The 890,912-nt window shown below is 68.2% G+C and carries 872 protein-coding genes, 16 tRNA genes, 3 other RNA genes, 5 pseudogenes and 1 riboswitch (2 of these 897 only partly in view); of the genes and pseudogenes, 438 read left to right on the forward strand and 458 right to left on the reverse strand.

Translation table 11 applies throughout. From position 1 onward, the window contains the following. On the reverse strand, window positions 1-249 hold the 5' portion of the coding sequence (locus BS69_RS0100560; protein ID WP_051676380.1) for a hypothetical protein. 27 nt of this gene lie to the left of the window's left edge; 249 of the gene's 276 nt are visible here — the first part of the coding sequence; it begins with the start codon at window positions 247-249; its stop codon lies beyond the left edge, outside the window. A 202-nt stretch (window positions 250-451) separates the two neighbouring features. On the opposite strand from BS69_RS0100560, the gene BS69_RS0100565 reads away from it, so the two are divergent. From BS69_RS0100565 to BS69_RS0100585, 5 genes are all read left to right on the forward strand, one after another. Then, window positions 452-1,420 carry an ArsR/SmtB family transcription factor gene (locus BS69_RS0100565; RefSeq protein WP_029940044.1) on the forward strand — a complete coding sequence of 323 codons (969 nt, stop codon included), beginning with the start codon at window positions 452-454 and terminating at the stop codon, window positions 1,418-1,420. Beyond that, the gene (gene metF / locus BS69_RS0100570; protein WP_051676382.1) at window positions 1,417-2,361 is read left to right on the forward strand and encodes a methylenetetrahydrofolate reductase [NAD(P)H]; all 945 of its coding nucleotides are present in this window, start codon (window positions 1,417-1,419) and stop codon (window positions 2,359-2,361) included. Before BS69_RS0100565 ends, metF begins: the two co-directional genes overlap by 4 nt. Then, a complete protein-coding gene (locus BS69_RS14450; RefSeq protein ID WP_029940046.1) occupies window positions 2,358-3,386 on the forward strand; it encodes a homocysteine S-methyltransferase family protein in 1,029 nt (342 codons plus the stop codon). Before metF ends, BS69_RS14450 begins: the two co-directional genes overlap by 4 nt. Next, window positions 3,383-5,983 (forward strand): methionine synthase, encoded by a 2,601-nt coding sequence (gene metH, locus BS69_RS0100580; RefSeq protein ID WP_029940047.1) that lies wholly within the window; start codon window positions 3,383-3,385, stop codon window positions 5,981-5,983. Before BS69_RS14450 ends, metH begins: the two co-directional genes overlap by 4 nt. 64 nt (window positions 5,984-6,047) lie before the next feature. Continuing rightward, window positions 6,048-8,054: a protein-disulfide reductase DsbD family protein gene (locus tag BS69_RS0100585; RefSeq protein ID WP_037504275.1), complete on the forward strand. Its 2,007-nt coding sequence runs from the start codon at window positions 6,048-6,050 to the stop codon at window positions 8,052-8,054. On the opposite strand, the gene BS69_RS0100590 is transcribed toward BS69_RS0100585, so the two are convergent. Next, a complete protein-coding gene (locus tag BS69_RS0100590; RefSeq protein ID WP_029940049.1) occupies window positions 8,032-9,672 on the reverse strand; it encodes an amidohydrolase in 1,641 nt (546 codons plus the stop codon). The two genes, BS69_RS0100585 and BS69_RS0100590, sit on opposite strands and share 23 nt — an antisense overlap. A gap of 53 nt (window positions 9,673-9,725) precedes the next feature. On the opposite strand from BS69_RS0100590, the gene BS69_RS0100595 reads away from it, so the two are divergent. Further along, window positions 9,726-10,940, forward strand: coding sequence for a threonine ammonia-lyase (locus BS69_RS0100595; RefSeq protein ID WP_037504277.1), 1,215 nt, complete (start codon window positions 9,726-9,728; stop codon window positions 10,938-10,940). On the opposite strand, the gene BS69_RS0100600 is transcribed toward BS69_RS0100595, so the two are convergent. Next, a complete protein-coding gene (locus BS69_RS0100600; protein WP_156956778.1) occupies window positions 10,937-11,470 on the reverse strand; it encodes a hypothetical protein in 534 nt (177 codons plus the stop codon). The two genes, BS69_RS0100595 and BS69_RS0100600, sit on opposite strands and share 4 nt — an antisense overlap. A gap of 201 nt (window positions 11,471-11,671) precedes the next feature. Here BS69_RS0100600 and katG point away from each other — a divergent pair, with 201 nt between their 5' ends. Further along, complete coding sequence (gene katG / locus BS69_RS0100605; RefSeq protein WP_051676384.1) at window positions 11,672-13,909, forward strand: catalase/peroxidase HPI; 2,238 nt, start codon at window positions 11,672-11,674, stop codon at window positions 13,907-13,909. Between the two features lie 51 nt (window positions 13,910-13,960). Here katG and BS69_RS0100610 read toward each other — a convergent pair whose 3' ends face one another. Then, window positions 13,961-14,860, reverse strand: coding sequence for a hydrogen peroxide-inducible genes activator (locus tag BS69_RS0100610; RefSeq protein ID WP_029940053.1), 900 nt, complete (start codon window positions 14,858-14,860; stop codon window positions 13,961-13,963). Window positions 14,861-15,090: 230 nt separating this feature from the next. On the opposite strand from BS69_RS0100610, the gene BS69_RS0100615 reads away from it, so the two are divergent. Continuing rightward, complete coding sequence (locus BS69_RS0100615; protein ID WP_029940054.1) at window positions 15,091-16,725, forward strand: serine hydrolase domain-containing protein; 1,635 nt, start codon at window positions 15,091-15,093, stop codon at window positions 16,723-16,725. Between the two features lie 3 nt (window positions 16,726-16,728). Here BS69_RS0100615 and BS69_RS0100620 read toward each other — a convergent pair whose 3' ends face one another. Continuing rightward, on the reverse strand, window positions 16,729-17,322 hold the full coding sequence (locus BS69_RS0100620; RefSeq protein WP_029940055.1) for a TetR/AcrR family transcriptional regulator: 594 nt from the start codon (window positions 17,320-17,322) through the stop codon (window positions 16,729-16,731). A gap of 51 nt (window positions 17,323-17,373) precedes the next feature. Here BS69_RS0100620 and BS69_RS0100625 point away from each other — a divergent pair, with 51 nt between their 5' ends. Then, the gene (locus BS69_RS0100625; protein ID WP_029940056.1) at window positions 17,374-18,261 is read left to right on the forward strand and encodes a metal-dependent hydrolase; all 888 of its coding nucleotides are present in this window, start codon (window positions 17,374-17,376) and stop codon (window positions 18,259-18,261) included. Here the strand turns inward: BS69_RS0100625 and BS69_RS0100630 are convergent. The 4 genes and pseudogenes from BS69_RS0100630 to BS69_RS0100645 form a co-directional block, all read right to left on the reverse strand. Continuing rightward, complete coding sequence (locus BS69_RS0100630) at window positions 18,258-18,794, reverse strand: GNAT family N-acetyltransferase (RefSeq protein ID WP_051676385.1); 537 nt, start codon at window positions 18,792-18,794, stop codon at window positions 18,258-18,260. The two genes, BS69_RS0100625 and BS69_RS0100630, sit on opposite strands and share 4 nt — an antisense overlap. 167 nt (window positions 18,795-18,961) lie before the next feature. Further along, window positions 18,962-19,243, reverse strand: a complete 282-nt coding sequence (gene rpmA / locus BS69_RS0100635; protein WP_029940058.1) for a 50S ribosomal protein L27 — start codon at window positions 19,241-19,243, stop codon at window positions 18,962-18,964. 149 nt (window positions 19,244-19,392) lie between these two features. After that, window positions 19,393-19,755 (reverse strand): annotated as a pseudogene (gene rplU / locus BS69_RS0100640) (50S ribosomal protein L21); the annotation flags it as partial. 110 nt (window positions 19,756-19,865) lie between these two features. After that, window positions 19,866-20,318: an Lrp/AsnC family transcriptional regulator gene (locus BS69_RS0100645; protein WP_029940060.1), complete on the reverse strand. Its 453-nt coding sequence runs from the start codon at window positions 20,316-20,318 to the stop codon at window positions 19,866-19,868. A gap of 439 nt (window positions 20,319-20,757) precedes the next feature. Between BS69_RS0100645 and BS69_RS0100650 the strand changes: the two genes are divergently transcribed. After that, window positions 20,758-23,562, forward strand: a complete 2,805-nt coding sequence (locus BS69_RS0100650; RefSeq protein WP_051676387.1) for a TonB-dependent receptor plug domain-containing protein — start codon at window positions 20,758-20,760, stop codon at window positions 23,560-23,562. A 49-nt stretch (window positions 23,563-23,611) separates the two neighbouring features. Here BS69_RS0100650 and hspQ read toward each other — a convergent pair whose 3' ends face one another. Then, a complete protein-coding gene (hspQ, locus tag BS69_RS0100655) occupies window positions 23,612-23,986 on the reverse strand; it encodes a heat shock protein HspQ (protein ID WP_029940062.1) in 375 nt (124 codons plus the stop codon). Window positions 23,987-24,025: 39 nt separating this feature from the next. Next, the gene (locus BS69_RS0100660; RefSeq protein WP_156956779.1) at window positions 24,026-24,724 is read right to left on the reverse strand and encodes an SDR family NAD(P)-dependent oxidoreductase; all 699 of its coding nucleotides are present in this window, start codon (window positions 24,722-24,724) and stop codon (window positions 24,026-24,028) included. A gap of 110 nt (window positions 24,725-24,834) precedes the next feature. On the opposite strand from BS69_RS0100660, the gene BS69_RS0100665 reads away from it, so the two are divergent. Then, a tRNA-Ser gene (locus BS69_RS0100665) sits at window positions 24,835-24,924 on the forward strand. 19 nt (window positions 24,925-24,943) lie between these two features. Here the strand turns inward: BS69_RS0100665 and eda are convergent. The 11 genes from eda to BS69_RS0100720 form a co-directional block, all read right to left on the reverse strand. After that, on the reverse strand, window positions 24,944-25,555 hold the full coding sequence (gene eda / locus BS69_RS0100670) for a bifunctional 4-hydroxy-2-oxoglutarate aldolase/2-dehydro-3-deoxy-phosphogluconate aldolase (RefSeq protein WP_029940064.1): 612 nt from the start codon (window positions 25,553-25,555) through the stop codon (window positions 24,944-24,946). Beyond that, a complete protein-coding gene (locus BS69_RS0100675; RefSeq protein ID WP_029940065.1) occupies window positions 25,549-26,523 on the reverse strand; it encodes a glucokinase in 975 nt (324 codons plus the stop codon). Before BS69_RS0100675 ends, eda begins: the two co-directional genes overlap by 7 nt. Next, window positions 26,520-28,337 carry a phosphogluconate dehydratase gene (gene edd, locus BS69_RS0100680; protein ID WP_029940066.1) on the reverse strand — a complete coding sequence of 606 codons (1,818 nt, stop codon included), beginning with the start codon at window positions 28,335-28,337 and terminating at the stop codon, window positions 26,520-26,522. Before edd ends, BS69_RS0100675 begins: the two co-directional genes overlap by 4 nt. After that, a complete protein-coding gene (zwf, locus tag BS69_RS0100685; RefSeq protein WP_029940067.1) occupies window positions 28,330-29,772 on the reverse strand; it encodes a glucose-6-phosphate dehydrogenase in 1,443 nt (480 codons plus the stop codon). The genes edd and zwf overlap by 8 nt, the downstream gene beginning before the upstream one ends. Window positions 29,773-29,780: 8 nt before the next feature. After that, on the reverse strand, window positions 29,781-31,274 hold the full coding sequence (locus tag BS69_RS0100690) for a tryptophan halogenase family protein (protein WP_029940068.1): 1,494 nt from the start codon (window positions 31,272-31,274) through the stop codon (window positions 29,781-29,783). Then, window positions 31,271-32,179, reverse strand: coding sequence for an alpha/beta hydrolase (locus BS69_RS0100695; RefSeq protein WP_029940069.1), 909 nt, complete (start codon window positions 32,177-32,179; stop codon window positions 31,271-31,273). Before BS69_RS0100695 ends, BS69_RS0100690 begins: the two co-directional genes overlap by 4 nt. Further along, complete coding sequence (locus BS69_RS0100700) at window positions 32,179-34,212, reverse strand: glycoside hydrolase family 97 protein (protein WP_029940070.1); 2,034 nt, start codon at window positions 34,210-34,212, stop codon at window positions 32,179-32,181. The genes BS69_RS0100695 and BS69_RS0100700 overlap by 1 nt, the downstream gene beginning before the upstream one ends. A 5-nt stretch (window positions 34,213-34,217) precedes the next feature. Continuing rightward, a complete protein-coding gene (locus tag BS69_RS0100705) occupies window positions 34,218-35,798 on the reverse strand; it encodes an alpha-amylase family glycosyl hydrolase (protein ID WP_084184197.1) in 1,581 nt (526 codons plus the stop codon). Between the two features lie 10 nt (window positions 35,799-35,808). Continuing rightward, window positions 35,809-37,623, reverse strand: a complete 1,815-nt coding sequence (locus BS69_RS0100710) for an alpha-amylase family glycosyl hydrolase (RefSeq protein ID WP_037504279.1) — start codon at window positions 37,621-37,623, stop codon at window positions 35,809-35,811. Continuing rightward, entirely contained in the window at window positions 37,593-39,092 is a 1,500-nt protein-coding gene (locus tag BS69_RS0100715; RefSeq protein ID WP_029940073.1) for a tryptophan halogenase family protein, read from the reverse strand. Before BS69_RS0100715 ends, BS69_RS0100710 begins: the two co-directional genes overlap by 31 nt. Window positions 39,093-39,158: 66 nt before the next feature. Next, window positions 39,159-41,942 (reverse strand): TonB-dependent receptor, encoded by a 2,784-nt coding sequence (locus BS69_RS0100720; RefSeq protein ID WP_029940074.1) that lies wholly within the window; start codon window positions 41,940-41,942, stop codon window positions 39,159-39,161. A gap of 147 nt (window positions 41,943-42,089) precedes the next feature. Here BS69_RS0100720 and BS69_RS0100725 point away from each other — a divergent pair, with 147 nt between their 5' ends. Next, entirely contained in the window at window positions 42,090-43,115 is a 1,026-nt protein-coding gene (locus BS69_RS0100725) for a LacI family DNA-binding transcriptional regulator (protein WP_029940075.1), read from the forward strand. On the opposite strand, the gene BS69_RS0100730 is transcribed toward BS69_RS0100725, so the two are convergent. After that, on the reverse strand, window positions 43,101-44,390 hold the full coding sequence (locus BS69_RS0100730; protein ID WP_029940076.1) for a sugar MFS transporter: 1,290 nt from the start codon (window positions 44,388-44,390) through the stop codon (window positions 43,101-43,103). The genes BS69_RS0100725 and BS69_RS0100730 overlap by 15 nt on opposite strands. A 140-nt stretch (window positions 44,391-44,530) precedes the next feature. Between BS69_RS0100730 and BS69_RS0100735 the strand changes: the two genes are divergently transcribed. Further along, a complete protein-coding gene (locus BS69_RS0100735; protein ID WP_029940077.1) occupies window positions 44,531-46,039 on the forward strand; it encodes an MFS transporter in 1,509 nt (502 codons plus the stop codon). Between the two features lie 6 nt (window positions 46,040-46,045). Here BS69_RS0100735 and BS69_RS0100740 read toward each other — a convergent pair whose 3' ends face one another. Beyond that, window positions 46,046-47,080 (reverse strand): UDP-glucuronic acid decarboxylase family protein, encoded by a 1,035-nt coding sequence (locus tag BS69_RS0100740; protein ID WP_425423510.1) that lies wholly within the window; start codon window positions 47,078-47,080, stop codon window positions 46,046-46,048. Window positions 47,081-47,226: 146 nt separating this feature from the next. Here BS69_RS0100740 and BS69_RS0100745 point away from each other — a divergent pair, with 146 nt between their 5' ends. Then, a complete protein-coding gene (locus BS69_RS0100745; RefSeq protein ID WP_029940079.1) occupies window positions 47,227-47,985 on the forward strand; it encodes an inositol monophosphatase family protein in 759 nt (252 codons plus the stop codon). On the opposite strand, the gene BS69_RS0100750 is transcribed toward BS69_RS0100745, so the two are convergent. The 4 genes from BS69_RS0100750 to BS69_RS0100765 are packed head-to-tail and all read right to left on the reverse strand — an operon-like array spanning window position 47,982 to window position 51,779. Further along, window positions 47,982-49,334 carry a glycoside hydrolase family 43 protein gene (locus BS69_RS0100750; protein WP_051676393.1) on the reverse strand — a complete coding sequence of 451 codons (1,353 nt, stop codon included), beginning with the start codon at window positions 49,332-49,334 and terminating at the stop codon, window positions 47,982-47,984. The two genes, BS69_RS0100745 and BS69_RS0100750, sit on opposite strands and share 4 nt — an antisense overlap. Before the next feature lie 11 nt (window positions 49,335-49,345). After that, window positions 49,346-50,275, reverse strand: coding sequence for a Gfo/Idh/MocA family protein (locus BS69_RS0100755; RefSeq protein WP_029940081.1), 930 nt, complete (start codon window positions 50,273-50,275; stop codon window positions 49,346-49,348). Further along, complete coding sequence (locus BS69_RS0100760; protein WP_029940082.1) at window positions 50,272-50,901, reverse strand: 2-dehydro-3-deoxy-6-phosphogalactonate aldolase; 630 nt, start codon at window positions 50,899-50,901, stop codon at window positions 50,272-50,274. The genes BS69_RS0100755 and BS69_RS0100760 overlap by 4 nt, the downstream gene beginning before the upstream one ends. Beyond that, a complete protein-coding gene (locus tag BS69_RS0100765; RefSeq protein WP_051676710.1) occupies window positions 50,898-51,779 on the reverse strand; it encodes a 2-dehydro-3-deoxygalactonokinase in 882 nt (293 codons plus the stop codon). The genes BS69_RS0100760 and BS69_RS0100765 overlap by 4 nt, the downstream gene beginning before the upstream one ends. A gap of 85 nt (window positions 51,780-51,864) precedes the next feature. Here BS69_RS0100765 and BS69_RS0100770 point away from each other — a divergent pair, with 85 nt between their 5' ends. The 3 genes from BS69_RS0100770 to dgoD are packed head-to-tail and all read left to right on the forward strand — an operon-like array spanning window position 51,865 to window position 55,241. Beyond that, window positions 51,865-52,728 (forward strand): SMP-30/gluconolactonase/LRE family protein, encoded by an 864-nt coding sequence (locus tag BS69_RS0100770; protein ID WP_029940084.1) that lies wholly within the window; start codon window positions 51,865-51,867, stop codon window positions 52,726-52,728. A 51-nt stretch (window positions 52,729-52,779) separates the two neighbouring features. Continuing rightward, window positions 52,780-54,087 carry a family 1 glycosylhydrolase gene (locus BS69_RS0100775; RefSeq protein ID WP_084184199.1) on the forward strand — a complete coding sequence of 436 codons (1,308 nt, stop codon included), beginning with the start codon at window positions 52,780-52,782 and terminating at the stop codon, window positions 54,085-54,087. Then, window positions 54,084-55,241 carry a galactonate dehydratase gene (gene dgoD, locus BS69_RS0100780; protein ID WP_029940086.1) on the forward strand — a complete coding sequence of 386 codons (1,158 nt, stop codon included), beginning with the start codon at window positions 54,084-54,086 and terminating at the stop codon, window positions 55,239-55,241. The genes BS69_RS0100775 and dgoD overlap by 4 nt, the downstream gene beginning before the upstream one ends. Before the next feature lie 43 nt (window positions 55,242-55,284). Here dgoD and BS69_RS0100785 read toward each other — a convergent pair whose 3' ends face one another. Then, window positions 55,285-55,596, reverse strand: a complete 312-nt coding sequence (locus BS69_RS0100785; RefSeq protein WP_156956780.1) for a hypothetical protein — start codon at window positions 55,594-55,596, stop codon at window positions 55,285-55,287. A 123-nt stretch (window positions 55,597-55,719) separates the two neighbouring features. Here BS69_RS0100785 and BS69_RS0100790 point away from each other — a divergent pair, with 123 nt between their 5' ends. Genes BS69_RS0100790 through BS69_RS12975 form a run of 3 tightly spaced genes read left to right on the forward strand, consistent with a single transcriptional unit; the run spans window position 55,720 to window position 58,170 of the window. Continuing rightward, window positions 55,720-56,607 carry an aldose 1-epimerase gene (locus tag BS69_RS0100790; protein WP_051676395.1) on the forward strand — a complete coding sequence of 296 codons (888 nt, stop codon included), beginning with the start codon at window positions 55,720-55,722 and terminating at the stop codon, window positions 56,605-56,607. After that, window positions 56,604-57,389 (forward strand): ZIP family metal transporter, encoded by a 786-nt coding sequence (locus tag BS69_RS0100795; RefSeq protein ID WP_029940089.1) that lies wholly within the window; start codon window positions 56,604-56,606, stop codon window positions 57,387-57,389. Before BS69_RS0100790 ends, BS69_RS0100795 begins: the two co-directional genes overlap by 4 nt. Window positions 57,390-57,423: 34 nt before the next feature. Further along, window positions 57,424-58,170 carry an energy transducer TonB gene (locus BS69_RS12975; protein WP_084184200.1) on the forward strand — a complete coding sequence of 249 codons (747 nt, stop codon included), beginning with the start codon at window positions 57,424-57,426 and terminating at the stop codon, window positions 58,168-58,170. Here the strand turns inward: BS69_RS12975 and BS69_RS0100805 are convergent. Together BS69_RS0100805 and BS69_RS0100810 are read right to left on the reverse strand one after the other, a co-directional pair. Next, complete coding sequence (locus tag BS69_RS0100805; RefSeq protein WP_051676399.1) at window positions 58,167-58,967, reverse strand: energy transducer TonB; 801 nt, start codon at window positions 58,965-58,967, stop codon at window positions 58,167-58,169. The two genes, BS69_RS12975 and BS69_RS0100805, sit on opposite strands and share 4 nt — an antisense overlap. Window positions 58,968-58,977: 10 nt before the next feature. Then, window positions 58,978-60,261: an MFS transporter gene (locus BS69_RS0100810; protein ID WP_037504282.1), complete on the reverse strand. Its 1,284-nt coding sequence runs from the start codon at window positions 60,259-60,261 to the stop codon at window positions 58,978-58,980. Window positions 60,262-60,376: 115 nt separating this feature from the next. On the opposite strand from BS69_RS0100810, the gene BS69_RS0100815 reads away from it, so the two are divergent. Continuing rightward, the gene (locus BS69_RS0100815; protein WP_029940093.1) at window positions 60,377-61,516 is read left to right on the forward strand and encodes an alpha/beta fold hydrolase; all 1,140 of its coding nucleotides are present in this window, start codon (window positions 60,377-60,379) and stop codon (window positions 61,514-61,516) included. Window positions 61,517-61,542: 26 nt separating this feature from the next. Beyond that, window positions 61,543-61,854 (forward strand): hypothetical protein, encoded by a 312-nt coding sequence (locus tag BS69_RS13445; RefSeq protein WP_051676402.1) that lies wholly within the window; start codon window positions 61,543-61,545, stop codon window positions 61,852-61,854. Here the strand turns inward: BS69_RS13445 and BS69_RS0100825 are convergent. Next, window positions 61,841-62,107 carry a hypothetical protein gene (locus BS69_RS0100825; protein ID WP_029940094.1) on the reverse strand — a complete coding sequence of 89 codons (267 nt, stop codon included), beginning with the start codon at window positions 62,105-62,107 and terminating at the stop codon, window positions 61,841-61,843. The genes BS69_RS13445 and BS69_RS0100825 overlap by 14 nt on opposite strands. A 62-nt stretch (window positions 62,108-62,169) precedes the next feature. Then, on the reverse strand, window positions 62,170-64,149 hold the full coding sequence (gene parE / locus BS69_RS0100830; protein ID WP_029940095.1) for a DNA topoisomerase IV subunit B: 1,980 nt from the start codon (window positions 64,147-64,149) through the stop codon (window positions 62,170-62,172). Between the two features lie 186 nt (window positions 64,150-64,335). Here parE and BS69_RS0100835 point away from each other — a divergent pair, with 186 nt between their 5' ends. Continuing rightward, entirely contained in the window at window positions 64,336-64,821 is a 486-nt protein-coding gene (locus BS69_RS0100835; protein ID WP_029940096.1) for an Hsp20 family protein, read from the forward strand. 52 nt (window positions 64,822-64,873) lie between these two features. On the opposite strand, the gene BS69_RS0100840 is transcribed toward BS69_RS0100835, so the two are convergent. Continuing rightward, window positions 64,874-65,566: a GcrA family cell cycle regulator gene (locus tag BS69_RS0100840; protein WP_029940097.1), complete on the reverse strand. Its 693-nt coding sequence runs from the start codon at window positions 65,564-65,566 to the stop codon at window positions 64,874-64,876. Window positions 65,567-65,629: 63 nt separating this feature from the next. Here BS69_RS0100840 and BS69_RS0100845 point away from each other — a divergent pair, with 63 nt between their 5' ends. The 7 genes from BS69_RS0100845 to queE all read left to right on the forward strand — a co-directional run bounded on the left by BS69_RS0100845 (window position 65,630) and on the right by queE (window position 71,288). After that, window positions 65,630-66,463 (forward strand): ABC transporter permease, encoded by an 834-nt coding sequence (locus tag BS69_RS0100845; protein ID WP_425423511.1) that lies wholly within the window; start codon window positions 65,630-65,632, stop codon window positions 66,461-66,463. A 120-nt stretch (window positions 66,464-66,583) separates the two neighbouring features. Then, window positions 66,584-67,120 carry a hypothetical protein gene (locus tag BS69_RS13450; protein WP_051676405.1) on the forward strand — a complete coding sequence of 179 codons (537 nt, stop codon included), beginning with the start codon at window positions 66,584-66,586 and terminating at the stop codon, window positions 67,118-67,120. A 117-nt stretch (window positions 67,121-67,237) separates the two neighbouring features. Then, on the forward strand, window positions 67,238-68,428 hold the full coding sequence (locus BS69_RS0100855) for an aspartate aminotransferase family protein (protein ID WP_029940100.1): 1,191 nt from the start codon (window positions 67,238-67,240) through the stop codon (window positions 68,426-68,428). A gap of 59 nt (window positions 68,429-68,487) precedes the next feature. Further along, on the forward strand, window positions 68,488-69,384 hold the full coding sequence (gene hslO, locus BS69_RS0100860) for an Hsp33 family molecular chaperone HslO (RefSeq protein ID WP_029940101.1): 897 nt from the start codon (window positions 68,488-68,490) through the stop codon (window positions 69,382-69,384). Window positions 69,385-69,409: 25 nt separating this feature from the next. Next, a complete protein-coding gene (locus tag BS69_RS0100865; RefSeq protein WP_029940102.1) occupies window positions 69,410-69,823 on the forward strand; it encodes a DUF3617 domain-containing protein in 414 nt (137 codons plus the stop codon). Window positions 69,824-69,978: 155 nt separating this feature from the next. Continuing rightward, the gene (queC, locus tag BS69_RS0100870) at window positions 69,979-70,662 is read left to right on the forward strand and encodes a 7-cyano-7-deazaguanine synthase QueC (RefSeq protein ID WP_029940103.1); all 684 of its coding nucleotides are present in this window, start codon (window positions 69,979-69,981) and stop codon (window positions 70,660-70,662) included. Further along, the gene (queE, locus tag BS69_RS0100875) at window positions 70,662-71,288 is read left to right on the forward strand and encodes a 7-carboxy-7-deazaguanine synthase (protein ID WP_029940104.1); all 627 of its coding nucleotides are present in this window, start codon (window positions 70,662-70,664) and stop codon (window positions 71,286-71,288) included. The genes queC and queE overlap by 1 nt, the downstream gene beginning before the upstream one ends. Before the next feature lie 4 nt (window positions 71,289-71,292). On the opposite strand, the gene BS69_RS0100880 is transcribed toward queE, so the two are convergent. The 3 genes from BS69_RS0100880 to lipB form a co-directional block, all read right to left on the reverse strand. Beyond that, window positions 71,293-71,631: a hypothetical protein gene (locus BS69_RS0100880; protein WP_029940105.1), complete on the reverse strand. Its 339-nt coding sequence runs from the start codon at window positions 71,629-71,631 to the stop codon at window positions 71,293-71,295. Between the two features lie 105 nt (window positions 71,632-71,736). Next, window positions 71,737-71,988 (reverse strand): hypothetical protein, encoded by a 252-nt coding sequence (locus BS69_RS0100885; RefSeq protein ID WP_029940106.1) that lies wholly within the window; start codon window positions 71,986-71,988, stop codon window positions 71,737-71,739. Between the two features lie 46 nt (window positions 71,989-72,034). Next, on the reverse strand, window positions 72,035-72,736 hold the full coding sequence (gene lipB / locus BS69_RS0100890; RefSeq protein ID WP_051676408.1) for a lipoyl(octanoyl) transferase LipB: 702 nt from the start codon (window positions 72,734-72,736) through the stop codon (window positions 72,035-72,037). An 81-nt stretch (window positions 72,737-72,817) separates the two neighbouring features. Here lipB and BS69_RS0100895 point away from each other — a divergent pair, with 81 nt between their 5' ends. After that, window positions 72,818-73,621, forward strand: coding sequence for a hypothetical protein (locus BS69_RS0100895; RefSeq protein WP_029940108.1), 804 nt, complete (start codon window positions 72,818-72,820; stop codon window positions 73,619-73,621). A 97-nt stretch (window positions 73,622-73,718) separates the two neighbouring features. Here the strand turns inward: BS69_RS0100895 and hemF are convergent, their stop codons facing one another. After that, window positions 73,719-74,564 carry an oxygen-dependent coproporphyrinogen oxidase gene (gene hemF, locus BS69_RS0100900; RefSeq protein ID WP_029940109.1) on the reverse strand — a complete coding sequence of 282 codons (846 nt, stop codon included), beginning with the start codon at window positions 74,562-74,564 and terminating at the stop codon, window positions 73,719-73,721. 234 nt (window positions 74,565-74,798) lie between these two features. Here hemF and petA point away from each other — a divergent pair, with 234 nt between their 5' ends. From petA to BS69_RS0100945, 9 genes are all read left to right on the forward strand, one after another. Continuing rightward, the gene (gene petA / locus BS69_RS0100905; protein WP_029940110.1) at window positions 74,799-75,368 is read left to right on the forward strand and encodes a ubiquinol-cytochrome c reductase iron-sulfur subunit; all 570 of its coding nucleotides are present in this window, start codon (window positions 74,799-74,801) and stop codon (window positions 75,366-75,368) included. Window positions 75,369-75,379: 11 nt separating this feature from the next. Further along, window positions 75,380-76,696 carry a cytochrome b gene (locus tag BS69_RS0100910; RefSeq protein WP_029940111.1) on the forward strand — a complete coding sequence of 439 codons (1,317 nt, stop codon included), beginning with the start codon at window positions 75,380-75,382 and terminating at the stop codon, window positions 76,694-76,696. 18 nt (window positions 76,697-76,714) lie between these two features. Next, entirely contained in the window at window positions 76,715-77,659 is a 945-nt protein-coding gene (locus tag BS69_RS0100915) for a cytochrome c1 (protein WP_084184202.1), read from the forward strand. A 164-nt stretch (window positions 77,660-77,823) separates the two neighbouring features. Continuing rightward, on the forward strand, window positions 77,824-78,357 hold the full coding sequence (locus BS69_RS0100920; protein ID WP_029940113.1) for an adenine phosphoribosyltransferase: 534 nt from the start codon (window positions 77,824-77,826) through the stop codon (window positions 78,355-78,357). Window positions 78,358-78,431: 74 nt separating this feature from the next. Further along, window positions 78,432-78,812 (forward strand): surface-adhesin E family protein, encoded by a 381-nt coding sequence (locus BS69_RS0100925; protein WP_029940114.1) that lies wholly within the window; start codon window positions 78,432-78,434, stop codon window positions 78,810-78,812. A gap of 136 nt (window positions 78,813-78,948) precedes the next feature. After that, window positions 78,949-79,254, forward strand: a complete 306-nt coding sequence (locus BS69_RS0100930) for a hypothetical protein (protein WP_156956781.1) — start codon at window positions 78,949-78,951, stop codon at window positions 79,252-79,254. Between the two features lie 75 nt (window positions 79,255-79,329). Further along, the gene (locus BS69_RS14080; RefSeq protein WP_156956782.1) at window positions 79,330-79,494 is read left to right on the forward strand and encodes a hypothetical protein; all 165 of its coding nucleotides are present in this window, start codon (window positions 79,330-79,332) and stop codon (window positions 79,492-79,494) included. 69 nt (window positions 79,495-79,563) lie between these two features. Next, entirely contained in the window at window positions 79,564-79,884 is a 321-nt protein-coding gene (locus BS69_RS0100940) for a hypothetical protein (protein ID WP_029940116.1), read from the forward strand. A gap of 276 nt (window positions 79,885-80,160) precedes the next feature. Then, window positions 80,161-81,909, forward strand: coding sequence for a polysaccharide deacetylase family protein (locus BS69_RS0100945; protein WP_156956783.1), 1,749 nt, complete (start codon window positions 80,161-80,163; stop codon window positions 81,907-81,909). Between the two features lie 181 nt (window positions 81,910-82,090). On the opposite strand, the gene ychF is transcribed toward BS69_RS0100945, so the two are convergent. Next, on the reverse strand, window positions 82,091-83,191 hold the full coding sequence (gene ychF / locus BS69_RS0100950; protein WP_029940118.1) for a redox-regulated ATPase YchF: 1,101 nt from the start codon (window positions 83,189-83,191) through the stop codon (window positions 82,091-82,093). A gap of 123 nt (window positions 83,192-83,314) precedes the next feature. Between ychF and BS69_RS0100955 the strand changes: the two genes are divergently transcribed. Next, window positions 83,315-84,091: a hypothetical protein gene (locus BS69_RS0100955; protein ID WP_029940119.1), complete on the forward strand. Its 777-nt coding sequence runs from the start codon at window positions 83,315-83,317 to the stop codon at window positions 84,089-84,091. Here the strand turns inward: BS69_RS0100955 and BS69_RS0100960 are convergent. Further along, on the reverse strand, window positions 84,088-84,678 hold the full coding sequence (locus BS69_RS0100960; RefSeq protein ID WP_029940120.1) for a TIGR02466 family protein: 591 nt from the start codon (window positions 84,676-84,678) through the stop codon (window positions 84,088-84,090). The genes BS69_RS0100955 and BS69_RS0100960 overlap by 4 nt on opposite strands. Before the next feature lie 107 nt (window positions 84,679-84,785). On the opposite strand from BS69_RS0100960, the gene BS69_RS0100965 reads away from it, so the two are divergent. Beyond that, on the forward strand, window positions 84,786-85,403 hold the full coding sequence (locus BS69_RS0100965) for a TIGR02466 family protein (protein WP_169738038.1): 618 nt from the start codon (window positions 84,786-84,788) through the stop codon (window positions 85,401-85,403). Between the two features lie 3 nt (window positions 85,404-85,406). Here BS69_RS0100965 and pth read toward each other — a convergent pair whose 3' ends face one another. The 3 genes from pth to BS69_RS0100980 form a co-directional block, all read right to left on the reverse strand. Then, window positions 85,407-85,979 (reverse strand): aminoacyl-tRNA hydrolase, encoded by a 573-nt coding sequence (gene pth / locus BS69_RS0100970; RefSeq protein ID WP_029940122.1) that lies wholly within the window; start codon window positions 85,977-85,979, stop codon window positions 85,407-85,409. Between the two features lie 136 nt (window positions 85,980-86,115). Then, complete coding sequence (locus BS69_RS0100975) at window positions 86,116-86,745, reverse strand: 50S ribosomal protein L25/general stress protein Ctc (RefSeq protein ID WP_029940123.1); 630 nt, start codon at window positions 86,743-86,745, stop codon at window positions 86,116-86,118. Between the two features lie 185 nt (window positions 86,746-86,930). After that, window positions 86,931-87,782: a pseudouridine synthase gene (locus BS69_RS0100980; RefSeq protein ID WP_425423512.1), complete on the reverse strand. Its 852-nt coding sequence runs from the start codon at window positions 87,780-87,782 to the stop codon at window positions 86,931-86,933. 24 nt (window positions 87,783-87,806) lie between these two features. On the opposite strand from BS69_RS0100980, the gene BS69_RS0100985 reads away from it, so the two are divergent. Next, window positions 87,807-88,268: a response regulator gene (locus BS69_RS0100985; protein ID WP_029940125.1), complete on the forward strand. Its 462-nt coding sequence runs from the start codon at window positions 87,807-87,809 to the stop codon at window positions 88,266-88,268. 3 nt (window positions 88,269-88,271) lie between these two features. Here the strand turns inward: BS69_RS0100985 and BS69_RS0100990 are convergent, their stop codons facing one another. After that, window positions 88,272-89,417: an aromatic ring-hydroxylating oxygenase subunit alpha gene (locus BS69_RS0100990; protein WP_029940126.1), complete on the reverse strand. Its 1,146-nt coding sequence runs from the start codon at window positions 89,415-89,417 to the stop codon at window positions 88,272-88,274. A 143-nt stretch (window positions 89,418-89,560) separates the two neighbouring features. Here BS69_RS0100990 and BS69_RS0100995 point away from each other — a divergent pair, with 143 nt between their 5' ends. Continuing rightward, window positions 89,561-91,279: an AmpG family muropeptide MFS transporter gene (locus tag BS69_RS0100995; RefSeq protein WP_029940127.1), complete on the forward strand. Its 1,719-nt coding sequence runs from the start codon at window positions 89,561-89,563 to the stop codon at window positions 91,277-91,279. Here BS69_RS0100995 and BS69_RS0101000 read toward each other — a convergent pair. The 4 genes from BS69_RS0101000 to BS69_RS0101015 are packed head-to-tail and all read right to left on the reverse strand — an operon-like array spanning window position 91,276 to window position 94,430. Next, on the reverse strand, window positions 91,276-92,571 hold the full coding sequence (locus BS69_RS0101000; protein ID WP_029940128.1) for a bifunctional folylpolyglutamate synthase/dihydrofolate synthase: 1,296 nt from the start codon (window positions 92,569-92,571) through the stop codon (window positions 91,276-91,278). The two genes, BS69_RS0100995 and BS69_RS0101000, sit on opposite strands and share 4 nt — an antisense overlap. Continuing rightward, window positions 92,571-93,428, reverse strand: a complete 858-nt coding sequence (gene accD, locus BS69_RS0101005; protein ID WP_029940129.1) for an acetyl-CoA carboxylase, carboxyltransferase subunit beta — start codon at window positions 93,426-93,428, stop codon at window positions 92,571-92,573. The genes BS69_RS0101000 and accD overlap by 1 nt, the downstream gene beginning before the upstream one ends. A 19-nt stretch (window positions 93,429-93,447) precedes the next feature. After that, window positions 93,448-94,152: an orotidine-5'-phosphate decarboxylase gene (gene pyrF, locus BS69_RS0101010; RefSeq protein ID WP_029940130.1), complete on the reverse strand. Its 705-nt coding sequence runs from the start codon at window positions 94,150-94,152 to the stop codon at window positions 93,448-93,450. Further along, window positions 94,149-94,430 (reverse strand): hypothetical protein, encoded by a 282-nt coding sequence (locus BS69_RS0101015; RefSeq protein WP_029940131.1) that lies wholly within the window; start codon window positions 94,428-94,430, stop codon window positions 94,149-94,151. The genes pyrF and BS69_RS0101015 overlap by 4 nt, the downstream gene beginning before the upstream one ends. Window positions 94,431-94,619: 189 nt before the next feature. Between BS69_RS0101015 and BS69_RS0101020 the strand changes: the two genes are divergently transcribed. Next, a complete protein-coding gene (locus tag BS69_RS0101020; protein WP_051676411.1) occupies window positions 94,620-95,882 on the forward strand; it encodes a serine hydrolase domain-containing protein in 1,263 nt (420 codons plus the stop codon). Here BS69_RS0101020 and BS69_RS0101025 read toward each other — a convergent pair. Then, window positions 95,879-96,094: a hypothetical protein gene (locus BS69_RS0101025; protein WP_156956785.1), complete on the reverse strand. Its 216-nt coding sequence runs from the start codon at window positions 96,092-96,094 to the stop codon at window positions 95,879-95,881. The two genes, BS69_RS0101020 and BS69_RS0101025, sit on opposite strands and share 4 nt — an antisense overlap. Before the next feature lie 99 nt (window positions 96,095-96,193). On the opposite strand from BS69_RS0101025, the gene BS69_RS0101030 reads away from it, so the two are divergent. Then, window positions 96,194-96,709, forward strand: a complete 516-nt coding sequence (locus BS69_RS0101030; protein ID WP_051676413.1) for a hemerythrin domain-containing protein — start codon at window positions 96,194-96,196, stop codon at window positions 96,707-96,709. A 45-nt stretch (window positions 96,710-96,754) separates the two neighbouring features. Here the strand turns inward: BS69_RS0101030 and BS69_RS0101035 are convergent, their stop codons facing one another. Then, the gene (locus BS69_RS0101035) at window positions 96,755-96,997 is read right to left on the reverse strand and encodes a glutaredoxin domain-containing protein (protein ID WP_029940135.1); all 243 of its coding nucleotides are present in this window, start codon (window positions 96,995-96,997) and stop codon (window positions 96,755-96,757) included. Between the two features lie 95 nt (window positions 96,998-97,092). Here BS69_RS0101035 and BS69_RS0101040 point away from each other — a divergent pair, with 95 nt between their 5' ends. Continuing rightward, on the forward strand, window positions 97,093-98,760 hold the full coding sequence (locus tag BS69_RS0101040; protein ID WP_037504287.1) for a DEAD/DEAH box helicase: 1,668 nt from the start codon (window positions 97,093-97,095) through the stop codon (window positions 98,758-98,760). Here the strand turns inward: BS69_RS0101040 and BS69_RS0101045 are convergent. Then, entirely contained in the window at window positions 98,757-101,081 is a 2,325-nt protein-coding gene (locus tag BS69_RS0101045; protein WP_029940137.1) for an ATP-dependent helicase, read from the reverse strand. The genes BS69_RS0101040 and BS69_RS0101045 overlap by 4 nt on opposite strands. Window positions 101,082-101,993: 912 nt before the next feature. Between BS69_RS0101045 and BS69_RS0101050 the strand changes: the two genes are divergently transcribed. After that, window positions 101,994-102,407 (forward strand): PaaI family thioesterase, encoded by a 414-nt coding sequence (locus tag BS69_RS0101050; protein ID WP_029940138.1) that lies wholly within the window; start codon window positions 101,994-101,996, stop codon window positions 102,405-102,407. Window positions 102,408-102,472: 65 nt separating this feature from the next. Further along, complete coding sequence (locus tag BS69_RS0101055; RefSeq protein ID WP_029940139.1) at window positions 102,473-102,829, forward strand: DUF3140 domain-containing protein; 357 nt, start codon at window positions 102,473-102,475, stop codon at window positions 102,827-102,829. Window positions 102,830-102,910: 81 nt separating this feature from the next. On the opposite strand, the gene BS69_RS0101060 is transcribed toward BS69_RS0101055, so the two are convergent. Next, entirely contained in the window at window positions 102,911-103,342 is a 432-nt protein-coding gene (locus tag BS69_RS0101060; RefSeq protein ID WP_029940140.1) for a DUF3597 domain-containing protein, read from the reverse strand. 3 nt (window positions 103,343-103,345) lie between these two features. Then, on the reverse strand, window positions 103,346-103,804 hold the full coding sequence (locus BS69_RS0101065) for a ferritin-like domain-containing protein (protein WP_029940141.1): 459 nt from the start codon (window positions 103,802-103,804) through the stop codon (window positions 103,346-103,348). A 207-nt stretch (window positions 103,805-104,011) separates the two neighbouring features. Here BS69_RS0101065 and BS69_RS0101070 point away from each other — a divergent pair, with 207 nt between their 5' ends. After that, window positions 104,012-105,298: a dicarboxylate/amino acid:cation symporter gene (locus tag BS69_RS0101070; protein WP_029940142.1), complete on the forward strand. Its 1,287-nt coding sequence runs from the start codon at window positions 104,012-104,014 to the stop codon at window positions 105,296-105,298. Window positions 105,299-105,484: 186 nt separating this feature from the next. Here BS69_RS0101070 and BS69_RS0101075 read toward each other — a convergent pair whose 3' ends face one another. Together BS69_RS0101075 and BS69_RS0101080 are read right to left on the reverse strand one after the other, a co-directional pair. After that, on the reverse strand, window positions 105,485-106,216 hold the full coding sequence (locus BS69_RS0101075; RefSeq protein WP_342665803.1) for a LytR/AlgR family response regulator transcription factor: 732 nt from the start codon (window positions 106,214-106,216) through the stop codon (window positions 105,485-105,487). Window positions 106,217-106,223: 7 nt separating this feature from the next. Next, entirely contained in the window at window positions 106,224-107,465 is a 1,242-nt protein-coding gene (locus BS69_RS0101080; RefSeq protein WP_051676415.1) for a sensor histidine kinase, read from the reverse strand. Window positions 107,466-107,595: 130 nt separating this feature from the next. Between BS69_RS0101080 and BS69_RS0101085 the strand changes: the two genes are divergently transcribed. Together BS69_RS0101085 and BS69_RS0101090 are read left to right on the forward strand one after the other, a co-directional pair. Then, on the forward strand, window positions 107,596-107,808 hold the full coding sequence (locus BS69_RS0101085; protein ID WP_037504289.1) for a hypothetical protein: 213 nt from the start codon (window positions 107,596-107,598) through the stop codon (window positions 107,806-107,808). 200 nt (window positions 107,809-108,008) lie between these two features. Then, window positions 108,009-108,560 (forward strand): hypothetical protein, encoded by a 552-nt coding sequence (locus BS69_RS0101090; RefSeq protein ID WP_029940146.1) that lies wholly within the window; start codon window positions 108,009-108,011, stop codon window positions 108,558-108,560. Between the two features lie 3 nt (window positions 108,561-108,563). Here BS69_RS0101090 and BS69_RS0101095 read toward each other — a convergent pair whose 3' ends face one another. From BS69_RS0101095 to BS69_RS0101105, 3 genes are read right to left on the reverse strand one after another with little or no spacing between them, the layout of a single operon-like run. Beyond that, on the reverse strand, window positions 108,564-109,052 hold the full coding sequence (locus tag BS69_RS0101095) for a 5' nucleotidase, NT5C type (RefSeq protein WP_245605078.1): 489 nt from the start codon (window positions 109,050-109,052) through the stop codon (window positions 108,564-108,566). After that, window positions 109,049-109,405: a hypothetical protein gene (locus BS69_RS0101100; protein WP_037504291.1), complete on the reverse strand. Its 357-nt coding sequence runs from the start codon at window positions 109,403-109,405 to the stop codon at window positions 109,049-109,051. Before BS69_RS0101100 ends, BS69_RS0101095 begins: the two co-directional genes overlap by 4 nt. Window positions 109,406-109,416: 11 nt before the next feature. Continuing rightward, window positions 109,417-110,808, reverse strand: a complete 1,392-nt coding sequence (locus BS69_RS0101105) for a Mur ligase family protein (protein WP_029940148.1) — start codon at window positions 110,806-110,808, stop codon at window positions 109,417-109,419. 47 nt (window positions 110,809-110,855) lie between these two features. Between BS69_RS0101105 and BS69_RS0101110 the strand changes: the two genes are divergently transcribed. Both BS69_RS0101110 and BS69_RS0101115 read left to right on the forward strand, forming a co-directional pair. Next, on the forward strand, window positions 110,856-111,662 hold the full coding sequence (locus tag BS69_RS0101110) for an LD-carboxypeptidase (RefSeq protein WP_029940149.1): 807 nt from the start codon (window positions 110,856-110,858) through the stop codon (window positions 111,660-111,662). 78 nt (window positions 111,663-111,740) lie between these two features. Beyond that, entirely contained in the window at window positions 111,741-112,016 is a 276-nt protein-coding gene (locus BS69_RS0101115; RefSeq protein WP_029940150.1) for an SWIB/MDM2 domain-containing protein, read from the forward strand. 88 nt (window positions 112,017-112,104) lie between these two features. Here BS69_RS0101115 and BS69_RS0101120 read toward each other — a convergent pair whose 3' ends face one another. The 3 genes from BS69_RS0101120 to BS69_RS0101130 form a co-directional block, all read right to left on the reverse strand. Beyond that, window positions 112,105-112,812, reverse strand: coding sequence for an extensin-like domain-containing protein (locus BS69_RS0101120; RefSeq protein WP_029940151.1), 708 nt, complete (start codon window positions 112,810-112,812; stop codon window positions 112,105-112,107). Window positions 112,813-112,838: 26 nt separating this feature from the next. Beyond that, window positions 112,839-113,474 carry an NUDIX hydrolase gene (locus BS69_RS0101125; RefSeq protein WP_029940152.1) on the reverse strand — a complete coding sequence of 212 codons (636 nt, stop codon included), beginning with the start codon at window positions 113,472-113,474 and terminating at the stop codon, window positions 112,839-112,841. A 90-nt stretch (window positions 113,475-113,564) separates the two neighbouring features. After that, window positions 113,565-113,855, reverse strand: a complete 291-nt coding sequence (locus tag BS69_RS0101130; RefSeq protein ID WP_029940153.1) for a hypothetical protein — start codon at window positions 113,853-113,855, stop codon at window positions 113,565-113,567. A gap of 91 nt (window positions 113,856-113,946) precedes the next feature. On the opposite strand from BS69_RS0101130, the gene ssrA reads away from it, so the two are divergent. The 8 genes from ssrA to BS69_RS0101165 all read left to right on the forward strand — a co-directional run bounded on the left by ssrA (window position 113,947) and on the right by BS69_RS0101165 (window position 122,014). Continuing rightward, window positions 113,947-114,314, forward strand: a transfer-messenger RNA (tmRNA) gene (gene ssrA, locus BS69_RS13865). Window positions 114,315-114,409: 95 nt separating this feature from the next. Beyond that, window positions 114,410-116,524 carry an amidohydrolase family protein gene (locus BS69_RS0101135; protein WP_245605079.1) on the forward strand — a complete coding sequence of 705 codons (2,115 nt, stop codon included), beginning with the start codon at window positions 114,410-114,412 and terminating at the stop codon, window positions 116,522-116,524. A 66-nt stretch (window positions 116,525-116,590) separates the two neighbouring features. Further along, window positions 116,591-117,187 (forward strand): LemA family protein, encoded by a 597-nt coding sequence (locus tag BS69_RS0101140; RefSeq protein WP_029940155.1) that lies wholly within the window; start codon window positions 116,591-116,593, stop codon window positions 117,185-117,187. A gap of 4 nt (window positions 117,188-117,191) precedes the next feature. Then, a complete protein-coding gene (locus tag BS69_RS12980) occupies window positions 117,192-117,668 on the forward strand; it encodes a TPM domain-containing protein (protein ID WP_037504295.1) in 477 nt (158 codons plus the stop codon). After that, on the forward strand, window positions 117,665-118,501 hold the full coding sequence (locus tag BS69_RS0101150) for a TPM domain-containing protein (protein ID WP_029940156.1): 837 nt from the start codon (window positions 117,665-117,667) through the stop codon (window positions 118,499-118,501). The genes BS69_RS12980 and BS69_RS0101150 overlap by 4 nt, the downstream gene beginning before the upstream one ends. Continuing rightward, complete coding sequence (locus BS69_RS0101155) at window positions 118,495-119,178, forward strand: TPM domain-containing protein (RefSeq protein WP_029940157.1); 684 nt, start codon at window positions 118,495-118,497, stop codon at window positions 119,176-119,178. Before BS69_RS0101150 ends, BS69_RS0101155 begins: the two co-directional genes overlap by 7 nt. A 14-nt stretch (window positions 119,179-119,192) precedes the next feature. Next, window positions 119,193-119,723 (forward strand): NUDIX hydrolase, encoded by a 531-nt coding sequence (locus BS69_RS0101160; protein WP_029940158.1) that lies wholly within the window; start codon window positions 119,193-119,195, stop codon window positions 119,721-119,723. Window positions 119,724-119,851: 128 nt separating this feature from the next. Next, on the forward strand, window positions 119,852-122,014 hold the full coding sequence (locus BS69_RS0101165) for a M3 family metallopeptidase (protein ID WP_029940159.1): 2,163 nt from the start codon (window positions 119,852-119,854) through the stop codon (window positions 122,012-122,014). A gap of 88 nt (window positions 122,015-122,102) precedes the next feature. Here BS69_RS0101165 and BS69_RS0101170 read toward each other — a convergent pair whose 3' ends face one another. Then, complete coding sequence (locus BS69_RS0101170) at window positions 122,103-123,170, reverse strand: phosphotransferase family protein (protein WP_029940160.1); 1,068 nt, start codon at window positions 123,168-123,170, stop codon at window positions 122,103-122,105. 75 nt (window positions 123,171-123,245) lie between these two features. On the opposite strand from BS69_RS0101170, the gene BS69_RS0101175 reads away from it, so the two are divergent. The 7 genes from BS69_RS0101175 to BS69_RS0101205 all read left to right on the forward strand — a co-directional run bounded on the left by BS69_RS0101175 (window position 123,246) and on the right by BS69_RS0101205 (window position 128,342). Beyond that, window positions 123,246-124,091: a metallophosphoesterase family protein gene (locus tag BS69_RS0101175; protein ID WP_051676417.1), complete on the forward strand. Its 846-nt coding sequence runs from the start codon at window positions 123,246-123,248 to the stop codon at window positions 124,089-124,091. A 32-nt stretch (window positions 124,092-124,123) separates the two neighbouring features. Further along, a complete protein-coding gene (gene nadC, locus BS69_RS0101180; RefSeq protein WP_245605080.1) occupies window positions 124,124-124,963 on the forward strand; it encodes a carboxylating nicotinate-nucleotide diphosphorylase in 840 nt (279 codons plus the stop codon). An 81-nt stretch (window positions 124,964-125,044) separates the two neighbouring features. Continuing rightward, on the forward strand, window positions 125,045-125,431 hold the full coding sequence (locus BS69_RS13455; RefSeq protein ID WP_051676419.1) for a glycine zipper 2TM domain-containing protein: 387 nt from the start codon (window positions 125,045-125,047) through the stop codon (window positions 125,429-125,431). Between the two features lie 118 nt (window positions 125,432-125,549). Continuing rightward, a complete protein-coding gene (locus tag BS69_RS0101190; protein WP_029940164.1) occupies window positions 125,550-126,956 on the forward strand; it encodes an NAD(P)H-dependent flavin oxidoreductase in 1,407 nt (468 codons plus the stop codon). Then, entirely contained in the window at window positions 126,956-127,429 is a 474-nt protein-coding gene (locus BS69_RS0101195) for an SH3 domain-containing protein (protein WP_029940165.1), read from the forward strand. Before BS69_RS0101190 ends, BS69_RS0101195 begins: the two co-directional genes overlap by 1 nt. 50 nt (window positions 127,430-127,479) lie before the next feature. Further along, window positions 127,480-127,686 carry a helix-turn-helix transcriptional regulator gene (locus tag BS69_RS0101200; RefSeq protein WP_029940166.1) on the forward strand — a complete coding sequence of 69 codons (207 nt, stop codon included), beginning with the start codon at window positions 127,480-127,482 and terminating at the stop codon, window positions 127,684-127,686. Then, on the forward strand, window positions 127,683-128,342 hold the full coding sequence (locus BS69_RS0101205; RefSeq protein WP_029940167.1) for a hypothetical protein: 660 nt from the start codon (window positions 127,683-127,685) through the stop codon (window positions 128,340-128,342). The genes BS69_RS0101200 and BS69_RS0101205 overlap by 4 nt, the downstream gene beginning before the upstream one ends. Here the strand turns inward: BS69_RS0101205 and BS69_RS0101210 are convergent. Further along, window positions 128,339-129,532: an acetyl-CoA C-acyltransferase gene (locus BS69_RS0101210; RefSeq protein WP_029940168.1), complete on the reverse strand. Its 1,194-nt coding sequence runs from the start codon at window positions 129,530-129,532 to the stop codon at window positions 128,339-128,341. The two genes, BS69_RS0101205 and BS69_RS0101210, sit on opposite strands and share 4 nt — an antisense overlap. An 88-nt stretch (window positions 129,533-129,620) precedes the next feature. Here BS69_RS0101210 and BS69_RS0101215 point away from each other — a divergent pair, with 88 nt between their 5' ends. After that, complete coding sequence (locus BS69_RS0101215) at window positions 129,621-130,778, forward strand: isovaleryl-CoA dehydrogenase (RefSeq protein WP_211248093.1); 1,158 nt, start codon at window positions 129,621-129,623, stop codon at window positions 130,776-130,778. Window positions 130,779-130,794: 16 nt separating this feature from the next. Here the strand turns inward: BS69_RS0101215 and BS69_RS0101220 are convergent, their stop codons facing one another. Next, a complete protein-coding gene (locus BS69_RS0101220) occupies window positions 130,795-131,130 on the reverse strand; it encodes a DMT family protein (protein ID WP_029940170.1) in 336 nt (111 codons plus the stop codon). A 41-nt stretch (window positions 131,131-131,171) separates the two neighbouring features. Continuing rightward, a complete protein-coding gene (locus BS69_RS0101225) occupies window positions 131,172-133,256 on the reverse strand; it encodes a M13 family metallopeptidase (protein ID WP_211248094.1) in 2,085 nt (694 codons plus the stop codon). A 130-nt stretch (window positions 133,257-133,386) separates the two neighbouring features. Between BS69_RS0101225 and BS69_RS0101230 the strand changes: the two genes are divergently transcribed. The 6 genes from BS69_RS0101230 (at window position 133,387) to cysQ (ending at window position 139,993) form a co-directional block, all read left to right on the forward strand. Beyond that, entirely contained in the window at window positions 133,387-134,985 is a 1,599-nt protein-coding gene (locus BS69_RS0101230) for a carboxyl transferase domain-containing protein (protein ID WP_029940172.1), read from the forward strand. Between the two features lie 8 nt (window positions 134,986-134,993). Continuing rightward, window positions 134,994-135,980, forward strand: coding sequence for a biotin synthase BioB (gene bioB / locus BS69_RS0101235; protein WP_029940173.1), 987 nt, complete (start codon window positions 134,994-134,996; stop codon window positions 135,978-135,980). After that, a complete protein-coding gene (locus BS69_RS0101240) occupies window positions 135,977-136,453 on the forward strand; it encodes a nuclear transport factor 2 family protein (RefSeq protein ID WP_029940174.1) in 477 nt (158 codons plus the stop codon). Before bioB ends, BS69_RS0101240 begins: the two co-directional genes overlap by 4 nt. Next, a complete protein-coding gene (locus BS69_RS0101245; protein WP_029940175.1) occupies window positions 136,450-138,312 on the forward strand; it encodes an acetyl/propionyl/methylcrotonyl-CoA carboxylase subunit alpha in 1,863 nt (620 codons plus the stop codon). Before BS69_RS0101240 ends, BS69_RS0101245 begins: the two co-directional genes overlap by 4 nt. Before the next feature lie 111 nt (window positions 138,313-138,423). Next, on the forward strand, window positions 138,424-139,203 hold the full coding sequence (locus tag BS69_RS0101250; RefSeq protein ID WP_029940176.1) for an SDR family oxidoreductase: 780 nt from the start codon (window positions 138,424-138,426) through the stop codon (window positions 139,201-139,203). 1 nt (window position 139,204) lies between these two features. Beyond that, on the forward strand, window positions 139,205-139,993 hold the full coding sequence (cysQ, locus tag BS69_RS0101255) for a 3'(2'),5'-bisphosphate nucleotidase CysQ (RefSeq protein ID WP_037504299.1): 789 nt from the start codon (window positions 139,205-139,207) through the stop codon (window positions 139,991-139,993). Here the strand turns inward: cysQ and BS69_RS14085 are convergent, their stop codons facing one another. Further along, entirely contained in the window at window positions 139,994-140,140 is a 147-nt protein-coding gene (locus BS69_RS14085; RefSeq protein ID WP_156956790.1) for a hypothetical protein, read from the reverse strand. A gap of 272 nt (window positions 140,141-140,412) precedes the next feature. Here BS69_RS14085 and BS69_RS13460 point away from each other — a divergent pair, with 272 nt between their 5' ends. Together BS69_RS13460 and BS69_RS0101270 are read left to right on the forward strand one after the other, a co-directional pair. Beyond that, window positions 140,413-141,330 carry a winged helix DNA-binding protein gene (locus BS69_RS13460; RefSeq protein WP_051676424.1) on the forward strand — a complete coding sequence of 306 codons (918 nt, stop codon included), beginning with the start codon at window positions 140,413-140,415 and terminating at the stop codon, window positions 141,328-141,330. Window positions 141,331-141,373: 43 nt separating this feature from the next. Further along, window positions 141,374-141,449: transfer RNA gene (locus BS69_RS0101270), tRNA-Val, on the forward strand. A 37-nt stretch (window positions 141,450-141,486) separates the two neighbouring features. On the opposite strand, the gene BS69_RS0101275 is transcribed toward BS69_RS0101270, so the two are convergent. Beyond that, window positions 141,487-142,053 (reverse strand): helix-turn-helix domain-containing protein, encoded by a 567-nt coding sequence (locus BS69_RS0101275; protein ID WP_029940180.1) that lies wholly within the window; start codon window positions 142,051-142,053, stop codon window positions 141,487-141,489. A gap of 93 nt (window positions 142,054-142,146) precedes the next feature. Between BS69_RS0101275 and BS69_RS14495 the strand changes: the two genes are divergently transcribed. Then, complete coding sequence (locus BS69_RS14495; protein ID WP_037504301.1) at window positions 142,147-142,623, forward strand: DUF6456 domain-containing protein; 477 nt, start codon at window positions 142,147-142,149, stop codon at window positions 142,621-142,623. Between the two features lie 35 nt (window positions 142,624-142,658). Here BS69_RS14495 and BS69_RS0101285 read toward each other — a convergent pair whose 3' ends face one another. From BS69_RS0101285 to rpsF, 4 genes are all read right to left on the reverse strand, one after another. Further along, a complete protein-coding gene (locus BS69_RS0101285) occupies window positions 142,659-143,084 on the reverse strand; it encodes a hypothetical protein (RefSeq protein WP_029940182.1) in 426 nt (141 codons plus the stop codon). A 153-nt stretch (window positions 143,085-143,237) separates the two neighbouring features. Beyond that, entirely contained in the window at window positions 143,238-143,843 is a 606-nt protein-coding gene (gene rplI, locus BS69_RS0101290) for a 50S ribosomal protein L9 (protein ID WP_029940183.1), read from the reverse strand. Between the two features lie 12 nt (window positions 143,844-143,855). Further along, entirely contained in the window at window positions 143,856-144,080 is a 225-nt protein-coding gene (rpsR, locus tag BS69_RS0101295) for a 30S ribosomal protein S18 (RefSeq protein ID WP_029940184.1), read from the reverse strand. A gap of 3 nt (window positions 144,081-144,083) precedes the next feature. Next, on the reverse strand, window positions 144,084-144,470 hold the full coding sequence (gene rpsF / locus BS69_RS0101300) for a 30S ribosomal protein S6 (protein ID WP_029940185.1): 387 nt from the start codon (window positions 144,468-144,470) through the stop codon (window positions 144,084-144,086). A 279-nt stretch (window positions 144,471-144,749) separates the two neighbouring features. Here rpsF and BS69_RS0101305 point away from each other — a divergent pair, with 279 nt between their 5' ends. The 6 genes from BS69_RS0101305 to alr all read left to right on the forward strand — a co-directional run bounded on the left by BS69_RS0101305 (window position 144,750) and on the right by alr (window position 150,183). Continuing rightward, complete coding sequence (locus BS69_RS0101305; protein WP_029940186.1) at window positions 144,750-145,862, forward strand: phage portal protein; 1,113 nt, start codon at window positions 144,750-144,752, stop codon at window positions 145,860-145,862. Then, window positions 145,859-146,179 carry a DUF6127 family protein gene (locus BS69_RS0101310; protein ID WP_029940187.1) on the forward strand — a complete coding sequence of 107 codons (321 nt, stop codon included), beginning with the start codon at window positions 145,859-145,861 and terminating at the stop codon, window positions 146,177-146,179. The genes BS69_RS0101305 and BS69_RS0101310 overlap by 4 nt, the downstream gene beginning before the upstream one ends. A gap of 4 nt (window positions 146,180-146,183) precedes the next feature. Then, window positions 146,184-146,606 (forward strand): HK97 family phage prohead protease, encoded by a 423-nt coding sequence (locus BS69_RS0101315; RefSeq protein ID WP_029940188.1) that lies wholly within the window; start codon window positions 146,184-146,186, stop codon window positions 146,604-146,606. 39 nt (window positions 146,607-146,645) lie between these two features. Next, window positions 146,646-148,118, forward strand: a complete 1,473-nt coding sequence (locus BS69_RS0101320; RefSeq protein ID WP_051676428.1) for a phage major capsid protein — start codon at window positions 146,646-146,648, stop codon at window positions 148,116-148,118. 108 nt (window positions 148,119-148,226) lie between these two features. Further along, window positions 148,227-149,084 (forward strand): outer membrane protein, encoded by an 858-nt coding sequence (locus BS69_RS14600; protein WP_051676430.1) that lies wholly within the window; start codon window positions 148,227-148,229, stop codon window positions 149,082-149,084. A 79-nt stretch (window positions 149,085-149,163) separates the two neighbouring features. After that, the gene (gene alr / locus BS69_RS0101330; protein WP_029940191.1) at window positions 149,164-150,183 is read left to right on the forward strand and encodes an alanine racemase; all 1,020 of its coding nucleotides are present in this window, start codon (window positions 149,164-149,166) and stop codon (window positions 150,181-150,183) included. Here alr and nth read toward each other — a convergent pair. The 3 genes from nth to BS69_RS0101345 are packed head-to-tail and all read right to left on the reverse strand — an operon-like array spanning window position 150,143 to window position 151,952. Further along, window positions 150,143-150,820, reverse strand: a complete 678-nt coding sequence (gene nth, locus BS69_RS0101335; RefSeq protein ID WP_029940192.1) for an endonuclease III — start codon at window positions 150,818-150,820, stop codon at window positions 150,143-150,145. The genes alr and nth overlap by 41 nt on opposite strands. Beyond that, on the reverse strand, window positions 150,817-151,527 hold the full coding sequence (gene dapB / locus BS69_RS0101340; protein ID WP_029940193.1) for a 4-hydroxy-tetrahydrodipicolinate reductase: 711 nt from the start codon (window positions 151,525-151,527) through the stop codon (window positions 150,817-150,819). The genes nth and dapB overlap by 4 nt, the downstream gene beginning before the upstream one ends. 41 nt (window positions 151,528-151,568) lie before the next feature. Then, a complete protein-coding gene (locus tag BS69_RS0101345) occupies window positions 151,569-151,952 on the reverse strand; it encodes an acyl-CoA thioesterase (RefSeq protein ID WP_029940194.1) in 384 nt (127 codons plus the stop codon). Window positions 151,953-152,011: 59 nt separating this feature from the next. On the opposite strand from BS69_RS0101345, the gene BS69_RS0101350 reads away from it, so the two are divergent. Next, window positions 152,012-152,728: an NAD-dependent deacylase gene (locus BS69_RS0101350; protein WP_029940195.1), complete on the forward strand. Its 717-nt coding sequence runs from the start codon at window positions 152,012-152,014 to the stop codon at window positions 152,726-152,728. Here BS69_RS0101350 and BS69_RS14095 read toward each other — a convergent pair. The 4 genes from BS69_RS14095 to lepB are packed head-to-tail and all read right to left on the reverse strand — an operon-like array spanning window position 152,644 to window position 155,526. Further along, the gene (locus BS69_RS14095) at window positions 152,644-153,180 is read right to left on the reverse strand and encodes a DUF7684 family protein (RefSeq protein ID WP_156956795.1); all 537 of its coding nucleotides are present in this window, start codon (window positions 153,178-153,180) and stop codon (window positions 152,644-152,646) included. The genes BS69_RS0101350 and BS69_RS14095 overlap by 85 nt on opposite strands. Continuing rightward, a complete protein-coding gene (gene era / locus BS69_RS0101355; protein ID WP_029940196.1) occupies window positions 153,177-154,070 on the reverse strand; it encodes a GTPase Era in 894 nt (297 codons plus the stop codon). Before era ends, BS69_RS14095 begins: the two co-directional genes overlap by 4 nt. Beyond that, a complete protein-coding gene (gene rnc / locus BS69_RS0101360) occupies window positions 154,067-154,732 on the reverse strand; it encodes a ribonuclease III (RefSeq protein WP_029940197.1) in 666 nt (221 codons plus the stop codon). Before rnc ends, era begins: the two co-directional genes overlap by 4 nt. Further along, entirely contained in the window at window positions 154,729-155,526 is a 798-nt protein-coding gene (lepB, locus tag BS69_RS0101365) for a signal peptidase I (RefSeq protein WP_084184206.1), read from the reverse strand. The genes rnc and lepB overlap by 4 nt, the downstream gene beginning before the upstream one ends. An 84-nt stretch (window positions 155,527-155,610) precedes the next feature. Between lepB and pgi the strand changes: the two genes are divergently transcribed. The 5 genes from pgi (at window position 155,611) to BS69_RS0101390 (ending at window position 162,235) form a co-directional block, all read left to right on the forward strand. After that, window positions 155,611-157,092, forward strand: coding sequence for a glucose-6-phosphate isomerase (gene pgi / locus BS69_RS0101370; protein ID WP_029940199.1), 1,482 nt, complete (start codon window positions 155,611-155,613; stop codon window positions 157,090-157,092). Beyond that, window positions 157,089-158,435: a glutathione-disulfide reductase gene (gorA, locus tag BS69_RS0101375; RefSeq protein ID WP_029940200.1), complete on the forward strand. Its 1,347-nt coding sequence runs from the start codon at window positions 157,089-157,091 to the stop codon at window positions 158,433-158,435. The genes pgi and gorA overlap by 4 nt, the downstream gene beginning before the upstream one ends. A 68-nt stretch (window positions 158,436-158,503) precedes the next feature. Continuing rightward, complete coding sequence (locus BS69_RS0101380) at window positions 158,504-160,096, forward strand: phytoene desaturase family protein (protein WP_211248095.1); 1,593 nt, start codon at window positions 158,504-158,506, stop codon at window positions 160,094-160,096. After that, window positions 160,093-161,247 carry a CaiB/BaiF CoA transferase family protein gene (locus BS69_RS0101385; protein WP_037504525.1) on the forward strand — a complete coding sequence of 385 codons (1,155 nt, stop codon included), beginning with the start codon at window positions 160,093-160,095 and terminating at the stop codon, window positions 161,245-161,247. Before BS69_RS0101380 ends, BS69_RS0101385 begins: the two co-directional genes overlap by 4 nt. 43 nt (window positions 161,248-161,290) lie before the next feature. After that, window positions 161,291-162,235 carry an aldo/keto reductase family protein gene (locus BS69_RS0101390; RefSeq protein ID WP_029940203.1) on the forward strand — a complete coding sequence of 315 codons (945 nt, stop codon included), beginning with the start codon at window positions 161,291-161,293 and terminating at the stop codon, window positions 162,233-162,235. Here BS69_RS0101390 and BS69_RS0101395 read toward each other — a convergent pair. Genes BS69_RS0101395 through BS69_RS0101405 form a run of 3 tightly spaced genes read right to left on the reverse strand, consistent with a single transcriptional unit; the run spans window position 162,213 to window position 165,064 of the window. Continuing rightward, window positions 162,213-163,052, reverse strand: a complete 840-nt coding sequence (locus BS69_RS0101395; protein ID WP_051676432.1) for a sterol desaturase family protein — start codon at window positions 163,050-163,052, stop codon at window positions 162,213-162,215. The two genes, BS69_RS0101390 and BS69_RS0101395, sit on opposite strands and share 23 nt — an antisense overlap. A gap of 51 nt (window positions 163,053-163,103) precedes the next feature. Beyond that, window positions 163,104-163,853: a hypothetical protein gene (locus tag BS69_RS0101400; protein ID WP_029940205.1), complete on the reverse strand. Its 750-nt coding sequence runs from the start codon at window positions 163,851-163,853 to the stop codon at window positions 163,104-163,106. Continuing rightward, complete coding sequence (locus tag BS69_RS0101405) at window positions 163,850-165,064, reverse strand: toxic anion resistance protein (RefSeq protein WP_029940206.1); 1,215 nt, start codon at window positions 165,062-165,064, stop codon at window positions 163,850-163,852. The genes BS69_RS0101400 and BS69_RS0101405 overlap by 4 nt, the downstream gene beginning before the upstream one ends. 193 nt (window positions 165,065-165,257) lie before the next feature. Between BS69_RS0101405 and BS69_RS0101410 the strand changes: the two genes are divergently transcribed. The 3 genes from BS69_RS0101410 to BS69_RS13465 are packed head-to-tail and all read left to right on the forward strand — an operon-like array spanning window position 165,258 to window position 167,550. Further along, entirely contained in the window at window positions 165,258-166,607 is a 1,350-nt protein-coding gene (locus BS69_RS0101410; RefSeq protein ID WP_169738039.1) for a pilus assembly protein TadG-related protein, read from the forward strand. Then, a complete protein-coding gene (locus BS69_RS12990; protein WP_037504305.1) occupies window positions 166,604-167,080 on the forward strand; it encodes a TadE/TadG family type IV pilus assembly protein in 477 nt (158 codons plus the stop codon). Before BS69_RS0101410 ends, BS69_RS12990 begins: the two co-directional genes overlap by 4 nt. Beyond that, a complete protein-coding gene (locus BS69_RS13465) occupies window positions 167,077-167,550 on the forward strand; it encodes a TadE/TadG family type IV pilus assembly protein (RefSeq protein ID WP_029940208.1) in 474 nt (157 codons plus the stop codon). The genes BS69_RS12990 and BS69_RS13465 overlap by 4 nt, the downstream gene beginning before the upstream one ends. Here the strand turns inward: BS69_RS13465 and BS69_RS0101425 are convergent. Beyond that, on the reverse strand, window positions 167,547-168,311 hold the full coding sequence (locus BS69_RS0101425; RefSeq protein WP_029940209.1) for an enoyl-CoA hydratase-related protein: 765 nt from the start codon (window positions 168,309-168,311) through the stop codon (window positions 167,547-167,549). The two genes, BS69_RS13465 and BS69_RS0101425, sit on opposite strands and share 4 nt — an antisense overlap. Before the next feature lie 64 nt (window positions 168,312-168,375). Between BS69_RS0101425 and fsa the strand changes: the two genes are divergently transcribed. From fsa to BS69_RS0101440, 3 genes are read left to right on the forward strand one after another with little or no spacing between them, the layout of a single operon-like run. Then, the gene (gene fsa / locus BS69_RS0101430) at window positions 168,376-169,029 is read left to right on the forward strand and encodes a fructose-6-phosphate aldolase (RefSeq protein WP_029940210.1); all 654 of its coding nucleotides are present in this window, start codon (window positions 168,376-168,378) and stop codon (window positions 169,027-169,029) included. Window positions 169,030-169,076: 47 nt separating this feature from the next. After that, the gene (locus BS69_RS14455; protein ID WP_029940211.1) at window positions 169,077-169,634 is read left to right on the forward strand and encodes a DUF484 family protein; all 558 of its coding nucleotides are present in this window, start codon (window positions 169,077-169,079) and stop codon (window positions 169,632-169,634) included. After that, on the forward strand, window positions 169,616-170,536 hold the full coding sequence (locus BS69_RS0101440) for a tyrosine recombinase XerC (protein ID WP_245605081.1): 921 nt from the start codon (window positions 169,616-169,618) through the stop codon (window positions 170,534-170,536). The genes BS69_RS14455 and BS69_RS0101440 overlap by 19 nt, the downstream gene beginning before the upstream one ends. A gap of 6 nt (window positions 170,537-170,542) precedes the next feature. Here the strand turns inward: BS69_RS0101440 and BS69_RS0101445 are convergent, their stop codons facing one another. Genes BS69_RS0101445 through rsmI form a run of 5 tightly spaced genes read right to left on the reverse strand, consistent with a single transcriptional unit; the run spans window position 170,543 to window position 173,766 of the window. Continuing rightward, window positions 170,543-171,142: a DedA family protein gene (locus BS69_RS0101445; protein WP_029940213.1), complete on the reverse strand. Its 600-nt coding sequence runs from the start codon at window positions 171,140-171,142 to the stop codon at window positions 170,543-170,545. Beyond that, window positions 171,135-172,088 (reverse strand): glutathione synthase, encoded by a 954-nt coding sequence (gene gshB, locus BS69_RS0101450; RefSeq protein WP_029940214.1) that lies wholly within the window; start codon window positions 172,086-172,088, stop codon window positions 171,135-171,137. Before gshB ends, BS69_RS0101445 begins: the two co-directional genes overlap by 8 nt. A 52-nt stretch (window positions 172,089-172,140) precedes the next feature. After that, window positions 172,141-172,569 (reverse strand): YraN family protein, encoded by a 429-nt coding sequence (locus BS69_RS0101455; protein WP_084184491.1) that lies wholly within the window; start codon window positions 172,567-172,569, stop codon window positions 172,141-172,143. Next, window positions 172,487-172,933 carry a hypothetical protein gene (locus BS69_RS0101460; protein ID WP_029940216.1) on the reverse strand — a complete coding sequence of 149 codons (447 nt, stop codon included), beginning with the start codon at window positions 172,931-172,933 and terminating at the stop codon, window positions 172,487-172,489. The genes BS69_RS0101455 and BS69_RS0101460 overlap by 83 nt, the downstream gene beginning before the upstream one ends. Beyond that, window positions 172,930-173,766, reverse strand: coding sequence for a 16S rRNA (cytidine(1402)-2'-O)-methyltransferase (gene rsmI, locus BS69_RS0101465; RefSeq protein WP_029940217.1), 837 nt, complete (start codon window positions 173,764-173,766; stop codon window positions 172,930-172,932). Before rsmI ends, BS69_RS0101460 begins: the two co-directional genes overlap by 4 nt. 16 nt (window positions 173,767-173,782) lie before the next feature. On the opposite strand from rsmI, the gene BS69_RS0101470 reads away from it, so the two are divergent. Together BS69_RS0101470 and BS69_RS13000 are read left to right on the forward strand one after the other, a co-directional pair. Then, window positions 173,783-174,886, forward strand: a complete 1,104-nt coding sequence (locus BS69_RS0101470) for a penicillin-binding protein activator (protein WP_084184493.1) — start codon at window positions 173,783-173,785, stop codon at window positions 174,884-174,886. A gap of 87 nt (window positions 174,887-174,973) precedes the next feature. Next, entirely contained in the window at window positions 174,974-175,282 is a 309-nt protein-coding gene (locus tag BS69_RS13000; protein ID WP_037504313.1) for a hypothetical protein, read from the forward strand. Here BS69_RS13000 and hemW read toward each other — a convergent pair. The 3 genes from hemW to rph are packed head-to-tail and all read right to left on the reverse strand — an operon-like array spanning window position 175,252 to window position 177,715. Further along, window positions 175,252-176,415 carry a radical SAM family heme chaperone HemW gene (hemW, locus tag BS69_RS0101480; protein WP_029940219.1) on the reverse strand — a complete coding sequence of 388 codons (1,164 nt, stop codon included), beginning with the start codon at window positions 176,413-176,415 and terminating at the stop codon, window positions 175,252-175,254. The two genes, BS69_RS13000 and hemW, sit on opposite strands and share 31 nt — an antisense overlap. Further along, a complete protein-coding gene (gene rdgB / locus BS69_RS0101485) occupies window positions 176,400-177,008 on the reverse strand; it encodes an RdgB/HAM1 family non-canonical purine NTP pyrophosphatase (protein ID WP_029940220.1) in 609 nt (202 codons plus the stop codon). The genes hemW and rdgB overlap by 16 nt, the downstream gene beginning before the upstream one ends. Next, entirely contained in the window at window positions 177,005-177,715 is a 711-nt protein-coding gene (gene rph, locus BS69_RS0101490) for a ribonuclease PH (RefSeq protein ID WP_029940221.1), read from the reverse strand. Before rph ends, rdgB begins: the two co-directional genes overlap by 4 nt. A gap of 77 nt (window positions 177,716-177,792) precedes the next feature. Here rph and hrcA point away from each other — a divergent pair, with 77 nt between their 5' ends. Beyond that, window positions 177,793-178,824 carry a heat-inducible transcriptional repressor HrcA gene (gene hrcA, locus BS69_RS0101495; protein WP_029940222.1) on the forward strand — a complete coding sequence of 344 codons (1,032 nt, stop codon included), beginning with the start codon at window positions 177,793-177,795 and terminating at the stop codon, window positions 178,822-178,824. Between the two features lie 2 nt (window positions 178,825-178,826). Then, entirely contained in the window at window positions 178,827-179,363 is a 537-nt protein-coding gene (locus BS69_RS0101500) for a nucleotide exchange factor GrpE (protein WP_029940223.1), read from the forward strand. Between the two features lie 44 nt (window positions 179,364-179,407). Here BS69_RS0101500 and BS69_RS0101505 read toward each other — a convergent pair whose 3' ends face one another. The 3 genes from BS69_RS0101505 to BS69_RS0101515 all read right to left on the reverse strand — a co-directional run bounded on the left by BS69_RS0101505 (window position 179,408) and on the right by BS69_RS0101515 (window position 183,887). Beyond that, window positions 179,408-180,625, reverse strand: coding sequence for an FAD-dependent oxidoreductase (locus BS69_RS0101505; RefSeq protein WP_084184207.1), 1,218 nt, complete (start codon window positions 180,623-180,625; stop codon window positions 179,408-179,410). After that, window positions 180,622-183,294: a TonB-dependent receptor gene (locus BS69_RS0101510; RefSeq protein WP_084184208.1), complete on the reverse strand. Its 2,673-nt coding sequence runs from the start codon at window positions 183,292-183,294 to the stop codon at window positions 180,622-180,624. Before BS69_RS0101510 ends, BS69_RS0101505 begins: the two co-directional genes overlap by 4 nt. A 122-nt stretch (window positions 183,295-183,416) precedes the next feature. Beyond that, window positions 183,417-183,887 (reverse strand): hypothetical protein, encoded by a 471-nt coding sequence (locus BS69_RS0101515; protein WP_029940226.1) that lies wholly within the window; start codon window positions 183,885-183,887, stop codon window positions 183,417-183,419. Between the two features lie 84 nt (window positions 183,888-183,971). Between BS69_RS0101515 and BS69_RS0101520 the strand changes: the two genes are divergently transcribed. After that, window positions 183,972-184,208, forward strand: coding sequence for an acyl carrier protein (locus BS69_RS0101520; RefSeq protein ID WP_029940227.1), 237 nt, complete (start codon window positions 183,972-183,974; stop codon window positions 184,206-184,208). Between the two features lie 76 nt (window positions 184,209-184,284). Beyond that, window positions 184,285-185,544 (forward strand): beta-ketoacyl-ACP synthase II, encoded by a 1,260-nt coding sequence (gene fabF, locus BS69_RS0101525; RefSeq protein WP_029940228.1) that lies wholly within the window; start codon window positions 184,285-184,287, stop codon window positions 185,542-185,544. Between the two features lie 78 nt (window positions 185,545-185,622). Here the strand turns inward: fabF and mltG are convergent, their stop codons facing one another. From mltG to BS69_RS0101585, 12 genes are all read right to left on the reverse strand, one after another. Beyond that, entirely contained in the window at window positions 185,623-186,585 is a 963-nt protein-coding gene (gene mltG / locus BS69_RS0101530) for an endolytic transglycosylase MltG (protein WP_029940229.1), read from the reverse strand. Beyond that, the gene (locus tag BS69_RS14100) at window positions 186,582-186,962 is read right to left on the reverse strand and encodes an SH3 domain-containing protein (RefSeq protein WP_156956797.1); all 381 of its coding nucleotides are present in this window, start codon (window positions 186,960-186,962) and stop codon (window positions 186,582-186,584) included. Before BS69_RS14100 ends, mltG begins: the two co-directional genes overlap by 4 nt. Then, the gene (locus BS69_RS13010; protein ID WP_051676714.1) at window positions 186,892-187,251 is read right to left on the reverse strand and encodes a MarR family transcriptional regulator; all 360 of its coding nucleotides are present in this window, start codon (window positions 187,249-187,251) and stop codon (window positions 186,892-186,894) included. Before BS69_RS13010 ends, BS69_RS14100 begins: the two co-directional genes overlap by 71 nt. Window positions 187,252-187,374: 123 nt before the next feature. Then, complete coding sequence (locus tag BS69_RS0101545) at window positions 187,375-188,778, reverse strand: leucyl aminopeptidase family protein (protein WP_029940232.1); 1,404 nt, start codon at window positions 188,776-188,778, stop codon at window positions 187,375-187,377. 1 nt (window position 188,779) lies between these two features. After that, the gene (rimO, locus tag BS69_RS0101550; protein ID WP_029940233.1) at window positions 188,780-190,144 is read right to left on the reverse strand and encodes a 30S ribosomal protein S12 methylthiotransferase RimO; all 1,365 of its coding nucleotides are present in this window, start codon (window positions 190,142-190,144) and stop codon (window positions 188,780-188,782) included. A 218-nt stretch (window positions 190,145-190,362) separates the two neighbouring features. Next, window positions 190,363-190,929, reverse strand: a complete 567-nt coding sequence (locus BS69_RS0101555; RefSeq protein ID WP_051676435.1) for a DUF3833 family protein — start codon at window positions 190,927-190,929, stop codon at window positions 190,363-190,365. Further along, window positions 190,919-192,799 carry an acetate--CoA ligase gene (acs, locus tag BS69_RS0101560; RefSeq protein ID WP_051676437.1) on the reverse strand — a complete coding sequence of 627 codons (1,881 nt, stop codon included), beginning with the start codon at window positions 192,797-192,799 and terminating at the stop codon, window positions 190,919-190,921. Before acs ends, BS69_RS0101555 begins: the two co-directional genes overlap by 11 nt. Next, window positions 192,799-193,863 carry an NAD(P)-dependent alcohol dehydrogenase gene (locus BS69_RS0101565; protein WP_037504316.1) on the reverse strand — a complete coding sequence of 355 codons (1,065 nt, stop codon included), beginning with the start codon at window positions 193,861-193,863 and terminating at the stop codon, window positions 192,799-192,801. Before BS69_RS0101565 ends, acs begins: the two co-directional genes overlap by 1 nt. A 2-nt stretch (window positions 193,864-193,865) precedes the next feature. Further along, on the reverse strand, window positions 193,866-194,705 hold the full coding sequence (locus BS69_RS0101570; RefSeq protein WP_029940237.1) for an HpcH/HpaI aldolase/citrate lyase family protein: 840 nt from the start codon (window positions 194,703-194,705) through the stop codon (window positions 193,866-193,868). Then, window positions 194,702-195,157, reverse strand: coding sequence for a MaoC family dehydratase (locus BS69_RS0101575; RefSeq protein WP_029940238.1), 456 nt, complete (start codon window positions 195,155-195,157; stop codon window positions 194,702-194,704). The genes BS69_RS0101570 and BS69_RS0101575 overlap by 4 nt, the downstream gene beginning before the upstream one ends. Before the next feature lie 22 nt (window positions 195,158-195,179). Beyond that, window positions 195,180-197,474 carry a transketolase-like TK C-terminal-containing protein gene (locus tag BS69_RS0101580; RefSeq protein ID WP_245605082.1) on the reverse strand — a complete coding sequence of 765 codons (2,295 nt, stop codon included), beginning with the start codon at window positions 197,472-197,474 and terminating at the stop codon, window positions 195,180-195,182. Window positions 197,475-197,581: 107 nt separating this feature from the next. Further along, the gene (locus BS69_RS0101585; protein WP_029940240.1) at window positions 197,582-197,956 is read right to left on the reverse strand and encodes a winged helix-turn-helix transcriptional regulator; all 375 of its coding nucleotides are present in this window, start codon (window positions 197,954-197,956) and stop codon (window positions 197,582-197,584) included. 142 nt (window positions 197,957-198,098) lie between these two features. Between BS69_RS0101585 and BS69_RS0101590 the strand changes: the two genes are divergently transcribed. Further along, window positions 198,099-198,650: an FMN-dependent NADH-azoreductase gene (locus BS69_RS0101590; RefSeq protein WP_029940241.1), complete on the forward strand. Its 552-nt coding sequence runs from the start codon at window positions 198,099-198,101 to the stop codon at window positions 198,648-198,650. Between the two features lie 4 nt (window positions 198,651-198,654). Then, on the forward strand, window positions 198,655-199,086 hold the full coding sequence (locus tag BS69_RS0101595) for a DoxX family protein (protein ID WP_245605083.1): 432 nt from the start codon (window positions 198,655-198,657) through the stop codon (window positions 199,084-199,086). 1 nt (window position 199,087) lies between these two features. Here BS69_RS0101595 and BS69_RS0101600 read toward each other — a convergent pair whose 3' ends face one another. From BS69_RS0101600 to BS69_RS0101615, 4 genes are all read right to left on the reverse strand, one after another. Further along, window positions 199,088-199,582, reverse strand: coding sequence for a nuclear transport factor 2 family protein (locus tag BS69_RS0101600; protein ID WP_029940243.1), 495 nt, complete (start codon window positions 199,580-199,582; stop codon window positions 199,088-199,090). A 192-nt stretch (window positions 199,583-199,774) separates the two neighbouring features. Beyond that, window positions 199,775-201,094 (reverse strand): dihydrolipoamide acetyltransferase family protein, encoded by a 1,320-nt coding sequence (locus BS69_RS0101605; protein ID WP_029940244.1) that lies wholly within the window; start codon window positions 201,092-201,094, stop codon window positions 199,775-199,777. Then, window positions 201,094-202,107, reverse strand: coding sequence for an alpha-ketoacid dehydrogenase subunit beta (locus tag BS69_RS0101610; RefSeq protein ID WP_029940245.1), 1,014 nt, complete (start codon window positions 202,105-202,107; stop codon window positions 201,094-201,096). The genes BS69_RS0101605 and BS69_RS0101610 overlap by 1 nt, the downstream gene beginning before the upstream one ends. 1 nt (window position 202,108) lies before the next feature. Beyond that, the gene (locus BS69_RS0101615; protein WP_029940246.1) at window positions 202,109-203,398 is read right to left on the reverse strand and encodes a thiamine pyrophosphate-dependent enzyme; all 1,290 of its coding nucleotides are present in this window, start codon (window positions 203,396-203,398) and stop codon (window positions 202,109-202,111) included. A 117-nt stretch (window positions 203,399-203,515) separates the two neighbouring features. Between BS69_RS0101615 and BS69_RS0101620 the strand changes: the two genes are divergently transcribed. Together BS69_RS0101620 and BS69_RS0101625 are read left to right on the forward strand one after the other, a co-directional pair. Beyond that, complete coding sequence (locus tag BS69_RS0101620; RefSeq protein ID WP_156956801.1) at window positions 203,516-204,784, forward strand: hypothetical protein; 1,269 nt, start codon at window positions 203,516-203,518, stop codon at window positions 204,782-204,784. A 50-nt stretch (window positions 204,785-204,834) separates the two neighbouring features. Next, on the forward strand, window positions 204,835-205,116 hold the full coding sequence (locus BS69_RS0101625; RefSeq protein ID WP_029940248.1) for a DUF3297 family protein: 282 nt from the start codon (window positions 204,835-204,837) through the stop codon (window positions 205,114-205,116). A gap of 105 nt (window positions 205,117-205,221) precedes the next feature. Here BS69_RS0101625 and BS69_RS0101630 read toward each other — a convergent pair whose 3' ends face one another. After that, on the reverse strand, window positions 205,222-205,473 hold the full coding sequence (locus BS69_RS0101630; RefSeq protein ID WP_029940249.1) for a hypothetical protein: 252 nt from the start codon (window positions 205,471-205,473) through the stop codon (window positions 205,222-205,224). 242 nt (window positions 205,474-205,715) lie between these two features. Between BS69_RS0101630 and BS69_RS14605 the strand changes: the two genes are divergently transcribed. The 4 genes from BS69_RS14605 to BS69_RS0101650 are packed head-to-tail and all read left to right on the forward strand — an operon-like array spanning window position 205,716 to window position 206,658. Beyond that, complete coding sequence (locus BS69_RS14605; RefSeq protein WP_281169688.1) at window positions 205,716-205,844, forward strand: hypothetical protein; 129 nt, start codon at window positions 205,716-205,718, stop codon at window positions 205,842-205,844. Then, window positions 205,837-205,998, forward strand: a complete 162-nt coding sequence (locus BS69_RS14105) for a hypothetical protein (RefSeq protein WP_156956802.1) — start codon at window positions 205,837-205,839, stop codon at window positions 205,996-205,998. Before BS69_RS14605 ends, BS69_RS14105 begins: the two co-directional genes overlap by 8 nt. 37 nt (window positions 205,999-206,035) lie before the next feature. Then, window positions 206,036-206,419 (forward strand): PspC domain-containing protein, encoded by a 384-nt coding sequence (locus BS69_RS0101645; RefSeq protein WP_029940251.1) that lies wholly within the window; start codon window positions 206,036-206,038, stop codon window positions 206,417-206,419. Then, window positions 206,419-206,658 carry a hypothetical protein gene (locus tag BS69_RS0101650; RefSeq protein WP_342665804.1) on the forward strand — a complete coding sequence of 80 codons (240 nt, stop codon included), beginning with the start codon at window positions 206,419-206,421 and terminating at the stop codon, window positions 206,656-206,658. Before BS69_RS0101645 ends, BS69_RS0101650 begins: the two co-directional genes overlap by 1 nt. A gap of 63 nt (window positions 206,659-206,721) precedes the next feature. Here the strand turns inward: BS69_RS0101650 and BS69_RS0101655 are convergent, their stop codons facing one another. Continuing rightward, on the reverse strand, window positions 206,722-208,797 hold the full coding sequence (locus tag BS69_RS0101655; RefSeq protein WP_029940253.1) for a TonB-dependent receptor: 2,076 nt from the start codon (window positions 208,795-208,797) through the stop codon (window positions 206,722-206,724). 133 nt (window positions 208,798-208,930) lie between these two features. Between BS69_RS0101655 and BS69_RS0101660 the strand changes: the two genes are divergently transcribed. Beyond that, entirely contained in the window at window positions 208,931-210,151 is a 1,221-nt protein-coding gene (locus BS69_RS0101660) for a threonine synthase (protein ID WP_245605084.1), read from the forward strand. 247 nt (window positions 210,152-210,398) lie between these two features. Next, on the forward strand, window positions 210,399-210,704 hold the full coding sequence (locus BS69_RS0101665) for a hypothetical protein (RefSeq protein ID WP_029940255.1): 306 nt from the start codon (window positions 210,399-210,401) through the stop codon (window positions 210,702-210,704). A gap of 57 nt (window positions 210,705-210,761) precedes the next feature. Here the strand turns inward: BS69_RS0101665 and BS69_RS0101670 are convergent, their stop codons facing one another. The 3 genes from BS69_RS0101670 to BS69_RS0101680 are packed head-to-tail and all read right to left on the reverse strand — an operon-like array spanning window position 210,762 to window position 213,284. Next, the gene (locus BS69_RS0101670) at window positions 210,762-212,159 is read right to left on the reverse strand and encodes an ammonium transporter (RefSeq protein ID WP_029940256.1); all 1,398 of its coding nucleotides are present in this window, start codon (window positions 212,157-212,159) and stop codon (window positions 210,762-210,764) included. 13 nt (window positions 212,160-212,172) lie between these two features. Continuing rightward, on the reverse strand, window positions 212,173-212,511 hold the full coding sequence (locus BS69_RS0101675) for a P-II family nitrogen regulator (RefSeq protein ID WP_029940257.1): 339 nt from the start codon (window positions 212,509-212,511) through the stop codon (window positions 212,173-212,175). 26 nt (window positions 212,512-212,537) lie between these two features. Continuing rightward, window positions 212,538-213,284 carry a TorF family putative porin gene (locus BS69_RS0101680; RefSeq protein ID WP_029940258.1) on the reverse strand — a complete coding sequence of 249 codons (747 nt, stop codon included), beginning with the start codon at window positions 213,282-213,284 and terminating at the stop codon, window positions 212,538-212,540. A 341-nt stretch (window positions 213,285-213,625) separates the two neighbouring features. Here BS69_RS0101680 and gltB point away from each other — a divergent pair, with 341 nt between their 5' ends. The 7 genes from gltB to BS69_RS0101715 all read left to right on the forward strand — a co-directional run bounded on the left by gltB (window position 213,626) and on the right by BS69_RS0101715 (window position 226,766). After that, window positions 213,626-218,107, forward strand: a complete 4,482-nt coding sequence (gene gltB / locus BS69_RS0101685; protein WP_029940259.1) for a glutamate synthase large subunit — start codon at window positions 213,626-213,628, stop codon at window positions 218,105-218,107. Window positions 218,108-218,110: 3 nt separating this feature from the next. Then, complete coding sequence (locus tag BS69_RS0101690) at window positions 218,111-219,508, forward strand: glutamate synthase subunit beta (protein ID WP_029940260.1); 1,398 nt, start codon at window positions 218,111-218,113, stop codon at window positions 219,506-219,508. A 48-nt stretch (window positions 219,509-219,556) separates the two neighbouring features. Next, window positions 219,557-220,171, forward strand: a complete 615-nt coding sequence (locus BS69_RS0101695; protein ID WP_029940261.1) for a TetR/AcrR family transcriptional regulator — start codon at window positions 219,557-219,559, stop codon at window positions 220,169-220,171. Window positions 220,172-220,445: 274 nt separating this feature from the next. Then, on the forward strand, window positions 220,446-220,859 hold the full coding sequence (locus BS69_RS0101700; protein WP_029940262.1) for a hypothetical protein: 414 nt from the start codon (window positions 220,446-220,448) through the stop codon (window positions 220,857-220,859). Continuing rightward, on the forward strand, window positions 220,856-222,124 hold the full coding sequence (locus BS69_RS0101705; RefSeq protein ID WP_029940263.1) for an efflux RND transporter periplasmic adaptor subunit: 1,269 nt from the start codon (window positions 220,856-220,858) through the stop codon (window positions 222,122-222,124). The genes BS69_RS0101700 and BS69_RS0101705 overlap by 4 nt, the downstream gene beginning before the upstream one ends. A 56-nt stretch (window positions 222,125-222,180) precedes the next feature. Continuing rightward, the gene (locus BS69_RS0101710) at window positions 222,181-225,357 is read left to right on the forward strand and encodes an efflux RND transporter permease subunit (RefSeq protein WP_029940264.1); all 3,177 of its coding nucleotides are present in this window, start codon (window positions 222,181-222,183) and stop codon (window positions 225,355-225,357) included. 11 nt (window positions 225,358-225,368) lie between these two features. Then, window positions 225,369-226,766 carry an efflux transporter outer membrane subunit gene (locus tag BS69_RS0101715; RefSeq protein WP_029940265.1) on the forward strand — a complete coding sequence of 466 codons (1,398 nt, stop codon included), beginning with the start codon at window positions 225,369-225,371 and terminating at the stop codon, window positions 226,764-226,766. Here the strand turns inward: BS69_RS0101715 and speD are convergent. The 14 genes from speD to BS69_RS0101785 form a co-directional block, all read right to left on the reverse strand. Beyond that, window positions 226,763-227,122, reverse strand: coding sequence for an adenosylmethionine decarboxylase (gene speD, locus BS69_RS0101720; protein ID WP_037504324.1), 360 nt, complete (start codon window positions 227,120-227,122; stop codon window positions 226,763-226,765). The genes BS69_RS0101715 and speD overlap by 4 nt on opposite strands. After that, window positions 227,119-228,738, reverse strand: a complete 1,620-nt coding sequence (locus BS69_RS0101725) for an FAD-dependent oxidoreductase (RefSeq protein ID WP_029940267.1) — start codon at window positions 228,736-228,738, stop codon at window positions 227,119-227,121. The genes speD and BS69_RS0101725 overlap by 4 nt, the downstream gene beginning before the upstream one ends. Then, entirely contained in the window at window positions 228,728-230,266 is a 1,539-nt protein-coding gene (locus BS69_RS0101730; RefSeq protein ID WP_029940268.1) for a polyamine aminopropyltransferase, read from the reverse strand. The genes BS69_RS0101725 and BS69_RS0101730 overlap by 11 nt, the downstream gene beginning before the upstream one ends. Continuing rightward, window positions 230,259-230,468 (reverse strand): DUF350 domain-containing protein, encoded by a 210-nt coding sequence (locus BS69_RS0101735; RefSeq protein WP_029940269.1) that lies wholly within the window; start codon window positions 230,466-230,468, stop codon window positions 230,259-230,261. The genes BS69_RS0101730 and BS69_RS0101735 overlap by 8 nt, the downstream gene beginning before the upstream one ends. A 13-nt stretch (window positions 230,469-230,481) precedes the next feature. Then, window positions 230,482-230,625: a hypothetical protein gene (locus BS69_RS14360; RefSeq protein ID WP_169738041.1), complete on the reverse strand. Its 144-nt coding sequence runs from the start codon at window positions 230,623-230,625 to the stop codon at window positions 230,482-230,484. Continuing rightward, window positions 230,625-232,016 carry a DUF4178 domain-containing protein gene (locus BS69_RS0101745; RefSeq protein ID WP_051676443.1) on the reverse strand — a complete coding sequence of 464 codons (1,392 nt, stop codon included), beginning with the start codon at window positions 232,014-232,016 and terminating at the stop codon, window positions 230,625-230,627. Before BS69_RS0101745 ends, BS69_RS14360 begins: the two co-directional genes overlap by 1 nt. After that, window positions 232,013-232,669 carry a DUF4178 domain-containing protein gene (locus tag BS69_RS0101750; protein WP_029940271.1) on the reverse strand — a complete coding sequence of 219 codons (657 nt, stop codon included), beginning with the start codon at window positions 232,667-232,669 and terminating at the stop codon, window positions 232,013-232,015. Before BS69_RS0101750 ends, BS69_RS0101745 begins: the two co-directional genes overlap by 4 nt. 4 nt (window positions 232,670-232,673) lie before the next feature. Continuing rightward, on the reverse strand, window positions 232,674-233,672 hold the full coding sequence (locus tag BS69_RS0101755) for an SPFH domain-containing protein (RefSeq protein WP_029940272.1): 999 nt from the start codon (window positions 233,670-233,672) through the stop codon (window positions 232,674-232,676). Window positions 233,673-233,807: 135 nt separating this feature from the next. After that, window positions 233,808-233,957, reverse strand: coding sequence for a hypothetical protein (locus tag BS69_RS14110; protein ID WP_156956804.1), 150 nt, complete (start codon window positions 233,955-233,957; stop codon window positions 233,808-233,810). A gap of 83 nt (window positions 233,958-234,040) precedes the next feature. Beyond that, window positions 234,041-237,244 (reverse strand): autotransporter outer membrane beta-barrel domain-containing protein, encoded by a 3,204-nt coding sequence (locus tag BS69_RS0101765; RefSeq protein ID WP_029940273.1) that lies wholly within the window; start codon window positions 237,242-237,244, stop codon window positions 234,041-234,043. 90 nt (window positions 237,245-237,334) lie between these two features. Beyond that, window positions 237,335-239,692 carry a TonB-dependent receptor gene (locus BS69_RS0101770; RefSeq protein ID WP_051676445.1) on the reverse strand — a complete coding sequence of 786 codons (2,358 nt, stop codon included), beginning with the start codon at window positions 239,690-239,692 and terminating at the stop codon, window positions 237,335-237,337. A 43-nt stretch (window positions 239,693-239,735) separates the two neighbouring features. After that, on the reverse strand, window positions 239,736-240,680 hold the full coding sequence (locus BS69_RS0101775) for a FecR family protein (protein WP_084184210.1): 945 nt from the start codon (window positions 240,678-240,680) through the stop codon (window positions 239,736-239,738). Beyond that, window positions 240,677-241,213: an RNA polymerase sigma factor gene (locus tag BS69_RS0101780; protein WP_029940276.1), complete on the reverse strand. Its 537-nt coding sequence runs from the start codon at window positions 241,211-241,213 to the stop codon at window positions 240,677-240,679. Before BS69_RS0101780 ends, BS69_RS0101775 begins: the two co-directional genes overlap by 4 nt. A gap of 55 nt (window positions 241,214-241,268) precedes the next feature. Continuing rightward, a tRNA-Thr gene (locus tag BS69_RS0101785) sits at window positions 241,269-241,344 on the reverse strand. Between the two features lie 301 nt (window positions 241,345-241,645). On the opposite strand from BS69_RS0101785, the gene BS69_RS13870 reads away from it, so the two are divergent. Beyond that, a complete protein-coding gene (locus tag BS69_RS13870) occupies window positions 241,646-242,776 on the forward strand; it encodes a TIR domain-containing protein (RefSeq protein ID WP_084184211.1) in 1,131 nt (376 codons plus the stop codon). A gap of 18 nt (window positions 242,777-242,794) precedes the next feature. Next, window positions 242,795-243,418, forward strand: coding sequence for an HNH endonuclease (locus tag BS69_RS0101790; protein ID WP_156956806.1), 624 nt, complete (start codon window positions 242,795-242,797; stop codon window positions 243,416-243,418). A 224-nt stretch (window positions 243,419-243,642) separates the two neighbouring features. On the opposite strand, the gene BS69_RS0101795 is transcribed toward BS69_RS0101790, so the two are convergent. Genes BS69_RS0101795 through BS69_RS0101805 form a run of 3 tightly spaced genes read right to left on the reverse strand, consistent with a single transcriptional unit; the run spans window position 243,643 to window position 247,117 of the window. Then, window positions 243,643-244,488: a hypothetical protein gene (locus BS69_RS0101795; protein WP_029940278.1), complete on the reverse strand. Its 846-nt coding sequence runs from the start codon at window positions 244,486-244,488 to the stop codon at window positions 243,643-243,645. Beyond that, the gene (locus BS69_RS0101800; RefSeq protein ID WP_051676449.1) at window positions 244,485-245,804 is read right to left on the reverse strand and encodes a mechanosensitive ion channel; all 1,320 of its coding nucleotides are present in this window, start codon (window positions 245,802-245,804) and stop codon (window positions 244,485-244,487) included. The genes BS69_RS0101795 and BS69_RS0101800 overlap by 4 nt, the downstream gene beginning before the upstream one ends. Then, window positions 245,804-247,117: a replication-associated recombination protein A gene (locus BS69_RS0101805; protein WP_029940280.1), complete on the reverse strand. Its 1,314-nt coding sequence runs from the start codon at window positions 247,115-247,117 to the stop codon at window positions 245,804-245,806. Before BS69_RS0101805 ends, BS69_RS0101800 begins: the two co-directional genes overlap by 1 nt. A gap of 94 nt (window positions 247,118-247,211) precedes the next feature. Between BS69_RS0101805 and BS69_RS0101810 the strand changes: the two genes are divergently transcribed. Continuing rightward, on the forward strand, window positions 247,212-247,850 hold the full coding sequence (locus tag BS69_RS0101810; protein WP_029940281.1) for a PadR family transcriptional regulator: 639 nt from the start codon (window positions 247,212-247,214) through the stop codon (window positions 247,848-247,850). An 84-nt stretch (window positions 247,851-247,934) separates the two neighbouring features. On the opposite strand, the gene BS69_RS0101815 is transcribed toward BS69_RS0101810, so the two are convergent. Further along, window positions 247,935-249,101, reverse strand: a complete 1,167-nt coding sequence (locus tag BS69_RS0101815; protein ID WP_029940282.1) for a glycosyltransferase family 4 protein — start codon at window positions 249,099-249,101, stop codon at window positions 247,935-247,937. 125 nt (window positions 249,102-249,226) lie between these two features. Between BS69_RS0101815 and BS69_RS0101820 the strand changes: the two genes are divergently transcribed. From BS69_RS0101820 to BS69_RS0101830, 3 genes are read left to right on the forward strand one after another with little or no spacing between them, the layout of a single operon-like run. Next, window positions 249,227-249,721 carry a DNA-deoxyinosine glycosylase gene (locus tag BS69_RS0101820; RefSeq protein WP_051676450.1) on the forward strand — a complete coding sequence of 165 codons (495 nt, stop codon included), beginning with the start codon at window positions 249,227-249,229 and terminating at the stop codon, window positions 249,719-249,721. A 31-nt stretch (window positions 249,722-249,752) separates the two neighbouring features. Continuing rightward, window positions 249,753-250,037 carry a hypothetical protein gene (locus tag BS69_RS0101825; protein ID WP_029940284.1) on the forward strand — a complete coding sequence of 95 codons (285 nt, stop codon included), beginning with the start codon at window positions 249,753-249,755 and terminating at the stop codon, window positions 250,035-250,037. 48 nt (window positions 250,038-250,085) lie between these two features. Then, window positions 250,086-250,616 (forward strand): sterol desaturase family protein, encoded by a 531-nt coding sequence (locus tag BS69_RS0101830; protein WP_029940285.1) that lies wholly within the window; start codon window positions 250,086-250,088, stop codon window positions 250,614-250,616. Here BS69_RS0101830 and BS69_RS0101835 read toward each other — a convergent pair. The 3 genes from BS69_RS0101835 to crtY are packed head-to-tail and all read right to left on the reverse strand — an operon-like array spanning window position 250,567 to window position 254,104. Further along, window positions 250,567-251,505, reverse strand: coding sequence for a phytoene/squalene synthase family protein (locus BS69_RS0101835; protein WP_029940286.1), 939 nt, complete (start codon window positions 251,503-251,505; stop codon window positions 250,567-250,569). The two genes, BS69_RS0101830 and BS69_RS0101835, sit on opposite strands and share 50 nt — an antisense overlap. Next, window positions 251,502-252,965, reverse strand: a complete 1,464-nt coding sequence (locus BS69_RS0101840; RefSeq protein WP_029940287.1) for a phytoene desaturase — start codon at window positions 252,963-252,965, stop codon at window positions 251,502-251,504. The genes BS69_RS0101835 and BS69_RS0101840 overlap by 4 nt, the downstream gene beginning before the upstream one ends. Then, on the reverse strand, window positions 252,962-254,104 hold the full coding sequence (crtY, locus tag BS69_RS0101845; protein ID WP_029940288.1) for a lycopene beta-cyclase CrtY: 1,143 nt from the start codon (window positions 254,102-254,104) through the stop codon (window positions 252,962-252,964). The genes BS69_RS0101840 and crtY overlap by 4 nt, the downstream gene beginning before the upstream one ends. A gap of 89 nt (window positions 254,105-254,193) precedes the next feature. On the opposite strand from crtY, the gene BS69_RS0101850 reads away from it, so the two are divergent. Further along, on the forward strand, window positions 254,194-254,649 hold the full coding sequence (locus BS69_RS0101850) for a DUF2141 domain-containing protein (protein WP_051676451.1): 456 nt from the start codon (window positions 254,194-254,196) through the stop codon (window positions 254,647-254,649). On the opposite strand, the gene BS69_RS0101855 is transcribed toward BS69_RS0101850, so the two are convergent. The 3 genes from BS69_RS0101855 to BS69_RS0101865 form a co-directional block, all read right to left on the reverse strand. Beyond that, window positions 254,646-255,590, reverse strand: a complete 945-nt coding sequence (locus tag BS69_RS0101855) for a hypothetical protein (RefSeq protein WP_029940290.1) — start codon at window positions 255,588-255,590, stop codon at window positions 254,646-254,648. The two genes, BS69_RS0101850 and BS69_RS0101855, sit on opposite strands and share 4 nt — an antisense overlap. A 92-nt stretch (window positions 255,591-255,682) precedes the next feature. After that, complete coding sequence (locus tag BS69_RS0101860; protein ID WP_029940291.1) at window positions 255,683-257,482, reverse strand: M56 family metallopeptidase; 1,800 nt, start codon at window positions 257,480-257,482, stop codon at window positions 255,683-255,685. 1 nt (window position 257,483) lies between these two features. Then, window positions 257,484-257,861: a BlaI/MecI/CopY family transcriptional regulator gene (locus BS69_RS0101865; protein WP_029940292.1), complete on the reverse strand. Its 378-nt coding sequence runs from the start codon at window positions 257,859-257,861 to the stop codon at window positions 257,484-257,486. Between the two features lie 354 nt (window positions 257,862-258,215). On the opposite strand from BS69_RS0101865, the gene BS69_RS0101870 reads away from it, so the two are divergent. Genes BS69_RS0101870 through BS69_RS0101885 form a run of 4 tightly spaced genes read left to right on the forward strand, consistent with a single transcriptional unit; the run spans window position 258,216 to window position 262,034 of the window. Next, complete coding sequence (locus BS69_RS0101870) at window positions 258,216-258,584, forward strand: response regulator transcription factor (protein ID WP_245605085.1); 369 nt, start codon at window positions 258,216-258,218, stop codon at window positions 258,582-258,584. Beyond that, a complete protein-coding gene (locus BS69_RS0101875) occupies window positions 258,584-259,570 on the forward strand; it encodes a YaiO family outer membrane beta-barrel protein (protein ID WP_029940294.1) in 987 nt (328 codons plus the stop codon). The genes BS69_RS0101870 and BS69_RS0101875 overlap by 1 nt, the downstream gene beginning before the upstream one ends. Next, window positions 259,567-260,607, forward strand: a complete 1,041-nt coding sequence (locus tag BS69_RS0101880) for a HEAT repeat domain-containing protein (protein WP_029940295.1) — start codon at window positions 259,567-259,569, stop codon at window positions 260,605-260,607. Before BS69_RS0101875 ends, BS69_RS0101880 begins: the two co-directional genes overlap by 4 nt. Continuing rightward, window positions 260,604-262,034, forward strand: a complete 1,431-nt coding sequence (locus BS69_RS0101885; RefSeq protein ID WP_029940296.1) for a glycosyltransferase family 2 protein — start codon at window positions 260,604-260,606, stop codon at window positions 262,032-262,034. The genes BS69_RS0101880 and BS69_RS0101885 overlap by 4 nt, the downstream gene beginning before the upstream one ends. Here BS69_RS0101885 and BS69_RS13475 read toward each other — a convergent pair. Both BS69_RS13475 and BS69_RS0101895 read right to left on the reverse strand, forming a co-directional pair. Next, on the reverse strand, window positions 262,019-262,297 hold the full coding sequence (locus BS69_RS13475; RefSeq protein ID WP_051676452.1) for an Hpt domain-containing protein: 279 nt from the start codon (window positions 262,295-262,297) through the stop codon (window positions 262,019-262,021). The genes BS69_RS0101885 and BS69_RS13475 overlap by 16 nt on opposite strands. After that, window positions 262,297-262,665: a response regulator gene (locus BS69_RS0101895; protein ID WP_029940298.1), complete on the reverse strand. Its 369-nt coding sequence runs from the start codon at window positions 262,663-262,665 to the stop codon at window positions 262,297-262,299. The genes BS69_RS13475 and BS69_RS0101895 overlap by 1 nt, the downstream gene beginning before the upstream one ends. 110 nt (window positions 262,666-262,775) lie before the next feature. On the opposite strand from BS69_RS0101895, the gene BS69_RS0101900 reads away from it, so the two are divergent. The 8 genes from BS69_RS0101900 (at window position 262,776) to BS69_RS13485 (ending at window position 271,329) form a co-directional block, all read left to right on the forward strand. After that, window positions 262,776-264,335: a GAF domain-containing sensor histidine kinase gene (locus BS69_RS0101900; RefSeq protein ID WP_029940299.1), complete on the forward strand. Its 1,560-nt coding sequence runs from the start codon at window positions 262,776-262,778 to the stop codon at window positions 264,333-264,335. Then, window positions 264,332-264,727: a response regulator gene (locus BS69_RS0101905; protein ID WP_029940300.1), complete on the forward strand. Its 396-nt coding sequence runs from the start codon at window positions 264,332-264,334 to the stop codon at window positions 264,725-264,727. Before BS69_RS0101900 ends, BS69_RS0101905 begins: the two co-directional genes overlap by 4 nt. Before the next feature lie 364 nt (window positions 264,728-265,091). Further along, window positions 265,092-265,631 carry a hypothetical protein gene (locus BS69_RS0101910; protein WP_156956811.1) on the forward strand — a complete coding sequence of 180 codons (540 nt, stop codon included), beginning with the start codon at window positions 265,092-265,094 and terminating at the stop codon, window positions 265,629-265,631. Window positions 265,632-265,676: 45 nt separating this feature from the next. Continuing rightward, window positions 265,677-266,366, forward strand: coding sequence for a hypothetical protein (locus tag BS69_RS13480; RefSeq protein WP_051676454.1), 690 nt, complete (start codon window positions 265,677-265,679; stop codon window positions 266,364-266,366). 279 nt (window positions 266,367-266,645) lie between these two features. Beyond that, window positions 266,646-267,371 carry a fimbria/pilus periplasmic chaperone gene (locus BS69_RS0101920; RefSeq protein ID WP_051676455.1) on the forward strand — a complete coding sequence of 242 codons (726 nt, stop codon included), beginning with the start codon at window positions 266,646-266,648 and terminating at the stop codon, window positions 267,369-267,371. A gap of 68 nt (window positions 267,372-267,439) precedes the next feature. Next, window positions 267,440-269,899, forward strand: a complete 2,460-nt coding sequence (locus BS69_RS0101925) for a fimbria/pilus outer membrane usher protein (RefSeq protein WP_169738042.1) — start codon at window positions 267,440-267,442, stop codon at window positions 269,897-269,899. Between the two features lie 2 nt (window positions 269,900-269,901). Further along, window positions 269,902-270,822 (forward strand): hypothetical protein, encoded by a 921-nt coding sequence (locus BS69_RS0101930; RefSeq protein WP_029940305.1) that lies wholly within the window; start codon window positions 269,902-269,904, stop codon window positions 270,820-270,822. A gap of 45 nt (window positions 270,823-270,867) precedes the next feature. Next, window positions 270,868-271,329 (forward strand): hypothetical protein, encoded by a 462-nt coding sequence (locus tag BS69_RS13485; protein WP_156956812.1) that lies wholly within the window; start codon window positions 270,868-270,870, stop codon window positions 271,327-271,329. A gap of 359 nt (window positions 271,330-271,688) precedes the next feature. Here the strand turns inward: BS69_RS13485 and BS69_RS0101940 are convergent. The 4 genes from BS69_RS0101940 to hrpB all read right to left on the reverse strand — a co-directional run bounded on the left by BS69_RS0101940 (window position 271,689) and on the right by hrpB (window position 275,779). After that, window positions 271,689-271,764, reverse strand: a tRNA-Glu gene (locus BS69_RS0101940). A 55-nt stretch (window positions 271,765-271,819) separates the two neighbouring features. Continuing rightward, complete coding sequence (gene wecB, locus BS69_RS0101945) at window positions 271,820-272,941, reverse strand: non-hydrolyzing UDP-N-acetylglucosamine 2-epimerase (RefSeq protein WP_029940307.1); 1,122 nt, start codon at window positions 272,939-272,941, stop codon at window positions 271,820-271,822. Between the two features lie 73 nt (window positions 272,942-273,014). After that, complete coding sequence (locus BS69_RS0101950; RefSeq protein WP_029940308.1) at window positions 273,015-273,296, reverse strand: ETC complex I subunit; 282 nt, start codon at window positions 273,294-273,296, stop codon at window positions 273,015-273,017. A gap of 32 nt (window positions 273,297-273,328) precedes the next feature. Beyond that, window positions 273,329-275,779 (reverse strand): ATP-dependent helicase HrpB, encoded by a 2,451-nt coding sequence (hrpB, locus tag BS69_RS0101955; RefSeq protein WP_029940309.1) that lies wholly within the window; start codon window positions 275,777-275,779, stop codon window positions 273,329-273,331. Window positions 275,780-275,862: 83 nt separating this feature from the next. On the opposite strand from hrpB, the gene BS69_RS0101960 reads away from it, so the two are divergent. Continuing rightward, entirely contained in the window at window positions 275,863-276,363 is a 501-nt protein-coding gene (locus BS69_RS0101960; protein WP_051676458.1) for a GAF domain-containing protein, read from the forward strand. A gap of 15 nt (window positions 276,364-276,378) precedes the next feature. Here BS69_RS0101960 and BS69_RS0101965 read toward each other — a convergent pair whose 3' ends face one another. Next, entirely contained in the window at window positions 276,379-277,098 is a 720-nt protein-coding gene (locus tag BS69_RS0101965; RefSeq protein ID WP_029940311.1) for a Crp/Fnr family transcriptional regulator, read from the reverse strand. A gap of 200 nt (window positions 277,099-277,298) precedes the next feature. On the opposite strand from BS69_RS0101965, the gene BS69_RS0101970 reads away from it, so the two are divergent. Further along, window positions 277,299-277,535 carry a hypothetical protein gene (locus tag BS69_RS0101970; RefSeq protein WP_156956814.1) on the forward strand — a complete coding sequence of 79 codons (237 nt, stop codon included), beginning with the start codon at window positions 277,299-277,301 and terminating at the stop codon, window positions 277,533-277,535. A 55-nt stretch (window positions 277,536-277,590) separates the two neighbouring features. On the opposite strand, the gene BS69_RS0101975 is transcribed toward BS69_RS0101970, so the two are convergent. The 4 genes from BS69_RS0101975 to BS69_RS0101990 all read right to left on the reverse strand — a co-directional run bounded on the left by BS69_RS0101975 (window position 277,591) and on the right by BS69_RS0101990 (window position 282,403). Continuing rightward, entirely contained in the window at window positions 277,591-278,706 is a 1,116-nt protein-coding gene (locus BS69_RS0101975) for an NAD(P)-dependent alcohol dehydrogenase (protein WP_029940313.1), read from the reverse strand. An 80-nt stretch (window positions 278,707-278,786) separates the two neighbouring features. After that, window positions 278,787-279,293 carry an ATP-binding protein gene (locus tag BS69_RS0101980; RefSeq protein WP_051676459.1) on the reverse strand — a complete coding sequence of 169 codons (507 nt, stop codon included), beginning with the start codon at window positions 279,291-279,293 and terminating at the stop codon, window positions 278,787-278,789. A 10-nt stretch (window positions 279,294-279,303) separates the two neighbouring features. Beyond that, window positions 279,304-280,311, reverse strand: coding sequence for a polyprenyl synthetase family protein (locus BS69_RS0101985; protein ID WP_029940315.1), 1,008 nt, complete (start codon window positions 280,309-280,311; stop codon window positions 279,304-279,306). Between the two features lie 67 nt (window positions 280,312-280,378). Then, complete coding sequence (locus BS69_RS0101990; RefSeq protein ID WP_029940316.1) at window positions 280,379-282,403, reverse strand: M13 family metallopeptidase; 2,025 nt, start codon at window positions 282,401-282,403, stop codon at window positions 280,379-280,381. Window positions 282,404-282,581: 178 nt separating this feature from the next. Between BS69_RS0101990 and BS69_RS0101995 the strand changes: the two genes are divergently transcribed. Then, a complete protein-coding gene (locus BS69_RS0101995) occupies window positions 282,582-283,457 on the forward strand; it encodes a hypothetical protein (protein ID WP_156956816.1) in 876 nt (291 codons plus the stop codon). Here the strand turns inward: BS69_RS0101995 and BS69_RS0102000 are convergent, their stop codons facing one another. The 3 genes from BS69_RS0102000 to BS69_RS0102010 all read right to left on the reverse strand — a co-directional run bounded on the left by BS69_RS0102000 (window position 283,458) and on the right by BS69_RS0102010 (window position 285,946). Continuing rightward, window positions 283,458-284,789, reverse strand: coding sequence for a sensor histidine kinase (locus BS69_RS0102000; protein WP_029940318.1), 1,332 nt, complete (start codon window positions 284,787-284,789; stop codon window positions 283,458-283,460). Window positions 284,790-284,911: 122 nt separating this feature from the next. Beyond that, entirely contained in the window at window positions 284,912-285,574 is a 663-nt protein-coding gene (locus tag BS69_RS0102005) for a response regulator transcription factor (RefSeq protein WP_029940319.1), read from the reverse strand. Window positions 285,575-285,655: 81 nt separating this feature from the next. Further along, window positions 285,656-285,946, reverse strand: a complete 291-nt coding sequence (locus BS69_RS0102010) for a hypothetical protein (RefSeq protein ID WP_029940320.1) — start codon at window positions 285,944-285,946, stop codon at window positions 285,656-285,658. A 112-nt stretch (window positions 285,947-286,058) separates the two neighbouring features. Between BS69_RS0102010 and BS69_RS0102015 the strand changes: the two genes are divergently transcribed. Beyond that, window positions 286,059-287,849, forward strand: coding sequence for an ABC-F family ATP-binding cassette domain-containing protein (locus BS69_RS0102015; protein ID WP_029940321.1), 1,791 nt, complete (start codon window positions 286,059-286,061; stop codon window positions 287,847-287,849). Window positions 287,850-287,944: 95 nt separating this feature from the next. Then, window positions 287,945-288,883 carry a phosphatase PAP2 family protein gene (locus tag BS69_RS0102020; RefSeq protein ID WP_156956818.1) on the forward strand — a complete coding sequence of 313 codons (939 nt, stop codon included), beginning with the start codon at window positions 287,945-287,947 and terminating at the stop codon, window positions 288,881-288,883. Here BS69_RS0102020 and BS69_RS0102025 read toward each other — a convergent pair. The 8 genes from BS69_RS0102025 to BS69_RS0102060 form a co-directional block, all read right to left on the reverse strand. Beyond that, on the reverse strand, window positions 288,852-290,678 hold the full coding sequence (locus tag BS69_RS0102025; RefSeq protein WP_029940323.1) for a DUF885 domain-containing protein: 1,827 nt from the start codon (window positions 290,676-290,678) through the stop codon (window positions 288,852-288,854). The genes BS69_RS0102020 and BS69_RS0102025 overlap by 32 nt on opposite strands. 91 nt (window positions 290,679-290,769) lie before the next feature. Beyond that, window positions 290,770-291,783, reverse strand: coding sequence for an inorganic phosphate transporter (locus tag BS69_RS0102030; RefSeq protein ID WP_029940324.1), 1,014 nt, complete (start codon window positions 291,781-291,783; stop codon window positions 290,770-290,772). Continuing rightward, entirely contained in the window at window positions 291,783-292,895 is a 1,113-nt protein-coding gene (locus tag BS69_RS0102035; protein WP_245605086.1) for a DUF47 family protein, read from the reverse strand. Before BS69_RS0102035 ends, BS69_RS0102030 begins: the two co-directional genes overlap by 1 nt. A gap of 126 nt (window positions 292,896-293,021) precedes the next feature. Beyond that, a complete protein-coding gene (gene prsR / locus BS69_RS0102040) occupies window positions 293,022-294,392 on the reverse strand; it encodes a PEP-CTERM-box response regulator transcription factor (protein ID WP_029940326.1) in 1,371 nt (456 codons plus the stop codon). Beyond that, the gene (gene prsK, locus BS69_RS0102045; RefSeq protein WP_029940327.1) at window positions 294,389-296,470 is read right to left on the reverse strand and encodes an XrtA/PEP-CTERM system histidine kinase PrsK; all 2,082 of its coding nucleotides are present in this window, start codon (window positions 296,468-296,470) and stop codon (window positions 294,389-294,391) included. The genes prsR and prsK overlap by 4 nt, the downstream gene beginning before the upstream one ends. A gap of 56 nt (window positions 296,471-296,526) precedes the next feature. Continuing rightward, window positions 296,527-297,810: an amidohydrolase gene (locus BS69_RS0102050; protein WP_029940328.1), complete on the reverse strand. Its 1,284-nt coding sequence runs from the start codon at window positions 297,808-297,810 to the stop codon at window positions 296,527-296,529. A gap of 46 nt (window positions 297,811-297,856) precedes the next feature. Continuing rightward, window positions 297,857-298,477, reverse strand: coding sequence for a DUF4893 domain-containing protein (locus BS69_RS0102055; protein WP_029940329.1), 621 nt, complete (start codon window positions 298,475-298,477; stop codon window positions 297,857-297,859). After that, entirely contained in the window at window positions 298,474-299,259 is a 786-nt protein-coding gene (locus tag BS69_RS0102060) for a 3-hydroxybutyrate dehydrogenase (protein ID WP_029940330.1), read from the reverse strand. The genes BS69_RS0102055 and BS69_RS0102060 overlap by 4 nt, the downstream gene beginning before the upstream one ends. Window positions 299,260-299,393: 134 nt before the next feature. On the opposite strand from BS69_RS0102060, the gene ypfJ reads away from it, so the two are divergent. Then, on the forward strand, window positions 299,394-300,290 hold the full coding sequence (gene ypfJ, locus BS69_RS0102065; RefSeq protein WP_029940331.1) for a KPN_02809 family neutral zinc metallopeptidase: 897 nt from the start codon (window positions 299,394-299,396) through the stop codon (window positions 300,288-300,290). A gap of 45 nt (window positions 300,291-300,335) precedes the next feature. Here ypfJ and BS69_RS0102070 read toward each other — a convergent pair whose 3' ends face one another. Continuing rightward, window positions 300,336-301,328, reverse strand: a complete 993-nt coding sequence (locus BS69_RS0102070) for an NADP-dependent oxidoreductase (RefSeq protein WP_029940332.1) — start codon at window positions 301,326-301,328, stop codon at window positions 300,336-300,338. A 166-nt stretch (window positions 301,329-301,494) separates the two neighbouring features. Beyond that, window positions 301,495-302,823, reverse strand: coding sequence for a DUF2171 domain-containing protein (locus BS69_RS13490; RefSeq protein WP_169738043.1), 1,329 nt, complete (start codon window positions 302,821-302,823; stop codon window positions 301,495-301,497). Between the two features lie 197 nt (window positions 302,824-303,020). Here BS69_RS13490 and BS69_RS0102080 point away from each other — a divergent pair. After that, window positions 303,021-303,096, forward strand: a tRNA-Ala gene (locus BS69_RS0102080). A 133-nt stretch (window positions 303,097-303,229) separates the two neighbouring features. Here the strand turns inward: BS69_RS0102080 and BS69_RS0102085 are convergent. The 6 genes from BS69_RS0102085 to BS69_RS0102105 form a co-directional block, all read right to left on the reverse strand. After that, window positions 303,230-304,603 carry an MATE family efflux transporter gene (locus BS69_RS0102085; protein WP_051676462.1) on the reverse strand — a complete coding sequence of 458 codons (1,374 nt, stop codon included), beginning with the start codon at window positions 304,601-304,603 and terminating at the stop codon, window positions 303,230-303,232. Then, complete coding sequence (locus BS69_RS13875) at window positions 304,600-304,902, reverse strand: winged helix-turn-helix transcriptional regulator (protein WP_156956822.1); 303 nt, start codon at window positions 304,900-304,902, stop codon at window positions 304,600-304,602. Before BS69_RS13875 ends, BS69_RS0102085 begins: the two co-directional genes overlap by 4 nt. A 20-nt stretch (window positions 304,903-304,922) precedes the next feature. Beyond that, window positions 304,923-305,120 carry a hypothetical protein gene (locus tag BS69_RS0102090; protein WP_029940335.1) on the reverse strand — a complete coding sequence of 66 codons (198 nt, stop codon included), beginning with the start codon at window positions 305,118-305,120 and terminating at the stop codon, window positions 304,923-304,925. A 63-nt stretch (window positions 305,121-305,183) separates the two neighbouring features. Continuing rightward, window positions 305,184-308,312, reverse strand: a complete 3,129-nt coding sequence (locus BS69_RS0102095; protein ID WP_029940336.1) for an efflux RND transporter permease subunit — start codon at window positions 308,310-308,312, stop codon at window positions 305,184-305,186. Beyond that, on the reverse strand, window positions 308,309-309,379 hold the full coding sequence (locus tag BS69_RS0102100; RefSeq protein WP_211248098.1) for an efflux RND transporter periplasmic adaptor subunit: 1,071 nt from the start codon (window positions 309,377-309,379) through the stop codon (window positions 308,309-308,311). The genes BS69_RS0102095 and BS69_RS0102100 overlap by 4 nt, the downstream gene beginning before the upstream one ends. A 72-nt stretch (window positions 309,380-309,451) precedes the next feature. Continuing rightward, window positions 309,452-310,069 (reverse strand): TetR/AcrR family transcriptional regulator, encoded by a 618-nt coding sequence (locus tag BS69_RS0102105; RefSeq protein ID WP_029940338.1) that lies wholly within the window; start codon window positions 310,067-310,069, stop codon window positions 309,452-309,454. A 117-nt stretch (window positions 310,070-310,186) separates the two neighbouring features. Here BS69_RS0102105 and BS69_RS0102110 point away from each other — a divergent pair, with 117 nt between their 5' ends. The 7 genes from BS69_RS0102110 to BS69_RS14115 all read left to right on the forward strand — a co-directional run bounded on the left by BS69_RS0102110 (window position 310,187) and on the right by BS69_RS14115 (window position 315,624). Beyond that, window positions 310,187-311,620: an efflux transporter outer membrane subunit gene (locus BS69_RS0102110; protein WP_245605087.1), complete on the forward strand. Its 1,434-nt coding sequence runs from the start codon at window positions 310,187-310,189 to the stop codon at window positions 311,618-311,620. Then, window positions 311,592-312,068 carry a PaaI family thioesterase gene (locus tag BS69_RS0102115; protein WP_245605088.1) on the forward strand — a complete coding sequence of 159 codons (477 nt, stop codon included), beginning with the start codon at window positions 311,592-311,594 and terminating at the stop codon, window positions 312,066-312,068. The genes BS69_RS0102110 and BS69_RS0102115 overlap by 29 nt, the downstream gene beginning before the upstream one ends. Before the next feature lie 50 nt (window positions 312,069-312,118). Continuing rightward, on the forward strand, window positions 312,119-312,940 hold the full coding sequence (locus BS69_RS0102120) for an oxidoreductase (RefSeq protein ID WP_029940341.1): 822 nt from the start codon (window positions 312,119-312,121) through the stop codon (window positions 312,938-312,940). Between the two features lie 266 nt (window positions 312,941-313,206). Further along, window positions 313,207-313,752: a hypothetical protein gene (locus tag BS69_RS0102125; protein WP_029940342.1), complete on the forward strand. Its 546-nt coding sequence runs from the start codon at window positions 313,207-313,209 to the stop codon at window positions 313,750-313,752. Between the two features lie 75 nt (window positions 313,753-313,827). Continuing rightward, window positions 313,828-314,553: a ribonuclease H-like domain-containing protein gene (locus BS69_RS0102130; RefSeq protein ID WP_029940343.1), complete on the forward strand. Its 726-nt coding sequence runs from the start codon at window positions 313,828-313,830 to the stop codon at window positions 314,551-314,553. A gap of 96 nt (window positions 314,554-314,649) precedes the next feature. Then, the gene (locus BS69_RS0102135; RefSeq protein WP_029940344.1) at window positions 314,650-315,048 is read left to right on the forward strand and encodes a hypothetical protein; all 399 of its coding nucleotides are present in this window, start codon (window positions 314,650-314,652) and stop codon (window positions 315,046-315,048) included. Between the two features lie 396 nt (window positions 315,049-315,444). Beyond that, a complete protein-coding gene (locus tag BS69_RS14115; RefSeq protein ID WP_156956826.1) occupies window positions 315,445-315,624 on the forward strand; it encodes a hypothetical protein in 180 nt (59 codons plus the stop codon). A 51-nt stretch (window positions 315,625-315,675) separates the two neighbouring features. Here the strand turns inward: BS69_RS14115 and BS69_RS14365 are convergent, their stop codons facing one another. Further along, window positions 315,676-315,867 (reverse strand): hypothetical protein, encoded by a 192-nt coding sequence (locus BS69_RS14365; protein ID WP_029940345.1) that lies wholly within the window; start codon window positions 315,865-315,867, stop codon window positions 315,676-315,678. 56 nt (window positions 315,868-315,923) lie between these two features. Between BS69_RS14365 and BS69_RS13880 the strand changes: the two genes are divergently transcribed. Continuing rightward, entirely contained in the window at window positions 315,924-316,916 is a 993-nt protein-coding gene (locus tag BS69_RS13880; protein ID WP_169738044.1) for a phosphatase PAP2 family protein, read from the forward strand. On the opposite strand, the gene BS69_RS14120 is transcribed toward BS69_RS13880, so the two are convergent. Further along, window positions 316,894-317,223 carry a hypothetical protein gene (locus BS69_RS14120; protein WP_156956828.1) on the reverse strand — a complete coding sequence of 110 codons (330 nt, stop codon included), beginning with the start codon at window positions 317,221-317,223 and terminating at the stop codon, window positions 316,894-316,896. The two genes, BS69_RS13880 and BS69_RS14120, sit on opposite strands and share 23 nt — an antisense overlap. A gap of 145 nt (window positions 317,224-317,368) precedes the next feature. Here BS69_RS14120 and BS69_RS0102155 point away from each other — a divergent pair, with 145 nt between their 5' ends. Both BS69_RS0102155 and BS69_RS0102160 read left to right on the forward strand, forming a co-directional pair. Further along, complete coding sequence (locus BS69_RS0102155) at window positions 317,369-318,271, forward strand: iron-containing redox enzyme family protein (RefSeq protein ID WP_029940346.1); 903 nt, start codon at window positions 317,369-317,371, stop codon at window positions 318,269-318,271. A gap of 38 nt (window positions 318,272-318,309) precedes the next feature. Next, a complete protein-coding gene (locus BS69_RS0102160; RefSeq protein ID WP_029940347.1) occupies window positions 318,310-319,236 on the forward strand; it encodes a methyltransferase in 927 nt (308 codons plus the stop codon). A gap of 1 nt (window position 319,237) precedes the next feature. Here BS69_RS0102160 and BS69_RS0102165 read toward each other — a convergent pair whose 3' ends face one another. The 4 genes from BS69_RS0102165 to truB all read right to left on the reverse strand — a co-directional run bounded on the left by BS69_RS0102165 (window position 319,238) and on the right by truB (window position 324,113). Beyond that, window positions 319,238-320,254 carry a sensor histidine kinase gene (locus BS69_RS0102165; protein ID WP_051676463.1) on the reverse strand — a complete coding sequence of 339 codons (1,017 nt, stop codon included), beginning with the start codon at window positions 320,252-320,254 and terminating at the stop codon, window positions 319,238-319,240. Window positions 320,255-320,398: 144 nt separating this feature from the next. Further along, window positions 320,399-322,771 (reverse strand): polyribonucleotide nucleotidyltransferase, encoded by a 2,373-nt coding sequence (pnp, locus tag BS69_RS0102170; RefSeq protein ID WP_029940349.1) that lies wholly within the window; start codon window positions 322,769-322,771, stop codon window positions 320,399-320,401. Between the two features lie 159 nt (window positions 322,772-322,930). Then, entirely contained in the window at window positions 322,931-323,200 is a 270-nt protein-coding gene (rpsO, locus tag BS69_RS0102175; protein ID WP_029940350.1) for a 30S ribosomal protein S15, read from the reverse strand. 16 nt (window positions 323,201-323,216) lie between these two features. Next, complete coding sequence (gene truB / locus BS69_RS0102180; protein ID WP_029940351.1) at window positions 323,217-324,113, reverse strand: tRNA pseudouridine(55) synthase TruB; 897 nt, start codon at window positions 324,111-324,113, stop codon at window positions 323,217-323,219. A 39-nt stretch (window positions 324,114-324,152) separates the two neighbouring features. Here truB and BS69_RS0102185 point away from each other — a divergent pair, with 39 nt between their 5' ends. Continuing rightward, window positions 324,153-325,115, forward strand: coding sequence for a hypothetical protein (locus BS69_RS0102185; protein ID WP_029940352.1), 963 nt, complete (start codon window positions 324,153-324,155; stop codon window positions 325,113-325,115). Here BS69_RS0102185 and BS69_RS0102190 read toward each other — a convergent pair. The 10 genes from BS69_RS0102190 to BS69_RS0102235 form a co-directional block, all read right to left on the reverse strand. Further along, window positions 325,070-325,702: a thymidine kinase gene (locus tag BS69_RS0102190; RefSeq protein ID WP_051676464.1), complete on the reverse strand. Its 633-nt coding sequence runs from the start codon at window positions 325,700-325,702 to the stop codon at window positions 325,070-325,072. The two genes, BS69_RS0102185 and BS69_RS0102190, sit on opposite strands and share 46 nt — an antisense overlap. A 104-nt stretch (window positions 325,703-325,806) precedes the next feature. Further along, a complete protein-coding gene (locus BS69_RS14370; protein WP_169738045.1) occupies window positions 325,807-325,953 on the reverse strand; it encodes a hypothetical protein in 147 nt (48 codons plus the stop codon). 65 nt (window positions 325,954-326,018) lie between these two features. Further along, window positions 326,019-326,612, reverse strand: a complete 594-nt coding sequence (locus BS69_RS0102200) for a GNAT family N-acetyltransferase (RefSeq protein WP_245605089.1) — start codon at window positions 326,610-326,612, stop codon at window positions 326,019-326,021. After that, entirely contained in the window at window positions 326,609-327,004 is a 396-nt protein-coding gene (gene rbfA / locus BS69_RS0102205) for a 30S ribosome-binding factor RbfA (protein WP_029940355.1), read from the reverse strand. Before rbfA ends, BS69_RS0102200 begins: the two co-directional genes overlap by 4 nt. A 124-nt stretch (window positions 327,005-327,128) precedes the next feature. Continuing rightward, the gene (gene infB / locus BS69_RS0102210; RefSeq protein WP_029940356.1) at window positions 327,129-329,777 is read right to left on the reverse strand and encodes a translation initiation factor IF-2; all 2,649 of its coding nucleotides are present in this window, start codon (window positions 329,775-329,777) and stop codon (window positions 327,129-327,131) included. Window positions 329,778-329,789: 12 nt separating this feature from the next. Then, window positions 329,790-330,554 carry a DUF448 domain-containing protein gene (locus tag BS69_RS0102215; RefSeq protein WP_084184218.1) on the reverse strand — a complete coding sequence of 255 codons (765 nt, stop codon included), beginning with the start codon at window positions 330,552-330,554 and terminating at the stop codon, window positions 329,790-329,792. Continuing rightward, window positions 330,535-332,175: a transcription termination factor NusA gene (gene nusA / locus BS69_RS0102220; protein WP_029940358.1), complete on the reverse strand. Its 1,641-nt coding sequence runs from the start codon at window positions 332,173-332,175 to the stop codon at window positions 330,535-330,537. Before nusA ends, BS69_RS0102215 begins: the two co-directional genes overlap by 20 nt. Window positions 332,176-332,180: 5 nt before the next feature. Next, on the reverse strand, window positions 332,181-332,717 hold the full coding sequence (rimP, locus tag BS69_RS0102225; protein WP_029940359.1) for a ribosome maturation protein RimP: 537 nt from the start codon (window positions 332,715-332,717) through the stop codon (window positions 332,181-332,183). Window positions 332,718-332,851: 134 nt separating this feature from the next. After that, entirely contained in the window at window positions 332,852-333,289 is a 438-nt protein-coding gene (locus tag BS69_RS0102230; protein ID WP_051676466.1) for a GtrA family protein, read from the reverse strand. Next, the gene (locus tag BS69_RS0102235; RefSeq protein WP_029940361.1) at window positions 333,289-334,104 is read right to left on the reverse strand and encodes a glycosyltransferase family 2 protein; all 816 of its coding nucleotides are present in this window, start codon (window positions 334,102-334,104) and stop codon (window positions 333,289-333,291) included. The genes BS69_RS0102230 and BS69_RS0102235 overlap by 1 nt, the downstream gene beginning before the upstream one ends. 132 nt (window positions 334,105-334,236) lie before the next feature. Here BS69_RS0102235 and BS69_RS0102240 point away from each other — a divergent pair, with 132 nt between their 5' ends. Then, the gene (locus BS69_RS0102240; protein WP_029940362.1) at window positions 334,237-335,787 is read left to right on the forward strand and encodes a hypothetical protein; all 1,551 of its coding nucleotides are present in this window, start codon (window positions 334,237-334,239) and stop codon (window positions 335,785-335,787) included. 66 nt (window positions 335,788-335,853) lie between these two features. After that, on the forward strand, window positions 335,854-337,416 hold the full coding sequence (locus BS69_RS0102245) for a hypothetical protein (RefSeq protein WP_029940363.1): 1,563 nt from the start codon (window positions 335,854-335,856) through the stop codon (window positions 337,414-337,416). Here BS69_RS0102245 and BS69_RS0102250 read toward each other — a convergent pair. Together BS69_RS0102250 and BS69_RS0102255 are read right to left on the reverse strand one after the other, a co-directional pair. Next, a complete protein-coding gene (locus BS69_RS0102250; RefSeq protein ID WP_029940364.1) occupies window positions 337,413-337,910 on the reverse strand; it encodes an isoprenylcysteine carboxyl methyltransferase family protein in 498 nt (165 codons plus the stop codon). The genes BS69_RS0102245 and BS69_RS0102250 overlap by 4 nt on opposite strands. Then, window positions 337,907-338,878: a type III polyketide synthase gene (locus BS69_RS0102255; RefSeq protein ID WP_245605090.1), complete on the reverse strand. Its 972-nt coding sequence runs from the start codon at window positions 338,876-338,878 to the stop codon at window positions 337,907-337,909. Before BS69_RS0102255 ends, BS69_RS0102250 begins: the two co-directional genes overlap by 4 nt. A 173-nt stretch (window positions 338,879-339,051) precedes the next feature. Between BS69_RS0102255 and BS69_RS0102260 the strand changes: the two genes are divergently transcribed. Beyond that, on the forward strand, window positions 339,052-340,143 hold the full coding sequence (locus BS69_RS0102260; protein WP_245605091.1) for a PQQ-dependent sugar dehydrogenase: 1,092 nt from the start codon (window positions 339,052-339,054) through the stop codon (window positions 340,141-340,143). Between the two features lie 12 nt (window positions 340,144-340,155). Here BS69_RS0102260 and BS69_RS0102265 read toward each other — a convergent pair whose 3' ends face one another. Together BS69_RS0102265 and trmB are read right to left on the reverse strand one after the other, a co-directional pair. Next, entirely contained in the window at window positions 340,156-340,404 is a 249-nt protein-coding gene (locus BS69_RS0102265; protein ID WP_029940367.1) for a CsbD family protein, read from the reverse strand. 52 nt (window positions 340,405-340,456) lie between these two features. Then, window positions 340,457-341,155 carry a tRNA (guanine(46)-N(7))-methyltransferase TrmB gene (gene trmB / locus BS69_RS0102270; RefSeq protein ID WP_029940368.1) on the reverse strand — a complete coding sequence of 233 codons (699 nt, stop codon included), beginning with the start codon at window positions 341,153-341,155 and terminating at the stop codon, window positions 340,457-340,459. Window positions 341,156-341,205: 50 nt separating this feature from the next. On the opposite strand from trmB, the gene BS69_RS0102275 reads away from it, so the two are divergent. Both BS69_RS0102275 and BS69_RS0102280 read left to right on the forward strand, forming a co-directional pair. Further along, window positions 341,206-341,718, forward strand: coding sequence for a DUF2231 domain-containing protein (locus BS69_RS0102275; RefSeq protein WP_211248100.1), 513 nt, complete (start codon window positions 341,206-341,208; stop codon window positions 341,716-341,718). 50 nt (window positions 341,719-341,768) lie between these two features. Continuing rightward, window positions 341,769-342,014, forward strand: a complete 246-nt coding sequence (locus BS69_RS0102280) for a hypothetical protein (RefSeq protein ID WP_051676467.1) — start codon at window positions 341,769-341,771, stop codon at window positions 342,012-342,014. Here the strand turns inward: BS69_RS0102280 and metK are convergent. The 13 genes from metK to BS69_RS0102345 all read right to left on the reverse strand — a co-directional run bounded on the left by metK (window position 342,011) and on the right by BS69_RS0102345 (window position 353,539). Then, window positions 342,011-343,225, reverse strand: coding sequence for a methionine adenosyltransferase (gene metK, locus BS69_RS0102285; RefSeq protein WP_029940371.1), 1,215 nt, complete (start codon window positions 343,223-343,225; stop codon window positions 342,011-342,013). The two genes, BS69_RS0102280 and metK, sit on opposite strands and share 4 nt — an antisense overlap. A 47-nt stretch (window positions 343,226-343,272) precedes the next feature. Then, complete coding sequence (gene lnt / locus BS69_RS0102290) at window positions 343,273-344,823, reverse strand: apolipoprotein N-acyltransferase (protein WP_245605092.1); 1,551 nt, start codon at window positions 344,821-344,823, stop codon at window positions 343,273-343,275. Between the two features lie 5 nt (window positions 344,824-344,828). Continuing rightward, a complete protein-coding gene (locus BS69_RS0102295; RefSeq protein ID WP_029940373.1) occupies window positions 344,829-345,707 on the reverse strand; it encodes a hemolysin family protein in 879 nt (292 codons plus the stop codon). Beyond that, window positions 345,707-346,213, reverse strand: a complete 507-nt coding sequence (gene ybeY, locus BS69_RS0102300) for an rRNA maturation RNase YbeY (protein ID WP_037504334.1) — start codon at window positions 346,211-346,213, stop codon at window positions 345,707-345,709. Before ybeY ends, BS69_RS0102295 begins: the two co-directional genes overlap by 1 nt. Beyond that, complete coding sequence (locus BS69_RS0102305) at window positions 346,210-347,220, reverse strand: PhoH family protein (protein ID WP_029940375.1); 1,011 nt, start codon at window positions 347,218-347,220, stop codon at window positions 346,210-346,212. Before BS69_RS0102305 ends, ybeY begins: the two co-directional genes overlap by 4 nt. 62 nt (window positions 347,221-347,282) lie before the next feature. Continuing rightward, window positions 347,283-348,596: a tRNA (N6-isopentenyl adenosine(37)-C2)-methylthiotransferase MiaB gene (miaB, locus tag BS69_RS0102310; protein WP_029940376.1), complete on the reverse strand. Its 1,314-nt coding sequence runs from the start codon at window positions 348,594-348,596 to the stop codon at window positions 347,283-347,285. Between the two features lie 11 nt (window positions 348,597-348,607). After that, entirely contained in the window at window positions 348,608-349,309 is a 702-nt protein-coding gene (locus BS69_RS0102315) for a lysophospholipid acyltransferase family protein (protein WP_051676468.1), read from the reverse strand. Window positions 349,310-349,349: 40 nt separating this feature from the next. Further along, complete coding sequence (locus tag BS69_RS0102320) at window positions 349,350-349,772, reverse strand: Fur family transcriptional regulator (protein ID WP_029940378.1); 423 nt, start codon at window positions 349,770-349,772, stop codon at window positions 349,350-349,352. A gap of 115 nt (window positions 349,773-349,887) precedes the next feature. Next, window positions 349,888-350,316 carry a Ros/MucR family transcriptional regulator gene (locus BS69_RS0102325; protein ID WP_029940379.1) on the reverse strand — a complete coding sequence of 143 codons (429 nt, stop codon included), beginning with the start codon at window positions 350,314-350,316 and terminating at the stop codon, window positions 349,888-349,890. A 124-nt stretch (window positions 350,317-350,440) separates the two neighbouring features. Next, window positions 350,441-350,917 carry a ribosomal protein S18-alanine N-acetyltransferase gene (rimI, locus tag BS69_RS0102330; protein ID WP_029940380.1) on the reverse strand — a complete coding sequence of 159 codons (477 nt, stop codon included), beginning with the start codon at window positions 350,915-350,917 and terminating at the stop codon, window positions 350,441-350,443. After that, window positions 350,914-351,522 (reverse strand): tRNA (adenosine(37)-N6)-threonylcarbamoyltransferase complex dimerization subunit type 1 TsaB, encoded by a 609-nt coding sequence (tsaB, locus tag BS69_RS0102335; protein WP_029940381.1) that lies wholly within the window; start codon window positions 351,520-351,522, stop codon window positions 350,914-350,916. The genes rimI and tsaB overlap by 4 nt, the downstream gene beginning before the upstream one ends. A gap of 60 nt (window positions 351,523-351,582) precedes the next feature. Further along, window positions 351,583-352,557, reverse strand: a complete 975-nt coding sequence (locus tag BS69_RS0102340) for a quinone oxidoreductase family protein (RefSeq protein ID WP_029940382.1) — start codon at window positions 352,555-352,557, stop codon at window positions 351,583-351,585. A gap of 40 nt (window positions 352,558-352,597) precedes the next feature. Beyond that, on the reverse strand, window positions 352,598-353,539 hold the full coding sequence (locus BS69_RS0102345) for a LysR family transcriptional regulator (RefSeq protein ID WP_084184499.1): 942 nt from the start codon (window positions 353,537-353,539) through the stop codon (window positions 352,598-352,600). A 185-nt stretch (window positions 353,540-353,724) separates the two neighbouring features. On the opposite strand from BS69_RS0102345, the gene BS69_RS0102350 reads away from it, so the two are divergent. Next, on the forward strand, window positions 353,725-353,958 hold the full coding sequence (locus BS69_RS0102350; RefSeq protein WP_029940384.1) for a hypothetical protein: 234 nt from the start codon (window positions 353,725-353,727) through the stop codon (window positions 353,956-353,958). Window positions 353,959-354,257: 299 nt separating this feature from the next. Here BS69_RS0102350 and BS69_RS0102355 read toward each other — a convergent pair whose 3' ends face one another. The 10 genes from BS69_RS0102355 to BS69_RS0102405 form a co-directional block, all read right to left on the reverse strand. Continuing rightward, a complete protein-coding gene (locus BS69_RS0102355) occupies window positions 354,258-354,539 on the reverse strand; it encodes a hypothetical protein (RefSeq protein ID WP_029940385.1) in 282 nt (93 codons plus the stop codon). A gap of 131 nt (window positions 354,540-354,670) precedes the next feature. Continuing rightward, window positions 354,671-354,958 (reverse strand): antitoxin Xre/MbcA/ParS toxin-binding domain-containing protein, encoded by a 288-nt coding sequence (locus BS69_RS0102360; RefSeq protein WP_051676469.1) that lies wholly within the window; start codon window positions 354,956-354,958, stop codon window positions 354,671-354,673. 60 nt (window positions 354,959-355,018) lie between these two features. Next, window positions 355,019-358,261, reverse strand: coding sequence for a type I restriction endonuclease subunit R (locus BS69_RS0102365; protein WP_029940387.1), 3,243 nt, complete (start codon window positions 358,259-358,261; stop codon window positions 355,019-355,021). Further along, the gene (locus BS69_RS14460; RefSeq protein ID WP_029940388.1) at window positions 358,258-359,460 is read right to left on the reverse strand and encodes a restriction endonuclease subunit S domain-containing protein; all 1,203 of its coding nucleotides are present in this window, start codon (window positions 359,458-359,460) and stop codon (window positions 358,258-358,260) included. Before BS69_RS14460 ends, BS69_RS0102365 begins: the two co-directional genes overlap by 4 nt. Further along, window positions 359,457-361,475 (reverse strand): type I restriction-modification system subunit M, encoded by a 2,019-nt coding sequence (locus BS69_RS0102375; RefSeq protein WP_029940389.1) that lies wholly within the window; start codon window positions 361,473-361,475, stop codon window positions 359,457-359,459. The genes BS69_RS14460 and BS69_RS0102375 overlap by 4 nt, the downstream gene beginning before the upstream one ends. 339 nt (window positions 361,476-361,814) lie before the next feature. Next, complete coding sequence (locus tag BS69_RS13885) at window positions 361,815-363,599, reverse strand: TniQ family protein (RefSeq protein ID WP_084184220.1); 1,785 nt, start codon at window positions 363,597-363,599, stop codon at window positions 361,815-361,817. Continuing rightward, window positions 363,599-364,483 (reverse strand): TniB family NTP-binding protein, encoded by an 885-nt coding sequence (locus tag BS69_RS0102390; protein ID WP_029940390.1) that lies wholly within the window; start codon window positions 364,481-364,483, stop codon window positions 363,599-363,601. Before BS69_RS0102390 ends, BS69_RS13885 begins: the two co-directional genes overlap by 1 nt. 48 nt (window positions 364,484-364,531) lie before the next feature. Next, on the reverse strand, window positions 364,532-365,269 hold the full coding sequence (locus tag BS69_RS0102395) for a Mu transposase C-terminal domain-containing protein (protein ID WP_029940391.1): 738 nt from the start codon (window positions 365,267-365,269) through the stop codon (window positions 364,532-364,534). A 45-nt stretch (window positions 365,270-365,314) separates the two neighbouring features. Further along, window positions 365,315-366,571: a DDE-type integrase/transposase/recombinase gene (locus BS69_RS0102400; RefSeq protein WP_156956832.1), complete on the reverse strand. Its 1,257-nt coding sequence runs from the start codon at window positions 366,569-366,571 to the stop codon at window positions 365,315-365,317. After that, window positions 366,568-367,293, reverse strand: coding sequence for a PDDEXK family nuclease (locus tag BS69_RS0102405; protein WP_029940393.1), 726 nt, complete (start codon window positions 367,291-367,293; stop codon window positions 366,568-366,570). Before BS69_RS0102405 ends, BS69_RS0102400 begins: the two co-directional genes overlap by 4 nt. A 492-nt stretch (window positions 367,294-367,785) precedes the next feature. On the opposite strand from BS69_RS0102405, the gene BS69_RS13890 reads away from it, so the two are divergent. Beyond that, window positions 367,786-368,064, forward strand: coding sequence for a helix-turn-helix domain-containing protein (locus tag BS69_RS13890; RefSeq protein WP_084184221.1), 279 nt, complete (start codon window positions 367,786-367,788; stop codon window positions 368,062-368,064). Window positions 368,065-368,925: 861 nt separating this feature from the next. Here BS69_RS13890 and BS69_RS14125 read toward each other — a convergent pair. From BS69_RS14125 to BS69_RS0102450, 8 genes are all read right to left on the reverse strand, one after another. Beyond that, a complete protein-coding gene (locus BS69_RS14125) occupies window positions 368,926-369,147 on the reverse strand; it encodes a hypothetical protein (protein WP_169738046.1) in 222 nt (73 codons plus the stop codon). Window positions 369,148-369,227: 80 nt separating this feature from the next. Then, complete coding sequence (locus tag BS69_RS0102420) at window positions 369,228-370,142, reverse strand: cation diffusion facilitator family transporter (protein WP_029940394.1); 915 nt, start codon at window positions 370,140-370,142, stop codon at window positions 369,228-369,230. Between the two features lie 24 nt (window positions 370,143-370,166). Next, on the reverse strand, window positions 370,167-370,508 hold the full coding sequence (gene copM / locus BS69_RS0102425) for a CopM family metallochaperone (protein WP_051676470.1): 342 nt from the start codon (window positions 370,506-370,508) through the stop codon (window positions 370,167-370,169). A gap of 14 nt (window positions 370,509-370,522) precedes the next feature. Beyond that, window positions 370,523-373,783 carry an efflux RND transporter permease subunit gene (locus tag BS69_RS0102430; protein WP_029940396.1) on the reverse strand — a complete coding sequence of 1,087 codons (3,261 nt, stop codon included), beginning with the start codon at window positions 373,781-373,783 and terminating at the stop codon, window positions 370,523-370,525. A 46-nt stretch (window positions 373,784-373,829) separates the two neighbouring features. Then, complete coding sequence (locus BS69_RS0102435) at window positions 373,830-375,041, reverse strand: efflux RND transporter periplasmic adaptor subunit (protein WP_037504336.1); 1,212 nt, start codon at window positions 375,039-375,041, stop codon at window positions 373,830-373,832. After that, the gene (locus tag BS69_RS0102440) at window positions 375,038-376,234 is read right to left on the reverse strand and encodes a TolC family protein (RefSeq protein ID WP_245605093.1); all 1,197 of its coding nucleotides are present in this window, start codon (window positions 376,232-376,234) and stop codon (window positions 375,038-375,040) included. The genes BS69_RS0102435 and BS69_RS0102440 overlap by 4 nt, the downstream gene beginning before the upstream one ends. Before the next feature lie 206 nt (window positions 376,235-376,440). Further along, a complete protein-coding gene (locus BS69_RS14130) occupies window positions 376,441-376,773 on the reverse strand; it encodes a hypothetical protein (RefSeq protein WP_156956836.1) in 333 nt (110 codons plus the stop codon). Window positions 376,774-376,823: 50 nt separating this feature from the next. Then, window positions 376,824-377,462, reverse strand: a complete 639-nt coding sequence (locus BS69_RS0102450) for a cation efflux transmembrane domain-containing protein (RefSeq protein ID WP_029940400.1) — start codon at window positions 377,460-377,462, stop codon at window positions 376,824-376,826. 87 nt (window positions 377,463-377,549) lie between these two features. Between BS69_RS0102450 and BS69_RS0102455 the strand changes: the two genes are divergently transcribed. Next, window positions 377,550-377,948, forward strand: a complete 399-nt coding sequence (locus BS69_RS0102455) for a MerR family transcriptional regulator (protein ID WP_425423515.1) — start codon at window positions 377,550-377,552, stop codon at window positions 377,946-377,948. Window positions 377,949-378,133: 185 nt separating this feature from the next. On the opposite strand, the gene BS69_RS0102460 is transcribed toward BS69_RS0102455, so the two are convergent. After that, window positions 378,134-379,027, reverse strand: a complete 894-nt coding sequence (locus BS69_RS0102460) for a LysR family transcriptional regulator (protein WP_029940402.1) — start codon at window positions 379,025-379,027, stop codon at window positions 378,134-378,136. A gap of 75 nt (window positions 379,028-379,102) precedes the next feature. On the opposite strand from BS69_RS0102460, the gene BS69_RS0102465 reads away from it, so the two are divergent. The 8 genes from BS69_RS0102465 to BS69_RS0102500 all read left to right on the forward strand — a co-directional run bounded on the left by BS69_RS0102465 (window position 379,103) and on the right by BS69_RS0102500 (window position 388,066). Beyond that, window positions 379,103-380,350 (forward strand): MFS transporter, encoded by a 1,248-nt coding sequence (locus BS69_RS0102465; protein ID WP_084184223.1) that lies wholly within the window; start codon window positions 379,103-379,105, stop codon window positions 380,348-380,350. A 13-nt stretch (window positions 380,351-380,363) separates the two neighbouring features. Further along, a complete protein-coding gene (locus BS69_RS0102470) occupies window positions 380,364-381,461 on the forward strand; it encodes an alpha/beta hydrolase (RefSeq protein WP_084184224.1) in 1,098 nt (365 codons plus the stop codon). 113 nt (window positions 381,462-381,574) lie between these two features. After that, a complete protein-coding gene (locus tag BS69_RS0102475; protein ID WP_029940405.1) occupies window positions 381,575-381,979 on the forward strand; it encodes a (R)-mandelonitrile lyase in 405 nt (134 codons plus the stop codon). Between the two features lie 158 nt (window positions 381,980-382,137). After that, entirely contained in the window at window positions 382,138-382,488 is a 351-nt protein-coding gene (locus BS69_RS0102480; RefSeq protein ID WP_037504338.1) for a cyclophilin-like fold protein, read from the forward strand. A gap of 47 nt (window positions 382,489-382,535) precedes the next feature. After that, window positions 382,536-383,279: an SDR family oxidoreductase gene (locus tag BS69_RS0102485; protein WP_029940407.1), complete on the forward strand. Its 744-nt coding sequence runs from the start codon at window positions 382,536-382,538 to the stop codon at window positions 383,277-383,279. Between the two features lie 345 nt (window positions 383,280-383,624). Further along, the gene (locus BS69_RS0102490) at window positions 383,625-385,043 is read left to right on the forward strand and encodes a deoxyguanosinetriphosphate triphosphohydrolase family protein (protein WP_051676471.1); all 1,419 of its coding nucleotides are present in this window, start codon (window positions 383,625-383,627) and stop codon (window positions 385,041-385,043) included. Further along, on the forward strand, window positions 385,044-385,823 hold the full coding sequence (locus BS69_RS13025; protein WP_156956838.1) for a hypothetical protein: 780 nt from the start codon (window positions 385,044-385,046) through the stop codon (window positions 385,821-385,823). 116 nt (window positions 385,824-385,939) lie between these two features. Continuing rightward, window positions 385,940-388,066, forward strand: coding sequence for a hypothetical protein (locus tag BS69_RS0102500; protein ID WP_029940410.1), 2,127 nt, complete (start codon window positions 385,940-385,942; stop codon window positions 388,064-388,066). Between the two features lie 330 nt (window positions 388,067-388,396). Here the strand turns inward: BS69_RS0102500 and BS69_RS0102505 are convergent. Beyond that, a tRNA-Cys gene (locus BS69_RS0102505) sits at window positions 388,397-388,470 on the reverse strand. A gap of 44 nt (window positions 388,471-388,514) precedes the next feature. Then, a complete protein-coding gene (locus tag BS69_RS0102510; protein ID WP_156956840.1) occupies window positions 388,515-391,418 on the reverse strand; it encodes a M16 family metallopeptidase in 2,904 nt (967 codons plus the stop codon). A 228-nt stretch (window positions 391,419-391,646) separates the two neighbouring features. Between BS69_RS0102510 and BS69_RS0102515 the strand changes: the two genes are divergently transcribed. From BS69_RS0102515 to BS69_RS0102540, 6 genes are all read left to right on the forward strand, one after another. Further along, on the forward strand, window positions 391,647-392,279 hold the full coding sequence (locus BS69_RS0102515; protein ID WP_029940412.1) for a protein-L-isoaspartate O-methyltransferase family protein: 633 nt from the start codon (window positions 391,647-391,649) through the stop codon (window positions 392,277-392,279). Between the two features lie 19 nt (window positions 392,280-392,298). Next, the gene (locus BS69_RS0102520; RefSeq protein ID WP_051676473.1) at window positions 392,299-393,750 is read left to right on the forward strand and encodes a TolC family outer membrane protein; all 1,452 of its coding nucleotides are present in this window, start codon (window positions 392,299-392,301) and stop codon (window positions 393,748-393,750) included. A 15-nt stretch (window positions 393,751-393,765) separates the two neighbouring features. Further along, the gene (locus BS69_RS0102525) at window positions 393,766-394,209 is read left to right on the forward strand and encodes a DUF2497 domain-containing protein (protein WP_029940414.1); all 444 of its coding nucleotides are present in this window, start codon (window positions 393,766-393,768) and stop codon (window positions 394,207-394,209) included. 141 nt (window positions 394,210-394,350) lie between these two features. Then, window positions 394,351-396,402, forward strand: a complete 2,052-nt coding sequence (locus BS69_RS0102530) for a S9 family peptidase (protein WP_037504340.1) — start codon at window positions 394,351-394,353, stop codon at window positions 396,400-396,402. 101 nt (window positions 396,403-396,503) lie between these two features. Further along, a complete protein-coding gene (locus BS69_RS0102535; RefSeq protein ID WP_029940416.1) occupies window positions 396,504-399,128 on the forward strand; it encodes a valine--tRNA ligase in 2,625 nt (874 codons plus the stop codon). A gap of 17 nt (window positions 399,129-399,145) precedes the next feature. Continuing rightward, window positions 399,146-400,570, forward strand: coding sequence for an MATE family efflux transporter (locus BS69_RS0102540; RefSeq protein ID WP_051676474.1), 1,425 nt, complete (start codon window positions 399,146-399,148; stop codon window positions 400,568-400,570). Here the strand turns inward: BS69_RS0102540 and BS69_RS0102545 are convergent. After that, window positions 400,552-401,463, reverse strand: coding sequence for a diacylglycerol/lipid kinase family protein (locus BS69_RS0102545; protein ID WP_029940418.1), 912 nt, complete (start codon window positions 401,461-401,463; stop codon window positions 400,552-400,554). The genes BS69_RS0102540 and BS69_RS0102545 overlap by 19 nt on opposite strands. Before the next feature lie 52 nt (window positions 401,464-401,515). Between BS69_RS0102545 and hemB the strand changes: the two genes are divergently transcribed. Together hemB and BS69_RS0102555 are read left to right on the forward strand one after the other, a co-directional pair. Further along, window positions 401,516-402,508 (forward strand): porphobilinogen synthase, encoded by a 993-nt coding sequence (gene hemB / locus BS69_RS0102550; RefSeq protein WP_029940419.1) that lies wholly within the window; start codon window positions 401,516-401,518, stop codon window positions 402,506-402,508. Then, complete coding sequence (locus tag BS69_RS0102555) at window positions 402,501-403,070, forward strand: GNAT family N-acetyltransferase (protein WP_029940420.1); 570 nt, start codon at window positions 402,501-402,503, stop codon at window positions 403,068-403,070. Before hemB ends, BS69_RS0102555 begins: the two co-directional genes overlap by 8 nt. Here the strand turns inward: BS69_RS0102555 and BS69_RS13030 are convergent. Beyond that, entirely contained in the window at window positions 403,067-403,567 is a 501-nt protein-coding gene (locus BS69_RS13030; protein WP_051676475.1) for a hypothetical protein, read from the reverse strand. The two genes, BS69_RS0102555 and BS69_RS13030, sit on opposite strands and share 4 nt — an antisense overlap. Window positions 403,568-403,648: 81 nt before the next feature. On the opposite strand from BS69_RS13030, the gene BS69_RS0102565 reads away from it, so the two are divergent. The 10 genes from BS69_RS0102565 (at window position 403,649) to BS69_RS0102610 (ending at window position 411,798) form a co-directional block, all read left to right on the forward strand. Beyond that, window positions 403,649-403,725 (forward strand) — tRNA-Arg (locus tag BS69_RS0102565). A gap of 311 nt (window positions 403,726-404,036) precedes the next feature. After that, window positions 404,037-404,555, forward strand: coding sequence for a hypothetical protein (locus BS69_RS0102570; RefSeq protein ID WP_029940422.1), 519 nt, complete (start codon window positions 404,037-404,039; stop codon window positions 404,553-404,555). A gap of 15 nt (window positions 404,556-404,570) precedes the next feature. Beyond that, entirely contained in the window at window positions 404,571-404,777 is a 207-nt protein-coding gene (locus BS69_RS14380; protein ID WP_029940423.1) for a hypothetical protein, read from the forward strand. Between the two features lie 156 nt (window positions 404,778-404,933). Then, complete coding sequence (locus BS69_RS0102580; RefSeq protein WP_029940424.1) at window positions 404,934-406,367, forward strand: coniferyl aldehyde dehydrogenase; 1,434 nt, start codon at window positions 404,934-404,936, stop codon at window positions 406,365-406,367. 37 nt (window positions 406,368-406,404) lie between these two features. Beyond that, a complete protein-coding gene (locus BS69_RS0102585) occupies window positions 406,405-407,340 on the forward strand; it encodes a DMT family transporter (protein WP_245605094.1) in 936 nt (311 codons plus the stop codon). Between the two features lie 9 nt (window positions 407,341-407,349). Then, window positions 407,350-409,569: a ribonuclease R gene (rnr, locus tag BS69_RS0102590; RefSeq protein ID WP_029940426.1), complete on the forward strand. Its 2,220-nt coding sequence runs from the start codon at window positions 407,350-407,352 to the stop codon at window positions 409,567-409,569. Between the two features lie 46 nt (window positions 409,570-409,615). Then, a complete protein-coding gene (locus BS69_RS0102595; RefSeq protein WP_029940427.1) occupies window positions 409,616-410,503 on the forward strand; it encodes a c-type cytochrome in 888 nt (295 codons plus the stop codon). Window positions 410,504-410,610: 107 nt separating this feature from the next. Next, window positions 410,611-411,165 carry an NADPH-dependent FMN reductase gene (locus tag BS69_RS0102600; protein ID WP_029940428.1) on the forward strand — a complete coding sequence of 185 codons (555 nt, stop codon included), beginning with the start codon at window positions 410,611-410,613 and terminating at the stop codon, window positions 411,163-411,165. 74 nt (window positions 411,166-411,239) lie between these two features. Further along, complete coding sequence (locus BS69_RS13895) at window positions 411,240-411,416, forward strand: YegP family protein (RefSeq protein ID WP_084184226.1); 177 nt, start codon at window positions 411,240-411,242, stop codon at window positions 411,414-411,416. Between the two features lie 67 nt (window positions 411,417-411,483). Further along, window positions 411,484-411,798 carry a hypothetical protein gene (locus tag BS69_RS0102610; protein WP_029940429.1) on the forward strand — a complete coding sequence of 105 codons (315 nt, stop codon included), beginning with the start codon at window positions 411,484-411,486 and terminating at the stop codon, window positions 411,796-411,798. Window positions 411,799-411,934: 136 nt separating this feature from the next. Here BS69_RS0102610 and dcd read toward each other — a convergent pair whose 3' ends face one another. Next, the gene (gene dcd, locus BS69_RS0102615) at window positions 411,935-412,489 is read right to left on the reverse strand and encodes a dCTP deaminase (protein ID WP_029940430.1); all 555 of its coding nucleotides are present in this window, start codon (window positions 412,487-412,489) and stop codon (window positions 411,935-411,937) included. Between the two features lie 124 nt (window positions 412,490-412,613). Here dcd and BS69_RS0102620 point away from each other — a divergent pair, with 124 nt between their 5' ends. Both BS69_RS0102620 and BS69_RS0102625 read left to right on the forward strand, forming a co-directional pair. After that, a complete protein-coding gene (locus BS69_RS0102620) occupies window positions 412,614-414,104 on the forward strand; it encodes a replicative DNA helicase (RefSeq protein WP_029940431.1) in 1,491 nt (496 codons plus the stop codon). A gap of 99 nt (window positions 414,105-414,203) precedes the next feature. Next, a complete protein-coding gene (locus tag BS69_RS0102625; protein WP_051676476.1) occupies window positions 414,204-415,370 on the forward strand; it encodes a glycosyltransferase in 1,167 nt (388 codons plus the stop codon). On the opposite strand, the gene astD is transcribed toward BS69_RS0102625, so the two are convergent. Together astD and BS69_RS0102635 are read right to left on the reverse strand one after the other, a co-directional pair. Next, window positions 415,367-416,791, reverse strand: a complete 1,425-nt coding sequence (gene astD, locus BS69_RS0102630) for a succinylglutamate-semialdehyde dehydrogenase (protein ID WP_029940433.1) — start codon at window positions 416,789-416,791, stop codon at window positions 415,367-415,369. The genes BS69_RS0102625 and astD overlap by 4 nt on opposite strands. A gap of 43 nt (window positions 416,792-416,834) precedes the next feature. Then, the gene (locus BS69_RS0102635) at window positions 416,835-418,199 is read right to left on the reverse strand and encodes a protein adenylyltransferase SelO family protein (RefSeq protein WP_029940434.1); all 1,365 of its coding nucleotides are present in this window, start codon (window positions 418,197-418,199) and stop codon (window positions 416,835-416,837) included. A 41-nt stretch (window positions 418,200-418,240) separates the two neighbouring features. Here BS69_RS0102635 and BS69_RS0102640 point away from each other — a divergent pair, with 41 nt between their 5' ends. Then, the gene (locus BS69_RS0102640; protein ID WP_029940435.1) at window positions 418,241-419,110 is read left to right on the forward strand and encodes an alpha/beta fold hydrolase; all 870 of its coding nucleotides are present in this window, start codon (window positions 418,241-418,243) and stop codon (window positions 419,108-419,110) included. On the opposite strand, the gene BS69_RS0102645 is transcribed toward BS69_RS0102640, so the two are convergent. Both BS69_RS0102645 and BS69_RS13035 read right to left on the reverse strand, forming a co-directional pair. Then, on the reverse strand, window positions 419,107-419,727 hold the full coding sequence (locus BS69_RS0102645; protein WP_029940436.1) for an SCO family protein: 621 nt from the start codon (window positions 419,725-419,727) through the stop codon (window positions 419,107-419,109). The genes BS69_RS0102640 and BS69_RS0102645 overlap by 4 nt on opposite strands. Continuing rightward, complete coding sequence (locus BS69_RS13035; protein ID WP_037504343.1) at window positions 419,717-420,157, reverse strand: copper chaperone PCu(A)C; 441 nt, start codon at window positions 420,155-420,157, stop codon at window positions 419,717-419,719. Before BS69_RS13035 ends, BS69_RS0102645 begins: the two co-directional genes overlap by 11 nt. Before the next feature lie 81 nt (window positions 420,158-420,238). On the opposite strand from BS69_RS13035, the gene BS69_RS0102655 reads away from it, so the two are divergent. Next, the gene (locus BS69_RS0102655; protein ID WP_156956842.1) at window positions 420,239-421,522 is read left to right on the forward strand and encodes an MFS transporter; all 1,284 of its coding nucleotides are present in this window, start codon (window positions 420,239-420,241) and stop codon (window positions 421,520-421,522) included. On the opposite strand, the gene BS69_RS0102660 is transcribed toward BS69_RS0102655, so the two are convergent. From BS69_RS0102660 to BS69_RS0102695, 8 genes are all read right to left on the reverse strand, one after another. Then, entirely contained in the window at window positions 421,519-421,836 is a 318-nt protein-coding gene (locus BS69_RS0102660; protein WP_029940439.1) for a 2Fe-2S iron-sulfur cluster-binding protein, read from the reverse strand. The genes BS69_RS0102655 and BS69_RS0102660 overlap by 4 nt on opposite strands. Before the next feature lie 2 nt (window positions 421,837-421,838). Then, window positions 421,839-423,041 carry an NAD(P)/FAD-dependent oxidoreductase gene (locus tag BS69_RS0102665; RefSeq protein ID WP_245605095.1) on the reverse strand — a complete coding sequence of 401 codons (1,203 nt, stop codon included), beginning with the start codon at window positions 423,039-423,041 and terminating at the stop codon, window positions 421,839-421,841. Continuing rightward, window positions 422,990-424,168: an acetyl-CoA C-acetyltransferase gene (locus BS69_RS0102670; RefSeq protein ID WP_029940441.1), complete on the reverse strand. Its 1,179-nt coding sequence runs from the start codon at window positions 424,166-424,168 to the stop codon at window positions 422,990-422,992. Before BS69_RS0102670 ends, BS69_RS0102665 begins: the two co-directional genes overlap by 52 nt. A 66-nt stretch (window positions 424,169-424,234) precedes the next feature. Next, window positions 424,235-424,813 (reverse strand): NifU family protein, encoded by a 579-nt coding sequence (locus tag BS69_RS0102675; RefSeq protein WP_029940442.1) that lies wholly within the window; start codon window positions 424,811-424,813, stop codon window positions 424,235-424,237. Window positions 424,814-424,844: 31 nt separating this feature from the next. Continuing rightward, the gene (locus tag BS69_RS0102680; protein ID WP_029940443.1) at window positions 424,845-426,512 is read right to left on the reverse strand and encodes a GMC family oxidoreductase; all 1,668 of its coding nucleotides are present in this window, start codon (window positions 426,510-426,512) and stop codon (window positions 424,845-424,847) included. Beyond that, window positions 426,509-427,447, reverse strand: a complete 939-nt coding sequence (locus tag BS69_RS0102685) for an alpha/beta fold hydrolase (protein WP_029940444.1) — start codon at window positions 427,445-427,447, stop codon at window positions 426,509-426,511. The genes BS69_RS0102680 and BS69_RS0102685 overlap by 4 nt, the downstream gene beginning before the upstream one ends. After that, the gene (locus BS69_RS0102690) at window positions 427,444-428,259 is read right to left on the reverse strand and encodes an SDR family NAD(P)-dependent oxidoreductase (protein ID WP_029940445.1); all 816 of its coding nucleotides are present in this window, start codon (window positions 428,257-428,259) and stop codon (window positions 427,444-427,446) included. The genes BS69_RS0102685 and BS69_RS0102690 overlap by 4 nt, the downstream gene beginning before the upstream one ends. After that, window positions 428,256-429,755, reverse strand: coding sequence for a flavin-containing monooxygenase (locus tag BS69_RS0102695; protein WP_029940446.1), 1,500 nt, complete (start codon window positions 429,753-429,755; stop codon window positions 428,256-428,258). Before BS69_RS0102695 ends, BS69_RS0102690 begins: the two co-directional genes overlap by 4 nt. A gap of 111 nt (window positions 429,756-429,866) precedes the next feature. Between BS69_RS0102695 and BS69_RS0102700 the strand changes: the two genes are divergently transcribed. Further along, window positions 429,867-432,899: a TonB-dependent receptor gene (locus BS69_RS0102700; protein ID WP_029940447.1), complete on the forward strand. Its 3,033-nt coding sequence runs from the start codon at window positions 429,867-429,869 to the stop codon at window positions 432,897-432,899. A gap of 42 nt (window positions 432,900-432,941) precedes the next feature. Here BS69_RS0102700 and BS69_RS0102705 read toward each other — a convergent pair whose 3' ends face one another. From BS69_RS0102705 to BS69_RS14135, 3 genes are all read right to left on the reverse strand, one after another. Next, on the reverse strand, window positions 432,942-433,307 hold the full coding sequence (locus tag BS69_RS0102705) for an OmpA family protein (protein WP_051676477.1): 366 nt from the start codon (window positions 433,305-433,307) through the stop codon (window positions 432,942-432,944). A gap of 86 nt (window positions 433,308-433,393) precedes the next feature. Then, window positions 433,394-434,260 (reverse strand): outer membrane protein, encoded by an 867-nt coding sequence (locus BS69_RS0102710; RefSeq protein WP_051676478.1) that lies wholly within the window; start codon window positions 434,258-434,260, stop codon window positions 433,394-433,396. Between the two features lie 111 nt (window positions 434,261-434,371). Further along, a complete protein-coding gene (locus tag BS69_RS14135; RefSeq protein WP_156956845.1) occupies window positions 434,372-434,533 on the reverse strand; it encodes a hypothetical protein in 162 nt (53 codons plus the stop codon). Between the two features lie 213 nt (window positions 434,534-434,746). Between BS69_RS14135 and BS69_RS13040 the strand changes: the two genes are divergently transcribed. The 8 genes from BS69_RS13040 (at window position 434,747) to BS69_RS13495 (ending at window position 443,203) form a co-directional block, all read left to right on the forward strand. Then, window positions 434,747-434,989, forward strand: a complete 243-nt coding sequence (locus BS69_RS13040) for a hypothetical protein (RefSeq protein WP_037504344.1) — start codon at window positions 434,747-434,749, stop codon at window positions 434,987-434,989. A 39-nt stretch (window positions 434,990-435,028) separates the two neighbouring features. After that, window positions 435,029-435,349, forward strand: a complete 321-nt coding sequence (locus BS69_RS14140; protein ID WP_156956847.1) for a hypothetical protein — start codon at window positions 435,029-435,031, stop codon at window positions 435,347-435,349. A gap of 431 nt (window positions 435,350-435,780) precedes the next feature. Next, a complete protein-coding gene (smpB, locus tag BS69_RS0102730) occupies window positions 435,781-436,263 on the forward strand; it encodes an SsrA-binding protein SmpB (RefSeq protein WP_029940451.1) in 483 nt (160 codons plus the stop codon). A gap of 23 nt (window positions 436,264-436,286) precedes the next feature. Beyond that, window positions 436,287-436,856 carry a DUF2062 domain-containing protein gene (locus tag BS69_RS0102735; protein ID WP_029940452.1) on the forward strand — a complete coding sequence of 190 codons (570 nt, stop codon included), beginning with the start codon at window positions 436,287-436,289 and terminating at the stop codon, window positions 436,854-436,856. 16 nt (window positions 436,857-436,872) lie between these two features. After that, window positions 436,873-438,945 carry a M13 family metallopeptidase gene (locus tag BS69_RS0102740; protein WP_029940453.1) on the forward strand — a complete coding sequence of 691 codons (2,073 nt, stop codon included), beginning with the start codon at window positions 436,873-436,875 and terminating at the stop codon, window positions 438,943-438,945. A 5-nt stretch (window positions 438,946-438,950) separates the two neighbouring features. Then, window positions 438,951-441,329: a hybrid sensor histidine kinase/response regulator gene (locus BS69_RS0102745; RefSeq protein ID WP_029940454.1), complete on the forward strand. Its 2,379-nt coding sequence runs from the start codon at window positions 438,951-438,953 to the stop codon at window positions 441,327-441,329. A gap of 38 nt (window positions 441,330-441,367) precedes the next feature. After that, on the forward strand, window positions 441,368-441,721 hold the full coding sequence (locus BS69_RS0102750; protein WP_029940455.1) for a response regulator: 354 nt from the start codon (window positions 441,368-441,370) through the stop codon (window positions 441,719-441,721). Window positions 441,722-441,871: 150 nt separating this feature from the next. After that, window positions 441,872-443,203, forward strand: a complete 1,332-nt coding sequence (locus tag BS69_RS13495; protein ID WP_051676479.1) for a L,D-transpeptidase family protein — start codon at window positions 441,872-441,874, stop codon at window positions 443,201-443,203. Window positions 443,204-443,363: 160 nt separating this feature from the next. Here BS69_RS13495 and BS69_RS14610 read toward each other — a convergent pair whose 3' ends face one another. Next, window positions 443,364-444,173: an outer membrane protein gene (locus tag BS69_RS14610; RefSeq protein WP_051676480.1), complete on the reverse strand. Its 810-nt coding sequence runs from the start codon at window positions 444,171-444,173 to the stop codon at window positions 443,364-443,366. A 334-nt stretch (window positions 444,174-444,507) separates the two neighbouring features. On the opposite strand from BS69_RS14610, the gene BS69_RS0102765 reads away from it, so the two are divergent. Beyond that, window positions 444,508-445,119 carry a LuxR C-terminal-related transcriptional regulator gene (locus tag BS69_RS0102765; RefSeq protein ID WP_029940458.1) on the forward strand — a complete coding sequence of 204 codons (612 nt, stop codon included), beginning with the start codon at window positions 444,508-444,510 and terminating at the stop codon, window positions 445,117-445,119. Window positions 445,120-445,324: 205 nt separating this feature from the next. Here the strand turns inward: BS69_RS0102765 and BS69_RS0102770 are convergent, their stop codons facing one another. From BS69_RS0102770 to BS69_RS0102780, 3 genes are read right to left on the reverse strand one after another with little or no spacing between them, the layout of a single operon-like run. Continuing rightward, window positions 445,325-446,485, reverse strand: coding sequence for a CCA tRNA nucleotidyltransferase (locus BS69_RS0102770; protein WP_029940459.1), 1,161 nt, complete (start codon window positions 446,483-446,485; stop codon window positions 445,325-445,327). Between the two features lie 14 nt (window positions 446,486-446,499). After that, a complete protein-coding gene (locus BS69_RS0102775) occupies window positions 446,500-447,087 on the reverse strand; it encodes a CoA pyrophosphatase (RefSeq protein ID WP_029940460.1) in 588 nt (195 codons plus the stop codon). Continuing rightward, entirely contained in the window at window positions 447,084-447,632 is a 549-nt protein-coding gene (locus tag BS69_RS0102780) for a DUF1285 domain-containing protein (protein WP_029940461.1), read from the reverse strand. Before BS69_RS0102780 ends, BS69_RS0102775 begins: the two co-directional genes overlap by 4 nt. 64 nt (window positions 447,633-447,696) lie before the next feature. Here BS69_RS0102780 and BS69_RS0102785 point away from each other — a divergent pair, with 64 nt between their 5' ends. The 9 genes from BS69_RS0102785 (at window position 447,697) to BS69_RS0102825 (ending at window position 453,430) form a co-directional block, all read left to right on the forward strand. Beyond that, on the forward strand, window positions 447,697-448,428 hold the full coding sequence (locus BS69_RS0102785; RefSeq protein ID WP_029940462.1) for an SDR family oxidoreductase: 732 nt from the start codon (window positions 447,697-447,699) through the stop codon (window positions 448,426-448,428). Continuing rightward, the gene (locus BS69_RS0102790) at window positions 448,425-448,853 is read left to right on the forward strand and encodes a dihydroneopterin aldolase (RefSeq protein WP_029940463.1); all 429 of its coding nucleotides are present in this window, start codon (window positions 448,425-448,427) and stop codon (window positions 448,851-448,853) included. The genes BS69_RS0102785 and BS69_RS0102790 overlap by 4 nt, the downstream gene beginning before the upstream one ends. Window positions 448,854-449,037: 184 nt before the next feature. Continuing rightward, on the forward strand, window positions 449,038-449,718 hold the full coding sequence (locus BS69_RS0102795) for an energy transducer TonB (RefSeq protein ID WP_029940464.1): 681 nt from the start codon (window positions 449,038-449,040) through the stop codon (window positions 449,716-449,718). Window positions 449,719-449,785: 67 nt separating this feature from the next. Continuing rightward, window positions 449,786-450,628 (forward strand): MotA/TolQ/ExbB proton channel family protein, encoded by an 843-nt coding sequence (locus tag BS69_RS0102800; protein WP_084184230.1) that lies wholly within the window; start codon window positions 449,786-449,788, stop codon window positions 450,626-450,628. Between the two features lie 87 nt (window positions 450,629-450,715). Next, the gene (locus BS69_RS0102805; RefSeq protein WP_029940466.1) at window positions 450,716-451,204 is read left to right on the forward strand and encodes an ExbD/TolR family protein; all 489 of its coding nucleotides are present in this window, start codon (window positions 450,716-450,718) and stop codon (window positions 451,202-451,204) included. A 23-nt stretch (window positions 451,205-451,227) separates the two neighbouring features. After that, a complete protein-coding gene (locus BS69_RS0102810) occupies window positions 451,228-451,653 on the forward strand; it encodes an ExbD/TolR family protein (RefSeq protein ID WP_029940467.1) in 426 nt (141 codons plus the stop codon). Between the two features lie 78 nt (window positions 451,654-451,731). Then, window positions 451,732-452,289: a superoxide dismutase family protein gene (locus BS69_RS0102815; protein ID WP_029940468.1), complete on the forward strand. Its 558-nt coding sequence runs from the start codon at window positions 451,732-451,734 to the stop codon at window positions 452,287-452,289. Window positions 452,290-452,396: 107 nt separating this feature from the next. Next, window positions 452,397-452,720: a hypothetical protein gene (locus BS69_RS0102820; protein ID WP_051676481.1), complete on the forward strand. Its 324-nt coding sequence runs from the start codon at window positions 452,397-452,399 to the stop codon at window positions 452,718-452,720. 71 nt (window positions 452,721-452,791) lie between these two features. Continuing rightward, window positions 452,792-453,430, forward strand: coding sequence for a TMEM175 family protein (locus BS69_RS0102825; RefSeq protein WP_051676482.1), 639 nt, complete (start codon window positions 452,792-452,794; stop codon window positions 453,428-453,430). A 4-nt stretch (window positions 453,431-453,434) separates the two neighbouring features. On the opposite strand, the gene BS69_RS0102830 is transcribed toward BS69_RS0102825, so the two are convergent. The 3 genes and pseudogenes from BS69_RS0102830 to BS69_RS13050 form a co-directional block, all read right to left on the reverse strand. After that, entirely contained in the window at window positions 453,435-453,911 is a 477-nt protein-coding gene (locus BS69_RS0102830) for an RNA pyrophosphohydrolase (RefSeq protein WP_029940471.1), read from the reverse strand. After that, window positions 453,908-454,840 carry an alpha/beta hydrolase gene (locus tag BS69_RS0102835; RefSeq protein WP_029940472.1) on the reverse strand — a complete coding sequence of 311 codons (933 nt, stop codon included), beginning with the start codon at window positions 454,838-454,840 and terminating at the stop codon, window positions 453,908-453,910. Before BS69_RS0102835 ends, BS69_RS0102830 begins: the two co-directional genes overlap by 4 nt. Window positions 454,841-454,872: 32 nt before the next feature. Further along, window positions 454,873-455,220: pseudogene (locus tag BS69_RS13050) on the reverse strand (GIY-YIG nuclease family protein). A gap of 98 nt (window positions 455,221-455,318) precedes the next feature. Between BS69_RS13050 and BS69_RS0102845 the strand changes: the two are divergent. The 7 genes from BS69_RS0102845 (at window position 455,319) to BS69_RS0102880 (ending at window position 464,017) form a co-directional block, all read left to right on the forward strand. Continuing rightward, the gene (locus BS69_RS0102845; RefSeq protein ID WP_051676483.1) at window positions 455,319-457,304 is read left to right on the forward strand and encodes a 2-oxoacid:acceptor oxidoreductase subunit alpha; all 1,986 of its coding nucleotides are present in this window, start codon (window positions 455,319-455,321) and stop codon (window positions 457,302-457,304) included. A gap of 84 nt (window positions 457,305-457,388) precedes the next feature. After that, the gene (locus BS69_RS0102855; RefSeq protein ID WP_029940474.1) at window positions 457,389-458,408 is read left to right on the forward strand and encodes a 2-oxoacid:ferredoxin oxidoreductase subunit beta; all 1,020 of its coding nucleotides are present in this window, start codon (window positions 457,389-457,391) and stop codon (window positions 458,406-458,408) included. Window positions 458,409-458,493: 85 nt separating this feature from the next. Next, window positions 458,494-459,159 carry a spermidine synthase family protein gene (locus BS69_RS0102860; protein WP_029940475.1) on the forward strand — a complete coding sequence of 222 codons (666 nt, stop codon included), beginning with the start codon at window positions 458,494-458,496 and terminating at the stop codon, window positions 459,157-459,159. After that, a complete protein-coding gene (locus BS69_RS0102865; RefSeq protein ID WP_051676484.1) occupies window positions 459,159-460,121 on the forward strand; it encodes a metal-dependent hydrolase in 963 nt (320 codons plus the stop codon). The genes BS69_RS0102860 and BS69_RS0102865 overlap by 1 nt, the downstream gene beginning before the upstream one ends. Before the next feature lie 33 nt (window positions 460,122-460,154). Continuing rightward, window positions 460,155-461,507 (forward strand): cryptochrome/photolyase family protein, encoded by a 1,353-nt coding sequence (locus BS69_RS0102870; protein WP_029940477.1) that lies wholly within the window; start codon window positions 460,155-460,157, stop codon window positions 461,505-461,507. Window positions 461,508-461,618: 111 nt separating this feature from the next. Then, on the forward strand, window positions 461,619-462,869 hold the full coding sequence (locus tag BS69_RS0102875) for an SAM-dependent methyltransferase (RefSeq protein ID WP_029940478.1): 1,251 nt from the start codon (window positions 461,619-461,621) through the stop codon (window positions 462,867-462,869). Then, complete coding sequence (locus BS69_RS0102880) at window positions 462,866-464,017, forward strand: serine hydrolase domain-containing protein (RefSeq protein WP_051676485.1); 1,152 nt, start codon at window positions 462,866-462,868, stop codon at window positions 464,015-464,017. Before BS69_RS0102875 ends, BS69_RS0102880 begins: the two co-directional genes overlap by 4 nt. Here BS69_RS0102880 and BS69_RS0102885 read toward each other — a convergent pair. Then, the gene (locus BS69_RS0102885) at window positions 464,014-464,718 is read right to left on the reverse strand and encodes an SDR family NAD(P)-dependent oxidoreductase (protein ID WP_029940480.1); all 705 of its coding nucleotides are present in this window, start codon (window positions 464,716-464,718) and stop codon (window positions 464,014-464,016) included. The genes BS69_RS0102880 and BS69_RS0102885 overlap by 4 nt on opposite strands. Window positions 464,719-464,821: 103 nt before the next feature. Here BS69_RS0102885 and BS69_RS0102890 point away from each other — a divergent pair, with 103 nt between their 5' ends. Next, a complete protein-coding gene (locus tag BS69_RS0102890; protein WP_029940481.1) occupies window positions 464,822-466,402 on the forward strand; it encodes a DNA recombination protein RmuC in 1,581 nt (526 codons plus the stop codon). A gap of 1 nt (window position 466,403) precedes the next feature. Here BS69_RS0102890 and BS69_RS0102895 read toward each other — a convergent pair whose 3' ends face one another. The 9 genes from BS69_RS0102895 to BS69_RS0102935 are packed head-to-tail and all read right to left on the reverse strand — an operon-like array spanning window position 466,404 to window position 472,717. Next, window positions 466,404-467,099, reverse strand: coding sequence for an META domain-containing protein (locus BS69_RS0102895; RefSeq protein WP_029940482.1), 696 nt, complete (start codon window positions 467,097-467,099; stop codon window positions 466,404-466,406). A 4-nt stretch (window positions 467,100-467,103) separates the two neighbouring features. After that, the gene (locus BS69_RS0102900) at window positions 467,104-467,532 is read right to left on the reverse strand and encodes an META domain-containing protein (protein WP_029940483.1); all 429 of its coding nucleotides are present in this window, start codon (window positions 467,530-467,532) and stop codon (window positions 467,104-467,106) included. A gap of 34 nt (window positions 467,533-467,566) precedes the next feature. After that, a complete protein-coding gene (locus BS69_RS0102905) occupies window positions 467,567-468,361 on the reverse strand; it encodes a TrmH family RNA methyltransferase (RefSeq protein ID WP_029940484.1) in 795 nt (264 codons plus the stop codon). Between the two features lie 34 nt (window positions 468,362-468,395). Continuing rightward, a complete protein-coding gene (locus tag BS69_RS0102910) occupies window positions 468,396-468,668 on the reverse strand; it encodes an HPr family phosphocarrier protein (protein ID WP_029940485.1) in 273 nt (90 codons plus the stop codon). Further along, a complete protein-coding gene (locus BS69_RS0102915) occupies window positions 468,665-469,072 on the reverse strand; it encodes a PTS sugar transporter subunit IIA (RefSeq protein ID WP_029940486.1) in 408 nt (135 codons plus the stop codon). The genes BS69_RS0102910 and BS69_RS0102915 overlap by 4 nt, the downstream gene beginning before the upstream one ends. Window position 469,073: 1 nt before the next feature. Continuing rightward, window positions 469,074-470,009 (reverse strand): RNase adapter RapZ, encoded by a 936-nt coding sequence (rapZ, locus tag BS69_RS14145; protein ID WP_245605096.1) that lies wholly within the window; start codon window positions 470,007-470,009, stop codon window positions 469,074-469,076. Further along, window positions 470,006-470,440, reverse strand: coding sequence for an HPr kinase/phosphorylase (locus BS69_RS14150; RefSeq protein WP_029940488.1), 435 nt, complete (start codon window positions 470,438-470,440; stop codon window positions 470,006-470,008). The genes rapZ and BS69_RS14150 overlap by 4 nt, the downstream gene beginning before the upstream one ends. After that, window positions 470,437-472,002 carry a sensor histidine kinase gene (locus tag BS69_RS0102930; protein ID WP_245605097.1) on the reverse strand — a complete coding sequence of 522 codons (1,566 nt, stop codon included), beginning with the start codon at window positions 472,000-472,002 and terminating at the stop codon, window positions 470,437-470,439. Before BS69_RS0102930 ends, BS69_RS14150 begins: the two co-directional genes overlap by 4 nt. Continuing rightward, window positions 471,995-472,717 (reverse strand): response regulator transcription factor, encoded by a 723-nt coding sequence (locus BS69_RS0102935; RefSeq protein WP_029940490.1) that lies wholly within the window; start codon window positions 472,715-472,717, stop codon window positions 471,995-471,997. The genes BS69_RS0102930 and BS69_RS0102935 overlap by 8 nt, the downstream gene beginning before the upstream one ends. A 169-nt stretch (window positions 472,718-472,886) precedes the next feature. On the opposite strand from BS69_RS0102935, the gene BS69_RS0102940 reads away from it, so the two are divergent. After that, on the forward strand, window positions 472,887-474,491 hold the full coding sequence (locus BS69_RS0102940; protein WP_425423517.1) for a phosphoenolpyruvate carboxykinase: 1,605 nt from the start codon (window positions 472,887-472,889) through the stop codon (window positions 474,489-474,491). A 112-nt stretch (window positions 474,492-474,603) separates the two neighbouring features. Further along, window positions 474,604-475,434, forward strand: coding sequence for an aldo/keto reductase (locus BS69_RS0102945; RefSeq protein WP_029940492.1), 831 nt, complete (start codon window positions 474,604-474,606; stop codon window positions 475,432-475,434). Here the strand turns inward: BS69_RS0102945 and BS69_RS0102950 are convergent. Genes BS69_RS0102950 through BS69_RS0102960 form a run of 3 tightly spaced genes read right to left on the reverse strand, consistent with a single transcriptional unit; the run spans window position 475,431 to window position 478,765 of the window. Beyond that, complete coding sequence (locus BS69_RS0102950; RefSeq protein WP_037504346.1) at window positions 475,431-477,275, reverse strand: DUF885 domain-containing protein; 1,845 nt, start codon at window positions 477,273-477,275, stop codon at window positions 475,431-475,433. The genes BS69_RS0102945 and BS69_RS0102950 overlap by 4 nt on opposite strands. Window positions 477,276-477,315: 40 nt before the next feature. Continuing rightward, window positions 477,316-477,795, reverse strand: coding sequence for an NfeD family protein (locus BS69_RS0102955; protein WP_029940494.1), 480 nt, complete (start codon window positions 477,793-477,795; stop codon window positions 477,316-477,318). A 4-nt stretch (window positions 477,796-477,799) separates the two neighbouring features. Further along, window positions 477,800-478,765, reverse strand: coding sequence for an SPFH domain-containing protein (locus BS69_RS0102960; RefSeq protein WP_029940495.1), 966 nt, complete (start codon window positions 478,763-478,765; stop codon window positions 477,800-477,802). Window positions 478,766-478,831: 66 nt separating this feature from the next. Between BS69_RS0102960 and BS69_RS0102965 the strand changes: the two genes are divergently transcribed. From BS69_RS0102965 to BS69_RS0102980, 4 genes are all read left to right on the forward strand, one after another. Continuing rightward, on the forward strand, window positions 478,832-479,629 hold the full coding sequence (locus BS69_RS0102965) for an HpcH/HpaI aldolase/citrate lyase family protein (protein WP_029940496.1): 798 nt from the start codon (window positions 478,832-478,834) through the stop codon (window positions 479,627-479,629). Between the two features lie 37 nt (window positions 479,630-479,666). Next, window positions 479,667-481,145, forward strand: a complete 1,479-nt coding sequence (guaB, locus tag BS69_RS0102970; RefSeq protein ID WP_029940497.1) for an IMP dehydrogenase — start codon at window positions 479,667-479,669, stop codon at window positions 481,143-481,145. Window positions 481,146-481,259: 114 nt separating this feature from the next. After that, complete coding sequence (locus tag BS69_RS0102975; RefSeq protein WP_029940498.1) at window positions 481,260-482,414, forward strand: RsmB/NOP family class I SAM-dependent RNA methyltransferase; 1,155 nt, start codon at window positions 481,260-481,262, stop codon at window positions 482,412-482,414. Next, the gene (locus BS69_RS0102980) at window positions 482,411-482,941 is read left to right on the forward strand and encodes a tetratricopeptide repeat protein (RefSeq protein WP_245605098.1); all 531 of its coding nucleotides are present in this window, start codon (window positions 482,411-482,413) and stop codon (window positions 482,939-482,941) included. Before BS69_RS0102975 ends, BS69_RS0102980 begins: the two co-directional genes overlap by 4 nt. On the opposite strand, the gene rsmA is transcribed toward BS69_RS0102980, so the two are convergent. From rsmA to BS69_RS0103000, 4 genes are all read right to left on the reverse strand, one after another. Beyond that, window positions 482,928-483,767: a 16S rRNA (adenine(1518)-N(6)/adenine(1519)-N(6))-dimethyltransferase RsmA gene (gene rsmA, locus BS69_RS0102985; RefSeq protein WP_245605099.1), complete on the reverse strand. Its 840-nt coding sequence runs from the start codon at window positions 483,765-483,767 to the stop codon at window positions 482,928-482,930. The two genes, BS69_RS0102980 and rsmA, sit on opposite strands and share 14 nt — an antisense overlap. Then, window positions 483,751-484,752: a 4-hydroxythreonine-4-phosphate dehydrogenase PdxA gene (gene pdxA / locus BS69_RS0102990; protein WP_029940501.1), complete on the reverse strand. Its 1,002-nt coding sequence runs from the start codon at window positions 484,750-484,752 to the stop codon at window positions 483,751-483,753. The genes rsmA and pdxA overlap by 17 nt, the downstream gene beginning before the upstream one ends. A gap of 37 nt (window positions 484,753-484,789) precedes the next feature. Then, entirely contained in the window at window positions 484,790-486,130 is a 1,341-nt protein-coding gene (locus BS69_RS0102995; RefSeq protein WP_029940502.1) for a peptidylprolyl isomerase, read from the reverse strand. A gap of 78 nt (window positions 486,131-486,208) precedes the next feature. Further along, window positions 486,209-488,452: an LPS-assembly protein LptD gene (locus BS69_RS0103000; RefSeq protein ID WP_029940503.1), complete on the reverse strand. Its 2,244-nt coding sequence runs from the start codon at window positions 488,450-488,452 to the stop codon at window positions 486,209-486,211. Window positions 488,453-488,597: 145 nt separating this feature from the next. Here BS69_RS0103000 and BS69_RS0103005 point away from each other — a divergent pair, with 145 nt between their 5' ends. From BS69_RS0103005 to ndk, 3 genes are all read left to right on the forward strand, one after another. Next, window positions 488,598-490,070 (forward strand): leucyl aminopeptidase, encoded by a 1,473-nt coding sequence (locus tag BS69_RS0103005; RefSeq protein WP_029940504.1) that lies wholly within the window; start codon window positions 488,598-488,600, stop codon window positions 490,068-490,070. A gap of 103 nt (window positions 490,071-490,173) precedes the next feature. After that, window positions 490,174-490,611 carry a DNA polymerase III subunit chi gene (locus BS69_RS0103010; protein WP_029940505.1) on the forward strand — a complete coding sequence of 146 codons (438 nt, stop codon included), beginning with the start codon at window positions 490,174-490,176 and terminating at the stop codon, window positions 490,609-490,611. Between the two features lie 78 nt (window positions 490,612-490,689). After that, on the forward strand, window positions 490,690-491,112 hold the full coding sequence (ndk, locus tag BS69_RS0103015) for a nucleoside-diphosphate kinase (RefSeq protein WP_029940506.1): 423 nt from the start codon (window positions 490,690-490,692) through the stop codon (window positions 491,110-491,112). A gap of 81 nt (window positions 491,113-491,193) precedes the next feature. Here ndk and BS69_RS0103020 read toward each other — a convergent pair whose 3' ends face one another. Continuing rightward, entirely contained in the window at window positions 491,194-491,517 is a 324-nt protein-coding gene (locus tag BS69_RS0103020) for a ribonuclease E inhibitor RraB (protein ID WP_029940507.1), read from the reverse strand. A 457-nt stretch (window positions 491,518-491,974) separates the two neighbouring features. Here BS69_RS0103020 and BS69_RS0103025 point away from each other — a divergent pair, with 457 nt between their 5' ends. Both BS69_RS0103025 and BS69_RS0103030 read left to right on the forward strand, forming a co-directional pair. Next, a complete protein-coding gene (locus tag BS69_RS0103025; protein WP_211248102.1) occupies window positions 491,975-492,364 on the forward strand; it encodes a DUF2231 domain-containing protein in 390 nt (129 codons plus the stop codon). Continuing rightward, window positions 492,361-493,695, forward strand: coding sequence for a PQQ-dependent sugar dehydrogenase (locus BS69_RS0103030; RefSeq protein WP_029940509.1), 1,335 nt, complete (start codon window positions 492,361-492,363; stop codon window positions 493,693-493,695). Before BS69_RS0103025 ends, BS69_RS0103030 begins: the two co-directional genes overlap by 4 nt. On the opposite strand, the gene BS69_RS0103035 is transcribed toward BS69_RS0103030, so the two are convergent. Then, on the reverse strand, window positions 493,692-495,578 hold the full coding sequence (locus tag BS69_RS0103035; RefSeq protein ID WP_029940510.1) for a winged helix-turn-helix domain-containing protein: 1,887 nt from the start codon (window positions 495,576-495,578) through the stop codon (window positions 493,692-493,694). The two genes, BS69_RS0103030 and BS69_RS0103035, sit on opposite strands and share 4 nt — an antisense overlap. Before the next feature lie 137 nt (window positions 495,579-495,715). Between BS69_RS0103035 and BS69_RS13500 the strand changes: the two genes are divergently transcribed. Next, a complete protein-coding gene (locus tag BS69_RS13500) occupies window positions 495,716-496,204 on the forward strand; it encodes a cupin domain-containing protein (protein WP_084184237.1) in 489 nt (162 codons plus the stop codon). Window positions 496,205-496,233: 29 nt separating this feature from the next. Here the strand turns inward: BS69_RS13500 and purN are convergent, their stop codons facing one another. Together purN and purM are read right to left on the reverse strand one after the other, a co-directional pair. Then, window positions 496,234-497,199: a phosphoribosylglycinamide formyltransferase gene (gene purN, locus BS69_RS0103045; protein ID WP_029940512.1), complete on the reverse strand. Its 966-nt coding sequence runs from the start codon at window positions 497,197-497,199 to the stop codon at window positions 496,234-496,236. Then, complete coding sequence (gene purM / locus BS69_RS0103050) at window positions 497,192-498,277, reverse strand: phosphoribosylformylglycinamidine cyclo-ligase (protein ID WP_029940513.1); 1,086 nt, start codon at window positions 498,275-498,277, stop codon at window positions 497,192-497,194. Before purM ends, purN begins: the two co-directional genes overlap by 8 nt. Window positions 498,278-498,341: 64 nt before the next feature. On the opposite strand from purM, the gene BS69_RS14385 reads away from it, so the two are divergent. From BS69_RS14385 to BS69_RS0103070, 4 genes are read left to right on the forward strand one after another with little or no spacing between them, the layout of a single operon-like run. Further along, window positions 498,342-499,586 carry a heavy-metal-associated domain-containing protein gene (locus tag BS69_RS14385; protein ID WP_169738048.1) on the forward strand — a complete coding sequence of 415 codons (1,245 nt, stop codon included), beginning with the start codon at window positions 498,342-498,344 and terminating at the stop codon, window positions 499,584-499,586. Next, window positions 499,586-500,212, forward strand: a complete 627-nt coding sequence (locus tag BS69_RS14390; RefSeq protein ID WP_029940515.1) for an HdaA/DnaA family protein — start codon at window positions 499,586-499,588, stop codon at window positions 500,210-500,212. The genes BS69_RS14385 and BS69_RS14390 overlap by 1 nt, the downstream gene beginning before the upstream one ends. Beyond that, the gene (locus tag BS69_RS0103065; RefSeq protein ID WP_051676490.1) at window positions 500,209-502,353 is read left to right on the forward strand and encodes an RNA degradosome polyphosphate kinase; all 2,145 of its coding nucleotides are present in this window, start codon (window positions 500,209-500,211) and stop codon (window positions 502,351-502,353) included. Before BS69_RS14390 ends, BS69_RS0103065 begins: the two co-directional genes overlap by 4 nt. Next, entirely contained in the window at window positions 502,350-503,804 is a 1,455-nt protein-coding gene (locus BS69_RS0103070; RefSeq protein ID WP_037504349.1) for a Ppx/GppA family phosphatase, read from the forward strand. Before BS69_RS0103065 ends, BS69_RS0103070 begins: the two co-directional genes overlap by 4 nt. Before the next feature lie 97 nt (window positions 503,805-503,901). Here BS69_RS0103070 and BS69_RS13060 read toward each other — a convergent pair whose 3' ends face one another. Together BS69_RS13060 and rnd are read right to left on the reverse strand one after the other, a co-directional pair. Next, the gene (locus BS69_RS13060) at window positions 503,902-504,204 is read right to left on the reverse strand and encodes an I78 family peptidase inhibitor (protein WP_037504350.1); all 303 of its coding nucleotides are present in this window, start codon (window positions 504,202-504,204) and stop codon (window positions 503,902-503,904) included. Next, the gene (gene rnd, locus BS69_RS0103080; RefSeq protein ID WP_029940519.1) at window positions 504,201-505,379 is read right to left on the reverse strand and encodes a ribonuclease D; all 1,179 of its coding nucleotides are present in this window, start codon (window positions 505,377-505,379) and stop codon (window positions 504,201-504,203) included. The genes BS69_RS13060 and rnd overlap by 4 nt, the downstream gene beginning before the upstream one ends. A 191-nt stretch (window positions 505,380-505,570) precedes the next feature. Here rnd and aspS point away from each other — a divergent pair, with 191 nt between their 5' ends. Next, window positions 505,571-507,364 (forward strand): aspartate--tRNA ligase, encoded by a 1,794-nt coding sequence (gene aspS / locus BS69_RS0103085; protein ID WP_029940520.1) that lies wholly within the window; start codon window positions 505,571-505,573, stop codon window positions 507,362-507,364. Between the two features lie 323 nt (window positions 507,365-507,687). Next, the gene (locus BS69_RS0103095; protein ID WP_029940521.1) at window positions 507,688-509,562 is read left to right on the forward strand and encodes an asparagine synthase-related protein; all 1,875 of its coding nucleotides are present in this window, start codon (window positions 507,688-507,690) and stop codon (window positions 509,560-509,562) included. Between the two features lie 39 nt (window positions 509,563-509,601). Here BS69_RS0103095 and BS69_RS13505 read toward each other — a convergent pair whose 3' ends face one another. Then, complete coding sequence (locus BS69_RS13505) at window positions 509,602-510,537, reverse strand: phosphatase PAP2 family protein (RefSeq protein WP_029940522.1); 936 nt, start codon at window positions 510,535-510,537, stop codon at window positions 509,602-509,604. Between the two features lie 154 nt (window positions 510,538-510,691). Between BS69_RS13505 and BS69_RS0103105 the strand changes: the two genes are divergently transcribed. Together BS69_RS0103105 and BS69_RS0103110 are read left to right on the forward strand one after the other, a co-directional pair. After that, window positions 510,692-510,967: a DUF4242 domain-containing protein gene (locus BS69_RS0103105; RefSeq protein WP_029940523.1), complete on the forward strand. Its 276-nt coding sequence runs from the start codon at window positions 510,692-510,694 to the stop codon at window positions 510,965-510,967. 17 nt (window positions 510,968-510,984) lie between these two features. Then, window positions 510,985-511,377: a hypothetical protein gene (locus tag BS69_RS0103110; protein ID WP_029940524.1), complete on the forward strand. Its 393-nt coding sequence runs from the start codon at window positions 510,985-510,987 to the stop codon at window positions 511,375-511,377. Here the strand turns inward: BS69_RS0103110 and greB are convergent. After that, window positions 511,346-511,843 (reverse strand): transcription elongation factor GreB, encoded by a 498-nt coding sequence (gene greB / locus BS69_RS0103115; protein ID WP_029940525.1) that lies wholly within the window; start codon window positions 511,841-511,843, stop codon window positions 511,346-511,348. The two genes, BS69_RS0103110 and greB, sit on opposite strands and share 32 nt — an antisense overlap. Window positions 511,844-511,852: 9 nt before the next feature. Then, entirely contained in the window at window positions 511,853-513,805 is a 1,953-nt protein-coding gene (locus BS69_RS0103120) for a lytic transglycosylase domain-containing protein (protein ID WP_156956852.1), read from the reverse strand. A 93-nt stretch (window positions 513,806-513,898) separates the two neighbouring features. Here BS69_RS0103120 and dapA point away from each other — a divergent pair, with 93 nt between their 5' ends. After that, window positions 513,899-514,774, forward strand: a complete 876-nt coding sequence (gene dapA / locus BS69_RS0103125; RefSeq protein WP_029940527.1) for a 4-hydroxy-tetrahydrodipicolinate synthase — start codon at window positions 513,899-513,901, stop codon at window positions 514,772-514,774. Between the two features lie 79 nt (window positions 514,775-514,853). Here the strand turns inward: dapA and BS69_RS0103130 are convergent, their stop codons facing one another. From BS69_RS0103130 to fmt, 9 genes are all read right to left on the reverse strand, one after another. Beyond that, a complete protein-coding gene (locus tag BS69_RS0103130) occupies window positions 514,854-516,104 on the reverse strand; it encodes an N-succinylarginine dihydrolase (RefSeq protein ID WP_029940528.1) in 1,251 nt (416 codons plus the stop codon). Then, window positions 516,101-517,117, reverse strand: a complete 1,017-nt coding sequence (locus tag BS69_RS0103135) for an arginine N-succinyltransferase (RefSeq protein ID WP_029940529.1) — start codon at window positions 517,115-517,117, stop codon at window positions 516,101-516,103. The genes BS69_RS0103130 and BS69_RS0103135 overlap by 4 nt, the downstream gene beginning before the upstream one ends. Further along, window positions 517,114-518,322, reverse strand: a complete 1,209-nt coding sequence (locus BS69_RS0103140) for a hydrolase (RefSeq protein WP_029940530.1) — start codon at window positions 518,320-518,322, stop codon at window positions 517,114-517,116. Before BS69_RS0103140 ends, BS69_RS0103135 begins: the two co-directional genes overlap by 4 nt. A gap of 103 nt (window positions 518,323-518,425) precedes the next feature. Then, on the reverse strand, window positions 518,426-518,839 hold the full coding sequence (locus BS69_RS0103145) for a hypothetical protein (protein ID WP_029940531.1): 414 nt from the start codon (window positions 518,837-518,839) through the stop codon (window positions 518,426-518,428). 69 nt (window positions 518,840-518,908) lie between these two features. After that, complete coding sequence (locus tag BS69_RS13070) at window positions 518,909-521,533, reverse strand: EAL domain-containing protein (protein ID WP_169738049.1); 2,625 nt, start codon at window positions 521,531-521,533, stop codon at window positions 518,909-518,911. Between the two features lie 142 nt (window positions 521,534-521,675). After that, entirely contained in the window at window positions 521,676-522,608 is a 933-nt protein-coding gene (gene cysK / locus BS69_RS0103155; RefSeq protein WP_029940533.1) for a cysteine synthase A, read from the reverse strand. Continuing rightward, on the reverse strand, window positions 522,605-523,885 hold the full coding sequence (locus tag BS69_RS0103160) for an MFS transporter (protein ID WP_051676492.1): 1,281 nt from the start codon (window positions 523,883-523,885) through the stop codon (window positions 522,605-522,607). The genes cysK and BS69_RS0103160 overlap by 4 nt, the downstream gene beginning before the upstream one ends. Window positions 523,886-523,890: 5 nt before the next feature. Further along, complete coding sequence (truA, locus tag BS69_RS0103165; RefSeq protein WP_029940535.1) at window positions 523,891-524,643, reverse strand: tRNA pseudouridine(38-40) synthase TruA; 753 nt, start codon at window positions 524,641-524,643, stop codon at window positions 523,891-523,893. After that, window positions 524,640-525,542 (reverse strand): methionyl-tRNA formyltransferase, encoded by a 903-nt coding sequence (gene fmt, locus BS69_RS0103170; RefSeq protein WP_029940536.1) that lies wholly within the window; start codon window positions 525,540-525,542, stop codon window positions 524,640-524,642. Before fmt ends, truA begins: the two co-directional genes overlap by 4 nt. A 113-nt stretch (window positions 525,543-525,655) precedes the next feature. Here fmt and recR point away from each other — a divergent pair, with 113 nt between their 5' ends. The 4 genes from recR (at window position 525,656) to BS69_RS0103190 (ending at window position 527,812) form a co-directional block, all read left to right on the forward strand. Next, window positions 525,656-526,252, forward strand: coding sequence for a recombination mediator RecR (gene recR, locus BS69_RS0103175; RefSeq protein WP_029940537.1), 597 nt, complete (start codon window positions 525,656-525,658; stop codon window positions 526,250-526,252). After that, a complete protein-coding gene (locus BS69_RS0103180; RefSeq protein WP_051676493.1) occupies window positions 526,249-526,830 on the forward strand; it encodes a hypothetical protein in 582 nt (193 codons plus the stop codon). The genes recR and BS69_RS0103180 overlap by 4 nt, the downstream gene beginning before the upstream one ends. Window positions 526,831-526,890: 60 nt before the next feature. Continuing rightward, window positions 526,891-527,337: an EF-hand domain-containing protein gene (locus tag BS69_RS0103185; RefSeq protein WP_029940539.1), complete on the forward strand. Its 447-nt coding sequence runs from the start codon at window positions 526,891-526,893 to the stop codon at window positions 527,335-527,337. Window positions 527,338-527,401: 64 nt separating this feature from the next. Then, a complete protein-coding gene (locus BS69_RS0103190) occupies window positions 527,402-527,812 on the forward strand; it encodes a BLUF domain-containing protein (protein WP_051676494.1) in 411 nt (136 codons plus the stop codon). Window positions 527,813-527,816: 4 nt separating this feature from the next. Here the strand turns inward: BS69_RS0103190 and trmFO are convergent, their stop codons facing one another. Then, window positions 527,817-529,154 carry a methylenetetrahydrofolate--tRNA-(uracil(54)-C(5))-methyltransferase (FADH(2)-oxidizing) TrmFO gene (trmFO, locus tag BS69_RS0103195; RefSeq protein WP_029940541.1) on the reverse strand — a complete coding sequence of 446 codons (1,338 nt, stop codon included), beginning with the start codon at window positions 529,152-529,154 and terminating at the stop codon, window positions 527,817-527,819. A gap of 86 nt (window positions 529,155-529,240) precedes the next feature. Between trmFO and BS69_RS0103200 the strand changes: the two genes are divergently transcribed. Next, entirely contained in the window at window positions 529,241-530,626 is a 1,386-nt protein-coding gene (locus tag BS69_RS0103200) for an alpha-amylase family glycosyl hydrolase (RefSeq protein ID WP_051676495.1), read from the forward strand. A gap of 3 nt (window positions 530,627-530,629) precedes the next feature. Here BS69_RS0103200 and BS69_RS0103205 read toward each other — a convergent pair whose 3' ends face one another. Next, window positions 530,630-531,913, reverse strand: coding sequence for a sugar transferase (locus tag BS69_RS0103205; protein WP_029940543.1), 1,284 nt, complete (start codon window positions 531,911-531,913; stop codon window positions 530,630-530,632). Window positions 531,914-531,938: 25 nt separating this feature from the next. Beyond that, window positions 531,939-533,210 (reverse strand): nucleotide sugar dehydrogenase, encoded by a 1,272-nt coding sequence (locus BS69_RS0103210; protein WP_037504351.1) that lies wholly within the window; start codon window positions 533,208-533,210, stop codon window positions 531,939-531,941. Window positions 533,211-533,392: 182 nt separating this feature from the next. Here BS69_RS0103210 and BS69_RS0103215 point away from each other — a divergent pair, with 182 nt between their 5' ends. After that, entirely contained in the window at window positions 533,393-533,782 is a 390-nt protein-coding gene (locus BS69_RS0103215) for a hypothetical protein (protein ID WP_029940545.1), read from the forward strand. A gap of 6 nt (window positions 533,783-533,788) precedes the next feature. Here BS69_RS0103215 and BS69_RS0103220 read toward each other — a convergent pair whose 3' ends face one another. The 6 genes from BS69_RS0103220 to BS69_RS0103245 form a co-directional block, all read right to left on the reverse strand. Then, window positions 533,789-535,237, reverse strand: coding sequence for an AMP nucleosidase (locus tag BS69_RS0103220; protein ID WP_029940546.1), 1,449 nt, complete (start codon window positions 535,235-535,237; stop codon window positions 533,789-533,791). Window positions 535,238-535,302: 65 nt separating this feature from the next. Continuing rightward, complete coding sequence (locus tag BS69_RS0103225) at window positions 535,303-535,689, reverse strand: hypothetical protein (RefSeq protein WP_051676497.1); 387 nt, start codon at window positions 535,687-535,689, stop codon at window positions 535,303-535,305. A gap of 2 nt (window positions 535,690-535,691) precedes the next feature. Beyond that, a complete protein-coding gene (locus BS69_RS13510) occupies window positions 535,692-538,280 on the reverse strand; it encodes a response regulator (RefSeq protein WP_051676498.1) in 2,589 nt (862 codons plus the stop codon). 145 nt (window positions 538,281-538,425) lie between these two features. Further along, window positions 538,426-538,499, reverse strand: a tRNA-Gly gene (locus tag BS69_RS0103235). Window positions 538,500-538,601: 102 nt separating this feature from the next. After that, window positions 538,602-541,157: a TonB-dependent receptor gene (locus tag BS69_RS0103240; RefSeq protein WP_051676499.1), complete on the reverse strand. Its 2,556-nt coding sequence runs from the start codon at window positions 541,155-541,157 to the stop codon at window positions 538,602-538,604. A 207-nt stretch (window positions 541,158-541,364) separates the two neighbouring features. Continuing rightward, window positions 541,365-542,009, reverse strand: coding sequence for a queuosine precursor transporter (locus BS69_RS0103245; RefSeq protein ID WP_029940550.1), 645 nt, complete (start codon window positions 542,007-542,009; stop codon window positions 541,365-541,367). A gap of 77 nt (window positions 542,010-542,086) precedes the next feature. Here BS69_RS0103245 and BS69_RS0103250 point away from each other — a divergent pair, with 77 nt between their 5' ends. The 5 genes from BS69_RS0103250 to BS69_RS0103270 all read left to right on the forward strand — a co-directional run bounded on the left by BS69_RS0103250 (window position 542,087) and on the right by BS69_RS0103270 (window position 546,437). Continuing rightward, window positions 542,087-543,073 (forward strand): adenosine kinase, encoded by a 987-nt coding sequence (locus BS69_RS0103250; protein ID WP_029940551.1) that lies wholly within the window; start codon window positions 542,087-542,089, stop codon window positions 543,071-543,073. Further along, on the forward strand, window positions 543,070-543,651 hold the full coding sequence (locus BS69_RS0103255) for an LOG family protein (RefSeq protein ID WP_037504354.1): 582 nt from the start codon (window positions 543,070-543,072) through the stop codon (window positions 543,649-543,651). The genes BS69_RS0103250 and BS69_RS0103255 overlap by 4 nt, the downstream gene beginning before the upstream one ends. 25 nt (window positions 543,652-543,676) lie before the next feature. Beyond that, entirely contained in the window at window positions 543,677-545,005 is a 1,329-nt protein-coding gene (locus tag BS69_RS0103260) for a NupC/NupG family nucleoside CNT transporter (RefSeq protein ID WP_029940553.1), read from the forward strand. 137 nt (window positions 545,006-545,142) lie between these two features. After that, the gene (locus tag BS69_RS0103265; RefSeq protein ID WP_029940554.1) at window positions 545,143-546,087 is read left to right on the forward strand and encodes an isopenicillin N synthase family dioxygenase; all 945 of its coding nucleotides are present in this window, start codon (window positions 545,143-545,145) and stop codon (window positions 546,085-546,087) included. Further along, on the forward strand, window positions 546,084-546,437 hold the full coding sequence (locus BS69_RS0103270; RefSeq protein WP_029940555.1) for a hypothetical protein: 354 nt from the start codon (window positions 546,084-546,086) through the stop codon (window positions 546,435-546,437). The genes BS69_RS0103265 and BS69_RS0103270 overlap by 4 nt, the downstream gene beginning before the upstream one ends. Window positions 546,438-546,450: 13 nt before the next feature. Here the strand turns inward: BS69_RS0103270 and BS69_RS0103275 are convergent, their stop codons facing one another. Then, window positions 546,451-546,681, reverse strand: coding sequence for a hypothetical protein (locus tag BS69_RS0103275; RefSeq protein ID WP_029940556.1), 231 nt, complete (start codon window positions 546,679-546,681; stop codon window positions 546,451-546,453). Window positions 546,682-547,020: 339 nt separating this feature from the next. On the opposite strand from BS69_RS0103275, the gene leuC reads away from it, so the two are divergent. Together leuC and leuD are read left to right on the forward strand one after the other, a co-directional pair. Next, a complete protein-coding gene (gene leuC, locus BS69_RS0103280) occupies window positions 547,021-548,433 on the forward strand; it encodes a 3-isopropylmalate dehydratase large subunit (protein WP_156956854.1) in 1,413 nt (470 codons plus the stop codon). After that, the gene (gene leuD / locus BS69_RS0103285; protein WP_029940558.1) at window positions 548,430-549,068 is read left to right on the forward strand and encodes a 3-isopropylmalate dehydratase small subunit; all 639 of its coding nucleotides are present in this window, start codon (window positions 548,430-548,432) and stop codon (window positions 549,066-549,068) included. Before leuC ends, leuD begins: the two co-directional genes overlap by 4 nt. On the opposite strand, the gene BS69_RS0103290 is transcribed toward leuD, so the two are convergent. The 4 genes from BS69_RS0103290 to BS69_RS0103305 are packed head-to-tail and all read right to left on the reverse strand — an operon-like array spanning window position 549,065 to window position 553,229. Continuing rightward, window positions 549,065-551,623, reverse strand: a complete 2,559-nt coding sequence (locus BS69_RS0103290; RefSeq protein ID WP_029940559.1) for a TonB-dependent receptor — start codon at window positions 551,621-551,623, stop codon at window positions 549,065-549,067. The genes leuD and BS69_RS0103290 overlap by 4 nt on opposite strands. A 36-nt stretch (window positions 551,624-551,659) precedes the next feature. Continuing rightward, window positions 551,660-552,058 (reverse strand): nuclear transport factor 2 family protein, encoded by a 399-nt coding sequence (locus BS69_RS0103295; RefSeq protein ID WP_029940560.1) that lies wholly within the window; start codon window positions 552,056-552,058, stop codon window positions 551,660-551,662. Beyond that, window positions 552,058-552,489, reverse strand: coding sequence for a nuclear transport factor 2 family protein (locus tag BS69_RS0103300; RefSeq protein ID WP_029940561.1), 432 nt, complete (start codon window positions 552,487-552,489; stop codon window positions 552,058-552,060). Before BS69_RS0103300 ends, BS69_RS0103295 begins: the two co-directional genes overlap by 1 nt. Then, the gene (locus tag BS69_RS0103305) at window positions 552,486-553,229 is read right to left on the reverse strand and encodes an aspartate/glutamate racemase family protein (protein WP_029940562.1); all 744 of its coding nucleotides are present in this window, start codon (window positions 553,227-553,229) and stop codon (window positions 552,486-552,488) included. Before BS69_RS0103305 ends, BS69_RS0103300 begins: the two co-directional genes overlap by 4 nt. Before the next feature lie 91 nt (window positions 553,230-553,320). On the opposite strand from BS69_RS0103305, the gene BS69_RS0103310 reads away from it, so the two are divergent. Next, on the forward strand, window positions 553,321-553,977 hold the full coding sequence (locus BS69_RS0103310) for a GntR family transcriptional regulator (protein WP_029940563.1): 657 nt from the start codon (window positions 553,321-553,323) through the stop codon (window positions 553,975-553,977). On the opposite strand, the gene BS69_RS0103315 is transcribed toward BS69_RS0103310, so the two are convergent. Further along, complete coding sequence (locus BS69_RS0103315; RefSeq protein WP_029940564.1) at window positions 553,956-554,600, reverse strand: isochorismatase family protein; 645 nt, start codon at window positions 554,598-554,600, stop codon at window positions 553,956-553,958. The two genes, BS69_RS0103310 and BS69_RS0103315, sit on opposite strands and share 22 nt — an antisense overlap. A gap of 62 nt (window positions 554,601-554,662) precedes the next feature. On the opposite strand from BS69_RS0103315, the gene BS69_RS0103320 reads away from it, so the two are divergent. The 4 genes from BS69_RS0103320 to BS69_RS0103335 are packed head-to-tail and all read left to right on the forward strand — an operon-like array spanning window position 554,663 to window position 560,734. Then, window positions 554,663-555,607 carry a hydroxymethylglutaryl-CoA lyase gene (locus BS69_RS0103320; RefSeq protein ID WP_029940565.1) on the forward strand — a complete coding sequence of 315 codons (945 nt, stop codon included), beginning with the start codon at window positions 554,663-554,665 and terminating at the stop codon, window positions 555,605-555,607. Next, a complete protein-coding gene (locus BS69_RS0103325) occupies window positions 555,604-557,646 on the forward strand; it encodes a hydantoinase/oxoprolinase family protein (RefSeq protein ID WP_029940566.1) in 2,043 nt (680 codons plus the stop codon). The genes BS69_RS0103320 and BS69_RS0103325 overlap by 4 nt, the downstream gene beginning before the upstream one ends. Next, on the forward strand, window positions 557,646-559,520 hold the full coding sequence (locus BS69_RS0103330) for a hydantoinase B/oxoprolinase family protein (RefSeq protein WP_029940567.1): 1,875 nt from the start codon (window positions 557,646-557,648) through the stop codon (window positions 559,518-559,520). Before BS69_RS0103325 ends, BS69_RS0103330 begins: the two co-directional genes overlap by 1 nt. Then, on the forward strand, window positions 559,517-560,734 hold the full coding sequence (locus BS69_RS0103335) for a CaiB/BaiF CoA transferase family protein (protein WP_029940568.1): 1,218 nt from the start codon (window positions 559,517-559,519) through the stop codon (window positions 560,732-560,734). The genes BS69_RS0103330 and BS69_RS0103335 overlap by 4 nt, the downstream gene beginning before the upstream one ends. Here BS69_RS0103335 and BS69_RS0103340 read toward each other — a convergent pair. From BS69_RS0103340 to BS69_RS0103405, 14 genes are all read right to left on the reverse strand, one after another. Next, on the reverse strand, window positions 560,727-561,374 hold the full coding sequence (locus tag BS69_RS0103340; protein ID WP_051676500.1) for a class I SAM-dependent methyltransferase: 648 nt from the start codon (window positions 561,372-561,374) through the stop codon (window positions 560,727-560,729). The two genes, BS69_RS0103335 and BS69_RS0103340, sit on opposite strands and share 8 nt — an antisense overlap. Window positions 561,375-561,381: 7 nt before the next feature. Then, a complete protein-coding gene (locus BS69_RS0103345) occupies window positions 561,382-562,029 on the reverse strand; it encodes a tetratricopeptide repeat protein (RefSeq protein ID WP_029940570.1) in 648 nt (215 codons plus the stop codon). A gap of 29 nt (window positions 562,030-562,058) precedes the next feature. After that, window positions 562,059-562,811, reverse strand: coding sequence for an SDR family NAD(P)-dependent oxidoreductase (locus tag BS69_RS0103350; protein ID WP_029940571.1), 753 nt, complete (start codon window positions 562,809-562,811; stop codon window positions 562,059-562,061). Continuing rightward, on the reverse strand, window positions 562,801-564,891 hold the full coding sequence (locus BS69_RS0103355; RefSeq protein ID WP_037504355.1) for an AMP-binding protein: 2,091 nt from the start codon (window positions 564,889-564,891) through the stop codon (window positions 562,801-562,803). The genes BS69_RS0103350 and BS69_RS0103355 overlap by 11 nt, the downstream gene beginning before the upstream one ends. Further along, window positions 564,888-565,430 carry a thermostable hemolysin gene (locus tag BS69_RS0103360; RefSeq protein WP_029940573.1) on the reverse strand — a complete coding sequence of 181 codons (543 nt, stop codon included), beginning with the start codon at window positions 565,428-565,430 and terminating at the stop codon, window positions 564,888-564,890. The genes BS69_RS0103355 and BS69_RS0103360 overlap by 4 nt, the downstream gene beginning before the upstream one ends. Before the next feature lie 71 nt (window positions 565,431-565,501). Next, window positions 565,502-567,775 (reverse strand): TonB-dependent receptor, encoded by a 2,274-nt coding sequence (locus BS69_RS0103365; RefSeq protein WP_029940574.1) that lies wholly within the window; start codon window positions 567,773-567,775, stop codon window positions 565,502-565,504. Between the two features lie 22 nt (window positions 567,776-567,797). Further along, on the reverse strand, window positions 567,798-568,775 hold the full coding sequence (locus tag BS69_RS0103370; protein ID WP_051676501.1) for a FecR family protein: 978 nt from the start codon (window positions 568,773-568,775) through the stop codon (window positions 567,798-567,800). Between the two features lie 19 nt (window positions 568,776-568,794). Further along, the gene (locus tag BS69_RS0103375; RefSeq protein ID WP_029940576.1) at window positions 568,795-569,322 is read right to left on the reverse strand and encodes an RNA polymerase sigma factor; all 528 of its coding nucleotides are present in this window, start codon (window positions 569,320-569,322) and stop codon (window positions 568,795-568,797) included. Between the two features lie 91 nt (window positions 569,323-569,413). Next, window positions 569,414-569,489 (reverse strand) — tRNA-Lys (locus tag BS69_RS0103380). Between the two features lie 84 nt (window positions 569,490-569,573). Beyond that, on the reverse strand, window positions 569,574-570,689 hold the full coding sequence (gene rodA / locus BS69_RS0103385) for a rod shape-determining protein RodA (RefSeq protein WP_029940577.1): 1,116 nt from the start codon (window positions 570,687-570,689) through the stop codon (window positions 569,574-569,576). Next, window positions 570,686-572,599, reverse strand: coding sequence for a penicillin-binding protein 2 (mrdA, locus tag BS69_RS13075; RefSeq protein WP_051676502.1), 1,914 nt, complete (start codon window positions 572,597-572,599; stop codon window positions 570,686-570,688). The genes rodA and mrdA overlap by 4 nt, the downstream gene beginning before the upstream one ends. Next, entirely contained in the window at window positions 572,596-573,117 is a 522-nt protein-coding gene (locus tag BS69_RS14395) for a hypothetical protein (protein WP_051676503.1), read from the reverse strand. Before BS69_RS14395 ends, mrdA begins: the two co-directional genes overlap by 4 nt. 2 nt (window positions 573,118-573,119) lie before the next feature. After that, window positions 573,120-574,004, reverse strand: a complete 885-nt coding sequence (locus BS69_RS0103400; RefSeq protein WP_029940579.1) for a rod shape-determining protein MreC — start codon at window positions 574,002-574,004, stop codon at window positions 573,120-573,122. 15 nt (window positions 574,005-574,019) lie between these two features. After that, entirely contained in the window at window positions 574,020-575,066 is a 1,047-nt protein-coding gene (locus tag BS69_RS0103405; protein WP_029940580.1) for a rod shape-determining protein, read from the reverse strand. 115 nt (window positions 575,067-575,181) lie between these two features. On the opposite strand from BS69_RS0103405, the gene mutL reads away from it, so the two are divergent. After that, window positions 575,182-576,963 carry a DNA mismatch repair endonuclease MutL gene (gene mutL / locus BS69_RS0103410; protein ID WP_029940581.1) on the forward strand — a complete coding sequence of 594 codons (1,782 nt, stop codon included), beginning with the start codon at window positions 575,182-575,184 and terminating at the stop codon, window positions 576,961-576,963. Window positions 576,964-577,127: 164 nt separating this feature from the next. Here the strand turns inward: mutL and BS69_RS0103415 are convergent, their stop codons facing one another. From BS69_RS0103415 to BS69_RS0103425, 3 genes are all read right to left on the reverse strand, one after another. Next, on the reverse strand, window positions 577,128-578,528 hold the full coding sequence (locus tag BS69_RS0103415; protein ID WP_051676504.1) for an MFS transporter: 1,401 nt from the start codon (window positions 578,526-578,528) through the stop codon (window positions 577,128-577,130). Between the two features lie 61 nt (window positions 578,529-578,589). Next, on the reverse strand, window positions 578,590-578,973 hold the full coding sequence (locus BS69_RS0103420) for a nuclear transport factor 2 family protein (RefSeq protein WP_051676505.1): 384 nt from the start codon (window positions 578,971-578,973) through the stop codon (window positions 578,590-578,592). Between the two features lie 34 nt (window positions 578,974-579,007). Next, a complete protein-coding gene (locus BS69_RS0103425; protein WP_029940584.1) occupies window positions 579,008-579,586 on the reverse strand; it encodes a DUF4126 domain-containing protein in 579 nt (192 codons plus the stop codon). A 128-nt stretch (window positions 579,587-579,714) separates the two neighbouring features. Here BS69_RS0103425 and BS69_RS0103430 point away from each other — a divergent pair, with 128 nt between their 5' ends. Next, window positions 579,715-580,413, forward strand: coding sequence for a head GIN domain-containing protein (locus tag BS69_RS0103430; protein ID WP_169738050.1), 699 nt, complete (start codon window positions 579,715-579,717; stop codon window positions 580,411-580,413). 4 nt (window positions 580,414-580,417) lie between these two features. Here the strand turns inward: BS69_RS0103430 and BS69_RS0103435 are convergent, their stop codons facing one another. From BS69_RS0103435 to BS69_RS0103445, 3 genes are all read right to left on the reverse strand, one after another. Then, on the reverse strand, window positions 580,418-581,605 hold the full coding sequence (locus tag BS69_RS0103435) for an acetyl-CoA C-acyltransferase (RefSeq protein WP_029940586.1): 1,188 nt from the start codon (window positions 581,603-581,605) through the stop codon (window positions 580,418-580,420). Window positions 581,606-581,655: 50 nt separating this feature from the next. Next, window positions 581,656-582,111 (reverse strand): MaoC family dehydratase, encoded by a 456-nt coding sequence (locus BS69_RS0103440; protein WP_029940587.1) that lies wholly within the window; start codon window positions 582,109-582,111, stop codon window positions 581,656-581,658. 64 nt (window positions 582,112-582,175) lie between these two features. Continuing rightward, the gene (locus BS69_RS0103445) at window positions 582,176-582,601 is read right to left on the reverse strand and encodes a hypothetical protein (RefSeq protein WP_051676506.1); all 426 of its coding nucleotides are present in this window, start codon (window positions 582,599-582,601) and stop codon (window positions 582,176-582,178) included. Window positions 582,602-582,772: 171 nt separating this feature from the next. Here BS69_RS0103445 and BS69_RS0103450 point away from each other — a divergent pair, with 171 nt between their 5' ends. Beyond that, window positions 582,773-583,699: a DUF2167 domain-containing protein gene (locus BS69_RS0103450; protein WP_029940589.1), complete on the forward strand. Its 927-nt coding sequence runs from the start codon at window positions 582,773-582,775 to the stop codon at window positions 583,697-583,699. A 57-nt stretch (window positions 583,700-583,756) separates the two neighbouring features. Further along, complete coding sequence (locus tag BS69_RS0103455; RefSeq protein WP_029940590.1) at window positions 583,757-584,059, forward strand: alkylphosphonate utilization protein; 303 nt, start codon at window positions 583,757-583,759, stop codon at window positions 584,057-584,059. On the opposite strand, the gene BS69_RS0103460 is transcribed toward BS69_RS0103455, so the two are convergent. Further along, window positions 584,056-585,150 (reverse strand): mechanosensitive ion channel family protein, encoded by a 1,095-nt coding sequence (locus tag BS69_RS0103460; protein WP_029940591.1) that lies wholly within the window; start codon window positions 585,148-585,150, stop codon window positions 584,056-584,058. The genes BS69_RS0103455 and BS69_RS0103460 overlap by 4 nt on opposite strands. Window positions 585,151-585,202: 52 nt before the next feature. Then, window positions 585,203-586,297, reverse strand: coding sequence for a DNA topoisomerase IB (locus BS69_RS0103465; RefSeq protein ID WP_084184244.1), 1,095 nt, complete (start codon window positions 586,295-586,297; stop codon window positions 585,203-585,205). Between the two features lie 38 nt (window positions 586,298-586,335). Between BS69_RS0103465 and BS69_RS0103470 the strand changes: the two genes are divergently transcribed. Continuing rightward, window positions 586,336-586,872 carry a DJ-1/PfpI/YhbO family deglycase/protease gene (locus tag BS69_RS0103470; protein WP_342665805.1) on the forward strand — a complete coding sequence of 179 codons (537 nt, stop codon included), beginning with the start codon at window positions 586,336-586,338 and terminating at the stop codon, window positions 586,870-586,872. Between the two features lie 25 nt (window positions 586,873-586,897). Then, on the forward strand, window positions 586,898-587,410 hold the full coding sequence (locus tag BS69_RS0103475) for a hypothetical protein (protein WP_029940594.1): 513 nt from the start codon (window positions 586,898-586,900) through the stop codon (window positions 587,408-587,410). Here BS69_RS0103475 and BS69_RS0103480 read toward each other — a convergent pair. Next, window positions 587,407-587,724, reverse strand: coding sequence for a hypothetical protein (locus tag BS69_RS0103480; protein WP_156956859.1), 318 nt, complete (start codon window positions 587,722-587,724; stop codon window positions 587,407-587,409). The two genes, BS69_RS0103475 and BS69_RS0103480, sit on opposite strands and share 4 nt — an antisense overlap. A gap of 262 nt (window positions 587,725-587,986) precedes the next feature. Here BS69_RS0103480 and BS69_RS0103485 point away from each other — a divergent pair, with 262 nt between their 5' ends. Then, a complete protein-coding gene (locus BS69_RS0103485; RefSeq protein WP_029940596.1) occupies window positions 587,987-588,607 on the forward strand; it encodes a S24 family peptidase in 621 nt (206 codons plus the stop codon). Here BS69_RS0103485 and BS69_RS0103490 read toward each other — a convergent pair. Continuing rightward, window positions 588,604-588,792, reverse strand: a complete 189-nt coding sequence (locus BS69_RS0103490) for a hypothetical protein (RefSeq protein ID WP_029940597.1) — start codon at window positions 588,790-588,792, stop codon at window positions 588,604-588,606. The genes BS69_RS0103485 and BS69_RS0103490 overlap by 4 nt on opposite strands. Window positions 588,793-588,904: 112 nt before the next feature. On the opposite strand from BS69_RS0103490, the gene BS69_RS0103495 reads away from it, so the two are divergent. From BS69_RS0103495 to BS69_RS0103510, 4 genes are all read left to right on the forward strand, one after another. Next, window positions 588,905-589,111, forward strand: coding sequence for a hypothetical protein (locus tag BS69_RS0103495; protein WP_029940598.1), 207 nt, complete (start codon window positions 588,905-588,907; stop codon window positions 589,109-589,111). Next, window positions 589,111-589,842, forward strand: coding sequence for a hypothetical protein (locus BS69_RS0103500; RefSeq protein WP_029940599.1), 732 nt, complete (start codon window positions 589,111-589,113; stop codon window positions 589,840-589,842). Before BS69_RS0103495 ends, BS69_RS0103500 begins: the two co-directional genes overlap by 1 nt. Window positions 589,843-589,955: 113 nt before the next feature. After that, window positions 589,956-591,320 (forward strand): amino acid permease, encoded by a 1,365-nt coding sequence (locus tag BS69_RS0103505; RefSeq protein ID WP_156956860.1) that lies wholly within the window; start codon window positions 589,956-589,958, stop codon window positions 591,318-591,320. Then, a complete protein-coding gene (locus BS69_RS0103510) occupies window positions 591,317-591,883 on the forward strand; it encodes a hypothetical protein (protein ID WP_029940601.1) in 567 nt (188 codons plus the stop codon). The genes BS69_RS0103505 and BS69_RS0103510 overlap by 4 nt, the downstream gene beginning before the upstream one ends. Here the strand turns inward: BS69_RS0103510 and BS69_RS13515 are convergent. Continuing rightward, on the reverse strand, window positions 591,880-592,854 hold the full coding sequence (locus BS69_RS13515; protein ID WP_051676508.1) for a PilZ domain-containing protein: 975 nt from the start codon (window positions 592,852-592,854) through the stop codon (window positions 591,880-591,882). The genes BS69_RS0103510 and BS69_RS13515 overlap by 4 nt on opposite strands. 122 nt (window positions 592,855-592,976) lie before the next feature. Beyond that, window positions 592,977-594,383 carry a type I glutamate--ammonia ligase gene (glnA, locus tag BS69_RS0103520; protein WP_425423521.1) on the reverse strand — a complete coding sequence of 469 codons (1,407 nt, stop codon included), beginning with the start codon at window positions 594,381-594,383 and terminating at the stop codon, window positions 592,977-592,979. A 171-nt stretch (window positions 594,384-594,554) separates the two neighbouring features. On the opposite strand from glnA, the gene BS69_RS0103525 reads away from it, so the two are divergent. Beyond that, on the forward strand, window positions 594,555-594,989 hold the full coding sequence (locus tag BS69_RS0103525; RefSeq protein WP_029940604.1) for a DUF4440 domain-containing protein: 435 nt from the start codon (window positions 594,555-594,557) through the stop codon (window positions 594,987-594,989). 1 nt (window position 594,990) lies between these two features. Here BS69_RS0103525 and BS69_RS0103530 read toward each other — a convergent pair whose 3' ends face one another. Both BS69_RS0103530 and BS69_RS0103535 read right to left on the reverse strand, forming a co-directional pair. Beyond that, window positions 594,991-595,212 carry a helix-turn-helix domain-containing protein gene (locus BS69_RS0103530; protein WP_029940605.1) on the reverse strand — a complete coding sequence of 74 codons (222 nt, stop codon included), beginning with the start codon at window positions 595,210-595,212 and terminating at the stop codon, window positions 594,991-594,993. Beyond that, on the reverse strand, window positions 595,212-595,550 hold the full coding sequence (locus BS69_RS0103535; protein ID WP_029940606.1) for a P-II family nitrogen regulator: 339 nt from the start codon (window positions 595,548-595,550) through the stop codon (window positions 595,212-595,214). The genes BS69_RS0103530 and BS69_RS0103535 overlap by 1 nt, the downstream gene beginning before the upstream one ends. 77 nt (window positions 595,551-595,627) lie before the next feature. Between BS69_RS0103535 and BS69_RS0103540 the strand changes: the two genes are divergently transcribed. Beyond that, window positions 595,628-596,368: a phosphocholine cytidylyltransferase family protein gene (locus BS69_RS0103540; protein WP_029940607.1), complete on the forward strand. Its 741-nt coding sequence runs from the start codon at window positions 595,628-595,630 to the stop codon at window positions 596,366-596,368. Window positions 596,369-596,372: 4 nt separating this feature from the next. On the opposite strand, the gene map is transcribed toward BS69_RS0103540, so the two are convergent. Next, entirely contained in the window at window positions 596,373-597,200 is an 828-nt protein-coding gene (gene map / locus BS69_RS0103545; protein ID WP_029940608.1) for a type I methionyl aminopeptidase, read from the reverse strand. Window positions 597,201-597,247: 47 nt separating this feature from the next. Between map and BS69_RS0103550 the strand changes: the two genes are divergently transcribed. After that, window positions 597,248-598,699, forward strand: a complete 1,452-nt coding sequence (locus tag BS69_RS0103550) for a S41 family peptidase (RefSeq protein ID WP_051676509.1) — start codon at window positions 597,248-597,250, stop codon at window positions 598,697-598,699. A gap of 37 nt (window positions 598,700-598,736) precedes the next feature. Beyond that, window positions 598,737-599,492 (forward strand): competence/damage-inducible protein A, encoded by a 756-nt coding sequence (locus BS69_RS0103555; RefSeq protein ID WP_029940610.1) that lies wholly within the window; start codon window positions 598,737-598,739, stop codon window positions 599,490-599,492. On the opposite strand, the gene BS69_RS14680 is transcribed toward BS69_RS0103555, so the two are convergent. Both BS69_RS14680 and BS69_RS0103560 read right to left on the reverse strand, forming a co-directional pair. Then, on the reverse strand, window positions 599,465-599,641 hold the full coding sequence (locus BS69_RS14680) for a hypothetical protein (protein WP_342665806.1): 177 nt from the start codon (window positions 599,639-599,641) through the stop codon (window positions 599,465-599,467). The genes BS69_RS0103555 and BS69_RS14680 overlap by 28 nt on opposite strands. 116 nt (window positions 599,642-599,757) lie before the next feature. After that, window positions 599,758-600,123 carry a DUF4440 domain-containing protein gene (locus BS69_RS0103560; protein ID WP_029940611.1) on the reverse strand — a complete coding sequence of 122 codons (366 nt, stop codon included), beginning with the start codon at window positions 600,121-600,123 and terminating at the stop codon, window positions 599,758-599,760. Between the two features lie 136 nt (window positions 600,124-600,259). Here BS69_RS0103560 and BS69_RS13080 point away from each other — a divergent pair, with 136 nt between their 5' ends. From BS69_RS13080 to BS69_RS0103590, 6 genes are all read left to right on the forward strand, one after another. After that, entirely contained in the window at window positions 600,260-600,709 is a 450-nt protein-coding gene (locus BS69_RS13080; protein ID WP_051676510.1) for a MarR family winged helix-turn-helix transcriptional regulator, read from the forward strand. Beyond that, window positions 600,706-601,746, forward strand: a complete 1,041-nt coding sequence (locus BS69_RS0103570) for an HlyD family secretion protein (RefSeq protein ID WP_029940613.1) — start codon at window positions 600,706-600,708, stop codon at window positions 601,744-601,746. Before BS69_RS13080 ends, BS69_RS0103570 begins: the two co-directional genes overlap by 4 nt. 95 nt (window positions 601,747-601,841) lie before the next feature. Continuing rightward, window positions 601,842-603,380 carry a DHA2 family efflux MFS transporter permease subunit gene (locus tag BS69_RS0103575; RefSeq protein ID WP_245605101.1) on the forward strand — a complete coding sequence of 513 codons (1,539 nt, stop codon included), beginning with the start codon at window positions 601,842-601,844 and terminating at the stop codon, window positions 603,378-603,380. A gap of 16 nt (window positions 603,381-603,396) precedes the next feature. Then, a complete protein-coding gene (locus tag BS69_RS0103580; protein WP_029940615.1) occupies window positions 603,397-604,383 on the forward strand; it encodes an aldo/keto reductase in 987 nt (328 codons plus the stop codon). Window positions 604,384-604,442: 59 nt separating this feature from the next. Further along, window positions 604,443-605,198, forward strand: a complete 756-nt coding sequence (locus BS69_RS0103585; protein ID WP_029940616.1) for an alpha/beta fold hydrolase — start codon at window positions 604,443-604,445, stop codon at window positions 605,196-605,198. Window positions 605,199-605,248: 50 nt separating this feature from the next. Continuing rightward, window positions 605,249-607,114 carry a M2 family metallopeptidase gene (locus tag BS69_RS0103590; RefSeq protein WP_029940617.1) on the forward strand — a complete coding sequence of 622 codons (1,866 nt, stop codon included), beginning with the start codon at window positions 605,249-605,251 and terminating at the stop codon, window positions 607,112-607,114. An 81-nt stretch (window positions 607,115-607,195) separates the two neighbouring features. Here the strand turns inward: BS69_RS0103590 and BS69_RS0103595 are convergent, their stop codons facing one another. Further along, window positions 607,196-607,558, reverse strand: coding sequence for a hypothetical protein (locus tag BS69_RS0103595; RefSeq protein WP_029940618.1), 363 nt, complete (start codon window positions 607,556-607,558; stop codon window positions 607,196-607,198). A gap of 124 nt (window positions 607,559-607,682) precedes the next feature. Next, window positions 607,683-608,162 carry a peroxiredoxin gene (locus BS69_RS0103600; RefSeq protein WP_029940619.1) on the reverse strand — a complete coding sequence of 160 codons (480 nt, stop codon included), beginning with the start codon at window positions 608,160-608,162 and terminating at the stop codon, window positions 607,683-607,685. 104 nt (window positions 608,163-608,266) lie between these two features. Here BS69_RS0103600 and BS69_RS0103605 point away from each other — a divergent pair, with 104 nt between their 5' ends. The 3 genes from BS69_RS0103605 (at window position 608,267) to BS69_RS0103615 (ending at window position 614,008) form a co-directional block, all read left to right on the forward strand. Then, window positions 608,267-608,839: a YqgE/AlgH family protein gene (locus BS69_RS0103605; RefSeq protein WP_029940620.1), complete on the forward strand. Its 573-nt coding sequence runs from the start codon at window positions 608,267-608,269 to the stop codon at window positions 608,837-608,839. Window positions 608,840-608,962: 123 nt separating this feature from the next. After that, complete coding sequence (locus tag BS69_RS0103610; RefSeq protein WP_029940621.1) at window positions 608,963-612,091, forward strand: TonB-dependent receptor domain-containing protein; 3,129 nt, start codon at window positions 608,963-608,965, stop codon at window positions 612,089-612,091. A gap of 99 nt (window positions 612,092-612,190) precedes the next feature. Then, window positions 612,191-614,008: a tetratricopeptide repeat-containing sulfotransferase family protein gene (locus BS69_RS0103615; protein WP_051676511.1), complete on the forward strand. Its 1,818-nt coding sequence runs from the start codon at window positions 612,191-612,193 to the stop codon at window positions 614,006-614,008. A 39-nt stretch (window positions 614,009-614,047) separates the two neighbouring features. Here the strand turns inward: BS69_RS0103615 and ahcY are convergent, their stop codons facing one another. Continuing rightward, window positions 614,048-615,463 carry an adenosylhomocysteinase gene (ahcY, locus tag BS69_RS0103620; protein WP_029940623.1) on the reverse strand — a complete coding sequence of 472 codons (1,416 nt, stop codon included), beginning with the start codon at window positions 615,461-615,463 and terminating at the stop codon, window positions 614,048-614,050. Between the two features lie 132 nt (window positions 615,464-615,595). After that, window positions 615,596-618,826 (reverse strand): TonB-dependent receptor domain-containing protein, encoded by a 3,231-nt coding sequence (locus tag BS69_RS0103625; protein WP_051676512.1) that lies wholly within the window; start codon window positions 618,824-618,826, stop codon window positions 615,596-615,598. Window positions 618,827-619,130: 304 nt separating this feature from the next. Here BS69_RS0103625 and BS69_RS0103630 point away from each other — a divergent pair, with 304 nt between their 5' ends. From BS69_RS0103630 to addB, 5 genes are read left to right on the forward strand one after another with little or no spacing between them, the layout of a single operon-like run. After that, a complete protein-coding gene (locus BS69_RS0103630; protein WP_156956864.1) occupies window positions 619,131-621,482 on the forward strand; it encodes a sensor histidine kinase in 2,352 nt (783 codons plus the stop codon). Continuing rightward, complete coding sequence (gene tsaE / locus BS69_RS0103635; RefSeq protein WP_029940626.1) at window positions 621,482-621,931, forward strand: tRNA (adenosine(37)-N6)-threonylcarbamoyltransferase complex ATPase subunit type 1 TsaE; 450 nt, start codon at window positions 621,482-621,484, stop codon at window positions 621,929-621,931. Before BS69_RS0103630 ends, tsaE begins: the two co-directional genes overlap by 1 nt. Continuing rightward, window positions 621,928-622,917 carry an aminoglycoside phosphotransferase family protein gene (locus BS69_RS0103640; RefSeq protein WP_029940627.1) on the forward strand — a complete coding sequence of 330 codons (990 nt, stop codon included), beginning with the start codon at window positions 621,928-621,930 and terminating at the stop codon, window positions 622,915-622,917. The genes tsaE and BS69_RS0103640 overlap by 4 nt, the downstream gene beginning before the upstream one ends. Further along, window positions 622,917-623,681, forward strand: a complete 765-nt coding sequence (locus BS69_RS0103645) for a nucleotidyltransferase family protein (RefSeq protein ID WP_029940628.1) — start codon at window positions 622,917-622,919, stop codon at window positions 623,679-623,681. The genes BS69_RS0103640 and BS69_RS0103645 overlap by 1 nt, the downstream gene beginning before the upstream one ends. Beyond that, entirely contained in the window at window positions 623,674-626,601 is a 2,928-nt protein-coding gene (gene addB, locus BS69_RS0103650; protein ID WP_029940629.1) for a double-strand break repair protein AddB, read from the forward strand. Before BS69_RS0103645 ends, addB begins: the two co-directional genes overlap by 8 nt. A gap of 4 nt (window positions 626,602-626,605) precedes the next feature. Here addB and BS69_RS14160 read toward each other — a convergent pair whose 3' ends face one another. Then, window positions 626,606-626,752 (reverse strand): hypothetical protein, encoded by a 147-nt coding sequence (locus tag BS69_RS14160; protein WP_156956866.1) that lies wholly within the window; start codon window positions 626,750-626,752, stop codon window positions 626,606-626,608. A gap of 81 nt (window positions 626,753-626,833) precedes the next feature. Here BS69_RS14160 and addA point away from each other — a divergent pair, with 81 nt between their 5' ends. From addA to BS69_RS0103680, 5 genes are all read left to right on the forward strand, one after another. Further along, window positions 626,834-630,259 carry a double-strand break repair helicase AddA gene (addA, locus tag BS69_RS0103660; protein ID WP_051676513.1) on the forward strand — a complete coding sequence of 1,142 codons (3,426 nt, stop codon included), beginning with the start codon at window positions 626,834-626,836 and terminating at the stop codon, window positions 630,257-630,259. Continuing rightward, entirely contained in the window at window positions 630,256-630,573 is a 318-nt protein-coding gene (gene trxA, locus BS69_RS0103665) for a thioredoxin TrxA (protein ID WP_029940631.1), read from the forward strand. Before addA ends, trxA begins: the two co-directional genes overlap by 4 nt. A gap of 198 nt (window positions 630,574-630,771) precedes the next feature. Next, entirely contained in the window at window positions 630,772-633,492 is a 2,721-nt protein-coding gene (gene secA, locus BS69_RS0103670; protein WP_029940632.1) for a preprotein translocase subunit SecA, read from the forward strand. A 104-nt stretch (window positions 633,493-633,596) separates the two neighbouring features. Further along, window positions 633,597-636,725 (forward strand): bifunctional proline dehydrogenase/L-glutamate gamma-semialdehyde dehydrogenase PutA, encoded by a 3,129-nt coding sequence (putA, locus tag BS69_RS0103675; RefSeq protein ID WP_029940633.1) that lies wholly within the window; start codon window positions 633,597-633,599, stop codon window positions 636,723-636,725. Between the two features lie 69 nt (window positions 636,726-636,794). Beyond that, complete coding sequence (locus BS69_RS0103680; RefSeq protein ID WP_029940634.1) at window positions 636,795-637,325, forward strand: hemerythrin domain-containing protein; 531 nt, start codon at window positions 636,795-636,797, stop codon at window positions 637,323-637,325. 10 nt (window positions 637,326-637,335) lie between these two features. Here the strand turns inward: BS69_RS0103680 and BS69_RS0103685 are convergent, their stop codons facing one another. The 3 genes from BS69_RS0103685 to BS69_RS0103695 all read right to left on the reverse strand — a co-directional run bounded on the left by BS69_RS0103685 (window position 637,336) and on the right by BS69_RS0103695 (window position 638,790). Further along, window positions 637,336-637,764, reverse strand: coding sequence for a BLUF domain-containing protein (locus BS69_RS0103685; protein ID WP_029940635.1), 429 nt, complete (start codon window positions 637,762-637,764; stop codon window positions 637,336-637,338). An 83-nt stretch (window positions 637,765-637,847) separates the two neighbouring features. Continuing rightward, window positions 637,848-637,922 (reverse strand) — tRNA-Asn (locus BS69_RS0103690). Window positions 637,923-637,974: 52 nt separating this feature from the next. Then, window positions 637,975-638,790 (reverse strand): NAD kinase, encoded by an 816-nt coding sequence (locus tag BS69_RS0103695; protein WP_245605102.1) that lies wholly within the window; start codon window positions 638,788-638,790, stop codon window positions 637,975-637,977. A gap of 134 nt (window positions 638,791-638,924) precedes the next feature. Between BS69_RS0103695 and BS69_RS0103700 the strand changes: the two genes are divergently transcribed. Further along, a complete protein-coding gene (locus tag BS69_RS0103700) occupies window positions 638,925-639,743 on the forward strand; it encodes an EAL domain-containing protein (RefSeq protein ID WP_051676514.1) in 819 nt (272 codons plus the stop codon). A gap of 11 nt (window positions 639,744-639,754) precedes the next feature. Next, window positions 639,755-640,486 carry a class I SAM-dependent methyltransferase gene (locus BS69_RS0103705; RefSeq protein WP_051676515.1) on the forward strand — a complete coding sequence of 244 codons (732 nt, stop codon included), beginning with the start codon at window positions 639,755-639,757 and terminating at the stop codon, window positions 640,484-640,486. On the opposite strand, the gene mfd is transcribed toward BS69_RS0103705, so the two are convergent. Further along, on the reverse strand, window positions 640,483-643,977 hold the full coding sequence (gene mfd / locus BS69_RS0103710; protein ID WP_029940639.1) for a transcription-repair coupling factor: 3,495 nt from the start codon (window positions 643,975-643,977) through the stop codon (window positions 640,483-640,485). The two genes, BS69_RS0103705 and mfd, sit on opposite strands and share 4 nt — an antisense overlap. Then, the gene (locus tag BS69_RS0103715) at window positions 643,974-644,240 is read right to left on the reverse strand and encodes an FAD assembly factor SdhE (RefSeq protein WP_029940640.1); all 267 of its coding nucleotides are present in this window, start codon (window positions 644,238-644,240) and stop codon (window positions 643,974-643,976) included. The genes mfd and BS69_RS0103715 overlap by 4 nt, the downstream gene beginning before the upstream one ends. A gap of 129 nt (window positions 644,241-644,369) precedes the next feature. Here BS69_RS0103715 and recG point away from each other — a divergent pair, with 129 nt between their 5' ends. Continuing rightward, window positions 644,370-646,421 (forward strand): ATP-dependent DNA helicase RecG, encoded by a 2,052-nt coding sequence (recG, locus tag BS69_RS0103720; protein WP_029940641.1) that lies wholly within the window; start codon window positions 644,370-644,372, stop codon window positions 646,419-646,421. Here the strand turns inward: recG and tyrS are convergent. Then, window positions 646,418-647,653 carry a tyrosine--tRNA ligase gene (gene tyrS, locus BS69_RS0103725; RefSeq protein WP_029940642.1) on the reverse strand — a complete coding sequence of 412 codons (1,236 nt, stop codon included), beginning with the start codon at window positions 647,651-647,653 and terminating at the stop codon, window positions 646,418-646,420. The two genes, recG and tyrS, sit on opposite strands and share 4 nt — an antisense overlap. Before the next feature lie 133 nt (window positions 647,654-647,786). On the opposite strand from tyrS, the gene BS69_RS0103730 reads away from it, so the two are divergent. Genes BS69_RS0103730 through BS69_RS0103745 form a run of 4 tightly spaced genes read left to right on the forward strand, consistent with a single transcriptional unit; the run spans window position 647,787 to window position 651,393 of the window. Next, on the forward strand, window positions 647,787-648,323 hold the full coding sequence (locus BS69_RS0103730; protein WP_029940643.1) for a DOMON-like domain-containing protein: 537 nt from the start codon (window positions 647,787-647,789) through the stop codon (window positions 648,321-648,323). 9 nt (window positions 648,324-648,332) lie between these two features. Continuing rightward, window positions 648,333-649,535 carry an exo-beta-N-acetylmuramidase NamZ family protein gene (locus BS69_RS0103735; RefSeq protein ID WP_029940644.1) on the forward strand — a complete coding sequence of 401 codons (1,203 nt, stop codon included), beginning with the start codon at window positions 648,333-648,335 and terminating at the stop codon, window positions 649,533-649,535. After that, a complete protein-coding gene (locus BS69_RS0103740) occupies window positions 649,520-650,383 on the forward strand; it encodes an alpha/beta hydrolase (RefSeq protein ID WP_051676516.1) in 864 nt (287 codons plus the stop codon). Before BS69_RS0103735 ends, BS69_RS0103740 begins: the two co-directional genes overlap by 16 nt. Then, window positions 650,380-651,393, forward strand: coding sequence for an aspartyl/asparaginyl beta-hydroxylase domain-containing protein (locus tag BS69_RS0103745; protein ID WP_029940646.1), 1,014 nt, complete (start codon window positions 650,380-650,382; stop codon window positions 651,391-651,393). The genes BS69_RS0103740 and BS69_RS0103745 overlap by 4 nt, the downstream gene beginning before the upstream one ends. Here BS69_RS0103745 and BS69_RS0103750 read toward each other — a convergent pair. From BS69_RS0103750 to BS69_RS0103760, 3 genes are all read right to left on the reverse strand, one after another. After that, window positions 651,387-651,860 (reverse strand): TspO/MBR family protein, encoded by a 474-nt coding sequence (locus BS69_RS0103750; RefSeq protein ID WP_029940647.1) that lies wholly within the window; start codon window positions 651,858-651,860, stop codon window positions 651,387-651,389. The two genes, BS69_RS0103745 and BS69_RS0103750, sit on opposite strands and share 7 nt — an antisense overlap. Window positions 651,861-651,988: 128 nt before the next feature. Continuing rightward, the gene (locus BS69_RS0103755) at window positions 651,989-653,059 is read right to left on the reverse strand and encodes a hypothetical protein (protein WP_156956868.1); all 1,071 of its coding nucleotides are present in this window, start codon (window positions 653,057-653,059) and stop codon (window positions 651,989-651,991) included. 195 nt (window positions 653,060-653,254) lie between these two features. Further along, on the reverse strand, window positions 653,255-654,433 hold the full coding sequence (locus BS69_RS0103760; protein ID WP_029940649.1) for a vWA domain-containing protein: 1,179 nt from the start codon (window positions 654,431-654,433) through the stop codon (window positions 653,255-653,257). A 160-nt stretch (window positions 654,434-654,593) separates the two neighbouring features. Between BS69_RS0103760 and BS69_RS13520 the strand changes: the two genes are divergently transcribed. Beyond that, complete coding sequence (locus tag BS69_RS13520) at window positions 654,594-655,997, forward strand: histidine kinase dimerization/phospho-acceptor domain-containing protein (RefSeq protein WP_029940650.1); 1,404 nt, start codon at window positions 654,594-654,596, stop codon at window positions 655,995-655,997. 15 nt (window positions 655,998-656,012) lie between these two features. Here the strand turns inward: BS69_RS13520 and BS69_RS0103770 are convergent. Both BS69_RS0103770 and BS69_RS0103775 read right to left on the reverse strand, forming a co-directional pair. Then, window positions 656,013-656,089, reverse strand: a tRNA-Pro gene (locus BS69_RS0103770). A gap of 42 nt (window positions 656,090-656,131) precedes the next feature. Beyond that, a complete protein-coding gene (locus BS69_RS0103775; RefSeq protein ID WP_169738051.1) occupies window positions 656,132-656,680 on the reverse strand; it encodes a PilZ domain-containing protein in 549 nt (182 codons plus the stop codon). A 122-nt stretch (window positions 656,681-656,802) separates the two neighbouring features. On the opposite strand from BS69_RS0103775, the gene BS69_RS0103780 reads away from it, so the two are divergent. After that, window positions 656,803-656,874: transfer RNA gene (locus tag BS69_RS0103780), tRNA-Ile, on the forward strand. Window positions 656,875-656,882: 8 nt separating this feature from the next. On the opposite strand, the gene BS69_RS13525 is transcribed toward BS69_RS0103780, so the two are convergent. The 6 genes from BS69_RS13525 to BS69_RS13095 all read right to left on the reverse strand — a co-directional run bounded on the left by BS69_RS13525 (window position 656,883) and on the right by BS69_RS13095 (window position 661,927). Then, the gene (locus BS69_RS13525; protein WP_051676517.1) at window positions 656,883-657,206 is read right to left on the reverse strand and encodes a hypothetical protein; all 324 of its coding nucleotides are present in this window, start codon (window positions 657,204-657,206) and stop codon (window positions 656,883-656,885) included. Beyond that, on the reverse strand, window positions 657,203-657,424 hold the full coding sequence (locus BS69_RS0103790; RefSeq protein WP_156956870.1) for a hypothetical protein: 222 nt from the start codon (window positions 657,422-657,424) through the stop codon (window positions 657,203-657,205). The genes BS69_RS13525 and BS69_RS0103790 overlap by 4 nt, the downstream gene beginning before the upstream one ends. Further along, complete coding sequence (locus BS69_RS0103795; RefSeq protein ID WP_029940654.1) at window positions 657,421-658,833, reverse strand: M28 family peptidase; 1,413 nt, start codon at window positions 658,831-658,833, stop codon at window positions 657,421-657,423. The genes BS69_RS0103790 and BS69_RS0103795 overlap by 4 nt, the downstream gene beginning before the upstream one ends. Window positions 658,834-658,886: 53 nt before the next feature. Continuing rightward, window positions 658,887-659,957, reverse strand: a complete 1,071-nt coding sequence (locus BS69_RS0103800) for a PA0069 family radical SAM protein (RefSeq protein WP_029940655.1) — start codon at window positions 659,955-659,957, stop codon at window positions 658,887-658,889. A 238-nt stretch (window positions 659,958-660,195) separates the two neighbouring features. Beyond that, the gene (locus tag BS69_RS0103805; protein ID WP_029940656.1) at window positions 660,196-660,753 is read right to left on the reverse strand and encodes a DedA family protein; all 558 of its coding nucleotides are present in this window, start codon (window positions 660,751-660,753) and stop codon (window positions 660,196-660,198) included. A 7-nt stretch (window positions 660,754-660,760) separates the two neighbouring features. Further along, complete coding sequence (locus tag BS69_RS13095) at window positions 660,761-661,927, reverse strand: lytic transglycosylase domain-containing protein (protein ID WP_051676518.1); 1,167 nt, start codon at window positions 661,925-661,927, stop codon at window positions 660,761-660,763. Window positions 661,928-662,035: 108 nt separating this feature from the next. On the opposite strand from BS69_RS13095, the gene BS69_RS14165 reads away from it, so the two are divergent. Together BS69_RS14165 and BS69_RS14170 are read left to right on the forward strand one after the other, a co-directional pair. Beyond that, window positions 662,036-662,206: a hypothetical protein gene (locus tag BS69_RS14165; RefSeq protein WP_156956872.1), complete on the forward strand. Its 171-nt coding sequence runs from the start codon at window positions 662,036-662,038 to the stop codon at window positions 662,204-662,206. A 9-nt stretch (window positions 662,207-662,215) separates the two neighbouring features. Continuing rightward, complete coding sequence (locus BS69_RS14170) at window positions 662,216-662,485, forward strand: hypothetical protein (protein WP_156956874.1); 270 nt, start codon at window positions 662,216-662,218, stop codon at window positions 662,483-662,485. Here BS69_RS14170 and BS69_RS13100 read toward each other — a convergent pair. Continuing rightward, complete coding sequence (locus BS69_RS13100) at window positions 662,466-663,248, reverse strand: uracil-DNA glycosylase family protein (protein WP_169738052.1); 783 nt, start codon at window positions 663,246-663,248, stop codon at window positions 662,466-662,468. The two genes, BS69_RS14170 and BS69_RS13100, sit on opposite strands and share 20 nt — an antisense overlap. Window positions 663,249-663,336: 88 nt before the next feature. Between BS69_RS13100 and BS69_RS0103820 the strand changes: the two genes are divergently transcribed. Genes BS69_RS0103820 through BS69_RS0103840 form a run of 5 tightly spaced genes read left to right on the forward strand, consistent with a single transcriptional unit; the run spans window position 663,337 to window position 669,925 of the window. Continuing rightward, window positions 663,337-664,989 (forward strand): electron transfer flavoprotein-ubiquinone oxidoreductase, encoded by a 1,653-nt coding sequence (locus BS69_RS0103820; protein WP_029940657.1) that lies wholly within the window; start codon window positions 663,337-663,339, stop codon window positions 664,987-664,989. Continuing rightward, window positions 664,964-666,628 carry a tetratricopeptide repeat protein gene (locus BS69_RS0103825; RefSeq protein WP_156956878.1) on the forward strand — a complete coding sequence of 555 codons (1,665 nt, stop codon included), beginning with the start codon at window positions 664,964-664,966 and terminating at the stop codon, window positions 666,626-666,628. The genes BS69_RS0103820 and BS69_RS0103825 overlap by 26 nt, the downstream gene beginning before the upstream one ends. Further along, on the forward strand, window positions 666,625-667,437 hold the full coding sequence (locus BS69_RS0103830; RefSeq protein ID WP_029940659.1) for a 4-(cytidine 5'-diphospho)-2-C-methyl-D-erythritol kinase: 813 nt from the start codon (window positions 666,625-666,627) through the stop codon (window positions 667,435-667,437). The genes BS69_RS0103825 and BS69_RS0103830 overlap by 4 nt, the downstream gene beginning before the upstream one ends. Beyond that, window positions 667,434-668,756 carry a bifunctional ADP-dependent NAD(P)H-hydrate dehydratase/NAD(P)H-hydrate epimerase gene (locus BS69_RS0103835; RefSeq protein WP_029940660.1) on the forward strand — a complete coding sequence of 441 codons (1,323 nt, stop codon included), beginning with the start codon at window positions 667,434-667,436 and terminating at the stop codon, window positions 668,754-668,756. Before BS69_RS0103830 ends, BS69_RS0103835 begins: the two co-directional genes overlap by 4 nt. Continuing rightward, window positions 668,753-669,925 (forward strand): class I SAM-dependent RNA methyltransferase, encoded by a 1,173-nt coding sequence (locus BS69_RS0103840; RefSeq protein ID WP_029940661.1) that lies wholly within the window; start codon window positions 668,753-668,755, stop codon window positions 669,923-669,925. Before BS69_RS0103835 ends, BS69_RS0103840 begins: the two co-directional genes overlap by 4 nt. On the opposite strand, the gene BS69_RS0103845 is transcribed toward BS69_RS0103840, so the two are convergent. From BS69_RS0103845 to BS69_RS0103860, 4 genes are all read right to left on the reverse strand, one after another. After that, window positions 669,922-670,353 carry an MAPEG family protein gene (locus BS69_RS0103845; protein ID WP_029940662.1) on the reverse strand — a complete coding sequence of 144 codons (432 nt, stop codon included), beginning with the start codon at window positions 670,351-670,353 and terminating at the stop codon, window positions 669,922-669,924. The two genes, BS69_RS0103840 and BS69_RS0103845, sit on opposite strands and share 4 nt — an antisense overlap. A 13-nt stretch (window positions 670,354-670,366) precedes the next feature. Continuing rightward, window positions 670,367-670,795 carry an MAPEG family protein gene (locus BS69_RS0103850; RefSeq protein ID WP_211248103.1) on the reverse strand — a complete coding sequence of 143 codons (429 nt, stop codon included), beginning with the start codon at window positions 670,793-670,795 and terminating at the stop codon, window positions 670,367-670,369. Between the two features lie 72 nt (window positions 670,796-670,867). Continuing rightward, window positions 670,868-671,926 carry a 1,9-bis(guanidino)-5-aza-nonane synthase gene (locus tag BS69_RS0103855; RefSeq protein WP_029940664.1) on the reverse strand — a complete coding sequence of 353 codons (1,059 nt, stop codon included), beginning with the start codon at window positions 671,924-671,926 and terminating at the stop codon, window positions 670,868-670,870. A gap of 144 nt (window positions 671,927-672,070) precedes the next feature. Next, window positions 672,071-673,324, reverse strand: coding sequence for a type III PLP-dependent enzyme (locus BS69_RS0103860; protein ID WP_029940665.1), 1,254 nt, complete (start codon window positions 673,322-673,324; stop codon window positions 672,071-672,073). 183 nt (window positions 673,325-673,507) lie between these two features. Here BS69_RS0103860 and BS69_RS0103865 point away from each other — a divergent pair, with 183 nt between their 5' ends. Continuing rightward, complete coding sequence (locus tag BS69_RS0103865) at window positions 673,508-674,458, forward strand: threonine ammonia-lyase (protein ID WP_029940666.1); 951 nt, start codon at window positions 673,508-673,510, stop codon at window positions 674,456-674,458. Between the two features lie 4 nt (window positions 674,459-674,462). On the opposite strand, the gene BS69_RS0103870 is transcribed toward BS69_RS0103865, so the two are convergent. Next, window positions 674,463-674,717, reverse strand: coding sequence for a hypothetical protein (locus tag BS69_RS0103870; protein WP_029940667.1), 255 nt, complete (start codon window positions 674,715-674,717; stop codon window positions 674,463-674,465). A 54-nt stretch (window positions 674,718-674,771) separates the two neighbouring features. Between BS69_RS0103870 and BS69_RS14175 the strand changes: the two genes are divergently transcribed. Then, complete coding sequence (locus tag BS69_RS14175; protein ID WP_156956883.1) at window positions 674,772-674,939, forward strand: hypothetical protein; 168 nt, start codon at window positions 674,772-674,774, stop codon at window positions 674,937-674,939. Between the two features lie 91 nt (window positions 674,940-675,030). On the opposite strand, the gene BS69_RS0103880 is transcribed toward BS69_RS14175, so the two are convergent. Further along, entirely contained in the window at window positions 675,031-675,672 is a 642-nt protein-coding gene (locus BS69_RS0103880) for an alpha/beta hydrolase (RefSeq protein WP_029940668.1), read from the reverse strand. 79 nt (window positions 675,673-675,751) lie between these two features. Between BS69_RS0103880 and BS69_RS0103885 the strand changes: the two genes are divergently transcribed. The 3 genes from BS69_RS0103885 to BS69_RS0103895 are packed head-to-tail and all read left to right on the forward strand — an operon-like array spanning window position 675,752 to window position 678,215. Then, on the forward strand, window positions 675,752-676,825 hold the full coding sequence (locus BS69_RS0103885; protein WP_029940669.1) for a cysteine desulfurase family protein: 1,074 nt from the start codon (window positions 675,752-675,754) through the stop codon (window positions 676,823-676,825). Then, window positions 676,822-677,913 (forward strand): cysteine desulfurase family protein, encoded by a 1,092-nt coding sequence (locus BS69_RS0103890; RefSeq protein ID WP_029940670.1) that lies wholly within the window; start codon window positions 676,822-676,824, stop codon window positions 677,911-677,913. Before BS69_RS0103885 ends, BS69_RS0103890 begins: the two co-directional genes overlap by 4 nt. Continuing rightward, complete coding sequence (locus tag BS69_RS0103895) at window positions 677,910-678,215, forward strand: 2Fe-2S iron-sulfur cluster-binding protein (RefSeq protein WP_029940671.1); 306 nt, start codon at window positions 677,910-677,912, stop codon at window positions 678,213-678,215. Before BS69_RS0103890 ends, BS69_RS0103895 begins: the two co-directional genes overlap by 4 nt. A gap of 10 nt (window positions 678,216-678,225) precedes the next feature. Here BS69_RS0103895 and ffs read toward each other — a convergent pair. After that, an RNA gene (ffs, locus tag BS69_RS13920) (signal recognition particle sRNA small type) lies at window positions 678,226-678,323 on the reverse strand. Window positions 678,324-678,396: 73 nt separating this feature from the next. Here ffs and BS69_RS0103900 point away from each other — a divergent pair. The 5 genes from BS69_RS0103900 to BS69_RS0103915 all read left to right on the forward strand — a co-directional run bounded on the left by BS69_RS0103900 (window position 678,397) and on the right by BS69_RS0103915 (window position 683,128). Next, on the forward strand, window positions 678,397-680,100 hold the full coding sequence (locus BS69_RS0103900) for a DNA polymerase III subunit gamma/tau (protein WP_051676520.1): 1,704 nt from the start codon (window positions 678,397-678,399) through the stop codon (window positions 680,098-680,100). Continuing rightward, a complete protein-coding gene (locus tag BS69_RS0103905; RefSeq protein WP_029940673.1) occupies window positions 680,093-680,416 on the forward strand; it encodes a YbaB/EbfC family nucleoid-associated protein in 324 nt (107 codons plus the stop codon). The genes BS69_RS0103900 and BS69_RS0103905 overlap by 8 nt, the downstream gene beginning before the upstream one ends. A 75-nt stretch (window positions 680,417-680,491) precedes the next feature. Next, window positions 680,492-682,099, forward strand: a complete 1,608-nt coding sequence (locus BS69_RS0103910; protein ID WP_029940674.1) for a long-chain fatty acid--CoA ligase — start codon at window positions 680,492-680,494, stop codon at window positions 682,097-682,099. Window positions 682,100-682,188: 89 nt separating this feature from the next. Beyond that, an RNA gene (rnpB, locus tag BS69_RS13780) (RNase P RNA component class A) lies at window positions 682,189-682,562 on the forward strand. Window positions 682,563-682,591: 29 nt separating this feature from the next. Further along, on the forward strand, window positions 682,592-683,128 hold the full coding sequence (locus BS69_RS0103915) for a J domain-containing protein (protein WP_029940675.1): 537 nt from the start codon (window positions 682,592-682,594) through the stop codon (window positions 683,126-683,128). A gap of 86 nt (window positions 683,129-683,214) precedes the next feature. Here the strand turns inward: BS69_RS0103915 and BS69_RS0103920 are convergent, their stop codons facing one another. The 7 genes from BS69_RS0103920 to pspA form a co-directional block, all read right to left on the reverse strand. Beyond that, a complete protein-coding gene (locus tag BS69_RS0103920) occupies window positions 683,215-683,658 on the reverse strand; it encodes a PaaI family thioesterase (protein WP_029940676.1) in 444 nt (147 codons plus the stop codon). Further along, window positions 683,655-684,065 carry a SufE family protein gene (locus BS69_RS0103925; protein WP_029940677.1) on the reverse strand — a complete coding sequence of 137 codons (411 nt, stop codon included), beginning with the start codon at window positions 684,063-684,065 and terminating at the stop codon, window positions 683,655-683,657. Before BS69_RS0103925 ends, BS69_RS0103920 begins: the two co-directional genes overlap by 4 nt. A gap of 70 nt (window positions 684,066-684,135) precedes the next feature. Continuing rightward, complete coding sequence (locus BS69_RS0103930) at window positions 684,136-684,408, reverse strand: hypothetical protein (RefSeq protein ID WP_029940678.1); 273 nt, start codon at window positions 684,406-684,408, stop codon at window positions 684,136-684,138. Next, a complete protein-coding gene (locus tag BS69_RS0103935) occupies window positions 684,409-684,696 on the reverse strand; it encodes a hypothetical protein (RefSeq protein WP_029940679.1) in 288 nt (95 codons plus the stop codon). A gap of 27 nt (window positions 684,697-684,723) precedes the next feature. Continuing rightward, on the reverse strand, window positions 684,724-685,113 hold the full coding sequence (gene pspC, locus BS69_RS0103940) for an envelope stress response membrane protein PspC (RefSeq protein WP_029940680.1): 390 nt from the start codon (window positions 685,111-685,113) through the stop codon (window positions 684,724-684,726). After that, the gene (gene pspB, locus BS69_RS0103945) at window positions 685,113-685,451 is read right to left on the reverse strand and encodes an envelope stress response membrane protein PspB (protein WP_084184260.1); all 339 of its coding nucleotides are present in this window, start codon (window positions 685,449-685,451) and stop codon (window positions 685,113-685,115) included. The genes pspC and pspB overlap by 1 nt, the downstream gene beginning before the upstream one ends. Continuing rightward, complete coding sequence (gene pspA, locus BS69_RS0103950) at window positions 685,452-686,123, reverse strand: phage shock protein PspA (protein ID WP_029940682.1); 672 nt, start codon at window positions 686,121-686,123, stop codon at window positions 685,452-685,454. 154 nt (window positions 686,124-686,277) lie between these two features. On the opposite strand from pspA, the gene pspF reads away from it, so the two are divergent. The 3 genes from pspF (at window position 686,278) to BS69_RS0103965 (ending at window position 688,621) form a co-directional block, all read left to right on the forward strand. Continuing rightward, window positions 686,278-687,336 carry a phage shock protein operon transcriptional activator gene (pspF, locus tag BS69_RS0103955; protein WP_029940683.1) on the forward strand — a complete coding sequence of 353 codons (1,059 nt, stop codon included), beginning with the start codon at window positions 686,278-686,280 and terminating at the stop codon, window positions 687,334-687,336. Between the two features lie 63 nt (window positions 687,337-687,399). Beyond that, on the forward strand, window positions 687,400-687,942 hold the full coding sequence (locus tag BS69_RS0103960) for a tetratricopeptide repeat protein (RefSeq protein WP_029940684.1): 543 nt from the start codon (window positions 687,400-687,402) through the stop codon (window positions 687,940-687,942). Window positions 687,943-688,012: 70 nt separating this feature from the next. Next, window positions 688,013-688,621, forward strand: a complete 609-nt coding sequence (locus tag BS69_RS0103965; protein ID WP_029940685.1) for a superoxide dismutase — start codon at window positions 688,013-688,015, stop codon at window positions 688,619-688,621. Between the two features lie 43 nt (window positions 688,622-688,664). On the opposite strand, the gene BS69_RS0103970 is transcribed toward BS69_RS0103965, so the two are convergent. Next, a complete protein-coding gene (locus BS69_RS0103970; RefSeq protein WP_029940686.1) occupies window positions 688,665-689,048 on the reverse strand; it encodes a hypothetical protein in 384 nt (127 codons plus the stop codon). Window positions 689,049-689,187: 139 nt separating this feature from the next. Here BS69_RS0103970 and BS69_RS0103975 point away from each other — a divergent pair, with 139 nt between their 5' ends. After that, entirely contained in the window at window positions 689,188-689,991 is an 804-nt protein-coding gene (locus BS69_RS0103975) for a helix-turn-helix domain-containing protein (RefSeq protein WP_029940687.1), read from the forward strand. Here BS69_RS0103975 and BS69_RS0103980 read toward each other — a convergent pair. Genes BS69_RS0103980 through dapF form a run of 6 tightly spaced genes read right to left on the reverse strand, consistent with a single transcriptional unit; the run spans window position 689,973 to window position 694,758 of the window. Beyond that, window positions 689,973-690,734, reverse strand: coding sequence for an ABC transporter permease (locus BS69_RS0103980; protein ID WP_029940688.1), 762 nt, complete (start codon window positions 690,732-690,734; stop codon window positions 689,973-689,975). The two genes, BS69_RS0103975 and BS69_RS0103980, sit on opposite strands and share 19 nt — an antisense overlap. Then, on the reverse strand, window positions 690,731-691,675 hold the full coding sequence (locus tag BS69_RS0103985; RefSeq protein ID WP_029940689.1) for an ABC transporter ATP-binding protein: 945 nt from the start codon (window positions 691,673-691,675) through the stop codon (window positions 690,731-690,733). Before BS69_RS0103985 ends, BS69_RS0103980 begins: the two co-directional genes overlap by 4 nt. Further along, window positions 691,672-692,289 carry a septation protein A gene (locus tag BS69_RS0103990; RefSeq protein ID WP_029940690.1) on the reverse strand — a complete coding sequence of 206 codons (618 nt, stop codon included), beginning with the start codon at window positions 692,287-692,289 and terminating at the stop codon, window positions 691,672-691,674. The genes BS69_RS0103985 and BS69_RS0103990 overlap by 4 nt, the downstream gene beginning before the upstream one ends. 1 nt (window position 692,290) lies before the next feature. Beyond that, window positions 692,291-693,016, reverse strand: coding sequence for an imm11 family protein (locus tag BS69_RS0103995; RefSeq protein ID WP_029940691.1), 726 nt, complete (start codon window positions 693,014-693,016; stop codon window positions 692,291-692,293). 31 nt (window positions 693,017-693,047) lie between these two features. Continuing rightward, window positions 693,048-693,968 (reverse strand): signal recognition particle-docking protein FtsY, encoded by a 921-nt coding sequence (ftsY, locus tag BS69_RS0104000; RefSeq protein ID WP_156956885.1) that lies wholly within the window; start codon window positions 693,966-693,968, stop codon window positions 693,048-693,050. Between the two features lies 1 nt (window position 693,969). After that, window positions 693,970-694,758: a diaminopimelate epimerase gene (gene dapF / locus BS69_RS0104005; RefSeq protein WP_029940693.1), complete on the reverse strand. Its 789-nt coding sequence runs from the start codon at window positions 694,756-694,758 to the stop codon at window positions 693,970-693,972. 58 nt (window positions 694,759-694,816) lie between these two features. Here dapF and BS69_RS13530 point away from each other — a divergent pair, with 58 nt between their 5' ends. Both BS69_RS13530 and BS69_RS0104015 read left to right on the forward strand, forming a co-directional pair. Then, on the forward strand, window positions 694,817-695,242 hold the full coding sequence (locus BS69_RS13530) for a hypothetical protein (protein WP_051676521.1): 426 nt from the start codon (window positions 694,817-694,819) through the stop codon (window positions 695,240-695,242). After that, on the forward strand, window positions 695,242-695,748 hold the full coding sequence (locus BS69_RS0104015; RefSeq protein ID WP_051676522.1) for a CPBP family intramembrane glutamic endopeptidase: 507 nt from the start codon (window positions 695,242-695,244) through the stop codon (window positions 695,746-695,748). The genes BS69_RS13530 and BS69_RS0104015 overlap by 1 nt, the downstream gene beginning before the upstream one ends. A 4-nt stretch (window positions 695,749-695,752) precedes the next feature. Here BS69_RS0104015 and BS69_RS0104020 read toward each other — a convergent pair whose 3' ends face one another. After that, window positions 695,753-695,935: a hypothetical protein gene (locus BS69_RS0104020; RefSeq protein WP_029940696.1), complete on the reverse strand. Its 183-nt coding sequence runs from the start codon at window positions 695,933-695,935 to the stop codon at window positions 695,753-695,755. Window positions 695,936-696,086: 151 nt separating this feature from the next. Here BS69_RS0104020 and lon point away from each other — a divergent pair, with 151 nt between their 5' ends. The 3 genes from lon (at window position 696,087) to BS69_RS0104035 (ending at window position 698,970) form a co-directional block, all read left to right on the forward strand. Continuing rightward, entirely contained in the window at window positions 696,087-698,483 is a 2,397-nt protein-coding gene (gene lon, locus BS69_RS0104025; RefSeq protein ID WP_029940697.1) for an endopeptidase La, read from the forward strand. 90 nt (window positions 698,484-698,573) lie between these two features. After that, window positions 698,574-698,846 carry an HU family DNA-binding protein gene (locus tag BS69_RS0104030; protein ID WP_029940698.1) on the forward strand — a complete coding sequence of 91 codons (273 nt, stop codon included), beginning with the start codon at window positions 698,574-698,576 and terminating at the stop codon, window positions 698,844-698,846. A gap of 49 nt (window positions 698,847-698,895) precedes the next feature. Further along, window positions 698,896-698,970 (forward strand) — tRNA-Val (locus BS69_RS0104035). Window positions 698,971-699,120: 150 nt separating this feature from the next. On the opposite strand, the gene BS69_RS13535 is transcribed toward BS69_RS0104035, so the two are convergent. Continuing rightward, window positions 699,121-699,822 carry a Crp/Fnr family transcriptional regulator gene (locus BS69_RS13535; RefSeq protein WP_169738053.1) on the reverse strand — a complete coding sequence of 234 codons (702 nt, stop codon included), beginning with the start codon at window positions 699,820-699,822 and terminating at the stop codon, window positions 699,121-699,123. A gap of 112 nt (window positions 699,823-699,934) precedes the next feature. Next, complete coding sequence (locus BS69_RS0104045; protein ID WP_029940700.1) at window positions 699,935-700,366, reverse strand: HIT family protein; 432 nt, start codon at window positions 700,364-700,366, stop codon at window positions 699,935-699,937. A 91-nt stretch (window positions 700,367-700,457) separates the two neighbouring features. Here BS69_RS0104045 and BS69_RS0104050 point away from each other — a divergent pair. The 9 genes from BS69_RS0104050 to BS69_RS0104090 all read left to right on the forward strand — a co-directional run bounded on the left by BS69_RS0104050 (window position 700,458) and on the right by BS69_RS0104090 (window position 706,707). Further along, window positions 700,458-700,534 (forward strand) — tRNA-His (locus BS69_RS0104050). A 38-nt stretch (window positions 700,535-700,572) separates the two neighbouring features. Next, window positions 700,573-701,622 (forward strand): Glu/Leu/Phe/Val dehydrogenase dimerization domain-containing protein, encoded by a 1,050-nt coding sequence (locus BS69_RS0104055; protein WP_029940701.1) that lies wholly within the window; start codon window positions 700,573-700,575, stop codon window positions 701,620-701,622. 153 nt (window positions 701,623-701,775) lie between these two features. Continuing rightward, complete coding sequence (ccmC, locus tag BS69_RS0104060) at window positions 701,776-702,492, forward strand: heme ABC transporter permease CcmC (RefSeq protein ID WP_029940702.1); 717 nt, start codon at window positions 701,776-701,778, stop codon at window positions 702,490-702,492. Then, a complete protein-coding gene (locus BS69_RS14615; RefSeq protein ID WP_281169692.1) occupies window positions 702,489-702,620 on the forward strand; it encodes a hypothetical protein in 132 nt (43 codons plus the stop codon). The genes ccmC and BS69_RS14615 overlap by 4 nt, the downstream gene beginning before the upstream one ends. Continuing rightward, window positions 702,617-703,063, forward strand: coding sequence for a cytochrome c maturation protein CcmE (gene ccmE, locus BS69_RS0104070; protein ID WP_029940703.1), 447 nt, complete (start codon window positions 702,617-702,619; stop codon window positions 703,061-703,063). Before BS69_RS14615 ends, ccmE begins: the two co-directional genes overlap by 4 nt. Beyond that, the gene (locus BS69_RS0104075) at window positions 703,060-704,973 is read left to right on the forward strand and encodes a heme lyase CcmF/NrfE family subunit (protein WP_029940704.1); all 1,914 of its coding nucleotides are present in this window, start codon (window positions 703,060-703,062) and stop codon (window positions 704,971-704,973) included. The genes ccmE and BS69_RS0104075 overlap by 4 nt, the downstream gene beginning before the upstream one ends. Further along, the gene (locus BS69_RS0104080) at window positions 704,970-705,500 is read left to right on the forward strand and encodes a DsbE family thiol:disulfide interchange protein (protein WP_029940705.1); all 531 of its coding nucleotides are present in this window, start codon (window positions 704,970-704,972) and stop codon (window positions 705,498-705,500) included. The genes BS69_RS0104075 and BS69_RS0104080 overlap by 4 nt, the downstream gene beginning before the upstream one ends. Next, entirely contained in the window at window positions 705,497-705,991 is a 495-nt protein-coding gene (locus BS69_RS0104085) for a cytochrome c-type biogenesis protein (protein WP_425423523.1), read from the forward strand. Before BS69_RS0104080 ends, BS69_RS0104085 begins: the two co-directional genes overlap by 4 nt. Next, window positions 705,991-706,707 carry a tetratricopeptide repeat protein gene (locus tag BS69_RS0104090; protein ID WP_051676524.1) on the forward strand — a complete coding sequence of 239 codons (717 nt, stop codon included), beginning with the start codon at window positions 705,991-705,993 and terminating at the stop codon, window positions 706,705-706,707. The genes BS69_RS0104085 and BS69_RS0104090 overlap by 1 nt, the downstream gene beginning before the upstream one ends. A gap of 39 nt (window positions 706,708-706,746) precedes the next feature. Here BS69_RS0104090 and BS69_RS0104095 read toward each other — a convergent pair whose 3' ends face one another. Then, entirely contained in the window at window positions 706,747-706,971 is a 225-nt protein-coding gene (locus tag BS69_RS0104095; RefSeq protein WP_029940708.1) for a DUF3072 domain-containing protein, read from the reverse strand. Between the two features lie 63 nt (window positions 706,972-707,034). Next, window positions 707,035-708,138, reverse strand: coding sequence for an alanine dehydrogenase (ald, locus tag BS69_RS0104100; RefSeq protein ID WP_029940709.1), 1,104 nt, complete (start codon window positions 708,136-708,138; stop codon window positions 707,035-707,037). A gap of 157 nt (window positions 708,139-708,295) precedes the next feature. On the opposite strand from ald, the gene BS69_RS0104105 reads away from it, so the two are divergent. From BS69_RS0104105 to BS69_RS0104115, 3 genes are read left to right on the forward strand one after another with little or no spacing between them, the layout of a single operon-like run. Next, entirely contained in the window at window positions 708,296-710,248 is a 1,953-nt protein-coding gene (locus BS69_RS0104105) for a potassium transporter Kup (RefSeq protein ID WP_029940710.1), read from the forward strand. A 49-nt stretch (window positions 710,249-710,297) separates the two neighbouring features. Then, on the forward strand, window positions 710,298-710,864 hold the full coding sequence (locus BS69_RS13105; protein ID WP_084184270.1) for a PRC-barrel domain-containing protein: 567 nt from the start codon (window positions 710,298-710,300) through the stop codon (window positions 710,862-710,864). A gap of 37 nt (window positions 710,865-710,901) precedes the next feature. Then, entirely contained in the window at window positions 710,902-711,393 is a 492-nt protein-coding gene (locus tag BS69_RS0104115; RefSeq protein WP_425423524.1) for a 2'-5' RNA ligase family protein, read from the forward strand. Here the strand turns inward: BS69_RS0104115 and BS69_RS0104120 are convergent. Then, window positions 711,390-711,809 carry a DUF3775 domain-containing protein gene (locus tag BS69_RS0104120; RefSeq protein ID WP_029940713.1) on the reverse strand — a complete coding sequence of 140 codons (420 nt, stop codon included), beginning with the start codon at window positions 711,807-711,809 and terminating at the stop codon, window positions 711,390-711,392. The genes BS69_RS0104115 and BS69_RS0104120 overlap by 4 nt on opposite strands. Before the next feature lie 120 nt (window positions 711,810-711,929). Between BS69_RS0104120 and BS69_RS0104125 the strand changes: the two genes are divergently transcribed. From BS69_RS0104125 to fabZ, 12 genes are all read left to right on the forward strand, one after another. After that, a tRNA-Met gene (locus BS69_RS0104125) sits at window positions 711,930-712,006 on the forward strand. A gap of 122 nt (window positions 712,007-712,128) precedes the next feature. Next, a complete protein-coding gene (gene rpsB, locus BS69_RS0104130; RefSeq protein WP_029940714.1) occupies window positions 712,129-712,887 on the forward strand; it encodes a 30S ribosomal protein S2 in 759 nt (252 codons plus the stop codon). A gap of 137 nt (window positions 712,888-713,024) precedes the next feature. Further along, window positions 713,025-713,957, forward strand: a complete 933-nt coding sequence (gene tsf, locus BS69_RS0104135) for a translation elongation factor Ts (RefSeq protein ID WP_029940715.1) — start codon at window positions 713,025-713,027, stop codon at window positions 713,955-713,957. Window positions 713,958-714,182: 225 nt separating this feature from the next. Further along, the gene (gene pyrH / locus BS69_RS0104140; protein WP_029940716.1) at window positions 714,183-714,908 is read left to right on the forward strand and encodes a UMP kinase; all 726 of its coding nucleotides are present in this window, start codon (window positions 714,183-714,185) and stop codon (window positions 714,906-714,908) included. 3 nt (window positions 714,909-714,911) lie between these two features. Then, entirely contained in the window at window positions 714,912-715,469 is a 558-nt protein-coding gene (gene frr, locus BS69_RS0104145; RefSeq protein ID WP_029940717.1) for a ribosome recycling factor, read from the forward strand. A 112-nt stretch (window positions 715,470-715,581) separates the two neighbouring features. Next, window positions 715,582-716,322, forward strand: coding sequence for a polyprenyl diphosphate synthase (gene uppS / locus BS69_RS0104150; RefSeq protein ID WP_029940718.1), 741 nt, complete (start codon window positions 715,582-715,584; stop codon window positions 716,320-716,322). Continuing rightward, window positions 716,319-716,966 (forward strand): phosphatidate cytidylyltransferase, encoded by a 648-nt coding sequence (locus tag BS69_RS0104155; protein WP_029940719.1) that lies wholly within the window; start codon window positions 716,319-716,321, stop codon window positions 716,964-716,966. The genes uppS and BS69_RS0104155 overlap by 4 nt, the downstream gene beginning before the upstream one ends. After that, window positions 716,966-718,120 (forward strand): 1-deoxy-D-xylulose-5-phosphate reductoisomerase, encoded by a 1,155-nt coding sequence (locus tag BS69_RS0104160; RefSeq protein WP_029940720.1) that lies wholly within the window; start codon window positions 716,966-716,968, stop codon window positions 718,118-718,120. Before BS69_RS0104155 ends, BS69_RS0104160 begins: the two co-directional genes overlap by 1 nt. Next, a complete protein-coding gene (gene rseP, locus BS69_RS0104165) occupies window positions 718,120-719,250 on the forward strand; it encodes an RIP metalloprotease RseP (RefSeq protein WP_029940721.1) in 1,131 nt (376 codons plus the stop codon). Before BS69_RS0104160 ends, rseP begins: the two co-directional genes overlap by 1 nt. Window positions 719,251-719,393: 143 nt before the next feature. Further along, window positions 719,394-722,048, forward strand: a complete 2,655-nt coding sequence (gene bamA, locus BS69_RS0104170; protein WP_029940722.1) for an outer membrane protein assembly factor BamA — start codon at window positions 719,394-719,396, stop codon at window positions 722,046-722,048. Beyond that, on the forward strand, window positions 722,048-722,650 hold the full coding sequence (locus tag BS69_RS0104175; RefSeq protein WP_037504365.1) for an OmpH/Skp family outer membrane protein: 603 nt from the start codon (window positions 722,048-722,050) through the stop codon (window positions 722,648-722,650). Before bamA ends, BS69_RS0104175 begins: the two co-directional genes overlap by 1 nt. A gap of 4 nt (window positions 722,651-722,654) precedes the next feature. Further along, the gene (fabZ, locus tag BS69_RS0104180) at window positions 722,655-723,131 is read left to right on the forward strand and encodes a 3-hydroxyacyl-ACP dehydratase FabZ (RefSeq protein ID WP_029940724.1); all 477 of its coding nucleotides are present in this window, start codon (window positions 722,655-722,657) and stop codon (window positions 723,129-723,131) included. Here fabZ and BS69_RS0104185 read toward each other — a convergent pair. Genes BS69_RS0104185 through BS69_RS0104200 form a run of 4 tightly spaced genes read right to left on the reverse strand, consistent with a single transcriptional unit; the run spans window position 723,097 to window position 727,265 of the window. Continuing rightward, complete coding sequence (locus BS69_RS0104185) at window positions 723,097-723,825, reverse strand: ATP-binding cassette domain-containing protein (RefSeq protein WP_169738054.1); 729 nt, start codon at window positions 723,823-723,825, stop codon at window positions 723,097-723,099. The genes fabZ and BS69_RS0104185 overlap by 35 nt on opposite strands. Further along, window positions 723,822-724,769 carry a FecCD family ABC transporter permease gene (locus BS69_RS0104190; RefSeq protein WP_029940726.1) on the reverse strand — a complete coding sequence of 316 codons (948 nt, stop codon included), beginning with the start codon at window positions 724,767-724,769 and terminating at the stop codon, window positions 723,822-723,824. The genes BS69_RS0104185 and BS69_RS0104190 overlap by 4 nt, the downstream gene beginning before the upstream one ends. Then, window positions 724,766-725,515 (reverse strand): substrate-binding domain-containing protein, encoded by a 750-nt coding sequence (locus BS69_RS13540; protein ID WP_029940727.1) that lies wholly within the window; start codon window positions 725,513-725,515, stop codon window positions 724,766-724,768. Before BS69_RS13540 ends, BS69_RS0104190 begins: the two co-directional genes overlap by 4 nt. Continuing rightward, window positions 725,487-727,265: a TonB-dependent receptor plug domain-containing protein gene (locus tag BS69_RS0104200; protein ID WP_029940728.1), complete on the reverse strand. Its 1,779-nt coding sequence runs from the start codon at window positions 727,263-727,265 to the stop codon at window positions 725,487-725,489. The genes BS69_RS13540 and BS69_RS0104200 overlap by 29 nt, the downstream gene beginning before the upstream one ends. Before the next feature lie 110 nt (window positions 727,266-727,375). Beyond that, window positions 727,376-727,490: riboswitch (cobalamin riboswitch) on the reverse strand. Window positions 727,491-727,618: 128 nt separating this feature from the next. On the opposite strand from BS69_RS0104200, the gene rpmE reads away from it, so the two are divergent. The 4 genes from rpmE to BS69_RS13550 all read left to right on the forward strand — a co-directional run bounded on the left by rpmE (window position 727,619) and on the right by BS69_RS13550 (window position 729,851). Next, window positions 727,619-727,849 (forward strand): 50S ribosomal protein L31, encoded by a 231-nt coding sequence (rpmE, locus tag BS69_RS0104205; RefSeq protein WP_029940729.1) that lies wholly within the window; start codon window positions 727,619-727,621, stop codon window positions 727,847-727,849. A 63-nt stretch (window positions 727,850-727,912) separates the two neighbouring features. Beyond that, the gene (locus BS69_RS0104210) at window positions 727,913-728,416 is read left to right on the forward strand and encodes a GNAT family N-acetyltransferase (RefSeq protein WP_051676527.1); all 504 of its coding nucleotides are present in this window, start codon (window positions 727,913-727,915) and stop codon (window positions 728,414-728,416) included. Between the two features lie 124 nt (window positions 728,417-728,540). Then, window positions 728,541-729,275: a terminase large subunit domain-containing protein gene (locus tag BS69_RS13545; protein WP_051676528.1), complete on the forward strand. Its 735-nt coding sequence runs from the start codon at window positions 728,541-728,543 to the stop codon at window positions 729,273-729,275. A 39-nt stretch (window positions 729,276-729,314) separates the two neighbouring features. Then, window positions 729,315-729,851 carry a phage terminase large subunit family protein gene (locus BS69_RS13550; RefSeq protein WP_051676529.1) on the forward strand — a complete coding sequence of 179 codons (537 nt, stop codon included), beginning with the start codon at window positions 729,315-729,317 and terminating at the stop codon, window positions 729,849-729,851. Between the two features lie 3 nt (window positions 729,852-729,854). Here BS69_RS13550 and BS69_RS0104220 read toward each other — a convergent pair whose 3' ends face one another. Both BS69_RS0104220 and BS69_RS0104225 read right to left on the reverse strand, forming a co-directional pair. Continuing rightward, window positions 729,855-731,531, reverse strand: a complete 1,677-nt coding sequence (locus tag BS69_RS0104220; protein WP_029940731.1) for an AMP-binding protein — start codon at window positions 731,529-731,531, stop codon at window positions 729,855-729,857. A 61-nt stretch (window positions 731,532-731,592) separates the two neighbouring features. Continuing rightward, window positions 731,593-732,726, reverse strand: a complete 1,134-nt coding sequence (locus BS69_RS0104225) for an acyl-CoA dehydrogenase family protein (RefSeq protein WP_029940732.1) — start codon at window positions 732,724-732,726, stop codon at window positions 731,593-731,595. A 62-nt stretch (window positions 732,727-732,788) separates the two neighbouring features. On the opposite strand from BS69_RS0104225, the gene BS69_RS0104230 reads away from it, so the two are divergent. Next, window positions 732,789-733,880: a CaiB/BaiF CoA transferase family protein gene (locus BS69_RS0104230; RefSeq protein ID WP_029940733.1), complete on the forward strand. Its 1,092-nt coding sequence runs from the start codon at window positions 732,789-732,791 to the stop codon at window positions 733,878-733,880. Continuing rightward, window positions 733,877-735,058 carry an aminotransferase class I/II-fold pyridoxal phosphate-dependent enzyme gene (locus tag BS69_RS0104235; RefSeq protein ID WP_037504368.1) on the forward strand — a complete coding sequence of 394 codons (1,182 nt, stop codon included), beginning with the start codon at window positions 733,877-733,879 and terminating at the stop codon, window positions 735,056-735,058. Before BS69_RS0104230 ends, BS69_RS0104235 begins: the two co-directional genes overlap by 4 nt. Window positions 735,059-735,105: 47 nt before the next feature. Here the strand turns inward: BS69_RS0104235 and BS69_RS13120 are convergent, their stop codons facing one another. Further along, window positions 735,106-735,948 carry an EAL domain-containing protein gene (locus BS69_RS13120; protein WP_051676530.1) on the reverse strand — a complete coding sequence of 281 codons (843 nt, stop codon included), beginning with the start codon at window positions 735,946-735,948 and terminating at the stop codon, window positions 735,106-735,108. Beyond that, a complete protein-coding gene (locus BS69_RS14400; protein ID WP_037504370.1) occupies window positions 735,945-736,346 on the reverse strand; it encodes a response regulator in 402 nt (133 codons plus the stop codon). The genes BS69_RS13120 and BS69_RS14400 overlap by 4 nt, the downstream gene beginning before the upstream one ends. 126 nt (window positions 736,347-736,472) lie before the next feature. On the opposite strand from BS69_RS14400, the gene BS69_RS13555 reads away from it, so the two are divergent. From BS69_RS13555 to folP, 5 genes are all read left to right on the forward strand, one after another. Further along, entirely contained in the window at window positions 736,473-737,171 is a 699-nt protein-coding gene (locus tag BS69_RS13555) for a PilZ domain-containing protein (protein WP_051676531.1), read from the forward strand. Between the two features lie 57 nt (window positions 737,172-737,228). After that, the gene (gene msrA / locus BS69_RS0104250) at window positions 737,229-737,777 is read left to right on the forward strand and encodes a peptide-methionine (S)-S-oxide reductase MsrA (protein ID WP_029940736.1); all 549 of its coding nucleotides are present in this window, start codon (window positions 737,229-737,231) and stop codon (window positions 737,775-737,777) included. 28 nt (window positions 737,778-737,805) lie between these two features. After that, complete coding sequence (locus BS69_RS0104255) at window positions 737,806-738,450, forward strand: ribonuclease HII (RefSeq protein ID WP_051676532.1); 645 nt, start codon at window positions 737,806-737,808, stop codon at window positions 738,448-738,450. A 283-nt stretch (window positions 738,451-738,733) separates the two neighbouring features. Next, window positions 738,734-739,864: a site-specific DNA-methyltransferase gene (locus BS69_RS0104260; protein WP_029940738.1), complete on the forward strand. Its 1,131-nt coding sequence runs from the start codon at window positions 738,734-738,736 to the stop codon at window positions 739,862-739,864. A gap of 82 nt (window positions 739,865-739,946) precedes the next feature. After that, a complete protein-coding gene (gene folP / locus BS69_RS0104265; protein ID WP_029940739.1) occupies window positions 739,947-741,017 on the forward strand; it encodes a dihydropteroate synthase in 1,071 nt (356 codons plus the stop codon). Here the strand turns inward: folP and BS69_RS0104270 are convergent. Both BS69_RS0104270 and BS69_RS0104275 read right to left on the reverse strand, forming a co-directional pair. Beyond that, complete coding sequence (locus tag BS69_RS0104270) at window positions 741,014-741,757, reverse strand: phosphodiester glycosidase family protein (RefSeq protein ID WP_169738055.1); 744 nt, start codon at window positions 741,755-741,757, stop codon at window positions 741,014-741,016. The two genes, folP and BS69_RS0104270, sit on opposite strands and share 4 nt — an antisense overlap. 20 nt (window positions 741,758-741,777) lie before the next feature. Continuing rightward, window positions 741,778-743,214, reverse strand: a complete 1,437-nt coding sequence (locus BS69_RS0104275; protein ID WP_029940741.1) for a sigma-54-dependent transcriptional regulator — start codon at window positions 743,212-743,214, stop codon at window positions 741,778-741,780. Between the two features lie 133 nt (window positions 743,215-743,347). Between BS69_RS0104275 and BS69_RS14180 the strand changes: the two genes are divergently transcribed. The 4 genes from BS69_RS14180 to BS69_RS0104295 all read left to right on the forward strand — a co-directional run bounded on the left by BS69_RS14180 (window position 743,348) and on the right by BS69_RS0104295 (window position 746,286). Next, window positions 743,348-743,497 carry a hypothetical protein gene (locus BS69_RS14180; protein WP_156956889.1) on the forward strand — a complete coding sequence of 50 codons (150 nt, stop codon included), beginning with the start codon at window positions 743,348-743,350 and terminating at the stop codon, window positions 743,495-743,497. A 4-nt stretch (window positions 743,498-743,501) separates the two neighbouring features. Further along, a complete protein-coding gene (locus BS69_RS0104285) occupies window positions 743,502-744,626 on the forward strand; it encodes a Re/Si-specific NAD(P)(+) transhydrogenase subunit alpha (protein ID WP_029940742.1) in 1,125 nt (374 codons plus the stop codon). Continuing rightward, on the forward strand, window positions 744,626-744,988 hold the full coding sequence (locus tag BS69_RS0104290; RefSeq protein WP_029940743.1) for a PH domain-containing protein: 363 nt from the start codon (window positions 744,626-744,628) through the stop codon (window positions 744,986-744,988). Before BS69_RS0104285 ends, BS69_RS0104290 begins: the two co-directional genes overlap by 1 nt. A gap of 95 nt (window positions 744,989-745,083) precedes the next feature. Next, on the forward strand, window positions 745,084-746,286 hold the full coding sequence (locus BS69_RS0104295; protein ID WP_029940744.1) for an FAD-dependent oxidoreductase: 1,203 nt from the start codon (window positions 745,084-745,086) through the stop codon (window positions 746,284-746,286). Here the strand turns inward: BS69_RS0104295 and BS69_RS0104300 are convergent. Both BS69_RS0104300 and BS69_RS0104305 read right to left on the reverse strand, forming a co-directional pair. Then, complete coding sequence (locus BS69_RS0104300) at window positions 746,274-746,747, reverse strand: YbaK/EbsC family protein (RefSeq protein WP_029940745.1); 474 nt, start codon at window positions 746,745-746,747, stop codon at window positions 746,274-746,276. The genes BS69_RS0104295 and BS69_RS0104300 overlap by 13 nt on opposite strands. A gap of 4 nt (window positions 746,748-746,751) precedes the next feature. Continuing rightward, the gene (locus BS69_RS0104305) at window positions 746,752-747,969 is read right to left on the reverse strand and encodes an NADP-dependent isocitrate dehydrogenase (RefSeq protein WP_029940746.1); all 1,218 of its coding nucleotides are present in this window, start codon (window positions 747,967-747,969) and stop codon (window positions 746,752-746,754) included. Between the two features lie 85 nt (window positions 747,970-748,054). Between BS69_RS0104305 and BS69_RS0104310 the strand changes: the two genes are divergently transcribed. Together BS69_RS0104310 and BS69_RS0104315 are read left to right on the forward strand one after the other, a co-directional pair. Next, entirely contained in the window at window positions 748,055-748,783 is a 729-nt protein-coding gene (locus BS69_RS0104310; RefSeq protein WP_029940747.1) for a phosphatidylserine decarboxylase, read from the forward strand. After that, window positions 748,780-749,553 carry a CDP-alcohol phosphatidyltransferase family protein gene (locus tag BS69_RS0104315; protein ID WP_029940748.1) on the forward strand — a complete coding sequence of 258 codons (774 nt, stop codon included), beginning with the start codon at window positions 748,780-748,782 and terminating at the stop codon, window positions 749,551-749,553. Before BS69_RS0104310 ends, BS69_RS0104315 begins: the two co-directional genes overlap by 4 nt. On the opposite strand, the gene BS69_RS0104320 is transcribed toward BS69_RS0104315, so the two are convergent. The 10 genes from BS69_RS0104320 to BS69_RS13560 all read right to left on the reverse strand — a co-directional run bounded on the left by BS69_RS0104320 (window position 749,507) and on the right by BS69_RS13560 (window position 757,250). Beyond that, a complete protein-coding gene (locus tag BS69_RS0104320; protein ID WP_029940749.1) occupies window positions 749,507-749,731 on the reverse strand; it encodes a hypothetical protein in 225 nt (74 codons plus the stop codon). The genes BS69_RS0104315 and BS69_RS0104320 overlap by 47 nt on opposite strands. A 114-nt stretch (window positions 749,732-749,845) precedes the next feature. Beyond that, window positions 749,846-750,481, reverse strand: coding sequence for a bifunctional phosphoribosyl-AMP cyclohydrolase/phosphoribosyl-ATP diphosphatase HisIE (gene hisIE, locus BS69_RS0104325; RefSeq protein ID WP_029940750.1), 636 nt, complete (start codon window positions 750,479-750,481; stop codon window positions 749,846-749,848). Further along, entirely contained in the window at window positions 750,478-751,245 is a 768-nt protein-coding gene (gene hisF / locus BS69_RS0104330) for an imidazole glycerol phosphate synthase subunit HisF (protein ID WP_029940751.1), read from the reverse strand. Before hisF ends, hisIE begins: the two co-directional genes overlap by 4 nt. After that, window positions 751,232-751,948 carry a 1-(5-phosphoribosyl)-5-[(5-phosphoribosylamino)methylideneamino]imidazole-4-carboxamide isomerase gene (locus BS69_RS0104335; protein WP_029940752.1) on the reverse strand — a complete coding sequence of 239 codons (717 nt, stop codon included), beginning with the start codon at window positions 751,946-751,948 and terminating at the stop codon, window positions 751,232-751,234. The genes hisF and BS69_RS0104335 overlap by 14 nt, the downstream gene beginning before the upstream one ends. Next, a complete protein-coding gene (gene hisH / locus BS69_RS0104340) occupies window positions 751,945-752,532 on the reverse strand; it encodes an imidazole glycerol phosphate synthase subunit HisH (protein ID WP_029940753.1) in 588 nt (195 codons plus the stop codon). The genes BS69_RS0104335 and hisH overlap by 4 nt, the downstream gene beginning before the upstream one ends. Next, on the reverse strand, window positions 752,529-754,184 hold the full coding sequence (gene hisB, locus BS69_RS14465) for an imidazoleglycerol-phosphate dehydratase HisB (protein ID WP_051676534.1): 1,656 nt from the start codon (window positions 754,182-754,184) through the stop codon (window positions 752,529-752,531). The genes hisH and hisB overlap by 4 nt, the downstream gene beginning before the upstream one ends. Further along, window positions 754,181-755,467: a histidinol dehydrogenase gene (gene hisD, locus BS69_RS0104350; protein ID WP_029940755.1), complete on the reverse strand. Its 1,287-nt coding sequence runs from the start codon at window positions 755,465-755,467 to the stop codon at window positions 754,181-754,183. The genes hisB and hisD overlap by 4 nt, the downstream gene beginning before the upstream one ends. Next, window positions 755,464-756,354 (reverse strand): ATP phosphoribosyltransferase, encoded by an 891-nt coding sequence (gene hisG / locus BS69_RS0104355; protein ID WP_029940756.1) that lies wholly within the window; start codon window positions 756,352-756,354, stop codon window positions 755,464-755,466. The genes hisD and hisG overlap by 4 nt, the downstream gene beginning before the upstream one ends. Continuing rightward, window positions 756,344-756,676: a YerC/YecD family TrpR-related protein gene (locus BS69_RS0104360; RefSeq protein ID WP_051676535.1), complete on the reverse strand. Its 333-nt coding sequence runs from the start codon at window positions 756,674-756,676 to the stop codon at window positions 756,344-756,346. The genes hisG and BS69_RS0104360 overlap by 11 nt, the downstream gene beginning before the upstream one ends. A 46-nt stretch (window positions 756,677-756,722) precedes the next feature. Beyond that, complete coding sequence (locus tag BS69_RS13560) at window positions 756,723-757,250, reverse strand: energy transducer TonB (RefSeq protein WP_051676536.1); 528 nt, start codon at window positions 757,248-757,250, stop codon at window positions 756,723-756,725. 258 nt (window positions 757,251-757,508) lie between these two features. Here BS69_RS13560 and proS point away from each other — a divergent pair, with 258 nt between their 5' ends. From proS to dnaE, 5 genes are all read left to right on the forward strand, one after another. Beyond that, window positions 757,509-758,831, forward strand: a complete 1,323-nt coding sequence (proS, locus tag BS69_RS0104370; RefSeq protein ID WP_029940759.1) for a proline--tRNA ligase — start codon at window positions 757,509-757,511, stop codon at window positions 758,829-758,831. After that, window positions 758,828-760,084, forward strand: coding sequence for a lipoprotein-releasing ABC transporter permease subunit (locus tag BS69_RS0104375; RefSeq protein ID WP_029940760.1), 1,257 nt, complete (start codon window positions 758,828-758,830; stop codon window positions 760,082-760,084). The genes proS and BS69_RS0104375 overlap by 4 nt, the downstream gene beginning before the upstream one ends. Continuing rightward, complete coding sequence (locus BS69_RS0104380; protein WP_029940761.1) at window positions 760,077-760,772, forward strand: ABC transporter ATP-binding protein; 696 nt, start codon at window positions 760,077-760,079, stop codon at window positions 760,770-760,772. Before BS69_RS0104375 ends, BS69_RS0104380 begins: the two co-directional genes overlap by 8 nt. A 201-nt stretch (window positions 760,773-760,973) precedes the next feature. Further along, window positions 760,974-761,903: a lysozyme inhibitor LprI family protein gene (locus BS69_RS13565; protein ID WP_156956891.1), complete on the forward strand. Its 930-nt coding sequence runs from the start codon at window positions 760,974-760,976 to the stop codon at window positions 761,901-761,903. A gap of 69 nt (window positions 761,904-761,972) precedes the next feature. Continuing rightward, window positions 761,973-765,428, forward strand: a complete 3,456-nt coding sequence (gene dnaE, locus BS69_RS0104390; protein ID WP_029940763.1) for a DNA polymerase III subunit alpha — start codon at window positions 761,973-761,975, stop codon at window positions 765,426-765,428. A 104-nt stretch (window positions 765,429-765,532) separates the two neighbouring features. Here dnaE and BS69_RS0104395 read toward each other — a convergent pair whose 3' ends face one another. The 7 genes and pseudogenes from BS69_RS0104395 to BS69_RS0104425 all read right to left on the reverse strand — a co-directional run bounded on the left by BS69_RS0104395 (window position 765,533) and on the right by BS69_RS0104425 (window position 771,093). After that, window positions 765,533-766,174, reverse strand: coding sequence for a hemerythrin domain-containing protein (locus BS69_RS0104395; RefSeq protein ID WP_029940764.1), 642 nt, complete (start codon window positions 766,172-766,174; stop codon window positions 765,533-765,535). A gap of 311 nt (window positions 766,175-766,485) precedes the next feature. After that, window positions 766,486-767,196: pseudogene (mtgA, locus tag BS69_RS0104400) on the reverse strand (monofunctional biosynthetic peptidoglycan transglycosylase); the annotation flags it as partial. 11 nt (window positions 767,197-767,207) lie between these two features. Next, complete coding sequence (locus BS69_RS0104405) at window positions 767,208-768,773, reverse strand: hypothetical protein (protein ID WP_051676537.1); 1,566 nt, start codon at window positions 768,771-768,773, stop codon at window positions 767,208-767,210. A 50-nt stretch (window positions 768,774-768,823) separates the two neighbouring features. Further along, on the reverse strand, window positions 768,824-769,030 hold the full coding sequence (locus BS69_RS0104410) for a hypothetical protein (RefSeq protein ID WP_029940767.1): 207 nt from the start codon (window positions 769,028-769,030) through the stop codon (window positions 768,824-768,826). A 138-nt stretch (window positions 769,031-769,168) separates the two neighbouring features. Continuing rightward, the gene (locus BS69_RS0104415; protein WP_029940768.1) at window positions 769,169-769,690 is read right to left on the reverse strand and encodes a pyridoxamine 5'-phosphate oxidase family protein; all 522 of its coding nucleotides are present in this window, start codon (window positions 769,688-769,690) and stop codon (window positions 769,169-769,171) included. A 69-nt stretch (window positions 769,691-769,759) separates the two neighbouring features. Further along, window positions 769,760-770,461, reverse strand: coding sequence for an NYN domain-containing protein (locus BS69_RS0104420; RefSeq protein ID WP_029940769.1), 702 nt, complete (start codon window positions 770,459-770,461; stop codon window positions 769,760-769,762). Further along, window positions 770,461-771,093 (reverse strand): carbonic anhydrase, encoded by a 633-nt coding sequence (locus BS69_RS0104425; RefSeq protein WP_029940770.1) that lies wholly within the window; start codon window positions 771,091-771,093, stop codon window positions 770,461-770,463. Before BS69_RS0104425 ends, BS69_RS0104420 begins: the two co-directional genes overlap by 1 nt. A 152-nt stretch (window positions 771,094-771,245) precedes the next feature. Here BS69_RS0104425 and BS69_RS13140 point away from each other — a divergent pair, with 152 nt between their 5' ends. The 3 genes from BS69_RS13140 (at window position 771,246) to BS69_RS0104440 (ending at window position 773,154) form a co-directional block, all read left to right on the forward strand. After that, window positions 771,246-771,590 (forward strand): hypothetical protein, encoded by a 345-nt coding sequence (locus BS69_RS13140; RefSeq protein ID WP_037504372.1) that lies wholly within the window; start codon window positions 771,246-771,248, stop codon window positions 771,588-771,590. Window positions 771,591-771,761: 171 nt separating this feature from the next. Next, a complete protein-coding gene (gene lipA / locus BS69_RS0104435; protein WP_029940772.1) occupies window positions 771,762-772,679 on the forward strand; it encodes a lipoyl synthase in 918 nt (305 codons plus the stop codon). Window positions 772,680-772,686: 7 nt separating this feature from the next. Then, window positions 772,687-773,154, forward strand: coding sequence for a type II toxin-antitoxin system RatA family toxin (locus tag BS69_RS0104440; protein ID WP_029940773.1), 468 nt, complete (start codon window positions 772,687-772,689; stop codon window positions 773,152-773,154). A gap of 41 nt (window positions 773,155-773,195) precedes the next feature. Here BS69_RS0104440 and BS69_RS0104445 read toward each other — a convergent pair whose 3' ends face one another. Together BS69_RS0104445 and BS69_RS0104450 are read right to left on the reverse strand one after the other, a co-directional pair. Beyond that, window positions 773,196-773,708 (reverse strand): CinA family protein, encoded by a 513-nt coding sequence (locus BS69_RS0104445; protein ID WP_029940774.1) that lies wholly within the window; start codon window positions 773,706-773,708, stop codon window positions 773,196-773,198. Window positions 773,709-773,719: 11 nt separating this feature from the next. Then, window positions 773,720-774,859 (reverse strand): bifunctional 2-C-methyl-D-erythritol 4-phosphate cytidylyltransferase/2-C-methyl-D-erythritol 2,4-cyclodiphosphate synthase, encoded by a 1,140-nt coding sequence (locus BS69_RS0104450; protein WP_029940775.1) that lies wholly within the window; start codon window positions 774,857-774,859, stop codon window positions 773,720-773,722. A 50-nt stretch (window positions 774,860-774,909) separates the two neighbouring features. On the opposite strand from BS69_RS0104450, the gene dusB reads away from it, so the two are divergent. The 6 genes from dusB to BS69_RS0104480 all read left to right on the forward strand — a co-directional run bounded on the left by dusB (window position 774,910) and on the right by BS69_RS0104480 (window position 782,250). Continuing rightward, the gene (dusB, locus tag BS69_RS0104455; RefSeq protein ID WP_029940776.1) at window positions 774,910-775,905 is read left to right on the forward strand and encodes a tRNA dihydrouridine synthase DusB; all 996 of its coding nucleotides are present in this window, start codon (window positions 774,910-774,912) and stop codon (window positions 775,903-775,905) included. A gap of 105 nt (window positions 775,906-776,010) precedes the next feature. Beyond that, window positions 776,011-778,260, forward strand: coding sequence for a sensor histidine kinase (locus BS69_RS0104460; RefSeq protein WP_156956893.1), 2,250 nt, complete (start codon window positions 776,011-776,013; stop codon window positions 778,258-778,260). A gap of 1 nt (window position 778,261) precedes the next feature. Beyond that, on the forward strand, window positions 778,262-779,662 hold the full coding sequence (gene ntrX / locus BS69_RS0104465) for a nitrogen assimilation response regulator NtrX (protein WP_029940778.1): 1,401 nt from the start codon (window positions 778,262-778,264) through the stop codon (window positions 779,660-779,662). Between the two features lie 46 nt (window positions 779,663-779,708). Beyond that, the gene (hfq, locus tag BS69_RS0104470) at window positions 779,709-780,203 is read left to right on the forward strand and encodes an RNA chaperone Hfq (protein ID WP_029940779.1); all 495 of its coding nucleotides are present in this window, start codon (window positions 779,709-779,711) and stop codon (window positions 780,201-780,203) included. Beyond that, a complete protein-coding gene (hflX, locus tag BS69_RS0104475; protein ID WP_029940780.1) occupies window positions 780,200-781,504 on the forward strand; it encodes a GTPase HflX in 1,305 nt (434 codons plus the stop codon). Before hfq ends, hflX begins: the two co-directional genes overlap by 4 nt. Before the next feature lie 269 nt (window positions 781,505-781,773). Continuing rightward, complete coding sequence (locus tag BS69_RS0104480) at window positions 781,774-782,250, forward strand: hypothetical protein (RefSeq protein WP_029940781.1); 477 nt, start codon at window positions 781,774-781,776, stop codon at window positions 782,248-782,250. 68 nt (window positions 782,251-782,318) lie between these two features. Here the strand turns inward: BS69_RS0104480 and BS69_RS0104485 are convergent, their stop codons facing one another. The 6 genes from BS69_RS0104485 to BS69_RS0104510 form a co-directional block, all read right to left on the reverse strand. Beyond that, complete coding sequence (locus BS69_RS0104485; protein ID WP_029940782.1) at window positions 782,319-782,570, reverse strand: DUF3253 domain-containing protein; 252 nt, start codon at window positions 782,568-782,570, stop codon at window positions 782,319-782,321. Beyond that, window positions 782,567-782,857: a UvrB/UvrC motif-containing protein gene (locus tag BS69_RS0104490; protein WP_029940783.1), complete on the reverse strand. Its 291-nt coding sequence runs from the start codon at window positions 782,855-782,857 to the stop codon at window positions 782,567-782,569. Before BS69_RS0104490 ends, BS69_RS0104485 begins: the two co-directional genes overlap by 4 nt. A gap of 252 nt (window positions 782,858-783,109) precedes the next feature. Then, window positions 783,110-784,534: an NAD-dependent succinate-semialdehyde dehydrogenase gene (locus BS69_RS0104495; RefSeq protein ID WP_051676538.1), complete on the reverse strand. Its 1,425-nt coding sequence runs from the start codon at window positions 784,532-784,534 to the stop codon at window positions 783,110-783,112. A 28-nt stretch (window positions 784,535-784,562) separates the two neighbouring features. Beyond that, on the reverse strand, window positions 784,563-785,330 hold the full coding sequence (locus BS69_RS0104500; RefSeq protein WP_029940785.1) for an SIMPL domain-containing protein: 768 nt from the start codon (window positions 785,328-785,330) through the stop codon (window positions 784,563-784,565). A 128-nt stretch (window positions 785,331-785,458) separates the two neighbouring features. Further along, complete coding sequence (recA, locus tag BS69_RS0104505; protein ID WP_029940786.1) at window positions 785,459-786,532, reverse strand: recombinase RecA; 1,074 nt, start codon at window positions 786,530-786,532, stop codon at window positions 785,459-785,461. 176 nt (window positions 786,533-786,708) lie between these two features. Beyond that, complete coding sequence (locus tag BS69_RS0104510) at window positions 786,709-787,590, reverse strand: LysR family transcriptional regulator (RefSeq protein ID WP_029940787.1); 882 nt, start codon at window positions 787,588-787,590, stop codon at window positions 786,709-786,711. Window positions 787,591-787,689: 99 nt separating this feature from the next. Here BS69_RS0104510 and BS69_RS0104515 point away from each other — a divergent pair, with 99 nt between their 5' ends. Both BS69_RS0104515 and BS69_RS0104520 read left to right on the forward strand, forming a co-directional pair. Beyond that, entirely contained in the window at window positions 787,690-789,261 is a 1,572-nt protein-coding gene (locus BS69_RS0104515; protein WP_029940788.1) for a proton-conducting transporter transmembrane domain-containing protein, read from the forward strand. 21 nt (window positions 789,262-789,282) lie between these two features. Beyond that, window positions 789,283-791,643: a YbcC family protein gene (locus BS69_RS0104520; protein WP_029940789.1), complete on the forward strand. Its 2,361-nt coding sequence runs from the start codon at window positions 789,283-789,285 to the stop codon at window positions 791,641-791,643. On the opposite strand, the gene BS69_RS0104525 is transcribed toward BS69_RS0104520, so the two are convergent. Genes BS69_RS0104525 through BS69_RS13570 form a run of 6 tightly spaced genes read right to left on the reverse strand, consistent with a single transcriptional unit; the run spans window position 791,640 to window position 795,123 of the window. Next, a complete protein-coding gene (locus BS69_RS0104525) occupies window positions 791,640-792,821 on the reverse strand; it encodes a molybdopterin molybdotransferase MoeA (protein WP_029940790.1) in 1,182 nt (393 codons plus the stop codon). The genes BS69_RS0104520 and BS69_RS0104525 overlap by 4 nt on opposite strands. Then, complete coding sequence (moaC, locus tag BS69_RS0104530; RefSeq protein ID WP_029940791.1) at window positions 792,818-793,288, reverse strand: cyclic pyranopterin monophosphate synthase MoaC; 471 nt, start codon at window positions 793,286-793,288, stop codon at window positions 792,818-792,820. Before moaC ends, BS69_RS0104525 begins: the two co-directional genes overlap by 4 nt. Further along, on the reverse strand, window positions 793,285-793,815 hold the full coding sequence (gene moaB, locus BS69_RS0104535; RefSeq protein ID WP_029940792.1) for a molybdenum cofactor biosynthesis protein B: 531 nt from the start codon (window positions 793,813-793,815) through the stop codon (window positions 793,285-793,287). Before moaB ends, moaC begins: the two co-directional genes overlap by 4 nt. Then, complete coding sequence (locus BS69_RS0104540) at window positions 793,815-794,276, reverse strand: molybdenum cofactor biosynthesis protein MoaE (protein WP_029940793.1); 462 nt, start codon at window positions 794,274-794,276, stop codon at window positions 793,815-793,817. The genes moaB and BS69_RS0104540 overlap by 1 nt, the downstream gene beginning before the upstream one ends. 4 nt (window positions 794,277-794,280) lie before the next feature. Beyond that, window positions 794,281-794,526: a MoaD/ThiS family protein gene (locus tag BS69_RS0104545; protein WP_029940794.1), complete on the reverse strand. Its 246-nt coding sequence runs from the start codon at window positions 794,524-794,526 to the stop codon at window positions 794,281-794,283. 9 nt (window positions 794,527-794,535) lie between these two features. After that, window positions 794,536-795,123, reverse strand: a complete 588-nt coding sequence (locus BS69_RS13570) for a TetR/AcrR family transcriptional regulator (RefSeq protein ID WP_051676539.1) — start codon at window positions 795,121-795,123, stop codon at window positions 794,536-794,538. A 226-nt stretch (window positions 795,124-795,349) separates the two neighbouring features. Here BS69_RS13570 and BS69_RS0104555 point away from each other — a divergent pair, with 226 nt between their 5' ends. The 8 genes from BS69_RS0104555 to BS69_RS0104590 all read left to right on the forward strand — a co-directional run bounded on the left by BS69_RS0104555 (window position 795,350) and on the right by BS69_RS0104590 (window position 805,451). Next, entirely contained in the window at window positions 795,350-796,147 is a 798-nt protein-coding gene (locus BS69_RS0104555) for a cytochrome b/b6 domain-containing protein (RefSeq protein ID WP_037504619.1), read from the forward strand. Continuing rightward, window positions 796,144-796,908: a molybdopterin-dependent oxidoreductase gene (locus BS69_RS0104560; RefSeq protein WP_029940797.1), complete on the forward strand. Its 765-nt coding sequence runs from the start codon at window positions 796,144-796,146 to the stop codon at window positions 796,906-796,908. Before BS69_RS0104555 ends, BS69_RS0104560 begins: the two co-directional genes overlap by 4 nt. 1 nt (window position 796,909) lies before the next feature. Further along, entirely contained in the window at window positions 796,910-797,620 is a 711-nt protein-coding gene (locus tag BS69_RS0104565) for a DUF1223 domain-containing protein (RefSeq protein WP_051676540.1), read from the forward strand. A gap of 3 nt (window positions 797,621-797,623) precedes the next feature. Further along, window positions 797,624-798,400 carry a sulfite exporter TauE/SafE family protein gene (locus BS69_RS0104570; RefSeq protein ID WP_029940799.1) on the forward strand — a complete coding sequence of 259 codons (777 nt, stop codon included), beginning with the start codon at window positions 797,624-797,626 and terminating at the stop codon, window positions 798,398-798,400. Continuing rightward, complete coding sequence (gene moaA, locus BS69_RS0104575) at window positions 798,397-799,374, forward strand: GTP 3',8-cyclase MoaA (RefSeq protein WP_245605104.1); 978 nt, start codon at window positions 798,397-798,399, stop codon at window positions 799,372-799,374. Before BS69_RS0104570 ends, moaA begins: the two co-directional genes overlap by 4 nt. 153 nt (window positions 799,375-799,527) lie before the next feature. Further along, window positions 799,528-801,303, forward strand: coding sequence for a hypothetical protein (locus BS69_RS0104580; protein ID WP_156956894.1), 1,776 nt, complete (start codon window positions 799,528-799,530; stop codon window positions 801,301-801,303). A gap of 28 nt (window positions 801,304-801,331) precedes the next feature. Next, complete coding sequence (locus BS69_RS0104585; protein WP_029940802.1) at window positions 801,332-804,391, forward strand: hypothetical protein; 3,060 nt, start codon at window positions 801,332-801,334, stop codon at window positions 804,389-804,391. 10 nt (window positions 804,392-804,401) lie between these two features. Beyond that, complete coding sequence (locus BS69_RS0104590) at window positions 804,402-805,451, forward strand: PrsW family glutamic-type intramembrane protease (RefSeq protein WP_029940803.1); 1,050 nt, start codon at window positions 804,402-804,404, stop codon at window positions 805,449-805,451. Window positions 805,452-805,458: 7 nt separating this feature from the next. On the opposite strand, the gene BS69_RS0104595 is transcribed toward BS69_RS0104590, so the two are convergent. The 7 genes from BS69_RS0104595 to BS69_RS0104625 form a co-directional block, all read right to left on the reverse strand. Beyond that, complete coding sequence (locus tag BS69_RS0104595; RefSeq protein WP_245605105.1) at window positions 805,459-807,939, reverse strand: glycoside hydrolase family 3 protein; 2,481 nt, start codon at window positions 807,937-807,939, stop codon at window positions 805,459-805,461. A 93-nt stretch (window positions 807,940-808,032) separates the two neighbouring features. Beyond that, window positions 808,033-808,950, reverse strand: a complete 918-nt coding sequence (locus BS69_RS0104600) for a glycoside hydrolase family 16 protein (RefSeq protein ID WP_051676541.1) — start codon at window positions 808,948-808,950, stop codon at window positions 808,033-808,035. Next, entirely contained in the window at window positions 808,947-810,446 is a 1,500-nt protein-coding gene (locus BS69_RS0104605) for a tryptophan halogenase family protein (RefSeq protein WP_029940806.1), read from the reverse strand. The genes BS69_RS0104600 and BS69_RS0104605 overlap by 4 nt, the downstream gene beginning before the upstream one ends. Then, window positions 810,443-811,465, reverse strand: a complete 1,023-nt coding sequence (locus BS69_RS0104610) for a cupin-like domain-containing protein (RefSeq protein ID WP_029940807.1) — start codon at window positions 811,463-811,465, stop codon at window positions 810,443-810,445. Before BS69_RS0104610 ends, BS69_RS0104605 begins: the two co-directional genes overlap by 4 nt. Beyond that, on the reverse strand, window positions 811,458-812,174 hold the full coding sequence (locus BS69_RS0104615; RefSeq protein WP_029940808.1) for a SapC family protein: 717 nt from the start codon (window positions 812,172-812,174) through the stop codon (window positions 811,458-811,460). The genes BS69_RS0104610 and BS69_RS0104615 overlap by 8 nt, the downstream gene beginning before the upstream one ends. Before the next feature lie 11 nt (window positions 812,175-812,185). After that, a complete protein-coding gene (locus BS69_RS0104620) occupies window positions 812,186-813,712 on the reverse strand; it encodes a tryptophan halogenase family protein (RefSeq protein ID WP_029940809.1) in 1,527 nt (508 codons plus the stop codon). Window positions 813,713-813,822: 110 nt separating this feature from the next. Further along, on the reverse strand, window positions 813,823-816,828 hold the full coding sequence (locus tag BS69_RS0104625; protein WP_245605106.1) for a TonB-dependent receptor: 3,006 nt from the start codon (window positions 816,826-816,828) through the stop codon (window positions 813,823-813,825). A gap of 213 nt (window positions 816,829-817,041) precedes the next feature. On the opposite strand from BS69_RS0104625, the gene BS69_RS0104630 reads away from it, so the two are divergent. The 13 genes from BS69_RS0104630 (at window position 817,042) to BS69_RS0104690 (ending at window position 832,834) form a co-directional block, all read left to right on the forward strand. After that, a complete protein-coding gene (locus BS69_RS0104630; protein WP_029940811.1) occupies window positions 817,042-818,106 on the forward strand; it encodes a LacI family DNA-binding transcriptional regulator in 1,065 nt (354 codons plus the stop codon). Beyond that, window positions 818,103-819,314, forward strand: coding sequence for an MFS transporter (locus BS69_RS0104635; RefSeq protein ID WP_029940812.1), 1,212 nt, complete (start codon window positions 818,103-818,105; stop codon window positions 819,312-819,314). The genes BS69_RS0104630 and BS69_RS0104635 overlap by 4 nt, the downstream gene beginning before the upstream one ends. A gap of 140 nt (window positions 819,315-819,454) precedes the next feature. After that, a complete protein-coding gene (locus tag BS69_RS0104640; RefSeq protein ID WP_051676542.1) occupies window positions 819,455-820,918 on the forward strand; it encodes a TolC family protein in 1,464 nt (487 codons plus the stop codon). Next, window positions 820,915-821,919 (forward strand): HlyD family secretion protein, encoded by a 1,005-nt coding sequence (locus tag BS69_RS0104645; protein ID WP_029940814.1) that lies wholly within the window; start codon window positions 820,915-820,917, stop codon window positions 821,917-821,919. Before BS69_RS0104640 ends, BS69_RS0104645 begins: the two co-directional genes overlap by 4 nt. Further along, entirely contained in the window at window positions 821,916-823,034 is a 1,119-nt protein-coding gene (locus tag BS69_RS0104650) for an ABC transporter permease (protein WP_029940815.1), read from the forward strand. The genes BS69_RS0104645 and BS69_RS0104650 overlap by 4 nt, the downstream gene beginning before the upstream one ends. After that, entirely contained in the window at window positions 823,031-824,149 is a 1,119-nt protein-coding gene (locus BS69_RS0104655; protein ID WP_029940816.1) for an ABC transporter permease, read from the forward strand. Before BS69_RS0104650 ends, BS69_RS0104655 begins: the two co-directional genes overlap by 4 nt. A 111-nt stretch (window positions 824,150-824,260) precedes the next feature. Beyond that, window positions 824,261-825,001, forward strand: a complete 741-nt coding sequence (locus BS69_RS0104660) for a TorF family putative porin (RefSeq protein WP_029940817.1) — start codon at window positions 824,261-824,263, stop codon at window positions 824,999-825,001. 12 nt (window positions 825,002-825,013) lie between these two features. Next, on the forward strand, window positions 825,014-825,103 hold the full coding sequence (locus BS69_RS13930) for a potassium-transporting ATPase subunit F (protein WP_084184280.1): 90 nt from the start codon (window positions 825,014-825,016) through the stop codon (window positions 825,101-825,103). Window positions 825,104-825,116: 13 nt separating this feature from the next. After that, entirely contained in the window at window positions 825,117-826,835 is a 1,719-nt protein-coding gene (gene kdpA / locus BS69_RS0104670; RefSeq protein WP_029940818.1) for a potassium-transporting ATPase subunit KdpA, read from the forward strand. 14 nt (window positions 826,836-826,849) lie between these two features. Then, complete coding sequence (gene kdpB / locus BS69_RS0104675) at window positions 826,850-828,892, forward strand: potassium-transporting ATPase subunit KdpB (protein WP_029940819.1); 2,043 nt, start codon at window positions 826,850-826,852, stop codon at window positions 828,890-828,892. Window positions 828,893-828,903: 11 nt separating this feature from the next. After that, entirely contained in the window at window positions 828,904-829,485 is a 582-nt protein-coding gene (gene kdpC / locus BS69_RS0104680) for a potassium-transporting ATPase subunit KdpC (RefSeq protein WP_029940820.1), read from the forward strand. Continuing rightward, the gene (locus BS69_RS0104685) at window positions 829,482-832,142 is read left to right on the forward strand and encodes a sensor histidine kinase (protein ID WP_029940821.1); all 2,661 of its coding nucleotides are present in this window, start codon (window positions 829,482-829,484) and stop codon (window positions 832,140-832,142) included. The genes kdpC and BS69_RS0104685 overlap by 4 nt, the downstream gene beginning before the upstream one ends. Next, window positions 832,136-832,834 carry a response regulator gene (locus BS69_RS0104690; RefSeq protein WP_029940822.1) on the forward strand — a complete coding sequence of 233 codons (699 nt, stop codon included), beginning with the start codon at window positions 832,136-832,138 and terminating at the stop codon, window positions 832,832-832,834. Before BS69_RS0104685 ends, BS69_RS0104690 begins: the two co-directional genes overlap by 7 nt. A 203-nt stretch (window positions 832,835-833,037) precedes the next feature. On the opposite strand, the gene BS69_RS0104695 is transcribed toward BS69_RS0104690, so the two are convergent. From BS69_RS0104695 to BS69_RS14185, 5 genes are all read right to left on the reverse strand, one after another. Beyond that, a tRNA-Val gene (locus BS69_RS0104695) sits at window positions 833,038-833,112 on the reverse strand. A gap of 51 nt (window positions 833,113-833,163) precedes the next feature. Beyond that, window positions 833,164-834,111, reverse strand: a complete 948-nt coding sequence (locus BS69_RS0104700) for an acetyl-CoA carboxylase carboxyltransferase subunit alpha (protein ID WP_029940823.1) — start codon at window positions 834,109-834,111, stop codon at window positions 833,164-833,166. 13 nt (window positions 834,112-834,124) lie between these two features. Next, complete coding sequence (locus BS69_RS0104705) at window positions 834,125-835,030, reverse strand: tyrosine recombinase (protein WP_029940824.1); 906 nt, start codon at window positions 835,028-835,030, stop codon at window positions 834,125-834,127. Further along, window positions 835,027-836,826 carry a hypothetical protein gene (locus tag BS69_RS0104710; RefSeq protein WP_029940825.1) on the reverse strand — a complete coding sequence of 600 codons (1,800 nt, stop codon included), beginning with the start codon at window positions 836,824-836,826 and terminating at the stop codon, window positions 835,027-835,029. Before BS69_RS0104710 ends, BS69_RS0104705 begins: the two co-directional genes overlap by 4 nt. Next, window positions 836,810-836,965, reverse strand: coding sequence for a hypothetical protein (locus BS69_RS14185; RefSeq protein WP_156956896.1), 156 nt, complete (start codon window positions 836,963-836,965; stop codon window positions 836,810-836,812). The genes BS69_RS0104710 and BS69_RS14185 overlap by 17 nt, the downstream gene beginning before the upstream one ends. 49 nt (window positions 836,966-837,014) lie before the next feature. On the opposite strand from BS69_RS14185, the gene BS69_RS0104720 reads away from it, so the two are divergent. Continuing rightward, window positions 837,015-837,575 (forward strand): shikimate kinase, encoded by a 561-nt coding sequence (locus BS69_RS0104720; protein WP_051676544.1) that lies wholly within the window; start codon window positions 837,015-837,017, stop codon window positions 837,573-837,575. Next, on the forward strand, window positions 837,572-838,642 hold the full coding sequence (gene aroB / locus BS69_RS0104725; protein ID WP_037504622.1) for a 3-dehydroquinate synthase: 1,071 nt from the start codon (window positions 837,572-837,574) through the stop codon (window positions 838,640-838,642). The genes BS69_RS0104720 and aroB overlap by 4 nt, the downstream gene beginning before the upstream one ends. Here aroB and BS69_RS13145 read toward each other — a convergent pair. The 5 genes from BS69_RS13145 to radA form a co-directional block, all read right to left on the reverse strand. Further along, window positions 838,639-840,396: a cation:proton antiporter domain-containing protein gene (locus tag BS69_RS13145; protein WP_084184282.1), complete on the reverse strand. Its 1,758-nt coding sequence runs from the start codon at window positions 840,394-840,396 to the stop codon at window positions 838,639-838,641. The genes aroB and BS69_RS13145 overlap by 4 nt on opposite strands. Next, the gene (locus BS69_RS0104735) at window positions 840,393-840,806 is read right to left on the reverse strand and encodes an iron-sulfur cluster assembly scaffold protein (protein ID WP_029940827.1); all 414 of its coding nucleotides are present in this window, start codon (window positions 840,804-840,806) and stop codon (window positions 840,393-840,395) included. Before BS69_RS0104735 ends, BS69_RS13145 begins: the two co-directional genes overlap by 4 nt. Next, window positions 840,803-842,206: a cysteine--tRNA ligase gene (gene cysS, locus BS69_RS0104740; RefSeq protein ID WP_029940828.1), complete on the reverse strand. Its 1,404-nt coding sequence runs from the start codon at window positions 842,204-842,206 to the stop codon at window positions 840,803-840,805. Before cysS ends, BS69_RS0104735 begins: the two co-directional genes overlap by 4 nt. Further along, window positions 842,203-842,715, reverse strand: coding sequence for a CvpA family protein (locus BS69_RS0104745; RefSeq protein ID WP_029940829.1), 513 nt, complete (start codon window positions 842,713-842,715; stop codon window positions 842,203-842,205). Before BS69_RS0104745 ends, cysS begins: the two co-directional genes overlap by 4 nt. A 130-nt stretch (window positions 842,716-842,845) precedes the next feature. Beyond that, the gene (radA, locus tag BS69_RS0104750; protein WP_029940830.1) at window positions 842,846-844,207 is read right to left on the reverse strand and encodes a DNA repair protein RadA; all 1,362 of its coding nucleotides are present in this window, start codon (window positions 844,205-844,207) and stop codon (window positions 842,846-842,848) included. Between the two features lie 172 nt (window positions 844,208-844,379). Here radA and BS69_RS0104755 point away from each other — a divergent pair, with 172 nt between their 5' ends. Beyond that, the gene (locus tag BS69_RS0104755) at window positions 844,380-845,006 is read left to right on the forward strand and encodes an outer membrane protein (RefSeq protein WP_029940831.1); all 627 of its coding nucleotides are present in this window, start codon (window positions 844,380-844,382) and stop codon (window positions 845,004-845,006) included. Between the two features lie 147 nt (window positions 845,007-845,153). Continuing rightward, window positions 845,154-846,035, forward strand: a complete 882-nt coding sequence (locus BS69_RS0104760; RefSeq protein ID WP_051676545.1) for an alpha/beta fold hydrolase — start codon at window positions 845,154-845,156, stop codon at window positions 846,033-846,035. 86 nt (window positions 846,036-846,121) lie between these two features. Here BS69_RS0104760 and BS69_RS0104765 read toward each other — a convergent pair whose 3' ends face one another. After that, a complete protein-coding gene (locus tag BS69_RS0104765) occupies window positions 846,122-847,345 on the reverse strand; it encodes a pyridoxal-dependent decarboxylase, exosortase A system-associated (RefSeq protein ID WP_029940833.1) in 1,224 nt (407 codons plus the stop codon). After that, a complete protein-coding gene (locus BS69_RS0104770; protein ID WP_029940834.1) occupies window positions 847,342-848,805 on the reverse strand; it encodes an AMP-binding protein in 1,464 nt (487 codons plus the stop codon). Before BS69_RS0104770 ends, BS69_RS0104765 begins: the two co-directional genes overlap by 4 nt. Before the next feature lie 63 nt (window positions 848,806-848,868). On the opposite strand from BS69_RS0104770, the gene BS69_RS0104775 reads away from it, so the two are divergent. Beyond that, complete coding sequence (locus BS69_RS0104775) at window positions 848,869-849,150, forward strand: acyl carrier protein (protein WP_029940835.1); 282 nt, start codon at window positions 848,869-848,871, stop codon at window positions 849,148-849,150. Between the two features lie 200 nt (window positions 849,151-849,350). Here BS69_RS0104775 and trxB read toward each other — a convergent pair whose 3' ends face one another. From trxB to BS69_RS0104800, 5 genes are read right to left on the reverse strand one after another with little or no spacing between them, the layout of a single operon-like run. Then, entirely contained in the window at window positions 849,351-850,319 is a 969-nt protein-coding gene (trxB, locus tag BS69_RS0104780) for a thioredoxin-disulfide reductase (RefSeq protein WP_029940836.1), read from the reverse strand. Between the two features lie 10 nt (window positions 850,320-850,329). Next, window positions 850,330-850,554 carry a hypothetical protein gene (locus BS69_RS0104785; protein WP_029940837.1) on the reverse strand — a complete coding sequence of 75 codons (225 nt, stop codon included), beginning with the start codon at window positions 850,552-850,554 and terminating at the stop codon, window positions 850,330-850,332. Window positions 850,555-850,593: 39 nt separating this feature from the next. After that, window positions 850,594-852,216 carry a hypothetical protein gene (locus BS69_RS0104790; RefSeq protein ID WP_156956898.1) on the reverse strand — a complete coding sequence of 541 codons (1,623 nt, stop codon included), beginning with the start codon at window positions 852,214-852,216 and terminating at the stop codon, window positions 850,594-850,596. 60 nt (window positions 852,217-852,276) lie between these two features. Further along, window positions 852,277-852,588, reverse strand: coding sequence for a hypothetical protein (locus BS69_RS0104795; RefSeq protein WP_029940839.1), 312 nt, complete (start codon window positions 852,586-852,588; stop codon window positions 852,277-852,279). A 53-nt stretch (window positions 852,589-852,641) separates the two neighbouring features. After that, window positions 852,642-853,397 (reverse strand): MauE/DoxX family redox-associated membrane protein, encoded by a 756-nt coding sequence (locus BS69_RS0104800; protein WP_029940840.1) that lies wholly within the window; start codon window positions 853,395-853,397, stop codon window positions 852,642-852,644. Between the two features lie 40 nt (window positions 853,398-853,437). Between BS69_RS0104800 and BS69_RS0104805 the strand changes: the two genes are divergently transcribed. Continuing rightward, window positions 853,438-853,824 (forward strand): MerR family transcriptional regulator, encoded by a 387-nt coding sequence (locus tag BS69_RS0104805; protein ID WP_029940841.1) that lies wholly within the window; start codon window positions 853,438-853,440, stop codon window positions 853,822-853,824. 3 nt (window positions 853,825-853,827) lie between these two features. Here the strand turns inward: BS69_RS0104805 and BS69_RS0104810 are convergent, their stop codons facing one another. The 3 genes from BS69_RS0104810 to tpiA form a co-directional block, all read right to left on the reverse strand. Next, a complete protein-coding gene (locus tag BS69_RS0104810) occupies window positions 853,828-855,462 on the reverse strand; it encodes a CTP synthase (protein ID WP_029940842.1) in 1,635 nt (544 codons plus the stop codon). A 151-nt stretch (window positions 855,463-855,613) separates the two neighbouring features. Further along, the gene (gene secG, locus BS69_RS0104815; RefSeq protein WP_425423527.1) at window positions 855,614-855,997 is read right to left on the reverse strand and encodes a preprotein translocase subunit SecG; all 384 of its coding nucleotides are present in this window, start codon (window positions 855,995-855,997) and stop codon (window positions 855,614-855,616) included. Window positions 855,998-856,135: 138 nt separating this feature from the next. Then, complete coding sequence (tpiA, locus tag BS69_RS0104820; RefSeq protein ID WP_029940844.1) at window positions 856,136-856,879, reverse strand: triose-phosphate isomerase; 744 nt, start codon at window positions 856,877-856,879, stop codon at window positions 856,136-856,138. Window positions 856,880-857,004: 125 nt separating this feature from the next. Here tpiA and BS69_RS13575 point away from each other — a divergent pair, with 125 nt between their 5' ends. From BS69_RS13575 to BS69_RS0104850, 6 genes are all read left to right on the forward strand, one after another. Continuing rightward, entirely contained in the window at window positions 857,005-858,951 is a 1,947-nt protein-coding gene (locus BS69_RS13575) for a peptidylprolyl isomerase (RefSeq protein ID WP_051676547.1), read from the forward strand. 85 nt (window positions 858,952-859,036) lie between these two features. Further along, the gene (locus BS69_RS0104830; RefSeq protein ID WP_029940845.1) at window positions 859,037-859,615 is read left to right on the forward strand and encodes an anthranilate synthase component II; all 579 of its coding nucleotides are present in this window, start codon (window positions 859,037-859,039) and stop codon (window positions 859,613-859,615) included. Between the two features lie 116 nt (window positions 859,616-859,731). Beyond that, window positions 859,732-860,391: a transcriptional repressor LexA gene (gene lexA, locus BS69_RS0104835; protein ID WP_029940846.1), complete on the forward strand. Its 660-nt coding sequence runs from the start codon at window positions 859,732-859,734 to the stop codon at window positions 860,389-860,391. A 347-nt stretch (window positions 860,392-860,738) separates the two neighbouring features. Then, window positions 860,739-861,245 (forward strand): PRC-barrel domain-containing protein, encoded by a 507-nt coding sequence (locus tag BS69_RS13580; RefSeq protein ID WP_051676548.1) that lies wholly within the window; start codon window positions 860,739-860,741, stop codon window positions 861,243-861,245. Window positions 861,246-861,289: 44 nt separating this feature from the next. Further along, complete coding sequence (locus tag BS69_RS0104845; protein ID WP_156956900.1) at window positions 861,290-861,919, forward strand: hypothetical protein; 630 nt, start codon at window positions 861,290-861,292, stop codon at window positions 861,917-861,919. Between the two features lie 35 nt (window positions 861,920-861,954). Continuing rightward, window positions 861,955-862,746 (forward strand): SDR family oxidoreductase, encoded by a 792-nt coding sequence (locus BS69_RS0104850; RefSeq protein ID WP_029940849.1) that lies wholly within the window; start codon window positions 861,955-861,957, stop codon window positions 862,744-862,746. A gap of 9 nt (window positions 862,747-862,755) precedes the next feature. Here the strand turns inward: BS69_RS0104850 and BS69_RS0104855 are convergent, their stop codons facing one another. The 3 genes from BS69_RS0104855 to BS69_RS13585 form a co-directional block, all read right to left on the reverse strand. Continuing rightward, on the reverse strand, window positions 862,756-863,397 hold the full coding sequence (locus BS69_RS0104855; protein ID WP_156956902.1) for a hypothetical protein: 642 nt from the start codon (window positions 863,395-863,397) through the stop codon (window positions 862,756-862,758). A gap of 73 nt (window positions 863,398-863,470) precedes the next feature. Beyond that, window positions 863,471-865,522, reverse strand: a complete 2,052-nt coding sequence (locus tag BS69_RS0104860) for a M13 family metallopeptidase (protein WP_029940851.1) — start codon at window positions 865,520-865,522, stop codon at window positions 863,471-863,473. 158 nt (window positions 865,523-865,680) lie between these two features. Continuing rightward, on the reverse strand, window positions 865,681-866,499 hold the full coding sequence (locus BS69_RS13585) for an energy transducer TonB (RefSeq protein ID WP_029940852.1): 819 nt from the start codon (window positions 866,497-866,499) through the stop codon (window positions 865,681-865,683). A 194-nt stretch (window positions 866,500-866,693) separates the two neighbouring features. On the opposite strand from BS69_RS13585, the gene uvrA reads away from it, so the two are divergent. Both uvrA and BS69_RS14695 read left to right on the forward strand, forming a co-directional pair. Beyond that, window positions 866,694-869,702 carry an excinuclease ABC subunit UvrA gene (gene uvrA, locus BS69_RS0104870; protein ID WP_051676549.1) on the forward strand — a complete coding sequence of 1,003 codons (3,009 nt, stop codon included), beginning with the start codon at window positions 866,694-866,696 and terminating at the stop codon, window positions 869,700-869,702. 623 nt (window positions 869,703-870,325) lie between these two features. After that, entirely contained in the window at window positions 870,326-870,649 is a 324-nt protein-coding gene (locus BS69_RS14695; protein WP_425423533.1) for a JAB domain-containing protein, read from the forward strand. A gap of 242 nt (window positions 870,650-870,891) precedes the next feature. Here the strand turns inward: BS69_RS14695 and BS69_RS0104875 are convergent, their stop codons facing one another. Together BS69_RS0104875 and BS69_RS13590 are read right to left on the reverse strand one after the other, a co-directional pair. Next, window positions 870,892-871,623, reverse strand: a complete 732-nt coding sequence (locus tag BS69_RS0104875; RefSeq protein WP_051676550.1) for a DUF2726 domain-containing protein — start codon at window positions 871,621-871,623, stop codon at window positions 870,892-870,894. Beyond that, window positions 871,623-872,120, reverse strand: a complete 498-nt coding sequence (locus tag BS69_RS13590; protein WP_051676551.1) for a hypothetical protein — start codon at window positions 872,118-872,120, stop codon at window positions 871,623-871,625. Before BS69_RS13590 ends, BS69_RS0104875 begins: the two co-directional genes overlap by 1 nt. Before the next feature lie 302 nt (window positions 872,121-872,422). On the opposite strand from BS69_RS13590, the gene BS69_RS13595 reads away from it, so the two are divergent. Both BS69_RS13595 and BS69_RS14470 read left to right on the forward strand, forming a co-directional pair. Further along, entirely contained in the window at window positions 872,423-873,283 is an 861-nt protein-coding gene (locus tag BS69_RS13595; RefSeq protein ID WP_051676552.1) for a hypothetical protein, read from the forward strand. A 286-nt stretch (window positions 873,284-873,569) separates the two neighbouring features. Then, a complete protein-coding gene (locus BS69_RS14470; RefSeq protein WP_029940857.1) occupies window positions 873,570-874,160 on the forward strand; it encodes a hypothetical protein in 591 nt (196 codons plus the stop codon). Window positions 874,161-874,215: 55 nt separating this feature from the next. Here BS69_RS14470 and BS69_RS0104895 read toward each other — a convergent pair whose 3' ends face one another. Further along, on the reverse strand, window positions 874,216-874,431 hold the full coding sequence (locus tag BS69_RS0104895) for a hypothetical protein (protein WP_029940858.1): 216 nt from the start codon (window positions 874,429-874,431) through the stop codon (window positions 874,216-874,218). Between the two features lie 69 nt (window positions 874,432-874,500). Next, window positions 874,501-875,913: a M28 family peptidase gene (locus tag BS69_RS0104900; protein ID WP_029940859.1), complete on the reverse strand. Its 1,413-nt coding sequence runs from the start codon at window positions 875,911-875,913 to the stop codon at window positions 874,501-874,503. A gap of 79 nt (window positions 875,914-875,992) precedes the next feature. On the opposite strand from BS69_RS0104900, the gene BS69_RS0104905 reads away from it, so the two are divergent. The 5 genes from BS69_RS0104905 to BS69_RS13600 are packed head-to-tail and all read left to right on the forward strand — an operon-like array spanning window position 875,993 to window position 879,207. After that, window positions 875,993-877,495 (forward strand): CoA-acylating methylmalonate-semialdehyde dehydrogenase, encoded by a 1,503-nt coding sequence (locus BS69_RS0104905; protein ID WP_029940860.1) that lies wholly within the window; start codon window positions 875,993-875,995, stop codon window positions 877,493-877,495. Between the two features lie 3 nt (window positions 877,496-877,498). Then, window positions 877,499-877,924, forward strand: a complete 426-nt coding sequence (locus BS69_RS13165; protein ID WP_037504380.1) for a hypothetical protein — start codon at window positions 877,499-877,501, stop codon at window positions 877,922-877,924. Further along, window positions 877,921-878,310, forward strand: coding sequence for a VOC family protein (locus tag BS69_RS0104915; protein ID WP_029940861.1), 390 nt, complete (start codon window positions 877,921-877,923; stop codon window positions 878,308-878,310). The genes BS69_RS13165 and BS69_RS0104915 overlap by 4 nt, the downstream gene beginning before the upstream one ends. Then, window positions 878,307-878,696: a RidA family protein gene (locus tag BS69_RS0104920; RefSeq protein WP_029940862.1), complete on the forward strand. Its 390-nt coding sequence runs from the start codon at window positions 878,307-878,309 to the stop codon at window positions 878,694-878,696. Before BS69_RS0104915 ends, BS69_RS0104920 begins: the two co-directional genes overlap by 4 nt. After that, the gene (locus BS69_RS13600; protein WP_051676553.1) at window positions 878,686-879,207 is read left to right on the forward strand and encodes a hypothetical protein; all 522 of its coding nucleotides are present in this window, start codon (window positions 878,686-878,688) and stop codon (window positions 879,205-879,207) included. Before BS69_RS0104920 ends, BS69_RS13600 begins: the two co-directional genes overlap by 11 nt. A 3-nt stretch (window positions 879,208-879,210) precedes the next feature. Here BS69_RS13600 and BS69_RS0104930 read toward each other — a convergent pair whose 3' ends face one another. Continuing rightward, complete coding sequence (locus BS69_RS0104930) at window positions 879,211-879,576, reverse strand: hypothetical protein (protein ID WP_029940864.1); 366 nt, start codon at window positions 879,574-879,576, stop codon at window positions 879,211-879,213. 62 nt (window positions 879,577-879,638) lie between these two features. Between BS69_RS0104930 and BS69_RS0104935 the strand changes: the two genes are divergently transcribed. The 7 genes and pseudogenes from BS69_RS0104935 to BS69_RS0104965 all read left to right on the forward strand — a co-directional run bounded on the left by BS69_RS0104935 (window position 879,639) and on the right by BS69_RS0104965 (window position 885,026). Next, a complete protein-coding gene (locus BS69_RS0104935; protein ID WP_029940865.1) occupies window positions 879,639-880,781 on the forward strand; it encodes an acyl-CoA dehydrogenase family protein in 1,143 nt (380 codons plus the stop codon). After that, window positions 880,778-881,833 (forward strand): enoyl-CoA hydratase/isomerase family protein, encoded by a 1,056-nt coding sequence (locus BS69_RS0104940; protein WP_029940866.1) that lies wholly within the window; start codon window positions 880,778-880,780, stop codon window positions 881,831-881,833. The genes BS69_RS0104935 and BS69_RS0104940 overlap by 4 nt, the downstream gene beginning before the upstream one ends. Beyond that, a complete protein-coding gene (locus tag BS69_RS0104945; protein ID WP_029940867.1) occupies window positions 881,830-882,603 on the forward strand; it encodes an enoyl-CoA hydratase in 774 nt (257 codons plus the stop codon). Before BS69_RS0104940 ends, BS69_RS0104945 begins: the two co-directional genes overlap by 4 nt. 7 nt (window positions 882,604-882,610) lie before the next feature. Then, window positions 882,611-883,519 (forward strand): annotated as a pseudogene (gene mmsB, locus BS69_RS0104950) (3-hydroxyisobutyrate dehydrogenase); the annotation flags it as partial. 46 nt (window positions 883,520-883,565) lie between these two features. Further along, complete coding sequence (locus tag BS69_RS13605; RefSeq protein ID WP_051676554.1) at window positions 883,566-884,009, forward strand: c-type cytochrome; 444 nt, start codon at window positions 883,566-883,568, stop codon at window positions 884,007-884,009. Next, entirely contained in the window at window positions 884,002-884,685 is a 684-nt protein-coding gene (locus BS69_RS0104960) for a cytochrome b/b6 domain-containing protein (RefSeq protein WP_029940870.1), read from the forward strand. Before BS69_RS13605 ends, BS69_RS0104960 begins: the two co-directional genes overlap by 8 nt. Continuing rightward, entirely contained in the window at window positions 884,682-885,026 is a 345-nt protein-coding gene (locus tag BS69_RS0104965; protein ID WP_029940871.1) for a VOC family protein, read from the forward strand. The genes BS69_RS0104960 and BS69_RS0104965 overlap by 4 nt, the downstream gene beginning before the upstream one ends. On the opposite strand, the pseudogene BS69_RS14700 reads toward BS69_RS0104965, so the two are convergent. Beyond that, window positions 885,023-887,202, reverse strand: a pseudogene (locus tag BS69_RS14700) (ComEC/Rec2 family competence protein). The gene BS69_RS0104965 and the pseudogene BS69_RS14700 overlap by 4 nt on opposite strands. Here BS69_RS14700 and gltX point away from each other — a divergent pair. Both gltX and BS69_RS0104980 read left to right on the forward strand, forming a co-directional pair. Then, window positions 887,186-888,601, forward strand: coding sequence for a glutamate--tRNA ligase (gltX, locus tag BS69_RS0104975; RefSeq protein WP_029940872.1), 1,416 nt, complete (start codon window positions 887,186-887,188; stop codon window positions 888,599-888,601). The pseudogene BS69_RS14700 and the gene gltX sit on opposite strands and share 17 nt — an antisense overlap. Then, window positions 888,601-889,881 (forward strand): citrate synthase, encoded by a 1,281-nt coding sequence (locus BS69_RS0104980; protein ID WP_029940873.1) that lies wholly within the window; start codon window positions 888,601-888,603, stop codon window positions 889,879-889,881. The genes gltX and BS69_RS0104980 overlap by 1 nt, the downstream gene beginning before the upstream one ends. On the opposite strand, the gene BS69_RS14195 is transcribed toward BS69_RS0104980, so the two are convergent. Next, window positions 889,878-890,912 carry the 3' portion of a sensor histidine kinase gene (locus BS69_RS14195; protein WP_029940874.1) on the reverse strand. Its footprint extends 294 nt past the window's final position, so only the last 1,035 of its 1,329 coding nucleotides appear in the window; the start codon falls outside the window, past its right edge — the gene reads right to left on this strand; its stop codon occupies window positions 889,878-889,880. The two genes, BS69_RS0104980 and BS69_RS14195, sit on opposite strands and share 4 nt — an antisense overlap.

Genomic DNA, 890,912 nt, shown 5'->3' on the forward strand with positions numbered 1-890,912 from the left:
GTTGGCAACGTCGTTGGCAGTGGCCGAAACGGCGTTGGCGCCGTTCGAGACCGCATTGCCGGCCGCGTCGAGCGCGTTGTCGGCAGCCGCGCCGAGGTTGTCGGCAGCGTTCAGGGCCGAGTTGGTGTCGGCGGCAGCTTCGGTCTCGATGGTGTTCTCGGTCGAGATGTTGTTGTCGGGGGCGTTGTCCTGGCAAGCGGCCAGACCCAGACCCAGAACCGCGACGGCGGCGAGAGCGATCTTCTTCATAATGGTTTCCATCCCTTTGTTTTCGCGGCGCGCGCCTCCCCTTGAGTCGAGACGCGAACCCCAAGCGACCTCCCCATTTTTGGGTCAGGCCAGCGCGCGGATGTAAGTGAGACACAATGGCGACGCAATTCTCTTTTGCGACGAGTCGATTTCCTCGCACCAAGCGCTTGTAGATATAAAGATATCTTTATATCCTTATGTGGTGAGTGTTCCTCTCCCCCTTGCCGACCTGTTCCAGGCGGTGGCCGACTCGAGTCGGTTGCGGCTGCTGTCGCTGCTGCGGGTCATGGAGCTGACCGTGGGCGAGCTTGCCCAGGTGTTGGGGCAAAGCCAGCCGCGGGTCAGCCGTCACCTCAAGATCCTCGCCGACGCCGGGCTGGTCGAGCGGCGCAAGGAAGGCAGCTGGGTGTTCCTCCAGCTCGGGCCCGACGCGCTGGTCGGCCCGCTCTTCGCCCTCATTGAAGCCTCGGGTGACGCCGCCGCCGAGCGCCAGTTCGAGGCCGATCGTGCGCGGCTGACCGCGGTCCGGGCCGACCGGGCCCAGGCCGCCGCCCGCTATTTCGCCGCCCATGCCGCCGAATGGGACCAGATCCGCTCGCTCCACGTCGCCGACAGCGAGGTCGAGGCCGCGATCCGCGAGGCGCTCGGGGACGGCGCCATTGGCCAGCTGGTCGATGTCGGGACGGGCACGGGCCGGATGATCGAACTGTTCGGCAACCATGCCGAGCGGAGCATCGGGATCGACCGCTCGACCGAAATGCTGCGGCTGGCGCGGGTCAAGCTCGAGGACAGCGGGGTCCAGGCCGTGTCGCTCCGCCAGGGCGACATGTATGCGCTGCCGCTGCCCGACGGCGAGGCCGACGTCGTCCTTCTCCACCAGGTGCTGCATTACGCCCAGTCGCCCGCCGCCGCGATCGCCGAAGGGGCCCGGCTGCTCCGGCCGGGCGGTCGCCTGTTGATCATCGATTTCGCGCCGCACGACCGCGAGGAATTGCGCGAGACCGCCCAGCATGCCCGGCTCGGCTTCACCGACGAATCGGTGCTCGACTGGCTGCGCGACGTCGGGCTCGACGCGCGGGTGGTGCGCCATCTCGAGGGCGGCGAACTGACCGTCACGCTCTGGGCCGGTGTCAGGGCCGGGCGTCCCGAACAGGAAAGGAAGGCCGCATGACCGCCGCTGCCGCCGCCGCCGTCGTGCCGTTTCCCGCGACCGAGCCCGCGCCGCTGTTTGCCCATGCCCGCGGCGACATTGCGGTCAGCTTCGAATTCTTCCCGCCCAAGTCGGATGCGATGAACGAGACGCTGTGGCGCTCGATCCAGATGCTCGCGCCGCTCAACCCGCGCTTCGTGTCGGTGACCTATGGCGCGGGCGGCTCGACCCGCGAGCGGACCCACCAGACCGTCGCCCGGATCGTCGCCGAGACCGGACTTGCCGCCGCCGCGCACCTGACCTGCGTCGATGCCAGCCGCGGCGAGATCGACGACATCGCGCGCAACTATTGGGACGCGGGCGTCCGGCACATCGTCGCGCTGCGCGGCGATCCGCCCGAGGAGGGCCGCGACTATCGACCTCACCCCGACGGCTATGCCGACGCCGCCGCGCTGGTCGCGGGCCTCAAGAAGGTCGCGCCGTTCGAGATTTCGGTCGCCTGCTATCCCGAGGTCCACCCCCAGGCGGATTGTCCCGAAAGCGACCTCGACAATTTGAAGCGCAAGGTCGATGCCGGCGCCGACCGGGCGATCAGCCAGTTCTTCTTCTCGGCCGACAATTTCTTCCGCTTTCGCGACCGCGCGGCGGCGGCGGGGATCGAGGCCGAGATCGTGCCCGGCATCCTGCCCGTCAGCAATGTCGCCCAGACCCGCCGCTTCGCCGGCCAGTGCGGCGCCGCCATTCCCGGCTGGATGGACGCGATGTTCGAGGGCCTCGACGCGCTTCCCGCCGCGCGCCAGCTGATCGCCGCCACGGTCGCCGCCGAACTGTGCGGCCAGCTTTATGCCGGCGGCGTCCGCCACTTCCACTTCTACACCTTGAACAGGGCCGAACTCGCTTATGCCATCTGCCACCTGCTCGGCGTGCGCGCGCCCTGCGAAGCCGCCGAGGCGCTGAAGTGAGCGCTGCCGCCGACGCCTTCCGCGCCGCCGCCGCGAGCCGCATCCTGGTCAAGGACGGGGCCTTCGGGACCGCGATCCAGAATGCCTGCCTCAAGGAGGAATGTTATCGCGGCGCGCTCAGCCTCAACCGCGACCAGAAGGGCAATAACGACCTCCTGAACCTGACCCGGCCGGGCCTGATCCGCGAGATCGCCACCGGCTATGTCGAGGCCGGGGCCGAGGTGCTCGGCACCAACAGCTTCAATGCCAACCGGATCAGCCAGGGCGATTATGGCGCCGAGCATCTGGTCCGCGACATGAACGTCGCCGCCGCCCGGATCGTCCGCGAGGTCGCCGAGGAAGCCGAGGCGAGGGACGGCCGCAAGCGCTTCGTCGCCGGCGCGCTCGGGCCGACCAACAAGACGCTGTCGCTGTCGCCCGACGTCAACGACCCCGCCTATCGCGAGGTGGATTTCGACACCGTCCGCGACGTCTATCGCGAACAGTGCGAGGCGCTGCTCGAGGGCGGGGCCGACTTCATCCTGATCGAGACGGTGTTCGACACGCTGAACGCCAAGGCGGCCATCCATGCCGCGCTCGGCCTCGCGCCGATCATGATCTCGATGACCCTGACCGACCTCAGCGGGCGCAACCTCTCGGGGCACACCGTCGAGGCCTTCTGGGCGAGCGTCCGCCATGCCCGGCCGCTGACCATCGGGCTCAACTGCAGCTTCGGTGCGGCGCAGCTTCGTCCGCACCTCGCCGCGCTGGCCGCGACCGCCGACACGCTGATCATGGCCTATCCCAATGCGGGCCTTCCGAACGAGCTCGGCTGCTACGACGAGGCTGCCGAGGAGACTGCGGCGCAGGTCGCGGAATGGGTGAAGGACGGGCTGGTCAATGTCGTCGGTGGCTGCTGCGGCACCACCCCGGCGCACATCGCGGCTATCGCGAAAGCCGTTTCCGGTGCCCCGCCGCGCGCGCTTCCGCAGACAAACGGGCGGACCATGCTCGCCGGGCTCGAACCGATGGTGCTGGCCGCGTGACCACCGACAGCGCGGGCGCGGCCGCCCGCTTCGTAAACATCGGGGAGCGGACCAACGTCACCGGTTCCGCCAAATTCAAGAAGCTGATCCTCGGCGGCGACTATGACGCGGCGGTCGAGGTCGCGCGCGACCAGGTCGAGAATGGCGCGCAGGTGATCGACGTCAACATGGACGAAGCCTTGCTCGACAGCGAGGCGGCCATGACCGTCTTCCTCAAGCGGATCGCCGCCGAGCCTGACATCGCGCGGGTACCCGTGATGATCGACAGCTCCAAGTGGAGCGTGATCCTCGCCGGCCTGAAATGCGTGTCGGGCAAGCCGATCGTCAATTCAATCAGCCTCAAGGAGGGCGAGGCGCCCTTCCTCGAGCAGGCGCGGACCGCGCGGGCGTTCGGCGCGGCGGTGGTCGTCATGGCCTTCGACGAGACGGGGCAGGCCGACACGGCGGCGCGCAAGGTCGAGATCTGCGAGCGAGCCTATGCGCTGCTCGTCGGCGACGGCTTTCCGCCCGAGGACATCATCTTCGACCCCAACATCTTCGCGGTGGCGACGGGGATCGACGAGCATCGCCGCTATGCGATCGACTTCATCGAGGCGGCGCGGATCATCCGCGAGCGCTGCCCGGGCGCGCATATTTCGGGCGGGCTGTCGAATCTGTCCTTCTCGTTCCGCGGCAACGAGCCGGTGCGACGGGCGATGCACTCGGTCTTCCTTTATCACGCCATTCCCGCCGGGCTCGACATGGCGATCGTCAACGCCGGGCAACTCGACGTCTATGACGCGATCGATCCCGAGCTGCGCGAGGCCTGCGAGGACGTGATCCTCGACCGGCGCGAGGATTCGACCGAGCGGCTGATCGCGCTCGCCGAGCGCTTTCGCGGGACCGACGCCGCGGTCGAGATCGCGCAGGCCGCATGGCGCAGCTGGCCGGTGCGCGAGCGGCTCGCCCATGCGCTGGTCAAGGGGATCGACGCGCATATCGTCGACGACACCGAGGAAGCCCGCCACACGGTGAAGCGCCCGATTGAGGTGATCGAGGGCCCGCTGATGGACGGGATGAACATCGTCGGCGACCTGTTCGGGTCGGGCAAGATGTTCCTGCCGCAGGTGGTGAAGTCGGCGCGGGTGATGAAGAAGGCGGTCGCGCATCTGCTCCCCTTCATCGAGGCCGAAAAGGTCGCGGGCGAAAGCAGCGGCAAGGGCAAGGTCGTGATGGCGACCGTCAAGGGCGACGTTCACGACATCGGCAAGAACATCGTGGGCGTGGTCCTGCAGTGCAACGGCTTCGAGGTGATCGACCTTGGCGTCATGACACCCTGGCCGAAGATCCTCGAGGCGGCGAACGAGAATGGCGCCGACATGATCGGCCTGTCGGGGCTGATCACCCCCAGCCTCGACGAGATGGTGACGGTCGCCGAGGAGATGGAGCGCGCCGGCATGAACCGGCCTCTGCTGATCGGCGGGGCGACCACCAGCCGGGCGCATACCGCGCTAAGGATCGCGCCGCGTTACTCGGGACCCGTGATCCACGTCCTCGACGCCAGCCGCGCGGTCGGGGTCGCCTCGGCGCTGGTCAGCGACGGACCGCAGCGCGCGGAGCTGATCGGCCGCACCGCCAGCGACTACCAGCAGCTGCGCGAACAGCGCGAGGGGCGGGGGCAAAGCGACCTGTCGCCGCTGGCCGAGGCGCGCGCTAACCGCTTTGCCGGGGAGTCGGCGGGGCCGTCGCCGCGGCCGCTGAGGCCGGGCCTCCACCGCTTCGACGACTGGGATCTCGCCGACCTCCGCCAGGTAATCGACTGGACGCCCTTCTTCCGCGCCTGGGAATTGCACGGCGTCTATCCCGCCATCCTCGACGATGCGGTGGTCGGCAAGGAAGCGCGCTCGCTGTTCCACGACGCCGAGGCGATGCTCGACCGGATCATCGAGGAGCGCTGGCTGACCGCGCGCGGCGCGGTCGGGCTGTGGCCCGCGAATCGCGAGGGCGACGACGTCATCGCCGATGGCAAGCGCCTGCCCTTCCTCCGCCAGCAGGTGAAGAAGCGCGAGGGCCGCGCCAACATGTGCCTGTCCGATTTCGTCGCCGAGGCGGACGACTGGATGGGCGGCTTCGCGGTCGCCATCCACGGGATCGAGCCGCACCTTGCGCGCTTCCAGGCCGACAAGGACGATTACAGCGACATCCTCCTGAAGGCGCTCGCCGACCGGCTGGCCGAAGCCTTTGCCGAGCGGCTGCACCAGCACGTTCGAACCGAGCTGTGGGGCTATGCGCCGGACGAGAACCTCACCAACGAAGAGCTGATCCGCGAGACTTATCGCGGAATCCGGCCGGCACCGGGTTATCCGGCCTGTCCGGACCATAGCCTCAAGCCGATCCTGGTTGAATTGCTGGGGGGCGGCGAACCGGCCGGGGTCCGGCTGACCGAGAGTTTCGCGATGCTCCCGGCCTCGGCGGTGTCGGGTTTCTACTTCGCCCATCCCGACAGCGCCTATTTCGGCGTCGCGCGGATCGGGCAGGACCAGCTCGAGGATTATGCGGCGCGCCGCGGGGTCGATGTCGAGACGGCATCGCGCTGGCTCCGGCCGAACCTCGACTGAGGAGGCCGCTACGGGCTTGAGGCTCGTTTCGCCTTCGCGCGCTTATGCCGTAGGAGCGGCGGCGATGCTTCGCCTGCTTGCCCTGTTGCTGTTGTTCCTCGCGTCACCGGCCGCCGCCCAGCTCGGCACCGGCACGGCGCACATGCGTCCCGAACTGGTCGCCGAGGGGCCCGCCGTGCCGGGCCGCGAGGTCGAGCTCGCGATCCTCATGACCCCGGAACCCGGCTGGCACGGCTATTGGGAAAATCCGGGCGACGCGGGCAAGGCGATGACGGTCGCATGGGACCTCCCGCCGGGCGCGAGCGCGGGGCCGCTGCGCTACCCCGTCCCGACCCGGCTCACCATCGCGGGCCTGATGAACTATGTGTTCAAGGGCCCTTATGCGGTCCTTGTCCGGCTCAAGGTGCCGGCCGATGCGAGGGGCACGCTGCCGATCCGGGCGACCCTCGACTATCTCGTGTGTACCGATGAGGTCTGCGTCCCCGAGCGCGGCTCGGTCGCGCTCAATCTGTCGGTCGGCGAGGGGGCGCGCGACGCGCGATTCGACGAATGGCGCGCCAAGGTCCCGCGGCCCATCGGGGCGGGCGCGCATTACGCGGTGTCGGGCCAGTCGCTCGCGATCGCGATCCCGCTTCCGTCGGCGGTCGGAGTCGGCCAGCCCTATTTCTTCCCGATCAGCGACAATGTCGTGCGCTATGCCGACGCGCAGCGCTTCCGCCGGTCGGGCGACACTCTGGTCGCCGAGCTGCCGCTGAGCGGCGCGCCGACCGGCGCAGTGGCGGGCGTGATCGACCTCGGCAACGGCCGCGCCTTGCAGGTCGAAGCTACGCCGGGGCCGGTGCCCGAGGGTGGGCGCGAGATCGGGGCGAGCGAGCCCTGGCGGGTGCTGCTGATCGCGTTCGTCGGCGCGCTGGCGGGCGGTCTCATCCTCAATCTCATGCCCTGCGTCTTCCCGATTCTCGCCCTGAAGGCGCTGGCGCTGGCCCGCGCGGGCGGCGAGGAGCGTCACGCCCGGATGGATGCGCTCGGTTACACCGCGGGAGCGGTGGTCGGGACCGGCGCGCTCGGCGCGGTGCTGCTGGCGATCCGCGCGGGCGGAAGCGCGGCCGGATGGGCCTTCCAGCTCCAGGACCCGCGCACCGTGCTGGTGCTGGCGCTGCTGGCGACCGCGATCACGCTCAATCTCCTCGGCCTCTTCAAGCTGCCGGTGCTCGGCGGCGACAGCAACCCGCGCGGTGGCTTCGCGACCGGCGCGCTCGCCGCCTTCGTCGCCACGCCCTGCGCCGGGCCGTTCATGGGCGCGGCGCTGGGGACGGCGCTGCTGCTTCCGGCCGCGGGCGCGCTGCTGGTCTTCGCGGGGCTGGGCCTCGGGCTGGCGCTGCCGTTCCTGCTGCTCGCCTACATTCCCGCGTTGCGGCGGCGTCTACCGAGGCCGGGTCCGTGGATGATCCGACTCCAGCGCCTGCTCGCCGTGCCGATGGCCCTGTCGGCGGCGGCGGCTTTCTGGCTCCTGTGGCGGCAGGGCGGAGGGACCCTGCTGCTGATCGGACTCGCCATCGCGGCGGTCCTCATCCTGCCTCTCGTCGCGGTCGGTCGGCTCCAGCACCGCGGCAGGCGCGCCTGGCCGGTCGGGCTCGCCGCTGCGGTCGCCTCGCTGGCGGCGACCGTGATCGTGCCTGCGGCCGCGCCGGTCGCGGCGCGCAGCGTCGGTGGTGCCGACGCGTGGAGCGAGGCGAAGGTCGCTTCCGCGCGGGCCCAGGGCCGGCCGGTGTTCGTCTATTTTACCGCCGACTGGTGCCTGAGCTGCAAGGTCAACGAGGCGAGTACGATCGAGCGCGACAGCGTGCGCGACGCGCTGAAGGCGGCTAATGCCGAGGTCCTCCGCGCCGACTGGACCGACGCCGACCCGGTCATCACCCGCTTCCTCGACAGTCGCGGGCGCGCCGCGATCCCGCTCTACCTCTGGTATGCGCCGGGTGCGGCCGAGCCCGAGGAATTGCCGCAGGTGCTGACGCCCGCGATGCTGATCGAGCGGGCGGGCAGGGCCGCTACTTCGCGCCCGAAGGGCTGACCGACCAGACCATCTTGCCGGCGATCCAGGTCTGCTGGACCTTGGTCCGCGCAAGGTCGTGCGGCCTGGCCGCGACCGGATCCCGGTCGACGAGGATGAAGTCGGCCCATTGTCCGGGCTCGAGCGCGCCGAACTTGCTTTCCGCGAAGCCTGCCCAGGCGGCATCGCGGGTGAAGCCGGCGAGCGCCTGGCCGAGAGTCAGTTTCTCCCACGGCCGCCAGCCGCCCGCGGGCTGATCGTCCAGGCCCTGCCGACTGACCGCCGCGGCAAGGCCGGGGAAGGGGGCGGGATCCTCGACCGGGAAGTCCGAGCCGAGCGCAAGCCTCGCGCCGCTCTTCTCGATGGTCTGCCACGCATAAGCGCCGCCCAGCCGCGTCGGCCCCAGCCGCGCTTCGGCCATCAGCCGGTCGCTGGTCTGGTGGGTGGGCTGCATCGAGGCGATCACCCGGTCGCGGGCGAAGCGGCCGAGGTCGGCGACGTCGAGGATCTGCGCATGCTCGACCCGCCAGCGCTTGTCGCCGACGCGCGCGCCGTTCGCTTCATAGGCCGACAGCACCATGGCGTTGGCGGCGTCGCCGATGGCATGGACGGCGACCTGGAACGGACCGGCCGCCTTGATCTCGGCGCGAAGCTGGGCGGGGGTGAGGAGGGGGAGCCCGCGCACCCCCGGGGCGTCGGCATAAGGCGCCTTGAGCCACGCGCCGCGCGAACCCAGCGCGCCATCGGCGTAAAGCTTGACCCCGAGCAGGCCGAGGCGGTCGTTCGCCTGCCAGCCCCTGGCCTCGGTCCTGCGCAGCGCGGACAGCGCCTGGCCGCCTGCCGCATAGCTCATGATCCGGATGCTGAGTTCGCCGCGCGCGACCCCGCCTTTCATCACGGCCCATTCCTCGGGCGAGGTTCCCATGTCGGCGACGGCGGTGAGGCCGCGCGAGAGGAGCGCGGTCTGGGCCCGCAACAGCGCCTCGCGCCGCATTTCCGGGGTCGGCGCCGGGATGGCCCGCGCGACGAGGTCGGTGGCGGCATCGGTGAAGAGACCCTGCTCGATCCGGCCGCCATTGGGCGCGGGGGTGGCGTCGGTGACGCCGGCTGCGGTCATCGCCGCCGAATTGGCGACGCTGGCGTGGCCGTCGACGCGCTCGAGCCAGACCGGGCGACCCTTCACGATCCCGTCGAGGTCGGCGTTGGTGGGAAAGCGCTTGTCGGCCCACAATTCCTGGTTCCAGCCGCGGCCGATGATCCAGGGCAGGGTGGGATTGGCCGCGGCATAATCGCGCAGCCGCTGCTGCAGTTCGGCGAGGCTGCGGGTGCCCGTGAGGTCGAGCTGTCCCAGCGCCATGCCATAGCCCATGACGTGGCCGTGCGCGTCGATCAGCCCGGGGAGCAAGGTGCGTCCGCCGCCGTTCAGGACTCGCGTTCCGGCCGGCAGGCGGAAGGTTTCGCCGTTAAGGACCCGCTTTACCTTGCCGTCGTCGCCAACCAGCAGGCCGGTGAAACGCTCGATCTTCCGGTCGGGGGTTGCGCGGACACCCTTCACGTTGGTGACGAGGAGATCGGCGGTCGCGGGGCTCGCGGCACCGAGCAGGAGGGCAGCGGCAAGCGGGGCAAGGTTTGTTCGCATGGCGCAAGGCTAGCATTGTGATGGGGGAGGGGAAGGGGTAGCGGCGGCGTGACATGACACCGCCGACCATCGCCGACATCCGCGCCGCCGCTGACCGCATCGAGGGTGCGGTCCTCAAGACCCCGTTCCTGCTGGGCCGAACCTTGTCCGAGATCATCGGTGCCGAGGTCTGGCTGAAGTTCGAGAACCTGCAGTTCACCGCCGCCTACAAGGAGCGGGGCGCGCTCAACAAGTTGCTTCAGCTGAGCGAGGACGAGCGTCGCCGCGGCGTGATCGCCGCAAGCGCGGGCAATCACGCGCAGGCGGTCGCCTATCACGGAAGGCGGCTCGGGATTCCGGTGACGATCGTGATGCCGGTCCACACCCCGCTGATGAAGGTCGCGCAGACGCAGGAGCATGGCGCCCGCGTGGTGCTGATCGGCGAGCGGTTCGACGACGCTTACGCCCACGCCCGCGAGATGGAGGCGGCCGAGGGGCTGGTGTTCGTCCATCCGTTCGACGACCCTGCCATCGTCGCGGGAACGGGCTCGATCGCGCTCGAGATGCTGGCCGAGGTGCCCGACCTCGATACGCTGGTGGTTCCCATCGGCGGCGGGGGCCTCATCAGCGGCATGGCGATCGCCGCCCGCTCGGTGAACCCGGACATCGAGATCGTCGGGGTCGAGGCCGAACTTTACCCGTCGATGAAGAATGTGGTCGAGGGGGGTTCGGGCGCGATCGGCGGCGACACGCTTGCCGAGGGCATTGCGGTCAAGGAGCCGGGCCGACTTACCCGCGCGATCATCAAGGAGCATGTCGACCGGATCGAGCTGGTCGAGGAAAAGGATCTCGAGCATGCGGTGGCGCTGCTGGTCGGGATCGAGAAGACCGTGGTCGAGGGCGCGGGCGCGGCGGGGCTCGCGCTGCTGCTGGCCAAGCCCGATCAATTCAAGGGCAAGCGCGTCGGCACCGTCCTGTGCGGCGGCAATATCGACACCCACCTCCTCGCCAACGTGCTGATCCGCGAGCTCGTCCGCTGCGGCCGGATCGCGCGGCTGCGGGTCGGCGCGCAGGACCGCCCGGGTGCGCTGGCGGCGATCACCGCCTGCTTCCACGCGGCCGAGGTCAACATCATCGAGGTCAAGCACCAGCGCATCTTCTCGAAGCTCCCGGCCAAGGACACGATCATCGAGGTTGAATGCGAGGCGCGCGATGCGCAGGCCATTGACGCACTGGTCGAGCGCCTGGAGGCGAAGGGCTTCGTGGTCGAGCGGGCGGCGCTCGACTAGGCGGCGCCCTCGCGCTCGCAGCTGGCGATCTGGAGCAGCATCGCGCCGGTCGCGAGGAAGCTGATCGCAAGCACCCAGGAGAAACTCGCGACAAGGTCGCTGGTCGTCCCGAACAGGGCCACGATGATGCTCGCCAGCGGCAGGCCGAGGATGAGGATGATCGACAGGGTGAGGTCGGTCGCGGCGGCGATTGCCGTCCAGCGGCGGACCGCCGAATGGCGCCCCTCGAAGGTCGCGAGGCCGAGCGCGATCACGCGCAGGACCAGCCAGAAGGTCATCACCGTGATGTTGGGCAGGAAGCGCGTTTCCTCCCGGGCGAGGAAGAAACCGCCCGCCGCGATGGTGGCAAGTCCGGCGAGGCTGGCGGGCAGGCGCGCGGCATGGCGCCCGGTGGCCGCCACCAGCTCGAGCAGTCCGGCGAGGAGCAGCAGTTCGCCCACCACCAGCGCGCCGCTCGACGCCGCAACTTCCGGAAGCAGCAGCGCGCTCGCGCCGATCAGCAGGATGAGCCAGCCGCAGAAGGCCGTCATGCGCGCTCGACGCTGGTCGGGGGTCGCCGTCATTGCACCCCAGTAACAAGAACGGACCGAAGGCGGTTCCCCTTTTTCACTTTTCGATCCGCACTCCGGCAATCGCTTTTTCCTTTCGTCACGGCGAAGATTGTTTGTTTGGGTCGATGAACGGGTGGAGCTAGGGGGAGATCGAAATTCCACTCGAGGAGGCTTGATTCCATGGACGCAAAAACCGGCGATCTTTCGGGGGGATGTCCCTACCAGACCAGCAAGGCTCGTTCGCTGCTCGGCCGTCAGAACAAGGACTGGTGGCCCGAGGCCCTGCCCGTCGACATGCTGCATCAGAACGGCGTGTCGCCCGACCCGCTCGGCCCCGACTTCGATTATGCCGAGGCGTTCAACGCGCTCGACTACAACGCCCTGAAGCGCGACCTCACCGCGCTGATGACCGACAGCAAGCCGTGGTGGCCGGCGGACTATGGCCATTATGGCCCCTTCATGATCCGCATGGCCTGGCACGCGGCCGGCACCTACCGAGTGACCGATGGCCGCGGCGGCGCGAACAGCGGCCAGCAGCGCTTCGAGCCGCTCAACAGCTGGCCTGACAACGGCAATCTCGACAAGGCCCGCCGGCTGCTCTGGCCGATCAAGCAGAAGTACGGGAAGAACATCAGCTGGGCCGACCTCTTCATCCTCGCCGGCAATGTCGCGATCGAGAGCATGGGCGGCCCGGTGTTCGGCTTCGCCGGTGGCCGCAAGGACGTCTACCAGAGCGAGGGCGACACCTTCTGGGGCACCGAGGAGCTGTGGGTCAGCGACGGCGCTCCGACCCGCATCACCGAGGAGGCGACCGAGCTCGAGGGGCCGCTGGCGGCGATCCAGATGGGCCTCATCTACGTCAATCCGGAGGGTCCGGGCGGCAACCCCGACCCGCTCCAGTCGGCGCGGGACATGAAGGCGACCTTCAGCCGCATGGCGATGAACAGCGAGGAGACGGTCGCGCTGACCGCCGGCGGTCACGCCTTCGGCAAGGCGCATGGTGCGAAGCCGGCGGAGAGCTTCGGCAAGAACCCGGCGTCCGAAAGCATCCACCTCCAGGGCCTCGGCTGGCTCACCGACGAGGAGGAGATCGGTGCCGGCCACATCACCACCAGTGGCATCGAAGGCAGCTGGTCCAACAATCCGACCAAGTGGGGCGGTGACTATTTCCGCCTGCTCTTCAAATATGACTATGAGCTGGTCGAGAGCCCGGCGGGTGCCAAGCAGTGGCAGCCGGTCAATCCGGACCCCGAGGACCTCGCTCCCGACGCGCGTGACCCGAGCAAGCGCGTGCCGACCATGATGACCACCGCCGACATGGCGCTGAAGATGGACCCCGAGTTCCGCGAGATCTCGCTCCGCTTCAAGGACGACCAGGCGGCGCTCGACGATGCCTTCGCCCGCGCGTGGTTCAAGCTCACCCATCGCGACATGGGGCCGAAGATCCGCTACCTCGGGCCGGAAGTGCCGGAAGAGACTTTGATCTGGCAGGATCCGGTCCCCGAAGGCCGCGAGCCCAGCAAGGCCGAGGTCGAGCGGTTCAGCAAGGCGATCCTCGAGTCCGGCCTCACCATCGGGCAGCTGGTCAAGACGGCCTGGGCTTCGGCCTCGACCTACCGCCGGTCGGATCATCGCGGCGGCGCCAATGGCGCGCGCATTCGCCTGGAGCCGCAGATCAGCTGGGAGGTCAATGAGCCCGCTGAGCTGAAGCCCGTGCTGGCCAAGATCGACGAGCTGCGCGGTGAGCTCAGCATGGCCGACGCCATCGTCCTTGCCGGATCGGCCGCGGTCGAGAAGGCGGCGCGCGATGCCGGCTTCAACGTCACCGTGCCCTTCCAGGGCGGCCGCGGCGATGCGACGCAGGAGTGGACCGACGTCGACAGCTTCAAGTGGATGGAGCCGCAGGCGGACGGCTTCCGCAACTATCTGAAGACTCACCAGCCGGTGCGGACGGAGGAGTTGCTGCTCGACCGTGCCGCCCTGCTCGGCCTGTCGGCGCCGGAGATGACGGCGCTGGTCGGCGGTCTTCGCGTCCTCGGCGCCAACCATGGTGACCGTCCGGAAGGCGTGTTCACCGACCGCAAGGGTCAGCTGACCACCGACTTCTTCGTCAACCTGCTCGACAACGACACCTTCTGGGAACTGGTCGATTCGTCGAGCGACGAGGAGTTCATCGGCTTCACCCGCGCCGGCAAGACCCCGAAGTGGAAGGCGACCCGCACCGACCTCATCTTCGGTTCCAACTCGCAGCTTCGCGCCACCGCCGAAGTCTATGCCGAGAAGGGCAATGAGGCGCTGTTCGTGCAGCAATTCATCAAGGCCTGGGTCAAGGTCATGAACGCCGACCGCTTCGACCTCTTGCCCGCGCGCAAGGTGTCGGCTGACCAGGCCGGCGACGGATCGTCCGTCGGCGCCTGAGTCCTGGCATCACGAGCGAGGGGCCGGCGGAGCGATCCGCCGGCCCCTTTTTCATGGGTACCGGAGGCGGCGCAATTCCTCTGCGAGCAGCCGGAATTCAGGTTCGCGCGGGCTGCCCTGCCGCCATACGAGCGCGATCTTTCGCCGGGCGTCCTCGGATACCAGGGTCCGCACTTCGACCCCGGTCCCGTCGAGCAGTCCCGCCTCGACCGCCATTTGCGGGACCAAGGTCACGCCGAGCCGGTTGTCGACCATCTGCACCAGTGTGTGCAGCGAGGTGCCGAGGATCATCGCCGAGGAGCGCATTTCGGGCCGGTTGCAGGCCGCCAGCGCATGGTCCTTGAGGCAATGCCCGTCCTCGAGCAGCAGCATGCGCGCCGCGGTGATCTCGTCGGGACGGATCTCGTCGCCCGAAAGTTCGCCGGCGGCCGAGGCGATCAGCAGGCGGTCTTCGAACAGCGCGTCATGGTCGATGTCGCCGCAGTCGAACGGCATCGCCAGGAGCACGCAGTCGACCAGCCCCCGGTGAAGGCTGTCGCAGGCCGTGGCGCTCGGCTCCTCGCGCAGGAACAGCTTCAGTTGCGGATGTTCGGCGCGCAGCCGCGGCAGGAGCGGGGGCAGCAGGAAGGGCGCGATGGTCGGGATCACCGCCATCCGCAGTTCGCCGGTCAGCGGCTCGCGCTCGGCCTGCGCCATGTCGGCAAGTTCCTCGGCCGAGCGCAGCACCAGCCGGGCCTTGGCGACGATCCGGTTGCCGAGCGGCGTGAAGCGCAGCACCCGCCGCGACCGCTCGACGAGGGTCGAGCCGAGCAGCGACTCGAGCTCGCGCAGCGAGGCGGACAGGGTGCTCTGGGTGATGAAGCAGCTCTCGGCGGCGCGGCCGAAGTGACCATGGTCGTGAAGCGCGACCAGATACTGGAGCTGGCGGAGGGTGGGGAGATAGGCTGTCATCGGTTCAGTCAATCAATACAACAAGTCTAAGTTGTTAGACCATCCATTCCAAAGCGGGCATTGGGAAGGCAACGGACATGCCTGTTCCCCTGCATGGCATTCCGGGCCGCCGCCGCCAGCCTGTGATCCTTCCCCCTTGGATCGGCACGATGCGGCGGCGGCCAATCGCTGCCATTGACCCTGCTGTATTGTCGCTATAGCACACCCCTGACTTTTTCCGGGGGTGCGTGATGCGACTGGTGGCGATGGGTGCGATGATGGTGGCGGCGGCGACAGCTGCCGATGCGACGCCGCCAGGCTTTCCGGCGCGGGCTTCTGCGGTCCTCGCGAGCGCTGCCCCGGCCGACGGACCGGGCATCGTCGCCGTCGTGAGCGAGAATGGGCGGGTCGTCTGGCGCGGCGCAGCGGGCAAGGCCAACCTCGCCACCGGCGCGCCCTTGGCCCCCGCGAGCCTCTTCCGCTACGCCTCGATCAGCAAGCAGTTCACGGCCGCCCTGGTCCTCAAATATGTCGAGGATGGCCGGCTCGGGCTCGACGACGATCTCGGCAAGCTGCTCCCCGCCGAAACGCCGGAGGCCTGGCACAAGGTCACCGTCCGCCAACTGCTCAATCACACGTCGGGGATCCCCAGCTATACCAGCAAGCCGGGCTTCATGGCCGAGGCGAATACCGCGCGGGCGATCACCACGCGGCAATTGATCGACGTCACCCGCGACATGCCGATGGATTTCGCGCCCGGCACCCAGTTTCGCTACAACAACACGGGTTACGTGCTCCTGTCGGCGATCGTCGAGAAACTGTCGGGCAAGCCCTGGTATGCCGCGCTGCGCGAGCGGATCACCGGTCCGCTCGGGCTCACGTCGATCCGCTGCGGCTGCGAGCCCGGGCCGGCGGTGGTCGAGAGCTATACCGGCGGCAACCGGCCTTCGCAGAAGATCGACATGACCGTTCCGAGCGGGGCGGGGGCCTTGGTCGGGACGGCCGAGGACCTCGCCCGGTGGGCCGCCGCGCTGCACGGCGGGAAGGTGGTGAAGCCCGCCAGCTACCAGGCGATGATCACCCCCGCGATGCCGGCGGGGGCGACCGAGAAATATGGCTTCGGGCTGTCGCTCGGCGACGTCCGAGGACTTGCCGCCATCGGGCATAACGGCGGCATCCCGGGCTTCTCGACCGAGAGCATCTATGTCCCTTCGAAGAAGCTGTTCGTCGCCGCGCTGGCCAACAGCGACAGCGGCGCGGTCAATCCCGGCATCGCCGCCCGGCGGCTGCTGGCCGAAGCCGCCGGCATTCCCTTCCCCGAGTTGAAGGCCATGCCGACGGACCTGAGGACGCTCGAACCGCTGTTCGGCGTCTACAGCGGCGCCGGGGGGCAACGGCGCTTCTTCGCCCGCGACGGCAAGCTCTACACGCAGCGCGCCGACGGTGCCCGGGTCGAGGCCTATTGGGCCGGCGGCGACCGCTTCTTCTACGGTCCCGATTCGCTCAGCTATTTCGCGGTCGCGACGGGCGCGGACGGCAAGCCGGTGATGACCTTTCACCCCAATGGTGCACTCGCCGGCGAGACGCTCGCGCGCACCGGTCCGGTTCCACCCGAGGCCGCCGCCGCGCCGCTGACCCCGGCGCAGCTCGACCGCCTGGCCGGAAGCTATGCCTTCGGGCCCGCGACCATGACCATCGCGCGGAGCGGCGCCGGTCTCACCGCGCAACTCACCGGCCAGCCGCCGATCGCCCTCGATTCGATCGGGCCGAACGAATTCCGGACGGTCGGGGTCGATGCGCGGCTGGTCTTCGAGGAGGAAACCGGCAAGCTCGTCCGGGTCGTCCTCCACCAGAACGGCCGGACCATCCCTTTCGCCCGCCAGTAAGCGTCAGTCGCGCAGGGGCGAGCCGGCAAGTCCCTCGATCTGGGCGGCGGCGACTTCGCGCACGGCTTCACGGTCGAGCCCGCAGGCCCGCGCGATCTCTTCGCCCGCGAGGCTGTCCCCGATCGCCAGCAGGGTGAGGCTGAGCGTCATCCGGTCGACCGGACGGGGGTCGCCCGCGGCGCGCATGGTGCGGATGATCCGCTCGATGGTCGCGATCACCGGCTCGAGCGCCTCGCGCTGGCGGGTCAGCGCGACCCAGCCGATGAGTTCGCCCGCGCCGTCGCGGCGGAAGGCGTCGAACATGGCGTCGATCACGTCGCGCTCGCTCGCCTCGCCGCGGCGGCGCTGCTCGATCGCGCTCTCGATCGAGCTTGAGACGGTTCGCGCGATATCCTCGGCAAGCGCGCGCTGGAGCCCGGCTGCCGAGCCGAAATGATGGAGGACGTTGGCGTGGGTTCGGCCGACCCGCGCGGCCACGGCCTGCAACGTCACCGCCGCGGCACCCTCCCGCATGAGCAGGTCGCGCGCCGCCGCCACCGCCGCGGCCCGGCTCTCCTCAGGCGACACCCGCTTCCGGGTCAGGGCATTTATTGACATTCTTGTAAGCAATCTTCAGATAGGATTCTGTCATTCGATTGGAGGACCCGCATGAGCGTGGCAAGTCTCGAGCGCGTTTCGGTCACCCCGGAAGACCTGACGATCACCCCGCGCGACCGCCGATTCGGCCGCGAGGAGCAGACTCCGCGCTGGTGGCTCAACAACTCGCCATACGAGACCGCGCTCTACAATGCGCTGTCCGCCACCTTCCCCAAGGGCGAGGCCTATTTCATCGAGAGCATCCGCGCCTTCCGCGACCAGGCCGACGAGAAACTGGCGGGCGAGATCCGCGCCTTCACCACGCAGGAAGTGATCCACAGCCGCGAGCATCTCGCCTTCAATCGCCGCGCGGTCGAGGCCGGCTACGACCTCGCGCCGCTCGAGCAGACCGTGCAGGAGAGCCTCGACCTCCTCAAGGGCCGGCCGCCGATCCTAGACCTCGCCGCGACCATGGCGCTCGAGCATTTCACCGCGATCATCGCGCACGAGCTGCTGGCCAATCCGCGCCACCTCGCCAATGCCGACCAGGCGACCGCGGACCTCTGGCGCTGGCATGCGGTCGAGGAGATCGAGCACAAGGGCGTCGCCTACGACACCTGGCTTGCGGCGACCAAGGACTGGACCCGGTTCAAGCGGTGGAAGGTGAAGAGCATCCTGATGCTGCTCGTCACCCGCAACTTCGTCCAGCATCGCACGCAGGGCGTGCTCGAACTGCTCCGCCAGGACGGGATCACCGGGCTTCGCGCCTGGGCCGGGGCCCTGTGGGTGATGTGGGGCCGGCCCGGCATCTTCCGCAAGGTCGGCGCGGCCTGGCTCGGCTATTTCCTGCCGGGCTTCCACCCGTGGAAGCATGACGACCGCGCGCTCATTCGCGGGTGGGACGCGACCTACGATTATCGGCAGGAGCCGCCCGCACGCCGCGTCCGCAAGGCGGCCTAGGCCGCCAGCACCCGTTCCTCGCAGCCGAGGTCGAGCGTGAACAGGCGCGCCAGCTGCTCGCCGTTGCGCGCGCAGCTGTGCCGCGGCGCCGTCCGCCCGGTAGGCCGGAAGCCGAGCTTCTCCAGCACCCGCCCGCTCGCCGGATTGTCGATGAAGTGCGACGCCTCGAGCCGGTCGAGCCCGATGGTCCGGGCAATCTCGACCAGCTGCCGGCACGCCTCGGTCGCATAACCCCGGCCCCAGTGCGCGCGGGCAATCCAGTAGCCGATCTCCACCGCGCCCGAGGGCGAGCGGTCGAAGCCCGCCGCGCCGATCAGCTCGGGCTCGCCATCGGTCCGGCGCAGCAGCACGAAGCGCGGCAGGACGATGTCCTGCGGCTTGGCCAGGAACTCGTGGGCCTCGGCCTCGCCATAGGGCCAGGGCGCGGTGCCGAGGTTCCGGACGATCGCCTCGTCGGCAATGGCCCGGGCGAGCGCGGGCGCATCCTCGGCCCAGCCCGGTCTCAGCAGCAGTCTCTCGGTACGAGCGAACATCTTCGGACCTCTCTTCCCCGAGGCCCCGCTAGCGGGGCCAGATGACAAAATCGGGAGAAGAAAAAGAAAGGGAGAAGAGGGGGCTTCCCTCTTCTCCCTTCCAGGTCCTCGGATGAAGTCCTGTATCGGGCTGCCCCCTCCTGGGGCGGCCCGTCATCGACCAACCCCTATTCGGCTGCGTCCGCAATCGGCGCCATAAGCGCTTCCACGTGGACGAACTTGCGGCCTTGGCGGCCGTCGCGAAACGCGACTTTGCCGTCGGTAAGGGCGAAGAGTGTGTGATCCTTGCCGAGGCCCACATTGGTGCCCGGATAGACGCGCGTGCCGCGCTGGCGCACGATGATGTTGCCGGCGACGACGTTCTCGCCACCGAACTTCTTCACGCCCAGGCGCTTGCTCTCGGAATCACGGCCGTTACGCGACGAGCCGCCTGCCTTCTTATGTGCCATCGTTCTTAAGCCTTCGGAGTCTTCTTGGCCTTGCTCTTAGCAGGCGCAGCATTCTGAGTCGAGGTCGCTTCCTCGGTGGCGGTGGTGCCGGCGTCGGCGGGGGCGACGCCCTCGCTGGTCGGCGCCGACTTGGCCTTGGCCTTCTTCGGCGCGGCCGGGGCCTCGTTGCCCTCGGGGGCAGCGGCCTTCTTCGGGGCGGCCGACTTGGCCTTCTCGCCGCCGATCGACACGATCTTCAGGATCGTGTGCTGCTGGCGGTGGCCGGCCTTGCGGCGATAGTTGTGGCGGCGGCGCTTCTTGAAGACGACGACCTTCTCGCCCTTCGCCTGGGCGACGATCTCGGCGGCGACGGTCAGGCCGTCGGTGCCCTTGAGATCGCTACCCTCACCGGCCAGCAGGATATCGCCGAGGGTGATGCTGTCACCGGCATTGCCGTCCAGCTTCTCGACGACGATCTTGTCTCCGGGCGACACGCGATACTGCTTGCCGCCGGTGCGCACGATAGCGAACATGGGCCTCTTCTCTTTTCTTTGCTCGAAAGCCTGGAATTTCTCACCCATGCGGCAGCGTGGCGCCAACCCGCGCGGGAAAGCGTGCCCCCTAGGAGAGGATGGCCCAAAGGTCAACCGACCGGATAGGCGGTCGAGCTTTTGCAGCGCTCCATCGCGAACTTCGAGGTCACGTTCTTGAGCGGGCCGGCCGCGATCAGCTGCTTATAGAAATTGTCGAAATGACCCATGTCGCGGACGGCGACCCGCAGCCAGTAATCGGTCTCGCCCGCCATCCGCACCACCTCCAGCACTTCGGGCAGGCGCGACACGCCGGCGAGAAACCGCTCCTGCCATTCGGGGCTGTGGTCGCGCGCCTCCACCTCGATGAAGACGATGAGGCCAAGGCCGAGCGCGCGCGGATCGACCAGGGCCACCGTCCGCTCGATCACCCCCGCGGCGCGCAGCTTCTGGATCCGGCGCCAGCAGGGAGTCGGGGACAGGCCCACCCTTGCACCGACCTCCGCCACGGGAAGAGTCGCGTCGTCCTGCAGGATGGCGAGGATCCGCCGGTCGGTCTGATCCATTTTCATTGTGTCGCGAGATTGAGCATGAACTTGCATGATTGCAAGCCGCGCTGCATCGGGCTTGTTATTCGCGGGCCCCTCTTGCGGCGCTCGGCTGACGAGGGCAATTTGACGGTGTTCCGAACGGAAGACGTCTTGATCAGAGCACGCAAGATTATTCCAAATCGGGATGGCCGGCAGTCCGGACGCTCATTCGTGTCCGGAGGGCCGGCCTCTCTTTCATGTTGACCCCTTGAGAGACTTGCCCCGGCGGACCCCCTCCGCCGGGGCTCTTTCGTGCGTGCAACATCCGTTGTTGCGTTGAAGTATCAGTCACTTGGCAAAGCGAATGGGCCGGAAAAACCCGGCTTGGCGCGGGGCGTCACGCGGGAAAGACTGAAGGGTGACAGTAAAGGCGGGTGCCGGGGGCGGCACCTGGAGCAAACAGGGAGCCAGAACCATGAGCAATCGCATTTCTCCGGTGCTTCTTCTCACCATCAGCCCATTGGCGCTGATCGCGGCCACACCCGCCGTCGCGCAGAGCGCAGCCACCGACCCGCGGCAGCCGCCCGCGCCCACCACCGCCGTCGCCGCACCCGAAGAGGCCGGTGCGACCGAGCCCGACAACACCATCATCGTCACCGGCACCCGCCGGACCGACCGCACCATCGCCGATTCGCCGGTCCCGATCGACGTCCTCGGGCAGGAGGCGCTGACCTCCTCGGGCCTCGGCGAGACCAACAAGGTGCTGAACAACCTCGTCCCGTCGTTCAACTTCCCGCAGCCCTCGATCGCCGACGGGACCGACGTCATCCGCCCGGCCAGCCTGCGCGGCCTCGCGCCCGATCAGACCCTGGTGCTGGTCAACGGCAAACGCCGCCACGTCTCCTCGCTGCTCAACATCAACGGCACCGTCGGTCGCGGCAGCACCGCGGTCGACCTGAACAACATCCCCGCGCTCGCGATCGACCGGATCGAGGTGCTGCGCGACGGCGCGAGCTCGCAATATGGCTCGGACGCCATCGCCGGCGTCATCAACGTCCGCCTGCGCAAGAGCCCGAGCGGCGGCAAGGCGCAGGTCAGCTACGGCAAGTATATCACCCAGCTCGAGGACGTCCCCGAACTCGAGGCGCTGACCAATGTCGGCGGCACCGCGGTCCTCGACAGCCGCGACAGCCGGATCCTCGCCGGGACCTATGGTGCCTCGCGCAAGATCAAGGATGGCGCGATCTTCACCGCCGGGGTCAATGTCGGGATTCCGATGGGCTCGGGTTACATCAACCTGACCGGCGAATTCCGCGACCGCGACAACACCAACCGCGCCGGCCCCGACGTCCGCCCCAACTACATCCGCCCGACCTCGGCGATCGATCCGCGCGAGCTGACCTTCAACCGCCAGAACTTCCGTTTCGGCGACCCCAAGACGCGCGACCTCAACCTCATCGCCAACATGGCCGCGCCGATCGGCGACAGCGGCTGGGAATTCTACAGCTTCGCGACCTTCGCCCATCGCAAGGGCCGCTCGGCCGCCAACTGGCGCCAGCAGTCGTCGGTCAACAACCGCGACTTCTCGACCCTGACCCCGGCGACGAGCCCCACCAACGCCAACTTCACCGCGCTGACGCCCGACGGTTTCCTCCCCGAGATCGCCTCGGTCTACAAGGATTGGGCGGCGGCGGCGGGCTTCCGCGGCGAACTGTCGGGCTGGAACGTCGACCTGTCGGGCGTCTACGGCCACAACCAGATCGACTACCGGACCGAGAACAGCCTCAATACCTCCTACGGCCGCAACAGCCCGACGAGCTTCGACAGCGGCGGGCTGCGCTTCAACCAGTTCACCGCCAACCTCGACGTCTCGCGCGAATTCGAGGCGGGCTTCGCCAAGCCGCTGTCGGTCGCCTTCGGGACCGAATATCGCCGCGACAACTTCTCCGAGCGGCCCGGCCAGGTCGAATCCTATGCCGCCGGCCCCCTGTTCATTGCGCCGGTCACCACGACCTCGGCCAACTGCACCACGCTGGGCGGCGTCTACAATGCCGGCACCGGCGTCTGCAGCTTCCCGGGCCGCGCCGCGCCCTTCGGTGCGCAGGGCTTCCCGGGCATTCCGGCCTACGCCAAGCTCAGCAAGAGCCGGAGCAGTGTCGCGGGCTATGTCGAGCTCGACACCGATCCGCTGCCGGGCTTCACCACCACGCTCGCCGGCCGCGCCGAGAAATATTCGGACTTCGGAAGCACGGTGAACGGCAAGCTCGCGCTGCGCTACGCGATCGTCCCCGCGCTCGCGCTGCGCGGATCGATCTCGACCGGCTTCCGCGCGCCCTCGCTGCAGCAGCAATATTTCACCGGATTCTCGACCAACTTCATCAACGGCCTGCCGGTCGACATCGTGACCTTCCCGGTCAATTCGGCGGTCTCGCGCGCGCTCGGCGCCCGCGACCTCAAGCCCGAAAAGTCGGTCAACGTCTCGGCCGGCGTCTCGGTCAACCCGCTCCAGGGCCTGACGATCACCGCCGATTACTACCATATCAAGTTGAAGGACCGGATCGTCCTCACCGAGAACCTCGGCGCCTTCGGCAGCGGCACCACCGCGCAGAACAATGCGGTGCAGGCGATCCTTGCGGCCAACAGCCTGTCTGGCTTCGGCGCGGCCCGCTTCTTCATCAACGGGCTCGACACCACCACCGAGGGCGTCGACATCGTCGGCACCTATCGCTTCCGCGCCGGGGCCATCGGCAACTGGTCGCTGTCGGCCGCCTTCAACGCGTCGAACAACAAGATCGACAAGCGCCTCAACAACCTCGGGCCGCTGGCGCAGATTCCGGGGCTGGTGCTGTTCGGCCGTGTCGAGGGCATCCGCTTCGAGAAGGGCCAGCCCAAGAACAAGGTGGTGCTGTCGGCCGACGGCACGCTCGGCAAGCTCGGGATCACCGCCCGAACCACCCGCTTCGGCAAGGTGGTGGCACCGGGCGCCGCGGCGCCGATCGCCAACCCGACCAGCCTCACCGACTATGGGCCCGACGACCTGTTCCTCGCGCCCAAGTGGATCACCGACCTCGAGCTTCGCTTTTCGATCGACCGCGTCCAGTTCGCGGCTGGTGCCAACAACCTGTTTGACGTCTATCCGTCGCGCCGCCCGACCGGGCCGCGCCCGGCCACCGTCGGCGGCAATTATCCGATCGACGCCTACTACCTGCCGTACAGCGGCTTCTCGCCGTTCGGTTTCAACGGCCGCTTCCTCTACGGCCGGATCAGCGTCGATTTCTGATGCGAGGGAAGGGGGGCAGCCCGGCTGCTCCCCCCTTGTTCACGATGACCTAGTGGCGATGCTCGGGGCGCAGCTTGTAGCGGCCCGGCTCGAACGCCTCGAACAGGTTGTCGATGGCGGGATGGTCGACCGGCTCATCCTCGTCGTCGGCGACGAGGTTCTGCTGCGAGACATAGGCGACGTAGCTGCCCTCGCCATTCTCCGCGAGCAGGTGATAGAAAGGCTGGTCCTTGGCCGGCCGGATTTCGGCAGGAATCGCCTGATACCATTCCTCGCTGTTGGCGAAGACCGGATCGACGTCGAAGATCACGCCGCGGAAATCGAGCAGTCGGTGCCGGACCACTTCGCCGATACCGAAGCGGGCGCGAGCAATCGGCGGGGCCGGAATGTCGCTCGTCAGGGGAATATGGGTGGCACGCGGCATGGCTCCAACTTAGGGCCTCGCGCCGTCGCCGCAAGGGCGTCAGAAGGGAATGGCCTCACCCTTCCAGTCGAAGAAGCCGCCGCTATCTTTTGGGCCGAGGCCGTCGAGCACCGCGAGCAGTCGCTCGGCCGAATGGTCGGGGGTGAACAGCTTGCCGGGCGCGACATTGGCCTGGAAGGGCCGGCTCATCGCCGTGTCGACCGTTCCCGGATGCAGCGCCACCACCACCGCCTGGGGGCGGGTGCGGGCGATCTCGATCGCGGCCGAGCGGACGAACTGGTTGAGCGCCGCCTTGCTCGCCCGGTAGCCGTACCAGCCGCCGAGGCGATTGTCGGCGATGCTCCCGACCCGCGCCGACAGGAGAGCGGTGCGCGTGACCCCGTCCTTGCGCAGCAGGGGCGTGAAATGGCGCAGCACCAGCGCGGGTCCGATTGCGTTGACGAGGAAGCTTCGCTGCAACTGGCCCGCGTCGAGATCGCGCAGTGAACGCTCGGGCTTGATTCCCTCGTGGTGGAGCATGCCGGTCGCGACGATCAGCCGGTCGAGGGCTTCGAACGGGACCGACGCGGCGGCGGCGCGGATGCTGGCCTCGTCGGCAAGGTCGATCCCGCCGTCCCGGCGCGACAGACGATGGACCGTCTCGCCGCGCGCCTCGAGCTGCCCGGCCAGCGCCGCGCCGATTCCGCCTGAAGCCCCGATGACGATCGTGTTCATGCCGCCATCAACGCTTTCGCGCATAATCGCGACAGCTGGCCGATGGGCCAATTGGCGCTAGGCAAGTCCGAAAGGCGCTGCTAGGGACCCGCCGCGACCCCCGGCCGTCCGGCCGGTGCCTCGTTTCTCACTGCGGAGAGGTGGCTGAGTGGTCGAAAGCACCGCACTCGAAATGCGGCGTGCCTTCACGGGTACCGTGGGTTCGAATCCCACCCTCTCCGCCAATTCCTGATTTTTTTGCGATCAGCGCGCCCGGAGCGCGCCCGCCCGCGCCGCGAGCGCGCCGATCTCGGCGAGCGACAGACCCTTCTTCACCAGCCAGCTGCCGCCGATGCAGGTCACGGCGGGCTCGGCCAGCCAGTCGGGCGCGGTCGCCTCGGTGATCCCGCCGGTCGGGCAGAAGCGCACCGCGCCAAACGGGGCCGCCAGCGAGCGCAAAGCGGGGAGGCCGCCCGCCGCCTCGGCCGGGAAGAATTTGAACCGCTCGAGCCCGAGGTCGAGCCCGCGCATGATGCCGCCCGCGGTGGCGACGCCCGGCAGATAGGCGATCCCGCTCGCCTGCGCGGCGCGGGTCAGCGGCTCGGTCAGGCCGGGCGCGACGATGAATTGCGCGCCGGCTTCCTGCGCGGCGTCGAGCTGGCGGGGGTTGAGCACGGTCCCCGCGCCGACGATCGCGCCCGGGACCTTGGCCATGGCGCGCACGGCGTCGAGCGCGTCGGGGGTCCGCAGCGTCACCTCGAGCACCGGCAGGCCCGCCTCGACCAGCACGTTCGCCAGCTCGGCGGGATCATGCTCGCCGTTCATCACCAGCACCGGGATCACCGGGGCGGCCTGCATTACCTGATCGATCAGCATGGGAAGGCTTTCGCAAAGGCCGCGGCCGCGCCGAACAGGCCGGGCTGGGGATGGGTGATGAGCTTGACCGGAAGGCCGTCCATCCGCCGCTCGAAGCGGCCCTTGGCGATGAAGCGGTCCCGGAAACCCGAGCGCGGAAGATGGTCCTTCAATCGGAAGCCGAGCCCGCCACCGATGGCCACGGCGGCCGCGCCCTGCGCCAGCGCAAGGTCGCCGGCGACCGCGCCCAGTGTCAGGCAGAAGCGGTCGAGCGCGGCGGCGGCAAGGCTGTCGCTTCCGGCCAGCGCCGCGCCCCACAATTCCTTCTCGTCGTGGATCGCCGCCGGCCGGCCCTCGATCGCGGCGAGGGCTTCGTAGAGGTTCATCAGGCCGCGGCCCGACAGGATCCGCTCGACCGAGACCCGGCGGAAGCTGCGGCGAAGCTCGACCAGGATGCGGTCCTCGAGCGCGTCGAGCGGGGCGAAGTCGACATGGCCGCCTTCGGTTTCGATCACCTGGTAGCTGCCGTCCTTTCGCAGCAGGCCCGCGACCCCGAGCCCGGTGCCGGGCCCGAGGATGGTGATCATGCCCTCGGCGGGAAGCGGCTCGTCGGGGCCGCAGAGGTGGAGATAGGCGTCGCGTTCGAACGCCGCGACCGCATGCGCGACCGCGCCGAAGTCGTTGACCACCACATAGTCGGTCGCCCCGAGTTTCTCGGGGATGAGCGCGGGGCGGATCACCCAGGGGTTGTTGGTGAGCTTGAGCAATTCGCCTCCCACCGGCCCGGCGAAGCTGATCGCGAGCGCGGCCGGAAGCGGGGCACCGACGCGTCGGCCGAATTCCTCCCAGGCGAGCTGGAAGCTGCCATGATCGGCGGTCTTGAGGGTGACCGGTTCGTCGAGCGTGGCGACCCGGCCACCATCCAAGGTGGCGAGGGCAAAGCGGGCGTGGGTCCCGCCTATGTCGGCGGCAACGATCTGGCGGCTCATGCCTGTTCGGTTTCCATCAGGTGAAGCATGGCCGACGCACCGCGCTCGGCATCGTCGGCGGCGCCGCGCATCAGCGCGAACAGCTCGCGGCCGGTGCCTTGCGGCGGGGGCAGGGCCGCCGCGGGATCGCGGGCCGAAAGATCGACCCCGACCGCCTCGAGGCTTCCGTCCTCGCCCGACAGGCGGACGATGTCGCCGTCGCGCAGGCGGCTGAGCGGGCCGCCGCCCAGCGCCTCGGGGGAGACGTGAATGGCGGCCGGCACCTTGCCGCTCGCGCCCGACATCCGTCCGTCGGTGACCAGCGCCACGCGGTGGCCGCGGTCCTGCAGCACGCCCAGCGTCGGGGTCAGCTTGTGGAGCTCGGGCATGCCGTTGGCGCGGGGGCCCTGGAAGCGGACCACGACCACCACGTCGCGGTCGAGTTCGCCCGCCTGGAAGGACTTCAGCACCTCGCCCTGGTCGGAGAAGATCCGGGCCGGTGCCTCGATCGTCCAGCGGTCGGGATCGACCGCGCTGGTCTTGAAGGTCGCCCGGCCGAGATTGCCCTTGACCAGCCGCATGCCTCCGTCGGGCAGGAAGGGCTCGGCGACGGTCCGCAGCATGGTGTCGTTGCGGCTCTCGGTGACCTCGCGCCAGACGAGGCTGTCGCCATCCATCTCGGGGTGCGACGACCAGGCCGAGAAGTCGTCCGCGCCCGCGGTCAGGATGTCGGTGTGGAGCAGTCCCGCCGCGCCCAGCTCGCGCGCGACGAAGGCGATCCCGCCCGCATAATGGAAGTCGTTCACGTCGCCCGAGCCATTGGGATAAACCCGCGCCAGCAGGGGAACCGCGGCCGACAGCTCGTCGAAATCCTCCCAGTCGACCAGGATTCCCGCCGCCCGCGCGATCGCCGGCAGATGGATGGCGTGGTTGGTCGATCCGCCGGTCGCGAGCAGGCCGATGATCGCATTCACGATCGCGCGCTCGTCGACACAGGCCGACAGCGGCCGGTCCTTGCGTTCGGCCAGCTCGGCGAGCCGGTGGACCGCGGCCTGGGTCAGGCGCGAGCGAAGCGGCGTATTGGGCGCGACGAAGGCACTGTTTGGCACATGCAGCCCCATCAGCTCCATCATCATCTGGTTGCTGTTGGCGGTGCCGTAGAAAGTGCAGGTGCCGGGCGAATGATAGCTTGCGCTTTCGCTGGCGAGCAGTTCGTCGCGCCCGACCTTGCCCTCAGCATAGAGCTGCCGGATCCGCTGCTTTTCCTTGTTGGGCAGGCCCGAGGGCATCGGTCCGCCGGGGACCAGCAGCATCGGCAGGTGCCCGAAACGGAGCGCCCCGATCAGGAGGCCGGGCACGATCTTGTCGCAGATGCCGAGGAGCGCCGCACCCTCGAACATGCCGTGGCTCAAGGCCACCGCGGTGCTCATCGCGATGACGTCGCGGCTGAACAGCGACAGGTCCATGCCGTCCTGCCCCTGCGTGACCCCGTCGCACATGGCGGGGACCCCGCCCGCGACCTGCGCGCTGGCGCCGACCTCGCGGGCGTAGATCTTCATCTGCTCGGGGAAGCGGGCATAGGGTTGATGCGCCGAAAGCATGTCGTTATAGGCGGTGACAATCCCGAGATTGGGCCCGGCGATGGTCCGGATCCGGTCCTTGTCGCCCTCCGCCGCGGCGAAGCCATGCGCGAAATTGCCGCAGCTCATCCGCCCGCGCGAGATGCCGCGCTCGGCCTGCTCGGCCATCAGCGAAAGATAGCGCGCGCGGCCCGGCTTCGACCGCTCGATGATGCGGTCGGTGACGCGGGCGATCCGCGGGTCGAGCCTAGTCATTCCAGCTTCTCCCATCACGCTCGATCAACGCGATGGCGGCCGACGGCCCCCAGGTCCCCGAAGCATAAGGCCGGGGCTTTTGCCCGGCGCTGGCCCAGGCGGCACGGATCCCGTCGATCCACTGCCACTGGGCCTCCACCTCGTCGCGGCGCACGAACAAGGTGGGATCGCCCTCGATGAGATCAAGCAGCAGCCGCTCGTAGGCGATCCGTCGGCGGGTATCCTCGAAAGCGTCGGCCCGGCCGATTGCCAGCGGCACTTCCTGCAACCGGATCCCGCCCCGGTCGAGGCCCGGACGCTTGGCCATCAGCTCGAGGGTGATGTTCTCCTCGGGCTGGATCGAGATCACCAGCCGGTTGGGGGTCGAGGTCGCGCCGCGGCCGGCGAACATCGAGTGGGGCACGCATTTGAACTGGATGGTGATCTCGGTCCGCCGCTCGGGGCAGCGCTTGCCGGTGCGCAGGTAGAAGGAAACGCCCGCCCACCGCCAGTTGTCGACATGCGCCTTCAAGGCCACGAAGGTCTCGGTCTCGCTCGCGCGGCCCAGGTCCTCGACATAGCTTCCGACCGGCTTGCCCGTGACCGCGCCCGAGCCATATTGGCCGGTGACGCTGTCCTCGACCCGCATCGGACGGAGCGAGCGGAGCACCTTCACCTTCTCGTCGCGCACCGCGGTCGCGTCGAAGGCGGAGGGCGGCTCCATCGCGACCAGGGCGAGGAGCTGGAGCATGTGGTTCTGGACCATGTCGCGAAGCGCGCCGGCCCCGTCATAATAGTCGCCGCGGCCCTCGAGCCCGATCGTCTCGGAGACCGTGATCTGGACATGGTCGATGTGGTTCGAGCTCCACACCGGCTCGAACAGCAGGTTGGCGAAGCGCAGGGCCAGCAGGTTCTGGACCGTCTCCTTGCCGAGATAATGGTCGATCCGGAAGGTCCGCTCCTCGGGGAAGGCCGAGGCGACCGCGTCGTTGATCTCGCGGCTCGAGGCGAGGTCGGAGCCGAGCGGCTTCTCGAGGGCGAGCCGGACATGGTCGCCGGCAAGGCCGACCGCGGCGAGATTGTCGATGGTCGGCTTGAACAAGGAGGGCGCGGTCGAGAGGAAGATGGCGGTCTCGCCCGGGGTCCCCGCGGCCTCGGCCAGCCGCTGATAGCCTGCGGCGTCGGTCGCATCGAGCGTGACATAGGTCACCCGCTCGAGGAAGCGGTCGGCGGCGGCCTCGTCGAAGAAGGCGGCCGGGACATGCTCGGCGAGCGCGGTCCGTGCCAGCGCGCGGAAGCTCGCATCGTCATGCGCCGAGCGCGCCGTCGCGACGATCCTGAGGCTCGGCGGCAGGAGGTCGTCGAGGACCAGCCCGTAGAGCGAGGGCAGGAGCATGCGCGCGGCAAGATCGCCGGTCGCGCCGAAGAGGATCAGGGTCGTGGCCTTGTCGGGCATCGCGAAACCTATGCGGCGGAGAGGCGCGACAGCGCCTCCGCGTGGGTGGGAAAGTTGAGCGCGCAGCCGTGGACGAAACGCTCGACCGCGTCGAGGTCGACCGGGCTCGCGGGCAGGGGCCGGGCGCGCTCGTCGGGCGGGAAATTGCCGTAGCCGGCGAGCATCACGTGCCAGGACATGGGGGCGTAATAAGCCGCAATTTCCTGTCTGTGCACCTCGGCCTCGAGATCGCCGCCGGTGAACCAGGTCGTGATCAGCTGCTTGAGGCTGTCGCTGAGGCGATCGTGGCTGGTCGCATCGCGCCAATAGTCGGTGTCGCGCCGCTGCGCGGTGCGATAGTGGCAGACGATATAGTCGCGAATGCCCTCGTAGCGGCGGGCGATGGCGGCGTTGAAGCCGTCGCGATCGTCCTGCTCCCACGCCGCGGTGAAGCCCTTCACCGTCGCCAGCACGATATGGAGCGCGGTCGCCTCGAGCGGTTCGAGGAAGCCCTGGGCAAGTCCGATGGCGAGGCAGTTCCTGACCCAGCTCCGCTCGGCCCGGCCGCACTTCATCGACAGGTGACGGACCTCGGCGTCTTCGGCGAGGCCGCAGTGGCGGCGAAGCTCGGCGGCGGCGTCATCGCGGTCGAGATACCGGCTCGAATAGACATAGCCGTTGCCCGCGCGACTGGTCAGCGGGATGTGCCAGATCCAGCCCGCGCTGGCGGCGGTGGCCGAGGTCATCGCCCTCGCGCCTGCGGCGGGGAGGGGGGTCGGGGTGACCACCGCGCTGTCGTTGAACAGGTTCTCGCCGAAGCCGCGATGCGGCTCCTTCAATGCGCCTTCGATCAGCGTCGCGCGAAAGCCGCTCGCATCGAGATAGAGGTCGGCGGCGAAGGTCCGTCCATCGTCGGATCGCAGGCTGGCGATGTCGCCGCTCTCGTCGAGGCTGACCTCGGCGATGGTTGCGGTCTCGTGGCGGACCCCGCTCGCCACCGCGAAGTCGCGCAGGGTGGCTCCGACGAGGTAAGCGTCGAAATGATAGCCGTAGCCGATGTCGAACGGGAAATTGGCGGGTGCCAGCGGGGCCCGGCCCTCGCGCGCGATCCGGGTCGCCAGGAAATAGGGATCGGGGTGCGCGGGCACGTCGCCGCCTCGCCGACGAAGGGCGGTCGCCGTGAAGAAGGTCGGTTCGGTGAACGGATCGACCGCGGTCGCGAAGGGGTGGAAATAGCGCTCGTAGCCGGGCCGGTCGGACCAGCCGGCGAATTCGATCCCCGCCTTGTAGGTCGCGTTGCAGCGCGGCATCCATTCGGCCTCGGCGATCCCGAGCTCGTCGAAGAAGGCCTTCAGTTGCGGGGTCGAGCCCTCGCCCACCCCGATGATGCCGATGTCCCTGCTTTCGATGAGGGTGATGATGGTGCCCGCCGACCCCCAGCGCTTCTGGAGCAGGTTGGCGGCCATCCAGCCCGCCGTTCCCCCGCCGAGGATGATGACCGATGCCGGCGGTGGTCGGGTCACGGCTTCCAGTCGCTCAGCAGCCAGCCGAAAATCTCGGGCAGGCGGCGCGCCCAGGCATTTTCCTCATGCTCGGCGCCCGGATAGACCCGGGTGCGGAACTGCTTGTCGGTCCAGCCGAGCCGATGGATCTCGGCGTCGACCACGCTTTGGTAGGGTGCGTAATATTGGTCGAGCGTCGCGGTGCCATGATCCATCCACAGCTTGCGGCCCTTGGGTGCCCCGAGCTGGTGATAGAGATAATTGCGCCAGCTGCCCTGGATCGTCGCGGCGAGCCCCGGCGCCTTGCCGAGCATGTCGGGGTCGATCAGCGGCGTGTGGGTCGACACCGCCGCTGCCTTGCCGAACACGTCGGGCCGCTCGGCGAGCGTATAGATGCTGATGAGGCCGCCCATGCTGCTCCCGGCAATGGCTGTGAAGCGCGGCTGTGGGCGGGTTCGATAATCGCGGTCGATCAGGGGCTTCAGCTCATCGGCCATGAAGGCGACATAGCCGTCGCCCTGCAGCGGTCCCGCCCCCTTGGCGATGAACTCGCGCATGGGCTCGCTCGGCACCTTGACCGGGAAGTAGCGCTGGTAGCGCTCCTTGCCCGGCTGATCGATGCCGACGATGATGAAGGGCGCGACCTTGCCGCTGCGAATGAGGCCCAGCGCCGCCTTGTCCGCCGCCCACACCTTCCGGAAGTTCGAGCGGTCGAGGAAGAACAGGTTCTGGGCGTCCTGCATGTAGACGACCGGATAACGGCGGCCCGTGTCGCGGTCGTAGCCGGGCGGCAGCCACAGCGTGACGTGGATCGGCCCGAAGGCCGAGGAAGCGACGTCGCGCTCGACGAACCGGCCATCGTCCGCCGCCGCTGCCGGGCTCGCCGCCGCCACCAGCAGGAGCAGGAAGGCAAAGAGGCCGCGCATCACTTGCCGACCTTGACCAGCCGGATCGCGAAGCCGCCGCCCGGCGCCATCCGGAGCTTGAGCCGGTCGGTGCTGCGCAGCTCCTTCTTCTCGATCGCAATGGCGCGAGGGTTGGTGCGGAAGTCGGCACCATCGCCGTCGCGATAGATTTCGGCCCGGTAGCGCGCGGCGGCATCGAGGAAGGTCAGCGGCAGGTCGAGGTCGCGGCCTTCCTCGTTGGTGAGGCCGCCCATGAACCAGGTCGGCTTTCCGCGCTCCTTGCGCGCGAACACCGCATATTGTCCGACGTCGCCCGCCAGCATCCGCGTGTCGTCCCAGTCGGTCGCGACATCCTTGATGAACTGGAACGCGCCGGCATTGGCCTCGTAATTTTCGGGCAGGTCGGCGGCCATCTGGATCGGCGAATAGAGCACGACGTAATAGGCCAGCTGACGTGCAAGCGTCGACGGGATCGGCGTGTTGCCGCGGCCCATCAGGCTGAGGATGCCGGGGGTGAAGTCCATCGGCCCGCCGAGCATCCGGGTGAACACCAGGGTCGCGTCGTAGCCCGGCGGGTTCTTGGGCACGCCCCAGGCGTTATATTCCATGCCCCGCTGGCCTTCGCGGCTGATCCAGTTGGGATAGGTGCGGCGCAGGCCCGTGTCCTTGATGGGCTCGTGCGCGTTGATCGCGATGTGGCGCTTGGCGGCCTCGGTCACGACCTTGAGGTGGTGGCGGCTCATCACCTGGCCCTCGTGCCATTCGAAGGTCTTGCGCCCCTCAGCATCCACCGCCTGAACGCCGCCCGCGTCGGCGACATAGCCGGTCTTGATCGTGTCCTCGCCGATCGATTTCGCGAAATCGAGCCCGGCCTCGAGCTGGCTTTCGTAGTGCGCGATGTTGGCGCTGGTCTCGTGGTGCCCGATGAGATGCACCCCGCGCTTCAGGCCGTAGGCCGCGACCGCCTTGATGTCGAAATCGGGAGTCGCCTCGGTGAAGGAGAAGTCGTCGCCGGTCGCGAACCAGTCGCCGTCCCAGCCCTTGTTCCAGCCTTCGACCAGCAGCCCGGTGAAGCCGTTCTTCGCCGCGAAATCGATCATCTTCTTGGCGTAAGCGGTGGTCGCGCCATGCTTGGGCCCGGTCGCCCAGCTCTGCGTGTCGAGGTGCATCCCCCACCAGATACCCATGTAGCGGCGCGGGCGGACCCAGCTCACATCTCCGAGCTTGTTGGGCTCGTTTAAGTTCAGAAACACCGTGTTCGCGCGGTAGAGCGCGGGGGCGTCGGCGGTGACCAGGATCACGCGCCACGGGGTCTCGAAGGGCGTGTCGCGAACGACCTTGGCGCCGCTCGACGACGGCGTCAGCACCGCCTTCAGCAGCCCGCCCTGGACCCGCGCGATGTTCATGCCCGAATAGTCGACCAGCGCCGCCTCGTGGATCGCGACGTGGAGGCCGCTCGCGGTCTTCATCGTGAAGGGCGTCTGGGCGGTGCCGATGCCGTCGATCGGCGTGTGGTTGTAGAGATATTCCTCGCGGTTGCTCTCGAACGCCGGCGCCCACCAGGCCTCGCCCGGCTCGACCAGCTGGAACTGGGTCAGCTCCTCGGCGATCCGCGCGGTCTTGAGGTTGGACTGCTCGGGCATTTCGTAGCGGAAGGCGACCGCATCATCGAAGATGCGGAAACGCACGCGCAGGGTCCGCTTGAGCTTGTCCTTCTCTTGGAAGGTGAGCGCCAGCTCCTCGTGGCGGTCGCGCACGTTGCGCCACTCGCCCCACGGCTGCTGCCAGGTCTCGTCGACGCTGCGCCGCGCGGTGTCGCGAAGCTCGAAGTTGCGCAGCAGCTGCGGGCCGTCGGTGAGGAGGAAGCCGAGGTGGCTTTCGGCAATGACCGGGGTCGCCCCGCGGCTGACCGCATAGCCGATCCGTCCCTCGCCGTTGAGCGTGACCGTGAGCTTCAGGACTCCCGAGGGCGACGTCGCTTGCGCCACCGTCGGCGACTGGGCGAAGGCGGGGACGGCGGCGACCAGCGCCAGCAGGGCAAGAAGGAAACGCATGGGGGTCAGAGTTCCTCGATGGAAGCCGAATAAGCGGCGGCCTCACCGGCGTCGACCGTGCCGGTAACGAACAGGGTCCGACCGTCCCGGTCGAAGGTGACCGGGCGGCTGCCGAGATTGAAGCTGCAACGGAGGCGCTGGCCTTCGTGCGTCCGCTCGAACACCAGCGCGTGATCGTCGGCGCGGATGATGTCGAGCCGGCCCCAGCGCAGCGCCGGATGGTCGTTGCGCAACGCGATGGCGCGGCGGGTGAAATTGAGCAGCGAGTGCGGATCCTCGTCCTGCCGGTCGACGCTCAGCGCCGCATGGTCGGTGCCGAAGGGCAGCCAGGGCGTTCCGTGCGTAAAGCCATGGCCGACCTCGCTCGCGGTCCACGGAAGCGGCGTCCGCACCCCGTCGCGGCTCAGCGTCTGCGGCCAGTTGGCGATAGCCTCGGGGTCCTGGAGCAGCTCGAACGGGACCTCGACCTGGGTCAGCCCCAGTTCCTCGCCCTGGTAGATGATGATCGAGCCGCGCAGCGCCGCCAGCAGCAGCATCTTCATTCGCGCGAATTGCGCCTGATGCTCGGGCGCGACCCAGCGGGACAGCGCGCGGGGCGCGTCATGGTTCTCGAACGCCCAGCTCGGCCAGCCCTTGTCGTCGTCATCGGGCCAGCGCGCGCTCGTCCGCGCGACAAGCTCGGGGGTCAGCTCGGGCGCGTAGAGATAGTCGAAGCCATAAGCGCTGTGGAGCCGGCCGGGCGCCGTATAATCGTGCATCTCCCGATAGGCCTGCTCGCCCCCGACCTCGGCGACCGCGAAGGCGCCGCGCTCGTCGAGCAGTTGGCGCACGCGCTTGAGGAACAGCGGAATCTCGGGCTGCGACTGGTTGTGGAGATGGTGCTGGAAATCGAACGGGCGGGTCCGCTGCGCCGGATTGCTGACCGGCGGATTATCGGTCAGCTGGCGATCGTGCATCATGAAGTTGACCGCGTCGAAGCGGAAGCCGTCGACCCCGCGATCGAGCCAGAAACGCACGATGTCGAGCAGCGCCTGCTGGACCTCGGGATGATGCCCGTTGAGCTGCGGCTGCTCCTTCAGGAAATTGTGCATGAAATATTGTTCGCGCCGCGCGTCCCAGGTCCAGCTCGGCCCGCCGAACACCGACTGCCAGTTGCTCGGCGGCGAGCCGTCGGGCTTGGGATCGGCCCAGACGTACCAGTCGGCCTTGGGATTGGTGCGGCTTTCCCGGCTCTCGGTGAACCAGGCATGCTCGTTGCTGGTATGCGCGAAGACGAGGTCGATCAGGACCTTGAGCCCGAGCCCGTGGGCGCGCGCGACGAGCGCGTCGAAATCCGCGAGCGTGCCGAAGATTGGATCGACCGAGCGATAGTCCGCCACGTCATAGCCGAAGTCGTGCATCGGCGAGGTGAAGAAGGGCGAGATCCACACCGCGTCGGCACCGAGCGATGACACATGCTCGAGCCGGGCGGTAATCCCGGGCAGGTCGCCGATCCCGTCACCGTTCGAGTCGACGAAGCTGCGCGGATAGATCTGGTAGATGGTGGCGCCGCGCCACCAGGGTTGGCTCGTCTCGACGGCGGGCATGGTCAGGGTCTCAGTTTGCGGCACGGCAGATCGCATGTCCGAAGGCGGGAAGGGTGACGCGGATGGTGCCGGGCGCGATCACCGCGGCCGGGCAGGCACCCGACAGGCGGGCGAGCGAGGAGACGTCGGTCGGTACCGCGATGTTGCGGGTGATCGCTTCCGTCGAGGTGTTGACCGCCACGATCACGCGGTCGCTCGCCGAGGTCCGCGAGAAGGCCAGCAGGCCCGGCTTGTCCTCAGTGGCGAGGATCCGCGCGTCGCCGCGGCGCAGCGCCTCGCTGCCCCGCCGGATCGCCGATAGCTCGGCCACCATCCGATAGAGCGGATGGTCGGTCCGGAAGTTCTCGACCGCGGTGGTGCGGTCGGTCCCAAGCAGCGGATCGTCGTTGTAGGTTGCGACCTTCGACGGGAAGAGCGTCTGGCGGCTGTCCTGGTCGCCGCCGCGGCCGACGATGCCCTGCTCGTCGCCATAATAGACCGTCGGCACGCCGCGCCAGGTGAACAGCAGCACGTTGCCGAGCATCACCCGCTGGAGCAGTTCCTCGGGGCTGGCCTTCGGATTCTCGCTTCGGACGTAGGAAGCGAAGCGGCCGGCGTCGTGATTGCCGAGGAAGGTCGGCAACTGCCGCGCGGTCGCGTCGCCCTTGGCGTAGAGCACGTCCTGCGAGAGGAGGCCGCGGAACAGTTCGGTCGGCTGGTTGCGCGCGACCGCCTTCACCGTGGTGGCGAAGAAGGCGAAGTCGAGGACCGCGGGCAGCTGGTCGCGGACCGTGTGCTGCGCCAGCCGTCCCGGTTCGCCGCTGTCGTCATAGACCTCGCCGAAGATGTGAAAGTTCGGGATCCCGCGCGCGGCTGCCCGGGCCTTCATCGCCGGCGCGAACTGCTGCCAGAATTCGGGGTTCACGTGCCGCGCGGTATCGATCCGGAAGCCGTCGATCCCGAACCGGTCGATCCAGCTGCCATAGACGTCGATGAAGCCGGCCACGACCTTGGGATTTTCGGTCATGAGGTCGTCGAGCCCGACGAAATCGCCCATGGTCGAGCTCTCGCCGGTGAAGGTGCTGTCGCCGCGATTATGGTAGAGCAGCGGATCGTTGAGCCAGGCCGGCACCTTGGTCTTCAGCTCGGCCTTGGGCGTGCTGATCGTGTAGGCGTAATTGGGATCGGTCAGCCTGGCGAAATTCTCCGGTGAACGGTCGGTCTCGCCGGTGAAGCCGGGATTGATTGCCGCGCCGCCCGGTCCACCGCGCCGCTGGTAGGGATAATCGGCGATCGAGCGATAGGGGCAGGCCTTGGCCGCCTCGCACTCGGCGAACTTGATGACGTCCGCCGTGTGGTTGGTGATGATGTCCATGTAGACCTTCATGCCGCGCGCATGGGCCGCGTCGACGAAGGCCTTGAATTCGGCGTTGGTGCCGAAATGCGGATCGACCGAGGTGAAGTCGGTCACCCAATAGCCGTGATAGCCCGCGCTCTCCTGGCCCTTGGGACCCTGCACCGGCTTGTTCTTGAAGATCGGCGCGAACCAGATGGCGGTGACGCCCAGCCCCTGCAGGTAATCGAGCCGGCGGGTCAGCCCCTTGAGGTCGCCGCCGTTGTAGAAGCCCTTGGACGCCGGGTCGAAGCCGGTCTTCAGTCGGTCACCCTTGAGACCACCGCGATCATTCTTCGGATCGCCATTGTCGAACCGGTCGGGCAGCAGGAAGTAGATCACCTCGTCTTCGGGCAGGCGGCTGCGGAAATCGGCCGGGGTCGAGGGTTGCAGCGCGGCGGCCGCAAGCAGGGTCAGGAACGTCACGCAGCAACCTCCGCGGGCGTCCCGCATAGCTGATTGAGATAGTCGCGGTGCGGCGGCATCCGCTGCACCTTCGCCTGCACCAGTTCACGGATGCTGGCCAGATAGCGATCGACATTGTCGTCGCCCGGCGCGTCCGCGAGCGGGTGGTAGGAGCGGGGCACGATTCCCTGGCCGGTCATGACCTGCAGCCAGCCGAGTTCGGTGAACAGCTCTTCGTTGAAGCGGAAGATCCGGCCGTGCGCGCGGAAGGTCTCGATCTTCTCCGCCAGGCTGTCGGGGATGCGCATCTCGCGGCAGCGCTGCCAGAAGGGCTCGGGCCGGTCGTTGGCATGATAGTGAAGGATGATGAAGTCGCGGATCGCCTCATAGTCGAAGGCGGTCTTCGCGTTGAAGGCCGCCACGTCCGCCGGGTCGATGCGGTCGTGGGGAAGCAGGTCGATGAGATGCTTCAGCCCCGACTGCACGAGGTGGATCGAGGTCGATTCCAGCGGCTCGAGGAAGCCACTGGCAAGCCCCAAGGCGACGACATTGCCCTTCCAGCATTCGCGCCGCCGGCCGGTGGTGAAGCGCAAGGGACGGGGGTCGGCGAGCGGCTTGCCGTCGAGGTTGGCGAGCAGGATCTCGGCCGCCTCCTCGTCGCCCAGATAGTCGCTGCAATAGACGTGACCGTTGCCGATCCGGTGCTGAAGCGGGATCCGCCACTGCCAGCCGGCCTTGCGCGCCGTGGAGCGGGTATAAGGCGTGAGCGGCTCGACGCTCTCGCACGGAACCGCCAGCGCGCGGTTCATCGGCAGCCATTCGGACCAGTCGATGAACTCGACTCCCATGGTCTTGCCGATGAGCAGCGCGGCGAAGCCCGAGCAGTCGATGAAGAGGTCGCCCGCGATCCGCCGGCCGTCCTCCATCACGACCGCGGCGACGTTGCCGGTCTCGGGGTCCTGCGCGACCTCGGTGATTCGCCCTTCGTGGCGGACCACCCCGAAACCCTCGGCCTTTTCGCGGAGGAAGGCGGCGTAGAGGCCGGCGTCGAAATGATAGGCGTAGGTGGCTCCGCCAAGCGGCGCATTGGGGAGGGTGTCGTCGCGGGTGAAGCGATTGGCGAAGGCCGCGGTGCCCGACTGCGAATAGTCTTCGAGCCGGCTCCGGTCGCCGCGCGCGCGGGCCTGCAGCCAGTAATGGTGGAAGGCGATGAGGCCGAGGTCGCGGCCGACCTGGCCGAAGGCGTGCATATAGCGGGCGTCCTCGCCGCCGTGCCAGCCGACGAACTCGATCCCGAGCTTAAAGCTGCCCTTGGTGCGGGCGACGAACTCGGCCTCGTCGAGCCCAATCACGCCGTTGAAGAGCTGGATCTGCGGGATGGTGGCTTCACCGACCCCGACGGTTCCGATCGCGTCGGATTCTACCAGCTCGACGGGCCATTGGCCGCCCATGATCCGGCCGAGGGCAGCGGCGGCCATCCAGCCGGCCGACCCCCCCCCGACAATCACGATCTTCATCTCACACCTCTTCCCGGGCGGCGGCACCCGTCACGAGTGCACGCCGCCCAGTCCTGAGTCACGCGATCAGAACTTGTAGGTCAGGCCCGCCAGGAAGCGCCGGCCGTAGATCTGGTAATCGATGATCTGGGTCGGATTCTGGTTGGCATTGACCGACGCGAAGCGCTCGTCGGTGAGGTTCTGGCCCTGCAGGTAGATCGACAGGCCGCGCAGGGTGCTGCCCTCGGCGAAGTCGTAGCCGACCTGCCCGTCGACGATCGTCTCGTCGAGCGCGATGCGGCGGGTCGGCGAACCGCCGAAGCCGGTGAAGTCACCGAGGAAGGTCGAGCGGTAGCGGATGCTGCCGCGGGCATTGAAGCCCCACTTCTCGAAGAAGGCGGTGCCGTTGGCGACCCACTTCGAATAGCCCGGGATCTGGGTGATGTTCCCGTTGAAGTCGCGGACCTTGGTCTTGGTGTAACCGACGCCGCCAGTCAGGCCGAAGCCGTCGAGCGCGCTGGTGATCAGGCCGAACGGCAGGGTGGCGGCGACTTCGGCGCCGTACATCTTGCCGCCCTTGGTGTTCACCGGGGCGTTCAGGCGACCGATGGTCGAGATGCCCGGAGGAGCGGTCGCCGGCAGCGGGAAGGCGCTGTAGTCGAAATTGTTGTCGCGACCGTCGGCGATATACTTGGTGATGTCCTTCCAGAAGAACTGGGCCGCGATGTAGCCCTTGCCGCCGAAATACTTCTCGAGGTTCAGGTCGACCGCATTGGCCTGGTAGGGACGCAGCGTCGGGTTGCCGCCACTGCCCGAAATGAACGGGGTCGGGCCCGAGAAGTCGACGCCATAGCCGATCGCCGAGCGCATCTGGTCGAGGCGCGGGCGCTGGATCTCCTTGGCCGCCGCGAAGCGAACCACGAAATCGTTCGGGAAGCGGGCGTTGAGATTCAGGCTCGGCAGGACCAGCCAGTATTTGTCGCCGAGCGACACATCGACCTGGGTCCCGTTGTTGAACGCGATGCCGCTCGAGCGCTGGTCGGTGTGGATGACCTGGACGCCGACGTTGCCGGTCAACTGCGCCGCGCCGATGTCGCCCTTGAGATTGGCCTGGACGTAGCCGGTCCAGACCTTCTCGGTGACGTCATAGGCCTTGGCCGGGATGTCGTTCGAGGTGTTCGGATCGAGCACCAGCACGCCGTCGCGGATCAGCGCGCGGGGGTCGTAGCTGACGACCGGGCCGAGGCCGAGGTAGGACAGGTTGGTCGGACGCAGCAGATACTTGGTCGGGATATTGGCTTCGGTCGCGCCGTTGGGCAGGCCGACGAAGAACTCGTCCGGGGTCAGCGACTTCGAGCGGTCGGTGAAATTGGCGCCGACCTTCACCGAGTCGACGAAGCTGTTGATCTCGCGCTCGACCTCGCCGCGGAACTGGACCAGCTCGTCCTCGACGATGCGGTCATTGTAATAGCCCGCCTGCACGCGCGAACCGCCCCAGCCGAGCGGATCGGTCAGCTTGATGAGGCTGGTGTCGCTGTAGTTGAGCGTCGGCTTGAAGGTGGTGCCGGTCTTGCCGGTGACGAACGAGATGGTGTCCGTCGCGCCGCCGCTGACGCCGTAGCCCGTGCCCGAATAGCTCTCGAGGCTGAGCTCGCGCCGGTCGGTCCGCGAGAAGCTCGCATCGGCATTGGCGCGCCAGCCGTTGTCGTTCTTCCACGCGAGGTTGAGCCCGCCCGAATAAAGGTCGGCCTTCTTCGCGAACACGTCGTTGCGGATGACGCCCTGGACGTTGTTGAACACGCCCGAGACGACCGTCCCGTTGGCGGTCTTGAAGGTGGCCGTGTCGAAGGTGGTGCCGAAGGCGCCGAAGCCGAGCGGAAGCTCGATGCCGCGCTTGCTCTGGTCGTCCTTGAAGTTCGAATAGAACATGTCGGCGGTCAGCGTCAGGTTCGGCGACAGCTCGGCCTGGAAGGTGCCGTTGAGGCCGAGGCGCTTGAGCTGGGTCGAGGTGACGAACGACTTGGAACCGCCGATCAGGCCGAGCACCTCGGTGCTGGGCGGGATGGTGCCGGTGGCGTAGCCCCAGGCGTTGAATTCCTGGGTCTGGTATGGCTCGTCGACGTAGGAGGCGGCAAGCGCGATGCCGACGCGGTCATCGGCCCAGCGGTCGATGAAGGTCGCGCTGGCGCGGTAGCCGGTGTCCTTGCTGTCCGAGTTGAGCTTGCCGAGGTCGGCATAGCTGCCGCGCAGGCCGATCGCGAAGACGCGCTTCTTGGCGTCGAGCGGACGGACGGTGCGGATGTCGACGGTGCCGACGAGGCCCTGGCCGACGAGGCTCGCGCTCGGCGACTTGTAGACGACGACCTGGTTGACGACTTCCGACGGATACTGGTCGAACTCGACCCCGCGGTTGTCGTTGGTCGAGGTCTGCTCGCGGCCGTTAAGCAGGGTCATCGAGAAGTCGGGGCCGAAGCCGCGGATGGCGATGACGTTGGCGCGGCCGTTGGTGCGCTGCGAAGCGATGCCCGGAAGGCGCGCGATCGATTCACCGATCGAGCTGTCGGGCAGCTTGCCGATGTCCTCGGCCGACACCGACTCGACGATCTGCTCCTGATACTTCTTGGTCTGAACCGCGCTCTCAAGGCTGCGGCGGAAGCCGGTGACGACGATCGTGTCGCCGGCCGCGGCATCGGCCTCGGCTTTCGCCTTGGCGGCGTCGGCGGCGGCCTGGTCGGCGTCCTTCTGCGCCTGCTCGGCGTCGGCCGACGGCTGAGTCGTCTGGGCCGCGGCGGGAGTCGCCAGAAGCGCCAGGCCAATCGCCAGCGGGCTCGCGGCAAGCGCAAGGCGGCTCGTAAAATTCGAAGCTGTCATGTTGATTGTCACCCCTCCTGGTGAGCGGCGCTGGGGGACCCCACACAAGCGCCATGTCACGCAGCCGAAACCTACCAGTCATTTCGGCGAGGAACAGGATAAGGGACGGGTATACATACGTATTCAGGGCGTTACACTGTGGCCGTAATGACGCAGCGGCGGCCGACATCGTTCGATATCGCGGCTTTGGCGGGGGTCTCGCAGCCGACGGTCAGCCGAGCCTTGTCCGGGAATCCCGCCGTCAGCGCGGAGACCCGGGCGCGAGTCCTCGCGGCCGCCGAGCAGCTCCATTACAAGGTCGACAAGAATGCCAGCGGACTCCGCCGGCAGCAGAGCCGCACGCTCGCCTTGCTGTTCTTCGAGGACCCGACGCCCGACGAGACGCTGATCAATCCCTTCTACCTCAGCATGGTCGGATCGATGGTGCGGACCTGCGCCACGCACGGCTACGACCTGCTGATCAGCTTCCAGCAGCTCTCCGACGACTGGCACGTCGACTATGAGGACAGCCGCAAGGCCGACGGCATCATCCTCCTCGGCTATGGCGACTACACGCTCTACCGGCCGCGGCTCGAGCAGTTGGTCCGGCGCGGCGCGCATTTCGTCTGCTGGGGCAATCCGCGCGCGGGCGAGTTCGGCGCGGTGGTCGGCTCGGACAATGAAGGCGGGGGCTTCGAGGCAACCCGCCACCTGCTCGGCTCGGGCCGCCGCCACATCGCCTTCGTCGGCACCGCGAGCGAGGCCTATCCCGAATTCCTCGATCGCTATGCGGGCTATGTCCGCGCGCATGACGAGGCTAGCCTCAGCGTGCTCGACGGCCTGCGTGTCGATGCCGGCCCGAGCGAGGAAGAGGGCCGCGCGGCGGTGATCGCGCTCGAGCAGCGCCGAGTGCCCTATGACGCGATCTTCGCCGCCTCGGACCTCGCAGCCATCGGTGCGATCAAGGCGCTGCAGGAGAAGGGGCGGCGGGTGCCGCAGGATGTGGCGGTGGTCGGCTTCGACGATCTTTCCGCCGCCGGCTATTCGAGCCCGCCGCTGACCACCGTGGCCCAGGATGCCCGCGCCGCCGGTGTCGCGCTGGTCGAGGCCCTGATCGGACGGATCGAGGGCCGCGACACCGTCGCGACCCTCCTTCCCGTTACCCTAAAGGTGCGCGGCTCAAGCCTGGTCTGAGGCCGGCCGGCGGGCATAGAGCCCATAGGCCGCGATCACCGCATAGCAGGCCGCTGGAAGCAGCAGCGCGATGCCGAGCCGTCCGCTGGTGTCGGCCAGCATGCCGGTCAGCAGCGGCACCACCGCCCCGCCGAAGATGGCGATGTTGATGATCCCCGAACCGTCCGCCGCGCGCGCCCCCAGCTTCTCGCAGGCGAGGCTGAAGATGGTCGGGAACATGATCGAGTTCATCAGGCCGATCGCGAGCAGGCTGTAGGCCGCGACCGCGCCGGTGGTGTTGGTCGAGATGAGGATCAGCGCGATCGCGCCCGCGGCAACCATCGCCAGCAGCGCGCCGGGGTTGATCACGCGAAGCAGCGCCGAGCCGATGAAGCGGCCGATCATCGCGCCGCCCCAGTACATGAAGATCATGTCGCCCGCGCCGCGCTCGGTAAGGCCGAGGACGTGCTTCTGCTGGAGGTAGCTGACGATCAGCGAGCCGATCGACACTTCGGCGCCGACGTAGAGGAAGATACACAGCGCGCCCCAGCCGAAGCGCTTGCGGCGCAGGAGCGAGAAGCCGGCCAACGGCGAGCTGTGCTCGTGATGCTCGCCGTGCAGGCGATTGCGGAACAGATAGACCGCACCCGCGATCACCAGCAGCGCGACCGCAAGGCCGATATAGGTGTGGACGATCGCGCTGGTCTCGGCCGCGCGATAGCTGTCGAGCGCGGCGCCGGTCAGCTTGCTCGCATCGACATTGGCAAGACTGCCAAGGATCAGCGCCGAGCCGACGATCGGGAAGACGGTCGTGCCGAGGCTGTTGAACGCCTGCGCGAAGGTCAGCCGGCTGTGCACCGTCTTTTGCGGCCCGAGCATGCTGATCAGCGGATTGGCGACGACCTGCACGACGACGACGCCGCTCGCGAGGATGAACAAGGCGAACAGGAACAGGCCGTAGGTCGCGGTGCTCGATGCCGGAATGAAGAGCAGGCAGCCGGCCATCATCACGAGCAGGCCGGTCATCGCCCCGCGCATGTAGCCGATCCGCTTGACCAGCTGCGCGCCGGGAATGCCGATCACCAGATAGGCGGTGAAGAAGCAGAACTGCACCAGCATCGCCTGCGTGTAATTGAGCGTGAACAGCTCTTTCAGCTTGGGCAGGATGACGTCGTTGAGGCTGGTGATGCCGCCGAAGATGAAGAACAGCGCGAAGACGAAATAGCGCAGTTCGGGCGCGTCGACGCCGTCCTGGCTGGTGGCCTCTGTCGAGGCGCTCGGTGCGGCAACGGCCATTCTACACTCCCCCATGTGATCGTTCACTTGTGGTCATAGGGACCAGCGGTGTCACCTGTGAATACCTATTCTGCTGCGGCGCACAAAGGATTGTTCCGGCGGGAATATCCTGCTTTCGTCAGCGCAGGAGGAGCGTCAGCATGGATCAGGTTACCGGCCGGCTCGAGAAGCCGCGCCAAGGCTGGGCGGGATTGTGGAACATCTCGTTCGGCTTCTTCGGAATCCAGATCGGCTTCGCGCTCCAGAACGCGAACATGAGCCGGGTCTTCCAGTCGCTGGGCGCAAGCCTTGATGATCTTCCCGCCTTGTGGATCGCGGCGCCGCTGACCGGCCTCCTCGTCCAGCCGATCATCGGCTTCATGAGCGATCGCACCTGGCTCGGCCGGTTCGGTCGCCGCCGGCCCTATTTCGTCGCCGGCGCGCTGCTCGCCGCCTTGTCGCTGCTGCTGATGCCGCTGTCGCACGTGCTGCTGATGGCGGCGCTCCTGCTGTGGACGCTCGACGCCAGCCTCAACATCTCGATGGAGCCGTTCCGCGCCTTTGTCGGCGACCAGCTGCGCAAGGACCAGCACACCGCCGGCTATGCGGTGCAGACCGCCTTCATCGGCGCGGGCGCGGTCATGGGATCGCTCTTCCCTTACCTTCTCGAACATTGGGGCGTCAGCAACGTCGCCGCCACCGGCAACATCCCCGACACGGTGCGCTGGAGCTTCTGGGCCGGGGGCGCGGCGCTGTTCGCGGCGGTGATGTGGACCGTCCTCACGACGCGCGAATACAGCCCCGCGGAGATGCGCAGCTTCGGCGAGGAAACGCTCGAAGGCGAGGGCGAGACGATGCGCGCGCTCGCTGCCCGAAACTATCTCTCGAGCCTCCTGTGGGCCGTCGCCGGCGGCGTGGTGATCGTCGCGGTCGCCGAGCTTGGCCTCGAGAAGGAAGTCTATCTGCTCGGTGCGCTTCTGATCGGTTACGGGCTGCTCTCGGCCATCGCCATCGCCTTCGCCAAGCAGGGCCGGCCAGCCAATATGCTCGGCAGCATCGTCGGCGACTTTTCGGGCATGCCCACCGTCATGAAGCAGCTCGCTTTGGTCCAGTTCTTCAGCTGGTCGGCGCTGTTCATCATGTGGATCAACACCACGCCCGTGGTCGCGCAGAACTTCTTCGGCGCGTCCGACGCGGCGAGCCCGGCCTATCAGGAAGCGGGCAATTGGGTCGGCGTGCTGTTCGCGGTCTACAATGGCGTCGCCGCGATCGCGGCGCTGGCCTTGCTGCCGGCGCTCGCCAACCGCATCGGCAAGGCGCGGACCCATGCCATCTGCCTCGCTGCCGGCGCGCTCGGCTATGCGAGCTTCTTCTTCTTCAAGGATCCGCAGCACCTGCTGATCGCCGAGATCGGGGTCGGCATCGCCTGGGCCTCGATCCTGGCCATGCCCTATGCCATCCTCGCGAGCAGCCTGCCGCAGGCCAAGCTTGGCACCTACATGGGGCTGTTCAACATCTTCATCGTCGTGCCGCAGCTGCTGGTGGCGACGGTGATGGGCTCGATCATGAAGGCCTTTTTCCCCGACCAGCCGATCTGGACCATGGCCTTTGCCGCGGGCGTCATGGGGCTCGCCGCGCTGGCGACCCTGCGGGTGCGCGAGGCCGGGTAGCGCGGCTTATTCGGCGGCGAGCACTTCGCGCGGCGCCAGCCCCGAACCGAAGCGGAAGGCCGGGGATTCGCGGCCGAGCTCGGCGGCGAAATAGGGGATGGTCGCCTTCAGCCCTTCCTCGAGCCCGACGCGCGGCGCCCAGCCGAGCAGGGCGCGGGCCCGCGCGATATCGGGCTTGCGGCGACGTGGATCGTCCTGCGGCAGGGGCAGCGCGGTCACCGGGCTGCCCGAACGGGTCAGCCGCAGCACGCGCTCGACGAGATCGGACACCGTGAGCTCGTTCGGATTGCCGAGATTGACCGGACCGGGCTGCAGCCCCTCATAGGCCATCATCCGCACCAGCCCCTCGACGAGATCGTCGACATGACAGAAGCTGCGGGTCTGGCTGCCGTCGCCATAGATGGTGATCGGCTGGCCGGTCAGCGCCTGGCAGATGACGTTGCTGACCACGCGACCGTCCTCGGGGTCCATGCGCGGGCCATAGGTGTTGAAGATCCGCACCACGCGCACCTCCGCGCGGCCCATGCGGTCGAAATCGAACGCCAGCGTCTCGGCCGCGCGCTTGCCCTCGTCGTAACAGGCACGCGGGCCGGTGCAGCTGACCCAGCCGCGATAATCCTCGCGCTGCGGATGGACCTCGGGATCGCCATAGACCTCGCTCGTCGAGCTCAGGAGATAGCGCGCGCGCTGCGCTTCGGCGAGGCGCAGGAGGTTGCGGCTGCCGAGCACGCAGGTCAGCAGCGTATGCTCGGGATCGGCCTGGTAGGCGGGCGGCGAGGCCGGGCAGGCGAGGTTGTAGATGTGCGAGAACGACCGTCCGGTAATCGCTGCCGGCAGCGGCTCGGTCACGTCATGCGCGATGCAATCCAGCCGCGGAGACCCGCGCAAATGGTCGAGATTCTCGGGCCGGCCGGTCTGGAAATTGTCGAGCACCACCACTTCGGCGCCATCACCGAGCAGCCGCTCGCACAGGTTTGAGCCGATGAATCCGGCCCCTCCTGCAACCAGCACCCGCTCCCTTGCCCGTGACGCCATTCCCATTTCTCCCTGCGCCTCGCGGCCGGTCCTGCGCCGTAACAATCCGGCTCCGCGCAATTTGTTCAAGAGTCGTCGTTGCGCGGGTCGCGAATCCGTCGCGGCGCGCGCAGCCATTGCCTCGTTCGGACGCCTCGGCAATGACAATGGCGATGACCGACTTGCATCCCTTCCTCGAGCACCTCTCCGCAATCGCCCGCGCCGTCACCGTCGGCCGCGCGGTGCCGGCGGCGGACAACAAGGCAGGGGCGGGGGCTTACGATCCCGTCACCGAGCTCGACCGCGCGGCCGAGCGCGCGCTCCGCGCCGCGATCGAAGAGGCCTTTCCCGACGACGGGATCGAGGGCGAGGAATATGGCCTGGTGCGCGCCGACGCCCGCCGCCGCTGGCTGCTCGACCCGATCGACGGCACCCGCGCGCTGATCTGCGGCCTGCCGAGCTGGACCACGCTCGTCGCGCTGATGGAGGATGGTCAGCCGGTGGCGGGCTTCATCGACGCCCCCGCGCTCGGCGAATTGCTGGTCGGTTTGCCCGGCGCCACGATGCTCGATGGCCGGCCGGTCCGGACCTCCGCCTGCGACGATCTCGCCGCCGCGCGCCTGTCGAGCACCGATCCCTATCTGTTCGAGGGCGGGGAGTATGAGGCGTTCACCCGGGTCCGCCGCTCGGTCCGCCTCGCGCGCTACGGCTACGATGCGCTCGCCTACGCGCGGCTCGCGGCCGGTCATCTCGACCTCGTGATCGAAAACAAGCTTCACCGTCACGACTGGGCGGCGCTGGTTCCGGTGGTGCGCGGGGCTGGCGGCGTGGTCGGCAACTGGCAGGGCGGCGACGACCTCGAGGCCGGCGCGATCGTCGCCGCCGCGACCCCGGGCCTGTTCGCGCAGGCGATTGCCGCGCTCAACGCCTAGGGCACCAGTTCGACGGTCTCGCCGCGAAAGCGCAGGCCCACGCTCAGCAGGGCGCGAAAGACATTGTAGCCGCCGGTCCCGGGATGGAAGGCGTGGAAGAAGAGCCGCGGCGCGCCATCGGTCCCGACCGAGACCGAGGCATGGCCCGGCGCCGACCAGTCGGGATGCGAGCGGAGCAAAGGTTCGGCGGCCTTGCGATAGGGCCCCGTGATCCGGTCGGCGACGGCATAGCCGATCCCGTAGCTCGGGGACGTGAAATCGTTGCCCGCGTAGAACAGGAAATAGCGCCCCTCCTGGCGGGTGAGGAACGGGCCCTCGACCAGATGGCCTTCCCAGTCGAGATCGTTGGCGAGCAGCTGGTGCCGCTCGCCCACCAGCGCGCGTCCGTCCGCGCTGAGCGCCTGCGCGAGGATCGGGGTTTCCATATGCGCGACGATCTCGTCGGCGACCCCGCTGGCGTGCAGCGCCGCGCGCACGTGCCGCCAGCGCGCCAGCGCCGCCCGGATCAGCGGCTGCATCAGGAAGAAGCGCTCCATCGGGCGGCGGGTGTTGGCGAAGGGCTGGACGGCCGCGCAGAAGGCGGCCGTGCGCCGGTCCTCCTCGCTCTCGAACAGGCGGGCGATGAGCTCCGGCCGCGCACGCAGCAGCCCTGCCAGCGGCCGCGGCCAGAGGCTGTTGCTGTCCTTCTTCCAAATAAGCCACGGGGTGCCGTCGGGTTCGACATGGACATGGCTGTCGATCATCGCGCCGGTGAGGAGGGGCGCGCCATTGTCATGCCACGGACCCGCCGGATGCGCCGCCCGAGCAAGCCCGATCGAGAGCGTCCGGTCGGCGGCGCGCGCGGTGTAGCTCAGCCAATATTCGCCGCCCACGCGGGCGATCTCAGGCGCCCAGAAATCCCCGACATGGCGGCCGGAAGCGGTCCAGTCTGGGGTCTTCCCCTGCTCGAACACGAAGCCGCGCAAGGACCAGTGGAGAAGATCGGTGCTCTGCAGGATCGGGAAGGCGTCGGGCGCATCGTTGGAGGTCGCCACCAGCCACCAGCCGTCCGCGGTCCTGAACACGGCGGGATCGCCATAACCCGACAGGATTCGCGGGCTAAGATTGTCGCTGATCAGGGGGCGCCAGGGCGGCGCTGGATAGTGCTCGATCGGGTCGGTGCGGTGGGGCGGGCGCGTTCCGAAATCGGCGTGCAGCGCGTCGAAAAAGGCGAGGAACGCCTCGGGCCCGGGACCGTCGATCCGGTAGGAGCGCACCGGGCTCCCGTCGCTCGGCGAGACCGCGAGGAGGATCGCCTCGCCCTCCTCGCGGGCTTCGACCGTGAAGGTCAGCAGGGACGGGTCATCCATCGCCGCGGCGGCTAGACCGTCACCGCCTCGACCGTTTCGCGCCGCGCGACCAGCAGGCTGTCCGCCACCAGCCGGAGCGGCTCGACATCGACGAGGCTCGCGCGCCGATCGATGAGGTCGGCGAAGGTTCTGTAAAGATCGGGATATTCGCCGATGCTCGAGCCCGGCACCTCGTCCCCATTGAGAAACAGCCGGGCGCCGCCTTCGATGAGGTCAAGCCTCTGGCCGTCGCCCGTCTCGATCCGGATCGTCCATTCCTCGCCGTCGGTCTTGCGCCAGTCGAGGCTGGCCGAGAGCGGGCCATCCGCCGCCGGACTGGTGAAGCGCAATTCCGCCGCGATCGGCGTCTGCGCATTGACGGGGAAGGACAGCGTGCCTTCCGATACGAACAGAGGTCCCGGCAGGATCGCGGTGGCGACCGAGAAGGCATTGATGCCGGGATCGAACACGCCGAAGCCGCCCGGCTCGAACACCCATTGCTGACCCGGATGCCACTTGTGGACGTCCTCGTGCCAGGTGATGTGCATCGACCTGATGCGCTGCCCGGCGAGCAATTTCTTCGCCGCCGCGACGCCCGCATTATGCTGCGCGTGCCAGGTGGTGAAGAGCGTGGTGCCCTTCGCCGCTGCCAGCCGCCGCAATTCCTCGATCTCGCCCAGCGTCGCGCAGGGCGGCTTTTCGAGCAGCAGGTGAAGGCCGCGCGAGATGCATAAGCGGGCGATCTCGAACCGCGGAGCGGGCGGGGTGGTGATCGCCGCCGCCTCGAGCCCCTCGACCGTGTCGAGCAGCGCGTGCCAGTCGGTGAATGCGGGCTCGGGTCCCTTGCCCTGCCGGCTGCTGCTTCCGGCCAGCGCGAAGCGGGGATTTCCGAGGATCGCGGGCTGGTGCTGGTCCTCGGCGATCTTGCCGAAGCCGATGATCGCAATTCGGATCGGGGTCACTTGGCCAGCCCCGCGACATAGGCCCTCGCGCGGGCCTCGACCTCGTCGGCGCTGCGCCCGGGAACGTAGAGGCCCGACCCCAGCCCGAAGCCATTGGCCCCGGCCTCCAGCCACGGCGTCATCGTGTCGGGCTGGACCCCGCCGACCACCAGCACCGGCACTTGCCTGGGAAGCACCGCGCGCTGCGCCTTGAGCACCGCCGGCGAGGCGCCCTCGGCCGGGAACAGCTTCAGTGCCTGCGCCCCTGCGTCGAGCGCGACGAAGGCCTCGGTCGGAGTGAAATAGCCGGGCGCCGCGACCATCCCGGCCTGCACCGCCGCCGCGATTACCTGTGCATTGGTGTTGGGCGCGACGACCAGCCGCCCGCCCGCATCCTTGACCCGCGCGACGCTCAATGGGTCGAGCACGGTCCCGGCGCCGACCAGCGCGCGGTCGCCGAGCGCCTTCGCCAGCCGGTCGATGCTTTCGAACGGTTGCGGGCTATTGAGCGGGACTTCGATGATCGCGATCCCCGCGGCCAGCAAGGCCTTGCCGACCGCGACCGCTTCTTCGGGAGTGACCCCGCGGATAATCGCCACCAGCGGGCACTGGCCGAGATACTGGGCAAAATCCTCTTCGGCGCTCATGACAGTCGCTCCGTGATGGCCCGCGCGCCGGCAAGGAAAGCCTCCTCGCCATCGACTTCGCGGTTGGGCCGCCCGACCTGGGTCAAGGCGGCCGAGAACAAGCGGGTCAGCGCGCCGCGGCCCATCACCACCACCTCGCCTTGCGGCAGGTCGGACAGGCCGGTGCGCAGGTCCGCGCCGATCAGCAGCCCGGAAACGAAGCTCGCGACCTCATATTCCTGCAGGCTGCCGAGCAGCACGCGGGCCCGCACGGTGAACAGGTCGGCGGTCAGCGCGCGGCCCTCCCAGCCTTGCGCCACGCCCTCGGCAAAGGGTGCGCCGGGGGTGGCCTCGGTCTCGAGCCAGGCCTTGAGCAGGCTGCCGTGCTTGAGAAGGTTGAACATCTCGCCCGTCATCACGGTGCGGAAGCGGGTCAGGCGGCCGCCTTCGAGCAAGGCCCATTTGTTGTGGGTGCCGGGATGGCAGATGAGCGCGTCGGTGCCGCACAGCCCGGCCGCGACGGCGCCGAAGAATTGCGTCTCCTCGCCGCGGAGGACGTCGGCGCGCTTCCCCTCTTCATAGGAGGCGCCGGGCACGATGAAGGCGCGCTCGTCCTCGAGCCGGACCAGTCCCGCGACCAGCGTGTCGAGGTCGAGCGGGCAGGGGAGATAGGGCGCCGGCACCCAGCCGCCGCGCGCGCCGACCATCCCGGACATCAGCAGGGGAAGATCGCCGAGGCGGGCACGAATGCCTGCGACCGCGGCCGGGAAACCGCCCGCGGGCACGCTGGTGAACCCGAGGTCGTCGGCGAACTCGCCCATGACCCGGTCCCCGTCGATCCGCCAGGCGCGGCGATTGGTGGTCCCCCAGTCGACCGCGATGAAGCCTTCATCCCACATGCCCGCATCCATAGCCTCAGAAAAGCGACGAAGCGCGACTTGTGTCCCTTCTCTCTTTCCGCCCAGCCGTTATTTTGCGTATCCCATGGACCTGACCTGCGTAGCCGACGTCCAGGCCTTGCTTGGCGAGGGGCCCCAGTGGGACCCTGCCGACGCTGCCTTGACCTTCGTGGACATCAAGGGGCGCCGGGTCTTCCGCTGGCGCGAGGGACAGAGGCTCGAGGAATATCCGACCCCCTATCGGCTCGGCAGCCTCATTCCGCGCGCCTCGGGCGGGCATATCGCCGGCACCGACCATGGCATCGCGGCGGTCGACCTCGCCCGCGAGCGGTTCGAGCTTCTGTTCGACCCCGAGGAGGACCGCGAGACCAACCGCTTCAACGACGCCAAGGTCGACCGCGCCGGGCGCCTCTTCGCGGGCACCATGGACGACGAGGAAGAACAGGCAAGCGGCGCCTTCTACCGGATCGACCGCAACCTCATCTGCACCCGGGTCGACGACGGCTTCCGGGTCACCAACGGTCCCGCCTTCAGCCCCGACGGCCGGATCATGTATGCCAACGACAGCGCGCTCCAGGTGACCTGGCGCTACGACCTGATGCCCGACGGCACCCCCATCCACCGCCGCGAACTGGCGCGGTTTGGCGAAGGCGAGGGCTATCCCGACGGAATGACGGTCGATTCCGAGGGCTGCCTGTGGATCGCCTTCTGGGACGGCTGGTGCCTGCGCCGCCTGTCGCCCGACGGCGAGCGCCTCGCCGAGCTCCGCCTGCCGGTCCAGCGCCCGACCAGCTGCACCTTCGGCGGTCCCGCGCTCGACCGCCTGTTCATCACCTCGGCCCGGATCGGACTCGAAGAAAAGGACCTCGCCGCGCAACCAACCGCGGGCGGGCTCTTTATGTGTTCACCGGGAGTGACCGGGATCGCCGATCTGCCCTTCGCGGGCTGACCGACCCAACCGACGCCAAGCTGCCCGAAGGAGGCAATCATCGCCAATTTCATGTTCGCCACCGGGATCGAGAACAGCATCCCGACCATCAACGGCGGCAAGACCCGCGTCGACCAGATGGAGGCGTCGGACCATTACCGCCGGTGGCAGGAGGATTTCGACTGCGTCGAGGACATCGGGATCCAGTATCTCCGCTTCGGCCCGCCGCTCCACAAGACCTTCCTCGGTCCCGGCAAATATGACTGGGAGTTCGCCGACCTCACCCTCAATGACCTCAAGCGCCGCGACATCACCCCGATCGTCGACCTCTGCCACTTCGGTGTCCCCGACTGGATCGGCAATTTCCAGAACCCCGATTTCAGCCAGCATTTCGCCAATTACGCCGCCGATTTCGCCGAGCGCTATCCATGGATCCAGCTCTACACGCCGGTGAACGAGATGTTCATCTGCGCCGCCTTCAGCGCCAAATATGGCTGGTGGAACGAGCAGGAGCGGACCGACCGCTCCTTCGTCACCGCATTGAAGCACATCGTCAAAGCCAATGTGCTGGCGATGACCGAGATCCTGAAGCGCCGCCCCGACGCCATCTTCATCCAATCGGAATCATCCGAATATTTCCACGCCGACAGCCCGGCCGCGATCGGCCCGGCCGAGGTCCTCAACAGCCGCCGATTCCTCAGCCTCGATCTCAACTACGGCCGCCGGGTCGACAGCGAGATGTACGAATATCTGATGGATAACGGGATGACCCGGGAGGAATATCACTTCTTCCTCGGCAACCGCCTCAAGCAGCACTGCATCCTCGGCAACGACTATTACTGGACCAACGAGCACCGGGTCCATGCCGACGGCCGGACCGAGGCCAGCGGCGAGGTATTCGGCTATTGCGAGATCACCCGGCAGTATCACAACCGCTACCGGCTCCCGATCATGCACACCGAGACCAATTTGCGCGAAGGTCCGACGGGCCAGGAATCGGTCCAGTGGCTGTGGAAGGAATGGGCCAACGTCCTCAGGCTGCGCAACGTCGGCATCCCCACCGTCGGCTTCACCTGGTACAGCCTCACCGACCAGGTCGACTGGGACACCGCGCTTCGCGAGCAGAACGGCAACGTCAATCCGCTCGGCCTGTTCGACCTGGACCGCAAGATCCGCAACGTCGGCAAGGCCTACAAGCAGCTGATCCGCGACTGGCGCGACGTGTTGCCGGCCTCCTCGGTCTGCCTCGCGGTGCCGGTCAAGCCGCTGCACCAGGGCGTCTGGCCGCCGCTCACCACCCCGCCGGGCGAGCGCAAGGAGACGCAGGACAAGGGCCTCGCGCTCGGCAACCAGGACCAGCAGACGCCGGAGGCCGCATGACCGGCTGCCCCGAACTCAAGATCGGGCGGATCGAGACCTTCCTCGTCCCGCCGCGCTGGCTGTTCGTCCGGGTCGAGACGGTCGACGGCGCCTTCGGCTGGGGAGAGGCCAGCCTCGAGGGTCATGCCGAGGCGGTGAACGGGGCCTTCGAGGCGCTCCGCGACCGCTTCCTCGGGCATGACGCGCGGCGCATCGAGGACATCTGGCAGATCGCCTATCGCGGCGGCTTCTACCGCGGCGGCCCGGTGCTGATGAGCGCCCTGTCCGGGCTCGACCAGGCCCTGTGGGACTTGAAGGGCAAGGCGCTCGGCGTCCCCGCCTGGGAGTTGATGGGCGGCCGCGTCCGCGACCGGATCCGGGCCTATGCCTGGATCGGCGGCGACCGCCCGCACGAGATCGCCGATGCCGCCCGGGCCCGCAAGGACCAGGGCTTCTCGGCGGTCAAGATGAACGCCACCGCCGAGCTCGACTGGATCGGCACGCCGCGCCTGTTCGACGAGGTGATCGAGCGGGTGAAGGCGGCGCAGGCAGCGGGCATGGACGTCGGCCTCGACTTCCACGGCCGGGTCCACCGGGCGATGGCGAAACAGCTCGCCAAGGTGCTCGAGCCCCTGGGCCTCCTGTTCATCGAGGAGCCGTTGCTCTCCGAGAACCACGAGGGCCTCGCCGACATCGCCAATCTCGTCTCGACCCCGATCGCGCTCGGCGAGCGGCTCTACAGCCGCTGGGACTTCAAGACCTTCTTCCAGACGGGCGCGGTCGACATCATCCAGCCCGACCTCAGCCACGCCGGGGGGCTCAGCGAGTGCCGCCGGATCGCGGCCATGGCCGAGGCCTTTGACGTCGCGGTTGCGCCGCACTGCCCGCTCGGCCCGCTGGCGCTCGCCGCCTGCCTCCAGCTCGCCGCCAATGCCCCCAATGTCGCGATCCAGGAAATGAGCCTCGGGATCCACTATAACGTGGGCCACGACCTGTTGAACTTCATCACCGATCCCGAGGTGCTGACCCCGGTCGACGGCTATCTCGCCATCCCGGAAAAGCCCGGCCTCGGGATCACGATCGACGAGGCCGCGGTGCGCGAGGTGGCGAAGGATGGCCATCGCTGGCGCAACCCCATCTGGCGCCAGCACGACGGCAGCTTCGCGGAATGGTGAGGCGACCTCCCCCCGCCATGCGGTGGGGAGGGGAGAAACTTGCTCAGGCCGCCTTCTTGCCCGTGGCCCGTTGCTCGAACGGCACGTCGTCGAGCTTCGCGGCGAGCGTGGCCAGCTCTTCGCCGGCCTCGGCCACCGCGCCGCTATACTTGGCGTCGGCGGCCTGCTCCTCGACGGTCAGCTCGCGCCAGTAGCTGATCGACAGGCGGCGCCCGAACACGTCATCGCCGCGCATCTTGATTTCCGGTTCGGCCGTTTCCGGCAGGCTGTCGCGGATCGCGGTCAGCGTGGTGATCAGGCGATCGAGCGACGTATAGTCGCCGACGTCGATGAAATCCTTCACTCGCGTGCGCATGGGTACCATCCCTCCCCAGACGGGGCTGTTTCGCGCCGCGCGCCAAGCGACGCAACCTCATTTCCCCTACTTATCCCCAGATCAGTTGCCGACCACTGAACACAGCGCTTATGCCGAGTTCATATGATGCTCCCGACCGCTTCCCTCATGCTTCGCGCCGGCCCCCTCGAGCTGGAGCTAAGCCCTTCGATCGGCGGGTCAATCACCCGTTTCACCTGGGTCGAGGGCAAGCGCCGCATCCCGCTCTTGCGCGAAAGCCACAGTGACGCGCGAACCGTTCTCGACCAGGCGAGCTTCCCCTTGGTCCCCTATGTGAACCGGATCCGCGGCGGCCGCTTCACCTTCCGCGGCCGCGAGGTGCGGATCGCGGCCAACATGGCCGGCGACATCTCGCCGCTCCACGGACAGGGCTGGCTCGGGGAATGGACCGTCGAAAGCGCAAGCGAGACCGAGGCCACCCTCCGTTTCGTCCACCCCACCGGCGAATGGCCCTGGTCCTACGAGGCCATGCAGCACGTCACGCTCGACCCGGCCGGTTTCTCGCTCAGGCTCGAGTGCCGCAACACCAGCGACAGCCCCATGCCCTGCGGCCTTGGCCAGCACCCCTATTTTCCCTGCGGCGCCGAGACCCGCCTGCGGACCGGGGTCGCCACCGCCTTCGAGATCGACGAGCATGTCCTGCCGGTCGCCGAGGTCCCCGCCACCGGCCGCTTCGACCTTGCCGACCGCGCCGTCTGCGGGCTCGGGCTCGACCATGGATTCGGCGGGTGGAGCGGGGAAGCGCTGATGACCGACCCCGCCTGGCCCGCGCCGCTTCGTCTTTCGAGCCCCGAGGCCCGCTTCTTCCAGCTCTATTCGCCAGCGACCGGCGGCATCTTCGTGGCCGAGCCGGTCACCCACGCCAATGCGGCCCTCAATGAGCCCGAGGAACGCTGGGCCGAGCTCGGGATGCGGGTCCTGGACCCCGGCGAAGCCATGGCGCTCGACCTCCGCCTCGAGCTTCGCGCATGAGCCTCGACCTCATCGCCACCGGCACGCTCGGCAGCTTCCTCGCGGGCCAGGCGACCACGCTCGGCGCGCTTCCGGTCTTCTTCATGCGCTCGATCAGCAAGCGCACCGAGAACGCCTTTCTCGGCTTCTCCGCGGGGATCATGCTCGCGGCGAGCTTTTTTTCGCTGATCATCCCGGGCCTCGAGGCGGCGGGCGAACTGCACGGCGGCAGCAAGACCGTCGCCGCCGCCATCGTCGCCGCCGCGGTCCTGCTCGGTGCGACGACGCTCCACATCGTCAACCGCTATGCCCCGCACGAGCATTTCATCTCGGGGCCGATGAGCGGCGCCGAGAAGAGCAAGCTCGCGCGCATCTGGCTGTTCGTGATCGCCATCTCGCTCCACAATTTTCCCGAAGGCCTCGCGGTCGGGGTCAGCTTCGGCAGCCCCGACCAGACCGCGGGCTATGCGACCGCTTTCGGGATCGGTCTCCAGAACATCCCCGAGGGCCTTGCGGTGGCGCTCAGCCTCGCCGCGGTCGGCTATGGCCGCGCTTATTCCTTCTTCATCGCGGTGCTGACCGGGCTGATCGAGCCCCTCGGTGGGTTCATCGGGATCAGCGCCATCTCGGTGTCGAGCGAACTCCTGCCCTGGGGCCTCGGCTTCGCGGGGGGCGCGATGATCTGGGTGGTGTCGAGCGAGATCATCCCCGAGACCCACCGCGACAAGCAGGAGGGAATTGCCACCTTCGCGCTGATGCTGGGCCTCGCGGTGATGATGTTCCTCGACTGGACCTTCGGCTAGGGACCCGCCTCGCCAAAGCCGCGTTGGACCGGCCATGGAACGATCGTGGGTCAGCAACCGGGACAGGGCGACGGCGGTAGTGGCCGTGGCGCTGGTCCATGCCGCGCTCTTCTCGGCCTTGCTGACGCTCGGTGCGGGCCGCGCGATCGTCGCGCAGATCGACCCGCTCAAGGTGTTCGACGTGACGCCCGATCCGCCGCCGCCCCCGCCCCCGCCCCCGATCACGGTTGAGACGAAGAAGGCGCCCAAACCCGAAGGCGCCTCCGCACCGCCCGCCAAGAAGGCCGAGGCGACCCCAATCGTGAAGCCTCCGCCCAGGGTGGTGCTGCCCGTAACCCCGCCGGTGGTCGCGGCGCCCAAGCCCGGCACCGGGGCCGCGCCGAGCCAAGGCGCCGCGCCGGTCGACGGGCCGGGGACGGGTGCGGGCGGGACCGGCAACGGAACCGGCAGCGGCGGCTCGGGATCGGGCCCGGGCGGCGGTGGTGGTGGCGGGGGCACCGGCCCCTCGGTCATTGCCAGCACTACGCTCACCGGCCGAAGCTACCCGCGCGACGTGCTTCGCGCCTGGCCACGCGGCGCCCGGGTGTTCGTCGCGGTCCGGGTCCAGGTCGACGGCCGCGCGACCGACTGCAAGGTCAACCGCTCGAGCGGCGACGCAATCGTCGACCAGTGGACCTGCCGGCTGGTCGAGGAGCGGGTCCGCTTCCGCCCGGCGATCGACGGCAATGGCCGGCCCTATGTGCGCTGGTACGGCTACGTCCAGGCACCGGTGAATTTCTAGTCCCGGACCTCGACCGCATCGACCCAGCGGTCGGGTCCGGCACGCGGCATCCACTCGTTGTCGCCCGGGACCCACGCCTCGACCGGGCGCCCCGCCGTGTCGCGCGCCGGGCGCCAGCGCAGCCGCCGCTGGGCCGAGGCGCAGGTCGCGGCGTCGAGCGCGGAAATCCCGCTCGAGCGCGTCACCTGGCATTCGCGAACCCGCCCGTCGCGCCCGATCAGCATCCGGAAGCCGACCCGGGTCACGCGGCGAAGCTCGAGCCCGCGCGGCGCATCACCCTCCTGGATGTCGCCCGAGACATATTCGGGCCCTTCGGCGACCCCGCCGCCACCGCCGCCGCCGGTCCCGTCGCCATAACGTCCCGCGCCCAGCCCCTCGCCCTCGCCGCCGCGGCCGGTGCCGGGACCGTCGATCGGAGCGGCGCCGGCCTTGGGCGCGGTGCCGGTGCCCGCGATCGGCGCGGCGGGGAGGGGCGGTGGCACGGGCAGGCGGACCTCGGGGGGCGGGGCGACGACCTCGGTCGGCGTGTTCTTCTTCGCCGGCGGGGCGGCGGCGCCCTCGGGATCCTTGGCTCGCTCGGTCGGCTTGCGCGCGGCTTCGGGCACCATCGGCGTCGCGGGCGGCTCGGGCTCGGGCTCGTTGAGGTCGATCAGCGCCAGCGGGGCCTTGAGTTCGGCCGGGACCGGCGCGACCCCAAGCCCCGCCAGCAGCGCCCAGCCGAGCGCAACATGGATGCCGACGACGATCGCCGCCGAGCGGAGGCGGTCTTCACGACTGACGAGGCGGTTGCGACGCATGGGCGCGGGCCTAGTCCTCGGCCCATGAACTCGGCCTTGCTCGGCGCGGCAGGGTCAGCAGCACCGGCAGCACGGCCAGCGCGACAATCGCGATCATCACGCCGGGCGCCAGCGTCCAGCCGCTCCGCTCGACCCAAAATTGCGCGAGCCATGGCGTGACCCCGCCGAAGATGGCGGTCGCTCCGGTCGCGCCCAGTGCCAGCGCGCTCAGCCGTCCTTCGCCCCCGACCTGCTCGGCCGTGGCCGCCGCGCCGACCGCGCTCACGCCGCCCGCGATGCCCGCGAGCACCACCGCGCCGATCAGCGCCTGTCCGCTCGACCCGCTCGCCATCCAGGCGAACATCGTCACCGGGAGGAGCGCGCAGAGGAGGGCGAGGAGAACCAGCAGGTTCCGCCGCCCGAAGCGGTCCGAGGCGGCGCCGATGAGTGGAGTCACCGCAATCACCACCACCGCCGCGATCGTCGCCAGCCACAGCGACAGTTCCTCGCTCATCCGCCCGGCCGAGGTCAGGAATGCCGGGACATAGGTGATGCCGACATAATAGCTGATCGATCCCAGCGCGGAGATGGCGAAGGCCCGGGCGATGCCGGCGCGATGGTGGGTGAGGACATGGCGGAGCGGGCTTTCGGGGACCGTGCCAGCACTTTGCTGACGCGCGAACTCGGGCGATTCCTCGATGCTCGCGCGGGCGATGCCGACGATTCCCGCCAAGGCCGCACCGAACAGGAACGGCAGGCGCCAGCCCCATTCGGCGAGTGCCGGGGGCGCGACGAGGCTGACGGTCAGCGCCGAGAGCCCGACCGCAAGCAACCCGCCGACCTCGCTGGCCGCCGCGGCGAGCGAGGTGACGAGGCCGCGTCGCTCGGGCCGGGCACCCTCGACCAGATAGGCGACCACGCCGGTATATTCGCCGCCGACCGCGAACCCCATGACGCAGCGCAGGGCCAGCAGCAGCCAGCCGGCGAGCGGGCCGATCGCCTCGCGCGTGGGCAGCAGCGCGATCCCCAGCATCGCCGCGGTCATCAGCGCGACCGAGGCGAGCAGCATCCTCCGCCGTCCGTAGCGGTCGCCGAGATGGCCGAAGGCGAGCGCCCCCACCGGCCGCATCAGATAGGCGATGGCGAAGCCCGCCAGCGTGTCGAGCAGCGAGCCCGACGAGTCGCCGAAGAACACCCGCGCCAGCACGGTCGCGAAATAGAGGTAGAGGGTGAAATCATACCATTCGACCACCGTCGAAAAGGCGGCGATCGTCAGCGACGAACGGGAAATGGGCTCGGTCCTCGTGCTGGTCATCGCCTCCCCTCTGCCGGGCCGGTGCCGAGACCCCGACCTTGGTCCAGATCATTGCCTTTCGTCGTGGAAATGCAGCATTCTGCGCGCACCCTATCCGCGAAAACCGGAGAGCGACATGGCCAAGCGAGCGACCTTCGTCCCCAACCTTCTCGGCGGGACCTTGTCCGCCGCCCTGGTCCTCTCGGGCCCCGCCGCCGCGCAGGGCGCCGGAAGCCTCGTCTCAGCCGTTCCCGTCACCGAGACGCCGGCCGGGACCCAGGCCTGGCGCGTGCGCTACCTGACCCGCACCGATCGCGGCGAGGTCCGCGAGGTTACCGGGATGGTGATCGCCCCGCGCGAGGCGATCCCGGCCCAGCCGCGCCCGGTCATCGCCTGGACTCACGGCACCTGGGGCACGGCCGAGAAATGCGCCCCCTCGCTCAGCCCCAATTTCTTCAACGTCACCCCCGCCATCGACGCCGTCCGCCGCGGCTATGTGGTGGTCGCCCCTGACTATATCGGTCTCGGCAATCCCGGCCCGCACCCCTATCTGGTCGGTACCGCCACCGCCCGCGCGGTGCTCGACGCGGTTCGCTCGGCCCGACAGATCGCCGGCGCCGCGGCAGGCAGCCGCTATGCCGTGTGGGGCGAGAGCCAGGGCGGCCATGCCGCGCTGTGGACCGGCCAGCTCCAGGGCGCCGAGGGGGCAGGGCTCACCCTCGTCGGGGTCGCCGCGGGCGCGCCGCCGACCGACCTTGCCGAGAATTTCCGCAAGGCGAGCGATCCCAGCGCCAAGGCCTTCCTCACCGCGCTCGCGACCGACAGCTGGAGCCGCTACTACAATGTGCCGCTGAAGCTCGGTGCCCGCCGCACCCCCGGGATCATCCAGCGCATGGCGCAGAACAATTGCGTCAGCGTCGACAAGCCCCTGAAGCTTGGAACCATCCTCGGGATCCTCGCGCTTCGGCAGGATCTCAGGAAGACCGACCTCGGCACGCTGCGCCCTTGGTCCTCCTATGTCGCCGCCAACAGCACCTCGCCCGTCAGCCGGGTCCCGGTCCTGTTCGCGCAAACCCGCGAGGATCCCCTCGTCGCCCCCGCCGTCACCCGGGCCTTCGCCCGCCGGATGTGCGCCAACCGCGTCCGTGTCCGGTGGATCGACCTTCCCGGCAAGGACCACGCCACCACCGCCAGGCAGAGCGCGGCGGCGACCATCGACTGGATCGACCAGCGCTTCGCCGGCGCCCGCGCCCCGAGCGACTGCGGCCGGATCTGAACGCTATCCCGGACAGGAGACCCCGAATGACCAAATTCGTCCTCGCCGCCGCCGTGACGCTTGCCGCGACCGGCGTCGCCACGGCCTCCACCCCGGCCGCCTGGGCCGCGCTCGACCGGCAGGTCAACCGCGCCTGCCTGATCGGCTCGGGCCTCACCCGCGCGAAGATCATCCCCGACAAGGCGAGCTTCCCCGACCGCGTGCCCGTCGAACTGCGGATCGTCGAGGGCTACAACCGGGGCAATGTCGTCGACGTGAAGCTCTGCGCCTACGACCGCCGGACCAAGCGCGCGGCCTTTGCCGAGGGACAGGGACGGCTCGGCGTCAATCGCCGCTAGCGTTGCTCGTGGCGTCGGTGACGGCGCGATCGTGCCCGCTCTTGTCGCTGTAGAAGCTGGCGGCGAACAGCCCGCAGCCGAGCAGGACCGAGATGAACACGCCGCCGATGACCGCGACGACCATGTGCGGGTAGAGATTGCCCGTCGCGCCGAGATAGGTGAGGGCGCCGATCGTCATCAGCACCGCGGCCACGACGATCCATTTCATGAGCCGCCGGAATTCGGCCGCGGCCTGCTGTTGCTGGGTGGGCATGGTCGTCATCTGGACGCTTCGACGGCCGAAGGCGATTGGACCGATTGTCCCAGGCTTCGCCCTCAGGCGTCGAGCTCGTCCTCGCTGACCGCGGCCGCGCGGCTCTGGATGAAGGCGAAGCGGTGCTCGGGGTTCTTGCCCATCAATCGCTCGACCAGGTCCTTGATCGGCTGGCGGTCCTCATACTGGCTCGGGAGCGTGACCCGCAGCAGCGAGCGGGTCGCCGGGTCCATCGTCGTTTCCTTGAGCTGGTTGGGGTTCATCTCGCCCAGGCCCTTGAAGCGGCTGACCTCGACCTTCTTGCCCTTGAACTCGGTCGCGATCAGCTCCTCGCGGTGCGCATCGTCGCGCGCATAGAGCGTCTTGGTCCCCGCGGTCAGCCGGTAGAGCGGCGGCTGCGCGAGGAACAGGTGCCCGCGGCGGACGAGCTCGGGCATCTCCTGGAAGAAGAAGGTCATCAGCAGGGTCGCGATGTGCGCGCCGTCGACGTCTGCGTCGGTCATGATGATGACCTTCTCGTAGCGAAGCGCGCCCTCGTCGAACTTGTCGCGGATCCCGCAGCCCAATGCGAGGTGGAGGTCGGCGACCTCCTGGTTGGCGCGGATCTTGTCGGCGGTGGCCGAGGCGACGTTCAGGATCTTGCCGCGGATCGGCAGGATCGCCTGCGTCTTGCGGTTGCGCGCCTGCTTGGCCGAGCCGCCCGCGCTGTCGCCCTCGACGATGAACAGCTCGGTGCCCGCCGGATCGTCCGAGGCGCAGTCGGTCAATTTGCCCGGAAGCCGGAGCTTGCGCGCGCTGGTCGCGGTCTTGCGCTTGACCTCGCGCTCGGCGCGGCGCTTCAGCCGCTCCTCCATCCGCTCAACGATCGAACCCAGCAGCGCCCGGCCGCGGTCCATGTTGTCGGCGAGATAATGATCGACATGGTCGCGCATCGCCGTCTCGACGAAGCGCGCCGCCTCGAGGCTGGTCAGCCGGTCCTTGGTCTGGCTCTGGAAATGGGGATTGCGGATGAACACCGACAGATAGCATTCGCAGCTCGCCATCACATCGTCGGCGGTGATGTCCTTGGCGCGCTTGTTGCCGACGAGCTCGCCGAACGCGCGAATGCCCTTGGTCAGCGCGGCGCGAAGCCCCGCCTCGTGGGTACCGCCGTCGGGGGTCGGAATGGTGTTGCAATAATAAGAGGTGAAGCCGTCGCTCCACAGCGGCCAGGCCACCGCCCATTCGGCGCGGCCCTGGCCGTCGGGAAAGTCCTGCGCGCCCGCGAAGGGCACGTTGGTGACGCACTCGCGCCCTTCGAGCTGTTCGGCGAGCGCATCGCCGAGCCCGTGCTCGAACTGCAGGACCGCGCTTTCCGGGACCTGCTCGGAAGCGAGGCTGGCGTCGCACTTCCAGCGGATCTCGACCCCGGCGAAGAGATAGGCCTTGGACCGCGCCAGCCGGAACAGCCGCGCCGGATCGAAGGCGAGCTCGCCGAAGATCTCGGGATCGGGGTGGAAGGCGACCGTGGTCCCGCGGCGGTTGGGCGCGGCGCCGACTTCCTCGAGCGGGCCGACGGCGTTGCCGCGCTCGAACCGCTGGCGGTAGAGTTTCTTGTCGCGCGCGACCTCGATCACCGTCTCGGTCGACAGCGCGTTGACGACGCTGATGCCAACCCCGTGAAGCCCGCCGGAGGTGGAATAGGCCTTGCCCTCGAACTTGCCGCCCGAGTGGAGCGTGGTGAGGATCACCTCGAGCGCCGACTTGCCCGGATATTTGGGATGCGGGTCGACCGGGATTCCGCGGCCGTTGTCGCTGACCGTCAGCCGATTGCCGGGGGCCAGCGTGATCTCGATCCGGCTCGCATGGCCGGCGACCGCCTCGTCCATGCAATTGTCGATGACTTCGGCGGCGAGGTGATGGAGCGCGCGCTCGTCGGTCCCGCCGATATACATGCCCGGCCGGCGCCGGACGGGCTCGAGCCCTTCCAGCACCTCGATGGCGGAGGCATCGTAATCGGTCGAAGGCGGAGGCGCGGGTTCGGCGCCGAACAGGTCGGTCATGTCGCCTGATCTTCTATCCATGCCGGCCGCGCATGGAAACAGGCGCGCGAACGACCTCTTGAAGGCTGCGACCATTTCACCACATCCGCGCCGCCGGGTGCCACATCGGGCCCGGCGACGGGCCAGAGGGGCCGGTCAGGCCCGGACGGTCCGCCTTGTTGCTCACAGTCAAGGAGGACAGGATCCATGCGTAGTTCGTTCGATTTCACCCCCTTCCGGCGCAGCGCGGTCGGCTTCGATCGCCTGTTCGACATGCTGGAAAGCAGCGCGGCCGCCGGCGCGGGCGAGAATTACCCGCCTTTCGACCTCATCAAGGAGGGCGAGCAAGATTATCGGATCGAGGTCGCGGTCGCCGGCTTCAAGCAGAGCGAGATCGAGATCACGAGCCATCAGAACGTGCTCGTCATCCGCGGCGCCAAGGCCGACGACGCGGGGGCCAATTACATCCACCGCGGGATCGCGACCCGTAGCTTCGAGCGGCGCTTCGCACTCGCCGACCACATTCACGTGACGGGCGCCGATCTGCATGACGGGATGCTCGCGATCACGCTGAAGCGCGAGATCCCCGAGGCGATGAAGCCGCGCCGGATCGAGATCGGTGGACGCGAAACCGCCTCGGCCGAACCGCGCATCGAGGCCCGCGCCGAAGCGCGCGAGCCTGAGCACGCCTGACAAGAAAAGGCCCCGGAAGCGCCGATGCTTCCGGGGCCTTTCCTGATTGAGGCTAGCGGACCCGCGGGCCGCCGTAGGGCAGGGGCGGGGGCGGGCGGCGGTCGCGGCGCGGCAGCTGCGCCTGATAGGCGACGCCGCAATGCTGGACGCAATAGGGATAGCCCGGATTGGCCGGCTGCCCGCAGAAGTGGAAGTCGGGCTCGCCCGGATGGCCGAGCGGCCACTTGCAGATGCGATCGTTGAGATCGAGCAGGCTGGTCTTGTCGGCGATCTCGGGCGAGGGCTTGGCCGGGACCAGCCGGCGCGGCGGCGCGGGCGGGATCGGCGCCTGCTGCTCGCCCGGGCCTTGGCGGATGAAGCCGCCCGGACCGATCGAACGATAGACGAGCGTGGTTTCGGTCTTGCCGGCCGGGGCGGCGGGCGCCGCGGGGGCCGGAGCCGGCGCGCGGGCTGGGGCCTCGTCGGGCATCGGCGCGGCGGTCTCGAGGATGGCGGCGATCGGCGCCTTGTCCTTGACCTTGGCGACCGGGCGCTCGTCGGCCGGGGCCGGCGCCGGGGCGGCCGCCGCGGCCTTCTCCTCGCCGGCCTTGACCGGGGAAGGGCGCGAATCGAGGCCGAGGCGATGCGCCTTGCCGATCACCGCGTTGCGGCTGACGCCGCCAAGTTCCTCGGCGATCGCGCTCGCAGTCTTGCCTTCGGCCCACATGGCCTTCAGCCGATCGATCCTCTCGTCAGTCCAGCTCATCGCACTCTTCAATCTGTTAAGGGCAGTTGCCGCCGTCGGTTGCAGCCGATAGTCGGTCATGCCGTGAACGACCAGCCCTCCCCGATCCGAATGCACCGCGCCGCGCCGGGCGAACAGCGCCTCACCGGAGTCAATTGGGGTGGGCTGAAGACCCTCTATGTGAAGGAGGTGCGGCGCTTCTTCAAGGTCCAGACCCAGACGGTCTGGGCGCCGGCAGTCACCACGCTCCTGTTCCTGGTCATCTTCACCGTCGCCTTGGGCGGCACCAAGCGCGAGGTGATGGGGGTGCCGTTCAGCCACTTCATCGCGCCCGGCCTGATCGTCATGGCGATGATCCAGAACGCCTTCGCCAATGCGAGCTTCTCGCTGCTGGTGGGCAAGATCCAGGGCACGATCGTCGATTACCTCATGCCCCCGCTCTCGACCGGCGAACTGATCGCCGGGTTGGTCGGCGCCGCCGTCACCCGCGCCTTCCTCGTCGGGTGGGCGGTGTGGCTGGCAATGACGCTGTTTCCTGGGGTCGACGTCACGGTCCGCCATCCGCTTGCCGCTTTCTGGTTCGGGCTGATGGGCGCGCTGCTGCTGAGCCTGCTCGGGCTCATCACCTCGATCTGGGCGGAAAAGTTCGACCATGCCGCGGCGGTCACCAATTTCGTGGTCGCGCCGCTGTCGCTACTCTCGGGCACCTTCTACTCGGTCGAGCAGCTGTCGCCCCTGTTCAGGGCGATCAGCCACGCCAACCCCTTCTTCTACGTCATCTCGGGCTTCCGTTACGGCTTCCTCACCGAGGCCGATTCGCCCGTGCTTCTCGGCGCGATCCTGCTGGCGGTGATCAACCTTGCCCTGTTCGGTCTCTGCTACGCGCTGCTGCGGAGCGGGTGGAAGATCAAGAACTGAAGCGATTCCGCCGCTTAACCGATTTACCTTGGTGAATGACGGATAACGGCGGTGTTCAGCCTGCCGCTTTGAGACCGCGCGTAAACCTCCCTCATCAAGCCTCGTTGAGGGAGTAAAGACATGAAGAAGTTCCTGATCGCCGCCGCCGGTCTCTCGGCCATTGCCGCCGCCGCGCCGGCCGCCGCCCAATATTATCCGGCCCCGCCGCCGCCGGCCTACGGCTACGGCTATGCCCAGCCGGGCTACAACCAGCCCTATGGCCAGGCCTATGGCTACAACTATCGCGACCAGCAGGGTCTCGTCCGTGCGTACCTCGTCCGGGCCGACCAGCTCCGCCGCCAGGTCGAGCGCCGCGACATCCGCAACCGGATCGGCGACCGCGAGGCTTATCGCCTGCGCAATGCCGCGATCGACCTCCAGAACCGGACTCGCAGCTTCGCCCGCGACGGTCTGTCGAACCGCGAGCGCTATGACCTCGACCAGCGTTTCGCCCGGCTCGAGCAGGCGCTGCGCTATGCCTCGAACAACCGTGGCTATGGCCAGTATCGCGACCGCGACCGGGACGGCGTGTGGGATCGCAACGACCCCCGCATCGACCGTGACCGTGACGGCCGTGACGACCGCTACGAGGACGACCGCGGCCGTTATCCCGGCTAAGCCGGGGACGGTCGGTCCGGGCGGGGGTTAACCCCGCGCCCAACCGGTCCTATAGAGGGCGCGGCTCCACCACGGGGCCGCGCCCTTTTCTTGTCCGCACTCCAGGAGCCCGTTCCAATGGCCATCACGCCGCTCATGCCCGTCTATCCGCGCTGCGAGGTGCGACCCGTGAAGGGCGAGGGCGTGTGGCTGATCGGCGAGGGCGGCGAGCGCTATCTCGACTTCGCCAGCGGCATCGCGGTCAACCTCCTCGGCCACAGCCACCCGCACCTGATCGGCGCGATCCAGAAGCAGGCCGAGACGCTGATGCACGTCTCCAACCTCTACGGCAGCCCGCAGGGCGAGGCGCTGGCGAAGCGGCTGACCGAGCTCACCTTCGCCGACACCGTCTTTTTCACCAATTCGGGCGCCGAGGCGGTCGAGTGCGCGATCAAGACCGCGCGCCGCTACCACCACGCCAAGGGCAATCCGCACAAGAACAAGCTGATCACCTTCAGCAATGCCTTCCACGGCCGGACGATGGCGACCATCTCGGCGACCGACCAGATGAAGCTGCGCGACGGCTTCGCGCCGTTGCTCGAGGGCTTCGAGGTGGTCGCGTTCGACGATCTCGACGCCGCGCTCGCCGCGATCGACGATTCGACCGCGGGCTTCCTCGTCGAACCGGTGCAGGGCGAGGGCGGCATCCGCCCGGCCAGCGAAGCCTTCATGAAGGGCCTTCGCGCCGCCTGCGACGAGCATGACCTGATGCTGGTGCTCGACGAGGTCCAGTGCGGCGTCGCCCGCACCGGCACGCTCTACGCCTACGAGCAGTATGGCATCGTTCCTGACATCCTCGCCACCGCCAAGGGCATTGGCGGCGGCTTCCCGCTCGGCGCCTGCATGGCGACCGAGAAAGCGGCGGCCGGCATGGTGATCGGCACCCACGGTTCGACCTACGGCGGCAATCCGCTCGCCATGGCCGCGGGCATGGCGGTGCTCGACGTCGTCGCCACCCCCGAGTTCCTCGCCCACGTCCGCGAGACCGGCCAGCGCCTCCGCTCGGCGCTCGAGCAGATGCTCCCCAACCACGACCATCTGTTCGAGAGCGTTCGGGGAATGGGGCTGATGCTCGGCGTCAAGATGAAGACCGACAGCCGGGCCTTCGTCGGCTATCTTCGCACCCGCGGGATCCTGACCGTCGCGGCCGGCGACAATGTCGTTCGCGTGCTTCCGCCGCTGATCATCGACGACGCCGACATTCGCGCCTTCGTCGACGGCCTCAGCGCCGCCGCCGCCGACTATGAGGTGCCGGCCCAGGCCGCCTGAGCCACTGAGGAGCGGGCCGCTCGCTTGTCGGGCGAAGCGGCCCTTCCTATCTTTCGGCCATGACCCCCGACATCTCGAATCTCGACGCGGCGCTTGGCGTCACCGTGCCGGCGCGGCACGCCCGTGGCCGCGCCGCCCGCATCGGCCCCGCGCTCGACGCGGTCCTTGCCGCCCACGCCTATCCCGCGCCGATCGAGAAGTTGCTCGCCGAGGCTTTGGTCCTGACCGCGCTGCTCGGCTCGCTGCTCAAGGACCCGCAGGGCCAGCTCACGCTCCAGGCGCAGACCCAGAACGGGATCGTCGACCTCATGGTCTGCGACTATCAGAATGGCGCGCTGCGCGGCTATGTCCGCCACGATCCGGTCCTGCTCGCCGACGCGGCCCACGCGCCGACGCTCGCGACTTTGTTCGGCGAGGGCTATCTCGCGATCACCTTCGACCAGCCCGCGACCAATGAGCGCTACCAGGGCATCGTGCCCCTCGAGGGCGAAAGCCTGGCCGACGCCGCGCAAAGCTATTTCGCCCAGTCCGAGCAGATCCCCTCGATCATCCGCCTCGCCGCGGAGAAGAAGGCCGACGGCCACTGGGTCGCGGGCGGGATCCTGTTCCAGCATCTGCCCGAGGGCGAGGAAGGCCGCGAGCGGCTCCACACCCGGCTCGACCATCCCGACTGGGATCATGTCGCGGTGCTCGCCGGCTCGGTGAAGCCCGAGGAACTGACCGACCCGGGCCTCGCGCTCGACCAGCTCGTCTGGCGGCTGTTCCACGAGGAGGCCGAAGTGCGCGTGCTGGAAAGCGCGCCGCTGTCGCGCGGTTGCCGCTGCGACCCCGATTACGTCCGCTCGGTCATCGCCCGCTTCCCCGAGGAAGAACGCGAGGCGATGAAGGGCGACGACGGCGTGATCCGGGTCAATTGCGAGTTCTGTTCTACCTCTTTCCCCATCTCATTTGCGTAACGGACTTCATGTTACGATGCGGGGGATGCGTCGATTCGCGTTTCTTTCCGCCGCCCTTGGCGGTCTCGCGCTGGCCGCCACGGCGGCCGCGACGATGGTCCCGCGCGCGCTGTCGGGAATCGCGCCCGGCGTCTGGGAGATAAGTCGTTCGGCCGCCGGAGGGGGAGCGCGGCCGATCTGCGTGCCGCGCGTCGTGCTGCTCGGCCAGATCGCGCACGGCAGCCAGATGTGCACCCGCACCGTCCTGCGCGACTCGCCCGGCGAACTGGTGATGGACATCAGCTGCGGGCCGTCGGACTTCGGGCGATCGCGGATCACCGTCACCACTCCGCGCTCGCTCAAGATCGAGACCCAGGGCATCCATCATGGCGAGCCGTTCGACATGACCGTCTATGCCCGCCGGGTCGGCAATTGCGCGCCCGCGCTTGAACGACGTTAAGGCCTCGTTTAACCAGTTTGCCCTATGAGGCTCCTGTGCCGCTCGAGGGCTGGCACGCTTTCCTCCCTGACGGGCTGACGCCCGAACCTGGGCCGCCTTTCGGGGCGGCCCTTCTTTTTGCCTTTGCGGGCCTGAGCCCCTAGATGCGCGCCGCCATGCAAACCTCCCGTCCCACTGCCGTCGTCCTCCTGTCGGGCGGGCTCGATTCGATGGTCTGTGCCGCGCTCGCGCGCGCGGCCGGCTATTCGGTCGTCGCGCTGACCGTCGATTATGGCCAGCGCCACCGGGTCGAGCTCGACGCTGCGACCGCGATCGCGGCGCGACTCGCCGACCGGCACGTCGTCCTTCCGCTCGACCTGCGCGCCTTCGGCGGCTCGGCGCTCACCGCCGACTTGGCCGTGCCCAAGGACGGGGTGGGGGAGGGCATTCCCGTCACCTACGTGCCGGCGCGCAACACCATCTTCCTCAGCCTCGCATTGGGCCTTGCCGAAGCGAGCGGCGCGCGCGACCTGTTCGTCGGCGTCAACGCGCTCGACTATTCGGGCTATCCCGATTGCCGGCCCGAGTTCGTTGCCGCCTTCGAAAGCCTCGCCAACCTCGCCACCAAGGCGGGCGTCGAGGGCGAGGGCTTCACCATCCACGCGCCCCTGCAGCACATGACCAAGGCCGACATCGCCCGCGAGGCGGCCCGGCTCGGCCTCGACGCGGGGCTCAGCCACAGCTGCTACGATCCCGGCGCTGACGGCGGTGCCTGCGGCGAGTGCGACGCCTGCCGCCTCCGCGCCAAGGGCTTCGAGGACGCCGGTCTTCCCGACCCGACCCGCTACGCGGCGGCCTGATGACCTACGCGGTCAAGGAATGTTTCCTGACCCTCCAGGGCGAGGGCGTGCAGACGGGCAGCCGGGCGGTCTTCCTGCGCTTTGCCGGCTGCAACCTGTGGAGCGGGCGGGAGACCGACCGAGCCACTGCCCAGTGCCGATTCTGCGACACCGATTTCGTCGGCACCGACGGGGTGAACGGCGGCAAGTTCGTTAGCGCCGAAGCGTTGGCCGATCACGTCGAGCGGCTGTGGGGCGAGGGCAGTGAGCGCCGCCTGGTGGTCGTCACCGGGGGCGAACCCATGCTCCAGCTCGATTCTCCACTGATCGACGCGCTCCACGCCCGCGGCTTGCGGGTCGCGGTGGAAAGCAACGGCACGCTTGCCGCCACGCCCGGGATCGACTGGCTGTGCATCAGCCCCAAGGCCGGGACCGAGGTGGTCCAGCGAAAAGGCGACGAATTGAAACTGGTCTGGCCGCAGGCGGGAATTGACCCCGCCGCGCTCGAGGACTGGGACTTCGCGCACTTCCTCGTCCAGCCGATGGACGGCCCCGCGGGCTCGGTCGAGGCGGCGATCGCGCTCGTCATGCGGCGCCCGCGCTGGCGCCTGTCGCTCCAGTCCCACAAGGTCGTGGGCCTGGCCTGAGCCCTCAGGCGGCGTTGTCGCCTGGCTCGGCGGCATTGTCCGCGGCCGGCGCAGGTTCGTTGTCGCTCTTGCCCGGGGCGGACGCCTTCTTCTCGCTCTTCGTGCCCTTGTCGGCGCCCTTGTCCGCCGCATTGCCGAGGTCGCCGCCGATCGGGGCGGGAACGTCGGCCGCCATCTTGGCATCGTCGGCGGTGGCGGCGTCGATCGCGGTCACGTCGTTGGCGATGACGTCTTCCTGCTCGAGGCCCGCATCGGCGACCGCGTCATTGGCGGTGGCGGGCTGCTTGTCGCCGCAGGCGGCGGTGAGAAGGGCGAGGCCGAGAAGCAGGGCGGAGCGCGTCATGGCCTCGGGCTAGCCGCTCCCGCCCCAACAGAAAAGGGGCCACCGACACGAAGTCGGCAGCCCCTCGTCCCATCACCGGGTCCCCGCGAGGGAGACCCGAGACGATTACATCGCGTTCGCGGTGTTGGCGTCGGCAGCGTTGGCAGCCGGGGCCATCGCGTTCGCGTCCATCGCGTTGGCGTCCATGGTCGCATTCGCGTCCATGGTGGCGTTCGCGTCCATCGCGTTCATGTCGGCCATGCCGGCATTCGCGTCGACGGCGACATTCTCTTCAACAACGGTGTTGTTGACCGATTCCTTGTTGCTGCAAGCAGCCAGCGAAAGGGCCGCACCGGCGACCAGGATCAGAGCACGCATTCAAGACTCCCTCGAAAAATAGCCGATCTGGCGTGGTTGCTCCACGTCACAAATCGGCTGGCGTTGTAGTGGTTCGTTTCGCGTCCGCCAAGAGGGGACCGCAGGACCCGAGTTTTGCGAGGAATAACGGGAACTTGGCTTCGAGTGCCCGGTCGAGCTGTGCCATATCCGCAGCAATATCGAGGGCTTCGAGGCTGGTCACGCCATGGGTTGCGATTCCGCACGGGACGATGCCCCCGAAATGCGAGAGGTCGGGCGCGACGTTGATCGAGAAGCCGTGAAGCGTCACCCAGCGCTTCACCCGCACGCCGATCGCGCCGATCTTGGCCTCGCCAGCGCCTTGGCCGGTCCAGATCCCGATCCGCCCCTCCGAGCGATGCGCCGCGACCCCGAGCTCACCCAGCGCGTCGATCACCCAGCCTTCGAGGGCATGGACGAAGCAGCGAATGTCCTTGCCGCGGCGGCCGAGGTCGAGCGTCAGATAACCGACCCGCTGCCCCGGCCCGTGATAGGTGTAGCGCCCGCCGCGCCCCGCCTCGAACACCGGAAAGCCCATCGGATTGAACAGTTCGGCCGGGTCGGCGCTGGTCCCGGCGGTGAACAGGGGCGGATGCTCGAGCAGCCAGACCCGCTCGTCCGCCTCGCCCGCCGCGACCGCCGCCGCGCGAGCCTCCATGTCCGCCAGCGCCTCGCGGTAATCGACGAGGCCGGCTGCGACCTTCCACTCCACCCCTTCGACCTGTCTCATCGGCTCCCCTTGGCGCGATCACTGGCAAAGGGGCAAGAGGGCGGCTAGGTCGCGAGCAGGACCCAGGGAGAACAGGCGGGCATGAAATTGTCGATCGGCAAGGCGTGGGACGAGGCCAAGGGGATCGCGGGCCGCGACGGCAATGTCCTGCTGGCGATCGCGCTGGCGCTGCTGGTGCTCCCCGGCACGATCATCGAGACCGTCGCGCCGAGCAGCCTGCGCGGCGAGGAGACCCCCCTGTGGGTCAGCCTGCTCGGGCTTGTCGCCCTGCTGGTGAACCTCGCCGGCCAGCTCGCCATCAGCCGCATCGCGCTCGAGCGCGCGGGGACGGTCGGCGACGCCCTTGCCATCGCCTTCCGCCGGCTCGCCGCCTTGTTTGGCGCGCTGATGCTGGTGGTGCTGCCCTTCGCGCTCATCCTCGGCATCATCCTCCTCGGGGCAGGCGGGGACATGGACCCGCAGAAGCTGCCGCCCGGCCCGGCCCTGGCGATCCTCGCGGTGATGCTGGTGTTCGTCTTCGTGCTTGTCCGGCTGTTGTTCCTGACCCCCCTCGCGGCCGACCAGCCGGGTGGACCGGTGGCGCTGCTCGGCGGCGCCTGGCGGCTGTCCAGGGGGCGCAGCGGGCGCCTGCTGCTCGTGGTGCTGCTCCTGATGCTGGTGGCGCTGCTGCTGGTCGCCGGCCTTGGCGGCGCGCTGTCGGCAGCGGTCATCCTGCTGCTCGGCCCGGTTGCGCCGTTCAACGTGAGCGCGCTGCTCGTCGCGCTCATCCAGCAGGTGCTGGCGGCGATCGTCTCGGTCTTCCTCGCGCTGACCGTGGCCCGGCTCTACGTCCAGGCCCGCAGCGGCGGAGTCATGGCCTCGGTCCCCGACGCAGGGCACCAGTAAAAACCCCAAGTTTCCTCGTTCGCCCTCAGCGAAGTCGAAGGGCAAGGTCCAACGTGCTTCGACTTCGCTCAGCACGAACGACCTTATGCGAGGGGCGCTAGTTCCACTTGGCCAGCGGCGGCAGGCTCATCAGGATCGAATCGACGTTGCCGCCGGTCTTGAGGCCGAAGGTGGTGCCGCGATCGTAGAGCAGGTTGAACTCGGCATAGCGCCCGCGGAAGACGAGCAATTGCTCCATGTCCGCCTCGCTCCACTCCTCGTTCATCCGCTTCCGCACGATCGCCGGAAAGGCTGCGAGAAAGGCTTCGCCGACATCGCGGGTGAAGGCGAAATTGGCGTCGAAATCGCCCTCGAGCCGGTCGTAGAAAATCCCGCCGACCCCGCGCGACACCTGGCGGTGGGGGAGCCAGAAATACTCCTCGCACCACTTGGAATAGCGCTCGTAATAATCCGCCCCATGCGCGTCGCAGGCGGCCTTGAGCGCGGCATGGAAGGCGGCCGTGTCCTCGGCCTTGGGGAGGGCGGGATTGAGGTCCGCGCCGCCCCCGAACCAGCGCCGGCTGGTGGTCAGGAAGCGCGTGTTCATGTGCACCGCGGGGACATTGGGATTGGCCATGTGCGCGACGAGGCTGATCCCGGTCGCGAAGAAGCGGCGGCCATTCTCCTCGGCGCCGGGGATCGCCTTGGCGAATTCCTCGCTGAAGGTGCCGCCGACGGTCGAGACATTGACCCCGACCTTTTCGAACACCTTGCCCTTCATGAGACCGCGAACGCCCCCGCCGCCGGGCTCGCCCGAGGGGTCCTCGCGGTCCCAGGCGGTATATTCGAACTGGGCGTCGGAGCCGGCTTCGCGCTCGATCGCCTGGAATTCGTTGCAGATGCGGGTGCGCAGGGCTTCGAACCAGGCGCGGGCGGCGGCTTGCTGATCGTCAAGGGGCTCCATGACCACGATGGCTAGCGGCTCGAACGGCCGAGCGCCATTGATTGTGATCAAACCGTCGCAGGTGAGGACGGAGAATCGTTTCGACCCCGGACCGCCCTTTGGACACTTGAGCCACGATGAACGGCTCGCTATCAGGCGCGCCAATTCCGTTCCGGCGTCGCCGGTGCGGCAACCATCGTCATTCATTCCGGTGTCCTGCCGGAACGAGCAGAAGCCAAGCGACCGAAGGACCCTATGGCCACCGTCGAACACACCCCGCCGCAAACCCACGGAGAGGCCGGTGACGGCGTCCGTCGCCGCGATTTCATCAACATCGCCGCGGTGAGCTTCGCCGGCGTCGGCGGTGCCGTCGCGGTCGCCCCGCTGCTGATGCAGGCGGCCCCCTCGGCCGACGTGCTGGCGCTGTCCTCGATCGAGGTCGACATCTCCAAGATCGTCCCGGGCCAGGGGATTAAGACCAGCTGGCGCAAGCAGCCGGTGTTCATCCGCAACCTCACCCCGGCCGAGATCCAGAAGGCCAATGAGGTCGACGTCGGCAGCTTGCGCGATCCGCAGAGCCTCGCCGACCGGACCAAGCCGGGCAAGGCCAACTGGCTGATCACGCTCGGCGTCTGCACCCACCTCGGCTGCGTGCCGCTCGGCATCGGCGAGGGCGAGAACCGCGGCGACTACGGCGGCTATTTCTGCCCCTGCCACGGCAGCCACTACGATACCGCCGCCCGCATCCGTAAGGGTCCGGCCCCCAAGAACCTTCACGTGCCGGACTATTCGTTCAAGTCCGACACCGTCGTCCAGATCGGTTGAGGTAGAAGAGCATGAGCTTTGCCTGGGCCAAGCCCTATGAGCCGAAGACCCCGCTCTCCAAGTGGGTCGACCAGCGCCTGCCGCTTCCCCGTCTCGTCTATGGCGCGATCGGCGGCGGTTATCCGGTGCCGCGCAACCTCAACTATTTCTGGAACTTCGGCGTCCTCGCCGGCCTCGCCCTGATGATCCAGATCGTCACGGGCATCGTGCTGGCGATGCACTATTACAGCTACACCGGCGGCGCCTTCGACAGCGTCGAGCGCATCATGCGCGACGTCAACGCGGGCTGGGTGCTCCGCTACGTCCACCAGAATGGCGCGAGCTTCTTCTTCGTGGTGGTCTACATCCACATCTTCCGCGGCCTTTATTACGGTTCGTACAAGGCCCCGCGCGAGATGGTGTGGTTGCTCGGCCTCGTCATCTACCTCCTGATGATGGCGACCGCCTTCATGGGCTACGTCCTTCCCTGGGGGCAGATGAGCTACTGGGGCGCGCAGGTCATCACCGGCTTCTTCTCGGCCATTCCGGTCGTCGGCGAGCCGCTGCGCGTGTTCATCCTCGGCGGCTACGCGCCCGACCAGGCCGCGCTGACCCGCTTTTTCTCGCTCCATTATCTGCTGCCGTTCGTGATCGCGGGCGTCACCATCCTCAAGATCTGGGCGCTGCACATCCCGGGTTCGTCGAACCCGACCGGCGTCGACGTCAAGGACGAGAAGGACACGCTGCCCTTCCATCCCTATTACACCGCCAAGGACGGCTTCGGGATCGGCGTCGCGCTGTTTCTCTTCGCGCTGTTCGTCTTCTTCTTCCCGTACAGCCTCGGCCACCCGGACAACTACATCGAGGCGAACCCGCTGGTGACCCCGGCGCACATCGTCCCCGAATGGTATTTCTGGCCGTTCTACGCGATCCTTCGCGCCTTCACGGTCGACTTCATCCTGCCGGCCAAGCTGTGGGGCGTGCTGGCGATGTTCGGCTCGATCCTGCTGCTGTTCTTCCTGACCTGGCTGGACCGCTCGCCGATCCGCTCGACCAGCTACCGCCCGGTCTACCGCATCTTCTTCTGGATCCTGGTCGTGGACATCCTGATCCTCGGCTGGTGCGGCGTGTCGCCGGCGGAGCAGCCGTACATCGCGATCAGCCAGATCGCGGCGGCCTATTACTTCGCCCACTTCCTGATCATCCTGCCGCTGGTCTCGAAGTTCGAGAAGCCGCGGCCGCTGCCCAACTCCATCTCCGAGAGCGTGCTGCACGGCGAACGCAAGGAAAGCCGGCCCTATGGCCTGGCGCCGAGCGGTTCGACCACCGCGCCGCAGCCGGCCGAATAAGGGAAAGAAAACAGACCAATGGCCCGCATCATCGGTTTCTTCGTCGGCCTCGGCTTTGTCGGCGTCCTGCTCTTCTCGCTGGTCGTGAACGGACTGGATTACTTCCGTAATCCGCCCGAGCCGACCGCCGCGCACGAGTTCCACAAGCACCCGCGCGACGCCGAGCTCCCCTCGGCCGGCATGATGGGCAAGTTCGACCGTGCCCAGCTCCAGCGCGGTTTCCAGGTCTACAAGGAAGTCTGCTCGGCCTGCCACAGCCTGAAGTACGTCAGCTTCTACCAGCTCCACGACCTCGGCTATTCCGAGGCCGAGGTGAAGGCGATCGCCAACCAGTGGGCGACCGAGGTTCCCTCGATCAACCCCGACACCGGTGAAGCCGCGACCCGCAAGGCGCTGGTCTCCGACCGCTTCCCCAGCCCTTACGCGAACGAGACGGCGGCCCGCGCGGCGAACAACAATGCGCTTCCGCCCGACCTGTCGCTCATCACCGAGGCGCGCGAGGACGGCCCCAACTATGTCTACTCGCTGATCACCGGCTATGCCGACCAGGCGGGGTACAAGAACGACAAGGGTGAGGAGCTCCTCAAGAAGTTCCCCGACGCGGCGACCCCGCAGGGGCTCTACTTCAATCCTTATTTCGCCAACCTCAACATCGCCATGCCGCCGCCGCTCGCGGCCGACGGCCAGGTGACCTATGCCGACGGCACCGTCGCCACCAAGGACCAGATGGCCAAGGACATCGCGGCCTTCCTGACCTGGACCGCCGAGCCGACGCTGGAGCGTCGTCACAGCGCGGGCTGGGCGGTGCTGCTGTTCCTCGCCATCGCCACCGGCCTTGCCTATCTCTCGTACCGGAACATCTGGGCCGAGGCGAAGCGCAAGGTGGCGCCGCGCGGCCCGCTCGATCCCGAGAACAAGGCCCGCATGGACGCCGCCAAGGCCGAAAGCGGAATCGCCGGCTGACGCGGACGGCAAGCCAAGAACGAAGGGCTCCCGCCGAAAGGCCGGAGCCCTTTTTTCTGCCCGTCACCCCGGGCTTGACCCGGGATCCCGCTTCTTCTCTTGGCGCAGCTAGACAGAAGCGGGATGCCGGATCGGGTCCGGCATGACGACCAAGGTGAAGTGACATGAGCCCCGACCAGATCCGCGCCCTCGTCCGGACCATTCCCGATCACCCCAGGCCCGGGATCATGTTCCGCGATGTGACGACGCTGCTGCTCGACCCCGCCGGCCTCGCCGCCGCGATCGACCAGCTGGCCGAGACCGTCACCCACAAGCCCGACCTCGTCGCCGGGATCGATGCGCGCGGCTTCGTCGTCGGCACGGGCCTCGCGCTGCGCCTCGGCTGCGGCCTCCTCCTCGTCCGCAAGGACGGAAAGCTCCCCGGCGAGACCATCGCCGAGGATTATGCCCTCGAATATGGCACCGACCGGCTCGCCATGCATGTCGACGCCTGCGCGCCCGGCCAGAAGGTGCTGATCGCCGACGACCTCCTCGCCACCGGCGGCACCGCGCTCGCCGCCGCCCGCCTCGTCCGCCGCGCCGGGGCCGAGGTCGCCGGCGCCCGCTTCCTCGTTGACCTCCCCGACCTTGGCGGCAGCGCGGCCCTCCGCGCCGAAGGCATCGACACCGCCAGCCTGATGGAATTCGCCGGGCATTAGGTTGCGGATCGCGCCCTTGTTTTTCGGGTACGGCCGGTGTCCCCTGAGCATCCTTCCCGGGAGCCCGAGCCACGATGCGCCTGCTGTCCGTCCTGATTATCGCCGCCACGACTCTCGCCGCGAGCCCGGCCTCGGCCGAACGCTGGCATGTCATGCTGCAGGACAGCCGTCTCGAATATCGGGTCGACCTCGACTCGGTCCGTCACTCGGGAAGGCAAGTCACCTACCGGCTCCGCGCCATCCGCCGGAATTCGCCGACCCCCGTCGCGGCGACTGAAAACGTCAATGCAATCGATTGCGCCGCCAACCGGCGACGGATGCTGTCCTCTACGGTCCTCACTCGCGATGGCCGCTGGTCCGCGCAGCAGGCGGGTAGGGACGACTGGACCCCGATCCCGCCCGGCTCGCTGTCGAGCGCCATCCGCGACCTGCTCTGCGCCCGCCAGCCGGACTAGCCGGCGGCTCGGTTCGCCTGAGCCGGGCATCTTTCCGCCCCGTCGGACTTGTGCCCTGATCAGGGCGGGCCATATGCTCCACCAGGCAATGGGAACCAGCGACCCTCATCGCCCGAGCCGCCACCGCGGCGTCGCGATGCTTCTGGCACTGCTCTACGGCGTGCTCACCGGGGCGAGCCTCGCGCCGGCGCCCGTCGCGGCCCAGCCCACCACCATTTCCGCGCAGTCGGAGCGAGCGATCCTCTCGACCGCCGGCAAGAACCGCGCCGCCGCGCTCAAGGCGCAGCGCTCCTCGCCCGACCTCGGCTTCCTGCCCGCGACCCCGGTCGAGCAGCGCAGCCTCGGTCTCCGGGCGACCGCGCAGAATGCCGCACCCCGGCACGGCCTCGCCGCGGCAACCGCCGCTTCCCCCTATCGCGCCCGGGCTCCTCCAGCCGCCTGATCGACCCTTCCAAGGACCATCGAACAGCAAATGCCGCAGCCCGTGAGCGCTGCCGGCAGCAATGGAGATTTGCCCATGTCCACCATGACCCTGAGGCTGACCGAGCTCAGCTACGACGTCGATCGCGCGCTCGCCGGTGAGCTTCGCCGCACCCGGCCGAGCCCGCTGCGCGTGTTTCGCCTCCGCCGCTTGAAGAGCCTGATCCGGCAGCGCTTCGAGCGGCTCCTCCGCCGCGGCTGAGGCCGACCACCATTCCTAGAATCTGTGCGGGCGGGGACGGGCAGGCCTGTCCCCGCCCGAGGAGTATGCATGTCTTTTGAAGAACTCCAAGGTCGCGCCCGCTGGGCGGACGACGACCGAGCACTGACGCGCCTCGAGCATCTGCTGATGCGTTACCCGGAACTCGCCCCCGCCGAGACCAGCGAGATCGGCCAGCGGCTTCTGGCCACCGGCCCGCTCGACATGGGCCTCCTGTCCGCCAATCCGGCGGCCTGGGCCCAGGCCGAACGCTATCGCGCCGACCATCCCCACCTCTTCCGGATGAGCCTCACAAGCCGCCTCTGGCTCGCCGCGCTCGCGCTGGCGGTGGTGGGCAGCATCATCTGGCTATGGGACGTCGCTGTCCCCTGACGATGCGGCGGGAGCGGCCGCGGCGCTGCTCCCGCTTCATTGCATTGTGGAAGCGAAGCTGACCGCCATCCGGCGCAAAGCGTTGGACCGATTGCCGACCTTATAATAGGTCAGGCGCGAGGCCTGTCAGCCTTGCTCGCCGAAGGCATGAAGGTCTCGGACCCGAAAGTCTCACCGCAACCTTAACTGCACGGCACGAGGCGGTCCCGGTCGGGTTGCCATACCCTCGTGAACGATGAACTTCCCGGGATCCGACACGTGAAAAGAACTCTAGTGGTGCTCGCGGCACTGGCCTGCCTGGCCGCGGCCTGGTCGCTCTGGGTGCGCAAGAGCTCGCCAGCCATCTTCGAGTTCGAGAACGTGTCCGGTCCGGAGGAGGCCAGCAGCCTACCGCAACCCGTCGCGATGCGGGTATCCGATTACGACCGCGGTGGCCCCAATCGACTGGCCGTTCTGGTCACGGATCCCGAGTCCGACTGGATGGGCCTCGTCCGTGGTTTCAAGTCCCACGGCATCCCGGCGACCTTCACGACCAGTCCCAATACAGCGCTCCGGCATCAGGTCGTCATCGCCTATCCAGGCATTTCAGGCCGGCTGGTCTCGCAGGCCGGGATCAGGGCGTTGGCCGATCACGTCCGCACCGGCGGCACCTTGCTGACGATGGACCTGGCGGGCGGCGGCCTCGAAGAATTGTTCGGCATCGAGCGGCAGCTGCCCAGCCGGGAACGAACCGCTGTGCGATGGCTGGCCCCCGGCGACCGGCAGGACCGGTTGACGCCGTTCAGCAGCGCGCAGGCCGAAGTAAAGATCGGAAGCCTCTCGTTCGTGCCGACCACCGCGCAAACACTGGCCCGTTACGACGACGGAAGCGCGGCCGTCGTGTGCCGGCAGGTGGGGGGCACAGCCTGCCTCCTCGGCGTCGACCTCGGCTCGATGGCTCAGCGTGCGATGAACGGTCGCGCCGAGGGTTACTCTCCCGAGTTCGTCAACAACTACGAGCCGGGCATGGACGTGGTCTTCCGATGGATCCGCGATCTCTACGTGCAGGGCGAGGACGACCCCTACCTAATCGGCACGGCACCGGCCGGGCACAGAGGCAGCCTCATCCTGACCCACGACGTCGATGCCTCGAAGGCCGTCGCCAATTCGCAGCGCTACGCGGAGGCGATCAGGAAGGCCGGTTCGTCGGCGACCTTCTTCATGCAGACCAAATACGTTCGCGACTGGAACGACGATATCTTCTTCAATTCGGCGACCGTCTCGACGCTGAAGAGCGTCGCGCAGAACATGGAGCTTGCCAGCCACACGGTCGCGCACTCCCGCGCCTTCAAGGCCTTCCCGATCGGATCGGGCGACGAGCGCTATCCCGACTATCGTCCGTTCGTGCGGGACAGGACATCGGCGAGCGGAGGGAGCATCTTCGGCGAGCTTCGCGTGTCGAAATTCCTGCTCGAACGATTGGTCGGCGCCAAAGTGCGGTCTTTCAGGCCGGGTCATCTCTCCTATCCGGAAAACCTGCCCGAGGCCCTCGCGGCCACGGGCTATCGCTACTCCTCGGACCTGACCGCAAACAGCGCGCAGACGCATCTGCCGTTTCAGCTCAGCTATGGCCGGTCGGGTCGCGGACTGGTGCCCGTCTGGGAATTCCCGGTCACGATCGAAGACGAGAAGGCCCCGGCACTCGTTCAACGCTTCGGGGCGACGGTCGACGTGCTCGACCGGATTGCGGCACACGAAAGTGTCGCCGTCCTCATGATCCATCCCGACCAGGCGGGCCCCAAGTTGCAATTTGAGGAACGGCTGATCGCCCGAATGAAGGACAAGCTCTGGATCGGATCGCTCGAGGCCTTCGGGGACTGGTGGAGCGCCCGTGACCGGCTTGAGATCGACTATGAAGGGTCGACGCTCAAGATTCAGGCGCCCGCCCGTGTCGACGAGGTGACGATCCGTTTTCCGAAGCGTCGGACGCAAAGATTCGTCGTCCTCGACGGCCTGCGCGGTTCACGACAGATGTCGGTTCAGTAAGGTTCCGAGAGGCGGAACTGGGCCCAGCCCTGGGCGTCCGGGATCGGGCGTTCCGGCTGTCCTGACGGGGACTTCGCGAACTTCGCAGCCGCGACTTTTCTCAGGTATCCGAGGCAAGGAGTCGATTTCGCGCAATGGGCAAGAAATCATCGCTCCGGTGAGCGAAAAGCGGCCGTGACCCTCAGACGTTGAACTTGAAGTGCAGGACGTCGCCGTCCTGGACCACATATTCCTTGCCTTCCTGGCGCAGCTTGCCGGCATCGCGGGCGCCGGCCTCGCCGTTCAGCGCGACATAGTCGGCGAAGGCGATGGTCTCGGCCCGGATGAAGCCGCGCTCGAAGTCGGAGTGGATGACGCCCGCGGCCTGCGGGGCTTTCGCCCCCTTCTCGACCGTCCAGGCGCGCGCTTCCTTGGGGCCGACGGTGAAGAAGGTGATGAGGTGGAGCAGCTCGTAGCCGGCGCGAATGACGCGGGCGAGGCCGGTTTCCTTCAGCCCCATCTCGCCGAGGAACTCGAGCCGCTCGGCCTCGTCCATGCCGACCAGCTCGGCCTCGATCGCGGCCGAGACGACGACGGCGTTCGCACCCTCGGCCTTGGCCTTCTCGAACACCTTGGCCGACAGCGCGTTGCCGTTCGCGGCGTCTTCCTCGTTGACGTTGCAGACGTAGAGCACCGGCTTGGCGGTGATCAGCTGGGCCTGGGCAAAGACCCGCGCTTCTTCCTCGTCCTTGGGGACGGTCAGCCGGGCCGGCTTGCCCTCGCGCAGCAGCTCGAGCGCCTGGCCGAGCACCGAGGCCGCGATCTTGCTTTCCTTGTCACCCTGTTGCCCCTTCTTGACGAGATTGGGCACGCGCTTCTCGAGGCTTTCGAGGTCGGACAGCAGGAGCTCGGTCTCGACCACGTCGGCGTCGGCCAGCGGGTCGACCTTGTTCGAGACATGCTGGATGTCATCATTCTCGAAGCAGCGCAGCACGTGGACGATGGCGTCCACCTCGCGGATGTTGCCGAGGAACTGGTTGCCGAGGCCTTCGCCCTGGGATGCCCCCTTCACCAGGCCCGCGATGTCGACGAAGCCCAGCTGGGTCGCGATGATCTTGGCCGACTTGGCGATGGCGGCCAGCTGGTCGAGCCGGGGATCGGGCACGGCGACCTGGCCGACGTTCGGCTCGATGGTGCAGAACGGATAGTTCGCCGCCTGCGCCGCCTGCGTTTCGGTCAGCGCGTTGAAGAGGGTCGACTTGCCGACGTTCGGCAGGCCGACGATGCCGCAGCGGAAGCCCATGGATCGTCCTTGTTGGAGTTTGCGGCGCCCTAGCCAGCAAGCACGGTTTTTACCAGCCTTTCACCGTCGGTCTCTCCGAGGGCGGAACAGTGGGGGAGACGATTCATATTCGGGCGTAAAGGATTGGGCGGTAGCGCGGCACCGGCGAGGCGGCAGCCCGAGGACGGACGGGAGTGGGTCGACAAGTATCTCGCCCAGACCGACCGGCCGGGCTCTGCGGGCTTTGCCGAGGCGCTCGGCCACGCATTGTTCGACGCTTCCTATCGAATGATGAAGGACGAGCGCGCGGTTCAGATCGAGGCGGTCGTGGCGATGCTCGCCTCGGTCGGCGGCTATTTCTGCATCCTGCCGGTGCTCAATGCGCTGAAAGAGGCGGGGATGGCCCCAGCCGACATCGGGATGCTGACAATCCAGGGCGCCGACGGCGCGACCTATCACTTCGGCGACGCGCCCAACCGATTGCTGTGCGAGCATCAATTGTCGGTGGTCAGCCTGGTCTTCGGCGCCGCCCAGGAACATGGCGGCAAGGTCAGCATGGAGCTGATCCACGCCGAAATGAGCCATGTCGCGAGCCTCGTCGGATCGCCCGATTTCATGACCCTCGACCTTCCCGCGACGATCACGGTGGATTCGCCGCGCAACTGGCTCAAGGTCGCGCTGCCATTCGTCCGCAAGGCGATCGCGGACGCCTTCGTCACCGACCTCCGCCGCCAGGGCATGCCCGAAGCCATGCTGGTCGGGGCCGAGCCGCCGCTGTTCATGCTCCACCGGATCGTCGGCTTCGCGCTCCAGCAGGCGATCGACGTCGGGCACCAGGCGCTCGACGCGACCACCCTCGCCCGGATCGCGCTGCAATGCGCCGTCCGGACGGCCAAGCTGGACCCGGCGGCGCTCGCCTAGGCGAAATTGAAGCTGATGCTCAGCCGCTCGGCCCTGGCGGTGCCGGGCAGCACCTCGTGGCGCAGCCAGCTTTCCCACAGGAGGAGCTGGCCGGGCCTCGGCTGGACGGTGACGAAGGGCCGCAGGGGCTCGGGGGCGTCGGGGCTGCGGGTCGGGGCGGCCATCATCATCGGCAGGCGCGGATCCTCGAAGCGGATTGCGCCGCCGCCCTCGGGCACCTCGACGTAGAGCGTTCCCGACAGGATCGAATGCGGGTGGATATGCGCGCTGTGGTGCCCGCCGCCCTTGAGGAGGTTGACCCACAGGCTGTCGAGCTTGGGCTTGATCGGCCAGGCCAGCTCCCTGGCGAAGCTGACGGCGTGGCGGGTCAGGCGCCTGGCGAGGTCGGCGATGACGGGATCGCGGCGGGGGAGGTCGTTCAGCGAGGCGTAGCTCGTATAGCCCTTGTAGCCATGCTCGCGGCACCAGCGCCGGCCGGCGCCATCGTCCTCGGCGAGGCTGCGGATCGCATGGGCCAGCGCGTCCAGCAGGGCGGGCTCGGCGATCTCCGCCTCGTAGAGCGGGGTGACGAAAAGGGTGCGGGACATGGGCGCTTCGCTTAGCTTGCGGGCCAGGCTTCCACCAGTGCGCTGGCCGTTGCCAAGGTCGCACGGACCTGCTGTTCCTTGGTGCGGGGCCAACGAGGGGGATGAGGGTGGCGTTCAACGAACCGGACGTGCGGGTGCTGTTTCCGACGCCGCTGCTGACCTTCAAGCTGGAAGGAGCCGACGCGCTCAACGCGGGGCTGGTCAAGGAGATTGCGGCGCGGCGGGCGAAGGAGAAGGGGGTCGAGCGGTCGAACCGCTACGGCTGGCACAGCGACAGCGACCTCTTCGAACGCGCCGAGCCGGCCCATGCCGAACTGGCCGCCGAGCTGCGCGCGATGATCCGCTCGGCGACCGAGCGGCTCGTCCCCGACCTGCCCAAGGATCTCGTCACCCGGCAGGAGGGGTGGGTCAACGTCAGCCCGGCGCAGGCCTTCAATGCGCCGCACGACCATCCCGGCGCCTTCTGGTCGGGCTGCTATTACATCAGGGTGCCGGCCTCGGACCGCGATCCGCTGTCGGGGGCGATCGAGTTCCTCGATCCGCGCGGCTCGATCGGGAGCAACGGGGTGATCGACACGCCCTTCACCCGGCACAAGTTCACCGCCCGGCCGGCCGAGGGGAGCTGCTTCCTGTGGCCGAGCTTCGTCAAGCACTGGGTCCACCCCAACCGGCTGTCGAAGGACCGCGTGACCGCCGCCTTCAACGCCTGGTTCGCGCGGGTCTGAGCCTCATTCCTGCTGCAGCCGCAGCGCGACGTCGTTCATGAAGCGGGTGTCGTCGCCGTCGGCCAGCCACTCGGCTTCGGCGGCGATGGCGCCGAGGAGGTCGGACAGCGGCTCCATCTCGCTCTTGGCGTAATTGCCGAGCACGTGCCCGGTCACCCGGTCCTTCGAGCCCGGATGGCCGATCCCGATCCGCACCCGGCGGAAGTCGGGGCCGAGCGAGGCGTTGATCGAGCGCAGGCCATTGTGCCCGGCAAGCCCGCCGCCGGTGCGGACCTTGACCTTCATCGGCGCGAGATCGAGCTCGTCGTGGAAGACGGTGAGGGCGGTCTCGTCGGCCTTGAAGAAGCGCAGGGCCTGCTGAACCGCGTCGCCGCTGTCGTTCATGAAGGTCTGCGGCTTGACGAGGAGGAGGCGGTGGCGGCCGATCCGCCCTTCGGAGACGAGGCTCCGGAATTTCTTGCTCCACGGACCGAAGCCGTGGACCTCGGCGATGGCGTCGAGTGCCATGAAGCCGACGTTGTGGCGGTGCAGGGCGTATTGGACGCCGGGGTTACCGAGACCGACCCAGAGTTGCATCGCGCCGGTGCCCTTCGACAGAACTTATCCTGAGCGACGCCGCAGGTGGCGTCGATGGGCGCTTCGCGCTTCGCTCAGGACAAACGAGCATGAACCCGTTCATCCTGAGCGAAGTCGAAAGACGCTTTGGGAAGGCTTACTCGCCTTCGCCTTCGCCTTCACCCTCGGTGACGGTGGTGTCACCTTCGTCGCTCTTCAGCGCCGACGGGGCCACGATCGTCGCGATGGTGAAGTCGCGATCGGTGATGGTCGGGGTCGCGCCCTTGGGCAGGGTCACGTTCGAGATGTGGATCGAGTCGCCGACGTCGAGGCCCTTGAGGCTGATCTCGATGTCGTCGGGGATCTCGGCCGCGTCGACGCTCAGCTCGACGTCATGCTTGACGATGTTGAGCACTGCGCCGCGCTTGATGCCGGGGCTCTCCTCTTCGTCGGTGAAGCGCACGGGCACCGCGACGGTGACCTTGCTGTGCTCGCCGATGCGAAGGAAGTCGACGTGGGTCGGGCGGCTGGTCACGGGGTGGAACTGCACGTCCTTGGGCAGGGTGCGGGTCTTCTTGCCACCGGCGTCAATCATCACGACCGAATTCATGAAGTGACCGGTCGAGAGCATCTTGGCGAGGAGCTTCTCCTCGACGTGGATGCTCAGCGGCTCCTGGTTGGCGCCATAGACAACGGCGGGGACCCGGCCTTGGTTACGCAGCTCACGGGAGGCTCCCTTGCCGGCCCGGTCGCGCGTCTCGGCGGGCAGCGTCAGCTGTTCGCTCATGCGTGCATTTCCTTGAAAAGAGTAAAAAACCGCTCCCCACGCCTCCAGGGATGACCATGCAGGAGCGGGCGGGCGCATAGCGCGGGACCGGCGAAATGGCAAATTCAGTCCCTGCCCCGTTCGTGCTGAGCGAAGTCGAAGCACGTTGGCGCGGGCGCCCTTCGACTTCGCTCAGGGCGAATGGACTACTTTTTTACCGGAGGAGCCTTCAGGGTCTGGCGGAAGCGGAACAGCTCCTCGCGCTGGACCTCGCCGACCTGGCCCGGATCGAGGTCGAGCATGGTGAATGGCCCGTAGCTGGTGCGGATCAGGCGACTGACCTGCAGCCCCAAATGGGCGAGGACCCGGCGGACCTCGCGGTTCTTGCCCTCGGTGAGCGCGAGCTCGATCCAGCAGTTGCGGCCGGTGCGGCGCTCGAGATTCGCGTCGATCGAGCCGTAGCGGATGCCTTCGATCTCGACGCCTTCGGACAGTTCCTCGAGCTGGGCCTGGCTGACGTCGCCGAACGCACGGGCACGGTAGCGGCGGACCACCGCTGTCGAGGGCAGCTCGAGCTGGCGCTTCAATTCCCCGTCGTTGGTGAGGAGCAGCAGTCCCTCGGTCATGAAGTCGAGGCGGCCGACGGGCATCACCCGCGGCAGCCCGCCGGGCAGGCGGTCGTAGATGGTCGGCCGACCCTTGGGGTCGAAGGCGGCGGTGAGGCAGCCGGCCGGCTTGTAGAAGCGCCACAGGCGCGCGGCGGCGGGCGGGGCGACGGGCTTGCCGTCGACCGTCACGCCCTTCAGATCCTCGAGCAAGGTCGCGGGGGTGGTCAGGACGTCGCCGTCGAGCGCGATCCGACCTTCCGCAATCATCCGTTCGATGTCGCGGCGCGAGGCGACGCCGGCGCGGGCGAGCAGCTTGGCGATGCGCTGCGGACCCGATTCGCGCGGTTCGGGGCGCGTCGTTTTGACGGGCGAATTCCGGCGAACCGGATTATTATCGCGGCGCGGCGGTCGCTGTGGACCGCGAGCACCTGTCGTTCGTTGCGGGGGCAAGACAAAATTCCTCGAGGAGTAAGGATGCTGTTCGGCACACGGGAACGCCACGTCAAGCGCATCCTCATCGTCGAGGACGAACCGCTGGTGGCCTTCGACAATGAAACCATGGTCGAGGGCGCCGGCTACACGGTCGTCGCGACGGTGGACAGGGTGCGCGAGGCGCTGGCCGCGCTGGCCCGCGAACTGGCGCCCGAGGCGACGGACGGCGGGGTCGACCTCATCCTGACCGACATCAACCTGCGCGGCGCGCGCAGCGGGATCGATCTCGCGGCCGAGGCCAAGAAATTGGGCATCCCCGTCCTGTTCGCCACCGCCACGCCGCCCGAGGGCGGGGAGGGGCTGGCGATGGGCGTGCTGCTCAAGCCCTATAACGAGCGGCGCCTCAAGGCGGCGCTGAAGGCGGTCGACGACCTCCTCGCGGGCAAGAAGAAAGTGAAGGCGCCCGACGGGGTGATCCTCTACCCGCCGCCGCTCGCCGCCTGAGTCTCAGTCGCCAAGCGCCTTCCCGATCAGGGCATGGAAGTCGGCGATCCCGTGTTCGAGGGTGCCGAGGGTGATCTCGTCGAGGAGCCCGCTGGCAAGGCCCTGCTGCCCGAGCGCGGCGGCGCGAAAATCCTCGCCGCCGAACGTGCCCTCGTCGAGCAGGGCCCAGCTGCGCGCCCAATGCGCCTCTTCCTCGGCGGTCCGCGGCGGCTCGGGGATCAGCATGATGTTCTCAACCAGGGTCCGGCCGACGTCCTGCGGCTGGCAGACCAGCAGGTTCACGTAATCGGGACTGACGATCAGGATCGTGTTGGGGAAGAAGTGATAGGTGTAGGTGACCGCACGGCGGAGCTGGCCCCAGTCGTCGCGGTCGATCCCGGTAAGATAGTCGGTGCGGCCGACCGCGGCGCGCTGGTGGGGCCCGATCCGGTCGGCGACCGTGATCCCGTCGGCGAAGAAGGGGGCGATGGTCGCCGCGTGGAGCCGCTGGACGTGATAGCTTTCGAGGAAGGCGTCGACGATCAGCTTCCAGTTGGCTGGCACGTCGTGGGTGCGGCGCCGGTAGAGGTGAAGATGCCCGAGCCCGAACGCTTCCATGTCGGGGGCGAGCGCCTCGACGGCGGAGAAATCCGCATGGTCGTCATGGGCGAACCAGATCAGGCCGCCGCTCTCGTGCGCGGGGAAGCGACGGAGCGACTGCTCGGTCTTGTCGAGCCCGGGGAAGCATTCGGGCCGGGGCAAGGCGGCGAGAGCGCCATCGGGCTGGTAGGCCCAGGCATGATAGGGGCAGACGATCCGCGCGGCCGGGACCAGGCCCTCGGCCTCGACCAGGCGGGTGCCGCGATGGCGGCAGACGTTGGCAAGGACATGGACCTCGCCGTGGCCGTCGCGGCTGACGAGGAGCGGGGTGCCGTAGGCATCGTGCGCCAGCGCCTCGCGCGGCCGCGGCAGCATCGCCGACGGTCCGAGCAGCAGCGGCAGGCGCGCGAACAGGCTCTGCTGCTCGTCTTCGAAGCGAGCGGGATCGGTATAGAGGCTGGCGGGGAGGCGGGCGATCCCCCGACCCTCGTCGGCTTGGCCCGTCGCCAACTGCTGGGCCAGCGCGGCCTGTCCGGGCGTCGGGCGCGCCGACTTGGGGAACGCATCCATCACCGGCGAGACTGCGCCTGTGGCGGCCCGAGCGCAAGCGCCGATGGGTCCACGCGCTCACCCCCTGTTCAGCGCGGGTGCGGCTGCTAGGGTCGGGCAACAGTTGAGTGGGGGTGGGACGATTGGCAGGCGCGACGGCGAAGATGAGTGAAACGGCGGGAGCACCGCCCAAGGGCTGGCGACTGCTGACGACGGCCCTGTCGAACCGCAAGACCGCGGTCATGCTCGCGTTCGGCTTCGGCGCCGGGCTGCCCTACACCTTGCTGATCGGCACGCTCAATGCCTGGCTGGGCGAGTGGAAGATCGACCTCGCGACCATCGGCGTCCTGTCGTGGATCGGGCTCGCCTATGCGTTCAAGTTCCTGTGGTCGCCGCTGGTCGACCGGGTCCGGCTTCCCGGGCTCGAGCGGCTTGGGCGCCGCCGCGGGTGGCTGCTCCTGTGCCAGATCATCCTGACCCTGACCTTCTTCGGCCTGTCCCTCTCCGATCCCCGGCTAGCGCTCGGCACCTTCGCCCTCATCGCGGTCGTCGGAGCCTTTGCCTCGGCGACCCAGGACGTGGTCATCGACGCGTGGCGGATCGATGTCGCGGACGAGGCCGCGCCGGTCGAAATCCTCTCCTCCATCTACCAGTTCGGCTACCGGATCGCGGCGCTGATCGGCGGTGCGCTGGCGCTGGTGCTGTCGGTACGGATGAGCTGGCCGACGGTCTATGCGATCATGGGCTGTTTCATGGCACTGACCCTGATCGCGACGCTGCTCGCGCCCGACACCCCGCGCGCCGACTCGGACGAGGAGCAGGGCGCGCTTCGCCGGGCCGGCGCCATCTCGCCCAAGCTGCGCAACATCGGGCTGCTCATCGTCGGGCTCGGCTGGGCGTGGGCGATCTGGACCGTGGCGGCCTTCATGGCGAAGATGCTCGGCGGCGAGGTCGACGCCGCGACGGGCAAGCCGCCTTCGGTGGGCGACTTCACGCGCGACTACGGCCCCCTGATCGTCGCCGCGACGGTGCTCGTGCCGGCGATCGTCGCGGCGGTGTTCAACTGGCTAGCGGCCCGGCCCGGCTATGTCCTCGAGCAGGACGCCCCCGCCGGAAGCGGGATGGAGCGCGCCGCCGACCATGCCTATTCGGCGCTCATCCTGCCCCTCGCCGAGCTGGTCCGCCGCCTCGGCTGGGGCGTGATCGTCGTGCTGGGGCTGATCCTCAGCTACCGGATCACCGACAATATCTGGGGAAGCTTCGCCTTTCCCTTCTACCTCCAGGAGCTGAAATATACCGGCGACGAGGTGGCCTTCGCCTCCAAGATCTTCGGCGTGTTCATGACCATGGCGGGGATCGCGATCGGGGGGATCCTGTTTGCGACCGTGGGCCGGATGCCGACGTTGATGATCGGGGCGATCGTCGCGGCGGCAAGCAACCTTCTCTATGCCGACCTCGCCTCGGGTGCCGCCGGGATCGACGCCTTCGCGCGGACCTTCGGGCTCGACGCCTTCGGCCATGACCTGCGGATGGTGCGCCTGCTCGTCGCCATCTCGGGCGAGAACATCGCCGGCGGTCTCGCCGGGGCGGCGTTCGTCGCGTATCTGTCCTCGATCACCAGCCGCGAGTTCAGCGCGGTCCAATATGCCTTGCTCTCCTCGCTGACCTTCCTGATCGGCTCGCTCGGCCGGGCGGCGCTGGGCGAGATGATCGATCAGGTCGGCTATGCGCCGGTGTTCTTCCTCACCGCGAAGATCGGCCTCATCGCCATCGGCTTCGTCGCGCTCGAATGGATGCGGCAGGCGTGGATGGGCCGGCGGGCGGGAGGGGCCGACCTGCCGGCCAGTGACGCCGCTCGCGCCGCGGAGGGCGACACCGCCTAGTCCGGGGCCTCGCCGTTGAGCGCCAGCACTTCGCCCGCAAGGTAGAGCGAGCCGGCGATCAGCGCCGGGCGGTCCGCGGGCACGTGAGCCAAAGCGTCGGCAATCGAGGGATGCGCCGAGGCAGGCAGGCCGAGATCCCGGGCAGTCGCGGCGAGGTCCTCGGCGGGGAACGCCAGCGGATGATCGAAACCGATCGCATGGACCTGCTCGACCAGCCCGCGGAAGGGGGTGAGCAGGCCGGCGGCATCCTTGGTCGAGAGCATGCCGGTGACGAGGTGGAGCGGCCGGCCGTGGGTCAGCGCGGCGATGCTTTCCGCGAGCACCTCGGCCGCCTGCGGATTGTGGCCACCATCGAGCCAGGCGTCGCGCCGGCCGATCAGCGGGCCCGGCCGCAGCTTCTGCAGCCGGGCCGGCCAGCGCACGTCGGTCATCGCCCGTTCCAGCGCTGCGGCGGGAACGGCGAGCGCTTGCTGGTGGCGGAGCATGGCGATGGCCAGGGACGCATTGTCGGCCTGGTGCGGCCCGGGCAGGGCGGGGAGGGGCAAGTCGAGCGCGCCGTCGCGGTCGCGGTAGCGGAGCCGGCCGTCCGCGATCCCGCTGTCCCAGGCCTCGCCCTGCACGAACAGCGGCGCGCCGACGCGCGCGGCGACCGCACGGACCCGCGACGCGGCTTCGGCGGGGTGGGCGAGGGTGACGAGGGGGACATCCGCCTTGGCGATCCCCGCTTTCTCGCCCGCAATGTCGGCGAGGTCCTCGCCCAGCCACTGCTGATGATCGAGCCCAAGCGCGGCGATCCCGGTGACGGTGGGCCGCGCGACGACATTGGTCGCGTCGAGCCGGCCACCCATCCCGACTTCGAGTACGAGCGCGTCGGCGGGGGTGCGGGCGAAGGCAAGCAGGGCGGCGGCGGCGGTCGCCTCGAAGAAGCTCGGGCCGATGCCGTCGCTCGCGTCGAGCACTTCGGCAAGGAGCGCCGCGAGAAGTTCGTCCTCGACCAGCCGACCGGCCAGCCGGATCCGCTCGTTGAAGCGGACGAGGTGGGGCGAGGTGAAGACGTGGACGCGGTGGCCCGCCGCCTCCAGCGCGGTCCGAAGGAAGGCGCAGGTCGATCCCTTGCCGTTGGTCCCGGCGACGTGGAAGACCGGCGGAAGTTGCCGCTCGGGGTGGCCGAGCCGGGCGAGCAGCGCTTCGATCCGTTCGAGCCCCAGGCGGTCGCCGCCGGGGCTGAGCGCCGCCAGCCGGTCGAGCTCACCCTGCACGCCCGGATGGTCCGAGCGGGCGCCGTCGGCCATCAGGCGGCCGCCTTCTCCGCCGGAGCGAGATAGTCGATCAGCGTGCCCAGCCGCTCGCGAAGCTCGGCGCGGTGGACGACCATGTCGATCATGCCGTGCTCGAGCAGATATTCGGCGCGCTGGAAGCCGTCGGGCAGCTTCTCGCGGATGGTCTGCTCGATCACGCGCTGGCCGGCAAAACCGATGAGCGCGCCGGGTTCGGCGAGCTGGACGTCACCGAGCATCGCATAGCTGGCGGTGACGCCGCCGGTGGTCGGATCGGTCAGCACGACGATGTAGGGCAGGCCGGCCTCGGCCAGCATTTCGAGCGCGACGGTGGTACGCGGCATCTGCATCAGGCTGAGGATGCCTTCCTGCATGCGCGCGCCGCCGGCCGCGGTGAAGACGATGTAGGGCGCCCTGGCCGCGATCGCCGCCTCGACCCCGGCGACGAAGGCCGAGCCGACCGCCACGCCCATCGACCCGCCCATGAAGGCGAAGTCCTGGACTCCGACGATCGCCTGGCGGCCGCCGATGGTGCCGCGGGCGTTGAGGAAAGCATCCTTTTCCTCAGTCGAGGCGCGGGCGGCCTTCAGCCGGTCGGTGTAGCGCTTGGTGTCGCGGAACTTGAGGGGGTCCTCGCGCACGTCGGTGCTCGGCAGCACCTCGAACGCGCCCTCGTCGAAGACCTGCTCGAAGCGGCTGTGGGCGCGGATTCGGTCGTGATGGTCGCAGCGCGGGCAGACCATCAGATTGTCCTCCCACTCCTTGGTGAAAACCATCGAGCCGCACTTCTTGCACTTGTGCCAGAGCGTGTCGGTGGTCTGCCGCTTGGGCAGGAAGGAAATGCTGTTACGGACCCGGCTCAGCCAGCTCATGGAAAATCGTCCTTGGAAATCAGGCGGTGGCGGTTAGCGCCGGCGCGGCATCGAGGGAAGCGGCGATCGACCGCGCGGCCTCGGCGGGATCGGAAGCGGCGGTGATCGGGCGGCCGACGACCAGCATCGAGGCGCCGCGGGCAAGCGCCTCGGGCGGGGTCAGGACGCGCTTCTGGTCGCCGACGTCGCTGCCGGCGGGTCGGATCCCCGGAACGACGAAATAGCCCTCGGGCCAGCGGACGGCGGCCGCAGCGACTTCCTCGCCCGAGCAGACGATGCCGTCGCAGCCCGCGCTCCGGGCGAGGTCGGCCAGCCGCGCGACTTGTTCGGCGGGGCTGGCGCTCACACCCACCTCCGCGAGGTCGGTGGAATCGAGACTGGTGAGGACGGTCACCGCGACGACCTTGCAGCCCGCGGGCGCGGCGGCCTTGGCGGCGGCGAGCATCGCGCGGCCTCCGGCGGCGTGGACGGTAAGCACGGCGGGCTTCAGCGGGGTCAGGGCCGCGACGGCCTTGCCGACGGTATTGGGGATGTCGTGAAGCTTGAGGTCGAGAAAGACCGGCAGGCCCATGGCGGCGACGCGCGCGACGCCGGCCGGACCGTTGGCGGCGAAGAATTCGAGGCCGAGCTTCACCCCGCCGACATGGGCCGTGACCGCCGAAGCCAGCGCCAGCGCCTGGTCGAGCGCGGGGGTGTCGATCGCGACGAACAGGGGCGAGCTCATGCGCGGGGTTCCTCGGCCGGCGGCTCGACGGCGACCGGGGCTGGTGCGGGCGGGTTGACGATCGCCAGCCGCCGCTCGGCCGACCAGAGCTTCGCGCGCATCCACAAATAGGTGGGGAGGAAGCCGATCAGCGCCGCGATCAGCACCAGCAACGGAAGCTTGATGTCGGCCTGCAGGCTGCCCCACAGGTTGATCGTGATGTCCGACCAGTTGTTGCGGGCGATGATCGCCACGAAGACGGCCAGAATGACCCAGAAGAGCGTTCGCAGGAACTGCATGAGGCCCGCCTTTAGGCGCTGTGCGCGGCCGTGGCCAGCCGCGCCTTCATTCGTCGCTGCAGCCCTTCGTCTCGCCGCAGCCGGGCGCGGCCGCCGGTTGAGCGGCGCGAAGGACCGTTCCAAGCGCGGCGCGGGGAGGACAAGTCACTGCGGAAGAGCGTAATCGCCGGGGCCGGCGCCGTCTTGCTGATGGCCGGCGCGCTGGCCAGCATCAGGGTCGTCGAACCGGTCGGTACCAAGGGCGCGGATGAGGAGCTTGCGGCGACGCGGGCCGCGAGCCTGCGCCTCGCCAAGGTCCAGCCGGCCGCGCGCCAGCGGATCGACTATGCCCGGCTCGACGCGCGGCTGCGTCGGCTGGTCGCCAAGCCGACCATGGTCGGAATGGCGGTCGGGATCGTCGAGAACGGCCGGATCACCTTCCTCTCGGGTTATGGCGAGACGCTCGCCGGCTCGGGCGAGAAGGTCACGCCCGACACGGTCTTCCGCTGGGCCTCGGTCAGCAAGGGCGTTGCCGCGACGATGGTCGCCAAGCTCGCCGAGCAGGGCAAGATCAACCTCGCCGCGCCGGTCGCCAATTACGCGCCGGGGCTGAAGCTGCCGGCCGGCAATGAATATCGCGCGAGCGTCGCCGACGTCCTCAGCCACCGGCTCGGGCTCTACAAGAACGCGCTCGACAACAAGCTGGAGGAGGGCCAGTCGCCGCAGGTGCTGCGGGCCGAGCTGTCGACGCTCAATGCCATTTGCGCGCCCGACACCTGCTGGTCCTACCAGAACATCGCCTATGACAGTGCCAGCGACATGGTCGCCCGGGCGACCGGCCAGAGCTACCAGCAAGCGGTGCAGCAGCGGCTGTTCGCGCCGCTCGGCATGACAAGCGCGTCACTGACCCGCGAAGGCCTGGTCTCGTCGCCGAGCTGGGCCCGGCCGCACAGCGTCGGGCGCCGTCCGCTCGAGGTGCTCGAGCCTTATTACCGCGTCCCGGCGGCGGGCGGGGTCAACAGCAACATCAAGGACATGTCGCTGTGGATGATCGCGCAGATGGGGGGCATGCCGGGCGTGCTCGATCCCAAGCTGCTCGACACCATCCATGCGCGGCTCGTGAAGACCCCGGGCGAGCGCGGCCGCATGCGCAAGTTCCTCGAGCGGCTGGGCGACGCCTGGTACGGGCTCGGCTGGCGATCCTATGATTATGCCGGCCACCAGATCGTCGGCCACCGCGGCGGGGTCGCGGGCTATCGCTCGCTGATCCTGTTCGATCCCAAGCTCAAGAGCGGGGTCGTCGCCTTGTGGAACAGCAACACCAGCCAGCCGGGCGGGCTCGAATTCGAAGTCATGGACATGCTCTACGGCCTGCCGTTCCGCGACTGGATGGAAGTCGACAAGAGCGGCGGGCCGGCGGCCGAGCCCGAGGCTGAGGAAATCGCCAGCACGGGGAGCGGCGAACCGCGCTAGTCCGAGCCGAGGCCTGCCTTCTGCCGGACGTCTCGAATCGCGTTTTCCTGCCGGTGGCTCGCCGTCCAGCGGAGCCCCATGCCGGCAATCGACAGGGCCATGCCGAAGAGCAGCGCGGGGCCGTGCCACGCCGGGTCATCGGGCTGGGGCCAGGCGATCATCCCCAGCAGCAGCACGCTGACCATCGAAATCAGGTAACCAAACCCGCGCATCGCTTCCCCGTGACGCTTTGGTGACAGACACGCAGGCGGAACCATCGGTTTCGCCCTCTGGTTTCCAGCAGTGACTTCCCCCTAACGCTGGAGACCATCGTGGTCGATGAAGCCCCCGACGCCATCACCCTGCTCAAGACCGATCACCGCGAGGTGGAGGAGCTCTTCAAGAAGTTCGAAGATACCAAGACCGCCCCGGCCAAGCGCAAGGTCGCCGAGAAGATCGCCACCGCGCTGATCGTCCACACGCGGATCGAGAACGAGATTTTCTATCCGGCATGCAAGGGGAAGGTCGAGGAGGCCGACCTCAAGGAGGCCTATGTCGAGCATGACGCCGCCAATCTGCTGATCGCCGAGATCCTCGAGAGCGGAAAGGGCGACGAATTTTACGACGCCAAGGTCAAAGTGCTGCAGGAAGAGATTGAGCACCACGTCAAGGAAGAGGAGCGCTGGCTGACCGGCATCTTCAGCCAGGCCAAGCGCCACGGGCTCGACGTCGAGGGACTCGGAGTCGAGCTGCAGAAGGCCAAGACCCGCTACGAGGCAGAGATTGCCGAGGATGGCCCCGAGATCCACCTCGCGGCGCTCAAGAAGACCAAGCTGGCCACCGCCTGAGGTGCCATGGTCGTCGTCCCGGCGCTGGCCGGGACGACGACAATCTTAGACGTGCGCTGACAGAAACTTCTCGAGCTCGTTGCAGCCGCCAATGGTCTCGCCGTCGATCTCGATCAGCGGGGTGGTGCTGAGGCCGTGCTCGGCCTTGAACCTGTCGGTCTCCTCGCGAGTCGTGAGCTGGTGCTCCTCGACCTCGAAGCCGTGGTCGTTGAGCAGCTGCAACGCGCGGCGGCCGAACGGGCATTCGTGGTCGGGCAGGACCATCCGGGTGATCTTCGCCTGGGGCATGAAACGTCTCCTTTCGCTTTGCTTTCAAAGCGTCCGGATCGCCTTGCCGGTTCCGGCAATGGCGCTTTTGTCGAATTGCGACTAAGGGGCTCGCCATGCCTCATGAACAACTCCCCGCGGCGCTCGGCCGAGCGCTTGCCGCGCGCGGCTATGACACGCTCACCGAAGTCCAGTCCGCCGTCTCCACGCCCGAAGTCGCCGGCCGCGACCTCATCGTCTCCGCCCGCACGGGCTCGGGCAAGACCGTTGCCTTCGGCCTCGCCATGGCCGGCGACCTCCTCGGGACCGGCGAGGAACTCCCGTACGCCGTCGCCCCGCTGGCGCTGGTCATCGCACCGACCCGCGAGCTTGCGCTCCAGGTTTCGGCCGAGCTGTCGTGGCTCTACGCCGATGCGCGCGCCCGCGTCGTGACCTGCGTCGGGGGCATGGACCCGATCAAGGAGCGTCGCGCGCTGCAGGGCGGGGCGCATATCGTGGTCGGCACGCCCGGCCGCCTGCGCGATCATCTCGAACGCGGCGCGCTCGACCTGTCGGCGCTGCGAGTCGCGGTGCTCGACGAGGCCGACGAGATGCTCGACATGGGCTTCCGCGAGGAACTGGAGGAAATTCTCGACGCCACTCCCGACGGGCGCCGCACGCTTCTGTTCTCGGCGACCATGCCGCGGCCGATCGTCGCGCTGGCCAAGCGCTACCAAAAGGACGCGATGCGGATCGAGACGCTCGGCACCGACGCCGGGCATGGCGACATCGCCTACCAGGCGGTGACCGTCCGCCCGACCGACATCGAGCATGCCGTCGTTAACCTGCTCCGCTTCCACGACGCCGAGACCGCGATCCTGTTCTGCGCCACGCGCGAAGCGGTCCGCCGGCTCCACGGCAGCCTGGCCGAGCGGGGCTTCGAGGCGGTGTCGCTGTCGGGCGAGCACAGCCAAGCCGACCGCAATCGCGCGCTTCAGGCGCTGCGCGACGGCCGCGCCCGGGTGCTGGTCGCGACCGACGTCGCCGCGCGCGGGATCGACCTTCCCTCGGTCAGCCTGGTCATCCACGTCGAGCTTCCGCGCGACGCCGAGGCGCTGCAGCATCGGTCGGGCCGCACCGGTCGCGCGGGCCGGAAGGGCATCGCCGTGCTGATCGTCCCCAACATGCGCCGCCGCCGGATCGAGGGGATGCTTCGCCTCGCCCGCATCCAGGTCGAATGGACCAATGTCCCCACCGCCGAGCAGATCCGTGACCAAGATCGTGCCCGCATGCTTGCCCAGTTCGACGAGCCGGCGCCGCAGGAAGAGGGCGACGCCAATCTCGCCGCCGCTTTGCTCGACCGGCTCGGGCCGCAAGGCGTCGCGCAGGCGCTGGTCTCGCGGCTGATGGCCGACCTGCCCGCCCCCGAGGACCTCCTCGATGGCCCGGCCGGCGACGAAGGCCGCCCGCAGCATGGCGGGTTCGAGGGTTCCGGCTGGTTCCGGATCAACGCCGGGCGCCGGCAGGGCGGCGACCCCAAGTGGCTGCTTCCGCTCATCTGCCGGATCGGGCACGTCAACCGCAGCGAGATCGGCGCGATCAAGGTCGCGGCGACCGACAGCTTTTTCGAGGTGAGCGGCCGCGCGCTGCCCAATTTCGTCAAGGCGATGCGGAAGAACAGCGCGGCGATGGCGCAGGACGGTATCCTGGTCGAGCCGAGTACCAGCCCCGACGAGCATCATGCCGCCGGCGGCGGTCCGCCCAAGCCGCGCCAGCACCGCAAGGGCCCGCCGCCGCGGCGCTAGGCGTCGGGGAGCGAGACGAAGCTGTCGAGGACGCGCTTGCGGCCACTATGCTCGAAGTCGATCTCGAGCTTGTTGCCCTCGATCGCGGCGATGGTCCCGTAGCCGAACTTGCCGTGAAACACGCGCTGGCCGGTCGACAGGTCGTCGCGGCCCTTGTTGCCGAGGCTGACCGCCGAGGCGCGGGCCTCGACGATGCGCTGCGGGGTCGCGGTGAAGGTCGAGGCGGCGCGGCCCCAGCCGGGCCCGCGAGTGGTCGCCCGGTCGGGCCGCTGCGCCGCGACATGGGCGAAGGGGTCGCCGCGCTCGCTCCACTGCGCGCGCCACAGCGACTCGCCCCCGCTCATCGTGGTCTCTTCCTCGATATGCTCCTTGGGCAATTCGCCCACGAAGCGCGAGGGAATGGACGAGGTCCACTGGCCGTAGATGCGGCGATTGGCGGCGTGGATGATGGTCGCCTTTTCGCGCGCCCGGGTGATCGCGACATAAGCGAGGCGGCGCTCTTCCTCGAGTGAGGCGGTGCCGCCCTCGTCGAGCGCGCGCTGCGAGGGGAAGACGCCTTCCTCCCAGCCGGCGAGATAGACGACGGGAAATTCTAGCCCCTTGGCGGCGTGGATGGTCATGATCGTGACCTTGTCGCCGCCCTTGTCGGCGTCATTGTCCATCACCAGGCTGACATGCTCGAGGAACGCGCCGAGGCTCTCATATTCCTCCATCGCGCGGGTCAGTTCGGCGAGGTTCTCGAGCCGGCCCGAGGCCTCGGCAGTGCGCTCGGCCTGGAGCATGGCGGTGTAGCCTGATTCGTCGAGCAGGAGTCGCGCCAGCTCGGCATGGGCGGGCGGCTCGTGCGGGCTCTTCACCTGGTCGGCGGCGGCGAGGTGCATCTGCCGCCAGCGCGCGAGATCGCCGACGAAGCGGCCGAGGCTGCGGCGCGCCTGGGGGGTGAGCTCGTCCGAATCGAGCATCTGCGCGGCGGCGAGCAGCAGCGGGAGACCGGCGGCGCGGGCGTAGCGGTGGATGTTGGCCAGCGCCTTGTCGCCGAGGCCGCGCTTGGGGGTGTTGACGATCCGCTCGAAGGCGAGGTCGTCGGCCGGGCTCTGGACCAGGCGGAGATAGGCGAGGGCATCGCGGATCTCGGCCCGCTCGTAGAAGCGGAAGCCGCCAACGATCTGGTAGGAGAGGCCGATCGCGATGAACCGTTCTTCGAACTCGCGGGTCTGGAACTGGGCGCGGACGAGGATCGCGACGTCGGACAGCCGGCCGCCGCGGATCTGGTGGCTTTCGATCTCCTCGCCGACCCGGCGCGCCTCCTCGGGACCGTCCCAGACGCCGATCACCCTGACCTTTTCGCCGGCGTCGATTTCGGTCCACAATTCCTTGCCGAGGCGCCCGCTATTGTTGGCGATGAGGCCCGAGGCGGCGCCGAGGATGTGCGGGGTCGAGCGGTAATTCTGCTCGAGCCGAATCACCGCGGCGCCCGCGAACTCGCGCTCGAAGCGGAGGATGTTGGCGACCTCGGCCCCGCGCCAGGAATAGATGGACTGGTCGTCGTCGCCGACGCAGCAGATGTTGCGGCGCGGCTCGGCGAGCAGCTTCAGCCACTCATACTGGACCGCATTGGTGTCCTGATATTCGTCGACCAGCAGATATTTGAAGCGGGTCCGGTAGCGCTCGAGCACGTCCGCATGGGTGCGGAAGATCACCAGCATGTGGAGCAAAAGATCGCCGAAATCGCAGGCATTCAGCGCGAGCAGGCGCTTCTGATACTGGTCGTAGAGGTCGCCGCCGCGACCGTTGGCGAAGAGCTCGGACTCGCCCGCGTCGACCTGATCCGGGGTAAGCCCCTTGTTCTTCCACTTGTCGATCAGGCCCGCGAGCTGGCGCGCGGGCCAGCGCTTCTCGTCGAGTTCGGCGGCGGCGATGAGCTGCTTCAGAAGCCGCAGCTGGTCGTCGGTGTCGAGGATGGTGAAGTTCGACTGCAGCCCGGCGAGCTCGGCATGGATGCGCAGCATCTTGGCGGCGATCGAGTGGAAGGTGCCGAGCCAGGGCATCCCCTCGATCGCGCCGCCGCTGATCCGGGACACGCGCTCGCGCATCTCGCGCGCGGCCTTGTTGGTGAAGGTGACCGCGAGGATCTCACTCGGCCAAGCGCGGCGAGTCGCGATCAGGTGGGCGAGTCGCGCGGTGAGCGCCGCGGTCTTGCCCGTGCCTGCGCCGGCCAGCACCAGCACCGGCCCCTCGGTCGTCAGCACCGCCTCGCGCTGGGGGGTGTTCAGGCCCTGGAGATAGCCGGGCTCGGGAGAAAGGGCAGCGGATTCGGGCACTTCCCCCCAGTTAGGACGAGGAGAACGGAACGGCAACAGCGATGGCGATTGCGACCCCGCAACGATTGCACCCGATATCCCCGTTATCCACAGGCATGATGCCTCCGATTATGCTTTGCGCGACTCGGAAACGGAGTCATCTTGAGCAGGTGATCGGGGGGCAACGGCCCGGTCCTTCCAGAGGCCCGCAAGGGTGGACGGCAAGGGCAGGACGGAACTTCCGATCTCCGCCGGCAAGGCGATGAAGTGGAATTCGCTTCGTGAGGGTTGGGCTTCCCCAGGACGCCTGACCGGATCGGTTCGGAGGATCTTCAAAGCGAAGCCGGCAAGAGGCGCCGGAAGAGATTTTCGTCTCACCGCCGCAGGCCGGGCAGGCTCGCAAGAGCAGGTCAGGGCAGCGCGAGAGGGGAAAGTCCCAAGAAGGGCCGCGAACGGACGGACGGTGGCCGATCGGGCCGGACTGGCTTGCCAGGACGTGACCGAGGAGCAGGTAGCGAACCGGACCGAGGCTTGAAGCGGGTGCTTTCGCAAGAAAGTGGTCGCGGCAAGCGGAGGAAGGGATCGGGACCGCCGCGAGGAACGGTTCCTTGCCGAGGATCTTCGGATCGGAAGCGGGGCTGGGAGGCGAGGCAGAGCCGGGTGGAGGCGAAGGGACCGGAAGGTCGCTTGGCGGAAGCTTCGGGGAAGAGTTCGGGAAACCGGACAGCCGACTGGGACCGACGCGACGCCTGAGCGGGCGCGCAAGGATCGGGATGGATGGGAGCATCGTTCTTCGGAGCGGCATTCCCGGACAGAGCGAAGACCGGCAAAACCTGTCTCGGCGCAGTGGGGCTCGGCAGCAATGCCGGGCCCCATTTCTCGTTTTGGGTCCGGTCGCGGCGCGGCCGGTCCCAACCGGTGAGGACACCCCGGATGAGCGACAATCCCCTGATCGCCGCGCTCGAGGCCGCCAACCGGGCCTCGCCCTTTCACCAGACCACGGGCTTTCGAATTGCCGCGGCGGACGAGGGCGACGTGCGGATCATGTTCGCGGCCGCGCCCGCGCTCCTCAACCATGCCGGCGCGCTCCACGCCGGGGTCCAGTGCGCCGCGCTCGACACGGTCGCGGGCTACGCTGCCGCCACGATCGCCGGGCGGGTGGTGACGCTGCAAATGTCGACGCAGTTCCTGGCCTCGGCCAGGGGCGACCGGTTCGAGGCGATTGGGCGCGTGACCAAGTCGGGCAAGGAGCAATTGTTCGTCGATGCCGAGCTGATCGCGCTGCGCGACGGCGACCGGCGCCTCGTCGCCAAGGCATTGGCCGTGCTGACCCGGCTTTCCGCCTGATCCGGTCGCAAGGCCGTAGGAGAGTTTCCTTTTCTCGCTCGTTGGCAGCGGAGGAGGAGAGAAACATGCCCGATACCATCGATGCCGACGAGAAGCGCGAGATCGTCAACGATTTCCACGACGCGGTGAACATGACCGCGTCTCAGCTCGAGAAGTGGCTCGATTCGCCCGAAAGCAAGGAAGTCGGGTGGAAGGGCGAGGACCGCGATGGCCGCGGGGAGAGCGTCGGCCACAAGTCGGGCCGAAGAATCGTCGAACTGCTGCACAAGAAGAAGGCCGACCTGACCGACGACGACCTCGCGCACATGCACAAGGTAGTCGGCTACGTGCATCGCCATCTCGCCCAGAAGCCCGCGCATCCGGCCGGCTCGAAATGGGAAGCGAGCCTCAAGAACTGGGGGTATGATCCGGCGAAGAAATAGGCCGGACGAACGGCTGGACCGATATTCGGCGAAGGCCGGCGGAGAAGGGATCTCCGCCGGCCCGCCAACTTCGCGGAGGCTCTAGCCGAGCATCTCCGCCGGGACCTTGCCGCCCTGGTCGCCGAGGCTGCGCATCACGGCCTTGTGCAGCCAGATGTTCATCTCGGCCGAGCCGTCGAGCGCGCCGGTGTAGCCGAGCTCATGGGCGAGCGACTTGCGGTTCTCGAGGCTCGAATCGATGCCGAGCAGCTTCATCAGGTCGACGATCGAGCTCTTGTAGTTGAGCTCGGGCCGACCCTTTTCGCGGCTCATGTCGTCCAGCACCTGCGCGACGTCGACCGGCTGGGTCGGAGTCGCGGCGGGGGCGGGCTGGGCCGGCGCCGGGGCGGGAGATGCAGCCGAGGGCTGGAGCGGTGGACCGCCGTCCATCCCGGCCGGGATCGTGGGCCGGTTGCCCAGACCCGGATCCTTGTGGCCGAAGATGGCGTCCTTGATCTTGCCGAAGATGCTCATGGCCTAGGCTTCGAGGCCGTGCTTGAGGCTGCTGATCTGGTCGTGGCCCTGACGCACCGACTGATAGGCGCGCTCGACGACCGTGCGGGCCTCGGGGTCCATGTCGAGCTTGAGTGCGGCCTCGAACTTCTCCTTGAGATAGTCCTCGCCGCGCTCGACCTCGTTGATGATCGCCTGGTCGTCGCGGCCGGTGATCGCGGCCTTGAGGTCGAGGAAACGCTGGTGGGTGGCGCCGAGGAAGCTGCCGTCGTCGGGGGCGTTGCCGCCGAGGCGACGGATTTCGCTGCGAAGCTCCTCGACCACGCGGCTGCGCTCGTCGGCATTGCGACGGAAGATTTCCTGGAAGCGGCTGCCGTCGGCATTTTCGGCCGCGTCGCGATAGCCGTTGATGCTGTCGATGAGGGTGGTGGTGAGGGTCTCGAGGGTGCCGAGGCCGTCCTTGCGGTCGTCAGATCCGATCATGTACGCGCTCCTTTACTTCGGGGGTAGTTATGGATGCGGAACGCAGGGCGGGGCTTTCGGGTTCGGTTCATGCAAAAGAATGAGGCGAGGCGAGGCTTTGCGTTGCCAATCCGTCCGGGTGCCATCGGTCCCTTGACCGAGGCTTGCTAGGTCCCCCGTCCGGTCGCTAGGCAGCACCGGCGTGCTCGCGCCAGGAGTTTCCGATTGATGACCGAACGCACCGACGCCGCACCGCCCAGCGCCGCGCCCGGAGGCGGCAAAAGCGCGCTTTTGTTGCTCGCGGCCCTGCTGGTCGGCCTCGTTCTGGGGATCGTCGTTGCCGGCACGGGCGACGGCTGGAAGGAGCCGCTGGTCCAGGCGGCGGGCCTCGTCGGCGGGCTGTGGCTCGATGCGCTGCGGATGACCGTCATCCCGCTGATCGTCGCCTTGCTGGTGGTCGGCGTCGTCGGCGGTGCCGATGCGGCGCGCGCCGGAGGACTGGCGGCGAAGGCGGTCGCCTGGTTCGTCGGCTTCTACATCTTCTCGGCTTTGTTCGGCGCGGTGATGACGCCCGCGCTGCTCGCGGTCTGGCCGCTGCCCGAGGCCGCCGCGCAGGCGCTCCAGGCCGGCCTCGCCGGGGTCGACCAGAGCGCGACCGCCGCCGCGGTCCCCAAGGTCGCCGACTTCTTCAAGACGATCATCCCCGCCAATCCGGTCGCCGCCGCCGCCAACGACCAGATCCTGCCCCTCGTTTTCTTCACCAGCGTCTTCGCCTTCGCTTTGGCCCGGGTCGAGCCCGAGCGGCGCGCCTCGACCCTCGGCTTCTTCGAGGGCGTTGCCGATGCCATGCTGCGGGTGATCGGCTGGGTGCTCGCACTCGCCCCGATCGGCGTCTTCGCCTTGGCCTTCGCAGTCGGGGCGGGGGCGGGCGGCTCGGCGCTGGGCGCGGTCGTCCATTACGTCATCATCCTCTCGCTGCTGGGCGTGATCCTGACGGTCTTCGGCTTCGTCATCGCGATCCTGGTCGCAGGGTTCGCGCCGGGTGCCTTCTTCCGGGCGATTGCCGGCCCCTCGGCGGTGGCGCTGTCGACCCGCTCGTCGCTCGCCTCGCTGCCCGCGATGCTCCAGTCGGCGGCCGACCTGCGCATCCGCGGGCGCGACGCCGACGTCGTCCTGCCGCTCGCGGTCGCCCTGTTCCGCGCGACGGGACCGGCGATGAACATCGGCGTCGCGCTCTATGTTGCGCACTGGCTGGGGGTGTCGATCACGCCGACGGGCTATGCCGCGGGCATCGCGGTCGCCGCCATGGCCTCGCTCGGCGCGGTGAGCCTGCCCGGCCAGATCAGCTTCGTCACCTCGATCGCGCCGATCAGCATCGCGCTCGGCGTGCCGATCGAGCCCCTCGCCCTGCTGCTCGCGCTCGAGACCATCCCCGACACCTTCCGAACGCTCGGCAATGTCGTCCTCGACGTCGCGGTGACGGGCGCGGTCGCCGAGCACGAGGCCACCGACTGACCGCCGTTCGTCGGCTCGACGAGCCGCAGGGGCATGTGGTCGATGGCCGGGTGACGGGGCCGGTCGGGCCGGGCAAGGCGAAGGGGCGGCGCGGAACGAGCGAGAGTTTCCCCCTCAGGACCTCCCTCGAAACGGATGGCAAACCCTTCCGCGCCGCAACCCCTCCCGTGACGGGACGGGGGCGGATCAGCGGCCGGCGATGGCCCGGACGGAGTCGGCGTAGAGGCGGCCGACCGGCTGCTCGGTCCCGTCGGCGAGGCGCGCGATCCAGCGGCCCGAGGCGTTTCGCTGGAAGCCGGCGATAAAGTCGCGCCGGACGATCGCGGAGCGATGGAGCCGGACGAAAAGCGAGGGATCCAGCCCCTCCTCGAGCGCGGCCATGCTGTGGTGGATGAGCCAGCTGCGGGCGCCGACGTGAAGGCGCATGTAATCGCGCTCGGCCGAGACCCGGTCGATGTCGATCGCCCTGATCCGGACCAGCCCGGTCAGGTCCGAGGCCCAGAATTCGTCGAGATACTGGCCGGCAGGCGCCGATGCCTGGATGCCGGCCTCGCGCTTGGCGAGGTGCGCCCGGGCGCGCTCGAGGGCGCGCTCCAGCCGGCTCGGATCGACGGGCTTCACCAGATAGTCCACCGCCTCGACCTCGAAGGCGGAGACCGCGAAATGGTCGAAGGCAGTGACGAAGACGACCGCCGGGCGCGCGGCGCTCCGGCCGAGCTCGCGGGCGACGTCGATCCCGTCCATGCCCGGCATGGCGATGTCGAGCAGCAGGAGGTCGGGGCTCAGCGCCTCCGCCATCCGGCAGGCCGCTTCGCCGTCGCTGGCCGTGCCGACGAGGTCGACTCCGCCGATCCGCGCGAGCAGCAGCTGGAGCCGCTCGGTCGCGAGCGGCTCGTCATCGACGACCAGGGTCTTCAAGGGCGGATTATCCATCATGGCGGGTCACCGGCAGGGTCAGCGCGACCTTGTAGCCGCCCTCGGCCATGGGGCCATGCTCGATCCCCGCGGAACGGCCGAAGCGGGCGCCAAGCCGCTGCGCGACATTGGCGAGGCCGACCTTGGTGCCTGTCGGCGTTCCGGCCTGGCGCGGGGCCTTGAGCGCGGTGCCGCCGAAGTTGCTGATCTCGATCCGCAGCCGGCCGGGAAGAGGTTCTTCTGCCATGATCCTGAGCGTCACCTTGTCGCGGGTGTTGCCGAGGCCGTATTTGATCGCATTCTCGACGATCGGCTGGAGAATGAGCGCCGGCAGCCGAGCGCCGGACAGGCTGTCGGGAACATCGATCTCGACCCTGAGGCGGCGGGGGAAGCGGACCTTCTCGATCTCGAGATAAAGGCGCTGGAGCTCGATCTCCTCGGCCAGGCTGACGTCGGCGGTGGGGTCGAGCGAGAGGCTGGTGCGGAAGAAGTTCGACAGCTTGAGGATCATCGCCTCCGCCTCCTCGGGGCGGTTGCTGATGACCAGGCTGGAGAGGCTGTTCAGCGTGTTGAACAGGAAGTGCGGATTGACCTGATAGCGGAGCGCGCGGACCTGGGCGAGCTGGGCCGCGCTCTCGGCATCGGCGGCGCGGCGCTGAAGGTCGAGCGCCTGGCGCTGGCTGACCGCGGCGAGATAGACCGCCGACCAGGCAGCGAAGAAGAACAGCCAGACGACGGCGGTGTCGGCGGCGACGCGGAACTGGTCGTGCTGCTTCAGGTCCTGGAGTCGCGGCATGGTCACGACCACGGGGTCGGCGGCGTTGCGCTCGATCCGGACCTGGTCGCCCTTCTGGACGACGACGAAGCCCTCGCGCGCCTGGAAGCGGAATTCCTCGCGGCTGGTCTTGAGGCTGCCCTCGCTGAGCACGAGGGTCCCGGCGAGCGTGGCCGAGGCGACGAGCGAGCCGATGCCCGCCACCACCGCCTTGCGGCGCATGGACGCGCCCGGCGCAAAGGTCGCGATCGCGACATAGAGGAGGCCGGTCAGCGCCAGCCCGACCACCAGGGTCAGGACCTTGTTGAGAAGAATGGTCGCGGGATCGCTGCTGAGGAAGGCGCGGGCGACCACGGTGATGGTGTAGATCGCCCAGAAACCGAAGATGGCCTTCACCGCCAGCCGCCAGTCGGCGAAGCGGGCCTGGCGGCGCGTCAGGCGCTGATGCACCGCGTCGGCGGCAAGTGGCATGTTCATGGGCGGGGAGAGTGCCGTTCATGTGCGGGTCATGCAAGCATCGCCCGCCGCTTGGGCGAAGCCAGAAGCGCGCTGGTCGAAGCGGAACGGCGGTCGGGACCGGTCGTTATCGCCGCGAAAGGAAATTCCCATGACCAACGAGAGCGAAGAGAAAGCCCCGCCGCCGGTCCTGTCGGCCGATCCCGCGCACGAGCTCGAGCAGAAACTGCGCCGCAATCCCGAGGACGGCGACGCCAAGATCGACGTCGGCAGCGATGAATCGATGGACGCCTCTGACCCGCCGGCGACCTCGCAGCCGGGCGAAGCCGACGAGCCCGTCCCCTCGTCGGGCTTTCCGGGCTAGGCCCACCCGATCGTCAAGGTGAGATGATAACGGCGTTGCACGATTGCGACAGCGCCGCGACTTCTGTGCCTTGCACCCGAAAGAACGTGCAATCGTCCCCGACACCGGTTTCAATATGAACCGGGGTTGGGGATTTGGTTAAGCGGTTGGAAACGCTTGATCATGCAAATTCCCGTCCTTGAGTACAAGGAGCTGGGAGCATGACGACGCGTTCTTCGCAGCCTGCCGGTGGGGCGTTGCTGCTGAGCGAGATGAAAGAGTTTGCGGGCTTTCCGAAGTCGACGCAGCGCTACATCCGCCGCAGCCTCGACATCGCGTTCGGCCGCCGCGACGCGCTTGAATGCTGGGCGCGCGACGAAGGCGAGGCCGCCTCGATCCGGGCCCAGGGCCGGCTCTACAAGCAGCTCGAGGCGCTCCGCCTGCAGGTGCCCGATGACAGCGGTCTCGACACGATCGACCCCTTCATGGGCCTGCTGATCACGGTTACCGCCTTCGATCTCGGCCAGGACCGGATTCCCAATTTCGCGGCTTATCGCTTCCTCTACGAGCGGCTGCTCGGCGCGGGCGCGCGGCCGTGGCTGCCGGCGGCCTTCTGCGCCGCCGCGGCGCTGCCGCACCTCCACCCGGACCGCCGCCGGCTGCTGCTGCAGTCGATCAGCGAAAGCGCGGCCACCGCGCCGGGCTGGTCGAACCGCGAGCCGGTGTTCTGGCCCGAGTGGGTCGAAAAGGTCGACCTCGCCGCCGCCGCTTGATTTTCAGGCGGGCGCTTTGACGCTCGGATAGATGTCGGCCAGCGCCGCTATGCTCGTTCGGGCATCGCGGTGGAGGATGTAGGTCCCGCCCGCCTCGATCCATGCCGCCATGTGCCGCTCGCTGTCGTCGACCAGCACGTCGGCGCCGGTCATGTGGCGATGTTTGTCGCGCGCCATGCAGGTGATGACCGGCACGCCGGGGAAATGCTCGCCGGCCCAGGCGACCTTCTGCGGCGCCGCCCAATTGCCGATGGGGAGGCCGGTCAAGATGGTGGGCCGCAGGTGCCGGACCGCCGCGAACAGTTCGTCGGCGTCCGCCATCTTTGGGAGGCGGGCGTAGAAGTCACCCGCACGCGCCAGCCGCTTCCAGAACTCGCCTTTGCCATGCCGGGCCTCGAAGGCCCTGGCGTCCATTCCGAGCAGCTCGCGAACCCCGGCGTCGAAATCGGCCAGAACGCCGTCGCAGTCGAGGAAGAGCCTGGGCAGGCTCACCGCAGCCGGGCCGGGGTCAGGCTGACCGGAACGGGATGGTCCCATTCCTTCCAGCCGCGCTCCTTCAGCACATCGTTGCTCTCCTTCGCCGAGCGCCCTTCTCCCAGCGACCAGGTGATGTGGAAGATCGAGCCGTCGGGCCGGTCGACGCTGCCGTCGATGCTGACCACCAACGCCTCCACGCCCTGGTCGTCGTCGGTCGAGCCAAGCACCGCCGCGCGCACCGCCGGCGGCGGGTCGCTTGCCCGGACGTCGAGCGTGACATGATGCGCGACGACGTGGTCGTAGCGGGGCGGATGGTCGCGAAGCAGCGCGTCGCGGTCCTTAGTGTCGAGCAGCCAGCCGTTGGTCATCCCACGATCAATCAGCCGCGCTGCGCGAGGTTCCGAAGCAAGTCGGCGGCGAATTCGCTCAAGGTGTCGTCGCGCGCGCCGAGGATGGCGATGCGGTCGCCCGCGCGGGCCTCGGCGAGCAGGCGCTTGCCGATGTCGGCGCGGAGGGGGATGTGCTCGGCCTTGCCGCCGGCGTCGACGATCGCCCCGGCCAGCCAGTCGGAGCCGCGCGACCGGTCGACCGTACCGCCCTGGTAGACGGGGTCGGAAAGGATCAGCAGGTCGTCGGCGCGCAGCCCTTGCGCGAAGGTCGCACTCAGTTCCTCGCCCATCTTGGCGAGCGGGCCATAGCCGTGCGGCTGGAAGAAGATCAGCAGCCGGCCGGGGGCGGCGGTCAGGGTCGCCAGCGTGGCGGCGATCTTGTCGGGATTGTGGGCGAAGTCGTCGATGACGGTGACCCCGGCTTCGGTGCCGACGGTCTCGAGGCGGCGGCGCAGACCACTGAAGCCGGCCAGCGCCGTGGCGGCATCGGCGAGCGGAAGCCCGAGCGCGTGGGCCGCCGCGAGTGCACCCAGTGCGTTCGAGGCATTGTGTCGCCCGGGGAGGGCGAGCCGGACCTCGGCCCGCTCGTCGCCGGCGGTCACGGTGAAGGTCGAAGCGCCGGGCTCGAGCTGGAGGTCCGAACCCCTCACGTCCGCCGCCTCCGCGTCGAAGCCGTAGCCGATCGCGCCCGGCACCTCGCCGGCGATCGCGCGGCTCTCGGCATCGTCGAGATTGATGACTGCCTTGTCGGACGCGCGCAGGAAGTCGCCGAACAGTCGGCGCAGCTCGTCCATTTCCTTGTGGTCGAGGCTGACATTGTTGAGGAGCGCGATTTCCGGCCGGTAGAGCGCGATCGATCCGTCGCTCTCGTCCACCTCGCTGACGAACAACTGGGGATCGCCGACCAGGGCGCTGGCGAAGGGCGTCTCGGGTGAGACGAAATTCTTCATCACCGCGCCGTTCATCACGGTCGGGCGATGGCCGAGCGCGTGCAGGATCCAGCCGATCATGCCGGTCACGGTCGACTTGCCCGAGGTCCCGCCAACCGCGACGCTTCGGCCCGCCGCGTTGAGAAGCTGGCTGAGCAATTGGGGCCGGGTGAGGTGCGGCAGGCCGAGTTTGCGGGCGCGGACCACGTCGGGAATGGTCTCCTCGACCGCGGCCGAGGTGACGAGGGTGAGCCCCTCGCGCAGCCCGCTGCCGTCCTGCGGATGAAGCGCAATTCCCAGCGCGCGGAGGAAGCCGAACTTGGGCGCGAGGCGGCCGGCGTCGAGCGCGCGGTCGCTTCCCGCTACCTCGGCACCGCTCGCCCGGACGATGCAGGCCAGGGGCAGCATTCCGCTGCCGCCGATTCCGCAAAAGAAGAAGCTGGTCGGGGTCATGCTGCTCGCCCTATTGAGGGCGACGACAAGAGGCAATCGGAGGGGCGATGAGGATTGCGGTGGTAGCGCCGAGCTGCCCGCTCAAGCGCGACGCGGCGACACGGGTGGAGGAACTGGCGGCGGCGGCGGGGGTGACGCTGGTGGTGCATCCGCAATGCTTTCTCGAGGATGGCCATTTCGCCGGACCCGACGCAGACCGGCTCGCTGCCCTGCGCGAGGTCATGGCCGACCCCGGCATCGACGCCGTGTGGTTCGCAAGGGGCGGCTATGGCTCCAACCGTATTGCGGTGGCGGCGGCAAATGACCTCCCCGCTGCCGCAAGAGCCAAGACCTATCTCGGCTACAGCGACGGCGGGTTTTTGCTGGCCGCGCTTCACAAGGCGGGCTTGCGGGTCGCCCATGGGCCGATGGTGCAGGACGTCGCCCGGGAGGGCGGCGAAGCGGCAGTGCGCCGCGCGCTGGCATGGCTCGCGTCCGGCGACCGGGAAGCGCTCGAGCCCGGCCTCGACGGGCCGGCCATGGCCTTCAACCTCGTCGTCCTGTCGAGCCTGATGGGAACGCCGCTCGAACCCGACTTCAACGGGGCCGAGCTGCTGATCGAGGAAGTCGACGAGGAACTCTACCGGATCGACCGTTTCCTCTTCCACGTTTCTTCGCAGCCGGGCTTCGCCGCGGTCCGCCAGCTGCGCCTCGGACGATGCCTGGTCCGGGACAATGACCGGCCCTTCGGTATCGAACTGGAAGCCGTCGCGCGGCACTGGTGCGAGCGCGCGGGGGTGCGATACGCGGGCCGCGCCGACATCGGTCACGATAGCCTTAACAGGATTGTGCCGTTTCCTTCGCGCAACGCTTGATTGTCTCTCTCTTGAGATACTCTTGCAGAGCCCCTCGCTTTGCGCTCTATCTCCTTCGCGAAACAACAGGAGGGCCACATGGCAAAGGAATCGAGCGGGACTGGGCGTAAGGCAGGGGGCGGTCTTGCGCGTCCGGTGACTCCGTCGCCGGATCTGGCTGAGATCGTCGGCAAGGACCCGCTTCCGCGCAGCGAAGTCGTCTCGAAGGTGTGGGATCACATCCGCAAGAACAACCTTCAGAATCCGCAGAATAAGCGGGAAATCGTCGCCGACGACAAGCTGAAGAAGATCTTCGGCAAGGACCGCTGCACCATGTTCGAGATGAACAAGCACCTGTCCAAGCATCTTTCGTAAGCGCTGTTCTCAGCGCTTCGCGGAAAAGGGCTCGCCGGTCGCGGCGGGCCCTTTTTTTGCGTGTCCCGAGGGCGACTCGGGCGTCCGCTCAGCGGCAGGCCCGCCAACCGCCGACGCCGCGATCGGCGGTGTCGAGGTGCAGATGGTCGCGGTGCGCCGCATTGTAGTCGGGCGAGAGGACCGTGGTGAAGGCGCTGCAGGCTGCGTCGCGGGCACTCCGCAGGAAGGCGCCGCGGGGCCCCTGGTCGGGCCAGTCGCGTAAGACCGAGACGGTTCGCCCGTCGGCCAGCGCGAACCCGAGGATATCGACCGCGTCGGCGGTCGCATGCTCGCTCCACGACCCCTGATCGCGGCCGTAGAGGCGCCGGCAGGAGAAACTTCCGGCGTGGATCAACCGCGTCACGCGGGTGCCGAGCCGGGCGCGGGCCTCGACCTGCAACTGGCGCTCCCACACCGACATGGCCGCAGCGACCGGGCAGCTGGTCACGAGCCCTTCCGGCGAGGCCGCGGCATCGAGCGCGACGAGCGTGCCGTCGCGATAGCCGCAGTCGGCGCCCGCGATCCGGTCGGGCGCGGGGCGGCTGCGATTGCCGGCCGCCGCCAGCAGCGCCCGGCAGCGCGGGGCATCGCTCCCCAGGTCGGCGATCCGGGCGGCGGTGAAGCGGCCGGGCGATGCCGCGAGATCGAGCTCGGTCCACGGAAGGTCCTGCCGGTGGCGCTGCATCCAGGCAGCGATCTCGATGGCCGCCACGGCGAGGAACGTCAGGAGCAGGAACAGGCGAAGGGCGAAGGTCATCGCCGCCTAACGCCGACCGGCGCGATTCAGGCGCGAAGCGCGATGTCGAGCCGCTCGCGGGTGACGGGATAGCCAAGATGGCCGGGGATGGTCAGCCAGCGCTCGCCATCCGCTTCCTCGATCCAGGGACTGATGATCTCGACCGGATGCGCTTCGGCATGGGCGCGGGCCTCGGCGAAGGAGCTGAACTGGGCCAGCCGCTCGAGATTGCGGATGGTGGGGAAGATCGCCCGCGCGTCGCCGGTCGCGATCGCTTCGAGCATGGCGGCGGCAGTCACCCACAGCGCCCGCTCGCATTCGCCCGGCTGGGGCACGAGCGGTCCGGCGTCGGCTGGCGCGGGGGCGAGGAAGAAGAAGGTGTCGAAGCGCCGGTGGCTGACATTGTCGGGCCGCCAGCGCGCGAAGGAAACGAGCTCGTCGAGCCGGATCGAGAGCCCGGTCTCCTCGGCCGTCTCGCGGACGGCGGCGCGGGCCGCGGCATGGAGGAGTTCGTCCGCGCCCTCCCAGTCGGCGGTGTCGATGCGTCCGCCCGGGAAGACCATCGCGCCGCCGGCGAAGGCCATGGTGGTGGGCCGCTCGACCATCAGAAGTTCGGGCGCGGCGCCCCCGGTCTCGCGCATCACCACCAGGGTGGCGGCTGGAATGGCCTCGTTGTCCGACATGGCGAGAGACATGTGCGCGCGTTCTCTAAAAGAAAAGGCCGGCGCCCGCGAGGAGCACCGGCCTTTCCGCAAAGCCAATGAAGGCTTGGCTTACATCGCGTTGACGGCAGCGGCCGCTTCGGCGCCATTCTGCGCGTTGACGTCGGCGTCGTCGATCGCGTCTTCCTTGCGGTCGCCCTCGGCCTTGAGCGCATCGGCCTGGTTCTGCAGCGAGTCCGCTTCGGCGGCGTTGCCGGTGTTGGCGGCAGCGGCCTCGAGGTTCTCGGCGGCGTTCTCGTAATTCTCCTGGACGTTCTCGCCGAGCGAGTCGTCACCCTTGCCACCACAGGCGGCCAGAGCGAGGGCGGCGGCGCCAACGAGCGCGAAGCTGATCTTCTTCATAATCTATCTCCCCTTATGGTTATGAGACGCGGTTCTTCTATCCGCTTGGAGGCGCCAAACGCCAGTAGGATCCTTTCGGTTCCGTCACGCCAAGCTTGGAAAAACGCTCCGCTTCACCTACATAAGGGACGTCGGGCAACCGACTATGCTGGTAGAGTGTGGGTTGAAATAAGCACTTCGGACCCGGGGGGCAGTACCCCGGCGCCTCCACCAGCAGCGGCGTGATAGGGACTGAGCGGGGACCCGGGTACACGCCGTTGCTGATGGGGGCGAAACAGGATCGACGGGTGTGGTAAAGGATCTACTGCCAGCGGGCTTGGACAGGCCCTAAAACCGTCATTCTCACAAGTGCCAACGATAACGAGGCGCTCGCGATTGCTGCGTAACTGACGGCCTAACGGTCAGAAGTTACAAAGCTTAAGCGCGGTTGGACCGAACCGGGCAACAGAATCGGATTCCAGCGGTACGGGAGGCACCGGGCAACAGAAGCCTCCCACTTTCCTTCTTGTCCGCGGCGTGTCAGCTTCCGGCCCTCATTCGAGGGGGTCCGAACCATGCGCCTTGCCGTTGCCGCTCTGCTGCTCGCCACCACGCCCGCCGCACTGATGGCGCATCCCTTCGAAACCGGGCGCACCGGCGCCCCGCTCGGCCTGTCGCAGGATCCTCCGGGGCCCGCCACCGTGCCCGTCCCCAAGGAGCAATTGCTGGTCCCGCCCGCGGGTGCCGACCATTGGACCATCGCCTCCTCCTCGGCGAAGCATGGCGACACCTGGCGCTGGACCTTGCCCGACGGGAGCATCGCCTATCGCCAGAGCCAGTCGCTGCGCGGCTGGATCACCGAGACCGACGCGGTGGTGAAGCTTGGCCCCGACGGCAATCCGACCAGCATCGTCATTCGCGGGGTCAGCCCGGCGGGCGATGCGGCCGAAACCTTCGTCCTCGCCGCCGATGGCTCGGCTCGCTGGAAGTCGAGCGCCGACACGGGCTCGGCGACGGGGGCGGCCGGCAAATTCTACATCGACAGCTATGGCCCCTCGGCGCTCGGCAACCTGTTGGTCGAGCAGATGATCAAGGCCGGGCCGGCGGGCCTGCCGCTCCTCCCGACCGGCCGCGCGACGCTCGAGCGAACGGGCATTAAGCAGACGGTCACCGGCCCCGGCGGCGCGACCAGGCAGGTCGAGCTCGGCTGGATGAAGGGGCTGGGCATGTCGCCCACCGCGGTCTGGCTCGACGGCGACAAGCCCTTCGGGATCGTCAGCTGGATCAACACGCTGCCGGCCGGCTGGGAGGCCGCCGCGCCGATCCTGAAGCCGATCCAGGAGAAGGCCGAAGCCGCCGCGATCAAGGCGGTGGCGGCGACATTCCTCGCCAATCCCGACCGGTCGCCGATCCTGTTCGACAATGTCACCTTGTTCGACGCCGACGCCGGCCGCTTCGTTCCCGCCCAGTCGGTGCTGGTCGCAGGCGGCAAGATCGCCCGGATCGGCGCCGCCGGAAGCATCGCCGCGCCGGCCGGTGCGCGGCGGGTCGACGGCCGCGGCAAGAGCCTCGTCCCCGGCCTTTGGGACGCGCACCGCCACATCGGCGGCGACTGGGAGCTCCTCTCCAACATGGCGGCGGGGATGACGAGCTTCCGTTCGCCCGGGACCGAGATCGACCGCGCGGTCGACGTCGCCAAGCGCCGTGCCGACGGCAGCCTGGTGATGGGCGAGGGCTGGGTCCAGGCGATCGTCGACAAGAAGGATCCGCTCGCCGCGCAGGGGGCCGAAACGGTCTCCAGCGCCGCCGAGGCGATCGCCGCGGTCCGCAAAATTCACGATGCCGGGCTGTGGGGGGTCAAATTCTACACCTCGATGGACCCCGCCTGGATCGCTCCCGCCGCGGCCGAGGCGCACCGGCTCGGCATGCATGTCAGCGGCCATGTCCCCGCCCGCATGCGCCCGCTCGACGCGGTCCGCGCCGGCTATGACGAGGTCACTCACCTCAACTTCATCGTGATGCAGTGGATGCCGCAGGCCGTGGTCGACAAGTCCAACACCGCGGCGCGGATGGAAGGGCCGGCCAAATATGCCAAGGACCTCGACCTCAACACGCCCGCAGTCCGCGACGCGCTGGCCGAGTTCAAGCGCCGCGGGACCACGGTCGACCCGACCCTCGTCGTATTCGAAAGCCAGTTGACCGCCGAGGGCGGCGTGCCCGCGCCTTCCTACACCGCTTATGCCGACGTCGTCCCGCCGCTGGTCGCGCGCGGCTTCCGGGCCGGCGGCTATCCGCTCAAGGAGAATCTCACCCGCGACGACTATCGCAAGAGCTTCGCCAAGATGGTCGAGCTGGTCGGCGCGATGCACAAGGCCGGGATCCCGATCGTCGCGGGCACCGACGGCGAGGGGATGGAGCTGGTCCGCGAGATTGAGCTCTACCGCCAGGCTGGCCTGACGCCGGCCGAGGCGCTCCAGACCGCGACCATCAATGTCGCCCGGCTGGTCGGCGCCGACAAGCGGACGGGCTCGATCGCGGTCGGCAAGGAAGCCGATCTCGTCCTCGTCGACGGCGACGTCTCCAAGGACCTCGGCGCGCTTCGCCGGACAGTGACCGTGGTCAGCGACGGGGTGGCGATGGACGCCGACGCGCTGCGTCAGGCGGCCGGCTACACGGGACGACCGAAGTAGGATTGAACCGCGGCAGTGTCCCACTTACGTAAGGCACCTGACGGGATTTAAGGGGACCTGACGCATATGACCGCACTTCGCCGCTTCGGCCTTCTTGCGCCGCTTGCCGCCGTGAGCCTCGCCGGCTGCGGCCTCAACTCGGTGCCCACCGCCGAGGAGAATGTGAACGCCAAGTGGGGCAATCTGCAAAGCGAATATCAGCGCCGCGCCGACCTCGTGCCCAACCTCGTCCGCACGGTCGACCGCTATGCCGACCAGGAGCGCGACGTCCTGGTCCAGGTGACCCAGGCCCGCGCCAATGCGAGCCGGGTTCAGCTCAATGCCGACGATTTGTCGGACCCGGCCAAGGTCGCCGCCTTCAACCAGGCGCAGACCCAGCTCGGCGGTTCGCTCGGCCGGCTGCTCGCGACGTTCGAGGCCTATCCCGACCTCAAGAGCAACCAGAACTTCCTGACCCTGCAGTCGCAGCTCGAAGGGACCGAGAACAGCATCCTCGTCGCCCGGCGCGACTATAACGAGGCGGTGCAGAGCTATAACACCCGCATCCGTACCTTCCCCGACGCGATCGGCGCCAAGGTCTTCTACGGCGCCAAGCCCAAGGTGCCGTTCGAGGCTTCGGCGGGCGCGCAGAACGCGCCCACGGTCGACTTCAACGCCCAGTAAGACGGTGCGCGCGCTCGTCCTGGTGGCGCTCGCCGCCGGGCTCCTCGCCTGTGGCAAGGGGCCCGCTGGCGAGACGCTGCGCGAAGCGGATCCGACGGGCGCGCAGGCGGCACCAAGGGTCGTGAAGGTGCAGGCAAAGGGCCGGGTGATCGACACCGCTCAGGTGCTTTCCCCTGCGGAAGAGCAGGCGATCGCCGCCCGCATCGCCGGTGGCCGTTCGATCTTCGTGGTGACCCTGGTCCCGGCCGGCGGCGACAGTATGGAGCGGATCGGCTGGGCGGTCAGCAATTCTTCCGCCGCCAACAGGCCGCTGCTCCTCTTGGTCGATCCCCGACAGGCGGCAGTGCGGATCGAGGGTGAACTGGCGCCCGAGAAAAAAGCGGCGGTCGCCTCGGCGATGCAGGCCGATCTCAAGGCGGGGAAAGCGGCCGCCGCCATCGGCCGCGGCCTCGACGTGCTTGGACAGGACATCGGCCAATGAGATTGCGCGCATTGCTCGGGCTCCTGCTCGCGCTCCTGATGGTCGTCCCGGCCACGGCGCAGACCTTTCCGAAATTGACGGGCCGAGTCGTCGACGAGGCCAATCTGCTCGACCCCGCGCAGGAGCAGGGCCTGGTCCTCAAGCTCGAAAATCTCGAGAAGCAGACCGGCCGGCAACTGGTGGTCGCCACCATTCCCAGCCTCGAGGGACGGACCATCGAGGATTACGGCTATCGGCTCGGCCGGACCTGGGGGATCGGCAGCGCCGACAAGGACGACGGCGTCCTCCTCATCGTCGCGCCGAACGAGCGCAAGGTGCGGATCGAAACCGGCTATGGCGCGCGGGTCTTCCTCACGGATGCGATGAGCAGCGTCATCATCCGCAACGCCATCACGCCGCGCTTCAAGGAAGGCGACATGGCCGGCGGCATCGAGGCCGGCGTCGACCAGATCGCCACCCAGATGCAATTGCCGCCCGCCGAGGCAGCCAAGCGGCTGCAGGAAGTGGAAGCACAGGAGGCGAAGCGTCGCGCCTCCAATGACAGCGTCAGTGCCGTGCCCGGCATCTTCGTCGCGATGATCTTTTTCTTCGTCCTCCTGTCCTTCGCGCGGCGCGCCAGCGGTCGGCGCTATCGCGGCAGCCGGCGCGGCGGCGTCGATCCGTGGGTGGTCCTGTGGGGTCTCGACATGCTCAATCACGCCTCGCGCCGCGGTGGCGGCGGCGGCTGGGGCGGCGGTGGCGGCTTCGGAGGTGGCGGCGGCTTTGGCGGGGGCGGGGGCTTCTCCGGCGGCGGCGGATCGTTCGGTGGCGGGGGAGCGTCGGGATCATGGTAAGCCTGCGCATCGCGCCCGAGGATCATGCCCGGGTCAGCCAGGCCATCGCTGCCGCCGAGGCGCAGAGCGACGGCGAAATCCTGACCATCGTCAGTGCCGACAGCGACAGCTATCACGATGTCGCGCTGCACTGGGCGGTCGCCGCGATGCTCGGCGTCATCGCCTTCTGCGCGTGGCAGACGACCTTCCTTTCCGGGCTCGCGAACCGGCTGTTCGGCGGGGCCTGGGAGCAGGAGGTCCCGACCGGCCGCCTGCTGGTGACCGTACTGATCCTCGTCACCATGAAGTTCCTCGGGGTCATGCTGGTGATGCGCTGGCGGCCGCTCCGGCTAGCGCTGACTCCCGGCGCGACCAAGACCCGGCGAGTACGGCGGCGGGCGATCGCCCTGTTCCGCGCTGCGGCCGAGCGCCGGACCGCGGGTCGGACCGCGGTCCTCATCTACCTCTCGCTGGCCGAGCGCCGGGCCGAGATCGTCGCCGACGAAGCGGTGACTAAGGCCACCACGCCCGAGTGCTGGGGCGACGCCATGGCCGAGCTCATCGCCGAAATCCGCGCCGGGCGCCCCGGCGAAGGCATGGTCCTCGCTGTGCGCGAAGTTGGGGAAGTCCTGACCCGCCACTTCCCCAAGACCGGCACCGACACCAACGAGATCCCCGACAAGCTGATCGAGCTGTGAGCGGCGACCCCGACTTGAGTCTTCCGCCCGAGACCATGTGGTCGGGCCGCTTCGTCGAGGCGTGCCGCAAGGGCCGCTGGGAATATGCCGGCCGGACGAACGGCATCCGCGCGGTGGTCATCCTCGCCGAGCATGAGGGGCAATGGGTGCTGGTCGAGCAGCCGCGAGCGGCGGTCGGCGGGCGCTGCCTCGAACTGCCCGCGGGGCTGGTCGGCGACCATGATGACGGGGCGACAATCGAGGAGACGGCGATCCGCGAGCTCGAGGAGGAGACCGGCTTCACCGCGGGCCGGATCGAGCGGCTCGGCGACTTTCACGCATCGCCCGGGATGCTTCGGGAAAGCTTCACCCTCGTCACCGCCCACGATCTTCGCCGGGTGGGCGAAGGCGGCGGGGTCGCGGGCGAGGAGGAAATCATCGTTCATCTCGTGCGCAAGCCCGACCTTGCCGCCTTTGTCGCCGCGAGGCGGGCGGCGGGGGTCGCGATGGACGTCAAGCTGCTGCTTCCGCTTGCTCCCTTTCTCCTTGCAACTTCAGGTGCTTAGGCGACAGGCGAGGTTCAGGCGCGGGGCGTCAGGACAAAGCCTTGCTGCCGTTCGTCGAACGCGATCTTGGCAGCGGACCCGCACGGCGGCACGGACCGTTGCGCAACCATGACGAGGTTATTCCCCCAATGCGTTTTCCTGCCCTTCTTGCCGGCTCGGCGCTTACCCTTCTCGCCGGCTGCGCGACCGTTCCGGCGGCCGAGCCGGTGACCGTGGCGACCGCCCCCGAGGCCGCGCCCGTGGCCGCGGCACCGGCCGTTCCCGACAACATCCTGCTCGCCGACTGGACTGGCGGCTTCGGCGGGGTGCCGCCGTGGGACAAGGTCAAGGTCAGCGATTTCCCCGAGGCCTTCGCCTTCGCGATCGACGAGCAGCGCCGCGAATATCGCGCCATCGCCGACAATCCCGAGGCGCCGACCTTTGCCAACACGATCGAGGCGATGGAGAAGGCGGGTCGCCGGCTCGACCGCGTGGGCTCGATCTTCGGGGTCTACACCGACAATCTCTCGACGCCCGAAATCCAGGCGCTCGACAAGGAATGGAGCCCCAAGCTCTCGGCTGCGAGTGACGAGATCCGGCTCGATCCCAAGCTCTTCCAGCGCATCGAGACGCTCTACAACAATCGCGCCAGCCTCGGCCTCGACGCGGTGCAGACCCGGCTGCTGACCCGCACCTACGAAGGCTATGTCCGCAACGGTGCCAAGCTCTCGCCCGAGCAGAAGCAGCAGCTGTCGGGCTACAACCAGCAGCTCGCCTCGCTGTTCAGCGACTTCAACGCCAAGCTGCTGGCCGACGAGGGCACGTTCATCCAGGCGAGCGAAGCCGAGATGAAGGGCGTGCCCGCCGACGTGAAGTCGGTGGCGGCGAGCGTCGCCAAGGACAAGGGCCTGCCGGCGGGCAGCTATGCCATCCGCAACACCCGTTCGGCGGTCGAGCCGGTGCTGACTTTCGGCACCGACCGGGCCCTCCGGCAGAAGGTCTGGACCGCCTTCGTCAATCGCGGCGACAACGGCAATGCCAACGACACCAACGCGATCATCAAGCAGATCGTGAAGCTGCGCAGCCAGCGTGCCCAGCTGCTTGGCTATCCCACCCACGCGCACTGGCGGATGCAGGACACGATGGCGAAGACGCCAACCCGTGCGATGGAGCTGATGATGCGCGTGTGGCCGGCGGCGGTCGCGCGGGTCAAGGAAGAGGTCGCCGACATGGCGCCGTTCGCCAGGCGCGAGGGCGTCAAGACGGTCGAGCCGTGGGACACTCGTTACTTCAACGAGAAGGTCCGCAAGGCGAAGTACGATCTCTCGGAAGAGGAGATCAAACCCTATTTCCAGCTCGATAACCTGGTGCAGGGCATGTTCTGGTCGGCCGGCCAGCTCTACGGGCTCGAGTTCAAGGAGAATACGGGCGCGGTGCCGGTGTTCCACCCGGACGTCCGGACCTTCGAGGTGACGCGCGCGGGCAAGCCGGTGGGCCTGTTCTACCTCGACACCTATGGCCGCGAGGGCAAGCGCTCGGGCGCGTGGATGACCACCTATCGGTCGCGGGCGCGCCTGACCGGCGATGACATCGTGCTCGCCAGCAACAACAACAATTTCAACAAGCCCGCGCCGGGCGAGCCGGTGCTCGTCAGCCTCGACGACGCCTCGACCCTGTTCCACGAGTTCGGGCACGCGATCCACTATCTTAACGTGGACGTGAAGTATCCGAGCCTCGGCGGATCGCAGCGCGACTTCGTGGAGTATCCGAGCCAGGTCAACGAGAACTGGCTGCTGACGCGGCCGGTGCTCGACCGCTTCGCCAAGCACTACAAGACCGGCCAGCCGATGCCGCAGAGCCTGGTCGCCAAGATCGAGAAGGCGAGCACCTTCGGCCAGGGCTTCGCGACGGTGGAATATCTCTCCTCGGCGCTCGTCGACATGAAATTGCACCTGCTGCCGGGCGGCGACGTCGATCCCGATGCGTTCGAGAAGGCGACGCTGGCCGAGCTCGGCATGCCGCGCGAGATGGTGATGCGCCACCGCCTGCCGCAGTTCGGGCATTTGTTCAGCTCGGACGCTTATTCGGCCGGCTATTACAGCTACCTGTGGTCGGAAACGATGGACGCCGACACCTGGGCAGCGTTCGAGGAGACCGGCGATCCGTTCAACAAGACGATCGCCGACCGCTTCCGGACGATCCTGCTTCAGACCGGCAACGAGACCGACCGGGCCGAGGCCTATCGCCAGTTCCGCGGGCGCGATCCGGACGTGACGGCGCTGCTCAAGCGGCGCGGGTTTCCGGTGAACTAGAAGGCACGTCGTCCCCGCGGAGGCGGGGACCTTGGGCGGTTCGCACGATCTTGCCTGAGGTCCCCGCCTCCGCGGGGACGACGGCTTTTTATAGCCTCGCCCGCTCCGCCTGCGCCCAGGCCATGGCGGCAAGGGGCTCGAGCGCCCGCGCGCTTTCCGCTGCGTGCGCGCTCGAGGCATTGCCGCGGGCGAGGCGGCCCTTGATGCCGTGGATGATGGCGGCCAGCCGGAAGAGGTTGAAGACCATCAGATAGTCGAATGCGGGAATTCCCGAGCGACCGGTGCGGCGGCAATAGGCCGCGACATATTCCTCTTCGCTGGGGATGCCGAGCGCTGGCAGGTCAAGCCCGGCGAGGCCGGTGAAAATGCCGGCCGGCATCCGGTACATCATGCAGTGGTAGACGAAGTCGCTCTCGGGATCTCCGAGGGTGGAGAGTTCCCAGTCGAGCACCGCGCGGACCTCGGGTGCTTCGGCGTCGAAGATCATGTTGTCGCAGCGATAGTCGCCGTGGATCACGCGCGCTTCGCCGCGGTCGGGCGGGAGGTGCTTGCCGAGCCAGTCGACCAGCCGGTCCATGTCCTCGTTCCGGCCGGCCTCGACATCGGTCAGATATTGCCTGGACCAGCGCGCGACCTGGCGCTCGACGAAGCCGCCGGCCTTGCCATAGTCGCCAAGGCCGATCGCCGCGGGATCGAAGCTGTGCAGGGCGGCGATGGTCGCGTTCATGGCATCGAAGTGGGCGGCCCGCGCGGCGCGGTCGAGCCCGGGGAATTGCGCCTCCCAGACGATCCGCCCGGGGACCATGTCCATGACGAAGAAGGCGGTGCCAATGACGCTTTCGTCCTCGCACAGGGCATGGACGCGCGGCACCGGAAAGCCCTGGCGACCGAGCGCGTCCATGACCCGATATTCGCGGTCGACGGCATGGGCGCCGGGAAGCGTCTTTCCGGGTGGTTTGCGGCGCAGGACGTAGGAGGCGTCCGGCGTGTCGAGCTTGTACGTCGGGTTCGACTGGCCGCCCTTGAACTGGCTGATGGCGAGCGGACCTGAGTAGCCGGCGACGTTCGACTCCATCCAGGCGGTAAGCGCCTCTTCGTCGAAGCGGAGGCGTTCGGATACGTCGCGGGTGCCGGTGTTGGCGGTGGTACGGTCCATGCCCTTCCATCGACCGGCCTGCGACGAGTGACAAGATGCGCTGCAACAAGTCGGGGCGGCGACGGTTGGGGACGCATGGCCAAGATCGCCCATCTCTCCGACCTTCATTTCGGTGCGCATGACGAGACCATCGTCGCTGCGCTCGAGCAGGAAGTGGACGCCGCGAGGCCCGATCTCGTGGTGATCAGCGGCGACTTCACCCAGCGCGCGCGGACCGAGCAGTTCCAGCGCGCAGGGCGCTTCCTCGAACGGCTGAACGAGGCCGGGCACGAGGTGCTGGCGGTGCCCGGCAATCACGACGTGCCGCTGTACGACGTGCTTCGGCGCTTTCTCTCGCCGCTCGCGCGGTACAAGAAGTTCGTCGATGGGACGCTCTGTCCGTGGCATCAATTGCCCGGCGTGTCGGTGCTGGGCCTCAACACGGCGCGCTCGCTGACGATCAAGGACGGGCGGGTCAATCGCGAACAGCTCGATTTCGTTCGTCGCCATTTCGAGCAGGCGCCAGCCGATGCGCTGAAGGTGCTGGTCACGCACCATCCGCTGTTTGCGCTGCCGGTCGACGATGCCGGGATCATCGGCAAGGCGATCGGCCGGCAGGAACTGGCGCTCGACGCGGTCCATGAGCTCGGGATCGACCTGCTGCTCGCCGGGCACAATCATCGCGCCTCGACCCATTATGCCCGAGACCTGGTCACCCGCGCGGGCGGCGCGCTGGTCATCCAGGCGGGCACCGCCACTTCGGTCCGGACCCGCGAGGAAGAACAGAGCTTCAACCTCCTCGAGGTCTCGCCGAAAGAGGTGACGATCGGGCTCAAGCGCTGGACCGGAAGCGCCTTCGAAGCCGCGCAGCCGACCCGCTTCGTCGAGTCCGCGCAGGGCTGGGAACAGGCACCGGTGCTCGCCGATCCGGCCGAGGCTTGAGCGCGGCACTGCCAGCCGCCATGAGCGTAGCCATGATCGACGGTTTCGACACAGACGCGTTCGTCACCCGCACGCTGGCGGAGGACATGGGGCAGGGCGGCGACGTCACCTCGGCCTCGACGATCCCCGCCGAGGCTCGTTTCACCGCGACGATGAATTGCCGCGAGGAGATCGTGGTCGCCGGAATCTGTCTCGCCGAGGCCTTCTTCCGTCGGCTCGACCCCGCGGTGGGGATCGAGACTCCGGTCCGCGATGGCGAGCGGGTGCCGGCAGGAACGGTGCTGATGCGGCTCGAGGGGCAGGCGCGGGCGATGCTCACCGCCGAGCGCTCGGCGCTGAACACGCTTCAGCATCTGTCGGGAATTGCCACGCTGGCCCGCCGTTATGTGGATGTCATCGCGGGCACCGGGGCGATCCTGCTCGACACGCGCAAGACCATTCCCGGGCTTCGCCTGCTCGAGAAATATGCGGCCCGCATGGGCGGCGCGCACAATCACCGGCTGCGGCTCGACGACGGCCTGCTCATCAAGGACAATCATGTCGCGGTGAACGGCTCGGTCGAGGCCGCGGTGGCGCGCGCCAAGGCGGCGAAGACCGGGCTCCAGGTCCAGGTCGAGGTCGACCGGGTGGCGCAGATCGAGCCGGCGCTTGCCGCCGGGGCCGAGCGGTTGCTGCTCGACAACATGCCGCCTCCGGTGCTGCGCGAAGCGGTGGCGCTGGTCGCCGGGCGGGTGCCGCTCGAGGCTTCGGGCGGGGTCAATCTCGACACCATCCGGGCGATCGCCGAGACCGGGGTGGACTTCATCTCGGTCGGCCGGATCACCCAATCGGCGCCGGCGGTCGATATCGGGCTTGATTTCGCGTTAATCTAGCTGAACGAAGGCGAACGCCGCGGTTCAGGAGGGTGTCAGCGCCCGAGGTCCAGACAGGTCTCCACACGAAAGGAGCCTGTCATGCTCAAGAAGTTTCTGTTCGCCGCGTCCGCCGTCTCGCTGGTCGCGATCCCGGGCGCCGCGAGCGCGCAATATTATCCGAGCCCCTATGGCGGCTATAATGGCCAGACCTATTACGGTTATGGCGGCAATCGCTGCTCGGGCACGACCGGCACGATCGTCGGCGGTGTCGCCGGTGCGGTGGTCGGCAACCAGATCGGCAAGAGCGCCGGCCGCAGCCGCTACGACTATTACGGCAACCGCCGCGGCGGCAGCGGGACGACCGGTGCGATCATCGGCGGTGCGGTCGGTGCCCTGCTCGGTCGCAAGATCGACAAGGACAGCTGCAAGAGCCGGAACTACGGCTACAACAATTACCGCTACAACAATTACGGCTATCGCTACTAAGCACCGCCGTTGCTGACGAGAGAGGGCTGCCGGGCTTTGGACCCGGTGGCCCTTTTTCCATTTGGGGCTGGCCGCACGTCCGTTATAGGCCGGTCAACCAATTCAGGAGTGCTTTAACGTGTTCAAGGGTTTGTCGCCGATCATGTACCGCGGCCGCGAGGTCTGGCCGCTGGTCGAGGGCGGCAAGGGTGTCAGCGCGACCAATCATGCCAGCTCGGGCGCCTGGGCCGCCGCCGGCGGCATTGGCACGGTCAGCGCGGTCAACGCCGACAGCTATGATCCCGAAGGCCGGATCGTCCCTCAGGTCTACAGCGGCATGACCCGCCGCGAGCGGCACGAAGAGCTGATCAAATATGCCATCGACGGCGCGGTGGCGCAGGTCCGCAAGGCCTATGACATCGCCAGCGGCAAGGGCGCCATCAACATCAACGTGCTGTGGGAAATGGGCGGCGCGCAGCACGTCCTCCACGGCGTGCTCGAGCGGACCAAGGGCCTCGTCGCGGGCGTCACCTGCGGCGCCGGCATGCCCTACAAGCTCAGCGAGATCGCCGCGCAGTACAATGTTTCCTACCTCCCGATCGTGAGCTCGGGCCGTGCCTTTCGCGCGCTGTGGAAGCGCGCCTACAGCAAGGTCGCGGACCTCTTGAGCGCGGTCGTCTACGAGGATCCGTGGCTCGCCGGCGGGCACAATGGCCTCAGCAACGCCGAAGACCCCCGTGCGCCGCAGGACCCCTATCCGCGGGTCGCCGAGCTGCGCGCCGTCATGCGCGAGGGTGGGATCAGCGACGACGTGCCGATCGTCATGGCGGGCGGCGTCTGGCGGCTCGACGAGTGGGAGAACTGGATCGACAATCCCGAGCTTGGGAGCATCATGTTCCAGTTCGGCACCCGGCCGCTCCTCACGCAGGAAAGCCCGATCCCGGTCGAGTGGAAGCAGCGGCTGATGACGCTGGAGGAGGGCGACGTCCTCCTGCATAAATTCTCGCCCACCGGCTTCTACTCGTCGGCCGTGCGCAACCCGTTCCTGCGCAATCTCGAAGCGCGCAGCGAGCGCCAGATCGCCTTCACCAAGGAGAGCGTCGGCGACCACGCCTTCGAGCTCGACGTCGGGATCGGCACCAAGAAGAATTACTGGGTCACCAAGGGCGACCTGCAGCATGCCCGCGAATGGTATGGCCAGGGCTTCACGCAGGCGATGAAGACCCCCGACGACACGCTGGTCTTCGTCACGCCCGAGGAAGAGAAGATCATCCGCAAGGACCAGGCCGACTGCATGGGCTGCCTCTCGCAGTGCAGCTTCTCGAGCTGGGCCGACAATGAGAAGAACTCGACCGGCCGGCTCGCCGACCCGCGCAGCTTCTGCATCCAGAAGACGCTGCAGGACATTGCCCACGGCGGTCCGGTCGAGGAGAACCTCATGTTCGCCGGCCATGCGGCCTTCCGCTTCAAGACCGATCCCTTCTACTCGAACGGCTTCGTCCCGACGGTGAAGCAGCTGGTGGACCGGATCCGGACCGGCGCGTGATGAAGGCGCTGCTCGGGCTCGCATTGCTGGGACTGGCCAGTGCGGCGGCGGCGCAGGACAAGCCCGTGCCCTATTGGGCGAGCCTGGCCAGCGGCGAGGCGATGATGCGGACGGGCCCGGCGCGGACCTATCCCGGCGTATGGCTCTACAAGCGGCGCGACCTGCCGGTGCGCGTGCTCAAGCGATTCGAGAATTGGCGCCTGATCGAGGACAGCGAGGGCGCAAAGGGCTGGATGCTGCGGACGATGCTGAGCGATCGCCGCACCGCGCTGGTGACTGGTACGTCGCCGCGCCCGGTCCATGCGCAGCCCAGCGAGGGCAGCCGCATCCGCTACATGGTCGAGCCCGGCGTGATCGGCCGCGTCAGCGACTGTGACGGCAGCTGGTGCCACATCCAGATCGGCAAGCGCGAAGGCAGCATCCGGATCGCCGATTTATGGGGCGTTGCGCCGGGTGAGCAGGTCGACGACTAGCCTGTAAAGAGTTCTTGACTGTCAAACATGTTTGTCATACCCCGGGGCTCATGGAGAACCGGGTCAGGGACTGGCGCGAGCAGGCCGGATGGAGCCAGGGCGAACTTGCCCGTCGGCTCGGCGTGTCGCGGCAGACGATCAATGCGGTCGAGACCGACAAATATGACCCGAGCCTCCCGCTGGCGCTGCGCATGGCGAAACTCTTCGCGGTGCCGGTCGACCAGTTGTTCCTCGATTCCTGGGAGCCGGAAGCATGATGTCGCCGCCGCAGACCTCCAACGCCAAGATCCGCAAAGCCATCGTCCAGCTGGTGCTGGGGGGAGCCGTCGGCGCCGCGGCGATGATCGGCATGCTGACCCTGCTCGAGCGGCATGACGGCCTGCTTCAGGACAGCGGGCGGCTGGCCGCGCTGGCGACCGCGCTCGTCTATGCGTTGATGGCGGCGATCGTCGGGCTGGGGACGCTGGTGCCGGGGGTCGGGGCAAGGACCTTAAACGTCGAGGATGCCGAGGAGATTGCCGAGCAGCGGCAGGCGCTGGTGGTCGGGAGCCTGTCGTTCCTGGCGGTCGCGGTCCTGCTGGGCTCGCTCGGATTGGCGCGAGCGGAGGGGGCGGCCGGGCCGCTGTCCCCGACCTTGGCCGGACTGATTGCCGCCGCGTCCGCCGCGACCCTCGTCTTTCTCGGCATCCGCTACCGCCACGTCGGCGACGAGATGATGCGGCTCGCCTCCAAGGAAGCGAGTAGCATCATGCTCCTGCTGTTGCTGGTTGTGGTCGGCGGCAAGTCGGCGGCGGCGCAGCTCGGCTTCACCGCGCCGCTGGCCCCGCTCGAAATCCTCGCCGCCTTTTTCGCGCTCTACCTGCTCGCGGTCTTCATCGCGGTCGGTCGGCGCGGAATGCTCGCGCCGCGCTAGACCAGTTCGACCGCCACCGCGGTGGCTTCGCCGCCGCCGATGCAGAGACTGGCGACGCCGCGCTTCAGGCCCTTCTGCTTGAGCGCGTTGAGGAGGGTGACGAGGATTCGGGTCCCCGACGCGCCGATCGGATGGCCGAGCGCGGTGGCGCCGCCGTGGACGTTGATCTTGTCGTGGCCGATGCCGAGGTCCTTCATCGCGAACATGGCGACGCAGGCGAAGGCCTCGTTGACCTCGAACAGGTCGACCTCGCCGATCGACCAGCCGGCCTTGTCGAGGACCTTGTGGATCGCGCCGATGGGAGCGATCGTGAACTCGGCCGGGGCCTGCGCATGCGCGGCGGTGGCGACGATCCGGGCGACGGGGGCGAGGCCCCTGTCGCGGGCGATCGACTCGCGGGTCAGGACAACCGCCGCCGCGCCGTCAGAGATGGACGAGCTGGTCGCGGCGGTGATCGTCCCGTCCTTGGCGAAGGCGGGCTTGAGCTGCGGAATCTTGTCGGGGCGACCGCGGCCGGGGGCTTCGTCGGTGTCGACGATGGTCTCGCCGCTACGGCTCTTCACCGTTACCGGCACGATCTCGTCAGCGAAGCCACCGCCGTCGATCGCCGCCTTGGCGCGGGCGAGACTCTCGATCGCATAGGCGTCCATCGACTCGCGGGTGAGCTGATAGTCGTTGGCGGTGTCCTGCGCGAAGGTGCCCATCGCGCGGCCTTCCTCATAGGCGTCCTCGAGCCCGTCGAGGAACATGTGGTCGTAGGCCGTGTCGTGACCCAGACGCGCGCCCGAACGATGCTTCTTGAGAAGGTAGGGAGCGTTGGTCATGCTCTCCATGCCGCCCGCGACGATCACGTCGGCATTGCCGGTGAGAATCGCTTCGGAGCCCATGATCACCGTCTGCATGCCCGAGCCGCAGACCTTGTTGACCGTGGTCGCCTGGACCGAGGTCGGAAGCCCGGCCTTGATCGCGGCCTGGCGGGCCGGAGCCTGGCCGAGGCCGGCCGGCAGCACGCAACCCATGTAGATCCGGTCGATCTGGTCGCCGCTGACCCCGGCGCGCTCGACCGCGGCCTTGACCGCGGTGGCGCCGAGCTCGGTCGCGCTGACGTCGGCCAGCGCGCCCTGCATCGCGCCCATCGGGGTGCGGGCGTAGGAAAGGATGACGGTGGGATCGGAAGCGGCGGTGGCCATGGACGGACTCCGGTGGAAGAATGTTGCACTGCAATAAGCATTCCGGTCGGCTTGTCCAAGCCTCGGGGGCTCTGCTAGCGCCTTGGCCATGTCCGCACCCATGCTCGATTTCGACCTCGGCGAGATGGCCGACACCATCCGCGATTCCACCCAGCGGTTCGCGACCGACCGGATCATGCCGATCGCGGCGGAGATCGATCGCAACGATCGCTTCCCGATCGAGCTGTGGCCGGAAATGGGAGCGCTCGGCCTTCACGGAATCACCGTCGAGGAGGAGTGGGGCGGGCTCGGCCTCGGCTATCTCGAACACGTCGTCGCGCAGGAGGAAGTGGCGCGGGCCTCGGCCTCGGTGGGCCTCAGCTACGGCGCGCATTCGAACCTCTGCATCAACCAGATCCGCCGCTGGGCCAATGACGAGCAGAAACGCAAGTATCTGCCCAAGCTGATCAGCGGCGAGCATGTCGGCGCGCTGGCGATGAGCGAGGCCGGGGCGGGCTCCGACGTCGTCTCGATGAAGCTGAAAGCCGAGAAGAGCGGCAACGGATATCGCCTCAACGGCACCAAATTCTGGATCACCAATGCGGCTTATGCCGACACCCTGGTGGTCTATGCCAAGACCTCGCCCGAGGCCGGCAGCCGCGGGATCACCGCCTTCCTGATCGAGAAGGACATGGAGGGCTTCTCCATCGGCCAGAAGATCGACAAGGTCGGGATGCGCGGAAGCCCGACGGCCGAGCTGGTGTTCGACGACTGCTTCGTTCCGGCCGAGAACGTCATGGGCCCCGAAAATGGCGGCGTCGGGGTACTGATGAGCGGGCTCGACTATGAGCGCGCGGTGCTCGCGGGGATCCAGCTCGGGATCATGCAGGCCTGTCTCGACGTGGTCATCCCCTACGTCCGCGAGCGCAAGCAGTTCGGCAAGCCGATCGGCGCGCAGCAGCTGATGCAGGCCAAGGTCGCCGACATGTATGTCGCGCTCAATTCGGCGCGGGCCTATGTCTACCAGGTCGCCAAGGCGTGCGACGCGGGCAAGACTACCCGCTTCGACGCGGCGGGCGCGATCCTGCTGGCGAGCGAAAGCGCGTTCAAGGTCGCGGGTGAGGCCGTCCAGGCGCTCGGCGGCGCGGGCTACACCAAGGATTGGCCGGTCGAGCGCTTCATGCGCGACGCCAAGCTCCTGGATATCGGCGCGGGTACGAACGAAATCCGCCGGATGCTGATCGGACGCGAGCTGATCGGGGCGTAAGCTCGGCTTCGGCCGCTTATTTGCCCCCGAACATGAAGCCGACCGCGGCCATGATGCAGGCGAAGGCGGCGAAGTGGCGCCAGTGGAGGGGCTCGCCGAGCACCGTCACCATGAAGCCGCCGAAGACGATCAGCGTGATCGCTTCCTGCGCGATCTTGAGCTGCGCGCCGGTCCAGCCGCTGGCGTAGCCCATCCGGTTGGCAGGGACAGCGAAGCAATATTCGACGAAGGCGATGCTCCAGCTGATGAAGATCACCAGCAGGACCGGTTTGCTCATCCCGCCCTTCAGATGCCAGTACCAGGCGGCGGTCATGAAGATGTTGGAGCAGATGAGCAGCAGGATCGTCGGCATGGACGACCTGCTAGCTCATCCGCTTGTCGTGGGGGAGGGCCTTACCAGACCTTCACGCGCTCCTCGGGCTTCAGATAGAGCTTCTGCCCCGGCTTGACGTCGAAGGCGCCGTACCAGGGATCGAGATTGCGGACGGTGAGCGCACGATACTGGCCGGGCGCGTGGCCGTCAGTGGCGATCCGCCCGCGCAGCGTCTCCTCGCGCATCTTGGTCGCCCAGGCCTGGCCATAAGCGATGAAGAAGCGCTGGTCGGCGGTGAAGCCGTCGATGGTCGGCGCGGGCTTGCCGCCAAGGCTGTCGTGATAAGCCTGGTAGGCGGCGGCGAGGCCGGCGACGTCGGCGATGTTCTCGCCCAGCGTCAGCTTGCCGTTGACGTGCAGGCCCGGCAGCGGCTCGTAGGCGTCGTACTGCTTGGCGAGCGCAGCGCCCGCCTGCTGGAAGCGGCTGAAGTCCTGCGGGGTCCACCAGTTGCGCAGCGCCCCGGTCGAATCGAACAGCGCGCCATTATTGTCGAAGCTGTGGCTGATCTCGTGCCCGATGACGCTGCCGATCGCGCCGTAATTATAGGCGGCGTCGGCCTTGGGATCGAAGAACGGGCGGACGAGGATCGCGGCCGGGAAGTTGAGCGCGTTCTGCACCGGCAGGTTGACCGCATTCACCAGCTGGGGCGGCATCCACCATTCGCTGCGATCCATCGGCTTGCCGATCTTGGCGATCTGGTGCCGGTATTCGGCAAGGCTCGCCGCCTTCTGGTTGGCATAGGCATTGTCGGCGGTGATCGTCAGCGCGCCATAGTCGCGCCACGTGTCGGGATAGCCGACGCCGACGACGATCGACTTCACCTTCTTGAGCGCTTCCTCCTTGGTCGAGGGCGCCATCCAGTCGAGCGCCTGGACACGCTTGGCGAAGGCTTCCTTGATCCGGTCGACCATCTGCTGAACCTCGGCCTTGGCCGAGGCGGGGAAATATTTGTCGACATAGGCCTTGCCGACCGCGTCCTGCAGCGCATTGCTGGTGGCATTGAGTGCCTGGACGTCGCGCGGACGCTGCTGAGGCGTACCCTGGAGCGCGGTGCCGTTGAAAGCGAAGCTCGCGTCGCGGATCGCGGCGGGGAGGACATTGGCCTGCTGGTTGAGGGTGTGGAAGGCCAGCCAGTCCTTCCAGGCGTCGAGCGGCTCCGACCCGACCAACGCGGCGAGGCGGGGAATGGCGGCCGAATGATAGGCCTGGAACTTGGGGGCGCTGCCGAGCTGCGCGGCATCGAGCAAAGCGGTCCAGTCGATGCCGGGGGAATTCTTCTCGAGCTCGGCGCGGGTCCAGACCTTGGCGGCCTTGCTGAAGTCCTCGCTCTCCTCGCGGCTGACATGGGCCTGCGCGATCTTGGTCTCGAGCGCGAGGATGCGGGTCGCGGCGCCCGCCGGATCGGGATTGCCGGCGGCCTGCATTACCGTCTGGACATAGGCTTTGTACTTGTCGCGCAAGGCCGTCATCTTGGGGTCGGCCGAGAGATAATATTCGCGCTCGGGCATGCCGATGCCGCCCTGCAGGATGTAGGGCAGGGTCTCGCCGGGGGTGTTGAGCCCCTGGGTCACGAAGATGCCGAACAGGTTGTCGGTCTGGAAATTGGTCGCGTTGAGCGGATCGACGTCGGCGCGGAGCGTGCCGCCGATCGCCGCCGACAGCGCCTTCTTGTCGGCGATGGCGGCGATGGCGTCGAGGTCGGCCTTGGCCGGCGCCATGCCCGCCTTGTCGATCGCGGCGGTGTTCAGATAGGCGTTGTAGTAATTGGCGATCCGGCCCTCGTTGGTGCCGGCATCGGGATTGCTCTTGAGGATCGAATCGAACAGCTCGCGGCTGTTCTTCTCGCGGACCTGATCGGCGACATAGAAGGCGCCGACGCTCGACCGGTCGGCCGGAATCTCGGTCGACTTCATCCAGCCGCCATTGGTGAAGCCATAGAAATCGTCGCCCGGCGCGACGCTCTTGTCCATCGAGGCGGGGACGATCCCGATCTCGGTCCCGGCGGCCGGCTGGACGGCAGCGGTCTCGGGCGCCTTGCCGCAGGCGGCAAGGCCGAGCGGGAGGGTGAGGGCGGAAGCGGCGAGGAGCAAAGGCTTGAGGTTCATGCGCATCACTTTCGGCAGACAGGATGATGGAACCCGCTGCGCCTGGAACCCCTGCTTTGCAAGCGTGTCGCGGCCCGCTAGGCGCGAATGACCATCGCCCTTCGACGAACGTAGGTCAGAGCCCGCATCCATGAGTGCCCCGCGCCTCGATACCAAGATCAGTCCGGACAGCGCCGAGTTCCGGGCCCGTGCCGCGCACAATCGCGCGCTCGCCGACCGGCTCCGCGCCGATGTCGCCGCCGCCGCGCTCGGCGGGAACGAGAAGAGCCGCGAGCGGCATGTCAGTCGCGGGAAGCTGCTGCCGCGCGAGCGGGTCGAGCGGCTGCTCGATCCGGGCTCGCCTTTCCTCGAGATCGGGCAGCTTGCCGCCAACGATCTCTATGACGGCGAAGTGCCGGGCGCGGGCCTCATCTGCGGCATCGGACGGGTGTCGGGCCGGCAGGTGATGATCGTCTGCAACGACGCCACGGTGAAGGGCGGGACCTATTATCCGCTGACGGTGAAGAAGCACCTGCGCGCGCAGGAGATCGCCGAGGCCAACCGGCTGCCGTGCGTCTACCTGGTGGATTCGGGCGGTGCGAACCTGCCGCACCAGGCCGAGGTCTTCCCGGACCGCGACCACTTTGGCCGGATCTTCTTCAACCAGGCGAACATGAGCGCGCTCGGAATCCCGCAGATCGCCTGCGTCATGGGGAGCTGTACCGCCGGCGGGGCCTATGTGCCTGCGATGAGCGACGAGAGCGTCATCGTCGCCAACCAGGGCACCATCTTCCTCGCGGGCCCACCGCTGGTGAAGGCCGCGACGGGCGAGGTGATCAGCGCCGAGGACCTTGGCGGGGGAGATCTTCATGCGCGCAAGTCGGGCGTGGTCGACCACCTCGCCGAGAATGACGAGCATGCGCTGACCATCGTCCGCGATATCGTGTCGACGCTGCCCGAGCAGCGGCCGGCGATCGAGGCCCGCGAGGCGCATCCGCCGGCGTTCGATCCGGCCGAGCTTTACGGCATCGTCCCCGAGGACGTTCGCGCGCCCTATGACGTGCACGAGGTCATCGCGCGGATCGTCGACGGGTCCGAATTCCACGAATTCAAGGCGCTCTACGGTACGACGCTCGTCTGCGGGTTCGCGCATATCCACGGGATGCCGGTCGCGATCCTTGCCAATAACGGGGTCCTGTTCAGCGAGAGCGCGGTCAAGGGCGCGCATTTCATCGAGCTGGCCTGCCAGCGCCGCGTGCCCCTGCTGTTCCTCCAGAATATCTCGGGCTTCATGGTCGGCGGGAAATATGAGGCCGAGGGGATCGCCAAGCATGGCGCAAAGCTCGTCACCGCCGTCGCGACGGCACAGGTGCCCAAGGTCACCGTGCTGATCGGCGGCAGCTTCGGCGCGGGCAATTACGGCATGTGCGGACGGGCCTACTCCCCGCGCTTCCTGTTCAGCTGGCCCAACAGCCGGATCAGCGTGATGGGCGGGGAGCAGGCCGCGAGCGTGCTCGCCACCGTCCACCGCGATGCCGACAAGTGGAGTCCGGAAGAGGCCGAAGCCTTCAAGGCGCCGATCCGCGAGGATTATGAGGCGCAGGGCAATCCCTGGCACGCCACCGCCCGCCTGTGGGACGACGGCATCATCGACCCCGCCCAGACCCGCGACGTCCTCGGACTCGCCTTCGCCGCCTGCCTGAACGCGCCGATCCCGGAGCGTCCGCAGTTCGGCGTATTCCGGATGTAATCATGACCATGCGTACCGACTGGACCCGTGCGGAGATTGCCGCGCTTTTGGACCTGCCGTTCACCGAGCTCCTGTTCCGCGCCGCCGAGACGCACCGCACCCACCACGCGGCGGGCGAGGTGCAACTGTGCACGCTGCTCTCGATCAAGACCGGCGGCTGCCCCGAGGATTGCGGATATTGCTCGCAGTCTGCCTTCGCCGACAGCGGGCTCAAGGCCGAGAAACTGATGGATGTGGAGGCGGTGCTCGCTTCGGCCGCGGAGGCCAAGGCGGCGGGCTCGCAGCGCTTCTGCATGGGCGCGGCCTGGCGCAGTCCCAAAGACCGCGACATGACCGCCGTCTGCCGGATGGTCGAGGGCGTGAAGGCGATGGGGCTCGAGACCTGTATGACGCTCGGCATGCTGACGGGCGAGCAGGCGAAACAGCTCAAGGCTGCCGGCCTCGACTATTACAACCACAACATCGACAACTCGCCCGAACATTATGGCGAGATCATCTCGACCCGGACCTTTCAGGAGCGCCTGGATACGCTTGAGCAAGTGCGCGCGGCGGGGATCAGCGTCTGCTGCGGCGGGATCGTCGGCATGGGCGAGACCCGCGACGACCGGGTCGGCTTTCTCCACGCCCTCGCCACCCTGCCGCGCCATCCCGGAAGCGTGCCGGTGAATGCGCTGGTGCCGGTCAGGGGCACGGTGCTCGGCGACATGTATGCGGGCGAGCGGCTGATCGACGATATCGAGTTCGTGCGCACCGTCGCCGTCGCCCGGATCACGATGCCGCGCTCGATGGTGCGGCTGTCGGCGGGGCGCGAAAGCATGAGCGAGGCGACCCAGGCCTTGTGCTTCCTGGCCGGCGCGAACAGCATCTTCACCGGTGACAAGCTGCTGACCACCGCCAATGCGGGTGACAGCAAGGACGCCGCCTTGTTCGCCAAGCTTGGCCTCAAGCCGATGGAGGCCGAGGAACCGATGCGCATGCTGGAGCCCGCCGAATGAGTCTGACCCTGCTGATCGCCGCCATCGCCCTGCAGGGCGCCGGAAAGCTGCCGCCCGCCGGCCCTCTGCCTGCGCCGTCCTTCGAGGAAGCGGGGGTGCTTGCGCCGATCAACGAGGCGTTCCGCGCGCTCGAGACGCAGGACCCGGCCGCGCTGCTGCGCGTCGTCAAGGCCGATGGCCGGGTGACGGCGGTGGGCACGCTCGCCAGCGGGGCCACGGGGGTCCGCTCGTCGAGCTGGACCGATTATGCCGCGCGGATGAAGCCGGGCAACGAATTCAAGGAGCGGATCACCAACCCCGCGATCGAGATCGACGGCGACATCGCCATGGTCTGGGCGCCCTTCACCATCGATGTCGGTGGCAAGATCGTCGCCTGCGGGACCGACCATTTCGATCTCGTCCGCGAGGGCGGCGCGTGGAAGATCCTCAACATCACCTTCTCGTCGCGGACGAGCGGATGCCCGGGCCAATGATCGGATCGCTGCTCATCGCCAATCGCGGCGAGATCGCCTGCCGGGTGATCCGTACCGCGCAACGCCTCGGAATCCGCACGGTGGCGGTCTATTCGGATGCCGACGCCGACGCGCTGCACGTACGGATGGCGGACGAGGCGGTGCACATCGGACCAAGCCCGGTGCGCGAAAGCTATCTCGTCGGCGAGGCAATCATCGCGGCAGCGAAGGATGCGGGCGCGGAAGCGATCCATCCGGGCTACGGCTTCCTCAGCGAAAATGCCGATTTCGCGCAGGCGGTGCTCGATGCCGGGCTGGTGTGGGTCGGCCCGAAGCCGGCCAGCATCCGGGCGATGGGCCTCAAGGATGCCGCGAAGAAGCTCATGGCCGATGCCGGCGTCCCGGTCACGCCGGGCTATCTCGGCGACGACCAGCGCCCGGAACGCCTCAAGGCCGAAGCCGACGCGATCGGCTATCCGGTGCTGATCAAAGCGGTCGCGGGTGGCGGCGGCAAGGGCATGCGCAAGGTCGACCGCGCGGACGACTTCGCCGATGCGCTCGCAAGCTGCCAGCGCGAGGCGGCCTCGAGCTTCGGCAACGATGTCGTGCTGATCGAGAAATATATCCTCTCGCCGCGCCACATCGAGGTGCAGGTGTTCGGCGATGGCCAGGGCAATGTCGTCCACCTGTTCGAGCGCGACTGCTCGCTCCAGCGTCGGCACCAGAAGGTCATCGAGGAAGCGCCGGCGCCCGGCATGGACGAGGCCACGCGCGCCGCCGTCTGCGGGGCCGCGGTCCGGGCGGCCCAGGCGGTCGATTACGAAGGCGCGGGCACGATCGAATTCATCGCCGATGCGAGCGAGGGCCTCCGGGCCGACCGCGTCTGGTTCATGGAGATGAACACTCGGCTCCAGGTCGAGCATCCGGTGACCGAGGAGATTACGGGTCAGGACCTGGTCGAGTGGCAGCTGCGGGTCGCGAGCGGCGAACCCTTGCCCCGGCGGCAGGAAGAGCTGTCGATTCATGGCCACGCCATCGAGGCGCGACTCTATGCCGAGGATCCCGCCACCGGCTTTCTGCCGAGCACGGGCGTGCTGGAGCATTTCGATCTTGGGGAAGAAGGCCGGATCGAGACCGGGGTCGAGGAAGGCGACGAAATCTCGCCCTTCTACGATCCGATGATCGCCAAGCTGGTCGTTCTTGGCGACGATCGCGAGGAAGCGATCGGGGCACTGGCCGGTGTGATCGACGAGGTCGAGGTGTGGCCGGTCAGGACCAACGCCGGCTTCCTGTTCAATTGCCTGCTCGACGATGATTTCGGCACCGGGGAGATCGATACGGGTTTCATCGCGCGCAAGCTCGACGAGCTGGTGCCGGCACCCGTCGCGGATGAAGGTGTCTGGCGTGCCGCGGCGGTCATCGCACTCGCCCGCGACGAGGAGGATCCGCTCGCCGGCTTCCGCCTGAACGCGCCGTCGCAGCCTGCGGTGACGCTGTCGCATGGAAGCGAGCGCCGGCGGATCATCCTCGCCGATGACGAGGATTTCGCGCCCGCTTCGGGTTTTCGCGACGAGGAGCGGGTGGTCGTCTTCTACGAGGGCCAGGCCCATGAATTTTCGCTCGGCGTGCGCGGGAAGGTCGGCGCGGCCGGCGGCGACGGAAGCATTATCGCGCCGATGCCCGGCAAGGTGACCAGCGTCGACGTCACGGCCGGCGCGAGCGTCACCAAAGGCCAGCGTCTCCTCACCCTCGAAGCGATGAAGATGGAGCATGCCATGTTTGCGCCGTTCGACGGGACGGTCACGGAGATCAATGTCGAGGCGGGACAGCAGGTGGCGGTCGAGGCCGTGCTGGCGACCGTGGAGCTGGTGGCCGTCTAGAAGCCTCAGGTCCCTTGCGCCGGGCTTGATCCGGGAAGGCGCATCTTCTTAAGCGGCGGCACACGAATGCGCGATGCCGGAGCGGATCCGGCGGACGAGGAGAGACTGGACATGGACATCAACGGTGTTGCGGCGGTGGTGACGGGCGGAGCCTCTGGGCTCGGCGAGGCGACCGCGCGGGCGCTTGCGGCCAAGGGCGCCAAGGTCGCCATTTTTGATCGCAACCAGGAGCAGGGCGAAAAGGTCGCGGCCGAGATCGGCGGGATCTTCTGCCAGGTCGACGTCACCAGCGACGACACCGTGGTCGCCGGCTTCGAGAAGGCCCGGGCCGCCCATGGCCAGGAGCGGATCCTGGTCAATTGCGCCGGCGTCGCCAATGCGGTGAAGACTGTCGGCCGCGACCGCGAGACCAAGGCGGTGAAGAAATATCCGCTGCACCAGTTCGAACTGGTCATCGGGATCAATCTCGTCGGCACCTTCCGCTGCATTGCCCATTCGGCGGCCGGCATGGTCGACGCCGAGCCGATGACCGACGGCGAGAAGGGCGTGATCATCAACACCGCCTCGGTCGCGGCCGAGGACGGCCAGATCGGCCAGGCGGCCTATTCGGCCTCGAAGGGCGGCGTGCTGGCCATGACCCTTCCGATCGCGCGCGATCTCATGAACGAGGGCGTCCGCGTCAACACGATCCTGCCGGGGGTGTTCAAGACCCCGATGGTAGCGATGATGCCGCCGCAGGTGCAGGACGCGCTGGGCGCGCAGGTGCCCTTCCCGAAGCGCCTTGGCCGGCCTGAGGAATATGCCAATCTCGCGGTCTTCATGATCGAGAGCGGCTACATGAACGCAGAGCATGTCCGCCTCGACGGCGGCATCCGCATGGCGCCCAAATAAGGTGGATCGCGCCGCGCTGATCGACGCGCTGATCCCGGCCTGCCTGCAGGCCGGGGCGGTCATCCGCGCGATCCGGGCACGGGGATGCGGCCACGAGCTAAAGAGTGACTCCTCGCCCGTCACCGAGGCCGATCACGCCGCCGAGGCGATCCTGATCGCCGCGCTGGCGGAGGCCGCCCCCGGCATTCCGGTGGTGGCCGAGGAAGAGGTTGCCGCGGGGCGCTGCCCCGATCTCGGTGATCTCTTCTTCCTGGTCGATCCGCTCGACGGGACCAAGGAGTTCGTCCGCGGCGGTGACGATTACACGGTCAACGTGGGCCTGGTGACCCGGGAAGGACCGGTGCTCGGCCTCGTCTACGCGCCCGAGCAGGATCGGCTCTATGCAGGCGCGGCGGACGGGGAGGCCTTCGTTCTCGCCGAGGGCGAGCGCGTGCCGCTGCGGGTGGCCGAGCCCCGGCGGCCGCTGGTCGTGGTCGCGTCCAAATCGCATTTCAACGCGGCGACCGAGGATTATCTCGCCGCGGCCGCGCCGGGTGCGCAGCGGGTGTCGGTCGGCTCCAGTCTCAAATTCTGCATCGTCGCCGCGGGCGAGGCGGACTTCTACCCGCGGCTGTCACCGACCTGCGAATGGGATACGGCCGCGGGCCACGCGGTGCTGCTCGCGGCGGGCGGACGAGTGGACGGCCCCGATGGCGCGCCGCTGGCTTATGGCAAGCCTGCCTTCCTCAACCCGGGGTTCGCCGCCACGTCGGGGTGGTCCGCGCCGCCGGTCGGACCGGCGCTCGGCTGATCAATTCCACAGCCGCTGGGGCGGGGTGGCGGGCGGGCCGTCATTGTCCTGAAATCGCCACGGCCGGTCCCTGAGCGCCGCGATCACGTCGATTTCGGCCCGGATGCAGTCGAGTCGGCTGAGCAGTCCGCGCGCTTCGCTTCCCACAAGAGGATCTGCCGCAAGGCGATTGGCGAGGTCCAGCGTGGCCCCGAGCGCGTCCTCAAGCGTCGCAAGAAGCTCCGGTCCGGACTTATTTGGGAAGGGCGAGGAGGGCATCGCAAAGGGCTCCAGTTGGCGCAATGCCGACGCTTTACCGGGGAATGCTTTCCCGCGCCCTTGGAATCCATCGAAGGCGGAGGAAGTTTTTACGCGACAGGACCGCGCATGGCAGTGTAGGTTCGCCCGGCTCGGATGATTAAAGTGCCTAAGGTGGTGCCATGTCCCGAGCTTCCGTCCTCACAGCCTATGTCCAAGAAGCGGCAACGGCGCCGGTCCTGCTGATCGGAGACACCGCTTCGGCGAGGGCGCGAGCGCGCTTCACCATCGATAGCAGCAACTTCGATTCCGCGGCCATCCTGACGATGGAGGAAGCCGGCGAAGACGTCGGCCGGATGGCATCGCTGTCGGCGATCTGGCTCGAATTCGACGAGCGGCCGGGCAAGGGCGGCAGGCGGCTGCTTGAGCGGATCGGAGAAGAAGCGGCGCGCTTCTCGGCCGGGGTGATCGTTTCCACTCCGATGGACCATCTCGACGAGGTGCTGCTTTGGCTCGGCGACGCCCGGGTCGAACTGCTGGTCGACGCCGAGGAAGTGGAGCGCTTGGGCGCGCTGACCCTAGCGGCGAGCAACCTCCGGTCTGGTGCGGCCGAGGGCGCGAACGAGACGAGCGACGCCCGGCTGCGGCAGCTGAGCGAGGAAGTCAGCCGGATCGCGGCGACCCTGGCCCGGCTCGGGACCGCGTCAACCCAGCCGCCGCTGTCGCCCGCAACCATGGCGCCGCCGCGTGGGGACGTGCCCAACGTCCCGGCCGAGGCGCTGCGGGCGATGATCCGTGCCCGGCGGCTACGCGCGAACTACCTTCCGGCTGACCTGTTTGCCGACCCGGCGTGGGACATGCTCCTCGACCTGCTCCAGGCGGAGCTGGTCCAGCATCGGGTGCCGGTGTCGAGTCTGTGCATTGCCGCGGCGGTTCCGGCGACGACGGCGCTTCGCTGGATCAAGGCGATGACCGAGCGCGGCCTGCTGGTCCGGCGCGACGATCCGCATGACGGCCGCCGCGTATTCATCGAGATGGCGCCGGCCACGAGTGCCTCGCTGCGGCACTATTTCCACGACGTGGGGCTGAGCGCGATCTGATTTTGCTTGTCAGCGCGTGGCGGCTTCTGCACGGGGGCCGCGAGGGCGCTTAGCTCAGCTGGTAGAGCGCTTCCTTTACACGGAAGATGTCGGCGGTTCGAACCCGTCAGCGCCCACCACCGCCGACGCCGGGAGCTCCGGGGTTTTGGGCGGGGCTCAGCCGAGCGCCCTGATCAGTCGCACGGGCAAGGCGAGATAGGGCGGGTCGCTGACCACGATCTGGCGCGCCCCGCTGCCGAGCGGGAGGAGATGGAGCTTGCCTCCTTCGCGAGCGAGCAGCCGACCGAAGACGAAGCGGCCGGTCGGGCGCGGCACGAGGACATCGCGGTTCAACGCCCGGCCGAACGATTCCGGCGTCACCCGGTCGCACCAGATCTCGTCGCCGGCGCGATAATCGCCGACGCTTGCGGTCACGAGAAGGGCGACCTGTCCCGCCTCGGGATGGGGCGGAAGCGCGACCTGCGCCTTGCGGGGTGCCGCGGCGGCATCGCTGCCGATCAGCGCCAGCACTTCGAGCTTCTCGCTGGCGGGATGGTCGACGAGATCGGTCGCTGCGACCCCGAGGGCGTCGGCGATCCGGTTGAGCCAGCCGACCGACACGGTCCGCATGCCGGTCTCGAGGCGGCCGATGGTCTGCGGGGTGGTCGGCGGCGTGCAGGCCCGCGCGACGTCATCAAGGGTCATGCGCTTTGCCTTGCGAACCTCTCGAATGCGCGTGATCATCGTCGCCTCCATAACCTTTCCGGTGTTTTCTCTGTCCTACATCTCGCCCTTCATGGCAAGTTCTTTCGCGACTCGGAGAGCCTGAGAGGTAAAATGTCTCGCCGTTCACTGACTGAAAAGAGCCTGCCAGACACTGCCGCTGCGAGCCGCAGGACACGGCGATCGGTCACGGTCAACGAAGTGGAGTCGCCGCTCGGCTGGCTGCGCAAGCACGGTCACCTCAGTCTTCGCCAATATGACGCCGGCGAGCAGCTTCGAAGTGACTGGGAAGGTGCCAATCTGGCTCCCCGGGTGACGATGCGCTGGGATCCGACGCCGGTTTCGCGCGGAGGCGTGCCAGGGGAGCGGCTGGCGCCCAGCGAGCGCCAGTCTGCGGCGAGGTCGCGGTTCGACGGGGCAATGGCGGCGTCCGGCCCCGGGATGAGCGACATCCTCTGGCGGATCGTCTGCGCTGGCGAGGGAATGCGCGAGGCGGAGACCGCGCTCGGCTGGCCCGCGCGGGCAGGCAAGCTGGTGCTGAAAATGGCTCTCGACCGGGTCGCCGATTATTACCGCTTGCCCGGGGCGTGAAAGGTGGGAGCGCGCACCGGCGCGCTCCCAAGAGGTCAGAGGTTGCTGCCCTCGATGTCGCTGTCGCGGCGCTCGCTGCGCTCGGACTCGATGTCGGTCGAGCCCATCGACTCGCGGCCCTGATCGTCGAGCGCTCCTTGGCCGTCCTGCGAGAATTGCTGCTCGCGGTCGGTGCCGCGGGTCATTTCGGACGATGTGCTGTCGCCCATGTCGTCGGCCGACCCACTGAAGAGGCCGGAATCGCCGTCCTGCTGCGACCTACCGAGGTCGGCGCTCTGGCCGAGATCGCTGTCCTGACGGCTGATCGTGCCGGTCTCGCCGCTGTTGCCGTAGCTCGCCTGACCGGTCTCTATCTGCTGGTCGAGCGGCAGTTGCTGCCGGTCCTGGCTGGTCTGCTGGTTGTTCTGCATGTCCTGCTGGTCGAAGCCCTGCTGGCCGGGCGTGCGATCGTCCGCGTTCATGTAATCACTCCTCCATTCGCCCCATCGCTTGGGAGGAAAAGCGCCGGGCTCGGGCGGGCGTTCCGGGGATTGCGACCAGTCGAAGGTGATTGCGACAAAAGAAAAGGCCGCCCGGTCGCCCGGACGGCCCAATCTTTAAGCGGGAAGAAGCGCTCAGGCCTCTTCGGACGCCTCGTCCGAAGCCGGCTCGGAGGCCGCTTCGGCAGTGGCACCGGGTTCCGCGTTCGGATCGTAATCCTCGGTGAAACCGCCGGTGTCGCGTTCGAACATCTGCGCCATGACGTCGACGCCCTGGGCCTGGAGATCGGCTTCCTCGGGCGAGCGGGCGACGTTGACCTTGACGGTCACGGCCACTTCCGGGTGAAGCGCGACGCGCACTTCGTGCATGCCGATCGCCTTGATCGGGCGGTCGAGGACCACCTGGCTCTTGGCGACCTTGGCGCCGTCGGCCTCGAGGGCCTCGACGATGTCGCGGGCCGACACCGAACCGTAGAGCTGGCCGGTGTTCGAGGCCTGACGGATCAGCTGAACCGTCTTGCCGTCGACGCCCTTGGCCGACGCCTCGGCCGCCGTGCGACGCTCGGCATTGTCGGACTCGATCTTGGCGCGATTGGCTTCGAACAGCTTGCGGTTGGCCTCGTTGGCACGAAGCGCCTTCTTGTTCGGCAGCAGGTAGTTGCGCGCGAAACCGTTCTTGACGGTGACGACGTCGCCGATGCCGCCGAGCTTCTCGACGCGCTCAAGCAGGATGACTTCCATCTCAGCTGCTCCTTACTTGACCACGTAGGGGAGCAGACCGATGTGGCGGGCGCGCTTGATCGCCTTGGCCAGCTCGCGCTGCTTCTTGGTGCTCACCGCGGTGATGCGGCTGGGGACGATCTTGCCACGCTCGGACACAAAGCCCTGGAGCAGACGGACGTCCTTGTAATCGATCTTGGGGGCGTCCTTGCCCGAGAAGGGGCAGGACTTGCGGCGGTGGAAGAATGCACGGGCCATCGGTTACGCTCCCATCTCTTCGCGATTGCCGCGTTCCGGACGATCCGAACGGCTGCTGCGGTCGCGCTCCTGGCGGCGCATCATGGCCGAGGGACCCTTTTCATGCGCGTCGACGCGGATGGTCATGAAGCGGATCACATCTTCGTTGATGCCGGTCTGGCGCTCGAGCTCGGCAACCGCCGCGGCGGGCGCGTCGATGTCGAGCATCACGTAATGCGCCTTGCGGTTCTTGGCGATGCGATAGGCGAGGCCGCGCAGGCCCCACGTTTCCGCCTTGACGACGGAACCACCGTTTTCGGTGATGATGTTGGTTGCCGTCTCCGCAAGCGCGTCGACCTGGGCCTGGGCCAGATCCTGTCGCGCGAGGAAGACATGCTCGTAAAGCGGCATGGCTCTTCTCATGTTGGCCGATCGCTGGCGCCTGCCCCATGCAGACGCCCCTCCGGCTGTCGTCGGTATTGATGACCGTTCCGCAGATCACTCTGCCGAGCGGACGCGGGCCAATGACACAGAGCGGACCGAAAGGCAAGGCGGACGCCACCGTGCCCCTCACAGAAAACCAAATAGGCACAAAACAATTGACATCGTCACGCTTATATGGCACAAAGAGGCAAGCTAGGCTGATTCGGCAGACGGATCGGCCCGGTCCAGTGAGATGAAGGAAGTGCGATGCGATGGTTCGGACGTAAGTCGGCGGACCTCGCGCCGCTATTCCTGTCGCTCCCCGGGATGGACGAACGCAACCCCTTCCCGACTACCCACCAAGCGCAGCTGCGGGAGGTGTTCCTCGGCAACCCCGTGGGGCAGCGCGCGGTCCGACTGGTCGCGGGTGCGGTGGGATCGCTCAAGGTCTATGCCCTCGAGGGAGAGCAGAAGGCGGCCGACCTCATTGGCCGCGCCAGCCTGCTCGAACAGGTCGCCGCCTCGCTGCTGCTTCATGGCAATGCCTATCTGCAGGTCGTGGAAGCCTTGGGCGTGCCGGCCGAATTGTTCGTGCTGGCCGCAGACAAGGTCACGCCCGAGCCCGACGAGCGCGGATGGCCGCGGGCCTATCATTACAAGGTCGGGCGCAAGACGAGCCGGATCAGCCGGCACGACGCCATCGAGCGGGTGCAGCTGATCCACATCAAGGCGCTCAATCCGCTCCAGGACCAGCTCGGGCTGGGATGCCTGGAAGCGGCCAGCCCAGCCGCCGCGATCCACAACCGCGCGAGCCGGTGGAACAAGGCGCTGCTCGACAATGCCGCGCGTCCGTCGGGCGCGCTCAGCTACGAGCCCGCCGATGGCGCCGCGCTGAGCGCCGCGCAATTTGCCCGCCTTCGCGAAGAGATCGACCGGCAGTTCTGCGGCAGCGACAATGCCGGACGGCCGATGCTGCTCGAAGGTGGGCTCAAGTGGCAGTCGCTCGGGCTCACGCCGACCGACATGGACTTCGTCGCGATCAAGGAAGCCGCAGCCCGCGATATCGCACTGGCCTTCGGCATTCCGCCCGTGCTGCTCGGCCTGCCGGGAGACACGGCCTTTGCCAATCTCCGCGAGGCGGGACGGTCGCTCTACCGACAGACAGTGCTGCCACTGGCCGAGCGGATCATGTCCGAGGTCTCCGAGGCGCTCAAGGACTGGTTCGGGCCGCTGCGCCTCGCGATCGACACCGACGCGATCAGCGAGCTTGCCGAGGACCGCGAGCGCCTCTGGCAGATGGTCTCGCAGGCGGACTTCATCTCCGCCGACGAGAAGCGGGAGATGCTGGGCTTCGCGCCGCTCGCCAGGCCCGGTCATTGAACCGCGCGCGAGCCGACGAACTGCTCGCGCAGCTCGTCGCCAGTGCGCAAGGCCAGCAGGTCGACTTCGTCCTGCTGCAGGCGGTCATCGAGGAAGCGAGCGAAGCGGGCGCCTGCCGTGCGCTGGCCTCGCTGGGCCTCGAGGACAGTCGCGCGCGCCGCGACATGGACGAATTGCGCGAACTGCTCGTGACCTGGCGAGACGTCAAGAAGACGGCCTGGCAGACCGTCGCGCGGTGGGTGGTCCGGATCCTTCTTGCAACGCTGATGGTCAGCGTCGCCTACCGCCTCAACCTGCGCGACCTTCTGGAAAACTGAGGACATGGCCGAAGCGAGGGGAGGGCAGGGCCTGCGGTTCGCAGGCTATGCGTCGGTGTTCGATCATCGCGATCGCGGCGGTGACATCGTCAGGAAAGGAGCGTTTCGCCGGACGCTCGAACGCAAGGCCCCCGTCCCGCTGCTGTGGCAGCACCAGTCGGGACGCAGCGTGGGGGTGATCGAGCATCTCGCGGAGGACGAGCGCGGGTTGCAGGTCATCGCCCGCCTCAACGACGACGAATTCGGGAGGCTGCTGTCACGCGAGCTCAGCCAGGGGCGCCTGTCCGGGCTGAGCTTCGGTTACCGCGTGCGCCAGTCCGCCACCAACCACCGAGCACGCGAACTCAATGACGTCGAGTTGCTGGAAGTGAGCCTGGTTCGCCGTCCGATGCAGCCGCTTGCCCGCGTGCACAAAGTCACCCGCTGAGGAGCTCCGCAGCGGACCTATCCACACTGGAGACATGGTATGGAAGTCAAGGCAGACTCGCTGGAAGAGTCGTTCGCGACCCTGCAGCCCAATGACGAGGTGATCGGCCTGCGCTCGGAGATCGACGCGCTCGAGATCAAGCTTCGCCAGAACCTGGTCGCCGCCGCGCGGCCCGAGCTCGAGACCGAGCAGAAGAGCGCGGCCCAAGAAGGCTTCGGCGCCTTCCTGCGTTCGGGCGAGCCGATGTTCGAAGGCAAGTCGGCGGACAACAGCAGCGGGGCTGCGGGCGGCCTCGCCATCCCGCGCGAGATCGACGAGGTGATCGACCGCACGCTCGTCGCCATCTCGCCCATCCGTCGCATCTGCAACGTCGTGAAGGTCGGCAGCTCCAACTATCGCAAGCTCATCACCAACGGCGGCACCCCGTCGGGCTGGGTCGGCTTCGAAGCCTTGCGACCCGAGACCGCCACCCCGAGCTTTACCGAGATCGTCCCGGCGACGGGTGAACTCTACGCCAATCCGGCGGCGTCACAGCACATGCTGGATGATGCAAAATTCGACGTCGAAGCATGGCTCGCCAACGAGATTGCGACCGAGTTCGCGCGGGCCGAGGGCATGGCCTTCGTCAAGGGCACGGGCACCAACCAGCCGCTGGGCTTCCTGTCCTCGCCCAATGCGGTGACGGCCGACGGCGCTCGCCCGATCGGCACGCTTCAGACGATCGGCACCGGTGTGCTCGGCGGCTTCCCGGCGAGCAATCCCCAGGACAAGCTGGTCGATCTCGTCCAGTCGCTTCGCCAGCCCTACCGTCAGGGCGCCGTGTTCGTGATGAACTCGGCGACCGCGGCGGTGGTGCGCAAGATGAAGACCACCGACGGTGCCTTCATCTGGCAGCCCGGCATGGTCGCGGGCCAGCCCTCGACCCTTCTCGGCTACCCGGTGGTCGAAGCCGAGGACATGCCCGACATCGCCTCGAGCAGCCTGTCGATCGCCTTCGGAAACTTCAAGGCGGGCTACATCATCACCGAGCGCGCCGAGACCAGCATCCTGCGCGATCCCTATTCGAAGAAGCCCTACGTCTACTTCTACGCCACGGCCGTGCTCGACGCGCTTGTGCAAAGCGCCTGCGTGTCGGGGCCCAACAACACACCGCCATCGTCTCCGGCCGATGGCGACCTCTTCATCTGCGGATCCGCGCCGACCGGCAGCTGGAGCGGGCGGACCAACATGCTGGCCCTGTTCACCGCCGCGGGCTGGCGATTCATCGCTCCTTCCGACGGTTGCCGGGTCCTCGACCGTGCGTCCGGGATGGAATGGCGCTTTGCTGCCGGCCAGTGGGTGTCGGGCGTCATCGCCGTGAGCCAGGTCCGGATCGGCGGGAAGCAGGTGCTCGGAAGCCAGGGAGCCGCCATTGCCGCGCCGACCGGCGGCGCCCTCGTCGACGCGGAAGGCCGGGCGGCGCTCGGGCAAATCCTTTCGGCGCTCCGAGCCCACGGCCTTATCGCGACCTAAGTGAGGCGTCTCGGCAACAGGCGGCCAGATTTGACGGGTGCCCGTGCGAAAAGCGGAACGCTCGCCAGCCCCCATGATTATGGTCGGTGGATCTCTCATGGGGGTATTATGAATCTCAAATTCGCATTTCTGGGAGCGGCTGCGCTGATCGCTGCGCCGTCGGCTGCCCTCGCACGGGACGGAGCTCCCTACATCGGCATCGAAGCCGGTGTGATTAAGCCCGAGAAGCTCAAGCTCGACTATCGCCTGGGCGCGCTCGACGTGAACAACGGGATCGTCATCAAGCACCGTTCGGGTCTCGATGCCGACTTCCTCGCCGGTTATGATTTTGGCTTCATTCGGGCCGAGGGCGAGCTTGGCTACAAGCGCGCACGTCTCGAGGACGTCGACGTCAGCCCGGCGGTGTTCACCACCACCGGTCGTCCGGCCATCAACGGCCGCACCAATGTCGTCTCGGCAATGGGCAACCTGCTTGCCGATTTCGGTTCGAATGACGGCCTCCAGGTCTACGCCGGCGGTGGTGCCGGTATCGCCCGCTTCAAGACCGAAGCCTCGATCTTCGGTCCCGGCGTCCCGGTCGGCGCCGGCCTCTCGGGTACCGACAAGTCGTTCGCCTGGCAGCTGCTTGCGGGCTTTCGCGTCCCGGTCAACTCGGCGGTCGATCTCGGCCTGAAGTACCGCTACTTCCGCAGCAAGGTGAACTTCAACGACAACAATGGCGCCGCTGCTGACGAGAGCGTCAACGGCCGCTTCAAGTCGCACTCGATCCTGGCGAGCCTGTTGATCAACTTTGGCGCTCCGCCGCCGCCCCCGCCGCCCCCGCCGCCTCCGCCGCCTCCGCCGCCTCCGCCGCCGCCCCCGGCGACGCAGACGTGCCCGGACGGCTCGGTGATCCTGGCGACCGACGCGTGCCCGGTTCCGCCGCCGCCGCCGCCGCCGCCGCCGCCGGCGCCCGAGCGCGGCTAACCCTCGATCGGCCCGGTTTCTCTCTTATGGGGAACCGGGCCACTCGACCCGCCCGAGCTTGAGCTTTATCGCCGGGCGCATGCATTTCCCCCTGCGACTTCGCTGCGACACGTCAGCGCTGAGCGAAAATTACAAGCGTCTCTCGGCAATCGCCGGCGTTCCGGCCGGGGCTGCGATCAAGGCCAATGGCTATGGCGTCGGCGCCGTCGAGGTCGCTCACCGCCTGCTTGACGCCGGTTGCCGCGACTTCTTCGTGTCGAGCTGGCCGGAAGCGGCCGAACTCGGCTTCCTTCCCGACGAAAGCCTGTCCGTCCTGCACGGGCTCGGACCGGACGACGAGCCGATCGAAGGCGTGCGCCCGGTCCTGTGCAGCACCGCGCAGATCGCGGACTGGAAGGCGCGTGGCCTCGCCGACCGTCCGTGCGACGTGATGGTCGACACGGGCATGAACCGCCTCGGCCTCGCCATGACCGAGCTTTCGGCGATTGAGGGACTGCGGGTGCACACGCTCCACAGCCACCTCGCCTGCGCCGACGAGGAGCATCCGCTCAACGCGCTCCAGCTCGATCGCTTCCGGACGCTGCGCAATTCGGTGAAAGCCGGGCGCTACAGCCTCGCGAACAGCGCGGGTATCTTCCGGGGGGCCGACTACAGCTTCGATCTCGTCCGTCCCGGCCTGGCGCTTTATGGCGGCATTCCGCGGCTCGAGGCGCGCGGCGTCATCCGTCCCGTGGTCGCGCCGCAAGCGCAGGTCATCCAGACCCGGACGGTCCGCGCGGGGGAGAGCGTCGGCTATAACGCCACCTTTACCGCCCCCCGCGACCTTACCGCCGTCATCGTCAACATCGGCTATGCCGACGGCTATTGGCGCGCCTTCTCCTCGCTTGGTCACGCCACTTACGAGGAGGCGACCCTGCCCGTGCTCGGACGCGTGTCGATGGACCTCGTCACGCTCGACGCGAGCGCGGCGGGAAGGCTGCGGGAAGGGGACTGGGTCGCGCTCGATTTCGACCTCGAGCGCGCGGCCGGCCTGACCGGCTTCTCGCAATATGAGCTTCTTACCGGGCTTGGCCGTCGCCTTGCGCGGTCCTGGACTTAGGCGGGACAAGCTTCTTACCGCGAAAGCCGCACAGGTCGACGATCGGGCAGCGCCAGCATTCGGGCGCGCGCGCCTTGCAGATGTAGCGTCCGTGCAGGATCAGCCAGTGATGCGCGTGGCGCATGAACATTGGCGGCGTCACCTTCTCGAGCTTGAGCTCGACCGCGAGCGGGGTCTTTCCGGGCGCCATTCCGGTCCGGTTGGCGACCCGGAAAACGTGGGTGTCGACCGCGATGGTCGGGGTGCCGAACGCGATGTTGAGCACCACATTGGCGGTCTTGCGCCCGACACCGGCCAGCTCCTCCAGCGCCGAGCGTTCGGTCGGGACCTCGCCGCCGTGCCGCTCGATCAGCTGCTGCGCCATCAGGATGAGATTCTTGGCCTTGGTGTTAAACAGTCCGATCGTCTTGATGTGCTCCCTGATCCCGGCCTCCCCGAGGGCGAGCATCTGCTCCGGCGTCTGGGCGACTGCGAACAGCTTGCGTGTCGCCAGGTTCACGCTGACATCGGTGGCCTGCGCCGACAGAGCGACCGCGACCAGCAAGGTGTAAGGGTTGACCCACTCGAGCTCGCCTACCGGCTCGGGATTGAGCTCGGCCAGCCGCAGATAAATGTCGGCGACCTGGGCTTTCTTCACAGCGCCCCGACCACGTCGCGCATGCCGTAGAGCCCCGGTTCCCGGCCATGAAGGAAAGCGGCCGCCGTGAGTGCGCCGCGGGCGAAGATCATCCGGTTCTCGGCGCGGTGCGAGAGAATCAGGCGCTCCTCGGGCCCGGCGAAGATGACATCATGGTCGCCGACCACTGTTCCGCCGCGCAGGGCCGCGAACCCGATCGCGCCGTCCTTCCGTTCAAGGCCGCGGCCGCTGCGGGCGTCCTCGCGCTCGAATGGCACGCCAAGTCCGCGCGCGGCCGCTTCCCCAAGCGTCAGTGCGGTGCCCGATGGGGCGTCCTTCTTCAGTCGATGGTGCATCTCCAGGACCTCGACGTCCCAGCCGTCGCCCAGCACGCGCGCGGCACGCTCGACCAGTTCGGCAAGCAGGGCGACCCCGAGCGAGGTATTCGACGCACGCAGCACGGCGACCGAGCGGCTTGCCTCGGCGATGCGCCGGTCGGCAAAATCGTCGAGACCGGTGGTTCCGACCAGGATCGGGATCGATGCCCGGACCGCGCGCTCGAGTGAGCCCGCGAGCGCGTCGGGGGCCGAGAAATCGACGATCACATCGCCATGATCGGGATCGATCACATAGCCGCCATCGGCCTCGGCGGCGGCGGCAATGGCTCGGCCCATCCGCCCATTGGGCGCGACGAGCGTCAGGCGAAGGGGCTGCTTCTCGGTCCGCATGACTTCACCTTGCCGGGGCCCGGCAGGCGAGGCAACCGCCCTCAGCCGCCGATGAAACGACCGACCACGTCCTTGGCGAGGCGGGCGGGGCGGAGCGAGGTCGCGTCAAGGCAGCACCAGGTGCTCTTCACTTCGGCCAGCACTTCCTCGCCGCGGCGGATCACCGTCGTGAAGAGGGCCTTGGCGCCCTGAACGCGCTCGGCGATGACGTCCGCCACCACGACGTCCTCAAGAAAGGTCGGGCGTCGAAACTCGATCTCGTGCTTGAGTGCGACCCACAGGTGCCGCCCGACGGCCTCGGCGGGGGCGACCCCCTCCCAGTAGCGCACCACCGCCTCCTGCACCCACTTGAGGTAGACGCTATTGTTGACGTGACCCATGTGGTCGATGTCGGCAGGGTCGATCCCGATGGCGTGGCGGTACATGGGGCTAATATCGTTCCTGAATGCGCTGCTGACAATAGTGTCAACAAATAGGTTTCCAGATGGTTGCGGGTCGCCAACAAAATGGAGAAGTCCTGCTCGTCCTGACCGGGGCGGGGATCTCGGCCGACAGCGGGGTCGCGACCTTCCGCGGGCCCGACGGCCTGTGGGAGGGGCACCGGGTCGAGGATGTCGCGACGCCCGAGGCCTTCGCCCGCGATCCCGCGCTCGTCCATGCCTTCTACGACGCCCGCCGGGCTCGGCTTGGTGCCGTCGAGCCAAACGCCGCCCACCATGCGCTCGCAAGGCTCGAACGCGATTGGCCGGGTGAATTCCTTCTCGTCACCCAGAATGTCGACGATCTCCACGAGCGCGCCGGCTCGCGCCATCTCATCCACATGCACGGCGAATTGAAGAGTGGCTGGTGCCGCGCCTGCGACGCGCGAATGCCTTGGGACGGCCCGATGGGAACGAGCGCCGTCTGCCCTGCATGCCGAGGCGCCGGGCAGGTCCGCCCCGACATCGTCTGGTTCGGCGAAATGCCCTACGCCATGGACCGGATCGAAGAAGCGCTGTCGCGTTGCACCCTGTTCGCCTCGATCGGCACCTCGGGGGCGGTCTATCCGGCGGCGGGCTTCGTCCAGACCGCCCGCTACGTCGGCGCCAGGACGATCGAGCTCAACCTCGACCCCAGTCAGGGCAGCATCTTCTTCCACCAGACCCGCCTTGGCCGCGCGTCCAAGATCGTGCCCGCCTGGGTCGAGGAATTGCTCGCCTGACCAGCTTCGCGATCGGCAAGGTCACGCGCCTGCTCCCACAAGGCGCGCAGATCCGTTTCACGCTCGGTTGGGGAGACGTGCAGAAGGACTGCATCCACAAGCGGGACGTCAGCATAACTGGAAAGGGCATTGAACTGGGCGTACCACATCGCCGATTCCAAGCTTTCGTCGTCGTGCCAGGTCGTCATCACGAAGTCGTCTTCGGCAATCTCGTGTTCGCCACTGCCGACCACTGCCAAGTCGACGCTGTCGTCCCAAGTTGTACACCTTGGTCCCCACGCCATCATGTAGCGGCATCCCTGATCGACCAGCCATTTGCTGGCCTCGGCTTGCCAATCGTCGCTATATGACGCCTCGAGGATGACCAGTGCCCGAAACGGAGCGCGATCCCTCAAATCTGGAAGCGCTTCGTTTTCCGCGATGCGGACGTAATGAAGTCGCTCTTCGATCAATTGGTCCAGTCCAGCCCGATGTCCTGGTAGAGCCCGCGGTCCTCGGCCCAGCGCGGGGCGACCTTGACGTGCAGGAAGAGGTGGACCTTGCGCCCGAGATGTTCGGCGATCGCCTCGCGCGCCGCCGCGCCGATCGCCTTCAGCCGGGCGCCACCCTTGCCGAGGACGATCGCTTTCTGGCTGTCGCGCTCGATCAGGATCTGCTGGTGGATCACCGCGGAGCCGTCCTTGCGCTCCTCCCACTTCTCGGTCTCGACCGCGCTCGCATAAGGAAGCTCGGCGTGGAGCTGGAGGTAGATCTGCTCGCGGGTCAGCTCCGCCGCGACCATCCGGTCGGTCGCGTCGCTGAGCTGGTCCTCGGGATAATGCCACGGCCCCTCGGGCATCACGCGCGCGAGATGGGCCTTGAGGTCGACCACGCCGTCACCGCTGGTCGCCGAGACCATGAACACTTCCTCGGGGCTGAGGCGGGCGCTGAGTTCGGTCGCGAACTTGAGGAGGTCGCCCTTGTTGGCGATGTCGACCTTGTTCAGGACCAGGATCTTGGGCTCGGGCCGGCCTTCGATCCCCTCGAGGACCATCTCGGCGCGCTTGCCGATGCTCGCCGCGGCGTCGATCACCAGCACCAGCCGGTCGGCGCTTTCGGCGCCTTCCCAGGCCGCCTTGACCATCGCCCGGTCGAGCCGCCGACGAGGCGCGAAGATTCCCGGCGTGTCGACCAGCAGGATCTGGGCCTGGCCCTCGATGGCGATCCCCATCAGCCGGGCGCGCGTGGTCTGCGCCTTGGGGCTGACGATCGCGACCTTCTGCCCGACGAGGGCATTCACCAGCGTCGACTTGCCCGCATTGGGGGCGCCGATCACCGCCACCAGGCCACAGCGCTCACTCAACAGATTTTCTCCAGCAGGGCGGCCGCAGCCGCGGTTTCGGCTTCCTGTTTGCTCGCTCCCTCAGCCTCGGCGTCACCGGCGCTGCCGACGCTGACCTTGACCCGGAAGGTGGGGGCGTGATGCCGCCCGAACTGCCCAAGCAGCTCGTAGACGGGCGGCTTGAACCCGCGCGCCGCCGCCACTTCCTGGAGCTGCGATTTGGGGTGCTGCGGCGCCTTTTTCTGGTTATCGAGATAGGCCGCCCACGACGCGCGGATGACCCGCTCGGCGGCGTCCATCCCGGCATCGATCAGCAGCGCGCCGAGCAACGCCTCGACCGCATCGCCGACCACATTGTCGCTCAAGAGCGCACCGTCCTCGCGCGCCTGCTTGCCCAGCCGGATCAGCGCTGGAACGCCCCATTCGCGCCCGACCTCGGCGCAGGTCTCGCGCGCCACCAGCGCATTGTAGCGCCGGCTCATCTTGCCTTCGGGCTCGTCGGGAAAACGTTCAAACAGCCAGCGCGCGATGGCGAGGCCGAGCACCCGGTCGCCGAGGAATTCGAGCCGCTCGTAACTCTCCCGCGCCGCGCTCCCATGGGTCAACGCGCGTACGAACAGCGCGAGGCTCGCCGGCCGGTGCCCAAGCCGCTCGCGGACGAAGGTCTCGATCTCGGCGCTCAATGCCTCATTCCGATCCGGTCCCAGCGCGCCGCGCCGAACCAGGTCCAGGGGAGCAGCCACTGGGCGCCGCCGTCGGTCGACCAGAAGGTGACCAGCGCGCGCCCGACCAGGGCTTCCTCGGGGACGAAGCCCATGCCGCCCAGCGCCGGGGAAATCCGGCTGTCGGCGCTGTCGTCGCGATTGTCGCCCATCATGAAGACATGGCCCGCCGGGACCTTCACCGGTCCGAAATCGTCGACCACCGGATTGTCGACCTGGTCGAGGACGGTGAAGCTGCGTCCTTCGGGAAGCGTTTCGCGCCAGGCGTCGTAGAGGCAGTTGCCCGCCGCTTCACGGGGGGTGACCGCGCGGCACGGCGAATTGGCGGACAAGGGGATAGCGACCGGCGCGATCCGTTGCCGAGCGATCGGCGTGCCATTGAGGATCACCTGTCCGTCGCGGGTCGCGATCGTGTCGCCGGGGAGGCCGATCACCCGCTTGATCACGTCATTGCCCTCGGGCCCGCGAAACACCGCGACGTCGCCGCGCTCGGGGAGGCTGGCGAGAATCCGTCCCGAGATGGGCGGAAAGCCGAACAGGAAGCTCGCCCGGCTGTAGCCATAGGGCCATTTGGCGACGAGCAGGTAATCGCCGATGTAGAGCCCCGGGAGCATCGACCCCGAGGGGATGCTGAACGGCGCGATGATCAGGCTGCGCAGCACCCAGGCGAACAGCAGCAGCACCAGCAGCCCACGCCGCAGGCTGCCGTCGGCGCTTTTCTCGCTCTTCTCGCGCGTGAGTTCGGTCGTGGCCATAAGCGCACGGCCTTGGGCCGGGGCGGGCGCGCTGGTCAAGCGGGGCAGGGTGGAATTCAGCGCCTCGCTCGCTATGTCGCGGCCATGACTTCGCTGTCCTTCCTCGCCGACGCGCCCCCGGCGCCCCTACAAAAGCTGTTCGAGGAGGACCCGGAGCGCGCGACCCGCTTCGCCCATGACCTCGGCGGGATCCGCTTCGATTTTTCCAAGACGCATCTCACCGCCGATCTTCTCGACCGTGTCGACGCCGCGGCCTACGCCGCCGCGCTCGAGCGTCTCGTCGCGGGCGAGGTGATCAATCCGACCGAGGGCCGCGCCGCCGAGCATCTTGCCGAGCGCGGGACCGGCTCGCCCGATGCGGTCGCACTCGCCGCCCAGCGCCACAGCCGGATGCGCGCGCTGATCGACGCGATCGAGGCCGGCGCCTTCGGCGATATCACCGGCGTCCTCCACATCGGCATCGGCGGCTCTGCGCTCGGGCCGGCGCTGCTGGTCGACGCGCTCGGCCGGACCGAGCGGCGGTACAAGGTCGAGATCCTTTCCAACATCGACGGCCAGGCGGTCGACTCGGCGCTCGCCCGGCTCGATCCCGCGACGACTCTCGTCGCCATCGCCTCCAAGACCTTCACCACCGCCGAGACGCTGCGCAACGCCGACGCGGCGCTGGCCTGGCTCGAGGAGGCCGGGGTTGAGGATCCTTATGGCCGGCTCGTCGCCATCACCGCCGCGCCCGAGAAAGCGGTCGAGTTCGGGATCGACGAGACCCGCGTGCTGCCCTTCGCGCCGAGTGTCGGCGGGCGTTATTCGCTCTGGTCCTCGATCGGCTTTCCGGCCGCGCTCGCCCTCGGCATGGACGCCTTCGAGCAATTGCTCGAAGGGGCGGCCCTGGTCGACGAGCATGTCGCCGAGGTCGCGCCAACCGCCAACATCCCCCTCATCGCCGCGGTCGGCGACCTCCTCTACAGCCGCGGGCTCGGCGCCGAGACCCGCGCGGTCTTCGCCTATGACGACCGGCTCCGCCTGCTTCCCTCCTACCTCCAGCAGCTGGTGATGGAGTCGAACGGCAAGTCGGCCACGCTCGATGGCAAGGCGGTGGACGGTGCGACCTCGGCGATCCTGTGGGGCGGGACCGGGACTGACGCCCAGCATGCCGTCTTCCAGCTGCTCCACCAGGGCACGCATCTCGTGCCGGTCGAGTTCGTCGCGGTCGCCGAGGGGAATGACGAGCAGGAACCGACCCACCACCGCGAGCTCCTCCTCAACATGCTCGCGCAAGGGGCGGCATTGATGGCGGGGCGCGATTCCGGCGACCTCCACCGCAATTATCCCGGCAACCGGCCCTCGACCACCATCCTCCTCGACGACCTCGATCCCGCCGCGCTCGGCACGCTGATCGCCTTCTACGAACACCGCACCTTCGCCGAGGCGGTGCTGCTCGGCATCAACCCGTTCGACCAGTTCGGGGTCGAGCTTGGCAAGGAAATGGCCCGCGCCATCGACGATCCCGAGGCCCGCGCGGCCTTCGACCCATCCACCCGCGCACTCATCGAAAGGGCCGGCCTGTGAGCGACTTCGACTACGACCTGTTCGTCATCGGCGCCGGCTCGGGCGGGGTTCGCGCCTCGCGCATCGCCGCCAGCCACGGCGCGAAGGTCGCCGTCGCCGAGGAATATCGCGTCGGCGGGACCTGCGTCATCCGTGGCTGCGTGCCAAAGAAGCTGCTCGTCTACGGTGCGCATTTCGCCGAGGACCTCGACGATGCCGCCATGTTCGGGTGGGACGTGCCCACCAAGCGCTTCGACTGGCAGGTGCTGCGCGACAATGTGCTGGCCGAGGTCTCGCGGATCGAGGGCGCCTATGGCGACACCCTCTCCAGCCACCACGTCACCATCCTCCCGCACCGGGCAACCCTGCTCGGCCCCAATGCCGTCCGGCTCGACGACGGGCGGACGATCACCGCGGGCAAGATCCTGATCGCCACCGGCGCCCGGCCCGCGCTGCCCAATATTCCCGGGGTCGAGCATGCGATCACCTCGAACGAGGTCTTCCACCTCGAGCGCATGCCCAAGAGGGTGGTGATCGTCGGTGGCGGCTATATCGCCAACGAATTCGCGGGCGTCTTCCACCAGTTCGGCGCGCACGTGACCATCGTCAATCGCTCCGACGTGATCCTGCGCGGCTATGACGAGCAAATCGTCGACCGGCTGGTGAAGATCAGCCTCGCCAAGGGCATCGACTTCCGCTTCAACTCGACCTTCGACGCGATCGAGCGGCAGGAGGACGGTTCGCTCCTGTGCCGGATGAACGGCTGCGACGACATTCCCGCCGACGAGGTCGTCTTCGCCATCGGCCGCCAGCCCAATACCGAAGGCCTCGGCCTCGAAGGGGTGGGCGTGAAGCTCGGCGAACGCGGCGAGGTCATCGTCGACCACCAGTATCGCACCAGCGTCCCCTCGATCTTCGCGGTCGGCGATGTCACCGACCGGGTCCAGCTGACCCCCGTCGCGATCCGCGAGGGCCATGCCTTCGCCGACACCCAGTTCGGCGGAAAGCCCTGCACGGTGGACTATGACAACATCCCAAGCGCGGTCTTCTCGCACCCGCCGATCGGCGCGGTCGGGCTGACCGAGAGCGAGGCCAAGAACAAGCTCGGGGTCATCCGGACCTACACGTCCGACTTCCGGCCGATGAAGAACGTGCTGGCGGGCCGCAACGAGCGCTCGCTCTACAAGCTGGTCGTCGAGGAAGGCTCGGACCGCGTGGTTGGGATCCACATGATCAGTCCCGACGCGCCCGAGATCCTCCAGGCCGCCGCCATCGCGGTCAAGGCGGGCCTCACCAAGGCCGATTTCGACGCCACCATCGCGCTTCACCCCAGCATGGCCGAGGAACTGGTGCTGATGCGCTAGTGTCGGGCCGTTCGCCCCGAGCGAAGTCGAGCGGCATCTCGACTTCGCTCGTTGCCAACGGCTAGGTGGTGCCCGTGACCTACGACGCCATCATCATCGGAGCCGGCCACAACGGCCTCGTCTGCAGCTATTATCTCGCGAAGCGCGGCCTCAAGGTCGCCATCCTCGAGGCGCTGCCCAATGTCGGCGGGGCGGCCGTCACCGATGAATTCCTGCCGGGCTTCAAGAACAGCGCGGCCAGCTACACCGTCAGCTTGCTCCAGCCCAAGGTCATTCGCGACCTCGAGCTCGAGCGCCACGGCCTCAAGGTCGTCCTGCGCAAGATCGACAATTTCCTCCCTTGCGACGGCGACTATCTCCTCGGCGGGCGCGGCGGGCTGACCCGCTCCGAGATCGTCCGCCATCACGCCGGCGACGGCGAGGGCTACGACCGCTACATGGCCGAGCTCGAGACCGTGGTCCCGCTGATCCAGAAGTGGATCCTCAAGACCCCGCCAGAATCCGGCGCCGGCCTGTCGGGCCTTCCCACCATGCTTCGCCTCGGCCGCGACCTTGTCGGCCTCTCGACCGAGCAGGTCCGAACGGTCCACGAATATGCGACCAAGTCGGCCGGCGACATCCTTGACCGCCATTTCCGCGGCGACCTCGCCAAGGCTTTGTTCGGCTTCGACGGCGTGGTCGGCAACTTCGCTTCGCCCTATACGCCGGGCACCGCCTACGTCCTCCTCCACCACCTGTTCGGCGAAGCGGCTGGCGTTCCGGGCGCCTGGGGCCATGCCATCGGCGGCATGGGGGCGATCACCCAGGCTATGGCCCGCGCCGCGCGCGAGGCCGGGGTCGACATCGTCCTCAACAGCCCGGCCGAGGAAATCATCGTCGAGCGCGGCCGCGCGGTCGGCGTCGTGTCGGGCGGCAAGGCCTGGCGCGCCGGAACCGTCGTCGCGGGGGTCAATCCGCGCCTGCTCTTCCAGCGCCTCCTACCCAAGGGCGCGGTCAGCGACAGTGTCGACCGCCACATGTCCCACTGGTCGTGCGAGAGCGCGACCTTCCGGATGAACGTCGCGCTGAGCGAACTGCCGAGCTTCACCGTCAAGCCGGGCAAGGGCGACCATCTTACCGCCGGCATCATCATGGCGCCCAGCCTCGACTACATGGACCGCGCCTATACCGACGCCAAGCAGGCGGGCTGGTCGAAGCAGCCGATCATCGAAATGCTGATCCCGACCACGCTCGACAAGTCGCTCGCCCCCAAGGGCAAGCATGTCGCAAGCCTGTTCTGCCAGCATTTCCGCTACGAGCTTCCCGGCGGGAAGAGCTGGGACAAGGTCCGCGACAAGGTCGCCGACCACGTCATCGCCACCGTCGACGCGCACGCGCCCGGCTTCGCCGCCAGCGTGATCGGCCGCCAGATCCACTCGCCGCTCGACCTCGAGCGCCGCTTCGGGCTGATCGGCGGCGACATCTTCCACGGCAAGATGGGGCTCGACCAGCTGTTCAGCGCGCGGCCGATGATCGGCGCCGCCGACTATCGCATGCCCTTGCCCGGCCTCTATCTTTGCGGCTCGGGCGCGCATCCCGGCGGCGGGGTCACGGGCGCGCCGGGGCACAATGCCGCCCAGGCCGTGCTCGCCGACCGCCGTCCGTGGAAGCGGAGGGCATGAAGCCGCTCGAGGGGATCCGCGTCCTCGATCTTTCCCGCGTCCTCGCCGGCCCCTGGTGCACCCAGCTCCTCGCCGACCTCGGCGCCGACGTCATCAAGATCGAGCGGCCCGGCGTCGGCGACGACACCCGCCATTGGGGACCGCCCTGGCATGGTGAAGGGGACAGCAAGGTCGCCGCTTATTTCCTTGCCTGCAATCGCGGCAAGCGCAGCGCCGCGATCGACCTCGCCAGCCCGGACGGCGCTGCGCAGGTCCGCGCCATCGCCGACACGAGCGACGTCGTGGTCGAGAATTTCAAGGTCGGCGCACTTGCCAAATACGGTCTCGACGCCGCTTCCCTGCGCGCCCGCAACCCGCGCCTCGTCTATGCCAGCATCACCGGCTTCGGCCAGGATGGACCGCGCGCCGGCCAGGCCGGCTACGACTTCATGATCCAGGGCCAGGCGGGCCTCATGAGCATCACCGGCCTCCCCGACGAGGTCGAGAATGGCGGCCCGTTGCGCGCCGGCGTGGCGGTCGTCGACCTCTTCACCGGCATGTATACCGCGAGCGCGATCCTCGCCGCGCTGGTCCGTCGGGCCGCGAGCGGGGAGGGGGCGACCATCGACAGCGCGCTGTTCGACTGCGGCCTCGCGCTCCTCGCCAACCAGGCGTCCAACTATCTCGTCAGCGGCGCAAGCCCGCCGCGGCAGGGCAATACGCACCCCAATCTCGTGCCCTACCAGCCCTTCGCCTGCGCCGACAAAGCCCTGATCATCGCCGTCGGCAACGACCGCCAGTTCGCCGCGCTCGCCGCGCTCCTCGGCAAGCCCGACTGGGCAACCGACCCCCGCTTCGCCACCAATGCCGAGCGGATCGCCCACCGGTCCGAGCTCGTCGCCGCGATCGAGGCGATCACCCGCACTCGCCCCGCCGCCGACTGGTACGAGGCCTGCGAGCGCGCCGGCATCCCCGCGGGCCCGATCAACAGCATCGCGCAGGCGCTCGCCGACCCGCAGGCCACGCATCGCGCCATGCTCCGCGAGATGGAGAATTTTCGCCTGCTGTGTGGCCCCGTCCGCCTCGACGGCGAACGGATGGATTCGACCCGCCCCCCGCCCCGCCTCGGGCAGCACACCGCGGAAATATTGGCGGAACTCGGCGCTTCCTGAAGCCTTCTCTTGATCTAACCCCAGGATCAGGAGCTCACCACCCATGCGCACCCGCCAGCTCGGCAGCAGCGACCTTCACGTCTCCGAGATCGCGTTGGGCTCGTGGCTGACCTATGGCGTCGGGGTCGAGGCCGATGCCGCCCGCCGCTGCCTCGACGCCGCCTTCGACGCCGGGATCAATTTCATCGACACCGCCAACGTCTACGGCGGCGGCGCGGCCGAGCGCTTCCTCGGCGAGGCGCTCGCCGACCGGCCGCGTGACAGCTATGTCCTTGCGACCAAGCTCTTCTTCCCGATGTCCGATACCGACAAGGGGCTGTCGCGCGCGCAGGTCCTGAAGCAAATCGACGCCTCGCTGAGCCGCCTCAAGACGACCCACGTCGATCTCTACCAGTGCCACCGCTACGACTGGGACACCCCGCTCGAGGAGACGATGCAGGCACTGACCGAGGTCGTCCAGGCGGGCAAGACGCGCTACATCGGCTTCTCCGAATGGCCGGCCGACCGGATCAAGGCGGCGATCGAAATGGCGGGGGTCGAGAAGTTCGTCTCGAGCCAGCCGCAATATTCGCTCCTCCACCGCGATCCCGAGGACGAGGTCATTCCGCTCTGTGCCGCGAACGGGATCAGTCAGATCGTCTGGTCGCCGCTCGGGCAGGGGGTCCTGACCGGCAAGTACAAGCCGGGCGAGGCGCCGCCCGAGGGCAGCCGCGCCAAGAGCGACGAGATGGGCGGCTACATCAAGGGGCTCATGACCCCTGCGAACCTTCAGGCGGTCCAGGAATTGAAGCCGCTCGCCGAGGAAGCCGGCCTCAGCCTTACCCAGTTCGCGCTCGCCTGGGTCCTACGCGAACCCAATGTCGCCTCGGCGATCATCGGCGCCAGCCGGCCCGAGCAGGTCCACGAAAATGCCGCCGCCTCGGGCGCCAAGGTCGACCCGGCGCTGTTCGCCAAGGCCGAGGAGATTATCGCGAAGGCGCGGGGCTGACCGCCCGCGGCGCTTCCGCATGCGGGGGCGGGGGTGGGCACAGATACGACCACATTCCGCGCGGCTCTCGCACATAATCGAGGCCGGTCTTCGGATATTCGTCGGGCCCGGGATGATGCGCGGTCCCGAACAGCGTGTCGAGGAACGAGAAGTAGAAGGCGAAATTGCGGTTCCAGTGCCGCTCTTCGATCGAATGATGGACACGGTGGAACGCCGGCTCGACGAACAGCCACTTGAACGGTCCGAACCGCAGCCGCGTGTTGGCATGCGCCAGCTGCCCGACCACGCCGACCATCGCAGCCATGATCGCCACTTGTGGCTCGCTCACCGCGAACAGCAGGTTCACCGGAACCGTGAGGAGCGGGATGCGGAGGAAATTCTCCGACAGGTGATGATAGGAATTGAAGAAATTCAGTTCTTCGATCGAGTGGTGGACCGAATGCAGGCGCCACAGGAACGGCACTTTGTGCTGCAGCCGGTGAAAGCCATAATAGCCGACGTCGTAGACGAGAATGCCGGCCAGCGGCGCCACCGTATATCCGGCTGCGACGATCAGCGGGTTCGGCGAATGGATCGTCTGCGCGAGATCGATGCTGAAGAGCGGTCGCAGGTCGCCCAGGCGCATCAGCCATTGGGTAAGCTCGCTGGCCACGACCGCAGCCGTGAGTGACAGGAGCGAAAAGAACAGGCCGCGCACCCGCGACCGCATCGATTGGGGTTCGGCCGCGAATTTCAGCTCGATGATCGTGAGGAGCAGGCCCCACATGACGAAGGTCGCGAAGACGCCAACGACATTGCCAAAGACTTCCGGACGCACGCGACAGGCCCTCGAACACGGGATGAGCGCGCTCTTTCTGTCATCGTCGGGCTAAGGTTTCGTTACCTCCGCTCCGTCGTCGGCCTGCCCATATTTGCTCTCGATGAAGCGACCCTGCGTCTCGAAGGCGTCCATGTCGCGCTTGGCCAGGCGCTCGCTCACTTCGCCCAGCGCGACGCGGCTGGCCTGCAGACTCTCGACGAGGCGCTGGTCGACGGTCTTGCCCTCGGCATCGACTTCCCTGCGGAAGGCGGGAGGCACATTGGCATAGCGGTCGATCAGGCCGGGCAGGTGGACGCTCATCAGCCGCCGCGCGTCCTGCGCATCGGGATCGAGCGTGTCGGTCCGCTCGAGCGTCTGCTTCAGCGTGCCGAGCTCGGCGGTGATCGCGTCGATCACCGTCTGCGCCGGTGCGGGGAGAGCCCGACGGCTGCGGTAGAGATAGGAATCGAAGCGCTGGACCATTTCGCCGTTGGGAACGTCCTTCGGCACGGTCGGAAGCGCGGTCTCCTCGCGGCTCCCCCAGAAAAACAGCAGGCCGGCGATCGCCACCGCCAGCATGACCGCGCCGAGGAAGCCGAACAGGCCGATCGGCGTGACCAGCCCGATCAGGATCACGGCGATGCTGCTGATCAGCAGCGCGAACACCGCATTGCGGGTCGCGCGGCCGTAGCGGCGGAGCGACCGCTGCCGCTCGCGCCGGGCCTGCATGGCGACCGGCCCCTCGCGCTCGTCGATCACCGTCATGACCCGGTCGAACCGGGCCAGCGCCTTGCTGACCTTCTCGTCGGTCTCGCTCACTTCACGTCGAGCGGCGTGAAGGCCGGGGCCGCTTCCAGCTTGGCCTGGTTGGCGCCTTCGGCCCGGGCGATGTAGCCGCGGCTCTTCTCGACCTCGTTGCCGAGCGTGGTCACCGTCTGCTTCATGTTCTCGAGCGCTTTCAGCTTGAAGCTGTCGATCGAGTCCATCGTGTCGTAGATGTTCTGGAAGGCGCGCTGCAGCGTCTCCAGCGGAATGGTCGAGCTCGCCGCCTGCTCGTGGATCGCGGCCGATTGCGTCTTCAGCAGCGTGCCCGTCGAATCGATCATGTTGGCGGTCGTCGCGTTGAGCGCCGTCACCTGCTCGAGCACCAGCTTCTGGTTGGTCAGCGCCTGCGCGACCGTCACCGCGGTCCTGAGCGCCGCAACGGTGGTGGTCGAGGCCCGGTCGACGCCCTTCACCAGTTCGACATTGTTCTTCTTGACGATGTCGAGCGCGAGATAGCCCTGCACCGTCACCGCCATCTGGGTGAGGAGATCGGTGGTCCGCTGGCGGGTATAGAAAAGCGCGGTCTCGCGGATCGCCTTGGCCTTGGCCGGTTCGGTCGCGTCGAGCTCGTTGGCCTTCTCCTCGAGCTTGGCGTCGAGCGTCTTGGAGATGTGCACCATCTGCTCGAGCTTGTGCATCGTCTTCCACAGGTTCGACCGCTCGGTGTCGATCGCGGCATTGTCCATCAGCAACTCGTCCTTGCCGCTCTGCAGCCGGGCGAGGATCGCGCTGATGTGGGTCTGCGCGCTCTGATACTGGCGGAAATAGCCCTTGATCGACTTGCCGAAGGGGATGATCCCGAACAGCTTGCGGCCGGGCGAGAGCGCGCCATTGCGCTTGGGATCGAGCTCCTCGACCGTGGTCCGCAGCTGGGTCAGGTCGGCGCCGATCCCGGTGTCGCTGTCGATCGCCTTGACCGGCCGGTCGAGGAAGCGGTTGGACGCGCCGGCCGCCTCGGCGATCTCCTTGCGGCCCATCGCGGTCAGCTGGTCGACCTTCTTGCCGAAGTCGGGGCTGTTGCTGTCGAGCGCGACCAGCTCGTCGACGAAGCCGTCGACCTTCTGCTCGAGCTGAGAGCGCTCGGCGTCCTTCAGTGGCACCAGCCCGGCGGCTTCCTGCGGGACGACCGCCTGCAACGCGTCGGGCGGATCGAGCTTCAGCTTGGTCGCGGTCCCGGTCACGGTCTCGGTTGCACTGGTCGCCATCATTCTCCCCTTCTCGAGGCCAGCATGGCGAGGGTGCCTGCCCGGCGCAAGAAGCTCGGGTGTTTTATAGGAATAGCACAGCGCGGCTTCAACCCGCGCTTGAGGTCAACGCTTCGTTAACCGTGCTTCCAAGCATTTCGCTCACCTTACCGGCGCTAGGGAAGGCCCCATGTTTCATCTCGCGAGGCGTTCCATGCTGCGATTGCTTAAGAAGCTCCGGCGCAACGAGCGCGGAAACGTGCTCATCCTGACCGCGGCCGCAATGCCCTTGCTGATCGGGTCGGCGGGGCTAGCGGTCGATACCATCCAGTGGACCCTGTGGAAGCGCCAGCTCCAGCGCGCGGCCGACTCGGCGGCGATCGCCGGGGTCTACCAGCGCGTCCAGGGCGCCGACCTCACCGGCGTCCAGTCGGCGGTGACCCGCGACCTCAGCTTCAACCAGAACACCGGGATCGCGCTGGTCAGCGGCTATCCCACCGTGGACATTTCCGCCGACACCAGCGCATCGACCACCCAGGAAGTGCAGGTGACGCTCGGGATCCAGAAGGCGCTGACCTTCAGCTCGATCTTCATGGCCCAGGCCCCGATCATCGTCGCCAGCGCGCGAGCCGCGAGCGTCCCGGGTACCGACGAATATTGCCTTGTCAGCCTCGAGAACAACGCCGGCAATACCGGGATCACCTTCACCGGCAACAGCGGCGTCGAGATGGATTGCAGCGCGATCAGCAATTCGCCCTCGTCCAACTCGGCCGTGGCGCGCGGCAGCAGCATGTTCAAGGCACCGTCGGTGGCGGCGGTCGGGGGCATCCAGCGCTCGGCCAACTTCCAGGTCGATCGCTACGAGCCCTATGTGCCCGCACTTGCGGACCCTTATGCCAACGTCAGTCCGAGTCAGGCCGACCTCAACAGCAAATGCCCGGCCGGGAACAGCGGCAATGGCAATGGCAATGGCAACGGCAACAATAGCAATACCGCGCTCGACGAGAACACGTCCATTCCCACCGGCCAGACGGTGTTCTGCTACAACAGCCTCAGCGTCGGCGCCAACCGGACGCTGACGCTTCCCTCGGGGACCTATTACATCAATGGCGGCGATGCCTTCATCCAGGGCAATCTCAGCTGCACCGCCTGCACGATCGTCCTGACCAACAAGGATTCGTCGGCGACGGCGTCGATCGGCCAGTTCAAGGTCAACGCCAGCAGCAACATCAACATCTCGCCCCCGACGGGCGGGTGCACGCTGGGCACGGCGGGCTGCTTCAAGGGCATCAGCATCTACCAGGATCGCCGGGCCGTCGACAGCAACCAGACCAACAAGATCAACGGCAACAGCGCCTCGCGAATCCTCGGCTCGGTCTATTTCCCCAAGCAGGAGATCGACTACAACGGGACCGGGACCAGCGACTTCATCTGCACCCGTCTCATCGGGCGCCGGGTGACCTTCAGCGGCAACAGCGGCATCACCAACAAGTTCAAGGCCGATTGCGGCGGCTCGGGGATCGACGCGATCATCGGCGGCCGCCGCGTGAGGCTCATCGCATGATCAGGCTGTTTCAGAGGCTTCGCTCCGACGAGCGCGGAGCGGCGGTGATCGAGCTCGCTCTCGCCGCGCCGATCCTCGCGACGCTCGTCATCGGCATCGTCGACATCTCCAACGCCTATTCGCGCAAGCTCAGCCTCGAGCAGGCGGCGCAGCGCGCGATGGAGAAGATCATGCAGACGACCGACGACGACACGGTTGACACCACGGTGACGAAGGACATCGAGGACGCGGCGGGGATCCCGGCGGCCAGCATCACGATGACCACCAAGCTCTTCTGCACCAGCCGCTCGACCGGCGTGGTGACCCAGAAGTCGAATTTCACCGACGACTGCAACGGCGCGACCGAGTGGGAATCGCGCTACATCGAGATCACCGCGGTGGACGAGTTCCAGCCGATGTTCCCGATCAAGTTCGGCGCCAATGCCAACGGCAAATACCCGATCCGGGTCAAGGTGGGGATGCGCACGCAATGACCAGCCCGAGCGCCCTCCGCCGGCTGCTGCGCGACGAGCGCGGCGCGACCGTGGTCGAATTCGCCTTCGCCTTTCCGGCGCTGATCGTCCTCATCTATGCCATCGCCCAGCTCGGCATGGTCTATCGTGCGATGAGCGGTATCCAGCACGCGCTCGGTGAAGGCGCTCGCGTGGCCACGGTGTGGAAGCAGCCAGCCGTCACCAATGCCCAGATCAAGGCCGAGATGGACGCCACGGTCTATGGCATCGGGCCAGGCACCTTCAACGTCGAGACGCCCAAGGCGGGCGTGACCAGCACCGGGATCAAGTTCCTGCTGCTCAAGGTCACCTATACCCAGCCGACGAGCCTGCTGCTCTTCCCCGGGCCGACCGTCTCGGTCTCCCGCGAGAAGCGTGTTTACCTCGCCGAGCAGGGCGGTGCGGCGCCTTGCACCGTCAGCGGAACGGCGACCTTCTGTATCGCCAGCTAGGCCTTGGCCGCGCGGGCGGCGAAGAAGGCCATGATCTGCTGTTTGACCTCGTCCGAGGTCAGCCGCTCGGAGAAATGGCCATTTTCCCAGTCCATCCGCTCGAGCACCTCGTCGTGCTTGGTCCCGCGCAGCAGCCGCTGCGTCAGCCGTAGCGCCTGGGGCGGCCGCGACAGCAGGGTCGCGACGACCTTGCCCAGCGCCTCGTCGAGGCCGCCCGCCGGCGCGCGGTGGGTGACGAGCCCGAAGCGCTCGGCCTCCTCGACCCCGAACGGCTCGCCCAGCAGCAGATATTTGGCTGCGAGCTGACGCCCGGCCAGCCGCGGCAGGATCAGCGAACTCGCCGCTTCGGGCACCAGCCCAAGCTCGGTGAAGGGCATCTTGAAGCGCGTGCCTTCCTCGGCGACGACGAGGTCGCAGTGGAACAGCATGGTCGTACCGATGCCCACCGCATTGCCGTGCACCGCGGCGATGATCGGGACCTGGTTGGTCGCCAGCGCCCTGAGCAGCCGCCACACCGGAATGTCGGTCTGCCCGTCCTGCGGCAGCTCGTTCGTGAAGTCGGCGAGGTCGTTGCCGCCGGTGAAGTCGACGCCCTCGCCCTCGAGCGTGATGACCCGGATCCCCTCGTCGTCCTGCGCCTGCCCAATCGCGTCGGCGAGGGCGGCATACATGGCGACCGTGATCGCGTTGCGGCGTTCGGGCCGGTTCAGCAGCAGGCGGAGGTGAGCGCCCTTGCGCTCGATGCGGACGTGCTCGGTCATAGACCCATCTGTGCCTTGCCGCTAAGCGACACGCAACCGCAGCCTCCAGACCAGGACCCGTCTCATGAAGTTCTTCGCCGACACCGCCGACCTCGCCGACATCCGCGAGCTCATGGACACCGGCCTGCTCGACGGTGTGACCACCAATCCGAGCCTCGTCCGCAAGGCGGGCGGCGACTTCATCGAGACCGTCCGCGAGATCGCCGCCATCTGCCCCGGCCCGGTCTCGGCCGAGGTCGTCGCGCTCGACCATGAGGGCATGATGCGCGAGGCCGAGGTCCTCCGGAAGATCGCCGACAACATCGCCATCAAGGTCCCGTTGACGCTCGACGGGCTCAAGACCTGCAAGGCGCTGACCAGCGATGGCACGATGGTCAACGTCACCCTCTGCTTCTCGGCCAACCAGGCGCTGCTCGCGGCCAAGGCCGGCGCGACCTTCATCTCGCCCTTCGTCGGCCGCCACGACGATGTCGGCTATCCCGGCATGGAGCTGATCGCCGACATCCGCATCATCTACGACAATTACGACTTCGGGACCGAGATCCTGGTCGCGAGCGTGCGCAACCCGATCCACGTCCACGAGAGCGCCAAGCTCGGCGCCGACGTGATGACCGCACCGCCCGCCGTCATCAAGCAGCTGTTCAACCATCCGCTGACCGACAAGGGCATCGCCGCCTTCCTCAAGGACTGGGAAGCGACCGGCCAGAAGATCGGCTGAGCGCAAGGCCACTGGACGTTAACCCTTGTCGGCATAGAATCGCCGGCATGGGACAGCTCCTCTCCTTCGAGGATCATGCGCTGGCGCGGCTTCGTGCCCGTGCCGAGGCGGCCGAAGAGGCGCGCGAGGATTTGCTCGCTTTCGCCCGCGGCCAGACGGGCGCAGTCGCCGCGATCCATCTCGCCGTGCTCGCCGCCCTCGACGCGACCGACTTCGACCACCTGCTCCACGTCGTGGTGCAGGAGTGGCCGCTGATCCTCGGGCTCGACGCGGTTGCGCTCGGCCTGATCGTCGGGGACCGCGGCTTCCGGGTCGACAGCTCGGGCGTCCAGCATTGCGAGGCGGCACTGCTACGCCAGTGGATGGACCAGCCCGAGCCGGTTGAGCTTCGTACCGTGAGCCGCGGCCACGCCCTGTTCGGCCCGGCGTGCGACCTGATCGGCGCCGAAGCTCTGGTGCGGCTTCCGGACGCCGTTCCCGAGGCGCTGCTGTTGCTCGGCCAGCGCGGCAGCCAGCCGCTCGACGGCCGCCACGGCTCGGAATTGCTGCTGTTCCTCGGCGCTGCGCTGGCGTCTATACTGCGCCGGTGGACGCTCAACCCCTGACCGACGCGCGGGCGCTCGCCGCCCGCTTCGACCAGTCGCTTCGCCTCGAGCGCCGCCGCAGCGTCCACACCGCGCGCGCCTATGTCGCGACCGCGCATCGCCTGCTCGATTTCCTCGGCGGCTATTGGGGCGAGCTTGCGACGCCCGAGCGCCTGCTTGCGCTGCAGCCGGTCGACCTCCGTGCCTTCCTCGCCCACCGCAGGGGCGAGGGGCTGGGGCCGAGCGCGGCCGCGCGCGAGATGTCGGCGGCCCGTGCCTTCCTCCGCTTCGTCGCCGAGCAGCAGGGCGTGCCCGCCCAGCTTCCTCGCGTCCAGGCGCCCAAAAGGCCGCGCACCTTGCCGCGCCCCGCTTCGCCCGCCGACGCGCTGGCGCTCGCCGACGAGACCGGCGCGCTTGCCCGCCAGCCGTGGATCGCGGCCCGCGACACGGCCCTGCTCCTCCTCCTCTACGGATCGGGCCTGCGAATCTCCGAAGCGCTCGGCCTGCCCGCGCGAACCCACCCGCTCGGCGCGACCATCCGGGTCACGGGGAAGCGCGGCAAGACGCGGGTCGTCCCCGTCCTGCCGATGGTCGCCGCGGCGGTCGCCGACTATGTCCGGCTGTGTCCATGGCCGCTGGCGGGGGAGGGGCCCCTGTTCCTCGGCGCCAAGGGCGGCCCGCTCAGCGCCGACGTGGTTCGCCGGGCAGTCGCCTTGGCCCGCCGGTCGCTCGGCCTCAACGATCGCCTGACCCCGCATGCGCTGCGCCACAGCTTCGCCACCCACCTGCTCGCCGGCGGTGCCGACCTGCGCACGCTGCAGGAGCTGCTCGGCCACGCGAGCCTCTCCTCGACCCAAGTCTATACCGCGGTCGACGCGGCGCATCTTCTCGACGTCTACCGGCACGCCCATCCGCGCGCCTGAGGAAGCTCAATTGGCCGGGCGGTAGCGGATCACGCGCCAGAGATAGCCGAGGACCATCGTCGCCAGGATCGCGTTGCTGACCGGGCCGATCCAGTCGTCCACCTCGTTGAAGCGCTCGCGCAGCGTGTAGCCCGCATAAGCGAGCGCCGCGGTCCAGCCGGCGGTCCCGATCGTCGACGCGATGACGAACGTCTTGAACCGCATCTTGAGGAGTCCCGCCGGGACCGACACCAGGCTCCGCACCGTCGGCAGCATCCGGCCGAGGAAGACGAAGAAGGTGCCGTTCGCGCGGAACCAGCGCTCGGCGCGCTGCACCTCGTCCCAGTCCATGGTCAGCCAGCGGCCATAGCGGTCGATAAAGGGCTTCAACCGGATGATCCCGAGCGCGCGCGCGGCCAGATACCAGACGATGTTGCCGAGCATCGCGCCGGCGGTGCCCGAGGCAATCGCCCAGCCGAGGCTCATCTGGCCCTTGGCGGCGGCGACCCCCGAGACCGACATGATCACTTCCGACGGGATCGGCGGGAAGATCGTCTCGAGGAACATGAGGAAACCGACGCCGAGATAGCCCGACTGCTCGATCATCCGGACGACCCAGTCACCCACGCGCCGCAACCTTCGCTTCGATCGCGTCCCAGATCAGGCCCGCGCTGTTGATGCCTTCGAACCGGTCGAGCGCGACGAGTCCGGTCGGCGAGGTCACGTTGATCTCGGTCAGCATTCCGCCGATGACGTCGATCCCGACGAACAGCAGGCCGCGGCGTCGCAGCTCGGGGCCAAGCGCCGCGCAGATCGCGCGCTCGCGCTCGCTGAGCTCGGTCTTGTGCGCCGACCCGCCCGCCGCGAGGTTGGAACGGATCTCGCCCTTGCCTGGTACGCGGTTGATCGCCCCGATGGGCTCGCCATCGACGAGGATGATGCGCTTGTCGCCCGCGCTCACCGCCGGCAGGAAGGCCTGGGCGATGAACGGCTCGCGCCAAGTCTCGCTAAACAGTTCGGCCAGCGCCCTGAGGTTGCCCCCGTCGCGCGCGATCCGGAACACCGCCGCGCCGGCATTGCCGTGAAGCGGCTTCAGCACGATCTCCCCATGCTTGGCGTGGAAGGCGGTCAGTTCCTCCATGCTTCGCGTGATCAGCGTCGGCGGCATATACTCGGCAAAGTCGAGCACGAACATCTTCTCGGGCGCGCTGCGGACGTTGGCGGGGTCGTTCACCACCAGCGTCTTGCCCTCGAGCCGCTCGAGCAGGTGGGCCGCGGTGATGTAGGCGATGTCGAACGGCGGATCCTGCCGCATCAGCACGACGTCGGCTTCGTCGGCGAGGTCGAGCGCGATTTTCTCGCCGGCGGTGAAATGATCGCCCTCGACCCGCTGCACCGTCACCGGCCGTGCCGCCGCCCGCAACCGGCCGTCCTCGTACGTGAGTTCGTCGGCGAGATAATGGAACAGCCGATGCCCGCGCGCCTGGGCCTCGACCATCAGCGCGAAGGTCGAATCGCCGGCAATCGATATGGATTCGAGCGGGTCCATCTGGACCGCGACAGTGAGGGTCATGAAGGCTCCCGGGGCAGGCTGGAGGCTCCCTTAGTCGCGCCCCGGGCCGCTGTCATCCGTGCCAGACGTCGACGAGGTGGCGGGGAAGGCGGCCGGGAACGATGTAGATGACGTCGATCCGTACCGTGTCGGCATCGCCCTGGAAGCGCGGAAGGAGGACGGCGGCGGCATCGGCGACGCGCCGCAGACGGTTGCGGTCGAGCGACCAGTCCGCCGCCTCGTCGGTCGCGCGCGCCTTGACCTCGACGAAGGCGAGGACCTTGCCGCGCCGGGCGACGAGGTCGACTTCGCCGACCTTGGTCTTCACGCGGGTCCCGAGGATCGACCAGCCCTTGCAGCGCAGATACCAGCCGGCGAGCTGCTCGGCCTTTCGGCCCCGCTCTTCGGCGAGGGCCCGGTCAGCGCGCGACGGGGGTCTCCGGCTTGGGGCAGCGCAGGTAGAGCGTCGCCTTGCCGTTCGTACCGATCTCGCGGAAGCGATCGTCGGACAGGCGGACGATGCGGGCGATCTCCTCGGGCCCCTCGATGACGCCCTCGTCACCGCCGCCCTCGGCCGCGCTGTCGTCGAAGCTGATCTTCTGGCGGTGGACCCGGTCACCGACCAGCTTCCAGCGCCCGGCGAGCTCGCCGCTGACGAGATGCCCGTCGGACTGGTAGAAGACCGCGGTCCAGTCCGCACACCCCTCCATCTGCGCGCCTTTCTTGGCGTCGCTGACCCAAAGGCCGCTAAGCCAGTCGGCTGTCGGCCGGGCGGCAAGGGTCGTGGCGGGGCGCCGCGCGGCGACGGGGGCGCGGGGACGGGGGGCCGGCTGGGCGGCGAGCATCAAGGCGGTAAGAAGGATCATCTGGCGAGCTGTAACGCTCGATCGTAGACGAGTTTCCGTTTGATCCCAAACTGCTGCGAGACTGTTGCAGCGGCGCGACTCGGGCTCTCCCCACTCGCCAGCAGGTCGCGCAGGGCCTGGTCGAGCTGGTCCTCGCTCGGCGGCGGGGCGGCGGCGGGCGGTCCGACCACCACCACGATCTCCCCCTTGGGCGAGGAATCGCGGTACCGCTCGGCGAGGTCGGCGAGCGTGCCCGTGACGCATTGCTCGTGCAGCTTGGTCAGTTCACGCGCCACCGCCGCCTCGCGCGGGCCCAGCACCGCCGCAAGGCTGGCGAGGCTGGCTCCCAGCCGCGGCCCGCTCTCGTAGAAGACGAGGCTCGCGCGCACGCCCGCAATCTCCGCCAGCGCGTCGGCCCGCGCCTTTTCCTTGGGCGGAAGGAAGCCGATGAACAGGAAACGGTCGGTCGGAAGTCCCGCCAGAGTCAGCGCGGCGACGGCCGCGCAGGGGCCGGGGATGGTGAAGATCTCGTGCCCTGCCGCGCGCGCGTCTCGGACCAGCTTGTAGCCGGGGTCGCTGATCAGCGGCGTCCCCGCATCGCTCACCAGCGCGATCGCCTCGGTGCCCAGCCGCGCCACCACGCCCGCGCGGTCGGCCTCGTCACTATGGTCGTTGTAGGTCCGCATCGGCACCGATGCCCCGGCATGGGCGAGCAGCCGTGCGCTCACCCTCTTGTCCTCGGCCAGCACCAGGCTGGCGCCCGCCAGCACCCGCGCGGCGCGCGGCGACAGGTCGCCCAGATTGCCGATCGGGGTCGCGACGATATACAGACCAGGGGGAAGCGTTTCGTTCATGGGAAGCAACAACGTCATGGCATCCTCGCCTCTCCCTGCACAAGGCCGCCGTGCCTTCCTGTTCTCCGTCGTCGCCGCGAGCCTGCTCGCCGGCTGCGCCACCGGGCCCTCGACACGGCCGGGGCAGGAGGCGCGGGTCAACCGGGTGGCGGTCCTCGTGCCGCTGAGCGGGCCCGATGCCGCGGTCGGCCGGGCGATCGGCAATGCCGCGCGCCTTGCCCAGTTCGATTCGAAGAGCACCGCCTTCGAAATGACCCTGTTCGACACCGACCAAGGCGGAGCGGCCGCGGCCGCCCAGCGCGCGATTGCGGGCGGCAACGACCTCATCCTGGGTCCGCTTCGCGCCGAGGATGTCCGCACGGTCACCCCGGTCGCGCAGCGCACGCGGGTTCCGGTGATCGCCTTCAGCAACGACGTCAGCGTCGCCGCGCCCGGCACCTACGTCCTGGGCTTCACACCGACCCAGGCGGTCGAGCGGGTGGTCGCGCAGGCCGCGGCCGCGGGGGCAAAGCGCTTCGCGGCGATTGCGCCGGCCTCGACCTATGGCCAGCGTTCGGTCCAGGCGCTCCAGGTCGCGGCACAGCGCGTCGGCGGGCAGGTGACGGGGATCGAAACCTATGACCGGCCCGAAAATGCCCGCGCCGCCGCGCGGCGACTGGCCGCCAGGCCCTATGATGCGGTGCTCGTCGCCGACAACGGCCGGGTCGCCGCGCTCGCCGCCCCGAGCCTGCGCGCCGGTGCCCGGATCCTCGGGACCGAATTGTGGGCCGGGTCCGAACTTGGCGGAACAGCCCGCCTGCGCGGCGCCTGGTATGCCGCGCCGACGCAAGGCCGCTGGACCCAGTTCGTCCAGCGTTATCGCGCGCGCTACGCAGGGCAAACCCCGCCGCGCATCGCCAGCCTCGGCTATGACGCCGTGCTGTTGAGCGTCCGAGCCGCGCGCAACTGGGCGCCGGGCCGACGCTTCCCACTGGGCGCGATCGACGATGCCGAGGGCTTTGACGGGGTCGACGGCATCTTCCGCTTCCGCTCGGACAATGTCGCCCAGCGTGCCTTCGAGGTTCGCCAGGTGACCGCCACCGGGACCGCGATCGTCTCGCCCGCCCCGACGAAGTTCTGAGCCTTTCGTCCCGGCGCAAAAAGTCTCTAGCCAAGGGCGCAGCGACGAGTCATCCTCCTGTCACAATGACTTGGGGGGAGCGGAGAAATGCTCACGTTGTTGTTGGTGATGGCGGCCGGTGGGGCGCCGATTGCGGACGGTGCGGCCCAGCGCAAGGAACTGGTTGCCTGCCTGAGGACGGTCGCGACGACGGCCAAGGACCAGAAAAAGACCGCGGCCGATTTCGACGGCATGGCCAAGGCCAGCTGCGCCGCGCAGATGACCGCCTTCAAGGCCGCGCTGGTCGCCTTCGACGTCAAGAACGGCCGGCCGAGGAAGCCCGCGGAGACCGACGCCGAGGCGCAGATCGGCGACTATATGTCGACCTACGCCGACCGCCTCAACGAAGGCGGCTGAGGGTCGGCCACCAGCCCGAGGATGGTGTCGAGCAGGAGCCGGCCCGCCGCCGTGGTGCGGAGCCTTGCGCCTGCCCATTTGAGGTGACCGCTCGCCACCAGCCGGTCCACCGCTGAGGAATCGAGCAGGCGCTCGAGCCCGAACCGCCGGGCGATCGCCGCGGGATCGATCCCTTCGGCCAGCCGCAGCCCCATGACGAGCGCCTCGTCGGCCGCCTCGATCGGCGACAGCGGCGCTTCCTCGACCATGCCGTGGCCGTTGCGGGCGAGGCCGGCGAGGAAATTCTCGGGCTTGCGATGGCGGACGGTGCGCAGCCCCGACCGCCGGCCATGCGCGCCCGGCCCGACCCCGGCATAATCGCCATAACGCCAGTAGGTGAGGTTGTGCCGGCTTTCCTCGCCCGGCCGCGCGTGGTTGCTGATTTCATAGGCCGGCAGCCCAGCCGCCTCGGTCATCGCCGCGGTCAGCTCGAACAGGTCGGCGGCCGCCTCGGCATCGAGCGGTTCGAGCTTGCCGGCGGCGTGGAGCGCGGCGAATCGCGTGCCCGGCTCGATTGTCAGCTGGTAGAGCGAGAGGTGCCCGGTGCCGAGCGCGAGCCCACGTTCGAGCATCGCGGCCCACGCCTCCGCGCTCTGGCCGGGCAGCGCATAGATGAGGTCGAACGACACCCGCCGAAAATGCTTCTGCGCGACGCCAAGAGCGTCCAGCCCCTCGCGCGCCGAATGGGCGCGGCCGAGGAAGGCCAGCGCCTGGTCGTCGAGGCTCTGGAGCCCGAGGCTGACCCGGTTGACGCCTGCGGCCGCAAGGTCGGCAAAGCGTGCGGCCTCGACCGATGAGGGATTGGCCTCGAGCGTGATCTCGAGATCGTCGGCGGCGCTCCAGTGGCTGGTCGCGGCCTCGATCAGCGCCTGCGCGGTCGCGGGCTCCATCAGCGATGGGGTACCGCCGCCGAAAAAGATACTGGTCAGCCGCCGCCCGGGCAGCAGCGCCGCCTCATGCGCGAGATCGGCCAGCAGCGCCCTTCGCCATGCCTCCTGGTCGATGCCCTCGCGGACATGGCTGTTGAAGTCGCAATAGGGGCATTTGCTGACGCAGAACGGCCAGTGGATGTAGAGGGCTAGTTCTTCAGCCATCCGACCAGTTGCTCGAAGGCCTTGGCCCGGTGGCTCATCGCATGCTTGGCCGCCGGGTCCATCTCGCCGAAGCTCTGCTCGTGCCCGTGGGGGACGAAGACGGGATCGTAGCCAAAGCCATTTTCCCCACGCGGCGGCCAGACGAGGTGGCCGAAGACCTTGCCTTCGAAGCTTTCCGTCCGGCCGTCGGGCCAGGCGAGGGTCAGCGCGCAGGTGAAATGCGCATCGCGGCCGGCTTCCGGGCCCGCCGCCTCGAGCGCCGTTTCGACCCGCTCCATGGCGACGCCGAAATCGCGCTTGCCCGTCTCGTCCTCGGCCCAGCGCGCCGAGTGGATTCCGGGCTCGCCATTCAGCGCGTCGACGCTGAGGCCGCTGTCGTCGGACAGGGCAGGGAGGCCGGTCTGGTCGGCCGCGGCCCGGGCCTTCAGTTCGGCATTGGCGACAAAGCTGGTGCCGGTCTCCTCGGGCTCGGGAAGGTCCAGTTCGGCCGCGCCCACGCACTCGATCCCGAACGGGGCGACCAGCGCGCGGATCTCGCGCAGCTTGCCCGCATTGTGGGTGGCGATGACGAGCTTGGGCCCGACCGCGTTCACCGGCCGGTGGCCTTGCGCTGCGCCTCGAAAATCTGGTCGCAGCCGATCCGCGCGAGGCGGAGCAGGCGGAGCAGCCCTTCCTCGTCGAAGGTCGCGCCTTCCGCAGTGAGCTGCGCCTCGCAGATCGCGCCGTCAGCGGTGAGGACGAAATTGCCGTCGCTCCCCGCGGTCGAATCCTCGGCATAGTCGAGATCGAGCACCGCCGCGCCGTCGTGGAAGCCGCAGCTCACCGCCGCGACCTGGGTGCGGATCGGGTCGCCCGAGAGCTTGCCCATGATCCCGTCTACCGCCAGCCGAAGCGCGACCCAGGCGCCCGAAATGGCCGCGGTGCGGGTGCCGCCGTCGGCCTGGATGACGTCGCAGTCGAGGACGATCTGGCGCTCGCCGAGAAGGCTGAGGTCGGTGACGGCGCGCAGGGACCGGCCGATCAGCCGCTGGATCTCCTGCGTCCGGCCCGACTGCTTGCCCTTGGCCGCCTCGCGGTTGCCGCGGGTGTGGGTGGCGCGCGGAAGCATCCCATATTCGGCCGTGACCCAGCCTTGCCCCTTGCCGCGCAGGAAGGGCGGGACCTTCTCCTCGACGCTGGCGGTGACCAGCACGCGGGTGTCGCCGAAGCTCACCAGGCACGAGCCTTCGGCATGCTTGGTGAAACCGGGCTCGAACGAAAGCGAGCGCATCTGGTCGGGCGCGCGGCCGCTGGGGCGCATGAATGTCTTCTCCTGATTAGGGTTCGGCCGCGCCTTAACGGATTGAGACCGATGCGCGAAGCCCATACATCAACCCCATGCAGCCGCCGCTTCCCGAACTGACCGACCGCATGCGCGCGATCTTCGGCACGGTGGTCGAGGCCTATCTCGACCGCGGCACGCCGGTCGGCTCGAAAAGTCTCGCCGGCACGATCAACCTCTCGCCCGCCTCGATCCGCTCGGTGCTGGCCGAGCTCGAGGACCGCGGCCTCCTCACCCATCCGCACACCTCGGCGGGGCGGGTGCCGACCGAGACGGGCCTCAGGCTGTTCGTCGACGGGATCATGCAGACCCACCTGCCGAGCGCCGAGGAACGCGCCGCAATCGAGGCCGACGTCCGCGACCGCCCGCTTGAGGAAGCGCTCGCCAATGCCACCGCCGCCTTGTCGGGCCTGTCGGCCTGCGCCGGCGTGGTGGTCGCCCCCAAGATCGAGCGACGCCTGCGCCAGCTGGCCTTCGTGCCGCTGGGACAGGGGCAGGCCCTGGCGGTGCTGGTCGGCGAGGACGGCAATGTCGAGAACCGGGTCATTGACCTTCCCCCCGGCATGACCGCGCCAGCGCTCACCGAGGTTGCCAATTACGTCACCGCGCGGCTGTCGGGCTTCACCCTCGCCGAGGCCGAGGCGCGGCTCCGGGCCGAAATCCGCGAGCATCGCGCCGCGCTCGACCGCGCCGCCGCCGAGCTGGTCGCGACCGGGCTTGCCGAATGGCGCGAGGACGGCGCGCACCGTCCGGTGCTGATCGTCCGCGGCCAGGCCAATCTCCTCGACGACACCACCGCGGCAGACCTCGACCGCGTCCGCCGCCTGCTCGGCGAGCTCGAGGACCGGCAGGAAATCGTCCGCCTCCTCGAAAACGCCCGCGAGGGCGAAGGCTGCCGGATCTTCATCGGGTCGGAGAACCGGATGTTCGCGCTTTCGGGCTCGAGCGTCATCGCCGCGCCCTACCGCGGGAGCGAAGGCCGGGTGGTCGGCGTTGTGGGCGTGATCGGCCCGACGCGGTTGAACTATGCGCGGATCGTTCCCATGGTGGATTATACGGCGCAAGCACTCACACGTTTGATGGGATAGGAATGGACAAGCTTCACGACGAGGCCGAGCAAATCCGCGCGGAAACCGCGGAGGACAGCCCCGAATTGCAGGATCACGACCGGCTCGCCGAGCTCCAGAAGGCGCTCGAGGAGGCCGAGCAGAAGGCGCTCTACGCCGCCGCCGAGGTGCAGAACGTGCGCCGCCGCGCCGACCAGGAAAAGGTGCAGGCGGTGGCTTACGCCAACACCGGCTTTGCCCGCGACATGCTGAGCGTGAAGGACAATCTCGACCGCGCGCTCAGCCATATCCCCGAGGGCGCCCGCATGGACGAGCGGCTCAAGGGCTTCATCGAGGGCATCGAGGCGACCGCCCGCGAACTCGACTCCGTCTTCGCCCGCAATGGCGTCACCCGGGTCGAATCGAAGGGTTTGCCGCTCGATCCCAACAAGCATCAGGCGATGATCGAGATCGTCTCCGACCAGGCTCCCGGCACCATCGTCGAGGAAATGCAGGCGGGCTACGTCCTCAAGGACCGCTTGCTGCGGCCGGCGCTGGTCGGGGTCGCCAAGGCCGGCTGACCCCAACCCACGTCGTCCCCGCGCAGGCGGGGACCTTGTGACCCTCAGATCACTTCCCGCTTCTGGCTGACGCCCTTCGAGGCCAGCCCGAAGCGGGGATCGGGCGTCCTGCCCGCCAGCACCAGCTCGGCGGCGATCCGCCCCACTTCCGGTCCATGTTTGAACCCGTGGCCCGAGCCCGCGCCGACCAGCACGACGTCGGCCCGCTCCGGATGGCGGTCGATCAGGAAGTCGCCGTTCGAGCTATTCTCATATTGGCAGACCTCGGCGGTCGCGAGTGGGGCGCCGCGCAGGGCCGGAAAGCGGCGGTCGCGGAAGGCGATGACCTCGGCCAGCGCAGCATCGGAGAAGCGGCGGTCCTGGGCGTCGGGATCGACCTCGACCCCGTGGCCATCGTGGGCGAACTTGACCCCTTTGCCCTCGAGATCGGGGAAGCCGTAGAAGACGTCGCCGCCATTGAAGTCGGCCCAGCCGGGCATGGGGCCGGGCTGCCAGCGCCGGTCGCCTGCGGGCGGCGCGAAGGTGAACACCTCCTGCCGGGTCGCAACGATGCGGCGGCCGATCACTTGCGGAAAGAGCTTCGGCAGCCACGGACCGCAGGCGAAGACGATCCGGTCGGCATCGCGAACTTCGGCGGGCGCGGCGATCTTGCGCTGCTCGAACCGGCCTCCCGCGGCCTCGAATTCCCGCGCCAGCGTCTGGACCGCACGGCGGGCCATGAGGGCGCCGAAGCCGGGCTCGAACATCCCTGCGCTGACCCCGGCGAAATCGATCATCGGGAAGCGGCGTGCCATCGCTCCTTGCGACAGCGCCTCGGTCGGCAGTCCCAGCGCCCGATGCACCCGCAGGCTTTCGGAGAGGTAGGGATTGTCTCCCTGGAAGAAGAACAGCACCCCGTGGGGGTTAAGGATGGGCAGGCCCGAGCGCTGGCTCAGTGCCTTCCACTCGGCAAGGCTCGCGACCGCCATCCGCGCGTAGATGGCGTCCTTGCCATAGCCGGCGCGGGTCATGCGCGATTCGCCGCCGCTGCTGGCGCGGCTGTGCGCCGGGTTCCAGGCGTCGAGCAGCGTGACCCGCGCGCCGCGGCGGCGGAGCTGCTCGGCGGTCCAGGTTCCGAACACGCCCGCGCCGACGACCGTCACCCGCGGCGCCGAGCCCAGCGCCTGCGCCCTGACGATGGCGGGCCCCGAAACGGCAGCGCCGCCCGCTCCGATGAGGAGCGAGCGGCGCGTTACCGTCGGCCTTTGGTCCGATCCGCTCATCCGCGCTCGGGCGCGGGCGGCGGAGGCGGCGGCGGGGGCGGCGGTACCGGGCAGGCGTCGGTCGCCAGGATCACCGACCCGTCGCTGCAGGTCTGGGTCGCCGGCGGCGGGGGCGGGGGCGGCGGCGGCGGCGGAGGCGGCGGCGGGGCCGCTTCCTCTTCCCGGTTGGCCCGGAACTTCCACCGCAGCGTCAGCCCCATCTCGCGCGGCCGGCCGATATTGTAGCCGAGCCGGGCGCGGCCACCGCGCTCGCGATCGAACGACAGCAGCGCATTCTCGTCGAACAGGTTGTTGACGTAGAGCTGGATGCCGAGCCCGCTGTCGAAGTCGACGCCGGTCGACAGGTTCACCAGGTCATAATGCGGCAGCTTGAGGTCGACGAGGGTGACCCCGGTGCCGGTCGCGCCATTATAGGGCAGGCCCGACACGAACGCCCGCGGGTTGTTCTCCTGGTCGGCCGGCTGGGTGTAGCGATTGCCCACCCGCTGCCAGCTGCCCGTCACGAACCATTCGGCTGCGTCCGACAGGCGTGCGCCATAGGTCGCCGAGGTGGCGAACTGATATTTGGGCACGCTCGGCAGGCGGTTGCCGTTGCGGATGCCGGTCGCGGCGGCGAGGGCACCGGGCAAGGTCGTGTCGAATTCGGCCTCGATCAGGCTGCCGGCGAAGCTGATGTCGAGCCCGCGCAGCGGCCGGACATTGAGTTCCGCCTCGACGCCCTTGGTGTGCGCCTTGTCGACGTTGAACACGACACGGCTCGAGCAGCTGCCCGCATCGAGCGTGACCTGGAGGTTCTTGATGTCGGTGTAGAAGGCGGCAGCGTTGAAGGTGACCGGCCCGCGGCTGTACTTCACGCCCGCTTCGTAGTTCCACAGTGTCTCGTCGTCATAGTCCTGGTAGCCGCCGAACAGCGCCTCATCCTGCGCGTTGCAGAGCGGCAGGTTGAGCGGATCGTTGACGCCGCCGAGGCGGAAGCCCTTGGCCGCCTGGAGGTTGACCGACAGATTGCGGTTCGGCTCCCAGGTGATGATGCCGCGTGGGCTGAAGCCGTTCGACTTGGTCTTGTCACCGATCCGGCGGTCGCCGTTGGCGAACAGGCCGCCCGAGATGAAGTCGCGGCTTTCGCTGAAGTCATAGTAGCGGCCGCCGGCGGTCAGCTTGAACTGGCCGAAGTCGTAGCTCGCCTCGCCGAACACCGCCTTCTGCTCGATGTCATAGGGCAGGTCGGAATTATAGGGCGAATTGGCCGGGAAGCCGTTGGCGACGTCGGCCGAGGTCAGCGGGGTGCCAAGGACCGAATCCTTGCACCCGGCGCCCTCGTTGACGAGCGGCGTCAGCGGATCGTCCGGCCCGGCGCAGAGCGAGGCGAGGAAGACGTCGCCATAAGCATCGTAGCCCGGGGTGGGCAGGCGCTGCTTATACTTGCGGTTGACGCTCGAGTAGAAGCCGCCGAGCACCCACTGGAAGGGGCCCGAGCCGGTCGAGGCGACGCGCAGTTCCTGGCTCCACTGGCCAAGCTTGGTGGTGTCGCGCAGGTTCGACGGCAGCGCCACCGCGGCATTGGGGAAGCCGAGGTCGATCGAGACCGAGCCCGTCAGCGCCGAGGCGTCGCGGCTGACCAGGATGTCGCGGTCGATGTAGCTGGTGACGCTGGTGAGCTCGACCGGGCCCACGTCGACCGAGCCGGTGAGGTCGAACAATCGCGTCTTGTCCGAGAATTTCTCGCGCAGCAGCAGATATTGCTCGCGCTCGTCATAGGTGTGCGGCGGCGTGGTGAACGGGTTGGAGAAGAGGTTGAAGATCTCCTCGCGGTTGAAGCCGTTCGACTTCACTTCCTGATAGACCACGCGCGGGGTGATCTTCACGAACGGGCTTGGCTGCCACAGCAGCGAGAGGCGCGCGCCGGCACGCTGGCCGTCGTTGACGTTCTTGCCCGCCGCCGGGCCGATCGCGTCCACGAAGCCCGCATATTTGGTGTAATAGCCGACCGCGCGCAGTGCGACCGTCTTGCCCATCGGCGTATTGATCGCGCCCTTGAAGTGGCCGCCGGTGCCGCCGTCGGTGAGCGTGTTGATATTGGCTTCGAACAGCCCTTCGGCGACGTCGATCCGCGGCTGGTTGGTGATGTAGCGGATGGTGCCGCCGACGCTGCCCGAGCCGAACAGGGTGCCCTGCGGACCGCGCAGGGTCTCGACGCGGTTGAGGTCGAACAGGTCGAAGTCGGGCGTGAACAGCGAGAGCGAGACGACGCTTTCGTCGAGATAGACGCCGACCTGTTCCTTCACGCCCGGCTGGTCGCGGACGATCTGGCCGGCCGAGACGCCGCGGACGCTGACCTGGCTCTGCCCCGGCCCGAGGTTCTGGACCTGCAGACCGGCGACGTTGCGGCTGATGTCCTCGATCGTGTTGGCGTTGGCGCGCTGGATGTCTTCCTGCGTCTGCGCGTTGATCGAGAAGGGGACGTCCTGGACGGTCGAGGCACGCTTGGTCGCGGTGACCACGATCTCGCCGAGCGAGCGCTCGTCGGTGTCGGGGCTGGGATCGGCGACGGTCGCGGTGTTGGCCTGGGCCTTGCTTTCCTCGGCGGTCTGGGCGGCGGCCGGGACCGCGAGCGCGAAGGTCGCGGCGCTTGCGAACAAAGTCCGGGTCAACGTCGGATTGAGGCGCATCTTATCATCCCCCATTTATCGTTGTGGGGCGAAGCTAACCCTCATCGCAGTCGTGACGGAAGGCTTACGCCGCCGGAATGACTGTTTCCCCGCCACGGTGTTGCACTTGGGCGACACAGTGCTCAGGCATCGCGAAACGGCAGAATTGCCTCGATCTCAGCCAGTTGGGCGCCCTTGGCGAGCCGCAGACCGTGTCGTTGGAGATAGGCGTGGCGGACGAGCTCGGCCTGCTGTTCGAGTCCGTAGCGGAGAAATGGCCGGCCCTCGCGATACTCATAGGCATAGCGGCAGAGGGGGTGGCGCATCAGCGGAAGGAAGAAGCGGCCGCTCCGCTGCGCCTGCCAGACATGGGTCATCTCGTGAATGAAGAGCCCCTGCAGCGCCCAGTCGGCGGCGGAAAAATCCTCGCGCCAATTGGGGTCGTCGGGATGGAAATGGATGTTGCCGGTCGGGGCCATGACGATTCCGCGCGGCTGGAACGGCCACCATTTGCGGCGGATGAGCCGGACCGGGCCGACGTCCACCGCCTCGCCGAACACCGAGCGGACCATCGCGATCTCGCCCGGAGTCAGCCCGCGTTCCGCTCGGGTCATGGACGGCCTCTCCTCGAAACTCTTGGCAAGCCAAACGCGCCTCGCTAACGCGTTGGCCAAATCGACACAGGAAGGGAAGACCAGATGAGCGAGACTGCTGAGCGCGTTAAGAAGATCGTCGTCGAGCATCTCGGCGTGGAAGCCGAGAAGGTGACCGAAGAGGCCAGCTTCATCGACGACCTGGGCGCCGACAGCCTCGACATCGTCGAGCTGGTGATGGCGTTTGAGGAAGAATTCGGCGTCGAGATCCCCGACGATGCGGCCGAGAAGATCACGACCGTCAAGGACGCGATCGACTATATCGATCAGCACCAGGGCTGAGCCGGACCAACGGATTGACTGGCAGTTCACAGGCTCGGCGCATCGCCGGGCCTGTTCTGCGTTTGAGGAGAATGTGATGCGGCGTGTTGTCGTCACCGGACTTGGACTCGTCACCCCGCTCGGGGCCGACGTCGAGACCAGCTGGCGCAATCTCCTGGCGGGCAAGAGCGGGGCGGGGCCGATCACCCGCTTCGACGCGTCCGACCAGAAGTGCCGCATCGCCTGCGAGATCAAGCCCGCGGACCATGAATATGGGTTCGACCCGGGCAAGCGTGTCGATCACAAGATCCAGCGCCAGGTCGACCCGTTCATCGTCTACGGCATCGACGCCGCCGGCCAGGCGATCGAGGATGCCGGCCTTGTCGACATGTCCGAAGAGATGAAGCTGCGCGCCGGCTGCTCGATCGGCAGCGGCATCGGCGGACTTCCGGGCATCGAGAAGGAGAGCGTCAATCTCTTCGAGAATGGTCCCAGCCGCGTCTCGCCGCACTTCGTCCACGGCCGGCTGATCAACCTCATCTCGGGCCAAGTTTCGATCAAGTACGGGCTGATGGGGCCCAATCATGCGGTGGTCACCGCCTGCTCCACCGGCGCCCATTCGATTGGCGATGCCGCGCGCATGATCCGCGACGACGACGCCGACATCATGCTGGCGGGCGGCGCGGAATCGACCATCAATCCCTTGGGCGTCGCCGGCTTCGCCCAGGCGCGCGCGCTCAACATGAGCATGAACGACACGCCCGAGAAGGCCAGCCGCCCCTATGACAAGAATCGCGACGGCTTCGTCATGGGCGAGGGCGCGGGCGTGGTGGTGCTCGAGGAATATGAGCATGCCAAGGCGCGCGGCGCCAAGATCTACGCCGAGGTCGTGGGCTACGGCCTGTCGGGCGACGCCTATCACGTGACCGCCCCCCACCCCGAGGGCCGCGGGGCCGAGCTGGCGATGCGCATGGCGCTCAAGAAGGCCGGGATGGGCCCGGGCGACATCGATTATGTCAACGCCCACGGCACCTCGACCATGGCCGACACGATCGAGCTCGGCGCGGTCAAGCGCGTGCTTGGGCCTGATCTCAGCGGTGCCTCGATGAGCAGCACCAAGTCGGCGATCGGGCACCTGCTCGGCGGGGCCGGCGCGGTCGAGGCCATCTTCTGCATCCTCGCGATCCGCGACCAGATCGTGCCCCCGACGCTCAACCTCGACGATCCCGACGAGGGCACCGAAGGCGTCGATCTCGTGCCGCACACGGCGAAGAAGCGCAAAGTTCGCGCCGCGCTCAACAACAGCTTCGGCTTCGGCGGCACCAACGCCAGCCTGATCCTGAAGGCGGTCGACTAGGCTGCCCGTCGTCCCCGCGCAGGCGGGGACCTCGGGAATGCAGCGATGTCCGGCGTCCCCGTCCGCGGGGACGGCGGCTCACATCTCGCCGCGCGCCTTCCGGATGGCGAACCACTTCTTCACATTGGCATTATGCTCGGCAAGCGTCTCGGCGAAGACGTGTCCGCCGGTGCCGTCGGCGACGAAATAGAGATAACGGTTCGGTTCGGGGTCGAGCACCGCGGCGATGCTGGCGCGGCCGGGATTGGCGATCGGCCCCGCGGGCAGCCCGGCCATCCGGTAGGTGTTGTAGCCGGTGTCGGCGTCGAGCTCGGACTTGAGGATCCGCCGGCCGAGCGGCTTGCCCTTGGTCACCGGGTAGATGACGGTCGGGTCGGCATCGAGCTTCATCCCGATCTTGAGCCGGTTGCAATAAACCCCGGCGACCGCCCGGCGCTCGGCGGGCTTGCCCGTCTCCTTCTCGACGATCGAGGCGAGGATGACGGCCTGTTCGGGCGTCGCGACCGGACAGCTGCCGACCTTTCGCTTCGGCCACAGCTCGGCCAGCGCCTTCGTCATCGCCGCTTGCATCCGGCCTGCGACCGCCGCCCGGCTTTCGCCCTTCTGGAAGCCATAGCTGTCGGGCAGCACCGCGCCCTCGGCCGGCAGCGGCGCCGGGCCGGTGAGGTTGGGATTGGCCGCAAGTTTCTCCTGGACGAGAATGCTCGGCATGCCCTCGGGGATGGTGATCAGCCGCTGCACCGGCTGGCCGTGCTGGAGGATGTCGAGCAGCCGTGCGCCGCTGGTCCCGGCGGGGACCTCGAATTCGCCCGCCTGAATCCCGTCGCTGTCGCCAAGAACCTTGGCGAAGAAACGGTAGGTCGCGCAATTGCCGCGGATGAGGCCCTGCTTCTCGAGCGAGGGGCAGAGGCTGGTCAGCGTCGCGCCTTCACGCACGGTGACGGTGGTCGCCTTGTCCGCGCCTCCCGACCACCACAGGAAGGTGACGGCGGCGAGACCCGCGATGGCGGCGAGGACGAGGAGGCCGAGAAGCCGCCTCATCCGGCGAGGGCGGCGGAAGCCACGTAGCCGACCGTGTCACCGGCATAGCCCCAGGCCCAGCCGCGGCCCCGGTCGAGGATTCGCAGTTCGGTCCCGGCGGCAAGCTCGGCCAGTCGCTCGGAATCGGCCTTGGGTTCGGCGAGCAGGGGACTGGCCTTCTTCAGCACCATCGGCATCGGCACGGCATAGTGCGACGCGATCACCACGCCCGCCAGCGCGACGTCGGCCAAGTCCTGGCGGTAGGCGTGGGTGCGGGGGTCGGGATGGGTCGAGGGGCCGGCCAGCGCGAACCCCCCGGCAGGCGTGTCAGCGATGGGCGTGGGCGAGCTGGCCGATGACGGGTCGCCGGTCGGAATCGCGATCTCCGCCCCGTTCACCGCTGCCCCTGATGTTCCGTTTGAAGCCTTCAAGAAATTCCGCCCCGCTGCTGGTCCTGACGACGAACACGTTGCGGCGGTCGTCCTGATCCCGTTCGCGGCGGAGATAGCCGAGCGCACCCAGCGTATTCAAGGCGCGGGTGACGACGGGCTTGGACACGCCAAGCACCCGCGCCAGTCCGCGCACGGTATGGGGCCCGGGCGTCAGATAGACGATCATCAACAGGGCCATTTGACGATTGGTCAGATCGGGCTCTCCCGACCGGACATAGCCGACCAGGGCACGCATCCAACCGCTCAGCGAAGCATCGCTCATTGGAATGGTTTCTCCTCGCCTGCCTAGCGTGTCGGGTTAACCGGCGAGGGAAGAGTTTGTTGCGCTGATGCGACAGAGAAATCGAAAAAACCGTTTTCACTTGCGACGATAGCGTCGAGCAATCGTGGTATGGACGGCCCTCAGGCCAAGCGCTTCGCCGCCCTTCGGACGGCCCGGGCGCGGCACCGGGCGCCAGGCGAAGGTATCGAGATGCGCCCAGGCGGCCCCCTCGGGGACGAACCGGCGCAGGAACAGCGCCGCGGTAATCGTCCCAGCAAAGGGCGAATCGGCGCTGTTGGAAAGATCGGCGAGATCGCTCTTCAGCATCTCGTCATAGCCGTCCCACAGCGGCAGCCGCCACAGGGGGTCGCCGACCTCGGTCCCGGCCTCGAGAAGATCGGCGGCGAGCGCCTCGTCGTTGCTGAAGGTCGCCGGAAGGTCGGGCCCGAGCGCGATGCGCGCGGCACCCGTCAGGGTCGCGAAATCGACCACCAGTTCGGGCTTCTCCTCGCCCGCGCGGGTCAAAGCATCGCCAAGCACCAGCCGCCCCTCGGCATCGGTATTGTCGATCTCGACGCGGAGGCCGGCGCGGCTGTGGAGGATGTCACCGGGCCGGAAGGCGCCGCCCGACACGGCGTTTTCGACCGCGGGGATGAGGAGGTGGAGGCGGACCGGCAGGCGCTCGGCGACGATAAGCCGGGCCAGCGCCAGCGCATGGGCCGCGCCGCCCATGTCCTTCTTCATCAGCCGCATGCCCGCGGCGGGCTTGAGGTCGAGGCCGCCGCTGTCGAAGACCACGCCCTTGCCGATGACCGCGATGCGCGGGTGCGAGGGATCGCCCCAGCGCGCCTCGATCAGCCGCGGCGCGCGGGCCGGGGTGGCGGCGGCGCCGACCGCGTGGATCATCGGATAGCCCTGCGCGAGGGCGTCGCCCTTGGTCACCTCGACCTCGGCGCCCGCGGCCGAGGCCCAGTCGCGGACCGCACGCTCGAGCTCGGCCGGACCGAGGTCGGAAGCGGGGGTGTCGACGAGGTCGCGGACCTGCGCCGTCGCTTCGGCGAGGCGGACCAGTTCCTCGACCCGCGCCGGCTCCTTGCTGAGCAGGACGCGCGGGCCAGTCTCGGGCTCGGCCTTGCTCTTGTAGGTCGTCAGCCGGTGCTGGGCGAGCAGCCAGCCGAGCGCGGCAAGACCGACCGGCACGTCGCCCTCGATCCGGTAAGCGCCTTCGGGCAGCTTTTCGGCGGCGGCGGCGAGGCACCAGGGGGTGAGGCTGGCGAGCTTGGCAACCCCGACGAGGACCTCGAATTCGGCGTAGGGGCCCGACCCCGGCACCACCAGCACCTGACCCGCCTTGCCCTCGAACCGCGCCGCCTCGACCAGCCCGCGCCGCTGGCCGGCATGGGCCTTGAGCCATTCGGGCAGCAGCGTCGCGTCGAGCAGATGAAGCGGGTGGGCGGCCTCGCCGCGGTCGGGTCGAAGGAGAGCGGCGAAGTCGGTCATGTCAGGCTTTCTCGGTGGGTACGCCGTAGAGGTCGTGCTCGTCGCTTTCCTCGATCGAGACGGTGACGATGTCCCCGGCCGAGAGATGGCCGGCATCACGGAGATGGACCTCGCCGTCGATCTCGGGGGCGTCGGCCTTGGAACGGCCGGTCGCGCCGCCGGTCTCGGGATCGACAGCGTCGATGATGACGTCGAGCGAGGTGCCGACCTTGGCGGCGAGCTTCTCGGCCGAGATTCGGGCGGTCAGCTCCATCACGCGGGCGTAGCGCTCTTCCTTGACCTCCTCGGGGACGTGGTCCGGAAGATCGTTGGCGGGGGCACCCTCGACGGGTTCGAAGCGGAAGGCGCCGACGCGGTCGAGGCGGGCTTCCGCGAGCCACTGGAGAAGATAGTCGAAGTCCGCCTCGGTCTCGCCGGGGAAGCCGACCACGAACGAGGAGCGGATGGCGATGTCCGGCACTTCGCGCCGCCATTCGGCCAGCCGCTCGAGCACCTTGGCCTCGTTGGCCGGGCGGCGCATCGCCTTCAGCACCTTGGGGCTCGCGTGCTGGAAGGGGATGTCGAGATAGGGGAGGACCAGCCCCTCGGCCATCAGCGGCATGACCCGGTCGACGTGCGGATAGGGATACACATAATGCAACCGGACCCACGGCCGCTCGCCCTCGGGCGTACGCAGCTGTCCCAGCGCGCGGGCGAGGTCGGTCATGTGGGCGCGGACGTCCCCGCCCTTCCAGGGCCAAGCGGCGTGCTTGAGGTCGAGGCCGTAGGCGCTGGTGTCCTGGCTGATGACCAGCAGTTCCTTGGTCCCCTGCTGGAGCAGCTTGTCGGCCTCGCGGAGGATGGCGTCGGGACGGCGGCTGACGAGGTCGCCGCGGATTTGCGGGATGATGCAGAAGGCGCAGCGGTGATTGCAGCCCTCGGAAATCTTGAGGTAGCTGTAGTGCTTCGGCGTCAGCTTCAGCTGCGGCGAGGCCTGCGGCACGAGGTCGAGATAGGGCGAGCGCGGGGCCGGGGCGGCCTCGTGGACCGCGGCGACCACGTCCTCATAAGCCTGGGCACCGGTGATCGCGAGGACATTGGGGAAGCGCGCGCGGATGACCTCGGCTTCGCGGCCCATGCAGCCGGTGACGATGACCCGGCCGTTTTCGGCCAGCGCTTCGCCGATCGCTTCGAGGCTTTCCTCCTTGGCCGAGTCGAGGAAGCCGCAGGTGTTGACCAGCACCACGTCGGCGCCCTCGTAATCGGCGCTCATCTGGTAGCCGTCCGAGCGGAGCTGACCGAGGATGCGCTCGGAATCGACGAGGTTCTTGGGACAGCCCAAGGAGACCATGCCGACGCGCGGCGGGGTGGGAAGAACGGTAGCCATGATGGAAGCCATGGGCCGTTAACGAAAAAAAGCGGCCAAAGCTAGGCGAAGGTCACAAAGGTCACAGGGTCGCCGAGTCGAATTCGCGGCGGATCTTCACGAAGGCCACACGAACCGTTGTCGGAGCGGGAGGGCGAACTTTGGGCTGTGGCCGGGCGGGATCGACGATGGAAAGAGCAGGGCGGTGAACCGCTGGGGTTAATCCGGCATGGAAAGTCCTACTTTGCAAGCGGCTTGCGGATGGTTTCGTCGAGCGTGGCGACGCGGATGCCGAACTTGTAGGCCTCGAGGCGGTTGAGGATGGTCCGACCGTCGGCTTGGAGCGCGAGCTGCTGGTGGATGCTGAGGCCGCTCGGAGTCGAATAGGCGATATTGGCGCGAGCGCCCACCACGTCCATCACGACCATGCCTTTGGCGTCGGTCAGATTGCCGGTGTAGAAGCCATCCTTCCGGTCCTCGATCGTCCAGACCCGGGTGCGCTCGGGCTTGCTACCCTCCTTGATCCGCTGGACGAGACGAAGGCCGCGCGCCGTTCGCACCCCCTGGCTGTCGACCGTGACTCGTGACGACTTGCCGACGATCGGGTCGAGTAGCCCGGTGCCGCTGGTCGTGCCCTCGAAGAAGGCGATCGGGTCGAGGGGGGCGGGACCGGCGGGGAGGTCGGGACTGGCGCAGGCGGCGAGGAGGAGGAATGAAAGGGCCGTCGTCCCGGCGAAAGCCGGGACCTTGCGAGGGGAAGCGCTGCCCGAGGTCCCGGCCTTCGCCGGGACGACGTCAGCGGTCACGGACCAGCTGGTCGACGACGCCGGGGTCGGCGAGGGTCGAGGTGTCGCCCAGTTGGTCGAGCTGGCCCTCGGCAATCTTGCGGAGGATGCGGCGCATGATCTTGCCGCTGCGGGTCTTGGGCAGGCCGGGGGCGAACTGGATCCGCTCGGGGATGGCGAGCGCGCCGATATGCTTGCGGACCTCGGCGTTGAGCTCGGCGACGAGTCCGGGCGAACCCTCCTCGCCGGCGATGAGGGTGACGAAGGCGTGGATGCCCTGTCCCTTGAGGTCGTGGGGCGCGGCGACGACGGCGGCTTCGGCGACGAGTGCATGGGCCACCAACGCGCTCTCGACCTCGGCGGTACCGACGCGGTGGCCGGAGACGTTGATCACGTCGTCGACCCGGCCGGTGATCCAATAGTCGCCGTCGGCGTCGCGGCGGCAGCCGTCGCCGGTGAAGTAGCGCCCGGGATAGGTGGTGAAATAGGTCTCGATGAAACGCCGGTGGTCGCCCCATACGGTCCGCACCTGGCCCGGCCAGGAGGCGGCGAGGCAGAGGTTGCCGCTGACGTCGTTGCCGGTGATCTCGCGGCCCTCGGCATCGACCAGCAGGGGCGCGATCCCGGGCAAGGGGGCGGTGGCGCTGCCGGGCTTCATGCTGGTGGCGCCGGGAAGCGGGGTCATCAGGATGCCGCCGGTCTCGGTCTGCCACCAGGTGTCGACGATTGGCAGGCGGCCGTCGCCGACCACGTCATGATACCAGCGCCAGGCCTCGGGGTTGATGGGTTCGCCCACCGTGCCGAGCAGGCGGAGGCTCTGGCGGCTGAAGGCTGTCACCGGTGCATCGCCTTCGCGCATCAGCGCGCGGATGGCGGTAGGAGCGGTGTAGAGGATGGTGACGCCGAGGCGGTCGATCGTCTCCCACAGCCGCGACACGTCGGGGTGGGTGGGAACCCCGTCGAACATGACGGTGGGCACGCCGTGGAGGAGGGGGCCGTAGAGCGTGTAGCTGTGCCCCGTCACCCAGCCGATGTCGGCGGTGCACCAGAAGAGATCGTCGCCTCGCGGCTCGAACACCCAGTCGAAGGTGGTCGCGATCCACACGGCATAGCCGCCGGTGGTGTGGACCACGCCCTTGGGTTTGCCGGTCGAGCCCGAGGTATAGAGAATGAAGAGCGGATCCTCGGCGGCCATGGGTTCGGCCGGGCAGTCGGGGGAAAGGCGCTCGCGGTGGTCTTCCCAGCGGAGGTCGCGGCCCTCGTGCATGGGGACGTCGGCGCCGGTACGGGTGACGACGATGACGGTCTCGACGCCTTGCGAAAGATCGCAGGCGGCGTCGACATTGGCTTTCAGCGGAATATGCTTGCCGCCGCGCAGCCCCTCGTCGGCGGTGATGACGACGCGGGCGCCGCAATCGTCGATGCGGCCGGCCAGGCTTTCGGGCGAGAAGCCGCCGAACACCACCGAATGGACCGCGCCGATGCGCGCGCAGGCGAGCATGGCGGCGGCGGCTTCGGGGATCATCGGCAGATAGAGGACGACCCGGTCGCCCTTGCCGACGCCGCACTCCTTGAGGAGGTTGGCGAAGCGGCAGGTCTCGGCGTGAAGCTCGGCGTAGGTGACGGCATGGCCGGTGCCGGGCGTGTCGGGCTCGAAGATCAGCGCCGTCTGGTCGGCGCGGGTCGCCAAATGCCGGTCGAGGCAATTGGCCGAGAGATTGAGGATGCCGTCCTCGTACCAGCGGATGTGGAAGTCGTCGGCGGCATAGGACCAGTCACCGCTCAGGGTCGGGAAACGGTCCCAGTCGAGCCGCCGCGCCTGCTCCAGCCAGAAGGCGTGGGGGTCCGAGGCATGAGCCTCGTGCAGGGCGGCGAGCTCGCTCGGGGTCATCAGGCGGTGGGCTCCAGCGTGCTCATGTCGATCACGAAGCGGTAGCGGACGTCGCCCTTTTCCATCCGCTCCCAGGCGTGGTTGACCTCGTCCATGCGGATGGTCTCGACCTCGGGATAGAGCTGATGCTCGGCGCAGAAGTCGAGCATCTCGACGGTCTCGGGGACACCGCCCACGCCCGAGCCGCCGATGGCGCGGTTGTTGGAGATGAGGAGGCCGCCGTGGATCGGGGGCAAGGGCTCGATCGCGCCGACGATCACCATCCGCCCGGCGCGGCGGAGCAGGCCGAGATAGGGCTGGACGTCGTGGCCGACGGGGATGGTGTCGAGGATGAAGTCGAACTTAGAGCGGGCGGCCTTCATCTGCTCCTTGTCGGTCGAAACGAGGACGTGATGCGCGCCGAGGCGCTGGGCCTCCTCGGCCTTGGCGGCGCTGGTGGTGATGGCGGTGACTTCGGCGCCCAATGCCGCGGCGAACTTGACGCCGAGATGGCCAAGGCCGCCGATGCCCGCGACCGCGACCTGCTTCCCGGGCGCGACATGCTCCTTGTACTGCCGGAGCGGCGACCAGCTGGTGATGCCGGCGCAGAGCAGGGGCGCGGCGCGGGCGGGGTCGAGATTCGCGGGAAGGCCGAAGACGAAATGCTCGCGGGTGATGATGTGGTCGGAATAGCCGCCGCAGGTGACCGAACCGTCGTGCCGGTCGGGGTGGCCATAGGTGTAGGTGGCGCCCTCGAGGCAGAATTGCTCCCAGCCGTCCTTGCATTCGCGGCACTGGAGGCAGCTGTCGACGATGGTGCCGACCGCGACCGTGTCGCCGACCTTCACGCGGGTGACCTCGGGGCCGACCGCGGTCACCTCGCCGACGATCTCGTGGCCGGGAATGGCGGGGAGGCGCGGGGTGCCCCAGTCGCCGCGGCAATGGTGGAGGTCGCTGTGGCAGATGCCGGCGTAGGTGATCCGGATGGCGACGTCGTCGGGACGAAGGTCGCGACGTTCGAAGCGGATCGGCTCGAGGGTCTGGCCGGGGGTGCGGGTGCCCCAGCCGAGGGCCTGGGTCGGCATGTCTATTCTCCTGCGCGGTCCAGCGTGCGCTGGGCCTGGATGAGGTGGGGTTTGTCGACCATTCGGCCGTTCACGCTCAACACGCCAGCCGAGGGATCGGCCGCAAAGGCGTCAACGATCGATCGCGCCAGAGCGATCTGTTCGTCGGTCGGCGAGAAGGCCTCGTTGATCGGGCCGACTTGCGCCGGGTGGATGGCGAGCTTGCCGGTGAAGCCGTCGCGGGCGGCGTCGAGCGCCTCCTCGATCAGGCCGGGTTCGTCGCGGAAGTCGGCGAAGACGCCGTCGACCGGCTGGACCCCGGCGGCGCTGGCCCCGGCGAGGCAGAGCGTCCGGGCGAGCTGGTAGGGAAAGGTGAGGCGGCCCTTGCGGTCGGTCTTGGCCGCGGCGCCCAAGGCGGCGGACAGGTCCTCGGCGCCCCAGCTCATCGCGGCGAGGGGGCTGGATTTGACGTCGCGGTAGGAGAGGAGGCCGAACAGCGAGGCGGCGGTCTCGGTGACGATGGCGTGGACCGGGATGTTGCCGGTGCGGTGCTGCAATTCGACGATGTCGGCGCCGCTTTCGGCCTTGGGGAGGACGAGGCCGTGGATGTCGGCCTTGCCGAGGAGTTCGAGGTCGAGGCGATGCTCCTCGGTGCGAAGCGGATTGATCCGGACCCACCATTGCGGACCGCCCGAGCGCGGGGCGAGCGACTTCAGGATGTCCCGGGCGCGGGCCTTTTCGGAAGCGGCGACGCTGTCTTCGAGGTCGAAGATGATGGCGTCGGCGCCGCTCTCGAGGGCCTTGCCGATCTTCTTCTCGCTGTCGGCGGGGACGAACAGCCAGGAGCGGGGCTGGCGGGTCATGCCGCGGGGCGCTTTTGGATGAGGGCGGTGCGCTTCATCTGGCAGACCAGCTGCTCGCGCTGGTTGAAGGCGCGATGCTCCCAGGTGACGAGGCCGGCGGTGGGCCGCGAATTGCTTTCGCGCAGGGCGATGCAGCCGCTTTCGAAGTGGAGCGTGTCGCCGATGAAGACGGGGCTGGGCAGGCGGACCTCGTCGAAGCCGAGATTGGCGACGAGGACCCCGGCGGTGGTGTCCTCGACCGAGGCGCCGACCAGCAGGCTGAAGGTGAAGCAGCTGTTGACCAGGATCCGGCCGAATTCGGTGTCCTTCGCGGCCTCGGCGTCGAGGTGCAACGGCTGCGGATTGTGGGTCAGCGTCGAGATCAGCAGATTGTCGGTCTCGGTGACGGTGCGGCGGAGGGCGTGGGTGACGGTCTGGCCGACTTCCCACTCGTCATAATAGCGTCCGGGCATGGGGAGAGGCTTAGGCCGGGCCTCAGCCGATGAGAAGCCCCGCCATCGCCTCGGTGATCGCGTCGCCGTCGAGGCGATATTCGCCGTAGAGGTCGGGGAGGTTGCCGGTCTGGCCGAAGCGGTCGACGCCGAGCGGCGCGACCCGGTGGCCGAGGACGGCGCCGAGCCAGGAAAGCGAGGCCGGGGCGGCGTCGCACAAAGTGACGAGGCGCGCGGTGGGGGCAAGCTTCCCGAGGAGGGTCTCGACATGGCTCGGCTGGCCGTGGCCGTGCCAGCGGCCCGCCTGTGCCCCGCTCCAGCCGCGGTGGAGGAGGTTGGGGCTGGTGACCGAGAGGAGGCCGAGGCCGGGGACGTCGGCGGCGAGCTCCTCATAGGCGGCAAGTGCCTCGGGCATGATCGCGCCCATGGCGACGATCGCCGCTTCGGCGTTGGCGCCGGGCTCGCGCAGCCAGTAGCTGCCGGCGAGCGCGTCGGCCTGCCAGGCATCGGAGGTGCGGGGCTCCTGCGCGATGCTGCGGGTCGAGAGGCGGAGGTAGGTGCTCTCGCCATCCGGCGCGTCGATCAGGCGGAAGGCCTCGTGCATGAAGAGGGCGAGCTCGTCGGCGAAGGCGGGCTCGTAGTGGCGCAGGCCGGGCTGGCCGAGCGCGATCAAGGGCGGATTGATCGACTGGTGCGCGCCGCCCTCGGGCCCGAGGGTCAGGCCCGACGGCGTGGCAACGAGGAGGAAGCGGGCGTCCTGGTAGCAGCCGTAGTTGAGGCTATCGAGGCCGCGGGCGATGAACGGATCGTAGAGCGTGCCGATCGGGATCAGGCGGTGCCCGAAGAGGTCGCCCGAGAGCCCGGCGGCGGCGAGCATCAGGAACAGGTTCGACTCCGCGATGCCGAGCTCGACATGCTGGCCGGCTTGGCGGGCGGCCCATTTCTGCGCGCTCGGGATCTTCGCTTCGGCGAAGACGTCGCGAATGCCGCGGCGGTGGAACAGGCCCCGGTTGTTCACGAAGGCGCCGAGGTTGGTCGAGACGGTGACGTCGGGCGAGGTGGTGAGGATGCGGTCGGCGAGGCCGTCGCCCGACTTGGCGAGGTCGAGGAGGATGCGCCCGAACGCGGCCTGCGTGCTCTGTTCGTCCCCGGTCGGGGTGGGAAGGGCGGGCACCTGCCAGCTGGTGAAGTTGCGCGGCTCCTTGTAGCGGCGGACCCTGGTTTGGTCGACCAGCGCCTGGACGTTCGCGCGGGCATTGCCGCCAAGGCCGGCGAGGGGCTCCCATTCCTGCCCCTCGGCGATGCCGAGGCCGTCGCGATAGGCGGCGAACTGGGTCGGGTTCATGAGGCCGGCGTGATTGTCCTTGTGGCCCGCGAAGGGCAGACCATAGCCCTTGACCGTCCACGCGATGAACATGGTCGGGACGTCGTCATTCGCGGCGGCGAAGGCTTCGGTCAGGCTGGCCATGCAATGCCCGCCGAGGTCGCTGAACAAAGCGGCGAGGGCGGCATCGTCATGGGCCTTGAGGAACGGCGCGGCGGCCTTGCCGAGGTCCTGCTCCAGCCGCGCGCGCCAGGCCGCGCCGCCCTGGTAGAGCAGCGCGCTGTGGTCGGCATTGGGGAGGGCTTCGAGCCACTCCTTGACCTTCGGCGCCGGGCCAAGGGCGGCGGCGAGGCGCTTGCCGTGGCGAAGCTCGACCACGCGCCAGCCGCAGGTCCGGAAGATGTCGTCGAAGCGCTCGAACATCCGGTCGGCGCTGGTCGCGTCGAGGCTTTGGCGGTTGTAGTCGACGATCCACCACAGGTTGCGGACGTCGTGCTTGTGCCCCTCGATGATGGCTTCGTAGATATTGCCTTCGTCCAGTTCGGCATCGCCCATCAGCGCGACGAAGCGCCCGCGCCGGTCGGCCGGCAAGGCGTCGCGCGCCGACAGCCAGTCCTGAACGAGGCTGGCGAAGAGGGTGATGGCGACCCCGAGCCCGACCGAGCCGGTGGAGAAGTCGACCGGGATCCGGTCCTTGGTCCGGCTGGGATAGCTTTGCGCGCCCTTGAAGCCGCGGAAATTCTCGAGGGTGCCGCGGTCCTGGCCGCCCAGCAGGTAGTGGATGGCGTGGAGGACGGGGCCGGCGTGGGGCTTGACCGCGACCCGGTCATTGGGGCCGAGCGCGTCGAAATAGAGGGCGGTGAGGATCGCGCTCATCGAGGCGCTCGAGGCCTGGTGGCCGCCGACCTTCAGCCCGTCGGCGCTGTCGCGGACGTGGTTGGCGTGGTGGATGACCCACGAGGCGAGGAAGCGGAGGCGTTCTTCGAGGGTCGCGAGGGCGGCGAGGTCGGTCATCATTCGCGCCTAGCAAAGCTCGTCGTCCCCGCGAAGGCGCGGACCTCAGGAGATTTGCACGTCCTCGCCTTAGGTCCCCGCCTTCGCGGGGACGAGGTTCCGTTTCGTTAGGCCGCGACCGCCTCGTCGGCCGCGGCGTCGAAGCGGTGCTGGGCTTCGTGGATTGCCGCGATATTGGCGATCGCCCAGTCGGACAGGGCTTGGATCGGCTCGCGCAGCGAGTGACCGAGCGGGGTGAGGGCATAGTCGACCCTCGGCGGGATCGACGGAGTGACGGCGCGGCTGACGAGGCCGTCGCGCTCGAGGTTGCGCAGGGTGAGCGTCAGCATCCGCTGCGAGACGCTGGGGATTTCGCGGCGAAGCTCGTTGAAGCGGCGTGGCCCTTCGCCCAGCGTCGAGACGACCAGCACGGTCCACTTGTCGCCGATCCGGCTGAGCAGCGTGCTGATGGTTCGGCAGACGGGGCTGGTCGGGTCCTTCATGGCTCTTCTCTCCCGGTGGGGCACAGCATTGTTACCGCGCCACAAATTTGTTCGTCCCCCACAAAAAAGTGCGTTCTTGCGAGGCGTTTTAGGGCGGTTACTTAGGGTGCTCCGGTATCAAAACAATACTAAGGAGACAATAGTGACTATCCTTCAGCTCGACAGCAGCATCACCGGCGAGAACAGCGTCAGCCGCCAGCTCACCCGCTCGATTGTCGAGCGGCTGGTCGCGACCGCGCCGGGGACCGAGGTGATCCATCGCGACCTCGTCGCCGATCCCATTGACCACCTGACGCTGGGCGCCCTCGCCGATTCGAGCGTGCTCGACGAATTCCTCGCCGCCGACACCGTGGTGATCGGCGCGCCGATGTACAATTTCACCGTGCCGACGCAGCTGAAGGCCTGGCTCGACCGCGTGCTCGTGGCGGGCAAGACCTTCCGCTACACCGAAAATGGCCCCGAGGGGCTGGCCGGCGACAAGCGCGTGATCATCGCGCTGGCCCGCGGCGGTTTCTACGAAGTGGGTTCGCCGGCGAGCGCGCTCGAGCATCTTGAGACCTATTTGCGCGGGGTGTTCGGCTTCATCGGCATCACCCCCGAGTTCGTCGCCGCCGACGGGATCGCGATGGGCCCCGAGCAGCGCGAGGCGAGCCTCGCTTCCGCGCTTGACGACACCGTGCGGCTTGCCGCCTAACCTCATGCACGACACCGACAGGAGCGCGACCATCATGGCCAACGACCGACTTTCCGCTTCCGCCCCGCTCGCGCTCGGCGTGCTGCGGATCATGACCGGGCTATTATTCCTCGCCCACGGGACGCAGAAATTCCTGTCCTTCCCGGGTGGCGAGCGGGCGGGCTTCGGCTGGACCTTTGCCGGCCCGCCCGCCTACGCCGGGATCATCGAGCTGGTGACGGGGGTGCTGATCGCGCTCGGCCTGTTCACCCGCCCGGCGGCCTTCCTCGCCTCGGGGTGCATGGCGGTGGCCTATTTCATGGCCCACGCCCCGCAGAACTTCTTTCCCGTCAACAATGGCGGCGACGCGGCGATCCTCTACTGCTTCGTCTTCCTATACCTGGTCTTCGCCGGACCGGGCCGGCTGAGCCTCGACGCGGCCCGCCGCAGGGGCTGAGCTAGCGGGCCTTGCCGCACTTGCCGGCCTTCGCGACCGCGGCGGTCGGCTGCGGTGCGGCATAGGCCCAGGAAGAGATCTTCCAGCCTGCCTCGGTTCGGGCGAGGATGAAGGTCATGTGCCCGTCGGCCCCTTTGCGGACGCCGGCCTGCGTCATGCAATAGGTAGTGGGGAGCACGACATAGGCGCTGGTCCCGTCGCTCCCCGCCTGGACCGGGCGGCCGTAGGCCATGTGTCCGCCGCTGATCTTCTTCGCGGCGGAGTCCTTCGCATAGCTGTCGAGCCAGCGCTGGACCGAGCCTTGTCCGCTCCACTGATAGGGGGCGAATTCGTCGAGGATGACGGGATCGGCGGTGTGCGCGTCGATGAAGGCCTGGACGTTACCGGCGTTGAACTGGTCGAGGACGGTGGTGACCGCCTTGACCGCCTCGTCGGCGGGCGCGGCGGTGGCGCCGGTGCCGGCGAGCAGCGCGGCAAGTGCGAGCGATTTGAGCATGGTTGCTCCCCCTTGAGTTGCCGGTGACGGGCACAGGCGCGCGCTGGCGAGGCGCGGAGGCGGGCGAAATTTGCGCCCGGCGGGGGAGGCGGTCAAGCATGCTCGTCGTCCCGGCGAAGGCCGGGACGACGGGAGGCCGATGCGCTATTGCCTGAGGTCCCCGCCTTCGCGGGGACGACGCTGATGTGGCTGCTACGCCAGCAGCCGGAGCGGATTCTCGATCAGGGGCTTCAGGGCCTGGAGGAAGCTCGCCGCGTCCCAGCCGTCGACCACGCGGTGGTCGCAGGAGAGGGAGAGGTTCATCCGCTTGCGGATCTCGAGCTCGCCGTTCACCGGCACCACCTTCTCCTCGACCTTGTTGACCGCGATGGTCGCGACCTGCGGGGGCGAGATGACGGGGGTCGAGACGACCCCGCCCATCGGCCCCAAGGAGCTGATGGTGAAGGTCGGGTTGGAGAGTTCCTCGCGGGTCGCCTTGCCGGTCTTGGCGGCGTCCGACAGGCGCGCGACTTCGGTGGCGAGCTGCCAGATCGAGAGCCGCTCGGCGTTGCGGATGACGGGGACCATCAGCCCGTTCGGGGTCTGCGCCGCCATCCCCATGTGGACGCTGCCGTGGCGGGTGATGACGTTCGCCTCATCGTCATAGGTGGCGTTGATCATCGGGAAGTCGGCGAGCGCCTTGTTCAAGGCGGTGATCAGGAACGGAAGCAGGGTTAGCTTGGGGTTCTGCCCGCGGTCGCGGTTCATCATCGCGCGGGTCTCCTCGAGCGCGGTGACGTCAAATTCCTCGACCAAAGCGAAATGCGGGATGCGGCGCTTGGCGGCCTGCATGTTCTCCGCGATCTTGCGACGGAGGCCGACGACCTTGACCTGCTCGTCGGCGCGGAGCGGGCCGCGGCCGGTGGGGGCAGCGCCGTTATAGAGGAGAAAAGCGTCGAGGTCGGCGTGGCGGATGTGGGTGCCGCTGTGCTTCACCTGGGCGAGGTCGATGCCGAGGTCGCGGGCCCGGGCACGGACGGCGGGGGTGGTGAGGATTGGACGCGAGTGAATGCCGGAATCTTCGTTCGTGCTAAGCGAAGTCGAAGCACGTTCTTGCTGGGGTTCGGGCGAGCGCCCTTCGACTGCGCGCTCCGCGCTTCGCTCAGGACGAACGATATCAGGAGCACTTTCGACTTCCAGCGTCGGATTGGCTTCTTCCTGCGCCTGCGTCGGCACGGCGGCGCCGTCGGCCAGCGGGACTTCCTCGGCCTCGGCCGGGGCGGCTTCAGCGCCCTCGGTCTCGATCTCGACCAGCACCGAGCCGATCGCGATCTGGTCACCGACTTCACCCGCGAGGCTCTTCACCACGCCCGCGACGGGCGATTCCATCTCGACCGTGGCCTTGTCGGTCATCATGTCGGCGAGTTGCTGGTCTTCCTCGACGCGGTCGCCGACCTTGATGTGCCAGGCGACGATCTCGGCCTCGGCAATGCCTTCGCCGATGTCGGGGAGCTTGAACTGGTAGGTCGCCATCAGTCGGCCATCACTTTCTCGAGAGCCTGGCGCATGCGGATGGGGCCAGGGAAATAGATCCATTCATAGGCGTGGGGGTAGGGCGTATCCCAGCCGGACACGCGCCCGACCGGCGCCTCGAGGTGGTAGAAGCAGCGCTCCTGGATGAGGGTGACGAGTTCGCTCGCATAGCCGCTCGTCTTGGTCGCTTCCTGGACGACCAGCGCGCGGCCGGTCTTCTTCACGCTTTCCTCGATCGTCGCCATGTCGACGGGGACGAGGGTGCGCAGGTCGATGACCTCGGCGTCGATGCCATTCTCCTCGACCGCGGCGAGCGCGACGTGGACCATGGTGCCGTAGGCGATGACGGTGAGGTCGTTGCCCGGGCGGACGATCCGCGCCTTGCCGAGCGGCACGGTGTAGTGGCCGTCGGGCACCTCGCTGTCGGCATGCTTCGACCAGGGCTTCACGGGCTTGTCGTGATGGCCGTCGAAGGGGCCGTTGTAGATGCGCTTGGGCTCGAAGAAGATCACCGGGTCGGGGTCTTCCACGGCGGCGATCAGCAGGCCCTTAGCGTCATAGGGGGTGGAAGGGATGACGACCTTCAATCCCGCGACATGGGTGAACAGGGCTTCCGGGCTCTGGCTGTGGGTCTGGCCGCCGAAGATGCCGCCGCCATAGGGCGAGCGGATGACCATCGGCATCGTCCATTCGCCGGCGGTGCGATAGCGCATGCGGGCGACCTCGGAGACGATCTGGTCGTAGCCGGGGTAGATGTAGTCGGCGAACTGGATCTCGATGAGTGGCTTCAGACCGTAGGCCGCCATGCCGACCGCGGTGCCGACGATCCCGCCCTCGGAGATCGGGGCGTCGAAGCAGCGCTCCTTGCCGAACTCCTTCTGGAGGCCGGCGGTGGCGCGGAACACGCCGCCGAAATAGCCGACGTCCTCGCCGAAGACGACGATGTCGGGGTCGGCCGCCATGACCACGCGATGCGCGTCGTTGATGGCCTCGATCATGTTACGCGTGGGCATCTTAGCTTGCATCCCGTCCAAGGTAGACGCGGGCCTCGCCCAGCGCTTCCTCGCGCTGTTCGGCGAGGTGCCAGGGGGTGTCGGCGTAGACGTCCTCGAACATCGAGCCGATGCGGTCGAAGCCCTGGCCGGGGAGGATGCCCTGCGCCTCGGCCTGCTTCTGCGCGGCGCGGACTTCCTTGTCGGCCTCCGCGACGAGCGCGGCGTGGCGTTCGTCGTCCCATTCGCCGAACCCGACGAGATGCGCCTTGAGGCGTTCGACCGGATCGCCGAGCGGCCATTGCTGCGCTTCGCCGGCGGGGCGGTAGCCGGTCGGGTCGTCCGAGGTCGAATGCCCTTCGGCGCGGTAGGTGAAGAACTCGATCAGGGTCGGTCCGGCGTTGGCGCGGGCGCGCTCGGACGCCCAGTCGACCGCGGCGTAGACGGCGAGCGCGTCATTGCCGTCGACGCGAAGCCCTGCGATGCCGTAGCCGACCGCGCGCGCGGCGAAGGTCGACTGCTCGGCCCCGGCGATCCCCGAGAAGCTCGAAATGGCCCACTGGTTGTTGACCACCGCGAGGATGACCGGCGCCTGGTAGACGGCGGCGAAGGTCAGCGCCGAGTGGAAGTCGCCCTCGGCGGTGGCACCTTCGCCGATCCAGCCCATGGCGAGCCGGCTGTCGCCCTTGATAGCGCTCGCCATCGCCCAGCCAACGGCCTGCGGATATTGCGTGCCGAGATTGCCCGAGATCGAGAAGAAGCCGTGCGGCTTGTCCGAATACATGATCGGCAGCTGGCGGCCGTGGAGCTTGTCGCCGGCGTTGGAATAGATCTGGCACATCATGTCGACGAGCGGATAGCCGCGCGCCACGAGCAGCCCCTGCTGGCGATAGGTGGGGAAGCACATGTCGTCGGGATGGAGCGCATTGGCGGCGGCGACCGCGATCGCCTCCTCGCCGGTGCACTTCATGTAGAAGCTGGTCTTCCCCTGCCGCTGGGCACGGTACATGCGGTCGTCGAAGGCGCGCACGGTGACCATGTCGCGCAGCATCTTGCGCAGCCGCTCGGGGTCGAGCCGCGGATCCCACGGGCCGACCGCACGGCCGTTTTCGTCGAGCACGCGGACGAGGCCACGGGTGAGGGGGTGGGTCTCGGCCGCGGCAGCGTGGGTGTCGGGGCGCGGGGCGCTGCCCGCGGCGGGCACCTCGATTCCCGAGAAGTCAGGGGTATCGCCGGGACGATACAGCGGCTCCGGCACATGCAGGGCGAGGGCCGGTGCATTGCGGCGCGGATCGGTGACAGGATCGCTCATCGCGACGCCGCTTAGTCCGGAGCGGCGGGAGGGGCAACGGCCCCGGCGTCCGCCCGGCTGACTTGGCGTCCCAAAGACGCTACACGAAGCGGTGTTGCAACAGGGGGATGTGGGGCAATGAACAATCGCTGGTTGGTGGGCGTCGCGGCAATGGCGGCGGTGGCGGGACTTGCGCAGGCCGGCTTCGCGCAGGGCAAGAAGGCCGCCCCGCCGCGGGCGTCAGGCGGACCGGTCGCGACCTACTGGCTGTCGGCCGACACGGTCTCGGGCATGAGCGCGATGGGCGGTATGGCCGGGATGGCCGCGATGGCCGGGGGCGGATCCGGCGGGGCCATGGCCGATTCCGCGCCCAAGCCACCGAGCGCGGGACAGATCATCGGCGGGCTTCTGGGCCGCGGCGGAATGTTCGGGCGCAAGAGCCGCAAGGCGCAGGCACCGACGGGCGGGCAGGCCCCGGCGGCCGCGCCGTCCGAGCCGCTCGTCCACCAGCTCTTCCTCCAGCTCGGCAGCCGGACCCGGCCGACCGCCGCGCCGAGCGCCGAGCATCTGGTCCCGCCCGCGCTGCAGGCGGGAGCCTCGCTGCCATTGGTCACGCCCGAGACGGCGCCGACGGGGCCGATGGGGCAGTTCGAGCGGCCCAAGGGCAAGATCCTCCTCTACTGGGGCTGCGGCGAACGGGCGCGGACGGGACAGCCGGTGACCATCGATTTCTCCAGGCTCGCCGCGGGGCAGATGCCGCCGGGGATGGGCAATGCGATGCAGGTCCGGACGGAGCAGGGCCCGAGCCTGGGCCGCTATCCCGGCTATGGCGAATGGCCCAACAAGCGGGAGACTCGCCAGCTTCCGGCGACGAGCTCGCTGGTCGGCAATCACGTGGTGCGCGGCAATTACAGCCCCGAGATCCCCTTCTCGCTGGCCCCGGGACAGGATTTCATGGCCCCGCTGCGCCTCACCGAAAATGCGCCCATGGCCTCGGGGGCGGTGTCGCTGCGCTGGGCGGCGGTGCCGGGGGCGACGGGCTATCATGCGTGGGTCAGCGGGGCGACGCCGGACGGGACGCTGGTCATGTGGTCGTCGAGCGAGAGCCAGATGTTCGGCATGGCGGCCGATTATCTGGCCCCGGGCGAGGCCGCACGCCTCGTCCAGAGCCGCGTATTGCTGAGCCCGGCGACGAGCCAGTGCGCGGTGCCGGCCGAGGTCCAGCGCTCGGTCCAGGGGGCGATGCTGATGATGACCGCCTACGGCCCCGAGACGAACCTCTCCCAGCCCAAGCCCGCCGGCGCGCCGGTGAGCTGGCGGCCCGAGTGGACGGTGAAGCTGCGCACCAAGGCGACCAATTCGGGCATGCTCGGCATGGACATGGCGGCAATGATGCGGGGGCGGTGACGGGCCGCGAAATGTTGACGGCGGGGGCCGGCGAACCTAGCAGGCGCCCCATGTCCGACACGCCCCCAGATCGCCTCAGCCTCGACCCGCGCAGCCCGCATTTCGACGAGACCAAGCTCTCGCGCGGGGTGGGTATCCGCTTCAACGGGGTCGAGAAGACCAATGTCGAGGAATATTCGGTCTCGGAAGGCTGGATCCGCGTCGCCGCGGGCAAGAGCCGCGACCGCTTCGGCCAGCCGATGACGATCAAGCTCAAGGGCACGGTCGAGCCTTATTACGAGCGGCCCGCCGAGGGTGGGGCCGACTCCGACAAGGCGGACGAGGTCAAGTAAGGCGTCACCCCGGACCTGATCCGGGGCCCCGCTATCTGACGTTATAGGCCTAGAAGCGGGACCCAGGGTCGAGCCCGGGGTGACGATTAATCTATTGCTTTGGCCTTACAGGCTGTTGGTGCGCGTGGGCCCCTTCGAAGGGGTCGCGGCGGCCGGATAGGTCGCGCCAGCCTTGCGGGCCTTGTTCCACTGGTAGAGCTTCTTCGCGCCCCAGCCGATGGTGAGCGCGGTGCCGAGCGGACCCAGCCCGCGCGCGGCGATCCGGGCGCCGGCCGCGCCGAGCAGCGCGCCCTTCAAACCATCGTTACGCCCGGCGAGGCGGTTGCCGATGAAGGCGCCGGCGATCTTGCCCAACATGGTGATATCCTTTCGAATGAGCGTCTGAAGAAGTCGTTTCGGGCAAGACGCTTTCAGCGGAGCCCGGTTCCGGCAGGCACGGTTGGGACGGCGTCCCAAATGCCGTGGTGAAAAATCCCAATCCTCCCCCGCGGGGCCACGTTTCACAGGCGAAAATGACGGAAAACCGGGATTGGCACGCTTGCTGCAATATGAACGGCATGACCGGTCACGGCCGGCCAGCGAAACAACAGGAGCCCGTCATGAACATCAAGACCACCATCATTTCCGCCGTTGCCGCCATCCTCGTCAGTACGGTCGCGGTCGGTTCGGCCATCGCTCCCGCCAGCGTCGCCATCGCCGCGCCGGTGAAGATCGCGCAATATGCTTGATCGGGCGCTTGGCCAGCCGGTCGCCCGGCTCGAATATCTCGGGCCGATCGACACGCCTCCGGCACCGCTCGGTCCGGTGGGCCAGGTGCTCGACACCGTCGACATCTGGCTCGCCGGCACCCTTCAGAGCCTGTTCGGCCTGATCCGCCGCTAACTTCTCACCCACCCGCTTTTTCAAGGACAATCGTCCCATGAACCGCCTGCCTTTCCGCCTCGAGACCCGCGACCGCAAGCTGCTTGGCGTCTGCGCCGGGATCGGCAATTCGCTGAACATCGATCCGACGTTCGTGCGAATCGCCTTCGTCGCGGTGCCGCTGCTGACCTTCGTCACCGTCTGGCAGGCGCTGCTGGTCTATTTCGTCTGCGGCCTGATTGGCGCGGCCAAGACCGGCAAGTTCCGGCGGGGAAGCGAATTCGAGCGGATGGGCGCGCCGCGGCGGAGCAGCGTTCACGATCTTCGCACCAAGCTCGATGCCACCGATCGCCGGATGATGGCGATCGACCACCACCTTCATAACAGCGAAAGCGACGCCCTCGCCCGCGAGATCGAGGCGCTGCGCAAGGAGCAGGCATGATGGACATGATTTCCCTTGGCCTCACCGGACTCATCGGCCTTACCGCCCTCGTCCTCGCGGCCCACTTCCTCCTCAAGGCGTGGAACGGCTGGCTCGACGTCCGCAAGCTGGAGCTGGCCGCGGGCCGCCCGCAGCGCGACGAGCCGGTCTCGGCCGGAGGGGCGGACCTGATCGAGCTGGCGGACTTGAAGGCCCGGGTCCGCAAGCTCGAGGCGATCGCCAGCGGGATCGACCTCTAGGATTGCACTTCAAAGCGGGGATGAGGAAAGGGCTCCGGCACCATGCCGGAGCCCTTGTTCGTGTCAGAAGCCGAGCCGTGCGGTCAGGCGGATGTCGCGGCCGGCACCCGGCGCATAATCCTTGAGCAGGCTGGTGTGGCGGCGGACCGTCACGTCGAAGATATTGTTGGCCTGAAGCCCGAGGTTGAGCTGCGGGCGGCTTGCGAACGGCTGCCAGTTCAGCGACGCGTTGACGAGGGTGAAGCCCTTGGTCGGGGTCTCGATCGGCGCGGTTCGGTTCTGGGCGAAACCATGCTCCACCTCGAGGCGGCCGTCGACATTGCCCTTGCGTCCCTCGACCCCGCCGAGGAGGCGAAGTGGCGGAATCTGCGGCGCGGGGCCAAAGCCCCTGACGGTCGCGCGGACCAAGTCGGCGGTGCCGTCCACCGCCCAGTCGACCCCACCGAGGGAGCCGAGCTTGGCGTTGGTCTCGACCTCGAAGCCGGTGAAGTTGGCGGGCGCCTGGCGATACTGGTAGACCGGCAGGCCATCCTCGACCGCGCCGGTCAGCGCCTGGTAGATGTAGTTGTCGAAATGGGTCCGGTAGACCGAGGCGGTCACCGTCAGCGGTCCGCTGGTGCGGCGCAGCGAGCCCTCGATCGAGGTGCTCTTCTCCTTTCCGAACAGAGGGTTGCCGATCTCGAAGGCCTGCGTGCCACCGTGCGGACCGTAAGCGAAGAGTTCGTCGACCGACGGCGCGCGCTCGGTGTAGGAGAGATTGAGGCCGGCGCGCAGGTTGCCGCCCAGATTATAGTTTCCGCCGACCGAACCCGAGAGGCTGGTGAAGCGGCGCGTGATCGCGGCATTGCCGATGGCTGCGTCGGCCGCGGCCTCGAGCCGGCTCTTCTCGATCCGGCCGCCGACCTCGACCCGCAACGGGCCGGTCTCGTAATTCTGGAGCGCGAACAGGCCGAACTGGCGCTGGCGATTGGGCGGCAGGAACTTCTCGTCCCCCTCGATCGAGACCCGGCGGTTGAGCGCCTGGATGCCGAAGCCGCCGCCCCACCCGCGCTGCGTCCGCTGGACGACCTCGATCCGGCCTTCCTGCGCCTTGGATCGGAAGGTGCTGTTGATGTCGCCGGTGTCGGCGGCCTTCTCGAAGTGGCGATATTTGGCGCCGCCTGCGCGGATCCGGACCTGGTCGATGAAGCCGCTGCCGACGGGAATCTCGGCGCGGGCGTCGTAGCGGGTCTGCTTGACGTCGAGCCGCACCGCCTCGGCCTCGATCGCGGGATCGAGGCTGTAGCGAATGGGCGTGCCGTAATTGTTGTCGAGGCGGCTGATCGACACGCCCACGTTGAGCGGGCCGTCGATCCAGGCGAGGCCGCCGGCGACTTCGCTGCTCTTTGCCGAAGAATTGGGCAGGCGGCCCTTGAGTTCGGCGAGCGCGCGGATTTCGGGGTCGGCGCTGGCCGCGGCCTGGTCACGCAGCGGCCTCGCCAGCACATGGCCACCGATCTCGAGATCGTCGCTCTTCACCCAGCTGCCGTCGCCGTGGAGGACGAGGTGCGAGGTCAGCGGCACGTCGACGCGGCCGTTGGCCGAGCGCTCGTTGGAGGCGCTGCCGTAGCTGCCGATGAGATCGATGTGGAGCGGGCTCTCGGGCACGGCGCGGGGGATGCGCGAATCGATCACGTTGACGACGCCGCCGCTCGCCGAGCTTCCGAACAGGAGGGCGGCGGGGCCGCGCAGCACCTCAATGCGGTCGGCGGTCAGCGGGTTGATTGCCACCGCATGGTCGGGGCTCGAGCTCGACACGTCGAAACTGCCGATGCCGTCCGTGAGGATGCGGATGCGGTCGCCCGACAGGCCGCGGATGATCGGACGGCTGGCATTGGGGCCGAAGCCCGACGCGGCGACGCCGGGCTGGCGCTGGAGCGTTTCGCCGATGGTCGGGCGGACCTGGCGGGCAAGCTCTTCGCTCGACAGGACGCTGGTCCCGCCGAGCACGTCCTCGCGGTTGCGGCGGATGCCCGTCACCACGATGTCGTTATTCTGCGGCGCGTCATGGTCGCTGGCATTGGGCGGGGACGAGGACGGAGCGGCCGGCTTGGTGGTCGTGGGCTGGGCAGCGAGGATCGCGGCGAGCGTCAGCAGCATGAAATCTCCGGGGGTACAGGGGAACGCGAGGGCGGCTGCCCATTATGCCGCATGATACAACATCGCAAGGTTTAACGGTCGCTGACTCGACGAGGGGGTCGCGCCCGTTGACGAGATGCGGCTAGGGAGGGGAATGACCGCCACCCGCACCTCGTTCGTCACCCATCTCGAATGTTCGCTGACCGGGGAGCATTATCCCGCCGGCGAGGTGCATAACCTCAGCAAGGCGGGGCGGCCGCTGCTGGTCCGCTACGATCTGGGCGCGGTGGGCGCGGTGCTGGACCGCGAAAGGCTGGCGGCGCGCGCGCCCGGCATGTGGAAGTGGCGCGAACTGCTGCCGCTGCCGCTTGACGAGGCACCGGTCAGCCTCGGCGAGATCGAGACTCCCCTGCTGCCGCTCGAGCGGCTGTCGGCGAAGGCCGGGGTCAGGACCCTGCAGGTCAAGGACGAGGGGCGGCTTCCGACCGGCTCGTTCAAGGCACGCGGCCTGGCGATGGCGGTCAGCATGGCGCGGCATTTCGGGATCAGCGACATGGCGCTTCCGACCAATGGCAATGCCGGCGCCGCGCTTGCGGCCTATGCCGCGGCCGCGGGGATCGGCGCGACGGTCATCTGTCCCGAGGAGACCCCGCCGATCAACGTCGCCGAGGCCGAGGCTTATGGTGCGCGGGTGCTGGTCGCCGACGGGCAGATCGACGAATGCGGGCGGCTCATCGGTGAGGGCGCGGCGGCGGGGCGCTGGTTCGACGTCTCGACGCTGAAGGAGCCCTATCGCGCCGAGGGCAAGAAGGTGATGGGGCTCGAGCTGGCCGAGCAATATGGCTGGCGGCTGCCCGACGTCGTCTTCTATCCGACCGGCGGCGGGACCGGCCTCATCGGCATGTGGAAGGCCTTTGCCGAGCTCGAGGCCGCCGGGCTGATCGGCCCCGAGCGGCCGCGGATGGTGGCGGTCCAGGCGACCGGCTGCGCGCCGATGGTGCGGGCCTGGGAACAGGGCGAGGAATTCGCGACGCGCTGGGAGGATCCGGCGACGATTGCGACCGGCATCCGGGTGCCCAAGGCGGTGGGTGATTTCCTGATCCTGCGCGCGGTGCGCGAAAGTGGCGGCTTCGCTATCGCGGTCGAGGAGGAAGCGATTGCCGCGGCACTGGCCGAGGCGGCACGCGCTGACGGGCTGCTGCTCTGCCCCGAAGGCGCGGCGGTGCTGGCGGGATGGCGACTGGCGCTCGAGCGCGGGCTGGTCGGCCGCGACGAGCAAGTGCTCCTGTTCAACTGTGCGGCGGGCAACAAATATCCGCTGGTGCCGACCGCGCCGCGGATCCGGCTGGCCGAAAGCAACGGGGCGACGCTCTAGCCCCCGGTCTCCCCCGTCCGGCGGTTCGTCGAACGGCACGGTCTTTGGTCGAGGGGTGGGGTCAGCCCGCCGAGCGACCCCTTCACAAAGTGGGACATCTTCCCAACATGGAGGGCAGGACACGGCGACCAGCTTGAAGGCGTGTCCATTAAGTCTCGGAATGGAAAGCGAAACCACCGGATGGCACGGCCTGTGCATCTGAATGGTCAAGCACCGCCCCGGGCGGTCGCCGGACAGGAGAAAGACGATGAAGTTGCTGCCCAGCCCCGATTATTTCCGCAACAACGTGGCGTTTCGCAACGACACGCTGCTGGGGGTGTGCGAGGCGCTCGGCCACGACCTCGGCTTCAACCCCAACTTCCTGCGCGTGCCGCTGGCGGCGGGAATCATCTTCGCGCCGCTGCTGATGGTCGGGATCTACCTCGGCCTCGGCGTGCTGGTGTTCGCCAGCCGCACCTTCCTCCCGGACCGCGTCCAGCGCGTGGCGGAGGGCAAAGCGGTCGAAGCGCAGGCCGCGACCAACGAGCAGGTCGAGCTTCCGCGCGCGGCCTGAGGATTGGTGAGACAAAGAGGCGGGGATGGCCGGTCGGCCCGCCCCGCCTTTTTCGTGTCAGTAGTTATAGGCGCGCTCGCCATGCGCGCTGATGTCGAGGCCCTCGCGCTCGGCATCCCTGGCCGGACGCAGGCCGATGGTCTTGTCGATGGCGAAGAACAGCACCGCCGAGACGCTGCCTGACCAGAGGAGGGTGAGGCCGACCGCCTTGAGCTGGGTCAGCACCTGCCCCGCCATGTCATAGGCGCCGGGCACCGCGGGGAGCACGGTGTAATCGATCCAGCCCTGTCCGCCGAGCGCGGGGGCGGCGACGATGCCTGTGCCGATCGCGCCGACGATCCCCCCCACGCAATGGACCCCGAAGACGTCGAGGCTGTCGTCATAGCCGAAGCGGTTCTTCACCTTGGCGACGAAGAAGAAGCAGACCGCGGAGGCGACCGCGCCGAGCAGGATCGAGGTGCCCGGCGCGCCGAACCCCGCCGCCGGGGTGATCGCGACCAGCCCCGCCACCGCGCCGGTGACCGCGCCCAGCAGCGAGGACTTGCCGTGGATGAACTGCTCGATGAGAGCCCAGGCAAGCGCGGCGGCGGCGGTGGCGACGAAGGTGTTGAGGAAGGCGAGCGCGGTGATGCCGTTCGCTTCCAGGTTGGAGCCCGCGTTGAAGCCGAACCAGCCGACCCACAGGAGCGAAGCGCCGATCATGGTCATGACCAGGCTGTGCGGAGGCAAGGGCTCGCTATTGTAGCCGATGCGCTTGCCGATCACGAGGCAGCCCACGAGCCCGGCAATCCCTGCGTTGATGTGGACCACGGTCCCGCCCGCGAAGTCGAGCGCGCCCCAGCCGTAGAGGAGGCCATAATCGCCCGGCTGGTTGGGGAGGAAGTCGGGACCGGCCCAGTACCAGACCATGTGCGCCATCGGGAAATAGACGATGGTCAGCCAGAGGACGACGAACAGCATCAGCGGCCAGAAGCGCACCCGCTCGGCAAAGGCCCCGACGATCAGCGCCGGCGTGATGCAGGCGAAGGTCATCTGGAAGACGATGTAGGCATATTCCGGAATGTAGACGCCGTTGGAGAAGGTCGCGGCGAGGCTGCTCGCGTCGACCCCGGCGAGGAAGGCCTTGGAGAGGCCGCCGATGAAGGCGTTGCCGGGGGTGAAGGACAGGCTGTAGCCCCAGCCGATCCAGACCAGGGCCGCGATGGCGACGATGGTCAGCACCTGCATCAGCACCGAGAGCATGTTCTTGGCGCGCACCAGCCCGCCGTAGAAGAGCGCGAGGCCGGGGACCGACATCATCAGCACCAGCGCCGAGGAGACCAGCATCCAGGCGGTATCGCCCTTGTCGGGGGTAGGCGGCGCGGCTGCGGCGGCCTGTGCCAGCGCGGGGCTGGCGGCGAGGGCGGAGAGGGCGAGGGCGGCCGGGAAACGGCCGAAGCGGGTGCGGAGCTTCATGCTGCTTCCTTTCTCAGAGCGCGTCATCGCCGGTCTCGCCGGTGCGGATCCGGACCGCCTTTTCGAGATCGAGGACGAAGATCTTGCCGTCGCCGATGGTGCCGGTCTTGGCGGTGTTCTCGATTGCCTCGACGACGCGGGGGGCAAGGTCGTCCTCGACCGCGATCTCGACCCGCGCCTTGGGCACGAACTGGGTGTCATATTCGGCGCCGCGATAGAAGACCGGCTGGCCTTTCTGGCGGCCAAAGCCGCGGACCTCGGACACGGTCATGCCCTGGACCCCGACCTCGAGGATCGCTTCCCGGACGGGCTCGACCATGAAGGGTTTGATGATTGCGAGCACCAATTTCACGTCTTGCCCCTCCCTGTTGCGGAACGTCAGAAACTTGCCCCGATCGACCCCACGATCCCCGGTCCCGCGGCGTTGCGGCCCCGGGGCGTGGTGAAGCGCCCGTCGGTGTCGACGTAGGTCAGGCCGACCGTGAAGCCGTGCCAGGTCGCGGCGGCGCCGAGACTCCAGTCGGTGTAGGCGCGGCCGATGGTGAGGTAGCTCGGCCCGATGCTGCGCCCGACATGGGCGGTCAGGCTGAAGGGCGACTTGGGCACGGCATAGCTGAGGTCGCCGGCAAGATAGAGATTGTCCTCGCGGCCGTTGCCGATCGAGAGGCCGTTCTGCCTCGGCGCATAGGCGACCAGCGCCTTGGCGCTGACCGGGCCCATGGCTTGGGTGACCGAGAAATAGGGTTCGGCGAAGTCCGAGGCGATCCCGCCCGAGCCGGGATAGTAATAATAAAGCAGGCCGCCATCGAGCGTGGTGTCGCCGAAGCTGTGCTTCACCCCGAGGATGAGGTCGATCTCCTGGTCGGCGCCATTGGCGACATAATCGTCGATCGAGGAGCCCCAGACGCTGGCATAGACGCCGGACTTGTGGGCGAGCGTGACGGTGCCTTGGACGGCGAAGCGGCGGTCGGTCTGGGAGATGCCGCGGAAGCGATAGTCGCTGACCAGAGTTGCTCCGCCGCTGACGGTGAGGGCGGGCGATGCCTTGGCATCCTCCGCCAGCGCGGGCGTGGCGGCGAGGCTGGCGACAGCGGCGATCAGCACGGACAATGTCGAAATGCGCATGGATGATCCCCCTTGGCTGGGGAGCCGAAGGCCTTGCGACGGCTCCAGGTTACGCATTCAACTTGTAGATGATGCAGACCTTTGCTGCGGCGCACAACGGGCCGCGACGGTCGCGACAATATTTCACATCCGAGCAGGGCGGCGATCACCGGGCCGACGCAGGAGCCTCGCGGGGGGACTTGAGAAACTTCGGTAAACCGGGAAAAACTGGGTTGCTGAGCGCGGCACTAGCGATTTAGGTCAGGTCGGGACCCGACCCCTTGCTAGGGGCGGCAAGACTCGTCACTCTCCACGCCTCCACGATGTGATGGTGCATTGCAGCAGAAGGAGCGTGAGCGACGTTGCAACGGGTCCCGGCGCCTTCCGGACTCTATGATCCCGCCCGCGAGCATGACAGCTGCGGGATGGGTTTCGTCGCCCATGTGAAGGGCGAGGCCAGCCACGCGATCATCGGCCAGGGGCTGCAGATCCTCGCCAACCTCCATCACCGGGGCGGGGTCGGCGCCGATCCCGACATGGCCGACGGGTCGGGCTGCCTCATCCAGCTTCCCGATGCGCTGTTGCGCGACTGGGCCGGACAGGCGGGCGTCACGCTTCCCCCCGCCGGCGACTATGCGGTCGCGATGTGCTTCCTGCCGGTCGACGCGCAAAGCCGCGCAATCGCCGAGGAACGGCTCGAGCGGTTCGTCGCCAAGGAGGGGCAGGTCTTCCTTGGCTGGCGCGACGTGCCGGTCGACGCGGACGTGCTCGGTCCCTCGGTGCGGGCGACGGTGCCGGTGATCCGCCAGGCGATCGTCGGGCGCGGTCCCGACACGCGCGACGCGGCGGCGTTCGAACGCAAGCTGCTCGTGATCCGCAAGCAGACGCTCAATCCCCTGCGCGAGCTGGCCGAGAAGCGCGGGCAGCCGGAACTCGCCGATTTCTACATCGCCAGCTTCTCGAGCCGGACGCTCGTCTACAAAGGGCTGCTGCTGCCGCACCAGGTGGGCTTATTCTACACCGACCTCGCCAATCCGCTGACCGTCTCGGCGCTGGCGATGGTCCACCAGCGCTTCTCGACCAACACCTTCCCGAGCTGGAAGCTGGCGCATCCCTATCGGTTCATCGCGCACAACGGCGAGATCAACACCGTGCGCGGCAACGTCAATTGGATGAATGCGCGGCGGCGGACGCTCGAATCGCCGCTGCTCGGGCCCGACCTCGACAAGATGTGGCCGATCATCCCGCACGGACAGTCGGACACCGCCTGCCTCGACAATGCGCTCGAGCTGCTGGTCGCGGGCGGCTATTCGCTGCCGCATGCGGTGATGCTCCTGATCCCCGAAGCCTGGGCCGGGCACCCGGAGATGGAAGGGAAGCGCCGCGCCTTCTACGAATATCATGCCGCGCTGATGGAGCCGTGGGACGGGCCGGCCGCGATCGCCTTCACCGACGGGCGGCAGATCGGTGCGACGCTCGACCGCAATGGCCTGAGGCCCGCGCGCTTCCTCGTCACCGACGACGACCTCGTCGTGATGGCGTCGGAGAGCGGGGTGCTACCGATCCCCGAGGACAGGATCGTCCGCAAGTGGCGGCTCCAGCCGGGGCGGATGCTGCTGATCGACCTCGAGCACGGCCGGATCGTCGAGGACGAGGAGATCAAGGCCGAGCTCGCCGGGGCCGAGCCTTATGGCGAATGGCTGCGCGAGACTCAGTTCAACCTGAAGGACCTGCCGGCAGGATCGAACCCGCTGGTACGGCCGCCCGACGCGGCGGTGTTCCGGCGGACGCAATTGAGCTTCGGCTACACCGAGGAAGATCTGCGGCTGTTTCTTGGGCCGATGGCCAGTGCGGCCGACGATCCGGTCGGGTCGATGGGGACCGATACGCCGCTTGCCCTGCTGTCGCAGCGGCCGCGGCTGCTCTACGATTATTTCAAGCAGAATTTCGCGCAGGTCACCAACCCGCCGATCGACCCCATTCGCGAGAGCCTGGTGATGAGCCTCGTCTCGATGATCGGGCCGCGGCCGAATTTGCTCGGCCACCATGCCGGCAACCACAAACGGCTCGAGGTCAGCCAGCCGATCCTGACCAACGAGGACCTCGAGAAGGTCCGCTCGATCCATGACACGCTCGACGGGGCGTTCCGGACCGCGACGCTCGACGCGACCTGGCCGAGCGGGGGCGATGCCCAGAGCCTCGAGGCGGCGGTGCAGCGATTGTGCTGGGAAGCGACCGAGGCGGTGCTGGCGGACATCAACGTGCTGATCCTGTCCGACCGCAAGGAAGGGCCGGGGCGGATTCCGATCCCCGCCGCGCTGGCGACCGGCGCGGTCCACCATCACCTGATCCGGCAGGGCCTCAGGATGCAGACCGGCCTCGTCATCGAGACCGGCGAAGCGCGCGAGGTGCATCATTTCGCGGTGCTCGCGGGCTATGGCGCGGAAGCGGTCAATCCGTGGCTGGCGTTCGACGTGATCGACGACCTCGCCGCTCGCGGCAAGCTGCGGGTGAGCGCCGAGGAGGGGCAGGCCAATTTCATCAAGGCGGTCGGCAAGGGCCTGCTCAAGGTCATGTCCAAGATGGGCATCTCGACCTTCCAATCCTATTGCGGGGCGCAGATCTTCGACGCGGTCGGGCTGAACTCAGCCTTCGTCGAGCGCTATTTCACCGGCACCGCGACCAGCATCGAAGGCGCGGGGCTCGCCGAGATCGCCGAGGAAAGCGCGGCGCGGCACCGGGCGGCGCATGAGCCCGAGGTCGGGCGGCTCGATGTGGGCGGGCTCTATGCCTTTCGTGCGGGCGGCGAGGCCCATGCCTGGACGCCGGGGACCATCGCCCATCTCCAGCATGCGGTGCGCGGCAACCTCCCCGACAAATATCGCGCTTATGCCGACGAGATGAACCAGCGCAGCGCGGCGCTGCTGACGGTGCGCAGCCTGCTCGAATTCCGGCCGGCCGGGCCGCCCGTGCCGCTGGACGAGGTCGAGCCGGCCAGCGCAATCGTGAAGCGCTTCGCGACGGGCGCGATGAGCTTCGGCTCGATCAGCCGCGAGGCGCATGTGACGCTGGCGAAGGCGATGAACCGGATCGGCGGCAAGTCGAACACCGGCGAGGGTGGCGAGGAGCGCGCGCGCTTTGCCACCGACGAACGGTCGAGCATCAAGCAGGTCGCCTCGGGCCGGTTCGGGGTCACCGCCGATTATCTGGTCAATGCCGACGACATCCAGATCAAGATCGCGCAGGGCGCCAAGCCGGGCGAGGGCGGGCAGCTTCCGGGGCACAAGGTCGATCGCCAGATCGCGGCGGTGCGCCACTCGACCCCGGGCGTCGGGCTCATCTCGCCGCCGCCGCACCACGACATCTATTCGATCGAGGACCTGGCGCAGCTCATCTTCGACCTGCGCTCGGTCAATCCCAAGGCGCGGGTGTCGGTCAAGCTGGTGGCCGAGGCGGGCGTCGGCACGGTCGCGGCGGGCGTGGTCAAATGCACCGCCGACCACCTCACCATCTCGGGCTATGAAGGCGGAACGGGCGCCTCGCCGCTGACTTCGCTGACCCATGCCGGGAGCCCGTGGGAGCTGGGGCTGGCCGAGACCCAGCAGACCCTGATCCTCAACGGCCTGCGCGACCGGATCGTGGTGCAGGCCGACGGGGGCCTCAGGACCGGGCGCGACGTGGCGGTGGCGGCGCTCTTAGGCGCGGACGAATATGGCTTCGCGACCGCGCCGCTGATCGCCGCGGGCTGCATCATGATGCGCAAGTGTCACCTCAACACCTGCCCGGTGGGGATCGCGACGCAGGACGCGCGGCTGCGGGCCAAGTTCGCCGGCACGCCCGAGCACGTCATCAACTATTTCTTCTTCGTCGCCGAGGAACTGCGCGAGATCATGGCGGGGCTCGGGCTTCGCACGGTCGAGGAGATGATCGGGCGGGTCGATCTCCTTCGCCAGCGCGAGGTGGCGGCCGGCAAGGCGCGCGGGGCGGACCTGACGAAACTGTTGCGGATGCCGAAGGCGGGCGCGGCGCGGCGCTTCGTGAAGGGGGTTCGGGCGCCATCGGCGCAAGCGATTGACGATGCGCTGGTCGCGGCGCTGGACGGCAGGCTTCCGGCGCGGATCGACCTTCCCGTCGGCAATGTCGATCGCGCGGTCGGGGCCTTCGCCTCGGGCGAGATCGCGCGGCGGCTCGGGCCCGACGGCCTGCCCGACGGGAGCATTCACGCGGTGCTAACGGGAACGGCGGGCCAGAGCTTCGGCGCCTTCGTCGCGCGCGGGCTGACGCTCGAGCTCATCGGCGACGCCAACGACTATGCCGGCAAGGGCCTGAGCGGCGGGCGGCTGGTCGTCCGCCAGCCCGAGGGCGTTGCGCGCGAGGCCGCCGACAACATCATCGTCGGCAACACCTGTCTTTATGGCGCGACCTCGGGCGAGGCCTTTTTCGCAGGCGTGGCGGGCGAGCGCTTCGCGGTCCGCAACTCGGGCGCGGTGGCGGTGGTCGAGGGGACCGGCGACCATGGCTGCGAATATATGACGGGCGGGCTGGTGGTGGTGCTGGGCCGGGTCGGTCGGAATTTCGCCGCGGGCATGTCAGGCGGGATCGCCTGGGTGTGGGACCCGGAAACGAGGCTCGGCGAGCTCGCCAACCTCGCCGGGGTCGGGCTCGAAGCGGTCGAGGACGCGGACCGGCTGCGCAGCCTGGTCGAGCGACACCACGTGCTCACCGGCAGCGCCCGGGCGAAGTCCCTGCTGGACGATTGGGCGCGGGCGGCGGGGCAGTTCGTCCAGGTCATGCCGCACGACTATCGCCGGGCGCTCAGCAGCGCCGTGCTGGCGGCGGAGTAGGCGATGGCGAACCCCACCGGCTTCCTCGACATCGCGCGGCACGAGCGGCCGGACCGGCCCGCCGCCGAGCGGGTGAAGAGCTGGGACGAGTTCGCCCTCCCGCTTCCGCCCGAGACCGTCGCGCGCCAGGCCGAGCGCTGCATGGAATGCGGGATTCCCTTCTGCCACTCGGCCTGCCCGGTGAACAATCTCATCCCCGACTGGAACGAGCTGGTCAGCGAGCAGGACTGGAAGGCGGCGAGCGAGCGGCTGCACGCGACCAACAACTTCCCCGAGTTCACCGGGCGGGTCTGTCCGGCGCCGTGCGAAGCGGCCTGCACCCTGAACCTCGACGACAATCCGGTGACCATCAAGTCGATCGAGTGCGAAATCGCCGACCGTGCCTTCCGCGAAGGCTGGGTCACCCCGCGACTGGCGGCGCGCGGGACCGGGCGGCGGGTGGCGATCGTCGGGTCGGGACCGGCGGGGCTCGCCTGCGCGCAGCAGCTCGCGCGGATGGGCCATAATCCGACCGTGTTCGAGAAGGCCGACCGGATCGGCGGGCTGCTCCGCTACGGCATTCCCGACTTCAAGCTCGCCAAGAGCCTCATCGACCGGCGGGTCGCGCAGATGGAGCGCGAGGGCGTGCTGTTCCGGACCAATGTCGAGGTCGGGACCGAGGTCACGCTCGACCGGCTGCTCGACGATTACGAGATGGTGGTGGTTGCCGCCGGGGCCGAGCGGCCGCGCGACCTCGCCATTCCCGGGCGCGAGCTCGCCGGGGTTCACTATGCGATGGATTATCTGACCCAGCAGAACCGGCGCGTGGCGGGGGACGGGGAGACCGCTGAGCCGATCACCGCGACGGGCAAGCATGTGGTGGTGATCGGGGGCGGCGACACGGGCTCGGACTGCATCGGGACCGCCAACCGGCAGGGCGCCGCCTCGGTCACCCAGTTGGAGATCATGCCCGAACCACCGGCGCGCGAGGACAAGGCGCTGACCTGGCCGAACTGGCCGCTGCGGATGCGCACCTCGACCAGCCAGGAAGAAGGCTGCGCACGGGACTTTGCGGTGATGACCGCGGCGTTCGAGGGCGAGGGCAGGGTCGAGCGGCTGCGCTTCACGCGGATCCGGTGGGACGAGGGGCGGCCCGAGCCCGTCGAGGGGTCGGACAGCCATATCCCTGCCGACCTCGTGCTGCTCGCCATGGGCTTCACCGGCACCAGCTTCCCAGCCCAGGGCGGGGGCCTCGAACTGGCCGGCGAGTCGATCCTCGCCGGGGCGAAGGATTTCGCGACCTCGCGCCCGCGGGTGTTCGCCTGCGGCGACGCGCGGCGCGGACAGAGCCTGGTCGTCTGGGCGATCCGCGAGGGCCGCGACTGCGCGGCGGCGGTGCACAAGGCGCTGAGCAGACTTTAGTCACCGGCATTGGACAAGCCGGTGACGGCGACTTATATACCGCTCGATATGAATATCCCCGAGCGGCATCTGGGCAAGGGCAGGCCCCGCGAGTTCTGCGTCGACCAGGCGCTGACGGCGGCCCTCGGCGTGTTCTGGACCAAGGGTTACGAGGGCTCGTCGCTGAGCGATCTCACCGAGGCGATGGGGATCACGAGGCCCAGCCTCTATGCGGCCTTCGGCAACAAGGAAGAGCTCTTCCGCAAGGCGCTCGACCTCTACGAACGCGAGAAGCTGGCCTATGTCAGCGAGGCGCTGGCGGCCCCGACCTCGCGCGGCGTGGTCGAGCGGCTGCTGACGGGCGCGCTCGAGAATCTTGGCGGGAGCGAGTGCGAGCCGCGCGGCTGCCTCCGGGTCATCACCTCGATGACCTGCGGCGCCGAGGCGGCCTCGGTCCGCGAGGATCTTCACGCCCGCCGCGCTTCGTCGCAGGCGGCGCTGGTCGCGCGGATGGCAAAGGCGGTCGCCGACGGCGATTTTCCCGCCGGGACCGATCCCGAGAGCATCACCAACTACCTGCTGGCGATCCTCCAGGGCCTGTCGGTGCAGGCCAATAGCGGCGCCTCGCACGAGCAGCTCGAGGATGTCGTGCGGACCAGCCTCGCGGTCTGGCCGGGGCGCTAAAAAAGTTTTCTACCGCACGGTACAGAACTCTTGACCGAGGCGGGCCGCGTTTATATACCGTTCAGTATAGAACAGGTGGCAGGAAAGGTTTGAGTCGCTTCACGGCGACACGCGGGAAGGGCGAACCCTTCCGATCATAGATTTTCGTGCTCCGCCGAGTGGCAGGCCGACGCGCCCGCCGGTGGGAGCCTTGCGTCCAATCGACACGAAACAGGCTCGGAATCGCGCGATTCCGGGAGCGAGCCGGCGCGACCGGTGAACAGGAGACATTTGCATGGCGTCCTTGCCCTTGACCCTCCCCGAACCCGCGCGCGCCGCTTCGCCGGCGCCGCGCCTCACCCTCGTCGCCTCGCAGCCGGCTCCCGAGCCCGCGCGGCTGTCGGCCTTCGACTGGTCGATCGTCGCGCTGGCCGAGCATGACAGCCTGGCCAGCCTGCGCGAACCCGGGCGGCTGGCCAAAGCGATGGAGATGCTGTTCGGCCTCGGCCAGCCCAACAAGCTCGCCAACAGCCGGAGCGAGACGCTGCGCCGGATCGCGGTCTGGGCGTGGCGGCGCGGCTGGACCATTCCGCAGAGCGAGATCGACGCCTTCGTCGAGGCCGGCTTCACGCTCGCCCAGCTCGAACTCATCCAGGCCAGTATCGCCCAGGGCCGCAATGCCGCCCGGGTGCGGAGGCGGAGCCGGTGAACGTGGCCACCACCATCAAGAGCGACGAGGCGACCCCTCTCGCGCTGTCCCGGCGAGGGCTGACGCGGGGACAGAAGATCCTGCTCGGCGTGCTTCCGATCGCGGTCGCGGGCGGGCTTTATTTCGCCAATGCCCAAGGGGGCCCGGCCGATGCCGCGCCGCCGCCAGCGACCGTCACCGCGGCGGCGCCGGTCGTCCGCCAGATCACCGAGTGGGACGATTATTCGGGCCGGTTCGAGGCGAGCCGGTCGGTCGAGGTCCGCCCGCGGGTCTCGGGCGCGATCACCGGGGTCCACTTCCAGGACGGCGCCTATGTGCGTCAGGGCCAGCTCCTCTTCACCATCGATGCCCGGCCGTTCGCCGCGGCGCTCGCCGAAGCGCAGGCGGCGGTGCAGAGCGCGCGGAGCGACCTGTCGCTCGCCAGCGCCGACCTCGGCCGGGCGACCCGCCTGCTCGAGGTGGATGCGGTCTCGCGCAGCGACGTCGACCGGCTTCGCGCCAGGGTCCAGGCGGCGCAGGCGGCGCTGGCCGCGGCGCAGGCCCGGGTCCGCTCGCGCGCGCTGGACCTCAGCTTCACCCAGGTCCGCGCGCCGATCAGCGGGCGGATCTCCGACCGGCGGATCGATGCCGGCAATCTCGTCGCCGGCGGGATCGGCGCGGGGGAGGCGACCCTGCTCACGACCATCAACGCCCTCGACCCGGTCTATTTCACCTTCGACGCCTCGGAAGCGCTCTACCTCAAGGCCCGCCGGGCGCGGGAGAGCGGGGCAGGCTCGAGCGAGGTCGCGATCCGGCTCCAGGACGAGCGCGACTACAAGTGGCGCGGCCGGCTCGACTTCACCGACAACGGGATCGACGGGCGCTCCGGGACCATCCGCCTGCGCGCGGTGATCGCCAACCCGACCGGTTTCCTCACGCCGGGGATGTTCGGCAATGCGCGGCTTGCCAGCGGCGCTGCGACGATGGCGCTGATGGTGCCCGACGAAGCGGTCCAGACCGACCAGGCGCGCAAGGTGGTGACGGTGGTGGCAAGCGACGGCAGCCTGTCGCCGCGGCCCGTCACGGTCGGGCCGCTGCTCGACGGCCTGCGGGTCATTCGCTCAGGGCTCTCGCCCAATGACCGGGTGGTGATCGCCGGCGCGCAGCTCGCCATGCCCGGCGCCAAGGTGAAGGTGAAGCCCGGAGTGATCCAGCCCAGGCCCGCCACGGCCGCGCCGGCAGCGCCTTCCCAGCCGGCGGGCGAGGCGACCTTCACGGCCCGCTGACCCCGCGCCGCCAATCGATACTCAACGAACCCACGCCCCGGCGAGGAGCCGCACCCATGCGCCTGTCCCGTTTCTTCATCACCCGCCCGATCTTCGCGGCGGTGCTCGCCATCCTCATCACGGTGATGGGCGCCATCGCCTATTTCGCGCTGCCGGTGTCGCAATATCCCGACATCGTGCCGCCGACCGTGACGGTCAGCGCGAGCTATCCCGGCGCCTCGGCCGAGACCGTCGCGAGCACCGTCGCGGCGCCGATCGAGCAGGAGATCAACGGCGTCGACGGCATGATCTACATGTCCTCGCAATCGACCGGCGACGGGCGGCTGACGATCACCGTCACCTTCCGCCAGGGCACCGACCTCAACGCCGCGCAGGTGCTGGTCCAGAACCGCGTCGCGATCGCCGCCCCGCGGCTGCCGCAGGAAGTGCAGCGCCTCGGCGTCGTCACGCGCAAGACCTCGCCCGACTTCCTGATGGTGGTGAACCTCGTCTCGCCGGGCAACAAGCTCGACCGCGGCTACATGAGCAATTACGCGCTGACCCAGATCCGCGACCGTCTCGCGCGATTGGACGGGGTCGGTGACGTCCAGCTGTTCGGCGCGCGCGATTATGCGATGCGGGTGTGGATCGACCCCAGCCGCGCCGCCGCGCTCGACCTGACGGCGGGGGAGATCGTCGCCGCGCTTCGGGCGCAGAACGTCCAGGTCGCCGCGGGCACGCTCGGCCAGCCGCCCTACAACACGGGCGCGGCCTACCAGCTCAATGTCGAGGCGCAGGGCCGGCTGACCGACCCCCAGCAGTTCGCGCAGGTCGTGATCCGCAGCGATCCCGACGGCCGCCAAGTGCGGGTCTCGGATATCGCCCGGGTCGAGCTCGGCGCGGCCGACTATGCCTCCAATACCTATCTGTCGGGCGAGCCGACGGTGCTGCTCGGCGTGTTCCAGCGGCCCGGCTCGAACGCGCTCGCCGCCGCCGAGCTGGTGAAGAAGGAAATGGAGGCGGCCTCCAAGAGCTTCCCGCCGGGGCTCGAATACAAGGTGATCTACAATCCCACCGAATTCATCGCCCAGTCGATCGACGCGGTCGGCCATACGTTGCTCGAAGCGATCGTCCTCGTGGTGCTGGTGATCCTCGTCTTCCTCCAGCGCTGGCGCGCGGCGCTCATTCCGGTGCTCGCCATCCCCGTCTCGCTGATCGGCACCTTCGCGGTGCTGCAGATGGTCGGTTATTCGCTCAACAACCTGTCGTTGTTCGGGCTGGTGCTGGCGATCGGGATCGTGGTCGACGACGCCATCGTCGTGGTCGAGAATGTCGAGCGCAACCTCGCCAAGGGCATGACCGGGCTCGAGGCGGCGCGGACCTCGATGGACGAGGTGGCGGGCGCGCTGGTCGCGATCGTGCTGGTGCTGTGCGCGGTGTTCCTGCCGACCCTGTTCCTGAACGGCCTGTCGGGTGCTTTCTACCACCAGTTCGCGGTGACCATCTCGGCGGCGACGCTCATCTCGCTGCTGCTGTCGCTGACCCTGTCGCCGGCGATGGCCGCGCTGCTGCTCAAGCCGCACGGTCACGAGCCGCCGAAGAACCGGCTCGCCGCGCTGGCGCAAGGCGCGGGCGACCGCTTCAACCGAGCGTTCGAGCGGTTCGGCGAGGCTTATGCCGGCCTAACCCGGAAGCTGGTCCAGGCGCCCAAGCGGATGATGGCGGCCTATGCGGTGCTGATCGCGTTGACGGTGGGGATCTTCGCGGTCACCCCGACGGGCTTCATCCCGGCGCAGGACCAGGGTTATTTCCTGACTGTCATCCAGTTGCCCGCCGGCTCGTCGCTCGAGCGGACCGACGCGGTGATGCGCAAGGTCGCCGCGCGAATCACGCCGATCCCCGGGGTCAAGGGCGCGGTCATGCTGGCGGGCTTCGACGGCGCGTCGCAGACCCAGGCTCCCAATGCCGCCGCCGCCTACATCCCGCTCCAGTCGTTCGAGGAGAGGGCGAAGCTCGGCGTGTCGCTCAAGGACATCATGGCCGAAGCGCAGAAGCGCACCACCGACATCAACGAGGCGCGGCTGCTGATCGTGCCGCCGCCGCTGATCCAGGGCATCGGCTCGGCCGGGGGCTATCGGATGATCGTGCAGGACACCGGCGGGCACAGCTTCCAGGAACTGAGCGGCCTGTCGTGGGCGCTGATCGGCAAGGCCAACCAGACGCCGGGCCTGCGCCAGGTCTACACCTTGTTCGATGTGACGACCCCGCGCGTCTATGCCGATATCGACCGGGTCAAGGCCGACATGCTCGGCGTGCCGCCCGAGCGCATCTTCGAGGCGCTCCAGGTCTATCTCGGCTCGGCCTTCGTCAACGACTTCAACCTCTTGGGCCGGACCTACCGGGTGACCGCGCAGGCCGACGCGCCCTATCGGGCGAGCGAGGCCGACATCGCCAACCTCAAGGCCCGCTCCAACTCGGGCGCGATGGTGCCGATCGGCTCGGTCGCGACCTTCGAGGACCGAACGGGGCCCTATCGCGTGTCGCGCTACAACGGCTTCCCGGCGGTGGAGATCGATGGCGATACCGCGCCGGGCTATTCCTCGGGCCAGTCGCTCAATGCGATGGAGAAGCTGGCCGCCGAAGTGCTCCCCGCGGGCTTCCGGACCGAATGGACGGGAATCGCCTATCAGCAGAAGGCGGCGGGAAGCACCGCGACACTGGTGTTCGCGCTGGCGGTGCTGTTCGTCTTCCTAGTGCTGGCGGCGCAGTTCGAGAGCCTGGTGCTGCCGCTGGCGATCATCCTCATCGTGCCGATGTGCCTGCTCGCCGCGATGGTCGGCGTGAACCTGCGCGGCATGGACAATAATGTCCTGACGCAGGTCGGGCTCGTGGTGCTGATCGCGCTCGCGGCGAAGAACGCCATCCTGATCGTCGAGTTCGCGCAGCAGGACGAAGCCGCGGGCATGAGCCCGATCGAGGCGGCGGTGCGCGCCGCGCGCGACCGGCTCCGGCCGATCCTGATGACGAGCTTCGCCTTCATCCTGGGCTCGGTCCCGCTGCTGATCGCGACCGGGGCGGGGGCCGAGCTTCGGCAGGCGCTGGGGACGGCGGTGTTCTTCGGGATGGTCGGAGTCACCGCCTTCGGGCTCATCTTCACGCCGACCTTCTACGTCGTCTGCCGGAGCCTGGCGGAACGCCTGCGCCGCCGCCCGGCCGGCAAGTCGTCCGAGCCAGCCTTGCTGCCGGCCGAATGAGGACCACCAGCATGACCAACCATCTTTTCCTGACGTCGCTCTCGGCGCTCGCCCTCGCGGCCTGCGCCACCGGACCTGATTATCAAGCCACGCCGGTTTCGGCGGCCGCTGCCGCGCCCTTCGTCCACCAGCAGGGCGCGGCGGTGAGTTCGGCCGAACCGGCGGGCCAATGGTGGCGGCTCTATGCCGATCCGGTGCTCGACGGCCTCGTCGCCGACGCGCTTGCCGCCAATACCGACGTCCGGGTCGCGGTCGGGCGGCTGGCCAAGGCGCGGGCGTTGCTGCGCGAAACACGCGGCCAGCGCGAGCCGCAGATCGGGGTTGGGGCCAGCGCCCAATATGGCAAACTGCCGGGGCCCGACCTCGGGCAGAAGCGCGAGGACGTGCAGGTCGATGTCGGGCTCGACGTCGCCTATGAGCTCGACCTGTTCGGCCGAGTGTCGCGCTCGGTCGAGGCCGCGCGCGGCGATACCGCGGCGGCGGCCGAGGATGCGCAGGCAGTGCGGGTCGCGGTGGTCGCGGATACGACCCGCGCTTATGCCGACGCGGCCTCTGCCGCCGAGCGATTGGCGGTTGGGGAGCGGATCGTCGCTTTGCTCGACCGCTCGCTGGCCTTGACCGAGAAGCGCCACCAGGTCGGGCTCGCCAACGGGCTCGATACCGCGCGGATCGCGGCGCTGCGCGACCAGCGCGCGGCGGAACTGCCGTTGATCCAAGCCGAGCGCGAGGCGGCGCTGCTGCGGCTCGCGACACTCACCGGGCGGACGCCGCGCGAGTTGCCGCCGATCGCCGCGGCGCGGGTCTCGACCCTGCGGCTTGCCCAGCCGATCCCGGTCGGTGACGGGGCCGGGCTGCTGGCAAGGCGGCCCGACGTCCGCGCGGCCGAGCGAAGGCTGGCCGCCGCCACCGCGCGCATCGGGGTCGCGACTGCCGACCTTTATCCGCGCATCACGCTCGGCGGATCGGTAGGCTCGAGCGGGGCGGGGCTCGGCAACATCTTCGGCGGCAATCCGCTGACCTGGCTGGTCGGACCGCTGATCAACTGGACGGTCAATCGCAGCGCCGCGCGCGCCCGGGTCGCGGGGTCCGAGGCCGACGCGCAGGTCGCGCTCGCCCAGTTCGACGGCAGCGTGCTGACCGCTTTGCAGGAGACCGAGACGGCGCTGTCGTCCTATCGCAACGCGCTCGCCCGGCGCGCGGCACTGCAGTCGGCGAGCAACGCGGCGGAGAAGGCCGCGGCCATCACGCGCGCCCGCCAGCGTGAGGGCGACATCAGTTCGCTGGAGCTGCTCGATGCCGAGCGGACCGCGGCCGACGCCCAGGCGGCGCTGGCCGAGGCCGATGCGCGGATCGCGACGGCGCAGATCGACCTGTTCCGCTCGCTCGGCGGGACCTGGACGCAGGCCTAGTCGCGGACCGCGCGGCGGACGAGCTGCTGGGTGCGGACCTCGGCCTGGAGCCCCTCCGCGATGGCGGCAAGCGCGGCTTCGGGATGGCAGGTCGCGCCGCACAGGAAGATGTCGATCGCGGCGAAGGCTTCCTCGGGCCAGCTGTGGATCGAGATGTGCGATTCGGCGAGGAGGGCGATCCCCGTGACGCCCTGGCCGACGCCGAAGCTGTGCAGGCGGACCTCGAGGACGGTCGCGCCGGCGACCTCGGCGGCGCGCCGAAGCACCCGCTCGATCAGCGCGGCATCGTCGAGTCCCCGGCCGCCGACGAGATCGGCGATGAGGTGGACGCTGTTCCAGGGCTGATGCGCGCTCATGCGAGTGGCTCATGAGGATGACCGAGGTGACGCATGGCGGCCTCGGCGGCAGCGACCCCGGCGTGATGCGCTTCCTCGAATAACGACAGGCCCGAAAGGTCCGAATGGGCCAGCAGCAGCGGCGGGCGGACGGCATCCTCCATCCGGTCGGGGGCCGCGGCCATGAAGCCCGGGACCGGGCGGATCATCGCATGGCCCCAGCGCCAGACGTCGATCCGCTGGATCGCGCCGTCGAGCTCGGGATGGAGCTGGAGAAGATCGTCACGCACGAGGGCCTGCCAGCTTCCGAGCGATCGTTCCAGCAGCAGCTTGCGCGCCTGCTTCGGGGGCATCGCCGAGAGCGGCATGTACCAGGTCAGCACCGTCGGCCCGGCCGCCGCGCTCGCGCTCTGGTGGGTGGCGACGACGTAGCCCAGAGATTCGCTCGCGGTCGAGACATTGTCCCAGGCGAGCGGCACGCCCTTGCCCGTGGGCGGGCGCGACACGGTGACGTTGGCGACCACCCAGGGCGCATAGCTGTGCTCGGCCTTGCCTAGGCGCTCGGGCGCGACGCGGGCGGCGACGAAATGCGGCATGGCGAGGATGGCGGCGCGGGCGCTGAGGCGCTGGCCCTGCCCGGCGCGGTGATCGAATGCATCGAGGAGGACGCCCTCGCCCTCGATACGGGCGCGGACGACGGTCTGCCCGGTGGCGATGCGCGACGCGGCGCTTGTCGCCATGAGCGTGATCAGTCGCTGGTTGCCCTCGGGCCAGGTCAGCTCGCGGTCGCCGTCGCCATTGGCCGCCCACCCCCGGCGCGCGGCGAAATAATGAATGCCGGCCCAGGCCGAGACCTGGTCGGGCTCGGTCCCGTAATCGTCGCGGCAGCAATAGCGGACGTAGGCACGCAGGATCGGGGAGTGCCAGCCCTTGGCGTCGAGCCATTCCGCGAAGCTGAGGCGGTCAAGGTCGCGATAGGCGGGATCGCGCGAGGAATAAGCGCTGGGGACGGCGAAGGCGGGCTTGCCGTCGGACCCCACCGCCTTGGCGAACTCGGCCATGGCGGCGGAAAAGGCGGCGCGCTCGGCCTTTTCGGCGTCGCTGAGGCCGATGACGGGATAGAGCCCTTCCTGCCATTCGCCGCGCCAGAACAGGCGCTCCTCGAGGTCGGCGCAGAGCTGGTAGGGGTCGTAGACCGGCTGGCCGTCCTTCTCGCCGGTGATCATCCCGAACTGCCGCAGCATGTGCTGGAGCGCTTTCGCCTCGCGGTTCGGGATCGGCAGGTAATGCGCGCCGAGCGGATAGGCCGAGACGGCGTTGCGCCCGCCGCGGGCATTGCCGCCGGGCCGGTCCTCGAGCTCGAGCAGGCGGAAATCGGTGAAGCCGGCGTCGACCAGCCGCCAGGCCGCGGCGAGGCCCGCGACCCCGCCGCCCGCGATCAGGAGCGGCACCTCCTCGACCGGCCCCGTCGGCGCGGGGAAGCGGCCGTCGCGAAGCTGGTGGCCGCGCTTCATGTCGGCGCCGCCGAGCTCGCCGGGGATGGGCGCGGCGTCGGCGGCGCAGCCCGACATGGCGAGCACGCCCGCCCCGGCGCCCGCGGCCGCCAGCAGCCCGCGACGACTGAACTCAGCCGTCATATTGCGCCCATTCCTCGGAAAAGGAGCGGACCAGCGCCTGGTTGTCGAGCCGGTTCACCGGGGTCGCCCGCCGCGCCATGTCGGGGGCGAAGTCGAACATCATTCGTTCGGAGGCAGGGGTGAGGAAGCGCAGGTTGGCGGGCAGGCGCACGGCGTCGCCGATCGGGCGATGCGCGGCCATGGTGAAGCCCCATTCGCCAAAGCTCGGGACATAGACATGATAACCGCGCGCACTGAGCCCGGCGGCTTCGAGCGTGGTGGCGACCGTCCAGTAACTCTTGGGGGCGACGAGCGGCGAAGTGCTCTGCACGGTCATCACGCCGTCGGGCTTCAGCAATCGCGCGACCTCGCGGTAGAAGCTTTCGGTATAAAGCTTGCCGAGCGAAAATTCGGTGGGATCGGGGAAGTCGATCAGGACCGCGTCATAGGCGCCGCGCTCCTGCCGCACCCAGCGGAAGGCGTCGGCGTTGATCACCCGGAGCTTTGGCGAAGTCAGCGAGCCCGCGTTGAGCGCGGCCAGTTGCGGCGTGTTGCGGAACAGCGCGGTCATCGCGGGATCGAGATCGACGAGGGTCACGCTCCCGACCCTGGAATCGCGCAGCACCTCGCGCGCGGCAAGCCCGTCGCCGCCGCCGAGGATGAGCACGTGGCGCGGGTCGGCGACCCGGCCGAGGACCGGCCAGACCAGCGCCTCGTGATAGCGATATTCGTCGCGCGAGGAGAATTGAAGGTTGCCGTTGAGATAGAGGCGCAGGTCGTTGCCGCGGCGGGTGAGCACGATCCGCTGGTAGGAGGTGGAATGGGCGTAGATGACGGGCTCGTTGTAGAAGGCGACCTCGGACCAGCGCTGGATTCGCTCGGCCCAGGCCATGCCGGCGACGAGGGTGATCGCGCTGAGGACCGCCGCGACCAGCTCGACCCGCATCCGCCGCTCGCGCCGGAGCACCAGCAGCAGGGCTATGGCGACCGCGACATTCATTAGCCCGAACAGGAAGCCGGTGCGGATGAGGCCGAGCCGCGGCACCAGCAGCAGCGGGAAAAGGAGCGAGGCGACCAGCGCGCCGACATAATCATAGGTGAGCACGGTCGAGACCAGCTCGCGCAGCGCGAAGCGGTGACGGAGGATGCGGATCAGGAGCGGAATCTCGAGCCCGACGAAGACCCCGATCAGCAGGACCAGCCCGTAAAGCGCGACCCGGAAGTCGCTGACATAGGGAAAGAGCAGGAACAAGGCCGCGGCGAGCCAGCCGCCGACGAGCGCCAGCAGCACCTCGACCCGGACGAAGGCGAGCAGCTCGTCCTCGCGGATGTAGCGCGACAGCCAGCTGCCGATGCCCATCGCGAACAGATAGGTGCCGATGACGGTCGAGAATTGGGTGACGCTGTCGCCGAGCAAATAGCTGGCGAGGGTCCCGGCGAGCAGTTCGTAGATGAGGCCGCAGGTCGCGACCACGAACACGGAGAAGAGGAGAATGAGGGCGAGGCGCGGCTGGCCGTCGCCGATCGTCTCCTCGGGGTCGTCAGCCATGAACCGCCGCGGCGATGATCGTCGAAATGCCGATCGCGACCGAGCCGGCGAGAAGGGCCACCGCGAGGTTCTTGCGCTCGATGATCTCGCGCCAGAGGTCGCCGGGGGTCAGCTTGTCGACGAGGACGAAGCTGAAGACGAAGATGACGATCCCCATGAAGGCGTAGAGCATCGTCGCAAGGAAGGTGTTGAGGGAAAGCATGGCCGTATCCTCCTTATTTGTGGGTTGGGCCGTAGAAGCCGGAGGAGCCGCTTCGGCTGCCATCCGCGAACGGTGACCAGGCGTAGTAACTGGCGGCGACCGCACCCATGAGCATGGCGAGGCACCACAAGGCGAACAGGAAGACCCGCGGGCTCATCAGCGATACCCGCGTTCGGTGGCGGCCCGCGCCTTGCGCCACATCCAGAAGGCGACCGGCGCGAAGATCAGGATCGTGAACATGAGCAGGTTGCTGAGGAAGACCCCGCCCGGCGCCACCTTGAACCGCAGGGTGATCATCTCGGGCGGGTCCAACCAGCCGCTCCCGGCATAGCCCGACGCATAGGAGGACGACGAGGAGGAATAGTTGGGCGAACTGCTCCAGGCCGTGGCCTTGGCATCGACCATCACGTCATAGGTACCGGCGGGAACGCCCGCGAACTTGGTGGTTTCGCTGCGGCTGCCCTCGGTCCAGTTCCCGTCGCTGTCGCGGCCGGAATAATATTCGACGATCCCATAGGCATCGATCGCGCGCTGCGTGCGGCGATCGACGAGGCTGTAGTCGAGGTCGACCCATTTGTTGACGAACTGGTCGCCGCGGGCGGTGATGGTGACCGCCTGATAGGGACGGCGAAGCGTGATGGTGCCGAGCATCACGGTCTTCTCGGGCTGGCCGGTGTAGACGTTGAAGCTCTGGGTGACCGCGGTCCGGCCCATGCCGAAGACGAGGCCGACGATGAGGATGAGGAAACAGGTCGCCATCCCCATCACGATCATGGCGGAGAGATCGTCGCCGTCACTGGCGCGGCGGACCGGCACCAGCCCCTGCGCCTTTGCCTGCGCTCCGGCACCGGACCGGCTGCGCAAGGTGGACGCCGTCTTGCGCCCGAACTGGCCGGGCCCGCGCGGCGCGCCGCCGGGGCCGGGGGCGGCGGGGTCGGGCGGAGCGGAGAAGGCGTCCGCCACGCTGTCGCCGCCGGGCAGCGGTTCGATCAGCGTCCAGTTGACCTCGTCGCGGCTGCTTTCCCACGAGAGCATGACGTCGCCGGCGGAAAAGGTGGTCGCCTCGACCGTGTCGCCCGCGCTGACCCGCCAGTAGAATTCGCCGACCACCGCGTCGGTGGTGGTGGCGACGGGCGAATAGTCGGCGGTGAAGCGAAGCCCGTCATATTCGAACGCCTGGCTGCCGAGATTGACCGGCTCGCTGGTGAGCGCGGTGCCGAGCGACCATTCAACATCGGCCTCGATCAGCCAGCGATAGCCGGCATAGGGATTGAACAGCAGATATTCGGTCCAGCGCGCCTCGTCGTCCGACCGCTCGAGCCAGCCGATGACCTCCCACTCGACCCCCTGGACGGTCCCGCGCGCGCCGAGCGGCAGCGTCTTGGCCGAGGCGGCGTGCTGATATTTGGTGATGAGGCGCACGTCGGGCGTGGTGACGTCGAGCTCGGACCCGCAATATTGGCAGGCGACCTGGATCGTGTAGCCCGCCGCCTTGAGCGCGATGGTGCCGCCGCAATTGGGGCAGGCGATGACCCGCGCGGCGGTCATGCGAGCGTCGCCGGAAGCGACCAGCCCTCGATCGGGCGGAGGTTTCTGGGGCTAAGCTCGGGCAGGGTGACGTAGCGCCCGGCATAGGCGCTGACACCGTTCGCGTCGCGCTGGACGCTGAGCGCGCCGCCGCCGGGGCTCTTGAAGTCGACGCTGGTCATGGTCCAGTCGGCCGGGGTCGGGAAGGGGAGGTCGCCCTCGCCGCCGAGGCATTCCACCTGCTTGATGTCGGCGGCGCTATAGTCTCCCAGCCGGTCGCCGACGCGGATCGGCTCACCCGCGGCGAAGCCCGTGAGCAGGGGATCGGAGAGGAGGTCGGGACGCTCGGCAAGGACCATGAACTGGCCCATCGCCTCGCTCAACCAGCGGGCCTGGCCGTCGCGGCAATTGAGCAGCCACTCGTTCCAGCTGCCGTCGACCCAGCTCCAGCGGACCCGGCCGGCGACCTCGAAGGCGATCCCGTCGACCTGCCCGGTGGTGCCGAGCTGGATCGGGGACACGTCGAACGGCAGCACCGCGGACTTGCCGATCAGGTCCAGGCCCTCTCCCTCGCGCAGCAGGACCGAGTGGCAATGGCCGCAGACGGCATAGGGCATGGCAGCCGAGCGCAGCGGCACCGGCGCGCCGCAGGACGGACAGGCGAGCTCGGGCATTCGCTTACTTCAGGCGCGCGAGCAGTTCGGCCTTCTTGGAATCGAATTCCTCCTGCGTGATCGCGCCCGCGGTCAGCAGCTTGTGGAGCTTCTCGATCAGTTCGAACGGGTCGCCAGCCGGAGCGGCGGCGGCGGGGGCCGGTTGGCTCATGGACTGGCCGAGGCCCTGCGCCATGGTCCCGCCAATCGCCGCGGCGGCGCCGATCCCGGCACCAAGACCGGCAAGGCCGCCTTCCTGGCCGGCGGCCTTTTCGAGCGCTTCGGCCGACTGGAACTTGGCGTAGCGGTCGAGGTCGCCGATGACCCGCATCGAGCTGCCCTTGTCGAGATGGCGCTGGACCTCTTCCGGAAGCGACACGCTCTCGACGAAGAAGCTGAGGCAGCCGATGCCCCAGCGCTTGAAGCTGTTCTCGACCGCGGCGCGAAGCGTGTCGGACAGCTTCTGCTGGTTGGCGGCGAGGTCGAGGAAGGGCACGCCGCTATTGGCGATGCCGGTCGCGAGCGCGGTCTGGATCGCGCCGCGCAGCGTCTGCTCGATCGCCGAGACGTGCAGGCCGGGGAGCGTGCCGAGCAGGTTGTAGGCGAATTCCTGGACGTCGCTGATCGCGATCGAATAGCTGCCGAAGGCGCGGATGCGGAGCGCGCCGAACTCGGCGTCGCGGATGGTGATCGGCTGCGGGGTGCCCCACTTGAGGCCGGTCTGCTCCTTCAGCGAGAAGAAGATGATGTCCGACTTGTGCGGGCTCTCGAACGCCTTGTCCCAGTTGCGCAGGTTGGTGAGGAACGGGAAGTTCGCCGTGTCGAGCGTGTGCAGGCCCGGGCGGAAGAACTGGACCAGCTTGCCCTCGTCGAAGAAGGCCGCGGTCTGGCCCTCGCGGACGGTGAGCTGGGCGCCGTTCTGGATTTCCTGGTCGGGGAAATAGACCCGCCAGGCGAGCTCGCCGGGCTCTTCCTGCCACTGGATGACGTCGATGAACTGCTTGCGCAGGAAATCCAGGACCATGTTCGTCTCCCCCTCCGCCTACTTTGCGGCCCGACCATGATTGCCGCTTTTGGTTGCGCCCACAAGACAATGTGCGCGACCGCCGGCCGCTTTTCCGCCAGCGGACACGGCGGATCGACGAGGGGCGTGGGCTGGCTAGAGCCGGTCGCGAAGAGTAGTGAGGAGCCGTTCGAGCACGACCCGCGAATCGCGCAGCTCGCGTCGGGCGAGCGCCGTCTGACAGGCGGCGACGAGCGAGGTCGAGGTGATCAGCAGCAGGCCGACCAGCACCAGCGCCTGGAACATCGGCCATGTCCTTCGATCGACAGGAATGAGGCGATTTGCGTGGCCCGCGCCCGGGGGAAAGGCGCGGGCCACGCAGGCGGGGCTCAGAAGCCCAGCGCCAGGCTGACCCGGGCCGAAAGGGCGACGCGCTCCTCGCGCTCTTCGGCCGTCACGTCGCCGACAACACGGAAGTCGCTGTTCCCGCCGAGCGCGCGCAGGCCGCCGACCCAGCCGCTCTTCCGCTGTTCGGGTTCGAGCGTGAAGGCGGTGCCGGTGCCGAACCGGGCGACGGTGTTGCCGAGCGACCCGCTGACGATCTCGCGGCGGCCGCCCTGCAGTTCCACGGTGAAGAAGCCGCCGTCCTGGCGCTCGGGCGCGAATTCGATCCCCGCGGCGAGGATCCCGCTGACCGCGAGCTCGTCGCTGGTCCGCTTGTCGACCGTCAGGTCGAGCGCGGTGCCGCCGCCGGTCTCGACATAGCCGTCTTCCTTGAGCTTGGCATAATCGAGGTCGACCGTCGGGCGGACATAGAGCCGGCCGGCCCAGAGCTGCTGAGCGAGATGGGCGCTGGCGGTGACGAGGTCGCCCGACCAGTCGCTGTCGATCTGGCGGTCGACCGGGGTCGGCCCGGTGGTCGAGCGGAAGCTTCGGCGACCGTCGAAATTGATCCGCGCCCAGCCGACCCGGGCACTGGCCTGGAAGCCCTTCGACTGCATCCGCCAATGCGCCGCGACACCATATTGGTTGGCGCTGATGTCGCCGTCGGTTTCCTTGTTCTTGTCCTGGCCGAAGAGGTAGCTGAGCGACGCGCCGACGCGGCCCAGCGGGGTCGCGACGTCGGCACCGCCGTCCACGCCCCAGCCGCCGGTCTTGAAGCTCGCGGTGTCACCGATCGACTTGCTCGAGCCCCAGGCGACCTGGCTGATCCAGTAGGCCATCCGGCCCTGCTCCTTGTAGGGCGAGGTCGGGTCGGTGAGCAGCCGGGCGGCGGCGCGACTGCCCGCGGTGACCGCCTCGAACGCGCCGCCGGCATGCTCGGGGAGCATCTGCTGGATGGTCGAACGGAAGGCGTCGCCGCTGCGGATGCCGAGGATGCTGTCGCCAATCGCCTTGTCGGTCCCGAGCGCGGTGTAGATGGCCGAATAGGCCGCCGTCTCGGAGCGATTGAGGCCGAGCTCGGTCGCCGACTTGCGGGTGATGCTGACGCTCAGCGCATTGGCCGAGGTGGTCAGCGTGCCCTTGTAGATGAAGGGCAGGAGGTCGGTCGTCGCGGCGAGGTTGGACGCGCCGGTGAGCGTCCCGGCGGTCAGCACATTGTAGGTGCCCTCGGCATTGGCGATGTCGCTGACCGACAGCTGGAGCTTGGTCCCGGTCGCGAAGGAGGCGGTGCCGGTGACGTTGATCGCGGTCGACGCGCCGGCGGTCTTGTCGAGGAAGACCCCGAGGACGCCGCCGTCGGTGACGGTCAGGCTGGCGATGGTCGCCGACTTGCGGATGTTGAGCGTGCCTTGCGCGACGCTGACCCCGAGGCCCGAGGCATTGAGCAGCTGGCCGGTATAAGCGGTCTTGCCGGTCAGCGTCAGCACGTCCGCGCCGCCGCCGAAGTCAATGTTGCCGCTGAGCGACGACGTGCCGGCGAGGGTGAGCGTGTCGTTGCCGCTACCGAAGCCGACATTGCCGGTCGCCACCGCATCGCCCGACAGCGCGTAGCGGTTGGTGCCCGCGCCGAAGCTGACATTGCCCGTCTGGACTCCGTCGGCGACGTCAAGGACGTCGTTGCCGCTGCCCAAGCGGATGTCGCCGATGATCGACGGCGCGGCGGCGGTGGCGGCGACCGCGGTCTGGCGGATGGCCGCGCCGGCGGTGTTGGCCGACAGATCGATCGCGACATTGCGGCTGCTGGTCGCCGCCGCGCCCTTGGCGATAATCGCGCCGCTATTCTCGATCAGCGCGAGGGTGCCCGACGTGTCGAGGATCGCGGTGGCGCTCCCGTCGACATTGCCGATCGAGGCACTTATCTCGCCGCTGTTGCGCAAGATGGGCAGATTGGCGCCGACGCCGACCGACACGGCGTTGGCCTTGGCCTGCGCATTGTTGCCGCTCAGCGCGATGACCTTGCCCGCGTTGCGCAGTTCGGGCGTGGTCGCGCCGGCGCCGAGAGAAATTGCGGTAGCGGTGCGGTCGAGCGACTTGGCGGTGACCGTGCCATTGATGCCGATGCCGTTGGCGATCGACACCGTGCCGCCGAGCCCGCCGACCTGGATCGCGTTGCCGTTGACCCCGGTATAGACGCCGTCGCCGGTGACGTTGCCGTCGACGATCAGCCCGAAGCCGGTGCCGGTCCCCGCGACCGGGCCGATGGCGACGCTGTTCGAGGCGTGGCCGATCCGCAGCGCGGCGGCCGAACCGAAGGAGGTGACGCTGGCCGTGCCCTCCTTGCTGTCCTCGATCCCGTCATTGTCCTCGTCGTTGTTGGTCGTGCTGGTGTCCTTGGGCGGCACGGCGAGGATGACGCCGCCGCTCACATTGCCCTCGATCGACACGGCCGGGCCGCCCTGCAGGAGGTCGTCGGCGTCGAGTTTGCTGGGGTCGGCGGGGGCCTGCGTGTAGCGATAGCCGGTGGCGGTGATCGTCCCCTGGATCTCCATCGCGCCCGTCACATTCCCGGCCGAGCGGAAGGCGGTGGCATTCTGGCCCTGGGCAAGGACGGTGCCCGCGACCCGTACCTTGCCGGTGACGTCGCCGAGGCCGATGCCCAGCGCATTGGTGCCGAGCACGTTGATCGAGCCGTTGTTGGCGAAATTGCCGGTCAGCGGGCCGCCGAGGAGGATGCCGGCGCTGTCATTGCCCTCGACCACGATCTGGCCGCTGTTGGTGATGTTGCCGGCGAAGGCGCCCAGCGTCCGGATCGCGACCCGCCCGCTGCCGACGGCGAAGGGGCCGTCGAGGTCGCCGTCATTGTCGGCATCGGTCGGGGTATAGGCCTCGTCGAGCGTGATCTTGCCGCTGTTGACGATCTCGCTGGTGACCCCCGCGTTGGCGAGGATGCCGGTCGCGTTGGCGACCCCGCCGAGGCTGATCGAGCCCTGGTTCGTCACCTTGTTGTTGCTGTTGATGGTGATCGCGACGGGGCCGGTGCCGCCGATTGAGCCGGCCGAGGTGACGAGGATGTCGTCGGGGGTGCCGGCCTTGATCGTCGCGGTCGTCACCGGCGTGGTGGTCGCGGTTTCGATCTTGGTCTGGGCGGCGGCCGGCATGGCGGCGGCGAGCGCAAGGAGGCCGGTAGAGGCAAGGTAGAGATGTCGCATATGTTCCCCGTCGGACGATGACCCGCCCCGCCTTTTTCCGGGGCTTCAGTCATCAGACGGAGGCGTGGTCGCTTTGCCTTGGCGAAAAAATCAGAAGCGCCAGTCGAGCCCGATCCGCAGCGTGCGCGGGCGCAGCGGGGTGATCTGCGCATCGCCGGTGAGCGCGGGTGCGCCGAAGGCGAAGCGATTGCCGACCTCGTCGGAAAGGTTGGTCAGCGACAGCGACCAGGCGCGCGGCCCCTCGGTCAGCCGGGCGAGGAAGCCGCTGTCGACATAATCGCCCTGCCGTTCGCCCAGCCGCGGACCGATCCCCAGGCGCGAATGGCCGACATAGCGACCGTAGAGGCTGGCCTCGAGCGTGCGCCCGCCGCCGAGGTCGTGGCGCCAGTCGAGCGCGGCCCGCCCCGCGACCCGGGCGATGTTGGGAATGCGCATCACGCTGCCGGTGCCGAGCGCCGCCGTCGCCGCGAACAGCCGCTCGAACTCGGGACTGGGCTGGGTGATGCGACCGTCGTTCCAGGCCAGCCCGCCCTCGAGCCGCAGCCCCGGCGCGACGAGCATCCCGCCGTTCAGCGTCGCCGACCAGATCCGGCCGTTGCCGATATTGGCGGTGACGGGCAGGCCGAGGCCGTCGAGATAATCGGCCTGGATGTGCCGCCATCGGCTGCGGCTAAGGCTTGCGGCGAGGTCGAAGCGGTCGATCAGCGGCTTGCCGATGCGGAACCCGGCCTCGCCGGTCGCAAGCAAATCGTGACGGTAGAGCTGGACCATATCGTTGGCGATCGACAGCCCGCCCGGGCGGAAGCCCTGTTGATAGCGGGCGTAGAGGGTCAGCCCCGCGACCGGCCGGGCGAGGAGCGAGGCCGAGGGGAGCAGGCGGCGCTCCTTGCGGTCGGGGTCGCTCGCCGCCAGCCGGTCGAAGGCGAGGAGGCTGAGGTGCTGGCCCTCGCCGCTGAGGTCGGTCCGGGTCCAGCGCGCGCCGGCGGTGAGGTCGAGCCAGGGCAAAAGCTCGGCCCCGAGTTCGCCGTAGAGGGTGACCTCGCTGATGCGGTTGGTGACCCCGCCGAGCGGTGTGGTGGCGCCGCGCTCGGACCGTGAGCGGCGGACCTCGTAGCGATAGTCGAGCAGGCTGAGGCCGGCGAGCCAGCTGAAGCCGTGCCGCATCGGCCGCCACAGCCGCGTCTCGCTGCTGACCCCGCGCCCGCGGCTGTGCTGGTCGAGCGCCCGGGTCGTGGCGGAATCGCTGAGGTCGAAGCGCTCGTCGACCGACTGGCGCAGGAGCCCCGTGGTCGAACGGAAGCGGACCACGCCGCCGTCCTTGCGGACGACCAGGCTGGCCATGCCGAAGTCGGACGCGAAGGGCAGGGCGAGCGGGCTCGACCGGTCGAGGTCGCCGCCGCCGCGATCGCTATACTGGCTGTCGTCGCCGCGGATCCGCTGGCCGGCGAGGAGGAGATCGGCGGACCAGCCGGGGCGAAGCTCGGTGGTGGCGACGAGCCGGCCCCCGCTGGTCGCGACATGATTGACGTCGCGCTCGCCCGTGACCGGATTGTCGATGTAGCCGCCCTCGTCGGCGCGGTAGCCGGTGAGGCGGAGCGCGGCGCTTCCGCCGAGCGGCGCGTTGAGGGTGGCGGTGAGGTCGCCGCCGGGCTTGCCATGCTGGGTCGCCGACAGGCCCACGCCCGCTTCCCCGCTCCACTTACCCGCCCTGGGCATGTTGGGGCGAAGCAGCAGGATGCCGCCAAGCGCGCCCGCGCCATAAAGCGTGCCCTGCGGCCCTTCGAGGATCTCGACCGCTTCCATGTCGACCAGGCGAAGGTCGGGGTCGGGACCGGCATAGCCGGTGCGCAGGTCGCCGAGATACTGGCCGACCGGCGACTGGGTCGGGCCGCTGAAGCTCGAATCGGCAATGCCCCGGATGAAGAGCTTGTTGCGGCCGGCCCCGAGGTGGGTCGAGGAGAAGCCGACGCTGCGGGTCTCGATCGCCTCGGTCCCGCGGACGCCGGTCAAAGCGAGGTCGTTGCCGTCGATCCTCGACCATTGGCCGGCGAATCGGCGGGACAGGGTGTCGCGCTTGCTGGCGGTGACCACGATGTCCTGCGGCGGTTCTCCGGGCGCGGGAGCCGGGACAACGACGGGGCGCGGGGCCGGGCGGGCGAGGGGCCGCTGCGCCACCCGGACGGGCGAAGCCGGCCTCGGCGACAGGATGAAGGCGCGGGGGCCGACCCGGCGGACGGTGAGGCCGGCGGCTTTGGCGAGGCGCTGCAGGGCGCGGTCGACGGGCATTGCGCCCCGCAGCGCGCCGACCTGGCGCTCACCGGTCCCCTGGCCCTGAAGCGAGATGCTGGCGCCCGTCTGCCGGCCCAGCGCGAAGGCGGCATTCGCGACCGAGCCGCGGGGCAGATCGATGATCGGTGTCGCCGCCCACGCGCTCGCCGGAGTCGCCACCGCGACGGCAAGGGCAAGCGGCCATGGCAATCGTCGAATAGGGTCAGTCCTCCCCGAGAACCCAGCCTCCCCCGGCCGGGCGCACTGGCACGCCGAGCAAGGCCGAGAGCGCGCCGGGATCGCGGCGGGCGTCGGCAAGGTTGAGCGTGCCGGTGAATCGCCGCGCCCCGCTAGCACGCTTCGCCGAAAAGGCCAGTCCGGTCGACCGGCGGAGCTGGGCGGCGACCTCGCCGAGGGATGCGTCGAGGAAGACCAGCTGGCCGCGGGTCCAGGCGCCCGCCGCCCCCTGCGGCGCGGCGGTCGGGCGGAGGCGCGCGGCCCCGTCCAGCGTCTCGAGCTGCTGGCCAGCATCGATCCGGACCCTCGCGCCGTCGGGATCGGCGAGCACCGCGCCCTCGGCGACGATGACCTGGCTCGCGCGCCCGTCGCGGCTGACCTCGAAGCTGGTGCCGATGTCGACCAGCTTGAGGTCGCCGACCTCGACCGCGACCCGGTCCTTGCCGGCGAGGTCGAACAGCGCCTGTCCGCGCTCGACCCGCACCTTGTCGCGGTTCCAGCCGGCGAGGCGGATCGAGGTGTCTCCGTTGAGGACCAGCCGGTTGCCGTCGGCGAGCGCGATCGTCCGCTGTTCACCGGGCCGGGTGGCGATCGTCTCGCTGCGAAGCGCGGGGACCGCGACGAGGGCGGCCAGCGCCGCCGCCACCGCGCCGCCGACCAGCCAGCCGCGGCGGGTGCGGCCTTTGTCCGGCTCAGGCCCCAGGTCCTGCACCACCGACTGCTCCTCGGCGACGACCGGAAGAAGGTCAGCCTCGGCCGCGGCGATGCGGTGCCAGGCGTCGGCATGCGCAGGATCGCGCTCGAGCCAGGCGGTGAAGCCCGCCCAGTCGTCGAACTCGGGATCATTGCTGCGCACGAACCACCGCAGGGCTTCGTCGTCAGGTGCGCCGGGCTGGTTCATCGCGTCCCCATATTCGCCAGACGGACTCATCGCGGCTTTTCCTCATCCATCTCGTGGCGCAGGGCGTCGAGCCAGCGATAGGCGGCGCGCAAGTCGCTTTCGACCGTGCTCTGGCTGACCCCATATTCCCGCGCGATCTCGCGCTGGCTGACCCCGTCGAGCCGGTGGCGAAGCAGGATCGCGCGGGCGCGCTGAGGCAGCTCTGCCAGCCGGGCGCGAACCAGCTCGGCCCGCTGCCGGCCCTCGAGCACGCGGTCGGCCGGGGGCGCGGGATCGATGCTGGCAGCGCCGCGATCGCTGGCGTCCGACCAGTGGTGATCGCGCTCCTGCGCCTGCACCCGCGAGCGGCGATGGTCGATCATCAGGTTGGTCGCGGCGCGGTAGAGGTAGCCGAGCGGCGCGGCGACGGGCCTGGTCGGGGCGGTCAGGATCCGCAGGCGAAGTTCCTGCATGAGGTCGTCCGCCGCCTCCCCCGCACCATGCGCGAGCAGGTAGCGGCGAAGCTCGAAGGCATGGCGTTCGAGCAGGCCGAGCAGCCCGTCAGTGGCTTGTCCGTCAGCCATGCCCGCGCCGATTGCGCTTCATCGCGCAAAGGTCAACGGCGTCGGGGTGGAAGGGTGGTGCCGGTTGCAGGATTCGAACCCGCGACCTTCGGTTTACAAAACCGCTGCTCTACCAACTGAGCTAAACCGGCAAACCCTTGAAAAGAAAAAACAAATTGTATTCCGTTTCGGACACGTTCCGAACTAATTGTGCCCCCTATTTGTGCCACCCCAGCCCGCGTGGGAGGCGGAACAGGCGCTATAAGTCGCCCTTCGCAACAATCAAGCGAATGAAAAACCGCCTTTTTGCGGGCTTTTCGCATGTGGGCACGATCCGTTTCGGGAACAGAACGACGACATACATAGGTTTGCAGAACCACGCTCCGCGGGGGCATCTTGTCTTTTCGTTCACTTGGCTATTGGGTGCAGGCCCGACCTTCCGAGCGGACTGAAATGACTGCGTATCAAGAACTCTTCGCTTTGGCCGATCACTTGGATGCGGTCCGCGCTTCCACCGTCTTTGCTGCCGCAGAAGCTAGCCTCGCAAGGCTTGAGGAAGCCGCCGTTGAGGCTGGTCGAGCGTCCTCGGGTTCATGGTTGGGTTACCACGCGAACGTCTATTACGCCGATCTAAAGCAACCCCCGGCCGGGGCTCACTTCAGTCAGGAGTGGGGTCTCGAAAGGCTCAGCTACTCAAGCATGGGCAGCAAGGGTAATTGGCAAGAATTCGATCCGCAGGAAATCATGGCTCGTATCCGGCGGGAAGCAGGCGATCCTGACCTTTCCGAGGTCCGTGCTGCGGCACGCGCTGCGGCCGCGGATTTTGAGGCTGCGAAAGCTGACATCCGCTCGATACTGATGACTGAACTCAAATCAGCACCAGACCCTTTTTTAGCGCAGCTCAATGATGATTTGGAGAAGTTGGAGGCACTAGATGCGACTGCGATCGTCAAGATCTGGTCGCCTAAGGGACAGGTGATGACGCGGGATAGGACCGCCGTTGGTCAGGGCAACAAGGTTCCCCCACATACTGTATTGAAGGCTGAGGTCGCAGAGATACGTCAGGCGTTCAATGTCTGCGCTGAGGCGAGCAAGCTTGCTAGACGCGCTGCTTCGCACTTGGAGCGACAAGAGAAGCGAGTTCGGAGAGAAGCTCGTATCGGTACCAATGTGTTTATAGGACACGGTCGATCACCGCTCTGGCGCGAGTTGAAAGACTTTGTTCAAGATCGGCTGAAACTACCATGGGACGAGTTTAACCGAGTGCCTGTGGCAGGCGTCACAAATCAGGCCCGTCTGGCCGAGATGCTCGACGCGGCAGCCGTCGCTCTCGTCATTATGACTGCGGAAGACGAAACTGCTGACGGGCAAACGCAAGCCCGCATGAATGTCATTCACGAAGTAGGTCTATTTCAAGGTAGGCTTGGCTTTACAAAAGCGATAGTACTATTCGAAGATGGGTGTCAGGAATTTTCTAACATACAAGGCCTGGGGCAAATACGGTTCCCGACCGGAAACATCGCTGCTTGCTTCGAGCAGGTGAGAGCAGTGTTGGAACGTGAAGGATTGCTCTCTTCAACTTGAGTATCGGTGGAGGTGCGTGTGCCGATTACCGTTGGGGACATAGTCGAGGCACTCTCGGCACTGGGAGGTGAGGCTCATCTTGCGCAGATCACAGAAGCGGTGCGGAAGATCGCCACACCTCCACTGCCACCCTCTACTGAGAACGTCATTCGTGGTCGCTTGCAGGAACACTCCTCCGATGCCCAATCATTCAAGGGCAAGCGAGACCTCTTCCGTAGCGTGCACGGCGTCGCGGCTCGGCGCGGTATCTGGGCTCTCAGAGAAGACGAACTGCAGCCCAAAAACCTAGACGCAATGTATGATGATGCCGAGCCGTCAGCCTTCGAGGGCGCTCTGAAACTACGGCAGCACCTTCGCCGGGAGAGGTCGAAGAAACTGGTCAGCGACTTTAAGGCGCAGCTTGAGGATTTCCGGTGCAGCGTCTGCAAATTCGATTTCGAGGCCAAATATGGAAAGATTGGAGCGGGATTCATCGAAGCTCATCACATCATACCAGTGGCCATGATCGAGCCAGGGGTTGCAACCAAGCTCTCTGACCTTGTTGCGGTTTGCTCGAATTGTCATCGGATGCTGCATCGTGATGGACTGATCACGTGGGTTGAGCTGCAAAGCTTGCTGCAAACTTCAACTTCTGACCCCTAGTTTGCCTGGATCGAATTGTGCCCCTTTTTGTGCACGTTTCGGCTTCGCAATACGTGTGTGCTCGCGCTGTTTTCGCCGTTCGACGAACCGAGCAAGTCGCTGGAGCGCTTAAAGAAATGATCCTTTTAGCCGTTTTCCTAGGGCAGTGCTTGGATCACGGGCTCTATTTTACAAAACCGCTGCTCTACCAACTGAGCTAAACCGGCCCGGGCGCGCTCCTAGGCCTAGACGATGCCGAAGGTCCAGCCCTCGGTGCGGGCAAGGGCGGGGGTAAGACCGATGGGCGCGAAGGCGCGGGGATCGGCCGCATGGGCACGCATGCCGGCGGCGGTGACGAGCGCGTCGGTCTGGTGGTCGTCGGGCTCGAAGCGCAGGCGGGCGGGGGGACTCCGCAAGCCGGCGAGTGCGGCATTGAGGTCGGCGCGGCTGCGCAGCTTGGTCCCGGACAGTCCTGCGTTGCGCAGGTAGATGCGGGTATAGATCTCGACCACCGCGCTTCGCCCGGGCTCGAGCGGGTCGATCGGCCATATCGGGACCTGTCCGCTGATCCGGTGGAGGAGCCGCATGCCGGCGAAGCTCGCCTTGGCGACCTGCGCGGCGCCGATCGCGTCATAGGCGCTGGCCGTCTTGCGGCCGCCGGCCTCGTTGAGGCGATGGTCGCATTGGCGAAAGCGGACGAAGTCGGCCTTCTTCCCGTCGGCGATGCCGAAGTAGAAATGGGGGCGGTGGACAGCCTCGAGGAAGCTGGCCGCGCCGAGGTCCTCGTCGGGGGCTTTCTCGTCGACATAGGCCCAGAAGTCGCGCGCGCTGTCGGGCACGCCCGTCTCGCCCGGGAGGTAGGCGCCGCGCTCGGCGTGAGGGGGCGCGAAGCTGAAGTCGAAGCCGAACAGGGTCGGCTCGCGGCCCGCCTCGCGGACCAGCCAGTCGGCGACCTCTGTCCGGCTCCAGACATGGCCGGGGCGGACGAGGCGCGGTGCCCCCTCCGCCCCGCAGGCCGCGATCGCGATCCCCTTGTGGCGGCGGCCCTTGGCGCCCGACCAGTCGATCGCGACGAAGCGGGTAAAGCTCACACCAGGGTCGGACCGTCGTTGGTCGGCTTCTCCTTGGTGCCCTCGAGGCGCGCCGGGCGCGGCGGAGCGACGGGCTTGGCCGGGCCGGTGATGCGGTCGGCATAGTGGTTGAGGATCCGGCCCGCCGCTTCGCGCCCGCCGAGCCCGAAGGCGAGCGCGGTGGCGACCGCGCCGGCCCCGAGGATCAGCCCGAACGCCATGTAGACGATGACGTCGGCGAGACCCATGAAGGTGAGGCCGATGGCGGTGAACAGGGCGATGATCGCATAGCGGATGATGGTCGGCGCGAAGCCGCCCTCGCCGGTCGAGGAGCCGACCAGGTTGGCGAGGATCCGGGCGAGGAAGATGCCCGCGACGATGATCAGGGTCCCGAAGATGACCTTGGAGCCAAGTTCGGTCACCTGGACGAGGAAGATCGCGACCGTGTCGCCGCCGAGCTGGTGCGCGGCTTCGATCCCGGCGCCGAGCATGATCGCGACGAAGGCGATGTTGGCGACCACCCGGCTGGGCGGGGTGCGCGCGGGCATGACGCCGGTGGAGCGGAGCGCGTCGTCGAAGCCCATCGGCGGGAGCACCGCCTCGATGATGGTCTTGAGGAACTTGGCCGCGACAAAGGCGATGCCGAGCCACAGCGCCGCGGTCAGCAGGCGGGGGATGGCGGCGCTGATCTCGTCGAGCATGAGGATCGCCGGGCCGCTGATCGCCTCGATCCCGAGGACCTGGAGCGCGGCGATGGCGACCGGAATGATGATCAGCGCGAAGACGAGGATGCCGGCGGCGCGGGCGAGCGTTGCGCGGGTCGCACCCGGGGCGGCACCGGCCGGCACGGCCTCGGGATCGGCGCGCACCGTCGGCGGGTGATCGCCAAGCCCGGCACGGGCCATGAAGCCGTCGACATTGGCGGCGGTGAGCAGGGTCTCGACCAGGCGGCGGACGATCCGCGCGACGATCAGCCCGACGAAGAAGATAAGCCCGGCGCCGATCAGCCGCGGCAGGAAGGCGAAGATTTCCTCGGTCAGCGTGTTGATGGGGGCGAGGATCTGGCCGATCTTCAGGAAATTGAGGGCGGCCATGATGCCGACCAGCCAGACGATCAGCTTGGCGACGGTCCCGATCTGCTGGCCGACGGTCTCGTGGCTGTTGCCGGGCGTGTGCTTCTGCAGCGCGGGGGTCTTGGAGATGGCCTTGGCCAGCGCCCATTTGACCGCGCGGGCGATGATCCAGGTCGCGACCAGGATCAGCAGCGCGATCAGGATTCGCGGTCCCCACTCGACGGCTTGCGCCCGCCAGGCCTCGGTGGTCGACGGTCCGTACATCAGCTTCCCTCCTGCAACTGCTGGCGACGCTCGTTCCACCACGCGAGCCGTTCGGCAAGCCGCTTTTCGAAGCCGCGGTCGGTGGGACGATAAAAGGTCTGCGGATTCATCTCCTCGGGCCAATAGTCCTGGCCCGAGAAACTGTCGGCCTGGTCATGGTCATAGGCATAGCCCGCGCCATAGCCGAGGTTCTTCATCAGCCGGGTCGGCGCGCCGAGGATGTGCTTGGGCGGCGACAGCGAGCCATGCTCCTTGGCGCTTCGCCAGGCGTCCTTCTGCGCGGTGTAGACCGCGTTCGATTTTGGCGCGGTGGCGAGGTAGAGGCAGGCCTGGACGATCGCCAGCTCGCCTTCGGGACTGCCAAGGAAGTCGTAGGTGTCCTTGGCCGCCATGCACTGGACCAGCGCCTGCGGGTCGGCGAGGCCGATGTCCTCGACCGCGGCGCGGGTCAGGCGGCGGAGCAGGTACAGGGGCTCCTCGCCCGCGGTCAGCATCCGCGCGAGATAGTAGAGCGCCGCGTCCGGGTCCGAACCGCGGATCGATTTGTGAAGCGCCGAGATGAGCCCGTAATGGCCCTCGCGGTCCTTGTCGTAGACCGGCAGGCGGCGCTGGATGAGGTCGCGCAAGGCGGCGGTGTCGAGCGCGGAATTGAGCCCGGCCGCGAACAGCATCTCGGCCTGGTTGAGGAGGAAGCGGCCGTCGCCATCGGCGCTGGCGATGAGCGCGGCGCGGGCGTCAGCATCGAGGGGCAGGGCGCGGCCCTCGACGGCCTCGGCGCGCTCCAGAAGGGCTTCGAGCGCGGCCTCGTCGAGCCGATGGAGCACCAGCACCTGGCAGCGCGACAGGAGCGCGGCGTTGAGCTCGAAGCTGGGATTTTCGGTGGTCGCCCCGACGAGCGTCACCGCGCCCGCCTCGACGAAGGGCAGGAAGCCGTCCTGCTGGCTGCGGTTGAAGCGGTGGATCTCGTCCACGAAGAGCAGGGTGCGCTGGCCGGTTCGTGCCTGCAGCTCGGCCTCGGCGAAGGCCTTCTTCAAGTCCGCGACGCCGCTGAAGACGGCCGAGATGGCGGTGAAGCGATAGCCGACCGCATCGGCGAGGAGGCGGGCGATGCTGGTCTTGCCGGTGCCCGGCGGGCCCCAGAGGATGAGGCTCGACAGGCGGCCGGCGGCGACCATCCGCCCGATCGCGCCGTCGGGGCCGGTAAGGTGCTCCTGCCCGATCACCTCGCCGAGGCTGGCGGGGCGAAGCCGCTCGGCCAGCGGCACATTCGCGGCCGGCGCGGGCGCGGAGTCGTCGTCGAACAGGTCAGCCACGCGGGCCTCGTAGAAAATGCAGGGCCGCGACGCCATGCCTCTTGTCGAAAGATGCAATAAGATATATCTCAGAAGCATCATAGGAGATATTCGAATGCATCGACGTCATCAATCAGGCTGCGGCGGGCGCCGTGGCGGGGGATTGCCCTTCGCGATCATGGCGCTTGCCGCCGGGCGCGACCCCTGGGGTCCGGGCTCGGACTGGTTCGCCGAGCATGGCACGCGCGATCCCTTTCCCGGGTTTCGCGGCGGCGGCCGGGGCGGTCCCCGCGGACGGCGGATGTTCGGCTCGGGAGACTTGAAGCTTCTGCTGCTGCGGCTGATCGCCGACGAGCCGCGGCACGGCTACGACCTCATTCGCACCATCGAGGAAAAGTCCGGCGGCGCCTATTCGCCGAGTCCGGGCGTGGTCTATCCGACCCTGAGCTTCCTCGCCGACGAGGGGCTGATCGAGGAGCAGGCGGCCGAGGGGTCGCGCAAGCGCTTCGCCGCGACCGAGGCGGGTCGGGCCCACCTCGAGGAGATGAAGACCGAGGTGGCAGCGGTGCTGGCGCGGCTCGACGCCGTCCGGCCCGAACCGCGCTCGGGCGACCGCCAGCTCCAGCGGGCGCTCGACAACCTGCGCGCCGCGATGCGCAACCGGGTCGCCGAGACCGACTGGGACGCGGCGTCGGTGACCGCGATCATCGACATCCTCGACGAGGCGTCCAAGCGGATCGAGCGCGGCGAGTGAGTTGAATCGTCGTTCCCGCGAACGCGGGAACCCCGGGCGCAAGGGTGATCTAGCTGAGGTCCCCGCCTTCGCGGGGACGACGGCTTATTTCTTGAGCCGGGTCAGGCGCTCGCGCCGCTCGATCGCCCGCGCATAGGTCTTGAGGACCGCGCCGTTGATGACGTCCCAGTCCTGGGTCTTGGCATAGGCGAGCCCGGCCTCGCCGTGGCGCCGGCGAAGCGCGGGATCGGCGGCATAAGCGGCGATGGCGTCGGCCAGCGCGTTGAGGTCGCCGGGCTCGCTCAGCGTGCCGGTCTCGCCGTCGCGCACGAGGTTGGTGGCGCCGGTCGCCGCCGCCGCGACCACCGGCAGCGCGCAGGCCATCGCCTCGAGCGTGACGTTGCCGAAGGTCTCGGTGATCGAGGGATTGAAGAAGAGGTCGGCGCTGGCGAGCGCACGGGCGAGGTCCGTCCCTTCCTGGTGGCCGACGAAGATGCCGTCGGGCATCGCCTTCTCGAACCACGGCCGCGCCGGGCCCTCGCCGATCACCAGCACCTTGTGGGGCACGCCGCGGGCGACCAGCGCGTCGTGGACGGCGGCGAAGACGTCGAGCCCCTTTTCCATCACGATCCGGCCGAGGAAGGCGACCACCATGTCGTTGTCGGCGATCCCGTGGCTACGCCGCCATTCCATGCTGCGCCGCTCGGGATTGAACTGCTCGCGGTCGACCCCGCGCGACCAGATGGCGATATTGCGGTTCATCCGCTGCGCCCGAAGCACCGAGGCGGTCGATTCGGCCGGGACCAGCAGTGCGTCGCAGCGCAGGTAGAGGCGGCGCAGGATCCCGCGCACCAGCGGCTCGAACGCCTCGAGGTGGTAATAAGCGAGATAGGTCTCGAAGCGGGTGTGGACCGAGGCCACCGCCGGAATGTTGCGCTTGCGCGCCCAGGTCACCGCGCGGTGCGAGCTGATGTCGGGGCTGGCGATATGGACGATGTTGGGATCGAATTCCTCGAGATCGCGGCGGACGCTGGCGGGAAGGCCCAGCGGAAAGCGATATTCGTCGCGCCCGGGGACGTGGACCGAGGGCAAAGAGACGAGGTCGCCGGTGGCGGGAAAGGCGGGCTCGTCGACGGTCGGCGAATAGATGCGGACCTTCGCGCCCGACTTCAGCAGAAAGCCGACCAGCCGGTTCAGCGCCTGGTTGGCGCCGTCCCGCACGTAATTGTAGTTGCCCGAGATGAGGGCAATGCGGAGTTCCTCCGGAGCCATGGCGCGGCCTTTAGCGTTGCCGTGGCGGTTTCGTCCAATCGCGCCGACTGCTGCGCGCGAGGAGCAGGGTGAAAAGGCCGAGGATGGCGAAGCGGAACGGACGGGGCATGGCGGACGCCCCTAGCATGACCACGGCGGTGAGGCACGGGCTTGCGCCGGCGGCGCGGGCCGACGCCCGGTTGCTCATCCTCGGCAGCCTGCCGGGCGAAGCGTCGCTCGCGGCCCAGCGTTATTATGCCTACCCCCGGAACCAGTTCTGGCGGCTGGTCGGGCGGGTGCTGGGCGAGCCGCTGGCCGAGCTGGACTATGGCGAGCGGCTGTCGCGTCTCCAGAAGCGGCGGGTGGCCTTGTGGGACGTGATCCATGCCGCCCGGCGTCAGGGCAGCCTCGACCAGCGATTGCGCGAGGTGGAGACGCGCGACCTCGCGGCATTCGTCGCCGGCCTGCCCGATCTCCGCGCCGTCGCCTTCAACGGGGCAACCGCGGCGACGATGGGACGAAAGGCGCTCGGCGACACGGCGCTCGCGCTGATCGACCTGCCGTCCTCGAGCCCGGCCAATACCGCGGCATTCGACCAGAAGGCGCAATGCTGGGACCGGCTTCGCGCTGTTCTCGATTGACGGCGACGAGGGGGGCATCTTTAAGCAGCGCATGAGCGAGGAACAGACCGAAGAGGAAGTCCGCAGCGACCTGTCGATGGTCGACGAGGCGCTGGTCGCGGGGACCATCGCCAACACCAACGGCCTCTTGGTGATCCTCGCCAAGCTGGTCGCGCGCGGGGTGTTCGACGAAAGCGACCTCAAGGCCTTCAGCGACAGCTATTCCAAGCCGCTCGACCACGAGGGGATGCGCGAGAACGAACTGGTCAGCCAGATGCAGGACCAGATGGAAAGCACGCTCGCCGAGCTGATGCGCTTCATCGCCGAGCGGGGCTAGGCCGCAGGGTCAGGTGACCTTGGCGGCCGCCCGCCCTATATCGCCCTCATGTCCTGGCCTGCCGGTCTCGCCCTGTTCGTATCGACGGTCCTTCTGATGGAGGGCTTCGCCTATGTCCTCCACCGCTTCGTGATGCACTCGCGGCTCGGCTGGAACTGGCACGAAAGCCATCATCGCGCGCGGACCGGCTGGTTCGAGCGGAACGACCTCTATGCCGTGGTCTTCGCTTTGCCCTCGATCCTGCTGATCTGGGGCGGGCTCAATGGCGGCTGGGGCGACTGGGCGACGTGGATGGGGGCCGGGGTGGCCTTCTACGGGGTGATCTATTTCGGCTTTCACGACGTCATCGTCCACGGCCGGCTGCCGCACCGGATCGTGCCGCGTTCGACCTATTTCAAGCGGATCGTCCAGGCGCACAAGCTGCACCATGCGGTCGAGAGCCGCGACGGGGCGGTGAGCTTCGGCTTCCTTTACGCCCCGCCGGTCGAGCGGCTGAAGCAGGCGCTCCAGGCCAGCCGCGAGGCGCAGCTCAGGCGTGCGCGGGGCGGGTCCACAGCCCGTCACGAGGAGCGGGCCTGACCCGCCACAAGGCTTCCCAGAAGGCCTCCATCACCAGCGCGGCCTTTTCCGCCTTCGAGGTGGTGATCCGCTCGTCCCAGGCGCGGGGCCCGAGCGCGGCGGCGCGGGTCGCGATCTCGCCGTAGATGCCGCTGGCCGCGAGCACCGCCCAGCGGCTGCGGAAGGGCAGGCGGGCCGCGCCGACCCGGGCCGAGCGGCGATAGGCGTCGGCCATGTCGGCGAGGCGGTGGGCGAGGCGCGCGAGGGCCGGGCGATGCGCGGGATCGGCGAGGTCGGCCCCGGCCAGCCCCTCGGCGGCAAGCCATTCGGCGGGCAGATAGACCCGCCCGACCTTGGCATCGTCGACGATGTCGCGGGCGATATTGGCGAGCTGGAAGGCGATCCCCAAGTCGGCTGCGCGGTTGAGCGTGTCCTCGTCCTCGGGCGGCACGCCCATGACGTGCGCCATCATCACGCCCACCGCGCCAGCAACCTGGTAGCAATAAGAGAGGAGGTCGTCGGTCGTGGTCGGCCGCCACCCCCCGGCGTCGCGCTCGAACCCGGCGAGATGGTCGCCGGCGACGGCCTGGGGAATCGCGCATTCGGCGGCGACCACGCGCAGTGCGTCGAAGGGGACAAGTCCCGTCGGTTGGCCCGCGAACGCCTCGGCGGTCTTCGCCTTGAGGAAGGCGAGGCGGGCGGCGGGATCGTCGACCCGCTCCGCATCATGGCCCAGGGTCTGGCCGTCGGTCACGTCGTCGCAGGCGCGGCACCAGCTGTAGAGCAGCCAGCTGCGCTCTCGGGTCTGCTGGTCGAACAACTGGCTGGCGAAGCGAAAACTCTTGGAGCCCGCCGAAATGCTTTCCAGCGCGGCCTGGACCAGCCGTGCCCGTTCGTCAGCTTCGCTCACGCCAGCATCAGCCCCGCAGTCGCCTCGGCGCTTCCGACCACCCCCGGGATCCCCGCGCCTGGGTGAGTGCCGGCACCGACGAAATAGAGGTTCCTGAGCTTGTCGTCGCGATTGTGGGTGCGGAACCAGGCCGACTGCCACAGCACCGGCTCGAGGCTGAATGCGGAGCCGAGGTGGGCGGCGAGGTCGGCCGAGAAATCGGCCGGGGTGTAATGGAAGATGGTCCGGATCCGCTGGCGCACGTCGGGGATCAGCCGCTCGGCGATCGTGTCGAGCACGACCTCCTGATATTTCGGCCCCTCGACCGCCCAGTCGACATCGGCCTTGCCGGCATTGGGGACGGGGGCAAGCGCGTAGAAGGTCGAGCAGCCCGGCGGCGCCATGGACGGGTCGGTGATGGTCGGGTGGTGGATGTAGAGCGACGGGTCGGTCGCGAGCCGCCCGGTCTTGTAGATGTCGTTGACGAGGCCGCCGTAGCGCGGGCCGAACAGGATCGTGTGGTGGGCGAGGTCCGACGTCCCCTCGAGCCCGAAATGGAGCACGAACAGGCCGGGCGAGAAACGCTTGCGCTTGAGGGCGCGGACCTGTTGCTGGCCGCGGTCGGAACCCTCGATCAGGCCATAGCTGTGGACCACGTCGCCATTGGAGGCGACCGCGTCGGCGGTGGCGCTCCAACCCGAGGCGGTGCGCACCCCGGTGACCCGATCGTTCTCGGCCAGGATCGCAGTGACCGGATCGCCAAGGCGAATGGTCCCGCCGATCCGCTCGAACTGGCGGACCATGCCGGCGATCAGCTTGTTGGTCCCGCCCTTGGCGAACCACACCCCGCCGTCGCGCTCGAGCTTGTGGATCAGCGCGTAGATCGACGAGCAGGTCATCGGATTGCCGCCGACCAGCAGCGTGTGGAAGGACAAGGTCTGGCGCAGGTGCTCGTCCTTCACGAAGCTCGACACGATCGAATAGACCGACCGCCAAGCCTGATATTTGGCGAGCGCGGGCGCGGCCTTGAGCATGTCGCCGAGGCTTTCAAACGCCTTGGTCCCGAGCTTCACATAGCCCTCGTTATAGACCCCGGCGCTATAGGCGAGGAAGCGCTGGTAGCCCGCCCAGTCGTCGGGATTGAGTGCGTCCATCGCGGCTTTGAGCTCGGCGTCGTCATTGGTGTAATCGAACACCACGCCGTCGGGCCAGGAGAGCCGGTAGAAGGGCTTGACCGGGACGAGCTCGACATCCTCCGACATGTCGTGGCCCGACAGCTTCCACAGCCGCTGGAGACAGTCGGGATCGGTGATCACGGTCGGGCCCGCGTCGAACACGTGGCCGTCCTTTTCCCAGACATAGGCGCGGCCGCCGGGCCGGTCGCGGGCCTCGACGATGGTGGTCTTCACCCCGGCCGACTGGAGGCGGATGGCCAGCGCCAGGCCGCCGAAGCCGGCACCGATCACGATTGCACTCTTCACAAGCTGTCCCTCAATACCCTGAGTGCCCGGAAGAAGGGCACCGGCGGCTTGCCCGCGAGCACGCGCGCCTTGTCATAGCCGGTGCTCATCCCCGCGTAGAAGCGGCCGATCAAGGGGCCGGAAAGGCGGTAGAAACGCTCCAGCACGAGGTAGCGCTGGCCGGGCTCGGCGGCGTGGAACAGGAGCGCGGTGAGCAGCCGGTAGAAGGCACCCGACCTCCAGTGGCGGCGGCCCCGCGCGCGGGTCGCGGCCCCGAGCCGGGCGTCGAACGTGGCCTTGTCCGCCAGCCAGATGGCGAAGCGGACCGCGTCGGGCAGCGAATAGCTGGTCAGCGGATGGAAGAAACCGCCGCGCGCGCCGGCCCGGGCGACATGGTCGGCGGCGGGCCACAGCCGGTCGAAATCGCCGCCGATCACCACTGGCAGCGCGCCATGCTCCTCGCGGCTGCGGTCCGCGACCTGCCAGCCCTGTGCCGCGGCATAATCGCCGATCCGGTCACGCAATCGGTCGTGGTCGAGCTCGGGCCCGTCGCTGTAATAAGTGTCCTCGACGAAGAGTTCGGTCGGGCTGAAGGGCAGGCAGTAGACGAAGCGATAGCCGTCATGCTGGTCGACCGTCGCGTCCATCACGATCGGACGGGTGAGGCCGTGGCCCTGCGGGATGGTCAGCAGCTGGCCGAGGAATTTCTGCCAGCCGAGATCGAGCCCCTCGGCTTTGCCCCCGCGCGCGTCGAGCACCGCCTTCGCCTCGATCCGCTCGCCGGTCGCGAGGGTGACGTGGGTCGGGCCAAGGTCGGTGGCTTCGGCCCGGACGATCTCCTCGGCGGAAAGGGCCTTGCGCACGGCCTCGTCGAGCGCCTCGCTCTCGATGGTCTGATAGGCTTCGGCGAGGTGGCGCTGGTGCGCCGGGAAGCGGACCTCGTAATCGGGCCAGCGATGCCGGATCAGCGGGTCGGTCAGCCAGCGGTCGGCGGGGGCGACGTCGCTTTCGAAGAAGGACCAGAGATGGTTGCCGCCGATGCTTGGCCCCGGCTCGACCAGCAGCAGCCTGAGGTCAGGGCGGCGGCGGCGAAGGGCGAGGGCGCACAGGCCGCCGGCCAGTCCTCCACCGACGATCACCAGGTCCGCGCGCTTCATCATGCCGGGCTGTAGCGGGGCGAAACCATGCTGGCGACCCCGCCGCAGGGCCGTTAAGCTCAAAGTCGGGATCGATCGGGCAAGGGGCCGCCATGACCAAGCGTTTCACTCTGGCCGCGACCGCCGGCCTCCTGCTTTCGGCACCCGTCCTGATGGCGGCGCAGGCCCCCCAGGCGGGGGCCGACCTCCAGGTCCACCTGACCGGCCTGCGTTCGGCCAAGGGCGTGGTTCACCTCTGCCTTTCGGCCCGCCCGGACAAGTTCCTCGACTGCAAGGCGGACAAGACGGCATTGGCGCGGACCGTGCCGGCGCGGGCGGCGGGGCGGCTCGACCTCGGCCCCGTCCGCCCCGGCACCTACGCCCTGCTGATCGTCCATGACGAGAATCAGAACGGGAAGCTCGACATGACGCTCGGAATCCCACGCGAAGGGTTCGGCTTCTCGAACAATCCCGCCATGCGTCCGCGCCCGCCGCGGTGGGAGGAGATCCGGTTCACCATGCCGGCGACCCCTACCACCCAGCAGATCCGCGTCCGCTACGTCCTCTAGGGGAGCAGGCCCGCGACCTTCATCGCGACCAGCTGGTCGGAGGACATGGCGACCTTGCGGGCCGAGCCGACCGTGCGCAGGTCCTCGGGCCCGATCCCCATCGCCTTGCACTGGACCAGCTGTTCGACGCTGAGCTTCGCGTGCCCGGCGCGCTGGAAGGAGGCGATAAAGTCGGCGGTGACCCCGAGCGCGCGCAGCTGGACCAGTTCCTCGGCGTCGAGGCTGCCGTAGCCGACCTCGGCCAGCGAGCGGACATAGGCGGGGGAGATGTCGAGCGCCTTGAACTGGATGATCGCCTCGGCGTCGAGCTTGGCGAAGCCCGAACGGCCGAGCTCGTCGACATAGGCCGGGGTCACGCCCAGCGCCTTGAACGCCATCAGGTCGCCGATCTTGCCTGGCCGATAGCCGCGCGCCGCGAGGTCGGCGATGTAGGAGGGCGTCACGCCGAGGGCGGCGAGGCCGGCGAGATCGTCGACGTCGGGTGCCGGATAGCGCGCCGCGGCGATGGCCTCGACCAGGGCCCGGCCCGCCCCGGTGACGGTGAGGGCGAAGGCCTCGCGCTCGTCGGGGCGGCCGATTCCGCGCTGAGCGAGCAGTTCGGCGAACGCGCGGTCGGGAGTGAAGGTGCAGGTGCCATCGGCCTTGCCATCCCGTCCGCTGCCCGCGCAATCGACCCGGCCGGCGTCGCGGACGAGGGCGAAGCGAACCGGCTGCCCCGCCTTGAGGGCGGCCTGGTCGAGCCCGCGCAAGTCGCGCCACGGAATGTCATTGTCATATTCGGCGCCGCGGCTGGCGGTGGTGAGCAGCGCAACCCTCGGCTCGCCGCCGCCCTGCGAGGTGAGGCGGAAGCGCAAGGGCCCAAGCTCGGCGGCAAGGCCGGTCGAGGTAAGGCTCGCCCCTGCGAGGACAAGGGCAGTGAGGAGGGCGAATGGACGGTTCATGACGAACTCCTTTCCGTGGCAAACAGGCAAGCCTCTCCCATTCGCTCCGGACGGGAGCGGCGAGGGGTCGGCAATGAGGGGAAAGCGAAGGTCTAGCGGGCGCCGTCGGCGTCGGGTTCTTCTGGCGGCTCGGGCGGTGCGGGGGCCTCGGGCGGTTCGGGCGCGCCCGCCCCGACCCGCGGGATCCGTGGCGGCTTGGTCCGCCAGCCCCGAAGTGCCTCGGCCGAGATGCCCTGGGCCCGAAGCTCGACGATCCGCTGCGGCGTCAGCCCGGTCATTCCGGCGGCCTTCAAGGAGCGGATGTAATTGCCGGTGACGCCCAGCGCGCGCATCGCGGTCAGGTCGCCGATATCGAGGTTGCGATAGCCGGCCGAGGCGAGGTCGGCGACATAGGCGCCGGTCACCCCCACCGCGCGGGCTCCGGTCAAATCCTCGACGTGGCGAACGCGGTAGCCAGAGCGGACCATCTCGCTCAGCCATTGCGGGGTGACCCCGACGGCCTTGAGGCCCATCAAATCCTCGTCGTCGATCCGCAGGCCAGGCGCGGCGGCGCGGAGCTGGGCGCCATATTCGGGCGTGATCCCCATCGACTTGGCGGCCACCGCCCGCTCGATCGCCTCGTCGAGATCGTCGCGCGGCGGGGCCGGCGGAGCGGGCGGGCGCGGCGCGCGGGCGGGCAGCGGCGGGAGCGGCGGCTCGGGCGCGACCAGCGAGGCGCGGACCTGGGCGCGGATCCGGCGCTCGAGATCGGGGGCGGGGGCGTCGTCTCCGGTCAGCGCCGAGGTGACGCGGGCAGCGACCGCTTCGCTGGTGAGCGCGGCGGCCCCGGCGACCGAGCGGGCGACGACGGCGGGCAGCGAGCGCTGCGGTTCGGGCGCGCGCAGCAGGCTGTCGGCGGCCGCGGCCCGCTCGGCAGGGGCGAAGGTGAGCGCGGCGAGCGGCGCGGCGGTGGCGACCACGCCGAGCGCGATTCCCGCGGCAAAGCCGCGCGCGGCGGGCGTGCGCGGAAGCGAGCCGTCGAGCACGCGGCGGACCCGGCGGCTCAGGCTCCCGTTCGACGGGGCGACTCCATGCGCGCCCAGCAGCAGCCCCTTGCAGTCATGGCGGGCGACTCCGACCAGCAACTGGGCATAATCGGGGCCCGAGACCTCGGCCGCGAGGACGGCGTCGTCGGCGGTTTCCTCGCGCAGCTGATGCGCCTCGCGGGCAAGCATCCAGGCGAGCGGGTTCATCCAGTGGATGGCGGTGACGATCCGGGCGAGCAGCAGCTTGGCCCAGTCCATGCCGCGGACATGGGCGAGCTCGTGTGCGATGATCGCCTCGGCTTCGCCTTCCGCTTTCAGCGCTTCCTCGTTGAGCAGGATCACCGGACTGATCAGGCCCCAGCTGATCGGCGAGTGAAGGTCGCGGCTGGTGAGGAGCGCGGTGCCGTGCTTGAAGTCCATCCGCCGCTGGGCGAGCGCGAGCGCGCTCAGCCACTTGGGCTCGACCAGCACCGACGCCTTGGTCCTGAGCGCCAGCAGCCGAAGCACGGCGAGAATGGTGATCCCGAGCAGGATCGCGACCGGCAGGCCGTAAACGAGCGGCCACAGGTCGAGCAGGCTGAAGCTGTCGGCGACGGGTGCGGGAACGGTGGCCGTGGTGGCCGGCAGGGCGGCGGCGGGGGCGGCCGCGGCGGCGATCGGCGGGGCATCGGCGGCCAGCATCGGGTGGCGCACGACCAGCTGCGGCAGGAACATCGACCCCAGCGGAAGCACGAACAGGGCGAACAGGCCGAAATGCGCGACCATGCTCCGCTCCGAGGCCGAGCGGCCGCGCAGGAGGTGGAGGACGCCGAGCGTCACCCCGGCGATCAGAAACGACTTGAGGACGAAGGCGACGAGCTGTTCCATCCTACTTCCCCTTCGCCTTGCGTGCCTCGGCGATCATCTTCTCGAGCGCGTCGAGCTCGGCGTTGTCGATCCGCTCGGACATGCCGAGGAGAGCGCTGGCGGCGCTGGTGGGCGAGCCGTTGAAGAAGACCCGGACGACCTCGCTCAGCGCCGACTTGCGCGCGGTCTGGTCGGAGACGGTCGGGCTGTAGACGAAGCCGCGCTCGCTGTCGGCGCGGGTGACGAAGCCCTTGTCCTCGAGCCGGCGAAGCATGGTCCGGACCGCCGAGCCGCTGACCTGGTCGGGAAGCGCGTCGGTGACGTCGGCCGCGGTGAGGCCGCCCCGCTGGTAGAGCAGGTCGACGATCTGGCGTTCCTTGGGCGGCAATCGGTTGAGCACGACTCGGTCCTTGCGCTACATCTGTAGCGTGAATTGCTACATTTGTAGCGCAGCGTCAAGCGCCATCGCGTCGGACAGTATTGCGCAAAGCCATATGCCCAAGGGATGCGCGATTTTCCGGGATTTCCGGTGACTGCGGAAGGACCGGCAGCATTGCCGCATCGAGATCGCAGAAGCTATTTTACTTCCATTCCGGTTTGAACTTGCGATTGGCAGGAAAAACCTCCGTAACCGAGGATGATTTGCGGGCGCGCTGCCGTTATGACTGGCGGCTGGCCGGGCAGCATTCGTCGTCGTTCACGGAAATCTGCCGTTTATTGAAAGCAAGTGAATCAATTCATGACGAATACTGGGTTGCGTATCCTTGTCTGCGACGACGACGATCTTCTGGTCGAGCTGCTGCAGTTCCGGCTGCGGGCCAAGGGATATGAGGTGTTGACCGCCTTCGACGGGCAGGCGGCGATGGACATCGCCGGCGCCGAGCGGCTCGACGCGGTGGTGCTCGACGCGATGATGCCCCGGCTTGACGGCTACGAGGTCTTGCGGCGCCTGCGCGAGGATCGCGCGACCCGCGACATCCCGATCATCATGCTGACCGCGCGGAAGGCCGAGCAGGACATCGTCGCCGCGCTTCGGCTCGGGGCGTCGGATTATCTCGCCAAGCCGTTCATCCCCGAGGAGCTGGTGGCGCGGCTGGCCCGGCTGCTTCCGGCCTCCGCCTGATGACGCCGTTCCTGGTCTTTGCGGGCATGGCGTCCGTCGCCCTCGTCCCGGCGCAGCCGTCGGACTATGAGGCGGCCGTCGCGGCGCGGCGTGCCGGCCAACCGGCGGAGGCCGCCGAGCGGCTCGAGCGCTGGCTTGCCGCGCACCCCGATGATGTCGATGCCCGCCTCCAATATGGGCTCGCGCTGATCGACCTCGGCCGCCCTCGCGATGCCGAGCGGGCGCTCCGACAGGTTCTCGCGGCCGCGCCCGGCTACGAGGATGCGAGGCTCGGCCTCGCCCGGATCGACCGCGACCGGCCGCCGCGCTGGCGCTTCGATCTCGACGGCGGTGCCAGCCAGCTGTCGGGACGCCAGCCCGACTGGCGCGAGCTTGCCGGACAGCTGCGCTATCAGGACGGCGAGAGCGCTTATGGCCTGAGGGTCGAAGCCAGCCGCCGTTTCGGGCGCAGCGACGTCTATGCCGAGGTCGCGGCCGAGCGCAGCCTTGCGCCGGGGTTCGCGGTGTCGCTCATTGCGGGGGCCACGCCGGACGCCGATTTTCGCCCCGTCTGGCAGCTTGGCGCGGGCGCGCGTTGGCGGGTCCGGGCAACCCCTGCACCGACGTTGCTGACCCTCGACACCCGAGTCGCCCACTATCGCTCGGGCACCGTTGCGCTGGCGAAGCCGGGGATCGAGCAATATGTCGCGGGCGGGCGGCTGTGGGGAACCGCGCAACTGATCGTTCTGCGGGGCGATGGACGGACGCAGATCGGCGCGCTCGGGCGGATCGACGCCGAGGTCAGTGACGGGCTTCGGCTCTTCGCGGGCGCGGCCAATGCGCCCGACCTCTCCGAGGGCGTGCCCCTGCGTGACCGCAGCCTGTTCGGCGGGGTCGAGGCGTCCCTCGGCGACCGGCGGTTTCTTCGCTTCTCGATCGCGCGTCACGACCTCCCGGCCGGTGCCGACCGGACCGATTTCTCCGTCGGCGGCGGGATTCGCTTTTGATCGGGCTCGCGGGGCTGTGGTCGCTGTCGCTGGCACTCAGCCTGGCGGCGCTGGTCATCATGGCCGGACTGATCCTCGGCCGCATGGTCTCGGCGCGGCGGTCCGCCACGCGCAAGGCGTTTCGCGACCAGCTGGTGCCGCGGCTGCTCGAGGGCGCGCCCGACGCCGAGATCGAGCGACTGCCCCAGGGGCGCGCGCTCCTCGCGCAGATCGCCGGCGAGCTCATCTCGATCGTTCGCGGGGATGAGCGCGACCAGTTCGTCGCCACCGCGACCAGGCTCGGGGTCGCCGAGACCCTGGCCCGGCAACTGCGCCGCGGCAGTCATCGCGAGCGAATCCTCGCCGCCGAAAGCCTTTCTCATTTTCCCGACGACCGAACCACCGATGCACTCGACGCGGCGCTCGACGATCGTAGCGCCGACGTTCGGCTGACGGCTGCACTGGCGCTGGCCAGCTCGGGCCGCGCGCCGCCGCTCGCCGCACTGGTCGAGCGGCTTCGGCTCGGGATCAGCGAGCAGTCGATGCTGGTGGTCACGCTGATCGAGGAGATTGCCCGGGTTCGCCCCGAGGAATCGCGCGCGCTGCTGCTCGACCCGGCCACCCCCGCGACGCTCAAGGCGGCCGCGATCGATGCCATGTCGGGGAGCGGCGACTATTCGCTGGTACCGGTGATCGCCAGCCTCGCGGTCGAGGCGCCCGACGACGCGCCCGAGCTTCCGCGCTATCTTCGCGCCCTCGGGCAATTGCACCATCCCGCGGCCCGGCCGGCGATCGTTCGCGGGCTCGCCAGCCGGACCTGGTTCGTCCGCGCGGCGGCGGCCGAGGCGGCGGGCCGGATCGGCCTGTTGGATCTTCTCCACGAGCTCGAAGACCTGCTCGACGACGGCGACTGGTGGGTGCGCTACCGGGCCGGCGAGGCGATTGCGCGGCTTGGGGCGCAGGGGCGGCGCTGCCTCGCCCATGTCACCGAGGCGGGATCGCCCCGTGCCCGCGAAGTCGCGCGCCTCTCGCTTATCGAACAGGCCGCGCTCGCATGACCGATCTCGCCTGGTGGGAAGCCATGGCCGTGCGCGCGGCCGAGGTCACGGCCTGGATCGTGATCGTCACCGGCCTCGCCCAGATCCTCATCTATCTCGTCCAGCTGCTGTTCGCCGCGATCAGCCTGTCGCGACGCCCGCCGGTGGTCCGCTCCTCGCTCCTGTGGCAGCGCTACGCTGACCGCGCGCCGCCGATCACCGTGCTCGCGCCCGCCTACAACGAGGAGCTGACGATCGTCGAAAGCGTCACCTCGCTGCTCGCGCTCCACTATCCCGAGTTCGAGGTGGTGGTGATCAACGACGGGTCGCGCGACGGGACGCTGCAGCGGCTGATCGACCATTTCGAGGTCGAGCCCATCGATCGCTATCACGACCTCACCGTCGCCCATCAGCCGATCCGTGGGCTCTACGCCAATCCGCGCCTCCCGCGGCTGCTGGTGATCGACAAGGAAAATGGCGGCAAGTCGGATGCCTTGAACGCCGGGATCAACCTCGCCCGGGCGCCGCTCTTCTGCTCGATCGACGCCGATTCGCTGCTCGAGAGCGATGCCCTGCTGCGCGCGGTCCGCCCCTTCATTGAGGACCCCGATAGGATGGTCGCGGTGGGCGGCACGATCCGCCTCGCCAACGGCAGCGCGATCGAGCGCGGGCGGGTGACCGACGTCCGGCTGCCACGCAATCCGCTCGCCCTGGTGCAGGTGGTCGAATATCTCCGCGCCTTCCTGATGGCGCGGCTGGGGCTCAGCCAGCTCCAAGTGCTGACCGTCATTTCGGGGGCCTTCGGGCTGTTCCGCCGCCGCCTGGCGCTCGAGGTCGGGGGCTACAGCCACGGCACCGTCGGCGAGGACATGGAGCTGGTGATCAAGCTCCATCGCCACATGCGCGAGCTCAGGCGGCCTTACCGGATCGACTTCATCCCCGAGCCCGTCTGCTGGACCGAGGCACCCGAGGATCTCGCCGTCCTCGGCCGCCAGCGCGCGCGCTGGCAGCGCGGCTCGCTCGAGACCTTCGCCAAGCATCGCGACATGCTGTTCAATCCCAGATATGGCCGGGTCGGATTCCTCGCCTTCGGCCAGGTGCTGGTGGTCGACGTGCTGGGGCCGGTCATCGAGGTGCTCGGCTATTTCCTCATTCCGTTGCTGTGGGCGGCGGGCCTGCTCTCGATCGACTATCTGCTGGCCTTCCTCGCGGTCACCTTCACCTTCGGGATCTTCATCAGCGTCGCGACCTTGATCCTCGAGGAAGTCGAGCTTCGCCGCTTCGCGCGCGCGCGCGACCTGGCGGTCCTGACCTTCGTCGCGGTGGTCGAGAACCTGGGCTACCGGCAGATCAGCAACGTCTGGCGGGTGCGCGGGCTGTGGCAGTTCCTGCGCAAGCACCAGGGCTGGGGTCAGATGACCCGCAAGGGCTTTCAGTCGGCGTCGTGAGCGATCGCACGAAGCCCGGCCAGCAGCTGGCCCACCGCGGGAAGGTCGAGCGTGGGCCCGCCCGCAGCGGCCGCCTCGTCGATCTGCGACGCGCATGCGCCAAGCTCGGCGAACCCGAAGATGGCGGCGCTTCCCGCCAGCTTGTGCGCCAGTGCGACCAGCGCGGCTTCGTCCTGCGCCGCCACCGCGCGGTCGAGCGCTTCCGCATGGGTCGCGGCGCGCGCCCTGAAGCGTTCGCGCAAGGGCCCCATGGGATCGTCCATCAGCCCAGATATCCGCGCAGCGTCGCCGCCAGCCGCACCGCGTCGAAGGGCTTGGCGATCAGTCCCGCCGCGCCGAGCGCGAGCAGTCGCTCGGCCTCGCCCGGCCGCGCGTTGGCGGTGATGAAGACCACGGGCACGTCGGCAAGGTGAGCATGATCGCGCAGTCCCCGCATCGTCGCGGGCCCGTCCATCCCGGGCATCATCACGTCGAGCAGGATGAGGTCCGGCCGAAGACCGGGCGCCTCGGCCAGCGCCTCGGCTCCCGAGGCGAAGGCGACCATCTCGAGGCTGCCTTCCATCGCCAGTGCCATTCGCACCAGATCGCGCAGGTCCTCGTCGTCGTCGACGTAGATGATCGTTCCACCCATCGCCCCACCACGCCCGCAAATGCGGCAAAGGGCAAGCCATTCGATTGGGCGTGGTCCATTTCGGCGCGGGTCAAAGCCGAGCGCAACGAAAAAGCAAACGGATGGAGAGCATGATCGAGTCCCAGGACGACCTGCGCGAACGGGTCATTGCGCGCTATCGCCTCGGTGAGGGCGAGGAACTGGCGTTCAACCAGCTGAGCCGCACAGTGGCCGAGGTCTTCGGTTTCCCGATCGCGCTCCTCACCGTGCTGCGCCGCGACCGCCAGATGTTCCAGGGCGTGTGCGGGGTCTCGGGAACCGGCACGAGCCGCGAGAGCGCTTTCTGCAGCCACACGGTGCGCAAGGCCGAGGTAATGGTCGTGGAGGATGCGCTGCTCGACCCGCGTTTCCGCGACAACGACCATGTGACCGGCCATCCGTTCATCCGCTTCTACGCCGGTGCGCCGGTGACCATTGCCGGGGTCGCGGTCGGTGCCCTGTGCGTGATCGACCACCAGCCGCGCAACTTCTCGGCCGAGCAGCGCGAGCTGCTCAGCCACCTCGCGGACGTCGCCGCGAGCCTGATCGAGACCCGCCTCGACAGCTTCGTTTCCGAGCGGCGCGAGCGCGAGCTCAAGCGCCAGACCGACCTCCTGCGGGTCATGCTCGACAACGTCGACCAAGGCATCGCCTATTTCGACGACGCGCTGAAGCTGACCTTGTGGAACGAGCGCTTCTTCGAGCTGCACGGCTTTCCCGACGAGATGAAGCGGCGCGGTGCGGATGCGGCCGAGATGCTCCGGATCAGCATCAACTGGGGCCTGTTCGGGCCCGAGGCGACCGAGGCCTGGGTCCCCGAAATGCTCGAGGCGATCCGCAACACGCCGAGCTCGGAGCGAACCATCGCGACCCGCGAAGGCCGGCTCCTCCATTCGGTCCGGATCCGGCTCGATGACCGGCAGGGGTTCATCGTCGCGGTCCGTGATCTCACCGCCGAGCGGAGCGCGAGCCGGGCCAAGGACGAATTCATTTCCACCGTCAGCCACGAACTGCGCACGCCGCTGACCGCGATCCGCGGTGCGCTGGCGCTGCTCAACAGCAGCATCGAGGGGAAGGTCGGCGATGGCGAGAAGCTCATGCTGCAGATGGCCGAGAAGAATTCGCTCCGCCTCAACCGCCTGATCGACGACATCCTCGACATCGAGCGGCTGAGCCGTGGCCAGACCGGCTATTTCATGGTCCCGATCCTGATGGAGGACGTGGTCCGCGACGCGGTGCAGCAGAACCAGCCCTTCGCGCATAGCCTTGGCGTGAAGCTCGTCGGTCACGCGAGGCAGACCTTGCCGGTCTCGGGCGACCCCGGGCGGCTGCTGCAGGTGCTGACCAACCTCATCGCCAATGCCGTCCGCCACAGTCCCGAAGGGGCCGAGGTCGATGTCGTGGCCGTCATGACGGAGCGCGGGGTACGGGTGGAGGTCTGCGACCGCGGAAGCGGTGTTCCCGCCGACTTCGTCGACCGCCTGTTCGAGCGCTTCTCGCAGGCGATCGACCCCAATCGCCGCGGTCATGGCGGAACCGGCCTCGGACTCGCGATCAGCCGCGCGATCATCGAGCAGCACGGCGGGCGGATCGGCTATTCTCCGCGCGACGGTGGCGGCTCGTCCTTCTGGATCGAGTTGCCCGCCGCATGAGCACGCTCCGCCATATCATCCTGGTCGAGGACGATCCCGATATCGCCATGGTCGTGCGCCTGGCGCTGGTCGAGATGAACGGGCTCGAGGTGCGCCATTACGTTTCGGGCACCGCTTTGCTGGCCGATCCAGACATGGTCGTGCCCGACCTGTTCCTGCTGGATTACGGACTGCCCGGAATGACCGGCGACGAATTGCTGGCCCGGCTGCGCGAGTCGCCGCGAACCGCGGCCGTGCCGGCGGTCTTCATGACCGCGAGCCTGATGCCCGACCGGATGCGTGACCTCAAGCAGGCGGGCGCGCTCGATGTCATCGCCAAGCCGTTCGACCCGATGCGCCTCGCCGCCAACCTGCGCGACCTGTTCGAGCGCGCCAATCCGCGCCCGCGCTGACCGCGGCTAGGCGCGGGGACACGGTTCCGCGCTTCCGCCCGGCCACCGAGGAGGCACGCCCGTTAATAGTGGCCTTCGTTAGCGATGCGCTGGAAAGACGTCTGCGCCGCTGTCTGTGCGGTCTGACGGACGATCGATTACGCGCGGCGAAATCAACACTCCTACTTCAAGCCTCATGCCGGCTCGGCATAGTAGGACAGAGAAAGAAATCGCAACGTCGGCAAGCCGACTTATCTCAAAATGAGACGGCTTTCACCGGCAACGCTTGGACAGTTTTACTAAATTGGTTATGAATTCCTTAACCCGAGTCGGGGGCCGGCCAGTTAACGCAGGGCTCGCTCGGGGAGGGGAAGCGTAGTCAATGTTGCGTTCGCTTGCGGCGCCAGCACTGCTGGGCGTCATCAGTATTGCTTTGCTTTCGCAACCGGCCTCGGCGGACCAGCTCGACGCCGCGGCTTCGCAGCGCGTGCGGGTCCACGGAACTGTCGACGGGGCCTGCGGAATGGGCAACGGCGGCTCGGCCGACTTCGGCGAACTCGGGAGTGGCGGCCAGCAGGCGAACTTTAAGGTTTCGCTGCGCTGCAATGTTCCCTTCGTCCTTAAGTTCTCGGCGGAACGCGGCGCGTTGACAAACCGCGATTTTCCGCATGGCCAGGGTCCCTATGCGGGCAGCCTGCCCTACACTCTCGACATCGCCATTCCTGCCCGTCGCCCGGCGCCGGTCATGCTCACGGGCATGCTCCGCAGCGCGGACCTTCTCGGCAGTCAATCAATCTCTTCGGCCGGGGCAATCGCCGACCAGGGGATGGACGTCCGCGTGACCCTCGGGCGCGTGGACAGCAGCGCCGGCCTGCTCGCCGGTAATTACGGGGAAACGATCACGGTCACCTTGTCCCCGATCTGATCGGGGCGGCCGCCAATCGCGTGAACCAGGGGAAGGAAGACGTAGATGAAAAAGGCTCTTCTGCTGGCGGCAGCCAGCATGCTCATCACCACGGCCGCCAATGCTGCGCCGGTAGGGGGCACACTGACCGACAATGACCACAGCGCCAACAAGGTCAGCTACAGCGGCAGCTCGCCGGACAACTTCTTCGAGGATGCTGACGATAACCTGACCGCCAAGTTCACGCTTCGCGGCGAGGTCACCAAGACCTGCGCGATCCAGGGCGTCGACGAAGGTTCGGTCGGCCTGTCGGGCACCATCGACCTCGGCACCATCGGCATCTCGGCCGGTGACGACCAGGCCGTCGGGACCCTGTTCATGATGACCGGCCCGGGCACGGTGCAGATCAACTCGGCCGCCGCCGGGTGCAACTACACCAACCAGCTCAGCCTTTCGAAGGACGACATCCGCGGCCTCGTGAACAACAGCGGGATCAGCTATGATTCCAACCAGTTCCAGGCGAACATCCCGTACAACGCCGAAGCCAGCTTTACCGGCGTGTCGTCGAGCGCCGGCGCTGTTGCGGGCACTCCGCAGTCGGTCGTCGTGGGCTACAATGCCAACGCTGCTTCGGGCAACTTCGGGGCGTGGCGTTCGCCGCTGTCGATCCAGGTCGGCGTCCAGCAGGTCACCGGCAAGGCGCTGATCGGCGGCACCTACCAGGGCGTGCTGACCCTCAACCTCGCGATCATCTAAGACCGCGGGGCGTTTGGGCGGTGCGGCTTCGGCCGCGCCGCCCTTTCTTTCCGATGCCGAACCGTCGCGGCAAGGCACGGAATTAATTGATCATTATCCCTGTCCCTAGTGACACTGTTTTTCAATCGAGAGTAACGTCGCCGGGGAGTGGCGTTTGGCCTGCGTCAGGCTCTGTCGCTCTCGCACGAGGGGGAAGTCATGCCTGTACCGCTGCTACGCCGGCTCTGCCTGCTGCTAGCCAGTTTTTCGTTGATTCTTGCGCCCACGCCGGCGGGAGCGATGAACGTCTCGCCGATGGTCCTCGAACTGACCACTCGCGGCGCCGCCACGACCGGGCGGATCCAGCTCAGCAACGTCCTCAAGCAGAACCTCCCCTATGAGGTGCGGATGTACCGCGTCGACGTGACCGCGGACGGAAAGACGGTCGAGACACCGGCCGATGGCGACTTCATCGTCTATCCGCCGCAAGGCGTGGTGAAGCCCGAGGAACGCCAGATGATCCGCCTCCAGTGGGTCGGCGGCGAGATTGCGGCCTCGCAGGGCTATTATGCCTCGATCAACCAGGTGCCGGTGCCGCTGGACCCGGCCAAGGCCGACAAGACCAAGGCGTCGGTGGAGGTCCAGCTCGTCTACCACATTAAGGTGCTGGTGACGGTCGCCCCGCCCGGAGCCGAACCCAAGATCAAGGTCGTGAGCGCGCGCCCGACCAGCATCGCACCCCGCGACCCCGCAACCGGCTCCGCGACCGCGGCGTCCAAGGTGCCTGGGGTCGCCGTCACCGTGGCCAATTCGGGCGCTCGCTACGCGATGCTCGCGGGGGTCAACTGGACGATCGAGGGGACCGGCACCGACGGCAAGCCGCTCAAGCTGGTTCTTCCCAAGAGCCGGATGGGCGAGCTTCTGGGCGCAGGTTACGTGCCGGCGCTGAAAGGCGAACGGACCTTCGAGATTCCGACCGGGGCTGGCTTCGCCGACAAGCCGATCCGGGTCCGCTTCAGCGACTGAGACCGATGCGCCACCTCAGTGTCGGCCTGCTCCTTGCAGGGCTCGCGCCTGCTGCGCTCGCGCAAGGCGTGACCATCCCGCTCAAGCCCGGTCCCGTCCCGGCGCCGCCACCGGTCGGCTTGCCCGCCCAAGGCCAAGGCCAGAGCCAGAGCCGCAAGCCCACCAACCTCATCGTCAACGTGCAGTTCGGGCGCCGCGATCTTGGCGAGATCGGCATCGCGATTGCGCCCGACGGCAGCGTCTCGCTGCCGGCCGCGCCCTTTCGTGAACTGGTGCGTCCGCTCCTCAATGACGCCGGCCTTGCGCGCCTCGATACGACCCTGGCGGGCCGAACGGCCGTTTCCCCGGACGATGTTCGTCCGAGCGGGATCGACCTCGCCTTCTCGCAGGCCGATGTGGCGCTCGCCATCGCCAGTATCGATCCCGCGATGCGCCGCGCGCAGGACCTGTTCCGCCCGACCAACCTCGAGGCCGAGAACAAGATCAACGCGTCGCCAGAGCCTTTTTCCTTCCTGCTCGACGCTTCGCTGTCACAGACCTACGCCTGGAACGGGCCGGACGCCGGGCTGCGCCATCCCGGCATCTATTTCACGTCGGCGGCGCGGATGCTCGGACTGGTGATCGAGGGCGCGGGTCAGTTCGCCGACCGCCGTCCCGGCCAGCCGCAACCCGACTTCGCGTTCGACCGCAACTTCGTCCGCCTGGTCTATGACAAGCCCGACTGGTATCTGCGCGCGCTTGCCGGCGATCTCACTCCCGAAGTCCGCCTCCAGCAGAATTATGTCCAGATGGGCGGGGTCGGCATCTCGCGGCAGCGACGGCGTTTCGACAGCTTCCGCTCGGCCGTCCTGCAGGGCAACCGCCAGCTTCTCCTGCAGCGCGAGTCGACCGTCGAGGTCTATCGCAACGGCGGACTGTTCCAGCAGATCAAGCTCGGGCCGGGGGCCTATGATCTCAACAACCTGCCGCTGCTGGCCGGATCCAACGACATCAGGATCAACGTCCGCGACGAGAGCGGGATCGCGCAGTCGCTCAACCTCCAGACCTATCTCGATCCGATCGATCTTGCGCCGGGAGATTGGGAAGGCGGCGCCTATGTCGGACGGATGGCGCGCCGGTTCGGCCTCTCGCCCGTGTATGACGGAGAGCTGGCGTTCAGCGGCTTCGTCCGCAAATCCTTCCGCAACCATCCCGCCGTGGGTCTGACGCTGCAGGGAAGCCGAAGCGTCCAGCAGGCCGGCCTCCAGTCCCAGATCCTCCTCGGACCCGGCCGGCTCGACATGTCGGCGGCGGCCAGCCGGAGCCGGGTCGGCAACGGCTGGTTCGCGGGCCTCCTCTACGACCTCGCGATCGACAATGGCGACCGGGGGATGTCGCTCAACCTTCAGGCGACGGCCCAGTCGCGCCTGTTCACCGGCCTCGGCGCGCCCGACCAGGTCAATTCGACCTTTGTCACCACCTCGGCGACGCTCACTCGTATCTTCAGCCAGAAATTCAGCGGCCAGGTCGGTGCCTTCTACGTCCGCAACCGCCGCCCTGCGGGCGACAGCTACCGCCTGTTCGCCGACGGCTTCTACCAATTGTCGCGCAAGTGGTTCGCGCGGTTCGGGGTCGATTACCAGGACAATGGCCTGCGGTCGCGCGACACGCGCAATCGTGGGTTGGGCTTCCAGGTCGGACTGGTGTGGCGGCCGTCGGACAGCAATCGCGCCGAAGGCCGGTATGACAGCCGCTTCCGCGAAGCCCAGCTCAACTTCGAACATGCTCCCAACGGCTATGTCGGATCGATCGGCTATGGCGGCGTTGTCGCCCATTCCCCGACGCGCTCGGGCGTGCAGGGCTACGCCAGCTACATCGGCAACCGCTTCGCGGCGAGTGCCAGCCATAGCGCGACCGGACCTGGCTTCGGCAACCTAAACGACCGCCAGGTGAGCACTGCCCGGATCTCGACGGCGCTGGCTTATGCCGGCGGCGCGTTCAGCGTCACGCGCAACATCGGCGACAGCTTCGCGATCGTCACTCCGCACCCCTCGCTTGGCTCCTCGCGGGTGATCATCGGGCAGCTATTGACCGATTCCCATTACCGCAGCCGGAGCGGCGCGCTCGGCGGGGCGGTCCAGGGCAATCTCGGCTCGTACATCACCCAGTCGGTCCAGTACGATGTCGAGGACGCTCCGGTGGGCTACGACACGGGTCTCGGCCTGTTCCGGGTGCGCCCGCCCTATCGCAGCGGCTATCACCTGGTGGTGGGCTCGGACTCCTTCGTCACCGCCATGGGAACGGTCGCCGACACCGCCGGCAAGCCTGCGGCCTATCTGTCGGGAACATTGATCGATCTCGACAATCCGTCGAGCGAGCCCGTGCCCTTTTTCACCAATTCGATCGGCCGCTTTGCCGCGGTCAGCCTGCGGCCGGGCGGCAAATACGAGATCCGCCTGTCCTCGGGCGAGAAACTGCGCTTCGCCGTGCCGGCGGACAACAAGGGCCTGTACGACATGAAGACCATCACCATCGATCGGGAGCAATGAGCATGGCACCGCGCGCTTGGCTGGCCCGGCTCGGGCCTCTCACCATTCTCGCCGCTCTGCCGGCCGCGGCGCCGGCCCAGTCGCTCGCCCAGGCCGGCAATTGCCGTCTCGAGATGGTGGCGACGCCAGCGCAGTGGCAGGTCGCGGACATCGACATCTTTTCCGATGTTCCGCAGCGCCGCAGCTTTGACGTCGAGTTCGTCAACAGCGGCGCGACGCCCTGCCGGGTGATGCTCGACGCCTCGACGCAGGGGGCGCCCTTCGGGCTCACCGCCAACGGCCTTGGCAAGCGCACCACCTACAGCCTCGTCGAGCTCGCCAGCGGCGCCGACCTGACGCCGCAAGGCGGATCAAGCAAGCGCAGCCCGCGCAATCTCCTGACCGTGCCCGCGAACGGGCGGACGCTCGCACGTTACGAAGTCGAAATCGCCGCCAATTTCGATCATGACGGGAGCTTCACGCAGCCGCTGCTGCTCCAGGCATATGATGCCGGCGCGGGCTTCGCTCCCTTGGCCGAACGCCAGGTCCTGTTGCGGGCCGACGTCGCTTCGAGCGCGACCCTCGCGCTGTCGGGAAACTTCCGGCGCAGCGGGGGAATCGCCGACGTCGACCTCGGCGAACTCGAGCCGGGCGAAGCCAAGGTGCCGGTCATCATGCACGTCCGTGCGAGCCGGGCCTATCGCATTCGAACCTCGTCGGAGAATGGCGGCCGGCTGGTGCAGAGCGGTACCCCGTGGGGAATAAGCTACAAGCTCAGCATGGACGGGCAGACCGTGGAGCCGGCGGGCGGGACCTTCCGGTCGTCACCGGGTGACATCAAGCGCGTCGACAACATGAAGCTCGGCTTCATCATCACCGGCAGCCTCGACGTTGCCGCGGGAGAATATTCTGACGTGGTAACGCTCGAGGTCTCGGTCGACTGACCGGCCGCCGCGAGAGCGGAGGGACCGCTTACCCAATCTTCATTCATGACCGGTAGCGTGGGCAAACCTCAGCTTTTGGGTGCCCGTATGACCGCTCCTTCCACGACCCTCCTTCGCACCGCGCTCCTTGTCGCGATGGCGGCGCCGATGACTACCGCGAATGCAGCGCCGGCCGGCGGCGCGATGCGGCTCCAGCTGGAAGTCCCGGTCCTCTGCAAGCTCGCACATCGCGGCGACGTGACGGAATCGGAAGGCACGATCCGGCTCGGCACGCTTCGGCAATTCTGCAACGCCCCGGGCGGCTTCGTGGTCACGGTCGGATACACCCCCGGCACGATGCGCGGCTCGCGACTTCAGGTCGGCAATGCCCAGCTGGTCCTCGACGGATCGGGCCAGGCCGAGCTGTTGCGGGCACCCGGACCGCGGATTGCGGAAGACGAAGTGATCCTGTCGTCCACCGCCGCAGGGCAATCGTCCGCGCTGAGGTTCGATATAACCCCGCTTTAAGCAGACGGCCGCGCTGGCCGTCGACTATGATCGCTTCGGAAGCCGCATGCGGCGGCACGACGGGACCGGCCCGCCTTCAGCACCGGCGAGGCCGTTTCCGTCATCAGGAACGCGGCAGCGCGCCGCCGTTTTTCCTGGTGTCGAATGCCATCATCTAGAGCGCACCGACATCGGCATCCGAACGTCGCCTTCAGGCCGAACGAAGACCTCCTGCGACCGACAGGGGTGCATCGCCGAACGGCCGGACCTGGCCGGCACAACCTACGGCGCACTTCGTGCCATATTCTCGTAGCACCCGGCGGCGAAGGAAGCGCTGCTTAGCGAGCATTCCCCTGTTCTGCGTGGAGAACTTCAGGAAATGGTGACCCCTACGGGACTCGAACCCGTGTTTTCGCCGTGAGAGGGCGACGTCCTAGACCGCTAGACGAAGGGGCCGTGCGGCGCTGCGCGCGACTGGCGGCCATATGGCGGGCGAAGGCCGGTTCGTCAATCAGGCGATGAGCTTCTCGCGGGGGCCGTGCTGGCGCACGAGCCAGTCCTCGGTGATCGCGGCGATCCGTGCCGCCGCCTTGCCGTCGCCGAAGGGGAGGGCGGGCACCGCCATGGCGCGATAGGCCGCCCGGTCGTCGAGCAGACGGTTGACCTCGGCGACGATGGTCGCGCGGTCGCTGCCGACGAGGAGGCTGTTGCCGCTGGCGACGGCCTCGGGCCGCTCGGTCTTGCTGCGCAGGACGAGGAGCGGGACCCCGAGCGCGGGGGCTTCCTCCTGGATTCCGCCCGAATCGCTCAGCACCAGATGGGCCGAGCGAAGCGCCGAGATCATGCTGCGATGGTCCATCGGCGGCAGGAGGCGGATCCGCGGATGACCGCCGAGCAGCAGCCGTGCCGCGCCCGCCATGGCGGGATTGTTGTGAAGCACGACTTCGATCCGCAGCCAAGGCGAGCGGGCGAGCTCGATCAGCGCGAGCCCGATCGGGGCGAAGGCCGCGCCCCAGTTCTCGCGGCGATGGCAGGTGACGAGGAGCCGCGGCAGCCCGCCGCTGTCAAGGAGGCGCGGGGGAAGGGTCTCGACCATTTCGAACAGGGCGTCGATCGCGCTGTTGCCGGTGACGTGAACCTCGCCCCCCAAGCGTTCGGTCGCGAGATTGGCGGCATTGTCCTCGGTGGGCGCGAAGAGGAGGTCGGCGAGCGCGTCGATCGCCAACCGATTGCCTTCCTCGGGCCAGGGCAGAGACAGGTCGTGACTGCGCAGCCCCGCCTCGACATGAGCGAGCGGCACCCCGGCGGCGGATGCGGCGAGGGCCCCGCCGAGCGCGCTCGAGGTATCGCCCTGAACGATTAGCATCGCCGGGCGGCCCTCGCCGCGCAACGCCGGGGTCAGCGCCGCCGCGACTGCTTCGGCGTGGAGCCTGGGGTCATTGCCGGCACGGCAGCGCAGGCGCAGCGCGGGCAGGCCGCCAAGCCCGAAGCTTGCGGGGTCGAGGGTCGCATGCTGGCCGGTAAAGGCGAGCTGGACCGCAAGACCGCGCGCCGCCAGCGCATGCGCCACGGGCGCGAGCTTGATGGCTTCGGGACGGGTCCCGATGACGAGCGTGATGGAACGGGTGAGCACCGGCGCTCTCCTGCGAGCGATCCGGCGAGGTCATCATTAACGCAAATTTGTCGTAACGGCAACGAAACCGCGATCAGCGGAAATTGTCCGCATAGGCCTGGAGCTTAAGCTTCACCGGCGGCGCGGTGACGACATGATAGTCGAGCCCGTGCTTCTCGGCATAAGCGATCGCCTGCTCCTTGCTGTCGAACGACAGCCGGACCTGGGTGGTCGTGCTGGCATTGCCGACCCAGCCGGTCAGCGGATCGTGCCGCTGGGCGCGGTCGTTCTCGAATTCGAGCGTCCACTTGCCGGCCTTGGCACGGCCCGACTGGGTGGTCTTGCGATCCTGTTCGATGATCCGGGCGGTCGGCATGGCGCGCGAGGTGGCGCAAGGCGGGCGCGAAATCAAGACCGGGGTTTGGCGCGGAGCGTCGGCGCGGCGGCGGCGGGGTCGTCGGGCCAGGGGTGGCGGGGATAACGCCCGCGCATTTCCTTGGCGACCTCGCGCCAGCTTCCCTTCCAGAAGCCGGGAAGGTCGCGGCTGGTCTGGATCGGGCGTCCCGCGGGCGAGGTGATGGCGAGGGTCAGCGGGACCTTGCCGTCGCCCACGCTGGGATGCGTCCCAAGCCCGAACAGGGCCTGCGCGCGCACCTCGACCGTCGGGCCGCCGGGCGCCGCATAGTCGATTGGATGGGCGGAGCCGGCGGGGGAGCGGAAGTGGGTCGGGGCGAGTCGCTCGAGCCGGCGCTCGGCCTCCCAGCCGAGCAGCGCCTTGAGGGCCTGGATCAGAGCGTCGGCAGGAACGTCCGACAGGCGCCGCCGGCCCTCGACCAGCCCCGGGAGCCACTCGTCGAGCCGCTCGGCGAGGACGTCGTCGCCGAGCGCCGGAAAGGACGGGTCGAGGTCCCGGGCGAAGGCCGCACGATGGCGGAGCGCGGCGGCCTCGTCGCTCCAGGGGAGGAGGCCAAGGCCATGCTCGCGGATGCCCTCTACCAAGGCGGCGGCGATGGCGGTGGGGTCGGGTCTGGGATCGGGGCCCGAGGCAAGGCGGATCGCGCCGAGACGGCGGCTGCGGGTGGGAGTGACACTGGCCGTGGCGGGATCGAACGTCCCATCGTGGCGGATCTCGACCCGGTCGCCGAACAGGGCGAAGACGTCCTCCTCGCCAATGGCGGCGGCCGACAGGATTCGCGCACCCGCCGCGCTTCCCGCGACCTCGCCCACCGCCAGCCACTGGGCCGAGGCGAGCGACGAGGCGGGGTCGAGCCGGAAGCCGCGGCCGCCGACCGACTGCCAATGCTCGCCCGACTGGTCGCGCCGCCGCGACAGGCGATCGGGAAAGGCTAGCGCGAGGGCGAGCGCAAGTTGCTCGGCGCTCGCCGGCCGGTCGTCGCCCGGTTCGACCTGCCGCAGCCAGCGCGCCGCCAGACCGCGGGTGCCCTCGGCCCGCTGGCCGCGCTCGCTCCGCCAGCGGCGCCAGCGCGGCTCGAGGTCGGGACCGGTGCCGCCAAGCCCGCGCTCGGTCAGCAGCACCGCGACGTCGGCGGCGGCACGGGCAAAGCCGCGGCGGGCGCTTTCGACCAGCATGTGCGCCAGCCGCGGCTCGAGCGGGAGGCGGGCGATGGTGCGGCCGTGGTCGGTGACCCGCCCGTCGTCGTCGATCGCGCCCAGCGCCGCCAGCCGCTGGCGCGCCTCGGCCAGGGCAGGAGGCGGCGGGGGGTCGAGGAAGGGCAGGCGCGCAGGCTCGGCCTCGCCCCACAGCAGCGCGGTCAGGTAAAGGCTCGACAGGTCGGCCTCGAGGATCTCGGGCGGGTCATGCGCGGGGAGCGCGCTGGTCGCGGCTTCCTCCCACAGGCGATAGGCGGTGCCCGGTCGCTGCCTTGCGGCGCGACCCGCGCGCTGGGTGACCGCGGCGCGGCTCGCGCGCTCGGTGACGAGGCGGGTGAGGCCGGCCCCGCGATCATAGCGCGGACGCCGGGCCAGCCCGCTGTCGACCACGGCGCTGACGTGATCGAGCGTGACGCTGGTCTCGGCGATGGCGGTGGCGAGGACCAGCTTGCGGGTGCCGGGCGCGGGCGCGGCGAGCGCCTGGCGCTGGGCGGCGGGATCGACCTGTCCATGGAGGCGGTGAAGAACGACATCCTGCGGCAGGGTTCCAAGCGCGTCGGCGGTCCGCTCGATCTCGGCGACCCCGGGGAGGAAGGCGAGCACCGACCCATCCTGTTCGGCGAGCGCCAGCCGGCAGGCAACGGCGACCTGCGGCTCGATCCGCGCGGCGGAGTCGCGGCCGAGGTGGCGCAAGGCGAGCGGAAAGCTCTTGCCCTCGGAGCGAATGAGCGGAGGATCGCCGAGCAGCCGCGCGAAGCGCTCGCCGTCGAGCGTCGCCGACATGGCGAGCAGGCGAAGGTCGGGGCGGAGCGCCTGCGCCGCGTCGAGCGTCAGCGCGAGCGCGAGGTCGTTGTCGAGGCTGCGCTCGTGGACCTCGTCGAACAGCACCGCCGATACCCCCGTCAGCTCTGGATCGGCCTGGAGGCGCGACAGGTAGACGCCATGGGTCATGGCGATCACCCGGGTCGTCTTGCCGACCTTGCTGTCGAGCCTGGTCTGGTAGCCGATGGTCTCGCCCGGTTTTTCGCCGAACTGGCCGGCGATATATTCGGCGGCGGCGCGGGCGGCGAGGCGGCGCGGGACCAGCAGCAGCAGCAGGCCGGTGCACCAGGGCTCGGCGAGCAGCGCCGGCGGCACGGCCGTGGTCTTGCCCGCGCCCGGCGGGGCGATCAGCAGCGCGCGCGGCCCCTCGCGCAGCGCGGCGGCAAGCTCGGGCAGGACGGCGTGGATGGGGAGGGGCGCGGCCACGCGCGAACCGCTACAATCCCGCCGCGACAATTCAAGCAGGGCTCTGTTATTGTTGTCCGTCCGTCAATCGTGGAGGAGCAGCGATGAGCATCATCGACGTCGACGAACGCGAGGAGCTTCGCCAGCAGACCATCTCGGCCTTCCGCCTCGCGCGGATGAGCGCCGAGCCGGTATTCGACGCGGTGACCGAGCTTGCCGCCGACCTGTTCGACGTGCCCATCTCCGCGGTCACCATCCTCGGCCGCGAGAAGCAGCTGCTGCCCGGCGTCCACGGGCTCGAGATTCGCGAGACACCGCGGGTCGACGCCTTCTGCAACGTCACGGTGGCGCGCGATTCGCTGCTGATCGTCGAGGACGCCGCGGCCGACCCGTTCTTCAGGGACAATCCGCTGGTCACGGGGGAGCCGCATATCCGTTTCTATGCGGGGGCACCGATCCGGCTTGGCGGTGTGCCGGTGGGCTCGCTCTGCATCATCGACAAGACGCCGCGCCGGCTGACCGAGCGCGACCGGCGCCGGCTGACGCTCATCGCCCAGACCGTGGTCAACATCATGGAATTGCGGCTGGCCGCCGGGACCGACTGAGCCGCAGCCTCGCGCTCAGCGCGCGCGTTTCTCGAGATAGAGATAGGCCGGATCGAAGTCGGCGGCCTGCCGCAGTCCGGCTAGGTCGAGAATCGTCACCCGGCCGTCGCGGAACTCGACCAGACCGGCTGTCCGCAATTCGCGCAGGGTGCGGTTGGTGTGGACCGTGGTCAGGCCCATGCATTCGGCAAGGTCGGACTGGGTGAGGGGCAAGGCATAGCCATCCGCCTCGGCGAGGCCGACCACCTCGAGCCGGACCTGCAGCTCGCAGAAGAGGTGCGCGAGCCGGCCCCGCGCGGTCCGCCGTCCGAGCGACACTTCCCACTCGCGGTGAATCGCGGCGTCGAGGTTGGTCTCGAACCAATAGGCCCGGGTAAGATGGGGGAGGCGCTCGGTGATCGCGGTCAGCGCGGTATGCGGCACCGTCGCGAAGGTGCAGGCGGTGAGCGTCGCGACATGCTGGTCGAGGCGCTTCAGCGTGAAGCCGTGAAGATCGAGAAAGTCGCCGGGCAGGTGGAGCCCGGTGACCTGCCGCTCTCCTCCACGCAGATCCTTGTAGCGGCAGGCGATGCCGTCGAGCAGCAGGGTGGAGTGGGTGAGTTCGCGCCCGGCATGGAGGACGATCCTGTCGGGGGGGAAGCTGATCGTCCCGTCGATCGCCGCGCGGAGGGCGTTTTCCTCCTCGCGGCTGATGTCGTCACGCATGCGAAGCTTGGTGAAATGGCGTTCGATCATGCGGTTTCGGTGGTCGTCGAAGGCAGGAAAGTCAGGGTCGTCACGGGACTGTTTCCGAATTGACGCGGCGACAGGTCATGACGGGGTAACGAGAGACGGGCGCTTGGGTTCACTTCGCGGTCGGTCGCTCGTTGATCCATGTCATTGCAAGGACTTAGCCAGTGTCTATGCTCTTTTCTCCGCTGCTCAAGGCCGGTGCCATGGACCTTCTTCCCATCGACTCCGCATCGTTCCAGGCGCCCCGGCCCGTCCGCCGTCCGGCCCGCGCGGCCGAGCCCGAGAGCGATGTCCATTATTTCCGGCGGCGCGCCGAGCAGGAGCGCCGGCTCGCCATGGCCGCCCTCGATCCGCAGGCCCGAGCACGCCACCGCGAACTCGCCGAGCGCTACGCCGGCCTCGTCGCCGCGATGATCGAGGCCGAGGACAAGCTCGGCTGACGGGCGGGCGACGGGTCGTCAGGGATCACGCCCGCCGCCCGTCGCCTGCACTTCGTTATTCCTCGTCGGCTTCTTCCTTGGCGATGCTCGCCATGTCGATGACGTAGCGGAAGCGCACGTCGCCCTGTTCGACCTTCTTCATCGCCTTGTTGATGTCCTGGATCTCGATCAGCTCGATCTCGGAGGCGATTCCGTGCTCGGCGCAGAAATCGATCACTTCCTGGGTTTCGGCGATCGAACCGATGAGCGAGCCCGCGACCGATCGACGGTGGAAGGCGACCTGGCTGTTGTCGACGCCCGCCATGGGCTCGAGCGCGCCGACGATCACCAGTGTCTTGTCACGCTTCAGCAGCGCGATGAACGGATTGATGTCGTGCTTCTCGGGCACGGTCGAGATGATGAAGTCGAAGGTGCCGGGCATCGCCGACAGTTTCTCGGCTTCCTTCTTGAGCTCCTTCTCGATCGTGACATGGGCGGCGCCGAGCCCTTCGGCCTCGCCCTTCTTCTCGGGGCTGGTGGTGAAGACCGTGACCTCGGCACCGAGTGCCTTGGCGATCTTCACGGCCATGTGGCCGAGGCCGCCGAGGCCGATCACCCCGACCTTGTCGCCCTTCTTCACGCCCCAATGCTTCATCGGCGAGTAAGTGGTGACGCCCGCGCACAGGATCGGCGCGGCTTCGGCCGGCTTGAGCGCGTCCGGGATCCCGATCACGAAATCCTCGCGGCAGACGATGTTCGAGGAATAGCCGCCATAGGTGTTGTCGCGGCCGTACATGTTCTCGCCCGTCGCGGCCTTGGCGGCGGGGATGAAGGGGCCGTTGTAGGTGGCGAGGAAGCCGTTGGGGCCCTCGCAATATTGCTCGTCGCCTTCCTTGCAGGGCGCGCAGGACTGGCAGCTGTCGACCATGCAGCCGACCCCGACGATGTCGCCGACCTTGTACTTGCCGCCCTTGGCCGCCTTGGCGACGCGGCCGACGACCTCATGGCCGGGAACGCAGGGATAGACGGTGTTCGACCACTCGTTCTTCACCTGGTGAATGTCCGAGTGGCAAACCCCGCAGTACAGGACGTCGATCAGGACCTCATTGTCCTTCGGGTCCTCGCGGGTGAAGCGAAAGGGCTTCATCCGGCTGAAACTATGCTTGGCGGCGTAACCGATCGTCTCGACCATGGGGCTCCACTTTGTCCTGTTCATTGGGGAACAGGGGTAGCCGATGGCGCCGACGAATGTTCCGCCGGCTGGACATTCAGTCAGGGTTGCGAAGGCCGCAATCGTGCCCGGACGCGGCTTGCGCTCTCCGCGACCGACCGGCCGCTGGTGTCGAGGATGTCGACGCCTTCCGCCACAGCTTCGCGGCGAAGGAAGGCCGCCCAATTGCGCATCTCGGCGTGGGCCAGTCCGGGCTGGCCGCGTTCATGGATCAGGCGGTGGTCGCGCGTCGAGTCGTCGCAATCGATGAGCAGGATGCGGGCGTCGAAATGAGGCTGCCGCAACAGTGCCTTCCGAATGAAGGCGATCCGCATTTGCCCTTCGAGCAGGATCGGAACCTGCGGATCGTGCGACGCCAGCCGCTCGATCCATTGATCGGTCATCGCCTGCTGCCAAGCCTCGCCAGAGCCCCAGCCGCCGACCATCGCTTCGGGAGATGGCACGCCAACGCTGTCGAAATGAAAGACGGCAAGCCCGTCCCGCCCAAGCGCCTCGGCGATGCTGGTCTTGCCCGACCCTGACGCACCGGTGAGGATCAGGGCGGGCATTTTGGTCCGCTCAATAAGCCCGTGCGACCGCGAATTCGACCGCCTGGGTGAGGGCCGACTTGGCCTTGCCGGCGGGGAAGGCGGCGAGATTGTCGATCGCGCGGCGGGCGTAGGTGCGGGCGCGCTCGAGCGTCTCGGCGATGGCGTCGGTCTTGTGGAGCAGCGCCACCGCATGGGCGAGATCGGCGTCACTGGTGCGCTCGCCGCCGACCGCCTCGCGCCAGAAGTCGCGCTCCTCGTCCGATCCGCGGGCGTAGGCGAGGATGATCGGGAGGGTCATCTTGCCCTCGCGGAAGTCGTCGCCGAGGTCCTTGCCGCTGGTCGCGCTCTCGCTGGTGTAGTCGATCGCGTCGTCGACCAGCTGGAAGGCGATTCCGAGGTTGCGACCGAAGGCGCCAAGCGCGTCCTCGGCTTCCTCGCCGGCCTCGGCCACCACCGGCGCGATCTGGCAGGCGGCGGCGAACAGCGCGGCGGTCTTGGCTTCGATGATCGAGAGGTAGGTGTCCTCGCTGGTGCCGATCTGGCGCTGGGCGGTCAGCTGGGCGACCTCGCCCTCGGCGATCACCGCCGAGGCGCGGCTGAGGATCTTCAGCACCTTGAGGCTGCCGTCCTCGACCATCAGCTCGAAGGCGCGGCTGAACAGGAAGTCGCCGACCAGCACGCTCGCCGGATTGCCCCAGATGAGGTTGGCGGTGCGCTTGCCGCGGCGGGTCTCGCTGACGTCGACCACGTCGTCATGCAGCAGGGTCGCGGTATGGATGAACTCGACCGCGGCGGCGAGCTTGTGGTGGCGGCTGCCGGGATATTGGCAAAGCGCGGCGCTGGCGCAGGTCAGCATCGGCCGCATCCTTTTGCCGCCGCCCGCGATGAGGTGCCCGGCAAGCTCGGGGATGAGCGGCACCTCGCTCTGCATCCGCGAGAGGATGACCTGGTTGACCGCGTTCATGTCGGGAGCGGTCAGCGCCACCAGCGGGTCGAGGCTGGGGACCGGCGAAAGGCTGTGCAGGGTCGCAGTCACGTGCTGGCCGGTAGGCCGAGTTTCGGGCGGCGGCAAGACGGGACGCCCTGCCGCCGCCCGCTCGGGCTTACCAGACGCGGACGCGGTCGGCGGGCGCGAGGTAGAGCTTCTCGCCCGGCTTGACGTCGAACGCCTTGTACCAGGCGTCCAAGTTGCGGACGACGCCGTTCACCCGATACTTGGCGGGGCTGTGCTCGTTGGTGAGCAGCTGGGCCCGCAGCGCGCCCTCGCGCTGCTTGGTTTGCCAGCTGTAGCCATAAGCGATGAAGAAGCGCTGGTCGCCGGTCAGGCCGTCGATCACCGCCGGCTCGCCATGCTGGGCGACATAGCGGCGATAGGCGGCATAAGCGACTTCGAGACCGCCGAGGTCGCCGAGGTTCTCGCCCAGCGTCAGCTCGCCCTTGATGTGCACACCCGGCAGCGGCTCGTACGAGTCATATTGCTGGACGAGGCGCTGCGCCTTGGCGGTGTAGAGCTTGGCGGTTTGCGGGGTCCACCAGTCGCGCAGCCGGCCCTTGCCGTCGAACTTGCGGCCCTGGTCGTCGAAGCCGTGGCCGATCTCGTGCCCGATGGTCGCGCCGATGCTGCCGTAGTTGCTGGCTGGGTCGGCGTTGGGGTCGAAATAGGGCGGCTGGAGGATCGCTGCCGGGAAGGTGATCTGGTTCTGGGTCGGGTCGTAATAAGCGTTGTTGGTCTGCGGGAGCATGTCCCACAAAGTCCGGTCGACCGGATTGGGGAAGCGCGACAGCATCAACTTCCACTCGAAATCGTCGGCGCGGATGGCGTTGCCGAGGAGGTCGCCGCGCCTCACCGCGAGGCTCGAATAATCGATGTAGTTCCTCGGGTGGCCGGTGCGGGGATCGAAGGCGGCCAGCTTGGCCAGCGCCTCCGTCTTGGTCGGCGCGTCCATCCAGCTCGACGTCTCGATCTTCTCCTGGAGCGCGGCGCGGATGTTGGTGATGAGCTCGCCCATCTGGCGGTCGCTCTCGGGCGGATAGTGGCGGGCCACGTAGATCTGGCCGACCGCCTCGCCGAGCGCGCCATTGACGAGGTCGACCCCGCGCTTCCACCGCGCGCGCTGTTCGGGGACGTCACGCAGTGTCTTGGAATAGAAGCCGAACTTCGCCTCGTCGAAGGCCTTGGGCAGATATTGGGCATTGCCGCTGACGAAGTGGAAGGCGCTCCAGTCCTTCCAGGTCTGCAAGGGGACGGTCGCCAGCAGCTTCGCCTCGGCGGCGATCGCGCTCGGCTGGGCGACGATCAGCTGGCGGGCCTTGGCCAGCCCCATGTTGCGGAGCGCGCGGTCCCAGGCGATCTGCGGCGCAAAGGCCTTGAGCTGCGCCAGCGTCTTGGGGTTGTAGGAAGCGTCGACGTCGCGGCTCTTCTCGGGCGTCCAGTGGATCTTCGCGATCGCGGTCTCGAGCGCGATGATCCGGTCGGCCCTCGCGGCCGCGTCCGGAATCCCGGCGAGCTGCTGCATCGTCACGACATAGTCGCGATAGGCCTTGCGATAGGCGACGTACTTCTCGCCCTGCAGCAGGTAGTAATCGCGGTTGGGCAGCCCGAGCCCGCCCTGCGAGGCGTAGGCCGAATAACGGGTCGGGTCCTTGAAATCGGGATAGATGCCGAAGCCGATCGGGCTCTCGTATCCGGGCGTCGTGAACAGGTCGACGAGCCCGTTGCGGTCCTTCACCGCGGCGATCCTGGCGAGATAGGGCTTGAGCGGAGCGGTGCCCTTGGCCTCGATCCCGGCCTCGTCCATCCAGCTCGCATAATAGTCGCCGACCTGTTGCCCGATCCGGCCCGAGGCCTGCGGGTCCCGGGCGAGATCCTCGACGATGGCGCGGACGTCGCTGTCGATCTTGTCGTTGAGCACGCTGTCGATGCCGGCGAAGGTGCGGTCGGGCGCGATCTGGGTGCGCTTGTCCCAGCTGCCGTTGACGAAGGCGAAGAAGTCGTCGCCCGGGCGAACCGAGCGATCCATCGAACTCTGGTCATAGCCCCAGCTGCCGAACACCGGCGCGGCGCTCCACGCGGCGGTGGCGGCAGTCACGGCAAAGGCCGCGCTGGCGGTAACGAACAGTCGATTCATGGACGGCACCTCGGAAGAAACACTCGTCGCTTCATCCGGCAAGCCACCTGAATGTCAAAGGAATGTTCGACGAACGTGCGGGCTTCTGCCGATTAGTCGTATACGCGTTGGAAGTCTTTGCAGCGCCACGAAGTTCGTTAAGTTGCACGTGCCGAATCGCATGGAACGGGGGTTCTTCATGCGTCGGATCATCACGCTCATCTGCTCTTCGGCCCTGTTGTGCGGCTGCACAACCTTCGAGCCGCTTCGTCCCGATATGGAAGCCCGGCCGCTGCCCAGCCGGCTTGACGAAATTGCCTACGTCAATGTGCTCCGGGAAGCATTTGCGGTGACGAGCAACGGCGACGAAGGAGCCCCGCCCGCCTGCTATTCGGGAGCCAAGCTCCATGCCTTCAAATCCAAATTCGGTCAGGGCTATGTCGATCACGACGAGGACGCGGAATCTGTCGCCGACGGCTGCGTCACCTTCAGGAAGTTGAAAGGCGAAGACGCCATCGACCGTTACATGGAAGCGGGCTTCGGCCTCTCGGATATCTACTGCGACCGCTTCTTCACGGTCGCCGGGCAGTCCCGCCAAAGTCGCCGTGTCCAGCGCAACGCCTTCAAGGTAGCTGACACGCTCTTCAATTCATTTCTCACCGTGCTCCGAACCGGCGAAACGGCCGTTGGATTGAGCAGCGCCGGCTTCTCGGCGGTGGACGGCGCTTATGGTGCCATCGATGACGCGTTCGTGGTGGCGCCCGACAGGGACGACGTCCGCAAACTCGTCCAAGGGGCGCAGCAGATTTATCGCGCAGACGCCTTTCGGGCAGCAAACAAGCCCAAGAGCTATGTCGGCGCGCGCGCCGTGCTGACCAAATATGCGTGGATCTGCAGCTTCGACGGGATGAAGTCGCTGGTCACGTCGTCGCTCAAGGAAAAGGCCGAGGAACAGGAACAAGTTGCTCAGCAGGCGAGGGAAAGTGGCGGGGACGGGGACGAGGAAGCGAAAAAGAAAAAGGTGGAGAAAGCGACGGGAAAGCGTGATTTGACGGTTCCGATCACCGGCGGCTGATCAGCCCAGCGGCAGGCTCAGCTTGGCGAGCAGGCCGCCAAGGTCTTCGCTTTCCTCGAGCGTGATCCGGCCGCCGTAGATTTCGGCGACGTCGCGGACGATGGCGAGGCCGAGCCCGGTGCCGGGCTTTCCGGTGGTGTCGAGCCGCTTGCCGCGAGTGAAGAGTTCGGTCCGCAGCGCCTCGGGAATGCCGGGCCCGTCGTCCTCGACCAGGATGTCGACGAAGGGCGCCGATTTCTCGACCGTCACGAACACCCGGCCCGAGCCATATTTGGCGGCATTTTCGACGAGGTTGCCGAGCATCTCGTCAAGATCCTGGCGCTCGACCCGGGCCATGGCCGCGCGGTCGCCGGCGATGTCGATCGTCACGCCCTCGTGCATCCGGGAGACGGCGCGCTGCACCGCGTCCAGGCTTTCCCAGACGCTGGCGCGGGCCTGGGCCGAGGCGCGGCGGCCGATCGCACGGGCCCGGGCGAGATGGTGGTCGACCTGCCGCCGCATCGTCGTCGCCTCGCGGCAGACGGTGTCGGCGAGGTCCTCGCTGCGCGCGGTGGCAGCATTGGTGATGACCGTCAGCGGGGTCTTTAGCGCATGGGCAAGGTTGCCCGCATGGCGACGCGCTTCCTCGGCCTGCTCCTCATTGTGCGCGAGCAGCTGGTTGATTTCCTCGGTCAGCGGCTGGAGCTCCACGGGAAAATCGTCGGACACCCGGGTCTTGGCGCCCGAGCGGATCGCCGCCACCTCGCTCCGCACCCGCCGCAGCGGCCACAGGCCGTAGACCGTCTGCAACGCCGCCAGCACCGTCAGCCCGAGCCCGAGGGCGACGAACGCCCAGACCAGCGTGTTGCGCAGCTCGTTCAGCTGGGCGTCGAGATTCTCGCGGCTCTGCGCGACCTGGAAGCGCCATTTGACCGGCGAGCCGGGAAAGATGACGTCGCGCTCGACGATCCGCAGTGGCTCGCCCGGGAACTGGTAGCTGTCGTAGGTCTGGGTCTGGCTATGGTCGTGGACGGTATCGATGCTGAGCCGCCGGTCCCACAGCGAGCGCGAGGGGAAGTCGGCGACATTGGGCACCTTGCCGTCGGGGCCGGGCAGGGGGCTGATCTGGAAATAGCTGCCCGAATAGGCCTCGATGAAGCGCTGGTCGGCGGGCGGTCGGCTGAACACCAGTTCGCCATTGGGATAGACTTCGGATGCGCCGATCATCGAGCGCAGGACGAGCGTCAGCTGCTCGTCGAAATTGCGCACGAGGCTCGCGGTCAGCACCCGGTCGAGCGCGAAGCCGCCCGCGAACAGCAGGATCGAGATCCACACCATCGCGACCACGATCATGCGCCGGGTCAGCGAGCGCGTGCCGCCCCCGCGCTGCCCCGCGACCGCGTCCGCCGCGCCCGCCCCGGCAGGCTCGGGGGACGGGCCCCCGGGCGTGCTTCGGGCGGGCAAGGCGGCATTCACTAAGCGGGCTCCTCCAGGCTGTAGCCGAGCCCGCGGATGGTGGTGATGACGTCGGCACCCAGTTTCTTGCGGATGCGGGTCACGAACACCTCGATCGTGTTCGAATCGCGATCGAAGTCCTGGTCGTAGATATGCTCGATGAGCTCGGTCCGGCTGACCACCTTGCCCTTGTGGTGCATGAGGTAGCTCAGCAGCTTGTACTCCTGCGCGGTGAGCTTGACCGGTTCGCCCGCCTTGGTGACCTTGCCCGAGCGGGTGTCGAGGCGGATGTCGCCGGCGATGAGCTCGGAGGAGGCGTTGCCCGAGGCACGGCGGATCAGCGCGCGCAGGCGGGCGATCAGCTCCTCGGTCTGGAAGGGCTTGGCGAGATAGTCGTCGGCGCCCGCATCGAGGCCCGCGACCTTGTCCGACCAGCTGTCGCGCGCGGTCAGCACGAGGACCGGCATCCGCCGCCCTTCCTTGCGCCATCGGTCGAGCACGGTCAGGCCGTCGACCTCGGGCAGCCCGAGGTCGAGGACCACCGCGTCATAGCTTTCGGTCTGGCCGAGATAATGGCCGTCCTCGCCGTCGGTGGCGAGATCGACCGCGTAACCGGCGCCTTCGAGCGTGGAGCGCAACTGGCGCCCGAGCGACGGTTCGTCTTCGACGATGAGGACACGCATGAGTCTTGTATCTCCTTCGGGGAGGTCAAACACGTGCGAAGATGAACGGTTGCAGACTCGAAATGAAGTAGGGCGTCGGGATTAGTCGCCCGAGCGCCCGAGGATGCGGCCGCTGGCGGCGTCGACGTCGACCCAGATCACCCGTCCGCCGCGCATGAACTTGAGCCGGTAGGTGCGTCCGTCGAATTCAGGTCCGAGATAATCGGCGCCGGCCATGAAGGGCAGCACCTTCCGCTCGATCATCGGGAGCGGCATGGAGCGGCCCTGGCGGATCGCCTCGAACGCACGATCCTGGTCGCGCGGACGCTCGAGCGCCGCGGCGGGACTGGTGACGGCGGCGAGCGCCAGGAACAGGGCAATGGTCTTACGCATGTCGAATCTCTGGTCGGCTATGTAGCACGAGGGATTGAATGGGTTGTGAATGGTCGCGTCAGCTGCCGCTCACGAGGTGACGGGCCGGTCCCGCTCGGCTAGAGGCGCGGCCATGGCGGCTCCTCCCATCCTGTCCTTCGAAGACCTCGGCCTCGTGCAGGGCGAGGGGTGGCTGTTCCGCCACCTCGACGTCCACATCGGTCCGCGCGACCGGCTGGCGCTGATCGGGCGCAACGGCGCGGGCAAGACGACGCTGCTGAAGTGCCTCGCCGGGCTCATCGACACCGACGAGGGCAAGCGGAGCGTGGTCCCGGGCAAAAAGGTCGTGATGCTCGAGCAGGACCCGCCGATGAGCGCCCATGCGACCCTCGAGGACTGGGTGCTGAGTGGGGCCGGAGCGCCCGAACCGCACGAGGCGGCGGCCATCGCCGACCAATTGGGCATCGACCTCACGCGCACCACCGCGACCGCCAGCGGGGGCGAGCGCCGGCGGGCGGCGATCGTCCGCGCGCTGGCGCAGGAGCCCGACCTCCTGTTCCTCGACGAGCCGACCAACCACCTCGACCTTGCCGCGATCGACTGGCTCGAAAGCTGGCTCAACCGCTTCCAGGGCGCCTTCATCGTCATCAGCCACGACCGCACGTTCCTGACGCGCCTGACCAAGAGCTGCCTGTGGCTCGACCGCGGCCAGATCCGCCGGGCCGAAGTCGGCTTCGGCGGGTTCGAGGCGTGGACCGAGCGGGTTTATGCCGAGGAAGAGCGCGCCGCCGAGAAGCTCGACGCCAAACTCGCGATCGAATTGCATTGGCTCCAGCGCGGGGTCACCGCCCGCCGCCGCCGCAACCAGGGGCGGCTGGCCAAGCTCAACGAGATGCGCGCGACCCGCGCGGCGATGATCGGCGGGCCGGGGACCGCCAAGCTGGGCCTCGCCCGCGACGACACCAAGACCAAGACCGTGATCGACGCCGAGCACGTGACCAAGGGCTTCGGCGAGCGCGCGATCATCAAGGACTTCACCCTGCGCGTGCAGCGTGGCGACCGGATCGGCATCGTCGGTGCGAACGGGGCGGGGAAGACCACGCTTCTCAAGCTGCTGACCGGCGAACTTGCGCCCGACGAGGGCAAGGTGACGCTGGCCAAGACGCTCTCGGGAATCGTCATCGACCAGCAGCGCAAGCTGATGGCGCCCGACAAGCGCGTCCGCGACGTGCTGGCCGATGGCGGCGACTGGATCGAGGTCCGCGGCGTCAAGAAGCACATCAAGGGCTATCTGAAGGAATTCCTCTTCGCGCCCGAGCTGACCGAAGCGCCGGTCGGGAGCCTGTCGGGCGGCGAGCGCTCGCGCCTGCTGCTGGCGCGCGAATTCGCCCGGGCCTCGAACCTCCTCGTGCTCGACGAACCCACCAACGACCTCGACCTCGAGACGCTCGACCTCCTCCAGGAAGTGATCGCCGACTATGAGGGGACGGTCCTGATTGTCAGCCACGACCGCGACTTCCTCGACCGGACGGTGACGGTGACGCTCGGGCTCGACGGCTCGGGCAAGGTCGACATCGTCGCCGGCGGCTACGAGGACTGGGCGAAGCGGCGGGCTCCGGCCAGGACGATCGCGGCCAAGCCGAAGAAGGTCGAGCCGGCGGCAACGCGGCCGGCGCCCGCGACCAAGCTCAGCTACAAGGACCAGCGCGACCTCGACCGGCTGCCGGGCGAGATCGAGAAACTCGAGGCGGCCATCGCGGCGGACGAGGCGGCGCTTGCCGACCCCGACCTCTATACCCGCGATCCGGCCAGGTTCGCCGCACTGATGAAGGCGATCGAGGCCAAGCGCGCCGAGAAGGAAGCCGCCGAACTGCGCTGGCTCGAGGTCGCCGAAATGGCGGAAGCGCTTCGCTCGGTCATTTAACGCCGCACGTTCGCGGCTTTACGTGTTCTTAACGGCTTAACCTCAATCAAGTCCTGGTGCGTTCGGCTGTATGCGTTTCTGTCCCCGAGCCATCGGTGCGTCCCGGCCCCTGGTCGACCATGCTGCTCGCGTGGCTGCTGGTCATCGTGCCGTTGTGGGTCTCGAACATCGTTCTCAGCCCGCTCGCCCTTGCCCGCTTCACGTCGTTGATTGCGGCAAGTGCGTTGCTCGGCCTGTTTCGCAGCCGGCTGACCCGTCCCGTCCTGCAGCGGTTCGGGGCGTTCTGCGAATGCCAGGCGGCCTTGGCGGGAATCTGCCTTGCCGGCGCGGTGGGGAGCTATGCGGCGGCAGCGCTCTCGAACGGTTATGTTGACCACCGGATGGCGGCGGTCGACCAGTTCCTCGGCTTCGACTGGCCGTTTCTCTACGGGCTGATGGCTGCCAGCCCGACCGCGCAGCTCGTCTCGAAACTGGCCTATGCCTCGATTTTTGTCGGTCCCCAATTCGTGCTGCTGGCGCTTTGTGCGACCGGCGAGGATGCCCGCGCGCGGCGCTTCGTCACCATCTACGGCATGACCCTGATCGTGGTCGTGATGGTCTTCCCGCTGGTTCCCGCGGTCGGCCCGATCACACATTACGGGGTCGCCGAGCCGGACTATGTCACCGCCACGAGCAGCCGCCATGTGGAGATCATCGAGGCCCTTCGCGCAGGGTCGCTACGCACGGTGGATGTCGGCGAGGTGGCGGGCCTGATCAGCGTTCCCAGCTTCCATGCCGCGACCGCGCTGCTGCTCATCTGGGCCGCGTGGCCGCTGCGGCGCGCGCGCTACCTCGTTGGCCTCGTGAACATCGCCATGCTCGTGGCGACTCCCATCGAGGGCAATCACTATCTCGTCGACGTGATTGCCGGACTGGCGCTGGCGGCCGCCGCGATCGGCCTTCCAAGCTGGTGGCCGCAGGTTCGTGCGTTCCCGGCCGGCGCCTTCCGGCCGACCGAAATACTTACGCCAGCGCGGCTGCCGTCCGCTCCCTGACCCGCCGCTCGAGGATCGTCAGCGGCATGGCGCCGTCCTTCAGCACCTCGTGGAAGGCCTTTTCGTCGAACTTCGCGCCCAGCCCTTTCTCCGCCTCGGCGCGGGCGCGGGTCCAGGCCATGTGCCCGATCTTGTAGGTGCAGGCCTGGCCGAGCTGGGTGCAGTAGCGCTCGACCTCGCGTTGCGAGCGCGCCCGGGCGAAGCCGGTGGTCGCGACCAGATAGTCGGTCGCCTTCTCGCGGCTCCAGCGCTTGGTGTGGATGCCGGTGTCGACCACCAGCCGCGCCGCGCGGAACAGGTAGGACTGGAGGAAGCCCGCGCGCTCGATCCCGCTATAGCCACCCAGTTCGTCGGCAACGCCCTCGGCGTAGAGCGCCCAGCCCTCGCTATAGGCCGAGAAGAAGCCGATCTTGCGCAGCGTCGGGATGTCGGCCGATTCTTGCGCGAGGCTGATCTGGAGGTGATGGCCGGGGACGCCCTCGTGATAGGTGAGCGCGGGCAGGCTGTACTTGGGCCAGTCGCCGGTGTCCTTGAGGTTGATGAAGTAGATCGCCGGCCGCGACCCGTCGAGCGAGGCGCGGTTGTAATAGCCGTTCGACGCGCCGTCCTGGATTTCGGGCGGCACGCGGCGGATCTCGAGCGGCTGGGTCGGCAGCGTGGCGAAGGCGCGCGGCAGCTTGGCCGTCATCGCGCGCACGCCCTCGTTGAGGCTCGCGATCAGCGCCGCGCGGCCCTCGTCATTATTGGGATAGAGCTGGGCGGCGTCCTTGTTGAGCGCGGCCAGCCGCTCGCCGACCGACCCTTGCGTGTAGCCCGCGTTCCGGAGGATCCCGTCGAGTTCGGCGGTGATCTCCGCCACCTGGGCAAGGCCGAGGCGGTGGACTTCGTCGGCGCTGTAGCGGGTGGTCGTCATCTGCGCGAGCGCGGCGGCGTAGATCGCCTCGCCATCGGGCAGCCGCCAGCCGCCGTCGCCCGGCCGGGTGGTCGGCCGAAGCTTTTCGAGCACGGCGATCTGGCGGTCGAGCGCGGGATAGACCTGCCGTTCGACGATAGCGGTGGCGCGCCGCTGCCAGTCGCCAGCGAGGTTCTTCGCCGCCGTGCGGGAAACGAGCGACTCGACCATCGAGCTCGTCGCGGCAGGCTGGTCACGCAGCTTCTTCAGTTGACCGAGGGTGAGGTCGAGCGACCAGCCCGGCGCAAGGAAGCCGCGCGCGGCCTGGGCGCGCTGCTCGGCGGTGTCGTTGTCGAGCAGCGTCGGGAATTGCGCGAGGCGCGAGAGATAGGCCTCGGCGTCGCTCCGGGTCTCGACCGTATGGTCGGTGTTGAGGAAGTCGGGGGTCGAGAAATAGGCGCCGCCCTGCTGGAAGATCGGATAGGGGCGGACCGTGCTGTCGATCCCGAAGCGGGTGGGCGCCGTCAGCGACTGGGCAAACTGGTAGAGCACGACCTCGCGGTTGAGGCGGGCGGCGTCAGACAGGCTGGCGAGCGGGATCGCCTGCACCCGAGCCTGGTCGCGGCGGACGATCGCCACTTCCTCGGCGCGAACCGCGGCGGCCGAGCGGGTCTCGAACTTCGCCTTGAGGCCGGCGAGCGGTCCCTTGTCGAGGCCGAGCGAGGTGGCGAGCTCGGGCGAACGCGCGACCCTTTCCTTGAAGATCTGCTCGAACAGGGCGTTGAGCCGGGCATCGCCGCTCCCCGGCCTGGCGGCGACCCGCTGGACGGTGCGCGCGGGGGCGGAGGTGGCGGCAAGGCCGAGCGCGGCGGTCGAGCCGGCAAGGAAAAGGCGGCGGTCCATGCGAAAATCTCCCTCTGTCGGGCGCGATGCTAGCCGCCGCACCGCCATCGGCAAGGAAGTTCGTCGAGCCTCGCCGGCCGTTGGCAGAGCCTCAGAAGAAGGTGGTCAGCCAGTAGATGAGGGCGGCGACGCTGGCGCTGGCGGGAATGGTGATCAGCCAGGCCATGACCACGCTCTGCGCGACGCCCCAGTTGACCGCGCTCGCCCGCCGCGCGACGCCCGCGCCGATCACCGCGCCAGTGATGGTGTGGGTGGTCGAGACGGGAATTCCGTAGAGACTCGCGCCGAACAGCATGAACGAACCGCCGAGCGAGGCCGAGAAGCCCTGGTGCTGGCTGAGCTTGGTGATCCGGCTGCCCATCGTCTCGATGATCTTCCACCCGCCCGTCAGCGTGCCGAGGCCGATCGCGATGTAGCAGCTGATCGCGACCCAGTGGGGAACGTGGAACTCGCCCTTCAGATAGCCGGTCGAGAAGAGCAGCACGGTGATGATGCCCATCGTCTTCTGCGCGTCGTTGAGGCCGTGGCCGAGCGAATAGGCCGCCGACGAGGCAAGGTGGAGCATGCGGAAGCTGCGGTCGGCGCCGCGGCTCGACGCCTTCACCGCCAGCCAGCTCGACAGGAGCATGATGAGCATGGCCATCATCATGCCGAGCAGGGGCGCGAGTGGAATGAAGAGGAGGGTCTTGGTGACCCCGCTCCACTGGATCGTGCCGAGCCCGGCCGAGGCGAGCCCCGCGCCGACGATTCCCCCGACCAGCGCATGGCTCGACGAGGAGGGAATGCCCTTGAGCCAGGTGACGACGTTCCAGAACATCGCCCCGATCAGCGCCGCGAACACCACCGATGGCGTGACGAGGTCCTTGTCGATCAGCCCCTTGCCGACCGTGTCCGCGACCTTGTGGAGGGCGGGAAAGGCGAGCGTCAGGAAATAGGCGGCGAAATTGAAGAAGGCGGCGAAGGCGACCGCCTGCACCGGTCCCAGCAGCCGGGTCGCGACCACCGTGGCGATCGAATTGGCGGCGTCGTGGAGCCCGTTCAGATAGTCGAACGCCAGCGCGACCAGCACCAGGCCGACGAGCAGCGGGAAGGCAAGCTCGTGCATCAGGCGTGATCGATGACGATGCCGTCGATCTCGTTGGCGACGTCCTCGAAGGCATCGACGATCCGCTCGAGATGCTTGTAGATTTCACGCCGCACGGTGAACTGCATCGCGCCCGCCGGATCCGAGCCGAAGCGCTGGAAGGCGGATTTGAGGCCCGCACGATGGGTTTCGTCGGCATGGCCTTCCATCCGCACCAGCCGTTCGGTCAGCTCGTGGAGGCGGCCGGCGTTGGACCCGACATTGCGCAGCAGCGGCAGCGCCTCGGCCATCAGCCGGCCGCTGTCGATGATGATCCCGACCATGTCCTTCATCTCGGGCTCGAACTCCGAGAAATCGTAGAGGTCGACCGCGTTGGCGGCAGCCTGCATCTCGTCGATCGCATTGTCCATCGCGCTGATCAGCGAGGTGATCGCGCCGCGGTCGAAGGGGGTGAGGAAGGTCCGGCGGACGGTGCCCAGGGTCTCACGGATGATGTTGTCGGCATCATGCTCGCGCTCGCTGATTTCGCGGATATGCTCGGCCCGGGCGCCGCCCTCGCTGAACAGCCGGCCAAGCGCGCGCGCGGCGCCGCAGACGCTCTCGGCATGCGCCTCGAACAGCTCGAAGAAATTGCCGGTCTTCGGCAGGAGATTCTGGAACCAGGCAAACATGGGACCCACTTTCGATCGTTCGGCGACCACCGTGAACAGGCTCTTGCGCCGTGCGGCGGAGTTGAATTCGGCGGCGTTGAAGGAGCGGATCAGCGCCGCGAGATCCTCTTCCTCGACCGCGTCGGCGGCCTCGTTGAGGGTGAACCAGCGGCGGGTGCGCTCGTCGGCTTCCTTCCACCGGGTGAGCTCCTCGTCGACCGACATCGGATAGACGTCGACGTCGAACATCAGGCTGGCGCCGGTCTTGCGCCGCTTGCGGTAGCGATAGGAGCCAAGGGGCACGGGGCAGACCGCGCCGCGCACGCCCGCTTCTTCCTCGGCCTCGAGCGCGGCGGCGGTGTGGGGCGCGAGGCTGGCGCTCGGATTGCCCTTGGGAATGACCCAGCGCCGGGTCTCGCGCGAAGTCACCAGCAACACGCTGACGGGCGCGTCGAGCGTGGAACCGCCGAGGCGGTACGGCAAGGCTGCGATCTGGCGAATGAAACGAACCCCGGGCGGTGACCGTCACACCACCCCGTGCCGGCCTTCAACGGTCACAGGCAAATGACAGAATGTTGACCAAGTGCAAGCCCGGGCTCGCACGTCGCCTTACTGCTGGAGCTGATATTGCTTGAGCAGGTCGTAGAGCGTCGGCCGGCTGATCCCGAGCAGCTTGGCCGCGCCCGAGATATTATGCTCGGTGCGGATCAGCGCCTGGTGGATCGCGCGGCGGTCGGCCTTTTCGCGCGCGGCGCGCAGATTGATCGCCTCGAACGCCGCTTCCGACACGCCGGGCAGGTCGAGGTCGAGCGCACCGACGAGCTTGCCCTCGGCCATGATCACCGCGCGCTTGATCCGGTTCTCGAGCTCGCGGACGTTGCCGGGCCAGGCATAGCTGTCGATCGCGTCGACCGCGTCGGGGGCAAGGCCGGTAATCGGGCTGCCGAGCTCGCGGGCGAAGCGGCGGACGAAATGCCGTGCGAGCAGCACCGCGTCGCCGGGCCGCTCGGCGAGGGTGGGGATGTCGATCACCATCTCGGCGAGGCGATAATAGAGGTCTTCGCGGAACCGGCCATCGGCCTGCATCGCCGACAGGTCCTGATGCGTGGCGCAGACGATGCGCAGGTCGACGGGGATCGTCTGGCGCCCGCCGATCCGCTCGATTACCCTTTCCTGGAGGAAGCGCAGCAGCTTGACCTGGAGCGGCAGCGGCACGTCGCCGATCTCGTCGAGGAAGAGCGTTCCGCCCTCGGCCATCTCGATCTTGCCGGGCGTGGTCTTGACCGCGCCGGTGAAGGCCCCGCGCTCGTAGCCGAACAGTTCGGCCTCGAGGAGGTTCTCGGGGATGGCCGCGCAGTTGATCGCGATGAAGGGCTTGCCGGCGCGGCGCGACTTCTCGTGAACCGCGCGGGCGAGCAGTTCCTTGCCGGTGCCGCTTGCGCCCAGCAGCATGACCGAGACGTCGGCCGGGGCGACCCGCTCGATCGTCCGGGCGACCTTGAGCATCACGGGCGAGGCGCTGATGATCGAGCCGAGCACGGTCCCGCCGTCGCTCGCCTGCGCTGCCAGGCGCTGGTTTTCGGCCTCGAGCGCGTGGAGCTGGAAGGCGCGGGCGACGATCAGGCCGAGGTCGTCGATGTCGACCGGCTTCTTGTAGAAATCATAGGCGCCGAGCGCGATGGCGTTCAACGCGCTTTCGCGCGCGCCATGGCCCGAGGCGACGATTACCTTGGTGTCGGGCTTCACGCGCAGGATCTCGGCCAGCGCGGCGAAGCCTTCGGTGGTGCCGTCGGGATCGGGCGGAAGGCCGAGGTCAAGCGTGACCACGGCCGGCTCGTGCAGGCGCAGCAGCTCGAGCGCCTCGGCCCGGTTGAAGGCGCTGACCACGCGATAACCCTCATAGGCCCATTTCAGCTGGCGCTGGAGGCCTTCGTCGTCCTCGACGACGAGCAGGACGGGGAGTTCGACGGGGTCGCTCATGCGGACAATCTTTCGCGCTGGTCGGAGGAAGAGGCCGCGGCGAGCGGCAGGCTGATGGTGAAACGGGTGCCCTGGCCGGGACGGCTGTCGACGGTCAGCTGCCCGCCCATGGCATGGACAAGGCTGCGCGCCTCGAAGGCCCCGATCCCGAAGCCGCCGTCCTTGGTCGAGGCGAAGGGGGCGAACAGACGGTTGGCGATGAAGTCGGCGTCCATCCCCGGGCCGGTGTCGGCGATCTCGATCCGCGCGTCCCGCTCGCTGCGGGTCACCCGGACCTGGACGGGATCGGCCAGCGGGCTTGCCTCGATCGCGTTGGTGATGAGGTGGCCGAGCGCCTGCTCGAGCCCGAGCGGATCGGCCGATACCGCGACCCCGCCGTCGCCGAGCAGCCGGACGTCATGGTGCCCGCGATGCGCGGTGATGGTCGCGGCGAGGAGGGGGCGCAGTTCGACGGCACGCAGCGGCGGCTTGGACTGATTGCCCGCGGCCGGCGCGAGGCGGGCGAGGAGGTCATTCATCTTGCCCACCGATCCCTGCAGCGTCGCCACCATGTCGGCGCGCCACTCGGGATTGTCGGCATGACGCTCGGCGTTGCGGGCGAGCAGCTTCAGCTGGCTGACCAGGTTCTTGATGTCGTGGAGGATGAAGGCGAAGCGGCGATTGAATTCGTCAAAGCGCTGGGCTTCGGACAGGCGTTGCTGGCCGGTCGCCTCGGACAGGCTCGCCGCCGCCTGCCGGCCGGCGGTACGGAGCAGGTCGAAATCCTCCCAGTCGAGCGGGCGGCGAAGCTCGGGCGCGGCGAGGAGGACGAGCCCGACCACGGTCTCGCCATGGACCAGGGGAACGCCGACCCACAGCAGGGAATCGTCGCGCATCCAGCTCGGCACGGGAAGCGCGAGATCGGCGGCCGACCCCCAGCGATACCGGTGGGCGTCGAGCTCGAGCACCTTGCCGTCATTGAGCTGCGGCCAGAGCGCGGCCAGGCCTTCGCCACCGAGCGTGCTGGCCGAGAGACGGCTCGGCCACTGCCAGTTGCCGGCAATCGTGAAGCGTCCCATTCCGTCGGGCGCGATCAGCAGCCCGGCCGGGGCCTCGAGGATGTCGGCGAAAGCCTTGACGATCCGGCCCGCGAGCGGCTCGGACGACCTGCGCTCGCCGAGTGTCGCGGCGAAGCGCAGCCATTCGGTGCGATAGTCGTAGCGATGCTCGAAGAAATGCTTGGCGATCTTGACCCGCGTCCAGCTCCGCGCGCGCCGGCTCGGCAGCAGCACCGCCAGCCCGACGGTCATGCCGGCGAGGACGAGGATCGCAAGGCTCCGAAGCCAGTCCCACTCGCCCGCGCGGAGCGAGGCGGAGAGCAGCGACATGATCGCAAAATAGGAACAGATGGCGAGCAGCGAGAGCGACTGGAAGGTCGCGGCGCGCGACAGCTTCGGGCGCCAGGCGGCGCTGTCGCTGCGGGTGATGGCGAAGAAAGGTGCGGCGATGGCGACCACCACGCCGCGCATCTCGGCGAGCGCGCTGCCGACGGGCACCTGGAGCGACTGCAACGTGTAAAGGTTGAGGTCGTAGACCCAAATGACGGCAAGCCCGAGCATCGGCAGCCGGATCGGGCCGCGGCTGGCGGCGGCGCTCTGGCCGTAGAGATTGTGGACCAGCACCAGCGCCCCCGCCGCGCCGATGGTTCGAAGGACGATGGCGGCCGCAGCGAGGGCGGGGCGGTCGCCGGGGAGCGCGAAGGGGGCGAGCGTATCGACCAGCGCCTGCAGCCCGAGCACGAGCGCGACCGCTCCGTAGACGAGCCCGACCCCGCGCTGCCGTGCCCGGTCGCCGCCGGCGTCCGACAGGACGAACAGCATCGCGACCCAGATCAGGTTGCGCGCGGTCTCGGCATGGGCGGCGAGCATGGTTCCGGCCGAGACCCCGCTCAGCCAGGCGGCGGTCGCGGTCGACAGCAGGCCGCCGAGGAGGAGCCGCTGCGCCGGTCCTGCCGCCCAGCCGCGCAGCTGCCACAACAGCACCGTCGCGACCGCTACCGCGCCGAGCGCGTGACTCCAGAAGGAAAGCAGGCTGTCCACCTGCGACACTGTCGGAGAAATTTACAAAGGAAGGATGAACGGCCGCGGCCTCTTTCTCACCTCTTCTTGAGCTCCGCCATCGCCGCGGTGGCGAGTGCCTCGCTCGCGGTCGCGATCACCGTCTCGGCCTCGGGGGCCCAGAAGGGCGAGTGGAGCGAAGGCAGCTTGGCGGGGTCGCCGCCGGCCTTGTCCCACGCCGCCTGCGGCACCCCGCCGACCCAGAAGATCAGGCTGTCGATCTTCTGGTCGGCGAGCCAGAAGCGGCTGAAATCCTCGCCGCCCATCACCGGTGGGACCTTCTTGACGCGGTCGGCGCCGAAGCGCTGCTCGAACAAGGCGAGCGTGCGGTTGGAGATCGCCTCGGTGTTGAAGGTCGAGGGGGTGAACAGCTCCTCGCGCACCGTGACGACGGGCATCCGGTCCGCAGGCAGGCCGGCGGCAATGGCTTCGCCCCGCGCGATCCGGGCGATGCCATCCAGGAGCAGCTTGCGCACCGCGGGCGTATAGCTGCGCACGGTCAGCTGGAGCTTGGCCTCGTCGGGGATGATGTTGTGCTTGGCACCTGCCTGGAAGCTGCCGACGGTCACCACCGCCGGATCGAGCGGGCTGTTTTCGCGGCTGACCAAGGTCTGCAGCGCCATCACGATCTGGCTGGCCAGGACGATCGGGTCCTTGGTCGTCTGCGGATAGGCGCCGTGCCCGCCGACGCCCTTCACCAGGATGTCGACGCTGTCGACGTTGGCGAGGGCATAGCCGGGCGTGATCCCGATCGTGCCCGCAGGCAGGCTTGCGCTGTCGTGGAAGGCGATGGCGGTGTCGGGCTTCGGAAAGCGGTTGTAGAGGCCGGCATCGAGCATCGCTTTCGCGCCTTCGCCGGTTTCCTCGCCGGGCTGGAAGACGACCAGCAGGGTCCCGCTCCAGTTCGCCTTGTCGGCGACGAGGCGGCGGACCGCGCCGATCATCGCGGTCATGTGGGTGTCGTGGCCGCAGGCGTGCATCACCCCGGTCTCGACGCCCGAGCGGGCGGTCGCGCGGACCTTGGAAGCGAAGGGGAGGCCGGTCTGCTCGACCACCGGCAGCCCGTCCATGTCGGCGCGCATGAGGAGCGTCTTGCCCGGCCCGTTCCTGAGCACCCCGACGATGCCCGTGCCGCCGACCTTCTCGGTCACGGTGAAGCCGAGCTTCTTCAGTTCGGGCGCCAGCCGCGCGGCCGTCTTCACTTCCTGCATGGAAAGTTCGGGCGCGGCGTGAAGCTCACGGTACAGCGCCATCAGGCTGGCGTCGGCGGGCGGAACGGGAGCGGCGGCGGCCGCGGCGGCGGCGAGGAGCGACGTCAGCATGAGGCGAAGTTGTAACCGCGCTTCGCCGTCCTTCCATCCCCTCTCGTCAGGCGGGCACGAGCTCGACGACGTCGGTCAGGCTCTCGTAGCGCGGCGAGGGGAGGATGATCCGCCAGCGCCGCTCGCCGATCCGCTCGACCCAGCCGGCAAGGTCGCGATCGCCGTCGGCGCCATAGGGCAGCGCCTTCTGCTCGTCGCCGAGCACCAGCGTGCCGAGGAAGACGTGGCGAAGCTGGTCATGCACGAAGATCGAGCCGACCTGCCGCTGCGACCCCGTCAGCTTGGCGAAGGACTGGAGCCGCCCGGCCTGGCTCACCCGGCAGTTGAAGGCGGGATAAGCGATGAAGGGCAGCATCCCCGGGCTGCGGGTGCCGAGCTTGATCATCCGGCAGCGATAATCGCCGTTGGGGAGCCCGCCGCCGATGGCCGAATCGGGCTGGAGCAGCACGCCCTCGCGGGCGATGGCGGCGCCGTGTCCGGCGGCCTTCGCCTCCGCCAGCGCCTGCACGAAGACGGGCCGCCACGACCGCAGCCGCTCGCGGTCGCCCGGCGTGGCGACGGTCTGCCAGGCCGAGGCGGTGGCGATCGGGCCGGCGGTCGGCCGCTCGGTCGGGGTGCAGGCCCCGAGCGCCGCGGCGGCAAGGGCGAGAGCGGCGACCGTCCTCATTGCGCGGTCCACCCGCCGTCCATGCTCAGGTTGGCGCCGGTGATGCTGCCCGATTCGGGCCGGCAGAGGTAGAGTGCGAGGCTGGCGACCTCGACCGGCTCGACGAAGCGCTTGGTCGGCTGGGCCGCCAGCAGGACGTCGTTCATCACCTGCTCGCGGGTGAGCCCGCGGGCCTTCATCGTGTCGGGGATCTGATTCTCGACGAGGGTCGTCCAGACATAGCCGGGCGAGATGCAGTTCACCGTCACCCCGTCGCGCGCGGCCTCGAGCGCGACCGTCTTGGTGAAGCCCGCGACACCGTGTTTCGCCGCGACATAGGCGCTCTTGTTGGGAGAGGCGACGAGGCTGTGCGCGCTCGCCGTGTTGATGATCCGGCCCCAGCCGCGCTGCCGCATCGAGGGGAGGCACAGCCGGGTGGTGTGGAATACCGCCGAGAGATTGACCGCCATGATCAGGTCCCACTTCTCGGACGGGAAGCTTTCCACCGGCGAGACATGCTGGACCCCGGCGTTGTTGACGAGGATCGACGGGCTACCGAGCTCGTCGGTGCATTGCGCGACGAGGCCGTCGATGGCCTCCGGGTCCGACAGGTCGGCGTCCGAGAAGCTCGCCAGGTCCTGCGACAGTTCGGCCAGCTCGTCCTTCAAGGCGAGATTGGCGTCCCGGTCGCCGAAGCCGTGGAGCATCACCCGCGCGCCCTCGCCCGCCAACGCCCGCGCAATGGCGAGCCCGATCCCGCTGGTCGATCCCGTGACCAACGCCACCTTGTCCTTGAGGATCATCGCTCTTCCTTCTCTCGCTTTGCGTCCCTGTCAGAAGAAGAAGCGCGACCCCGGGTCAAGCCCGGGCCCAGGCGAAACGGCGATTGCAACCGCATTGCCCTGCCGATCATTATGGGGGCGAAAGGGAGAGGCGGATGCGGATTGGCGGCGACGGCAACGACGGAGACTTCATCGACCGGACCGGGCAATCGGGCGGCGGCTTCTCGCTCGGCGGTGGCGGCGGCATCCTCGGGATGCTGATCCCGCTGATCCTCAGCCGGTTCGGGATCGTCGGCCTGCTCATCCTAGCGCTCGGCTATTGCGCGCTCGGCGGGCTCGGCGGCGGCGGAATCCTCGGTGGCGGCGGCGGCTCTCCCACCCAGCAATCCTCGCCGGGCGAGTCGCGTTTGGATCCCCAGACCAGGAACCTCCTCGCCAACACGCTGGAGAATACCGACCAGGTCTGGACCCAGCTCTTCGCCGCCTCGGGCGCGCGCTACACTCAGCCCAAGCTCGTTGCCTACACCGGCGGGACCAGCACCGCCTGCGGGCAGGGGCAGGCGGTGATGGGGCCGTTCTACTGCCCGGGCGACCAGAGCGTCTACATCGACCCCGCCTTCTTCCAGGAGCTCAAGACCCGCTTCGGCGCGACCGGCGATTTTGCACCTTATTACGTGATCGCGCATGAGGTCGGCCACCATATCCAGAACCTCGAGGGGACGCTCGACCGCGCCAGCAGCGCCCAGTCGCGCGCCAGCCAGGCCGAGGGCAATGCCGTCCAGGTCGGGGTCGAACTCCAGGCCGATTGTTATGCCGGCGTCTGGGCTGCGCTCGCAAAGGCGCCCGATGGCTCGAAGGCGCTCGATCCGGGCGATCTCGAGGAAGGGCTCAAGGCCGCCTCGGCGATCGGCGACGATGCGCTCCAGCAGCAGGCGGGGCAGGCGGTGCGGCCCGAGAGCTTCACCCACGGCTCGAGCCAGCAGCGAATGGAAGCGCTCCGCCGCGGCCTGACCACCGGCGACCCCAAGAGCTGCAACTACAACCGGGTGTAAGAAAGATAGGGTCGTCCCCGCCCGGGCGGGGACGACCCTTTTGCCTTACAGCTTGACCAGCATCTTGCCGGTGTTGGCACCACTGAACAGGCCGAGGAAGGCCTCCGGGGTCTTCTCCAGCCCCTCGACCACGGTGTCGCGGCTCTTGACCTTTCCGGTCGCGACCAGCTGGCCCATGTCGGCGTAGAATTCGGCGTTGCGCGGCAGATAGTCGGTGTAGATGAAGCCCTTGAGCATCATCCGCATCGCGATCACCCGCATGATGTAGCGCAGGCTGGTCGGCTCGCCGCTGTTGTAGCCGTCGATCATCCCGCAGATGGCGAAGCGCGCGTCGCGGCGGCCATGCGCCAGCGCGGCGTCGAGATGCTCGCCGCCGACATTGTCGAAATAGACGTCGATGCCCTTGGGCGCCGCTTCGGCCAGCGCCTTCACCAGCGGCACGCCGCCCTTGTAGTCGATCACCGCATCGGCGCCGAGCGACTTGACGAATTCGACCTTGTCGGGGCCGCCGGCCGAGCCGATCACGGTCATGCCCTTGGCCTTGGCGATCTGGACCACCGCCGAACCAACCGCACCGGCCGCGGCCGAGACGAACACGATATCGCCTTCCTTGGCCTGCGCCGCGTCGAGCAGGCCCCAATAGGCCGTGCCCCCGGTCAGCCCGAGGTTGCCGAGGAAGTCCTTGGCCTCGATGCCGGGGATCGACGGCAGCTTGTTCAGCGCCTGCGCCGGAAGCACCGCCTCGTCGCGCCAGCCGGCCATGTGCAGCACCTTGTCGCCCGGCTGGAAATCGGGCGAGCGGCTTTCCACCACCTCGCCGACCGCGCCGCCCTCGAGCGGCTCGCCGATCTGGAACGGGGGCACGTAGCTCTTCACGTCGTTCATCCGCCCGCGCATGTACGGGTCGACCGACAGCCAGTGGTTGCGGACATGGACCATGCCCTCCTCGAGCGCGGGGAGGGTCAGTGCCTTATACTCGAAATTGTCGCTGGTCGGCATGCCGTGCGGGCGGCTCTTGAGGTGCCAGGCTTGGGCCATGAATCTCTCCTGTGAAGCGTGCGGGCCGAGGGGTCGGCGACCGATTGCCGGATGCAACTCACAAAGCGATGACGCTCCGCCGGTCAAGCCCGGCCGCCGACAAAAAAAGCGGGCCCGGCCTTCCGCTGGGGAAGGCCGGGCCCGCGCTTGAAGTCAGCGGTGTCGCTTACTTCTTGTTGCCGGTGCTGCCCGTGGTCGGGGTGGCACTGGTGGTCGAACCGAGGGGGGTCGTCGAGGCGGTGTTGCCGCCATCGTCGTAGGTCCCCGAGAAGCTCTTATCGAGCATGTGCGGACCCTCGTCCGTCCGCGACATCGACGAGCGGCGATCCTCGTCGCGCTCGCGGTCCGAACCGAACAGCCCGCCGAGCATGCCGCCCGACTGGCCCTCGTCGCGCTCCTCCTCGAGGCGCGAACGGATGCTGTCCTTCTTGCCGGTCAGATAGACCTTCCCGTCCTCGATCCGGTCGAGCAGGCTGCAGGTGAAGCTGCGGTGGACGCCGTTCGCTTCCGGGTCGTTCTTGGTCAGGATGACCTTGTCGCCGCGGACCTTGTCGACCGTGCCGATGCGCTCGCCGCTCTCGTCGACGACCTCGGCATGCTCGCGGATCTGGCCGAGCAGCTGGCGCTTGGTCTGGCGCTGGGTGCGGAAGCTCGAGAATTCGTTCTCGAACCGGCTCTGATGCTCGCGGCGATATTCGTCATAGTCGCGGTCGAGGTCCTCGATCTGGCGCTGGCGCCAGCTCGAATAATGGTCGTCGTGCGGTGAGCGCGAATAGCCCGACTGCTGCGACTGGCCGCCGAAACGCGACTGCTGCCCGGAGCCGAAGCTGTCGCGGCCACCGAATTGCGAACGGCCATAGGCCTGCGAGCCCATGTCGCGGTCCTGGTCCTGGAGCCGGTCCTGGCGGCCATATTGCTGCTGGCCATAATCCTGGCTGCCGAGGCCCGAGCCGCGGCCATAGTCGCCGGTCATCGGCTGATAGCGGTCGCTGCCCTGGCTCTGGTAGCCGCGATCCATGTTCTGCCGGCCAGTGTCGCTCCGGCCGAAGCTGCTGCCGTAGGAATCGCTGTCGCGGCTCGAGCGCTCGTCACGGCCGTAGCTCGCCGAGCGGTCGCCCGAGAAGAAGGCCGACCGGTCGCTGCGACCGTAGCGGCCCTCGTCGCGGCCGAAGGACTGGCGGTTCTCGTCCTCGTCATAGGCGCGCGGCGCGTAGCTCTGGCTCTGGCTGCTGCTGCTGCCCCAGCCGCCCTGGCCGGCGGTGTAGCCGCCCCGGTCGCGGTCGCTGCGGCCTTCGAGGCCCGACATGCGGTCGGACCGCGAATAACGGTCGTCGTCTCTCCGTCCGCCCGAACTGTCGTCGCCGAACCAGCTCGAAACCTCGTCGGCCGCGCGCTGGAAGAAACCGCGATCCTCGCGGTCGGAACCATAATTGCGCTGGCGATCGCTGCGGTAGCCGCGGTTCTCGTCGCGGCTGTCATACCGGTCGTAAGCCATGAACACTCCTCCACTTGGCATCCGCCGAGGGGGGACGACGGAATGCGAATATTTAACGTTGCTGGTGGGTCGGCGTTCCGGCCCCAAAGGCCAGGATGACGGTCGAGAGAGGCGAAATGAAAAAGCTTTACCCTTGCCCCGCAAAAGCGCGTTGCGCTGGCGGGCAAGCGCCGCTAGAGGCGCGGGGCAACCGGTGCGGGGCTGTAGCTCAGATGGGAGAGCGCTGCAATCGCACTGCAGAGGTCAGGGGTTCGATTCCCCTCAGCTCCACCAGCCGCACCGGTCACAATTTCAATGTCTTAGCTGTTTAAGGGCGCCGCTTGGGCCCATGGTCACGCGCCTGCGGTATCGCACTGGTATAACGTAGTCGCGCTGCCGATGTGAACCGCGCGGCGTGCAGTGGCAATTAGGCACGAATCCAAAGCTTGCCGCTGGCAAATGCCCAGATCGACAGCAGCGCAGCGGCGGCTTGGCTACATGCGACGATCAAGGCGAGCGCGACATAGGATCCACCGAGATGGAAGATCGCGAGCCATCCAAGTCCGCCGGCAATCGCAAGGCGCACGGTTCCCGCGATGGTGGTCCAGGCCGGCCGTCCGCTTCCTTGCGAGACGAAGGCAAGAAGAAAGGCCGTGGCCAGCGCGGGATAGGCGATCGCCATGATCCGAAGGTAGGTCGAACCGGCGGCGAAGATCGCCGGGTCTTTTGTGAACAGCCCGAGCCAGACTGTCGGGCGAGCCGCCAGGATGAGTCCGACGGCGCCTGCGAAGCCAGCTGCAATGCCTGTCCCGACAATGGCAATCCGCTTCGCTCGAGCCACATCGCCGGCGCCGGTGCAGGTTCCCACCATCGTCAGCACGGCGCTCCCAAGTCCGAAGAGGACCGGCACGAGAAGATATTCGACCCGCGACGCGATGCCGTATCCAGCGAGCGCTTCCGCACCGAAATGCCCCGCTGCAGCGGTGACGAGGACAACCGCCAGATTGAGCTGCACGACCGAAAGCGAGGAAAGCAGTCCCACGCCGAGAATGCGTCCGAACGCTTTCCTGTCGAGGCGGTGGCGGCGGAGAGAAAGGTTCGTCCGTCCCTGCCGCAAGAGCCGCAGCAAGAACACGGCCGCTGCCGCGTAGAACAGGGTGACCGCGACGCCTGCGCCCGTGATGCCCATGCCCTGCAGCGGACCGAAGCCGAAGATCAGCAAGGGCGAGAGCGGGACAAGTGTGACGATGCCCGCGAGTGATATTCTGGCCGGGGTTTTGACGTCCCCGGACCCGCGCAAAGCCGCCGAGCAGAGATTGACCGTCCAGATCGGCACACTGCAAAGGAAGAGCCAGTTCGAATAACGAAGCGCTTCGTCGATCGGCGCGCCCTGCAAGCCGAGCGCCCCGTAAATGATTGGGCCGGCGAGCCACATGGCCGCGCTGAAGCCCGCGCCGATCAAGACCGCCAGCACGACTGCGTGGAAGAGCAAGGCATCGGCGTCGTCATGGTGCCCGGCGCCAATCGCGTTGGAAACCGCCGCGGCGACTCCGCCGCCCATCCCGCCGGCGGACATCATCGTCATAAGCATCCACAGCGGAAAGACCGCCGCGACACCGACGAGCGCGTCGCTACCGAGCCGCGCGACGTAATAGGTCTCGGCAACGCCAACGACGGTCTGGGCCACCAGCACAGCGATCGTCGGGAGCGACAGGCGTGCGAGCGGCGGAAGGATCGGTCCATCAAGGACAGCCGACCGAATGTCCTGTTGACGCTCGGGCCGCAGCGCGACCGCGCTCATCGTGCCGATCCTCCTTCGGCATCGTGAGGGTGCGGATCATTGGCCCATTGCTCCGACCATCGATCCAGGGCTTCGACGATCTCGCGGACCGCCTTGCCCTTTTCGGTCAGGCGGTAGACCGCACGATTGGCTGGCTCCGGAAGATAGTCCTTCACGAGAACCCCTCTCTTTTCGAGCTCTTTCAATCGAGCAGCGAGGAGATTCGCGGTGATGCCGTCGATCTTATTCCGAATAACGGAGAAGCGGGTCGGTCCGTCGAGGAGGACTCGCAGGACTGGCAGGCTCCACTTCGCCGACATGATGGCCTCGGCCTCAGGCCTCACAGTTCGCTGCCCGGCGCATCCGCCCCGCGCCTGCCTTCGAGCGCTTCCTCGACCTTTAGAAGCCGTCCCTCGATTGCCGTCAGGCGACTGGCGGCGACGTCATGTTCGCTGAAATCCATCGCCAGCGCCCACGCGTTCAGCCAGGCGCCAATGCGCGAGAAAAGTCCTCGCGAGCGGACATCCTCATTCGTCATTTTCAGTCTCCTTGAGGCGGGTTCGAAGCGTCGGGGCGACCGGCCGTCCTCGGGTCATGACAATCAGGCCGGAAGTGCGCGCGCGTGGGCGGGCTCGGACTCAGCCGAAGGCGACGTGTCCGGAGGCGTGATCTTGAACCAGAGTGCGTAGAGTGCGGGCAGGAAGAGTAGCGTAAGTACGGTCCCGCCGAGCGTGCCGCCGATCAGGGTGACCGCCATCGATCCCCAGAAAACGGATTCGATCAACGGAACGAAGGCGAGGACGGCGGCGAGCGCAGTCAGGATGACCGGGCGGGATCGCTGGACGGTCGCTTCGACGACTGCGTCGTAGGCCGACATGCCCTCCTTCTCGTTATCGTGGATCTGACCGATCAGGATGAGCGTGTTGCGCATTAGGATGCCGGCGAGGGCAATCAGGCCGAGAATGGCATTGAACCCAAAGGGCTGCCCGGTGACGAGCAAGGTCGGCACGACCCCGATCAGACCCAGCGGAGCGGTCAAAAGCACGATCGCCATGGCCGACAGGCTGCGAACCTGGAGGATGATAACGACCATCATCAGCACGACCATGATCGGGAAGATCGGTGCCAGCGCCTCGTTCGCCTTGCCGGCCTCCTCGATGGAACCCGCCATGTCGATCCGGTAGCCCGCCGGCAGAGTGTCGATGATCGGCTGCAGTTTCTCCATCATTGCCGTGGAGACATCGGGCGGCTGCAGGCCATCGGCGATGTCGCCGCGCACGGTGATGGTTGGCACGCGGTCGCGCCGCTGGAGAAGCGGATTCTCCATTTGCACGACTACCTTCCCGATCTGACTGACCGTCACGCGCTGGCCGCCTGACCCGGTGAGGACGTAATCGGCGATGCGCTGCGGATCGAGGCGGTCTGCCCCTGACGAGCGCGCGACCACGTCGACCGTCCGGATATCTTCCCGGGCCTGCGAGACGGTGACGCCGGTCAGCAGGAACTGCAGCTGTTCGGCGACATCGGCGGACGTCAGACCAAAGGAACGCAGGCGGTCTTGGTCGAGGACGATGCGCATCGCCGGAGCCCGCTCGCTCCAGTCGAGATTGACCGTGCGCATCATCGGGTCGTCCTGCATGACGATCTTAACCCGCTCGGCAATCGCGCGGACCTCGGCGAGGTCGGGGCCATTGACCCGGAACGCCACGGGGAATGGAGAAGGAGGACCGAACACCAGCTGCGTAGCCCGCACGCGGGCCGAGGGGGCCAGCCCGTCTGCTACGGCCTTGCGAAGCCGTAGCTTCAGCGCGTCCCGCTCCTCCTCATTGTCGGTCCGAACGACGATCTTCGCGAACGACGGATCGGGCAGCTCCGAATTGAGCGACATGAAGAAGCGCGGAGCGCCCTGGCCGATATAGCTGGTGACAATCTTGGCCTCGGGCTGCCTGCGCAGCCAGCGCTCGACTTCTTCGGTCGACTTGCTCGTGGTGGCGAGCGCGGTGCCCTTGGGAAGATAGACCTCGACCAGGAGTTCGGGTCGGTCGGACGTCGGGAAGAATTGTTTCTTCACTGGGCCCATGCCGATCCCGGCGAGTATGAACGCGCCCAGCGTTGCGAGCGCGACCAGTTTCTTGCGCGCAACGGCCCAGGAGATGAAGCGACGCACCCGCTGGTAGCGCGGCGTCTGATAGATGGCGGCGTGCCCCCCTTCGACGGGCTTGATGGCCGGGAGCAGCTTGACGCCCATGTACGGCGTGAAGATCACGGCGACGAACCACGACGCGATCAGCGCGAAGCCGACGACCCAGAAGATGTTGCCCGCATATTCCCCGGCAGAGGATTGGGCGAAGCCGACGGGCATGAGGCCAATGACGGTGACGAGGGTTCCCGCCAGCATCGGCGCGGCGGTATGGCTCCAGGCATAGGCCGACGCACGGATGCGGTCGTAACCCTCCTCCATCTTCACCACCATCATCTCGATGGCGATGATGGCATCGTCGACCAGCAGGCCGAGCGCGAGGATCAAGGCGCCGAGCGTGATGCGGTCGAGCACCCGTCCGGTCGCCCACATGATGACAAGCACAATGGCCAGCGTCAGGGGAACGGCAGCCGCGACCACGATCCCGACCCGCCAGCCGAGGCTGAGAAGGCTGACGATCATCACAATGGCCAAGGCCTCCAGGAAGGTCTTCATGAACTGGTTGACCGCCGCCCTGATGTTGACGGCCTGGTCGGTCACCGGTGTGAAGGTCATGCCGAGCGGCAGCTCGGCCTGGATCTTGGTGACTTCGTCATTGAGGGCCTTGCCGAGCTCCAGACCATTCCAGCCCTGGCGCATGACGACGCTCAGGAGGATCGCGGGCTCGCCCTCGCTGCGGATCTGGAAGGTCGCCGGATCCTCGTAGCCGCGCCGAACCGTGGCGATCTCCGACAGTCGCAGCGTCGTTCCGTTGGCGACGATGGGAAGCGCGCGGATCTTCTCGAGATCGTCGAATGCGCCGTCGAGCCGGACGACTACGCTTTGCGCCTTGGTTTCGATCGATCCGGCCGGGGTCAGGAGGTTCTGCTGGCCGAGCGCGTCGAGGATGGTGCGGGGATCGACGCCGAGCGTCGCCAGGCGTTTCTCGTCAAACTCCACGAAGATGCGCTCGGGCTGTTCGCCGAGAATCTTGATCTTGTTCACGCCCGGGACGTGGAGCAATCGCTGGCGCAGTTCCTCGGCATCGCGGGCGAGCTTGCGCTGCGGCTCGCCCTTGGCCTTCAGAGCGTAGAGCGCGAAGGTGACATCGCCATATTCGTCGTCGATGAAGGGTCCCGCGACGCCTCGCGGCAGCTTGCGCTGTTCGTCGGCGAGCTTCTTGCGGGCCTGGTAGAATTGCTCCGGCACCTCGGAGGGCGGAATCTTGTCCTTCAGCCAGACCGTCATGAAGACCTGACCCGGGCGGGTGAAGGTATCGACCCGGTCGTACCAGCGAAGTTCCTGAAGCCGCTTCTCGATCGGCTCGGCGACTTGCTCCTGCATCTCCGCGGCGGTGGCGCCTGGCCAGGCGGCCGCAACCGTCATCACCTTGATGGTGAAGCTCGGATCCTCGGCGCGGCCGAGTTTCAGGAAGGCGATCGTCCCGGCCATAATGATAGCCATCAGGAAGAAGAGGGTGACCGACTTCTCGCGGACGGCGAGCGCGGAGAGGTTGAAGCGGCTGGGGGCCGCGCCGCCATCGCCGATCATCGTGCGGCGATCCGGACCGGCTGGCCCTGGTGCAATAGATGCGCGCCCATGGCGACGATGCGCTCGCCGGGCCGGATGATGGCGTTGATCCGCGCGGTTTCCTCGCCGAGCGACAGGATCTGGATCGACCGCCAGGCAACGGTCGGTTGCTTGCCGCCGCGGATGATCCAGACGCCCGGCCCCTTGCCTGCGTCGAAGATGGCGGAGAGAGGGACCTCGAAACCGGCGCTTTGCCCCGGGCGAGGAAGGTCGATGGTGACCGTCGAACCCAGCGGGGCACCGCCCGCCGCGCCGCTCAGGACATAGCGGGCCTCGAAGGTCCGGGTGGCCGGATCGGCCGCATCGGACAGCTGCCGCAGCGTCGCGGGGCCGCTCGCGCCCGCATAGGTTCGAGCGCTGGCCGAGGAGCCGATTGGCGGCCGGATGGTCTCTGGCAATTGCACCAGTGCCTCGCGCGGGCCCGAGCGAGCGATCCGCAAGACTACCTGCCCGGCCCCAACCACTTGTCCGGGCTCAGCGAGTGTCTCCGTGATCGTCCCGTCGGCATCGGCGACGAGGACGCTATATGCTGCGGCATTCCGGGCGACCCGGGCTTCGGCCTGCGCCGCCTGCAACTGTGCACGCGCGGCGTTCGCGGCCGCCTTGGCCTGATCGTAAGCGGAAGCCGAAACGGCGCCGGCGCCGACTAGGCCTCGAAGGCGCGCCTCGTCGGCGGCTGTCTGCGTCGCGCGGGCTTGGGCAGCCTGGACGGCGCTGATCGACGCGCTGGTGGCGAGAGACAGATCGGTGCCGTCGATCCGCATCAGGGGCTGCCCCCGGCGGACCGATTGGCCAGCGTTGACGAAACGGCCGACGACCTTGCCCCCGACCCGAAATCCCAGATCGCTCTGAACCCGGGCAGCAACGACGCCGGTAAAGGACTGCAAACCCGCCTCGCCCGATAGGGGCACCGTGACCCTCACCAAAGGTGGGAGGGTACGCGGATCGGCCTCCGACGAACTGCACGACGTTAATGCCAGTGCCGCGAGTGCCGTGGCCGTGGTCAGGAAACAGGAGCGAGCGGTCACCAACGATTCCTCCGAGGTTCGGAGGAATGAGTGCCATCAATGTGACTAGTGTGTCAACTGGTCACACGTCAATCATGGTGCCAAACTTCGAAGGATCAGATTGGTCACCTCATTTTGCGCATCGGGAAGCAGGTCGAGATTGCGTTCGAGGTGCAGCGGATCGATGAAGGGCATCATGGCGTAGAAGATGGCTCGGCAGGTTTCGTCGATCGGAGTCTTGCGTTCGAATTCGCCTTGCTCACGCCCTTCCCGGACGATCGCCTGGATCATTTCCTGCAGCGTCGAGCGATACTTCCGATAGGAATTCCACTCCTCGGCGGCCGAGTGAGCGGCGATGTCGTAGATCTTCCGATCATCGAAGAAGAGCTCGACGCTCAAAGCCGAGATATTGCGGAAAAACCGCCGAAACTTCTCGGTGGCAGAGGTCACGTCGGCGATAGCGCTCGACGTCGATTCGACGATCCGGTCGAGGCGGGAGGTACAGATCGTCTCGCCGATGGCCTGCTTCGATTCGAAGAAGCGATAAACATAGGCCTTAGAGAACCCGATCTCGCGAGCGAGGTCGGCGACTGTCGTCTTGTCATAGCCGTAACGCGCAAAGCAGGCATAGGCGGCCCGCACGATCTGATCGCGCACGGCATGTTCGGTAGGACCCCGAAGGGCGGTGTCGGCGGAAGCGGTGCTCGGCATGACTTGTCCATACACGGCCAAGCGATCCTTGACAAACAGTGACCATATTGGATATCGGTCACTATTGGGAAGGATCAGCTTATGTCCTCACGTCGTGCACGCCTTATTGCCGGCATCTTGTCCGCATCGCTCAGCGGCTGCGCAGTCGGTCCGCGCTACGTTGCGCCCGCGTCATCGGTCGCAACCAGTTTTCCTTCCACAGCGGCGATGGATGCCCGGAGTACTGGCCCGACCTCGGCCGAACTCGCGACGTGGTGGCAATCGTTCAACGATCCGATACTCAGCGCATTGGTTGAGCGCGCCCTCGCGCAGAATCTCGATCTTCAGCAGGCTGGCGCGCGGGTCGCGCAGGCACGCGCCGCGCTCAGCGGCGCAAATGCTTCCCTTCTCCCTTCGGGGTCGGTCAGCGCGAATGCAGGACGGGCGTATCAATCGCTGGAGACTCCCACCGGACAGATCGCCAGCGCCTTCGGATCAAATCGTGCCGTCAGCACCTACGACATTGGTGTCGGGGGAAGCTGGGAGATCGATGTCTTCGGCGGCAAGGACGCCGCGCGTGACGCCGTTCGAGCTGACTGGCAGGCCTCGGCGGCCAGCGCGACGGCTGTCCGGCTCGCCATCGCCGCGCAGACCGCCGACACCTATGTCGCGATCCGAGCGCTGCAGGCTCGTCTGGCCCTCGCCAGGGAGCAGGTCGCCACCCAGAGCAAGCTAACGGACCTAATCGCGCTTCAGTATCGCCGTGGGATCGCTGCCGAGCTCCAGCTCCGCCAGAGCGAAGGGGCCTTGGCCCAACTCAAGGCGTCCGTGCCGGCGCTTCAGAATGATCTCGATCGATCGATGAACGCGCTCGACGTCCTGCTTGGACGCGAGCCGGGCGCGGCGCGCGGGGAGTTGGCCCTTGCTGCCCCGATCCCGACGCCCCCGGCTATCTCGAGCGCCGGAGGACCCACCGCCCTTCTTCGCCGCCGCCCCGACGTCATCGCCGCTGAGCGAACGTTGGCGGCCTCGAACGCGAGGATCGGGGCCGCGATGGCGGAATATTATCCCAAGTTCTCGCTGAGCGGCCTGCTGGGGAGCGCGACGGTGTCGTTGGGGGGACTTCTCGGGTCCAATTCCCTGCAGGCGGGAGGCTTCCTAGGACTTCGTTGGAGGCTCTTCGATTTCGGCCGCGTGGATGCCGAGATCAGGGCTGCCAAGGGGCGCAACGCCGAAGCGTTGGCCGCTTATCGCCAGACGGTGCTGCGTGCTTCGCAGGACGTCGAAGACGCTTTTTCCACGCTCATCCAGCAGGAAGTCAGGGCGGCGGCCTTGCGGGATGGCGAAGCCTCCCTCGCGCGTGCGCGCCAGACCTCCGAAGCCGCTTACAAGGGCGGCGTCGTCAGCCTGATCGAGGTACTCGACGCAGACCGTCGACTTCTCGACGCGCGCGACGGATTGATTCAGGCTCGCGCCGCGGCGACCCGAGGTGCGATCGCCTCATTCCGGGCGTTGGGCGGTGGATGGCAGGCACCTAAGCCCGATGGAGGCCTCGATGTCGCCAATCGTTGATGCTGCGCTCAGCGGGCTGGAGCAGGTCGAACAACTTCTTCAGGCCGGGCTCCAACCTCCATTCGGTCGGAAAACGCGAGTGTCATTGATCGAGGCCGCTCACGGCCACTCGGTGTTCGAGGGGCGACCCGACGAAAGCGACTACAATCCGATGGGGACTGTCCATGGCGGTTATATCGCGGCCATTCTCGACAGCGCCTGCGGGATCGCCGCCCACACCGGGCTGAGGCCGTTCCAGGCCTACACCACCGCCGATCTGAAGGTGTCCTTCCTGCGACCGCTCACGGAACGCAGCGGAGTCGTCCGAGCGATCGGCAAGCTCGTCTCGATCGGGCGAAGGGCCGCATTCTCCGAGGCCGAATTGCGCGACGAGCAAGGACGCCTGTGCGCGACTGCTTCATCGACCCTGATCGTCTTCGATCGGAAGAGTGAGCGCACCACTGCCTGACGGCAATCACGACATTTTCATTCTCACGCAAAACGAGGGGCACGCACGTCATGGACCAATCTCGCTCGAAGGCATCGAAAGTTATCCTGGTGACCGGGGCTTCTTCAGGCATCGGCAAAGCAACGGCGATCGCGCTCGCCGAGGCCGGTCATCGGGTTTTCGCCGGCGTCCGGAAGCCTTCGGAAGCCATCGTGCATCCTCTGGTCGAGCTCGTGAAGCTCGACGTTACCAATCCCGACGATGTCGTCAGCGCGGTCGCACACGTCGAGCGCGAGGCGGGTCGCCTCGACGTCCTCGTGAATAACGCCGGGACCTCCCTCGTCGGTGCCGTCGAGGAGACCAGCGACAAGGAAGCGTCGTCGCTGTTCCAAACTAACTTTTTCGGCCCTCTTCGGCTCAGCCGGGCAGTTCTGCCTCTGATGCGCCGCCAGGGCCAGGGCCTGATCGTGAACGTGAGTTCGGTCCTCGGCTTCCTCCCTGCGCCTTTCATGGGACTGTATGCGAGCAGCAAGCACGCGCTTGAAGGTCTCTCGGAATCTCTCGATCACGAAGTCCGGTCGTTCGGGGTGCGCGTGATCCTGGTCGAACCGAGCTTCACCAGAACCAGCCTTGACACCAACGCATCCGTCGCCTCGACAGGCATCGACGAGTACGCCGCAGCCCGATCGAAGTCCGTCGCGGCTGTCCGGCGCCAGATCGCCGAGGCCCCGCCGCCGTCGGGCGTTGCAGCCGAGATTCTGTCCGTAATCGACGGAAAGCACCACCTTCGCCGCCCCGCAGACCGCCGCGCGCGTATCCTGAGCAAACTTCGCCGGTGGGTGCCTGCGGCGCAGTTCGATAAGAGTCTCCGCGCCTCCTTTGGGCTGAGCTGATCGAACGTCGTCCTTCGCAGATTGACCCCCGGAGATTCGAAAGGCTGCTCTCGGCCAAGTGCAAACGTCCGGCGACAAGGGGAAAAAAAGAGATACAATGAGGAAGGGCGAGCGATTGCTCCACCCGAGCAAATGAAATGGTTTGGGTTGAGGAGCGATAAATCCTAAAAGGATACGCCTTTGTTTTTCTATCGATTTTACAACGTAACGCGGGTTGTCGACCATCGACTCCTTGCCCGCAATCCCATCGGCAAGGCGGCCTAGACGTGGCAGACTACAAGGCCGATCGGTCCAGGGTCTCAGTGGACGTCGCTGGTGGCGTGATTCCCGGCGAGTTCAATGGCACAATCAACCGCAGCGACGAGGTAGTGGGGCGCCGGATCACGCTGCACGAGGGCAACTCGACCTGCCAGCGCCAAGAGCTGATGATTCCGCCGCACGCCACTGACATGCTTCGAGACGTGAGCTCGATCCTGCGGCGCTACGAGAGCCAGCGCTTACCGGAGATGCGGGATCTGATGATCCTTTTCACGGTCAGGTTCAGACCGGGGGGCACCTTCCACGCGCAGTTCGAAGCTGCTCGTTCGTTTGCATGGGCCAAACTCTGCGTTGAGCGCCGGCTGCCCGTCGTACTGGTCCAGCATCAGCCCGGGCTGAGCGGCTATTCGGAAGGCAAGCCGCACATCCACATGCTGATTTTCGCCAGGGAACTCCACGACAGCAATTTCCTTGGGTTCACCCCGCTTCTTAAGGGCTCTCCCAAGGTCACCCTCGCCGCCGAGTGGGCCGCCTGGCCCGACCGGAACGCCTGACCCTCAATTCATCGCGACCATCAGCCTCCGCCCTGTGGCGAAGACTCGCACACACTTGCACTCAAGGAATACCAAGTGAAGACCGTCACCATCGACGTCGAAACCACTCTCGACGAAGAGGCTGCCAACCGCTGCAGCTACGTCCCGACCGGCGATTTCGCCCCGTTCCCGCTCCATCAGATCGTATGCGCCAGCGCGCTTGTCGTGATAGAAAGCCCAAAGGGCGAGAGTTTCTACGCCCTCGAGACCTTTTCGCGCGGCTCGATGAGCGAGCGGGGTATCATTCTTTCGCTCGAGACGGTTGTCGACGACGCGGACGTCGTCGTGAGCTTCAACGGATATCAGTTCGACCTTCCCGTGATCAGGGCTCGAGCGGCTCTGTATGAACTTCACATCCCGAGGCTCATCGAGACGCACAATCGTTCGAGGGTGGGAAAGCACCTCGACCTCTTCGATCAGCTGAAGAGGACAGCGTCGCCGGCCGGCCTCGCGCAGGTCTGCGCGCCCTTCGGCATTCCCGTGAAGCAGGAGTCGGCGAATACGGTCGCCGACCTCGTAGTTCGAAACGACTGGGCCGCTCTCGAAGCCTATTGCGAGAGCGACGTCATCGGATCTTGGCTCGCTAGCCTCTTCTGGAACAAGGTCCATGAGCCGGGAGCCGCTCAGACAGCTTGGCGTGCGTTCGCCTCGTGGGCAGTCGAGCACGCCAGCGAATATCCGAGCGTCGCAGCGTTTGCGTCCGTTCCGGAACCGCCTCGTCAGACCTACCCGTCTCGTGGCCTGGACGATTTAGACTTCTGACAAAGAGTGGCGGCATCGGATCGGTGCCGCCGCTCTCACGGGGTGAGACCCACTTGAGGAAGTGGCCCTTCGGCAATGATGCCCGAAGGAAAAGTAATGGAATCAGGTTCTCACGATGCGACGCTCAGCAACTGGATCATCTGCGAGCTGTCGGATGGCCGACGTTTTCTCGCCGGTAAAGTGTTCGGTGATCGCAAGCGGCGCTTCAGGGAGGGCGCATACATCACCACGTCGCTCGTCGTCAGCCCTACCGAGGCGATAATCGACGGGAAGATCATCGAGACGCTCAACAGCCATTACCTGCTCACCGAACGCAACAAGCCTGATGACGAGATCTTCGCCAAGCTGGACGCCTGGCTGGCACAGCAGCCATCCCCGCCCACGCTGTTCGACGTTTTCGCCGTGCGAGACATCGATCTTTTGAACGCCTTCATACTTCGGGGCTTCCGGGCAGCGGCCGCCGAGGCAGCATGGCGCGCCAAGGATGGCGGCTAATGCAACGGCAATGCGCGACCTCGCGAACGTTGGTATCGCGCCGGTATCGCAAATGGCTCGATCTGGTCGCAAAGAGCGTGTAGGATCGTCTTCTAAGTCGCAGAAATCGGCGCTTTCGATAGTTTGCTGCTGCAATCGCACTGCAGAGGTCAGGGGTTCGATTCCCCTCAGCTCCACCAGCTTCTCAATGAGTTAGCTGGTCCTCCCACCGGTCGTACGAAGTATGTACGGAAATGAGGTTGCTTATCTAAAGGCGCCCACTCACCTTAAGCGAGCGCAAGGGAGCAATTTCCGCCCCCAGGCAATTAAGCACTGACGAGCAGTCGCCCGAGTTGCGCGGCCGTCTCTGGGCAAATTTTTGCAGCTGCCAATCAAGGCAGGATCACATCTCGACAGTTGGCCAAGCAGTGGAGCACCGAACACGGCGAAGATGCTTTTCGAATCGAGCACGGGATGAGTCGTGAAGAGTGGGCCGAAGAGCAGGCTCGTGGTGGCATGGGGAGGCGCGAAGCGAAAAAGCGCGCTCGTGGACTTATGATCGAAGCGCGCGAAGAGGATGTCGCCGCCCGCAGCTAAGCGGAAGCGTTTTGGAACGCTGCCATGAAGTGCCTCGGGAAGGACTGAATCTCAGAGGATTTTCTGGACGCTTACGTTATCGATCTGCCCGGTGAATGAAGCCGTGTCGGCCTCGATGTAAGAGTCGGTGCCGTCTGCCACGAAGGTGGTCGAGATCAGCACATGGCGGTCTCCCGCCAGCAAGCCGCGTTGGCCGCAGATCAGCTTCTTCTGTTGCTTTCGCCGTCCCGCAGTACGCAACACGCGAAAGAATATCAGCAGGACTAGACGATAGCCATCTTGTTGATAAGTTCTCTACTATGCTGGGGCGATTACTGCATCGATTGAAGCACGGCATTCCTGACGCTGAGATCAGGTCTCCCTTCAATCCCGTGACCGTGCCAATTTACTTGATTGTTTTTCTGTTTCTGCTCGCCGGGTTCGGCAGCCTCTATGCGACGGGCTTTCGACTTGGGCCTAATCTGTCCCTAGAAATTCCTCTGATTGCGCCTTTTATGATCCTCTCGGCATGGGCTAGCCGCCGGGTGGGGCATTGTAAGATCGCTGACTGCCTCGAGACGACAGCCCTCTACGGTCTTTTCGGGATTGGCGCCTTGGCTGCCACAATTGCTGGCAGCACTAGTCCGGCTCCATTGGCGGACAGCCTTCTGGCGCGGGCAGACGCTATGATCGGGTTAGACTGGCCAGCCCTTGTGAAAGCCATCCCGCCTTGGGCCGATCAGCCTCTCATGGTCGCGTACAGGAGCTTCCTTCCTCAGGCGCTTTTCCTTCTGCCCCTGATGGTCGCTGTAGATCGGAATTCGACCGCTTGGAGAATGCTGATCGCTCTGTATCTCGCATTGGCGGTCGCGATAATTGTATATCCGCTCACGCCAGCAATTGGCCCATACCTACTGAACGGTATGCAGCCAGCGGAGGCCTACGGGCCTTATCCAATGGCATATGGCCCGGCCATTCAGGCGATCCGCAACGGAGAGCGGGTGGTGACCAATGAAATGGTTACCGCCTACGTCTCCATGCCGAGCTTCCACGCTTCTTCGGCCCTTGTTTACATGTGGGGTGCTTGGCGCCTGCCGCTAATTCGCTGGCCTATTCTCGCGCTTAACATGACAATGATTTTTGCTGCCATGCCTGCTGGCGGGCATTACTTTGTTGATCTGATCGGCGGAGTTCTCGTTGGCGCTGCTGCTATTTGGCTTAGCGGGCCAATCTTGCAGGCAAGTGCACGGGCCGATGGAAGTAACCTGCTCGGTCATGAGGAGCAGCCGTTTAAAGAACCTTCTGAACGCTGACGTCATCCACGAAGCCGACACTCACAAGCAGGGTATTGCTCGCCTTTGACGTAACGCGGATCTTGTTCGCGCTGATCGCCTTGATCTTCATGACAAGCCGGTAGGTCTCGCCGTTTACGAACACGCCTGTTTGAGACAGACGATCACTAGCGGACACACCCACTGCAGTTACGCCGCTAAGAGAGCATCCGCCCGTGGCTGACCAAGCTGAAGTCGATCCGAACGATCCTTTTGCGACTTTATCCGAGCCTAGCTGGCTGTGAGTATAGATGACCTCGTGCACCTCGATGTTGGTCAGTGTGCCCATGAACAAAGACCCGTCCGCATGAATGCGCAGTATTCCCAGCAATCTTCCGCGGTCCATCAGTCGCCCTGACCGGATCGCCTGCCGACCGGAACAAGGCGGTCAAGACGCTTGTTCTCGCCAAAAGCCTCTTGCTGCGAGAACGTCCATGGCCACGCGCTTTCAGTCGACCCTCGCGGGGTCGCAGTTCTTCAATGATGTCTTCCAGCGCGCGCTCAGCCACTGGAACCGCGAACGGCTCGCCCCGGGGCTTCCCGGCGAGGACGGCGCGGCCCGGATCGACCGTGACGCGCGGATGCAGCGGCTCGAGCTCGGGTTCCTCGAGGACCTGCGCGCCGAGGTCATCGCCGAGGCCGCGTTTGCCCCGACCGATCCCGACGGCTTCGTCGCCTGGTTCGAGGGGCTCGAGGCGACCGGCCCCGGCCAGCACGACCGGCTGTTCGACTGGCTCGAGCGCGACGCCACGCTCGACGATCTCAAGCTCTACCTGACACAGGAAGCCGCGGGCGAGGCGGGGTTCGACGACCTCGTCGCCTTGACCCAGGTCAGGTTGCCCGACGGCCCCAAGCTCGAACTTGCCCGCAATTACTGGGACGAGATGGGCCGCGGCAACGTGAAGGGCATGCACGGCCCGATGCTGCACTATGTGGTCGAAGCGCTTGGGCTTGAACCCGGGATCGCGACCACCTGCTGGGAGAGCCTCGCGCTCGCCAATGCGATGACCGGCATGGCCACCAACCGCAATTATGCCTGGCACAGCCTCGGCGCGCTGGGGGTGATCGAACTGACCGCACCGGCGCGGTCGGCCGCGGTGTCCAGGTCCATGCGCCGGCTCGGCTTCGAGGCGAGGATGCGCCGCTACTTCGATCTCCATGCCGTGCTCGACGTCAAGCATAGCGAGGAGTGGAACCGCGAGGCGATCCGCCCGCTCGTCGCCGATCCCGTCGAAGGCCCGGCGCGCGCCCGCGCCATGGCCGAGGGCGCGCTGATGCGGCTGAAGTGCGGCGAACGCTGCTTCGCACGCTACCGGGACCTGCTCGGCATCGCCTGAGCTTGGCGCGACCGGCGCTTGCCGCTACCCGCAGCCGCATGACTTTCCTCCCCGAACCGCTCGCCGCGCTCCTCCAGGAGCTCGACAACGAGGGCTATGCCTTCACCACCGTCACTCCCGCGACCCACGCCCGCCTGCTTGCGCGGCGCAAGGGGGAGGCGGCGCAGGACCTGCGCGACGTGTTCGGCTGGAACCTCGACTTTGCGCGCGATCTTCTGCCGGGCGATCTCGTCGGACTGCTCGAGGAAGGCGGCGCGCTCGAGCGACGGGGCGACCGGCTTCGCAGCTTGGTCCGGGTCGCCTCGCTCGGCGGGCGCCTGTTCCTTCATTCCGGTTTTCCGACCGACGCCGCGGATAGCGTCTTCTTCGGCCCCGACAGCTATCGCTTCGCCCGCTTCGTGGAAAGCGCCGCGGCCGAACTCGCCCCGCCGCGCACCCTCGTCGACCTCGGCGCCGGGACCGGGCCGGGTGGGATCATCGCCGCCGGGCTGCTCGAGCCCGAGGCCGTGACCCTGCTCGACATCAATCCCGCGGCGCTCGCCCTTGCCGAGGCCAATGCGCTCGCCGCCGGGGTCGAGGTCGAAACGAAGCGCGGCGGGCTCGACCAAGTCGAGGGCGAGATCGACCTCTTGATCGCCAACCCACCGTTCATGGCTGACCCCGCGGGCCGCGACTATCGGGACGGCGGTGGGATGCTCGGGACCGGCCTGTCGCTCGACTGGGCTCGTCAGGCGCTCGGCCGGCTGAGCGACGGCGGCGCGATGCTGCTCTATACCGGAAGCCCGATCGTCGCCGGCGAGGACCGGCTGCTCGATGCCCTGGCCGAGCTTGCGGGGGAGCATGACGCCCAGCTCCGCTACGAGGAGATCGATCCCGACATCTTCGGCGAGGAGCTCGACCAGCCGGCCTATGCCGAGGCGGGAGTGGAGCGGATCGCCGCGGTCGGCGCGATCCTTCGCCGCTAGCTCAGGCGGGCTGGAGCGGCAGCTCGAGCCGGGCCAGCGCCCCGCGCGCGCTTCCCGGGCCAAGCGTGAACGACCCGCCGAGCTGGCCCGCCAGCATGGTCGCGATCTTCAGGCCCAGGCTGTCCGACGCGCCAAGGCTGAAGCCCGCGGGAAGGCCGCGGCCATTGTCCTCGATCTCGACCGCCAGCCGCTCGGCCGCCAGCGGCTGGAGCCGGATCCACAGCCGGCGATCGTCCTGGCCTTCGTCGAAGCCATGTTCGATCGCATTGGCGATGCTCTCGGCGACCACCAAAGCGAGCGGGATGGCGGCTTCGGGAGCGATGCTGGCATCGGTGTGGCCGCTCACCTCGTGGGCGATGCTGACGCCGCCGCTCGAATCGATCACGTCGCGGGCAAGGTCGCGCAGGAAGGTCTCAAGCTTCTGGCCCGAGCCCGAGGGGTCGTAGAGCTGGCGGCTGATCCGGCCGACCGTCTGGAGCCGGCGCGCGGCCTCGTCGAGCGCGCTGCGGGCGCTTTCGTCCGACAGCTGGCGGCGCTGCACGGTCAGCAGCGCGGCGACCATCTGCAGGTTGTTCGAGACCCGGTGCTGGAGCTCGCGGAACAGGAGTTCGCGGGTCTGCGCCAGCCGCGCATTGGCCTCGCGCTCGGCCACCAGCAGCCGGTTGGCGCGCTGCATCCAGTGGACCAGCGCGATCTCGGTCGCGGTGATGAAACCGTAGAAGCCCATCGCGATCCTGGCATTGTGCTCGAGCTGGAAGCTCCCGGAAGGGGGCACGAACCAGTACCAGGCAGCCAGCCCGCAGCCGAGCGCGGTCAGGATCCCGGCGCGCAGGCCGAACACGAAGGCCGCAAGGATGACGACCGGGAAATAGGTGAGGAAGGGAAAGCCCGGCGGAAGCTGGTCGTCGAGCAGGAAGCGCAGGCCCGTCGCCAGCGCGCAGGAGGCGACGGCGACGAGCACGTCCCCGGGCACGCCGATCCGGGCGAGCGGGAAATTCTCGGTCCAGCGACCCGTCACATCTGTTGCTGGAAAATCCCGCACCCTGCTGCTCCTAACGTTCCGGACCGGAAAAGAAAGCGGACCGAAACGAAAAAGGCCTCGCAGGGAAAATCCCTACGAGGCCCTTTCTGTTCAAAAGCTTAACCGAAGTCAGGCGTTTGATCAGTCGTCGCTGCCGCCGGTCAGGAAGGCGGGCGCGAACTCGGGCGCGGGGCCGTCGTCGCGGTTGCCGCCGCCTTCGCGGTCACGGCGCGGGCCGCGATCGCCACGGTCGCCACGGCCTTCACCGCGCGGGCCACGGTCACGGTCGCCACCCTCGCGGCGGGGGCCACGGCCCTCGCGGCGGCGGTCGCCGTCACGGCCACCGCGATCACCACGATCGCCGCGCGGACCACGGTCGCCGCCTTCGCGCGGCTCGCGCGGGGGACGGGTGTCCTCGAGCTCGGCGCCAGTCTCCTGGTCGACGACGCGCATCGACAGGCGGACCTTGCCGCGGTTGTCGACCTCGAGCAGCTTGACCTTGACCTCCTGGCCCTCGGTCAGGACGTCGCGGACGTTCTCGACGCGCTCGTTCTTGATCTCCGAGACGTGGACCAGGCCATCCTTGCCCGGCATGAAGGTCACGAACGCGCCGAAATCGACGATGCTGGCGACTTTGCCGGTGTAGATGGTGCCGGGCTCGGGCTCGGCGACGATGCCATGGATCCACTGGCGGGCGGCTTCGATCTGCTTGAGGTCCGACGAGCTGATCTTGATCAGGCCCTCGTCGTCGATGTCGACCTTGGCGCCGGTGGTGGCGACGATCTCGCGGATCACCTTGCCGCCGGTGCCGATCACTTCGCGGATCTTGTCCTTGGCGATCTGCATGGTCTCGATGCGCGGCGCGTGAGCCGAAAGCTCGGTGCGGGTGCTGTCGAGCGCCTTGGCCATCTCGCCGAGGATGTGCGCGCGGCCGTCCTTCGCCTGGGCGAGGGCGACCTGCATGATCTCCTTGGTGATGCCGGCGACTTTGATGTCCATCTGCATCGTGGTGATGCCCTGGTCGGTTCCGGCGACCTTGAAGTCCATGTCGCCGAGGTGGTCCTCGTCGCCGAGGATGTCGCTGATCACCGCGAACTTCTCACCCTCGAGGATGAGGCCCATGGCGATGCCGGCGACCGGACGCTTCAGCGGAACGCCCGCGTCCATCATCGACAGCGAGCCGCCGCAGACGGTGGCCATCGACGAGGAGCCGTTGCTCTCGGTGATGTCGGAGAGAACGCGGATCGTGTACGGGAATTCCTCCGCGCTCGGCAGCATCGGGTGCAGCGCGCGCCAGGCGAGCTTGCCGTGACCGACTTCGCGGCGGCCCGGCGCACCGAAGCGGCCCACTTCGCCGACCGAATAGGGCGGGAAGTTATAGTGCAGCATGAAGCGCTGGTACGACAGGCCGTCGAGGCCGTCGATCATCTGCTCGGCGTCCTTGGTGCCGAGCGTGGTGGTGCAGATCGCCTGCGTCTCGCCGCGAGTGAACAGCGCCGAACCATGGGTGCGCGGCAGGAAGCCGACCATCGCCTCGATCGGACGGACGGTCTTGGTGTCGCGGCCGTCGATGCGGCGGCCTTCCTCGAGGATCGCGGTGCGGACGATGTCCGCCTCGATCACCTTGACGAGCTTGGCGGCGACGAGCTGCTCCTGCGGCTCGGCCTCGGCGAAGGCTTCCTTGGCCTTGGCGCGGGCGGCGTTGAGGAGGTCCGAACGCTCGGCCTTGCCGGTAACCTTGTAGGCGGCCGCGATGTCGGCGCCGATGAGGTCCTTGAGCTTGGCCTTGGTCGCGGCCTTGTCGTCGGCCTGCTTGAGTTCCCAGGGGTCCTTGGCGGCCTTTTCGGCGAGGTCGCAGATCGCGTTGACGACCTTCTTGGCGGCTTCGTGCGCGAACACGACGGCGCCGAGCATGACCTCTTCCGACAGCTCCTTGGCTTCGGATTCGACCATCATCACTGCGCCGCCGGTGGCAGCGACGACCAGGTCGAGGTCGCCTTCCTTGATCTGCTCAGGGCTCGGGTTGAGGATATACTCACCGTCCTGGTAGCCGACGCGGGCGGCGCCGATCGGGCCCATGAAGGGAACGCCCGAAAGGGTGAGGGCGGCCGAAGCGGCGCACATGGCGACGATGTCGGGCTCGTTCTCGCCGTCGTAGGAGAGGACCTGCGCGATCACGAGGACTTCGTTGTAGAAGCCTTCCGGGAACAGCGGGCGGATCGGGCGATCGATGAGACGGCTGGTCAGCGTCTCCTTTTCGGTCGCGCCGCGCTCACGCTTGAAGAAGCCGCCCGGGATGCGCCCGGCAGCGGAGAACTTCTCCTGATAGTGGACGGTCAGCGGGAAGAAGTCCTGGCCGGGCTTCACGCTCTTGGCGGCGGTCACGGCGCAGAGCACCACGGTCTCGCCCATGGTGGCCAGCACGGCGCCATCGGCCTGGCGGGCGATGCGCCCGGTCTCGAGCTTCAGCGTCTTGCCGCCGAGATCGACTTCTACGGTATTGATGTTGAACATGAATATTCCTTTGTCCCGCCGCCGGATGCGGTCGGGTGCAGCTTGGCAGACAGGCCGGTCTGCCAGCGGGCGGGGCGTGTCATCCTGCCCCCGGACGCCCCGCCGGATGCGGGAGGCCCATAAGCGAAGGGCGCCGCTGGGGCGCCCTTCGAAAACTCGTTACTTGCGGAGGCCCAGGCGCCCAATCAGGTCGGTGTAGCGCTGCGCGTCTTCCTTCTTGAGGTAGGCGAGCAGGCTGCGACGCTTGTTGACCATCGTCAGCAGGCCGCGCCGGCTGTGATTGTCCTTGGCGTGGCTCTTGAAGTGATCGGTGAGGGTCTGGATCCGGCTGGTGAGGATCGCGACCTGGACCTCGGGCGAACCGGTGTCGTTCTCGTCGCGGCGATATTCCTTGATCAGCTCGGCCTTGCGCTCGGCAGTGATCGACATCGTGTTACTCCTATTCCTAAAGGTTGAACCCGCGCACGATGTCGGCCCCCTCGACCAAGGCGACGGGGGTCTGACCCTCGACGGCAAGGTGGAGCCCGCTCGTGGGCGGAACCCGCGAAAGCCGCTGTCCGAACCGGAGCAGGCGAGCTTCCTCGGGGGTGACGGGAAAGGCCGGGATGTCGTCCAGCCCTGCTTGCAATGGCAGAAGTGCCCCGTCGAGCGAGCCGCCCTTAGCGCAATCGTCCAGAAAGTCCAGCGATATCGCCTGTTCGAGCCCGAACGGCCCGGCTTTGATCCGCCGTAGCATCGTCACGTGCCCGACGGTGCCGAGCGCCTGCGCGATGTCGCGGGCGAGAGAGCGAATGTAGGTGCCCTTGGAGACATTTGCCAGCAGCGTCGCCTCGGCCCCGCTCGCCGAAATCAGGCGAAGCTCGTGGATGGTGACGTCGCGCGAGGCCAGCGCCACTTCCTCGCCGCTTCGGGCAAGATCATAGGCGCGGCGGCCGTCGACCTTGAGCGCCGAATAGGCCGGCGGGACCTGGGCGATCGGCCCGGTGAATCGCGGCAGCACCGCCTCGACCTCGCTCGCGGTCGGGACATGGTCGCTGGTCGCGACCACCGTGCCCTCGAGGTCGAGCGTATCGGTCTCGGTCCCGAACGCGACCGTGAAGACATAGGTCTTGGTGGCGTCGAGCATCCGTCCGGCGAGCTTGGTCGCCTCGCCGAGCGCGATCGGAAGCACCCCGCTCGCCAGCGGATCGAGCGTGCCGCCGTGGCCGACCTTGGTCTTCGCCTCCCCTGCGGTCCGCAACGCGCGCTTGACCGCGCTGACCGCCTGGGTCGAGCCGAGGCCGACGGGCTTGTCGAGGACGATCCAGCCGGAACGGTGGACGCGGGGCGGTGGGGTAGCCATATGACGGGCCTAGCGCGGGCGGAGCCGGAAACAAGAGAAGTGCTGAAGCGGGCGATCACCCATCCCCTCGTGCGCCGCCTGACGGTGCGCGAATATCTGCCGCTCGCGGCCTGGCTGTCGACCTGGGCGCTGCTCGGTCTCGCCTTCGGCCATGCCGACGCGGTCCGGCTGTTCGCCGCCAACACCTTCGTCCAGGCGATCCGCAACCTGTGCGGGCTCGAGATGACCGCGACCCTGGCGAAGCGGATCGGGACGCCGGCCTTCGCGCGATCGCGCAGCCGGGCGCTGCGCTACGACCTGCTCGTGCTCCTCGCGACCCTCGCCGTGGTCGCGCTCCTTTCGACCATCCTGTGGCAGCGCGAGATGGCGGTCCCGGCGGCGATGATCGCGATCGTCGCCCTGGGCGTCCCCGCGCGCAATCCCGGCGGGGTGCTGGTCGTCCGCCGCGACCGTGAGGTGCCATGGCGGCTCGGCTCGTCGGCCGCCTCCGTGGTCGGCGCCGCGCTCGTCTGGAAGCTCGGCGGCGAATGGTGGCAGGGGGCGCTCGTGATCGCCGCGCGCGAGTGGGTCGGCCTTCTTGCGACCCTGCTGTTCGCCAAGCCCCGCGCCGAGGCGGTCGAACCGCTGTCGACCCCATTGGAATTCGCCGAGCTCGCCGGCCGGACCGAGGCCGCCGCGCGCAAGCGGCTGACCTACCGCATGGCGAAATCGGTGCTGGGCGGGCTGCTCGGGCCGCTGGGCACGGTGATCGCCCGGACCGGGCGCGGCGCGCGGCTCGATGCCCGGATCAGCAACCTCATTCCGCGCCACCGCGGCGGCATGGCGCTGCTGACGTTGATCAGCGGCGGCACGATGCTGTTCTTCCTCGTCGTCGCGCGCGAGCCCTCGACGCTGGTGCTCGCGGCCGCCGCGGCGCGGATCGCCGCCTCGGGCGGCGCCGCGCTCCTGTGGTGGAACTACGGGGCCGACCTCGTCGACGACGAGGACGACGACGACGACTGAGCCTCTTCGGCGGCGCGCAGCCGGGCGAAGAAATGGCGGCGGCACATGGCGACGTAGCGGTCGTTGCCGCCGATCTCGGTCTGGCGTCCTTCCGCCACCGCGCGGCCCTCGGCATCGACCCGCAGGTTCATCGTCGCCTTGCGCCCGCATTCGCACACGGCTTTCAGCTCGACCAGCGCGTCGGCGAGCGCGAGCAGCGCCGCGCTGCCGGGGAAGAGCCGGCCCTGGAAGTCGGTCCTGAGGCCATAGCAGAGCACCGGCAGGTCCAGTTCGTCCGCCAGACGGCACAATTGCAGCACTTGCGCCTCGGTCAGGAACTGAGCCTCGTCGACCAGTACGCAGTGAAGCGGCCGGCGCGTCTGCTCGGCCCCGGCTTCGGCGAAGAGGTCGGTTGCCGCGTCGAAGGCATGAGCGTCGGCACCGATGTCGAGCCGAGACGCGATCCGCCCCGCGCCCGCCCGGTCGTCGAGCGCGGCGGTCCACAGCATCGTCTCCATGCCGCGCTCGCGATAGTTGAAATCGGCCTGGAGCAGGGTCGTCGACTTCCCCGCATTCATCGCCGCATAATAGAAATAGAGCTTGGCCATGGAGTGTGTCTTAGCGGGTATCGTCGTTCCGGCGAAGGCCGGGACCCCAGGAGGCCAGCGCCGTGTTGCCAGAGGTCCCGGCCTTTGCCGGGACGGCGGTCGATCTATTTCTTCGCGGCAGCCTTGCCACCCTTCTTGCCGAGCTCGGCCTGCGCCGCGGAGGACTTGCGGGGGTTCTTCTTGCCCTCATGGGCGGCCTTGGCATTGGCCTTTTGTGCGGTGGCGCTGCCGTGGCCCTTCTTCTCGGTCATGCGAAATTCCTCTCCTGTCGGAAGAGGAAACGCGGCACGGCCAATCGCGTCCTACCGCCTTTGGGTCAGTGCGACTTGCCCGGCTCGTTGCTGAGGTCGAGCCCGCCGCGGCGGCGGAGTGCGGTGTCGCTCGGCCACTCGCCGTGGAGGATGGTGAACAGCACCGTGTCGCGGACGTGGCCGGTCCAGGTGACCCGCTCGGCAGGAATGATCGCCTCGCAGGTCGCGCCGAGCTTGGCCATCGCGGCCTGGCTGCGGCCGTTGCGGCGGTCGACCCGGAACTCGATCCGGCGATAGCCCTCGTCGAACGCCCGCCGAAGCATCATGTCCTTGACCCGGCGGTTGAAGCCGGTGCCGCGGAAGCGCGGGCGATAATAGGTCCCACCGATCTCGAGCACGCCGCGCTCGGGCTCGATCGCGAGGAAGGCCGACATCCCCGCCAGCTCCTCGCCTTCGAACAGGACGAAGGTGATCATGTCGGGCCGCGCCAGCCAGCTATCGAGGCTTTGGTCGAAATGCTCGGGGTCGAAGCTCACCGAATAGATCGACCAGACCTCGGTTTCCTCGGCACAGGCGGCGCGGAGTGCCTCGCGATATTCCTCGCGAAAGGGGAGGGCGCTGCAGCCGTCGCCCTGCATCGGCGCGCCGAGCCCGCTCACTCCTCGTCGAGGTCCTGCCGGACATGGGGGCTGCGCAGGATCGAATCGATCTTGCCGCCCTCGTCGAAGCTCTCGTCCGCCAGGAATTTGAGCTTCGCCGCATATTTGGTGTTCACCCGCCGCGCGACCTCGCTCTGGAGGAAGGCGGTGTTGGTGCGCAGCGCCTTCAGCACCACATCCTCGTCCTGGCCGAGCAACGGCTTCACGAACACCGTCGCATGGCGCAGGTCGGGGCTCATGCGGACCTCGGTCACGCTGACGAGATGGCTCTGGAGCGTCTCGTCATGGACGTCGCCGCGCGCGAGCACCTCGCTCAGCACGTGGCGCACCTGCTCGCCGACCCGCAGCAGGCGGACCGAGCGGCCTTCGGTTGTCTCAGCTTTTCGTGCCATCACCAGATCCAGACCAGGGCGAAGCAGGACAAGGAGGCCCAGGCGAGGCAACCAACCCCTTCCAGGCATCCGTCGAGCAAGCAGCCCTTGGCGTGCCGCTCGACGTTATCCTCGTCCTCGTCACTCAGAGCGTGCGCGCCCGCTCTTCGACCTCGAACACTTCAAGGTTGTCGCCAGCCTTGATGTCGTTCGTGTCGGCCAGCAGCACGCCGCACTCGAGGCCGGCGATGACCTGCGCCACGTCGTCCTTGAAGCGCCGCAGCGAGCTGATCGTCGTCTTGGAGACGATGACGTCCTCGCGGGTGAGGCGCGCATGGAGCCCCTTGCGGATGACGCCCTCGAGCACGAGCAGGCCGGCGGCCTTGTCGCGCTTGCCGGCCGGGAAGACTTCCTGGACGCGGGCGCGGCCGACGACGGTCTCGATGATCTCGGGACCGAGGTTGCCGGCCATGGCTTCCTTGGCCCAGTCGGTGAGATGATAGATGACGTCGTAGTAGCGCAGCTCGGTCTTGTTCCGCGCCGCGACCTCGCGCGCCTTGGCGTTCGGACGGACGTTGAAGCCGATGATCGGCGCGCCCGTGGCGCTCGCCAGGGTGACGTCGCTCTCGGTGATCGCACCCACGCCCGAGGACAGGATGCGGACCTTGATCTCGTCGGTCGAGATGCGGTTCAGCGCATTGACGATCGCCTCGGCCGAACCCTGCACGTCGGCCTTGATCACCAGCGGGAACTCGATGGTGGTCGAGGCCTTGTTGGCGAACATGTTCTCGAGGCTCATCGGCGCGGCGGTGGTCCGCTTGCGGTCGAGCACGCCCTGGCGATAGGCCGCGACTTCGCGGGCCCGCGCCTCGTTCTCGACCACGGTGAGCTGGTCGCCCGCGCTCGGCACCGAGCCGAGGCCGAGGACCTCGACCGGCATCGACGGGCCGGCCTGCTTCACCTGGCGGCCATGGTCGTCGATCATCGCGCGGACCTTGCCGCTCGCGGCGCCGACCACGAACACGTCGCCGACCTTGAGCGTGCCGCGCTGGACGAGCACGGTCGCGAGCGGACCGCGGCCCTTGTCGAGCTTGGCCTCGATCACCGTGCCTTCGGCGGCGCGGTCCGGATTGGCCTTGAGCTCGAGGATTTCCGCCTGGAGCGCGATCGCGTCGAGGAGCCCGTCGAGGTTGGTGCCCTTGAGCGCCGAGACCTCCACGTCCTGGACGTCGCCGCCCAGCTGCTCGACCACGATCTCGTGCTGCAGCAGTTCCTCGCGGACGCGCTGCGGCTTGGCTTCGGGCTTGTCGATCTTGTTGATCGCCACGATCATCGGCACGCCGGCGGCCTTGGTGTGGTTGATCGCCTCGACCGTCTGCGGACGCAGGCCGTCGTCGGCCGCAACCACCAGCACAACGATGTCGGTGACGTTGGCACCGCGGGCGCGCATCTCCGAGAAGGCTTCGTGGCCCGGGGTGTCGAGGAAGGTCAGCTCGCTGCCGTCCGCGACCTTCACCTGATAGGCGCCGATGTGCTGGGTGATGCCGCCGGCTTCGCCCGACGCGACCTTGGCGCCGCGGATGGCGTCGAGGAGCGAGGTCTTGCCGTGGTCGACGTGGCCCATGATGGTCACCACCGGCGGACGCGGCTGGAGCGTCTCGGGGGCATCGACGTCGGTCGCGGTGTCGATGTCGACATCGCTGTCGCTGACACGCTTGATGTTGTGCCCGAACTCGGTGACCAGCAGCTCGGCCGTGTCCTGGTCGATCGACTGGTTGACGGTGACGGGCGTGCCCATCTTGAACAGCGCCTTCACCAGGTCCGCGGCCTTTTCGGCCATGCGGTTGGCGAGCTCGCCGACGGTGATGCTCTCGGGCACCACGACGTCACGGACCTGCTTCTCGCGCGGACCCGACTGGGCGTAGGCGCGCTTTTCCTTCTCGCGGGCACGACGCAGCGCGGCGAGGCTGCGGGCGCGATCGTCGTCGCCCGACAGCGCGCGGCTGACGGTCAGCTTGCCCGAGTGACGGCGGTCGTCGCCACGCTGGCCCGGACGGGCCGGACGCGCGGGCTCGGGCCGGCGCGGGCTCGACGGCGCACCGCCCGAGGGAGCGGAGGCGGTCGGCGCGGCGGCGGCGGGTGCCGGACGAGGTTGGGGCGGCGGGGGCCGGCGGACCGGCTGGAACATCTGGCCCGGACGACCGGCGACGGTGCGCGGGGCAGGGGCCTCGGGAGCCGGCGCGGGGGCCTGCGCCTCGGCTTCGGCCTTGGCGGCGGCGGCATCGGCTTCCTCGGCCGCGCGCGCCTCGTCGGCGATCCGGCGCTTGGCGTCTTCCTCGGCCTGCCGCGCGGCCTCTTCCTCGGCCTTGCGATTGTCCTCGGCGCGCTTCTTCTCGTCCTCGGTCGCGTTGAGCTTGGCCTGCTCCTCGCGGCGGCGGGCGTCCTCGAGCGCGGCCATGCGCGCTTCCTCGGCCTCGCGCAGCAGGCGGGCCTGCATCTCCTTGCGCGCGGCGATGTCGTCGGCGCTCGAGCGCTTCGGCGCCGCCGGGGCCGGGGCGGGCGCGGGGGCACGCGCCGGAGCCGGGGCGGGCGCCGGGGCCTGCGCCTCGGGTTCGGGCGCAGCCGCGGGGGCCTCGCCCGGACGGCCAAGGATGCGGCGCTTCTTGACCTCGACCACGACCGTGTTCGAGCGGCCATGGCTGAAGCTCTGCTTGACCTTGCCGGTCTCGACCGTGCGCTTGATGCCCAGCGGCGGCCGGGTACCCAGCTTCGGCTTGTCGGTCTGGTCGCTCATAAATTCCTTTGTCTACTCGTCGTCGGCGGTGCGTTGACCGGCGGCATCGTCGCCGCGGCCTAGCAAGCCAGGTCCTACAATGAAAGCGCGCCAGCGATTGAGCGCGTGGGTCACGCGGCTGGCAGCTCCCGGGTCCGTCAGTGCGGCATGTACCACATTTTCGCGCCCCAGCGCCATGCTCAAGATGGTGCGCGAGGCGGGGATTTCCAAGCCGTGCCGGTGGCCGAGCTCTTCCGAGCCGCCCACGCGCCAGGCCTGGTCGAGCTTGCGGCGGCCGTCGGCGCCGGCGTCGGCGGCATGGAGCAGCAGGTGAACCTTGCCCATTCGCGCGGCCTGTTCGACCCGGTCGGCGCCGTTGATCAGCGTGCCCGAACGCGCCTCCATCCCCAGCCGGTCGAGCGCGGCGCGAGACAGCGCCTGCTCGATCTTCTCGGGCAGATCGGCCGGAACCTCCGCCGCCTGGCCCTTGAACGCGCGGGCGAGCGCACCCTTCAATTTGCCCTTGGCCATCGCGGTCTCGAGCTCGGCGCGGCCGACCCCGATCCAGGCGCCCCGGCCCGGCGCCTTGGCGCGCACGTCGGGATGGACCTGCCCGTCGGGTCCGAGGACCAGCCGGATCAGCTCGTCGCGCGGGGCGGTGCGCCGGGTGAGTATGCAGCTGCGCTGAGGGCCCGTCTCCTGCGCAAGCAGGAGCCCGGTGCCTTCATCCGCCGAACACTGGGCCCCCGCCTGCGCGGGGGAACAGTCTAGATCGCCGTCATTGCGAGGATTCCGCATCGGCGGCCTCCTCGGTCTGCGGCGCAGGCGCCTCGTCCTCGAACCAGTGGGCGCGGGCGGCCATGATGATCTCGTTGCCCTGCTCTTCCGACAGGCCATATTCGGCCAGCACGCCGCCCTTGTCGCCTTCGCGCGCCGGGCCGGCATTTTCGGCGCGGCGGCGCGGCTCGGGCCGCTTCTTCTGGATGAGCTCGTCGGTGGCGAGGTCGGCGAGGTCGTCGAGCGTGCGGATATTGGCCTTGCCCAGCGTCACCAGCATCTGCTCGGTGAGGTGCGGAAGCTCGGCCAGCGCATCGTCGACGCCAAGCGCGCGGCGTTCCTCGCGGGCCGCGGCCTCGCGCCGCTCGAGCGCTTCGCCGGCACGGCTCTGGAGCTCGCCCGCAATGTCGTCGTCGAGGCCCTCGATCGAGGCGATCTCGTCGGTCTCGACGTAGGCCACTTCCTCGAGGCTGGTGAATCCTTCAGCGACCAGCAGCTGGGCCAGCGTCTCGTCGACGTCGAGCTCGTTCTGGAACATCTCCGAGCGCTCGACGAACTCGCGCTGGCGCTTCTCGCTGGCGTCGGCTTCGGTGAGGATGTCGATCTGCGACGCGGTCAGCTGGCTCGCCAGGCGGACGTTCTGGCCGCGGCGGCCGATCGCGAGGCTGAGCTGGTCGTCGGGGACCACCACCTCGATCCGGCTCTCTTCCTCGTCGATGACGACTCGGGCGACGGTCGCGGGCTGGAGCGCGTTGACCACGAAGGTCGCGGTGTCCTCGCTCCACGGGATGATGTCGATCTTCTCGCCCTGCAGCTCCTGGACCACCGCCTGGACGCGGCTGCCCTTCATGCCGACGCAGGCGCCGACCGGGTCGATCGAGCTGTCGTAGCTGATCACGCCGATCTTGGCGCGGCTGCCCGGGTCGCGGGCGGCGGCCTTGATCTCGATGATCCCGTCGTAGATCTCGGGAACTTCCTGCGCGAACAGCTTCTTCATGAAGTCGGGGTGCGCGCGGCTGAGGAAGATCTGGGGCCCGCGGGTCTCGCGGGCGACACGCAGGATCAAGCTGCGGACGCGGTCGCCGACGCGGTGCATTTCGCGCGGGATCTGCGCGTCGCGGCGGATCACGCCCTCGGCGCGGCCGAGGTCGACGACCACGTGGCCGAACTCGACCCGCTTGACGACGCCGGTGATGACTTCGCCGACGCGGTCCTTGAATTCCTCATACTGACGCTCGCGCTCGGCGTCGCGGACCTTCTGGAAGATGACCTGCTTCGCGGCCTGGGCGGCGATGCGGCCGAACTCGATCGGGGGCAGGGGATCGACGATGAAGTCGCCGACCGCGGCGTCGCCCTTGAGCTTCTGCGCGCCCTTGAGGTCGATCTGCTTGTAATAATCCTCGGGGGTCTCCTCGACCACTTCGAGGACGCGCCACAGGCGCAGGTCGCCCGACTGCGGGTCGAGCTTGGCGCGGATGTCGTTCTCGGCGCCGTAGCGGGCGCGGGCGGCGCGCTGGATCGCGTCCTCCATCGCCTCGATGACGATGCCGCGGTCGATCAGCTTCTCGCGGGCGACGCTGTCGGCGATGGCGAGCAGCTCGGCCTTGTTGGCCGTGGCGGCAGCAGGAGCGGCAGTAGCCATGATGGTCAGTCTTCCTCTTGGGTGAGTAGTTCGTCGGCCCCGTCGGTCGAAAGGGGCATGGTGGCGGCGATCAGGCGGTCGGTGAGCAGCAGCTTGGCCGACTGGATGGCGTCGAAGGGAATCGGGCGGGTGCCCTGCGAGCCCGAGATGAGGATCGTCTCGCCCTCGACCCCCTCGATGTCGCCGGTGACCTGCTTGGCCCCGTCGACCTCGCGGGCGAGGCGGAGGCGGGCCTCATGGCCCTGCCAGTCGGTGAAATCCTTGAGCCGGGTCAGCGGTCGGTCGATCCCGGGTGAGCTCACCTCGAGCCGGTAGGCGCCCTCGATCGGGTCCTTGCCCGCTTCCTCGAGCGCATCGAGCTTTTCCGAAATGCGGCGCGACAGCGCCTCGCAGTCGGCGAGGTCGAGCTGGCGAGTATCGGGGCGCTCGGCCATGACCTGGAGCGTCGGGTCCGACTTGCCGCCGACCATCGCGACTCGCACGAGGTCGAAGCCGAGCGCCTTGGCCTCGGTTTCGATCAGTGCGGTCAATCCAGCGTCCATGAAGGCCCCGTGCGAAAGTCCAAACCCCCTCGGACCGCCGCGGGAACCCGGGCAGCCTCGCCAGCATCAGCGATGTGAGGAGGAGAACCCTCTATAGGGACGAAGCCCGGCCCGTGCAATGGGCGGCCGGGGGCTCAATGCGCGCGGAAGACCCAGTAGCGATTGAGGATGAAGGACAGCACCGGGGTCGCCGCCATCATCAGTGGCACCGGGGCGAGCGGCGGCAGGCCGAGCGCGTGGACGGTCAGCCAGATCCAGAAATTGTTGATCGCGAAGGCGACTCCCGAGGCGGTCATGAAACGGCCGAGCTGGAGCGTCTCGCTGTCCTTGCGCCCGCCCTTGAAGCTCCACCGGCTGTGGATAGTGTAGCCCGCGACGAGCCCGCAGGCGGTGCTGCCGATGTTGGCGATGAAGGGGCTGAGGTGCTGGAGCACCAGCGCCGAATAGATGAGCGCGGCAAACTGCGTCACCAGCAGCCCCGCCACGATGTAGCGCAGCAGCTGGCGCGAGGCCGGGTGGGCAAGGACCTGCTGGGCCCGGCGCTTGTGGCCGGCCAGCTGCGCGCGAAGCATCAGGCAGCCTCGACCGTGACGTTCTCGGCCGCCTTGGCGGGCCGGATTTCGTTGGTCAGCGGCCCCAGCCGCTCGGTGCTGGTGAACAGGGGCGAGCGGACCAGCCCCATCTTGCAGGCGCGATAGAGGATCGCGGTCCGCAGCACGCCGAAGCCATAGGTGCAGCTGCGCCGGAAGTTGATGCTCGAGGCTTCGGCGAAATAGCGCGTCGGGCAGCTGATCTCGCCGATGTTGAAGCCCTTCCACATGGTCTGAGCGATCATCTGGTTGTCGAACACGAAATCGTCCGAACAGGCGGGGAGGGCGAGCTCCTCCAGCACCTTGCGGCTCCAGGCGCGGTAGCCGGTGTGATATTCGCTGAGCTTGGCGCCCATCAGCAAATTCTGGAACGCTGTCAGCAGCCGGTTGGCGACATATTTGTAGAGCGGCATCCCGCCGCTAAGCGCGCCGTTGCCGAGGATTCGCGAGGCGAAGACCGCGTCATAATGACCCGAGGCGATCATCCCCGCCATCGCCGGAAGCAGCTTCGGGCTATACTGGTAGTCGGGGTGGAGCATGACCACGATGTCGGCCCCGCGCTCGAGCGCGATCGAATAGCAGGTCTTCTGGTTGCCGCCGTAGCCGCGATTGCGGCTGTGCTCGGCGGTGTGGATGCCAAGCTCGCGCGCCAGGTCCGAGGTCCGGTCCTTGCTGCAGTCGTCGACCAGGATGACGTCGTCGACGATCGAGAAATCGATCTCGTTGTAGGTGCGCTCGAGGGTCTTGTCGGCATTATAGGCCGGCAGAACCACTGCAACTCGCTGTCCGTTGATCACCAGCCCACTCCTGCTTCGAGACCTGTTCGTCCCGAAACTTGCCGCCTAAGGTTAAAGACCTCGTAAACGGCGACAAATAACAGGCGATAGCCGAACGGCCAACACGCAAGGCGACGCTGCGGGGGGAATGGAGTGGGGGGCACGATCGACCGCTGGCTGCGCCAGCCGCTGCTGACCGAGAAGGGGGCCGCCGCCAACCGCTGGCCACGCCGCATCCTGCTCCTCGCCTGGCTCGCGGTCACGGCCTGGCTCGCCTTCAATCACGTTCCCTGGCGCGACGAGGCGCGGGCCTGGTCGCTGATGCTGATGGCGAAGGACTGGCCCGACCTCTTCCGCGTCGTGCACGGCGAGGGTCATCCCTATCTCTGGTACATCATCCTAAAGGCGGGCCATTCGCTCAGCGGCGCGAAGGAAGTGCTGCAGGTCGCCGGTTTCATGATCGGGGCCGCGGCCGCCGCGCTGCTGATCCTGCGCGGCCCGTTCCGCCTGCTCCCGCTCGCCCTGATGGCCTTCAGCCTTTGGCTCGGCTTCGAATATGTCGTGCTGGCGCGAAACTACGGGATCGCGGCGCTGCTCATGTTCGCAATCGCGGCGCTCTGGCCGCGAGTCCGCGACACGCTCTGGCTTGGTGTTCTCCTTCTCCTGCTCGCGAACACCAACGTTCCGAGCGTCTTCCTCGCCGGCGTCTTCGCGCTCTATCGGATGCTCGAGATCTGGAGCGCCAACCGTGACCTGCGCTCGGCCGAGTGGCGGCGCTGGGCCGGCAACACCGCATTGCTCCTGCTCGGAACCGTGCTTTGCTTCCTCGCGGTCTATCCGCCCGCGAACGACGCAGCCGCTGCCGCCAACGCCTTGCCGCTGACCGCCATGAATCTGCTGGCTGCGCTGGCGACCGCCTACCGGTCCTTCATTCAGGTCGGCTTCGGTGATTTCTCACCGATGGGGATCATCCTTGTCTGGCTGAGCGTGCTCGTCTTCGCCCGCCGCACGCCCGCGCTGGTGACCGCACTCGCGGCACTCATCTGCCTCCGCTTGTTCTTCTTCATGGTCTACCCCGGCTATTACCGGCACTCGGCCTTGTTCTTCGCCTTCATGATCGCGCTCGTCTGGATCGAGGCACGCAAACCCACGACCGAGGGCGAACGCCAGAGCCTCCTTCCCCTCGTCGGAAGCTGGGCGCTCTTCGTGCTCGTCGCGATGCAGTCGGTCCTTTATGTCATCGCGCCCATCTCCAACGCCGTGGCCGGCAAGCCCTTCAGCCACGCCGCCGACCTTGCCCGGCTGCTCGACCGGCCGGAATATCGCGGGTCGCTGCTGATGGTGGAGCCCGACACCATGGGCGAATCGGTCGCCTACCAGACCGGCCGGCCCAACTGGCTGATCCGCCAGGACCGCCTCGGGACCGTCACCCCGCTCGCCAACAGCGGAAACAAGCTGCTGACCCTCGACCGGCTGGCCGACCAGGCGGCGGCGGTTCATGCGCGGACGGGCAAGCCGGTGCTGATCGCGATCAACCTGCCGATCGACCGGCTCCCGCCGGGCAAGTACGATCTCATGTACCGTGATTACACCGTCCTCACCCCCGACAGCGTCGCCCGCTTCGAGGCACGGACCCGGCGGATCGCCTCGCTGCGCAATTCGGGCGGCGATGAAAGCTACGACGTCTACGTCTATCCCCGCTGAAGCCGCCCCTTGGCGAGACGCGCGGGCCGAGGCTAAGGCGTCTTCGATCTAGCGCGTGGGGGGCGAGTGCAACAGAAATCCGACTGGTTCCGGCAGCCGCTGCTGACGGACGTTCCGCCACGCGCGACGCGGGGAGCGCGGCTGCTCATCCTCGCCGCCTGGCTCGCCGTCACCTTGTGGATGGTCGCCCACCACGTCCCCTGGCGCGACGAGGTCCGCGCCTATTCGCTGATGCAGATGGGGCAAAGCTGGCCCGACATGTTCCGCGTCGTACACGGCGAGGGACATCCCTATCTCTGGTATATTCTGCTCAAGGCCGGGAACGACCTGTTCGGGGTGCGCGAGGTGCTGCCCGCGGTCGGCTTCCTGGTCGCGGCGGCGGCCGGCAGCTTGCTTGCGCTCCGGGCCCCGTTTCGTCTCGGGCTGATCGCGATCCTGCTGTTCAGCCTCCACCTCGGTTTCGATTATTCGGTGGTGTCGCGCAATTACGGGATCAGCGCGCTGGTGCTGTTCGCCATCGCCGCCTTCTATGCGCGGATCCGCGACAGTCTGTGGTTCGGGCTCCTGCTGCTCCTCCTGTGCAATACCAACGCGCCGAGCGTCTTCCTCGCCGGCGCCTTCTTCCTCTACCGGATGATGGAATTGTGGGGCGAGCGGCCGGGCTGGCGCTCGCGTTCCGTACTGGTGCTGGCGACCAACGGCGCGCTGATGCTGCTCGGCGTCCTCCTTTGTTTCCTTGCCATCTATCCGCCCGCCAATGACGCGGCCGCCGCGGTCAACCGCGTGCCCCTCAATGCCCAGACCCTGCTGCCCGGGATCATCGACGGCTATCGCTCCTTCGCGGCGCTCGGCTTCCACAACGCGCCGCAGCTCGCCAACCTGTTCATCGTCCTCAGCATCGCGGTGTTCGCCCGCCGCCGGCCCGCCGTCGTCGCCGCCGCCGCCGCATTCGTGACGCTGAAACTATTCTTCTTCTTCGGCTTCCCCGCCGCCTTCCGCCATGCCGCGCTGCTCCTCATGTTCCTCGTCGCCCTGCTGTGGGTCGAGGGCGACAAGCGCGCCGCCGGGCCTGTCGCCGAGCGGGACGAGGACCACGGCCTGCTGTCGCTGGTCGCGCGCTGGGGCTTCGTCCTGCTGCTGGCGATGGAAAGCGTCATGTATGTGCGCGGGCCGGTCGCCGGCCTCGTCGCGGGCCGGCCGTGGTCGGGCGCGAAGGAACTCGCCGCCATCCTCGAGCGCCCCGAATACAAGGACGCGCCGCTGATCGTCGAACCCGACGCGCTTGGCGAAAGCGTCGTCTACTGGACGGGGAAGCCCTTCTACCTGCTTCGCCAGCAGCGGTTCGGCACCGTCACGCCTTTCAGCATGACGGGGCGCAAGGAGATGAGCCTCGACGACATCCTGGGCTCGGCCCGTCAGCTCCATGCGGCCACGGGCCGGCCGGTGGTCATCGCCATGGAGCGCGATCTTCGGACCGTGAAGCCCGGCCGCTACGACGTCATGTACGCCGACTACATGACCTTCACGCCGCAGAATATCGCGCGGTTCCAGGCCGGCACCCGAAGGATCGCCGCGATCCGCGACGCCTTCGGGGACGAGCGCTACGACATCTACGTCTACCCGCGCTAGGCGAGGCGGAGCGCGCGCTCCTCGGCGCGGATACGGATGAACAGCACCGCCGCGTTGAGCAGCGAGAAGATCAGCGCGACCTGCCACAGCCCGAAGACCAGGGGCAGGACCGCGATCTCGCCGATCACCACCAGGTAATTGGGGTGGCTGACGAAGCGGAAGGGGCCGCCCGTCACCAGCGGCGCGTTCGGCAGCACGATGATCCGCGTCGTCCAGCGCGGGCCCAGCGTGCGCAGCACCCACAGCCGGCCGAGCTGGAGCAGCACGAACAGGCCAAGCAGCGGCCAGGCGATCGGCTGTCCCGGCGCCAGCCAGAACAGGGTGGCGAGCCAGCCGGCATGGACCGCGACGATCAGCGGATAATGGCCGGGCGCATATTCCTTCGCCCCCATCGCCAGCAGCCGCGCCGTATTGGCCCTCGCCAGCACCAGCTCGGACAGGCGCTGCAGCAGCACGAAGAAGAGAATGGCGAGTTCGGGCCAGTGCGGGGTCATGCACGCTCCAGGGTCAAGGCGGCGCAGGTGAAGCCCGGCCCGAAGGCGGTCAGCAGGGTTCGCGCCGGAAGGCCGCGCGCCAGCAGCCGTTCGAGCACGAAGAGCACCGTCGGCGCGCTCATGTTGCCATGGTCGCGAAGCACCGCCCGCTCGAGGTCGAGCGCGCCTGGCGCCAGGTCCATCGCCTCCTCGATCGCGGTGATCACCTTGGCTCCGCCGGGATGCGAGCAGAGCCGGTCGATGTCGCTTCGGGTCAGCCCCATGTCGGCGAGGATCCCGTCGACCGCGCCGGCCAGTTCCTTGGTGACGAAGGGCGGGATGGCGCGGTCGAACACCACCGCCAGCCCCGGATCCTCGACCCGCCAGCCCATGATGCCGAGCGTGTCAGGCCATTGCCGCTCGCCCGCGGCGGTGATCGTGCCGAGGCCCGCGCCCTCGGTCGAGACCACGGCCGCGGCCGCGCCGTCGCCGAACAAGGCGGTCGCGACCAGCGCCGCGGGATCGTCGGTGTCGAGCCGGATCGAGATCGAGCAGGTCTCGATCGTCACGAACAGGAAGCGCTTGCCGGGCTCGGCGGCGGCGAGCCGTGCGGCGAGCGCCAGCCCGCTGACCCCGCCCGCGCAGCCCAATCCGAAGACCGGCACCCGGCGGACGTCGCCGCGAAGCCCGATTCGCGGGCCGACCCGTGCCTCGAGGCTGGGCGTGGCGATGCCGGTGGTCGAGACCGTGACCACACCGTCGATCTGGTCGGGGCGGAGGTCAGCCCGGCGCAGCGCAAGCAGCGCGGCTTCCTCGAACAGGCGCTCCGAGGCCTCGAGGTAGAGCGCGTTGCGCGACTGCCAGCCGTGTTCGCTGCCATACCATTCGGCCGGCGCCACGATCGCGCGCTCGTTTATTCCGGCATTGTCGAAGACGCCCGACAACCGGTCGAACAACGCCTTGCGGCCGGAGAAGAGTTCGCGGGCCAATGCCTTGGCCTGGTCTTGCGTGACGCGATGAGGGGGCAGCGCGGTCGAAAGACTGAGTAGCTTGACGGGCTGCACCAGGACAGGGACTTCCTATAAGGGTCGCTGGAAAGCACGACCGTGACCATAACCACTGGAGATACGCAAGGATGCCGCCAAAAGCTTCACGTGCCCTGTTGGCCTTTGGTCTGGCTCTCGCCTCCTGCGGCACCGCGGCGCTGCCGTCGGAAGATCGCCCCGCCACCGGCGGCAAGCCCTTCAAGGTCGCCCCCGTCGCCAATTTCGACACGCCCTGGGCCATGACCTTCCTGCCGGGCTCGACCAACGCCCTCGTCAGCGAGAAGGACGGCCGGCTGTGGGTGGTCGATACGGCGAGCGGCGCGAGGACAGCGGTAACCGGCGTGCCCACGGTCAAGGTGGCGGGGCAGGGCGGCCTCGGCGATGTGGTGATCGGGCCCGACAATCGCGTCTACCTGAGCTTCGTCGAGGGCGGCCCCGGCGGGACCAGCGGTGCGGCGGTGGGTTACGGCCGCCTCGTCGAGAGCGCCGGCACCTATGCGTTGCAGGATTTCAGGATCGTCTGGCGGCAGGATCCCAAGGTCACCGGTGCCGGCCATTTCTCGCACCGCATCGCCTTCGGGCCCGACGGCGCCATGTATGTCACCTCGGGCGAACGGCAGAAGGGCGACCCCGCCCAGGCGATGGACAAGAACCTCGGCAAGGTGCTGCGCCTGACCCCCGAGGGCCAGCCCTTCCCGGGCAATCCCTGGGCGGCGAAGGGCGGGGTCACTGCCCAGCTCTGGTCGATGGGCCACCGCAACCTCCTCGGCCTCGCCTTCGCGCCCGACGGCAAGCTGTGGGAACATGAGATGGGGCCGCAGGGCGGCGACGAGGTCAATCTCATCACGCCCGGCAAGAATTATGGCTGGCCGGTCGTGTCGAACGGTTCGGACTATGGTGGGGGCGACATTCCCGATCATCCGACCCGGCCCGAGTTCGAGGCGCCCAAGGTCTGGTGGAACCCGAGCATCTCGCCGGCGGGGCTGATCGTCTACACCGGCGACCTGTTCCCGGCGTGGAAGGGCGACCTGCTGCTCGGCGCGCTGTCGGGGCAGTCGCTGATCCGTGTCGACGTCACCGGCGATCAGGCGAAAAAGGCCGAGCGCTGGGACATGGGGGCCCGCATTCGCGAGGTGGAGCAGGGGCCCAAGGGGGAAATCTATCTGCTCGAGGACGGCGGGCGCCTGCTGAAGCTGACGCCCGCCTGATCCGGTCGACCCTTAGTAGGTCTTCTTGCCGCGCAGCGTGTTGATGATTGCGAGGCCGATCACCCCGACCGCCGCGGCGGTGGCGAAGGGCTGCTTCATCGCGACGTCGCGGACCTGGCCGATGCCCTTGCGGACGGTGCCGGTCAGCTGGTCGGCGAGGCCGTCCTGCTGCAGCACGGGATCGTTGGTGGCCTGGCCGAGGCCTTCCTTGACCTGGCCCTTCACCTGGTCGGTGGTGCCGGCGATGGTGTCGATGTTCATGGGGACTACTCCGCTGGTTACTGTTCGGAGCGTCCAACGCATGGGGCCCGCCTCAGGTCCGGCGGTAGCGCAGGTAATAAGGCCGTCGGCCCTCGCGCCGGCTCTTCGCGCCATAGCGGGTCTCGATCCAGCCCGAGGGGGGATCGAGGAAATCGGACGGCGTCTCGGCCAGCCATTCGAAGTCCTGCGTGTGCCGCTGCATCACCATCAGCGTCCATTCTAGATAGACCGGGTGGTCGGTGGCGATGCGCAGTTCGCCGCCCGGCCGGAGCTTGTCGGCGAACAGCCCGACCGGCCCGTCATTGACCATCCGCCGCTTGGCGTGCCGCGCCTTGGGCCAGGGGTCGGGATGGAGCAGATAGAGCATGAACAGGCTGCCGTCGGGCACCCGTCGAAGCACCTCGAGCGCATCGCCCATGTGCAGCCGGACATTGCGCAGCGGCCCGTCGCGGACATGGCCGAGCGCGGTCGCGACGCCGTTGAGGAAGGGCTCGGCCCCGACGAAACCATGGTCGGGGAGGAGATCGGCGCGGTGCGCGAGATGCTCGCCCGAACCGAAGCCGATCTCGAAGTGAAGCGGCCGGTCGTCGCCGAACAGGATGGCCGAGGTGATCGGCCCGTCGGCGGGGACGTCCACCTGGGGCAGCAGGGTCTCGACCAGGGCTTGCTGGCCCTGGCGGAGCTTGTGTCCGCTCGAACGGCCGTAAAGACGATTGAGGGTCAGCGGATCGCCGGACTTGTGCGCGGTCATGCGATAGGCCTTTAAGGGCCAACGCTGCGGCGACAACAGTCGAGAGGTAAATGCGTCCCATGAATGGCGATTATCCGCGGGCAACCGCCCACATCGGCGGCCATCCGCTCCATCCCTTGGTGGCCCCGTTCCCGATCGTCAGCTTCATCGGCGCCTTCGTCACCGACACCATGTGGCTCGCCTCCCACGAGGCGGGCTGGGCGACCGCGAGCAACTGGCTGATCGGGGTCGGGCTGGTCACCGCGCTCCTCGCCGCCGCGACCGGCATGGCCGATTATCTCGGCGACGACCGCGTGCGCAGGATCGGCCAGGCGACCCGGCACATGATCGCCAATGTCGTGGTGGTGACACTGGAAGCGGTCAGCCTGTTCGTTCGCCTCGGCGGGGGCAGCGAGATGATCGGGTCGCTCGGCATCTGGCTCGGCGGCGCGTCGGTCGCGATCCTGGTCTATTCGGGCTGGCTCGGCGGCGAACTCGTCTATCGCCACCGGGTCGGCGTTCGCGATCCGCAGGAGGACGAGCCGGCCGCGTCCTCGCCCAAGTTCAGCCGCGACCGCCGCTAGCCTTTGGACCAGCCGCGCACCCCTTTTGCTGCGCGCGGCGTTGAGGGGGCATGAGCTTCACGCAGCTACAGCCCCCGCTTCCCCTCCACGTCGTCGATCGCGGCAAGGGACAGGCCATGGCCGTCATCGACTATGGCCCCGAGTTCGACCTCCTGTGGGTGGTCGCGATGGACGAGGGCGGCGAGATTTGGTGCGTGCCCAATCCGCAGGTGCGGATGCAGGCCAACTGGTCGCTCGGCCGGCGGCCGGACCAGCCCCGAGGCAAGGTCCAGCCGCTCGCCGCCGCGGTCGGCTAGGCCGCCGCCAGCGCCTTCAGTTCGTCGACGAGGTCGGTCTTTTCCCACGGGAAGAGGTCGCCCTCGGCCTTGCGCCCGAAGTGGCCATAAGCCGCGGTCGCCTCGTAGATCGGCTTGTTGAGGCCGAGGAGGGTGCGGATCCCGCGCGGGGTCAGCCGGCCCAGCCGCTCGATCTTGCCGATCGCCTGCTCGAGCACGTCGTCGCCGACCGTCCCCGTGCCATGCGTGTCGACATAGAGCGACAGGGGCTCGCTGACACCGATCGCGTAGCTGAGCTGAATGGTGCAGCGCGTCGCCAGCCCAGCGGCGACGATGTTCTTCGCGAGGTAACGCGCGACATAGGCGGCCGAGCGGTCGACCTTGGTCGGGTCCTTGCCGCTGAACGCGCCGCCGCCGTGCGGGGCCGCGCCGCCATAAGTGTCGACGATGATCTTGCGCCCGGTCAGCCCGCTGTCGCCGTCGGGACCGCCGATGACGAAGCTGCCGGTCGGGTTGATGTGATAGACGGTCTGGTCGGTCAGGAGCTCGGCCGGAATGACCGAGGCGACCGCCTTCTTCACATAGTCCTTGAGCTCGGCTTCCTGTTCGCCGGCGTCATAGCCTTGCTTGTGCTGGGTCGAGACCACCACCGCGGTCGCCTCGACCGGGCGGCCGTTGGCGAAGCGCAGGGTGACCTGGCTCTTGGCGTCGGGCTCGAGGAAGGGCGCCGCGCCCGAATGACGGTCGGCGGCCAGCTTCTCGAGGATCTTGTGGCTGTAATAGAGCGTCGCCGGCATGAGGTCCGGAGTCTCGTCGCAGGCGAAGCCGAACATGATGCCCTGGTCGCCCGCGCCTTCGTCCTTGCCCTCACCGGCGTCGACGCCCTGCGCGATGTGCGCCGACTGCGGATGCAGGTGGTTCTGGAACTCGAGATTGCTCCAGTGGAAGCCGTCCTGCTCGTAGCCGATCTTGCGGACGGTCTGGCGGACAACGTCCTCGATCTCCTGCTCGATGCCCTCGGCCCAGTTGCCGGCCTCGTCCATGATGCCCTTGCCGCGGATCTCGCCCGCCAGCACCACGAGGTTGGTGGTGGTCAGCGTCTCGCAGGCGACGCGCGCCTCGGGATCCTTCGACAGGAACAGGTCGACGACGGCGTCGCTGATCTGGTCGGCGACCTTGTCGGGATGGCCTTCGGACACGGATTCGGAGGTGAAGAGATAGGAGTTGCGCATGGGTCTCCGGAGCGTTCAGACGCGAATTTAGGGATATAAAGAAAGCTTTATATGCGGGCCCTGTAGCGGGCACGGCCGTCGATGCCAACCGCGATTAGAAGCAGCAGGAAGGCGAGGCTGAGCGGCACGACATTGCCGTGCCGGCTGAAGAATGTCGGCTTGCCCGGCGCGGGCAATTGGGCGTCGATCACTCCCGCGGTCCGCCACGGAATCGAGGCCAGCAGCCGGCCCTCGCTGTCGATCACCGCGCTGATCCCGGTCGGAGTCGAGCGGATGATCGGAACCCCTTCCTCGGCCGCGCGAAGGCGGGCCTGGGCGAGATGCTGCGGCGGGCCCCAGCGCCCGAACCAAGCGTCGTTCGAGGGATTGAACAGGAAGTCGGGCCGGTGGGCGCGGTCGACCACTTGCCCAGAGAAGATGATCTCGTAGCAGATCTGGACGCCCATCCGGCCCCAGTTGCCAAGGTCCAGCGTGCGCGGGCCCGGCCCCGACAGCGTGTCGCCGGTCCCGGGCGCGAGCTGCGACAGGCCGATCGCGCTCAGCAGCGGCCGCATCGGCAGATACTCGCCATAAGGCACCAGATGCGCCTTGTCGTAGCGGCCGAGGATCCGGCCCTCGGCATCGATCGGCATCACGCTGTTGGTGTCGCCGGTGATCCGCCCCTGATTGTCGACCATCAGCGCAAAGGCCCCGGTCAGCAGCAGGTCGCCCGGCCGAATGAGGCTCGCCGCACGCACCGCAGGCGGCAGCGTGACCGGCAGCATCCTTTTGTCGTCGGGCACCGCCTGGAAGGGAACGGGGATTGCCACCTCGGGCCACATCAGGAGGCGCGGGGGACCCCCGGCGCGAGACAGGCCGGCGAGCTTCTGGAACGCCTCCTCGTCGAGCCCCGGCCGCCACTTGTCTTCCTGCCCGATATTGGGCTGGACAACCCGGATCGGCTTGCCAGTCTCGCCAGCAGGCCGGGCATAAGATCCGGCCGCCGCCAAGACGATGACCAGGGGAAGGCCCAGGGGGTAGGCCGCTTCGCGCAAGCGCTTGGTCGCGAGGAGCCATAAGCCGCCGCCCATCGCTACCGTGAGGATCGAAAATCCGTAGGTACCGAGCGTCTTGGCCGCGCCCCGCCACCAGGTGTCGACCAGGATCACTCCGACCGGGTTCCAGGCGAAGCCGGTGAACATGGTCGCCCGAAGCCACTCGGTCAGGGCCCAGGCTCCGGCCAGCGCGAGCACCAGCGCCGAAGGCGTCCTTTGCCCGAACCGCCAGGCAAGGCCCGCCGCGATCATCGGATAGACGGCGAGATACAGGCTCAGCAGCACTACCGCGAGCCAGCCGAGCCACGCCGGCATTGCCGCCTGGTAGGTGAAGCTGGTCGCGATCCAGTTCAATCCGAGGACGAACTGACCGACCCCGAAGCACCAGCCGATCCCCAGCGCCCGCCGAAGCCCCGCCGCTTTAGACAACAGGAAGCTGAGGCCGGCGAAGGCGACCAGCATCAGTGGCCACAGCCCGAGCGGCTGGAAGGCGCAGGCCGAGACGAGGCCCAGCGCAAAGGAGGTCGGCAGCTGCAGCCGCGAATTCAGGAGACGCGCGGGCAAGCGGCTCAGGCTTCTTCGGTCTCAACGCCCTCGGGCGCGTGGAGCCGGAGGCGATGCATCTTGCGCTCGTCGGCCTCGATCGATTCCAGCCGCCAGCCGCTCGGATGCGCGACGCTCTCACCGGGCTCGAGGATCCGGCCGGCGAGCAGGAAGGCGAGCCCGCCCAGCGTATCGACCTCGTCGTCCTCGGCCACCAGCCGGGCATCGACCGCTTCGGCGAGGTCCTCTAGCTCGAGCCGGGCATCGGCTTCCCACAGCCCGTCGTCGAGCCGGGAGAGCAGGGGCTGCTCCTCCTCGTCATGCTCGTCCGCGATGTCGCCGACGATCTCCTCGACCACGTCCTCGATGGTCACGAGGCCCTCGGTCCCACCGAATTCGTCGATCACGACCGCCAGGTGGACCCGGTCGGCGCGCATCCGGGCGAGGAGATCGAGGACGCCCATGCTCTCGGGCACGAATAAGGGCGTGCGGATGATCTCCTCGACGCTCTTGCGCTCAGTCGCGTCGAAGTAAGCGTTGAAGACGTCCTTGATGTGAACCATGCCGACGATCTCGTCGAGGCTCTCGCCGGTCAGCGGCAGGCGGCTGTGCCCCGCCTCGGCGAAGATCCGGGCCAGTTCCTCGAGGCTGCTGGTGCGGGGCGCGCAGATGATCTCGCCGCGGGTGACGCAGATCTCGCCCGCCGTCCGGTCGCCGAAATGCAGCAAATTCTTGAGCATCTGCCGCTCGAGTGGGCTCAAATCGCCCTTTTTGGGCTGATCGTCCTCGGCGTCGTCGATCGCCTCCTCGATCTGGTCGCGCAGCGTCGGCTCGCTGTCCTCGCCGAACATCAGGCTGCGAAGGCCGCGCCACAGGCGCGAACCACTGTCGGGTTGCGAGGCCATCAGGCGGCGACCTCATAGGGATTGCCGATGCCGAGCCGGGCCAGCGCCCGCGTCTCGCGCGCCTCCATGTCTTCCGCCGTTCCGTCCTCGAGGTGATCGTAGCCCAGCAGGTGCAATGTCCCGTGCACCATCAGGTGCGCGGCATGGTGTTCGAGGCTCAGCGCCTTCTCCTCGGCTTCGCGCGTGCAGGTCTCATGGGCGAGCACGATGTCGCCCAGCATCAGTTCGGGGCCGGGGGCACCGGCGCCATCGAGGTCATCGGCCTCGGCCTGCGGGAAGGACAGGACGTTGGTCGGCTTGTCCTTGCCGCGCCAGGTGGAGTTCAACTCGCGCACTTCGGCGTCGCTGGCCAGCACCACCGACAATTCGACTGCCCGCTCGCCATCGGCAAGCTGCGGCCAGGCGCTTTCGGCGATGGCGGCCCGGGCCGCGGCCTCGGCCAGCCGCGCCCAGTCGGTGCTACTGTCCCACTCGTCGTCGGCGTCGAGCATCAGGTCGAGGGTCATGCGGCCGGCCCTTCATAGGCCTCGACGATCCGCCCGACGAGCGGGTGGCGGACGACGTCGGCGGCGCCGAAGCGGACCATCGCGAGGCGCGGAATGCCCTCGAGCTTGGTCACGGCATCGGCAAGGCCGCTCTCGACCCCGCGCGGAAGGTCGGTCTGGTTGGGGTCGCCGCAGATCACCATCCGGCTGCGCATGCCGAAGCGGGTGAGGAACATCTTCATCTGCTGCGGCGTGGTGTTCTGCGCCTCGTCGAGGATGATGAAGGCGTCGGAGAGCGTGCGGCCGCGCATGAAGGCGATCGGCGCGATCTCGATCTCGCCGCTCGCGATCCGCCGCTCGACCTGTTCGGTCGGAAGCATGTCGTAGAGTGCGTCGTACAAGGGGCGGAGATAGGGATCGACCTTCTCCTTCATGTCGCCGGGCAGGAAGCCCAGCCGCTCGCCCGCCTCGACCGCGGGGCGCGACAGGATCAGCCGGTCGACCTGCCCGCCGATCAGCATGCTGACCGCCTGCGCCACCGCGAGATAGGTCTTGCCGGTGCCCGCGGGGCCCAGCGCGAAGATCATGTCGTCGCGGGCCAGCGCCTCCACATACTGGGTCTGGATGGTCGAGCGCGGGACGATCGTCTTCTTGCGCGTCCGGATCATCACCCGGTTGGGATTGCTCGCCGGCGCCTCGGCATCGGGCATGATCCCGTCGAGCTGGCGCTGGGCGCCCATGCCGATCACGCTCTCGACCACGGCGAGGTCGACGTCCTGCCCGGCATCGAGCCGGCTGTAGAGATCGACCAGCACCTCGCGGGCGCGGGCGCAGCTGTCGGGCTCGCCCTCGATCTGCACGCGATTGCCGCGCGCGGCGATGTTGACCCCCAGGCGATCCTCGATCGCGACCAGGTGGCGGTCATAGTCACCGAACAGCGGGCCAAGCAGATAGGGCTGCTCGAACTCGATCTCGAGGCGGGAGCGGGTGGGATCGTCCACCGCGCGGAGGTCAGGGCGCTTGGGCATCTAGGCGGTGCAAGCCATGGGGTGCGTCATCGTTCCCGAATGTAATGCGCTTGGGCGAAGAGTCACGCGGCCTGTTGTTGCTCCTTGGTGACGAGTTCACCCGACAGGCTGTTGGGCAGCGCCCCCGTCAGTCGCACCTCGACCATGTCGCCGATCCCGGCTTCGGTCTCGACGAACACCGACTGGAGCCAGGGCGACTTGCCGATCATCTGCCCGGGCTTGCGGCCGACCCGGTCGATCAGGATTCGTGTCGTTTCGCCAACCTTGGAGGCGTTGAAGGCGCGGCTCTGCTCGGCGACCAGGGCCTGGAGCCGCTGGAGCCGTTCGTCCTTGACCGCCTCGGGGACCTGTCCGTCCATGGTCGCCGCCGGGGTTCCGGGCCGCGCGCTATATTTGAAAGTGAAGGCGCTGGCGTAGCCGACCTGCCGCACGATCCCGAGCGTCGCCGCGAAATCCTCCTCGGTCTCGCCCGGAAACCCGACGATGAAGTCGCCCGAGATGGCGATATCGGGCCGCGCCGCTCGGACCTTGTCGAGCACGCGGAGGTAGTCCTCGGCGGTGTGGTGGCGGTTCATCGCCTTGAGGATCCGGTCGCTCCCCGCCTGCACCGGCAGGTGGAGGTAGGGCATGAGCTTCGCGCAATCGCGGTGCGCTTCGATCAGGGCCTCGCCCATATTGATCGGGTGGCTGGTCGTGTAGCGAATCCGCTCCAGCCCCTCGAGGTCGGCGATCCGGTGGATCAGGCTCGCGAAGTCGGCGCTCCCGTCTTCCCACGCATTGACGTTCTGGCCGAGCAGGGTGAGTTCGCGGGTGCCGCCCTCGACCAATTGCGCGGCCTCCTCGAGGAGGTCGGCCATGGGCCGGCTGACCTCGGCCCCGCGGGTGTAGGGCACCACGCAATAAGTGCAGAATTTATCGCACCCTTCCTGGACCGAGAGGAAGGCGCTGACGCCCGCCCGGCGGCGACGGGGGAGGGCGGCGAACTTGTCGAGCGAAGGAAGGTCGGTGTCGACCGGGCGCGCGCCGCTCTCGACCTCGCGCAGCATGGCGGGAAGGCGGTGATAGGCCTGCGGCCCGACCACCAGGTCGATCGCCTTCGAGCGGCGGCGCGCTTCCTCGCCCTCGGCCTGCGCGACGCAGCCGGCGAGCGCGATCACCGGCTTCGAGCCGTCCTCGCGGGTCAGCCGGCCGACCTCGGAATAGGCCTTTTCGGCCGCCTTCTCGCGGATGTGGCAGGTGTTGAGCACGACCACGTCGGCTTCGGCGCCGGCCGCCGCCGGGGTCATCCCCTCGGCGCTCAGCAGCTCGGCCATGCGCTCGCCGTCATAGACGTTCATCTGGCAGCCGAAGGACTTGATCTGGAAGGTCTTGGTCATGGTCGGCGCGCCTATACGCCTGCCGGTGCGACACCGCTAGGCGCGAGCGCGGCGGCGATGGCGTCATGGCTTTCGCGCGCCAGCGCCTTGCGGTTCCGGCCGGGCTCGAGCGGAGCGAGGAAGTGGAGGGTCACGTCCACCGTTCCCTTGCGGCCGAGCAGCCGGATGAAATTGGCCTGGCCGGTCTCGCCCGCGGGCCAGCCGAACTCGGGACCCAGCCCATGATAATCGATCGCGACCGGCTGGACGATGAGCGGCAGCGGCGGCTCCTCGGCCAGCTTGAGCAGGCTCGAGCGGAAGGGGAGCAGCGTTCCGCCGTCGCTGACCGTCCCCTCGGGAAAGAGGGTCAATGGCTTGGGGCTGGCCAGCGCGCGCTCCATCTCGCCAAGCTGGTCGCCGACGCTCGCCTTGCGCTCGCGATCGACGAAGACGGTGCCGTTCTGCTCGCACAGCCAGCGCATCACCGGATGGCCCTTCAATCCATCCTTGGCGACGAAGGCGCAGTCGGTCGCCCCGGCCAGCATCGGAATGTCGAGCCAGCTGACGTGATTGGCGACGATCAGCGTCTGGCGGCCGGGCTTCGGCCCGACGGCGCGGACCCGCGCCCCCGCCAGCCAGCCGATCCCGCGCAGCAGCCGCCGCGGCCAGGGCGAGGGCCCGAAGGGGCGGACGAGGAGATGGACGGCGGCGCAAAATGCGAGCCACCCGGCCATGGCGAGGAGCCGGCCGGCGGCGCGGAAGCGGGAAGACGATCTAGCGGTCGCGGCCAAGCGGGACGCCGTACAGCTCCAGCCGGTGGTCGACGAGCCGGAAGCCGAGGCGCTCGGCGACGCGGCGCTTGAGGTCCTCGAGCTCTTCGTCGTGGAACTCGACCACATTGCCGGTCTCGACGTCGATCAGATGGTCGTGATGCTCGTCCGACACCGCCTCGTAGCGCGAGCGGCCGTTGCCGAACTCGTGCCGCTCGAGAATCCCGGCCTCTTCGAACAGGCGGACGGTCCGGTAGACGGTCGCGATCGAGATGTTGGGATCGATCGCGCTGGCGCGTTCGTGCAGCGTCTCGACGTCGGGATGATCCTCGGATTCGCCGATGATCCGGGCGATGGTCCGCCGCTGCTCGGTGATCCGCAGCCCCTTTTCGGCGCACAGGGCTTCGATGTCGATCGTGCGGTGCATGGGGTTCGATTAGGGGAGGCGAGGGGACCCGTCTAGGCCCCGTTCGCCGTTCGCCCCGGGCGAAGTCGAGGGGCAGTCGCCTCGACTTCGCCCGGCACGAGCGGAGAGCGGCGAATTACTTCGCCGGCCGTCCGACGCGCTTGCGCTTGGTGCCAAGCCCGATCGACTTGGCGAGTGTCCGGCGCTGTTCGGCATAGTTGGGCGCGACCATCGGATAGTCGGCGTTAAGGCCCCACTTCTGGCGATACTGGTCCGGGGTCATGTTGTAATGGGTCATGAGATGCCGCTTGAGCATCTTCAGCTTCTTGCCGTCCTCGAGGCAGACGAGATAGTCGGGCTTCACCGAAGAACGGATCGGAACCTTGGGTTCGGGCTTGGCTTCGGGCGCCGCCACGCTGCCGCTGAGCCCCGCCAGCGCGCCATGCACGTTCTGGATGAGTTGCGGCAGGTCGTTCACGGCAACGCTGTTGTTGCTGACATGGGCGGCGACGATGTCGGCCGTCAGCGTGATCAGTGTTTCGGCACTTTGATCGCTATCGTTCATGTTGGAACCCTGATGGAGAAAGGACGCGGAAGGAAGGCGCACCGAGCAGCCCCGTGGGGTCGTTATCAGAGTTATGATTGAAGATGCAAATTCTGTTATTTGATCTTAATCTGGGGCAACTTTGTCAGACCTTGTGGACCATGGTCAGCGCGTCGAACAACTCACCATCTGTTCCGCGATAATATTTGTGCCGACGCCCGGCGACCGCGAAACCGTGCGACGAATAAAGGCCCACCGCCGGATTGCCGTCGCGCACTTCGAGGTGGAGGTGATGCGCGCCCGCGGCCTGCTGGTCGGCGATGAAGCGGTCGACCAGCATCCCCCCGACCCCGCGCCCGCTCGCTTCGGGGCGGACCGCGATCAACAGCAGCTCGGCTTCGTCCGCCGCGCGGCGCATCAGGCTGAAGCCGACCGCCTCGCCGCCGATCCGGGCGAGCAGCAGCGAGACCCCCATCATCGGCAGGATCCCGGCGCATTGCGCGCGCGTCCAGGCCTCGCCGAAGCGCGGGTCGAAGGCGGCGGCCATGATCTCCATCACGTCGTCGAGGTCGTCCCCGCCAGCCCGCTCGATCGTCGGCGACAGGGGTGCGGCGCGGCTCATGCGGCCTTGGGCTTGGCGTCGGGCGCGCGGGCGTAGATCGGCTTGGGAGCAAGGGTGCGAAGGGCTTGCGGCAGGCGCAGCGCCGCGGCGGCATCGGGCAGGATGTCGAGCGCCTCGCCAGCCCCACGCGCCGCGACCAGCGCCGCCGCGCCCGAGCCCGCGACCGTCTGCGCGTCGATCTTCCGCGCCGCCTCGGCCGGGACGAGGCTTGCGACCGGTCCCATCGCCGCGAAGGGCGCGCGCGAAAACTGCTGGACGAACAATTCGCCATGCCCGCCGGTGAGGGCGACTCCGACCGGGTCGTCCCCGGGCACCGAGGCGGCGAGGAGGGCGAGCGTCGACATGCCCGACAGCGAGGCGCCCCAGCCGAGCGCGAGCCCGTGCGCCGCGGCGATTCCGACCCGCAGCCCCGTGAAGCTGCCCGGCCCGCAGCCGACCAGCACCGACGTCGCGCGGCGGCCGTCCAGCATCGCGTCGAGCAGCGGCATCAGCCGCTCGGCATGACCACGGTTCATCACCTCGTGGAAATGCCAGACGAGGGTTCCGTCCTCGTCCAGCAGGGCGGCGGTGCAGGCGGGCGTAGCGGTATCGAGCACGAGCAACATGACGTCAGCATTCGGCCACGAAAGCGGCGGCAGGGCAAGTGCGGGTTATCGCGAGGTCGCCTAAGGAACCAGCAGCTGCGACCCCGTGGTCTGGCGCGCCTCGAGCAGGCGGTGAACCTCGGCCGCCCCGGTCAGCGGATGGCGGCCGCCGATCGTCACCTTGACCTTGCCCGCGCGGATCATCTCCCACAGCCGCGCGACCCCGGCCTCGCGCTCGGCCGGCGCCGCATAATAATCGAACAGCGTCGGACGGGTGCTCCACAGCGAGCCCTTCTGCGCCAGCACGCCGAGGTTGATCCCGGTGACCGGCGCCGAGGCGTTGCCGTAGCTGACGATCTTGCCGCGCTTGGCCGCCGAATCGAGGCTCGCCTCCCAGGTGTCGCGGCCGACCCCGTCGAACACCACCGCGCAGCCCTTGCCGCCGGTCAATTCGCGGACCCTGGGCGCGACCTCCTCATGGTCGTAGCGGATGATGGCGTCGGCCCCGGCCTCACTCGCCAGCCGCGCCTTCGCCTCGGTCGAGACGGTGCCGATGACCCTTGCACCGACCGCCTTCAGCCACTGGACGAGGATCAGCCCGACCCCGCCCGCCGCGGCATGGACCAGCACGTCCATCCCCGGTTTCACCTCGGCGCAGCGCTCGACCAGGAATTCGGCGGTGCAGCCCTTGAGCAGCGCGGCGGCGGCAAGCTCGCTCGGCACGTCCTCGGGCACCGGCAGGAGGTTGCTGGCCTCGACAAGCCGCGCGGTCGAATAAGCGCCGCGCTCGGGCCCGAAGGTCGCGACCCGGTCGCCTTCCTTCAGCGCCACGCCGGGGCCCGCCGCGAGCACCCGCCCAGCCGCTTCCATGCCGAGCGGGCTCGGCAGCTCGACCGGATAGACCCCGCTGCGGTGATAGGTGTCGATGAAATTGATGCCGATCGCCTCATTGGCCATCAGCACCTGGCCCGGTCCGGGCGCGGCAAGCCCGACCTCCTCCCATTCGATGACCTCGGGGCCGCCGGTGCGGCGGATGATGGCGCGGAGGGCTTTCATGGCCTCAGCCTAACCCCGCGCGGCCGCGCCGACAAACGGCTCAGGCGGCCACCCGCTCGGCCAGCCCGAGTTCTTCGCGCCGCCGCTCGACCGCGCGGACATGCGCGCTCAGTCGCTCGTAGAGATAATCGACCACGATCCTCACCGCCGGGGTCCGCCGCACCCGTTCGTGGGTGAGCAGCCACAGCTGGCGGCGATGATCGGTCCGCGGGGGCAGGCAGCGGATGAGGTCGGGGTCGGCATCGGCGATGACGCAGGGCAGGATCGCGATTCCAATCGCGCTCTTCACGGCGCTCATCAGCCCGTTGATGCTGTCGTAGCGGATCGACACCTGCTGCGAGAGGCCGAGTTCCTCGAGCCAGGCGAGATAGACGCGCCACAGGCCGCCGCCGCCGCCGCCGACGATATTGTGGCGCAGGAGGTCCTCGCGACTGGCCGGGACCCCGTGGGTCGCGGCATAATCGCGGCTGCAATAGAGCGTCCAGTCGTCGCGCAGCAGGGCCCGCCCGACCACGCCTTCGGGCTGCGGCTTGCCGGTGCTGCGCAGCGCGACGTCGGCCTCCCCGGCGCCGAGGTCGCGAAGCTCCTTGGCACTGTCGAGCTCGATCCCGATCTCGGGATGAAGTTCGTGGAGGTCGCGCAGCCACGGCGCGACCAGGCTGACGGCGAACACCTGTTCGGTGGTGATCCGGACCGTGCCACCGACGCTCCGGCCATGGGCCCGGGCGCGGGCCTCGGCGGCGAGCGCGGCCTTCTCGACCTCCTCGGCGGTGGCCATGAGATCGTGCCCGGCCTCGGTCAGCCGGTAGCCGAGCGCGCGCCGCTCGAACAACTTGACCCCCAGCGCCTCCTCGAGCGCGGTCACCCGCCGCGCGGCGGTCGACTGGCTGACGTGGAGGACGCGGGCGGCGGCGAGCGTGCTGCCATGGCGCGCGACGGCCAGGAATACGCGCCAGTCGCTCCATTCGGGATCGCGGGTCATGCCGCCTTCATATCCCAAGACCGGCCCGCACGGTTATGCAAAAATGACGAACCGTTCGTCACGCGGCGGGCACTCCAGAAATGACGAACCGGTCGCCGACAACAATGCTGCAGCCTGGCCGGGCCAAGCGCTACATAGGGTCCAGACGCCGGCGTCATCCCCATCCCGGACATACGGAGGATGACATGATCAATCTCGTGACCCTGCTTGGTGCCGCCTTCATCGCCGGCGCCCCCGTTTCCTCGCCTGCCGCCATCCAGGACAGGGTGGAGGAATTGTGCGCCGTCTCCAACACCGACCTCGAAGGCCAGCGCCTCGCCCGCACCTGCCGCACGCAAGTCCGTGCCCGGCTCGTCGCCCAACAGACCGCCGCCGCAACCAAGCTTATCAAGACCGCCGACAACAGCCGTCACAAGTAAGGGGGCGGCTGAAGAGTCCGCGCATCTCGAGCAAATCCGTCGCCCCGGGCTAGACCCGGGGTCCCGCTTCTTCATTCCTGAAAACGCAATGGTTGCGGGCTCAAGTCCAGCCAGTCTCTGAGGCGCGCTGGAAAATGCCCGGATCGCGGGACCCCGGGTCTAGCCCGGGGCGACGAGGCTGGTTGTTTGTAACGCAGCCCATAAGTTGTCTTCTAGCTGGCCGAATTTCAGGTGGTTAACTGGACCGTTGCGGTTGGGGTATGTCATCGCGACACCCCATAAGCTGTCATCCCGCGTATCTATGCGTCAGAGCCGGGCGGCTTATCCGATGTCTTGCCGGCCCATCCACCCTCGATCGCATCGTTGATTTCTTCGATTGAGAGAGGCTGCTGACCGTCTCTTTCGAGCATTCCAAAGACGTCCCGGATGTCGGACGCGCGGCCATCGTAGACCGTTAGGCCCGACCCGTGCGCCCGCCTAGATGCTTCCCGAGCAGCTTGCTTGAACACCGGGTCGACCACGGCAGCGACGATGTGTGCATCGCCTGATTCGACAGCCTTGAAAATGTCGTTCCTGCTCATGCGTGGATCCATACCACGGATCGCCCGTAGCCTTAAGCCCGAGGGATCAGGCGCAAGCCCTTGTCATGGTCATCAAGGCCTCTCCGAATCAATCGTAGACCAGCATTCGCGAGATACCTAACCCGGGGTGATCAGGTGTAAACGCCGTGCTCAATAACCTCTAGGAGCTCGAGGACGAGCTTAGCGCCCTCGTCCGAATTGAGAAGGTCCACTGGTCGCTGCTGGTTAAGCGCTATGGCCGGCTCTTGAATCCAATTGTTGGCTTCTTCGTTCCCACCAAGCACCTCGGCAGCCATTTTCTGAACAGTTGTGTGCCGGGCTGCTCGGGCGGTCGATCTCTTGGCGCCCGCATCAAGGATGCTCAGAAAACGACCAAAGTTTCTGTCGCTGATCGCATCAAAAAGGGTCTGGCGCGTCATGGAAAGAACATACCACAGGTACGTGCCCCACGGAACATCGAGCAAGGCTCTGACGACCGGTCAGGCGTCCGCAAGTGTATCGACATCAAGCTTCTCGCCGGATTTGAGAATGTCGTAGACGATGTTGGTGAGGATCCCCATCGCCTGACGGTCCCCTTTGAGCAGGATTGTCGCGAGCGAATTGTTCGAGGTCATGGCACGCACGACAGCGCTCTGAACGGCACCGGGCAGATTGCCCTTCATGGCGAGTTGCTTCTCGCTCTGATCCACCTGCGCCATGACCACCTGGTTCTCTTGGGCGATGGAAGCGATCTGGTTCACAAAGTGGGCCTGGTCAGCAAGCGGGGCCGCTTCTCCGAACAGGCTGTTGAGACGCTGTATGAGCTCCAGAAGGTAGACTGGCTTGCTGCCGGGCATAGGTGAGCTGCCGGCTCCTAGGGGCTTGAGAACGAGGTCTTCGCCGTCATCTCCAGCCGGGGGGCCGCTGACGTCCTCACGATCCTTGATGTCATATCCGGTGAGCGCTAACCCATTGAGGTCGATAGTCTCCGGGGTCACGCCATCCAGGCGCTTCGCCAGCAGCTTGGAGAACGCCGCGTAGTTCTCGAGATCAGGGTCGTTCAGCTCGATAAGCTGAGCGATGTAGGCATATGTGCGACTGAAACGCTCAAGGCCGGCTTTGAACTCCTTCAGCACGCCGATGAGCCTGTCGGCCTCTGCGCGGCGGTGGTCGGCAGCCTTCATGCCGTCTTCGTTCCCGGCTTCCTTTGCCTTCTGGTAGGCAGCCTCGGCAGCTTCGGCTTCCTGCCGGAAGGCTTTCAGCTTGCCGTTGTAAAGGTCGGTAGGGGCCTGCGTGGCAGCGAATAGCTCCTTGTGCTGCGGCTCCTTGCTCGCCGCGATTTCGCTAGCTGTCTTGAAGCGCGCTGCCTTGAAGGCGTCGAGATCGACACCCCTGTAGATCCCGGCCTCGTCCAGTCGATCCTTCATCTCGTAGACGACGTTTAGGTCCTGAACATCATCGATCTGCGCGCCGGCGTCGTAGCGTGCGAAAGCCCGACGAACGACCTCAGGGTCGTTCACGAAGTCGATGACGAAGGTCTGGTCCTTGCCAGGGAACGTGCGATTCAGGCGCGACAGCGTCTGGACGATCTCGACGTCGTTGGCGATCTTCTTGTCGACGTACATGGCTACGAGCTTGGGCTGGTCGAAGCCTGTCTGAAACTTGTTGGCCACGAGCATCACCCGATACTCAGGCCGGTCAAAGGCGATGCGGAGGTCCTGACCCTTGGCGCCGGGGTTCATTGTGTCCTCGGTGAAGACGGCGTCCTCATCGACCACGAATGTATCGCCCTTCAGCTGCTCGTCGTCGAAGTGCATAACCTCCTTGCCGGTCAGCTGACCGGAGAATGCCACGAGGGCATGGATGTCCTTGTACTGGGGATGATCCTCGATGAAGGCATCGAACGCCTTCTTGTAGCGGACGGCGGCCGCTCGCGAGCTCGTCACGACCATAGCCTTAGCCTTGCCGTCGAGTAGGTGAGCAACGTTCTTGGCGAAGTGCTCCATGATGAACTGGACCTTCTGGGTCACGTTCGTAGAATGGAGCGTCATCCATTTGGCCAGGGCCCGCTTCGCTGCCTTGCCGTCGACGCGCTTGGTGTCGACCATCTCCTTCCCAAGGTTGAAGGCGGTCTTGTAAGGGACGTACCCCTTGAGGACATCGAGAATGAACTTCTCCTCGATCGCCTGGCGCATGGGGTAGCGGTGGAAGGACTCCGGCCTGTTGTCGTCTGAGGCAGGCTTGGTCAGGTCCTTGGGCCGCCCGAACAGCATCATCGTGGAGTGCTTCGGCGTGGCGGTGAAGGCGAACTGAGAGATATTCTTAGGCCGAGCGCGCGAGTGCTGGATCTCGGTGAGCAGTTCTTCGACCGTCATCTGCTCCATGCCCTTCTTGGAGGTGAGGGCCAGAGTTGCCTGGAGCTTCGACGCGGTCGTGCCGGTCTGAGAAGCGTGGGCCTCGTCGATAATCACGGCGAAGTTGCGGTCCTTCAGGGACTGCTCGGTGAGGATCGCCTCCATCGCGTAGGGGAAGGTCTGGATCGTGACGATGATGATCGGTACGCCCTTCAGCAGCGCGTCGGTGAGCTGCTGGCTCTTCGACTTCGAGGACTTTTCCCGATCGATGGCTGCAATCAGACCGGTCTGATGCTCGATCTGCTGGATCGCGTCCTGCAGTTGGGCGTCAAGGACCGTGCGGTCGGTGACGACTATCGCCGCGTTGAAGATGGGGGTTCCATCGTCCTTGCGCAGCTTGATCAGGTCATGCGCGGTCCACGCGATGGTCGACGTCTTCCCTGATCCAGCGCTGTGCTCGCAGAGGTAGGCTTGGCCAGGGCCATTTGCGGCCGCGTCGGTGATCATCTGGTTCACCGCAGACCACTGGTGGAAGCGCGGGAAAATGAGCGTTTCCTTCTTTGACCAGTTGCCCTTGAGGTCGACGACGTCCTTCTTCTCGACATACACGAAGCTGTGGAAGATGCGCAGCCAGGCGTCGCGCTGGCAGATCTCTTCCCAGAAGTAAGCGACGGGGTATTCGCCATCCTCACGTGGCTTGTTGCCGGCGTGACCATCCCGGCCCTTGTTGAAGGGCAGGAAGTAGGTGTTCTCGCCGGCGAGCTTGGTTGCCATCCAGATCTCGCTGTCCGACATAGCGAAGTGGACCACGGCGCCGCGCTTGAAGGTCAGCAGCGGCTCTTTGCGCTTGGTCTGCGGGTCAACGGGGAGGCGGTCCTGCTTGTACTGCTCTCGCGCAGCCTCACACGACTGGGTGAAGTCGGTCTTGATCTCCACCGTGGCGACAGGAATTCCGTTCAGAAACAGGCCGAGGTCGATCGCATACTCCTTGCTGGGGTGGTAGCGGAGCTGGGGCACGACACGCAGCCGGTTCGACGCATAGCGGTGCAGAACGTCCTTGTTGCGCTCGTCCTCGGGGGCCGCTTCGCTGACCTGGATCTCACCGCAGCCCGCAATCGAGAAGCCCCGACGCAGAACGTTGATGGTGCCCTGCTTCTCGAGAGCCTTCTCCAGGCGGTCCATGAGGACCCTCGTGGCCTTGTCGCCGTTCATGGCGATGAGCTTCTCCCACTTCGCCGGCTGGGTCTTCTGCAACCAGGCAACGAGGTCCTCGGGGTAGAGGGCGTAGTCCTTGTCGTAGCCGCTGGTCTCGCCGACTACCCATCCTTGCTCCTTGAGCTTCTGGACGATGTAGGCTTCGAGATGCTTCTCGTGATGCAGCTCGCTCATGCGGCATTCCTGACGTCGATCTTGCCGGTCACGGCGGCGGTGATGAGGGCTGTGCGGTGTTCCTTCAGAAGTTCGATGCTGCGCTCGGTCCTAGAGACCAGCGAACTAATTCGAGCTTCTAGTCGCTTAAGACGGGCGGCGATCGCACGCTGTTGATCGAGTGACGGCAGGGACACCATGATGCGACGAAGAAGGTGCCATTTAATCTGCCGCTGAATATCGCCTACGCTGAGCGACGCAAGCATGAAGCGCTCGACGTACGGGCGACTACGGAATGCGAAGTTGGCGAACTCAGGCTCGATCAACGTTTGATTTAGCTCGAAAACGAAATACGCCGGACTGACGATTCCTCGGTGCGAGGAAACCCCTACCGAACCGCGCCAAGCCTGCTGATTGTTCAAGACGAAATTGCCGGCTTCAACGAGTTGGTACTTGTCGAGGCTCTCAGCCGGTTTGTGAACCAAACCGCCGCCTTCCGAGTAGGGGATCACCCCGCGATCGAGGTAAACCGACAGCAAGCCCTCGTGCGCCAAGCCCGTGACGCACTTGGTTGATGCGAGCGCCCAGAACGGCACTGACGTCCAAGCCTCTCTGGGCTCCACGGCCTTGATGATCTCCGCGCTTAGCTTCTCTTGGAGAAGGTCAATGAAGCGCTGCTTATGGCGGGTCAGTCGATCAATCTGAGCCACCTCGCGATCCAAGTAGTTTGAGATGTCTTGCTGGTCGTCGAAGCTGATATTGGGAACGGGAAATTCCAGCAGCTCATTCTGGCTCAGATTCTGACGGATGCCGCCGCCCAGCCCGTTGAAGATGTTTCCTCGGTAGGCGGCGTAGAAATACCAGTAGTAGAAGGGGCTGAAGACGGACTCAGAGACGGGCCGCAGCCGAATGTAAGCCGGGCTCATGATGCCCCGTCGGGGAACTAGGCCGACGCGGCTGGTCTTGATGTTCTGAAGGTCGATAAGCTTGAAAGCCAAGTCACCCGGTTCAAAAATCTGGTAGGTCGAGTAATCGGAGGATTGCAGGCCCTCCACGTCTTCGAGCGAACGGTCGATTACACCGCCCATGGTAAGTGCGAGGCGATGACGTTCCTTCATCCCGGTGTTCAGGTCCTTGACGCACCGAAAGCGGTATTTCGCAGGGGCGACGGACCAAAGGGAGCTCCCAACGAAGTCTTGCAGGAAGTCGCGGCCGCTCATTCGGTCACCTCCGCCAGCATGCCAGCGATCTCTGCCTCGACGGCCTTTAGGTCTGCATCGATGTCATGCAGGCTGCGCGGGGGCTGATATTCGTAGAAGTAGCGATTGAAGTTGATCTCGTAGCCGACAACCCCAACCTTTCCGTCCTGCTCATCGCGGAAGCTCTGGTCCACGAAAGCGTCCGGTGCATGGGGTAGGACCTCAGCAGCCATATAGTCGTCGATCTCGGTGCCAAGCGGCACGTTCTCGAAGTCGGTCAGCTGGTCGTCAGTAACGATCACCCCGTTCTCATCCTGCACCGGATCGGCATCAGGGTCGCGTACGCCAAAGGCGGTCACGAAGGCCTTGGTCAGAGGCTTAGAAGCCTTACCGAGCGCCGCATTCTGGCGGGCCGCAGCCTTGGCCAAGGCCTCTACCCAGCTGTACTCGTGCTCTTCACCCGCGTGCTGGAGCAGGACACCCTTCCAGGCTTCCTGCTGGTCACTGGTGAGCTTGCCCCATGCGCGGTCATCGGCGAGCTTGCTGAAGCCTTGTTCGTTGATGACGATCTTCATGCGCAGCGGCCGAAGCACCTTCACCCGCCGGTAGCCAAACTCCTGGTAGTCGAAAATGCGACTGGACTTCGTCGACTCGTAGGCGGCGTAGGCCCCGACGATCTGGCGCATCTGGTCAGCGCTGATCTCCCGGCGCTTGTTGCCTTCCGCCTTGCGCATGGGCGTGCAGAGGTCGGTCGCGTTGAGGAGCTGAACCTTCCCTCTACGAGCCTCCGGCTTCCGGTTGGACAAAAGCCAGATGTAGGTTCCGATCCCCGTCCGGAAGAAGATCTCCGTCGGCAGGGCGATGATTGCATCGACGAAGTCGTTCTCGAGCAGGTAGCGCCGGATCTCTGACTCGCCTTGGCCGGCGTTGCCGTTGAACAGCGGAGAGCCAGACAGGACGATTGCAGCGCGACCGCCACCGTTCTCGGGCGTCTCGAACTTGCTGATGAGGTGCAGAAGAAACAGCATCGAGCCGTCGCTGACCCGGGGCAGTTTAGGACCGAACCGGCCCTCGAACTTCTTCTCCGAGTGCTCACTGACAACCGCTGCCTGATCCTTCTCCCACTTCTTTCCGAAGGGTGGGTTGGAGATGCAGTAGTGGAAGCGCTCGCCATCCCACTGGTCATTGGAAAGGGTGCTGCCGAGCTTGATATTCTTCGAGAGGTCGCGCCCAGGATCCGACGTCAACGTCTTTAGCAGCATGCCTGCGAGACACACTGCGTGGGTCTCGGGCTCGAGCTCCTGGCCGTACGGCACCACTGTCGGGGCGATGCTGTAGCGATCGCGCAGGTTCTGGACGTGCTCCATGCCGTCAGAGAGGAAGCCGCCGGTTCCGCAGGTCGGGTCATAGAGGGTGCGGATCAGGCCAGGTGTGTTGACGAACATTTCGTCGTCCGGGTCCAGCAGTAGCTCGATGGCGAGATGCACGACGTCACGGGGCGTCATGAAGTCCTCGGCCGCTTCGTTCACCTCGGCGCCGAAGCGCCGGATCAGGTGCTCGTAGATGTTGCTCATCACCCGCTCGGGCACCGCGTCCGGATGCAGATCGAAGCCGGCGAAGTTCTGGCAAATCTTGTAGAGGACGCCCTGCTTCTCCATGCGGGCAATCGTGTTTGCGAAGTCGAACTGCTCGAAGATGACGCGAGCGTTATCGCTGAAGTTCGCGATGTAGTCTTCGAGGTTCTGCCGGGTGCGGCTGCCGCCGAGGGTAGCGAGAGTGTAGTTCGACGTGTTGTAGAAAGGGTAGCCGGTCACCTGGCGGAGCACGACGTCTAGGTCGATGCCTTGGTTCGCCATCGACGTATACGTCGACTGAACCTGGTCACGCGTCGGCTCCAGAACGCATTCGAGCCGGCGCAGCAGCGTGAACGGCAGGATGACCTTGCCGAAGTCCGTGTGCTTGAAGTCACCCCAGAGATCATCGGCGTTCTTCCAGATGAAGTCCGTCAGGCTGGCATCCTTGGCACGCTGCAACATCAACTTTCCTCGTTCTCTAATTGCTTAATCAGACCGATGACCTGTTGAAGCTGACCCTCTCGCGCTCGTAGGAGCGCCGCCAATTTAGTATTGAGGTCCGACGGCTTGGGATGGTCCCCTGCCGACCAGTAGCGGACCATTCTGTCGGATACGCCCAGATCTCTCGAGAGCGGGCGCTGCCAGCGTTCGCCGTAGAGCGCCTCGCCGGTCAAGCGAAGTGTGTCAAAGCCCCCTCTCATTTCCGAATAGTAGGAAATGAGAGGGGCGCCAGCAAGCGGTTTCTGCCTCTAGGGCGCTGCGCTGTTCGACGACATTGAAGACCTACCGAATGCCCCCGGGTTAGGTGTGTGCTGGGGCCGGCGCTGGTAACGTCGGAGGTAGGTCGAAGTAGATCGGTTGGAAGATCCTCTGTGTAAGGCGGATGAGGTCTTCCAGGTCAAAGAAGTAGCGAGGGAAGGATCGTCTGCCATACATTGGGGCATCGTAACGATAACGCAGGACGCCCCGAGCAACCCATTGTCTGGCTTCAATAACCGGCATCGACGCCATCGGTCCCCAAAGTGTCTCAAAATGTTCGTTTACATGATGGAGCTGGACGAACTTCCGTGTGCGGAGCAGCTTGTTGAGGCGGTGAAATGCTTGCCGCTCGGCAAGTTCGTCCTTGTCGACGTAGAGTTCGCCAAGGCGGACCCCAACATCCATCTTGTAGACAGGCAGCAGCCCCGAGAAGATATCTTCTAGGAACCGCCAACGTTCGTATGGCCGACGAAGGCGTGGCATGTCGCTGATACGGATCGGTAACTCCGGTGTAGTTGGCACCACAAGAGCAGCTAGGCGAGTTACCAGACTATCAACTTCGCCACGGTCCACCCCTATTCGACGCCTTCGTTCCGACAGAAGTTTAGATTCAAACCAGGGTTCGGGAGGGCTTGCAGCGTCGCCCTCCAGCAATAGCATGGCACATTCGACCGACAGTGCCGAAGCAGCATTTTTGGTGATCTTGCTGTGGGTCGATTGGTGCCGGCGCTTCTTCGCGACGGGGGCCACACGGGCTGTGTCTTCGCTTGCATGAATGTCTGACGCCGCACGCTTTTCGTAGCGATGCCAACGCTGTCCCCGCCGATAATCTAGGTGTTCTAGGCAGAAGATCTTAAACTCCTGATCAACCGCCTTCACGTACGAGCCATCATGATCTTTGATCGGCTTGATGGCCAACAACCCGTATTCGGTAGAAAACCGTCGGCGAAGAAGGTTGTGTTGGACCGGGGCGGGATTGCGATCGACGAATGACGCAAGCAGGTCATGAAAAGCGTTCGGCCAGTTTTGCAGGACTGAGAAGCCCGGACCGCAGATTTTGCGGGCCGCGGCAACTCCATCAGTTTGGTCGACGTTGCCGAGCCCGTATCGCGCCCGATCACAATCAGTCGGTTGGTCGATATCTTTTGTGGCGGCGGTCAGGGTACCGAATCGGTTGACAGTCGTGACGAGCTGATTGAGCGAGAGGAATTGGAGAGCCGGGTGGGTTAGGCCTGAGTTCAAAGCACTATCGAAATAGCTTTCTACTTCGTGGGCGAAAGCGATCTCGTCCGTGCTAGCTGGCTCCGGAGTTGCGAAGCGCGCGTCAGCCCCACACTTGGTGCAGCCCCAAACCATGGTTCGCGAGTGAAGGGGCAGTGGTGCTTCGCACTCAGCACATAAGTCGCGCAGCCGCACAGCGTGTCTGGCGCAAGCCGTTACATGATAGATCGACCATGAGGGCCGTATGATCCTGTCGTCCTGCAGACAGGAGGGACAGTGCCGCATTCTCTTAGACACAAGAAAGTTTTTGCGGATGTGATTGCCCGCGAGGTCAACAACGGCACTATGGCTCTTTGTACGGGGGCTGCGAAGGCGACGGATGAGATCTTCAGGCAGCCCAGTCACGCCCTGCAGCTGGCGCCAGAAGGAATCTGCACTCCAAGGGCTGAGGTTTGTAAGTCCTGTCGAGAGCCAGAAGGATCTCAACGAGCCCATGTCGTTGACTTCACAGAGCCGACGAACGTAGCCCATGACATGCTCGCCGGGGACGGGCTTGGGAACGAAGGGCCAGGGATCGGTGATGGTCAGCGAGTGATCGCTCTTCATCAGCTGGCCTGCTTCAACAGCGTGGACCGGGTGAAAGGGTTTTCATCAACGAGGCCGCTCAGGCCGCCAAACTTGTCGTAGGCGGCTTCAAGGTGTTTCTCGAGTATGCGGCGACTTCCGGCTTCAATCGCGGTTTTGGCGGCCCACCTCAGTAATGTGCAGAGCAGTCGGGGGTTGCCGCCGCTAGCAAGAAACATCTTCTCGGCCAGCCAGTCCTCACCCAGACCTGCCTGTTGGTCGAAGGGGAATAGTGCGTCCAGCTCGGTTAGAAATGAGCGGAAAGCATTGCGACGTCGCTCATTGTCATAGCGGAATTCGGCGAGCGCGCGCCGAATGGGCGTAATGGACGCCAGCTGCGCATTCGATGTGATTACGTCGGCCAGGCTGGGCATGCCCACGAGAACGATCGGAACCCGGGTCTCCTTGGCCAACCCCTTGATCCAGTCGGCGGTTTGGCTCTTCGTCTTTTCAGCCCCGGTCTCGGCTAAGTGCTGGAACTCGTCCAAGATGAGCAGCTCTACGTCCTGCCTCTTCATCTGCGCTTCAATGCGATCGGTGACGGGCGACAGCTTGCCGGCAACTGTGGGCAGCCGCTGAAGCTTTTTCAGGATGGTTTGTGCCGCGCTCAGGCGCTGGCTCATGCCTTTGAGGCTAACCAACAACACGGGCGTCTTCGTGTCGAAGCTGTGCTCGCTTTCATTCCTGATGGGCAGGTTCGCCCTGGCATACTCACCGACAACGGTCGACTTCCCGACGCCAGTCTCGCCGATGATCATCATGCAAGTGGCTGGTGCACCCTCACGGAAGTCTGCACGAAGTTCATCGAACGTCTGCCAGATCTCGGTGAATTGCGGCCGCATGGCGAAGGCGCTGTTGATGATCATGCGCCTCTCGCTTGGCGCGGTGTTCGACCAACCTGTTCGAGCAGGCACTCAATCCTCCATCTCGATGACGCCACGGATCAGACGTGTTCGCGGCGCGGCTATTGGCGTCACCGTCCGCTTGCGTTGTCTGGCTCGGCCTGGGTCCAGTGCAACTACGTTGGTTGGGGTTTGCTCGTGGCTTGAGGGAGCAGGGGACCGGCGGGGGCGGCGTTTAGGTTCGGTCTCGGTGCTCTCCCCAGCGAGCGCGTACCGACCAATGCCCTCGCTGCGTGGCCCGAACGATAATCCGTTGTGTTCGAACAAGGCTGTTCGAGCGCGGGCAAGGGCGTCGCGGTCGACCTCCATCTTGAGGACGTGATTGGTGTAATCGATTGCAGCCTGGTGCTCCCAGACCGACACACCGGCTACATCGTCGCGCCAGTAGGCTCCACAGGGGACCGTTAGGTATCGGTCGACGTGAGGCAGGTACACCTTGATCTCTGATAGGTCGCCGGCGTCGAACCGGAAGGTGACTTGTCTCGGACCCGGCAGAGACTTCAAAAACGCTGGCTCTCTGAGAAGGTCCACCAGCTCGTCAGATGTGTACTGGATGTACTTGAACCTGACGCCCTGGCGGGTGAGGGTGGCAGTCTCAGATCTCCCGAAGATGCAGTCCAGCTCATGGACGCTAGAGAGGGGCTCTACCGGGTAGCGTAGCGTAAGATCGTCCCACAATTTCGATGGGACACGCCGGCGTCCCCCGTGCCCATCGCGGGCGTACACGTCGATCAGCCACTTATGGACCATCCATAGTAGGTCGGGGAACGTGACGAGCGCGTTCTTCTTCGGGTCTTAATCGCCTTTCGCTACTATGTTGCTGAAGGTGGTGCCGCGTTGTTGGTGCAATAACTTGCGATTGAGGCTTCCAATGAAGCGCTCTACGGCGCCCTTCTGCTGCGGACGACGACCTTCACAGCGTTCGACTTCCAGAATGCCGACAGACTGAGCGATGATATCGCACTGGTCCGAGATGTTTTCGAGTGCTCGGTCAAGGCGGATGGCTTTTGGGCGTCCGTAAGCGGTCCAATCATTCTCGATATCGGCCCATTCCCCAGCCTCGACCTTCTTGCGGACGTAGGTTTTCGGAAGAATGCCGTTCCGAATGATCTGACCGAGCGTGTGAACACTAGGCGGATCGAATCCGATGTGAATGCCCCAAGGCATGCGTGTGCAGCGGTCGATCGCCGTTCCGATGGTTGGGCGGCAGGCTGTGCCGTCTGGAAGCAACACGAAGATATCGCCAAGGGTGTGATCGAGCTCAATCAGGTCAAGAGGTGCTCTGGGCTCCTTCTGCTTATCCACCCGGTCGTATTTGCGGTTCGCCCTGGTGTGTCCGTACCGAGCTGCCTCAACGACTGCTGGGTCACGACGGGAGATCGCAAGGGTGATGGCTTTCTCTTCGATGTGGCGCAGGCGGTCATCTGGAATGCGCTCATCATTCCTGAGATTAACCTCATGGCGTATGCGGGAGGTGAGTTCCTTGATGCTGATCGGCGGTCGCTGGAGGTAATGCTCGTCGATCGCCATTTCGAGGAGACGCCGTTCTTCGTGGGAAAGCCGATCATCTCGACGGCCCTTCTTGTGGTTCTGCGTCACCAGCTTTGTGATCGAAGGCGGGAAGCCAGCTTTGGTGACCCAGCGAGACACCGAACGGCGAGATGGAGGCTCGCCATCTTTCAGCAGCTGCGCTGTCGCCACGATGCAGGCATCGACAGACTTCTCTTGTCCGCGATAGGCAAGTCCCTCATCGTGCAGGGCCTTGACGTAAGAGAACCTCCTGCGGGCCGCCGTGACCTCTTCTTCGGGGATAACGGAAAGGTCGGCGACCGGCTCGGCCGGCCGCTTTGCTGCCCGATTCTCGCGATGCGGAATGTATAGTCGAGCTTCTCCTGAGCTAATTAGCTCGGATAGCTGATCGTCCGACAACGCGAGATGTTCGCGAGTGATGTCGCATGTCCAGTCCAGGCTGTCGCCCCTGCGCTGGACGAATCGGAAGTCGCTCCCTCGATGCTTGAGCCGGTGCGTTGCGACGATCGCAAGCCTGGTCATGCCACCCACCTCGGCAAGTCGATCGGGCGGACGGGTGGAGTGAAGGGGATGAGCCGCTCGAAGCGACCGCAGCCAGGCGGGTATACCGCCGAGTCCAGATGTAGTGGAATTCGGACGTCTGCCCACAGGTCGCCATGAGCAATCATGGCCTCGACGTGATAGAATTTGAGGCTTGGCGCTTCTTTAAGGAAGGAGCGGACTGTTAGAGGCCCCTGCTGGCCGAGACGAAGCACCGTCATCCGAGCAGCGGCCGGAACCTCCGTCGCCAAGCGCCGCAGGAGGTCCTCGACGGGCTCAGAGAACGCCAGTGGCTTGATGCACTCACTCAACGTGACGCTATAGGCGTAGCCCTTACTGCGTAGCTCCGTGCCGACCCAGAACAACTTCTCCTTCGTGAATGGGTCGGCGTAGTCGTTTGCGTCCTTAACCTCATGGAACTCCCATTCGCCGTCGATCATGATGGCGAAGTCCGGGTATGCTACCTGCGCTCCGTGCCGACTGCGATGAAGCAGCTTGATCGGCTGCGCGTAGATCTCGGTGATGCTTGGATCGAGTTCGGCGAGGCGGATGAAGGCCCGTTCTCCGGCCGACTCAGCGGGAATCCATTTCTTCATCTTGCGGCTGAAAAACGAGCTGTCGGCGCGCCCGCTACGCTTGATGACCTTGCGCACAGGCTCGGGGCTGATGGTTATTGGAGCCGTGGGGTCGTACTTACTCATCATCAAACTCGCCAAGGGAGCAGAAACAATGCTGCTCCGGCGAGAACAGCGTCCGTCCAAAATGTAGGCTGGTCGAGGTAAGCCGACCAATGAGGGAGCACTGGCGGAGGAAGGTTACGAACTTCTTAGCTGCGCTCATTAAAGCCGCTCGGCACAGCGATCTGAGCGGTGCATCTGGCATCTTACATCTCGACGACCAGCTGGATGCGACTGACGGGTATGAGTAATCGTCGCTGGACGCCGTCATCACTCGTTTCAGTGTGTTGGGCCAGTATGAAGCGCGTGTTTCTAAGAAGCAGTTCTAAGCTGAAGATATCCTTCGCTTCCAAAGCGACGTCGATAGGTTCAGATGAGCCAGTCAGAAAGACTCGGAACAGTCCCACAAGCCAGACCCCCTTTCGACTCACTCCAAGTTCACACCTATAGTGTACAATGAGGCGAAATAACACTCATAGTGTGTAGACCATCGACGAGGTACTCGACGAACCCCCGTTTGTGAGTGTTGAGGGATCAGGGCGCGCTCGACGAACGCTGGCGTCAAACTTGCGCGCGTTCCGAGCTGCAAGGGGAATCAGCCAAGAGGACTTGGCAGCCAGTGCCGGCATTCATCGGAACTATCTTGGCGGAGTCGAACGCTGCGAACGGAACATAGCAATCGACAATCTCGAGAAACTCGCTGCTGCCATGGGAATGGACATCGCGAAGTTGCTGACAGAACGAGCAGTTGGGTCCTATGGGGATGAAGGCTCCCAACCGCGCTCCGACGATCGCTAAAGCCTCGGGTAGGTCTCCTTGGCGCCCATTCCGGTCGTCGAGACCAATCGACCGAGTACGGAAAAATCGTCGTTCGTTCAGCGAACGACTATAATTCGCTTTAAACCCAGGCGGACCTAACCCTCGTACTTCCCCATTTCACCCTTGGAGGAGGGGGTGCCGACAGTGGAGCGGCTGGCAAGCGATCTACAATATCACCGACAATGATCTGTTCAGCTGGGCATCCTGGTGCCGGAGCCGCTCTTCGATACTGCCCTACCGCTCCCCCGAAGATCACCCGCTTGCCCAATGCCACCCATCGCCCCTTCACCAAGATCCCGGAACGTGAGCTAGTCGAGGCCAAGTTCGTTCCGGGTGGAAACACCGGCGAATAAGACCTTTCCTCCCTGTCTGGCTTGAAGACCAAGCAGTTCTTGAAAATTGCAAAGTGGCCTACCGAGAATGTGACGGGGACGGGGTAGCCATCGGTATACAATCGGACGGACGCCTTCTGAGCCGTAGCCGCTTCACTCTCCGACGACGTATGCGAGCAGGCAGTCACGCTCGCGGCCAGAATGGACAATGCGACCGAGACTGGCAGACGATAATGCAGGAAGCAGGTCGGGCTCACCCGATCACACATAGCTGAATTTCTTTGGACCCGTTCAAGGTCTACTGTCCACCCATTCCGGTGGATCAGGTTCACAGAAAGGGCGCGAGGTAACGGTAGTCCCCTTCTATCCGCCACTGGCTGCGCGGGCGTCTAGCACCGCATCGTTGGTGTCATTGCTTGACGAAGAGACAGCGTTCCAGACTGCCAGGCAAAGCAAGGTGAGAAGCATCGCCAAGGCCGTCACAGCGACCCCGCCGAGAAGGGGACGATCATTCTTCATGATTAAGGTTCCGCTTCGCAATCCTTCGTATCGCGCGTCCGGTGAGCGAAACGAGATCGCCTTCCAGAGCGATTTCACCGCTATGACGCATGTTTGAGAGCAGCGATGCCAGACCCCTGCCATCTTTGAGTGCCTCTGCCAGCTCGGGCTGTTCGGCAATCTTCATGGCTAAATCGGCGCGCGTCATCGAGCCGCCGGCGTTCGCCAGCAAAGTGCGGATCGCGCTATATCGGGAATTCGAAAAGCTGAAGACGGGCGGCCCGATGCGGCCGTGCCGGACACCTGATCCACTCATCCGCTTTCTCGGCTCTGAAGGGCACAGGGCACATGCTCGCTGATCTCTATCTGGAAGGTGGAATGCGCGATGCCGAAATCATGCTCCATGGCCTCCGCCAAGTCGGTCAGGAATTCATCTCCCGGGTGACCTCCCGGCATGACGAGGTGCGCGGTGAGCGCTAAGCTCGTTGTGCCGAGGCTCCAGACATGAAGATCATGAACTCCGGTGACGCCGTCGCGCCGCGCCAGGGAGCTCTCGACCTCGACCAATTCTACCGAGCTTGGAACCGCCGATAGGCTCATCACGACCGAATCGCGCAGGAGGGCCCAAGTGCTCCAGAGAACGACAAACGCGATCATGATGCTGACGAGCGGATCGATCCATTCCCGCCCGGTCCACCAGATAAGCGCACCTGCGACGACCACGGCCGCCGACACAGCGGCGTCGGCCGCCATGTGCAGGTAGGCACCACGAATGTTCAAATCGCCTTTGCGGCCACTGGCGAATAGCCATGCGGTCGCCGCATTGATGACGATCCCGATCGCGGCTACGACCATGATCCCGACCCCTCCGACGGGTTGCGGGTTCGAGAACCGCCCTATCGCCTCGTAGATGATGGCGCCGATAGCCACCAGGAGGAGGACGGCGTTCGCAAGCGCAGCCAGGATTGAAGATCCTTTGAGCCCATAAGTAAACCGGGCGGTCGGCGGCCTCCGAGAGAGCGCCGTGGCTGCCCATGCGACCAAGAGACCGAGCACGTCCGACAAATTGTGTCCCGCATCGGCGAGGAGTGCCAGCGATCCGGTAATGACCCCATAGCCAGCCTCGATCGCGACGAACGTCACATTGAGGGCGATGCCGATCGCGAATGCCCGTCCGAAATCGGCAGGGGCATGGCTGTGGCCATGATCACTGTGATCACTCGCCATGCGGCGTCTCCTGTTTTTGCAAACTCACTGCTTGCCTCCCTTGTGCTCAGGCTTGGCGAGCCAGCGTTCAAGCTGATCGATCTCACCCTGCTGGTCCTTGATTATCTTCGCCGCCATGGCGCGAAGTTCCGGATCCCTGCCTAGGCGCAATTGCTCCTCGGCCATCCGGACAGCGTCGCGGTGGTGGGGGATCATTCCTGCGGCGAAGCTTCGGTCGGGATCGGCTGGGTCCACCGACATCGACATGCCGCCGTGCGTCGCTTCGGAGTTGCGTCCGCTCGACTCTTGACCTTCACGCTGCGCCTGCGGGGCGCAGGCGGCGAGCAGGAGCGCCGTAAATGTGGCTAGACCCTTCATTTTCATCATTCGGCTCCTTCGAATCATTCCGCTGGGACCGGCTCGCGTCCGAACGGATCCTCGTTTTGATATTGGCCCTGGACGTGACGGACCCGCGCCCGGTGCAAGAGGAAATGGCTGATCGCCGGAAGCACGAAGAGGGTGAGAAAGGTCGCGACGATCAGGCCTGCGATGACGACGACCGCCAATGGCTTCTGGACTTCGGCACCGCGACCGGTCGCCAAAGCCATCGGGACAAAGCCAATGGCCGGGACGACCCCCGTCATGAGGACCGCCCGAACACGCTCCATCATTCCGCCGCGAATGCCTTCGTCGATGCTCTCGCCCGTGCCGATGCGCTGTTGAATGCTCGTCATGACGACAAGGCCGTTCAGAACAGTGACGCCCGAGAGTACGATAAAGCCGACCGCAGCAGAGATTGAGAAGGGGAAGCCGGCCAGCACCAGGCCGAAGACGCCTCCTGCAAGTCCCAGCGGAACCGCCGAATAGACCGCAAGAGCCGAACTGAAGCTCCGCAGCGCCATGTAGAGGATGCCAAAGATAAGCAGGAACACCGCAGGAATGACGAGAGACAGGCGCGCCGATGCAGCCTGCAGATTCTCGTACTGCCCACCCCATTCGATGAAGACGCCAGGCGGCAATTTGACGTCACGGTCCACCGCCGCCCGCGCGGCTTCGACGTACGAGCCAAGATCGCGGCCTCGGACGTTAGCCTGGACGACGACACGCCGCTGACCATTCTCGCGGCTGACCTGATTGACCCCGTCCGCGAAGCGGAAGCTCGCGACCTCGCGGAGCGGCACCGAGGTTCTAGCGCTGGTGCCACCATTCTCGAGCATGACCGGTAGCGCGCCGATCGCCTCGAGGTTGTCGCGGGTCGGATTGTCGAGCCTGACGACGATGTCGAAGCGGCGGTCGCCTTCGAAGACGATGCCGGCTTCACGCCCACCGAGCGCAGCCGCCACCGTGTTCGCGACCTCGTCGACTGTCAGGCCGTAGGCGGCAATCGCAGAGCGATTGAACAACACTTCAAGTGTCGGGAAGCCGGCGGTCTGTTCGGATCGCAAGTCGGCGGTGCCCTCGACCTTTCCAATGGATGACGCGACCTGGGCCGCGACGGTCTCGAGCTGGGTCAGGTCATCGCCAAATACCTTGATGGCAACATCGCCTCGGACGCCGGCGATAAGCTCGTTAAAGCGCATTTCGATTGGCTGGCTGACCTCGAAAGCGTTGCCAGTGAGCGAGCCCATTTTCTGCTCGATCCGCTCGACTACCTTCTCCTTGCTGTCCACGCCGCTCGGCCATTCCTTCTTGGGCTTCAGGATGACGAAGGAGTCCGACGTGTTCTGCGGCATAGGATCGGTGGCCACTTCGGCCGTGCCGGTCTTGGAGTAGATGTAAGCGACCTCGGGAAGAGAGGAGATCGCGCGTTCGACCTTCAACTGCATGTCCAGCGATTGGTCGAGAGACGTCGAGGGAATGCGGATTGCCTGGACCGAGGCATCACCTTCATCGAGCTGCGGAATGAATTCCTGACCGAGGGTCATGAATAGGGCGCTGGCAAGAGCAAAGGCGCCCAGTCCGGCGCCGATCCACGGCTTAGGCCGCGAAAGCACCTTTCCGAGGAGCGGTTCGTAGCGTGCCTTCGTCCAGCGGATGATGGCGACGTCCTTCTCCGCCACCTTCCCCTTGATCAGCACGGCCACCATCGCCGGCACAAAGGTCAGCGAGAGGATAAATGCTCCGATCAACGCGAAGATGACGGTGATCGCCATTGGCGTGAACATCTTGCCTTCGACCCCAGTAAAGGTGAGCAAGGGCGCGAAGACCAAAAGGATGATAGCTTGGCCGTAGAGGGTCGGGCGAACCATCTCTCGGGCAGCTTCGAACACCTCGTGAAGGCGTTCGGACAGCTGAAGTAAGCGGCCCTCATGATGCTGTCGCTCGGCCAGCCGTCGCAGGCAGTTCTCGATGATGATGATCGAACCGTCGACGATCAATCCGAAGTCGAGAGCACCCAGGCTCATCAGATTGCCCGACACGCCGTAGCGGGTCATGCCGATCGCCATCATCAGAAACGACAACGGGATCACGAGGGCGGCGATGATGGCCGCCCGAATGTTGCCGAGCAGCCAGAAAAGTACGGCGATGACGAGGATCGCGCCTTCGACGAGGTTCTTCTCAACTGTAGAGATGGTCGCATCGACGAGCGCAGAGCGATCGTAGAGTGGCATTACCTTCACGCCGGGCGGAAGGGACTTGGCTACTTGCTGCAGTCGTTCGGCCACGGCTTCGGCGACGATCCGGCTGTTGGCACCCGCGAGCATCAGCGCTGTCCCGATGACGACCTCTTTGCCGTTGGTGGACGCTGCACCGGTGCGAAGTTCTCCCCCCAGTCGGACAGTCGCGACGTCCGACACGCGGACGGCCACGCCGTTGCGATTGGCAATGACGGTGCCGCCGATCTCGTCGATGTGGCGGATGCGAGCATCGGCGCGCACGAGGAAGGCCTCGCCGGCGCGTTGAATGAAATTTGCGCCGACAGAGATGTTCGACGCCTCCAAAGCATCGGCGAGTTCGGTGAAGGAAACACCGTACGATGCAAGGCGAGCCGGATCCGGCTGGACGACGAATTGCTTTTCGTAGCCCCCGATGCTGTCGACCCCGGCCAGACCTGCCACATTACGCAGCTGCGGACGGATCACCCAGTCCTGGATGGTCCTGAGGTAAGCCAGCTTGGACACCTCGTCCGTCAGCCGCTCGCCCTCGATGGTGAGATAGGAGCCATCTGGCTGGAAGCCGGGACGGCCGGCAATCTTGGGATTATTGACGGTTGCGGTCGGGGCGTAGTCGACGGACCACATCAGCACTTCGCCCAGCCCGGTTGAGACCGGCCCCATCTGCGGCTGCACGCCGTCCGGTAGACTTTCGCTCGCCTGGGCCAGTCTCTCGGCGACCTGCTGGCGCGCGAAATAGATGTCGACGTTCTCGTCGAAGACGGCCGTGACCTGGGCGAAGCCATTGCGCGAGATTGAGCGGGTGTAATCGAGCCCCGGGATACCGGCGAGGGTCGTCTCCATTGGAAACGTCACCAGCCGTTCCATATCGAGCGGACTGAACTGAGGCGCGGCGACGTTCACCTGCACCTGTTTGTTGGTGATGTCTGGAACGGCGTCGATCGGGAGTTTGAAGAGCTGGAAGGCGCCGTAGAGCGCGATCACCAAAGTTAGGCCAATCGTGGCCCAGCGGAAGCGGATCGCAGCGTCGAGAATACGCTCAATCATGAGAGTTTATTCCTGATAGGAGTGAGCCGAAGAGCGGACGACACGATCAGTGTTCCGCTTCACTCGCGCCGAGCTGCGACTTTAAGGCGAAGGCGCCTCGCGAGACGATGATCTGACCGGCCTCGAGGCCCTTTAAAATTTCGACGCGGCCGCCGCTTCGCTGCCCGATCTGGACAGGCACGGCCTGGAAGCCGCCCTTCACCTGGACGAAGACCGCATCGCGACCTTCGATCAGCTGGACCGAATCTTCGGGCAGGATGATGCCACTGGTCTTGCTGTTTCGCGGGGTGATGCGCACTCGCACGGCTTGGCCTTGGCGCAGTCCGCCTGGTGCCCCCGCAAGCTGTAGAACCACAGCAACGGCGCGGCTTTGCGGATCGGCCGACGGTGTGATCGAGCGAAGCCTGGCTTCGACGATGCCGCCGCCCGGCAATTCGACAACAGCGGAATCCCCTGGCTGGAGCCGCTGCGCTTCGGGCACAGGTACCGCAGCTTGGACCTGAATGCGGTCGGGGTTGGCGACGTTGAAGAGCTCGGCGCCGGCGGCGACGTAGGCACCGAGTTGCGTGTCTACTTCGGTGATTCTGCCCACTATCGGCGATCGGACGGCAAGATAACGACCGTTGCCCGTCACCCCGGCAATCCTGACGGCCGAATCAGCGCGCTGCAGTTCCGCTTCCGCTGTTTGCCGCGCGGCAACAGCAGCCTCGAGATCCTGTTTTGCCGTCACCTTTGCGTCAAACAATCGCTGCTCCCGAGCCGCCGCTGCGCGCGCTGCCTGCGCACGCGCCGCCGCCGCATTGCGTTCGGCCACGAAGGCCGCCGCTTCACGGCTCTCCAACAGGGCGATCGTCTCTCCTGAGGCAACGGGATCGCCAAGACGCTTGTTTATGCGGGTGATGGCGCCGTCGGCCCTGGCGGTTACCAGCGCCTGACCTTCCGGAGGAGCGGTAATTGTGGCTTGAGCGATGACTTCCGATGCTATGGATCCTGATGAGACCCGTTCTACGGCGATGCCATTGGCGGCGATTTGTGCAGGGGTGATGGCAATGAAGCCTTCGGGGCCGGACTTCTGCCCTTCATCCGATTGGGCCACTGGGGCTTCAGTGCTTGCCGCAAGAGGCACGGGCGCCGTGCTTCTGCCAATCAACACACCCCCAAGGCCTGCGAGCAGAGCGAGAGCGGCCCCGCCGGCCATCAGCTTGGAGCGGCCATCCTGAATGCGGATGGCGGTGTTTGCGCGTTCGATGACGGTCATTGGGAATCCTGTTGAGCGGCGACCCGGCCGAGCTCGGCGGTCGCGAGAGCCTGCGCGAGGCGGGCGTCGATGAGGGCGGATTGGGCTTGGCGGTACGCCGTCTGGGCGTCGAGAAGCTCGACCAGCGATGCGCGGCCCTCGATGTAGGCAAGGCGCGACAGCCGAAGCGTCTCGTTTGCTTCGGGGATGGCAGAGCGTTCAAGCGCTTCAACCCTTGCCGTCGCCGATTGAACGCTGGTCGCGGCGTTCGCGGCCCTGACCTGAACCGACGCACGGACATTGGCGAGATTAGCTTCGGCCGCGCGAATGCCGGCACGGGCGGCTTCAATGTTGCCGCGATTTCGATCGAAGACCGGCAACGGAAGGGACATTCCGCCGACGAGGGCCACCGCTCCGGCCTCGCGGACATGACGAACCCCGAGGCCCACCGCAGGGTCGAGCCTGCTCGCCGCTTGTTCCTGCCGGAGCTCGGCTTCCGCGATCAGCCGTTCGGCTTCGGCCAGGCGCACTTCAAGGCTAATTGCAGGATTTACGAGCCGAGGTTCGAGGTCGATTAGCTTTCCGCTGACGCTCGGCACGGCTTCGGTCATTCCGAATAGGGATACCAAGGTCGCCCGAGACGCGCGTTCGTCCGCCCGCGCAGCCTCGAGCTCGGCGGCTGCCTGGGTTGCAGCCGATCGCGCGCGAAGGGCGCGAAGTGGCGGTTCCCGGCCATTGTCTACCAGCAACTGCGCGATCCTCGCCAATTCGCGGGCTCGCTCTTCGCTATCCTCAGCTAGGCTAAGACGATCGCGGGCTACGACAGCCCGGGCGAATTGCTCCCTGACCGAGCGAGCCAAGTCGGCGCGGGCGATGTCTAGCCGAATACGCTCCGCCGCGAGTTCGACCTGAGCTGTCGAGACCCGCGCTTGCCGGCGCCCGCCAAGATCGAGGCGTTGGTTGACCGCGACCGTAGTCTCGGTCGCCCGAAAGCCCTTGAGATCACCGGTCCCGAGAAAATTCTCGACCTCGATGCTGAGTTCAGGGTTGGTGCGAAGACCCGCCTGCCGGATTCGCGCGGATGCTGCCTCTACACGGGCGCGCGCCGCCAGCACGGCTGGAGAGCGGGCTTCCGCTTCTTCGAGCGCTTGTACGAGGGTGAGAGACGAGGGGAGTGGGCCGCTTCGCGGAGCCAGCACAGGGTAGTTGCTCAATGACGGCGGGGCTGGGGGTCCGGCGCGCGGTATCAAGATAGGCGAGCCGATGGGCGGCGTCGCAGGTGCGCTTATCTGCGCGCCTGCCCCAGCGACGGGAACCATGGCCACGGCTATGGCCGTAGCGAAAAAACGAGACATGAAAGGAGACTCCTGACGACACGGGAGGAGCCGGCTGGTGCATGCCAGCCAGCGTCAATGTGACGTCAGGCAATCGGTGGGCGAAGAGATATCCCGGGATCGTTCCCGCCGTGAAAATCGGCGGCTGCCGCGACTTTGTCGTTCGTCATGTCGCTTGGGACGATCCCTTGACCTTCTTCCAGCGACACGCCCACGCAATGACCGTGGCAAGCGCCATGATGATGGGGGGTGGCCTTGTCGCCATCCGCAGGCACCTGGTCGCCATCGCCGTCGAAGTGCCCCTCGGCGCTCGCAGCCACCTCGGCACAACCGATCGCTTCCGCCGCCTGCGCGGCGCTGCCTGTCCAGAGTACAAGCACCAGCATCAGGGCGCTGAGAAAGGGAAGGATACGGCGCATTGGTGAGGTGCCCTTACCAGCACCGCTGAAGGAAGGGAAAGCCCGTGTCTTCATCTTTGCGCCGAAGCATGAGCTTCGGTCGTGCGTAATTCGGCTGCCGCGAGACGCACGATCCTCCACCCGCCGGAAAAACTTAGCGCCGCCATCAGCCCCGCCACGACCAGGTCTGGCCAACGGGTCCCGGTGCCGAACACGCCAAGCGCTGCTGCGACGACGGCGATATTTGCGATCGCATCATTGCGGCTGCAGATCCAGACCGACTGCATGTTGGCGTCGCCCGCCCGCCAGCGAAACAGCATGATTGCCACGGAGACATTGGCAACGAGCGCCGCGACACCGATGCCACCCATCAGGAATGGCTCGGGCGCCGACCCCTGCAGCGCAGCCAGGACCGCCGTACCGATCACATATGCGCCCATCAGTAATAGAGTCAGGCCCTTGAAAAGCGCCGCGCGGGCGCGCCAGGCCAAGGCAAGCCCGGCAACCCCGAGCGATATGGCGTAATTGGCAGCATCCGAGAAAAAGTCGAGCGCGTCGGCCTGCAGTGATTTGCTGTCTGCCATGAAGCCGGCGCCGAGTTCCACCGCGAACATCGCACCGTTGACAGCGAGCGCGACCCAGAGGGCCTGACGCCAGCGCACATCGGTCGCGCGGCTAACCGTCTCGGATGCACAGTGATTGCACGCCATTCGCCACCTCGACCGAATCGATGAGACCGGCTTATGCTCCTTGTAGCGACTACAGGGTCAAGGCCACGAATTATGAAGATAGGAGAATTGGCGCAGGCCACCGGTACGAATGCCGAGACCATCCGCTATTACGAGCGGATCGCCCTGCTCCCTCCGCCGGCTAGGACGAATTCGAACTATCGCGATTACGGGCCCGACCATGCGGAACGTCTTCGGTTCGTCCGCCATGCCCGAAGTTTGGGCTTTGACATCGCGGATGTGCGGTCTCTGTTGGACCTCGCCGACCAACCCGATCGCGACTGCGCGGAAGTGGACCGCATCGCATCCGGGCATCTTGCGACGGTCGAGCGAAAGATCGCTCAATTGCAACAGCTCGAGCGGGAATTACGCCGGATGCTCGTCGATTGTGGAGGAGGCCGCATCGCAAGCTGCCACATCATGCAATCCCTCGCCAATCATCAACTCTGTGAAGAGGATCACCCGTAGCTGGCGACTATATTTTGCTGAGGCGTTCGCGCGAGCGATGGCGCCTTTGGCTGCTCCGGTCCTAGAAGCGGACGGTCCCCTCCCGGCCAGATCCAGCCATTCGACTCTGCGCCCATCTCGGTCATTCAGCCATCGTCGCTACCGAGCGGAAAGCGGTCATTCCTGCCATCGGCAGCCAAGAGACATTATCCGCGATATCGGACCGCTGCGATGAAGGCCGCCAAGGCGGGGGATTGATGACGACGGCTCGGGTAGTAGAGGTGATATCCCGGGAACGGCGGGCACCATTCCTCGAGCACCGGCACGAGATCGCCTCTATCGATTTGGTCCTGGAGGTAGTCACGAGGCAAATAGCACAGGCCTACCCCGTCAACTGCTGCCTGCCTGACAACGGCAATGTCGTTCACGACGAACTGGCCTTCGACACGCACGTTGACGGCCCTGCCGTCGCGTTCGAGATCCCAGACCGAATTACCTCCCCGGGCTTGGTGGCGTAGATTGATGCAATTGTGCCGGGCCAGATCGTCGGGTGTGTGCGGCGAACCGTGCTTGGCGAAATAGGCGGGCGATGCGGCGACCGCCATTTCGAGGTCTGGGCCAATCCGGACCGCCACCATGTCCTGCGCGAGCGTCTCGCCCAGCCGCACCCCGGCGTCAAAGCGTTCGGCGACGATATCGACGAAGCCATTGTCGACCATTATTTCGACTGACAGGTCAGGGTATCGAAGCAGAAGCTTGGCGATCGCGGGCATGAGAATGCTCTCGGCCGGTTGGTCTCCCGTCGTGATGCGGAGGGTGCCGGCGGGCGTGTCGCGAAGTTCAGTCAGCCGGGCAAGCTCGTCGGACACCTGATCGAAGTGCGGACCGACGCGCTCGAGAAGCCTTTCCCCCGGCTCGGTGGTGGCGACGCTGCGGCTGGTTCGGGTCAGCAGGCGAACCCCCAGCCGTTCCTCGAGCTTTCGGATCGTGTGGCTCAAGGCTGATGGCGAAACTCCGAGTTTCGCCGCCGCCCGGGTAAAACTCCGTTCCCGCGCCACCGCGAAGAACGCGACGAGGTCTGCCATCGTTTCGCGTTGCATTGTTGAATCCTGCTCACAGCTCCATGCCGATCATAGCGGGTAATCGTCACGATGTGGATGCACTAGATGGGCTGAATGGAACTCGCTCCCTCCCGACTTTCGGCTCCAAGTCACGCGATCATCCGCAGCTCCGATGGCGGATGGCCCGCCGTCTTTGCCCTGACGTTGTGCGTTTCAACGCTCATCGCGTCGGAGTTCATGCCGGTGAGCCTGCTGACGCCGGTCGCCTCCAGCCTCCAGATCAGCGAAGGCCAGGCCGGACAGGCCATTGCCATTTCCGGCATCTTTGCGGTGTTCACCAGCCTGTTCATCGCTGCGGCAAGCCGCAACGTCGACCGGCGCTCCCTGCTGCTGGGTCTCACCACCCTGATGGTCGTGTCTGGGGCGATCGTTGCCTGTGCCCCGAACTACTTGGTGTTCATGGCCGGCCGCGCCCTGCTCGGCGTGGTGATCGGCGGTTTCTGGTCGATGTCCACGGCAACGGTCATGCGCCTAGTGCCCGAGGCTGCCGTTCCGAAGGCGCTGGCGCTGCTCAACGGCGGCAATGCGCTGGCCACGACCATCGCGGCACCTTTGGGCAGCTATCTTGGCCAGTTCATCGGCTGGCGCGGGGCGTTCTTTTGTGTCGTTCCGCTTGCCTGCGTGACCCTGGTGTGGCTGTTCAGGACGCTTCCCGCCATGCCTAATCATGAGCGTGCCAGTGGGATCGCGGCACTCAGGTTATTGCGCCGTCCGCAAGTGCCGCTGGGAATGCTGTCGGTTTCCCTGCTCTTCATGGGCCAGTTCGCCCTCTTCACTTACCTTCGCCCGTTCCTCGAAAGCATAACCGGGGTGGGCGTGACCACCCTCGCGCTGATCCTGCTTGTTGTTGGCGTCGCAGGTCTGGCCGGAACCTACGCCATCGACTTTGCGCTCAGGCGATCGCTGTATAGCCTGCTTGCCGCAATGCCGCTGGCGATGGCGGCGATCGCGGCGGGGCTGGTCGCAGCCGGCCACTCCCCGGGCGTGGTCACGGTCCTGTTGGTTCTGTGGGGCTTCGTCGGCACAGCCGCCCCGGTCGCCTGGTGGACCTGGGTGAGCCGGGTGCTTCCGAACGACGCCGAAGCCGGCGGCGGGCTCATGGTGGCGGTGGTTCAATTGGCGATCACGCTGGGCGCAGGGGTAGGCGGAATCCTGTTCGACCGGTTGGGCTATCAGGCCACCTTCCTCGTCAGTGCCGCCCTACTGATCTCCTCCGCAGGCGCCGCGCTGCTCGCCGCTCGGGCGCCGAGCAATGCAGCCGACCCCGCTGACCCGCCCAGCGCCGTTTTTGCGGCCCATTGAACGGAGACAATCGATGCAACACGCCCTGTCCCCAAGCGCGCTTCTGGATCGCCGGCGCATCCTCGCCAGCCTCCTCGCTACCGCCACGCTGACCTTCGCGGCTGCTGGCCCTGCCTTCGCGCAGACGGCGCCGAGCCCAACCAATGGAGCGACCATGCAACTGACGCAGACCTGGGACAAAGTCTTTCCGCGAAGCGAGCGGGTCGATCACCAGAAGGTGACCTTTACCAATCGCTACGGGATCACGCTGGTGGGTGATCTTTACCTACCCAAGGATCGTGGCGCCCGGCGGCTGCCGGCGATCGCTGTCGGTGGGCCGTTCGGCGCGGTGAAGGAGCAATCGTCCGGGCTTTATGCGCAGACGATGGCTGAGCGCGGGTTCGTCACCCTGGCGTTCGACCCGTCATACACGGGCGAAAGCGGAGGCAGCCCCCGCAACGTCGCCTCGCCCGACATCAACACCGAGGATTTCAGCGCCGCTATCGACTATCTTGGCCGACATGCCTCGGTCGACCGTGAGCGGCTCGGCATTCTCGGCATTTGCGGCTGGGGCGGCATGGCGCTGAACGCCGTCGCCGTCGACAAGCGGGTCAAGGCCGTCGCAGTCAGCACTATGTACGACATGACCCGGCTTATGTCGCGCGGTTACAATGACAGCGTCACGCCCCAGCAGCGCACACACACACTCGAACAACTCAGCCACCAGCGGTGGACCGACGCGGCGAATGGCACGCCCGCCTACGGCCCGCGCATGAACGATCTCAAAGGAGGCGAGGCGCAGTTCCTCGTCGACTATCACGACTATTATCGGACGCCGCGCGGCTTCCATCCGCGCGCGGTGAATTCGAACGGCTCGTGGACGATCACCACGCCGCTGTCCTTCATGAACATGCCGATCCTCACCTACATCAAGGAGATCGCGCCGCGTCCCATCCTGTTCGTGCACGGCGAGCGGGCGCACTCACGTTATTTCAGCGAGACTGCCTATGCCGCGGCGGCTGAGCCCAAGGAATTGGTGATCGTTCCCGGTGCGAGCCACACCGATCTTTACGACAAGGTCGACGTGATCCCCTTCGACCGATTTGCCGACTTCTTCGGGAAGAACCTGTGATTACTCTTCCCAAGAATTCCGCAGCGACAGCGCTTGCGCTCGCCACACTCGTTAACCCGGCGGTCGCCCTTGCGGGACCGTCCACGTCCAGATCAGCAGGAGGAGGACCGCGCATGGAAATCGTTCGCAAATCAGAAATGAAGACGGTTGCCGGACCGGCCGAATATTTCACCGGCAAAGTTACCATCACCGGCCAGTTCCAGCGCCCCGATCCGTCGCGGGTGGGAGGTGCAATCGTCCACTTCGAGCCGGGCGCGCGCACGGCATGGCACACGCACCCGGCCGGTCAGACGCTGATTGTCACGGAAGGCACCGGATGGACGCAAATCGAAGGCGGGCCAAAGCTCGAGTTTCGCGCCGGTGACATCCTTTGGTGCCCAGCGGAACATAAGCACTGGCATGGAGCGACCCCGCACGAAGGCATGACACATGTAGCGATCCAGGAGTCGGTCAACGGCTCCCCGGTGACCTGGATGGAGAAGGTCACGGACCAGCAGTATCTGGCCGACCTGGAATAATGAAACCTGCCAGTGCTGCGGTCATTGCATCCGCCTTGGTCGCGTGCAGCCCGCCGCACGTTTCCGGCCATCAAAACGCCGACACACCAGCCGCCAATCAGAAGGCAGCGGCTGGTCGGGTCGAGATTGGGCAAGATGAGACGCGGAAGGGAGCTGACATGCTTATCAACGAAGTTCTGATCTCCACTGAGCAAGCTCAGTTTAGCGCCAGGCTGGCCGACAACGCTTCCGCGCGGGCGCTCGCGACGCAGCTGCCACTGCGACTCCAAATGCGTGATCACCTGCGCCAGGAGAAGACGGGCGTGCTCCCTTCGGCCCTCCCGGATGGCGAGCGGCAACGCGACTTCTCGGTCGGGACGCTCGGCCTGTGGGAAGACCGCGACTTCGTCATCTACTACGCTAAAGGCCGCGTTCCTCCTCCGGGCATCGTGATCCTCGGACAAGTCGAGGGCGATCTCTCGGAATTCGACAATGCCGACGCCGTCACGGTGTCGCTCCGTCGCCCCTAACGCGCATACCCGCATACCACTCTAAACAAGCAGACAAGGTCAATCACATGAATGGCATTACTGACAAGGTCATCGTCATCACCGGCGCGTCCAGTGGCATGGGAGCGGCAGCTGCCGCTCATCTTGCTGCACGGGGTGCGAAGATCGTTCTCGGAGCCCGCCGCGCCGACCGCATCGAGGCCCTTGCGGCAGAGATCGTCGAGGCTGGCGGCCAGGCAACTGCAGTCGCCACGGACGTCACTAACCGTGACGATCTCACGAAATTGGTGGCCACAGCGGTCGAGACATACGGACGCATCGACGTGCTCATCAACAACGCGGGCCTGATGCCGCTTTCGCCGCTCGATCGCCTGAAGGTCGACGAATGGGATCGGATGATCGACGTCAACATCAAGGGTGTGCTGTACGGGATCGCCGCTGCGCTTCCTCACATGAAGGCGCAGAAACACGGTCACATCATCAATGTCTCCTCAGTTGCGGGGCACAAGATTTTTGAGGGCTCGGCGGTCTATTCGGCGACCAAATTCGCGGTAAGGGCGCTGTCCGACGGGCTGCGGGCAGAAGCGGCCCCTCACAACATCCGCACGACCATCATTTCGCCGGGCGCGGTCAAGACCGAGCTTCTCGACCACATCAGCGAGAAAGACGTTCAAAGCGCCAACCAGGACTATGTTGGACAGGTCGGCGTCGCAGCCGAAACCTTTGCCCGGATGGTGGCCTTCGCGATCAGCGAGCCCGAGGACGTTGGAATTAGCGAGATCGTTTTTCGGCCGACAGTCCAGCAGCTCTGACGCGTCGACGGAGTCCGAACGCCAGCTTTCTCGGTCTTGAGCCGAAAAGCTGACGGTCGGGTAGCGGCCACTTATCGCCGCTCAGGCCGACAGCATTCCGGCAGTCTCGAGTGGTGGTAAGCGGAATGGCTGTTTCTAGGCCGGAGAAGCCGGAAGCATACGCTCCCCATGCGAATCCGGCAAAAATGACAATCATCTCAATCGTACGGAACTGTGCAAACGAGAGATTGCTAGCACCATCCGTTCCCCTTACGTTCTAGAAGTTAGCATTCGTTCGATCGCTTGCTTGGCGGCTTCGCAGTGAAAGCCTATCCGGCGGCGGCAACAATGTGAGGGTTTCAGGGGATGGTGACGATCTGGTCCGACTGGCGGGTAGGTGAGACTCCCGGTGCGGAGGAACAGCCGAGTAGAGAGGGCCTTCGGTCTCGGTTCCAGCAGGACTATGATCGACTGCTATTCTCAACGCCAGTCCGGCGTCTGTCGGACAAGACGCAGGTCTGGCCCATGGACGCCAATGATGGCGTGAGAACGCGCCTAACCCATTCGCACGAAGTTGCGAACCTTGCGCGCTCGATCGGTACCCGGATCTACGGCGCCCAGTCCCAGCTGTTCTCGGGCGTAGACCTGCACCAAGTGATACAGCCAATGCTGTCAGCCATCGGCCTCGCGCACGACCTTGGGAATCCGCCGTTCGGGCACCAAGGCGAAGCGGCCATTGGCCGCTGGTTCGAGCTCAGGAAGGATTGGATATTTACGAACCACGGCAAGGGAAGTCGCGGCCTGCCTGTGTCTATCCCGGATGAGATGCACCCGGAATTCCTGAAGTTTGACGGCAACCCCCAGACACTGCGGCTCATTTCAAAATTGCAGACGAACATCGCTCACCTGGGTCTTGATTTGACCACAGCCACTCTTGTTGCAGCCATCAAGTACCCTGTAAGCGCAGCAAATCGCGACAAGAACAACAAGATCGCCAAAAAATACGGGTACTTCGAGTCCGAGCGGGCCCTCGTCGAGCGGCTTCGTTCCGATACGGGTCTCGCGGAGGGCCAGCGCCATCCACTTACCTGGATCATGGAGGCCTGTGACGATATTGCTTATTCGGTGCTGGACGTCGACGACGCGATGAAGAAGGGCGTCATCTCGCCAGACGACGTGCTCGCCAGCCTCCGCGCCGATGACAAGACGAAGTCGCACGAGGCCGTCCGGAAAGCACAGACGAAGTTCGAAGAGATCGAGTGCGCAGGACGCCGACCGGAACTCGCACGCGACATCAAGATAGGCTATCTGCGAGCCTACTTCATCGATGCGTTAATTGAACACGCCAGCAGAGGATACGTTCTGGCTGGGAAGGCGATCAACGCCTTCAGTCACCGCACGCCGCTGATGGATGACAGTGATCTTTGCGACAAGCTCAAGGAGCTCGCGCGCCAACATGCCTTTGGCAATCCTGGCGTGCTGCGCATGGAGGCATATGGCGCCGAAGCCATTGACGGCCTGATGAGCGCGTTCTGGGATGCGATCCATGACCGACCTACTGAAGACTTCGAGAACATTCTGGCCCGCCGCTCTGGGGCAAAGAGCAAGTATGTTTTCGCACTTATCAGTCAGAACTACATCGAGGACGCGGCCCGATCGGCCCAAGCTCCCGGCATCGCGGGTTCGGTTCGATACCGCGAACTCAGACTACTGACAGACATGCTCTCTGGCATGACCGACAGTTTCGCCATCAAGCTCTGGGATGACGTGAAGGACATGCAGTAGGTGCATCCTCCAGATAGTTTGCCCAAGTTAAAAAGGCGGGTCGACGACTACCTTTGGCGCGAGCAGGCTGTACCGATAAGGCGCCTGCGCGAACTTATCGCGGCTCAGTTCGAGCCGCTGGGACGAATTGCGATCATCGGCGGGCTAGTGCGGGACATTGCTCGGCGCGGAAAGGTCGGCTTCAGATCCGATATTGATCTGGTCATCGACGCGAGCCCCGGGCGGGTGGCAGAGCTAGCTGCGGAGCTCAACGCCACACCCAATCGCTTCGGCGGCTTTTCTTCGTCCCACCCGCACTGGAAGGTGGACTTCTGGTCGCTACCAAACACTTGGGCAGCCGCCGTTGGTCTCGTCGAGGTGCATTCCCTCGCGGACCTTGTGCATACTACGTTCTTTGACTGCGATGCGATCTGCTACGAGATCGGGGAGCGGAGGCTCCACGCGCTACCGGGGTATCTTGGTCGCCTTGCGAGCCGAACCATCGAGGTCAACCTGTTGCCAAACCCCTCCGTCGACGGCAACTTGCTGCGCGCCGTCCGGAGAATTTTGTTGTGGGGATATCGGCCGGGACCCATCCTCCGCGCCTTCATCAGCAGAGAACTGAACGACGAGACGTTCGCGCGTGTAGCGGAGACGGAACGTTCGCTTTACCCGAACAATGTAGTGGGTTGCTTCCCTAACTTCCTTGCCTTGTCGCAAGCGCTTCTAGATGAGAAAGCGCCTTTGATGTTCCCGGTATTTGGCGAGCAGCTGGAGCTGCCGGGTTTTGCTAACGAGTAGCGGGTCGCTCTTGCGCGAGAGCAGGCGAACAGCCGACGCTCTTAGCGGGAGGCTTCTTGACTTCCCAGCAGCCTCGCCATCAGAAGTCCCCATCAGAGCATCCGACGGATACAGAAATGACGCTCGACATTCGCGGAAGCCTCAAGAACACGAAGATCAGTGCGAACCGTTATGTTGTTCTAGAAGAGCTAATCTCGAATTCGATCGATTCCTTCCTGATCCGGCAGCATCAGGACCCATTAGTGCGAAGTCTGGATGTCAGAGTAGTCGCTGAGGTACTGACCACTAGCGTCGTCGATGGCGCACAAGACCTTTGCATCTCGTGCACTGACAACGGGTGTGGCCTTGGAGAGGAGCAGATGGAGGCTTTTCTCACCAAGGATACGTCCTACAAAGACGATCTTTCGATTGCCGGAATTGGCAAGTGTAAGGGTGCGGGACGCATCCAGTATTTTCATCATTTTGAACGAGTTGGCATTCGCAGCACCTATCAGAGTGACGGCAAGGTACTGACACGCACGCTTCCACTAGTCGCAGCCCGCAAGAAGATTGACCGGACAGACTTCACAGTCAGCGAGGGTGAGGCGGGCGACATCGGAACCACGATCACTCTAGACACTCTCAAGCCTGGAGTCCGTGAGCGCTTCTATCGCATCGACACTCCAAGCGAGATCTTCTCAGCCGCCAATATGCGGCGATACATGTTGGTCGCGTTCTTGCAGCGGCTGGTCAGCTTGAAGACCGAACTTGGTCAGTTCAGCATCTCCTTCCAAACGAAGAACCCGCACGGCCGGATCGAAACCCTGACCCTTACCGCCGCCGACCTTCCGCCCGTGACGGAGGTGAAGTCGGTTCTGGTCGAAGAACGGGATCCGCAGGCCGGCAGTCCGCTTGGTAGTTATGCTAATTTCACTCTGTCGCATTACAAGCTTGATGCGAGCGTCTTCGACTTGCCTCGCAACGCCATTTCTTTCTGTGCGAAGTCCTCGCCCGTGCAGGACATCACCCGCCGTTATCTACGCACCGTCAGCGAACAGAATCGGCCGCTCGACGGCTTTCATCACATCGTGCTGATCGAAAGTGAGCTACTCGACCGCCGCGTCAATGAGCAGCGTGACGGGTTTGAAGGAATACCGAACGAGATCCCGACTGGCGATTTGTTTGATGAAGAGAAGGTGTCATACGCTGGCATTTACGATTGTATCGATCCGATAATTGAGGCGATGGTCTCCCCGTCTGGCTGGAGCCGCGACGACGTCATCGCCGATGCCGCCGAGAGGTTCGGGGTTAACCCTGGCATGCTCGCCGATACCGACACGCGGGTGGTCTATGGCGACAACGCTAAGTCAGTCGCGGAGCGCGTGCTGAGGAAGTATCAGGAACGCATAATCGCCGATACTGCGGAGATCTTTGACCTAAGGGAGGAGATTGAGAAGGCGGAGCCCCACACGGCGAACTTCCGGCAAAAGATCAATGAGCTCTCTTGGAAATACGCCTCTTCGCTGAAGACGTTCGATATGGCGAACCTTTCGCAGCTGGTGGTTCGCAGGGCAGCCATTGTCGAAATCCTTGCGCTGGCCTGCAAGCGCCAGCTTGCAGTGCAGGTCGTGGCGGAGGGCGTCCGTCGCCAAGACGAGCGCGTCATCCATAGCATCTTCTTCCCAATGAAGAGGGACAGCCTTGAGACCTCTGATCACGATATTTGGCTGCTGAGCGAAGAGTATCAATACTACGACTACATCGCCTCAGATAAACCGCTCTCCGAAATCGAGTGGAACGACGGCGAAAAGCTATTCGATCCCGGCATCGATGATGAGCTGGCAGCGACGCTGCGCCGACGGGCCGAAGAGAATGGTGCGATGCGCCCGGATATCGCGATCTTCGACAAGGAGGGGTCGGCTATCATCATCGAGTTTAAGGCGCCGGGGGTCAGCTTGGATGACCACGTCGGCGACCTGTCGGAATATGCGCATCTGCTGGCCGCTAAGTCGAATGGTCGGTTGAAGAAGTTCTACGGCTACCTCATCGGCGACACCGTCGCCCCGCTTCGCATGGCCGGGTGGACGCGTTTTGCCGCTGGCCACGGCTATTTTCGATCGACGCCGCTTCAGGATCCGGAGACTGGCCGCAACCTTGGCGAGCTCTACGCCGAGACGCTATTCTTTGATGATATCGTTAGGAGGGCGACCAAGCGCATCGGCGTTTATCGCGACAAGCTCCAGTTAGACCTGTCGAAGAAATAGAACGAAGTTTCGGACTTAGACGGGCTCGTCAAAAGGGTACCGGTTCGACGCGCGGCCACTTCGGCCGGAATGCGAAGAAGCTCCAATAGCGAAGCTCCGCTCCCCGAGTCGAGCCGCAACCGCTCTTATTTGCTTACGGCGACCTTCAGTCGCGTTCTTCTCGACGTACCTGCTTAGGGTTGAATGACCCTGCGGGCTCTGGCGAGCTAAAGGAGTCAAGCTGAGAACCGTTGCAAATAGCAACGCGAAGACAAGCTGACAGCTTATGGGCTGCAAAAAGACAGCTTATGGGCTGCGAAACATTGTTGCAAAACCCAAGCGGTAGGGAAATGGAGGCCCGAGCCGGAATCGAACCGGCGTGCAAGGATTTGCAGTCCTCTGCGTCACCACTCCGCCATCGGGCCTCGACGCGGGATGCGGGTGCCTAAGCCCGACCGCCGCCGTACTGTCAATCTCTGTCGACCACCATGCCGACGGTTCCCTTGGGATAAGGCGGGATGATCTTCAGTTTCGGATCGCCCTTCACGACCTTCACCTTCACCGAGTCGCCGGCCACCAGGTAGCGCCGCGCGGCGGCTTGGAGGTCGGCCGGGGTGATCGCCTCGTAATCGGCCTGCTGGGTCAGGATCGACTGCAAGGTGAAGGGATCGGTCCCGAGGTCCTGGAGCGCGCCGAGCCAGAAGCCGTTTCCGTCGCGCGTGCGCTCGATCGAGGCGAGCAGGGGTTTCCTCGCCCGGTTGAGCTCGTCGGCGTCGATCGGTTTCGCGGCAAGGTCGGCGGCGATTTGCTGCGCCTCGGCGAAGAAGCCGTCGAGCTTGGCTGGCGGCGCCTCGACCTGCGCGGCGAGATAGCCATAATCGCCCCAGGTCTGCGAGGCCGCGCTTCCGGCCCCCGGCGAATAGCTCACCCCCTCCTTCTCGCGCAGCTGCTCGGTTAGCCGAAGCTGGAACACCGATCCCAGCAGGGACAGCTTGCGCGATTCCTGGCGGGTCCGCGGCCCATAGCCGGTGGTCGGCCAGGCGATGAGGCCCACCGCCTGGTCGTCGCGGCCCTTGTGGAAGAGCGTGATCGGACCCGACGGCGCGGCCGGGAACCGCATCGGGCCGGCCGCGGGGGCAGGGCCGGTCGCCGCCGGAAGCGCCCCGAAGGTCGCCGCCGTCTCGGCGATCGCGGTTTCCACGTCGATGTCGCCGACGATGATCACCTCGGCCGGGCCAGCCTTGAGCGCGGGCTCGAGCAGGGCGCGGCCGTCGGCGATGCTGCTCGCCTTCATCATCGCCCGGTCGGGAATGCCCCAGCGCTTGTCGCCGCTCCGCAGGATCAGGCCCAGCTCGCGGCTGAGCATCCCGCCGGGCGAGCTTTCGAACCGGTCGTGGAAGCTGTTGGCCTGCGCCTTCAGCCGCTCCCAGCCAAGCGGTCGCCAGGCAGCGTCGGTCATGTAGGCGGTGAGCAGCTGAAGCTCGGTCCTGAAGTCCGCCGGGCGGGTCGCCCCGCCGAGCACGAAGCGATCGTCCTCGACCGCGAAATTGGCCCCGACCAGCTTGCCGGTCATGGCGCGATTGACCTGGTCAGCGTCGAGCTTGCCCGTCCCCCCGAAGATCAGCGCCTGGCCGAGCGCCCATTCGGGGCTGAAGCCCGCCGGGTCCATCGCCAGCCGGCCATGGCCGAAGCGGACGCTGACCAGGATCTGCTCCTTGCGGCTCTGGCTCGGCCGGACGGTCAGCCGCACGCCATTGGCGAAGCGGACGTGGGTGGTCCCGATCGCAGCGAATTCCTTGCGCTCGGCCACCGTCCCGGGCGTGCCGAAGCGGTCGTAGGGCCAGGCCACCTTGGCCTGTGCGAGCGGCGCCGCCACTGCCACCTGCTGCGAGGTGCGATAGGCGGCGAGCGCGGCCTCGCGGGTCGCGGTCGGGCGGGGCAGGGTCAGGTAGAGAAGGGGGCCGTTGCCGGCGAATAATCGCTTCGCGGCAGCATGGACGGCCGCCGGGGTGAGCCCGCCCTCGATGGCGTTGAAGAAGGCAAGCCGGTCAGCAGGCGAGGTCACCACCGTCTCGCGGTCGACCGCCGCGACCAGGGTCTCGGCCAGCGCATTACTGGTCCGGGTCGAGGCCGCGGCGAGGCTCGCGTCGAGCGCCGCGCGCACCCCGGTCAGCTCGCGCTCGACCTCGTCGGCGGTCACCCCATATTGCACCAGCCGGCGCTGCTCCTGGTCGATCGTGGCAAGCGCACTCTTCCAGTCGCCCAGCCGCGCCTGCGCCGAGAGCGCGGTCGATTCGGCGGTCTTCTCGGTGTCGCCGAGCGACAGCCGCGCGCTCACGAAGGGCGGCTTGTCGTCGCGTTGCGCGAGCTTCTCGAGCCGGCGGTTGAGGATCGTCGCGGCAAGCTGGTCCTCGAGGTCGCGGCGGCGCTTGTCGGCGCTGTCGGGGGAAAGGTCGGGCGGCCGCACCCAGCTCAAGGTCACCGCGGCGGCGATGGCGGGATCGACGAACACCCGCGCGTCGGGCGACCGCGTCGCCGGCCGGCCCTGGTCGGCGGGGGTGCCGGCGGGACCGACCCCCTTCCAGTCGCCGAATTGCTTGAGGATGCGCTGTTCGATCTCGGCCGGGTCGACGTCGCCCGCGACGATCAGCGTCGCCCGCTCGGGCCGGTACCAAGCCCGGTAGAAGTCGAGCAGCCGTTGCCGCGGCGCGGTGCGGATGACCTCGGTGGTCCCGATCGGCAGGCGATTGGGGAGCAGCTGGCCGGGATAGAGCCAGGCCAGTTCGTCGGTCAGCTGGCGATAGGAGGGGCTCGCCCGCGCGCGCTCCTCCGACAGGACGATTCCACGCTCGCGGTCGATCGCGCCCGCGTTGAGTGTCGCCCGGCCCGCCACTTCGCGCAGCAGGAAGAAGGCCTCGTCGAGCGTGTCCTTGTCGGTCTGCGGAAGGTCGAGCTTGAACACCGTCTGCCCGAAATCGGTCGAGGCATTGGTGTCGGGCCCGAACCTCAGGCCATGCCGCTCGAGCCGCTTCACGAACTCGCCCTCGGGGACGTTCTCGGTCCCGTTCAGCACCATATGCTCGAGGAAATGGGCGAGCCCGCGCTGGTCCTCGGCCTCGTTCAGCGACCCGGTATCGATCCTCAGCCGCACCGACGCCTCGCGCGGCGGAGTCCGGTTCTGGCGGATGATGAAGCGCATCCCGTTGGGGAGGGTGCCGAGGCGGAGCGCCGGATCGACCGCCAGTCCCTCGCCGCGCATCCAGCCGGCGGACGGGGCGGCATTACGGGCAGGGGCAGGGGCAGGGGCAGGGGCCGCGGCGGCGAGCGGGGCCGCGCCCAGCAGGAGCACGGCAAAAAGGGTCGGCAACCGCATGGACTGATCAAAACTCCTGCCCGAATCACAAACACTTGAGCGCGTGCAATTAGAGCCGAGCTTGCCCCCCAAGCCAAGCAGCGCCGCGGACCCACTCGACCTCGGGGCCTGTAGCATCGACGAACGGCGGCGCACTTGCTTGGCGTCGGGGGCAGGGGCCGTTACATGGGCGGTTGAACTTTGAGTGTCTTATTGCGATAAGACAGCCCGATCGCCAAGAGGAAGAACATGGATTTTGCCGCTGCCCGTCGCGCGATGGTCGACAGCCAGCTTCGCCCGCAGGCGGTGACCGACCCGCTCGTCGTCGGCGCCATGGCCAGCGTCGCGCGCGAGCGTTTCGTCGGCGAGGAGGCCGCCGCGGCCGCCTATATCGACCGCATCGTGCCCCTCTCGGAGGGGCGCGCGCTGAGCCCGCCGGCCAGCGTCGGCCGCCTCCTGACCGAGCTGGCCTGCCGTCCCGGCGAGCGGGCGCTCGTGGTCGGTGCCGGCACCGGCTACAGCGCCGCCGTGCTCGCCGAAATGGGGCTCGCGGTCACCGCGCTCGAAAGTGATCCGGCGCTGCTCGCGGCGTTGCGCGCCGTGCCGGGCATCACGGTGGTCGAAGGGCCGCTCGAAGCCGGTGCCCCCGCCGCGGGTCCGTTCGACGTGATCCTCGTCGATGGCCTGGTCGAGCATCTCCCCGACGCGCTCATCGACCAGCTCGCGGTCGGCGGCCGCCTCGGCGCCGGCCTCGTCGAGGGCGGGGTCGCGCGCCTCGTCACCGGGACACGCTCGGTTCACGGCTTCGGCTCCAGGTCGATCGCCGACGCGAGCATGGCGCCCCTGCCGGGATTCGCCCGTCCGCCCGTCTTCACGTTCTAAGCCCGGGAGCATCCCCACCTTGTCACGCCTTCTCGCCTGCTGCGCCGTCGCCGCGCTGGCCCTGTCGAGCCCCGCCGCCGCCGACACGCTGCGCGAGGCGCTCGTCTCGACCTATCGCACCAACCCGACCCTGAACGCCCAGCGCGAGGCGCTGAAGTCGACCGACGCCAATGTCGCAATCGCCCGCGCCGGCGCCCGGCCGCAGGTCACCGGCACCGTCGGGGTCAACCGCGACCTCACCCGCTCGGGCATCCTCGACACCGGCTCGCCCAAGGGGCCGACCATCTCGGGCGGCGTCGACCTCAGCGTACCCCTGTTCCAGGGCGGCCGGGTCAAGAATTCGATCGCCGCCGCCAAGACCCGGGTCGAGGCCGGCCGCGCGACCTTGCGCGCGGTCGAAGGCGACGTCTTCACCGACGCCGTCGCCGCCTACATGGACGTGATCCGCGACCGCGCGATCGTCGAGTTGAACGAGAACCAGATCAAGGTCCTCGGCACCAACCTCGAGGCGACCCGCGACCGCTTCGAGATCGGCGACGTCACCCGCACCGACGTCGCGCAGAGCGAATCGCGCCTCAGCCTCCAGCGCGCGCAGCTTGCCAACGTCCAAGCCCGGCTTGCGACCAGCGAGGAAAATTACCGCCGGATCATCGGCCGTTCGCCCGATGCTTTGGCCTCGCCGCCGCCGCTTCCGCCGATGCCGGCCACCGCCGACGAGGCCGTTCGCATCGCGGTCGCCAACAATCCCGACGTGATCGCCATCGTCCGCCAGGCCGAGGCCGCGGGGATCGACGTGCGTACCGCCCGCGCCGACCGCCTGCCGACCCTCTCGGGGGTGCTCAGCGGCGATTACGTCAATCGCATCGGCGGCGAGTCGAACGGCTTCCCGCGCTCGGGCACCGCGACCAGCATCGGCCTCAATACCCGGATCCCGCTCTATCAAGGCGGTGCCCCGGCGGCCCGAATCCGCCAGGCCCAGGCGATCGAGGGCCAGTTCCTCGAGCAGGTGATCGGGACCGAGCGACTGGTCGTCGCCAACACCCGCTCGGCCTTCGCCACCTACGAGGCCGCCAAGCGCGCGATCCAGTCGAACGACGTCGCGGTGTCGGCCGCCAGCCTCGCGCTCGAGGGCGCGCGGGCCGAGCGCAGCGTCGGCACCCGCACCGTCATCGAGGTGCTGAACGCCGAGCAGGAACTGCTGAACGCGCAGGTCCAGCTCGTGACCGCGCGCCGCGACGCCTATGTCGCGGGATTCCAGCTCCTCAACGCCATGGGCCAGGCCGAGGCCGACGACCTCGGGCTCGACGGCGGTCCGCTCTACGATCCGACCGGCAATTACCGGCGCGTCGCGGGCAACATCAACGACTGGTCGAACGATCCCCGGCACGTGCCGCAGTCGACCCGCACCGTCACGCCGGCCGAAACCCCGGTCGCGGGACCGCCGGCAGGGGTGGCAACCCCGCAGCGTTGACGCTAGCAAGGCGTCATGCCGGGCCGCGAACCTTCGATGGAAGACATTCTCGCGTCGATCAAGAAAGTGATCGCCGAGGAAAAGGAGCTGCGTTCGGGCGGGCAGGTCACCACCCCCGCCGCCGCGCCCGAGGCCGAGTTCACCGCCGCCGCGGCTGAGGAGCCCGACGAGATCCTCGAGCTCGACGAGCCGGTGGTCGAGGAGATGAACCTGCCGCCCGTCGACCTCGGCCCGCCGCTGGTCAGCGAGGATGCCGCCGAGGCCAGCCGCGCCCGCCTCGTCGCGCTCCAGGAAGTCGCCGCCGCCGCGCCCCCGCCGCCCGCGGTCAACCCGCTCGAACAGGTCGTCCGCGACATGCTCCGCCCGGTCCTCAAGGAGTGGCTCGACCAGCATCTCCCCGCGATCGTCGACGAGCATGTGAAGCGTGAAGTCGCCCGGATCACGGGGCAGCCGCTCTAGTTCACCGCCCTTCGACTGTGCGCCTTCGGCGCTCCGCTCAGGACTAACGACTTCTCACGGCCGTTCGCCCTGAGCGAAGTCGAAGGGCGCTGCTGCAACCGGCACTTGCGGTTCATCGCCGCGCTGCTACCCCCTGCCGCCATGACCAAGCGTATGCTGCTGCTGGCGGCCGTTGCCGCCGTTCTCGCCCCGACCGTCGCTAGCGCCCGGCCGATGACCGCCACCGACATGCACATGATGCGCCGATTGGGTGCGCCGGAAGTGTCCCCCGACGGCCGCTATGCCGTCTTCAGCCTGTCGACCACCGACCTCGCCAAGAACAAGCGCAACAACGTCCTCCACCTGCTCGACCTGTCGAAGCCGGGCAGTGCGCCCCAGCCGATCGCCGGCGCCGAGGGCGGCCATGACGCGGTCTTCGGTCCCGATGGCGCGCTCTATTTCCTCAAGGCCGTGGGCGACCGCGACCAGCTCCACCGCATGCCGCTCGGCGGCCAGGCCGCGGTGATGAGCGACTTCGGCGCCGACGTCGGCGGCTTCAAGCTCTCGCCCAAGGGGGACGCGGTGCTCGTCTGGGCCGACCAGCGCGACTGCCCCGACCTCGCCTGCGCCGCGACCACCTTCGCCGCCAAGGAGCCGGGCTCGGGCCGCACCTACGACCAGCTCTTCGTCCGCCACTGGGACACCTGGGCCGAGCCCGGCACCAAGAGCCGCATCTACACCTTCCCGATTGCCGGCGGCCGCCTGCAGGGCTTCGGCACCCGGGTGACCGGCAGCCTCGTCGGCGACACCCCCTCCAAGCCCTTCGGCGGCGGCGAGGAGATCGACTGGTCGAAGGATGGCAAGACCGTCTTCTTCGCGCTGCGCGAGGCCGGCCGGATCGAGCCGACCTCGACCAACCTCGACATCTTCGCGGCGCCAGCCGACGGTTCGGCCGAACCGACCAACCTCACCGCCGACAATGACGCGACCGACAACCTGCCGACCGTCTCGCCCGACGGCCGGACGCTCGCCTATTTCGCCATGGCGCGCCCCGGCTACGAGGCCGACCGCCAGGTGCTGATGCTGCGCGACCTCGCCTCGGGCCGGGTCCGCGCGCTGACCCAGGGCTGGGACCGCTCGGTCGGCTCGATCGCCTGGGCCCCCGACGGCAAGTCGATCCTCGTCACCGCGGACGACACGCTCGAGACCCCGATCTTCCGGGTCGACGTCGCCAGCGGCAAGGTCGCCCGGCTGACCGGCGAGGGCCACACCGGCAATGTCCATGCGCTGCCCAATGGCGCGCTGCTCTACACCTCGAACAGCATCCAGGCCCCCGACGACCTGTTCCTGCTCCGGGGCAAGGGCAAGCCGGTCCAGCTCACCGCCGTCAACAAGGCGCTGCTGGCCGAGCTCGACCCCGTCACCGTCGACCGCTTCAGCTTCACCGGCGCCAATGGCGACAAGGTCTGGGGCATCAAGGTCAAGCCGGTGGTGTCGAAGACGCTGCCGATCGCCTTCGTCGTCCACGGCGGCCCGCAGGGCAGCTTCGGCAACGGCTGGTCCTATCGCTGGAACCCGCGCGCCTTCGCCAACCTCGGCAGCGGCTATGCAGTGGTCAGCGTCGATTTCCACGGTTCCACCGGTTACGGCCAGGCCTTCACCGACTCGATCCGCAACAACTGGGGCGGCTGGCCGCTCGAGGACCTCCAGAAGGGCCTCGCCTTCGCCACCGCGCAGGACCCCCAGCTCCAGGCCGATAATGCCTGCGCGCTTGGCGCCAGCTACGGCGGCTACATGATGAACTGGATCGAAGGGCAGTGGCCCGACCGCTTCAAGTGCATCGTCCAGCATGACGGCGTGTTCGACGCCCGCGCCATGGCTTATGAGACCGAGGAGCTGTGGTTCGACGAGTGGGAGCATGGCGGCAAGGCCTATTATGAGGACCCCGCCGCGTTCGAGCGCTGGAACCCCGTCAACCACGTCGCCAAGTGGAAGACTCCGCAGCTCGTGATCACCGGCGAGAAGGATTATCGCATCCCCTACACCCAGGGGATCGCCGCCTTCACCGCCCTCCAGCGCCGCAACATCCCGTCGCGGCTGGTGGTCTTCCCGGACGAGAACCACTGGGTGCTGAAGCCCCAGAACTCGATCCAGTGGTACCGCGAGGTCGGCAACTGGCTGAACAAGTGGACGGGCTCGACCCCGGCGCAATAAAGCCTCGTCATTGCGAGCGAAGCGAAGCAATCCACGTCCTGACGCTGGATTGCTTCGCCTGCGGCTCGCAATGACGAAAAAGGCCCGCTAACGGGCACTTCATGACCGAACTGCCGAAGACCTTCGAGCCGGGTCCGATCGAGGCCCGCTGGTACGACCATTGGGAAAGGACCGGCCAGTTCCGGCCCGAGCGGCCCGACGCCGAGCCCTTCACCATCGTCATGCCGCCGCCCAACGTCACCGGCAGCCTCCACATCGGCCACGCGCTCGACAATACGCTGCAGGACATTCTCGTCCGCCACGCCCGCATGCAGGGCAAGGACAGCCTGTGGGTGGTCGGCACCGACCATGCCGGCATCGCCACCCAGATGGTGGTCGAGCGCCAGCTGAACGAGCGCCAGCAGAAGCGCACCGACTTTTCCCGCGACGACTTCGTCGCCAAGGTCTGGGAATGGAAGGAGGAGAGCGGCGGCCAGATCACCCGCCAGCTCCGCCGCCTCGGCGCCTCGTGCGACTGGTCGAACGAGCGCTTCACCATGGACCCGGGCTTCTCGCAGGCCGTGCTCAAGGTGTTCGTCGAGCTTCACAAGCGCGGCCGCATCTACCGCGACAAGCGCCTCGTGAACTGGGACCCGAGGTTCGGCACCGCCATCTCCGACCTCGAGGTCGAGACCAAGGAGGTTCCGGGCAAATTCTGGACCCTGCGCTACCCGCTCGCCGACGGCTCGGGGCATATCGAGGTCGCGACCACCCGGCCCGAGACGATGCTCGCGGACATGGCGGTCGCGGTGCACCCGGAGGACTCGCGCTACACCGCGCTCGTCGGCAAGCAGATCCGCCTGCCGATCACCGGCCGCCTGATCCCCATCGTCGCCGACGAACATGCCGATCCCGAGCTCGGGAGCGGCGCGGTCAAGGTGACGCCGGGCCATGATTTCAACGACTTCGAAGTCGGCAAGCGCGCGGGCTTGAAGGCCGGCGAGATGCTCAACATGCTCGATGCCGCCGCCAATGTCTGCCAGACGCAGGACGGCCTCGTGCCGGAAGAACTGCTCGGCCGCGAGCGCTTCGACGCGCGCCGCCGCGTGGTCGAGTTGCTCGACGCCGAGGGCGCTTTGGTCAAGGTCGAGGACCGCACCATCGCCACCCCGTTCGGCGACCGCTCGGGCGTGGTGATCGAGCCGTGGCTGACCGACCAATGGTATGTCGACGTCAAGCCGCTCGCCGACCGCGCCATGGCCGCGACCCGCTCGGGCGAGATCAAGATCGTCCCCGAAAGCTGGTCCAAGACCTGGTACAACTGGCTCGAGAACATCCAGTCCTGGTGCGTCTCGCGCCAGCTCTGGTGGGGCCATCGCATCCCGGCCTGGTATGACGCCGACGGCAACGCCTTCGTCGCCATGACCGCCGAGGAAGCGCAGGCCCAGGCCGGCGACGACCGCGCGCTCACGCAGGATCCCGACGTCCTCGACACCTGGTTCAGCTCGGCGCTGTGGCCCTTCGCCACGCTCGGCTGGCCCGAGCAGACCCACGACCTCGCCCGCCACTATCCCAACGACGTCCTCATCTCGGGCTTCGACATCCTGTTCTTCTGGGATGCCCGGATGGCGATGCAGGGGCTGGAGTTCATGGACGAGGTGCCGTGGAAGACGCTCTACCTTCACGGCCTCGTCCGCGACGCCGCCGGCCAGAAGATGAGCAAGTCCAAGGGCAATACCGTCGATCCCCTGGGCCTCATCGACAAATATGGCGCCGACGCCTTGCGCTTCACCATGGCGGCGATGGAAAGCCAGGGCCGCGACATCAAATTGGATGAGAAGCGCGTCGAGGGTTATCGCAACTTCGCGACCAAGCTGTGGAACGCTGCCCGCTTCCTGCAGATGAACGGGGTGGGGGCCTCGGCCTCGATCGAGGCGCCGTCCGCGACGTTTCCGGTCAATCGCTGGATCATCGGCGAGGTGGTGGAAACGCTGGCGAAGCTCGACCGCGCCTTCGCCGAACTGCGCTTCGACGGCATGGCCGACGCCATCTACCACTTCACCTGGGGCAGTTTCTGCGACTGGTACGTCGAGCTCATCAAGGGCAGCTTCGACGAGGAAACCCGCGCGGTCGCCGCCTGGGTGTTCGACCAGATCCTCGTCATGCTCCACCCCTTCATGCCGTTCGTTACCGAAGAGCTGTGGCATGGCATGGGTGAGCGCCCTTACGACCTCATCGTCGCCAAATGGCCTGAGCCGAACGCCCAAGTCGATCCCGCCGCCAAGGCCGAGATCGACGGCCTCGTCGACGTCGTCGCCGGGGTCCGCGCGCTCCGCGCAGAACTCAACGTGCCGTGGACCGCGAGCCTCGTGCCCCACGTGATCGGCGGCTCGGCCGAGGCGCTCGACCGGTTGGCCAAGGGCGAGGCGATCCTCGCCCGGATGGTCAAGGTCGCCCCGCCGGTCGCCGCCGACGCGCCGCCCCCGGGCTCGGCCCAGATCCTTGCCGCGGGCGCGACCATCGCCTTCCCGCTGGGCGACGCGATCGACCTCGACGCCGAGAAGGCGCGCCTCGCCAAGGCCATCGAGGCGGCGGCGAAGGAACGCGACAGCCTCGCCGCGCGTCTCGCCAATCCCGCCTTCGCCGAGCGGGCCAAGCCCGAAGCCGTCGCCAAGGCGCGGGCCGACCATGAGACCAGGTCGGCCGAGGCAGAGCGACTTTCGGCCGCCTTGGCGCGTTTGGGGTGACCGTCCAAGGAGAGTGAATGGCCGAAGCCGACGCCCCGCGCCCCAGCGCCCAGAGTCCGAACCGCCGTGACCTGACGCAGGGACCGATCGCGCGTACCCTGCTCGCCTTCGCGCTGCCGACGCTCGGCTCGTCGATCATCCAGTCGCTCAACGGCTCGATCAACGCCGCCTGGGTCGGTCGACTGATCGGCGAGGACGCGCTTGCCGCCACCGCCAATGCGAACATGACCGTGTTCGTGCTGACCGCCTTCACCTTCGGCTTCTCGATGGCGAGCTCGATCCTCATCGGCCAGGCCTTCGGTCGCCGCGACATCGACTCCGCGCGCCGCGCCTATGGCAATGCCGTGGGCTTCTTCGCCCTGCTCGGCACCCTGGTCGCGATCGGCGGCTGGTTCCTTTCCCCCCACATCCTCGGCCTCCTCGGCACCCCGGCCGAAGCCGTCCCGCTCGCCGACGCCTATCTCCGCGTCATCTTCCTCGGCATGCCGCCGACCATCCTCCTCGTCATGTCGATGATGGCGCTGCGCGGCTCGGGCGACAGCCTGACGCCCTTGTGGTTCATGATCCTCGCGGTGATCCTCGACAGCGGCCTCAATCCGCTGTTCATCGCGGGCATCGGACCCTTCCCCAAGATGGGCATCGCCGGCTCGGCCACCGCCACCGTCATCGCCAACTGGGTCGCGCTCGCCGGATTGGTCATCTATATCTACGCGCGTGACCTTGTCCTGCGGCTGCGCGGGGCCGAGCTCGCCTATCTCAACCCGTTCGGACCGACCCTGAAGTCGATCGTCTTCAAGGGCTTCCCCATGGGCCTGCAGATGATCGTCATCTCGCTCTCGAGCCTGCTGCTCGTCGGCCTCGTCAACCGGCAGGGGGTCCACACCACCGCCGCTTATGGCGTCACCATGCAGCTGTGGACCTATATCCAGATGCCCGCGATGGCGTTCGGCGCGGCGGTCAGCGCGATGACGGCGCAGAACATCGGCGCCGGCCGCTGGGACCGGGTAACCCAGATCACCCGCACCGCGGTCGTCCAGACCCTCATCATCACCGCCAGCCTGATCGCGCTCTTCCTCCTGTTCGAAAAGCCCGCGCTTGGCCTGTTCCTGGGGATGGACAGCCCGGCGCTGCCGATCGCCATGCACATCCAGTGGATCGCGACCTGGAGCTTCCTCCTGTTTGGGATCACGCTCGTCCTGTTCGGCACCGTGCGGGCCAATGGCGCGGTGGTGGGGCCCTTGGTGATCCTCGCCATCGGCCTGCTGCCGGTCCGGCTCGGGGTGGCGTGGCTGGGCGAGCCGCTGATCGGCCCCGACGCCCTTTGGTGGAGCTTCCCCGCCTCGACCCTCGTCAACCTGGTGCTGGCGATCCTCTATTATCGCTCGGGCCACTGGCGGCAGGCGAAGATGGGAGCGGGGCGGACTCAGCCCGCGGCGGTCTGATCCTCGCGCGGCGCGGCGACCCACACCGCCGCCCGCGCCACCGTGACCGTCACCGGGGTTTCGGCCGACAATTCGCCGTCGATCGAGATCTTCTGCTTGGGCCGGGTCTCGATTCGCAGCTTGCGGCCGCGATATTCGGTCACCGTCTGCTTGCGCGCCCGCAGCTTGAACAGCGAGGTGAACCAGCTCCACGACAGGTTGACGAGGCTCTTGCCCGTCACCGCCTGGACCACGATGTCGCCCGACTGGAGGTCGGCGCCCTCGATCAGCTCGATCCCGCCATGGAAGCGGCCATTCGCGATCCGGACCTCGGTCGCCCATGCCTTGTGAAGCGTCGTCCCGTCATGGACGTGGAGGCGAAAGGGGCGGAACTGGAAGGCGACGCGGATCGCCCAGATCATGTAGCCGAGCATCCCCAGCACGCGCTTCAGGCGGTGCGGCACGGTCTCCGCGATCAGCGGCGACAACCCCATGGCGGCGGCATTGACGAAATAATCGCCGTCGATCGCGCCGAGGTCGATCCGGAGCTTGCGCCCGGTGACGATCGTATCGATCGCCGCATCGAGGTCGGGCCCGAAGCCCAGGGTCCGCGAAAAGCTGTTGGCGGTGCCCAGCGGCAGGATCGCGAACACCGTCTCGGTCCCGAGAAAGTCGTCCACCGTCGAGGACAGGCTGCCGTCGCCGCCGCCGACGATGATCATCGGCGGCTTGGCCTTGAGGGCCGCGCGGACCGTGTCCTGCATCCGGGTGGGATCGTCGATCGCCTGCGCGGCGAGCAGCTCGACCCCGCGCTCGGTCAGCTGCCGCCGCGCCTGTTCGAAGGCATCGGCGCCATTCCGGCTCTTGGCATTGACGATGAGGACGGCCTGTTTCGGAAGCGTATCGTTGGTCATCAGGGGCCTCAATGCTTGGACTTGGCGTTCAGTGCCGCCATAGATTGCGGCCATGACCGCTTCTTTTCCCGCGTTGCGCCTGCGCCGCGGCCGCGCCGCCCCGTGGATCCGCGCGATGCTCGCCGAGCACCGCCTGCATCCCAGCGATTTCATCCTGCCCCTGTTCATCTGCGAGGGGCAGGGCTGCGAGGAGCCGATCGGGATGCTTCCAGGGGTCAGCCGCTGGACCGTCGACCGGATCGGCGCCCGGGCGAAGGCCGCCTGGGAGCTCGGCATCCCCTGCGTCGCGCTTTTCCCCAATACGCCCGGCAGTCTCCGCACCGAGGGGGCCGAGGAAGCGCTCAACCCCGACAACCTCATCTGCCGCGCGGTGAAAGCGGTGAAGGACGCCTGCCCCGAAATCGGGGTCCTGACCGACGTCGCGCTCGACCCCTATACCGCGCACGGCCATGACGGCCTCGTCGATGCGTCGGGCTACGTCCTCAACGACGAGACCAGCGACATGCTGACCCGCCAGGCGCTCGTCCAGGCCGAGGCCGGGGCCGACATCGTCGCGCCGTCGGACATGATGGACGGCCGCGTCGCCGCGATCCGCGCCGCGCTCGAGGGCGCGGGCAAGCGCAATGTCGCGATCATGGCCTATGCCGCCAAATATGCCTCGGCCTTCTATGGCCCGTTCCGCGACGCGGTCGGCAGCGGCGGACGCCTCAAGGGCGACAAGCGCACGTACCAGATGGACCCGGCCAATGCCTCCGAAGCCCTGCGCGAGGTCGCGCTCGACATCGCCGAGGGCGCCGACATGGTGATGGTGAAGCCGGGCCTGCCCTATCTCGACATCGTCGCCGCGGTCCGGCGCGAGTTCGGCGTGCCGACCTTCGCCTACCAGGTGAGCGGCGAATATGCGATGATCGAGCATATGGCCGCGGCCGGCGGGGGCGAGCGCGATGCCCTCATCCTCGAGACCCTGCTCGCCTTCAAGCGCGCCGGGACGACCGGCATCCTCACCTATCACGCGATCGACGCCGCCCGCCTGATCCATGGCTGAGATCGTCGCCGAGACCGCCCGCCTGCGCCTCCGCGAGTGGGAGGAGGGGGACGAGCCGCGCTTTTACGCGGTGATGAACAACCCCGCGGTGATGCGCTGGCTCGGCGGGCTCCAGACGCCCGAGCAATGGCACGAGGTCGTCCAGCGCCTGCTCGGTTACCAGCGCGACTATGGCTTCACCTTCTGGATCGTCGAGGACCGCGCGAGCGGCGAGATCCTCGGCTGGTGCGGGCTCAAAAGGATCAACTATCCCGGTGCCCCCAATGCCGGCGAGATGGAGATTGGCTGGCGCTTCCGCGAGGCGGCCTGGGGGAGGGGCATCGCCAAGGAAGCCGCCATCGCCTGCCTCGACCTCGCCTTCGGCCGCTTCGCCGAGCCCTCGGTGATCGCCGTCACCTTCCTCCAGAACGAGCCGAGCTGGCGGCTGATGGAGCGGCTCGGCATGACCTATGCGCCCGAGCTCGATTTCCTCGACCCGCGCTATGCCGAGCTCGGGAAGACCCGCCAGTGGCGGATCACCGCCGGCGAATGGCGCGCCGCCAGGGCGAAGGCGCTCGCCTAGCGCAGCCGCTGCTGCAGCGCGTCCAGTTCCTCGCCCTGCCGGCTATCGAGCGCGGCCAGTTCGGCGCTGCTCGCCTTCGCTTCGGCCAGTTCCTTCGGGACCAGCCGCGCGCCGCTGACGATCCGCGCCGCGATCAGCCGGTCGAAATCGCCCAGCGCCGTGGTGAAGGGCCCGCGCGCGGCAACCGCGGCCGAGACCAGCTGCTGCGCCGCAATCCAGCTTTCGCTCTCGCGCGCGCCCGCGCCGCCGACCGCATTGCGCGCCGCGGCGATCGCCGGCTCGGCGGCGGCGGCGGCGCTGCGGGCACGGGCCTCGGCGGCGCGGAGCTCGGCAATGAGCGCGGGATCGGCGGGAAGCGCGGCCGAAGTGTCGACCACCGGCAGCCGCGGATCGATCTTTTCCGCCGCCCGCGGGGCGAGCGAGGGAGGCGTCGCGGTGGACGCGCAGCCCGCCAGCAGGACGGCGAGAGACAGGGCAAGGGCGCGGCGCGTCGACATATCTTTTCCTCTAACAGCGCAAAGCGGGCCAACAAGGGGTTGCGCGCTCGGCCACCTGCATCTAGATGCCCGCCTCGGCAAGCGCCCGTAGCTCAGCTGGATAGAGCATCAGACTACGAATCTGAGGGTCGGACGTTCGAATCGTTCCGGGCGCGCCAGCCACCAAAAAAGGGCTCACCCCATCGGGGTGGGCCCTTTTTGGTATCCGGCGGGTCACGGCCCGAACGAACCTTTGGAATCGGAGCGGCAAAGCCGCGGAGATGGCCAGAGCGAAGCGGCGGCCAATCATTCCGGGCGCTCAATATTCAAAGACCGTTAATAGGCAACTTAGGCTCGGTAACTTCTCGGGGCCACTGCGCTTGTGCCTTCCCATTCTACCGCATCTCTCACGAATCTATAGTCGACGGCTGCTCCTTGGCCGGCTTGTGTTCGGCTGTTACGTTGCCCACGAGTAATCAGGGGGTGGCGTGTGTTTGGCTTTGGGAGAAAGAAGGTAGAGGAGGCGGAGCAAGGCTACGCCAAACTCGCCGAGGCCATCGGCGCTGATATCGATGCCTACGTTCGAGATCACATGGTTCCCACCCGAGAGAATTATTTGGGTATCCTCAAAGAGACGATGTTCTTCGACGAAACTGGCGAGATTTCGCCAGCTGAGGCCGGGTATCAGAATTTCACTATGCTGATGCAGGAATGGTCTGAGGGTGCGTGTTCTGCCTTTCACAAGGCGGGACAAGACTTTGTAGCGCCCTTTGCCAGGCATGGATTCGACGACATCTCGGAAGCGGTGATGCAGCGGCTCAATGGCGAGGTTAGCGAACAGACTTTTATACTTGCTTGTGACGGCATTGAGTTCGTGCGCGAAGCCATTGCAGCACACTTGGGCGAACCACCGCTTAACGGTGCGGGTATGAACAGCATTCGCCAGATCGTTCGCATGATGGGAGATCCGAACGCCGACATCGACTGGGGCGCTGTTTTTCGCAGCTAAATTTGGGGTTCGTCCATGCTCTTGCTGACCGCGGCCTCCGCCGTACTTGTCATCACCACTAATCGAGGCGCGGTCGTTGATAAGCAAATCTTCCCGAGTATGGCCGTTTGCGCCAAAGCTCGTGAGGCCTTTATGAATCAGATGAAGCCGACGGCGCCGCTCAAGCCAGGCGAAGTCTATTTCACAATGTACAACGCCATTTGCGTTCCTCGTTCGAAGTAACAGCGAGACTCAGGGCTAAAGGCCCGCCTGCTATCCTCAGTGACTCATTGCCAAGTCGATTGCGTTCGTTGCCGCCATAAGGGCGGCCGAGCGGCTTCCTGTTTCCTCGACAAGGGCGTAGCGTTGCTGGCAAGCGACCCGCAGGAGACTTTCACCATGGCCGACGCCGATCCCTCCAAGCCGCCCTCGGCCGAGCTGGCGGCGATGCGGGCCCTGTTCGACGCGCAGCATGCCGCCTCGCGCCGCGAGGCGCCGGCCGATTGCGACTGCCGCCGCGATCGGCTCGAGCGGCTCAAGATCATGGTCAAGGCCAATGCCGACCGCTTCGCCGCCGCCATCGCCGACGATTTCGGGACCCGCGCCCGGATCGAGACCGAGCTGATGGAGCTGGTGCCGACGCTCTCGGCGATCGACCTTGCGCGCAAGAGCGTGGCCCGGTGGATGCGGCCCGAGAAGCGGCACGTCGGCCTCAACTTCCAGCCTGGCCGGGCCTTCGTCCAATATGAGCCGCTCGGCGTCATCGGCATCATCAGTCCCTGGAATTACCCGCTCAATCTCGCCCTTTCGCCGCTGGTCGATGCCCTCGCCGCGGGCAATCGCGCGCTGATCAAGCCGAGCGAGCTGACCCCGGCCTTCAGCGAGGTCCTTCGCGCCGCCATCGCCGAAGCCTTCGATCCCGAAGAAGTGGCGGTGGTGACCGGCGGGGTCGAGGTCGGCAAGGCCTTCGCCTCGCTGCCGTTCGACCATCTCCTCTTCACCGGTTCGACCGCGGTCGGACGCGAGGTCTACAAGGCCGCCGCCGCCAATCTCGTGCCGGTGACGCTCGAACTCGGCGGCAAGTCGCCGGTGATCGTCGCCGACGACTATCCGCTGGCCAGGGCCGCGCGCTCGATCGCCTTCGGCAAGTTCCTGAACGCCGGTCAGACCTGCATCGCGCCCGATTATGTGCTGGTGCCCGAAGGCAAGGCCGAGGCGCTTGCTGAGGCGCTCCTCGCCGAGGTCCGCCGTTCCTATCCCGATCCCGCGCGCGATCCCGATTATTCGGGGGTGATCAGCGCCCGCCATCGCCAGCGCCTGCTCGACGCCATCGCCGCCGCGCGCAAGGCGGGGGCGACCGTCCTGTCGCATGGCGAGGATGCTGCCGAACAGGCCGGCAAGGTCGCCCCGACCATCGTCATCGGTGCGCCCGAGGAAACCATCCTCGCCTCCGAGGAGATCTTCGGGCCGATCCTCCCGATCATTCCCTATCACCGGCTCGACGACGCAATCGACTTCGTCAACGGCCGCGACCGGCCGCTCGCACTCTACTGCTTCGCGCGCGATTCGGACGTCCAGGCGCATGTCCTGCGGAAAACCGTCTCGGGCGGCGCGACGGTCAACGGGACCCTCCTTCACATCGCGCAGGAAAGCCTGCCCTTCGGCGGCGTCGGCCCGAGCGGGATCGGCGCCTATCACGGGGCGGAGGGCTTCAAGCGCTTCAGCCACGCCCGCGGCGTGTTCAAGGCCGGGCCGTTCATCGCCTTCGAGCGGCTGGGCCCGCCCTGGGGCAATTTCGCGCGGAAGATGGCAAAGGCGATGCTGGGCCGCTGAGTTGCCCGCCGCGGCCTTCGCGCCTAGCGAGGCGGCCGTGGCTTCCCGCTCCCTGGACACCGACCGCCCCGCGGCGCAGCACCCGCTCGGCGGGATCCTCCTGCGCCTGGTGACCGCGCTCCTGCTGGCGATCATGTTCGCCCTCGTGAAGCTCGCCGCGACCCGCGGGGTCCATGTCGTCGAGAGCCTGTTCTATCGCCAGATCGGCTCGGCGGTCTGCGCCGCGGGGCTGGTCCTCGCCGGTCCCGGCCTCAATTCGCTGCGCACCCGCCGGATCGGCGCGCATGTCGGGCGGATGGCGCTCGGCGTCACCGCCATGGGATTGAACTTCCTCGCCATGGTCATGCTCCCGCTCGCCGAGGCGACCGCGATCGGCTTCACCGTGCCCATCTTCGCGACCATCCTCGCCGCCGTGACGCTGGGCGAGCCGACCGGCCGATGGCGCTGGGGCGCGGTTGCGGCGGGCTTCCTCGGCGTGCTCCTGATCGTCCAGCCGGGGGCGGGCGGGGTGCCGCTCGCCGGGGCCGCGGTTGCGCTGGTCGCCGCGCTGATGACCGCCTCAGTGACCATCGTCATCCGCCGGCTGGGCGCGACCGAGCGGGCCTCGACCACGGTCTTTTGGTTCGCCGCCAGCAGCCTCGTGCCCTTGGGTCTCCTCATGCTCCACTTCGGCCGCGCGCACGATCCGACCACCTTCGCGATCCTTGGCGTGATGGCGCTCGCCGGCGGGCTTGCGCAATTGACCCTCACCGCCAGCCTCCGCCTCGCGCCGGTCGCGCTAGTCATGCCGATGGACTATACCAGCCTCCTCTGGGCGACCCTGCTCGGGGCCTGGCTGTTCGCCGAAAGCCCAAGCGTCTCCATCTGGCTCGGCGCGCCGGTCATCATCGCGTCGGGCCTCGTCATTGTCTGGCGGGAACATCATCTGGCCCGGCGCGTCGCTCTCGAAGCGCGTGCCGAGACCTCGACCTAAGGAACGTCATTGCCCAAGAAGCCCGCCTCAGGCCTTCCCACCCGCCAGCAGATCCTCGACTTCGTCACCCAGTCGGGCCAGCCCGCCGGCAAGCGCGAGATCGCCCGCGCCTTCGGCCTCCACGGCCATGACAAGATCATGCTCAAGGCGCTGCTCAAGGACATGGCCGACGAGGGCCTGATCGACAGCGCCCCCGGTCGCGCCTTCCACCGCGCGGGCGGCGTCCCCAAGGTCACCGTGCTGCGCATCGTCGCGGTCGAGGAGGGCGCCATCGCCGTCCCCGACAGCTGGCAGGGGGAGGGGCCGCCCCCGAAGCTTCGCGTGATCGAAAAGGGCCGCCGCTCGGCGCTCACCCTCAATGACCGGATCCTCGCCCGCACCGAGGAGCGCGGGACCGGGATGGTCGCGCATCTGATGAAGAAGCTGCAGCGCTCGGCCGACCTCATCCTCGGCGTCGTCCACGAGGACGAGGACGGCAAGAAGTGGCTGAAGCCCGTCGACAAGCGCGAGCGCCGCCAGCTGCCGATCGGCGACCTCGGCGCGGCCGAGACCGGCGACCTCGTCCTCGCCGAACCCTCGGGCAAGCCCCCGCGCGTCTCGGCCCGGGTCGATGCCGTCCTCGGCGATCCCTTCGCCCCGCGCAGCTTCAGCCTCATCGCCATCCACAAGCACGGCCTCCCCCACGAATTTTCGTCCGAGACGGTCGACGAGGCGCGCAAGGTCTCGACCCTGCCGCTCGGCGAGGACCGCGAGGACCTGCGCCACCTTCCCATCGTCGCGATCGACCCCGCCGACGCGCGCGACCATGACGATGCCATCTGGGCCGCCCCGCGCGAGGATGGCGGCTGGGACGCGATCGTCGCCATTGCCGACGTCAGCTTCTACGTCCGCCCCGACAGCGCGCTCGACCGCGAGGCCCGCCGCCGCGGCAACAGCGTCTATTTCCCCGACCGCGTCGTGCCGATGCTCCCGCACGAACTGTCGTCCGACATCTGCTCCCTGAAGCAGGGCGTCGACCGCGCGGCGCTCGCCTGCCACCTCGTCGTCGCCCCCGACGGCCGCCTGGCGAGCTGGCGCTTTACCCGCGCCGTCATCCGGGTCGCGGCCAACATCGCCTACGAGGATGCACAGGCCGCGATCGACGGCAAGGGCGGGGTCGAACCCGACCTCGTCGAGCAGGCGCTGAAGCCCCTCTGGGATTGCTGGCGCGCCCTCTTCGCCGCCCGCAATGCCCGCGAGCCGCTCGAGCTCGACCTTCCCGAACGGCAGGTCGTCCTCGACGAGAAGGGCCGCATCACCTCGGTCGCCCCGCGCGAGCGCCTCGACGCGCACCGCCTCGTCGAGGATTACATGATCGCCGCCAACGTCGCCGCGGCGAAGGCGCTCGAGGCGAAGAAGGCGCCCGTCATGTACCGCGTCCACGAGACCCCGGGCCGCGAGAAGCTGGTCGCGCTGAAGGACTATCTCGCCACCTTCGGGCTCGAGTTCGCGCTCGGCCAGACCATCCGTCCCGCCACCTTCAACCGCATCCTCGAGCGCGTCGGCGAGCATGATTCGCGCCCCGAGATCATGGAGCAGGTGCTCCGCACCCAGACCCAGGCCCGTTACGCCCCCGACACCCTCGGCCACTTCGGCCTGGCGCTCGCCTCCTACGCGCATTTCACCTCGCCCATCCGCCGCTACGCCGACCTCCTCGTCCACCGCGCGCTGGTCACCGCCTACAAGCTTGGCGAGGGCGGCCTTCCGCCCGAAGACGCGACCGAGTTCACCGCCATTGGCGAGCATATCTCGATGCTTGAACGCCGCGCGATGGAGGCCGAGCGCGAGACCATCGACCGCTATGTCGCCGCCTATCTCGCCGACCATGTGGGCTCGCTGCTCGACTGCCGCATCTCGGGGGTCCAGCCGTTCGGCATCTTCGCCACCGTCGAGGGGCTGGGCGGCGACGGGCTCATCCCCGCCGGCGACCTGGGCCGCGAATATTTCCGCTACGACGAGGCCTCGCGCCAGCTCATCGGCGACGAGACGGGCGAGGCCTATCGCGTCGGCCAGCGGCTCCAGCTTCGCCTGACCGACGCCAATCCCGTCAGCGGGGCGCTGCGCTTCGAACTGCCCGAGGGAAGCTATTCGCGCGGCCCCACCGACCGCCGCGACCGCACCCGCCGTCCTTCGACGAGCCGGCGCGGACGACCTGCCAACATCCGCCACCAGGGTCGCGGCCGCCGCTGATTTCCGCTATTTGTCGCCCGGCTTTTTGGGGAAGCAGGGGACAAAAATGAAAAGAATCGCGCGGTGGGCCGGTTTCGGCCTCGGCGGGCTGCTGGCGCTCGTGTTGCTGGCGGCAGCCGGCATCCGGGGGATGTCGGCCTATGCGCTGACCCGCAATCAGGAGCCGCGGCCCGAGCGGATCGACATGGCCCGGGCCGATCCCGCCCGCGGCCTCCACATTGCGCGGACCCGCGCCTGCATCGAATGCCATGGCGAGGGACTTCGCGGCACCAAATTCTTCGACGAGGCCGGGGTGGGCACGCTCTACGCGCCCAACCTCACGCTCGTCGCCGCTCAGGCCAGCGACGAACAGCTCGCCCGCGCCATCCGCCAGGGGATCGGCCATGACGGACGCCCGCTCTTCATCATGCCCTCGGCCACCTATGCCGCCTTCACCGACGCCGAGGTGTCGGACCTCGTCGCCTATATCCGCACCCAGCCCCGGGGCGGGGCCGAGCAGCCGGCCATGTCGTTGGGGCCGCTCGGCCACCTCGGGGTCGCCACCGGCAAGTTCCTGACCCAGCCGATGCTGATGGCCCGCTACCGGGCCAATCCGGCGCCCGACCTCGGGCCCCGCTATGCCGCTGGCCGCCACCTCGCCATGACGATCTGCGCCGACTGCCACGACAGCGCGCTCACCGGGCTCGAGGTCAAGCCGGGGGTGGTCTCCCCCGACCTCGACATCGTCGGCGCCTATGATGCGGCCCAGTTCGCGACCCTGATGAAGACCGGGCTTCCCCCCGGTGGTCGCGAGCTCGTCATGATGACGGGCAGCAGCCGCGCCAGCTTTAGCCACTTCACCGACCGCGAGGTCGCCGACCTTTTCGCCTATCTCAAGGCCCGGGCGGCGCGGCGGCAGGAACAGGCTGCGGGCTCGGCGGTTCGGGGATCGTGAGGGAGCGGCCGGTCACATCGGCGTGACCGCGTCCGGAGGCCAGCTTTTGCCGGCCGCCGCCGCCCGCCACCTGTCCATTCCCGTTTCCCCAGCGCTGAAAGGTTTCCATGCCCCGCACCATTGCCGTCCTTCGTGGCAGTCCCCGCGCCGACAGCCTGACCAAAAGGCTCGCCAGGGCCATCGAACTCGCTGCCGGCGACCGCTTGACCTTCCGCGACATCGAGATCCACGACCTGCCGCTCTACAATCCCGATCATGAAAAGGATTCGCCGCATCCCCAGTGGGACGCTTTCCGCGCCGCGGTGAAGGGCTGCGACGGCATCCTGTTCGTCAGCCCCGAGTGGAACCGCTCGGTCCCGGGCGGACTCAAGAATGCGATCGACATCGGTTCGCGCCCCTATGGCCAGGGCGTGTTCCAGAAGAAGCCGACGGCGGTGGTCACCCAGTCGACCGGCGGCACCGGCGGCTTCGGCTGCAACCATCACCTGCGCCAGAGCCTCGTCCACCTCGACGGAATCGTGCTCGGCCAGCCCGAAATGTATGTCGGCAACCTCGCGCCCGGGAAGTTCGGCGAAGACGGCCGCCCGACCGACGACGGCCTGGCCAAGCTGATCGACGGCTTCGCCGGGACGTTTGCCGACTGGGTCGAGAAACAGGCCTGAGGCAAACTCGGGCCGTTTCGCCACCCCGCGACCCATGTTAGTCTGCCCTCCGCTTCACCAGCGGAGGGTTCGACGTGGCTCACAAGTTCGTGATCAAGAAGTCGTCCAACGGCGAATATGTCGCCAGCTTCGAATATAATGGCGAAAAGGTCTTCTGGACCGAGACCTACAAGAGCAAGTCGTCGGCCCAGAACGCGATCGACTCGATCAAGAAGAACGGCCCCATGGCCGAGGTCCACGACGCCACCTGACCGCCGCACCTTGCACTGACGCGATCGCGGGTTCAGTCTTCGCTCCTCGACAGGGGGAGGAAGACTGATGGCGACGGCGGCAGCGGCAGTGGTGGCCCGGGCGAAACGCCTCATCCAGCATCATTTCTTCGCCGCCGACGCGGTCCGCCCCGATCGCGCGGTGGCCTTCGCGCCCGACAGCCGGATCGAGGAGCGCCTCTTCGCCCGCTACCGCGAGGCCGGAGTCATCCACGAGGAGTCGCCCGGCTATTACTGGCTCGACCTTCCGGCCTATGACCGCCTTATCCAGGACCGCTTCGCACGCGTCCGGATGGCGCTGCTGTTGCTCGTCGCGGTGTTCGTCGGGCTCGCCGTTCTCGGCGCGAACGGCGTCTTCCATTAGGCTTGCAAAATAGGATTTCGTCTGATTGGCTAACCGCTGCGGTTCGCTGTGGCTCTTTGACAATCGAACGAAAGCGGGCGCGAAAAACGACTCGGCGACCCCGTGACCTTTGTGACCTTGTTCAGCTTCGCGCCGCTCACAGCCGCGGCAGGGTCACCCCGCGCTGTCCCTGATACTTGCCCGCGCGGTCGGCATAGCTCACCTCGCACGGCTCGTTGCCCTGGAGGAACAGGAACTGGCAGGCACCCTCGTTGGCGTAGATCTTGGCCGGCAGGGGGGTGGTGTTGCTGAATTCCAGCGTCACGTGCCCCTCCCAGCCCGGCTCCAGCGGGGTGACGTTCACGATGATCCCGCATCGCGCATAGGTCGACTTGCCGAGGCAGATCACCAGCACGTCGCGCGGCACCCGGAAATATTCCACCGTCCGCGCCAGCGCGAAGCTGTTGGGCGGGATGATGCAGACATCGGTCTTGCGGTCGACGAAGCTGTTCGAGGCGAAGTCCTTGGGGTCGACCACCGCCGAGTCGACGTTGGTGAAGATCTTGAACTCGTCCGCCACCCGGGCGTCGTAGCCGTAGCTCGACAGGCCATAGCTGATGCAGCCGTCGCGGCGCTGGGCCTCGACGAAGGGCTCGATCATGCCGGTCGATTGGGCCTGCTCGCGGATCCAGCGGTCGGAAAGGATGCTCATGGGTTGAAGGCTTAGCCCTGCGCCGAGCGGTTCGTCGATTCCTCCCGCGCGGTTTTCCGCGCACCCCACGATTTCCCCGTTATCCACAGCTTGGCCGCCGCCGCGAAAGGCGTAGAAGCCGCTCATGGCCGAAATCCTGATGCACCCGGGCGCCGCCGCCGAGCCGACCCCGGTTCAGCAGCTGCCGCACAATGTCGAAGCCGAGGCGGCGCTATTGGGCGCGCTGCTGCTCGACAACCGGCTGGTCGAGGACGTCCAGCTCAAGCTTCGCGCCGACCATTTCTTCGAGCCGCTCCACGGCCGCATCTACGACGCGATCCTGCGGCTCACCGACCGCAACATGGTCGCCAATCCGGTCACCCTCCGCCCGCTGTTCGAGGCCGACGAGGCGATGAAGCAGCTTGGCGGACCGGCCTACCTCGCCCAGCTGTCGGGCTCGGGCGCGGCGCTGATCGCGGCCCGCGACTTCGCCAACCAGATCTACGACCTCGCCTTGCTCCGCAGCCTCGTCGCGGTCGGCCGCGACCTCGTCACGAGCGCGCTCGACACCAGCGAGGACGTCAAGCCGCTCGACCAGATCGAACGCGCCGAGACCGAGCTCTACAAGGTCGCCGAGCAGGGCGGGGGCGAGGGCAAGGTCAAGACCTTCGCCGACGCCGCCAAGGAAGCGCTCCAGATCGCCGAGGCCGCGCTCAACAGCGGCGGCAAGCTATCGGGTATCACCACCGGCTTCACCGAGGTCAATGCGCGGATGGGCGGCATGCACCGCTCCGACCTCATCATCCTCGCCGGCCGCCCGGGCATGGGCAAGACCTCGCTCGCGACCAACATCGCCTTCAACGCCGCGCGCCGGCTCTTGCAGGACCTCGCCGACGGCATTCCGGCCGAGCGCTCGGCCGGCGCCGCGACCGCCTTCTTCAGCCTCGAAATGTCGGCCGACCAGCTCGCCACGCGTATCCTCGCCGAGCAGAGCAACATCCCCGGCACGCAGATCCGCACCGGCAACATGAACTTGAACGAGTTCCGTGAATTCGCCCGGACCGCGGCCGAGCTGAATAGCCTGCCGCTCTACATCGACGATACGCCGGGCCTCACCATCGCCGCGCTCCGCACCCGCGCCCGGCGCCTGAAGCGCCAGAAGAACATCGGCCTCATCATCGTCGACTATCTCCAGCTCCTTTCGGGCACCTCCAAGAGCGGCGACGGCAACCGCGTCCAGGAAATTTCCGAGATCAGCCGGGGCTTGAAGCAGCTTGCGAAGGAACTTCACGTTCCCGTCGTCGCGCTGTCGCAGCTCAGCCGCGCGGTCGAGCAGCGCGAGGACAAGCGTCCGCAGCTGTCCGACCTTCGTGAATCGGGCTCGATCGAGCAGGACGCCGACATGGTCTGGTTCATCTACCGCGGCGACTATTACCTCGCCGCCAAGCAGCCGGCCGACGACCATCCCGACTTCGCCGAATGGCAGGAGGAGATGAGCCGCATCTACGGCATCGCCGAGCTGATCATCGCCAAGCAGCGCCACGGCGCGACAGGCAAGGTCAAGCTCAAGTTCGACGCCCGGATCACCAAGTTCACCGACCTCGTCGAAGAGGGCTACACGCCCGACTTCCACTAGGGCTCCGGGGAGGGGCCGCGGGCCGAAGCGATCACGCTTCGGCCCGCCAGGCCCGCCAGGCGCGCTTTTCGCCACAAATGCGGGTAAGCGAGCGCGGCAATGCCGCCAGCGCCCGCCTCCCTCGACGTCGCCATCGTCATGTTCGATTTCGGCCCGACCGGTGTCGTCCGCAACGCGTTGCGCATCGCCCGTGCCTCGGCTGCGGCGGGGCTCAAGGTCGAATTGTGGGTGGTGCAGGACGCCGGCACGATGCGGCGCGAGGTGCCGGATGACGTTCCGGTGGTCGCCTTCGGGCCGACGCTCGGCACCGATTACACCCGCGCCGACCGCCGCCGCGCGGGGAGGGGCGCGGTTCCTGCGCTGGCCGCGCTGATGGCCGAGCGCGCGCCCAGGGTCGTCCTGTCGGCGGGCAACCATTTCCACAGCCAGGTCGCCGCCGCGTCGCGCGTCGCCGGCCATCCGTCGCGACTGATCCTGCGGGTCAGCACTGGCCTTCCCAAGCCCGACGGCGCCAGCCCGCTCGCGTGGGCGCGCTACTGGTGGAAGCGCGGCAAGGCGATCCGCCGCCAGCGCGAGGCGGACCTGCTGGTCGCAGTCAGCCGCGAGGTGGGCGAGGAGCTCGCCGCGGACATGGGCTTTCCAGCGGAGCGGATCGTCGTCATTCCCAACGGGATCGACGCCAGGGCAATCGACGCCAGGGCCGCGCAGCCGTTCGAGCACCCCTGGTTCGCACCCGGCGCGCCGCCGGTCATCCTCGGGGTCGGCCGGATCGACAAGTTCAAGAATTTCGAGCTGCTCATTGACGCCTTCGCGGCGCTCCGCGCGACCCGGCCGCTGCGGCTGATGATCGTCGGCGAGGAGCGCGGGGCGTGGAAGCACCGGCTCGACGCGCAGGTCGAGCGGCTGGGTCTCGGCGCGGATGTCCGCTTCGAGGGCTTCCAAGCGAACCCCCACGCCTATTTTCGCCGCGCCGCAGCCTATGTCTGCTGCTCGCGCTACGAGGGCATGAGCAACGCGATGCTGGAAGCAATGGCGAATGGCTGCCCGGTGGTCGCGACCGGCACCGCGACCGGCGCGCGCGAGCTGCTCGAGGGTGGGGTCGGACCGCTGGCCGAACCCGATGCAGGGGCGCTGGCGGCGGCCATTGCCGCGCGGATCGACTCTCCCCGCGACCCCGAGACGCTCCAGTCACGCGCGGCGCAATATGACCTCGCTCGCACGATCGAGGCCTATGTCGACCTCCTGACCCGCGAGGCGCGGGCTTAGTCCTCGAGCATGTTGGGGTCGCGCAGGCCCTCGCTGATCGAGGCGCGGGCGATCTCGGCCTCGCTGCTGGTGACCGGATAGGCGCAATAATCGGCCGCGTAGAAGGCGCTCGGCCGGTGGTTGCCGCTGAGACCGACCCCGCCGAAGGGCGCATTGGATGGCGCGCCGTTGGTCGGCTTGTTCCAGTTGATGACCCCGGCGCGAACCTCGCCCCAGAAGCGGTCATATTGCGCGGGCGAACCGCCGACGAGGCTCGCGGCAAGCCCGAAGCGCGTGGCATTGGCTTCGCGGATGGCAGCGTCGAAATCGGGCACGCGGATGACCTGCAGCACGGGGCCGAACAATTCCTCGTCGGGCCGGTCCTCGATCCCCGTCACGTCGATCACCGCGGGGGTCAGGAAGGGCAGGCCCTCGCGCGGGCGGTCGAGCCGGCGGATGACGCGTCCGCCCTTCATCATCAGGTCGAGGAACTGCGCCTGCAGATGGTCGGCGGCGGCATTGTCGATCACCGGCCCGAGGAAGGGCTGCGGCTCGGCGAAGGGCTCGTCGACGATGAGGCGGTCGATGAGCTTGAGGATCGCGGCAATGAGCGCGTCGGCGGCGGGGCCGTCCTCGACGATCAGCCGGCGCGCGGCGGTGCAGCGCTGACCGGCCGAAAGGAAGGCCGACTGGACCGCGATGGTGGCGGCCGCAGCCACGTCCTTGGCGTTCCACACGACCAGCGGATTGTTGCCGCCAAGCTCGAGCGCGAGGATCTTGTGCGGCGTGTCGGCGAACTGGCGGTGCAGCGCCTGGCCCGCGCGGGCGGAGCCCGTGAAGAGGAGGCCGTCGATGTCCTCCTGCCCGGCGAGCGCGCGGCCCTCGTCGGGACCGCCGGTCAGCAGCCGGATATTGCCCTCGGGGACGCCCGCCTCGCGGTAGAGGTCGACCAGCATCGCGCCGGTCGCGGGGGTCTTTTCCGATGGCTTGAAGACGACGCTGTTGCCGGCGAGCAAGGCGGGGACGATGTGCCCGTTCGGAAGATGCGCCGGGAAATTGTAGGGGCCGAGCACCGCCAGCACGCCGTGGGGCTTGTGCCGGACCGCGACCTTGGAGCCGAGCGCGGCCTCATGGCGACGCTGGGGCGTGCGCTCCATGTAGGCGTTGATCGAGATCTCGACCTTGCCGACCACCGCGCCAACCTCGGTCTTCGCTTCCCACAGGGGCTTGCCGGTCTCGCGCGCGATCAGCGCGGCAAGATCGTTCTCGCGATTGCGAACGACATTGGCGAAGCGGCGCAGCGTCTCGGCGCGGAAGGTGACCGATTCCGCCGCCCAGGCGGGGAAGGCGGCGCGCGCGGCGGCGACTTCGGCGGCGGCATCGCCGGTGGGACCGGACCAGAGGGTGGCGCCGGTGGCGGGCTCGAAAGATACTAGGTCCATGATGCTCCCTTGGCCCTGCTAGGAGCCGAGCCGGGCGACGGCGTCAACCCTCCGCCAGCGCGTCGCCCATGCGGCGAATGGCGGCGATCTTCTGGTCAAAGGCGGTCCAGTCGTCGTCGTCGGCAATCCGCGTCCAGATCGCCTCCACTTCCTCGATGTGTAGCGAGCAGGGGGAAGGATCGGACCAATAGGGGTGATTTCGCGAGCACCGCCGGTTGCCGATCGCGGCGGCGAATTCGGCGAAGGCGGGATCGTCGTATGCGGGGCCGGGAGGCGTTTCGCCGCCACGCCAATCGAAGAAAAATCGGTCGATGCCGACCTTGCGGGTGGCGAGCGCCGCCGTCGCTGCGCGGGCGAGCGCGCGGTCGCTCTCCTCGGTGACGGCCGGCAGGCCCAGCCGGCGCAGCATCGCCGCCGCCAGCGCGGCGTGAAAGGCGGGCGCGAAGCCCTGCAGCCGCTCGGACAGGCCCGGATGGTCGTCGGTGACGAGCGCGAGGCAGCCGGCGAGCTGGGCGAGGTTCCACTGGATCGCCTCGGGCTGGCGGCCGAAGGCGTAGAGGCCGCCATGGTCGAAATAGGCGGCGGTGAACTCCGTGTCCCACTCGGGCGTGAAGCGCCACGGGCCATAGTCGAAGCTCTCGCCGGTGACGTTGATGTTGTCGGTGTTGAGGACGCCGTGGACGAAGCCCGCGACGAGATAGGAAGCGGCGAGCGCGGCCGTCCGCTCGGTGACTAGGTCGAACAGGCGCAATGGACCGGCGTCGGCGGGCTCGGCGAAGAGATGCTCGAGGCAGTAGCGGACCAGCCGCTCGATGTTCTCGGCCTCCTCGAAATAGGCGAGGCGCTGGAAGGTGCCGATCCGGATGTGGCTGTGGCTCAGCCGGGTGAGCACGGCCGAGCGGGTGGGGGAGGGCTCGTCGTTGCGTTCGAGTTGTTCGCCCGTCTCGAACAGGGCGAAGCTGCGACTGGTGTGAACCCCCAGCGCCTCGAGCATCTCGGTCGCCAGCACCTCGCGGACCCCGCCCTTCAGGGTCAGCCGTCCGTCACCGAAGCGGCTCCACGGGGTCTGGCCCGAGCCCTTGGTTCCGAGGTCGAGCAGGCGGCCCCGGTCGTCGCGCACTTGCGCGAACAGGAAGCCGCGGCCGTCGCCGAGGTCGGGATTGTAATGGCGGAACTGGTGGCCGTGATAACGGAGCGCCAGCGGCCGGGGGAGGTTTTCGGGCAAGGATTCGAACCGGCAGAAATGCGCGGCCCAGTCGGTATCGTCGAGCCCCACCGTGGCGGCCGCGCGCGCGTTCAGGAAGCGCGGGGTGCAGGCCGGAAAGGTCGCCGCCGCCACCTCGTCATAATAATCGCCGCCGAGGTCCAGAATGCGCGGATCGGGGCGATAGGGTTGCGGAACGGTCATCTTCTCCAGATAGAGGGCCTCGCTCAGATTGGGAGAGGCCGGTGGCGTCGTTTGAAGACCGTAGTTACAACAGCGCCGACGGTCTGAGGCTTCATTATCGCGATTATGCGGGGGGCGATCCCGACCAGCCGCCGATCCTCTGCCTGCCCGGCCTGACCCGCAACTGCCGCGATTTCGAACCCGTCGCCGACCGCTTTGCCGGCGAATGGCGGGTGCTGTCGCTCGATTTTCGGGGCCGGGGACAAAGTGCGGCTGATCCCGATCCCTCGCACTACATGCCCGCAACCTATGCCCGCGACGTGTTGAAGCTGCTCGACCAGCTCGGGATCGCCGACGCGGTGTTCGTCGGCACCTCGCTCGGCGGGCTCGTCACCATGCTGATCGGCGCAATGGAGGAGGAAAGGATCGCCGGCGCGCTGCTCAACGACATCGGTCCCGAGGTCTCCCCGCAGGGGATCGAGCGGATCCGCAATTATGTCGGCAAGGCCGCCGACTGGCCGAGCTTCGCCGCCGCCGGGGCCGCCTTCGCGGAGCGCGCGGGCGACGTCTATCCGCATTGGGGCGCGGCCGAATGGGAACGCTTCGCCCGCCGCACCTGCCGCGAGGAGGGCGGGGCAGTCGTGCTCGACTACGACATGGCCATCGCCCAGCCCTTCGCGCAGGCCAATGAGGCGACCCAGCCCAACCTCTGGCCGTGGCTCGATCACCTCAAGGACAAGCCCGTGACGATCCTGCGCGGGGCGCTGAGCGACCTGTTCGACGCGCCGGTCGCCGAGCGGATGGTGCGCGAGCTCGGGCCCAATGCCGAACTGGTGACGGTTCCGGACGTCGGCCACGCGCCGAGCTTCGACGAGCCCGAGAGCATCGCCGCGGTGGAGCGGCTGCTGGCGCGGGTTCGCGCCGCCGCCTAGCCGACGATCCGGCGAAGCTTGTCGAGGGCGACGTTATCGCCTTCCTCGAGCGCGATGGTCGAGACGAACTTGCCGTCGCGGCCGAACAGCAGGACCTGGCTCGAATGGTCCATGGTGTAGCCGTCCGGCGCGCTCTTGTCGGCGACCTTGCCGAGCCAGACGGCATGGCTCTTGGCGACCGCGGCGACTTGCGCCTCGGTGCCGGTCAGGCCGACGATCGGCGTCCCGAACAATTGCAGATAGTCACCCACGACCCTGGGCGTGTCGCGCTTGGGATCGACGGTCACGAACAGGATGGTGAAGGCATCGTCGCCCTTGCCAAGCTCACGCCGGAGCTTGGCCAAACGGCCCAGCGTATTGGGGCAGACGTCGGGGCAGTGGGTGAAGCCGAAGAAGACGACATAAGGCTTGCCCGCGAGGCTCGTGCTCGAGAAGGGCTTGCCGTCGGTGCCGGTCAGGGTGAACGGCCCGCCGATGGTGAAGCCGGGGCTTCCCGGTTCGGTCCGGCTCCACTGATAGGCGGGGCGCGAGAGGAGCAAAGCGAAGCCGACCAGCGCGATCCCGACCAGGCCCCACAGGATCCAGCGGAGGCGCTTCGTTCCGCGCTCAGTGGCCATGGTGGCCCTCCGTCGGCGCGCCCGAGCCCGGCGGGACCACCGGCAGCGACACCGTGACCTTGCCCGCCTTCTCGAAGCGGAGCGTGAGCGGCAGGCGGCTGCCGGGGCGCAAGGGCGCCTTCAGGCCCATCAGCATGACGTGCAGCCCGCCGGGCTTCATCGCGATCATCTTGCCGGGCGGAAGCGCGAGCGGTCCGGCCGCGCGCATCCGGGACATGCCGCCCGCGCCATTGCTGTCATGAATGGTGACCGAAGACGCGGCCGGGCTCGACGCGCCGAGCAGGCGGTCGCCGCTCCGTCCGCCATTGTGGACGCTGACATAAGCGGCGCTGCTGGTGAGGCCGGCATTGGCATAGCCGGTGACGTGCAGGCTCGACGGCGCGGCGGCGGCGACGAGCAATCCGGCGGCGGGAAGGAGGAGGATACGCATCGCCCGGCCATCTAGGGATGCGGCTCGCCTGGGTCCAGACGGTCACTTGCACAGCCTCGGCTCGCTCCGCATAGTTCCCCGTTGGGGGGGACGATGGACGAGGGCGAGCAGCGACCGAAGCTCACGACCGGCGGCCTCGTCGCCGTCGGGCTCGGCAATGCGCTGGCCTTCTACGACCTCATCATCTTCTCGGTCTTCGCGGTCCAGATCAGCAAGGTCATCTATCCGCCGGGCGATCCCGCGACCGAACTCATGCTGACGCTCGGGACCTTTGCCCTGGGCTTCCTCACCCGTCCGCTCGGCGCGGTGGTGATCGGCCGGTTCGGCGACCGCAAGGGCCGCAAGCCGGCGATGCTGCTGTCCTTCTCCCTCGCCGGGACCGCGGTGCTCGCCCAGGCGCTGGTGCCGCCCTATGCCGCGATCGGGATCGCCGCGCCGCTCATCATGCTGGCGCTCCGGATGATCCTCGGCTTCGCGATCGGGGGCGAGGTCGGGCCGTCGACCGCCTATCTCGTCGAATGCGCGCCGCCGGCGAAGCGCGGGACCATCGTCTCGGTCCAGTTCGCGACGCAGGAAGCCGCCTCGCTGGTCGCGGGAATCGTCGGCTTCGTGCTGGCCGGGATGCTCAGCGCCGCCGCGCTCGAGGCCTGGGGCTGGCGGGTGGCAATGGGAATCGGCGCGCTGATCGTCCCCTTCGGCCTGTGGGCCCGCTCGCGGCTCGAGGAAACGCTCCATGTCGCGCAGGCCGAGACCGACAGTGTCGAAGAGCATGGCCGGTCGCCGGGCCGGCTCGCGCTGCTCGGCTTCATCATGATCTCGAGCGCGACGGTCGCGACCTATGGCCTGCAATATCTCAACACCTATGCCCAGCGGCAGTTGGGGCTGCCGGTGCAGGAGGCCTTTACCGCGACCATCTTCTACGGACTGGCGGCGGTGATCTTCAATCTGGGCGGCGGCTGGCTGTCGGACCGCTACGGGCGCAAGCCGGTGATGATCGGCGGGATGGCGGTGCTCGCGCTCGGCCTGCTGCCGGCCTTCGTGCTGCTCAATGCCTCGCCGACCACGCTGACGCTGCTGCTGGTCAGCTTCACCCTCTCGATTCCCAATGCGATCGGGCCCGCGGCGGCGGTGGTCGGGTTGACGGAGGCGCTGCCGCCGCGCGCCCGCTCGGCCAATCTCGCCATTCCCTATGCGCTGGGCGTCGCGGTGTTCGGCGGCTCGGCGCAGTTCATCATCGCCTGGCTGCTCAAGGCCACCGCCGACCCGCTGGCGCCGGCCTATTACGTCACCGCCATCGTCCTCGTCGGACTGACCGCCATGGCGATGATGCCCGAAACCGCGCCGGTCAGGCGCAAGAAGGCTTAGTCTTCGGGCGCTACCGTGACCTCGATCCCGTCGAGGGCGGGGCCGAAGGGGATCTGGCAGGAGAGGCGGCTGTTGCCCTCGCGCGCGCCGCTGGTCGAGAGGAGGTCGTCCTCGTCCTCGCTCATCGGCGGCAGCGCCGCGGACCAGGCTTCGTCGACATAGACGTGGCAGGTCGCGCAGGAGCAGCAGCCGCCGCACAGCGCGAGGATTTCCTCGATCCCGCCGGCGCGAAGGTTTTCCATCAGCGAGCGGCCCGGCTTGCCCTCGATGGCCCGGCTGTGACCGTCGCGGGTCGTCACGTTGATGATCGGCATCTCTACTCCAAAAGGCTTTTCAGCGGTCGCTCGGCATCGGTCAGCAGCGAGGCCTCGACCTCGCTGCCACGCTCGATCAGCGCCCGGCCCTGCACATAGTCGCGCACCATGTTGACGCAATCGAGCGCGATCACCTTGCCCTTTCGGCGGTAGAGGATGCTGAAGCGGCCGGATGCGGGATCGCCGCGGACCAGCTCCTCGTCATGGTCGTGGCTGAGCCCGACGGTCTGGAGCTTCAAATCATACTGGTTCGACCAGAACCACGGCATGGCGGCGTAAGGGGCGGGCGCGCCGACGATGGCGCGGGCGACGCAGGCCGCCTGGTCGGTCGCATGCTGGACCGATTCGATCCGGATCGGGCGGTCGGGACCGAAGGGATTGCGGTGCAGCGCGACGTCGCCCGCCGCCCAGATATGGGGAAGGGTGGTGCGGCCCAATTCGTCGACGAGGACGCCGTTGCCACCCTCAGCCCCGGCGTCGAGCAGCGGCCCTCCCTCGGGCTCGATTCCGATCCCGGCAACGACGAGGTCGAAGGCGCTGCTGTCGATGTCGGCAACGCCGAGGCGAACGTCGACGCCTTCGCGCACGTGCCGGTCGGCGAGGAAGTCGGACAGCGCATGCCCCGAGCAGCGCGCGAGCAGGCGCGGCTCGCGCTCGGCGAGGGTGACGCGCTTGCCTAGCTTGGTCAGCGCGGCGGCGGCCTCGAGGCCGATCCACCCGCCGCCGATCACGAGGACCGAGCGAGCATCGGTGAGCGCTTCCTTGAGCCGATCGACATCGTCGAGGGTGCGGATGACGTGGGCGTTGCCCAGGCGGCGTGCGCGCCCGCCGGCGGTCCAGACGAGCTCGCTATAGCCAATCTCCCGGCCCGAGGCGCAGGCGACCGTCCGCGCTTGGGGGTCGATGCGCTCGACCCGCTCGCCGGGGACGAGGGCGACGCCCTTGTCGGCCCAGAAGTCGGCGGTGCGGAAGCGGAACTCCTCGCGGCCCCTGGTGCCGAGGAGATAATCCTTGCTGAGCGGCGGGCGCTCGTAGGGCAGCTCGGTTTCCTCGCCGAGGAGCGCGATGCTGCCCGCGAAACCCGCCTGCCGGAGATGGATCGCCGCCGCGACCCCGGCATGGCCGGTGCCGACGACGAGGACGTCGAAGCGGGTCAGTTCAGCGCCTCGATGATGGTCACGTTGGCGATTCCGCCGCCCTCGCACATGGTCTGGAGCCCGAAGCGCTGGCCGCGCTTGCGAAGCGCGTGGACGAGGGTGGTCATGAGCTTGGTCCCGCTCGCGCCGAGCGGATGGCCGAGGCTGATCGCGCCGCCGTTGACGTTCAGGCGCTCGGGGTCGCCGCCGATCTCGCGCAGCCAGGCCAGCGGCACCGGCGCGAACGCCTCGTTGACCTCGTAGAGGTCGATGTCGGCAATGCTGCGGCCCGAGCGCTCGAGCGCGCGGCGGGTCGCGGGAATCGGCTCCATCAGCATGATGACGGGATCGCCGGCGGTGACGGTGAGGTGGTCGATCCGGGCAAGCGGGGTCAGGCCATGATCCTTCAACGCGCGCTCGCTCACCACCATCACGCCCGACGCGCCGTCGCAGATCTGGCTGGCGTTGCCGGCGGTGATGACCCCGTCTGGCTTGAGGGTCTTCAAGGCACCGAGGCCTTCCATCGACGCGTCGGTGCGGATTCCCTCGTCGCGGGTGTGGAGGCTCTCATTGCCGTCGGCGTCGAGGATCGTCAGTGGCACGATCTCTTGCGTGAACTCGCCCCGCTCGGTGGCGGCTGCAGCGCGGCGGTGACTTTCGAGCGCGAAGGCGTCGAGCTCCTCGCGGCTCATCTGGTAGTTTTGCGCGATCATCTCCGCGCCGGTGAACTGGCTGAACTCGTTCACCCCGTAGCGGTCCTTGATCGACTGCGGCCACGGGCCGGTCCCGATCCCGGCCTGCATCGGGAGCATCACGGCAAGCCCCATCGGAACGCGGGTCATGCTCTCTACCCCGGCGGCGATGACCACGTCCTGAGTCCCGCTCATCACCGCCTGGGCGGCGAAATGGACCGATTGCTGCGAGCTGCCGCACTGGCGGTCGATCGAGACCGCGGGAACGCTGTCGGGGAGGCTGGAGGCCATCACCATGTTGCGGCCGATGTGGAAGCTCTGCTCGCCGACCTGGCCGACGCAGCCCGCGATCACATCCTCGACCGCGGCGGGGTCGATCCCGGCGCGCTCGACCAGGCTGTCGAGGACCTTCGCGCCGAGGTCGGCCGGGTGCCAGTCCTTGAGCGCGCCGCCCTTCTTCCCTCCGGCGGTGCGGGCGGCGGCGACGATATAGGCTGCAGGCATGCGGGGGCTCCGGATCACAGGGTCGGCGTCACTCTAGCCGGGCGGGGGCCGCGGTCCAGTGGCGGATCAGACCGCTTCGACCGTCTCCACCTCGGGGACATAATGGCGGATGAGGTTCTCGACCCCGCGCTTCAGCGTGACGGCGGACGAGGGGCAGCCCGCGCAGGCGCCCTGCATGGCGAGGAAGAGCGTGCCTTCGCGATAGCCGCGATAGACGATGTCGCCGCCGTCCTGCGCGACCGCCGGGCGGACTCGGGTCTCGAGCAGCTCCTTGATCTGCGCGACGATCTCGGCGTCGGCCGGATCTTCCTCGAAGCTAGCTTCATCGTCGGCGGCGACGTGGAAGCCTGCCGCCGATCCGGCCGCGAACAGCGGCGCGCCCGAGACGAAATGATCGAGGAGGATCTGGACGACGTCGATCTCGAGGCCCGCCCAGTCGGTGTCGGGATTGGCGGTGACCGAGACGAAGTCGCGGCCGAAGAAGACCCCCTCGACCTCGCCGGTGGCGAACAGCGCGCTGGCGAGCGGCGAGGCCTCGGCCGAGGCGGCGTCGGGGAAGTCGCGGCTGCCCGCTTCCATCACGGTGCCCCCCGGCAGGAACTTGCGGGTCGACGGATTGGGCGTGCGCTCGGTCTGGATCAGCATGGCTGCCATGTGGCGGGCCTCGGGCCCGGGTTCAAGCAGCCGCGGACAGCGTCGTCCGCGCGCGGATGAGGTCGGCGGCCTTTTCGGCGATCATGATGGTCGGGGCATTGGTGTTGCCACTGACCAGCCGCGGCATGATCGAGGCGTCGACCACGCGTAAGGCATCGACGCCGATGACGCGCAATTCGGGATCGACCACCGAGCGTTCGTCCCGGCCCATCGCGCAGGTCCCGACCGGGTGGTAGATGGTGGTGCCTTGGGTCCGGGCATAAGCGAGCAATTGCTCGTCGGTCCGGACATCGCTCCCGGGATTGGTCTCGTGGTCGATATAGAAGGAGAGGGGGTCGGTCGCGGCCAGTTGCCGCCCGAACTTGAGCCCGGCGACGATAACCTCGCGGTCGAGCGGGTCGGCGAGATAATTGGGCCGGATCGCCGGATGCGCCGACGGATCGGCCGACTTGAGGTGGACCGAGCCGCGCGATTCGGGGCGTAGCTGGCAGGGCGCGATGGTGAGGCCGGGCTCCTTTTCGAGTTCCATCACCTGCTCGTTGCTGAGCTTGTCGGCGTCCATCGTCGCGGGAAGGATGTGGAACTGGATGTCGGGCCCGGCGAGGTCGGGGCGCGAGCGCATGAAGATGCCGACATGCGCCGCCGAGAGGGTCAGGAGCCCACGCCTGGCAAAGAGGTAGCGGCCGAGTTCGCGCACCAGCCGGGGCCCCCGCGCAAGCTCGTTGACCGACAGCGTCCCTTTCTTCAGCCGATAGGTATTGCCGACCACGAAGTGATCCTGGAGGTTCTCGCCGACCCCGGGCGACGCGTGAACCACCGGGATTCCCAGGGCCTGCAGCCGCTCGGGCTGGCCGATCCCCGACAGTTCGAGCAGCTGGGGCGAATTGATCGCGCCGCCGCACAGGATGACCTCGCGGCGGGCGCGGACGGTGCGGACCTCGGAGCCCTGGGCGAATTCGACCCCGGTGGCCGTCTTCCCTTCGAAAAGGACCCGACGCGCGAGGGCGTGGGTGACGACCTGCAAGTTTGGCCGCCCCATCGCCGGGTGGAGATAGGCGACCGCGGCCGAGCAGCGCTTGCCGTCGCGGATATTGACCTGGAACCAGTTCACCCCTTCCTGCTCGGGGCCGTTGCAGTCGCGGCGGGGGAGGCCAAGCGCCTCGGCCGCGGCGATCGCGGCCTCGCTCACCGCATGACCGTCGGCCGGGTCGGCGACATGGAGCGGGCCGCCGGTCGCATGGACGTCGGACGCGCCATTGGCCTGGTGCTGCGCTTTCCGGAAATAGGGAAGCACGTCGTCCCACGCCCAGCCCTCGCAGCCCAGTTGCCGCCAGCCGTCATAATCCGCCTGCTGCCCGCGCACGTAGAGCATGGCATTGATCGAGGAGGAGCCGCCCAGCACCTTGCCGCGCGGCCAGACATGGGTCCGCCCGTCCGTCCCGGGGTCGGGTTCGGTCTGGTAGAGCCAGTTGACCTTGGGATCCTTCAGCGTCTGCGAATAGCCAATCGGGACATGGATCCAGAGGTTGGAGAGGAATTGCCCCTTCTCCTTGCCCGGCCGGTCGTCGCCGCCCGCCTCGAGGAGGATGACCCTCGTTCCCGGATCCTCGCTCAGTCGCGCGGCGAGGACGCAGCCCGCCGAGCCCGCGCCGACGATCACATAATCGGCCTCGAGGACCTCGCCGCTCATGCGGCCTTGGCGACTTGACGCACCCATGCGGCGGTTTCGACGGGCTGGGTGAAGGGCAGCATGTGGCCGCCTTCGACCAAGGTCAGCGTTGCGCCCGGGATCTGCGAGACGGTCAGTTCGCCATGCTCGGCCGGGCTGAGCAGGCTGTCCCCGCGCCCGAACAGGATCGCGACCGGGAGCGTGAACGCGGCATAGCGCGAAGTCATGTCCTCGGCGTCCTGGCGGGCCATCTGAAGGTCGGCGCAGGCCGCCTCGACATTGCCCGGCCGCATGGCGAGCAGCCCGCCGCCCGCGGTCAGATAGTCATCGGGCACCGTTTCGGGAGCGAAGACCGTGGCCAGCGCCTTGTCCTTGGTCGCGAGGGCGAGCGGAACCGCAATCGTCCGGGCGACAAGCGGCGCGACCGACAGCGGGACCATCAGCCCGCGGAACACGTCGGGGACCGAGCGGACGGGTTGGGTCGCGGGCGCGATCAGGGCGAGGCCGCCAAGCTTGTCGCCGTGACGCTCGGCGATCTTGAGCGCGAGCGCGCCGCCGAGCGAGTGGCCGACGACCACCGGCTTTTCGAGACCCAGCGTGTCGATCAGCGCGGCCATGGCGTCGGCCTGGTCGTCGAGCCGCTGCGAGCGCGAGGGCAGGGGCGGGGAATAGCCCGAACCCGGGCGGTCGACGCGGATCACGCGATGATCCCTGGCGAGATCATCGACCATCGCCTTGGCAAAGCTGCGGAGCTGCGCGCCGAGCCCATGGATCAGGAGCAAGGGCGGCCCGGAGCCGTCCTCGGTGACGTGGAGGGTGATGCCGCTGCCGACATCGACCAGCCGCCCGTCCATCGGTGCCAGCTCCTCGGCGCGGCGCGCGGCGCGCTGGCTGTAGAGCCCCGCGCCGAGCAACCCGCCAACCAGCGACACGCCGGCAATCGCCCAGTTTCTCATGCCATGCTCCGCTTAAGGATGTTCCAGTAACCGACCGGGCTCAGCCGCTCGATCAGCGCGCCGATGCGCGCGTCATTGCCGACCAGCACGCGCGGCCGTTCCTTCTCGATGCCCTCGACGATGATCTCGCCCGCCTTGACCGGCGACATGCGCAGGAATTTCTGGAAGCGGTCCTTCTCGTCCGCGATCAGTGCCGCTTCCTCGTTGGTGACGTGGCGCGGCGGGCGGGCGTTGCGGGCGATGTCGGTGTTGATTCCGCCCGGGTGGATGACGGTGACCCCGACGGTGGAGCCCGCTTCCTCGAGCTCGCGGCGAAGCGATTCCGAAAAGCCGCGCACCGCGAACTTGGCGGCCGAATAAGCGGTCTGCCCCGGCGGGGCAATCAGCCCGAACAGGCTCGAGACGTTGACGATCCGCGCGCTGTCGGTCGCCTTCAATTGCGGCAGGAAGGCGCGGGTCAGCCGCACCACGGCGTGGAAATTGACCTCCATCAGCCAGTCGAAATCGGCCTCGTCGACCTGCTCGAAGGTGCCGCCGATCGCGACCCCGGCATTGTTGACCAAGAGGTCGACCCTACCGTGCTCGGCGACCACCTCGGCCGGCAGCGCGCGGCAGCGGTCCCGCTCGGTGACGTCGAGGACGTGGGTCGTGACCTTGACCCCGCGGACCATGTCGCGGGTCTCGCCCAACCCTTGCGCGTTGCGGTCGGCGAGCGCGAGGTGGCAGCCACGCCGCGACAGAGCGAGGGCGATCCCGCGGCCGATGCCGCCGCCCGCGCCGGTCACCACCGCGACCCGGCCCGACAGGTTCATGCCGCCACGTCCGCGTGCTGCGTGCTGCCGGAAAAGCGCATCACCCCGTCCTCGAGCTTGCCATATTTGAGCGCGCGCAGGTCGCGCATGTAATTCTGGTGGAGCTTCCACGGCGCGCGGTCGCCCTGCACCGGCAGGATGTCCTTGGCGCGCTGGACATAGCCCGAGCTGAAATCGAGGAAGTCGACCGGGCGGACATCGGCCTGGGGCACGGGCATCGCAATGGTGCGACCGGTGTCGCGCAGGTGATTGAGGATGCGGCAGAGGTAGAAGGAAGTGAGGTCCGCCTTCAGCGTCCACGAGGCATTGGTGTAGCCGAAGCTGTAGCTGAGGTTCGGCACGCCCGCGAACATCATGCCCTTGTAGGTCATGGTCCCGCTCAAGGGCCGCGCGACCCCGTCGATGGTGAAGGCGACGTCGCTCAGCAATTGCAGCTTGAGCCCGGTCGCGGCGACGATGATGTCGGCGGGCAGGTGCCGGCCGGACTTGAGCTCGATCCCGTCGGGAACGATCCGCGCGATGGTGTCGGTGACGACCTCGACCTTGCCCTCGCGGATCCCGGCGAAGAGGTCGGCGTCGGGGACGAGGCAGACGCGCTGGTCCCACGGATTGTAGCTCGGCTTGAAGTGCGTCTCGACCGCATAGTCGCGCGGAAGCTCCTTCCGCAGGCCCTTGGCAATCATCTTCTTGACCGTCTCCGGGCGGCGCCGGGCGAGCTGGAAGAAGAGCTGCTGCATCAGGACGTTGCGCCAGCGCACCACCCCGTAGCTCGCCTGGGAACCGAGCAGGCGACGCAAACCGTTGGCGACTTTGTCGACCGCCGGGCGGCTGACCATGTAGGTCGGCGAGCGCTGCAGCATTGTGACTTGCGCCGCGCCGTCCTTGGCCATTTCGGGAACGATCGTCACCGCGGTCGCGCCGCTGCCGATGACGACCACGTTCTTGCCGCGGGTGTCGAGGTCCTCCGGCCAGAATTGGGCATGGAACAGCGGGCCCCTGAAGCTTTCCCGCCCGGGGAAGTCGGGCAGATAGGCTTCGGAGTAATTGTAATAGCCGGTGCACATGTGCAGCCAGCGCGCGGTCATGGTCCGGCGTTCGCCGCCGCTCTCCACCTCGACCGTCCAGCGCGCCGCGGCGCTGTCGAAGGAGGCGCTGACGAGCTTGTGCCCGAAGCGGATGTGGCGGCGGATGTCGTATTTGTCGGCGACGCGATTGACGTAGGCGAGGATCGAGGGGCCGTCGGCGATCGCCTTGGCGTCGGTCCACGGCTCGAAGCTGTAGCCCAGCGTATACATGTCGCTGTCCGAGCGGATGCCCGGATAGCGGAACAGGTCCCAAGTCCCGCCAATCGCGTCGCGCGCCTCGAGGATCGCGTAGCTCATGGTCGGGCAATAGGTCTGCAGGTGCCAGGCGCTGCCGATCCCCGACAGGCCCGCGCCAATCAGCAGGACATCGACATCGACGGCCGATGCCGCCTTGATTGGACTGCTCTCCATCTCGTCCCATGCTGCCCTTGACAGGGCCGCCGCTGCAAGCGGAAACTCGCGGCTTCTGAAGCGCGTGTCTGCCCTGTTTCGGCGGGCATGCGCCCCAGGGGGGAGACATCAATGACCCGTTCGTGCCTGCTGCTGGCCGGAGCTTCGCTTTCGGCCATGACCGTTGCCGTGCCCGCCGCCGCCCAGACCGTTCCCGACCCGCAGCCGCAATCGTCGGGGAACATCCAGACCGGCGCGGGGGCAGAGCAGGGCGGCGACGCACAGAGCGGGACGACCCAGGCGGCGGACGACAGCACCGACATCGTGGTCACCGCCCAGCGCCGGGCGGAGACCTTGCAGTCGGTCCCGATCTCGGTTTCGGCATTCAATTCCGAAGCGCTCCAGCGCCAGCAGATCTCGAACGCCACCGACCTTCAGCTGAGCCTGCCCAACGTCACCTTCACCAAGACCAATTTCACCTCGTCGAGCTTCACCATCCGCGGCATCGGCGACCTGTGCGTCGGCTTCAGCTGCGACCGCGCCACGGGCATCCATTTCAACGACATGCCCTTGGTCGAGAACCGCCTGTTTGAGACCGAATATTTCGACCTCGAGCGGGTCGAGGTGCTGCGCGGTCCGCAGGGCACGCTCTATGGCCGCAACGCGACCTCGGGCGTGGTCAATTTCATCACCGCCAAGCCCAAGCTCGACGACTTCGGCATGGCCGCCACGGCCGAATACGGCAATTACCGCTCGATCCGCCTGACGGGCATGGTCAACGTGCCGATCGCGCCGTTCCTCGGGGTCCGCCTCGCCGGCTATTCGCTCAACCGCAACGGCTATACCAAGAACCTGTTCGACGGCAGCAAGATCGACGGGCGTGACCTTTGGGCGCTGCGCGGCACCATCCGCATCCGCCCGACCAGCAGCACCACGCTCGACCTCGTCGGCTATGCCTTCCGCGAGAAGGACGACCGCAGCCGCATCCAGAAGCAGCTGTGCGCGCGCGACAGCACCGGCATCCTCGGCTGCCGTCCCGACCAGCTTGGCTACGGGACGGTGAACGGCAATTCGACGCTGGCCGCGATCCTGTCCTCGCAGCAGTTCCTCGCGCTCAACGACCCTGCGCTGGCGCCGCTCGGGCTGACCAACCTCTACGGGCCCGATCCCTTCTTCGGTAGCGCGGTGAACCCGCAGAGCCTGCGCACCGTCAACACCGACTTCAACCCGACCTATGCGGCGCGCGAGACCATTCTCCAGGCCCGGCTCGAGCAGGAGCTTGGCGACCAGTTCAGCCTCACCGTCATCGGCGGCTACGCCAAGTCCTCGGTCGACAGCCGCACCGACTATACGCTGAGCGCGGGCTCGTCGCTCGCCGGCAATCCCGGCCTCCAGGCGCTGGCGTTCAACGCCTCGCTGCCGGGCTTCTTCTTCCCCGGCGGGTCGAACCCCTTCACACCGGTCGCGCAGGCCTTCATTCCCAACGGCCCGTCGGGCGCGGCCTGCATCTCGGAAGCCAATCTCCAGTACAGCGGCATCTACGGCGGCAACGTCAACCAGTGCACCGCGGCGGGCGGCGAATATGACCGCTCGCAGTCGCACTATCGGCAAAAGTCGATCGAGGCCCATCTCGACAGCAATTTCGAGGGGCCGTTCAACTTCATCGTCGGCGGCATCTACACCGACGGTCGATTCACCGATTCCAACTATTATGTCGTGTCGAGCGGGCTCGACTATGCCGCCGGTGTCCTTGGCGCCGCCACCACGCTGGCGCAGCGCGCGGGCGGCAATATCGCCTTCCCGCAAGTCTATCTCGCGCCGCCCTTCTTCAATTCGGAGGTGAAGGACTTCCGGCTGAAGAGCACCGGCGTGTTCGGCGACGCGACCTTCGAGGTGAACGAAAAGCTCAAGCTCACCGCGGGCCTGCGCTGGAGCAAGGACGAGAAGAGCCAGGTCGCGCGTGCGCCGATCCTGTCCTTCCCGGCGATCACCGGCATTTCCAATGCCAACAGCTCGCCCTTCATCCTCGCCTATGACGCCGATCCGGCGACGGCTGGACCGCAGACCTACGCGCGGGGCAAGGTCAGCTTCTCGCGGCTCACCGGACGCGCGGTGGTCGACTATCAGGTCGGCGCCAACAACCTCGTCTACCTGTCCTATTCGCGCGGCTACAAGGCGGGCGGTCTCAACCCGCCGATCGATCCCGCCTTCAACATCTCGCCGACCTTCAAGCCCGAGACCATCAACGCCTATGAGATCGGGACCAAGAACACCTTCTTCGACGGGCTGCTGCGGCTGAATGCCTCGGCCTTCTACTACGACTACAAGGGTCTGCAGCTCAGCCGCATCGTCGGCCGCACCTCTGTCAACGACAACACCAACGCCGAGGTCTACGGCGTCGAGGTCGAGGGCGTGCTGCGTCCCTCGCAGGATTTCCTGCTCAACTTCTCGGGCTCGTACCTCAAGAGCAAGATCAAGGGGCTGCGGCTGGTCGATCCGCGCGATCCCTCGGGCGGTCGGTCGGACGCGGTGATCATCAAGGACCTCACCAACGCCGCCAATTGCGCGGTCGTCCCGACCACCACGCTGCCGCCCGGCACCGCCGCCGCCTATGTCGGCGCGGTCAACGGCACGATCGGGCTCGCCGCGCCGGTGCCGGTGCCGGGGACCAGTGCGACCGGCGCCTACAGCGTCTGCGCCGCGCTCGCCGCCACCGCCGCCAACCCGCCGAGCGCACTGCGCACCGCGTTCGGGGTCCCGACGGGTCCGCTTCCCTTCAGCGTCACCACCGGGGTCGAGGTCGACCTCACCGGCAACGAGCTGCCGCAGTCGCCCAACTGGAAGTTCGCGGCGGGCGCGCAATATACGCTGCACCTTGGCCAGTGGACGCTCGTCCCGCGCGCCGACATCGCCTACACCGGCAGTTATTTCGCGCGCAGCTTCAACACGCGGATCGACAAGATCGACGCCTTCACGGTGATCAACGCGCAGGTGCAGCTGAACGCGCCGGGCGACCGCTGGAACGTCCGGGCCTTCGTGCAGAACCTCACCGACAACGACGCGATCACCGGCCTATACGTAGGCGACCAGTCGTCGGGCCTCTACACCAACGCCTTCACGCTCGAGCCGCGCCGCTACGGCGTGTCGTTCGGATTCAGTTTCTAGGGCGAAGAGGGCAGGCGAGGGGGCGTTGCGCCCTTCGCCTGCCTAGGGCGCGACGCGAATGTCGACGCGGCGGTTCTGGATTTCGCGCACGCCGTCGGCGGTCGTGATGTAGGGATTGTCCTCGCCCTCGCCCGTGGCCTCGATCGCGCTGGCGGCGACCCCGCGGGCCTCGAGGGCGGCGGCGACGGCTTTCGCCCGGGCGAGCGACATGCGGCGGTTGCCGGCCGCGCTTCCCGGCCGGTCGGTGTGCCCAACCAGTAGCAGCCGCGCGCCGCCGCTTGCCGCCTTGGCGGCCTCATCCAGGACCGGTTCCCACTCGCGGCGGATCTCGCTCTTCCCGCTGTCGAAGAAGATCATCAGCGGGGCGGGCGCGGTGGCGGCCTGGGCAGCGGCGAAAAGCAGCAACATGGGGCTCGGCATAGCGGCTCCGGATCGCAAAGGAAAACGGCCGGAGAGGGTTGCTCTCCGGCCGCTTCCTTGGGTTGGCCTGTCGCTCAGCCGCGCTCGGGCGCCGGGGGCGGCGGCGGCGGCGGGGGCGGCGGCACCGGGCAGGCGTCGGTCGCCAGGATCACCGACCCGTCCGGGCAGGTCTGCGTGGCCGGCGGCGGGGGCGGGGGCGCCGGCGGCATCGGCGGCGGCGGCGGGGGCGGCGGGGCCGCGGGTTCGCCGAAATTGTAGATGATGCTGAACAGCAGCGAGTGCGACCGGAAGCGCGTGCGCGTGTCGTAGGTCGTCTGGAAGGTGTTCAGCTCGGGGATGATGTTGTCGAAGTGCAGGCGACCGGTCCGGAAGTAGCGATACTTGAGGCCGATATCGAGCTGCGGGGTGATGGCGTAGCGGATGCCCGCAATCGCCTGCAGCGCCAGCGCATTGTCCTTGCCTTCGATCTGGAAGCCGGCGCTGTCGGGTTCGATGTTGTTCATCTTGACCCGCGACCAGCCGATGCCGGGACCGGCGTAGAAGCTGACGCCATCGTCCTTGCCGAAGTCGAGCAGCAGATTGGCCATCGCCGAGGTGACGCCGACATTGCCGCGGGCGTCGACGGTGCCTTCGCCGGCGAAGCCCACGCTGTCGAGGCTCGCGCGCTTGTAGCCGAGTTCGCCCTCGAGGCGGACGATGCCGAAATCGTAGCCCGCGATCAGGTCAAGATCGAGGCCCGGCTTCTTGAAGTTCATGTTGACGGCATTGTCGATCCGCTGAACCGACGTGCCCTCGCTGGTGTTGGTGATCGTGAGATCGTGGGTCAGGTCCTTCGCCCAGAGGGCGCCGCCCTCCGCACCGAAATAGCCCGCCTTGTCGCGAGCCGCCGCCGGAGTGGCGAGCAGCGCCGCTGCGGCACAGCCGATGAGAATGTTGCGCATGATGGTCGAAAACTCCCCTGTCTTCATCGCACCACCCGGCATGGGGCCCGGTGCAGGGGCAGTTTATGGCAGATAACGGAGATTAATGCCAGAAGCGAAACGGATTCCTAATCAGGCGGCGCTCGCGGCTTCCTCGCATGCCGCGGCCGCTCGGGCGGCGAACTGGCTGGCGAGCTTGGCGTGCCATTCGCGGGCCGCCGCGGTCATCGCCCGCTGCGCGGCAAGCCGCTCCTCGGCGGCACGTCGGGCGTAATAGCGATGGTTCGATTCCACGGACCGGCTCCAACAACTGGGCGCTGATATGGACGCAGGTTGGGGAGCAAAGATGGAAGAAGAGTTAATATCCACAGCTGTCCCGGCCCGGCACAGGACCGTGGCCCTGAGGTGACAGCCCCACCAACAAATCGGATTATCGCTGAAACCGAACGACTCGCCGCTCGTTACACCCTCGAACGGAAAACAACGCGAGAGCGAAGGGGACAGCCAATGCTGACTTCGAGCCACATGACGAGAAGCTTCAATCCCGCGATGCGCGGCTATCACGCCGTCTATCGCGAGAATGCGGTGAACCATTGCCCCGGTTGCGGCCGGACCCACTGGCTGATCGGCCGCCTGCTGGCCGAATGCGGCTTCTGCGGGACCGCGCTGCCCCTGTCGGAAAGCTATTCGCGAAGCGCTTCGGCGCCGCTCTTCCGGCACGGCCGCGGAGGCCTGTCGCAGGCCGCCTGACCTCTCGCGAAGGGGCGGAAAACCTGCTATGATGCTCCCATGCTGGGGGCAGTATTTCTCGCCGCATGGTTGAGTACGCCGGGGCCCTTCGTGCTGGTCAACGGCACGGGCTCAGGCCTCACCCAGATCGCCATTCGTCAATCGAGTTCCAGCGGCGTGTGGAAGCCGCTCGGCGGCGGCGCGCTGTCGCCGGGCGCGCGCGCCAGCGAGCCCGCGCCGGGCGGTGAGCTTTGCGCCTTCGACATCCGCGGCAAGGCCGGCGACACGCTCGTCACCTGGCAAAGCGTCAATCTGTGCGACGTGAAGGTCGTGACGCTGAACCGCCGCTCCGACGGGACAGCATGGGTCGACTACGACTGAGCGGACGGCGCGGGCGCTGAAGCGGCCGTCGTCCTGCCGACACCGGCACCTGCGCGGGTTCGGGCCGGGTTGCGTCGAGCAGCTTGGCGCCGGCGAGGAAGACCACCGCGCAGCAGACCGCGAAGAACACCCAGCCCATGTTGCCCGGATAGAGCGCGAGATAATGTTTGCCGCGCTCGACCGCACCCAGCGCGATCGCCCAGGTGACCGCCCATGCTTCCCAGCGCGTCTTGACCACGAACAGGCGTCCGAACCGCCGCGCGAGGGAGGGCTTCGTCATCGACATTGGTTAAGCAACGGACGTGCCAATGGCGCAGTTCCGCCATTTTGGCGTTAACCATCGTGATTATTTGTCAATTAACCCGACTCTCCCGCACAATCACGGCTTCCGTGGCGGCGGTGCAGCGCCTAGATGCGGTGAGGCAAGGTCCATGGCTCACACTCCCGCTCCCCTTTTCGAAAAGACCAAGGTCGTGGCCGAGAACCGCCGCGCGCGGTTCGACTATTTCGTCGAGGAGCGGTTCGAGGCGGGGATCTCGCTCCAGGGAACCGAGGTCAAGGCGCTGCGCAACGGCGAAGGCTCGATCGCGGAAAGCTATGCGACGGTCGAGGGCGAGGACGTGGTGCTGATCAACAGCCACATCCCCGAATATAAGAACGGCAGCTGGATGAACCACGAGCCGCGCCGCAAGCGCCGGCTGCTGCTGCGCAAGCGCGAGATCGGCAAGCTGATGGGCGCGATCAATCGCCAGGGCCTGACGCTCGTGCCGCTGTCGATCTATTTCAATTCCAAGGGGAAGGCCAAGGTCGAGCTGGCGCTGGCGCGGGGCAAGAAGGCGCACGACAAGCGCGACACGATCAAGGAGCGCGACTGGAAGCGCGAGCAGGGCCGCCTGCTCCGGGCCCATGGCTGAGCGTGGGACTGCCCGATCCCGCCATGGCTGATCGCGGCTTCTTCCAGCGTCTCGCCGACAAGGCCACGCCGAGTCGCGAGGAAGTGCTCGAGAGTCGCTGGCTCAAGCCCTTCGGCAAGCGCGTTCGGCGCAGCGAATTGTGGCGCTTCACCCGGCGCTCGGTCCCGGCGGGGGTCTTCGCCGGGCTCCTGATCGGCATCTTCCTGATGGTCCCCGGCCTCCAGATCGTCGGCGCGGCGCTGCTGTGCATCCCGGTGCGCGGCAACATCCCGATCGCGGCGGCGATGACCTTCCTCAGCAATCCCGCGACCACGCCCTTCTTCCTCGTCGCGGGGATCGCGGTCGGCAACAAACTCGGCTTCCACGCCGACCTCGCGGCCTTCGAACAGCTCTATTCGAGCGGCGCGGGACTGCGGCAATGGTCGCAATGGTTGCTGTCCGACGCGGCTCCGGCAATGATCACCGGGCTGTTCGTGATCGCGCTCGCCTGTGCGTTCGTCGGCTATGGAGTGTCGATTGTCGTCTGGCGCTGGTGGGTGCATCGCAAATGGCGCAGGCGTGCCCGTCCCGAACTCTTCAACCGCCATCCTTGAAGAAAGTGCATCATTCATGAAGCGACTGCTTTCCGTTCTGGCCGCGACCACCATTCTTGCCGGCTGCGCGACCACCGCTCCGGTCGAGACCGCCGAGGTCGCCCCCGTCGCCGCCGCCGAGCCCGTCCCTGCCGCGGCCCCCGCGCCCAAGGCCGAGATCGGCGCTTATGGCTTCGACGCCGCGGGCATGGACACCGCCGTCCAGCCGGGCGACAATTTCTTCGAATATGCCAGCGGGACCTGGGCCAAGAACACCCCGATCCCCGCCGACAAGAGCGGCTACGGCATGTTCACGGTGCTCGACGACCTGTCGAAGCAGCGCACCCGCGGCCTGATCGAGGAAGCCGCCAAGGATCCCAACAGCCGGATCGGCGCGGTCTATGCGAGCTTCATGGACCAAGCCGCGATCGACGCGAAGGGCCTGGCGCCGATCAAGCCGTGGCTCGACACGATCAAGGGCACGACCAGCCGCGCGGCGCTTCCGACCCTGTTCGCCGAAGCCGCCAAGAACGGCGTCCGCACGCCCTTCGCGGCCTATGTCGGCCAGGACGACAAGGCGCCCGAGAACTATATCCTCTCGATGGGTCAGAGCGGCATCGGGCTGCCCGACCGCGACTATTACCTCAAGGATGACGCCAAGCTGGCCGACATCCGTGCCAAGTACGTGGCCCATCTCACCAACGTGATGACCCTCGCGGGCGAGCCCAATGCCGCGGCCCGCGCCCAGGCGATCCTCGCCTTCGAGACCGAGATTGCCAAGGTTCACTGGACCCGGGTCGACAGCCGCGACGCGACCAAGACCTACAACAAGTTCACCGTGGCGCAGCTCGCCAAGACCGCGCCGGGCTTCGACTTCTCGCGGATGTTCGCGGCGGCCGGCGCCAACGGCGTCAACGAGCTTCTCGTCGCGCAGCCGAGCGCCATCACCGGGATCGCAAGGATCCTCGCCCGGGCCCCGATGTCGGTGATCCGCGACCAGCTCCTGGTCCGCTCGCTCGACGGCTATGCCGCGGTCCTGCCGAGCGCGTTCGACAAGGAGAATTTCGCCTTCTTCGGCACGACCCTGTCGGGCACCCCCGAGCAGGAAGCGCGCTGGAAGCGGGCGGTGTCCTTCACCACCGGCACCCTCCAGGACGACGTCAGCAAGCTCTACGTCGCCAAATATTTCCCGCCCGAGACCAAGGCCGCGGCCGACGAACTCGTCAAGAATGTCGTCGAGGCGATGGGCCGGCGGATCGACGGGCTGACCTGGATGGCGCCCGCCACCAAGGCCCGCGCCCGCGCCAAGCTCGCCAACTTCAACACCAAGATCGGCTACCCGAGCCAGTGGCGCGACATGAGCGGCCTCGCGGTCGCCGGTGACGATGCCTTCGGCAATGCGCTGCGCTCGCGGCGCTTCGAATATGCCTATGACATCAACAAGCTCGGCAAGCCCATCTACAAGTGGGAATGGGGCATGACCCCGATGACGATCAACGCTTATGCGAACTTCTCGATGAGCGAGATCGTCTTCCCGGCCGCGATCCTCCAGCCGCCCTTCTTCGATCCCAATGCCGACCCGGCGCTCAACTACGGCGGCATCGGCGCGGTCATCGGCCACGAGATCAGCCACCACTTCGATGACCAGGGTTCGAAATATGACGAATATGGCCGGCTCGCCGACTGGTGGACCGCGGACGACCTCAAGGCCTTCAATGCCGCGACCGCCCAGTTGGTGGCGCAGTATAACGCCTATGAGCCGCTTCCCGGCCAGCATGTGAACGGCCAGCTGACGCTGGGCGAGAACATCGGCGACCTCGCCGGCCTGACCGTCGCCTACGACGCCTATAAGCACAGCCTCGGCGGTGCGGCGGCACCGGTGCTCGACGGCACCACCGGCGACCAGCGCTTCTACCTCGGCTGGGCCCAGGTGTGGCGCAACAAGCTGCGCGAGCCGGCGCTTCGCCAGCGCCTGCTGACCGATCCGCACAGCCCGGCCGAGCAGCGCGTCTCGGTCGTCCGCAACCTCGACCCCTGGTACAATGCGTTCAACGTCCAGGCCGGTCAGAAGCTGTATCTCGCGCCGGCCCAGCGGGTCCGCGTCTGGTAAGCTGAATGCTGCACGCCCGGCTCGCCGCGATCGACGCTGAGCCCGTCCCTCGGGGCGAGCCGTGGCTGCTTCCCCTGCTCGCCGCCCTGGCCCTCGCCAGCGTGGTGGTGATCGCGCTTGCCGCCCGGCAGCCGGTCATCGCCATCCTGTTCGGGATCGGCGTCGCGGCGGCCGGGCTGATCGCCTGGCGCCGCCGGGTGCCCGACGCGCTCGACCAGCCGGTCGCCGAGGTCGCGCCCGACTATTCGCTCGTCTCCGAGGGGCTCGGCCTGTGCGCCGACCCCGCCGCGCTGACCGACGCCGAGGGCCGGTTGCTGGCGGTCAATGCCGGCTATCGCGAGCGCTTTCCCGGGCTTCCCGCGCCGGGTGAGATCGACCTCGATGCCGACACGAGGCTCGCGCTCGAGGCCGCGCGCGACCTCGCCTGGCGTGACGGCGAGGGCTGTGCGGCCGGGCTCGCCACCGCCGACGGACCGGTCGCGGTCGAGATCCGGCGCGTGGGCGCGGCCCGCGACCGCCTCCTGTGGCGTTTCCCCAGACCCCGCCGCTCGCCGCTGCTCGTGCTCGTGAAACGCCTCCAGGGCGTCGAGGGCGAGGTGCTCGGCGAGGCCGGCGTGCTCGGTGCGGTGATCGACGGCGATGGCCGGGTGATCGCCGCCAACGGCCTGTTTGCCCGCCGCACCGGCTTCGCCGCCGGGCAAGCCGACCGGATCGACGTGCTGCTCGAAGGGGCGGGCGAGGGCCGGGTGCGGATCGCGGCCGAAGGGAGCGAAGGCCAGCCGCTCCGCCTGCTCCACATCCCGGCCGAGCCCGGAGCGGGCCATGCCGGCGGAATCACCATGCTGTTCGCCTCGGGCGAAGCGCCGAGCCTTGGCGAGCCCGCCAGCCTCCAGGCGCTGCTCGACCTCCTCCCGCTCGGGCTTGCGCTGGTCGACCGCGACGGGCGCTTCCTCACCAGCAACCGCGCCTTCCGCAATGCCGCCGCGCTTGGCGACGGGCCGCTCCCCGCCTTTCCGAGCGACCTCGTGGTGAAGGAGGACAAGGCCGCGGTCGCCGACGCGGTCCGCCGCAACAGCCGCGGCCCCGCCATGTCGGGCGACCTTGCGGTGCGCCTTGCCCACCAGCCGGGCGAGCCGGTCGCGCTGACCATCGCGGGGCTGCGTAATCTCGGCGAGGCGAGCGTCCTCCTGCTGCTCAAGGACAATAGCGAGGAAGCCAAATTGAAGCGCCAGGTCGCGCAGGCGACCAAGATGCAGGCGGTCGGCCAGCTCGCCGGCGGCGTCGCGCACGACTTCAACAACATCCTGACCGCGATCATCGGCCACTGCGACCTGATGCTGATGCGCCATACGCCTGGCGACAGCGATTATGACGATATCCAGCAGATCAAGTCGAACTCGAACCGCGCGGCGGGCCTGACCCGCCAGCTGCTCGCCTTTTCGCGCCAGCAGACGCTGCGCCCGCAGGTGCTCCAGCTGCCCGACGTGGTCAGCGAGGTCAGTCACCTCCTGAAGCGCCTGCTCGGCGAGACCGTGGTGCTACAGGTCAAGCACGGACGCGACCTCGGCGCGGTCCGTGCCGATCCCGGCCAGCTCGAGCAGGTGATCGTCAATCTCGCGGTCAATGCCCGCGACGCCATGGCGGGGATGGGCGGGGGGACGCTCACCATCCAGACCTATGCGGTGCACAGCCATCAGGTCGCCGAACTGGGCTCCGACATCCTGCCGATCGCCGACTATACCGCGCTCAGCATCTCGGACACCGGCTGCGGCATCCCGGCGAACGTGCTGGGCAAGGTGTTCGAGCCCTTCTTCACGACCAAGGAAGTCGGCAAGGGCACCGGCCTCGGTCTCTCCACCGTCTATGGCATCGTCAAGCAGTCGGGCGGGTTCATCTTCGCCGCCAGCAAGGTGGGCGAGGGGACGAGCTTCGTCATCTACCTGCCCGTCCACAGCGAGGAGAAGGGCGCCAGCAAGGCGGTCGCCGGACCCAAGCCCAAGGCCGAGGAGCTGTGGGGCACCGGAACGGTGCTGCTGGTCGAGGACGAGCCCATGGTCCGCACCGTCGCCGAGCGCGCGCTGACCCGCCAGGGCTATACCGTGCTGACCGCCGACAATGGCGAGGAAGCGCTCGAGATCATCAACCGCGGCGAGACCATCGACCTCCTCATCTCCGACGTCGTCATGCCGGTGATGGACGGCCCGACCATGGTCCGCGAAGCCCGCAAGACCCGGCCCGAACTCAAGATCCTCTTCATGTCGGGCTATGCCGAGGAGCAGCTTCGCCGCTCGATCGATATCGACAATGTTGCCTTCCTTCCCAAGCCCTTCTCGGTCCAGGAACTGTCGGAGGCGGCGCGTAAAGTCTTGGCAACGCGCGAATAACGGTTGCGCATCCGTTCCGCTTTCGCAATAGCCGCCAGGTGCAACAAGGCCGTGCCATTCTCGTCGTCGAAGACGAACCGCTGATCGCGATGATGCTCGAGGATTTCCTCGAGACCCTCGGGCACCGCATTGTCGCGAGCTGCGACAATCTTCCCGACGCGATCGTCCAGTGCCGCGAGGGCGAATTCGATCTCGCCATCCTCGACGTCAACCTGAAGGGCGAGCTGGTGTGGCCGGCGGCCGAAGCGCTCAAGGAGCGCGGCCTGCCGTTCGTCATCGCCAGCGGCGGCCACGTCGAGCCGCCGCCCGCGGTGTTCGCCGACGCTCCCCTGCTCGAGAAGCCTTACACGATCGACCGCATCGGCCCGGTGCTGGAGCAGGCCGGCGCCTGAGCTGGCGGACTGCCGCTCCGGCTGAGTCCCTGAAACCACAGTTGCCGTCCAACCGCCTGCCGTTCGCCCCGGCGCGGCGCGGTTCACTTGCCCGACAGTCGCGAGCGCCTAATGAAAGGGCAACCATCCGAACAACGGGGAACCGGCCCAGTGAAGAAGCTCCTGCTAAGCACCTGTATCCTGTCCCTGGCGCTCGTGCCCGCCGTGGCCGAGGCGAAGAAGAAGCCCGCGCCGCCGCCGCCGCCCGTGGTCCGGGTCGTTCCGACCGATCCGGTCGAGGCTTATTATTACTACCATAACGAGGCGCCGGTCTGGTTCCGCAGCGACGCGACTCGCGCCGCCGCCTCGCGCCTGTCGGCGATCCTCAAGCGCGCGCCGATCGACGGCTTTACCCAGGGCCCGGCGCTCGCCGCGCAGGTCGATGCCGCCATCGCCTCGGCCCAGCCCGGCAACGCCGCGGCGATCAAGTCGGCCGAGATCACCCTGTCGCGGGCGTGGGTCGCCTACATGCAATATCTGCGGACCCCGCCCAAGGGCGTGGTCTACGGCTATGCGATCCTCAAGCCGCAGGCCCGCGCCGACCAGATCCTGCTGACCACCGCCGCGGCTACCGACCTCTCGGCGCAGCTCGACAAGATGGCGGACGTCAATCCGACCTACCGGGCCCTGCGCGAGGCCGCGCTGGCGAGCGGGATGACCGCCGCCGACACCGCGCTCACCTCCAATCTCGAGCGGGCGCGCTTCCTGCCCGCGGCGGGACGCTTCGTCATCGTCGACATCGGCAATGCGATGCTGACCATGTACGAGAACGGCCAGCCGGTGGACCGGATGAAGGTCGTCGTCGGGACTCCGCAGCTGCAGACCCCGATGATCGCCAGCATCATCCATTACGTGACGCTCAATCCCTATTGGAACGTGCCGCCCAACCTCATCCACAAGACGGTGGGGCCGGGCGCGCTCAAGGGCGGCGACGGCTACTTGAAGCCGCGCGGCTACGAGGTGATGAGCGGCTGGGGTCCCAACGCGACGGTCATGTCGGCCGCGCAGGTCGACTGGCAGAAGGTCATCGACAATCCCGAATCGCTCCGCGTGCGGCAGAAGCCCGGGCCCGCCAACAGCATGGGCCGGCTGAAGGTGCCGTTCCCGAGTGGGCAGGACATCTACCTCCACGACACGCCCGCGCGCGACAAGTTTAAGGAGGCCGATCGCCACCTGTCGAACGGCTGTATCCGGCTCGAGGACGCACGCCGCTTCGCCCGCTGGCTGATGGGCCGCGAGCCGGCGATGAGCGGCAACGATCCCGAGCAGATGGTCCAGCTCCAGACCGGCGTGCCGATCTACCTGACCTATCTGACCGCCGAGCAAGGCTCCGACGGCAAGCTGGCGATGCGCAAGGACGTCTATGGTTGGGACGGCCGCCCCGACCTCCAGCTCGCCGCCTCGACCGCCTACACCAGCGTGGCGCGGCCGGCGACGCCGTAAGCGTCGATCCAGCGGAAACGGGAAGGGCCGGGGGAGCGATCCCCCGGCCTTTTTCGTGGGCCTCATGTGCCGCGGGCAAAAGAAAACGGGGCGGAGCCGAAGCTCCACCCCGTCTCTTTGCCAGTGGCCGGAGCAGGGCCGAAACCCTGCTCCCAACCGCTTAGCCGCGCTCCGGAGCGGGCGGCGGCGGCGGCGGCGGCGGCGGCGGCACCGGGCAGGTGTCAGTCGCCAGGATCACCGAACCGTCCGGGCAGGTCTGCGTCGCCGGGGGCGGCGGCGGAGGCGGCGGGGGCGGGGGCGGCGGGGGCGGCGGCGGCGGCGGCGGCGGCGCGAAGTTGAAGGTCAGGCTCGCGAGCAGCGAGTGCGACCGGAACCGCGTGTCGCCACGACCGGCGACATCCGCCAGCGGGAAGAAGTCGAGATCGTCCTTCACGTCGTGATTGTACAGACGGTACTTCACGCCGAAGTCGATGTTGTCGCTGATCGGATAGCGGACGCCAGCCATGAGCTGCCAGGCGAAGCCGCTGTCCTTGGCCGACCCGATCGGGGTCGAAACCTTGGTGCGGGCGAGGCCCACGCCGCCACCGAAGAAGCCCTGCCAGCTGTCATCGGCACCGAAGTCGAGGAGCAGGTTGCCCATGACCGACAGCGAGCTCGAGTGACCGTCGCCGTCATACTGGACGGCGTCGATGATGTAGTCGCCGTGCGCAGCGCGCTTGTAGGCCACTTCGGCCTCGGCGCGAACCGCACCGAAGTCGTAGCCGGCGTTCACGCCGACGTCGTAACCGGTCTTGTGATCGATCACGAGGAAGTCCGGGTAACGGGTCCCGGCGGCGTCCTTGACGTCGACCTTCATGTCTTCGACCAGCATCGGCCCAAGATCGATGCCGACATAACCCGACTTGTCACGGGCCATTGCCGGCGAGGTGATGGCAGCCGCAGCGGCGGCAGCCAGGAGGTATTTGCGCATGCGTTCCCCTTCTCGCTCTGAGTTAGTGTTGATGGCGCCCCGAACCTGTAATGCAGGCCATTGGTTTCGCTCAAGCGAAAGCTGAACAACCGCAGCGGCACCGCTGTGACATTGGAGCCACACCCCCAGAGGGGCGCAAGCTTTGCGAACCGGCTTCAAGTTGCGGGGATGCAACGACTTTTTGTGGTTCGATATTCCTCCACAACTCAATGCAGGTTAGGAAAAGCGGTCGGACCCGCCAACAGTAAACTTCGGCTTCACCCTGCAAATGTCCTCGCCAGCACCCATATGGCGGTGTAGAGCCCGAGGGGCAGGGGAAGCACGGAGGAGCCGAATGCTGGCTTCGATCGATGAAGAACGGCTGGTCGAAACGGTGGGGTTCAGCCCCATTGCGACGGTGCTCAGCAATCCCCGCAAGCCCGACAATCCCCTCGAGGTCGCGAACCAGGCCTTCTGCGACCTGACCGGCTATCCCGAGCGCGAGATCCTCGGCCGCAACTGCCGCTTCCTGTCCGGCGCGGCGACCGAGCCGTGGCTGACCGAGCGGATCCGCGAGGGCGTCCGCAACCGCAAGCCGGTGCTGGTCGACATCCTCAACTACAAATATGACGGCACCGCCTTTCGCAACGCGGTGCTGGTGACGCCCCTGTTCGACACCCATGGCGAGCTCGCCTGGTTCCTCGGCAGCCAAGTCGAACTGGGGATGGAGAGCAGCGCCGTCTTCGCCGGCCGGCGCGAGCGGGCGGTGCTCGCGGTCAAGACTCTGCCGCCGCGCCAGCGCCAGGTGCTCGAACTGATCGCCAAGGGCCTGCTCAACAAGCAGATCGCCTGGGAACTCAAGATCAGCGAGAAGACGGTGAAGATGCACCGGGCGCTGCTGATGGAGCGGCTGGGAGTGCCGACCAGCGCCGATCTCATCCGCCTCGCGGTCGAGGCGGGCCTCTAGCCGACAGGCCCGGGACCTACGGTCCTAAGCCCAGCTGTGACGCCCCCGCTTCGAGGGGCATATTCCGATCATCAGGATTCGTGTGACCCGCTTCCCCCTTGGGGGTCACCCGGATGCTCCGAGCCGAGCTTCCCCGCTGCTCGGAACCAAAACGTGCCGGCCGCACGCCCGCCTGCGGCCGGCACACTTGCGTCCCGTGTCGCCGTCAGGAAGCCGTGGCGCGCGCCAGCTCTTCGTTCGTGATGACCTCGAGCCGGTCGGCCTCGGGAAATTCCTCTTCCACCCAGCGCCGCTCGATCGCCTTCAGCGTTCGCGCGACCACCGGCCCGGCGGCGAGTCCGCGCGCGATCAGCTGGCCGCCGCCGAGCGGAAGCCGCGGCGGGGTCCAGCCGATCAGTGCCTTCGCCTCCCGCGGCCGATCCGCAAGCAGCAGCCGGTCCTGTGCTTCCTCGGTCCCCAGCGCATAGGCCATGGCGCGCGGTGCGCCAACGCGGGCGGGGTCGGCCGCCGCAGCGAGGCGCTTGCGGGCCTTGTTGCTGAGCTTTAGCCGCGCCGCGATCTTCTCGGCCACCGCGACGTCGCGCGGGATCAGCGCCGCGAGCCGGCGAAGTGCGGCAGGCGCGATTCCCGCCGCGCGCTCGGCCGCGACCAGTGCGGCGAGCCGCGCCTCGGCCCCGGCCGCGATCTCGGGAAGGACGGGCAGCAGCACGCCCTGCTCGAGCATCAGCCCGACCGTGGGCACGGGATCGGGCAGGCCGAGCAGCTTGAGCCACTCGTCGGCGATCCGCTCCCGCGACAGGGCCATGAGGTCGTTGGCGCGGGCGACGCAGGCGGCGAGGCCGGCGGGATCGGGCGCCTGCGCGAAGCGCGCGGTGAAGCGGAAGAAGCGCAGGATCCGCAGATGGTCCTCGGCGATTCGCTGGAGCGGCTCGCCGATGAACCGGACGCGCCGCGCCGCGAGGTCGTCGACCCCGCCGAAATAGTCGAACAGCGCGCCGGTGGCGGGATCGAAGTAGAGCGCGTTGACGGTGAAATCGCGCCGCGCCGCATCCTCCTGCCAGTCGTCGGTAAAGGCCACGGTGGCGTGGCGGCCATCGGTGTCGAGGTCGGCACGGAGCGTGGTCACCTCGAGCGTCTCGCCATGGGCAAGCGCGGTCACCGTGCCGTGCGCGATCCCCGTGGGCACGGTGCGGATCTCGGCTGCGCCGCAGCGCCGCATCACCTCGTAGGGAGAGAGGGTGGTCGCAAGGTCGAGGTCGGCGACCGCCTCGCCGAGCAGCCCGTCGCGAACCGCGCCGCCGACCAGCCGCGCCTCGCCAGGCCCCAGCGCCGCGAGCAATGCCGCGACCCCCGGGCGGGCCGCCATCGCCTGGAGTGCGCTCAGGTCCACGGGCCGAGCCGCTTCGAAAGATTGACCAGCATGGCCGCGGTGGCGCCCCAGATCCGGCGGCCTTCCCACGTTATTTCGTAATAGGTGCGCATTCGTCCCTTGAACTCGGCTTCGACCGCGCGCTGATTGGCGGGATCGAGGAGGAAGGCAAGCGGCGCCTCGAACCAGTCGGCGACTTCGGCCTCCTGCGGGATCAGCGAGAGGTCGGGCGCGATCTCGCCAAGCACCGGAACCACCGAATAGCCGGTGACGGTGCGATAGGGGTCGGCCGCCCCCCACAGCGAGACCGAGGCCGGCGGCAGGCCGATCTCCTCATGGGCCTCGCGCAGGGCCGCGGCTGCCACGTCGCGGTCGGTCGGGTCGATCCGCCCGCCGGGAAAGGCGATCTGCCCGGCGTGGGTCCGCAGATGTTCGCGCCGGACGGTCAGGATCACCCCGGGCTCGGCCCGCCGGGTGACCGCGACCAACACCGCGGCGGGGGTCAGCGGATGGCCCGGTTCCTCGAGGATGTCGCCGGGCAGGAGGTCGGGCGGCGGGGGAGCGGCAAGGGCGCGGCGGAGCCGGTCGGTCAGGCTCACGAAGGACCCAGCGGGAAGAACCGGCCGCCGCTCCAGACGCCCGGCGGGTCGGCGGCGAGCGCAAGCTCGGCAAGTTCGAAATAGACCGGCCGCTCGAAGCTCGCCTCGAGCCCGCCGCGCACCGCCACCAGCGGCAGCTCCTCGCGGACGGTGAGGGGGTGGTCGGGGCCCACCACCAGCGCCTCGCCGGTGTTGAGCTGGAGCGCGATCCGCTGCGCCTCGCCGCTGCCCTCGATCGTCATCGCCACCACGCGAAGGGCCGCGAAGTCGACGTCGATGTCGAGCTTTTCGGCCGGCGTGACGAGGACATGGGACCCGTCTTCCTCGCGCCTGAGGACGCTCGCGAACAGGCGAACCAGCGCCGCCCGCTCGATCGGCCTGCCCTCGTGCCACCAGCGGCCCTCGCGGTCGATCCGCATGCCGCTGTGGCCGCAATGCCGGGGGTTCCAGCGCTCGACCGGCGGGCGGCGCTGCGCCGCCACCGCCGCCTCGATCTCGGCAAGTGACAGCCGGCTGATGTCGATCGGGGGATTGGTCTCGGGCATAGGCGCTTGGGGCAGATGAGCCTCCCGCCTTGTTTCCGCAAGGCCCGCCGCTAGAGGCGAAAGGATGACCAGGACCGCCATCGTCACCGGCGCGGGCAAGCGTGTCGGCCGAGTCCTCGCCGAGGGACTGCTTGCCGACGGCTGGACCGTGGTCGCCCATGTCCGCCGCGAGACCGACGACGTCCCGCAAGGCGCGCTGAAGGTCGTCGCCGACCTTGCCGATGGGGACGGGGCGGCGGAGGCCATCATGGCCGCCTGCGCCCAGGCCCCGTCACTGCTCGTCAACAATGCCGCGCGCTTCGCGCCCGACACGCTCAGCCGGTTCTCGGCCGACGAGCTGGCCGCGCACATGGCGGTCAATGTCGCCGCCCCGGCCTTGCTCACGGCCGCCTTCGGGCGGGCGGCGGGGGAGGGACGTGACCGGCTGGTGGTCAACATCCTCGACGCCAAGCTCGCTGCGCCCAATCCCGATTTCCTGAGCTACACCCTGTCCAAGGCGGCGCTTGCCGCGCTGACCACCCTGAGCGCGCAGGACCTCGCCGCGAGGGGGATAAGGGTGAATGCCATCGCGCCGGCGCTGATGCTGATCTCCGAAGGACAGACCCAGGCCAATTTCGACGCGATGCACCGCTTCAATCCGCTCCAGCGGGGGGTCGAGCCCGCCGACGTGCTTCACGCCCTGCGCTTTCTGGTGGACTCGCCGACCCTCACCGGCGAGACGCTCACCCTCGATGGCGGGCAGCGCTTCTGGCGCCTGCCGCGCGATGTGCAATATCTCGATCCAGGACAGTCATGAGCGACATCATCCCTTTCACGCCGCGCCTCGACGGACTGGTTCCGCCCGCGCTGGCGGTGCGTTCCGCCAAGATCTTCCTCGAGCAGCTCGAGGTGATGGCCGACATCGGCTTTCACGATTTCGAGATCGGCACGCCCCAGCGCCTCCTGATCACGGTCGAGATCTGGTTGACCGACTGTTCGGTCCCGGCCGACGACGCCGCGGAGAGCGCCTGGAACTACGATCACGTCAAACTCGAGATCGAGCGAATCGCCGGGGCGCGTCGTTTCAATTTGCAAGAGACCCTGATCCGGGAAATCTACGACTGGATTGCTGCGCGCGACGGAGTGAGGGCGTTGCGGGTGGCGTCGGCCAAGCCCGACGTCTACCCGAATGCGCGGAGCGTCGGTGTTGAATTTGCCAGCTTTTCCGGTTCGGCACCGTGACGGCGCATCCAAGCGGTTGCAGAGTCGGAACAATATGATTGCGCCGCCATTGAGGCCACATTAAGGAAGCGCGCCGACCCCGCCGATGATATGTTGATACGTCGGCCTGCCAGTTCGAATAAGCGACTTCCGTCTGCGCGTTCGATCTGGTGGAGTGGTTCACCCTGAGGAGAATTGCGGCAGGATGTCATACGCCAATCGCAGGCAGATGAGCGGGAACAGGACGGTTTCGATCGTCATTGTCGCCTTGCTGCATGTGCTGCTCGGATATGCGATCATCACCGGCCTTGCGTACAATGTCGTCAAGAAGGCCGCTGAAGATCTGAAGACCTTCGACGTGGAGGAGGAGCCACCGCCCCCGCCCGAGGAACCGCCGCCCCCGCCGCCGGAGCAGCAGGTCGAGACCCCGCCGCCGGTGGTGTCCCCGCCGCCGCTGGTGCGGACCAACACGGCGCCGCCGCCGGTGACCACGACCAACGTGGCCCCGCCGCCGGTGATCACGCCGACCGCCCCGACCGCGCCGCCGGCTCCGCCTGCGCCGCCGCCCCCGCCGCCGCCGCCCGTGAAGCTGCAGCCGGCGAAGGCGAGGGGTTCGCTGCCCGGCCTTATCACCACGGACGACTATCCCCAGGATGCCATCCGTAACGAGCAGCAGGGCACCACGGCACTTCGTCTCGACGTGGGTCCGGATGGTCGCGTCACCAACTGCACGGTGACCAGCTCTTCGGGTTCCAGTTCGCTCGACAACACGGCCTGCCGACTGCTCAAGTCCCGCGCCCGGTTCACCCCGGCCACGGACAGCACGGGCGCCAAGGTTTCTGACTCGGTCAGCACCCGCATCCGCTGGCAGCTGCCGGAAGACTAAGTAACGCAGAGCCAACCGAACATCACGAATTCACGTAAGGATACGCACTATGTCTTTCGTCTCTCTGATGGCTGCAGCCGCTGCCGCTCCCGCCGGCGACAACCCCTACGGCCTGCTCCAGGCTCTCGAAGAGGGTGGTCTCATCTCGTGGACCGTGTTCGCCATCCTGGTGATCATGTCGGTCGGCACCTTCTACATCCTGTTCACCAAGTTCTTCGAGCAGCAGAAGATCATCAAGCAGGGCAACAGCGTCCGCGCGAGCTTCTGGAATTCGCCGAACCTGCGTGACGCCTCGGGCAAGCTCGACGCCAAGAGCGCCTATCGCGCGATTGTCGACGACGCGCTCGTCGCCCAGGACCAGCACGGCAAGCTGACCAACCCGATCGACCAGCACGACTGGATGGCCAACAGCCTGCAGCGTTCGCAGGGCAGCATCGGCGCCCGTCTCGGCGAAGGCCTCGCCTTCCTCGCGACCGTCGGTTCGACCTCGCCGTTCATCGGTCTGTTCGGTACCGTCGTCGGCATCTACCGCGCGCTGATCAAGATCGGCTCGTCGGGCCAGGCCTCGATCTCGGCGGTCGCCGGTCCGGTCGGTGAGGCGCTCATCATGACCGCGCTCGGCCTGGTCGTCGCGGTTCCGGCCGTGCTCGCCTACAACTGGCTGATCCGCCGCAACAAGTCGATCATGGAAGACCTCGCGGCCTTCACCAACGACCTGCACGGCTACATCATGTCGGAAGGCAAGGTTAAGCCGCAGATGGTGACCGCCAATGCCGGTTCGGCCAAGGTTTCGGCCAACGCCCAGACCCGCTCGGCCGCCGCTCCGACCCCGGCCGGTACCCAGCCGCTGACCACCGGTCAGACCTCGACCGGCCAGCAGGCTGGCACGACCACGACCGACCGTCGCTAAGCCATCGTTCAGGGCGCCGGGCGTCAAGTTGATGCCCGGCCCCATTCTTCACGATGACCTGCGAAACGAAGAGGGAAGACTGATCCCATGGCAATGAGTGTCGGCAAGGAAGACGGCGACGACGTCCCGATGTCGGACATCAACACCACGCCCCTCGTGGACGTGATGCTGGTGCTTCTGATCATCTTCCTCATCGCCGTCCCGGTGGTGGTGGAAAGCGTTCCGATCGCCCTCCCCAAGACTGCCTACGAAGTGCGTGAGACCAAGCCGGAGAACGTCGAACTGACGGTCCGCGGCGGTCCGGGCGACAGCTGCGAAGTCTATCTCGGCATGCGGCCGATCGACTCGCAGGCGCTGCTCGACACGGCGGTGAAGAAGCTCGAGGACGCGGTGAAGAAGGCCGGCGGTGCCGAGAACCTCACCGAGGACACGATGCCCGAAGTGCATATCCGCGGTGACGTGAACACGCCGTACAAGTGCATCGGCGGGACGATTTTCCAGATGCAGCGTGCCGGGTTCGCCCGCGTCGGCTTCGTTTCCGAGCCGCCGCCGGGTGCCGCCGTGACGCGCCTGTAAAGGAAGGAATACGCCTCATGGCGATGCAGACGACGTCGAATAATTCCGAAGGCGAGCCGATGATGGAGATCAATACGACTCCATTGATCGACGTGATGCTGGTGCTGATCATCATGCTGATCATCACCATCCCGCCGCAGACCCACGCCGTGAAGCTTGACCTCCCGCAGGGCGACAACCCGCAGCAGGAGATCATCGACCCGGTCAAGAACAAGATCGTGGTGACCGCCGCTGGCAATATCCTGTGGAACGGCGCGCCCGTGAACCAGGTCCAGCTGCGCCAGTATCTGGACGTCACCCAGCAGTTGAACCCCGTCCCCGAGCTGCACCTGCAGCCCGAGCCGAACGCCCGCTATGACCTCGTCGACCAGGTGCTGGTCGTGACCAAGCAGGCCAACGTCTCGAAGATGGGCTTCGTCGGCAACGAGGCCTACGCCAAGGCCTTCTGACGATCATGCGTTTCGGGAACCATCCCGAATGATCCTGGGCGGCTCTCCTTCGTGGAGGGCCGCCCTTTTTTCGTTTCCATGCGTTGGGCGCTCGAGGAGAAGAACATGCCGAAGCTGATTGGTGTCGCGGGCCTCGGGCTCGTTGGTCTGGCTGCCCTCGCCGGTGGCTGCGCAACCCCGATGGACGCGCCGTCCAATGCCATTGCCGTCCCGCTTGTGGGCACCAGCGGGCAGGCGGTCGGGACCGTCCGGATGTGGGAGACGCCCGGCGCGGTCAGCTTCCGGGTCGAGGCCAATGGCCTCAGCGTCGGTCGCCACGGGCTCCACGTCCACGCCGTCGGGCGCTGCGATCCGCCAGGCTTCACCACCGCGGGCGGCCACTGGAATCCGACATCACGCAAGCATGGCACGATGAACCCCGACGGTCCCCATGGCGGCGACCTTCCCAACGTGCCGGTGGCCGCCAACGGCACCTTGCGCGAGACCGTGGTGCTGAACGGCGCCAGCCTCGCCGCCCTTCGCGATGCGGACGGCTCGGCGCTGGTCATCCACGCCCGCGAAGACGACAACATGACCGACCCCAGCGGCAACAGCGGTGACCGCATTGCCTGCGCGGTGCTCAGCCCCGCCGGCTGATCGTTGCAGACCCGGCCCCGCCCATGGCCCGTAGCGGCCAGGGCGGGCGTGCTTCGTTGAGAAGGATGGCGGCGCCTTGCCGCCGTGTGCATCAACAGGAGCAAGTCATGCCGCAGCGTTTCACCGCCACCGAAAATGCCTTCGACAAGGGCATCGAGAAGACCACGCCCGCCCAGGGTGCCAAGCTTGCCGCCGACTGGGTGGAGGAGCTTTGCAAGGCCGATTTCCCCGGCGCCAAGGGCCTCGCCGGCGACCTCGAGCGGCTCGAAAAGGCGCTGAAGGCCGACGCGCCCGACGGCGGCAAGATCGGCGACCTGCTCCAGAGCATCGGTGCCGCCACCGCCAAGGCCGCCGAGCGGGCCGAGGACCCCAAGATCGCCGACAAGGTCCGCAAGCTTGCCGAGGCGATGGGCGCGAAGCAGCCCGCCTAGGCCGTCGCTCCCTTTTCCCCCGCGCCGGTTTTGCTACGCTGGCGCGGGGCCGCGAGGGCGAGGGGGCAGCGATGAGGACGGAATTTCACCACGGCGGGCATCACCACCCGCCGCTGCTCGAGCGGCTGGTCTTCTTCTCCGACGCGGTGTTCGCGATCGCCATCACCCTTCTCGTCATCGAGATCGAGGTGCCGCACCTGCCGCACGGCGCCGACAGTGCCGAGCATCTGCGCGCGCTGGCGCAGCGGATCCCCAATTTCATCGGCTTCTTCGTCAGCTTCTGGGTGATCGGGGCCTTCTGGACGGGTCATCACCGTGCCTTCGGGCAGGTCGGCCACTATGCGACCGGCCTGATCGGTCCCAACCTCGCGATGCTGTGCGCGGTCGCCTTCATGCCCTTCGCGACCGCCTACATGAGCGAGAATTTCGGCGCGGTCGTCCCGACCTTCACCTACAATCTGGTCCTGCTGGTAACCGCGCTGCTCAACCTACACCTCATCCGGAAGGTGACCGACCCGCCCTTCCTCGCCGAGGGGGCCGACCCGATCGAACGCGCGGCCACCCGCGCCCGGCCGTGGGGGGTGGTCGGAGGCTCGGTGGTGGGCCTGGCGGTCAGCCTCGTCGTGCCGCAGCTCTCGCAGCTGTTCCTGGTGACCATTCCGCTGTGGATCGCGCTTGCGGTCCGGCTAGGGCGCCCCCGGACGGACTGAGCGCTCAGGGCAGGCCGAGATGCTCGCGGAAGTGGGCGAGTAGCTGGCGGTAGAGGTCGCGCTTGAAGGGGACGATGAGGTCGGGAAGTTCGGCCGGATCGACCCATTTCCACGCGTCGAATTCGGGATGCTTGGTGGCGATGTCGACGTCGCTCTCGCGGCCGAGGAAGCGGCACAGGAACCAGTCCTGCTCCTGTCCCTTCCACTTGCCGCCCCATAGCCGTCCGCGGATTTCCTCGGGGAGGTCATAGCGCAGCCGCTCGGGCGCGTCGGACACCCGCTCGACGAGGTGGCGGGGAATACCCGTCTCTTCCTCGAGCTCGCGCAGGGCCGTGTCCCACGGCTCCTCGCCCGGGTCGATCCCGCCCTGCGGCATCTGCCAGGCCTCGTCAGTGCGGTCGATCCGCCGTCCGACCCAGACCTTGCCCGCTCCGTTGAGGAGCATGATGCCGACCCCGCGGCGATAGTCGTTGGTGCTCATGCGCGATGCTCCAGCAGCAGTTTCAGATGGGCGATGCAGCGCTCGAGATCGGCCTGCGCGCTCGGCAGCGCCTTTCGCAGGTTGAGGAAGCCGTGGATCGTGCCCGGGCACTCGAGATAGACCGTCTCGACCCCGGCCGCCGCGCAGGCCGCGGCATAGGCCCGGCCCTGGTCGCGGATCGGGTCGAGGCCCGCCGTCACCACGAGGGTCGGGGGCAGCCCGGCCTGGTCGATCGCCAGCGGATCGTAGCGCCAGTCCTTGGGGTCGGGCCGGTAGCAGCGGTCGAACCAGGCCATGCTCTCGCGGCTGAGAAGGTAGTTCTCACCGAACAGGTCGAGGCTCGGATAATGGCGGGTCGGGTGGCCGGCCGGGTAGATCGCCCATTGCGCAAGCACCGGCACCGCGGCCGGCGCGTCGCGGAGGGCGAGGGCGGTAACGATGGTGAAATTGCCGCCCGCGCTGTCGCCCGCGAGGACCAGCCCGGTCGCGCTCCGGCCGAGCTCGGCGGGGCTCCCGCCGATCCACCGCGCGGCGGCGATGGCATCCTCGACCCCGGCGGGGAAGGGGGCTTCCGGCGCCAGCGCATAGTCGACGCTGACCACCGGCAGATCGATCAGCCGGGCGATTTCGGCGCAGAGCGGCTCGTGCGTGTCGAGGTCGCCGATCACGAACCCGCCGCCATGATAGAAGACGAGGGCCGGCCCCGGTCCGCGCTCGGCCCGCGCGTCGTAAAGCCGCATCGGGCAGGGACCCCCGGCGATATCGCGGATCACCGCCAGCGCGCCGACTTCCGCATCGAACAGCTTGCGGCTGGCATGCATCATCCCACGCGCGCCCTCGAGCCCGACATCGGCCGCGCGCTTGGCACCGGGACGATTGGTGATCTCGAGCAAAGCGGCGACGTCGGGACGGACGAAGGGAGCGGTCATGGACCCCCTACTATCGTCATGCTGAACTTGTTTCAGCATCCATCTAGCACCGCTCCCGGTCCGGACTGAATTCCGGCACCGGGGGCGAGATCGTGCCAGTCCGGATTTTCGCTCTAGATGAGATTGACCTTCCACTGCCGATGCCAGCGCTTGAGCTGCTTTTCCCGGGCGATCGCCGCGATCATGTCGCCGCACATTTCGAAGCGAACTAGCCGCATGACCTTGTAACGGCTCACGAAACCGCCCGTGACGCCGTTTCGATGCTGCCACAGGCGCCCGGCGATATCGGAAGTGACGCCAATGTAGAGCGTTCCGCGCGGGGCGGTGGCGAGAATGTAGACGCAGGGTTGCCGTTCCACGACCTCAGCGTGCGCGGACATGGATGCTGAAACAAGTTCAGCATGACGGTGCGGAGAGGGTGACGCTCGCCAAGCAAGGCGCTAGAAGAGCGTTAACTCCTTTCTCTTGCAGGACTCCCATGGCCACGGCCACCCATCTGCTCACCCCCGAAGAAGCGCACAGCGATGCGCCCCCCGAGAATGTCGTCGTCCGCTTCGCGGGCGATTCCGGCGACGGCATGCAGCTGACCGGCGGCCAGTTCACGCTCTCGACCGCGCTCGCGGGCAATGACCTTGCGACCTTCCCCGATTTCCCGGCCGAGATCCGTGCGCCGCAGGGGACGACCTTCGGCGTCTCGGCCTTCCAGATCAACTTCGGCTCGGCCTCGATCGAGACCGCCGGCGACCAGCCCGACGTGCTCGTCGCGATGAACCCGGCGGCCTTGAAGGTGAACGTCGCGGCGCTTCGCGACGGCGGCATGATCATCGCCGACGAGGGCGAATTCTCGGCCCGCAACCTCGCCAAGGCGGGCTATGAGGTGAATCCGCTCGAGGACGGCAGCCTCGCGCGCTGGCAGCTGATCAAGTTCAACATCAGCCAGCTCACCCTCGATGCGGTGAAGCCCTTCGGCCTCGGCAACAAGGAGGCGCTGCGCTGCAAGAACATGTGGACGCTCGGCCTTGCGCTGTGGATGTTCGACCGTGACCGCGGACCGATCGTCGACTGGCTCAAGACCAAGTTCGCCAAGGCGCCGACGCTGGCCGAAGCCAATATCGCCGCGCTGAACGCCGGCCATGCCTATGGCGACACGATCGAGATGGGCGCGGCCTTCCGCCCCCATCATATCGACGCCGCGCCGGCCGAGCCCGGCCTCTACCGCACCGTCACCGGCGCCGAGGCGCTCGGCCTCGGGCTCGTCGCTGGCGCCCAGCTCGCCGACCTGCCGATGTTCTTCGGCGGCTATCCGATCACTCCGGCGAGCGCGCTGCTGCACCACCTGTCGCGCCTCAAGGAATATGGGATCACCACCTTCCAGGCCGAGGACGAGATCGCGGCCATCTGCTCGGCGATCGGCGCCAGCTATGCCGGCAGCCTTGGCGTCACCTCGTCCTCGGGTCCGGGCATCGCGCTAAAGACCGAGGCGATGGGCCTTGCGATCATGACCGAGCTGCCGCTGGTCATCGTCAATTCGCAGCGCGGCGGGCCCTCGACCGGCCTTCCGACCAAGACCGAGCAGAGCGACCTCTATCAGGCGGTCTATGGCCGCAACGGTGATGCGCCCATGCCCGTCATCGCCGCCCGCTCGCCCGCCGACGCCTTCGACTGCGCGATCGAGGCGTGCCGCATCGCGGTCCGCTACATGACCCCGGTGATGCTGCTGACCGACGGCTATATCGCCAATGCCGCCGAGCCGTGGCGCGTGCCCGACATGAGCGGCTACGAGCCCTTCCCGGTGACCCACGCGACCACCGAGGGCGCGCCGCGCGACGAGAATGGCAAGCTGCTGCCCTTCGCACGCGACGAGAAGCTCGCCCGGCCGTGGATCAAGCCGGGCACCCCCGGCCTCCTCCACCGCATCGGCGGGATCGAGAAGCGCCCCGGCACCGGCGACATCGACTATTCGCCCCAGGCCCATGCCGAGATGACCAAGCTGCGGCACGACAAGGTAGCCGGCATCGCCCGCGACATCCCGCGCCAGGAAGTCAGCCTCGGCCGCGCGGGCGCCCGCGTCGGCGTGGTCGGCTGGGGTTCGACCTTCGGCCCGATCCACCAGGCGGTGAAGCGGCTTCTCGACAAGGGCGAGGACGTCGCCCACGTCCACGTCCGCCACATCTGGCCGCTGCCTGAGAACCTTGGCGAGCTGCTCCACAGCTTCGACCGCGTGATCGTGCCCGAGATGAACGCCGGCCAGTTCAAGACCGTGCTTCGCGACCAGTATCTGGTCGACGCGAAGAGCGTCACCAAGATCAGCGGCCAGCCGTTCAAGATCGCCGAGATCGAAGCCGCCATCCGCGACGCGCTCGCCGGCTGCCCGCCGCGCGACCTCGGCGCGGACAGCACGCAGCTTCCCGAGGCCGACAGCGGCCACGACCCCGGCCACCCGCACGCCGCGGAAGTGCGCTGATGAAGCCGCTCCACCCCGGCGCCCTGATCGCGATGCTGATCGTGACCCTGGGGCTCGTCTACATCCTGCTTTGGCGCTGAGACCATGAACGACCTGACCCCGATCGAGAAGACCACCGCCAAGGACTGGGCGAGCGACCAGGAGGTCCGCTGGTGCCCGGGCTGCGGCGATTATGCGGTGCTGAAGGCCGTGCAGCGGACCATGCCCGACCTCGGCGTCGCGCGCGAAAAGACCGTGTTCGTCTCCGGCATCGGCTGCTCGAGCCGCTTTCCTTATTACATGGAGACCTACGGCTTCCACACCATCCACGGCCGCGCGCCGGCGGTGGCGACGGGGGTCAAGCTCGCCAATCCCGAGCTCGACGTGTGGATCATCACCGGCGACGGCGACGCATTGAGCATCGGCGGCAACCACACGATGCATCTGCTGCGCCGCAACCTCAATTGCCAGCTGCTGCTGTTCAACAACGAGATCTACGGCCTCACCAAGGGCCAGTATTCGCCGACCAGCCAGGTCGGGACGCGCAGCCCCTCGACCCCGTTCGGCTCGGTCGACCGGCCGACGCGCCCCTGCGCCTTTGCATTGGGCGCCGGCGCCCGCTTCGTCGCGCGCGGGATCGACGTCCACAAGAATTTGCCCGACGTCCTCAAGGCCGCGCACGCCCACCAGGGCGCGGCCTTCGTCGAGATCTTCCAGAATTGCGTCGTCTACAATGACGACGTCTTCGCGCCCTTCACCGCGCGCGAGCATGCCGCCGACATGCAGCTGTGGCTCAAACACGGCGAGAAGATGCTGTTCGCCAACGGCGCCAAGGGCATCGCGCTCGACGTCGACAAGCTGCGGCTGAAGGTGGTCGACGGCGACGATCCGGCGGTCCTCGTCCACAATGTGAAGAACCGCGGTATCGCCCACATGCTGATCGAGATGCCGCCGGTCGGTTATCCGGTGGCCTTGGGCGTCCTCTACGACGATCCCGCCGCCACCTTCGAGGCCGCGGTCCACCAGCAGAACGAGACCGTCGCCGCCGGCAAGAAGCCCGACCTCCAGGCGCTGGTCGCCAAGGGGCAGAGCTGGATGGTCGAGAAGGAGCCGCGGGCCGAGTAATCGGCGTTTCCCCGGTCGAAGGCCGGGGTCCAAATCATCCCGAAAATCGTGCATTGGCCTCCGGCCTGCGCCGGAGCGAGCACCCATGATCCCCCGTACCCTCGTCGCCACCGCCCAGATCCCCAACGGACCCGAGATGCGGCTCTACAGCCGCGGCGCGGACCACATGATCCTGCTCGAGCGCGACGAGCTCATGTCGACCCGGATGAGCGGGTCGGAGGAGGCGCTTGCCACCCTCACCGCCGAGCGCCTCGGCACGGTCAAGGGGCAGCGCTGGCTGATCGGCGGCTATGGCATGGGCTTCACCTTGCGCGCCGCGCTCCGCGTCCTGCCGCGCGATGCCGAGGTCGTGGTCGCCGAGCTGGTGCCCGAGATCATCGACTGGGCGAAGGGCCCGATGGCCGGCCTGACCGCGGGTTGCCTCGAGGATCCGCGCGTCCGGATCGTCAACGGCGACGTGGCCGGCGAGATCGCCAGGGGCGACTGGGACGCGATCCTGCTCGATGTCGACAACGGCCCCGATGCGTTGGTGCGCGCGCAGAACCAGTGGCTCTACGAGCCGGGCGGCCTCGCCGTCGCTCGCACCGCCATCCGTCGCGGCGGGCTCCTCGCCATCTGGTCCGCGGGCGCCGATCCGCGCTTCACCAAGACCCTCCAGTCGGCCGGCTTCCGGGTCGACGAGCAGGTCGTCGCCGCCCGCCACAACGGCAAGGGCCCGCGCCACACCATCTGGTTCGCTTCGCCCCGCTAGTGGACAATCTCACCCACAGCCTTGCCGGCGGATTGCTCGGGCAGATGGGCCTCAAGCGCGCCAGCCGCTTCGGCCTCCTAGGCTGCATCCTCGGCGCCAACGCCCCCGACATCGACGTCTTCGCGCCGCTGATCCTGCCGGTCGACAACATCGCCTTTCACCGCGGGCCGACCCATGCGCTGCTCGCCATTCCGGTCATGGCCGGAGCGACCGTCGCCTTGCTCTGGCTGCTCGACCGGCTGTGGCGGAAGCCCGGGACCGACCCTTTTCGCGCCGGGCCCCTGTTCCTCGCGGTACTGATCGCCACCGCCAGCCATCCCTTCCTCGACTGGCTGACGACCTATGCGGTCAATCTCTATCTGCCGTTCGACCGTGGCTGGTACTCGGGCAACGCCATCTTCATCATCGACCTCGTCTACTGGATCCTGCTGGTCGGCGGGATCGTCCTGTCGTCGCGGCGCTGGCGGCGCGGGCAGGCGCACCCTGGCCGCCCGGCGATCGTCGCCGGCCTCCTCATGGCGCTCTACATCGCCGGCAACCTGTGGTGGAGCGCGCGGGCCGAGCGCCTCACCGCCGAGGCGCTCCGCCGACGCGGGATCGAGCCCGAACTCATCGTCGCCAGTCCGCCGCCGATCGCCTTCTGGGAGCGGACCATGGCGTGGCGCAGCGCGAGCGCGTGGGGCGGGGGCACCTTCGGCCCCGACGGTCTCCTCCTCGATCCCGCCGAGATGCCGCTCGGCCTCGACGATCCGGTCTTCCTGAAGGCGAAGGACGAGCGTCGCGACGTCCGTTCCTTCCTCTACTGGTCGCGGATGCCGATCGTCGTCCGGCAGTCGGGCCGGCCCTTCCTCACCGACCAGCGTTACTATCGCGCCTTCGAGGACGACCGTGTGCCCGCCGCGATCCGGTCGCGGGCGCCCGCCAGCTTCATGGTCCCGCTCGATACCCCATCAAAGCCATAGTGACCTTCGGCCGGCATCCGCGTTCAAGCGGGCATGGCTTCCCCCCAACTCGTCTGGTTCCGGCAGGACCTTCGCACCCACGACCATCTCGCGCTCACTGCCGCCGCCGAGCGCGGGCCTGTGGTCGGGCTCTACGTCCTCGACGACGAGACTCCCGGCGAATGGAAGCCCGGCGGCGCCTCGCGCTGGTGGCTTCACCACAGCCTCGCATCGCTCGCCGCCGAGCTGAAGGAGCGCGGGTCGGTCCTCATCCTCCGCCGCGGCCGCGCGTCGAGGGTCGTGCCCGAGGTTGCGAAGGAGATTGGCGCCGGGGCGATCCATGCCAATCGCCATTATGAGCCCTGGTGGCGCGAAGCCGAGTGCGAGCATGGCGACTTCGTCATCCTCCACGACGGCGACGTCCTTCACGAGCCCGATGCCATCCGCTCGGGCAGCGGCAAGCCGTTCAAGATCTATGGGCCCTTCTACCGCGCGCTCCATGCCCATTTCCCGCCAGCGCCGCCGCTGCCCGCGCCGAAGCTCGAGAAGCCGGCCAAGCTCCCCGCCAGCGATGAACTCGACGACTGGAACCTCCTTCCGACCAAGCCCGACTGGGCCGGCGGATTTTCCGACTGGGAGCCGGGCGCGGCCGGCGCGGCGAAGCAGCTGAAGCGCTTTGTCGAGCATGCCGGCGATTACGGGAGGGAACGCGACCTTCCCGCGGTCGATGCGACCAGCCGCCTTTCGCCCCACCTTCACCACGGCGAGATCACCCCGCGGCAGGTGTGGCATGCGCTCGGCCGCAAGGGCGGGGACAAGTTCCACCGCGAGCTCGCCTGGCGCGACTTCAGCCGGTCGATGACGCTCGCCGATCCCGACATCGGGTCGAAGTCGCAGCGTCCGCTCGGCCTCAGGACGCGCCACGGCAAGGCCGCCGACGCCGATTTCGAGGCGTGGACCAAGGGCCGAACCGGCTATCCGCTGGTCGATGCGGGCATGCGCCAATTGTGGGTCAGCGGCTGGATGCACAATCGCGCGCGGCTGGTCACGTCGAGCTTCCTCGTGAAGCACCTGCTGATCGACTGGTGGCGCGGCGCGCAATGGTTCTGGGACACGTTGGTCGATGCCGATTATGCCAACAACAGCCAGAACTGGCAGTGGATCGCGGGGACCGGCTTCGACAGCCAGCCCTTCTACCGGATCATGGCCCCGCTCGCGCAGAGCGAGAAGTTCGATGCCGCCGACTATATCCGGCAGTGGGTGCCCGAGCTTGCCCACCTGTCCGATGCCGACATCCACGATCCCTGGGGTCGGGGCAAGGCGCCGAAGGACTATCCCGAGCCGCTGATTGGCCACAAGGAAGCGCGCGAACGCGCGCTGGCGGCGTTCAAGGCGCGCAGCTCCTAGCGCCATCGTCGTTCGCCCTGAGCGAAGTCGAAGGGCCCCGGCACCACGCGCTTCGACTTCGCTCAGCACGAACGAGTTGAACAGGAGCGTGGCTTGGCCCTAGGCAAGGCCATGGCCAGCCGCGGCGCCCATCTCCTCAATGCCGACCGCGGCTTCGCCACCGGGGCGGGCCTCCTCGGCCGCCTCGTCGCACCGGCCTTCGCCCGGATCCTCGACCAGCTCGACGAGCGGCTGCGCGAAGGCGGCATCCACGCGACGCTTCCCGACGGCAGTCGTCGTGGAATCGGCTTCCACGCTCCCGGGCCCGAACCCGTGGTCGAGCTCCGGAGCTGGCTTGCGCTGGTCCGCCTCGCCACCAGCGGGAGCGTCGGCTGGTACAAGGCGTGGACCCGGCGCGAATGGACCTCGCCCGATCCGGTCCCGCTCTTCGACATGTTCATGCGCAATGCGGCCAGCCTCGGCGGCACCGCGCGCGCCAAGGGCGTGTTCCGGCTGGTCAACTGGCTGGCCCATACGTGGCGCGACAATGCCCCAGGTCAGGCGCGTGAGAACATCGCTGCCCATTACGACCTCGGCAACGACTTCTACGCCGCCTGGCTCGACGCGGAAATGAACTATTCGAGCGCCATCTTCGCGTTTCCCGGCGAAGGGCTCGAACAGGCGCAGGCCGCCAAGACCGCGGCCATCCTCGACCGCCTCGACCTCCAGCCCGGCGACCGGCTGCTCGAGATCGGCTGTGGCTGGGGAAGTCTCGCCATCGCGGCGGCCCGGCGCGGCGCGGTGGTGACCGGGCTGACCCTCTCGACCGAGCAGAAGGCCTGGGCCGAGCGGCGGATCGCCGAAGAGGGCCTGGCCGATCGCATCGCCATCCTCCTCGAGGATTATCGCGACCATCGGGGCACTTACGACAAGCTCGCCAGCGTCGAAATGGTGGAGGCGGTCGGGCGGCGCTGGTGGCCGGCCTATCTCGAGGCGATCGCCGGCGCGCTCCGCCCCGGCGGGATCGCCGCGCTGCAATATATCTCCATCCGGCCCGAGCTGTTCGACGCCTATGCCCGCAGCGCCGACTTCATCCAGACCTACATCTTTCCGGGCGGCATGCTGCTGTCCGAGCCGGTGTTCAGCGATCTTGCGCAGGTCTGCGGCCTGAGCTGGGAGGACCGGCTCGGCTTCGGCCCCGATTATGCCGAGACGTTGCGACTCTGGCGGGAGCGGTACGACATCGCGGTCGAAGCGGGGCGCCTGAAGGAATTCAGCCCGGACTTCCACGACTTGTGGCGCTATTATCTGACGTATTGCGAAGGGGGTTTCCGCGGCGGCGGGATCGATGTCGCGCAGGTGACGATGCGGAGGGGCGAATGAAGAGCTGGACCATCCTGGCGGCGGCATTGCTTGGCGTCGTGCCCGCCACCGCGCAGACCCCGGTCGACCCGGCGGTCGCCGAGCGCCTGCGCAAGGCCGGCGCCGAGGTCCTGTTCTGGAACCAGGCCCAGCGCGACAGGAATTTCCGCGCGATGGAGACCATCTTCCCGACCGCGCCGGTCAAGGCGGGGAAGGTGGTCCGCGCACTTCCCGCCGGGCGTCGTCTTGCCATCAGCCAGGCCGAAGTCGCCCGGTTCATGGCCGGGACCAACGCCGCCGGGCTGCTCGTCCTCCAGGACGGCAAGGTCCGGCTCGAGCGCTACGCCCGGGGTTTCGGGCCGACCCAGCGCTGGACCAGTTTCTCGGTCGCCAAGTCGCTGACCTCGACCTTGTTCGGGGCGGCGGTGGCGGACGGCAAGCTCGCGCTCACCGACCCGGTCACGCGCTTCGTCCCCGAACTCAAGGGGAGCGCCTATGACGGGGTCACGGTCGCGCAGGTGCTGACCATGTCCTCGGGCGCGAAGTGGAACGAGGATTATACCGACCCCAAGAGCGACGTCGCGCGCATGTTCAGCCTCGCCACTCCGCCGGGCGAGGACGTCATCGCTTACTACATGAAGCGCCTGCCGCGCGCCGCCGCACCGGGGAGCGTCTTCCATTACAATACCGGCGAGACCAACCTTGCCGGCACGATCCTCGCCCGCGCGGTCGGCGAGCCGATCAACCTTTATGCCAGCCGCCGCATCTGGCAACGCTACGGGATGGAGGCGGACGCCGCCTGGCAGGTCGATGCCGCGGGCCAACCCATCGCCGGCTGCTGCATCTCGATGCGGCTGCGCGATTACGGCCGGCTGGGGCAGCTGATGCTCGAGAACGGCCATGGCCTGCTGGCGAAGGACTGGGTGCCAGAGGCCACCGCCATCCACCAGCCGTTCAAGGAGCCTGGCCGCGGCTATGGCTATTTCTGGTGGATCGAGCCCAACGGCTTCCGGGCCAGCGGCATCTTCGGCCAGCAGATCTGGGTCCGGCCGAAGGACCGGCTCGTCATCGTGGCGCTAAGCGCCTGGCCGAGCGCGCTCAGCGACGACCTGGCCAAGAAGCGGGAAGCATTCTTCGAGAAGCTGGCGACCGCGGCCGCCCGCCGCTAGTCGACCCGCACCTTCGCGCCGGTCTCGCGCTCCTCGCCCAGCAGCTCGACCAGCCGCTCGGCCACCCGCTCGGGCGGCTTGACCTCGCTCGGCTCCTCGCCGGGAAAGGCCAGCGCGCGCATCCGGGTGCGGGTCGCGCCGGGGTCGAGGATCGTGACCCTGAGCTTGCCGGTATAGGCCGTCTCGTCGGCATAGGTGCCGAGCAGGCATTCGAGCGCCGCCTTGCTCGACCCGTAGGCGCCCCAGAAGGCGCGCGGGGTCGTCCCGACGCTGCTGGTCACCGCCACCACCTCGGCCTTGTCCGAGGCCTTGAGCATCGGATCGAAGGCCGCGATCAGCGCCTGGTTGGCGAGCAGGTTGAGGTTGATGATCCGGGCATATTCCTTGACGTCGATATGCTCGACCGGGGTCAGGCTGCCGAGCATCCCGGCATTGAGGACGAGGAAATCGAGCGTCTGCCAGCGCCCCGAGATCGCCTGCGCGAGCTTGGCGATGTCCTCGGCCTTACCGAGGTCGAGCGGGGCGATGGTGGCGGTGCCGCCGGCGGCGTGGATCCGCTCCTCGACTTGCTCGAGGCCCGCGGCCGAACGGGCGGTCAGGATGACGTGCGCGCCTTGCCCAGCCAGCGCCTCGGCGATGGCGGCGCCGATCCCGCGGCTGGCACCGGTGACGAGGGCGAGGCGATCCTTGTACTTGCTCATGGGCGCGGGCCCTAGCCGGGAAGGAGCGGGCGGCCAAGTCGTTGTGTCCGGCGCCCGAACAGTCTAGTTCTTGCTCTGTTCTGTTTGAGATTGGGGGCGGGTCGTGGACGCGTGGATGGTAGCAGTGCTGGTCGGGGTCATCGCCGTGGCGGGGGTGCTGCTCGGCTGGTTCCTCGGCAGCAGGCCGGCGGCCGCTTCCGCCGCCGAAGCCGCGCAATTGCGCGATCAGGTGGCGACGCTCGGACGCGATCAGGCGGTCGCCGCCGAGCAGCTCCGCCGATCGGTCCAGGTCGAGGAAAGCCTCAAGGCGGTGACCGAAGAGCGCGATTCGCTCGCCGGTGAGCTCGCCGCGTCGCGGGTCATTTCCCAGCGCTATGCCGAGCTCGAGGAGCGTCACCGCGCGCTCCAGGACGATGCGGGCAATCTTCGCGGCGACATCGCCAGCGCCGCCGAGCGACTCCAGCGGCTTGCCGAGGTGGAGCGGGTGCTCGAGCAGCGCACCGCCGAGCGCGACGAGGCGCTGCGCTTGAAGGCGGGGCTCGAGACCGAGGTGAAGAGCTTCGAGGAACGGCTCGCCGACCTCCGCAAGTCGCGCGACGAACTGGTGGTCCAGTTCCGCGAGGTCGGCGACAAATTGCTCGAAAAGGCGCAAGCCGACTTCCTCGCCAAGGCCGACGAGCGCCTGAGCAAGGCCGATCTCGAAAGTCAGGCCAAGCTCCAGACCCTGCTCCAGCCCGTGTCCGAGACGCTCAAGCGCTACGAGGAAGGGCTGCAGCGGGTCGAGGCCGAGCGCAAGGACAGCTACGGCGAGCTGCGCGGCGTCCTTGGCGAACTGCGCAAGGATAATAGCCAGGTGCGCGACGAGACCCGCAACCTTGTCAACGCGCTTCGCTCGAGCCCGAAGGCCCGCGGCCGCTGGGGCGAGCAGAGCTTGCGCAACGTGCTGGTCCAGGCGGGCCTAACGGAAGGCATCGACTTCGAAATGGAAGTCAGTCTCGAGACCGCCGACGGTCGCCTGCGTCCCGACGTCGTCGTGAACCTGCCCAGCAACCGCAAGCTGGTGATCGACGCCAAATGCTCGCTCAACGCCTTCCTCGACGCCTGCGACGAGGTCGACGAGGAGCGGCGGCAGGCCTGCTTCAAGCTGCACGTCGCCTCGATGCGCAACCATGCGCAGGCCCTTGGTTCTAAGGACTATTGGGCGCAGTTCGGCGAAGCGGCCGACTATGTCATCATGTATATCCCGGGCGAGCATTTCCTCACCGCCGCGCTCGAGCAGGATCCGCAGCTGTGGGACTGGGCGTTCGAACGGCGCGTGCTGCTAGCCACCCCGACCAATCTCGTCGCCATCGCACGGACGGTTGCCAGCGTGTGGCGGCAGGAGAAGATTACCGAGCAGGCCGAGGTCATCGCCGCGCTTGGCAAGGAACTCCATTCGCGCATCGCGACCATGGCTGAGCATGTGGTCCGCATGGGCCGCAATCTCGCGACCGCCAATGACGCCTACAACAAGATGGTCGGAAGCCTCGAGACCCAGGTCTTCACCCAGGCCAAGAGGTTCGAGGGCCTGGGCTCAGGCAGCAACAAGGAGATCACCTCGCCGCCTCTGGTCGAGGTCGCCCCCCGTCCGCTGACGAAACTGGCGCCACCCGCCGCTCCGGACGACGCGATCGCCGCCGAATAGGCTAGCGCGCCAGCCGGATCTCGCCTGCCGCGTTCGACAGGATGAGGTTGCCGCTGGTCGTCCAGGCGATCTGCATCGGCTGAGCGAGGATCTGGCTCGCCGCGGTCTCGGCGCGCATGTCGGGGCAGGCCATGCGGGTGGCGACGACCGGACCCGCGACGAGCGTCTGGCGCTCGATCCGATAGGGGCCGCTCATCCGGTTGCAGCCGAACTGGCCGCTCAGCCGACCCCCCGCGAGCGACAGCTTGTAACTGTCGCCCGAGACGAGCTGGCGGCCGACCGCAAGCACGTTCCAGTCGCCCTCGACCGTCCCGGACTGCGCGGTCTCGACCGGGCCGCCGCAGCCTTCGAAGCGGCGGCCGTCGACGCTGACCTGGACCTTGTCGGGATAGGTCCGGTCGCTCATCCCGTCGCTGCAGCGCTGGCCGTGGACGATGTTGAGGTTGATCCGGCGGCCTTGGTAGATGTCGCCCGCGAACCCGTGGATCGCACGCGGCTGGGGTTCGGCGACGCGCATCCCATCGGCGTTGGAGAAGACCATCTGCCGCCCGTCGAGGGTCAGGCCCCAGAAAGGCTCGGTCCCGCTCGCGCGGTAGCTCGCTCCGGCCACGGGAGGCGGACCGCCCGGCGGCGGCATCATCGTCTCGCAGCCCGACAAGGTGACGGCGGCGGCGGTGGCAAGGATCGCAAGGCGCATTATCTCAACTCCCTTGGCGGATGAGGTCGATCGACCCCGATTCATTCACCAACCTAAGCCGATTCGGCGGTGTGAGTTCCATGGTCATCGGCAGTCGCAGGACCACGCCGGCCAGATCGTCGATCCGCTGGATGTCGGGCGTGCAAGCCCGCTCGGTCATCATCAACCGGTCGAGCATCAGCTTGTCGCCATTGCGGCTGATCGTCCCGCTCCCGCCGTTGCAGGCGAGCCTGGCACTCAGCGTCGTGCCCGCGAACTCGAGCAACAGGCCGGTCATCGGCTGGCCGTTCAGCGCCGCGATCGTCCAGCGGCCATCGAGATTGTCCTTCTGGACCACCGGCCGGACGTTCATCTCGGGAGGGAGAACGGGCGGCGGTCCGCTCGCGCAGGCGGCGAGGAGGGAGGCCGTCAGCAGGATCGTCGCGATCTTCATTGCGCCATCGTAGCAACGCCAAGATGAACGCCCGCTAGCGCCAGCTCGCCCGGATCTGGAAGGCCATGATCGCGGTCGCGACCGCGGCGTTCAGGCTGTCGGCCTTGCCGTGCATCGGGATCTTCACGAGGAGATCGCACTCGGCCTCATAGTCTTCGGGCAGCCCGGCCTGCTCGTTGCCGACCATCAGAAAGCAGGGCTTCTCGTACGTCGGTTCGAGATAATCGTGATCGGTCTGGAGGCTGGTCCCGACCAATTGCCCCGGCCCCTCTCGCAGCCAGGCGAGGAAAGTCGACCAGGGCACCTGCACTATTCTCTGGGTGAAGATCGCGCCCATGCTCGCGCGCACCGCCTCGACGCTGAAGGGATCGGCGCTGTCGTCGACGAGGATCAGCCCGCCCGCGCCGACCGCGTCGCCGGTCCTGAGGATGGTCCCGATATTGCCGGGGTCGCGCAGTTTCTCGGCGACGATCCAGAGGTCGGCGTTCGTCCGGTCGAGGTCGGCGAGCCCGAGCCGCGGCTGGCGATAGGCGCCGAGGAGGAGCGGCGGATTGTCCTTGCCGCTCATCTTGGCGAGGATCTCGTCGGGGACGGTGATCGCCTCGGCGCCGGCGGCCTCCGCCTCGGCGACGATCTCGGCGGCGAGGGGATGGAGTTCGCCCTCGGCGCAGGCGACCACCGCGGGAAGGATTCCCGCCTCGCGCGCCTCGGCCATGATCCGCAGCCCCTCGGCGAGGAACAGGCCCGCCTGCCGCCGCGCCTTCTTGTCGCGCAGCGAGCGGAGGAACTTCACGGTGTCATTGGAGAAGGAGGTGATGTGGCGCGGCATGGAAGGCGCCCTAGCAGCAAGCGGCGGGGGAGGGCTATTCCTCCCCGAACTTGTCCTCGACCAGCCGGCTGAGCTTCGCCACGGCCTCGTCGGCGCCGTCGCCCGCGGCGCTGATCTCGATCGAATCGCCGCGCGCCGCGCCCAGCATCATCAACCCCATGATCGAGGTCCCGCAGACCTTGTTTCCGTCCTTGGCGACCTCGACCGAGCAGGTGAGTTCGCTCGCCAAGGTGACGAACTTGGCGCTCGCCCGGGCGTGGAGCCCGCGCTTGTTCTCGATCCGGACGATACGGCTGACGGCGTTCAAGCGGCGGCCTCGCCAAGGATCTCGCTGGCCACCGAGATATATTTGCGCCCGGCCTCGCGCGCCGCGGCCACCGCGGCCCGCACGTTCATCGCCTTGCGCGCGCCCTCGAGCCGGATCAGCATCGGCAGGTTGACCCCGGCGATGACCTCGATGTCGCCCGACTTCATCAGGCTGATCGCGAGATTGGACGGGGTTCCGCCGAACAGGTCGGTGAGGATGATCACGCCCGCGCCGCGATCGACCCGCGCGATCGCGTCCGCAATGTCCTTGCGGCGCGCTTCCATGTCGTCGTCGGGGCCGATGCAGATGCCGGCGATCGCATCCTGCGGGCCGACCACATGTTCCATGGCGACGATGAACTCGGCCGCGAGGCGGCCGTGGGTCACCAGCACTAATCCGATCATTCTACTGGTCTCTTGGTCCTTCAACGCGCTCCTGGCCCGTTTCGAGAGAATCATCGGGGCGGAGGCCTAGGTCTCGATGCCGGATATTCGGCGAAAAGCCGCGTGCGCGCAACCGTTCTGCCATGGCGAGCGCGCCGGCGACCGAACGATGTCGCCCGCCGGTACAGCCGAAGGCGATCCCGACATAGGTCTTGCCCGCGTCCCAGTAGCGCGGGAGGAGGAAGGCCAGCAGTTCCTCGGTGCGGGTCATGAACTCGTCCCAGCCGTCCTGCGCGGCGACGAAATCGGCGACGGGCGCGTCGGCGCCGGTCAGCGGGCAAAGCGCGTCGATCCAGTGCGGATTGGGCAGGAAGCGCAGGTCGAAGACGAGGTCCGAGGTGCGGCTGATGCCGCGCGAGAAGCCGAAGCTGGTGATCGTCACCACCAGTTCGTCGCCCTCGTCCCCGTAGCGGCGGCGAAGCTCGTCGCGCAGGTCCGCGGGCTTGAGGTCGGTCGTGTCGAGTACCGAGTCGGCCGCGAGGCGGAGCGCCGCGGTGAGGTCGCGCTCGCGCCCGATCCCGTCCTCGGGCGGGCGATCGGGACTGAGCGGATGGCGCCGCCGGGTCTCGGAATAGCGGCGGATGAGCTCGGCCCCGGTCGCGTCGAGATAGAGGATCTCGGGCCGGACGCCGGGGATCGACTGGAGCAGCCCCGGCAACGAATGGGGGTCGAAGCCGCGGCTGCGCGCATCCATGCCGACCGCGACATGGGCGGTGCGGTAAATGCGGTCGGAGCCCGTGACGAAGTCGTGGAGCAGGGCGGTCGGAAGGTTGTCGACCGTGTCCCAGCCCATGTCCTCGAGCGCGTCGAGCACGGTCGACTTGCCCGCGCCGGACATGCCGGTGACGAGCAGGAGGCGCGGCACCCGAGCCTGGGTCGAGCGCCGCGTCCCGGTCACTTGAGGCCGAAGCGGTCGAGCGCCAGCGCCACCTTGGACGGGGCGGAGGCGGTAAGGGCGTCGATGCTGATCAGCGGAACGCTCAGCCCGCAGATGACTCGTTCGCGCGAATCGTCGGGCATGCGCTGGACGTCGCTGGTCAGTTCGACCGCCATCGCCACCGGCACGTCCTCGGTGACGGCCATTGGGACGATTCCCAAGCCCCGGATCTCGAGCTTGCCGCGAATGCTCGCGGGTGCGCTTGCGTAGAGGCGGTCGCCCCGCTTCTGGACCACGGTCTGGTCGTCGGCGACGAGGGTGAAGCCGCGGTCGATCAGGCGCAGCGCGAGGTCGGACTTGCCCGAGCCCGACAGGCCCGAAATCAGCACCGCGCGGCCGTCGATGGCCACCGTGCTGGCGTGCAGCGTCTCGTTCGAGAGGCGGATGTTCATGCCTCACGCCCTTCCGCCGGCGCGGCCGGCAGGCGGATGGTGAAGCGGGCGCCCGAAGGCGCGTCGTCGCGGTCGGCCACGTCAATCTCCCCGTCATGGCCCTTCACGATCGCACGCGCGATCGCAAGGCCGAGTCCCGAGTGACGACCGAAATCGTCCCCCTCGGGCCTTACTGAGACGAAGCGGTTAAAAATGGCTTCGCGAACCTGCGCGGGAACGCCCGGGCCCTCGTCGTCGATCCGGATCCGCACCTCGTCGCCGACATGCGCGACCGCGACCTCGACGAGGCCGCCGGCGGGCGAGAAGCTGATCGCATTGTCGATGAGGTTGTCGATCGCGCGGGCGAGGCGGCTGGGCTCGCCGAGCACGATCGCCGAGGCGGCGCGCGGGCGGGCGAAGGCGATTCGCACGTCGCCGGTCAGCCGGCGCTGCTCCCAGCCTTCGCAGATCTGGCCGACGAGCGTGCCGAGGTCGACCGGTTCGAACGCCGCGCGGGCGAGCTCGGCATCGGTCCGGGCCGCCTCGCCGATGTCGCCGATCAGCCGGTCGAGCCGAAGCACGTCCTGGCGGACGACGTCAAGCAGCTGGCGGCGCAGGGCGGGATCCTCGATCCGGTCGAGTCCGTCGACCGCGCTGCGGAGCGAGGCGAGGGGGTTTTTCAGCTCGTGGGTCACGTCGGCCGCGAACGCCTCGATATTGTCGATCCGCAGCCGCAGGGCCTGGCTCATGTCGCTGACCGCACGGGCGAGCAGGCCGATCTCGTCGCGCCGCTTGGTGAAGCGGGGGACGCGCACCTCGCGCGAGCGGCCGAGCCGGACCCGGTGCGCGGCGAGCGCCAGCCGGTGCAGCGGCCGGGCGATGGTCCGGGCAAGGAAGAAAGAGAGGAGGAAAGAGACGAGTGCGGCGGCGAACAGCCCGGTGGCGAGCTTGGCGCGCTCCTCGCGGACTGTGCGGGTGAAGTCGCGGTCGTTCGAGGTGACCAGCAGCACCCTCTCGCCCGGGACCGCGATCGCCGAGGAGATGACGGGGGTGAGGTCGGGGGCATTGCGGACCGCGCCGCTCATCCCCGGGCCGCGCTTCGCGGCGAGCGCTTCGGGCCAGCGCTGCAGCCGGTCGTCGGCGGGCTCGGCGAAGTCGGCGAGCTGGGGCTGGCCGACCAGCGCGTTGAAGCCGCGGTCGAGCGCGCGGGCGATCGCCTTGGTCCAGGGCTGGAGCGCGGGATCGCGCAGCCGGTAGGTCGGGCCGGTCGCGGTCCAGCTGTCGCTCAGCCGCGCGCCGTCTGGACCGTAGAGGCGGAGCCTGGCCCCCGTCATCCGGCCGACCGAAGAGAGATAGGGGTCGATGTCGCCGGGCGCCATGCGCGCCACCGCGCCCGCGGCCATTTCGGCGATATTGGCGGTCTGCGCCTCGCGCTCGGCGCGCAGCTGGTTGCGGAAGCTGTCGAGGAACAGCAGCGCCAGCGCCAGCACGAGCAGGATGATGAGATTGACCGCGAGGATCCGCCGCGACAGCCGCCAGCGCAGCTGCCCGCCGAGCCGGGCCTTGCGATAATCGTCAGCCATCGCTGAACCGGTAGCCGACGCCATAGAGGGTCTCGATCGCGTCGAAGCCGGGATCACTGGCGCGGAACTTGCGGCGGATCCGCTTGATGTGGCTGTCGATCGTCCGGTCGTCGACGAACACGTCCTCCTGATAGGCGACGTCGAGCAGCTGGTTGCGGCTCTTTACCACGCCCGGGCGCTGGGCGAGCGCCTCAAGGATCAGGAATTCGGTGACGGTGAGGGTCACCGGCTTGCCCGCCCAGCTCACCTGGTGGCGAGCGGGGTCCATCGTCAGCCGCCCGCGCTCGATCACCGCGGGGGCGGGCTCGTCGCCGGGCGTGGCGACGTTCCGGGCCATTTCGGCGCGGCGCAGGATGGCGCGGATGCGGGCGACCAGCAGCCGCTGGCTGAAAGGCTTGGCGATATAGTCGTCGGCCCCGGCGGCGAGCCCGTGCGCCTCGTCCTGCTCCTCGTCCTTGGAGGTCAGGAAGATGACCGGCATCGCCGCCGCCGCGCCGCCGTTCGAGCGCAGCGCCGCCAGCAGCGAGAGCCCGTCCATCCCCGGCATCTTGATGTCGAACACGCCTAGATCGGCCGGATTGTCGGCCAGTGCCCTCAGCGCGGTCGTGCCATCGGGATAGAGTCGGGTGACGAAGCCCTCCGCCTGCAAGGCGATCGAGACCGAGGTCAGGATGTTGCGGTCGTCATCCACCAGCGCGATGACCGGGCTCGTCATGGTCTGGTCCCGTAGCCCAACCGCCCCGACCGCTTCAAGGCGGGGCACCCGGTTTGACCCGGGCAACCTTTTTCGCGCATAGGCGCTTCATTCAACGCATACGTATGCGGCGGCGGCCCCGGTGTCTGGGTGAGCCGCCGCTTGAGCATGAGCGAAAGGGGTAGAAGTGGTGACCAGGGTTCCTTCCTTCGGGCTGGAGGCGCAGGGCATTTCCGCGCCCGCGAAGCTGCACTGGAATCTGGTGACCGCGCCGCTGTACGAACAAGCCGTCCGCCGCGGCGAAGGCCTGATCGCCAAGGACGGGCCCCTGGTCGTCAAGACCGGCGCGCATACCGGCCGCAGCGCGCAGGACCGCTTCATCGTCCGCGACGCGACCACCGAGGAGACCATCTGGTGGGGCAAGTCGAACAAGCCGATGGATCCCGCGGCCTTCGACCGCCTGCACGAGGACTTCCTCACCGCGCTCGGCCAGAAGGACGAACTGTTCGTCGCCGACCTGTTCGGTGGCTCGCAGCCCGAGCACCGGGTCCGCGTCCGCGTGATCAACGAGCTCGCCTGGCATAACCTCTTCATCCGCACAATGCTGGTCCGGCCCGAGGCCGACGAGCTGGCCGGCTTCGTTCCCGACTACACGATCATCGACCTGCCGAGCTTCAAGGCCGATCCGGAGCGCCACGGCTGCCGCTCGGAGACGGTGATCGCGATCAACCTCACCAAGAAGCTGATCCTGATCGGCGGCACGCAGTATGGCGGCGAGATGAAGAAGAGCGTCTTCGGCCTCCTCAACTATCTCCTGCCGCAGGACGGCATCATGCCGATGCACTGCTCGGCCAATATCGGCCCCGACGGCGACACCGCGGTCTTCTTCGGCCTGTCGGGCACCGGCAAGACCACGCTCTCGGCCGACCCCAACCGCACGCTCATCGGTGACGACGAGCATGGCTGGTCGGACACGGCGGTCTTCAACTTCGAGGGCGGTTGCTACGCCAAGATGATCCGCCTGTCGGAAGAGGCCGAGCCCGAGATCTATGCGACCACGCGCCGCTTCGGCACGGTGCTCGAGAATGTCGTGATCGACGAGGAAACGCGCGAGCTCGACCTCGACGACAACAGCCTCGCCGAGAACAGCCGCGGCGCCTATCCGATCGACTTCATCCCCAACAGCTCCGAAAAGAACATGGGGCCGGTGCCGCAGACGATCATCATGCTGACCGCCGACGCGTTCGGCGTGCTGCCCCCGATCGCGCGGCTCACCCCCGACCAGGCGATGTTCCACTTCCTGTCGGGCTATACCGCCAAGGTCGCCGGCACCGAGATCGGCGTCACCGAGCCCGAGGCGACCTTCTCGACCTGCTTCGGCGCGCCCTTCATGCCGCGCCACCCGAGCGTCTACGGCAACCTCCTCAAGGAGCGGATCGCCAGGGGCGGGGTGACCTGCTGGCTGGTCAACACCGGCTGGACCGGCGGCAAGTACGGCACCGGCAAGCGCATGCCGATCAAGGCGACCCGCGCGCTTCTGAACGCCGCGCTCGATGGCAGTCTCAACGATGCGGAGTTCCGCAAGGACCCCTATTTCGGCTTCGAAGTGCCGGTCGCAGTGCCCGGCGTCGACAGCGCGATCCTCGATCCGCGCTCGACCTGGGCCGACCAGGGCGAGTTCGACCGCACCGCGGCCAAGCTCGTCGACCTCTTCTGCGACAATTTCGAGCAGTTCGCCGAGCATGTCGAGGAAGGCGTCCGCCAGTGCGCGCCGAAGGTGACCGAAACCGCCTGAGGCTTCATGTCCGGCTGACATGAGGGCCTGCCCATCCGCTCGCGCGGACGGGCGGGCCCTTTTGCTTGTGGCGTCCGTTGGAGGGCTTTCCCGACGCGAAAGGCCATTCGACGTGAAGACCGTGACATTGCCCGGCGGCGAACAGGTTCCGATGCTCGGCCAGGGCACGTGGATGATGGGCGAGCGGCCGGACCGGCGGGCCGAGGAAATGGCGGCGCTAGAGCTCGGCGCCGACCTCGGCATGACCCTGATCGACACGGCCGAAATGTATGGTGACGGCGCGGCCGAGGAACTGATCGGCGAGGCGCTCGGCCACCGCCGTGACGACCTTTTCCTCGTCAGCAAGGCCTATCCGCACCACGCCTCGCGCAGCGCGCTGCCCCGCGCCTGCGAGGCGAGCCTGGCGCGGCTCGGCACCGACCGGCTCGACCTCTATCTCCTCCATTGGCGCGGCTCGGTCCCGCTCGAGGAGACGGTCGAGGCGATGCAGGCGCTGAAGCAGGCCGGCAAGATCCGCCACTGGGGCGTCAGCAACCTCCATACCGACGACATGGAGGAGCTGGTCGAAGCCGGCGGTGCGGCCTGCGCGACCGACCAGATCCTCTACAATTTGACGCGCCGCAGGCCCGAGCAGGCGCTGATGCCGTGGCTCGCCCGGCACCAAATCCCGGTCATGGCCTACAGCCCGGTCGAGCAGGGCCGCCTGATCGACCATCCGCAGCTGGCGGTAACGGCATCGCGGATGGGAGCGAGCCCGGCGCAGGTCGCGCTCGCCTGGGCAATGCGCAGCGGCGATGTGATCGCCATTCCCAAGGCAGGTTCGCCAGCCCACGTCCGCGACAATCGCGCCGCCGCCGACCTCGTCATTCCCGACGACGAGCTCGCCGCGCTCGACGCCGCCTTCCCGGTCCCGGCGCAGCCGGTGCCGCTCGAGATGCTCTAGGCGCGGCCGCCCTTGCCGCGGATATATTCGCCGACGTTGAGGGCGAGCACGTCCATCGGGACATTGCCACCGAGCACCACCGCATCGTCGAAGTCGCGCAGGTCGTAAGCCGACCCAAGCGCCGCCTGCGCGCGCTCGCGCTGGCGGACGATCGCCTGGTGGCCGATCTCGTAACCGCAGGCCTGGCCCGGCCAGCTGCAATAACGATCGACCTCGCTCGCCACCTCGAGCGGATTGGAGCCATTGCGTTCGACGAAGAACTGCACGCCCTGCTCGCGGGTCCAGCGCTTGGCGTGGAGCCCGGTGTCGACCACCAGCCGGCAGGCGCGGAAGGCGATCGACTGGAGATAGCCGAGGCGTCCGGCAGGAAAATCGTCGAACACGCCAAGCTCGTCCGCCAGCTGCTCGGCGTAGAGCGCCCAGCCTTCGCTATAGGCATTGAAGGCGAGGAGGGTGCGGATGAGCGGCAGCTGGAAGGTGTATTCGCCCTGCCAGACGTGCCCGGGAATGGCCTCGTGGTGGGCGAGGTCGGGAAGGCTCACCCGGCTGTGGAGGTCGGTGGTGCGAAGGTTGATCCAGAACTTGCCCGGGATCTTGCCGTCGGGCGAACCGGGCCCGCCATAGGCGCCGGGCGCGCCGGGCTCCTCCTCGGGAGGCAGGCGCTTCACCTCGAGATTGCCCTTCACCAGCGTGCGGAAGGCGCGCGGCAATTCCTTGCGGATGATGCCCAGCCGCTCCTGGATGAAGGCCATGATCTGGGCGCGGCCGGGATCGCCGTCCGCGAACTTGTAGCGCGGGTCGACCGCCAGCGCGCGCATCCGCTGCCCGACCGAACCTTGGGCGAGCCCGAGCTGGCGCAGCAGCGGGTCCATCCGCGCGTGGAGCGCGTCGAGCGTCGAGAGGCCGAGCTGGTGGATCTCCTCGGGCGTCATTGCCGTGGTCGTGCTGGCCCGGAGCGCCCAAGAATAATAAGCATCGCCGCCCGGCCGCGCCCACATGCCCGCCTGGTCGGTCGCGCGCGGGCGCTGGCGGCGAAGCTCGGCGATCTGGCGCTGGAGGGCGGGCGCGACCTGGCCGGTCGCAATGGCCCGGGCGCGCCGGTCCCAGTCGCCGGCGATGCCCTTTTCGCGGGTCCGGCGAACGAGGCTCTCGACCAGCCCGCCGCCCTTGGCCGCATCCTCGGCCGAGCGGCTCATCTGGGTGATCGCCTTGTCGATCAGGAAACCGGGCGGGACGAGTCCCTTGGCCGCGGCGTCCTGCATCCGGGCCAGTTCGCCGTCGAGTACCGCGGGATATTGGGCGAGCCGCGAAACATAGGCCTCGGCATCCTCGCGGGTCTCGATCAGGTGATCGGTGTCGAGGAAGCGCGGCACGTCGAGATAGGCGCCGGTATTCTGGATCACGACATAGGGCGTGTTGCGCCAGCCCCCCACCGCGACGTCGCCATAGGGCAAGGCGAAGCCTTCCAGCGCCGTGCGATAGGTCGAGCGGATGACCTCGAGCGTGGTCCGGGTCGAATGGTCGAGCGCGGCGAAGTCGGCGCCGTCGAGCACGGCCAGGTCCTCGCGCAGCCCCGCGGCATAACGCGCCTGGCCGGCCGGACTGCGGTCGCCGAGCTGGCCCTTCAATGCCCCCCAGCGACCCTTGTCGACATTGTTCGAGCTCGCCGCCTCGGGATTGAAGCGGAGGAATCGGTCGGTGATCCGGTCGATCAGCGTATCGGTTTCGGCCTTGCCGAGCGGCCGCTTGCCCCCGGTGACGGTGCCCGGCGTGGCGCAGGCGGCGAGCGCGGTGGTCGAAGCGGCGGCGGCAAGCGCCTGGCGGCGGGTGAGGGCGGTCATCAAATCCTCCGTCGCCCCGGCGCAGGCCGGGGCCTCAGCGTTACACGGCGCTGCCCGAGGTCCCGGCCTGCGCCGGGGCGACGTTAGGGGAGGGGCGCACCATCAGGCAATTGCCTTCGACACCGACGATCTCCACCCGCTCGCCGGGGGCGGCCGGCCCACCGCGCGCGCTCCATTCGCTGTCGCCGAGCCGGACCCGGCCGTTGTGGTCGTCGATCGTGCTCACTGCGACCGCCGTCCGGCCGACCAGCGCGCCCGAGCGGTCGTTGAGATGCCTAGCCGAGCTCGGCACCGGCCGGTTCGCATAGACCTTGCGCCCGAAATAGACCGCCACCGCGGTGTAGATGGCGAACAGGGCGAGCGCGGGCGCCAGCCCGAAGTCGAACAGTAGCACGAACAGGCCGGTAATCATCGCGGCGACGCCGATGAACAGCAGGAAGAACCCCGGCGCGACCACCTCGGCGATGAGCAGCAGGACGCCGCCGATCAGCCACCACCAGCCCTGCGCGATCCCGTCCATCGGCTCAGGCCTGCGGGATGCCGGGAACGACCCGCGGCTTGGCCGGCGCGGGCTTCTCGGGCGCATCGCTGAATGCCGCCTTGGCGAGCTCGCCGATCCCGCCGAGGCTGCCGATCAGCTGGGTCGCCTCGACCGGGAAGAGGATGGTCTTGGCATTGGGACTGTCGGCGAACTTGCCGAGCGCCTCGACATACTTCTGGGCGATGAAATAATTGATCGCCTGGGTGTTTCCGCCGGCGATCGCGTCGCTGACCGACTTGGTCGCCGCCGCCTCGGCCTGCGCCGCGCGCTCGCGTGCCTCGGCCTCGCGGAAGGCGGCTTCCTTCATCCCTTCGGCCGAGAGGATCTTGGCCTGCTTCTCGCCCTCGGCGCGGAGGATCTCGGACTGGCGCATGCCCTCGCTCTCGAGGATCGCGGCGCGCTTCTCGCGCTCGGCCTTCATCTGGCGGGTCATGGCGTTGACGATGTCGGCGGGAGGGCGGATGTCCTTGAGTTCGACGCGGGTGATCTTCACCCCCCAGCTTTCGGTCGCATGATCGACCACCTGCAGCAGCCGGACGTTGATCTCGTCGCGCTTCGACAGGGTCTCGTCGAGGTCCATCGAGCCCATCACCGTGCGCAGGTTGGTGGTCGAGAGGGCGAGGATGGCGGTGTAGAGGTCGCTCACCTCATAGGCCGCCTTGGCCGGGTCGAGGACCTGGAAGAAGACCACCCCGTCGACAGCCACCATGGCATTGTCCTTGGTGATGATCTCCTGGCCCGGGATGTCGAGCACCTGCTCCATCATGTTGATCTTGCGCCCGACGCGGTAGAAAAAGGCGGGGACGAAATTGAAGCCCGGCTCCGCGACGCGGATGAAGCGACCGAAATGCTCGATCGTGTAGCGATAGCCCTGGTTGACGATCTTGATGCTCATCATGACGAAAAGCACCGCAAACACGGCCACGAACAACAGGAACGTCTCGATCATGTTTTCCCCCAGCGGAACAGGCCCGCATCATGCGCGCGCGGCGGGCCCAAGCGAAGCGAAATCGGCATGACGGCGGGCCTGTTCGGCAGACCGGCGGTGCTGTTCCTGCCGGCCAACCGGGCGAGCGCGGTGGCCCGCGCGCGGGAGAGCGGCGCGGACCTCGTCATCCTCGACCTCGAGGATGCGGTCGCCCCCGCCGACAAGGAGGTGGCGCGCGCTGCGGCGGTGGCGGCGGTGGCCGAGCCCTGGCCCTGCCCGGTCGCGATCCGCATCAACGGGGTCGGCTCGCGCTGGCACGTCGGCGACCTCGAGGCCTTGCGCGACGTCCGCTGCGATCTCGTGGTGGTGCCCCGGGTCGAGCGGCGCGAGGCGATCGAGGAAGTGAAGGTGATCGACCATCTCCCCGTCGCGGCGATGATCGAGACCGCGAAGGGCGTGCTCGCGGCGTCCGACATCGCGTCGCGCGCGGCGGCGCTGATCGCCGGCACCAACGACCTGCGCGCCAGCCTGCGCCTGCCCGACGGGACGAACCGCGCCCCGCTTCAACTGGCGCTGCAGACCATCGTGCTGGCGGCCCGCGCCAACGGCATTCCCTGCTTCGACGGGGTGTTCAACAAGCTCGACGATCCCGAAGGGCTGGCGGCGGAGGCGGCCGAAGGAAGGGCGCTCGGCTTCGACGGCAAGACGCTCATCCATCCGGGCCAGATCGCCGCGGCCAAGGCCGCCTGGACTCCGACCCCGCAAGAGCTCGCCCGCGCCGAGCGGCTGGTCGCGGCGGCGAGCGGCGGCGCCCAGCGCTTCGAAGGCGAAATGATCGAGCGGATGCACGTCGAGGCGGCCGAGCGATTGCTCGCCAGTCGCTAGGACTTGCCGAATCGCGCTCCACCCGCCAATTGCGCGCATGGCCGACCTTCTGAACGCTCCCGAGATCCCGCTGGGCCTCACCTTCGACGACGTCCTCCTCCAGCCGCTCGAATCGAGCGTGCTGCCGAGCATGGCGGACACCTCGACCCGCCTGACCCGCGGGATCGAGCTCAAGATCCCGCTCCTGTCCTCGGCGATGGACACCGTGACCGAAGCCGACATGGCGATCGCCATGGCGCAGCTGGGCGGCATCGGCGTCCTCCACCGCAACCTGACCGTCGAACAGCAGGCTGATGCGGTCCGCAGCGTGAAGCGCTTCGAGAGCGGGATGGTGGTCAATCCCTTCACCCTCGCGCCGGACCAGACGCTGGCCGACGCGCTCGAGCTGATGAAGCGGCACAAGATCAGCGGCGTGCCGGTGGTCGAGCATGGCGGCAAGCTGGTCGGCATCCTCACCAACCGCGATGTCCGCTTCGCCGAGAACCCGCGCCAGCCGGTCAGCGAGCTCATGACCCGCGACAATCTCGCGACCGTCTCGCCCGGCACCAACCGGCAGGAAGCCCAGCGCCTCCTCCACCAGCGCCGGATCGAGAAACTGCTGGTCGTCGACGACGCTGGCCGCTGCGTCGGCCTCATCACCGTCAAGGATATCGAAAAGGCGGTCGCCTCGCCCAACGCCACCAAGGACGCCGAGGGCCGGCTGCGGGTTGCCGCCGCCTCGACCGTCGGTGACAGCGGGTGGGAGCGCAGCCAGGCGCTGATCGACGCCGGGGTCGACTGCATCGTCATCGACACCGCGCACGGCCACAACATCGACGTCGCCCGCGCGGTCGAGCGGGTGAAGGCGGCCTCGAACAGCGTTCAGGTGATCGCCGGCAACGTCGCGACCGCCGAGGCCGCCAAGGCGCTCGCCGACGCGGGTGCGGACGCGATCAAGGTCGGGATCGGTCCGGGCTCGATCTGCACCACCCGCATCGTCGCGGGCGTCGGGGTGCCGCAGCTGACAGCGATCCTCGGCGCCAGCGCCGCGGCCAAGGCGGCGGGCGTGCCGGTGATCGCCGACGGAGGTGTCCGCACCTCGGGCGACATGGCGAAGGCCCTGGCGGCGGGCGCGTCGAGCGTGATGGTCGGCTCGCTCCTCGCGGGCACCGACGAGACCCCCGGCGAGACCTTCCTCTACCATGGCCGCGCCTACAAATCGTATCGCGGCATGGGGAGCCTCGGCGCGATGAGCCGCGGCTCGGCCGACCGCTATTTCCAGCAGGACATCAAGGACACGATGAAGCTCGTGCCCGAGGGCATCGAGGGGCAGGTCCCCTACAAGGGCCCGGTCCGCGACGTCGTCCACCAGCTGGTCGGCGGGGTGAAGGCGGCGATGGGCTATACCGGTTCGCGCACCATTCCCGAGCTTCAGAGCCGCGCGCGCTTCGTCCGCATCACCAATGCGGGCCTCAGCGAAAGCCACGTCCACGACGTGTCGATCACCCGGGAAGCGCCCAATTACCCGACGCGGTAGGGGCAGCGCTGGACAGCTCGTTCGTCCTGAGCGTAGTCGAAGGACCTTGGACCAGCGCCCTTCGACTACGCGCTTCGCGCTTCGCTCAGGACGAACGATCATGGCGACATCGGCATGACCCCCGCCGCCCGGGCCCAGGCCGCGATCGAGATCCTCGATTCCGTGATCGCCTCCGCGCGGGACGATGGCGCGCCCGCCGACGCGCTCGTCTCGGCCTATTTCAAGACCCGCCGCTATGCCGGATCGAAGGACCGGCGCGCGGTGCGCGAGCTTGTCTTCCAGGCGATCCGTCACGCGGGCGAGACCCCGGCGAGCGGCCGCGCGGCGCTGCTCCCGCTGGCGGCCGAGCTGTTCGATGGCAGTCCGCATGGTCCCGCCGTCCCGACCGGGGGCGAGCCGCGCGCCGTGCCCGGCGTCGTGCCCGAGTGGCTCGTCCCCCTGCTGTCGCCGCTGGTTGCCCCCGCCGAATGGCCCGCGCTGACCGAGCGCGCGCCGCTCGACCTGCGCGCCAACCTCGCCCGCACGACCCGTGACGCCATGGCGGCGCATTTCGGCGCCGAGCCGACCCCGCTCAGCCCCTGGGGGCTGCGCCTTCCTCCCGACGCCGCGGTCAGCGCCGATCCCGTCTTCGCGGACGGCCTCGTCGAGGTGCAGGACGAGGGCAGCCAGCTGATCGCGCTCGCCTGCGAGCCCGCGGACGGCCGGACCTACGTCGACCTCTGCGCCGGGGCAGGGGGCAAGGCACTCGCGCTCGCCAGTGCCGCGCCGACCGCCCGGGTCATCGCCTGCGACACCAACCTCCAGCGCCTGCGCAAGCTCGCTCCCCGCGCCGAGCGGGCCGGGGCGACCGTCGAGACCCGGTTGCTCGATCTTCCCCGCGAGGCCGAGGCGCTGGCCGATCTTCACGGCCAGGCCGATTGCGTGCTGGTCGACGCGCCCTGCTCGGGTTCGGGCACCTGGCGCCGCAATCCCGAGGGGCGCTGGCGGCTGACCCCCGAGCGCCTAGGCCGCCTCACCGCCTTGCAGGCGCGCGTCCTCGACCTCGCCGCCCCATTGGTGAAGCCCGGCGGCACCCTCGTCTATGCGGTCTGCTCCCTGCTGGCGCGCGAAGGGGCGCAGCAGGCCGCGGCCTTCCTCAGCCGCCATTCAGCATTTTCGCCTATGGATATCGGTCTGGACGTCGGGCGTTCGGATGGGGTGGGCCGGCTTCTCACCCCGGGACACGACCGAACCGACGGCTTTTTCATCGCGCGGTTCCGGTCTACATGATCGGTTCCGACTGGAAGGATGTGCTGATGCGCCTGTTGCCGATTGCTGTTGCCTTGGGAATTGCAGCGGCGACCATTTCCAGTTCGGGCGGCACGCAGGTGCTCGACGCGCAGCTCAATCCCCAGTCGCTCACCTGGCAGAAGGCGGGCGAGGCCGCGCTTGCCGCGGGCAATTTCCAGGCCGCCGACGACGCGCTCGAGACCGCGCTCGTGCTCGATCCGCGCAATCGCGGCGCCTTCGTCGCGCTCGCCCGCGTCGCGCAGCGCCAGAAGCTCTACGGCCAGGCGATCCGCATGACCGCCAAGGCGCTCGCGCTCGAGCCCAACGACACGGTCGCGCTTGGCGTCCAGGGCGAAGCCATGGTCGAGCAGGGAGCGGTGGCCCGCGCCCAGCAGAATCTCGCCAAGATCCGCCAGCTCTGCGGCGCCAAGCCCTGCGCGCCCGCGACCTCGCTTGCCGCCGCCATCCAGCGCGGCCCCGCGCTGGCGGTGAAGAGCGAGACCCCGACGGCCCCTAAGAAGAACTGAGCGCAGCGGCCAGCGCGATCCATTCGGCGACGCTGACCGTCTCCGCCCGCCGCTCGGCCGCGATGCCGAGGCTGGCGAGCGCGTCGAGCGCATCGGGGACGCCCTTCAAACTCTGCCGCAGCATCTTGCGCCGCTGGCCGAAGGCGGCCGCCGTCAGCCGCTCGAGCACCGCATGATCGACCCCCTCGGGCGCGTCAGCCGGCACGATATGCACTACCGCCGAGGCGACCTTGGGCGGCGGGACGAAGGCGGAGCGGTGGACGGGAAGCGCAATTCGCGGGCTCGCCCGCCACTGCGCCGCGACCGCAAGCCGGCCATAGGCCTCGTCGCCGGGCCCCGCGACAATTCGCTCGGCGACTTCCTTCTGGAACATGAGGGTGAGGCTCGCCCACCACGGCCGCCACTCGGCCGCCAGCCAGCGCAGCAGCAGCGCTGTTCCGACATTATAAGGGAGGTTGGAGACGACATGCGCGCCGCGTCCGACCAGCGCCTCCTCGTCGATCCGCAGCGCATCGTCCTCGAGCACGGTCAGCCGGCCGGGGAAGAGGTCGCCGAGCTCAGCCAGGGCCGGGATGCAGCGCCGGTCGCGCTCGACCGCCGTCACCCGCGCGCCGGCATCGAGCAAAGCGCCGGTCAGCCCGCCGGGACCGGGGCCCACCTCGTAAGCGGCGGCATCGGTGAGGTCGCCCGGGATGGCGGCGATCCGCGCGAGCAGCTGGCGATCGAGCAGGAAATTCTGACCCAGCGCCTTGGTCGCGGTCAGGCCATGGCGGGCGATCACCTCGCGCAGCGGGGGAAGCGCGGTCACCTCAGCCGTTGAGCGCACGATAGCGCGCGCAGCTCGCCGCCATCCGGATCGCGGCCGCCATCGCGCGCGGGTCGGCGCGGTCCTCGCCGGCGATGTCGAAGGCGGTGCCGTGGTCGGGCGCGGTGCGGACGATCGGCAGGCCCAGCGTCAGGTTCACGCCCTCCTCGAAGTGCAGCGCCTTCAGGGGGATCAGTGCCTGGTCGTGATACATGCAGAGCGCGGCGTCATAGCGGGCGCGGGCGCTGGCATGGAACATGGTGTCGGCCGGAAGCGGTCCCTCGACCAGCCAGCCCTCGGCCCGAAGCGTTTCGATCGCCGGGGCGATCAGCTCGATCTCCTCGCGGCCGAGCGCGCCATTCTCGCCGGCATGCGGGTTGAGCCCGGCCACCGCCAGCCGCGGCTCCTCGATCCCGAACTGGCGCTGGAGTCCGCGCAGGGTCGCGCGCGCCCGCGCCTCGATCAGCGCCGGGCTGAGCATGTCGGGGACGTCGCGCAACGCAACATGGGTGGTGACCGGCACGGTCCGGAGCGTCGGGCCGGCGAGCATCATCGCGACATTGCCCGGCGACACCCCGCAGCGCTCGGCGACGAACTCGGTCTGGCCGGGATGGGTGAAGCCGATCGCGTAGAGCTGGTGCTTGGCGACCGGTCCCGTCACCACCGCCGCGCAGGAGCCCGAACGGGCGAGCCCGACCGCCAGCTCGAGGCTGTCGAGGCTGCAATGCGCCCCGGCGGTGGTCGGCTGGCCAGCAACGCTGGCCCCGGCGGCGGCGACCGCGAGGAGGGGGAGGCCCTGGTCGAACGCCGGGGCCACCTCGCGCGGGTCGGTGACGATCGCGATCGGCCCGTCCCAGATCTCGGACAGGCTGCGCGGATCGCCGACCGCCACGAAGGGCGGGAGGCCGAGCGCGTGGCGGCTGTCCCAGCATTTGGCGACGACTTCGGGACCGATCCCGGCCGGGTCGCCGAGCGACACCGCGAGCGGGGGCAGGGGCGAATTCATGGTCTGCCCCTAGCGCGCCCGCTCGGGCTCGTCACCTTTAGCGATAGTCGATGATCGCGTCGCGGCGCAGGTCGCGCAGGTAGCGGCGGGCGCGCATGTTGACCCGCTCTTCCTGGAGCTGGGCATAGACTGCGTCGGGATTGGGCGCATTGCCGCCCTGGTCCTCGTCGCGGCCGCAGATGACCAGCACGCGCACGCCGTCGTCGATGCTGCCGAACGGGCGGGTCGCCTGGCCGACCTGCATCGGCATCATCATCTGCTGGAGCGCGGGCGGGAGATCGCGCAGCTTGACCTGGTCCGACTGGACGACATCGCCCTTGAACTCGGCCGCGACCTTCTCGGCGCCGCCGCAGCCGCCGATGTTCTGCGCGGCCGCCGCGAACTTCTGCAGCGTCGGGTCGGCCGCCGCGGCGGTGGTGCCCTTGGGGAAGCTGATCGAGACCTGCTTCAGCGACAGCACGGCGTTGCGCGGGTCGGCGGTCAGGATCTTGCGGCTGTCCTGCACCGCGACGATCGAATAGCCGCCGGGCAGCGCGATCGGCTGCGACAGCTGGCCCGGCGCCATCGAGCGGATGGTGTTGGCAAGCTGGTCAGGCAGCTGCTCGGGCCGGACCCAGCCGAGGTCGCCGCCGACCGCCGCGGTCGAGGCTTCCGAATATTGGCGGGCATAGCCGGCGAAGCTCGCGCCCTGGCGCAGCGCCTCGACGATCTTCTGGGCGTTGGCGGCGACTTCGGCCTGGTTGGCCGGCGTCGCGGCGAGGAAGATCTCGCCGACGCGATATTCCTGCGCACCCTTGGAGGCGTTGAGCCGATCGATGACCGCCTTCACTTCCTCCTCGCCGACGCTGACCTGGCTCTCGATCTTCTGGCGCTGGAGTCGCGACCAGGCGATCTCGCCCTCGATCTGTCGGCGGATCGAGCGGATCGAGCTGCCATTGGCCTTGAGATAGTCGGCGAGCTGCGCCGGGGTGCGCTTCACGCCCTCGGCGACGCGCGCGACGGTCTTGTCGATGTCCGCGCTGCTGACCGAGATGTCGGCCTGCTTGGCGGCCTGGATCTGCAGCGTTTCGTCGATGAGGTTGCGCAGCACCTGGACCCGCAGGCGCTCCTGCTCGGTCTCGGGGATCGGCTGGTTGTTGGCAATCGCCAGCAGCTGCATGCGCTGGTCGATGTCGGTCTGGGTGATGACCTCGCCGTTGACGATGGCGCTGGCCTTGACGACCGCCGGGATCGGCTTGCCATAGACGTTGAGCGTCTCGGGCAGGTTGAGCGGCGCGGTGCTGTTGCGGGCGGCCGGCGCCGGCGCGTCCTGGGCCAGCGCGGCACCGGCGAGCCCCGCCAGCGCGACCGTCGTCAGAAAGCTCTTCACGTTGCCCATGGGGGTCGTTCAATCCCTTGTTATCGAAAGCTATTCATCGGCCCTGCACGTGTCGCGCTTAACCGCTGATGAGCGCTCTTAGCGTTTCAGGCCCTTGAGCGACAGGCGGAAACTGAAGGTGCTCCCCTCGGCCCGGTTGCCGAGCCGCTCATAGTCGCGCCGCCAGCTGATCCCGAACGATAGGCAGTCGTCCTCATAGTCGAGGCTGAGGCGGTGGCGGACCGAGTTGATGCCGTCGGCGAGGCTGAGCGGATCCTCGTTGCTGTTGGTGAGGTCGAGCACGGTCGCCCCGAACACCGACCAGAAGCGGCTGAACTTCCACCGGCCCGCAAGCCGCAATTCTTCCTTGTCGCGCAGGTCCTCGACCGCGGCGTCGACATTGCGATTGAGCCGCAGATAATCGATCCGCGCATAGGTCTCGGTGGTACCGACGGTGAGGTCGACCTCGTTGCGGCGGACCGAGAGATTGTCCTTGTCGAGCCGGAAGCGGTGGGTGAGGTCGATGAACCGCCCGACCTTGAGGCGGGTGCGGCCGACGAAATCGCTCCAGCGGTCGGTTAGGCCCGTCCCTTCCGGGAAGATCTGCGCGTCGCGGTTGAGGCGATAGGATTGGCCGACGTTGCTCGACACCGACCAGCCCGGCCGGTCGAGGTTCCAGTCGACGCCATAGGTGATGCGGCTTCCGTCCTCCCACCGGTCGTAGCCGGGGAAGCGGTTGATCGCGAACAGGTTGCTGTCTTCGAGGTCGACCGAGCGGCTGTCCTCGTTGGGCAGGCTGATGTTCGCGGTCGGCGGGGTCAGGACCAGCTGGACCCGCGGGGTCAGCCGCTGGATCCCGCCGAGGAAGTTGCCCATCAGCGGCCAGCGCACCTCGGCCGCGGCGGCGGTAATGCCGCGGGTCTTCCAGCCCGATTCGCCGCGATAATTGACCGTGGTGGTGAGCTCGTTCTCGTCGCTGTGATAAACGTCGCCGCGGGCATAGCCCGTCAGCAGCAGTTCCTGCCCCCAGTTGGTCAGGCGCCGAAGGTCCCAGCGCGCCGAGAGAAAGGCGCGCTGGCTGTCCTGGCCCTCGCGGCGGAGCACGGCGAGGCTGTTCGCCTGCAATTCGACCCGCCCGCCGAGGATCGGCTCGCCGAGCCGGATCCGCGCGTCGAAGGCGGGAAGGGCGATCGGGATCCGCTTCTGGATGTCGTTCTGGCGCAGCCCCTGGAAGGCCCAGCCGGCGAGGCTGATGTAGCTGTCGGTGTCGATCCGCTCGAGATCGAGGAAATTGCGGAAGCGGTCGTCACGGTTGAGGTCGTAGAAACGGGCGACCGTCTTGTCGGTGGCGAGACGGACCTGGCCCGTCAGGCTCCACAGCGGATCGAACTGGAGCTTGCCATTGCCCTCGACATAGGCGCGCACGCCCTTGTCGTCGCGGGTGTCGTCGTAGCTCGTCGTGTCGCCATAGGTGACGAAGGCGCCAAGCGAGAAGGCGCCCAGGCGATTGAGGTCGCGGTAGCGCGCCTCGAGCGCCGGATTGACCGCGCTGTAGACACGCGGGGTGAGGGTGAGGTCGCGGTTGGGCCCGAAGCGCAGGTAATAAGGCGTCTCGAGCTCGACCCCGCGGCGGCGGCTGTAGCGGATCTCGGGCGGGAGCGCGCCGGTATAGCCTTCGCCGCCGCTGCCGGTGCCGAGGCTGAAGACCGGGAGCAGGGGCAGGCTCACCCCGAACAGCTCCAGCCGCCCGCGTTCGAAGCTGACCCTCTGCGCCTTCTGGTCGTAGCGCACCCGCGCGGCGAGGATCCGCCAGCTCGGACGCTTGGGGCAGCCGCCGACGGTGGTCACCGCGCAGGGCGAATAGACCGCATTGTCGAGCGTGGTGACGTCGCCGGTCCGGACCGCCTTGTCGGCAGCGATCCGCCCGCCGCTCTCGAGCACGACGAGGAGGTTCTCGACCGTCGCGTCGCGCAGCTCGTCGGTCAGCACCACCCGCTCGGAGATGAGCTTGTCGCCCTCGGGCTGGACCACCACCACGTTGCCGGTGGCGAGGACCTCGCCGGTCTTGCGGTCCCAGCGGACCTGGTCGGCGGCGACGAAGGTGCCGCGGCGATTGACCCGCACCCGGCCGGCGGCGACCACCACCTCATTGTCGTTGTCGTAACTGACGCTGTCGGCGCTGAACGCAATCTCGTTCTCGCCCGCGGCGAGCGTGCCCGCCGCGGCGTCGCTGGCCGGAACCGGGACCGGCGCAGGGCTCAGCGCGACGTCCTGCGCCATCGCCGGCGCTGCAAGCGCGAGGACCAGCGGCAGCGCAGTCCAGCCCGTGACGCCCGTTCGCACCTTGTTTGTCCGCCCTGATCCGCTTCGCTTAGGAGAAGACCCGCCTATTGCAGCTTGGCGCGAAGGGGGCAACGGGCTTGGCAGTCCGGCCCCGGCGGGCCTAAGGACCGGCGCGAACCCTCATTCTCGCCAGGTGAATGTCCCCATGCAGATCCGTTTCGCCGACCAGCTTCCCTCCGGTGCCTATGCGCTCGTCCTGCCCGTCGCCGGGCCTGAGCGGACCAATCTCGCTGCGCTCGGCGAAGCCCGTGCGGCGGTCGAGGCGTCGGCGCGCGGCCAGCGCTTCGAGGGCGAGGCGGGCGGCGTCGCCGAGACCTGGATCGGCGGCACGGGCGGCGCGCAGGTCCGCCGCCTGCTCCTCGTCGGGACCGGCAATGGCAGCGATGGCGTCGCGGCCGAGAAGCTCGCCGGCACCGCGGTTGCCCGGCTGCTGACCTCGGGCGAGCGCAGCCTCGTCATCGATCTGACCGGCACCCGCTTCGACGCCGACGCCGCGGCCCGCCTCGCGCTGGTCGCCGCGGCGCGCGGCTGGCGCTACGACCGCTATCGCACCCGCCTCAAGGACAAGCAGAAGGTCAGCCTCGAGGAAGTGGTGATCGTCGGCGCCCCGACCGGGTCCGAGGCGCGCTACACCGAGCGCTATGCCGCGGTGCTCGACGGCCTCAAGCTCACCCGCGAGCTCGTCACCGAACCCGCCAACATCATCTACGCCGAGACCTTCGTCGAGCGCGTCAGGAAGGCCGCAGAGGGCAGCGGCCTCGTCATCGAGGCGCTCGACGAAGCGGCGATGAAGAAGCTCGGCATGGGCGCGCTCTTGGGCGTCAACCAGGGTTCGATCCGCGAGCCGCGCCTGCTCGTCATGCGCTGGAACGGCGGCAATGACGGCGACACCCCGCTCGGCCTGATCGGCAAGGGCGTGACCTTCGACACCGGCGGCATCTCGATCAAGCCCGCGGCGGGCATGGAAGCGATGAAGTGGGACATGGGCGGCGCGGGCGCGGTCGCGGGGGCGATGATCGCCATCGCCAGGCGCAAGGCCAAGGCCAATGTGATCGGCTTCTGCGGCCTCGTCGAGAACATGCCCTCGGGCAGCGCGCAGCGTCCGGGCGACGTCGTCACCTCGCTGAACGGCCAGACGATCGAGGTCATCAACACCGACGCCGAGGGCCGCCTCGTGCTGGCCGATGTCATGACCTACGCCCAGCGCGAACATGGCGTGAAGAAGATGGTCGACCTTGCGACCCTCACTGGCGCGATGCTGATCGCGCTCGGCCACGAGCATGGCGGGCTCTTCTCCAACGACGACGGCCTCGCGGGCGAGCTCGCCGCGGCGGGCGCCGAGACCGGTGACAAGCTCTGGCGCATGCCGCTTGGCGATGCCTATGACCGGCTGATCGACAGCCCGATCGCCGACATCAAGAACGTCGGCCCGCGCGAGGCCGGCTCGATTACCGCCGCCCAGTTCCTCCAGCGCTTCGTCGAGGAAGGGACCGTCTGGGCGCATCTCGACATCGCCGGCACCGTCTGGAGCGACAAGCCCGGCACCAGCTTCGACAAGGGCGCGACCGGCTTCGGCGTCCGCCTGCTCGACCGCTGGGTGGAGAATGTCGCGGGGTGAGGCCGCGCTTTCCCATGTCGTTCGCCCTGAGCGAAGTCGAAGGGCGACTGCGCCATCGTGCTTCGACGTCGCTTAGCACGAACGAGCTTGGGCGCTTTCCTCAATGAAGGTCGACTTCTACCAGCTCGGGGACACCCCACTCCACGAGGTCATCGCCAGCCTTGCCGGCAAGGTCCTCGACGGCGGCGAGCGGCTGCTGGTGGTGATGAGCGACGAGAACCAGCTCGGCCGTCTCGACCGGCTGCTGTGGGACGAGGGCGAGACGAGCTTCCTCGCCCACGGCATCGCGGGCGGGGCCGACGACAGCCGCCAGCCGATCCTCCTCTCGACCACCCCCGAGCCCGCCAACCAGGCGCGCAACATCCTCCTTGCCGACGGCGAATGGCGCGAGGCGGCGCTGAGCTACGAGCGCGCCTTCCACCTGTTCGACGAGACCAGCCTCGCCGAGGCCCGCCTCGCCTGGAAGCTGCTCGCCGGCCGCGACGGGGTCGAGCGCCGCTACTGGGCGCGCGAGGACGGCCGCTGGGTCAACAAGGGCTGAGCCTTGCCTGATCGCCGCCTCCCCGCTAGGGGCGCGGCCAATCCCGACCAACCCCCAAGACAGGAGCCTCGCGACGCCATGGCGATTACGCGCACCTTTTCGATCATCAAGCCCGACGCCACCCGCCGCAACCTGACCGGCGCGGTCACCAAGATGCTCGAGGAAGCCGGCCTCCGCGTCGTCGCCTCGAAGCGCATCCACATGAGCCGCGAGCAGGCCGAGGGCTTCTACGGCGTCCACCGCGAGCGTCCCTTCTTCAACGACCTCGTCAGCTTCATGATCTCGGGCCCGGTCGTGGTCCAGGTCCTCGAGGGCGAGGACGCCGTGAAGCGCAACCGCGACATCATGGGCGCGACCAACCCCGCCAACGCCGAGCCCGGCACCATCCGCAAGGAGCTGGCGGAGTCGATCGAGGCCAATTCGGTCCACGGTTCGGACTCGGACGAGAACGCCAAGATCGAGATCGACTTCTTCTTCAAACCCGAAGAGATCGTCGGCTAAGCCGGCGCTTCGAGCCTGAAATGACAAAGCCCGCCGGAGCGATCCGGCGGGCTTTTTCGTGTCCGGCGCTCCCGGCCGGCCTCAGCAGGCCATGCACCCCCAGCCGTCGGCCTTCCCGCCATATTCGCCGGCAAGCGCGTCGAGCCGCTCCTCGGTCGCGGTGACGAAGGCGCAGGTTGGCACTACCGCGCCGGTGGTAACCGTCACGTCATAGGGGAAGCCGGGCTTGTCATAGGGCCGCACCACCGGCGAAAACCCCTCCGCATCCACCCTCCGGGCAAAGGCAATCGCGCCCTCGCGGGTCGGAAAGACATGGCTGAAATCCATCGGCCGGGGCCGGCGTAAGTCATCGCCGTTCGCCGCCATGTTCCGCAGGACTTCGGCATTTTCGTCGTAAAGTGACAAACGGTTTCTCCCCCTGTGCGCGTTTCATTGCGCGGGGCAGCTAGGGCGAATGTCTTAATGTCTGCTTTGGGTGGAAAGCGGACGCTTCAGTGCGCTGCGTTCGCGGCTACATCGGCATTGCCATCTCTTGAACCGTCAATCTGACAAACGGTGTTCGGGTCATCGTCGCGGCAAGCGGAAGTGTCTGAATACATGTCGCTGTCACACGCCGATGCCAGCCCCATGAGCAAGATGACGGCAACCTTCGTGCATTCCCTCACGGACATTCCCCTAAGTTTATTCGTTGGCCGAATGTCCGCAATGGGTCGAAAGCAGACATTCGTCCGCTCCACCCACACCCCTCTCGGAACCGCTTCCCCGCCCCGAACGTAGCGCCCTCATGGCCGACCAAGCACTCCGGGCGGGCGACGATCGCCCCCGCTCCACCGCCGCGATTTTTGGGCACCCCATCCATCCGATGTTGGTACCCTTTCCGATCGTCTGCTGGATCGGCGCGCTCGTCACCGACATCACTTATTCGCGCTCGGCCAACATCATGTGGGCGAACTTCTCGTCCTGGCTGCTGCTGGTCGGGCTGGTCATGGGTGGGTTCGCCGCGCTGGCGGGGATCATCGACTATTTGGGCGACCGCCGGGTCCGCAGCGGCGCGGCCAAGCTCCACGGCCTCATCAACATCACCGTGTTCGTGATCCAGATCTTCAACAGCTTCGTCCATGCCCGCGATGGCTGGACCTCGGTGGTCCCGACCGGCCTCACTTTGTCGGCGATCGCGGTGCTGCTGCTCGCGGTCAGCGGCTGGCTCGGCGGCACGCTCGTCTACAAGCAGGGGGTGGGAACGCCGCGATGATCAAGCAGACGCTCGCCACCACCGCCCTCGCGCTGGCGCTCGCCGCCTGCGGCTCGGCCAATGCGGTCAATCCCGACGACCTCGTCGGGCCCAATCCCAAGCTTCCCCCGATCCAGCAATATCTGCTGCCGCCGATGAAGATCGCGCCGCCGCAGGGCTGGAAGGACGGGCAGACGCCCAAGGCGCCCCCGGGCTTCACCGTCCAGGCCATGGCGACCAATCTCAAGAATCCGCGCTTCCTCTATCCTTTGCCCAACGGCGACATCATCGTGGTCGAGAGCCAGGGTCCCGGTCTCGAGGGGATCAACCGACCCAAGGACCTTCTCATGGGCTATTTCTTTGGGCGTGCGCATGGCGACGTGCCGGGCGAGGGGCCGTCCAACCGTCTCGTCCTGCTGCGCGACGCCAATGGCGACGGGATCGCCGAGGGCAAGTCGGTGCTGATCGACCACGTCGCCTCGCCCTTCGGCGTCGTCTACGCCGACGGCAATCTCTACGTCGCCAGCCACGAATCGGTGCTGCGCTACCCCTTCACGCCCGGCCAGACGCACATCACCGCCCAGCCGGTGCTGCTGACCGACCTGCCCGGCGGGCCGATCGACCATCACTGGACCAAGAGCCTGACCATCAGCCCCGACGGCCAGCGGCTCTATGCCACGGTCGGGTCCAACTCGAACATCGTCGAGAACGGGATCGAGGCCGAGCACAACCGCGCCGCGGTGTGGGAGATCGACCGTGCGACCGGCCGCGCGCGGGTCTTCGCAACAGGGCTCCGCAATCCCAACAGCCCGACCTTCTATCCCGGCACCAACACCTTCTGGGTGGTGGTGAACGAGCGCGACGAGATCGGGCAGAACCTCGTCCCCGATTACATGACGAGCGTGAAGGACGGCGCTTTTTACGGCTGGCCGTACAGCTATTACGGCCAGAACGTCGATCCGCGCGTCCGGCCGCAGCGGCCCGACCTCGTCGCCAGGGCGACCCCGCCCGACTATGCGCTCGGCCCCCATGTCGCCGCGCTCGGCCTGACGTTCTACACCGGTGCGAGCTTCCCCGCGCAATATCGCGGCGGCGCCTTCATCGGCGAGCACGGCAGCTGGAACCGAACCGAGTTCAATGGTTACAAGGTCGCCTTCGTCCCCTTCACGGGCGGCAAGCCCAGCGGCAAGCCGCAGGACTTCCTGACCGGCTTCACCGACGGCGAGAAGGTTTATGGCCGCCCGGTCGGGGTGGCGCAGGATCGCACCGGCGCGCTGCTCGTCGCGGACGATGCGGGCAACACCGTCTGGCGCGTCGCGCCGGCCGCGCAGCCGAGGGTCGCCAGCCGCTAGGCGCCGGCCCGTCCGAGCTTGCCGCACACCGGTTCGCCCGGCGGCCGGCAGAAGTCGGGCAGGCGGTCACGGCCCCAGTAAAGGAGCGCGCCCGTCCGTTCGGCCCAAGAGAAGAAACGCGGATCGGCTCGTAGCCAGGCCGCGGCGGGCGCTGCCAGCATGGGCTCCATGCCGAGATCGGGATCGTCCAGCCAGAGCGCTTCTTCTGCCGCCGGGGTGGGCGCGGTAACCCGGACGAACAGCCGATCGGCGACGGCGGCGGCCGAGCGGTCGTCGCGCAGCAAGTGCAAGGCGGTCAGGCAGAAGTTTGCCAGCAGATAGGCACCCTCGGGGTCGAGGCAGAGCGGTCGTAGCCGCACCATGTTACCCGCACGATAGGCGGCGAACATTGCGCCAAGGCGCATTCGGGTCGCGTCGAAGACGCCGTCAGGCACCTCCGCCAGCGCCTGCTCTCCGCCCGGCAGGTCGCCCCGAAGCGCGAAGCCCAGCAGGCGATCAGCGTAAATTCCGCTGTGCCGCGGCCACCAGCGCACCGCCTTGGCGAAGGTTTGCGCGGCTTCGTCGGTATGGCCGAGAACGATCGCCGTCCGGATCACCCGGCGCAGTTTTTGCGGGTGAAAGGGGTCGGACGCGAGGCCGAGCCGGGCGAATTGCGAGGATTCCTCGAACCGCCCGGAATCGAACAGCAGGCTGCTGAGGAAGACCGGCACGAACGGTGCATCGGGATCGGCGCGAAGCCCCGCCCGGAGCCGGTCTTCGCAGCCGCGCGCGAAGGTCGAGGGATGGAGAAAGCACCAAGGGGCGTGGGTGTCGCCGAAGTCGGGCGCCATGCGCAGCCCCCGATCCGCCGCCAGCCGTGCCCGGCGGACCGCCTCGGCCCGCTCCTCGCGCGGGATCGCCGGCAAGGCGAACGACGTGTCGAACGCGAGCGCGAGCTGGGTCATCAGGGAATTGGGCTGCGTCTCGGCCATCCGCTGGGCAATCCGGTAGGCGCCGAGCGGGTCTTGGTTGGCGACCGTGATCGCGATTTGCTTGAGCTTTTCGGCGGTGAAACCCGGGCTCTCGGACGTGCGCCGGTCGAGCACCATCAGCGCGAGCGCGCCGGTGAGGTTGCTCGCGATCTCGGCGCCGACCTGCTCGGGAAGAAGGTCCGCCGTCTTGGCCGGCGCCTCGTAGCGCCGCGAAAACATCAGCGTTCCGCTGCGCCGGTCGCGCACCTGAACCGTCGCGACGAAGGCCGCGCCCGTTCGGCGGACATCGCCGGCGATGACGAGGTCGGAGCGCGCCTCGTCGCCCGGCCCGGCCGGCGCCAGCAGCTGGCCGTGGAAGCTGCCCGCGACCAGCATGGTCGACAGCGCGCCCGTGGTCGCGGCGGCAAGGTCGGCGGAGTCGCGCTCCCCATTCGAGGTAAAGGCGCGCAGGGCAACCACCGGTGCCGTTGGATCGGTGCGCCGATGCGGCCAGAACCACCAGGCGGCGAGGGCCGCCAGCACGAGGATGAGACCGCCAAGGATCAGCGGCGTCCGGGAGCGGCGGGGAGGCTTCTCCTCGACCAGCCGGTAGCCCGCCTTGGGCACGGTCTCGATGGTGAAGCCGCCGACCCGCTCGGCGAAGGCGCGAAGCATCGAGATCGAGCGGTTGATGACGTCATCGCCGACGATCCGTCCGTCCCAGCAGCGCTCGACCAGTTCGGCGCGCGAGACGAGCTGGCCGCGGTGGGCGCACAAGGCGGCGAGGACCTTGAGGTTCTGCGGCTGGAGCCGCTCGCAGCCGCCGGGGAAGTGGGCCTCGCGCGTCGCCGGATCGATCGTGGCGCGGCCCGCCCGGAACGGAGGCTCCGGTTGGATTGGGCACGGCAGGCGAGCGGCGGTTCTTGCGTCCACGAGACCCCCGGCCCGCGAGAGTAACAGAAATCAGGAAAAAATCAGCTCCCTGCCATGGCTGATCGGTCGCGGTGCGCGCGAAGTCGGCGCTTCCTCGCGGCACCGTGCCGACGGGAACAGGGGAAGGGAACCCGGACATGATTCGATTTGCTCAGGTCGCGATCGTTCTTGGTGCCATGCTCGGTGCGGCGCCCGCACTGGCGACACCCGGCAGCGGCTTCGTGCCGTCGCCAATCGTCAACGGCCATTTCGGCCAAGTCGACCAGAAGGTCGACAAGGTCGGCTCGTGGGATCTCGTGCTGCGGACCAAGGACGATACCGACATCGGCGCCGACCGCCTGACCGTCCAGCCGCAGGGGTATAGCGGCTGGCACTCGCACCCGGCCCCGGTGATGGTGACGGTCACCCAGGGCACGGTGGAATGGTTCGATGCCGCCACTTGCTCGCCGCGCACCTATACGGTTGGCCAGTCCTACATCGAGCCTGCCGGGCGGGCCCACAACGTCCGCAATCCCGCCGCGGCCGGCGGACAGGTCGCCGATTTCATCGCGGTCGTGATCAAGCCGGCGGGCTTCGTCGGACCCGCGTTCCGGCTCGACCAGCCGGTCCCGGCAAGCTGCCAGTGACGGAGCGCTAAGCCCCGCTGCGTCCTGGCCTAGAACTCGTCCGCGATGCGGATGAGCTTCGTCAGGCGGGGCGGGGCGACGGCGGCCCAGCTCCGCTCCAGCCATGCTGACACCTGGCTCCAGTCGGTGTCGGGACGGTTGAGCCGGAGGCCCAGCCACCCGCTCGCGCCATAATATTTGGGCCAGTAATAAAGCTCGGGATCGGCCTCGATCAGCCCGTTCATCTCGTCCGCGCCGCTCGCCTTGACCAGCAGCCCGATCGCCTCCTCGCCATGATGGCGATCGGCGAGGATGGCGAAATGCCTGGCGTTCTTCTCCGAGCCCACCGCCCAGCCGGGCGCGCCGTGGTTGGTCTTGCGCAGGACTTCGGGCAGCGCGGCGGCGAGCGCGTCGACCTGCCCCTCGATCCAGCCCGCATCCTGGTGGCGCGACACATAAGCCGAGAGGGTGGCGGGATAGAGCTGGTGCTCGGCCAGTCGTACCCGCTGGGCAAGCATGTCCGCCGTGTCGCCCGGCTGGATCGCGACGGGAAGCTGGCCGAGGATTTCGCCCGAATCGACCTCTTCGGTGACGAGATGGACCGTGCAGCCGGCGTGGCGATCGCCGGCCTCCAGCGCTCGCGCGTGGGTGTCGAGCCCGGGATAAGCGGGCAGGAGCGAGGGGTGGATGTTGAGGAGGCGGCCCTCCCACGCGCGGACGAAGCCGGGGGTCAGCACCCGCATGTAGCCCGCCAGCGCGATCACATCGGGACGGGCGGCGGCCAGCGCCTCGTGAAGCGCATCGTCGAACGCTTCGCGCGCCAGCCCCTTGTGCGAGCGGGCCCAGGTCGCGACCCCTTCCGCCTCGGCCAGCGCAAGGCCGGGGGCGTCGGGATTGTTCGAGGCGACCAGCACCACCTCATAGGGGCTTGAAGGCAGGCGGCTGGCGTAGAGCAAAGCGCCCATGTTGCTGCCCTCGCCCGAAATGACGACGGCGACGCGCGCCTTGTCAGCCATGGTTGTGCGTGGCGCTCCACACCCCGCGCGCGCTCCACGTCTCGTCGGAGCCGCGCACGGTGCAGCCGCGCGGGCCGTCCTCGATCCGGCCGATGCGGTGGACCGTCTCGCCCGCCGCGGTGAGGTTGGCGGTCAGCTCGTCGACCGCCGCCTCGGCCGCCACCACGACCATGCCGATCCCGCAATTGAAGGTCCGCGCCAGTTCCTCGGGCTCGATCCCGCCGCCGGCCTGGAGCCAGGCGAAGAGGGGCGGGAGCGGCCAGCGATCGGCGTCGATCACCGCATGGGCCCCCTCGGGCAGCACCCGCGGGACATTCTCGAGGAGGCCGCCGCCGGTGATGTGCGCCAGCCCCGCGATCCGCCCCGCGCGGATTTCGGGCAGCAGGCTCTTCACGTAGATTCGCGTCGGCTCGAGCAACGTCTGCACGAGCAGCCGTTCGGGATCGAAGCGGGCGGGGCGGTCGATCGCCCAGTTGTTCACCTCGATCAGCTTTCGGACCAGGCTGAAGCCGTTCGAATGGACGCCCGAGCTCGCCAGCCCCAGCACCACGTCGTCGGGCCGGATCTTCTCGCCCGTCAGTTGCTGGCCGCGCTCGACCGCCCCGACGCAGAAGCCCGCGAGGTCATAGTCGCCCGGCGCATACATGCCCGGCATCTCGGCGGTCTCGCCCCCGATCAGTGCGCAGCCGGCCTGCCGACAGCCGTCGGCGATGGAGGCGACCACCGCTTCGGCGACCCCGTTGTCGAGCTTGCCGGTCGCGAAATAGTCGAGGAAGAACAGGGGCTCGGCGCCCTGGACGATGAGGTCGTTGGCGCACATGGCGACGAGGTCGATGCCGACGCCGTCGTGCCGCTTGCTGTCGATGGCGAGCTTCAGTTTGGTCCCGACCCCGTCATTGGCCGCGACCAGGATCGGGTCGCTAAAGCCCGCGGCCCTCAGGTCGAAGAAGCCGCCGAAGCCGCCCAGATCGGCGTCCGCGCCCGGCCGCCGGGTCGATTTGGCGAGTGGCGCAATCGCCTTCACCAGTGCATTGCCGGCGGCGATGTTCACGCCTGCCTGTTCGTAAGTCAGCCCCATGGCCACCGCCTAGCCCACAAGAGCCTTGGAAATCGAGCCCCAAGCTGCTTTGAGGAGCGCCATGTTGCGCCGCCGCTCCGGCTTTTTCCTGGCCCTTCTTCTCCTCCTCTCGCTCGGGGCCGGGGGCACCGTGCTCGCCCAGCTCGAAAGTGGCGATCGCGGGATTCCGCCGATCGACAGCGCAAGCACGCTCGAGGTGGGCGGGATCAAGGTCGACGTCGCCGCCAAGGACGCCGAATCCGCGCGGCTTGCGGGCTGGCGGCTCGCTCAGCGCCTCGGTTTCCGGAAATTATGGGCCCAGCTCCACAAGGCGCCCGAAAGCGCGGCGCCATCCATCCCGGATTCGACCCTCGACGACATCGTCAGCTCGATCGCGGTCGAGGACGAGAAGATCGCGCCGGGCCGCTATATCGCCTCCTTGAAGATCCTGTTCGACCGCAGCCGTGCGGCCGGCATGCTCGGCGCGGCCGGCCCGGTGCGCCGCTCGGCCCCGCTGCTGCTCATTCCGGTGATGGTCAGCGGGGGCACCGCCACCACGGTCGAGACCCGCAATCCCTGGCAGCGCGCCTGGGCCGAATATCGCACCAGCAACAGCGCGATCGACTATGTCCGAATCTCGGGACAGGGGATCGACCCCCTGCTGGTGACCGCCGCCCAGACCCGCCGGCCGGGCCGCGCGATGTGGCGCAACCTCGTCGATTTCTATGGCGCCGCCGACGTGCTGGTCGCCTCCGCGCAGGTCCGCCGCCTCTATCCCGGCGGTCCCGCGGTCGCGACCTTCACCGGTTTCTTCGGCGCCGACCGCAAGCCGCTCGGCTCCTTCACTTTGCGCGCCAAGGACAGCGCCGAGCTTCCGAAGATGATGGCCGAGGGCGTGGCCCGGATGGACGCGCTCTACACCCAGTGGCTCGCCGCCGGAGGTCTTCGTCCCGATCCCAGCCTGCTGCCGCCGCCGCCGCCGCCGGTCGAGGAAGAGGAAGTGGTCGAGGAAGCGCCGACCGAGAGCACGATCCAGATCGCCGTGACCTCGCCTTATTCGCCGGTCGGCTGGCTGCGCTCGATCCCCGGAGTCTCCTCGGTCCAGGAGATAGGCAGCCAGGTCCTCGTCGTCCGCTTCAAGGGCTCGGCCGGACAGCTCGCCGGAGCGCTCAATGCGCGCGGCTGGCAGACCAGCAACGCCAATGGCGTCTTCACCATCACCGGCTACGCCCCGCCGGCCGCGCCCAAGCCGCAAGCCGCGACCCCGCCGCCCGCTACCCCCGCGCCGGAGCCGCTGACCCCGGTCGCCACCAACACGCAGGGACGGTGATGCGGACACCCGACCAGATCGCGCTTCCGCTCGACTGGCCGCAGGGAAGCGACGAGAGCCGGTTCATCGTCAGCACCGCGAACGAGGCCGCCTTCGAGCATTTCCGCCGCTGGTCGAGCTGGCCGGTCAAGGCGACCGTGCTGATCGGGCCGCGCCGCTCGGGCCGCTCGCTGCTTGCCCGCAACTTCGTCGCCCGGGTCAACGGCCGCCTGTTCGACAGCGCCGAGACCCATGACGAGGAAGCGCTGTTCCACGCCTGGAACCAGGCGCAGGAGACCGGGCGGCCGATGGTGATGGTCGCCGACAGCCCGCCGACCAAATGGCGCACCGCGCTTCCCGACCTTCGCACCCGCCTCGCGGTCACGCCCGTGATCCGGATCGAGCAGCCCGACGACGCCTTGTTCGCCTCGCTCATCCGCCGCCTGTTCGCCGATCGCGGGCTGCATCTTCCCGACGAGGCGCTGCGCTATGTGGTCAGCCGGGTCACGCGGGATTATTGGACGGCCGAGCGGGTGGTCGACGCGATCGACCGCTTCGCCATCGCCAGCCAGGCCCGGCTGACGCTGCCGACGGTGCGGCGCGCGCTGATTGCCGGCGGGCTGATCGACGGAGGGAGCGAAGAATGAATGCCCCGGCCGAGATCAGGGCCGTCAAGGCCGAGGAAGGCGAGAGTCGCTACTTCAACCGCGAACTCTCGTGGCTGGCCTTCAATCGCCGCGTGCTCGAGGAAGCGGGCAATGTCGCCCATCCGTTGCTCGAGCGGCTGCGCTTCCTCTCGATCAGCGGCTCCAACCTCGACGAATTCTTCTCGGTCCGCGTCGCCGGCCTCAAGGAGCAGCAGCTCGAGGGGGTCGAGCAGCACAGCTACGACGGTCAGACCCCCGCCCAGCAGCTCGACCTCATCAGTGCCGAAGCCGATGCGCTGATCGCCGACCAGCAGGCGAGCTGGGTCGAGCTGTCCGGACTGCTCGCCGAGGCGGGCGTGGCCGTGGTGACGGCGAACGCGCTGAGCGGAGCGGACCGCGAATGGCTCGCCACCTATCTTGCCGAGCAGATCCTGCCCGTCCTCACCCCGCAGGCGATCGATCCCTCGCACCCGTTCCCGTTCGTGCCGCACCTTGGCTATGCCCTGGTCTTCGCGATGGTCGATCCCGCCGACGGCGAAGAAGTCAGCGAGGTGCTGATGATCCCGGCCTCGGTGCCGCGTTTCATCCGCCTGCCGGGCAAGGCCAGCCGCTACCTCGCGATCGACGAGGCGCTCGGCGCGCATCTCGACCTGCTCTTCCCCGGCTTCGACCTGATCGGGGCAGGGGCCTTCCGGGTGCTGCGCGACACCGACCTCGAAATCGAGGACGATGCCGAGGACCTCGTCCGTCACTTCCGCTCGGCGATCAAGCAGCGCCGCCGCGGCCGGGTCATCCGCCTCGAATTCGCCAGCGGCACCCCGCAGAGCCTCGAGGCCCTGTGCCGCGAGGGCCTCGATGCCGAGCATGCGCTGATCGCCGAATATTCGGGCTTCATCGGCATTTCCGACCTAGGCCAGCTGGTCGACCGCGAGGACCGGCCCGCGCTCAAGTTCGCGCCCTACACCCCGCGCTTCCCCGAGCGGATCAAGGAGCATGGCGGGGACTGTTTCGCCGCGATCCGCGCCAAGGACATCGTCATCCACCACCCCTATGAGAGTTTCGACGTGGTGGTCGCCTTCCTCCGCCAGGCCGCGAGCGATCCCGACGTGGTGGCGATCAAGCAGACGCTCTATCGCGCGGGCAAGCAGTCGGCGATCGTCGATGCGCTGGTCGCGGCGGCCGAGAACGGCAAGTCGGTGACCGCGGTGGTCGAGCTCAAGGCCCGCTTCGACGAGGAGCAGAACATTCTCTGGGCCTCGCGGCTCGAGCGGGCGGGGGTGCAGGTCGTCTACGGCTTCACCCAGTGGAAGACCCACGCCAAGGTCTCGATGGTGGTCCGGCGGGAAGGCGGCGCGTTCCGCACCTACTGCCATTTCGGCACCGGCAACTACCATCCGACCACCGCGCGCATCTACACCGACCTCTCCTTCTTCACCGCCTCCAAGCGCGCCGCGCGCGACGCCGCCAAACTGTTCAACTTCATCTCGGGCTATGTGCCCCCCAAGGGGCTCGAGCTGCTGGCGATGAGCCCGGTCAACCTGCGCGAGAAGCTGTCGGGCTGGATCGATTCCGAAATCGCCAACGCCAAGGCCGGCAAGCCCGCCGCCATCTGGGCCAAGATGAACAGCCTGGTCGATCCCGGCATCATCGAGAAGCTTTACGAGGCTAGCGAGGCGGGGGTGAAGATCGAGCTCATCATCCGCGGCATCTGCTGCCTGAAGCCCGGCATCCCGGGCATGAGCACGAACATTCGCGTCAAGTCGATCGTCGGCCGCTTCCTCGAGCACAGCCGCGTCTGGTGCTTCGCCAACGGCGCCCGGCTGCCGCACCGCAAGGCCCGGCTGTTCATTTCCTCGGCCGACTGGATGCCGCGCAATCTCGATCGGCGCGTTGAGATCGCCGTGCCGCTCGAAAACCCCACCGTCCACGCCCAGGTGCTCGACCAGGTGATGGTCGCCAACCTCATCGACAACGAGCAGAGCTGGAGCCTCGACCGGACCGGCGCCTACACCCGCGTCTTGCCCGGCAAGAAGCCGTTCAACCTCCACACCTATTTCATGACCAATCCCTCGCTGTCGGGCCGCGGCCAGGCGCTGGAGGGCAAGAAGGTGCCCAAGCTGAGACTGGAGCAGGGCGGATGAGCCGCAATTTCGGCCCCGTGGGGATCATCGACATCGGCTCCAACTCGATCCGTTTCGTCGCCTATGCCGGCTCCGAGCGCGTGCCCTCGACCCTGTTCAACGAGAAGGTCTCGGCCGGCCTCGGGCGCGAGCTCGCGACCAGTGGGCGCATTCCCGACAAGGCGATGGACCAGGCGATCGCGGCGCTCGCCCGGTTCCGGCTGCTGGCCAAGGAAATGAAGCTCAAGCGCCTCGACGTGGTCGCGACCGCCGCCGTCCGCGACGCCGAGAATGGCGAGGATTTCCTCGCCCGCGCCCGCAAGGTCGGGATCGAACCGACCCTCATCACCGGCGAGGAAGAAGCCCGGCTCGCCGCGCTCGGGGTCATTTCGGCCATTCCGACCGCCCGCGGGGTCGTCGCCGACCTTGGCGGCGGTAGCCTCGAACTGACCCCGGTCAACGGCGGGCAGCCCGAGCCCGGCATCTCGCTCCCGCTCGGCGTGCTCCGGGTCGGCCCCGACGCCAGCGCCAAGCAGATCGCCGCCATGCTCAAGAAGCAGGTGCCGCCCTCGATCCTCGCCGCCGCGGCCGAACGCACCCTCTATCTCGTCGGCGGCTCGTTCCGCGCCTATGTGCAGCTCGACCAGCACAGCGCCGGCTATCCGCTCCACATCGTCCATGGCCACGCCCTCGACCAGGTCCGCGCCCGCGAACTTCGCCAACTGATCCGCTCGATGACGCCCGAACAGCTCAAGAGCCGCTATGGCCTGTCCTCGACCCGCGCCCAGACGCTCCACGCCGCCGCCGCGGTGCTCGAGGCCCTGTTCCGCGTGCTCGAGCCCGCGCGCGCGGTGGCATCGGCCTACGGGCTTCGCGAGGGGCTGCTGTTCGACCATCTGACCATCGATCGCCAGCACCAGGATCCCTTGCTGGTGGCCGCGCTGGAGGCTGGGGAGAAGCTCGGCCGCTTCGGCGACCATGGCGCCGAACTCGACAGCTGGATCGCCCCGCTCTTTCCTGACGACGACGCGGCCGCCCGCCGCCTCCGGCTTGCCGCCTGCCTGCTCGCCGACGTCGCCTGGGAAGCGCATCCCGACTTTCGCGCCCTGTGGGCGGTCGACATGGGTGTGCACGGCAACTGGGTCGGGATCGACGCCGAGGGCCGGACCATCATCGGCCGGGCCCTGTGGGCGGCATTCGGCGGGGAGGGGCCCTTCGCGCCCGGCCTCGCCAACCTTGTCGAGGAACGCGTGCTCGAGCATGCCGGCCAGTGGGGCGCCGCCATCCGCCTCGCCCAGCGGCTCTCCGGCGGCACCGAGAAGATCCTTTCGCGCTGCTCGATCGCGCTCGACGAGGGTGACGTGGTCCTCCGCCTTAAGTCCAAGGACCGCGCGCTCTACAGCGACGCCGTCGCCCGCCGCCACCGGCAGCTGGCGTCACTCATGGGCTGCGGCGCGCGGGTCGAGGTCTAGGCTTGAATCGCCGTCCCCGCGAAAGCGGGGACCTCAGGCAGTATTTCTCTCATGGTGGAGGTCCCCGCCTGCGCGGGGACGACGCGCCTTGGCGGGCTCAGCCGCAGGCGACGCGCTGCACCTTGTTCTGCTCGTCGAGATAGATCCGCACCCGGTTCTCGCGGAAATCCATCGTCACCATCGTGCCGGCCGCGACCCACTGCAGGGTCTTGGAGCCCGAGGCGCGGATGATCTCGTTGCCGAGCTCGGCGCTCGCCGGGCGGCCGACGAACTGCTCGAGCATCGTGTTGCGGCAGACATAGCGGTCGGCGCTGTTGCCGCCGGGATAGGGCGAGCCCGGCTGGGCGGTCGCGCAGGCGGCGAGCGACAGGGGCAAGGCGGCGAGGGCGAGGCGGGTCATTCGGCATCCTCCAGGCTGCGGGTCATCTTGAGCTTGCCGTTGCGGGTGGCAAAGGCAAGCCGCCCTTCGACGAGGTCGAGCGCGTCGCGGCCGAATTCCTCGAAGCGCCAGCCCGACAGGATGGCGAGGTCCTTGCGGACCCCCGCGGCGAGCGCTTCCAGTTCGTCGGTCCGGGCGATCAGCCGGGCGGCGACCCCGGTCTCCTTGGCCTTGATCTTGAGGAGCAGCTTGAGGAGGTCCGCGACCAGCGCACCGTCCTTGGTCAGGCCCGGCCGGCTCGGTCCGCGCTCGGGCATTTCCTCGGGCGACAGCGGCTCGACGTCGGCCAGCGCCGCCATCAGCCGCGCGCCGATGTCGTTGTTCCTCCAGCCCGCCGACAGCCCGCGCACCTTGGCGAGATCGTCCTGCGTCTTGGGCGGGTGGCCGGCGATGTCGGCGAGCGTGTCGTCCTTGACGATCCGGCCGCGGGGCAGGTTCTTGCCGCGCGCTTCCTTTTCGCGCCACGCCGCCAGGGCCTTCAGCCGGCCGAGCACCAGCGGGTTGCGGCTCGGCAGCTTCAGCCGCTTCCAAGCGTCCTGCGGATCGAAGGCGAAGCTCGACGGATCGGCCAGCCGCTCCATCTCCTCGTCGAGCCAAATCCCGCGCCCGGTCTTCTTCAGTTTCTGGACCATCCGCGGGAAGATGGTGGCAAGGTGGGTGACGTCGCCGATCGCATAGTCGATCTGGCGCTTGTCGAGCGGCCGCCGGCTCCAGTCGGTGAAGCGCGCGCCCTTGTCGAGGGCATGGCCGAGCATCGATTCGATGAGGTTCGAGTAACCGACCTGCTCGCCATAGCCCAAAGCCATGGCCGCGATCTGGGTGTCGAACAGGGGATGCGGCACCTTGCCGGTCATGTTGTGGACGATCTCGAGGTCCTGCCCGCCGGCGTGGAAGACCTTGAGCACGTCCTCGTTGTTGACCAGCAGGTCCCACAGCGGTCCAAGGTCGAGTCCCTCGGCCTTGGGGTCGATCGCCGCCGCCTCGTCGGGGCTCGCAATCTGCAGCAGGCACAGCTCCGGCCAATAGGTGCTCTCGCGCATGAACTCGGTGTCGACCGCGACGAAGTCGTGGGTCGCGAGCCGCTCGACCAGCGCGGCGAGGGTGGCGCTGTCGGTAATCAGGGGATGAATCTTCATGTCGGCGGCGCTGTAGCGAGGTGGCGGCGGGTTGACAAAAGGGAAGGGGATGGGGAAGCGCGCGCCATCCTTTTATCGTCACCCCGGACTTGATCCGGGGTCTGCCTGCCTTCCTGCCACACCTGGCCAACGAAGGAAGGCGGATCCCGGATCAAGTCCGGGATGACGTTCATTCGCGAATGAGAACCAGCATGCACGCCTATCGCACCCATCATTGCGGCCAGCTTCGCGGGACCGACGTCGGCAGCGACGTCCGCATCTCGGGCTGGATCCATCGCAAGCGCGATCATGGCGGCGTCCTGTTCGTCGACCTGCGCGACCATTATGGGCTGACGCAGGTGGTGGTCGACGTCGACAGCCCCGCGCTCCCCATCCTTGAGAAACTGCGCGCCGAGAGCGTCGTCACCATCGACGGCACGGTCAAGGCGCGCGCCGCGGGCACCACCAACGCGAACCTCCCCACCGGCGAGATCGAGGTCTACGCGCGCAGCGTCACCGTCCAGTCGAGCGCGGCCGAGCTGCCGATGCCCGTCGCGGGCGAGCAGGAATACCCTGAGGAAATCCGCCTCAAGTACCGCTACCTCGACCTGCGCCGCGAGCGCCTGCACGCCAACATCATGCTGCGCTCGAACGTCATCGCCTCGATCCGCCGCCGGATGGTCGAGCAGGGCTTCACCGAGTTCCAGACTCCGATCCTGACCGCCTCGAGCCCCGAGGGCGCGCGCGACTATCTGGTCCCGAGCCGCGTTCACCCGGGCAAGTTCTACGCGCTCCCGCAGGCGCCGCAGATGTTCAAGCAGCTGCTGATGGTCGCCGGCTTCGACCGCTATTTCCAGATCGCGCCCTGTTTCCGCGACGAGGACGCCCGCGCCGACCGCAGCCCCGGCGAATTCTACCAGCTCGACTTCGAGATGAGCTTCGTCACGCAGGACGACGTGTTCAACGCGATCGAGCCCGTCCTCGCCGGTGTGTTCCGCGAATTCGCCAACGGCCGCCAGGTCACCGAGGGCGCCTTCCCGCGCATCCCCTACAAGGAAGCGCTGCTGAAATATGGCTCGGACAAGCCCGACCTGCGCAACCCGATTCTCATTTCCGACGTCGGCCACCACTTCACCGGCTCGGGCTTCGGCCTCTTCGCCTCCATCGTCGAGAAGGGCGGTTTCGTCCGCGCGATCCCGGCGCCCAACACCGCCGACAAGAGCCGCAAGTTCTTCGACGAGATGAACGACTGGGCCCGCGGCGAGGGCTTCGCCGGCCTCGGCTACGCCACCCGCAAGGGCGGCGAGTGGGGCGGCCCCATCGCCAAGAACCATGGGCTTGAGGGCATGGACAAGCTCGCTGCCGAACTGGGTCTCGGGCCGGACGACGGCATCTTCTTCGCCGCCAGCGCCAAGGAAGCCGAAGCCGCCAAGCTCGCCGGCGCCGCCCGCACCCGCGTCGGCACCATCCTTGGCCTCATTGACGAGAACCGCTTCGACTTCTGCTGGATCGTCGACTTCCCGATGTTCGAATATGACGAGGAAGCGAAGAAGATCGACTTCAGCCACAATCCCTTCTCGATGCCGCAGGGCGAACTGGAAGCGCTCGAGACCAAGGACCCGCTGGACATCCTCGCCTGGCAGTATGACATCGTCTGCAACGGCGTGGAGCTGAGCTCGGGCGCGATCCGCAACCACCGCCCGGACATCATGTACAAGGCCTTCGAAATCGCCGGCTACAGCCGCGAGGAAGTCGACACCAACTTCCCCGGCATGATCGGCGCCTTTAAATATGGCGCGCCCCCGCACGGCGGCTCGGCGCCCGGCATCGACCGGATCGTCATGCTGCTCGCCGGCGAGCCCAACATCCGTGAGGTGGTGGTCTTCCCGATGAACCAGAAGGCCGAGGACCTGATGATGAACGCGCCCGCCTTCGTCACCGCCAAGCAGCTCAAGGAACTGAGCATCAAGGTCGTCGGGGAAGCCACACCCAAGCCCGCAAATTAACTCCATTCCGGAACTACTTGCTAAATTTTGCTTTACCCGACAGAAGCCCGGAGCGCCCGCGTTTGCGCATTCAGTGAGGAAGTGATTCATGGCTCGGAACAAGGTAAAGCTGGCGTGGCGCAAGCCCGTCCTCACCTCGATGGTCGCGGGCCGCGCCGAGGGTCCGCAGCGCGCTGGACCGCAAGCGACCGGCGTCAAGAGCTGATCGTCGAGGGTCGGTTCGCCGGCCCTCGCTTCCTGAGGTGCGCGGCTCGCATCGGCGGGAGCCTTAGTTCATGTTTGCCCTGAACTGGGACTGGGAGAGGCCGGAAGCGGCTTCGAATATGTCCCAGCGCCTTGGCAATTCGCTCTGTTCCGGGATCGGCGGCACGGCAGCGGCCGGCGAAAGCCTCGGCATCAGCTGGGCGCATCGCCCGCCCGGTCGTCCGACCCGCGCCCGCTCGAGCTGGCGGCCGGCGCTCCTGCCCGGCGATCGCCTTTGCATCTTCAACGGCTTCCTCGACAATGCCGAGGAACTGAACCGGACCCTCGGCGTCGCGTCCACCGATCCGGCGCTTCTCTATGCCGCCGCGGTCGAGCGCTGGGGCGACGAGGCCGATCTCCACCTCGTTGGCGACTATTGCGCCGCGCTCGCCGACGTCGCGAATCGCACGCTTCGCCTCGCTCGAAGCCCGATCGTGTCGCAGCCGCTGACCTATGCCGTGCACGATACGGGGGTCGCGGTGGCCTCGGTCCCGCGCGCGATCTTCGCCGCCGGTGTCCCGCGCACGCTCAACGAGGCGCGCGTGGTCGACGCCGCCATGGTCAATTACTCGGACCATGAAGCGAGCTGGTTCGAGGGGCTCCGGCGCGTGCCTATGGGAAGCCTGGTCGAGCTTGCCCCGGGCCGGCCCCGCCGCCTCGTCCGTTATTATGATCCCGACGCCATCCGCACCATCGCCATCTCCGACGCGGAGGCGATCGAGCGGACGCAAGGATTGATGGCCGAAGGCGTGCGCGCGTGCCTCCGGGGATTCTCCTCGCCCGGCGCAAACCTCTCGGCCGGGCTCGATTCCTCGCAGGTCGCGGTCCATGCCCTGAATGCGCTTCCGCCCGGGCAGGATCTGCCGACCTTCACCTTCACGCCCGAGGCTGGCTGGGACGGCCGGACCGAGCCCGCCAAGCTCGGCAACGAACGGCCGATGGTCGAGGCCTTCGCAGCGCTCCATCCGCGAATCCGACCGCACTTCACGACCAACGAGGGCATCGACCACGATCATCGCTGGTCCGATTTCTTCCACGTCATGAGCGGCGCGCCCTGCGGCCTGCGCAACATGTATGTGTTTCACGGCATCTTCGCCGATGCCGCGGCGGCGGGCTGCGACGTCGTGCTGGCGGCCGAGTGGGGCAACAACGCCTTCAGCGACAAGGGTCAGTGGGCCTATCCCGAATATCTCCGCACCGGACGCTGGGGCCAGCTGCTGCGGGCGCTGCGCGAGATCCCCGGCGAGCCGCGCCCGCTCGCCTGGCGGTTCATCGCCCAGGCGGTCATGCCCTATTTCTCCGATCGTCTCGCCGATCGCATCCGCCGGATGGTGATCGGCAGCGAGCATGACACCTTCGCCCAGTGGCAACCCTTCACCGCCGATTTCCGCCAGCGCTCTGGCGCCGACGCCCGGCTGGAGGCCGCGGGCTTCCGGATCGGTCGCTATCAGCCGCGCAGCGCCGCCCACGCCCGACGCCTGCTCCTGCGCAATGACGACGGGGAAGGGGCCGAGGTCCGCCAGGCCTTCGAGCAGCTCTATGGCGTGCGCGAGCGCGATCCGCTCGCCTATCGCCCGTTGGTCGAGTTCTGCTGGAGCCTGCCGACCCGGATGTTCGTCCGCGACGGACAGACCCGCTGGCTCGCCAAGCAGACCGCCAAGGGCATCATGCCCGAGGAGCAGCGCGCCAACCGCCTCAACGGCCGCTGGGACTCGGACTGGCACTTGCGCGTCGGCCGCCGGCGGACCGAGTGGCTCGCAGAACTGAAGCGTCTCGACGCCCATCCGCGCTTCAAGGGCATGTTCGACGTTCCCCGCCTCACCGCCGCACTCGAAAATTACCCCGAGCAGACCGAGACCGACTTCTACAAGCTGAGCGTCCTCGAGTTCACCATCCCCCACGCCCTGCTGGCGGCCCGCTTCATCAATTACGTCGAGGGCCGCAACGAGGTTTGAGCGGGGACGCAGGTTACCAACTGCTTGGACGGCGTCGGGTCATGTGCGGGTAGCGTCTTTGATGCAGAATGCGGCCAGCCGGGCCGACACCAGCGCAATGGCGATCCCGCCGACAACATCGATGAGATAGTGGCCGCCAGCCGGAATAGTCGAGGCGGCCATGAGAAGGTTTAGGATAAGGCCGGGCCAGCGGAGCCACCGGACCTGCCACGCAGCCCAAGCAAACAGGCAGGCCGCCGCAGCGTGGTAGCTAGGGAAGGTCACATAGCCGACCAACATGTCACGCGAGATGAGGCGTTCACCGGCGCGTATCGACTCGATTGCGGGCGCATAGGCGATCGCCGATGCTCCCCCGAAATCTTGATCCGGAATCATGCCGAAGTGCGCGTAAGCCGCCACGGCGGGCACAAAGGGATAGATCGCCAGTGTCATCATGAGAGCGATGATCAGGCCACACAGGAGGCGCCAGCCGGCCAGTGTCAGGCCTGACAGGAAGAGAACCGTAAGAAGAATCCACGGCTGGACCGTGAAACTGGCATAAGCCCAGGCGAGGGGAAGCTTTAGAACATTGGGAACGACCGGAACGACCGTGTCAAAATGAAAACCCATTCTGCCGTCGACGCCCGCAAGGGTGGCATCCATAAGAGGGTTGGGGGTCGCGGTCAGCGCGATCGCTAGGGCAATCCCGCTCATGCCGATGAGAGCCCAAAGGCCGAAACCCTCGAGAACATTCGCCAGCCGCTCCTTGCAGATTCGGCGCGCGGCCCATCCACCGACGATCAGAATGGCGGGAACCGAGGGCCCCCATCGGAACTCGGAATGAAAGCGGAAACCGAGCAAGCGAAAAAGGAGCAGCCCGAGTGCGAACTGGACGAAAACAAGCAAGTAGATTGGAAGCGTTTCACGACAGAGTGGCGAACGTCGCTGCTCGTTCGCCATCTGGCCGCGCAGACGTTCGATGAACAACGCCACCATGACCCGAGCCTATCATTCGCTCGTTCGGTGTCCAGCGCTCGACGAGGATCGCCCTCTTAGGGGGCAGTCGCGCCATATCCGGCCGTGCCGCCACCTCTGGACTCTCCGCCATGCAAGGCGCACTCTTCCGCGATCCGCGGCGAGGGAGGTCGACATGCCCCAGTTCGTGATCGAGCGTGAGATGCCCGGCGTGGGCCAGCTTGGTGCCGCCGACCTCAAGGGCGCCTCCCAGACCTCCTGTTCGGTGCTCCGCGATCTCGGGCCCGAGATCCAGTGGGTCCACAGCTACGTCACCGACGACAAGATCTACTGCATCTACCGCGCTCCCAGCGAAGCGTTGATCCGCGAGCATGCCGAGCGCGGCGGCTTCCCGGCCAACAGTATCTCGCAGGTCCGCTCGATGATCGACCCGACGACGGCCGAGGCCTAGGGTTTCTTCGCGGTCGGATGTTCCTTTTCGCCATCACCGCCGCCGGGCTGGCGCCGACGGGCGCGGCGATCCGGGACTCCCGAGACCTCGAAGTCGTAGGACGGCTGGTGGAGAATGTCGGTTACCGGTCGCTCGACATTCCCGACGATGTTCTTGGCCACGGCTGGATCACGGCGAAATTCCGCATCACGCGGGTTCTGCACGGGAGGGCGCCGTCGCGGCTTGTGACCATTCGCTATTTCGCCCACGCCGCGCTGGTGAAGAATGTTCGGATGAAGGTCAGGCTGCGGCCGGCTGACGATGGCTCCTATACGCTCTGCGCGCCGCCCGGTGAGAATGGGCCGCGATGCGCCGACCAAGGACGGATCGGCCCGACCTTCATACGTCTGAACCCCTCACCGGATAGGTAATCGCCACCACCTCCCAGCTCTTCTCACCGGCGGGCAGGCGGACCGTCCGCTCGTCGCCGATCCGCGCCCCGACCAGCGCGCGGGCCATCGGGCTGCCCCAGGCGATCCGGCCCGCGCTCGCCTCGGCCTCGTCGTCGCCGACGATGGTGAAGGTCCGCCGCTGGTCGTCCTCGTCGGCAAGCTCGACCGTCGCGCCGAACCGGATGACGTCGCGATCGGGCTGGCTCGCGGGATCGACCACCTTGGCGTTCTTCATCACCTTGGAAAGATAGCCCAGCCGCCGGTCGATCTCGCGCAGCCGCTTGCGCCCATAGATATAGTCGCCGTTCTCCGAGCGATCGCCATTGCCCGCCGCCCAGCTGATCGTCTCGACCAGCTTGGGCCGTTCGGTCCCGAACAATTGCTCATATTCCGCGCGGATCCGGGCGAAGCCTTCGGCGGTGATGAAGCGGGGACGCTGTTCCATGCCCCGGCCTTAGCCGAGGCGCGACTTGCCGAGGAAGTGGCTGAGCTGGCGCGGCGGGGTCGCGGTCGGGTTCATCCGATCGTAGACCACGGTGTTCTCGAGGACGCGCTGGACGTAGCCGCGGGTCTCGGCGAACGGGATGTCCTCGATCCAGGCGACGACGTCGGTGCCGCTGTTCCTTGGATCGCCGTTGCGGGCGACCCACTTGCGGACATTGCCCGCGCCCGCATTGTAGCTCGCGATCGCCAGCACGTAGCTGCCGTTCCACTGGTCGAGCAGGCGACGGAAATAGGACGAGCCGAGCATCACATTATAGGCCGGATCGCTGGTCAGCCGGCCAAAATCGTAGCCGACGCCCATCTTGCCCGATTGCTCCTGCGCGGTGGCGGGCATCAGCTGCATCATCCCGCGCGCGCCGGCGCCGCTCACCGCCTGGCGGTCGAAGCTGCTTTCCTGCCGGGTGATGCCATGGGCGACGGCCCACAGGTGGTCGCGGTTGAGCGTCGCGCCGCCAACCAGCGGGAAGGCCGCGCGATAGTAAAAGGGGTCGCCGCTGTTGCGGCTGCTGCGCGCGGTCCACACCGCCAGATCCTGCCGCGCGATCTGCGGGGCGAGCTCGGTGGCGAGGATGCGGTCGGAATCGTTGGTCAGGCTTTCCGACAGGGCGCGGACGAACAGCGCCTGCTCGTCGGGCCGGCCCTGCTGGCCGAGCAGGCGCACCGCGCGGACCAGCGGGCGGGTTGCGAAAGCGCTGCGCTGGGCGGGGGTGACCAGCATCTGCGGGGCGCCCAAAGGTGCCGGGACCGTCCGCCCGAGGCGCTCATGCGCGAGCTGGCCGTAGAAGAGGTCGGGATAGGCCGCGGCGCGGGCGAAATGCGCGGTCGCATTCTGGAGCTGTCCGGCCTGGGCGGCGGCGCGACCGGCCCAGTAGGCGCCCTTGGTCAGCACTTGGAGCGAGCGGCCGCCGGTCGAATATTTGTCGAACAAAGTGACCGCGTCGGCGGGGCGATTGAGCGCTCTCAGCGCCATCGTGCCCGCCAGCCACGTGAGGTTGGTATATTCGTCGCGCACCGTCAGCGACTGGCTGGCGATGGTCTGCGAGGAGGGGATGGCATCGTCGACCTGCCTGGCGATGTCATAGGCCAGTTGGAACTGGCGGTCGGCGGCGGCTTCCTGCGCGACGATCCGCTTCAGTTCGAGCCACTTGCCGGGATCGACCGGGAGATAGGTGAAATTGTGCGGCCGGGCGAGGAGCTGGCGGGCGGGGACCTGCCAGTTGGCCTCGCGGAGGTAGCGGGCGCGGTCCTGCATCAGCCCGGCGTCGGTGGTCACCTGCGCCAGCACCGCATTGTAGAGCGCCTCGGTATTGGGATCGCGCTTCTGCATCGCGATCCGGGCCGCAAAGGCGGCGCGCCGGGCGGCGCTGGTCGAGGGCAGCATCCGCGCCGCATCGTCGGGATCGCGGTCGATCAGCAGCCGGTCGACGCGATTGTCATGGTCGGCGCTGGTGAACTGGCTTCCGAAGCGCTGGTAGAGCGCGATCTCGTCCATCGCGCTGAGCCCCGACGCGCTCCACGCCTTGCGCGCGGCGGCCAACGCTTCCGCCGCTCGGCCCTGCGCGGCATGCGATTCCGCCAGCCGGGCAAAGCCGTTGGCGGTGGTCGGCGGCTCCTTGCGGAAGAAGGCGGCGACGGTAGCGGGATTTTCGCCAGGCTGCATTGCCTTCTCGGCGGCGCGGCGCATCGCGGTCTCGCCCGGCCAGCCGGGGTAGGCGGTCAGGAACCGGGCATAGTCGGCGAACGCCCATCCGCTCGACTGGCGAAGGCGGCGCCAGTCGTTCAGCGCATAGCCGACGTCGTTGACGGGCGCGAGCTGCGGGACGGTGTTGACGGGCACCAGCTGCGCCGAGCTGGCGGCCTGAAGCCCGAGGAAGAGAACCGGAAATAGGGCTACCCGTCTCATGCTGGACATCATCCCCCCAAAGTCCTTATCACCACCTGAACGAACGGCCCGACAGTCTAGCCGCATCGAAACTTCAAAATAGAGGAAGCACCCATGTTCTCCGGGTCGATCCCCGCACTCGTGACACCGTTCACCGCAGGCGAGGTCGATCTCGCGGCGCTGCGCGACTTCGTCGACTGGCAGATCGCGGAAGGCTCGAACGCGCTGGTGCCGTGCGGGACCACCGGCGAGGTGCCGACTTTGAGTGCCGACGAACATGCCGCGGTGGTCCGGACCGTGGTCGAAGGGGCGAAGGGGCGGGTCCCGGTGATCGCCGGCTGCGGCAGCTATTCCACCGCCGCCAGCCTGCGGATGATGAAGACCGCGAAAGAGCTCGGCGCCGACGCTGCGCTGGTGGTCGTTCCTTATTACAACAAGCCGAGCCAGGCCGGGATCCTCGCGCATTACCGCGCGCTCGCCGAGGGCTGCGACCTGCCGATCGTGGTCTACAACGTCCCCGGCCGGACCGTCGCCGACATTTCGGTCGCGACGCTGGCCGAGGTCGCCAAGCTGCCGGGCGTGGTCGGGATCAAGGATGCGACGGGCAATCTCGCGCGGGTGACCGCGCAGCGCCTCGCCTGCGGCGAGGACTTCTGCCAGCTCTCGGGCAATGACGACATGGCCCTGGGCTTCAATGCGATGGGCGGGGTCGGCTGCATCTCGGTCACCGCCAACGTCGCGCCGCGGCTGTGCGCCGACTTCCAGGCGGCGACGCTCGAGGGCCGCTGGGACGAGGCCAAGGCGCTCGCCGACCGGCTCTATCTGCTCAGCGACGCAATGTTCGCCGACAGCTCGCCCGGACCGGCCAAATATGCGCTTTCCAAGGTCCGTCCCGGCTTCCCGCAGGAGCTACGCCTGCCGCTCATTCCCGCCAGCGAGGCCGCGCGCCAGGCGGTCGACGCGGGGTTGAAGGCGGCGGGTTTGATCTAACGTCGTCCCCGCGAAGGCGGGGACCTCAGGCCGTTCCTGCATCCGTCGCCAAGGTCCCCGCCTTCGCGGGACGACGGTGTCAGGCGAGTTCGCCGAGGCCGCAAGCCTCGAGCAAGGCCGCCCGCGCCGCTTCGATGTCACGGATGAGGCTTGCGCTGCCGAGATCCTCGACCGCGATTTCCTCTGGCCAGGTCCGGGCGATCACCTCGCCGAGGCGATCGAGCTTGGCCTCGTCGACGAGGAAGCGGGGGTCGACCGTGGCAGGATCGCACACGACGCGCAGCCGCAGGCACGCCGGGCCGCCGCCATTGGCCATCGACTGGCGGACGTCGACCACGCGCACGTCGCGGATCGCGCCATTGCCGGCGAGGTGGCGCTGGAGCCAGTCCCACACCGCCGGCGTCTCGCGCGCTTCCTCGGGGACGACCAATGTCGTCCGGCCGTCGGGCGGGGTCACCAGCTGGGCGTTGAACAGGTAGGAGCGGATCGCGTCCTCGAGGCTGACCTCGGCCGCGGAAACCTCGACATAGTCGAGCTCGGGGAAGCGGGTCTCGAGGCTCGCGAGAAAGGCCTCCTTGTCGGCGAAGGCGAGTTCGTGGGCGAACAGCACCCGCTCGTTCGCCACCGCCACCACGTCATTGTGGAAGGCGCCCGCGGCAATCGCTTCCTCCGACTGCTGGACGAACAAAGTTCGCTCGGGATCGAGGCCGTGAAGGCGGGCGATGGCGCGGCCGGCCTCGACATGCTGGCGGGCGGGGAAGGGGCCGCCGGCGATGCCGAAGACGAACACCTCCACGCCCGGCTCGCCGTGGCGGGCGCAGAGCCGCATGTGATTGGCCGCGCCCTCGTCGCCGAAGGTCGGCGGGACGGGGCCGTGCACGCGATAGGCGTCGGCCGCGAAGGCGACGCGCAGCTGGGCGAGGGTCGCATGCCACTCGTGGCTGCGGTGGACCATGGTCCGCAGATTGGCGACGGTGAGATGCGTGCGGCCGTCGGCGGTGTCGGGCGCGGGGCTGACCGTCGCGGCATTGGCGGCCCACATCGCGCTCGCGCTCATGGCATTGGCGAGGAGGGCGGGCGATGCTTCTTCGGGCGTGGTGCCGAGCTCGGCGAGCCAGGCCCGGGCCGGGCGCGGCTGGGGCATGAAGATGCCCTGGGGGAGGCCGAGGCGCAGGTTCGAGCGCATCTTCTCCAGCCCCTGCAGCGCGGCGGCGCGGGGCTTGCTGACCGCGCCGAAATTGCGCGCCGAGGCGAGGTTGCCGAGGCTGAGCCCGCCATAATTGTGGCTCGGTCCGACGATCCCGTCGAAGTTGATCTCGACGAGGCTCATCGCGCCACCGCCAGCACTTCGGCGCCCTCGTCGATCTCGAGCAGCTCGGCGGTCTCGCGGCTGATCGCCAGCCCCTTGCGGCCGACCTTGCGCACCTCGGCGAGGACGCAGCGGAAATCGCGCAGGCGGCCCGCGGCGAGCAGCATCTTCACCTTGCCGCCCTCGCCGACCTCGACGATCGTTTCCGCGACGCTCTCGCGGATGGTGCGGACATTGTCGGTCGGGGCGGTGACCGTGGGGCCGCCGTCGAAGATATCGATGTAGCGGTCGAACACGAGGCCCTCTTCCTGCAGCATGCGCAGCGCCGCGCGGCCGGTCGGATGCGGCTGGCCCATCACCGCGCGTGCCGGCTCGGGCAGGAGGGACACGTAGATCGGCGTCTTGGGCATGAGGTCGGCGATGAACTGGGTGCCGTTCACCGCATTGAAGCTGTCGGCCTCGGGGAAGCTCATGTCGAAGAAGCGCCCGGCGAGCGCGTCCCAGAAGGGCGAGTTGCCGGCCTCGTCCATCACCCCGCGAAGCTCGGCCAGCAGCCGGTCGCCGAAGCGCTGGCGGTGCGCTTTGATGAACAGGTAGCGGCTGCGCGCGAGCAGCATGCCGAGCCCGCCGGCCCGCATCTGCGGGTGGAGGAACAGTCCGCCGACCTCGCTCGACCCTTCAAGGTCGGTGGTCAGCGTCAGCATCTGGTTGCGGAAGGTCTTGCCGAGCTCGGGGCTCCACTGGGTGAGCGTCGAGAGATGGTAGGAGTAGAAGGCCTGGGTCACGCCGACCTGGCCGAACACCTGGCAGGTGCCGCGGATGAGCTTCGCCTTGGGATCCTCGAGGACGAAGATGAAGCAGTCGTTGCCCTGCGTCTCCTCGGTCTTGTCGAAGGCCGCCTCCGACCTGGCGAGCTTGCCGACGAGCGTGGCCTTGTCGGCGGGGAGGTTGGTGAAGCCGCCGCCGGTCAGCTTGGCCATCTCGTAGATGGCCTCGAAGTCGTCCGGCGTGGCGGGGCGGATGCGGAAGCTCATGCCCGCGCCTCGGCCAGGCGGGCGAGCACCAGCGCCGACAAGGCGGCGCGCTCGCCAAGGGATTCGGGGATCAGATATTCCTCCTCGCTGTGGATGGCGCCGCCGCGCACGCCCATGGTGTCGACCACGGGCACGCCGCAGGCGGCGATGTTGTTGCCGTCGCAGACGCCGCCGGAATCCTTGCGGCCGATGACCTGGCCAAGGTCGCGGCCGCAGGCTTCGACCAGCCCGAACAGGCGCTCGGCCTCGGGGGTGATCGGCTTGGGCGGACGGCCGAAGCCGCCATGGGCATGGATCGCGACCTCGCGCGCGGCGGCGACCTCGGCCACCAGGCGGTCGATCGCGACCGCTGCCTCGGCCTGGAGCTCCGGGGTGCGGGGGCGGCAATTGACCCGCAGGATGGCAAGGTCGGGGACGACATTGTTGGGCGAGCCACCCTCGATCCGGGCGACGTTCACGCTGAGCCCGGGCCGGCGGAGCGCCTCGAGGGCCAGCGCCAGCTCGGCCGCGGCGGTAATGGCGTTGCGTCCGTCCTCCGGATTGCGCCCGGCATGGGCGGCGCGGCCGGTGATGCGGAAGGAGAAATTGCCCGAACCCGGCCGCGCGCCCGCCAGCGTCCCGTCCGGCAGCGCCGAGGGTTCGTAGGTGAGCGCGGCGATCTTGCCGCGGGCGGCGCGGGCGAGGAGCGGGGCGGAGGAAGCCGAGCCGACCTCCTCGTCGCTGTTGATCACCACCTCATAACCCGTGCCGGCGGCGGCGGGATGCTGCTCGAAGGCGCGAAGTGCCGCGATCATCACCGCGATCCCGCCCTTCATGTCGGCGACCCCGGGCCCGTTGACCCGCCCGTCGGGGAGGTCGCGGACCGACTGGAACGGATGATCGGCGGCATAGACCGTGTCCATGTGCCCGGTGAGGAGGAGCTGGCGCGGCGCGTCGGGGCGGACGACGAGGTGGAGGTGGCGGCCGTGGGCCACGGCGAGTTCGCGGCCGGCCTTATCCATTGCGGTGACGGGCCCGGGTTCGACCAGCGCGAGGCGGCCGGGGAGCTCGGCCAGCGCGGCGGCGAGCACCTCGGCCATAGCGGCGAGCCCGGCGAGATTGGTCGAGCCGCTGTTGATCGCGGCCCAGGCGCGGACGTCCTCGAGGCGGCAGTATTCCGCCGCTCGCTCGATGAGGCTGCGCTCGACGCTCGACAATTCCCCCATGACCTGGGGCCTTAGCCAAGCCGCCGGCGGAAGGCGAGGGGCCAGACAAACGAAAAGCCCCGGCGGTGAGGCCGGGGCTCGTCTGGTTCGAAGCGGGCGGGGATCAGGCCGGGCTGATCGGACGCGCGGTGATCGAATCGTTGCCGTTCTTGCCGAGCAGCAGCGCGACCGCACCCGCGAGCACCGCGAGGCCGGCGATCAGCGGAATGACGCCGAGGCCGGTCGAGGTGCCGGTCTCCGCGACGGGGACCGCGGCATCGGCCGGGGCGACCGGGGCCGGAGCGTCGGTGGCGGGAAGCACGCAGCCCGGGGTGCCGCTCTGCGTCGCGGTGGCGGCAGTGCTGGCAGCCGCGCCGCACAGCGCCTGGCTCGAGGCGGGGGCGGCAAGGGCCGAAAGCGCAGCCCACGGGCTGTAGCTGGTCGACTGCTGGGCCTGGACGGCGGCGGCGGCGGGCGCGCTCGCCACGAAGGTGACGGCACCGGCGATGGCGACCAGGCGGGTTCCGAGGCTCTTCATGAAAACGCTTACTCCAAATTTCATGGCCGCCATGGCGAAGTCCCCGGCATTTGCCAAGGCTTAAATGGCTCAGACCGCGGCGCGTTCCACATACCAGGGCTTGAGCATGGTCACCGAATTGCGCTTGTCCTGGCGGGGCGCGAGCCGGCCGAGATCGAACTGCTCGTCGAAGCGGACGCCGAAATGGTTGCGCGAGGACCAGCGGACGGTCCCGCTGACCGGCCCCACCCCGACGATGTCGATGGTCAGCGAGCGTCCCGGCGCGACCGGGCTGGAGCATTCGACCAGCGCGCCCATCGCCGAAATGTTGCGCAGCCGGACCTCGGTGACCTGGCCCTCGAGCGCGACCAGGGCGCGCCGCATCAGCCGCTGGCGGGGCTCGCGGACGAACTGGTGGCCGTCGGCCTCGACGCTCTTGCTCTCCGCGAGCGTGGTGGCTTCCTCGACCCCGTAAGGCCGGCCGAAGATATAGCCCTGGATCTGGCTGACCCCGAGATCGCGCATCAGCTGGAGGTCGTCGTGGGTCTCGACCCCTTCGGCGACCGTGTCCATGTCGAGGCTCTCGGCGAGGGTGACGATCGCGCGGATGATGGCGGCGTTGCGGCTCGAGCGCGAGGCCGCACCGCGCACGAAGCTCTGGTCGATCTTGATCTTGTCGAACGGCGCCTTCTTCAGATAGCCGAGCGAGGAATAGCCGGTCCCGAAATCGTCGAGCGCGAGCCGGACGCCCAGTTCCTTCAGCCGGGCGAAGGTGCCGTCGGTGACGTCGCTGTCGGCGAGGAACACGCCCTCGGTGATCTCGAGTTCGAGCCGCGAGGGCTTCACCCCGCTGACCTTGAGCGCCGCGTCGACGATCTCGACGATCTTCGGGTCGTTGAACTGGATCGGCGAGAGGTTGACCGCGACCCGGACGTTCTCGGGCCAGCCGCGGGCGGCGGCGAGGGCCTGGTTGAGCACCCATTCACCGATCCGCCCGATCATCCCGCATTCCTCGGCGAGCGGGATGAACTTGGCGGGCGAGATCGCCCCGCGCTTGGGATGCTGCCAGCGGACCAGCGCCTCGAACCCGGCCATCTCCTCGCTCGCGGCGCGGACGATGGTCTGGAACACGACCGACAATTCGTTGCGGTCGATCGCGCCGCGCAAGTCGTTCTCGAGCAGCTGGCGATCGCTCGCTTCCGAATGCATCGAGGCTTCGTAGAAGCAATGCTTGCCGCGCCCGGCGGCCTTGGCGGCGTAGAGGGCGAGGTCGGCGTTGCGGATCATCGAATCCGCGCAGGAGCGTCCGGGGTCGCCGATGGCGATCCCGACCGAGGCGCCGATGGTCACCCGGTGGCCGTCGAGCATGTAGGGCCGCGAGACCTGCTCGATCAGCGTCTTGGCGAGGCTTTCGAGGAGGCCGATGTCGACCTGGCCGGGAAGCACCGCCTTGAATTCGTCGCCGCCGAGCCGGCCGACCTGGCCATGATCGCCCATCACGCTGGTCAGGCGCTGGCCGACCTGCTTGAGGAGCGCGTCGCCGGCCGGGTGGCCGAGCGTGTCGTTGACGTTCTTGAACCGGTCGAGGTCGATCAGGAACAGCGAGCAGCCCTTCTGGCGGTGCTTGGCGTTGCGCAGCCCCTCGTCCAGCGTCTGGCGCATCATCGCCCGGTTGGGCAGGCCGGTCAGCGAATCGAAGCGGGCAAGGCGGCTGATCTCGCGCTCGGTGCGGCGCTGCTCGGTGAGGTCGGTGCCGATTCCGCGGAAGCCGAGGAAGCGGCCATTGTCGTCGAAGATCGGATTGCCCGACAGCGACCAGTGGACGTCCTCGTCGCTCGCCGGGCGGACCACCACGTCGGAGAAAGGGAAGCGCGCCGAGAGGTGGAAGCCCAGCGTCCGTTCCTCGCGCAGCGCGTCGCTGCCGCCGTTCTCGACCGACAGGAGGTCGGTGAACTGCCGGCCGAGCAGGGCCTCGGGCGTGGTCTTGAAATCGTCGGCGAGCTGCTGGCTGACGTAGGAGAGCGTGCCCGCGGCATTGGTTTCCCAGAACCAGCCGCGCCCGCTGTTCTCGAACTCCTCGACGAAGTTGAGCGCCTTCTTCGCCTGCCAGTCGAGCGCCAGGCGGCGGCGCGAGCTCGCCAGCATCATCCGGGTGATGCCGATCGAATAAGCGACCGTAGCCATGCCGAGCAGCGGAATCGCCGCCTTGAGCAGCGGATCGTCGGAGAAGATGTTGACGCCCACCGTCGCCAGCAGCGCGTTGACGATGGCGGCGGGCGGGGAGCCGATGCTGAGCATCGCCTTGACCGCGAGACCGGCGCCGAGGGCGAGGGGCAGGAAGCTGTGGTCGGTCATCCCGCCATAGGTGGCGCCGCCGAACAGCATCCAGAGCATCCCGCTCGCCGCGAACCACAGCATCACCAGCCGCGCGGTCAGCACCGGCGAGAGGTTGAGCCGCTTGCGCAGCCACAGCATCGCCCCCGCACAGCCATCGAGCGCCATCGCCGCGAGGAGCGGGGTGAGCGCGAGCATCATCGCGCCATAGTCGAGCTGGTGGGCACCGCGAACGAGCAGGATCATCCCGACGATGGCATGGGTCACCGCGAGCAGCCACGGGGCATAGGCCCACATGGCGACCCGCTTCGACTGGAGCGTGAAATCGTCGTCGGTGTCGGGCGGCAGGACGTCGAAGGTCATGGCTTCGCGCACGGACACGCGCCCGCTCCGTCGCTGCCCGACGCCCCTGATGTCCACCCTTGTCCGACGCATGACTGGTCCTTGCCCGATCCCCCCGAGCGAGGACCAATTATGCGCGGACCTGTTAACGGATCGTCACATCCGTGCGACTAAACGGGCGTTAACCCTGTTCGGGCAGGAAGTCCGCGACCGACAGGTAGCGCTCGCCGGTGTCGTAATTGAAGCCGAGCACACGCGGGTTGGCCCCAAGTTCGGGCAGCTTCTGGGCGATCGCGGCAAGCGTCGCGCCCGAGCTGATCCCGACCAGCATGCCTTCCTCGCGCGCGGCGCGGCGGGCCATTTCCTTGGCGTCCTCGGGGGCGACTTGGATCACCCCGTCGAGCACGTCCCGGTCGAGGTTGGTCGGGATGAAGCCGGCGCCGATGCCCTGGATCGGGTGCGGCGCGGGCTCGCCGCCCGAGATGACCGGCGACAGGGTCGGCTCGACCGCGAACACCTTGAGCTTGGGCCAGCGCTTCTTGAGCTCGCGGGCGACGCCGGTGATGTGCCCGCCGGTGCCGACCCCGGTGATCAGCGCGTCGAAGCCGCGGTCGTCGTCGCCGAAATCGGCGAGGATTTCGGGCGCGGTGGTACGGACATGGACGTCGATATTGGCGGGATTGTCGAACTGCTGCGGCATCCACGCGCCGGGCGTTTCCGCGACGATCTCCTCGGCGCGGGCGATGGCGCCCTTCATCCCCTTCTCGCGCGGGGTGAGGTCGAAGGTCGCACCGAAGGCCAGCATCAGCCGGCGACGCTCGATGCTCATGCTGTCGGGCATGACGAGGATGAGCTTGTAGCCCTTGACCGCGGCGACCATCGCCAGGCCGACGCCGGTGTTGCCGCTGGTCGGCTCGACGATCACGCCGCCGGGCTTGAGGCGGCCGTCACGCTCGGCGGCCTCGATCATTGCCAGCGCGATCCGGTCCTTGATCGAACCGGCGGGGTTGGAGCGCTCGGACTTGATCCACACCTCGGCAGAATCGCCGAACAGGCGATTGATGCGGATGTGCGGGGTATCCCCGATGGTCTGGAGGATGTTGTCGGCCTTCACGCGGGTTTCTCCTGCATAAGGGTGTTGGCGAGCACGTCTTGGGGCGGGTCGAACGTCTTGGCCCGCTTGAGTTCGGGAAACAGATAGGACCAGGCACCGGCGATTATAACCGCTGCCCCGCCGCCCGCGACTACCGCGCCGACCGGGCCGAGCAGCGCAGCGGCCAATCCCGACTGGAGTTCGCCAAGCTCGTTCGAGGCGCTGATGGCCAGCCCGCTCACCGCCGAGACGCGTCCGCGCATCTGGTCGGGGGTGTGGAGCTGGACGAGGCTCGAGCGGACATAGACGCTGAGCATGTCGGCCGCGCCGAGGAAGGCGAGGACGAGGAGGCTGAGGCCGAAATTCTTCGAGATGCCGAAGAGGATAGTGAGCAGGCCGAAGGCCGCGACCGACCACAGCATCTTGATCCCGACATTGTTCTTCAGCGGGGACCAGGCAAACCAGCCCGCCACCAGCGCCGCGCCGATCGCCGGCGCCCCGCGCATCAGGCCGAGCCCTTCGGTCCCGACATGGAGGATGTCGCGGGCAAAGACGGGCAGCATCGCGGTCGCCCCGCCTAGCAGCACCGCGAACAGGTCGAGGGTGATCGCGCCGAGGAGGAAGCGGTGGCGGCGGACATAGGTCAGGCCGTCGACCATCTGCCGGATGGGGTGGGGATGGCCCTCGATCGGCGGGGGCACGACCCGCTTGACCGGCGTCAGGCAGAGGATCGCGACCAGCATCAGCCCGGTCGCGGTCCAGTAGGGCAGGGCCGGGTCGGCGGCATAGAGGAAGCCGCCGAGCGCGGGCCCCGCGACCGAGGCCGACTGCCAGGCGATGGAGGACAAGGCGATGCCCTTGGGCAGGAGCGCCGGCGGGACGATATTGGGGGTGATCGCCGACATCGCCGGACCGACGAACACGCGCGCGACCCCGTGCATCGCGGCGAAGGTGAACAGCAGCGGCAGGGTGAGGAGGTCGAGGTGGGTCGCGAGCCCGAGCCCGAGCGCGACGCTCATGTCGATGGCGTTGGCGATCCGCGCGACGGTCCGCCGCTCGAACCGGTCGGCGGTCCAGCCCGCGACCGGGGTCAGCAGCGCCAGCGGAACGAACTGGAAAGCGCCGAGCAGGCCGAGCATCAGCGACGCCTCGCGGATGCTCATGCCATAATCGGCACGGGCGACGTCATAGACCTGGTAGCCGATGATCACGACCATCCCCATGGTCGCGAGCACGGCCGCGAAGCGTGCGCACCAGTAGAGCTGGAAGTCGCGGATCTGCAGCGGCGAGGTGGGCATCGGGCTCAAGCGTCCGGGCTCTCGTAAAGTGCCTCGGCAAAGTAAAGCCCCTCGGCGGGCGCGTTGAGCCCGAGCGCGCCGCGGTCCTTGGCCTCCAGCGCCTCGCGCATCCGGTCGGGCGCCCATTGCCCCATGCCGACGAGGCCGAGGCAGCCGACCATCGAGCGGACTTGGTGGTGGAGGAAGGAGCGGGCGGCGGCGTGGACGTGGATCTCCTCGCCCACGGCTTCGACGTCGAGCCGGTCGAGCGTCTTCACCGGACTGTCCGACTGGCAATGGACCGAGCGGAAGGTGGTGAAGTCGTGATGCCCGACGAGGTGCGCCGCAGCCTCTCGCATCGCTTCGAGATTCAGCGGCTTGGCGACCCGCCAGGCCCGGCCCCGGTCGAGCGTCAGCGGCGCGCGGCGGTTGGCGATCCGGTAGAGATAGCGCCGGCCGAGGCAGGAGAAGCGCGCGTGCCAGTCGTCGGCCACCGGCTCGGCCGACAAGACTGCGACCGGATGCGGGCGGAGAAGCGCGTTCAGTCCTTCCGCCAGGCGATGGCCGGTCAGCGGCTTTGCGATGTCGACATGCACTGCCATCGCGAGAGCATGGACTCCGGCGTCGGTCCGGCCCGAGGCGTGGGCGGTCACCTGCTCGCCGGTCAGCTTGCGCGCCGCATCCTCGAGCGCGCCCTGAACCGAGGGACCGTGATCCTGGCGCTGCCAGCCCATGAAGGGCGCGCCGTCCCATTCGAGGATCAGCTTCCAGCGGGTCACGAAAGGACGGTGCCCTTCGGGATCGCGAAGCCGCGCAGCAATTCGGCCGGGGTCATCGGGCGGCTCCCCGCGCGCTGCACGAGGGTCGGGCGGATCGCGCCCGAGCCGCAGGCGATGGTGAGCATGTCGTCGAGGACGGTGCCGGGTGCGGCGCCGACCCCGCTGACGAGCTCGGCGGCAAGCAATTTCACCCGTTCCGAGCCGGCTTCGAACCAGGCACCGGGGGCAGGGGCGAAGGCGCGGACCTGCCGCTCGGTGAAGGCGGCGGCGCGGGTCCAGTCGATCCGCGCCTCGGCCTTGGCGATCTTGGGCGCGAGGGTGACGCCCTCGGCCGGCTGCGGGCGCGGCGCGGAGGGGGACGCCAGTTCCTCGACCATCAGCCGCGCGCCCATCGCCCCCAGTTCGGTCGTCAGTTCGCCGACATTCTTGGCGGCGATCGGGGTGGTCCCCACCCGCAGCATCGGCCCAGTATCGAGCCCGGCCTCCATGGCCATGATCGTGACGCCCGTCTCTTCATCGCCTGCGAGGATCGCGCGGTGGATCGGCGCGGCGCCGCGCCAGCGGGGAAGCAGGCTCGCATGGACGTTGAGACAGCCGCGCGACGGCGCGTCGAGGATCGGCTGGGGAAGCAGCAGGCCGTAAGCCGCGACCACCGCAGCCTCGGCCCCCAGCGCCGCGAACGCCGCCTGCTCCTCTTCCGAGCGCAACCGCTCGGGCGAACGGACGGGCAGGCCCAGTTCCTCGGCCCGCAGCTGAACCGCGGTCGGCTGGAGCTTCTTGCCGCGCTGGGCGGGGCGGGGCGGCTGGCAATAGACCGCGGCAATCTCGTGTCCGGCCGCGACGAGGGCGTCGAGCGTCGGCACCGCGAAGGCCGGCGATCCCATGAAGATGAGGCGCATCGGCAGCGCCTATGGCGGAAAGCGACCACTTTTCCTATCTGGATTGCGTCGTCGCTGCGCTCCTCGCAGTGACGAACTTTCTGTCGTCATTGCGAGCGAAGCGAAGCAATCCATTGGCCTCCCAGGAAATAGAAGCACTGGCCGGCGCGCTCGCACGGCTTCCCGGCCTCGGCCCGCGCTCGGCCCGCCGCGCGGTGCTGCACCTGATGAAGCGGCGCGAGGGTGCGCTCCTGCCCTTGCTCGCCGCATTGGAGACGGTCGCCGAGAAGCTCTCGACCTGCTCGATCTGCGGCAATGTCGACACCCGTGATCCCTGCACCATCTGCGCCGACCCGCGGCGCGACGAGAAGAGCCTGTGCGTGGTCGAGGAAGTCTCCGACCTGTGGGCGCTCGACCGCTCGCGGCTGTTTCCCGGGCGCTTCCACGTGCTCGGCGGGCGGCTCTCGGCGCTCGAGGGGGTTCGGCCCGAGGACCTCGCGATCGAACCCCTGCTGCGCCGGGTCGCGGGCGGCGGAATCGACGAGGTGGTGCTGGCGATGAACGCGACGCTCGAGGGGCAGACCACCGCGCACTATCTCGCCGAGCGGCTCGAGAAATATCCCGTCCGCCTGACCCAGCTCGCCCACGGCCTGCCGGTCGGCGGCGAGCTCGACTATCTCGACGAGGGCACGCTGGCGCAGGCGCTGCGCGCGCGCCGCCCGGTCGCGTGAGGGACCGCGACCTCGTCCGGCTGCACTGGCCTGAATCGCGCCGGCCCGCCTTCGATACCCTGCTCGCGCTCGACGACCGGCTGGCCGAGGTCGCGCTCGGGGCGAGCCAGCCTGCGCTCGGCGCGATCAAGCTCGCCTGGTGGCACGACCAGCTCGCCGCGCTCGACACCCAGCCGGCCCCGCCCGAGCCGCTGCTCGCCCGGATCGCGGCCGAGCTTCCCCCGGTCGGCCTCACCGGCGCCGAGCTCGCCGCGCTGGCCGAGGCCTGGCAGCCGATCCTCGACGAGGAACCCGACCCGGCGCCGCGCGGGTCCGCGCTCTTCGCGCTGCTCGGGCGGCTCATCGGGGCCGAGGCGCGCGGCGGCGAGGCCTTTTCCCGCGCCGACCTCGCCCGCCGCTCGGGCGAGAGCGCCTGGCTCAAACGGCTCGATGTCATTCCCTCGCCGCGGCCCGCCCGGCCGGTGACCCTGCTCGATGCGCTCGGACGGCGCGATTCGGCGCGCTTCTGGCCGCCCGAGCCCGAAGCCACCCCGGGCCGCAGCTGGACCCTCATCCGCCATCGCCTGACCGGGCGTTGACGCGGGGCGGCGAAGCGGGAACAATCGCGCCCGCCGGATCGATGCCAGTGGAGGTCAGCCATGACCCGCCTCATCGCCGGTGCCCTTGCCGCCATCCTGCTCGCCTCGGGGCTGTTCGTCTTCTTCACCAGCCGGGCCGCCGAGCCCGTCCGGCTCGCGTCCGCGCCGCCGGTCTCCGCCGCCGCGCCCCTGGTCGCGATCCCCTCGCCCGCCTATCGCGCGCCGCCGCTCGCCAGCCCCAGGTCACGCGAGGAAAAGCGCTTCGCCCGGGCCGACAAGGACGATGACGGGCGGATCACCGCCGCCGAACTGTTCGAGCCGCGGCGCAAGGCCTTCGCCAAGCTCGACACCAACGGCAACGGCAGCCTCAGCTTCGAGGAATGGGCGGTCAGGACCGTCGACAAGTTCGCCGCCGCCGATCAGGACCGCTCGGGCTGGCTGACGCCCGCCGAATATGCCGCGACCGCACCCAAGCCGCCCAAGCGCAAGGCTGTCTGTTCCTGTTGATTTGCCAACGACTTAACGTTCGACTAATGTTCTTCCGGGCCCTCCGGTCCGGAAGGGTAATCCTGTGCAGTTCAAGCGTCTCGCCTACACCAGCCTTGCGGCGCTCGACCTCACGGTGGAGCAATTGTTCGACATCGGGCAGACCGCCCGGGACCTTAACGGGCTCGACGGAATCACCGGGCTGCTGCTCTTCAACGGAACCCATTTCCTGCAGTGGATCGAGGGCGCGCCGGAGGCGATCGACGACCTCATGGAACGGCTCCGCCGCGATCCCCGTCACAGCGCGGTCGAGATTCGCGAGACCGAGCTCGCGGACGAGCGCCTGTTTCCCGACTGGTCGATGAAGCTGGTGCGGGTGCGGACCCATTATCAGGAGGCGCACGACGACGTGCTCGAGAAGCTTCCGGTGGGCCTGTCCGACGCCATCCGCGCGCGGATCGCGGGCATGGTCGAACTGATCAGCGTCGAGGTCTGACCGTTCAGGCGGCGGCGGCGACCTCGGCCTGGCCGGTCGCAGCCAGCCATTCGCCGAAGGCCGCACGCGCCCGGTCGGTATAGGCCTTCTTGCGGTCGGCCTTGCGGAAGCGCTCGGGGAGCGGCGGCATCAGCCCGAAATTGACGTTCATCGGCTGGAAGGTCTCGGGATTGGCATCGCCTGTGATGTGGCCGAGCAGCGCGCCGAGCGCGGTGGTGCTCGGCGGCGGTGCCAGCTCCTCGCCGCGCGCCTCGGCGGCGGCGAAGCGCGCGGCGACGAGGCCGATGGCGGCGCTCTCGACATAGCCTTCGCAGCCGGTGATCTGACCGGCGAAGCGGACATTGGGCCTGCTCTTCAGCCGCAGCTGCCGGTCGAGCAGCTCGGGCGAACGGATGAAGCTGTTGCGGTGAATGCCGCCGAGCCGCGCGAATTCGGCATTCTCCAGCCCCGGGATGGTGCGGAAGATGCGGACCTGCTCGCCATGCTTCAATTTGGTCTGGAAGCCGACGATGTTCCACAGCGTCCCGCTGGCATTGTCCTGGCGCAGCTGGACGCAGGCATAAGGCCAGCGCCCGGTTTTCGGATCGTCGAGCCCGACGCCCTTCAGCGGCCCGAAGCGCAATGTCTCGGGGCCCCGCTGGGCCATGACCTCGATCGGCATGCAGCCCTCGAAATAGGGCGTGTCCTTTTCCCACTCCTTGAATTCGGTCTTCTCGCCCGCATTGAGCGCGGCGACGAAGGCCTCATATTGCTCGCGGGTGAGCGGGCAGTTGATATAGTCGTCGCCGCCCTTGCCCCAGCGCGCGGCCTTCCAGGCGACGCCCATGTCGATGCTGTCGCCATGGACGATCGGCGCGATGGCGTCGAAGAAGGCGAGGGCGCCCTTGCCCGTCTCGGCGGCGATCGATTCCGCCAGCTTGGAGCCGGTCAGCGGCCCGGTGGCGATGATGCAAGGGTGGTCGGGCAGCGCGTCGGCGCGCTCGCGGTGGATGCTGATGTTGGGGTGCGCCTCGAGTGCCGCGGTGACCCTGGCGGCGAAGCCCTCGCGATCGACCGCCAGCGCCGATCCCGCCGGCACCTTGGTCGCGTCGGCGCAGGCCATGATGAGGCTGCCCATCCGCCGCATCTCCTGGTGGAGCAGGCCAACGGCATTGTTCTCGGCATCGTCCGAGCGGAAGCTGTTCGAGCAGACCATCTCGGCCAGCCGGTCGCTCTCGTGCGCCGGGGTCATGTCGCCGCCGCCGCGCATCTCGCTCAAGCGGACCTTGAGCCCCGCCTCGGCCAGCTGCCACGCCGCTTCCGACCCGGCGAGCCCGCCGCCGATGATGTGAATCTCGTGCATGGCCTGCGCCTTAGCGCCGGCGGCAATCGAATTGAATACGTGTGCAAAGGCTGGCGGGGCGGGCACGGCCATGCTTCATTCGGGCGATGAAGAGCCTCCTCCTCGCCGCCGCCGCGCTGGCCCTCTCCGGTCCCTCCGCTGCCATCGCCGGTCGCTATGCCCCCCAGGACCTCTCGGGCGTCAGGCATCCCGACTGGGCCAAGGACGCGGTCATCTACCAGATCAACACCCGCCAGTTCACGCCCGAGGGGACGTTCAGGGCCGCGGAGCGCGAGCTTCCGCGACTGAAGGCAATGGGGGTCGATATCCTGTGGGTGATGCCGATCCAGCCGATCGGGGTGAAGAACCGCAAGGGAACGCTCGGCTCGCCCTACAGCGTCAAGGACTATCGCGCGGTCAATCCCGAGTTCGGGACCTTGGCCGACTTCCAGCGCTTCGTCCGCGCCGCGCACGGGGAGGGGATGAAGGTCATCATCGACTGGGTCGCCAACCACAGCGCCTGGGACAATCCGCTCGTGACGCAGCATCCCGACTGGTACGACCACGACTGGAAGGGCGACTTCCGGCCGACGCCCTGGTGGGACTGGTCCGACATCATCGACTTCGATTATTCGAAGGAGGGCCTGCGCCAGTATATGGCGGACTCGATGCTCTACTGGGTGCGGACCGCCGACATCGACGGCTTCCGCGCCGACGTTGCCGCCTACATCCCGCTCGACTTCTGGGAGAAGGTCCGCGCCGACGCCGACCGGATCAAGCCGGTCTTCATGCTCGGCGAGGCGCAGATGCGCGACCTCCACTACAAGGCGTTCGACGCGACCTACGGCTGGGGCTGGTACAATGCGCTCGCCGACATCGCCAAGGGGCGGGCCGATACGGGCGCGCTGTTCGGCTATTTCAGCGAGAACGAGAGCGCCTGGCCGGGGGGCGCGATGCGGATGGTCTATGCCGAGAACCACGACCAGAATGCCTGGCACGGCACCGGCGAGGAAGTCTTCGGACCGGCGCTGAACAATGTCCACGTCCTCGCCTTCGTCGGCGAGGGCATCCCGCTCATCTACAACGGCGAGGAGGCGGGCAATCCCAAGCGCCTGAAATTCTTCGAGAAGGATCCGATCGCCTGGCGCGAGCATCCCAATCGTGCGCTGTTCACGCGGCTGGCCGCGCTCAAGAGCCGCAACAAGGCGCTCTGGAATGCGCCGTGGGGCGGGCGGATGGTCGGCGTGGTCAACGACAAGCCGCAGAAGGTCTTCTCGTTCGTCAGGCAGGCGAGCGGCGACCGGGTGCTTGCCGTCTTCAATTTCTCGGCCGAGCCGCAGACCTTCCGCTTCACCGAGCGGCTGGCCGACGGCGCCTGGAGCGACGCCGAGACGGGCGCGGTGGTGCGGATCGGGGCGGACACGAGCCTGACCCTCGCCCCGTGGAGCAACCGGGTCTTCGAGCAGGGCGTGGTGCGGAGCCGCGCGCGCTGATCGTCAGCGCGCGCCGAAGCCGGTCAGCATCGTCCGCAGCGTCTTGAAGACGATGAGGAGGTCGAGGAACGGCGAGAAATATTTGATGTAGTAGAAGTCGTACTGCAGCTTCTCGTGGATCTCGTCGACCTCGGCGACATGGCCCTGGTTGGTCTGGGCCCAGCCGGTGATCCCGGGCTTCACTACGTGGCGATAGCGGTAGAAGGGGATCTCGCCGACATACCAGTGCGAGAGGACCTCGGCCTCGGGACGCGGGCCGATCCAGCTCATCTGCCCCTTGAGGATGTTCCAGACCTGCGGCAGCTCGTCGATCCGGCTCTTCCGCAGGAACGCGCCGACGCGGGTGATGCGGGGGTCGAGGTCGCCGGTCATGGCAGCGGCGCGGGCGTCGGTCGCCTCGCCCTTGCTGACCCGCATGGTGCGGAACTTGACCACCTTGAAGCTGCGGCCGCGGTGTCCGATGCGGGCCTGGCGGAACAGCACCGGGCCGCCGTCGTCGAGAAGGATCGCGAGCGCCGCCACGGCCATGATCGGCAGCAGGAAAGGCAGCGAGATGAGCGCTGTCGCGAAGTCGATCAGGGTCTTCAGGTGGAAATAGCCGCGTGCCGGGACCAGCGAGCCGAAGCTGTTCTCGGACAAGTGGTCGATCTCGACCCGGCCGGTCAGCGATTCGGTCAGCGGCTTGATCTGGTAGACGATCATCCCCGCCAGCGCGGCGTCGGCGAGAAAGGCCTCCCACGCCGGGGTGAGCTCGGCCGAGAAATCGGCGACCACCGCGTCGCAGCGCCGGGCGAGGTCCAGCCGCGGCGCGTCGAGCCGGATCCAGCTGACATTGTCGAGCTGGGCGAGCCGTCGCCAGCTGCCCACGGGCACCACCCCGATCTGCATCGCGGTGCGCCGCTGGACGAGGAAATAGATGAGATAGAACCAGGCCACGTGGAGCAGGAAGCCGGCGATGAAGGCGGTGCGGTCGTAGGGCAGGCGGGTGAAGAAGAAGAAGGCCAGCACCGAGCCGTGCGCGGCAAGGCAGGTCGGCAGGATGACGAGGCTCGAGCGGATGCCCGGATAGGGCTCGACGCTGAGCCGCAGCCACAGGGCGATCCCGACCGCGACCACATTGGCGTAGAAGGCGTTGAGCGTCGCTTCCCACAGGAGGTTCGGGGTCAGCATCAGCCGCGCGATCAGCGGCCACACCGCCGCGACCAGGATCGCGCCGAGCAGCTGCACGCGGCGGCGGCCCAGCCAGCTTCCGCGGCGAACGTGCTGGACGGGGGAGATCTGAAGCATCATCGACGGGCTACGGACACGCTCGCTACAGGGTCCAGATCGGGTGTGCCGAGCCGGGACGATCCTGCCACAAACGCTTGAGATCCGCCAATTGTCCGCCCTCACGCAGCCATGACGTCAGTTTCTCGTGCGACAGTGACTTGTAGGCATCATGGGCAACCGCGCCGACCACGAGATCGACCGGCTCGGCCATGGTCTCGGGGTCGGTGAGGCTGATTCCATATTCGTGATCGGCCTCGGCCGGGTCGGCGAGGGGATCGGCGACCAGCACCTCGTGGCCGAGCCATTCCAGCCGGCGGATGACGTCGATCACCCGGCTGTTGCGCAGGTCGGGGACATTCTCCTTGAACGTCAGGCCCAGCACCAGCACGCGCCCCGCCTTGTTCGCCAGCCGCTCGTGGAGCCGATCGGCGATCCACTCGCCCATGCCGTCATTGGTCTCGCGGCCGGCGAGGATGATCTGCGGCCAGTGACCGAGCTCGCGGGCGCGATGGGCCAGGTAATAGGGATCGACGCCGATGCAGTGGCCGCCGACGAGTCCCGGCTCGAAGGGCAGGAAGTTCCACTTGGTCCGCGCCGCCGCCAGCACGTCCCAGATGCTGAGGTCGAGCTTGGCGAAGATCTGCGTGATCTCGTTGATGAAGGCGATGTTGATGTCGCGCTGGGCATTCTCGATCACCTTGGCGGCCTCGGCGGCCTTGATCGAGGCGGCGGCGAAGATCTTGCCTCCGTTCATGCGGCCGTAAAGGTCGGTCAGGATCGCGCTGGTCGCCTCGTCCTCGCCCGCGACGACCTTGACGATCTTGTCGACCGTATGCTCGCGGTCGCCCGGGTTGATCCGCTCGGGACTGTAGCCGAGCGTGAAATGGGTGCCGCGCGTCAGGCCGCCGACGCGCTCGAGCTCGGGGCCGCAAATGTCCTCGGTGACGCCGGGATAGACGGTGCTTTCGTAGACCACCACCGCCGGCCGGGCGGGATCGATCATGGTCGCGACGCTGCGGGTCGCCGAAAGAAGGGGCCGCAGGTCGGGCATATTGGAGCCGTCGACCGGAGTCGGCACGGTGACGATATAGACGTCCGCGCCGCGCGCCTCGGCGGGGTCGGTGGTGAGCCGCAAGGTCGAGGCGGCCAGCCGCTCGGCGGTGATTTCACGAGTCCGGTCCTCGCCGCGGCGCAGCTCGGCGACCCGGTTCGCGTCGATGTCGAAGCCGGTAACGTTGCCATGTTCCGCCAGCGCTACCGCGAGCGGGAGCCCGACATAGCCAAGGCCGACGACGACAATATGCTGATCTTGCAAGGAAAGCCTTTCACCGATTTGCCCTGCTCATAGGGTGCTGGGATGACACGGCAAGGACATGATCGTCCTTTGCGTCGCCTGGACGTGCAACCCGATGCCCCGGCGGGAGTTGCGCCTTCATGATGTTTCCCGGCTCACGGCGGGGGCGTCATTCTTGTAACCACGTGGGTGGGAGTGCCGCCATGACCAAGTTTTCGTTCGTCACCGGCCTTGCAGCGACTGCGCTGCTGGCTAGCGGCGCTGCCGCGCAGTGGGTTCCCGGCTCGGAGATCGCCGGCCAGACCCTCCAGGTCGAGACCAACGGCATCGTCAACAACATCACCTTCCAGCCGGGCGGGACCGCGACCATCACCACCCCGAGCGGCCAGGCGATCCCCGCCAGCTGGACCGCGGGCGGCGGCCAGCTGTGCCTGCGCACCGGCGCGGCGTCGGAATGCTTCCCCTACACCCAGGCCTTCCAGGCCGGGCAGAGCGTGACCGCCACCAGCAGCTGCGGCGCGACCAGCCGCTGGCTCGCCAATGCGACCAACCAGCCGATGCAGCCTGCCCGTTCGGCCGGCGAACGCGGCTAACAGCTCCTAGCGGAAGGGCGGCTCGTCGAAACTCCGCAGCTTGCGGCTGTGAAGCGCGTCGCCCTCCTGCCGGAGGATGTTGAGGGTCTCGATCCCGATCCTCAGATGCTGGCTGATCGCCCGCTCGTAAAAGGCATTGGCCTGCCCCGGGAGCTTGAGCTCGCCGTGCAGCGGCTTGTCCGAGACGCATAGGAGCGTCCCGTAGGGCACGCGGAAGCGATAGCCCTGCGCCGAGACCGTCGCGCTCTCCATGTCGATCGCCACCGCCCGGCTCTGGTTGAAGCGGAGCGCGCTCGCGGTGTAGCGAAGCTCCCAGTTGCGGTCGTCGGTGGTCACCACCGTGCCCGTACGAAGCCGCTTCTTGAGGCTGTCCTCGCTCTCCTGCGTAACCTTGGCGGCGGCGTTGAACAGCGCGGTCTGGACCTCGGCGATGGCGGGGATCGGGATCTCCACCGGCAGGATGTCGTCGAGCACATGGTCGTCGCGCAGATAAGCGTGGGCGAGGACATAGTCGCCGATCGTCTGGCTCGGGCGCAGGCCGCCGCAATGGCCGATCATCAGCCACACCTCGGGCCGGAGCACCGCGATATGGTCGCAGATGGTCTTGGCGTTGCTGGGGCCGACGCCGATGTTGACGAGGGTGATGCCGTCGTCGCCATTGGGCCCGATCAGGTGATAGGCCGGCATCTGGAAACGGCGCCACGACCCCGCGGCGATCTCGGCCTCGGCATTCTCCAGCTCGCCCCGGTCATAAACCCCGCCGGGGACCGACAGCCCCTGGTAGGAGGTGCCGTCCTGGCGCAGCGCGTCGGCCGCGAAGCGCACGAACTCGTCGACGTAGCGGACGTAGTTGGTGAACAGGATGAAGCGCTGGAAATGCTCGGTCGGCGTGCCGGTATAATGGCGCAGCCGGGCGAGGCTGAAATCGGTGCGGGGCCCGTCGAACAGCGCCAGCGGGCGGGTCGAATGACGGCCCATGTCCCAGTCGCCGTCGGCGATCTCGTCGCCGATGTGGACGAGCTCGGTGGTCGGGAACCAGCGGCTGAGTTCGGCCGACTGGATCCCGCCGAGCTGGAGGTCGTCGCTGCCGTCGAGCACATAAGGGTAGGGGATTTCGCTCGCCGAGCGCCCGACGCTGATCTTCACGTCATAATCGCGCGCGAGATGCTCGAGCTGGGTCTGCAGGTAATGGCGGAAGAGCTTGGGCCGGGCGATGCTCGCGACATAGATGCCGGGCTGGTTCAGCCGGGCGAAGGCGCGCGCGGGCAGCGGCGGCGGGGTCGCCGGATCATAGTCGATCCTGAGTTCCGGATAGGCGAAGCAGCCATCGGCGCGGGCCTGGCGCTCTGGCCGGACCCCGTCCTTCACATAAGCGATGAGGGCGCGGCGCAGATTGGCGACCGAGCGGTCGAAGATGGTCTCGAGTTCGTCGAGGATCGTCTCGATATCAGGCATGGACCAGCGCTCTAGCCCATCCCTGTTGCATCGCAAGGTCGCGGGGATGGCGCCGCCGCGACGGCTCAGTCCCGTTCGCGGCGGAGGAACATCCAGTAGCCGCCATCGGTCGCCGACTGGACCCGGATCGACAATTCGCGGTCGCGGTCCTCGAAGTCGCCGATGTGGCTGAACCGGAGGTCGAGCCGTCCGCTCTGCCGCGCCGCCTCGAGCCGGCCGCGGAAGGCCGGATTGTCCATGCAGGGCGCGACCTTGCTGAAGAAATCGAGCCCCAGCCGCGGCAGTTCGCCCGAGCCCGACTGGCGCCGCTCGGTCTCGCTGTAGAAGAGGACCCGGCCATCGTCGGCGAGCCGGATCGCACCATAGGGCAGGCGATCGATCACCTCGTCGGGGAGCGACTCGACCGCGCGGGCGAGCGCGGGCTCCTCGTAGTCCGGCAATAGTTCGGCCATGTTCATTTCGTCCCCCTCGGCTCGCGCTCCATCACCACCGCACCGACGATCCGGTCGACGGTTCGCCCGTCGCTCGAGAAGGGCAGAAGCAATCGCTCGAAGGTCTCGACCTCGCCTTCGCCGAGATCGAAGCGCGCATATTCGAAGCTGGGCTTGCCGGTCAGCGCGCAGCGGCGATAGGCCGCCTCGCGCGCGGCCGGCGTGTCGCTGCCGACGATCGGCATGTCGCTGGCCTTGATGCGCCCCGGGAACGCGGCCTTCAGCGTGTCGCCGATCACCTCGAAGTCGAACTCGATCGGAACCTTGCCGAGGTCGACATGGGCAATGATCAGCCGGTGCGGCTCGCTGCACTGTCCGGCGTCGAACTGCATGGCGTCGGGCATGTCGCGGCCGTGGCGGATGGCGCGCCAATGCTCGAACAGGGAGCGGGCGCAATCGGACTGGAGCCGGGCGGCGAGGCGGTCGAGCCGCTCCTCGCCCATCTCCTGCTGGCCGCGCGCGGCGAGGAGGTTGCGGATCGCTTTCTGGAGCTGCGCGGGCGTGAAAGGCTTGCGCAGGATGGGCGAAACCGAGTTCGCGCTCTCCACCGTGTTCCCGGTCATGAACAGGCAGGGGGTCGTGCTGCCCCGCGCGCGGAGCGTCGCCTCGAGTTCCGGCCCGCTCATCCCCGGCATCTCGATGTCGCTCACGATCACGTCGAACCGCCGCGACCGGCACAGCGACAAGGCTTCGACGCCGGTCGCCGCGGTCGATACCTCGAACCCGCGGTCGGCCAGCCCCGCGGCGAGGATCTCGCGCAGATTGTCGTCGTCGTCGACCAGCAGCACCGCGTCGAACGCCTGTTCCTCCGAGGTGCCGCCCTCGTCGAACCTGGCCGGTCGCGCGCTTTCCCCGGCGTCGGCGCGCGGGAAATAGAGGCCGAAGGTCGAGCCCTCGCCGGGCTTGCTCGCGATCCGGAGCGCGCCGCGCGACTGGCTGACGAAGCGCTGGACCATGGCGAGGCCGAGCCCGGTACCCTGGCCGCGTGCCTTGGTCGTGAAGAAGGGCTCGGTCACCCGCTGGAGGGTCGGGCCATCCATCCCCTGGCCGTCGTCGATCACCTCGATCAGGACCGCGTCCATTCCCATCAGTTCGGCCGGACGCCCTTTCTCGTCGCCGGGGCAGTTGCGGGCCCGCAGGGTCAGCCGGCCGCCCATCGGCATGGCGTCGCGGGCATTGTTGGCGAGGTTGAGCAATGCCGACTGGAGCTGCGAGCGGTCGACCAGGGCCGGCCAGATCCCGACCTCGGTGTCGATCTCGATCCGGTGTCGGCCGCGCCGCGAAGACTGCTGGAGGAACTCGACCACTTCCTCGAACAGCCCGTGGACGTCGACCCGCGCGGGCTCGAGGTCGCGGTCGCGCGCGAACTCCATCAGCTGGCGGATCAGGATCGCACCGCGGTCGGCCGCGGCCTGGCTCATCTTGACGATCTGCTGGCTGCGCGGGTCGTTCAACCGGTTCTCGATCAGCGTCAGTCCGCCGATCACCGCGCCGAGCAGATTGTTGAAGTCGTGCGCGACCCCGGCGGTCAGCTGGCCGATCGCCTCGAGCTTCTGGCTATGGGCATGCGAATGCTGGAGCGCCTCGCGGCGCTGGCCTTCCTCGATCAGTTTCTCGTTGGCGAGGTTGAGGGCGGCGGTCCGCTGGCGAACCCGCTGCTCGAGCTCGGCGGCGAGGTCGCGCAAGTTCCCCTCGCGCCGGGCGAGCTCGGCCCGCAGCGCCTCATTGTCGGTGAGATCGTAGAAGTAGCAGACCACCCCGTACCCGCCGTCGGGCATCCGGCTGCGCTCGATCCGCCAGTGATAGCGTTCGCGACGTTCGACGTCGGCGCGCGCCTCCTCAAGGAGCGGGCTTTCATAGGGTTCGCCGCTGTCGAGCGTGTAGCGGAAGCGTTCGATCACCTCGGTCGCGAGCGGTTCGGGCCAGAGGATCCGGATCACCTCGGCGAAATCGCGACCGATCGCGTCGGGGATCCCGGCGAAGACCTTCTCCGCCCCCTGGCTGAAGACCCGCAGCCGGAAGTCGGCGTCGACCAGATAGACCCCGAAAGGATTGCGCGCGATCAGCGAGCGGAACACCTCCATCTGCTCGGCAAGCTCGGCCTCGCGGCGCTTGCGGTCGGTGATGTCGTGCATGACCGAGATGAAGCCGGTCAGCGTGCCGTCCTCGTCGCGGCAGGCGAAGGTCGAGCGCTGGACGTCCACCAGCTGCCCCGACTGTCGCTCCTCGAGCTGCATCTCGCCTTCCCACACCCCGTCGCGGGTCGCGGTGGGGACGACCTCGTCGAACACGAGATGGCGCTGGGCCGCCGCGACATAGTCGCTGAGGTGCACCGGGAAGATGTCGGCATCCTCGATCCCGATCAGCCGCCGGCCCGCGGGATTGAGGAACAGGAGCTTGCCGTCGGGATCGCACAAGGCGATCAGGTCGCTGCTGAGCTCGGCCATCTGCATGAAAGCGGCCTGGCGCTCCCGCGGCAGCGCTACCGCCGACTTGATGATCGCGCGCGGCGATTGCCCGCCGTTGGCCGGTCCGTTGCTGGCATCGCTCACCGAGGCTTCCCTGACTGGAATGCGTACGCTTACCAGCCACTTGTGTAGCCCACGGCGGGGTCATCCCCTATAGACGGGGATTAAGAACATGGCGCAAAACCGCCATTCTCGGCGCGCCAGAGGGTCGCATCATCAATGGTTTGAGTGGAGCGGGTAGCGGGAATCGAACCCGCGCGTTCAGCTTGGGAAGCTGACAGGCTACCATTACATCATACCCGCCCGGGCGACGTCGGCCGACGGCGCGATTGCCACAGCTTTTCCCATAAGAAAAGGGGCGCCGCGAGTGGTTCGCGACGCCCCCGATCTTTTCTGGCGAACGACTTAGAAGTCGAGGCCGATCGTGCCCTGGAAGGTGCGCGGGGCACCGACCGAGAAGCGCGGGCCACCCGCCAGGTTGTTCTGGGTGTTGATGTTGCCGAAATAGTACTTGTCGAACAGGTTGATCACGCTGCCGCGGAAGAACAGGCCCGGCATCACCGCGTCGAGCTTCGCCTTCACGTCGGCGTCGACCACGGTGTAGCTGCTGGTCTTGCCGCGCAGGTTGATCGGCAGGTCGCCGAGGTTGTTGAACGCCGCCGCATTGCGACCGTCACGACCATTGTCGTCGGTCGAGTAGCGCGCGTCGACCCACTTGGCCTGGACGCCGAACGACAGGATGCTGATGTCCTGCTGGGCGCGGCCGCCGAAGGTCCACTGCGGGGTCTCGACGAACTCGGCACCCTTGGTCAGGACGACCACGCACTGGGTGCCGACGGTGGTGTTGGGAAGGCAGCCCGAGCCACCCGCACGGCCGAGGATGTTGTCCTTCAGCTTCGAGTTGATGTGCGAGACGTAGGCGTAGAGGCTGGTGTTCTTGAACGGACGCCAGCTGACCTGGCCGTCGAGGCCGTAGGCACGGGCGTCACCGACGTTGCGGTCGAGGGTCGAGCCGAAGGTCTGGCTGGTCGGATCGAGATCCTGCGCCGTGACGATGCGGTTCTTGTAGTCGACGTAGAAGCCGGCGAGCTGCGCCTGCACCTTGCCCGACTTGAAGCGGTAGCCGAGCTCGTAGCTGTTGGTCGTCTCCGGCTTCACGTCGATGCTGACCGAGCGGTAGAGGTTGTCGGTCGACGGCGACGAGAAGTTCTTGCCGTAGCTGGCGTAGAGGCTGTGGCCGCCCGCGAAGTCATAGGCGATACCGGCCGAGGGCAGGACCGGGCTGTACTTCACGGTCCGCTCGAACGGCGCATAGACGTAACCGCCCGAGGGAGCCGGACCGGCCGGGAGCGCAACGCCCGGCTTGAGGATCCGAGCCGGGTTGATCGTCTCGCTGGTGCAGACCGGGTTGCCGCTCGACAGCAGGGTGTAGCAATACTGGTTGAGCTCGCGGCGGAAGAACGGCGCGCGGATGCCGACCGTGGCGGTCAGGCGGTTGTCCAGGAACTTGCCGAAATATTCGAAGCTCAGCTGCTGCAGCTGGGCGATCGACAGACGGTCGCGGTTCTGGAGGGTCTTGCCGTCGGCCGAGACGATGCGGGCGCTCTCGTTATACTTGCCGCCGAAGACGCTGATCGGATCGCCATTCTCCTCGATGCGGCCGAATTCGCCGGTCTGGCGATGGCGGCCACGGTCGAAGGTGTAGGCGAGACGGACGCGCTGGCTGTCGCTCAGCTCGTAGATGAGCGAGGTGAGCAGGGTGTAGCGATTGGTCCGGGTGTTGCTCGGCTGGTAGAGGCGGACCGTGTCGAGGAAGTCGCCGTCGCCGTTGAGGTCGACGCCGGCGGCGGTCGACTGGCCGCGCAGGCGGGCGTCATTCTCGCTGACGGTGGCGGTGCCGCCGCCGTTGGCGAGGACGTGCTGGTAGCCCGGGTCGGCGGTGAAGATCAGGCCCGGCGCCAGCGTCAGGCGGACCGCGCCGCGCAGGTTGCCGGTGTCCGACGGGTTGATGCGCAGGTTGTAATAGTTGGTGCAGGTCGACGGCGCGAGACCGGTGATGTTCGACGCGGCGGTGCTGCTGCTGCCGTCATTGTCGGCGACGCCGGCGGTCGGAAGGTCGCGGGCACACTGCTCGATATTGTCGAACAGCTTGTTGGCGCGATAGTCGCTGACCAGGCCGTTGTTGTAGCTGTTGTTGCGGTTGCGGTTGTAGTGCCAGGCGAGGCTGATGAAGTCGCCGTTGGTGCCGAGCGCCTTGTAGAGGCGGGCGTTGCCCTGCTGCTTCTTGAGCTCGCCCGGGCCCTTGAACTTGTCGTACTTCTGGTAGCTGCCCGAGACGAAGCCGCGGATGCCGGTGCCGGCGAGTTCGCCGGTCTCGACGAGGCCGAACAGGCGGCTGTAGCTGAAGTCGCCGAGCGCGCCCTTGATCAGGCCGCCGAACTCACGGCCGGGGACGAGGGTGCGGTAGCTGACGACGCCGCCGGCGGCCGACGGGGTCGGCGAGTCGACGTCGGTAGTGCCGAGGTTCACCGACACCTGGTCGATGATTTCCTGGTCCATCTGCTGGTTCGAGAAGATGGCGTAGTTGCCGGTGTCATTGAGCGGCAGGCCGTCGAACAGGAGCGCGACGCGGTTGCCCGGGAAGCCGCGGATACGCAGGTTACCGCCCGACGAACCATAGGGATCGCTGTTGGTGAAGTTGACGCCCGGGACGAGGTTGATCGACTGCAGGACCGACTGGCCCTCCGACTGACGGACCAGCAGCTCGTTGGTCAGGATCGAGCGGGTCTTGGGAACGTCGGGAACCACCACGCCGGCGACGCCGCGGCTACGGGTGCCGGTGACGACGATGGTCTCGGCTTCCTTGTTGGCTTCGGTCGCGTCGGTACCGGTGGACTGGGCAAAGGCAGCGGTCGGAACGAAGGCCGCCGCAGTGGTGCACAGCAGAAGGAGCTTTTTCACGTGTTGATCCCCGATGATCTGAAGAGTGACTGACGTGTGTTCGTGCAGTTCACCGGGGCCGCTAGGGCGAGATTAAGACAATGGGGTGACGAGCCTCACGGCCTCACCATTTGCCTCAATCCTGTTGTTAAAAAACAACGCTTGCCTGTCGCCACCCCCGCGACTCGGGGCGGCCTACAGCAGCTTAAACCGTCATTTTCAAGTGACCTAGCGGTCGAGCCGCCGTCCCAGCTTCACGAACAGGATGATGAGTGGCGGAACGAACACAATCGAGAGCACTATCTTCGTTAGCATCTGGCCGACGATCAGGTGGCCGATCTCGCGCTCGCCGTAGAAAGCCACGGTGATGAAGATGAGCGTGTCGACGATCTGGCTCAATGCCCCCGCGATCGCGGCGCGCACCGCGACCATCCGCCCCATCGAGTTCGACAGCCGCGAGAAGAGCAGCACGTTCAGCGTCTGGCTGGTGCCGTAGGCGACGATCCCCGCCGCCATCAGCCGCCAACCCTGGCCGAGGATGATCGGAAAGGCGGCCTTGGCCGGCTCGTACATGTTGGGGTCGGTCGGCAGCTGGATGACGAGGAAGGTGAGGAGGATCGCGGTCACCAGCGGGATGAAGCCGAACCGAACCAGCCGGTCGGCGACCGCCCGACCGTGAAGCTCGGCCACCGCGCTCGACAGCACGACCAGCAGCAGGAAGGAGAAGATTCCCGCCTCGACCGCCAGCGGCCCCAGCGCCACCTGCTTGGCGCCGAGCACGCCCGACAGGGTCACCATCCCGCCGTAAAGCAGGGAGATGACGAACAGGGAGGTCGGGATTCCGGTCGGTGCGGCGGCGCGGTCGGTGGTCATGGGGGCGGAGGCGTAACGCCTCGAAATCAAAGTGCAACATTGACCGCTGCGCTCGCCATCCCTAACCGCCCGCCCTCGTGACTTCCGCCACCCTCGACATCCTCGCCATGGGCGACGCCCTGGTCGACGTGATCGCGACCTGCGAGCCCGACTTCCTCGAGCGCTTCGCCCTGCCCAAGGGCGCAATGCAGCTGCTCGGCGAGTCGGAGACGCTGGCGCTCTACGACGCCATGGGCACCGCGCGCGAGACGAGCGGGGGCTCGGCCGCCAATTCGATGGCCGGCGCGGCGGCGATGGGGGCGAGCGTCGCCTTCCTCGGCCAGGTCGCCGACGACCAGCTCGGCACCATCTTCACCCACGACATGCGCGCGCTGGGTGTCCGGTTCGATACCGCGCCGCTCCAGAATGGACCGCCCACCGGCCGCTGCCTGATCCTCGTCACCCCCGACGGCGAGCGCACCATGAACACCTGCCCCGGCGCGGCGCATTGCCTGCCCCCGCAGGCGGTCGACGAAGCCCAGGTCCGAAGCGCCTCGATCCTCTATCTCGAGGGCTATCTGTTCGGCCCCGAGCTGCCGCGCCAGGCGATGTTCAAGGCGATCGACATTGCCCATGCCGCCGACCGCACCGTCGCCTTCACTCTCTCCGAAAGCGTCTGCCTGCCGGGCCGCAAGGAGCCGCTCCAGCAGCTGATCGCGGGCGGCGGGATCGACCTCATCTTCGCCAACGAATCCGAGGCGCTGCAGCTCGCCGGCGCGACCGACCTCGACAGTGCGATCGACCGGTTGTCGGCGCAGGTGAAGACATTGGTCTTCACGCGCGGCCCGGCCGGCGCGCTCGCCTATGAGGACGGCCAGAAGACCGAGGTGCCGGCGATCCAGGTCGCCCAGGTGGTCGACACCACCGGTGCCGGCGACCTGTTCGCCGCGGGCTTCCTCGCCGCGCGCTGCAAGGGCCATCCGATCGACCGCCAGCTCCTCACGGGGGGAATCGCCGCGGCCGAGATCATCAGTCATTTCGGCGCCCGTCCCGTCGCCGACCTCGCGGAGCTGGTGAAGCTGTGAGCCACAACCTCAAGCGAATCGCCGTCTATTGCGGCTCGGCCCCCGGCAACGACCCGGCCTATGCCGACGCCGCCGTCGCCCTCATCCGCGCGATGGCCGGGCAGGGCATCGACCTCGTCTATGGCGGCGGCAAGCTCGGCCTGATGGGCCTCATCGCCGACACCATGCTCGAGGCCGGCGGCGAGGTGCACGGCGTCATCCCCGCGGCGCTGGTCGACAAGGAGGTCGCCCACCTCGGCCTGACCGAACTCCACCAGGTCGCCGGCATGCACGAGCGCAAGGCCAAGATGACCGAGCTGTGCGACGCCTTCGTCTGCCTGCCGGGCGGCATCGGCACGCTCGACGAACTGTTCGAGGCGTGGACGTGGAACGCGCTCGGCTATCACGCCAAGCCCTTCTGCCTCCTCAACGTCAACGGCTTCTGGAACGGGCTCGGCACCTTCATGGACCATGTCGCCGGGGCCGGCTTCCTGTCGCAGGCGCGCCGCGAGCAACTGCTGCTGGCCGAGAGCCCGGCGGAAGCGATCAACAAGCTGGACGAAGCGGCGCGAACCGCTACGCAAGGCATGGTCTGGTAGATTTGCCCGGGGGCGGGGAACACACATGAGTCACTGGTTCGGTTTGCTCGGGATCGCCGCGATCCTCCTCGTCGCCTTCGCTTTTTCGAGCGACCGCAAGGCGATCCGCCTGCGCGTCGTCGGCGCGGCCTTCGCGCTCCAGACCGCGATCGCCTTCCTCGTCCTCTACACCCCCTGGGGCCGGGCCGGGATCGAGGGGATGAGCCACGGCGTCTCCAACCTGCTCGGCTATGCCGGCGAGGGGACCGCCTTCCTGTTCGGGCCCAAGGACAACAACCCGGCGCTGTGGAACACCTTCGCGCTGGGCGCCCTGCCGGTGATCATCTTCTTCGCCGCTTTGGTCTCGATCCTCTACTATCTCGGGATCATGCAGCGGATCGTCCGCTGGGTCGGCGGCGCGATCGGCTGGATCACCGGGGTCGGCAAGGTCGAGGCGCTGGGCAGCGCGGCCAACATCTTCGTCGGCCAGTCCGAAAGCCCGCTGGTCGTCCGCCCCTATCTCGCCAGCCTGTCGCCGCCGCAGATCTTCACGCTGATGGTGGTCGGCATGGCGGGCGTCGCGGGGACCATCCTCGCCGCTTATGCCAGCCTGCTGGGCGAGAGCTACCTTCCCTATCTCCTCGCGGCCGCCTTCATGTCCGCGCCCGGCGGCATCCTCATGGCCAAGATCATCATGCCCGACGCGCGCGCGGTCCCCGTGACCGAGCCCGAGGACGTCGTGCTGCCCGAGAACCGCATCAGCGCGCAGGGCCCGGCGGCGCTGCTCCCCGAGGGCGGCCGCGCCCCCGAGACGATCGAGATTGCCGAGACCTTCGAGGAAGGCGAGAAGCCCGCCAACATCATCATGGCCGCCGCGCAGGGTGCGCAGACCGGGGTCAAGCTGGCGGTCGCGGTCGGCGCGATGGTGCTCGCCTTCGTGGCGCTGGTCGCGCTCGCCAATGGCATTCTCGGCGGGATCGGCGGCTGGTTCGGGCTCGAGGGGCTGAGCTTCCAGCGCATCGTCGGCCTCGCCTTCCAGCCGATCATGTTCCTGATCGGCGTGCCGTGGACCGAGGCGGGCACCGCGGGCGGACTGTTCGGGACCAAGATCGTCCTCAACGAATTCGTTGCCTTCATCGAGCTCGGCAATGCCAAGGGCGCCGCCGCGCTGCTCAGCGACCGCAGCCGCGCCATCGTCACTTTCGCGCTGTGCGGCTTCGCCAATTTCAGCTCGATCGCGATCCAGATGGCCGTGACCGGCGGCCTTGCGCCCAACCAGCGCCCGGTCATCGCCCGGCTCGGCCTCAAAGCCCTGCTCGCCGGCAGCCTCGCCAACCTGATGAGCGCCGCGCTGGCCGGGATCATGCTGCCGTAACCGTCATCCCGGGCTCGACCCGTGATCCGCCTTCCTTCCTTGGTGGAACGCGGGTCTAAGCAAGAAAAGGCAGGCCCCGGATCGAGTCCGGGGTGACGGTGTTTGAACCGGCGGCCCATCGCCGTTAGAGGCAGCCCATGACTACCGATACGCTCGACTCCATCGCCTCCGTCAGCCTCACCGAGGCCGCCCGGGACCAGGACGCCTTCGCCCAGAAATTGGGGAAGAGCTTCGAGGAATATGGCTTCGCCGTCCTCGCCGACCACGGCATCCCGGACGAGCTGATCGTCCGCGCCGAAGCGAAGGCGAGAGAGTTCTTCGCGCTGCCGGAAGAGACCAAGCGCAAATATGCGCTCGGGCAGGGCGGGGCGCGTGGCTACACCCCCTTCGGCATCGAGACCGCCAAGGGCGCCAAGGCCCACGACCTCAAGGAGTTCTGGCACGTCGGGCGCGAGCTCGCCGCGAACCACAAGTTCCGCGACGTCATGGCCGACAATGTCTGGCCTGCCGAAGTGCCCGGCTTCAAGGAGACCTTTCTCGAGCTGTTCGACACCTTCGACCGGACCGGGATCACGGTGCTGAAGGCGATCGCCCGCTACCTCGGGATCGACGAGGATTATTTCACCGACACCGTCCGCGACGGCAATTCGGTGCTCCGCCTGCTCCACTACCCGCCGCAGCAGGAAGCCACCGGCGAGCATATCCGCGCCGGCGCGCATGAGGACATCAACACCATCACCCTGCTGCTCGGCGCCGAGGAAGCGGGGCTCGAACTCAAGACCCGCGACGGGCGCTGGATCCCGGTCAGCCCCAAGCCCGGCGAACTCGTCATCAATATCGGCGACATGCTGCAGCGGCTGACCAACGGCAAGCTTCGCTCGACCCCGCACCGGGTGGTCAACCCGACCCCCGACCGGGCCAGCAACGCGCGCTATTCGATGCCCTTCTTCCTTCACTTCCGTCCCGACTTCATCATCGAGGCGCTGCCGGGCACGGTTCCGGCCGGCGAGGAACCCAGGTGGCCGCCGATCAGCAGCCACGACTATCTTCTCGAGCGCCTGCGCGAGATCAAGCTCGCTTGAGCGGGGCCAGGACGACGCGCCGCCGGCTGCTGCTGGTTCCGCTGCTCGGCGCGTCGCTCGGCCTCGGCGGCTGCGTCGCGGGCATGGCTGCGGGCGCCATCTCCGCCGCCGCCACCAGCGGCCGCAAGCCGCAGGGATCGTTCGTCGCCGACGAAGGCGTGAAGCAGGCCGCCATTGCCGCCTGCAGCGCCGAAGCCGCCAAGTCCGGCGCGGTCGCGATCATCGATTCCGAACAGCGCAGCGCGACCAGGGTCGTGGTCTGGGGCAGCGCGGGCACCGGCCCCGCCCGGCACTCGTTCGAATGCCATTTCGACACGAGGATCGTCGGCTTCAAACTGCGTCGGATCTGAGGCTTGCCCGGGATCAGCGGCTTGAACCGGCCCTTCCGCCAGTCCGGTCGGCGACCCACGCCAATGCCAGCAGCGCCGGCACCCAGAAGGGAAAGATGCCGTAGAGGGTGTCGCTGACCGAGTGCGACTGCCGGTCGATTGCCGACGCAATCTGCGCGCAGAAAATCAGGGTGCCGGCGCTCAGCGCCCAGCCGATAACCGAGGCCGGTAGAAAGAGCAGTCCGCAAGGACGAAACCAGTGCATGACGTTCACCTCCTAATGCTGCGGCCCCCTCGTGCAAGCCGACGACGGGACAGGTCATGAGCAAGGGGTGAGCATTTCCGGAGCATTGTGGGGTGCCGGCCCCATGCAAGATTGCAAAGTAGGATTTGCCATGCTCTTATAACCTTGATGGTTCAAGGGGGGCGTAGAGAGGTGCCAAGAGGGCGAGTGGCAAGTTCACACTATGAGACCTTCGGTTCTACTCCTTCATTGCCGGAATTCTGCCGCGGAAGACAGGGAGGCGACACCATGTTGCACCCGCGGACCCTGGGACCTTTGTGAACCTTTCGTTCCGCGCCCGCCGGGCTTATGGCTAGGCCCGTGGCTGGTCTCACCCTCTACGACAGGATCTGGAACGCCCATGCGGTGGCGCCGGTCAGCGGCGAGGACTGGCTGCTCTATATCGACCGCCATCTCATCCATGAGCTGACCAGCCCGCAGGCCTTCACCGGCTTGCGCGAGGCGGGGCGGAGGGTCCGCCGACCCGAGCTGACGCTCGCGGTCGCCGACCACCAGGTGCCGACGGTCGGGCGCGCGCTCGGGATCGCCGGCATCGCCGATCCCGACGCCCGCGCGCAGGTCGAGGCGCTCGAGCGCAACGTCGCCGAGTTCGGCGTCCCCTACATTCCGCTCACTCACCGCGCGCAGGGGATCGTCCACATCATCGGGCCCGAGCTTGGGCTGACCCTCCCCGGCATGACCATCGTCTGCGGCGACAGCCACACCGCCACCCATGGCGCGTTCGGCGCGCTCGCCTTCGGGATCGGCACCAGCGAAGTCGAGCATGTGCTCGCCACCCAGACATTGCTGGCGAAGAAGTCGCGAAACATGCGGGTAACGGTGACCGGCCGGCTCGGTCGCGGAGTCACCGCCAAGGACGTCATCCTCGCGCTGATCGGCCGGATCGGCACCGCGGGCGGGACCGGCCATGTCATCGAATATGCCGGACCGGTGATCGAGGCGCTCGACATGGCCGGGCGGATGACCGTCTGTAACATGTCGATCGAGGCGGGCGCGCGGGCCGGCCTCGTCGCGCCCGACGACAGGACCTTCGACTGGCTGCGTGGACGCCCGCTGTCGCCGCAGGGCGCGGACTTCGACGCCGCCTGCGAGCGGTGGCGCGCCCTCCGCAGCGACGACGACGCGCTGTTCGACCGCGAGGTCACCCTCGATGCCGCCGACATCGCGCCGATGGTCAGCTGGGGGACCAGCCCCGAGGCCGTGACGACCGTCGCGGGCACCGCGCCAGTCCTCGACGGCCTCGACGCGGCGAAGCGCGCGCAGGTCGCGCGGATGCTCGATTACATGGGCCTCGCGCCCGGACAGAAGCTCGCCGGGGTCGCCATCGACCGGGTGTTCATCGGCAGCTGCACCAACGCGCGGATGGAGGACCTCCGCGCCGCCGCCGAAGTGGTCCGGGGGCACCATGTCGCCACCGGGGTCAGGGCGCTCGTCGTCCCCGGCTCGGGCGAGGTCAAGCGCCAGGCCGAGGCGGAGGGGCTCGACCGGATCTTCGCCGGCGCGGGCTTCGAGTGGCGCGACGCGGGCTGCTCCATGTGCCTCGGCCTCAACGAGGACCGGCTTCGTCCGGGGGAGCGCTGCGCCTCGACCTCCAACCGCAATTTCGAGGGCCGGCAGGGTCCCGGCGGACGGACCCACCTGATGAGCCCCGCCATGGCGGCCGCCGCCGCCATCGCGGGACAAATCGTCGACGTTCGGACATGGGCACAATGACCCCGTTCAGGACCCTCACCGGCATCGCTGCGGCGCTCCCCATCGCCAATATCGACACCGACCAGGTGATCCCCGCCGACTATCTCAAGGGGACCACCCGCGACGGCCTCGGCGCGGGCCTGTTCGCGCCCTTGCGCTACGACGGCGAAGGGCGCGAGCGATGCGACTTTCTCCTCAATCGCGAGCCGTGGCGGCGGGCCGAGATCCTCGTCACGCTCGACAATTTCGGCTGCGGGTCGAGCCGCGAGCATGCGCCCTGGGCGCTCGCCGGCTTCGGCATTCGCGCCATCCTCGCGCCGAGCTTCGCCGACATCTTCCGCAACAACGCCTTCAAGAACGGACTCCTGCCCGCGACCCTCGCGCCCGACGCCATCGCCCGGTTGCTGGAGCTCGCGGCCAATCCCAATTCGGCGACCTTCACCGTCGATCTCGAGCGGCAAACGGTGACCACCGCCACGGGCGAAGAATTCGCGTTCGACGTCCCAGCCGAACGCCGCGACGCGCTATTGAGCGGCCTCGACGAGATCGGTCGCTCGCTGCAGCTCGAGGACGCCATCGCCGCGTTCGAAGAGCGGCACCTGGCGACGCTGCCGCCAATTCCGGCCTGGCCGGCACTGGCGGCGCGCCTCGCCTAGAATTTCGCGCCCAGCTCGACGCCGAACTGGCGACGGCTGCCCGGCGAGATGAAGGATCCGCCGAACTCGATCGCCGGAATGACCTCGTTGAGATATTTCTTGTCGGTCACGTTATCGACGAAGGCGATCACCTTCCAATGCTCGGTCTCGAGCCCGCCGCGCAGGTTGAGCACGCCGAACTTGTCGCGCCGGGCGACGTCGTAGCGGGCATTGCCGATGAAGCCGGGGAGACCGAGCGCACTGATCGGCAGCAAGGCGGTGAAGAGGGTCGGACGCTCCTGGTCCTGCACCGTGTGGAACCAGGTCGGGCCGGTCAGGCGATAGTCGGCGCGCGCGACGAGGTCGGCAAAGCCGATGCTCTGCGTGAGCTGGGTGCCGAGGTTGAGCGTATAGTCGGCGGTATAGGGCGACTTGTTGCCGACCGTGTAAGGCCGCGAGGCGTTCTTCTTGATCTTGCTGTCGGTGACGTTGAACGAGCCGAACACGCTCCACCCGCGCATCGGCTTGACGCTGACGTTCAGTTCGACGCCCTTGGTGTCGACCCGGTCGATGTTCGAGACGACGCGCAGCAAGCCGAAGCTGCCGACGAAGAATTCGAAGAACTGCATGTCGTGGATGCGGGTGTAATAGCCCGCGAGGTCGTAGGTGACGGCGCCGTTCATGAAGCCGCCCTTGATCCCGGCCTCGAAGGCGCTCGATCGCTCCTTGCGGTAGCGGTCGTTGATCAGCACGTCGGCGTCGATCGTTCCCGGCGTCACCCCGTCGTTGAACGAGGCGTCGATGGTCGCCTTGGCGCCGCTGTTGTTGAAGCCGCCTGCTTTGAAGCCGATGCCCCAATTGGCGTAGACATTCATGTCGGGCGTCGGCCGGTAGCTGAGGCTGATCTTGGGCTGGAACTGGCGGAAGGTCTTCTTCTGGTCGGGGATCGGTCCCGACACCTGCCCCGGGTTGAGCGGCGCGCCGGTGATCGGGTCGGTCACGAAAGGCACCCGGTTGGACGCGCGCCGCGCTTCGATGTCGTAGCGTCCGGCGAGCCCGATCTTGAACTGGTCGCTCACCGCATAATCGGCGGAAGCGAAGCCCGCATAGACATTGGTCCTGAACTTGTCGGCGTAGAGCTGGCTGGTCGGATTGGCGCTGGTCGGCCCGTTGTAGAGGTTCTTGATGACCCCCTGGCCAAGGTCCGCGCCGAGGCTGACGCCGACCAGCCGGTCGATGTGGAGGTAGTAAGCGCCGACCTGCCAGCTCAAGGGGCCGGTGCCGTTCGAGGCGAGGCGCACTTCGCCGCTCCAGTCCTTCTGGTTGCGGACCTGATATTGGGTGCCGTCGCAGGTGGTCGGCGAATAGGGTCCGAAGGTCGAGCCATTGGCCGGCGCGAAGATGAAGGGGACGGGGATCGCGCCGATGAAGCCCGGCTGGTTGACCGGATAGCCGGTCAGCGCCGCGGTCGAGGCGAAACAACTGTTCAAGGCAGCGACGCTGGTCGGATTGACTGGTCCGCCGTTCGCCGCCGAAATGTAGCGTGCGAAATCGGCCGAGGTGCCGTCGGCGACGAGGTTCTGCTTGACGTTGGAATAGAGCGTCCAGGCGGTGAGCTTGGTGGCCCCAAAGTCATGCTCGATCTTGGCCGAGGCTTCCCATGTCTTCTGGTCGTTGGTCGGCTTGATGTTGCTGTAGAAGTTGAACGGGTGGGCGTTGACGTCCTCGTAGAAGGCCGGGTTCACCGCCGCGAAATTGGGCAGGTGAAAGGCCGCGTTGAAGGCGATCGAGGCCCCGTCGAACCGGGCGTAGCGCGCCTTGACGTCGAGGTTGGTCTGCGGCCCCAGCGCGGCGACGATCCGGCCGTCGACGCCATAGGTCTTGGCATTGTCGACGCAGTCGCAGTCGAGGAAGTCGTTGTGATAGAAGCCGTCGGTCTTGCGGTAATTGGCCGACAGGACGATCCCGACGTCGGGCGCGATCGGTCCCGCGACGTAGCCGCGCGCTTCCTGCGTATTCTGTTCGGCCAGCACCACCGTCGCGCCGCCGCCCCATGACTTGCCGGGCCGGATCGTGGTGAGCACGATCGCGCCGGCGGCGGCGTTGCGGCCGTAGAGCGCGCCCTGCGGGCCCTTGAGGATCTCGACCTGGCGGAGCGTGCCCTGCACCTCGTTCAATTGCGCGGTGTTGGTCTTGAGGATTCCGTCGACCACCAGCGCGACCGAGCTTTCGGCATCGCGCGCACCGTTGATCCCGCGGATGTTGATCTGGGTGTCGCCGGCCTCGGCGGTGCCCGTGACGATGGTGACGCCCGGGGTCAGCTGGACGAAGCTTTCGGCATTGGTGACGCCGGTGCGGGCCAGCGTCTCGGACGAGATGACGCTGACCGAGGCGGGGACGTCGATCAGCCGCTCGGCCTGGCGGCGGGCGGTGACGATGATGTCGCTGTCCTTCTCGGGCGCCGCATTCGCCGCCGCCGGATCCGGCTCCGCGGCGCTGTCCTGGGCCTGCGCGGGCGCCGCAAGCGCAAGCACGGCGGTCCCGAGGGCGAGCTGCGCTTTCCACCACCTGTTCATACCGAAACCCTCCCTGTTCGGGCGGTCCGTCCGCGCTCAGACGAGGACGTTGGCACCGCTCATGTAGACGTAGACTTCCTGGAATTTGCCGTCCCGAATGCGCCAGAAATTGGTGTTGTTGAGGCGCGTTACGCTACCGTCGGCGGCGGTCAGGACCGCTTCGAAACTCGCCGCGATGCGGCCATTCGCCTCGTCTACCGTGCAGGTGAAATCCTTGTGCACAATGGTCTCGTAGGCGCCGAAGAAATCCTCGAACATGCGGCGGATGGCGGGCTTGCCGGCATGCCGCGTGAAGCTGGTCTGGACGCAGAACAGGGCTTCCTCGTGGAAGCAGGCGAGGGCGCCTTCCATGTTCTTGGCGTCGACATTGCCGAAGTAGGTTCGGGTCGCGAGCTCGATCAGCGCGTCGCGGGAAAGGCCGGGCTCATATTGCATCAGGCGTCTCCCGCCTTGAGCAGATTGTCGCCGCTCATGTAGACGTAGACCGACTGGAACAGCCGATCCTGAAGATAGAAGCGGTTGCAGTTTTCGTAGCGCAGTTCGGACCCGCCATTGGGCGTGATCAGGACCGTGAACTGCGAGCAGATCGAGTTGCTCTCAGGGTCCGCGGTGTGGACGAAATTGCCGTGCCACAGCGTCTCGAAATCGGCGAACAGCTTGCGGAACATGGCGGCGATGCCGGCGTCGCGGCCGCGGTGCACGGTCATCGAGGTGACCTCGGTCAGCACCGCGTCGGGTGCGAAGCAGTTCAGGACCTCGGTCAAATTCTTGTTGTCGACCCCGTCGAAGTAACGCTTGGTCACGATGTCGATGTAAAAGGGATAGGGGAGGGCGATCTGCCCCGCGCCCGCTTCGCTCCAGCTCATGACCAGCCCTTTCGGATGTCGGCGTCCTTGGGCACTTCGGGGGCCGGGAACGCCGTCTTGCTGTGGGTGAGGCCAAGGCTGAGCCAGGTCTCCATCTGCTTCCATGCGACCTGGCCGGGGTTGATGACCGGAACGGGAAGCACGCTGGCGAGATAGCCCGCCGACTGGTGCATGGTGGTAGAACCCAGGACGATGACGTCGGCGCCATCCGCCTCGATCGCGGACTCGGCCTCGGCCTTCAACTTGCCGAAGATCACCTCTTCCTTGCCCGCGAGGAGCTCGGTGACGTCGGGCCGGGTCTGGATCGAGCGCAGGGAGGCGACCCGGTCCCACCAGCCATATTCGGTCAGCGTCTTCTCGTAGAGCGGGAACCACTCGTCCCACATGGTGAGAATGGTGAAGCGCTTCCCGAGCATCATCGCGGCGGCGAAGGCCGCCTCGCCCGGGCCGACCACGGGAATCGACAATCGCGAACGAAGCGCGCGCAGCCCGCTGTCGCTGACGGTGTCGATCAGGACCCCGGCGTAGCCTTCCTCCTCGGCGGTGATCCCGGCCTGGAAGACGGTCCAGTCCATCAACAGCATGTCGTGGTAGCTGTCGCCCAGTGCCGCGCCCCATTTGACGGCCGCGAACTCGGGCTGGAAGCCGGGGGCGACGAGGTCGGACGGCAGCTGTCGGGCGCGATTGGCGACCCCGGCTTCGTCCATCGGGATCGGCACGATCACCTTGACTCGCTGCATGGTGCCCCTTTCGATGCGAAGGTGTAATGTATACAAAATGGTGACGTCAAGCGGGTTGCCGCCTAGACCAAAGCCAGTAGAAGAACGCCTCATGTCGCGCGCATCGGACCATGCCTATTCGGAGATCCGGAGCCTGATCCTGTCGGGCGACGCGCCGCCGGGTTCACCGCTGCGCGAAGAGCAGCTGGCCGAAATGTGCGGGCTGTCGCGGACCCCGGTGCGTGACGCGCTGCGCCGGCTCGAGGCCGAGCTCTATGTCGTGCGATCGGAAAGCCAGCGGACCTTCGTCGCCGACTGGAGCCGCGAGGACGTCAGCGAGATGTTTGCGCTGCGCGCCATGCTCGAGGCGCATGCGGCCAAGCGCGCGGCCGAGCGAATGACCGAGGACAAGCTCGCGGCGCTGACCGAAACCAATCGCGCGCTCGACAAGGCGGTCGGCAAGGCGCGTCCCGACGTGGTCGGATTCCTCGAGCGCAACCGCGATTTCCACGGCCTGATTATTGAAACCGCGGCCTCACCGCGGATGGCGGCGACCCTTGCCACCCTGGTCGAGCAGCCGGTCGTCCGGCGCACCGCCATGCATTACGGCCGCGAGGAACTGGAGCAGTCGGCGAGCGAGCATCGCGAGCTGCTCAAAGCCTTCGCCGCGCGGGACGGCGAGTGGGCGCATTCGGTGATGACGGCGCACATTCGGCGCGCCTTCCACGCCTTCGCGGCGCGCTCCGCTCAGGTGAGCGAGGCGAGATAATCCTTCGCCTGCGCCGCCGTGATGACGTCGGCGTATTTGGCTTGGAGGTCGAACAGGTTCGCCTCGTGGATCGCGGCCTCGCGATCGCCGCACGCGTCGCGCACGACCAATGGCGCGAAGCCGTGGCACAACGCATCAAGTGCGCTTGCCCGGACGCAGCCGCTGGTGGTCAGCCCGGTGACGAGGATCGTGTCGATCCCGCGCGCGCGCAGTTGCTCGGCGAGGTCGGTGCCGAAGAAGGCGCTCGGGAACTGCTTGGTGACGACGATGTCGCCGTCTTGCGGCGCGAGGTCGGGGGTGAATTCCCCAAGCGGATTACCGGCCTCCCAACAGGCAAGGCCGGCGATCTTGCGGCGAAATAGCCGCGCGGGCTCGGCCTCCTTGTCAAGCGGATATTCGACCCGCGTGAATACCAGCGGGATGCCTTGTCGGCGGGCTTGTTCGGCAAGGCTTCGGGCAACGTCGCGGCATGACTCGACCGGCGCCCGGAGCGGTGATCCGTCGGTGAAATAGCCGGCCGCCCAGTCGACCAGCAGCAGCGCCGGACGCCGCCCCCACGGCAGGCTTCCGCCGAAGCCGGAAGCCGCATAATCCTGTTGGACGTCCGCACCGTGAACGCTCATGAGCGCAGCCTAGCCTTTCGCCGATGCTATACAAGCGCTCCGACGGTTTGTATACAAAACCCATGACTCGTGCCGTCGAGATTGTCGAAGTGTCACCTCGCGACGGCTTGCAGAACGAGCCGGTCGGCCTGTCCACGGCGGACAAGATCGCGCTCATCGAGCGAGTCATCGCTGCCGGTGCGCGGCGCGTGGAAGTGGCGAGCTTCGTCAACCCGCGCCGGGTTCCGCAGATGGCCGACGGTGAAGCGGTCGTTGCCGGGCTCCCCAACCGCAGCGACGTCCGCTTCACTGGCCTTTGCCTCAACGAGCGCGGAGTCGAGCGGGCGCTGGCGGCGTCCGCCGCCGCCACGCGCGGGCTCGACGAGATCGGTTGTGTGCTTGTCGCCACCGATGCTTTCGGGATCGCCAACCAGGGCCAGACCGTGGCGCAGGGGATCGCCGCCAACCGGGCGATGATTGCCGCCGCGAAACTGGGCGGACTGCGTGCACAGGTCACGATCGCCGCCAGCTTCGGCTGTCCTTACGAGGGCGCGGTCGCCGAGGACCATGTCCTGGGCCTCGCCGAAGCCATGGTCGAAGCGGGCGCGGACGAGATCGCCTTCGCGGACACGATCGGGGTCGCGGTCCCGGCACAGGTGGCGAGCATGGTCGCCAACGCCCGCCGCCGGCTGGGCGACGACTTCCCGATCCGGGTCCATCTTCACGACACGCGCGGCATGGCCCCCGCCAATGCCTGGGCCGCCTTCCAGGAAGGCTGCCGGACGTTCGACAGTGCGCTCGGCGGCCTCGGCGGCTGCCCCTTCGCGCCCAAGGCCGCTGGCAATCTCGCGACCGAGGAACTGGTCTACATGTTCGAGCGGGCAGGGATCGCCACGGGCATCGACCTCGTCGCGGCAATCGACACCAATCGCTGGCTGGCGGAGCGGATGGGCAAGAGCCTGCCGAGCCGCGTCGGCCGGGTCGGGGACTTCGTGCCCCATCCGCCTCAAGAGCAGGAGTGTGCATGAGCTATCGTCTTGGTGTCGACGTCGGTGGCACCTTCACCGACCTGCTGGTGATCGACGACGCCAGCGGGCGAACGTGGCGCGACAAGGTCCCCTCGACCCCGCATGACCCGTCCGAGGCGGTGATCGCCGGAACCAAGGCCGTCTGCGCCAAGGCCGACATCGGCCCCGAGGCGCTGCAGCTCTTCCTCCACGGCACCACCGTCGCGACCAATGCCGTGCTCGAGCAGAAGATCGCCCGGGTCGGACTGATCGTCACCGACGGCTACCGCCACATCCTCCAGATCGCCCGCAGCCTCGTCCCGGGCGGTCTGGCGGCGTGGATCGTCTGGCCCAAGCCCGAGCCGATGGCCCCGCTCGAGGCGACGATCGAGGCCAAGGAGCGCATCGGCGCCGACGGGACCATCGTCCGCGGGCTCGACGAAGCGGCGCTCCGCCAGAGCCTCAGGCGCCTCGCCGAGGAGAAGGTCGAGGCGGTCACGGTCTGCCTGATCAACAGCTACGTCAACGACGCCCACGAACGCCGCGTCGCCGAGATCGTCGGCGAGGAGATGCCGCACGTGCCCGTCAGCGTATCGGCCGACATCCTTCCCGAAATGCAGGAATATGAGCGCGCGCTCACCACCGTCGCCAATTCGGCGGTGCGCCCGACCGTGTCGCGCTACGTCGGCAATCTCGAAAGCGAACTTCGGGCGCTCGGCAGCGAGGCCAAGCTCAGCCTGCTGCGTTCCGACGGCGGCCTGATGAGCGCCGAGAAGAGCCGCACCGCGCCGGTCAACCTCCTCATGAGCGGACCCGCCGGCGGGGTCGCGGGCGCGGTATGGGTGGCGAAGAACAGCGGCCACCCCAATGTGCTGACGCTCGACATGGGCGGGACCTCGACCGACGTCGCGCTGATCGAGGATCACCAGCCGAGGCTCCGGCGCGAGACCAGCGTCGGCCATCTCACCGTCCGCGCCTCCTCGCTCGACGTGAAGACCGTCGGCGCGGGCGGCGGCTCGATCGCCAGCGTTCCCGAACTGACGAAAGCCTTGCGCGTCGGCCCGCAGTCGGCGGGTGCGGTGCCGGGGCCGGCGGCCTATGGGCGCGGGGGCGAGGAGCCGACCGTGACCGACGCCAACGTCGTTCTCGGCTACCTTCCTGAGAACCTCCTCGGCGGGAGCTTCCGGCTCGACCGCGAGGCGTCCAAGCGCGCGGTGCAGAAGGTCGCCGACGCGCTCGGTCTCTCGCTGATGGAAGCGGCGGCGGGGATCATCTCGATCGTCAACGAGACCATGTTCGGCGCGCTTCGCCTGGTCTCGGTCCAGCAGGGCTACGATCCCCGCGACTTCGCGCTGATGGCGTTCGGCGGCGCCGGCCCCTTGCACGGCAATGCGATGGGGATGCTGATGGGCAGCTGGCCGGTGATCATCCCGCCCTCGCCGGGCGTGCTCTGCGCCTATGGCGACGCGACCACCAGGCTGCGGGTCGATGCGCAGCGCAGCTTCAATCGGCTGGTCACCCAGACCGACGACGCCGAGGTGAAGGCGGTGGTCGACGAGATCATCGCGCAGGTCACCGCCGAGCTCGAGGCCGAGGGCGTTCCCGCCGCCGACCAGGAACACCGGATCGAGATCGACGTCCGCTATTCGGGCCAGGCCTTCGAGGTGCCGCTGAGCCTTCCGGTCGGAAGCACGATTGCCGACCTCATCGCCCGGTTCGACGCCGAGCATCTGCGCCTCTTCACCTTCAATCTTCCGGTCGCGCAGGAACTGGTGAACATCCGAGTGGTGGCGCTCGGCAAGGCCGCCAACGTCAGTGCCGAGAAGATCCCGCAAGGCGACGGCGATCCCGCCGCGGCCAAGCTCTACGACCACAAGGTCTGGATGGACGGGCGCGAGCAGGACGCGGTGATCTACGACCGCGCGAAGCTCCGCGCCGGCGACCAGGTGCGCGGCCCCGCCATCATCACCGAGATGGACTCGACCACGCTCGTCCACTCGGGCCACGTCGCCGCGGTCGACCCCTATGGCAATATCCTGATCAACCCGGAGGGACGCTGATGCCCGCGCGGATCATCCAGACCAACACCACCCCCTTCGCGGCACAGGACATCGATCCGGTCACGCTCGACATCATCGAGAATGCGCTCCGCAACGCGCGGATCGAGATGGACGCGACGCTGGTCCGGACCGCCATGTCGCCCGGCATCCGCGAGCAGGGCGACGCCTTCCCGCTGATCGCCGACCCCGACGGCAAGATGATCGTCGGCCAGTTCGGAAGCTTCATCGACGGCTTCCTGCGCGGCTTCGACGGGACGATCGAGGAGGGGGACATGATCTTCCTCTCCGACCCCTACAGCTGCGAGGGCGCGGTCAGCCACAGCAACGACTGGCTGGTGCTGCTGCCGGTCTACCGCAACGGCCGCCTGGTCGCCTGGACCGCGATGTTCGGCCACCAGAGCGACATCGGCGGCAAGGTCGCCGGCTCGATGCCGATCGACGCTCGCGCCATCTTCGAGGAGGGCGTGCGAATCCCGCCGGTCAAGATCTGGAACAAGGGCGTCTACAACGAGGACCTGATCAAGCTCGTCATGCACCAGACCCGCAAGCCCGACTGGTGCGCGGCGGACTTGAACGCGCTCATCGCCTCGTGCCGGGTGGCGGCGCGCCGGGTCGAGGAGATGTGCGCGCGCTTCGGCGACGACGTCTATATCAGCGCGACCAAGGCCCTGCTCGAGCGCAACTATCGCGCGATGAAGGCGCTGATCGAAAGCAGCGTCTCGACCGATCCCGTCAGTTTCGAGGATTATGTCTGCGACGATGGGGTGGGCTACGGGCCCTACAAGATCGCCTGCACGATGCACCGCGAAGGCTCGAAGGTGATCCTCGACTTCACCGGCACCGATCCGCAGTCGGCGGCGTCGATCAATTTCTACCTGAACGAGAACATGTTCAAGATGTTCTTCGGCATCTACATGATCATGGTCTTCGACCCCCAGATCATGTTCAACGACGGCTTCTACGACCTCATCGACGTGCGCATTCCCGAGGGCACGTTGCTGAAGCCGAAATATCCCGCGGCCTTGTCGGGCCGGACCCATGCATTGGGCCGGATCTTCGATATCCTCGGCGGCCTGCTCGGCCAGCGCACGCCCGAATTTCTCTGCGCCGCCGGCTTCAGCTCCTCGCCCCACCTCATGTATTCGGGCCGCGACAAGAAGGGCGACTGGTTTCAGCTGTTCCAGATCGGCTTCGGCGGCATTCCCGGCAAGCCGTTCGGCGACGGGCCCGACGGCCACTCGCTCTGGCCCGGCTTCACCAACGTGCCCAATGAATTCCTCGAGCGCTACTTCCCGCTCCGGATCGAGCGCTACGAGGCGCTCGCCGACAGCGGCGGGGCGGGCAAGTTCCGCGGCGGCAACGGCATCCTGATGAGCTACCGTTTCCTCGCGAGCGGAACGGTCAGCATTCACGACGACCGCTGGTTCACCTATCCGTGGGGCGTCAATGGCGGGAAGCCCGGTGCCCGCGCGCGCAAGGTGCTCGAGAAGCCCGACGGAAGCTCGCGGATCGTTCCCAACAAGCAGGACAGCCTCGACGTCGAGGAAGGCGATATCCTCCACTTCATCACCTGGGGCGGTGGTGGCTGGGGCGACCCGCTCGAACGCGAGCCTGCGCTGGTCGCGAAGGAAGTCCGCCAGGGCCTGGTCACCGTCGAAGGCGCGCGCGCTTATGGCGTGGTCTGCGACGCCGACGGGGCGCTCGACGAACGTGCGACGGCGAAGCTTCGGGAGGAAATGGCGGGGCAGGGCAGCGGCGAGCTGTTCGACCGCGGCGGGACGATCGAGGAATTGCGCGCGCGCTGCGAGGCCGAGACAGGCTTGCCTGCGCCCAAGGCGCCCGTCTGGCGGCATCTGGCGGTCGCCGCCGAATGAGCGTCGATTTCGAGAACCGAGGTCCGCTCAAGGACATTCGCGTGGTCGAAATGGGCCAGCTCATCGCTGGGCCCTTCTGCGGCCAGCTGCTCGGCGACATGGGCGCCGAAGTCATCAAGATCGAGCCGCCCGCGACCGCCACCTCCAAGGGTGGCGATCCGATGCGCGACTGGGGGCGGGGCGACTATCCGCTCTGGTGGGAGGTGGTCGCCCGCAACAAGAAGAGCGTCACCGCCAACCTCCGCGTTCCCGAGGGCCAGGAGCTCGCCCGCCGGCTGATCGCCAAGGCCGACATCCTGGTCGAGAATTTCCGCCCGGGCACGCTCGAGAAATGGGGGATGGCGCCCGCCACGCTCCATGCCGAGAACCCTGGCCTCATCATCGTGCGCATGTCGGGTTACGGCCAGACCGGGCCCTATTCGGACCGTGCCGGCTTTGGCGGGATCGGCGAGGCGATGGGCGGCTGGCGCAACATCGTCGGCGATCCCGACCGGCCGCCGAGCCGGATGGGCGTATCGATCGGCGACAGTCTTGCCGCCACCTACGGCTGCATGGGTGCGCTCGCCGCGCTTCATCACCGTGACCGGACCGGCGAGGGGCAGGTGGTCGACAGCGCGCTGTACGAGGCAGTGCTGCAGGTCATGGAGAGCCTCGTCCCCGAATATGCGGTGCACGGCTATGTCCGCGAACGCTCGGGCTCCAAGCTTCCGGGGATCGCGCCGTCTAACGTCTATCGCTGCAGCGATGGCGAGCTCTTGATCGGCGCAAACCAGGATAGCGTCTTCGCGCGGCTGTGCGAGGCGATGGGCGAGCCCGAGCTGGCCAGGGACCCGCGCTATGTCGACCATGTGGCGAGAGGGAAGAATCAGGACGAGCTCGACGCGAGGATCGACGCCTGGACTCGCACCCGCACCGTCGCCGAAGTCGAGGCGCTGATGCACGAGCACGCGATTCCCGCGGGACGCGTCTACACGCCCAAGGACATGCTCGAGGACCCGCATTTCGCCGCGCGCGAGGCGATCGTCGACGTGCCGCACCCGCGCTGGCAGGGGCTCAAGATGCAGAATGCCTTCCCGCGCCTGTCGCGCACGCCGCCGGGTATCCACCGCCTGGCGCCGCAGGAAATCGGACAGGACAATGCGGCGATCTACGGCGAGCTCCTCGGCCTCGACGACGCCGCGCTCGCCGCCAAGCGCAGCAGCGGGATCATCTAGCGCGCAAGGGCACGACGGCGAGGAGCCCGGTGACCCTGGCCGTCACCTGAACCTCGCGCACGCAGGCGGAAGCGCCGGCGATTCCGGCCTGCTCGAGCTCGGCCACCAGTCCGCCGCCGGTGAAGTGGCGATGGGTCGCGTGGCTCGCGACCCGCCAGCCCTGCATGGATTCGGCGGCGGTGACATAGATGCCAAGCTGCGCGCCCGGCCGCGCGACGCGGCGACATTCCGCGACGAAGGCGGGGACGTCGCTGCAGAAATAGAGGATGTTCGAGGCGAACAGGCGATCGAACGCCCCGGCGCCGAACGGAAGCCGCATCATGTCGCCCTCGCGCACCATCGCCCGTCCCTCGGCGAGCGCAGCCGACAGTCGCCGCCGGGTCCGCCGCACCATCAGCGGCGAGCGGTCGATCCCGGCGCGGAAAAAGGCCTGCGGCAGGCCCGCGAGAAGCGATCCGTCCCCGCAGCCGATGTCGAGGATCCGCTCGCCCGGTCGGACTGCGAGCGCCTCGATCAATCGATCGGTGGGCCGGCGGTTTGCGAAGTGCATGGCGGTGCCGACCAGCCGGCCGGCGAGCCCGCTCGGGAGCGCGAGCTGCCTGCCAATGCCGAGCGCCGCGCGGTCGAGGAGCGCCGCCATGTCGGGCTCAGCCGAGCTTCGCGAGGAGCGCCTTGACCTCGGCGCGACGCCCGGCGTCCCACACCGGTCGGTCGTGGTTCACCGGCGCTTGCAGCGCGCGCTGGAGATACTGGCGGGCATGGGCCTTGTCGCCCTCCTGCGCGAGGAAGTCGGCATAGAAGAAGTTGTTGTCGAGCCCGTGCGGGTCCTGCGCCAGCGCCTGCTCGAAGAAGCTCCGCGCCTTGGCGGTGCTGCCAAAGCCGATCGGCCAGCCGGGCACCTTGTAGTAGAGGACGCCGAGGCTCATCGCCGCGCCGCCGTCGGCGACCTTCGGATTGAGCGCATAGGCCTTGGCGAGGATGTCGCGGGCCCGGTTGGCGAGGCCGAGCTGGCGCAGCGTCGAGGCGCGCGCGGCCTCCTCGCTGACGACGATCCCTTCCCACAGCAGAGGCTCGGCGCGACCCGGATACTTCTGCACCACCGCGGCGGCCTGCTGCTCGAGCGCGGCGAGCTGGTTGAACTGCGCATCCTTGTTGCCGACCTGGTAGCGGATATGCGCCCAGCCGTTGTTGATGCGCATGACGGCGCTGTCCATCGCGGGATCGTTGCTGGCGAAGGCCGCCGTGCTGGCGAGGGCGAGGCCGAGGGCGACGATGCTCTTGCGGACGAGGGTCATGGGTCTTCCTTCTGTTGCGCGTTGGGGGGTCAGGCGAAAAGGGCGCGGGCCTTGGCGGTGGTGCTTTCGAGACCGGCGTCGATGAGCCGGGGGAACGCGCCGTTGAGGCGGGTGAACAGCCGCTCGGGACCGCCGAGCGTCACCTCCTTCCGGCGCCGGCCGATCGCCTCGGCAATGGCGGCGGCAACCGCTTCGGGTTCGTCGGCCTTCATACCGGTCACCTCCATGAAGCGATTGACCTCGGCGTTGTTGAAGCCGGTCCGGACCGCGCGCGGGGCGATGTGGGTGATGGCGATGGGCGAGCGGCCGAGCTCGCGGCGAAGCGCCTCGGACAGGCCGCGGAGGCCGCACTTGCTGCTCGAATAGGTGGCGAAGTGCGGATAGTTCACTGCGCCCATCACCGAGCCGATGTTGACGATCTGGCCGTGCCCGCGTGCCTGCATCTGCGGCAGGACCGCGCGGATGAGCGTGGCGGGTGCGATGAGGTTGACGACATAGCCGGCCCAGATGCTGCCCGGGTCCTGCCGTTCTATCGGGCCGAAATATTGCATGCCGGCAAGATTGACGAGGATGTCGACCTCGCGGCCGGCAAGGCTTCCGGCCAGCTGCTCGAGCCCTTCGCGGCTGCCGAGGTCGGCGAGGATGGTCTCGTCGCATTCCTCGCAAACGACCCGGTCGACGCCGACCAGCCGGGCGCCCCTCGCGCGCAATTCGCGGCAGAGCAGGCTGCCGATCCCACCGGCGGCACCGGTCATCACCACCATCTTGCCGTCAAGCCGCATGGGGCAGGCCCTCCAGCTCGATCGAGGCGAATATGCCGCCGAACAGGCCGAACATGTCGCGCGCCATGGCGATGATCGCGGCCTGGTCGGCGGGATTTTCGATCCGGTTCATCAGCCCCTGGAAGAAGACCATGTGATCCTGGTCGAGCGCGCCATGCGAATTCAGGTAGGTGAACGCCTTCTTGGGCAGGCCGAGGTTGCGCTCGACCGCCGCGGCGCCGTTCGACGCCATGGCGATGCTGGTCCCTTCGAGCACGAACACCATCCCGAAGAAGGCGGCGGGATTGCCGCCGCGGATGACCTGATAGGCGTGGTCGACCATTTGCCGTGTGGCTGGCGCGGGTGCGCTGGCGGCGGCGGCGGCGCGGTCGCCCCCGGCGGCGGCAATGTCGTTGAGGATCCATTCCTCGTGCCCGGTCTCCTCCTCGATGTAATCGTCGAGCGCCTCGACCAGCATCGTGTCGCCGCGCGCCGCGAGGCCCTTGCGCGCTTCTTCCATCAGCGGGACCGTGTGGCGGACGTGGTGATAGGCCTGGGTGAGATAGGCGATGTAATCGGTTCGGCTGATCCGCCCGGTCAGGCCCGCGATCAGCTGCGGGGTCATGGCGAAGCGCGCCTGCGCGTCGCGGGTCTCGGCGACCAGGCGGTCGAAGAAGTCGGTCACGTCATTCTCCCTGGGAAAGCTTTGCTCGATCGCCACGCGGCGCAGCCGGCCGTTGCCGGTGAGAAGGCCGTTCATCGGCGTGAACGGGGGGACCAGCCGGTGCGCGCCGACCCGGGCGTAAGCGGGCAGCGCCAGGTTGACCCGGGCGAGCGCGGCGGTGACGTCGGAATCGGGCCTCGCGGGAACGAGCAGGGCCTCGAGCCCCGCGCCGCCGTCGGAGCGAACCAGGGCCCGCGCGATGTCGGCCTCGGCGAGGAGCAGTCCCTCGACCCATTCGGGCGCGATGTTGCGGCCGAGACTGGTGACGATGAGATTCGACTTGCGGCCGAGGATGCGGAGCCGGCCGTCCGCATCGATCTCGCCGAGGTCGCCGGTAGCGAAGGGGCCGGGAGGCCGCATCTGTCCCACGAGCCCGAGGAACAGCGGACCGTCGATGACGATCTCGCCATCGTCGGCGAGGCTGAGCCCGTGGGCCCCGATCGGGCGGCCGACGCTGCCCACGGGACCGTCGGTGCTGTCCTCGAGGGTGATGACCGAGCCGGCCTCGGTCATGCCGTAACCCTGCCGGACCGGGAGGCCTAGGGCGCGCGCACGGCACAACAGGGGCTCTGGCGTGCGCGCGCCGCCGACCGCGACGAGGGTGAGCGCGGGGAGTTTGACCCCGCTCGCCTCCATCGCGCCGACGAGAAGGGAAAGATATTCGGGAACGAGGATCAGCGAGGTTGCTTGCTGCCCGGCGATCGCGCGGAGCAGCGCGGCGGGATCGGGGCGGAGCGGGTCGGCGAGGCCGATCGCCCGACCGGGAAGCGCGATAGTGGTCCCGCCCGCGAGGATCGACGCGAACAGGCCGGCGACCTGTTCCAGGAGAATCCCGAACGGGAGGACCGGGAGGTGGCGCCCGGCAAGCTCGCGGCCGAGGAAATCACAGACATGGTCCGCCATGGCGACGAGATGATCTGCGGACAGGCAGACGCCCTTGGGCTCGCCGGTCGAACCGCTCGAGAAGCTGACCACCGCAGTGCCCTCGGGGAGCGCGACGGGCCGATGATCGAGCGGCTGGGCGATGACCCGGACCGCGCCCGCCTCGAGCCGGCAGCCGATCACGAGCAGCGCCGCGCCGGCATTGGCGAGCGCGGCCTCGCGCTGGGCGGGGGTGAAGAAGGGCGGGAGCGGGATGACCGGCACGCCCGCCTCGAGCAGCGCGACCAGCAGCAGGGCGCTGGCGGGCTCGTGGTCGAGGAGCAGCCCGAGCGGGCGGCCGGGATGGATCCCGTCGGCGGGGAGGCGCGCGACCGTCGCCGCGACGATGGCCTGTGCCTCGCCCCAGCCGATCTCGCCGTCGGGGCCGACGAAGGCGGGGTTGGCGCGGCCGGCCGCGGCATGCGCGCCGAGCGCGGCGAGGAGCTTGCCGCTCATGCTTCGTCTCCCGCATAGGCGGCAAGCCGCGCACGGGCCGGGCCGATCAGGCCGAGGCAGACCTTGGGCGCGAGCTCGTAATAGCGTCCCCAGTCGGCCGCGCGCGCCCCGAGCCTGGCGGGATCGGCGTCGGCGATCTCGAGGATGTCGAGGCCGAGCCGGGCGAACATCAGCCGCAACGGCGCGGTCAGCACCGCCACCGCGACCTCGGCCTCGCCGGCGAGGTCGCGCGCGGTCCGCGCCCACAAGGTGACCGTGGCGCGCTTCTGTTCGGAAGCGAGGCCGCCGATCTCGACGATCGCCTCACGCGGGACGATCCGCTCGAGCCGGTAACTCACCGCCTGTTCGATCGGCTGGTCGAGATAGGTCTCGAGGAACAACGGTCCGCTGGCGGCGTAGCGCAGCCCGAGCACGGCCGCGGGGGCGGAGGCGGACGGCGGGGTGACGGACAGGAAGTCGGGGTAATCGGGCCGTGCGCTGGCGCCGTGGACGGCGGCAAAACGACGCTGGATCAACTGCTTCGCGGCGGCAACCTGCATGGCACTCCCCGGTGGTTCGGGGGTAAGACGCCATGCCGACCGGGGCACCTCAGCCGGGGCGGGAAATTTTTTTAAAAGTCTCGGCCGATCGTCATGCCCAACGTGCGCGGGCGGGGCGGGGTGCGATGCGGTTCGGCCCGCACCCGGAAGGGATTGCCGAAGGGAAAGACATCCGAACGGCGATTGGTGAGGTTGGTCGCCGACAGGCCGAGCGACCAGCCGTCCCGGGCGAGCGCGAGGCCGGCATCGGACTCGAGGCGACCGCGCGCGCGGCGGTCGATGGTGGGATCGAAGCTGAGGTGGGTCGCCCCGGTATAGCGAAGCCCGACCCGCGCCGTGCCGCGCCAGCCGGCGATCGAAAGCCTCTGCTCGACATCGCCGCGAAAGGCGAGTTCGGGCACGGCGGGGATCCGCGGATCGTCGATGTCCGCGCCGCCGCCGCCCTCGAGCCGGGCGGACTGGGCCATCGCCGACAGGTCGAGCCCGAGCCCCTTCCCGAGCGACCAGCGCAACCGTCCCTCGGCGCCGATGGTGCGCGCATTGCCGACGTTGCGGGTGGCGACGAGGCCGTCGGCCAGCAATTCGTCGGCCTGCGCATGGCGCCAGCGCTCGCCGTAGATGGTGAGGTCGAGCGACACGGCGGCGCCGATCCGGCTGCGCACGCCCGCCTCGAGGCTGAGCAGCTCGTCGGCGTCATAGGCCGGCCGGGTTGCGCCGCGCACGATGTTGAGACCGCCCGGTCGAAAGGCGGTGGCCGCCCGCGCGAAGACGGTCGTCGAGGGCGAAGGCTTCCAGCTCAGGCCGAGGCTGCCCGAGGCGCGAACCACGCGCCTGGAGCGCTGTTCGCTCGTCTCGCGTCCGCTGCCTTCGTCCTCGACCAGCGTCGAGAAGAGCCGGCCACCGGCGCTGAGGCTGAGACCGGCGCCGAGCGGCCAGCCCGCTTCGCCGAAGACCGCGCTCTCCGCCACCGAGCGCCGCGAGGCGAGCAGCGCCACCGGTGCCGGGTCGCTCCGCGCGACGATGGCGACGTCGGTCCTGGCCTGCATGAACGACGCGCCCGCGAGCCATTCGGGACCGTCGCCCGGCTTGCTTGCCAGCCGGACCTCCTGGTCGAGCAGGGTATAGCGCCGGCTGTCGTGGACGAGCGTCGCGCCGGCGGTGCCGAGGACGGGGGCGAGCGGCGAGGCGTCGAAGGCGACGTCGCTCTCCTGCCGGCTGAAACTCGTGACCGAGGTCAGCGACAGGTTGCCCAGCGAACCGCTCACCGTCGCCAGCGCGAGCGCGGCGTCGCTGTCATGGGGTTCGGGGAGACGGGCAGGACGGCGAAGCCCGCCAAGGCGACCGTCGAGATACTGGCTGTCGCGCATGTTGCGCCGCTGGACCGCGCCGGTGAGATCGATCCGCCAGCCCGCAGCGGGCCGGATCGCGAGCGACAGCCGCCCGCCGCCGAGCGCCTCGGAATTGACGTCGGCGCGGCCGCCCGCATTGTCGATCCACCCCGCGTCGCGCGACCGGTAGCCGACCGCCCGAAGCGCGACGCGCCCGGAGACGAGGGGCAGGTTGAGCATTCCGGTGAGGCTGGTCGAGAGGCCGCTCGAGGCGGTGACGGCGAGCCCCGCACCGGCCTCGGCCCGGGTCTCGTCCAGCGCCGCTCGGTTGGTGACGATCTTGACGATACCCCCCAGCGCGCCCGAGCCGTAAAGCGGCCCCTGCGGTCCCTCGAGCACTTCGACCCGGTCGATGTCGACCAGCGCCCAGTCGGGATCGGGCGCGTCGTAATTGAGCCGTCCCTCGTCGATCAGCACCGCGACGCTGCCCTGGTCGAAGCCGCCGAGCGGGCCGTCTCCGACCCCGCGAAGGAAATAGCGGTCCCGCCCCGGGCCGGTGCCGCTGCTGGTGAGCGAGGGCAGGGCCGCGGCGACGTCGGCGGCCTGGCCGGGCGCGCTTCCCCGCATTGCCCCGCGCATCGGCAAGAGATGTACCGTCGCGGGCACGTCGGCCAGCCGGGTCGGACGCTTGAGCGCGGTGACCACGATCTCCTGTTCCGGCAGCGAGGACGGCGGCGCGGGATCGCGCCCGGGCCCGACCGTCCCAGGCTGCGCGGGACCGCTTGCCGGCTCGATCCGGAAGCTTCCCTGTCCGACCGCAACCGCCCGCCAGCCGCTTCCTTCGAGCATCACGGCGAGCGCCTCGCCCGCGCTGCGCGCGCCGCGCACGGGGCGGGTGCGGAGCGAAGGGAGGCGTCCGGCGACGCCGATCGACGCCCCGGTGAGTGCGCTCAGGCGGCGGAGCGACTGGGCGATGGGGGCCGCGGGAAGGTCGATCGTGACCGGCGCGGCAAGCACCGGCGTGGTGGCAAGGAGAAGGCTAGCGGCCCCGGCGCACCAGCCGCTGCGCGCCGCCCTGCGACGCGACGTCGAGCGCCATGATCCGGGCGAGGGTCTCGGCGGGACTGACATCGTCATGAAGCGCTATGGTCCCGCTGAACGGCTCCCCGGCGATGGCCGGATCCACCGCGATCTGGCGACCCGAATAGCGCGAGACCTCGGCCGCGACTACCGCCAGCGGCGTGTCGGCGAAGCTCAGCCGGCCGGTCCGCCACGCACCCACGCCGGCCGGATCGACCGAGCCCAGCCGGACCGCGCTGCTTCCCGCCGGCGCGACCAGCGAACGACCGGCGGACAGGGCGACCGGCGTGGACAGGCGGTCGGAAGCGACGCTGAGCCGGCCTTCGCCGACCGCCACCTCGACCCCGCGCGCGTCGTTCACGGCGGTGAAGGTGGTGCCAATGTCGCGAATCTCGTAGCCGCCCAGATCGACCTTCATCTCGCGGCCCGGGCGGTGCGGGACGTCGAACCAGGCCGCGCCGCTCAGCGCCATTTGTGTGCCGCGGACCTCGAGCCGGCTGCTGGGGGCGAGGACCACGCGGGTCCCGTCGCCAAGCGCGATCGCGGCGCTCTTCGCGCCGGGCGCGGCAAAGGTCCGGGCAGGAAGGGGGGCATCGCTCGATGACTGGACCGCCAGCAGCAGCGCAAGTCCCGCCGCCACCGCGCCGCCGCCGAAGCCGGCCCAGCGGCGCCAGCGCGGCGCATCGTCATTGGCGGGCTCGGGCAGGCTCGATCCCTCGAGCAGGTCGGCATGACGGGAGAGGTCGTCGTCGAGCAGGGCGAGTTCGTCATAGGCCTCGCCATGGCGCGGGTCGGCCTCCAGCCAGGCGGTGAAGCCCGGCCAGTCGGCCTCGTCCGACGCCATGCGCGCGAACCAGGTCGCCGCCTCCTCGTGTACCCGTTGCTCGCTCATCGATCCCGTCCGGGTGCTGATGCCCTCGCCGTCGTTTCCCCGCAATGACGCCGTGCCCCGGCCATTACCGCAGTCCGCCAAGGTGACGGCGCAAATGGGTCATCGCCACCGCCATATGTTTCTCGACCGCACTTCGGCTGATCCCGAGCGATTCGGCGACTTCGCCATGGCTCAATCCCTCGAGCTTGTGCATCCGCAGCACCCGGCGGGCGCCCTCGGGCAGCGCGGCAATGGCCTCGGCCAGCCGGCGACGCTCGTCGGCGTCGATCATCCTGTCCTCGGCGCTGGGATCGGGGGCGGCGGCCTCGCCGGTCGCGGGAAGCGGTCCGATCTGCTCGCTCGTCCAGTCCTGCTCGCGCCGCGCCCGCCGCCGCTCCTCGCGCAGATGGTCGAGCACGAGGTTGTTGGCCATGCGATAGAGATAGGCGGTGGCATTGCCGATTTCGCCGCCTTCGGCTGCCCGGGCCTTCACCCAGAGCTCGCTCATCAGGTCGTCGGCGAGCGCGTCGCTGCGGGTGCGGGCGATGAGGAAACGGCGAACCGCCCCCCGCTCACGCGCCAGAACATCGAGCAGGCCGCTGGACAACGCCATCCGACGAGCGCTGACGGCAAATCCCGAAGGGGTCAACCGCAGGCCCGACGCGGACGGCCTGTGACCGCGTTCGATCCGGGGAGAAGGGAGATGGTGGACGCACTAGGGCTCGAACCTAGGACCCGCTGATTAAGAGTCAGCTGCTCTACCAACTGAGCTATGCGTCCATGCCGTGAGGCAGTGCGCTCGGCCGCTTGGAAGCGGGGGCGCGAGGGGGCCAATAGCGGCGCCTCGGGCGGTGCGCAACCCCTTTAACCGAGGCGCGAGCGGGTTCTTTGCTGGCGCTCGAAACTCATCAGGAGGCCAAGGCAGATCATCACCGTCATCACCGCCGAGCCACCATAGCTGATCAGGGGGAGGGGGATGCCCACCACGGGGGCGAGACCCATCACCATCAGGAGGTTGATCGCGAAATAGCTGAACAGCACCGCGGTCAGCCCCGCGCAGGCGAGCCGGGCGAAGCGCGTCGAGGCATTGGCGGCGACGCCCATGCACCAGCGCAGGACGAACAGATAAGCGAGGATGACGATCGTGCCGCCCAGCATCCCCCATTCCTCGGCGAGGGTGGCGAAGGCAAAGTCGGTGTGTCCCTCGGGCAGATACTGCAAATGGCTCTGGCTGCCTTGCAGATAGCCCTTGCCGAACAGGCCCCCCGAACCGATCGCGATCTTGCTCTGCGTGATGTGATAGCCCGCGCCGCGCAGGTCGCTCTCGGGATCGAGGAAGATGTCGATCCTCTTGCGCTGATAGTCGTGGAGCAGGAACTCGTAGATGATCGGGATCGCCGCGGCGACAAGCGCGCCGGGGACGAGGAACCAGCGCAGCTGCACGCCGGCGAGGAACATCACGGTGACGCCCGCGAAGACCACCATCAGGCCGGTGCCAAGGTCGGGCTGGAGGATGACGAGCCCCGCCGGCACCGCGATCAGCGCCGCCGCCGGCCAGATCGCGCGCAGCGAGCGCATGTCGCCGGCGGGAAGCAGGTCGTAGAAGCGCGCCAGCATCAGCGCGATCGCGGGCTTCATGAACTCGGACGGCTGGAGCCGGATGATCCCAAGGTCGAGCCAGCGCTGCGCGCCCTTGCCGACGAAGCCCAAGAGGTCGGTCAGCACCAGCATGACGACGATCGCGCCATAGATGGGGATGGTGACCTGCTTGATCCGTTCCTCGCGCACGTTGGAGAGCGCGATCGCGACCGTCATGAAAAGCACGAAGGCCATGCCCTGGCGCATCGCCCATGGCTCGATCGAGCCGCCCGCGGCCGAATAGAGGTTGATCAGCCCGAACAGGGCAATGCCGCTGATCAGGAAGATCAGCCGCCACGGCAGCCGGGCGAGCGGCTGGGGGATGATCGCGCTCGAGATCATGCGCCGCCTGCCTGTGCCCTGGCGGCGGCCTGAGCGGCAGCGGCGGCGGCCTTGATCGCCTCGGCCTTGCGGGCGGTGCGCTCGGCGAGCGTTCCGCCCCATTGCTTCTCGAAGGGTGCGAGCGCCGCCCACGCCTTCTGCTGGTCGAACAGATAGGTCATGGTGTCGCGGACGATCGGCGCGGCCGAGGCGGCACCGAAGCCGCCATGCTCGATGATGCAGCCGATCGCATATTTGGGTTTGTCGGCGGGCGCGAAGGCGATGAACAAAGCGTGGTCGCGCAGCCGCCAGTTGGAATTGGCGACCCCGCGAGTAGTGAGCTTGTAGACCTGCGCGGTGCCGGTCTTGCCCGCCATCAAGACGCCGTCGAGCGGGAGCTTGGACGCGACCGCGGTGCCGCTTCCGTTCACCACCGCCGCCATCGCGCTGCGGATCACCGCCAGCTGCTCGGAATCGGCGCCGACCACGGGCGCTTCCTTGCGCGGGCCGTTCAGCAGCAGCCGCGGCTGGATCAACCGGCCCGTCGCGAGCCGCGCCGGCATCACCGCCAGCTGGAGCGGGTTGACCAGCACATAGCCCTGGCCGATCGAGGTGTTGGCGCTGTCATAGGCCTGCCACTTGCGCTCGTACTTGCGCTGGAGCCAGGCCGGGCTCGGCATGGTCCCGAACCGCTGGGTGCTGAGCGGCAGCTCCGGGAATTGCTGGCCATAGCCCAGGGTGTGGACCATTTCGGTCCACTGCTCGGCATCGGTGCGGATGCCCATCGCCCAGAAATAGGTGTTGCAGCTGCGCTCGATCGCGGTGTGCATGTCGACCGAGCCGTGGACCGCGTCGCATCGGAAGAAGCGGTTGCCGACGCGCAGGCCGCCCGGACAGTGGACCCGCTGCTTGGGATCGACCCCCTGCCTGAGGAAGGACAGGGCCATGGCCGGCTTGATCGTCGAGCCCGAGGGATAGAGGCCCTGTGCGACCTTGTTGAGCAAGGGCAGGTGGTCGTCGTCGGACAGGGTCTTCCACTCGGTCCGGCCGATCCCGCTGGAGAAGCTGTTGGGATCGAAGGCGGGCATGGAGACGAAGGCGAGCACGTCGCCGCTCTCGACGTCGAGCGCGACGAGCGCGCCCGATTCCTCGCCCATCCGCCGCGCGGCATATTCCTGGAGGCCCGCGTCGATCGTCAGCTGAACGGTCTGGCCGCTGCGGTCGGGCTTGGGCTCGAGCTCCTTGACCAGCCGGCCCCCCGCCGTGACCTCGATCCGCTGCCCGCCGGGAATGCCGCGCAAATTGGGTTCGAGCGTCTTTTCAAGCCCCTGCTTGCCGATCTTGAAGCCGGGAGTGAGGAACAAGGGGTCCTTGGTCTTCTGATAATCCTCGGCGCTGGGGGTGCCGACATAGCCGACGAGGTGCGCCACCGCCGGCCCGGTCGGATAGAAACGCGAGAAGCCGCGCGAGGGCTGGACCCCGGGCAGTTCGGGCAGTCGCACGGTGATCGCCGCGTAGCGCTCGTAGGGCACGTTTTCGGCGACCTGGATCGGCTGGTAGGAGCGGGCGGTCGCGAGCTCGCGGGTGATCCGGTCCACCTCGTCGGGCTGGAGCGCGAGCAACTGGGTCAGGAGCGCGACGGTGCGGTCTTTGTCCTTGATCTGCTCCGGGATGATGTCGACCCGGAAGTCCGAACGATTGATCGCGATCGGCTTGCCAGCGCGGTCGACGATCCAGCCGCGCCGGGGCGGCACGATGATCAGCTGGACGCGATTGTCCTCGCTCAGCAAATTATATTTCTCGTTCTCGCGGATCGCGAGCCAGCCCATCCGCCCGATCAGCGTGCCGGCGATGGCGAATTGCGCACCGCCGACGACCAGCATCCGGCGCGAGAAGACGATGTCGGCCTGAACCTTGGTGAAGCGCCTCATCGCCCGAGCCTCCAGCGGTCGAGCTTGCTCGCGGTCCAGGCGGCGAGCGGGAAGGCAAGGACCGAGATGGCGATGGCGGGGAGGATGGCGACGAGGTCGTAGCGCGCGCCCATGGCGGCATCGACCTCGCGCCGGGCAAGCTCGGCGAGCGTCACCAGCGCCGCGGCGAGCAGCCACTCGAGCCAGTAATCGCGCCACATGGTCCGGCGGTCGAGGAGGTCGAGCGCGATCATCGCCGCGCTCCAGGTGGCGACGGACAGGCCGATGGGAAGCCCCAGCACGAGGTCGTTCCACAGGCCGAGCGGCGCTGCCCACCAGGCGGGAATGGCGTCGCCGCGCAGCAGCCGCCAGGCGAGCAGGAGCAGGAAGCCGGTCTCCGGCATCCAGCCGACCTGCGCCACCACCGGGATCAGCGGAAGCAGCGAGGCGAGGGCGACCGAGGCGGCGGGGATGACCATCGCCAGCCGCTTGGGCCCGCGGTCGAGGGCATTCTGCCGGCCGAGGGCGGAGCGGACCATGGCTAGCGCTCCGCCTCTTCCGTCGGTGCCGCCTCGGGCAGCGCCGCCTCCTCATAGGGCTTCTCGACCACCGCGAAGCTCGCATTGGCGGGATCGGCCATGGGAATGGCGATGGCCCCGTCGTCGTCGAGGCGGATGACCCGCGCGACCGGCACGTTGGGGGGATAGAGCCCGCCGGTGCCCGAGGTGACGACGATGTCGCCGGGTTTGAACGGATTGCGGCCGACCTCGAGCGGGCGAAGGTCGATGGTGCCGTCACCCCGGCCGGTGGCGATCACCGGCTGGTTGCCGCGCAGCAGGCGGGCGGGAACGATGTTGGCGCGGTCCGAGACGAGCAGCACGCGCGAGGCGAGCATGCCGGCGTCGACCACCCGGCCGATCAGCCCCGCCGCGGCGCGGACCGGCATCCCGACCGCGACCCCGTCGCCCGTCCCGGCGCTGATCACCGCGAACCGGCGCTCGCTCTCGAGGCTCGAGCCGACGATCCGTCCACTGGCCACCGCCACGACATTCCGCTCGCGAAGCGTCAGCGCGGCCTTGAGCTGGGCGTTTTCCTGGAAGATGGCGCGGGCCTGGATCGACTGGCGGCGAAGCGCCTGGTTCTCGCGGCGAAGGTCGCCGTTCTGGCGCGCCGCGTCCCAGTAATTGCCGGCCCCGCTGACCAGCCCGCCGACGGTGTCGGTGACGCTCCGGAGCGCGCCCGTGACCGGCGCGGTGGCGTCGAGCGCCGCCCCGCGCACCCCGGCATAGGCCGAGGGCGCGACGATGCTCAGCGCCAGCAGCCCCAGCCCGACCAGCAGCCCGGCGATGACCGCCAGGAAGCTGAAGAACAGGCCATATTGCGCCCGTCTCGACCAGCCCGGGCGCGCGCTAGTCGGCGGCGCCATCGGTCACCCCTTCGTTCAGGCGGTCTGGAGAACGCCGCGGAACTGCTCTTCCTCGAGCGCGCGGCCGGTGCCGAGCGCGACGCAGGTGAGCGGATCCTCGGCGACCGTGACCGGGAGCCCCGTTTCGTCGCGAAGCACCTCGTCAAGACCCTGCAGCAGCGCGCCGCCCCCGGTCAGGACAATGCCCTGGTCGCAGATGTCGGCGGCGAGCTCGGGCGCGGTGTTCTCGAGCGCGATGCGGACGCCCTCGACGATCGTGCCCACGGGCTCGCTCAGCGCCTCGGCGATCTGGCCCTGATTGATGCTGATTTCCTTGGGCACGCCGTTGACGAGGTCGCGGCCCTTGATGTGGACCGTCTTGCCGATGCCGTCGACCGGCGGCTTGGCGATCCCGACTTCCTGCTTGATCCGCTCGGCGGTGGCTTCGCCGATCAGCAAATTGTGGTTGCGGCGGACGTAGGAGGAAATGGCTTCGTCCATCTTGTCGCCGCCGACGCGCACGCTGGTGGTGTAGGCAAGGCCGCGCAAGCTGAGCACGGCGACCTCGGTGGTGCCGCCGCCGATGTCGACGACCATCGAGCCGACCGGCTCGGTCACCGGCATGTCGGCGCCGATCGCGGCCGCCATCGGTTCCTCGATCAGATAGACCTGGCTGGCGCCGGCGTTGGAGGCGGCGTCACGGATCGCGCGGCGCTCGACGCTGGTCGAGCCCGACGGCACGCAGATCACGATCTCGGGGAAGCGCAGGGAGCGCAGCTTGCCGCCGCCATGCACCTTGTGGATGAAGTGCTTGATCATCTGCTCGGCGACGTCGATGTCGGCGATGACGCCGTCGCGAAGCGGGCGGATGGCCTCGATCTGGTCGGGGGTCTTGCCCATCATGAGCTTGGCGTCTTCGCCGACCGCCTTGACCTTCTTCACGCCGTTGATGGTTTCGATCGCCACCACCGACGGTTCGTTGAGCACAATTCCGCGTCCGCGCACGTAGACGAGCGTGTTCGCCGTCCCGAGATCGATCGCCATGTCATGGCTCATCCACTTGAACCAGCGCGTCCAGAACATTCGCCCGCCTTTTCCCGACCAAAAAGTTGTTCAGTGACAACGGCGTAACGACTGGTGAATCCCACCGGAACACAGTGCCTCGCCGCCGCTCGGCGATTGGGCTAGGACCCTTAACATGTCAATAAGAAGGCTTCCTTCTCACCTCGTTGATCGAATCGCCGCAGGCGAGGTGGTCGAGCGCCCGGCGAGCGCGCTGAAGGAGCTGGTGGAAAACAGCCTCGACGCTGGGGCGACCCAGGTCGACGTCCGGCTCGGCGGTGGCGGGCTCGACCTCGTCGAGGTGAGCGACGACGGCTCGGGCATGAGCCCCGCCGACATGGCGCTCGCGATCGAGCGGCACGCGACTTCCAAGCTCCCGAACGAGGCGATCGAAGAGGTGGCGAGCTTCGGCTTCCGCGGCGAGGCGCTGCCGTCGATCGCCAGCGTCGCCCGCTTCACGCTCGACAGCCGGGTGCGGGGGAGCGACGGATGGCGGCTCGAGGTCGACCATGGGGCGAGGATCAGCGAGGGACCGGCCGCGCTTCCGCCCGGCACCCGGGTCCGGGTCGAGGGGCTGTTCGCCAAGGTGCCCGCGCGGCGCAAGTTCCTTCGTTCCCCGCGCGCCGAATATGCCGCCTGCCTCGACACCGTCCGCCGGCTGGCGATGGCGCGGCCCGACGTCGCCTTCACGCTCGATCATGACGGCCGCCGGATCCTGTCGCTGGCACCCGTCGCGCTGCCCGCGCGGGTGGCATCGATCCTCGACCATGGGCTGGCCGAGCACGGGCTTCCGATCGATCTCCAGCGCGGGGAGGTTCGGCTTGGCGGCGTGGTCAGCCTGCCGACCTTCACCCGTGGCGCGGCCGACCAGCAATATCTGTTCGTGAACGGCCGCCCGGTGAAGGACCGGCTCCTCGTTGGCGCGCTCCGGGCCGCCTACCAGGACCTGATCGCGCGCGAGCGCTCGCCGATCGTCGCCCTGTTCCTCGACCTTCCCGGGAAAGAGATCGACATCAACGTCCACCCCGCCAAGACTGAGGTCCGCTTCGCCGATCCGCAGGGCGTGCGCGGGCTGATCGTCGGCGGCTTGCGGAGCGCGCTCGACCAGGCCGGGCACCGCAGCGCCGCGCGGACCCAGGCGGCCGCGCCGGTCAACTGGACCAGCGAGCTGGACGTCATGCGTCATCCCGGCGAAGGCCGGGACCTCGGCGAACCGATCGAGCGACCCTGGCCTGAGGTCCCGGCCTTCGCCGGGACGACGCTGGTCAACGACGACCAGCGCCTGTTCGCCGCCGCGCCCGCCGCCCGCGCCGAACCGGCGACCGCACCGGTCCCCGACCATCCGCTCGGCGTCGCCCGCGGGCAGGTCGCCAATACCTATATCGTCGCCGAGGCAGCCGATGGCCTCGTCATCGTCGACCAGCATGCCGCGCACGAGCGGCTGGTGCTCGAGCGGCTGAAGCGGGGGGCCGGCAATGGCGGGGTCGCGGTGCAGGCGCTGCTGCTGCCCGAGGTGGTCGAGCTGGACGAGCCCGACGCCGACCGGCTCGAGGACGCCGCCGCCGACCTCCAGGCCTTCGGGCTCGAGATCGAGCGGTTCGGCCCGAATGCGGTGCTGGTCCGCGGCACGCCGGCGCCCTTGGGCCGGCTCGACATTCACGGTCTCGTCCGCGACCTCGCCGCCGAGATCGCCGAGCTGGGCGGTCCGCAGGCATTGAAGGCCCGGCTCGACCTCCTCGCCGCCACCTTCGCCTGCCACCACAGCGTGCGCGCCGGCCGCGTGTTGAGCGTCGCCGAAATGAATGCGCTGCTGCGCGAAATGGAGGTGACGCCCCACTCGGGCCATTGCAACCACGGCCGCCCGACCTGGGTGAAGCTAGCCCATGGCGATATCGAGCGACTGTTCGGCCGCCGCTAAGCCCTTGAAATCAGGTCCGCGCGGGCCATCTTTCGCTTATCGTCAACAAGCGAAAGGAGGTGGTCAGATGTCTCATTGTCCCAAGTCGGTGAGCCCTGCCTCCAGCGAGATCCTCGCATAAGGTTCGGGCAACCGAGCAAGACAATGGAACGGCCGCTCGAAGCTCAGGCTTCGGCGGCCGTTCTTTTTTGCGGTTCGGGGCCGGCGACGGTCAGCCAGGCGGCGAGACCGGCAAGGGCGCTGACGACCGCCGCGACCAGCAGGGTGGTGTGGAAGGCGCTGACCAGCGCTTCGCCCTTCGCCGCCAGCACCGCGCCCAGCAGCGCGGTCGCGATCAGGCCCCCGGTCCGCGCCACCGCGCTGTTGAGGCCGCTCGCGGTCCCGGCATGGCGCTGGTCGACCGAGGAGAGGACGGTGCTGGTGAGCGGCGCGACCGCCAGCGCCATGCCCGCGGCGAGGACCAGGATCGCGGGCAGCACGTCGATCATGTAGCGGCCCTCGACCCCGATCCGCTGGGCGAGCAGCAGCCCGGCCCCGACCAGCACCGGCCCGGCGGTAAGGGGAATCCGTCCGCCAATGCGTGCGGCGAGCTTGCCCATCAGCGGCGAGGCGACCGCGATCACCACCGCCAGTGGGGTCAGGGCAAGGCCCGCCTGGAGCGGCGAATAGCCCGCGGCCTCGATCAGCACATAGGGAATGAGCAGCATCACCGCGCCGAAGGCCCCGTAGAGGAGGAAGGTGAGGAGATTGGTCCCGACGAAGCAGCGGTTGGCGAACATGGCGAGCGGCATCATCGCCTTGTCGCCGCGCTTCGCCTCGACCCACAGGAACAGGCCGAGAAGGACCAGCCCGGCGACGCCCAGCCCGACGATGGTCGGGGTGACGGCCAGCGCGACCGACCAGAGGGTGAGGGCATAGGTGACGCCGAAAAGGCCGAGCGTCGCGAGCAGGGCGCCCGGATAATCGGTTCGCGCCGCGTCGGGATTGCGGCTCTCGGCGGCGAAGCGGGCCGCGATCAGCATCGCCCCGGCGGCGAGCGGCAGGTTGATGTAGAAGATGGCGGGCCAGCCGACATGGTCGACCAGCCAGCCGCCGATCAGCGGGGCAATCGCCGCGGCGCCGGCGCCGACCGCCGCCCAGATCCCGATCGCCCGGCCGCGTGCCTCGCCCTCGAAGGTGGCATTCAATAGCGCGAGGCTGTTGGGCAGCAGCAGCGCCGCGCCGATCCCCTGTAGCACCCGGCCGGCCAGCAGCAGCGCCAGCCCCGGCGCGAGCGCGCAGAGCAGCGAGGCCGCGCCGAACAGGCCGGTGCCGAGGATCAGCAGGCGCCTGCGGCCGTAATGATCGCCGAGCGCGCCGCCGAGCAGCAGCAGCGCCGACAAGGGCAGCAGATAGGCGTTCACCACCCATTGCACCTCGCTCGCCCCGGCCGAGAAGCTGGCACGGATCGCGGGCAGCGCGACGTTCAGCACCGAGCCTTCGACGAAGCTCAGGCTCGAAGCGAGGATGCAGGCAAGGAGCGTCCAGCGGGGATGCGCGGGGGCGTTGGCCTCGTCAGTCGGCATAGATGCCCAAGCTTTCCCTGTTTCGGTTCCGATACCGCAACCGGCGAACCCGCAATCGGGTTCAGCTCGCCGTCGCGACCCGCCAATGATGGGTGTCGGTGAATTGCTCGAAGTGGCTGATCCGGCCCTCGGCGACGGTCCACAAATGGCCGAAGCGGATCGCCATCGGCCCGGCATCGGTCTCGCCGCGATAGGTTCCGAGCGCGAGGACCCGGTCCGTGCCGATGGCGAGCAGTTCGTCGGGACGCGCGGAGAAGTCGCGAACGTCGGCCGCGATCCGACCGAAGACATTGCCCGCGACTTCCTCGAAGCCACGATAGACGCCGCCATAAGGTCCGCCCGCCGCTTCGTTCCAGTGGGTGTCGGCGAGAAGGCGACCGACCGTGTCCATGTCACTCTCGCCAAACGCCCGATAAAGGCTGCTCACCGTGTCGATTGCCGTCATGGTCGCTCCTGCAGGAGAGGAAACGCAGCTACGCCTAGCCTACAAGCCGCCCAAGCGCGCGGCGGCCGGCCATCACCAGCCAGATACTGAGAAGCACGAGAATCAGGGCGACCAGCGCCGCCGCGACCGGATTGGCGATGGCGAGCGCGAGGAGGCCGGCGGTGGCGACATCCTCGCCCGCCGAGACCGCCATGTTGCTGAACGGCTCGGGACTGGCATTGACCATTGCCCGCGCCCCCGCCTTGCCGGCATGGGCGACGAACGCCGCCCCGCCGCCGAGGAGGAAGGCCGCAACCTGCCAGGCGGGGTCGCCAGGATCGACGATGGCGAGCGCCAACAGCGCCCCGCCCAGGGGCCGGATGACCGTGTGGATGCCGTCCCACAGGCTGTCGATGAAGGCGACCTTGTCGGCGAAGAATTCGAACACGGCGGCGGCCCCCGAGATGACCAGCACCCAGGGATTGGCGAGCACGTCGAGCGCGGCGAGCTTGTCGGGGAGGTCGACCCACCCCATCCGCATCGCCAGCCCCGTGACGAAGGTCACGAGATAGAGCCGCCAGCCCGCCAAGAGGCTGGCCGAGGCCGCGAGGGCGAGGAGTTCGACGCCGGTCATACGGGCGAACCTAGCAGATGCGGCCCGCCCGTCACTCCCGTCGTTCCGCCGCAAACTTCACCTCTTGCCGCCGACGAATCCGCCGACTAGACAAACGTAGCGCTACAAATGTCGCGCCATCGAGGAGAATGAGTTTGACCCGTCCAGGCAGCGTGATCATCCTTGCCGCGGTGGCCGCCGCCGTCGCCCTTCCCGCGGTCGCCGCCGATACCGGCTGGAACGTGGTTCACCGCGCAAACGGGCCGATGGTGAGCGGCAGCGGACGTCTCGCACAGCAGGCCCGCGCGGTGGCACCGTTCCGCCGGATCGAGACGCTGGGCGCGCAGAATGTCGACGTCCAGATCGGACCCCGGACGGAAGTGGCGGTGGTCGCCGACGACAACATCCTGCCGCTCGTGACCACAACTGTTCGGGGCGGAACGCTCAGGATCGACACCCGCGGTTCGTTCCGCTCGCGCACGCCGATCCGGGTGCGGATCATGGTCCCGGCGCTCGACGCATTCGAATCGAAGGGCGTCGGCAATGCCAGCCTTGCCGGGATCGACAGTCCCCGGCTCGCGCTCGGCCTCACCGGGGCCGGCAATCTGCGCGCTTCGGGAAGGACGGGCGAACTGCTGCTCAACCTGACCGGGTCGGGCAATGCCGATGTCGCTGGGCTTGCCGCTTCCCGCGCGCAGGTCGCGGTGCGGGGCAGCGGCAACGCCTCGGTCCGCGCCGAGCAGAGCCTCGACGCTTCGGTCTACGGCTCGGGCAACATCGCCTATGCGGGCCGCGCGACGGTCCAGCAGCGCCGCTTCGGCAGCGGCTCGATCGTCGCGCGGCCCTAAGCGCTTAAAAGACCTCGAACAGGCCGGCGGCGCCCATGCCGCCGCCGACGCACATGGTGACCACGACATACTTGGCGCCGCGGCGCTTGCCTTCGAGGAGGGCGTGACCGGTCAGGCGCGCGCCGCTCATGCCATAGGGGTGGCCGATCGAGATGGCGCCGCCGTTGACGTTCAGCAGCTCGTCAGGGATGCCGAGCTTGTCCTGGCAGTAGAGCACCTGCACCGCGAACGCCTCATTCAGCTCCCACAGGCCGATGTCCTCGACCTTGAGGCCGAAGCGATTGAGGAGCTTGGGCACGGCGTAGACCGGGCCGATGCCCATCTCGTCGGGCTCGGTCCCGGCGACGGCCATGCCGACATAGCGGCCGAGCGGCTCGAGACCCTTCTTCTCGGCCAGGCTCGCTTCCATCACGACGCAGGCCGAAGCGCCGTCGCTGAGCTGGCTGGCATTGCCCGCGGTGATGATGTTGTCCGGCCCCATGACCGGCTGCAGCTTGGCGAGATCCTCGAGCGTGGTCTGCGGGCGATTGCCCTCGTCCTTGGCGAGGGTCACTTCCTGCATCGAGGATTCGCCCGTTTCCTTGTTCTTGACCGCCATGCGCGCGGTGACGGGGACGATCTCGTTGTCGAACAGCCCGGCCGCCTGCGCCTGCGCGGTGCGCTGCTGCGAGCGCAGCGCATATTCGTCGCAGCGCTCGCGGCTGACCGAATAGCGCTTGCCGACCACTTCGGCGGTCTGGATCATCGGCATGTAGACCGCATTGTGCATGGCGAGGAGCTCGGGGTCCGAGCCCAGCCGCATCTCGGGGGTCTGGACGAGGCTGATGCTCTCGACGCCGCCCGCGACGCAGACGTCCATGCGGTCGACGATGACCTGCTTGGCGGCGGTGGCGATCGCCATCAGGCCGCTCGCGCACTGGCGGTCGATGCTCATGCCGGCGACCCCGACACCAAGCCCGGCGCGGAGCGCGGCGGTGCGGCCGATGGTGGTCTGCACGCCCTGCTGGAGCGCGGCGCCGATGACGCAATCCTCGATCTCGTCGGGAGTGACGCCGGCGCGCTCGACCGCGGCGCGGATGGCGTGGGCGGTCAGCGTCGGCGAGGGAGTGGCGTTGAAGGCGCCGCGATAGGCCCGACCGATGGGGGTACGGGCGGTGGAGACGATGACGGCATCACGAGCTGCGGTGGGCATGAAGGCTCCTGTAGGGTGAGTCTGGAGAGCGCCTTAGCGGGCGGATGCGATCAAGCGAAGACCTGCCCAATCCACACGGCGTTGAGGGCGGGCTTGTCCTCGCCCTCGATTTCGACCGTGACGTCGTGCGCGAACTGATATTGGCCGGGGCGCTTCTCCTCGAAGCTGACGAGGGTGAACCGGCCGCGGACGCGCTTGCCCGCACGGACGGGCGAGAGGAAGCGGACCCGCTCGAAGCCGTAATTGACGCCCATCCTGGTCGTTTCGGGGACCAGCATGACGTCGGCCGCCATGCGGCTCAGCAGCGACAGGCTGAGGAAACCGTGGGCGATGGTCCCGCCGAACGGGGTCTGCGCGGCGAGGCCCTCGTCGACATGGATGAACTGGTGATCCTCGGTCGCGTCGGCAAAGGCGTTGATCCGCTCTTGGCCCACCTCGATCCAGTCGGAGACGCCTAGCTCTTGGCCGACCTTGGACTTGATGGCATCGATGCTGGCAACGGGCATGGCTTTCTCCTTCGCGTGCCCGGTTAGGGACAAGGGGAGGGGCCGATCAAGTCCGCTGCGCGCACTAGGAGCGCCGGCGCAGCACCTTGTCCATGTCGGTGACGAAGATCGCCGACGACCAGCCGATCATCAGGAAGCCCGCCAGCCCCTCGAAGGCCGAGACCAGCTTCCACTTGGTGATTGCGCCCTCGATCACGCCCATGGTCGTATAGGCCAGCGTCGAATGGTAGATGGCGTTATAGAGGTCGTGGGTGTCGTGGGTCGCGAGATAGAAGAGCGCGAACAGGACGATCTCCACCACGTGCAGCGCGAGCAGATAGAGCGCCATCGGGATCATGAAGCCGATCTCCCGCTGGTCGAGGCGAAGCGCGCGGATGTCGGCGATGTTGGTGCGGATGAGCTTGTCCATCAGCGCGATTCCGGTGCCGTGGACGAAGGTCACGAGGGTCAGCAGGATGGCCGAGGCCAGAAGCTCGAGTGCAAGGCTCATCGGTGTTCCGCCCCCGTGAATGAAAGCGGAGAATCCCCCCAATTCGGCGCAATGACAAGGCTGGACGAACGACCGCGTCGCGGCAGGGCCAGCATGGTTAGCGCGGCGGTACCGGCTTGCCTCGCCCGGCGACGCCGCTAGGCTCGCCGTTCAATCCGGGGGGATCACATCATGAGTAAAGCGTATCGGCTGCTGCTGTCGGCTGCCTTGTTGTCCGTTGCCGTGCCGGCGCTCGCCAAGGCGCCGCCTTCGCCGCAGGAGGCGGGGCAGTCGGTCGAGGAGTTCAAGAAAGGGCTTCACCCGCAGACCGGGACCATCACCCTGCCCGGGGCCAAGGCCCGGCTGAACCTCGGCCAATCCTATTACTTCCTCGGCCCCGACGCTGCCCGCAAGGTGCTGGTCGACGCCTGGGGCAATCCCGCGGATGCGGCCGACGGCGTGCTCGGCATGATCTTTCCGGCCGGCAAGGATTTCGCCGACAGCTGGGGCGCCGTGGTGACCTTCGAGGAGACCGGCCACATCACCGACGAGGATGCGGCGAGCGAGGATTATGCCTCGGTCCTCAAGGACATGCAGAAGGCCACCGAGGAGGCCAATGCCGACCGCGTCGCGGCGGGTTACCACAAGCTCCATCTCGCCGGCTGGGCACAGGCGCCGACCTACGACAGCAGCAAGAAGGTGCTGGTCTGGGCCCGCGACCTCGCCGCCGAGGGCGAGCCCGAGCACAGCCTCAATTATGACGTGCGCTCGCTTGGCCGGACCGGCGTGCTCAGCCTCAACATGGTCGACGGGATGAGCAACCTCAGCCTGGTCAAGGCCGCTGCGGGGCAGCTCGGCCAGACCGTCCAGTTCGACAGCGGCGCGCGCTACGCCGATTTCGTGCCAGGCACCGACAGCGAGGCGGGCTATGGCCTTGCCGGGCTGGTCGCGGCCGGCGCGGGCGTTGCGGCGGCCAAGAAGGTCGGCCTCATCGGGCTCATCCTCGCCTTCGGCAAGAAGCTTGCGGTCCTGCTCGCGGTCGCGGCCGGCGGCGCCTGGAAGTGGCTCAAGGGCCGCTTCGGCAAGGGCGACGAGGACGGCGACGCATCGGCCGCCTGAGCCCCGGCTCTTCCGTTTGCTCCGTCCCGCGCTAGAGGCGGGCCGGGAGGAGCGGAAATGGCGGACGACGATTACGTCTATGACGAGGACAGCGGCGAGTGGCTGCCCGCGGCCGAGCTTGCCGAGCGGCAGCGCGCGGCGGCGGTGGTCGAGGTGCGCGATTCGGTCGGCAACATCCTCGCCGACGGTGACCAGGTCACGCTCATCAAGGACCTCGACGTCAAGGGCGCCGGCCAAACGCTGAAGCGCGGCACGCTGATCCGCTCGATCCGGCTGACCGGCGACCCCCAGGAAATCGACTGCAAGTTCGACGGCATCCGCGGCCTCGTGCTGCGCGCCGAATTCGTCCGCAAGCGCTAGGCGGGCGGCGCGGCCGGGACCGCATAGGGCATGACCAGCGTCCCGTCGGGCGCGGCGGTGAAGGTGGTTTGGGTGGGATAGGCGAAGTCGATCTTCTCGGCGGCGAAGCGGCGGAGGAGGTCGAGGATGATCGCCGCCCGCGCCTCGAACAGATGATCCTGGTCGAGGCCCTCGTGGCGGAAGACCAGTTCGTGATCGAGGCTCGACGGCCCGAAGGCGGTGACCACGCAGCGCTGCAGGTGGCAGCCGGCCTGGCCCTCGACCGCGGCGCGGGCGAGCGCGGGGACGGCTTCGAGCTTCTCTGGCGCGGTCTGGTAGGTGAGGCCGAAGCGCAGGGTCTCCTGCCGGTCGCTGCCCCCGGCGAGGTTGCGGATCTCGCGCTCGAGCAGCTTCGTATTGGCCATGATCACCGCCTCGCCGGTCACGCTGACGAGGCGGGTGGTCTTGAGGCCGATCTTCTCGACCGTGCCGGTGGTGGTGTCGAAGCGGATCGTGTCGCCGCGGCGGAACGGCTTGTCGAACAGGATCGAGAGCGCGGCGAAGAGGTCGGAGAAAATGCCCTGCGCGGCAAGGCCGATGGCGATTCCGCCGATCCCGAGGCCAGCGACCAGCGCGGTGACGTTGACGCCCAGATTGTCGAGGATGACGATGAGGGCGATGGCGAAGACCGCGACGCTGACCAGCACGCGGATGACGCCCATCGCATTGCCGACCGCAGTCTCGCCCGGCCGCTCGCCGACCCGGGTCCCGATGACCCCCAGGATGAGCTCGCGCGCCCAGATCGCGGCCTGGATCGCGAAGGCGATGATGAAGGCGACGTCGCTGAGCCGGCCGATCCGTGCCGGGGGATCGGCATAGTTGAGGACGATGTCGATGGCGGCGATCGCCATGAACGGGAGGCTGGTCTTGCTCAGCACCCGCCCGATCACGCCCGACCAGCCGAGCGTCGAGGGATCGCGCCGCACCATCCGGTGGCCGATCTCGCGGGCGATCATCATCAGCCCGACGAGGCCCACCGCGACGAGGGTGCCGATCAGCAGCGCCTCGCGGGTCTGCCACAGCCAGTCGGCAAGTTTCTGAAGATCGGTCATCGGAAAAGGGAATTGGCGGGGGCAGGCGAGGGGGTCAAGCTCCCGGCCGGGATCAGGCCGCGACCACCGCGTCGACCTTCGCCGGCGACGATTTCGCCGCCTTGACCACCGCATCGACCTTGGCCGCGCGGCGGGTCTTCTTGCCCATCAGCCAGGCGAGCAGCCCGACCTCGGCGCTCGACAGATATTTGCGGGCGCGCGGCCGCTCGAACTCGCCGAGTGGGAGCGCGGGATTGTCGCGCGCGGCGTCGATCAATCTGGGATGGACGTAGCTCTTGCGGCTGATCGCGGGGGTATTGCCGAGCGCCTCGGCGACCGGCTCGAGCACGGTCTTGAGGCTGATCTTGCGCCGCTCTTCCTCCTGCGCCTCGAGCATCTGCTCGAAGGCGATGACGCTGGCGCCCCAGGTGCGGAAGCTCTTGGCGGTGAAGTCGCCGCCGGTGCCCTCGCGGATATAGTCGTTCACGTCGGCGCTAGTGACCGGGCAGGGCTCGCCATCGTCGGTCAGATATTGGAAAAGGTGCTGGCCGGGCAGGTCATGGACCTTGCTGACGATGCGCTTCAGCCGCGCGTCGGACATCTTGAGCTCGCGGGTGATCCCGTGCTTGCCCTTGAATCGGACCACGAGCTTGCTGCCCGACTTGCGGACATGGCGACTGCGCAGGGTGGTCGCGCCGAAGCTCTTGTTCGACTTGGCATATTGTTCGTTGCCGATGCGGATGTGCTCGGTGTCGAGCAGGCGGACAACCGCGGCCAGCACCGCCTCGCGGCTGGTCGCCTTGGCCTTGAGGTCGGTCTCGACTTTCTTGCGCAGGCGGGGAAGGGCGGCACCGAACTCGATCGTGCCGAGATATTTCTTCTTGTCCCGGCGCGAGGTGAAGCCGGGGTGGTAGCGATATTGCTTGCGACCCTTGGCGTCGCGCCCGGTCGCCTGGATGTGGCCGTTGGGAAACGGGCAGAACCAGGCATCGGTATAGGCAGGGGGGAGCGCGATGGCGTTCAGCCGGTCGATTTCGTCGCGGTCGGTGATCCGCTCGCCGTCGGGGTCGAAATAGGCCCATTTGCCCTTGATCTGGCGGCGGGTGATCCCGGGCTGGTCGTCGGTGCAGTGACGAAGCCGGGTCGGCGGGGGGCTGGGCGCATTCATCTTGCCATGCCCGACGCGAAGCCTAGAGGATTCGTTCCGTGACCGGTCCCGACATCCTCATCATGGCCAGCGACGGCTTCGAGCAGGACGAATTGTTCGTGCCGCTCGAGCAGCTGCGCGCGGCCGGCGCCAATGTCGCGCTGGCGGCACCGGGGATCCTGCCGATCCGCGCGACCGTGCTCGACGATCCGGGCGAGTGGATCACGCCCGACCTGATCATCGCCGAGGTCGCGGTCGAGAACTGGGACGCGCTGCTGCTTCCGGGTGGGCTGATCAATCCCGACCATCTGCGCGCCAACCCCAAGGCGGTGGCGCTGGTCGCGGCCTTTGTCGCGGCGGGCAAGCCGGTCGGCGCCATCTGCCACGGCCCGTGGCTGCTGGTCGAAGCCGATGCGCTGCGCGGACGCCGCGCGACCGGCTGGCCCTCGATCCGCACCGACCTGCGCAACGCCGGGGCGCTGGTCGAGGAGGGGCCGGTGGTGGTCGACGGCGGGATCGTGACCGCGGTCGGTCCGCAGGACAGCGCCGCCTTCGCCGACGCGCTGCTTGCCGCGGCCGTCTCAACCAAAGCCTAACCATTGGCGGCTTATGGCCGCGTCCATGGACGGGAACGGGGACGATCTCATCGGGTGGCTGGCCGACGGGGCGGCGGCGGGCATCCTTGGCGCGGCGCTTGGCGCCTCGCTGCTGCTGCTGGGCTTTCCGCTCGCGGGAGTCGGGACGGCCGCGGCCGGCGGGCTCGCGGCGCTCGCACTGCTGCGACAGGTCAAGCCCGAAGCGCGGCGCTTCCGGCTGCCGGCCTTCGAGCTTCCGCAACCGCTCGTGGACGCCCCCGACATCCTCGAGCTGACCGACATCGCCGAAGAGGTCGCGCCCGCCGAGCCCGAGCCGCTGGAGCTCGAGGACCGGATCGAGCCCGCACCCGCCGAGAGCCGGGTCGTGCAACTGTTCGCGGCTCGTCCGCTGCCGACGCCCGGAGAGCTCCGGCAGCGGATCGAGGCGCATCTCGAGGTGCGGGCCGAGCGGCCCGCGGCCCCGGTGCTCGAACTCGAGGTCGATGCGGCGGCCGCGCTGCGCCAGGCGCTGGGCGACCTCCGCCGCAGCCTCGCCTAGTCGTCGAGGGTCAGCGCGGCGATCTCGACTTCGACCGCGCCGTCGTCACGAACGCGGGGCGGTCCCGCCAGTTCGATGTCGGCGACGAAGCCGCGCGGCAGATCGAACTCGGCATCGCTAAGGCCTGCCAGCCACAGCGCCGCAAAGGCCTCGGCCCGGTCCCCCGATACCACGAAGCTCGCCTCGTGACGCTCGCCCTCAAGGGTCAGCGACTGCCAGTCCGAAGTGGACCAATGGCTAAGAAAAATCCTGTTGCGGTCTTCGCCCGCGCGTTGCAAAAGACAACGCAGGAGGGCGGTCGCATAAGCCGTCATCCGCGGCCGATTCACAGACCCTGCTCCAGATAGTTCCTGACCTTCCGCACCGTCTGCGCCCGCGGTTCGCGGCCCCTGCGCAGATCGAAAACGAACCTCGGATCTCCCATGACTTCTCGTCCGAACCGGGCTGCACTCTGTTCTGACCTGTTAAGAAATCTTTCAACGTCCCGCAGTAAATCCACGTCCTGGCCCCCCGACCAATGACGACTCGGCATCACTGATGTCCCAGTTAATGTCCTACATGTCTAGGTGTTTTCCTATGGTCGATCCGAATTTGCCCGAGCACGACCCGCGCGAGACGCTGCGCCGCCTGTGCGCCGAACGGGGGGAGGATTTTGCCAGCCTGTCGCGGCTGATCGGGCGCAATGCCGCCTACATCCAGCAGTTCATCCGTCGCGGGACCCCGCGCCGCCTGCCCGAGCGCGAGCGCCGGATCCTCGCCCAGCATTTCGGGGTGAGCGAGCAGTTGCTGGGAGCCGAGCCGGTCGCCCCCGCCGGTGAGTTCGTCGTCCCGGCGATGCTGGGACAGGCGGCCCAGCCCGGTCTCGCCTTCGCCCCGGCCTGGCTCAAGCGCCACTTCCATGCGCCCGCGCGCCAGCTTCGCCTGCTGGCGATCGAGGGCGACGCGATGGCGCCGACCCTACAGGCGGGGGACGACGTGCTGGTCGACCTCGGCGACACCGCCGAGCGGCTTCGCGACGGCCTTTACGCGCTGCGGGTCGAGGGGCGGCTGCAGGTGCGCCGGCTGACGCTCCACCCGGTCCGGGCCGAGCTCACCGTCCAGTCGGACAATCCCGCCCATGCCGACTGGCCGGGCCTGTCCGCGGCCGAGCTCGACCTCATCGGTCGCGCGGTGTGGAGCGGGCGCAGGCTCGCCTAGTCGTTCTTCCTGGTGCGCGCCGCGAGCCACAGCACGAGGGCGACCGCCCCGCCCAGCACCACGCCAAGGATCGTGCCGATGCTCGGTTCGCCGTAAGCGATGCCCGCGATCGCCCCGACGAGGAAACCGATGAAGATGAGGCAGCCACCCGCGTAGACGGGCTTGTCGAGGTTGCTCTGTTGCATGGCCCGCCCATGGCAGAGGCGGGGGCCGACGCCAAGAAAACAAGGTGAATCACTTCTCAATCCTGTTCGGTATGCGCTCCTTATCGGCCGCGGGACTAACTCCGGCGGGACGATGCAGACCTATATCGCCTCCCGCGCCGCGCTCGACGATGCCTGCCAGCTGATCGACCGCTTCGGTGACAATGCCGCCTTCGAGGCCGCCGTCCGGGCCGAGGGCGCGCGCGACCGCGGAAATGTGCTCCGCTTCTGCCACTGGCGGCAGATCGAGCGGGTGATCGTCACGCTGGCCAGCGCCGAGCCCGACGGCACCGTCCACTGATGTTCGGTCGCCGCACATTCGGCCGGAAGGCGACCGCGGCCCCGGCCGAGCCGATGCGCCCCGCGACCCCGCCCGCGGGCAAGATCTTCGACGACGAGATCTTTGAAGGCGAGCGCGGCGACTTCCTGCGCTCGGCGGGCTATTTCCCGGCCGATCCGATCAACGACGCCGCCAATGCCCAGCCGCTCGCGGTGCTGCTCGGCGACGATGCGGCGCATCTCCGCCAGGTGACGGCGGCCGCCAAGGCGGTCATCGCCGCGCCGCTCGCGCCCTATCAGCTGATCCCCGTCGAGGTGTGGCGCGGACCCCATGGCGCCTGGCTTCGCCAACGGCTCGGCCTGTCACCCTACCGCCCGTGGAATACGCTTTACCTTGCCGAAGGTCCGGCGGCGGTGGCCGAATTCGGGCTGCCCCTCGCCGAACGGCAGCGCGACGCGCAGGAAGTCGCCTTCGGAATGGAGATGGTGGCCGCGGTCCACGACCACCTTGCCGGTGCGCAGGACGGCGCGACGCAGGCTATGATCACCCTGTTCAAGGCGCTTCGCGAGAACCTCGCCCCGCTCCTCCCGCCCGAGCGCGCCGACATGTCGCCTCCAGTCCGCGAGGGCCGCGATCTCGTCCGTGCCGCGGCGATCGGCATGGCGGTCAATTTTCACTTTCCCTCGATCGAGCAGATCCAGCGCTCGCACGCGCTGACCCTCGCCCAGCCCGAAGTCCAGCTCACCGCCTGAGCGATGCTGCGGTTGACGCCGCCGCCCCCTTTCGCTTCCCTAGCCGCGCATCAGGGGGAGCCGAAGCGTTGAGCAGCTGGAATTTTCGAAAGACCGTAATCGCCCATGACGACATGCCCGAGCACCACCGGCTCGCGCGGACGCTGTCGTGGCCGCATCTCGTCGCGCTCGGCGTCGGCGCGATCGTCGGCACCGGGATCCTGACCCTGATCGGGGTCGGCGCGGGCAAGGCCGGCCCGGCGGTCATCCTGTCCTTCGCCATCGCGGGGGTGATCTGCGCCTGCGCCGCGCTCGCTTATGCCGAAGTGGCGACGATGATTCCGGCCTCGGGCAGCGCCTACACTTATTCCTATGTCGTGTTCGGCGAGCTCATCGCCTGGATGATCGGGGTCGCGCTGATCCTCGAATATAGCCTGGTGGTGAGCGCGGTCGCGGTCGGCTGGTCGGGCTATGCCGCGGGCTTCCTCGAGCGGATCGGCATGGCCTTGCCCGCCGCGCTGGTGAACGGGCCGCACGCCGGCGGACTCGTCAACCTGCCCGCGGTGTTCATCATCTGGGTCGTCGCCGGGCTGCTCATCGCCGGCACCCGCGAAAGTGCGACGCTCAACGCCATCCTGGTCGCGGTGAAGATCGCCGCGCTCGCGCTGTTCGTGGCGGTCGCGCTGCCGGTGTTCGACAGCGCCAATTTTACGCCGTTCATGCCCAACGGCTTCCCGCGCAGCGGCGCGCCCGGCGCCGAGGTCGGCGTGATGGCCGCCGCCGCGATCATCTTCTTCGCCTTCTACGGCTTCGACGCCATCGCCACCGCGGCCGAGGAAGCCAAGAATCCGGGACGCGACCTCGCCATCGGGATCGTCGGATCGATGGCGGTCTGCGTCCTCATCTACATGGTGATCGCGGCCGCCGCGATCGGCGCCGTGCCGGTCGCCTCCTTCGCCAAGAGCGCCGAGCCGCTGGCGCTGGTGCTGAGCGAGATCGGCCAGCCGTGGGCGGCGCGCCTGCTCGGCGCCTCGGCGGTGATCGCGCTGCCGACCGTGATCCTCGCCTTCTTCTACGGGCAGAGCCGGATCTTCTTCACCGTGGCACGCGACGGCCTGCTGCCGCCGAGCCTCGCGCGGGTGTCGAGCCGGGGCACGCCGGTCAGGATCACCATCTTCACCGCGATCGTCGTCTCGGTCGTCGCCGGCATCTTCCCGCTCGACGAGATTGCGGCGCTGGCCAATGCCGGCACGCTGGCGGCCTTCGTCGCGGTCTGCGCGGCGATGCTGGTGCTCCGCCGGCGTGAGCCCGACGCCAGGCGCACCTTCCGCGCCCCGCTGCCTTGGGTGGTCGGGCTCGGCGGGATCCTCGGCTGCCTCTACCTGTTCTACAGCCTGCCGCTGAAGACCCAGGTCTTCTTCCTCGTCGCCCAGGCCATCGGGATTCTGCTCTATTTCCTCTACGGCCAGCGCGCGGGCCGGCGGGCGCGGGCGGCGTGAGCCTGCTGCTGCTCCTCGCCGCGGCCGTGATGCCGTTGTCGTGGCAGGGAAGGGCGGTCGTCCACGATGACCGGCGGAGAATCGCGATCACCGTCCGCAGCCGGGTCGAGGCGAGCGGCCGGGTGATCAGCGAGAGCTGGCCGACCGCGATCGGCGAAGCCAAGGGCCTGCGCCGCTTCATCCTCGAGCCAACCGGCACCGGCACCATCGAGCGCGGCGGCAGGCGCGAGGCGGCACCCGCCGACTTCGTCCGCGAGGAGCAGGGCCAGTTCGGCTTCTACCAGCTGATGCAGCAGGCCGCGCATCAATGCGCGTGGAGCGGGGCAAGGGGGATCGACGACATCGACATGGGCGATCCGCTCGGGACCCACTTCGCCTGCGACAAGGGTTTCCTGACGAGCGCCTGGAACCGGGTCGACCGTTCAGGCACGCCAATCCGCCAGCAATTCCGGATGCGCGGATGGTGGCGCGACGGCGATGCGTTTTTCCCGAAGCGCCTCGAGATCAGGCGCGACGGCAAGCCCTTCTTCGATCTCGACGTGACCCGCTTCCGCGGGCGCTAGCGGCGGCGGATGGCGGCGCGGGTCGCCTCGAGCGAGCGGTGGAGGTCGCCAAGGTCGCTGCGGCCCCACTGGCTCGCCCACGGGCTGTTGGTCGAGCGATCCTCGCGCAGATAGTCGGGCGCGACCCAGCGCGCCGCAGCCATCTTCGGCCGCACCTCGGCCAGCTGATTGAGGTCGTAGGGCGAGTGGAACTTGAGCCCGGCGGTATCGCCGCGCGCCCAGTGGACCGTGCAGAAGATGGTCCCCGCTTCGTTGAGGTCGAGGAGCAGTTCGGCACCTACGGGAAAGCCCGCTTCGCCCTCGATCAGCGCGCCGCCGCTGGAGATGTTGCGCAGGCGCACGGGGGTGCTGTCGTGATTGTAGTGCACCACCCCGCTCCAGATCAGCGGATGGCGAAGCTCGCGCTCGGCAAGGTCGTGGAGCTCCGGCGTCTCTTCGGCACCGGCGGCATCCTCGTCCTCGTCCTCGGCAATTGCCGAAGCCGCGGCGGCGTCGCGCTTGGCGGCGATCGCAATGTCGGGGAAGGAGCGCTCGAGCACGGTCTGGAGCATGTGCGCGAGCTGTGCGGTATCGGTCTCGATGCGGGTTTCGTGGGCGAATTCGAGCCCGACACGGCCGTTCTTGATCCAGCGTACCGCGGCCTCGACCCGGTTCCAGTCGCCGAGCTGGAGTTCGACCCGATCCCACAGGCGCAGGCCTTCGCCGCCCTCGATCATCGCGCCGCCGCCCGACAGGTTGACCAGGGTCACCGACTGGGTGCCGCCGTCGTGAACGACCTGCACGGTTTCGTTCTCGAGGCGGTGGCGGTCACCGTCGCGGTGGTTGGCGACACGCGCGGCCTCGCGCGGGATGGCGAGCTCGGACAGGCTCTCGTCCTCGGCGGTCGCATGGTCGCCGCGCGGCGCCTTGACCTTGAGAAGCGGGGTTTCGACCCGCTTGCCGCCCAGCAGCTTCTCGCGAAATTCGTTCATGCCCTTGAAGGCCCTTCACCCACGGTGTCCGGGGCGAATGTAAGCAGGGAGGGTTACCAAAGGGCTAAATGAAAGGGGCCCCGACCTGGTCGGAGCCCCTTTGCGTTCGATTCCGAAACCGATCAGCTCGAATAATACATGTCGAACTCGACCGGGCTCGGCGTGGTCTCCCAGCGCATCACTTCTTCCCACTTGAGTTCGATGTAGGCGTCGATCTGGTCGGCCGAGAAGACGTCGCCCTTGAGGAGGAAATCCTTGTCGGCCGAGAGGCTGGTGAGCGCCTCGCGCAAGCTGCCGCAGACGGTCGGCACGCTGACCAGCTCGGCCGGCGGCAGGTCGTAGAGGTTCTTGTCCATCGCCTCGCCCGGGTGGATCCGGTTCTGGACGCCGTCGAGGCCGGCCATCAGGATCGCGGCATAAGCGAGATAGGGATTGGCCATGGCGTCGGGGAAGCGGAACTCGACCCGCTTGGACTTCTCACCGGTGCCATAGGGGATGCGGCATGAGGCCGAGCGGTTGCGGCTCGAATAAGCCAGCAGCACCGGCGCCTCGAAGCCCGGGACCAGCCTTTTGTAGCTGTTAGTCGTCGGGTTGGTGAAGGCGTTGAGCGCGCGGGCGTGCTTGATGACGCCGCCGATGAAATAGAGCGCGGTGTCGCTGAGGCCCGCATAGCCATTGCCCGCGAAGAGGGGCTTGCCGCCCGACCACAGCGAGAAGTGGGTGTGCATGCCCGAGCCATTATCCTTGGCGATCGGCTTGGGCATGAAGGTCGCGGTCTTGCCATAGGCATGGGCGACCTGGTGCACGACATATTTGTAGACCTGCATCCGGTCGGCAGTCTGGACGAGTGTGCCGTAGGTCAGGCCGAGCTCGTGCTGCGCGGCGGCGACCTCGTGGTGGTGCTTGTCGCAGGGCAGGCCCATCTCGAGCATGGTCGAAACCATCTCGGCGCGGATGTCGACCGCGCTGTCGACCGGCGCGACCGGGAAATAGCCGCCCTTGGCGCGCGGCCGGTGGGCCTGGTTGCCACCCTCATATTCGCGGCCGGTGTTGGTCGGCAGCTCGATGTCGTCGAGGTGATAATAGCTGCCGTTATAGTCGTCGCCGAAGCGGACGTCGTCGAACATGAAGAACTCGGCCTCGGGACCGACATAGGCGGTGTCGGCGATGCCGCTCGCCTTCAGATAGGCCTCGGCGCGGGTTGCGCAGGAGCGGGGATCGCGGGCGTAGAGTTCGCCGGTCGCCGGCTCGACCACGTTGCAGCAGACGATCATCATCGGGGTCGCCGAGAAGGGATCGACATAGACCGCCTCGAGGTCGGGCATGAGGATCATGTCGCTCTCGTTGATCGCCTTCCAGCCGGCGATCGACGACCCGTCGAACATGAAGCCGTCTTCGAGCATGTCCTCGTCGATGGCGCCCGCCGCCATGGTCAGGTGCTGCCACTTGCCCTTGGGGTCGGTAAATCGAAGATCCACCCACTCGATCTCCTCGTCCTGGATGCGCTTCAGGATGCTGGAGGCGGTCACCTTGTCGGCCATGAGAATCACTTTCACTGCTGGAAATGAGATGCCCGGCAGCGATTCCAGCCGGCCGGCCCGAGGCCAAGGCCGGCGTGAAGATTTCGCGTGGGCGAAATGCGGAACCCGGGCTCGGGTTGCCGCTTGCCAGCCGCCGCCCGCCGCTTAAGGACGCTCCCCATGGCAAGTGACGGAAACGCGCGGCTCGAGGCGCTCGAGACCCAGTTGATGCGGGCATGGGTGAACGAGGAGCGCAAGGCGCTTCGCAACCTCCTTTCGCGGCGGTTCCGGATGGTGGTCGGAGCCAGCGCGCCGGTGCTGCTCGACCGCAAGAGCCTGCTCGAGGCCGCAGGCGACCGGTGGCGGATCGAGCGCTTCCGCTTCGGCCAGTCCATCTATGCCCGCGAGATCGACAAGATCGGCATCTTCGCCGCCGAGATCGAGCTCGAGGGGGTGATCGACGGCCGCGACGCCCGCGGGCGCTGGTGGCAGGCCGACATCTGGAAGCGCGGGGGGCTCGGGCGCGGATGGCGCCTCGTCGACCGCCAGCTCGCCCGGGTCGAGGACGACCGCGCCTTCCCCGAAGCGGTCCGCGCGCTCCAGCTCTGGCGCTAGGTCAGTAGGCCCGGCGCTGGGCCGCGACCAGCATCCTGAGCAGCATGGCGACCGGGCGGGGGACGCCTACCTTCCCTTCGAGCCACAGCGAGACCGCCGAGCGACTGACCCCGATCGCGCTCGCCAGCTCGTTCTGGGTGCGATAGCCCAGTGCCCGCATGTGCGAGCGCAGTTCCTCGGGGCTCATCGAGGCGAGGCGCGGATCGTTGGCGGCCGAGCTCATCAGACGGCGTCCGGGCCCTCGTCGCCGGTGCGGATCCGGATCGCCTGCTCGATCGGCGAGACGAAGATCTTGCCGTCGCCGATCCGCCCGGTGCGCGCGGCGGCGGCGATCGCCTCGACCGTATTGGCGACCAGACTGTCCTCGACCACCACCTCGACCTTCACCTTGGGGATGAAGTCGATCACGTACTCGGCCCCGCGATACAATTCGGTATGGCCCTTCTGCCGCCCGAAGCCCTTCACCTCGGTGACGGTCATCCCCGAAACCCCGACCTCGTGCAGCGCGTCCTTCACATCATCGAGCTTGAACGGCTTGATGATGGCCTCGACCTTCTTCACGCATTCCCTCCTGCCAACCGATGCTACCTTAGGCGCCGTCTTGGCTTTGCCGCAATTGCTAGGCAATCGCGCCGGCCATGCGCCAGGCAATCATTCTTTCCGCCGGCCAGGGTTCGCGCCTCGGCCAGCTCACCAACGACCGGCCCAAGTGCCTGATCGAGTTCGCGGGTCGGACCCTGCTCGACCGCCAGCTCGACACGCTGGCGGCGGTCGGGATCGAGCGCGCGACGGTCGTCACCGGCTTTCGCGACGACCAGATCGAAGCCGCCCTCGAGCGGCGACGGAAGGCGGGGGAAGGGCCGGAGGTCCGGACCATCTTCAACCCCTTCTACAAGGTCGCCGACAACACCGGCTCGCTCTACATGGCGCGCGAGGCGTTCGACGCCGACACGCTCGTCTGGAACGGCGACACGATGGTCAGCCTGGGCCTGATGCAGAAGGTCGTCGGCAACGACCGCCCGGGGATCTGCGTCACCATCGACCGCAAGGCCGAGGGCTATGACGCCGACGACATGAAGGTGGTCGAGGAGGGCGGCCGGCTGCGCGCCATCGGCAAGCGGCTCGAGGACAGCGACGGTGTGAATGCCGAATCGATCGGCCTGCTCGCCTTCCGCGGCGACGGCCCGGCCCGCTTCCGCGCCGCGATCGAGGAGGCGATGCGCAGCCCCGAGGGAACGCAGATCTGGTACCTCCGGGTCATCCACCACCTCGCCCAGTCGAGCGACGTCTGGACGCTCTCGATCGAGGGCGAGCAATGGGGCGAGGTCGATTTCCCCGAGGACGTCGCCGCGGCGGAGAAGCTGGTCGCCGGCTGGTAGGGCCTCAATAAGGCGGGCGGTGCAGCCCCTTGGGGCTGGTCGTGAAGATCTCGCAGCCGTCCTCGGTGATCCCGATCGAATGCTCGAACTGCGCCGACAGCGAGCGGTCGCGGGTGACCGCGGTCCAGCCGTCGTCGAGCATCTTGCAGTCGGCCCGGCCGATGTTGATCATCGGCTCGACCGTGAAGAACATCCCGGGCTTGAGCTCGGGACCGGTGCCTGGGCGGCCGACATGGACCACCTCGGGGCTGTCGTGGAACAGCCGGCCGAGGCCGTGGCCGCAAAAGTCGCGGACGACCGAATAGCGGTTCTTCTCGGCGTGGCGCTGGATCGCCGCGCTGATGTCGCCGAGGCGGTTGCCGGGCTTGGCCTGCTCGAGCCCGAGCATCAGGCATTCGTAGGTGATGTCGACCAGCCGCTTCGCCTTCACGCCCACGTCGCCGACCAGATACATGCGGCTGCTGTCGCCGTGCCACCCGTCGAGGATCGGGGTCACGTCGATGTTGACGATGTCGCCGTCCTTCAGCGGCCGGTCGGCCGGGATGCCGTGGCAGACCACGTGGTTGATCGAGGTGCAGCAGCTGTGCGTGTAGCCGCGATAGCCCAAGGTCGCCGGGACCGCGCCCGCCTCGCGCATCATGCGGAAGACGACATCGTCGATCTCCTGCGTGGTGACGCCGGGCGCGACCACGGGCACCAGGGCGTCGAGGATCTCGGCGGCGAGGCGGCCGGCGGCGCGCATGCCTGCGAAACCATCGGGCCCGTGCAGCTTGATGATGCCGCTCCTGGCTTCGCTGCGGTCCTCGGCGGTGACGGTCACATATTGAGTCATTGCTGCTATGTAAGCGCGGGCACGGCAAATGTCGAAGGAGCGGTGGGGTGCGGCGAAGGACCTTTCTCCAGGGCAGCGGCGCGGCGCTGCTCACCGGCCTGTCGGCGCGAAGCCTCGCGGCCGACCGGCCGGACCCGGCCGACCTCGCCGGCGACGTCGCCATCCTGCGCGAGGCGCTGAAGCTTCATCCGGGTCTCTATCGCTACAACAGCCCCGCGGCGTTCGAGGCGCGGCTTCAGCGTTTTTCGGCGGACTTCACCGCCGCGCCCGACAGCGCGGGCCGCTATCTCGCGCTCGCCCGGCTGACCGCGGCGATCCGCTGCGGACACAGCTACGGCAATTTCTTCAACCAGAAGGACGCGGTCAGGACAGCCCTGTTCGACCGGCCGACGCGGCTTCCCGTCCATTTCGTCTGGCTCGACCGGGATATGGTGGTGACCGGCGATCCCTCGGGGACGCTCGCGCCCGGGACCCGCATCCTCCGGCTGAATGGCGAGGATCCGGCGCGGCTGCGCGATCGTCTGCTGCCGCTGATCCGCGCCGACGGCCACAACGACGCCAAGCGGGTCTCGCTGCTCGAAGTGCGCGGCGACGATTCGATCGAGACCTTCGACGTCTTCCAGGGCCTCGTCGCGCCGCCCGCCGGTGGCGTCCACCGCCTCGAGGTGCAGGAGCCCGGCGGGCGGCGGCGGAGGCTCGACATGCCTGCTATCGGTCTCAAGGCGCGTAAGGCGATGATGACCGCGCCCGAGGTTAGGGAAGCCGACCCGCTCTGGACTTGGGCGATCCGGCCCGATCGGATTGCGGTGCTGACCATGCCCGGCTGGGCGATCTGGAAGAGCAAGTGGGACTGGAAGGGCTGGCTCGACGAACGCCTCGACAGCCTCGCGGGCGCCCGTGGGCTGGTCGTTGACCTGCGCGACAACGAGGGCGGCGAGGATTGCGGCAACCGCATCCTGGCCCGGCTGATCGACCGGCCGTACACGCCCCCGGCAATCGAGCAGCGCATACGGTTCCAGCGCACGCCGGCCTCGATCGACCGCTATCTCGACACCTGGGACGACAGTTTTCGCACCCTCGGGGCTAAGGCCGCGCCGCTGACGAACGGCTTCTTCCTCCGCCCGGCCGGCGAGGATGCGCTGACCGTCGCGTCGGCGGGGAAGCGGCTGCCAGTCCCGGTCGCGGTCCTGACCAGCCCGGTCAACAGCTCGGCCACCTTCCAGTTTGCTTCCAACTTCCGCGCGATTGGCGGCGGCAGACTTTATGGCCGGCCGACCGGCGGCAACCGGCGCGGGATCAACGGCGGCTGCTTCTTCTTCGTGCGCTTGCCGGCGAGCGGGCTCGAGTTCGACCTGCCGCTGGTCGGCTATTTCCCGACCACGCCCCAGCCCGACGCGGGGCTCCTGCCCGACGTACGGGTCGCGCCGACGATCGCCGACATCGCCACTGGGCGCGATCCCGTGCTCGAGCGCGCGGCTGTCGACCTCGCTCGAGGATGAGGTTGCCGAAGCGGCCCGCGCGGCCTAGCGGCGGGGCATGGCTTCGAAGACCTGGACCGCCGCACTCTGCATCATCGGCGACGAGATCCTGTCCGGCCGGACGCAGGACAAGAATGTCGCCCAGATCGCGACCTGGCTCAACGTGCAGGGGATCCGCCTTGCCGAGGTGCGGATCGTACCCGACGTCGAGGAGCGGATCGTCGAGGCGGTGAACGCCCTGCGGGCCCGCAACGACTATCTGTTCACCACCGGGGGCATCGGCCCGACCCACGACGACATCACGGTCGATGCCATTGCCGCGGCGCTCGGCGTCGAGGTTATCGTCCACCCGGACGCGCGCGCGATCCTCGAGCGCTATTACGAAACGCGCGGCGGGCTGACCGAGGCGCGGCTGCGGATGGCGCGGGTTCCAGACGGGGCCGAGCTCATCGTCAACAAGGTGTCGGGGGCGCCCGGCATCCGCCATGGCAACATCTTCATTCTCGCCGGGGTGCCGCACATCACGGCGGGCATGCTCGACGCATTGACTGGCACCCTCGAGGGCGGGCGGCCGCTGGTCAGCGTGACGGTCGGCGGGATGGTCCCCGAAAGCGAGGTCGCCGACCTCCTGCGCGAAACGGAAAAGGCGAACCCGGGGGTGGTGATCGGCTCCTATCCCTTCTTCCGCGAAGGGAAGGTCGGCGCCAATTTCGTCATCCGCTCGGAGGATCTCGACCAGGCGCAGGGCGTCGCCGACCTCCTCCAGGCGAGCCTCGAAAGCGCCGGCTACCTCGTCGTCCCAGGCGGGATCTGAGCCGCCCACCAGTCGGCATAAGGCGTGTTCCTGGCGAGGTGGCGGTCCCAGTCGGGGCTGCCGTCGTCCCACCACACCGGTCCGCGTTCGCCGAGCGCGCGCTTAGCCGCATCGACCCGCGCCCGGTCATGCTTGCGGCGCGCGTCCATCAGTTCGCGGACGAGTTGGTCGCGTCGCTCGGGATCGAGCGCGGGGTTGCTGAGCCGCCAGAGCCGCCCCCGGACGACGAAATAGCGGCCGTCCGGGGTGCGGGGATAGTCCTTGGTCAGGCGTCCACCACCGCGGTCGGGGGCACCAGCTGGCTGTGGCTGACCACCGTCCAGTCCTCATGGCCCCGGCGCATCAGGGTCGAGCTTGCCACGCAGCGATAGGTCTCCTCGCCGCGCTTCGCCTCGACATGATAGCCGATCACGATCAGCCCTTCCTCGGGACGGGTCACCTTCTGCTCGGAAAAATGCACCTCCTCCCAGCGCGGCGTGTCCTTGACCGCCGCCTTGGCCTGGTCCCGCGAGAACAGAAAGGGCTCGGCGGGAAGCGCCATCACCACATTCTCGTCGATCAGCCGGTCATAGACCTCGTCGCCGCCGCGCCAGAGCTTTTCTTCCATCGCCCAGATCCGTTCGTTTTCCATCGCCTGTTCCTTTCCTTCGCTACTGCCACGGCCAACGGACGGGCGGGGCGCGGGTTCAGGCCGATGGCGACGAGCCGACGTGGACCTTCGGGCAGGTCGTTGCGTTAGTAAGCCTGCTTACTATATGGGCCGTCAGATGGAGCAGATTGCCTGGGACATCGGTGAGACCGCGCATGCGCTGCGCCGGGCGTTCGACCGCAGGGCGGCGGCGCTGGGGATCACGCGCGCCCAGTGGCGGGTGCTCGCCCGGCTCGACCATCAGCCCGGACAGCGCCAGGTCGATCTCGCCGACCGGATGGACATCGAGCCGATCACGCTCTGCCGGATCGTCGACAAGCTCGAGGAAGCGGGCTTGGTCGAACGGCGCCGTGACCCTTCGGACCGGCGCGCCTGGCAGTTGTTCCTGTGCGACAAGGCGACGCCTCTCGTGAGCCGGCTTCACACGCTCGCCGACGACTTCTCGGCCGAGGTGTTCGGCAATCTCGATCCCGCCGCGGTCAGTGACGCGCAGCGGCTGCTCGGCGCGATCCGGGCCAATCTTTCGGGGCTCGACCCCCGCAGCAATAATGACAGGGCTTCGGCATGAATCAGGAAACCAGGATCGAGGCGGCCGGCCTCGCCGAGACGCCGGCGAAAGCGCCGAACAAGGCGCGCCGGATTGCGCTGATGCTGGTCGTGCCGCTGCTGCTCGTGCTCGGCGGCGCCTGGATGTGGTGGTCGGGGCAGGGGACGGTCTCGACCGACAATGCCCAGGTCAAGCAGGACATCACCAGCGTCGGGGCGCAGGTCAGCGGTCCGATCGCGCAGGTCTATGTCAAGGAAGGCCAAAGGGTGCAGGCGGGGCAGCTCCTGTTCCGGATCGACCCCGAGCCCTTCCGCGTCGCGCTGCTCCAGGCCGAGGCGCAGCTTGCCCAGGCGCAATTGTCCGAGCGGCAGGTCGTCACCCAGGCCGCCGGCACCTCGGTCGACATCACGGGCGCCGAGGCCCAGCTCGCCATCAACCAGCGCGCGCTCGCCCGCCAGGCCGAGCTGCTCCGCCAAGGCTTCACCACCAAGGTCCGCTATGACGAGGCGCTGTCCGACGTCGAGAAGTCGCGCACCGCGCTCGCCGACGCGCGCGCCCGCGCCGCCAATGCCCGCGCCGCGATCGCGCCGGGCGGCGACCAGCCGAGCGAGGCCGCCGCGCGCGCCGCCATTGCCAGCGCCCGCCTCAACCTCAGCCGGACCGAGGTCCGCGCGCCGGCCGCAGGGATCGTCTCCAACACCGACCGGCTGCTCCCGGGCCAGCAGGCGGTGCCCGGCATCGGCCTCCTCAGCCTGGTCGGCTCGAAGAGCGCCTGGGTCGAGGCCAATTTCAAGGAGAAGGACCTCGCCAAGATGGCTCCCGGCCAGAAGGTCGAGGTGGAGATCGACGCTTATCCGGGCCTCAAGCTCCACGGCCGGGTCGAGAGCATCGGCGCCGGCACCGGCAGCGAATTCGCCATCCTTCCGGCCCAGAATGCCAATGGAAACTGGGTCAAGGTCAGCCAGCGCGTTCCGGTCCGCATCGCCTTCGACGAGAAGCCGTCGCGGCCGATGATCGCGGGCCTCAGCGCCACGGTGACCGTCGATGTGGGCGACTAGGAGCTACGTGCTTCGACGTCGCTCAGCACGAACGAACTTTCGGCTTTCGTTCGTGCTGAGCGAAGCGCGAAGCGCGTAGCCGAAGGACCGATCGCGTGAGCAACACCGCCGCCACCCCGCTCGACCCGATGCGCCACTTCCTCGTCACCGTCGCGGTGATGCTGGCGGTGCTGATGCAGGTGCTCGACACCACCATCGCCAATGTCGCGCTGCCGCACATGCAGGCGAGCCTCAGCGCGACCAGCGAGAGCATCAACTGGGTGCTGACGAGCTATATCGTCGCCAGCGCCATCGCCATTCCCATCGCCGGCTGGCTGGCCGAGCGGATCGGCCGCCGGCGGCTGCTGCTGATGGCGGTCGTCGGCTTCACCGTCGCGAGCATGCTCTGCGCCATCGCCACCTCGCTCCCCGAGATGGTCGCCTTCCGCATCCTCCAGGGGGTGAGCGGCGCCTTCCTCGTGCCCTTGGCGCAGGCGACGATGTTCGACATCAATCCGCCCGCCAAGCACGCCCAGGCCATGGCGCTGTTCGGTGGCGGGATCATGATCGGGCCGATCCTCGGGCCGGTGCTCGGCGGCTGGCTGACCGACAGCTTCGACTGGCGCTGGGTGTTCATCGTCAACCTGCCCGTCGGCGTGCTCGCCACCTTCATGCTGTGGCGGACCATGCCCGAGAGCCCGACCAACCGGCGGCCGTTCGACCTGGTCGGTTTCGCGCTTCTCGCCGTGGCCTTGGGCGCGCTGCAGATGTTCCTCGACCGCGGCGAGAGCCAGGACTGGTTCCAGAGCTGGGAAATCTGGATCGAGATGGGCCTCGCCATCGCCTTCTTCTGGATGTTCGTCATTCACACGCTGACGGCACGCGCGCCGATCTTCGAGAAGGGCATGTTCGCCGACCGCAATTTCGCGACCGGCCTCTTGTTCATGGCGGTGACCGGCGTGCTGCTGCTGGCCGGGCTCGCCTTGCTGCCGCCTTTGCTCCAGCGCCTGTACGGCTATTCGGTGCTCCAGTCGGGCATCCTGACCGCGCCGCGCGGGGTGGGCACGCTCATCTCGATGCTGGTGGCGGGCCGGCTCGTCGGCAAGTTCGACAGCCGCCTGCTGGTGGTCGCCGGGATCAGCTTCATGGCGACCAGCCTGTGGATGATGACCGGCTTCGCGCTCGACCAGCCGGCGGGGCCGGTGATCTGGTCGGGCGTCGTCCAGGGGCTGGGCATCGGTCTCATCTTCGTCGTCATGCAGAGCCTCGCCTTCGCCACGCTCGCCCCGCAGCTGCGCACCGCGGCAGCGTCACTCCTCAACCTGTCGCGCAACATCGGCGGGTCGGTCGGGATCGCGATCGTCGGGTCGCAGCTCGTGCGGATGACGCAGGTCGCCCACGCCGACATCGCCAGCAACGTCACCGCCAGCACCATCCCGACTCTCGACCCCGGCCTGCTCGAACGGATCGGGCAGGAAGGCGACGTCGCGCTCGCGGTGATCAACGCCGAGGTCACGCGGCAGGCTTTGTTCATCGCCTATCTCGACGATTTTTATCTGATGATGTGGGTCACTCTGGCCGCCATTCCGTTGGTGCTGCTGTTGCGCAAGGCCAAGGCCGGCGGCGGTGCGCCCGCCCACGCCATCGCCGACTGAAGACAGGAGAAGACCCATGCAAACCCGCACCCTCGGCCGCGATGGCCCGACTGTTTCCGCCATCGGCCTTGGCTGCATGGGGATGAGCGAATTCTATGGCACCGGCGACGACGCCGAGAGCATCGCCACCATCCACCATGCGCTCGAGCAGGGGGTCAATTTCCTCGATACCGCCGACATGTACGGCCCCTTCAAGAACGAGGAGCTGGTCGGCCGCGCCATCGCCGACCGCCGCGACCAGGTCTTCCTCGCGACCAAGTTCGGAAATGTCCGCGGCGAGAAGGGCGAATTCCTCGGCGTGCGCGGCGATCCCGACTATGTCCGCTCGGCCTGCGAGGCGAGCCTGCGGCGGCTCGGGGTCGAGACGATCGACCTCTATTACCAGCACCGGGTCGATCCCAATGTCGCGATCGAGGAGACGGTCGGCGAAATGGTGCGCCTGAAGGAAGAGGGGAAGATCCGCTTCCTCGGCCTCAGCGAGGCCGCGCCCGCAACCATCCGCCGCGCCCATGCGGTCCACCCGATCACCGCGCTCCAGACCGAATACAGCCTGTGGAGCCGCGACGCCGAGGCCGAGGTGCTCCCGACCGTGCGCGAACTCGGGATCGGCTATGTCGCTTATTCGCCGCTCGGCCGCGGCTTCCTGACCGGCGAGATCACCCGTCCCGAGGACTTTCCCGAGGACGATTACCGCCGCTTCCACCCGCGCTTCACCGGCGAGAATTTCGAGCGCAACATCGCGATGGTCCACGAGCTCGAGAAGCTCGTCGCCGACAAGGGGGTCAGCGCCGCGCAGCTCGCGCTCGCCTGGGTGCTCGCGCAGGGCGAGGACATCGTCCCCATCCCGGGCACCAAGCGCCGCAAGTGGCTCGACCAGAATATCGCGGCGGTGGACCTCGAGCTCAGCGCGGACGAGCTCGCCCGCCTCGACCAGATCCTGCCGCCCGGCGCGGCGGCGGGCGACCGCTATCACGCGCAGGGCATGGCGACGGTCAACCGCTAGACACCCGAACCGTCGTCCCCGGTTTCGCGGGGACGACGATTATGGGTATGGGCCGCGCCATGACCCCGACCATCCACCACTTCACCGCCTCCGACGGCGTCAACCTCGCCTGGCGCGAGACCGGGGAGGGGCGTGCGGTCGTCCTCGTCCATGGCCTCTTCTCGGACGCGCAGCTGAACTGGGTGAAATTCGGCCACGCCCAGCAGCTCGCCGCGGCCGGCTTCCGGGTAATCATGCCCGATCTTCGCGCGCACGGCCTCAGCGACAAGCCGCACGATCCCGCCGCATATCCGCCGAGAATCCTCGGCCGCGATCTTTCCGAACTGGTCGCGCATCTCGGCCTCGCCGACTTCGACCTCGGCGGCTTCTCGCTCGGCTCGCGAACCAGCGTGCTTGCGGTCGCGCAGGGGCTGTCGCCGCGCCGGCTGGTCCTCGCCGGCATGGGGCTCGAAGGCCTGCTCGGCTGGGAGAAGCGCCATGAATTCTTCCTCGAGGCCTTCGACAAGTTCGACAGCGCCAGCCGCGGCGACCGGCATTGGTTCGCGATCCAGTTCATGAAGAGCCAGAAGGTCGACCGGGTTGCGACCCGGCTGCTGCTCGAAAGCAATTCGACGGTGACCGAGGCGATGCTCGCGCGGCTGACGATGCCGACCCTCGTCCTGTGCGGCGACGACGACCGCGACAATGGCTCGGCGCCCGCGCTCGCCGAGGCGCTGCCCAATGCGACCTACGAGGAAGTGCCGGGCACCCACACCACCTCGGTCACGCAGAAGGCGCTCGGCGAGGCGATGGTCCGCTTCTTGACGGCTGGCTGAAGCGGGCGCACTCACGCGCTCATTCGCATCAGCTTGAGGGCGTCAACTCCATGAAATTGGCCGCTTCCGTTTCCGTGCTCGCGCTTGCCCTGTCGGCCTGCGCCGCCACTGCCCCGATGACCCCGGTCGAGTCCGCGTCGGCCGACAGCGCCCCGGCACCCGCCGCCGCGACCACCGAGCGCACCCCCGAGGGTGCCCGTGCCTTCGTCGCTTCGGTCGAGAAGGACCTCCTCGACCTCTCCAACATCTCGCAGCGCGCCGCGTGGGTGAACAGCACCTACATCACCGACGACACCGATGCGCTCGCCGCCTATTTCGGCACCATCGGGACCGAGAAGGGCGTCGCCTACGCCAAGGAAGCGGCCGAATGGTCGAAGGTGCAGGGGCTCGACCTCGACACCGCGCGCAAGCTGAACATCCTGCGCGGCGCGCTGGTGCTCGCGGCGCCCTCGACCCCCGGCGCGGCGGCCGAACTAAACACCATCGCGACCCGGCTCCAGTCGACCTACGGCAAGGGCCGCGCGACCCTCGACGGCAAGGTCATCACCGGGGACGTCGCCGAGGAGCAGATGGGCGTGCTTCGCGATCCGAAGAAGACCGCCGAAGTCTGGACCAGCTGGAACAACAATGTCGGCCGGCCGATGCGCCCCGATTACACCCGCATGGTCGAGATCGCGAACCAGGGCGCCAAGGAACTCGGCTACGACGACACCGGCGCCATGTGGCGTTCGCAGTACGACATGAGCCCGCAGGAATTTTCGGCCATGTACGACCGGCTGTGGAGCGAGGTGAAGCCGCTCTACGACCAGCTCCACTGCTACACCCGCGCCAAGCTCAACCAGAAGTACGGCAATGCGGTCCAGCCCGCCTCGGGCCCGATCCGTGCCGACCTCCTCGGCAACATGTGGGCGCAGGAATGGGGCAACATCTACGACGTGGTCGCGCCCAAGGGTTCGGGCGATGTCGGCTATGACGTGACCGACCTCTTGAAGGCCAAGAAGAAGACCCCGACCGACATGGTGAAGATCGGCGAGGGCTTCTACACCTCGCTCGGCTTCGCGCCGCTGCCCGAGACCTTCTGGGCCCGTTCGCAGATCGTCCGTCCCGAGGGCCGCGAGGTCGTCTGCCACGCTTCCGCCTGGGACCTCGACAACAAGGACGACCTGCGCATCAAGATGTGCACCAAGGTCAATGGCGAGGACCTGGTCACCATCCACCACGAGCTGGGGCACAATTTCTACCAGCGGGCCTACAACCAGCAGCCCTATCTCTACCTCAACGGCGCCAACGACGGCTTCCACGAGGCGATCGGCGACTTCATCGCGCTGTCGGTGACGCCCGAATATCTGGTCCAGATCGGGCTGCTCGACCGCAACAAGGTGCCCGATGCGAGCAAGGACACCGGCCTGCTGCTTCGCCAGGCGATGGACAAGGTCGCCTTCCTTCCCTTCGGCCTGCTGGTCGACAAGTGGCGCTGGGGCGTGTTCGACGGGTCGATCCCGGCGAGCAGCTACGAGGCGGGCTGGAACCAGCTCCGGCTGCAATATCAGGGGATCACGCCGCCGACCCAGCGCAGCGAGGCCGACTTCGACCCGGGCGCCAAGTACCACATCCCGGGCAACACGCCTTATGCGCGCTACTTCCTCGCCCGCATCCTGCAGTTCCAGTTCTACAAGGCGGCCTGCGACATGGCGGGCTGGAAGGGGCCGCTCCACCGCTGCTCCTTCTACGGCAACAAGGAAGTCGGGCAGCGCCTGAACGCGATGCTGGAAATGGGTGCGAGCAAGCCGTGGCCCGATGCCCTCCAGGCCTTCACCGGCAGCCGCGAGATGAGCGGGCGTCCGATGCTCGAATATTTCGCGCCGCTGCAGCGCTGGCTCGAGCAGCAGAACCAGGGGCGGAAGTGCGGCTGGTAGGCCGCTCCGCCTGAGCTCCACGAAAGAAGGGCGCCGGCCGCGAGGCCGACGCCCTTTTTTTGGTCCGGCTAGACCGGTCGATCAGTAAGCGACGGCGCCGGTCTTGATCTCGGTCTTGCTGTCGGCGTCGAGGTCGATGCCGTCCTTGCGCAGCGTCTTCACCTTCTTCTCGACCTGGCCGGCGAAGTCCTCGACCTTCTGGCCCCATTTCTCGAGGGGCAGGCTCTCGCGGCGCGAGAGGAGGAAGGCCGCGATGCCGGCACCGGCCGCGAGCGCGCCGAGCGCCACCGTCGCATAGGGGTGCGACTTGACGGCGGCGGTCGCCTGGCCGCGGCGGCCCTCGATCTTGCTGCGGAGGTTGCCGGCGCGGCTGCTCGCGCTGCTCTTGGCGCGGCTGGTGCGCGTGCGGCTGCGGTTGTTACTGGTGGTCGACTTACTGGCCATCTTGGCTGCTCCATTGAATCCGTTGGGGAATATGGAGACTTAACGCCGCGACCGCGCGCGGGTTGCGTTCATTACGGCGATGTAAGGGTGGCGGGCCGACCCGACCGCCACCCCACTGGTCGGATCAGAGCTGCTCGAGCAGGGTCTCGGCGCTCGACGCCTTGTACTCGCCCGGCGCCTCGACGTTGAGCTGCTCGACCACGCCATCGTTGACGATCATCGAATAGCGCTGCGAGCGGGTGCCCATGCCGAAGCCCGAGCCGTCCATGCTGAGGCCGAGGGCCTGCGCGAGCTGGCCGTTGCCGTCGGCGATCATGGTGATGTCCTCGCTGCCCTGGTCCTTGTTCCAGGCAGCCATGACGAAGGCGTCGTTGACGCTGGTGCAGGCGATCTCGTCGACGCCCTTGCCGCGCAGCTCGTTGGCCTTCTCCACATAGGAGGGGAGGTGCTTGGCCGAGCAGGTCGGGGTGTAGGCCCCGGGGACCGCGAACAGCGCGACCTTCTTGCCGCCGAAATAGTCGCCGGTGGTGGTCGGCCGCGGGCCTTCGCTGGTGGCGATGGTGAGCGGCATGTCGGGCAGGCGGTCGCCGACCTTGATCGTCATTTAAGAGGCTCCTCTGGCATGAGTGTGTCGTGGCGCTCGCTCTACCCAGCGTTGATGACACCAACAAGGCTTGTGCGGCGGTGGCCGCGTGGCAAGATATGGCGATGGCCGATCCGCCCTTCCTGTCCGGCAAGCTCCTGCTGGCGATGCCGGGAATGGCCGATCCGCGCTTCGAGCGGTCGGTGACCGCTTTGTGCATCCACGACGAAAATGGTGCGGTCGGGGTCGGCATCAGCCACAAGCGCGCGGGGATCCGCCTGCGCGGCCTCCTGAAGCAGCTCGAGCTCGATCCCGGCGAGGCGCCCGACGCGGCGATCCACCATGGCGGCCCGGTCGAGCCGGGGCGCGGCTTCGTGCTCCATTCGGACGACTGGGGCGGCGAGGACACGCTCCAGGTGGTCGGTCCGACCGGCAGGCTGTGGGCGATGACCGGGACGATCGACGTGCTGCGCGCGATCGCGGAAGGTCGGGGGCCGAAGCGCTGGCTGGTCGCGCTCGGCTATGCTGGCTGGGGCGCCGGCCAGCTCGAGGACGAGATGACCCGGCACGGCTGGTTCGCGGCCGCCGGCAGGCCCGACATCCTGTTCGAGACCCCCACCGACGAGCGCTGGGCGGCGGCCTTCAAGAGCGAGGGGATCGATCCCCGCCTGCTTGCCAGCGAGACCGGCGCGGCCTGACCTTTCGACCATGTGACACCGATGTCACACTCGTCATTAACAATTGGGTTGAGGCTCCGTGGCGGCTTGTCTTGATCGCGCTCGCCCGCGAAGAGGCCCCAGCTATTAAACGAGGTTAAGAAAATGACCAAAGTCCATCTTCTCGGTGCCACGGCACTGCGCGGCATTGCCGCTGCGACGCTGATCGCCGGTTTCAGCTCCACCGCCTTCGCGCAGGAAGTCGAGCAGGAGAAGCAGCAGGAAGCCCAGGCTCCCGGCGCGCCGACCACCGAGCAGGAAACCGAGTCGAACACGGCCGCGACGACCGATCAGGACATCGTCGTCACCGGGTCGCGCATCCGTCGTCCCAACCTCGAGAGCACCGTTCCGGTCACCTCGGTCGGCGGCGAAGAATTCTTCGAGACCGGCAACGTCTCGGTCGGCGACGCGCTGAACGACCTTCCGGCGCTGCGCTCGACGCTCGGCCAGTCGAACTCGACCCAGTTCCTCGGCACCTCGGGCCTCAACCTGCTCGATCTTCGCGGCCTCGGCACCCAGCGCACCCTGGTGCTGGTCAACGGCCGCCGCCACGTCCCGGGCGACATCCTGTACAACGCCAATTCGCCCGACGTGAACACCATCCCGACCGACCTCATCGAGCGCGTCGACGTGGTGACCGGCGGTAACTCGGCGATCTACGGTTCGGACGCGATCGCGGGCGTCGTCAACTTCGTCCTCAAGAAGGACTACAGCGGCCTGCAGATCCGCGGTCAGGGCGGCATCAGCAAGTATGGCGACGCGGGCGCCTATTACACCAGCCTGCTGGCCGGCAAGAACTTCGCCGACGGTCGCGGCAACGTCGCGATCAACCTCGAATACGCCCGCCAGAACGACTATTACGCCTCGGGTCGCCCGAACCTGCGCCAGCAGAACGGCTTCGTCACCGTCGATACCGATCCGGCGGATGCGGTGAATGGCAGCGACGGCAACCCCGACGCCATCTTCTATCGCGACATCCGCAGCGCGACCTACTCGAACGCGGGCACCTTCCGCGGCGCGCGTGTCAATGGCTTCCGTACCCCGTACATCTTCCAGCCGGACGGCACGCTGGCCCTGCAGACCGGCACGCGCGTCGGTCGTGGGCCCAATGGCTCGTTCATTGGCGGCAACGGCGACAACTTCCGTGACGGGACTCAGTTCGGCCTGTCGCCGAAGCTCGACCGTTACAGCGCCAACCTCGTCGGCCACTTCGAGATCAGCCCGGCCCTCGAGCCGTTCGTCGAAGCCAAGTTCAGCCGTACCGATTCGCTCGGCAACGCCAGCGGTCCGTTCTTCACCGGTGCGGTCGGCGAGCGCTTCTCGACCAGCAACCCGTATCTGGCCGACCAGGCCCGCGGCATCATCCGCGACTATTACGGCGACTATTACGACGCTGCGGGCAATTACGTTGCAGGGGGTGACGGCATCAACGACGCCGACCAGTTCGGCTTCACCTTCCTCAAGAATGCCGTCGACCTCGGCAATCGCGAGGAGAAGGGCCGCCGTGACACCTATCGCATCGTCACCGGCGTTCGCGGCGACCTCGGCTCGAACCTGAACTACGAATTCTCGATCAACTACGGCGAGCATCGCGAGAAGACGAAGATCACCGGCAACGTCAATCTCCAGCGCTACCTGCTGGCGATCGATGCGGTCCAGGACGGCAGCGGCAACGTCGTCTGCCGCGCGAAGCTCGACCCGACCTCGGCTTCGGCCTTCGTCGATTCGAACTTCGCCCGTCAGCAGCTCGTCAACGACATCGCGACCTGCGTCCCGGTCAACCTGTTCGGCAGCGGCAACATCACCCAGCAGGCGCGGGACTATCTGCTGACCAACAGCCGTGCTCGCGCCAAGCTGACCCAGCTCGACATCACCGGCTTCGTCTCGGGCGATACGGGCACCTTCTTCAACCTGCCGGGCGGTCCGGTCGGCTTTGCCCTCGGCGGTGAATATCGCCGTGAGACTGCCTTCTACGACCAGGACGACTTCACCCAGAGCGGGCTGACCTTCTACAACGGCATCGCCACCTGGCGTTCGCCCAAGTTCAAGGTCAAGGAAGCCTTCGGCGAGCTGCGCTTCCCGATCCTCAAGAACAGCCCGTTCTTCGAGGAGCTGACGCTCAGCGCCGCCGGCCGCGTGTCGGATTACAAGGGCCGGACCGGTACGGTCTACGCCTACAACGCCGGCCTCGACTGGGCTCCGGTCCGCGACATCCGCTTCCGCGCCAACTACAGCCGTGCGGTTCGTGCTCCGAACCTCAGCGACCTGTCGTTCCCGCTGTCGCAGAACTACTCGCTGGTCTCGGATCCCTGCTCGCTGGATAACCGCGACACGCCGCTGCGTCAGACCAATTGCGCTGCCGCGGGTGTTCCGGCCGACTTCAACTACATTTACCTCTCGTCGCTGCCGTTCCAGTCGGGCGGCAATCCGAACCTGCGTGAGGAGAAGTCGGACAGCTACACGGTGGGTGCGGTCATCCAGCCCCGCTTCCTTCCGGGCTTCTCGGCCTCGGTCGACTATTACGACATCACGGTGAACAACGTCATCACCGCGCTGTCGGCGCAGTCGATCCTCGACGCCTGCTACGACCAGACCGACATCAACAACCAGTTCTGCGGTCAATTCCAGCGGGCCGGCGCCGCCGGTGGTCCGAACGGCGAGCAGCCGTTCCAGATCATCGACAACAGCCTGCAGGTGGTTCCGCTGAACTTCGCGAAGCTCAAGGTCCGCGGCATCGACGTCGAGGTCGCCTATCGCCGCGAGATCGGCAATCTCGGCCGCCTCAACACGCGCTTCATCTACACTCGCGCGCTGGAGAATGCGTCCTTCCTCAACCCGATCGATCCGAAGCGCGGCAACACCGCCAACGGGGAGCTCGGCAGCCCGAAGAACGCCTTCAACTGGAAGACCAGCCTCGAGCACGGGCCGTTCACCATTGGCTACGAGATGCGTTACCTCGATAAGATGACCAACGGTGCCTACGAGAACTACTTCTCGTACCAGGGTCGTCCGCCCGAGAATGCCGACGCTTTCTCGAAGCGCTTCTACCCGGCGGTCTTCTACCACGACGTCCGCCTGGCGATCGACGCGGGCAAGAAGTACAACTTCTACGTCGGCGTGGATAACCTGCTGAACACCAACCCGCCGCTTGGCGCATCGGGCATCGGTGACGGCAGCGGCATCTACTCGAACCGCGGTCGCTTCTTCTACTCGGGCTTCGTCGCGAAGTTCTGAGCAGCGCATCGCTGACCAACAGGGGAAGGCCGGTGCCGCAAGGTGCCGGCCTTTTCCCTTTTCTTGACGCCTCACTTTGCGGCTCGCAGGGCAAACCCGATGAACGACCCATCCGATGACATCGTCTTTGCCGGGGAAGCGGACCGCGCGCAGGTCCTCGCCCATGGACGGCGACTGCTGGCGCAGAGCCCGCGGCTTGCGGCCGCCCAGGCGCGCGAAATCCTCCGCCTGTCGCCGCATGACGGGGATGCGCTACGGCTTCTCGCCCAGGCGCTTCGCCGGCTCGGAAATGACGAGGAAGCGAGCGAGGTCGAACTCGCCTCGGTCGAGGCCGCGGGACATTCCCCGACGCTCGTCGAAGCTGCGATCGCGATCCAGTCGCAGAAGCTCCACGAGGCCGAGCGGCTGCTCCGGCCGTGGCTCGGCGCGCATCCCGACGATGCTGCCGCGCTACGCATGCTCGCCGAGATCGGCGCGCTGGTCGGGGCCCGCAAGGACGCCGAGCAGCTTCTCCGCAAGGCCCTCGAGGTCGTCCCCCGTTATCGCTCGGCGCGGCTGCGCCTGGTCACGCTGCTGATCGACCAGAACCGCATGCACGACGCCTTCACCTTGCTCGAAACGATGCTCGCCGAAGAACCCGACAATGCGGGCATCCTCGGGACCAAGGCCGATGCCCTCGGCAGAATGGGAGACTATCGCCAGGCCGCCGCACTCTACACGAGACTGCTCGAGCGGATGCCCGACCATTCCGGCCTGTGGGTCAACCTCGGCCATGTCCGCAATACCCTCGGCGACACAGAGGGAAGCGTGGAGGCCTATCGGCGGTCCGCAGCCCTGAAGCCCGAGGCCGGCGTCGTCTGGTGGAGCCTCGCCAACCTCAAGACCTTCCGCTTCGCGCCCGAAGACGTCGCGGTCATGCGTCGCGAGCTCGCCCGCGACGACCTTGGCGAGGACCAAAGGCTCCATCTTCATTTCGCGCTGGGCAAGGCCTTCGAGGATGCGGGCCAGGTCGAGGAAAGCTTCGCGCATTATGCCGCCGGAAACGCGATCCGGAAGGCGCAGTCGGGCTATCATGCCGACGTCATCACGGGCCTTGTCGACCAGTCCCTGTCGCTGCTGAAGGACGGCGCGACCGGTCCGGCGCAGCACGCCAGCGAGGCGGTCACGCCGATCTTCATCGTCGGCCTCCCGCGGGCGGGATCGACCCTGATCGAGCAGATCCTCGCCAGCCATTCGGCCATCGAGGGCACCGCCGAACTGCCCGTGCTTCCGCTGCTGACCCGCGAACTCGAGCAGGAGGAGGGCGGCCGCTACCCGGAAAATATCCGTGCGCTATCGCCCGAGCGCGCCCGCGAGATCGGCGAGCGCTACCTCGAGGGGGCGGCGGTCTATCGCAAGACCGACCGGCCGTTCTTCATCGACAAGCTGCCGAACAATTGGCTTCACGTCGCGCTGATCGCGCGCATCCTCCCCAACGCCCGGATCATCGACGCGCGGCGCCATCCGCTCGATTGCGGCTGGTCGCTGTTCAAGCAAAATTTCGCGCGCGGGCAGGGGTTCAGCTACGACCTCGACGACATCGGCCATTACTATCGCGATTATGTGCGGCTGATGGCGGCGGTCGATGCGGCGATGCCGGGGCGGGTGCACCGGGTCATCCATGAGCGGCTGGTCGAGGACAGCGAGACTGAGATCCGCGCGATGCTCGACTATGTCGGCGTGCCCTTCGAGGAGGGCGTACTGCGCCACCACGAGAACGACCGCGCGGTCCGCACGCCGAGCGCCGCGCAGGTCAGGAAGCCGATCAACCGCGAGGGGATGGAGCGCTGGCGGCCGTTCGAGCCGTGGCTCGGGCCCCTGAAGGAGGCGCTCGGGGACGTGCTCGACACCTATCCCGAGGCGCCGGCGTCCATCTGAAGTCGTCGTCCCCGCGCGGGCGGGGACGACGCTTGTCTCTTAGTAGCGGTAGTGGTCCGGCTTGAACGGACCTTCGCTCTTCACGCCAATGTAGCTCGCCTGCTTGTCCGAAAGCTGGGTCAGCTTCACGCCGAGCTTCTCGAGGTGGAGCGCGGCGACCTTCTCGTCGAGGTGCTTGGGCAGGACGTACACGTCGTTCCCGTACTGCTCCGACTTGGTCCACAGCTCGATCTGCGCCAGCGTCTGGTTGGTGAAACTGGCCGACATCACGAAGCTCGGGTGGCCGGTGGCGTTGCCGAGGTTCACCAGGCGGCCCTTCGAGAGGACGATGATCTTCTTGCCGTCCGGGAATTCGACCTCGTCGACCTGCGGCTTGATCTCGGTCCACTTCATGTTGTTCAGCGAAGCGATCTGGATCTCGCTGTCGAAGTGGCCGATGTTGCAGACGATCGCCATGTTCTTCATCGCGCGCATGTGGTCGAGCGTGATGACGTCCATGTTGCCGGTCGCGGTGACGAAGATGTCGGCGCGCGGAGCGGCCTCTTCCATCGTCACGACCTCATAGCCTTCCATCGCGGCCTGGAGCGCGCAGATGGGATCGATCTCGGTCACCAGCACGCGCGCGCCGCCATTGCGGAGCGACGCGGCCGAGCCCTTGCCGACGTCACCGAAGCCCGCGACCACCGCGACCTTGCCGGCGAGCATCACGTCGGTGCCGCGGCGGATGGCGTCGACCAGGCTCTCCTTGCAGCCGTAGAGATTGTCGAACTTCGACTTGGTCACGCTGTCGTTGACGTTGATGGCGGGGAAGGGGAGCTTGCCCTGCTTGGCGAGCTCGTAGAGCCGGTGGACGCCGGTGGTGGTCTCTTCCGAGACGCCCTTGATGCTCTGGACGGTCTTGGTGAGGTAGCCCGGACGCTCCTTCAGGAACTTGTTCAGCGTCGCGACGAAGATTTCCTCTTCCTCGTTCGACGGGGTGAAGAGGGTCTCGCCGGCTTCGACCCGCGCGCCCCACAGCGCGAACATGGTGGCGTCGCCGCCGTCGTCGAGGATCATGTTGCAGGTGGTGTCGTCACCATCCTTCGACCAGTCGAAGATGCGGACGACATAGTCCCAATATTCCTCCAGCGTCTCGCCCTTGACGGCGAAGACGGGGACGCCGGTCGCGGCGATGGCGGCGGCGGCATGGTCCTGGGTCGAATAAATGTTGCAGCTCGCCCAGCGGACGTCGGCGCCCAATGCGGTCAGCGTCTCGATCAGCACCGCGGTCTGGATGGTCATGTGGAGCGAGCCGGTGATGCGCGCGCCCTTCAGCGGCTGCGAGGCGCCATATTCCGAGCGGAGCGCCATCAGGCCCGGCATCTCGGTCTCGGCGATCTCGATTTCCTTGCGGCCGAAATCGGCCAGGCCGAGGTCCTTGACGAGATAGTCGCGTGTCAGGGTCTGGGTCGCCACGTTCTTCAACTCCGATGCTGGAACGGCCGCTAGCCCGCGGCCCGATGTCGAGCGCCCCCTAGCGCAGCGGGCCCACAAACAAAAGGGCCGCCCCTTTCGGGACGGCCCTCCTGTTCGGTTGGTCCGCTCGACTTAGAAGTCGGCGCGGAAACCGGCGTACCAGTAACGACCGATCGGGTCGAAGCCGTTGCCGCCTTCGTTGCCGATCAGGCCCAGCGGGGGCAGCTGATCGGTGAAGTTGTCGACGCCGGTGTAGAAGCTGTACTTCTTGTTGACGCGGACATTGAGGCGCAGGTTCTGGATCCAGCGCTCCGGATACCAGACCTCGGCGGTCAGGTCGGCGTTGGTCGGATCGCGGCCCTGGAACGAGTAGTAGTTCTCGTAGGCGCCGATGATCTGACGGCCGACATAGTTGACCGAGTAGCGCAGGTCGAAGTTCTTGTAGGTGAAGGTCGTGGCGAAGTTGGCCGCCAGTTCCGGGTCACCGAGGTTGAACAGCTGCTGCGACGCGAACTGCGGGTTGGTCGGGCTGGTGTAGTTCTCGCGCTTCAGCACGTAGGTCGCGATCAGGCGCGAGTCGGTGCGGAAGTCCGGGGTCCACTGCTTGCGATAGCCGACTTCGACGTCGATGCCGTCCGCCTTCTGCTTCGCGTAGTTGACGCCACCCGAGATCAGCGCGGGGCTGGCGAAGGTGAAGTCGGGGTTACGCGGGAAGATCAGGCCGCAATACTGGTTGGGCTGCGGCAGATCGTAGCAGAGGTTGAGGATGGTCTGGCCGCCGAGGGTGGCGATCAGGTTGTTCACCCGGATGCGGTAATAGTCGACCGAGAGGTTGAAGCCCGGGATGAAGCGCGGCGTGAACACGCCGCCCAGCGTCAGGGACTTGCCGGTTTCCGCGGTCAGCAGCGGGTTGCCGCCCGAGCTGATCTCGGTGGTCTGCGAACGCGCCGGGGCGTTGATGAAGCCGAGCGGAATGCCCTGGTTCTGGCAGTTCGTGTACCGGTTGGTGCCCGGGCTGCCGATGTTCAGGACGTCGCAGGGATCGGCCAGGAACGCGAAGTTCTGGCTGAACGGCGCGTAGAGGTCGCTCAGCGTGGGCACGCGGACCGACTTCGAGTAGTTGGCGCGGAAGCGCAGGTCGCGGACCGGAGCCCAGACACCGTTCAGGTTGTACGCCTTGGTGGTGCCCGCGGTGGTGTTGTAGTCCGAGATACGACCGGCCGCCGAGACGGTCAGTTCGTGCGCGAACGGCAGGTCCTTGAGCAGCGGCGCTTCGATTTCGCCGAAGGCTTCCTTCACCTTGAACAGCGGCGGGTTGAACGGCTGGAAGGCGTTGAAGAAGGTGCCACCGGCCTGCGACAGCGGATCGGCGTAGTAGAATGCCTTCTCACGGCGATACTCGCCGCCGACCACGAAGCGGATCGGGCCGCCCGGCAGTTCGAACAGCTGCGAAAGATCGCCGCCGACATAGCCGACCACGTTGAACTCGCTCGCGCCGTACTTCACGAAGGTGTCGTCGGTCTGGACGAAGTCGAGCGCCGCCTGGCTCGGTGCACCGAAGCCGAAGACGTTGATCGGAACGCAGTCCGGACGGGTGACCGTGGTCTGGTTCACGCGGCAGACGATCTGTCCGGCAGCGTTACGCACCGCATCGGTCGCCAACAGGAAGCCGTCCGGGTTCCCGTCGAGGTCGAAGGTGATGAGGTTGTTGCGCTGCGTGGTGTTGATGCGCACCCGGCCATAGTTGACCGCGACTTCGTAGTTCCAGTCGTCGTTGAAGTCGCCGCGGACGCCACCGACCACGCGGTAGGTCTTGCGCTTCACGAGCTCCGAACGGCCGCCGAAGTCGATGTTGAAGCGGCCGAGCGCCAGCGTCTCGGTCGAGGTCGCACCGCCGGCGCAGCGGCCGACGGCCTGCAGCGCGGTGATGTCGGCCGCGTCGAGGAACGGGTTGTCGCAGCGGATGCCGCGGCCGGCACCGAAGAAGGCCGGGAACGAGCTCTGGAAGAAGCTCGGCTGGCCCTCCTGCAGACCCTTCACGTAGACATACTTGCCCTCGAAGAAGGGCTGGAACGCCGGGCTAACCTCGAACGAGGTCAGGATGTTGGCGGTGTAGCGGTCGAGGCCCGGCGCGATCTGGCCGGTGTCACGAAGCGTGGCGCCCGGCGCGTCCTGGCCCGGGACCGGGATGTAGTTGCCCGAACCATAGGGACGGAAGTCGAACAGCGGGGTCTGGGTGATCAGGTCGCCGTTGCGGTTGAAGTTCAGGACCTTGACCTGGCCGAGCGGGGTGCCCGGATTGTAGCAGCGCGCGGCGCCGAGGGCAGCGGCGCTGCCGCCCGGGGCGTAGATGGCGCTGGTGCAGCCGCCCGCCGGGGCGACGGCGGTCAGGGTGCCGCCATTCGAGATGGCGGTGTTGCGGACGCCGCAGAAGAACTGCTGGTCGGGGATGCCGTCCGAACCGAACGGGCTCTCACCGGTGGTGAATTCGGCGGTGTTGAACTGGCAGCGGCCGCTGTAGGCGCCGGTGAGGAAGTCGCGATCGCGGAAGTAGAGCGGGTTCGCCTTCACATATTCCAGGTTGCCCGCGACGTTCAGGCGATCGTCGAGGAAGTTCTTACCCGCGGTCAGCGAGAGGGTGTAGATGCCGCGATCCTTGCGGTCCGACACGCCGCCCTGGCCACGCAGGGTGATGCCCTCGTAGTTGTTCTTGAGGACGAAGTTGACGACGCCCGCGACGGCGTCCGAGCCGTACACCGCCGACGAACCGCCGGTGATCACGTCGACGCGGTCGATGAGGTCGGTCGGGATGGTGTTGACGTCGACCAGGAAGTCGCCCGGCGAAGCGGTGACGTGGCGGCGGCCGTTGACCAGCACCAGGGTGCGGGTGACGCCGAGACCGCGAAGGTCGAGCAGGTTGAGGCCGGTGGTGCCGATGAAGCGGGTCGAGTTCGCCTGGCTGTAGGTCGAGCGGATCGACGGCAGGTCGTTCAGCGCGTCGCCGACGTTGACGTCACCCGAGCTGGTCAGTTCCTCGGCGGTCAGCGAGGTGACCGGAACCGGCGATTCGATGTTGGGACGACGGATACGCGAACCGGTGACGACGATTTCGCCTTCCTTGGTCGCTTCCGGGGTGGTCGCGGTGGTCGCGACTTCGCTCTGGCCCGTGGCGGTCGCGTCCGGAGTCGGGCACGACTGGCTGGCGGGGATGGTGCTGCCGTCGGCGCAGGTCTGCGTCGTCGGGGCCGTGGTGTCGGTCGGCGTGGCGGTCTGGGCCGACGCCGCGCTGCTAAACGCGAAGCTCGCGCCCACCAGCGCCAGAGTGTTCAGCGCGGTGGCGCCGAGCAAGGTCGTCTTCTTCATAGCCAGGTGAATCCCTCGAAACTGGATGGCAATCCGCCGGCCTTCATGGCGGGGCGTCCGGCAAACACAATCCGTTCATGGGGCAGCAAGTATTTCTGTCGCCGTGCTGTCGCAAAAATAACACAGAGACCGGTAGGCGACTCTCTTAACACAGGTTAAGTTTCTGAAAGAACCCGCGTGATGTCAGCAGCTTACGACGGTGCGACACAAGAGACACAGCGCGACTCTCTTATGTCCTCCTGCCGCGGCCCCGGCCGCACGGACGCTCTTCTTTTACCCCGCGGAGGCCTGTATCGCTGCGTCGGTGAGCGGGGCGTTCGGACCGGAAATGCTGGCAGGCGAGGGGTGGCAGACGGCCGCGCTGGCGCTTGCCGCCCTGTGGGTTCCCGTGGCCGCGCTGCTCGCCTGGCGGGGCGCCCGGCAAAGCCGCCAGGCGCGGGCGCTGACCGGCCATGCCAAGGCGATCGCCGCGCTGCTCGCCGCCGCGCCGAGCCGTCCTTTACTGGTCATGGCCGATCGCTCGATCGATGCCGAGCCGGGGCTGCTGCGCGAGCTCGGCTGCCCGGCCGCGACGACCCTTGCCGAGCTCGGCGGCGAGGACGGGCTGCGGGGCGCCGACCTCGCCGCGCTCGAGGAGGGGCTGGCCGCCGCGGCGCTCGGCTCCAATCCCATTGCCCTCACCGTCAGGGTACAGGCCTCGGGGCGGCTGTTCGACGTTCGCGGTGGACCCGCGCCCTTGCCGTCGCCGCCGGGATCGGTGCTGCTGTGGATCGCCGACTGCAGCATTGCCGAGCGCGACCGGACCGAGACCATCGCCCAGCTCCAGGCGACCGAGATCGCGCTCGCCGCGCTGACCCAGCTGATCGAGGCGGCGCCCTTTCCGATGTGGGTACGCGGCGAGGACCTGCGCCTCGTGCTGGTCAATCGCGCCTTCGTCACCGCGGTCGAAGCCCGCGACGCGCGTGAAGTCGTCGCCCAGGCGGTCGAGCTGGTCGAGGGCGGGGCCGAGAGCGCCGCGCTGGCGCTCACCGAGGGGCGGCCGAACGAGCGCGTCCGCCCGGCCACCATCGGCGGCGAGCGGCGGACCTTGCGCCTCGTCGACGTGCCGCTCCCCGGTGGGCGGGTCGCCGGCTATGCGATCGACATCCAGGAGCTCGAGGACGCCCGCAGCGAGCTCTCCCGCTACGTCGAGAGTCAGCGCGAGCTGAGCGACCGGATGACCGCGGGCGCGATCCAGTTCGACCCCGACCGCACGCTGTCCTCCTACAACACGCCCTTTGCCATCCTTAGCCAAATCGAGACCGACTGGCTCGACGAAAAGCCCGAATTCGACCGCCTGCTCGAGCGGATGCGCGAGAACCATCGCCTCCCCGAAGTGCGCGACTTTCCCGAATGGAAGGCCGAGCGGCGTGGCTGGTTCACCAGCGCCGAGGAAGTCCATGAGGAGGAGTGGATCCTCGCCAATGGCGACCATCTGCGCGTGGTCGGCCAGCCGCTCCCCGACGGCGGGCTCCGGCTGATCTTCGAGGACCGCACCGAGCAGGTCCGCCTCGCCAGCGCGCGCGACACCCTGCTCCGGGTCCGCACCGCGACCTTCGACAATCTGTTCGAGGGCGTCGCGGTGTTCGCGTCCGACGGCCGCCTCTATCTCTGGAATCGCCGCTTCGGCGATTTCTGGGGGCTGGACGAGAGCTGGCTCGCCGAGCACCCCCGCGTCGACGAGCTGGTCCCGGCCTTTGCCGGGCGCCTCGTCAACCCGACCGCCGCGGCGCGGCTGCGCGAACTGGTCCGGGCCGCCACCACCGAGCGGCGGGTCGAGCGCGGCCGCCTCAACCTCGCCGACGGTCGCCACTTCGAATTCGCCGCGGTTCCGCTCCCCGACGGCAATGCGCTCTTCACCATGGTCGACGTGACCGACTCGAGCCGCATCGAGGCCGCGCTTCGCGAGCGTGCCGAGGCGCTCGAACAGGCCGACAAGGTGCGCACCGACTTCGTCGCCAACATGAGCTACGAATTGCGCACGCCGCTGACCTCGATCGGCGGGTTCGCCGAGATGCTGCGCGAGGGCTATGCCGGCGAATTGTCGGGCTCGGCCCGCGACTATGTCTCGGCGATCCTCGAATCGGTTGCGCGGCTGTCGCGGCTGATCGACGACGTCCTCGACCTGACCCAGGGCGCGCGCGGCGATGTGACGCTGGAGCGCGAGCGGGTCGATCTCGCCGGCCTCGTCCGCAGCGTCGCCGAGGGGATGGAGCCCGCCGCCCGGGCCAAGCGCCTCAAGTTCAAGGTGGTGGTGGGCGAGGGCACGGGGTCGCTCCAGGGCGACCATCGGCGCCTGCGCGAAAGCCTCGAGCATGTGCTTCGCAACGCCATCGCCTATACCGACAAGGGCGAGGTCCGGCTGGTCACCCGCGGCGATCCCGACATGGCCGAGATCCTCGTCAGCGACACCGGCCCGGGGCTTGCCCCCGAGGACCAGGCGCGGGTGTTCGAGCGCTTCACCCGGCTGGGCGAGAAGCGCGGCGAGGCGGCGCTCGGGCTCGGCCTCCCGCTCACTCGCCAGTTCATCGAGGCGCATGGCGGCACCGTCCAGCTGTCGAGCGCGGTCGGGCAGGGGACCAGCGTGCTCATCACGCTTCCGCGCGGCCGAAGCTGATGTGGACCCTCACCGAGCCCGACATGGCCAAGGCCGGCGCGGCGCTGGCGGCGGCGATCCGCGCGGGCGATGTCGTGACCCTCTCGGGACCGCTCGGCGCGGGCAAGACCACGCTGGTGCGGGGGCTGCTCGCCGCGCTCGGCCACGAGGGCGAGGTGCCGAGTCCGACCTTCGCCATCGTCCAGCCCTATGAGGCGACCCGCGTACCCGTCGCGCATGTCGACCTCTATCGGATCGAGGACAGCCACGAGATCGAGGAGCTCGGCCTCGACGACATGCTCCTCGACAGCGCGCTGCTGGTCGAATGGCCCGAGCGCGCCGATGCAGCTGCCTGGCCCCAAGCCCTCCGGTTGTCGCTTTCTGTCGACGCCGATGGCCGCCGCGCCTTGACTTGGGAGGTGCCCGGGGCATGGGAAGGGCGATGGCCACCGCCCCCGCTTCGAGCATGATTCCGCCCGCTGCCGCCGACGACTTCCTCGCCCGCGCCGGGTGGGAGGGAGCGCGCATCGTCCCGCTCGCCGGCGACGCCAGCTTCCGCCGCTATTTCCGGGTTCACCACGAGGGCCATGGCGCGGCGGTGCTGATGGACGCGCCCCCGCCGCACGAGGACCCGAGGCCGTTCATCGCGGTCGCCGAATGGCTGACCGGCCGCGGTTTCAGCGCCCCCGACATTCTCGCCCGCGACCTCGATGCCGGGCTCCTGCTGCTGGCCGACTTCGGCGACAGCCGGCTGCGCGAGACGCTCGACGACGCGCCCGACCGCGAGGCCGAGCTCTACGCTCATGCGACCGACCTCCTGGTGGACCTCCACGGCCATGCCCCCATGCCCGGGCTTCCACCGCACGGGCTTTCCGAATGGCTGACCGAGCTCGAGCTCTTTCCCGACTGGTATGCGCCCGCGGTCGGGATCGAGGTCGACCGCGCCTCGTACCGCGCGGCCTGGGAAAAGGTGCTTTCCCCGGTCGCCGCCGATGGGCTCGGCCCGGTCACCGTGCTGCGCGACTATCATGCCGAGAACATCATGCTGGTCGACGGGCGGCGCGGGGTGAAGCACCTCGGCCTGCTCGACTTCCAGGACGCGCTTGCCGGCCATCCCGCCTATGACCTCGCCTCGGTGCTTGAGGACGCGCGGCGTGACGTTTCGCCCGAAATCGAGCGCGCGATGCTCGACCGCTACATCGCCGCGACCGGGCAGGGCGAGGCGTTCGAGCGCGCTTATTGGGCGCTCGCCGCGCAGCGCAACACGCGCATCCTCGGGGTCTTCTGCCGGCTGTGGAAGCGCGACGGAAAGCCCGGCTACCGCCGCTTCCAGCCGCGCATGTGGGGCCTGCTCGAGCGTGACCTCGCCGCACCGGGGCTCGCGCCGGTCGAGGCCTGGTTCGACGCCAACGTGCCGCCCGCGGCCCGCGCCGCCGCCTGGGGCGAGGCCGCCTGATGGCCGCGCAGAGCCACCGCGCGCTCCGCATCCGGCCCGAAATCCCGGCCGAGGTCCCGAAGACCGCCATGGTCATGGCCGCCGGCCTCGGCAAGCGGATGCGGCCCTTGACCGCGACGCGGCCCAAACCGCTGGTCGAGGTCGCCGGCAAGGCGCTCCTCGATCATGTCCTCGACCGGCTTCGCGCCGCGGGGGTCGAGCGGGTGGTGGTCAACGTCCATTATCTCGCCGATGCGCTCGAGGCACATCTCAAGGCCCGGGTGAAGGATCTCGACGTCGCGGTCAGCGACGAGCGCGCGCAACTGCTCGAGACCGGCGGCGGCCTCGTCCGCGCCCGCCCGCTGATCGACTGCGATCCCTTCCTGGCGGTCAACAGCGACAATTTCTGGGTCGACGGGCCGAGCGATTCGCTCAAACTCCTCGCCAGCCAGTGGGACGGGGCGAAGATGGACTGCCTGCTGCTCCTCGTGCCGCTCGCCCGCGCGGGCAATCACGGCGGGGTCGGCGACTTCCACATGGACTCGGGCGGGCGCCTGCGCCGCCGCGGCAAGGCGCGTGTCGCACCCTTCGTCTACACCGGCATCCAGCTGATGAGCCAGCACCTCCTCGACGACGCGCCCGAGGGTCCTTTCTCGACCAATATCCTGTGGGACAAGGCGATTGCGCAAGGGCGCTGCTTCGGCACCGTCCACCAGGGTCTGTGGTTCGACGTCGGCACCCCCGGCGCGATCCACGCCACCGAGCACGCGCTCGCCCATGAGTGAGGCCGCGCCCCGGCCGGCGGTCTTTTCCATCCCGGCCGAGGCGAGCTTCGCCGATGCGCTCGCGACCGAACTGGTGCGCCGCTTCACCGGCGACCCGCTGGCGCTGGCCCGCGGCCGAATCCTCCTTCCCAACGCCCGGGCGGTCCGCTCGGTCACCGAGGCCTTCGTCCGCGCCAGCGGCGCCGGCCTGCTGCTGCCCCGGCTGATCCCGGTCGGCGACCCTGCGCTCGACGAGCGGATCGGCGGCGCGCTCGAGCCTGTCTCGGGCGACCCCGTGCCCCCCGCGATCGACCCGCTCACCCGGCAAGCGGAGCTCGCCTTGCTGATCCGCGAGGAACGGGGCGGAAGCACCGCCGAGGCGTGGCGGCTCGCCGCCGAGCTCGGCCGCACGCTCGACCAGCTGCTGGTCGAGGAAAAGACTCCCGCCGACCTCGCCGCGATCCTCGGCGCGCAGGACGATCTCGCCGGCCACCAGCAGCGCGCGCTCGAGCAGCTCGGCGTGCTCCTCGAGCGCTGGCCCGAGCGGCGCGCGGGCCTCGGCCGGATCGAGCTCACCGAGCGCCGCAACCGGCTGCTCAACGCCACCGCCCGGCGCTGGCAGGCGGCCCCGCCGCCCGGTTTCACCATCGCCGCGGGAATCACCACCGCCGCGCCGGCCATCGCCGGGCTGCTCCGCGTGATTGCCGGACTGCCCGAGGGCAAGGTGGTGCTTCCGGGGCTCGCCGACGCGGCCCTCCTGTCGGACGAGCAGTGGGAGGCGCTCGGCAGCGAGCGGCCCGACGATCCCCAACGGCCCGAGCCGACGCATCCGCAATATCACCTCAAGCTGCTGCTCGACCGGATGGGGATCGGCCGCGCCGAGGTGCAGCAATGGCCGTCGACCAGCGCCGCCCCCGACGGACCCGCCCGGAGCCGCGCCGCTGCGCAGGCGCTCACCGCCGCTTCCTTCAGCCATGAATGGAGCAGGCTTGGGCAGGAGCAGCGCGAGCTCGGCCCCGTCAAGCTCGCCGTCTTCCCCGATCCCGCCGCGGAAGCGCAGGGAATCGCCCTTGCCCTGCGCGCAGCGCTCGAGACACCCGGCCGGACCGCCGCGCTCGTCACTCCCGACCGCCAGCTTGCCCGGCGCGTCGGCGAGCATCTCAAGCGCTGGGGGATCGAGGCCGACGACAGCGCCGGGACTCCGCTCGGGCTGCGACCGCCCGGGACGCTGCTTCTCGTGCTGACGGCGGCGGGAGCGGAGGGCCTGGCACCCGTCGCCCTGCTCGCGCTGCTTGGCCATCCGCTGGTCCGCGCAGGCGAGGGGCGGCTCGGCTGGCTCGACGATGTCCGCACGCTCGACCTCGCGCTGCGCGGGCCGCGCCCGCTGCCGGGGCTCGCCGGGCTCGACCGATTGCTTGCCCAGCGCCATGCCGAGCGGCCCAGGCGCGGGATCGCGGAAGGCTGGGAACGGATCCGTCCGGCGCTGGTCCCGGTCGAGGGGCTGCTCGCCGAGGGGACCACGCTTGCTGACCTGGCGGCCCGCTTGCGCGAGACCGGGACCGCTTTGTGCGGAGACCAACTGTGGAGCGGACCCGACGGCCGCGCCGCCGCCGACCTCCTCGCCGCGATCGAGGCCTCGCCAAGCACCGCGCGACTGCCGGTCGGCACCGACGACGCGGTCCCGCTCCTGCGCAGCCTGCTCGACGCCGTCGCGGTCCGCCCGCCTTACGGGCAGCACCCGCGCGTCAGCATCCTCGGCCTGCTCGAGGCGCGGCTGATCAAGACCGACCTCATGGTCCTCGCCGGGTTGAACGAGGGCGTGTGGCCAGCCCCGCCGAACCCCGATCCCTGGCTCCCGGTCAAGGTCCGCCGCCAGCTTGGCCTGCCGGGGCCCGAGCTTCGGATCGGCCTCTCGGCCCATGATTTCGCGAGCCTGCTCTGCGCCAAGGATGTCCTGCTCAGCCGCGCCCGCCGCGACGGCCGCTCGCCCACCGTCAGTTCGCGCCTGCTGCTTCGCCTCGAGGCGCTGACCGGCAGCCTCAGGCGCGACACCGAGCTCGAGCGGCTTGCGATCGTGCTCGACGATCCGGTGGAGGAACGGCCGGTCGCCCGCCCTCGCCCGTGCCCGCCGGTGGCCGACCGTCCGCGTTCGATCAGGGTCACCGACCTCGATCGCCTCAAGGCCGATCCCTTTTCCTTCTATGCCAAGGCGATGCTCAGGCTTCGGCCACTCGACGACCTTGCCGCCGACCAGGACGCGGCGTGGCGCGGGACCATCGTCCATGCGCTGTTCGAGCAGTGGCACGACGAGGACCAATGTGCCCCGGCGCAATTGCTCCCGCGTGCCCGAACCCTTCTTGCGGCCGACGACATCCACCCGCTGATGCGCGCCTTGTGGGGGCCGCGACTGCTCGAGGCGATCGCCGTGCTTGCCGACCATGAGGCGGCGCTCCAGGAAGAGGGGAGGCGGCCGGCCGGGGCCGAGGTCGACGGCCAAGCCGAGATTGCGGGGGTGAAGCTGATCGGCCGCGCCGACCGGATCGACCGGATCGCGCGTGGCCGCGACGAGCTCGTCATCCTCGACTACAAGACCGGCAAGCCCCCGGCGAAGAAGCAGGTCGAGGCGGGTTTCGCCCTCCAGCTCGGGCTGCTCGGGCTGATCGCCGAGGCCGACGGGTTCGAATGGGTGAAGGGAAAGCCCGAAGGCTTTGAATATTGGTCGCTCGCCAAGCCCGACAAGGGCGATCGCCGCGGCTATGTCCAGGACATGGGCGGGACCGGGCTCCTCGAGGAAGCCCGCCGTCACTTCGCCGAAGCCGCGGCGCGCTGGCTGACCGGCGACGAGCCCTTCACCGCCAAGCTCCAGCCGCGCTTCGCCCGCTACGGCGACTACGACCAGCTGATGCGGCTCGAGGAGTGGCTCGGCCGGGCCGAGGCCTGAGCTTTTACTTCTTCCTGGGCTTGCCCGAGCGCGCGTAGAGCAGCGCCGCGACGATCGCCGCCGAACCGATCCCGACCGCAATCCCCGCCTTGAAGTTGCGGCTGTCCGTTTCCTTGGCTGGTCCGGCCGGCTTCTTGCTGTCGTCGCTCACTCGGTCACTCCTGTCATGCTCGTTCGCGCGCCTCATAAACGCATGGCGCACCCGAGCGGAAGCGTTATGACGAGGACATCCATGTCGCGTCCCTCCGCCCTCAAGCCGCTCGATCGCGACCAGGCCGCCGCGGCCGAACCCTACAAGCACGCCTCGCTCTCGGCGAGCGCGGGGACCGGCAAGACGCAGGTCCTGACCGCGCGCGTGCTTCGCCTGCTGCTCGAGGGCGCCGCGCCCGAATCGATCCTCTGCCTGACCTTCACCAAGGCCGCCGCCGCCGAAATGGCCGAGCGGATCGGCGGGCGTCTTGCCTTCTGGGTCGGGCTCGACGAGGCTGGGCTCGAAGCCGAACTCCGGGCGCTCGGGGTGGCGCCCGACCCCGCGCTTGTGGCCCGGGCGCGCCGTCTCTTCGCAATGGTCCTCGACTGTCCCGGCGGGCTTCGAATCCAGACCATCCACAGCTTCTGCCAGACCCTGCTGGGCGCCTTTCCCGCCGAGGCCGGGATCACCCCTGGCTTCCGCCCGGTCGAGGGGCGCGAGGAGGAAGCGCTGGTCGAGCGGACGCTGGCCATGCTTGCCGAGCGGTCGGCAGCCGGCGACGGCGGCTTTCTCGCCGATCTCGAGATCATGTCGGGGCGCCTCGGCGAGGAGGACGTCCGCAAATATCTGAGGCGCTGCGCCGCCGCGGCCGAGGCCATGGCGCGCTTTTCCGACCTCGCCGCGATCGAGCCGTCGCTGCGCCGGCTGTTCGACCTCCCCGATGGCGACACCGAGGAGCACGTCCGCGCCGAATGCGACGACGGCCGGTTCGATTGCGATCTGCTGCGCCGGCTCGCCGACGGCCACCGCGGCTGGAAGGGGTCGAAGAACGCGCCCGTCCATGCCGCGACGATCGACGCCTGGCTCGCCGCCGATCCGGCCGAGCGGTGCCGGCGATTGCCCGAGCTCGCGAAGATCGTGATCAAGGCCGATGGCGTTCCCCGCGAGGCGTCGAGCGGCCTCCTCAAGGCACTGCCGACCGCTGCCGAGGACTGCCTCGCCCTCGCCGACGCGCTCGCCAGGCTGCTGATGTTGCGCAAGGTCGGGGCCTCGGTACGATTGCAGGCCGCGGGCCTTCGCGCGGGCAAGCGCTTCGCCGACGCTTATGCCGCGGCCAAGCGCGCCGAGGGCGTGGCGGACTTCGACGACCTCATCCGCTGGTCGCGCGACCTTCTCCAGCAGCCGGGGATTGCCGACTGGATCCGCTTCAAGCTCGACCGGCGGACCGATCATCTGCTGGTCGACGAGGCGCAGGACACCAATGCCGCGCAATGGGCGATCGTGCGCGCGCTGACCGAGGAATATTGGGCCGGGCAGGGGGCGGGCCCCGAGCATCGCACCCTGTTCATGGTCGGCGATTTCAAGCAGGCGATCTACGGCTTCCAGGGGACCGACCCCAAGGAGTTCGAAAAGGCCCGCGCCGACTTCCGCGACGCCGCATTGGGCGGGCCGCTGCCCTTCGAACTGCTCTCGATCAGCCGTAGCTTCCGGTCTTCGCAGGCGGTCCTCGACGTGGTCGATGCGGTGCTCGGCCACCTCACCCACCAGCGGATCGGCCTGCCCGAGGCGAGCGCGCCGCACCTTGCCTTTCACGCCGCCCGCGCCGGCAGCGTCGAACTGTGGCCGCCCTTCGACGTGGCGGACTCCGACGACGGGACGGACGAGGGCGAGGAGCGCTGGGAGGACGAGAACCGGCGCCAACATGCCAGCCACCTCGCCGACTTCATCGCCGCCGAGCTGAAGCGCGCGCCCGTGCTCGCCTCGACCGGGCGGCCGCTCGGCCCGGGCGACATCCTGGTCCTCGTCCGCAGCCGGGCGAGCGGGCTTGCCGCCTTGCTTGTCGCGCGACTGTTCGAGCGCGGGGTGCGGACCGCCGGGCTCGACCGGCTGGTGCTGTCCGAACCGCTAGCGGTCCAGGACCTGCTCGCCGCGCTCCGCTTCGCGGTCCAGCCGCTCGACGACCTGACCCTGGCCTCGCTCCTGGTCTCGCCGCTGATCGGCTGGGACCAGGACCAGCTCTATGCGCTGGCCGGCGGCGACCGGCGGCGCTCCTTATGGGAGGAGCTGCGCCACCGTGCGGGCGAGGGCGGAATGTTCGAGGCCGCACGCGCGCTGCTCGCCGACCTCCTCGCCGCTGCCGATTATCTCGGGCCCCACGCCTTTCTCGAGCGCATCCTGTCGGGCCCGCTCGACGGGCGGCGCAAGCTGCTCGGCCGGCTCGGCCGCTCGGCGCGCGATCCCATCAACGAGCTAGTCGCCGCCGCCATCCAGTTCGAGAATAATGAGACCGTCACGCTCCAGCAGTTCCTCGCCTGGCTCGGCCATGGCGCGCTCGAGGTGAAGCGCGACCCCGAGGGCCGGGGCGACGACGTGCGGATCATGACCGTGCATGGCGCCAAGGGGCTCGAGGCACCGCTCGTCATCCTCGCCGACGCGACCGCCAACCCCAGGGACCTCGGCGGCACCAACATGATCCTCGACGTCCCCGCCGAGGGCGGCAGCTTCCCGCTCATCCGGCCGCGCAAGGACGAATTGTCGCCGCCGCTCGACGCCATTGTCGCCGCGGAGGAACAGCGCGACCTCGAGGAGCATTTCCGGCTGCTCTACGTCGCGCTGACCCGCGCGGCCGAGCGGCTGATCGTCGCTGGCCTCAAGCCGTCAAAGGCGATCTCGGCCGACAGCTGGCACAGCGTCGTCGGCGCGGCACTGGGCGCGATGGGGGTCGAGCCCGACGAGAAGGGCGTGCTTCGTCACGCCGCGGGCGAGGTGCCCTCCGCCCATGCCGAGGAACCGGGCCCGTCAGCGGCGCGCGTCACCGTCCCGGCCTGGGCCCGAGCGCCAGCCCCGGTCGAAGCGCGCCCGCCGCGGCCGCTGGCGCCCTCGCAGATCGCGCCCGACACCGACAGCCGTCCACCGCCTGGCCCCGACGCGGCCGCGGCGGCCGAGCGCGGCCGCCTGCTTCACGCGCTGTTCGAGCGGCTCCCCGCGACCCCGCAGCCTGAGCGGCGGCGGACCGCGCTCGAATGGCTTCGGGAGGGCGCCGGGCTCGCCGACGCCGCGGCCCGGCTGGCGCTGGTCGACGCGGCGCTGGCGGTGATCGAAGACCCGGCCCACGCCGCTTTGTTCGCGCCCGAAGCGCTGGCCGAGGCCCCGATCGCCGCGACGCTCGAGGACGGGACCGTGGTCGTGGGCACCGTCGACCGACTGCTGGTGACGTCGGAGATGGTGCGGGTGGTCGACTTCAAGACTGGGCGACGCTTTCCCGCCGGCCTCGCCCAGGTTTCCGACAGCCACCGCCGCCAGATGCGCGCTTATGGCCGCGCGCTCGCGGTCATCTTCCCCGGCCGCCGTATCGAACTGGCACTGCTCTACACCGAGGGGCCGGTCATCATCTCGCTTCCGCTTGAGGATGAAGCGGAGGCGACCCATATGCACGGAAACTTCCATCAGGAGTCGCCTTCCCCATGACCAAGACCGTGACCGACCAGAGCTTCGCCGACGACGTGCTGGGCGCCGACATGCCCGTGCTGGTGGATTTCTGGGCGGAGTGGTGCGGGCCGTGCAAGATGATCGCCCCGGCGCTGGAGGAACTCAGCCAGACGCTCGGCGACAAGGTCACCATCGCCAAGCTCAACATCGATGAAAATCCCGAGACTCCGGGCAAATATGGTGTCCGCGGAATCCCGACCATGCTGCTGTTCAAGGGCGGTGAGCCCGTCGCGCAGAAGGTCGGCGCGCTGCCCAAGAGCCAGCTCGCCGCCTGGCTCGAGGGCGCGCTCTGAGGTCCTGACCACCGTCGTCCCCCGCGAAAGCGGGGACTTCGGTGGGTGAGGGGCGATGTTGCGGGAGGTCCCGGCCTTTGCCGGGACGACGTCCTCGTCAATTGACTACCCCCGACCCCAACCCTACATCGCCCGGCACTTGAAAACGCTCGCGCGCGGGCGTGTCACCTCCTGCCTGCGCGCCACATAGGAAGTCTGATGCTGCAATCGCTGGCCAAGTCGCTCTTCGGCTCGAGCAACGACCGTTACGTCGCCAAGCTCCGCCGGATCGTCGACGCGATCAACGCCTACGAGCCGACCATCTCGGCGCTGACCGATGAGGAGCTGGCCAACCAGACGGTCATCTTCCGCCAGAGGCTGGCCAACGGCACCAAGCTCGACGACCTCCTCCCCGAGGCCTTCGCCACGGTGCGCGAGGCGGCCAAGCGCACGCTCGGCCAGCGTCACTACGACGTGCAGATGATCGGCGGCATCGCGCTCCACCGCGGCGAGATCGCCGAGATGCGCACCGGCGAGGGCAAGACCCTGGTCGCGACGCTCGCGACCTACCTGAACGCGCTTCCGGGCAAGGGCGTCCATGTGGTCACCGTCAACGACTATCTCGCCCGCCGCGACGCCGAGTGGATGGGGCAGGTCCACAATTTCCTCGGCCTGACCGTCGGCGTGATCGTGCCGAACCTCAACGAGGACGAGCGCCGCGCGGCCTATAACGCCGACATCACCTACGCGACCAACAACGAGCTCGGCTTCGATTACCTGCGCGACAACATGAAATATTCGCGCGAGCAGATGGTCCAGCGGCCCTTCTGGCACGCGATCGTCGACGAGGTGGACTCGATCCTGATCGACGAGGCGCGCACCCCGCTGATCATCTCGGGGCCGACCGACGACAAGAGCGACCTCTACATCAAGGTCGACGCGCTGGTGAAGCAGCTCACCGAGGCCGACTACGAGAAGGACGAGAAGCAGCGCAGCGTCGTCCTCACCGAGGAAGGCACCGAAAAGGCCGAGCGGCTGCTCGAGGAAGCCGGCCTGATCGAGGGCGCGAACCTCTACGACATCGCCAACACGCAGGTGGTCCACCACCTCAACCAGGCGCTCAAGGCGAACACCATGTTCCGCCGCGACATCGACTATATCGTCAAGGACGGGAAGGTCGTCATCATCGACGAGTTCACCGGCCGGATGATGGATGGTCGGCGCTGGTCGGATGGCCTTCACCAGGCCGTCGAAGCCAAGGAAGGCGTCCAGATCGAGCCCGAGAACCAGACCCTCGCCTCGATCACCTTCCAGAACTATTTCCGCATGTATCCGAAGCTCTCGGGCATGACCGGAACCGCGCTCACCGAAGCGCCCGAATTCTTCGACATCTACAAGATGAACGTCGTCTCGATCCCGACCCACGTGCCGGTCCAGCGGATCGATGAAGAGGACGAATTCTACAAGAATATCAACGACAAGTTCGCGGCGATCGCGAAGGAGATCAAGAAGCGGCAGGAGATGGGCCAGCCCGTCCTCGTCGGAACCGTCTCGATCGAGAAGTCCGAACTGCTCGGCGAATTCCTCGAGAAGGAAGGCATCCGCCACTCGGTCCTCAACGCCCGCTTCCACGAGCAGGAAGCCCATCTCGTGGCGCAGGCCGGGCGGATCGGCGCGGTCACCATCGCCACCAACATGGCCGGCCGCGGCACCGACATCCAATTGGGCGGCAACGTCGAGTTCCGGGTCGGCGACGAGCTCGGCGACATGCCCGAAGGCCCCGAGCGCGACGCCGCGATCGAGCGGATCAGGCAGGAGGTCCAGGCCGAACGCGAGCAGGTTCGCGCCAATGGCGGCCTCTTCGTCCTCGGCACCGAGCGCCACGAAAGCCGCCGCATCGACAACCAGCTGCGCGGCCGTTCGGGCCGTCAGGGCGACCCGGGCCTGTCGCGCTTCTATCTCAGCCTCGACGACGACCTGCTGCGCATCTTCGGCCCGCAGACCGCCTTCGCCCGCCTGATGGAGAAGAACCTCGAGGACGGTGAGGCGATCGTCTCCCCGTGGATATCCAAGGCCATCGAGACCGCGCAGAAGAAGGTCGAGGCGCGCAACTACGACATCCGCAAGCAGGTCGTCGAATTCGACGACGTGATGAACGACCAGCGCAAGGTCATCTACGAGCAGCGCGCCGAGATCATGGACGCCGAGCATGTCTCGGACGTCGTCACCGACATGCGCGCCGACACCGTCACCAGCCTGGTCGAAGCGCATTGCCCGCCGGGGACCTATCCCGAGCAATGGGATGTCCCGGGCCTCAAGGAGAGCCTCGACGAGGTCCTCGGCCTCCAGCCGCCGCTCGACGACTGGCTCAAGGAAGATGCGGTCGACCAGGAATTGCTGATCGAACGGATCGGTGCCCAGGCCGACGAGGTGATGGTCGCCAAGACCAGCGAGGTCGATCCCGACCGCTGGCAGGAGGTCGAGAAGACCATCCTCATCCAGACGCTCGACCACCATTGGAAGGAGCATCTGGCGACGCTCGACGCGCTGCGCCAGGTCATCCACCTGCGCTCCTATGCGCAGAAGAAGCCGATCGACGAATATAAGCAGGAAGCCTTCGTCCTGTTCGAGCGCCTGCTGGTCGCGATCCGCGAGGACGTCACCAAGACGCTGATGCGTGCGCAGGTCGCGCTCGAGCCGCCGCCGCTGCCCGAGCTCCCGGCCTTCCTGACCCAGCATCTCGATCCGCTCTCGGGCTTCGACGACACCGCCGACCTCGACGCCGCCGCGCGCGGGCTGATCGGGGGCGACGGGCAGTCGCTCAATATCCCGCAGCCCGACCTTCCCGAAGGCGCGCTTGCCCAGCCGATCAACCGCAATGCGCCGTGCCCCTGCGGCTCGGGCAAGAAGTTCAAGCACTGCCACGGGCAGCTGGCCTAGCCTGAGCTTGGCTCTTTCCTCGTCATTGCGAGGAGCGTAGCGACGCGGCAATCCAGAGCGGCAGCGGATTGCTTCGCTGCGCTCGCAATGACGAGTCCGGTTTGATGAACGTCCAGCGACCCCTGAGCACCGCCACCCTCGACCGCGCGGCCGTCCGCCGCGACTATCGCCGCGACGAGGAAGAGGTGGTCGCCGAGCGCCTCGCCCAGGCCAGGCTCGGCCCGCAGGCGGAACGCGAGGCAGAGGCGATCGCGCGGGCGCTGGTCAACCATGTCCGGGGCTCCAAGCCTTCGGGGCTCGACGCCTTCCTCCACGCCTACGACCTCGGCTCGGACGAGGGCATCGCGCTCATGTGCCTGGCCGAGGCGCTGCTGCGGATTCCCGACGCCCAGACCGCCGACGAGCTGATCCGCGACAAATTGTCCGGCCCCGACTGGTCGGACAAACTCGGCGACAGCGAATCCCCCTTCGTCAACGCCGCCACCTTCTCGTTGCTGCTGACCGGCAAGGTGCTCGACGCCGCCGAGGATCGCACCGCAAGCTGGAAGGCCGCGCTCGGCCGGGCGGTGGGGCGCCTCGGCGAGCCCGTGATCCGGACCGCGGTCGGCCAGGCGATGAAGATCCTCGGCGGCCAGTTCGTCTTCGGCCGCACCATCGACGAGGCGCTGTCGCGCGCCGCACCCGAACGCAAGAAGGGGCTCAGCCACAGCTTCGACATGCTGGGCGAGGCCGCCCGCACCATGGCCGACGCCGAGCGCTACGCCGACGCCTATCGCGGCGCGATCCGCCGCATCGCCAGGGAAGCGGGGGAGGGCGTGGTCCGCTCGCCCGGCATTTCGGTCAAGCTGTCGGCGCTTCACCCGCGCTACGAGGCGCTTCACGCCGAGGAGGCCAAGGCGGTCATCCTCCCCGTCCTGCGCGAACTCGCCGCCGCCGCCAGCGCGGCGCAAGTCCACCTCACCATCGACGCCGAGGAATCGGACCGGCTCGAACTTCAGATGGACTGCCTCGAGGCGCTGGTCGCCGACGACGCGCTGTTCGCCAACGGCTGGACCGGGCTCGGAATCGCGCTCCAGGCCTATGCCAAGCGCGCCCGCCCGGTGGCCGAATGGGTGGTCGAACTTGCCCGCGCGCACCGCCGCAAGCTCATGGTCCGGCTGGTCAAGGGCGCCTATTGGGACAGCGAGATCAAGGTCGCGCAGGTCGGCGGCTTCGACGATTATCCGGTCTTCACCCGCAAGGTCGCGACCGACGTCTCCTACCTCGCCTGCGCGTCCGTGCTGCTCGGCGCGCCCGACGCCATCTATCCTGCCTTCGCGACCCACAATGCGACCACCATCGGCGCGATCAAGGCGCTGGCCGGCACCACCCCGTTCGAGTTCCAGCGCCTCCACGGCATGGGCGAGGAACTCTACGAGGGCCTCGCGCGGCTCGAAAAGCAGATGGGCCAGCCGCAGACCCCGGTGCGCATCTACGCGCCGGTCGGCAGCCACAAGGAATTGCTCGCCTATCTCGTCCGCCGCCTGCTCGAGAACGGCGCAAACAGCTCGTTCGTCAACCGCATCGCCGACGCCGAGGTCAAGGTCGAGGAACTGACCCGCGATCCCGTCGCCCAGCTTGCCGCAATGGACCCCCGCCGCAATCCGGCAATTCCCTGCCCGGGCGAGATGTTCGGCTCGGCCCGCCGCAATTCGTCGGGTTGCGACCTCAGTGATCCGACCGTCCTCAACCCGCTGCTGCGCCGGCTCGCCGATCTCGAGGCGAAGCGCTGGACGGCCGGGGAGGGGAGCGGCGCGCGCCATGCGATCACCGCGCCCTTCGATCACCGGATCATCGTCGGCGAGGCGGTCGAGGCGACCGCGGCGGAGCTCGACGCCATGCTGCGCCGCGCCCATGCCGCGCAAGGCGCGTGGGACGCACTTGGCGGCGAGGCCCGCGCCCGCCTGCTCGACCGGACCGCCGACCTGTTCGAGGCGCATCGCGAGGACTTCTACTCGCTCTGCATCCGCGAGGCGGGCAAGACCCTCCCCGACGCCATCCTCGAAGTGCGCGAAGCGGTCGATTTCCTTCGTTATTATGCGGCCGAAGGGCGTCGCCTCTTCTCTCACGCGCACCGGCTCCCCGGGCCGACGGGCGAGACCAACGAGCTTCGCCTCCACGGCCGCGGGGTGTGGGCCTGCATCTCGCCCTGGAACTTCCCGCTGGCGATCTTCACCGGGCCGGTCGCCGCCGCGCTCGCCGCGGGCAATGCCGCCATCGCCAAGCCCGCCGAGCAGACCCCGCTGATCGGCGCGCTCGCGATTGCGCTGATGCACGAGGCCGGCATTCCGCAGGATGTCGTCGGCCTCGCGGTCGGCGACGGCAAGGTCGGCGCCGCGCTCACCGCCCATCCGCTCATCGCCGGGGTCGCCTTCACCGGCTCGACCGCGGTCGCCCGCGCGATCAACCGCAGCCTCGCGGAGCGCGACGGCCCGATCGTCCCGCTGATCGCCGAGACGGGCGGCCAGAATGCGATGATCGTCGACAGCTCGGCCCTGCCCGAGCAGGTCACCCGCGACGTCGTCGCAAGCGCCTTCCAGTCGGCCGGCCAGCGTTGTTCGGCGCTGCGCGTCCTGTTCGTCCAGGAAGACGTCGCCGACACGATGGTGACGATGATCCGCGGCGCGATGGAGGCGCTGACGATCGGTGACCCGCGCCTGCCGACCACCGACGTCGGCCCGGTGATCGACGCCGAGGCCAAGGCGAGCCTCGACGCGCACGTCGCCGAGCTTCGCGCCGCCGGCCGGGTGGTGGCCGAGCGCGCACTCCCCGCCGAGGCCGGGCAGGGCAGCTTCGTCGCCCCGGTCATCGCCGAACTGCCCGACCTGTCGGCGCTAAGCGACGAGCATTTCGGTCCCGTGCTTCACGTCATCCGCTGGAAGGCGGGCGAACTCGGCAAGGTGATCGACCAGGTCAATGCCACCGGCTTCGGCCTGACGCTCGGCCTGCAGAGCCGAATCGACACCGTCCATGCCGAGGTCCAGGCCAAGGCGCGGGTCGGCAACCTCTACGTCAATCGCAACCAGATCGGTGCGGTGGTCGAGAGCCAGCCGTTCGGCGGCGAGGGCCTGTCGGGCACCGGGCCCAAGGCGGGCGGCCCGCATTATGTCGCGCGCTTCGCGACCGAGCGGGTGAAGTGCGTCGACACCACGGCGGCGGGGGGCAACGCCACTTTGATGGCGGCGATCGACTAGGTCTCAAGTCCATGCTGAACCCGCGGCCGTCGCGGGCGTTCTGCCGGGAAATATTCCGGAGCCACAACCATGGACATCACCGATCTCGTTCTCGACCAGCATCAGGAACAGCGCCGCCTGTTTGCGCATCTCCAGGAGATGCGCGGCGCCAGCAAGGACGAGCTGTCGGCCGTCTGGGAATCGCTGAAGGGGCTGCTCGACGCCCATGCCGAGGCCGAGGAGCGCTTTCTCTATCCGCGCCTGCTCGAGGTCGGGAAGGGCGAGGCCGATGCCGACAGCGCCAAGGACGAGACCAAGGACGCGATCGAGGACCATAACGAGATCCGCGACGCGGGCGAGGCGGTCGAGAAGGAAGAGGTCGGCTCGGACAAGTGGTTCGACGCGATCACCAAGGCCGACGAGGCCAACAGCAAGCATCTCGCCGAGGAGGAGCGTCAGGGCCTCGCCGATTTCCGCGAACATGCCTCGCTCGACGAGCGGCACGAGCTCGGCATCAAGTTCATCGCTTATGTCAGCGAGCATCGCCACAATGCGAAGGCGGTCGACAAGGACCCCGACGCTTATGTGAAGGATCCCGAGGCCGAGCTGGCCAAGGCCTGAGCGGGGCGCCTCAGTCGGCGCCGAACTCGGGCAATTTAGTCCCGGGCTTGAGGAAGACGTCTGCGAAGCGGCGCACCTGCTTGCGCAGCCGTGGATCGCCGATCGAGCCGGTCAGCTCCTCGAGGAGGGTCCCGAACTCCTCGTCGTCGGTGTCGCGGAACTGCAGGCTCCAGCCGGTGAAGCTGCGCTGCCTCACTGCGCGGCGCTGGACCATGACCACGGGATCGTGCCGGGGATCGGCGCGGATCGACTGCCAGATCGGCTCCAGCTTGTCGGTCTCGCCCTCGATCAGCTGCATCCACCAGGCGCCGCCGCCGATCAGCAGCCCCGTGATGTGGTTGGCGGCGTTGCGCGAACGCGACACGTCGAGAATCCGTCCGACCGATTCCTCGGTCTGCGGTTCGCGTGCGGCACTGATGTAGACGATCCGCTCAAGCATCGATGTCCGGCAAATCCTCCCGGCCGTGGCCTGGGAGACGCACTTTGCCGATTACAAACGCTCGGTCCCGGACTGGTGTGAAATGGCTCCCCGAGTTGGATTCGAACCAACGACCAAGTGATTAACAGTCACCTACTCTACCGCTGAGCTATCGGGGAACGATGCCGGGCGAGCGCGCCTATGGCGCAGGGGATTCTGCTTGGCAAGACCTCACGTCGCAAACTGTTCGGCGGCGATGCGTTCGTCGAGCGCCTGGTCGGGGTCGAACAGCAGGGTGAGGGGGCGGCTGCGGTCGAGTCCGATCTCCACCGAGCTCACGTCGCGCACCTCGAACTGGTCGGCGACCGCGGCCACCAGCCGGTCGGTCGGCTCGAGCACGTTGAAGCGAATCCTTGTGTCGTCGGGGAGGATCGCGCCGGCCCAGCGCCGCGGCCGGAAGGGCGCGATCGGGGTCAAGGCGAGGAGCGGGGCCGACAGTGGCAGGATCGGTCCCTTGGCCGAGAAATTATAGGCGGTGGAGCCGGCCGGGGTCGCCACGAGCACGCCGTCGGCGACCAACTCGGGCAGGACCACCCGCCCATTCACCATCACCTCGATCTTGGCGGCCTGGCGGGTTTCGCGCAGCAGCGAGACCTCGTTGATCGCGGCATGGGTCCATTCGTCCCCGTGCACGGTCTCGGCGCGCATGGTCAGCGGGTTGATCTCGACCGCCTTGGCCGACGCGATCCGCTCGCCGAGGCAGTCGAGCCGCCATTCGTTCATTAGGAAGCCGACCGTGCCGCGATTGATCCCGAACACCGGCCGCGCCTCGCCCCCGTCGAGCATCTCGTGGAGCGTGTGGAGCATGAAGCCGTCGCCGCCGAGCGCCACGAGAATCCGTGCGTCGCGCTCGTCGGCGAAGGTGTAGCGGCGGCGGAGCATGGCGGCGGCGGCCTGCGCGGCCTCGCCGTGGCTGACGACCAGCGCCACCCCGGCCTCGCTGAGGTCCTGGCGGGTCGCCGTCCCCTTGGGCAGGTCCGCATTCACCGGGACGACTTCCTTCGCTTGGGCCTCGATGACGTGAGCATAACCGGAGCTGGGCGGGGCCGCTACCGTCCCGTTTCGGTGCAAGCGAGGGGCCGACGGCTGCGCAAGTTCATGCTATGGTCTAGCCCACAGCCATGACGCGTCCCGCCCTCCGCTCCAATGCCGCCGACCGCCGAGCCAGCGATGCGCCGCCGCCGCTCCCGCCGGTGCCGGGCGCGGACGAGGAGTTGCTGGCGATGCTCGCCGAAGACCGGGTCGCGCTCGCCTTCCAGCCGCAATGGGACATTCGCACCGGTGCGGTGGTCGGGGTCGAGGCGCTCGCCCGCGCGCCCGAGGGCCTGTCGCCGGAGGACCTGTTCGCCCGTGCCGCCCGTGCCGGCCTCAGCGAACGCCTGTCGCGCGCCATCCAGCGCAAGGCGCTCCAGGCCGCGAGCCGGTGGGAAGGGGCGCTGGGCCAGCTCCGGTTGTCGCTCAACCTCCTGCCCGAAGACCTTGCCCGCGCCGGGTTCGAGCGCTGGCTCCTCGACGAGATCGCCGCCGCCGGCCTCGCGCCGGGCCGGATCACCGCCGAGATCACCGAATCGAGCCTGATCGTCGATCCCGTCGCGGCGGCGGCGCGCCTGTCCTGCCTGCGCGCGGCGGGCGTCCATATCGCGGTCGACGATTTCGGCACCGGCTATGCCAGCCTCGCCTGGCTCACCACGCTTCCGCTCGACCTCATCAAGATCGACCGCGGCCTGATCCTCGATCTCGTCGGCGGCCGCCGCGCGCAGATCGTGGTCAAGGCGATGATCGCGCTCGCCCGCGAACTCGAACTGCAGGTGCTGGTCGAGGGGGTCGAGGACCCCAAGCAGCTCGAACTGCTCAAGGATTGGGGCTGCGACTATTACCAGGGCTTCCTCGGCGCCAAGGCGATGAGCGAAGAGGAACTGGCGGCCTTCCTGGCGGCGTGAGACAAAAGGGCGTGAGCAGCGGCTTCATCGACCTCTTTTCCGGCCATTCGGCGCTCTACGCCGCCGCGCGCCCGACCTATCCACCGCAGGTCTTCGCCGACATCGCCGCGCTCTGTCGGGCAAGGGAACAGGCGTGGGACGTGGGCACCGGCAACGGCCAGGCCGCGCGCGATCTCGCGGCGCAGTTCGATCGCGTCTTCGCCAGCGACCCCAGCGCGTCCCAGATCGCCGCCGCCGCGCCCGCCGATCGCGTCACCTTCGCGGTCGAGCCGGCCGAGCGCAGCAGCCTCGCCGACGCGAGCTGCGACCTCGTCCTTGCCGCGCAGGCCGCGCACTGGTTCGAGCCCGAGGCCTTCGGCTCGGAGGTCCGGCGGGTGGCCAGGCCCGGCGGCATCGTCGCGGCGATCGGCTACGGCTGGTGGTATGTCGATCCGCAAGTCGACGCGATCGTTGCGGGCTTGCTCAAGGCCGTCGAGCCCCACTGGCAGCCGGGCAACTGGCTGCTGATTGACGGCTATCGCGCGCTGCGGTTGCCGGGCGAGGAGGTCCGGCTCCCGCCCGCGGCGATCCACCTTGCCTGGGAGCGCCTCGAGCTTGAAGCCTATGTCCGCAGCTGGTCGGTGGTGCAGCGGCTCGGCGAGGCGGTTGCCGAGCCGACCTTCGCCGCGCTGCGCGCGATCTGGCCGGACGGGCAGAAGCGCCACGTCGTCATGCCCGTCGTGGCCCGCGTCCACCGCCTCTAGGCGGCGGCCTTCTCGCGCCTCCTGGCCGCCGCCACCCGGGCGAGACCGCGGCTCAATTGCAAGGCGCCGTTGAGCCGCTGCGCCGGAGTCGCCCAGTCGCGGCTGACCACCAGTTTCTGGTCGGGGCGGAGCTTCGCGGTGCCCTTCAGCCGTTCGATATAGCCGAACAGCCCGGCGACGTCGGGGAAGCCCGAGGGCGAGAAGGTCACCACCGCGCCGCGCGCGCCGACGTCGAGCTTGGCGATGCAGGCCGCGCGGCAGTGGATCTTGGTCTCGACCACCTGCAGCAGGTTGTTCGCTTCCTCGGGCAACTTGCCGAAGCGGTCGATGAGCTCGGCGGCGAACTCCTCGACCTCCTGCGGGCTCTCGAGCTCGCCCAGCCGCCGGTAGAGACCCATCCGGAGATCGAGGTCGGGGACGTAGTCCTCGCTGATCATGATCGGCGCCTCGACGTTGATCTGGGGCGAGAATTCGTCGGGCTTGTCCTCGCGGGTGCCGCCGGCCTTCATGTCGAGGATCGCCTCCTCGAGCATCGACTGGTAGAGCTCGAAGCCGACTTCCTTGATGTGCCCCGACTGCTCGTCGCCGAGCAGATTGCCCGCGCCGCGGATGTCGAGGTCGTGGCTGGCGAGCTGGAAGCCCGCGCCCAAACTGTCGAGGTTGCTGAGCACGGTCAGGCGCTTCTCGGCGGTCTCGGTGATCTGCCGGTCGGGCGGCGTCGTCATATAGGCGTAGGCGCGGGTCTTGGACCGGCCGACGCGCCCGCGCAGCTGATAGAGCTGCGCCAGCCCGAAGCGCTCGGCGCGGTGGACGATGAGCGTGTTGGCGCTCGGGATGTCGAGGCCGCTCTCGACGATGGTGGTCGACAAGAGCACGTCATACTTGCGATCGTAGAAGGCGCTCATCCGCTCCTCGACCTCGGTCGGGGCAAGCTGCCCGTGCGCCACGATCGGCTTCACCTCGGGCACTTCCTCGCGCAGCCATTCCTCGATGTCGGGCAGGTCGGAGATGCGCGGCACCACGAAATAGCTCTGCCCGCCACGATAATGCTCGCGCAGCAGCGCCTCGCGGATGACCACCGGGTCCCACGGGGTGACGTAGGTGCGGACTGCGAGGCGATCGACGGGCGGGGTCTGGATGACGCTGAGTTCGCGAAGCCCGCTCATCGCCATCTGCAGCGTCCGAGGAATCGGCGTCGCGGTCAGCGTCAGCACATGGACGTCGGCCTTCAAGGCCTTCAGCCGCTCCTTGTGGGTGACCCCGAAGCGCTGCTCCTCGTCGACGATGACGAGTCCGAGCTTCTTGAACTTGACCCCCTTGGCGAGGATCGCGTGGGTCCCGACGACGATGTCGATCTGCCCTTCCTCGAGGAGGTCGCGGGTCTTCTTGGCCTCGCCCGCGGTGACGAGGCGCGACAGGCGCCCGACCTCGATCGGAAAGCCCTTCAGCCGCTCGACGAAGTTGGAATAATGCTGGCGGGCGAGGAGCGTCGTCGGGCAGACTACCGCCACCTGATAGCCCGCCATGGCCGCGACGAAGGCGGCGCGCAGCGCGACCTCGGTCTTGCCGAAGCCAACGTCGCCGCAAACCAGCCGGTCCATCGGGCGCCCCGCGGCAAGGTCCTCGAGCACGTCGCCGATCGCGCGATTCTGGTCGTCGGTCTCCTCATAGGGAAAACGATCCACCATCGCCGGATAAGCGCTGTCGGGCTCGGCCACTACGCCCTGGCGGGTCGCGCGCAGCGCCGCGGTCTTGATGAGCTCGCCCGCGATCTCGCGGATCCGCTCCTTCATCCGCGCCTTGCGCCGCTGCCACGCCTCGCCGCCGAGGCGATCGAGCGCCACGCCCTCCTCGCCGCTGCCGTAGCGCGAGAGGACGTCGATATTCTCGACCGGCACGTAGAGCTTGTTGCCGCCGGCATATTCGAGCGCGACGCAGTCGTGCGGGCTCTTGCCGACCTGGACCTGGGTCAGGCCTTCGTAGCGGCCGATGCCATGCTCGGCATGGACGACGAGGTCGCCGGGGGTGAGGGTCGCCAGTTCCGACAGGAAGGCGTCGGCGCTCTTCTTGCGCTTGCGGCGGCGGACCAGGCGGTCGCCGAGCATGTCCTGCTCGGTCAGCACCGCGACCTCAGGCGTGGTGAAGCCGTGGTCGAGCGGCAGCACGAGGAGCGCGGTCACGTCCTGCGCGCCCAGCGCCTCCTGCCAGCTTCCGACCATCTTCTGCCCGGTCAGGCCATGGTCCTTGAGCAGCCCGGAGAGCCGCTCACGAGCCCCGACCGTATAGCTGGCGAGAATGACTTTCTGCTTTTCCTTTCGAAGCTTGGCGACGTGCTTGACGACGGCTTCGTAGACATTCTCGTTCTGCGCGCGCTCGGGCGCGAAGTCGCGCGCGGGGACGACGGCAAAGTCGATGACCCGGTCGGATTCGGGCTCGGGGAAGGCCGAGGCGAGGTGGATCGGGCGATCGGCGACTTGCGCGCGCCATTCCTTGGCTGCGAGATAAAGCTCGTGCGGCGGAAGCGGGCGGTAGCTGCCGGGCTCGGCGACCATCGCCCGCTCGCGGTTGCTGAAATAGTCCTGGATCGCCTCGCGCCGGCTTTCGAGCGCGCCGTCGACCCCGCCGTCGCGCAGGATCAGGTCGGAGTCCGAAAGATGGTCGAACAGGGTTTCGAGCCGCTCCTCGAACAGGGGCAGCCAATGCTCCATCCCCGCCAGGCGCCGGCCCTCGCTGACCGCCTGGTAGAGCGGGTCGCCGGTGGCGGTCGCACCGAAATGCTCGCGGTAGCGCGCGCGGAAGCGCTTGATGCTCTCCTCGTCGAGCAAGGCTTCGCTCGCTGGCATCAGGGTGAAGGCCTCGGCCGGGCCGATGGTGCGCTGGTCGGCCGGGTCGAAGGCGCGCATCGTCTCGATCTCGTCACCGAAGAAATCGAGCCGGATCGCGTGCGGGAGCCCCGACGGATAAAGGTCGAGGAGGCCGCCGCGGACCGCGAATTCGCCGGCTTCCGCGACGCTGTCGGTGCGGTGATAGCCGTTGGCGGTGAGCAGCTGGATCAGCGCATCGCGCTCGATCCGCTCGCCCGGGGCCAGCCGGCGGGTCAGCTGGCGGATACGGAACGGGGTCAGCGTCCGCTGGGTCGCGGCATTGGCGGTGGTGACGAACAGCTGCGGCTTGTCGGCCTTGCGCTGGAGCCGGTCGAGCGCCGCCAGTCGCTCGGCCATCACCCGCAGCGCGGGCGAGGCGCGATCATAGGGGAGGCAGTCCCAGGCTGGGAAGGTGATCACCTCGACCTCGGGGGCGAAGGCCGGCGCGGTCTCGGCGATCGCGCGCATCGCCGCTTCGTCGGAGGCGATGATCACCGCGCGTCCGCCGCCTGACGCCCCGTGCGCCGCGCGCGCGAGATCGGCCGCCAGCCACGGCAGGAAGCCCGCCGGCACGCCCGCCAGCGTCAGCGGCTCACCCGCCTTCAGGATGCGCTGGAGGTCACTCACCGGTCGATGGGGAGGTAGTCGAGGCGCTGCATCGCGGTCATCATCGCGCCTTGGTAGCGCTCGGGCACGGCTTGCGTTCCGATCGCCCAGGCCATGATGTCGACGTCCTGTTCCTCGAGCATCGTCTCGAACAGGGCCTGCTCCTCTGCACTCCACCCTTCGTGGTGAGCGTCGAAGAAGCCCCCGATCAGCCGGTCGGCCTCCTTGGTCCCGCGATGATGCGCGCGCCAGCGCAGGCGCTTGGTGGTCACGTCGTCGAGCATGGGGGCCATGTAGGGAAGCGGGGCAATTCCGACAATCGTCATGCCGGGCTTGACCCGGCATCCCGCTTCTTCCTTGGTAAGACGAGTAGCGGGACCCCGGATCATGTCCGGGGTGACGAAAAGGAACCCATGCGCCCCGAGCTCCTCAATCCCCTGTTCGCCGAAGTGGAAACGCTGAAGGGCGTAGGGCCGCAGGTGGCAAGGCAGCTCGGCCGGCTCGGCATCGCCCGCACGGTCGATCTTCTCTTCCACTTGCCGACCGGCGCGATCGAGCGAATCCGAGCGCCGGGCGCCGCGCCGGTGCTGCTCGGGCGGCAGGTGATCCTGGATGTGACCCCGCGCGAAGTCCGGCTGAGCCGGGGGCGGGGACCGACGCGAATCTATGCCGTGGACGGGGAGGGCAACATGCTGACCCTCGCCTTCTTCAACAATGGCGGCTGGGCCGCGAAGCAGCTGCCGATCGGCGAGGCTCGGACCATCACCGGCAAGCTCGAAAGCTACGGCGACGAATGGCAGATGGTCCACCCCGAGGTGACCGAGCCCGGCAAGGGTGAACCGGCCCTCAAGGAAACCGTCTATCCGCTGACCGAGGGCCTGACCTCGCGGCGGGTGCGCGAACTGGTCCATGCCAGCCTATCCCACGCGCCGGTGCTCCCCGAATGGGTCGAGCCCTCGATCCTCGCCCGCCAGGGATGGAAGGATTGGCGGACGGCGCTCGCCACCATCCATGCCGAGCCCGACGACACGAGCGCCCGCCAGCGCCTCGCCTATGACGAGATCTTCGCCAACCAGCTCGCGCTCCAGCTGCTCCGCCAGGTCAGCCGCCGCAAGAAGGGTGTGCCCCTGCGCGGCGACGGACGGCTGACGGGGGCGCTTAGGCTGCCCTATGCGCTGACCGGGGCCCAACGCCGCGTGGTGGAAGAGATCCGCGGCGACATGGGGCAGGAGGTGCCGATGCTGCGCCTGCTCCAGGGCGACGTCGGCTCGGGCAAGACGCTGGTCGCGCTGCTGGCGATGCTCGAGGCGGTCGAGGCCGGCGCCCAGGCGGCGATGCTCGCCCCGACCGAGATCCTTGCCCGGCAGCACCATGCGACCCTGCTCCGCCAGCTGGACGCGATCGGGGTTCGGGTCGCGATCCTCACCGGCCGCGAAAAGGGGCGAGCGCGGGAGAGCGTGCTCATGGGCCTTGCCGACGGGAGCATCGACATCCTCGTCGGCACCCACGCCATCTTCCAGGACAAGGTCGCCTACAAGCGCCTCGGCCTCGTGGTGATCGACGAGCAGCATCGGTTCGGGGTGTCCGAGCGGCTGCTCCTGACCAGCAAGGCCGAGCGCCCGCCACACCTTTTGGCGATGACCGCGACCCCGATCCCGCGCACGCTGACCCTCACCCAATATGGCGAGATGGACGTCTCCAAGATCGACGAGATGCCGCCCGGCCGGACCCCGGTCGAGACGCGGGTCATCGCCGAGGAGCGGGTCGCCGAGGTGGTCGACGGCCTTGCCCGCCATGTCGCCTCGGGCGGACAGGCCTATTGGGTCTGCCCCCTGGTCGCCGAGAGCGAGACCAGCGACGCCGCCGCCGCCGAGGAGCGGGCTGAGGCGCTCCGCCTGCGCTTCCCTGGCCAGGTCGGGCTCGTTCACGGGCGGATGAAGGGCGCCGAAAAGGACGCGGTCATGGCCGAATTCGCCGCCGACCGGCTCAAGATCCTCGTCGCCACCACCGTCATCGAGGTCGGGGTCGACGTTCCCAATGCCGCCCTGATGATCATTGAGGGCGCCGAGCGCTTCGGCCTTGCCCAGCTCCACCAGCTGCGCGGCCGGGTCGGGCGCGGCGCGGCGAAATCGACCTGCCTGCTGCTGCGCGGCGGCAGCTTGAGCGAAACGGGGCGGGCGCGCCTCGCGCTGATGCGCGAGACCAACGACGGTTTCCGAATCGCCGAGGAGGATCTGAAGCTGCGCGGGCCGGGCGAAATCCTCGGCGTGCGGCAGAGTGGCGAAGCACAGTTCCGCCTCGCGACGCCAGAGCAGGTGCAGGAACTCGTCCCCATGGCGACGCAGGACGCGCGGCTGCTGCTCGACCGTGACGGAGGCCTGTCGGGCGAGCGCGGCCAGGCGGCGCGGCTGTGCCTCTACCTGTTCGAACGCGACCAGGCGGTGGACCTGCTTCGCTCGGGCTAGGGCAGCAGCAGCCCGTGCTTCTTCTTGCCAAGGCTGAGCTTGCGCTCCGAAGTCACGGTAATGACGGCGGCAATGTCATTGACTGCTTCGCCGTCGAGCTTGACCGCGCCTTCGGCCACCTTGCGCTTGGCTTCGCCGTTCGAGGCGCAGAAGCCCAAGGCCACCAGCGCCGCCAATACCCCGATCTCGCCGCCGGTGCTGACGCTCGGGAGCGCCTCGCCCGAGCCGCCGCCGGCGAAGGTCGCCGCCGCGGTCGCTGCCGCCGCATCGGCCGCCTCGCGCCCGTGGAGAAGCGCGGTCGCCTCGGTCGCGAGCACGATCTTGGCCCGATTGATCTCGGCTCCTTCGAGCGCTTCCAGCCCTGCGATCTCGTCCAGCGGAAGGTCGGTGAACAGCCGCAGGAAGCGGCCCACGTCGGCATCGGCCGCATTGCGCCAGAATTGCCAGTAGTCGTAGGCGCTTAGGGTAAAGCCTTCAGGCCCCTCGGCATTGAGCCAGACCGCGCCGCTCGCGGTTTTGCCCATCTTGCCCCCATCCGCGGTGGTGATCAGCGGGGTGGTGAGGCCATAGACCTCGGCGCCCGCGACCCGGCGCGTCAGCTCGATCCCGTTGACGATATTCCCCCACTGGTCCGACCCGCCCATCTGGAGGCGGCACCCCAGCCGGCGATTGAGCTCGAGGAAATCATAGCCCTGCAGGATCATGTAGTTGAATTCGAGGAAGGACAGCGACTGCTCGCGGTCGAGCCGGAGCTTGACGCTGTCGAAGCTCAGCATCCGGTTGACCGAGAAATGCTGCCCGATCTCGCGCAGGAAGGGGATGTACTCGAGCTTGTCGAGCCAGTCGGCATTGTCGACCAGCACCGCGTCGGTCGGCCCGTCGCCGAAGGTCAGGAACCGCCCGAAGACCTTGGCGATGCCGGCGATGTTCGCCTTGATGGACTCGTCGCCAAGCAGCTTGCGCGCCTCGTCCTTGAACGAGGGATCGCCGATCTTGCTGGTGCCGCCGCCCATCAGGACGATCGGCTTGTGCCCCGCCTGCTGCATCCGGCGAAGCATCATGATCTGGACCAGGCTGCCGACGTGAAGGCTCGGTGCGGTGGCGTCGAAGCCGATGTAGCCGGTGACGATCTCCTTGCCCGCCAGCGCGTCGAGCGCGGCCGCATCGGTCGCCTGGTGGATGTAGCCGCGTGTCGCGAGGAGCTGGAGAAGCGAAGAGCTGTAGGTCGTCATGGTGCGCGGCGCTTAACCCAAACCGTCGCCCCTGCGAAGGCAGGGACCTCGGAAGGTTCGCACGAAATTGGCCGAGGTCCCCGCCTGCGCGGGGACGACGTGCAAATCTTCGAGAATGACGTAACTTCGCCCGATGCGCTTCGAACTCCAGCCCCATCCGACCACGGTCCCGCACCCGCCCTTCAGCCTCTGGGCGAGCGCCGAGCGGAGCGGGGCGTTCGGGGAGACCGCCACCCTCAATCTCTGGTTCGGGGTCAGCGCGCCGATCGGCCGCTTCCTCGTCCCCGGCCCAAGCGAATCGCCGCAGCGGCGCGACGAGCTCTGGCGCACCACCTGCTTCGAATGCTTTCTCAAGGAAGTGGGCGAGGACGCTTACCAGGAATGGAATTTCGCGCCCTCGGGCGACTGGGCGGCCTATGATTTCGTCGCCGAGCGCGAAGGCATGGCACCCGCCGAGATCGTCAATCCGCCCTATGTCCGGGTCGAGGACAATCTGACCTGGTGGGGGCTCGGCGCGACGCTCTCCATCCCCGCCGACCGTCGCTTCCGGCTGTCGTTGTCGGCGGTGATCGAGGAAGAGAGCGGCCGACGCAGTTTCTGGGCGCTCCACCACCCCGGCGAACAGCCCGATTTCCACCATCCCGATTGCTTCGTCGCCAAGCTTGCCTAGAGCAGTGCCATGACTGTCGCTTTCGGTATCGACCGCCTTCTCGCCGACCCCGCGCTCCGCAAGCCGCTCGAAGGCCGGCGCATCTGCCTCGTCGCGCACCCCGCCTCGGTCACCGCGGATCTTCACCACAGCATCGACGCGCTGATCGCCGCGGGATTGAACGTCACCGCCGCCATGGGCCCGCAGCATGGGCTGAAGGGCGACAAGCAGGACAATATGGTCGAGACCGAGGACGAAGTGGATCCGCGCCTCGGGATCCCGGTGTTCAGCCTTTACGGTGAGGTTCGCCGCCCGACCGGCCAGATGATGAGCGCCGCCGACGTCTTCCTGTTCGACCTCCAGGACCTCGGCTGCCGGATCTACACCTTCTGCACGACCCTCCTCTACCTTCTCGAGGCAGCGGCTGCCGCGGGCAAGGAAGTATGGGTCCTGGATCGCCCCAATCCCGCCGGCCGCCCGATCGAGGGCACGCTGCTCGAGCCCGGCTGGGAGAGCTTCGTCGGCGCCGGGCCAATCCCGATGCGGCACGGTCTCACCATGGGCGAAATGGGCCACTGGTTCGTCCGCCACTTTGGCCTCGACGTCGCCTACAAAGTGATTTCGATGGAGGGGTGGGAGCCCGAGGCCGCGCCGGGCTTCGGCTGGCCGGCGGACCGCATCTGGATCAACCCGTCGCCCAATGCCGCGACGCTCAACATGGCCCGCGCCTATGCCGGCACGGTGATGCTCGAAGGCACGACGCTGAGCGAGGGCAGGGGGACGACGCGGGCCTTGGAGCTGTTCGCCGCCCCCGGCCTCGACGCCCGGAGAATCGAGACCGAGATGCGCGCCATCGCGCCCCACTGGCTCAACGGCTGCGTGCTTCGCGAGATCTTCGTCGAGCCGACCTTCCACAAGCATGCCGGCCAGCTCTGCTCGGGGCTGTTCATCCATGCCGAAGGCCCGGCCTACGACCACCATGCCTTCCGCCCGTGGCGGGTCCAGGCGCTCGCCTTCAAGGCGATCCGCAACCTGGCGCCCGACTATCCGCTGTGGCGCGACTTCCCCTACGAATATGAGTTCGACAAGCTCGCCATCGACGTCATCAACGGCGGGCCCTCCCTGCGCGCCTGGGTCGACGACCGTGCCGCGCGGGCCGACGACCTCGACGTCCGAACCCGACCCGACGAGGAGAGCTGGGCCGAGCAGGTGAAGCCGTGCCTACTCTACTGACCCGACTCGCCGCGCTCGGCCTGGTCGTCGCGCCGGCGGCGGCCTGCGCCGACCCCGTCACCGACCGCATCTATCCCGCGCCGCAGGCCCCGATCACGCTTGCCGGCGCGCCCGCCGGAACCCGTCTTGCCAGTGTCCGCACCGGCGACGGGATCGCGCTGACCGGGTTGCTCGATCCGGGCCTGGCCGACCGGCCGCTGCTGCTCGTCTTCCACGGCAATGCCTCGTCGGCCGCGACCGCGCTCGCCTGGCTCGCGCCGCTCACCGAAGATGGCTTCGGCATCCTGACCGCCGAATATCGCGGCTACAGCGGCAATGCCGGTCGCCCGAGCGAGGCCGGGCTGGTTGCCGATGCCGAGGCCTTTCTCGCCCTTGCAAGGGCCGAGGCGAAGGGCCGGCCAGTCTGGGTGATCGGGCACAGCCTCGGCGGCGGGGTCGCTTTGGCCCTGTCACGCCGCGAGCGGCTCGACGCGCTCGTCACCATCGGCACCTTCACCCGGCTGCGCGACATGAGCGGCAAGCTGACCCGCGCCTTCGTCCCCGACGACTATCGCAACACCGACGCGGTGCGCCTGCTCGACGAGCCTTACTTCGTCATCCACGGCCTGCGCGACGCCAATGTCCCCTGGCAGCAAGGCGAGCAGCTCCACAAGGCCGCGGTCGGCAAGACGGGCGCTTCCTTCATCCTGCCGACCGCCGACCATCATCCGCCCGCGGCCGCGCTGCGGCCGGTCTTCGCCTCCATCAGCGCCCGTCTCGCGGGAGCCCCGCCGCCACCACTCGGGTCGGAAACGAAGGTGGTCGATTTCCCGACGCTCGCCGAAGCGGCGGCAGCGAGGGCGAAATGAGCCTCGACGCGCTCGACGACGCCGGGCTCGACGCCCTCATCGCGCGCGAGCCCGGGAATGTCGCGGCGCTGGCCGAGCGGGGCCATCGCCGGGCGGAGGCGGGCGATCACCGCGCCGCGGTCGCCTTCTTCAAGGCCGCGCTCGGCGCCGCGTCCGAACTGGCCCGGTCGGGGGCCTTGCCGGCGACCCTCCGCGCGCCGATCGAGCGGGCCCAGCGCGGGCTGCAGGAGGGGCATCTCGCCTTCCAGCGGCATCTCGAGGACAGCCTCGCCGCCGCCGGCTTTCCGGAAGGCCGCCGGCCCGAAGGCTTTCAGCACAGCCTCGACCTCATGCTTGGCCGCCGCCAGCTGACTGGGACCAGCATCCAGCAGCCGGGCCAATATTATTATCCGGGCCTGCCTCAGCGCCGTTATTACGAGGCAAGCGACTTCGCCTGGGCGCCGGCGGTCGAGGCGGCCGCCCCCGCGATCCGCGCCGAGCTCGAAGCCTATCTCGCCCAAGGCAACGCCGAGTTCCGGCCCTATCTCGTCTCCAATCCCGACCGCCCGCCGAGCAACTTCCACGGCCTCACCGACAATCCGGCGTGGAGCACGCTCTACCTGTGGGAGAACGGCCGGGCGAACGCGGCGGTGGCGGAGCGTTTTCCGGCGACCATGGCGGCGATGGCCTCGGTCGACCTCGCGCGTATCTCGGTCCGCGCGCCCTCGATCCTCTTCTCGCGGCTGGGGCCGGGCGCGACCATTCCCCCGCACCATGGCGCGATCAACGCGCGCCTCATCTGCCACCTGCCGCTGATCGTGCCCGGGGGCTGCGGCTTCCGCGTCGGCGGCGAGACCCGCGCGTGGCACGAGGGCAAGCTCCTCATCTTCGACGACAGCGTGCTCCACGAAGCTTGGAACAACAGCGCGGAAGACCGGATCATCCTCATCTTCGACTGCTGGCGGCCCGAGGTCCCCGCCGACGACCGCCGCGCCATCGCCGCCATGTTCGAGGCGATCGACGGCTACTGAGCAGTGCGCGGGTTCAGGCGCACGATCTGCCAGTTGAGCCAGCTCGCGAAGCTGACCCAGGCGAGGTAGGGCAGGATCAGCAGGCTGGCCTTCGTCGAGATCGGCCACAGCAAGGTCACCAGCGCCACCAGTGAAGCCCACAGGAAGATCACCTCGATCAGCGCAAGGTCGGGCCGCTTCCACTTGAAGAAGAGCGGGCTCCACAGCAGGTGCAGCACGGCATTGGCGCCGAACAGCAGGGCCACGAGCCGCTGCTCGCCCGGCCCTTGCGCCGCGTTCCAGGCGATGGTCGCCGACCAGGCGGCAAGCCCGAGGATGATCGTCCACGCCGGCCCGAACAGCCAGTCGGGCGGCTGCAACCGCGGCTTTCGCAAGGCCCGGTACCACGGCCCGATCTCGGTCAGCAGCCCGCCCGCGACCCCGAGGAACAGGGCGACCCCGATACTGACGATCGCTGCCGTGGACATCCGAACTGCGCCCTCCTGTGCCGGTCCTTTGGGACCGCGCGAGGCCGCGGGTCAATGCCCATGACGATCCCGGATCGGCAGTGACGGGATCGCCATGGGCTGTCCGGGGAGGGGGGCGGAGAAAAGCGCTAGAGGATGATGACCTTTTCCTCGAAAGGCAGATCGCGGACCAGCCTGAAGCCCGCGACGTATTTTCCGCCATCGCCCTTGTGGGTGGTGAAGAAGTGACCCCACAGGTTGGAGGGGTAGAAGGGCCCCATCGGGTGGGAGCCCATCTCCTCCAGCCGGGCGTGGTCGAACACCTCGGTCTGAGCGACCCCGATCGGATCGTCATCGGTGCCGAACAGCCAGTTGATCGCGTCGGTCAGCAGCGGGCCGACGAAGGCGAGAATGGCCTTGGTTGTCGCTCCACCGCCAAGCAGGAGCGCGCCGACGACCAGCGCGCCCTTCACCGCCGCGTCGATCTCGTCGCGGAATTTGTTGGGGTCGCCATAGTCATGCTCGTAGGCGACTGCGCTGATCGACACCGGCAAATCGGTGCCTTCCCAGCAGGCGGCGACCGGACCGATCCGTTGCTCGCCGGTGTCGACGTCGTTGTAATGGCCGGCGCCGACTGGATGCGTCTCCGTGCGGACGATATTCTCGCCGCTCGCGCTGATGTTGGCGCAGCTGGTGATGACATAGGGTTCGTCCGAGCCCCAGTTCGTCGAGCCGGTCTCGTCCACGCAACAGAGGCCCTGGTACCAGATGCCGTAGGTCGCGCTCTGAATCTCCCCGAGGGGAATGTCGCGCACCGGCTCGAGCACCTCGACGCCGCGGCCCGAGGGATCGGCCGCGGTGGTTCCGCCGCCCGCCAGGCCGCCGCGGGGATGATCATGGTCCCGGCCGCCGCCGCCACGAGGGGCAAAGGGATCGGCAATCGGGCCGCCGCTACCGCCACCGCCACCGCCACTGCGGCTGCCGAGCGTGAAGTCGTGCCGCCCCGCAAAGACGCCAAGCGCTTCATGTCGCTGGGTCTCGGGCCGGGAATCGAAGCGGCCGACCAGTCGGATCGCAGCGGCGCCGCTATTTCCGGAGCGGGAGAGCCGCTCCTGCACGCGTCGCTCGAATTCGCTTTCCGGCGGACGGCCCGCCATGACGCGAAGCGTGGTGACGAGCGCGGCGAATGCTTCAGGATCTTGAGGCGCACGAACAGGCATAGACACCTCCAAACAAGGGCCTAGGGAACGTTGTTACGCAATCGACTCGAAGAGATGAAATAATAAACCAGGCACGAATATTTGCCAAGCAAGGTCGCGCGACTTCGGTCTATTCTTGATCAATTCTGGAGCGGCCAGTCAACGACAAGTTAACGCCATCCCCACAATTGGTGGTGCTAGCCCGGGCCTTCGGTCCTACTTCTTCCGGCTGAGCGCCCGGGTCGCATCCTCGAGGCCCTTCAGCGTCAGCGGATACATGCGATCGTCCATCAGCTGGCGCAGGATCGTGGTCGAGGCCGAATGGCCCCAATAGGCCTCGGGCGTCGGATTGATCCACGCCGCGCTCTGGTAGGTGCCGGTCAGCCGCTTGAGCCAGACCGAGCCCGGTTCCTCGTTCATATGCTCGATCGAGCCGCCCGGGTGGGTCACTTCATAAGGGCTCATCGCGGCGTCGCCGACGATCACGAGCTTATGGTCGGCGCCGAACTTGTGGAGGATGTCCCAGGTGTTCGTCCGCTCGGTCCAGCGCCGGCGATTCTCCTTCCACACGCCCTCGTAGATGCAATTGTGGAAGTAGAAGTGCTCGAGATGCTTGAATTCGGTGCGGGCTGCGCTGAACAATTCCTCCACCAGCCTGACGTGGCCGTCCATCGACCCGCCGATGTCGAGGAAAAGCAGCACCTTCACCGCATTGTGCCGCTCGGGCCGCATCCGGACGTCGAGCCAGCCGCGCCGCGCCGTGCCGTCGATCGTGCCCTCGATGTCGAGTTCGTCGGCGGCGCCTTCGCGGGCGAAGCGGCGCAGCCGGCGAAGCGCCACCTTGATCGCGCGGGTCCCGATCTCGCGGCGGTCGTCGAGGTCCTGGAACTCGCGCTTTTCCCACACCTTGATCGCGCGGCCATGCTTGCCGGGCCCGCCGATGCGCACGCCTTCCGGATTGTAGCCGCCGTGGCCGAAGGGGGAGGTGCCCCCGGTTCCGATCCACTTGTTGCCGCCCTGGTGCCGGCCTTCCTGTTCCTCGAGCCGCTTCTTCAGCGTCTCCATGATCTCGTCCCACGAGCCGAGGCTCTTGACCCGCTCCATCTCCTCCGGGGTGAGATATTTCTCGGCGACCAGCCGCAGCCATTCCTCGGGGAGGGCAGGGTGCTCCTCGCCCTCGGGCGCGACCAGGCCCTTGAAGACTTCGCCGAAGACGCGGTCGAACCGGTCGAGCTTGCTCTCGTCGTGAACGAAGACGGCGCGCGCGAGATAGTAGAATTGCTCAGGCGTCCGCTCGATCACCTCGGCGTCGAGCGCTTCCAGGAGCAGCAGATGCTCCTTGAGACTGGCCGGGATGCCGCCCCGGCGAAGCGCCTCGACGAAGGAAATGAACATGGCCGCGGGCCTAGCATGAGCCGCGCCGCGGCCAAAGCGCGACGGACCCCTTGCGCCGCTGTCCCGTTATGGGATGCTTAATGTCGACAGTCTTTCCTGTCGGTTAACCTTCCCCCATCTCACTCCTCCATGTCCACCCGCGCGCGAAAGACCTGACAACTTGCGTTTCGACGACCGCCTGGCGACCGTGCTCGACCAGCCCGCCGCCGATGCGCGCGGGCGGGCCGTGCAGTGGCGCCAGCTGGTCGAGCTGGTGGCGCGCGGCGGCGAGGGCGGCAGCGAGGTGCGCGACCGCGCGCTCGAGCGGATCGCCCGGCTGATGAGCGAGCTTCCCGTCGAGACACTTGCCGCCACGGCGCGGGCGATCGCCGGGCCTCAAGTCCCGGTCGAGCTGGTCGCTTTGTTCGCGGCGCGCGGCGCGGCCGCCTCGGCGGCCCTGATCGCCGCCGCCGACCTCGACACCGCGGGATGGAGCGCGGTGCGCGCGGTCGCCGCCGATGACGTCCAGCCGCTGCTGAACGCCATCCATCCCGCCGCCGCTCCGGCTTCGGCACCCGTGCCGCCGCCGCCGGCCGCTTCCGCGCCCCCGCCCGAGCCCGCAACTTCCGATCCCCCGCCCGCGCCGCCGCCCGCGGGGCTGTTCCGTTGGGAATGCGGGCCGACCGGCGAGATCGACTGGGTCGAGGGCGCGCCCCGCGCCGCGCTCATCGGCCGCAGCCTGACCGAGCCCTTCGCCGACCGCTTCGCCGCGCGCCTGCCCTTTGCCGATGAAGCGCTGGTCCTCGCCGACGAGGGCGCAATCGCGGGCGAATGGCGGTGGAGCGGGACCCCGGCCTTCTTCCCCGATACCGGCCGCTTCGCCGGCTATCGCGGCTTCGCCCGCCGCGAAGGCATCGTCCCCGAGGACGCCGAGCCGGCCGCGCCGCCCCTGCCGCAGGACGACGACCTGCGCGAGCTGATGCACGAGCTGCGCACCCCGCTGAACGCGATCATCGGCTTCGGCGAGATCATTGAGGGGCAATATCTCGGTCCCGCCCATCGCAGCTATCGCGAGCGCGCCGGCGAGATCGTCCGCCAGGCGCGGCGTCTGGCCGATGCGGTCGACAATCTCGATCTGGCCGCCAGGCTTCGCTCGGGGCGCGCGCAGGGCGAGACCCTGGTCGCGGTCGACCGAATGCGCGAGCTCGCCGGCGACCTGCAGGAGGAGGCGCAGGCGCGCGGAATCCAGCTGATGGTCCAGGACCATGCCGGCGCGGGCGCGCTTGCGCTCCAGCCGATCCTCGCCGAGCGGCTCACCCGCCAGTTCGCCGGCGCGATCCTCGAGACGGCGGTGGCGGGCGAGCGGCTCAGCCTCGTCATCGACCGCCTCGGCGGCCAGCTCGCCATCGGGCTCGACCGACCGCGCGCGATCCAGGCGCTGAGCGAGCGGCGGCTGTTCGACGATCGCGGCCAGACCGGCACCCGCTTCGCCTTGCGCCTCGTCCAGGGACTGGCGGCGATGGTCGGCGGCCGGCTCGACATCGCGCCCGACCGGCTGGTGCTGCTGCTTCCGCTGACCCGCTGAGACGCCTCGGGGAAGTGGTCGGGGAGACAGGATTCGAACCTGCGACCCTCTGCTCCCAAAGCAGATGCGCTACCAGGCTGCGCTACTCCCCGACGGGTTCGCCCCTAGGTTAGGCGGGCATCAGGGGCAAGCGCTCAGCGCCACTGCATCGCCTCGACGCTGGCGGCGCGCAGCGCCTCGAGTTGCCCGAGCCGGCCTTCCGACCCCTCCTGGAGCTGGAGCGCGCGCAGTAGCTGCACCGCGATGTCGAGCTTCTGCAGCGCGACCGGATGCGCGGCGACCGTCGCGGCCGAGGCGCAGAGCTCGTCGCCGAGATGCTCGAGCAGGGCGATGGTCATGCTGAGGTCGTTGCCGAGCGGTCGCTGGGCCGGGGTGGCACCGGACGGCCGGCGGCCCATCCAGATCGGCACCGACACCGCGCTGTTGAAGCGGAGCCCGAGATGCTTGTCCTTGGTCCAGGCGACGATCCCCTCGGCGACCAGCGTCTCGCGGACGAGGCGCACGCGGCTTCCGGGGACGGGCAGGAGCGGCGTCTCGAGCAGGGCACCGTCGGGCGACATGTTGCGAATCCGCACCGGCGCATGCTCGCCTCCGGCATGAAGCGTGCAGGCGATGAACATGCTCGCGCGCGGGCTTCGGCGCTGTTCCGCCGGGAAGGACGCATCGGGAACTGGGTCGGACATCGCCCGCCTCATGCGCGCGAATTGTTATTTTCGCGCTAAACGAAACTTCCATTGCGGAACGATTATCGGCCCGGTCGCGGCGAGTCTTTCCCCGCGGCCCCGCAGCCTCTAGAGCCGCCGCGGGGCCTGTAGCTCAATGGTAGAGCCAGCCGCTCATAACGGCCAGGTTGGGGGTTCGAATCCCTCCGGGCCCACTTGCCCCTCAGTTCTTCTTGGGCGGGTTGTCGCGCGTTTCCTGGCGGACGTCGGCGGCGGCCTTGTCGGCGCCGTTTTCGATCTTGTCGCCGGCATTCTTCGCCGCGTCGCCGACATCGTCTGCGGCGTTCGCCAGCACCGGGCCGGCCTTCTCGGCGGCGTTCCTGACATCGCTCGCCGCGGCCTGGAGGCCGTTGCCGGCATCGTCGAGCGCCTTGTCGACCTTGGCTTCGTTGACGCTCACCGAGGTGGTGTCGTTGCCGGGATCGCGTTCGACATTGCAGGCGGCAAGGCCCAGCGGAAGGGCGATCAGCAGGAGCGAACGGTTCATGGCGTGACCTCGTTGGTGGTGTTGTCGGCGGCGGAACGTTCCGGAGGCGCTTTGGGCTCCGCGCGGGCCGCCGCATTGGCCGATGCCTTCTCGGCCTCGGCCATCAGCTGGTTGGCGCTCTCGGCGGTCGGCTCGGGGATCGGGGGCACGTCGTTCCGCTCCTCCTGCGAGCAGGCGGCGAGGAGCAGCAGCGCGAGCGCGGGAGCGAGCGCCCTCACTTGCGGCGCTTGCCCGGCCGCGGCGCGGCCTTCCACGGGGTGAGCGGCCCGGCGAGCACCGCGACCGTCGCGGTCCAGGCGGCGACATTCTGGCGGAGCTGGACGGGATCGACCTTGTCGAGCGTGTCGTCGGGGGTGTGGTGGTAATCGAAGTAGCGGGTGCCGTCCTGACTGAGTCCGACCCCGGGCTGGCCGGCGGCAAGCATCGGCCCGATATCCGAGCCCTCGGCCTCCTCGAACGAGCCGGCGACGATCCCCAGCGGCGCGAGCGCGGCGGCGATGGTCCGGGCCTCGGTCCGGCGTTCGGGCCCAAGCTTGCTGGTCACCCGCCAGATGCGGTCGGCGCCGAAATCGCTTTCGAGCATCGCCCAGTGGGGCTGGGCCCCGAGCGCCTTCTGATAGGCGGCGCCGCCGAATAGCCCCGGCTCCTCGGCGCCGAACCAGACGATCCGGATGGTGCGGAGCGGCTGGCCGGCGTCCATGATTCGCTTGGCGGCGGCGGCAGCGATCGCGACTCCGCTGGCATCGTCGATCGCGCCAGTGGCGAGGTCCCAGCTGTCGAGGTGACCGCCCACGAGCACGGGGGCAAGGCTCGGATCGCGGCCCGGCACTTCGGCGATGACATTGCCCGAGGGCTGGTCGGCCAGCGTGCGGCTGACGAGGGTGAGGTGCATCCGCACCGGCTGGCCGCGCTTGAGGATGCGGACCATCTGCTCGGCGTCGGGGACCGACAGCGCGCCAGCGGGGATCGGCGTCGCGCCATTGGCGAAGCTCTGCGTGCCGGTATGCGGATTGCGATGGTGGTCGGTGCCGATCGAGCGGACGACGATCCCGATCGCGCCCTTCTGGCTGGCGATGGTCGGACCCTGCCGGCGCGGCGCGCCGAACTGGCCGTAGCCCGATCCGTCCTGGGTTGGCGTCATCTTGTGGTCGATGAAGACGATCTTGCCGCGGACCGCCTCGTCGGGGGCGGCACGGAGCGCGTCGACGCTGTCGAAGCCGACGATCTCGCCGGTGATGCCGTCGATCCCCGTCGAGGCGCTGTTACCGAGCGCGGCGACGGCCATCTTCTGCGGGAAGGGGGCGAGGATCTCGGCCGCTTCATAGCCGCGGGTCCAGACCGGCATGGTGAAAGGCTGCACGCGGACGTTGCTGAAGCCCATGGCGGCAAGCCTCCGCACCGCCCAGTCGCGCGCACGCGCCTCGGCGGGCGTTCCGGCCTGCCGCTGTCCGACCTCGGTGGTCAGCCCCTCGGTGATGTCCCAGGCATAATCGTCGGCGAGCGCCGCATCGCGCAGCTTCGCAACCTCGGGCGGGACGGCGACGGGCGGCGGCGGCGGGGCGGGCTGGGCCAGTGCGAGGGCGGGGAGGGCGACGGCGGCGAGCAGGGCCGGGGGAAAGATACGCATGGGCACGGTGTGTAGTCCTGTCGGATTGCGGGGCAAGAACTTACGTCGCTGAGCTACAGCAGCCGCATCTGCCGTCCTTCGGGCGGGCGGAACAGGTCGCGGCGGAGCTTGAGCCTGGTCGTCCCCAGCCCGGCCTTGCGCGCCGCCTTCTCGAAGCGGGTACGGAGCAGCTCCGCCCATGGGCCTTCGCCCTGCATGCGGGTGAAGAAGTTCGGGTCGTTGTCCTTGCCCCCGCGAAGCGAGCGGATGGTCGCCATCACCTTGGCCGCGCGGTCGGGATAATGATCGTCGAGCCACGCCCGGAACAGCGGCGCGACCTCGTGCGGCAGCCGCACCGGAAGATAGAAGCCCGCCCGGGCCCCCGCCGCGGCGCCGGCGGCGACGATCGCCTCCATCTCGTGATCGGTGATCTGCGGCACCACCGGCGCGAGTGCCAACAGCGTCGGCACCCCCGCATCGTTCAGCCGCCGGATCGCCTCGATCCGCTTCGTCCCCGAGGGCGCGCGCGGCTCGAGCGTCCGGCTGATCGCGGGATCGAGCGAGGTGACCGAGACGGCGACCGCGGCCAGCCCCTTGTGCGCGGCCGGTGCAATGAGGTCGAGGTCGCGCAGCACCCGGTCGGACTTGGTGGTGATGGTGAAAGGGTGGTCGGTCTCGGTCAGCAACTCGAGGATCGAGCGGGTGATCCGCCACTTGCCCTCGATCGGCTGATAGGGGTCGGTGTTGGTCCCGAGCGCGATCGGCGCGCAGTCGTAGCCGGGCCGCGACAGCGCGGCATGGAGGAGCTTCGCCGCATCGGGCTTGGCGAACAGCCGGCTTTCGAAATCCACCCCGGGCGACAGGTCGTGATAGGCGTGGGTCGGCCGCGCGAAGCAATAGATGCAGCCATGCTCGCAGCCGCGATAGGGATTGACCGAGCGGTCGAAGCCGATGTCGGGCGAGCTGTTGCGGGTGAGGATCGACCTGGGCTTCTCGACCGTGACGTGAGTCCGACGCGGCGCCACCCCGTCGAGCGCCTCGACCGCGTCGAGCCACTCGCCCTCGACCAGCCGCTCGGGCAGGCGGAATCGCGTCGGAGTCGCATTGCGCGTGGCGCCGCGCCCCGGGATCGACTCGACTGGCATCCGGGAATCATAGCATTCGCCCGGAACAGAACAAGAACGACTTATTGTCGCAATATAAGTGAGTCGGGGCCGTCACGTGCGGGGGTTATGATCAGGCCATGGAAAAGGAAGGCTTTTCGCCCAAGCCGCAGCCAGGCCCGCGACCCAGCCTCGCGGAGGAGCAGCGTCGTGCTTTCGAGGAAGACCATCGCCGCCAGCGACCCTCGGGACTGCGCTGGCCGGGTTTCCTGTTCCGCAACTAGGAATTGCGCCGCCGCGCCAGCCAGTGCCCGAGCCCGATCAGCAGCGCGATCGGAATGGCCCAGAGGAGCAGATGCTCGGCATGTTCGATCCGGCCGAAGGCGCGGGTGATGCCTGCGCCGAAGATATAGCCGAGGCTCGCGAACAGCACCCCCCACAGGCTCGCCGCGAGGATGTTGCAGAGGAGGTAAAGCCGCGCCGGGACCTTGCTCGCGCCGATCACCAGCGGCGACACGGTGCGCAGGCCCCACAGGAAGCGAAAGCCCAGGAGAAAGACGCGCGGGCGTCGCTCGAGAAGGTCGACCGCGCGCCTCGCCGCGGGCTTCGCCAGCCAGCCCTGCACCCGCGCCGAGCGGCCGAGCCGGCGGCCGGCGAGGAACAGCCCCTGGTCGCTGAGGAAGCTGCCGAGCGCGAGCGCGGCCATCACCGACGGCAGCGGGAGCCAGCCGCGGTGCGCCGCCATGCCGGCGAGGAGCGCCGCGGTCTCGCCCTCGAGCGCCGCGCCGAGCAGCACCACGGGCAGGCCGTAGGCAGCGATCAGCGCCTCGAGCGTCACGGGCGCATCAGCGCCGGCGGGCGTCCGGGAAGCTCGGCCAGCGATGCTGGGCAAGCTCGGTCAAGGTCGTCGTCGGCGTGCCCGCAAAGCCCTGGTAGACCCACAGGTTGCGGAGCACCGCCGGGACATAATAGCGGGTCTCCCAATAGGGCATGGACTCGATCCACAGCAGCGGATCGCCGCGGTCGTTGACCGCCCAGCGCCCGACCGGAAGCGGCCCGGCATTGTAGCTCGCGATGATCTTGGGAAGCTGCCCGCCCGTCGCAGGGTGGGTCCGCATCCACTGGATCCAGGCCTGGCCGAAGCTGAGGTTGGTGGCGGGGTCCTTGAGGTTGCCCCCGACGAGCCCGCGGCTGCGGCTGATGAGGTCGCGGGTCGTGGGGAGGACCTGCATCAGCCCGACCGCACCGGCCTGGCTGACCGCCTCGGCGCGGAACGAGGATTCCTGCAGGCTGTGGGCGAGCCCCAGCGCCGGGTCGATCGCCCAGCCTTCGCGGGGGCTCCAGCCCGGATTGGGATAGCGCGCCGCGATCGGCACCCGCGCGCCCGGCTGGCCGAAATGCCCGAGGAAATGCTGGGTCGCGGGAAGGTCGAGCTTGCGCGCCTCGGCGACCAGCGCGGTCTGCTCGGCCGGGGTGCCGATCCGCGCCTGGTGGCGTAGGAGCTCGCCCGCAAGATCGCGCTCGCCGACCTTCACCAGCGCCTCGGCCCGGACCACGTTGGGCAAGGCGGCGACCCGGCTCGCCTGGCCGGGGTCGAGCGGGGGAATGACGGTATCCATCGCCAGCGTCCGCCGCGCGAGCATCCCGTAGAAGGTCTCCTGGCTCCTGGCCGCGGCCCGGAGCAGGGGCTGGACCGCGGCCGGGCGCCGGCACGCCATCTCGGCCCGCGCAGACCAGTAATAGCCCGCCGCCGCGAGGCTCGGCTCGCCCGAACGCTGCCCGACCTCGCGGAAGGCGCGCGCGGCATTGTCGCAATCGTTCTGCCGCCAGCTCGCCAGCCCGCTCACCCACTCGGCCTGGACGCCCCACGGCCCGGTCGCGCCGGCCCGGGCGATGTCGGCCACCCGCCGGGCCTCGGCATCCTCGCCGCGCACATAATAGATCCACGCGACGCGCTGGCCGAGCTCGGCGCGCGCCTCGGGGGTGAGCAGGCTGGCGCTTTCGGCGAGCAAATTCTCCGCCCCGAGCGCGTCGTCGGCCTTGACCAGGGGTTCGAGCGCCTTGCGGACCCTGTCGGCCTCGGCATCGCCGGTGACCCCCCGGTCCGCCCGCGGCGCGGAGTGCTGCCGATCGGGACCAGCGCGGCGCGGCGCGGCACCGGCGGGGTCTGGAGCGCGCCCCTGGCCAGTGCCAGCCGCTGCAATTGCTCGGCCTGGGGCAGCTCGGGCGCCTCGGCGATAAGGGCCAGCACCTGCTCGGCGGTGACCGGGGGCGAGCCCTTGGCGGTATAGAGCTGGGCCTTGGCGAGGGCGGCGATGGGCGACCTCGGCAAGGCCGCGATTCCGGCGCTGGCGGCCGCCCATTGCTGCGCCCGGATCGCCGCGAACACGCCGGGCCAGTCCTTGGGCACCACGACCACGGGCCCCGGCGGCGGCGCGGGCGGCTGGGCGGTATCGACCTCCTGCGGCTCGGTCAGCGGCGCGAGTGGATCGTCGGGCGGCGTGGTCGGCTGGTCGGCGGCAAGGAGGGACGCAAGAACAACAGGCAGGATCAACGGGCTTCCCCCATGAGGAGCAGGAGATCGGCCCAGGCAAGGGCCTTGTGACCGGGATTGGCGAGGAGGTGGCGGGGCGGGAAGGTGACCACGGCCGGGACTCCGCCGACCCGGTGGAGCTTGCCGCGGGCCTGCGCCATCGGCTGGCCGATCAGCAGCTTGGCCGGCGCGTCGCCGAGAAGCAGCAGCCGCTTGGGCGCCGCCAGCGCGATCTGCCGCAGGATCGTCTCACGGCAGGCGTCGGTCTCGCTGGCCGAAAAGCGCGTACCCGTTCCCGAGAAGCAGGTCAGCGCGGTGACATAGGCCGCCTCGGGCGCGAGCCCGATCGCTGCCAGCATCCGCACCGTCAGCGCATAGGCCGCGCCGCCGATCGGCCGGCCCTCCTCGACATCCTCCGACTGGGGGATGCCCGAGACCAGCATGACCTCGGCCCCGGCCGGCCCATGCGGCAAGGCCCGCGCGGCGCCGGCCCGGAACAGCGGCAGATCGGCGGTCTCGGCCAGCCAGGCGTGGAAGGCGTCGAGACTGTCCGGCCGTTCCACTCCCGCCTGGGGGAGAGGCCCCGCAGGGGCGGAGGGGGTTTGGGGGACAGACTGGGTCGCGGCCTCCTCCGTCGGCTCCGCCGTCAGCTCCACAGGGTTCTCGGGGGAGCGACGGGGGGCGCGCCAGTCGCGCGGCGCTTCCCCCACCGCGGTGTCGACCCCGGCCTCGATCCACCAGGCGAGCAGGTTCGCGGCCTCGGCCCGGCCCAGTCCCTCTCTGTCTACGCGCCCGTCCATCATGCCCAGCATAGTCCTCGCGGCCATTGACGGAAGGGGCGGCGAACGCCAAGCCGACAAAGAGATCAAGTCGAGGGTTTGTGGGTCAATGAGCGACCGGGAGTCGATGGAATATGATGTCGTGATCGTGGGCGCGGGGCCGGCCGGCCTCAGCGCGGCGATCCGCTTGAAGCAGCTGGCGAACGAGGCCGGCCGCGAGCTTTCGGTCTGCATCCTCGAGAAGGGCTCGGAAGTCGGCGCGCACATCCTGTCGGGCGCGGTGATCGATCCCAGGAGCCTCGACGAGCTGCTGCCCGAATGGCGCGAGGACAGCTCGTGCCTGCTCAATCGCGTGCCGGTCACCAGCAACCACCATTGGGTGCTGACCAAGACCAAGAAGTTCAATCTCCCGCACCTGATGATGCCCTCGTTCCTCGATAACAAGGGGACGTTCACGGGCAGCCTCGCCAACCTCTGCCGCTGGCTCGCCGGCAAGGCCGAGGAATTGGGCGTCGAGATATTCCCCGGCTTCCCCGCCGCCGAAGTGCTCTACCACGACGACGGCTCGGTGAAGGGCGTCGCGACCGGCGCGATGGGGATTGCCCGCGATGGCCACCACAAGGGCGACTACCAGCCCGGCATGGAGCTTCACGCGCGCTACACCTTCTTCGCCGAGGGCGCGCGCGGTAGCCTGACCAAGCAGCTCAAGAAGCAGTTCGACCTCGAGGCCGAGTGCCAGCCGCAGGTCTATGGCATCGGCATCAAGGAATTGTGGGACGTCGATCCCGCGAAGCACGAGCCGGGCAAGGTCATCCACACGCAGGGCTGGCCGCTCGACGATGCGTGGGGCGGGGGCTGGATCTACCACCAGGACAACAACCAGGTGTCGATCGGCTTCGTCGTCGCGCTCTCCTACAAGAACCCGCACCTGTCGCCGTTCGACGAGATGCAGCGCTACAAGCAGCATCCCGCGATCCGGCCTTTGCTCGAGGGCGGGCGCCGGGTGTCCTACGGCGCACGTGCGATCAACGAGGGCGGGTGGCAGAGCATTCCCAAGCTGGCCTTCCCCGGCGGCGCGCTGATCGGCTGCTCGGCGGGCTTCGTGAACGTGCCGCGGATCAAGGGCACGCATACCGCGATGAAGTCGGGCATGCTCGCGGCCGAGGCGGCCTTCGCCGCGATCGGCGCCGACCGCCGCGGCGACGTCCTCGCCGATTACGAGCCCTCGGTCCGCAACGGCTGGGTGGGGGAGGAACTCCGCAAGGTGAAGAATGCCGAGCCGGCGGTCGCCAAGTTCGGCGCGACCATCGGCACGATCCTCGCGGGCACCGACATGTGGCTCCGCCACCTCGGCGTGAATCTGCCGATCGAGATGAAGCACCATCCCGACCACGAGACTCTGTGGCGCCGCGACATCGCCCCGAAGATAGATTATCCGCGCCCCGACGGCGTGATCAGCTTCGACAAATTGTCGAGCGTCTTCCTCTCGAACACCAATCACGAGGAAGACCAGCCGGTCCATCTCCAGCTCAAGGACCCGACCATCCCGACCCGGGTCAACCTGCCCGAATATGACGGGCCCGAGCAGCGCTACTGCCCGGCCGGAGTCTACGAATATGTGCTCGAGGGCGGGGCGCCTAAGCTGCAGATCAACGCGCAGAACTGCGTCCACTGCAAGACCTGCGACATCAAGGACCCGTGCCAGAACATCAACTGGGTGACGCCGGAGGGCGGCGGTGGGCCGAACTATCCGAACATGTAGCCTGGCCCTCGCGCTGGCGCTCGCCGCGGCGCCGGTGGCGGCGGGCGCGGCGACGACGGTCGTTACCCGCTCGAGCCCGGCCCGGATCTTCGTGTCGGCGCGCGCGGCGCAGGAAGCGGGCGATGCGCGCCGGGCGGCGGTGCTCTACGCCATGCTGGCGCAAGGCGATCCGGCGAGCCCGGTACTGTCGGCCCGCGCGATCGGCCAGGCGATCATCGCCGGCGACATGCCGCTCGCGCTTCGGCTGTCGCGCGCCCGGCCCGCGCGCGACCTCGCCGTGGATGCCCGGCTGCTGCTTGCCGCCGACGCGCTGAAATCAGGCAAGGGCGCCGAGGCGATCGGGGCCGACTGGCCCGAGGAACTCGCCTTTCTCTCGCCCTTCGTCCGCGCCTGGAGCGCCGCCGAGCGCGGCCGCTGGAAGGATGCGGTGGCGCTTCTCGACGCCGTGCCGAGCGACCGTTCGCTCGCCCAGTTCGTGCCCGAGCACAAGGCGCTGATCCTGCTCGGCGCGGGCCGCTCGGCCGAGGCCCGGCCGCTGATCGAATCGGCGCTGGCCGCGGCGGGCGGGCGCGCGAACCGGCTTCGCATCGCCTTTGCCGCCGGGCTGCTCCGCGACGGCGACCGGGCGGGGGCGCAGGCGCTGCTCCAGGGCCGCGACATCACGCTCGTCCGCGCGTCGCAGGCGCTGGCCCGCAGCGGCAAGCCGCGGCTGCCCATCGCCACCGCAGCCGAAGGCTTTGCCGAGCTTCTGGCCGGGCTTGCGGTCTCGCTCGGCGACAATGACCGCCGCTCGCTGCCGATCGCGATCAGCCGCATCGCCCAATATGCCGATCCGGCCAATGACGAGGTACGGGTGCTGCTCGGCCTCCTCCTCGAGCAGAGCGGTCGCTCGGACGACGCGATCGCGACGCTGCGCGCCATGCCCGAGGGCTCGCCCTTCCTCAGCCAAGCGCGCGACGCCGAGGTCCGCAGCCTGCTCCGCGCCGGGCGCAAGGACGAGGCGCTGGCCCGCGCCTCCGCATTTGTCGCGAGCGGCGAGGCGAGCGCCGAGGACTGGAGCCGATTGGGCGACGTCAATGACGAGATGAAGCGTCACGCCGCGGCGGCCGAGGCCTATGGCCGCGCGCTCGCGCTGGTCGAGGCGGGTGGGCCCGGTCCCGAAGCCTGGTCCCTCAACCTCCTGCGCGGCGCCTCGCTCGAACAGGCCGGTTCCTGGCCCGAAGCGCGCAAGTCGCTCGAGGCGGCGCGGGCGCTCGCCCCCGACAACGCGACCGTGCTCAACTATGTCGGCTATGCCCGGCTGACCCGCGGCGAAGGGGTGGAAGAAGCCGAGAGGCTGATCGCCGAGGCCAGCCGCCGCGACCCCGACAATGCCGCCATCACCGATTCGCTCGGCTGGGCGCAGTACAAGCGCGGCCGGATCGACGAGGCGATCGTCACCCTCCAGCGCGCCGCCGCCGCCGAGCCGGCCGATCCCGAGATCAACGAGCACTTGGGCGACGCGCTTTATGCCGCGGGCCGCCGCTTCGAAGCGCGCTTCGCCTGGAACGCCGCGCTGGTCACCGCCGAGGACGAGGCGAAAACCCGGATCGAGGCCAAGCTCGCGGCCGGCCTGACCCCGGCCGTCGCCGCTCCGTGACCCGCCCGCCGCTGGTCGAGATCGCCCCGGCCAAGATCAATCTCGCGCTGCATGTCCGTGGGCGGCGGCCCGACGGTCGCCACGAGCTGGAGACCGTCTTCGCCTTCTGCACCGACGGCGACAAGCTGACCGCGCTTCCCGCCGACGGGCTGTCGCTGACCATCACCGGGCCCTTTGCGGCGATGCTCGACGACGGGCCCGCCAACCTCGTCCATCGCGCCGCCACGGCGCTCGCCGCCGAGGCGAGGGTGGGGAAGGGGGTGCAACTCACCCTCGACAAGCAATTGCCGGTCGCCTCGGGGATCGGCGGCGGCTCGGCCGATGCGGCGGCGGCGCTGCGGCTGCTGACCCGCCTGTGGGGCGCCGACCCGGCCCATGCCGCGAAAATCGCGCCCGAGCTCGGCAGTGACGTGCCGGCCTGCCTCCTCAGCATGACCGCGCGCGGCACCGGGGCGGGCGACGCGCTCGAACTGGTCGACGCGGGCGTCGCGGGGACGCCGGTCCTGCTGGTCAACCCGCTTCTTCCGCTCGGCACCGGCGCGGTCTTCGGGCGCTGGGACGGGGTCGATCGCGGTCCGCTCGGCGACTGGCGCCAAGGCCGCAACGACCTCGAGGCGCCGGCGCGGAGCCTGGTCCCGGCAATCGGCGACGTGCTCGACTGGCTTGGAAAACAGGAGGGGGTCGAGCTCGCGCGCATGTCGGGCTCGGGCGCGACCTGCTTTGCGCTCTTCGCCAGCGAGGAGGCCCGCGATGCCGCCGCCGCGGCCTGCCCCGACCGCTGGTGGCACTTGGCGAGCTTCCTCCGATGACCCGCCCGATCCTCACCGCCGCCGCGATGCGCGACGCCGAGGCGGCCGCCCCAGTCGACCTCGCCACGCTGATGGAGCAGGCCGGGCAAAGCCTCGCCGAGGCCGCCAGCCGCTTTGCCGGGTCGATGCCGGCCCTCGTCCTGTGCGGGCCCGGCAACAATGGCGGGGACGGCTATGAAGCGGCGCGCTTCCTTGTCGAGCGGGGGGTGGCGGTGCGCGTCGCCGCTTTGGCCGAGCCCGCGACCGACCTTGCCCGGGCGGCTCACAATCGCTGGACCGGGCCGATCGAAGCCTTCGACACCGCCGCCCCGGCGCCGCTGCTGGTCGACTGCCTCTTCGGAACCGGCCTCAAGCGCGGCCTCGAAGATGCTGTTTCGCAACGTCTTTGTGCGCTTGCTGGCGAGGCAAATCTGGTCGTCGCCGCCGACCTTCCGAGCGGGGTCGAGGCGGACAGCGGCGCGATCCTCTCGCCGGTCCCGGCCGCCGACCTGACCGTCGCCTTCGGCGCCCTGAAGCCCGCGCACCGCCTGATGCCGGCCATGGCACGCACGGGCCGGCTGGTCCTCGCCGACATCGGGATCGCTGCGTCCACCGACTGGTTCGAGCTTGCCGAGCCCGTGCTTCCGCCGATCGCGGCGGACGCCCACAAATACAGCCGCGGGCTGGTCCATGCGCTCGCCGGGACCATGCCGGGCGCGATCGCGCTTGCCGCCAGTGCCGCGGCGCGGAGCGGGGCGGGCTATGTCCGGGTCTCGACCGGCGCACCCATCGCCGGGCTTCCGCTGAGCATCGTCCAGACCGGCGACGCCAAGTTGAGCGATCCGCGGATCGGCTGCATCCTCGTCGGCCCCGGTCTCGGCGAGCTGCCGCATTTCCTCACCCTCGCGCTGACCAGTCGGGCGCCCAAGGTCATCGACGCCGACGCCATCGCCCTCGTCGGCGACCCCGAGCGGCTGCGCGGGCAGGACGCGATCCTCACCCCCCATGCAGGCGAATTCGCGAAGCTGTTCGGCGACCTTCCCGGCACCAAGGCCGAGCAGGCGCTCGCCGCCGCCGCGCATTCCGGCGCGGTGATCGTCTTCAAGGGACCCGATACGCTCGTCGCCGCCCCCGACGGCCGCCTCGGCTTCGCGCCGCCGGCCCCGGCCTGGCTGGCCAGCGCGGGGACCGGCGACGTCCTGTCGGGCATCATCGCTGCGCTCCGCGCCCGCGGCATGCCCGCCTTCGAGGCGGCCTGCGCCGGCGTCTGGCGCCACGGGCGCGCCGCCGAGCGCGCGGGCCCGTCGATGATCGCCGACGATCTCGTGGCCGCGCTGTGAGCGAGACCATCGTCCGGATCGCCGCGCGGGGCGAGGGGGTGACGGCGAGCGGCCGCCACGTGCCTTTCGCCGCGCCGGGCGACACGATCGCCGAGGACGGGACGCTTGTGCCCGGTCCGCACCGGCAAGTGCCGCCATGCCGCCACTTCCCCGAATGCGGCGGCTGTCAGCTCCAGCATGTCGATGATGCGGCCTATGCCGCCTATCTGACCGGCCGGGTCGAGGGCGCGCTCGCCCAGCAGGGGATCGTCACCGAGCTTCGCGCGCCGCATCTCTCGCCCCCGCGCTCGCGCCGCCGCGCCACCTTGCGCGCGCTTCGGGCCGGGGGGCGGATCGTGCTGGGCTTCAATGCCGAAAAGTCGGTGAAGGTGATCGACCTTGCCGAATGCCACATCCTGCGGCCCGAGCTGTTCGCAATGGTCGCGCCGCTGCGGCAATTGCTGAACCGGCTCCTCAAGGCGAAGAAGACCGCCGAGGTCCAGCTGACCCTCGCCGACCAGGGCGTCGACCTCCTCATTCGCGGGGTCAGCGCCGAGGGGTTCGAGGCGGCGCAGGGGCTGGTCGATTTCGCGCAGGACCATGGCCTTGCCCGGCTCGCCATCGACGAGGGGCTCGGCCCCGAGGTCCGGTGGGAGCCGCAGCCCGCGACCGTCACCCTCACGGGCAAGCCGGTGCCGCTGCCGATCGGCGCCTTCCTCCAGGCCACGCAGGACGGCGAGGAGGCGCTGGTCGCCGCGGTCCGCGAAGCCGTCGGCGAGCCGGCGCGCACCGCCGACCTCTTCGCCGGGATCGGCACCTTCGCGCTTGCGCTCTCCGGCAAGGTCCTCGCCGCCGAGGCCAGCCGCGACGCCATCCTTGCGCTCAAGCGCGCCGCGCCCAACGTCCTAGCGGACCACCGCGACCTCTATCGCCGCCCGCTCACCGCCGCTGAATTGGCCGGGCTCGACGCCATCGTCCTCGATCCCCCGCGCGCCGGGGCCGAGGCGCAGGTCGCCGAGATCGCGAAATCGGGCGTCCGCTCCGTCGCTTACGTCAGCTGCAATCCCGCGACCTTCGCGCGCGATGCGGCAAGGCTCGTGGCCGGCGGCTACCGCCTCTCATGGGTGCGTCCGGTCGGCCAGTTCCGCTGGTCGACCCATGTCGAACTGGCCGCCGCCTTCGTCCTCTAATGCCAGAGCGCCATGGCGGCGTGGAGCGTCAGCCCGGCGAGGCAGATGGTGCCGAGGACGAACAGCGGAAAGCGGACCCTGAGATCGTTGACGAAGATCTGCACCAGGCTGTGGACGACCCGGATCGCGACATAGGCCCAGGCCAGCGCCACGTTCATCGGGTGGTCGAAGCCCATGATCGCGAGCGACAGCATGATCGCGTAGAAGAGGGTCGGCTGCTCCATCAGATGCGCATAATTGTGCGCCGGCCAATTGGCCTTGCGATCGAGCACGCCTTCGAGGTCCTGCCCGCGCCCGCCGCGGCTCGGGTCGACCTTGATCCCCGCCCGCTTGATGGCGCCGAAGCGGACAAAACCGAGCACGAACAGCACCAGGAGCGACCAGGCGACGAGGGCGACCACGGGGCCGAGGAGAGCGGTCGAGATCATGGGCGGGCGATCCTCAGAAGACGTGCGTCAGGGCGATGACCACCAGGCCAAGCAGGCACAGGCTGGCGGCGAAGAAGAGCAGGAAGCGGAAGCGGGTGATGTTGACCGTCGTCTGCACCAGGCTGTGGACGATGCGCAAAGCCACATAGCCCCAGCCGAGCTGGACCGCGAGCGCGCTCTCGCCGCCCGTCACCATCAGCAGCAGCGCGACCGCGTAGAAGAGCGTCGGCTGCTCGAGAAGGTGGTTGTAGTTATGCGCCTTCCACTGGACTTCGGGCGGAAGCTTCTGGTCGAGGCTGGCCCCGGTCCCGCCGCGCAGGGTCTTGAGGTCGATGCCGGCGCGCATCATCGCCGGGATGCGGGTCAGGTACATCCAGAAGAAGATGACGAAGGTCCAGGCGGCCAACAGGGCGACCGGCTGTGCCAGGGCATGTGACATCATAAGAAAAACCCTCCCCCCAGAGGCTGTCCGGGGGGAGGGTAATCGATTGTTGCGTCAGCGCAACCGTTGCCGTCAGTCGAACAGCTTGGCGAAGGCGCGCTTGGCGCGGGTCTTCCAGTGGCCGCGGTGATAGGCGTCGCTGGCCAGCAGCGGCAGCACCGAAGTGGCTTCCGCGAACACCATCTGCTCGAGCGCGGTCGAGACCTTGCCCCAGCTCGCGGCTTCCTGGAGGGTCGAGGACGAGCAGGCGCCGTCGCGGACGTCCGCCACGGTGATCTGCACGGCGTACTTGTGGACCTCGACGTCCTCGTGGCCGAGGATCTCGGCGCAGACGACGGTGTCCTGCGTGAAGTTCTTCGGCACGCCGCCGCCGATCATCAGGAGGCCGGTGGTGCCCGCCTTGATCTTGATGTCGGTCAGCTCGCGGAAGTCGGCGATCGAATCCATCGTCATGTAGCGCCGGCCAGCCTTCATCGCGTCGACCTGGTGCTTGACGAGGCCGAAGCCCGCCGAGCTGTCGGTGAACGCCGGGCAGAAGATCGGCACGTCATGCTCGTAGGCGAGCTTGACGAGGCTGTTCTCCTTCTTGCCGTTGCCCTCGACCAGCCACTTGCCCATCTCCTTGATGAACTCGCGGCTCGAATAGGGGCGCGGCTCGAGGCGATCGGCGATCTTGCCGATGGTGAAGTCGCAATCCTGGAGCTGCTCTTCGTCGATGTAGGTGTCGTAGATCCGGTCGATGTAGAGTGAGCGCAGCGTATCGTCGTCGGGAATCTCGAGCGCCTGATAATGCTTGTGGCCAAGCGCCTCGAAGAAATCCATGTCGACGATGCTGGCGCCGGTAGCGACGATCGCGTCGACCATGTTCGAGCGGACGAGCTCGGCATAGAGGTCCATGCAGCCGCCGGCCGAGGTCGAGCCCGCGATCACCAGGATCACCGAGCAGTCGGGGTCGGCCAGCATCTGGTTGTAGATGTCGGTGGCGCGGGCGAGGTCGCGGCTGGTGAAGCTCATCTTGCCCATCGCCTCGACGATCGGGCGGGCGTCGAACTTGGTGATGTCGATATGCTCGACGGTGCTCGAGAGCAGTTCCGCCTTGCGATTGTCGTTGATCGTGGACTCGGTGTTCATGGGTGCTCCAATAGCTCCAGCAGTTCCCCTCCCGCGGGCGGGAAGGGCTAGGGGTGGGCAGGTGCCCGCTATTGGCCGTCGTTGTTTACATTGGGGGGACAGGCCCACCCCCGACCCCTCCCGCGCACGGGAGGGGGGATAGGTTTACAGCTTGACCACGTTGGAACGCGCCGGCGCCGAAGCTTCTCCGTAGAGGCTCGCCATCGGTGCGTCGCTCACCGCGACCGCCCACCCGCTCGCCGAGCCGAAGCCGTTGAAGCGGGTACGCATCGCCGAGCCATAGGCGCCGAGCATGCCGATCTCGATATAGTCGCCGGCGGCGACATCGGCCGGAAGCTCGAACGGGCCGGCCATGCGGTCGAGGTCGTCGCAGGTCGGGCCATAGAAGCTGAACGGTGCCTCGCGGACGTCGCTCTCCTCGTCGCGGACCAGCCGGACGGGGAAGCGCCAGCCGATGTGCGCGGCGTCGAACAGCGTCCCGTAGGCGCCGTCGTTGATGTAGAGCTCGTCACCGCGGCGCTTCTCGACCCGCACCAGCACCGACGCATATTCGGCGCAGAGCGCGCGGCCGGGCTCGCACCACAGTTCGGCCGAGTAGCTGATCGGCAGCTTCTCGAACGCTTCGTGGATGACGGCGAAATAGGTCTCGAGCGCGGGCGGCTCCATCCCCGGATACCAGGACGGGAAACCGCCGCCGACATCGACGATGTCGACCGTGACCGCCGCCTCGATGATGGCGTCGCGGACGCGGACCATCGCCTCGGCATAGGCCGCCGGGGTCATCGCCTGGCTGCCGACATGGAAGCACAGGCCGAGCGCGTCGGACGCCTGGCGGGCGGCCATGAGCAGCGACTTTAGCTCTTCCGGCGCGGCGCCGAACTTGGACGCGAGGCTGAGCTTCGCATGCTCGCTCGACACCCGCAGGCGGACGAGGAGGTTGAGGTCGCTCGCGGGCTCACCGTCGGTGGCGGTCGCGGTGACGATCTTCTCGAGCTCCTCGAGGCTGTCGAGGCTGAAGGTGCGCACGCCATGCTCGTGATAGGCCTCGGCGATCGCCTCCTCGGCCTTCACCGGGTGCATGAAGCAGAGGGTCGCCTGCGGCAGCGTCTCGCGGACCAGCCGGACCTCGCCGATCGAGGCGACGTCATAATGGGTGACGCCGCCGTCCCACAGCACGCGGATGAGGTCGGGCGAGGGGTTCGCCTTGACCGCATAGAGCGACTTGCCGGGAAACTTCTCGACGAAGAAGCGCGCCGCAGCCTTCGCCGCGTGGGGACGCAGCAAGGTGACCGGCTGGACCGGCTTCAGGCGTGCAATTTCGGACGCATCCGCGGCCACGAAAGCCTCGGTGCGATCAGACAGGGGCGCTAGCCCCAGCGCGAAGGGATGCTCTGCCAACTCAAGGGACCTCCAAGTGCCTTTCGGCAACGTTTGACGAACAGCTGCCTTGCGGTTGGAAGTCCCATGGGGCAGCGGAGGCGCGATATATGAACCGGCCCCCCTTAACGCAACCTTTTTATGGTCACGGGAATGTCACAGCGCCTCGCTTTGGCGCAGCACTACAACGGGTCAGCTAAGTCCATGAAGAGCAATGTGAATTTGCCGACCCGCGAGGACGTTCTCGCCGCTTCGGAGCGGATCGCCGGACTGGTCGAGCGTACCCCCCTTCGGGAAGTGGAGATCGGCGGCCACAGGCTGTGGCTCAAATGCGAATCGATGCAGACCGGGGGTTCGTTCAAGCTGCGCGGCGCGAGCAACCGATTGGCGTTATTGAATGAATCGGAGCGGCGGGCCGGCGTGGTCGCCTTTTCGAGCGGCAATCATGCGCAAGGCGTGGCCATTGCGGCGAGGCGCCTGGGCATCCCCGCGACCATCGTCATGCCGTCCGACGCGCCCCGGCCCAAGGTCGAGGGCACGCGCGCGCAGGGGGCGGAAATCGTCTTCTACGACCGTGAGCGCGAAGACCGGGTGGCCATCGCCGAAGCGCTGGCGGCGGAGCGCGGCGCGGTCGTCGTCCCGAGCTTCGACGATCGCCACATCATCGCAGGGCAGGGGACCGCCGGGCTCGAGATCCTCGAGCAATGTCCCGAGCCCGTCCACCAGATCGTGGTGTGCTGTGGCGGGGGCGGGCTCGCGGCGGGGATCGCGCTCGCCTGTCCCGACGCCGACATCGTTACCGTCGAGCCGCAAGGCTGGGACGACATGGCCCGGTCCTATGCCGCCGGCGCAATCGTGCCGGTCGGCCCCAATCCGCCGCCGACCCGCTGCGACGCGCTCCAGACCCCGCGCGTCTCGCCGCTGACCTTCGGCATCCTGCAGGCGCGCGGCGCGCGCGGGCTTGCGGTGAGCGAGGATGAGGTGCGCGCCGCGGTCCGCTTCGCGTGGCACGAACTCGAGATGATCGTCGAGCCCGGCGGCGCGGCGGCGCTCGCGGCGGTGCTGGCGGGGAAGCTGGCGCCCGAAGCCGGGACGGTGGTGCTGGTCACCGGCAGCAATGTCGACCCGGCGCTGCACGCGGCCCTGGTCGGGTGAGGGCCTAGTTGGTCGCGCTGGTCCGGTAGGCCCCGGGATCGAGCTGCGCGGGCGAGACCAGCTCGACGCTGCGGGTCAGCTCTTCGAGTTCGGCGGCGAGGATCTGCAATTCGGCCACCAACGCCTTGGGATCGGTCTCGCGAATGTCGCGGCTGGCGTCGAGGAGGGTGTCGAGCATCATCGCGATGCACGGCAGGATCGTGCCCTCGATGCGCTCGAACGCATCGGCAAGCCGCTGATTCTGGTCCCCACTCAACATAAGGCTGCGGTGTAGGAGAAGAGGGGTTAAGAAGCGGTTTGCAAGGAGACCCGCGTGAACGAGACCGCCGCCACCCTGATGTCGATCGCGATGCTGGCGGCGTTCGTGCTGCTCGGCTTCGGCGCGCGCCTCGCCTTCAGGCCGGCAACGCGAAAGCAGGGCGGGCTGATGGTGGTGGCCGGGATCGTCCTGGTCGCCAACGTGCTGGTATGGACGGTGTGACGCAAACGTCGTCCCGGTGCAGGCCGGGACCTCGGGCAGACAAGCGCTGTATCACGTCGCCCCGGCCTTCGCCGGGGCGACGCTAGAGGGCCTACTTGCCCAGCCGCATGTCCAGGTAATTGTCCACGCTCTTCATCAGGAGGTCATGCTCCTGCGCGAAGAAGTGGTTCGCGCCGGGGATGGTGTCGTGGTGGATGGTGATGTGGCGCTGGGTGCGCAGCTTGTCGACCAGCTTCTGGACGCTCGACGGCGCCACCACCTCGTCGGCCTCACCCTGGATGATGATGCCCGAGGACGGGCAGGGGGCGAGGAAGCCGAAGTCGTACATGTTGGCCGGCGGGGCGATCGAGATGAAGCCCTTGATCTCGGGCCGCCGCATCAGGAGCTGCATCCCGATCCAGGCGCCGAAGCTGACGCCCGCGACCCACGTCTGCTCGGCCTCGGGGTGGATCTGCTGGACCCAGTCGAGCGCGCTCGCCGCGTCCGACAGCTCGCCGATGCCGTTATCGAACACGCCCTGGCTCTTGCCCACGCCGCGGAAATTGAACCGCAGCGTCGCGAAGCCGCGCCGGACGAAGGTTTGATAGAGCAGCTGCACGATCTTGTTGTTCATCGTGCCGCCCGCCTGCGGGTGGCTGTGCAGGATCAGCGCGACCGGCGCGCGCGGGCGGATGCCCGGATGGAAACGACCTTCGAGGCGGCCTTCCGGCCCCGGAAAGATGACTTCGGGCATGATTTCCTTGAAGGCTATGGGGAGTTGAACCGCGCGCCTATATAGGCGGCACCCGCGAAACAGCAATCACGAGTGTGGCTTGAACCGTCCCCGAATCTATCTCGACCATGCCGCGACCACCCCGGTGCTGCCCGAGGCCCGCGACGCGATGGTCGAGGCGCTGGAGCGCTGGGCCAATCCGTCGAGCCCGCATGGGGAGGGCCGCGAGGCCAAGGCCGCGCTCGAACGGGCCCGCGCCGCCATCGCCGACGCGCTCGGCTGGCGGCATGACGTCATCTTCACCAGCGGCGCGAGCGAAGCGATCGGCATCGCCGCGTCCCGGGCGACCGTGCCCGGCCGCCACGTCGGCGCGACCGAGCATGACATCGTGCCTCATGCGATGGGCGAGGCGGCGGGCGTGCTGCCGGTCGGCGGCGACGGGCTGATCGACCGCGCGGCCCTGACGGCGGCGCTCGAGGCGGGTCCGGCCCTCGTTGCGATCCAGCAGGTCAATAACGAGACCGGGGTGATCCAGCCGCTCGGCGAGATGGCCAGCGAGATCCGCGCAGCGGGATCGCTCCTGCTCGCCGATTGCGCCCAGGGCGCGGGGAAGATCGATTTGCCCGACGCCGACTTCATCGCCTTGTCGGCGCACAAGTTCGGCGGGCCGCCGGGGATCGGCGCCCTGCTGGTCCGCGACCTCGCGACGCTCAAGGCGATCGGCGGACAGGAGCGGGGCTATCGCCGCGGCACGCAGAATCTCCCCGCGGTCGCGGCCATGGCGGCCGCGCTCGCCGCCCGCGCCCACCGCGACGCCATGCCGCGCCTCGCGGACTTGAGAGACCGGCTCGAGGCGGGGGCGAAGGCCGCCGGCGCCATCGTGATCGGCGAGGGCGCCCCGCGGCTTCCCGCGATCAGCGCCATCGCCTTGCCGGGGGCGTCCAAGGACGGTCTCCTCATCCAGCTCGACCTCGCCGGCTTCGCGGTCAGCGCGGGCTCGGCCTGCTCGAGCGGGAAGCTGAAGGGCAGCCGCGTCCTCGCCGCGATGGGCCTAGCACCCGAAGTGGCGGGTGGCGCGCTCCGGATCAGCCTCGGCCCGCAGACGCGCGAGGCCGACATCGACGCCTTCGTCGCCGCCTACGCCGCCATCGCCGCGCGGGCGCAGGCCGCATGATCTATCTCGACTATCAGGCGACGACGCCGCTTAGCGCCGAGGCGAAGGCGGCGATGCTTCCCTGGCTCGACCATTTCGCCAATCCGCATTCGCCCAGTCGCTGGGGCCGTGAAGCCGCCGCCGCGATCGAGCATGCGCGCGGGCAGGTCGAGGCGTTGCTTCCTCCAAGCGGATCGCTCGTCTTCACCAGCGGCGCGACCGAGGCGCTCAACATGGCGCTGCGCGGCATCGAGGGGCGGATCGTCACGCTTGCCACCGAACATGCCGCCGTCCTCGACACGGCCGAATGGCTGGCCGGGCAGGGCCGCGACGTCGAGGTCCTGCCGGTCGGACCCGACGGCCTCGTCGACTTCGACCGCCTGCGCGACGCGCTGGGGCAGCCGACCGCGCTGGTCGCGGCGATGCTGGTCAACAACGAGATCGGGGTGATCCAGCCCATCGTGGAGATCGCGGCCCTCGCGCATGACGCCGGCGCGCTGATGCTGTGCGACGCCGTCCAGGGCTTCGGCCGCATGGCCATTCCCGACGGTCCCGACCTCGTCGCGGTCAGCGCGCACAAGATCCACGGGCCCAAGGGCATTGGCGGCCTGTGGATCCGTGAGGGCGTGCGGATCGCGCCGTTGCTCCACGGCGGCGGGCAGGAGAAGGGGCTGCGCTCGGGCACGTTGTCGCCGATGCTCTGCGCTGGCTTCGGTGCCGCGGCCGCGCTGGCCAAGTCCCGGATCGATGCCGACCAGGCCCATGTCGAGACCCTCTGGCGGGCCGCGCTCGACGCGCTCGGTCCCGGCTGGATCGTCAATGGCAGCCTCGAGCGTCGCTACCGCGGCAACCTCAACGTGCGGCGGGAGGGGCTCGATTCGGCCCGCCTGCTCACCGACTGCCGGCAGGTCGCCTTCTCCCTCGGCAGCGCCTGCGCCAGCGGGTCGGGCCGGCCGAGCCATGTGCTGCGCGCGCTCGGACTGAGCGAGGCCGAGGCGCGGCAGAGCATCCGGCTCGGCTTCGGGCGCCATACGACCCTCGCGGAGCTCCGTGCCGCCTGCACGTTGATTCGCGGCGCCGCCGAGGCCCAGCAACGGTTTGCCGCATGACCCTGGTGCGATTTCTGAACAGTGACGGCGCACTCGACCGCGAGGTGGAAGCGGCCGAGGGGGCGAACCTCCTCGACGTCGCCCAGGCCGCGGATCAGCCGCTCGAGGGCACCTGCGACAAATCGATCAGCTGTTCGACCTGCCATGTCATCCTGTCGGCGGAGGATTTCGCGCGGATGCCGCGGGCGAGCGAGGAAGAGGAGGACCTCCTCGATCTCGCGCAGGACGTGCGGCGGACCAGCCGGCTGGCCTGCCAGCTGACGGTCTCGGGGGCGGTGATGACGGTGAGGATGCCGGGCTGAGGCGCCGGCCGAGGGTGGGAGCCGGAACGACCCGGAACGAAATCGTTGTGGCTGCTTCCTTCCGGACCTGACCAGGTTGGCGACGGCTCCGTCCGCCCGACTCCCGCGGCGCATATGGCGGGGCGGGGGACAAAGCGCAAGAAGTGGCGCGGGGGCGCGGGGCTGCTTACAGTCGGCGGCGATGACCGACGACGAATCACCGGGCCTCGGCCTCGACCTTCCCGCCCAGCCGCTGGAGAAGAGCGCCGCCGCTTCGCCCTACCGGGTGCTCGCGCGCAAATATCGCCCGCAGAGCTTTGCCGAGCTGATCGGGCAGGACGCCATGGTGCGGACGCTCGGCAATGCGATCGCCAGCGGCCGTATCGCCCATGCCTTCCTGCTGACCGGGGTGCGCGGGGTCGGCAAGACCTCGACCGCCCGGCTCGTCGCCAAGGCGCTCAACTGCATCGGCCCTGACGGCAAGGGCGGCCCGACGATCGATCCGTGCGGCGTGTGCGAGCCGTGTCGCGCGATCGCCGAGGGGCGCCACATCGACGTCACCGAGATGGACGCCGCCAGCCACACCGGGGTCGACGACGTCCGCGAGATCATCGAGGCGGTGCGCTATTCGGCGGTCAGCGCGCGCTTCAAGATCTACATCATCGACGAAGTCCACATGCTCTCGAAGAACGCCTTCAACGCCCTGTTGAAGACGCTCGAGGAGCCGCCGGCGCATGTGAAGTTCCTGTTCGCCACCACCGAGGTCAACAAGGTGCCGGTGACGGTGCTGTCGCGCTGCCAGCGGTTCGATCTCCGCCGCATCCCCGCCGAGGCGCTGGTCGAGCATTTCCGCCGCATCGCCGAGATCGAACAGGTCGACATCGAGCCCGACGCCCTCTCGCTGGTCGCCCGCGCCGCCGAGGGCTCGGCGCGCGACGGCCTCTCGCTGCTCGACCAGGCGATCGCGCATGGGGCGGGGGTCGTCACCGCCGACGCGGTCCGCGACATGCTCGGCCTTGCCGATCGCGGCCGGATCCGCCGCCTGCTCTCGCTGCTCCTGTCGGGCGACGCGGCGGGCAGCCTCGCCGAGCTCGACGAGGCGCGCACGCTGGGGATCGAGCCGACCGCCCTCCTGCGCGGGCTGATGGAGCAGACCCACGCCGCGACCCGCACCAAGGCCGGTGGCAGCGCCGACCCGCTTGCCAGCGCCGAGGAACGCGCGGCGAGCGAGGAGCTCGCCGGATCGCTTGGCTGGGGGCAGCTCCACCGGCTGTGGCAGATGCTGCTGAAGGGCCTGTCCGACGTCGCAGCCGCGCCCGATCCCAATGAGGCCGCGGCGATGGTCCTGCTGCGCATCATCCATGCCGCCGAGCTGCCCGACCCCGCGACCGTGATCGCGCGGCTGCAGGCGGGCGGGGAGACCGGCGCGGTTTCCGTGCCCGCCGCGCGCGCCGCCCCGCCGCCCGCACCCCGCGCTGCCGCCGCTCCTGCTCCGGTCGCTCCGGCACCCGAGCCCGAGCCCGCCGAAGACCCCGCGCCGGCCAGCTTCGTCGCGCTGGTCGACCTCATCGAACGCCGCGGCAAGGCGATCCGTGCCTCGCAGCTCCGGCGCGAGGTGGGCCTCATCCGCTACGCGCCGCCCGAACTAGTACTGAAGCCGCTCCAGCCGCTCGGCCCCAACTTCACCCGTGAACTCACCGACGACATCCGCGCCGCGCTCGACGCGCGCTGGACCGTCACGCTCGGCGACGGCGAAGCCGAGCCGTCGCTCCAGGCGCAGGAGAAGATGGCCGAGGAGCGCGCCCGCGAGGCCATCCTCGCCGAGCCGGGCGTCGCTGCGGTCTTCGCCGCTTATCCCGGCACCACCCTCGAATCCGTTTCATCCAAGGACGCCAACCATGCCTAGCCTCGAAGAAATCATGCAGATGGCCCAGAACGCCCAGGCCGAGCTCCAGAAGGCGCAGGACAATCTCGACACCATCGAGGTCGAGGGCCAGTCGGGCGGTGGGCTGGTCAAGGTGCGCTGCTCGGCCAAGGGCCGGATCATCGCCATCTCGATCGACGACAGCCTGCTGCAGCCGAGCGAGAAGACGATGCTCGAGGACCTGGTCGCCGCCGCCTTCAACGATGCCCGCGCCAAGGCCGACCAGGCCGCCGCCGCCGAGATGCAGAAGATGAGCTCGACCCTGCCGCTTCCGCCGGGCTTCCAGATGCCCTTCTGATCGCGTCGGTCGCCCCCGGCGGCGCTTGACTCGTTCCCGCCAGCCGTCACTCTCGTGACAGGAGGGTCAGGGATCATGCACGCACTCGGGGCAATGCAACATTGGCCGCTCAGGGTCATGCGGCTGGTCGATCATGCCGCGCGCGAACATGGGGATCGCGAGATCGTCAGTGCCTGGGCGGACGAGACGATTACCCGCACCAACTGGCGCGGGGTGGCCAGCGACGCACGGCGCATGGCGAAGACGCTGAGCCGGATGGGAATCGCCAAGGGCGACCGGGTCGCGACGCTGTCGATGAACCACGCCCACCATCTCACCTGCTGGTATGGTGCGATCGGGATGGGCGGCATCCTCCACACCATCAACCCGCGGCTCTTTCCCGACCAGCTCGCCTATATCGCCAACCACGCCGAGGACCGCGTCCTCCTCTACGACAAGGCCTTCGCGCCGCTAGTCGAGAAGATGAAGGGCGAGTGGCGAACGATCGAGCATTACATCTGCATGGACGATGGCGAATATCGCTCGTGGATCGACACGTCCGACGACGACTTCGCCTGGGTCGAGGGCGACGAGCGCGATCCCTGCGGCCTGTGCTACACCAGCGGCACCACCGGCAATCCCAAGGGCGTGCTCTACGAGCATCGCTCGACCATGCTCCACACCCTCGTCGAGGTGAGCCCCGACGTGTTCGAGCTGTCGGGCCGGACCACCGTGCTCCCGATCGTGCCGATGTTCCACGCCAACGCCTGGGGCGTGCCCTGGGCGGCGCCGATGGTGGGGGCGAAGCTGGTCCTGTCGGCCGACTATCGCCCGGCCCAGATGTGCGAGCTGTTCCGCGAGGAAGGGGTGACGCATTCGGCCGGCGTGCCCACCGTCTGGCTCGGCATGATCGACCATATTGAGCGTACCGGCGCCAGCCTCGGCTCACTGAAGAGCGTCTCGATCGGCGGCTCGGCCGCGCCGCGCGCGATGGTCGAGTGGTTCCGCAGCAAGGGGGTCAGCGTCGGCCATGCCTGGGGTATGACCGAGACCAGCCCGATCGGCACCTGCGGCACCCCGCCGCCCAACTGGGACGACATGACCGACGAGGAGCAGGTCGACTTCGTCTGCCGCCAGGGCCGAATCCCGTTCGGGATCGAGCTTCGGATCGTCGACGACGAGGGGCAGGTCCTGCCGCGCGACGGGATCGCCACCGGCCGGCTCCAGACCCGCGGCCACTGGGTGGTCCAGCGCTATTTCAAGGAAGAGCAGGATTCGACCGACGCCGACGGCTGGTTCGACACCGGCGACGTCGCCGCGCTCCATCCCGACGGCACGATGCAGATCACCGACCGTGCCAAGGACGTGATCAAGTCGGGCGGCGAGTGGATCAGCTCGATCGAGCTCGAAAATGCCGCGGTCGGCGTTCCCGGCGTCGCCGAGGCCGCGGCGATCGGCATCGCCCATCCCAAGTGGGACGAGCGGCCGCTGCTCCTGATCGTCCGCCGCCCCGACAGCGACGTCCATGCCGAGACCATCCGCGAGCATCTCAGCCGTCATGTCGCGCGCTGGTGGATGCCCGACGCGATCGAGTTCGTCGACGCGCTTCCCCACACCGCCACCGGCAAGCTCAGCAAGAAGACGCTCCGCGAGCAGTGGAAGGATTATGTCTTGCCGACGGCAGCGGCGATGGTCGGGCGCTAGCCAGCCCGGTCCACGAAGGTGGTCGGGCGCTAGCCAGCCCGGCCCTCGAAGGTGGTCGGGCATCAGTCTTTCTGCTAGGGACCCGCTCGCCAGAGGGCCGGGCGGCCGCGTCGGGGACTTGTCCCCGCCGAGGAAAGTCCGGGCACCACGGAATAACGGTGCCGGGTAACGCCCGGCGGGTCGCTTTCGGGCGGCTCAGGGATAGTGCCACAGAAAGCAGACCGCCGCTCTTCGGGGCGGTAAGGGCGAAAGGGTGCGGCAAGAGCGCACCGCGGCTCCGGCAACGGCAGCCGGCACGGTAAACCCCACCGGGTGCAAGATCGAATAGGGGTGGCACATGGGCCTGTTCCGGCTCGCCGCCCGGGTTGATTGCTGGAGCCGTCGCGCAAGCGCCGGCCGAGAGGAATGGCCGCACAGCCGCGCAAGCGGTGGACAGAACCCGGCTTACAGGCCCTCTGGCACTTTCACCGCTGGCGACTAGTTAGGCAGCAGATGGCGCGTTCCACCCGATCCAACGACTGGGGTTTTCCCCGCTGGCGTTCCTATGCCGACAAGGGGCGGGACGCCGCGCGGATCCGGCTGTGCGACCGCGAGGGCTGCAACGAGCCCGGCGACCGGCCCGCGCCCAAGGCCCCGGGCAGCCGCGAGCGCTGGATGTTCTGCGAGGCCCATGCCGCCGAATACAACAAGAACTGGGACTATTTCGCCAATCTTTCCGCCGCCGAAGCCGCCGCGCGCGAAGAGGCCGAGGCGCGCGAGGCGTCGGGCTTCCGCCAGTCCAAGCATTATGCCTGGGGCGGCCCCGGCGACGGCACCCGCAGCCGCGAGGAAATGCGCGCGCTGTCGGTGCTCGACCTCGACAGCGACGCCAGCTTCGCCGAGGTGAAGGCCGCGCACCGCAAGCTCGCCAAGGCGCATCACCCCGACCTCAAGCCCGGCGACGAGGAGGCGGCTACCCGCTTCCAACAGGTCCAGGCCGCCTATGACGTGCTGAAGAAGGCCGAGGAGCGGAAGGAAAGCGCCAAATAGCCGTCGTCCCTGCGCAGGCAGGGACCTCAAGAGGCTTGCGCTCCCACTGCCGAGGTCCCGGCCTTCGCCGGGACGACGATTTTCCTTCAATCCACCGCCACGAAGGTCGCCGCGCTGTGCGCGATGGGCCGGCCTTCATCCCCGCCGTGCGCCACCCCGCGGACGAAGGCGACCTGGCGGGTCACCTTGTAGCATTCGCAGCGCGCGATCACCGTCTCGCCGCGCGCGGCCGGGCGGAGATAGTCGAGCCTGAGGTCGAGCGTCACCGCCGGACGGAAGCCGCCGATTGCCTGCCAGATCGAGGTCCCCGAACAGGTGTCGACCAGGCTGACGATCGCGCCGGTGGCCATGATCCCCTCGTCGGTCATGCTGACCAGCTCGGGCCGCCAGGGGAGAGCCAGCTCGACCCAGTTGTCGCCATGCGCGCGATATTCGAGCCCGAGCGCGCGGCCGTGTCCGACGCGCCGCGCCATGGCGAAGAAGGCGGCGGGGTCGAAGGGGCCGCTGACGCCGTCGCGAAAGTCGCTCATGCCAGCCGCTTCGCCGTGTCCTGGATCAGCGCGATCATGTTCGGGATGCCCTGCGTCCGGTTGCTCGACAGCTGGCGCGACAGGTCGAACGGGTCGAGCGCGGCCACGATGTCGGTCGCGGCGATCTCGGCCGCCGGGCGGTCCTGCACCGCGCTCAGCACCAGCGCGACGATCCCCTTGGTGATCGCTGCATTGCTGTCGGCGAGGAAATGCAGCCGGTCGCCCTCGGCCTGGGTCGGATAGACCCACACGCTCGCCGAGCAGCCGCGTACCTTGGTCGCGTCGGTCTTGAGCGCGTCGGGCATGGGCTCGAGCTCGCGGCCGAGGTCGATCAGCAGCCGGTATCGCTCCTCGCCGTCGAGAAGTTCATAATCGTCGAGAATGGCGGCAAGGGCGGGGAGGGGCATCGGCCCGGCCTTAGGGAAAGGCGGCCCGAGAGAAAAGCGTCGTCCCGGCGCAGGCCGGGACGACGAACCGTTACCGGTTGCGCAGGTCCTCGATCTCGCGGGCGAGGCTGTTTTCCTTTTCGACCGTGATCCGCTCGAGCACCTGGATGCGCTCCTTCAGGGCGCGGACCTCGTCGCGCAGCATCCGGGTCTCGGCCTGATCCTCAGGGCTGGCGGTGTGGATGAGGCCTTGCCGGTCGCCGCGACCGCCCAGGCGATCGCCGCGCAGGCCGCCCTTGGCCTTGATCAGCTGGAAGATGAAAACCATGCCGATCAACAGCAGCAGAAATTCGAAGGGGTTCATTTACAGCACTTTCTCACGCACGAAATCGGAAGTCTCGGGAGCATCGCGCAGCGCCTCGATCTGCGCCGCGGTATGAATTCCGCCGTCGGTGGCGATCCGCTCGAGCACCCGGACACGCTGCTCGAGTTCGGCGACGCGACTGGCATATTGCGCGGCCTTCTCGGCGGTATTCTCGCCGAACGCGGTGATCTGCCGTTCCTTCATCTCCATCGCCTTGGTCAGGACGCGGGCGAGGATGGCGACGATCGGAATCATCATTCCCATGATGGGGATCAGGAGCGGGCTCATGCGACAGGTCCTTAAGTGAAAGAGGGATCAGCGCAGTTCGTCGATCTCGCGGGCGAGGCTGCGGTTACTGGTTAGGACATAGCTTTCGACGTCGGCGAGGCGGCGGTCGATGCCCTTCAAATTGGCGCGGATCTCGCGCGCGGTGCGGGCCGGCGAGGCGCGGACCTGCTGCCAGAAGCGCTGGTCGTCCTTGCTGGCATAGGCAAGCTCGCGCGGGCGATCCTCGGCGATCCAGCCGGCGATCAAATAGACCGGCAGGATCGAGAAGCCGCTCAGCCAGAGCGCGAGGAACATCAGGATCCGGACGACCACCACGTCGACGCCGGTATAGTCGGCGATGCCGGCGCAGACGCCCATCACCTTGCCGTTGCGCTTGTCCTTGTAGAAGCGCGTGCGGGTCGCGGGCTGGACGGTCATCAGCGGACCTCCCGGATGCGGCTGCGCTCGGCGAGGCGGGCGAGCTCGGCGTCGAGGTCCATGTCGAGGGCATCACGACCGGGCAGAACATTGGTCTGCTCGGGCGCGCACTGCTGGCGCCAGTTGGGATTTTCCGCGGTCATGATCCGCTCGATCGAGCACATCCGCTCGTCGAGCCGGCGGGCGAGATCGTACAGGTCCTCGAGCAGTTTCTCGTCGCCGCCGGTCAGTGTCGCCGCCGTCTTCCAACGGGTGATGTAGTGCATGATCAGCCAGGGCAGGCCGATGAACAGCACCAGCATCACCATGCTGACGGTCAGGAATTCACCCGGTTCCATTTACTCATTCCCCTTGTTCGCCAGCCGCGCCTTGAGCGCCTCCAGCTCCTTGTCCACGGCCTCCTCCGCACGGAGGTCGGCGATTTCCTCTTCCAGGCTCTTCGGCCCGGTCATGCCGAGCGCCTCGGCGCGCCCTTCCGCGAAGTCGGCGCGGCGCTCGAGCAGCTCGAAGCGGCTGAACGCATCCTCGGTCCGGCTGCCGTTGAGCATCTCGCGGGCCTTGGCGCGGGTCACCGCGCTCTCGATCCGGGTGGAGATGGCGTTCTGGCGCGAACGGGCCTCGCGCAGCTTGCCCTGCAGCTTGGCGATGTCGGCCTCATAGGCCTTCAAGGTCGAGTCGATCACCGCGACCTCGTCCTCGAGGCCCTTGGCCATGTCGGCCGCCTTCTGCCGCTCGATCAGCGCCGCCTTGGCAAGGTCCTCGCGGCCCTTGGACAGTGCCAGCTCGGCCTTTTCGGTCCAGCTGTCGGTCAGCCCTTCGAGGCGGACCATCGCGCGGCGCATTTCCTTGGCGTCGGCAATGCTGCGCGCGGCCGACGCGCGGACTTCGACCAGGGTCTCCTCCATCTCGAGGATGACCATGCGGATCATCCGCGACGGGTCTTCGGCCCGGTCGAGGAGCTCGGTCAGATTGGCGGCCATGATGTCCCGGGTGCGGGAAAAGATGCTCATTGAAATCCTACCTCACTTTTCGTGGGGTCCCTGCCTGAGTTGGGATATGCACGGGTCGTGCCAATGGCGGTTTTCCGAGAACGGGTCCTCCGCCGTTCGTCGGTCTGCCTGAAATCGCTTGCCAAGACTTGGAAAATTGCACCAACTCGAAGCCGTGGCGCGCGTCCAGAATTTCATCGGTTCGAGCCTTGCGTTTCTCGACGCCGTCGAGCGCGCCAGCCGTGCCGCGCCCTTGAACCGGCCGGTGCTGGTGATCGGCGAGCGCGGGACCGGCAAGGAGCTGATCGCCGAGCGGCTCCACCACTTGTCCTCGCGCTGGGCGGGGCCGCTGGTCACGATGAACTGCGCCGCGCTGCCGGAGAACCTCATCGAGGCCGAACTGTTCGGGCACGAGGCGGGGGCCTTCACCGGCGCCGCCAAGACCCGCAAGGGCCGCTTCGAGGAAGCCGATGGCGGGACCCTGTTCCTCGACGAGCTGGCGACGCTGTCGAGCCCGGCGCAGGACCGGCTGCTGCGCGCGGTCGAATATGGCGAGATCACGCGGATCGGCGCGTCCAAGCCGGTCAAGGTCGATGTCCGCATCGTCGCCGCCACCAACGAACATCTGCCGAGGCTGGTCGACGAGGGCAAGTTCCGCGCCGACCTGCTCGACCGGCTGAGCTTCGAGGTCGTCACCCTCCCGCCGCTGCGGCTGCGCCAGGGCGACATTCCCCTGCTGGCCGAGCATTTCGGGCGGCGGATGGCGTCCGAGCTCGAATGGGGCGGCTGGCCAGGCTTCTCGCCCGAGGCGCGGGTCGCGCTCGAGACCTATCCCTGGCCGGGCAACGTCCGCGAGCTCAGGAACGTGGTCGAGCGGGCGGTTTATCGCTGGGACGATCCCGAGCAGCCGATCGCGGCGATCCAGTTCGATCCCTTTTCCTCGCCCTGGGCGGTCGGGACCAGCCCGGAACGGGTCGTTCACAACTTCGGCGAAGCGACTGACGAGGAGGGCGAAAGACCCTCGGTTTCAAGCGGTTCCGAACCGCGGTTGCCAAGCCATGTCACCAGCGATTTCCGCGCCGCGGTGACCGCCTTCGAGCGCGCGATCCTCGAGGAGGCGCTCAAGGCCAACCGCTTCAACCAGCGCGCCACCGCCGCCGCCCTGTCCCTCAGCTACGACCAGCTGCGCCATGCGCTGAAGCGCCACAAGCTGATGGACAGCGAACCCGCCTGAGGCCGCGCATTTCGCCGCCGGAAATGCTATGATCGGCGCTTCACGAGAAGAAGGAGCCGTCTCATGCGTGCTTGCGTCCTCTCCGCCGCGGCCCTGTTCATCGCCGCTCCCCCCGCTTCGGCCTCGGTCATCACGGTCGGCGGCAATTACGCCACCAGCTGCTACCGCGCCGCCGAGAACCGGATCAACGACCTCGCCTCGTGGCGCGCCTGCGACAATGCGCTGGCGCTCGAGCCGCTGGGCGACTCCGACCGTGCGGGCACCTTCGTCAACCGCGGCATCCTCCACATGCTCGCGGGCCGCACCGGGCGCGCGATCGACGATCTCGCCGCGGCCGAGCGGCTCGATCCGAGTCAGCCCGAAATCTATCTCAACCAGGCGATCATCGCCTACCAGGCGGGCCGCAAGGCCGAGGCGCGCGACCTCGCCAGTCGCGCGCTCGATCTTCACACCCGCAAGCCCGCCTTCGCCTTGTTCCTGCGCGGCGTCGCGCATGAGGACCTCGGGTCGATCAAGGCGGCCTATGCCGACCTCAGCCGCGCCGCCCAGCTGGCGCCGTCGTGGGCCGAGCCGAAAAGGGAGCTGGCGCGCTACCGCGTTCGCTAGCCGCGCGTTGACTTGGCAGGGGTGGCCGACCACATGGCCGGCACCCCTTTCACGTCAGGAGAATTGCGCCATGGCCTTCGAAGTCGCCCCGCTGCCGTATGATTATGCCGCGCTCGAGCCGACCATCGACGCGACCACGATGAAGCTTCACCACGACAAGCATCATCAGACCTATGTCGACAATCTCAACAAGGCGGTGGACGGCGACGCCAGCCTCCAGGGCAAGAGCCTCGAGGAGCTGGTCGCCATGGCCGGCGCCGCGCCCAAGGTCGTCCGCAACAATGGCGGCGGCCACTGGAACCACAATTTCTTCTGGGAGACGATGAAGCCGGGCGGCGGCAGCCCCTCGGGCGAGCTCGCGAGCGCGATCGACAGCGCCTTCGGCGGCCTCGATGCGCTGAAGGAGAAGTTCAACGCCGCCGGCGCGGGCCAGTTCGGCTCGGGCTGGGTGTGGCTGGTCGCGGTGCCGGGGCAGGGGCTGGTCGTGACCTCGACCCCCAACCAGGACAATCCGCTGATGGACATCGCCGAGGTGAAGGGCACGCCGATCATCGGCAACGACGTGTGGGAACACGCTTACTATCTCACCTACAACAACCGCCGCGCCGATTACCTCAAGGCCTGGTGGGACGTCGTGAACTGGGACAAGGCGAGCGAGCGCCTCCAGGCCGCCCGCTGAGAAAGAAGGGCCCCGGGCGACGCGCTCCGGGGCCCTTTTTCATTCAGGCCGCCGCGAAGGCGCGGGCGGCTCCGTGCTGAAGCCAGGCGATGACCGCCACCGCCCCGGCCTGCGCGAGCACGAAGGCGGTGCCGAGCGGCGTCGGCGACACCCATGGCCCGGCGAGCAGCAAGAGGCTTGCCGCTACCCAGCTCACATTGATGGCGACGACCAGCGCGGCGAGACGCTGCGGCGACGGCCGCGTCGCCGTCCAGGCGAGCAGCAGCACGAACGGCAGGAGGATGAGGCCGGCCTCGGTGAGCAGGCCCTGCGGAAGGCCGAGCAGCGGCGACAGATCGGCCCCGGCGCCGAGCAGCAGGCCGGCCATGGCGATGCCGGTCGCGGCGTCCAGCCACAGGAGCGGGCGAAGCGGGAGCGCAAGTCTCATGGTTCGTTTCCTTCTCTGGCGACCGGCCGATCCGGTCGAACGCCGGTCATTGTGCCGACCCCGCGCGCCGGGTCGATTACCGCCGGGGTAATTGGATTGCCGCCGCGCCGACCCTAGGAGGGCGGGGAAGGAGCGCGGCGTGACCCCACAGCTCAGACCCGTCGGTGAACAGATCCGCAGCTGGCGGCAGATCCGCCGGCGAAGCCAGCTCGACCTCGCGCTCGAGGCGGATATCTCGGCGCGGCACCTGAGCTTTATCGAGACGGGGCGAAGCAACCCCAGCCGCGAGATGATCCTGCTCCTCGCCGACCAGCTCGAGCTTCCCTTGCGCGAACGCAATGCGCTGCTGCTCGCCGGCGGGTTCGCGCCCGTGTTCGGCGAGCGCCGGCTCGAAGACGCCGAAATGGCCGCCGCGCGCGAGGCGATCCGGATCGTGCTCGAGGGCCATGAACCCTATCCCGCGCTGGCGGTCGACCGGCACTGGAACCTCGTCGCCGCCAATCGCGCGCTCGCGCCCTTGCTCGCCGGCGCCGCGGCGCATCTCCTCGAGCCGCCGGTCAACGTGCTCCGCCTCAGCCTCCACCCGGACGGGCTGGCGCGCATGATCCGCAACCTTGCCGAATGGCGGGCGCATATCCTCGAGCGCCTCGACCGCCAGGTACAGGCGACCGCCGACAGCGGGCTTGCCGCGCTGCTCGAGGAATTGCGGGCCTATCCCGCGACCGATGGAGCGGATGGTGGAAGCGAGCTCGGCGCGATCCTGGTGCCGCTGCGACTGGCCTCGCCGGTGGGAGACCTCAGCCTGCTGACGACCACCACCGTCTTCGGCACGCCGATGGACGTGACGCTGGCCGAGCTGGCGATCGAATCCTTCTTTCCCGCCGATGCCGTCACCGGCGAGCGGCTGCGGCAGCTGGCCGAGGCTCAGGCCTTGAGCCGGTAGCCCGTCCGGAAGATCCACCAGATGCCGGCGAGGCAGGCGGCCGCGAAGGCGAGGGTGGCGCCGAGCGCGACCCCGAAGCTGACGTCCGCGGTGCCGAAGAAGGTCCAGCGGAAGCCGTTGATCAGATAGACCACCGGATTGAACAGGGTGATGGTCCGCCACGGCTCGGGCAGCATCTGGATCGAATAGAAGCTGCCGCCGAGGAAGGTCAGCGGGGTGACCACCAGCAGCGGGATCACCTGCAGCTGTTCGAACCCCTTGGCCCAGACGCCGATGATGAAGCCGAACAGGCAGAAAGTCACCGCCACCAGCAGCAGGAAGGCCAGCGCGAGCAGCGGGTGCATCACCGTCACCGGCACGAACAGGTGGGCGGTGGCGAAGATGACGAGGGCGACGATCATCGCCTTGGTCGCGGCCGCGCCGACATAGCCGATCACCGTCTCGACCGCCGACAAGGGCGCCGAGAGGATTTCGTAGATGGTGCCGGTGAAGCGCGGCATGTGGATGCCGAAGCTCGCGTTGAAGATGCTCTCGGTGAACAGCGACAGCATCATCAGCCCGGGAACGATGAACGCGCCATAGGGCACGCCGCCGACCTCGGTCATCCGGCTGCCGATCGCCGATCCGAAGACGATGAAATAGAGGCTGGTGGTGATCACCGGCACCGCGAGCCCGGTCCACAGCGTGCGCTGGAAGCGGTGCATCTCGAACTTGTAGATGGCGAGGATGCCGCGGATGTTCATGCGTCCGCTCCTGCATTGCCGTTACGGATCAGGCCGACGAAGATGTCCTCGAGGCTCGACTGCTTGGTGTCGAGGTCCTTGAAGCCGATCCCTTCGTCCCGCATCGCCGCGAGCAGCGAGGGGATGCCGGTCTTCTCGGCATGGCGGTCGAAATCATAAGTCAGCGTCAGGCCGTCGTCCGACAGCTGGGGGGCCCAGCCGGCCAGCGCCGCCGGGATTTCGGACAGCGGCTCGGCGAGCTGGAGGTGAAGCGTCTTGCGGCCGAGCTTCTTCATCAGCGCGGCCTTTTCCTCGACGAGGATGAGTTCGCCCTTGTTGATGACGCCCACGCGGTCGGCCATTTCCTCGGCTTCCTCGATATAGTGCGTCGTCAGGATGATCGTGGTGCCGCGCTCCTTCAGTTTGCGGACCATGTCCCACATTTCCTTGCGCAGCTCGACGTCGACCCCGGCGGTGGGCTCGTCGAGGAACAGGATCCTCGGCTCGTGGGCGAGCGCCTTGGCGATCATCACGCGGCGCTTCATGCCGCCCGACAATTCCTTGAGGATCGCCTTCCTCTTGTCCCACAGGGTCAGGTCCTTGAGCACCTGCTCGAGATAGGCGTCGTCGCGCTTCAGCCCGAACAATTCGCGGCTGAAGGCGACCGTGTTCCAGACGGGCTCGAACACGTCGATGTTCATTTCCTGCGGGACCAGCCCGATCTGCGCCCGCGCCGCCTTGTAGGCGTCGCGCCAATGCTCGCCATTGACCAGCACGGTCCCGTCGGTCGCGGTGACGAGGCCGCAGACGATCGAGATGAGCGTGGTCTTGCCCGCGCCGTTGGGCCCGAGCAGCGCGAAGATCTCGCCGTGCGCGATGTCGAGGTCGACCGCCTTCAACGCCTCGGTGCCGCTGGCATAGGCCTTGCGAAGGCCGCGGATGGAAAGGGCGAATTCGCTCATTCGATCGGTCCCGGTTCGACCGCCTTCTTGTCCTCGGTGGTGAGACCGTGGCGGAGCAGCATGGGCAGGTTGGCGGCGGCGAACAGGAAGGTGAGGGGGATCGCCCCCCACAATTTGAACCCGACCCAGAAGTCGGTGCTGCTGTTGCGCCAGACGAGCTCGTTCAGCACGCCCATGGCGAGGAAGAACAAGGCCCAGTTGAGGGTGAGCTTGCGCCAGCCGGTGTCGGAAAGGCCCGGATAGGCCGAGCCCAGCACCATCTTCAGCAGCGGCTTGTCCTTCCAAAGCCCGAAGCCGAGCAGGGCCGCGACGAAGCCGTAATAGATGGTGGGCTTCAGTTTGATGAAATCCTCGTTGTGGAGGTAGAGCGTCAGCCCGCCCAGCACGACGACCATGATCCCGCTGAACCACAGCAGCGGCGAGATCGAGCGGAACCGGATCGCCGAATAAATCATCGCCGCCACCATCGCGACCATGAAAGCCCCGGTGGCGACGAAGATCTTCACCAGCGGATCGACGGGCGCGAGGAAATTGACCGCGAAGAAGACGATCAGCGGCCCGAGGTCGATCAGCAGCTTCGAAGCGCCGGCGGGTTCAGAAGAGGTGGCAGTCAAATCAGATTTCTTTCAGCTTGTTGATCCTGGGCACGCGCAAACCCCTTTCAACGATGGCCGCGTGAAGTTGATCGGAAAGGAGTGTCACTCGCTCGCCGATACGCCGCTCCCGCCACAATTGCGCGTTACCAAAGGCCGCGCGTGAAAAGGCAAGGCCGGCCATGGCCGCCCTCTTCTCATAAAGCCTAAAGCGGTCGCCATTGTGGGTAAACGCTTCCGCTTGGCTGTGCTCGGGCGAAAAGCTGTCGAGCCATTGGCCGACCACCAGGGTGTGGAAGGTCGCAACGACATTGCGGGTGTGGATTTCGATCGGAAAGAAGCGATGCATACCCGGCTCGAAGCGCTCGATGATCTCCCTAAAATCGTCGTCCACCGCGAGTATCCGGTCGTTCAGCATGATCAGCGAACCGAGCTGCGAATAGCTTTTTCGGCTTTCGAAAAAGCGCGGCGCTTCGAAGGCGGCGATGGGCGAGAGCGGCGGGTCGTCGGGCTCGTAAGGATTGGTCCCGATTTCGTCGCGAAACTTAGCGACAGCGTGAAAGCGATAAGTGTGCACGCGACGGGCCGGATTGTCCTTCAAGCTGTCGAAAAGGCGATCCTGTTCACTGGGGCTCAGGTCCTCGAACGTCGCCGAGAGCCGCGATCCCCATCCTTGCCTCCCGTCATTCGTTTTGCCCTCGAAGTCGCCGTCCGGCCAGAATTCGCCGAACGTGACCGGCAGGGACATGCCCCATACCATCAGGCCAATTCCGTTGCGCTCATGCCGGCAGCCCCGCGATGGCGCGGGCGACGGCGCGGGGGTCGAAGGGGCGGAGGTCGTTCACGCCTTCCCCAACGCCGATGGCGTGGATGGGAAGCTTGTACTTCTCCGCCGCCGCGACCAGCACGCCGCCGCGCGCGGTGCCGTCCAATTTGGTCATGACGAGACCGGTGACTCCGGCGAGGTCGCGGAACACCTCGATCTGGTTGAGCGCATTCTGCCCGGTGGTCGCGTCGAGGACGAGAATGACGTCATGCGGCGCCTCGGTGTTGAGGCGGCCGAGCACGCGGCGGACCTTGGCCAGTTCCTCCATCAGATGGGTCTTGTTCTGGAGGCGGCCGGCGGTGTCGACGATCAGGCAGTCGATGCCGGTCGCAGTCGCCTGTTTGACGCCGTCGAACACGATTCCCGCCGCGTCGCCGCCTTCCTTGCCGCTGATCACGGGCGCATCGGTCCGCTCACCCCAGATGCGGAGCTGCTCGATCGCGGCGGCGCGGAAGGTATCGCCCGCCGCCAGCATGACGCCATAATCCTGCTCCTTGAGCCAGGCGCCCAGCTTGCCGATGGTGGTGGTCTTGCCCGAGCCGTTGACCCCGATCACGAGGATCACGTGCGGGCGGGGAAAGCCCCAGATGTCGAGCGGCTTGGCGACGGGGGCGAGGATCGCCTCCATCTCCTCGGCCAGAATGGTGCGCAGCCCCCGCTCGTCGAGCTGCTCGAACTTGCGCGCGGCGATGGCGTTGCGGATCCGCTTGCTTGCCTCGGGCCCGATGTCGGACGCGATCAGCGCTTCCTCGATGTCGTCGAGGGTCGCGGTGTCGAGCGCGGCCTTCGCGCCCGTTCCCAGCGTGCCCATGTTGTCGCCGAGGCGGTCGGCGGTCTTGCGGAAACCGCCGGTGAGTTTGTCGAGCCAGCTCATGTTAGAGATCGATTGTGCCTTCGAAGACATGGGTCGCGTCACCGCGCATGGTGACGGGCTGCCCCGGCTCCCACGCAATGACAAGGGTACCGCCCGGCATGGTCACGCGGACGGGTGAGGAAAGGCGCCTGGCGCGGATCGCCGCGACCGCGGTCGCGCAGGCGCCGGTGCCGCAGGCGCGGGTCAGGCCGGCACCGCGCTCGAAGGTCTTCAGCCGGATGCCGTCGTCCCCGACCTCGGCGACATTGACGTTGATCCGCTCGGGGAAGGTGGGGTCGGTCTCGATGGCGGGGCCGAGGCCCTCGATGTCGATGTCGTCGAGATCCTCAACGAAGAAGACGAGGTGGGGATTGCCGACATTGACCGCATAAGGCCGGTCGAGATTTTCCCAGCCCATCGGCACCGGGTCGGTCGGCATCGCATAGGCGAGGGGAATTTCGTTCCAGCTGAAGCGCGGTTCGATGAGGCTGACCTCGACCTCCGCGCCGGTCACGTCGCCGTGGATGACACCGCCGGCGGTCTCGATGGTGCCAGCGCCGGTGAGCTTCACCACGCAGCGCGAGGCATTGCCGCAGCTTTCGACCTCGCTCCCGTCGGCGTTGAAGATCCGCATCCTGAGCTCGGCCGTGTTGCTCGGCTCGAGGAGGATCAGCTGGTCGCAGCCGATTCCCTCGCGCCGGTCAGCGAGGTGCCGGGCCAGCGCCTCGGTCATGGCGAGCGGGGACTCGCGGCCATCGAGGATCACGAAGTCGTTGCCGAGCCCATGCATCTTGTGGAATTGCCGAAGCATCACTGGCGACTTAGGGACGCTCCCAAGCTTCGTCTACCGCTCAGGAGTTCCTTTCCCCATGCCCCGCGCTGCCCAGGACGTCATGCAGAGCGTCATCTTCTCCGCCGTGCTCGACGCCATTGCGGCGCTCAAGGCGGCGAGCGGCAATCTGCCCAACAACCTCCTTCGCCAGGTCCAGGCGATCCATGGCAATGTCACCATGGCCGACCTGCCCAAGGAATTGCAGGACGCGATCGCCGCCAGCACCCGCGCCGCCTTCGCCGGCCTCCTCAAGGAAGGCTATGCGGTCGCGCCGCGCGACGCCGCCCCGGTTCGGAGCGCGCCGCGGCAGGGCCAGCTCGTGCCCCGCGGCGCCGACCGTCCGACCCGCAGCGGTCCGCGCGGACCCCGGCCCGACGGTCCGCCCCGCGGGCCCCGCGGCGATCGTCCGGGCGGTCCCGGACGCGGCGGACCGCGTGGTCCCCGCGGTCCCCGGCAGGGCTGATGGAGCCGGTCCCGGCGGTTCGCCGCCCCGATCTCCTGCGCTTCCTGCCCGAGCGGCTGTTCCGGCCCGACGGCGTCCTGGCCTATGTGCCGCTGGCGTGGCTGCTCGCGCTCATCCCCTCGCTCGGCCTTTCGTGGCTGGCGAGCAAGCTCGTTCCCGCGGCGGGCCCCGAATTTCCCCAGGCGGGGGCGGGGCTGTTGCTGTTCGCGCTGGTGGTGTTCGCACCCGTGGTCGAGACGCTGATCATGGGAACCATCCTGCTCATCCTCGAGCGGCTGTTCGGCTTCCTCCCCGCCATCCTGCTGAGTTCGGCGGGCTGGGGAATCGCCCATTCGCTCCAGGCGCCCGCCTGGGGGCTGGTCATCTGGTGGCCGTTCCTGATCTTCTCGACCGTCTTCCTGGTCTGGAAGCGGCGCAGCCTGTGGCTTGCCTTCCTGCTTCCGATGCTGGTCCACGGGCTCCAGAACCTCGGCCCGGCGCTGCTCGTCGCGAGCGGCCGCGCCTGATCCGTCAGAGCGAGATCGGCGCCCCGAGCTTGGCCGCGATCCGGGCGACTTCCTCGTCGCTCGGCGGGTCGGGAAGGGTGGTGAAGGAAATCGCGGCCCGGCCGGGACTCGCTGGTCCGGCACTCCTATCCGACACGCCACTCTTCGCCGCTTCGGGCTCGCTGGTCGTCTTCTCCCTGTCGCGCATCGGAAAAGGGCCTCCCTGAGAGTGTCGCCCAGCCAACAAAGTGCGTCACGAAGCGTTCCGTTCAGGCGCCCATTCGATTGATTAGGGCGACGGGGCGGCCCATATGGGGGGAAACCGCTGCCGTGTAGTGGCAGCCAAGGAGCTTGTTGATTTGACCCTGACCCTGCCGATCCTTCCCCTGCGCGACATCGTCGTGTTCCCGAAAAGGATCGTCCCCCTGTTCGTCGGCCGCGAGAAGTCGGTCGCCGCGCTCGAGGCGGCGATGGGCCAGGACAAGCAGATCTTCCTCGTCGCGCAGCTCGATCCGGCCGAGGACGATCCCGACCGCGATGCGCTTTACGACCTCGGCGTGGTCGCCAGCGCGATGCAGCTCCTGAAGCTGCCCGACGGCACGGTCCGCGTGCTGGTCGAGGGCGCCAGGCGCGCGCGCCTCGTCGCGCTCCACCAGCAGGAAGGGCATCTCGCCGCCGAGGTCGAGGAGATCGAGGAGGAGCCGGTCGAGGGCAATGAGGTCCAGGCGCTGATGCGCTCGGTGCTCGAGCAGTTCGACAACTACGCCAAATTGAACAAGCGGCTCCCGGCCGAGACAGGGGTCCAGCTGGCCGAGATCGAGGATGCCTCGGTGCTCGCCGATGCGGTTGCCTCCAACCTCTCGGTCAAGGTCGCCGACAAGCAGGCCCTGCTGGGCGAGCTCAATCCCTCGCGCCGGCTCGAGATGGTGTTCGCCTTCATGGAAGGCGAGCTCGGCGTGCTCCAGGTCGAGAAGAAGATCCGCTCGCGCGTCAAGCGCCAGATGGAGAAGACCCAGCGCGAATATTATCTCAACGAGCAATTGAAGGCGATCCAGCGCGAGCTCGGCAACGAGAGCGAGGACGGCGGCGACGAGCTGGCCGAACTCGCCCAGAAGATCCGCAAGACCCGCCTCTCCAAGGAAGCCCGGATCAAGGCCACCGCCGAACTCAAGAAGCTGAAGGCGATGGCGCCGATGAGCGCCGAGGCGACCGTCGCGCGCAACTATCTCGACGTGCTGCTCGGCCTGCCGTGGGGCAAGAAGTCGAAGCTCAACAAGGACATCGTGACGGCCGAAAAGGTCCTCGACGACGACCATTACGGGCTCGAGAAGGTCAAGGACCGGATCGTCGAATATCTCGCGGTCCAGGCCCGCACCAACAAATTGAAGGGCCCGATCCTGTGCCTCGTCGGCCCGCCCGGCGTCGGCAAGACCAGCCTCGGCCGCTCCATCGCCAAGGCCTGCGGACGCGAGTTCGTCCGCCAGAGCCTCGGCGGCGTGCGCGACGAGGCCGAGATCCGCGGTCACCGCCGGACCTACATCGGCTCACTGCCCGGCAAGATCATCTCGAACCTCAAGAAGGCCGGGACCAGCAACCCGTTGTTCCTGCTCGACGAGATCGACAAGCTCGGCCAGGACTTCCGCGGCGATCCCGCGGCGGCGTTGCTCGAGGTCCTCGATCCCGAACAGAACAACAAGTTCCAGGACCATTATCTGGAGCTCGACTACGACCTCAGCGACGTCATGTTCGTGACCACCGCGAACAGCCTCGACATGCCCCAGCCGTTGCTCGACCGGATGGAGATCATCCGCCTCGAGGGCTATACCGAGGACGAGAAGGTCGAGATCGCCAACCGCCACCTCATTCCCAAGCAGCTCGAAGCGCATGGGCTGAAGGAGGGCGAGCTCACCATCGCCGACGATGGGCTGCGCGCGGTGCTGCGCTATTACACCCGCGAGGCCGGCGTCCGCACGCTCGAGCGCGAACTGGCCAAGATCGCCCGCAAGGCGCTCCGCCAGATCCTCGAGAAGAAGGCCGAGACGGTCACCGTCACCGCCGACAATCTCTCCGATTTCCTCGGGGTGCGCCGCTTCCGCTTCGGGGTCGGCGAGGAAGAGGACCAGGTCGGCGCGGTGACCGGGCTCGCCTGGACCGAGGTCGGCGGCGAATTGCTGACGATCGAGGCCGTGACCGTTCCCGGCAAGGGGCAGATCAAGACCACCGGCAAGCTTGGCGAAGTGATGCAGGAAAGCGTCCAGGCCGCGTGGAGCTTCGTCAAGGCGCGGGCCCCGGCCTATGGCGTCAAGCCGTCGCTGTTCGCGAAGAAGGACGTCCATGTCCACCTGCCCGAGGGCGCGGTGCCCAAGGACGGCCCGTCGGCCGGCATCGGCATGGTCACCACGCTTATCTCGACGCTGACCGGCATCCCGGTCCGCCGCGACGTCGCCATGACCGGCGAGGTCACCTTGCGCGGCCGCGTGCTGCCGATTGGCGGCCTGAAGGAGAAATTGCTCGCCGCGCTGCGCGGCGGCATCACCACCGTTCTCATTCCCAAGGAGAATGAGAAGGACCTGGCGGAACTGCCCGCCAACATCCGCGAGGGGTTGACCATCATCCCCGTCGCGCATGTCGACGAGGTGCTCGGCCATGCGCTCAGCGCCAAGCTCGAGCCGATCGAGTGGAGCGATACCGACGAACATGCCGCGGAACCTGCGCCGAACGCGCCGGGCGGCTCGGTCTCACCGGTCCGACACTAGTCAAGTTACCCTAACTGGGGCATTGACGGATTTTAAGAGCGACAGGCTTGCGCGCGGTCGCGAACCTTTGAGTAAGCAGAGTAAGCATCGATGAATAAACAAGATTTGATCGGGAAAGTGGCAGACCGGGCGGGCCTGAATCGCAACGACGCGGCCCGTGCGGTCGAGACCATGCTCGAGGTGATCACCGACGCATTGAGCCGCGGTGACGAAGTGCGCCTGGTGGGCTTCGGCAATTTCGTGGTGACCCGCCGCAAGGCCTCGGTCGGGCGCAACCCGCGCACCGGCGAGCCGCTCCAGATCGAGAGCACCGCCCAGCCCAAGTTCCGCGCGGGCAAGCTTCTCAAGGAAGCCGTTCAGTAAGGCTGGACAGGTCGGAGGGGCTTCGCTAACCGCCCCTCCCACACGGCGTGGGCGCGTAGCTCAGTGGTAGAGCACACCCTTCACACGGGTGGGGTCGTAGGTTCAATCCCTACCGCGCCCACCACGCCTTCCTCCAGAACGCATCCTCCCCATCGCGAAGCAAGGGGGAGTGGGACCGCTTCGCATGGCGCAGCGGGGCCAGGCGCGCCTTCCGTCAGCGCGGCGCGTCGCATGTCTCCCCATCCGGCCTGGCCGAACGGGGAGGATGCGCTGTCTATTGGAGATAGGCCGGCGAGAAGCTCGCCACGCGGCGCAGTTCGCCCCAGTCCTCGAAGGTGATCTCGCGGCCTTCGCGACGGATCAGCCGCTGCCGCTCGAGATCGGCCAGCACCCGGTTGACGTTGACGCTGGTCTGGCCGGTGATGTCGGCGATCTGCTGCTGCGTGAACGGATTGATCATCCGGTTCTGGTCGGCATTGACCCCGCTGCGCTCGGCGGTCTCGCACAAGAGGTGCGCGACCCGGGCGAGACTGTCGCGCCGGCCGCAGTTGAGCAGCCATTCGTAGCCGATCGCGGCATGGCGCTGGGTCAGCTTCCAGAAGAAGCGGGCGAGCTCGGGATATTGTTCGACAATGGACTCGAAGTCCTTGCGCTGCCCGACCGCGACCCGGCTCCGGACGATCGCCTGGATGCCATAGTCCGCGACCGAGTCGCTGGGCAGGATCCCGTCGCCGGTGAAGCGCAGCGCGATGATCTGACGTCGACCGGCGCCGTCTGTCTTGTACTTCGACAGGATGCCCGAGTTGACGAAATAGACTTCGTTGCGCTCGGCCCCCGGCTCTCGGAAGGGACGACGCGGATCGGCTTCGACCATCCGGTGCGGCATCGCCTCGAACAGCTCGGCAAGCTCGGCTTTCATGCCCGCCGCTATCAGCGATTCGCTGATGCTGATGCTGCCCCCGGATGCACTCCTCAAGCGTCTGCTCATGGCAACTGCCTTTCACCCTACCCCGGTGCGATTATCTCGACTCGATGACGCTTGCGCAAGGAATTTAACGCAAATTAAAAAACCCGAAATCGTGGGATTCTTAACGAAAGTTACTGATCAGAAATGCGGTCAATCCGGAAGGGACGGGAATGCTCTCTGCCAGCGCCGGCGGTCCCGGCCAGCCCGAGTCGGAAACCATTGTCCCGCCGAACTCGCGGCGGCCCTCGTAGCGGGGGATGACGTGGAAATGGACGTGGGGGTCGACCATCATCAGCATGAGATAGTTGATCCGCTCGTAGCCGACGGCGCGTTTGAGCATCGCCTCGATCCGCGGCACGAGTTCGCCCTGCTCGGCAAAGGCTTCGGGCGGGAGGTCGCCATAAGCGGTCGCCTCGCCGGTCGCGCACAGGACAAGGCTGCCCAAGGTCGGCTGCTGCGGCCGCACCAGCACCGCCCAGTGCCGCCCCTCATGGACGAGGTTGTGGGGGTAGCCGAACTTGACGAGGGTCGCGTGGGGGTGGGGAAGGGTCATCGGCCTGTCGCTGTTGCTTGCATCGCTCGCCTTGCACCCTTAAGGGGCCTTCGCGCCGTGCCAAGCCGTCGATCGGTCTGGCCAGGTCGTGGCGATCGTAGCTCAGTTGGTTAGAGCATCGGTTTGTGGTACCGAGGGTCGCGGGTTCAAGTCCCGTCGATCGCCCCATTTTTCCCCATTTTCAGCGATCCGGATCAGCCCCCTTCATGACCGACTTGTGGAGCCTGCCCGATTTCGACGGGCACGAGGCCGTGTCCTTCGTCACCGATACCGCGACCGGCCTCAAGGCCATCGTCGCGATGCATTCGACCCATCTCGGGCCGGCCGCCGGCGGCTGCCGCTTCTGGCATTATGCCGATGACGCGCAGGCGCTGACCGACGCGCTCCGCCTCTCGCGCGGCATGAGCTACAAGAATGCCATGGCCGGGCTTCCGCTCGGCGGCGGCAAGGCGGTGGTGCTGGCCGACGCGAACCGGACCAAGGCCCCGGCGATGCTGGCCGCCTTCGGCCGCGCGATCGACCGGATGGGCGGCCATTACGTCACCGCCGAGGACGTCGGCATGAGCGTCGCCGACATGCAGGCGATCGCACGCGAGACCCGCTATGTCGCCGGCCTGCCCGTCGCCGCGGGCGCCGTCGGCGGCGATCCGGGCCCGCACACCTCGCTCGGCGTGTTCCTCGGCATCAAGGCCGCGGTCCGCCGCGCGCTTGGCCGTGACAGTCTTGCCGGCCTCCATATCGCCATGCAGGGCGCGGGCAGCGTCGCCAGCGGAGTCGCCCGCCGCGCCGCCGCCGAGGGCGCCCGCCTGACCATCGCCGACGTCGATCAGGCCAAGGCCGCGGCGCTCGCCGCCGAAACCAACGGCGCGATCGGCGACCCCGCCACCATCCTCGCCACCGAGGCCGACGTGGTCAGCCCCAACGCCCTGGGCGCGATCCTCGACGATGCCAGCATCGCGGCGCTTCGCGCCCCGATCGTCGCGGGCGGCGCCAACAACCAGCTCGCCCGGCCCGAACACGGCCGCCAGCTGATGGAGCGCGGGATCCTCTACGCGCCCGACTATGTCATCAACGCCGGCGGGATCATCAACGTCTCGACCGAATATCTGAAGGACGGCGGTCCCGAGGTCGTCGAGGGCCGGATCGCGGGCATCCCCGACCGCCTCGAAGCCATCTGGAGCGAAAGCGCCGCCAGCGGCCGCGACGCTGGCGCGGTGGCCGACGCCATGGCGCAGAAGCTGATCGGGCGGGGCTGAAGGCAGGGCCAGCGTGCTTCGACTTCGCTCAGCACGAACGGGTTAGGTTTCCAATCTCGTTCGCCCTGGGCGAAGTCGAAGGGCTTCGCGCAGAACCTCGCCTTACCGCCTATTTCCAAGCCGCGACTTTGCTCTAAGATGGTGCACCATATCATGCACCGCTTCGCCAATCCCGCCCGCTTCCTGAAGATCGCCCGCCCGGCCACCGCCTGGCTGCTGGGGCTGGGATTGGTGCTGAGCGCGATCGGGATCGTCGGTGCGCTGGTCGTCATTCCGCCCGACTATTTGCAGGGCGAGACCGCGCGAATCCTTCACATCCATGTCCCCGCCGCCTGGCTCGGCATGGGCGGGTGGACGGGGATTGCGGTGGCTTCGGCCGCGCAGATCATCTGGCGCCATCCGCTCGCCGGGGTCGCCGCCCGCGCCATCGCGCCCGCCGGTGCGGTCTTCGCCGCCATCTGCCTCGCCAGCGGCTCGATCTGGGGCCGCCCGACCTGGGGCACCTGGTGGGAGTGGGACGGGCGACTGACCTCGATGCTCGTCCTGTTCTTCCTCTATTGCGGCTACATGGCGCTCGCCGCGGCCGAGAAGGAGCGGGGGCCCGAGGGCCGCGCCGCGCCGATCTTCGGGCTGGTCGGCGCGATCAACCTGCCGATCATCCATTATTCGGTCATCTGGTGGAACACGCTCCACCAGGGCGAGAGCATCACGCTGACTCGTTCCTCGATCGCGCCCGCTTTGCTGTGGCCCTTGCCCTTCACCCTGCTCGGCTTCTCGGCCCTGTTCGGGGCGGTGGTCCTGCTGCGCATGCGGGCCGAGCTTGCCGCCACCAAGGTCGAGGCGCGCCTGCGCCGGGCGGCGGCCGAATGAACCAGTGGGCGTTCGTGATTGCCGCCTACACGGTGGCGCTGGGCGGGACCGCGGGCCTCATCGCCTGGGCGCTCGCCTCCTGTCGCCGCGCCGAGGACCAGGCGGAAAGGATCGGCCGCTCCCGATGACCCTCGCGCCCAAGCACCAGAGGCTGGTGCTGGTCCTGCTGGCGGTGGCCGCCCTCGTCGGTGCGGCCGTGCTCGCCATGTGGGGCCTTGCCGACCGCGCCGCTTATTTCCGCACGCCGCAGGATGTCTCCGCGGGCCGTGCCGAGGTCGGCGTACCCTTGCGCCTCGGCGGCATGGTCAAGGCCGGCTCGATCCGTCGCGAGCCCGATGGCGTCACGGTCGCCTTCACCCTTACCGACGGGGTCGCCGACGTGCCGGTCCGCTACCGCGGCATCGTCCCCGACCTGTTCAAGGAGAATAGCGGCGCGATCGCCGAGGGGCAGCTCGGCCCCGACCGCCGCTTCACCGCCGACAATATCCTCGCCAAGCATGACGAGCGCTACATGCCGCCGCAGATGGGCAACCAGGCGGCCGAGCTGAAGACCCGGGAGACGGCCAAGTGATCGCCGAGGCCGGCCTTGCCGCGCTGTGGCTCGCCGCCAGCCTTGCCCTGCTCCAGTTCGCGCTGTCGCTGCTCGGCAACCGGATCGGTGAGCTTCGGACGATGGTGGTGCCGGTCGCGGTCGCGCAGGGGCTGCTGACCCTGTTCAGCTTCGTCATGCTGATCTGGCTGTTCATCCGCACCGACACCAGCGTCCAGCTGGTCGTCGCCAACAGCCACAGCGCCAAGCCCTTCATCTACCGGGTCGCCGGGACCTGGGGCAATCACGAGGGCTCGATGCTGCTGTGGGTGACGGTGCTGACCGTCGCCGGCGCCTTGCTCGCACTGGTCGAACGGCGGCTGCCCGAGAAGAGCCTGCGCGCCACCCTCGGCGCACAGGCGCTGCTGGCCTTGGGCTTCTTCGGCTTCCTGCTGGTCGCGTCCAATCCTTATGCCCGGCTCAATCCGGCGCCCGACAACGGGCAGGGGCTGAACCCGCTGTTGCAGGACCCGGGCCTCGCCTTCCATCCGCCGACGCTCTACCTCGGCTATGTCGGGCTCTCGATCGCCTTCAGCCTCGCGGTGGGCGCGCTCGTCACCCGCGAGGTCGGCCCGGCCATGGCGCGCGCGATGCGGCCGTGGGTGCTCGGTGCTTGGGTCCTCCTCACCATCGGCATCGTCGCCGGATCCTACTGGGCCTATTACGAGCTCGGCTGGGGCGGCTGGTGGTTCTGGGACCCGGTCGAGAATGCGAGCCTCATGCCGTGGCTTGCCACCACCGCCTTGCTCCATTCCATCAACGTGCTGGCGGCGCGCGGGAGCTTGCGCGCCTGGACCATCATGCTCGCGGTGGTCGCCTTCTCCATGTCGATGATCGGCACCTTCCTGGTGCGCTCGGGCATCCTCACCAGCGTCCACAGCTTCGCGGTCGATCCGACCCGCGGCAGCTTCATCCTCGGCCTGCTCGTCTTCTATACCGGCGGCGCGCTGCTGCTGTTCGCGCTCCGGGTCTCGAGCGTCCGCGAAGGCGCGCGCTTCGATCCCGTCAGCCGCGAAGGCGCGCTGGTCGCCAACAACCTTCTGCTCTCGGTGATCCTCGGCACGGTCTTCGTCGGCACGCTCTATCCGGTGCTGGTCGAGGCGGTCAGCGGCGACAAGATCTCGGTCGGCCCGCCTTATTTCAACGCGGTCACCGGCCCCATTGTGCTGATCCTAGCCGCGCTGCTCTTCATCGGGCCGCTGCTGCGCTGGCGCAAGGACAGCCGGCCGAACCTCCGCCGGATCGCCGCACCCGCGATCGTGACCGCCGTCGCGCTTGCCGCGACCTTCCTCGATCCCGCCATGGGCTGGCTCCCGCGCCTCGGCCTCGCCTTTGCCGCGGGCCTGGGAATCGCGAGCTTCCTCCCGCTCGCCGGCCGCAACCTGCGCCGCACCCCGCTCACCATCTGGGGCATGGTCGTCAGCCACCTCGGCATCGCGGTGGCGATGGCCGGCGCCGCGGCCGATTCGAGCCTGACCCGCGAAACGCTCGCCGCCGCCCGCCCGGGCGAGGTGCTGAGCGTCGGGCCGTGGACCGTCCGCTTCGTCGGGGTGGATCCCGTCGGCGGGCCCAACTGGACCGCGATCGAGGGGCACCTCGTCGCGACCCGGGGCGACACCAGCATCCGCCTCGATCCGCAGAGCCGCTATTTCAGCAATCCCGCGACCGAGACCACCGAGGCCGCCATCACCACCCGGCTCGACGGCCAGCTCTACACCGTGCTCGGCCACCGCGAGGGTGACCGCTGGCAGCTTCGCCTGTGGTGGAAGCCGATGGTGACCCTGCTGTGGCTCGGCGGCGCGCTGATCGCGCTCGGCGGATTCCTCGCGCTCATCGGACGGATCCGCCGCGAGAAGAGCCGTCCGACCGTCTTTGCCGAGGCGCGGGCATGAGCCGGCGCCTGTGGCTGCTCCTGCCGCTGCTCGTCTTCGTTGGCTTCGTCGCGGCGGCGGCGTGGCGGCTGAGCGATCCGCCCGACACGACCATCAAGAGCCGCATGGTGGGCCGTGCCGTGCCCGCCTTCACCGCCGCGCCGATGCTGCCCGGTCGTCCCGGTCTTGCCAGCGCCGAGCTCGGCCAGGGCAAGCCGCGGCTCGTCAATTTCTTCGCCAGCTGGTGCGTCCCCTGCATCGCCGAGGCGCCGGTCCTGCTCGAGCTCCAGAAGCGCGGCGTGGTGATCGACGGGATCGCGCTGCGCGACCAGCCGCAGGACATCGCCAAGTTCCTCGCCGACAATGGCGATCCCTTCCGGGCGATCGGCAGCGATCCCGTCGGCGAGGCCCAGATCGCTTTGGGCTCGTCGGGCGTGCCCGAGAGCTTCATCATCGATGGCAAGGGCATCATCCGCTACCAGCACATCGGGCCGATTCTTCCCGAGCAGCTGGGTGAGGTGATGGACGAATGGGGGAAGGCGCGGTGAGCGCGGACCCGCATCATCGTCCTTCGACTTCGCTCAGGACGAACGGGAACCTGCTGTCGTTCGTCCTGAGCGGAGCGAAGCGCAGTCGAAGGGCGCTGGCACTGGCGCTCGTCATTGGACTTGCCGTCCCCGCCCACGCCGACTCCAACCGTCCGCCGGCACCCTATGCCTACAAGCAGCTCGAGGACCCTCGCCAGGAAGCCGAGGCGACCGCGCTGATGGGCGAGCTTCGCTGCCTCGTCTGCCAGGGCCAGTCGATCCACGACAGCGACGCCGAGATGGCGGGCGACATGCGTCACCTCGTCCGCACCCGGATCAAGGCCGGCGAAAGCCCCGAAGACATCCGCGCCTTCCTGATCGACCGCTACGGCAGCTGGGTCAGCTACCAGCCGCGGCTCGACCGCGAGACCTGGTTCCTGTGGGCCTTTCCGCTGCTGCTGCTGGCGGTGGGCGGCTGGCTGGTCCTGCGCCGGCTGAAGGTGCGCCGCTGATGGCCTTCCTCTGGCTCCTCATCCTGCTGATCCTGACCGCGGGCGGGCTGTTCCTCGCCGGGCGGCTGCGCGGGGCGGCGCTGCAGGTGATGCTCGCCGTCCTCTTCGTCGGTGCCGCGGGCTATGCCTGGCAGGGCAGCCCGACGCTCGCCGGTGCGCCCAGGGAAGGCGAGGAATCGCCGCCCGCGCTGGTGCTTCGCGAGCCGCGCCAGGCGATGCTCGGCACCTTCACCGCGGGCGAGAGCTTCCTCACCATCGCCGACAGCTTCGCCAGCCGCGGCAAGACCGCCGAGGAGATCGGTGCGATCCAGGCGGGGCTCAAGAAATATCCCGACAACCTCGCGCTCCGCATCGGGCTCGCCAATGCGCTGGTCGACCATGCGCAGATGATGACCCCGGCGGCCGAACTTGCTTTTGCCCAGGCCCGCGCGCTCGCGCCCAAGCACCCTGCCTCCTATTTCTTCGAAGGGCTCGCCCGCGCCCGTGCCGGCGACCAGGACCAGGGGCTCGCCCTGTTCCGCCAGGCGCTCGCCTTAACCCCGCCGGGGACGAGCTACCGGCCGATGATCGAGCAGGGGGTGGCGATGCTCTCGGGCGCGATCGCCGAGCAGCAGATGCGCGTGCCGCCCGAGCATATGCGCGGGGGCGGGGTGGGTTCCGCGCCGGAGGACCGTCGTCCCCGCGAAGGCGGGGACCCCAGCCAGCCGAAGCGCTAATCGCCTGAGGTCCCTGCCTTCGCAGGGACGACGCATTGGTCAGTCGCCCCGTCCGGTCTGCTCCTGCAGCGCGTCGATCTTCTTGCTCGCCTCGGCCTTCCTCAGCTCGGGGTCGAACTGCTCGCCCGCTTCCTCGCTCAGCGTCTGGAGGTAGCTCGCCTGCGCGCCGGTCATCGGCTCGTCGCCGGTGGTCCAGTGGTCGGGGTCCTTGACCGCATTGCCGGTCGGATGCGCCTTGGGGTCGGCGCTGATGTCGCTCGCCATTTGTCCTGCCTTTTCAATTGAATGATCAGGCAGGACAACGACGATGTTCTTGTCTTGTTCCGCTTAGGCCGCAGCCTCGAACGGCAGGTCGAGCGCCTCGGCGACCGCCTGGTGGCGGATCTTGCCGCCGCTGACGTTCAGCCCGTTGGCGAGATGCGGATCGGCCTTCATCGCCGCCTCGGCACCGAGATTGGCGAGCTTGAGGGCGAAGGGCAGGGTCGCATTGTTGAGCGCGAAGGCGCTGGTCCGGGCGACCGCGCCCGGCATGTTGGCGACGCAATAATGGATGATGCCGTCGACCTCGAACACCGGATCGGCGTGCGTGGTCGCATGGCTGGTCTCGAAGCAGCCGCCCTGGTCGATCGCGATGTCGACCAGCACGGACCCGCGCTTCATGGTCTTGAGCATCTCGCGGGTGACGAGCTTGGGCGCGGCGGCGCCCGGCACCAGCACCGCGCCGATCACCAGCTCGGCTTCCTCGACCGCCTTGGCGATGGTCGCCTTGGAGGCATAAGCGGTCTTGATCTGGCTCGAGAAGAACATGTCGAGTTCGGCCAGCCGCTCGTTCGAAATGTCGTAGATGGTGACGTCGGCGCGCATGCCGACCGCCATCTGCGCGGCGTTGACGCCCGAGACGCCCCCGCCGAGGATCGCGACCTTGGCCGGGGACACGCCCGGAACGCCGCCCAGCAGCACGCCGCGGCCGCCCTGTTCCTTTTCGAGATAATGGGCGCCGACCTGGACGCTCATCCGGCCCGCGACTTCGCTCATGGGCTTCAGCAGCGGGAGCGAGCCCGAGCGGCTGGTCACCGTCTCATAGGCGATGCAGGTCGCGCCGCTCGCCATCAGTCCCTCGGCCTGCGGCTTGTCGGCGGCGAGGTGGAGATAGGTGAAGAGCAGGTGGTGCGGCTTCAGCAGCGCGATTTCCTGTGGCTGCGGCTCCTTCACCTTGACGATCATCTCGGCGTGCTCGAACACCGAAGCGGCGTCGGGGAGGATGGTCGCACCGGCCTTCACATAAGCGCTGTCGGGGCAGTCGATCCCGTCGCCCGCACGGGTCTCGACGAAGACCTCGTGGCCCGCCGCGACCAGTTCCTTGACCGAGGCCGGGGTCAACCCGACTCTATACTCGTGGTTCTTGATTTCCTTGGGCACGCCGACGCGCATGGGAACGATCGCCTTCTTGATGGTTGTGACGAGTGATGATGTTCGCGCGCGCCTATAGACCGGGTTCCGACGCCGACGCCAGCGGCCTGTGCCGCGGCGGGATGGTCCGTGCCGGTGGATTGCCGGGGCGCGGCCGCTTTGCTAGTGGCCCCGCCCGATGAACGCCACCGCGACCGGCGCGTCCGAGCCTGCCCCCGAAGCGGTGACGGAAACGAGCCATGCTCATGGACATGCTCCCCAGGGGTCGCTCGCCAAGCTGATGGTGGGCGCCGTCGGAGTCGTGTTCGGCGACATCGGCACCTCGCCCATCTACGCCTTCCGCGAGACCTTCGCCGGCCATCATGTGCTCGAGCCCGACCGGCTGCACATCTACGGCGTCCTCAGCCTCATCTTCTGGTCGATGATGATCATCGTGACGCTGAAATATGTCACGATCATCATGCGCGCCGACAACAAGGGGGAGGGGGGAAGCCTCGCGCTCCTCGCGCTGATCAACCGATCGACCAGCAACACCCGCCGCTGGACCAGCGGGATCGTGCTGCTCGGAGTCTTCGCCACCGCGCTCTTCTACGGCGACAGCATGATCACCCCGGCGACCTCGGTGCTCTCGGCGGTCGAGGGCCTCGAGACCGTCAGTCCCGCCTTCACCCCGTTCGTGATCCCGCTCGCGGTCGCCATCCTGTTCGGCCTGTTCGCGATCCAGAGCCGGGGGACGGGGACCGTCGGCAGCCTGTTCGGCCCGGTAATGCTGACCTATTTCGCCGTGCTTGCCGTGCTCGGCGTCTATCATCTGTCGGACAGCCCGGGGCTGCTGATGAAGATGATCAATCCCTGGCACGCCTTCCACTTCTTCTGGCTCGAGCCGACCCGCGCCTTCATTGCCATGGGCTCGGTGGTGCTGGCGGTGACCGGGGCCGAGGCGCTCTATGCCGACATGGGCCATTTCGGCCGCCGCCCGATCCGCTACGCCTGGGTGCTGGTGCTGATCTGCCTGCTGCTCAATTATCTGGGGCAGGGCGCGATGCTGCTCGCCCAGTCCCCCGAGGGCGCGCGCGAGCTGGTCAAGAACCCCTTCTTCTATCTCGCCCCCGAGCCGTTCCGGCTGCCGATCGTCCTGCTCGTGATCTGCGCCACCATCATCGCCAGCCAGGCGGTGATCACCGGCGCCTTCTCGGTCACCCAGCAGGCGATCCAGCTCGGCTTCATCCCGCGGCTGCGAATCCTCCACACCAGCGAGACCGCCGCGGGGCAGATCTACATCCCGGTCATCAACTGGGCGCTGATGGTGATGGTGATCCTGCTGGTGGTCACCTTCCAGACCTCGTCCAACCTCGCCGCGGCCTATGGCATTGCGGTGACCGGCGCGATGTTCATCGACACGCTGTTGCTGGCGGTCGTGTTCGGCGCGCTGTGGAAGTGGCCGGCGTGGAAGGCCTGGCCGCTGATCGGCCTCTTCCTGATCGTCGACATTCTCTATTTCAGCGCGAACCTCCTCAAGGTCCCCGACGGCGGCTGGTTCCCGCTGGTGGTCGGCCTCGTCGCCTTCACCCTGCTCACCACCTGGGCCAAGGGGCGCAAGCTGATGATGGACCGGATGGCCGAGGCGAGCCTGCCGATGGAGGTGTTCGTCAAGTCCGCCGCCGGCAGCGCGACCCGGGTCCCCGGCACCGCGGTGTTCATGACCAGCAGCGCCAAGGGCGTCCCCCATGCGCTGCTGCACAATCTGAAGCACAACAAGGTGCTCCACGAGCGGATCATGCTGCTCACCGTGAAGATCGAGGACGTGCCCTACGTGCCCTTGCCGAAGCGCATGGAGACGCAGGACTATACCGCCGGCTTCTTCCGCGTGATCCTGCGCTACGGGTTCATGGACGAGCTCAACATCCCCGAGGAATTGTCCAAGCTCGAAGGCTGCGGCCCGAAGTGCAAGATGATGGACACCAGCTTCTTCCTCGCCCGCCAGACCCTCATCTCCACTGCGCGCCCGGGCATGGCGAGCTGGCGCGAGCGGCTGTTCGCCTGGATGCTGCGCAACAGCGAAAGCGCGATGGAATTCTTCAAGCTGCCGCCCAACCGGGTGGTCGAGCTCGGAAGCCAGGTCGAGATCTAGGGCTTTCGGGCCCACGCAACCTTTTGCTTCGTCCGCGGCTTCACCGCGCATGGATCAAATCGCTTCCTGGATCGCGACCGTCGCGACCATCGCTGCCGCCTGCTTCACCGCCTCGAACCTCGGCAGCCGGGTGACGGGAATCGGGTTCATCATCTTCACGGTGGGGTCCATCGCCTGGTTCACGACCGGGCTCCTCACCGGCCAGCCGGCCTTGATGTGGACCAATGTCGCGATGACGCTCCTCAACGCTTTTGGCGTCTGGCGCTGGCTCGGGCGGCAGGCGAAGCTCGAGGACGGGGCGAGCAAGGCCGCCGAGAAGAGCGCGGACGAGCCCGGCGAAGACCTGTTCGCCGCCTCGAGCCTCACCAGCGCCAAGCTTCTCGGCCGCGGGGGCCAGCCGCTCGGGAGCACGGTCGACGCGATGCTGAGCTGCGATGGGGGCAAGCTTGCCTATCTCGTCGTCGCCAAGGGTGGCGTGGCCGGGGTGGGGGAGACCTTCCGCCGGGTCGACTGGCATTATGCCGGGGTGCAGGAGGGGGCGGTGCATACCGACATGACCCCGCGCGACTTCGAACGCCTGCCCGAGCTCCAGAAGGACAATTGGCCCGGAGCGTGAGCGACAACCCGCCAAAGGAAACGCGATTAGCGGTGCTTTGATCGTAACCGCCGGGCTTCACCCGGAGGACTTCGCCTGGCTCGACGGCCAGCGCCGGGCCTATTTTCCGCCCGAGCGCAACCAGCTGTCGGCGCATCTCACCATGTTCCACGCGCTCCCGCCCTCGGCCGAGAGCGAAGCCGCGCGATTGCTGTCCGAACTCGTCCGCCGCGAGGCCCCGCGCGCGACGGTGGCGGGACTGATGAACCTCGGGCGCGGCGTCGCCTACCGTATCGTCTCGGACGACCTCGAGGCCATCCGTCGCGAGATCGCCGGGCATTTCCACGGGATGCTCACTGCCCAGGACGGGCAGGGGTGGCGGCCCCACGTCACCATCCAGAACAAGGCCGAGCCCGCGGCCGCGAAAGCCCTGCTGCGCGAACTCGAATCGCAATTCGCCCCGCGACCCTTGCGAATCGCGGGGCTCGAACTGCACCGCTACCTCGGCGGCCCGTGGGAACGCCTCGGCAAGTGGAGCTTCCGACCCTAGCTGAGGTCGCCGACCCCGTCGCAGCTGAGGTCGAACGCCGCCATGCCGCTTTCGAGCACGCTCGCCAGCATCGGCATCTCGAGGAACTGGTCGACGATATTGCCCGCGCGGACCTCGTCGGTCGCTTCGGCGATCGCCTCGTCCCAGTCGCTGGCGTCGTAGGTGCCCTGGCCGACCCAGCAGAAGGCGAGCAATTCGGCCTGCTGGTCCTCGGCGAGATCGTCGAGCGCGGCGCGAAGCTCTTCCTCCACCCCGTCGTTGATATCGTCGTCGAGCACCGACAGCGCCTCGCCGTCCTCGCCGTCGACATTCTCGGCGTCCTCGTCGGGATCATAGTCGCTGGGCACCTGCGCCTCATATTCCTTGGCGCGCAGGATGATCCGGCACATGGTGTCGAGCGGCGTCAGCGGGTCCATCGGTGTGTCTCTCCTTTGAAGGCGCTAACACGGGTCGGGGACGCGCGGTTCCTTGGCGCGTTGACCGACCGGGTTTGGCTGCGTATAGGCCCGCCCGCCATCACGGCGCCTCGACCTCGGGGCGGAGTAGCTCAGCTGGTTAGAGCAGCGGAATCATAATCCGCGTGTCGGGGGTTCAAGTCCCTCCTCCGCTACCATGTCGGTCGCGCTCGCGGCGGCAAGAACTGAAAACCCGCATGGGGGGCATTCATAGCCCGGTGCGCGGACCCTCGGGTCCCGTTCCCGCCCCCCAGAGGAACAACCGGAAGGATATATCCCTATGGCGACCACCGTCGTCACCATGCAGCAATTGCTCGAAGCCGGCGCCCACTTCGGCCACCAGACCCACCGCTGGAACCCGCGGATGAAGCCGTACATCTTCGGCGACCGCAACGGCGTTCACATCATCGACCTGTCGCAGAGCGTTCCGCTGTTCGCCCGCGCGCTCGACTTCGTCCAGCAGAGCGTCGCCCGCGGCGGCAAGGTGCTGTTCGTCGGCACCAAGCGCCAGGCGCAGGACGCCGTGGCCGAGGCCGCGCAGCGTTCGGGCCAGCACTTCGTCAACCACCGCTGGCTCGGCGGCATGCTGACCAACTGGAAGACCATCTCCAACTCGATCAAGCGCCTGAAGACGCTCGAGGAGCAGCTGTCGGGCGACACCGCCGGCCTCACCAAGAAGGAAGTCCTCCAGCTCACCCGCGAGCGCGACAAGCTCGAGAAGAGCCTCGGCGGCATCCGCGACATGGGCGGCCTGCCCGACGTCATGTTCGTGATCGACACCAACAAGGAAGAGCTGGCGATCAAGGAAGCCAATGTCCTTGGCATTCCGGTCGTCGCGATCCTCGATTCGAACTCGAACCCCGAAGGCATCGCGTTCCCTGTCCCGGGCAATGACGACGCCAGCCGCGCGATCCGCCTCTACACCGACGCGGTCGCCGAGGCCTCGCTCGCCGGCAAGACCGGCAACCAGCAGCGCCAGGGCGTCGACATCGGCGCGATGGCCGAGCCGCCGGCCGAAGCCGCCACCGCCGAAGCGTAAGCTTCAGCTCGAGCGGCCCTTCGACGTCGCGCTTCGCGCTCCGCTCAGGACCAACGAGTCTTGAAAGCATAACATCGTTCGTCCTGAGCGTAGTCGAAGGACGCTCGGACGAACGGCTTCACAAAGGAATTCGACACATGGCTGAGATCACGGCCGCATTGGTGAAAGAACTGCGCGAGCGCTCGGGCGCCGGCATGATGGACTGCAAGAAGGCGCTGGCCGAGAACGCCGGCGACATCGAGGCGTCGATCGACTGGCTGCGCGCCAAGGGCCTCGCCAGCGCCGGCAAGAAGGCCGGCCGTACCGCCGCCGAAGGGCTCGTCGGCGCCGCCGTTTCGGGCACCAAGGGTGTGGTCGTCGAGGTCAACTCGGAAACCGACTTCGTCGCCAAGAACGAGCAGTTCCAGGGCTTTGTGCGTGACGTCACCCAGCTCGCGCTGTCCACCGGCGACGACATCGAGGCGCTCAAGAAGGCGACCATGCCCAACGGCAAGAGCGTCGAGGAAGCGCTGACCGAGAACATCGCCACCATCGGCGAGAACCAGAACCTGCGCCGCGCGAAGATGCTCGAAGTCGGCCAGGGCGCGGTCGTCAGCTACGTCCACAACGCCGCCGCGCCGGGCATGGGCAAGATCGGCGTGCTGGTCGCGCTCGAGGGCGACGCTCCGGCCGACAAGCTCGAGGCGCTCGGCCGCCAGCTCGCGATGCACATCGCCGCCGCCGCGCCGCTCGCGCTCAACGGCGACGACATCGACCCCGCGATCATCGAGCGCGAGGCCGCCATCGCCCGCGAGAAGAACGCCGATAAGATCGCCGGCAAGCCCGCCGACATCGCCGAGAAGATCCTCAAGGGTCCGGTCGACAAGTTCCGCAAGGAGAGCGCGCTGCTCAGCCAGGCGGTGGTGTTCGACGGCAAGACCCCGGTCCAGGACTGGGTCGCCGGTGAAGCCAAGGCCGCCGGTGGCTCGGTCGCCGTCAAGGACTTCGTCCGCTTCCAGCTGGGCGAAGGCATCGAGAAGCAGCAGAGCGACTTCGCCGCCGAAGTCGCCGCCGCGGCTGGCGTCGCGTAAGGAACGTTCGACCTCCCTGCCGCGCAGCGGTGGGGAGGGGGACCGCTCGGCACCGCCGAGTGGTGGAGGGGCCGGATCGCAATAGGCCCCTCCTTCCGCGCTGACGCGCTCCCTCCTCCCCATTGCGTCGCAACGGGGAGGTAGCGGGACTTAAGTCTTCCCAACCGGGCGGGGGCTGCATAGAAGCGCCTCCGCCCGTTTCGCATCCCGGAGACCGACCACCTCATGCCCCGCCGCTTCAACCGCATCCTTCTGAAGCTGTCGGGCGAGGCGTTGATGGGCCCGGGGCAGTTCGGGATCGATCCCGAAACCGTCGCCTCGATGGCGGCCGAGGTGAAGGCGGCCAAGGAAGCCGGGTTCGAGCTCTGCCTGGTCATCGGCGGGGGCAATATCTTCCGCGGCATGGCCGGCGCGGCCAAGGGCATGGACCGGGCGCAGGCCGATTACATGGGCATGCTCGCGACCGTGATGAACGCGCTCGCCGTCCAGAATGCGCTCGAGCAGATGGGGGTCGAGACGCGCGTCCAGTCGGCGATCAAGATGGACCAGGTTTGCGAGCCGGTGATCCGCCGCCGTGCCGAGCGCCACCTCGCCAAGGGTCGCGTGGTGATCTTCGCTGCCGGCGTCGGCTCGCCCTATTTCACCACCGACACCGGCGCTGCCCTGCGCGCCGCCGAGATGAAGTGCGACGCTTTGTTCAAGGGCACCAGCGTCGACGGCGTCTATTCGGCCGATCCCAAGAAGGACGCCAGCGCCAAGCGCTACGAGACCATCGGCTTCGACCGGGTCCTCGCCGAGGACCTGAAGATCATGGACGCGGCCGCGGTCGCGCTCTGCCGCGACAACGACATTCCGATCGTCGTCTTCAACATCCGCCAGCCCGGCAATCTCGCCAAGGTGCTGGCCGGAGAAGGGACGGCGACGATCGTTCAGGACCAGGAAGGAAACTGACCAATGCCAGCCTATGACAAGAGCGACGTCCAGCGTCGCATGCATGGCGCCGTCGAGGCGCTGAAGCACGACTTCGGCGGCCTTCGTACCGGCCGTGCCTCGGCCGCCTTGCTCGATCCGGTGCAGGTCGAGGTCTATGGCGCGAACATGCCCCTGAACCAGGTCGCCACCGTCTCGGTCCCCGAGCCGCGGCTGATCTCGGTCCAGGTGTGGGACCGCTCGAACCTCAACGCGGTCGAGAAGGCGATCCGCAATGCCGGCCTCGGCATCAACCCGATCGTCGACGGGCAAATGATCCGCCTGCCGATCCCCGACCTCACCGAGGAGCGCCGCAAGGAGCTCGCCAAGCTCGTCAGCCAATATGCCGAAAAGGCGCGGATCGCGGTCCGCAACGTCCGCCGCGACGCGATGGACGCCTTGAAGACCGACGAGAAGAAGAAGGAAATCAGCGAGGACGAGCACAAGCGCCTCGACACCGAAGTCCAGAAGATGACCGACGACACCGTCAAGGAAATCGACGCGGCGGCATCGGCCAAGGAAAAGGAAATCCTCGGCAAGTGACGAGGGACTTCGGCACTCGTCATCCCGGGCTCGACCCGGGATCCGCCCTCCTTGCCCGCCTGACGAAGGCAGGCGGACCCCGGCTCGAGGCCGGGGTGACGGAAAGCGCGGGATGACGATCGTGACCGAGGTGCTGCCCACGACCGAGGCGGGTCCGACCATCCCCCGCCACGTCGCCATCATCATGGACGGCAACGGGCGCTGGGCGGCGAAGCGCTCGCTGCCGCGGGTCGCCGGACATCGCGCCGGCGCCGAGGCGGTGCGGCGGACGATGCAGGCGGCGGTCGACGCCGGGGTCGAGGCGCTGACGCTCTATGCCTTCTCGAGCGAGAACTGGCGCCGCAGCGAGGACGAGGTCAGCGATCTCAAGGGGCTGATGCGCTTCTACCTCGAGCGCGAGCTCGGCACGCTCAAGAAGGAAGGTGTCCGCCTCAAGCTGATCGGTGAGCCCGCGGCGTTCGGCAACGAGCTTTACGAGCGGCTTCAGCGCGCGGTCGAGGAGACCGCGCACAACGACCGCCTGACCCTCGTCATCGCCCTCAACTACGGCAGCCAGGCCGAGCTTGCCGGGGCCGCGCGCGAGCTTGCGCGCCGCGCCGCCGCCGGCGAGATCGACCCCGACAGCATCGACATCGCCGCGCTCGAAGGCCTGCTCCACACCCGCGACCTGCCGCCGCTCGATCTTCTCATCCGGACGTCGGGCGAGGTGAGGCTGTCGAACTTCCTCCTGTGGCAGGCGGCCTATGCCGAGCTCCACTTCACCGACACCCTCTGGCCCGACTTCGACGAGGCCGCATTCGCCGCGGCCCTGGGCGAGTTCGCGCGGCGACAGCGGCGGTTCGGCGGCCGATGAACGAAGTCGCGCTGCGCACCCTTACCGGTGTGCTGATGATCCTCACCGCGCTCGCCGCCGAATGGTTCGGTGGGACCGCCTTCGCGATCCTCGTCGCGCTCGCCGCGACCGGCATCTATTTCGAATGGATGCGGATGGTGCGCGGCTGGGGGATCGGCTGGAAGGTCGCCGGCTTCTTCTTCGCTTTGCTCCCTGCCGTCGCGCTCCTGTGGGTCCGCGAGCGGGGCGGCGACCCGCAAGGCTCGAAGGGCTTCGAGCTCGTCCTGTGGACCTTCATCGTCACCTGGAGCGCCGACATCGGGGCCTTCTTCGCGGGCCGCAGCTTCGGCGGGCCCAAGCTCGCCCCGTCGATCAGCCCCAACAAGACCATCTCGGGCCTGATCGGCGGGCTGGTCGCCGCCACCCTGATCGGCGGGATCTGGGCCAATTATGCCGGCCTCGATCGGGCCTGGCTGCTGCTCGCGCCGGTCTTCGCGGCCTTTGCGGCGATGGGTGACCTATTCGAGAGCTGGATGAAGCGCCGCGCCGGGGTCAAGGACAGCGGCCGCCTGATTCCCGGCCATGGCGGGGTGTTCGACCGGCTCGACGGGCTCATGCCCGTGGCGGTGCTGACCGCGCTCGCCGTGCTGGCGGGCTTAAGCTGATGAAGCGCATCGCCATCCTCGGCGCGACCGGCTCGATCGGCTCGTCGACGCTCGACCTCGTCGAGGCCGCGCCCGAGCGGTTCGAAATCACCGCGCTCACTGCCGCCACCAACGTCGAAAAGCTCGCCGCCGACGCGAAGCGCACCCGCGCCAAGCTCGCCGTCATCGCCGACGAGCGCCGCCTCGACGAGCTTCGCGCCGCGCTTGCCGGGGCCGACATCGAGGCCGCGGCTGGCGAGGGGGCGCTTTGCCAGGCTGCGACCAGTGCCGACCTCGTCATCGCCGCGATCGTCGGCACCGCGGGGCTTGGCCCCGTGATGGCCGCGGTCCGGGCGGGCAAGACCATCGGCCTCGCCAACAAGGAGGCGCTGGTCTCGGCGGGCGCGCTGATGCTCGAGGAGGCGCACCGCACCGGCGCCGTCCTGCTTCCGATCGACAGCGAACATAACGCCATCTTCCAGTGTCTTGCGGGCCAGGATTGCGACCGCGTCTCGCGTCTCATCCTGACCGCCAGCGGAGGCCCGTTCCGGACCTTCACCGCCGAGCAGATGGCGCGGGTCACCCCTTCGCAGGCGGTCGCCCATCCCAACTGGTCGATGGGCGCCAAGATCAGCGTCGACAGCGCGACGATGATGAACAAGGGCCTCGAGCTGATCGAGGCGCATCACCTGTTCGCGCTGCCCGAAAGCCGGATCGACATCCTCGTCCACCCGCAGTCGGTGATCCACAGCCTGGTCGAATATGCCGACGGCTCGATGCTCGCGCAGCTCGGATCGCCCGACATGCGGGTCCCGATCGGCCATATCCTCGCTTATCCCCAGCGGATGGCGACGGGCGCGCGGCGGCTGGACCTGCTCGAGGTCGCCCGGCTCGACTTCGAGGCGCCCGATCCCGTCCGCTTCCCCGCGCTCCGGCTTGCCCGCGAGGCGCTTCGCCGCGGCGGCTCGGCGCCGCTCGTCCTCAATGCGGCGAACGAGATTGCGGTCGAGGCCTTCCTGGGCGGATCCATTCACTTCCCCGCCATCGCCGGTCTGGTAGAAGAGATGCTGACGATCATGGACCGGCCGCTTCCCTCGACCATCCCCGACGTGCTCGCCCTCGACGCCGAGGCGCGGGATGAGAGCCGCCGCCTGCTGGAGCGTTTCGCCGCCTGATGCTCGAGACGCCTCCCGTCTGGTTCATCCTGCTGGCGTTCCTGGCGGCGCTCGGGCCGCTCGTCTTCATCCACGAATATGGCCATTACATCGTCGGCCGCTGGTTCGGGGTGGGGGCCGAGACCTTCTCGATCGGCTTCGGCAAGGAGATTGCCGGCTGGACCGACAAGCGCGGCACGCGCTGGAAGGTCGGCTGGCTGCCCTTGGGCGGCTACGTCAAATTCGCCGGGGACATGGACCCGGCGAGCATGGGCAAGGACCTCGACAAGCTGAGCCTCGAGGAGCGGGCGCGCAGCTTCCATGCCAAGCCCGTGTGGCAGCGGGCGCTGGTGGTCGCCGCAGGGCCGATCGCGAATTTCCTCCTCGCGATCCTGATCTTCGCCGCCTTCATCGCGGTCTATGGCGCGCCGCGCACCCCGGCGGTGGTCGCCGCGGTGCTGCCGGGGTCGCCAGCCGCCGCCGCGGGGCTCCGGCCTGGCGACGAGATCATCGCCGCCAACGGTACCGCCATTGCCGGCTTCGACACGCTGTCCGATTATGCCCGGCTCCGGCCCGGCGAGGCCATCCGCCTGACCTTCGTCCGCGACGGCCAGACGAGGGAAGCCAGCACCCGGCTCGCGACCGTGATCGAGGGCGACCGGTTCGGCGGCAAGTTCCGCGTCGGGCGCCTCGGTATCGGCTCGGGCAAGCTCGTCTACGAGAAGGTCGGGCCGCTCGAACTGCTGCCCGAGGCGGTGCGGGTGACGGGCCGGGTCCTCGACAGCACCGCGACAGGCCTGTGGCAGATCCTCACCGGCCGCCGCCCGCTGACCGAGCTTGGCGGACCGATCAAGATGGCGCAGGTCGCGGGCCAGGTCGCCAGCATCGGCATGTTCGAATTCGTCCAGATGCTGGCCTTCTTCTCGATAAACCTCGGGTTCATCAACCTGCTGCCAGTTCCGATGCTCGACGGGGGACATCTCGCGCTCTACGCGGTCGAGGCGGCACGCCGCCGTCCGCTCGGGGCGCAGGCGCAGGAGTGGCTGTTTCGCGGCGGGCTGGCCGCCCTTCTCACCTTGATGCTGGTGGCGACCTTCAACGACCTCGGGTCGATCGGTCTGTGGCAGACATTGGGGCGATTGTTGGGCTGAGCCGCGCTTGAATAAACGAGGTTGGCGGGGCAGGGGGCGCCCGCTAGGAGCTTTTTGAGCCAGAGCAGGCCGGTGATGCCGGAGCTGCATCCTTCATATCCGATGGCGGGGAACGATTAGTGAGTTCAGACGCGAACAAGGCTTTGATCAGGCGGACGCGGGCGGCGCTGCTGCTCGGCACCATCGTCGGCGGCTGGTCCGCCCCGGTCCTCGCCCAGCAGGCGGCCCAGCCCGCCCCGGCGCCGGCGCCGGCCACCGCGCAGGCGACTCCCGCCCCGGCCCCGGTCGCGGCCCAGCCCCGCCTGATCCGCTCGATCGCGGTGCGCGGCGCGCAGCGGCTCGAGCCCGACACCGTCCGCTCCTATTCGAACCTCGCGCCGGGCACGCCCTACGACAGCGAGACGCTCGATACGGCGATCAAGGCCCTCTACGACACCGAGCTGTTCCAGGACGTCCAGATCGAGGGCGCCGATACCGGCAACCTCGTCATCGTGATCCGCGAGAACCCGGTCGTGAACCGCATCGTCCTCGAGGGCAACAAGCGCCTCAAGGAAGACAAGATCCGTCCCGAGATCCGGCTCGCCCCGCGCCAGATCTACACCCGCTCCAAGGTCCGCTCGGACGTCGAGCGCATCATCGAGCTCTACAAGCGCCAGGGCCGTTTCGCCGCCCGGGTCGAGCCCAAGATCGTCAACCTCGACCAGAACCGCGTCGACCTCGTGTTCGAGATCACCGAGGGTGACCTCTCCAAGGTCCGCGCGATCAACATCATCGGCAACGAGCAGTTCGACGACGGCCGTCTCCGCAAGGAGATGTATACCCGCGAGAGCGGCGGTGTGCTGGGCTTCCTCAAGTCCAACGACACCTACGATCCCGACCGCCTCGCCGCCGACCAGCAGAAGCTGCGCGCCTTCTACCTGACGCAGGGCTATGCCGACTTCCGCGTCGTCTCGGCGCTGGCCGAGCTGACCCCTGACCGCCGCGACTTCGTCATCACCTACGTCGTGGAGGAAGGGCCGCGCTACAAGTTCGGCGACATCGCCGCCGAGTCCGAGCTGCGCGACCTCAAGCCCGACGCGATCCTCAAGATCGCGAACATCAAGAAGGGCGAGTGGTTCAACGCCAAGAAGATCGAGGACTCGGTCACCAACTTGAACGAGGCCGCCGGTATCCTCGGCTACGCCTTCACCGACATCGATCCGGCCTATGACCGCCAGCCCGACACCCGGACGATGAACATCACCTTCCGGGTGGGCGAGACCCCGCGCACCTACGTCGACCGGATCAACGTGTCGGGCAACACCGGCACCCGCGACAAGGTCATCCGCCGCGAATTCCGCGTCAACGAGGGCGACGCCTTCAACGCGATCAAGGTCAAGCGCAGCCAGGACCGCATCCAGAGCCTCGGCTATTTCCAGGACAAGCTGGAGATCAAGCAGGAGCAGGTCGCGCCCGACAAGGTCGCGCTCAACGTCGACGTCGAGGAGAAGCCGACCGGCCAGCTCCAGCTGTCGGCGGGCTATTCGAGCCTCGAGCGGTTCATCATCGCGCTGAACGTCGAGCAGAACAACTTCCGCGGCATGGGCCAGTCGCTCTCTGCGGGCGTCAACTATTCGCGCTATTCGAAGTCGGTCCAGCTGGGCTTCACCGAGCCCTATTTCCTCGACAAGCAGATCCTGCTCGGCGGGCAGCTCTATCGCCGCGACTTCAACAGCTTCAACTATATCGGCAACGAGCGGAACCGGACCTACAGCCAGTCGCAGACCGGCGGCGGCTTCAGCCTCGGCTTCCCGGTCAACGAATATGTCAATTTCGGCACCCGCTACACGCTGAACCTCGACGACATCAGTCTCGACAAGAATACCTTCTACAGCGACCTCGACGGCAGCGGTCCGGGCGGCCTCGTCTGCGATCCGCGCAAGGCCGGCGAATATCTCTGCGACGAAATCGGCAAGCGGACCACCAGCCTCATCGGCTACAGCCTGGTGTTCGACAACACCAACGGCATCCGCGCGACGCGCGGCCAGCGGCTGATCTTCAGCCAGGACTTCGCGGGGCTCGGCGGCGACGTGAAATATGTCCGCCAGCGGGCCGAAGGGACCAAGTTCTGGGGCCTTGGCCGCGGGTTCATCCTCTCGGCGCGCGCCGAGGGCGGCTATATCGCGCCGTTGCAGAAGGCGAAGCGCGACGGGCTCGATCCGATCCGCATCTCGGACCGCTTCTTCACGCCCCAGCTGCGCGGCTTCGACCTGCGCGGCATCGGTCCGCGCATCCGTCGCACCGCCTTCAACACCGACGGCGTGCTGGCCGACAAGGGCAGGATCACCGACGCGCTCGGCGGCCGGGCCTATTACCAGGGCCGGCTCGAGCTGGAGATTCCGCTCGGCGCGGGCGCCCGCAACCTGGGCCTGCGTCCCTCGGCGTTCATTGACGTCGGTTCGCTGTTCAAGCTCGACTCGCCGTTCCGCAACGGGACCAACGTCAATCTCGTGAACGGCGTCTGCTCCTATTCGAGCGGGACCGGCACCAGCACCACCTTCCGCTCCGCGGAAATCGCCGCGGGCCTGCCCCAGACCAGCTGCCCGGCACCGGGTGCGGGCGAGACCCTGCTCGGCCTCAGCCCAGGCTATCGCGAGGAATTCCTCGGCAACAGCATCAAGCCCCGCCTGTCGGTCGGCATTGGCGTCAACTGGACCTCGCCCTTCGGGCCGCTCCGCATCGACCTCGCCAAGGCCCTCCTCAGCCAGGAAGGCGACGATACCAAGCTCTTCCAATTCAACGTAGGGACCCAGTTCTGATGACCAAGAAGTTCGTGCTTGCCGCGCTCAGCCTGACCGCCGTCGCCGCCCCGGCCTCGGCCCAGCGCCTGCCCGCCGCCGTCGTCGCCGTGGTCGACCTCCAGCGTGTCACCGCCGAGTGCACCGCCTGCAAGTCGGCGCTTGCCGCGCTCCAGGCGCAGGAGACCTCGTTCCAGAACCGCCAGCAGGCGCTCGCCACCCCGCTCCAGACCGAGGAGCAGGCGATCCAGGCCGCGATCGCCGCGCTTCCGGCCGCCCAGCGCGCCAATCCGCCGGCGGCGCTCAAGACCCGCGTCGAAAAGTATCAGCAGTCGCGCGCCCAGGCCGCCCAGGAACTGCAGCAGCTGCAGGGCCGGCTCCAGTCGACCGAGGCGAACGTCAACCTGCAGATCGCCAACAAGCTCGACACCATCTATCCGGGCGTGATGACCGCGCGCGGCGCGACCGTGCTGGTCGACAAGCGCACCACGCTTGCCAGCTCGGGCGGGATCGACGTCACCAACGACGTGCTGGCGCAGCTCAACAGCCAGCTCCCGGCGGTCAGCGTCACCCCGCTGCCGCAGCAGCAGCAGCCGACCCAGCAGCGTCCGCAGGGCCGCTAAGCCGATGAGCGAGGGGGGCAGCACCGCGGCATCGTCGCCGCGCGACATCCGCGCGGTGATGGCGGCGCTGCCCCATCGCTATCCGATGCTGCTCGTCGACCGGGTTTCCGAACTCGTGGTCGACGAGCGCATCACCGCCATCAAGGCGGTGACGATCAACGAATCGTTCTTCCAGGGGCATTTCCCCGGCCGCCCGATCATGCCGGGCGTGCTGATCGTCGAGGCGCTGGCCCAGGCCGCCGGCGTGCTCGCGGTCGAGAGCCTCGGCCTCGCCGGCTCGGGCAAGCTCGTCTATTTCATGGCGATCGACGGGGCGAAGTTTCGCGCTCCGGTCGAGCCGGGTTGCCTGCTCGAGCTCAAGGTCAGCTTTGTCCAGAAGCGCTCGAGCGTCTGCAAGTTCGCAGGGCAAGCCTTCGTCGACGGCAAGCTCGCGGCCGAGGCCAATTTCACCGCGATGATCGCGGATCCTCCGAAGGCCTGAGCTTCCAGCCGGTTCCCGCCGGCTCGACACCGAACACCTCCCCGAACCGAGCCGAGCCGAGCACGTCCGCAGGCGTGCCGTCGGCGACCAGCTGGCCCTCCGCCAGCATCAGCACCCGGTCGAAGCCGCGGACCAGCGCAAGGTCGTGGACCGAGACCAGTAAGGCGGCGCCCGCGCGCGCGGCTCCGGCCAGCAGGTCGAGTGTCCGCAGCGCCCAGGCGGGGTCGAGGTTCGACAGCGGCTCGTCGAGGAGCAGCAGCCGTGGCCGGGGGCCAAGCGCGCGGGCCAGCAGGGCGCGGGCCCGCTCGCCGGTCGACAGCGTGTCGACCGGCCGCTCGGACAAGGCGGTGAGGTCGAGCGCCTCCAGCAGATCGGCGATGCGCGCGGGATCGGCCCGGTCCAGTCCCAGCGCGATGACGTCGCGCACCGGGATCGGCCAGCGCACCTCGCGCGAGGCGGGGAGGAAGGCGAGGAGCTTGCGGCGGCGGGCCGGCGAGGCGTCGGCGATCCGCTCGCCGCCGACAGCGATGTCGGCCGCGGGCTCGGTAATCCCCGCCAGCGCCCGCAGCAGGCTGGTCTTGCCGCTGCCATTGGGCCCGATCACCGCCACCCGCTCGCTGACCGCGACCCTGAGGTCGAGGGGGGCGAGCCGGCCCGGGACGGCAATGTCGCGCGCGTCGAGGAGTGACGTCATGCCGCCAGCCTCCATCGCATCCGGAGCAGCAGCCACAGGAAGAGCGGCGTGCCGATCGCGGCGGTGACGACCCCGAGCGGGATGACCCGGCCGAGCGGGGCGAAGCGGGTGAGGAGGTCGGCGCCGGTGAGCAGCAGCGCGCCGAGCAAGGCGGCGGGAAGGAGCGCCCGGCCCGGATGCCCCCGGGTACAGCCGCGCGCGACGACCGGCGCGATCAAGCCGACGAAGCCGACCGCGCCCGCGACCGCGACACAGGCGCCGACCGCGATCGCGGCGCACAGCACCACCGTGACCCGCAAGCGGCGGGGATCGGTCCCGAGCGAGGCCGCGACGTCCTCGCCCAATGCCAGCTCGTCGAGCGCGCGGGCGCGGGTCGCGAGGATGGCGCACGCGAGGCCGGCGGGGAGCAAAGCCGCCGCGGCCTGCGGCAGGCTGCGGTCGACGAGGCTTCCCATCAGCCAGTCGAACGCCTCGTAGAAGGCGAAGGGAGAGGGGGCGAGGGCGAGCGCGAGGCTGGTCGCGGCGCCGGCGGCAAGGCTGATCGCGAGGCCCGCGAGCAGCAGGGTCGCGCTGTCCGCCCGCCGCCCGGCGAGCGCGAACAGGAGAAGCAGCGCCAGCCCCGCGCCCGCCGCGCCGCCCGCGCCCATGGCGAGCGGGGTTGCAAGGCCGAGCAGTCTGCTGGTCACCACCGCGCCCAAGGCCGCACCGCTGCTCGCACCGGTAAGGTCGGGCGAGGCGAGGGGATTGGCGAACAGCGCCTGGAGCGCGGCGCCGGTCAGGCCGAGCGTCGCGCCATAGCCAAGCGCCAGCAGCAGGCGCGGCAGGCGCAGTTCGACGAGGACGAGGTCGCGCAGTTCGGGCGGGCCTTGCAACGGCTCGAGTGGCCACAGCAGCGCGGCTGCCGCGAGGCCCGCGAGGAGAAGCAGGGCGAGAGCCAGCCTCATCGCCGTCGGCTCCGCAGCCGTTCGACCTCGGCCAGCATCGGCAGCCCGCCGCAGGTCCAGGCGCGGCCGTCGGTGACGATCGTCCGGGGGGCCAGGCGGCGGATCAGCGGGTGCTCGAGCCAGGCGTTGCCACGGCTCGCCTGGGTCGCGCGATAATCGCTTCGGATCAGCCACTTGGGCGGTTTCGCTACGAGCGTTTCGAGGGTCAGGCGATTGCCCGGCAGCGCGGGCTGGCGAAATCCGGCCAGCGCCAGCCACTGCGCGCCGAGCCCGTCCGGCGACAGGCTCAGCCCGCCGCCCGAAAGGAAGGCGCCCTCGACGAGTGCCGGGCGACTGGCGGTGAGCCGATCAAGCCAGCGGCGATAGGGGCGGGCCGCCTCGGGCCGTCCCAGCGCCGCGGCGACCCGCTCGGCCTGCCCGACCACCTCCGCCGGGCTTGCCGGATAGGGGAGGTCGAGGAGGCGATAGCCGAGTTTGGCCGCAAGGCTCGCTCGCGCGCGGCCGCTCCCGCCCATCGACAGGATCAGGGTCGGCCGCCGCGCGACCACGCTCTCTAGGCTGCCGTCATTGGCGGGCACCTGCCGGCCCTGCTGCCACAGCGCCGTCTCCTCGGGGAGACGGCCGAGGTGGCTGACCGACACGATTTGCTGCGGCTCGGCGAGGAGCAGCAGCAGTTCGTCGGTGCACAGGTTGAGGGAGGCGGCGCGAACCGCCGCCTCAGCCGCCAAGAAGGCGAATGCCGGCATAGGCCGTCCTCCCTTCCGAGCGATAACCGACCACGTCGATGGTCCTGGAGTCGAACGCATTGGCGATGCGGCCGAACAGTTCGACGCGCCGGGTCACGCGGTAGCCGACCCTCGCGCTCGCCAGCCAGTAGCCGTCGAGCCGGACCAGTGGGGCGGGGAAGAGGTCGAAATCGCGGTCGAGGCGCGCGCCGGTGTAGCTCAGCGCCGCGCCGTAGCGGAAGTGCCCGGCGGTCCCGTCGGCCGCGACCGAGCCGCTGTGCTTCGGCCGCCTTAGCTCGCGTCCGGCGGGTTCGGTGGCGTCGAGATACGCATAAGTCGCGGTAAGCGCGAGCCAGGCCCCCGGCGACCAGCCGGCCTCGAGCTCCAGACCTTCGCGTTTGCTTCGGCCGTCGGCATTGGCGGCGGAAGAGAGGAAGGTGTCGGGATCGTAGGTGCCGACGATCTCGTCGCGAAGATGCTGGCGATAGACGGTCGCCGAAGCGCGCCACGGCCCGGCGGCATAGCGCAAGGAGATTTCGCCGCCGCGGCTGCGCTCGGGCTTGAGGTCGGGATTGCCGACGTAGGAGCCCGGAAAGAAGCCGTAGAGGTCGAAGAAGGTCGGCTGGGCGATGCCTTCGCCCCAGCTGGCGGCAAGGCTGAGCCCGCTGCCCAGCCTGGCGATCGCGCCGAGCCGAGCGGTGGTCGCATCCTTGAAGTCGCTGAAATGGTCGCGGCGGAGCGCGGCGTTCAGCGTGACCTGCCCGAAGTCGCCCTGATATTCGCCCGTCAGCGCCGACTGGCTGCGGCGGCGGCGCTGGTCGGTGAATCCGCCGTAGATCTGGTCCGACGCGGTGAAGCGCTCGCGGTTCCACTCGGCCGCGGCGGTCAGGCGCTGCTCGGCCCCGGCGAGGGTGAAGCGCTTGCCGACCGTGCCCGCCAGCGTGTCGCGGCGCCCGCCGGTGCGGTTCTGCTCGGCCCCGCCGAGGAGGTTTCGATTGCGCGAGCCAAGCCGCGAGGCCCCGAGCGCCGCGGTCCAGCCATCCTGCTCGAAGCGTCCGCCGATCCGCCCTGCGGCCAGCCGGTTGCGGCTCTGGTCAGCCGTGTCGGCGCGGACGAAGAAGACGGGGTCGAAGCCGTCGAAGTCCGATTTCGCGCGGATCGCGAAGCCGCTGGCGCTGAGGGTGAAGGGCCCTTGCGTCCAGTCGGCGTGGCCGCGCAGCACGGCATTGCGGTAGCCGTCGCGGTCACCCGGGCCGCCGGCGAAGGCGTTGATGCCCTCGGCCCCCTGCACGCCGGCGGCGATGCCGAGACGGAGCCCGCCCTCGCTGAGGCCCGCCGAGCCGCCGACCCGGCCGAAGCCATGGCTGCCCGCTTCGGCACTGGCGCTGGCGCCGGTACGGGGGCTGGCGGTGAGTGCCACCACGCCGCCGATCGCCTCGCTTCCCCACAGGGCCGATTGCGGCCCGCGCTCGACCTCGATTCCATCGGCGAGGTCGGCGGACAGGAGCTCAAAGCGCGGCTCGTTGCCGGCGGCGGGGTCGTTGGCGCGGATCCCGTCGATGAACAGCAGGGTGTGGTTGGCCTCGGCGCCGCGGATCCGGACCTGCGCCTGCGAGCCCGCGGGGCCCGCCGTGGCGAGCGAGACCGAAGGGGCAAGGCGGAGCAGGTTCGCGAGCAGGGGCTCGCCGAGGCGCTCGACCCGGTCGGGATCGATGACGGTGACGCTGGCGGGGGCGCGGTCCTCGGGCTCAGGCGCGAGCGCGGCGGTCACGATTATCGTCTCCGCGGCGGGCGGAGCGGGGGGCAGGTTGGAAAATATCAACGAAGTCAGTCCTTTCGCAACGACAGTTCACACACAGTCGTCGCGGAGGCTGCTGCCACGTCTCCCGCCTGGCCCCGGACGGTCGAACGGACGACGGATCAGGCCGACGATCGGACTTGCCACCAGCTGGCGGCTCACCGTTCCGGGCAGAGCGCCGGATTTGCACCGGCTTCCTCGGGTCCTGACCCCGCGCGCCTTGTCCGCCGCCGCCGCCCGCCTTGTCAAGCAAGCCGCCTTCGGCTAGTGGCGCCGCACCTTTTCAAGGCTGGTCGGAACCAGCCACAGCCACAAGGACAAGACCCATGAAGAGCGGGACCCACCCCGACTATCACTTCATCACCGTCGAAATGACCGACGGCACGAAGTTCCAGACCCGTTCGACCTGGGGCAAGGAGGGCGACACCCTTCACCTCGACATCGATCCGACCGCGCACCCGGCGTGGACCGGCGGCTCGGGCAAGATGCTCGACGCGGGCGGCCAGGTGGCGCGCTTCAACAAGCGCTTCGGCGGTCTGACCCTCGGCAAGAAGTAAGTCGGGCCTCAAGCCATGACGAAAGGACGCCCGGCTCCTGTCCTGGAGACCGGGCGTCTTCGTTTGCGCGGCTGGCGGCGGGAGGATTTCCGCCCCTATCACGCGATCCTCCAGCATCCGGACGTGCACCGCTACTTCGGTCCCGAGCCGATGGGGCAGGAGGAATGCTGGCGGCGGATCTGCGCGGCGATCGGCAACTGGGAATTGAACGGCTTCGGGACCATGGCGGTCGAGGCCAGGGACGATGGCCGCCTGCTCGGCAATGTCGGCCTGTTCACCGCCTGGCGCGACTTCGATCCGCAATTCGGCGACGAGCCCGAAATGGGCTGGATCATGGCCGCCGAGACCCACGGCACCGGAATGGCGCGCGAGGCCTGCGAGGCGGTGCTGGCCTGGGCCGAGGCGACGCTCGAGCCGACGCCGATCTGGGCGATCATCAGCGACGGCAATGCGCCAAGCTTTGGGCTGGCGCGAAAGCTCGGCTTCAACGCCTTGCACAATATCGATTATCACGGGCCGACCACGGTCCTCCAGCGACCCGCCTGGACACCCAAAGCGAACCAGTAAGGTTCGTTTCTGCTTGACTAGTAGGATTTGATCGCGTTTCTGTCGGTCCTTCGGGGGCGGCAGGACCGGCTTCGAGCGCGGGGGCGCTGCCGGCGGCGGATCGAGCGATCGACCGTCGCCGGCCTTGCCGGCGGCGCGGTGCAGTCAGCCGGGATTCGGCGTCATTTCCACGGATGAAGAGGGTCCGCACGAGGACCGACCGGACGAGGCGCGCAAGCCCTGGTCCCAGCGCGCGCACGACGGCCAGCTCGAGCCGGGAGGCGACCACGACACCTGGCTGATCCTCGCCGGGCGCGGCTTCGGCAAGACGCAGGCCGGGGTCGAGTGGATCGCCGAGCAGGTGCTGGCGCGCCCGAACCTGCGGATCGCGCTCGTCTCGGCGACGGTCGAGGAAGCGCGCGACGTCATGGTGCTGGGGATCAGCGGTTTTCTCGCGCTGCGCCCCGAGGTGGTCGAGAAATGGGTGCCGAGCCGCGGCGAGGTGCATTTCGTCGGCGGCTCGATCGGCAAGCTCTTCTCGGGCGCCAATCCCGAGCGCTTCCGCGGCTTCCAGCATCACCTCGCCTGGTGCGACGAGCTCGCCAAGTGGCGCAAGGCCATGGACAGCTGGGACAATCTGCAATTCGGGCTGCGGCTCGGCGAGCATCCCAAGGCGCTGGTCACGACCACGCCTGCCAGCAGCGAGGCGCTCGAGACGATCCTTGCCGACCGCCACACGGTGGTCACCCGCGGCACCACCTTCGACAATCCGCACCTGCCGAAGCGCTTCCTCGACAAGATGCTCGAGCTCCACGGCCACACCCACAAGGGGCGGGTCGAGCTCTATGGCGAGATGCCCCCGCCCGCGGGCGCCTTATAGAGCCCCGAGCTCCTTGCCGCCAGCCGGACCGACGAGCCCGTGCCCGATCTCGAGGGGATCGCCATCGGGGTCGACCCGCCAGCGCGCGACGGGACCTGCGGGATCGTCGCCTGCGGCCGCGACAATGAAGGGATTTTCCACGTCATGACCGACCACAGCATCACCGCCTCGAGCCCGACCATCTGGGCCGGTCGGGTCGCCGATGCCGCGCGCTCGCACCAGCAGTCCTTAAGCGACGGTCGCTCGGTGTTCGTCGTCGCCGAGGGCAACCAGGGCGGCTACATGGTCCGCGATGTCATCCTCAAGAACCATGGCGAGGATCTCAACGTCGGTCTCGTCCACGCCCATGTGACCAAGGCCGCGCGGGCCGAGCCGATCGCGATCCTGTTCGAGCGCGGCAAGGTCCGCCTCCACGGCAGCTTCCCCGACCTCGAGCGGCAATTGTGCGGACTGATCGCGGGCGGCGGCTACGAGGGTCCGGGAAGCAGCCCCGACCGGGCCGATGCCATGGTCTGGGCGCTGACCAAGCTCAGCGCGCCAGTGGCCTGGACCGGCCCGCGCATCCGGCGGACCTGAGCCTCAGGCGGTGGCGGCGCGCTTCTCGGCCTCGCGCTTCGCCAGCGCCTTGCGATCGGGCTTGCCGATCAGCGTGCGGGGCAAATCGTCGAGGATCTCGATCTCCGCGGGGCGCTCGTGCTTGCCGACCCGAACGCTGACAAGCTTGAGGATCGCCGCCGGGGTCGTCTCATGGCCTTCGTTGAGCACGCAAAAGGCCTTGGGCCGCTCGCCGACGCGGGGGTCGGGGATGGCGATGACCAGCGCTTCCTTGATCGCCGGATCCTTGAGCAAGGCGGCCTCGACCTGGCTCGGGAAGACCTTGAAGCCGCCGACGTTGATCATGTCCTTCGAGCGATCGACGAGGCGGAGATAGCCACCCGGCTCGACGAAGCCGAGGTCGCCGGTGTGGAGCCAGCCGTCGGCCAGCGGCTCGGGCGCGTTCACGTCGGAGCGCCAGTAGCCGGTCATCACCTGCGGGCCGCGAACCAGGATCTCGCCCGCTTCCTCGGGCCCGAGCAGCCGGTCCGGCGCTTCGGGATCGACGATCCTTATCTCGGTCAGCGGGAGGGGAAGGCCGGCGGTCCCGGCGCGGGTCTCGCCGACGTAAGGATTGACCGACACGACCCCGCTGGTCTCGGTCAGCCCATAGCCTTCGAGCACGCGCGCGCCGGTGGTCGCCTCGTAGCGCTCCTTCAGCGCCGCCGTCATGGCGGCACCGCCCGAGAAGCATTGCTTCACCGTGGCAAAACTCGTCTTCGCGCAATCGGGGTGGTCGATCATCGCCTGGTACATGGCGGGCACCCCGGCGAGGTCGGTCAGCCGGTTGCGGCGGATGGCGGCGAGCGCCTCGCCCGGCTCGAAGCGGGCGATGAGCGTGATCGTCGCGCCCGACAGCACCGAGCGGTTGAGGACGCAGCTGTTGGCGAAGATGTGGAACAGGGGCAGCGCGCCCAGCACGCGGCCCTCGCGGGTGCCGTGGCCAGGATCGATCGCCGCCAGCTGCTCGGCATTGGCGGTGAGGTTGGCATGGGTCAGCGCCGCCCCTTTGGGCGTGCCGGTGGTCCCCCCGGTATATTGGAGGAGGGCGATGGCCTTGGGATCGACCACCGGAAGCGGGTGCTGCGCGCCGGGCCAGAGCAGGGTCGACCATGTCAAGACCCGAGCGTCGCGGGGAAGCGGCTGGCGCTCCTTGCGCTTGGCGAGGCGGAAGCCGATCGCCTTCAGTGCCGGCAGCACCTCGGGGAGATTGCCGACCACGAGGTGCTTGAGCAGCCCGTCGTCGAGCAGCCGCTGCATCGGGGCCCACAGCCGGGCAAGGTCGAGGCAGACCATGATCTCGGTCCCGCTGTCGCGCGCCTGGAAGGCGACTTCCTCGGACGAATAGAGCGGCGAGAAATTGACCACCGTCGCGCCCGCCAGCAGCGCGCCATAATAAGCGATCGGGTAATGCGGCGTGTTGGGCAGGAACAGGCCGACCCGCGTGCCGCGCTCGACCCCGAGGTCGAGGAAGCCCTGCGCCGCGGCGGTGGCTTCGGCGAGGAGCTGCCGGTAGGTCCAGATCCGGCCCTGGAAATCGAGCGCGGGCTTGTCGGCATGGGCCGACGCGCTGCGGACGAGCAGCTCGCCGACGGGGAGGGGTTCCAGCGACCAGCCCGCCGGGACGGGGTGGCCGGAATCACGCGCGACGCTCGACATCATGGCTCCGCCCTGATGCCACTGACAAATTTGTCAATGAAAATGGGTCGGTTCGTCGCGTTCATCAGATCGAGCGGGCGATCAGTTCCTTCATGATCTCGCTCGTGCCGCCATAGATCCGCGTCACCCGTGCATCGCGCCACAGCCGGGCGATCGGATATTCGTTCATGTAGCCCGCGCCGCCGTGGAGCTGGAGCGAGAGGTCGCAGGCCTCGAACTGGAGCTCCGAATGCCACAGCTTGGCGGCGCTTGCCTCGGCCGGGGTGAGCTCGTGCCTGAGGTGCCGCTGGATCGCCCAGTCGAGATGCGCCCAGCCGACCTGCAGCCTGGCCTTCAAATCGGCGAGCGTGAAGCGCGTGTTCTGGAAGTCGAAGACGGTCTTGCCGAAAGCCTTGCGGTCCTTGGTGAAGTCGACCGCGAGGTCGAAGGCGCGCTGGGCGGCGGCCTGGCACTGGACCGCGATCGACAGGCGTTCCTGCGGCAGCTGGCTCATCAGCATCCCGAACCCGCCGTTTTCGGGTCCGAGCAGGCGGTCGGCGGGGAGGTGGACCTCGTCGAAGAACAGCTCGGACGTGTCGTTGCCGTGAAGCCCGATCTTGTCGAGGTTGCGGCCTCGGGTGAAGCCCTCGTCGCCGGTCTCGACCAAGAACAGCGATATGCCCCGCGCGCCGCCCTCCTCGGTGGTGCGGGCGCAGACGATGACGAGGTCGGCGGCCTGGCCATTGGTGATGTAGGTCTTGCTGCCCGAGAGGCGCCAGCCGTTGCCGTCCCTCCGGGCGATGGTCTTCATCCCCTGGAGGTCCGAGCCCGCGCCGGGCTCGGTCATGGCGATGGCGGTGATCGCCTCGCCCGTGACCATCCGCGGCAGCCACTTCTTCTTCTGCTCTTCGGAGCCATAAGCGAGGATGTAATCGGCGACGATATCGCTCTGGAGCGACCAGCCGACCGCGCTGCCGGCGTAGCTCGCTTCTTCGGCAACGATGGCGTTGAAACGGAAGTCGAGGCCGTATCCGCCATATTCCTCCGGGACGGTGGGGCAGAGCATGCCCGCTTCGCCGGCCTTGAGCCACGCCTCGCGCTCGACGATGCCCTCACGCTCGTGGCGATCGGTGTCGAGCCCGGCGACGACCCGCCGGACGGTGTCGCGAAACGCCTCATGCTCGGGCTCGAACAGGCTGCGGTGCGAGGTATCGAGCATGCGTCTTCTCCCTTGCCTTTGACCCAGCCTAGGCGACAGTACGGCAAAGAAAAGGGGACTTGATGCCGGGTGCGCTGAGCGGGGTGACGATCGTCGAGATGGCGGGGCTGGGGCCCGGCCCCTTCGCGGCGATGATGCTGGCCGACCATGGCGCGCGGGTGATCCGGGTCGAGCGACCGGGCAATCTCAGCGTTCCCAACGATCCCCTCACCCGCAACCGCGAGAGCATCGCGCTCGACTTGCGGCAGGAAGAGGGCCGCGCGATCGTCGCGCGGCTGGCGGTCGGGGCCGATGGGCTGATCGAGGGCTATCGCCCGGGGGTGATGGAGCGGCTGGGGCTGGGGCCCGAGCAATTGCGCGAGACCAATCCCCGGCTCGTCTATGGCCGGGTGACGGGCTGGGGGCAGGCGGGGCCGCTGGCGCAGGCGGCGGGGCACGACATCAACTATCTCGCGCTGACCGGACTGCTCTCGACGATCGGGGAGGCGGGCCGGCCGCCGGTGCCGCCGCTCAATCTCGTCGCCGACTATGCCGGCGGCGGCCTCTGCCTCGCCTTCGGGATGGTCGCCGCGCTGCTCCATGCCCAGAAGACGGGCGAGGGGCAGGTGATCGACGCCGCCATGACCGACGGCGCGGCGCTGACCGGGGCGATCGTCTTCGGGCTGCGCGCGGCGGGGCTGTGGCGGGACGAGCGCGGCGCCAACCTCCTCGACGGGGGCGACCCCATCTACGGCTGCTACGCCTGCGCCGACGGCAAGGCCTTGAGCGTCGGCGCGCTCGAACCGCAGTTCCGCGCGGCCTTTTACGCGGGGCTGGGCGTGCCCGCGGGCGCCGGCAAGGCGGAGATTGCGGCGGTGCTGGCGACCCGGCCGCGCGACGAATGGGTCGCCCTGTTCGAGGGCACGGACGCCTGCGTCGCGCCGGTGCTGTCGCTGGGCGAGGCGCCCGGCCACCCGCACCATGAAGCGCGCGGGACCTTCGTCGACGTCGGCGGGGTGATCCAGCCGGGCCCAGCGCCGCGCCTGGAGAAGACGCCCGCCGACCCGCCGCGTCCCCCGCGCGCCGAGGGGGAGGACGGGGAGGGGATCCTCGCCGCCCTCGGCTACGATCCCGACGCCATCGCGGCGTTGCGCGCCAAGGGGGTGCTGCGGTGAATCCGGCGTCCGAGGCGATGCCGGTCAGCATCTTCGAGACGATGAGCCTCGCCGCGGCCGAGCATCACGCCGTGAACCTCGGCCAGGGCTTTCCCGATTTCGGCTGGCCCGAGCCGCTGCTCGCCGAGGCCGCGCGGCTGACCCGCGAGGCAAGCAACCAATATCCGCCCTCCCGGGGACTGCCGGCATTACGCGAGGCGGTATGCCAATTCTACAATCAACGCCAAGGGCTTACCTTCAACCCTTCCGAGATTGTCGTAACCAGTGGCGCGACCGAGGCCATTGCTGCCACTTTGTTCGCCTGCCTCGACACGGGCGACGAAGCGGTGATCGTCGCGCCGGCCTACGACGCTTATGCGCCGCTGATCCGGCGGGCAGGGGGCAGGGTCGCCGAGGTCGCGCTGCGGCCGCCCGACTGGCGCCTCGCCCGCGAGGCGCTCGAGGCGGCGGTGACGGCGCGGACCAGGGTCCTCGTCCTCAACAATCCGCACAACCCCACCGGGCGCGTGCTCGGTGCCGAGGAGCTGGCGGCGGTGGTCGCGATGGCGCGCGCGCACGACCTTCTCATCCTGGCCGACGAGGTGTGGGAGGAAGTGCTTCCGCCCGGCGCCCGTTTCACCTCGCTGGCGGCGCTGGCGCCCGAGCGGGTGATCAAGGTCGGTTCGGCGGGCAAGATCTTCTCGCTGACCGGGTGGAAGATCGGCTGGCTGGCCGCCCCGCAGGCCATCGCCGACGTTATCGCCCGCGCGCACCAGTATCTGACCTTCGCGACCCCGCCCAACCTCCAGGCGGCGGTGGCGGTCGGGCTCGGTCATCCCGAATGGCTGGCGCCCCCGCGCGAGGGCTTTGCGCGGGCCCGGAAGCGGCTGGCGGCGGGGCTCGAGGCGGCGGGCTATGTCCTGCTGCCGAGCGAGGGGACCTATTTCCAGTGCGTCGACCTCGGCGCCTCGGGGATCGCGCTTTCCGACATGGCCTTTGCCGAGCTGGCGGTACGCGAGGGGGGAGTGGCGGTCATTCCCCTGTCGCCATTCTACGAGGGCGAGGCCGAGCGCGGGCTCGTCCGCCTCTGCTTCGCCAAGCGGGACGCAACGATCGACGCGGGCGTGGCAGCCATGGCCCGGGCGAGGGAATTGGCTAAGCGCGTCGTCCCGGCGAAGGCCGGGACCTTGGGCGACTGAGCTCCACTGGCTGAGGCCCCGGCCTTCGCCGGGGCGACGGGATTGCTTTAGCCGTTCGCCTCCAGCCGCTGCCGGAGATACGGGTCCTCGGGCGGGCGGATGAGAAGTTTCCAGCGGCGCTTGTGGCGGCTCGCCCAGGCCACGAGTTCGTGCGCCTCGAGCGGGTGGGCGAGGAGATAGCCCTGGACGAGGTCGCAGCCAAGCGCGCGCAAGGCAGCGAGCTGCTCGACCGTCTCGACCCCCTCGGCGGTGACCAGCAGCCCGAGGCCGTGGGCAAGGTCGATCACCGAGCGGACGATCACCTGGTCGTCGCGGCTGGTGGCGAGGCCGGTGACGAACTGGCGGTCGATCTTGATCTCGGTGAAGGGGAGCTTGCGGAGCTGGATCAGCCCCGAATAGCCCGTCCCGAAATCGTCGATGGCGAGGCCCACGCCCTTGATCCGGAAGCGGGTCAGCGTGTCCATCAGCTTGATCAGCGGCTGAGTCGCGCCCTCGGTCAGCTCGAGCACCAGCCGCTCGGTCGGCACGTCGAGCGCGCGGCACAGGCGTTCGACGAGGTCGGGAAAGTCGAGCTGCTCGAGGCTCACCGCCGAGATGTTGACCGCGACGTCGGTGTCGAGCCCTTGCGCATGCCACTCGCGCCACTGGCGAAGCGCGGTGCGCAGCGCCCACTGGGTGAGGTCGTCGATCAGCCCATGGTCCTCGGCCAGCGGCACGAAGCGGGCGGGGGGCACGGCGCCGAGCGCCGGATGGGCCCAGCGAACCAGCGCCTCGACCCGTACGAGGCTGCCGTCGGCGGTGGCGACCTTGGGTTGGTAGGCGAGCCTCAGCCCCCCTTCCGCCAGCGCCCGCTCGAGCTCGTCGAGCAGCCGGCGCTCCTTGGGGTTCACGGGACCAGTCCCGGTTTCAGCGATTCGAGCAACTGCTCCAGTTCCTCGAGCCGGACCGGCTTTTCGAGCGGGCCGACCATGGTCAGGCCGAGCGCCGTGCCAAGACGGAAGGCGCTTTCGAGGACCCGGCGGTCGAAGCCCGAGACGATCAGCACCGGCCCGGCGAAGCGGTGGTCGGCGAGGAAGCGGAGGAACTCGACCCCGTCGGTGTTGGGCATGCCGAGGTCGAGCACGACGACATTCGGTGTCGCCTCCGCAAAGCCGCGCTGGAAGCTGTCGCGGTCCGAGGCGACCGCGGGCGCGAAGCCGCACAATTGCGCGGTCTGGGCCACGAAATCGGCCAGCGCGGGTTCGTCGTCGATCAGGAGCAGGCGGGGCAAGGCGGACATGTCGTTCATCCCTTCCCGCCTTTGGCCGGGACATGCAACCGCTTCTTAACCTTGGCCGGGGTAGGAGGGAGGGTAATCCTTCGTCCGACCCGGGCGACCGTAATCCAAGCGCACCCCGCGAGGAGACAGAAACGCGTGTTCGACACCTTCATTCGCCGTCGTAGCCGGCGTCCCCAGGACGTCGACGCCGCCGCGTTCGAATCGACCACCGTGTCCTTGAGCATGGCCGTTCCGCGGCCGCCCGAACGGCGCGGCGACGAACGGCTCCTGCCGACCTTGCGGGTGGCCAAGATGACCGGCGCGATGGGCGAGCAGCTCATTCGCATCCGCAACATGTCGGCGGGTGGCCTCATGGCCGACTGCTCGCGCTGTCCGGCGGTCGGCGAGGGGGTGCAGGTCGAGTTCAGCGGCCAGTCGATCCCGTCGAGCGTGGTCTGGATCCGCGAGGGGCTGATCGGGCTGAAGTTCGACCAGGGCGTCGACCTCGGCGAGCTTTTCGCCGGGCGCAAGCCGCGCCACGGCTTCCGCCCGCGCCCGCCGCGCCTCGAGGTCGGCTGCAACGCCACCGTCAAGCTCAAGAAGCTCTATTACAAGGTCGAGGTCCACGACATCAGCCTCGGCGGCATGAAGGTCGGGCCGATCGACGAATATTGCATCGGCGAGCCGGTCGTCGTGGTGGTCGAGAGCCTGCGCCCGATCAAGGGCGAGGTGCGCTGGTATTCGGACCGCCGCGCCGGAATCGTCTTCGACCATGAACTGAGCTTCGACGAGCTTGCCGAATGGTGCGGCAAGCGGCTCGAACTCGCCAGCCTGAAGGCGGCCTACAAGCACTGAGCCCGCTTGCGTCGCTCGGCCGAGCGCCCATATCCGCTCCGAAACAAGGAGTGAGTAATGGCGCAAGAGCAAGCGATCCTGGCCGGCGGCTGTTTCTGGTGCACCGAAGCCGTGTTCCTCGACGTGGTCGGGGTGAGCGGGGTCGAGAGTGGCTATATCGGTGGGCAGACGGTGAACCCGACCTACAAGCAGGTCTGCGGCGGCGATACCGGCCATGCCGAGGCGATCCGGGTGACCTATGACCCCGACCAGATCAGCTACGGCGACCTCCTCGACATCTTCTTCGCGACCCACGATCCGACCCAGCTCAACCGCCAGGGCAATGACATCGGGACCCAGTATCGCAGCGCGATCTTCCCGCTCTCCGACGCGCAGGAGGGCGAGGCCAGGGCCAAGATCGCCGCGCTGAACGAGGAGCAGGGCGGCAGGATCGTCACCACGATCGAGCCCGCGACCGACTGGTACCCGGCCGAGGATTATCACCAGGACTATTGGGCCAATGAGGGGCAGCGGAACCCTTATTGCCTCGCGGTCATCCCGCCCAAGCTGCAGAAGCTCCGCAAGAGCTTCCAGAACCGGCTGAAGGCGACCGCCGCCTCGGCCTGAACGGCTTTCGCGCGGCCCGGTCTGTGCTATGCCACGAGCCGTGCCGCGCCCCTGTTTCAAGCTCGAAGGCGATCATCCCTTGCCGCTCGCCGGCGTGGACGAGGCGGGCTGCGCGCCGCTGGCCGGGCCGGTGGTCGCCGCCGCGGTGGTGCTCGACCGCGAGCGCTTCCCGCGCGGGATCGACGACAGTAAGAAGCTGAGCCTCGAGGCGCGCGAGGCGATCCATGCGAAGCTGATGGTCCAGGCCCGCTGCGGGGTCGGCATCTGCACCGTCGAGGAGATTGACGCGCTCAACATCTACTGGGCGCGGATGCTGGCCATGGCCCGCGCGGTCGAGGCGCTGGGTTTCGACCCGGCCTTCGTACTGGTCGACGGCAACCGCTGCCCGCGCTGGGAGCGGCCGAGCCGCGCGATTATCGCGGGCGACGCCAAGTGCCGCTCGATCGCCGCCGCCTCGATCGTCGCCAAGGTCACCCGCGACCGCATCATGGCCGACTATGCCGAGGCGCACCCCGGCTATGGCTGGGAACGCAACCGCGGCTATCCGACCCCCGACCATCGCCGGGCCCTGCGCGAACTGGGTCCGACACCGCTCCACCGGAAGAGCTTCGGGCTGGTCCGCGAAGTCTTGGCCGAGCGGGCCCAGCCCAGCTTCGCTTTCGCCGCGGAGTAAGGCACCGTCGTCCCCGCGAAGGCGGGGACCTTGTGAGGCTCGCGCGGGTTGCCCGAGGTCCCCGCCTGCGCGGGGACGACGCGGTTCTTCGAGCGCCGAGTCCTTCGCGCCACACCACATAGTCTTGAGTCCCGCCGCGCGCGCCCGACTCAACATCTTGTGTGGGACAGGCGGCGGACTCGTTCCGTTCCCGTCGCGACTTCGGCACCGTTAACCCTTTCATCGTTGACCGCGACTCGCGCTCGACTCACCATGGCCGCCGACAAAGTTTGGGGGCTTATCCATGAATCTCGTTCTGCCGGTCCGCGACGCGACGCCGCGCGCCCGCCGCAAGGCCGCTGCCGCCGACCCCAGCGGGCGGATCATCGCGGGCGACTGCATCGCCGAGATGAAGAAGCTGCCGGCGAAAAGCGTCGACCTCGTCTTCGCCGACCCGCCTTACAATCTGCAGCTGGGCGGCGACCTGTTCCGGCCCGAGGGCGGGCGGGTCGACGCGGTCGACAATGACTGGGACCGGTTCGACAGCCTCGCCGCCTATGACGCCTTCACGAGGCAATGGCTGGCCGAGGCGCGCCGCATATTGAAGGACGATGGCGCGATCTGGGTGATCGGCAGCTATCACAACATCTTCCGGGTGGGCGCCGCGCTGCAGGACCTCGGCTACTGGATCCTCAACGACATCGTCTGGCGCAAGTCGAACCCGATGCCCAATTTCCGCGGCACGCGCTTCACCAACGCGCACGAGACATTGCTGTGGTGCTCCAAGAGCCAGGACAGCAAATATACCTTCAACTACCGGGCGATGAAGGCGCTCAACGACGACCTGCAGATGCGCTCGGACTGGGTGCTGCCGATCTGCTCGGGGTCCGAGCGGCTGAAGGGCGGGGACGGCCACAAGGCGCATCCGACCCAGAAGCCCGAGAGCCTGCTTTACCGCGTGCTGCTCGCCTGCACCCAGCCTGGCGACGTGGTCCTCGATCCCTTCTTCGGTACCGGTACCACCGGCGCGGTGGCGAAGCGCCTTGGCCGCCAGTGGATCGGGATCGAGCGCGAGCCCGATTATCTCGCCGCCGCCGAAGCCCGCATTGCCGCGACTTTACCGTTGGACGAGAGTGGGTTGGAAACCATTCCCGAGAAACGCTCGCAGCCGCGCGTGGCGTTCGGGCTGCTGGTCGAGAGCGGGCTGGTCAAGCCCGGCACGGTGCTGATGGACGCCAAGCGGCGGTGGAAGGCGGCGGTGCGCGCCGACGGCTCGCTGTCGTGCGGGCCGCACGCGGGCTCGATCCACAAGGTCGGCGCGGGGCTGAACAAGGCGCCGAGCTGCAACGGCTGGACCTTCTGGCACATCGAGCGGGGCGGGCGGCTCGAGCCGATCGACACGCTTCGGCAGGAGCATCTGGCCTCCCTGAACTGAACTCGTTCGCCCTGAGCGAAGTCGAAGGGCGCTCGCGACACCGTGCTTCGACTTCGCTCAGCACGAACGATATTGAGCCTGCATGACCTTCCGCACCCTCCTCAAGCCGACCGGCTTCATCGACGCGCCCTTCGGCCATGACGGCAAGGTGGCGCGGCTGGCGGGGACGATGCTCTGGTTCTCCGCGGTCGAATTCCTTCGGGTCGGCGACGACGGGCGGGTGAGAAGCGAACTGGTCCCGGTCGAGGGGATCGAGGCGCGGCTCGAGGATGACGTCATGGCGGCAAGCTGGGCGGCGATCACCGCCCCGCGCGCGGCGCTGCAATTGGGCGCGCGAACCATCCGGCTCGACCAGCCGCAACTGATGGCGATCCTCAATGCCACCCCCGACAGCTTTTCGGACGGCGGCAAGGCGGCGGGGCTCGAGGAGGGGTTCGCGGCATCCGAAGCCGGCGCGGCAATCCTCGACGTCGGCGGCGAGAGCACCCGGCCCGGCGCGAAGACCGTGTGGGAAGGCGACGAGATCGAGCGGGTGGTGCCGCTGGTGAAGACGCTGGCCGCGAGCGGCGCGGCGGTATCAATCGACACCCGCAAGGCGAGCGTCATGGAAGCCGCGCTCGCCGCTGGCGCAAGCCTCGTCAACGACGTGTCGGCACTGACCTATGACCCGCGTTCGGCCGAGGTGGTAGCCAGGGCCGGGGTCCCGGTCGTGCTGATGCACCACCAAGGCAGTCCCGAGACCATGCAGGACGCGCCCTCCTATCCGCGTGGGGCCCTCGTCGACGTCTATTTCTGGCTCGAGGACGCGATTGCCCGGGCGGTCGACGCGGGGATCGACCGGGCGAAGATCATCGTCGATCCGGGCATCGGCTTCGGCAAGTCGGTGGCACATAATCTCGAGCTGATGAACGGGCTCGCGGCCTTCCACGCGCTCGGCTGCCCGCTCCTCGTCGGAGCGAGCCGCAAGCGCACCATCGGCGCGCTCCACAACGAGGCGCCGGCCGACCGGCGGCTTGGCGGAAGCCTCGCGCTGGCGCTGAAGGCCGTCGACCAGGGCGCGCAGCTTGTCCGCGCGCACGACGTCTTCGAGACGGTGCAGGCGCTCCGGGTGTGGCGGGGGCTCAAGGACCAGGCGCTGACGCCGCGGCTCTAGTCTCGGAACGCCACCAGCATCGGCCCTAGGCCTGAGAAACTGTCCATCCGCCCGTTGACCGGGTCCCACAGGCTGCTGACCGAGCCGTCGAGATAGAGGGCGTTGCGGCACTTCAGTTCGTCGCGGAACAGCCGCGCGAACTTGCCGAAGCTGACCGCTGAATCACTGATCACGAATAGGGGAACGCCGTCGGGGTCGATCCCCACTGCGTTGCGGACGAAGCGGCTGGTGCCGTCGGGAGAAAAGCGCGCATTGACCGCGCCGTCGATCACCAGCATCGGTCCGCTCTGCGTCGCTAGGGCGATGTCGGCGGAAGGCTCGAAGGCCCTGCTCGGTACGATCTCGCTGCGGCCGTCGCTGCGGACCAGGAACACGCCATTGGGCTGGAGATGGAAATTGCCGCCGCCCTTTTCGCGCCGGTTGATCGCCTTCACTTCCTGGCCCCCGGCGATGGCGAGGCCGATCGGGCGGCCGTCTTCGTCGAACATCCCCGCGTTCATCGCGAAGCGGACCTTGGGAGCGCGCGCGCCCAGCACATGCTCGAGCGCGGCGAAGCTGCGATAGGGGCGACCGTCGCGTCCCGCGACATGGAGCTCGAGCCGGGCGAGGGGATCGCGGCAGAGGGTGAAGCGGTCGCCCTCGAACATCAGCGAGCGGCACGGTCCCTCGCCGGTCTCGGGCGCGGGTTCGGGCTTCTTGCACGCGGCAAGCAGCAGGACGAGGAGCCAGACGAAATGCATCGGCATCCCGATGCAACGCTTCAGGGGCCGGTGTCGATGCCCAGTTCGGCGAGCTTGCGATAGAGCGTCGAGCGGCCGATCCCGAGGCGGCGCGCGACCTCGGTCATCTTGCCGCGATAATGGCCGATGGCGAGGCGGATGAGATCGGCCTCGATCTCTTCCAGCGGGCGGAGGTGACCGTCGTCGCGCCACAGGGTGATCGAGGGCGCTCCCGCCAGCGCGGCCGAGGCGGCGGCGCGGCCGATGTCGCGGGCCCCGTCGGCGACGCGGTTGGTGAAGCGCGACTGGAGCGCGATGTGGGGGAAGTCCTCGGCGGTGAGCGCCGCCCCCTGGCATTGCAGCGCCGCGCGGAAAATGACGTTGGAAAGCTGGCGGACATTGCCCGGCCAGCCATATTTCATCAGCACCGCCAGCGCGTCCTCGCCGATCGACAGCGGGCGGATTCCGGGCTGGCCGGTGTGGCGGGCGAGGAGGTGGCGGGCGAGTGCGGGAATGTCGCCGCTCCGCTCGCGCAGCGAGGGCACGGCGACCACCGTCCCGCCGAGCCGCTCGGCAAGGCCGGGATCGAACTTGTCGGACAAGGGCTTCGAACTGGTGGCGATGATCCGCACGTCAACGCTGTTCGAGCCGTTGCAGCCGACCGGGCGCACCTCGCCGGTGGCGAGCATCCGGTCGAGCGCCTTCTGGGTCGCGGGCGGAAGGTCGCCTACCTCGTCGAGGAGGAGGGTCCCGCCATCGGCCTCGACCAGCTTGCCGACCCGTTCGGCGAACGCGCCGGGAAAGGCGCCCGCGACATGCCCGAACAGCTCGCTGTCGATGATGTTGGCGGGCACCGCGCGGCAGTCGATCTGGAGGAAGGGGCCACGGGCGCGGGGGCTGGCGCTGTGGACCGCCCGGGCGATCGTCTCCTTGCCGGTGCCCGCTTCGCCCACGATCAGCAGCGCGAGTCGGCTGCGCGCGGCCTTGGCGGCGACCGCGAGCGCGACGCGGAAGTCGGGCGCGGCGCCGACCAGCTCGTCGAGGCTGAGTTCGGGCGCGAGTTTCTCGGACAGGGGCGCAAGCTCGCCCGCGGCGCGGCGGCGATCGGCATTGACCGCGAGCGCTTCCATCAGCCGCTCGGGCGCGACGGGCCGGACGAGGAAGTCCGAGGCGCCGGCGCGCATCGCCTCGACCGCCTGGCCGACCGAGCCGCCCTCGGCAAGGACGATAATCGGCAGGCCCGGTCGGTCGGCACGAAGCGCGCGGACGAGGCCCGGGCCGCCATGCGGATCCCAGCGCCCGATCAGCACGGCGCGAATCTCGTGGCCGTTGGGACCGCCGAGCAATTCCTGGGCCTCGGCGACGCTGGGGCTGCCGAGCGTGTTCCAGCCCGCACGGGTGGCGGTTGCCGCGACGAGACGACGCTCATCCGGTTCGGCATCGACCAGCAGGAGGAAACGGATGGTGTCGGCGCGCAAGGTCTGGGCTCCCTGATGGACGCGAGCCTAGCGCCACCAAGGTAAAGAAAGCGTGAGCGCGCGGGGGGCTTTGAGCGCGAAGCCCATGCCGCTATGAGCCAGCGCAACGACAGTTTTCCCATCAGGAGCAGCAATGGCCCTCGAACCGACCACCGAAGACACCTCCCCGATCGATTACCGGAAGGCGGTCAAGGACTATTCCCTGCTGATCTCGATGCTGAAGTGGGGTGCGGTGATCGCGCTCATGCTCGGCTTCCTGGTCATGATCCTGCTGGCGAACTGACGTCTTGAGGGTCGCGGTCCTCGCCGAGACGGCCGCCGGGGAAACCCGGGTCGCCGCCATCCCCGAAACGGTCAAGAAGCTCGCCGGCCTCGGCGCTTCGGTGGCGGTCGAACGCGGGGCCGGGCGACAGGCGGGGATCAGCGACGAGGATTATGCGGCCGCCGGCGCCAGCGTGGGCTCGCGCGCCGAGACGCTCGACGGGGCCGGACTGGTGCTCGGCGTGATCGGTCCCGAGGCCGATTCGCTTGGCGGAGTCGCGCCGGGCGCGACGCTGGTCGCGATGCTCGATCCCTTTGCCAGGCGCGAGACCGTCCAGGGCTATGCCGGGGCGGGGCTCGAGGCGCTGGCGATGGAATGGATGCCACGCATCACCCGCGCGCAGTCGATGGACGTCCTCTCCTCGCAGTCGAACCTTGCCGGCTACAAGGCGGTGATCGACGCCGCCGCGGCTTATGGCCGGGCCTTTCCGATGATGATGACCGCCGCCGGCACCGTCAGCGCCGCGCGCGCCTTCATCATGGGCGTCGGCGTCGCCGGTCTCCAGGCGATCGCCACCGCGCGGCGGCTGGGCGCGCAGGTCAGCGCGACCGACGTCCGCTCGGCGACGAAGGAACAGATCCAGAGCCTCGGCGCCAAGGCGATCTTCGTCGAGGGCGTGGCGGGGATCGAGGGCGAGGGGCAGGGCGGCTATGCCGGCGAGACCTCCGAGGAATATAAGAAGGCGCAGGCCGAGCTCGTCTCGAGCCACCTCGCCAAGCAGGACATCGTCATCACCACCGCGCTGATCCCGGGCAAGCCGGCGCCGCGGCTGATCAGCGACGCGCAGGTCGCGACCATGCGGCCCGGCAGCGTGATCGTCGACCTGGCGGCGGGCGCGGGCGGCAATGTCGAGGGCTGCGTCCCCGGCGAGACGGTGGAGCGCCATGGCGTCAAGGTGATCGGCGCGACCAATCTCGCCCGTTCGCTCCCGGCGGATTCGAGCGCGCTCTACGCCCGCAACCTCTTCAACTTCCTCAGCGCCTTCTGGGACAAGGAGCAGGGCCGCCCCGTGCTTCCCGACGAGGACGAGATCGTGAAGGGCATCCGCCTCACCCACGGCGGCAGGATCGTCAGCGAACGCCTGGCCTGATGGGCCTGTTCGGCGCGAGCGAGATCGACACCGCCGAGGTCGCGCACCGGTACCGCGCGCTGCTGGTCGATGGCGAAGAGGTGCTCATTGCCTTTCGCACCATCCGCGACATCGCCTTCCTGACCGATCGCCGGCTGGCCATGGTCAACATCCAGGGCTGGATCGGCAAGAAGGTCGCGATCCAGTCGATCCCCTATCGCTCGATCGTCCGCTTCTCGCTCGAGACCGCGGGCACCTTCGACCTCGAGGCCGACATGGTCTTCTGGCTGGCCGGGACCCCCGACCCGCTGGAGATCAAGATCGCCCGCGGCAGCAACCTCGCGGCCATCCAGCAGATCTTGGCGCGAGGCATTCTCCGATAGCGTCGTCCCGGCGCAGGCCGGAAACCTTGGAGGTTCGCACCATATTCTAAAGGTCCTGGCCTGCGCCGCGACGGCGGACGTGGTAAGGGGGCCTCATGACGACACGCGATCTCATCGTCGTCGGGGGCGGACCCGCCGGGGTGATGACCGGGCTGCTGTTCGCCCGCGCGGGCTGCACCGTCAGCGTGCTCGAAAAGCATGCCGACTTCTTTCGCGATTTCCGCGGCGACACCGTCCACCCTTCGACGATGGAGATATTGAGCCAGCTCGGCTGGCTCGAGGACTTCCTCAAGCGGCCGCACCACCGGCTCGACCATGCCGAGCTGCGCATCGCGGGCCGCGACTGGACGATCGGCGACCTGTCGCATCTGGATACGCCGGCGCCGTTCATCGCGATGATGCCGCAGTGGGAGTTTCTCGATTTCCTGCGCACCAAGGCCGCTGCCTTTCCCGGCTTCGCGCTGGAGATGGGCGCGGCCGTTGCCGACTTCCTCGAGGAGGACGGCCGGGTGAGCGGGGTGCGTCTCGCCGACGGGAGCGAGCGGCGAGCGCGGCTGGTGATCGCCGCCGACGGGCGCTCGTCGCTGGTCCGGCAGAAGGATATGCTCCCGCTCGAGGTGCTGGGCGCACCGATGGACGTCTTCTGGTTCCGGGTGCCCAAGACCGCGCCGGGAAGCGCGCTGCGCGGCTCGGTCGAGCGCGGGCGGCTTCTGGTGATGATCGATCGCGGCGATTACTGGCAATGCGCCTTCCTCATTCCCAAGGGCAAGGCGGCGGACCTCCTCGCGGGCGGGATCGGACCGATCCGGGCGGCCATCGCCGAGGCCGCTCCCGAGCTCGACCTGGCCGACCTCGACGATGTCGCGGACCTCAAACTCCTCAGCGTCTCGCTCGACCGGCTGACCGCCTGGCAGCGGCCCGGCCTGCTGGCGATCGGCGATGCGGCGCATGCGATGAGCCCGATCGGCGGGGTGGGGATCAATCTCGCGATCCAGGACGCGGTGGCGGCGGCGAACCTGCTCGCCGGGCCGCTGGCGGCGGGCGCCAGGATCGATCCGCTGCTGCACAAGGTCGAGGAGCGGAGGCTGTTGCCGACGCGGCTGGTGCAATCGGCGCAGAAGACCGCGCAGGACCGGGTCATCGGCCGCCTGCTTGAGCCGGGGCCGCCGCTCGACCATGCCCCGTGGCTGATCCGACTGCTCGACAAGGCGCCGCTGCTGCGCCGGATTCCCGGGCGGATGATCGGGCTCGGGATCCGCCGCGAGAAAGTCGAAAGCCCGGCGGCTCAGCCCGCCTGAGGCAAGGTGCAGCAGTCGACCCAGGTGGCGTGGGTCAGCTCGGCCAGCCGCTCGGGCGTGATCTCGAGGCTGGCGGTGCGGCTGCCCGCGGCAGGAAAGACGGTGGCGAAGGCCCGCAAGCTGACGTCGGTGTAGACGGGTAGCGGGGTGGCGAGCCCGAACGGGCAGACCCCGCCGACGACATGACCGGTGGCGGCGAAGGTGGCGTCGGGATCGAGCATCCGGATCCGCCCGCCGAACGCCGCCTTGCATTTGAGGTTGTCGAGCCGCGCGTCGCCGCGGGTGACGAGGAGCAGGGTTTTCTCGCCCACCTTCAGCGCGATCGTCTTGGCGATCCGCCCCGGTTCGACCCCGAGGGTCGCGGCAGCATCGGCGACCGTCGCCGTGCTGCCGTGCCCTTCAATGATGGCGAGGTCAGGCGCATGGGCCGCGACCCAGGCCCTGACGCTCGCCAGGCTCATCGCCTCAGGCCGTGGCCATCGCGATTTCGAGGTTCTGGACGACCGCTTCGAAGAACTGCTCGGTGGTCATCCAGGCCTGGTCGGGGCCGACCAGGATCGCGAGGTCCTTGGTCATCTTGCCCGATTCGACCGTCTCGACGCAGACGCGCTCAAGGGTCTCGGCGAACTTGATCACCTCGGGCGTACCGTCGATCCGGCCGCGGAACTTGAGGCCGCCGGTCCAGGCGAAGATCGAGGCGATCGGGTTGGTCGAGGTCGCCTTGCCCTGCTGGTGCATGCGATAGTGGCGGGTAACGGTGCCGTGCGCGGCCTCGGCCTCGACGGTCTGGCCATCGGGGGTGAGGAGGACGCTGGTCATCAGGCCCAAGGAACCGAAGCCCTGCGCGACCTGGTCCGACTGGACGTCGCCGTCGTAATTCTTGCAGGCCCAGACGAACTTGCCGCTCCACTTGAGCGCGGAGGCAACCATGTCGTCGATCAGGCGATGCTGATATTCGATCCCAGCTTCGGCGAACTTGTCCTTGAATTCGCTGTCGAACACCTCCTGGAAGATGTCCTTGAAGCGGCCGTCATAGGCCTTGAGGATGGTGTTCTTGGTGCTGAGGTAGACCGGCCAGCCGCGCTGCAGGCCATAGTTCATCGAGGCGCGCGCGAAGTCGCGGATGCTCTCGTCGACATTGTACATGCCCATGGCGACGCCGGCGCTCTCGAACTCGAACACCTCGTGCTCGATCACCTGGCCGTCCTCGCCCTCGAACTTGATGGTGAGCTTGCCCGGGCCCGGCACGCGGAAGTCGGTCGCCTTGTACTGGTCGCCGAACGCATGGCGGCCGATGACGATCGGGTCGGTCCAGCCGGGGATGATCCGGGGGACGTTGGCGATGACGATCGGCTCGCGGAAGACGACTCCGCCGAGGATGTTGCGGATGGTGCCGTTCGGGCTCTTCCACATCTTCTTGAGGCCGAATTCCTCGACCCGCTGCTCGTCGGGGGTGATGGTGGCGCATTTGACGCCGACGCCATGCTCCTTGATCGCCTTGGCGGCGTCGATCGTGACCTGGTCCTCGGTCGCGTCGCGATTCTCGATGCCGAGGTCGTAGTAGCGCAGGTCGATGTCGAGATAGGGCAGGATCAGCCGCTCACGGATCCACTGCCAGATGATGCGGGTCATCTCGTCGCCGTCGATCTCGACGACCGGGTTCTTCACCTTGATCTTGGTCATGTCTCTGCCTTGCTGGATTTGGCGCGGCACCTAGCGCCGCCGTCACGCTCTGGCAACGCACGGCAAGGCCCGTTAAGGCGAGCGCATGGCGCATATCGACAATCCCGACAGCCAGCTGACCGCGGTCAAGTGGCGTTTCCCCTCGGTCCACCCCGAAGGCCGCAAATATGTGGTGATCGCGGGCGGGATCACGCTTCTCACCTATCTGGCGGTGAGCCACTTCCTCGGCTGGCTGCTGGTCGGCGTGACCATCTGGGTCGCGGCCTTCTTCCGCGACCCCGTGCGGACCACGCCCACCGACCCCAATCTGGTGGTGTCGCCCGCCGACGGGCTGGTGACGATGATCGCCCGCGTTCCCGCGCCGCCGCAGCTGCGGGCGGAACTGGGCGAGGGCGAATTCACCCGCGTCTCGATCTTCATGAGCGTGTTCGACGTCCACATCAACCGGACCCCGATCACCGGCACGATCCGCCGGATCGCCTATATCCCGGGCAAGTTCCTCAACGCCGACCTCGACAAGGCGAGCGAGGACAATGAGCGGCAGCACTTCCTGGTCGAGGGCGACAATGGCGTCAGAATCGCCTTCACCCAGATCGCCGGCCTCGTCGCGCGGCGAATCCTGAGCTTCGTTCGCGAGGGCCAAAGGGTCACCGCGGGCGAACGGATCGGCCTCATCCGCTTCGGCAGCCGGGTCGACGTCTTCCTTCCCGCCGGCACCGGTTCACGGCTGCTGCTCGGCCAGCGCGCGATCGCGGGCGAGACGATCATCGCCGAGCTCGGGACCGATCCCATGATGACCGGGACCAGCCAGTGAGGGAGCGCGAGGGCCGGGGTCTTCCGCTTCGGGCCTTCATTCCCAATGCGGTGACGGTGCTGGCGCTGTGCGCGGGACTCACCGCGATCCGCTACGCCTTCGCCCAGGACTGGGAAAAGGCGATGATCGCGATCGTCGTCGCGGGCGTGCTCGACGGCATGGACGGCAATATCGCGCGGATGCTCAAGGCCAACAGCAAGTTCGGCGCCGAGCTCGATTCGCTGTGCGACAATATCGGCTTCGGCACCGCGCCGGCGCTGATCCTGTTCCAGTTCAGCCTGGCGAGCGCGCCCAATTTCGGCTGGACCGTGGCGCTGGCGCTGGCGGTGAGCTGCGCGCTTCGCCTCGCCCGCTTCAACACCCGGATCGACGCCGAGGTGCAGCCGCACAAGTCGGCGGGCTTCAATACCGGCGTTCCCGCGCCGGTCGGGGCGGGGCTCGCCTTCGCGCCGGTCTATCTGTGGCTGATCACGGGGAACGAGCTGTTCCGCGACTGGCAGCTGGTGATGCCCTGGACCCTGTTCGTCGCGATCCTGATGATCTCGGCGATCCCGACCTTCAGCTGGACCAGCTTCCGGATCCGCAAGAGCTGGCGGGTGGTCGCGCTGGCCGGGGTCGCGCTGCTCGCGGCGGCGCTGATCAACGAGCCGTGGATCACCCTGCTCGTCGTCTCCTTCGCCTATCTGGCGAGCGTTCCCTTCAGCCTGGCGAGCTACGCCCGGGTCAAGCGGCGGCGCGCAGCCGAGGCTGCACCGCGACCGGCCGGCTGACCCGGCGCGACACCACCCGCACGGTAACCGGGCGGGTGACGAGGGTCGGCTGGGTGAGCAACGATTTGCCCGCAAGCGCGGCCAGCACCTTGTCGGCATTGGCGGCGAGGGTGTCGGCAATGCTCAGCAGGGCGAGCGCGAAGACGGCAGTGAAAGCGAGGACGGCGAACAGCATCATGGCGGCGTTCTTTCCTTGTTCTTGAAGCCAGCAACGGCATCCGATTCATTTCGTTCCGAAATGAGACCGAAAACCCCGCTTATTCGCCAATGTTCTCGTAACGTTCTCGTGCTGTCAAGCGCTTTGTTCTTCTCCCGTTCTCATGGACTTATGCCGCAGCGCGAGCCGTTCGATCACCGAGGCGAGCGGAACATCGCGTGATCGCAGCGTCACCAGCAGGTGAAACAGGAGGTCGGCGGCTTCCTCGGTGAGGCCCTCCGGATCGCGGCTGACCGCGGCGAGCGCGACCTCGACCCCTTCCTCGCCGACCTTCTGCGCGGCCTTGGCCGGGCCGTCGGCCAGCAGGCGGGCGGTGTAGCTGTCTTGCGGTGAGGCGGCGGCGCGGGTGGCGACGATCCGTTCCAGCGCTGCCAGCCAGCCCGCGCCCTCGGGCTCGGTCCCAAAACAGCTGTCGGTGCCCGTGTGGCAGGTCGGGCCCTGCGGCTGGGCGCTGACGAGGAGCGCGTCCGAATCGCAGTCGGCGCGGACGGCGACGAGCTTCAGGACGTTGCCGCTGGTCTCACCCTTGCGCCACAGCCGGTTCTTCGAGCGGCTGAAGAAGGTCACCAGCCCGCTGTCGAGCGTGGCGGCGAGCGCGGCGCGGTCCATGTAGCCGAGCATGAGTACCTGGCCGGTGGCGGGGTCCTGGACGATCGCGGGGAGGAGGCCGTCCATCTTGTCCCAGGCGAGGCTGTCGATCGAAAGGGTCATCGCCGCACCTCGATTCCTTCGCCTGCCAGCCATTGCTTGAGCTCGGGGATGCCGATCAGGCGGTCGTGGAAGACCGTCGCCGCCAGCGCCCCGCTCGCGCCGGCCCGAAAGGCGTCGCGGAAATGCTCGGGCTTGCCGGCGCCGCCGCTGACGATCACCGGCACGTCGACCGCCGCCATGACGTCAGCCGCATGGGCAAGGTCATAGCCGTGGCGCACCCCGTCCTTCGCCATGGCGTTGAGGACGATCTCACCGGCGCCGCGGTCGACCGCCTCGCGCGCCCAGGCGACCGTCTCGCGGCCGCTGTCGCAAGTGGCTTCGGGCGAGCCGGTATATTGCTTGACCCGGTAGCGGCCGTCGGCCTGGCCGAGGCTGTCGATGCCGACCACCACGCACTGGCTGCCGAAGTCGCGGGCGAGCGCGGTGATGAGGTCGGGGCTTTCGAGCGCGGGAGAATTGATCGAGACCTTGTCGGCACCCGCCTCGAGCACCGCGGCGGCGGTGGCGCGGTCGCGGATCCCGCCGGCGACGCAGAAGGGGATGTCGATGACCTCGGCGATGTCGCGGACCCAGCCGAGGTCGAGGCTGCGGCCCTCGGCGCTGGCCCGGATCTCGTAGAAGACCAGTTCGTCGGCGCCCTCGGCCGAATAGCGCAGCGCATTCTCGACGATGTCGCCGACATCGCGGTGATCGCGGAACTGGACGCCCTTGACCACGCGGCCCTCGGCGACGTCGAGGCAGGGGATGATCCTAGCGGCTGGCATCGAGCGCCTCCGCGAGGGGCAGCCGCCCCTCCCACATGGCGCGACCGAGGATCGCGCCGTCGGTGGTGAGGAGCCGGAGATCGCCGAGCGAGGTGACCCCGCCGCTCGCCTGGATCGCCAGATGGGGCAGTCGCTTCACGGCTTCGGCGAGCAGGGGGTGGTTGGGTCCCTCGAGCATGCCGTCGCGGCCGATGTCGGTCAGGAGAAGGTGGCGCGCGGCCGGATAAAGCGCGGCGATGTCCCACAGGCTCTGCCCGCTGTCCTCCTGCCAGCCATGGGTGGCGACGAGGGGCTGGCCGTCGACCACGCGCACATCGAGGCTGAGGGTGATCCGCTCGGGCCCGAAGCGGTCGAGCAAGGCGGCGGTGGCCTCGGGATCGCGAACCGCAAGGCTGCCGACCACCACCCGGGCGGCCCCCGCCTCGAGGAGGGTCGCGACATGGGTCTCCGAGCGGACACCGCCCGCGACCTGGAGCTTGAGGGTCGAATTGCCCGCCAGGTCAGCCAGCAAGGCGTGCTGGATGGGACGGCCTTCACGGGCGCCGTCGAGATCGACGACATGCGCCCAGGTCGCGCCGTCGGTGGCGAAGCTGGCGAGGGCCTCCGCGGGCGCGGGATCATAGAAGGTGATCTCGTCGAAGCGGCCCTGACGGAGTCGGACGATGCGCCCGTCGATGAGGTCCATGGCGGGATAAAGGATCATGAAGAAAGCCAGGCCTTGAGGAAGCGGGCGCCGGCGGGGCCGGAGCGTTCGGGGTGGAATTGCGATGCTGTCCAATTGTCGTGGCGGACCACCGCCGGGATGGTCCGGCCGTGGACCGCGCGGGCGATCGTCGCAGGCCCGTCGTCGGCGGCATAGCCGTGCGCGAAATAGACGTAATCGCCGTTGCTTAGGCCGATGCTTTCATCATCGACCTCAAGCCGGCTCCAGCCCATGTGGGGGACGGTGATGCCGGGCGAGGGGACCAGCCGGCGGACCGCGCCGGGGATGATGGAGAGCGTCGCGACATCGCCTTCCTCGCTGTCCTCGAACAGCAAGTGCATGCCAAGGCAGATGCCGAGCGCGGGACCGGCGAAGGTCTTGAGCACCGGGGCGAGGCCGAGTGCCTCGATCCGCTCCATCGCATAGCCGGCCGCGCCGACCCCGGGGAGGACCAGCCGCTCGGACGACCAGATCTCGCCCGCGTCGCGGCTCCGCACCACCTCCGCGCCCAAGCGGCGAAGCGCGATCTCGACCGAGTTGATGTTGCCATAGCCGATGTCGACGAGGGTGACCCGGGCGCTCACAGCATCCCCTTGGTGCTCGGCAGCGCGTCGGATTTGCCTTCGATTTGAAGCGCCTGGCGCAGGGCCCTGCCAAAGGCCTTGAAGCAGGCCTCGACCTTGTGGTGGTCGTTCTCGCCCGCCACCCGGACGTGGATCGCGGCGGACAGGCTGTCGGCGAGGCTGCGGAAGACGTGGGGCGTCATCTCGGTCGGATAGTCGCCGACATGGGTCGCGGCGAACTCGCCCTCGAACTTCGAGAAGGGCCGTCCCGACAGGTCGATCAGCACCTGCGCTTGCGTCTCGTCCATCGGCAGCGCGAAGCCGAAGCGGCCGATCCCCCGCTTGTCCCCGAGCGCCTTTCGGAGGCCCGTCCCAAGCGCGATCGCGACATCCTCGATCGTGTGGTGGGGGTCGATCTCGAGATCGCCCTCGCAGGCGAGCGTCAGGCTGAACCCGCCATGCGCCGCCACCTGGTCGAGCATGTGGTCGTAATAAGGGATGCCGGTGTCGATGTGGCGTGGCTCGGCGCGGTCGAGGTCGAGGCTGAGGGCGATCCGCGTCTCCTTCGTGTCGCGGGCGATTTCGGCGGTGCGGCGCGGCGCGGCGGCGACCGCCACCCCGAAGGCGGCCAGCGCGGCGTTATTCTCTTCGCGCGTGCCGATGGTGAGGCGAACCCCGCCCGGCGCGGCCTGGGGACGGTAGCGGACCTTGATCCCGTCGGCGGCGAGGCGGCGGGCGAGCGCCTCAGTGTCGCGCGTCTCGAGGAACAGGAAATTGCCCGCGCTCGGATAGACGCGCTCCACGTGGGGCGAGGTTGCGATCAGCGGGGCGACGCGCGCGCGCTCGGCGAGGAGCTGCGCGATGCGCTGCCGGTGAAGGGCGCGGCGGGCGGGCTGGAGCGCTTCCAGTGCCGCGTTCACCGACAGGGTCGGGAGCGGATAGGGGGGCAAAGCGCGGCCGAGGATGCCGAGCGTCTCCGTCGGCCCGATCAGCCCGCCGACCCGCGCCCCGGCCAGCGCAAAGGCCTTGGACAGGGTCTTGAGGACGAGGAGATTGTCGCGGGCGACGGCTTGCGCTGCGAGCGAGGCCGTGTCGCCGAACTCGAGATAGGCCTCGTCGGCGAGGATCATGACGTGCGGAAGCGCGTCGACGATGCGAAGGACATGCCCCGGATCGACCGCATTGCCGGTCGGATTGTTGGGCGTGCAGAGGAACAGGAGCCGGATCGCGGGATCGGCCCTGACTGCGGCGATGACCGCCTCCGGGTCGAGGTCGAAATTGGCGTCGAGCGGGATCTCGACCACGCCGGCCCCTTGGAGCCGCGCGAAATGCGCATAGGCCGAGAAGCTCGGCACGCACACCGCGGCCTTGTCCCCGGGGCCGTCGAGGAAGGTCCGGCAGAGGAGGTCGATCGCATCGTCGCCGCCGCGAGTGACGAGGAACTGGTCGGGCGCGACCCCGTAGAGTGACGCCATGGCGGCACCGAGGCGCGCGGGGCGCGGTTCGGGATAGCGGTTGACCCCGGCCGCGACGCTTCCGCCCGACAGGGGGCCGAACGGGCTTTCGTTGGCGTCGAGGAGGATGGCGTCGGGATCGGCCGCGCGGTCGCCAAGGTCGAAGGCGGGCAGCGCGAGGATCGCGGGCCGGGCAAGGCGCTGGGCGAGGCCGGTCACCGGGCGGCCCTCGCATCGGCGGCACGGGCATGGGCTTCGAGCGCCTCCAGCCGGGCGAGCGCGGCGGCGGGCGCGGCGAGCGCGCGGCCCGCCTCTGCAGAAACGTGCTGGATGCTGATCGCCTTCATGAAACTGACCGTCGTGATCCCGCTCCAGGCGCGCGCCGCGCCGTCGGTCGGGAGGACATGGCTCGAGCCCGCGAGATAGTCGCCGAAGCTTTCGGCCGCCGCATGCCCGGCGAAGATCGCCCCAGCATTGCGGAGGAGGGGGAGCAGGGCTGCGGGATCGGCGACCGCGAGGCAGAGGTGCTCGGGCGCATAGGCATTGGCGATGGCCGCGGCCTGCGCGAGATCCTCGGCCAGGATCACCCGGCCGTGGGCCAGCGAGGCACGAGCTAGCTCGGCGCGGGGGAGGGTCGCGACCTGGCGCTCCACCTCGGCCGCGACGGTCTCGGCCATGGCGGCGTCGTCGCTCACCAGCAGGACCTGCGCCGAGGCATCATGCTCGGCCTGGCTGAGGAGGTCGGCGGCGACCGTGGCGGGGTCGGCGGAGGAATCGGCGATGACCATCAGCTCGGACGGGCCCGCGGGCATGTCGATCGCGGGGCCGCCGGGAAGGGCGCTGACGAGGCTCTTGGCCTCGGCCACCCAGGCGTTGCCCGGTCCGCAGATCTTGGGGCAGGCGGGAATCTCGCCCGCGCCGAAGGCGAGCGCGGCAATGGCCTGCGCGCCGCCGACGGTCCAGACATGGGTGATTCCGCACAAGTCGGCGGCAAGCGCGAGGGCTGGGGCGAGGCCGCCGGGGCTCGGCGGGGTGACGACCACGATCTCCTCGACCCCCGCCGCGCGCGCCGGGAGCGCCAACATCAGCAGCGTCGAGAAGAGCGGGGTCGCGCCGCCCGGCACATAGAGGCCGACCCGGTCGAGCGGCCGCCACACCTTCTCGACCATGAGGCCGGGCATGGTCTCGACCCGCGTGTCGGCAGGAAGGCTGGCCGCGTGGAAACGCGCGACATTGGCGGCGGCAAGCTCCATCGCCGCGACCGTCTCGGGCGGCAGGCCGGTGCGGGCGGCGGCGGCGAGTGGGGCGACCGCGACGCGGCTCGGCGCGGCCCCGTCGATGCGGGTAGAGAGGCGGACCAGCGCGTCCCAACCGCCGGCGCGGACTTCCTCGACGATGTTGCCCACGCCGGCGACCAGCTCGGGCGAGCGGCGCGCGGGCGGGCGGGCGAGGGCGGCCTGCCGGTCGGCGGCGCTGAGCGAAGACCAGGTAAGCTGCTTCACATCATCATCTTTTCGATCGGCAGGACGAGGATCGCCGAGGCACCTGCGCCCTTCAATTGTTCGAGCGTCTCCCAGAACACCGATTCCTGGCAGACGGCGTGGACCGCGAAATGACCCGGCCGGCCGTGCAGCGGGATGATGGTCGGCGCCTCGGCCCCGGGGAGGATCCGGGTGATCGCGGGCAGCGCCTCGGAGGAGGCGTTGAGGAGGATATATTTGGCGTCCTTGGTGGTGAGCACGCCCTGGATCCGGCTGAGCAGCGCCTCGCCCTGTGCCCGGGCCGCGTCGGAGATGGGCCGGGTGGTGCGGATCAGCACCGCCTCGCTGTCATAGACGTCGGCGACCGCTTTCAGGCCATTGGCCTCGAGCGTCGCCCCGGTCGAGACGAGGTCGCAGATGAAGGGCGCGATCCGGAGGCGCGGGGCAAGCTCGACCGCACCGTTCATCTTGACCACGGTCGCGGTCACGCCCTGTTCCTCGAGCCAGCGGGCGACGATGCGCGGATAGGACGTCGCGATGCGCTGGCCTTCGAGGCTTTGCGGGCCCTCCCACGCGCTGGCCTCGGGCGCGGCGAGCTTGAGCGAGCAGCGCGCGGTGCCGAGCGGGGCGACGACCTCCACGGCCGGCTCGCCCGAGGACAGGCGGAATTCCTCGAGCACATTGCCGCCGACGATCCCGAATTCGCACACGCCGTCGGCGACGAAGGTGGGGATGTCGTCGTCACGCACGAACATAATGTCGGCGGGGAAATTCTCGACCCGGGCGGTCAGCGCATTGCGGCCGTTCTGCAGGCGCAGGCCCGCATCCTTGAGCAGCTCGCGGCTGGTGTCGCTGAGGCGCCCGTTCTTCTGGATCGCGATGTGCAGGCGGTCGGCATCAACGAGCATCGTTCGGCTCCTCAAGCCGGTCGATCGCCGCGCGATAGCCGAGGTTCTTCTCCTGGCGGAGGAAGCGGGCGACGCGGACGATGGTGGTGGTCGAGACGCCGGTGGCGTCATGGATGTCGCGATAGCTGAGGTCGGTGCCGTCGAGCAGGCGGGCGACGTGCCAGCGCTCGGCGAGCGTCCGGATTTCCTGCGGGGTGCAGAGGTCGCTCAGCAGCCGCGCCATTTCCTCGGCATTGCCGGGCGTCAGCAGCGCGCGGCAAAGGTCCTCGGTGAGCGCGTCGCCGTCGCGGGTGGGGGCGGGAGGGGTGATTGCTTGTTCCATCGTGCTAATACGCTGAAACGTGCAAATAGGCGCGAAGGCCGGACTGTCAACCCTCGGGCAGCACCCACCGAACGCGCGAGCTGATGGTGCCGGTGACCGCCACGCCATTGCCGTCGGTCGCGGGGGTGGCGCGGACCCGCGACAGGAAGATCCGGCAGGTTGTCTGGTCGAGCGTCGCCGAGCCGCTGCTCTCGGTGACGTCGCACTGCCGCGGCCGCCCGGTGGCGTCGATCGTCAGGCGGAAGGCGGTGGTCCCCTGCTCTTCGCGGCGGATGGCGTCGGCGGGATAATCGTCGGTGCCGATGACCCCGGCAAGATCGGCGCGCGCCGGGCTTCCCCCGGGGACGACGGGGGCGACCACCACCGGGGGCGGCGCTGGCCGCGGCGGAGGTGGCGGCGCTTCCTGCGCGACCGGGTGCGCGGGCCGGGGCGGCGGGTCGGGCAGGTCGACGTCCTGCATCCAGCCCCAGACGGCGAAAGCGACAATGGCGGCCAGCAGCACGGCGAGGACGGTCTGCTTGCCCGAACCGCCCGGCTGGATCGGGCCCGGTAGCTTGTCTCGTCCCATCGCCATCGCTTTCCCCTGACAGGCAAACGCCCGGGCCACTCGTGAGAGCGACCCGGGCGTCCTGCGTGACGATTGCTCGTCAACCCCCTTGGACCGTTCGCGGCAGGAGTATGCCGCGGCTTGGAGCCCGATTGCTGCCGTGATTCGAGCCACTTGTCATCAGGCGTCGGCAAACTGCGTCAAGTTTGCACAATTGCTGTGGCGGAGAGGACACAGCCCCTCGTGCGATTGCCTGTTCATCGGCCCGCCTCTAGGGGAGGGCCCATGCGCCTTTCCCAAGCCTTTCTCCCCGTCCTCAAGGAAAGCCCAAGCGACGCCCAGATCGTCAGCCACAAGCTGATGCTGCGCGCCGGGCTCGTCCGCCAGACCGCCGCCGGAATCTATGCCTGGCTGCCGCTGGGCTTACGCGTCCTCAACAAGATCGAGCAGATCGTCCGCGAGGAGCAGGACAAGGCCGGCGCGATCGAGCTCCTCATGCCGACGCTGCAGAGCGCGGACCTGTGGCGGCAGAGCGGGCGCTATGACGCCTACGGCCCCGAGATGCTGCGCATCCGCGACCGCCACGACCGCGAGATCCTCTATGGACCCACCAACGAGGAGATGATCACCGCGCTGTTCGCGGCCGAGACCACCAGCTACCGCCAGCTGCCGCGCACGCTCTACCACATCCAGTGGAAGTTCCGCGACGAGGTCCGCCCGCGCTTCGGCGTGATGCGCGGCCGCGAGTTCCTGATGAAGGACGCCTACAGCTTCGACCTCGACGAGGCAGGCGCAAGGCTCAGCTATTACAAACAGATGCTGGCCTATCTTCGCACCTTCCAGCGGATGGGCATCCAGGCGGTGCCGATGCGCGCGGCCAATGGCCCGATCGGCGGCGACCTCAGCCACGAGTTCATCGTGCTTGCCCCCACCGGCGAGAGCGAGGTCTTCTACGACAGCGCCTATGACAGTTTCGACTGGAGCCAGGCCGAGCTCAACTACGCCGACGAGGCCGGGCTGAAGGGTCTGTTCGACCGGGTCAACAATACCTACGCGGCGACCGACGAGACGCATGACGAGGAGGCTTGGGCCAAGCTCCCCGAGGCCAGCCGCCGCACCGGCCGGGGCATCGAGGTCGGGCACATCTTCTATTTCGGTACCAAGTACAGCGAATCGATGGGGCTCAAGGTCTCCGGGCCCGACGGCACCAACGTCGTGCCGCACATGGGCAGCTACGGCGTCGGCGTGTCGCGCCTGGTCGGCGCGATCATCGAGGCGAGCCACGACGACAATGGCATCGTCTGGCCCGAGGCGGTGGCGCCCTGGGCGGTCGGCCTCGTCACCATGCGCGGCGATGATGCGGCCTCGCAGCAGGCGGCGGGGGACCTCTATGACCAGCTCACCGCGGCCGGGGTCGAGGTGCTCTACGACGACCGCGACGAGCGCGGCGGGGCCAAGCTTGCGGGCATGGACCTGATGGGAATCCCGAAGCAGCTGATCCTCGGGCCCCGCGGGCTCGCCGCCGGGACGGTCGAGCTCAAGGACCGCCGGACCGGCGAGAAGGAAGAGATTTCGATCGAGAGCGCGCTCGCGAGGCTCACCGCATGATCCTCAACCGCTACGAGCGGATCATCGCCAAGCGCTATCTCCTCCCCGGCAAGGGCGAGGGCGAGCGCTTCATCTTCCTCGTCTCGATGATCAGCCTCGGCGCGGTCGCGCTCGGCGTTGCCGCGCTGATCATCGTGATGAGCGTGATGAACGGCTTCCGCGCCGAGCTGTTCGAGAAGACCGCGGGCCTCAACGGCCATGCGATCCTGACCGGCTATGACGGGCGCATCACCGGCTGGCAGCAGGTCGCCGCCGCCGCGGCCAAGGTGCCCGGGGTGACCTCGGCGCTGCCGCTGATCGAGCAGCCGCTCATGGCCAGCGCCAATGGCCGGGTCGAGGGCGTGCTGGTGCGCGGCATGCGGGTCCAGGACATTACCGGCAATCCGGTGCTGACCGGCGGGGTCAAGAGCGGGAGCCTGTCGAACCTCAAGCCCGGCTGCAACTGTGTCGCCATCGGCACCCGGCTCGCCGCCCAGCTTGGCACCTTTCCCGGCGCCGAGATCAGCCTGATCAGCCCGGAAGGGCGCGACACCCCGATCGGGACCGTGCCGCGGATCGTCAGCTACACCGTCGCCGCGACCTTCGAGGTCGGCGTCTACGATTACGACAATGCCTTCGTCATCATGCCGATGGAGGAAGCGCAGACCTACATGATGCTCGGCGACGCGGTCTCGAACATCGAGCTCAAGGTCACCGATCCCGACAAGGTCGACCGGCAGATGCCCGCGCTCCGCCAGATCATCGCCGGGCGCGGCGAGGCGACCGACTGGCGCGGCATGAATGCCGCCATCTTCGAGGCCCTCGAGGTCGAGCGGGTGGCGATGTTCGTGGTCCTCAGCCTCATCATCCTCGTCGCGGTGTTCAACATCCTCTCCTCGCTGATCATGCTGGTCCGCGCCAAGACCCGCGACATCGCGATCTTGCGGACCATGGGCGCGAGCCGGAAGGGCATGATGAAGGTGTTCGTGACGGTGGGGACGACCATCGGCACCCTGGGCATCCTCCTCGGGCTGATCCTCGGCGCGGTGTTCCTGTTCTTCCGCCAGCCGCTGGTGAACGCGATCCAGTGGCTGACCGGCCAGAATTTGTGGGACCCGAGCGTGCGCTTCCTCTCCGAACTGCCGAGCAAGACCGATCCGGTCGAGGTGACCGTGATCGTGCTGACCGCCTTCGTGCTCAGTTTCCTCTCGACGCTCTACCCGGCGTGGAAGGCGGCGAGCACTGACCCCGTGCAGGTGCTGCGTTATGAGTGAGGCGGTTCTCGAGACGCGCGGCCTGCGCCGCGCCTTCACCCAGGGCGACACCACCATCGAGGTGCTGCGCGGGGTCGATCTCGCGGTCCAGCCGGGCGAGATCGTCGCGCTCTTGGGCCCCTCGGGCTCGGGCAAGTCGACCCTGCTCCAGGCGGTCGGGCTGCTCGAAGGCGGGTTCGAAGGTTCGATCCGGATCAACGGGCGGCAGGCCGAGAAGCTCGACACCGACGGGCGGACCGAGCTTCGCCGCGAGGCGCTGGGCTTCGTCTACCAGTTCCACCACCTGCTGCCGGACTTCACCGCGATCGAGAACGTCACCCTGCCGCAGCTCATCCGCGACGCCGAGCCCGGCCCGGCGCGCGAGCGGGCGATCGCGCTGCTGACCGCACTCGGCCTCGGCCACCGGCTCGACCATCGCCCGGCCAAGCTGTCGGGCGGCGAGCAGCAGCGCGTCGCGGTCGCCCGCGCGCTCGCCAACCGCCCGCCGCTGGTGCTCGCCGACGAGCCGACCGGCAATCTCGACGAGCATACCGCCGACGTGGTGCTGGCCGAGTTCCTGAGCCTCGTCCGGGGCGAGGGCAGCGCGGCGCTGGTCGCGACCCACAATGAGCGGCTGGCCCGCAAGATGGACCGGGTGGTGCGGTTGCACGAGGGACAGCTCGAAGAGCTGGGACCAAAACAGGGTTGAGGCGTTCGGTCGGCCATGGCCAATCGTCCTCCGTTCGATCGTGATGCCCCGCCGCCGGGCGGTTTCAACCCGCGTTATGACGCGCGCGACCGCGACGAGGGCCCGCGCCTCCGCCGGGACGACCCACGGAGCCGGCCGGACGAGGAGGATCCCTTCGCCGCTGGACCGCGCGACCGGGCCCGACCCGTGGGGCGCGGAGGCATGCCGCGCTCGACTCTGATCCTGCTCGTGCTCGGCGGATTGCTGCTCCTGGGCGCCATCATCTTCGGCCTGTCGCTCGGCCGCTCGGGCGCGGGCGACGACAAGCTGGGCGCCAACGCCGAAGGCCAGGAGACCAGCGAGGCCGCCGCGGCCGACCCGGGCGCACGCTGCGCTTCCCCGGCGACCGCCGACCTCATCAAGCGCGAGCTTTTCCGCCAGGCTTCCGCCACGCGCGGGTCGGACCAGACGATGTTCGACCAGCTCGCCGGCTATTCGGCGCTGCGGGTGTCGGGCCCAGTGCTGCGCGAGAAGGATGAGGGGCTCGAGCGGGTGAGCTGCGGCGCCAGCCTCGCGCTCGACCTGCCGCCGGGCGTGGCGGTGGTCGGCCGCCGGCGGACGCTGACGGCGTCGGTCACCTACGACCTCCAGCCCGCGACCGATTCAAGCGGCGACGTTCTGGTCCTGCGCGGCGCCGAGGGGATCACCGTCCCGCTCGCGACCCTGGCCCGGAGCGGGAGCCAGCCGGCACCGGTGCCGATCCCGGCCGCGCCGGTGACGGACGAGGCCGCGCCGTCCGAACCGGCGCCCGAGGCCGATCCTGCGCCGCCGCCGCCGCCGGTGCCGGCCGAACCCGCCCCGGTGACCAGCGCCTCGCGGCCGAGCTTCAACTGCGCCCGGGCGCGGACCTCGGGCGAAGTGGCGGTTTGCGGGAGCGACAGCCTCGCCGCGCTCGACCGGCAGATGGCGAGCTTCTACGTCCAGGCGTTGCGCGATGCCGACCCCGCCCAGCGCGCGCTCCTCCAGCGCACCCGCGACCGCTTTCTCGCCTTCCGCGACCGCTGCGACAACGACCGCTGCATCGCCGATGCCTATCGCGGGCGGATCAGCGAGATCCGCGACATCGTCGATGGGCGGTGGCGGGGGAATTAGACGACACAGTTGGGGATAAGTCGCGCCCTTCCGCTTCCCTAGGCGCACCCCCATTTGCTATCCCGAACCATGGCTTTCGTCCCGCTTCGCGTCCTCTCCTCCTTCTCGATGCTCGAGGGCTCGATCGAGCCGAAGCCGCTGGCCAAGCTGGCGAAGAAGCTGGGCTTTCCGGCAGTCGCGCTGACCGATCGCAACGGCCTCTACGCGGCGATGGCGTTCAGCGAGGCGGCCATGGGCGAGGGCGTCCAGCCGATCATCGGGGCGACCCTCGGCCTCGCCCGGCCCGAGGCCTGGGGCGGCAAGGCCGAGACCATCGACTGGCTGGTGCTGCTGGCCAAGGACGAGGGCGGCTACGGCAATCTCTGCAAGCTCGTCAGCAAGGCGCATATGGAGCGGCCGGATCATCTCGATCCGCATGTCACGCTGGCCGACCTCGAAACCCTGTCGGAAGGACTCATCGCGCTGACCGCGGGCGGGGAGGGGAGTGTCGTGCGCCTGCTCGCCGACGGCCAGGCCGCCAAGGCGAAGGCCGCGCTCCTCGAATTCCAGCGCATCTTCCCCGACCGCCTCTACGTCGAGATCAGCCGCCGCGGCGACCCTGCCGAGGAAGCCGCCGAAGGCGCGCTGCTCGACCTCGCCTATGATCGCGGCCTGCCGCTGGTCGCGACCAATCCCGCGCTCTACGACGCGCCCGACTTCCACGCCGCGCACGACGCCATGCTCTGCATCGCCTCGTCGAGCTATGTCGACGAGGGCAATCGCAAGCGCTCGAGCGTCGATGCCTGGCTGAAGCCCGAGACGGTCATGGCCGAGCTCTTCGCCGACCTCCCCGAAGCGCTCGACAACACGCTGGTGGTCGCCCGCCGCTGCGCCGTCGCCGCCCCCAAGCGCCGCCCGATCCTGCCGCGCATGGGCGAGGACGAGGACGAGGCGCTGCGCAAGGCCGCGCATGCCGGGCTCGAGGGCCGGATCGCCGATTATCCGGAGGAGCAGAAGCCCGCCTATCGCGAGCGCCTCGACTTCGAGCTCGACGTCATCACCCGCATGGGCTTCGCGGGCTACTTCCTGATCGTCGCCGACTTCATCCAGTGGGCCAAGGCCAACGACATTCCGGTGGGACCGGGGCGCGGCTCGGGCGCGGGCTCGGCGGTGGCCTGGGCGCTCCTCATCACCGATCTCGATCCGCTCGCGCTCGGCCTGCTGTTCGAGCGCTTCCTCAACCCCGAGCGCGTGTCGATGCCCGACTTCGACATCGACTTCTGCGAAACCCACCGCGACAAGGTGATCCGCTACGTCCAGGGCAAATATGGCCGGGACAAGGTGGCGCAGATCATCACCTTCGGGCGATTGAAGGCCCGCGCGGTGCTCAAGGACACCGGGCGCGTCCTCCAGATGCCTTATGGCCAGGTCGACCGGCTGGCGAAGCTGGTCCCTAACCACCCGACCGACCCGTGGACGCTCGAGCGGTCGCTCAACGGCGTCAGCGAGCTTGCCGCCGAGGTGAAGAGCGACGCGCAGGTGAAGCGCCTGTTCGACCTCGCGATGAAGCTCGAAGGCCTGCCGCGGCACAGCTCGACCCACGCCGCGGGCGTGGTGATCGGCGATCGCCCGTTGCAGGAGCTGGTCCCGCTTCACCGCGATCCGCGCTCGGACATGCCGGTCACGCAGTTCGACATGAAATATGTCGAGGGCGCGGGACTCGTGAAGTTCGACTTCCTCGGTTTGAAGACCCTGTCGGTGCTGAAGGAAGGCCAGCGGCTCCTCGCCAAGCGCGGGATCGCGGTCGATTTCGCCAAGCTCGGCTGGGACGACGAGGCGGTCTACGAGCTCCTCCAGCGCGGCGACACGGTGGGCGTGTTCCAGCTCGAATCCGAAGGCATGCGGCGGACGCTGGCGGCGGTCCGGCCGACCAACTTCGGCGACATCATCGCGCTGGTCTCGCTCTACCGCCCCGGCCCGATGGACAATATCCCGCTCTTCGGTGATCGCAAGAACGGGCGCCAAGCCATTGAATATCCTCACCCCCTGCTCGAGGAGGTGCTCAAGGAAACCTACGGGATCTTCGTCTACCAGGAACAGGTGATGCAGGCCGCGCAGGTACTCGCGGGCTACAGCCTCGGCGAAGCGGACCTCCTCCGCCGCGCGATGGGCAAGAAGATCAAGGCCGAGATGGACGCCCAGCGCGAGCGCTTCGTCGAGGGCTGCGCCGCCCATGACATCAAGCCCGCCAAGGCCAACGAACTGTTCGACTTGATCGACAAGTTCGCGGGCTACGGCTTCAACAAGAGCCACGCGGCGGCCTATGCGCTGGTCGCCTATCATACCGCCTGGCTGAAGGCGCATCACCCGGCGGAGTTCTTCGCCGCCTCGATGAGCTACGATATCCACCAGACCGACAAGCTCTGCCTGTTCGTCGACGACTTGCGCCGGATGGGGCTGACCCTGCTGCCGCCCGACATCAATGTTAGCGAGGCCGATTTCGACGTCGCCGCCAATGGGGACGGGCTTGCGGTGCGTTATGCGCTGGGGGCCTTGAAGGGCGTCGGCGAGAAGGCGATGGCCGAGCTGGTCGCCGACCGGAAGACCAAGGGCCCCTATACCAGCCTCGAGGATTTCGCCGCCCGGGTCGATCCGCGGCTCCTCAATCGCCGCCAGCTCGAGAGCCTCGCCGCGGCGGGCGCGCTCGACGGGCTCAACGAGGATCGCGCGGCGGTCCATGCCGGGGCCGAGACCATCCTCGCCCATGCGGTCAGCGCCCATTCGGCGCGGACCAGCGGGCAGGGCGGGCTGTTCGGCGGGGCCGGCGACGGACCGGCCGACGTCGCGCCGATCCGCTTGCCCCGGGACGCGCAATGGACGCTGGCCGAGCGGATGGCGAACGAGCGCGAGGCCTTCGGTTTCTATTTCTCGGCCCATCCGGTCGACCAGCATCGCCACCTCCTCGCCGCGCATCGCGTCCGCAGCAGCGCCGAACTGGGCGCGGTGCCGATCCCCGCCGACGGGCGCGGCGGCGCGACCATGGCCGGCCTCGTCGAGGAAGCCCGCTGGCGCACCTCGCAGCGCGGCCGCCGCTTCCTCATGGCGCGCTTCTCCGACAGCGGGGGCCAGTTCGACGCGACCGTGTTCGACGACGAAGCCGCCGCCGCAGTCGAGGCCGCGGCCAAGGACGGGCAGTGCGGGCTCCTCTCGGTGGAGCTCGACCGCCGTCCGGGCGAGGAACAGCCGCGGGTGACGATCAAGCGCTTCCAGCCGCTCGAGGAACTGGCGCGGCGAAGCCGGGTCGAGCTCACCATCCGCCTCCCCGACGAGGCCGCGGTGGCACCGGTGCTGAAGGAACTCGGCCAGGCGCCAAGCGGCAGCGGGATGGTCCGCTTGGTCGTCCCGGTCAGCGGCGGGCGCGAGGCAACCCTGCTGCTTCCGGGCCGGTTCGCGCTCGACGCCGAGCTGGCGGCACGGCTGGCGCGCTTCGTCGGTGAGGAGGGCGTCAGCCTGGCGGCGGCGGAGCAGTTGCGGCTGGTAGGATAAAAAGGCGTCGTCCCGGCGAAGGCCGGGACCTCAGGAGGCTTGGCGCCGATTGCCTGAGGTTCCTGCCTACGCAGGGACGACGGTGATGGACGGCCCTAGCGGGCTCAGTTCATCTTCATGCCTTCCTTGTTCATGAGCGACGTGATCCTGGCGTTCTGCTCCTCGCTCATCGCGGCACGGAAGCGCGGGAAGACCTGCTCTTCCTCCATCCGCGCATGTTCCTCGATGAGTGCGCGGAACTCGCGCACGGTCGGCAGGAAATCAGCCGAATCCTTTTCCATGTTCTCAAGGCGATAGAGGAAGGTCTTCACATAGCCATGCTCATGCTCGAGATGGTCGGCATCGACCGTCTCATTGGCCTGGCGAAGCGCGGGATAGACCACCTGCTCCTCCTGATGGGCATGCTTGTTGAGCGCATAATGGAGCGCCTTGACCAGCGCGGTGCGCTTGCCGGTCTCGTCGTCCGCGGTCGCCAGCAGGAGGTCGAACTTGGCGAGCGTCGCCTTGTGCTCGAGCTTGAGGATCTCGTCCCAGGCATTGCCGGCCATCATCGATTCCGACGTCTGCTGGAGGAACTTGCGGGCCCAGTTGGCGCCGATCCCGATCGCCGCGCCGGCCGCCAGCGCGCCGAGCAGGGGCGCGGCGCCATCCTTGCCGCCGAAGGAGAAAGCGGAGCGCTCGCGGCGCGCCTCGCGGTTGTCGGTCTTCTTGCTGTCGCGGGTGCGGCTGTCGTTACGCGTGGCCATGGTCACTCTCCCTGGGTCGTCGAAAACCCGGGAAGCAAACGGTCGGGCGGGGGTGACCGTTCCTGTTGCGACGAACCTTTGCGCTAGATCGCATTACCTTCCGGCTCGGCGGGCTCCGGCGCCGGTTCCTCGGGCGGGGGCGGCTCGCTGACCGGTTCGGCGGGCGGCGGGGCGGCCTCGGGAAGCTGGTCGATTACCTCCCGGGGCGGCGCGGGCGGCGGGGTCGCGGTCTCGACGTCCTCGCCGGGCAGGCTTTCGGGCTTGCGGCTCGGCGGCGGGGCCTTGTCGGCGGGGGCGCTGGTCCCGCGATAGACGCAGGCGTCGAGGCCGTCGCGGGCGACGATCGCGATGCGGGCGGCAATGCTGTTGCCGTAGCGGCGGGTGAAGCCTTTGGGGGCGATCGCCGCACGGCCCTTCGGCAGCGGCAGGACCGCCGCCAGCCGGGCCGCCTCGGTGCGGGTCAGCGCGCTCGCGTCATGGCCATAATAGCGTTCGGCCCCGGCATTGACGCCATAGGTGCCGATCCCCGTCTCGGCGAGATTGAGATAGACCTCTATGATCCGGCGCTTGCCCCAGAGGTGCTCGATGAGGAAGGTGAACCAGGCCTCGAGCCCCTTGCGGGCATAGCCGCCGCCCTGCCACAGGAAGGCGTTCTTGGCGGTCTGCTGACTGATGGTCGAGCCGCCGCGGATGCGGCCGCCGCTGGCGTTGCGCCGCGCGGCGTCGCTGATCGCGTCCCAGTCGAAGCCCGAATGGCTGCAGAACTTCGCATCCTCGGCGGCGACCACCGCGCGGACCATGTCGCGGTCGATCGTCTCGAGGTTCATCCACTGGCGGGTGGCGCCGCGCCCGGCGAGGATGTCGCCGGCCATGGTCGCCGTGATCGGCGGATTGATGAAGCGATAGGCGAGCACCCACAGCACCGAGCCCGCCAGGAAGGCGACCACCAGCAGCAGCAGGAAGCGGAAGAGCCGGGCCGGAAGCGAGCGGGTGGAGCCGCGGCGGGAGCGGGAGCGAGCCATGGGAAAATCGGCTAGCGGGCCGCCTGCCGGCTTTCAATCGCCGCGAGCACCGCCAGTGAGCCCGGATCCTTGGGGCGGCCCTTGAGCGCCTTGTCGGCACTGTCCCTGGCCCCGGCAAGATCGCCGCCGGCAAGCTTCGCCTCGGCCTCGAAGCGGCGGACCGGCGACCACCAGGCGGGCGGATCGCCCGAATAGCCGTAGTCGGCATCTTCCTGGAGCAAGGAACCCTTCTCGAACGCGGCGGCGGCGAGCGCGGGCTTGCCCTCGATCATGGCGGCGCGCCCATCGAGCACGGCACTCGCGATCCGCAGGGTCTGGCGACCATACCAGTCCCAGTCGTCCTTCTTGCGCTTGCCCTCGGGCGCGGCGGGGATGGCGGCCTGCTCCTTGCGGACGTCGATCGCCCGGCCGAGGCGCGCGAAGGCCTCGCCGCGCGCATAATGCCACATGCCCTTGAGCATCGGCAGCTGGGGTTCGGGCACGGCGAGGATCTCGCGCGGGTCGGCGAAGATACCGAGCGCCACATAGGCGCCGCCGGCCGCGCGCTGGGCATTGGCGAGGGCCTTGTTGGCCGTCAGCGAGGCCGTGACCAGCGGCCGTGCGAGCCACAAGGCGGTCTCGGCATCGCCCGCCATCAGCGCGCCGCCGATGCCGAAGGTGACGTTGTGGATGTGATAGGGCACGCCGAACACGCCCGAGGGGGGCGGCACCGCCATCGCCTTGGCCTGCGCATAGACGATCTCGACCGCGCGGCGATTGACCAGCCCCGCCTCGCGGTAGCGGCCGACCCAGTAGAAGGTGTGGCTCGGCATGTGGACGAGGTGCTGGGCATTGGGAGCGAGCGCCCCGAGGCGGTCGGCATAGGTCTCGGCCTTGGCCGGGACCCCCGCGATCTCGCTCGCGTGGATGTAGAAGTGGATGGCGGGGGTGTAATCGGGATTGCGGGCGAGCGCGCGTTCGGCCGCCGCCATGCTGCGCCGCGCCGCCGCCTTCATCTTCTCTTCTTCCTCGCCCCCGGACTGGAGCCAGGCGTCGGCGGCGAAGCTTGCCAGCTGGTCGTTGTCGGGATGGTCGTCGGAGATCTTCTGCATCGCCTCGGCGAAGGCGAGGTCCCCGGGCTGCCCCCAGCCGCCGCCCCTGGTATAGCGGGCGACCAGCGCGTCGGTCAGCGCCCTTTCGAGCGGGTCGCCGCTTTTGGCCGCCATCGCCTGCGCCTCGCGGGCGAGCTTGAGCAGCGCCTTCATCTCTTGCGGGGTCTTGTTGTAATTGATCGTCGGACCATCGGCCCAGGCCTCGCCCCAGGCGCACATGGCGCACGCAGGATCGAGCCGCCGCGCCTCCTTCATCGCTTCGACCGCCGCGGCGTGGGCGAAGGCTGCGGCAAGCTGGAGGCCGTTGTCGAAAAATGCTTGAGCCTGCGGGACTTGCGTGCCGATCTTGAGACCGCCGCCGCCATATCCGCTGAGCAATTGCGGGGTAGCGGGCGCGACCATGTCGGCGTGACCGGCATGCTCCTGCGCAACTGCCGGCACGGCCGCCGTCACCAGCAGGCCAAGGATGATCGCGCGCACGCCCATGTCGATTGCTCCCCTCGAGCGGGGGAACTTAGCGAATGGGGCCGGGCTGGCTAGCCCTGCGTGCCCAGCCGGTCTGCGGCGGCCTGATAGGTGCGCGCCATGCTGGTCAGCACGTCGGCGGCCTGGCGGTCGGAAATTCCGGCGGCGAGGCGGCGGCAGCGGGCTGCCTTGGCGCTAAGGGCGTCCTGGTCGTCGGCTTGCCCGTCCGAAGACGGGGAGGGGCCGGCGCGGCCCTCGCGGGTAAGATCGGTAGCCAAAACAACAGCTTTCGAAATGGGTCTGGGCATGGTCCACGTCATGCCCGTCGCCCAACAACCCGTGGATGGCTGTCGGGTTCCCGACATCAACGCCCGCGCCGGTGGTCCGGCGCGGGCATGTGACGGATCGGCAACGCCTTAGAGCGCGACCTCGGCTTGGTTCTTGTGCTCGTGGTCCTTGCCCGGATCGCGACCGAGCAGCTTCAGGGCCGCGGCGACCAGGGTCGAGCCGGCTTCGGCCTTCCAAATCTCGGCCTTGCTGGTGTCGAGCCGGAGAAGGGCGAGGTCGGGATCGTCCTTGCCGCCCTTGTACCAACTGGCGATGATCGGGTTCCAGAACTTCTCGATCAGCGCACGGTCCTCGACCAGCGACAGCGTTCCGTGGATCGAGGCGAACAGCCCGTGGCCCTTGGACGCATAGGTGCAGACCACCCGGTTGTTCTCCGCCAGGCCCTTCACGATCGCCTCGGACTTCGCGCCGAAGAAATAGATGTCGCCGCCGTGCTTGAGCTCGTCCTCGTCCTGCCAGTTGACCTGCGCGGTCCACGGACGGGTGCGGCTGTCTTCGACGCCCTGCAGCCCGATCATCACGAAGGGGGAGCCCTTGAGTTCCTTCCAGAACAATTCCTTCAGCTCTTCGCTGCGCTCGGCGTCGGCCACGTCTATTCTCCCGTAATCCTGGTTCGCGAACCGAAACGGGAGAGGGAAGGGAGGGTTCCCGGAGCTGGACTAACGGACCCGCCGGACCAGCAGTCCGCCGCCCTCGCTCTCCTTGACCTGGAACTCGGGCATGGCGCGAACCAGCTCGGAGAGGCTGCGCGCACCATAGTTGCGGACCGAGAAGCTCAGCACCGCCTTCGCCCGCTGGCCGACCTCGGAGAGCGAGGCGTAACCTTCCTCGTCGCGCTTGCTCTGTTTCCAAGCGGCGCCGAGGACGTTGAGCAGTTCGGCCTCGACCGGACGGCTCTCGTGAACCTCGTCAGCCTGCTCGCCATTCTCGGCCAGCGCCTGGACGTCGAAGAAGCGGTCGCAGCTGTTCTGGAAGCTGATCGGGGTCTTGGCGGTGCCGAAGCCATAGACCTTGAGCCCGGCCTCGCGGATCCGCTGCGCGAGCGGAAGGAAGTCGCTGTCGCTCGACATGATCCCCAGCCCGTCGAGCTGCCCACGATAGAGCAGGTCCATGGCGTCAATCACCATCCGCATGTCGGTCGCGCTCTTGCCCTTGACCACGTCGAACTGCTGGATCGGCTGGATCGAGTGCTGGCTGGTGAGCTGCCCCCAGCCCTTGAGCGCGGGCTTGGACCAATTGCCATAAGCGCGGCGGATGTTGATCGTGCCGAGTTCGCCCAGCACCAGCAGCACCTCGTCGAGATGATCGGGCGAGGCATTGTCGGCGTCGATCAGGAGCGCGATGTTGCGGTCGCGCTCCATCAGGCGTCCACTTCCTCGGGCACGGCGCGGAACTCGTCGGCGGCCTCGTCGAGTTCGTAGAGGCACCCCTCGGCGATGGCGAACCAGCAGCCGTGGATCTTGAGCTCGCCCGCCGCCTCGCGCTCGGCGACGAAGGGGAAGGTGCGCAGGTTCCTGAGGCTGACCTTGACCCCCTCGAGTTCGAGCGCGTGCTGGGGATCGGCGGGAGCCTCGGCGACCACCTTGTCGCGGGCCTCGTCGAGCAGGCCGATCCACTTGTCGATGAAGATCCGGTCGGGCTCGCCATGGCCGGCAAGCGCGGCGCTGACCCCGCCGCAGGCGCCATGGCCCATGACGACGATATGCTTCACCTTGAGCTTGGTGACCGCGAATTCGAGCGCGGCCGAGACGCCGTGAAGTCCGCCACCCTGCTCGAACGGCGGCACGAGATTGGCGACGTTCCTGAGGATGAAGGCCTGACCCGGGACGGTGTCGAACAGGATCGCTGGATCGACCCGGCTGTCGCAGCAGCCGATGATCATCACCGGCGGCTCCTGCCCCTCGGCAAGGGCGTCCCAGCGGCGGCGCTGGTCGGAATAGCCATGGGCGCGGAACCGGTGATAGCCGCGCAGCAGCGCTTTGAACTCAGGCATGGAAACGCATCATCCTACGGGTCAGTCCCTTCACTTCACCACCCCGGCGAGGGGCTAGACCCGCCCCGCGCGCTTGGCAATCGGCCCGCCGATGGAACGAATGGGGCGGTTCGGCGCTGTTCCAGGTCTACGGACATTCTGGAGGACGGACCATGAAGAAGGCGATGATGGCGGCGATGCTCGTCGCGGGCGTGTCGGTGACCGGCTGCGCGACGACCAATCCCTATGGCTATAACGATCCCTATTACAACGGCGGGCGCTCGAGCCAGGCTGGCCGCGCGGCCACCGGTGCGGCGGTCGGCGCGGTCGCCGGCGGCGTCATCGGCGCGGTGGTCCCGGGGGTCTCGACGGTCGAGGGCGCGGTTGCTGGCGGCATCGCCGGGGCGGTGCTCGGCGCCGTGATCAAGGGCCGGCAATATTACCGCGATACCCGCGGCTATTGCTATTACGTCGATAGCAACGGCAACCCGGTCTACGACTACAACACCCGCTGCTAGTCGGCGATAAGGCCATCCTCTCCATCGCGGGGGGATGGCGACCGCAGGAGCGGTCGATGCGAGGGGTTCCCGCCTGACGGCGGGGACCCCTCCGTCGTTGGTGGCCAGGGCCTGCCCCGGAGCAGGAGCGGCGGGGTAGCGAAAGCCCGCCCGCATCGCTATCTGGCGCGCATGAACGCGCCGACCCCGCTGCCCACGCCTCCTCGCGCCCGCAAGCCGGACTGGATCCGGGTCAAGGCCCCGACCAGCGAGGGCTATGCGCAGACCCGCAAGCTGATGCGCTCGCTCAACCTCGCCACCGTCTGCGAGGAAGCGGCCTGCCCCAACATTGGGGAGTGCTGGACCAAGAAGCACGCCACGGTGATGATCCTCGGCGACACCTGCACCCGGGCCTGCGCCTTCTGCAACGTCAAGACCGGCATGCCGCGCGCGGTCGATCCGTTCGAGCCGCAGAATACCGCCATCGCCGCCGCGCAGCTCGGGCTCGAGCATATCGTCATCACCAGCGTCGACCGCGACGACCTGCCCGACGGCGGCGCGAGCCAGTTCGTCAAGGTGATCGAGGCGCTCCGCCGCGAGACGCCCAAGACCACGATCGAGATCCTCACCCCCGACTTCCGCAACAAGAGCGAGGATGCGGTGGTGCGGATCGTCGACGCCGGGCCCGACGTCTACAACCACAATCTCGAGACCGTGCCGAGGCTCTATCCGACCATCCGGCCGGGCGCGCGTTATTATGCCTCGCTGCGCCTCCTGGAGAGCGTCAAGCGCCGCGCGCCACACATCTTCACCAAGTCGGGCGTGATGGTCGGTCTCGGCGAGCAACGGCTCGAGGTCCACCAGGTGATGGATGACATGCGCTCGGCCGACATCGATTTCCTGACCATGGGGCAATATCTCCAGCCGACCCCGCGCCATGCGGCGGTGGAGGAGTTCGTCACCCCGCAGGCCTTCCAGGGCTATGCCGCCATTGCCCGCGCCAAGGGTTTCCTGCTGGTCGCCGCCTCGCCGCTGACGCGCTCGAGCTATCATGCGGGCGACGACTTCAAGAAGATGCAGGCCGCCCGGGCGGCGAAGCTCGCGCGCTAGGGGAAAGATGCCCCGCCACAGCGAACAGCGTTACCTGCCCTACACCCCCGAGCAGCTGTACGAGCTGGTCGCCGACGTCGCGCGCTATGACGAGTTCCTGCCGTGGGTCACGGCGGTCCGGATCCGCTCGAGTAGCGAGACCGAAATGGTGGCCGACCTGATCGTCGGCTTCGGCGCGTTCCGCGAGCGTTTCACCAGCAAGGTCGTCAAGGACCGGCCGAAGGCGATCACCGTCGACTATGTCGAGGGGCCGTTGAAATTCCTCCACAACGAATGGCGGTTCGAGCCGGCGGGGGAGGGGACCAACCTCCACTTCGCGGTGGATTTCGCCTTCCGGAACCGGCTGTTCGAGGCGGTCGCGGGGCAGGTGTTCGACCGCGCGCTGCGCAAGATGACGTCAGCCTTCGAGCAGCGCGCCGCCGCGCTCTATGGCACCAACGCCGTCCCCGCGCAGGCGCAGACCAAGGGCAGTTGAGCGCCTGACTGCTTGAGGTCCCCGCCTCTGCGGGGACGACGTCATTGGTCGGCAGGTATCAGCAGGTCCAGCGCGCAGAGCGCCGCCTGCAGCCGCACCCCGACCCGCCCGCCGGTCGCATCGAACAACTTCTGGTCGGCGATGATGTCGTCGGGGTCCTGCCCCTTCTCGGCGCGGGCGAAGATGACCGTGCCGACGGGCTTGGCCGGGCTTCCGCCTTCGGGACCGGCAATTCCGGTGATCGCCACCGCGACGTCGGCGCCCGATTTCTCGAGCGCGCCCTTGGCCATCGCCCAGGCGGTCGCCACGCTGACCGCGCCGAAGGTGTGGAGCACGTCGGGCGAGACCGCCAGCGCCGACGTCTTGGCGTCATTGGCGTAGGTGACATAGCCCGCGTCGAACACGGCGGACGACCCCGCGATCTCGGTCAAGGCGGCGCTGACGAGGCCGCCGGTGCAGCTTTCGGCGACCGCGATCCGGCGGCCGAGCGCCTTGTTCTTCTCGATCACCTCGCGGGCCTTGGCCACCAGTTCGGGATGCAGCAGCGAGTCCATCGGCGGATCCTTCAGGCGGGGAGGCGAATGGTGGCGATCGCCTGCGCCGCTATGCCTTCGCGGCGCCCGGTGAAACCGAGGCTTTCGGTGGTGGTCGCCTTGATGCTGACTTGGGTTGCCTTGAGGCCGAGGATCTCGGCCACCCGCGCCTGGATCGCGGCGCGGTGCGGGCCGACCTTGGGCGCCTCGCAGATGACCGTGCAGTCGACATGGTCGATGATCCCGCCACGCTCACGGATGAGGTCGGCGGCGTGGACCAGGAAGCGGTCGCTCGCGGCGCCCTTCCATTGCGGGTCCGACGGCGGGAAATGCTGGCCGATATCGCCCAGCGCGGCCGCACCGAGAAGCGCGTCGGTGATGGCGTGGAGGACGACGTCGGCGTCGCTGTGCCCGGCAAGGCCCTGGGGATGATCGATGGTGATCCCGCCCATGACGAGCGGGCCCGGCCCTTCGAAGGCATGGACGTCGAAGCCCGTGCCCGAGCGGCTGATCATCTGCGAGCCAAGCATCATTTCCGCGCGTTCCCAGTCATTTGCCGTGGTGAGCTTATGCAGGCTCTCATCGCCAGGCACCGTTGCGACCTTGAGGCCCGCCTGCTGCATGACGGTCGATTCGTCGGTCGGCGTGGCCGTCGCGGCCTCCTCATAGGCATAAAGAAGGTCGGTCTTGTGAAAGGCCTGCGGGGTCTGGACGCGGAGCAGCTGGACCCGGTTGACCGTGCCGCGCAGCTCGCTGTCGCCCTTGGCGACCGTGTCGGCCATCGGCAGCACCGGCACCGCGCCATCGGCGCTGGCCAAAGCGTCGAGCAGCCGATCGATCACCGCCGGCGGGCAGAACGGGCGGGCGGCGTCGTGGACCAGCACGATCCCGTCGGCAATCGCTTCCAGCCCGGCGCGGACGCTGTCGGCGCGTTCCTTGCCGCCGATGATGAAGTCGCCGACGTCGAACCCGGCCAGCGCCGAGCGCGCGTGCGCTTCCTGGCCCGCGCCGATCACGACCCGGACGGCGGTGATCCGCGGGTGGCCGATCAGCGCCTCGACCGCATGGGCCAGCAGCGCCTTGCCGAGGAGCGGGCGATATTGCTTGGGGGTCTCGCTTCCCATGCGGGTGCCCGAGCCGGCGGCGACGATGAGGGCGGTGACGGGCTCCATGCCGCGCGCCTTGCCCGTAAGCGGCCGCTCCTGTAAAGGCGCGCGCTCCCATGGACAGTTTCAAGCCTATCACGATCGGCCCGGTCCGGATCGATGCGCCGGTCATCCTCGCGCCAATGACGGGCGTCACCGACCTGCCTTTCCGCAAGCTGGTCAAGCGCCACGGCGCGGGCCTGACCGTCAGCGAGATGATCGCTTCGCAGGCCGCGATCCGCGAGACCCGGCAGAGCCTGCAGAAGGCGCTGTGGGACCCGAGCGAGGAGCCGGTGTCGCTCCAGCTTGCCGGCTGCAGCCCAAAGGAAATGGCCGACGCCGCGCGCCTCAACGAGCAGCGCGGCGCGGCGATCATCGACATCAACATGGGCTGCCCGGTGAAGAAGGTCGTCAATGGCGACGCGGGAAGCGCGCTGATGCGCGACCTGCCGCTTGCCGCCTCGATCATCGAGGCGACGGTCAAGGCCGTGTCGGTGCCGGTGACGGTGAAGATGCGGATGGGCTGGTGCCACGACAGCCTGAACGCTCCCGAGCTCGCCCGCATCGCCGAGGACCTCGGCGCGCGGATGATCACGGTCCACGGCCGCACCCGCAACCAGATGTACAAGGGGCAAGCCGACTGGGCGTTCGTCCGCTCGGTCAAGGAAGCGACCAGCCTGCCGGTCATCGTCAACGGCGACATCAACAGCCGCGAGGACGCCCGCGAGGCGCTCCGCCAGTCGGGCGCCGACGGGGTGATGATCGGCCGCGGCGCCTATGGCCGGCCGTGGCTGCTCGGCCAGGTGATGGCCGACCTTGCCGGGGGCGAGAAGCCCGATCCCAGCATGGACGAGCAGCTGGCGATGATCCTCGAGCAATATGAGGCCATGCAGTCGCTCTACGGCACGCAGACCGGGGTCAATCTCGCGAGGAAGCACATCGGCTGGTACACCAAGGGCCTCCACGGCTCGGCCGAGTTCCGCCAGAAGGTGAACACGCAGGACGATCCCAGGGTAGTGGTCCAGATGCTCCGCGACTTTTACGCGCCCTGGCTGAGCCGCGCGGCGGCCTGATCTCCTCCCTCCCTCTTTCGCCAGCGGGAGAGGGAAAATAAGTTAACGCCACCCGTCACAAACTGTGTTCTTTCGGCCACAATCCATGCTAGGGCCCGTCCTGCAATGGATGCCCGCTCGGCCGCTTCCAGTCTCGATCAGCCGCCCAGCCTGACCCGCTGGCTTGCGACGGAGCGCGCCAATGGCCGCTTCTATCGCGTGATGGAGCTCGTCGCCGGCGGAGCGCTGCTGGTCATGCTGCTGGTCGGATACGGCACGCTGACGCGGGGTGATCCGACCCAGATGACCGCGCCGCCGGTCATCGCCCTGCTGCTCGTCGGAATCCTCATTCCTTCCATCCTGCTGATGGTGCTGCTGACCCGGCGCCTCGCCATTCGCCGTGCCGAACAGGGCGGGCTCGGCACCGGGCTTCTCCACACCCGGCTGGTGGCGCTGTTCTCGATCATTGCCGCCGTCCCGACCGTGCTGGTCGCGATCTTCGCCTCGTTCCTCCTGCAGTCGGGGCTCGAATTCTGGTTCTCGAACAAGGCGCGGGGCATGCTGGAGAACAGCGTCCAGATCGCGCGTGCCACCTATCAGCAGGAGGTCGACAGGGTCGGTCTCGAGACCACGACCATGGCCGGCGACCTCACCCGCGAGTTCCTGCCCCGCTTCCCGCTCGACGACGTGCGCTTCGCCGAGGCGATGGCGCGCTTCCAGGTCCTGCCGCGCAACCTCAGCGAAGCGATCATCTTCACCGCCGGTCCCGATGGCGTCATCCGTACCCAAGTGCTGGTCAACCCCTATGACCGGCCGCTCGAAAAGCAGATCACCAAGGCCAAGCTCGACGAGCTCAACCAGGGCCGCGAATGGGTCGAGGTCAGCAGCCCCGACCGGGTGGGCGCGCTGACCAAGCTCGAGGGGCCGGGCAACCTCTACCTCTATTCGGCGCGGGTGTTCGAGCCCGCGCTCCGCCAGCAGCTCGACCGGGCGGACTCGGTCATGAAGGACTATCAGACGCTGCAGGAGCGGGCTCGCATCTATCAGCTGCAGTTCAACGCGGCCCTGTTGCTGGGTGCGCTGGTCATCGTCGGCCTGGCGATCTTCGTCGCCTTGCGGCTGGCCGATCGCCTGGTCCGCCCGTTGGGTGGCCTCGTTACTGCCGCGGGCCGGGTCGAGGGCGGCGACTTTTCGGCGCGGGTCGATGTTGGTGACAAGGAAGACGAGATCGGGGTCCTCGCCGCGGCGTTCAACCGGATGACCGGCAGGCTCGAGGAGCAGACCGGGGCGCTCAAGGCGGCGAACACCCAGCTCGATACCCGCCGTGCCTTCATCGAGGCAGTGCTGGGGTCGGTGACGGCGGGCGTGATCGCATTGGACAACGACCGCCGGATCCTCCTCACCAACCGCTCGGCCGAGGCGCTGCTCCAGCATGGCTGCGAGGGGATCGAGGGGCAGGGGCTGCACGAGGTCAGCCACGAGCTCGAGGAATTCCTCTGTGGCGACCAGCGCGAGGCCGACGTCCTCGTCCGCGCCGAGGGCGGGCAGCGCACGCTGGCGGTCAAGCGCGTCCGCTATGCCGACGGCTGGGTGCTGACCTTCGACGACATCACCGAGCAGCTCGCCGACCAGCGCCGCGCCGCCTGGTCCGACATCGCGCGGCGCATCGCGCACGAGATCAAGAACCCGCTGACCCCCATCCAGCTCGCCGCCGAACGGCTCCAGCGCCGCTACGGCAAGGAGATCGAGAGCGATCCCGAGACCTTCGGGCGGCTGACCGAGACCATCGTCCGCCAGGTCGGCGACCTGCGCCGCATGGTCGACGAATTCAGCAATTTCGCGCGGATGCCCAAGCCGGTGTTCCGCGAGGAGAATGTCCACGAGATCGCGCGCACCGCGCTGTTCCTGCACGAGGTCGCGCATCCCGGCGTCACCTTCACGCTCGATCCGGCGCAAGGCGATATCCGCATGGTCTGCGACCGCCGCCAGCTCGCCCAGGCGCTGACGAACGTTGTCAAGAATGGCGTCGAAGCCATTGAAAGCCGAAAGAATCGCGGCGAGCATAATTTCGCCGGCGACCGCATCAACCTGTGCCTGCGCAAGACCGAGCAGCAGCTGGTGATCGACGTCACCGACACCGGCGTCGGCCTGCCCGAGGAACGCGAACGCCTCACCGAGCCTTATATGACCACGCGGGTGCGCGGCACCGGGCTGGGGCTGGCGATCGTCAAGAAGATCGTCGAGGAGCATGGCGGCGAGATCGCCTTCCTCGACCGCGCGGGCGGGGGCACCCACGTCCGGATCGCCTTCGACCTCGCCAAGCTCGCGGTGCTGGCCGAGGCCGCCGAAAACACGCCTGATGAGGAGACTGCGTAAGATGGCTCTGGAAGTGCTGGTGGTCGACGACGAGGCCGATATTCGCGACCTCGTGGCCGGCGTCCTCGAGGACGAGGGCTATGCGGTCAGGTCGGCCGCCAACTCGACCGAGGCCCTCGACGCGATCGAAAGCCGCCGCCCGAGCCTCGTGCTGCTCGACGTCTGGCTGCAGGGCTCGCGGATGGACGGGTTGCAGCTGCTCGAGGAGATCAAGCGGCGCGATCCCACCCTGCCGATCCTGATGATCAGCGGGCACGGCAATCTCGACACCGCGGTCGCCGCGATCCGCGAGGGCGCGATCGACTTCATCGAGAAGCCGTTCGAGGCGAGCCGGCTGCTCCACCTCGTCGGCCGCGCGACCGAGACCGACCGGCTGCGGCGCGAGAATGCCGACCTCAAGCTCAGGATCGGGACCGAGGACCAATTGAACGGCTCGTCGGTCGCGATCAACACCGTCCGCGCGACCCTGAAGCGGGTGGCGCCGACCGGCAGCCGTGTGCTCATCACCGGGCCCGCCGGGGTCGGCAAGGAGATTGCCGCGCGCACCATCCACAATTGGAGCACGCGCGCCGGGGGGCCGTTCGTCACCGTCGCCGCGGCGCGGATGGACCCGGGACGGGTCGAGGAGGAATTGTTCGGCTCCGAGACCGATGGGGTCGCGCGCCCGGGCTTTCTCGAGCAGGCCCATGGCGGAACTTTGTTCCTCGACGAGATCGCCGACATGCCGCTGACCACGCAGGGCAAGATCCTGCGTGTGCTGACCGACCAGAGCTTCACTCGTTCGGGCGGGCAGCGCCCGGTCAAGGTCGACGTGCGGGTGCTGTCGGCGACCTCCAAGAACCTGTCCGACGAGATCACCGCGGGCCGCTTCCGCGAGGACCTCTATTATCGACTCAACGTGGTGCCGGTGCGGATCCCGCCCTTGCGCGAACGGCGCGAGGACATTCCCGAGCTCGCCAACCACTATCTCGCCCGCTTCGCCGCCGAGCGGCGGATGCCGCCGCCCACGCTGTCCGACGAGGCGCTGGCCGCGCTCCAGGCGCATGACTGGCCGGGCAACGTCCGCCAGCTGCGCAACATCATCGAGCGGACGGTGATCATGGCGCCGAGCGAGCGGCTCGAGCGGATCGAGGTCGACCTGCTGCCGGCCGAGGTGCTCGACACCGGCGGGTCGGGCGGGCTGTCGAGCTCGACCCTGTCGATCATGGGCTCGCCGCTGCGCGAGGCCCGCGAGAGCTTCGAGCGCGAATATCTCCGGGTCCAGATCCGCCGTTTCTCGGGCAACATCAGCCGCACTGCGAGCTTCATCGGGATGGAGCGCTCGGCGCTGCACCGGAAATTGAAGGCGCTCGGGCTCGGCGACAAGGGACAGAATGACGAGGAGGATCGTTCCTCCTCCTGACGTCCCGGCCCCGGGGCCTGTAACCGATAACAGAAGAACGCAGAAAATGCCGTCCAAGACCCTGAGTTTGCAGGATCATTTCCTGAACAGCCTGCGCCGTTCGCGCACTCCCGTGACCATCTTTTTGGTCAAGGGGGTGAAGCTGACCGGCGTCATCACCTGGTTCGATGCCTTCTCGCTGCTGCTCCGCCGCGACGGGGTCAACCAGCTCATCTACAAGCATGCGATGTCGACCATCATGCCGGCCCGCGCGCCGACCGACATCGACCTCGCCAGCTTCCGCGGGACCGGGGTGGAGGAGGGAAGGGCGACGCTTCAGGACCTGTTCCTCGCCGCCGCGATCCGCCAGCGCGAGCCGATGACGGTGTTCCTCGTCAACGGCGTGATGCTCCAAGGCGAGGTGGTGGCGTTCAACCGCTTCTCGATGCTGCTCGGCCGCGGAGCCGAGGTCCAGCTCGTCTACAAGCATGCGGTCTCGACCATGCAGCCGGGGAGCCAGCTCCAGCTCGGCGGCGTGACCGACAGCGAGGACGGGGAATGAGCACCGGCTTCGACCGGGCGGGTGGCGATGGCCTGCGGCGCGGGGAAGCGGCGCTGGTCGTGCTTCCCGACCGCGCGCAGGAGAGCAACGCGCGGACCACCGAGGCGCGGCTCGACGAGGCGCAGGGCCTGGCCGAGGCGATCGGGCTCGACGTCGCCGACCGGCTGGCCTTCCGCATCCGCCAACCTCGCCCCGCGACCCTGTTCGGCAAGGGACAAGTCGAGGAGATCGCCGAGCGCGCCGCCGAGCGCGAGGCCAAGGTGCTGGTGGTCGACGCGGCGCTCACCCCGGTCCAGCAGAAGAACCTCGAGGACGGGACCAAGGTCAAGGTCATCGACCGCACTGGCCTCATCCTCGAGATCTTCGGCGAGCGCGCCGCCACCGCCGAAGGGCGGCTTCAGGTCGAGCTCGCCCACCTCGACTATCAGGCCGGGCGGCTGGTCCGCAGCTGGACCCACCTCGAGCGGCAGCGCGGCGGCTTCGGCTTCCTCGGCGGTCCGGGCGAAACGCAAATCGAGGCCGACCGCCGGCTGATCCGCGACCGCATGGCCAAGATCCGCCGCGAGCTCGACCAGGTGAAGCGCACGCGGGCGCTTCACCGCGACCGGAGGAAGCGCGCGCCGTGGCCGGTGATCGCGCTGGTCGGCTATACCAATGCCGGCAAATCCACCCTGTTCAACCGGCTGACCCGCGCCAAGGTCTTTGCCGAGGATTTGTTGTTCGCGACGCTCGACCCGACCATGCGCGAGATCAGCGTGCCCGGCTTCGACAAGGCGATCCTGTCGGACACGGTGGGCTTCGTCTCGAACCTGCCGACCGAGCTCGTCGCCGCCTTCCGTGCGACGCTCGAGGAAGTGGCGAGCGCGGACCTGATCCTCCACGTCCGCGACATCCACCATCCCGACAGCGATGCGCAGAAGGCCGATGTCGAACAGGTGCTGGGCGACCTCGGGATCGTCGCTGGCGAGGACGGGCCGGCCCGGCTCGAGGTGTGGAACAAGGTCGATCTCCTCGAAGGCGCCGACCGCGAGGCGGTCGAGAACGAGGCCGACCGGCGCGAGGACGTGATCACGGTGTCAGCGCTGAGCGGGGAGGGGACCGATCGGCTCCTCACCCGCGTCGGCCAGCTGCTGCGCGAGGGCGCGGCGGTGCATCACTTGCGGCTGAAGTCCAGCGACGGCCAGCGCCTCGCCTGGCTCCACAGCCGCGGCGAAGTGCTCGAAAGCCGCAGCGAGGGCGACGAAATGTTCGTCGCGGTGCGGCTCAGCCCGGAGAATTGGCAGCGCTACCAGGGACTTTGAGCGCAAAGGTCACAAAGGTCCCAGGGTGGCCGAGTCGCATCCGGCGAGCTTCTGTAAATTGTCAAAGAGCGAAACGAACCGTTGAGGTTCATTTCAGCAGATGAAATCCTACTAGGCAAGGGAAGGGGCGAACGTCCGCTTTCGACCGATTTACGACATTCCAGTCGAGCGTCTGAGATCGGCCCATTGCGGCCCCTCAAGGCGCTTTAACGGTTCGCTGACGCCAGCGACGTATGCCAAACGAAGTCTAAGCGTCAGGCGTTTGCACAATGCATCTCAGCTTCTCCGAAACAACCATCACCAGCATCATGAAAATCTTCGTGATCGCAGCGGCGTTAACAGCTCTCGTCGGCATTATTCTCTTCTTTGGAAAAGGTGATCTTCAGGCGAGAGTGTTTGGCACAGGGTTGGCCGTCTTGTCCGCCTTGTTCCTCTGGGGATGCCTTCGACTGTCGTGGCTTAAGCGTACGAAGGCCGCCGCCGTGATTGCCACTGGGGAAGAGGTAGTCTTCAATTCGCCGCTCTGGAGGAAGCGAGTGCGATTTGAAGATCTTGTGTCCGTCAATCGATTGAGTGTCGCTCCACAAGCGGGCCCTGTGCAAGGCAAGCGTTCTATGGAGATCATTCGACTAACCCGTAGGTCGGGAGGAGTGATGCAGGTGCCGCTGAACTTGCTTTCTGACAACGATGCTGAGGTCGAGAAATGGATGCGCCTTGTCACTTCCAAGGTGAAAGCTCAGGCGTGAGCCAACGCAGGACCGTCAGCGCAATGTCTGCTTCCCACCCAGATCAAACATCCGGTGACACGAGGATATTAGTCCCGCGTCCGAATGTTCATTGCGACCCGATAAGGTCCGGCGCGCGCGGTCAGCCGCTGGCCTTTCCAGCTCAGCCGGATCGCGCCCTCGGCAAGCAGGCGGTTGACGGCCCCATGAACCATCGGCATGGCGGCGCGCCAGTCGCCGTCGGACGCGATCGCCCGCGCGACTTCGCTCGGGCAGATGGTGCCGCCGGGCGCGCGAGACGTGAGCAGGGCCAGGGTCGTTTGGCGCGCCTCGGCGGTCATGGCCGGCGACGCCGGCCTCTGGTCGATCGCCCGGTCGTCATCGGATCGGGCTTGGCCGGCTTTGTCCAGCCAGGCGGCGGCGCCACCCGCTGCTGACTCGTGCCCAGTCCCATGGCGCCGGGCTTCTGTCGCTCGATGCCTTCCAGATCGGCCTGCTCGGCCTCGTCCGCGGTCGCTCTGCCGCGCAGCAAGGCGATCCGGTCGCGGCAGCGCTTCGCTTCCTCGAAATCCAGTTCAAGCGCGGCACGCTCCATCCGCTGGCGGAGGCTCTCGATCGTTTCCGACATCCCGCGACAACGCCCGAGCGCAGCTTCGGGATGCCGGGCTCCGCCTTGCAATGTAGGATTTGAACTGCTTATCTAACCGCAGCGGTTCGCCGTGGAGCTCTTTGCAATTGCCGATCATTCCGTCGCGGGGACGGCGAAAGTCACAGTGCGTGACCTTCCCACTTTCGTCCCCGATCCCGGGATTCCGCCATTTCCTCGGCCTGCGCGGGCCTGTTTCGCACCCCCGGACCCTGGGACCTTTGTGACCCTTCCCTAATCCACCCGGTGGCCCTTGGCGGCTTCGAGCGGCTTCACGTGAACGGTCTTGATGTTGACGAATTCGCGGATGCCGTAGGCGGCGCATTCGCGGCCGTAGCCCGAATGCTTGACCCCGCCGAAGGGCATGCGCGGGTCCGAGCGGACGTTCTCGTTGACGAAGCTCATCCCCGCCTCGAGTTCGTCGCGGGCGATCCGGCGACCGCGCTCGGGATCGCCGGTCAGCACGCCCGAGCCAAGGCCGAACTCGCTGGCGTTGGCGATTTGAATGGCGTCGGCCTCGTCCTCGGCCGCGATGATCGCGGCGACGGGTCCGAACACTTCCTCGTCATGCGCGGGCTGGCCGGCGGCGACGTCGGTGAGCACGGTCGCGGGATACCAGGCGCCCTTCTTGTCGGGCACCTCGCCGCCGAGGAGCAGCGTCGCGCCATTGGCGATGCTCTTCTCGACCTGCCCGGCAATCTCGTCGCGCGCCTCGACGCTCTGCATCGGCCCGAGCTTGGTCGCCTCCTCACGCGGATCGCCCATCGCATAGGCCTTCATCGCCGCGACCATCGCCGCCTCGAACTGCTCCTTGATTGCGCGGACGACAATGAAGCGCTTGCCCGCGATGCAGCTCTGCCCGCCGTTCACCATGCGTGCGGTGGCGGCGACCTTGGCGGCGGCCTCGGCGTCGGAATCCTCGAGAACCAGATAGGCGTCCGAGCCGCCGAGCTCGAGCACGCACTTCTTGAGCACGCCCCCGGCGGCCGTGGCGACGCTCTTGCCCGCCGCGACGCTTCCGGTCAGCGTCACCGCCGCGACATGCTCGTCCTCGATCAGCGCGGCGATGTGCTTGCTCGGCAGGATCAGCGTCCGGAACAGGTCCTTGGGGACCCCGGCGTCATGGAAGACCTGCTCGATCGCCAGCGCCGAGCCGGGAACGTTGCTGGCATGCTTCAGGAGCGCGCCATTGCCCGCCATCAGCGCCGGCGCGGCAAAGCGGATCACCTGCCAGAAGGGGAAATTCCACGGCATCACCGCCAGCACGACACCGATCGGGTTGAAGGTGACGAAAGCCTCGCCCGGCGCGCCGAGATCGACCGTCTCGTCCGCCAGATAGGCCTCGGCATGGTCGGCGAACCAGTCGCAGTGGAAGGCGCATTTCTCGACTTCCGCACGACCGTCGGTGAGCGTCTTGCCCATCTCCTCGGTCATCAGCCCGGCATAGCGGTCCGCCCGTTCGCGCAGCAGCGCGCCGGCCTTTCGGATGATGGCGGACCGTTCGGCGAAGCTGGTCTTGCGCCATTCGCGCTGCGCCGCATGCGCGGCCCTTGCGGCGGCGCGCGCCTGGTCGAGGTCGTGGGCCGGATAGCTCCGGCCCTTCTCGCCGGTGGCGGGGTTGGTCGTCGTCACCATGCCCGCCGCCTCTTTGTCAGCCATTTGATGTCCTTTGCTCGGGTTCGGGGGCTCAGCGCTCCAGCCGGTAGATGAGTTGCAACGAGACACCGGTTTCGAGCTGGCCGGGCGCAACGATCCCGCCATCGCGCTCGGGCGCGGGCGGCGGGGGCGGCGGGGGGCCGCCGGCGTAGCTCACCCGGCTGGCGGTCACGATCACGTCGGTCCCGCGATAGCTCACCCCTTCCTCGACCGAGAGCAGGGTCACGCGGGAAAAGCCCTGGTTGCGGGCATATTCGAGCGCTTCGGCCTGTCCCCGCTCGAGCGCCCTCTTGCGGGCCTCGGCGCGCAGCGGGAGGGGATCGGAGATGGAGAAGTTGGGCCCATAGACGCTGTCAGCTCCGGCGGTGGTCAGCGTGTCGAGCAGCGCAGTCAGCTTGGGAATGTCGCGGGTCTTCAAGAGGATCGAATTGCTAGCGACATAGCCGTTGAAGACCTGGCGGCCGCGGCCCGTCGCGGGATCGTTGATGTAGTTGTATTCGGGGCTCAGCTGGATGCCCTGCGTCTGGATGTCGCGCTCGCGCAGGCCCGCCGCGCGGATGGTCGCGAGCAGTTTCTCGGTCTTGACCTTGTTAGCCTGGGCGGCCGCCGTGGCGGTCGGCGCGCGGGCCTGGGTCCCGACGGTGATGCTCGCTTCGTCGGGCGGGGTACGCAGCGTCTCGGAAATGCTGAGCTTGACGAGCGGCGTGGTTGCCATTTCGGCGATGGTCGATTGCGGCGCGACCTGCGCGGCGGCGACGGTCGGGAGGGCGAGGATGGCGAGGGCGAAGAGGAGACGCATGGGGATCCTTGGCGCTGTTGCGAACTCCCAACGCCTAGGATGCCAAACCGTTCTCCCACCTTAACGACATCGCCGCTCCTCCCGGTCTGGGAGAAGCGGCGATGGTTGTTCAAATGCGGCCCCAGGGCTCAGGCGTCGTCGTCGGCGCCCGGCCCCACCATCAGCGCGTCGCCGATCTCGTCCTTGCCGCGGCGGATGGCGGCCTCGATCTTGGCGGTCACGTCGGGATTCTCGCGAAGATAGTTCTTCGAATTCTCGCGGCCCTGGCCGATCCGGGTCGAATCGTAGCTGAACCAAGCACCCGACTTCTCGACCACCCCGGCCTTGACGCCGAGGTCGAGGATCTCGCCGATCTTGCTGACGCCCTCGCCATACATGATGTCGAACTCGACCTGCTTGAACGGCGGCGCGACCTTGTTCTTGACGACCTTCACGCGGGTGGTGTTGCCGACGATCTCGTCGCGATCCTTGATCTGCCCGGTGCGGCGGATGTCGAGGCGGACCGAGGCGTAGAATTTCAGCGCATTGCCGCCGGTGGTCGTCTCGGGATTGCCGTACATGACGCCGATCTTCATGCGCAGCTGGTTGATGAAGATCACCATGCAGCGCGAGCGGCTGATCGAACCGGTAAGCTTGCGCAGCGACTGGCTCATCAAGCGGGCCTGAAGGCCGACGTGGCTGTCGCCCATCTCGCCCTCGATCTCGGCCCGCGGCACGAGCGCGGCGACCGAGTCCACCACCAGCACGTCGATCGCGTTCGAGCGAACCAGCGTGTCGACGATCTCGAGCGCCTGCTCACCCGTGTCGGGCTGGCTGACGATCAGCTCGTCGATGTTGACCCCGAGCTTCTTGGCGTAGGCGGGATCGAGCGCATGCTCGGCGTCGACGAAGGCGGCGGTGCCACCGTTCTTCTGCGCCTCGGCGATGGTGTGCAGCGCAAGCGTGGTCTTGCCCGAGCTTTCGGGCCCGTAGATCTCGATCACGCGGCCGCGCGGAAGACCGCCGACGCCGAGCGCGATGTCGAGCCCGAGGCTTCCGGTCGAGATCACCTCGACCTCCATCTTGGGCTTTTCGCCCAGCTTCATCGCCGAGCCCTTGCCGAACGCGCGATCGATCTGCGCCAATGCGGCGTCGAGCGCCTTCTGCCTGTCCGTAGTCATTACATCCCCGCCCATACCGACGACCTTCAGCTGCGTTGCCATGACCCTGCTCCTCTCACGTGCCGGCGGCGGCGAAAGCCTCCGTTCCGGACGTATGTACACATTCCGTTCTCATGGAACAAGAGGAGAACGAATGCGCAATCGAGGATGGCTCACAGCAAGAGTGGCCGAGCCTCGCCACTCTAGCGCGGGGGGCGGGAGAGGCAATCGCAAAAGGTTCAGCCGGCCGCCGCGCCGAGCAGTTTGCCGACCAATGGATTGGGGAAGCGGCGCGCCATGGTCACGGCATAGAAACTGGCGGCGAAGCCGGGCATCCGCTCGGCCTCGACCAGGGTGCCGGCGGCGATCTCGTCCTTGACCACGATCGGCGGCAGGACCGCCAGCCCGACATCCTCGCGGGCGAGCAGGCGGAGCATCGCCATGTCCTCGACCTCGGCGGCGATCTGCGGGCGCAGGCCGATCCGGTCCATGAGCGCGTCGAAGCCGGTGCGGATCTCGCTGTCGAGCGTCGGCAGCACGACCGGGTTTGCGGCGAGCAGCGCAGCGAGGCCCGGCTCCTTCCCCGCCAGTCGCGACGGCGTGCCGAACAGGCTGACCGGCTGTTCGGCAAGGCGGTGCGCGACGAAGCGGCGGAGCGCATCGCCCTGTGGCGGGCGATTGACCAGGACGACGTCGAGATTGAGCCCTTCGAGTGCCGCCAGCAATTCGGCCTGGCTGCCCGAGCGCAGCACGATCTCGATGTCGTCGCGGCCGAACAGGGGCCGGAGAAACTCCATCTGGAAGTTGCGCGACAGCGTTGCGAGCGCACCGACGCGGAGCGCCTGGCGGGCCAGTCCGGTCTGGCGGAGAGTCCCGAGCAATTCTTCCCCGGCGGCGAAAATGGCGTCGGCATGGTCGAGCGCGATCCGCCCCGCTTCGGTGAGGTGGAGTTGGCGCCCGCGCCGCTCGAACAAAGGATGGCCGAGCCGTTCCTCGAGCTTGCGGATCTGCACCGACAGTGCCGACTGGGTGAGGTTCAACCGTTCGGCGGTGCGGGTGAGATTGCCGTCATGCGCCACCGCCCAGAAGTAGCGCAGGTGGTTGTAGTTGAGGGTGGACATGGTTCGATAATAGCGAACGGTTTTGCAAGAACAATGCATTTAACATGAGATACGGGACACCGTAACGGGCCTCAAACGACCCTAATGCCCGGAGAGACCGTGCCCATCACCCTGCTGCCGCTCGCGGCGCCGCTGCCCTTGCTCCTTCCCGCGCTGGTCGCGAGCCTGCGCCCCGGGCGGCGACCGAAGCTGGTGCCCGAACTGGCCGAGGCCGCGGCGCTCGCCGCGCTGCTGATTGCAGCCGCGACGCTCGCCCTTCTCCTCGCCGGGGGACCGGCGACCAGTCCGCTTCTGGGCGCAAGCGGAATCGGCCTGTCGACGCGGATCGACGCGGTCAGCGTGACCATGCTCGCTCTCGTCAGCTTCGTCGGCTGGGTGGTGGTCCGCTACACCCGCAGCTACCTCGACGGCGAGGCGCGGCAGGGGGCCTTCACCGCCTGGCTGTGCGCGGCGATCGCCTCGGTGCTGCTGCTGGTGCAGGCGGGCAATCTCGTCCAGCTCGCCGCGTCGTGGATCGCGACCAGTTATTGCCTCCATCGCCTGCTGCTCTTCTATCCCGAGCGTCGCGCGGCGCAGCGGGCGGCGGCCAAGAAGCGGCTCTTCTCGACCATCGGCGCGGTGGCGCTCGTTGCCGCGGCGGGGCTGATGATCCTTGCGCACGGCACCACCGATATCGCCGCGATCAATGCCGCGGCCCGTGCGGGCGAGGCCCCGGCGGGGATCATCGGGGTGGCCGCCTTGCTGGCGCTCGCCGCCTTGCTCAAGTCGGCGCAATTCCCCACCCACGGCTGGCTGACCGAGGTGATGGAAGCCCCGACCCCGGTCTCGGCGCTGCTTCATGCCGGAGTGATCAACGCCGGCGGCTTCCTCCTCATCCGTCTGGCCGACGTCATGCTGGCCGCGCCCGGCGTGCTCGCGGTGCTGGCGATGATCGGCGGCTTCACCGCCATCTTCGGCGCCGCGGTCATGCTGACCCAGCCCGCGGTCAAGACCTCGCTCGCCTGGTCGACGGTCGGGCAGATGGGATTCATGATCCTGCAGTGCGGGCTCGCCCTCTTCCCGCTCGCGCTGCTGCACATCGTCGCCCACTCGCTCTACAAGGCGCATGCCTTTCTCGCCTCGGGCGGGGCGGTCGAGCAGGTCGCCTCGATCCGGCGGCCGGGCCCGGTCGCGGTGCCGAGCGTCCGTGCGGTCGGCCGCGCCTTCGTTGCCGCGCTCGCCGTCTATGCCGCGATCGGCGCGCTGTTCGGCCTGGCCTTCGGCTTCGATCACAAGAGCCCGCAGGCCCTGGCCCTGGGCGCGATCCTCGTCTTCGGCGTCGCCTATCTGTTTGCGCAAGGGTTCGCCGATGCCGCGCCGCGCCTCCTGACCCGCCGCACGACGCTCTACTCGGCCGCCGCCGCGAGCGGTTATTTCGCGCTCCAGACGCTAGCCGAGTGGCTGACCCGGGGCACGCTTCCCGCCACCCCTGCGCCCGGCCCGCTCGAATGGACGCTGATCGCGCTCGCGGTGTTGAGCTTCGGGCTGGTCGCGGTCGCGCAGGCCCTGTTCCCCTTGTGGGCGAGCCACCCGGCCTCGGCGGGGCTTCGGGTCCATCTCTCGAACGGCCTCTACGTCAATGCCGCGCTCGACCGGCTGCTTGGCGGCTGGACCATCAAGCGCGCCGGCTGAGCCGACCCTGGAGTAACGACGATGACGACCAAGGACATTTGCGCCGCCGCCGACCGCGCCGTGCGCGCCATCCCGCCTTTGTGGCCGCTCGCCGCGAGCGTCGCGGTCAATCCCTTTCTCGGCCAGTCGGGCGAGCCGCTCGAGCGGACCGCCGCGCGGCTGGCGCGGGTCGCGGGATCCGCCGTCACCATGCCCCGCCGCTGGTACCGGGAGAAGATCGAGCGCGGCGAGATCCTCGCTGCCGATCTCGAGGCCGCCGCGGCGGGACGCCTGTCGCCCACCGAGCTCATCGAGGCCACGCGGAAAAAGCGACCCGAGCGACTGGCGATTCCGACGGTCGCCGATTTGTCGGCCCATGCGTGCGGGACCGACTGGCCGGCGCTGGTGGCGGAGCGGACCAGTCACTTCGCCGCGAGCATCTTCGACACCGGGCAGGCGCTCTGGCCAAGCCCCGCGGGGCAAGGCCCCTATGCCCTCTGGCGATCGGCCGCGACGCACGACCTGACGCCCGAGATTGCGGGACTGTTTGGCTTTGCCGCCTTCGCCAGCGCACTTCCGGCGAGCAGCGAGGAGCTGATCGCTTTGGCCGTCCGCGAGCTGGCTTTGCCCGCGGATGCGCTCGACCTCTATTTCCATCGGCTGCTGACCCTGACCGGAGGCTGGGCGCAGGTCGCGCGCTACCGTCTGTGGCAGGCCGAGCTGGCTGGCGGCGCGGACTCGTCGGGCACCGATCTCCTCGCCATCATGCTGGCCTTCGAGCTCGCGCTCTACCGCCAGCATCGCGACGCCATCGCCGGCGCGTGGACCAGTGCCTGCCGCGCCTTTGCCGAACCGCCGGTGCCGAGCGCCGACGACCGCATCGACGCCATGCTCCAGGAGGCCGCCGAACGGGCGGCGCAGCGGCGATTGCAGGCGCTGCTCGCCGAACCCCGGTCGCCCCGTCCGGCCGAGCGCCCGTCGCTGCAGATGGCCTTCTGCATCGACGTCCGCTCCGAGCTCTTCCGCCGCGCGCTCGAAAGCCTCGACCCGGGCATTCGCACCCTCGGCTTCGCGGGCTTCTTCGGGCTTGGCACCGGGCATCGCCGGCTGGGCTCCGACGTGATCGAAGCGCGCCTCCCCGTCCTCCTCACCCCGGGCGTACACAGCCATTCGGGCGGCGCGCCCGAGCAGGACCAGGCCTACCGCATCGCCCGCCGTGCGAGCCGCGCCTGGGACCGGTTCAAGCTGGCGGCCGTCTCGTCCTTCGCTTTCGTCGAGGCCGCCGGTCCGACCTACGTCCTGAAGCTCGTCCGCGATGCGCTCGGCCTGAAGCGGAACGACGCGCCCCACGACCCCGCGCCCGTGCTCGACCCCGCGCTCGACCTCGCCACGCGGATCGCCACCGCCACCGCGGTGCTCAGGGCCATGTCGCTGACCGAGGGCTTCGCGCCGCTGGTCATCCTCGCCGGTCATGGCGCGAACACGGTCAACAATCCCCATGGGTCCGCGCTCCACTGCGGCGCCTGCGGCGGCTATTCGGGCGAGGTCAATGCGCGGCTGCTGGCGGGGCTGCTCAACGACCCCGAGGTGCGCGACGGGCTCGCCGCCACCGGGATCGTCATCCCCGCCGACACGCATTTTTGTGCCGCGCTGCATGACACCACCACCGACGCGGTCACGCTCTACGCCGACGACCACCCCTCGCCCGCCCACGCCGGGCAGCTCGAACGCGCCCGCCGCTGGCTCGCTGCGGCAGGAACGCTGACCGCGACCGAGCGCGCGCGCCGCCTCCCGCGTGCCAGCGACGCGGCCGATGTCGCCGCCCGGGCGCGCAACTGGGCCGAGCTTCGCCCCGAATGGGCGCTCGCCGGCTGCCAGGCCTTTGTCGCCGCCCCGCGCGCCAGGACGGCGGGCAAGGACCTCGCGGGCCGCGCCTTCCTCCACGACTATGACTGGCGCGCCGACGCGGGCTTCGGCGTGCTCGAACTGATCCTCACCGCGCCGGTAGTGGTCGCGAGCTGGATCAGCCTCCAATATTATGGCTCGACCGTCGCGCCAGGGCTGTTCGGCGCGGGCAACAAGCTGCTGCACAACGTCACCGGCGGCCTCGGCGTGGTCGAGGGCAATGGCGGCCTCCTGCGCGGCGGCCTGCCGATCCAGTCGGTCTCGGACGGCGAGCAACTGATGCACGAACCGCTGCGGCTGTCGGTGCTGGTCGAGGCCCCGCGCGCGGCGATCACCGACATCCTCGCCCGTCACGAACAGGTCCGCGCGCTGTTCGACAACAAGTGGCTGCACCTGTTCGCGCTCGACGACCAAGGCCGGATGGCGTGGCGCTACACCGGCGACCTTGGCTGGGAAGAGATGGCGCCGAACCCGGCCGACGAACGCGTCGCCGCCTAGAGCGCCAGCACCGGCACGAGGGTCCCAGCGGGATTGGCCACGTCCCCGGCCGGCAACCGGACGAGGAGGTCGGCCGACCCGGGGACGCGCTGGCCGTTCGAATCCTGGTGATCGGCAAGAACCACCCGGCCCCCGTCCTCGTGGCCACGAAAGAAGGTTTCGCGTGAGCCCACGGGCGCGACGGCCTCCGCCAGCGGCAAGGTGCGCGCGGCAAGCGCCTCGGCGGGCGGCCGTCCGGTCATTCCGCACAGCAAGGGCGCGAGGAAGAGCCGCGCGCAGACCAGCGCCGAGGTGGGATTGCCGGGCAGGCCGAGCACGATTGCGCCGCCCGCACGGCCCGCCCAGACGGGCTTGCCCGGCTTCATCGCGACCTTGGAGAAAAGGAGCTCGAGGCCATGCGGCGCAACCATCGCCTTGGCATGATCGCGCTCGCCGACCGAGGCCCCGCCGGTCACCACCAGCACATCGACCTCATCGAGCATCCTGCCCGCCGCCGCCACTGCGCTCGGCAGATCGTCAGCGAGCCGCTCGATTCTCACGACCTCGCCGCCCCAGTCGGCTGCGAGCGCGGCGACGGCAAGTGACACGCTGTCGGGAATGGCGGCGGGATGCGCGGCGGCGGTGCCGGGCGCGACCAGTTCGTCGCCCGTGACGAGCAGGCCGACCCGCGGTCGCCGCCAGACCCGGACCTCGCCGACGTCGCCCCCGCCGATGGCGAGCAGCGCGCCGGGCGTGAGCTTCGTGCCGGCCGCCAGCAGTTCGCGGCCAATGACGAAATCGCTGCCGCGCGGGCGGACGAAGGTCGGGCCGCCCGTTGCCCCGAAGGTGGCGATGCCGTCGGCCTCGGCGACCTCCTCCTGGATGACGACACGGTCGGCCCCGGCAGGAAGCGCGGCCCCGGTGAAGATCCGGACGCAGGCCTGCGGGGGCATGTCGTCGGCGAAGGGTTGGCCGGGATAGGAACGGCCGATCACGGGCAGCGCGGCGCCTCCAGCGATGTCGGCGGCGCGCACCGCATAGCCGTCCATCGCCGAGACGTCGGCCCGCGGGCTGTCGATGCGGGCGACGACGGGCCCGGCGAGGATCCGGCCGTGCGCCGCGGCCAGCGGCAAGGTCTCGAGGCCCAGCGGCGCGGCGACGCCCGCCAGCAGCGCCGAGGCCTCGTCGAAGCTGATCATGCCGGCCAGTCCGACTTGCCGCCGCTCTTCGCCGTCACCTTGATGTCGCCGATCGCCATCGTCCGGTCGACCGCCTTCAGCATGTCGAACAGGGTGAGGCCCGCGACCGAGACGGCGGTCAGCGCCTCCATCTCGACCCCGGTAACGCCGTTGGTGCGGACCTCGGCGGCGATGCGATACCCGGGAAGATCGGGATCCTCCATGATGGTCACCGCGACCTTGGTCAGCGGCAGCGAGTGGCAGAGCGGGATCAGCTCGGCCGTGCGCTTGGCGGCCATGATCCCGGCCAGTTCGGCGGTGGTGACGACCGCTCCCTTGGGCGCCTTGCCCTCGCGGACGAGGGACAGGGTTTCGGACGCGCAGCGCAAGCTGCCCGACGCCGCCGCGGTGCGCTGGGTCGGCGCCTTGTCGGTCACGTCGACCATCTGCGCGCGGCCTTCGCCGTCGAGGTGGCTGAGCTTGCTCATCCCTGCAACCGCGGGATCAGGCTCGGCAGCGAGCAGGGACGGTAGCGGCTGTCGAGTTCGTGGACGAGGACGAGGTCCCAGGCGTCGCGGCAGGCCCCGGTGGAGCCCGGCAGGCAGAAGATGAACTTGTCCTCGATCTGCCCGGCGAAGGTGCGCGACTGGAGCGTCGAGACGCCGACGGTGGTCAGGCTCGCCTGGTGGAAGAGCACCGCCCAGCCCTCCATCTCGCGGCGGAGCAAGGGGCGGACCGCCTCGGGGGTGACGTCGCGCGTTGCGAAGCCGGTCCCGCCGGTGGTGAGGATGAGATCGACCGCCGGCTCGGCGACCCAGGCGAGGACCTGTGCGCGGATCGCCTCGACGTCGTCGGGCACGATCGCGCGGCCGGCAAGGCGGTGGCCGCTGTCGGCGAGGCGCTCGACCAGTGTCTGGCCCGAGGTGTCGTTTTCCTCGATGCGGGTGTCCGAGACAGTCAGCACGGCAATGCCAAGCGGGTGGAAAGGCAGTTCGGGATCGATACGTCCGGCCATCACTTCGTGCTCCATCGCGCGGCGGCCTCGTGGTCGGCCGTCGTCGGCTCGATCCAGCGGCGGCCCTGCTCGCCTTCCTCGCGCTTCCACAGCACAGCCTCGGTCTTGAGGCGATCCATGATCTGGTCGCAAGCCTCGAAGGCGGCGCGGCGATGCGCGGCGGCGGCGGCGACCCACACGATCGGCTCGGCCGGCGCGATCCGGCCGTGGCGGTGCACCACCTCGACCGCGAGAAGGTTGAAGCGGGCGACGGCGTCGGCGGCGATGGCGTCCAGCGAGCGTAAGGTGGCGGTCGGATGAGCTTCGAGGACCAGCGCGTCGAGCACCTCGCCGGCCGATCCATTGGCGCGGGCAAGGCCAAGGAAGCTCATTACCGCGCCGACCGTGCCGGGCAGCCGCGCGGTAAAGCCGGCGAGAAGCGACGCCGGATCGAGCGACTCCTCGCTCAGGATTGCGCGCATCATCTCAGCCGCCCGACACCGGCGGCCAGAATTCGATCGCGTCGGCAGGATCGAGATGATGGTCGTCGCCAACCATTTCGTCGCGCACGAAGGCGCTGATCCCGGCGGCGCCCAGAGCAGCACCGAGCGCGGGATGCATCGCCTCGATCAGCGCGCGCAGCTCTCCCACCCGGCAGCCCGAAGCGGGCGCGGTGACGGCGATCCGCCGTCCCGCATGATCCGCCAGGCGGCCGTAGAAGGTCACATCCATGATGCGAGACTAGGCGGTCGGGGTCGCCTTGCCGAGCCCCAGCGCTCCCAGCCAGTTTTGCAGTTCGTCGACCATGTCCTCGACCTGACCCGCGTCGCCCTCGGCATGGGCAAGCACGAACGCGCCCTGCAGGGTGGCAAGAAGGAAGCGGGCGTGACGCTCCGCGCGCGGGTCGGCGGCGGCCTGCAATTGGTCGGTCAGCCAGCCGGTGAGGACCCGGAACGGCTCGGCAGCGGGCTCGGCGGCGAGCGACAGCTGGCGGAAATCGCGGGAGAGCATGGCGAGCGGGCAACCCCGCTTCGCATAAGCCGGCGCATTGTCGCGACTGCGATCAAGGAACAGCCGGATGCGCGCGAGCGGGTCGGGGGTCGCCGCATCGAGCTCGCCGACGATCGCCGTCACCCTCTTGGTCCAGCGCTCGGCCACCGCCTCGGACAGCGCGTCCTTGGTCCGGAAGTAAGTGAACATGTTCCCCGGCGCGACCGCGGCCGCCCGCGCCACGTCGGCCAGCGCCGTTCCCTGGATCCCGCCGTGGTGGAACTGCTCGGCCGCCGCCTCGACGATCGCCGCCCGCTTGGCCTCCGCTGCACGAACCATTTTTCCGAAACTCCGAGTCAGTCAGTTGACTGACTTAGGGCCATGCGCCTAGCCTGATCAAGAGCGGGAGGAATCATGCGCGATCCAACCCATTATCGACGTCACGCCGTTTCGGACGGGGACCGCTGAGGTGGCGACGATCGTCGATCCGGCGAGCCCGCTTCCGCCAGAGCCAGCGCCCGCCCCCGTCGCCGAGCCGGTCGAACCCGAGGTTCGCGGCGGCGAGCTGGTCAAGCGCCACCGCCTGTCGACCCGCCTGTGGCACTGGACGAATGCGATCACCCTCCTCGTCATGCTGATGAGCGGGCTGATGATCTTCAACGCCCACCCCCGCCTCTACTGGGGCACCTACGGCGCCAATCCCGACCATCCCTGGCTCGAGGTCACCAGCACGACCACCAGGGGGTTCCTGCGCGTCGGCCCGGTCACGGTCGATACGACGGGCGTGCTCGGCCACTGGCAGGCGCCCGACGGCTCGACCCAGCACCGTGCCTTCCCACACTGGGCGACCATCCCGTCGAGCTACAGCCTCGCCGACGCGCGCATCTGGCACCTCGCCTTCGCCTGGGTGCTGGCGCTCGGGCTGCTCGCCTACATGATCGTCTCGCTGGTCAATCGGCACTTCCAGAAGGACCTTGCGATCAAGGGCGCGGAGATCACGCCCAGGCACCTATGGGCCGACATCAAGGACCATGCCCGGCTGCGCTTTCCGACCGGAGCGGCGGCGCTGCGCTACAACATCCTCCAGAAGCTCGCCTACGGGTCGGTGCTGTTCGTGCTGCTGCCGCTGATCATCTTCACCGGCATGACGATGAGCCCGGCGCTCACCACCGGCTGGTCGTTCCTGCTCGACATCTTCGGCGGACGGCAGTCGGCGCGCTCGCTCCACTTCATCGCCGCCTTCGCCCTCGTCGGCTTCTTCCTCGTCCATATCGCGATGGTGGTGCTGGCCGGGCCGATCAACGAAGTCCGCTCGATGATCACCGGACGCTACCGAATCCCGAAGGCGAAAGACGAGGCATGAGCGATTTGTTCGACCGTCGCGGGCTGATGCGCGGACTGGCACTGACCGCCGGCGGATTGACGCTCGCCGGCTGCGACAAGCTCAACGGACAGCCGCAGTTCCGCGAGCTCCTCAAGGGCGCCGAGCAGCTCAACTACAAGGCGCAGCGCGTGGTCGCGGGGCGCGACGCGCTCGCCCGCGAATATAGCCGGCTCGACCTGTCGCCGGTGTTCCGGGTCAACGGCAACGCCATGCCCGCCTCGCCCGCTTATCAGCAGCATGCGGCAAGCAACTTCGCCGACTGGCGGCTGGTGATCGACGGGCTGGTCGCACGCCCGCTCCAGCTCAGCCTCGCCCAGCTCGCGCAGGCGCCGCAGCGCGCGCAGATCACGATGCACAATTGCGTCGAGGGATGGAGCGCGATCGGCGGCTGGCAAGGGCCGCAGCTCGGCCCGCTGCTGCGCGCCGCCGGCCTCTCGACCCGCGCCAATTTCATCGTCTTCCACTGCGCCGACGACAGCGGCGGCGCGCCTTATTACGAGTCGATCGACCTCGTCGACGCCTTCCACCCGCAGACCATCCTTGCGACGCACATGAACGGCGAGCGGGTCAGCATTCCCCACGGCGCGCCGGTGCGGCTGCGGGTCGAGCGCCAGCTCGGCTACAAGCATGCCAAGTTCGTGATGCGGATCGAGGCACGCGAGCGATTGGACGACCTCTATGGCGGCAAGGGCGGCTTCTGGGAGGATCGCGCCGATTATGCCTGGTATGCGGGGATCTGAGATGCGGTCGGTGATGCTTGTCGCGCTGGCGCTGGCCGGATGTTCGGCGCAGCCCGCGCCCAAAGCCGCTGAGGTCGACGTTCCCGGCGACCCGCGCCATCCCAAGGTGGTCGAGCTGTTCCAGAGCCAGGGCTGCTCTTCCTGCCCGCCCGCCAACGCCAATCTCAACCGGGTGGCGAACCGCGGCGACCTCCTCGCCCTCAGTTTCGCGGTGACCTACTGGGACCAGCTCGGCTGGAAGGACAAGTTCGCCAGCCCCGCCTTCACGCAGCGCCAGTGGGATTATGCGCGCGCCGCCGGCCGCGGCAACGTCTTCACGCCGCAGATGATCTTCAACGGATCGAAGGTCGACGTCGGCGGCAATCCCGAGGTGTTCGACCGCATCGTCCAAGACCTGCCCGCGCTCGGCGGGCCTGCGATCGACGTCGCCAAGGGTGAGCTGGTGGTCGGGCCGGGAGAAGTGCCGAGGCCCGCGACGGTCTGGCTGGTCCGCTACGATCCCCGCGAGCAGCAGGTCGCGATCAAGGCCGGGGAGAACCGCGGCCGTACCCTACCCCACCGCAATATCGTCACCGAGCTGACCAACCTCGGCAGCTGGACCGGCAAGGAATTGCGCCTGCCCTTCCCGGCCGGCGGCGATGCAGCGCTCAAGACCGCCATCCTGCTGCAATCGGGGCCGGGCGGTCCGCTCATCGGCGCGCGCAAGCTCTAGCCCTTGCTGCTGCTCGCCGCCGCCTTCCTGCTGACCGCGCTGCTCTACGCCATGGCGGGGTTCGGCGGGGGCTCGACCTATACCGCGCTGCTGGTCCTCGCGGGCACCGACATCAAGGCCGTTCCGGTCATCTCGCTCCTGTGCAACGTCCTGGTCGTCACGCTGGGCGCGATCGCTTTCGCCCGCGCCGGCAATTTCGACGCGCGGCGGAGCTGGCCTTTGTTCATCCTGTCGGTGCCCGCCGCGGCGCTCGGCGGTCGGCTGGCGGTGGGTGAGACCTTGTTCCTCGGACTGCTCGCCTTCTCCCTGCTGTGCGCGGGCCTCACGATGCTCTGGCAACCTTGGTGGCAGCAGGAACGCCAGCCGGCCAACGGCCCCCGCCCGGTCGGCTGGGTCGAGCCGCTTATTGCCGGCCTCCTCGGCTTTGCCGCGGGTGTGGTGGGGATCGGCGGCGGCATCTTTCTCGCGCCCTTGCTCTACGTCCGCCGCTGGGGCCCGCCCAAGGCGATCGCCGCGACCTCGGCGATGTTCATCCTCGTCAATTCGCTTGCCGGGCTGGTTGGCCAGGCGAGCAAGGGGCTGGCCGCCACCGCCGCGGTGATCGGCGACCATCTCCTGCTCTTCCCCGCCGTGGTGGTCGGCGGCGCGGCGGGCGCGCTGGTCGGAAGCCGGCTCATCGACCCCAAGTGGGTGCGGGTCGTCAGCGCGCTGCTCATCCTCTACGTTGCAGTGCGCCTCGGCCTGCGCTGGGCTGCGGCCTTGTCGGGAGCTTCGTCGTGATCGACTCGCACGGCCGGACGATCACCTACCTGCGGCTGTCGGTCACCGACCGCTGCAACCTTCGCTGCGCCTATTGCATGCCGCTCCGGATGCGCTTCGCGCCGCGCCCCGACCTCCTGACCCTCGACGAGCTCGAGCGGCTCGCCGCGCGGTTCGTCGCGCACGGCATCCGCAAGCTTCGGCTGACGGGCGGCGAACCCTTGGTCCGGCCGGGAATCATCGACCTCGTCGCCGATCTCGCGCGGCATATTGAGACCGGCGCGCTCGACGAGCTGACCCTCACCACCAACGGCACGCTGCTCGCCGATCATGCCGAGGCGCTCGCCCGCCACGGCGTCCGCCGGGTCAACGTCAGCCTCGACACGCTCGACCCCGGCCGGTTTACCGCCCTGACGCGCGGCGGGACGATCGCGCCCGTCCTAGCGGGGATCGAGGCGGCGCGGGCCGCCGGCCTTGCGGTCAAGCTGAATGCGGTGGCGCTGCGCGACACGCTCGACGAGGCGGTCGATCTCGCCGCCTTCGCCCATGCCCGCGGCGCCGCGATCACCTTCATCGAGGTGATGCCGCTCGGCGACGTGGACGCGGAGCGGCTCGATCAGCACGTTCCCATGCCAGAGCTCCGCCAGCGCCTCGAGACCGCCTTCGCGCTCACCGACACCACGCTCCGCACCGGGGGCCCCGCGCGCTACGTCCGCACCGCGACCGGCGGGATGATCGGCTTCATCACCCCGCTCACGGCCAATTTCTGCGCGAGCTGCAACCGGGTCCGGGTCACCGCGACGGGAACGCTCCACCCCTGCCTCGGCAACGCCCATGCGACTGATCTCAGGACCCTCCTGCGCGACGGCAGCGCGGAGGATCTGGACAGGGCGATCGCCCGGGCTATTGGGGCCAAGCCTCGCGCCCACGACTTCCGCATCGCGCCCGGCGAGACCCGCGGCCTGGACCGGCACATGTCGGTGACCGGCGGCTAGGCAAGCCTCCCTTTTTCGTCAGCATGTTCGGCGGTGTTGTTCGCATCGATCGCGAAGGCAGCGCCGGCTGGCGGGCTTGATCGTGGTTAACTCTCCATTGACTCCGAGTGCAATGAAGCAGAGTTTTCTCCCGATTTTTGAGGGGCGACTCACATGACTGATGCGACGATGGCCTTTCCGCCGATTACGGAAAATGTCGGGCAAAGCCGAGTTTCGCGTAAGGCAATCCTCCTCACCGGCGTGATCGCACTGGCGGTGGCGGCAGGCGCGGTCGGGATCGCCCAGCGCTTCCCCATCGATGGCACCACCGCCGGCACCATCGCCCCCGCCCAGCGCTACATCGCGCCGCAGGTCGGTGACGCCGACATCACGCTTGGCGACACCAGCGTGCCCAGGCTGATGCAGACCGACGCCTTCGAGGTGATGGCCCGCAACCCGAGCTTCCGCAGCCTCGCCGCCGACCCGGGCTTCTCGGCACTGGCGCAGAACAGCCAGGCGATGGCCATCATGGCCGCCAATCCCAAGGCCTTCGCCCAACTGGCCAAGAGCCCCGAGGCCTTCGCCCGCCTTGCCGCGCATGCGCAGGCAATCGCCAACGACGCCGGCGCCTCGGCGCAGGCGCAGGGCGAGATGTTCGCCGCCATGGCCACCAACGCCAAGGCGTTCGAGGCCTTTTCGGGCAATGCCGCCGCCTTCTCCGACGTGGCGGCCTCGCCGGCCTTTTTCGCGGCGATCTCGCGCTATCCGCAGGCGATGAACGCGATCGCGCTCAACGCCGAAGCCTTCAAGCAATTCGCCAGGAACCCGGCCGCCTTCCAGAAGGCCGCGGCGGAAGCGAACATGCCCGAGATGCGCAGCGCGGCCTCGTCCTTCCGGTCGCTGGCACGCGACAGCGCGGCGATGACGCAGGTGACCAACAACGCCGACGCCTTTGCCCGCATGGCCGCGCGCTCGGTGGCCTTCGCCAGCTTCGCCAGGAACACCGCGGCCTTCAACGCCGCGCTCAACAGCCAGGCGCTCGACGCCATGGCGCGCAGCGCCGCGGCCTTCCGCGCCGCCGCCGCCCGGCCCGAGGCCCTCGCCTCCATGGCGAGGAGCGCAAGCGCCTTCTCCAGCCAGCTGCGCGCGTCGAGCGCGGCCAATGCGGTCTCGATGGCCAGCGAGGCGCAGGTCGCCAAGGCGATCGCGGCCAATAGCGCAGCCTTCTCGGCGATGGCGGCCAATCCCGCGGCCTTCGCCGAAATGGCGTCGCATGCCGCCTTCTATTCGGCCCTGTCGCGCTATCCCGAGGCATTGAACGCCATGTCGCTCGACGCCTCGGCCTTCGCCAGTTTCGCGAAGAATCCGGCCGCCTTCCAGAAGGCCGCCGCCGAAGCCAGCATGCCGCAGATGCGCTCGGCGGCCAACAGCTTCCAGGCGCTGGCCCGTGACAGCGCGGCCATCGCGACCCTGTCGGCCGACGCCTCGGCTTTCTCGAGCTTCGCGCGCCAGGCGGTCGCCTTCAACGCGCTTGCTCGCAATGCCGCGGCGATGCGGCTCGCGACCAATGCGCAGACGATGGACGTGATGGCGCGCAATGCCGCGGCCTTCCGCTCCGCCGCGGCCGATGCCGCTTCGCTTTCCGCAATGGTCAGGAGCGCCGACGCCTTCTCGAGCCAGGCCCGCTCGGCGGCGGCGATGAGCGCCAATGCGCAGGTCGCGGCGATGGTCGCGGCCAGCCCGCAGGCGTTCGCGATGATGCAGTCGAACCCGCAGGCCTTCTCGCAGCTGGCGCGCCAGCCGCAGGCGCTGGCGACCTTCGCCCGGAATGCCTCGGCGGTGTCGCAATTGGCGCAGAGCCAGGCCTTCGCCTCGCTCATCGCCAATCCGGCCTTTGCCGCCGCGGCGCAGAGCCCGTCCTTCGCCGAAGCCATTTCGGGCGCCCGCTAGGCCGACGCGGGGGCCGGGGGTTGAAGCGTTGAACGTGCCGCAGCGGCTGCGCGCATCGCGCCTGTCGCTCGGCCTGCTCCTTGCCTGCGTCAGCAGCGCCGCGCTTGCGCAAAGCGAGACGGTCGCGCCGCCGCCGCCCGTCGCCGAGAGTGACAAGACCCCCGCCCCGCCCGAACCCAAGCCGCAGGAAGAAAAGCTCAAGAGCGCCGACGAGCTGCCCGAGATCGACCTGTCGCTCCTTCGGACGAAGGACTTCACGCTCCTCTACTTCGATCCCGCGCAGACCTATCTCACCCCCTATATCGGGCGGGCGACGCAGAATGCGCTCGACTATCACAAGAAGATGTTCGGCTGGACGCCGTGGGACCGGACCACGGTCCTGCTCAAGGACTTCTCCGACTATGGCAACGCCGCCGCGCGCTCGTCACCCAATAATGCGGTGCTGCTCGACGTCGCGCCGCTGAGCCTCACCTACGAGACCTTCAGCCCGGGCGAACGCTTCTTCACCCTCACCAACCACGAGCTCGCGCATGTCGCGACCATGGACGTGTGGAACGCGACCGACGCGCGCTGGCGAAAGTTCTTCCGCGGCAAGCCGATGCCGGTCGAGGCGCATCCCGAGACCATCCTCTACAATTTCCTGACGACGCCGCGCGTCAACTCGCCCCGCTGGTATCTCGAGGGCAGCGCGGTGTTCATGGAGACGTGGATGGCGGGCGGCCTCGGGCGGGGCCAGGGCGCCTATGACGAGATGGCCTTCCGCGCCAAGGTGCGTGACCGGACCCCCATCTATTCGCCGCTCGCGCTCGAATCCGTCGGCATCGTCAACGACTTCCAGGTCGGCGTGAACGACTATCTCTACGGCACGCGCTTCTTCTCGTGGCTGGCGCTCACCTATGGGCCGCAGAAGGTCAACCAGTGGCTCCGCCGCGATCCCGGCAGCGCGGGCTATTATGCGACCCAGTTCAGGCGGGTGTTCGGCCTTCGCCTCGACGACGGCTGGGACCGCTGGATCGCCTGGGAGCGGCAGTTCCAGTCCGCCAATCTCGCCGCCTTGTCGCGGGTGCCGCTGACGGAGGTCGAGCATCTCAGCAAGCGCGGTTTGGGCTCGGTCTCACGGACCTTCTACGATCCCAAGACCAACAGCCTGATCGGCGCCTTCCGCTATCCGGGCGTGCTGCCTTATGTGGGCGCGCTGTCGCTCACCACGGGCGAGACCCGCCGCCTCGCGAACATCAAGGGCGCGATGCTCTACAACGTGACCTCGATGGCCTGGGACCCGGACAGCCGGACGGCTTTTTATACCGAGGACAATTACGCCTATCGCGACGTGTTCGCGATCCAGGTCGACACGGGCAAGCGGACGAAGCTGCTGACCGACGCCAGGATCGGCGATCTCGTGGTCAATCCGAAGGACAAGTCGATCTGGGGCATCCGCCACCAGAACGGCTTCTCGACCCTGGTCCGCATCCCCCCTCCCTATGCGGGCTTCAACCAGGTCCACACCTTCGATTACAATCAGAACCCGTTCGACCTCGACATTTCGCCCGACGGGACCAAGCTCTCCGCTTCGGTCGGCCTGTCGGACGGCAGTCAATATGTTCGTGTCTGGTCGATCGACGAATTGATGGCGGGCACGGAACCCAAGGCCATCGCCGAGCTCAAGCTCGCCCCCTCGACGCCTGAGAGCTTCGTCTTCGCCCCCGACGGCAAGTCGCTCTACGGAAGCGCTTATTATACCGGTGTCTCGAACATCTACCGGTTCGACCTCGACACCCAGGAAGCGGTGCCGGTGTCCAATGCCTCGACCGGCTTCTTCCGGCCGATGCCGCAGGCCGACGGGTCGCTGATCGTCTATGACTATGCCGGCGACGGCTTCACGCCCTCGCGCATCCAGCCAAAGGAGTATGACGATCTCGGCACGGTCACCTTCCTCGGCGCCGAGGTGGCGCGCGTGCATCCCGAGGTCACCACCTACGGAGTCGGCTCGCCGGCCAAGGTCGATCTCGATCCCCTGATCGTCGAGCGTGGCAAATATTTCCCGGAGAAGGAGCGCAAGCTCGCCGGCACCTATCCGATCGTCGTTGACTACAAGGGCAAGCCGGCGTTCGGCTATCATTTCACCATCGAGGATCCGCTCCAGTTCAAGCAGCTCAACCTCGACCTCAGCGTCTCGCCCTGGGGCGGCGGCTCGGCCTGGGAGCGGCTCCACGCCGACATCGAATATCAGACGCTCAACTGGCGTTTCCGCTACTGGCACAACCTGACCAGTTTCTACGACCTGTTCGGGCCGGTGAAGCGCAGCCGCAAGGGCGACTCGCTGCAGATCGGCTGGCGCAAGACGCGCATCTACGATCCCCCGCGCACGCTCGACCTGTTCGCCGACGTCGCGGGCTACACGGGCCTTGAGGTCCAGCCCGAGGCGCAGAATGTGAAGAGCCCGCGCCGGCTGCTGACCGCCCAGGCGGGCGCCCGGTTCAAGAACGAGACGCGCTCCCTGGGCTCGATCGACCATGAGCGCGGAATCATGGCCGAGGCCATTGCCAGCGGCGTCTATGGCAACAGCAATCTCTTCCCCAGGATCGAGGGCGGCATCGCCTTCGGCCGGCCGCTGCCGCTGAAGAACAGTTCGCTCTGGCTCTACGCGCAAGGAGGCGTCGCGGGCGGGCCGGGCCGCGATCCGCTCGGCAGCTTCTACTTCGGCTCGTTCCGCAACAATTACGTCGATGACCGCGCGGTCAAACGCTACCGCGAGATCGAATCCTTCCCCGGCTTCGACATCGACGAGATCAGCGCGCGCAGCTTCGCCAAGGCGATCGGCGAATGGAATCTGCCGCCGGTGCGCTTCGCCGAAGTGGGCGTGCCGAGCTTCTATCTCTCGTCGGTCCGCCCGGCCGTCTTCGCCGGCGTGCTCGCGACCAGGCGCAGCGACGGCAAATCGCCGACCTATGCGACGGTTGGCGGCCAGCTCGATTTCAACATGACGATCGCGCTGCGCCTGCCGATGGTCCTCTCTTTGGGGGCCGCGCGCGGCTATGCGCAGGGGCGCCGCAAAACGGAGTGGCTCGCGTCATTGAAAATCCTGTAGGCTGGCGCGTGTGACGACGGCGACGATCATCAACTATGCGCTCGCCTTCATGCCGGTGCTGATCCTGCTCGCCGTCTTCGCCTGGCTCGACGTCTTCCACCTCCTCAATCGCCGCGAGATGATCACCCTGATTGCGCTCGGCGGGATCGCGGCGGGCCTCTCCTATCCGGTCAGCGGACGGATGCTCGACGCGCTTCCGCTCGGCTTCTCCAGCTACAGCCGGTTCGTCGCGCCGTGGATCGAGGAGGCCCTGAAGGGCGCGGTGGTCGTCCTGCTCTTCCTCCGCAACCGGATCGGCTTCAAGATCGATGCGGCGCTGTCGGGGCTGGCCATCGGCGCCGGCTTCAGCCTGGTCGAGAATTGCATCTACCTCGTCCACGCCCCCCAGATGAGCCCCGGCGTGTGGATGGTGCGCGGCGCCGGGACCGCGCTCATGCACGGCGGCACGGTCGCGATCATGGCCGCGCTGTCGCACCAGGTCGGCGAGCATGACCTGCTGGTGAAGGCCGGCGAATGGCGGCCCCATCCCCTCGCCTACATCCCCGGCTATCTGGTCGCGGTCGCGCTGCATCTCGGCTTCAACCAGTTTCCGAGCCAGCCGCTGGTCGCGATGGTGCTGAGCCTCGTCCTCGTCCCCGTGTTGCTGATGGCGATCTTCAGCTTCGGCGCGCGCGAGGCGGGCAATCTCCTCAAGGTCGAGAGCGCCGAACATCTCGCCGACCTCGACCACCTCGAGAACGGGCGCTGGCCCGACACCGACAGCGGGCGGCGGATGGCGGCCTATGTCGCCGATCACCCCGAGCTTGGCCCCGCCGTGCTCGAATATTGGCGCATCCTCAACCAGACGGTGCTGAGCGCCGAGCGGCGGATGCTCGAGCGGACCCACGGCCAGTGGCTCGACCGCGAGGCCGAGCAGGACGAGGCCCGGCTCCGCCGCCTCGACGCACTCGAGCGCGGCTTCGACCCGCAGCTGCTGCGCGCGGTGACCAGGCTCCTCCCCTTCAGCCGCAACGATCATTGGGAGATCGCCGAGCTGCGCGAGCAGCTCGAACGCGGCTGAGCCTGGCCTAGAAGATCCCCTTGCAGTCGCCGGTGTAGGCGCTCGGTGGGGCCAGCGTGATGGCGGAGATGCGCAGGCTCAGCCCCGCTTCGCCCGCGAGCGCCCAGGGCGCCGCGCCGAGGCAACGCGCGGGCAGGCGCATCTGCCGCCAGCCCTTGCCCGCCGCGACATTGAGCGTCTCGCGCAGGTCGAGCTGGGCACCGATCCGGACCGGATTTTGCGGCGCGACATCGATCGCATAATCGACGAGAAGGTCGTGATTGGTTGCGGCCGCCGGCGCCAGCGTCAGCGTCGCCGGACCGGTCCAGTTGAACTGGCGACTGTCTTCCTGCGCGGCGCGGTCGACGCCCTTGGCGACGAGCCGCCCGCCGGGGCTGCTGCCGAGCCCGTTGACGAGCGCGGCGCTGCCGCCGGCATCGCTTGCCGACAGGGTCAGCCCGCTGAAGCGCCCACGGCCGAACAGCGAGGATTCGAGCCGCTCGGCGGCGTAGATCGCGCAGTCGGCGGCGTAGGTGCGCCGGGGCGGCGCGGCCCGGTAGCCATAGCCCTGTCCGCGCCGGAAGAGCGGTGCCCCGTCGCGGCCGTTCCCGGCATCGGCGTCACAGCGCGCGGGCCAGCTGAACGAGAGCCGGCCGGTGAAGTCGAACCGCGGCCTGCCCTGCGCATTGCCGATCAAAAGGTCGGCGATGCCGCCGCCCTCGCTGCCCGGAAGCCAGGCGGCGACGAAGGCGTCGGCCGCATTGAGGAACGGGTTGACCCACATCGGCCGGCCCGAGAGGAACACCGCAGTCACCGGAATGCCCCTGGCGCGCAGCTTCTTCAGGAGGGCGAGGCTGGCCTCGTCGCGATAGGCGAGGTCCTTCCGGTCGCCGAGGAACTCGGCATAGGGCTCCTCGCCGAAAACGACGATCGCGGCGTCGACCGGCTGGTCGGTCTCGCCATCGGGCGCGAAGACGGCCTGCCCGCCGCCGGCCTTCAGGGCTTCGGCGATCCCGCCGTAGATGCTCGTCGCGCCCGGGAAATCGGCATTGGTGAGGTCGCCCCCGCCCTGCCAGGTGATCGACCAGCCGCCGGCCTGGCGGGCGATGCTGTCGGCGCCATTGCCCGCGACCAGCACCCGCGCATTCGAGCGCAGCGGCAACGCGCCGTCGTTCTTGAGCAGGATGAGCGACTTGCGCACCGCCTCGCGGGCGATGGCGCGATGCTCCGGACTGCCGAGCTGGTCGAAGCGACCGCCGAGTGCCCGCGCGCTGGGCCTGGGCTTGTCGAACAGGCCATAAGCGAACTTGACCCGAAGCACGCGCGCCACGGCCTCGTCGAGCCGCGACTGCGCGATGATCCCGGTCCGGACCTGACGGACCATCGTCTCGTACAGCCCCTTCCATTCCTCGGGGGCCATGAAGACGTCGAGGCCGGCATTGAGCGCGATCGGGCAATCGGTATTGCTGCAGCCAAGGACCTGGCCGTGCGCGTTCCAGTCACCCACGGTCAGCCCGCGGAAGCCCAGCTCGCGGCGCAGCAGTCCGGTCAGCAACTGCTGGCTGCCGTGCATCTTCTCGCCGTTGACCGAGGAGAAGCTGGCCATGACGCTCTCGACCCCGGCCGCGATCGCCGGCTTGTAGGGCGCGGCATGGATCGCCTTGATGGTCGCCATGTCGCCCTTGGTGTCGCCCTGGTCGACCCCGCCGGTGCCGCCGTCGCCAAGGAAATGCTTGGCGGTGGCGATGACGTGGCGCTGGCTGAGGAAGTCGGGCGAGCCGCGCTTGCCCTGCAGCCCCTCGACCATCGCGGCGCCGAGCCGCCCGACCAAAGCCGGATCCTCCGAATAGCTTTCGTAGGTCCGCCCCCAGCGGTCGTCGCGGACCACCGACACGCTCGGCGCGAAGGTCCAGTCGATGCCCGTCACCGCCACCTCGGCCGCGGTCGCCGCGCCGATCCGGCGGACGAGGTCGCGGTCGCGGGTCGCGCCGAGGCCGATGTTGTGCGGAAAGATGGTCGCGCCCGGGACGTTGTTGTTCCCGTGGACGGCGTCGATGCCCCACAGTAGCGGGATGACCGGCCCGCCATCCTCCATCGGCGCGGTCGACGCGTCCCACATGGCATCGGCGAGCTTGATCCACTCGCCCGCCGGGGCCTTGTCGTTGTTGCCGGGACCGCTGTTGCCGCCGTTGAGGATGGTGCCGAAGCGATAGCGGCGCACATCCGCCGGGGTGATGGTCGAGATGTCGGGCATGACGAGCTGGGCGACCTTGCGCTCGACGCTCATCCGCGAAATCAGGCTCGCGATCTCGGCTTCGTGGTTCGCTTTGGAGGCGGTCGCGGGCGCAGCGGTGCCGTCACCCATCGAGGCGCAGCTGGAGAGGGCCAGCGCCGCCGCGCCGAGCGCGAACATTGCCTTGCGCCGAACCGCCAATCCGCTGCCCGCGCGTCCGCCAACACGCGATCCCCGTCCGCCGACCTGCCGGTCGTCGGCCCCGCTCAAAGCCATCACAAACATACTTCCCCGATCACGTTGTGAACGTTCCCAATCGGTCGCACGGCCCCGCCGCGAAATCAAGTTGCGGACGCGACGAGCGGTAAATCAGCGCGCGCAGGCGCGGCCGGTCCCGGGGTCGGCGGCGCATTGCCAGACCCGCACCCAATCGACCTCCATGGCCTTGGGGAAGCCGGTCGGATCGACCCCCTTGACCCCGCGGCCCTCGGGCAGGTGCCCGCCGATCGCGAGGTTGAGGATCAGGTGGAAGGGCTGGTCGAAGGGCGCGTCGTCATCGGCGGTCGCGCTCGAGAACCAGTCGGCCGCGGTCTGGGTCGCATAGACCCGGCCGTCGACCGTCCAGTCGATCCGCCCCTCGCTCCAGATGACGCCATAGGTGTGGAAGCCGCCGTCGAGGACCTGAGGATAAGCGATCTCGGTCGATTTGAACTTGTTGGCGGGGGGCACACCGCCGAAGTGGAGCGTGCCGAGAATGGTGTTCTCCCTGCCCCCTTCGCACGAGGCGCAGGGCACGCCGAGATTGACCGCCTCGAGGATGTCGATCTCGCCCGACGAAGCCCACGGACCATAGACGTTCTTCTCGGGCAGCATCCAGATCGCCGGCCAGGTGCCCTGCCCCTGCGGAAGCTTCGCGCGGACTTCGACCTTGCCGTAGCGCCAGGCGGCGCGCCCGCGGGTGACCATCCGCGCCGAGCTATATTCCTTGGTCGCGAGCGCCCGCGGATTGGCGGCCCGCATCCGCTGCGCGTCAGGCAGCGCGTAGCCCGTCGACTGGCCCTTGCGCGCGACGATGTGGAGCACGCCGCCCTCGACATAAGCGTTGCGCCGGCTCGCCGTATAGCATTGCCGCTCCTGGTTGCCGCCGCCCCAGCAATCGACGTCGAAGTTCCAGCGCTTGCGGTCGATCTTGCGGCCCTCGAACTCGTCGGCGAAGACCAGTTTCCAGGGCGCCACCGGAGCCACCTGCGCACCGGCCAGCCCGGCGAGGGCGAGGAGCAGGCTCACGCCGCGCTCGCCCGCGGGCCGGCGGAATATTGCGCCACATAATCGGGATGCGGCGGCAGGCCCTGAACGGTCCGCGCGACGCTGTCGCGGATGCCGGAAAGGAAGCGGGAAAGCTCCTCGTCGGTGAATTTCATCGCCACCGGGTGATGGCTCTTCGGCATGATCCCCTGCCCCATCATCACCTGCACCCAGCTATTCTCCTGGAACAGCTCCTCGTTGCGGCGGAAGACCCGGCCCGTTTCGCGGAAGAGCTCGATCTTCTGCTTGAGCGTATCGGGGATCTCCATCGCCGAGACATGGCGCCAGAAGTCGCTGTCGCGCCGCTCGGTCACCTTGTAGTGGAGGATGATGAAGTCACGGACCTGCACCATCTCCTGGTGGTGCTGGTCGTTATATTCGGCGATGTCGCGCGCGCTGATCTCGCCATAGGGAAGCATCCGGCAGAGCCGCAGGATCGAGCGCTGGATGAGGTGGATGCTGGTCGATTCCAGCGGCTCGACGAAGCCCCCCGCGAGGCCCACCGCGACGACATTGTGCGACCATTGCGCGCGCCGGGTGCCCGCCGCGAACCTGAGCTTGTTCGGCTCGGTCAGCACCTCGCCCTCGAGGTTGCCGAGCAGGCGCTCCATCGCCGCCTCGTCGTCGAGATAGCGGCTCGAATAGACGAGGCCGTTGCCGACCCGGTGCTGGAGCGGGATGCGCCACTGCCAGCCGGCGTCATGCGCCATGGCGCGGGTGTAGGGGACCGGCGGGCGGACTGCGGCGGTCTGGAGCGCGATCGCCCGGTCGCAGGGCAGCCAGTGGGTCCAGTCCTCGAACGCGCTGCCGAGCGTCTGCCCGATGAGGAGCGCGCGAAAGCCCGAGCAATCGACGAACAGGTCGCCCTCGATCCGGCTGCCATCCTCGAGCAAGAGGGCGGTGACATTGCCGCTCTCGCCGTCCTGCTCGACCGAGGCGATGCGGCCTTCCTGCCGAACCACCCCCTCTTTCTCGGCAAGGGTCCGAAGGAAGCGGGCGTAAGCGGTCGCGTCGAGCTGGAAGGCGTAGCTCAGCCCATTGTCGCGCAGGTGGGCAAAGCGGTTCGCCAGCGCCGACTTCAGCTCGAGGCAGTAATCGTCATAAGGCTGCTCGTGGCCGCGCGCGCGCCCTTCCATCCAGAAGTGCTGGAAGCCCGCGGTCCAGTGATCCTTGCCGGTCGTTCCGAAGCTGTGGAAATAGCTCTGGCCGACGTCCTTCCAGTTCTCGAACAGGATGCCGAGCTTGAAGGTGGCGTTGGTCGCGCGGACGAACTCGGCTTCGTTGATCCCGAGCAGGTTGTTGAAGGTGACGAGCGGCGGGATGGTGCTTTCGCCGACGCCGACGGTGCCGATCGCGTCGGACTCGACGAGGCGCACGTCGGCGAGGCTGCCCAGCGTCTTGCCGAGCGCCGCGGCGGTCATCCAACCCGCGGTGCCGCCGCCCACGACGACGATACGGCGGCAGGGCCAGTTGCTCATCGGGATAGCCTCCTCAACAGATACATGCGGATGGTTTCGGCGCGTGCCACGTCGAGCGGCGCAAGGATCCCGCGCCCCTCCGGCGCGACGTGATCGGTCGTCCTTCCGTCGGCGTCGAAGACATAGTGGTTGAACACCGAGCGCCAGTGCGCGCGCGCCTCCTCCGGCAGGTCACGAATGGCGAGGATGGCGTGGAACAGCGCGTCCTCGGGATGGCCGAGGTAACGCGGCTCGTCGTTCCACCAGTAATTGACCAGCACGTTGAAGCGATCGAGCGCCTCGACATGGTGATACCACATCTGGGGCACGAACAGCGCGTCCCCGGGGCCAAGTTCGGCGAGGCTGGCGGTGTCGAGCGCGCGCGAGAAGAGCGGAAATCCCTCGAAGTCGGGCGTCTCGAAATCAACCATGCTGATCGGGCGTCCGCCGGGTGAATTCTCGAGCGGCCCGAGATAGAGATTGGCGAACTGGTCGGGCGGAAACAAAGTGAAGCGCCGCCGGCCGACCGCGGCCACCGCGACATTGTTGGCGATATCGTTATGCGCCGCGACCCGGGTCCGCCCGCCGATCCAGATTCCGTCGCGGGTCTGGCGCTTCCCCAGCGGCAGTCGGTTGGCGACGTCGAGCCCGCGAAAATAGCCCTGCATGTCGACCGAGGCGAGATAGACGAGCGGCGGGTCGGCGCGCTGTTCGGTCTCGGCGAGCAGGTCGAACGCCCGGGCGAGCGGCCAGCGCTCGGAGCGGAAGTCCATACCCATCGCGTCGTCGTAGAATACCCGCTCGGCGCCCGGCCGGCCGATCGCAATGTCGAAGTCGCGCTCGCGGGCGAAGCCGAGGAGATAGTCGCGCGCCGCGCCGGGGTTCTGGCGCCCCGCCGCGACCAGCGGCCAGTCGGCGGCGACCCCGCGCACGATGAACGGCGTGTCCGCACCGCGCAGCCGCGCGTCGAGCGCGTCGGCCGCGACGGATTCCTCCGCGACCCTCGGCAGATCGGCGAAGACGGGGGAAGGCTCAGCCATCGCGCTCGCGGCGGTTCTTGCGCGCCAGCAGGTCGGTCATGTTCGACAGCGAGGCGAGCGCCATGAACATCGGCATCAGATGGCCGTCGCGGTGGAGCTCGGCGACCGCGCCCGCTTCGAGTTCCTGCAGTTTCTCCTCGTTGATCAGCTGATAGCCGACCAGCCGGCTCTCGCTGCCGTCGTCGAGCGTCACGTCGAGCGCGAAGGGTTCAAGCAATTCGTAGCGATCGAGCGCGTCATAGAAATCTCCCGCCGCGGCGAGCCCCACGTCGAGCTGGTGGAGCATGTCGCTCGCCCGTTCGAGGAGCGGCGAGGCGAGGCCGCTGTCGTCGAACAGCCGCACTCCCTCGGGGTCGCCGACGCGCGGATGATCGAGGTCGATATGGACTTGGGCCGGCTCGTCGGGATTGCTCGAGCGGCCGATCCGGAACGGCGCGATGGCCAGCGCCAGCGGGCGGTAGCGCGCGGTCCAGCGGTCGCCGTCGAGAAACAGGTTCTCGCCTTCCTCGAAGCCCATCATCGCCAGCGCATGGAGGCGTCCGGTCTCAGGATTGCGCTGGAACAGGATCGGAAATTCGTTCTGCACGCGGCGAAATTCGATCGGCACCGTCAGGCAGCTCATCACCTGGTCGCCAAGGTCGGCGCGCGGGGCCGGGTTGACGCGCAGGTCGCGATGGTCGGCGGCATTGACGGGAACGTGACGGCTCAACCAGATTCTCCTCAGGCGGAACGACGCTGATGCGCACTCGACAGCGCGTCCAGATAGGCACGATTGCCGGGCAGGCTCGTCAGCAGCGACCGCTCTTTTTGCCGAAGCGCCGCAAGCTGCGCCACCAGCCGCGGGTCGGGACGCGGCAGCTGCCCCGCCGTCTCCCCGCCCATGCCGTAATAGACATATTGGTAGCTCGCCGCCGGGAACATCTCCTGCGCACGGTGGAAGTCGAGCAGGCTCGGTGGCTGGTCGCGCCAGAGGTCGAGCAGCATCGCCAGTCGCTCGGGCATGTTCTGCGCGGCGCGCTGCGCTTGCCAGTAGGGCGCATCCCGCTCGCTCAGCGCATAATGGAGCTTGAGGAATTCGACGATCGAGTCCCACCGCGCGCGGAAGGTCTCGTTGAAGCGCCGGGCCACCGCGGGCAAGGCCGCGCTGCTTGCCGGCATGCCCTCGATCAGCATGTCGAGCGAAGCCTCGATCAGCACGATCGCCGAGGCCTCGAGCGGTTCGATGAACCCGGCGCTGAGCCCGATGGCGATGCAATTGCCGACCCAGAAGTCGTTCCGATGCCCGGTCGGAAAGCGGATCAGCCGCGGCTCGGACAGCATGGCGCCGCCGACCTCTTCCGCGACATAGCGCCGAAGCACCGCCAGCGCTCCGTCGTCGTCGAGAAAGGCCGAGGAATAGACGCAGCCGACCCCGCGCCGGGTCGGAAGACCGATGTCCCAGAACCAGCCCGCGTCATGCGCGGTGGCGATCGTGGCCGAAGCGATGGGCGCGTCCGCCGCCGTCTCGACCTGAACCGCGAGCGCGCGGTCGTTGAGCATCAGGTTCGAGCGGTCGATCCATGCCGACCCGCAATGGCGGTCGATGAGCAGGCCCGCAAAGCCCGTGCAGTCAACGAACAGGTCGCCCGCGATCCGCTCGCCCCCGGCGGTAACCAGCGCTTCGATCCGCTCGGGCGTACCCTCGACCCCGGCGATCCGTTCGCGGCGATGGACCACGCCGAGCCGCTGGGTCGCGTGGCGCTGGAGCAGCCGCGCGAACTTCCCCGCGTCGAGGTGATAGCCGTAGTTGAGCGCGCCGGCGTAGGGCGGCATCGCCCGCGTCCGGGGCGCGAGCGAGGCTTCGACCACCGCATCCTGGCTGGTCATGGCGGGGGTGAAGTCCCCGCCCCCGCTCGCCTGCCAGGCCGCGAGCAGGTGCCGCGCGTCGGGCGCCTCGGGCGGTTCGGTGAAGGGGTGGAGATAATGGTCGCCGCCGCGGCGCCACCCGCGGAACAGCGAACCCTGCTTGAAGCTGGCGTCGCACTCGACGAGGAATTCGGCCTCGTCGATCCCGATCCTGCGCAAGGTCTCGCGCATGGTCGGCCAGGTCCCCTCCCCGACCCCGATGGTCGGGGTCGCGGGATCCTCGACCAGGATCACGCGAACGGGAAGCTCGTCGTCCCTGGCCCAGGCGGCCAGCCGGCATGCGGACAGCCAACCGGCCGTTCCGCCGCCCGCGATCACGAAAGTGGAGATCGCCCCTGGCATGGCGGGAATCATTCCTTCGCTTCGAGCCCTGCCCCCCGCACCAGAGTGACCGGGCGTGTGGGCCCTGTCACTCTGGCATGGTTGTCAGATGGTCGAAAGCTGGTCCTTCGTCAGAAGCCCCAACGGAACCCGAGCGCATAGCGGGCATAGCCCGGGATCACGAAGGTCACGTTGTTCTTAGTCCGCGAATAGCCGCGACGGCTTTCGCCGGTCAGGTTGATGACCTCGCCGAAGACCGTCAGGCCCTTCATGAACTCCCAGCTCGCGCTGGCGTCGACCTGGCCATAGGCCTCGACATAGTTCGGATCGAGGCCGTAGCCCGACAGGAACTTGTCGCGCCAGTTGTAAGCGATACGCGCCTGGATGCCGTTCTTGTCGTAGAAGGCAACCGCATTGGCGCTGTCGGACAGGCCCGAGATGGCGAACTGCGGCGAGCCCACCGGCAGGCTGTTCTTGAACTTTCCGCCGCCGCGAACCATCGTGTAGTTGAGGATCACGCCGAAGCCGGTGTCCCAGAAGCTGTGCTGGATCGCCGCTTCCAGACCATGCAGTTTCTGCACCCGGTCGCCATTGACCGGCAGCGTCACCTGGAAGTTGATCAGCGGATCCGACGCCTGCGAGTTGATCCGCCCGACGATATGCCCGTTGGCGCGGCAGAAGCCGTCCGGATCGGGGGTCGTGCAGGTCCCCGGCGTGGTCGTCGCCGGATAGTTGACGAAGATGTAGTCGCGGATCGCCTCGGCGGTCGCGTTGCTACCCAGCGCCGCGAGCGCCGCCTGATAGGCCGCGCCGCCGATCGGGGTGCGCAGCCCGGCGAGGTTCTCGGTCGTGATGCCGTCGATGATGAACCGGCTCACCTTCTTGTGGAAGTAGCCGAGCGAGACGTAGCTCGTCGGGCCGTAATACCACTCGGCCGACAGGTCGATGTTCTTCGACTTGTACGGAAGCAGACCGGGATTGCCCGACGACGCGAAGCCACCCGTCGCGCGCAGCTCGTTGAACGTCTGCGCACCCTGCATCTGGGCGTAGTTGGGCCGGGCGATGGTGTGGCTGTACGACGCGCGCAGCTTGATGTCGCGGATCGGCGACATGTCGAAGTCGATCGACGGCAGCCACTCGTCATAATCGCCCTTCAGCGTGTTGAAGGACGAGTTGCCGGTATAGTTGAAGGTGAACTCGTTCGCCGACACCCACGAGGTGCTGGTCGGAATTTGCGCCAGCGCGGTCGAGGCGATCTTGGTCTTCTCGTAGCGCAGGCCGGCGATCAGGTGCGCCGGGTTGCTGAAGAGGTCGAACGTGTTGTTGATCTGCACATAGGGCGCGAAGGTGCGCTCGCGGACCCGGCTGTCGACCCGGTTGTAGGGCGCGAGACAGGTCGGGCCACCTTCGCAGGCGCCGAACCGGCTGATCATGATCTTGGTGAGCGCGTCGGAATCGATGCTGAGGAAGGCCGGCAGGATGTCGCCGTCGGCGCCCTTCAGGCCCTCGAACAGGTCGGAGGTCTTGACCACCGAGAAGATGTCGTCGGGCAGGTCGGCCGGCGTTCCCTGGCCACCCCAGGCAGCCTGTTCGTAGACGCCGAACGCCGAGCGGATCTTGTTCTCGGTCATCGACACGCCGAAGTCGAGGCTGTCGAGGAAGCTCGTGTCGAAGTCGTAGCGGGCGCGCGCCTGGCCCTGCACGATCTTGTCGCGGAAGTAGGCGTTGCGGAACGAGTTGCCGGTGGCGAAATAGCCCGCCGGGTCGAGCGTATCGATGCCCGCCGCCTCGTTGTAGTTGATCTGCGGCAGGTAGGTGGTGAAGTCGATGCGCTTCTGCGACGCACCGAAGATCGCCGCCTGGACCGACTGGCTCGATCCGTACTTGCTGTCAGGCTTCGAGCGCGCGGTCGAACGGTGACCGTCGAGCTCGATCGTCAGCCGGTCGGTCGGCTCCCACTTGGCGTTGAGGCCGAGCGAGTGGTTGATGTTGCGGTTGGCGGTCTTGGCCGATTCCAGCGCAATGTCGCTCGGCGCGGTATAATCGTCCTGGAAATAGAGCGGCGGTGCGGGATTGCCCGGGCCCCAGCCGCTGCTCAGGTTCTGGCGCGCGAACCACAGGCCGACGCGATGCTTGTCGGCCTTCACGCGATTGGTGCTGAGCGTGTAATCGGCGGTGACGGTCAGGCTGTCGACCGGGCGCAGCTGGATCGTCGCCTGGCCGTTGATGCGCTCGCGGTCGATGTCCATGACCGAATAGCCCATGGCGATCGGGGTCTGGACGACCGCGCCATTGTCGGGCGCCGGATTGGCATTGCCATAGGCCCAGCTGCCGTCGGGCGCATTCACGGTCGCCCACGACTGGTAGAGGACGTCGGCGGCATTTTCGGTCGACTTGCGGCGCTGGTAGCTACCCGACAACGCGACGCCGATGCGGTTGTCGGCAAAGGTGTCGCTGATGATCCCCGAGACTTCGGGCGTGATGTCGTTGCCGCCGCGCTGCGAGCTGTCGAACACGCCCTTGACGCCGATGCTGCCCTTGCGGCCCGGCGCGTCGAGCGGACGGGTGGTGCGGATGTTGATCAGCGAGCCGATACCGCCCGACGGGACGGTGGCGCGGCCCGACTTGTAGACCTCGAGCCCGGCAATGCCTTCCGAGGCGAGGTTGCCGAAGTCGAAGGCGCGGCTCGAGGGCGCGCTGACGCCGTCGCCGAGCGTCGAGGTCGGCATCTGCCGGCCGTTCAGCGTGACGAGGTTGAATTCGGGACCGAAGCCACGAACGGTGACGTACTGGCCTTCGCCATTGGCGCGGTCGATCGACACGCCGGTGATGCGCTGGAGCGACTCGGCGAGGTTGGTGTCGGGGAACTTGCCGATGTCCTCGGCCGAGATAGCATCGACGACGCCCTGCGCATTGCGCTTGATGTTCTGCGCGTTGCGCAGCGAGGCGCGGATGCCGGTGACGACGATCTCGTCACCCGGAGCGGCGTCGTCGGCCGGCTTGTCGAGCTGCGGCTGGGCCTGCGCATCAGCCTCCGGCGCTGTCTGCGCAAAGGCCGCCTGCGATGTGGCGCTCAGCGCGACAATCGACGCACCAACCACCAATCGGCTCAGCGATTGCCTCTGAAACCTGGTCACCGGCCTTATCCCCCTCACAACTGTGAACGTTCACATTTTCGAATTCGAACGAAGCTGTCAAGAACCCGAAACATTGGCGCTACCCATCGGACACAGGACGGGACCGCGGCAGCGAGCCTGTCAGCCGGCGCCGACCATAATCGTTATGGGAACGCTCACAAGCGTCTTGTTCCGCGCCTTCTCTTTTGTGCGCGAAATGTGCATTCAGGACACATGGAGAAGCGTGCGGGGGACCATAAGCGAAATGTCACGATCGACGATGTCGCGGCGCTAGCGGGGGTTTCCCGCCAGACGGTTTCGCGCGTGATCAACCGCTCGCCCAACGTACGCGACAGCGTTCGCGAGCGGATCGAGCAGGCGATCGAACAGCTCGGCTATGTCGCCAACCTGAGCGCGCGGCGGATGGGCGGGGGCAAGTCGTTCCTCATCCTCGCGATCAACGACAAGGCCAGGACGATCGAGAACTGGTCGGCCGGACGCGGCAACGACTGGGTCGACCAGATGCTGTTCGGCGGCATGACCGAATGCCAGAAGCACGGCTTCCACATGTCGTTCGAACTGGTCGACACCGAGCCCGACCAGGCCCGCAAGCAATTGTCCGACATCGTCGCCGCGCTCCGCCCCGACGGCGTGATCCTGACCCCGCCGCACAGCGACAATCCCGAACTCCTCGAGCTCCTCGAACGCCGCGCCATTCCGTGCGGGCGGATCGCGCGGAGCGAGGGCGGAGCCTTTGTCGATGTCTACATGGACGAAGAAGGCGCGGCCTATGAGGCGTCGCGCCACCTGCTCCGCTTCGGCCATCGCCGGATCGCCTTCCTTTCGGGCAATCCGACCTATGCCAATGCCCGGGCGCGGCTGGCCGGTTTCCGCCGGGCGCTGGCCGAAGAGGGCCTCGGCGAATCCGCGGCCGTGACGGGTTCGGGCGACTTTCATTTCGAACGCGCCGAGGACGTGGTTTCGGACTGGCTGTCCGCGCCCAACCCGCCGACCGCGATCATCGCCGACAATGACGAAATGGCCCATGCCGCGCTGCACGTCGCACGCCGCAACGGCCTTGCCGTTCCTTCCGACCTGTCGGTCATCAGCTTCGAGGACACGCCGGGGGTTCGCTTCACCCTTCCGCCCCTCACCGCCATCCGCCAGCCCACCGCCGAGATGTTCGCCAAGGCCTGCGAGCGGCTGATCACCGTCAGCGGCGGCGGGGACGGGCTTGGCGCCTATGCGGTGCCGTTCACGCTCGTGGTGCGGGATTCGACCGGCCCGGCACCCGAATGACCGCGCCGGCCGGCCGGCGCCCGGCGGCCTTTGCCTTCCTCTACCCGCTTGCGATCCTCGGCGCGCATCTCGCCTTCATGCCGCTCCTGCTGCTGTTGCTGCCGCGGCGGGTGTCGACGCTCTTGCCCGACAGCGCGACCGTCAACCTGAGCCTCCTGCTCCTGGCCGGCGGGGTCACCGCCAGTCTCGCCAACATCGCCGCCGGCCGCTGGAGCGACCGCCACATGGCAGAGCGCGCCAATCGGCAGGTGCCGGTCGCGCTCGGTCTCGCGTTCCTCGTGCTGAGCTATGCCGGGCTGATGCAGGCGCGGTCCTTCACCACCCTGCTCGCCGCGGTGATCGTCTTCCAGGTCGCGCTCAACATCATGTTCGCGCCGCTGGCCGCGCTCCTCGCCGATTATGTCGCCGACGAGGCCAAGGGCCGGATGACGGGCTGGATGACCGCTGCCTTACCCCTGTCGATCGCGGCGACCGCGGCAATTGCGGAGCTCTGGCCCGGCGACAGCGACGCCGCCTTCGCCGCGATTCCCATGGGCGTCGCAATCTGCGTCACGCCGCTGCTGCTGTGCTGGCCGCAAACCCCGCTCGACGTCCACCGAATCGATGTCGCCCCGCTGCGGCCCCTGCCCTTCCGCGACTTCCGCTTTGCCTGGATCGCGCGATTGCTGGTGCAGTGCGGGGCCGCGCTCGTCATCCATTATCTCTACGTCTATCTCGCCGCGCTTCCGGCCGAGTCATCGGTTCCCGCGCCGGTGTCACGCGCGTCCGCCATCCTGTTCGCGCTGGCCGCGATTGCCGGCGGCACGGCGACCATTGCCGCCGGGCACCTGTCCGACCGCTTCGCCCGCCGCCGCCTGCCGATGGGGTTGAGCGCGCTTGCTGCCGCCAGCGGACTCCTTATTCTCTCGCTCCGGCCGGACTGGACCGTGATCGTCATCGCTTATGGGCTATTCAGCGCCGGCCTCGCCGCCTTCCTGTCGGTCGACAGCGCGATGGTCGCGACCCTGCTCGGAAACAATGTCGAGCGCGGCAAGTGGCTGGGGGTCATGAACCTCACCAACACCCTGCCCTCGGTCCTCACTCCCCTGCTCGCGCTTGCCGCGATCGAGCTGACTGCCGCCGACGCGTTGTCGATCCTGCTGGTCGGCGCCTCGCTTGCCGTGCTGGTCGGAGCGTTGCTCGTAAGCCGCATTCGAACGGTTCGCTGAAAAAACATCTCGCAAGCGAAACAATGTCGGGAACATTTGCCCGGGAGACCGGCTTTGCACCGTCGGAACGGTCCCGTGCCGATCCCTGTATCCCGCCGCCGTAGCGTCAGCGTCCCACTCTTCCTCCGAGAGGTTTCTCGTTGCGCATCACGATCATCCCGGTCGCCGCCGCGCTCGCCATCTCGCTTCCGGCACTGGCGCATGCCGCGCCGGTCGCGATCAGCTGGTCGGCCGCCGACCAGCAGTTCCGCCGCTCGGCCGAGGTCTCGGCCGCCGATCACGCGGCGAATTCGGCGAAACTCACGGCCGAATCCCTGCGGACGTTGCGCCGCCCGACCGTCAGCCTGTCGGCCCAGCTCGTCACCTATCAGAAGACGCTGTCGGTCGACCTGAGCGGGCTCAAGGGCAAGACCCAGCAGCAGATCGGCACCTACCTCAATGCCCTCCCCGGCCAGTTTCCCCCCGACCTCCAGGGGATCGTCCAGCTCGTCACCCAGCGGGTCGATGCGGCGCTTCCGGGCCTTCTCGACGAAATCCCGGAAAACCTCGACTATCGCACCCGCGACACCCTGTTCCGGCCGACCGCGACGGCCTTCGTGCCGCTCTACACCGGCGGGGCGATCGGCGCGATCCAACGCGGTGCCGGGGCCGCGGCGACCGCCGCCCGCGCCAAGGCCGACGCCGATATCAACCTTGCCCGGGTCAATCTCGCCCGCGCCTATTTCGGCGTGACCCTCGCCGACGGACTGGTCGCCGCCGCCCGGGACGACCTCGCCGCCATGGATCGCCACCTCGCCAACACCCAGGCCTTCTTCCGCAACGGGGTGCTGCCCCGCTCCAAGGTCCTCGAGGTGCAGGTCGTCCGCGACGCCGCCGCCCGGACCCTCGACCGCGCGACCATCGACCGCGACCGCGCCATCGCCGTGCTTCGCCTGCTGCTCGAAAGCGAGGCCGACCTCGTCCCTTCGACCGGGCTGTTCGTCCACGACCGCCCCTTGTCCCCCGCCGGCGACTATATTGCGAGCGCGGCCAACCCGCGCGTCCGCGAAGCCGAGGCGACGCGCGAGGTCGCCAGCGCCGGGGTCAAGCTCGCCAAATCGCGCCTCCTCCCCCAGGCCTATGCCTTTGGCGAATACAGCTTCGACCGGAAGTCGGCCGCCCCGACCGAGCCCGACTGGATCGCCGGCGTCGGGGCTCGCTGGACCCTGCTCTCGCCCGTCGACCGCTTGAAGGCGATCGCGGCGGCCAAGGAACGCGAGGCCGCCGCCAGCGACGCGGTGACCGTCACCCGCAAGGCGGTCGCGACCGAGATCACCGATGCCTGGGCCCTGGCCGAGGGCGCCCGGCGGAGCTTTCTCTCGCTCGACAGCTCGGTCGCCGCGGCCAACGAGAACCTCCGCGTCGCCGAAATCGCCTACCGCGAGGGCGAAGGGACGACGACGCAGGTGATCGACGCGCGCACCCGCCTCACCAACGTCCGCACCCAGCGCCTCGCCACGGCCTATGAATATGCGGTCTCGCTGGCGGCGCTGCTGGCGGCGAGTGGACGGATGAACGATTTTGACGCGGCGGTTGCTACCGCCGACCGGAGGATCAGGTCATGAGCGAGACGGTGCTGGCGCAGGATCCGGGCAGGCGGCGCTGGTGGCTGGTCGGCTTCCTCGTGGTCGCCGCGCTCCTCGCGCTCGGCCTGTGGCTGTCGAGCCGCCCGAGCAATCCCCCGCTCCAGGGCGAGGTGGAGGCGCAGGAAGTCAATGTCGCGAGCCGGATCGGCGGCCGCGCCGGCGACATCGCGGTCAAGGAAGGCGACCGGGTCAGCGCGGGCCAGCTCCTGCTGACGATCGAGGCACCCGCGGTCGATGCGGTGACCCAGCAGAGCGAAGCCGCGCTCGCCACCGCCCGCGCGCTCCAGGACGCGACCCGCAGCGGCACCCGGCCCGAGGACATTGCCGCGCTCCAGGCGGTCGCCAGCGCCGCGCGCGCGCAGGCCAATCTCGGCGCGGTCTCGGCGCGGCGCGCGGAGAACCTCTATGCCGAGGGAGTGATCGCCGCCCAGCGCCGCGACGAGGCCCGCGCTCTCGCCGCCAGCAGCGCCGCCAGCGCCCGCGCCGCCGACGCCCAGGTCCAGAAAGCGATCGCCGGCGCGCGCGAGGAAGCCCGCCGCGCCGCCGATGCGCAGGTCGATTTCGCGGGCGGCGGCCGGACCGCCACGACCGCGTTGGCGAAGGACCGGGAGATCCGCGCGCCGGTCTCGGGCGAGCTCGCCAAGCGGCTGGTCGAGCCGGGCGAGGTCGTCGCGCCCGCCTTGCCGCTGTTCCAGATCGTCGACGTCGACCGGCCGTGGGTCCGGCTGGCGATCGGCGAAAGCCAGATGGCGGCCTTTCGCAAGGGCGCGGTCCTGACCGGCGACATCCCCGCGCTCGGGCAGAAGGGCGTGCGCTTCGTCGTCCGCTCGGTTGCGGTGCAGGGTGAGTTCGCGACCCGCAAGGCGACCCGGCAAAGCTCGGGCTTCGACGAGCGCGGATTCGAGATCCGGCTCGAGCCGGAGCGGCCGGTCAAGCAATTGCGCCCCGGCATGAGCGTCCTCTTCGCCGACCCGCGATGAGCGACTTCTCCCGCGCGCTGGCGGCGGAGATCGATCACCTCGTCGCCGACCGCTGGGACCAGCTGCTGCTGTTCGTCATGCCGCTCGTGCTGCTCGGATTGATGGCGGCGATGCTGCTCCAGGGCGTGCCCCGCGACCTGCCGGTGGCGGTGGTCGGCGGGCGCGACGACCAGGCGGCGCGCGACTTCGTCCAGAGCCTCGAGGACTCGCCCGCCATCCGCGTCGCCGCTCGCCTCCGCAGCGAGGAGGAAGCCTTGTCGCTGGTCCGCCGCGGCAGGATCATCGCCTTCGTGCAACTGCCGGCCAGCCTCGCGCCGCGCGACGAGCCGGTGCTGCGGATCAGCTACAATGCCTCCTATCTCTCGACCGGCGGGATCGCCGAAGCGGGCATGGCGCAGGCGCTGGTCGAGGCCGGCAGGACCGCCGCGATCAGCGCCAGCGGGCTCGACGGACTGTCCGCGCTGCGCCTCGCACCGATCCCGGTCAGCCTCGCCATCCTCGCCAACCCCGAGGCGAGCTTCGAATGGTATCTGCAGGCGCTGGTCGACCCGGCCGTCCTTCACCTCCTCATCGCCTGCGCCGCCGCCATGGCGATGGGCCGCGCACTCGACGGTCGCTCGCTGGCCGGCTGGGTCGCCCGAAGCGGCGGCGGGGCGGGCGCGCTAGCGGGCAAGCTCCTCCCCTATGTCGCCATCTGCGGCGCCTGGGGGGCGGCCTGGCTGATCTGGATCGCCGGGGTCCGCGGCTGGCAGCCGCAGGGAAGCCTCGCCCTCATCATGGCCGGCCAGTTGCTTCTCCTCGCGGGTACCGCCTGCATCTCGGCGATGCTGGTCGCCCTGTCGAAGGAGACCAGCACCGCGCTCGCCGCGAGCGCCGTCTATGCCGGTTCGGCTTTGGCCTATTCGGGCGGTAGCCTGCCGGTCGAGGGCGCGGGGCTCCTCACCCGGGCGTGGAGCGGGCTGCTCCCCTTCACTCATTATCTCGAGCTGCAGATGGACCAGTGGCTCGGTGCGCCCGCGCGGGTCGCCGCCCCGCAGTTTCTCATCCTCGCGCTCTACGTGCTGGTGCCGGGCCTCGTCACCCTCGCCGTGCTTCGCCGGAGCCGCGCGGCATGAGAAGCTATTTCGCCGCCTTCGAAGCCGCGCTTCGAGAGATCTTCACCACCCGCGCGCTCGTCTCGACCATGGTCGTCGCGGTGCTCTTCTACGCCTTCTATTACCCGGCGCCCTATCGCCACCAGACGGTGGTCGACCTGCCCGTCGTGGTCGTCGACGAGGAAGACAGCGCCGCCACCCGCGCCCTCGTCCGCGCGCTCGATTCCGCGCCCGAGGTCGCCGTGGTCTCGGTTACTGCCAGCGAGGCCGCCGCCGAGCGCGAGGTCCGCGAGCGGCGCGCCGACGGGATCATCCGCTTCGGCAACGGGCTCGGCCGGCGACTGCTGACCGGAAGCGGCGGGGGCGGTGTGTCGGTCACCGTCAACGGCACCTATCTCCTGCGCGCCCGCGGGATCGGGCTCGCGCTCGAGCGGAGCGTCAAGGGCCTGGTCGAAGAGCGCCTCGCCCCGCTCGAGGACCGCCTGCCCCGGACCCGCCCGGTCGAGATCGAGATCCGGCCCTTGTTCAACACCACCACCGGCTATGCCGATTACATCTTCCCCGCGGTGTCGATCGTGATCCTCCAGCAGACCCTGCTGTTCGGCGCGGCGATGCTCTCGGGCGGGCGGCGCCAGCGCCATGCCGCGGTGCCCGCCCCGGCCGCCTATTTCGGGACATTGTCGGCGCTGACCCTCATCGGGCTGTTCGCCTGCAGTTTCTATTTCGGCTTCGTCTTCTGGCTCGAGGACATGCCGCGCGGCGGCAATCTCGGCGGACTGCTGGTCGCCGCGCCGATCTTCTCGCTCGCGGTCGCCGCGCTTGGCCTCCTCATCGGCAGCTATCTCGACCAGGCCGACCGAGCGATGGAGGTGCTGGTCCCGACCTCGGTGGTGCTGTTCTTCCTGACCGGCGCGGCCTTCCCGACCGAGGCCATGCCGCACTGGGTCGCGGCCATTGCCATGCTCTCCCCCGCCATCCACGGCGTGCCGATGTTCGTGGGCCTGAACCAGATGGCCGCCTCGCTCCCCGAAGTGATCGAGCCCCTCATCCGCCTGGCGCTCCTGGCCATGCTCTACATTGCCCTGACCCTTGTCCGGATCGCCCTGAACCGGCGCCGGCTGCAGTCCGCGGCCTGACCTTCTGCCTTCACGAAACTTTAACGGTGGGCGCGCTTCGCCACATGGCATTGTAACGGCGCCCGGCGCCATCTGACGCTCCGTCGGCCCTTCGGCCCCGCGGAGTAGATCATGCGCGTTTTCGACCTTCTGACCACCGCCGCCATCCTCGCGGCGGCCTTCCCCATGCGAGCCTCGGCCGAAACCGCGCCGCCCTTCACGGTCACCGGCGGGACCAGCCTCGTCTCGCAATATCGCTTCCGCGGGATCAGCCTGTCGGACGAGAAGCCGGCGATCCAGGGCACGATCAATCTCACCCACGCGAGCGGCGCCTATGCCGGGGCCTGGGCGTCCTCGCTCGACGGCTTCGGCGAACTCGGCGGGTCCAACCTCGAGCTCGATCTTTATGGCGGCTACAAGCTCCCGGTCGGCAAGGCGACGCTGGACGCGGGCGTCCTCTATTATGCCTATCCCGGCAGCAAGGGCGGCACGTTCGAATTCTTCGAGCCCTATGCCAACGTCAGCCTGCCCGTCGGTCCGGCCACCGCCAAGTTCGGGGCGGCGATCGCGCCGTCGCAGAAGGCCATCGGCGGCAAGGGCAATGTCTACCTCTTCAACGACAACAGCCTGCCCATCGCCGGCACTCCGGTCAGCCTCACCAGCCATGTCGGCTGGTCGAAGGGCGACACGACGCTGACGCCTGGCGGGCATTATCTCGACTGGTCGCTCGGCGCTGCCGCCAGCTGGCGCAACCTCAATGCGAGCCTCGCCTGGGTCGACACCGACATCAACCGCCGCGACGCGCTCGCAGCGGGCGCGACGAAGACCATCGTCGATGGCGCGGTCGTGCTCTCGCTCGGCGCCAGTTTCTGAGGTGCGGACCCCATGACGTTCGACCTCCTCCTCGGCGCGATCACCGCTTTCGGTCTCCTCCTTTACCTGCTCGCCGTGCTCGCGCGGCCCGAGCGCTTCTGAGGCTTTCGGCCCCATGCAACATACGACCCTCGCCGGCTGGACATTGATCGCCGGCTTCATCGCCCTCACCTTCGTCATGGCCCGGCTGTTCGGACCCTGGCTGCACCGCATCTACGAGGGGCAGGCACCGCGCTTCCTCGGCTGGCTCGCGCCGGTCGAGCGCGGGCTGCTTGCGCTTGGCGGAAGCGCCACCCGGGGCGAACAGGGCTGGCGCAGCTATGCGGCCCACCTGCTCGTCTTCAATCTCGCCGGGATCGCGTTCCTGCTCCTCCTCCAGCTGGTGCAGGCGGCGCTTCCGCTCAATCCGACCGGGGTCGCGGCGGTGCCCTTTCCGGTCGCGCTCAACACCGCGGTCAGCTTCGTCACCAACACCAACTGGCAGAGCTACAGCGGCGAGACGACCATGTCGCACCTCACCCAGATGCTTGGCCTGACGGTGCAGAACTTCCTCTCGGCCGCCACCGGCATCGCGGTCGCCTTTGCCCTGATCCGCGGCTTCGCCCGGCGCGAAAGCAATAGCATCGGGAATTTCTGGGCCGACCTCGTCCGCACCACCCTCTACATCCTGCTGCCGATCGCCTTCCTCTACGCCCTGGTCCTGGTCGCACTCGGCGTGCCCCAGACCTTCGCCGGATCGGCGGTCGCGCAGACGCTCGAGGGCGCGCGCCAGACGATCGCGCTCGGCCCCGTCGCGAGCCAGGAGGCGATCAAGATGCTCGGCACCAACGGCGGCGGCTTTTTCAACGCCAATTCGGCCCACCCGCTCGAAAATCCCGGCGCCCTCGCCAACTTCCTCCAGATGCTGTCGATCTTCGCGCTCGGCGCGGGGCTGACCTGGTGCTTCGGCAAGGCAATGGGCAACGGCCGGCAAGGCTGGGCGATCCTCGCGGCGATGATGGTCCTGTTCACCGCCGGCGTCTCGGCCACCTACATCGCCGAGGCCTCGGGCAATCCGATCCACCACGCCGCCGGGGTCGACCTTGCGGGCGGCAACATGGAGGGCAAGGAGACGCGCTTCGGCATCGCCGCCTCGGCCCTGTTCGCGACCGTCACCACCGCCGCCTCGTGCGGGGCGGTCAATGCGATGCACGACAGCTTCACCGCGCTTGGCGGGCTCGTGCCGATGTTCAACATGCATCTCGGCGAAGTCATCGTCGGCGGCGTCGGCGCGGGTCTCTACGGCATGCTCCTCTACGTCATCCTCGGCATCTTCATCGCCGGGCTGATGGTCGGGCGCAGCCCCGAATATGTCGGCAAGAAGATCGAGGCGCGCGAGGTCAAGCTGGCGGTGCTCGCCATCGCGGTCCTGCCGCTGTTCATCCTCGGGCTGACCGCGCTGGCACTGGTCCTCCCGGCCGGCCTCGCAGGGCTCCAGGAGAGCGGCCCGCACGGGCTTTCCGAAGCGCTCTACGCCTACACCAGCGCGGTCGCCAACAACGGATCGGCCTTTGCCGGCCTGACCGCGAGCAACGACTGGTGGGCCTATACACTCGCGCTTGCGATGTTCGTCGGCCGCTTCGCCGTCATCGTGCCGGTGCTGGCGATCGCGGGAAGCCTCGCGGCCAAGCGTAACGTGCCCGAGGGCGCGGGCTCCTTCCCGACCACCGGCCCCCTGTGGGCCGGCCTCCTCGCCGGCCTGGTGCTGGTGCTCGGCGGCCTGACCTTCCTCCCCAGCCTCGCGCTTGGACCCATCGCCGATCACCTCGCGATGATCAGCGGCCAGACCTTCTGAAGGACGTTATCCCCATGTCCCGCACCGCCTCCCCACCCGCCTCGATGTTCAGCGCCGCACTGGTCGTGCCGGCCCTCGCCGACAGCGTGGCCAAGCTCGATCCGCGGCAACTCGTCCGCAATCCCGTCATGTTCACCACCGGGGTGATCGCGCTCCTGCTGACGGTCCTGCTCGTCACCGGCCACGGCACCGGAAGCACGCTCTTCCAGGTCCAGCTGGTCGTCTGGCTCTGGCTGACCGTCCTGTTCGGCAATTTCGCCGAGGCGCTGGCGGAAGGTCGCGGCAAGGCGCAGGCCGCCTCGCTCCGCGACACCAAGTCGCAGCTCTGGGCCAAGCTCCTGCTCGGCGTCGGCGACACCTACGAGAAGGTCCCCGCAACCCGGCTCCAGGTCGACGAACTGGTGCTGGTCGAGACCGGCGACCTCATCCCGGCCGACGGCGAGGTCGTCGCGGGCGTCGCTTCGGTCAACGAGGCCGCCATCACCGGCGAAAGCGCCCCCGTCATCCGCGAGGCGGGCGGCGACCGCTCGGCGGTGACCGCGGGCACGCGCGTCATCTCCGATTGGATCAAGGTCCGGATCACGCAGGAGCCGGGCCAGGGCTTCCTCGACCGGATGATCGCGCTGGTCGAGGGCGCGTCGCGGCAGAAGACCCCGAACGAGATCGCGCTCACCATCCTGCTGGTCGGCCTCACCATCATCTTCCTGATCGCGGTTTCGACCATTCCCGGCCTTGCCGCTTATTCGGGCGGAAGCATCGGCGTGCCGCTCCTCGCCGCGCTGCTGATCACGCTCATCCCGACCACCATCGCGGCGCTGCTGTCGGCGATCGGGATCGCGGGCATGGACCGGCTGGTGCGCTTCAACGTCCTCGCCAAATCGGGCCGCGCGGTCGAGGCGGCGGGCGACATCGACGTGCTGCTGCTCGACAAGACCGGGACGATCACGCTCGGCGATCGCCATGCGACCGAATTCCGGCCGCTGTCCGGGATCGACGAGCGCACCCTGGCCGAGGCCGCCTATCTTGCGAGCCTCGCCGACGAGACCCCCGAGGGCCGCTCGGTCGTGGCGCTGGCGCAGGAGCGCTACGGGATCGAATCGCAGGCGATGCCCGAGGGGGCCGAGGTCATTCCCTTCACCTCCCAGACCCGCCTCAGCGGTCTTCGCATCGGCGAGCGGCGGCTCGAAAAGGGCGCGGTGGATTCGCTTCTCAAGGCGAGCGGCGCGGCGCCGGACGGGCCCGCCGCGATCGAGCTTCGCCGGATCACGGACGAGATCGCGCGCTCGGGCGGGACGCCGCTGGCAGTGGCCGAGAACGGCCGGTTGCTCGGTGCGCTCCACCTCAAGGACATCGTCAAGGCAGGCATGCGCGAGCGCTTCGCCCAGCTGCGCGCCATGGGCATCCGCACGGTGATGATCACCGGCGACAATCCGCTCACCGCCGCCTCCATCGCCGCCGAGGCGGGGGTCGACGATTTCCTCGCCGAGGCGACCCCGGAGGACAAGCTGGCGCTGATCCGCAAGGAGCAGACCGGGGGCCGCCTCGTCGCCATGTGCGGCGACGGCACCAACGACGCGCCCGCCCTTGCCCAGTCCGATGTCGGAATCGCGATGAACACCGGCACCCAGGCCGCGCGCGAAGCGGGCAATATGGTCGACCTCGACAGCGATCCCACCAAGCTCATCGAGGTGGTTGGCCTGGGCAAGCAATTGCTGATGACCCGCGGCGCCCTCACCACCTTCTCGATCGCCAACGACGTCGCCAAATATTTCGCGATCATCCCGGCGATCTTCGTCGCGCTTTATCCGACGCTCGGCGCGCTGAACGTGATGCGGCTGGGGTCGAGCGAAAGCGCGATCCTGAGCGCGATCATCTTCAACGCGCTGATCATCCCCTTGCTCGTTCCCTTGGCGCTGAAGGGCGTCCGCTACCGGCCTGCCCCCGCCGGCGACATCCTTCGCCGCAACCTTGCCGTCTACGGGCTGGGCGGCCTTCTCGCCCCGTTCGTCGGGATCAAGCTCATCGACCTTGCCGTCACCGGCCTGCACCTCGCCTGAGGAGACCCAACATGCTCCGCGATCTCACTACCGCCCTGCGCCCCGCTGCGCTCCTGCTCCTCGCCCTCAGCGTGCTGACCGGCCTCCTCTATCCGCTGGCGATCACCGGCGTCGCGCAGCTTGCCATGCCGGGCCCCGCCAACGGCAGCCTCGTCCGCAACGGCGAGCGGATCGTCGGGTCGAGCCTCGTCGGCCAGTCCTTCGCCAGCCCGCGCTATTTCCACGGCCGTCCCTCGGCCGCGGGCCAAGGCTATGATGCGAGCGCCTCGTCGGGATCGAACCTCGGGCCGACCAGCGCCGACCTCAAGGCCGCTATCACCGAGCGCGTCGCCGCCGCCCGGGCCGAAGGGGTGAGCGGGCCGGTCCCGGCCGACATGGTGACCGCCAGCGGCTCGGGGCTCGACCCCGACATTTCCCCCGCCAATGCCGCGGCGCAGGTCGCGCGGGTGGCGGCCGCGCGCGGCATGACCAGCGAGGCGCTCGGTGCCCTTGTCGCCCGCGCGGTCGAGCGACCGGTCCTCGGCGAGCCCCACGTCAACGTCCTGCTCCTCAATCGACAACTCGACCAAGCGGCGGCACAAGCCGGGCGGTGACCGCCGCCGATCCCCCTCGCCCCTCGCCCGACGCACTGCTCCGGCAGGCGCGCCGGGCCGAGCGTGGACGGCTCAAGATCTACCTCGGCGCCTCGCCCGGGGTCGGCAAGACCTACGAGATGCTCGCCGACGCCGCCGGTCTGCGCGCCGCCGGGCTCGATGTGGTGGTCGGGATCGTCGAGACCCACGGCCGCGTCGAGACCATGGCGCTGACCGCCGGGTTCGAGATCCTCCCACGCCGGACCTTCGCCCATCAGGGCCGGCCGCTCGAGGAGATGGACCTCGACGCCCTCCTCGCCCGCCACCCGAAACTCGCGCTGGTCGACGAACTCGCGCACACCAACGCGCCGGGCAGCCGCCATCCCAAGCGCTACCAGGACGTCGAGGAGCTGCTCGCCGCGGGCATCGACGTCCACACCACGCTCAACATCCAGCATATCGAGAGCCTCAACGACCTCGTCGCCTCCTTCACCCGGGTGCGGGTGCGCGAGACCGTTCCCGACAGCGTGATCGAACAGGCCGAGCTCGAGGTCGTCGACCTTCCTCCCGACGAGCTCATCCAGCGCCTCAAGGACGGCAAGGTCTATGTCCCCGACGAGGCCTCGCGCGCGCTTTCGCACTTCTTCTCCCGCTCCAACCTCTCGGCGCTGCGCGAACTCGCGCTTCGCCAAGCCGCGCAGCGGGTCGACCGCGACATCCTCGACGACGCCGCCGCGGGCGGGCTCGCGGGCAAATGGGCGGCGGGCGAGCGGGTGCTGGTCGCGGTCAGCGAATTGCCGGGTGCCGACAGCCTGGTCCGCGCGACCAAGCGTCTCGCGGACGCACTTCGCGCGCCCTGGGTCGCACTCCACGTCGAGACCGGGCGGAGCGCTAGCTTCGGCGATGCCGAGCGCCAGCGTCTCGCCGCGACCCTCCAGCTCGCCGCGCGGCTCGGCGCCGAAGTCGTCTCGATGCCCGCCGAGACCGTGCTCGAGGGGATCAAGCGCCATGCCGCCGACGCGCGGACGACCCAGATCGTGGTCGGCAAGTCGGCGCGCTCGCGCTGGTTCGAGCTGCGTCATGGCTCGGTGGTCGACCGGCTGGTGCGCGAGACGCCCGAGATCGCGGTCCACGTCCTCCCCCTCGGCGAGGCGCCCCGCCCTGTCAGTCCGGCGCCGGCACCGGGACGCTGGGGCCGGCCGTCGGGCTATCTCTGGTCGGCGCTGTCGGTCGCCGCGATCACCGGGCTCGGCTATCTCGTCGGCAACATCGGGATCGTCAGCAACATCGGGATGCTGTTCCTGGTGCCCGTCCTGTTCGCGGCGATGCGCTTCGGCTTGCGCACGGGCATCGCGACGGGCGTCCTCTCGAGCCTGTGCTACAATTTCTTCTTCCTCCCGCCGCTCTACACCTTCACCATCGGCGACCCCGAAAACGTGGTCGCCTTCCTCGTCCTGCTCGGGGTCGCGATCGTCGTCAGCCAGCTCGCCGCGCGGGCGCAGGCGCAGGCCACCATCGCCCGCAAGAGCGCGGCGCAGAACAGCGCGCTCGCGGGGATCGCCCGCCATCTCACCGGGGTCACCGACCGCGCTGCCCTCGGCGACGTGCTCGCCCGCGAGGCCGCGCAACTGCTCGGGCTCGACACCATCTTCCTGACGCGCGACGCAAGCGGCGCCGTTCGCGTGACGGCCGGGGTTCCCGACATTCCCCTGCTCGACGCGCTCGACCGGGCGGCCGCCGAATGGGCCTTCGACAGGAACGAGACCACCGGGCGCGGCTCGGGCACGCTGACCGCGTCGGACTGGCAGTTCCATGCCATCGCGGTCGGCGACCGGGTCCTCGCCCTGCTCGGGCTGGGCGGGACCGGCCAAAGCGACGGACTTCGCTCGGACCGACAGCAATTGCTGGTCAGCGTCCTTGGCCAGGCCTCGCTCGCGCTGCGCCGGGTCGTGCTCGAGGAGGAAATGGCCGACGTCGCCAAGCTGCAGGAGCGCGATCGCCTCAAGGCCGCCCTGCTGTCGTCGGTCAGCCACGACCTGCGCACCCCGCTTACCGCGATCCTCGCCGCGACCGACGAGCTGCGTCGCCGACAGCCCTCCCCCGAAGGCGCGATCATCGAGCGCGAGGCGCAGCGGCTCAACCGCTTCGTCGCCAATCTTCTCGAGATGGTCCGGGTCGAAAGCGGCGCACTCGACCTCAAGCCGACCGCGGTCGACATCACCGACGCCGTCGCGAGCGCGGTACACGACCTTCGCTCGGCCCTCGCCGACCACCCGCTCGAGCTCCAGGTCCCGCCCGATCTGCCCCTCGTTCGCGCCGACGAGCGACTGCTCCACCAGTGCCTCGTCAACCTGCTCGAAAATGCCGCCAAGTTCAGTCCCGCGGCAAGCCGGATCATCGTGGCCGGCCGGCGGGTGTCCGGCGCGGTCCAGCTGCAGGTGATCGACGAGGGGCCCGGCATTCCCGCGGCAAGCGAGGAGCGGATCTTCGAGACCTTCGCCCGGCTCGAAGGCTCGGACCGGGTCGGCGGGACCGGGCTCGGCCTCGCCATCGTGCGCGGTTTCGCCACCGGCATGGGCCTCACCGTCAGCGCCGCCAACCGGGCGGATCGCACCGGCGCCATCTTCACCATCGGCTTTCCCGAAAGCCATCTCGTGCGCGAGACGGACCCATGCTGAATACCGCCCCGATCCTCGTCGTCGACGATGAGCCCGCCATCCGCCGCCTGCTCCGCGGCGCGCTCGAACGCGCCGGCCATGCGGTGATCGAAGCCGCCTCGGCGCGCGAGGCGCTGGCCGCGCTCGACATCGACAAGCCGCGGCTTGCCCTCCTCGACCTCGGCCTGCCCGATCGCGACGGGCTCGAGCTCGTCCCCTTGATGAAGGCGCGCGGGGTCGCGGTCCTCGTGGTGAGCGCGCGCGAGGCGACGGCCGAGAAGGTCGCGGCACTCGACCTCGGCGCCGAAGACTATGTCACCAAGCCGTTCGACACCGAGGAAGTGCTGGCCCGAATCCGCACCACGCTGCGCCGGGCGATCGCGGCCGACCGTGACGTCGCGCTCGTCATCGCCGACCTGGTCATCGACCTCGAGCGGCGCCGGGTCACCCGCGGCGGCGGCGACATCCACCTCCGGCCCAAGGAATATGCCCTGCTCGCCGAGCTGGCGCGCCAGCCGGGCAAGGTCCTCACCCACGCCTATTTGCTCCGCACCATCTGGGGCCCGGCGCACGAGCGCGACCTCGAATATCTCCGCGTCGCCGCCCGCGGCCTCCGCCTCAAGCTCGAGGCCGACCCCGCCTCGCCCCGCCTGATCATCAACGAACCCGCGGTCGGCTACCGCCTCGACGACCGCCACAACGCCGCCGCCTGAGCCTCCCCCAAGTCAGAATGCTGCGACCGCGCTTTTCCAGAGCCTGCAGGCGGCGACCACGACGATGAGGACGGCAAAGATGGCGGTGAGCTGGCCCGAGCTCGACTGCCGCCTGGCGGCACGGCAGGAGGCCTCTCGCGAGGCTTGCTTGCGAGGCCATTGGCCGCTGACCGCTAATTTGCTGACATCATGGGGAGAGAAAATGGTGGGCGTGGCAAGGATTGAACTTGCGACCCCTGCGATGTCAACACAGTGCTCTACCACTGAGCTACACGCCCACGCTGGAACGGGCCTCTAGCGGGGGGTCCGCCCCCGCGCAAGGGCAAAGGTCAGGCGATCGACAGGAACTTTTCGCGGCGCAGCTGGCGCAGCTCCTCGCCCGAGCGACCGGCGAGGGCGTCGAGCTCCTCGAGGATGGCGCGCTTGAGGTTGGCGATGGCCGCGGCAGGGTCGCGGTGGGCGCCGCCCAGCGGCTCGGGGACGATCCGGTCGGCGACCTTGAGGCCGAGGAGATCGGCGGCGGTGATCTTCATCGCCTCGGCGGCATCGGCGGCCTTGTCGGCGGTGCGCCACAGGATCGAGGCGCAGCCTTCGGGGCTGATCACCGAATAGACGGCATGCTCGAACATCAGGACGCGGTTGGCGGCGGCGATCGCGACCGCGCCGCCCGAGCCCCCTTCCCCGACGATAGCGGCGATCGACGGGACCTTGAGGGCGAGGCCCCGCTCGGTCGCGCGGGCGATCGCTTCCGCCTGCCCGCGTTCCTCGGCCTGGACGCCCGGGAAGGCGCCCGGCGTATCGACCAGGCTGACGAGCGGCAGCCCGAAGCGGTCGGCGAGGTCCATCAGCCGGATCGCCTTGCGATAGCCCTCGGGCTTGGCCATGCCGAAGTTGTGCTTGAGGCGGGTCTGGGTGTCGGCGCCCTTCTCGTGCCCGAGAAGCATCACCTTGCGGCCACCGATCCGGGCGAGCCCGCCGATGATCGCCTGGTCGTCGGCGAAGGCGCGGTCGCCGGCCAGCGGCACGAACTCGTCGGCCAGCCCGGCGACATAGTCGCGGAAATGCGGTCGCTCGGGATGGCGCGCGACCTGCGTCTTCTGCCACGGGGTCAGCCGCGCATAAGTGTCCTTGAGCAGCTTGGCGCTCTTCGCCTCGAGCTTTTCGATCTCGGGATCGAGGTCGAGGTCGACCGAGCCGCCGCGGGCCGTGTCGCGAAGCTCGGCGACGCGGGTCTCGAGCTCGGCGATGGGCTTTTCGAAATCCAGGTAGGTCAGCATATCGGGGCGCGGGCTAGGCCGATGTCGACGCCTTGGCAAGCGCGCCGCCGGCGAGCGGGTGGACCCGATTCACCAGTTCGACCAGCCGCTTGCTGTCGACATGGGTATAGATTTGCGTGGTCGCGATGTCGGCATGGCCGAGCAGCGCCTGGAGCACGCGCAGGTCCGCGCCATTGGCGAGGAGATGCGTCGCGAAGGCGTGGCGCAGGACGTGCGGACTGATCCGCTCGGGCGCGATTCCCGCCTCGGCCGCCATCGCCCGGACCAGCTGGAACAGCCGCACCCGGCTGACATGCGCCTTGCCCCCGGGAAACAGCCAGACCGCGCCCTTGGGAAGGGTCTCGCGCCAGCGCGCGACCGCCACCCGCGCGCGGTCGGAAATGGGCACCAGCCGCTCCTTGCCGCCCTTGCCCGAGAGGATGAGGAAGGGCTCGGGCCGGGCCAGCGCGCGCGCCGGCAGGCTGACCAGCTCGGTCGCGCGCAGCCCCGAGCCATAGAGCAGTTCGAGGAGGGCGAGGTTGCGCAGGCGCAAGGGCTCGCCGCTCGCCGCCCGGTCCTCGGCCTCGCGGAACATCGCGTCGACCTCGTCCGGCTCGAGCACGCGCGGCAGCGGACGGACGGTGCGCGGGCGCGGCAAGGCGGCGGAGGGGTCGTCGCTCCGCAGCCCCTCGTCGGCAAGGAAGCCATAGAAACGGCGCAGCGCGGCCGAGCGGCGCGCGAGCGTCGCCGGGCTGAGTTCGGCCCAGGCGGGCGCCAGCCGGCCCAGCTCCGCCGCCCCGGCGAGCCCCAGGTCGCCGACCACCTCGGCCGCGGCGGCGAGGTCGCTGCGATAGGCGAGCAGCGTATTGCGGGCCGCGCCGCGTTCGGCCGCCAGCGCATCGGCGAAGCGGTCGACGAGCGCGCGGTCGCTCTCGGTCACGTCCGGCTGAGCATCTCGGCCGCGACCATCCGCGCGGCAAAGTCGAGCCCGGCACCGCGCATCGCGGTCAGCGCGCGGAAGACGTGCGCCGAGGGGATTCGCTGCGGCTCGGCCGCCTGCATCCCGATCGCGGCCAGCAGCACCGCGCTCCCCGGCTGGCGCTTCTCGCCGGCCCGGGTAACGATCCGGGTCCAGACATTCTCGCGGCCGAGCCCGAGCGCATATTTGCGGTTGAGGCTGGTCGCGGTCTCCGAGTTGATCCGGCCGAGCCCGGCAAGTCCCGCGACCAGCAGCTTCGAGCGGGTCTGGTCGGGGCTCGAATCGCGGTCGACGAACTGCTCGATCCGCCCTTCGGAGAGATCGACATTGGCCTCGGTGCCGAGCGCGAGCAGCGCCCAGGCCTTGTCCTCGTCGGCGCTGTCGTCGAGGTCGCCGACGACGCCCGCCCAGCGCCCCGCCGCGCGGTCGTAGCCGCCGGCCAGCATCGAGGCGATCAGCCGCGGCACGTCGGCCCCGTAGCTGGCGTCGGGCCGGACCCGCGACGCGGCCAGCGACACCAGGGCCTCGCTCGCCAGCCGCTGGAGCGGGTCATTCCCCTCGCCCCACAATTTGCGCATCGCGGCGACCTTCTCGGTCGGTTCGCGCGCGGCGAAGGCGAGCCGCAACTGCCAGGCGTCTGTGCCGCTGAGGTCCGAGGGGTCGGTCCCGTCATAGACCTGCGAATAAAGGTCGACCAGCGAGGCCGAGGACAACACGCCGAGCCCGGTCGCGATCCGCGCCGAGGGCAGCCGTTGTTCGGCGCTGAGCAAAGGCGCGCGCGCCTGCCAGGCCCGGACCCGCGGCGGCGCTCGGTTGATGAGATTGGCGGGCGGCACCAGCCCGGTCGCGCTGGCCAGGCCGAAGCGCCAGGCGGTGAGACCCTTCACCCCTTCCCACTCGACCGTCGCGGCGCGCCCGGTATCGGCGCCCGCGCCCACCACCTTGTCGGCGAGCACATGGTCGATCCCGGTGATCGGACCGCGCCGGCGGGCCTGCTCGATCCGGGTCGCGGCACTGCTCGCCTCGCCCGACAAGGCCGCGCACATGGCGTCGGTGAGCGCGAGGATCCGCTTCTCGACCCGCTGCATCTTGTCGCGCACCGGGCACAAAGCGCCCGGATCGGCGCTCGCCAGCGCGCTCTGCACCGCGACCTGCGTCATCTTGGGCGTGAAATCGGAGACGTCGACCCCGGCCACGAGCATCGCCGCGGCATCGGCCTCGCCCATCCTGAGGAGGAGCCAGGCCCGCTCGGCGACCCAGTCGACCGGATTGACCTCGGGCGGGGCCTCGCTCCGGCTGAGCAAGGCGTTGCGCAGGGTGATGTGGAGCCAGCGGCTCGGCAGCGGCGTATCGAGCCGCCGCATCAGCCCCGACAGGAAGCCGCCATTGGCCGGGCCCCAAGGCGAGGCGCCGAGGCCCCAGCTGACCGGATCGATCGCGCCGACCACGCGCGGATCGCGCTCCGAGCTCGCCGGAAGCTCGACCGGCGGGGCCGCCACGGGCACGCTCTTGAGATCGGCCTCGCTGAGGCTCGACGTCTCCTCGACCACCCCGCCCTCGACCCCGCGATCGGGCCGGGCCGGGCGGCGGACCTCGGCGGCGCCGCTGTCGGGCGCGCGGGTCTCGGCCGGCTTCTCGGGCGGCGGCGCGGTGTCGTTGAAGCCCGGCGGAAGCAGGCTTTCCTGCGCCAGCGCGGGCAGCGCCAGTGCCGCGGCGGCCACGCCCAGCCACCAGCGAAGCTTAGGCGGGCTTCGCAACGTCCACCTCAATCGGCCGGGTCGGCACTTCCTTCGCGCCGCCCGCGACCCAGATCGCGGCCGCCACGAGGACGACCAGGATGATGAGCCAGATGATGAGCCCGCGCGCGGGATGCGGAGGCCGCTGTCGTATCGCCATGAGGCGGGCTTTTGCCGACTGACGGCCACGCTGTATAGCCCCGGCAAGCATGGCCAGGCGTCCACTCCCCTTCGATGGCAGACTTGACCGGCCGGTGGTGCTCGTCGGCCTCATGGGCGCCGGCAAGTCGACCGTCGGCCGCCGCCTCGCGCGCCGGCTCGGCCTGCCCTTCGTCGACAGCGACAGCGAGATCGAGGATGCCGCGGGATTGAGCGCCGGCGAAGTCTTCCAGCGCTTCGGCGAGCATGATTTCCGCGACGGCGAGCGACGGGTCGTCGCCCGGCTCGCGACCGGCCCGGTGCGGGTGATCGCGACCGGCGGCGGGGCCTTCGTCAACGAGGAGACGCGCGCGCTGCTCAACGACAAGTGCATCACCGTCTGGCTCGACGCTCCCGTCGGCCTCCTTGCCGAGCGCACCGCGCGCCGGCCCGAGACCCGGCCGATGCTCAAGGACGGCAATCGCTCCGAGACGCTCGCCCGCCTGATCGACGAGCGCCGCCCGGCCTATGCCGAGGCCCATATCCGAATCGCCAGCGAAGGCGGTGCCCACCACGAAGTCGTCGAGCGGATCATCGCCGCCCTCGACCAGCATCTGAAGGACATGAATTGAAGAGCCTGACCGTCGACGCCGGGGACGAACGCTATGACGTGCTGGTCGGTCGGCTCGAGGACAATCGCAGCCGCCTCGCCGCCCTCGCCCGCGGCAATCCCCTCGTGGTGGTCAGCGAGCCCAGGGTCTGGGGACTCCACGGCGCCCGGCTCGAGGCGTTGCTGCCCTGCGATCCCATCCTCGTCCCCGAGGGCGAAGCGGCCAAGGACTGGCCGCACCTGCGCGACCTCATCCAGGCCTTCGCCGACCGCAACCTCGATCGCGGTTCGACGATCGCGGCCTTCGGCGGCGGATCAGTCGGCGACTTGACCGGGCTCGCCGCGGGCCTGTTCAAGCGCGGGATCCCGCTCATCCACCTGCCGACCACGCTCCTCGCCCAGGCCGACAGCGCGGTCGGCGGCAAGACCGCGATCGACGCGCTCGGGCAGAAGAACCTCGTCGGCATGTTCCACCAGCCCCGGATGGTGATTGCCGACGTCTCGCTGCTCGAGACGCTCGACCCCCGCCAGCTGCGCGCCGGCTATGCCGAGGTCGTCAAATATGGCCTTATACGCCACGAAGCCCTGTTCGAATGGGCCGAGGACCACGGCGCGATCCTGCTCGCCGGGCATCACGAATATCGCGAGGAAGCCGTCTGGCAGAGCGTCGCCGCCAAGGCGCGGATGGTCGAGGCCGACATCACCGACCGCAACGGCGCGCGCGCCCTGCTCAACTTCGGCCACACCTTCGGCCATGCGCTCGAAAGCGCCGCCGGGCTTGGCACCCTGCTCCACGGCGAGGCGGTGGCGGTCGGCATGGTGCTCGCCTTCGACCTCTCGGCCGAGCTCGGCCATTGCCCGCACGACGACGCCCGCCGAGTCCGCGCCCACCTCGCCGCGGTCGGGCTCCCGACCACCATCGCCGAGACCGGGGTCGACCGCGCGGCGCTGCTGCCCTTGATGCGGACCGACAAGAAGAATGATTCGGGTGCACTCCGGCTGGTGCTGACCGAGGGGATTGGCGAAGCCTTCCTCAGCGAGGGCGTCGAGGAGCGCGTCCTCGCCGACTTCCTCGCCCGCGCCGCCTAGCCGTCGCCGACGACCTCGTCGTCGAGGGGCCGGAAGGCGAAGCTCGTCTCCTTGCCGACGCGCAGGTCGCCGCTCGCTGCCTGCGCCTTCAGCCGCTCCTCGTCGAGCTGGCGATAGGCACGCTCGACCCGCGCGACCTCGCGCTCGGCGATCCCCAGCGCGCCGAGCGCCGAGCGGCCCATCGCCACCGCGCTCTCGAACACCTCGCGCTGGAGCAGCAGCACGTCGCAGCCGTCGAGCGCCATCGACTGGCGGCGGTCGAACACCCGCACCATCACCGCCGCCTGCGGAAAGGCCTCGAGGATCGGCGCCAGCTGCTCGCGCCCGAAGTCGGGATCGTCGTGGCAGAACAGGATCGCTTCCGCCTCGGCGGCCCCGGCGGTCCGCAGGAGGTCGATCCGGGTCCCGTCGCCATAATAGACCTTGACCCCGAACTCCCCCGCCAGCTCGATCTGGCTCGCCTTGAGGTCGATCAGCGTGACCGGCACCCGCTTGGCCATCAGCATCTGACCGACGGTCTGGCCGAAGCGGCCGTAGCCGACCACGATGACATTGGTCTCGGGGCTGAACTCGGGCCCCTCGAGATCGACATGCTTCTGCGGCTGGCGCGTCTGGAGGAAGCCGATCAGCCGCATCAGGAAGGGCGTCGCGACCATGGAGGCGGTCACCACCGCGCCGAGCAGGCTCGCCTGTTCCTGGCTGATCATCCGGCCCGAAGCGGCGCTGGCGAACAGCACGAAGCCGAATTCGCCCGCCTGGGACAGCAACATCGACAGGGTGATCGCCCGCCCCGGCCGGCTGCCGAAGGCCCGCGCGATCGGATAGAGCACCGCGATCTTGAGCGCGATCACCGCCGCGGCCATGCCGAGGACCTTCAGCGGCTGGTCGGCGATGACCCGCAGGTCCAGCAGCATCCCGACCGACATGAAGAACAGGCCGAGCAGGATCGAGCGGAACGGCTCGACGTCGCTCTCGAGCTCGTGGCGATAGGGGCTCTCGGCCAGCATCACGCCCGCGACGAAGGCGCCGAGCGCGACCGACAGGTGGAGCGAGTGCATCAGTGCGGCCGAGCCGATCACCGTCGTCAGCCCCGCGACCACGAACAGCTCGCGCTCGCCCAGCCGCCCGATCAGCCGGTAGAGCGGCGCCACCAGGAACCGCCCGGCGAGCACCAGCCCGACCACCGCGGCGACCGTCAGCCCGGTCATCTCCCACCCCGATGGCGCATCGGGATCGCCGCCGACGCTCAGCGCCGCGGTCAGGGTGATGAGCGGGATCAGCGCCAGGTCCTGAAGGAGCAGGATCGAGAAGGCGCGCTCGCCATAGGGGGTGTTCAGTTCGCCGGTCGAGCGCAGCATCGGCAGCACCTGCGCGGTCGAGGACAGGCCGAGCGCCAGCCCGATCGCCGCCGCCGGACCCCAGCCGAGCCCGAGCACGAATTTCGCCATCACCGCCAGCGCCGCCCCCGCCGCCAGCAGCTGGCCGAGCCCGAGCCCGAAAATCTCCTTCTTCAGCCGCCACAGGCGCGACGGCTGGAGCTCCAGTCCGACCAGGAACAGCAGCAAAGCGATCCCGATCTCGGCGACGCTGTTGATCGCCTCGGCATCGCCCGCGACGTTGAGCACCGACGGCCCGACCACGATCCCGCCGACGATATAGCCGAGGGTCGCGCCGAGCCCGAGGCGGCGGAAGATCATGACGAACAGCAGCGCGGTGCACAGCAGCACCGTCAGCCAGAGGAGAATTCCGGTCATGCCTTCTCCTTGAGCGCGGCGAGCAGGGCGTCGAACGGCAGCAGCACCGCGCCATGGCGTCCGCTTCGCTCCTGCACCGGCCGCAGCGCCTCATAGCCTTGAGGCAACTCGCCCCGCCCCTCGAGCCATGCCTTCACCGCCGCGCGCATCACGATCACTTCGGCGGTCAGCCGCCCCGGCGCCCAGCGCTGGAGCAACGCCGCGCTCGCCTGCCCGTAGGCGCAGGCGGTGACGGACTGCGCGATGGCGGCGATCCGCCCGTCCTCGGTCCGCACCATCGTCGTCATCCGCGATCCGCAGGTCGGCGAGCGTGCCTCGCCCGTCCCGTCCGCCCCCTCGAGCCCGGTCTCCAGCGGCAGCGACGCCGCCAGCCGGAGGATCTCGAGCGTGTAGGGCGGCTCGCGGGTCATGCGCGGCGCCAGCTCGTCCCGCCCGGCCCGTCCTCGAGGAGGATGCCCTCGGCCTTCAGTTCGTCCCGGATCCGGTCGGCCTCGGCGAAGTTCCGTGCCTGCTTGGCCGCGGTCCGTGCCGCCACCCGCGCGTCGATGTCGCTGTCGCCTTCGCCCCGGAACCAAGTCTCTGCATCTTCGCCCAAAAGACCCAACAGACGAGCAGAATTCAGGAAGATTTGGACATTCTCAGCGATACCGACGAATTCGATACTATCGTCCGCCGGGTGCGCCCACTTGTTGCGAAGCTGTCGGAGATGGTCGGCCAAGCGATTCAGACGAGAGATCGCGCCTGCGGTGTTCAGGTCATCACGAAGCGCTTCAAGAAATGCCCAATCTATCTCGTCCGTCGGATCGTCCCCGATGAATGAGTTGAGATCCGCAAGCAGGCGGTACCAACCGTCCAAAACCGCTTTGCTCTGCGCGATCAGGCTCTCGGTCCACGGCAGCGGCGAGCGATAATGCGCGCTGAGCAGCGCCAGCCGAAGCACCTCGCCCTTGTGCCCCGCGGCCAGCAATTCGCCCGGCGTCACGATATTGCCGAGGCTCTTGCTCATCTTCTCCGAGCCCATGTCGACGAAGCCATTGTGCAGCCAGAAGCGGGCGAGCGGGGCGCCGCCGTGGGCGCAGCGGCTTTGCGCGGCCTCATTCTCATGGTGCGGGAAGACGAGGTCGATGCCCCCGCCATGAATGTCGATGGTTTCGCCCAGATGCGCGCGGATCATCGCCGAGCATTCGATGTGCCAGCCCGGCCGGCCGCGGCCCCACGGGCTTTCCCAGCCGATCATGTCCGCCGCGCTCGGCTTCCACAGGACGAAGTCCCCGGGACTCTTCTTGTAGGGTGCGACCTCGACCCGCGCGCCGGCCAGCATCGCCTCGCGGTCGCGCCTGGACAGCGCGCCATAATCGGCGTCCGAGCCCACGTCGAACAGGACATGCCCCTCGGCGGCATAGGCATGACCCTTGGCCACCAGCCCCTCGATCATCGCCACCATCGCACCGATTTCGGCGGTGGCGTGGGGCGCGATATCGGGATCGCGCACGCCCAATGCACGCATGTCGTCGAGGTAATAGCGCTCGAACCGCTCGGTGATGACCGACGGCTCGACCCCCTCCTCCTTCGCCGCGGCGATGATCTTGTCGTCGACGTCGGTGATGTTGCGCGCGAAGGTCACGCCATGGTCGGGATAGGTGTGTTCGAGCAGGCGGCGGAGCACGTCGAACACCACCGGCGGACGGGCATTGCCGATATGCGCGCGGCCATAGACGGTGGGACCGCAGACATAGATGGCGATGGCCTTGCCCTCGCGGGGCGTGAATTCGCGCTTTTCGCGCGCGGCGGTGTCGTAGAGGCGGATCATTTTGCTTGGTTTCGCTTCAGTCGGGTCTCGTTCCAGGTGGCGATCATCGCCCGTCCGCTGGCATCGAGGAGGGGAAAGGTGCGGCTGTCGCGGATCCAGGTCGGCCGCTCGGCCTTGGTGCCATAGACCATGTCGGTGCCAAGATTGGCGAGCAGGAAGAAGAGCGTCGCGCCGACCAGCCCCTTGAGCATCCCGAACCCGCCGCCGAGCAGCCGGTCGAACGGCCCGAGCGCCGAGGCCCGGGCGCTCTTCCCCAGCCGGTAGGCGAGGAAGCGCATTACGAGATAGGCGGGCAGGAACAGCAGCACGAAGGCGAGCGCCGCGGCCGCGGTCGGCCCGTCGGTGAGCCCGCTCACCGCCGCCGCCACCCGCGCATGGAACAGCACCAGCGCCGCCACCCCTGCGGCCCAGGCGGCGAGCACCAGCGCCTCCTGCACGAACCCGCGCACGAACCCGACCAGCGCGCCGCCGCCGAGGAGTAGCAGAACGAAGAGGTCGAGCGCGGTCATGGGTAGCGGCAGCGTTAGTGGAGAGCGGCGGAGGTGACCAGAGGTCCGCGCGGCCGTGCTTCGACTTCGCTCAGCACGAACGACTTCGTCTAGTCTCGTTCGTCCTGAGCGAAGTCGAAGGACGCCTTCCCTACCGCCCCATCACCTTCTCGACCAGTTGCCGAAGCTGCCCGAACCGCGCGACACCGATCCCGCTCGCCTCGACCCCGCCCGGCACCCAGGCTTCCTCGAAGCCCAGTTTGGCCGCTTCCTTGAGCCGGAGCTGGGTGTGCGCCGCCGGCCGGACCTCGCCCGACAGGGCGACTTCGCCCATCACCACCGCCTCGGCCGGGACCGGCCGCTCGGACAGCGCCGAGACCAGCGCCGCCGCCACCGCGAGATCGGCCGCGGGGTCGCTCAATTTGTAGCCGCCCGCAACGTTCAGATAGACTTCCGCGGTCGCGAAGCTCACCCCGCAGCGCGCTTCCAGCACCGCCAGCAGCATCGCGAGGCGCGAACTGTCCCAGCCGACCGCCGAGCGCCGCGGCGTCGCCCCGCTCGCCAGCCGCACCGTCAGCGCCTGGATCTCGACCAGCACGGGCCGAGTCCCCTCGAGCGCGGGGAAGATGGCGGTCCCGCTGACCGGATCGTCGCGGCGGGTGAGGAACAGCGCGCTCGGATTGGGGACCTCGGCCAGCCCCGCCCCTTCCATCGCGAACACCCCGATCTCGTCGGTCCCGCCGAAGCGGTTCTTAACCGCGCGGAGGATCCGATACTGGTGGCTCCGCTCGCCCTCGAAACCCAGCACCGCGTCGACCATGTGCTCGAGCACGCGCGGCCCCGCGATGCTGCCGTCCTTGGTGACGTGCCCGACGAGGATCAGCGCGGTGCCGCGGTCCTTGGCGAAGCGGATCAGCTCCTGCGCGCTGGCGCGGACCTGGCTGACCGTCCCCGGCGCCCCCTCGATGAGGTCGGAATGCATCGTCTGGACGCTGTCGATCACCAGCAGCGCGGGCGGCGGTCCGCTCCCGAGCGTCGTCAGGATGTCGCGCACGCTCGTCACGCTTGCGAGCTGCACCGGCGCGGTGCCCAGCCCCAGCCGGAGCGCGCGCAGGCGCACCTGGTCGACCGCTTCCTCGCCCGAAACGTAGACCGCGCCCTTGCCCGCCCGCGCGATCGCCGCGGCGACCTGGAGCAGCAGGGTCGACTTGCCGATCCCGGGATCGCCCGCGAGCAGCATCGCCGAGCCCGGGACCAGCCCGCCGCCGACCGCGCGGTCGAATTCGGCGACGCCGGTCTCGATCCGCACCGGCAGCGCGACCTCGGCGTCGAGCCCGACCAGCTCGACCGCCCGGCCGCCCGCCGACAGGTCGTGCTTCTGGCTGAACACGGTCGGGGCCGCATTCTCCTGGATCAGCGTGTTCCACTCGGCGCAATCGGGGCATTGTCCCTGCCAGCGGGACTGGGCCGACCCGCAGGCCTGGCAGACGTAACGGGCTTTGAGCTTGGCCATCGGCCTTTGGTAGGAAGCCCAAGCCCGGACCGCAACGCTGCAACGCTTGTTGCCACCGCGCAACAACGCTTCCCAAAATCCCTAGGAATCCGGCGTTTGCTCTTGCGCGCGAGGACCAGTCAGACGAGTTGGAGCGCCTCGGAAATTTTATCTCATCCCATGGGGGGACATCTTGACCAAGTATCTGCTGACGGCGGCCGTTGCTGCCCTCTTCGCCACGCCTGCCGCCGCGGCCGATTTTTCGGGTCCGCGCGTCGAGGCTCGTCTGTCCTATGATCGCGCCACGCTCGAAGCGACGCTGTCGGACGGCTTCACCACCGAGTCGGGCAGCGACAAGGACAGCGGGATCGGCCTCGGCGCCGAAGCCGGCTACGACGCGCAGGTCGGCGGCAACTTCGTCGTCGGCGGCTATGTCGGTGGCGACTGGAGCTCGGCTGCCTTCACCAGCGATTTCGACGGCACCAGTTCGCGCCTCGAAGCCGGCCGCAACCTCTACCTCGGCGTGCGCGCCGGCGCGGCCGTCGGCCCGGCCCTGCTCTATGCCAAGGGCGGCCTCAGCCGCGGTCGCCTGAAGCTGGTCTACGATGACGGCTTCGACCGGGTCAGCGACAGCACCAACCGCAGTGGCTGGCACCTCGGCGCCGGTGTCGAGGTCGGCCTCGGCAAGGCCTATGTGAAGGGTGAGTACACCCACACCGAATATAATGGCTCGAGCTTCAGCGACCCCGACTTCGGCATCGACGCCAAGATCGACGCCAAGCGCGACCAGCTGACGGCGGCGGTCGGCTTCCGCTTCTAAGCGGTCCGCCACCACCAAGCGAACGAGGCCTCGCCGGGCGACCGGCGGGGCCTTTTTCGTGCCCGCTGGTCTTTGGTCCCGGTCCTGCCTTGGCCCCGTCTCCCGCCCCGCCGCGTTGAGCGACGACTAACCCCCGAGGAGAATTTCATGCCCTATGCCAAGGCCAAGGACGGCACCATGCTCTATTACAAGGACTGGGGACGCGGCGATCCGGTCGTCCTGATGCACGGCTGGCCGCTGACCGGCGACACCTTCGACGATCTCGCGATCAAGCTGGTCGAGGCCGGCAAGCGCTGCATCATCCCCGACCGCCGCGGCTTTGGCCGTTCGGAGCAGCCGTGGGACGGCCACGACTACGATACTTACGCCGACGACGTCGCGGCGATCCTCGAGGATGCCGGGATCAACCAGCCGGTCGCGCTGGTCGGCTTCTCGATGGGCGGCGGCGAGGTCGCGCGCTTCCTCTCCAAGCAGGGCAAGGGCCGGGTCAGCGCCGCGGTGCTCGCCAGCTCGGTCGTCCCCAAGGTCGCGCAAAGCGACGACTGGCCCGACGGCGTGCCGCAGTCGGCGCTCGACGACGTCACCAAGCAGATGAAGGAGGATCGCGCGGGCTTCCTGCAGACCTTCCTCAAGCAGTTCTACGGGGTCGGCTTCCTCGAGCATCCGGTCAGCCAGGGCGTGCTCGACGCGGGCTTCCAGCAGGGCATGATGAGCGGCGCCCGCCCCTTCTACGCCGCCGCGGCGGCCTGGGCCGGGACCGACTTCCGCCCCGACCTCCCCGCCTTCGAGGGCGTACCGACGCTGATCCTCCACGGAACGAGCGACAAGAACGTCCCCATCGAGGGCACCGGCCGCAAGGCCGCCGAGGCGCTGCCGCACGCGACGCTGATCGAATATGACGGCAGCCCTCACGGCATATTCGAGACCGACAAGGAGCGCTTCTGCAAGGACGTGGTCGAGTTCCTCACCCGCGAGACGCGCGGCACCACCGCCGACACGAGCGCCAGCGCCATCCCGCTGACGAATTGAGATGAATAGTCGTCCCGGCGAAGGCCGGGACCTCGGGAGGTAGGAGAACTACACCTGAGGTCCCGGCCGGCGCCGGGACGACGGACCTAAACCAGCACTTCCCTCGCTTCAGCCTGGCTCAAAAACGCCTGCGGACTCGCGCTCAACCCATAGGCTCCCGCGCAGAAGATCGCGATCACGTCGCCGACCTCGGCGCGCGGCAGCATGACCTCGTCGGCCAGCAGATCGAGCGGGGTGCAGAGGCAGCCGACCACGGTCACTTCTTCCTCCGCCTCGGCCCCGAACCGGTTCGCCACCGCCACCGGATAGTTGCGCCGGAGGAGCTGCCCGAAATTGCCCGACGCCGCGAGCATGTGATGAAGCCCCCCGTCGACCACCAGGAAGGTCTTGCCGCGGCTCACCTTCCGGTCGACCACCCGGGTCAGGTAGACCCCCGCCTCGCCAACCAGCCAGCGCCCCAGCTCGATCACGAACTTCGTGTCGCCGAGGATCGCAGGCCGCGCGTCCAGCGTCTCCTTGAGCGCCGCCCCCACCGCCCAGATGTCGAGCTCCTCGTCGCCGGCAAAATAGGGAATGCCGAACCCGCCGCCGAGATTGACCTCGGGCGGGGTCGCCCCGACCTCGGTCGCGATCTCCGCTGCCAGCCCGACCGTCGCCCGCTGCATTTCGCTCACCGCCTCGGCGCTCAGCGACTGCGAACCCGCATAGACATGCAGCCCGCGCCACTCCGCCCCGGCCTCGATGATCCGCCGCACCAGCGGGGCCACGCGCTCGTGATCCACCCCGAATTGGCTCGCGAGGCCACCCATCTTCATGCCCGAGCCCTTGAGCCCGAATGGCGGATTGACCCGGACGGCAATTTGCGGCGGCCGAACTTCGCGATCCCAAAACTGTAGCGCCAGCTTGAACTCGCGCTCGCTCTCGATATTCAACGTCACTCCGCGACAGACCGCATCCATGACGTTCAATTCCGTCTTCCCCGGTCCCGCCCAGCTGATGGGCATGGGGTCCCACCGCACGACCTCATGCCACTCGCGTTCGGAGGCCACGTCGAAGCCATCCACCAACGGCTGAATGAAGCTCAGCAGGTCGGGGTTCGGATTGGCCTTCACGGCATAGTGCAGCTTGAGCCCCGGATAAGAAGGCATGGCTGCGCGAAACAGCCGGATCTGCTCCTCGATCCGGTCACGGTCGTAAGCAAAGACCGGGGTGCCCTCGCGCACCAGATCGCTGGCGCGTGCGCGACCAATTAGCAAATCGCCGTCGGCGCCCGCCGCAAAGCCCGCCGGGATCGGCCCCATCGCCTTCATGTCGCAATCTCCGCGCTGAGCGCCGCCCGGTCGATCTTGCCGTTGGGCGACAAGGGCAGCGCTTCGACCCAGCGGATCTCGCCCGGCCGCATGTGCGCGGGCAGCTCGGCGGCGAACCAGGCGGCCAGCCTTTCCTCGGCCCCCTCGCCCTTCGCCACCGCGACCAGCACGATCCGTTGCCCCAGCCGCTCGTCCTTGACCCCGAAGACCGCCGCGTCTTCGACCGCCCCGCTCGCCATCGCCGCTTCCTCGATCTCGCTTGGGGAAATGCGGTGCCCCGACACCTTGATCATCGCGTCGTCGCGGCCGCGGATCCGCAGCAGCCCGTCGGTCCCGACGACCGCCCGGTCCCCCGACCACACCGCACCGTTCCGGAAGCGCTGCGCCGTGCGCTCGGGATCGTTCCAGTAACCCTGCGCCACCAGCGGCCCGGCATGGACCAGCTCGCCCTCCTCGCCCGCCTCAGCCTCGCTCCCGTCCGTGCGCCGCACCGACAACTCGGCGAAGGGGATGGCCGTCCCCACCGCATCGGGCTTCTCGTCCACTTGGCGAGGGTCGAGGCTCGCCGAACGAAATGCCTCGGTCAGTCCGTACATGAGATGCAACTTCGCCTGCGGGAACAGCCCCCGCAGCCGCCGCACCAGCGCCTCGGGCATATGCCCGCCGCTGTTGGTCAGCGTCCGCAAACTCGCGCCGCTCGCCCCCCACTCCTGCTCGGCAAGCTGCACCCACAAGGGCGGCACCCCCGCGAGCACCGTCGCCGCGGTCCGCGCGACTGCCCGCACCACGTCGCGCGGCAGGAGATAGTCGAAGGCGATCGCCTCGCCCCCCGCCGCCCAGGTCGAGAGCAGCTGGTTCTGCCCATAATCGAACGCCAGCGGCAGCACGCACAGGGTCCGGTCGTCGGTGCGCAGCCCGAGATAATGCGCCACGCTCACCGCCCCCAGCCACAGGTTCGCGTGGCTCAGCATCACGCCCTTGGGCCGCCCGGTCGAGCCGCTGGTGTAGAGCAGGGCCGCGAGGGTATCGGGCGCATGATCGGACGGGGGAAGCGCGTCCGTTCCCTCCTCCCAATCCTCCAGCGCCATCGCCATCTCCGGCCGCGCCTCGAGCGTCTCCAGCCGCGCGCGATTGGCGACCAGCAGCCGCGTCCCGCTGTCAGCAAGGATATGCTCGGCCTGCGCCCGCCGAAGCACCGGGTTGATCGGCACATGCACCAGCCCCGCGCGCGCCGCCGCCAGCGGAGCCACGCAGGCGAGCCTCGTCTTGCCCATCCAGCTCGCCACCCGGTCGCCCGGCTCCAGCCCCAGCGCCAGCAGCCGGTGCGCGGTCCGCGCGACCGCCTCCTCGAGCGCGGCATGGGTCAGCGTCTCCGCCCCCACCCGCAGCGCGCGCGCATCGCGCTCCCCGCGCAAGGTCAGGTGGTCGAGCGGACGGGGCGTGGGATCGGGGCCGGTCATGGCGCCCCTCGAATGGCGACTAACTTGCGCCTTGGCCAGCTTTTCCCCTAGGGGGCGCCCACCATGGCCGCCAAGCCCCAGCCCTCGCTCCTCGACCGCGACTCCGCGCTGCGTGCGCTCCTGGCCGACACCCTCGGCCTCCCCGCCACCCGCGTCGCCGCTTTCGACGAGCGAACCGAGCTGTTCGGCGCCCTCCCCGAATTCGATTCCATGGCGGTCGCCAACCTCCTCACCGGCATCGAGGAGCAGTTCGACGTCCTGATCGAGGACAGCGACGTCGAAGCCGAGGATTTCATGACCTTCGGCAGCCTCAGCGCTTTCGTGGAGCGGCTGGTAAGGGCCTAGGCCTTAGCGCAAGCAAGTCCGCACAGTTTCGTCACCCCGGGCTCGACCCGGGGTCCCGCTTCTTTTGCGGCACAAGCAAGGAAACCTGATCGAGCTGGTTGAGGTCGCCCTCCGCACCGCCTTTGTCGCTTCCTCTTGATACGAAACAGCGGGACCCCGGGTCAGGCCCGGGGTGACGAGAAAATTGGGCGTAGCCCGCCTTACTCCGCCGCCTGCAGTTCCGCATACTCCTCGGCCGCCAGGAACCGCTCGGCGTCCAGCGCCGCCATGCAGCCCGTGCCCGCCGCCGTCACCGCCTGGCGGTAGACCTTGTCCATGACGTCGCCGCAGGCGAACACGCCGGGGATGTTGGTGCGGGTCGAGCCGGTCTCGACCGCCAGATAACCGTCCGAATCCAGCTCGAGCTGCCCGGCGAAGAGCTCGGTCGCGGGCTTGTGGCCGATCGCGACGAACGCGCCGTCGACAGCGATGTCCTGATGCTCGCCCGTCACCCGGTTCTTGAGCCGCAATCCGACCAGCGCCTCGGGTTCGCCGCCCGACAGGAATTCCTCGACCTCGCTGTTCCAGATGACCTTGATCGACTTGTGCGCGAACAGCCGGTCCTGGAGGATCTTCTCGGCGCGCAGCGAATCGCGGCGGTGGATGAGGGTCACGTCGTCGCTGTGGTTGGTGAGGTAGAGCGCCTCCTCGACCGCGGTATTGCCGCCGCCGATCACCGCCACCTTCTTGCCGCGATAGAAGAAGCCGTCGCAGGTCGCGCAGGCGGATGCCCCCTTGCCCTTCATATGCTCCTCGCTCGGCAGCCCCAGCCACTTGGCCTGGGCGCCGGTCGCGATGACGAGCGTGTCGGCGAGATAGGTGGTGCCGCTGTCGCCGATCAGCCGGAACGGGCGGCCGTTCAGCTCGACCCGCTCGATATGGTCCCAGATCATGCGGGTGCCGACATGCTCGGCCTGCGCCTGCATCTCCTCGACCAGCCAGGGGCCCTGGATGACCTCGCGAAAGCCGGGATAATTCTCGACGTCGGTGGTGGTGGTCAGCTGGCCGCCGGGCTGGATGCCCTGGATGACGATCGGCTTCAGCCCCGCGCGGGCGGCGTAAATGGCCGCCGTCAGGCCCGCCGGGCCCGAGCCGAGGATGATCATGCGGCTGTGGATGGTCTCGCTCATGGGGCCTTACTTAGTGATCGTGGTGGTGCTCGCCAGCCTGCTCGGCGGCGGGGGCCTCGGACTTCTGCATCTTGGCGCAGCAGTCCATCTTCTTCTCGCCCTTGCAGCACTCCATCTTGCAGCAATCGTCCTTCATGCCCTCGTGCTGGGCATGATCGTGGGGTTCGCCCGCGGTCGGATTGGCGACCGGCGCGGGCGCGGCGGCGAGGGCGAGGCTGAGGAGGAAGCTGATCATCCCCCGTCCCTAGCCCAAGCCGCCGCGCAGCAAAAGCGATCAGCCGACCTTGAGCCGGATGAAGGCCATCGCCCCCAGCGGGTTGGACTTCCCATATTCGGGCTTGAGGCCATCGGGCACGAAATTGACCGAAAGCAGCCCGCCCACGCCGAGCTTCACCTGCTCCGCGACGGCAAAATCGCGGATCGCGCCGGCCGAGATCTTACCGACCCGGAAGGCCTCGCCATGGTGGCCCTCCTCCTCGTCGGCGACCGGCACCAGCTCGTTATTCTCGGTCAGCTCGCCGCGCCCGAAGAGGGTCCACAGCCCCTTCTTGAGCGAGGCTTCGGCCGCGAAGGCGTCGTAGCTATGGCCCTCGACCGTCCGCCGGCCCCAGGCGAGCGTGGTCGCGACCCGCGATCCATCGCCAAAGCTGTGCGCCCACATGCCGCTCGCCGACCAGCGCTTCTGGTCGACTCCGGGCTCCAATTGCTCGGGGTCCTTCAGATCCGCCCAGCTGAGCTGCAGCGCGATATCCTGCGTCGGGTTCCAGCTCGCCCGCAGCGCGGTCGAATCGAGCGGCCCGGTCTCGATGTTCCAGCGCTTCTGGTCGGGCTCGCGGCCGTTGAAGCGCGACACCTCGAACTTGACCCGGTCGAGCACCACCCCGCCGGTCACCACGCCGAAGCTGATGTGCTGGCTGTCGAGCCAATGGTGGGTGATCGGCGCCTCGGGCGAATCCATGATCGATTCGCGGTGCATGAAGGCACCCGGCCCGAACGCCGGTTCGCCCGGCAGGCCGCCATAAAGGAAGACGCTGCTCTTGGGGCCGATCGGCTGCGAGAGGCTGGCCGACAGCTCCATCACGAAGTCGTGCGGATGCTGGCGGTCGATCAGCCGGTCGCGGCCGTTCGCCGTCTCCCCGCTCGCGAGCAGCAGCGGATAGCCGCGCTTGCCCATCAAGGGATCGGGGCTGAAGCCCGCTCGCAGCTGGAGCGTGCCCTGCCCCACCGGCCGGCGCGCCATCCCCATCACCATGCCCGCCGGAAAGGTCTTGCCGTCGCCGCGGCGGCTGCCCTGCTTGGAGTGAACCAGGAACAGGTCGGCATGCCCCATCAGCATCCAGTCGCCGCTCATGGCCATGAGCCCGCGATGCTCGGTGCTGTCGGGGGCCCAGGCGGTGCCCGAGGATTCGCGCCCCGCCGGATAGGTCCCGAGCGCCCCGGTCATCGCATGACCTCCATGCTCGCCGGTTCCCATGCCCGTCATGTCGTGCCCGGCGTGGACCCCGGCGGGCTGCGCCGGCGGCGGGGTCATGGCGCCCATGTCATGGCCCGCATGCGGGTCCGCGGGCGTCGGGGCGGCCGGGGTGACCGGCATCGGCATGTCCATATGCGCGCTGTGGTCGACCGGGGCCAGTTCCGCAGCCGGGGTCGCCGCTGCCGGATGATGGTGCGCAGGGGCCGGTGCGGCCGCCTTCTTCGTCACCACCGGCTTCTTCGCCGCCGGCTTCTTCGCCACCGGCTTGGCGGCGGGCTTCTTCTTGGCGACCGGCTTCTTCTTGGCCGGCGCATGGGTCGACATGTCGTGCCCCATGGGCATGGGCATCGACATCTGCGCGGACGCAGGGTGAGCGGCGAGGAGCCCGATGAGGCCGCACGCCAGCAGATACTGACTCTTCACGATATTCTCCTGGAAAACGAGGTTCGCGGGCGCAGCTGGCCCGGCGGATTCACGTCGTTCTCAGGCGCGCGGCGGTGGGACCTCGACCTCGCGGCGGACCCCGTGCTGCACGGGCAGCGCGGGCGCGACAAGCGCCAGGCGCAGCGGGACGGCCGCGGCGACCCGTTCCATCTCGGGCAGGGCCGCGGCCAGCGCGGTGCAGCAGCTCTTCAGCACCATGCCCGCGCCATGATCCTGCTGGTCGGGCTGCGTGGAATGCGCCATCCCCGCCATCTCGGCGCAATGATCGTCGCTAGTCCGCGCCTCGGCCGGAAGTCCGAGCGGCGCGAGGCCGAGCGCGAGGAAGGCAAGCAAGGCGAGCAGCAGCCGCATCGCGCCGCTCCTGCCCGTCCCCGCTGCCGTGCGCAAGCGGACCTTGGCCGGGGTCACATCGACACCATCATCCAGACCGCCATCGCCACCATGCCGAGGTTCTCGGTCAACGAGACGAAGCCCAAAGGCACGTTCGACGATCCCCCGACGCAGGCGCATTTCAATTCGCGCTTGTCGACATAGACCGCCTTGAACACGCTCACCGCGCCGATCCCGCCGATGAACAGCGCCACCGGCACCGACAGCCAGTTCAGCACCCCGCCCAGCATCAGCACGCCCGCCAGCGCCTCGAGCCAGGGATAGGCATAAGCATAAGGGACCCAGCGCTTGGCCAGCAGGTCGTAGTTGAGGAACATCGATGAGAATTTCTCGACGTCCTGAAGCTTCAGCAGCGCGAGCACGCACATCGACAGCGCCACGAACCACTCGCCCGCGCGCACCGTCAGCGGCGTTCCGTACACCGCCAGGCTCAGCACCAGCGCCATGGCCGCGGTCATCCCGAACAGCGCCGCGACCGGGCGGTAACTGGTCGCCCCGGGCTCGGCGACTCGGAGGCCGAGGAAGCGGCGAAGGTCGTCGTGTCCGCCGATCCGCTCGCCGTTGATGAACACCTGGGGCGTGGTCTTGACCCCCTGCTCCCACTTGTAGGCGTCGACTTCCTCGCGGGTCGTCAGGTGACGGTCCTCGACCTGGTAGCCGCGGCTCTTGAGGAGATGCAGCGCCTTCAGCCCGAACGGGCAGACATGGGTCGGCATGACCATCCGGACGAGGGTGGCACGCGGGGTGATGGAGGGTGATTCGCTATTCATGCGCTTCCTCTACCCTCCGTACCATGGTACGGAGTCAAGCATGGCCGATCTCACCATCGCCCGGCTTGCCCGGTCCGCCGGCGTTGGCGTCGAGACCATTCGCTATTACCAGCGCAGGGGATTGCTCGCGGTTCCCGCCGCGGCGGGCGCGGTGCGCCGCTATGGCGAGAGCGACGTCCAGCGCTTGCGCTTTATCCGCGCGGCCCAAGCCGCGGGCTTCACGCTCGAGGAGATCGGCCGCCTGCTCGCCTTCGATCCGGTCGCCGACCGCCCGTCGATCCGCGCGCTCGCCGAGGAACGGGTGGCCGCGCTCGACGCCAGGATCCGCGAGCTCGAGGAGGCGCGCGCCGCGCTCGCCCGCCTCGCACGCCAGTGCGGCAGCGGCGCCAGCGGCCCCTGCCCCATCGTCGAAGCCTTTGAAGGCTAGGCCCTAGACCAACCTGCTCTGCTTCAGCGCCGCCGCAATGAAGCTCGCGAACAGCGGGTGCGGGTCGAACGGGCGGCTCTTGAGTTCGGGGTGGAACTGCACGCCGACGAACCACGGATGGTCGGGCCGCTCGACGATCTCGGGCAGCCGGCCATCGGGCGACAGGCCGCTGAACACGAGGCCCCCCTGCTCGAGCGCCGGGCGATAGGAGGCATTGACCTCGTAGCGATGGCGGTGCCGCTCGCTGATCCTGGTCGTGCCGTAGATCGCCGCGACATGGCTGTTGCCGCCGAGCACCGCATCATAGGCCCCGAGCCGCATCGTCCCGCCGAGGTCGCCGCCCGCGGCGCGCTCCTGCAGGCCCTCCTTGCTCATCCACTCGGTGATGAGGCCGACCACCGGCTCGGGCGTGTCGCCAAATTCGGTGGTGTTGGCATGTTCGAGGCCGGCGAGGTTCCGCGCCCCCTCGATGCAGGCCATCTGCATGCCGAGGCAGATGCCGAAGAAGGGCACCTTGCGCTCGCGGGCGAATTTGACGCTGGCGATCTTGCCTTCCGACCCGCGCTCGCCGAACCCGCCCGGCACGAGGATCGCGTGCATCGGTTCGAGTTCGCCCGCGATCGCGCCATCGTCCTTCTCGAACAATTCGGCGTCGAGCCACTTGATGTTGACCTTGACCCGGTTGGCGATTCCGCCGTGGACCAGCGCCTCGCGAAGCGACTTGTAGGCGTCGGGAAGCCCGACATACTTGCCGACCACGCCGATCGTGACCTCGCCCTCGGGATGGTCGACGGCGTCCATCACGGCTTCCCAGCGGGAAAGGTCGGGACGCGGGTCGGTCGGCATGCCGAACGCCTTTAGCACCTCGTCGTCGAGGCCTTCGCGATGATATTGCAGCGGCACGTCGTAGATCGAGCGCGCGTCCAGCGCCTGGATGACCGCGCTCTTGGGCACGTTGCAGAATTGCGCGATCTTGGCCCGCTCGGCCTCGGGGATCGGCATCTCGCAGCGGCACAGCAGCACGTCGGGCTGGACCCCGAGGCTCGAAATCTCGCGCACGCTGTGCTGGGTCGGCTTGGTCTTGAGCTCGCCCGCGACCTTGATCCACGGCACCAGCGTCGTGTGGACGCTGACCGTGTTGCCGCGGCCAAGGTCGTTCCGAAGCTGACGGAGCGCCTCGATATAGGGCAGGCTCTCGATGTCGCCGACCGTGCCGCCGATCTCGCAGATCACGAAGTCGAGGCCGTCGGTGTCGGCCAGCGCGAATTCCTTGATCGCGTTGGTGACGTGCGGGATCACCTGCACCGTCGCGCCGAGATAGTCGCCGCGCCGCTCGCGCGCGATGATGTCGCGGTAGATGCGCCCGGTGGTGACATTGTCCGACTGCCTGGCCGAGACGCCGGTGAAGCGCTCGTAATGGCCCAGGTCGAGATCGGCCTCGGCCCCGTCGTCGGTGACGTAGACCTCGCCGTGCTGATAGGGCGACATCGTCCCCGGATCGACATTCAGATAGGGGTCGAACTTCCGGATCCGCACGGCATAGCCGCGCGCCTGCAGCAGGGCTGCAAGACTAGCCGAGAGGAGACCTTTGCCGAGGCTGGAGACCACGCCGCCGGTAACGAAAACAAACCGCGCCATGGGAGTCGGGCCTTAGGGAAGAGAATCGAGAAGGGGCAAGGAGAATATTTTTTTCAGCCCCCAATCCGTCGTCCCCCGCGCAGGCGGGGACCCCGGGAAGCGAGGCGTCATTCTCCTGAGGTCCCCGCCTGCGCGGGGACGACGACGAAGCTTACTGCGCCAGCGGCACCGCGCCATTGTCGGCCGGGGCGGCCGAATTGTTCGGCTTGACCGCATCCTGGGCCGGCGCCGGCTGGGTCGCCGGATCGCTCAGGGGCGCCTGCTGGATCGGCTGGTTCGCGATCGAGGCATCGACCTTCTGCGAATCGCCGCGGGTGCCGGCGATGGCGGCCAGCGCGATGCACAGGATGATGAAGGCCGCGCCCAGCCACGCCGTCGCCCGGCTGAGGAAGTCGGCCGCACCGCGCGCGGTCATGAAGCCCGCCGAGGACCCGCCCACGCCCAGCCCGCCGCCTTCGGAGCGCTGCAGCAGGATCACGGTGCACAGCGACACGGCGACGATGGTCTGGACGATGAGGAGGAAGGTGAACAGCATGGGGCGGCCACTTAGCGGCGGGAACGCCGTACTTCAATGACCCGCGGCTCGTGACACTCTTCGTTCGCCCTGAGCGAAGTCGAAGGGCCCTTGTGCGAAATGTCCTTCGACGTCGCTCGGGACGAACGAGGCTTGGGCCTAGGCCGCCCCCGCTTCGACGATCGGAAGAAAGTCCGCCGCGGTCAGGCTCGCGCCCCCTACCAGCGCCCCGCCGACCTCGGGGGTGGCGAAGATCTCGGCGGCATTGCCCGGCTTGACCGACCCGCCGTAGAGGATCCGAACGCCGCGCCCGGCTTCGCCATAAGCCGCGACCAGCCGCGCGCGGATGGCGGCGTGCATCTCCTCGATGTCCTCGCAACCCGCGACCCGCCCGGTGCCGATCGCCCAGATCGGCTCATAGGCGAGGCTGAAGCGCGCCCCGTCGACCGGCCCCTGCGGCAAGGAGGCATCGACCTGCGCCGCGACCGTCGCCACGGCCCGCCCCGCCTCGCGTTCGGCGAGGCTCTCGCCGACGCACAGGATGACCTTCAGCCCTGCGCGCAACCCCGCCTCGGCCTTCGCTTTGACGTCGGCGTCGGCCTCGCCATGCGCCTCGCGCCGCTCGCTGTGGCCGACGATCACGATCCCCGCCCCCGCGTCATGCAGCATCGACGCGCACAGGTCGCCGGTATGCGCGCCCTTCTCATTGGCATGCATGTCCTGCGCGCCGATCGTGAACCCCGGTACCGCCTCGGCCGCGCGGTGGATGAGGGTCGCGGGCACGCACAGCGCCACCTCGACCCGGCCGCCAAGCTCGCCGGCCCGCGCCGCGATCGCCCGCACCTCGCCGAGATCGGCCGAGGTGCCGTGCATCTTCCAGTTTCCCGCGATCAGCTTGACCATGACGACGCCGTTCACTCCCCTGTTAGGGAGCGGCGCCTAGCAAGCCGCTCGGCTTGAAGGAAGCTTGGGGCTGCCTTACAGCGCCGCCGCAACGCCGTCACTCGATCAGGAACAGAAGCCCCCTCATGCTCGGATTCTTCCGCCGCCTCACCAAGTCGAAGGTCGGCACCATCATCGGCATCCTCTTCCTGGTCGCCATCCTCGCCAGCTTCGCGATCGCGGACATCACCAACCTGCGCCAGGGCGGTTCGCTGCCGACCGGCACGCTCGCCAAGGTCGGCGGGGTCGAGCTGACCCAGGCCGACCTCGACACCGCGATGCAGCGCCGGCTGACCGTGGTCCGCCAGCAGAACCCGCAGGCCACCTACGCGGACCTCGCGCCCGAGTTCGACGCCATCGTCGACAGCCTGATCCAGGAGCGCACGCTCTGGGCCTATGCCCGCAAGCACGGCTTCACCGTGTCCAAGAAGCTGATCGACGCCGAGATCGTGAAGCTCCCCGGCGTCCAGGGCCTCGACGGCCGCTTCAGCGAGGCCGCCTACCAGGGCTTCCTGCGCGAGCAGCGGATCACCGACGCGATGGTCCGCCGCGAGATCGAGACCTCGCTGCTCCAGCGCCTCGTCCTGACCCCGGTCGCGGCCAACGTCCGCCTCGCCCAGGGCATCGCCCGCCCCTATGCCGACAGCCTGCTCGAGCAGCGCACCGGCGAGCTTGCGCTGCTGCCCTTCGCCGCCTTCACCGGCGGCGCAGCGCCGACCCCGGCCGAGCTCCAGACCTTCTATCGCCAGAACCTCGGCCGCTACACCGTGCCCGAGCGCCGCACCCTGCGCATCGCCCGCATCACCGCCGCCGAACTCGGCAACGTCGCCCCGAGCGAGCAGGAGGTCGCCGCTTACTACAAGGCCAACCAGGCGAGCTATGGCGGGGTCGAGAAGCGCGTCGTCAGCCGCGCCACCCTTCCCGACCGCAATGCCGTCGCCGCCATCGCCCAGCGCGCCAAGGGCGGGGCGAGCTTTGCCGCGGCCGCCGCGCCGGCCGGCTTCTCGGCGAGCGACGTCAGCCTCGGGCCGCAGACCCGCGAGGAGCTTGCCGCCAAGGCCGGTGAAGCGGTCGCCGCGCAGGTCTTCGCCGCCCCGGCCGGCACCGTGATCGGCCCGGTCCAGTCCTCGACCGGCTTCGACGCGATCAAGGTCGAAAGCATCCAGGCCGCCTCGGGCAAGGGTCTCGACCAGGTCCGCGGCGAGATCGTCGCCAAGCTCACCGCCGACAAGAAGAAGGACGCGCTCGCCGACCTCGTCGGCAAGGTCGAGGACGGCATCGCCGACGGCCAGACCTTCGAGGAGGTCGCCGCGGCCCTCAAGCTCCCGGTCACCGTCACGCCGCCGCTGACCCGCAATGGCGGCACCTTCGACGCGCCGCCCTTCACCCTCGCGCCCGAGTTCGCCGCGCTGCCCGGCCAGGCGTTCGACATCGGCACCGATGACGATCCCGTGGTCGAGACGCTCCCCAACGAGGCCGGCTATGCGCTGCTCGACGTGACCGAGGTGGTTCCGCCGATGCCCGCCCCGCTCGCCAAGATCGGCGCGCAGGTCAGCAAGGACTTCATCGCCCGCCGCGCCAGCGACCGCGCCGCCGCCGCCGCATCCCAGGTCCTCGCCGCGGTCGCCAAGGGCACGCCGATGGCGCAGGCGCTCGCAGCGCTTGGCCAGTCCGGTGTCCGCCCGCCCGAGCCGATCGACCTTCGCCGCGGCGCGCTCGGCCAGTTCGCCCAGCAGGGCCAGGAAGTCCCGCCGCCGCTGCGCATCCTGTTCACGCTCAAGCCCGGCAAGGCCCAGCGCGCGGCCGGCCCCTCGGGCATCTACCTCGTCAAGCTCGACAAGGTCGTCCCCGGCAATGCCGGCAACAACCCGACGCTGATCGCGCAGCAGCTCACCCAGCTCCAGCGCAGCGCCGGCGAGGAGCTCGCGCTCCAGTGGCTCACCGCCGCCCAGCGCGAACTCAAGGTCAGCCGCAACGAGGACGCGATCAAGGCCGCCAAGGCCCGCATCCTCGGCACCGGCGCCGCCGAATGATCTCACCCTCTCCCGCTCGCGGGAGAGGGCGCCCGCCGGCTTGCGTCGGTCGGCGGCGGGCAACAAAAGACGTCGGGCGAGCGGGGTGAGGGAGCCACCTATTCGCATCCTCGTCATCGACAATGTCGACAGCTTCACCTTCACGCTCGTCGACTATCTCCGCCAGCTCGGTGCCGAAGTGGCGGTCGCCCGTTCGACCGCGCTCACCGTCGCCGAGGCGCTCGCCCACCCGGGTCCCTTGCTTATCAGTCCCGGCCCCGGCCACCCCGCCGACGCCGGCATCTCGGTCGCCCTCGCCGCCGCCTGCATGGAGACGGCCAAGCCCCTCCTCGGGGTCTGCCTCGGCCACCAGGCGATCGCGCTCGCCGCCGGCGCCGCCATCGCCCGCGCCGCGCCGATGCACGGCAAGACCGACGCAATTTCGCACGACGGCAGCGGGCTCTTCGCCGGCCTGCCCGCGCCCGTCACCATGACCCGCTATCACAGCCTGGTGGCCGAACAGCTCCCCGCCCCACTCCGCGCGACCGCCCACGGAAGCGACGGCACGATCCAGGCGCTGGCCCATGAACGCGCGCCGGTGCACGGCATCCAGTTCCACCCCGAGAGCGTCGCCAGCGAGCACGGCCTGAAACTTCTGGGCAACTTCCTGGTGCTGGCCGGCTAGCGGCCAGCACGCCCGCCGGCTTGGCCGGTCGGCGGCGGGCATCAAAAAACGTCACTTGACGGCCCCCGAAACGTTCCTTACTCGTTCTCCGTCTGTTCACTAAGGGGCGTGAACCCATGCTCACCGCCAAGCAACGCGAACTCCTCAGCTACATCGACCAGCGCCTCAAGGCGTCGGGCGTCTCCCCCAGCTTCGACGAGATGCGCGAGGCGCTCGACCTCAAGAGCAAGTCGGGCGTCCACCGCCTGATCTCGGCGCTGGAGGAGCGGCAGTTCATCCGCCGCCTGCCCAATCGCGCCCGCGCGCTCGAGGTCGTCCGCATGCCCGAGAGCGGGGGCGCTGCTGCGCCAGCCCAGGCCGCTCCGGCCCCGCGCCCGGTCGTGCCCGCCAATGATACGATCGACCTGATGCTCGCCGGCCGGATCGCCGCCGGCACCCCGATCGAGGCGCTGCAGGGCCAGGACAGCTTCCCCGTCCCCGCCGCCCTGCTCGGCCCGGGCGAACATTATGCGCTCGAGGTGTCGGGCGATTCGATGGTCGACGAGGGGATTCTCGACGGCGACTATGTCCTCATCCGCAAGGTCGAGACCGCGCGCGAGGGGGAGATCGTGGTCGCGCTGATCGACGACAGCGAAGCGACCTTGAAGACCTTCCGCCGCGAAGGGCAGATGGTCCGGCTCGATCCCGCCAACCGCGCCCATGAGCCCCAGCGCTACGACCCCCGCCGGGTCAAGATCCAGGGCAAGCTCGCCGGCCTCATCCGCCGGTACCACTGACCTGAGGCGCCAAGCGCTGCGACGCCGGCGCGAAGCGTCGGCTGAGCAGCGCGAAGAGCCGCCGAAGGCCGGCCAGCCTGCGCGCCTGGCGCGACAGGTCTGACGTCACGGGATTTACTTCCGTGACGGCGTCGCAACCTCGGCTTGCAGGGGTAAGCCGTCGTCCCGGCGAAGGCCGGGACCTCAGGCCACTGGCGTGAACTGCGCGAATTCGCCGCCCGCGCGCCGACGACGGCATCCCACGTGAGCAATTTCGCCAGCCCGTATCTCGCCCGCGCCGGATCGCGCGCCCGCCACGGAACGCCCTCGCCCTCTCGCGCCTTTCTTCTGGCGAGGAGGACAAGACCATGGCTTACGACGACTATCGCGACGACGACCTGCGCGCCGCGGACGACCGCCGCTTTCGCGACGACCCCGACCGGCTCCGTGACCGCGACCGGGGCTTCTTCCGCTCCGGCCGCGACGACCGCGATCCCGCCAGCCGCCGCGACTGGGACCGCGACGACCGCCGCGCCCCCATCCCGACCGACGAGACCCGCGACCTCATCGCCTCGCGCAAGGTCGAGGGCACCGCGGTCTATGGCCGCGACGGGAATCGCCTCGGCACCATCAAGACGCTGATGATCGACAAGGTTCGCGGCACCATCCGCTACGCCGTGCTCGCGCATGGCACCGGCTTCCTCGGCTTCGACGAGCAGCTGTTCCCGGTCCAGTGGGACGAGCTTCGCTATGACGAACGCCGCGGCGGCTATCTCGTCGACTTCACCGGCGAGGACGTGGCCTACACGCTCGAGCGCCGCCAGCGCCAGCGCGGGGGAAGCGCCCGCGACATCGACCGCGACTGGCGTCGCTGACCCGTTCAGCAAGCGTGCGAGGAGGCGCGCCTAGGAAGGATATCATGCGTATCCTGTCCCTTGCCGCCCTCCTCGCCTTGCCGCTGGCCGCCGCCTCGGCCGCGCCGCCCCCGCCCTCGGCCTGGACCGTCGGCCCGATCGTCTATGGGGTCAGCCGCTCGCCCGGCCTTCCCCTGCGCCCCCAGCGCGCAGCCGGCGGCGCCATTGCGGTCGCCATTCCGCCCGCTCCCTACAGCCTCCACGGCCTGACCTTCGCCCCCGGCAGCCTGGCGGGCAAGCGACGGATCGTCATGCGCTACCGGGTCGAGGCCGCGCCCGGCACCGCCCTCATCGCCACCAGCGACCACCGTTCGCCCGGGATCATCACCCTGTTCCTCCAGCGCCGCGGCGACGACTGGAGCGCGCAGGGACTGTTCGAGACCTATCGCTGGTATGCGACCTTCGCGACCCAGACGCTTCGCCCCGGCGCCGAGCAGACCATGGTCGCACCGCTCAATGCCAACTGGACCGCCGTCATGACCTCGAGCGCACGGACGCGCCCCGCCGAGTTTCGCGCCGCCTTGGCCGATGCCAGCGCGGTCGGCGTGGTGCTCGGCGGCGGCGACGGCTTCGGCCATGGGGTCGAGGCCAGCGCGCCGGCCCGCCTCGTCATCACCGACTTCCGGATCGAGTGATCGACGCCGCGGGCGCCAGCCGCTAGACTGGGGCCATGCGCCTCAGGGCAAAGACCTGCGTCGTCACCGGCGCCGCGCGGGGTATCGGCCGCGCCATCGCCGAGGCCTTCGTCGCCGAGGGCGCGCGCGTCGTCCTCACCGACATCGACGAGGAAATTGGCCGCGCGACCGCCGCCGCGCTCGGCTGCGAATTTCACCGCCTCGACGTCGGCGAGGAGGCCGACTGGACCGCCTTCGCGGCGCGGGTTCCCGCGCTCGATGTCCTGGTCAACAATGCCGGCATCACCGGCTTCGAGGACGGCCCGGCTTCCCACGATCCCGAGCATGCCAGCCTCGAGGAATGGCACCGCGTTCACCGCGTCAATCTCGACGGCACCTTCCTCGGCTGCCGCTACGCGCTTGCAGCAATGGGGCCGCGCGGGACCGGCTCGATCATCAACATCTCGTCGCGCTCGGGCCTCGTCGGCATCCCCTTCGCCGCGGCCTATGCCTCGTCCAAGGCGGCGATCCGCAACCACAGCAAGTCGGTCGCACTCTATTGCGCGGCGAAGGGGTGGCAGATCCGCTGCAACTCGATCCACCCTGCCGCGATCCTCACCGACATGTGGGAAGCGCTGATCGGCGACGGCCCCGACCGCGACGCGCGCATGGCCGCGATGGTCGCCGACACGCCCTTGAAGCGCTTCGGCCTCCCCTCGGAGGTGGCCGCGCTCGCCGTCCTGCTGGCCTCGGACGAGGCGACCTACATGACCGGGGCCGAGCTCACCCTCGACGGCGGGCTGCTGGCGGGTTCGGCCGCCTCCCCCGGCTCGCCGCCCGAGGACTGAGCTCCGCCCCTAGTTGGTCGAGCCCGGGCGGGTATCGGTCATCGGCCTGACCTCGGTCCCCGACACATCGGCGCCTTCGGTGCTGACCATCGGCCGGGTCGCGGCAGCCGTGTCGCGCCGCACCTCGGCCTCGCGCTCGTGCGGATCGGTGCTGTTCGCGCGCGCCTCCGAGCCCAGCGACGCGAACGGCCCGCCATAGCCGAGCGAGCCCGTCTCCTTCATCGCCTTGGCTCCGTCGCGGAGCATCGCCTGGAGCGCCAGGTTCGCCCGCAAGGCGCTGATCTCGGGTCCGTCCTTCTCGCCCACCGCCTTCCAGAACAAGGGCCCGTCGACCCTGACTTTGCCAGATACATCGGTCTGCTTGCCGCCCTCGGCCGCGGCCATTTCGACCCCGAGCATCGCCGCTTCCTTGCCGTCGACGCTGATCGTCGCCTTGAGGCTCCTGCCTTCCCGCTTCTCGATGTCGAACACCACCGGGACCGACTGGCCGTCGATCTCCTGGATGGTCTTGACCGGCCGCCCCCAGGCCTGTTCGAACGCCGCATAGGTTGCGCTCGGGCTCGCGTCATAGCGCTGCACCACCTTCGACCCGCAGCCCGCCAGCGACAGCCCCGCCGCCGCCGCGATCAGCATCATCCCCCGCATACGCATACGAAAATCCCCCCAGAGTCCGGCGGGACACTAGGGGGACATTTTTCACCAGCCGGTTAAGGCCGAAGGCGCGCTACCAGATCCGCACGCGGTCCTTGGGCGCGATGTAGAACTTGCTGTCGGGGGTGACCTTGAACGCCGCATACCAGGCGTCGAGGTTCCGAAGCGGCCCGATCACGCGATAGCGCCGCGGGCTGTGCGGATCGCTCGCGACCTGCGTCTTGATCGCCTCGTCGCGCGACTTGCCCCGCCACGCCTGGGCAAAGCTCAGGAAGAAGCGCTGGTCCCCGGTCAGCCCGTCGATCACCGGCGCCTTCCTGCCGCCGAGGCTCTTCTGATAGGCCAGATAGGCGACCTCGAGCCCGCTCATGTCGCCGATATTCTCGCCCATCGTCAGGTCGCCGTTGATGAACACCCCCGGCGCCGCCTCGTAGCTCGAATATTGCTTGCCGAGCGCCGCGGTCAGCGCCTTGAAGCGCTCAGCGTCCCTCGGCGTCCACCAGTCGCGGACCGCGCCATTCTCGTCGATCTTGCGGCCCTGGTCGTCGAAGCCGTGCATGATCTCATGGCCGATGATCGCGCCCGCAGCGCCGTAATTGACCGCGGCGTCGGCCTTGGGATCGAAGAAGGGCGGCTGGAGGATCCCGGCCGGGAAGACGATCTTGTTCTCGAGCCCGCCATTATAGGCGTTCACCGTCGCCGGGCTCATCCCCCACTTCTTGCGGTCGACCGGCTTGCCGAGGTCGGCCAGCTGATACTCATAGTCGAAGCGGCTCGAACGCTTGACGTTGCCGTAAAGGTCGTCGGCCTTGAGGCTCAGCGCCGAATAGTCGCGGAACTTGTCGGGATAGCCGACCATCACGTCCATCTTGGCGAGCTTGCGCAGCGCCGCGTCCTTGGTCGGCTGCTCCATCCAGCTGTTGCCGCGGATGCGGTCGGCGGCGGCCGCCTTCAAGTTGGCGACCAAAGCCTCCATCTTGGTCTTGGATTCGGCCGGGAAGTAGCGCTCGACATAGGTCTTGCCGACGAGTTCGCCGAGCCGCGCGTCGACCTGCCCGATCCCCCGCCGCCAGCGCGGCCGCTGGGCCTTGGCGCCGGTCAACGCACTGACGAACTGGAACTGGCTGTCGACAAACCGCTTGGACAGATAGGGCGAGGCCTGGTCGGTGACCTTGAACCGCTGCCACGTCTTCAAGGTCTCGAGCGGCGTGTTGGCATAAAGCTCGGCGATCGCCTTGATCGCCGTATTGTCGCTGACCAGCACCTTCGGGCTCGCGGCGACGCCGAGCGTGGTCATGAAGGCATTCCAGTCGAGCCCGGGGGCATAAGCCGCGAACTGCGCCGGGGTCATCGGATTGTTGAGCTTGTCGATGTCGCGCTGGTCGGCCTTGGTCCAGCTGCGCTTGGCGATCTCGGTCTCGAAGGCGAGGATCTGGTCGGCCTTGGCGGCCGCGTCCGCGGTTCCGACCAGCGCCAGCGAGCGCTCCACATAGGCGCGGTAGGCCGCCAGCTGCGGCTTGTACTTGGCGTCGAGATAATAGTCGCGGTCGGGCAGGCCCATGCCGCCGCTGCCGACCGCCAGGCTGTTGATGGTCGGATTTGCAAGGTCGGGAATGACCTGGAAGCCGAACAGCGTCCCGCCCATGTCCCAGGCGCTCTCGGCCATCGATTTCTCGAATTCGGCGCGGGTGCTGATCGCGTCGACCCGGGCGAGGTCGGCCATCAGCGGCGCGGCGTCGAGCTGCTCGAGCCGCGCCTCGTCCATGTAGCTGCGGTACATGGCGCCGAGCTGGCTGTCGGCGGGCGCGTTCATCACGATCGCGCGCAGCTGCTCCTGGTTGCGATCGTTGAGCTCGGTCCCGACGCCGTTACCGGGCTTATCGGCCGGGATCTCGTTGGCGTCGAGCCACGCGCCCGAGGCATAGCGCTCGAAATCGTCGCCGGGCCGGACCTTGAGGTCGCGCGCGCTCGTGTCGACCCCCCAGGTCCCGAAGCGAACCGTCGTCGGCGCGACCGGGGCGGGCACCGACACCGCCGGGGTCTGCTGGGCAATGGAAGCGGCGGGCAAGGCGGCAAGCGCGCTCCCCGCAAGCAGCAGCAGGGCACGGGTGGTGGCAAGGCGCATGGACGATCCCCTCAGAAAAACGACTCGTTTATCCAGCGTTCATGCTGCTTCAGCCTGCGCATACTACCAAGCCCCATCGACGAACGGGGGTCTGGCGTCGACCTGAGGCCGGGCCGGCGGGGCATTTTCGTTCCAGCGAGCCCGCTAGGCCCGCGGACTCAATTGCCGGGCACCATCCAGATCACGGTCTGGAAGGCGGGCGCGGCCATCGGCTTGCCTTCCTTGTCGCGCGCCGGCGTGAACCGGGCACGCCGCTGCAGCAAGGCGCAGGTGGCATTGTCGAGCACCGCAAAGCCGCTTCCCGAGCGGAGCGCGCATTGCGTCACTCGGCCGTCCGCGCCCACCGTCAGCCGGGTCCGGACCTCGCCGCTCTCCCCGTTCTTGATCGCGCTCGCCGGATAATCGTTGAAGGTGATGGGAAGCCGGCCCTCCATCTTCGGCCAGCTGGCCAGCCGGTCCTGTTCGGCCGCGGCAAAGCCCCAGCTTTCGAGCAGGCCGCGATTGCAGGTCGCCAGCACGCCGGCCAGCTTCTCGGTCCCGGTAAGGGCAAGGTCGGCCGACAGCCGCTTGGTCTGCAGCGCCACCGTCCGGACCTCGCGCAGCCGCACCAGATTCTGCGGGTCGGCGTCCTTGTCGCCCTCGGCGAAGGCGATGAGGCCATTGTTGCCGCCGCGCCAGAACAGGACCCGGTCGGCGACCTGCCGCCCGTTCACCACCAGCTTGCCGGGCGCGAAGCCGAGGCTTTCCTTGGCCGCTGCCTCGACCCGGACAAGGAAACGTACGCCCTCCCCGTCGGGGCTCGGCTCGACCCCCAGCACCATCGGCCCGCTCGCGGTCGTGTAGGGCCGCGAGGCGACGCAGCGCTGATCGGCAAACTCGACCTGCCAGGGCCCGGAAGGCGTCGGTGGGACCGGCGCCGCGGCCGCTTGCGATGCCATCACCAGTGCCGCCGCCATCCCCATGAAACGCAACATCATTCGATACTCCCCTCGACCTGGCCAACCTGCCTTCGCTTCCTCGCGGCCGCAAGGGCCCGGATGCCCTGTCACAGGCGTCCAGCCACCTTGCCTTCTCGTGCGTTGCTACCCATCTCGCCCCTTCATGCCGTCCCGGTTTCCGTCATTGCGGGAGGGGGATTGCCTCCAGAACGAAAACGGAACATTCCTTCCCCATGCTGACTCACATCACCGTCAAGGGCGCGCGCGAACACAATCTCAAGGGCGTGGACGTGTCGATACCGCGCGACAGCCTGACGGTGATCACCGGCCTCTCGGGCTCGGGCAAGTCGAGCCTCGCCTTCGACACCATCTATGCCGAGGGCCAGCGCCGCTACGTCGAGTCGCTCTCGGCCTATGCCCGCCAATTCCTCGAGATGATGCAGAAGCCCGATGTCGAGCATATCGACGGCCTCTCGCCCGCCATCTCGATCGAGCAGAAGACCACCAGCCGCAACCCGCGCTCGACCGTCGCCACGGTGACCGAGATCTACGACTATATGCGCCTCCTCTGGGCGCGGGTCGGCATTCCCTATTCCCCCGCCACCGGCGAGCCGATCCAGGCGCAGCAGGTCAGCCAGATGGTCGACCGCGTGATGACCCTGCCCGAAGGCTCGCGCCACTATCTCCTCGCTCCCGTCGTCCGCGGCCGCAAGGGCGAGTATCGCAAGGAAATGGCCGAGTGGCAGAAGGCGGGCTTCACCCGCGTCCGCATCGACGGCACCTTCTACGAGATCGACGAGGCCCCCGCCCTCGACAAGAAGTACAAGCATGACATCGAGGTGGTGGTCGACCGCATCGTCGTGCGCGACGGGCTCCAGACCCGCCTCGCCGACAGCTTCGAAACCGCGCTGAAGCTCGCCGACGGCCTCGCCTATCTCGACCCCGCCGACCCGCCCGCCGACCCTGCCGGGACCGAGCGGACCGGGGTGGCCGAGGCGCTCGAAAAGGCAGCCGAACGCAACGTCCTCGCCACCCACGCGCCGGTCGGCCGCATCACCTTCTCCGAGAAGTTCGCCTGCCCCGTCTCGGGCTTCACCATCGCCGAGATCGAGCCGCGCCTCTTCTCCTTCAACGCGCCGCAGGGCGCCTGCCCGGCCTGCGACGGCCTCGGCGAGCGGCAGGAGTTCGACGAGGACCTCGTCGTTCCCAACCACGACTTGTCGCTCGCCAAGGGCGCGGTCGTTCCCTGGGCCAAGAGCAATCCGCCCTCGCCTTATTACATGCAGGTGCTGGCCAGCCTTGCCCGCCACTACGGCTTCGATCTCTCGACCCCGTGGAAGGACCTCGACCCCGAGCACCAGCACGCCATCCTTCACGGCACCGGCGGCCGCCCGGTCGTCCTCCGCTTCGTCGACGGCAAGAAGAGCTACGAGGTGAAGAAGGCGTTCGAGGGCGTCATCGGCAATTTGAACCGCCGCCTCGCCCAGACCGAGAGCGCGTGGATGAAGGAAGAGCTGTCGCGCTACCAGGCCGCGCATCCGTGCGAGACCTGCCACGGCGCCCGCCTCAAGCCCGAGGCGCTGGCGGTCAAGATCGCCGGCGAGGACATCTCCATCGCCGTCCGCCGCAGCGTCGCCGACGCTTACGCCTGGTTCGGCGCGCTCGAGCCCAAGCTCACCCCCCAGCACCAGGAGATCGCCCGCGCCATCCTCAAGGAGATCAACGAGCGCCTCGGCTTCCTCCACAATGTCGGCCTCGACTATCTCCACCTCGACCGCACCAGCGGCACCCTCTCGGGCGGCGAGAGCCAGCGCATCCGCCTCGCGTCGCAGATCGGCAGCGGCCTCAGCGGCGTCCTCTACGTCCTCGACGAGCCCTCGATCGGCCTCCACCAGAAGGACAATGACCGCCTCCTCGAGACCCTCCAGCGGCTGAAGTCCCTCGGCAACACCGTCCTCGTGGTCGAGCATGACGAGGATGCGATCCGCGCCGCCGACCATGTCATCGACATGGGCCCGGGCGCCGGCCTCCACGGCGGCGAAGTGCTCTATTCGGGCGAGCTGTCCGGCCTGCTCGAGCAGGACGGCAGCCTCACCGCCGACTATCTCTCGGGCCGCCGCGCCATTCCGCTCCCGGCCAGGCGCCGCAAGGGCAATGGCAAGAAGCTCACCGTCCACAATGCGCGCGAGAACAATCTTCGCGGCGTCACCGCCAGCGTGCCGCTCGGCACCTTCACCTGCATCACCGGCGTCTCGGGCTCGGGCAAGTCGAGCTTCACCATCGACACCCTCTACGCCGCCGCCGCGCGGACCCTGAACGGCGCCCGCATCCTCGCCGGCAAGCACGACAAGGTCACCGGGCTGGAGCAGCTCGACAAGGTCATCGACATCGACCAGTCGCCGATCGGCCGCACCCCGCGCAGCAACCCGGCCACCTACACCGGCGCCTTCACCCAGATCCGCGACTGGTTCGCCGGCCTCCCCGAGAGCCAGGCCCGCGGCTACAAGCCCGGCCGCTTCTCCTTCAACGTCAAGGGCGGCCGCTGCGAGGCCTGCCAGGGCGACGGCGTCCTCAAGATCGAGATGCACTTCCTCCCCGACGTCTACGTCACCTGCGACGTCTGCCACGGCGCCCGCTACAACCGCGAGACGCTCGAGGTGAAGTTCAAGGGCAAGAGCATCGCCGACGTGCTCGACATGACGGTCGAGGACGCGGTCGAGTTCTTCAAGGCCGTCCCCGGCATCCGCGACAAGATGGCGATGCTGGCCGAGGTCGGCCTCGGCTACATCAAGGTCGGCCAGCAGGCGACCACGCTCTCGGGCGGCGAGGCCCAGCGCGTGAAGCTCGCCAAGGAGCTCAGCCGCCGCGCCACCGGCAGCACCCTCTACATCCTCGACGAGCCCACCACGGGCTTGCACTTCGAGGACGTCCGCAAGCTCCTCGAAGTCCTCCACGCGCTGGTCGAGCAGGGCAACACCGTGGTCGTGATCGAGCACAACCTCGACGTCATCAAGACCGCCGACTGGATCATCGACCTCGGCCCCGAAGGCGGCGTCAAGGGCGGCGAGATCGTCGCGGCGGGAACGCCCGAGCAGGTGGTCCAGGAGCCCCGCTCATTCACCGGCCACTATCTGAAGCCGCTGTTGGAGCGCGCTTCCCCGGACTCGTTCGTGCTGAGCGCCGTCGAAGCACCCGCCCCCAAGCGCGGACGGCGGAAGAAGGTGGTTGAGGGGGTGGAGTGAACTGGCCCAATCATCTCATGAACCGATTAGGTTATATTGCCTTGCAATGTGGGGAATTTTCTGTCCTATGATTGCAGATGAAAAAGCCTAGTTCTGATCCCGGCGCAGCTGCGCCAACTCAAGATAGTTCGGCAACGTCTTCGGCAATCGATGCCGCCCCGGCTACGTCGAGCCTCGATCCCGTATTGAACGTCGCGGTCGCGCCGTCAGCTTCAAGCGATGAATCGTCTCCGATTAGTGCAAATTCACTTGCTGGGTGGCCAATAGGTTAGCGTTAGACCTAAGCTCTGAGCGCCGAGGGGGTGAGGTCCGGGTTCGCGATCAGCAATCGAGCAACCGAGCGCGCGGAGAGCCGACGCGGTCCTAAGCCTCTTCGGAACCGCGCCTACCTAGGTCGAAGCAAAGCCCGTCCCCCTCGGCGTTCGATACCTGTTTGGCTTCTGTTCCTTTCCCGTTCAATATCACTTAAATACAATCTTGTTCTGTTCTCTTTAACGGTCTATCGTGTGAACGCCGAATCGCGGACCTTTTGGTCATGCAGGATTTGGCCGTTGCTCCTTAAATCGCTTGAGTTCCGACCGACCTTGGTCGGCATCACCGCATTTCGCTCTCTATGCGAACCAGTGATTCCAGGCGGTGAAATTGGGACTGTTCAAGTCACCTTCTTGGACTCTTCGCTCCATTTAATCGAACACCAATGCTGCCATTGTGTAAGCCGCGAGGACATCGCGACCATTATTGGATCTGCGTTGTTCGCTGGAGCTGCAGGAATCATGCTGACACAACATTTTGACTCTCAAGAACCTCGCCCAACTCCAGATGAAACTGCTTGGACGGGCCGTCTCTTCGTAGCCTGTGAGCCCTTTGATTTGATACTCATTGACCGGATCATATTCGGCCCAAAAACGCATTTTAGCTTTCGGGAACGCGGATATCTTGACCACTGATGATGGGGACCGGGGAGTGCACCTGGCACATAGCACTCAACCCGGCCCCAAGACCCTCTCGGGTTGGTATCGGCTTATCAATTGAGGTGGAGCCGTCAAAGACCCAAACGGTCCGAAGGGGACGAAATGTTCCAAAGGCCTTGGGGCAGGATCCGTTCGCTTTAACAGAAGCCTGATGCCGCTCCGTCGAGGAGCTGGCTTCGCTGGCTCTCATTTGTGTTTACTGCATGCTGCGCAGCCGCTCAGCTTCGCTCTGCGTTGCGCACCCCGAACGTCCGCTCCACCCCCGCGCCCGCCATCACCCGCGCCACGACCTGTGCCAGTTCCTGCGGCCCGTCGCCCGCGAACACCTCGCCATAGCCAACCCCCGCCCGCCGCAGCGCTTCGCGCTTGACGGCGTCGCGGGCGGCGGCGGGGCCCTGGTGGTGGCCCTGCCCCTGATATTCGATCGCCACGCGCGGGCGCTGCTGGGCGTCGACCAGCAGGAAGTCGACGCGCTTGGCGTTGATCGTGTTGAACGCCTCCACGCTGTCGGCATCGAGGACCTCGCCGAGGCTCACCTGCGTCCAAACCCGCCAGCCGGGCTCGAGCTTCGCGACGATCGGCTCCAGTGCCGCCAGCACCTTCTCCTCGCCCTTGTTGAGCAGCCGCTTGGGCTTGAACTGCGCGCCCATCACCGTCCGCAACTGGTCCGCCGCATCGGGGACGCCGCTCCGGCCGCCGGCAAGGAAAGCGTCGGCCTCGGCGCTGACTTCCCGCATGGTCGGTCCCGGCCATGGGCCGCGCCAGCCCGGCGGCGCGCCCTTGCGCGGCCGCTCGACCCACTCGCCCCGCGCCTTCTTGCGCGCCTTCCACGCCTCGCGGCGCTGCTTGGCCGTGAACTGTTCGATCGTCATGCCAACGAAGGCACCGACGAACAGGATCGCGATGAGATAGATAGGCTTGTCGATGAGAGCGAGAATCTCGGGCGGCATCAGAACCTCGGCGCAGCGCTCACGTCGACAGCTTGGCACTGGCCGGTGTAGTCGCCCGCCTTGCCCGAGAGGGAAATCGTCCCCGTCATCCGGTCGATGACCATCTTGGGATTATTGAGGGCATTCACGGCCACGGTCGCCCGGATATAGCGACTGTCGGCCTGCACTTTCTTCAGCTTGAACCAGCCATCCTGTCCGCCATGGATCGGCGGCAGCATAGTGCGCGGCATCCGGATTCGGTCGTCGCCATTGAACAGACGCACATCGACCTGATCCACGAAGCCTTGCTGCCTCGTGACGGTCACAGTCGTCGTCGTCGTGCCGCTGCCACCGAAGCCGGTACCGCCGACATATCCCGAGCCCGACGAGTAACTGTTGCCGGAATACACGACCGCCTTGTTGGCGGATCCGCCGCCACCGCAAGTCAATTCGAGAGGAGCCGGTTGGGACGCGGCCTGCACGGCCACCAAGAACAAGCTGATCACGATCGCCTCCAATCAACCGAGCAATGGAAAGCTACGCGAATAGGCAATCGAAGTTAAGACTTTGAAGCCTTCGTCGTGGCCTTCCTTGTCTTCTTCGTGCCTTCGCCTTGAAAATTGGCATCGTTCGAAGGCGCGAAGGAAAGAGGAGGCCGTCACGGGAGTGAATCCCGTGACGTCAGACGGGCTCGGCTGGCGCCGCCCCGCTGGCCGGCCCTCGGCATCTCTCGACCAGCCTTGCCTCGCTACGCTTCGGCGCGGCTGCTCTCGGTGCCTTTGGCTTGACTAGTAGGACTTCGCATGACCTACCCTGGTCGATGGAGAACCCACCCTTTCCGCTCGACGCCGAGGTCGGCGACTATGCGCTCGGGCCCGACGGTCGCCGCTACCGGCTCGACTATGACGATTGCTGGCACGTCACCGCGCTCCAGCGGCGCGAGGACGACCGGCCGATCCCCCATGTCGCCGCCGACGATCCCGCCCGCCTCGCCGCCGAGCGCGCCCACGCCCGCCGCCTGAACGAACGCCAGCGCGCGCGCGAATCGGCCGAGCGGCAGGCCGCGCTCGCCGCGCACATCGCCGCCGCCACCAAGCGCGACCGCGCCGAGGAGGCGAAGGCCGCCCTCGCCGCGCAGGACGCCCGCCCCGACCCCGCCGACATGACGGTCGACCTTTACGAGGGCGACTATGCCGACGTCCTCGCCGAGGTCCCGGCCAACGTCCGCGTCGATGGCTGGACCGCCGCGCGCCGAATCCTCTTCCTCGAGCGGCTCGAGGAGCAGGGCAGCATCGTCGCCGCCGCCCGCGCCGCCGGTATGTCGCGCCGCGCCGTCTATCGCCTGCTGCCCCGCGCCCCGGCCTTCGCCGCCGCCTTCGCGCGGGCGCTCGCCTCGACCACCGCGACGCTCGCCGACACCTTGTTCGACCGCGCGATCCACGGGCACGAGGTCCCCGTCTTCCACGGCGGCGAGCTGGTCGGCACGCGCACCGTCCATCACGACCGCCTCGGCATCTACCTGCTGCGGGTCCGCGATCCGCTCAACTATGCGCCGATCGACGAGCTCGAGCGGTGGAAGCGCGAGCGCGCGATCGACGCCGCCGCGACCGAGCCTGCGGCCCTCCCCTCGCCCCGCCCCGAATGGCCCCTCACGGCCCCACGCGACTCGGCGACCCTGTGACCTTCGTGACCTTCGCCGCCGATGCGACTCGCGGACCCCGTGACCTTCGTGACCTTCGCGACCGTTTCCCTGCGCAGGCCGGGGCCCCGTTTCTTCGCGCCTTCTCTTCTCCCCCTTCTCCGTCATCCCGGCCCCCGAGCCGGGATCCCGCTTCTTCCCCTCACCTCCACCCGCGCGAAAACCCTGGATTCTTGTTGTTTTCAGTTCATGCGACTTCCTCGGGGGCCTGCCCGTTGACGGTCCGAACTCCCCCGGCGTCTTCCGGTCGGAGAAGAAGGAACTCCCCATGCGAACCCTCGCAATCATCGCCGCTGCCGGCGCGCTTACCGCCGTCGCCAGCCCGGCCGCCGCGCAATATTATCCCCAGCCGACCCCGCAGCCCTATCCGGGCCAGCCGGGCTATGGTTATCCGGGCCAGATCGCCAATCCCAACCAGGGCACGGTCGCCGCGATCATTGGCCAGCTGCTCGGCGGGCGGAACTATGCCGCCAGCGACCAGCAGGCGATCGCCCAGTGCGCTACTGCCGCCCAGACCGAGGTCGCGCGCCGCTATCCCTCCCGCTATGCCCAGCAGGGCTATGATCCCCGCTATGGCCAGCAGGGCTATGATCCCCGCTATGGCCAGCAGGGTTACGGCCAGCAGACCTATGCCGGCCAGGCCCGGGTCACCGCGATCAGCAATGTCGAGCGCCGCAACCGCGGCCTGCGCGTCACCGGCCTGATCGACAGCGGCATGAACGGCTACGGCCAGCCGCCCTATGGCAATGCCTACGGCTACAACCAGAACCGCGCCTATGCCCAGGCCGACCTGCGCTTCAACTGCACGGTCGACTATTCGGGCCGGATCTCGAGCCTGAAGCTAAACCGGGTCCGCTAGGCCTTGAGCCATGACGAGGGGCGCGCGGCCGCGGGGTCGCGCGCCCTTTCTCATGTCAGACCGGTGGAAGCACCGACACCCTTGCCCCCTTGCCGCCGCAGCGCCCGCATTTCAGCCGCGCCTCGGCCTCCTCGAAGCTGCAAACCCCGAGCGCGGTCACCGTCTCCAGCCCCGACAAGGTGCGCGCGGCGGCGCAATGGGGGCAGTCGATCCGGATGCTCGCGCGGAAGCGCATCAGGTCACCGGTATTGCGGATATGCTTGGCGGACATGGCCGCCGCTTCTACGCCTATGAGAACGAAACGGGAACAGACCCGTGCGAATTTAGCTGTGGATGACCCTCATTTGGCCAGGTTCGCCGGCGCCACATAGGGCTTGAACGCTCCGCCCGGCACCGCGCTCGCGACCGGGCTTTCCCACCCGTCCTTGCTGACCGAGGAGACACCGAACACCCAGTCGTCGACGCGGACCTTCGGCAGGATCACGCTGCAGGGCTCGGGATTGGCCTGAGTGCAAAGCGTCGCCACCGTGTCGCTCCCCAGCCGCCGACGGACCGGCACGGACAGCATCTGCTGCCACTGGTTCGAGTCGGTGCGGCGCCAGCGAACGACATGCTGGGCCGCCCCGGGAACGAACCGCCAGCTGATCGTGGTGTCGGTGCTCACCGCTCCTTCGGCCTTGGGCTCCGGCGGCGGCGGGGCGCTGGCCAGCGCCATCAGCGCGGCGGTGTTGAGGCGAATGACCTTGGTCAGATAGGGCAGGTCCATCACGCCCAGCGTGTCGCCATAGACCCTGCCCTTCTCGGTCCTGAGGTCCTGGTGCTGCTGGTCGTAATTCTCCACCGCGACCGAGAAGCGAATGGCGGGAAAGCCGGCGTTGAGGAACTCGGTATGGTCCCCGCCACGCCCGAAGCGGTCGTTGCGCCAGACCTGGCGAACGTCGAGGCCGATTGACGGCAGCCGCTCGGCCAGCCGGTCGAGGAAGCGGCTGATGTTGCGGCTGGGACTGTCGTTCTCGCCGCCGAGGCTCCGCTGCGCCGCGGCCAGTTCTTCCCTGCCCTGCCACCGCGGCCCCTCGGAGAAGACCCGAACCGTCTTGCCGTCGCACACCCCGTCGCTGCCGCAGCTGTTGCCGATGATGTCGTTGTTGAGATTGGCGATGACGTTCCAGCCCTGTGCCTTGGCATAGTCCGCCAGGATCTTGCCGCCGAGCAACCCCTGCTCCTCGCCGCTCAGCGCGGCATAGACGATGGTGCCGGGGAACTTGCGCTTCGACAGCACGCGGGCCGATTCGAGCACCGCGGCGGTGCCCGAGCCATCGTCATTGGCGCCCGGCGCGTCGGCGGTGGCGTTCATCACGTCGCTGACCCGGCTATCGATATGGCCGGTGATGATGACGACGTCGTTGGGGCGTTCGGTCCCGCGCTGGATCGCGACCGCGTTGCAGACCCGTGTCGGCACCGGCACCCGCGGCGGCTTGGTGACGGTGTCGCAGACCTGAGCGACCTCGAGCCCGTTCTTCTTGAGCTCCGCCTCTGCCCAGCGCACTGCCGCGCCGATCCCGCGCTTGGGGTCGGTCTGGCTCGACAGGGTATGGCGGGTACCGAAGGCCACCAGCGTCGCGATGTCGGCGCGGATCCGGGCCTGGCTCACCTCGCGGGCGGCGGCCTGCATCTGCTGTTCGGGGGTGGCGGGCGCTGCGGCGGCGGCGGCCGGGGCGGCGATCAGGGCGGTGGAAAGCAGCAATACGCGCATGAACCTGTCTCCTCGTCGCAGGCTGACTGGCATCGCTTGGCCGGCTTGGCTAGTGGCGGGCGCGAAGAGGAGATCCCCCATGCGTAGCATTGACCATTTCATCGGCGGCGGCAGCTTCCAGTCGGGCGACCGGCAGGCCGAGGTGTTCAACCCGAGCGAGGGCTCGGTCCAAGCGAGCGTCCGCCTCGGTACCGTGCATGATCTCCAGAAGGCGGTCGATGCCGCCAAGGCCGCGCAGCCCGCCTGGGCCGCGACCAACCCGCAGCGCCGCGCCCGCGTCATGTTCAAGTTCAAGGAACTGATCGAAGCCAATATGGACGAGCTCGCCGCGATGCTCTCGAGCGAGCATGGCAAGGTGCTCGCCGACAGCCGCGGCGACGTCCAGCGCGGGCTCGAGGTGATCGAATATACCTGCGGGATCCCGCAGGCGCTCAAGGGCGAATATACGCAGGGCGCCGGCCCGGGCATCGACGTCTATTCGATGCGCCAGCCGATCGGCATCGGCGCGGGCATCACCCCGTTCAACTTCCCGGCGATGATCCCGATGTGGATGTTCGGCATGGCGATCGCCTGCGGCAACGCCTTCATCCTGAAACCGAGCGAGCGCGACCCGAGTGTTCCGGTGCGGCTCGCCGAGCTGATGAAGGAAGCAGGGCTTCCCGACGGCATCTTGAACGTCGTCCACGGCGACAAGGAAATGGTCGACGCAATCCTCGACCACCGCGACATCGGCGCGATCAGCTTCGTCGGCTCCTCCGACATCGCGCAGTACATCTACAGCCGCGGCACCGCGAACGGGAAGCGCGTGCAGGCGTTCGGCGGGGCCAAGAACCATGGCATCGTCATGCCCGACGCCGACCTCGACCAGGTGGTGACCGACCTGACCGGCGCAGCCTTCGGCTCGGCGGGCGAGCGCTGCATGGCGCTTCCGGTGGTGGTGCCGGTCGGCGAGGAGACCGCCAACGCCTTGCGCGAAAAGCTCATCCCCGCGATCGAGGCGCTCAAGGTCGGGGTCTCGACCGATCCCGACGCGCATTACGGCCCGGTGGTCAGCCAGGCGCACAAGGAAAAGGTCGAAAGCTACATCCAGATGTGCGTCGACGAGGGCGGCGAGCTGGTGGTCGACGGCCGCGGCTTCACGCTGCAGGGCTCGGAAAAGGGCTTCTTCGTCGGGCCGACCTTCTTCGACCACGTGACCACCGACATGCGCAGCTACAAGGAGGAGATCTTCGGACCCGTCCTCCAGATGGTGCGCGCCAAGGATTTCGAGGAAGCGGTCCGGCTGCCGAGCGAGCATGACTATGGCAACGGCGTCGCCATCTTCACCCGCAACGGCCATGCCGCGCGCGAGTTCGTGAGCCGGGTCAATGTCGGCATGGTCGGAGTCAACGTGCCGATCCCCGTGCCGGTCAGCTACCACAGCTTCGGCGGGTGGAAGCGCTCGGGCTTCGGCGACATCGGGCAATATGGGCAGGAGGGCCTGCGTTTCTGGACCAAGACCAAGGTGGTCACCCAGCGCTGGCCCGACGGCGCGGCGGGCGGCGACGGCGCCAACGCCTTCATCATTCCGACGATGGGCTGAGGCTTGGCCGGCAGCCAGGATCTCACCGGTCGCTGGACCGGCGTCTATCTCTACGAGAGCGGCCTTGGCGAGCCGGTCAACTTCCTCTGCGATCTCGAGGACGAGGCCGGTGCGCTGACCGGCGAGATCAGCGAGCGCGTCTCGCTGTTCGAGGCGGACGAGCAATTGTCGGCTTTCGTCCTCGGCCAGCGCTCGGGCAGCAACGTCAGCTTCGCCAAGACCTATGACGGGGCGGGAAGCTTTGCCCATCGCGTCGATTATGCCGGCCAGGTCAATGAGTCGGGCACCCTGATCTCGGGCTACTGGGACATCGAGGGCGAAGGCGGCACCTTCTCGATGCGCCGGCCCGAAAGCCTAGCCCGCGCGGTCGAGGTGGAGGAAGAGGTCGGGCTCGACCTGCCCGGCGCGACCGGGGAGCAGCGGCCATGACGCGCGTGCATCTCGGGTCGGTGACCTACCTCTGCCGCGACTATGACGAGGCGATCGCCTGGTTCGCCAGTGCACTCGGCTGGGAGGTGACCGCCGACCAGGCGATGGGCGGGACCAAGCGCTGGGTCGTGATAAGCCCGCCGGGCGGCGGCACGGGCCTGAGGCTCGCACGCGCCGACAGCGACGAGCAGCGCGCCGCGGTGGGCAAGTCCGCCGGAGGCATGGTCGGGTTCATCGCCTTCACCGAGGATTTCGCCGCCGCCGCGGCAAGGATGCGCGCGGCCGGGGTCGTCTTTCTCGAGGCGCCGCGCGACGAGTCCTATGGCATTGTCGCGGTGTTCGAGGACCTTCACGGCAACCGCTGGGACCTGATCGAGCCACGATGACCCGCCAACGCACCCACGGCACCTCGCCCTATGAAGCGGCCTATGGCTTCTCCCGCGCGATCCGGGCCGGGGACCGGATCCTGGTCTCGGGCACGGCGCCGGTCGAGGCGGACGGATCCTCGACCCCCGGCGATGCCGCGGCGCAGGCCCGGCGCTGCTTCGCCATCATCCTCAAGGCGATCGAGGAGCTAGGCGGCTCGGCAGCGGACGTCGTGCGGACGCGGATGTTCATCGTCGATTCCACCGATGCCGACGCGATCGGCGCGGTTCATGGCGAGGTTTTCGCCGAGGTCCGTCCGGCCGCGACCATGGTGGTCGTAACGGCCCTGCTGCGCGACGAGTGGCGGGTCGAAATCGAAGCGGAGGCGTTGGTCCATGATGCGTAATCTCACCCTGGTGGCTGCCGCCACCGCCCTCGCCGCCTGTCAGCCCGCCGCTGACCAGGCCCCGGCCAACGCGGCCGCCACCAATGACGCGGCGCTCGCCAATGACGCCGCCCAGCCCGCCGCCAATCAGCCGGTCGAGGCCAACGGCACCAACGTCGCGGAGCCCGCGACCAATGCGGTCGCGTCTGCCAAGCCCACCAACATTCCCGAGCAGTTCCGCGGCCGCTGGGCGCTGGTCCCCGCCGACTGCAAGGGCGATGCCGCGGCGAAGGGCCTGCTCGTGATCAACGATGCCCGCCTCACCTTCTACGAGAGCCGCGGCACGCTTGACCGGATCGATGCGTGGGAACCGGCGAACCGCTTCACCGCCAATTACGGCTTCTCGGGCGAGGGCATGAACTGGGAGCGGGTGATCACGCTCGAGCGCAACGGACCCAAGCTCCGCCGCACCGAGGAAGGCGGCGAGGAAGGCCCGGTCGACCTCACCTACACGGCCTGCCCGCCGCGTTGACCGTCAGCGGCCGAGCCTTGCGTCGAGCATGGCGATCAGCTCGGCGAGGCTCTGCCCGAGCGGCATGTTCTCGGCGCTGACCAGCAGCCGTGGCGGCTCGGTGCCGCGCTGGAGGAAGATTGCCGGAAGCGCTTCGGTCGAGGCGGGGTTCGCCCGTTGCCATTCGTCACGGTGGAGGAAGGTCGCCTCAAACGGCAGCCGCTTCACATAGGCCTTCCATTCGGGCCGCATCGAGACTGCCCCATAAGTGGTCGCGCACAGCGCGCAGGGATAGGTTTCGGGTGAGACCGCCTTGGCCCAGGCGTCCTTCAGCGCATTGAGCAGGCCGGCGTCCGCATTGTAGACGAAGATCAGGCGCCCGGCGGACATGGTCCAACGCCTTACCGTGACGGCTCTGGAAAGTCTCGGCGGCAAGCGCTAGGCGGCACGCCATGTCACAGTTCGACCTGACCGACGACCAGCGCCAGATCCAGGAGATGGCGCGGGCCTTCACGGCCGCCGAGATCACCCCCAATGCCGCCGAATGGGACGAGAAGCACATCTTCCCGCGCGACACCATCAAGAGTGCCGCCGAGCTCGGGTTCGGCGCGATCTACGTCAGCGAGGAAAGCGGCGGGATCGGGCTCGGCCGGCTCGAATCGGCGCTGATCTTCGAAGCGATGAGCTACGGCTGCCCTTCGACCAGCGCGTTCATCTCGATCCACAACATGGCCGCGTGGATGATCGACCGCTTCGGGTCGGACGCGGTGAAGCAGAAGTATCTGCCGAGCATGATCGCGATGGAGCGCCTCGGCTCCTACTGCCTGACCGAGCCGTCGAGCGGGTCGGACGCGGCGGCGCTCAAGACCCGCGCGGTCCGCGACGGCGACCATTATGTCGTGTCGGGCTCCAAGGCCTTCATCTCGGGCGGCGGCGAGAACGAACTTTACGTCACCATGGTCCGCACCGGCGAGGAGGGTCCCAAGGGCATTTCCTGCCTGGTGATCGAGAAGGACATGCCGGGCGTCAGCTTCGGCGCCAATGAGCGCAAGCTTGGCTGGCATTCGCAGCCGACCGCGCAGGTCAATTTCGACGAGGTCCGGGTGCCGGTCGAGAACCGCGTCGGCGGCGAGGGCGAGGGCTTCCGGATCGCGATGATGGGCCTCGACGGCGGGCGTCTCAACATCGGCGCGTGCAGCCTCGGCGGCGGGCAGCGCTGCCTCGACGAGGCGGTTGCCTACACCAAGGACCGCAAGCAGTTCGGCACCGCCATCGCCGACTTCCAGAACACCCAGTTCATGCTGGCCGACATGGGCACCGAATTGGAGGCGGCGCGCGCGCTCCTCTATCTCGCGGCGGCCAAGGTCACCGACAATGCGCCCGACAAGACGCGCTTCGCCGCCATGGCCAAGCGGCTTGCGACCGATACCGGCTCGGCCATCGCCGACCGGGCGCTCCAGCTCCACGGCGGCTACGGCTACCTGATGGACTATCCGATCGAGCGCTTCTGGCGCGACCTTCGGGTCCACTCGATCCTCGAGGGCACCAACCAGGTGATGCGCATGATCACCGCCCGCGAAATGCTCCGCCAGTGACCAGCGACGTCCTCACCTTCACCGAAGGCTCGATCGGGCGGATCCGCCTCAACCGGCCCAAGGCGATCCATGCGCTGACCCGCGAGATGTGCGTCGCGATGAGCGAGGCGCTGCGGGCCTGGGCGAACGACACCGCGATCGAGGCGGTGCTGATCGATCATGCCGAGGGGCGTGGCTTCTGCGCCGGCGGCGACGTGGTCGCGCTTGCCCGTTCGGGCGGCGGCGACGGGAGCGAGGCGGCGGCCTTCTTCTTCGACGAATATCGCCTCAATCACCTGCTCTTCACCTACCCCAAGCCGACCATCGCGATCATGGACGGGATCACCATGGGCGGCGGGGTCGGGATCGCCATGCCCTGCCAGGTCCGGATCGCGACCGAGGCGACCCGGCTCGCCATGCCCGAGACCGGGATCGGCCTGTTCCCCGACGTCGGCGGCGGCTGGTACCTGCCGCGCCTGCCCGGGCGGGTCGGCCAATTCGTGGCGCTGACCGGGGCCAGGCTCGACGGGGCCGAGTGCCGCTATCTCGGAATTGCGACGCACTATGTCCCGCAGGCCGCGCTGCCCGAACTGGTCGAGCGGCTGAAGGCGGCGCCGGGCCGGGCCGCGGGCGCGGTCGGCGCCTTTGCCGAGACCCCGCCCCCGGCGCGGATCGAGCAGAATCTCAGCACCATCGCGCGGCTGTTCGCGCCCGACACGCTGGAAGAGGTGATCGCCGGGCTCGAGGCCGACGAAAGCGACTGGGCCGAGACCGAGCTCGGCACGATCCGCACCAAGAGTCCGCTGTCCTGCAAGGTCTCGCTCCGGCTCCTCAAGGAAGGTGCCGCACGCGAGAGCTTCGCCGACGAGATGCGCGCCGAATATGCGCTCGCCTGCCGGGTGGTGCAGACCCATGATTTCCTCGAGGGCGTCCGCGCGCTGCTGATCGACAAGGACAACAAACCCGACTGGCAGCCGGCGGTGCCCGAGGCGGTGCTCGACGAGACGCTCGATCAGCTCTTCACCGACCTTGCCCCCGGCGAGGAATGGACGCCGTTTCCGGAGATTGCATGAGCTACGAAACGATCCTCGTCGAGCAGCGCGACGCCGTCACGCTCGTCACGCTCAATCGCCCGCAGGCGTTGAATGCGCTCAACAGCCAGGTGCTGGCCGAGCTGATCCAGGCCTTTGCCGCCTATGACGCCGACGACAGCCAGCACTGCCTCGTCCTGACCGGCTCCGAAAAGGCCTTTGCCGCGGGTGCCGACATCAAAGAGATGCAGGCCCAGGGCTTCGCCGACATGTACGGCAGCAATTTCTTCGCCGGCTGGGAGCGGGTCACCGACACCCGCAAGCCGTGGATCGCGGCGGTCAACGGCTTCGCATTGGGCGGCGGCTGCGAAGTGGCGATGATGGCCGACTTCATCATCGCGGGCGACAAGGCCAAGTTCGGCCAGCCCGAGATCAAGCTCGCGGTGACGCCGGGCATGGGCGGCTCGCAGCGGCTGGCGCATGCGGTCGGCAAGGCCAAGGCCATGGAAATGTGCCTGACCGGCCGGATGATGGGCGCCGAGGAAGCCGAGCGCGCGGGCCTCGTGGTGCGCGTGGTGCCGGCGGAGAGCCTGGTCGAGGAGGCGCTCAAGACCGCCGCCGAGATCGCCGCCATGCCGCCGCTCGCCGCCATCGCCGCCAAGGAAATGGTCAATGCCGCCTTCGAGCTTCCGCTCGCGCAGGGAGTGAAGTTCGAGCGGCGGCTGTTCCACGGCCTGTTCGGCACCCAGGACCAAAAGGAAGGCATGGCCGCCTTCGTCGAGAAACGCCCGGGCAACTGGTCGGGCAAGTAGGAGCGGTACAGCCATGCGGATCGCGTTCATCGGGCTTGGGAACATGGGCGGCGGGATGGCCGCGAACCTCGCCAAGGCGGGTCATGAGGTTCGCGCGTTCGACCTCAGCGAAGCCGCGCTGGCCAAGGCCGAGGAGCGCGGGGCGACGCGGGCGGCCGATGCGGCGGCGGCGGTCGAGGGCGCCGATGCGGTCGTCACCATGCTGCCGGCGGGCAAGCACGTTGCCGAGGTCTATCGCTCGTCGGTGTTCGGCAAGGCGCCGACCAGCGCGCTCCTGCTCGATTGCTCGACCATCGACGTCGCCACCGCCAAGGCGGTCGAGGCCGAGGCGCGCGCCGCGGGCTACGAGATGGTCGATGCGCCGGTTTCCGGGGGCATTGCCGCGGCCGAGGGCGGCACGCTCACCTTCATGGTCGGCGGCACCGACGCGGGCTTCGAGCGCGCGCGGCCGATCCTCGAGCAGATGGGCAAGGCCGTCATCCACGCCGGCGACAGCGGCGCGGGCCAGGCGGCCAAGATCGTCAACAACATGCTGCTGGCCGTCACCATGGCAGGCACCTGCGAAGCCTTCGTGCTGGCCAGCAAGCTCGGGCTCGATCCTCAGGTCTTCTTCGACATCTCGTCCAAGGCGAGCGGGCAGAGCTGGTCGATGACCTCTTATTGCCCGGTCCCGGGCGTCGGTCCCGAAACCCCGGCTGACCGCGGCTACGAAGGCGGGTTCGCGGCGCAGCTGATGCTCAAGGATCTCCGGCTCGCGGCCGAGGCGGCGGGCAGCGTCAACGCCTATACCCCGATGGGCGGCGAGGCGCAGGAGCTTTACGAACGCTTCGTCCAGCGCGGCGGCGGGGCGAAGGATTTCTCGGCCCTGATCAAGATGATCGACGACAGCTGGACGGCCCCCGGCGACCGCAATTAAGCTTTAGCCATGCTCGCGGCCGCGGCCGCCCATCCGGAGTGACGACATGCGCAAGACCATCCTGTTGATCGCGGCCGCCGGCCTCGGCACCGCCGCCCTCGCCGCCCCCGCTATGGTCGCGGTCCAGAAGCAGCGCCACCAGGGCTATGAGCAACTGGGCAAGGCGATGCGCGCCGCGGGCCAGGCGATCGGTCAGGGCAATGCCGCCGCCGTCCGTGGTCCGGCCAACCAGATTGCGGTGCTCTCGGCCAAGGCCCCGACCTGGTTCCCGGCGGGCAGCGGCCCCGAGGCGGGCAAGACCCACGCCAAGCCCGAGATCTGGCAGAACCGCGCCGACTTCGACGCCAAGATGGCCAATTTCGGCGCGGCGGCGAAGGCTTTCCAGGCGGCGGCCGCCGCGGGCGACCTCGGCGCGATGAAGGCCGCGCACCAGAAGCTCGGCCAGACCTGCGGGTCCTGCCACAACAGCTACCGCCTCAAGGATGACTGATGAGCCCGCGGCGGCCGACGCCGCGCTGGCGGTCCCGGTCTGGGACCTGCCCGTCCGCCTCGTCCACTGGAGCCTGGTCCTGCTGGTCGCCTTCTCCTGGTGGTCGGCTGAGAATGAGAAGATCCAGTGGCACATCTGGAGCGGGCTCGCCGTCCTCTTCCTCCTGCTGTTCCGCATCCTGTGGGGCTTTCTCGGCAGCTCGACCGCGCGCTTCGCCTCGTTCGTGACGGGACCGCGGCGACTGCTCGGCTATCTCCGCGACCCGGCCGGCTGGCGCGGGATCGGCCATACGCCGCTCGGCGCCTTGAGCGTCCTCGCGCTGGTCGGGACCATGCTGCTGCTGGTCGGCTTCGGGCTGCCGCTCAGCGACGAGGATGGCATCGTCATGGCCCCGCTCAACCACCTCGCGAGCTTCGATTTCGCCGAGCAGGCGCATGAGATCCACGAGGCGCTCTTCACCATCCTCCAGGGCCTCGTGATCCTGCACGTCGGCGCGATCATCCTGTATCGCCTCAAGGGCAAGAGGCTGGTCCGCGCGATGGTGACCGGGCGGGGTCAGGCCGGGCCGGCCGGATCGCCGGCGCTGGTCGAAGCGGGCCCCGTGCGGCTTCTCATCTGCCTCGTGCTGGCGGGTGCCGTGACCTGGTGGATCGCCAACGGAGCCCCCGGCCTATGACCAAGCCCCATATCGATTATGTCGAACTGCCGAGCGCGAGCGCGCACGAACTGACGCGCGCCTTCTACGGCAAGGCGTTCGGCTGGACCTTCGCCGATTACGGGCCGGACTATAGCGCCCATGAAGGCGAGGCGGTGGCCGTCGGGCTCCAGGGCGACCGCGAGGAGGCCTTGGCGGCGCCGCTGCCGGTGATCCGGGTCGACGACCTCGACGCCGCCTTCGACGCGGTGGTCAAGGCGGGCGGGCACATCGCCAAGCCGATCTTCTCCTTCCCGGGCGGGCGACGCTTCCAGTTCATCGATCCGGGCGGCAACGAAATGGCGGTCTGGACCCTCGCTTAGGGAACGGCCCAGGGCAGTTTTCCGAGCCGCTCGGCCACGGTCTCGACCCGGCCTTCGCCCGAATGAATGGCCAGCCCCCCGGTTTCGGCGAGGCGTGGCGGATCGAGCGTCAGCCAGCGTGCCTTGCAGGCGCGCGGCAGGCGCCGGTCGCTGACCAAGATGTCGGCGGCGGCGCAGGCGCGGACGAGCTCGGTCCAATCGACCCGCTGGCCCGAGCGGAGCGCGAGCAGCGTCCGGCCGCTGGAGCCGAGGTCGGCGACGCACGAATCCCAGCTGCACCGCGCTTTCGGATAGGCGGCGAGCGGCGGGGGATCGCCGTCGAAACCGGCATTCTCCGCCATCATGCTCCGCACGAAATCGCCCGCGCGGTCGCGCAGCAGCCAGGGCTTCCCGTCGCGGTCGATCACCGCGAGATGCTTGCCGTCGCCGGTGACGAGGAGATCGGGCAGCGGCGCGGCGAGGGTGAGCAGCATGCCCGCTGCCATCGGCACCAGGCCCCAGCGCCGCCACGGCCGCTGCCACAGGCAGCACCACAGGCCGCCGAGCACGATCAGGGCGAAGGCGAGTCGCGGCATCTGCGGCAGCATCGCCACCGCGCCCGGCGTGTCGGCGACCTCGTGCGCAAGGCCGAGGAGCAGGCCGATCGCCCAGCCGGTCAGCGCCCAGACCGGGCCACCGATCCCGATCGCGTCGAGAAGGAGCGCGACCGCCTCGAGCGGCATGATGACGAAGGTGGTGAGCGGGATGGCGACGAGATTGGCGCCGACCCCGTAGAGGCCGTCTTGTGGAAATGGTAGAGCGCGAAGGGCATGAGCGCGAATTCGATCGCGAGGCCCGTCGCGACCATCTGCCCGAGACCGCGAAGGCGGGCGCGAAGGAAATGCTCTTCGCGCCGCTCGAACAGGCGCTTGAAGCGGCGCGAGCCGTAGAGCGTGACGAGCGTGGTGACCGCGGCGAAACTGAGCTGGAAGCTCGCCCCGGCCAGCGCCTCGGGGCGAACGAGCAGCACGACGAGCGCGCCGGTCGCGATCAGGCGGATGCTGATCGCCTCGCGGCCGAGCAGCACCCCGACCACCACCAGCAGCGCGGCGATGCAGCTGCGGACGGTCGGTACTTGCATGCCGGTGAGGAACGTGTAGCCGATACCCGCCAGCGCCCCGACACCGAAGCCCCAGGCGACGAGATTGGCGCGCAGCGCCAGCGCCGGGACCAGCGCGCCCAGCCGGAGGACGGCGAAATAGCAGAAGCCGATCACCGCCGCGATGTGAAGGCCGCTCACCGACAGGAGGTGCGCGAGGCCCGACCGGCGCATCGCATCGGCGTCCTCCCTGGCGATCGAGCCCTGGTCGCCGGTGACGAAGGCGGTGGCGATGCCCCCCTCCCCGCCCGGCAATCGCGCGCGGATGTGCCGGTCAAGGCGGCGGCGGACGGCGTCGAGGCCGCTTTGATGGGCCGGGCTGACGAGGGCGATGGGTCCGAGCGCGCGACCGCTCGCGCCCAGCCCCATGAACCAGGCGTCGCGCGCGAAGTCGTGCGTTCCCGGCAGCGCCATCGGCATCGGCGGGGCGAGCCGGGCGCGAAGCCGGACCCGGGCCCCGGTGCCGAGCGAGTCGCCAACGGCATCGGCCTCGTCCAGCGGCAGCGAAACCCGGACCCTGGGCGGCAGGGCGGGGTCGGCCAGGCGAAGGGTCAGGCGAAGCGAATCCTTGGCGACCAGTCGCTCGGCCTCGAGCACCTCGCCGTCCAGGGCGACGATCCGTGGGCTCTCGAGGCGCGGCGCGGCGACGACTTCGCTCCGCCACCAGATGAGGCCGAGCCCGAGCGCCACCGCCAGCCCCGCCAGCGCCGCCGACCGGCCGATCCGCCCGCCCGCGGCCAGTCCTGCCACCGCCACGCTCGCGCACAGGAGCAGCGCCGCGAGCCATCGGCCGGGGTCGGCCAGCACCAGCCAGAGCGCGATTCCGCCGCCGAATGCGACGACGCCCCAGGGCGCGAGCTGGGAACGTTCGGCCTCGAGACGTTTTTCCGCACTTGCGAAGAGAGCGCGAGCTTGCCAGTGCGTGGCGGCCGGTGCGCCCGAACGGGATGCGGCCAAATCCATGCTGCCTCCCCTCGTGAAGGCGCGCGATCCGGCGTAGACAGGAAAGAGGAAAGCGCGCTTGAGCGCAAGCAGCATCGTCACCCGCTTCGCGCCCAGCCCGACCGGATATCTGCATATCGGCGGCGCGCGCACGGCGCTCTTCAACTGGCTGTTCGCCCGCCACCACGGCGGCCGCTACCTGCTCAGGATCGAGGACACCGACAAGGCGCGGTCCACTCCCGAAGCGATCGAGGCGATCCTCGATGGCCTCGACTGGCTCGACATCGCCGGCGACGGCGAGCCCTATTTCCAGTCGGCCTTCGAGACGCGCCATGCCGAGGTCGCGCACCAGCTGATCGAGAAGGGCGCGGCCTATCGCTGCTACCTGACCCCCGAGGAGCTGGCCCGCCGCCGCGAGGAAGCGCAGGCGCTTAAGAAGCCCTTCCGCGTCACCAGCGAGTGGCGCGACGGCGGCACCCCGCCCGAGGGCGCGCAGTTCGTGGTCCGGATCAAGGCCCCGCGCGAAGGCGAGACGGTGATCGAGGACATGGTCCAGGGCCGCGTCGTCGTGAAGAACGAGGAGCTCGACGATTTCGTGCTCCTCCGCTCCGACGGCACGCCGACCTACATGCTGGCGGTGGTGGTCGACGACCATGACATGGGCGTCACCCACGTCATCCGCGGCGACGACCATCTCAACAACGCCTTCCGCCAGCTCACCATCGTCAAGGCGATGGGCTGGGCCGAACCGACCTACGGCCACATCCCGCTGATCCACGGCGCCGACGGGGCCAAGCTCTCCAAGCGCCACGGCGCGCTCGGGGTCGACGCCTATCGCGACGAGCTGGGAATCCTGCCCGAGGCCCTGTTCAACTATCTCCTCCGCCTCGGCTGGGGACATGGCGACGACGAGATCATCAGCCGCGAACAGGCGGTCGAGTGGTTCGACATCGACCATGTCGGAAAGTCGCCCAGCCGGTTCGACACCAAGAAGCTCGAGAATCTGAACGGCCATTACATCCGCCATGCCGAGGACAGCCGACTGGCGGTGCTGGTCGCGGCGCGGCGCGGCGGGCTCGAAGCCGAGGAACTGGCGCTGCTCGAGCGGGCGATGCCCGAACTCAAGGCACGCGCGAAGGACCTCAACGAACTGAGCGCCAATGCCGACTTCCTGTTCGTGGCGCGCCCGCTGGCGCTCGACGACAAGGCCGCGGCGCTGCTCGACGACGATGCCCGCGCGCTGCTCGGCCGGCTTCACGCCACGCTGAGCGGAGTCGCCGACTGGAGCCACGATGGAACCGAAGCCGCGGTCAAGGCGCTGGCCGAGGCCGAGGGGCTGAAACTCGGCAAGCTCGCCCAGCCGCTGCGCGCGGCGCTCACCGGACGGGCGACCAGCCCGGGTATCTTTGACGTGCTGGTGCTGCTCGGGCAGGGCGAAAGCCTGGCCCGCATCGCCGATCAGATGACGAACAACTCTTCTACGGAGCGTGACTAATGTCGAATGCCAATCTCAAGCTCGGCGACAAGAGCCTCGACCTGCCGGTCCTGAGCGGAAGCGTCGGGCCGGACGTGGTCGACATCCGCAAGCTCTACGGGCAGGCCGACGTCTTCACCTATGATCCTGGCTTCACCTCGACCGCGAGCTGCCAGAGCGCGATCACCTATATCGACGGCGAGCAGGGCATCCTCCTCCATCGCGGCTATCCGATCGACCAGCTGGCCGAGCAGTCGAGCTTCATGGAAGTGGCCGCGCTGCTGCTCCACGGCGAGCTTCCGACCAAGGACGCGCTCGACAAGTTCACCCACACCATCAGCCGCCACACGATGGTCCACGAGCAGCTCGCGACCTTCTTCCGCGGCTTCCGCCGCGACGCGCACCCGATGGCGATCATGTGCGGCGTGGTCGGCGCCCTGTCGTCCTTCTACCATGATTCGACCGACATCACCGATCCCAAGCAGCGCGAGATCGCCTCGCACCGCCTGATTGCCAAGATGCCGACCATCGCGGCGATGGCACACAAATATTCGATCGGGCAGCCGTTCCTCTATCCCGACAATTCGCTCTCCTACACCGGCAACTTCCTGCGGATGACCTTCGGCGTCCCGGCCGAGGAATATGTCGTCAATCCGATCGTCGAAAAGGCGATGGACCGGATCTTCATCCTCCACGCCGACCATGAGCAGAACGCCTCGACCTCGACGGTTCGCCTCGCCGGTTCGTCGGGCGCCAATCCCTTCGCCTGCATCGCGGCCGGCATCGCCTGCCTGTGGGGCCCGGCGCATGGCGGCGCCAACGAGGCGGCGCTCAACATGCTGCGCGAGATCGGCCACACCAGCCGGATCCCCGAATATATCGCCCGCGCCAAGGACAAGGAGGATCCGTTCCGCCTGATGGGCTTCGGCCACCGGGTCTACAAGAACTTCGATCCCCGCGCGAAGGTAATGAAGCAGACCGCCGACGAGGTGCTGAAGGAGCTCAACATCTCCGATCCGGTGCTCGACGTCGCCAAGGAGCTCGAGCGGATCGCGCTGTCCGACGACTATTTCATCGAGAAGAAGCTCTATCCGAACGTGGATTTCTATTCGGGCGTGATCCTGAACGCGATCGGCTTCCCGACCGAGATGTTCACCGCCCTCTTCGCGCTCGCCCGCACCGTCGGCTGGGTCGCACAGTGGAACGAGATGATCGCCGATCCCGAGCAGAAGATCGGCCGTCCGCGCCAGCTCTACACCGGCGCGACCCAGCGCGACTACGTTCCGGTCGCTAGCCGCTAGGCGGCGGGAAGGGTCAGCCGGAAGCTGGCGCCCGCGGCGCTGTCGAGCAGTTCGACCTCGCCGCCCATTTCCCGCGCCAGCCGGCGCGAGATGGCGAGGCCCAGCCCGGCCCCGCCCTGCCCCGGCTCGACCTGCTCGAACCGCTCGAAGATTCGGATCCGGTCGCCGAGCGCCACGCCGGGGCCGCTGTCGCTGACGGTGACCGAGGCTTCATCGCCGTCGTCGAGGGTGATGATCACCGTCCCGCCCTCGGGCGAGAAGCGCACGGCGTTGCCGATCAGGTTGACGAGGATCTGGGTGATGGCGCGCGGCTGGCCACGGGCCGCGAGGCGCCCCACCCCGCCGACGTCGAGGATCACCCCGCGCGTGCTGGCCTGCGCCTGGACGAGACCGGCGGCATCGAGGACCAGTTCGGCAAGGTCGACCGGCTCGAAGAAGCCGGGGCCTGGCCCTTTGTCGTCCTGGTTGCTGAGCGCGGCGAGGAGATCGAGGAGATGGCGGGCGGCGGCCGCGATGTCCGCGCCATAGCCCGCATAATCGGCGCGCAGCGGGCCATTGCTCCGCCCGGCAATCTCCTGCGCCTGGCCGATGATCGAGGACAAAGGCTCCTTCAGGAGATCGTCGAGCGGCGGCAGCGGCGCGGCGGGCGGACCGCCATCGGCGCCGGCGGCATCGCCGGTCCGGACCCGCACCACATAGCCGAGGAAGCGCCCGTCCTCGACGCGCGGCTCGCCATCGAGGACCACGATGCCCTCGCCCGAACGGACTGCCGCACCCTGGCCCGAGAAACTGCTGCGCCCGGCGAGCGCCTCGAGCATCGGCAGATTGCCCTCGCTGTCCTCGATCGGGCGGAAAAGGCGGGCGAGCGGCTGGCCGATCACCTCGGCGGGATCGAGTTCGAAGCGGCGGGCGAGCCCCGGGCTGATCGCCACCAGCTTGAGCGAGGCGTCGGTGATGACATCTTCGGCAGCGACGCGCTCCTCGCCCTCGGCCGCCGATTGCCCGCGGCCCGACCAGCGCGGCCGCGCCGG

Origin of the sequence: Sphingomonas astaxanthinifaciens DSM 22298, assembly GCF_000711715.1 — a bacterium.
In the GTDB taxonomy this organism is placed as follows: Bacteria; Pseudomonadota; Alphaproteobacteria; order Sphingomonadales; family Sphingomonadaceae; genus Sphingomicrobium; species Sphingomicrobium astaxanthinifaciens_A.

Bases quoted from the DNA above. Each gene is read 5' to 3' on its own strand.
- BS69_RS13445 (WP_051676402.1), top strand. From the start codon at position 61,543: ATGACCAAATTCGTCCTCGCCGCCGCCGTGACGCTTGCCGCGACCGGC.
- BS69_RS0102620 (WP_029940431.1), top strand. From the start codon at position 412,614: ATGGCCGAAATCCTGATGCACCCGGGCGCCGCCGCCGAGCCGACCCCG.
- BS69_RS0101975 (WP_029940313.1), bottom strand. From the start codon at position 278,706: ATGGTCGAGACGATCGGTTACGCCGCCAAGCATAGTTTCAGCCGGATG.
- BS69_RS0104630 (WP_029940811.1), top strand. From the start codon at position 817,042: ATGGAGAAGCGTGCGGGGGACCATAAGCGAAATGTCACGATCGACGAT.
- hslO (WP_029940101.1), top strand. From the start codon at position 68,488: ATGACCCCCGACATCTCGAATCTCGACGCGGCGCTTGGCGTCACCGTG.
- mrdA (WP_051676502.1), bottom strand. From the start codon at position 572,599: ATGAGGCGCTTCACCAAGGTTCAGGCCGACATCGTCTTCTCGCGCCGG.
- BS69_RS0104875 (WP_051676550.1), bottom strand. From the start codon at position 871,623: ATGCCGCCCGAGATTCTCGCTCTCATCGACAAGCCTATCTATCTCATC.
- BS69_RS0101920 (WP_051676455.1), top strand. From the start codon at position 266,646: ATGAACGTCTCGCCGATGGTCCTCGAACTGACCACTCGCGGCGCCGCC.
- BS69_RS0101780 (WP_029940276.1), bottom strand. From the start codon at position 241,213: ATGGCTGACGGACAAGCCACTGACGGGCTGCTCGGCCTGCTCGAACGC.
- BS69_RS0102885 (WP_029940480.1), bottom strand. From the start codon at position 464,718: ATGAGCAAGTACAAGGATCGCCTCGCCCTCGTCACCGGTGCCAGCCGC.
- BS69_RS0104480 (WP_029940781.1), top strand. From the start codon at position 781,774: ATGCATCTCAGCTTCTCCGAAACAACCATCACCAGCATCATGAAAATC.
- BS69_RS0101285 (WP_029940182.1), bottom strand. From the start codon at position 143,084: ATGAACGCGGACGATCGCACGCCCGGCCAGCAGGGCTTCGACCAGCAG.
- tyrS (WP_029940642.1), bottom strand. From the start codon at position 647,653: ATGACGACCTACAGCTCTTCGCTTCTCCAGCTCCTCGCGACACGCGGC.
- ccmC (WP_029940702.1), top strand. From the start codon at position 701,776: ATGCACCGCTTCGCCAATCCCGCCCGCTTCCTGAAGATCGCCCGCCCG.
- BS69_RS0102780 (WP_029940461.1), bottom strand. From the start codon at position 447,632: ATGCCCGAGACCAATCCCCCGATCGACATCAGCCGGCTGTCACTTGCC.
- BS69_RS0101345 (WP_029940194.1), bottom strand. From the start codon at position 151,952: ATGTACCGCCACGCCATCGGGATCGACCCTGCCGACATCGACCACATG.
- pgi (WP_029940199.1), top strand. From the start codon at position 155,611: ATGACTTCGCTGTCCTTCCTCGCCGACGCGCCCCCGGCGCCCCTACAA.
- queE (WP_029940104.1), top strand. From the start codon at position 70,662: ATGACCTACGCGGTCAAGGAATGTTTCCTGACCCTCCAGGGCGAGGGC.
- BS69_RS0100695 (WP_029940069.1), bottom strand. From the start codon at position 32,179: ATGCGCGGCCTCTTTGCCTTCCTGCTCCTGCTGGTGGCGGCGGCGAGC.
- ald (WP_029940709.1), bottom strand. From the start codon at position 708,138: ATGCGCGTCGGCGTGCCCAAGGAAATCAAGAACCACGAGTATAGAGTC.
- BS69_RS13885 (WP_084184220.1), bottom strand. From the start codon at position 363,599: ATGAAGAGCGATCACTCGCTGACCATCACCGATCCCTGGCCCTTCGTT.
- guaB (WP_029940497.1), top strand. From the start codon at position 479,667: ATGGCCGACCTTCTGAACGCTCCCGAGATCCCGCTGGGCCTCACCTTC.
- trmB (WP_029940368.1), bottom strand. From the start codon at position 341,155: ATGACCGCGCACAAGTCCGGCGATCCGCTGACCCTCAATCGTCTTTAC.
- BS69_RS0101895 (WP_029940298.1), bottom strand. From the start codon at position 262,665: ATGGGTGGAACGATCATCTACGTCGACGACGACGAGGACCTGCGCGAT.
- BS69_RS0103105 (WP_029940523.1), top strand. From the start codon at position 510,692: ATGCCCCAGTTCGTGATCGAGCGTGAGATGCCCGGCGTGGGCCAGCTT.
- BS69_RS0101410 (WP_169738039.1), top strand. From the start codon at position 165,258: ATGCTGCGATTGCTTAAGAAGCTCCGGCGCAACGAGCGCGGAAACGTG.
- kdpC (WP_029940820.1), top strand. From the start codon at position 828,904: ATGCTCCGCGATCTCACTACCGCCCTGCGCCCCGCTGCGCTCCTGCTC.
- BS69_RS13570 (WP_051676539.1), bottom strand. From the start codon at position 795,123: ATGGTTCGTGCAGCGGAGGCCAAGCGGGCGGCGATCGTCGAGGCGGCG.
- BS69_RS0102295 (WP_029940373.1), bottom strand. From the start codon at position 345,707: ATGGCCTCGCAACCCGACAGTGGTTCGCGCCTGTGGCGCGGCCTTCGC.
- BS69_RS0101980 (WP_051676459.1), bottom strand. From the start codon at position 279,293: ATGCCCGCCCTGATCCTCACCGGTGCGTCAGGGTCGGGCAAGACCAGC.
- BS69_RS0102955 (WP_029940494.1), bottom strand. From the start codon at position 477,795: ATGGACGGGATCGCGCAGGGCTGGTGGTGGCTGATCGGCGGCGTCCTG.
- BS69_RS0102095 (WP_029940336.1), bottom strand. From the start codon at position 308,312: ATGATCGGCGATGGCGGCGCGGCCCCCAGCCGCTTCAACCTCTCCGCG.
- BS69_RS0102305 (WP_029940375.1), bottom strand. From the start codon at position 347,220: ATGCCCAAGCGCCCTGACCTCCGCGCGGTGGACGATCCCACCCGCTCC.
- hisG (WP_029940756.1), bottom strand. From the start codon at position 756,354: ATGCTCGTTGATGCCGACCGCCTGCACATCGCGATCCAGAAGAACGGG.
- BS69_RS14105 (WP_156956802.1), top strand. From the start codon at position 205,837: ATGCTTGATCGGGCGCTTGGCCAGCCGGTCGCCCGGCTCGAATATCTC.
- BS69_RS0104540 (WP_029940793.1), bottom strand. From the start codon at position 794,276: ATGCGCGCAATCCTGAGCGAGGAGTCGCTCGATCCGGCGTCGCTTCTC.
- BS69_RS0101715 (WP_029940265.1), top strand. From the start codon at position 225,369: ATGACCAACCATCTTTTCCTGACGTCGCTCTCGGCGCTCGCCCTCGCG.
- BS69_RS0104785 (WP_029940837.1), bottom strand. From the start codon at position 850,554: ATGATCAGCTTCCTCCTCAGCCTCGCCCTCGCCGCCGCGCCCGCGCCG.
- BS69_RS0100730 (WP_029940076.1), bottom strand. From the start codon at position 44,390: ATGGCCGTTGCCGCACCGAGCGCCTCGACAGAGGCCACCAGCCAGGAC.
- BS69_RS0101140 (WP_029940155.1), top strand. From the start codon at position 116,591: ATGACCGCACTTCGCCGCTTCGGCCTTCTTGCGCCGCTTGCCGCCGTG.
- BS69_RS0103265 (WP_029940554.1), top strand. From the start codon at position 545,143: ATGACTACCGATACGCTCGACTCCATCGCCTCCGTCAGCCTCACCGAG.
- BS69_RS0101655 (WP_029940253.1), bottom strand. From the start codon at position 208,797: ATGCTGCTGACGCTCGCCGCGATCCTCGCTGCCCAGCCCACGACCACC.
- BS69_RS0101680 (WP_029940258.1), bottom strand. From the start codon at position 213,284: ATGCGCATTTCGACATTGTCCGTGCTGATCGCCGCTGTCGCCAGCCTC.
- BS69_RS13000 (WP_037504313.1), top strand. From the start codon at position 174,974: ATGCTCACGTTGTTGTTGGTGATGGCGGCCGGTGGGGCGCCGATTGCG.
- BS69_RS0101645 (WP_029940251.1), top strand. From the start codon at position 206,036: ATGAACCGCCTGCCTTTCCGCCTCGAGACCCGCGACCGCAAGCTGCTT.
- BS69_RS0100630 (WP_051676385.1), bottom strand. From the start codon at position 18,794: ATGTTCGCTCGTACCGAGAGACTGCTGCTGAGACCGGGCTGGGCCGAG.
- dusB (WP_029940776.1), top strand. From the start codon at position 774,910: ATGGACAGTTTCAAGCCTATCACGATCGGCCCGGTCCGGATCGATGCG.
- BS69_RS13595 (WP_051676552.1), top strand. From the start codon at position 872,423: ATGGAGAACCCACCCTTTCCGCTCGACGCCGAGGTCGGCGACTATGCG.
- BS69_RS14460 (WP_029940388.1), bottom strand. From the start codon at position 359,460: ATGAGCGGCCGCGACTTCCTGCAAGACTTCGTTGGGAGCTCCCTTTGG.
- BS69_RS0100620 (WP_029940055.1), bottom strand. From the start codon at position 17,322: ATGTCAATAAATGCCCTGACCCGGAAGCGGGTGTCGCCTGAGGAGAGC.
- BS69_RS0101950 (WP_029940308.1), bottom strand. From the start codon at position 273,296: ATGCCGACCGCCCGGATCATCGAACAGGATCGCAAGACCACCCAGTCG.
- BS69_RS0104745 (WP_029940829.1), bottom strand. From the start codon at position 842,715: ATGACCGCGCTCGACCTCTTCGTTCTGCTACTCCTCGGCGGCGGCGCG.
- BS69_RS0103325 (WP_029940566.1), top strand. From the start codon at position 555,604: ATGAGCTATCGTCTTGGTGTCGACGTCGGTGGCACCTTCACCGACCTG.
- BS69_RS14185 (WP_156956896.1), bottom strand. From the start codon at position 836,965: ATGGCGATACGACAGCGGCCTCCGCATCCCGCGCGCGGGCTCATCATC.
- rph (WP_029940221.1), bottom strand. From the start codon at position 177,715: ATGCGCCCCAGCGGCCGCGCGCCCGACCAGATGCGCTCGCTTTCGTTC.
- BS69_RS14610 (WP_051676480.1), bottom strand. From the start codon at position 444,173: ATGCGCAAATACCTCCTGGCTGCCGCCGCTGCGGCTGCCATCACCTCG.
- BS69_RS0101050 (WP_029940138.1), top strand. From the start codon at position 101,994: ATGAGCGACAATCCCCTGATCGCCGCGCTCGAGGCCGCCAACCGGGCC.
- BS69_RS0103260 (WP_029940553.1), top strand. From the start codon at position 543,677: ATGAGTCACTGGTTCGGTTTGCTCGGGATCGCCGCGATCCTCCTCGTC.
- metK (WP_029940371.1), bottom strand. From the start codon at position 343,225: ATGCGCAACTCCTATCTCTTCACCTCCGAATCCGTGTCCGAAGGCCAT.
- BS69_RS0101060 (WP_029940140.1), bottom strand. From the start codon at position 103,342: ATGAGCATCTTCGGCAAGATCAAGGACGCCATCTTCGGCCACAAGGAT.
- BS69_RS0104905 (WP_029940860.1), top strand. From the start codon at position 875,993: ATGCGTAGCATTGACCATTTCATCGGCGGCGGCAGCTTCCAGTCGGGC.
- BS69_RS0102190 (WP_051676464.1), bottom strand. From the start codon at position 325,702: ATGGCCAAGCTCTATTTCTATTATGCGGCGATGAATGCGGGGAAGTCG.
- BS69_RS0101620 (WP_156956801.1), top strand. From the start codon at position 203,516: ATGAACAATCGCTGGTTGGTGGGCGTCGCGGCAATGGCGGCGGTGGCG.
- BS69_RS0103400 (WP_029940579.1), bottom strand. From the start codon at position 574,004: ATGGCGCCGCCGACTAGCGCGCGCCCGGGCTGGTCGAGACGGGCGCAA.
- rpsB (WP_029940714.1), top strand. From the start codon at position 712,129: ATGGCGACCACCGTCGTCACCATGCAGCAATTGCTCGAAGCCGGCGCC.
- BS69_RS0100940 (WP_029940116.1), top strand. From the start codon at position 79,564: ATGTCTTTTGAAGAACTCCAAGGTCGCGCCCGCTGGGCGGACGACGAC.
- alr (WP_029940191.1), top strand. From the start codon at position 149,164: ATGCATTTCCCCCTGCGACTTCGCTGCGACACGTCAGCGCTGAGCGAA.
- BS69_RS0101820 (WP_051676450.1), top strand. From the start codon at position 249,227: ATGACCACGGCGGTGAGGCACGGGCTTGCGCCGGCGGCGCGGGCCGAC.
- BS69_RS0102670 (WP_029940441.1), bottom strand. From the start codon at position 424,168: ATGCCTGCAGCCTATATCGTCGCCGCCGCCCGCACCGCCGGAGGGAAG.
- BS69_RS12975 (WP_084184200.1), top strand. From the start codon at position 57,424: ATGGAACGATCGTGGGTCAGCAACCGGGACAGGGCGACGGCGGTAGTG.
- BS69_RS0101225 (WP_211248094.1), bottom strand. From the start codon at position 133,256: ATGAACCTCAAGCCTTTGCTCCTCGCCGCTTCCGCCCTCACCCTCCCG.
- BS69_RS14360 (WP_169738041.1), bottom strand. From the start codon at position 230,625: ATGAGCCCGCGGGTCTTCCTGTTCGCCTTGTGGTGCCTCGCCATGCTC.
- fabF (WP_029940228.1), top strand. From the start codon at position 184,285: ATGCGGCGTGTTGTCGTCACCGGACTTGGACTCGTCACCCCGCTCGGG.
- BS69_RS0104525 (WP_029940790.1), bottom strand. From the start codon at position 792,821: ATGATCAGCTTCGACGAGGCCTCGGCGCTGCTGGCGGGCGTCGCCGCG.
- tpiA (WP_029940844.1), bottom strand. From the start codon at position 856,879: ATGGTCAAGCTGATCGCGGGAAACTGGAAGATGCACGGCACCTCGGCC.
- leuD (WP_029940558.1), top strand. From the start codon at position 548,430: ATGACCCCGTTCAGGACCCTCACCGGCATCGCTGCGGCGCTCCCCATC.
- BS69_RS13010 (WP_051676714.1), bottom strand. From the start codon at position 187,251: ATGCGTGCCCTGGTCGGCTATGTCCGGTCGGGAGAGCCCGATCTGACC.
- BS69_RS0103120 (WP_156956852.1), bottom strand. From the start codon at position 513,805: ATGAGACGGGTAGCCCTATTTCCGGTTCTCTTCCTCGGGCTTCAGGCC.
- BS69_RS13105 (WP_084184270.1), top strand. From the start codon at position 710,298: ATGGATCAAATCGCTTCCTGGATCGCGACCGTCGCGACCATCGCTGCC.
- BS69_RS0104605 (WP_029940806.1), bottom strand. From the start codon at position 810,446: ATGAGCAACTGGCCCTGCCGCCGTATCGTCGTCGTGGGCGGCGGCACC.
- BS69_RS0102525 (WP_029940414.1), top strand. From the start codon at position 393,766: ATGCCGGGCCGCGAACCTTCGATGGAAGACATTCTCGCGTCGATCAAG.
- BS69_RS0104310 (WP_029940747.1), top strand. From the start codon at position 748,055: ATGGCGCATATCGACAATCCCGACAGCCAGCTGACCGCGGTCAAGTGG.
- BS69_RS0103800 (WP_029940655.1), bottom strand. From the start codon at position 659,957: ATGCCAGTCGAGTCGATCCCGGGGCGCGGCGCCACGCGCAATGCGACT.
- BS69_RS0101240 (WP_029940174.1), top strand. From the start codon at position 135,977: ATGAGTCTGACCCTGCTGATCGCCGCCATCGCCCTGCAGGGCGCCGGA.
- BS69_RS14680 (WP_342665806.1), bottom strand. From the start codon at position 599,641: ATGGACGCGCGCCGCAAGCATGACCGGGCGCGGGTCGATGCGGCTAAG.
- BS69_RS0103625 (WP_051676512.1), bottom strand. From the start codon at position 618,826: ATGAAGAAGACGACCTTGCTCGGCGCCACCGCGCTGAACACTCTGGCG.
- BS69_RS0104360 (WP_051676535.1), bottom strand. From the start codon at position 756,676: ATGGAACAAGCAATCACCCCTCCCGCCCCCACCCGCGACGGCGACGCG.
- BS69_RS0104655 (WP_029940816.1), top strand. From the start codon at position 823,031: ATGAGAAGCTATTTCGCCGCCTTCGAAGCCGCGCTTCGAGAGATCTTC.
- BS69_RS0103540 (WP_029940607.1), top strand. From the start codon at position 595,628: ATGCGCCAGGCAATCATTCTTTCCGCCGGCCAGGGTTCGCGCCTCGGC.
- BS69_RS0103930 (WP_029940678.1), bottom strand. From the start codon at position 684,408: ATGAACCCCTTCGAATTTCTGCTGCTGTTGATCGGCATGGTTTTCATC.
- BS69_RS0101275 (WP_029940180.1), bottom strand. From the start codon at position 142,053: ATGATCACGCGCATTCGAGAGGTTCGCAAGGCAAAGCGCATGACCCTT.
- BS69_RS0103685 (WP_029940635.1), bottom strand. From the start codon at position 637,764: ATGCTTGAGCGGATCGTCTACATCAGTGCCGCACGCGAACCGCAGACC.
- BS69_RS0102315 (WP_051676468.1), bottom strand. From the start codon at position 349,309: ATGGCCGGGTGGCTCGCATTTTGCGCCGCCGTCCATCTCCTCGTCCGC.
- BS69_RS0103730 (WP_029940643.1), top strand. From the start codon at position 647,787: ATGCGCTTCGAACTCCAGCCCCATCCGACCACGGTCCCGCACCCGCCC.
- BS69_RS0101570 (WP_029940237.1), bottom strand. From the start codon at position 194,705: ATGACCCGCCAGCCCCGCTCCTGGCTGTTCGTCCCCGCCGACAGCGAG.
- BS69_RS0102250 (WP_029940364.1), bottom strand. From the start codon at position 337,910: ATGACCCCGCACTGGCCCGAACTCGCCATTCTCTTCTTCGTGCTGCTG.
- BS69_RS0104690 (WP_029940822.1), top strand. From the start codon at position 832,136: ATGCTGAATACCGCCCCGATCCTCGTCGTCGACGATGAGCCCGCCATC.
- BS69_RS0103750 (WP_029940647.1), bottom strand. From the start codon at position 651,860: ATGTCCACGGCAGCGATCGTCAGTATCGGGGTCGCCCTGTTCCTCGGG.
- trxB (WP_029940836.1), bottom strand. From the start codon at position 850,319: ATGAGCGAGACCATCCACAGCCGCATGATCATCCTCGGCTCGGGCCCG.
- BS69_RS0102905 (WP_029940484.1), bottom strand. From the start codon at position 468,361: ATGCCGCGCCACATCACCTCCTTCTCCAATGACACCGTGAAGTTCCTC.
- BS69_RS14150 (WP_029940488.1), bottom strand. From the start codon at position 470,440: ATGAACATCCGCCTCTCGAACGAGACGCTGCACGCCAGCACGGTGGCC.
- hemW (WP_029940219.1), bottom strand. From the start codon at position 176,415: ATGGCTGAAGAACTAGCCCTCTACATCCACTGGCCGTTCTGCGTCAGC.
- BS69_RS14120 (WP_156956828.1), bottom strand. From the start codon at position 317,223: ATGGGCACACTGACCAACATCGAGGTGCACGAGGTCATCTATACTCAC.
- BS69_RS13930 (WP_084184280.1), top strand. From the start codon at position 825,014: ATGACGTTCGACCTCCTCCTCGGCGCGATCACCGCTTTCGGTCTCCTC.
- BS69_RS0103065 (WP_051676490.1), top strand. From the start codon at position 500,209: ATGAATGCCCCGGCCGAGATCAGGGCCGTCAAGGCCGAGGAAGGCGAG.
- BS69_RS0101115 (WP_029940150.1), top strand. From the start codon at position 111,741: ATGGCAAAGGAATCGAGCGGGACTGGGCGTAAGGCAGGGGGCGGTCTT.
- BS69_RS13485 (WP_156956812.1), top strand. From the start codon at position 270,868: ATGACCGGTAGCGTGGGCAAACCTCAGCTTTTGGGTGCCCGTATGACC.
- zwf (WP_029940067.1), bottom strand. From the start codon at position 29,772: ATGCCCGACAAGGCCACGACCCTGATCCTCTTCGGCGCGACCGGCGAT.
- pnp (WP_029940349.1), bottom strand. From the start codon at position 322,771: ATGTTCAACATCAATACCGTAGAAGTCGATCTCGGCGGCAAGACGCTG.
- BS69_RS0101220 (WP_029940170.1), bottom strand. From the start codon at position 131,130: ATGCCGACGATCCTGCTGCTCATCTGCTCCAACATCTTCATGACCGCC.
- BS69_RS0103140 (WP_029940530.1), bottom strand. From the start codon at position 518,322: ATGGGGGAATTGTCGAGCGTCGAGCGCAGCCTCATCGAGCGAGCGGCG.
- BS69_RS0101765 (WP_029940273.1), bottom strand. From the start codon at position 237,244: ATGCGACATCTCTACCTTGCCTCTACCGGCCTCCTTGCGCTCGCCGCC.
- BS69_RS0102625 (WP_051676476.1), top strand. From the start codon at position 414,204: ATGCCGCCAGCGCCCGCCTCCCTCGACGTCGCCATCGTCATGTTCGAT.
- BS69_RS0102535 (WP_029940416.1), top strand. From the start codon at position 396,504: ATGACCGAACTGCCGAAGACCTTCGAGCCGGGTCCGATCGAGGCCCGC.
- BS69_RS14605 (WP_281169688.1), top strand. From the start codon at position 205,716: ATGAACATCAAGACCACCATCATTTCCGCCGTTGCCGCCATCCTCGTC.
- queC (WP_029940103.1), top strand. From the start codon at position 69,979: ATGCAAACCTCCCGTCCCACTGCCGTCGTCCTCCTGTCGGGCGGGCTC.
- dapB (WP_029940193.1), bottom strand. From the start codon at position 151,527: ATGCGGACCGAGAAGCAGCCCCTTCGCCTGACGCTCGTCGCGCCCAAT.
- BS69_RS12990 (WP_037504305.1), top strand. From the start codon at position 166,604: ATGATCAGGCTGTTTCAGAGGCTTCGCTCCGACGAGCGCGGAGCGGCG.
- BS69_RS0102830 (WP_029940471.1), bottom strand. From the start codon at position 453,911: ATGAGCACCAACGACTATCGCCGCGGGGTCGGCATCATGCTCCTCAAC.
- BS69_RS0101405 (WP_029940206.1), bottom strand. From the start codon at position 165,064: ATGGCGACCAGTGCAACCGAGACCGTGACCGGGACCGCGACCAAGCTG.
- BS69_RS0104255 (WP_051676532.1), top strand. From the start codon at position 737,806: ATGCCACGAGCCGTGCCGCGCCCCTGTTTCAAGCTCGAAGGCGATCAT.
- BS69_RS0103295 (WP_029940560.1), bottom strand. From the start codon at position 552,058: ATGCAATATGAGCCCGGCCTTTCCCGCGACGCGCTGATCGAGCTCGCG.
- BS69_RS0101315 (WP_029940188.1), top strand. From the start codon at position 146,184: ATGGCCGAAGCGAGGGGAGGGCAGGGCCTGCGGTTCGCAGGCTATGCG.
- acs (WP_051676437.1), bottom strand. From the start codon at position 192,799: ATGACCCCGAGCGAGCTCGCCGCCCTGCACGAGGCTCATGCCTCGGAC.
- BS69_RS0102580 (WP_029940424.1), top strand. From the start codon at position 404,934: ATGGCCGACGCCGATCCCTCCAAGCCGCCCTCGGCCGAGCTGGCGGCG.
- BS69_RS0101825 (WP_029940284.1), top strand. From the start codon at position 249,753: ATGAGCGAGGAACAGACCGAAGAGGAAGTCCGCAGCGACCTGTCGATG.
- BS69_RS13505 (WP_029940522.1), bottom strand. From the start codon at position 510,537: ATGGTGGCGTTGTTCATCGAACGTCTGCGCGGCCAGATGGCGAACGAG.
- BS69_RS0104965 (WP_029940871.1), top strand. From the start codon at position 884,682: ATGACCAAGCCCCATATCGATTATGTCGAACTGCCGAGCGCGAGCGCG.
- lipB (WP_051676408.1), bottom strand. From the start codon at position 72,736: ATGAGACAGGTCGAAGGGGTGGAGTGGAAGGTCGCAGCCGGCCTCGTC.
- BS69_RS0101930 (WP_029940305.1), top strand. From the start codon at position 269,902: ATGGCACCGCGCGCTTGGCTGGCCCGGCTCGGGCCTCTCACCATTCTC.
- BS69_RS0101755 (WP_029940272.1), bottom strand. From the start codon at position 233,672: ATGGTCCTGGATTTCCTGCGCAAGCAGTTCATCGACGTCATCCAGTGG.
- hrcA (WP_029940222.1), top strand. From the start codon at position 177,793: ATGCAGCCGCCGCTTCCCGAACTGACCGACCGCATGCGCGCGATCTTC.
- BS69_RS0103340 (WP_051676500.1), bottom strand. From the start codon at position 561,374: ATGGCGGCGCTCCTCGACCGCGCGGCGCTCGGCATTGGCAGGCAGCTC.
- BS69_RS0103215 (WP_029940545.1), top strand. From the start codon at position 533,393: ATGACCAAGTTTTCGTTCGTCACCGGCCTTGCAGCGACTGCGCTGCTG.
- BS69_RS14600 (WP_051676430.1), top strand. From the start codon at position 148,227: ATGAATCTCAAATTCGCATTTCTGGGAGCGGCTGCGCTGATCGCTGCG.
- BS69_RS0104220 (WP_029940731.1), bottom strand. From the start codon at position 731,531: ATGATGTCGAGCGTCGCGCGTGATTCCGGCCACCCCGTCCCGGCGGGC.
- BS69_RS14495 (WP_037504301.1), top strand. From the start codon at position 142,147: ATGTCTCGCCGTTCACTGACTGAAAAGAGCCTGCCAGACACTGCCGCT.
- BS69_RS0102500 (WP_029940410.1), top strand. From the start codon at position 385,940: ATGACGCTCGACATTCGCGGAAGCCTCAAGAACACGAAGATCAGTGCG.
- BS69_RS0104490 (WP_029940783.1), bottom strand. From the start codon at position 782,857: ATGTCGGAAACGATCGAGAGCCTCCGCCAGCGGATGGAGCGTGCCGCG.
- BS69_RS0103855 (WP_029940664.1), bottom strand. From the start codon at position 671,926: ATGAACACCGAGTCCACGATCAACGACAATCGCAAGGCGGAACTGCTC.
- BS69_RS0103110 (WP_029940524.1), top strand. From the start codon at position 510,985: ATGTTCCTTTTCGCCATCACCGCCGCCGGGCTGGCGCCGACGGGCGCG.
- BS69_RS0101105 (WP_029940148.1), bottom strand. From the start codon at position 110,808: ATGACCCCGACCAGCTTCTTCTTTTGCGGAATCGGCGGCAGCGGAATG.
- BS69_RS0102005 (WP_029940319.1), bottom strand. From the start codon at position 285,574: ATGCGTGTCCTCATCGTCGAAGACGAACCGTCGCTCGGGCGCCAGTTG.
- pdxA (WP_029940501.1), bottom strand. From the start codon at position 484,752: ATGAATTCGCCCCTGCCCCCGCTCGCGGTGTCGCTCGGCGACCCGGCC.
- BS69_RS0104920 (WP_029940862.1), top strand. From the start codon at position 878,307: ATGACCCGCCAACGCACCCACGGCACCTCGCCCTATGAAGCGGCCTAT.
- eda (WP_029940064.1), bottom strand. From the start codon at position 25,555: ATGCTGATCGATCAGGTAATGCAGGCCGCCCCGGTGATCCCGGTGCTG.
- BS69_RS0100700 (WP_029940070.1), bottom strand. From the start codon at position 34,212: ATGCGTTTCCTTCTTGCCCTGCTGGCGCTGGTCGCCGCCGTCCCCGCC.
- BS69_RS0101425 (WP_029940209.1), bottom strand. From the start codon at position 168,311: ATGACCGAGCACGTCCGCATCGAGCGCAAGGGCGCTCACCTCCGCCTG.
- hfq (WP_029940779.1), top strand. From the start codon at position 779,709: ATGCCGTCCAAGACCCTGAGTTTGCAGGATCATTTCCTGAACAGCCTG.
- BS69_RS0100760 (WP_029940082.1), bottom strand. From the start codon at position 50,901: ATGAGCGCCGAAGAGGATTTTGCCCAGTATCTCGGCCAGTGCCCGCTG.
- BS69_RS0102485 (WP_029940407.1), top strand. From the start codon at position 382,536: ATGAATGGCATTACTGACAAGGTCATCGTCATCACCGGCGCGTCCAGT.
- tsaB (WP_029940381.1), bottom strand. From the start codon at position 351,522: ATGTTGCTCGTGCTCGATACCGCTACGCCCGCCTGCACCGCCGCCCTG.
- BS69_RS0100775 (WP_084184199.1), top strand. From the start codon at position 52,780: ATGTTCGCCACCGGGATCGAGAACAGCATCCCGACCATCAACGGCGGC.
- BS69_RS0101090 (WP_029940146.1), top strand. From the start codon at position 108,009: ATGACGACGCGTTCTTCGCAGCCTGCCGGTGGGGCGTTGCTGCTGAGC.
- BS69_RS0102835 (WP_029940472.1), bottom strand. From the start codon at position 454,840: ATGACCGCTCCCTTCGTCCGTCCCGACGTCGCCGCTTTGCTCGAGATC.
- BS69_RS13080 (WP_051676510.1), top strand. From the start codon at position 600,260: ATGGAGCAGATTGCCTGGGACATCGGTGAGACCGCGCATGCGCTGCGC.
- BS69_RS0100770 (WP_029940084.1), top strand. From the start codon at position 51,865: ATGGACCTGACCTGCGTAGCCGACGTCCAGGCCTTGCTTGGCGAGGGG.
- pth (WP_029940122.1), bottom strand. From the start codon at position 85,979: ATGCAACTCTGGGTCGGTCTCGGTAACCCCGGCGTCCAATACGCCCTG.
- BS69_RS0101690 (WP_029940260.1), top strand. From the start codon at position 218,111: ATGGCGAACCCCACCGGCTTCCTCGACATCGCGCGGCACGAGCGGCCG.
- BS69_RS0104095 (WP_029940708.1), bottom strand. From the start codon at position 706,971: ATGGCGAGCGACATCAGCGCCGACCCCAAGGCGCATCCGACCGGCAAT.
- BS69_RS0103615 (WP_051676511.1), top strand. From the start codon at position 612,191: ATGAACGACCCATCCGATGACATCGTCTTTGCCGGGGAAGCGGACCGC.
- BS69_RS0103880 (WP_029940668.1), bottom strand. From the start codon at position 675,672: ATGCCCGAAGTCATCTTTCCGGGGCCGGAAGGCCGCCTCGAAGGTCGT.
- BS69_RS13455 (WP_051676419.1), top strand. From the start codon at position 125,045: ATGCTCAAGAAGTTTCTGTTCGCCGCGTCCGCCGTCTCGCTGGTCGCG.
- rsmI (WP_029940217.1), bottom strand. From the start codon at position 173,766: ATGAACGAAACGCTTCCCCCTGGTCTGTATATCGTCGCGACCCCGATC.
- BS69_RS0102120 (WP_029940341.1), top strand. From the start codon at position 312,119: ATGGACCAATCTCGCTCGAAGGCATCGAAAGTTATCCTGGTGACCGGG.
- BS69_RS0103600 (WP_029940619.1), bottom strand. From the start codon at position 608,162: ATGACGATCAAGGTCGGCGACCGCCTGCCCGACATGCCGCTCACCATC.
- BS69_RS0101810 (WP_029940281.1), top strand. From the start codon at position 247,212: ATGCATCGACGTCATCAATCAGGCTGCGGCGGGCGCCGTGGCGGGGGA.
- BS69_RS0101000 (WP_029940128.1), bottom strand. From the start codon at position 92,571: ATGGCCGACGGCGCCCGCTCGGACCATCCGGGCGTGCAGGGTGAGCTC.
- aspS (WP_029940520.1), top strand. From the start codon at position 505,571: ATGCACGCCTATCGCACCCATCATTGCGGCCAGCTTCGCGGGACCGAC.
- BS69_RS13585 (WP_029940852.1), bottom strand. From the start codon at position 866,499: ATGATGTTGCGTTTCATGGGGATGGCGGCGGCACTGGTGATGGCATCG.
- BS69_RS0104290 (WP_029940743.1), top strand. From the start codon at position 744,626: ATGGGCCTGTTCGGCGCGAGCGAGATCGACACCGCCGAGGTCGCGCAC.
- BS69_RS13540 (WP_029940727.1), bottom strand. From the start codon at position 725,515: ATGCCGGCATTCGCCTTCTTGGCGGCTGAGGCGGCGGTTCGCGCCGCC.
- BS69_RS0102765 (WP_029940458.1), top strand. From the start codon at position 444,508: ATGCTGGCTTCGATCGATGAAGAACGGCTGGTCGAAACGGTGGGGTTC.
- BS69_RS0103185 (WP_029940539.1), top strand. From the start codon at position 526,891: ATGACCCGCCTCATCGCCGGTGCCCTTGCCGCCATCCTGCTCGCCTCG.
- BS69_RS0102915 (WP_029940486.1), bottom strand. From the start codon at position 469,072: ATGATCGGATTAGTGCTGGTGACCCACGGCCGCCTCGCGGCCGAGTTC.
- BS69_RS0102530 (WP_037504340.1), top strand. From the start codon at position 394,351: ATGACCAAGCGTATGCTGCTGCTGGCGGCCGTTGCCGCCGTTCTCGCC.
- BS69_RS0102710 (WP_051676478.1), bottom strand. From the start codon at position 434,260: ATGCGCAACATTCTCATCGGCTGTGCCGCAGCGGCGCTGCTCGCCACT.
- BS69_RS0101195 (WP_029940165.1), top strand. From the start codon at position 126,956: ATGAAGGCGCTGCTCGGGCTCGCATTGCTGGGACTGGCCAGTGCGGCG.
- BS69_RS0104650 (WP_029940815.1), top strand. From the start codon at position 821,916: ATGAGCGACTTCTCCCGCGCGCTGGCGGCGGAGATCGATCACCTCGTC.
- BS69_RS0103585 (WP_029940616.1), top strand. From the start codon at position 604,443: ATGACCCCGACCATCCACCACTTCACCGCCTCCGACGGCGTCAACCTC.
- BS69_RS14390 (WP_029940515.1), top strand. From the start codon at position 499,586: ATGCGGACACCCGACCAGATCGCGCTTCCGCTCGACTGGCCGCAGGGA.
- BS69_RS0103445 (WP_051676506.1), bottom strand. From the start codon at position 582,601: ATGAGCCTTGCACTCGAGCTTCTGGCCTCGGCCATCCTGCTGACCCTC.
- BS69_RS0104405 (WP_051676537.1), bottom strand. From the start codon at position 768,773: ATGGGCGTGCGCGCGATCATCCTTGGCCTGCTGGTGACGGCGGCCGTG.
- BS69_RS0102805 (WP_029940466.1), top strand. From the start codon at position 450,716: ATGGCAATGAGTGTCGGCAAGGAAGACGGCGACGACGTCCCGATGTCG.
- BS69_RS0102400 (WP_156956832.1), bottom strand. From the start codon at position 366,571: ATGACCAGGCTTGCGATCGTCGCAACGCACCGGCTCAAGCATCGAGGG.
- BS69_RS0102770 (WP_029940459.1), bottom strand. From the start codon at position 446,485: ATGGCGGCCCGCCCGGGGGTCGCGGCATTGCTCGCGGCGCTGGGGCCT.
- purN (WP_029940512.1), bottom strand. From the start codon at position 497,199: ATGGCTGACAAGGCGCGCGTCGCCGTCGTCATTTCGGGCGAGGGCAGC.
- BS69_RS0102875 (WP_029940478.1), top strand. From the start codon at position 461,619: ATGGCCAGCCGCGGCGCCCATCTCCTCAATGCCGACCGCGGCTTCGCC.
- BS69_RS0102700 (WP_029940447.1), top strand. From the start codon at position 429,867: ATGACCCGTTCGTGCCTGCTGCTGGCCGGAGCTTCGCTTTCGGCCATG.
- uppS (WP_029940718.1), top strand. From the start codon at position 715,582: ATGACGATCGTGACCGAGGTGCTGCCCACGACCGAGGCGGGTCCGACC.
- BS69_RS0102420 (WP_029940394.1), bottom strand. From the start codon at position 370,142: ATGGCGAGTGATCACAGTGATCATGGCCACAGCCATGCCCCTGCCGAT.
- BS69_RS14395 (WP_051676503.1), bottom strand. From the start codon at position 573,117: ATGGTCCGCTCCGCCCTCGGCCGGCAGAATGCCCTCGACCGCGGGCCC.
- parE (WP_029940095.1), bottom strand. From the start codon at position 64,149: ATGACCGACCTGTTCGGCGCCGAACCCGCGCCTCCGCCTTCGACCGAT.
- BS69_RS0104015 (WP_051676522.1), top strand. From the start codon at position 695,242: ATGGAGCCGGTCCCGGCGGTTCGCCGCCCCGATCTCCTGCGCTTCCTG.
- BS69_RS0104230 (WP_029940733.1), top strand. From the start codon at position 732,789: ATGCCGGGTGCGCTGAGCGGGGTGACGATCGTCGAGATGGCGGGGCTG.
- BS69_RS13580 (WP_051676548.1), top strand. From the start codon at position 860,739: ATGGCTTACGACGACTATCGCGACGACGACCTGCGCGCCGCGGACGAC.
- BS69_RS0102280 (WP_051676467.1), top strand. From the start codon at position 341,769: ATGAGCTTCACGCAGCTACAGCCCCCGCTTCCCCTCCACGTCGTCGAT.
- fabZ (WP_029940724.1), top strand. From the start codon at position 722,655: ATGAGCGAGGGGGGCAGCACCGCGGCATCGTCGCCGCGCGACATCCGC.
- BS69_RS0104375 (WP_029940760.1), top strand. From the start codon at position 758,828: ATGATCCTCAACCGCTACGAGCGGATCATCGCCAAGCGCTATCTCCTC.
- BS69_RS0101515 (WP_029940226.1), bottom strand. From the start codon at position 183,887: ATGACCCGAGCGGAACGCGGGCTGACTCCGGGCGAGATCGCGATGGTC.
- BS69_RS0102355 (WP_029940385.1), bottom strand. From the start codon at position 354,539: ATGAGCAGGAACGACATTTTCAAGGCTGTCGAATCAGGCGATGCACAC.
- BS69_RS0102050 (WP_029940328.1), bottom strand. From the start codon at position 297,810: ATGCTGACGTCGCTCCTCGCCGCCGCCGCGGCCGCCGCCGCTCCCGTT.
- BS69_RS0102695 (WP_029940446.1), bottom strand. From the start codon at position 429,755: ATGGAGAGCAGTCCAATCAAGGCGGCATCGGCCGTCGATGTCGATGTC.
- BS69_RS0101545 (WP_029940232.1), bottom strand. From the start codon at position 188,778: ATGACCGACTTCGCCGCTCTCCTTCGACCCGACCGCGGCGAGGCCGCC.
- BS69_RS0103305 (WP_029940562.1), bottom strand. From the start codon at position 553,229: ATGCAGCGAGTCAAGGTGATCGTGCCGATCCCGATGGACGAAGCCGGG.
- BS69_RS0104335 (WP_029940752.1), bottom strand. From the start codon at position 751,948: ATGATCCTTTATCCCGCCATGGACCTCATCGACGGGCGCATCGTCCGA.
- BS69_RS0102105 (WP_029940338.1), bottom strand. From the start codon at position 310,069: ATGCCGAGCACCGCTTCCGCCGACACCGCCCTTCGGGGTCCTACCGAA.
- BS69_RS0100585 (WP_037504275.1), top strand. From the start codon at position 6,048: ATGCTTCGCCTGCTTGCCCTGTTGCTGTTGTTCCTCGCGTCACCGGCC.
- BS69_RS13035 (WP_037504343.1), bottom strand. From the start codon at position 420,157: ATGCGTATCCTCCTCCTTCCCGCCGCCGGATTGCTCGTCGCCGCCGCC.
- BS69_RS0104160 (WP_029940720.1), top strand. From the start codon at position 716,966: ATGAAGCGCATCGCCATCCTCGGCGCGACCGGCTCGATCGGCTCGTCG.
- BS69_RS0103415 (WP_051676504.1), bottom strand. From the start codon at position 578,528: ATGCCGACTGACGAGGCCAACGCCCCCGCGCATCCCCGCTGGACGCTC.
- BS69_RS0104440 (WP_029940773.1), top strand. From the start codon at position 772,687: ATGCCCCGCCACAGCGAACAGCGTTACCTGCCCTACACCCCCGAGCAG.
- BS69_RS0101210 (WP_029940168.1), bottom strand. From the start codon at position 129,532: ATGGCCACCGCCGCTTCCGATCCCACCGTCATCCTTTCCTACGCCCGC.
- BS69_RS13605 (WP_051676554.1), top strand. From the start codon at position 883,566: ATGCGCAAGACCATCCTGTTGATCGCGGCCGCCGGCCTCGGCACCGCC.
- BS69_RS0103500 (WP_029940599.1), top strand. From the start codon at position 589,111: ATGTTCGGTCGCCGCACATTCGGCCGGAAGGCGACCGCGGCCCCGGCC.
- BS69_RS0103205 (WP_029940543.1), bottom strand. From the start codon at position 531,913: ATGCTTCAGATCTCCCCCGTCCAGCACGTTCGCCGCGGAAGCTGGCTG.
- BS69_RS0102470 (WP_084184224.1), top strand. From the start codon at position 380,364: ATGCAACACGCCCTGTCCCCAAGCGCGCTTCTGGATCGCCGGCGCATC.
- BS69_RS0100985 (WP_029940125.1), top strand. From the start codon at position 87,807: ATGCTGTTCGGCACACGGGAACGCCACGTCAAGCGCATCCTCATCGTC.
- moaC (WP_029940791.1), bottom strand. From the start codon at position 793,288: ATGAGCAAGCTCAGCCACCTCGACGGCGAAGGCCGCGCGCAGATGGTC.
- BS69_RS0100865 (WP_029940102.1), top strand. From the start codon at position 69,410: ATGCGTCGATTCGCGTTTCTTTCCGCCGCCCTTGGCGGTCTCGCGCTG.
- BS69_RS0101505 (WP_084184207.1), bottom strand. From the start codon at position 180,625: ATGAGCGGATCGGACCAAAGGCCGACGGTAACGCGCCGCTCGCTCCTC.
- BS69_RS0104055 (WP_029940701.1), top strand. From the start codon at position 700,573: ATGACCGACTTGTGGAGCCTGCCCGATTTCGACGGGCACGAGGCCGTG.
- BS69_RS0101900 (WP_029940299.1), top strand. From the start codon at position 262,776: ATGATCGAGTCCCAGGACGACCTGCGCGAACGGGTCATTGCGCGCTAT.
- BS69_RS0100960 (WP_029940120.1), bottom strand. From the start codon at position 84,678: ATGTCCCGCACCCTTTTCGTCACCCCGCTCTACGAGGCGGAGATCGCC.
- gshB (WP_029940214.1), bottom strand. From the start codon at position 172,088: ATGACCCTCACTGTCGCGGTCCAGATGGACCCGCTCGAATCCATATCG.
- BS69_RS0103335 (WP_029940568.1), top strand. From the start codon at position 559,517: ATGAGCGTCGATTTCGAGAACCGAGGTCCGCTCAAGGACATTCGCGTG.
- rpsR (WP_029940184.1), bottom strand. From the start codon at position 144,080: ATGGCCCGTGCATTCTTCCACCGCCGCAAGTCCTGCCCCTTCTCGGGC.
- BS69_RS0101500 (WP_029940223.1), top strand. From the start codon at position 178,827: ATGGACAAGCTTCACGACGAGGCCGAGCAAATCCGCGCGGAAACCGCG.
- BS69_RS0103735 (WP_029940644.1), top strand. From the start codon at position 648,333: ATGACTGTCGCTTTCGGTATCGACCGCCTTCTCGCCGACCCCGCGCTC.
- pspA (WP_029940682.1), bottom strand. From the start codon at position 686,123: ATGAGCATCTTTTCCCGCACCCGGGACATCATGGCCGCCAATCTGACC.
- BS69_RS0102275 (WP_211248100.1), top strand. From the start codon at position 341,206: ATGCGTCCCATGAATGGCGATTATCCGCGGGCAACCGCCCACATCGGC.
- BS69_RS0102085 (WP_051676462.1), bottom strand. From the start codon at position 304,603: ATGAGCGCGGTCGCGCTGCGGCCCGAGCGTCAACAGGACATTCGGTCG.
- BS69_RS0103360 (WP_029940573.1), bottom strand. From the start codon at position 565,430: ATGCAGGTTGCCGCCGCGAAGCAGTTGATCCAGCGTCGTTTTGCCGCC.
- bioB (WP_029940173.1), top strand. From the start codon at position 134,994: ATGCGTACCGACTGGACCCGTGCGGAGATTGCCGCGCTTTTGGACCTG.
- BS69_RS0101625 (WP_029940248.1), top strand. From the start codon at position 204,835: ATGTCCGACACGCCCCCAGATCGCCTCAGCCTCGACCCGCGCAGCCCG.
- BS69_RS0102510 (WP_156956840.1), bottom strand. From the start codon at position 391,418: ATGCGGTTGCCGACCCTTTTTGCCGTGCTCCTGCTGGGCGCGGCCCCG.
- BS69_RS0104860 (WP_029940851.1), bottom strand. From the start codon at position 865,522: ATGCGCCTTGCCACCACCCGTGCCCTGCTGCTGCTTGCGGGGAGCGCG.
- BS69_RS0102265 (WP_029940367.1), bottom strand. From the start codon at position 340,404: ATGAACATCGACACCATCGCCGGCACCACCGACCAGGTGAAGGGCCAG.
- BS69_RS13450 (WP_051676405.1), top strand. From the start codon at position 66,584: ATGAAGAAGTTCCTGATCGCCGCCGCCGGTCTCTCGGCCATTGCCGCC.
- BS69_RS0102810 (WP_029940467.1), top strand. From the start codon at position 451,228: ATGCAGACGACGTCGAATAATTCCGAAGGCGAGCCGATGATGGAGATC.
- fmt (WP_029940536.1), bottom strand. From the start codon at position 525,542: ATGCGCCTCATCTTCATGGGATCGCCGGCCTTCGCGGTGCCGACGCTC.
- BS69_RS0102540 (WP_051676474.1), top strand. From the start codon at position 399,146: ATGGCCGAAGCCGACGCCCCGCGCCCCAGCGCCCAGAGTCCGAACCGC.
- BS69_RS0104445 (WP_029940774.1), bottom strand. From the start codon at position 773,708: ATGGACTCGCTGCTGCATCCCGAACTGGTGGCCAAGGCCCGCGAGGTG.
- BS69_RS0101110 (WP_029940149.1), top strand. From the start codon at position 110,856: ATGAGGATTGCGGTGGTAGCGCCGAGCTGCCCGCTCAAGCGCGACGCG.
- BS69_RS0103570 (WP_029940613.1), top strand. From the start codon at position 600,706: ATGAATCAGGAAACCAGGATCGAGGCGGCCGGCCTCGCCGAGACGCCG.
- BS69_RS0100920 (WP_029940113.1), top strand. From the start codon at position 77,824: ATGAGCCCCGACCAGATCCGCGCCCTCGTCCGGACCATTCCCGATCAC.
- miaB (WP_029940376.1), bottom strand. From the start codon at position 348,596: ATGACCAAGACCTTCCAGATCAAGTCCTTCGGCTGCCAGATGAACGTC.
- BS69_RS0100650 (WP_051676387.1), top strand. From the start codon at position 20,758: ATGAGCAATCGCATTTCTCCGGTGCTTCTTCTCACCATCAGCCCATTG.
- BS69_RS0102845 (WP_051676483.1), top strand. From the start codon at position 455,319: ATGGCCACGGCCACCCATCTGCTCACCCCCGAAGAAGCGCACAGCGAT.
- BS69_RS0102960 (WP_029940495.1), bottom strand. From the start codon at position 478,765: ATGATCGAGACGTTCCTGTTGTTCGTGGCCGTGTTTGCGGTGCTTTTC.
- BS69_RS0104610 (WP_029940807.1), bottom strand. From the start codon at position 811,465: ATGGCTGAGCCTTCCCCCGTCTTCGCCGATCTGCCGAGGGTCGCGGAG.
- recA (WP_029940786.1), bottom strand. From the start codon at position 786,532: ATGGCAACGCAGCTGAAGGTCGTCGGTATGGGCGGGGATGTAATGACT.
- BS69_RS0101695 (WP_029940261.1), top strand. From the start codon at position 219,557: ATGAATATCCCCGAGCGGCATCTGGGCAAGGGCAGGCCCCGCGAGTTC.
- BS69_RS0103245 (WP_029940550.1), bottom strand. From the start codon at position 542,009: ATGACCACCGACCGCGCCGCCGCACCGACCGGAATCCCGACCTCCCTG.
- addA (WP_051676513.1), top strand. From the start codon at position 626,834: ATGTCGCGTCCCTCCGCCCTCAAGCCGCTCGATCGCGACCAGGCCGCC.
- BS69_RS0101035 (WP_029940135.1), bottom strand. From the start codon at position 96,997: ATGCCCCAGGCGAAGATCACCCGGATGGTCCTGCCCGACCACGAATGC.
- pspB (WP_084184260.1), bottom strand. From the start codon at position 685,451: ATGGAACCGGGTGAATTCCTGACCGTCAGCATGGTGATGCTGGTGCTG.
- BS69_RS0101215 (WP_211248093.1), top strand. From the start codon at position 129,621: ATGTCCGCACCCATGCTCGATTTCGACCTCGGCGAGATGGCCGACACC.
- rimO (WP_029940233.1), bottom strand. From the start codon at position 190,144: ATGGCTACCGTTCTTCCCACCCCGCCGCGCGTCGGCATGGTCTCCTTG.
- BS69_RS0102515 (WP_029940412.1), top strand. From the start codon at position 391,647: ATGGATTTTGCCGCTGCCCGTCGCGCGATGGTCGACAGCCAGCTTCGC.
- secA (WP_029940632.1), top strand. From the start codon at position 630,772: ATGCTGCAATCGCTGGCCAAGTCGCTCTTCGGCTCGAGCAACGACCGT.
- BS69_RS0100735 (WP_029940077.1), top strand. From the start codon at position 44,531: ATGGATCAGGTTACCGGCCGGCTCGAGAAGCCGCGCCAAGGCTGGGCG.
- BS69_RS0100815 (WP_029940093.1), top strand. From the start codon at position 60,377: ATGGCCAAGCGAGCGACCTTCGTCCCCAACCTTCTCGGCGGGACCTTG.
- pyrH (WP_029940716.1), top strand. From the start codon at position 714,183: ATGCCCCGCCGCTTCAACCGCATCCTTCTGAAGCTGTCGGGCGAGGCG.
- BS69_RS0101735 (WP_029940269.1), bottom strand. From the start codon at position 230,468: ATGCTTTCCCTCAACACCTTCCTTGCGACGATGCTCTACGCCTTCATG.
- BS69_RS0102935 (WP_029940490.1), bottom strand. From the start codon at position 472,717: ATGACGAGCCCGGTCATCGCGCTGGTGGATGACGACCGCAACATCCTG.
- BS69_RS0103580 (WP_029940615.1), top strand. From the start codon at position 603,397: ATGCAAACCCGCACCCTCGGCCGCGATGGCCCGACTGTTTCCGCCATC.
- rpmE (WP_029940729.1), top strand. From the start codon at position 727,619: ATGAAGAGCGGGACCCACCCCGACTATCACTTCATCACCGTCGAAATG.
- dapA (WP_029940527.1), top strand. From the start codon at position 513,899: ATGTTCTCCGGGTCGATCCCCGCACTCGTGACACCGTTCACCGCAGGC.
- BS69_RS0101605 (WP_029940244.1), bottom strand. From the start codon at position 201,094: ATGGCGACCTACCAGTTCAAGCTCCCCGACATCGGCGAAGGCATTGCC.
- BS69_RS0101085 (WP_037504289.1), top strand. From the start codon at position 107,596: ATGACCAACGAGAGCGAAGAGAAAGCCCCGCCGCCGGTCCTGTCGGCC.
- rnd (WP_029940519.1), bottom strand. From the start codon at position 505,379: ATGAAGATTCATCCCCTGATTACCGACAGCGCCACCCTCGCCGCGCTG.
- BS69_RS0103965 (WP_029940685.1), top strand. From the start codon at position 688,013: ATGGCCTTCGAAGTCGCCCCGCTGCCGTATGATTATGCCGCGCTCGAG.
- BS69_RS0103495 (WP_029940598.1), top strand. From the start codon at position 588,905: ATGCAGACCTATATCGCCTCCCGCGCCGCGCTCGACGATGCCTGCCAG.
- ybeY (WP_037504334.1), bottom strand. From the start codon at position 346,213: ATGACCCTCGACCTGATGCTCGACGCCGACGACGAGTGGGACAGTAGC.
- BS69_RS0102815 (WP_029940468.1), top strand. From the start codon at position 451,732: ATGCGTTGGGCGCTCGAGGAGAAGAACATGCCGAAGCTGATTGGTGTC.
- BS69_RS0101055 (WP_029940139.1), top strand. From the start codon at position 102,473: ATGCCCGATACCATCGATGCCGACGAGAAGCGCGAGATCGTCAACGAT.
- BS69_RS0100925 (WP_029940114.1), top strand. From the start codon at position 78,432: ATGCGCCTGCTGTCCGTCCTGATTATCGCCGCCACGACTCTCGCCGCG.
- BS69_RS0102645 (WP_029940436.1), bottom strand. From the start codon at position 419,727: ATGGCCACTGAGCGCGGAACGAAGCGCCTCCGCTGGATCCTGTGGGGC.
- BS69_RS0102060 (WP_029940330.1), bottom strand. From the start codon at position 299,259: ATGATCCTCAAGGACAAGGTGGCGTTGGTCACGGGATCGACCAGCGGG.
- BS69_RS13030 (WP_051676475.1), bottom strand. From the start codon at position 403,567: ATGTCGACGCGCCGCGCCCTTGCCCTGTCTCTCGCCGTCCTGCTGGCG.
- BS69_RS0101130 (WP_029940153.1), bottom strand. From the start codon at position 113,855: ATGAAGAAGATCAGCTTCGCGCTCGTTGGCGCCGCCGCCCTCGCTCTG.
- dcd (WP_029940430.1), bottom strand. From the start codon at position 412,489: ATGAGCATCCTTTCCGACCGCTGGATCCGCGAGCAGGCCCAATCGACC.
- BS69_RS0103640 (WP_029940627.1), top strand. From the start codon at position 621,928: ATGATTCCGCCCGCTGCCGCCGACGACTTCCTCGCCCGCGCCGGGTGG.
- trmFO (WP_029940541.1), bottom strand. From the start codon at position 529,154: ATGCACGAGATTCACATCATCGGCGGCGGGCTCGCCGGGTCGGAAGCG.
- prsR (WP_029940326.1), bottom strand. From the start codon at position 294,392: ATGAGCGACCCCGTCGAACTCCCCGTCCTGCTCGTCGTCGAGGACGAC.
- BS69_RS0101905 (WP_029940300.1), top strand. From the start codon at position 264,332: ATGAGCACGCTCCGCCATATCATCCTGGTCGAGGACGATCCCGATATC.
- BS69_RS0102090 (WP_029940335.1), bottom strand. From the start codon at position 305,120: ATGACGAATGAGGATGTCCGCTCGCGAGGACTTTTCTCGCGCATTGGC.
- BS69_RS13600 (WP_051676553.1), top strand. From the start codon at position 878,686: ATGATGCGTAATCTCACCCTGGTGGCTGCCGCCACCGCCCTCGCCGCC.
- radA (WP_029940830.1), bottom strand. From the start codon at position 844,207: ATGGCCAAGCTCAAAGCCCGTTACGTCTGCCAGGCCTGCGGGTCGGCC.
- BS69_RS13145 (WP_084184282.1), bottom strand. From the start codon at position 840,396: ATGACCGGAATTCTCCTCTGGCTGACGGTGCTGCTGTGCACCGCGCTG.
- BS69_RS0102995 (WP_029940502.1), bottom strand. From the start codon at position 486,130: ATGGGCAACGTGAAGAGCTTTCTGACGACGGTCGCGCTGGCGGGGCTC.
- BS69_RS0102600 (WP_029940428.1), top strand. From the start codon at position 410,611: ATGCCCCGCACCATTGCCGTCCTTCGTGGCAGTCCCCGCGCCGACAGC.
- BS69_RS0101585 (WP_029940240.1), bottom strand. From the start codon at position 197,956: ATGAAGGACCCGACCAGCCCCGTCTGCCGAACCATCAGCACGCTGCTC.
- hemF (WP_029940109.1), bottom strand. From the start codon at position 74,564: ATGGAGCCCCTTGACGATCAGCAAGCCGCCGCCCGCGCCTGGTTCGAA.
- BS69_RS0102435 (WP_037504336.1), bottom strand. From the start codon at position 375,041: ATGACCGTCATCGAACGCGCAAACACCGCCATCCGCATTCAGGATGGC.
- BS69_RS0103425 (WP_029940584.1), bottom strand. From the start codon at position 579,586: ATGACCGGCGTCGAACTCCTCGCCCTCGCGGCCTCGGCCAGCCTCTTG.
- BS69_RS0104270 (WP_169738055.1), bottom strand. From the start codon at position 741,757: ATGCATTTCGTCTGGCTCCTCGTCCTGCTGCTTGCCGCGTGCAAGAAG.
- BS69_RS0104520 (WP_029940789.1), top strand. From the start codon at position 789,283: ATGACGACCAAGGACATTTGCGCCGCCGCCGACCGCGCCGTGCGCGCC.
- hisF (WP_029940751.1), bottom strand. From the start codon at position 751,245: ATGCCAGCCGCTAGGATCATCCCCTGCCTCGACGTCGCCGAGGGCCGC.
- BS69_RS0102010 (WP_029940320.1), bottom strand. From the start codon at position 285,946: ATGCGTAAGACCATTGCCCTGTTCCTGGCGCTCGCCGCCGTCACCAGT.
- BS69_RS0100895 (WP_029940108.1), top strand. From the start codon at position 72,818: ATGAAATTGTCGATCGGCAAGGCGTGGGACGAGGCCAAGGGGATCGCG.
- BS69_RS0103895 (WP_029940671.1), top strand. From the start codon at position 677,910: ATGACCCTGGTGCGATTTCTGAACAGTGACGGCGCACTCGACCGCGAG.
- infB (WP_029940356.1), bottom strand. From the start codon at position 329,777: ATGAGCGACCAGACCGACAAGCCGAAGCTGGGTACCCGGCCGCCGCTG.
- BS69_RS0102870 (WP_029940477.1), top strand. From the start codon at position 460,155: ATGGCTTCCCCCCAACTCGTCTGGTTCCGGCAGGACCTTCGCACCCAC.
- BS69_RS0102405 (WP_029940393.1), bottom strand. From the start codon at position 367,293: ATGATGAGTAAGTACGACCCCACGGCTCCAATAACCATCAGCCCCGAG.
- rodA (WP_029940577.1), bottom strand. From the start codon at position 570,689: ATGATCTCGAGCGCGATCATCCCCCAGCCGCTCGCCCGGCTGCCGTGG.
- BS69_RS0100810 (WP_037504282.1), bottom strand. From the start codon at position 60,261: ATGACCAGCACGAGGACCGAGCCCATTTCCCGTTCGTCGCTGACGATC.
- BS69_RS0101460 (WP_029940216.1), bottom strand. From the start codon at position 172,933: ATGATCCTTCTTACCGCCTTGATGCTCGCCGCCCAGCCGGCCCCCCGT.
- BS69_RS0102595 (WP_029940427.1), top strand. From the start codon at position 409,616: ATGAAAAGAATCGCGCGGTGGGCCGGTTTCGGCCTCGGCGGGCTGCTG.
- mutL (WP_029940581.1), top strand. From the start codon at position 575,182: ATGTCAATAAGAAGGCTTCCTTCTCACCTCGTTGATCGAATCGCCGCA.
- BS69_RS0102365 (WP_029940387.1), bottom strand. From the start codon at position 358,261: ATGAGCGAGCTGCATCACGAGAAGCATCTCGAAGCCTACATCGTCCAG.
- BS69_RS0100750 (WP_051676393.1), bottom strand. From the start codon at position 49,334: ATGGATGACCCGTCCCTGCTGACCTTCACGGTCGAAGCCCGCGAGGAG.
- addB (WP_029940629.1), top strand. From the start codon at position 623,674: ATGAGTGAGGCCGCGCCCCGGCCGGCGGTCTTTTCCATCCCGGCCGAG.
- BS69_RS0103645 (WP_029940628.1), top strand. From the start codon at position 622,917: ATGGCCGCGCAGAGCCACCGCGCGCTCCGCATCCGGCCCGAAATCCCG.
- BS69_RS0101150 (WP_029940156.1), top strand. From the start codon at position 117,665: ATGAGATTGCGCGCATTGCTCGGGCTCCTGCTCGCGCTCCTGATGGTC.
- tsf (WP_029940715.1), top strand. From the start codon at position 713,025: ATGGCTGAGATCACGGCCGCATTGGTGAAAGAACTGCGCGAGCGCTCG.
- BS69_RS0101710 (WP_029940264.1), top strand. From the start codon at position 222,181: ATGCGCCTGTCCCGTTTCTTCATCACCCGCCCGATCTTCGCGGCGGTG.
- BS69_RS0102395 (WP_029940391.1), bottom strand. From the start codon at position 365,269: ATGGTCCATAAGTGGCTGATCGACGTGTACGCCCGCGATGGGCACGGG.
- BS69_RS0103560 (WP_029940611.1), bottom strand. From the start codon at position 600,123: ATGGAAAACGAACGGATCTGGGCGATGGAAGAAAAGCTCTGGCGCGGC.
- BS69_RS13530 (WP_051676521.1), top strand. From the start codon at position 694,817: ATGCCCCGCGCTGCCCAGGACGTCATGCAGAGCGTCATCTTCTCCGCC.
- kdpA (WP_029940818.1), top strand. From the start codon at position 825,117: ATGCAACATACGACCCTCGCCGGCTGGACATTGATCGCCGGCTTCATC.
- copM (WP_051676470.1), bottom strand. From the start codon at position 370,508: ATGATGAAAATGAAGGGTCTAGCCACATTTACGGCGCTCCTGCTCGCC.
- BS69_RS0104795 (WP_029940839.1), bottom strand. From the start codon at position 852,588: ATGCGGCTGCTGCTCGCCTTGCTTGCCTTCCTCGCGCTCGGCCTCGCG.
- BS69_RS0100785 (WP_156956780.1), bottom strand. From the start codon at position 55,596: ATGCGCACGCGAGTGAAGGATTTCATCGACGTCGGCGACTATACGTCG.
- BS69_RS0103835 (WP_029940660.1), top strand. From the start codon at position 667,434: ATGACCCGCCCGATCCTCACCGCCGCCGCGATGCGCGACGCCGAGGCG.
- BS69_RS0104930 (WP_029940864.1), bottom strand. From the start codon at position 879,576: ATGTCCGCCGGGCGCCTGATCTTCGTCTACAATGCGGACGCCGGCCTG.
- kdpB (WP_029940819.1), top strand. From the start codon at position 826,850: ATGTCCCGCACCGCCTCCCCACCCGCCTCGATGTTCAGCGCCGCACTG.
- BS69_RS0103555 (WP_029940610.1), top strand. From the start codon at position 598,737: ATGGCTTCGAAGACCTGGACCGCCGCACTCTGCATCATCGGCGACGAG.
- rpsO (WP_029940350.1), bottom strand. From the start codon at position 323,200: ATGTCGATCACTGCCGAGCGCAAGGCCGAGCTGATCAAGGAATATCGC.
- BS69_RS0102375 (WP_029940389.1), bottom strand. From the start codon at position 361,475: ATGTTGCAGCGTGCCAAGGATGCCAGCCTGACGGACTTCATCTGGAAG.
- BS69_RS0102610 (WP_029940429.1), top strand. From the start codon at position 411,484: ATGGCGACGGCGGCAGCGGCAGTGGTGGCCCGGGCGAAACGCCTCATC.
- BS69_RS0101630 (WP_029940249.1), bottom strand. From the start codon at position 205,473: ATGTTGGGCAAGATCGCCGGCGCCTTCATCGGCAACCGCCTCGCCGGG.
- ypfJ (WP_029940331.1), top strand. From the start codon at position 299,394: ATGCGGATTGGCGGCGACGGCAACGACGGAGACTTCATCGACCGGACC.
- BS69_RS0100625 (WP_029940056.1), top strand. From the start codon at position 17,374: ATGAGCGTGGCAAGTCTCGAGCGCGTTTCGGTCACCCCGGAAGACCTG.
- BS69_RS0102000 (WP_029940318.1), bottom strand. From the start codon at position 284,789: ATGATCGTGGTCGCGATGGTGTGGATCTCGATCCTGCTGTTCGCGGGC.
- BS69_RS0101070 (WP_029940142.1), top strand. From the start codon at position 104,012: ATGACCGAACGCACCGACGCCGCACCGCCCAGCGCCGCGCCCGGAGGC.
- BS69_RS0100795 (WP_029940089.1), top strand. From the start codon at position 56,604: ATGAGCCTCGACCTCATCGCCACCGGCACGCTCGGCAGCTTCCTCGCG.
- BS69_RS0102450 (WP_029940400.1), bottom strand. From the start codon at position 377,462: ATGGCGTGCAATCACTGTGCATCCGAGACGGTTAGCCGCGCGACCGAT.
- BS69_RS0103330 (WP_029940567.1), top strand. From the start codon at position 557,646: ATGCCCGCGCGGATCATCCAGACCAACACCACCCCCTTCGCGGCACAG.
- BS69_RS0104775 (WP_029940835.1), top strand. From the start codon at position 848,869: ATGGCCGCCAAGCCCCAGCCCTCGCTCCTCGACCGCGACTCCGCGCTG.
- dgoD (WP_029940086.1), top strand. From the start codon at position 54,084: ATGACCGGCTGCCCCGAACTCAAGATCGGGCGGATCGAGACCTTCCTC.
- BS69_RS14380 (WP_029940423.1), top strand. From the start codon at position 404,571: ATGCTCTTGCTGACCGCGGCCTCCGCCGTACTTGTCATCACCACTAAT.
- rplI (WP_029940183.1), bottom strand. From the start codon at position 143,843: ATGGAAGTCATCCTGCTTGAGCGCGTCGAGAAGCTCGGCGGCATCGGC.
- BS69_RS0100600 (WP_156956778.1), bottom strand. From the start codon at position 11,470: ATGACGGCCTTCTGCGGCTGGCTCATCCTGCTGATCGGCGCGAGCGCG.
- ychF (WP_029940118.1), bottom strand. From the start codon at position 83,191: ATGGGCTTCCGCTGCGGCATCGTCGGCCTGCCGAACGTCGGCAAGTCG.
- BS69_RS0100790 (WP_051676395.1), top strand. From the start codon at position 55,720: ATGATGCTCCCGACCGCTTCCCTCATGCTTCGCGCCGGCCCCCTCGAG.
- BS69_RS0100995 (WP_029940127.1), top strand. From the start codon at position 89,561: ATGAGTGAAACGGCGGGAGCACCGCCCAAGGGCTGGCGACTGCTGACG.
- BS69_RS0103980 (WP_029940688.1), bottom strand. From the start codon at position 690,734: ATGAACATCCGCGGCATCCTCGCCATCTACAAGTTCGAGATGCACCGC.
- rpsF (WP_029940185.1), bottom strand. From the start codon at position 144,470: ATGCCGCTTTACGAGCATGTCTTCCTCGCGCGACAGGATCTGGCCCAG.
- BS69_RS0102855 (WP_029940474.1), top strand. From the start codon at position 457,389: ATGAACGACCTGACCCCGATCGAGAAGACCACCGCCAAGGACTGGGCG.
- BS69_RS0100745 (WP_029940079.1), top strand. From the start codon at position 47,227: ATGACCGACTTGCATCCCTTCCTCGAGCACCTCTCCGCAATCGCCCGC.
- BS69_RS0103870 (WP_029940667.1), bottom strand. From the start codon at position 674,717: ATGTTGAGTGGGGACCAGAATCAGCGGCTTGCCGATGCGTTCGAGCGC.
- BS69_RS0103375 (WP_029940576.1), bottom strand. From the start codon at position 569,322: ATGGCGTTGTCCAGCGGCCTGCTCGATGTTCTGGCGCGTGAGCGGGGG.
- BS69_RS0103920 (WP_029940676.1), bottom strand. From the start codon at position 683,658: ATGAGCGACTTTCGCGACGGCGTCAGCGGCCCCTTCGACCCCGCCGCC.
- BS69_RS14140 (WP_156956847.1), top strand. From the start codon at position 435,029: ATGCTGGGGGCAGTATTTCTCGCCGCATGGTTGAGTACGCCGGGGCCC.
- dnaE (WP_029940763.1), top strand. From the start codon at position 761,973: ATGGCTTTCGTCCCGCTTCGCGTCCTCTCCTCCTTCTCGATGCTCGAG.
- BS69_RS0102025 (WP_029940323.1), bottom strand. From the start codon at position 290,678: ATGGACCGCCGCCTTTTCCTTGCCGGCTCGACCGCCGCGCTCGGCCTT.
- BS69_RS0101990 (WP_029940316.1), bottom strand. From the start codon at position 282,403: ATGAATCGACTGTTCGTTACCGCCAGCGCGGCCTTTGCCGTGACTGCC.
- purM (WP_029940513.1), bottom strand. From the start codon at position 498,277: ATGGGGCTGACTTACGAACAGGCAGGCGTGAACATCGCCGCCGGCAAT.
- BS69_RS0102215 (WP_084184218.1), bottom strand. From the start codon at position 330,554: ATGCGGAATCCTCGCAATGACGGCGATCTAGACTGTTCCCCCGCGCAG.
- BS69_RS0100720 (WP_029940074.1), bottom strand. From the start codon at position 41,942: ATGACAGCTTCGAATTTTACGAGCCGCCTTGCGCTTGCCGCGAGCCCG.
- secG (WP_425423527.1), bottom strand. From the start codon at position 855,997: ATGCTGTTCACCTTCCTCCTCATCGTCCAGACCATCGTCGCCGTGTCG.
- ndk (WP_029940506.1), top strand. From the start codon at position 490,690: ATGGCGATTACGCGCACCTTTTCGATCATCAAGCCCGACGCCACCCGC.
- BS69_RS0102795 (WP_029940464.1), top strand. From the start codon at position 449,038: ATGTCATACGCCAATCGCAGGCAGATGAGCGGGAACAGGACGGTTTCG.
- BS69_RS0104175 (WP_037504365.1), top strand. From the start codon at position 722,048: ATGACCAAGAAGTTCGTGCTTGCCGCGCTCAGCCTGACCGCCGTCGCC.
- nadC (WP_245605080.1), top strand. From the start codon at position 124,124: ATGATCGACGGTTTCGACACAGACGCGTTCGTCACCCGCACGCTGGCG.
- BS69_RS0104635 (WP_029940812.1), top strand. From the start codon at position 818,103: ATGACCGCGCCGGCCGGCCGGCGCCCGGCGGCCTTTGCCTTCCTCTAC.
- BS69_RS0100880 (WP_029940105.1), bottom strand. From the start codon at position 71,631: ATGACGCGCTCCGCCCTGCTTCTCGGCCTCGCCCTTCTCACCGCCGCC.
- BS69_RS0102825 (WP_051676482.1), top strand. From the start codon at position 452,792: ATGAGGACGGAATTTCACCACGGCGGGCATCACCACCCGCCGCTGCTC.
- BS69_RS0101610 (WP_029940245.1), bottom strand. From the start codon at position 202,107: ATGCCCACGCGTAACATGATCGAGGCCATCAACGACGCGCATCGCGTG.
- BS69_RS0101665 (WP_029940255.1), top strand. From the start codon at position 210,399: ATGAAGTTGCTGCCCAGCCCCGATTATTTCCGCAACAACGTGGCGTTT.
- BS69_RS0101725 (WP_029940267.1), bottom strand. From the start codon at position 228,738: ATGACGGCTGAGTTCAGTCGTCGCGGGCTGCTGGCGGCCGCGGGCGCC.
- BS69_RS0101350 (WP_029940195.1), top strand. From the start codon at position 152,012: ATGGTTGCGGGTCGCCAACAAAATGGAGAAGTCCTGCTCGTCCTGACC.
- BS69_RS0103220 (WP_029940546.1), bottom strand. From the start codon at position 535,237: ATGCCTGATATCGAGACGATCCTCGACGAACTCGAGACCATCTTCGAC.
- BS69_RS0104805 (WP_029940841.1), top strand. From the start codon at position 853,438: ATGGCCGATCTCACCATCGCCCGGCTTGCCCGGTCCGCCGGCGTTGGC.
- BS69_RS0101575 (WP_029940238.1), bottom strand. From the start codon at position 195,157: ATGCCCGGACGCTATTATGACGAGTGGGAAGTCGGCCAGACCGTCACC.
- BS69_RS0102930 (WP_245605097.1), bottom strand. From the start codon at position 472,002: ATGGCTGACGATTATCGCAAGGCCCGGCTCGGCGGGCAGCTGCGCTGG.
- nusA (WP_029940358.1), bottom strand. From the start codon at position 332,175: ATGGCTACTGCCGCTCCTGCTGCCGCCACGGCCAACAAGGCCGAGCTG.
- BS69_RS0101855 (WP_029940290.1), bottom strand. From the start codon at position 255,590: ATGAACCGTCCATTCGCCCTCCTCACTGCCCTTGTCCTCGCAGGGGCG.
- BS69_RS0103795 (WP_029940654.1), bottom strand. From the start codon at position 658,833: ATGCGTATCTTTCCCCCGGCCCTGCTCGCCGCCGTCGCCCTCCCCGCC.
- BS69_RS0103530 (WP_029940605.1), bottom strand. From the start codon at position 595,212: ATGAGCTCGGCCGCCAACGATCCGCGCCTCGCCTCGATGAGCCCCGAG.
- BS69_RS0101135 (WP_245605079.1), top strand. From the start codon at position 114,410: ATGCGCCTTGCCGTTGCCGCTCTGCTGCTCGCCACCACGCCCGCCGCA.
- BS69_RS13880 (WP_169738044.1), top strand. From the start codon at position 315,924: ATGCTGGGGCGATTACTGCATCGATTGAAGCACGGCATTCCTGACGCT.
- BS69_RS0104960 (WP_029940870.1), top strand. From the start codon at position 884,002: ATGACTGATGAGCCCGCGGCGGCCGACGCCGCGCTGGCGGTCCCGGTC.
- BS69_RS13565 (WP_156956891.1), top strand. From the start codon at position 760,974: ATGCCGCGCTCGACTCTGATCCTGCTCGTGCTCGGCGGATTGCTGCTC.
- BS69_RS0101960 (WP_051676458.1), top strand. From the start codon at position 275,863: ATGAGCATCATCGACGTCGACGAACGCGAGGAGCTTCGCCAGCAGACC.
- BS69_RS0103290 (WP_029940559.1), bottom strand. From the start codon at position 551,623: ATGAACAGGTGGTGGAAAGCGCAGCTCGCCCTCGGGACCGCCGTGCTT.
- BS69_RS0103300 (WP_029940561.1), bottom strand. From the start codon at position 552,489: ATGAGCTGGAGCGAAGCGGGCGCGGGGCAGATCGCCCTCCCCTATCCC.
- BS69_RS0102475 (WP_029940405.1), top strand. From the start codon at position 381,575: ATGGAAATCGTTCGCAAATCAGAAATGAAGACGGTTGCCGGACCGGCC.
- BS69_RS0103865 (WP_029940666.1), top strand. From the start codon at position 673,508: ATGAAGAGCAATGTGAATTTGCCGACCCGCGAGGACGTTCTCGCCGCT.
- BS69_RS0104425 (WP_029940770.1), bottom strand. From the start codon at position 771,093: ATGCCTGAGTTCAAAGCGCTGCTGCGCGGCTATCACCGGTTCCGCGCC.
- BS69_RS0103345 (WP_029940570.1), bottom strand. From the start codon at position 562,029: ATGACCCTCGTCCGCAAGAGCATCGTCGCCCTCGGCCTCGCCCTCGCC.
- BS69_RS0102900 (WP_029940483.1), bottom strand. From the start codon at position 467,532: ATGAAGATCGCGACGATCCTGCTGACGGCCTCCCTCCTCGCCGCCTGC.
- BS69_RS0104105 (WP_029940710.1), top strand. From the start codon at position 708,296: ATGAACGCCACCGCGACCGGCGCGTCCGAGCCTGCCCCCGAAGCGGTG.
- BS69_RS0104855 (WP_156956902.1), bottom strand. From the start codon at position 863,397: ATGCGTATGCGGGGGATGATGCTGATCGCGGCGGCGGCGGGGCTGTCG.
- BS69_RS14370 (WP_169738045.1), bottom strand. From the start codon at position 325,953: ATGACCGAGAAGAAGGGCCACGGCAGCGCCACCGCACAAAAGGCCAAT.
- BS69_RS0103745 (WP_029940646.1), top strand. From the start codon at position 650,380: ATGAGCCTCGACGCGCTCGACGACGCCGGGCTCGACGCCCTCATCGCG.
- BS69_RS0101850 (WP_051676451.1), top strand. From the start codon at position 254,194: ATGACCAAGCGTTTCACTCTGGCCGCGACCGCCGGCCTCCTGCTTTCG.
- BS69_RS0100765 (WP_051676710.1), bottom strand. From the start codon at position 51,779: ATGTGGGATGAAGGCTTCATCGCGGTCGACTGGGGGACCACCAATCGC.
- uvrA (WP_051676549.1), top strand. From the start codon at position 866,694: ATGCTGACTCACATCACCGTCAAGGGCGCGCGCGAACACAATCTCAAG.
- BS69_RS0101520 (WP_029940227.1), top strand. From the start codon at position 183,972: ATGAGCGAGACTGCTGAGCGCGTTAAGAAGATCGTCGTCGAGCATCTC.
- ntrX (WP_029940778.1), top strand. From the start codon at position 778,262: ATGGCTCTGGAAGTGCTGGTGGTCGACGACGAGGCCGATATTCGCGAC.
- BS69_RS0103460 (WP_029940591.1), bottom strand. From the start codon at position 585,150: ATGACCGATCTTCAGAAACTTGCCGACTGGCTGTGGCAGACCCGCGAG.
- BS69_RS0104185 (WP_169738054.1), bottom strand. From the start codon at position 723,825: ATGACGTCACTCCTCGACGCGCGCGACATTGCCGTCCCGGGCCGGCTC.
- BS69_RS0103970 (WP_029940686.1), bottom strand. From the start codon at position 689,048: ATGAGACTTGCGCTCCCGCTTCGCCCGCTCCTGTGGCTGGACGCCGCG.
- BS69_RS0101165 (WP_029940159.1), top strand. From the start codon at position 119,852: ATGCGTTTTCCTGCCCTTCTTGCCGGCTCGGCGCTTACCCTTCTCGCC.
- BS69_RS13100 (WP_169738052.1), bottom strand. From the start codon at position 663,248: ATGGACGGGCGCGTAGACAGAGAGGGACTGGGCCGGGCCGAGGCCGCG.
- BS69_RS0104560 (WP_029940797.1), top strand. From the start codon at position 796,144: ATGAGCGATTTGTTCGACCGTCGCGGGCTGATGCGCGGACTGGCACTG.
- BS69_RS14180 (WP_156956889.1), top strand. From the start codon at position 743,348: ATGGCCCTCGAACCGACCACCGAAGACACCTCCCCGATCGATTACCGG.
- BS69_RS0104120 (WP_029940713.1), bottom strand. From the start codon at position 711,809: ATGGACCCGCTGACGCCGCTCGACACCATGTGCCGGATCATCCTGCGC.
- petA (WP_029940110.1), top strand. From the start codon at position 74,799: ATGGCCACCGTCGAACACACCCCGCCGCAAACCCACGGAGAGGCCGGT.
- BS69_RS0101015 (WP_029940131.1), bottom strand. From the start codon at position 94,430: ATGCAGTTCCTGCGAACGCTCTTCTGGGTCATTCTGGCCGTCTTCGTG.
- BS69_RS0104595 (WP_245605105.1), bottom strand. From the start codon at position 807,939: ATGGCTTTGAGCGGGGCCGACGACCGGCAGGTCGGCGGACGGGGATCG.
- fsa (WP_029940210.1), top strand. From the start codon at position 168,376: ATGAAGTTCTTCGCCGACACCGCCGACCTCGCCGACATCCGCGAGCTC.
- BS69_RS0100855 (WP_029940100.1), top strand. From the start codon at position 67,238: ATGGCCATCACGCCGCTCATGCCCGTCTATCCGCGCTGCGAGGTGCGA.
- BS69_RS0102965 (WP_029940496.1), top strand. From the start codon at position 478,832: ATGACGGCGGGCCTGTTCGGCAGACCGGCGGTGCTGTTCCTGCCGGCC.
- BS69_RS0103935 (WP_029940679.1), bottom strand. From the start codon at position 684,696: ATGAGCCCGCTCCTGATCCCCATCATGGGAATGATGATTCCGATCGTC.
- smpB (WP_029940451.1), top strand. From the start codon at position 435,781: ATGGCTCACACTCCCGCTCCCCTTTTCGAAAAGACCAAGGTCGTGGCC.
- BS69_RS0103905 (WP_029940673.1), top strand. From the start codon at position 680,093: ATGCCTAGCCTCGAAGAAATCATGCAGATGGCCCAGAACGCCCAGGCC.
- BS69_RS0103480 (WP_156956859.1), bottom strand. From the start codon at position 587,724: ATGACGGCTTATGCGACCGCCCTCCTGCGTTGTCTTTTGCAACGCGCG.
- BS69_RS0104620 (WP_029940809.1), bottom strand. From the start codon at position 813,712: ATGCCAGGGGCGATCTCCACTTTCGTGATCGCGGGCGGCGGAACGGCC.
- proS (WP_029940759.1), top strand. From the start codon at position 757,509: ATGCGCCTTTCCCAAGCCTTTCTCCCCGTCCTCAAGGAAAGCCCAAGC.
- BS69_RS0102340 (WP_029940382.1), bottom strand. From the start codon at position 352,557: ATGAAAGCCCTCCGCGCCATCATCCGCCGCACCGGCGGCCCCGAGGTC.
- BS69_RS0103605 (WP_029940620.1), top strand. From the start codon at position 608,267: ATGGCCGATCCGCCCTTCCTGTCCGGCAAGCTCCTGCTGGCGATGCCG.
- BS69_RS0104485 (WP_029940782.1), bottom strand. From the start codon at position 782,570: ATGACCGCCGAGGCGCGCCAAACGACCCTGGCCCTGCTCACGTCTCGC.
- BS69_RS13875 (WP_156956822.1), bottom strand. From the start codon at position 304,902: ATGTCGGCGAAGTGGAGCCTGCCAGTCCTGCGAGTCCTCCTCGACGGA.
- BS69_RS0101730 (WP_029940268.1), bottom strand. From the start codon at position 230,266: ATGGCTGACGACCCCGAGGAGACGATCGGCGACGGCCAGCCGCGCCTC.
- BS69_RS0102325 (WP_029940379.1), bottom strand. From the start codon at position 350,316: ATGAACGATAGCGATCAAAGTGCCGAAACACTGATCACGCTGACGGCC.
- BS69_RS0102465 (WP_084184223.1), top strand. From the start codon at position 379,103: ATGGAACTCGCTCCCTCCCGACTTTCGGCTCCAAGTCACGCGATCATC.
- BS69_RS0103900 (WP_051676520.1), top strand. From the start codon at position 678,397: ATGACCGACGACGAATCACCGGGCCTCGGCCTCGACCTTCCCGCCCAG.
- BS69_RS0104305 (WP_029940746.1), bottom strand. From the start codon at position 747,969: ATGACCAAGATCAAGGTGAAGAACCCGGTCGTCGAGATCGACGGCGAC.
- BS69_RS0101775 (WP_084184210.1), bottom strand. From the start codon at position 240,680: ATGAGTCCGTCTGGCGAATATGGGGACGCGATGAACCAGCCCGGCGCA.
- BS69_RS0102480 (WP_037504338.1), top strand. From the start codon at position 382,138: ATGCTTATCAACGAAGTTCTGATCTCCACTGAGCAAGCTCAGTTTAGC.
- BS69_RS0101970 (WP_156956814.1), top strand. From the start codon at position 277,299: ATGGACCTTCTTCCCATCGACTCCGCATCGTTCCAGGCGCCCCGGCCC.
- BS69_RS0104660 (WP_029940817.1), top strand. From the start codon at position 824,261: ATGCGCGTTTTCGACCTTCTGACCACCGCCGCCATCCTCGCGGCGGCC.
- BS69_RS0103590 (WP_029940617.1), top strand. From the start codon at position 605,249: ATGAAATTGGCCGCTTCCGTTTCCGTGCTCGCGCTTGCCCTGTCGGCC.
- BS69_RS0102230 (WP_051676466.1), bottom strand. From the start codon at position 333,289: ATGCTTCGCGCGCAGCTGGCCGGCCACAAGCGCCGGGCCCAGCAGGTC.
- BS69_RS0104935 (WP_029940865.1), top strand. From the start codon at position 879,639: ATGTCACAGTTCGACCTGACCGACGACCAGCGCCAGATCCAGGAGATG.
- cysS (WP_029940828.1), bottom strand. From the start codon at position 842,206: ATGATCCGCCTCTACGACACCGCCGCGCGCGAAAAGCGCGAATTCACG.
- BS69_RS0101615 (WP_029940246.1), bottom strand. From the start codon at position 203,398: ATGAGCGATCCTGTCACCGATCCGCGCCGCAATGCACCGGCCCTCGCC.
- BS69_RS14130 (WP_156956836.1), bottom strand. From the start codon at position 376,773: ATGCGCCGTATCCTTCCCTTTCTCAGCGCCCTGATGCTGGTGCTTGTA.
- BS69_RS0103475 (WP_029940594.1), top strand. From the start codon at position 586,898: ATGGACGGGAACGGGGACGATCTCATCGGGTGGCTGGCCGACGGGGCG.
- BS69_RS0104380 (WP_029940761.1), top strand. From the start codon at position 760,077: ATGAGTGAGGCGGTTCTCGAGACGCGCGGCCTGCGCCGCGCCTTCACC.
- BS69_RS0104735 (WP_029940827.1), bottom strand. From the start codon at position 840,806: ATGACCCGCGAGCCGCCCTACACGCTCGAGATCCTCCGGCTGGCGGCG.
- BS69_RS0102785 (WP_029940462.1), top strand. From the start codon at position 447,697: ATGACCAGGACCGCCATCGTCACCGGCGCGGGCAAGCGTGTCGGCCGA.
- BS69_RS0103145 (WP_029940531.1), bottom strand. From the start codon at position 518,839: ATGAAGAGCCTCGGAACCCGCCTGGTCGCCATCGCCGGTGCCGTCACC.
- BS69_RS0104510 (WP_029940787.1), bottom strand. From the start codon at position 787,590: ATGTCCACCCTCAACTACAACCACCTGCGCTACTTCTGGGCGGTGGCG.
- BS69_RS0102545 (WP_029940418.1), bottom strand. From the start codon at position 401,463: ATGACCAACGATACGCTTCCGAAACAGGCCGTCCTCATCGTCAATGCC.
- BS69_RS0103915 (WP_029940675.1), top strand. From the start codon at position 682,592: ATGGCGCGTTCCACCCGATCCAACGACTGGGGTTTTCCCCGCTGGCGT.
- BS69_RS0102705 (WP_051676477.1), bottom strand. From the start codon at position 433,307: ATGTTGCTGCTTTTCGCCGCTGCCCAGGCCGCCACCGCGCCCGCCCCG.
- BS69_RS0103755 (WP_156956868.1), bottom strand. From the start codon at position 653,059: ATGCCTGTTCGTGCGCCTCAAGATCCTGAAGCATTCGCCGCGCTCGTC.
- BS69_RS13870 (WP_084184211.1), top strand. From the start codon at position 241,646: ATGACTGCGTATCAAGAACTCTTCGCTTTGGCCGATCACTTGGATGCG.
- BS69_RS0101230 (WP_029940172.1), top strand. From the start codon at position 133,387: ATGAGTGCCCCGCGCCTCGATACCAAGATCAGTCCGGACAGCGCCGAG.
- BS69_RS0104810 (WP_029940842.1), bottom strand. From the start codon at position 855,462: ATGGCGCGGTTTGTTTTCGTTACCGGCGGCGTGGTCTCCAGCCTCGGC.
- BS69_RS0103995 (WP_029940691.1), bottom strand. From the start codon at position 693,016: ATGTCCCTGCCGGTCACGTTCGGCGAATTCTGGCCGGACGGCGACTTC.
- BS69_RS0103985 (WP_029940689.1), bottom strand. From the start codon at position 691,675: ATGAGCGAATTCGCCCTTTCCATCCGCGGCCTTCGCAAGGCCTATGCC.
- BS69_RS0103890 (WP_029940670.1), top strand. From the start codon at position 676,822: ATGATCTATCTCGACTATCAGGCGACGACGCCGCTTAGCGCCGAGGCG.
- BS69_RS0103320 (WP_029940565.1), top strand. From the start codon at position 554,663: ATGACTCGTGCCGTCGAGATTGTCGAAGTGTCACCTCGCGACGGCTTG.
- BS69_RS13490 (WP_169738043.1), bottom strand. From the start codon at position 302,823: ATGGCTTACGACCGGTATGACAGCCGCGACGAGAACCGCGGCTACCGC.
- BS69_RS13515 (WP_051676508.1), bottom strand. From the start codon at position 592,854: ATGAACGAATTTCGCGAGAAGCTGCTGGGCGGCAAGCGGGTCGAAACC.
- BS69_RS0103455 (WP_029940590.1), top strand. From the start codon at position 583,757: ATGGCGGACGACGATTACGTCTATGACGAGGACAGCGGCGAGTGGCTG.
- BS69_RS0102345 (WP_084184499.1), bottom strand. From the start codon at position 353,539: ATGACCCGCGATCCCGAATGGAGCGACTGGCGCGTATTCCTGGCCGTC.
- BS69_RS0104295 (WP_029940744.1), top strand. From the start codon at position 745,084: ATGACGACACGCGATCTCATCGTCGTCGGGGGCGGACCCGCCGGGGTG.
- BS69_RS0101830 (WP_029940285.1), top strand. From the start codon at position 250,086: ATGTCCTGGCCTGCCGGTCTCGCCCTGTTCGTATCGACGGTCCTTCTG.
- truB (WP_029940351.1), bottom strand. From the start codon at position 324,113: ATGGCTACCCCACCGCCCCGCGTCCACCGTTCCGGCTGGATCGTCCTC.
- BS69_RS0102490 (WP_051676471.1), top strand. From the start codon at position 383,625: ATGGTGACGATCTGGTCCGACTGGCGGGTAGGTGAGACTCCCGGTGCG.
- BS69_RS0100915 (WP_084184202.1), top strand. From the start codon at position 76,715: ATGGCCCGCATCATCGGTTTCTTCGTCGGCCTCGGCTTTGTCGGCGTC.
- BS69_RS0100590 (WP_029940049.1), bottom strand. From the start codon at position 9,672: ATGCGAACAAACCTTGCCCCGCTTGCCGCTGCCCTCCTGCTCGGTGCC.
- BS69_RS0103315 (WP_029940564.1), bottom strand. From the start codon at position 554,600: ATGAGCGTTCACGGTGCGGACGTCCAACAGGATTATGCGGCTTCCGGC.
- BS69_RS0103350 (WP_029940571.1), bottom strand. From the start codon at position 562,811: ATGCGGCTTGACGGCAAGATGGTGGTGATGACCGGTGCCGCCGGTGGG.
- BS69_RS0100930 (WP_156956781.1), top strand. From the start codon at position 78,949: ATGCTTCTGGCACTGCTCTACGGCGTGCTCACCGGGGCGAGCCTCGCG.
- BS69_RS0103680 (WP_029940634.1), top strand. From the start codon at position 636,795: ATGGACATCACCGATCTCGTTCTCGACCAGCATCAGGAACAGCGCCGC.
- BS69_RS0101245 (WP_029940175.1), top strand. From the start codon at position 136,450: ATGATCGGATCGCTGCTCATCGCCAATCGCGGCGAGATCGCCTGCCGG.
- BS69_RS0104850 (WP_029940849.1), top strand. From the start codon at position 861,955: ATGCGCCTCAGGGCAAAGACCTGCGTCGTCACCGGCGCCGCGCGGGGT.
- dapF (WP_029940693.1), bottom strand. From the start codon at position 694,758: ATGCTTCGGCAATTCCACAAGATGCATGGGCTCGGCAACGACTTCGTG.
- rimP (WP_029940359.1), bottom strand. From the start codon at position 332,717: ATGGACGCTGGATTGACCGCACTGATCGAAACCGAGGCCAAGGCGCTC.
- BS69_RS13040 (WP_037504344.1), top strand. From the start codon at position 434,747: ATGCTGACTTCGAGCCACATGACGAGAAGCTTCAATCCCGCGATGCGC.
- BS69_RS0101120 (WP_029940151.1), bottom strand. From the start codon at position 112,812: ATGACCTTCGCCCTTCGCCTGTTCCTGCTCCTGACGTTCCTCGCCGTG.
- BS69_RS0102430 (WP_029940396.1), bottom strand. From the start codon at position 373,783: ATGATTGAGCGTATTCTCGACGCTGCGATCCGCTTCCGCTGGGCCACG.
- BS69_RS0101660 (WP_245605084.1), top strand. From the start codon at position 208,931: ATGACCGCCACCCGCACCTCGTTCGTCACCCATCTCGAATGTTCGCTG.
- BS69_RS0101305 (WP_029940186.1), top strand. From the start codon at position 144,750: ATGCGATGGTTCGGACGTAAGTCGGCGGACCTCGCGCCGCTATTCCTG.
- BS69_RS0100910 (WP_029940111.1), top strand. From the start codon at position 75,380: ATGAGCTTTGCCTGGGCCAAGCCCTATGAGCCGAAGACCCCGCTCTCC.
- msrA (WP_029940736.1), top strand. From the start codon at position 737,229: ATGGCGCAAGAGCAAGCGATCCTGGCCGGCGGCTGTTTCTGGTGCACC.
- BS69_RS0100975 (WP_029940123.1), bottom strand. From the start codon at position 86,745: ATGAGCGAACAGCTGACGCTGCCCGCCGAGACGCGCGACCGGGCCGGC.
- BS69_RS0103845 (WP_029940662.1), bottom strand. From the start codon at position 670,353: ATGATCTCGACCGCTCTCCTCGGCCCCGTGGTCGCCCTCGTCGCCTGG.
- BS69_RS0102070 (WP_029940332.1), bottom strand. From the start codon at position 301,328: ATGGCCCAAGCCTGGCACCTCAAGAGCCGCCCGCACGGCATGCCGACC.
- BS69_RS0100825 (WP_029940094.1), bottom strand. From the start codon at position 62,107: ATGCCCACCCAGCAACAGCAGGCCGCGGCCGAATTCCGGCGGCTCATG.
- BS69_RS0101175 (WP_051676417.1), top strand. From the start codon at position 123,246: ATGGCCAAGATCGCCCATCTCTCCGACCTTCATTTCGGTGCGCATGAC.
- BS69_RS0103485 (WP_029940596.1), top strand. From the start codon at position 587,987: ATGGTCGATCCGAATTTGCCCGAGCACGACCCGCGCGAGACGCTGCGC.
- BS69_RS0104020 (WP_029940696.1), bottom strand. From the start codon at position 695,935: ATGCGCGACAGGGAGAAGACGACCAGCGAGCCCGAAGCGGCGAAGAGT.
- BS69_RS0100715 (WP_029940073.1), bottom strand. From the start codon at position 39,092: ATGAAGATCGTGATTGTCGGGGGGGGGTCGGCCGGCTGGATGGCCGCC.
- BS69_RS0103160 (WP_051676492.1), bottom strand. From the start codon at position 523,885: ATGCCCACCTCGCCGCTGCAGATCCGCGACTTCCAGCTCTACTGGTGC.
- BS69_RS0102115 (WP_245605088.1), top strand. From the start codon at position 311,592: ATGGAGGCCTCGATGTCGCCAATCGTTGATGCTGCGCTCAGCGGGCTG.
- BS69_RS13500 (WP_084184237.1), top strand. From the start codon at position 495,716: ATGATTCGATTTGCTCAGGTCGCGATCGTTCTTGGTGCCATGCTCGGT.
- BS69_RS0102160 (WP_029940347.1), top strand. From the start codon at position 318,310: ATGACTTTCCTCCCCGAACCGCTCGCCGCGCTCCTCCAGGAGCTCGAC.
- BS69_RS0103490 (WP_029940597.1), bottom strand. From the start codon at position 588,792: ATGCAACAGAGCAACCTCGACAAGCCCGTCTACGCGGGTGGCTGCCTC.
- BS69_RS0100710 (WP_037504279.1), bottom strand. From the start codon at position 37,623: ATGCGGGACGCCCGCGGAGGTTGCTGCGTGACGTTCCTGACCCTGCTT.
- speD (WP_037504324.1), bottom strand. From the start codon at position 227,122: ATGAGCGCGCATCAGCCCTGGAACAGCGTCCACCTCATCGCCGATCTC.
- BS69_RS0103405 (WP_029940580.1), bottom strand. From the start codon at position 575,066: ATGTTCTGGACGCGCTGGTTCAAGTGGATGAGCCATGACATGGCGATC.
- BS69_RS0103135 (WP_029940529.1), bottom strand. From the start codon at position 517,117: ATGAGCTTCCGCATCCGCCCCGCCACGCCGGACGACTTCGAGGCCATC.
- BS69_RS13525 (WP_051676517.1), bottom strand. From the start codon at position 657,206: ATGAACCGTTCGCTCCTGCTGATCGCCCTTCCGCTGGGCCTTGCCGCC.
- BS69_RS0104190 (WP_029940726.1), bottom strand. From the start codon at position 724,769: ATGAGGCTGGCTCTCGCCCTGCTTCTCCTCGCGGGCCTCGCGGCAGCC.
- BS69_RS0102460 (WP_029940402.1), bottom strand. From the start codon at position 379,027: ATGCAACGCGAAACGATGGCAGACCTCGTCGCGTTCTTCGCGGTGGCG.
- BS69_RS0102820 (WP_051676481.1), top strand. From the start codon at position 452,397: ATGCCGCAGCGTTTCACCGCCACCGAAAATGCCTTCGACAAGGGCATC.
- metF (WP_051676382.1), top strand. From the start codon at position 1,417: ATGACCGCCGCTGCCGCCGCCGCCGTCGTGCCGTTTCCCGCGACCGAG.
- BS69_RS13465 (WP_029940208.1), top strand. From the start codon at position 167,077: ATGACCAGCCCGAGCGCCCTCCGCCGGCTGCTGCGCGACGAGCGCGGC.
- BS69_RS0102675 (WP_029940442.1), bottom strand. From the start codon at position 424,813: ATGCTGATCCAGACCGAGCGCACGCCCAATCCGTCGACCCGCAAGTTC.
- BS69_RS0103700 (WP_051676514.1), top strand. From the start codon at position 638,925: ATGACGCGTCCCGCCCTCCGCTCCAATGCCGCCGACCGCCGAGCCAGC.
- BS69_RS0104450 (WP_029940775.1), bottom strand. From the start codon at position 774,859: ATGGAGCCCGTCACCGCCCTCATCGTCGCCGCCGGCTCGGGCACCCGC.
- BS69_RS0100660 (WP_156956779.1), bottom strand. From the start codon at position 24,724: ATGCGCGAAAGCGTTGATGGCGGCATGAACACGATCGTCATCGGGGCT.
- BS69_RS0103440 (WP_029940587.1), bottom strand. From the start codon at position 582,111: ATGCCCGTTGCCAGCATCGATGCCATCAAGTCCAAGGTCGGCCAAGAG.
- BS69_RS13460 (WP_051676424.1), top strand. From the start codon at position 140,413: ATGTCCCGAGCTTCCGTCCTCACAGCCTATGTCCAAGAAGCGGCAACG.
- BS69_RS0101995 (WP_156956816.1), top strand. From the start codon at position 282,582: ATGCGTCGGATCATCACGCTCATCTGCTCTTCGGCCCTGTTGTGCGGC.
- BS69_RS0102135 (WP_029940344.1), top strand. From the start codon at position 314,650: ATGGAATCAGGTTCTCACGATGCGACGCTCAGCAACTGGATCATCTGC.
- crtY (WP_029940288.1), bottom strand. From the start codon at position 254,104: ATGATGAAGCGCGCGGACCTGGTGATCGTCGGTGGAGGACTGGCCGGC.
- trxA (WP_029940631.1), top strand. From the start codon at position 630,256: ATGACCAAGACCGTGACCGACCAGAGCTTCGCCGACGACGTGCTGGGC.
- BS69_RS0104395 (WP_029940764.1), bottom strand. From the start codon at position 766,174: ATGGCCACGCGTAACGACAGCCGCACCCGCGACAGCAAGAAGACCGAC.
- greB (WP_029940525.1), bottom strand. From the start codon at position 511,843: ATGGAACAGCGTCCCCGCTTCATCACCGCCGAAGGCTTCGCCCGGATC.
- BS69_RS0103435 (WP_029940586.1), bottom strand. From the start codon at position 581,605: ATGCCCACCGCAGCTCGTGATGCCGTCATCGTCTCCACCGCCCGTACC.
- BS69_RS0101745 (WP_051676443.1), bottom strand. From the start codon at position 232,016: ATGACCGCCGCGCGGGTCATCGCCTGCCCCAATTGCGGCGGCACCATC.
- BS69_RS0100990 (WP_029940126.1), bottom strand. From the start codon at position 89,417: ATGGATGCGTTCCCCAAGTCGGCGCGCCCGACGCCCGGACAGGCCGCG.
- BS69_RS0101040 (WP_037504287.1), top strand. From the start codon at position 97,093: ATGCCTCATGAACAACTCCCCGCGGCGCTCGGCCGAGCGCTTGCCGCG.
- BS69_RS14455 (WP_029940211.1), top strand. From the start codon at position 169,077: ATGGGACAGCTCCTCTCCTTCGAGGATCATGCGCTGGCGCGGCTTCGT.
- BS69_RS0102055 (WP_029940329.1), bottom strand. From the start codon at position 298,477: ATGAGGACGGTCGCCGCTCTCGCCCTTGCCGCCGCGGCGCTCGGGGCC.
- ccmE (WP_029940703.1), top strand. From the start codon at position 702,617: ATGACCCTCGCGCCCAAGCACCAGAGGCTGGTGCTGGTCCTGCTGGCG.
- astD (WP_029940433.1), bottom strand. From the start codon at position 416,791: ATGGACCTAGTATCTTTCGAGCCCGCCACCGGCGCCACCCTCTGGTCC.
- BS69_RS0100615 (WP_029940054.1), top strand. From the start codon at position 15,091: ATGCGACTGGTGGCGATGGGTGCGATGATGGTGGCGGCGGCGACAGCT.
- hisIE (WP_029940750.1), bottom strand. From the start codon at position 750,481: ATGACCCTTTCGATCGACAGCCTCGCCTGGGACAAGATGGACGGCCTC.
- BS69_RS0101170 (WP_029940160.1), bottom strand. From the start codon at position 123,170: ATGGACCGTACCACCGCCAACACCGGCACCCGCGACGTATCCGAACGC.
- BS69_RS0100705 (WP_084184197.1), bottom strand. From the start codon at position 35,798: ATGCCCGCCGTCGAGACGAGCCAACCCTGGTGGCGCGGCGCCACCATC.
- BS69_RS0101200 (WP_029940166.1), top strand. From the start codon at position 127,480: ATGGAGAACCGGGTCAGGGACTGGCGCGAGCAGGCCGGATGGAGCCAG.
- BS69_RS0103095 (WP_029940521.1), top strand. From the start codon at position 507,688: ATGTCCCAGCGCCTTGGCAATTCGCTCTGTTCCGGGATCGGCGGCACG.
- BS69_RS0102660 (WP_029940439.1), bottom strand. From the start codon at position 421,836: ATGCCGATCATCAACGTGACGACCCGCGACGGTCACAGCCGGGCCATC.
- BS69_RS0102950 (WP_037504346.1), bottom strand. From the start codon at position 477,275: ATGACCGCCCTCACCCGCCGCCAGGCGCTTGCCGCCGCCGCTTCGACC.
- BS69_RS0100740 (WP_425423510.1), bottom strand. From the start codon at position 47,080: ATGGGAATGGCGTCACGGGCAAGGGAGCGGGTGCTGGTTGCAGGAGGG.
- BS69_RS0102635 (WP_029940434.1), bottom strand. From the start codon at position 418,199: ATGACCGTTCCGCAACCCTATCGCCCCGATCCGCGCATTCTGGACCTC.
- BS69_RS0100805 (WP_051676399.1), bottom strand. From the start codon at position 58,967: ATGCGTCGCAACCGCCTCGTCAGTCGTGAAGACCGCCTCCGCTCGGCG.
- BS69_RS0101470 (WP_084184493.1), top strand. From the start codon at position 173,783: ATGGCATCCTCGCCTCTCCCTGCACAAGGCCGCCGTGCCTTCCTGTTC.
- BS69_RS0103910 (WP_029940674.1), top strand. From the start codon at position 680,492: ATGCACGCACTCGGGGCAATGCAACATTGGCCGCTCAGGGTCATGCGG.
- BS69_RS0102320 (WP_029940378.1), bottom strand. From the start codon at position 349,772: ATGCACCGCACGATCGACATCGAAGCCCTGTGCGCCGAAAAGGGGCTG.
- BS69_RS0101565 (WP_037504316.1), bottom strand. From the start codon at position 193,863: ATGCCGACCCAGGCCCTCGGCTGGGGCACCCGCACCCCCGGCCAGACC.
- BS69_RS0100675 (WP_029940065.1), bottom strand. From the start codon at position 26,523: ATGAGCCGCCAGATCGTTGCCGCCGACATAGGCGGGACCCACGCCCGC.
- BS69_RS0102735 (WP_029940452.1), top strand. From the start codon at position 436,287: ATGGCTGATCGCGGCTTCTTCCAGCGTCTCGCCGACAAGGCCACGCCG.
- BS69_RS0104895 (WP_029940858.1), bottom strand. From the start codon at position 874,431: ATGTCCGCCAAGCATATCCGCAATACCGGTGACCTGATGCGCTTCCGC.
- BS69_RS0103450 (WP_029940589.1), top strand. From the start codon at position 582,773: ATGAGTAAAGCGTATCGGCTGCTGCTGTCGGCTGCCTTGTTGTCCGTT.
- BS69_RS0102980 (WP_245605098.1), top strand. From the start codon at position 482,411: ATGATCGGTTCCGACTGGAAGGATGTGCTGATGCGCCTGTTGCCGATT.
- BS69_RS0103525 (WP_029940604.1), top strand. From the start codon at position 594,555: ATGGCAAGTGACGGAAACGCGCGGCTCGAGGCGCTCGAGACCCAGTTG.
- BS69_RS0103310 (WP_029940563.1), top strand. From the start codon at position 553,321: ATGTCGCGCGCATCGGACCATGCCTATTCGGAGATCCGGAGCCTGATC.
- BS69_RS0100835 (WP_029940096.1), top strand. From the start codon at position 64,336: ATGCGTAGTTCGTTCGATTTCACCCCCTTCCGGCGCAGCGCGGTCGGC.
- BS69_RS0101100 (WP_037504291.1), bottom strand. From the start codon at position 109,405: ATGACCAACGGCTGGCTGCTCGACACTAAGGACCGCGACGCGCTGCTT.
- BS69_RS0103025 (WP_211248102.1), top strand. From the start codon at position 491,975: ATGTTGGTACCCTTTCCGATCGTCTGCTGGATCGGCGCGCTCGTCACC.
- BS69_RS0101875 (WP_029940294.1), top strand. From the start codon at position 258,584: ATGACGCCGTTCCTGGTCTTTGCGGGCATGGCGTCCGTCGCCCTCGTC.
- BS69_RS0102975 (WP_029940498.1), top strand. From the start codon at position 481,260: ATGACCCCCGCCGCCCGGGCCCAGGCCGCGATCGAGATCCTCGATTCC.
- BS69_RS0103820 (WP_029940657.1), top strand. From the start codon at position 663,337: ATGAGCGACCGGGAGTCGATGGAATATGATGTCGTGATCGTGGGCGCG.
- BS69_RS0102015 (WP_029940321.1), top strand. From the start codon at position 286,059: ATGGCGGCTCCTCCCATCCTGTCCTTCGAAGACCTCGGCCTCGTGCAG.
- BS69_RS0104770 (WP_029940834.1), bottom strand. From the start codon at position 848,805: ATGACCGGCCCCGATCCCACGCCCCGTCCGCTCGACCACCTGACCTTG.
- BS69_RS0103420 (WP_051676505.1), bottom strand. From the start codon at position 578,973: ATGACGGCAATCGACACGGTGAGCAGCCTTTATCGGGCGTTTGGCGAG.
- BS69_RS0101595 (WP_245605083.1), top strand. From the start codon at position 198,655: ATGCACGACACCGACAGGAGCGCGACCATCATGGCCAACGACCGACTT.
- BS69_RS0103010 (WP_029940505.1), top strand. From the start codon at position 490,174: ATGAAGGTCGACTTCTACCAGCTCGGGGACACCCCACTCCACGAGGTC.
- BS69_RS0102680 (WP_029940443.1), bottom strand. From the start codon at position 426,512: ATGAGCGGCGAGGTCCTCGAGGCCGATTATGTGATCGTCGGCGCGGGC.
- BS69_RS0104500 (WP_029940785.1), bottom strand. From the start codon at position 785,330: ATGCGTCTCCTCTTCGCCCTCGCCATCCTCGCCCTCCCGACCGTCGCC.
- BS69_RS0104845 (WP_156956900.1), top strand. From the start codon at position 861,290: ATGCGTATCCTGTCCCTTGCCGCCCTCCTCGCCTTGCCGCTGGCCGCC.
- BS69_RS13560 (WP_051676536.1), bottom strand. From the start codon at position 757,250: ATGGCGATGGGACGAGACAAGCTACCGGGCCCGATCCAGCCGGGCGGT.
- BS69_RS0104700 (WP_029940823.1), bottom strand. From the start codon at position 834,111: ATGCTGACCTACCTGGATTTCGAAAAGCCCATCGCCGAGCTCGAGACC.
- BS69_RS14400 (WP_037504370.1), bottom strand. From the start codon at position 736,346: ATGAACGACATGTCCGCCTTGCCCCGCCTGCTCCTGATCGACGACGAA.
- BS69_RS0104760 (WP_051676545.1), top strand. From the start codon at position 845,154: ATGCCCTATGCCAAGGCCAAGGACGGCACCATGCTCTATTACAAGGAC.
- BS69_RS0104300 (WP_029940745.1), bottom strand. From the start codon at position 746,747: ATGAGCCTGGCGAGCGTCAGGGCCTGGGTCGCGGCCCATGCGCCTGAC.
- BS69_RS0102155 (WP_029940346.1), top strand. From the start codon at position 317,369: ATGGCCACGCGCTTTCAGTCGACCCTCGCGGGGTCGCAGTTCTTCAAT.
- BS69_RS0102860 (WP_029940475.1), top strand. From the start codon at position 458,494: ATGATCCCCCGTACCCTCGTCGCCACCGCCCAGATCCCCAACGGACCC.
- BS69_RS0101250 (WP_029940176.1), top strand. From the start codon at position 138,424: ATGGACATCAACGGTGTTGCGGCGGTGGTGACGGGCGGAGCCTCTGGG.
- BS69_RS0100595 (WP_037504277.1), top strand. From the start codon at position 9,726: ATGACACCGCCGACCATCGCCGACATCCGCGCCGCCGCTGACCGCATC.
- BS69_RS0102880 (WP_051676485.1), top strand. From the start codon at position 462,866: ATGAAGAGCTGGACCATCCTGGCGGCGGCATTGCTTGGCGTCGTGCCC.
- pspC (WP_029940680.1), bottom strand. From the start codon at position 685,113: ATGACCGTCCAGCCCGCGACCCGCACGCGCTTCTACAAGGACAAGCGC.
- BS69_RS0102745 (WP_029940454.1), top strand. From the start codon at position 438,951: ATGCTGCACGCCCGGCTCGCCGCGATCGACGCTGAGCCCGTCCCTCGG.
- BS69_RS0101320 (WP_051676428.1), top strand. From the start codon at position 146,646: ATGGAAGTCAAGGCAGACTCGCTGGAAGAGTCGTTCGCGACCCTGCAG.
- BS69_RS0100610 (WP_029940053.1), bottom strand. From the start codon at position 14,860: ATGACAGCCTATCTCCCCACCCTCCGCCAGCTCCAGTATCTGGTCGCG.
- hflX (WP_029940780.1), top strand. From the start codon at position 780,200: ATGAGCACCGGCTTCGACCGGGCGGGTGGCGATGGCCTGCGGCGCGGG.
- tsaE (WP_029940626.1), top strand. From the start codon at position 621,482: ATGTGGACCCTCACCGAGCCCGACATGGCCAAGGCCGGCGCGGCGCTG.
- BS69_RS0101580 (WP_245605082.1), bottom strand. From the start codon at position 197,474: ATGACCGACCTCGCCGCCCTCGCGACCCTCGAAGAACGCCTCCGCTTC.
- BS69_RS0102790 (WP_029940463.1), top strand. From the start codon at position 448,425: ATGAGCGACATCATCCCTTTCACGCCGCGCCTCGACGGACTGGTTCCG.
- BS69_RS14615 (WP_281169692.1), top strand. From the start codon at position 702,489: ATGAACCAGTGGGCGTTCGTGATTGCCGCCTACACGGTGGCGCTGGGC.
- BS69_RS0104155 (WP_029940719.1), top strand. From the start codon at position 716,319: ATGAACGAAGTCGCGCTGCGCACCCTTACCGGTGTGCTGATGATCCTC.
- BS69_RS0103005 (WP_029940504.1), top strand. From the start codon at position 488,598: ATGCAGATCCGTTTCGCCGACCAGCTTCCCTCCGGTGCCTATGCGCTC.
- BS69_RS0103465 (WP_084184244.1), bottom strand. From the start codon at position 586,297: ATGAATGCGCCCAGCCCCCCGCCGACCCGGCTTCGTCACTGCACCGAC.
- BS69_RS0104495 (WP_051676538.1), bottom strand. From the start codon at position 784,534: ATGGCTGACAAAGAGGCGGCGGGCATGGTGACGACGACCAACCCCGCC.
- BS69_RS0104320 (WP_029940749.1), bottom strand. From the start codon at position 749,731: ATGATGCTGTTCGCCGTCCTCGCTTTCACTGCCGTCTTCGCGCTCGCC.
- BS69_RS0103595 (WP_029940618.1), bottom strand. From the start codon at position 607,558: ATGGCCAGTAAGTCGACCACCAGTAACAACCGCAGCCGCACGCGCACC.
- BS69_RS0104980 (WP_029940873.1), top strand. From the start codon at position 888,601: ATGTCGAATGCCAATCTCAAGCTCGGCGACAAGAGCCTCGACCTGCCG.
- BS69_RS0104420 (WP_029940769.1), bottom strand. From the start codon at position 770,461: ATGGAGCGCGACCGCAACATCGCGCTCCTGATCGACGCCGACAATGCC.
- BS69_RS0103925 (WP_029940677.1), bottom strand. From the start codon at position 684,065: ATGCCCCTCCCCGCCCTTGCCGCCATTCTCGACGATTATGAACTTCTC.
- BS69_RS13480 (WP_051676454.1), top strand. From the start codon at position 265,677: ATGAAAAAGGCTCTTCTGCTGGCGGCAGCCAGCATGCTCATCACCACG.
- BS69_RS0101750 (WP_029940271.1), bottom strand. From the start codon at position 232,669: ATGCCCGAGCTCGCCTGTCCGTCCTGCGGCGCGCCGGTGCCGCTGCGC.
- mltG (WP_029940229.1), bottom strand. From the start codon at position 186,585: ATGAGGCGGCTTCTCGGCCTCCTCGTCCTCGCCGCCATCGCGGGTCTC.
- BS69_RS0104045 (WP_029940700.1), bottom strand. From the start codon at position 700,366: ATGACCCTTCCCCACCCCCACGCGACCCTCGTCAAGTTCGGCTACCCC.
- BS69_RS13140 (WP_037504372.1), top strand. From the start codon at position 771,246: ATGAAGAAGGCGATGATGGCGGCGATGCTCGTCGCGGGCGTGTCGGTG.
- BS69_RS0104080 (WP_029940705.1), top strand. From the start codon at position 704,970: ATGAGCCGGCGCCTGTGGCTGCTCCTGCCGCTGCTCGTCTTCGTTGGC.
- frr (WP_029940717.1), top strand. From the start codon at position 714,912: ATGCCAGCCTATGACAAGAGCGACGTCCAGCGTCGCATGCATGGCGCC.
- BS69_RS0103960 (WP_029940684.1), top strand. From the start codon at position 687,400: ATGCGTGCTTGCGTCCTCTCCGCCGCGGCCCTGTTCATCGCCGCTCCC.
- BS69_RS0101600 (WP_029940243.1), bottom strand. From the start codon at position 199,582: ATGCTCAAATCGCTCGCACTTGCCGCGCTGCTCGCCGGCACCGGCGCC.
- BS69_RS14110 (WP_156956804.1), bottom strand. From the start codon at position 233,957: ATGTTCCAGGCGCTGGTGCTGGTCGGCCTGCTGCTGATCACCTCGACC.
- BS69_RS0100885 (WP_029940106.1), bottom strand. From the start codon at position 71,988: ATGCGTGCTCTGATCCTGGTCGCCGGTGCGGCCCTTTCGCTGGCTGCT.
- BS69_RS0103355 (WP_037504355.1), bottom strand. From the start codon at position 564,891: ATGAGCGGCAAGCTCCTCGCCGCGCTCGGCGCGCATGCCGCGGCCGGC.
- folP (WP_029940739.1), top strand. From the start codon at position 739,947: ATGACCTTCCGCACCCTCCTCAAGCCGACCGGCTTCATCGACGCGCCC.
- BS69_RS0104580 (WP_156956894.1), top strand. From the start codon at position 799,528: ATGACTGATGCGACGATGGCCTTTCCGCCGATTACGGAAAATGTCGGG.
- BS69_RS0100645 (WP_029940060.1), bottom strand. From the start codon at position 20,318: ATGGATCAGACCGACCGGCGGATCCTCGCCATCCTGCAGGACGACGCG.
- edd (WP_029940066.1), bottom strand. From the start codon at position 28,337: ATGACTAGGCTCGACCCGCGGATCGCCCGCGTCACCGACCGCATCATC.
- BS69_RS0104545 (WP_029940794.1), bottom strand. From the start codon at position 794,526: ATGGATGTGACCTTCTACGGCCGCCTGGCGGATCATGCGGGACGGCGG.
- moaB (WP_029940792.1), bottom strand. From the start codon at position 793,815: ATGGCCGGACGTATCGATCCCGAACTGCCTTTCCACCCGCTTGGCATT.
- BS69_RS0100840 (WP_029940097.1), bottom strand. From the start codon at position 65,566: ATGAGCTGGACTGACGAGAGGATCGATCGGCTGAAGGCCATGTGGGCC.
- BS69_RS0101080 (WP_051676415.1), bottom strand. From the start codon at position 107,465: ATGAACATGCCACTTGCCGCCGACGCGGTGCATCAGCGCCTGACGCGC.
- BS69_RS0103775 (WP_169738051.1), bottom strand. From the start codon at position 656,680: ATGTCCGACCCAGTTCCCGATGCGTCCTTCCCGGCGGAACAGCGCCGA.
- BS69_RS0104260 (WP_029940738.1), top strand. From the start codon at position 738,734: ATGAATCTCGTTCTGCCGGTCCGCGACGCGACGCCGCGCGCCCGCCGC.
- BS69_RS0101155 (WP_029940157.1), top strand. From the start codon at position 118,495: ATGGTAAGCCTGCGCATCGCGCCCGAGGATCATGCCCGGGTCAGCCAG.
- BS69_RS0103760 (WP_029940649.1), bottom strand. From the start codon at position 654,433: ATGTTCATTTCCTTCGTCGAGGCGCTTCGCCGGGGCGGCATCCCGGCC.
- BS69_RS0101125 (WP_029940152.1), bottom strand. From the start codon at position 113,474: ATGTCGGACAACGAGGCCATTCCAGCCGCCACCCTGGTGGTGATGCGC.
- BS69_RS0104945 (WP_029940867.1), top strand. From the start codon at position 881,830: ATGAGCTACGAAACGATCCTCGTCGAGCAGCGCGACGCCGTCACGCTC.
- BS69_RS0103225 (WP_051676497.1), bottom strand. From the start codon at position 535,689: ATGGCCGAACTATTGCCGGACTACGAGGAGCCCGCGCTCGCCCGCGCG.
- BS69_RS0101510 (WP_084184208.1), bottom strand. From the start codon at position 183,294: ATGCGCCTCAATCCGACGTTGACCCGGACTTTGTTCGCAAGCGCCGCG.
- BS69_RS14080 (WP_156956782.1), top strand. From the start codon at position 79,330: ATGTCCACCATGACCCTGAGGCTGACCGAGCTCAGCTACGACGTCGAT.
- BS69_RS0103430 (WP_169738050.1), top strand. From the start codon at position 579,715: ATGAGTTTGACCCGTCCAGGCAGCGTGATCATCCTTGCCGCGGTGGCC.
- recG (WP_029940641.1), top strand. From the start codon at position 644,370: ATGCGCCCCGAGCTCCTCAATCCCCTGTTCGCCGAAGTGGAAACGCTG.
- BS69_RS0102685 (WP_029940444.1), bottom strand. From the start codon at position 427,447: ATGAGAAACTGGGCGATTGCCGGCGTGTCGCTGGTTGGCGGGTTGCTC.
- rpmA (WP_029940058.1), bottom strand. From the start codon at position 19,243: ATGGCACATAAGAAGGCAGGCGGCTCGTCGCGTAACGGCCGTGATTCC.
- map (WP_029940608.1), bottom strand. From the start codon at position 597,200: ATGACTCAATATGTGACCGTCACCGCCGAGGACCGCAGCGAAGCCAGG.
- BS69_RS0101385 (WP_037504525.1), top strand. From the start codon at position 160,093: ATGAAGCCGCTCGAGGGGATCCGCGTCCTCGATCTTTCCCGCGTCCTC.
- pyrF (WP_029940130.1), bottom strand. From the start codon at position 94,152: ATGAGCTCGCCCCTGTTCGTCGCGATCGACACCCCCGCGCTCGACCAG.
- BS69_RS0101205 (WP_029940167.1), top strand. From the start codon at position 127,683: ATGATGTCGCCGCCGCAGACCTCCAACGCCAAGATCCGCAAAGCCATC.
- BS69_RS0101390 (WP_029940203.1), top strand. From the start codon at position 161,291: ATGCGCACCCGCCAGCTCGGCAGCAGCGACCTTCACGTCTCCGAGATC.
- BS69_RS0103610 (WP_029940621.1), top strand. From the start codon at position 608,963: ATGACCAAAGTCCATCTTCTCGGTGCCACGGCACTGCGCGGCATTGCC.
- BS69_RS0104090 (WP_051676524.1), top strand. From the start codon at position 705,991: ATGGCCTTCCTCTGGCTCCTCATCCTGCTGATCCTGACCGCGGGCGGG.
- BS69_RS0101650 (WP_342665804.1), top strand. From the start codon at position 206,419: ATGGACATGATTTCCCTTGGCCTCACCGGACTCATCGGCCTTACCGCC.
- BS69_RS0101965 (WP_029940311.1), bottom strand. From the start codon at position 277,098: ATGATCGAACGCCATTTCACCAAGCTTCGCATGCGTGACGACATCAGC.
- rimI (WP_029940380.1), bottom strand. From the start codon at position 350,917: ATGAGCCGCGCCGCACCCCTGTCGCCGACGATCGAGCGGGCTGGCGGG.
- BS69_RS0102895 (WP_029940482.1), bottom strand. From the start codon at position 467,099: ATGCGCCTTGCGATCCTTGCCACCGCCGCCGCCGTCACCTTGTCGGGC.
- BS69_RS0103505 (WP_156956860.1), top strand. From the start codon at position 589,956: ATGCCCGAGCACCACCGGCTCGCGCGGACGCTGTCGTGGCCGCATCTC.
- BS69_RS14470 (WP_029940857.1), top strand. From the start codon at position 873,570: ATGCGAACCCTCGCAATCATCGCCGCTGCCGGCGCGCTTACCGCCGTC.
- BS69_RS0101670 (WP_029940256.1), bottom strand. From the start codon at position 212,159: ATGAAGCTCCGCACCCGCTTCGGCCGTTTCCCGGCCGCCCTCGCCCTC.
- BS69_RS0101025 (WP_156956785.1), bottom strand. From the start codon at position 96,094: ATGCGCGGGTTTGGTTACCTGATTTCGATGGTCAGCGTGCTGCTGCTG.
- BS69_RS0103715 (WP_029940640.1), bottom strand. From the start codon at position 644,240: ATGCTCGACGACGTGACCACCAAGCGCCTGCGCTGGCGCGCGCATCAT.
- BS69_RS0104225 (WP_029940732.1), bottom strand. From the start codon at position 732,726: ATGCTCGATACCTCGCACCGCAGCCTGTTCGAGCCCGAGCATGAGGCG.
- lepB (WP_084184206.1), bottom strand. From the start codon at position 155,526: ATGGCCACGACCGAACTCACGCGCGAGAAGAGCGAGAAAAGCGCCGAC.
- accD (WP_029940129.1), bottom strand. From the start codon at position 93,428: ATGAGCTGGCTGAGCCGGGTCCGTAACAGCATTTCCTTCCTGCCCAAG.
- BS69_RS0102350 (WP_029940384.1), top strand. From the start codon at position 353,725: ATGATCAATCTCGTGACCCTGCTTGGTGCCGCCTTCATCGCCGGCGCC.
- BS69_RS0103275 (WP_029940556.1), bottom strand. From the start codon at position 546,681: ATGCACTGGTTTCGTCCTTGCGGACTGCTCTTTCTACCGGCCTCGGTT.
- BS69_RS0102360 (WP_051676469.1), bottom strand. From the start codon at position 354,958: ATGACGCGCCAGACCCTTTTTGATGCGATCAGCGACAGAAACTTTGGT.
- BS69_RS0103850 (WP_211248103.1), bottom strand. From the start codon at position 670,795: ATGATGTCACATGCCCTGGCACAGCCGGTCGCCCTGTTGGCCGCCTGG.
- BS69_RS0101800 (WP_051676449.1), bottom strand. From the start codon at position 245,804: ATGTACGGACCGTCGACCACCGAGGCCTGGCGGGCGCAAGCCGTCGAG.
- BS69_RS0101065 (WP_029940141.1), bottom strand. From the start codon at position 103,804: ATGATCGGATCTGACGACCGCAAGGACGGCCTCGGCACCCTCGAGACC.
- BS69_RS0101700 (WP_029940262.1), top strand. From the start codon at position 220,446: ATGGCGTCCTTGCCCTTGACCCTCCCCGAACCCGCGCGCGCCGCTTCG.
- BS69_RS0104765 (WP_029940833.1), bottom strand. From the start codon at position 847,345: ATGAAGGCGATGGGGCCGATCCCGGCGGGCTTTGCGGCGGGCGCCGAC.
- BS69_RS0103070 (WP_037504349.1), top strand. From the start codon at position 502,350: ATGAGCCGCAATTTCGGCCCCGTGGGGATCATCGACATCGGCTCCAAC.
- BS69_RS0103030 (WP_029940509.1), top strand. From the start codon at position 492,361: ATGATCAAGCAGACGCTCGCCACCACCGCCCTCGCGCTGGCGCTCGCC.
- BS69_RS13475 (WP_051676452.1), bottom strand. From the start codon at position 262,297: ATGGACGATCCCATGGGGCCCTTGCGCGAACGCTTCAGGGCGCGCGCC.
- BS69_RS0100725 (WP_029940075.1), top strand. From the start codon at position 42,090: ATGACGCAGCGGCGGCCGACATCGTTCGATATCGCGGCTTTGGCGGGG.
- BS69_RS13575 (WP_051676547.1), top strand. From the start codon at position 857,005: ATGCTCGGATTCTTCCGCCGCCTCACCAAGTCGAAGGTCGGCACCATC.
- BS69_RS0104720 (WP_051676544.1), top strand. From the start codon at position 837,015: ATGGCCAGGCGTCCACTCCCCTTCGATGGCAGACTTGACCGGCCGGTG.
- BS69_RS0101860 (WP_029940291.1), bottom strand. From the start codon at position 257,482: ATGGAACAGCTCGTCGCCTTCGTCCTCAAGTCGTTTCTGATCGCCGGG.
- BS69_RS0102740 (WP_029940453.1), top strand. From the start codon at position 436,873: ATGAAGCGACTGCTTTCCGTTCTGGCCGCGACCACCATTCTTGCCGGC.
- BS69_RS0102390 (WP_029940390.1), bottom strand. From the start codon at position 364,483: ATGATCATCAACAGCGCCTTCGCCATGCGGCCGCAATTCACCGAGATC.
- rbfA (WP_029940355.1), bottom strand. From the start codon at position 327,004: ATGGCACGAAAAGCTGAGACAACCGAAGGCCGCTCGGTCCGCCTGCTG.
- BS69_RS13060 (WP_037504350.1), bottom strand. From the start codon at position 504,204: ATGACCCGCCTCGCCCTCGCCGCCTTGCCCCTGTCGCTCGCCGCCTGC.
- BS69_RS0102690 (WP_029940445.1), bottom strand. From the start codon at position 428,259: ATGAACCTGTCGGGCCGGGTCGCGGTGGTGACCGGCGCGGGCGGCGGC.
- BS69_RS0104460 (WP_156956893.1), top strand. From the start codon at position 776,011: ATGGATGCCCGCTCGGCCGCTTCCAGTCTCGATCAGCCGCCCAGCCTG.
- BS69_RS0101885 (WP_029940296.1), top strand. From the start codon at position 260,604: ATGACCGATCTCGCCTGGTGGGAAGCCATGGCCGTGCGCGCGGCCGAG.
- lipA (WP_029940772.1), top strand. From the start codon at position 771,762: ATGAACGCGCCGACCCCGCTGCCCACGCCTCCTCGCGCCCGCAAGCCG.
- BS69_RS0103200 (WP_051676495.1), top strand. From the start codon at position 529,241: ATGAAGAGCCTCCTCCTCGCCGCCGCCGCGCTGGCCCTCTCCGGTCCC.
- BS69_RS0104915 (WP_029940861.1), top strand. From the start codon at position 877,921: ATGACGCGCGTGCATCTCGGGTCGGTGACCTACCTCTGCCGCGACTAT.
- BS69_RS0104030 (WP_029940698.1), top strand. From the start codon at position 698,574: ATGAATAAACAAGATTTGATCGGGAAAGTGGCAGACCGGGCGGGCCTG.
- hspQ (WP_029940062.1), bottom strand. From the start codon at position 23,986: ATGCCGCGTGCCACCCATATTCCCCTGACGAGCGACATTCCGGCCCCG.
- BS69_RS0102800 (WP_084184230.1), top strand. From the start codon at position 449,786: ATGGCTGCAGCCGCTGCCGCTCCCGCCGGCGACAACCCCTACGGCCTG.
- BS69_RS0103130 (WP_029940528.1), bottom strand. From the start codon at position 516,104: ATGAGCCTCGTCGAGATCAACTTCGACGGGATCGTCGGACCGAGCCAC.
- ftsY (WP_156956885.1), bottom strand. From the start codon at position 693,968: ATGAGCTGGCTCGACAAACTCACCGGCGGTTTCCGCAAGACCGCCGAC.
- BS69_RS0104800 (WP_029940840.1), bottom strand. From the start codon at position 853,397: ATGAATAGCGAATCACCCTCCATCACCCCGCGTGCCACCCTCGTCCGG.
- BS69_RS0102555 (WP_029940420.1), top strand. From the start codon at position 402,501: ATGGCTGAGATCGTCGCCGAGACCGCCCGCCTGCGCCTCCGCGAGTGG.
- BS69_RS0101815 (WP_029940282.1), bottom strand. From the start codon at position 249,101: ATGGCTCCGGAGGAACTCCGCATTGCCCTCATCTCGGGCAACTACAAT.
- BS69_RS0104565 (WP_051676540.1), top strand. From the start codon at position 796,910: ATGCGGTCGGTGATGCTTGTCGCGCTGGCGCTGGCCGGATGTTCGGCG.
- BS69_RS0104645 (WP_029940814.1), top strand. From the start codon at position 820,915: ATGAGCGAGACGGTGCTGGCGCAGGATCCGGGCAGGCGGCGCTGGTGG.
- BS69_RS0102030 (WP_029940324.1), bottom strand. From the start codon at position 291,783: ATGCACGAGCTTGCCTTCCCGCTGCTCGTCGGCCTGGTGCTGGTCGCG.
- BS69_RS0101020 (WP_051676411.1), top strand. From the start codon at position 94,620: ATGGCCGGCGCGCTGGCCAGCATCAGGGTCGTCGAACCGGTCGGTACC.
- putA (WP_029940633.1), top strand. From the start codon at position 633,597: ATGAACGTCCAGCGACCCCTGAGCACCGCCACCCTCGACCGCGCGGCC.
- katG (WP_051676384.1), top strand. From the start codon at position 11,672: ATGGACGCAAAAACCGGCGATCTTTCGGGGGGATGTCCCTACCAGACC.
- hemB (WP_029940419.1), top strand. From the start codon at position 401,516: ATGACCGCTTCTTTTCCCGCGTTGCGCCTGCGCCGCGGCCGCGCCGCC.
- rseP (WP_029940721.1), top strand. From the start codon at position 718,120: ATGCTCGAGACGCCTCCCGTCTGGTTCATCCTGCTGGCGTTCCTGGCG.
- BS69_RS0104900 (WP_029940859.1), bottom strand. From the start codon at position 875,913: ATGCGCGTATTGCTGCTTTCCACCGCCCTGATCGCCGCCCCGGCCGCC.
- lexA (WP_029940846.1), top strand. From the start codon at position 859,732: ATGCTCACCGCCAAGCAACGCGAACTCCTCAGCTACATCGACCAGCGC.